The organism is Streptomyces sp. NBC_00273 (assembly GCF_036178145.1).
Taxonomy (GTDB): domain Bacteria; phylum Actinomycetota; class Actinomycetes; order Streptomycetales; family Streptomycetaceae; genus Streptomyces.
Map to the genome: position 1 here is coordinate 5246750 of NZ_CP108067.1, position 775751 is coordinate 6022500.

The following is a 775751-nucleotide window of genomic DNA, read 5'->3' on the forward strand; positions in this document are numbered from 1 at the left end:
CGCTCCAGCCGGAGCTCGCCGTTCGCCGGCACGTCCATCGACTGGACCTGCTGCATCTTCTGGTCCTTGGTCTCGTGGATCTGGAGATCGTCGGAGAGCGAGGAGGTGACGCCGGTGAGCTTGTCGGCGGTCTCGGAGCCGTTCTTGATGACCATGAACCCGCCGGCCATCTTGTCGTTCACGGGCTGCGGCATGAAGGCGCCGCTCACGGTCATCTTCGGCTCGGACTCACCGGAACAGCCGGATATGGCGAGCACTGCCGTCAGGGAGAGGGCGGCGGCGAGGGTGCGGGTGGTGCGGGCCTTCACGGGTTCTCCCCCTTGATGAGCTTCGGCAGGTCCTTGGTGTAGTCGTCCACGGTGGTGCTCTCGCCGTAGAGGACGTAGCCCTCGTCGGTCTTGGGCGAGAACGCGATGACCTGGGCGCCGTGCATGGAGACGACCTTGCCGTCGGCTCCCGTCGCGGCGGGGTCGATGCCGATGCCGAGCGTGCGTGCGGCAGCCTGGATGCTCGCGAAGTTCCCGGTGAGTCCGATGAAGGACGGGTCCTGCGACTTGAGCCACGCGCTGAGGGACTCGGGAGTGTCCCTCTCAGGGTCGGTGGTGACGAAGACGACCCGGAGGTTGTCCTGGTCGGCCTTGGGGAGTGCCTTCTTGGCGACGGCGATGTTGCTCATCGTCAGCGGGCACACGTCGGGGCAGTTGGTGTAGCCGAAGTAGATGAGGGTCGGCTTGCCCTTGGTCTGCTCGCGCAGGTTCCACGGGTTGCCGGTGGTGTCCGTGAGGACGAGTTCCGGCTTGGTGAAGGGGCGGTCCAGGAGGGTCGCGGCCTTGGCGTTGCTCTGACCGCCGGCGATCTGGGTGACTCCGCCGGTCTTGGCGGGCTCACCGCCGCAGGCGGTGAGGGTGAGTGCGGCCGCCGCGAGCAGCGCGGCGACCGTCACACGTGTGGTGCGCATGAAGAAATGTCCCTGGGATCGGGGATGCTACGGACGTGTCGGAAGGGCAGCGCCCACGGGCGCGCCAGGTCAGGCGGAGCGGCGGCGCGAGGCGATGCCGAAGGCGACACCGCCGAGTCCGACGACGATGCCGGCGATGCCGAGGACGCGCGCGGTGGTGTCGGAGCCGTGTTCGGCGGCGGCCTTGTCGTGGCCGTGCTCGGCGTCCTTGTCGGCGTTCTTCGGCTGGTCGGCCTTCGCACCGCCGTCGTGGTGGTCATCGCCCTTGGGGGCGGTCAGCTTCAGGACGGGCGCGGGGTTCTGCGGCTCCGCGGCGCCTTCCTTGGCCTCCTCGATCCAGCGGACGACCTCACCGTTGTCGTACGTCTGGATGGACTTGAAGACCATCTGGTCGGCGCTCTCGGGCAGCTTGCCCACGGAGAGCGGGAACTGCTGGAACTTCCCGGGCTCGATCTTGCCGCCGGACCAGGTCACCTTGGTCACGGCCTCGTTGATCTGCTTGCCGTGCACGGTGAGCGGCTTCTCGAGCTTGCTCTTCTCGACCGTCACGGTCCAGCCGGGAACGTCCTGCGGCATCACGGAGCTGAGCGGCTGGTCGACCGGGAAGTTGACCTCCAGCTGGGTGGTCGAAGCGTTGTCCCGCTCGTTGGGGACCTTGAAGTTGATCGTCGCGTAGCCGCCCTTGGCCGCCTCGCCGGCGGGCTGCACGCCGACGTGGGCGAAGGCAGGGCCGGAAAGGACGAGAACGGAACCGGCGGCGATGGCGGCGGCGATGGAGACGCGAGAGGTCTTCATGGCAGAAACACTCCACGGAAGCAGTGGTGGCGGTGACTCCGCGCACGGGCGCGCACGGAGTTCGCGGCACCGGTATCCCGCTCTGTGTCCCGGGAAGGAGGGTGCCGCGTCAGGCTGCGAGGGCGAGTGCCACGGGTGGGCCGCGCCGGATCACCGTGTGCTGGAGTGCTTCCCGCCCTGTGCAAGGGGCGGGGGCGGACCCGGTCCGCGGGTCCTGCGGGGTACGGGTGGCCGAGCCGGGGAGCCCGGCGCCGAGGGCGCGTACGAAGGCCAGCGCGGCGCGCAGCGGACGGATCGGGGCGGCTTCGGCGGAGCGACGGGACAGCTCGACCAGCCGGAAGAGCGCGGCGTCACCGCGGCTGAGCAGCCAGCCCGCGGCGAGTGCCGCCAGCAGGTGGCCGGCCAGCATGGCCGGGCTGAACAGGCCCGTCGCGGGCGCCGCGGTGACGGCGGCCACGTGCGCGTGCGCGCCGTGCCCCTGCGCCACGACCTGCCCGGCCTGAGCGACCTGCGCCGCCTGCTCGGCCAGGGCAGCCGGGTCCAGGCCCGCGGCTTCCAGGATCTGCCGGGCGTCGGCCGGGCTGAGCGGTACGGAGTTGCCCCCGCACACCAGCCGCGCGGCGAGCTCGGCGAGCGAGGCGTCGGCGGAGCCGGCCGGTGCCTGCACGGCCGCGGCGCCGTGCTGGCCGAGGCCGAACACCGCGTGCAGGCCGAGTTGGCCGGTGGCGAGCCCGGCGGCGATGCCGGGGAGCGACCGCCGACGGCCCGCGAGCGGGGCGGCGACCGCGAAGACGGCGAGGAAGCCGAGGCAGAGTGACCACCAGGGCACGGTGGCGCAGGACGCCAGGGCGTGCCCGGTCGCGGACAGCACGACACAGACCGCGGTGAACACCGCGGCCCGGATCAGCCGGAGGCCGGCTCCGGCGTGCGTCGCGTGGGGGTCAGACATGGCCGGGCCATCATCGCACTGCGCATAGGCCCTTCATACGGCAGGTCCGGAAGGTCCACATGAGTCCTCTGTGCGAGGACCGGCCGGGCACCTGTGGACAGCCGCATACACCGCTCTTCGGGAGAGCCGCATCGGCCGAACGGGCGTATTGAGGTCTCGGACGGCCGCAGGGCGCTTACTCCCCCTCGCGGGCGGCAATAGGTAACCGTATGAGCATCTGGTGGTCTCTCCACTTGAGGCGCGAAGCCGCGAGCGTGCCGCTCGCCAGGCGACTGCTGCTGGGGACGATGGAGACCGCGGGGGTGGACCCGGACATCTCCTTCGATCTCTCGGTGGCACTGGGCGAGGCGTGTGCGAACGCGGTGGAGCACGGCGGGGGTGGTGAAATCCCGGACGATACCGAGGCGTACCACGTCACGGCCTATCTGGACGGGGATTGCTGCCGCATCGAGGTGACCGATTCCGGGCCGGGGTTCCCGCCCACGACGGTGGCCCGCCGCAGACCCTCCCTGGCCGAACACGGCCGGGGCCTGCACCTGATCGCCGAACTCGCCGATCACGTCCGCTTCCGCAACCGGCCGGGCCGTGGCGCGGTGGTGAGTTTCGACAAGATCCTGAAGTGGCGCGACGACGCGCTGCTGAAGGTGTCGTAGGCGCCGTGAGCCTGATGGGTCGGGTGTCCTGGGAACGCCGATGGGCGGGACCCCGAAAAGGAATCCCGCCCACCGATGCGCAACGCGCAGGCGTCAGCCCTTCAGGCGCGCCATCCAGGCCTCGACCTCGGACGAGGCGCGGGGCAGCCCGGCGGACAGGTTCCGGTTGCCGTCCTCCGTGACGAGGATGTCGTCCTCGATCCGGACGCCGATGCCGCGGTACTCCTCGGGCACGGTCAGGTCGTCGGCCTGGAAGTAGAGACCCGGCTCCACGGTCAGGCACATGCCCGGCTCCAGCGTGCCTTCGACGTACGCCTCGGTGCGCGCGGCGGCACAGTCGTGGACGTCCATGCCGAGCATGTGGCCGGTGCCGTGCAGGGTCCAGCGACGCTGCAGGCCCAGCTCCAGCACGCGCTCGACCGGGCCGTCCAGCAGGCCCCACTCGACGAGCTTCTCGGCCAGCACGTGCTGGGAGGCGTCGTGGAAGTCGCGGAACTTCGCACCCGGCTTCACCGCGGCGATGCCGGCTTCCTGGGACTCGTAGACCGCGTCGTAGATCTTGCGCTGGATGTCGGTGTACGTGCCGTTGATCGGCAGCGTCCGCGTGACGTCGGCGGTGTAGAGGGAGTGGGTCTCCACACCGGCGTCGAGCAGCAGCAGGTCACCGGAACGGACGTCGCCGTCGTTGCGGACCCAGTGCAGGGTGCAGGCGTGCGGGCCGGCGGCGCAGATGGATCCGTAGCCGACGTCGTTGCCCTCGACCCGGGCGCGCAGGAAGAAGGTGCCCTCGATGTAGCGCTCGGACGTGGCCTCGGCCTTGTCCAGGACCTTCACGACGTCCTCGAAGCCGCGGACGGTGGAGTCGACGGCCTTCTGCAGCTCGCCGATCTCGAACGCGTCCTTCACGGCGCGGGCCTCGGAGAGGTAGACGCGCAGTTCCTCGTCGCGTTCCTTGGTCACCTTGTCGGTGAGGGCGGACTCGATCACCGCGTCGTGGCCGCGCACGGCGCGAACCGGGCCCTCGGCCTCGGTGAGGGCCTCGGCGAGCTTGCGGACGTCCTGCGCGGGGATGCCCAGGAGCTGCTCGGCCTCGGTGAGGGAGTGACGGCGGCCGACCCACAGCTCGCCCTGGCCGGACAGCCAGAACTCGCCGTTCTCCCGGTCGGAGCGCGGCAGCAGGTAGACGGTCGCGGTGTGACCGGTCGCCCCGGTGGGTTCCAGGACCAGGACGCCGTTCTCGGTCTGGTCGCCGGTGAGGTAGGCGTACTCGGTCGAGGCCCGGAAGGGGTACTCGGTGTCGTTCGAGCGGGTCTTCAGGCGGCCCGCGGGGATGACGAGGCGCTCGCCCGGGAAGCGCCGGGACAGCGCGTCGCGGCGGGCGAGGGTGTGCCCGGCCTGGGCGATGGGCTCCAGCCCGTGCAGCTCGGTGTCGGCCCAGCCGCTGCGCATGTTCTCTGCGAGTTCGTCGCTGACGCCCGGGTACAGACCGTTCTTGCGCTGCTTGTGCGTCTTCTTGGGCTGCTCTTCTTCCGGGGTCTCCGGGGTGAGCTCGTCAGCCACGTCTTCTCCTCAGCTACGACGGTACGGACCTGGGTGTGGACCGCATCCATCGTATGCGTGTGCGTAGAGAGCCGTTCCGAATCGTGGAATCCGTCACGATTCGGAACGGGCTCCGCGCCTCATTCGAACCGGGCTGCGAGCAGCACGATGTCCTCGGGGGCATCGGTCGGCTCCCCGCCGGGCAGCACGGTCCGCAGGATGTGCTCGCACAGGGCCGCCGGGTCCTCGCGGACGCTGCGGGGGACCCCCGCAGCAGCGGCGTGCAGCCGGGCGTACGCCCGGTCCATCGGGTCGCCGGTGTGGTGCAGCAGCCCGTCAGTGTAGAGAAGCACCGTTTCTCCGGGTGCAGGTTCGATCTCCACGCTCGGCGCTTCCCAGCAGGACAGCATGCCCAGGGGCGCGGAGAGCGAGGTCTCCACGTACTCGGTGCGGTGCTCGCCGATCAGGAGCGGCGGGGTGTGCCCGGCACCGGCCAGGATGATCTTGCTGCCCCGGCCCTCGGACTGCGGCCCCCCGACTGGTTCGCAGTAGGCGAAGAGCGCGGTGGCGGCGCGGGCGGGCTCGGTGAGGCGCAGCAGCAGTTCCAGGTCGGACAGGACCGCCACGGGGTCCTCGCCCTCCATGACGGCGTAGGCGCGCAGCGATGCGCGCAGGCGCCCCATCGCGGCGACGGCGCTCGGTCCGGATCCGGTGACCGAGCCGACGGCCAGTCCCAGGGCGCCCTCGGGCAGCGGCAGGGCGTCGTACCAGTCGCCCCCGCCGAGCGGTCCCGTGTGGTGGCGGGCCGCGAGCTGGACCCCGGGGATCCGGGGGAGCCGGCTCGGCAGCAGCTCCTCGAAGACGGTGGCCAGGTGCGAGCGGGAGCGCTCCACCTCCAGCATCCGGGCCAGGTGCTCGGCGGCGTGCCGCACGTACAGCCCGGCGAGGTCGCGCTGGCGGTCGCTCGGCTCGGCCTGTTCGTCGTAGAGCCAGACGGCCGCGCCGAGCCGACCGGTGGCTTCGGCGGTGAGGGGGAGCGAGTAGCTCGCGGCGTAGCCGAGCCGAGCGGCGACCTCGCGGTGGCGGGGGTCCACGGGGGCGGCGAAACCTCCGGATCCGGGGGGCGCGCCCGGTTCGGGCAGGAAATCGGAGCCGCCCTGCGCGTCCGGCAGACCATCGAGGATCCGGCCGTAGGAGGTGGCGCTGCGCGGCACGGTCTCGATGTGGCCGAGCTCCGCGTGGCCGAGCCCGAGGCCGATCGTGCTGGTCGGGCCGAGTCCGTCGGAGGGCTCCAGGACGATCAGGCCGCGGCGGGCGCCGACGAGCGCGGCTCCGGCGCGCAGGAATTCGCGCAGCGAGGTGTCGAGGTCACGGGCACGGGCGAGGCGCTCGGTGAGCTCGTGCAGGGTGGTGAGGTCCGAGACCATGCCCGCCAGCCGGTCCTGGATGACACTGCCCGGGCCGCCGGGCGCAGGGGCCGGTGCGGGGGTGGTCCGGGCGGGCGCGGGCGCCGTAGTGTCCGGCGACGCGGTTGCTGCTGGATCGATTCCAGCCACTTTCGGTAGATGCGGAGCGCTCATGGCGTCCGCCTTTCCACCTGGTGCGATTCGCCGAATAGCATCGCAAACCCCCAGATCGTGCTGCGCCGCCATCAAGGAATCCACATCTACACGCACACATGGATGCATGTCCAGCATTGCCCAGGTGGGAATCCTGGTGTCCGTGAGACGGCAACTCACTGTCGAGCCAAGGCTAGAACTTGGCCGGAAAAAGCGGGAGGCGGTCGGTTTTTGCGATCGACTGAGCGGGCTCCGCAGGGGCCTCGGGTACGTACTCGTTGATGTGCGCGGCCAGTTGGCGTTGCCGGGAACCACCCGGCGCGGGCCGTCGTCCTTAGCGGCGGCCGCCGGTCTAGGTGGCCGGCGCGGGTCGCGCTCCACCCCCGCGGGACGTTTGATGGACCTGTAAGAAGACTGCACGAACCGTGTGAACCTGCTTCTGGCGGACAGTGACGCGAAACCTGTACGTGTGGTGAGACACCGGTTACATGGTGTGATGTGGCCCTCGGCGTTCAACGGAAAGGAACGAGCGCACATGCGCGAGATCCTCGGAAGGCGTCTCCAGCGGCTCCGCGATCGCTTTCAATCCCTGCGCCCCGACCCCGGACGGAGCGGCAGTACGTCCGCTCTCCTCGACGCGGCGCTCGTCTGCGCCACCACCTGGCAGTGGCCCGTCCTGCCCGGCGTCGGCCGGTCCGGCGCGGACGGCAAGCGATGTGCCTGCCCCGACCCCGACTGCGCCGTCCCCGGCGCGCATCCCTTCGATCCCGGACTGCTCGCCGCCACCACCGACTCCCGGATGGTGACCTGGTGGTGGACCAACCGGCCCGCCGCCCCCGTCCTGATGGCCACCGGAGGGACCGCCCCGTGCGCGGTGAGCCTGCCGGCCGGCGCGGCCGCGCGCGCCCTCGTACGACTGGACGCGCAAGGCATGCGGCTCGGTCCGGTCGTGGCCACGCCCACCCGCTGGGCGCTGCTGGTGGCGCCGTACTCGCTGGAGCGGCTCGGCGAACTCCTGTACGCGAAGGACCACGTGCCCTCCTCCCTGCGCTTCCACGGTGAAGGCGGCTACCTGTTGCTGCCGCCGTCCGCCGCCTCCAGCGGTGGCCAGGTGCGTTGGGAACGGGAGCCGCGGGCGCAGGCGGCGGCGCAGCGGCCGTGGGCACGGTCGGCGCGGGCGCACGCGCAGTTGCTGCAGGCGCAGGAGGGAAACCTCTGGCTGCCCGAGATCGAGGCGGTCGTTGACGCGCTGGTCGAGGCCAGCAGTGGTGCACCAGGCGGTGGCAGCAGGCTCGCGTACTGACCTGCCGGTCTTGTGCGGATCACTCGTACGGGTGTCGGTGGGGCGAGTTTCCAAGGGAATTGGGCGCGGGGATCTCCGCGCCCCATTCCCTCCTCGCTATCTTCGGCGAATGAATCTCCGCCTGATCGGTATCGGCACCGGTGTGTTGATCATCTTGTCGCTCCCGCTCGCCGGGGCGATCGCCGAGCCGGATTTTGCAGGTCAGGAGGACGGAAAAGGTGGCGGCCTGTTCTCGGCGCTCGGGCTTTCGGACTCCTCCCGCACGTCTCCCGCGGCGCCCGCGCGCTCGGCTCCGACGGCCGGCCCGCAGCAACCCGGCCCGGCCGAACAGCCCCGTACGGATTCCCACTGCGGACCCGAACTGTCTTCGCCGCAGGGGGTGGAAGCACAAACCTGTGTGTTGATCGGTGAAGGCAAGACATGGGGCCGGAGTTACTACCGGAACACAAGTGGTCGCGCGCTGGACGCCGCGCTGACGGTAATGGGTCCGGCCGGGCGCACGGTTCAGATCCGGTGTGCGGTGGGTGCGGGCGACGAGCCGGGCTTGTGCGAGACGCCGAAGGAGGCCTCGGCGGGCGATCCGGCGAGTTACTCGGCTGTAGCGGAATTTGCAGTTCCGGATGATGAAGGGGAACTGCTCTTGAGGTCCGGGAGCAACTCACCGGCACCGGGTGACGGTTGACCGCACCCTTGAAAATCAAGGGCCCGGTCGCTGGCGACGGGGGATGCACCAGCGACCGGGCTACAAGAACGGTAACAAGAGATCGCCTGTTCGCAAATTCGATCTCCGATATTCAGACACCGATTTGCAGACGATTAGCGGGAGTTGTGACTCCGGTCACCGACTCCACACGGGCGCTCGGTCAGCTGAGCGTCACTTGGCGGTTGGTGAGTCCGCCGCGCGCCCGGCGCTCCTCCGTGGTCAGCGGGGCGTCCGTGGCCAGAGCCCCGGCCAGCCGCTCCGCGAACTCCGCCGCGGGCTTCTCGACGTCGTCGGCCGTGACCCCGGTGGGCAGGTCCCAGACGGGAACCATCAGACCGTGGGCGCGGAAGGAGCCGACGAGCTTCGTGCCCTCCCCGAGCGAGGACGTGCCGGCCGCGTGCAGCCGCGCGAGGGCGTCGAGCAGCTTCTCCTCGGGGTGCGGCATGACCCAGCGCAGGTGGTTCTTGTCCGGCGTCTCGCACCAGTAGGCGGCGTCAACGCCGGTCAGCTTGACGGTGGGAATGGCAGCCGCGTTGGCGCGCTCCAGCGAGGCGGCGATCTCCGGGGAGGCGTTCTGGGCGTTCTCGGATTCCGGAATCCAGAATTCGAACCCGGTGTGCACAACCGGCTCGAAACCGCCGTCGGCGTCCAGGAGATCCTGAAGTCGGGGCCCCTCGGCGGGAACCCGGCGGGCGGCAACCGGCGTACCCGGCTCCGCTACGAGGGCACGCTCCAGGGTGTCGGCCATGTCGCGGCCGAGGTCTCCGGAGGACGAGTCGTTCTGCAGGCCGAGGAGGACGGACCCGTCCTCACGGCGCAGCGCCGGCCAGGCCATGGGCAGTACGGTCACCAGCGTGACGGAGGGGACGCCCTCGGGCAGACCGCCCTTGAGGGACAGCGGGACGGTGGCGGCGGGCACCAGTTCGCGCAGGGCGACCCAGTCGCACTCACCCGGCAGCCCCTCGAAGGGTCGCCGCACGTGCTCGGTGACGGCGTGCGCGGCGGCTGCGCCGTGGCAGGCCTTGTAGCGGCGGCCGGATCCGCAGGGACAGGGCTCGCGGGCGCCCACGACGGGGATCTCACCGTTGTTGAGCTGCGGCTTTGCAGTCTTGGCTGCGGGGCGCTTCTTGGCCATCGTGCGTGTCTCCCGGTTGCGGCGGTACGGCGTCGTGTCTGGGCGCGAGCCTAGCCGTTCGTACCGCCGGAACCGGTTGGGTGCGGCCGGGAGCACGGTCGGCGTGCGCTCCCGGACGGCCGCCTGTGCGGATGACCGGTACTGCTGTGCTGCTGTCGTGCTGCCTTGCTCTCGTGTTCGGTCGTGTCGGTCGTGCTGGCGTGTCGGTCGTGCGGTCGGGGATCCCGGGTTCAGGGATCGAGGTCGTCGAACGCCGTGCTGAAGTCGATCGCCGGCGGCGCAACGCGCGTAGCGAAATCCTCGTGCCGGGGCCCACAAGCAACGATCACCCACACGGTGACCTCACCCGCCGCTCCGTCCCGGACACCCCAGTCCTGGGCCAAGGCGCTGATGATGTTCAGCCCCCGGCCGCCCCGTGCGGTGACCGAGGGCGTGGCAGGAACCGGGCGGGTGGGCCCGCCTCCGTCCGTGACCTCGACCGTCAGTCGTCCCGCTCTGTCCACGCGCCACGCGGCACGTATTTCCCCGTCCCCGACTTCCCGAGAGCCGAGCGGCCTGCCGTGTCGGCAGGCGTTGCTGAGCAGTTCGGAAAGGATCAGTACGGCATCGTCCACGACCGATTCGGGCACCCCACCGATACGCAGTTGCTCGCGCATCCGGTGTCTCGCCTCGCCCACGCCCGCAGGACCATGGCGTACGTCCATGCACGACGACGTGGGCACTTCTTGTGCCACCACCAACGCCACCCCCGGAACCTCCTTAGCCCCACGCATGGTCTGGATGCCCCAATGGCCTGGACCGGAAACCGTCGAAGGAGCCCGAAGCGGACTCCTCTGACGCATTCATACCGACCGAATGCGGAGCGGATGCGCCGGAGCACACCCTGTAACGGACGAGTTGGGGGTGGCGGGTGTGCAAAAGGGGACTTCAGCGGCCGAGTTGGGACAGAACTTGGCGTGGTCTGTTCGTGATGATTGCTTCCACGCCTAGATCAGCGCAGAGCTGAACGTCTTCGGGTTCGTTCACTGTCCATACGTGCACGGAGTGGCCCGCGCCTTGGAGCTTGTGGATGAAGCCGGGGTGATTGCGCACGATCCGCATCCCGGGACCGGCGATCGTCACGCCGGCCGGCAACCGCCCGTCCCGCATCCGGGGCGAGATGAACTGCATCAGGTACACGGTCGGGATCGTCGGCGCGGACGCCCGGATCCGGTGCAGGGAGCGCGCGGAGAAGCTCATGACCCGCACGGGGTGCGGACCCTCGGCGGGCGGGGCGTCCAATCCGAAGCGCTTGAGGAGGACGAGGAGGCGCTCCTCCACCTGTCCGGCCCAGCGGGTCGGGTGCTTCGTTTCGATCGCGAGCTGTACCGGCCGTCCGGCGTCGGAAACCAGCTCCAGCAGGCGCTCGAGGGTGAGGACGGAGGTGCGCTCGGGGTCCGCGTCCCAGTCGGGAGACTCCTCGCGGTCCTTCCAGGAACCGAAGTCGAGGGCGGCGAGATCGGCCAGCTCCAGGGCGGAGACGGCCCCGCGGCCGTTCGAGGTGCGGTTCACCCGGCGGTCGTGGACCAGGACCAGATGGCCGTCCGCGGTCAGCCGGACATCGCATTCGAGGCCGTCGGCGCCGTCCTCGATGGCCTTGCGGTAGGCGGCCAGGGTGTGCTCGGGGGCATCCTCCGAGGCGCCGCGGTGGGCGACGACCTGGATGGTGCGCGGCATTGCGTGGGTCACCGGGTCATGGTGCCACCGAGAGGTGCCCGGGCGTCGGGGTCGGCCCCAGGAGTGCATCCGAAATGTCGGATATAAAGAATGGGGAGAGATGCACAGGTCCGGCTTACAGTGCTCTGACGGGTCATGGGAAAGGCTTTGCCCAGGAACTTGTGCGGCACGTCGAACGTTCAGTCGGACCGATATCGCCAGAGAATTTTCCGAAGCCGTGTGTGACGAGGAGAGAGCGCTGTGAGCACCGAGAACGAGGGCACCGCGGCCCCGACACCCCCCGCGGCCCCGTCCGTACCCCCTGCTCCGGCCTCCGAGACGCAGGATGCGGCCCCCGCGCCCGCCGCCGGCGAGCCGGTGACCCAGCAGATCCCGCCGACCCCGGCGCCCGGCACCGAGCCCACCCAGCAGATTCCGCCCGCACAGGCACCCCCGGCTTACGGCCAGGCTCCCGCACAGGTACCCCCGGTCTACGGCCAGGCTCCTGCCCCGGCCGCGCACGGAGCCGAGGGCTGGCCGCCCCCGCCGCCCATGGTGCCGGCGTACGGTGCGGGCGGCGGCCACGGCGGAGGTGTCTGGGGCGCTCCCCTGACCGCCGACGGCGCCCCCGCGCCCAAGCCGAAGGGCAGGGGCGGCCTGGTCGCGGCCGTGCTCGTGGCGGCCCTCCTTGCGGGCGGCATCGGCGGTGGCGTCGGTTACTGGGCCGCCGAGCGCAGCAACAACGGCACCGGCTCCACCACGATCAGCGCCGCGAACACCCCCAAGGACATCAAGCGCGAGGCCGGCTCCATCGCAGGCCTGGCCGCGGGTGCCCTGCCCAGCGTGGTCACCATCGAGGCCTCGGCCGGCGACGGCGAAGGCGGCACCGGCACCGGGTTCGTCTACGACCAGCAGGGCCACATCCTCACCAACAACCACGTCGTGGCCTCCGCGGCCAACGGCGGCAAGCTCTCTGCAACGTTCTCCGACGGCAAGCGGTACGACGCCGAGGTCGTGGGCCGTGCTCAGGGTTACGACGTCGCCGTCCTCAAGCTGAAGACCCCGCCGGCCGGCCTCAAGCCGCTGCCCCTCGGCGACTCCGACAAGGTCGCGGTCGGCGACTCGACCATCGCGATCGGCGCCCCCTTCGGCCTGTCGAACACGGTCACCACCGGCATCGTGAGCGCCAAGAACCGCCCGGTCGCCTCCGGAGACGGCAGCGGCAGCAAGAACTCGTACATGAGCGCCCTCCAGACGGACGCCTCGATCAACCCGGGCAACTCGGGCGGTCCGCTGCTCGACGGGCGCGGCGCGGTCATCGGCATCAACTCCGCGATCCAGTCGGCGGGCAACGGCGGCTTCGGCGGTGGCCAGGCCGGTTCGATCGGCCTCGGCTTCGCCATCCCGATCAACCAGGCGAAGAACGTCGCCGAGTCGCTGATCAAGACGGGCAAGCCGGTCTACCCGGTGATCTCGGTCTCGGTCGACCTCCAGGCCAAGTCCGAGGGCGCCAAGATCTCCGATCAGGGCGCGGCCGCCAACGAGCTGGTCGACCCGAACGGCCCGGCCGGCAAGGCGGGCCTCAAGCCCGGCGACGTCATCACCGAGTTCGGCGGCAAGCCGGTCGACAGCGGCCCGACCCTGATCAGCATGATCTGGACGTACAAGCCCGGCGATACCGTGAAGCTGACCTACCTGCGCAGCGGCAAGCCGACCACGGTCGACATCACGCTCGGCTCGCGGGTCGGCGACAAGTAGCAGCACTCGAGCACCACCGGTCGCGGCGGCGGCCCGATGAGGAGGGGCCGTAGGCGGGATTCCGCCTACGGCCCCTCCAACGTCCGCTTATGCTTCGCTGGTGTTCGATTCTCGGCACATACGGACCTTTCATGCGGTGGTCGCCTCCGGGTCGTACTCGGCTGCCGCCCGCGTGCTCGGGTACACCCAGCCCGCCATCACCCAGCAGATGAAGGCGCTCGAACGCGCCGTCGGCACCCCGCTGTTCACCCGCGTGGGCCGCAAGATGCAGCTCACCGAGGCCGGGGAATCCCTGTCCCGGCACGCCGAGACCATCCTCGGGAACCTCTCCGCCGCCGAGGCACAGCTGAGGGCGTACGCCCGGCTGCGCACCGGCCGGGTCAGGCTGTGCGGCTTCCCCAGCGCCAATGTCACCCTCGTCCCCGAGGCCCTGAGCGGCCTGGCCAAGGACCATCCGGGCATACAGGTGGAACTGCTGGAAGGTGAGCCCCCCGAGTCGCTGCGCCGACTGGAGCGCGGGGAATGCGACATCACCCTGGCCTTCACCTATCCCGGCCTGCACGAAGAGATCCCGGAGGAAGTCGCCGAGGTTAGGCTGCTGGAGGACCAGCTGACGGTACTGCTGCCGACGGGGCATCCGCTGGCCCGCCGCCGCGCCGTGAACCTGGCAGACCTCGCCGAGGAACGGTGGATCGCGGGCTGTCCGCGCTGTCGGGCGAACCTGCTGCACGAATGCGCGGAGCTGGGCTTCGTGCCCGACATCCGCTTCGCCACCGACGACAACCTGGTCGTACAGAGCCTGGTCGCACAGGGGCTCGGCGTGGCGATGATGCCCGCGCTGGTGCTGCCCTCCCTCTCACTGAGCCGGGTCTGCGGCCGGGCCCTCCAGCCGGCTGCGCGTCGGCACATCGCCGCGTACGTCTACCGCGACCACCTGCGGATCCCGGCGACGGCCGTGGTGCTCAACGCGCTGAAACAGGTGGCGGCGAACCGGGTCGGCTGCTGACCAATCCATAAGCTGCGCTTGGGATTTCAGGTCATAACTGTCGTTGGACGTGATGGAAGGCCGGCAGCACGCTGCCGATATGACCACCACCACGCCGGCCCGCACCACCACGAGGATGGCCGCCCTCGTCAGTGAGATCCGAACCGTCGTGGAGCGGGGGCTGGCTCCCGACCTCACCGCGTACCTGGTGGGCGAACGGCTCGCCCCGCACCTGGGCGCGCCCGACCTGCTGAGCCCGGCGCAGCGGGAAGGCGACCCGGAGCGGTACCGGCAGCACATCCTGCACGCCGAGGCCGACGGCAGCTTCTCCGTCGTGGCATTGGTGTGGCTGCCCGGGCAGGAGACGTGCATCCACGACCACGTGTCCTGGTGCGTGGCCGGGGTGCACCAGGGTGAGGAGAGCGAACGCCGTTTCCGGCTCGCGCCGGGAGCCGGGCCCGCCCGGCTGGTGGCCACCGAGGACGTGGTGAACGCCCAGGGCGACGTCTGTGGGTTCGCCCCGCCCGGAGACATCCACAAGGTGCGCAACTCCTGTACGACCAAGGCGATATCGGTACACGTGTACGGCGCCGACGTCTCCCGGCTGGGCACCAGCATCCGTCGCGTCTACACGCTCCCCGTCGACTGATGGCCCTCCTCCACCGCCCTCAGAGCACGGCGGCCCGGGATGTTTCACGTGAAACACCCACTCCGTGGCCCGGGTTGGCGATGGCTGTGGGTGGCGCTCTGACGGCCTGGTGCGTCCACCGCCTCGTACCCGCCGTGCCGATGCTGACCGCATCCGTGGTGCTGGGCATCGCGGTGGCGCACCTGCCGGGCCTGCGGACGTTCGTACGTGCGGCCGCGCGCCCGGGACTCTCCCTGGCCGGCCGTCGGCTCATGCGGATGGGCATCGTCCTGCTGGGCCTCGGCCTGGGGCTGGACCAGGTGCTCCGGCTGGGCTGGGCCACCGTGGCCATGGTGGTCGGCGTGGTCGCGGCCACCTTCTTCGGCACCCTCTGGCTGGGCCGCCGGCTGGGACTCCCGGGCGATCAGCCGCTGTTGATCGCCACCGGGTACTCGATCTGCGGTGCCTCGGCGATCGGCGCGGTGAGCGAGGTGTCCGGCAGCGACGAGGAGGACGTGGCCGCCTCCGTGGCACTGGTCACCCTCTGCGGGACGCTCGCCATAGGGATACTCCCGCTCCTCCAGGGGCCGTTGGGGCTCTCCGACCCCGCCTTCGGGCGGTGGGTCGGCGCCGGGGTCCACGACGTCGGCCAGGTCGTGGCCACCGCGCAGACCGCGGGCCCCGCAGCCCTGGGCGAGGCGGTACTGGTCAAGCTGATGCGCGTGGCACTGCTCGCCCCGCTGGTGGCGGCCGTGGCCTTCTCGGTACGGGCCCGGCGCCGCGGGGTGCGTACCGCCTCGGGCCGCAGGCCGGCGCCGGTGCCGCTGTTCGTTCTCGGGTTCCTGGCCACGGCCGCGCTGCGCGCCACCGGGGTACTGCCCGACGTAGCGCTGGAGTGGGCGCACACCGCCCAGGAGGCCCTGCTGGCGGCGGCCCTGTTCGGCCTGGGGAGCGCGGTGCACCTGCCGACGCTGGCCCGGACCGGCGGGCGGGCCGCAGCACTGGGGCTCGGGGCCTGGGTGGTGGTGGCGGGGGTTTCGTACGCGGGCGTGATGCTGACCGTGTGACGCCGTATGGCGCCGTAAGGCGCCGGCTGGCGTCGTGCGTGCGGCGGTGTAACGGCCGGGAGTTGGCCATTTCCTGGCCGGAACCGACCGAACGTTCCGACTGCCCGCTGACATTGCGGCGCACCCGTGCCACCCTGCCCGGTAATCCGAACGACGCACGACGCACGATGCACCGCGAACCGCGAACCGCGCACAGCCGATCCGCACCGACCGCTCTTCACCCCCACCCTGCCCGGCTTCGCCACCCGGCCCGGGCACGGCAGAAGGAGTCATGCGTGAATCGTCATCGCACGGCCTTGTCCGTCCTGCTCGCGGCCGGCGCCCTGGTCGCGGGCGCCCTGACGGCGGCCGGCCCCTCGATCGCCGCGGATGCCCCCGCGTCCTTCCGGCAACAGCACACCCACGGCTTCTGGACCGCCGAGCGGATGCGCGGCGCCGCGCCGCTCGACGTGACGGCGGTCCCCGGCGCGGCCCGCACCCCGGTCGCCACGTCGGCGACCCCCACGACCATCGCCCCGACGGCGGCGGCGTCCCCCACGGCGTTCCCGCAGGCGGGCGGCGCGTGGACGGGCGGCGGCGCCGTGGTGAAGACCTCGGGGCGAGTCTTCTTCACGATGGGCGACCGGACCGCATCCTGCTCCGGCGACTCGGTCACCAGCGCCAACGGCAGCACGGTCATCACGGCCGGTCACTGCGTGAAGTACCAAGGGGCCTGGCACACGAACTGGGTCTTCGTTCCCGCCTACAACAACGGCTCCGCCCCCTACGGCCAATGGTCGGCCACCAAGACCTTCGCCACCGACCAGTGGGCCGCGAGCGAGGACATGAACATGGACGTCGGCCTCGCCGTCGTCGCCCCGCTGAACGGGCAGACCCTCAGCCAGGCCGTCGGAGCCCAGGGCATCGCCTTCAACGGCGGCTACAACAAGAAGATGTACGCCTTCGGCTTCCCCGCGGCGGCACCGTACGACGGCACCAAGCTGGTCTACTGCAGCGGCAACAGCGGCAAGGACTTCCTGCTGACCAAGGACCACGGCCTGGGCTGCAACATGACCGGCGGATCCAGCGGCGGCCCCTGGTTCCAGGACTTCAACGAGGCCACGGGCCTGGGCACCCAGGTCTCGGTGAACAGCTTCGGTTACACCTTCCTCCCGAACCGGATGTACGGCCCGTACTTCGGCAACGAGGCGAAGGCGGCATACGACAAGGCGCAGACGTCCTGACCCCTTGAGCCGCTCCCGCCATCCCCACCTGGCCGGTACTCTGTACCGGCCAGGTGGGTTGCCCGAGCGGCCTAAGGGAACGGTCTTGAAAACCGTCGTGGCGCGAGTCACCGTGGGTTCAAATCCCACACCCACCGCCAAGCGGGCCGAGGCCCAGCTCAGAAGGGGTGCCACCGATCCGGTGGCACCCCTTCTGCATGCGAGCTGTCCCGCGCCTCGGCACGTGTGCACCCCGGGCGGAGTCAGTCCTCGAACCAGACGACGAGGCGGACGCCCTCGTCGCCGTGCAGGCTCGCCAGGGTCCTCATGACCGACCACACGGCACCCCAGTCGCCGTCGGGCCACTCGGTGCCCTCGGGGTAGGTGCGGCCCGCACTCCGACTGGCTGAAGGACGGCTATCCCGCGTTCAGCCGCGGCTACCACACCGACGTGCACCCCGTCGCGGAGCTGGGACAGCGTGACCCGCGCGGTTTCTACTACGTCTTCGGACCGGACGCGGCCGCCCCCTCGCTGACCCGGACCCTCGACGATCTCGGCCTCGTCGCCTCCGTCAATCAACCCTTCTCCCTGGCGCAGCTGACCACCGTCTACGCCGACAGCGCGCTGTACCGCTCGTTCTTCGTGGTCGCGCTCGCCGTCGTGACGATGACCGGGGCGAGCGTCCTGCTCAACGCCAAGGCCTACGGAGTGCAGCGGCTCCAGGGGAAGTCGTTCGGGCAGATCCTGCTGCGCGACATGCGGCAACTCGGCGCGTTCTGGGCCGTCGCCTGCGCCGCGGTGTCCGCCGCGGCGCTGCTGCTCCTCGGCCTCTACAACGGGCTGGCGTGGATCGGCCGGTTCGCCCCGATCGCCCTGGGCTGCACGCTCGCCCTGAGCCTCATCGCCCTCGTCACCCACTGCGCGATGCTCTGGCTGACGTTCCAGACGGACGTACTGCGTGCCCTCAAGGGTGAGCTGCCCGCGCGCCGCGTCGGTGAGCGCCTATCTCGTACGGATACCCGCGCTCCTGCTCGCCCTCAGCATCGCGACGGCCGTCGTGCTGGGCGCCCAGGACGTCCTGGCCCGTCAGGAGAGCCGAGAGGCGTACGCGAAGATCGGCGACGCCACGTCGATCCGCTTCAACGGCAGCCTGGCGAGCGACACCGCCCTGCGCAGCCTGGACGAGAACGTGGGCCCCTGGTTGCGCCAAGCCGACCGGGACGGCCAGATCATCGTCGCCGGGCACCGGGACCTCCGGCTCTCGGCGGGCATACCGGGCCTGACCAAGGGCGACCTGCTCGTCGTCAACGAGTCCTTCCTCGCCAAGCAGCCCGTCCTCGACCCGGCCGGGCGAAGGATCGAACCGACCGCCGCGGCACCCGACCAGATCAGGCTCTTGGTCCCCGAAGGCCTCGCACGGCACACCGCCCGCCTGAAGGAGCTCACCCCGACCTGGCTGAGCCCGAGCGACCCGGGCAAGATCGCTCCCGCCCAGGTGAAGACCCTGCCGTCGAAGGACGGACAGCGCGTCTTCACCTATAACCCGCGAGGCAAGTCGCACGCCGCGGACAACCCCGGAGCGGATGATTCCCTGGTGACGGACCCCGTCATCATCGTGTTCCCCAACGGAGCTCCCTTCCTGAGCGACAAGGCCTACACCAGCTACGCCTCGCAGCGGAGCATCGTCTTCCACAACCCGGACGACGTCACGGCCGGCGTCGAGAAGCGGCACCTCGAGTCGTACGTCACCGCCATGACTCCGGTGGGGCAGGACGCCGCGCTGGAACTGCGCAAGGTGGTCGGGGACTTCCGGCTCCAGCTGTTCAACCTGGCGGTGGCCGTGGCGGTGCTGCTCATCACCGGAGTCGGCGTCTGCATCGTCCACTCGCGCAAGAACGCCCAGGCGATCTTCGCCCGCCACATCAGCGGCTGGACCTTCGCGGCCACCCACCGTCCCGTCCTGCTGGTCGAAGGCGTCCTCGCCGTACTGCTCGCCGGATGGGTGCCCTTCCAGGTGTGGCAGCAGAACCAGGACGCCGCACGGTACGAAGCCCTCGGCATCCCCGCCCCCCGCCCGACCGCCGAATTCATCGGACTCGACCTCGGTGTCACCGGTGTGCTCGTCGCCGTCGAGGTCGCGGCCGTGCTCGTGGCCCTCGTCGTCTTCCACCGCCGGATCGTCAAGGAAGGGGCGACCGAGTCGTGACCCCCCACCTTTCTGCAGGAGCGTCCACATGATCGAGATCGAGAGCCTGTCCAAGTCCTTTGGCCCGCGAACCCTCTGGTCCGATCTCTCCTTCACCGTGGAGCGCCGCCAGATGCTGGCGCTCACGGGCCCGAGCGGCTCCGGCAAGTCGACGCTGCTCAACTGCCTCGGCCTGCTCGACGCACCGAGCTCCGGGGCGATCCGGCACGAGGGCCGCGACATCACCGGCTTCGGCCCGCGCGCCACGCGGCACTACCGGCGTGACGGGCTCGGGTACCTCTTCCAGAACTACGCGCTGATCGAGAACGCGAGCGTCGCGGCCAATCTGGAGGTCGCGATGAAGCCGCGAAGAGCGCGGAAGGGCGCTCCGACCGTCGCCGAGGCCCTGGAGCGGGTCGGGCTGGCCGGACGGGAGAAGGAACAGGTCCACCGGCTCAGCGGCGGGGAGCAGCAGCGCGTCGCGCTGGCCCGCCTCATCGTCAAGCAGCCCGCCCTCGTCCTCGCCGACGAACCGACGGGCGCCCTCGACCACGACAACACCTCCATGGTCGTCGAGATCCTCCGCACGATGTGCGAGGAGGGCTGCGCCGTCGTCATCGCCACCCACGACGACGCGGTCCGCGACCGCTGCGACGTGGTCCTGACCGTCGGTGACGCCACACACCCCGTACCCGTGAAAGAAAGGCAGTTCTCATGAACGCCCGCCTCGTCCGTCGTGCCGTGATCGGCGCCGTGCTCCTTGCCGGCATCGCGGTGCTGGCCGTCTACGGTACGCACGCCGGCACCATCCTCGGCCGGATCGGTCTCCGGATCTTCTGACGCTCCACCTTCCTCCCCTTACCTGAAGCAGGCCCGGGTCGCCGACCCGGGCCTGCTCCCGCGTTCACGCGTTCACGCCTCCGCGCCTCCGCGCCTCCGCGCCTCCGCGCCTCCGCGCCTCCGCGCCTCCGCGCCTCCGCGCCTCCGCGCCTCCGCGCCTCCGCGCCTCCGCGCCTCCGCGCCTCCGCGCCTCCGCGCCTCCGCGCCTCCGCGCCTCCGCGCCTCCGCGCCTCCGCGCCTCCGCGCCTCCGCGCGTCCGCGCGTCCGGTACGTGATCCACTGGGGCAAGGCGGGCGAGGGCATTCCCGGCTTGCCGGTCGGTCGGCGGCGTGCTGAAGCGAACATGCAGGTCAGGGCCGGTTCGGAGGTCCGTCGTCCGGTGGTTTCCGGGAGCTCGGGCGGGGGTCTGAGGCACGTCCTTGGGCCGTCCGAGTGGTGTTTGTCGGAAGATCGGCGCGGGGCGTGGGGACGGTGCGGTTGCGGCCACATCATGACGAATGTATTCAGATCCGCCCGTCCGAACATCGTGAATCGAGGCACCTCGTCATGACTGACCGCAGCATCCTCACGTCGATCTGGACCGCCGTCCTCGCCGCTCTGGTGGCCATCCTCTCCGGCTTCGGCATCACGGGGAAGCCGGCTTCGGCCGCCTCCTCCGCCCCGGCCCCCGCCCCCGCCGCTGCGGACACCGCGGCCACCGCCGTACGCCGGCCGGCCGTCGCGGCCCGGCGGACCTGGCGGGCGATGATGCGGGGCGGTTCGCTGCCGCCGACCATCAAGCAGCGGATCCACGCCGAGGCACACGGCAAGACGCCTTCCGTACGACGTTCCACCACCGCCGCGGCCATGGGTGCCGGTGCCGGGACTGCCTCCCGGACGCTGACCTCGAGTGCAGTGCCCGCTTCAGCACACACCGCAGGACACGCCGCGGTCCCTGCAGGCGCCGTCGCGGCGCCCACCGCCGAATCGGCAGGAACTGCGGCCGCCGCCGGTGCAGCCCGGAACGCCCTCGCGCTCGCCGCGTAGCCCGCGAGCCTCGCAGTCCCGTAGTACCGAAGCCCTGTACGCGCAGTCCACGAGGGCGCAGGGCGGTCGCAGGGTCCGGCTCGCAGGCGTACGCGCCGCCGCCGGGCAGGAGCAAGGACGAGAGCAGCAGTAAGAGCAGAGGCAAGAGCCGCAGTGAGAGCAGCTGCGAAAGCAGCAGCAAGAGGACCAGCAGGAACAGAGCAGCAGCAAGCCCGGTAACAGGCGCTAGAGCCCGGTCGGTCGTGACCGTGGATCGCGCTACGTGGGTGCCCCGAGGGCTGGGCACGGGATGGATCACCCCGGCTTGCGCCGGGGCGCACAAGGGGCGCGAAGCTTGGCATTGCAGGGCCGCAGGCCCGGGAGACGGTGGGGTTCCCGGACGGCGCGGCCCTTTTCGGCATGTCCGGGACATGGCGATCTGGCGGAACGCTTCATCCCTTGTGCGGCGTGGGATTCAACTGCTTCCAAGGTGCTGACCTGGGGCTTCGGGGGCGTGAATCAGGTTTATCCGATGTTGGTCATACTTGCGGGGGAATCGGGGACTCCGGGGTGGTTCGCCGGGGATTCGGTGGGCAACTCTGGTCTCGCGACGTCGTCACCACACGGAACGAACGATCGAGGCGGTCGGCCAACTGCCTTGGAGCAAGTCCCACTTCGGTTTTCTGGAGGCTAAAGACATGGCAAGCATCCGTACCGCCCGCGTCATCTCCGCCGTCGCCGCACTCCCCCTCGCCGCCGCCCTCTTCGGCGGGGTGGCGTCGGCCGACAACGGCTCCTTCGCGAACGACGGATCGAATGCGAGCGTGGCCAGCATCATCGGCAGCGGTGTGGGCGGCGACAACAACGGCAACTCGTCCACGTCGCAGCAGGTGGCCACCGGTTCCGGCGCATCCAACCAGAGCAATACCGCTCAGGTGAACGGCTCGGCCCTCACCGCGATCGACCAGTCCAATACGACCGTCGCGGTCAACTTCCACCCCTGGTGGGTAGCCGCTTCCTGAGCCGCTCCGATCCTTGAGGGCGCCCGTGCGACCGGACCGGCTGGGGTCCGGTAGCGCGGGCGTCCTCGCGCATGTCCCCCGACCTTGACATCGCGGGTGAATCTGACGGACAGTCAGGTTCCCTCGATGATGTGATGCCGGGAGGCCAGCGCCGTGCACCTCGCCCCGACCGAAGGCCAGTTGCGGCTCCGCGCCGAACTGCACGCGTACTTCAAGGACCTGATGCCGGACGGCCTCCCCGATGATCCGGCCCGCCAGCGCGAACTCCTGCGCCGCATAGGCGCCGACGGGCTCCTCGGCCTCGGCTGGCCCGTCGAGTACGGCGGCCAGGGACGGGGTGCCGACGAGCAGTTCGTCTTCTTCGACGAGGCCTACCGGGCCGGTGCCCCCGTCTCCATGGTCACCCTCAACACCGTCGGCCCGACCCTGATGAAGTACGGGACCGAGGAGCAGAAGGACTACTTCCTCCCCCGGATCCTGGCGGGCGACATCGTCTTCGCCATCGGGTACTCCGAACCCGAGGCCGGCACCGACCTCGCCGCCCTGCGCACGCGCGCCGTCCGAGACGGCTCCGACTGGCTGATCGACGGGCAGAAGGTCTTCACCTCCAACGCCCAGAACGCGGACTGGATCTGGCTCGCCTGCCGCACGGACCCCGAGGCCCCCAAGCACAAGGGCATCTCGATCATCCTGGTGCCCACCGAAGCCCCGGGCTTCTCCTGGACCCCGATCGACACCGTCGGCGGGCTCACCACCACGGCCACGTACTACGACCGCGTCCGCGTGCCCGCCGGCCATCTCGTCGGCCCCGAGGACGGCGGCTGGGGTCTGATCACCAACCAGCTCAACCACGAGCGCGTCGCCCTCGCCGCCATAGGCATGCAGGCCGAGGACTTCTACGCGTACGCGCTCGACCACGCCCGCACTCCTGCCCCGGTCACCGGCGACCGCCCCGCCGACCTCCCCTGGGTGCGGTCCCGGCTCGCCGAGGCGCACGCGCGCCTGGCCGCCGTACGCCTCCTCAACTGGCGGCTCGTGCAGGACGTGGGCAGCGGCGCACTGGCCCCCGGCGATGCCAGCGGGGTGAAGTTCCTCGGCACCGAATCCACCGTCGAGGTGTACCGGATGTGCCAGGAGGTGGTGGGAGAGGAGGCTCTGATCCGCGGGCCCGCGGCGGTCGCGGGCGGCGAGCTCGAACGGATGAACCGGGCCGCCCAGATCAACACGTTCGGCGGCGGGGTCAGCGAGGTCCAGCGGGAGATCGTCGCCATGATGCGGCTCGGCATGAAGGGGAGGAAGCGATGACGGCGGACGCGGACGTGAACGACGTGGACACGGCCGGGGTCACGGCAGCTGCAGCGACCGGGGCTACGGCAGCGACCGGGGCTACGGCCGAGGCCGAGGAGGCGGCCCGGTTCCACACGCTGTTGGCGGCCTTCGAGGGGCAGCCGGCCGCCACCGCGGCCCGGGGCAAGGACGCGGTCAACGAGCCGATGATCCGCCACTGGTGCGAGGCGATGGGCGATGCCAACCCCGCCTACACCGGTCCGGACGCCATCGCGCCGCCCACCATGCTCCAGGTCTGGACCATGGGCGGCCTCTCCGGCCACGCGGACCGCTCCTCCGCCTACGACGACCTCCTCGCGCTCCTCGACGGCGCCGGCTTCACCTCCGTGGTCGCCACCGACTGCGAGCAGGAGTACCACCACCCCTTGCGCCCCGGCGCCGCGATCACCTTCGACGCCGTCATCGAGACCGTGTCGCCCCGCAAGACGACCAAGCTGGGCACCGGCCACTTCGTGACCACCCGCATGAACGTCCGGGCGGACGGGGAACTCGCCGGCACCCACCGCTTCCGCATCCTCAAGTACGCGCCCGCTGCCAGACCGGTGAAGCGGCCCCCGGCACAGCGGCCCCCGTCGCAGCGCCCCCGCCCGGTGATCAACCGCGACAACCAGGGCTTCTGGGACGGAGTGCGCGACCACAAGCTGCTGATCCAGCGCTGCACTTCCTGCACCACCCTCCGTTTTCCGTGGCTCCCCGGATGCAACGCCTGCGCGAGTCCCGACTGGGACACGGTCGAGGCCTCCGGCGCCGGCACGGTGTTCAGCTACGTCGTCATGCACCACCCGCCCTTCCCGGCCTTCGACCCGCCCTACGCGGTCGCACTCGTCGAGCTCGCCGAAGGAGTCCGGATGATCAGCAACATCACCGGCGTGCCCTACGACAAGGTGCGCATCGGCCTCCCCGTCCAGCTGGAGTTCCTGCGCGTCGACGCCGGCCTCGAACTCCCCGTCTTCCGCGGGAGCGAGTGCTGATGGACTTCCACCCCACCGAGGAGCAGGCCGCCGCGGTCGGTCTCGCCGCCCGGATCCTCTCCGATCTCGCCACCCACGAGCGCCTCGCCGAAGCGGGCACCGGCAGCGACGCCGAGCTGTGGAAGGCCGTCACCGCGGCCGGACTGATCGCCGCAGTCGAGGAGATCGGCCTGCTCGGGCTGGTCCTGCTGCTGGAGGAACAGGGCCGCACCACCGCACAGGTCCCGTACGCCGCCACCTGCGCGTACGGGATCCTTCCCGTGATCGCGCACGGCAGCCCCGAACAGCGCGCCCGCCTGCTGCCCGCCCTTGGCACGGGCGAGGCCGTGGCCACCGGAGCGTTCCCGGCGCGCGGTCGGATCACCGCCGAGGGCGGCCGGCTCACCGGCACCGCCCCCGCCGTGCCGTGGCTGCGCGACGCCACGCACGTACTGGTCCCGGACGGGGACCGGGCGCTGTGGCTCGTACGTACCGACGCGCCCGGTGTGCGGACCTCCCCGGTGGAGACCACCGCCCCGTGGTCGGCGGCCCGGCTGGTGCTGACCGCGGCCGAGGGAGAGCGCCTCGGTTCGGACGGCGCGTACGAGGCCACGCTCGACGCCGCCCGGACCGCGTTCGCCGGACTCCAGGCGGGCGTCTGCGCGGGCTCTCTCGCCCGCGCGGTGGAACACACCTCCACCCGGGAGCAGTTCGGCAGGCCGCTCTCCACCAACCAGGGGGTCATGCTGCGCGCGGCCGACGCGTACATGGACACCGAGGCGATCCGGGTCACCACGTACGAGGCGGCCTGGCGCATCGACCGGGGTCTTCCGGCACACGAGCACGCGCTGACGGCCGCCTGGTGGGCCTCGGAGGCGGGCAAGCGGGTCGTGCACGCGGGCCAGCACCTGCACGGCGGCATGGGCGCCGACCTGGACCACCCCGTCCACCGGCACTTCCTGTGGGGACGCCAACTGGACGCCTACCTGGGCTGCGGCAGCGAGTTGCTGGCCGAGCTCGGAGCTTCGATAGCCGAGGGAGAGCAGACATGAACGTCGGCGACACGCTGCCGCCACTGGAGATCCCGGTCACCCGCACGCTGATCGTCGCGGGCGCGATCGCCTCCCGCGACTACCAGGACGTGCACCACGACGCGGCCCTCGCGCAGGAGAAGGGTTCCCCGGACGTCTTCATGAACATCCTGACCACGAACGGCTTGGTCGGCCGCTACATCACCGACCACCTCGGGCCGCGCGCCGTCCTGCGCAAGGTGGCCATCCGCCTGGGCGCCCCCAACTACCCGGGCGACACGATGACCCTCACCGGCACCGTCACGGCCGCGACCGGGACCACCATCGAGATCCGGGTCGTCGGGGCCAACGGCCTCGGGCACCACGTCACGGGAACGGTCACCGCGCAGGTGCCGGCATGAGCGTCCGCACCCGCGACGAGCTCGGCGGCCGCGCCGCCATCGTCGGCATCGGAGCGACCGAGTTCTCCAAGGACTCCGGCCGCAGTGAGCTCAAGCTCGCGGTCGAGGCGGTGCACGCCGCCCTCGACGACGCCGGACTCACCCCCGCCGATGTCGACGGCATGGTCACCTTCACCATGGACACCAGCCCCGAGATCACCGTCGCCCAGGCGGCGGGCATCGGGGACCTGTCCTTCTTCTCCCGCATCCACTACGGCGGCGGCGCGGCCTGCGCCACCGTCCAGCAGGCCGCCCTCGCCGTCGCCACCGGGGTCGCGGAGGTCGTCGTCTGCTACCGCGCCTTCAACGAGCGCTCCGGGCGTCGCTTCGGCTCCGGGGTCCAGCAGCGGGAGCCCTCGGCGGAGGGGGCGGCGCTCGGCTGGTCGCTGCCCTGGGGGCTGCTGACCCCCGCCTCCTGGGTGGCCATGACCGCCCAGCGCTACCTGCACACCTACAACCTCACCCCCGAGGCATTCGGGCACGTCGCGGTCACCGACCGCCGGCACGCCGCGAACAACCCCGCCGCCTACTTCTACGGCAAGCCCATCACCCTCGCCGACCACGTCGCCTCGCGCTGGATCGTGGAGCCGCTGCGGCTGCTGGACTGCTGCCAGGAGACGGACGGCGGCCAGGCCGTCGTCGTCACCACGACCGAGCGCGCCCGGGACCTGAGACACGCGCCCGCCGTGATCACCGCGGCCGCGCAGGGCGCCGGGCGCCGCCAGGAGGGCATGACCTCCTTCTACCGTGACGACCTCACCGGGCTGCCGGAGATGGACGTGGTCGCCCGCCAGCTGTGGCGGACCAGTGGGCTGCGGCCCTCGGACATCGACGTCGGCATCCTCTACGACCACTTCACCCCCTTCGTGCTGATGCAGCTGGAGGAGTTCGGCTTCTGTGCGCCGGGCGAGGCCGCGGATTTCGTGGCTGCGGACGCGCTGCCGCTCAACACCCACGGCGGCCAGCTCGGAGAGGCGTACCTGCACGGGATGAACGGCATCGCCGAGGCCGTCCGCCAGCTGCGCGGCACCTCCGTCAACCAGGTCGCGCGGGCGGCGCACGCGCTCGTCACGGCCGGTACCGGGGTCCCGACCTCCGGTCTGATCCTCGGCGCCGACGGCTGAGATCCAGGCCCCCTGGCCCCCGCCCCCTCCACCTTCAGGGGGTGGGGACGGCCCTGTTCCTACAACCTGAGGTGGATCCACCATCGGCACCTGCGGCCGATCCCACGGCGGACGGGCGCTCCTAGCGTGGAGACATGACCACGCCTGTGTGCACACTCGCCTCGAACCCGACGTCGTACCCGTCGTTCTCGGCGTACGTCCGGACCCGCGGCACGGTCCTGATGCGCACCGCGCGCTCCCTCACCGCCAACCCGTGCGATGCGGAGGACCTGCTCCAGACCGCCCTCGCGAAGACGTACGTGGCCTGGGACCGGATCGAGGACCACCGCGCTCTGGACGGCTACGTCCGTCGGACCCTCGTCAACACCCGTACCTCCCAGTGGCGCAAGCGCAAGGTCGACGAGTTCGCATGCGACGAGCTCCCGGAGTCCGAGGCGGTCTCGGCCGGAGACCCCGCCGAGGCGCAGGCGCTGCGCGACGCGATGTGGCGTGCGGTGACCCGGCTGCCCGACCGACAGCGGGCCATGGTCGTCCTGCGGTACTACGAGGACCTGAGCGAGGTGCAGACGGCGGAGCTGCTCGGGGTGTCGGTCGGCACGGTCAAGAGCGCGGTCTCCCGCGCGCTGGGCAAGCTCCGCGAGGACCCTGAGCTCACGCCGGTCCGGTGACGGATGGTGTTTCACGTGAAACACGAGGGCGTCCGGGCGTGTTTCACGTGAAACACGCCCTGGTTTCTACTCCCGGGTAGTGACAGACCGACCGGTACGTGCGCAGAATCGGCAGCATCCGTAGCCGCCGCAGCGCCGCAGCGCTCACCGGGAGGACGCTTTGCTCAGCACCATGCAGGACGTACCGCTCCTCGTCACCCGCATACTCCGACACGGGATGACGATCCACGGGAAGTCCCAGGTCACGACCTGGACCGGGGAGGCTGAGCCGCACCGCCGCAGCTTCGCCGAGATCGGCAACCGTGCCACCCGTCTCGCCGGCGCCCTGCGCGACGAGCTCGGAGTGCAGCAGGACGAGCGGGTCGCCACGCTGATGTGGAACAACGCCGAGCACGTCGAGGCGTACTTCGCGATCCCCTCCATGGGCGCGGTCCTGCACACCCTCAACCTGCGGCTCCCTCCTGATCAGCTGGTCTTCATCGTCAACCACGCCGCCGATCGGGTGGTGCTGGTCAACGGCACGCTGCTGCCCCTGCTCGCGCCGCTGCTGCCGCACCTGCCGACCGTCGAGCACGTGGTGGTCAGCGGCATCGGCGACCGCTCCGCGCTCGAAGGCCTGAACGTGCGCGTGCACGAGTACGAGGAGCTCCTCGACGGCGCCTCCGACAGCTTCGACTGGCCCGAGCTGGACGAGCGCCAGGCCGCCGCGATGTGCTACACCTCCGGCACCACCGGGGAGCCCAAGGGCGTCGTCTTCTCCCACCGCTCGGTCTACCTGCACTCCATGCAGGTGAACATGGCCGAGTCGATGGGCCTGACGGACCGGGACACCACTCTCGTCGTGGTCCCGCAGTTCCACGTGAACGCCTGGGGACTGCCGCACGCCACCTTCATGACCGGTATCAACATGCTGATGCCGGACCGCTTCCTGCAGCCCGCCCCGCTCGCCGAGATGATCGAGCGGGAGAAGCCCACGCACGCCGCAGCCGTCCCCACCATCTGGCAGGGACTGCTGGCCGAGGTCACCGCCAACCCGCGCGACCTGACCTCGATGAAGCACGTCACCATCGGCGGTTCGGCCTGTCCGCCCGCCCTGATGGAGGCGTACGACAAGCTCGGCGTCCGTGTGTGCCACGCCTGGGGCATGACCGAGACCTCGCCGCTGGGCACGATGGCGCACCCGCCGGCCGGCCTGAGCGCCGAGGAGGAGTGGCCCTACCGGATCACCCAGGGCCGCTTCCCGGCGGGCGTCGAGGCCCGGCTGATCGGCCCCGCCGGCGACCTCCTGCCCTGGGACGGCGAGTCGGCGGGCGAGCTGGAGGTGCGCGGCAACTGGATCGCGAGCTCCTACTACGGCGGCGCGTCCGGCGAATCCTTCCGGCCCGAGGACAAGTTCAGCGCTGACGGCTGGCTCAAGACCGGCGACGTCGGTGTGATCAGCGCCGACGGCTTCCTCACCCTCACCGACCGGGCCAAGGACGTCATCAAGTCCGGCGGCGAGTGGATTTCCAGCGTGGACCTGGAGAACGCGCTGATGGCGCACCCCGAGGTCGCCGAGGCCGCCGTCGTCGCCGTTCCCGACGAGAAGTGGGGAGAGCGCCCGCTGGCCACGGTCGTCCTCAAGGAGGGCGCGAGCGTGAACTACACGGGTCTGCGCGAGTTCCTCTCCCAGACCATCGCCAAATGGCAGCTGCCGGAGCGCTGGACGTTCATCGAGGCGGTGCCGAAGACCAGCGTCGGCAAGTTCGACAAGAAGGTGATCCGCAAGCAGTACGCGGACGGCGCGCTGGACGTCACCAAGCTCGACTGACGACCGCGGGCGCCTAACCCCGGGTGAGCCATGGCCGCAGCAGCCTGCTGACTGCGGGCATGGCCAGGTAGGTCATCAGGGTGCTGAACACGACGGCGAAGGCGGCCGTCCGCAGCACGAAGTGCAGATCCACCAGGTACGGCCCGAGCACCGCGTTGCCGACCAGCGAGATCGGGAAGATGGCCAGCCCGGAGCTGATCGCCATCTTCCACCGCGGCGGCGCGGGCCGGGTCGTACCCGGCTTGGCGAACCAGGTCTCCATGCCGTGCAGTTCCCGACGGGCTATCTCCGTGTGGTGGTGGCCCAGGCAGTTGGCGAACCACTGCGCCCGCTCAGGGGAGTCCTGCCAGCGCTGGAACGCGGCCTGGTTGCGGAAGCGGTGGACCAGGAACCACGGCCCGCCCTCCGCCGCCGGCCGGAAGAGCCCGTACCCGAGGTGGTCCGGGAAGCCCGCGGCCGTCTCCAGGATGCCGTGGGCCCAAGCCTCGAAGGTCTCCTCGTGGCCGGGCTCCACCTGCCGTGCGATGAGCAGGTTCACCTCCCCGTTGTCGGCGGGGACGGTGTGCTCGCTCGTGTTGATGATGGCCATCGGCCCAGGATTACTAGTTGGTGCCGATCTTGGCCAGGAGGTCCACGATGCGGCCCTGGACGTCCGCCGTGGTGGACCGTTCCGCGAGGAAGAGGACGCTCTCGCCGGAGGCGAGCCGCGGCAGTTCGGCCGGGTCGATGCCGGTCGCGGTGTAGACGACCAGAGGGGTGCGGTTCAGCTGCCCGTTGGCGCGCAGCCAGTCCACGATCCCGGCCCGCCGACGGCGCACCTGCATCAGGTCCATGACCACCAGGTTGGGCCGCATCCGCGTCGCAAGTTCCACGGCGTCGGTGTCGGCACCCGCCCGTGCGACCTGCATGCCGCGCCGCTCCAGGGCGGCGGTCAGCGCGGTCGCGATCTCGTCGCGCTCCTCGATCAGCAGCACCCGGGAGGGGTGCTGTTCGCTGTCGCGCGGTGCCAGTGCCTTCAGCAGCACGGCGGGGTCGGCGCCGTACGCCGCTTCGCGCGTGGCATGCCCCAGCCCGGCCGTGACCAGTACGGGGACCTCCGCGGCCACCGCGGCCTGGCGCAGGGACTGCAAGGCCGTCCGGGTGATCGGCCCGGTCAGCGGGTCGACGAACAGCGCGGCGGGGAACGCGGCGATCTGCGCGTCCACCTCCTCGCGGGAGTTCACGATCACCGGCCGGTAGCCGCGGTCGCTCAGCGCCTGCTGCGTCTGCACGTCGGGCGCGGGCCACACCAGGAGCCGACGCGGGTTGTCCAGCGGCTCCGGCGGCAGCTCGTCGTCCACGGGACGCGGCGCGGGGCGGTTGACGACCTCGACGGCGCCTCCCGGGCCGTCCAGCGGCTCGGGGCCCTCGTCGGCGCCGGCCTCGGGCGCCCCTATCGCGAAGGCACGGCCCTGCGGGGCGGGCTCGGCGAGCCGGCGACGGCGGCCGGAACCGGAAGTGGCCTCAGACCCGGAGGCCGCGCCGGAGCCGCCCGGGTCGACGGAAATGCCCTGGCCGAGGGTGCCGAGAGCGCGCACGCTGATCGGCTGCGCGGCCTGGCCCTCCGCCGGGGCGTCCTGCGGCCGACGCGCACCGGGGACCGCGACCTGGCCGGAGGTCTCGCCGTCCTCGGGAGCGGTACGGGCCGCCGGAACCGGCCACGCCGGAGCGCCGGCCAGCGCGCGGCGCCGCCCGGTCGGGTTCTCGGCGGACTCGTCGGGCTGCGCGGCGGCGGCCGCGGCGGCGGTGGCGGCCTCGGGCTCGGCGCCCGGGGCGCCCAGCACCCGGCGACCGCGCCGCCCGCCCGGGGCGTCGGAGTCGGCCGCGGCGGGAGCCGGTGTCGGGCCGGCGGGCAGTGCGAAGCCGCCCTCGGGGGCGATGGGCCGCGCGGGAGCGGGAGCGGGGGCAGGCCCGAGCCCGGTCGCGGGGACGGGGCCGCCGGGCTGCGCCGGACCGGCCGGGCCCAGTGCCCGGCGCCGCCCGGCAGGATGCTCGGTCACCGGAACCGGGGGCACCGCGGGGACGGGCGGGAGCGCGGGCATGGCGGTGCCCTGCGGGGGCACGGGCCGCCCGGGGCCGTCGTGCCCGCCGGTGCCTTCGGCCTCGTTGCTGCCGTCACCGGCCCGGCCGCGCCTGCGCCCGGTGCCGAGTCCCGCCGGGTTCACCGGGGACTGAGCGAGTTCGGGGCCCGTCTCGGGAGCGTCGCCGGCCTCGCCCGCGCGCCGCCGCCCGGACGGCAGCGCCAGCGCGCCACCCTGTGCGGCCTGTGCGGCCTGAGCCGGCTGGGGGCCGGTGTTCTCGTCGTCCAGGAAGGCGTCCACGCCGCGCCGGCCACGCCGGCCGCCGGAGACCTTGCCGGGAGCCGCGCCCCCGGTCGTCCCCGCGCCGTCCGTGGCCGGACCGGCCGGGGGCTCCTCCGCCGGCTCCGGCAGGACCACCGTTCCGGCACCCGAGCCGAGCGGGAGCTCCAGCACGTACGCCCCGCCGGGCGCGCCCGGAACCTCCACCGTCTGCAGCACGCCGCCGTGCGCGGCCACGATCCCCCGCACGATCGGCTCGTGGACCGGGCTCCCGCCCTCGTACGGCCCGCGCACCTCGATCCGTACGACATCGCCGCGCTGCGCGGCGGCCACCACGATCGTCGAGTCGCTGTAGCCGCTGCCCTGGCGGGTCTTGCCGGTCGCGTCCACCCCGGCCACGTCCGCGACCAGGTGGGCGAGTGCGGTCGAGATCCGGTCCGCGTCCACCTCCGCCTCGATGGTCGGCGCGTGGACGGCGAACTGCGCGCGGCCCGGACCGATCAGCTCGACGGCCCCGTCGACGCCCGCCGTGACGACGGTGTTGATCAGGACCTTCTTCTTCGTGAGCCGGTCCCGGCCGGTGTCCAGGCGCTGGTAGCCGAGGACGTTGTCCACCAGCGTGGTCATCCGTGAGTACCCGGCGGCCAGGTGGTGCAGCAGCTGGTTGGCCTCGGGCCACAGCTGTCCGGCGTCGTCGGCGGCCAGCGTCGCCAGCTCACCGCGCAACTCGTCCAGCGGCCCCCGCAGGGACTCGCCGAGGACGGCCATCAGCTGTGCGTGCCGCGCGGCGAGGGCGTCGTAGGGCCGCCGGTCGGTGAAGGTCATGACGGCGCCGACGAGCTGTTCCCCGTCCCGTACGGGCGAGGTGGTCAGGTCGACGGAGACCGGCTGTCCGGCCTTGTTCCACAGCACCTGCCCGCGGACGCGGTGCTTGCGCCCGCTGCGCAGCGTGTCGGCGAGCGGGGACTCCTCGAAGGGGAAGGGAGAGCCGTCGGCGCGGGAGTGCTGGATGAGGCCGTGCAGTTCGCGGTTGCCGAGGTCGGTGGCGCGGTAGCCGAGGATCTGGGCGGCGGCCGGGTTGACCAGCACCACCCGTCCGTCGGTGTCGGTGCCCACGACACCCTCGGCTGCGGCGCGCAGGATCATCTCGGTCTGCCGCTGCGACCGGGCCAGCTCGGCCTCGGTGTCCACGGTCTGCGAGAGGTCACGGACCACGAGCATCAGCAGCTCGTCACCCGTGTACGAGGGTTGCGGCTCGCGGTAGGCGTCGCGTCCGTCGAGATGGGCGCTGGTGAGCTCGACGGGGAACTCGGAGCCGTCGGTACGGCGCGCGATCATCCGCTTGGGCTTCGTGCGGCCGCCGTCGTCCTCGCCGGGCCGGCGCATGGAGCCGGGGATCAGCTTGGAGTCGAACTCGGGCAGGAGGTCGAGCACGCCCCGGCCGACGAGCCCGGTGCCGGGGCTCTCCATGATCTCGAGCGCGATCGAATTGGCGTTGACGACCGTGCCGTTGGCGTTGACGAGCAACAGCGCGTCCGGAAGGGCATCGAGTATTGCTGCGAGGCGAGCAGCGCCTCGGGATGGCCTGCTGCTCACGACGAGCTTCCTCCCTGACCAACAACTACCGGCAAGTCACGGGAGGAGTCTAAGGCCACAGGCCCGCGGTGGGGTGGCCGATGTGTGGTGGATACCGCCCATCCTGCGCATCCTCCCAGGTCAGGAACGCCCACTCGGAAGCAGAGGTTCCAACTCGTCCCAGCGGCGGATTTCGCATCCGTTGGTCCGCCGAAACGTGGCGTCCACCTTGTAGCCGTTCCAGGTACCGGTGATTCGGGCGGTGGCCGGGCCCCCGTACTGCATGCTGCAGATCTGCCGCTTGGAGATGGGGGCGAAGGGGTCCCTCCCCTCGCGGGCGAACTGATCCAGCCGGGCGCAGGCCCCTTCCGCCTCCGGGTGGTCGCCGCCGGCGGGGCCGCATTCGAGCCGGTACTCCCGGTCCAAACGGCGGTTTCCGGTGTCTGCCATGGCGATGGTGAGGCGGTCGGGCGTCGCCAGCAGCTGGCCCAGCGGGAGCGGGGGCAACGGCCCGGCCACCGAGGCGGCCAGGGCGGAGGTGACGGCGAAGGCGGCGAGACGCAGCATGGGGCACTCCAGGTCGTCCGTACACGTCGTACGCCTGCCCAACGACGCGGGCGCGCTGACGTTGCGTGCAGCGGCTGCTTTAAGGCTTTGCCCTCCGGCCGTCCCGCCTTGTACCGTGGGAGCGGATTGGTGAGGGGCCCTGCGCCTGTGTCATCATCTGCACGCACCCTCGTACGCGGGGGTGTGCTGGAGGCGTCGCCTAGTCCGGTCTATGGCGCCGCACTGCTAATGCGGTTTGGGTCTTACCGCCCATCGAGGGTTCAAATCCCTCCGCCTCCGCACCTCATCGAAGCCCCGGTCCTGACGGACCGGGGCTTCGATGCGTTCCGGGGCGATCCGGTCCGCTCAGCCCTCTGCGTGAACCCATCCGGATGATCTCCATCCGGCTCGTTTCCGCAGGTCAGCAGCGGTTTGGGTAATGGATTTCGCGTCCCGGCGAGGTCCATGTATTGTTGTTCTCGCAAGGCCAACGGGGCGAAAAACCCCGGGAAGCCCAAGCACTCGTAGCTTAACGGATAGAGCATCTGACTACGGATCAGAAGGTTGCAGGTTCGAATCCTGCCGAGTGCACACAGGCTAGAAGCCCCCTGGAGATTCTCCAGGGGGCTTCTAGCGTCAGCGGGTGACATTAACGTGTGAAGCCGGATCGATCAGGCAGCCGGGGACTCATCCCGAGCGTCGCCTTCCTCCTCGCCGGATTCGTCAACGCCGAGTGCGTCGTCCATCCGGTCGGCGGCGGCTCGCAGTGTCGTCTGCATGACGTGTGCGTACGTATCCAGCGTCATCGTGATCGTGCTGTGCCCGAGCGTCTCCATGATCGTGTGAGCGTCGACGACCTGTGCAAGCAGCAATGAGCGGCATGTGTGGCGCAGTCGTGCACGCGGACCCAGCGGACCTTGGCATTGCCACACAAGATCGTGAGCATCCGGTTCATGCTGCGGGGGTCGATGGCACGACCGGTCGACGTCGTGAAGATCAGTCCGCTTGGCTGGCGGGCGAGCAACGCCTCCACGCACCGCTTGGGGAGAGACACGGTACGGATGGAGCGCGCCGTCTTCGGCGTGCCGAAGATCAGCTCTTGCCGGATTCGCTGGAGGGTGCGCCGGACCCTGAGCTGCCCGTCCACCAGGTCGACGTCCGACCAGGTGAGTTCCAGGACTTCCCCGCGCCGCAGCTTGGTCGAGATCAGCAGCTGCCACAGCGCGTACAGACGGTGAGTCCGGGCGTACTTCAGGACTCCGCACTTCCGTTGCGACCAGGGGATGCACTTCTTCGCGTTTCACGGTGGGTGTCTCCACGAGCCGGGCGACGTTGCGCGCCACGAGTACTTCACGGACTGCCTGCTGGAGCGCCGAGCGGAGCACGGCGTTTCATGGTCCGCGACGGGGAGGTCACCGCCGCGACGATAACGCTTACGTCTGACGCTGAGGACGGCTTGTGGTCGAGTAAGGAACTCGCCGATCCATCCATGTTCGTGAACAAGCTGACAGTTGCTAGGACACACGCGGGACTCGACCTTGGTGGGCGGCTGCTCGATTGGGCTCGCGGCCGGGCGTAGCGTTCCGGCGCATTTTGCTCTGCCTTGACGCGTGGACGAAGAACGCGGGGCTACAGCTCAACTACCTGAGTTATGGGTTTGAGCACGTCCGCACTGTCACGGAGGGCGGAGCGGTGAACGGCGGGCCGCGTGTATCGGGTTGGCTGGCCCAGCGTCCGGCGCGGCTCGACATGAGTCCCGGCCTGACGGATAGCACCCCCGCGCCGGCATGGATTCCGGCGGGAGGGCACCAGGCCACTGGCTGCCCCGAGTAAAACGGTCGGCCCTGCCCACCGTCAGCGTGATACCGGCAAGTAGTTATGCGCAGAGCGCCAGACCTCGCTATCCACACAGAGAAGTCGCAGGTCTGCGCCGGTTGGTTCCTAATTCAATCTGTGGGTAAGAAGCTTGATTTCCGTCTAGCCAAATGTCACCCTGGAGATGGGCGGTGAGGTCGCAAAGGAGCCCGTTGCAGCGCGGGCCGCTCTGATCCTGTTTTTAGAATGAAGGAAGGATCAGTAGCGATGGTAGTGCTGCACCCTGGCGCCTGCATCACTCGTGTACTTCAGGCTGGCGACGCCGCTCCAAATGTGAAAGCGATCGGATCTACCTAGGCTTGAATTGGGCGGATCGGAGGTGCTCATGTTGAATGAGGGGAATTCCGAGTGGCGTGATAATTTTATTGCCGCCAGCCCGGATGGTGTTGAGATTCTTGACGCCAGCTCGGCCCAGGATATCGTAAGCGGATGGACTCCTGAAGATGACACCAGGAGCGATCACGTTTATCGATATTTTTCGGCGCGAAATCAAGCGCAGTGGATGAACACCGAGGACGGGAAAAGTGCTTCTAAGGGTTACGTCAAGGCTATGAGTGTGGCCGCGGCCGCTTTCATCGTCTGCCTCTGCGGAGCTGCTCTCGCTCTAATCTTCAAGGCTGGCTGGCCCGTGGGCCTCCTGATTTTCGGTGCTGGCCTGCTCATCTGCTACGCATGCTTGATGATCGGACGCTATAGGTATGAGCATGCGCGGGAAGCGGCCCGAGCTGCGTCAGATCTTGGCCACGCTCGCGGAGGTGAAGTGAGCTCCAGATGGCTGAGAGATCTTGACCTTCAAAACCTTATCGAGATCAATAGAGCGCAGATGAAGGTGTACCAGGAGCTCACCACGAGGCAAGCCAAGATTGCCTCGCATAGTTGCTGGGCGGCAACGGTCTGCGGATTCGCAATGTTGGTTACTGGAGCCTTTATTTCTCTAAGGGTCGCAACCGATCCGGCGGCGCAGGTCGTTGTGGGTTCATTGACGGTCATTGGGACTGGTGTATCGGCTTACATTGGCAAGACATTCTTCGCGGCTCAGAAGCTAGCGATGGATCAGTTGAACCTTTACTACCGTCAGCCGCTAGTGACCAGCTATGTACTTCAAGCTGAGCGATTGACAAACAGGCTTGAGGAGGGGAGTAGTAAGCAACACGACATGGTTGAGGGTGTAGTTAAGCGGGTGTTGGCCGCGGCCCGAAATGCTTATGAGGGGGGCCAGATCAAGCGTTCAGATGACGAAGAGGCCAGCGCTAGGGAATAAGGCTGGGGTGTGCCTTCCCTTGGAGGGGAATCCTTTGCGCCGCAGTTCGGGTTGTTGTGCTGCGACCCGCGCAGCGTGCTTCGTTGCGGTGTCGGATGTCAGCCTGCTCTGTAGAACCGATCTTCCAGTCCGGCCCCTGCCTGTGTGACATCAGCCGCTGACATCAACATCGGCGGACATCCACGGACGTCACGCAATCTCAGTGACCAGCCAGACGTGCATCTGCCGAGGGCGGTGCCAGTGTGTGTGGGAGCGGCACGCGCCTACAGATCAGAAGGTTGCAGGTTCGAATCCTGCCGAGTGCACAGCAAGGCTGAGGCCCCCAGGAGAAATCCTGGGGGCCTCAGTCGTATGTCCTGACGGCCCGCCGTCTCCTCCTTGATGGGGACGGGGTCCCCCGGAGGATGTCAGGGGTGGGATGGCTCTGGCGGGGGACGTGGGCGAGGGGCTTGCCTCGGTACGGTTTGTGGAGATCGTTCGAAGCCGGGAATCCGGAGCTGGAAAACGGGGGCACTCATGGGACTGTTCGGGAATGCGCACACCGTCGACCCCGTGTCGGCGCAGCGGGACTACGCGCGGCTGCTGGGGCAGGGGGAGCAGGTCCACGCCGCGTACCTGCTGATCCGGGACACGATCCTGTTCACCGACCGGCGGCTGGTGCTCGTCGACAAGCAGGGGATCACGGGGAAGAAGGTGGAGTACCACTCCATCCCGTACCGGAGCATCACGCACTTCTCCGTCGAGACCGCCGGGCACTTCGATCTCGACGCCGAGCTCAAGATATGGATATCCGGCAGCTCGGCGCCGATCGAGAAGACCTTCACCAAGGGCGTCGACATCTACGAGGTGCAGGCGATCCTGACCCAGTTCGTCGCCCGGTAGGCGGCCCGGCCCTCAGAGGACCCGGGGCAGGCCCGTCACCGACATCACCAGGGAGTAGAGGGATGTGGTGGCGGTGATGAAGAGGCGGTTGTTCTTGGGGCCGCCGAAGGCGATGTTCGAGACCGGTTCGGGGACGCGGAGGCGGCCGATCAGGGTGCCGTCCGCGGCGTAGCACTGGACGCCGTTCTCCATGGCGGCCGCCCACAGTCGCCCCTCGTCATCGAAGCGGATGTTGTCGACCCCGGGGCAGGCGGCAAAGACGCGGTCGTCGGTGAGGGTGCCGTCGTCGGCAACTTTGAAGGCGCGGATGTGGCCGGCCCGGCTGTCCGCGGCGTACAGCTCGCTCTCGTCGGGGGAGAAGACCAGGCCGTTGGGGCCGAGGAAGCCGTCGGCGACGGTCCGGACCTCGCCCGTCGAGGGGTCGGCCCGGTAGAGGTTGCAGGCGCCGATCTCGCTGGGTGCGCGGTGGCCCTCGTAGTCGCTGGTGATGCCGAAGTCCGGGTCGGAGAACCAGATGGAGCCGTCCGAGCGGACGACCGCGTCGTTCGGGCTGTTGAGCCGCTTGCCGTCGATGCGGTCGGCGATCACGGTCAGGCTGCCGTCGGGTTCGGTGCGGGTGACGCGCCGGTTGCCTTGTTCACAGGTGATCAGGCGGCCTTCGCGGTCCAGGGTGTTGCCGTTGGAGTGGCCGGCCGGGGAGCGGAAGACGGAGACCGCGCCGGTCGCCTCGTCCCAGCGCAGCATCCGGTCGTTGGGGATGTCGCTCCACACCAGTTGCCGCCAGGCGGGCAGGTAGAGCGGGCCCTCCGCCCAGCGACAGTCGTCGTGGAGCCGATCCAGCCGGGCGTCGCCGTTGGCGCAGCGGCCGGTCTGGAAGCGCTCGTCCAGAATCTCGTACAAGGCGAGGTCGGCTATGGCAGACATGATTCCCCCTGGAAGAGTCACGCCGAATCCTGTTCGGCCTGGAGGTGAGATTGCAGGATCAGGTACCGTCTTCGCAAGGGTCGACAGGCCCATGAGAGGAAGATTGCGTGGACGACATCGACCGTGCGCTCGTCCTGCGCCTGCAGCAGGACGCCGGCCAGTCGTACGCCGCTCTCGGCACGGCCGTCGGGCTCTCGGCGGGGGCCACCCACGAGCGGGTGCGGAAACTGCGCGAACGCGGGGTGATCCGGCGGACCACCGTCGACGTCGACCCGGCGGCCGTCGGCAGCGGAGTCCTGGCCTACGTGATGGTCGACTCCAATGCCTGGATGGGCGAGTCCGGTGCCGACTTCGCAGCGATCCCCGAGATCCAGGAGGCGCACATCATCGCGGGCAGTGCGTCCTTGCTGGTCAAGGTGCGTACGGCCTCGACCGAACAACTGCAGGACGTGCTGCGCCGCCTCTACGCCATCGACGGGGTCAGCGGTACGCACGCCACCGTCGTCCTGGACACCTTCTTCGAGCGGCCGCTCCCGCTGTGACCTGGTGGTGCACCGGGATCCGGTGGAAGGACGGCCGCCCCGCCATCGGGTGGTACGGGGAGGGGCGCGGCGAGCGGTTGAGCGAGCTCGCGTACGGGCAGCGGATCGCCTTCGCGGCACGCGGGGAGCGGCACTGCCTCGGTGTGCGGCGGGCCGGGAAACGGACGCCCTGCCCCACCGCGGATACCGTGCCGGGCCGTGCCGGGAACGCGCAGTGCCCCGAGTGCGCCCGCCTCGACCGGTCGTTCTCCGTGGCGGCCGACACCAACGCCGCTGATCCGCGCACCTATCGGGTCTACCTGGCCTGGTTCGGTCCCGGCATGGTCAAGGTCGGGATCACGGCCGAGGAGCGCGGCTCGGCCCGGCTGCTGGAGCAGGGGGCGGTGGCCTGGGCCTGGCTCGGGCGCGGTCCGCTGATGGCCACCCGGCGCACCGAGGAGCTGCTGCGGGCGGCGCTCGGGGTGCCCGACCGGATCGCGTACGCCCGTAAGCGCGGCGTACGGGCCCATTTGCCGACCGCGCCCGAGCGGGCCCGGGAGGTCGTCGAGCTGCACGCACGGGCGGCGGCGCTGCCCGGGTGGCCGGAGTCGCTGGAGCGGGTGGAGTGCGAAGTGGTCGACCACGCGGGGGCGTTCGGGCTGGACGCCCTGCCGGGCCTGCCCGGGCCGGCGCGGGTGCTCACCGAGATGGTGTCCGGCGGGTCCGTCGTGGGCCGGCTCGCGGGCGCGGCCGGTCCTGATCTGCACCTCGCGGACGGACTCGTGGTGGACACCCGACTGTTGGCGGGCTGGGAGCTCACCGCCCCGGGGGACGAGGCCGTGACCTCCGTCCCGACCGCGCCGATCCCGTCCGCCTCCGCGGCTCCCGCCGAGCAGGGCGGGCTGTTCTGACACCGCTGGAAGGAGGTGCGGCCCAGGGCGCTGAGCACGGAGCGGGGCACGGAGCGAGGCACGGCTTGGATCATGGCGGCCATGGTCAAAACTTGGATCCCTTTGGCCTTCCGGGGCCGATTCCGGTGGACATGCCGGGGGCGCCCCGCCGAGGGTGTTCGACATGAGCATTCAGCCGGTACCGGCCTTCGAACCGCCTTACGTCATGGCCGTTTTCAGCAACATCCGCACCGACGACGACAGCGGATACCCCGAGACCCTCGCGCGGATGAAGGAGATCGTCGGGACGAACCCGGGATACCTCGGCTACGAGACCGCGCGTACCCCCGGAGGCCTCGGCATCACCGTCGCCTACTTCCGCGACCACGAGTCCCTCACCGCGTGGCGCGAGGACCTGGAGCACCAGGCGGCCATGAAGCAGGGCCGCTCCGACTGGTACGAGAGCTACACCCTGCACGTCGCGACCGTCGAGCGGAGTCACGGCTTTGTCCGCAACGGCTGAGGCGGTCCGCGCCTTCCGTGAGCGGCTCGGGCTGCCCGGACTGGTCGACGTCCACACCCACTTCATGCCCGAGCGGGTCCTGGACAAGGTGTGGGACTACTTCGACGCGGTCGGTCCCCTGACCGGCGTCGAGTGGCCCATCACCTACCGGCACGAGGAGGAGCAGCGCGTCGCGCTCCTGCGGGAGTTCGGGGTCCGGGCCTTCACCGCCATGCTCTACCCGCACAAACCGGCGATGGCCGCCTGGCTCAACGCATGGTCCGCCGATTTCGCCGCCCGCACCCCCGACTGCCTGCAGACCGCGACCTTCTTCCCGGAGGAGGGCGTGAGCGCGTACGTCCGCCAGGCCGTCGAGTCCGGAGCCCGGATCTTCAAGTCACACCTCCAGGTCGGCGGCTACGACCCGAACGACGACCGGCTCGACCCCGTCTGGGGGCTGCTGGCCGAGGCCGGCCTCCCGATCGTGATCCACTGCGCGTCCGGCCCCGTCCCGGGCAAGCACACCGGACCCGAGCCGATCGCCCGGCTGCTGGCCCGCCATCCGAGGCTGCCGCTGGTCATTGCCCACATGGGCATGCCCGAGTACACCGATTTCCTCGACCTCGCCGACCGGTACGCCGAGGTGCGCCTGGACACCACGATGGCCTTCACCGACTTCTCCGAGCAGATGTACGGTTTCCCGCCCGGGGACCTCGGACGTCTCGTGGACCTCGGCGACCGGATCCTCCTCGGCACCGACTTCCCGAACATCCCCTACCCGTACGAGCACCAGCTCGTCGCGCTCGAACGGCTCGGCCTCGGCGACGACTGGCTGCGGGCGGTCTGCCACGACAACGGCGCCCGGCTGTTCCGCCTCGACGGCTGACCCCCAGGCCCCGTTCCGCTCCGGTCCCGCTCCGGCTCCGTTTCGCCCCGGTCCTGCCCCGGCTCCGTTCCGCCCGGCCCCGGTGTCCAGTACCGGCGTCCTGCCCCTCCTCGCGGAAGCCCTTTCTCAGGAAATTCACAGATTGGCACAAGAACGCTCTCAGAGGCACGGGACAGCGTGTCCGGTATGACTGCGACGACCACCTCCCATGCGTCCACGTCCACCAACCACCCGACGGCCCTGGTGCGGCCCGACGGCGGCCCCTGCCGGGTACTCGTCGTCGACGACGAGGCCTCGCTCTCCGAGCTGCTGTCCATGGCCCTGCGCTACGAGGGCTGCGAGGTCCGCACCGCCGGCGACGGTGCGGGCGCGGTGCGGGCGGCGCGGGAGTTCCGGCCCGACGTGGTCATCCTCGACGTCATGCTGCCCGACATGGACGGCCTGGCCGTCCTCGGGCGCCTGCGCCGGGAGATCCCCCAGGTTCCCGTGCTGTTCCTGACCGCCAAGGACTCGTTGGAGGACCGGATCGCGGGCCTCACGGCGGGCGGCGACGACTACGTCACCAAGCCCTTCAGCCTGGAGGAGGTCGTGGCCCGGCTGCGCGGCCTGGTCCGGCGCTCCGGCGCGGCGCAGGCCGCACGCGGCGGTTCGGTGCTGGCCGTCGGCGATCTGCGGCTGGACGAGGACAGCCACGAGGTGGTGCGGGGCGGCCAGGAGATCCACCTGACCGCCACCGAGTTCGAGCTGCTGCGCTACCTGATGCGCAACCCCCGCCGCGTGCTGAGCAAGGCGCAGATCCTGGACCGGGTGTGGTCCTACGACTTCGGCGGCCAGGCCAACGTGGTCGAGCTCTACATCTCCTACCTGCGCAGGAAGCTGGAGAGCGGCCCCGGTCTGCCCAGGATGATCCACACGCGCCGCGGCGCCGGTTACCTGATCAAGCCGGGAGAGTAGTGGCACTCCGCAGGAACCGGCGGCCGCGTGGCCGCCGGCCCTGGTCGCTGCGCACCCGGCTCGTCGTCTCGGCGGTGGCGCTGATCGCCGTGGTGGGTGCCGCCATCGGGACCGTCACCACCTTCGCCCTGCGCTCGTACCTGGTCACCGAGCTCGACGACCAGCTGAAGGCTTCCGTGCGGATGGCCGTCCGGGCGCCCGGCGCGAAGCCGGCCCGGGAGAACAGCGCCGGCTTCGTCATGGCTCCCGGCAGCCCGCTCGACGCCGCCGGGATCCGGCTCGATCCCGCCGGGACCGTCCTCGGGACGGCCCGCAACGTCCGCGCCGAGGGATGGTCGGTCGACCAGCCGCCGCCGCTGACCGAGGCCCAGGGCAAAGCCCTCGCCGAGGCCGCGCGGAAGTCCGCGCAGGGTACGCCCGGGCCGGTGGACGCGGAGCTCCCCGGTCTCGGCAGCTACCGGGTGCTGATCTCCCACGACGGGAGCCTCGCCCTCGGCTTCTCGCTGAGCGACGTCGATTCCACCGTGCGCACCCTGATCGGCGTGGAGCTCTGCGTCACGCTCGCCGGGCTGATCGCGGCCTCCCTCGCCGGTCAGGCCCTGGTCGGGGTCGCCCTGCGCCCGCTGCGCCGGGTGGCCGCCACCGCCACCCGGGTCTCCGAACTGCCCCTGCACAAGGGCGAGCCCGCCCTCCACGAGCGGGTACCGGACGCCGAGGCCGATCCTCGTACGGAAGTGGGCCAGGTCGGCGCGGCCCTCAACCGGATGCTGGGCCATGTCTCCTCCGCCCTCACCGCCCGCCAGGAGAGCGAGATGCGGGTCCGGCAGTTCGTCGCCGATGCCAGCCACGAGCTGCGCACCCCGCTGGCCTCCATCCGCGGCTACGCCGAACTGACCCGACGGGGACGGGAGGAACCCGGCCCCGATACCCGGCATGCCCTGGGACGGATCGAGTCCGAGGCCACCCGGATGACCGGCCTGGTCGAAGACCTGCTGCTGTTGGCCCGGCTCGACGCGGGCCGTCCGTTGCCCACCGGCGACTCCGACACCGACCTGGCCCCGCTCGTGATCGACGCCGTCAGTGACGCCCGGGCCGCGGGGCCCGAACACCACTGGCGCCTGAACCTGCCCGACGAGCCGGCACCGATCCGGGCCGACCCGGCACGGATGCAGCAGGTCCTGGTGAACCTGCTGGCCAATGCCCGTACCCACACCCCACCGGGGACCACCGTCACCGCGCATGTTTCACGTGAAACATCCGCCGTCCGGCTGCGGATCGAGGACGACGGGCCCGGAATCGCGCCCGACCTGCTCCCTCACGTCTTCGAGCGCTTCGCCCGCGGTGACGCGTCCCGTTCCCGCGCGGCGGGTTCCACCGGACTCGGGCTGGCCATCGTCCAGGCCGTGGTCACGGCGCACGGCGGGCGGGTCGGCGTACGGAGCGAGCCCGGACGGACCTGCTTCGAGGTCCTGTTGCCGCACGCAGAGGCGGAGGCGTTCGGCGCCGGTACGGACTCACAGGCAGGGCACAGGCTCAGCACACAGAGGTGACAGGGCGCCCGGCGAATGTCGGAACATGCGAACCGACACCTCTCTCGGAGCCCTCCCGGCACGGGCGCCCCTCGCGCCCGTGCCCGGTGAGCCCGTCCTCGACGTGGTGATCCCCGTCTTCAACGAGGAGAAGGACCTCGGCCCGTGCGTCCGCAGACTGCACGAGCACCTCAGCCGGACCTTCCCCTATCCCTTCCGGATCACGGTCGCCGACAACGCGAGCACCGACCGTACCCCTGAGGTCGCGCGTGGGCTCGCCGCAGCACTGGACGGCGTACGCAGCACACGCCTGGAGGAGAAGGGCCGGGGCAGGGCCCTGCGCCAGGTGTGGTCCGGTTCCGACGCCCCCGTCCTCGCCTACATGGACGTGGACCTCTCCACCGACCTCAACGCCCTGCTGCCGCTGGTCGCACCGCTGATCTCCGGCCACTCCGACCTCGCCATCGGCACCCGCCTGGCCCGGTCCTCACGGGTGGTGCGCGGAGCGAAGCGGGAGTTCATCTCGCGCGCCTACAACCTCCTCCTGCGGTCCTCCCTCGCCGCCCGGTTCAGCGACGCGCAGTGCGGATTCAAGGCGATCCGGCGCGAGGTCGCCGAGCGGCTGCTGCCGTTGGTGGAGGACACGGGCTGGTTCTTCGACACCGAACTGCTCGTACTCGCCGAACGGGCCGGGCTGCGGATCCACGAAGTGCCGGTGGACTGGGTCGACGACCCCGACTCCACCGTCCACATCGTCCGGACCGCCACCGAGGACCTCAAGGGCGTCTGGCGCGTGGGCCGGGCACTGGCCGTCGGCGCGCTCCCGCTGGACCGGCTCGCCCGCCCCTTCGGCGACGATCCGCGCGACCGCGCCGCACTGCCCGGAGTGGAAGGCGGACTCGCCCGCCAACTGCTCGGCTTCTGCGCCGTCGGAGCGCTGTCCACCGTGCTCTACCTGCTCCTTTACTCCGCCTTCCGCGCCGGGACCGGCCCGCAGTTCGCCAACGGCGCCGCACTGCTGCTCTCCGCGCTCGCCAACACCGCCGCCAACCGCCGGCTCACCTTCGGGGTGCGCGGCCGGGACCGGGCCGTGCGCCACCAGGCCCAGGGGCTCGTGGTGTTCGGCATCGGGCTGGCCCTCACCAGCGGCTCCCTCGCCGCGCTCGGGGCGGCCACCGCCGATCCCGCGCACAGCACCGAACTGGCCGTGTTGATCACAGCCAACCTCGCGGCCACCGTGCTGCGCTTCCTGCTCTTCCGCGCCTGGGTCTTTCCCGAGCGGCGCGACACTCCCGTGAAGGACGACATCCGATGACCACGGCAGCACCCTCGCTCTTCCCGGTCCCCGAGGCCCGCGCCGGTACCAGCCGCCGCGCGGCGGTCGACCGCCCCCGCTGGGAACTCCCCTCCCTCGCCGGACTGCTGATCGCCACTGCCGTCCTGCTCCTGTGGGACCTCGGCTCCTCCGGCTACGCCAACTCCTTCTACTCCGCCGCCGTGCAGGCGGGCAGCGAGAGCTGGAAGGCCTTCTTCTTCGGCTCCTCCGACGCCGGCAACTCCATCACCGTCGACAAGCCCCCGGCGGCCCTGTGGCCGATGATGCTGTCCGTCCGGCTCTTCGGGCTCGGCTCCTGGCAGATCCTCGTACCGCAGGCCCTGATGGGCGTCGCGACCACCGGTGTGCTGTACGCCGCCGTGCGCCGCCAGTTCGGTCCCGGGGCCGGGCTGCTGAGCGGCGCCGCCTTCGCGCTGACACCCGTCGCCGCGCTGATGTTCCGCTTCAACAACCCCGACGCGCTGCTGACCCTGCTGCTGACCGTCACCGTGTACTGCGTGCTGCGCGCCCTCGACGGGGCCCGCACCCAGTGGCTGGTCTGGGCCGGGGTGGCGGTCGGCTTCGCCTTCCTCACCAAGACCCTTCAGGCCTTCGTCATCCTGCCGCCGCTGGCCCTCCTGTACGCCGTCTGCGCGCCCACCCGGCTGCGCAAGCGGCTCGGCCAATTGCTGCTCGCGGGGCTCGCGATGGTGGTGGCCGGCGGCTGGTGGGTCGCCGTCGTCGAACTGTGGCCGGCCGCCTCCCGCCCGTACATCGGCGGCTCGCAGGACAACTCCTTCCTGGAGCTGACCCTCGGCTACAACGGCCTCGGCCGGATCAACGGCAACGAGACCGGCAGCGTCGGCGGCGGCCGGGGCGGCGCCGGTGGCGGCGGAGGCTGGGGCGAGACCGGCATCGACCGGCTCTTCTCGGGCAACATCGGCGGGCAGATCGCCTGGCTGCTCCCGGCGGCCCTGATCCTGCTGGTGGCCGGTCTGGCGGTCACCTGGCGGGCCCGCCGGGCCACCGACTCCCTGGAGGGCATGGCCCGGGCGGCGTTCCTGGCCTGGGGCGGCTCGATGCTGATCACCGCGGTCGTCTTCAGCTACATGCAGGGCATCTTCCACGAGTACTACACCGTGGCGCTGGCGCCGTTCGTGGCGGCGCTGATCGGCATGGGGGCCGCGGTGCTGTGGGAGGAGCGGGGCGGCAAGGCCGCCGCGATCACCCTGTCCGGCACGCTCGCCCTGACGGCGGTCTGGTCGTTCGTGCTGCTCGGCCGCGCCACCGGCTACCTGCCGTGGCTGCGCTGGGCGGTCCTGGTGGGCGGGCTGCTCGCCGCGGCCGCGCTGCCGTTCGCTGCGCAGGCTGGGCGCCGGGCGCTGCAGGCCACGGCGGCGCTGGGCGTGGCGGCGGCGCTGGCCGGGCCGTTCGCGTACTGCCTGACCACCGTGAGCACCGCGCACACCGGCTCGATCGTGACCGCCGGACCGGCGGTGGCGGGCGGCCGGGGCGGCCCCGGCGGGATGATGGGCGGCCCCAGTGGACCGGGTGGCACGGGCCGGTTCGGTGAGATGGTCCAGGGCGGGCAGGGCCGCCAGGGCGGGATGCCGAACGGCGGCCGACAGGGTGGCGGGCAGCAGGGCGGTATGCCGCCGCAGGGTGCGATGCCTCAGGGCGGGATGCCTCAGGGCGCGATGCCCCCGGGCGGGACGGCCCCGGGCGGAACGCCGCAAGGCCAGGACGGACGTGGTGGCGAGCGGTTCGGTGGCGGTGGCCAGGGCGGTCCGGGCGGCCTGCTGAACGGCGCCCGGGTGAACGCGGAGGCCAAGAAGGCCCTCACCACCGACGCTGACGAGTACACCTGGGCGGCGGCCGCGATCGGTTCCCAGAACGCGGCGAGCTACCAACTGGCCTCCGGGGTGCCCGTCATGCCGATCGGCGGCTTCAACGGCAGCGACCCCTCGCCGACCCTGGAGCAGTTCCAGAAGTACGTGCGGGACGGGAAGATCCACTGGTTCATCGGCCAGAGCACCGGCGCCGGCGGCGCCGAGGGCGGCATGCCCGGGGGCGGCGGTCGGGGCGGCGCCGGCGGCGGTCCGGGTGGTCCGGGCGGCGGCACCAGCACGGAGATCGAGACCTGGATCAAGGCCAACTTCAAGGAGACCACGGTCGGCGGAGCCACCTTCTACGACCTGACGGCCCCGACGGCCTGATCCTGCCCGATCGGCAGGACACCCCCTAGCATCAAGAGGGCGGATCGGGCATTCCGGACCGATCCGCCTGGCGTGAGGAGGGTGCCTGCATGGTGACCGCGGCCGATCCCGGCGAGACCCGGACCAGCGTGTGGCTGGCCGCCAAGCCTGCCGCACCCGCCCGGCGCCGCAGCGAGGCACCCTCCGGGCTGGACCGGGACCGGATCACCACCGCCACCGTTCGGCTGCTCGACGCCGACGGGCTGGCCCGGTTCTCGATGCGGCGGCTCGCCGCCGCGCTCGGGGTGACCGCGATGTCCCTGTACTGGTACGTGGACGCCAAGCAGGACCTGCTCGAACTCGCCCTCGACCGCGCGTTCGGCGAGCTGAGGCCGCCGACCGCAGTCGCCGAGGGTGCGGTGGAGGGCGGTGGGACGGGTTGGCCGGGCCAGCTGCAGGCGCTGGCCCGCGGCTACCGGCGGGTGCTGGCCGACCACCCGTGGGTGGCTCCGCTCACCGCCGCGTTCCCGAACATCGGCCCGCACGCGCGGGCCTTCGACGCCGCCCTCCAGCGGCTGTTGGACGCCACCGGCCTGGTGGACGCCGCACGGACCGGCGCCCACCTGGCCGTCTCGCAGTTCCTGCACGGATGCGGCGGGACGGTCCGGCGGGCGCCGGAGGGCGACTTCTGCCTCGCGCTCGACGTCCTGATCGCGGGCATCGAGGCCAAGGCGCCGACAGGTGGGGCGCCGACAGGTCGGGCGCCGACTAGGCCTTGATGACGGCCTCGGCGGGGGCCGCCTCGTTCGAGGCCGCGGCCGGAGCGTGGGCCGCCGGCTTCGACTTCAGGGCGACCTCCTTGATGAACACCACCAGGACCAGGCCGAGCAGCGCGAACGGGGCGGCGTAGAGGAAGACGTCGCCGACGCCGTGCCCGTACGCGGACTCGATGACCTCGCGGACCGGCGCGGGCAGCTTGTCCAGGTCGGGGATCCCGCCCCCGGCGGTGCCGCCGTGGCCCAGGGCCGCGGCCTTCGGGCCGAGGGCGGCGAGGCCGTCCTGGACGTAGTGGGTGACCCGGTTGGCCATGACCGCGCCCAGCGCCGAGACGCCCATGGCGCCGCCGAGGGAGCGGAAGAAGGTGACGACCGAGCTGGCCGCGCCCAGGTCCTCGGGGGCCACCTGGTTCTGGGTGGCGAGGACGAGGTTCTGCATCATCATGCCGAGACCGAGGCCGGTCACCGCCATGTAGATCGCGATGTGCCAGTAGGGGGTGTCGTAGCGGAGGGTGCCGAGCAGACCCAGACCGGCCGTCAACAGGACGCCGCCGGAGACGAGCCAGGCCTTCCACTTGCCGGTCTTGGTGATCACCTGACCGGAAAGGGTGGACGAGACGAAGAGGCCGGCGATCATCGGAATCGTGAGGATTCCGGACATCGTCGGGGACTCACCGCGGGCCAACTGGAAGAACTGGCTGAAAAACACGGTCCCCGAGAACATCGCGATGCCCACGAACAGGGAGGCCGCCGAGGCCAGGCTGATGGTCTTGTTGCGGAACAGCCGCAGCGGGATGATCGGGTCGCTCGCGCGGGACTCTACGAGGAGGAAGAGCAGGCCGAGCACGAGCGCGCCGCCCGTCATCGCCCAGGTCTGCCAGGAGATCCACGCGTAGGAGTCACCGGCCTGCGTGACCCAGATCAGCAGCAGCGAGACGGCGCCGCTGATCAGGAAGGCGCCCAGCCAGTCGACCTTGACGTCGCGGCGCACGACCGGGAGGTGCAGGGTGCGCTGGAGCACGATCAGCGCGATGATCGCGAACGGCACGCCGACGTAGAAGCACCAGCGCCAGCCCAGCCACTCGGTGTCGGTGATGACACCGCCCAGCAGCGGGCCGCCGACGGTGGCGACGGCGAAGACCGCGCCGAGGTAGCCGCTGTACCGGCCGCGCTCGCGCGGGGAGATCATCGCGGCCATCACGATCTGCGCCAGGGCGGACAGGCCGCCGACGCCGATGCCCTGGACCACGCGGCAGGCGATCAGCGTGCCGGTGTTCTGGGACAGGCCCGCGACCACGGAGCCGAGGACGTAGATCACGAGGGATATCTGGACCAGCAGCTTCTTGCTGAAGAGGTCGGACAGCTTGCCCCACAGCGGGGTGGCGGCCGTCATCGACAGCAGGGCGGCGGTGACCACCCAGGTGTACGAGGACTGGGTGCCGCCGAGGTCGCTGATGATCTGGGGGAGGGCGTTGGAGACGATCGTGGACGACAGGATCGCCACGAACATGCCGAGCATCAGCCCGGACAGCGCCTTCATGATCTGCGGGTGGGTCATGGTCACGGAGGTGTCCGTGGATGCGGATGGGGTGTCGGTCGTCGTCTCCGACTGGGCCATGTCTTTCCTTACCTCTAGAAGCTCGATCGGAGTCGGGCCAGCAGGGTGTTGAGTACGTCGATGTCCTGGGGGGACCAGTCGGGGAGGGCTCTTTCCAGCGAGGCCGTGCAGCGGGCGCCGATCTCGGCGAGGAGCGCCCGGCCGGCCGGGGTGAGCCGCAGGATCCGGCAGCGCCCATCGCCCGGGTCGGTCTCGCGCTCGATCCAGCCGCGGTCGGCGATGTGCGTGACGTGCCGGCTGGTCACCGAGATGTCGACCCCCATGAACTCGGTCAGCCGGCTCAGCCGCATCTCCCCGTGCCGGTCGAGCAGGGTGAGGACGACGGCGGCGCCGGGCGGGCAGTCCGGGGGCAGGCTGCGGGCGAGCTCGCGCTTGACCGCGCCGATTCCGGTGAGCTGGCGGGCCAGCTCCGCGTACGCAGCGGTCGGAGCGGTCGGAGTGACCGAGCCAGCCGGAGCAGGCGGAGTGACCGGGCCTGCCGGAGCTGCCGGAGCCAGCGGCGCGGTCGGGGTGCTCTGCAAGGTCGGAGCGGTCTGAGCGGTCACCGGTTCCCCCATCTTGTTGCTTGAGGCAACCATAGAAGCATATGGTTGCTACAGGCAAATGAATCCGGGGGGTGGGGCGGTAAAGGAATCGGAAAACCGGCTAGGGTCCTGCTCCATGGCTGACAACCACAACTCACAGGTCCCCGAGGGCAACTACGACCCCGCGGGCAGCACGCAGATGTTCAAGGCCTTCGTCGAGGAGGCCGCGCCCGCACGCCAGGCGGGTCCGGGAGCCCGTCAGCAGCGGCGCGCCGAGCAGCAGGCCCGGTCCTCGAACTCGACCGTGAAGATCGGACTGATCGTCGCGCTGGTCCTCGTGATCGGCGCGGCCGCCTGGGTGGTCATGCGCTGACGGCGCCCGGCGCGGGCCGGGCGGCGCAGGACTCAGCTCCAGGTCGCGGTGACCTTCTGGGTGTCCACGTGCATGCCCAGCGGCACCCGCCAGGACTCCACGCACACCGTGTAGGTCTGCGCCTTCGAGGCCCCGCCCGCCACGGGTGCCGGCAGGGGCTGGCTCGTGGTGATCGTGGCCCAGTCGACGCCGAGGGCGCCGATGACGTGCGTCGCGAAGCTCACCGTGCCCGAACGGGCCGGGGTGGTTCCGGTGTTGGTGAAGGTCACGGTGACCCGCTCGCACCAGCGGTCGGCCGCGGCCGCCCTGACCGGCGCGGACAGCGTCAGCCGGGCCGGTGTGGACGCGGGCGGGGCCGGTGGTGTCGTCCCGGGCCTGCCGGGCGGGCTCGTCGGGGTGCCCGGCGGGGTCGGTGACGTCGGCGAGGTCGGCGCGGTGGGTGTCGTCGGCGTGCCGGGGGTGCCGGGCTGCGGCGGGGTCCTGCCCGGCCCTGCGGAGGTGCCGGTGGCGCTTGCGGAGCCGCCGGGGCCCGTGGTCGTGGCTCCGCCCGGGGCGGAGCCACCAGAGGTCCCGGATCCCGCGGTACCGGTCGACGTACTGGAGGTCGTGGGCGACTGCGCGGCTCCGCCCGCCACGTCCGGGCCGCCGAGCTGCTGGAACTCCACCTGGCCCCGCGGCGCCACGTTCTCCCCCGCGCCCCGTTCGGGGCCGGGAGCCGCGGCGCCCACGGCGACGTAGCCGTCCCGCGCCGGGCCGCCGCAGCCGGTGAGGCCGGCGGCGGCCGTGCAACACAGGGCGAGCAGGGTGGTGGCGGTGGCCGCTCGCGCTCCCTTTCGCATCGCGCCAGTTTTCCTGACGGATCGTCAATTGGGAAGCGCGAGGCGCCGGATCACTCCCCGATGAGGCCCACGCGCAGTTGCGCGAGGGTGCGGGTCAGCAGCCGGGAGACGTGCATCTGGGAGATGCCGACCTCCTCGCCGATCTGCGACTGCGTCATGTTCGCGAAGAAGCGCAGCATGATGATCTGCCGTTCCCGGGGCGGGAGTTTGGCGAGCAGCGGCTTCAGGGACTCGCGGTACTCGACGCCCTCCAGCGCGGTGTCCTCGTAGCCGAGGCGGTCCGCGAGGGAGCCCTCGCCGCCCTCGTCCTCGGGGGAGGGCGAGTCGAGCGAGGAGGCGGTGTAGGCGTTGCCGACGGCGAGGCCGTCGACGACGTCCTCCTCCGACACCCCGAGCACGGCGGCGAGCTCCGGCACGGTCGGCGAGCGGTCCAGCTTCTGGGCGAGCTCGTCGCTGGCCTTGGTCAGCGCCAGGCGCAGTTCCTGGAGCCGGCGCGGGACGCGGACGGACCAGGAGGTGTCCCGGAAGAACCGTTTGATTTCGCCCACGACGGTCGGCATCGCGAACGTCGGGAACTCGACGCCGCGTTCGCAGTCGAAGCGGTCGATCGCCTTGATCAGGCCGATGGTGCCGACCTGGACGATGTCTTCCATCGGCTCGTTGCGGCTGCGGAACCGGGCGGCCGCGTAGCGCACGAGAGGCAGGTTCAGCTCGATCAGGGTGTCGCGTACGTAAGCCCGTTCGGGGCTGTCCGCGTCCAGGGCGGCGAGCCGCTGGAAGAGGGAGCGGGAGAGGGTCCGGGTGTCGATGGCTTCCGAGCGGTCGGACGCTGCAGGTGCTGTGGGCGCTGGAGCGCTCTTGACGAGCGTGAGCACCTTGGAGCTGCCCTGGTCTACGGACATGCCACCCCCTTGAGGTCGCGGACGGTCGCGTACTGCGCGCCCGTCGGAGGAACGCAGCCTCCACCTGAATACCGGAGGCGGGGCTGCGGCAAACGCGGTTCACGCAGAATGTCACATGTCGGCAACGCGCTGTAGCGCCATGTCGACATATATCTCCAGCGACAGAGGAGGGTAGAGGGCGATCAGCCCGATATGTCGGGAAACTTGTGAATGATCTCCACTCGTTCCGGTTACGCCTCGATCCTGTTTGCGGATCTCAGTCGGGCGAAGCTCCGGGCGAGGAGTCGGGAGACGTGCATCTGGGAGACGCCGAGCTCCATGCTGATCTGTGACTGCGTCAGATTGTTGTAGTACCGCAGGAGCAGGATCCGTTGCTCGCGTTCCGGCAGCTGTACGAGGAGGTGGCGGACGAGGTCGCGGTGCTCGACCCCGGCCAGCTCCGGGTCCTCGTAGCCGAGGCGGTCCAGCAGCCCGGGCATGCCGTCGCCCTCCTGGGCGGCCTCCAGGGAGGTCGCGTGGTAGCTGCGTCCGGCCTCGATGCAGGACAGCACCTCGTCCTCGGTGATGCGCAGCCGCTCGGCGATCTCGGCGGTGGTCGGGGTGCGGCCGTGGAGGGTCGTGAGGTCCTCGGTGGCGGCGTTGACCTGGACCCAGAGCTCGTGGAGGCGGCGCGGCACGTGGACGGTGCGGACGTTGTCGCGGAAGTACCGCTTGATCTCGCCCACGACGGTCGGCATCGCGAAGGTCGGGAACTGCACGCCCCGGTCCGGGTCGAACCGGTCGATGGCGTTGATCAGGCCGATGGTGCCGACCTGGACCACGTCCTCCATCGGCTCGTTGCGGCTGCGGAAGCGGGCGGCCGCGTACCGGACGAGCGGGAGGTTGGCTTCGATCAGGGCCCCGCGCACCCGGTTGTGCTCGCTGGTGCCCGGCTGGAGGCCCTTCAGTTGGCCGAAGAGGACCTGGGTGAGCGCCCGGGTGTCCGCGCCCCTGCTCGGGGGCCTCGGCGCGACCGGGGGCTCCTCGGGCGGCTCCTGGCGGGGCTCCTGGCGGTGTTCCCGCTGGGGCTCCGATTGGGGCGGCACCTGGGGGTCCTGCTGGGGTGGCACTTGAGGCGCAGTACTGGCCGGCACGGTCACGCCACCCCTTCAGTCATCTCATCCATCAAAAGCGGTCATAGCATCACAAGAGATGTGCACTGTGTGCAAGCACCGTATATCGCCGTGTTGACGGCAAGTTGGGCATATCAGGGCAATACGCCCGGTGGTGGGTATACAAAAGCCCCCCACCCGTCGGAGTGGGGGGCCGGAAGTCCGGGAACCGCTTCAGCGTACGGGTCAGCGCACCAGTTCGGTCATGAACTCGCCGATGCCGGAGGCGGCATCCGATATCCCCTGGAAGCCTATTTCCACGATCTCGGCCGCGCGCTTCGGCTGGGTGATGATCACGAAGAGGGCGAACACGGTGAGGGCACCCGTGATGAGCTTCTTGGTGTCCACGTGCGGGCGGCCTCCCCAACCGGTCCGAGCAAGTCGGGTGAGTCTAACCGGTCAAGATTGGACACTCACCTGTCCTTTAAGGACCAATGGCCCGGTACTCCGGGTCCTTTGCCCTGGAGCGTGCGGTCGCGGCGGGCGCAGGATGGGGGTGAGCCCACCGGTTCTGGCAGGAAACCGGTGGGTGAGGGACAGGGCCTCACTGCGGGGTCCGGGCCGCGAGCTTCCCCCTGACCGCGGCCCGGACCGGCAGGTCCGTCCTCGTCGGGGGAAGTGGCTTGTCCCCCGACGCCACTTCCCCCGTGCCACGTGTCGAAGGTCCCGACTCCGGTCGGGGCCTTCTTCGCGTTGCCCCCGTACGCCCCTGCGACCCCAGCGCCTGCGTGCGGGGGCCGCAGGGGCGTACGGGGGCTCGGGCGCGCTCGGGGGCGTACAGGGGGCGTACGAGGGGCGCACGGGGGCGGTCGGCCCCCGTGACTACTCCAGGCCGCCGGCCAGGTCGGTGATGGGCTGCACGGGCGCGATGACGGGGGCCAGGTGGTTGGGCAGCTCCATCAGCGCGTTGAGTTGGTTCGCCCCGGCGCTGAGCTGTGACCCGATCTCCTGGACCGACGTGGGCTGCGCCCCGGCCGGCATCCCCGGGGCGGCCGCCGGCAGGTCCGGCAGGGTGAGGGGGGAGATCGGGGCGGCCGAGGCGGCGGGTGCGGCGAGGCCCGCGGCGGCCCCCGCGAGGGCGATGGCGGCGAGCATGCGCTGGGTCTTGGTCATGCCGTGACAACGGCCGAAGGGGCGGGCGGTCACGCGGGTGTCCTCCGGAGAGGCGATCGGATACGCCGAGAGCCCCGACCCTTGCGGGGCGGGGCTCTCGATCGAAGCGGTAGTGGAGGGATTTGAACCCCCGATGGGTTGCCCCATACTCGCTTTCGAGGCGAGCTCCTTCGGCCACTCGGACACACTACCGAGATGGATCCTAGCCTAAGGAACCCCATCCGCTGAAATCGGTAGGTCCGGGGGCGTCTGGGCGGCCCTAAGCAGGCCTTTTCCGGACCGTGGACCTTGGACCTAGGCCGGTGGACCTTGGAACCCAGGTGCCGAGTGCCGAGTGCCGTGGCGGGTGGTGGGTGACGAGCTCAGGCCGGTCCGGGCGGTACGGGCGGTCCGCCGGCTCAGAGGTCGCGGAAGAAGTCCGTCAGCTGCCGCGCGCACGCGTCGGCCAGGACGCCGCGGACCACCTCGGGCCGGTGGTTGAGCCTGCGGTCCCGTACGAGGTCCCACAGCGACCCGGCGGCGCCCGCCTTCTCGTCGTCCGCGCCGTAGACGACCCGGGCGACGCGCGACTGGACGAGCGCGCCCGCGCACATGACGCACGGCTCCAGGGTCACCACGAGGGTGCACCCCGGAAGGCGCCATTCCCCGAGCTCGGCGGCCGCCCGGCGCAGTGCCACGACCTCGGCGTGCGCGGTGGGGTCGCCGGTCGCCTCGCGTTCGTTGTACCCGGTGGCGAGGATCCGCCCGTCCGGGCCCAGCACGACGGCTCCGACCGGCACATCGCCGGCCGGCACCGCCCGGGCGGCCTCCTGGAGCGCCAGGCGCATGGAGTCCCGCCACGGGTCCCGTACGGGATCGGGCTCGTCGGTGTTCGCGGGGAGCACTAGCGGACGGCCTCCAGGACCTCGGTGGCGCCGAGGGAGTCGGCGATCTCCGAGAGGGCGTCCCCGTCCAGGGTCATCAGTTGTTTGTTGGTCACCCCGAGATCGTCCAGCAGCCGGGGGTCACCGAGCGGACCGGCCGGTACCGGTTCCGCACCGGTCCCGCCCGCCTCGTCCTCGTCGGCATCCTCGTCCGTGAACGCGGCGACGGCATCCTCCTCGCCGTCCTCGGTGCCGTCCAGGTCCAGGTCGTCGAGTTCGTCGTCCTCCTCGTCGCTGCCCAGCAGCTCTTTGGTCAGCATCGAGCCGTAGGAGCTGCGGGCGGCCGCGGAGGCGTTCGATACGAAGTACCGCGGGTCCTCCTCGCCGTCCACGCGGACGACGCCGAACCAGGCGTCCTCCTGCTCGATGAGGGCGACCACCGTGTCGTCGTCGACAGCGGCGGACCGGGCGAGATCGATCAGATCACTGAGGGACTCGACGTCGTCGAGTTCCATGTCGCTCGCTTCCCACCCGTCTTCGGTGCGCGCGAGCAGTGCGGCGAAATACACCGTGACTCTCCCACTGGTCTTAGGCGTGCCGGTTGGAGGTCCCCCCGGCCGGAGGTTGGGGCACAGCGGCCGTGCTGCTCGCCGTCCGTACCCCGCCCAATCGGCATCGTGGCAGAAACAGCGGCTTTGCGAGAGGTCTTCCGCGCTTGCGTCGTGCCGCGCCGTGTACCGGCAGGGGCTGTACGGGGTTGCGGCGCGGGGGCGGCGGGGGCGTGGGGAGGGGTGTGGGGCGGGTGGTGCGGCCCGGACGTGTCGCGGCGTGCCGGGGCCCGGATCACCAGCGGAAGGTGCGCATGCGCATCTGCTGGCGCATACGGGCCGCTCGGGCGCGGCGGGGCTGGACGCGATCGCGCAGCTCGCGCGCCTCCATCAGGTCGCGCAGGAATTGCGCGCGGCGTGCTCGGCGCTGCGCCGCGGTCTCCGGCACCTCGTCCTTCGGCTGCCTGTCGGGCATCGGCCACCACCTGGCTGGTCGGTCGTCCCCCCCTGCACCCACCTTCCCCCGGACGGCTCGTTTGATGCCACCCCGCCGCAGGTCAGACGTCGTCCTTGAGGGTCGGGACCACCGCCACCGGTCCGTGCGCGTGGTGGAGCACCGCATGGGCCACCGAGCCGATCGCCAGCGACATGGCGGTGCGCCGCGGGTGGTGGCGGCCCACCACGACCAGTGCTGCCGCGCGGGAGGCGATGACCAGCCGGCCCGCCGGGTCCCCGGGCACCGCGGCCTGCTCGACCGGGACGTCCGGAAACCGCTCGCGCAGCGGCGCCAGCCGCTCCGTCTGGGACCGCAGCATCTCCCGTTCGGCCGGTACGCCGTCCCCCTCGTCGGCCAGCCCTTCCGGCGGGATCACCGCGAAGGGGCTGTCGATCACCAGGGTCGGCGAGGGCGGGATGGCGTACGCGGAGACCACCTGGACGGTGGTCCCCCGCACGGCGGCCTCGGTGAAGGCGAAGGTCAGTACGTCCTCGGGCGTCTCGGAGGCGTGCAGCCCGAGCACCACCCGCCCGGCCGACTGCTGGGCGTCCGCGTCGGCGTCCGCGTCCGCGTCGGCTTCGGGGGCGGCCCCGGGGGCGGCGCCGCGCTCCGCGTGCGGGACCACCACCACCGGGCAGGCGGCCGTGCTGGCCACGGCCCTGCTGCTCGAGCCGAGCAGCAGGCTGGCGAAGCCGCCGCGGCCCCGGGATCCCATCACCAGCATCCGGGCCTGCGAGCCGATCACCCGCAGCGCCTCGGGCACGGAGCCCTCCAGGGCCTCGTACGCGACCCCCTCGGGCAGCCCGGGGCCGTCGGCGCCGAGCAGGGACCGGACCCAGTCGCGTACGGGGTCGGGGATCTCCTGCGGCTCGGAGGCGTCGTGCAGCGAGGCCCGGCGCCCGGCGTACAACTGGGCGTGGTCGGGAAGTACATGGGCGACCAGCAGCCCGCAGCCGTGCCGGACGGCCTCCTTCCGTGCCCACTCCAGGGCCCGCAGGCTGTGTTCCGAACCGTCGACGGCCGCGATCACCGGTGTGTTGCTCATCCGTCCAGCCTGCTGGGCGTCCGCGCGGGTCGCATCCGCAAGGAAGCGGCGGGTCCGGCCGCCGCTTCGGACGCGAAGGAGCCGCGTCAGCGCGTAGCCTTTTGGGTGCAGGTCGCGTCGTGCGACCGTTTTTGCAGGTCGCAGGCTGAGTTTTGGAGGATGTTGTGCGTTTGCAGGTCGTCGATCACCCCTTGGTGGCGCACAAACTCACCACCCTGCGCGACAAGCGCACCGACTCCGCCACCTTCCGGCGCCTCGCCGACGAGCTGGTGACCCTGCTCGCGTACGAGGCCACCCGGGACGTGCGCACGGAGCAGGCCGACATCGAGACCCCGGTCGCCCCGACCACCGGCGTGAAGCTCTCGGCCCCCCGGCCGCTGATCGTTCCGATCCTGCGGGCGGGCCTGGGCATGCTGGACGGCATGGTGCGGCTGCTGCCGACCGCCGAGGTGGGCTTCATGGGCATGGTCCGCAACGAGGAGACCCTGGAGGCCTCCACGTACGCGACGCGCATGCCGGAGGACCTCTCGGGTCGCCAGGTCTACGTCGTCGACCCGATGCTCGCCACCGGCGGCACGCTGGTCGCGGCGATCCAGGAGCTGATCAAGCGCGGCGCCGACGACGTCACGGCCGTGGTGCTGCTGGCCGCGCCCGAGGGCGTCGAGATCATGGAGCGCGAGCTGGCGGGCACGCCGGTGACGGTGGTGACGGCCGCGGTGGACGAGCGGCTCAACGAGCACGGCTACATCGTGCCGGGCCTGGGTGACGCAGGCGACCGGATGTACGGCTCGGCGGAGTAGAGCGCACGGCGGAGTGGAGCCGCGCAACGGTCCGGCGCGTCAGACGCGTCCGGACCGCAGGCGCGTCAGCAGTTCTTGGACGCGGGCACGGGGTTGGCCAGGAGGGCCAGCGCCCTGTCCGCGTCCTCCTTCGTGCTCAGCTCCTTGAAGGCGTCGCCCAGGATCAGGTCGACGTCCGCGGTCTCGCGGGTGTCGGTCTGCTGGGTGGTGCCGGCGAGCTGCGTGCCGAGTACGGCGAAGACCGCCTTGTCGGTCGTGGGGGAGCCCAGCAGTATCCCCGTGCCGGGGACCTTCTTGTCGAAGTCGGCCGGGGCGTTGCCCACGTGGCCGATCAGGAAGCCGCGTTTGGCCAGCTCGTCACCGACGGCCTTGGCCAGGCCCGCGCGCGGCGTCGCGTTGTAGACGTTGACCGTGATCTCCCCGGGCGGGGGGAGCACGACGGCCGGTTTGGCGGCGGCCGGGGCGGTGGAGGCGGCGCCGGGGCCGCCCTTGGCGGCGGTACCGGGAGGCGTCGTCGGGCAGTCCTTGGCACCCGCAGCCGTGTTCCGCTTGGGGCTGTCGCCCCGGAACACGTCGATGAGCTGCAGGGCCCCGTAGCCGACCAGGGCCAGCGCAAGGATCGAGCCGAGCACGGCGAGGACGATCCGGGTACGGCTCCGCTTACGACTCATACGGGGGTAGGCGGCTCCCGTGACGCGGTACTTTCCGCCCATGCCGGGGGGAGTGAGCATGCTCATGGGCGCAGCGTAATGCGACCCGGTGTCGATGCCTACTAAATGATCTGCTGATAGGTCAATGGTGACCCGAAAGGCGCAATCCAGACGAAGCCGTCAGGTGGTGTCAGTCCATCTCGAGGACGCGCGCGTGCAGCACCTGGCGCTGCTGGAGGGCGGCGCGCACGGCGCGGTGCAGCCCGTCCTCCAGGTAGAGGTCGCCCCGCCACTTCACGACGTGCGCGAACAGGTCGCCGTAGAAGGTGGAGTCCTCGGCGAGCAGCGTTTCGAGGTCCAGCTGGCCCTTGGTCGTCACGAGCTGGTCGAGCCGGACCGGGCGCGGCGCGACGTCCGCCCACTGCCGGGTGGTTTCCCTGCCGTGGTCCGGGTAGGGCCGTCCGCTTCCGATGCGCTTGAAGATCACACGGAAAGCCTACCGGGCCGGTGCGTGCGGGCGCAGCCTCGTGACGGTGGTGCAAAAGTGACGAACAGCGCTATTTGGGGAGTGAATCATGAGCGAGAGCACCGACCCGGCCCTTCCGGCGGACCGAACGGGCCCGGCGGGCCCGGCCGAGGAGATCGCCGCCGGGTACGCGTTCACCGGCCCCGCGCTCGACCTCGGGGCCCTCCTCTGGGACGACGACTGCCTGCCCGACCGTCAGATCCGCATCCCTTTGGGGATGCTGGGCCGCCACGGACTGGTCGCCGGAGCCACCGGAACCGGCAAGACCAAGACGCTCCAGCTCATCGCCGAACAGCTGTCGGCGGGCGGCGTCCCCGTCTTCCTCGCGGACGTCAAGGGCGACCTCTCGGGGATCTCGGTTCCCGGGACGGCGGGCGACCGGGTCGACGAACGGGCCCGGGACGTGGCCCAGTCGTGGGAGCCCACCGGATACCCCTGCGCGTTCTACTCGCTGGGCGGGATCGGCCCGGGGGTCCCGCTCCGGTCCACGGTCACCAGCTTCGGCCCGGTGCTGATGTCGAAGGTGCTCGAGCTCAACCAGACGCAGGAGCAGTCCCTCGGCCTGATCTTCCACTACGCCGACACCAAGGGCCTGGAGCTGATCGACCTCAAGGACCTGCGCGCGGTCGTCGCTTTCCTCGTCTCCGACCAGGGCAAACCCGAACTCAAGGGGATCGGCGGCCTGTCCACGGTGACGGCCGGGGTGATCCTGCGGGCGCTCACCGCCTTCGAGCAGCAGGGCGCGTCGGAGTTCTTCGGCGAGCCCGAGTTCGACACGAACGAGTTCCTGCGGACGGCCGCCGACGGGCGCGGGCTGGTCTCCGTACTGGAGCTCCCGGCGGTGCAGGACAAGCCGCAGTTCTTCTCCACCTTCCTGATGTGGCTGCTGGCCGACCTCTACAACGACCTGCCGGAGGTCGGCGACCTGGAGAAGCCCAAGCTCGTCTTCTTCTTCGACGAGGCGCACCTGCTCTTCAACGGGGCCTCGAAGGCATTCCTCGCGGCCATCACCCAGACGGTCCGGCTCATCCGCTCCAAGGGCGTCGGCATCTTCTTCGTGACGCAGACCCCCAAGGACGTGCCGTCGGACGTCCTCGCCCAGCTCGGCAACCGGGTGCAGCACGCGCTGCGCGCCTTCACCCCCGACGACGCCAAGGCCTTGAAGGCGACGGCGAAGACCTTCCCCCACTCCGCGTACGACCTGGAGGAGCTGCTCACCCGGCTGGGCACCGGCGAGGCGGTCATCACCGTGCTCAGCGAGAAGGGCGCCCCCACCCCGGTCGCGGCGACCCGACTGCGCGCCCCGCAGTCGCTGATGGGACCGGTCGCGGCGGCCGACCTGGAGCAGGCCGTGAAGTCCTCGCCGCTCTGGTCGCGCTACGCGGAGCCGGTCGACCGCGAGTCGGCGTACGAGAAGATCAGCGCCGAACAGGCGGCCGCGGAGGCGCGGGCGGAGGCCGCCGCGGCCGCTGCCGAAGCCGAGAAGCAGGCCAAGGAGGCGGAGAAGGAGGCCGTGCGGGCCGCGCGCAGCGCCCCGAAGCCGGATCCCTCGCTGGCCGAGCAGGTGGTGGGGAGCGGGCTGTTCCGCTCGTTGGCCCGGTCGATCGGGACACAGCTGGGCCGGGAGATCTCGCGCTCGATCTTCGGGACGGCGCGCAGGCGCCGTTGACGCGGTGACAGACTCGGTGCATGCGGACCGAACTCACCGACACCACGTCCAGCAAGGTCAACCGAGCCCTGCTCGAAGCCCGCCGGGCGATAGGCAGCCCGACCATGGGGCTGGTGCTGACCCTCGTCCTCGCCACCGACGAGGAGAACGCCTACGACGCCGTGCGCGCGGCCTCCGAGGCCTCGCGCGAACACCCCTGCCGCATCATCGCGGTCATCAGGCGGACCTCCCGCGGCTCGCACAAGCTCCGCGCGAACCGCGTCGACGCCGAACTGCGGGTCGGCTCCGACGCCGGGACCGGCGAGATCGTGCTGCTGCGCCTGCACGGGGCGTTGACCGAGCACGCCGGCTCGGTCGTCCTGCCGCTGCTCCTGCCGGACGCGCCGGTGGTGGCCTGGTGGCCGGCCGACGCGCCCACCGACCTGGCGCGCGATCCGTTGGGCGCGCTCGCGCAGCGCCGGATCACGGACGCGGCCGCCGCCTTCGACCCGGTCGGCGTGCTCGACGAGCGGGCCGCCGGCTACCAGCCCGGCGACACCGATCTGGCTTGGACCCGCCTCACGCCGTGGCGCTCGCTGCTGGCCGCGGCCCTGGACCAGAAGCCGCTGCCGGTGACCGGCGCGGCGGTGGAGAGCGAGCCCGACAACGCGAGCGCGGAGCTGCTGGCGCGCTGGTTGGAGGACCGGCTGGGGGTGCCGGTGGCCCGGGTGGCGAGCGAGGGCCCGGTGATCACCGGGGTCAGCCTGCAGACCGCGGCCGGGGAGATCCGGGTGGACCGGCCCGCGGGCGTGTTGGCCACCTTGAGCCTGCCGCAGAGCCCCGACCGCAGGGTGGCACTGAAGATCCGCAGCGGCGCCGAACTGATCGCGGAGGAACTGCGCCGCCTCGACGCGGACGTGGTCTACGGCTCCGCGCTGCGGCGGCGGCCGCTCCAGACGGGGCTCTCCGCGTAGTGGTTGTCGTAGGTCGCCGAGCTGTCCCTGATGTCCTGCACGGTGGCCTCGCCCGCGTTGACCCGGCCGAGGAGCCGGTAGTAGTCGAAGCGGCCCATGCCGGGGGTGAAGCCGACGAAGACGGCGGCGGTGTGGCCGGCGGCGGGGGCGAAGGCGTGCTTCACGCCCGGCGGGACCGCGATGAAGTCGCCGGCGCCCAGGGTGTGGATCTCGTCGTCGACGAGGATGTCGAGCCGGCCGGCGGTGACGTGGAAGAACTCGGTGGCCTTGGTGTGGAAGTGCACCGGGGCGCCCGCCGCGCCCTCCTCGAAGGTGGCGGTGTTGCAGGTGAGCTCGGCGGTGTCGGTGAGCAGGGTGATGAGGCTGCCGGGGGCGTCGTAGATGGCTTCGGCGGTGGCGGCGCGGGTCGCGATCTCTGTCATGTCCACCAATCTATGATCTTGAGCGACCGGAATCAGGGGTCAATCAAGGGCATGTGTGGCCGGTCAATTCTGCCGGCCGGGATCAGGAGCCGCCTGCGGCCCTGGTGGCCTTCGTAGCCTTCGTAGCCTTCGTGGTCTTCGTGGTCTTCGTGGCTTTCGTGGCTTTCGCGGCGGCCTTCATCTCCTGCTTGTGCGCCCGCACCTTGGCCAGGGACTCCGGGCCGGTGATGTCGGCCGCCGAGCGGTAGACGTTCGCCTGGCCGTACCCGCCCGCGGCCTCCCGCCAGCCCGTCGGACGCACGCCGAACCGCTTGCCCAGCAGGGCGAGGAAGATCTGTGCCTTCTGCTCCCCGAAGCCCGGCAGCGCCTTGAGGCGCTTCAGCAGCTCCTGGCCCGTCGCGGCGTCGGCCCAGACCGCCTCCGCGTTCCCGTCGTAGTGCTCGACGAGGTAAGCGCACAGCTGTTGGACGCGCGTCGCCATCGATCCCGGATACCGGTGGACGGCGGGCTTCTCGGAGAGCAGGGTCGCGAAGGCCTCCGGGTCGTACGCGGCGATCGTGTGCGCGTCGAGATCGTCGGCGCCCAGCCGCTGGGCGATCGTCCAGGGCCCCGAGAACGCCCACTCCATCGGCACCTGCTGGTCCAGCAGCATTCCGACGAGTGCGGCGAGCGGGCTCCGGCCGAGCAGCGCGTCGGCCTCCGGCTGCTGTGCCAGCCGGATGGTGATGTCCTTGTCCATGGCTCCAGCGTCCCGCCTGGGCGCGCTCCCCGCGCGGTCGCCGCACCGCGCGCCTAGCGTGAGTACGACCGTCTACGACGACGACAGGTACGAGACGAGGAGTCGATCGATCATGTCCGAGTTCTCCGAAGGCGCTCCCTGCTGGGTGGACGCGATGTTCGCCGACGTGGAGGGGGCCAAGACCTTCTACGCGGACGTGCTGGGCTGGACCTTCGGCGAGGCCAGCAGCGAGTACGGCAACTACACGCAGGCCTACTCCGACGGCAAGGCCGTCGCCGCCGTGGTCCCGCCGATGCCGGGGGCCGACGCACCCTCCCAGTGGTGTCTGTACTTCGCTTCGCCCGACGCGGCGGCCACAGCCGAGAAGGTGAGGACCAACGGCGGCGAGGTGCTGATGGGTCCGATGCAGGTGGGCACCTTCGGCACGATGCTGATCGCGAAGGAGCCGAGCGGCGCGGTCTTCGGCGTCTGGCAGCCGGGCGAGCACAAGGGCTTCGAGAAGACGGGCGAGCCGGGCTCGTACGCGTGGGCGGAGGTCTTCACCCGGGATCCGGCCAAGGCGGACGCCTTCCTGCCGAAGGTCTTCCCGTACGGCGCCCAGCAGATGGACCCGGGCGAGGACCCCGAGATGGCCGGCATGGACTTCAAGGTCTTCAGCGTCGGCGGCGCCGGGAACCCGGTGCTCGGCCGGATGAAGATGGACGACGACTTCCCGCCGGACCTGCCGCCCTACATCCAGGTCTACTTCGGGGTGCCGGACTGCGACGAGGCGGTGTCGAAGACCCAGAAGCACGGCGGGAAGCTGCACTTCGGCCCGATGGACAGCCCGTTCGGCCGGTTCGCGGCGGTCACCGACCCGCAGGGCGCCGCCTTCGCCGTAATCGACATGTCGACAACAGTGGGTGAGATGCCGAGCTTCGGCTGAGCGACGTCCCCGCCGTGTCGCCGGGCCCGGCGACACGGCAGACTGCCCCCGACACACGGGTTCCAGATGCGCGGGGGCGGATTTCAATGAGACGCGGGACGATGCTGACTGCCGCGGGATGCGGACTGGCGATTCTTGCGACGGCCGGGTGCACCCTGCCGCCCGCGCCGGCGCTCTCGCCGTCCGCGGTCGCGGCGCAGCCCTCACCGGCGCCCGCGACGTCGGCGCCCGTGACGTCGTCCCCGGCACCTGCCCCGACGGGGTCCGAGCAACCGCGGGCGTCCGAGCCGTCGGGGCCGTCGGGGCCGTCCGGGCCCGCGGAGCCGGTCGGGGACGCGAGGGTTACGGCCGCCGACCGCGCTCTGCTGGAGGCCGCCCGCGCGGAGGGCGGCGCCCGTGTTCCGGACGACGGATCCGTCATCGTGATCCACCGCGAACCGGCGGGCGACGCGGGCGAGCTCGCCTGGATGCCCGACGACCGGAACTACTGCCTGGCCGTGGTCCGCGACGCCCGCGCGAGCACCATCTGCAACCCCCTGCCGAAGTCCTGGGCGCGGATCGGGATCCGACTGGTGACCGAGGCCGTCGCGTACCACGAAGGGCCCACGGTCTACTTCGCCGTCGTGGACGGCGGCCACGCCCCGTACGCGTACGCCGGGCGCGGGCCGCAGAGCCCGGGCACGGGCCCGGTCCGCGATGCCACGGCCGTCTTCCCCTCGGGCCGGACGCTGAGCCTGCTCACCTACGAACCCCCCCTTCGCCAGATCTTGCCGGGTGACCGGGAGATCTGCAGCGCCGACAACGCCGTCTGCTTCCCCACCCTCGACGTCTACGTCCCCGGCAGTCCCTGAGCACGGGGACGAGTTTTTTCGCGCGGCCTGTCACATCGGTGCGGCGGGGCGGGTCAGTGGAGTGAAGCAGGCGGGAGACAGACCGGAGCGAGTCCGCACCGGCGCCCGCCCGAGGGGAGCTCGAATGTCCACCACCGCTGTTGTCTTCGCCCTGGTCGGCGCGTTCATGGTCGGATTCTCGGCGGCATCGATGTTCCTTGGGGCGAAGTGGGTCGTGGAGCCGCTGGCCGAGTACGGGGTTCCGCGCTCGTGGTGGACCTGGCTCGCCACCGCTAAGGCGGCCGGCGCGGTGGGCCTGGCGGTGGGCGTCTTCGTCCCCGCGATCGGCATCGCGGCGGCGATCGGGGTCGCCCTGTACTTCGCGGGCGCCGTGATCACGGTGCTGCGGGCGAAGTCCTACGCCCACGTGGCCTTCCCGGTGATCTACGCGGCTCCGGCGGTCGTGGCCCTGGCCCTCGGCTTCAACGGTTGAGCGGGAGCAGGAGCGGGGGAAGCCGGCCCGCGGCCTTCCCCTACGGGGTCACGTAGGGCAGGTCGGCGGCGCGGACGCGGTGCAGCGGGCCGGCCGCGCGCAGGACCACGTCCAGGACGGCCTCGGGCCGGGCGGCATAACTGTTCGAGAACCACGGCATGTTGGCCTCGACCACGGCGTACCGGCCCGTCGCGCCGACGAGGCCGACGTCGACGGTGACGGCGCTGGGCAGCCCGGTGCCCGTCGCGGCGAGCAACGCGGCCGCGAAGCCGCGTACGTCCGCCCCGCGCGCGTCATCGTCGAGGGGGGCGGGGTCCAGGCGCCCGTGGACGGCGTACCGGCTTCCGGCGGCGACCTCCCCGTCGAGCAGGAACAGCCGGTACTCGGCGGCGAAGTCCACCACCTCCGAGACCAGCACGGGGGTGGCGGCGGGCAGGGACCGGGGCAGCGGCGAGCCGGGCCCGTACACGGCGGGCGGGAAGGACTTCTCGCGCGGCGGCTTCACGAACGCCGGCCGCCCGGATCCGGTCAGCTCCCGCGCCGCCCGGCCCAAGGTGGTCAGCTCGATCCGGCGGCCCGTGAACCGTTCGGGCAGCCGCGTGAGCCAGTCGTCGGGCGGCTCCAGCAGCCCCAGCCCGAGCGCCCGGGCCACCCGTGCGGCGGCGTGCGGGCCACCGCACCAGTGCACGGCCCGGCCGGCCAGTTCACCGAAGCCGGGGCCGAGGGCCCGGACGGTCATCCCCCGGCGCGCGGCGGCCTCGGCGAGCAGCCCGGCCGTGGCGGTCGGCCGGGCCGGTATCAGGAACACCTGGTCCGTCATCCGGCCATGGTGCGGCGGCCGGCGGTCCGGCCCCTGATCATGCACCGCGACGGGTGTGCGAGCCCGCTTGAGGGCTGGCTCGGGGAAGATCCGCGCCGGGGCGCGGGGTGCCGTGGAACACCTGGGCGGTGTGCCAAGAGCGGTGGTGCGGCGCCACCGGGCGGACGCCGGGCTGTGGGCCGATGAGCGGGCGGCCCGAGAGGGCTATGACGTGCTCGCGGGCCGCGGGGCTGTGCCCGACGAAGCGCTGTGAGACGAGGATGCGGTGGCCGTCACCCACACCGAGGACACCCTTGTCGAAGAGCTTGTGGTGCAGTGAGCACAGGCACAGGCCGTTGTCGACGTCATCCGGGCCGTCGAACGCCCACCAGCGCACGTGCGCGGCCTCCAGCCCGACCGGGACCGCCCCGATCCGGCCGTCGTAACCGCAGAAGGCGCACTGGTACTCGTAAGCCGTCAGCACCAGCTCCCGCATCCGCCGGTCCCTCGACCGCCGTGCTGACGACGGCCGCCCGGTCTCCGCCGGCTCCAGCTCCAGTCCGACCGCTTCGCACAGGTCGCCGTGCAGGGAGGGCGGGAAGTGCAGGTCGAGCAGTACGCGCGCCATCCGGCCCAATAGCGAAGGCTCCCGCCGCAGTGCCGTCCGCAGCTCCGGAGCCAGCCGCCCCGCAGCCCCGGTCGCCCGCAGCTCGCGCACCGCGCTGCCGGGACTGCCGAGTCCGTCCTGGGTGCGCACTTCCCAGACCCCGTCGCTGGTCAGATGGTGGAAGGGGTAGGCGGGCGTCGTCTTGTTGGGCGGACCGTACTCGGCCAGCAGCCGCTGCAGTTCCTCTTCCACCGCGCTGTAGATCAGCTCGCCGTCGGCGTCCTGTTGGAACCGGCCGAGGGCGTAGAGGAAGAGCAGCGGCTTGTGCGGAGCGCGGGCACCGCCCTTGGTCCACTGCCGCAGTGTCGCGGTCCGCTCCAGCCAGTCCATGACCGGCGATCGTAGTCCGAAGCGAACGAGACCAAACCTGAGACCGGGTCTTCGTCTCGAAGTCGTGGTCACAGTGCAGGAGGGTGAGCCCCTGCAACTCGGCGGTCGCGGCGGCCGAAGCGCAGCCTCATGTCCTCGATGCCGCGTGCCCGGTCGGCGGACGACCGGGCACCGTAGAGGAATCGAACGCGCCCTCATCGGCCGCGGCCTATGGAATCAGCTGTGTCTCCGATGGTTCATCGACGTCACGGGTTCAGACCGACATGACGCCGTGGATCCGGGAGAGGGTGAAGACGCGTTCAACTGCTTCGCGTACCCGGAGACGATCTCCTCGGTGTCCTCTCCCGAGCCGAGAGTCGGCGAACGGGCGATACCAGGCCACCAGCGGCCCCGGGTCGCCGACAGCGAGCGTGCCGAACCAGAGCAGGTCCCTCCCGGGGGACGGCATCGCGCGGGCGATGTCACCCACGGACGGCCAGGAATCTCCCGATCGCGGCGCAAGGCCGGGACGGTACGAAAGATCGGCCGGCAGTGGACCGAGCCCCACACGATCGGGAACCGAGACGGGGCAAGCGAAAGGCCCCGCTGCGAGCAGCGGGGCCTTTCGACAACGTGCCCGGTGAGGCACTGGCGGAGGATACGAGATTCGAACTCGTGAGGGGTTGCCCCCAACACGCTTTCCAAGCGTGCGCCCTAGGCCACTAGGCGAATCCTCCGCGGCAAACAATACAAGACGTTGAGGGGTGCTCGCGAACGTGATCGTCGGGCGGAGGGCAGGTCGGGGTCCGGCTCGATTCCGGGGCCCTCCATCCGCTAGGGTGGGGCCAGCCCCTCACGTGGCGCTATCTCACCCAACTCCCCCAGGGCCGGAAGGCAGCAAGGGTAAGTGGGCTCTGGCGGGTGCGTGGGGGGCGCTTTGCGTTCCGGGCGCCGTGCGGGATTCCCTGGAGTGGCTTCGGCGGGCCGCTGATGTCGGTGGGCCCGGATAACCTCGTATACGTGTCGTCCCTTGCGCTGTACCGCCGCTATCGTCCCGAGTCGTTCGCCGAGGTCATCGGGCAGGAGCATGTCACTGCCCCGCTGATGCAGGCCCTGCGGAACAACCGGGTCAATCACGCGTACCTGTTCAGCGGGCCGCGCGGCTGCGGCAAGACCACCAGCGCGCGCATCCTCGCCCGGTGTCTGAACTGTGAGCAGGGTCCCACCCCCACCCCCTGCGGGGAGTGCCAGTCCTGCCGGGACCTGGCCAGGAACGGGCCGGGGTCCATCGACGTCATCGAGATCGACGCCGCCTCGCACGGTGGTGTGGACGACGCCCGTGACCTGCGCGAGAAGGCCTTCTTCGGGCCGGCGTCCAGCCGCTACAAGATCTACATCATCGACGAGGCCCACATGGTCACCTCGGCGGGCTTCAACGCCCTGCTGAAGGTGGTCGAGGAGCCGCCGGAGCACCTCAAGTTCATCTTCGCCACCACGGAGCCGGAGAAGGTGATCGGGACCATCCGGTCCAGGACGCACCACTATCCCTTCAGGCTCGTGCCGCCCGGCACGCTGCGGGAGTACCTGGGCGAGGTCTGCGGGCGCGAGGGCGCCAAGGTCGAGGACGGCGTGCTGCCGCTGGTCGTGCGCGCCGGCGCCGGGTCCGTGCGCGACTCGATGTCCGTCATGGACCAGCTGCTCGCCGGCGCCGCCGACGACGGTGTGACGTATGCCATGGCCACTTCGCTGCTCGGCTACACCGACGGCTCGCTGCTCGACTCCGTCGTCGACGCCTTCGCCGCCGGGGACGGGGCGGCCGCGTTCGAGGTCGTCGACCGGGTCGTCGAGGGCGGGAACGACCCGCGCCGGTTCGTCGCCGACCTGCTGGAGCGGCTGCGCGACCTGGTGATCCTGGCCGCCGTGCCGGACGCCGGGGAGAAGGGGCTGATCGACGCCCCCGCCGATGTCGTGGAGCGGATGCAGGCCCAGGCGTCCGTGTTCGGGGCCGCCGAGCTGTCGCGCGCCGCCGACCTGGTCAACGCCGGGCTCACCGAGATGCGGGGCGCGACCTCGCCGCGGCTGCAGCTGGAGCTGATCTGCGCCCGGGTGCTGCTGCCCGCCGCCTTCGACGACGAGCGGTCCTTCCAGGCCCGGCTGGACCGGCTGGAGCGCAGCGGCCCGCCCGCCGCCGCGGCCTTCGCCGCGCCGCCGGCCGCCGCGCCCGCCATGGGTTACGTGCCCGGGCCCGAGGCCCACGCCATGGCGCCCGCCGGTCCCGGTGGGGGCGCGGCCGCCGCGCGCGCCGCCGCTCCCGCGCCCGCCCCGGTGCAGGCTCCCGAGCCGGCCCAGGCCGCCCCGGCCCCCGCACCCGCTGCCGCTCCCGCACCGACCCCCGCCCCCGCCCCTGCCCCTGCCCCCGCCCCCGGCGCCTGGCCGGGAGCCGCGCAGCCCGGGAGCGGCGCGCCCGGTGCCTGGCCCGGAGCGGCGGCACCGGCCGCCGCGGGTGCCTGGCCCGGCGCGGCCGCGTCCGCCCCGGCCCCCGCACCCGCCGCCCCGGCCGCCGCCCCCGCCCCGGTCGCCGCGGCCCCCGCGCCCTCCCCCGGCATGGCCGCCGGAGCCGGGCAGGTGCAGGCGATGTGGCCCGGCGTGCTGGAGGCGGTCAAGAACCGCCGCCGCTTCACCTGGATCCTGCTCAGCCAGAACGCCCAGGTCACCGGCTTCGACGGGACCACCCTCCAGCTGGGCTTCCCCAATGTCGGGGCCCGCGACAACTTCGCCAGCAGCGGCAGCGAGGACGTCCTGAAGGCGGTCCTGGCCGAGCAGTTCCAGGTCAACTGGAAGATCGAGGCCGTCGTCGGCGGCGGATCCCCGGCACCGGTCCCGACCTCCTCGTACGGCTCCTCGTATGGGGCCCCGGCCGCGCCCGCCCCCGCCTACAGCCCGCCGCCGGCCCCGGCGCAGCAGCAGGCCGCCGCCCCGCAGGCCCCGCCCGCCCCGCAGTACGCGCCGCAGCAGCCGTCCCCGCAGTCGGCTCCCGCACCGCAGCCCCCCGTACAGCAGGCGCCCCCGCCCGTCGCCCCCGAGGACGACTTCGCCGAGGAGGACGACCCCGACCTCGTCGAGAGCGCGCTGACCGGACACGACCTGATCGTGCGCGAGCTCGGAGCCACCGTTGTGGAGGAATACACAAACGAGTAGCCGGCCCTGATTGGGTGGCCGCACGAAGACGACCGCTCGGTCCCGGCTAGGCTGAGCAGCGTGAAGGTCCTCGTCATCGGCGGCGGCGCCCGCGAACATGCCCTGTGCCGCTCTCTGTCCCTCGACTCCGCCGTCTCCGCGCTGTACTGCGCTCCCGGCAACGCCGGCATCGCCGAGGTGGCCGAGCTCCGCCCGGTCGACGCCCTCGACGGCGCTGCCGTCGCCGCTCTCGCCACCGAACTCGAAGCCGACCTGGTCGTCGTCGGCCCGGAGGCCCCGCTGGTCGCCGGCGTCGCCGACGCCGTGCGCGCCGTCGGGATCCCCGTCTTCGGCCCGTCGGCCGAGGCGGCGCAGCTCGAAGGCTCCAAGGCCTTCGCCAAGGACGTGATGGCCGCGGCCGGGGTCCCGACCGCGCGCAGCTACGTCTGCACCACTCCCGAAGAGGTGGACGAGGCCCTCGACGCCTTCGGCGCCCCGTACGTCGTCAAGGACGACGGCCTCGCCGCCGGCAAGGGCGTCGTGGTCACCGAGGACCTGGCCGCCGCCCGCGCGCACGCGCTCGGCTGCGACCGGGTGGTCATCGAGGAGTACCTCGACGGGCCCGAGGTCTCCCTCTTCGCCATCACCGACGGCGTCACCGTGGTCCCGCTCCAGCCGGCGCAGGACTTCAAGCGCGCCCTGGACGGCGACGAGGGCCCCAACACCGGCGGCATGGGCGCGTACTCCCCGCTGCCCTGGGCCGACCCGAAGCTGGTCGACGAGGTCATGGAGCTGGTCCTCCAGCCGACCGTCGACGAGCTCCGCCGCCGCGGCACCCCCTTCTCCGGGCTGCTCTACGCGGGCCTCGCGATCACCAGCCGCGGTACCCGCGTCATCGAGTTCAACGCGCGCTTCGGCGACCCCGAGACCCAGGTGGTCCTGGCCCGGTTGCGCACGCCGCTCGCAGGCGTGCTGCTGGGTGCCGCCAAGGGCACCCTGGACGCCGTACCCCCGCTGGTCTGGCGCGAGGACGCGGCCGTCACGGTGGTCATCGCCTCCCACAACTACCCCGAGACCCCCCGCACCGGGGACCCGATCGAGGGCCTGGCCGAGGTGGCCGCCGAGGACGGGCCGGACGCCTACGTGCTGCACGCCGGGACCCGGCACGAGGGCGACGCGGTGGTCAGCGCGGGTGGCCGTGTGCTGTCGGTGACGGCGACCGGTTCCGACCTGGCGCAGGCGCGCGAGAAGGCGTATAAGGCGGTGGCGCGCATCCGTCTCGACGGCTCGCAGCACCGTACGGATATTGCGGCCAAGGCGGCCGAGGGCCGCTGACCAGCGGCTCCGCAGACCCGCGGGCCCGGTGCGCATCTCGTGCGCCCGGGCCCGCGGGCGTGTCCGCGTGCGACTGCATCCGGCCGCGTTCGAACGCATCCAGCTTTACCCAAAGCCATTCCATCGGGTGATCGTCCTGCGGTCTGCCTGACTCCCGCGCGTGCCCCAACTAGGGTGCGGCGCAAGCATTCCGGCACTTGGCCCACCGGCATTGCGATGTCAGTGGCGGGTGTCACAGTGGGGGAGTGAGCAACGTCGCCGCAGGGCAGAGGGGGTGAGGTCCGGCCGTGTCCGGAACGGGTTCGATCATGGAAGCGGGTGCACCGTCCGCGCGGTCCCGCGCTTTGGCCGTGCTGCGCGTGCGCAGCCGGGCCTTGGCCGTCGGGCTGCTGCCCGCCGCCCTCGCGGTGGTCCTGGTGGCCGCCCGGGCGACGGGCCGGCTGGCCGGTGGGCCCTGGCCCGCGGTGACCCTCGTCGTGTGCGTGGTCGCTGCGATCGTGCTGCTCGTCGGCGGCGCCTTCGCCGCGGTGGTGCTGCGGGCGAGCCCCGCCGTGACGCCGACGGTGCCCCTCTCGGAGGCCGCGGCGCCCGATCTCTACCGGCTGGTGCGGGACCTGGCCGACCGGATGGACGTGCCGCCGCCCTCCGCGATAGCCCTGACGCCGGACTGCGACAGCTGGCTGGAGGACCGCAGCCACGCGGCCCACCGCCGCGGCGCCGCCCGCGTGTTCGGAGCCGAGGCCGGAGCCGTCGGGCCGGAGTCCGAGCCGGGCGCGGCCCCGGTGCTGGTGATCGGCTCGCCCTTCCTGTGGTGGATGCGGGTCGCCGAGCTACGGGCGGTCCTCGCGCCCGTCGTCGCCGGTACGGGCCCTTCCGCGCACCCGGACATAGCCGACGCGCGCGGCTTCGTACGCGGCCTGGACGCGGCCGTGGACGTGGGCGGCCGGCGCGGCCTCGGCTGGATCGCCCCGCCGGCCCGGCTGCTGCTGCGGCTGTGCCGGACGGACGCCGCCGAGATGGAGCGCGGGGTGGCCGCGGCCGCCTCGGAGCGTGCACAGGGTGTGGACTACGGGCTGCGCATCGTCGCCCAGGAGCAGGTCGGCCTGGCCTACGCGGGCTGGGACCGGCTGCTGACCCGGGTCGCGCTGCCCGCCTGGCGGATGGGCCGCTGGCCGGCGCACCTCGACGCCGGGGTGGTCTCCGCGCTGACCGAGCTCTCCCGGCGGGACCGGCTGGCCGAGGGGTTCACCTCGCGGCTGGGCGAGCGCCCCGCCTGCGACCTGCTGGAGCAGCCCGGGCTGATCGACGAGGCGACCTCGCTGCTGGCCGCGCGGCTCTTCCACGGAGGTCCGGCCGAGGCCGGACCGGGCTGGTCCCCGGTGGACTGGGCGGCGTATCCGGAGGAGGTCGTGGACCGCAAGTGGCGGACGGAGGCGGCCCGCCTGCACGCGGCGCTGGACGCCCTGGCCGTCCCGGCGGGGCTGCCCGGGGGCCCTTCCGGCTCCCCCGCACCGGCCGCACCGGCCCCTACGGCCGCCCCCGCGACCCCTGCCGCCCCGAGCGGCTCCGCCGGACCCGCCGCCCGCCCCGGCTCCTCGGGAGCGGCCGGAGCGGCCGGAGCAGCGGGCCCCGCCACGCTCGCGGCCGCCGACTCGTCCTCCCCCGGCGCGGACGCCTTCGCCGGGCCGACCCTGGAGCGGGTGCTGGGTTACCTCACCGACCTCGGCGGCGAGGGCGCGGCCGGCGAGGCGCTGGCCGGCCGGATCACCGGTGAGCTGGCCCGCGAGGAGCGGGCCGCCGGACCGGCCGCCCGGGCCGGGAAGGCGCGCGGCGCGGACGCCGTCCCGCTGTTCCCGCTCCAGCCGCCGCGCAGCGGCCGGGACCTGCTGGCCGACCACGTCACGGCGATGGTGTGCTGTGCGGCCGTGGACTCGGCCGGGGCCACCCCCGGGCTGGACTGGCTCGACGGGCCGGTCCTGCTGGTGGGCGGCGACCGCCGTTCCGACCTGGCGCCGCGCGTGCTGTGCCTGATCGAGGAGGGGAATCCGGAGCCGCTGCGGGATTGGCTCTCGGCCCTCGGCGTCCGCCCGGAGAAGCCGGTCCGCCTGGTCTGAGGCGGGCCGAGGAGAGCCGCCCCGGGGAGCCGTAAGGCTCGTACGAGCAACCGGATGTCAATGTTCCGATCACGTCAATTCGCGACGAACAGTGACGGACTGCGTGCGTTATGTGATGTGCTGGGACCGGTCGCGGCTGGACGTCCCGAGGCGGGCGCCGAGAAACACCGCCTCAGCTCAGCCAGGAGCCGCGCACCGAGGCGATGTAGGCCCGTTCGGGGGGATCGAGGGAGGGGAGCGGTCATGGGTGCGGACCAGATCCGTCGTTGGGAGTCAGGTGCGCTCGCGCACGCGGTGTCCGACCCCTTCGGGCAGGGCCCCCTGCCCTGGTTCCGGGGCAGTGAGCTCTACTTCGACGACACCGGCCAGGTCGTGCCCTGGTACGTGGACCCGGCCGCCGCGGCCGCCGGCACCGGCCAGATCCCCCGCGCCCGCGGCAACGGCGGTCCCCGCACCGCCGACGACGTGCACCGCCAGATCAAGGGCTTCGCCTCCACCGGCGGCGTGGCCCCCGGTGAGGCCATCGACTTCCACATCACCGTCGACCCGCCCCAGCAGTTCTCCGTCGACGTCTACCGGATCGGCCACTACGGCGGCGACGGAGCCTCCAAGATCACCACCAGCCCCCGGCTCTCCGGCATCGTCCAGCCGGCCCCGCTCGCCGCCGACCGCACCGTTTCCTGCCACCACTGGTGGCTGTCCTGGCGCCTCCAAGTGCCCTCCTACTGGAGCGTCGGCGCGTACGTCGCCGTCCTCACCACCGCCGACGGCTACCGCTCCCACATCCCCTTCACGGTCCGCGACGACCACCCCGCCGACCTCCTGCTCCTGCTCCCCGACATCACCTGGCAGGCCTACAACCTCTATCCGGAGGACGGCCGCAGCGGCGCCAGCCTCTACCACGCCTGGGACGAGGAGGGCCGGCTGCTCGGCGAGCAGGACGCCGCCGTCACCGTGTCCTTCGACCGCCCCTACGCGGGCGCCGGCCTGCCCCTGCACGTCGGCCACGCCTACGACTTCATCCGCTGGGCCGAGCGCTACGGCTACGACATCGCCTACGCCGACACCCGCGACCTGCACGCCGGCCGCGTCGACCCGACCCGCTACCGCGGCCTGGTCTTCCCCGGCCACGACGAGTACTGGTCGGCCCCCATGCGCCGCACCGTCGAGCGCGCCCGCCGGCACGGCACCTCGCTCGTCTTCCTCTCCGCCAACACCATGTACTGGCAGGTCGAGCTCGGCCCGTCGCCCTCCGGGGTCGCCGACCGGCTCCTGACCTGCCGAAAACGGCGCGGCCCGGGCCGCCCCAGCCTGTGGCGCGAGGTCGACCGCCCGGAGCAGCAGCTGCTCGGCATCCAGTACGCGGGCCGGGTCCCCGAACCCGCGCCGCTGATCGTGCGCAACGCCACCCACTGGCTCTGGGACTCCACCGGCGCGGGCGAGAACGACGAGCTGCCCGGCCTGGTCGCGGGTGAGGCCGACCGCTACTTCCCGCGCACCCAGCTCCCCGAGCACCAGGACCGGATCCTGCTGGCGCACTCCCCGTACCTCGACAGCGAGGGCCACCGCCGCCACCAGGAGACCTCCCTCTACCGGGCGCCCAGCGGAGCGCTGGTCTTCGCGTCCGGCACGTTCGCCTGGTCCCCGGCCCTCGACCGCCCCGGCCACGTCGACGAGCGCGTGCAGCGGGCCACGGCCAATCTCCTCGACCGGATCTGCAAGCACGACTGACCCACCGCGGACCCGGGGCCGAACCACCCCCGTCTGCCGGACCACCCCCGTCTGCCGGACCACCCCCGTCCGCCGGGGCGGGCCCGGTGCGGGAGAATCGGGGTGCGCTTCATACAGATCTACAGGGAGACCCCGTGTCCGGATTCGTCGAAAAGCCCGAGCCGGTTCAGGTTCCGGGCCTCGTCCACCTCCACACCGGCAAGGTGCGCGACCTCTACCGTGACGAGGACGGCCACCTCGTCATGGTCGCCAGCGACCGCATGTCCGCCTTCGACTGGGTGCTGCCCACCGAGATCCCGGACAAGGGCCGCGTCCTGACGCAGCTCTCCCTGTGGTGGTTCGACCAGCTCGCGGACCTCGTCCCGAACCACGTCATCTCCACCGACCTGCCCGCCGGCGCCCCCGCCGACTGGGCCGGCCGCACCCTGATCTGCAAGAACCTCGACATGGTCCCGGTCGAGTGCGTGGCCCGCGGCTACCTCACCGGCTCGGGCCTCGTCGAGTACGAGCAGACCCGCACGGTCTGCGGCCTCGGCCTCCCCGAGGGCCTCGTGAACGGCTCCGAGCTGCCCGGCCCGATCTTCACCCCGGCCGCCAAGGCCGAGGTCGGCGAGCACGACGAGAACGTCACCTACGAAGAGGTCGCGCGCACCACCGGCGCCGAGACGGCCGCGCTGCTGCGCCAGACCACCCTCGCCGTCTACAGCCGCGCCCGGGACATCGCCCGCGAGCGCGGGATCATCCTGGCCGACACCAAGTTCGAGTTCGGTTTCGACCCGAAGGACGGCACCCTGGTCGCCGCGGACGAGGTGCTGACCCCGGACTCCTCCCGCTTCTGGCCGGCCGACCAGTGGGAGCCGGGCCGTTCGCAGCCCTCCTTCGACAAGCAGTACGTCCGCGACTGGCTGGCCTCTGAAGCCTCCGGCTGGGACCCGAAGGGCGAACTGCCCCCGCCGGCCCTCCCGACGCAGGTCGTCGCGCAGACCCGTGCGAAGTACATCGAGGCGTACGAGCGCCTGACCGGCCTGGACTGGTCGTAGGGAAACGAAGAAGCCCCGGTCCGAGGACCGGGGCTTCTTCCTTACAGAGCGGACAACGCGACTCGAACGCGCGACATCCACCTTGGCAAGGTGGTGCTCTACCAACTGAGCTATGTCCGCAAGCGCCGTAAGGCGAGACCTACTATACCCAACCCCGCTCCCTCGCGAGACGCACTGCCGTGTGCCGGTTCTCGGCACCCAGCTTCGTGGCCGCCGAGGACAGGTAGTTGCGCACGGTCCCCTGCGAGAGCGAGGCCCGCTCCGCGATCTCCGCGATCGGCGCCCCGTCCCCCGCCAGCTCCAGCACTTCGGCCTCCCGGGCGGTCAGCGGGGAGTCCCCGGCGCTGATCGCATCGGCCGCCAACTCCGGGTCGACATAACGGCCTCCGGCGTGCACGGTCCGGATCAGCTCGGCCAGCCGCTGCGCCGAGACCGTCTTCGGGGCGAAGGCCCGCACCCCCGCCGCCAGGGCCCGCTTCAGGTGTCCGGGACGTCCGTGACTGGTCACGATCATCGTCCTGCAGTCGGGGAGTTCGGCCCGCAGGGATGTGGCGACACTCACACCGTCCGCCCCCGGCATCTGCAGGTCCAGTACCGCCACGTCCGGGCGGTGCGCCCGCGCCATCGCCAGCGCCTCGGGACCCGAGGCCGCCTCCGCGACGACCAGCAGGTCGTCCTCCAGCGCGAGCAGCGCTGCCAACGCGCCCCGGATCAGATGCTCGTCGTCGGCGAGCAGTACGCGTACGGGGCTCACGCCCGCACCTCCAGTTCTTGCAGTCGTCGGTCCGGGATCTGTGCCAGCAGCCGGAAGCGGCCGTCGCCGACCAGCCCCGCCTGCAGGGTCCCGTCCAGGGCCGCGAGTCGTTCCCGCAGTCCGGCCAGCCCCGAGCCGGGCGGCCCGGCCGGGGCCTCGGGCGCCCCGTCGTTCTCCACCACCAGCGTCACGGAGCCCGCCTCCTCGGCGGTCAGCCGGATCAGGCAGCGGTGCGCGTCCCCGTGTCGCAGGATGTTCGTCGTCGCCTCCCGCACCACCCAGCCGAGGGCCGACTGGACCTCGGCCGGCAGCTCCCGGCCCCGCGCCGCCCGGAAGTCCACGCGGCAGTCCATTCCGGCCGCGCTGAGCACCCCGCGGGCACCCTCCAGCTCCACCGAGAGGTCCGCTTCCCGGTAGCCCCGCACCACGTCCCGTACCTCCCGCTGGGACTCCTGGGCGATCCGCTGCACCTCGATCATCTGCTCCACCGCTTCCGGCCGTTCGCGCCGGGCCAGCTGTATCGCCAGCTCGCTCTTGAGCGCGATCACCGCCAGGTTGCGGCCCATCACGTCGTGCAGGTCGCGGCCGAACCGCAGGCGTTCCTCCGCCACCGCGAGGCGTGCCTGGACCTCGCGGGCCCGGTCGAGCTCGTGGACGGTCCTCAGCAGCCAGGCCGAGAACCCGCTGGTGGCGCTGAAGAACAGGCAGCACAGCAGCACCCCGACGAAGTACCCCAGAGCATGTACGGCCGGCAGGCCCAGGGCGAGTGCGGGCACCCCCGTTCCGGCCGCGGCGACCGGGCCGACGTACCGCATGCTCCGCACCGATCGCATGCAGAGCACCAGCGATCCGGCGGTGAAACAGGTGAGGCCCAGCACGAGCATCGGAGCCAACGCCGGCTCGTCGATCTTTCCGGCCGCCTTCAGGGCGAGGATTCCCAGGACGGCCGTGGCGGTCAGGGAGGCCGTGGTCACCGCCAGCCGGGTGGGGCGTTCGCGCCGCCCCACCACCCAGGTGAGCGCCTTGGAGGAGAGCACCCCGCACAGCACCGCGTGGGCGCACAGCAGCAGGAAGAGCGAGAAGGGCAGTGCCCGGTCGGAGGAGTGCTCGGCGGCGGCCGCCAACGCCGGCATTCCGAACGACGTGATCTCGATGAGCACGAACAGGTGGAACGACCACCGCGTGTACAGCTCGACCTTCCCCGCACTGCTGCGGTTCTTCCACCACCCCGTCAGCTTCGACACGGTTCCCGTCCCCCGACTCGTTCTAGCGACGCGGTTCCCAACGGAACCACCGCTGGACAGCAAACACGCTGATCACGATCCAGGCCAGCGTGCTCAGCCCGGCCCCCAGCAGGTCCCCGCCCTCCGCGCCGCCGCTCCAGCCGGCCCGTACGAGGGTCATCACGCCGCTCAGCGGCAGCAGTTCGCACAGGGAGGCCGCCAGGTCGGGCAGCGAGTCCGTCGGTGCGAACAGCCCCGAGCCGACCATGGTCGCCAGGAACAGCGGCAGCGTGGTGAGGCCCGCGGTCTCCACGGTGCGGGTGAAGGAGCTGGTCACGGCGGACAGCGCGGCGAGCAGCAGGACGCCGGCGAGGACGGCCGCCACGAGCAGCAGCGGGTTCTGCGGCATGCGCACGTCCAGGGCGACCGCCCCGGCGACCGCGAGGACGGCGGTTTGGCCGAGGGCCAGGCAGGCGGCGGGCAGCGCGGTCCCGGCCAGGATCTCCAGGTCCCGGGCCTCGCCGGTGCGCAGCCGCTTGAGGACGAGCTCCTCGCGCCGGGCGACGTAGGCGGAGACCAGGTTCATGTAGACGACGAGGAGCAGCACCATGCCGATCCCGCCGGTCAGGGTGGCCTCGCCGATGGCCTCGGCGCCTTCGACGCCGGTGAGGGAGGAGCGCAGGATGAACACCATCAGCAGGGGCATCAGGAGGGCCACGCCGAGCGTGGCCCGGTTGCGCACCAGCAGGGTGAGTTCGGAGCGGCCGAGTGCGGTGATCCGCCCGGCGTTCAGGGTGAGCGTGTTCATCGGGTCCCCGCCATCGTGTCGTCGTCGCTGCGGTCGCCGGCGTTCCGGCGGTTCTGGGCGATCTCCAGGAAGGCCTCCTCCAGGGAGGCGGACCGGGCGTCGAGCCCGGCCAGTTCCACGTCGTTCTCCCGGGCCCAGCCGAGCAGTTCGGTCAGGTCGTCCTGGAGCCGTTCGGTACGGATCTCCACGCGCCGCCCGAAGGCGGCCGCCCGCAACGACAGCGGTAGCCGTGCGGCGGGCACCCCGTCGGGCAGGGTGAAGTGGATCCGGGCCGGCTGGGTGGCGGTCACCTCGGCCGGAGTGCCGGACAGGACCAGCTCGCCCTCGTGGAGGATCGCGAGGCGGTCCGCGAGCTCCTCGGCCTCTTCCAGGTAGTGCGTGGTCAGCAGCACCGTGGTGCCCTGCTCCCGCAGCTCGCGCACCAGGGCCCAGGTGTCCCGGCGCCCTTCGGGGTCCATGCCGGTGGTGGGCTCGTCCAGGAAGAGCACCTCGGGCCGGCCGAGCAGGGCCAGCGCCAGGTCGAGGCGCCGCCGCTCACCACCGGACAGCTGCTTCACGCGTACGGAGGACCGTGCGGCCAGACCGACCAGCTCCAGCACCTCGGCCGCCGGGCGGGCGCCGGTGGTGACCCCGCCCCACATCCGTACCGTTTCGGTGACCGACAGGTCGGAGGGGAAGCCACCCTCCTGGAGCATGACCCCGGTGCGCGGCCGGACCTCGGCCCGCCGGGTGAGGGGGTCGAGGCCGAAGACGCGGACCTGCCCGCCGCTCGGCGCGGCCAGTCCCTCCAGCAGCTCGACGGTGGAGGTCTTGCCCGCGCCGTTGGTGCCGAGCAGGGCGAAGATCTCGCCCCGCGCCACGGAGAAGGAGACGCCCCGTACGGCCTCGAACCCTCCGGTGTAGCCGCGGCGCAGGTCCCGGGCTTCGATCACGGTGTCAGTCATGACTCAAGCGTCGCGGCGCCCGGACCGGGTCGGCAGTGCGCGCTGTCATGACCGGCGATGACATTTGTCAGGGTGCCCGTGGCCGGAAGCGGGGATAGGGGATATGCGAAGAAGGCCCCGATCGCAATGATCGGGGCCTTCTGCATACAGAGCGGACGACGCGACTCGAACGCGCGACATCCACCTTGGCAAGGTGGTGCTCTACCAACTGAGCTACGTCCGCATGCACTGCACCGCCGCGAGGCGATGCGTGCATCACTCTACCCGATCCACAACAGTGGTCCGGAAGTGATGCAGAGCGGGTGACAGGAATTGCACACTGCGCCTTCCCTCTGGAAGAGGGATGTTCTGCTACTGAACTACACCCGCACGACCTCTGGGGCTTTGACCTGCGGTCTGGCCCCTCGGCGTGATCCACACACTAGCCGATGGATGGGGGTGCATGGCAAATCGACGCTCAGTGGGCCTCGTTGTAGGCCTCGTAGATCTTCTTCGGGATGCGCCCGCGCGGGGGCACCTCGAACTGGTTCGACCGGGCCCAGGCGCGGACGACCGCCGGGTCCGGGGCGACGGCGGTGTGCTTGAAGGCCTTCCCCGAGCGCGACTGGCGACGGCCGGCGGCCACGAAGGGGGCGAGGCCCTTCCGTAGTTTCTTTGCGTTCGCCGCATTGAGGTCGATCTCGTAGGACTTTCCGTCCAGAGCGAACACGACCGTTTCCGTCGCTTCTCCGCCATCGATGTCGTCGGAGAGCGTGACTACTACGCGCTGCGCCACGGATATCGGTCCCTTCGTGCGACGTCGCCACCTGCTGACGTGCGGTGATGTCGCCTGTGTGGATGTTTCGGGGCAATGCAACTTTCATCCGGTATCCGGAGTGATTCCTTTGTACCGCGATTCCCATTGCAATGCGAAGCCCAGTTAATTCGCTCCGCGTGTCCCGCCGCAATGCTGGGTGCGTGGTTTTCCGGCGGATTTTGCGAAGCGTTGGTGAAGCCGAAACGCCCCGGTGATCACGGTCCTGGGATATCTACCCGCGTAGAAATTTCCGCCGGGTACGCTGATGGAACCGCCTTCGCACCAACCACACACGGGAGTGCCCGATGGCACGCGTCGTAGTCGACGTCATGCTCAAGCCGGAGATCCTCGACCCCCAGGGCCAGGCGGTGCAGCGTGCACTGCCGCGCCTGGGATTCGAAGGGATCGCCGACGTCCGCCAGGGGAAGCGCTTCGAGCTCGAGGTGGAGGGACCGGTCGACCAGGCCGCCCTCGACCGCATCCACAAGATGGCCGAAACGTTCCTCGCCAACACCGTCATCGAAGACTTCACCGTGAAGGTCGAGGCCTGACGGTGACCACTCGCATCGGAGTCGTCACGTTCCCCGGAACGCTCGACGACCGTGACTCGCTGCGCGCCGTCCGCCTCGCGGGGGCCGAGCCGGTCTCGCTGTGGCACCGCGACAAGGACCTGCACCAGGTCGACGCGGTCGTCCTCGCGGGCGGCTTCTCCTACGGGGACTACCTGCGCGCCGGGGCCATCTCCCGCTTCTCGCCGGTGATGGAGACCATCATCGAGCAGGCCAAGGGCGGCATGCCCGTCCTGGGCATCTGCAACGGCTTCCAGGTCCTCACCGAGGCCCACCTGCTGCCGGGGGCGATGCTCCGGAACAACCACCTGCACTTCATCTGCCGCGACCAGAAGCTGCGGGTGGAGAACGCGGAGACCGCGTGGACCGGCGACTACACCGCCGGCCAGGAGATCTCCGTACCGCTCAAGAACATGGACGGCCGCTACACCGCCGACGAGCGCACGCTCGACGAACTGGAGGCCGAGGGCCGAGTGGCCTTCCGCTACCTGGACGGCAACCCGAACGGTTCGCTGCGCGACATCGCAGGCATCACCAATGCCGCGGGCAACATCGTCGGCCTCATGCCGCACCCCGAGCACGCGGTCGAGCCGCTGATCGGGACGGGCCGCACCGACGGCCTCCCGTTCTTCACCTCGGTCCTGAAGAAGCTGGTCAGCGCATGAGCCTCGACACCGTCAAGAACGCCACCGAAACCCCGGACGCCTCCCAGCCCTGGAAGGAACTCGGCCTCAAGGAGGACGAGTACGCCCGGATCCGGGAGATCCTCGGCCGCCGCCCCACGGGCGCCGAGCTCGCCATGTACTCGGTCATGTGGTCCGAGCACTGCTCGTACAAGAGCAGCAAGGTCCACCTGAAGCAGTTCGGTGAGAAGGCCCCCCAGAACGACGCCATGCTCGTCGGCATCGGCGAGAACGCCGGCGTCGTCGACGTCGGCCAGGGCTACGCGGTCACCTTCAAGGTCGAGTCGCACAACCACCCGTCGTACATCGAGCCCTACCAGGGCGCGGCCACCGGCATCGGCGGCATCGTCCGCGACATCCTCGCGATGGGCGCCCGCCCGGTCGCGGTCGTGGACCCGCTGCGCTTCGGCGCTGCCGACCACCCCGACACCCGGCGCGTCCTGCCCGGCGTCGTCGCGGGCATCGGCGGCTACGGCAACTGCCTGGGCCTGCCCAACATCGGCGGCGAGGTCGTCTTCGACGCCTGCTACCAGGGCAACCCGCTGGTCAACGCCGGCTGCATCGGCGTGATGAAGCACGAGGACATCCACCTCGCCAAGGCCTCCGGCCCCGGCAACAAGGTCATCCTCTACGGCGCCCGCACCGGCGGCGACGGCATCGGCGGCGTCTCGGTCCTCGCGTCCGAGACCTTCGACGACACCAAGCCCACCAAGCGCCCCGCCGTGCAGGTCGGCGACCCCTTCCAGGAGAAGCTCCTCATCGAGTGCACCCTGGAGATCTTCAAGGAGAAGCTGGTCGCGGGCATCCAGGACCTCGGCGGCGCCGGGCTCTCCTGCGCGACCTCCGAGCTCGCCTCCGCCGGTTCCGGCGGCATGCGGGTCGAGCTGGACACCGTGCCGCTGCGCGACGCGACGCTCTCGCCCGAGGAAATCCTCATGAGCGAGTCGCAGGAGCGCATGTGCGCGATCGTCGAGCCGCAGCACGTCGACCGCTTCATGGAGATCTGCGAGAAGTGGGACGTCATCGCCACCGTCATCGGTGAGGTGACCGAGGGCGAGCGCCTGGAGATCTTCTGGCACGGCGAGCAGATCGTGGACGTGCCCCCGGGCACCGTCGCCCACGAGGGCCCCGTCTACAACCGCCCCTACGCGCGCCCCTCCTGGCAGGACGCGCTCCAGGCGGACGACGCGGGCAAGCTGCCGCGGCCGCAGACCTCCGAGGAGCTGCGCGCGCAGGTCCTGGCCCTGGTCTCGTCCCCGAACCAGGCGTCCAAGTCGTGGGTGACCGACCAGTACGACCGCTTCGTACAGGGCAACACGGTGCTCTCCCAGCCCGAGGACGCCGGCATGGTCCGCATCGACGAGGAGTCCAACCTCGGCGTCGCCATGGCCACCGACGGCAACGGCCGCTTCGCCAAGCTCGACCCGTACACGGGCGCGCAGCTGGCGCTGGCGGAGTCGTACCGCAACGTGGCGGCGACCGGCGCCAAGCCGCTGGCCATCTCCGACTGCCTGAACTTCGGTTCCCCCGAGGACCCGGACGTCATGTGGCAGTTCGCCGAGGCCTGCCGCGGTCTGGCGGACGGCTGCCTGGAGCTGGGCACCCCGGTGACCGGCGGCAACGTCTCGCTCTACAACCAGACGGGCGACACCGCGATCCACCCGACCCCGGTCGTGGCGGTCCTCGGTGTGATCGACGACGTCAACCGCCGTACGCCGATGGCCTTCAAGGAGGCCGGCCAGCTGCTGTACCTGCTGGGCGACACGGCCGAGGAGTTCGGCGGTTCGGCCTGGTCGCAGGTCGTCCACGACCACCTCGGCGGCATGCCGCCGAAGGTGGACCTGGGCCGCGAGAAGCTGCTCGCCGAGATCCTGATCTCGGCCTCGCGCGACGGCATGATCGACGCCGCGCACGACCTGTCCGACGGCGGCGTGATCCAGGCGCTCACCGAGTCCTGCCTGCGCGGCGGCAACGGTGCCCGGATCGTGGTGCCCGAGGGCCTGGACGCCTTCACCTTCCTGTTCTCCGAGTCCGCGGGCCGGGCCATCGTGGCCGTCCCGCGCAGCGAGGAGCTCCGCTTCACCGACATGTGCGGTGCGCGCGGCCTGCCGGTCGCCCGCATCGGTGTGGTGGACGGCGAGGAGATCGAGGTCCAGGGCGAGTTCACCCTCCCCCTGGCCGAGCTCCGCGAGGCCCACGAGACGACCATCCCGGCGCTGCTGGCCTGATCCCCGGCGACAGCCCTGTCGAAGCCCCGCACGGAGTGCCGTGCGGGGCTTCGGCGTGGGGGCCGGCGGGGGAAGCGGCCGTAGCGATTCCGTAGCCCGTAAACCCCTTCTGACCTGCGAGATCCCGCCCGCATACTGACGCCGTGAGCGACAAGGTGAAGTACCTGCCGGAAGCCGCGATACCTGACGGAGGCGTTCCCGTCTGGCGCACCGAGGACGCCGAGCGGTGGCGGAAGGCGGCCGTACCGGCCGTGTTCGGGCCGGTCTTCGGCGCGTGGGCGCTGGTCCTGCCGGTGTTCGTCGCGATCGTCCTGCTGGGGTGGAGCGATCCGCAGGTTCCGGACCGCGGTACCTCCTGGGACGGATACCCGGCCGCCGTCCTGTTGGTCGGCCTGCCCCTTTGGTACCGGATGATCCCGGCCGCGACCGTCCTGGCCACCCCCGCCCTGGCCGGGTACACGCTGTTCGAGCTGGCCGGTCTGCCCGCGTCGGACGGTCCGGGCCGGGTCGGGTCCTGGCTGGTCGTCGCCTTGTGCGGCGCGGCCTTCACGGGGGCGCTGCTGCGGCTGCGGGCCCGCCGCGCGCAGTGCGCCCTCGCGCTCGCCGCCGCCGGGGACGGCCGCCGGGAACTCCCCGACGAACTGCCCCGGCGCCACCGCCGCCGCGGCCTGCCGATGATCCTGACCGGCGGCGGGCTCTGCCTCGCCGCGGCCGCCCTGCTCTGGTGGGCCCTGGCCCGGGACCTCGGCGCGGACCCGGAGCACCCGTACGACGCCACGGGACAGCAGGTCCTGGCCCTCTTGCTGCTGGTGCCCGCGACGGCGCTGCTCGGCCGGGGCGTCGGCGCCCGCCGCGCCGCCCGGCGCCTGCACGCCGGACCGCAGCCCGCCCTCCGCGTCGGGATCCGGGGCGACTCCCTCACGTACAGCTGGCTGTACGCGGACGTCCGGGACACGTCCGGGAAGCCCCTGATCGCCTTCCGTGACGACGTGGAGAACACTGTCAGGCACGTACGGACCCTGCTCGGCGGTTCCGAGGAGCGGCTCCGCACCGAGCACCACGACGTCAACTGGTTCTGCGAGCCGTTCGAGGCCGTCCTGTACTCCGCGCCCTTCGAGGGCGCGGAGGTCGTCCTGGAGTACGCGGCGTACTACGGCAACACCCGGATCACCACCAGCGTGCTGGCCGTACCGCTGCACCCGCGCCGCCGGCACGGCCTCAACCCGTGGCGCGCGGCCGGGCGCTCGGCCGTCCTGAAGGAACGGAAGGAGCGGGCGGCGCACCGGGCCAAGGCAGCCGAGAGCGGTTCCGGCACCTCCGGCTGCGGGACCTCCTCCAGCGGCTGCGGTAGCAGCAGCAGTTGCGGCAGCAGTTGTGGAAGCAGCTGCGGCGGCGGCTGCGGCGGCGGCGACTGATCCGGCAGACTCGCCGCATGGCATCCAGGACCCGCACCCGAACGTACGACCCCGCGAAGATCCGCGCGGCCGTCACCGCACAGTTCGCGCACGTCGTCGGGGCCGTGGCGGACCTCGGACCCGAACAGCTCGCCCGGCCCAGCGGGCTCGGGGACTGGACCGTGGCCGAACTCGCCGGGCACATCGCCTGGATCGCCGACTCGCTGGCGGGGGGCCTGGCCCGCCCGCCCGCCGCCGTCGCGGAGCTGTCGGCGGTCGAGTGGCCCTTCGCCACCGCCTCCCTCGCCGGGAAGATCTCCGAGGCGGCCCGGGAGACCCTGACCGGGGCCCCGCTGCCCGAGCTGTACGACCGGGCGGCCGCCCGGATGGCGCAGGCGCTCGCGGCGAATCCGGGCGACCGCGTGCTGGACCTGTGGATCGGCGACATGACCCTGGCCGACTTCCTGGTCACCCGGACCGTGGAACTGGTGGTCCACACCGACGACCTGAACCGGGCCGCCGGACTGGACGTCCCGATCGACCGGCAGGCGCTGGCCGCCTGCACCCGGCTGCTCGCCGACGCCCTGGCCCTCAAGGCCCCGGGCGGCTCCGTCGAGGTCCGCGTCCCGCCCTTCGCGGTGGTCCAGTGCGTCGAGGGCCCGCGGCACACCCGCGGCACCCCGCCGAACGTGGTGGAGACCGACCCGCTGACCTGGATCCGGCTCGCCACCGGCCGTACGGGCTGGGCCACCGCCGTCGACGAGGCCCACGTACGGGCCAGTGGCGAGCGGGCCGATCTGTCGGCGCTGCTCCCGCTGATGAGCTGAGGAGAAGAACCATGGTGGAACCACTGCACCACCCGGTCCGTCCCAGGGACATGCCCACCTTCCGGCACGTCCCCGCCCCCACGGCCCTGGCCCTCGTCCTCGTCCTCGCGCTCGCCCTGGCCGGCTGCGGCCGGGCCGAGGACGGCCGCAGCGCCCGGCTGCCCGACCCGGTGGGTTCCTGGGCCGTCGAGTCCCTGACCACGGGTGGCCGCACCCTGCACGCGCCCGAGACCGCCCACCTCGACATCGGCCGGAACCAGGTCAAGGGCAACTACGGCTGCAACGGCTTCACCGCGGTGGCGGCCTTCGCCGGTTCCTCCGCGGTGACCGTCACGCCCGGCGCCTCGACCACCATGGCCTGCGCGGACATGGAGTTCGAGACGGCCTTCGCCAAGCTGTTCCAGGGCAAGTTGACGATCGACCGGGGTCCCGACCGGCTCACCCTGAAGACCGCCGACGGGAGCACCATCGCCATGACGTCGGCGCCCGCGGTCACGGACGCCCCGCTCACCACGACCGAGTGGACCGTGGAGTCCCTGGTCAGCGGTGGGACCGCGGCCTCCCTGCCCGGCGAGGCGGCCGGGAAGGCACGGTTCACCATCGCCCCGGACCTCGCCGTGAGCGGCAACCTCGGCTGCAACCGGTTCAGCGCCCGGGCCACCGTCGACGGCTCCACGGTCACCTTCGGGCCGCTGACCTCGACCAAGATGGCCTGCGAGGGACCGGTGGGCGAGGTGGAGCGGACGCTGACCGAGCTGTTCGGCAGCGGCCCGCTCACCGCGAAGATCGAGGGCCGGACCCTCACCCTCACCGCACCCGACGGCAAGGGCCTGACCGCGAAGGCGGCCTCCGCCGCCGAGTGACCCCGACGGCGGTCAGCCCGGGTAGGGCAGCAGCCCGGCGTCCACCTTCTCCCAGGCCGCCCGCAGCTGCGCCAGCCGGGCCGGCTCCGCGGCGGCCTTGTCGGCCTGCTCGCGGACGTCCCCGGACAGGTTGAACAGCTGGTCCTTGCCCGCCTTGCCGCGGTAGTACTTCCAGTCCCCGCGGCGCAGCGCCCGCTCGCCCCGGACCCGCCAGAACAGGTCCCGCTCGGCCACCTTCTCGCCGCGCAGCAGGTACCCGGCCAGGCTCACCCCGTCCAGCGGGTGGGCCCGGTCGGGCCGCGCCCCGGCCAGCTCCAGCAGCGTCGCCGTCCAGTCCGGGCTGAACACCGGGACGTGGCTGACCTGCCCGCCGTCCAGCCGGGCGGGCCAGCGCGCGATGTTGGGCACCCGGATCCCGCCCTCCTGGAGGGAGGCCTTGTTGCCGGACAGCGGCCAGTTGTACGAGAAGCGCTCGCCGCCGTTGTCGCTGGAGAAGACCACGAGGGTGTCCTCCTCCTGGCCGGAACGCTTCAGCGCCGCCAGCACCTTGCCGATCGAGCGGTCGAGGTCCTCGACCATCTCCTTGTACTTCTCGACCGAGCCGCCGTCCTGGTGCCACAGGGCGCGCCCGTCGCCCGCCTTGATCCGTCGGACGATCTCGGCGCTCTGCTCGGTGTCCCCGTCGGCGATCCACGGCCAGTGCGGGGTGGTGAAGTTGAGGTTCAGCAGCCACGGCTTGCCGTGGTGGTCGCGGGAGACGTACTCGCTCGCCCGCTCGGTGATGATCCGGGTGTAGTAGCGCAGGTCCTTGTACTCGGCGTCGCCCTCGTACAGGTCGTACTCACCGCCCAGGCCCAGCTTGGAGTAGTACTCCAGGGCGCCGCCGAAGTTGCCGAAGAACTCGTCCCAGCCGGACCTGGTCGGGCTGTAGTCGGGCAGGTAGCCCGCGTGCCACTTGCCGATCAACGCGGTGGAGTAGCCCGCGGACTTCAGCAGCGAGGCCAGCGTCGGGTGCGTGGGGTCCAGGCCGACCGACTTGTCGGCGATCGGCTCGGCCAGTCCGCCCGTGGTTCGGCCCGGGTAGCGCCCGGTGTAGAGGCTGAACCGGGTCGGCGAGCAGGTCGCGGAGCCCGAGTAGGCGTCCGTGAACCGGACGCCCTGGCGGGCGAGGCGGTCCAGGTTCGGGGTCTTGATGTGCGGGGAGCCGTACGAGGAGAGGTCGGCCCAGCCCAGGTCGTCGCCGAGGACGAACAGGATGTTCGGCCGGCGGGACGGCCGGGGCCGCCCGGCCCGGAACTCCCGCTCCTGCGGCAGGTTCTGCCCGTCCCCGGCGGCCGGGGAGGCGGCGGCCGGGGCGGCGCCCAGTCCCACCGCCGCGGCGGCCGCGCTCACGCCGACCGCACCGCCGAAGGCGCGCCGGGACAGGTTGGGTTCGTACGAGGTCACGGGTACTCCAAGGCACGGCCCGTCGGCCCGCCCCGGGCGGCGCGGGACGGCGCGCGGCACGGCAGGGCGGGCTTCGGGCAGGGATCAGGAAAAGAAAAGAACGGAAAGCGGCGTGTGACTACGCAGAACAGCGACAGATGGCGCTCGCGACACGGACAAGGTCCACGTGCCGGCGCTCGACGAGGGTGACGGTACGGTCACCGAGAGGCTGCATGGGGCGAGAGCCTGTACGAATGCCCATGCGCCTGTCAACAAGGGCATTCCGGATACCGAGACGGAATGGATCGGTCACCCTCTGTGCTGTGACATTTCCCGGCCGTCCCCAATTCGGACCAGTGGTCGATCTCGCCTACACTCGGGAGCGTGCCTCGTGGTGATGGACGACTCAACCACGACCTGCTCCCCGGCGAAAAGGGCCCCCAGGACGCTTGCGGCGTCTTCGGTGTCTGGGCTCCGGGTGAAGAGGTCGCCAAGCTCACCTACTTCGGACTGTATGCCCTGCAGCACCGTGGACAAGAGTCCGCGGGAATCGCTGTGAGCAACGGTTCCCAGATCCTCGTCTTCAAGGACATGGGCCTCGTTTCCCAAGTCTTCGACGAAACCTCTCTCGGCTCGCTCCAAGGTCATATCGCGGTCGGTCACGCCCGCTATTCGACCACCGGGGCCTCCGTCTGGGAGAACGCCCAGCCGACCTTCCGTGCGACCGCCCACGGCTCCATTGCCCTGGGTCACAACGGCAACCTGGTGAACACCGCCGAGCTTGCCGAGATGGTCGCCGACCTCCCCCGTCAGGACGGCCGTGCCACCCAGGTGGCCGCCACCAATGACACCGACCTGGTCACCGCCCTGCTCGCCGGTCAGACCGACGACGAGGGCAAGCCCCTGACCATCGAGGAGTCGGCCGCCAAGGTCCTGCCTCAGGTCAAGGGCGCCTTCTCCCTCGTCTTCATGGACGAGGGGACCCTCTACACCGCCCGTGACCCGCAGGGCATCCGCCCGCTGGTCCTCGGCCGCCTGGAGCGCGGCTGGGTGGTCGCGAGCGAGACCGCCGCCCTCGACATCTGCGGCGCCAGCTTCGTCCGCGAGGTCGAGCCGGGCGAGCTCATCGCGATCGACGAGAACGGTCTGCGCACCTCTCGATTCGCGGAAGCGAAGCCCAAGGGCTGTGTCTTCGAGTACGTCTACCTGGCGCGCCCGGACACCGACATCGCCGGCCGGAACGTCTACCTCTCGCGTGTCGAGATGGGCCGGCGCCTGGCCAAGGAAGCCCCGGTCGACGCCGATCTGGTGATAGCGACGCCGGAATCCGGCACGCCCGCCGCCGTCGGGTACGCCGAAGCCAGCGGGATTCCGTACGGATCCGGCCTGGTCAAGAACGCCTACGTGGGTCGGACCTTCATCCAGCCCTCGCAGACGATCCGCCAGCTCGGCATCCGGCTCAAGCTCAACCCCCTCAAGGAAGTCATCCGGGGCAAGCGCCTGGTGGTCGTCGACGACTCGATCGTCCGCGGCAACACCCAGCGCGCCCTGGTCAAGATGCTCCGCGAGGCCGGCGCGGCGGAGGTCCACATCCGGATCTCCTCGCCGCCGGTGAAGTGGCCGTGCTTCTTCGGCATCGACTTCGCCACCCGGGCCGAGCTGATCGCCAACGGCATGACGGTCGACGAGATCGCCACCTCCCTGGGCGCGGACTCGCTCTCGTACATCTCGCTCGACGCGATGGTCGAGGCGACCACGATCCAGAAGCCCAACCTCTGCCGTGCCTGCTTCGACGGCGAGTACCCGATGGAGCTGCCCGACCCGCAGCTCCTGGGCAAGCAGCTGCTGGAGTCCGAGCTCGCGGGCGGCACGGACGCCGCCGACGCGCTCCGCCGCCCGTAGCCCTGGCTCAACCTGCGCCGGGCCCTGTCTTTGAGGCTTCTCCCAGGGCCCGGCACCACACGCAGTAACGACACGAAAGCTCTCTCCTGTCATGACAGAGAAGACCACCGGTGCCAGCTACGCAGCCGCAGGCGTGGACATCGAAGCGGGCGACCGCGCCGTCGAGCTGATGAAGGAGTGGGTGAAGAAGACGCAGCGCCCCGAGGTCCTCGGCGGCCTCGGCGGCTTCGCCGGCCTCTTCGACGCCTCCGCCCTCAAGCGCTACGAGCGCCCGCTGCTCGCCTCGGCCACCGACGGCGTCGGCACCAAGGTGGACATCGCCCGCCAGCTCGGCGTGTACGACACCATCGGCCACGACCTGGTGGCGATGGTCATGGACGACATCGTCGTCTGTGGTGCCGAGCCGCTCTTCATGACCGACTACATCTGCGTCGGCAAGGTGCACCCCGAGCGTGTCGCGGCGATCGTCAAGGGCATCGCCGAGGGCTGTGTCCTCGCCGGATGCGCCCTGGTGGGCGGCGAGACCGCAGAGCACCCCGGCCTGCTGGGTCCGGACGACTTCGACGTGGCCGGTGCCGGAACGGGCGTCGTCGAGTACGACCGCCTGCTCGGCGCGGATCGCATCCGTACGGGTGACGCCGTCATCGCGATGGCGTCGTCCGGCCTTCACTCGAACGGGTACTCGCTGGTCCGCCACGTCCTCTTCGAGCGCGCCAAGATGTCGCTGGAGCAGCACGTGGAGGAGCTCGGCCGCACGCTCGGCGAGGAGCTCCTGGAGCCCACCAAGATCTACTCGCTGGACTGCATGGCCCTCACCCGTACGGCCGAGGTGCACGCCTACTCGCACATCACCGGCGGTGGCCTCGCGGCGAACCTGGCCCGGGTCATCCCGGACCACCTGCACGCCACGGTCGACCGTTCGACCTGGGCGCCCGGCGCCATCTTCGACCTGGTCGGCAAGGCCGGTCAGGTGGAGCAGCTGGAGCTGGAGAAGACCCTGAACATGGGCGTCGGCATGATGGCCGTCGTTCCGCAGGAGTCGGTGGACGTGGCGCTGACCGCGCTGGCCGACCGGGGTGTCGACGCATGGGTCGCCGGAGAGATCCTGGACCGCGGCGACCACACCGAAGGCGCGACCATGACCGGTTCCTACGCGAGCTGAGCAGCACTGAAACCCGGCCCGGGGCGATGCCCTGGACCGGGTTTCAGCTTTTTGTCTGTCGTGCAGACGCCTCAGGGCGTCAAGCGCCGCGACGCTGTGACGACGGCCCGGACTCTTCGTCCTCGTCGTCGTCATCCGTGTTGTAGAGGTCCGCGTACCGAGCGTACGGGTCGTCCTCGTCCAGCTCGTCGTCGTCTACCTCGACCGGCTCGCTGACAGGCAGCGGTTCTACGGTCGATGCGCCCAGCTCGTTGGCCAGACGCGAGAGGTCAGTCCCGCCGCTGCTGTACTTCAGCTGGCGGGCGACCTTCGTCTGCTTGGCCTTTGCCCGGCCGCGCCCCATGGCTCGACCCCCTCGGTGACGGGGCTCGACGGCCCCAGAGTCTGACACGCGTTCATGGTTCGGAGCGGGCTCTCCGTGGAGAGACCGTCCGTAGGGGTTTAACGGTACCTGCTTCCGCGGCCATACGGTACGCCGCCCGCATGACGCGCCCCGGTGCAGAACCAACAAGGCGCCCCGTCCTCGCTGGTCAGCTGCGATTTTAACCTTTTCCTGGCGGGCGACCCGCCGAAGTGCAGTGAGTTCCGTCTCGCCGCACCCCGGCGGGCGCACCCGGAAGCCCCGGGAAGGGCCTAGACGGCGCGCGCGGCGCGGCCGTCGGCCATCCGCTGTTCGGCGATCCGGTCGGCCGCAGCGGCCGGCGGAATGCCGTCCGCCTTCGCGCGAGCAAAGATCTCCAGGGTGGTGTCGAAGATCTTCGTGGCCTTGGCCTTGCAGCGGTCGAAGTCGAAGCCGCGCAGCTCGTCGGCGACCTGGATGACACCGCCCGCGTTGACCACGTAGTCGGGCGCGTAGAGGATCCCGCGGTCCGAGAGGTCCTTCTCGATGCCCGGGTGGGCGAGCTGGTTGTTCGCCGCGCCGCAGACGATCGTCGCGGTGAGCGCCGGGACGGTGTCGTCGTTCAGGGCGCCGCCGAGCGCGCACGGGGCGTAGATGTCCAGGCCCTCGGTGCGGATCAGCGCGTCCGTGTCGGCGACGGCGGTGACCTTGCCCGGGTGCTTGTCGAGGATCCGGCGGACGGACTCTTCCCGTACGTCCGTGATCACGACCTCGGCGCCGTCCTCCAGCAGGTGCTCGACCAGGTAGTGGCCGACCTTGCCGACACCGGCCACGCCGACCTTGCGGCCGCGCAGGGTCGGGTCGCCCCACAGGTGCTGGGCGCTGGCGCGCATGCCCTGGAAGACGCCGAAGGCGGTGAGGACCGAGGAGTCGCCCGCGCCGCCGTTCTCGGGGGAGCGGCCGGTCGCCCAGCGGGTCTCGCGGGCCACGACGTCCATGTCGGCCACGTAGGTGCCGACGTCGCAGGCGGTCACGTAGCGGCCGCCGAGGGATTCCACGAACCGGCCGTAGGCCTGGAGCAGTTCCTCGCTCTTGATGACGTCCGGGTCACCGATGATCACGGCCTTGCCGCCGCCGAGGTCGAGACCGGCGAGGGCGTTCTTGTACGACATGCCGCGCGAGAGGTTCAGCGCGTCGAGGACGGCCTCCTCGTCGGAGGCGTACGCGTGGAAGCGCGTACCGCCGAGGGCGGGGCCCAGGGCGGTGGAGTGGATGGCGATGACGGCCTTCAGGCCGGTGGCGCGGTCCTGGCACAGCACGACTTGCTCGTGGCCGCCCTGCTCCGTACGGAACAGGGTGTGCAGGACGCCGTCGGTCATTTCGGTCACGGTGGTGACTCCCATGGAAGAGATGCGGCGGAAAGACGCCCGCCCTGCGGGTGGGGGAGGGCGTGCTGGGAGCAGAGTAAGACCTGGGGGCCGCCCGTAGGTGACCTGTCCGAGGATCGAAACACTCCCGTGGTCTGCGGGTGCGGGGGCGCTCCGGAGGTGAACCGGACCCTGCGGAAGGGCAGTACGAGAGCGTGAGCGAATCCTCCGATCTCCCGCTGCCGTCCGCGCGCTCGGCGCCGACCGTCCCGTACGCCTCCTACCTGCGCGTCTACGAGCCCCTGGCGGCCTTCGCCGAGCCGGAGCGCACGCACTGGGCCGACTACGCCCGGCGCGGGGCGACCCCGACCGCCCAGGACGAACTGCGCCGGTCGCTGTCGGACTTGGTGCGGGTCCCGCTGCTGGGGGTGCCGTCGCACGAGAGCGCGGACGCCTTCACCGCGGTGGTCGACGGGGTGCTGCTGGTCTGCCCCTGGCGCACCCGGCTCCGCGGCTGGCTGGCCCTCCAGGAACTCGTCGAGTGGTTCCCGCGCCCGGTGCTGGACGCCGCGCTCCCGCCGGGAGCGCGCCGCCGGGCGGCCGAGGAGTACGAGCGCTGGCGCGAACGGAACCCGGACGCGCGCCCCTGGATCCGTACGGGGGTGTGGCAGGTGCCGCTGCGCTGGTTCGTGTTGGTGGCGGACGAGGAGCGGGACCACGTGCCGGGCGAGCGCCTGCGCTACCGCACGCCGATGGTCCAGGCCCGGCGGCGGCTCGCCCGCGCGCTGCGGACCCTGCGGGACGCGGAGGGGTACGGGATGCTCGCCGACGGACTGGTGGAGGTGGGGAGCTGGCTGGAGGAGTTCCACCCGCGCTCGATGGTCGAGCTGGACTACGGGGGGCTGCTGCACGCGCTGCCGGCGGACCGGCTGGCGGCCGACCGCTCGGCCGGGGACCTCGCGGCGGGCATCGCGGCCCTGCGGGCCGGGGACGTGGAGGGCGCGACCGAGGTCTACGAGGAGTTGGCGGAGCGGTGGCGGGCGGTCCGCGAGCGGCTTTTCGCGAATTAGGCCGAAAGGTGCCTGTGTGGCTGGTTTCACCCAAGAGGGGGCAGTGCGTATCGTCCGGTATCGGTCGATCGGTCAATACTGGCTGATCAGAGGCCTGATCATGGCATTTAGGACGTAGTGCCAGGACCTTCGTCCCGATACGGGCCATTGGCCCAAGCGTGACGGACCGCACTAACTACACCCTTGCGCCCTTCCCCTACCCTCGTGCCAAAATAGGACAAGGAGTCCGGGGAGGGTTCCTTCCGCCCAACTAAGGGCGGAATGCTCGGCATTGCACTCTACGGGGGGTCTGACGACTCCTGATCGCTCTGTGACTGATCGTCACAGTGGGGTGACTGTCCGTTATAGGGCGGTCCATCGGCTTCCGCCGCTGATGAACACCTCGGAGGGCAATTCCGTCGGTTTGGCCGTCGAGGCTGGACGGATGGTGTAGTTGTAGTGCCGAGGACAAGCCGTTCGTCCTATAACCGACTCGGCCCGCGTATGTCCATTTCGGGCAACGCGGGCCAAGGTGCAGAATTTAGAGGAAAGAACCGAGATGGTTCGGTTCTCCCGAGGAGGCCGCTCATGACCGCTCGCACCCCTGATGCCGAGCCGCTGCTGACCCCGGCTGAGGTTGCCACGATGTTCCGCGTGGACCCGAAGACGGTCACCCGCTGGGCCAAGGCTGGCAAGCTCACGTCCATCCGCACCCTGGGTGGACACCGCCGGTACCGCGAGGCCGAGGTTCGCGCACTGCTCGCGGGAATTCCGCAGCAGCGCAGCGAGGCCTGAGGTCGCGTAAACACCCCGCTTTAACGGGTTTATGTCGGGTCCCCCAATCCGATGAAACCCACATAGCTTCATACGGCCGGACCTGCCCCAACAGGTTCAAGGTCGTCCGATCGCGCTGGACTCCGCCGGGTCCAGCGCGATCTTTTTATGCCCAGGTCAGGGCGGTCTTGAGCGCGCACGGGGACACCGGCGGGATAGGTGCCATTGCACATATTCTATCGAGCAGGCGTATGGGTGCGATAAAAGTATGAGTCTCAAAAACTCATCCGGTGACTCCCGTCACAGATGATCACTCTTGTATATCCGGTATTGCACCCCGTAAAGGGGACCCGCCTCGCGAGGCGCCTCACGCGAACGGGGGATTCCGGGTGACGGTCGGCCTCGGAAGGTCCCGGAAGGCGGTTCGGAGGGGCAGCGAAGGGGCCGGGTCCGGTTCGGAGGGGCCGCGGAGGGAACGGGGCGGTCCGGGGTGGGTCGGAGGGGAGCGGGCCGCGCCCGCGGACGCCCCGCAGGGGCGGCGGACGTGACCCGGAGGTGTTCACGGGCACCGCGGGCGCCCCACGGCCCCCAGGCGACCTCCAAGGCCGTCTGGGCGGTGCCACCCGCCAACGCGTCAGGGCCCGTATCCCCAGAGGGATACGGGCCCTGACGTTTCTGCGAACCTGACGGGACTTGAACCCGCGACCTCCACCTTGACAGGGTGGCGAGCTAACCAACTGCTCCACAGGTCCTTGATTTGCGGCCGCTCGGCGGCTGCGAATCAGACTGTACCGCAGCTCAGGGGGTGCAGTCGAACCGGACCGCGGAGCCGGTCACGGAGCCGGTCGGGGAGCCGGTCACGGAGCCGCCGCGTCCACCGCCTTCACGATCCGCTTGTCGGAGATCGGGTACGCCGTCCCGAGCGCGTGCGCGAAGTAACTGACGCGCAGTTCCTCGATCATCCAGCGGATGTCGGTGACCGCGGACGGGACCGGCCGCCCCTTCGGCAACTGCTCCAGCAGCCAGGCGTACTCGTCCTGCATCTCGTGGACCTTCTCCATGCGCGTCGTGTCGCGCTGGACGCCCGTGGGCATCTGCTGGAGCCGCCGGTCCACCGCCACCAGGTAGCGCATCAGGTCCGCCAGTCGGCGCAGCCCCGTGAGCGTCACGAAGCCGGCCGGCACGAGGGCCGCCAGCTGCGTCTTGACGTCCTGGATGTTCGCGACCAGCGCCAGGCTGCCCGTGGCCTTCAGACGGCGCTCACAGGCCTGCCAGGCGGCCAGCACCTGCTGCACCTGGCTCACCGTGCGCACGGTCGTGTCCACCAGGTCGGCGCGGACGGCCTCGTAGAGCTTCCGGAAGCCCGCCTCGTCCCACGCGGGGCCGCCGTGGTCGGCGATCAGCTTGTCGGTCGCCGCGGTCGCGCAGTCGTCGAAGAGCGCCTGGATGGAACCGTGCGGGTTCCTGGACAGGGCCAGCTTCTGCTGGTTGGTCAGGTGGTCCGAGGCGAACTTCGCCGGGTTCACCGGGATGTTCAGCAGGATGAGCCGCCGGGTGCCCAGCCACATGGCCTGCTGCTGCTCGGCCTCGGTGTCGAAGAGCCGTACGGAGACGGTCGAGCCCTCGTCCACCAGCGCCGGGTACGCCTTCACCGGCTGGCCCGCACGCCGGGTCTCGAAGACCTTGGTCAGCGTGCCGATCGTCCAGTCGGTCAGCCCGGTCCGCTCCACCGATTCCCCGCCCGCCCGCTCGGCGGTGGCCGCGGCGGCCTTGGAGAGGGCCTGGCGGGCCTTCGGCTTCAGCCTCAGGCGCAGGGCCTCCAGGTCCTTGTCCTCGGCGAGGTTCTTGCGGCGCTCGTCGATGATCCGGAAGGTGATCTTCAGATGGTCCGGGATGCGGGTGAGGTCGAAGTCCTCGGCCGAGACCGGGACCCCCACCATCCGCTGGAGCTCGCGCGCCAGCGTGACCGGCAGCGGCTCCTGCAGGGGCACCGCCGTGTCCAGGAAGCGGCCGGCGAAGTTCGGCGCGGGCACGTAGTGCCGGCGGATCGGCTTCGGCAGCGAGCGGATCAGCTCGGTGACGACCTCCTCGCGCAGGCCCGGGATCTGCCAGTCGAAACCCTCGTCGGTGACCTGGTTCAGTACCTGGAGCGGGATGTGGACGGTCACGCCGTCGGCGTCCGCGCCCGGCTCGAACTGGTAGGTCACCCGGAACTTCAGCTGCCCCTGACGCCAGGAGTCCGGGTAGTCGGCCTTGGTGACCCCGGCCGCCTTCTCGGTCAGCAACATCTCGCGCTCGAAGTCGAGGAGTTCGGGCTCCTCGCGCTTCTTGTGCTTCCACCAGGAGTCGAAGTGCGCCCCCGACACCACGTGGGCGGGGATCTTCTGGTCGTAGAAGTCGAAGAGCGTCTCGTCGTCCACCACGATGTCGCGGCGCCGGGCCCGGTTCTCCAGCTCCTCCACCTCGGTGAGGAGCTTGCGGTTGTCGGCGTAGAACTTGTGGTGGGTGCGCCAGTCGCCCTCGACCAGCGCGTTGCGGATGAACAGCTCGCGCGAGACCTCGGCGTCGATCCGGCCGTAGTTGATCTTCCGCTGAGCCACGATCGGTACGCCGTACAGCGTGACCTTCTCGTACGCCATCACGGCCGCCTGGTCCTTCTCCCAGTGCGGCTCGCTGTACGTGCGCTTGACCAGGTGCTGCGCCAGCGGCTCCACCCACTCGGGCTCCACCTTGGCGTTCACCCGGGCCCACAGCCGCGAGGTCTCCACCAGCTCGGCCGACATCACGAACTTCGGTTGCTTCTTGAAGAGCGAGGATCCCGGGAAGATCGCGAACTTGGCGCTGCGGGCACCGAGGTACTCGTTCTTGTCGGTGTCCTTGAGCCCGATGTGCGAGAGCAGACCGGCCAGCAGCGAGACGTGGACGACCTGCTCCGGGGCGTCGGCCTCGTTGACGTGGATGCCCATGCCCTTGGCGACCGTGCGCAGCTGGGAGTAGATGTCCTGCCACTCGCGGATCCGCAGGAAGTTCAGGTACTCCTGCTTGCACATCCGGCGGAAGGACGAGGAGCCGCGCTCCTTCTGCTGCTCGCGGACGTAGCGCCACATGTTCAGGAACGAGAGGAAGTCGCTGGTCTCGTCCTTGAAGCGGGCGTGGTTCTGGTCGGCCTGGGTCTGCTTGTCCGAGGGCCGCTCGCGCGGGTCCTGGATGGACAGGGCCGCCGCGATGACCATGACCTCGCGGACGCAGTTGTTCTTGTCGGCCTCGATGACCATGCGGGCCAGCCGCGGGTCCACCGGGAGCTGGGAGAGCTGGCGGCCCATCTGCGTCAGGCGCTGCCCCTTCTTCCCCTCCGGGGAGGACTTCTCGCCCGTCTCCAGCGCGCCGAGCTCCTGGAGGAGCTGCACGCCGTCGCGGATGTTGCGGTGGTCCGGCGGGTCGATGAAGGGGAACTTCTCGATCTCGCCGAGGCCGGCCGCGGTCATCTGGAGGATGACGGAGGCCAGGTTCGTCCGCAGGATCTCGGCGTCGGTGAACTCGGGGCGGGCGTCGAAGTCGGCCTCGGAGTACAGCCGGATGCAGATGCCGTCGCTGGTACGGCCGCAGCGGCCCTTGCGCTGGTTGGCGCTGGCCTGCGAGATCCGCTCGATCGGCAGGCGCTGGACCTTGGTGCGGTGGCTGTAGCGGGAGATCCGGGCGGTGCCCGGGTCGATCACGTACTTGATGCCGGGCACGGTGAGGGAGGTCTCGGCGACGTTGGTGGCGAGGACGATCCGGCGGCCGGTGTGCTGCTGGAACACGCGGTGCTGCTCGGCGTGCGAGAGGCGTGCGTAGAGGGGGAGGACCTCGGTGAATCGTAGATTCCGCTTGTTGAGGGCGTCCGCCGTGTCGCGGATCTCGCGCTCGCCGGAGAGGAAGACCAGGATGTCGCCCGGCCCCTCGGACTGGAGCTCGTCCACGGCCTCGCAGATCGCGGTGATCTGGTCCCGGTCGGAGTCGTCGCCGTCCTCGGCGTCCTCCTCCAGGAGCGGCCGGTAGCGCACCTCCACCGGATACGTGCGCCCGCTGACCTCGACGATCGGCGCCTCGCCGAAGTGCCGGGAGAAGCGCTCGGGGTCGATGGTCGCCGAGGTGATGACGACCTTGAGGTCGGGACGCTTCGGCAGCAGCGTGGCCAGGTAGCCCAGCAGGAAGTCGATGTTCAGCGACCGCTCGTGGGCCTCGTCGATGATGATCGTGTCGTAGGCGCGCAGCTCGCGGTCCGTCTGGATCTCGGCGAGCAGGATGCCGTCCGTCATCAGCTTCACGAAGGTCGCGTCCTGGTCCACCTGGTCGGTGAAGCGGACCTTCCAGCCGACGGTCTGACCGATCTCGGACTTCAGCTCCTCGGCGATCCGCTCCGCGACCGTGCGGGCGGCGATCCGGCGGGGTTGGGTGTGCCCGATCATGCCCCGGACGCCGCGGCCCAGCTCCATGCAGATCTTGGGGATCTGCGTGGTCTTGCCGGACCCGGTCTCGCCCGCGACGATCACGACCTGGTGGTCGCGTATCGCCTCGGCGATCTCGTCCTTCTTCTGGCTGACGGGCAGGTTCTCGGGATACGTGACCTCCGGCATCCGCGAGGCACGGCCGGCCAGTCGCTCGGCGGCCTTGGTGGCCTCCGCGGCGATCTCGTCGAGCACGGCCTGCTTGGCCTCGGGCTTGCGGATACGGCGGGCGCCTTCGAGGCGGCGGCCGAGGCGGTGCGCGTCACGGAGGGAGATCTCACCGAGAAGCGTCTGCAGGGCGGCGAAGGAAGTAGACATACCTGGTCGAGGATCTCACCTGGGCCCTCCGGGTGGCGAACGCATTTGTCGGGTGGACCCGTACCATTTCGGGACGAGTCCGTCGGTCGTACGAATGAGAGGCAGCCCACCTTGTCCCGCCCCCGTCACGTCTGGCACCTGCTCGGCGTGGTCCTGGCGGTGCTCCTGGGCTGTGCGGCCCCGGCGGTGGCGGTCGCCCCGGCGACCCGGACGGCGCCGGCCGCGGACTCGGTCCCGTCCTCGGCCCCGGCGCAGACCTCGGCCCCGGCCCTGGACTCGGCCCCGGCCTCGGCCCCGGTCCGGGACCATGCCTCCGCCCTGGCTCCGGCTTCGGCTTCCGACTTGGTCTCGGTCCCGGCTTCGGCTTCGGGCCTGGCGTCGGCTTCGGCTTCGGCCCCTGCCGCGGCAGCGGAGCCGGCTTCGGGCCCGGCCCCGGCCACCGGCTCGGTCCCGGGGTGGCCCCGGGCGGCAGTGTTCGCCGACGCCGGCGGGCCCGCCTGCGCGCCGGTGGCCCCCGAGCGCGGCGGTACGCCCGCCGTCCCCGCGCGCGCCTTCGGCGAGCACGCCCAGGTCCCGCCGGTCCGGGCGGTGCCCGAGGAGGCCGGTCCGGCCGCGGCCGTGCCCGTACGGACCCCCGTACGCGGCCCCGACCGCCCGGCCCCCGACCGGCTGGAGCTCTGCGTGATGCGGGTCTAGGCCGTCTCCTCCGGATCTTGCCTGCCCCGCGCCGCCCGGTACCGGACGCCGCGGGCCTCACCGGCAAGATCCGAAAGAGACGACCCAGTCGGGACCGGTCCCACCGGTCCCGTCCCACCCGCCCGCAGCACCGGAGCACCCGCATGCCCTCTTCCAAGAAGCCCTCCACCAAGAAGTCCTCCGCGAAGCCCCTCCTGATCTCCGCCGGGGTGGCCCTCGCCGCGATCACCCTCGGCCTCGTCTCCTGGCAGGCCACCGCTCCCGCCGAGACCGGTTCGGCCGGTTCCGGTTCCGGCGCCGGCGCCGCGCCGCGGACCGACCCCGCCGCCGAGCTCAAGGCCCTGGCCCGGCGCGAGTCCGGCGACAAGCTCGCCGTCGGCCGCGCCGACGCGCCCGTCGTGCTCATCGAGTACTCCGACTTCAAGTGCGGCTACTGCGGCAAGTTCGCCCGGGACACCGAGCCCGAGCTGGTGAAGAAGTACGTCGAGGACGGCACCCTGCGCATCGAGTGGCGCAACTTCCCGATCTTCGGCGCCGAGTCCGAGGCCGCCGCCAAGGCCGCCTGGGCGGCCGGCCAGCAGGACCGCTTCGACGCCTTCCACGCCGCCGCCTACGCCGGTGGCTCGAAGGAGAAGGGCTTCGCCGAGCCCCGGCTCGTGGAGCTGGCCCGGGAGGCCGGGGTGCCCGATCTGGAGCGCTTCAAGGCGGACATGGCCGGTGAGCGGGCCGCGGCGGCCCTGAAGAAGGACCAGGAGGAGGGCTACCGCATCGGCGTCACCTCCACCCCGTCCTTTCTGCTGAACGGCAAGCCCATCGCCGGTGCCCAGCCGCTCGACGCCTTCACGTCGGCCATCGCCAGGGCGAAGGCCGAGGCGGCGAAGCAGTGACCGACATCGGATACCTGGCCGCCCTGTTGGGCGGCCTCCTCGCGCTGCTCAGCCCCTGCAGCGCCCTACTGCTGCCGGCCTTCTTCGCGTACTCCATCGACTCCACCTCGCGGCTCCTGGCGCGTACCGGGATCTTCTACGCGGGCCTCGCGAGCACCCTGGTACCGCTGGGGGCGGCCGGCTCGTACGCCGGGCGGTTCTTCCACAGCAACCGCGACCAGCTCGTGCTGGCGGGCGGCTGGCTGATCATCGCGCTCGGCCTCGCGCAGATCCTGGGCCTCGGCTTCGCCCCGAAACGGATCTCGGAGCTGTCGGGCCGGATCCGGCCGACCACCGCCCTGTCGGTGTACGCGCTCGGCGCGGTCTACGGGCTGGCCGGTTTCTGCGCCGGCCCGATCCTCGGCAGCGTCCTGACGGTCGCGGCGGTCAGCGGCAGCCCCGTCTACGGCGGCCTGCTGCTCGCGGTCTACGCCCTGGGGATGGCCGTACCGCTGTTCGTACTGGCTCTGCTGTGGGAGCGGTTCGACCTGGGCAGGCGGCGCTGGCTGCGCGGGCGGGCCCTGCGCGTCGGCCGCTTCGAGCTGCACACCACCTCGCTGCTGTCCGGGCTGTTCTTCATCACCCTGGGCGTGCTGTTCCTCGTCTACGACGGGGCGAGCGCGCTGCCGGGGCTGCTGGACGTGGACGACTCGTTCGCCGTGGAGCAGCGGGTCAGCTCGCTTGCGGACGCGGTGCCGGACGGGGCGCTGCTCGCCCTGGTCGCCGCCGGGGCGGCGGCCGTCGGCGTGGTGCAGTGGCGCCGCAGGGAGCGTGCGGCGGCGGCCGAGACCGAAGGGGAGTAACCACAGAAGGCCCCGTCCGATGGACGGGGCCTTCTTGATGGTGGCTGGGGCCGGGGTCGAACCGGCGACCTATCGCTTTTCAGGCGATCGCTCGTACCAACTGAGCTACCCAGCCACGAAACCGTTTCCGGCTTCAGCGATCCTGACGGGACTTGAACCCGCGACCTCCACCTTGACAGGGTGGCGAGCTAACCAACTGCTCCACAGGACCTTGCAGTGTGCGAGAACAAGTCTTGCACACGGTAATGCGTACCCCCAACGGGATTCGAACCCGTGCTACCGCCTTGAAAGGGCGGCGTCCTGGGCCACTAGACGATGAGGGCTAAAGGCCCGCCGGGCACTTCTCAGCGCGTCGGGGACGTGAGAAGCATATGGGATCCGGGGAGCTATCGCCAAAACGGTTTCCCCCGGAGCGACAATGGCCGGGTGCTGGAGATGACGCGCGAGGAGTTCGAAGAGCTCGTCGCAGAGGCCCTGGACCGGATCCCGCCGGAGCTGACGCGGCTGATGGACAACGTGGCGGTGTTCGTCGAGGACGAACCTCCCGCCGACGACCCCGAGCTGCTCGGTCTGTACGAGGGAACTCCGCTGACGGACCGCGGCGAGTGGTACGCCGGGGTGCTGCCGGACCGGATCACGATCTACCGCAATCCCACGTTGCGCATGTGCGAGGACCGGGAGAGCGTGGTCGCGGAGACGGAGGTCACCGTGGTGCACGAGATCGCCCACCACTTCGGGATCGACGACGAGCGGCTGCACGCGCTGGGGTACGGGTGACCTCCCCGCTCCCGGTTCCCGGCGACGGGGCGGAGCGGGCGGCGCAGGCGGCGGAGGCGATCGATCCGGACGTCGACCTGCACGTACCCGCGCAGCGCGCCGAGCCGCAGGGCCGGGTGCTCGCGGCGGTGGCGGCGGGCGGCGCGATCGGGGGTGCGGCGCGGTACGGGATCTCCCTGCTGTGGCCGGCCGGGCCCGGGGCCTTCCCGTGGGCGACCCTGTGGATCAACGCCTCCGGCAGCGCGCTGATCGGCGTGCTCATGGTGCTGATCAGCGAGGGCGGCCGGACGGCCCCGCATCCGTTGCTGCGGCCCTTCGTCGGGGTCGGCGTGCTCGGCGGCTTCACCACCTTCTCCACCTACGCGGTGGACTTCTCGAGGCTCCTGGACGAGGGCGAGACGGGGACCGCCCTGACCTACGGCGGGCTCACGGTGGTGGCGGCGCTCGGCGCCGTGTGGGCGGCGGCCGCGGCGACCCGACTCGTGGTCCGCGGGACCGGGCGCGGGACCGGACGCGGGCGAGTTCCGCGGTGAACTGGCTGCTCGTGGTGGCGGGTGCGGCCGTCGGCGCGCCGCTGCGCTACCTGCTGGACCGTGCGGTGCAGGCGCGGCACGACTCGCTCTTCCCCTGGGGCACCTTCGTGGTCAACGCGGTCGCCTGCCTGGTGCTCGGGGCGCTGGCCGGGGCGGCCCTGGCGGGGTCCGCTTCCTCGCGGCTGCAGTTGCTGCTCGGGGCCGGGCTGTGCGGGGCGCTCAGCACGTATTCGACGTTCTCGTACGAGACGCTGCGGCTGGCCGAGCGCGGCCGGGGGTTCCTGGCCGCGGCGAACGTGGGGATGTCGGTGCTGGTCGGGCTCGGTGCGGTGCACCTCGGGTCGCAGGTGGCGCGGCAGCTCTTCGGCTGAGGGGTTCGGCCCGGGCTCCGCCCGGGTGTTCGTCGGAGGGCGTGTCCCATACGGGTCAAAGGGAGTTGGGCACATTGACCCGCTCATGCGGAATGTTCACCCTCAGGCTCCGGAGGTGCCCCCGTGCGCCAGTTGTCCGCTTCCCTCCGACTGGCCGTCACCGCGCTCGCGGTCGCGGCAACGGCCGGCTGCATGAGTGTCGGTGAGGACGCGGCGAAGCCCGGGCCCTCCGCTCCGGGGGACCGCCGCAGCGGCGCCGAGGCCGGCGCGGGGACCGTCTCGGGACGGGGCCCCGGGGTCCGCGGCAACGGGCACGGCGCGAAGGACGGTACGGCGAGCCAGGACGGCAGGCACAAGGAGGACGGCAAGGCCTCCGGTGCGACCGGGGCCTCGCCGAGCCCGGGCGCGCCGACCGGCCGGCCGGGGGCGCCCGCGCCGTCGGCGGGACCGGGCGGCGGCGCGGGCGGGCAGGGCCCGCAGCAACCCGCTACGGGCGGGTCGGGCGGTGCGGGCGGTGGATCCGGCGGCCCGGGCGGTTCGGCCGGCGGACAGCAGTCGGCGAGCCCGACCCCGGCGCCCCCGGCCACGACTCCCCCTGTGACGGAACCCACGTTGCCGCCGCCGAGTCCGCAGCCGGAGCCGACCATCCAGCCGGCCCCCGAGCTTTAGGCCCGGCGGGCACCCGGCTGGGTCCGGCCGGGCTCGGTCCGATACCGGCGCCGGAGACGTTTTCGCAGGTCGGAGACGTTTCTGCGGGGGCGACTTGCCAGACCCCGGGGAGGGTGCGTATGGTTATAGATCGTTTGATCCCATTGCCCGGCGCCGAATCCGAAGAGCGCCGTGTGGCGCGTACTCTCCCTAGCCGTGGCTGACCGCATTGAGGCGGTCGATTTGCGATTCACGGAGTTTGGGCGCGTGCCGAGACTCCGGAAGGTTTCGCATTTCGCATGTCCATTTCCAGCTCTGACCGTTCCGTCATGCCCGAGAACGACTCCAACGAGATGATCGACGCCGAGGCCCTCGTGGTCACCGAGGCGATCGAGGCCGCTGAGGCCAACGAGATCATCGAGGCTCTTGAGGCCGACGTGAACACCGACGAGTCCTACGAGGACTCGACCACCGACTTCGACGACGACGCTGACGCTGACGTTGACGCCGAGCCCTCGATCACCTTCGGCGACCTCGGTCTCCCCGAGGGCGTCGTGCGCAAGCTCGCGCAGAACGGCGTCACCTCTCCCTTCCCGATCCAGGCCGCGACCATCCCGGACGCCCTGGCCGGCAAGGACATCCTCGGCCGTGGCCGCACCGGCTCCGGCAAGACCCTCTCCTTCGGTCTGCCGACCCTGGCGCAGCTCGCCGGCGGTTTCACCGAGAAGAAGAAGCCCCGCGCCATCATCCTCACGCCGACGCGTGAGCTCGCGATGCAGGTCGCGGACGCCCTCCAGCCGTACGGCGACGTGCTCGGCCTGAAGATGAAGGTCGTCTGCGGCGGTACCTCCATGAGCAACCAGATCTACGCCCTGGAGCGCGGTGTCGACGTCCTCGTCGCCACCCCGGGCCGTCTGCGCGACATCATCAACCGCGGTGCCTGCTCCCTGGAGAACGTCCAGGTCGCGGTCCTCGACGAGGCCGACCAGATGGCTGACCTGGGCTTCCTGCCCGAGGTCACCGAGCTGCTCGACCAGATCCCCGGCGGCGGCCAGCGCATGCTCTTCTCCGCCACCATGGAGAACGAGATCGGCACCCTGGTCAAGCGCTACCTGTCCAACCCCGTCACGCACGAGGTCGACAGCGCGCAGGGCAACGTCACGACCATGACGCACCACGTCCTCGTCGTGAAGCCGAAGGACAAGGCGCCGGTCACGGCCGCCATCGCCGCCCGCAAGGGCCGCACCATCATCTTCGTCCGCACCCAGCTGGGCGCCGACCGCATCGCCGAGCAGCTCGTCGAGGCCGGCGTGAAGGCCGACGCGCTGCACGGCGGCATGACGCAGGGTGCTCGTACCCGCGTCCTCGCCGACTTCAAGGACGGCTACGTCAACGCGCTCGTCGCCACCGACGTCGCCGCCCGCGGCATCCACGTCGACGGCATCGACCTGGTCCTGAACGTGGACCCGGCCGGCGACCACAAGGACTACCTGCACCGCTCGGGCCGTACCGCCCGCGCCGGCAAGTCCGGTGTCGTGGTCTCCCTCGCGCTGCCGCACCAGCGTCGCCAGATCTTCCGCCTGATGGAGGACGCGGGCGTCGACGCCTCGCGTCACATCGTCCAGGGCGCCGGCGCCTTCGAGCCGGAGGTCGCCGAGATCACCGGTGCCCGTTCGCTGACCGAGGTCCAGGCCGACTCCGCGAACAACGCCGCCAAGCAGGCCGAGCGCGAGGTCGCCGAGCTCACCAAGCAGCTCGAGCGCCTGTCGCGCCGTGCCGTGGAGCTGCGCGAGGAGGCCGACCGCCTCGTCGCCCGCTCCGCCCGCGAGCGCGGCGAGGACCCGGAGGCCGCTGTCGCCGAGGTGGCCGAGGCCGCCGAGGCCGAGGTCGCGGCTGCTGCCGCCGCCGCTGCCGCCGAGATCGCGGCGCAGGAGCGCCGTGAGGAGCAGCGCGCCCAGCGCGACGACCGTGGCAACTTCGAGCGTCGCGACAACCGTGGCGGCGACCGCGGTGGCGACCGTGGTGGCTTCCGCCGCGACGACCGCGGTGACCGCGGTGGCCGTCCGTCGGGTGGCTTCAACCGTGACGACCGTGGTGGCTTCCGCCGCGACGACCGTCCGTCGGGTGGCTTCCGCTCCGGTGGCGACCGTCCGTCCGGTGGTGGCTTCCGTCGTGACGACCGTCCGTCGGGTGGCTTCAACCGCGATGACCGTGGTGGCGACCGTGGTGGCTTCCGCCGCGACGACCGTCCGTCGGGTGGCTTCCGCTCCGGTGGCGACCGTCCGTCCGGTGGTGGCTTCCGTCGTGACGACCGTCCGTCGGGTGGCTTCAACCGCGATGACCGTGGTGGCGACCGTGGTGGCTTCCGCCGCGACGACCGTCCCTCCGGCGGCTTCAACCGTGACGACCGCCCCTCGGGCGGCTTCAACCGCGATGACCGTCCGTCGGGTGGCTTCCGCTCCGGTGGCGACCGTCCGTCCGGTGGTGGCTTCCGTCGTGACGACCGTCCGTCCGGCGGCTTCCGCTCCGGTGGCGGCGACCGCCCGTACGGCCGTCGTGACGACCACCGTCCGTCCGGTTCCGGTTCCGGTTCCACCGGCGGCTTCGGCGGCCGCCGTGACGACAAGCCGCGCTGGAAGCGCAACGGCTGATCGCAGTTGAGCTGAACCCCTGAGAAAGGGCCCGTACGCCACCTAAGTGGCGTACGGGCCCTTTCCTCGCTCCAGGGAACTGATGGTGCGTAACGCCCCTCCGGGGGCCGGCCCGAGGAGCCGTGCGGAGCCCCACCGAGCCGGCGGCGACAGGCCGGCCGGCGGATACCCGATCGGCTGACCGGCGCGGTCCGGCTATGCTCTGGGGTGAGCACCTGGAGGGCCATTAGCTCAATTGGCAGAGCAGCGGACTTTTAATCCGTTGGTTGTCGGTTCGAGTCCGACATGGCCTACTGCTCCCAGGCGGGGGTTAACCCCTCTGACCTGCTACTTAGCGCCTCGATTGGCTTCGGCCGATCGAGGCGCTTCGTCGTTCGGGGCCCCGTGCGGGAGCGATGCGGGAGCGGCGGTGCTGGAACTCCCGTTCGCCGCCACGGCTGGACGCGCTCTCGGGACGAGTCGAGCGGCTGCCTCCGCGGCGGCCTTGTCGACCTCGGGCAGCAGGCTCGTGTAGGTGTCCGAAGTCAGCGTGATGGTGGAGTGCCGCAGCGTCTCCTTGATGGTGTGGAGGTCGCCACCGCCGGCGTGGGTGAGGGTCGCCGTCCCGTGGCGCAGGTCCCGGAGGTTGATGGGCGGCAGTCCGATCTCCTCGTAGAGGCGCCGGAACTCCTTGGAGACGGTGTCCGGATGCAGCCAGGTGCCGTCCTCCTTGGTGAAGACCTTCCCCGTGTTCTGCCAGCCCTTCCCCCACTTGAGGCGCTCCTTGTTCTGCCGGACCCTGTGCGCCCGCAGAACGGCCACGGTGTCGTTGTCCAGGCCGATGGTGTTCGCGCTGGAGTCCGTCTTCGGCTCAGACTCGTACGGCGTCCATCCGTCCTGCACGATCTCGCTCGCGACGGTGAGTAGCCCAGCGTCCAGGTTCACGTGCGTCCAGTCCTGGCCCACGCCCTCGCCGCGCCGCAGCCCGCGGAACGCGATCAGGTGGAAGAACGCGTACAGCCGGTGGTCTGACGCGTGGTCGAGGAACGCGCCAAGCTGCTCCGGCATCCACACCATGACCGGGCTCGGTTTCTCGCCCGTCTCCTGCCACCGCCCCACCCGCTCAGCGGTCCACAGAAGCGGCTTCGGGCGCTTGCCCGACTCAAGCTCCACGTGCGCGGCCGGGTTGAAGGTGACGAGCTGCCGGGCTATCGCCGCGTTCAGCGCGGCCCGCAGGGTCCGCCGGATGCTCTGACGGGTCGCCGGCCCCGTGAGCTTCCGGAACGGCTTCATCTCGGCGAGCTTCGCCTTCTCCAGCGCCAGCTTGGCCCGCTCGGCGCCCACCGGGCGCCCCGCCTTGCTCGGCTTGCACCGAGCGATCTGATCGCGGCGCTCCTGGTTCTCGGCCGCGATGACCTCGTTCTCGTCGGCGATGGCGTCGAACATCTCAACGAGGTGCCCGACGTTGAGCCGGTCCAGCCGCAGGTGCCCGATGCGCGGCCTCAGGTGCACCTTGAGGTGCGAGGCGTAGCCGTTGGTCGTGGTCTTCCGGGTCTTCTTCGCCGCGAGCCAGGTGTCGAGCCACTCGCCGACCGTGATCCGGATGGTGAGGGACTGCGTGGTGTGCAGCCGACGCCGCGTCTCTTCGAGGTCCGGCAGAGGTGCCTTGTCCTGTGCCACCTTGGCGAGCAGCTCGACGATGCGCTCGCGGCCCTCGTCGTCGTCCGAATCGGCCAGGGCGAGCAGGGCCCGTATGTGGTCCAGGTCGGCCTGGGCTTCCCCCTTGGACTCGTAGCCGCCGCGGGTGAACGAGCGCCGTGTGCCCTCGCTGGTGGGCGGGAGCTCCTGCCGCAGCCTGTAGGCCCCGTGGCGTTTGTTCTTGAGCTTCGGGCACTTACTCCCGAGCAGCTTCCCGCTCTCCTGGTCCCGGCAGTTGCACCGCCGGTGAGTCGACCCGTTCAATCTCAGTCCCCCTCAACAGATCCCCGCGACCCCTTCGCCACGGGCCCCAACTGGCCTTGCTTGCGTGCCGCCCCGACCCACTTCGCGGCAGCGGAGTGCGAGACGCCGAAGTGCTCGGCGACCGCGACGGTGGGCGGCCGGCCCTGCTTGTGCGCCTCGCGGTAGACCTCGGCCACGTTGGTCAGGTGGTCCGGGGTGAGGCTGCGGCGCTGTCCAGGCGTCTGCTGGGCCGGCAGGAGCCCGAACAGTGGGGCCAGTAGCCGCCGCGCCTCTTCCTTCTTCTGCTCGAACGGGGAAGCCGATTGGTCGGCCTGGGGGGCGAGGGTCTCCCCGAGCCATTCGGTAGCCGAGCTGTTCACCAGCTGCATGAACGCGGCGTGCTTCCACGTCGCGATCCCCGCTGCTTCGAGAACCGCTTCGAGTCCGAAGTCGGCTCCTGTGTCACCGGTCATGACGGACACCAGCTGCACGCCCGACTGCGGGTCGGCGCGGAAGCACAGCGCGACCGTGGCGCGCACCTTTTTCCCCACGGCGATACCGGTGAAGTGGCTCGGCATCTTCAGGTGCCCGAGATCGACGAGGGGCGGTTCCCCGCGGAACTGGTCGTAGGGCCAGCCGGGGGTGGCTACGTAGTCCCATCCGTCGGGCACTCCATCATTCTGCATGCCTGAATCCTGCCCGAGAGGCAAGGAAGTGGCAAGGATGACTGTCCCGCTCGCTCTCATGCGTGCCCTCATGTCTTCCAGCCTGCTTTCCCGGTCTTTCCTTGTTTGTGCTCATCAAGTCTCATCTGGTCCCTCATCTTCCCTCTCAGCCCTCCTCTGTCCCTATCTAACCTTGCCTGTCGGCAAAGTTCATCACGGTTCAACGGGTGAGGAAGTCCTGTGGAGTTGAGGCAAGGTATCGGCTAGGCTCGGTCCATGATCAGAACTGATGTCCTGCGCCTCGCGCAGGTGCGGGCCGACGCTGCCTCGGGGGCAGCGATGCGTACTCGCGCCGCCGCGCGGCTGTCGCTGTCGGAGATCGCGGACCTGTGTGGGGTGGACCCGTCGACGGTCTGGCGCTGGGAGCGAGGGAAGCGAAGCCCGAGGGGAGAGGCCGCGCTCGCCTATGCGCTCGTCCTCGAGGAGCTGGTCCAGCACCAGCGTCGCCGAGACGAGGTGGCATGAGTAGCGCCCTCACCCGAGCCGAGCTGCTCGCCCTCCCCGCGACCGTCGACCTTGAGACCGCCGGCCGCGCGTTCGGGCTCAAGCGCAGTACGACGTACGCCCTGGCCAAGCGGGGAGAGCTGCCGGTGCGGACTCTGCGGCTCGGCCGCGCGCTGCGCGTCGTCACTGCCGAGCTGCATGAGGCCCTCGGCGTCCGTCCACAGGAAGAGGCCGGGCTCCGCACGGATGTTGGCGCATCCGCCGGAGCCCTCGAACTCTCCAGCTCCGTCCAAGCCTGAACAGTACGACGGCACGGGGTGCGAACGACCAAGCCCGCCCCGTGCCGCCGCAAGGAGACCTCTACATGCAGGAGCCTATCCAGCTCCCCCGCGCGGCCGAATCCGACTCACACTCGAACCCCTTCCGACCTGCCGCACCGAACCCCCTGCGCGTCGCCCTGTGGGTCGCCGCGCAAGGCTGGCACGTCCATCCGCTCACGCCGGGAACCAAGATCCCCGTACGCGGATGCGACCGGTGCTCCCAGGGCAGCAAGCAGCGCCCCAACCCGCAGTACACCGAGCACGACGGGCACGGCTGCCCCTGCATCGCCTCCGGCCGTCCCTGCCACGGAGTGCTCGCCGCGACCAACGACCCTGGCCGGATCACCGGCTGGTGGCACCGCCTGCCTTCCGCCGGCGTGGGGATCGCCGCCGGTCCCTCCGGACTGGTCATCCTCGATGTGGACAGCCACGGGGAATCGGCACCCGCCGACCAGGCGGCCCTGCTCCCCGGTGTCGACCTGCCCCTCGACATCACCCCCGGCAGCATCACGGACGGCCGTGACACGCTCGCCCTGCTCGCCGAAGTGCGGCGCGCGCCGCTGCCCGGCTGTGGCCAGCAGACTCTGACTGTCCTGACGCCGTCCGGCGGAGTGCACTACTGGTTCAAGGCACCCAGGGGCACGACGTGGCGTCCGCTCGCCGGTGCGCTGGGCTGGCAGCTCGACCTGCGCGCCGGGTCCTCGTACGCCGTTGCACCTGGCACGACCACCAAGAAGGGCACGTACACGGCGCTGGGCGACTGCCGGAGCGTCGCGGAGCTGCCTGTCTGGCTGGCCCGCGAGCTCGACCGCACCGGGCACCGAGTACGGCCCGAGCGGCCACGGATCGTGCCACCGTGGCGCAGTCGCTCACTCGGCGGCGGCTACGTCGCCGCTGCGGTACGCCGCGAACTGACCGCCGTCGCCGAGGCGCCATCCGGAACTCGCAACGACGCCGTGAACCGCGCGGCGTTCAGCCTCGGCACGCTCCTGGCTCCCGCATCTCTCGACCGACAGCAGGTCGCTGACGCGCTGCTCGACGCCGCTCGGCACGCTGGCCTGCCGGACCGCGAGGCCGAAGCGGCGATCCGATCGGGCCTGACCGCTGGTGAACGCCAGCCACGCACTCTCAAGGGGGCCGCATGACCACGCCGCTGCCCTACGACGCGGCATCCGCGGCTCGCTCGCTCGTTGCCATACCCGGGGGCCTGAGCAGCCCCGAGCACGACGTGGCACGGCCAGGTCAGCACAAGGGCCCGCCGCAGGTCGAGGTGCTCCGCGCCATCGGACAGAACGAATTCCGGTACCTGCGCAGCAACGGCGACCCCTACGCCGTGCCCTGGGACGGAGCGCCCATCGCCGTACCGCTCAGGGCCAAGGCGCACAGCTCCACCGGCAGCGTCCGCCAGCTGCTCACCGTCCGCTATCTCCAGGCCCATGACCGCACCCCCTCCCAGACGGCGCTCAGCGACGCCGTGGCCGCCCTCGACGCCCTCGCCCTGTCCGCCCCCGAGACAAACCTCTGGCTCCGCGTCGCACCGGATCCGAGCGACCCGACGGTTACATGGCTCGACCTCGGCCGGCCCGACGGCCAGTCCGTACGCATCGCCCCGGACGGCTGGACACTCACCTACCCTGACCCGGGAGAAGGACCGATCTGGCGACGCACCAAGCTGATCGGTGAACTCCCCCTCCCCGAGCGCCCCCAGGGCGGCTGGCAGGCGGGCATTGACACCCTCGCCCAGATGCTTCCGTTCACCGCGGCGACGCTGCCCCTCGCGGTGGCCTGGTGGCTGGCCGCCCTGCGTCCCTCTCTCCCTCGCCCTATCGCCTACCTCACCGGGGAACAGGGCACCGGGAAGACCACTGCGGGGCGGATGCTCGTCGGTCTCCTCGATGGCGCGGCGATCCCGCTCCGCCAAGCGCCGGAGAACCTCAAGGACCTCGGAGTCACCGCCTCGGCCGGCTGGACCCTTCCCTTCGACAACCTCTCGGGAATCCCCAAGTGGATGTCGGACGCCCTGTGCCGCGTCGTCACCGGCGGAGCCCAGGTCAGCCGCGCCCTCTACAGCGACGACGACGTCAGCATTCTGGTCAGCCAGCGCCCCGTGCTGCTCACCGGTATCGACACCGGCGCCATGTCCAACGACCTCGCCGAACGCTCCATGGCGCTTGAACTCCAGCGCATCACCAAGCGCCGCACCCTGGCGGAGCTGTGGGGCGCCTACGAACAGGCGAGCCCCCAAATCCTGGGCGCCCTCCTGGACCTGGCGGTCATGGTGTGGGCCGACCTTCCCCACGCTGCGGCTGCCCTGGTCGATCGCCCGCGCATGGCCGACTTCTCCGAGCTGCTGCACGCGCTGGACCGCGTGACAGGCTGGACGGCCCTGGAGACCTTCCACGGCTCGCAGGACGAACTCGTCGAAGCTGTCCTCGATGGGAACCCGGTCACTGCGGCACTGCGGGACTGGGTGAGCTCACCGAGCTTCCCCACTGGAGGGTGGACCGGCACCATGACCGAGCTGAACGCGGTGCTTTCTGCCCGTTGCAGCCCAGGGGAGCGGTGGCCCCAGACATCCGCTGTCCTCAGCGCCCGGCTCAAGCAGTCGGCGCCGGCCCTTCGCTCCCGGGGCATCAACGTGATCGCCCCGACGAGCAACAAGAACGGCAGGAAGTACACGATCACGTTCACCCCGTAGCCCGGCCCTCCGACCAGCCAGCCGCCCCGGCCCGCGACCACTGCGGACCGGGGCGGCTGTGTACCCGGGGGACGAGAGGGGGACGCCCCGGAGACCAAGGGGACGCGAGGGGGACGCGCCGAACGACGCCCAGATCGCCCGCCCAGCCAGCAACTTCAGGCGAAAGCCGGTTTCGGGTACGCGGGGGGACGCTGTAGGACCCTGTCTTCTCTGTCCCAGAAACAAGGAGGAAAGAGAGGCAGAGAGGACACCGGGAACGTCGTCCCCCCACGTGCTCCGCGTCCCCCTCTGTCCGATGCCGCGACCGGTCGCGCCTCGCGCGCGCGTGCGCGCGTATTGACCGTTTCCTCTTCTGCCCATTGTGGGCCTGTGCCGGATCAGTCCAGGGACCACACGTCTGCTGGTCATAGGGGCGTGTAACTGCCCGAAGAGGAAACGGCCCACCATCGTTAGGTCCACGGTTGCGAGCGACCGGTTGATGAGCCTCCCACGCGCGGGAGACGGCGTGACTGGCCATGCAGCTCCGCTTCGATGGCAGCGGTGACAGAGGCCCACGGGACGGTGGGAGTCCCGAAGAGCGACCAGTAGTCGTACAGCTCTCGGACTACGGCGCTGACACCCAGGCGCGCAGCGGCTGGATCAATCGAACCGATGACCCGCCGCGTGATTCCGCCCGCCCCCCGGGCCGCAGGAGTAATCCCGTGGCTGAGGAGGAGCGTGGCGGTGCGGATGGCGTCCAGCGTCTCTGCTGGTGCCGCCTGGGCGATGCCGCCGTAGATCAAGTCGTGCCAGCCCAGTTGGGTGCGCGCCCAGGCCAGACGTTCCAGTCCGGTGCCAAGGTCCACGGCCATGTGCTCCGGGCTCTCGACGTTCCAGAGGAGGACGATGTCGCCAAGGGTGAGGTCCAGGTGGCGAAAGCGCAGCGTTACACCTGCGACCTGTCGTCGCCGCCACGTCGTGAGACTGCCGTAGATGCTCAGATGCCGGCAGTGGAAGCCGAGCTGGGACAGGACGGACAGCCAGCCATCGAGGATGGATCCGTACGCGTCCAAGTTCTGGACGGGTTGGACGCGGGAGATATTGACGAAGGAGGTGAGGAACCCTTCGCACAGGGCGCCGGCGGTGTCGCGCTGGCCGGTGAAGCGCACGACGGGCTGAGGGAGGAAGCCGGTCCGGTACGTGTGGGGCTTGCCCTCCTTGAGGAGTGGGTCGAGGGCTTGGACTGCGGAGATGGTCAGTTCGGTCTCACGGCCCCATCGGAGCGGGAGACAGGCGGCACGTGGGGCGCCGTTCCTTGCGAAGCCGCTCTCCAGCTCGTCGAGGAGTTCGCGCCATGAGGGCGGGCGGCGGGGTGGCCGATAGGGGGTGCCGCGCTGCGGATGCCGGATCTCGATGCGGGAGTCGGCGACGGTGAACTCCCAGTGCCCGCCTAACGCCGCACGGAGCGCAGCGGGTATCCGTTCCGACAGAGACATTCCGTCTCCACTGGCCGTGCTGGTCATGCTGACCGTGCCGCCATCGCCCGGAAGTGCCGGGCGGGATCGAATCGGTGCTGCCCGATCTCCTGGACCTGTCGGTGGTCGAGGCTATCCGCTCGCTCGATGGCTTGAGCCAGCTGGCGGGCGGCTGTCTCGTCGTCCTCGTCTGGGTTGGCCACGGTGATGGCGCCGGTCTGGTCGCAGAGGGCGGCTTCGGCGCAGGTGCCGGTGCGCCAGGTGAGGGCGGCCATGGGGGTGCCCGCGCGGAGGGACTCTCCGAAGACGGCGGCGCCGGCCTCCACGTAGGTGCGGGCGTAGGTGTAGACGAAGACGGACGCGTCGCGGATGGCGGCGGCCTTGGCGGGGCCGCCGAGTTCGCCGACCCACTTGACGTGGTCCGCGCTGAAGAGCCGGTCGTGGCGTCGTACGTAGCCCTCGTCGAAGACCGGTCCGACGATCCGGATCCGGCGGCCGAGTATCTGAGCAGCACGTACGGCGATGTGCGGAGCCTTCTCCTCGTCGATCCGGCCGAGCCACACGAGGTCGGTACCGGCGACCGCCGGCGGCTCCTCCTCGTTGAGGCCGAGGTGCACGGCGAGCTCGGGTATCGGCTGGTGGTTCGCGTACCGCTCGATCATCTCGGGCGAGTAGCAGTAGAGGCGGGTCCTCTTGCCGTCGAAGGCTGCGCTGGTGTGCTGGAAGACCGGCGAGTGCTGGAACGTGGCGACGTCGCAGTCCAGCGCATTCCAGGTGCGGGTCCAGGCCGGGAGAGAGGGGTACTCGTGTCCCACGACCAGGAGGTCGTATCCGGTGTCGCGGAGCTCGCTCTCGGCGAGTGATCCGGCGGTGATGTCCTCCAAGCGGACCGGCTTACGGACCCAGTCGTTCTCCAGGTCCGTGAGCCAGCCCGGCCCGAGGAGGTGTACGTCGGCGCCTGCGGCCCGGGCGCCTACGGCGACCGCCCACAGCCATCGTTCGATCCCGCCGTACCCGGCGGGTGGAAAGGCGTAGCTACCAGGGAAGTCGCAGACGCCGACGAGCACGTTATGCCTCCGGTGTTCCGTCCGCCGAGATACGGCGGAAGCCGAGATACGGGAAAAGGGATTCGGGAAGGACGAGGGAGCCGTCCTGCTGCTGGCACTGTTCGAGGAGCGCGGCCAGGGTGCGGCCGATGGGCAGGCCGGAGCCGTTGAGGGTGGCGACGAGCTTGGGCTTGCCGTCCTCGCCTCGGGTGCGGATGTTCGCGCGGCGGGCTTGGAAGGTGCCGAAGTTCGAGATCGAGGAGATCTCGCGGTACGTGTTCTGGCTCGGGATCCAGACCTCGATGTCGTAGGTGAGCTGGGCGGAGAAGCCGGTGTCGCCTGCGGCCAGCTTGACGACGCGGTAGGCGAGGCCGAGCTCCTTCAGGCACGCCTCGGCGTGGCCGACCATCGTCTCCAGCGTGGCGTCCGCGTCCGCGGGGTCGACCATCTGGACGATCTCGACCTTGGCGAACTGGTGCTGGCGGATCAGGCCGCGGGTGTCACGACCGTACGAGCCCGCCTCGGAGCGGAAGCACGGCGTGTGGGCGGTGAGGGCCAGCGGCAGGTCGGCTGGCGGGATGATCTCGTCGGCGTAGAGGTTGGTCAGCGGTACCTCGGCCGTCGGGATGAGGAAGAGTTCACGGTCGGCTACGCCGGTCTTGAACAGGTCCTCCTCGAACTTCGGCAGCTGTCCGGTGCCGGTCATCGTCTTGCGGCTGACCAGGTACGGGACCGCGTGCTCGACGTACCCGTGCCGGCGGGTGTGGATGTCGAGGAAGAGCGTCGCCAGGGCGCGCTCAAGGGCCGCGCCCGCCCCGCGGGAGACGACGAACCGGGGGCCCGACAGCTTCGTCGCCCGCGCGAAGTCGAGCATGCCGGTGCTCTCGCCGAGGTCGACGTGGTCCTTCGGCTCGAAGGAGAAGGCCGGCGGGGTGCCGACGCGCCGGACCTCGACCGCGAACTCGTCGGAGTCGCCGTCCGGGGCCGCGTCGTCCGGCAGGTTCGGGATGGTCAGGAGCAGCTCGGTCAGCTCCTCCTGTACCTGCTCCTGCTCGGCGTCGATGTCCCGGATCTGGTCCTTCAGCTCGCGGGCGCGCTCCTTCAGCTTGGAGATGTCGCCGCCCTGCTTGGCCGTCTGCTGGACATCGCTCGCCACCCGCTTGGCCTCCGCCCGCAGCTCGTCGGCTGAGCGGATGCTCTGGTTGCGCCGGGACTGGAGGTCTTCCAGCCGGGACAGGTCCAGGGAGTAACCGCGACGAGCGAGCCGACGAACTGCTTCGGCACCCATTTCAATCAGGGCGCGGGCGTCATGCATGAGGAAGATCCTTTTTATCCAGCGAGTGGGATGGGGATACCGCATCGACGGTAGCAACCGCCGACCCCTCGCTGATCCGCAATATCGTCGAGTCACCATCGGTGGCTGATTCGTGGTGAACGCTCGTATCAAGATCGTCCAGCAGTGCTGTGATGAGGATGGGGAGCTCGTCATCGGGTATGGCGACCGGCTCGACGTACGGGGCCTCCGGGAAGAACAGCGGCATGGGGTCGTCTGGCGAGCGGTCCCAGTGCCAGAGCAGTACGGAGACGAGCAGACCGTGGCCGACGAGTACACGGGGACCGGGGTGCTCCAAGGCGGCGAGGACCCCGGAGAGCATCCTCCGGATGCCCTCGCGCTGGGATTCTGCGGCACCAGGTGGACGCTGCCCCGCACCGTGAGTGTCGAGCCAGACCGCGTATTCGAGGAACGGGCTGCCCTCGAATTCCCCGTAGTCGAGTTCGTTCAGCTGGCCATCGACAACCAACGTGGCCGCGGGAACGCCCATCAGAAGAGAAGTCGTCTGCTTGGCTCGCGGGAATTCGCTGGTCAGCCACGTGGACACGGAGTGTAAGGGGAGGATGGTCCAGGCACGGCTCAGTGACTGCCGGCCTTCCTCATTGAGGTGGATGTGCTTGGTCGGGTCGCCATTGACGAGGTACCGCTTGCTGTAGTTCGTCTGACCGTGGCGAACGATGTAGGTGGTCACGTTCCGCTCCGTGAAGTCGATGCCGAGAGGTCGGAGAGCACTCCCGCCATCTGCGGTGCTCTCGGGTCGTCGGTCTCCAGGTAGAAGAGGAGACCGTCGAGGGCGAGCAAGCGGCACCAGGGCGCGAGTACGGGGATGGGGATCCGGGAGATGCGTGAGGCAGTGGTCAGCCGCTCCCCGGTCTCGCGGGCAAGGTCGTAGTAGATGGTCCAGAACGCCCAGTCGAACGCCGGGTCACCCACCATGGGGAGCGGGTCGATCAGGCGCGGGTGCGCCAGCCAGTCGAAGGGCACGTTCTCCCGGTACAGGTCCGCGTGCAGGACCGTCACCCGGCTCGGGTCTTCCTCAAGGTCGGTGAGTTCCGGGAGGGTGGCGTCAACGAGAGGGCGCCAGGAGCCGGTGTCGAGCGCGTGCTCCCGTCGCCGGATCCGGGGGAGGACTTCCCCGTCGAGGTAGGTGGCGAGCCGGGGGAAGTCGTTCGGTCGGTTTCTGCGCCGCCCGAGGGTGTGGAGTCCCTGAAGGGCCGCGGCGACCATCGGCGTCTCCCGCGCCGGCCGATCCGCTCCCCCTGGCCGCCCCCCAACGAGTTCGAGGGCGGCCACAGCCAGATCGTCCGCAGCCTCCAGGACGTCTGCCGTGGGTCCACCGGCCCACAGGCGCAGAGCGTCCACCTCGTGGCGGTACCGGTCGGGGTCGACCCAGGCTTTGAGGAGCAGCGGACGCCCGTCGAGGTCGGTCGCCGTGGCGATCACCGAGGCGTGTCCAGCGTCGAAGTAGTCCCTGAGGGAGAGCTCCCAGCGTTCCGCAGCCCCCGCTAGCAGGCCCGGGGCTGCTTCGATCCATCCCTCGACTCCGTTGCCGTAGTGCGCGAGCAAGCGCCGCCGGCAGCCTGCGGGGATCTCTCCGAGCGTCCGCTTCAGCATCAGCTCAGCACGATCCCGTCGGAGACGAGCTCGTCCGTCAGGGCCGGGAACTCGGTGAGGATCTCCGCGACCAGGGCCTGCACCTTGTCGACCTCGGCGTCGGGAGCGGAAAGGCGGACGAGGATGCGCCAGGGCTCATCGAGCCGCTGCCCGGTGGTGCTCACGAGGTGCACCTCCGCGTGGCCCGCGGTCGCCTCGTGGAGCCGGGAGGCCAGCCGCTGCGCGGCGATGTTGTAGAGCTTGCCGACGTGGTAGACGGGGTTCTTGCCATTCGCCCCCTCCAGGTTCATCGGCCGCAGCGGCGTGATGAGACCGTTCACGCGGTTGCCTCGGCCGACGACGCCCTCGTCACCGGACTCGATGGAGCTGCCGGTGTACGTCAGGTACAGCTCGTCCTTCTCCGGCACGTCCCGGGCGTTCAGCCGGAAGCGGGTCTCCGCCCCGGACATCCGGAGGGCGGCGAGCCGCTGGCACTCGGCCAGAACGCTCTCCGCGTTGCGGACGTACTCCGCCCGGCTGGCGACATGGCGCGACTTCTGGGGGACGCACAGCACGACGTCCGCCCGCTCTCCGTCCCAGTAGCCCATGAGCTTGACGTCGGAGCCGCACCAGGCGTGGGCGAGGGTGAAGTCACTCTCGCCGGAGAAGTGGTCCACCAACTCGCGGACGAACGACTCGAACGGGTTCTCCGGCGCCCAGCCCGTCCCGAGGGACGTGTCATTGGACAGCCGCACCCTCCGCTCGCGGAGGTCGTCGATGGAGCGCGGGTTGAACCAGCGGGTGCGGTCCGGCACTCCGTCGCCGGTGAGAACGGCGCCTGGGCTGGAGTTGCTGGTGATGTTGAACGTGATGTCGATGTGGTTCAACACCTCGGGGAGCCGCTCGCCGAAGAATGCCCTCACCTCAGCCTCGATGATCTCCTTGACGGGGATCCGCTCCCCGCCACACATGGGCGCGGCCCGCCCGTTGACCAGGACGCGGACGGGGGACGTCATCCCGCCGGCGCCGTAGCGGACCTCGCTGGCCCCACCGAGGAGGGCGAGCTTGTCGAAGTTGTGGTGCAGGACGGCACCGAAGTGCTGGACGGTGTAGTGGCTGTAAGCGCGGGACAGCCGCTCGGCGAGGTGGTCTGCCAGGGTGTCCGGGTGGCCGAGGCCTTTGCGCTCCACGATGGTCGTCGCGTCCGGCGTGGCCCTGCCAGTCTCGATGACGAGGTGGCTGTTTCCGATGGTCGTGCTCGTACGAGGCATCACGAACTCCCAATCAGGATCGGAGAAGGGGTGAGCGCAGGCGTCAGAGCGCCTGGTCGAGCGAGAGAGCGGAGGTTCAGCGGGGAACGCCAGCGGCACGAAGGAACGAGACAACCCGAGCAAGCTCCGTGCATGCGGCTGCGGGATGCTCTTCGGTAGTGAGCCGGTCGACGTCGTGCGTGAAGATCAAGTCGAGGTCCGATGGCCGCCGCCGATCGAGCCAGAGAAGCAGGCGCCAGGCCAGCACTGGACCCTCCAGCGGCAGCTCTGACATGCGATCGACTGGGATGCGGCCAGGCAACGCGTCCTCGTAGATCAGATCGCGGACGAGGTGAAACACCACGTCCGCGTAGTCCACGACAGCCGGACCGCGTCCGCTGGCCTCCCAGTCCACGACATGCAGGCCCCCACCATCGACCAGCAGGTGCTCGGGTTTGAGATCTCCGTGGAGGTGGACGACTGGATGCGATTCGAGCGGCCGGAGGGCCCTCTCCATCGCCGCCCACCAGGGCTTGGTCCTGCAGCGCCCGGAGAGCTGGGCCAGGAGGAAGTAGTGCTGCGTCGCAGGGTCGCCTGGACCCGCCGTCCAGCCAGATCCGGGCGGGAGACCAGCAGCGGGCTGATGCAGCCGGCCAGCCACATCAAGAACGTGGCCGAGGTACTCCTCGATCGCCCTGTCCGTGCCGATCGAGCAAGGAGTCCCGGGCAGCATCCGGAACACGGTCCAGGAACCGGAACTGTCCTGGCCTGTGGCCAGGACGGCTGGTACCGAGAAGCCTCGAATCGCAGCGAGCCCGACCGTCTCGACCTCACGCAGGCGCCGACCCTCCGGGTCTATGCCGAGGTAGACCTTCATCAGCGCACTGCCGTCCACCGACCGCCGCGTCCTGGAGTACGGCTTGACGGTCGCCAACCCGAACGGACCGAGACGGTGTTCGGTCTCTAGCTCTGTCGCCTCAACGTTGAACCCCATCTCACCTCCGCCTTCCGTGTCCGCTTGAGTGGTACAGACGGAGGCGAGGTGGCCCCGCCGCCGTGCTTGCGCCAAGTAAGCCCGACTCCCCCCAGTTCGGCAGTGGACAGGGTTAACAAGGGGCTCCGTTAACTGTTAACTCCCCACGCCAGAGGCCCCTTTGGCCGCATGATGAGAAGGGGCGGACCGCGAGGTGTTTCGGGGGAGCGATGAAGTCCAGGAGCAGGCTCCAAGAGGTAAGGCAGAGCCGCGGATGGAGACAGGGCGACCTCATTGACGCCTTGGTCGGCGCCGCTGAGCGCCTCGGCGTCGAATCGCCCTCAGCGGCCAGCTGGAAGACGCTCATCTCCATGTACGAGAACGGCCGGCGCCCGGTGAGCGCGGATCACCAGCAGCTCTTCCGTGAGGCGTACCAGGCAACGGACCGGGAGCTCGGCTTCCCGGAGTCCGAGTTGCTCTTGGGCGGCCAGACACCGCACCCGACCGGTTCCTTCCTGCGGACCAAGTTCCCCGTGCCTGTCAGCCCCGAGATGTTGCGGTACCTGACGTCCCTCCTCGACCAACACGCGCAGGCCGAGCCGCTTGTCGGCCCGCAATTCCTGATGGCCCCTGTCCAGAGCCAGATGCCCCTCATCGAGCAGATGTGCCGAGATGTGTACGGCCCCTTACGCGAAGACGTGCTGCGCATCGGCGCGAGATACACAGAGTTCCTGGGCTGGCTGCATCAGGACACAGGCCGCGCGGACGAGGCCATGCGGTGGACCGGCCTGGCGATGGAGTACGCCCAAGAGCTGGGTGACCCGATGCTGATCGCGTACCTGTTCCAGCGCCGCAGCAACATCGCCACCGAGGCAGGACACGCAGGCCACGGTGCGGGGCTCGCCGGCGCCGCCCTCCGGTACGCCGCTGAACTCTCACCCCGGGTCCACGCCGTCGTGCTGCGCCAACTCGCGAACAGCAAGGCCAGCCTCGGAGAGCATGCCGAGACCGCTCGCGCCATCGACCAGGCCCTTGTCGCTGCCGACAGAGGCGATGACGCAGACCCCATGGCTGGGTACTGCTCGGTGGCGTACATCGAGATGGAGGGTGCGAACTGCAACGTGCGCCTGGAGCGGCCCACCCAAGCAGTGGAGACCTACCGGGAGAGCCTGAGCCACTGGCCGGCGGTGCAGGAGCGTGACCGCGGCTTATGCCTCGCCAGGCTCGCTACGGCGAACGCCATCCTCGAGGACGTTGAAGGCGCCCACCAGGCTGCTGAGCAAGCCCTCGGGATCGCCCAACGAACAGGCTCGGCACGCATCCTCAACGAGCTGTACCGACTTCAGACCCGTCTTGCGCGTTGGCACAAGCTGGTGGAAGTTTCAGAATTGAACAGGGAGCTGGACACCATGAAGAGGGTCGCTCCCTAGCCGACTTGAGGGAGTGCTGTGAACCTGCTGCCGACCGCCACGAGCACAGACGTCCAAGAGCAGCAGCCTCGTGTCGCCGTTCTCCCAATCGGATCCTTCGAGCAGCACGGCCGCTACCTACCGCTCATCACGGACACGGCTATCGCGTGCATCATCAGTCAGGAGATCGCCAACGCCTACCCCGTGCACCTGCTTCCCCCGATCACCATGTCGTGCAGTCACGAGCACGCATCGTTCCCAGGCACCGTCAGCATCAGCGCCAAGACTCTGTTCGCCGTGGTCGACGACATCCGGGCCTCCCTCGCACGATCTGGCATAACCAAGCTGGTGATCGTGAACGGGCACGGGGGGAACTACGTCCTGTCGAATATCGCTCAGGAGGCCAACGTCGACGGCCCCGCTGTGTCCCTCTTCCCGCTCGGATCGGACTGGGACCGCGCGCGGGACTACGGAGGACTGACCTCGGACCGGCACGGCGACATGCACGCCGGCGAGATCGAGACCTCCATCCTCCTGCACGCCGCCCCAGAGCTGGTGCGGGAGGGCTACACCGACGCGGACCACGATGGCGGCTCCCGCACCTTCCTCCTCGCGCAGGGGATGAGCGCGTACACGGATTCCGGAGTGATCGGCTATCCGTCCTACGCCACCGAGGGGAAGGGGAAGGCCGTACTGGAAAGCCTGACGGCGAGTTTTGCCGCTCACCTCGACGCTCTTGGCGAGCAGAGGTAAGAACCTTGCGGACGTTGTTGCGTCCACGGCGTCTGGTCAGAGCGCATTGCGACCGAGGACCTTCATCACTGCGTGACGGCTGGGTCGCCATGACGATGGTTGGGGTGCGAAGCCGGGTGCCCCGCACCCCAACCGACTACTCGTCCTCGAAGCCGTACTGCTCGAACTTCAGAGTCCGGGCGTTTTCACTGACGGTGCGGACCTTCTCGTCGGGGTACCCGTTCTCACAGTGAGCCTCGATCTCCAGCCGGATCTTGACCTCGGCTCCTGCTACGGACCGGAGGTGCGGAAGGATCTCTTCGACAAACCTGGCGAAGTCACGACCGCTGCGCTCGGCGTCCACGGGGTACGAGCCGAAGAACCTGACGTTACGGATCAGCTCGGCCTCAGGTGCGCTTGGGGCGCTGTCATCGAGGGGCTGGGCCGCAGGCACGTCAGCATCGACATCCGCGGTCTGGTCAACTTGGAATTGGGCTGCGGCAGCACTAGCAGCGGCATCTCTGCGCGCGGCTGCTGCCTTTGCTGCCTCTTCCTGTTCCCTCTGGCGCTGCTCGTTCGCACGCTCCGGTTGGACGAGGAGCGTTGCATCGGTCGGGTGGCCGAAGGAGTCCTGCATGGGCAGGGAGAGCCCGGTGTAGGTCCCGGTGGCGTCGTCATAGCCCTCTGCGAGGGCGAAACCCTCTGCCTCCCACGTGATGCCTTCGGACAGCACAGAGAGCACAGCTTGTTCCAAGACGGACCGGTCCCTGAGCCGCATCAGATAGGGATGCTTGCGGTAGAACCCCCAGAGGGCACCAAGGGAGACGTGTCCGGTGTCCCAGACTGAGCTCAGGTGAGTGTCCAAGTCCCGGCGAAGGTTGCGGGTACCGAACTCAGTGGCGAGGACCCCTTCACTGGTCAGCACCCTTGAGGCCCTTACGGCAAGCCGGTCCTCGCTTCCTTCGCAACGGAATGGCCTGAGCACGTACTCGCGGTCGCCGCGCAACTGCTCGGGCACGATCAGCCAGGTGTACGTTCCTGAAATTCTCAGGTTCACGGTCTCGTCGGCCTGCACACAACGACTCTCGGCGAGGCTTGCCTGCTGGGCAGTGAGGTTGAGCCCCGCCTCGCCTCGGCCGGCGTACGCGTCCTTCCACGCCAAGTAGTCGCGGACAGCGTCCTCGAGCTCCAGAAGTCGACGCTCATCAGGGGCGAGAAAAGCCAGCTGGTTCACGTTGATGCGCTGGGCGGAACCGCGCTGCTTGAGGCACTTGGCTACGAATTCGAGAGCCTTGGTGTCCTTCTGAGACTTGATGTGGACGAACTTGGGGTGGAGCAGAACCAGACGGGCCTCTTCAAAGTCGGGTACACCATCGGTGCCTTCGGGTGCGGGATGTACTCGTGCGAAATGGCCTGTCGATTTCAGCGGGTTCCGGCGCAGCCGTTCCGCGATCTCCGCCCACACTTCCTCAGGGCGCTCCCGAAGTGCCTCGGCACGGTCTTGGACGTACCGAGCAATGGATGCCTGGGTGCTGTAGTAGTAGCGGCCGCTCTCCGGGTAGAAGAAGGTAGTGCGCTGACCAAGGAGATCCAGAGCGGAACCGAAGTTTCCGATGGTGTCTCCGGGAATGGCCACACCCAGCCAGACGTATTGGCGGTCGATGCCCTTGTGGTCGCTGTTGAGGGTGGGCGCAGATCCGAAGAACACAGTACGAGCGAGTCGGCGCGTGAGACGCCGCTGGCCGAACGTGGTGCGTTCGTCATCAATGCGGACCGGGATGGAGCCTTCGCCATCCACGTCTGTGGAGATGATGACCTTCCACTCGTCATCGAGGTACTGGTTGAGTTCACTGACGACCTTAGGGTCCTGCAATGGGATCGAGCCAGGCATGATGAGCGGGCTCGGGTCATTCGCTTCCCAGAGCGCATGGACGATGGTGCTCATCATGCGCAGCACGCCACGGGTGCGCTGGAACCGCTCCAGCGTTGACCAGTCCTTGTAAAGGCGGTCGAAGAGCTCAGGGTGTATCGGGTAAGCCGCCTTGATCCGGTCCTCGTAAGCACCTTCGGAGCACTCACGCGGGAATTCACCGTGCTTGGATCGATAGAACTCGACGAACTGACGTGCTACCGCACCGATTTCAGCCTTTCCCTCGGCGTCGGTCTCCTCGAAGAGTCGTCGGCGAACGATTTCGAAGGACTCTTGAGGTGTTGCTGCTTGCCACGGGTATGCGACACGTCGGACGATGTTCTGCAGACGCTTGAGCGCCGCCTTTCCGTGCAGGCCACCAATCTCGAGGTCACTGGCGCCGGTGGACTCTGCGTCGCTGCCGTCGGCCTTGTCAGATGCGGGGATGGATACGACAAGCAGGGCGCCCGGCACCGCCTTGACCGCTTCGGTGAGGGTCTGGGCAAATGTGAACTGACTGTCGAAGGTGCCGGCGACGAGGTTGTCGCTACCGTAGAGCTCACGCGCGTAGGCAACCCACTCATCAATGAGGATGAGACAGGGACTGTGCTCGGCGATCAGATGCTGGAGCGCCCGCCCAGGGCTTTTGCCAGCCTCGTCACTTTCTGCGATCTTGTCGTACGCTGCCCGGCCACCAAGCTGCCAGGCGAGCTCACCCCACATGGTGTTGACGTGGGTCCCATCGTTCTTCACCTCGCCCTCCGCAGCACTGAGCCGGTTCCCGACGAGTGTGACGCGCTTGATCTCGTCGACGGCGTCCCAGTCGACGTCAGTCCCTGCGATGAGGTCGTGCAAATCCTGGGGGAAATCGGCCAGAGGTGTGCGTGATGCCAAGTGGTACAGGGCCAGCATCGAGTGGGTCTTGCCCCCACCGAAGTTGGTCTGGAGGTTGATAACGGGATCGGCGGTTGTGTCGCCGGCCAACCGTCGGGCTGCGAGTGTGAGCAGGTTCTGAAGGCCGGCAGTGAGGTACGTCCGCTCGAAGAAGCGGACAGGGTGCACGTATTCCTCACCGCCCTCGTTGCGGGATACTCCGTCAAGGTCGGCTGCGAACTCCGCGGAGGCGTATCGGCCTGCTGCCACATCACGATGCGGTCGGATGATCTCGCGCCAGGGCTTGATGGTCTGTCCCCTGCCGATCAGGCCGGGAACGCCCACCGCTGCGCGGACGGACTCCTTAACTGCCTCGCGAGTCTCCGAGTCGTACATCACTCGCAGGAGGTTCTGCTTCTCCTTGCGCGCAGATGTGGCCAGCTGGGGGTCCCCAACGGCCGTCAGAAGACGCTCGATCAGGTCCAGCACATGGGATGCATCCTCAGGGCTGTATCGCTCGTTCTGAGCCCACCTATTGTGGTGGTCCAGGAGAAGAGAGGCAATCGACTGCTCCGCGCGGGACAGCTTATCGCTGAATCCGGCTTGCCACCCTTCGGTGATTGCCATGAGCAGTACAGCCGCATCCGACTTAGAGTAGACCCGGTTCGATCCAAGCTCTTGGACATCGCGGGCTTCGAGGGCTTTAATCCAGTCGCCCCCATGCGGTGTAGAAGCAGTCATGATTTTGTCAACGAAGGGCTCTAGGCCCTCTGCCAACAATTCAAAACCGTTGCCGACCCGCTCGCGGTTGCTCGTCGCCATCGCTTTCCTTGTCCCCGTACTCTCGTAGCTACTTCATTTATCTCTGTCGCACTTATCGCCGGGCAGGTCGGCGACTAGTCAGCTGACTATTGATCGCTACTCGTCAAAGGTGAAACCCTCTTGAACTGGCTTTTGCGTCGCGATGGCCTGCTTTCGAGCAGTCGTTGTCAAGTCAGACCAGGACTGGCCGAGGCCGTTGAACAAGATTGCGTCCTGAGTGAGGCTTCGCTTCTCGCAGATAGAGAAGAGTAGATACGCGAGTTCTTGTGCCGCGTCCATATCTACGCGAGTGCGAGCCGCAGCCATGAGGCGTGCAGCCGCCTCGCCTCCCTCCTCGTCGAGAGCCTTGGCGAGGTAGAGGACGACTTCCCACAGGCTAATGCGGTCGTCGGTCTCGGGGTGCCAATCAGAAGGCAGGTCGGAGAAAGGAATGAGGCGAGCCTTGCCGGCTACAGCGCGAAACGCGCCTCCTCGTTGCACGCGTTCTACAGACGTGTTACGCCCGCGCGCCATGTTGTCGGCATCTCCGAATTCTCCTTCGCTCCATCCGAAGTGCTTGAACCATTGCACGCAGAATCGAGTATCAGCGTCGAAGTCGCCTTCTTGTTCGGATAGGACCTCGTCGAGAATCTGGTTGATCAAAATCAGTGCAGTCCGAACGGTCATCGGCTTACCGTCAGCCTCTAGGACTTGCTTATGGCGAGAGAAGACCGCCATTCCGGGGCCAATAGCAGCTTGGGCGAGGTCGACCGGGGCGATTGCGCCCTGTTGCAGTTCATTCAGCTTTACCGGCATCTCATCCTTGAGGGCGGCAAGGAAAGTTCGGCGACTGATTGATTCCGCAGTTTCTGGGCGTGGGCGGCATGCGAGAACAATCGAAGAGGCGAGTGCGTTGCTCGCGTTGTGACGTGTCCTACCAGTCCGTTCCGTGCGCATGGGCCACGTTCCGGTCACAGCCCACCCTGACCTTAGAAGACCGGCGAGCAGAGTCTCCCAGCCTGTAGAAGCTTCACCCAGGTCGTCGGTTTCAGATTGCTTAAAGGCATAGAAAACCGAAATGGGTGCATCCGGATAGGCGTCATTTCGGATGTTGGAGAAGATTCGCTCAAAACCAGATTCAAAGAATTTTTCGGCTTCAGCCTTGCCGTTGTGCCGGAACGGGTCTGCAACCAGTTCCTCGCGCTTCGGAGTCAGCATTGTTCCGAGGGCTGCGGGCATCGTCTTGCCGAGCATTGAGCGGAGCCACACATAGAAGAAATCGGAAAGATCCGCGTATCCGACGTTGTCGTAGTAGGGGGGGTCGGTTGACACGAGGACCTTAGAAAACTCGCGTGTGGAAGCGTCACGCTGGGTTACGGACGCGACTCCCTTTGCCGGAAGCCGTTCGAGCGGCTTGCAGACTGCAGGAATCATGATTTCTAGCGTCCCCGATGAAGGGCCGAAAACATTTCCCTCGGCGAAGTCCCAGGTCATTTGGATTGCCTGCCGAGAAAATGCTCCTCGAAGGATTTCCATCTGTGGGTTGCTTGCCCAGGTGGTGATGGTTGAGGAGTAATCGGAGGTGCGACTTACCGCGAAGGCAAGATAGGTAGCTACTGCGTCGGCATATGCTTCTGCTCCGATGCCACCGGATTCCAGGCCATCCCCAGAAGGGATGCCGGCGGCAATTGCATCCTTGAAGACGTGAGTGCGGGCTTCATGAACCAAGCCGCTGAATGTTGAAAGTGCCACGAGCTGCCTATGCGTGAAGAGGTCGGCGTGGTGCCTCATCCCGTAGCCTTGAACTCGAAATCCCAAGGCGGCTTCTGGGAGCTCTGTCTCAGGGATGTCATCGGGGCGGGCAACCAGTGCTGCCTGCTCATGCTCTTCGGTGGGGGCGAGGTAGATGCGGCGGCGCTTCCCCTCTGCCACGGTGGCCATTAGCTGCTGACCCATACGGCCAGTTTTACCCTGCTCGCGTACGTAAGCCAGTGGCACGGCATCACCGCATCCCACGCACACAGCCCCTGTGCGCTGCACCGTCCCGTCGTCTCCCCTCTTCGGGGCTTGTTTGACGTCATGTCCGATTTCAAAGGTTACGCGGTCGGACTCGACCCTTGGGACGATAAAAGCCTCTTTACCCTTCTTCTTTCCCAGCCACCAAGACTTGACCAGTGGCATCTGAATTCCACAGGCGGGGTTCGGGCAGCGAACGGTCCTAGCCCAAATCCAAGCGATAACGTTGGCTTTGCTGCCGTCTTCGAGCTTTGCCTTCGGGTATAGGTGGCCAATCCGCTTTTCGGCCTCGTCGCGCATCCACTTCCCGTAGCGTCGGACGTCCTCAGCTAGACCAGAAGCCTTGGGCCATGTGTCAGCTACATGCTCTTCAGCTGCTCCGGGAAACACCGGGGGCTGGCCGGCCCACATCGATGGAATCTCGATCAACGCCTTGTTGATCAAAATCGGCACAGGGTTCAGGTCCGACGCGTGTGCCTCCAGACCAAGCCGCTGCGCCTCGAGCGGGATGGAGCCTCCACCTGCGAATGGATCGAGGATCGGCGGAGGGTTCCCATCCGTAGACTTCAGAATCTCCTCATGCGCCTCGCGCAGGAGTGCATCGTCGGTCGTGTTTTCCCAGACCACAAGGCGTTCGATCAGCTGGAAGAGTCGCTGTCGCTCAGCGTTGACTGCCGCCTCAGTCGGAAATTTGTCCGGGTGGGAAGACGGATCGTCGACGAGCTGGGCGAAGAGAACGGCACGACATGCGGCCAGGGGGCGACGGGCCCACCAGAGGTGGAGAGTGGACGGGTGGCCGTGCCGGATGGACTTTTCACGCGCGGATTCGCGGTTGATGGCTTCCAGCGGCAGCGCAACTTCGATTAGCTTCCGCTTGGGCACAGTCGTCATCAGGGACGCTCTTCTCTCCAGGCCGGGGGGACGCAGGGATTTCCGTTCGGCAGAACGTCAGCCCAGTCGTCCAGTATGGCCCGAACTGTGGACGAGAGTCACTGGATCATGCAGTCCTGCTGGCATCTGACGGGCCCCTCAGTGAGGTGGGTCACCCTGATCCCACATGCGTTTCCAGTGGAAGACGAACTTGGTCACGTTGAAGTCATCTGTACTTGTGCCGCTGAAGGGGCTAGTCAGATACCGGACCTCGTCTTGCTCCGGCCCATGGGGAGAGACGGACACGAGTGCCAGACGGTAGCGATCACCTACGTTCTTGGCGTGCAGCACTTCGTTGCGGGTGACTGTGAAGTCCGCGGAGCCTGCAACACGGCCCTTGACCTCAAGGTGAAGGAGGTCCGCTCTGTCTGCTGTCCACGAGCGCAGGTCGAAGCCCTTGTTGTTCGGCGGCATCTCTTCCGGGCTGCGGCCAAGGCCGCGCTCGGCCTGGATCACCGCTGAGACGGCCCGACGCTCCACAGCAGCGGTATCGCGTACGGTCTCGCTGGCCTCCTCCGTCTCGTGGGTCCTCCCCAGCAAAAGGTTGATCAATCCCTGCGGCAGCACCAGTGCCCCGCCAGCCACACGAGGCGGACGAGGCAGAAGCCGTTCATCGAGGTCCAGCTCACGCAATCGCCGCTCCAGGCGTGCCTCCAGATCGCCTGCACGCCGACGTGCCGTCTCGGGGCGCAGCTTCAGTTTGCGACCCTGATCTTGTGCGTCAAGGAGCTCGAGCTGACGGGCGTACCAAAAGTCGATCTCCTGGCTGAGTCGCTCCTGCACCTGTTCGCGGGTCCGCCTCACCTCGGGCACGATTCGATCTCGCACGGAGCGAAGGTGCTCGTGCACCGCGTGATCAGCAGCCCAGGCCACTGCTGTCTGTTCGATGCCGCTCGCTAGCCAGGGCTGAGCGGCGAGCCTGGCAGTTTCCTGCGTCACGACCTCGGATTCGTCAGCTGCCGGCGGGTCGTAGTCGAGGTAGGGAGCAGGGCCGGCGGGGATCGCTTGGCCGTCAGAGGTGAGCTCCACGAAGTCAAACCGCTTGCTGATCACCTTCGGCTGAGGATGTCCATTGGTGATCTCCTGTGTAAGGGCTACAAGCAGCCGGGGTTCCTGGCCCGAGTCTGCGCGGTCGATGAGGACGCTTCCGGCCTTGAGGACACTCGCATGACGTTCGACCGTGGCGTCGACCACCGCGTCCATCAGAGGGTGGCCCGGGGCAAGCAGAGCAGCCCCAGCCCGGCCCTGCATCCGGATCATGTTCCGGTCGAATGTGACTCGGTCGTACCGGCGCAGCACCGGGGCCGCGAGGGCATGCTGCGGGGAGCGATTCACGAGCACGGCTGGGACATTGGTGATTTCGAAGCGGCCGGCTTCGCGCTTTGTCAGGCGTCCACCGAGTGCGCTGAACGCGGCGCGGAAGAATGCCTCGACATAGTGCGGCTGTAGCCTCCTTGCACGCGCCTCTTCTAGACGGAGACGCGTCTCGACTACCTCTGACTCGCTGAGTAGATCACTGTGCAGGGCTCGCTCAGCGAGCAGCTCATCGAGGCCCTCGCCGACAGTGTGATCAATGACCTGATCCAGACGGGCGCGCACATCAGGTTGGTCGCCGTACCGGATGGCTTCCATAAGCAGTCTGTGCAGGGGCTGCTCCTCGAACGCTTCACCGAGGACATCGAAGATCTGGCCACGGTAGGCGAGGCGCTGTTGCTCGATCTTGTCGAGGAGGCGATGGAAAACGGCACCTTCGCGGGTGTCCGTGGCAACGAGGTTCCACAGGTGGCAGACCTCGGTCTGGCCGATGCGGTGAATTCGGCCAAACCGCTGCTCGAGACGGTTGGGGTTCCACGGCAGGTCGTAGTTGACCATGAGGTGGGCCCGCTGCAGGTTGAGGCCTTCGCCGGCGGCATCGGTGGCGACGAGTACCCGCACATCACGTTGCTGTGTGAATAGCTCCTGAACTCGGCGACGCTCGTCGCGTCGTACGCCTCCGTGGATCGTCTGAACTGCTTCGTTCTGTCCGAGGAGGCTGCGGATACGCTCGACGAGGTAGTTGAGAGTGTCGCGGTGTTCCGTGAAGATAATGATCTTGCGGGGATTGCCGAACTGGTCGCAGATCTCGTCGTCATCCTGCAGCAGTGAGCGCAGCTCGGTCCACTTGCGGTCTGTGCCTGACAGCCGGACATGGGCGGCCAGCTGGATCAAGTTCCCGAGCTGCTCGATTTCCAAGGACAGTTCCGCAGCGGTACGGGCAGCGGTTGCTGCGTCGAGGACCTCTTCCTCCAGTGTCTCTCGCTCGGTGCTGTTCAGGTCGTCGAGACGGACCTGCCAGTCATCATCGCCATTGATGAGATTGAAGCGGCGTCCGATCTGCGACTCATCGTTCTCGGGGTTACCGGTTGTAGCCGTAAGCATCTCCCGATGTCGCCGGACCAGGCGTTCCCGGCGCCGCTCGAGTGAGCGCAAGATCGCCTCGGGGCTGGAAGCGAGACGGCGCTGAAGGACAGTGAGCGCGAAGCCGACCGTGTTACCCCGGCGCCCGTCCCCCGCGGCGCGCAGCCTGTCAGCCCGGTTCATCTCCTTGCGGACGTACTCGGTGACGGCCTCGTACAACTCGTGCTCGGCTGGGGACAACTCGTACGGCACGGTGTACGCCCGTCGCTCAGGAAAGAGCGGCTTGCCCTCGAAGGTGAGGAGATCCTCCTTGACCATACGACGCATGAGCCCGCTGGCATCGACTGTGTGGACTCCCTCGCGGTACTTGCCCTCAAACCGGTCGCTGTCGAGTAGGGCGAGGAACAGCTGAAAATCGTCCTCCTTGCCAGCATGTGGGGTGGCCGTCATGAGGAGGAAGTGACGGGCGATTCTGCCGAGCAGCTGCCCTAGCTGATAGCGGCGCGTTGTCTTGAGTTCGTTGCCGAACCAGTGGGCCGACATGCGGTGGGCCTCGTCCACCACTACGAGGTCCCAGTCTGTGTGCCGAAGCTGCTCCAGGAGCTCGTCCGAGCGGGAAAGCTGGTCCATGCGGGCAATGAGCCGCGGGTGATTCTCGAACACACTGCTGTCGGGGGTGGAGTCGACCAGAGAACGCGTGAGGAGCTCGAAGCGGAGCCCGAACTTCTCCAGTAGCTCGTCTTGCCACTGCTCAACGAGGGATCCTGGGGCGACGATGAGGCAACGCTCCAGGTCGCCGCGGAGGAGTAGTTCCTTCACGTACAGCCCCGCCATAATTGTCTTGCCGGCGCCCGGGTCGTCTGCCAGTAGGAAGCGAAGGGGTGTGCGGGGGAGGAGCTCGCCGTAGACGGCCCGGATCTGATGCGGCAGCGCCTCAAGATCTGAAGTGCTGACGGCAAGCATCGGGTCGAAGAGTCCTGCCATGCGAAGGCGCAGAGCCTCGGCGGCCAAGCGGAAGGCAGCAGGGTCGCCGGCAAAGCCGATGCGGGCGGTCGGCTCGTGCAGCTTGAGGTTCGCTTCGTGGTCCCGGTAAAGGAAGACACTACCGAAGGCGCCAGAACCGTCCCTGTAAACGACCTCCATCGCGCTGCTGCCACGCCAGTCGGCACGGATGACCGTCACCGGGTCTGCAGCTGTGAGACCGCTGACTTGTACACCTGGAGTCAGCTCTTCCAGGCGCACTCCGGCGCTGGGGACGCGGCGGGCGCCGAGATGAGGCTTATTGCCTTCTTCTTCGATGCCCATGCTGTCTCCCTGCGGCGCTCTGCTTGATCGACTGTAGCCATGGTGCTGATCAAGCACCGGGGAACTGTGGTTTCCGGACAGGGCCGACCGCGGTCACTCTCGAACCTCCTCGATGGTCAGGTTCTGGACCCGCACTAGGTTCCACCGGTTCCCGGTGCGTTCAAGATCGCCTTGCAGTACGAGCTCCTGACGGTTGAGGTGAGCTTCTCCCGCACGGCGGTAGTCCTCAGCCCCCAGTTCGACGTACACCCTCATAGCCCGGCTCGTCAGTTCGTCTTCAGGACGACCGAGGAGAATTACAGTTCCGGGCGCCGTCGTTGGCTCACGTTCGAGCTTGGTGATGAAGCCACGAATGGACACGCCCTGTCGCCCGAAGCGTTCACGAAGATATTCGGCGCCATAGCGCAAGTACTCAATGGTCTCGCGCTCGAACGCCAAAATTCGACCAGGTTGCTCTACGGGGAGATCATTCGCCCACAGCGCATGCAACTCGAACGGCAGCTTTCCATGCGAAGAAAGATCGGAAAGTGCCTCGCACACGTTGGCCGAGAGTCCGCGCTGTGTTTCTTCTTCAAACAATGCTAGGTCGCCCGAATTTTGGGTGGCGTAGAGGGCGGCTGCATGCGCCGAAGCGGCCCCTTCGAAGAACGCCGCGGATACCCTTCGAGCTAGCGGAAGGCCGCCAAATCTGCCCTCGCTACCCAGTGTCAGTTGTTCGGGAATGGGTGATGTCAATGGCACTTCTGCAGTCAGGATGTAGCTTCCAGGCTGCGTGAGCCCGAGCAGCACACGACGACTGATGAAGTCATAAACCAAGTTGGACTTTCGTGCAGGCTCTACTGGACGTGGCTGCTGATTCTCCAGCCAGCTAGTCGCGCGGTAGGCGGCGCTGACGAAAAGATCTCGAAGGCCGTTGACCGCCCTACTTCCTTCGGCCAGCCAGACGGTCCCGGGGGCAGCGCCTTCCGGCAGCAGACGCACTTGATGCACGTCTGTCTGTGCCAGTCCCACGCCACGCAGAATGACGAAGGGCTCTCGGTCTTCGACGATAGAGAGAGTGTTGAAGAGGACTTGGAGTTGTTGGGCGTAGTCCACAAGCCGTGTGTCTGTAGGAAGCAGAACCTCGATCCGCCCTTCGGGTAGATCGAGTCCCCAGACCTCGGCTCGCGGTTCCTCTTCGGTTAGTCCCCAGCCTTGAGCAGTGAGGTAGCGGCGAATCATCTCCGGGCTAAGGGCCTCGAGTGCCTGACGGGGCAGTTGTTTGTGCTTCATCGGATCGGCACCCCCCTTCCCTGCCTCCGAAGCTCGTCCGCGACATCGAACATCTTGAGGAGGCCATCCCCCGTGAGCAGGTTCTCACGAGGCACTGACACCGTAACCTCGGTGTCGTCGTGGAGTTCACGTCGAAGAGGCTGGCCGTGGAGGCACGTCCAATACGCAGCCCGGTGGAGTGTCAGCTGCTCTTCTGAGACGTTCATCCAGTCATCCGCCTCTGCTGGGACGACTACGACCACCAGGAAGATCGGCAGGGAGAAATTTTCTGCTGACTGTGCCAGATGGTTGTAATACTTGCTCTTCAGGCCGTACTTGACTTCGCTGGGGGTCACCCGAACCTTGCGGGTGCTCTTGACCTGGACCTCGATCTTGGGGTTCGACAAGCTGCCACGGGGACCCGGATGGCCGATCTGGAGATCGACCATGTAGTCATCCTCAAAGAACTTCTGAGCTGTCAGTCCCGCGGCGGTGGTGATCGCATGGACGAAGATCTCGCCGTAACGGCCTTGTCGGACATCCCGATTCAGTGCCATCCAGCGCCCAGTCCCGTCCCTTAGTCACCGCGCCAGATGCGCATCCCAGCGGAGGGGAGCCACCCCTGGCCGCGGGTGATCACTCTGGGAGCGCACCCTGACGCAGATCGTAGCGATCAAGTGTCACGCTTTGAAGGGGAGTATGTAGACACAGGCTGCCGGCGCTCCTCCCCGTCCCATGCGGAGCTCGGCCAGCTGGCCGCGTGACACCCAGCAGGTACTCGTGTGCAGTAGTCGACTAAGGCCATCTGTGCAGGTCAGCGGCGCCGAATTGCGGGAGCGTTGCGGGAGCGGATGCCCTTGGATCGGCCCCTCGCGGACTCCATGAGGCTGCTCCAGCTGGACGAGGGATAGCCTCTGACCTGCACAGGAGTCCGCGAGCGAGACCAAGATCATTCGAGCTGGACGAGACCCTTTCGACTTTTAATCCGTTGGTTGTCGGTTCGAGTCCGACATGGCCTACCGCTCGCAGACAGGGGGGCAACCCACCTGACCTGCTACTCAGCGCCTCACCCGGCTTCGGCCGGGTGGGGCGCTCAGTCGTTTCCGGGCCCGGGTGCGGAGGTAGCTCAGAGCCAGCCTCTGTGGGCGGCCTTGATACCGGCTTCGAAGCGGCTACTGGCGTCCAGGCGTTCCATGAGCGAGGACATGTGACGTCCGACGGTGCGCGAGGAGGTTCCCAGGCGCTGGCCCACCGCTTCGTCGGTGAGGCCGGTGCTGAGCAGGCGAAGGATTTCGCGTTCTGTGGTGGTGATGCTGGTCCGGGGGTCCTCGGGGCGAGCGGCGCCGAGCGGGACGGCGGTGTTCCAGGCCTGTTCGAAGAAGTCGAGCAGTGCGGCGAGAATGCCCGGTTCGGTGACGTGGAGGGCGCCCTGGCGCGTGTCGGCGGGGTCGATGGGAACCAGGGCCTGGGTGCGGTCGACGACGACCATGCGCTGGGGGATCGTGGGGGCGGTGCGGACCTCGCTGCCCTGGCTGAGCAGCCAGTGCGCGTAGGTGGTGATGTGCGGCTGGTTGCGGGTGGTGTCCTGGTAGAGGGTGCGCATCGTGATGCCGCGGCCGAGGGCTGCGGCATCGGCGGGCCGGCTGGCCGCCAGGTCCTCGGGGCGCTGGATGCCGGGCTGGCTGCTGAGGACCTCTGTGGTGGCGTCGCGGCCCATCAGTTCCAGGCGGTTGTGGATGGCGTCCATGCCCTGCAGGCGTTCGCCGTGGTGCGCGCGGTGCTCGGCGCGTTCGGCGACCATGCGGGTCACGGAAGCGCGTGAGGCGGCGAGCCGGGCCTGGCGGGCGGCGAGTTCGGCCTCCTGCACGGCGAGGATGTCGGCGAGGCCGATCTCGGGGCTCACCGCGCGCATGTGGCCGGCGCGCTCGGCGGAGGCCCGTACGAGCGTGAGCCGGGCCAGCTCGTCGAGGTGCTCGTGCACCTGGGTGGGTGTCAGGGCGCAGTGCGCGGCGATGTCGTCCAGGTCGTAGCCGGGATGATCCAGCATCACCTGGTACACCATCACGGCGGCATTGGTCAGTCCCAGAACTTCGAGCATCGGATCCCCCCAGATCACAGGCCGGCCGTATCCCGCCGGGCCGTCGATCCCTATCCAAACAGCGCCGTGCCATCTTGATCAACACCGACCCGGCTCCGGGCCGTCCGACCTGACATGAGCATGACTGGACGTCCGGATCCCGACAGGCCGGTAGGCGACACCCTCAAGGCCTTCCGGCCGTGTCGGCGAACGGCGAAGCTATTGATCGCCGCCAGGGAAACACCCCGGTCCGGCAGCCGGACGAAGCGTCAACCGCGGGACGCCCGACCGGTGCAGGAAGCCACCCAGCCAGCAGCTAAGGAATCCCGTCGTGATCCGCACTCGTATCGCCCAGGCCGTCGCGGTCGTCACCCTCTCCCTGACCGGGGTCATCCTCGTGAGCGGCGGCGCCGCCGCCACCACCGGGACGGCGCCCGCCCCGGCCACCGCCCAGATCTCCGACAGCCTCGGCTGGGGCTGACCGGTTCGCTGTGGAGATCGTCTACGCCAGCCTGACTCGGAGGCGGCCCGGCGAGGCCTCGCACGGGAGTGAGGCGGCCGAGGTCGTGGACGCGCTCTGGGCCCACGCACTGCCAGGCGACGGACTCCAGCACGCCAGTGCACGCCCCGAAGCCGACCGGATCGACCTCTTGCTCTACCTCATGACCCTGGACGCGCCCACCGCGCCCGCCCCGCTGCGCCGCGCACACGGCCTCATCACGCGCAGCCAGCAGAACTCGCTCGAACTCCGCCGGCGCTATCTGCCCCCGGCCCCGCACCCGCAGAACGCGGACCCCGCCCGCCCGTAACCGGCAGCGTCCGCCGCACCCGCAGCACCTGCCGTACCCGCAGCACCTGCCGCCGGACGCCGACCGGCCGCCCGTGACCGGCTGTTCCTGCAGGACAGCCGTCCCGGCGGTGCGCACCACCCGGCCCGCCCCGCGTGCCCTCCCACGGCACCGCGCGGTCCACGAGGTGCCCGCCCGCGCATCCCGCACCGCCGCACGACGCCGGCACCGGCGTGTGCCGAGCTCGGCGTGCTCGCCGACCTCGGCACCCGGAACCGAGTGCCCCGAGAACTTCGCACAACCCAGCTGTCTTCCCTGTCGCTTGCCTCTTCACCAGGAGTTGCGTTGCCCATCAAGACCTCGGCCTTCCGTGCCGCGAGCATCATCACCGCCGCCTGCGCCGCCTCGCTGGTCCTGTCCGGCATGCCGGCCCACTCGCAGACGGTTCAGGCCGCCGACTCGACGGCCGCCGTGCCGCAGGAGACCCCCGACGTCGAGCGCCCCCAGGGCCAGCCGGGCCCCCTCAAGGGCTCGGTCCCGGGCCCGGCGGGTGCGCTCTCCGCCGAGGGCGTCTCCCCCATCACCCGCAGCTCCGTCATAGCCCGGGCCAAGACCTGGGTCGATGCCCAGGTCCCGTACAGCCAGAGCAGCTACCGCGACGGCTACCGCACCGACTGCTCCGGCCTGGTGTCCATGGCCTGGAACATCGGGACCAACGCCTGGACCGGCAACCTCGACACCTACGCCGACCGGATCACCAAGGGCGAGCTGCGCAAGGGCGACATGCTGCTCTTCCACAACCCCGCCAACCCGGTGAGCGGATCGCACGTCGTCCTGTTCGAGAGCTGGACCGACTCCTCGATGACCTCCTACATCGGCATCGAGGAGACCCCGCCGCACGCCGTGCGCCGCGTGATCCCCTACTCGTACTTCAAGAACTCGGGCTCCTACGTCCCGTACCGGTACAAGAACATCGTCGAAGACGTCGCCACCAATGGTGATGTGCCGGTGTCGGGTAACTGGGACGGGGGTGCGGCGGCGAACGTGGGTGTGTGGCGCAGCGGTAAGTTCCACCTGCGTTATGACGACGGGTCGTTGGCTCTGGTCGACTGGGGTCAGGCGGGCGACCTGCCGGTCTCGGGGAACTTTGATGGTTCGGGTCCGGACAATCTGGGTGTGTTCCGGCCGTCGACGGGTCAGTTCCACCTGCGTATGGATGACGGTTCGCTCACCAAGCTGGACTGGGGTCAGGCGGGTGACCTTCCCGTGGCCGGCAACTGGGACGGGGGTGCGGCCGCGAACGTCGGTGTGTGGCGCAACGGTGTCTTCCACCTGCGCAACGACGATGGTTCGATCACGAAGGTCGACTGGGGTCAGGCGGGCGACCTGCCGGTTTCGGGGAACTGGGATGGTTCGGGTCCGGACAACCTGGGCGTGTTCCGGCCGTCCACGGGTCAGTTCCATCTCCGCAATGACGACGGGTCTCTGACCGTTCTGGACTGGGGTCAGGCGGGTGACCTGCCGGTCGGTGCCAACTGGGACGGCGGCAACGGCGGTCCCGCGGCGAACGTCGGGATCTGGCGTCCCTCCCAGGGCCGGTTCCACCTCCGCAACGACGACGGCTCCCTCACCACCCTCGACTGGGGCCAGCCCAGGTAGCAGGCCATCCCCGGGGGTGCGGCCGACCGCACCCCCGGACGCGCACTGCCTGATCGACCGTCATCGACCCCATTTCGAAGTGGAATAGAGCCTCACCGTGACCCGAACCGCGCGCCGACACATAGCAGCGGCCTTCACCGCCGCAGCAGCACTGACCGCAGGCCTCGTCACCTCGGCCGCCGCAGCCGAGACGGGCCAGGCCGACCGCCCCACCCTCAGCGCCTCCGCCGCCGACGTCGCCGCCGCCAACTCTCCGAACTACTCCTGCGGTACGGAGACCAGCGCCGACCGTTCCACTGCCGACCGGCTCAGCAGCCAGCTCACCGGAACCCTGCGCGGCTACCTGACCTCCTACCGGGTGTCCTGTGCTCGTGCGATCGTCAACGCGGTCCAGGCACGCGGCCTCCCGCAGAGGGCCGCCGTGAACGCGGTGACCACCGCGATCGTCGAGAGCACCCTCTACAACAACCCGAACATGATCGACCTCGACAGCGTCGGCCTGTTCCAGCAGCGGGCCGGCTGGGGCTCCTTCGACCAGCGGATGAATCCCGCCTGGGCGACCAACGCCTTCCTCAACCAGATGGTCAAGATCAGCAACTGGGAGACCAAGCCGATCGGACAGGTCTGCCAGGCGGTCCAGATCTCCGCCTATCCCGACCGGTACCAGACGCAGGCTGCCGACGCCCAGACGATCGTCAGCGCGCTGTGGAGCGGCCTGCAGACCAATGGTGATGTGCCGGTGTCGGGCAACTGGGACGGGGGTGCGGCCGCGAACGTGGGTGTGTGGCGCAGTGGTGTCTTCCACCTGCGCAACGACGATGGTTCGATCGCGAAGGTGGACTGGGGTCAGGCGGGCGACCTGCCGGTCTCGGGGAACTTTGATGGTTCGGGTCCGGACAATCTGGGTGTGTTCCGGCCGTCGACGGGTCAGTTCCACCTGCGTATGGACGATGGGTCGATCACGAAGCTGGACTGGGGTCAGGCGGGTGACCTTCCCGTGGCCGGCAACTGGGACGGGGGTGCGGCCGCGAACGTGGGTGTGTGGCGCAGTGGTGTCTTCCACCTGCGCAACGACGATGGTTCGATCGCGAAGGTCGACTGGGGTCAGGCGGGTGACCTGCCGGTTTCGGGGAACTGGGATGGTTCGGGTCCGGACAATCTGGGTGTGTTCCGGCCTTCGACCGGTCAGTTCCACCTCCGCAATGACGACGGCGGTCTGACGGTTCTGGACTGGGGTCAGGCGGGTGACCTGCCGGTCGGTGCCAACTGGGACGGCGGCAACGGCGGTCCCGCGGCGAACGTCGGGATCTGGCGTCCCTCCCAGGGCCGGTTCCACCTCCGCAACGACGACGGCTCCCTCACCACACTCGACTGGGGCCAGCCCAGGTAGTCCTCGACCGGCCCTGGACCCGTGCGTCGGCGCCCCCTCCGATTCCTTCGGGCGGGGCGCTTCGCCGTACCGGTAAATCCGGTGACCCAGCAGGCCGGTGCGGGTAGCGTCGCCGACCATGACGCCCGTACTGCGTACCGAACGCCTGCTCCTCGACCCGTACGTTCCCGAGGACGAGGAAGGTTTCGTCGCGCTCTTCCAGGACGCCCGGGTGTCCCGGTGGATGGGGGACGGTCCCACGTCCGAGGCCGAGGACCGGGCGCTCTTCGGGCGGGTCTTCACCAAGGTCTATGCCGAGAACCTCTTCGACGTGTGGGCCGTGCGCCGGGACGGCCGGCTGGTCGGGCACGCCGAGATCAAGCGGACCGACGAGGTCGACGGCCACGAGATCATCTACGCCCTGGCCCCCGAGGCCTGGGGAGCGGGCCTCGGTACGGAGATCGCCGAGGCGATCGTCGCGTACGGCTTCGGCGCCCTCGGCCTGGCCGAGGTGCACGCCACCGTCGCCGATGCCAATGCCGCCTCCCTGGTCCTGCTGGAGCGCATCGGTTTCGCCCACGTCCGGGACGTGCGGGAGGACGACGGGAGCACCACCCGCGTGCTGACCCGCCGCCGGGATCCCGTCGCCTGACGGCAGTACGCGAAGGGCCCGGCGGTCAATTGGTCAAGGGCCCTCCCCGGATGGCGTACAGTTGTGTTTACCGACGCGGGGTGGAGCAGCTCGGTAGCTCGCTGGGCTCATAACCCAGAGGTCGCAGGTTCAAATCCTGTCCCCGCTACTCAGTACGAAGGCCCGGTTCCTCTCGAGGAACCGGGCCTTCGTCGTGTTCCGGCCCGCCGGGCCCCCTCCTCCCGCCACTCCTCCCACCTCGTCACTCGTCCGGCCGCCGTCAGGTCGCCCTACGGATGCTCCTGCCGCCAGCCTTGAGGGGCGAGGAGCCGGCGGGCCCGGACCCGTGCGGCGGACCGGGCGGCAGGAGAGCAGCGTGGTGGGGCTGGGCCGGCAGGGCAACGGCGGTGGGCGCGCGGACGGGAGCGGGAGCGGTGTGACCCGTCGCGTGGTCCGCGTGCTGCCGGTCGCGCTGATCGCGCTCGGGATGGTCTTCGACGTACTGACCCCGCCCAGCTTCACGGGGTCCCCGTTCTTCACGGCGGCCCCGCTGATCGCCGCCCCGCTGTTCACCCTCTGGGCCACCGCCCTGACCGGCTCCCTGGCCGTGTTCGCGGTGTTCGTGCTGCACGTCCTCAACGGCACCAGCTGGAAGGTCGAGGCGCTGACCGAGCTGGTGACCGTACTGACCGTCGCCGGGCTGGCGCTCCTGATCAACCGCATGGTGCGGCGCAGCGGCGAGCGGCTCGCTTCGGCGCGCGGGATCGCCGAGGCGGCGCAGCGGGCGGTGCTGCCGAAGCCCGCCGAGCGCATCGGGGGGCTGCACGTCTCCGCCTGGTACGAGGCCGCGCAGGCGGACGCCTTCATCGGCGGCGACCTGTACGCGGTCCAGGAGACCCCGTACGGAGTGCGGCTGGCGGTGGGCGACGTACGGGGCAAGGGGCTGGGGGCGGTGGAGGCCGTCGCGGTGGTCCTCGGGGCGTTCCGGGAGGCGGCGGACACCGAGCCCACGCTGGAGGAGCTGGCGCAGCGGCTGGAGCGGGCGCTGGCCCGGGAGGGCACCCGGCGCGACAGCCTGGACGCGGTGGAGGGGTTCACGACGTGCGTGCTCGGGGAGATCCCGCCGGGCGTGGGTGTGCTGCGGCTGCTCAACCGGGGCCACCCCGAGCCGCTGCTGCTGCACGCGAACGGTGAGCTGGCGGTCCTCGCCCCGGCGGAGCCGGCCCTGCCGCTCGGCATGGGGGACCTGGGGCGCTGGCCGGACCTGGTGCAGGAGTGGGCCTTCCCGGCGGGGACCACCCTGCTCCTCTACACGGACGGGCTGACCGAGGCCCGGGACGGGGCGGGGGACTTCTACGATCCGGCGGACCGGCTGCGCGGGCGGATCTTCCCCGGGCCGCAGGCGCTGCTCAGCGCGCTCAGCAGCGATGTGCGCCGGCATACGGGCGGCGGGGCGACGGACGACATGGCGCTGCTCGCGGTGGGCCGGCCGGGGGAGCGGGAGCCGGAGCGGCGGCGGACCGTGCCGGTGGTGCCCCGCGGCGATGCGATGTGACGGTCGGTAGTTGAAAGGGTGCTCTCTGCAAGGAGATTGACGGACCGTCATTTCTGGCCTGTGGCTGAAGAGATGGGGGAGGTGTTTGATTTTCACCCCAGTTGAGGCGATTTGGGGGAGTAAGGGATGGCCAAAGCTCGTCGGTGCGTGGCTGATTGGTCGGAACGATCAAGCGTGGCAGCTTGGAATCACTCCCCTACGTCTATTACCTTTCGATAACGCAGCGCGGTCGTCCCAGCCGTCGCAAGAGACGGCACCGTGCGCGCGCGCGTCCCCGCGCGTCGATGAGGAGCGTGCCCTGGTGGCCTCCAACTTGCCTGCCCCTGAAGGCATCGAGATCCAGGAGTCGCCCACCGCGGGTGCCTGGGGCGAGTGGAATCCCACCGAGGATTCGGTGCGGCCGGTCCGTGGCAAGCACCGGGTCGCCAAGCAGCGCGGGGGACTTGCCCGCAGCTCCACCGTGCTCGGCGTCGGTGTCATCGCGGCGGTCGGCGCCGGCGGCATCGCCACGGCACAGGACCGGCCCCAGGTCGCGATATCCCTGCCGGCCCTGCCCGACATGATGACCGGGAACAAGGCCCAGCAGGAGGACGACGGTTCCGGATCGGCGGCCTCGACGGGCGAGCGGACGGGGATCATCGCGCAGCAGTCCGCCCAGGGCGCGGACGCGGGCGAGGTGTTGCGCAACCGCATCCTCCAGCAGGCCGAGGCCCAGCAGGGCGCCGCTGAGGCGAAGGCCCGGGCGGAAGCCGAGCAGGCCGCGCAGCAGGCTGCCGCCCAGGAGGCCAAGGAGAAGCTGGAGGAGGCCCGCAAGGCCGCCGAGGAAGCGAAGACGCAGGCCGAGGCGAAGGCCAAGGAAGAGGCCGAGGCGAAGGCCGCGGAAGCGGCGCGAGCGGCGGCGGCGGCCAAGGCCGAGCAGGAGCGCGCCGCCAAGCCGTCCGGCAGCTACTCCCTGCCCACCTCTGCCTACACCCTCACCTCGCACTACGGGGACTCCGGCTCCATGTGGTCCTCCGGCCACCACACCGGCCTCGACTTCGCGGCCCCGACCGGCACCCCGGTCAAGGCCGTGGCCGCCGGAAAGATCACCTCGGCCGGCTGGTCCGGCGCGTACGGCTACCGGATCGTGCTGGAGCTCCCCGACGGCACGGAGGTCTGGTACTGCCACCTCTCCTCGATGTCGGTGACCTCGGGCGCCGTCGGCGCCGGCGAGACCATCGGCCGCGTCGGCGCCACCGGCAACGTCACCGGACCTCATCTCCACCTGGAAGTACGCAAGGGCGGATCGACGCAGGACCCGCTGGCGTGGCTGAACTCCAAGGGCCTGAACGTCTGAGACCCGGCTCCCGGACCGTTCCCGGGGTCGCTTCCAGAGTCGGCCCCGAGGCCGTTTCCAGAGTCGGCCCCGGGGCCGTTCCCCGGGTCCGGTCCGGCGCGCCACGGTCCTGGTCCGCCCGCCGCGGACCGGGTACGTCGGTCCGCGCGGCCGCCGGCTCCAGGGGGTCGAACCACGGTGGAACCAGCTCCTCCATGACCGCCGCCCGGGTCAGTGCGGGACCCGCCGTCGTCCGGGACTGCCAGAGCCGGTGCAGCAACTCCCGCTCCCGGCCCGCGAAATCCCGCTCCCGTACGGGGCCGCCGCGCCGCGCCCGGTTCCGTAGCAGGGCGAGGGCCGCCGCGTCCGCCTCGTAGCGGGCGACCGTGCGTCCGGCCGCCCGGCCCCCGCTGCGCCGGGCCAGGGCACGGGCCAGTGACCGGGCCGGCATCGAAGCCAGGGCCGGCACCTCGGCCGCACCGAGCCAGCCCGCGGCGGCGTACAGCGCGAGCTCACCCTCGACGGCCCGCAACCGGTTGCGCCTTATCCGCACCGCCAACCACACCAGCAGCCCGAACAGCGGGACCATCACGCAGCTGTAGACCACGTAGAACCCGTGCTCCCCGAACTGCGAGGAGCCGTTCCACAGCGCGTGCATGCCCATGGCCAGCGCCAGGCCGAGCAGCGGCAGGAAGAACCTGCGCGGGCGGCGGGCGCTGACGGCGGCCACGCCGAAGCCCAGCCCGGTGAGCACGGTGAACAGCGGGTGCGCGAACGGCGACAGCACTATCCGCACGAAGAACGTCGCCATCGTCACCGATTCCAGCACGCCGCTGCGGTCGGCCTGGTCCTCCACGAAGGCGTTGCCGAGGTAGAGGATGTTCTCGGTGAAGGCGAAGCCGGTGGCGGTGAAGCCGGCCACCACGAACCCGTCGGCGGGGCCGGTGAAATGGCGTCTTCGGAACAAGAACACCAGCAGCAGGGCGGCCGCCTTGGCGCTCTCCTCCACCACCGGGGCGATGGCCACCGAGCCGAGGTGATCGGCGGAGGAGGCGTCGGTGGTGGCAGCGGCGATCCACTCGGTGGCGAAGTTGTTGGCCAGTATCGCGATCAGCGCTGCGGTGCAGGCACCCCAGCCGAAGCAGAACAGCAGCTGCGACCAGGGCGCGGGCGCGGCCCGGCCCAGCCACCGGAAGGCCGCCATGAGCGGTGCCACCGGCAGCAGGGCCAGACCGAGACCGACGAAGAAGCCCGGGGTGCCGGTCTGTTCCCGCACGAGTTCGAGGATGGCGACCCCGGTCGCGGCGAGCAGGGCGAGGAGCACGCACGTACGGACCGTGCCGGACGGACGTGGGAGCACGAAAGGGAGCGCTCGGTACACACCATGACCCTAGCGAGCCGGTCTGACACGAGCGGTGACCTTGTCAGTTCTCCGTGCGACGGAAGAGCAAGTCGTGTACGAGGTGTCCCTTGTCGAGGCCCTGGCCCTCGAAGCGGGTCAGCGGCCGGAAGGCGGGCCGCGGGGAGAAGCCGCCGTCGGGCTGGGTGTTCTCGAAGTCCGGGTGCGCGGTGAGCACTTCGAGCATCTGCTCGGCGTACGGCTCCCAGTCGGTCGCGCAGTGCAGTACGGCCCCGGGCGCCAGCCGGGTGGCGGCCAGCGTCAGGAAGTCGGGCTGGATCAGCCGGCGCTTGTGGTGGCGGGCCTTGGGCCACGGGTCCGGGAAGTACACGCGGATGCCGGCCAGCGAGTCGGGCGGCAGCATCTCGCGGAGCAGGATGATGGCGTCGCCGTTGGCCACCCGGACGTTGGTCATCCCGCCGCGCTCGGCGAGGGCGAGCAGGTTGCCCTGCCCGGGGGTGTGCACGTCGGCGGCGAGGATCCCGGTGCCGGGGTCGTCGGCGGCCATCTGGGCCGTGGCCTCGCCCATGCCGAAGCCGATCTCCAGGACGACCGGGAGGCCGTCGAAGAGCTCGTCGAGATCGAGGACCCGGTGGCCGTCGATGTCCAGGCCCCAGGTGCCCCACAGGCGCTTCAGGGCCTCGCCCTGGCCGGTGGTGACCCGGCTGCGCCGGGGCTGGAAGCTCCGGATCCGCCGCTCGTGGTGCGAGCCGGCCGGGTCCGGCGAAGGCCCGTCGGGGAAGCGGGGCTCGGTGCGCCACTTGGGCGGCACGTACGCGTTCGTCTCCGGTGCGGTGTCCGGGAGGCGGGGCGACTGGGGATTCAGGGACTCAGACACAATGCGCTGATTCTACGACGGGGGGTGCGGGAGCCGCCGCGCGAGCGGCTCCCGCACCCCGCCGAAGCACTGCTCAGGCCGAGCCGAGGGTCCGCAGGGCGCGGGTGGCGATCTCCCGGCCGATCGGGAGGGACGCGGTCGCGGCGGGCGAGGGGGCGTTGAGGACGTGGACCGTACGCGGGGCGTCGCGGATCAGGAAGTCGTCCACCAGGGTGCCGTCGCGCAGCACGGCCTGGGCGCGGACCCCGGCCTCGGCGGGCCGCAGGTCGGCTGCGGTGACGGCCGGCAGCAGGCGCCGCACCGCCCGGGTGAAGGCCTGCTTCGACAGCGAGCGGTGGATCTCGCCCGTCCCGTACCGCCAGTGCCGTGCGGCCATCCGCCAGGAGCCCGGCCAGGCGAGCTCGTCCGCGATGTCCCCGGGCCGCACCGTCGACCAGGCGTAGCCCTCGCGGGCCAGCGCGGGCACGGCATTGGGGCCGACGTGGACGCCGCCGCCGATGCCCCGGGTCAGGTGCACCCCGAGGAAGGGGAACGCCGGGTCGGGCACCGGGTACACCAGGCCCCGGACCAGGTCCGGCCGCGCCAGGTCGTAGTACTCGCCACGGAAGGGGATGATCCGCATGCCCGGGTCGTCCCCGGCGAGGCGGGCGATCCGGTCGCACTGGAGGCCCGCGCAGTTCACCAGCACCCGCGCCCTGACCACCAGGCCGGACGTCGTGCGGACCGCCACGGCCGAGGCGCGCCGGGAGATCAGGTCCACGGCTCCGCCGTAGACGATCTCGGCGCCGGAGGCCTCCGCGAGCTGGGCGCTCACCCGGCCGTAGTCGACGATCCCGGTACTGCCGACGTGGATCGCCGCCAGCCCCCGCACCTCCGGCTCGTACTCCGTGATCTGCGCCGGGCCGAGCTCGCGCACCGGAATGCCGTTCTCCCGGCCGCGCTGGACCAGGGCGTGCAGCCGGGGCAGCTCCTCCCGCTCCGTGGCGACGATGAGCTTGCCCGTCACCTCGTGCGGAATCCCGTGCTCCGCACAGAACTTGACCATCTCCGCGGCCCCGCTCACCGCGAAGCGCGCCTTCAGGGAACCCGGGCGGTAGTAGATCCCGCTGTGGATCACCCCGCTGTTGCGGCCCGTCTGGTGCCGGGCCGGGCCCGACTCCTTCTCCAGGACCACGATCCTGGTCCCCGGAGCCAGGCGCGACAATGCATGCGCCGTCGACAGGCCGACGATCCCGCCGCCGATCACCAGCACATCGCAGTCCACGCCGCCACCCACGCTGACACCTCCCACCCCTGCATACTGCACCCCGGCACCGACAACGCGGCCACGCGGCCCCCCGGAAGACGGGTCTTATGCCGGCGCCACCAACAGCGGCCGGGCCCGTTCCCGCAGCTCTGCCACACGCGGCTCGTCCCCGTACGGTTCCAGGCGGTGCAGCAGGTCCCGTACGTATTCGGTCGTTCGTGCCGAGGAGATCCTCCCCGCCACCTCCACCGCCCGGGTGCCCGCCGCGCACGCCGCGTCGAGATTGCCCGACTCCAGCTCGGCGACCGCGCTCACCACCAGCCGCAGACCGTGCGACCGCACGTACTCCTCGGTGGGGCGCGACAGGGCCTGCTCGGTGAACCGCCGCACCTGCCGGGGCAGTTTCAGGTCCCGGTAGCATTCTGCAGCATCTGCCGCGAAACGGTCGTACGAGTAGAAACCCAGCCAGGTCGGATCCGGATCGCCCTCCCGGGACCGCTCCAGCCAACCCTCCGCCGCCCGCAGCGCAGCCCCGGCGGCCGTCGAATCGCCGGCCTTCGCGTGCGCCCGTGCTTCGACCAGCCGGAAGAAGCTCATGGTGCGGGCGGTGGCCAGGCCGCGGTTGCGCTCGAGGGCCGCCTGCGCGAGGTCCACCCCCTCGTCGGGGAAGTCCCGGTAGGTCGCCTGCAGGGACATCGAGGCCAGCACGTAGCCGCCGAGCGGTACGTCCGCGGCCGCGCGGGCGAGCCGCAGCGCCTGGATGTAGTAGCGCTGGGCCGCTTCCTGCTGGCCGGTGTCGAAGGCCATCCACCCGGCCAGCCGGGTCAGCTCGGCGGTCGCGCCGAACAGCGCGCGGCCCACCTCGTCGGTGTACGAGCCGAGCAGCAGCGGCGCCGCGTCCACCCGCAGGCACTCGGGGACCATCGACGAACGCCAGTCCCCACCACCGTACTTGGAGTCCCAGCGGCGTGCGTCCTCGGCCGCTTCGCGCAGCTTCGACACATCGCTGTGGCCCACGCGCTGGCCGTGGTCGCGCGGCGTTTCGGGTCCGGGCTGGGCGGGCACAACGGTGGACGGCGGGCCTGTCGACGGTCCCGCCATCGGGCTGGAAGCCGGGCCTGCCATCGGGCCCGCCAGACCTGTCATCGGGCCGGTCGTGCGGCCGTCCGGGGAGGGCCGGGGACCTGGCGCTGCCGTCGCCTCGCGCGCCGGCGCGCCGTGAGCCGAGGGAGGCGCTGATACGGGGCTCTGGACCATGGAGTGCCGCGCCGCGGGGTCGAGTGCCGCGGCGGTTCCGGCCGTCGCGCTGCCGGCCGTCGGGTCGGCGATCGCCGCGGTGCCGGTCGCCGCGCCGCCAGTTGCCGCGCCACCGGTCGTCGTCGCGTTGTCCGTCGTGGCGTCGGCGGTTGCCGCGCCGCCGGTCGTGGGGTGCGGAGCCGGGCTGCCCGCCGGTTCCCGGGCCACCGAGCTATCGGCGGGAGATATCAGCCAGCGCGAGGCGGGCGTCGCGTACGCCGCCACGGAGAACGAGCCCGCCAGCGACTGCCAGATTCCGCCACCGCCCCGCCGCCCGGCGAGGTCGAGACGGTAGAGGTCGGTCGCCGAACGCACTGCCGCGCCCACGTCGCGCGGGAAGGCCAGCCCGACCTCGGGCGCGGGATCGGCGTCCGCCAGCCCGATCTCGTGCAGCGGCACCGGCCGCCCCAGCTTCGCGCCGATGGCGGCGGCGATCAGGTGCGGGGCGGCACCCTGGGGCACCATCCCCTTCGACACCCACCGGGCCACCGACGTCTTGTCGTACCGAAGCGTCAGGCCGCGCTGTGCGCCGAGGTCGTTGACCCGCCGGGCCAGCCCTGCGTTGCTGATGCCCGCGAGGGCGAGGACGGCGCCGAGCTTCTCATTGGGCTCGCGGAGCTCCCTGGACATGCGCCACCCCTCGTCACACGCGGAACGCAGACGCCGCCGGGGCATAGGCGCCCGGCATTTCGTAAACCCAGCGTAGTTCCCCGCCTCCCAAGCGTTAAGGCCCTTACTTCCGTATGGCGGGATTGTTGTCCGTTTGCACAGTCCGCCCCGGACCCGGAGCCGGGGCGCACGTGTCATCGCGTGCTCCGTCCGTGTGGCCGTGCGCCCGCCCGTGCGCTCTGGCCGGTCCCCGGACCCGGCGATTCGATGTGCGGTGCGTGGGTCGGCCCGCCGCCTGACCGGGCGGGTCGGGGGACGCCGCTGCCCCAATCCCCGCGGGTGGCGGAACGGTCCGGGGGGCGGAATGCGCCCCCCGGACCGCGCCCCCGCGCGGGGGCGCCGGCGGCCCGTGACGGCTCTTCCGGCGGCCGAAGAATGGCTGAAAGCGACCTATGGGGCGGTGGGAACGGAACGTCAAATACCGAGTAGCCGGCGCGTGTTCGTTTGCGTGTGCGCCCCCTTTCGCCCCTCTCGCACGCCTGTCCCGTGGCAGCATGGACCCCGAGCCACCCGGGGCCCCGCGGCCGCGCCCTCAGCGCTGTCCGTGCTGCCTGTGCCCCGGTCATGTGCCCACGGGCTGGGGAGGCGGCGGTGCGCTGGTTGGTGGGTTGGAGCAGTATCGCCGCGAGCTTCGGCACGGCCGGAAGGGTCTCCGGTCAGACCTCCGCGCAGGCCTCCGGCCAGGGCGGATACGGCCAGAGCGGCTACGGCGGCTACGGCGAAGGCGGCGCGCCTCTGCACGGCGGCCTCGCGGACGCCGCCCATCCGGACGACCCGGGCGCGGACGCGGAACGCACCGTCCACCCGGTCGGCGCACAACTGCTCTGGGGCGACCCCGACCCCCTCTGGGCCGTCGGCGACTGGCGCCCCGACGAGATCCGCACGCTCACCGCCGACCCCGCCGATCCCTTCACCCGGCTCGCCGTCCTCGGCTGCTGCGGCGCGACCGACGCCGAACTGCGCCGCGCGCTCTACGCCGCCCGCGGTGGCGCGCTGCGCCACCTCACCCAGTGGTCCGGCAGCTACACCGCCGTCGTCCAGGCCGGCCGCCGCATCACCGTCGTCGGCGACCTCGCGGGCGCCCGGCCCGTCTTCTACACCCCCTGGGCGAGCGGCACGGCGTACGCCACCGCCGCCCTCCCGCTCGCCGACCTCATCGAGGCCCAGCTCGACATCGGTCACCTCGCCGCCCTGCTGGCCTGCCCGGACAGTCCCGAGGCGCTGGGCGACGGCACACCGTACGCCGGGGTCCGGCGCATCCCGCCCGGGCACGCGCTCATCCTGCGCGAGGGGTCCCGCGAGATCACCGGCTACGAGCAGGTCGCCTCGCTCGCCGTGGCCGCCCCCGAGGCCGATGCCGAGCGCGCGGTGGAGGGCGTACGGGAAGCGTTGGTGGACGCCGTGCGCGCCCGGCTCACGGCTCCGCGGCATGCTCCCGACGCAGCTCCGCCGTACGATCCCGGCCCCGTGCCCGGAATGGGCCCCGCCGACCGGCGCGCGGCCCGTGGCGCCCCGGCCCCCGGGGTGGGCGCCGACCTCTCCGGCGGCAGCGCCTCCGCGACGCTGGCGCTGCTGGCGGCCGGTCTACCGGGGGCGCCGGGCAGCCTGCTGAGTCCCGCCGGGGCGCGGCTGCTGGCCGTCACCTTCAACGACCTGGCCACCCCGCAGGGGCGCGAGGCCGAACTGGAACGGGCCAGGGCCATCGCGGCCGACCCGCGCCTGCACCACGTCGTGGTGGCCGCCGCCGCGGAAGCCCTCCCGTACGCCGAACTCGACGGCCCGCTCACCGACGAACCCGGCCCCTCGCTGGTCTTCGCCGCCCGCGAGCGGCGCCGGCTGGCCGCCGGCTCGGCCGACCACTTCACCGGCCACGGCGCCCGCCAGGTCCTCGACGCCCACCCGGCCCGCATGGCCGACCTCCTGATGGACCGCCGGCGGCGGCACCTGCTGCGCCCGGTGGCGGCGCTGGCCCGTTCGGCCTCCGCCTCCGGAGCCTCCGGGGAGTCCCTGCTGGTCCCGCTCACCGTGTACTCGGCGGCCCGAAGACTTGCCCGTACGACGTACCGCGCGGGCATGGAGGCCGCCGCGGCCCGGCTCCGCGAGGGCGGGGTCACCGAGAGGTCCTCCGGTCCGGTGGACGCTTCCCTCGCCGCCTTGACCTGGTCCCGCCCGGGACCGGCGGCGGGCTGGCTCACGGGGGAGGCGCTGGCGGAAGTATCGATCCGCCTGACGGTCGCGGCCGGCCGCCCGCCGCTGTCGCTGCGGCCGGGGGAGGCCCGGGCCCGCTCGCTGCTCGCCCGCCACGCCGCCGACCACCGGGTCTTCGAGCAGGCCGTGGAGGTCCGTAGCCAGCGGCTGCACGCCCCCTTCCTGGACAACCAGGTCGTACGGGCCGCCCGCGCCCTGCCCGAGTCCCTGCGGGTCCAGCCCGGGGCCCGGGCCGCCGTCTTGCGCAGCGTCCTGTCCTCGGCGGGGGTGCGGGAGTTGCCGCCGGGCTGGGGCGTCACGGACCGCGTGCCGAACGAGACGGCGACCCGACTGGGGCTGCGCGCCGCCCTGAGCGACCTGCTGGACCTGTTCGCGTCGCCGTTGCTCGCGGACGCCGGGCTGATCGAGGCCCGGGTCGTGCGCCAGGCCCTGCTCGACGCGGCAGAAGGGCGCCCGGTCCCGCTGGACGGTCTGGCGGAACTGGTCTCGATGGAGCTGTGGCTCGGCCGTCTGCTGGCCCGGCGGGGCACTTGCTGGACGGGTACGTCCACGGCGCGGCGCCGGGCGGTGCCGGAGGGAGTCCCCGTGCACCGCCCGGCGCTGTCCTGACGGTCCTGTTCTTCGGAAGGCGCCGGTGGACCCGGACCGGTGGACCCGGGCCCGTGGTCCCGGACCGGTGGACCCGGACCGGCGGGTCTGCTCAGGCGGCGAGCACCAGGGCGGTCGCGATCGCCGGGCCGAAGGCCCCGCCCAGCTGGTAGCAGAGGGCGAACAGGCCGATGGCCGTGGGGCGCTGGGGCTCGGGGGCGCTTGAGGCGGCGTGCATCGACAGCACGGCGTTGGACCCGGTCGCCGCGAATATCCCGCCCAGGGTGGCGACCAGCAGCAGCGGGCCCCAGCTCGCGAACACCGCGATCGCCGCGGCCAGTGCTCCGACGCCGATGAGCACGGCGCGGACGGCCGCCCGGCTCATGCGCGCCGAGGCAGCGGCCAGCAGCCAGGAGAGCGCGGATCCGGTGAGCAGTGCCACGAGCTGACCGGTGCCCGCGGTGGTGGCGTCCCAGCCCGCCCGCTCGGTGAGCAGCCGGGGTACGGAGAACAGCAGGGTGAAGTACGAGCCCGAGAGCGCGAGGGCGAGCAGCGCGGAGCCGAGGAAGAGGGGCTGCCGGATCAGCGCGGCCGGTACGAAACCGTCGGGGCGCCGGCGTACGTGGAGCGCGAGCAGCGTGGCGGCGAGTGCCGAGGAGCCGAGGGCTGCGGCCGGTGCGTGGGGCAGCAGGACCAGGGCGGTGGCGAGCGCCGTCAGCAGAGCGGCGCCGCGGGCGTCGAACTTGTCCTGAGGCGCGGCCGCCGTGGCCGCCGGGGCCGCCGCGTACCGGCTCACCATGGGCACCGCCAGGATCGCGATCACGGACACGGAGAGCGAGAGCCGCCACGAGACGGCCTGGGAGAGCTGTGCGCCGAGGAGCGGGCCGGACGCGCCGAGGATGCCGAAGCCGGCGCTGATCACGCCCATCCGGCGCGCCGAGCCGGCGAGGCTCATGGCGACCGCCGCCAGACCGGCGCCACCCGCGGCCTGCGTGGCCCGTCCGGCGAGGGTGAGCGGCAGCCAGGGGGAGGCGGCGACGAGGAGGGTGCCGCCGACGAGGAGGGCGCCGGCCAGGTGGAGCGCTGCCCGCAGGCCCCGGCGGCGCAGCAGCCCGGCCAGCAGGGGGGTGCCGACTGCCATGGCCCAGGCGTAGGAGGCGACGAGCCAGGTGGCGGTCGAGGCGCTCACCCCGAGGGAGCGGGCCATGTCCGGAAGGATCAGGACGGGGGCGTTGGCCCCGGCTGCCATGGGGGTGGCCATCAGTGCCAGCCATAAGACGGGAACGGGGCCGACCCGGGGCGCGGTGCGGGGGGTGGCTGCGGTGGCCGTAGCCGTGGCGGCCGTGGCGGCCGTGGCGGCGGCGTTGGGGGTGGTGGTGGTCATGGTGGCGCCCGCTCCGATCCATCTCAAGACTGAGAATCTCAACGTTGAGATAAAAACATGGAGTCCTCTCAACGTCAAGTGTCTCAACGTTGAGATATCCTGGGGTGGGTGCAAGGGACGCGAGCGATGGAGGAACAGCACATGAGCGACGCAGTGGACGCGATCGTCGGCCAGTGGACGGCGGAGCGCCCGGATCTGGCTGCCGGGCTGTGGCCGGTGGAGGTGGTGGCCCGCATCCAGCGGATGAACCGTGTGATCGACAAGCACCTGAAGGCCTTCGCGGCCGAGCACGAGCTGGAGGTGGGCGAGCTCGACATCCTCTTCACCCTCTGCCGCTCCGGCCCCCCGTACGCGCTGACCGCCGGCGCGCTGATTCCGGCCGCCATGGTCACCTCCGGCGCGATCACCAATCGCATCGACCGCATGGAGGCCAAGGGCCTGGTCGAGCGGGTGAGGGACGGTCAGGACCGCCGCACGGTGCGGATCCGGCTGACCGAGCGGAGCCTCGCGCTGACGAACTCGATGATCACCGAGCACCTGGGGCGCTACGCGGAGCTGCTCGCCCCGCTGGATCCCGCCACGTGCGCCACGGTCGCCGAGGCCCTGCGCACGCTCCTGGAGGAGAACGGGGACACCTCGATCACCTGAGGCCCCGGCCGGGCGCCGCTCGCCCCAACGCGCCGGGCAGAATTGCCCGGTGAGGTATCTCATCCTTGGTGTCACCGAGGCGCGCGACGAGAGCGGCGCCCCCCTCCCCGTGGGAGGCGCCCGGTTGCGCGCGCTCCTGGCCGCCCTCGCCCTCCGGGCCGGCCGCCCGGCCTCGGTCGCCGAACTCGTTGACGACGTCTGGGGCGACGACCCGCCCCAAGACGCCCCCGCCGCCCTCCAAGCCCTCGTCGCCCGGCTCCGCCGCGCCCTCGGCAGCCGCGACGCCGTCCACTCCGCCCCCACCGGCGGCTACCTCCTGGCCGCCGCCCGCGACGACATCGACCTGCACCGTTTCGACCGGCTGGCAGTCCAGGGCGGCCAGGAACTGGCCACCGACCCGGCCACCGCCTCCCGCACCCTGCGCACCGCGCTCGCCCTCTGGCGCGGACCCGCCTTCGCCGACCTGCCCGAGCCCGCCCGCGCGGCCCGTGCGGCCGGCGCCGAAGCCCGCCGCTCCGGCGCCGTCCGCCACCGCATCGAGGCGGACCTGCGCAGCGGCGCCGCAGCCCCGGCCGCACTCCTGCCGGAGATCGAGACCCTGATCCACGAGGCCCCGTACGACGAAAGGCTCCGCGCGCAGCAGCTCCGTGCCCTGCGCGCCGCCGGCCGCCCCGCCGAGGCCCTCGCCGCGTACGAGCGCACGCGCCGGGTCCTCGCCGACGGCCTCGGCACCGACCCGGGCCCCGAACTCGCGGCCCTGCACGCGGAACTCCTCCAGCCGCAGCCCCTGCCCCCCAAGCCCCTGCCCCCGCAGGCGCCGCAGCCCCGGCCCGAGGCGTCCGGCGCCATCGACGCCCCCGCGGGCCTTATCGACGCCCCCGCGGCGCCCCGCGGGAACCTCCGCCCCCGCCTGACCTCCTTCGTCGGCCGCGAACCCGAACTGGCCGCCCTCCGCGGCGATCTGGCCCGCCTGCGCCTCGTCACCCTCACCGGCCCCGGTGGTTCGGGCAAGACCCGCCTCGCCGAGCACGCCGCCGCAGCCCACCCCGAAGCCGGCTGGATCGTCGAACTCGCCCGACTGGACCAGCCGGCCGCCGTACCCGGCGCCGTCCTCAGCGCCCTCGGCCTGCGCGAGAGCTCCCTCGTCTCCCGCGAGACCCCGACCCCGGCCGCCACCGACCCCACCGCCCGCCTCGTCGAACACTGCGCCCACCGCAGCCTGCTGCTCGTCCTCGACAACTGCGAGCACGTCATCGGCGCCGCCGCCGAGCTCGCCGAGCGGCTCCTCACGCACTGCCCCGGTGTGCGGATCCTGGCCACCAGCCGCGAACCCCTCGGCGTCCCGGGGGAGACGGTCCGCCCCGTCGAGCCCCTGCCGCCCGACCCCGCCCACCAGCTCTTCGCCGACCGCGGTGCCTCCGCCCGCCCCGGCTTCAGCCCCACCGACGACCCGGCCGCCGTGGCCGAGATCTGCGCCCGCCTCGACGGTCTGCCGCTGGCGATCGAGCTGGCCGCCGCCCGGCTGCGGCTGCTCACCCCGCGCCAGATCGCCGACCGCCTCGACGACCGGTTCCGGCTCCTGACCAGCGGCGCCCGTACCGTCCTGCCCCGCCAGCAGACCCTGCGCGCGGTCGTCGACTGGTCCTGGGAGCTCCTCGACGAGGCCGAACGCACCGTCCTGCGCCGGCTGTCCGTCTTCGCCGGCGGCTGCGACCTCGCCGCCGCCGAGGCCGTGTGCGCCGACCCGTCCGACCCGTCCGACCCCGCCCGCCACGCCCCGTACGACCCCGCCGACGTCCTCGGCTCCCTCGTCGACAAGTCCCTGGTCCTGGCCGAACCGGACCAGGGCCCCGGCGATGACGGCATGCGCTACCGCATGCTCGAAACCATCCACGAGTACGCCGCCGAGCGCGCTGCCGCCCACCCCGCCGACGCCCGGGCCACCGCCCGCCGCCACGCCGCCCACTACCTCGCCTTCGCCGAGGAAGCCGAACCCCTGATCCGCTCCGCCGCCCAGCTCCCCTGGATCCGGCGCGTCGAGACCGAGCTCGACAACCTCCGGGCCGCCCTCCACAGCACCGTCGTCGAGAACGCCGAAACCGAGGCCGGCGAGCGCCTCGTCTTCGCCCTCGGCTGGTTCTGGTGGCTGCGCAACTACCGCGCCGAAGGCGCCGAGTGGACCACCCGGACCCTCGCCCTCACGCCCGAGGTTCCTCCCGAGGGCACCCCCGCGTACTGGCGCTTCATGCGCCTGCTCGTCCTCGACATGTTCCTGCTCGCGGAGAGCAACTCCGCCGAGAAGTTCCGCACCGCCGACTACCGGGACCTCGCCTCCCGCATCAAGGAAACCTTCCGGCACGGCTCCCCGGAGACCACCCGCTTCCCCGGGATGCTCTGGCCCGCGACGACCTTCCTCACCGGCACCACCCTCGACTTCCACGCCGACCTCGACCGGTCCGTCGCGAACTGCCGTGTCCACGCCGGGGACTGGGAACTGGGCATCGTCCTCATGCTCCGCGCCCACGTCGCCATCGACGTCACCGGAGGCCTCGCCGACGTCGACGCCGACCTGGTCGAGCTCCACGAGCTCGCCCATCGCGTCGGCGACCGCTGGACCCGTGCCCAGGTGGCGAGCGCCGCCGGGGAGGTCGCCCTCTCGCGCGGCCGGTACGCCGACGCGCGCGTCGAGTACGAGGAGTGCCTGCGCCTCGCCCGCGAGGTCGGGGCCAGCGTCGAGGCGCCCTTCGCCATCGCCCGGATCGCCGAGAGCGCCTACTGCGCGGGGGACCTCGAGGACGCCGAGCGGCTGCTGGCGGAGGCCGAGAAGGAATCCGACCGGTACGGCGGGGTGTACGACGTCAGCACCTTCGCCCGGCTCCTCTCCGCCCTCGTCGCCCTCCATCGAGGCGACGCCGCCCGGGCCCGCGAGGAGTGCGACCGGGCCCGCGCCGAGGCCGAACGGTTCACCGTGCCTGCCCAGCTCACCGCCGGGCTCGCCACCGTCGACGCCGTCCTCACCGGCCGCGAACAGGGCCCGGTGGCCGCTCTGGCCAGGATCGGCCCGGCCTTGGCCGCCGCCGTCGAGGCCCGGTGCGCCGAGCGGGTCCTGGCCGGCATGGCCGAGGGGGCGGCCCTGCTGCTGGCCGACGCCGACCGGTCGGCCGAGGCCGTACGGGCCCTCGCGGCGGCCACCGCCTGGCGTGCGGGGCACCCGCGCTCGGTGCCGGAGCAGGAGGCCGTGGACGGCCTCCCGGAGCGGACCCGCGCCCTACTCGGCCCGGACCGCTACGGCCGGGAGGAGGAGGCCGGTGCCGCGCTCGCCCCGGCCGCCCTGGCCGCGATGCTGACCACGGCGTTCAGCGGCAGTTGAGCACGGAGTCGGCCCAGCTCGCCAGCGTCGGCAGGCTGCCCGGCCCGGCCTTCTCCACCACAAGCCGCAGCGACTTGCGTCCCGCGAGGGAGACCTGCACGGATGCGGGCGGGTCCTCGTGCCCGAGGGCGGCGGACTGCCACACCCGTTCCCCGTCGGCGTACACGGAGAAGCGCACCGCGCCGTCCGTGAACAGCGACAGGCCGTCCACCCCCGCCTGTGCCGAGAAGCTCGTGCACTGCCGGTTGAGGGTGATCTCCACCGAGGACCGCGAGTTCACCGTGATGCCGTGCGCGAAGCGCCGGCCGCCCACCTCCAGCCCGTGCCGCTGCCACACCCAGCCGCTGCGCCACGTCTGCAGCTCCGGGCCGCTGTGGTCCCCGTGGACCGAGTGGGCGAGCCCGGCCAGCTGGAACCCCTGCGACGGTTTCGGGGGCGGTGGCGGTGTCGGCTTCGGTGAGGGCCGTTCCGTGGACGGCGTGGGGGAGGCCTTCTCCCGGCTGGGCGAAGGCGACGGGGACGAGGAGGGCGCGGGCCCGGGAGCGGCGGAGGCCGAGGTCGCGGCCGAGGGCGTCGGCCCGGGCCGCGGAGCTACGGAACCCTGTACCGCCTGCGGCGCCTGCGCGGGCGGATCCGGCTCGGCCGGGGCCGAGGTCGCGGCAGGAGCCTTCGCCGCCGAAGGCGCTGACGGTACTGCCGGCGCCGCCACACTGGGCGCGGGCTTCGCCCGGGCCTGCGGCTCGGTGTCGTCCCCGGCCAGCGCGAACACCACCCCGGCGGCCGCGGCCACCGCGATCCCGGCGGCGATGGCGGCCTTGGCCGGCAGCCCGAACCCTTCGGCGGCCATGGAAGCCCCGGCCCCGCCGCCCGCCCCGGCAGCCCCGCCACCGGCACCAGCGGCGCCTCCCGCGGCACCGGCCGTTCCGGCCCCCGCGGTCGAACCACCGGCGGCAGCCGCGGCGGCCCCGCCCGCGGCGACGGCCCCACCGGCCAGCACCCCGGCGGCCTTGCCCGCGTACCCGGCAGCGAACCACCCGATGACCGCGACCGGAAGCAGCGCCGGAATGCCCGCGTTGACATCCTGGAGCTCCCCGGCGGCCAGCCGGCACTTCACGCACTCCTCCAGGTGCTTGCGCAGCCCGCGCTCCGCCCGCATCCGCAGCCCGCCCCGCGCGTAGGCGCCCAGCCGGTCCGCGTACCGTGCGCAGTCGCCGCCCTCGCTCAGCGCCGAACTCACATGGGCCTGCAGATACGCCTGCTTGAGCCCTTCCCGGGCCCGACTGGCCAGCACGGCCGTCGCGTTGGCGCTCAGCCCGAACAGCGGCGCGATCGCGCTCGGCGACGCCTCCTCGACGGTGGTGTGCCACAGCACGGCCTGCCACCGCTCGGGCAGGCTGCGGAAGGCCTGCATGGCGAGCGACCGCTCGGCCTCGTGCATGGCCCGGACGTCCGCCCCCAGTTCGAGCGTGTCGCCCCCGGAGAGCCCGGACAGTCCGGACAGAGCGGCCCCGCCCTCCGTACCCGTGGAGGCTTGCTCGGCGAAGACGGCGAAGTCCTCGACGAGTTGCTCGCGCTTGGCGGTCTTCGCCCAGGCCGCGGCGACCCTGCGCACGGTGGTCAGCAGGTAGGCCCGCACCGACTGGTCCGGCCCGGCCCCGCCCCGCACCGCTTGCAGGGTCCGCGCGAACACCTCGGCGGTCAGGTCGTCGGCGGTGTGCGCGTCCCGGCAACAGGACCGCGCGTAGCGGCGCACGGAATCGGCGTGGCGACGGAACAGCTCTTCGTACGCGCCGTCGTCACCGCCCCGCATCCGGGCGATCAAGTCCCCGTCGGACAGCGGTGGATCGCCGCCGGTGCCGCCGGGGCCGGAAGAGCCCGAGGGGCGTGCGTGCCGCCCACCCGGGTCGCGCTGCGCCGGCACCTGTCGTGTGGGCGGACTGCCCGCCTCCACCTCGCTGCCGCCGCCACCGCGTGGCTCTTCCCGACCGTCAACGCTCATCGCGGAGACTCCCGCACGACACACTCAACCGGTACACCGATCAAGCGTGTCACACGGGGGACGGGCGCCGAACCCCTCTGCGCGCCATCCACCCGTCCGGGCACCTTCCGGCGAATCGCCCTACCGGACCCCGCCGATACCCGCCGAGGTCACGCCGTCCGGGACCGCAGCCCTTCGAGCAGGATGTCGAGCAGCCGCGTCGAGGCCGCCGCCTGCTGCGCCGGGTCGGGCAGCGCGGGCGCCGCCGTCGCTATCACCAGCAGCACATCGGCCACCGTGACATCGGTACGCAGCTCACCGGCCTCCCGTGCCCGGTGCACCAGCCGGCCGACGACCTCCAGCAGCGCACCCGCACCCGCGTCGTCCGAGGGCTCGTTCTCTACGGAGCCGCGCGCGCCCAGGACCCGCAGGTCGGGAGCCCCGGCGGCCGGCACGGCCTGCCGCTGGTGCGGAACCCGAGCGGCTTCCACCTCCTCGGCCTCGTCCTCCACGGCCGAGCCGACCCGCAGGACCTGCGGCGGCAGCAGCCGCCCGGCGCCCGAGGCCACGGAGGTGCGAAGGAAGCGCGACAGCGCCTGCCACGGCTCCTCCTCCTGGCCCAGGGCCGCCGTGGCCTGCTCGGTCAGCCGCGCGGTCTCCTCTTCGGCTATGCGCCGCACCAGGACGTCCTTGCTCGGGAAGCGCCGGTACACGGTGCCGACACCGACTCGGGCGCGGCGAGCCACGTCCTCCATCGGAGCCCCGTAGCCCAGCTCGCCGAAGACCTCACGGGCCGCCCGCAGAACGTGCTCCAGGTTGCGCTGGGCGTCGACGCGCAGCGGCGTGGACCGGCCCACACCGTGCGTGGTGCCGCCCGCGATGCCACGTCCGCTGCTCTCGACCGAGAGCGTGGTCGCAGAACCATGGAAATCGGAAATGTTCATATGTATCCCCCGGTAATCATTTGTCTCCCCCCGGAGACACTCCCCGCCTTCACGTCGAGGGGGCCACGGTCTCGGGCCCGGTCCTACTCCTCGACGAGATACGAACATAGTTGAGCCAGAGTCAATTCAGAAGAGGCAGCCCCGGACGGAGCACCGCCCGATCGGAGCATTCACCCCCACTTTTCCGATCCGTGCCTCCGGAATCTCGCATTCCGTGCACCCTGACCTGCAGATTTTCGCCACAAGCTGACGTCCTCTTGCACTCCGCCCCAGCACTCACTCCGGTCACACAATTTGCCGGGCCTGTGGACAAACTCCCAGCCACGTTGCGTCATGGGATGGTGAAGGCTGCTAACTCCCGGGGCACGGCCCCCGGTACCCCGCCCCGTACGCGCATCCTGATCGTCGGCGGCGGCTACGTCGGCATGTATACGGCGCTCCGCCTCCAGCGAAAGCTGAGAGCCGGCGAAGCCGAGGTCACGGTGGTCACCGCCGAGCCCTACATGACGTACCAGCCCTTCCTCCCCGAAGCGGCCGCGGGCGCGATCTCCCCCCGGCACGTCGTGGTCCCGCTGCGCCGCGTCCTCGACAAGTGCCGCATCGTCATCGGCGAGGCCCAGCGCATCGACCACGCCAAACGGACCGTGACCGTCAAGACCCTCGCCACCGCCGATGAGGGAACCGGCCCCGTCGAGATGGAGTACGACGAACTCGTCCTCGCCCCGGGCTCCATCTCCCGCACCCTTCCCGTCCCGGGACTCGCCGACTACGGCATCGGATTCAAAACGGTCGAAGAGGCCATCGGACTGCGCAACCACGTCATCGAACAGATGGACATCGCCTCCTCCACCCGCGATCCCGCCCTCCGCGACGCCGCCCTCACCTTCGTCTTCGTCGGCGGCGGCTTCGCGGGCGTCGAAGCCCTCGGCGAGCTCGAGGACATGGCCCGCTACGCGGCGCGGTACTACCACAACATCAAGCCCGAGGACATGAAGTGGGTCCTCGTCGAGGCCAGTGACCGGATCCTCCCCGAGGTCGGCCCCGAGATGGGCGTCTACACGGTCCGCGAACTGCGCCGACGCAACATCGACGTGCGCCTGGAGACCCGGCTCGAATCCTGCGAGAACCGCGTCGCCGTCCTCAGCGACGGCGCCCGCTTCCCCACCCGCACCGTCGTGTGGACCGCCGGCGTCAAACCGCACCCCATCCTGGCCGCCTCCGACCTCCCCAAGAACGAACGCGGCCGCCTGGCCTGCACCTCCTTCCTCACCGTCGAAGGCGTCGAGCACGCCTGGGCCGCGGGCGACGCCGCCGCCGTCCCCGACATCACCGCCGGCGAGAAGGGCCGCGAATGCGCCCCCAACGCCCAGCACGCCGTCCGCCAGGCCAAGGTCCTCGCCGACAACCTCCTCGCCTCCCTCCGCGACGAGGTCCTGACCGAGTACGCCCACAAGTACGCGGGCTCGGTCGCCTCGCTCGGCCTGCACCGGGGCGTCGCCCACATCTACGGCCGCAAGCTGAAGGCCTACCCGGCCTGGTTCATGCACCGCGCCTACCACCTCAGCCGCGTCCCCAGCTTCAACCGGAAAATGCGCGTCCTTGCGGAATGGACCCTCTCCGGCCTCTTCAAGCGTGAGATCGTCTCCCTGGGTTCCCTCGAACATCCCAGGGCAGAATTCGAACTGGCCGCAGGCGGCGGCCCCAAGCCACCTCCACCACCCCCCGCCCCCAACCCCCCGCAGAACGGCCAGGGCTGACGTTGTCAGTGCGGTCGGCCACACTGGACGTGTGACCATAGGTGCGCTCACCCCTGCACAGAGTGACATCGTCCAGTCAGCGACCGCCCACGAGCGACACAGCGACCACTCGCGACACCACGAGGCTTGAACGCAGTGAACTTCACGCGCTGGAGCGCCCGGTTCCCCGGAACGCAGCGCCGCGCCGCCGCCCGGTCCGAACACGCCGCCGCCCAAGCCAAGCGAGGTGAAGGCGCGGTCCCGGCAGCCCGCGGCGGCCGCGCCGACCCCGGAGCCGAGCGGCCCGCGCCCGCCGACGGCCAGCCCGCCGACCCCACGGTCTCCGGGACCGGAAGCGGCCATGGCAATGGCGGCAGCACAGGCACAGGCACAGGCGCGTCCACGTCCCCGGCCGCGTCCCCGCCCGGGCGGACGGGCGTCCTCACCGCCGTGCCCTCCCTCGACGAGCTCTCCGTACGCGAGGTCCTCGGCCGGCTCCCGGCCCTGGTCGCCCTCGTCCACGGCCCCGAGCACCGCGTCGCCTACGTCAACGACGCCTACACCGCCGGCTTCGGCGCCCGCACGCCCGGCGCCCCGGCCCACGAGGCCCTGCCCGAACTCGGCGAGCTCGGCCTCCTCCCGCTCCTCGACCAGGTCCAGCGCAGCGGCAAGTCCCGCACCGCCAAGAACCGCACCGCACCGGGCGGCGGCAGCTCGTACACCGTCACCTGCACCCCCGTCGAGTTCCCCGAGTCCGACGCCGAGGGCGAGCCCGACCCCCACCACACCGGCGTCCTGATCCACCTCGCCGACGTCACCGACCACGCCGAAGCCGTCGAGCGCCTCCGCGCCAGCGAGCGCCGCCAGCGCGAGGCCGCCGTCACCCTCCAGCGCTCCCTCCTCCCCCAGGAGCTGGAACAGCCCGACGACCTGCGCATCGCCGCCACCTACCAGCCCGGCGGCACCGAAGCCGCCGTCGGCGGCGACTGGTACGACGTCATCACCCTCGGCGCCGGCCGCACCGCCCTCGTCATCGGCGACGTCATGGGCCGCGGCGTGCGCGCCGCCGCCGTCATGGGCCAGCTGCGCACCGCCGTCCGTGCCTACGCCCGCCTCGACCTGCCCCCGCACGAGGTGCTCCAGCTCCTCGACGGCCTCGCCGCCGAGATCGACGCCAGCCAGATCGCCACCTGCGTCTACGCCGTCCACGACCCCAACGAGGGCCTGCTCGCCTACGCCTCCGCCGGCCACCTCCCGATCCTGGTCCGCGACGAGGACGGCACCGTACGCAGAGCCGCCGACCCCACCGGCCCACCGCTCGGCACCGGCGGCTGGCTGCACACCTCGGGCACCATCGCCCTCGGCCCCGGCTCCACCGCCGTCCTCTACACCGACGGCCTGGTCGAACGCCGGGGCGAGGACATCGACGAGGGCGTCGCCGCCCTCGAACGCGCCCTCTCCGGCGCCCAGGGCACCCCGGCCGTCATCTGCGACCGCCTGATGCGCGCCCTCGGCGTGGACGCCGATCACGACGACGACGTCGCCGTGATGGTCCTCCAGCAGCCGGCCCGCACCGGATCCGACGCCGAGCTCTTCCACAACGCCGCCCTGGAACTCCTCGGCGGCATCGAGGCGGCCCCGCGCGCCCGAGCCTTCGCCCAGGGCGTCCTCGCCTCCTGGCGGTTCCCCGTCGAGCTCTGCGACCTCGGCGTCCTGGCCGCCAGCGAGCTCGTCGCGAACTCCCTCCAGCACGGCACCCCGCCCATGCGCCTACGGCTGCGCCGCACCGACCGCCGGCTGATCATCGAGGTCACCGACGGGGACGACCACCTCCCGCGCCGCCGCCGCGCCGAACCGGGCGACGAGACCGGGCGCGGCATCTCGATCATCGCGACCATCGCCTCCTCCTGGGGTTCCCGCCGTACCCCGGGCGGCGGCAAGGCCGTCTGGTGCGAGTTCGCACTGCCGGACAAGTAGTCGAACAGCGGGAAGCAGGAAGGCCCCGATCCACCCGGACCGGGGCCTTCCTGCTTCCCGCACATACATACGTACGTTCCTACGCGTGCACGCGCTCCACGACTACGTCCCCGGTGGCCACCTCGGCGACGGGGCCGCCCTGCGCCACGACCTTGCTCGCCACCCACGGGTTGTCCTGCATCGGACTCAGCCGCCTGCCGAGCCGCAGCGCGAGGGCGGCGATCCCGAGCGACACGAACACGAACACCCCGATGTAGAGCATCGGAACCCCCGCACCGAGCGGCACCCCGAGCGGCCCCAGCGCCAGCGCCATCTGCTTGACCAGCGCGAAGGCCGAGTTGTACTGACCCACCGAGCCCTCGGGCGCCAGGTCGGCCACCAGCGGCGCCAGGGTCGGCGACAGCATGGCCTCGCCGATGCCGAAGAGCGCGTACGTGCTGACGAACGCCGCAGCGGCCATCACGGCGCTGCCGTGCCCCAGACCCGAGAACCCGGCGATGACCCACGCCACGGTCCAGATCAGCCCGACGAGCGCGATCACCCGCGACCGGCGGCGCTTCTCGACCAGCCGGAGCACGACGAACTGCGCGACGACGATCGCACCGGTGTTGGCCGCGAGCGCGAAGCCGAGGGTGGACGGGGAGATCCCGGCGGCCTCGGTACCGAAGGCGGCCAGACCCGACTCGAACTGTCCGTAGCAGGCGAAGAACACCACGAAGCCCAGCACGCACAGCTGCACCATGGCCTTGTGGCGGAGCAGCCGCTTCCAGCCGCTGCCGCCCGACTGGGACGGGTCCTTCGGCACGGCGTCCTTGATGCTCGGCACCTGCGGCAGCCGCACGCTGAGGATGACGCCCGCCAACACCAGGAACATCACGGCCTCGATGCCGAACAGCAGGGTGAAGCTGCCGGGCCGGCTCTCGTCGACGATCTGGCCACCGAACAGACCGCCGATGCCCAGCCCCAGGTTCTGCATGAAGAACTGCAGGGCGAAGGCACGGGTCCGGGTGGACGGCGTGGAGCACCACACGATCATCGTGGCCAGCGCGGGCTGCATCACGGCCTGCCCGGCGCCGAGCGCCAGAGCGGAGAGCAGGATCGCCGCGATGTTGGTGGAGAGCCCGAGCGAGAGCGCACCGACCGAGGCGGTGACGGCCGCCCCGATGACCACGGGTACCGGACCACGTCGGTCGATGACCCGACCGGTGAAGGGCAGCGCGACGAGAGCGCCGAGGGCGAAGGCCACGAACGCGCACGTGGCGGCCATGGAACCCAGATCTCGCACCTGCGCCACATAGATGTAGAGGAACGGAACCGTGAAACCGATGCCGAACGCGGTCAGCGCGTTCCCGGCCTGGATCCGCCGCATCGCAGCGCCCATCACCTTGGTCACTTCTCACCTGCCTTTGAGACCTGAAGCCTGAAGACTTCATAGCTAAACTTCAAGCCTTAACACTACACATCGAAGGAGTTAGACGCCAACGAGCTCGTGCGATACTTCGACCCATGGGTGACACCCCCGACGGCACTGCGGCCGTCCACGAGCCGAGCCTCGACGAACAGATCGCCGTCTATCAGCGCGAGTTCCAGGACCTGGACCCCCAGGTCGAGAAGGTCGTCTCGGCACTGAGCCGCCTGAACCGCCGCATGAACGTCGCGTACGGCCGCCAGACGGCGGCCCTGGGCATCAGCAACGCGGAGTGGGAGGTCCTCAAGGCCCTCGTCATCTCCGGCGCCCCCTACCGGATGGGTCCGAGCGAACTGGCGAAGCAGCTGGGCCTCACGCCGGCGGCGATGACCCACCGGATCGACCGGATGACGGCGGAGGGTCTGGTCACGCGCGAGCGGGACGAGTCCAACCGGGTCCGCGTGATCGTGGAGCTCACCGACGAGGGCCGTAGCAAGTGGCTGGACGCGATGCGCGCGGCCACGGTCTTCGAGGAGGACCTCCTCCAGGACCTCTCCACCGCGGAGCGCGGGGTGCTCGGCGACATGCTCGCCCGCCTGTTGGACCGCGTGGAAGACCTCCACTCACCCAGCTGACCACCGGGGTTGACACGAGCCCGACGGGTCCGTAAGGTTCTTCGAGTTGTCCCAGAGCCGGAAGGTTGTGGCGACAGCGAATCCCGCCGCCTCGTTGCGGCACCTAACTCAGCACGATCTCCCACTGGGAACGAATTCGGCGTGCCCGAATTTCTTTCCGAAGGCCGATTATGAATCGCCGGGGAAATCCACTAGAGTTCAGGAGTCGGAAGGGCCCAACAGCCCGGAAGACAAACCCCGCTGACTGGGGGTCAGGCCCGAAAGGATCTGATAGAGTCGGAAACGCAAGAACAGAACGAAAGCCCGGAGGAAAGCCCGAGAGGGTGAGTACAAAGGAAGCGTCCGTTCCTTGAGAACTCAACAGCGTGCCAAAAATCAACGCCAGAAGTTGATACCCCGTCCACTTCGGTGGATGAGGTTCCTTTGAAAAAGACCTGTGAGGCTTCCTCGTGGAGCACTTGCAGGCAACAACACAGCGAGGACGTTGTGGCGCGTCGGTCTTATTCCGACATGACGTGCCCGCTCTAAGTGATGTGTGCACCCGATTACGGGTAAACATTCATGGAGAGTTTGATCCTGGCTCAGGACGAACGCTGGCGGCGTGCTTAACACATGCAAGTCGAACGATGAAGCCCTTCGGGGTGGATTAGTGGCGAACGGGTGAGTAACACGTGGGCAATCTGCCCTTCACTCTGGGACAAGCCCTGGAAACGGGGTCTAATACCGGATACCACTCCTGCCTGCATGGGCGGGGGTTGAAAGCTCCGGCGGTGAAGGATGAGCCCGCGGCCTATCAGCTTGTTGGTGGGGTAATGGCCCACCAAGGCGACGACGGGTAGCCGGCCTGAGAGGGCGACCGGCCACACTGGGACTGAGACACGGCCCAGACTCCTACGGGAGGCAGCAGTGGGGAATATTGCACAATGGGCGAAAGCCTGATGCAGCGACGCCGCGTGAGGGATGACGGCCTTCGGGTTGTAAACCTCTTTCAGCAGGGAAGAAGCGAAAGTGACGGTACCTGCAGAAGAAGCGCCGGCTAACTACGTGCCAGCAGCCGCGGTAATACGTAGGGCGCAAGCGTTGTCCGGAATTATTGGGCGTAAAGAGCTCGTAGGCGGCTTGTCACGTCGGATGTGAAAGCCCGAGGCTTAACCTCGGGTCTGCATTCGATACGGGCTAGCTAGAGTGTGGTAGGGGAGATCGGAATTCCTGGTGTAGCGGTGAAATGCGCAGATATCAGGAGGAACACCGGTGGCGAAGGCGGATCTCTGGGCCATTACTGACGCTGAGGAGCGAAAGCGTGGGGAGCGAACAGGATTAGATACCCTGGTAGTCCACGCCGTAAACGTTGGGAACTAGGTGTTGGCGACATTCCACGTCGTCGGTGCCGCAGCTAACGCATTAAGTTCCCCGCCTGGGGAGTACGGCCGCAAGGCTAAAACTCAAAGGAATTGACGGGGGCCCGCACAAGCGGCGGAGCATGTGGCTTAATTCGACGCAACGCGAAGAACCTTACCAAGGCTTGACATATACCGGAAAGCATTAGAGATAGTGCCCCCCTTGTGGTCGGTATACAGGTGGTGCATGGCTGTCGTCAGCTCGTGTCGTGAGATGTTGGGTTAAGTCCCGCAACGAGCGCAACCCTTGTCCTGTGTTGCCAGCATGCCCTTCGGGGTGATGGGGACTCACAGGAGACCGCCGGGGTCAACTCGGAGGAAGGTGGGGACGACGTCAAGTCATCATGCCCCTTATGTCTTGGGCTGCACACGTGCTACAATGGCCGGTACAATGAGCTGCGATACCGTGAGGTGGAGCGAATCTCAAAAAGCCGGTCTCAGTTCGGATTGGGGTCTGCAACTCGACCCCATGAAGTCGGAGTCGCTAGTAATCGCAGATCAGCATTGCTGCGGTGAATACGTTCCCGGGCCTTGTACACACCGCCCGTCACGTCACGAAAGTCGGTAACACCCGAAGCCGGTGGCCCAACCCGTAAGGGAGGGAGCTGTCGAAGGTGGGACTGGCGATTGGGACGAAGTCGTAACAAGGTAGCCGTACCGGAAGGTGCGGCTGGATCACCTCCTTTCTAAGGAGCACAGTACCGATTGCAGACAAACGTTCTGCACGGTCAGCTCATGGGTGGAACGTTGATTAGTTGGCACGGTTTCCGAAACTCTCTGTAAGTACTGCTTCGGCGTGGAACACAGTGAAGTAGAGGTGATCGTGCTTGGCACGTTGTTGGGTCCTGAAGGTACGGCCGTAAGGTCATGTCTTCAGTGCCGGCCCCAGTGAAGCATTCCTTAGGGAGTGTGTGATGGGTGGCTGGTCGTTGTTTGAGAACTACACAGTGGACGCGAGCATCTGTGGCCAAGTTTTTAAGGGCGCACGGTGGATGCCTTGGCACCAGGAACCGATGAAGGACGTGAGAGGCCGCGATAGGCCCCGGGGAGCTGCCAACTGAGCTTTGATCCGGGGGTGTCCGAATGGGGAAACCCGGCAGTCGTCATGGGCTGTCACCCACTGCTGAACACATAGGCAGTGTGGAGGGAACGAGGGGAAGTGAAACATCTCAGTACCCTCAGGAAGAGAAAACAACCGTGATTCCGGGAGTAGTGGCGAGCGAAACCGGATGAGGCCAAACCGTATGCGTGTGATACCCGGCAGGGGTTGCGCATGCGGGGTTGTGGGAATGAGCTTGATCGGTCTGCCGGCCGGTCGGCGAGTCAGAAACCGTTGATGTAGTCGAAGGACATGCGAAAGGTCCGGCGTAGAGGGTAAGACCCCCGTAGACGAAACATCAGCGGCTTGCTTGCTCATCTCCCAAGTAGCACGGGGCCCGAGAAATCCCGTGTGAATCTGGCGGGACCACCCGCTAAGCCTAAATATTCCCTGGTGACCGATAGCGGATAGTACCGTGAGGGAATGGTGAAAAGTACCGCGGGAGCGGAGTGAAATAGTACCTGAAACCGTGTGCCTACAAGCCGTGGGAGCGTCGCCGTTGTTCTTCGGAACAACGGTCGTGACTGCGTGCCTTTTGAAGAATGAGCCTGCGAGTTAGCGGTGTGTAGCGAGGTTAACCCGTGTGGGGAAGCCGTAGCGAAAGCGAGTCCGAATAGGGCGATTGAGTTGCACGCTCTAGACCCGAAGCGGAGTGATCTAGCCATGGGCAGGTTGAAGCGGAGGTAAGACTTCGTGGAGGACCGAACCCACCAGGGTTGAAAACCTGGGGGATGACCTGTGGTTAGGGGTGAAAGGCCAATCAAACTCCGTGATAGCTGGTTCTCCCCGAAATGCATTTAGGTGCAGCGTCGTGTGTTTCTTGCCGGAGGTAGAGCACTGGATAGGCGATGGGCCCTACCGGGTTACTGACCTTAGCCAAACTCCGAATGCCGGTAAGTGAGAGCACGGCAGTGAGACTGTGGGGGATAAGCTCCATGGTCGAGAGGGAAACAGCCCAGAGCATCGACTAAGGCCCCTAAGCGTACGCTAAGTGGGAAAGGATGTGGAGTCGCAGAGACAACCAGGAGGTTGGCTTAGAAGCAGCCACCCTTGAAAGAGTGCGTAATAGCTCACTGGTCAAGTGATTCCGCGCCGACAATGTAGCGGGGCTCAAGCGTACCGCCGAAGTCGTGTCATTGCAGCAATAGGGCCAACGCCCGCTGTGATGGGTAGGGGAGCGTCGTGTGCCGGGTGAAGCAGCAGCGGAAGCTAGTTGTGGACGGTTCACGAGTGAGAATGCAGGCATGAGTAGCGATACACACGTGAGAAACGTGTGCGCCGATTGACTAAGGGTTCCTGGGTCAAGCTGATCTGCCCAGGGTAAGTCGGGACCTAAGGCGAGGCCGACAGGCGTAGTCGATGGACAACCGGTTGATATTCCGGTACCCGCTTTGAAACGCCCAATATCGAATCAGGCGATGCTAAGTCCGTGAAGCCGTTCCGGACCCTTCGGGGAAAGGAAAGTGGTGGAGCCGACGAACCAGACTTGTAGTAGGTAAGCGATGGGGTGACGCAGGAAGGTAGTCCAGCCCGGGCGGTGGTAGTCCCGGGGTAAGGGTGTAGGCCGAGGGGTAGGCAAATCCGTCCCTCATTAAGGCTGAGACCTGATGCCGAGCCGATTGTGGTGAAGTGGATGATCCTATGCTGTCGAGAAAAGCCTCTAGCGAGTTTCATGGCGGCCCGTACCCTAAACCGACTCAGGTGGTCAGGTAGAGAATACCGAGGCGTTCGGGTGAACTATGGTTAAGGAACTCGGCAAAATGCCCCCGTAACTTCGGGAGAAGGGGGGCCATCACTGGTGATAGCACTTGCTGCTTGAGCTGGGGGTGGCCGCAGAGACCAGCGAGAAGCGACTGTTTACTAAAAACACAGGTCCGTGCGAAGCCGTAAGGCGATGTATACGGACTGACGCCTGCCCGGTGCTGGAACGTTAAGGGGACCGGTTAGTGACCTTTCGGGGTTGCGAAGCTGAGAACTTAAGCGCCAGTAAACGGCGGTGGTAACTATAACCATCCTAAGGTAGCGAAATTCCTTGTCGGGTAAGTTCCGACCTGCACGAATGGCGTAACGACTTCTCGACTGTCTCAACCATAGGCCCGGTGAAATTGCACTACGAGTAAAGATGCTCGTTTCGCGCAGCAGGACGGAAAGACCCCGGGACCTTTACTACAGTTTGATATTGGTGTTCGGTTCGGCTTGTGTAGGATAGGTGGGAGACTTTGAAGCAGCCACGCCAGTGGTTGTGGAGTCGCCGTTGAAATACCACTCTGGTCGTGCTGGATGTCTAACCTCGGTCCGTGATCCGGATCAGGGACAGTGTCTGATGGGTAGTTTAACTGGGGCGGTTGCCTCCCAAAGGGTAACGGAGGCGCCCAAAGGTTCCCTCAGCCTGGTTGGCAATCAGGTGTTGAGTGTAAGTGCACAAGGGAGCTTGACTGTGAGACCGACGGGTCGAGCAGGGACGAAAGTCGGGACTAGTGATCCGGCGGTGGCTTGTGGAAGCGCCGTCGCTCAACGGATAAAAGGTACCCCGGGGATAACAGGCTGATCTTCCCCAAGAGTCCATATCGACGGGATGGTTTGGCACCTCGATGTCGGCTCGTCGCATCCTGGGGCTGGAGTCGGTCCCAAGGGTTGGGCTGTTCGCCCATTAAAGCGGTACGCGAGCTGGGTTTAGAACGTCGTGAGACAGTTCGGTCCCTATCCGCTGTGCGCGTAGGAATATTGAGAAGGGCTGTCCCTAGTACGAGAGGACCGGGACGGACGAACCTCTGGTGTGCCAGTTGTCCTGCCAAGGGCATGGCTGGTTGGCTACGTTCGGGAGGGATAACCGCTGAAAGCATCTAAGCGGGAAGCCTGCTTCAAGATGAGTATTCCCACCTCCTTGAGAGGGTAAGGCTCCCAGTAGACGACTGGGTTGATAGGCCAGATGTGGAAGCCCGGTAACGGGTGAAGCTGACTGGTACTAATAGGCCGAGGGCTTGTCCTCAGTTGCTCGCGTCCACTGTGTTAGTTCTGAAATAACGAACAGCTGTGTCAACACCAGCGTTCAAATTTCATAGTGTTTCGGTGGTCATAGCGTTAGGGAAACGCCCGGTTACATTCCGAACCCGGAAGCTAAGCCTTTCAGCGCCGATGGTACTGCAGGGGGGACCCTGTGGGAGAGTAGGACGCCGCCGAACAATCATTGTGGGAAAGCCCCGCACCAACCCTTACGGGTTCGGTGCGGGGCTTTTCTGCGTTCACGGCCCGGTTGGCGTGCGGTCACCGCCAACCGATGTCAGACGCACGCTGTAGCTTCCCCGCATGGGTGCGTACCTCGTGAGCGTTGGCGCGGATGAATGGTTCGGCGAGGAGGAAGACGGGTGGGGCGAAGTCGCTTCAGCGCTCAACGCCGAACTCAGACAGCGGGGCTTGCCGCCCTACGTGGACGTGCCCCCGGAGACAGACTTCGCAGCCGGCTCGGGCCAAGCGGTCCTCTGCGGCTGGACGGTACTCGTGCCCATCCCGCTCGACGAGGAGATCTGGCTGCCCATCGACTCCGGTTACTACGAGTCGACCATGGTCGCCGGTGCCCCTCAGGTACTACCGCTCGCGGAGAAGCTGGCGGCGGCCATCGGGCTGCCGGCGGAAACTCCCGCAACGTGCGACAACCTCGACCTCAGCACCTGGTTCTGCAACCGGGCGAAGGAGCTGGTCACCACTCGAACAGGACCCTGGAGCACGGACCTGGACGCAGCCTTCTACGTCGCACTGTTCTTGCGTGCCGCCCAGCACTCGATCCGGCGCGGCTGTCCCATCGTCTCCACCTGACAGAGAGCGGACCGGGACCATCGTCCGTTACGGCCGCATCGATCTGCTCTGCACGGACGAGCTGGGTTGCTCAGTCTCGGCACAGGCATTGGGCGGGCAACTCGCCCGACAGGCCTCGGGAGGCCACGCACTGCACGGGGCCGGGTCCAGCGGGCCAGCCGTTCGCATGATGGTGCGCTCGCACCAGTCGCAGAGCACTGTGGCGTCGGTACCCGCGGCCTCGAGGACATCGGCCACGTCCTGGGCGGTTTCGAGCGAGACGGGCCCTGTGACTGCTACCGGCGCACTGTCCAGCAGAAGCTTGCTGTTCCAAAGGCTGAGGCCGGTGACCGTTCGGACCGCACGGATCGCCTCCATCTTCCGGTCTCCTGACCCCGTGAGCAGCACTCGGAATCCTGGCTCCTCCACACGCCCTCCCCAGCGGCCTCAGGCTGTCCAGCAAGTCAATCATCCCCGCAGCTGCCCGCCATGGGGCAGGCCAATGCCGGACCCAGACGAGGAGTGATCACTGAACGGCCTCTCAGCAGCAGTCAGATGACCCGAGAGCCAGGACTGTCAGACCCCTGTTCCATGCTCACCAGCATGGACGAAGACGCCTTCTGGCAACTCATCGAGGACTGCAAGCCCGCGGAACCCGACCCGGACGCCGATGTCCTTGCAGACACCCTGACCGAGCGGCTTGCCCGGTCCCCGTTGTCGCAGGTCATCGGCTTCGCCGAGCAACTGTCATGGGCGCTCTACCGGCTGGACCGCAAGGAGTACGGACACGACCTGGGCGGAGACGCCTTTCTCTACACCCGTGCCGCGGTCGTCGCCGCCGGCCGCACCGAATTCGACAGCGTCCTCCGAGACCCCGTGGCCTTCACCCCTTACGCCACCGACCTCATCTGGGCCGAAAGCCTGCTCTACACACCGGACCGGGCGTACGAACGCATCACCGGGGAGGAGTGGGACCGCGATACGCGTTACTCCTACGAGTCCTGCTCGAACACCGAAGGCTGGGCTGATTCACCCACGGGGCCTGCGGATGGTGGAGAACTCCAGCGTCGTTGATCGTCCTCACGGAACGCCTGCCAGAACCACGCTGTCACCTGCGCGGCCAGTCCCCGTCGTCCAGCGGCGGAGGGCGGCGTCGAGCTCGTAGTAGAGCGTGTCCAGCCGACTGCGACCAGGGCTGCGAGCCGGCATCCGGCGCAGCAGTGTGCGTACCTCCGCTGGGGCCTGCTCGACCGCCCACCGGATCTCCTCGTCAGCGCGCGCGGCATCGCCCGAAGAGAGTTCACGGGCGAGTGCCTCGTACACGGCGGGCCCCAGTACGTGCTTCGACTGGTGCGGGGTGGCCAGCGGGTGGATGTACGGGGTCGCTGCCGCGTGGGCCGCCCAGGCGAGGGAACGTAACTTCGCGGTCCGCCCACCGCCCTCGCGGGCGAAGGCTCGGATGCCTTCGATCGCCTCCCGAGGGCGGGGGTCGGTGGGAGCCTTCGCCTCGAAGGAAGAGGGGGAGGGCCCGCTCGACGCAATCGGCGGCCCAGAGTCCGAGTTGACGGCGGTCTTCTTCGCTGACGGTCACCTTGTCCATCCGCCCGTCATGCAGCTCGGGGTTCGAACGGCGCAGGCAGACGAACTCCCCTTCCTCGTAGTCTCGTTGATCGGCGTCCCGAGCAGTGGCGGCTGTGCGCCGCGGGCACCCTGCGTACGGCCGCGCACGAGGAGCCCCCCGCCCCCCTCGCCGAGGCCCCCGCCCGGGCGCTCATCGAGCAGTGCCGGAACCTCGGCAAGGTAGTTCCGGTCCCCTGCACGGGAATCGGCCCCTACCCTCGCGGCATGGCGAGATATGCGGATCAGGGACTGGTCGACTGGGTGGAGTCCGGCGGGGGACCGCTGGTGGTGGTGCCGGCCGAGGCGCTGACTCGGTGGGAGGGGGCGGACAGCGAAGGCCCGGAATCCGACTACGACAGGGCCTGCGCGGTCGTCGGCTTCACCGGACTCCTCGCGGTGGGTCCGTCGCACGCACTGGTGTTGGGTGACGAGCCCTCGTCCACGGTGTTCCTCCCGGAGTACGGGGTCTTCGTGCGGTGGCTGGCGGCCGAGACGGAAGCGGAACTGCTGGGCGGCGTCGGGGCGGCGTTGGAGGATGCCGCCTGGGAGGAGGGGCAGGTCTGGGACGTGCCGGGGCCGGTCGTGCTGTTCGACTCCGCCTGGCCCGGCTCCGAGGTGGAGCCCGACAACCACGCTCGGGTGGATCTTGCGGCTGGCCGGTACGAGGTCCGGGCCGCGCTGGTGCAGCCGAACTCCGAGACCGCCTTCCAGCTGGTCCAGCTCGTCCCGCTCGTCCAGTTCACCCAGCCGCTCCGGTCGCGGTAGCGGCGAGCGCGGTGCGGGTTCTGTACGTCTCGACTGCAACGAGGTCAACGTGCGCGGTGCGGTCCACCGGTTCGCGGCCGGCGGGTTGGGCGCACTGGCGGATGCCCCTCGGCCAGGCCACCCCGGTACGGTCACCCGCGAGACCGCGAGGTAGTGGCTGCGCTGTCCTCCAGCAGGCCGCCCGGGCAGTTTCGCCCCGGCCATGCCCGCGGGCTTCACCCGGGTCCGTCCGTGCACCGTCGTCCTGGGCGACGCTTCCGCGCACGTGGCCCGGGTCTTCAAAGGACGACGCGAGGAGCTGGCCGCCATCGGCGTCGAAAGCCGACCAAGCCTTGATCCGTCAACGCGCGCGCATCAAAGGATCAGCAGCCGACTCCACCAGAGCCGCTTAGCCTGCTGACCATGGATCTGGATGCCGAACTCACCGCTCTGGCAACCCAAGAGGACCTTCCCGCCGACATGGTGTGGCGCCTGCTAAGCCACCCGGGCGCCCGGCACCAGGTGGCGCTGCTCCGCCGGGACCTGACCGAGGAAATGATCGAGGAGATCATCGCGCTCGGCTCCACACGCACGCTCGCCGCCAACAGCCACGTACCGCCCCGGCTGAGGATCCGATTCGTGGAGCACCCGGAGCCGGCCGTCCGATCCGCGGTCGCCGCGAGCATCAAGGACGAGCCGCCCGGGACACTGGCTCGCCTCGCGGACGACCCGGAGCAGTCCGTGCGATGGTTCCTCACGCTGAACGACCACCTGCCGCCGGAACTGCTGGCCCGACTGGCCGCGGATCCGGACTCCGCTGTGCGGTCGTCGGTCGTCTCACGCTGGCGGGATGCCCCGGACGCCGTGCGCAGAGCACTGCTGACGGACACCGACCCGGACGTCCGCGGGTGCAGTGTCCGGGCGTACGTCCCTCCGGCGGACCTGCTGCCCGGACTGCTCGCCGATCCGGCGACCCGTGCTGCTGCGGTTCGCCACGTGGCGCCCACCCGGGGTTTGGCCACCGACCCGGATTCCGACGTGCGTGAAGCCGTCGCGGCCCATCCGGATCTGCCGACCGGGCTGCGGGATCAGCTGGCAGAGGACCCGGACCTCTTCGTCCGCAATGCGATCGCGGCTCGGCCGGACACCCCGGCTGCGCTGCGCGAGCGGGTGGTGGCCGGCTTGGAACCTGACAGCGAGCTCGCGGAGTGGATGCTGTCCTTCAACCGCGGCAACCACGCGTGCCCTCCGGCAGCACCACCTCCCCCGCGCCTCTCCCCGGACCAGGCAGAAGCGTTGCTGACCCGGGCCGGCTTGTAGGTCTGCCCGCGGGCCGAACGGGGTGTCCCGGAGCCGTTTTGACACCCCCCAGGGCGGGTTGTAGAGTCAAACGGTTGCCTCGAACTGGACAAGTTCGGCAGCCCGCCCCCCCAAGGAATGCAATTCTGTGTGGGGTGCACTCGATTCTTCAGGAATCTGAAGCCGGGGAAATCCGGTGGAGAACTTCTGATAGAGTCGGAACCGCCGGAAAGGGAAAGCGCGAAAGCGAAAACCTGGAAAGCACCGAGGAAGTCGGACGCGAAAGAGTCTGATAGAGTCGGAAACGCAAGAACAGAACGAAAGCCCGGAGGAAAGCCCGAGAGGGTGAGTACAAAGGAAGCGTCCGTTCCTTGAGAACTCAACAGCGTGCCAAAAATCAACGCCAGAAGTTGATACCCCGTCCATTTCGGTGGATGAGGTTCCTTTGAAAAAGACCTGTAAGGCTTCCTCGTGGAGCACTTGCAGGCAACAACACAGCGAGGACGTTGTGGCGCGTCGGTCTTATTCCGACATGACGTGCCCGCTCTAAGTGATGTGTGCACCCGATTACGGGTAAACATTCATGGAGAGTTTGATCCTGGCTCAGGACGAACGCTGGCGGCGTGCTTAACACATGCAAGTCGAACGATGAAGCCCTTCGGGGTGGATTAGTGGCGAACGGGTGAGTAACACGTGGGCAATCTGCCCTTCACTCTGGGACAAGCCCTGGAAACGGGGTCTAATACCGGATACCACTCCTGCCTGCATGGGCGGGGGTTGAAAGCTCCGGCGGTGAAGGATGAGCCCGCGGCCTATCAGCTTGTTGGTGGGGTAATGGCCCACCAAGGCGACGACGGGTAGCCGGCCTGAGAGGGCGACCGGCCACACTGGGACTGAGACACGGCCCAGACTCCTACGGGAGGCAGCAGTGGGGAATATTGCACAATGGGCGAAAGCCTGATGCAGCGACGCCGCGTGAGGGATGACGGCCTTCGGGTTGTAAACCTCTTTCAGCAGGGAAGAAGCGAAAGTGACGGTACCTGCAGAAGAAGCGCCGGCTAACTACGTGCCAGCAGCCGCGGTAATACGTAGGGCGCAAGCGTTGTCCGGAATTATTGGGCGTAAAGAGCTCGTAGGCGGCTTGTCACGTCGGATGTGAAAGCCCGAGGCTTAACCTCGGGTCTGCATTCGATACGGGCTAGCTAGAGTGTGGTAGGGGAGATCGGAATTCCTGGTGTAGCGGTGAAATGCGCAGATATCAGGAGGAACACCGGTGGCGAAGGCGGATCTCTGGGCCATTACTGACGCTGAGGAGCGAAAGCGTGGGGAGCGAACAGGATTAGATACCCTGGTAGTCCACGCCGTAAACGTTGGGAACTAGGTGTTGGCGACATTCCACGTCGTCGGTGCCGCAGCTAACGCATTAAGTTCCCCGCCTGGGGAGTACGGCCGCAAGGCTAAAACTCAAAGGAATTGACGGGGGCCCGCACAAGCGGCGGAGCATGTGGCTTAATTCGACGCAACGCGAAGAACCTTACCAAGGCTTGACATATACCGGAAAGCATTAGAGATAGTGCCCCCCTTGTGGTCGGTATACAGGTGGTGCATGGCTGTCGTCAGCTCGTGTCGTGAGATGTTGGGTTAAGTCCCGCAACGAGCGCAACCCTTGTCCTGTGTTGCCAGCATGCCCTTCGGGGTGATGGGGACTCACAGGAGACCGCCGGGGTCAACTCGGAGGAAGGTGGGGACGACGTCAAGTCATCATGCCCCTTATGTCTTGGGCTGCACACGTGCTACAATGGCCGGTACAATGAGCTGCGATACCGTGAGGTGGAGCGAATCTCAAAAAGCCGGTCTCAGTTCGGATTGGGGTCTGCAACTCGACCCCATGAAGTCGGAGTCGCTAGTAATCGCAGATCAGCATTGCTGCGGTGAATACGTTCCCGGGCCTTGTACACACCGCCCGTCACGTCACGAAAGTCGGTAACACCCGAAGCCGGTGGCCCAACCCGTAAGGGAGGGAGCTGTCGAAGGTGGGACTGGCGATTGGGACGAAGTCGTAACAAGGTAGCCGTACCGGAAGGTGCGGCTGGATCACCTCCTTTCTAAGGAGCACAGTACCGATTGCAGACAAACGTTCTGCACGGTCAGCTCATGGGTGGAACGTTGATTAGTTGGCACGGTTTCCGAAACTCTCTGTAAGTACTGCTTCGGCGTGGAACACAGTGAAGTAGAGGTGATCGTGCTTGGCACGTTGTTGGGTCCTGAAGGTACGGCCGTAAGGTCATGTCTTCAGTGCCGGCCCCAGTGAACTTGTTCTCTTGAGAGCAGGGTGATGGGTGGCTGGTCGTTGTTTGAGAACTACACAGTGGACGCGAGCATCTGTGGCCAAGTTTTTAAGGGCGCACGGTGGATGCCTTGGCACCAGGAACCGATGAAGGACGTGAGAGGCCGCGATAGGCCCCGGGGAGCTGCCAACTGAGCTTTGATCCGGGGGTGTCCGAATGGGGAAACCCGGCAGTCGTCATGGGCTGTCACCCACTGCTGAACACATAGGCAGTGTGGAGGGAACGAGGGGAAGTGAAACATCTCAGTACCCTCAGGAAGAGAAAACAACCGTGATTCCGGGAGTAGTGGCGAGCGAAACCGGATGAGGCCAAACCGTATGCGTGTGATACCCGGCAGGGGTTGCGCATGCGGGGTTGTGGGAATGAGCTTGATCGGTCTGCCGGCCGGTCGGCGAGTCAGAAACCGTTGATGTAGTCGAAGGACATGCGAAAGGTCCGGCGTAGAGGGTAAGACCCCCGTAGACGAAACATCAGCGGCTTGCTTGCTCATCTCCCAAGTAGCACGGGGCCCGAGAAATCCCGTGTGAATCTGGCGGGACCACCCGCTAAGCCTAAATATTCCCTGGTGACCGATAGCGGATAGTACCGTGAGGGAATGGTGAAAAGTACCGCGGGAGCGGAGTGAAATAGTACCTGAAACCGTGTGCCTACAAGCCGTGGGAGCGTCGCTCATTGGGTTTACCCAATGGGTCGTGACTGCGTGCCTTTTGAAGAATGAGCCTGCGAGTTAGCGGTGTGTAGCGAGGTTAACCCGTGTGGGGAAGCCGTAGCGAAAGCGAGTCCGAATAGGGCGATTGAGTTGCACGCTCTAGACCCGAAGCGGAGTGATCTAGCCATGGGCAGGTTGAAGCGGAGGTAAGACTTCGTGGAGGACCGAACCCACCAGGGTTGAAAACCTGGGGGATGACCTGTGGTTAGGGGTGAAAGGCCAATCAAACTCCGTGATAGCTGGTTCTCCCCGAAATGCATTTAGGTGCAGCGTCGTGTGTTTCTTGCCGGAGGTAGAGCACTGGATAGGCGATGGGCCCTACCGGGTTACTGACCTTAGCCAAACTCCGAATGCCGGTAAGTGAGAGCACGGCAGTGAGACTGTGGGGGATAAGCTCCATGGTCGAGAGGGAAACAGCCCAGAGCATCGACTAAGGCCCCTAAGCGTACGCTAAGTGGGAAAGGATGTGGAGTCGCAGAGACAACCAGGAGGTTGGCTTAGAAGCAGCCACCCTTGAAAGAGTGCGTAATAGCTCACTGGTCAAGTGATTCCGCGCCGACAATGTAGCGGGGCTCAAGCGTACCGCCGAAGTCGTGTCATTGCAGCAATAGGGCCAACGCCCGCTGTGATGGGTAGGGGAGCGTCGTGTGCCGGGTGAAGCAGCAGCGGAAGCTAGTTGTGGACGGTTCACGAGTGAGAATGCAGGCATGAGTAGCGATACACACGTGAGAAACGTGTGCGCCGATTGACTAAGGGTTCCTGGGTCAAGCTGATCTGCCCAGGGTAAGTCGGGACCTAAGGCGAGGCCGACAGGCGTAGTCGATGGACAACCGGTTGATATTCCGGTACCCGCTTTGAAACGCCCAATATCGAATCAGGCGATGCTAAGTCCGTGAAGCCGTTCCGGACCCTTCGGGGAAAGGAAAGTGGTGGAGCCGACGAACCAGACTTGTAGTAGGTAAGCGATGGGGTGACGCAGGAAGGTAGTCCAGCCCGGGCGGTGGTAGTCCCGGGGTAAGGGTGTAGGCCGAGGGGTAGGCAAATCCGTCCCTCATTAAGGCTGAGACCTGATGCCGAGCCGATTGTGGTGAAGTGGATGATCCTATGCTGTCGAGAAAAGCCTCTAGCGAGTTTCATGGCGGCCCGTACCCTAAACCGACTCAGGTGGTCAGGTAGAGAATACCGAGGCGTTCGGGTGAACTATGGTTAAGGAACTCGGCAAAATGCCCCCGTAACTTCGGGAGAAGGGGGGCCATCACTGGTGATAGCACTTGCTGCTTGAGCTGGGGGTGGCCGCAGAGACCAGCGAGAAGCGACTGTTTACTAAAAACACAGGTCCGTGCGAAGCCGTAAGGCGATGTATACGGACTGACGCCTGCCCGGTGCTGGAACGTTAAGGGGACCGGTTAGTGACCTTTCGGGGTTGCGAAGCTGAGAACTTAAGCGCCAGTAAACGGCGGTGGTAACTATAACCATCCTAAGGTAGCGAAATTCCTTGTCGGGTAAGTTCCGACCTGCACGAATGGCGTAACGACTTCTCGACTGTCTCAACCATAGGCCCGGTGAAATTGCACTACGAGTAAAGATGCTCGTTTCGCGCAGCAGGACGGAAAGACCCCGGGACCTTTACTACAGTTTGATATTGGTGTTCGGTTCGGCTTGTGTAGGATAGGTGGGAGACTTTGAAGCAGCCACGCCAGTGGTTGTGGAGTCGCCGTTGAAATACCACTCTGGTCGTGCTGGATGTCTAACCTCGGTCCGTGATCCGGATCAGGGACAGTGTCTGATGGGTAGTTTAACTGGGGCGGTTGCCTCCCAAAGGGTAACGGAGGCGCCCAAAGGTTCCCTCAGCCTGGTTGGCAATCAGGTGTTGAGTGTAAGTGCACAAGGGAGCTTGACTGTGAGACCGACGGGTCGAGCAGGGACGAAAGTCGGGACTAGTGATCCGGCGGTGGCTTGTGGAAGCGCCGTCGCTCAACGGATAAAAGGTACCCCGGGGATAACAGGCTGATCTTCCCCAAGAGTCCATATCGACGGGATGGTTTGGCACCTCGATGTCGGCTCGTCGCATCCTGGGGCTGGAGTCGGTCCCAAGGGTTGGGCTGTTCGCCCATTAAAGCGGTACGCGAGCTGGGTTTAGAACGTCGTGAGACAGTTCGGTCCCTATCCGCTGTGCGCGTAGGAATATTGAGAAGGGCTGTCCCTAGTACGAGAGGACCGGGACGGACGAACCTCTGGTGTGCCAGTTGTCCTGCCAAGGGCATGGCTGGTTGGCTACGTTCGGGAGGGATAACCGCTGAAAGCATCTAAGCGGGAAGCCTGCTTCAAGATGAGTATTCCCACCTCCTTGAGAGGGTAAGGCTCCCAGTAGACGACTGGGTTGATAGGCCAGATGTGGAAGCCCGGTAACGGGTGAAGCTGACTGGTACTAATAGGCCGAGGGCTTGTCCTCAGTTGCTCGCGTCCACTGTGTTAGTTCTGAAATAACGAACAGCTGTGTCAACACCAGCGTTCAAATTTCATAGTGTTTCGGTGGTCATAGCGTTAGGGAAACGCCCGGTTACATTCCGAACCCGGAAGCTAAGCCTTTCAGCGCCGATGGTACTGCAGGGGGGACCCTGTGGGAGAGTAGGACGCCGCCGAACAATCATTGTGGGAAAGCCCCGCACCAACCCTTACGGGTTCGGTGCGGGGCTTTTCTGCGTTTACGGCCCGGTGTTCGGAGCCGGGAAACGCAGGTGAGCGGGCGGTGGTACGTCGTTAGGATCCCGGCATGAGCGATGACTATGTGATCAGGGCTATACGGGGCGACGAGTGGGAAAAGGTCAAGGAGCTGCGGTTGGTGGCGCTCCGGGATCCGGCCGCGGCCGTGGCTTTCCTGGAGACCGAGGAGGGGGCCCTCGCCCAGGGCGACGAGTACTGGCAGCAGCGTGCCGCGGGGGCTGCCGAGGGGCGCGGTGCCCGACAGTTCATCGCCGAGGCCGCTGACGGGCGGTGGGTCGGCTCCGTGACCGTGCTGATCGAGGCGCAGGGCGGTACGGACTACTTCGGTGAGCCCATCGAGCAGCAGCAGGGCCACGTGGTCGGGGTGTTCGTACGGCCCGAGCAGCGGGGGAGCGGGCTCGTGGAGAGGCTGTTCGACGCCGGGCTCGATTGGGCCTGGTCACTGGAGGAGCCGGCGACCGAGCGGGTGCGGCTGTTCGTGCACGAGGACAACTCGAGGGCGGAGAGCTTCTACCGGCGGTACGGCTTCGAGCCGAGCGGCCTGCTGATACCGCTCGAGACGGGCGCCAAGGAGCGGGAGTACGTCTACGTGCGGCCGGGCGGGCCCGGCGCGAGCGTGTGAGGAAGGAAGAGGACGCCCCGGTGGGAAGGCGGTACGCGTGCCGCTTCCGGCGTGACGACGCGACGGACACGTGGGAACCGCTCGTCGCCGGGGAGCCGGCGCTCTAGGGGAGCGTGGCTTCCGGCCAGCGGGAGCGGGCCTGTTCGCGGCTGCGGCACAGGGCGAGCAGGGGGAGCGTTCCCTCGGTCAGGAGTTCCGGGAGCTGGGGGATCGGGGCCACGGCGGCCACGTCGTCCAGCACCAGGGTCAGTGGTGGGTCGAGCCGACCGTGGGATGACCGTGCGGCCATGCGGCGGCCGTGCTCGACCACGTGAGAGGCGAGTGCGGTGAGCAGGGGCATCGCACCCGGGTGGGTGCGGGGATCCTCGAGAGCTTCACCCACCAGGTAGAGGGTGCCCCCTTCGGCGACGAATGATGCCAGGGCGAGGGCGTCGGCTCGGTTCGAATTGCAGGCCTCGCGGATGTGGATCGAGGTCAGGCAGGACAGGGCACGGGCCGTCAGGTTCTGTGCGAGTTCGCGGCGTTCGGGGTGGGCGGTGAGGGCGCTCTCCAGTTCGCCGGCCGCGCCGGGGGCGGCCTGGGGATGGGTGCGCAGGACGCGGACCGGGTCCTGGGCGCTGTTGCCCTGGGCCCAGCGGTGGAGCAGCTTGAACGGGCGGTCGTCGAGGGCGGCGGCCTGGAGCCAGCTGCGCAGGAGGGTTTCCGCGGTGTCGGCCACCGCCGCGTCCATGCGGGCCTGGGGGCGTACGGGGGCCAGCAGGGCGATCGCTCGGGCGGCGGCGGTGTCGCGGTCGGCGCAGCCCTCGGTCGGGTTCCAGTGCATGCGGGCCGGGGTGTCGCACAGGTGGGAGGGGTCGTAGAGGAGGACCGGGCCGAGTTTGGCGCGGGCGTCCTTGGTTTCGGCCCAGAGGGTGGGGGAGGAGGTCACGACGAGTGCCGCGCCCTCGATCTCGCCGATGCGGTGGGCCGCGGCGCGCAGGCGGTCGTTCGGGCCGCCGTACGCGATCCCGTGCGGGGCGGGGGTGACGGCGGTGGCTGCGGGCCGGGGGGCGTTGCCGAAGCCGTAGCGGTAGGCCTCGGTGTGGGTGCCGGGGGCGCTGCCCCCGGACCCCCGTGCTTCAAAGGCCGGCGGGGCTGGGTTGGTGGTGGCCGCCGCAGGCCGGGTGGGGGCTGGTGGGGAAGCGGGTCCCGGTGCTGGTGACGGTGCGGGGACCTGTGCTTCCTGCTTCGCCAGGGCGTGGCGGGACTTGGTGCGGGCTACGACGCCGATGACGAAGACCGTCAGGACGAAGAGGACCAGCAGTTGGCTGACGAACAGGCCCCAGAACAGGCCCCAGCCCGACAGGGCCGCCGGGTCGGTGTCCGGCCAGGCGGCGGGGATGTCGTGCGGTTGCGCTATCAGGGCGCGGACGGCCCCCGGGGTCCGGGTGAAGGTGACGGTGTCGGGCCAGGTGCCGTTCGCGAAGACGGCCGCGAGGCCGGTGGCCGACCAGACGAGGACGGCGAGGCCCACGAGGAAGGCCAGGAGGCCGACCAGTAGGCCGTCCGGGATGCCGCCGCCGCGAGCGGGGGGCTCCGTACGTCGTGCCTCGTGCATGGTCAGGCCACCGTGGTCGCGGATCCGGGGCCGCCGCGGCGGCGTTCGATGGACAGGGCCCGTTCCTCAGCCTCCAGTTCGGCGGCGAGCAGATCGGCGGGGAGGCGGCTGGGGGTGGAGGACTCGGTCATGGCGCGGTCGGTGAAGACGAGGGGGCGTTCGGCTTCGGTGATCAGGTGTTTGACCACCTGGACGTTGCCGTTGACGTCCCAGACCGCGATGCCGGGGGTGAGGGTCGGGATGATTTCCACCGCCCAGCGCGGGAGGCCGAGTACGCGGCCGGTGGCGCGGGCCTCGTCCGCCTTCTGGGCGTAGATCGTTCTGGTCGAGGCCATCTTGAGGATGGCCGCGGCTTCGCGTGCGGCGGCGCCGTCGACGACGTCGGAGAGGTGGTGGACGACGGCGACGAAGGACAGGCCGAGGCGGCGGCCGAACTTCAGCAGGCGCTGGAACAGCTGCGCCACGAAGGGGCTGTTGATGATGTGCCAGGCCTCCTCGACGAGGAAGATGCGCTTCTTCCGGTCGGGGCGGATCCAGGTGTGCTCCAGCCAGACGCCGACGATCGCCATGAGGATCGGCATCGCGATGGAGTTGCGGTCGATGTGGGAGAGGTCGAAGACGATGAGGGGCGCGTCGAGGTCGATGCCGACGGTGGTGGGGCCGTCGAACATGCCGCGCAGGTCGCCGTCGACGAGGCGGTCGATGACGAGCGCGACGTCGAGGCCCCAGGCCCGGACATCGTCTATGTCGACGTTCATCGCGTGCGCGGATTCGGGCTCGGGGTGGCGCAGTTGCTCGACGATGTCGGTGAGGACGGGCTGGCGGTCGCGGATGGTGTCGACGACGTAGGCGTGCGCGACCTTGAGGGCGAAGCCGGCGCGCTCGTCGAGGCCGTGGCCCATGGCCACCTCGATGATGGTCCGGAGCAGCGCGAGCTGGCCGGTCGCGGTGATGGCCGGGTCGAGGGGGTTGAGGCGGATCCCGTCGTCGTTGGCGGCGATGGGGTCCAGGCGGATGGGGGTTATTCCCAGCTGCTGGGCGATCAGGTTCCACTCGCCGACGCCGTCCTCGCCCTGGGCGTCGAGGACGACGACCTGGCGGTCCTTGAAGCGGAGCTGGCGCAGGACGTAGGTCTTTTCGAGGGCTGACTTTCCGTTTCCGGATTCGCCGAGGACCAGCCAGTGGGGGGCCGGGAGCTGCTGTCCGTACAGCTGGAAGGGGTCGTAGATGTAGCCCTTGCCGCTGTAGACCTCGCGGCCGATGATGACGCCGGAGTCGCCGAGGCCGGGGGCGGCGGTGGGCAGGTAGACGGCTTGCGCCTGCCCGGTGGAGGTGCGGACGGGCAGGCGCGTGGTTTCGACTTTGCCGAAGAGGAAGCTGGTGAAGGCGTCCGTCAGGGCGGACATGGGATCTCGCATGGGCGGCACTTCCCTCCAGCTAGCGTCGGATGCCGGTGGCGAACGGCAAGGTGTTGACGAAGGCGCGGTGGTGCTCGCGGTCGCACCATTCCAGCTTCAGGTAGGACTTGCCGGCGGAGGCGCGGATCGTCCGCTTGTCGCGGGCGAGGGCCTCCGGCGAACGCGAGGACACCGTGATGTACCCGACGAGGTTGACTCCCGCCGCACCGCTGGCGAGATCTTCACCTCTTTGGTCGAGCCGGCCGTGCGCGGCGATGTCGCGGGGGTCGACGGTCCGGTTCATCTTGGCGGCGCGGGAGGCGTCGGCCTCGTCGTTGGTCTTCTCGGTGAGCATGCGCTCGATGGCGACTTCGGTGGGCTCCAGGTCCATGGTGACGGCGACCGTGCGGATCACGTCGGGGGTGTGGACGAGCAGCGGGGCGAGGAAGTTGACGCCGACGGGCGTCATCGGCCACTCCTTGACCCAGGCGGTGGCGTGGCACCAGGGGGCGCGGGTGGAGGATTCGCGGGTCTTGGCCTGGAGGAAGGTGGGCTCGACGGCGTCGAGCTCGGCGGGCCAGGCGTTGCGCTTGGTCATGGCCTGGATGTGGTCGATGGGGTGGTCCGGGTCGTACATGGAGTGCACGAGGGAGGAGAGGCGGCCCTGGCCGAGGGGTTGGCGGACACGGATGTCGGCCTCGGCGAGGCGGGCGCAGATGTCGGTGAGCTCGCGGGCCATGACGATGGCGAGGCCGGCGTCGCGGTCGAGCTTGCGGCCCTTGTGGGGGGTGCCGGCGCGGGCGATGGCGTTGGCTTCGGCGGCGAGTTCGCGCGTGTAGTGCATGCAGGCGACGAGGTACGCGCGGTGCTGCTCGGAGGAGGTGGACACCATCGACTGGAGCTGGTCGTAGGAGTCGCGGAGCCAGCCGGGGGCCTGGGTGTCGCCGCGCTGGGCCACGTCCTTGGCGTGCGCGTCGGGGTCGGCGGGGAGGGTGCGGGCGAGCATCTGGAGGCGGGTGACGAAGCCGTCGCCGTTGGCCACGTGCTTGAGGAGGGTGCCGAAGCGGTCGACGAGGGCTTCTTGGTCCTCGCTGTCGCGCAGGCCGACGCCGGGGCCCTCGATTTCGATGGCGGCGGTGACGGTGCGGCGGTCCGCGTGGAGGAGGACGGCGATCTCGTCGGGGCCGAAGGGGGCGGCGAGCCAGTTGATGCGGCCGATGCCGGGGGGCGGGCCGACCTCGACCTCGCGGCCGTCGGAGCCGCGGATGCCGGCTTCCATTGCGCCCGAGCGGTAGGTCGTACCGCGGCGCAGGGTCCGCTTGTAGCTGCGGTTGATCTCGAACCAGCGGTAGAAGGTGCGGCCCCTGTACGGGACGTACACGGCGGCGAGCGCGACCATGGGGAAGCCGGCGAGGCTGACGATGCGCAGGGTGAGGTCGGGGACGAGCAGTCCGCCCATCATGCCGAAGAACGCCCCGGCGATGATCAGGGCGATCTCGCCGGTCTCGCGGTTCTTGCCGACGATCGCGTTCGGCCGGGCCCGGCCGATGAGATACGTGCGGCGGGGCGCGACCGGGTGCAGCTGGTGGGACTGGGTCGTCAACGCCCGTCACCTCCTGTGTTCCTCGTGCTCGAGCTCGTGCGGGGCGGGGGTGCGGCGGAGGGGACAGATCCGCCGCCGGCTCCGCCGCCGGAGGTGGGTCGGCTGCTGTGGGCGGCCACGCCTCCGGAGATGGGGTTGGCGGGGCGGGGCGCGTTGTTGCCGCCGCTGCCGCCGTCGCCGCGGTGGGCGCCGCGGCTGCTGTGGGTCTTGATGCCCTGCGAGACGAGGGAGGCCGGGGAGCTGATGACGGCGGCCGCCTGGGCGCCGTCGGTGGCCTTGCTGCGGTTGGAGTGGGCGGTGGCGATTTCGTCGCCGAAGCCGGGGACGAAGCGGTAGATCATCGCGGAGGCGAAGATCGCCAGGAGGATGATGGCGAGGCCGGTGACGACGGCGGAGAAGGCGTTGGGGCCCTTTTCGCCGGTCAGGGCGCCGGCGAGGCCGAGGACGATGACGATGACCGGCTTCACGAGGATGACGGCGATCATGATGCCGGCCCAGCGGCGGACGTGGCCCCAGAGGTTGCGGTCGACGAGCCCGGAGTAGACGACGACGCCGAGGAGGGCGCCGACGTAGAGGAGGGCGGCCCGGATGAACAGTTCCAGGTAGAGCACGCCGGCGGCGAGGACGGTGACGAGCGCGACGACGATCAGCATGATCGGGCCGCCGCCGATGTCGTCGCCCTTCTTGAGGGCTTCGGTGAAGGAGCCGAAGAACACGTCGGTCTGGCCGCCGGTGGCGGAGGCGATGACGGCGGTGACGCCGTCGGTGGCGGAGACGACGGTGTAGAGGATGAGGGGGGTGAAGGCGGAGGCGAGGACGGTGAGCCAGAGGAAGCCGATGGCTTCGGACATGGCGGTGGTGAGGGGGACGCCGCGGACGGCTCGCTTGGCGACGGCGAAGAGCCACAGGACGAGGGTGAGGATGGTGGAGGCGGCGAAGACGACGGAGTACTGCTTGAGGAAGGCGGGGTTGGTGAAGTCGACCTCGGCCGAGCCCTTGACCGCTTCGCTGAGCTTGGTGACGATCCAGGCGGCGGCGTCGGCGCAGCCGCGGGCCAGGGAGGCGAGGGGGTTGAGGGCGTCTCCGCCGTCGCTGGGTGCCAGTCCTGTCCCGGGGGTGCTGCCGGATGTGCCCGTTCCGCCTTGGCAGTACTGCTTGGAGGGGCCGTCGAGCAGGGCGCAGGGGTCAGCGGTCGAGGAGGGTGTGGGCGTCGGCGTCGGCGTCGGTACGGGAGCGGCGTGGGCGCGGGTGGCCAGGGCTAGCACGGCCACGTGGGCCGAGGCGATCAGGCCTAGCCGGGTGGGCAGCCGGAGGCTAGCGGGCATAGGTGAATCCCCCGAATTCCTTGATGGCCTTGCTCATGTCGTCGGACGTCGACACGGGGACATCGCCGGGAACCGGGGCGGGCCCGTCCTGCTGGGTGTCGTCGACGACCTTCCAGTCCTCGCCGATCCAGCTCAGTTCGAAGGTCCAGGTCCCCCAGAGCGTCCGCACCGGGTCGGTGGACTTGGTGCCGGACATGCCGATCAGACCGGTGTACCAGACGGCGATCTTGGCTCTGGTCGGCGTGTAGCTCTCCACGCGGGTGCCGATCGGAACGGTACGGGTGACGAAGGTGCTGCCCTGCGGGGCGTTGCCGTTGGCGTCGAGCCCCATCTTCGCGAGGAAGTCGGCCGAGTAGGCCTCGTCCTGTGGGGCCTTCGCGCGGGCTGCGACGTCGGGCGCGAAGATTGCTTCCACCAGGGCGTGCCGGGAGTTCTTCTTGAACATGCCGTCAGAACCGAGTGCCACCGCGAAGTTGGCGGCGGCCGACTGGGCTCCCTGTTCGTCGTGGGCGAAGCCCTTGGGGATGCCCGCCGATTTGCCCGTCACCGGGTTCGCGCCCGTGGCTGCCGTGGAGGAGTCCGTCGGGGGTTTGTCCGAGGCGGGGTCCGAGGGGGTGTCCGGGGCCGAGTTGGCGAAGGCGATGGCGGCGATCAGGAGGACCACCACGCCGACCACCGTGATGAGGCTGCGGGAGGTGCGCGGGGTGCGGCGGACGGGGCCGTAGGGGTCGGCCGGGGGGTCCGGGAGGCGGGTGCGGGTCTGGCCGGTGCCGCCGACCTCGCCGTAGCCGCCGGCGCCGCCGTACTGGTCGTCGTCGTTGCTCATTGCCTGTCCGCCCCCTCCGCGTCGTACGACGGTAGCGCTGGTTCCCGCGTGGATGTGGTGTGGTGATGCGTCATCGGCTACGGGGTCCGGCGCGCGCCCCGGCTAGACGGCCATCCCGTAGACGATCGTGAACAGCGTCCCGAGGGAGCCGATGATGAAGACTCCGGTGAGTCCGGCCACGATCAGGCCCTTGCCCTGTTCCGCGCTGAACGTGTCGCGCAGGGCGGTCGCTCCGATGCGCTGTTTGGCCGCCCCCCAGATGGCGATGCCCAGGCAGAGCAGGATCGCGACGGCCATGACCACCTCGATCATGACCTTCGCTTCGTTGCCGAGACTGCCGAAAGGCCCCCAGTTCGGGGCGATTCCGCCGATGATGGTGGTGATGTCGCCTTTTTCAGCTGCCAGGATCATGTAACTCACCGCCCCTGTATGGGTAGTTCCGGACGCCCCTCGCCCGACGGCAGGGGTCACGCACTATCTTCGCTGATGAAACCGCCGCCGTCGTCGACTTGACGGCTCTCTTTACCCGATCTCGCGGCCCGCGCTCCGCTTCCGCGCTCTGACCTGGGCGGGTGCGGGGTGTATGCGCGAGAACGTGCGGTCACTCTGTGTATCACGGGGGGTGACGCCGGGCAATGATTGTCGTCTCGACGTACGGGGGGTGGGGTGAGGGGCCGCCGTTCGGAGCAGTGGTGTGGCGTGTCGTTGGTCCGGCCCGCCGACATGCGTCCGATCCTCTTCCCGTCGTTTCATCGGTGCGCGAGCGCGTGGCGGCGGGGTTGTCAGTGGGGTGCGGCAGGCTGGGGAGCATGACGACTCCATGGACTCTCGCGGACCTCGAGGCGGCCATCCGGGCGGGATGGTCGGCCGAGACCTGCGAGCCCTCCGACATCACGAAGATCCCCTGGAATCCGGAGAATCCGGCGTGGGGGCACTGTGACATCACGGCCCTCGTGGTGCAGGACCTCGTGGGCGGGGACCTGATGCTGGGCGAGGTGTTCCACGGCGGCCGGCAGGAGGGCTACCACTGGTGGAACCTGCTGCCCGGCGGGATCCGGATCGATCTGACGCGGGAGCAGTTCCGGCGGGGGGAGACGGTCACGCCGGGGCGGATCGTGAAGCGGCCGGGCGGACGGCTGCGCAGGAGGTGGGAGGAGTACCAGCTGCTGCGGCAGCGGGTCATCGACAAGCTGGGGCCGTTGCCGGGGGCGATGGTGATGCCGGACGGGCGGCGGCTCGCCTATACGGATTTCGGGGGGCCGGGGGCGCCGCTGCTGGCGTTGCACGGGCACTTCCAGGAGGGGGCGGGGGCCTTCGAGCACCTGGCCCGGGAGCTGGGTCCGGCGTGGCGGGTGATCGCCCTGGACCAGCGGGGGCACGGGAGGTCCGACCGGGCGGGGGAGTACACGCGGGACGGGTACGTGGCGGATGCGGCGGCCCTGCTGGAGCAGTTGGGGCTGGGGCCGGCGGTGGTGCTGGGGCATTCGCTGGGCGGGGTCACTGCGTACCAGCTCGCGGCGCGGCGGCCGGATCTGGTGCGGGCGGTGGTGGTCGAGGACATCGGGGCGGTGGTCGACGGCGACCTGTCGTTCGCGCGGGAGTGGCCGAGACGGGCCGCGACCCGGGCCGGGTTCCTGGCGGGGGCGGGGAGTTCGGCGCCGTACCTGGAGGGGTCCCTGCAGGAGTACCCGGACGGGTGGGGGACCGCGTTCGAGGTGGAGGACATGGTGGAGTCCCAGCGGGGGCTGAACGGGGACCACTGGGGGGACTGGCTGGGGGTGCGGAAGCCGACGCTGCTGGTGCGGGGGGATCGGAGCGGGGTGCTGTCGGCGGAGCACGCGCGGGAGATGACGGTGCGGAGGGCGGGGGTGCGGTTGGTGGAGTTGCCGGCGGGGCATGCGGTGCGGGTTGGGGACCCGGAGGGGTTCTGCGCTGCCGTGCGGGGTTTTTTGGCGCGGGTGTGAGGGGCGCGGCCGGGTGCGGGGCCGATGCCGGGGCTCCGCCCCGGACCCCGCGCCTCAAACGCCGGCGGGGCTGAATGAGCGGGGCTCCGCCCCGGGCCCCGCGCCTCAAGCGCCAGCGGGGCTGAAAGAGCGGACCCCGCGCCTCAAGCGCTGGCGGGGCTGGGAGAACGGTGGGGCTGAAGCTGATGGGCTGGGGGGTTAGGTCCAGTGGGTGGGGCGGGTGAGGGTGGGGGGGATTTGGGTGGTGGGGTCGCCCTGGGCCGCGTTCAGCTGGGGCTGGGTGAGGAAGATGGCGTCGCGGAGGTCCGCTCCGCGGAGGTTGGTGTCGCGGAGGTCCGCGCCGATCAGGTCCGCAGTGCGCAGGTCGGCGCGGGAGAGGTCGGCGGCGATCAGGTAGGCGCCGCGGAGGTTCGCGCCGCGGAGGTCGGCTCCCGCCAGGCGGGCGCCCATCAGGTCGGCGCCGCGGTGGTTCTTCTTGCGGCCCGGCACCTTCGCCCGTACGAGTTCGCTGGTCTTCAGGAGCAGGGTGTTGATCTGCTGGCGGAGGGGGCCGACGTCCAGGTCGGCCAGGGCCTGCGCGTCGGCGCGGGTCCACTCCTCCGTCTCCGCCAGGGCCCGGCGCAGCTCCGCGTGGACCGGGCCGGCGGCCGGGAGGGTCAGGGACTCGCTGACGTAGAAGAGCAGCTCGTGCAGCTGCCGCAGTACCGGGAAGACCTCGAACATCTGGCGGGCCGTGCCCGGGTGGGTGCGCCAGTCGCGGCCGCCGAAGGTGACCTGGGAGGTCTGCTGGCCCGCGCCGAAGCAGTCGAAGACCGTGCAGCCCTGGAAGCCCTTGTCGCGCAGCCGGGTGTGGATGCCGCAGCGGAAGTCCTGCTGGAGGTTCTTGCAGGGGGTCCCGGCGGGCTTGTTCACGGCGAAGTCGTTGGACTTGGCGAAGGGCAGCGCCACGCAGCACAGCGCGAAGCAGTTCGCGCAGTCGGCCTGCAGGACGGGCAGGGGGGCGGGGAGGTCGGCGGCGGGGGTATTCGGCACGCCGTCCATTGTCCCCCGTCGCGCCGGGTGCTCGGGGTCTTGATCGGCGGGGCGGCGGCGGTGAGCATCCCGGTATGACAGAAGTGATCGCAGTCGCTGTTATTACCCTCCTCGCCGTGATCAGTCCCGGTGCCGACTTCGCCATGGTGGTCCGCAACAGCTATCTCTACGGACGCCCCACCGGGCTGTTCGCCGCCGCCGGGGTCGCGGCCGGCGTGCTGGTCCACGTCTCCTACACGATGCTCGGGGTCGGTCTGTTGATCGCCTCCTCCACCGCGCTGTTCACCGCGATCAAGCTGGCGGGTGCGGCCTATCTGGTGTGGATCGGGATACGCACCTTCCGGGCGCGGGCCGAGGTGACCGTCGACCTGGAGTCGAAGCCGCAGCTGACCCGGCTGGGGGCGATGCGGTCGGGGTTCTTGACCAATGTGCTCAATCCGAAGACGACGCTGTTCGTGGTGTCGACCTTCACGCAGGTGGTGAACCCGCAGACGCCGGTGTGGCAGCAGGTGGGCTACGGGCTGTTCATGTCGGCGGCGCACCTGGGCTGGTTCGGGGCGGTGGCGCTGTTCTTCTCCGTCTCACGGCTGCGCGACCGGATGCTGAAGGCGCAGAAGGCGCTGAACCGGGCCATCGGGTCGGTGCTGGTGGGGCTGGGGGTGGGGTTGGGGTTCGCCCGCTGAGTGGACCGCCGGGTCTGGTGCACGGAGTTACCTGTCGGTAGCGTGGCTGGTATGGGTGCTGCCGAGGGGTTCTTCGAGAGGGTCGACGCCGGGCGGTTCCTGGCCACCGAGTACACGCGGGGGCCGTGGGACCCGGGCTCGCAGCACGCCGGGCCGCCGGCCGCGCTGCTCGGGCGGGCCGTCGAGGAGCGGCCGGGGGCGCGGACGGACATGCGGACCGCCCGGATCACGTACGAGATCCTGCGCCCGGTGCCGATCGGCGAGCTGGAGGTCACCACCAGCGTGCTGCGGGCCGGGCGCGGGACCGAGGTGGTCGAGGCGGCCCTCGCGCCGGCGGGCGGCGCGCCCGTGATGCTGGCGCGGGCCCTGCGGATCCGGGTCGCGGAGGAGGCCGTGCCGGCCGTGGTCCCGGGGCCGCAGTTGCCGCCGCCCGGGGAGGTGGAGGTGACGCCGTTCTTCCCGGTGCCGTGGGAGACGGGCTACCACTCGGCCATGGAGACCCGGTTCACCGAGGGGGCCTTCGTCGAGCTGGGTCCCGGTACCTGCTGGATGCGGATGAAGGTGCCGCTCGTCGTCGGGGAGGAGACCAGGCCGCTGGACCGGGTGCTGATCGCCGCCGATTCGGGGAACGGGATCAGCTCGGTGATGGACTTCGCGCGGTACGTCTTCATCAACGGTGACCTGACCGTCCATCTGCACCGCCATCCGGTGGGCGAGTGGGCGTGCGTGGAGGCCCGTACGAGTGTGGACGCGGCCGGGATCGGGCTCGCGGACGCGCTGCTGCACGACGAGAAGGGGCCCATCGGGCGGAGCGCGCAGAGTCTTTTCGTGGCGCCGCGTTCCTAGCCGGCCTTCTGCATCAACCCGGCGCGGTGGCGGGGGAGTCGGTGTGGCAGGCTCGTGCCGGTGGAAGCCCTGAGAGACGTCGACCCCGCGCAGATCGGGGCGCATGCGCTGTTGGCCCGGCTCGGTGCCGGGGGGATGGGGCAGGTGTACCTCGGACGGTCGCCCGGTGGGCGCCTGGTCGCCGTGAAGGTGATCCGGGACGAGATCACCGGGCATCCGGAGGCGTTGGCCCGGTTCCGGCGCGAGGCCGAGACCGTGCGTGCGGTGCGGTCGGCGTACACGGCGAACCTGATCGACGCCTCGCTGGCGGCGGCGCCGTACTGGCTGGCGACCGAGTACGTGGCGGGCCCGACGCTCGGTCATGCCGTGGCGGAGCGCGGTGGGTTGCCCGCCGACACCTGCCGGCGGCTGTTCGCGGCCCTCGCGGAGGGGCTGGCGAGCGTGCACGCGTACGGGGTGACGCACCGGGACCTCAAGCCGCAGAACGTCATCCTGGGCGCGCAGGGGCCGCAGCTGATCGACTTCGGCATCGCGCGGGGCGTGGGCGAGACGGCCCTCACGCAGGACGGGCAGGCTCCGGGGACGCCGGGGTACACCGCGCCCGAGGTGCTGCTGGGTGCGGAGGCCGGGGCCGCGGCGGACGTCTTCGCGCTGGGCGCGACCCTTGCGTACGCGGCGACCGGGCGGCCGCCGTTCGGTACGGGCGTGGCGACGACGGTGAGCTACCGGGCGGTGCACGAGCCGGTCGACGTGGCCGGGGTGGAGCCGGCTCTGGCGGGGCTGATCGAGGCGTGCGTGGCGAAGGATCCGGCGGTGCGGCCGGGTCTGCGCGAGGTCATCGCCCGGTGCGGGGTCCGGGACGCGCTGATCGACGATCCGGTGTACCTGGGGCTCGGTGCGCTGGGTGAGGCCGTACCGGTGCACGAGATGCGGACGCAGGGCCCGGGATATCCGTACGTTCCGACGGCGGCCGGGCAGCTGCCGCGGGCCGTGCGGGGCGGGGGGCTGCGGCGCGGTGCCGTGGTGGGGGCGGGGGTGGCCGTGGCGGTGGCGCTCGCCCTGACGGCCTGGAAGCTGATCCCGTTCGACGGCAGCGGCAGTGGCAGCGGTGGTGCCGGTGGCAGCGGTGGTAACGGCGGCGGGGCTGCTGCGCGGGACGCGGCCGACAAGGGTGGTACCACGGCCACGCCGCCCGCGGCGCAGGGCGGGCAGCCGCCCGAGGCCACCGGTTCCAAGGGTGCGGCGAAGCCGCCGGCCGAGTACATCGACAACAACCAGATCTCGCGCTACGTGTGGACCGGCTCCCCCGATCTGGACCTGGCCGTACGAGGGGTCGGCCAGTGCAACCAGCCGGCCGAGGAGAAGTCTCCCGGCGCGGGTTTCCAGTCGGCCGTGTCGACCACCAGCGCCAACGGGAAGCCGGGCACGTCTGCGTCCGTCAAGATGCGGATCAAGTACGCGGAGATGGGCCAGTCCGCGCCGGATCCGTACTACGTGTCCGTGGCGGTCAAGTCCCCCCACGACATCGAACCGTCCACCGGCAAGCCCTTCCCCATGGACAACCGGGCCGTCGGCTACACGAGCAAGCCCGTCGACGTCTACACGCATTGGAAGTCGGGTGGCGACGTGACGCTCACCTACCCGGACGACTTCACGATGCACGCCGCGGGCAAGACGTGGCCCGCTGTGCCCCTGTCCGCCGACCCCGGGGACTGGACGGTGGTCTTCTACCACGTTGAGGATGATCCTACGAAGTACGCGAGCATCGCCTGTTCCGGCTTCCGAGTGGGGTAGTAGGACATGCGACACGGCGGAATCGCACGTTGAAGTGACGTGGATGGGGGAGGGTTGACGCGTGCGCAGATTCTGGATGGTCGGCGGGATCGGGATCGGGCTGTGTCTGACGTTCGTGGCGCTCCTCGTCGTGGGGACGTACTCGGCCGCGGCAGGCCTCGGGGGGGCCGGCGCGGGTGGTCGCGCGGTAGGGCTGACGAAGGGTGCCGTGCCCGCCAAGTACCAGGCGTTGGTGGAGAAGTGGGGCAATCTCTGCCCGGCCATCAACCCGCCCCTGCTCGCTGCTCAGCTGTACTCCGAGAGCGGCTGGAACCCGAGCGCCGTGAGTCCGGCGGACGCGCGCGGTATCGCGCAGTTCATTCCGGGCACTTGGGCGGGCCACGGCATCGACGGGGACGGGGACGGTGACCGGGACATCTGGGACCCGAACGACGCGATTCCGTCGGCGGCCTCGTACGACTGCGAGCTGGCCAAGGACGTGGCGAGCGTGCCCGGGGACGATGCGTCGAACATGCTCGCGGCTTACAACGCGGGGGCGTACGCGGTCATCAAGTACGGCGGAGTGCCCCCGTACACGGAGACCCAGGGGTACGTGAAGGCCATTACCACCCTGGCCAAGAGCTTCGCGCGGCCCGTGGGGCGGGTGGCGCCCTCGCAACAGGCCGCCGGGGCGATCTACTTCGCGCAGAAGCAGCTCGGGACGCCGTATCTGTGGGGCGGCAACGGGACGCCCGATCAGGACGGGCGGTTCGACTGTTCCGGGTTGACCAAGGCCGCGTACGAGACCGTGGGGATCGAGTTGCCGCGGGTGGCGAACGACCAGTACAACGCCGGGGCGCACCCTACGCGCGATCAACTCCTGCCCGGTGACCTCGTCTTCTTCTCCGATGATCTGACGAATTCTCGGGAGATCCGGCACGTCGGGCTCTACGTGGGCGGCGGGTACATGATCAACGCCCCTTACACCGGCGCCGTCATCCGGTTCGACAAGATCGACACCCCTGACTACTTCGGTGCGACGCGCGTGACCAAGGACGGTGCGGAGGCCCTTCCGACGCGCCCCGCCGCCAGCCCGGCGGCTTAGCAACTCTCCGTAATGCAAAGGCCCTGAGCTGCGACGATGGGTCACTCTTCGGTAACGTTGGAGTGATCATTGCGTGGAGAATGGAACGTAGGAGCCAGAACGGGCGTTCCATGAACGCGGGGGTTGATCAAGTGGGGGGCGGAGGGGCGCACACAGGGGTGCGTTCCGCAGGGGACCACGGCAAGGGCAAGGGGCCGCATCACCATGGCTGGACTCACAACAGGTGGGCCGAACGTGGATGTCAGCCTGCTGTACGAGATCAACGGAGTCGCCCGGCACGCCCCCGCGTGGCTGGACCGGGTGGTGAGCCTGGCCGGGGAGTACGGGATCCTGCTGGCCCTGGTGCTCCTGGTCCTGTGGTGCTGGCGCGGAACCCGCCGACAGGACGGGGCCGGCACCGTCGAGACCTTCGCCGCGCTCGTCTGGGCCCCGCTGGCCGCCGGAATGGCGCTGCTCGTGAACGTGCCGCTGCGTGAATTCGTGGGGCGGTCGCGGCCGTTCCGCCAGCACGAGGGCCTGCAAGTGATCGATCCCAGCTTCGGGTGGGGGCTCGGGCGCACCGAGTTCTCCTTCGTCAGCGGCCACACCACGCTCGCGATGGCCCTGGGCGTAGGCCTGTTCGTGGCGAACCGGAAGTTCGGCCTCCTGGGGATCGGGCTGGCCTTCGCCGAGGGCCTGTGCCGGGTCTACATGGGCATCCACTACCCGACCGACGTCATCGGCGGCCTCGCGCTCGGCACCGCCGTGGTGCTCCTGCTCGCGCCGCTCGCGATGGCGGCGCTGACCCCGCTGGTGCGGGCGGTGGCCCGGTCCCGGCGCGGTGGCTGGCTCGTACGGGCCAAGAACCCGGCGCTGCCCCGGCCGGTCGGCCTCCCGCAGGCACCGACGCCGCCCGCGGGGCAGCGTACGCACGAGAGCGACCTCGCCGCCTGACGGTGCACCCGGTGCGGCCGGGATCAGCTCTGCGCGTACGCATTCCATACGACGAGCAGCGCGGCCGCCAGCAGGCACAGCAGCGCTGCAGCGAAGAACACCCGCACCGCCTTCGGTCGGGAGCGCGTCCGGGACCGGGTACGGGACCGGGCGCGGGTCCGGGCGCGGGTCCGGGGCATCAGGGATCGCCGCCGTCGGTGTCGCGGCGGTAGCGGGAACGCAGCCACCAGCCGGTCGCCGCTGCGGCGGCCGAGGTGAGCCCGACGGCCAGGGCCACGTCGGCCGGGCTGTCCGCCGAGCCCACGGGGCCGGCCCAGGCCGCGGCGGCCGGGGCGGACACGATGAGCAGGGCCCAGAGAAGGGTCGCGAGGCGGGCTGCGGAACCTGGCATGGATCAAGGGCATCCGCTGCGGCGCGCTCCGGCCAGCCGGGCGGTCCGAACGGTCTAGCTACGCCTCCGCGTGGCGGGTCGCGTCCCTGCGGGCCAGGTCGCGGGAGCGGCGGGCCGGACCGCTCCAGCCGCACGTGCAGACGGCCAGACAGAACGATCCGCGGTCGGCGGTGGATGTGGTGTGGCCGGCCGGTGGCTCCGGCTGTGCGTGCGGCCGGGGGAGCGGCAGGGAGTCAAGCGGAGGGACCAGTCTCGCTTCGGTGTGCGGTTCCACAGGTCCACGGTACCGGGGCGGGCGGCGCGCGGGGAGGGTGCGCCCCCGTGACGGGAAACCCCGGACCTCGTTAAGCGGAGCGGGTGGGGGCCTCGGGCAAGCAGCGGTCATGCGTTGGGGGTTGGCAGGCGATGGTGGATCACCAGCTCAGGCGGCCGCGCGGGCGTGCGGGTGAGGCGGTGCTCGCTGCCGGCGTCACCCTGGCCGTCACGACGATGACCGGGTGCGCGGGCGACGCGGGCGACGGCCGGCCTCCGGTAGACGCGGCGGCGGTGGTCCGCGGGGCCGCCGACGCACTGGCGAGAACCGGCAGTGCCCGGGCCCGTACGGCCATGGAGATGGCGACGGGCGGCACCCGGGTCACGATCCGCGGTGAGGGCGGGGTCGACTTCAAGAAGCGGATGGGCCAGCTCCTTGTGATGCTCCCGGCCGATGTGAAGGGCAAGGCCGAGCACCGGCCCATCACGGAGCTGCTCGTACCGGGCGCGCTCTACATGAAGAACCGCGGCGCGGGCGTTCCGGACGACAAGTGGGTCAGGGTCGACACGACGACCCTGAACGACGGGAACCTGGTCACGGGCGGGGCCACCGATCCGCTGGTCGCGGCCGAGCTGCTGAAGGGCGCGCAGGAGGTGACGTACGTGGGGGAGACCGAGGTGGCGGGCACCAAGGTGCGGCACTACCGGGGGACCACCGACATCGGGCGGGCCGCGCGGAGCGCGTCGCCGGAGGTGAGGGGTGCACTGGAGGCGGCAGCGAAGGGGTTCAGCACGGACACGGTGCCGTTCGACGCCTACCTGGACGAGGAGGGGCGCTTGCGGAAGGTCAGGCACCGGTTCACGTACGTCAACAATGGCGTGATCGATGTGTCCTCGACCACGCTGCTGTACGGGTTCGGGACGCCGGTGACCGTTGTATTGCCCGCAAACGAGGACATTTACGCCGGGAAGATCTCCGACTAGTGGGGCGGGCGGGGGACGGGCGGCGCGATCGGGCCACGGCCCGGTATCCGGAAATGGTCCATCCGTGTCATGCGGGGGACGGCACGGCCTCCCTACGCTGAGAAGCCGGGCGCCGGCGCGTGGTGCGGTGCGGTATGACCGATGACGGCCGGTGGCCGGTGGCAGATTGAGGTGACACGCGTGACTCCCGCAGGCGGTACGACGGTGCAGGACCACGTTGCTCTCGCCGAGATCGAGTTGTGCGGTGAGCTGATCATCGCCGCCTCGGCGGCCGCGGAGGAGCGGCTCAGCCTGGACCGCATCGACGAGGTCCTGCTCGGGTCGTAGTCGGTCCTCGCCTCCCGGCGGGGGTGCGGGTGTGCCGCGCCGTCTGTAGGCTGCCGCGCCGCTGCTGGAGCTCCGCCCCAGACCCCGCGCCTCAAACGCCGGCGGGGCTGGAGGGTGCGCGGGGTCGGGAATGGCGGGGCTCGGGTTCGCCGGTCAGGTGCGCAGGAGGCGGGCGATGGCCTTGGTGGCTTCCTCGACCTTGGCGTCGATCTCGGTGCCGCCCTTGACCGCGGCGTCGGCGACACAGTGCCGAAGGTGTTCCTCCAGCAGCTGGAGCGCGAAGGACTGCAGTGCCTTCGTGCTCGCCGAGACCTGGGTGAGTATGTCGATGCAGTAGACGTCCTCGTCGACGAGCCTCTGGAGGCCGCGGATCTGGCCCTCGATCCGGCGCAGCCGCTTGAGGTGCTCGTCCTTCTGGTGGTGATAGCCGTGGACGGCTCCGGAGCCCTCCGCCTCGATGGTCGTCATACGTCCTCCCGTGGTCCGGAACGAGGGGTGCATGCCGAACGCATACCCCTCATGGGTATAGGATACTGGGCTCCGCCGTGCAGGGCAGGGGGCCATGGTCCTCACTCTGCCCGATGGAGCACACTGGGGAACGGCCGGTTAGCCGTGGCAGGGGGATGCGCCTAGCATCAGCCTGACCGAATCCAATGCACCCCGAGGACCTCACGTGCGATTTCGTCTGACCCCCAGGGAGACGAGCTTCTACGACATGTTCGCCGCATCCGCGGACAACATCGTCACGGGCTCCAAGCTCCTGATGGAACTGCTCGGAGCGGACTCCTCCGCCCGGGCCGAGATCGCGGAGCGGATGCGGGCAGCGGAGCACGCGGGGGACGACGCCACTCACGCGATCTTCCACCAGCTGAACTCCTCCTTCATCACGCCGTTCGACCGCGAGGACATCTACAACCTGGCCTCGTCGCTCGACGACATCATGGACTTCATGGAGGAGGCCGTCGACCTCGTCGTCCTCTACAACGTGGAGGAGCTCCCCAAGGGTGTCGAGCAGCAGATCGAGGTGCTGGCGCGGGCGGCCGAGCTGACCGCGGAGGCCATGCCGCACCTGCGGACGATGGACAACCTCACCGAGTACTGGATCGAGGTCAATCGCCTTGAGAACCAGGCCGACCAGATCCACCGCAAGCTGCTCGCCCAGCTCTTCAACGGCAAGTACGACGCCATCGAGGTGCTGAAGCTCAAGCAGATCGTCGACGTGCTCGAAGAGGCGGCCGACGCGTTCGAGCACGTTGCGAACACGGTGGAGACCATCGCGGTCAAGGAGTCCTGAACCTCGTGGACACCTTTGCTCTGGTCGTGACCATCGGTGTCGCGCTCGGCTTCACGTATACGAACGGTTTCCACGACTCGGCGAACGCGATCGCGACGTCGGTCTCGACGCGGGCGCTGACCCCGCGGGCGGCGCTGGCGATGGCGGCCGTGATGAACCTCGCCGGCGCCTTCCTGGGCAGCGGCGTGGCCAAGACGGTCAGCCAGGGCCTGATCGAGACGCCCACCGGCTCCACGGGCATGTGGATCCTCTTCGCGGCGCTGGTCGGCGCGATCGTCTGGAACCTGATCACCTGGTACTTCGGGCTGCCCTCGTCCTCCTCGCACGCGTTGTTCGGCGGCATGGTCGGTGCGGCACTGGCCGGCGGCACGGAGGTGATCTGGTCGGGGGTCCTCGACAAGGTCGTCATCCCGATGTTCGTCTCGCCGGTTGTCGGTCTGGTCGTCGGCTACCTGGTGATGGTGGCCATCCTGTGGATGTTCCGCCGGTCCAACCCGCACAAGGCGAAGCACGGCTTCCGTATCGCGCAGACGGTCTCGGCGGCCGCGATGGCGCTCGGCCACGGTCTGCAGGACGCGCAGAAGACGATGGGCATCGTCGTGATGGCCCTGGTCATCGCCGATGTGCAGAGCGCCGACGCGCCGATCCCGGTCTGGGTCAAGGTCGTGTGTGCGGTGATGCTGTCGCTGGGTACGTACGCGGGTGGCTGGCGCATCATGCGTACGCTCGGCCGCAAGATCATCGAGCTGGACCCGCCGCAGGGCTTCGCGGCCGAGACCACCGGCGCCTCGATCATGTTCGGCTCGGCGTACCTCTTCCACGCGCCGATCTCCACCACCCACGTGATCACCTCGGCGATCATGGGCGTGGGCGCGACCAAGCGCGTGAACGCGGTCCGCTGGGGCGTCGCCAAGAACATCATCCTGGGCTGGTTCATCACGATGCCGGCCGCGGCCGTGGTCGCTGCGCTGTGCTTCTGGGTCGTGGACCTGGCGTTCGTGTAGCCGGAGCCGTCCCTTGCTGGGGGTCCGGGGGTCGTCCCCCGGGGGATGCAGTATCACGATGCCGGCCGCGGCTGTGGTCGCTGCGCTGTGCTTCTGGGTCGTGGACCTGGCGTTCGTGTAGCCGGAGCCGTCCCTTGCTGGGGGTCCGGGGGTCGTCCCCCGGGGGATGCAGTATCACGATGCCGGCCGCGGCCGTGGTTGCTGCGCTGTGCTTCTGGGTCGTGGACCTGGCGTTCGTGTAGCCGGAGCCGTCCCTTGCTGGGGGTCCGGGGGTCGTCCCCCGGGGGATGCAGTATCACGATGCCGGCCGCGGCCGTGGTTGCTGCGCTGTGCTTCTGGGTCGTGGACCTGGCGTTCGTGTAGTCCCCGGACCGGTCTGCGGACGAAAAGCGGGCCGGCTCCCCCCACCCAGGGGGAGCCGGCCCTCTTTCTTTCTTTCGCCTTGCGGTGGCACCGCCATGCAGCACCGCAGGACGCTTGTCCCGGTCTAGCCGAAGCGACCCGAGATGTAGTCCTCGGTCGCCTGGACGGACGGGTTCGAGAAGATCCGGTCCGTGTCGTCGAGCTCGATGAGCTTGCCGGGCTGGCCGACGGCCGAGAGGTTGAAGAAGGCGGTGCGGTCCGAGACGCGAGCCGCCTGCTGCATGTTGTGCGTCACGATGACGATCGTGAAGCGCTCCTTGAGCTCGCCGATCAGGTCCTCGATCGCCAGGGTGGAGATCGGGTCCAGGGCGGAGCAGGGCTCGTCCATCAGCAGGACCTGGGGCTCGACCGCGATGGCGCGGGCGATGCACAGACGCTGCTGCTGGCCGCCGGAGAGGCCGGAGCCGGGCTTGTTCAGGCGGTCCTTGACCTCGTTCCAGAGGTTGGCGCCCTGGAGCGACTTCTCGACGATGTCCGTGAGCTCGGACTTCTTGAAGTTGCCGTTCAGCCGCAGGCCCGCCGCCACGTTGTCGAAGATCGACATGGTGGGGAAGGGGTTCGGGCGCTGGAAGACCATGCCGACCGTGCGGCGGACCGCGACGGGGTCGACGCCGGTGCCGTACAGGTTCTCGTCGTCCAGCAGCACCTTGCCCTCGACGCGGCCGCCGGGGGTGACCTCGTGCATGCGGTTGAGGGTGCGCAGGAAGGTGGACTTGCCGCAGCCGGAGGGGCCGATGAAGGCCGTTACGGAGCGGGGCTCCACGGTCATCGAGATGTCGTCGATGGCCTTGTGGGTGCCGTAGAAGGCGGACAGTCCGGAGACGTCGATTCGCTTCGCCATGAGGGGGTCACTTCGCTTTCATGAGTCGCGTCAGCGACCGGTCTTCGGGGCCTTCCAGCGGGCGATGCCGCGGGCCACCAGATTGAGGATCATGACGAAGGCGATCAGGACGAGCGCTGCGGCCCATGCCCGGTCGTAGGAGGCTTCACTGCCGACCTTGTACTGCTCCCAAATGTAGAGCGGGAGCGAGGACTGGGCGCCTTCGAAGGGGTTGCCGTTGATCAGCTGGGAGCCGAAGACCAGCAGCATGATCGGGGCGGTCTCGCCGGCGATGCGGGCGACGGCCAGCATCAGGCCGGTGGAGATGCCGCCGATGGCGGTGGGGAGCACGACCTTGAGGATCACGCGCCACTTCGGCACGCCGAGGGCGAGGGCGGCCTCGCGCAGCTCGTTCGGGACGAGCTTGAGCATCTCCTCGGTGGAGCGGACCACGACCGGCATCATCAGGATCGACAGGGCCATGGCGCCGGCGAAGCCGGACGGGCCGAAGCCGAACATCAGGTTCCAGGTCGTCAGGATGAACAGGCCCGCGACGATGGAGGGGATGCCGGTCATGACGTCGACGAAGAAGGTGACGGACTTGGCGAGGTGGCCCTTGCCGTACTCGACCAGGTAGACGGCGGTCAGCAGGCCGATGGGGGCCGCGATCAGCGTGGCGAGGGCGACCTGCTCGATGGTGCCGAGCAGGGCGTGGTAGACGCCGCCGCCCTCGTCGAAGCTGGTCACGCCGTTCATGGAGTGGCTGAGGAAGTTGCCGCTCAGGAGCTTCAGGCCGCGGCTGATCGTGGTCCACATCAGCGAGAGCAGCGGGATGACCGCGAGGACGAAGCAGACCCACACGAGGGAGGTCGCGACGCGGTCCTTGGCCTGGCGGCGGTTCTCGATCACCGCGCTGGCGGTGTACGTGACGGCGATGAAGAGCAGCGCCGCGAGCAGACCCCACTGGATCTTGCTCTGGAGGCCGAAGGCGAGGCCGATGCCGCAGCCGAGGGCGATCGAGAGGGCCGCGATGGCCGACGGGGCCCAGCGGGGCAGGCCGCCGCGGGTGAGGCCGGCGGGGGCGGCGGACTTGCGGTCCCGGGTGGGCCGCTGGTCCTGGATTGCGTGGCTCATCAGGCGTTCGCCCCCGAGAAGTCCTTGCGGCGAGCGATGATCAGGCGAGCGGCACCGTTGACCAGCAGGGTGAGCAGGAAGAGGACGAGACCGGAGGCGATCAGCGCGTCGCGGCCGAACTCGTTGGCCTCGTCGAACTTGGCGGCGATGTTCTGTGCGAACGTGCCGCCGCCCGGGTTCAGGATGTGGCCGGAGATCAGGAAGCTCGGGGAGAGGACGGTCGCGACGGCCATGGTCTCGCCGAGTGCGCGGCCGAGGCCGAGCATCGAGGCGGAGATGACGCCGGAGCGGCCGAAGGGCAGCACCGACATGCGGATGACCTCCCAGCGGGTCGCGCCGAGGGCCAGGGCGGCCTCCTCGTTCATGCGCGGGACCTGGAGGAAGACCTCGCGGCTGACGCTGGTCACGATCGGCAGGATCATGATCGCGAGCAGGATGCCGACGGTGAAGAGCGAACGGGCCACGCCGACCTGGGTCTTCTCGAACACGTACGTCCAGCCGAGGTACTCGTCCAGCCAGAGGTTCAGGCCGTTGAGTTGCGGGACGAGGAAGAGGGCGCCCCAGATGCCGTAGATGATCGACGGCACGGCGGCCAGCAGGTCGACCACGTAAGCGAGGGGCGCGGCCAGCTTGCGCGGCGCGTAGTGCGAGATGAACAGGGCGATGCCGACGGCGATCGGAACCGCGATGGCCATCGCGATGATCGAGCTGACGACGGTGCCGAAGAGCAGGACGGCGATGCCGAAGACGGGCGGGTTGGCCGACGCGTTCCAGTCGAAGGTGGTGAGGAAGTTCCCCTCGTTCTTCGACAGGGCGGTCGAGGCGCGGTAGGTGAGGAAGACGGCGATCGACGCCATGATCACCAGGAGCAGGATGCCGGAGCCCTTGGAGAGCCCGGCGAAGATCTTGTCACCGGCGCGGCCGGTGGATCCTCCGCTACGGGTGACAGGCGGAGCCGTGTCTATCTGGGTGGGTGTGGTGGAAGCCATGGTCTTTCCGGTCTGTGTGGGGGGCAGGCCCCCTGGCGGCGGTGCACCGGATTCCCCCGGGTGAAGGGGAGGGTCCCGGGGCCGGGCCGCCCCCGGACGGGGGAGCGGACCGGACCCGGGGTCAGGATCAGCCGAGGGTGTTGATGACCTCGCGGACCTTGGTGTTGATCTCGGCCGGGATCGGGGCGTAGCCGTTCTCGAGGAGGACCTTCTGGCCGGCGTCCGAGGCGGCGTAGTTCAGGAAGGACTTGACGGTCGGGAGCGTCTCGGCCTTGTTGCCCTTGTCGCAGACGACCTCGTAGGTCACCAGGACGAGCGGGTAGGCGCCCTCGGCCTTGGTGGTGTAGTCGAGCTTGAGGGCCAGGTCGGAGCCGGTGCCGGCGACCTTGGCGGCGGCGATGGCCTTGGAGGCGTTCTCACCGCTGGCCTTGACCGGGGCGGAGGCACCCGTGTTCAGGTCGACGGTCTTGATGTTCTGCGAGCTGGCGAAGGAGAGCTCGAAGTAGCCGATCGCGCCGTCGACCTGCTTGACCTGGGCGGCGACCTGCGCGGAGCCGGAGGCGGCCTGGCCACCCGGAGCGGCCCACTTCTTCGCGGGCTCGTACGGCCAGGCGTCGGGGGCGGTGGCCTTCAGGTACTTGGTGACGTTCTCGGTGGTGCCCGAGTCGTCGGAGCGGTGGAAGGGCTGGATGGCGGTGGAGGGAAGCGTGACGCCCGGGTTCAGCTTCTTGATCGCCTCGTCGTCCCACTTCTTGATCTTGTCGTTGAAGATGTTGGCGACCGTGGCGGCGTCCAGGTTCAGCTTGTCCACGCCGGCGACGTTGAAGCCGAGGGCGACGGGACCGCCGACCATCGGCAGGTTGATGCCCTGGCCACCGGTGCAGATCTTCTTCGACTCCTCGACCTGCTCCGGCTTCAGCGCCGAGTCGGAGCCGGCGAAACCGACGCCGCCCTGGTTGAAGGCGACGATGCCCTCACCGGAGGAGGAGGACTTGTAGTTCACCTCGACGCCGGAGCAGGCGGCCATGTAGTTCTTGATCCACAGCTCGATCGCGTTCTTCTGCGCGGAGGAGCCGGAGGCCAGCAGCTTGCCCTTGGCGTCGTCGCACTTGATGTCGCCCGCGGCGGCCGCGGAGGGCTTCGCCGAGCCGTCGGCGGTCTTGGTGTTGTCGTCCGAGCCGCACGCCGTGAGGACCAGGGCGCCGGACACGACAAGCGCACCGAGGGCGGAGGCACGAAGCATGTTCTTGCGCTGAAGCTTCACTTTTCGGGTGTTCCTTCCAGAAGCCGCCGGCCGCTTTCTGTATCGGGGCGGCGTGCGAAGAGGACTGCGTCGGTTGTGCGCGGCTGAGCGGCTCGACTTCCGGGCGACTCGCTCCGTGCATCACCGAAATTAGGCAGAACAGGTGAAGCAGCCGACCGGGGAGAGTGAACGGATGGTGAACCGTGGCGGACGACCCGGTGCGTTCCGGTCCGGTCACCCATGGCCGTCATCATCCGTTATCCGTACGTTATCGCGGCGTGACCGCGGGTTCGGGGAGCCAGATGTGCTGGAACTCGAGACGGGCGGCCTCGACCTCGTGGCGCTGGTCGGCGTGCAGGACGCCCAGGGCGTAGGCCGTCGCCGGGGCGATGCGCGGGGTGCGGGCCGCCGTCGCCGAGGCGGTCGCCGCCTCGGCCGCGTCACGGTGGCGGTCGAGGGCCTCGCCCGCGGCCGCCGGCCGGGTCACGTCCTCGCCGAGCGCCTCCCGCGCGTAGCGGTGGACCCGCAGCAGGCGGCGTACCTCGTGCCAGGGCCCGTCGTGGTCCGCGTTGTACGGATGGGCCCCGTCGACCGGGGGCAGCGCCGCGACCGCCGCCGACAGTCGGGTTTCGGCCACGGCGGCCAGCGGAACGAGCACCTCCGGCACCCGACCCCGGGCCGCGACCGCGTCCAGCGGGACCTCCGAGGCCAGCACCGCCACCGCGTCGGCCACCGCGTGGAAGCGGGAGGAGCCGAGCGCCTGGAGGGTGGCCGAGTGGGCGCGCGTACGGGCCAGGGTCAGCTGCCGTTCCAGCAGTGCGCCCGCGCGTGCCGAGCCCACCGTCAGCGCGCCGGCCGAGCTGCGCGGCGCCGGCAGTTCCGGGGACCCCGACAGCCGGTGCAGGGCGTCCATCAGCCGGGTCAGCCGGGCCGCGTACGCGTGCTCGTCGGCCAGGGTCGAGGACAGCCACACCAGCTCGGTGCGCAGCCCGTCGGCCCAGGAGGACTCGGTCACCACCCGGAAGGTGGCCAGGGATCCGCTGATGCGGCGCGCAGCCCCCCGCAGGCTGCGCGCCGCGTGGCTTCCTTCGGCGGCATCGGCCCCGCTCGTCGTGCTTTCACCGTGGAGGCGCAGCGCGCGCAGGAAGGCGGTGGCTTGGGCGCGCAGGTACGCGCCGAGCACGGCACCTGCGTCCGCCGTCGCCGTAATCGGGTCATGGTTTGGCTGAGCCACGCCGGCGCCTCCGGGCGTCTATGAGCGTCTCCTGTACGTGCCGCAGCGGCTGGCCGTCCGCATCCGTGCTGTGCCGGGTCCACTCGCCGTCCGGGCCCAGGTGCCAGGAGGAGGTGGCGTCGGACATCCCGGTTTCCAGCATCCGGTCCAGTGCCGCGCGGTGGGCCGGGTCGGCGACCCTGACCAGTGCCTCGATGCGGCGGTCGAGGTTGCGGTGCATCATGTCGGCGCTGCCGATCCACACCTCGGGTTCGCCGCCGTTGCCGAAGGCGAAGACCCGGGAGTGTTCCAGGAAGCGGCCGAGGATCGAGCGCACCCGGATGTTGTCCGAGAGCCCGGGGACTCCGGGGCGCACCGCGCAGATGCCGCGCACCCAGATGTCGACGGGCACTCCCGCCTGGGAGGCCCGGTAGAGCGAGTCGATGAGGGCCTCGTCGACGATCGAGTTCATCTTGAGCCGGACGTAGGCGGGGCGGCCGGCCTTGTGGTGGGCGGCCTCCTTGTCGATCCGCGCGATCAGTCCGTCCCGCAGCGAGCGGGGCGCCACCATCAGCCGGCGGTAGGTCTCGCGGCGCGAGTAGCCGGACAGCCGGTTGAAGAGGTCGGAGAGGTCCGCGCCGACCTGCGGGTCGGCGGTGAGCAGGCCGAGGTCCTCGTAGAGCCGTGCGGTCTTGGGGTGGTAGTTGCCGGTGCCCACGTGCGAGTAGCGGCGCAGCGTCTCGCCCTCCTGGCGGACGACGAGCGACAGCTTGCAGTGGGTCTTGAGGCCGACGAGCCCGTAGACGACGTGGCAGCCGGACTCTTCCAGCTTGCGCGCCCACTTGATGTTGGCCTGCTCGTCGAAGCGGGCCTTGATCTCGACGAGTACGAGGACCTGCTTGCCGGAGTCGGCGGCGTCGATCAGGGCGTCCACGATCGGGGAGTCGCCGGAGGTGCGGTAGAGCGTCTGCTTGATGGCGAGGACGTCCGGGTCGGCGGCGGCCTGCTCCAGGAAGGCCTGCACCGAGGTGGAGAAGGAGTCGTACGGGTGGTGCAGCAGGACGTCCCGCTCGCGCAGCGCGGCGAAGATGTCGGGCGCGGACGCGGACTCGACCTCGGCGAGGTCGCGGTGGGTGCCGGCGACGAACTTCGGGTACTTGAGCTCGGGGATGTCCAGCGAGGCGATCCCGAAGAGGGCGGTCAGGTCCAGCGGGCCGGGCAGCGGGTAGACCTCGGATGCGTTGACCTTCAGCTCCTGCACCAGCAGGTCCAGTACGCCCGGGTCGATGGACTCCTCGACCTCCAGGCGCACGGGCGGGCCGAAGCGGCGCCGCATGAGCTCCTTCTCCAGGGCCTGGAGCAGGTTCTCGGCGTCGTCCTCCTCGACTTCCAGGTCCTCGTTGCGGGTCACCCGGAACATGTGGTGCGCGAGCACCTCCATGCCGGGGAACAGCTCCTCCAGGTGCGCGGCGATGACGTCCTCCAGCGGGACGTAGCGCTGCGGGGAGGCTTCCAGGAAGCGGGACAGGAGCGGCGGGACCTTGACCCGGGCGAAGTGGCGGTGGCCGCTGACGGGGTTGCGCACGACCACGGCCAGGTTCAGGGAGAGGCCGGAGATGTACGGGAAGGGGTGCGCGGGGTCCACGGCCAGCGGGGTCAGCACCGGGAAGATCTGGTTGCGGAACAGGGTGAAGAGGCGGGCCTGCTCCTTCTCGGTGAGGTCGGGCCAGCGGATCAGGTGGACGCCTTCCTCGGCGAGGGCCGGGGAGATGTCCTGCTGGAAGCAGGCGGCGTGCCGGGCCATGAGCTCGCGCGAGCGCGTCCAGATGAGGTCCAGCACCTCGCGGGGCTGCAGGCCCGAGGCCGAGCGGGTGGCGACACCCGTCGCGATGCGCCGTTTGAGGCCGGCCACGCGCACCATGAAGAACTCGTCGAGGTTGCTCGCGAAGATCGCCAGGAAGTTGGCGCGCTCCAGCAGGGGCGTGGTGGGGTCCTCGGCGAGCTCCAGCACCCGTTCGTTGAAGGCGAGCCAGCTGCGCTCCCGGTCGAGGAAGCGTCCGGGCGGGAGCTCGTCGCCGTCCTTGTCGTCGTCGTAGGCGTCCAGATCCGCGTCGAGATCGGGCTCCAGGTCGACGTGCGGGCGGTGCGCGGAGATGGAGCCTATGCGGGCGTGGGCTCCGGTGACGGACCGGCCGGGGGCGGCGGCGGGGGTGTGAGACGGGTGCTGGGCGGGGACCTCGGTGGGGCCTGCGCTGGGCTGGTGGCTCATGACTCCATTCTTCCGCGCACGCGGCAGGACAGGCACGTCGGAAGCGTCGGCCGTCAGTCGGAGTCGGGGCTGCATTGGGGGAGAGTCGCAAGCGCTTCTGAATGCCTGGTTAATGGCGTGTGGCTTCCCGGGTCCGGATGGCGCACGAGTCGCCTCCCGGCGGGGTGGCGGGGGATGGTGCGCTCCCGCGTGCGCGGGTGCGGGTGGCTCCGCATGCGCGCGGGTCGGCGCCGGTGCGGGGGCTCCGCCCCCGGGCCCCCGCCGGGCGCTGCCCGGACCCGCGCCTCAATCGCCGGCGGGGCTGAAAGATCGGGGCTCCGCCCCCGGGCCCCCGCCGGGCGCTGCCCGGACCCGCGCCTCAAACGCCGGCGGGGCTGAAAACGGCGCGGCAGGGGCAGTCAGCTTTCGGTGCGGTACATCAGGTCGACCTCGTGGGTGGTGAAGCCGAGGCCCTCGTATACGGCCAGGGCCGCCGGGTTGTCGGCGTCCACGTAGAGCATGGCCGTCGGCAGGCCCTGGGCCGCCAGGTGGCGCAGGCCGATCGCGGTGAGGGCCTTGCCGAGGCCGCCGCCCTGGGCGCCCGGGCGGACGCCGACCACGTAGACCTCGCCCAGCTGCTCCGCCGCGTGGACCTTCGTCCAGTGGAAGCCGACGAGCTCGCCGTCGCGCTCCGCGAGGAAGAAGCCCTTGGGGTCGAACCACGGCTGCGCGATCCGGTCGTCCAGGTCGCGCTGGGTCAGCGAGCCCTGCTCGGGGTGATGGGCGAAGGCGGCCGCGTTCGCCGCGAGCCAGGCCTTGTCGTCGGTGCCGGGCACGAAGGTCCGTACGGTCACCCCCGGCGGGAGCACCGGCTCCGGCAGCGGGTCCCCGCCGGCCAGCGGCCGGCGCAGCTGGCGCAGCTCGCGGAAGAGGGTCAGGCCGAGCACCTGTGCGAGGTGCCGGGCGGCCGACTTGCCGCCGTGCGCCCATACCCGCAGCCGCTTGCCGGAGGCGGCCAGCAGGGCCGTGCCCATGGCCCGCCCGTGTCCGCGACCGCGCAGGGCCGGGTGGACGACGAGTTCGGCGGCCGGGGCCTCCACCGGGTCGGTGTCCTCCAGTTGCCCGTAGGCGGAGAGCCGGCCGCCCTCGGTGAGCAGGAAGTGCCGGATCCCCTCGCGCGGTCCGCCGCGCAGCTGGAGCCGGCCCTGTTCGGACACGGCGGTGGTGCCGTCGGTGCGCGCCGCGTCCTCGATCAGGTCGAGCACGGCGATCGCCTGTTCCTCCGTCAACTCGTCGAGGGTGTGAATCTGCCGTCCCGGCTCCAGGGCCGCTGCTGCGTCAGTCATGGCACGAGCCTACGACCGCTGTGGGTGACGGGCGGAGTGCGGGCGCGAGTCCTTCTTTTGTACGTAACCAACGCGATACCCCTACCCCCTGGTAGAGCTACGCGCGTTGACCTTAGGCTTCGGCGGACCTCCCACGTTCTACCGCTGTCGCATAAGGGGACTACATGTCAGTGACGCCACAACGGCACCGCCGAACCCGCCGGTTGACCCTCACCGCCCTCGCCGTCACGGCCGGGGCCGGGGCCATGGTCGCCGCCGCACTTCCGGCCGGTGCCGCGAGTGGTGGCGGTGCGGCCAAGAGCCGGACCGTCGATGTGCAGATGCTGTCGTTCAACGACTTCCACGGCACGCTGGAGCCCCCGCAGGGCTCGTCCGGCACCGTGACCGAGCGTCAGGCCGACGGCACCACGAAGGCCATACCCGCGGGCGGTGTCGAGTACCTCGCGACCAGCCTGCGCGAGGCCCGCAAGGGGCACGAGTACTCCGTCACGGCCGCGGCCGGCGACATGATCGGCGGCAGCCCGATGCTGTCCGGTCTCTTCCACGACGAGCCCACCGTCGAGGCGCTGAACAAGCTGAAGCTGGACGTCACCAGCGTCGGCAACCACGAGTTCGACGAGGGCAAGACCGAGCTGCGCCGCATGGCGTACGGCGGCTGCCACCCGGTCGACGGCTGCTTCGAGTTCGGCAAGGAGTACACGGGCACCGAGTTCAAGTACCTCGCCGCGAACGTCACCGACGAGAAGACCAAGCGTCCGCTGATGTCGCCCACCTTCATCTGGAAGAAGGGCGACGTGAAGATCGGCTTCATCGGCGTCACCCTGGAGGGCACTCCGGACGTCGTGACCGCCGACGGGGTCAAGGGCCTCAAGTTCGGCGACGAGGTCGAGACGATCAACAAGTACGCCGCCGAGCTGAACAAGCAGGGCGTGAAGTCGATCGTCGCGCTGATCCACGAGGGCGGCCTGCCCGCCAGCGGCGCGTACAACTACGACTGCAACGTCCCGGGGGCCGGCGCCGGCGTCTCGGGCGCCATCGTGGACATCGCGAAGAACATCGACCCGAAGGTCGACGCGCTGGTCACCGGCCACACGCACCAGGCGTACGCGTGTAACATCCCCGACCCGGCCGGCAACCCGCGCATGGTGACCTCGGCCGCCTCTTACGGCCGCGCGTTCACGGACACCACGCTGACGTACGACCGCCAGACCAAGGACATCGTCCGCACCGCGGTCTCCGCGCCCAAGCCGGTCACCAAGGCCGTCACCCGGGACGTGCCCAAGGCCCCGGACATGACCGAGCTGATCACCCGCTGGAACGCGCTCGCGGCCCCGGTCGCCGGCCGTCCGATGGGCTACATCTCGGCGGACATCGCGGGCCGCGGCTCCGAGGCCCCGGAGAAGCCGCTCGGCGACCTGATCGCCGACGCGCAGCTGGAAGCCACGGCCCCGGCAGCCAAGGGCGGCGCGCAGCTCGCCCTCATGAACCCGGGCGGCATCCGTGCCGACCTGGCCTACAAGGCCGCGGGTGCCGAGGGCGACGGCGTCGTGACGTACGGCGAGTCCTACACGGTCCAGCCGTTCAACAACCTGATGAACATCGTGGACCTGACGGGCGCGCAGCTGATCACCGCGCTCCAGCAGCAGGTGACCGGCCCGGTCAACGGCCCGAACCCGAAGATCCTCCAGGTCTCGAAGGGATTCACCTACACCCTGGACATGACGAAGACGGGCGCGGACCGCATCGTCGTGGACTCGGTGAAGCTGAACGGCGCGGCGATCGACCCCGCCAAGACCTACCGGGTCGCGATGAACGAGTTCCTCGCGGGCGGCGGTGACGGCTTCACCGTCCTGAAGGACCACAAGAACAAGCTGGTCGGCGTGCCCGACCTGGAGGCGTTCAACGCCTTCCTGGGCAAGTCGACGGCGGCGGCCCCGATCGCCCCACCGGCGGCGAACCGCATCACCGTCATCAAGTAACCCCCGCACACAGCGCGCCCGAAGGGGCGGTGGGCCGGTCGGCCCACCGCCCCTTCGGCGTTTCCCCGGGCACCCCCGTGGCGCGGGGACCGGACGGATCAGAGGGTGGCGAGGAACGTCCCGACCGCGGTGTGGAAGGCGTCCGGGTCGGTGAAGGGCACGAAGTGGTCGCCGTTCAGGGGGGTGTACGAGGTCTCGGGGCGGCGCGCGACCATCGCGTCGGCGGTGTCCTGGCGCAGGGCCTGGCTGTGGATGGCGTGGATCAGTACGGCCGGGCAGGTGCTCGCGAGCCAGGTGTCCCAGTGGTCGCCCCGGCAGGCCTCGATGGAGTCGAGCATGTCCCGGGGGTGGAACGGCAGCCGCCAGCCCTCGCCGGAGGGGAGCGGGCGCAGGGCTTGTTCGACGAACTGGGCGCCCACCGGACCGGCGGCTTCGAGGAGTTCCTCGCGGGTGGGGGCGGTGTACCGCATGCCGTGCAGGAAGTCGAAGAGGGGGCCCTCGGTGGTGGGGTGGATCTCGACGGTGGCGTCGACGTCGATGAGTGCGGAGATCCGGTCGGGGTGGGCGGCGGCGAGGTGGTAGGCGTTGAGGCCGCCGAGGGAGTAGCCGAGGAGGGCCACGGGGGCGTCCAGGCCGAGGTGGTCGAGGAGGGCGACGGCGTCGCGGACGTAGCCCTCGCGGCGGTAGTGCGGGGCCCGGTCGGAGCTGCCGTGGCCGCGCTGGTCGGGGGCGATGACCCGCCAGGCGTCGCCGAGGTGCGCGGCGAGTCCGGCGAAGGCGAGGCCCTCGGACAGGCCGCCGTGCAGGGCCAGCAGCGGGCGGCCGGTGCCGCCGGAGTCCACGTAGGACAGGGTGCGGTCGTCGATCTTCATCTCGTGGCGCTGCATGGTGGTCCTCCCCGTTTCGTCGATCGTCTGATCTGCCGGTGCTCGAAGCCTGCCAGTATTTGGGCAAGCGCGCAATACAATCGTCTTGCGCGCTTGCCCAAATTGGGGCGCGGCTACGATCCCGGCATGGGAAATCGCGAGGACCTGCTGGCCGGAGCGCGGCGCTGCCTGGAGGAGAAGGGCTACCTGCGCACGACCGTGCGGGACGTCGCCACGGCGGCGGGGGTGAGCATGGCCGCGATCGGCTACCACTTCGGATCCCGGGAGGCTCTCCTCAACCAGGCCCTGTTCGCCGCCATGGAGGAGTGGGCAGCGGGGTCCGGCCGGCTCACCGGTGAGGGCGAGACCGCGGGGGAGCGCTACGCCGACACCTGGGACCGCAAGATCCGCGACTTCGGCGAGATGCGCTGGCTCTGGCTGGCTTCCGTGGAGGCCTTCGTCCATGCGCAGTCCTCGCCCGAACTGCTCGCGATCCTCGCCGAGGGGCAGCGCCGCAACCGGCGGATGGTGGCCGCGGCCCTGCGCGGGGTGCCGCTGGAAGAGGTTTCCGAGGCGGACGTACGGGCCCTCGGCTCGATGCACATCGCGCTGCTCAGCGGGGTGATGGTGCAGACCCTGACCGATCCGGAGCAGGCTCCCGACGGCCGGGACCTCCTCCAGGGGCTGCGGTCCATGGTCGAGTTGCTCGAAAGCTGACCGCTACCGACAGGTAGTAATGCTGACGTGTGCACGCCATAATCCGGCCATCATCGGGTCGGCGGAGGGGCGGGCATGGGCATCGGCACGCGCACGGACACGGGCACGGGCATGCGCACGGAGACGGGCACGGGCATGGGCCGGCGGGCGTTCCTGGCCGGAGCACTGGCCGCCGGCACGGCCCTCGGACTGGGGGCCGCTCCGGCCTCGGCCGCGACGCTCGGCACCCAGGACTGGATGGCCGGCCTCGGCGACTCCACCGCCCTCCAACGCATGACCATCCCCGGCACCCACGACTCCGGTGCCACCAAGGGCGGCCTCTACGTCGCCTGCCAGAACACCTCGATCGCCCAGCAGCTCGACTTCGGCATCCGCTTCCTCGACGTCCGCTGCCGGGTCACGGGCGGCTCCTTCGCCATCCACCACGCGGCCTTCTTCCAGGACCTGATGTTCGGGGACGTCCTCGTCGCCTGCTGGAACTTCCTCGCCGCGCACCCCTCCGAGACCGTCCTGATGCGCGTCAAGCAGGAGTACTCCGGGGAGAGCGACGCCACCTTCCGCGCCGTCTTCGACGACTACCTGAACAACCGCGGCTGGCGACCCCTGTTCCGGATCGCCGACACCCTGCCCACCCTCGGACAGGCCCGCGGCAAGGTGGTCCTGCTCGCCGACAACGGCGGCCTGCCGGGCCTGCGCTACGGCGACGGCAACGTCTTCGACATCCAGGACGACTACAACACCGAGCCCTTCGCCAAGCGCGGCCGGATCGAGAACCACTTCCGCAAGGCCGTCCAGCAGCCCGGCAAGCTCTTCGTGAACTACGTCAGCACCGCGGCGTACATGCCGCCGCGCTGGAACTCCGACCGGCTCAACCCACAGGTGCACTCGTTCGTCGACGGCGGGGAGCTGACCGGCCGGACCGGCCTCGGCGTCGTCCCGATGGACTTCCCGAACACCCGCTCCGGCCTGGTCGCCTCACTGATCCGGCACAACTGACGGATCGGAGGGCGGCGGGGTCGGCGCCCCCGGGATGCGGAGCACCGCCTCCGTGCCCGGGCCGCCGTCGGCCGCCGCCCGCAGTTCGGCGCTGCCGCCCGCGCGCGCCGCCGTACGGGCCACGATCGACAGGCCCAGCCCGCTGCCGGGCAGGGCACGGGCCGACTCGGACCGCCAGAACCGCTCGAAGACGTGCGGAAGGTCCTCGTCCGGGATGCCCGGACCGTGGTCCCGTACGGTGAGCTCGCCCGCCCGCAGCGTCACCGCGACCGTGCCGCCCTGCGGGCTGAACTTCACCGCGTTGTCCAGGACGTTGACCACCGCCCGCTCCAGCGCCGCCGCCTCGCCCCGTACGTACCAGGGCCGCAGGTCCGAGTCGAAGCGCAGCTCCGGACCGCGCAGCCGGACCCGGGACAGCGCGGCCCCGGCGATCTCGTGCAGGGCGACCACCTGGAGCGGGCTCCCCGCTCCGGCGTCCGGTCGCGACAGCTCCTGCAGGTCGCCGATCAGCGAGGCCAGCTCCGTCATCTGCGCCTTGACCGAGGCCAGCAGCTCCCGCCGGTCGTCGGGCGGGATGGCCCGGCCGGTCTCCTCGCTGCGGGCGAGCAGCTCGATGTTGGTGCGCAGCGAGGTCAGCGGGGTGCGCAGCTCGTGGCCGGCGTCCGCGATCAGCTGGGCCTGGCGTTCCTGGGAGGAGGCGAGGGCCGCCGTCATCGAGTTGAAGGACCGCGACAGGCGGGCGATCTCGTCGTCGCCCGTATGCGGGATCCGTACCGTCAGGTCCTCGGTCCGGGCGATGTGCTCGACCGCGTCGGTCAGTTCGTCGACGGGCTGCAGTCCCGTTCGGGCCACCCACAGGCCGGCCGCGCCCGCGCCGACGGCTCCGATGCCGCACACCAGGAGCAGCACCCAGGCCAGGGTGGACAACGGCTTGTCGATGTCGGCGAGCGGTTTGGCGATGGAGACGCCGCAGCAGACCTGGCCGGTGTTGGGGGTCACCACCGGGAGCGTGTAGACGCGCATCTCGACGCCTTCGGAGGTCGTCACGGTCTGCAGGGTCTTGCCCCGCCTGCCCACCGCGATCTCCTTGTCGGCCTCGGTCACGGGCAGGGCGGTCGGCCCGGCGATCCAGCAGTGCCTGCCGCCGGGCAGGACGAGCTGGACGGTCGCGCCCAGGTTCCCGGCGATCTGCTGCAGGGGCTGCTGCGGCGGAGGGAGGCAGTCGTTCTGCACCAGGGTCCGGCTCACCTCGACGCTGACGTTCGTCGCCATCAGGGAGCGGTCCAGCTGGTCGCGCAGCTGGGTGCGGACCATCACCCAGGACACCGCCGCCACGGCCGCGACCGCGAGCGCCACCGCCACCGTGACCAGCAGGGCGAGGCGGGAGCGCAGCGGCAGCGCGCGGAATCTGGCCGTCGGGCTCACTCGGGCCCGCTCTCGCCGGCGCGTAGGGCGTAGCCGACCCCGCGCACGGTGTGGACCAGGCGCGGCTCGCCGCCGGCCTCCGTCTTGCGGCGCAGGTACATCACGTACACGTCCAGGGAGTTGGAGCTGGGCTCGAAGTCGAAGCCCCACACGGTCTTGAGGATCTGCTCGCGGGTCAGGACCTGGCGCGGGTGCGCGAGGAACATCTCCAGCAGCGTGAACTCGGTCCGGGTCAGCTCCACCGGCCGCCCGGCCCGGGTGACCTCGCGGGTCGCGAGGTCCATGCGCAGGTCGCCGAAGGTCAGGGCGTCCTCATGGCTCTCGCCGGCGGCCTGTGCGGTGGCGTAGGAGCTGCGGCGCAGCAGGGCGCGGACCCGGGCGAAGAGCTCGTCGAGTTCGAACGGCTTGACGAGGTAGTCGTCGGCGCCCGCGTCGAGGCCGGTGACGCGGTCGCCGACGGTGTCGCGGGCGGTGAGCATCAGGATCGGGGTGACGCTGCCGGAGGCGCGCAGCCGGCGGGCGGCCGTGAGCCCGTCCATCCGGGGCATCTGGATGTCCAGGACGATCAGGTCGGGGGCGTACGAGGCCGCCTTGTCGAGGGCGTCGAGCCCGTCGACGGCGGTCTGCACGGCGTACCCCTCGAAGGCGAGACTGCGGCGCAGGGCCTCGCGAACGGCCGGTTCGTCGTCGACGACGAGGATCCGCGCTTCGCCTTCGGCGGCGTTCATGGATGGGTCTCCCAGGAGTGGTGGTCGGCCGTGGAGTGCGGCCCGGAGGGCCGCCTCCAGCCTCGCACGGGCGGGTCAGAAGCTGGTGCCGAAGCCGTCGGCGGCGGCCCCGGCGCCGGAGCCGGTGCCCGTACCGGAGGAGCCCGCGCCGCCGGGGCCGCCCTTGCGCAGGGAGTCCAGGGCGGCCTTGATCGTGTCGACCGGGATGGCGAAGCCGAGGCCGACGCTGCCGGCGGCGGAGTTGCCGGAGGCGGGGGAGTAGATCGCCGACGGCATGCCCACGATCCGGCCGTTCATGTCGACGAGGGCGCCGCCGGAGTTGCCGGGGTTGAGGGAGGCGTCCGTCTGGAGGGCCTTGTACGCGGTGGTGTCGGAGCCGGTGTCCCCGTTGAACTGGCGGCCGCCGAAGGAGAACGGCCAGCTGTCCTCGCCCTGCTGGCGGCCCTGCGGGGACTGCTGCTCCGACTTCGGCACCTTCACCTCGCGGTTCAGCGCGGAGACGATGCCGCTGGTGACGGTGCCGGTGAGGCCGTCGGGCGAGCCGATGGCGACGACCTGGTCACCGACCTTGACGCCGCCGGAGTCGCCGAGCACGGCGGGCTTCAGCCCGGAGGCGCCCTGGAGCTTGATCAGGGCCAGGTCCTTGTCGGGGTCGGTGCCCACGATCTTGGCCGGGTACTTCTTGCCGTCGCTCATCGTCACCTGGACCTGGGCGGCGCCGCTCACCACGTGGTTGTTGGTGACGATCTCGCCGTCGGCGGTGAGGACGATGCCGGAGCCGGTGCCCTGGCCCGAACCGGTGCGGACGTCGATGCGCACGACCGAGGGGCTGACCTGCTCGGCGACTCCCGCGACGGTGCCGGAGCTGGACTGCGAGACGTTGGTGCCGTTGACCCCGCCGGTGCTGCCGGCCTGCCGGTCCATCAGCTGCTGGACGGCGGCCGCCGTGCCGCCGCCGACCAGGGCCGCGGCGAGCGCGACGGCGGCCAGCAGGGCGACGGGCCGCTTGGCCCGGGGTGCGGGGGCCGCGGCGTGGGCGGGCTGGTGGGGGCCGCCGCCCTCGCCCTCACCCCCGCCGACGCCGCCCGCGGCCGCCGGGACGGTCTCGCCCTGGATGACCGGCGGCAGGTGCGCCTCGTGCCAGCCGGGCGCGGCCGGCGGGTACGGGGGCGGCGGCGGGTAGGCCCCCGCCCCGGCCCCGGCTGCCTGTGTCAGCCCGTCGTGCCCGCGCTGCCAGTCCTCGCCGAACGGCGCGTGCTGGGCCGGGCTGTTCTCCTGCGGGTACGCGCCTTCGCGGCGGAAGCTGTCGGTCATGACACCGACTCTGGCCGCAGATCATGAGAGCTTCCTGAGTCAGGCCTGAGAAGCCCGACAGAACCGCCTACGACCGACCTGAGAACCGGTCTTGACCCTCGACCTGGTGGAGGTCCCAGAGTCACGGGTGTGGAGAGCGAGATGCACAGCATTGGCGAGATGGGCCGCGACAGCGGGCTGGGCGTGAGCGCGCTGCGCTTCTACGACCGGGCGGGCGTCCTGCCGCCCGCCCGGGTGGATCCGGCGACCGGATACCGCTGGTACGCGCCCGAACAGCTCGACGAGGCCCGGCTGCTGGCCCGGCTCCGGCAGGCGGGGATGCCGCTCGCGGACGTCCGACTGGTCCTGGCGGCCTGGTCCGGCGGGGACACCGGCCTGGTGCCCCGGCTGCTGGACGGGCACCTGCGGCGGCTCGAACGCGAGCTCGCCGATGCGCGCGGCGCGCTCTCCGCGGTACGCGCACGACTCGGACACAAGGAGAGCACCATGACCACCACCACCCGCACCGCCCGGCTGACCGTGCCCGCCACGGAGTTCGCGGCCGCGCTGGACTCCGTACGCTTCGCCGTCGGCACCGACCCCGAGCTGCCGGTGCTCGGCGGGATCCACTTCGACGTGGAGGGGGCGGACCTGCACGTCGTGGCCACCGACCGCTACCGGATGGCCGTGGCCCGCGCGTCCACCACCGGCCACGGCGGCGAGCGGGTCCAGCTGACCGTGCCCGCCCCGCTCGTGGACGCCATGCGGGCCCTGCTGACCGACGGCTCCCCGGCCCTGCTCACGGTGGACGGGGACGCGGTCGAGCTGGAGACGCAGGGCCGCCGGGTCGCCGGGCAGGGCCTGGGCGAGGGGTTCCCCGACCACCGCCGCCTGATGCAGCTCCCCGAGGGCCGCCGCGTCCCGCTGGACGTGCCGGCGCTGCGCAAGGCCCTGGCCGGGCAGGAGGGTCAGCGGTGCGCCCTCGTGTTGACGGACACCGCGACCGTCGCCGACGACGCTTACGACGCCTACGACGCTTACGAGACCGGATCCGCCTCCGACGGGGACCGGGTGGGGGTCAACCCCGCCTTCCTCCTCGACGCACTCGCCGTGGGCGACGACATGCTGCTGGAGTACGTCGGCCCCAAGGCCCCGCTGGTGCTCCTGCGCCCCGACACCGAGGACGCCTTCTCCCTGCTGATGCCGTGCACGCTGGACGCGTGACCCGCGCTAGCGGCAGCCGCAGGAGCGGCGGATCACCAGCGCCGACGGGAACTGCTTGAGCCGTTCCCGTCGGGAGCCGGCCACGCGCAGGCCGTCGTCCAGGACCAGGTCCACGGCCGCGCGGGCCATCGCCGGGCGGTCCGAGGCCATCGTGGTCAGCGGCGGGTCGGTGAGGGCGGCTTCCTTGACGTCGTCGAAGCCCGCGACGGCCAGTTCCCCGGGCACGTCGATGCGCAGCTCGCGCGCGGCGCGCAGCACACCGATCGCCTGGTCGTCCGTGGCGCAGAAGATGGCCGTCGGCCGGTCGGGCCGCGCCAGGACCTCCAGGGCGACCGTGTACGCGTCGTAGCGGTTGTACGGGGCCTCGATGAGCCGGCCCTCGACGGAGCGGCCGGCCTCCAGCATGGCCCGGCGCCAGCCCTCGACGTGGTCGGCGACCGGGTCGCCGACCGAGGGGGTGTTCTCGATGCCGCCGATGCAGGCGACGTACTCGTGCCCGTGCTCCAGCAGGTGGCGGGTGGCGAGCTGGGCGCCGCCGATGTCGTCCGTGACGACGGCGACGTCGTCGATCGCCTCCGGGCGCTCGTGCAGCAGCACGACCCGCGCGTCCCACGCCTCGATCTCGCTGGCCGCCTGCTCGCTCATGCCCTGGCTGACCAGGATCAGGCCCGAGACCCGCATCCCGAGGAAGGCCCGCAGGTAGTGGACCTCGCGCTCGGTGCGGTAGTCGGAGTTGCCGACCAGGACCATCTTTCCGCGCTCGGCGGCGGCCTGTTCGACCGCGTGCGCCATTTCCGCGAAGAACGGCTGCCGGGCGTCCGGGACGATCATGCCTATGAGGTCGGTGCGCCGCGAAGCCATCGCCTGGGCGACCCGGTCCGGGCGGTAGCCCAGCTCCTTGATCGCGGCGAGGACACGCTCGCGCGTGGCCGGGGCGACCGGCCGGGGTCCGTTGTTGATGACGTAGCTCACGACGGCGGTCGACGTACCCGCAAGTCGTGCAACGTCATCCCGCGTCACCTTGGCCACGCGCGGCAGTCTACGCGGGGTGACCTACCGCTGGGCAGGGCATCCTGCCGAGTGGATGCTCACAGCGGCTTCGGCCGATCAGGTGACGGCCTGAGCCGACTGCGCGGCAGTCTGTGAGGCCGACTGCGCGGCCGTCTGGGACGCTGCCTTGGCCGCCGCCTGGGCCGCGGCTTCCGCCGCCGCCCGCTCGACCTTCTCCGGCGTGACGAAGCGGTAGCCGACGTTGCGGACCGTGCCGATCAGGGACTCGTGCTCGGGGCCGAGCTTGGCGCGCAGCCGCCGTACGTGCACGTCGACGGTCCGGGTGCCGCCGAAGTAGTCGTAGCCCCAGACCTCCTGGAGCAGCTGGGCGCGCGTGAAGACCCGGCCCGGGTGCTGGGCGAGGTACTTGAGCAGCTCGAACTCCTTGAAGGTGAGGTCGAGCACCCGCCCCTTGAGCTTGGCGGAGTACGTGGCCTCGTCCACCGACAGGTCGCCGTTGCGGATCTCCATCGGGGAGTCGTCCGAGCCCAGCTGCTGACGGCCGGTGGCCAGGCGCAGCCGCGCTTCGACCTCGGCCGGACCCGCGGTGTCCAGGAGGACGTCGTCGATGCCCCAGTCGGCGGTGACGGCCGCCAGGCCGCCCTCGGTGACGACGAGGATCAGCGGACAGCCGGGTCCGGTGGAGCGGAGCAGCTGGCACAGCGACCGCACCTGCGGCAGGTCGCGGCGGCCGTCCACGAGGATGACATCGGCTCCCGGGGTGTCCACCAGGGCGGGGCCCTCGGCCGGGGCGACCCGGACGTTGTGCAGCAGCAGGCCGAGGGCGGGCAGCACCTCGGTGGACGGCTGCAGGGCGTTGGTGAGCAGCAGGAGTGAGCTCACGACCGACCACCTGCCCGGGTCGGACGGTGGTGCACGGTTCGCTGGTCCATCACGTCGGTTCCTCCTCGGTCCCGTCGAGGACATGCGTGGTACTGCTTCGTACGTCTTGCCCGGCGTCCCCGCGGTCCCCGCGCCCTGGGGTCCGCATGGATACCACTGTTCTCGGTTCGTTCAACGTGCTGAAAGCACAAAAGGACCCGGGGGCAACGTTGCCCGGATCCTCTCGCCAAGCAGAATAGCCCACCCGTCGATGCGTGGCCGAGGCCTCTTCCGCTTCCACTTCTGTGGTTCATGCCACGCCCCTGCCCTGCGTATGCCCGGGATTCACCGGTTCGGGGGCCCGCCGACCGGTGCTTCGGGGCCGCCCGGGCGCACACCCGGCGCGTCGGGGCACGCCCGGGGCAGTGGTGGGAGGGGCCATCATGGAGGCCGACGGTAGAGAGCCGACGATAGGAGCAGCAGTGGCAACCGGAACCATCCGCTACTGGGCGGCGGCCAAGGCCGCGGCCAAGACGGCGGAGGAGCCGTACTCGGCGCGCACACTGGCCGAGGCGCTCGACGCCGTGCGGGAGCGCCACCCCGGGGAGCTGACCCGGGTCCTGCTGCGCTGCTCCTTCCTCGTGAACGACGAGCCTGTGGGCAAGCGCCCGCATGATTCCGTCCCGCTGACCGAAGGGGGCACCGTCGAGGTGCTCCCGCCGTTCGCGGGCGGGTGAGCGGAAGCCGATGAGTACGCCTGAGGAACAGCAGCGCCAGCAGTACGCGCAGCAGCAGCACCAGCAGAACCAGCAGCAGGAGGACCCGTACGGGACCCAGACCTGGCAGTCCGACACCTGGGACACCAGCTACCAGCCGGTGCACCCGCCGCTGGGCGCGGTGCCCGGGCAGCAGGTGGCGCCGGAGGGTTGGTTCCGCGACGAGGCCGCAGTGGCCCCGGCGGCCCCGGCCCCGGCCGCCCCGGGCCCCTGGCCGGACGGTTCCGGAGCCGTCGGCGGCTACGCCCCGGCCCCGGAGCCGTACCCGCAGCCGGTGGCTCCGGAGGGCTGGTACCGGGACGGGGCCCAGGCTCCGGCGCCCGCCGCGGCTCCGGTGCAGGGCTGGCCGCAGGGCGCCGAGACGGCCTACCTGCCGCCGTACCCGGGCCCCGAGCACGACCAGCCGCAGTCCCAGCAGTCCCAGCAGTCGGTGGCTCCGGAGGGCTGGTACCGGGACGGGGCCCAGGCTCCGGCGCCCGCCGCGGCTCCGGTGCAGGGCTGGCCGCAGGGCGCCGAGACGGCCTACCTGCCGCCCTACCCGGGCCCCGAGCACGCCCAGCAGCAGGCCCAGCAGCAGCACCGGCAGTCGCCGCCGGTCGAGGAGACGGCGTACATGCCGCCGGTGGTCGACGTGTCCGCCGCCGAGCAGCCGGCCCGGGGGTACCGCCCAGCGGTAGCCGGGGGAATGCCGCCCCAGGCGGCGCCCACTCCGGCCGAGGACCCGGCCGGGGCCCCCGGCGAGCCGCAGGAGATCACCTCCTGGTCCCCGCCCACCCTCGCCGGCAACACCCTGCGTGCCGTCGACCCCGCCCAGGCGCGCGCCGAGGGCCGGTCGCCGATCATCGACCCCGGTCCGCAGTCCGCCATACTCACCGCCGTCCTCGGGCTGCTGCTCGCCGCGGCCGCCGCCCTCGGCCAGTACGCCCTGCTCCTGCCGCTGATCGCCCTGCAGGGGCTCACGGCGGCCGGCTGGTTCCGCCTCAACGGCATGTGGCCCGCCCGCCAGGGCATCGCCCTCGCCTTCGCCGGAGCCGTCGTCGCCGACGCGGCCGTGCTCGCCGTCGACCCCCTGTACGGGGCCGGCGCGATCGTCGGGACCCTCGGTGCCTGGGTGCTGCTCACGCTCGTCCTCCAGCTGCGCAGCCACGCCGATCCCGACGAGCGGATGTACGGGCTGATGGCCTCGGTGGCCTCGGCCGCCCTCGCCATCATCTGTGCCGGCTACCTCGCGGCCGATTCCGCCGCCGCCACGGTCGGCGCGGCCGCCGTCGCGGTCGCCGTCTTCGCCCGTGCGCTGCCGCTGCCCACCGCCCCTTCGGTCGGCGTTTCGCTGGCCGCTGCCGCCGGCGCCGGTATCGCGGTCGGCGGGCTGACCCCGGTCGGTGCGGGCGGGGCGCTGATCGGCCTCGCCGCCGGGGTGTGCGCGCTGGTCGGGCTGCGCGTGGCGGCGTACGACTACCCGTCGAAGTTCGTGCACATGACGGCCGGTGTGGCCCTGCCGCTCGCGGCGGCCGCCCCCGCCGTGTACCTGATCGGCCGGGTGGTGGGCTGATCCCTGCCTGACGACGGGCATGGTCAACTAGAACGCACGTACCGATTAGTAGGGGGAGGGAACGTGCGTTTCCTGCGTGTCGTTGTGATCATCGGAGTGGTTCTGGGGGCCCTGTTCGTGGGGGTGGACCGCTGGGCCGCGAGTTACGCCGAGAACCGGCTGGCCGACCGAATACAGGCGCGGCAGGGCCCGGCCGGTTCTTCGGAGGTGGAAGTCCAGGGCTTCCCCTTCCTGACCCAGGTGCTCAGCCGCGACCTCGACCGTGTCGACCTGAAGCTGCGGGGCGTGGAGGTCACCGCCGAGGACCGCAAGACGCGGTTGTCGGAGCTGGACGCGAGCTTCTGGGGCGTGAAGCTCAACGGTGACTACAACGGCGGGACCGCCGACCGGGCCGAGGGCACCGCGCTCATCACGTACGCCGACCTGACGGCGGCCTCGCAGAGCGGCGCGACCCTCTCCTACGGCGGGGCGCCGGGCAAGGTGAAGGTCACCGCGTCGGTGAACGTCCTCGGCAAGGTCCTGACGCACAGCGTGGTGGCGACCGTCACCCTCGAGGACGCGCCGGGCGGAAAGAGCGGCAAGGACGGCAAGATCGTCCGCGTGCGCGCCGACGCGGTGCCCAGCGGGGGCGTCGCGGTGGTCGAGCGGGAGATCCGCAAGAAGACCGACTTCGACCGCGATCTCGGCAGCGGCATGCCGGCCGGGCTCCAGCTCTCGTCCCTGACCTCGGACGAGGCCGGTGTGCACCTCACGCTGGGCGGCACGAACGTGGTGGTGGCCGGATCGTGAGACAGCGCGGTCCGATCCTTAGGAGGACGGGCCGCGCGGCGGGTCCCGGGGGCGGTGCGGCGGCCGCGCATGGCCCACGGATCCCAATATTCGGACGATCCTGTCTCGATATATGACACGCCGGTGACAGGGCGGCTGATTCGTCCCTACGATCCATGGCTATGAAGCATCAGCAGGCGGACCTCACGAAGCGACGGGCAGTAGACCTGTGTCGCGTCGCCGCCATGCTCTGTCGATCCATGTGAACTGTGAGCGCATCCGCTCCATCGACCGGACGACGGCCTCACGGCCCTTCCCGCGTGACCGCACCAGCCTCCTGATCACCTGACGCCTCCCCGCGCAGGACCTCGAGCGCACCCACAGGCACGCAGCACGCGTTACCAGCACAGCCCCGCCGCACACTGCCCCGGAGGAGAACACCATGAGCCGCAGCGACGTCCTCGTAGACGCCGACTGGGTCGAGGCCCACCTGAACGACGCCAATGTCGTCATCGTCGAGGTGGACGAGGACACGTCCGCGTACGACAAGAACCACATCACCAACGCCGTCCGGATCGACTGGAAGAGCGACCTCCAGGACCCGGTCCGCCGTGACTTCGTGGACCAGGAGGGCTTCGAGAAGCTCCTCTCCGCCAAGGGCATCTCCAACGACGACACCGTCGTCCTCTACGGCGGCAACAACAACTGGTTCGCGTCCTACGCTTACTGGTACTTCAAGCTCTACGGCCACCAGGACGTCAAGCTCCTCGACGGCGGCCGCAAGAAGTGGGAGCTCGACTCCCGCGACCTGGTCGACGGCAAGGACGTCCCGAACCGCCCGGCCACCGCGTACAAGGCCAAGCCCCAGGACACCTCCATCCGCGCCTTCCGCGACGACGTCGTGGCCGCGATCGGCTCCCTGAACCTGGTCGACGTCCGTTCGCCCGACGAGTTCTCCGGCAAGCTGCTCGCCCCGGCGCACCTCCCGCAGGAGCAGTCGCAGCGCCCCGGCCACGTGCCGAGCGCCCGCAACATCCCGTGGTCGAAGAACGCCAACGACGACGGCACCTTCAAGTCGGACGACGAGCTGACCGCCCTCTACCAGGCGGAGCAGGTCGATCTGGCGAAGGACACCATCGCCTACTGCCGCATCGGTGAGCGCTCCGCGCTCACGTGGTTCGTGCTGCACGAGCTCCTGGGCCAGGAGAACGTCAAGAACTACGACGGTTCGTGGACCGAGTACGGCTCGCTCGTCGGCGTGCCGATCGAGCTCGGCGCCAACAAGTAACCAGACGGACGACCGGGCACGCGACGCCCTCGTAGTACGACCTCTCTAGGACAGGACAGAGAACATGTGTGGAGCACAGATCGGCGGGCCCGACCTCGCGACGCTGAAGCCCGGTGAGACGGCCATCCAGGGCCAGATCACCAAGGACGGCGAGCCGGTGTCCGGCTACGTCCGCCTGCTGGACTCGACCGGCGAGTTCACCGCGGAGGTCCCGACCTCGGCGACCGGCCAGTTCCGCTTCTACGCCGCCACCGGCTCCTGGACGCTGCGGGCGCTCGTCCCGGGCGCCCAGGCGGACCGCGCCGTGGTCGTCGCCGAGGCCGGCGGCGTGACGGACGTGGCGATCGCGGTCTGAGCACCGCACATGTGATCGCCTGATCGAACGGCCGAAGGGCCGCACCCCCGGGGGTTGGACGCCACTGGAACGGGGTGCGGCCCTTCGTGCCGTCCGCGCCCTTGCGGGCGGGCGCGCCGGATCTACGCTGGAGGCATGTACGCCCGGCGCCGACGCGCCTACTTCCTGCTCATGGGCGGATGCCTGGTCCTCTTCGTCTCCGCCTGGACCTTCGTGCGCCTGCTGTCGGTGGAGGCGGCGGTGGCCATGTGCGTGGTCGCGATGGTCATCCCACCGGTCGCCGCGATGATCGCCAACCGGCGCGGCCCGGACGACCGCTGGTGGGACGACCCCTCGGGCGATCCGAAGTCCGATGAGTGGTGGGACGAACTGGATGGAAAGCGGCGTCACGAGGATTGAAACCTCACGAGATGAGAATGTGATCTTCCCTCGTACAACTGGTCCGTCGCGGTGTGGGTCAAGGGGTACGCGCGGGTAACCAACCCGCGCCTGCAGTCCTGTGGGGGGCCCCTTTGGAACACGAACAGACCATCCCGGAGTCGCAGAAAGAGGGGGAGGGCGCACCGGAATCGGACACTTCGGTCCCGCGCCGCCGGGTGAGGCGCACGGTTCTCCTGATCGCGGGCGCGGCCGTACTCGGCGTCCTCGCCGGGACGATCACCGGCTACGCGGTGCAGTACCACCGCGAGCCCACCCCGCTGCCGCCGCTGGCCCAGCAGGAGATGGCCGCGCCGAAGCCGCAGGCGATGAACGACGCGACGACCAAGCGCTCGATCAACGCCAACCGCTGGAACAAGGCGGACGAGGACCTGGCCAAGAAGCTGGTGGACATCCCCGGCGGCGGGCAGAACGGCTCCTCGGGACCCGTGTCCCCGGACGCCTTCTCCGTGGACTACTTCAACAAGCCCTCCGCGGGTGTCGGCACGCTCGTCCGGCAGGCCAAGCGCATCGCCGCCGTCCATTGGACCGAGAACGACCGGAACTTCGTCGACATCAACCTGATCCAGTTCCGCGACCGCCTCGGCGCCGAGGACTTCTACACGGACATCGTGAAGTACATGCCCAACAAGGACTTCGCGGGCAACACGGGCAAGGATCTCCCCGGCGCTCCGGCGGACTTCGGGCACATGTGGATCGACTCCGAGGCGCGCGAGAAGCCCGGCTACCACCCGGTCCGGCAGAGCCGTGCCGTGATCCGCCGCGGCGACATCGTGGCGATCGTCGAGTACGCGAACAACCGCGGCGAGATCGACGAGAAGACCGTGGCCGAGCTGGCCAAGCGACAGATGGAGCGGCTGTGAGCGAGCAGCAGAACGCAACCGACGCCGTGCCGGACGCCGTGCAGCCCACCGAGCCCGTGATCGCGGCGGCCGAGACGGCCGCGCCCGCGCCCGCGCGCAAGACGAACCGTAGGACGCTCGCACTGGTCTCGGCGGCCGTGGGCGTCGTCGTCCTCGCGGGCGCCGGTGTCGCCGCCGCGGCCGCGCTCGCGGACGCCGACCGGACCTCGCCGACGCGGTACTGGGTGCCCGAGGAGCACACGACCGGCGGCTCGGCGGCCCCGGTGCCGTCCGTGCCCCCCAACGAGCTGACGGCCAAGCTGATGCCGATGCCCGCCAACTACTGGGCCGGTCCCGACCTCGACCTCGAGGGCAACTTCTACTACCTCCCGAGCGACAAGGCGCTGCAGAGCTTCAAGGACGCCCGTACGGGCCTCTCCAGCAGCGAGCGCACCGAGCGGGACAAGGCGCTGGCGGACCTGAAGCTCAAGGGCATGGCCGGGCGCAGCTACGCCCGCGCCGAAGGCTACGGCGGCGCGGTCGCCGAGATCCGGCTCGTCCAGGCCGATCCGCAGCAGCTCGCCACGTTCGGGGAGTTCGCCAAGAAGCTCATCGAGTTCACCGGTGCCGACGGCAAGGCGCCCCAGGTCGAGGGCTATCCGCAGGCCAAGTGCGGGCTGGACGACTCGCTCACCGGCGGGAAGGACGGCAAGGAGAAGATCGACGCCCTCGACTGCGTGGCCGTCGAAGGGGACGTCCTCGTGACCTTCCGCATGTACGGGAGCAAGGGATTCGCGGTGAAGGACGCCGCGGGCCTGTTCAAGCAGCAACTCGACCACCTCAAGTCCCCCGGAGAGTCCGCGTGAGCGAGCAGACCACCACCGGCACCGAGGGGGAGGCCGTGCCCGCGCCCGCCGCCGAGCCCGCGCCCGCCCCGCAGGCCCCCGCGGCCACCGCTGCCACCGAGGCCGTGACCGTGGCCGTGACCGAGGCGGCGCCCGCGCCCTCGGTCCCGCCCGCGCCCACGGCTGCTCCCGAGGCTGCTCCCGCGCCCGAGGCCGCGCCCGCGCCCGAGGCCGCGCCCGCGCCCGAGGCCGCGCCCGCGCCCGAGGCCGCGCCCGCGCCCGAGGCCGGCTCCCCGCCCGTCCCGCCCGCCCCGCCCAAGGACCGGCGGCGCCTGTTCGCCGCCCTGCGCTGGACCGCCGCCGTCGCCGTGTTCGCCGCCGTCGGCACGGGGGTCGCGTACGGGATCACGGTGCCCGAGCGCACCGACATCCCCGGCCTGTCCACCGAGGACGACGGCCGCTGGACGTTCCCGGAGCTGTCCCGGCCCGCGCTGCCCGCCGGCGCCCCGGTGCCCCAGGGCCCGGACAACAAGGACGGGACGCACTACGCGCAGCTGGGCGGCCTGCTGCTGCCCGCCCCCGTGGGCGCCAAGACCGACGACACGGTCAAGGCGGACAAGGACGGGGCGGTGTCGGCCGACGCCTTCCTGGAGGAGTACACGCCCGAGGCCCGCGAGAAGCTGAAGCAGTCCCTCGAATGGGACGGGCTGCGGCAGATCACCGGTCGGGGCTGGACCACGGCGGACGGCACGCGGACGCACGTGTACCTGCTGCGCTTCCACTCCTCGGGCTTCGTGGACGCGTTCAAGGGCTGCGACAGCAACGCCCAGCTGAACGGCGTCTCGGCCCTCGACCTGGATGACGTGTGGAGCAAGGCCAAGAACACCCAGATGAACAGCACCACGCTGGACTTCCCGGGGGCGGCCAACTTCGACGGCACCGAACTCAGCATCTACCAGGAAGTGAAGCCCGTCCTCGGGGACGAGCAGACCAAGATCGGGTGCCTCCGGACGGGTGATGTCCTGGGCATGGTCATCCAGACCCACAAGGGCGAGGTGGCCCCCGTCACCTTCCACCAGTCGGTGATCCTGCAGAGCCAGCTGCTGAGCTGACCCGCCGGGCCGGACCCGGGCCGGACCCGGGCCGGCCCGGGTCTACGGGCCACCTCACACAGTGCGCCCGGCCCCGGGACAGTAGGCTTGGGGACCGGCCCGTACCCCCCGAACGAATTCCGAGGAGCACCCCGTGCTTGAGGCAGTCTTCACCTCCCTGCTGGTCCTGGTCTGCGTCGGCGTCATGGCCTTCACCGGCCTGGCCGTCAAGAAGCTGTACCAGGGTCAGCGCTGAGCATCCGCCCAGCAGACCGCCCCGGAACCCCTCCGACAGATCGCCTGAGCAGCCATTCATGATCCAGATCCCGTCCGACCTGAACCCGGGCCTCGTCCCCCTCGCCTTCCTCCTCGGCAACTGGGAGGGTGCGGGAGTCTTCGACTTCCCCGGTGAGGAGAAGTGCAACTTCGGCCAGGAAGTCGTCTTCAGCCACGACGGCCGGGACTTCCTGGAGTACACCTCCCACACCTGGGTCCTCGACGCCGAGGGCAACAAGGTGCGCCCGCTGGAGTCCGAGTCGGGCTACTGGCGCATCGACAAGGACCGCAAGGTCGAGATCGTCATGGTCCGCGACCAGGGCGTCGTCGAGGTCTGGTACGGCGAGCTCGCCGACCAGAAGCCCCAGATCGACCTGGTCACCGACGCGGTCGCCCGCACCGCGGCCTCCGGCCCGTACAGCGGCGGCAAGCGGCTCTACGGCTACGTGAAGAGCGACCTCATGTGGGTCGGCGAGAAGGCCACCCCGGACGTCGAGCTGCGCCCGTACATGTCGGCCCAGCTGAAGAAGGTCGTCACGCCCGAGGAGGTCGCCGAGATGGCGCGCAACCTCCCGGACATGCCGGACGACGGCATCGCCTTCTTCCGCTGAGCCCACCGGCTGCACACAGCGCCATACGCAAGGCTGTGCGAAAGGGGACCGCGGGACCGCCCGCGGTCCCCTTCGCGCGCATACACTGGCCGGGTGGGGAGCAGCGTGGACACCGAAGGCTCTGACTGGAAGAGCGACCTGCGGCAGCGCGGATACCGGCTGACACCGCAGCGCCAGCTCGTGCTCGAAGCGGTCGACGCCCTGGAGCACGCCACCCCGGACGAGATCCTCGTCGAGGTGCGCAAGACCGCCTCCGGGGTCAACATCTCCACCGTCTACCGCACCCTGGAGCTCCTGGAGGAGCTCAAGCTGGTTTCGCACGCCCACCTCGGGCACGGGGCCCCCACCTACCACCTCGCCGACCGGCACCACCACATCCACCTGGTCTGCCGGGACTGCGCCGAGGTCATCGAGGCGGACGTGGACATCGCCGCCGAGTTCACGGCGAAGCTCCGTAGCACCTTCGGCTTCGAGACCGACATGAAGCACTTCGCGATCTTCGGTCTGTGCCGCAAGTGCGCTGCCAAGCAGCGTGCCGCTCAGTCGTAGCAGGGTCGTACGCTTGGTCCCATGACCAGCAGCCCCTTGCTCCATCTCCCCGGCGCCGTACCGGCCGAAGGCCGTGACGAGGGCGTCGCCGCCCACTACGGCGAGCTGTACGGCGAACAGCGCGCCCTCACCGAGGGGCGCGGATTCGTCGACCTCTCGCACCGCGGAGTCGTCACCGTCAGCGGGCCGGAGCGCCTGAGCTGGCTGCACCTGCTGCTCACCCAGCACCTCACCGAGCTGCCGGCCGGGCAGGCGACCGAGGCGCTGATCCTCTCCGCCAACGGGCACATCGAGCACGCGCTCTACCTCGTCGACGACGGCGAGACCACGTGGGCGCACGTGGAGCCGGGTACCCAGGGCGAGCTGATCGCCTACCTGGAGTCCATGAAGTTCTTCTACCGCGTCGAAGTCGCCGACCGCACCGAGGAGTTCGCGGTCGTGCACCTGCCGGCCGGTTCCATCGCCGAGGTCACCCCGGACAAGGAGCACATCGTCCGGGAGACGGCGTACGGCCGGGACGTCTTCCTGCCCCGCGGCGAGCTGGAGTCGTTCGCCGCCGCGCACGGCCCGGCCGCGGGCCTGCTCGCGTACGAGGCCCTGCGCGTCGAGGCGCACCGGCCGCGGCTCGGCCTGGAGACCGACCACCGCACCATCCCGCACGAGCTGGGCTGGATCGGTACCGCCGTGCACCTGCAGAAGGGCTGCTACCGCGGCCAGGAGACGGTCGCCCGCGTCCACAACCTGGGGAAGCCCCCGCGCCGCCTGGTCTTCTTGCACCTGGACGGCTCGGAGGTGCTGCTCCCGGCGCACGGCACGCCGGTGCGGCTCGCCTCGGACGGGGAGGAGGGCCGTCAGCTGGGCTTCGTGACCACGGCCGTCCGCCACCACGAGCTGGGTCCGATCGCGCTCGCACTGGTCAAGCGGAACGTGCCGGTCGACGCGCCGCTGCTGGCCGGGAAGACGGCCGCCGCGCAGGAGGTCGTCGTAGCCCCCTGACCGCTGCGGTCAGACGCCTCAGACGCCTCAGATGTCGATGACGATGGTGAACGGGCCGTGATTGGTCAGCGAGACCCGCATGTCCGCGCCGAACCGGCCCGTCTCCACCGTCGCACCCAGCGCGCGCAACTGCGCCACGACCTCGTCGACCAGCGGCTCGGCCACCGGGCCGGGGGCCGCCGCGTTCCAGGTGGGGCGGCGGCCCTTGCGGGCGTCGCCGTAGAGCGTGAACTGGGAGATCACCAGCAGCGGCGCGCCGTTGTCGCTGCAGGACTTCTCGCCCTCCAGGATCCGTACGGACCACAGTTTGCGGGCCAGCAGCTCCGCCTTCTCCGGGGTGTCGTCGTGGGTCACCCCCACCAGCACGCACAGCCCCTCGCCGACGATCTCGCCCACGGTCTCGCCGCCCACGACGACGCTCGCGCCGTCCACCCTCTGCACCACTGCTCGCATACCACCTGTGTACCAGGCTTGCACCCGTCCGGGGCCGATCGGGTGGAGTGGGACTGCGTGGGGGCTACGGGGAGTGGCACGATGCAAGCAGGCGGTGCGGGTGCGCCGCACCGGTCGAGGGGACGGACCCGTTCGTATGAATACATCTGGTACCTCCGTACCTGCATCACCCGCTTCCGTCGCAGCTGCCGCGGTACGACCGCCCGCGCAGCGCACGGCCGAGACGCAGGGGCCGCCGAGCGCGACCACCGCGCTCGGGCTGCCGGAACTGCGCGCGCTGCGCCGCGACGCGCAGCGCGACGAGGCCGATCTGAGCTACGTGCGCAGACTGCTCCAGGGCCGCATCGACATCCTGCGGGCGGAGCTGGCCCGGCGGACGGACCCCGAGACGCCGGTGGTGGACCGGCTCTCGGTGATCCTCGCCGACGCCCCCTCCAGCCGTAGCGCCTCTGCCCGGCACGTCACGCTCGGCACCCCGCACAGCGAGGAGTACCGGCTGCTGGCCGCGGAGATGTTGGCCGACGTGGAGCTCTCGGACCTGGGCGCCCGCACGGACGGCGAACTGCACGACGGGTTGGGGCGGCTGGTGCGCTACGAGCAGCAGGTCTCGCGGCGCCGCCAGCAGCTCCAGCGCACGGTGGACGACTGCAGTACGGAGATCACCCGGCGGTACCGGGAGGGAGAGGCGCAGGTGGACGACCTGCTGGCGTAGAAAAATTGGGGCGACCGCGGGCGGCCGGGAGATTAGCGTGGGCGGCTATGAGTGCTGACGTCCGGCCGATCGCCGAATCCGAACTCCCCGACTGGGTGCGCGCCGTGCACACCGGTTTCCTGACCACCTCGCGGGTGACCGAGGCCGACATAGCGCAGCGCGCCAAGTACAGCGACTTCTCCCGGATGCAGGGGGCGTTCGACCCCGACAACGGTCGCTGCGTGGCGGCCCTGCGTTCCTTCCCGCAGGAGCTGACCGTGCCCGGCGGGGCAGCCGTCCGCGCGACCGCGATCTCCAGCGTGGGCGTGCTGCCCACCCACCGCCGTCAGGGCCTGCTGACCCGGATGATGGCCGCCGAGTTCGCCGCGGCCCAGGCGCGCGGCGACGCGATCGCGACGCTGATCGCCGCCGAGTACCCGATCTACGGGCGGTACGGGTTCGGGCCCGCCACCTCCCTCGTGGAGTGGGAGATCGACGTCGCGCGCACCGGGCTCGACCGGCGGCTGTCGGCGCCCGTGGACGGCGGGCGGATCGATCTGGTGGACGTCGAGGAGCTGCGGCGGGTGGGGCCCGAGCTGCACGAGCGGCTGCGGGCGCTGACGCCCGGGGCGGTGAACCGGGACGAGCGCTGGTGGAGCCTGGCGACCGGCCTGGAGCAGTGGTCGTACCGCCCCTACCAGGACAAGTTCTACGCCGTGTACCGCACGGCGGAGGGGGAGGTGGCCGGCCTCGCCGTCTACAGCGCCGACGACCACTGGACGGACGCGAAGGTTCCGCAAAGCACCGTGCAGGTCAGGGACCTGCTGGCGGTCACCCCGCAGGCGCAGCGGGCGCTGTGGCAGTTCCTGTGCTCGATCGACTGGGTGCTGAAGGTCCGCACCGGCTACCGGGCCCCCGACGACCTCGTCCCGCAGCTGCTGCCCGACCCGCGCTCGGCCCGGGTCGTCTCCGCCGTGGACTTCATGTGGGTGCGGGTGCTGGACGTCGTACGGGCGCTGGGCGCGCGGACGTACGAGGTGCCCGGGGTGCTCGTCCTGGAGGTCACGGACGGGACGGGGCCGGCGGCCGGCCGCTACCGGCTGGACGCGGGCACCGGCGCGTGCGAGCGGACCGAGGAGGCGGCGGACCTGCGGTTGGACGTGGCCGTGCTGGGCTCCTTGTACCTGGGGGACGCGTCCGCGGTGCGGCTGGCCGCGCTGGGACGGGTCACGGAGGAACGGCCGGGGGCGGCCGCGCTGGCGGACGCGGTGTTCCGCACCGCGCGCCGCCCGTGGTGCCCGGACATCTTCTGACCGCCCGGGACGACTGCGCACCCCTTGTCGAAGACCGAGTACCTAGTACCGAGTACCGAGGACACTGAACTCTGTGACATCACTTGTGGAATCCCTGCGCGCGGCGGGCTGCGTCTTCGCGGAGGAGGAGGCGGAGCTCCTGACGGGGGCCGCCACCGACGCGGACCACCTGGCGGAGCTGCTGGCCCGTCGGGTGGGCGGTGAACCGCTGGAACACGTCGTCGGCTGGGCGGAGTTCTGCGGGCTGCGGATGGAGGTCGGCGCGGGGGCCTTCGTGCCGCGCCGGCGCACCGAGTTCCTGGTGCGGGAGGCGCTGGCACTGGCCCGGCCCGGTGCGGTGGTACTGGACCTGTGCTGCGGTGTCGGCGCCCTGGGCGCGGCGGTGGCCGCGGGGCTGCCGGACGGCACGGAGCTGCACGCGGCGGACATCGACCCGTCGGCGCTGGTGTACGCGCGGCGCAACGTGGCCCCGTACGGCGGCCGGGTGTGGGAGGGCGACCTGTACGCGGCGCTCCCGTCCTCGCTGCGCGGCCGGGTGGACGTGCTGGTGGTCAACGCCCCGTACGTGCCGACGGAGGAGATCGTCCTCATGCCGTCGGAGGCACGGGACCACGAGCCGCTGGTCTCCCTGGACGGCGGGGCCGACGGCCTGGACATCCACCGCCGGGTGGCGGCGGGGGCCCTGCCCTGGCTGGCCCCGGGCGGCCACCTGCTGATCGAGACGAGTGCCCGTCAGTCCCCGTCGACGGCCTCGGCCCTGACGTCGGCGGGCCTCGCGGTCCGGGCGGTGAGCTCGGAGGAGCTGTACGCGACGGTGGTCATCGGCACGGCCTGACGCGGCCCTTCGGGCCTTCGTAGGGTGGGGGCATGACGGGGAGCGAGAGGCCTGCGGCGGCGGCCGGGGACGCCGGGCGGGGGTTCGGCGCCCGCCGTCGCCTCGCGCCCCTGGTGGAGCGGTCGGGGACACCGGCGGCCGCCTTCCTGCGGCCGGAGCTGGAGCTCCGGCTCGCCCGCCACGCCGCCGCGGGCGACTCCTTCGCCCGGGACCTGATCGCCCGGGACCTGATCGCCCGGGACCTGAGCGTCACCGATTTCGGCGGGGCCGGGCACTTCGACCTCGTCGTCGGTGCCTAGGGGTGTTCGAGGTGCTGCCGTCCACGGGTCTGGCCCTGCCGCACCGGGCCGGCGTCCTGCGGTTCGGCCTGTCCGAGCGGGAGGCCCGGTGGGCCGTCGCGACCTTGGCGGACGTGCGGGAGACCTGGGTCTGCGGGACGGGCTGGGCCTTCACCGCCCGCTACCAAGGCCTGGAGCTGCTCGTCTACGGCGACTGCCCGGACCGCCTCGGCAGGACCGACCACGACCGGCAGGGTCTGGCAGCCGTCCACCTCGGCCGGTGCGGGCCGGGACCGACCGGGCCGGCCGCCGTTGCGGTGGTCCTCCATGACGTCGACCTGTTCGGGTACCCGGCCGCCGAGGTGCTGGAGGCACTCGGACCGGGCCCGCACCCCGGGGTGAGCCTGCCGCGGGCCGGATCTCCGACCGGCTACCTGACGGAGGTGCGGCTCTCGACCCCGTAGGGCTACTCCATCCCGAGCAGCGGGGCGAGCGGATCCTCGGCGAGCGGGATCGGCGCGGCCAGGGCCTCGTCGTAGGCCGGGCGCGCGAAGACGTACGGGCCCAGGGGCAGTTCGCCCCACTGCGGCCGGTGGATCTGGTAGAAGCCGGACCACGTGACTGCGCTCTCCGTGACGCGGACCGCGGCGAGCAGGGGCCAGCATTCGTCGATCCCGCAGGGGCAGCTCAGGAGGCACAGGGCGCCGGTGTTGCGGTCGCGGAGCTCCGGTGGCGCCTCGCCCAGGAAGTGGGCCCGGGCCCGGGCCCCGTCGTGGTCGTCGACCAGGTGCAGCGGGGCGTGCTGGCGCAGCAGGAACTCGTCGCGCTCCTGCGGGGTGTCGTCGTCCTCGTCGATCTCCTGGCCCCAGAGCGCGCGGGTCGCCTCCGCGACGAGGACGCGCAGGTCGGTGCCGTCGATGCGGATGCCCCAGGCGGTGAGGTGCGGGAGACCGGGGTGGGGGTGGCGCAGGAACTCCACCCGATGCGGGACGGGAGGGACGTTCGGGACGGGAGGGACGTTCGACGGACTCATGCGCCCCATCCTGTGGCGCCCGCCCGACCGGATCCACCGAGTATCGCGGCGGCGGCCGGTCGTGCGGACCGGTGGGGGCCGGGCGCCAGCGGCTAGGGTCTCGACCGTGCCCCACCTCGAAATATCCGACCTGATCACCGTCACGGACCCGCGCAGCGGAGCGCGCCTGCCCGTGCACCGGGGTGAGGTCGTGCACCGGCTCCGTGAGGCCGGGGACCGGCGCGCCGCACGCATCGTCGCCGCGCTGCCCGCCGACCGGCACGACGTGCTCGACCCGCGCGCCGTGGACCGGCTCATGATCGGCGTACACACCGAACTACAGCGGCTCAGCGAGGAACTGCGCCTCGGGGAGCGGCTCGTCCACGTGCTCGGCCCGCTCTTCGAGGCCGTCCGCGCGACGGTCCCCGGCCCGCTGCGACTGGTCGACGTCGGTTCCGGGCTCGGTTACGTCGTGCGCTGGCTCGCCGCCCACGGCCCGCTCGGCCCGGAGGTCGAGCTCGTCGGCGTGGACCTGGACGCCGCGCTCGTCGGCGAGGCCGACCGGCTGGCCCGGGCCGAGGAGCTGGACTGCCGCTTCGTCCACGGGAACGCCTTCGACCTGCCGGAGGCGGCCACCGTGTACGTGTCCACCGGGGTGCTGCACCATTTCCGGGGCCCCGACCTCGCGGAGTTCTTCCGGGCCCAGGCCGCCTCGCCCGCGCTCGCCTTCTGCCACTTCGACATCGCCGCCACCCGGCTCGCGCCCGTGGGGGCCTGGGTGTTCCACCGGACCCGGATGCGCCACCCGCTGGGCCGTCACGACGGTGTCGCCTCGGCCCGCCGGGCGCACACCGACGAGACGCTGCTGCACGCGGCGGCCGCGCCGGGGATGCGGCCGCTGTTGTACGAACCCCGGGGGCTGGCGAACCCGTTCTGCACCACCCTGCGCCCGATCATCGGGGTCCGGCCCGAGCTGGAGGCGCCGCTGCGCAGGGCGTTGGGCCGTGCCGCGCGCCGCCTCGTGGGCCCCGAGCAGCTCGTCGGAGCGGCGCGGTGACCCCGCAGGACGCGGCGCCGGCCCTGGCCGGGGCGCTCATCGCGCTGGGCCTGGTGGACTCGGCGTTCAGCGGCTTCCGCGCGTACGCCGGGCGGGACGCCAGGATCCGCAAGGGCCGCGCCGTCGTACGGGCGTCCCTGCGCGGCCTGGCCGTCGGCGGCGGGCTGCTGCTCGCCCCCGTGTTCACGGCCGGCGCCGTCCTGCTGGCCGCCGCCGACCGCCACCGGGCGTACGCGGCGCTCGCCGAGGGCGGCATCGGTTTCCTGGTCCCCCTCGCTTGCTACGCCACGGCCGTGCTGCTGTCGCTCGCCGCGTACCTCGTGCTGCCGTTCCGCGCCAGCACCTTGGCCATGGTGGCGGGCCTGGGCCCCCTGACCCTGCTGCGGCCGCTGGCCGTGGCCGCCGCCTGCGCCGGCGTCCTCGTTCGCGGCGCGGGCGTGTCCGCGCTCCTGGTGGGCGCGGTCGCGGGCGCCGCGGTGCTGTCCGTCGAACCGCTCGTGCACCGCCGCTGGTACGCCGTTCCGCGCGGGTGACCGGTGGGAGATGCTGCAAGCAAGTCGCTTGCAATAGTTAGCAAGGTCGGGCAGGATCTGAGCATGGCATCGCTCAACGTCGGAAATCTCGGCGAATACCTCCGTGAGCAGCGCCGGCAGGCCCAGCTTTCGCTGCGGCAGCTGGCCGAGCAGGCGGGGGTGTCGAATCCGTACCTGAGCCAGATCGAGCGCGGGCTGCGCAAGCCGAGCGCGGACATCCTGCAGCAGCTGGCCAAGGCGCTGCGGATCTCCGCGGAGACGCTGTACGTGCAGGCCGGGATCCTGGATGAGCGGGACCCGGACGAGGTGGAGACGCGAGCCGTCATACTCGCCGACCCCTCCATCAACGAGCGGCAGAAGCAGGTGCTGCTCCAGATCTACGAGTCGTTCCGCAAGGAGAACGCGCTCGACGTGCCCACCGACGAGATGCCGTCGAAGACGAACTGAAGTTGATCCGGGAGGACCAGCACATGGCCATCGCCGATGACCTGAAGAAGACCCTCACCGACCCCACTCCCCTCTACTTCGCCGCGGGCACCGCCGATCTGGCCGTGCAGCAGGCCAAGAAGGTGCCCGACCTGATCGAGCAGCTGCGCGCCGAAGCTCCCGCGCGCATCGAGGCCGTGAAGAACACGGACCCGAAGGCTGTCCAGGAGGCGGTCACCGCCAAGTTCGCCGAGGTGCTCGGCGCGATCGACCCGAAGAAGCTCGGGGAGACCGCCCAGGACCTGGCGCTGCGCGGCGTCGGCGTGGCCGCCGAGTACGCGGTGCGCGCCAAGGAGACGTACGACAAGGTCGCCGTGCACGGCGAGCAGGCCGTGCGGACCTGGCGGGGCGAGGTCTCCGCCGAGATCGTCGACATCGCCGTGGCCGTCGAGCCCGAGGCCGGGGCGGAGCCGGCGGCCGAGCCGGCGTCGGAGCCGGTGGCCGAGGCCGCCGGCGAGGAGAAGACCGCCGCGAAGAAGACCACCGCGCGCAAGAGCACGGCCAAGAAGGCTGCGGTCACCGCGGGCGACGCGAGCTGATACGCGGCCGCATGAGCGACGGCGGGCCGGGCACCCTTCAGGTGCCCGGCCCGTTGTGGTTCATGGAGGGGCCCGTGCCGGTAGCGTGGAGTCGGGCGGCATAGGAAGTGCGAAGCAGAAGCTGAGAAGGCGGTCGAAGCGATGTTGATGGAAGGGTTCGATCGAGGCGTGATCCCGTTCCTGGGGCTCGTCATGCTGGTGCTCGCCGTCGTGGCCTTCGTCTTCGCCCTGGTGGCGCGGGAGGACGCGTACCGGGCGGCCGACAAGCAGAGCAAGACCTTCTGGCTGGTCATCCTCGGCGTCACCGTGGCCGTGGACTTCTTCCTGGGGATGTTGTTCCTGCAGATCGCCGGTCTCGTCGCGACGATCGTGTTCTTCGTCGACGTGCGCCCGGCCCTCAAGCAGGTCTCGGGCGGCGGTGGTGGCGGCCGGCGCGGCGGCAGCAGCAGCGACGGGCCGTACGGGCCCTACAACGGCGGACGGTAGCCGCACTGCGACCGGAGCCGGATCCGGAGCCTTGGCCGGGCCTGAGCCCGTGGGGGCCCGGGCGCGGCGCCGGAGCGCGGCGGGCTCAGCCCTCGGCGCGGGAGAGCAGGACCACGGCCACGTCGTCGGTCAGCTCGCCGCCGTTGAGCCGGCGGGCCTCGGTGACGGAGGCCTCCAGCAGGCCCTCACCGCTCAGACCGAGGTCCAGGTGGCGGTTGATCATGTCGACCATGCCGTCCTGGCCCAGACGTTCCTTGCCCTCGCCGATGTGGCCCTCGATCAGGCCGTCGGTGTAGAGCATCAGGCTCCAGGTGCCGCCGAGCTCCACCTGGCGGCGCGGCCAGCGGGCCCGGGGCAGCAGCCCTAGGGCCGGGCCGCTGTTCTCGTACGGGAGCAGCCGCGCGCGGCGGCCCGGCCGGGAGATCAGCGGGGCCGGATGGCCGGCCAGGCACAGACCGGCGCGGCGTCCGTCCGGGGCGATGTCGACCGTGCACAGCGTCGCGAATATCTCCTCGCACGGTCGCTCCACCTCCAGGACCTCCTGGAGGGTGGCCAGCAGGTCGTCGCCGCAGAGGCCGGCCAGGGTCAGGGCGCGCCAGGCGATGCGGAGCTCGACGCCGAGCGCGGCCTCGTCGGGGCCGTGGCCGCAGACGTCGCCGATCATGGCGTGGACGGTGCCGTCGGGGGTGCGGACGGTGTCGTAGAAGTCACCGCCGAGCAGGGCCCGGCTGCGGCCGGGGCGGTAGCGGGCGGCGAAGCGGAGGTCGGAGCCCTCCAGGAGGGGCGTGGGGAGCAGGCCGCGTTCCAGGCGGGCGTTCTCCTGGGCGCGCAGTTTCGATTCTGCGAGCTTGTACTGGGCGATGTCCGCCCGCTTTCTCTCCACGGCGTAGCGGATGGCGCGGCTCAGCAGCCGGCCGTCCAGCTCGTCCCGGAAGAGGAAGTCCTGGGCGCCGACCCGGACGGCCTCGGCGGCGCGTTCGGCATCGTCCTCGCCGGTGAGGACGAGGACGGCGTGGCGCGGGGCGATGCGCAGCACCTGGCGGAGGGCGACCAGCTCGTCCACGGCGATGGCGGTGCCGGCGGCGGTGCCGGTCCCGTTGGCCGTCCCGTTGGCCGAGCCATTGGCCGCAGCTCCCGGCGTACGGGCGCTGGCGTCCGGGAGGGACAGGTCGAGGAGGATGCAGTGCACGTCGGGCGTGAGCAGCCGCTCGGCCTCGGTGAGGTTGCGGGCGGTGCGGACCCGGATGCGGTGCCCGTCCGCGTCGAGGATCTCGGGGATGGTGAGGCCGCCGGCCGGGTCGTCCTCGATGACCAGGAGGGTCAGCGGGGTCGCGTGAGGGGTCGCCTGAGCGACGCCCGTGGCGGCTACGGCCGGGGCGGCGGTGTGCAGAACGGCCTGACCGCTCTCCGTGGCCGAGGTGTCCCTCTGCCGCGGTACGGGTACGGGCATCGTCTCCGGTTCCTTCCCTCCCCCCGAGGGTGCGCTCGTCCGGCAGACCCTAGCGGTCCCGGCCCGACGAACGGAATGCCGTTCTTGGCGAGGGCCTCCGTCATATGCGGTTATCGCGGGGGAAAATCGGCTCACTGGATGACAAAGGTCACGGCGGGGCCGCGTTCCGTCCCGTTCAGCGAGACGTGTCCGGGCCCCCGGAGGTTGCCTCCGTCCCGGGCCGGCGCGGCCGAAAGACCGGGGCTCCGCCCCGGACCCCGCGCCCCAAACGCCGGCGAGGCCGGGTTTTCGCCCCGCTCCGAGCTTCCGGCCGGCCGGCGTGCCTTCCAGCCCTCCGGCGTTTGAGGAGCGGAGCCCCGGCGGGGACCCCCCCGGCAGGGGCCGCCGAGCCCCGGCTCCGCCGCCGAGCGACCCCGCAGGGGCTACGCGTCGGGGCGGACCACGGCCTTGATCGGCATCGAGCCCGCACCCGCCAGCGTGATGTTCCGGCCGGGGCGCGGGGCGTGGACCATCGCGCCGTCGCCGACGTACATGCCGACGTGGGTCGCGTCGTCGAAGTAGATGATCAGGTCGCCCGGGCGCATGTCCTTCAGCGCGACCTTCGGCAGCAGCCGCAGCTGCTCCTGCGAGGTGCGCGGGATGCCCCGGCCCGCCGCCAGCCAGGCCTGGGAGGTCAGCCCGGAGCAGTCGAACGACGACGGACCCACGGCGCCCCATTTGTACGGCTTGCCGATCTGGGCGGTGGCGAACTGCACGGCCCGCTTGCCCGCATCCGTGGCCGTGCCCTTGACGTCCTTCATCGCGCCCGTCGACAGCCACGCCGTCTGGGCCTTGTACTGGGCTTCCTGCTCCAGCTGGATCAGCCGGGCCTTCTCCTCGGCCTCCAGCTTGCTCTCCAGCTCCTCAGCGGCCTTGATCTTCTCCTCGATCTGCTTCTTGGCGTCCTCCGACTTGACCCGGTTGGCCTCCAGGGTGGCCCAGCGCTCGCTCGCCTCCTCGGCGTAGCGCTGCAAGTCGGCCTGGGTCCGGTCCAGTTCGGAGAGCATGCCCGAGGTGGCCTTCTCGCCCTCGCGCAGCCGACCCGCCCCGTCGAGGTAGTGGTTCGGGTCGTCGCTCAGCGCCAGCTGCGCGCCCGGCGGCATTCCGCCCGTGCGGTACTGGGCGCGGGCGGCGGCGCCCGCCCGGTTCTTCAGGGCGGTGATCCGCTCCTTGCCGGCGACGACGAGATTGGCGATCTCGACGATCTTGTCCGACTGGGCCTTGGTCTCGGCCTCGGCGAGGTTGTAGGCGTCCGTGGCGGTACCGGCCTGCCGGTACAGCTCCTCGATCTCCTTGCGGACCTGTTCCAGGGACTTGCCGCCCGGTTCGGGGAGGGGCGCGGCCGGTGCTGCGGGAGCCACCGGGGCCGCCGGAGCGGCGTACGCCATGCCCGTGGCGAGGCCCGGCGCCGTCAGTATCGCCATCGTGCACAGCAGCACGAGAGAACTTGCGCCTCGCCGTCGCCTTGCGGCTCCCATGGTCCCCCCAGGCACCCGAGCCAGACCTCGCATCAGATCTGACTATTCATCAGTAACTTATCGCTGCCATCGGGATGGTGCCACGAGTCGATGAATTCCAACACCCTTGTGGACGGCAATCCGATCTTGTCCGCCCCAACGGACGACCTTCCCGACCCCGCACGGTTCAACGGAACGCCCCCGCCCCCGGTTCCCCCGCACGCCGCATTCACCCCGCCGGGCGCAACGCCTCCCAGGGCAAGGTCAGTTCCCCCTGCCGCCACCGCCGCGGCCCGTCCACCAGAGGCCAGTCGCCGGACAGCGCCCGCGCCGTCCGGATCCAGCGCTGCCGCGCCCCGTACGCGGCGTACGGAGCCGCCGCCGCCCACGCCCGGTCGAAGTCGCGCAGGAACGCGTGCACCGGCTCGCCCGGCACGTTCCGGTGGATCAGCGCCTTCGGCAGCCGTTCCGCCAGGTCGGAGGGGCGCTCCAGGGAGCCCAGCCGGGTCGCGAACGTCACCGTGCGCGCCCCCTCCGGGCCCAGTGCCACCCACACGTGCCGCCGCCCGATCTCGTCGCAGGTCCCCTCCACGAGCAGCCCGTCCGGGGCCAGCCGCCCGCACAGCCGCGCCCACACCTCGGCGACCTGCTCCTCGTCGTACTGGCGCAATACGTTCGCCGCGCGGATCAGTGTCGGCCGGGCCCCGCCGTCCAGCGGCACCTCGAAACCGCCGTGCCGGAAGCTCAGCCCCTCCCGCTCGTAGGGCTTCGCACCCGCCACCCGCGCCGGCTCGATCTCGATGCCGACCACCCGTACCCGCGGCGCCGCGTCCCGCAGCCGTGCCAGCAGCTCGACCGCCGTCCAGGGCGCGGCCCCGTAGCCGAGGTCCACCGCGATCGGCGCCTCCGCGCGCCGCAGCGCGGCCCCGTGGGTGGCCGCGATCCAGCGGTCCATCCGGCGCAACCGGTTCGGATTGGTCGTCCCGCGGGTCACCGAGCCCACGGGGCGGCCGGGCGCGCGGCTGGAGGGCGGGGTACTGCGGGAGGCCATGAGCCGAGGGTAAGCGGAGGGCCCGCGCACCGGGAAAATCCCGCTGCGCACCACTGGAGAAGAGGAATCCTCCGGGAAAACCGGACACCCCGGAATGCGCGGGACGGCCATCCGGGTTGCACTCCTTGCAGGGCGTCTTCCGCGCCCTCGCCGTCATGCCGTCCGGCATGCGGTCCGTCATGCCGTCCGAGCGTCGTGCGTGCGCCGTCCGAGCCGAGAGGACTGGTCCCTTGAGCCAGTACGTGTCCCGCCTCAGTGGCCGCCTCGCCGCCGCCCGTGCCACCCGCCACGACCCGCCCCGCCTGCGCCTTCCCGCCGTCGGTCACCACCGCAAGCCGCGCCGCGTGGCCATGCTCAGCGTGCACACCTCACCGCTGCACCAGCCCGGTACCGGCGACGCCGGCGGCATGAACGTCTACATCGTCGAGCTGGCCAAGCGGCTCGCCGCGATCAACATCGAGGTCGAGATCTTCACCCGGGCCACCACCGGCGGGCTGCCACCCGTGGTCGACCTGGCCCCCGGAGTCCTCGTACGGCACGTGGACGCGGGCCCCTACGAAGGCCTCGCGAAGGAGGAGCTCCCGGCCCAGCTGTGCGCCTTCACCCACGGCGTCATGCAGGCCTGGGCCGGCCACCGCCCCGGCTACTACGACCTCGTCCACTCCCACTACTGGCTCTCCGGCCACGTGGGCTGGCTCGCCGCGCAGCGCTGGGGCGTCCCGCTCGTGCACGCCATGCACACCATGGCGAAGGTCAAGAACGCGGCGCTGGCCGAGGGGGACACGCCCGAGCCCGCCGCCCGCGTCATAGGCGAGACCCAGATCGTGGCCGCCGCCGACCGGCTCATCGCGAACACCGCCGAGGAGGCCGACGAGCTCGTCCGGCACTACGAGGCCGACCCCGCCAAGGTGGCCGTCGTCCACCCCGGAGTGAACCTCGACCGGTTCACCGTCGGCGACGGTCGGTCCGCCGCCCGTGCCCGCCTCGGCCTCCCGCGGGACGCCGTCATCCCCCTCTTCGCCGGCCGGATCCAGCCGCTGAAGGCCCCCGACATCCTGCTGCGCGCCGTAGCCGTCATGGTCGACCAGGACCCCTCGCTGCGCCGCCGCCTCTTCGTCCCCGTCGTCGGCGGGCCCAGCGGCAGCGGCCTCGCCAAGCCGGAAGGCCTGCACAAGCTCGCCGCGAAGCTCGGCATCGCCGACCTCGTGCACTTCCACCCGCCGGTCGCGCAGGACGGCCTCGCGGACTGGTTCCGGGCGGCGTCCGTGCTGGTCATGCCCTCCTACAACGAGTCCTTCGGGCTCGTCGCGATAGAGGCCCAGGCCGCCGGCACGCCGGTGCTCGCCGCCGAGGTCGGCGGGCTGCCCGTCGCCGTCAACGACGGGGTCACGGGGATCCTCGTACCTGGGCACGACCCGGTGGACTACGCGCGGGAGCTGCGGCGCTTCGTGGACGAGCCGGCGCTCGCGGACCGGATGGGCGCCGCGGCGGCGCGGCACGCGCAGTTCTTCGGCTGGGACACCGCGGCGGGCGGCACGGCCGACGTCTACACCGCGGCCATGCATGATCATCGCCGTCGCGTACGCTCCCACCATGGCTGACACCGCCGAGATCATCGAGAGCGCGCTCACCGGCGCGGAGCTGAGCTGGGAGAGCCCCGAGCCGGGGTCCTACGTCGTCCAGCTCCCCGGCACCCGCAAGCTGAGCACCACCTGCTCGCTGAAGGTCGGACGGCACTCGCTGTCGGTCAACGCCTTCGTGATCCGCCACCCCGACGAGAACGAGGCGGGCGTCCACCGCTGGCTGTTGGAGCGCAACCTCAAGCTGTACGGCATGGCGTACGCGGTGGACCGCCTCGGCGACATCTACCTGACGGCCCGGCTCCCGCTGTCGGTCGTCGACCCGGAGGAGCTGGACCGGCTGCTCGGCACCGTGCTGGAGGCGGCGGACGGCTCCTTCAACACGTTGCTGGAGCTGGGCTTCGCGAGCGCGATCCGGCGCGAGTACGAGTGGCGGGTCTCGCGCGGCGAGCCGACCTTCAACCTCGACGCGTTCAAGCACCTGACGCAGCCGTCGTAACGGGTGAAACGCAGCCGCGCCGGCGTTTGAGGCGCTGGGTCCGGGGCGGAGCCCCGGCATGCGGCCCAGGCCGCGCTACACCTCGGCGTCAGCCGGAACCGGCTTGGCCGCCGGTGCGGGAGCACCACCGGCCACAGTCGTACCGCCCGTACTCGCGTCACCCTCGGAGAGACCCCGCATCAGCAGCCAGTAGCCGGCCGCCGCGACCGTGCCGAGGGCGGCGGTGGCCCCCCACAGCCAGTCGGCCCCGTACCGGTCGATCAGGAAGCCCGCCATCAGCGGCGCCACCAGCGCGGCCACCGCCCAGGACAGGTTGTAGACCCCCTGGTAGCGGCCGCGTCCGTGGACCGGCGAGAGCCGTACGACCAGGCTCATCTGGGTCGGCGAGTTCACGATCTCGGCCAGCGTCCACACGCACACCGTCAGCGCGTACGCCCACACCGGCCCGGCGAACGCCGTCAGCGCGAACCCGTACCCGGCCAGCAGTGCCGAGACCACCAGCAGCTTCTGCGGGTCGCGCCGCTGGATGAACGCCGTGACCGGGATCTGCAGCAGCACGATGAGCAGCCCGTTCGCGGCGATGACCAGCCCGTAGTCCCTGGGCGAGAAGCCCGCGGAGCCCATCGCGACCGGCAGGCCGACCGAGCCCTGCGTGAAGATCAGCGAGATCAGGAACGACAGCCCGACGACACCCATGAACCGTCCGTCCCGCAGTACGGTCCCGAGCCCGATCTCCGGCTCCTCGCCGGTGGTGGCCGACGCGCCCTCGGCCCGGGCGGGCCGGTCCGGCCGCGACTCGGGCAGCTTGACGAAGACCAGCACCGCGCAGACCAGCGTCAGCGCGGCCTCGCCCAGGAAGCCGGCCAGGTAGCTGTACTCCGCGATCAACCCGGCCGCCGTGGCGCTGACGGCGAAGCCGAGGTTGATGGCCCAGTAGTTGAGCGCGAAGGCCCGTACGCGGTCCTCGGGGCGGACGATGTCCGCCATCATCGCCGCGACCGCCGGCCGGGAGGCGTTCGAGGTCATGCCGACCAGCAGGGCCACGGCCGCGATCGCCGCCGGGTGCTCCATGAAGCCGAGCAGCGCCACCGAGAAGGCGGTCGACGCCTGGGCCGCCAGCAGCGTGGGCCGGCGCCCGAGCCGGTCGGTCATCACGCCCGCGACGAGCGAGGAGGCGACACCGCCGAGCCCGTGGAGGGCGACCACCAGTCCCGCGAAGGAAGCCGAGTAGCCCCGGTCCAGGGTCAGGTACAGGGCCATGAAGGTGGCGACGAACGCTCCGAGCCGGTTCACCAGGGTGCTCGTCCAGAGCCACCAGAAGGCCCGGGGCAGCCCGGAGACGCTCTCCCGGACGACCTGTACCAAACGGGCAGCGGACATAAGGGATCCCCCCGGCGGTGTAAGCATCACTCGTACGCCGTGCACATTACGAGCGGCGGGCGTCGGGGCGCCACTCGATTGACGCGCACCGTCAATCCGGCGGGACCCCGCACCGCGCGCGAGCGCCCCCGGGCGTCCACTAGGCTCGTACGCATGGCCGACGCACCGTACAAGCTGATCCTCCTCCGCCACGGCGAGAGCGACTGGAACGCGAAGAACCTGTTCACCGGCTGGGTGGACGTCAACCTCACCGAGAAGGGCGAGAAGGAGGCGGTCCGGGGCGGTGAGCTGCTCAAGGACGCCGGCCTGCTGCCCGACGTGCTGCACACCTCCCTCCAGAAGCGCGCCATCCGCACGGCGCAGCTCGCGCTGGAGGCCGCCGACCGCCACTGGATCCCGGTGCACCGCTCCTGGCGCCTGAACGAGCGCCACTACGGTGCGCTCCAGGGCAAGGACAAGGCGCAGACCCTCGCGGAGTTCGGCGAGGAGCAGTTCATGCTGTGGCGCCGCTCGTACGACACCCCGCCGCCGGTCCTGGAGGACGGCACGGAGTTCTCGCAGTCCGCGGACCCGCGCTACGCGTCGATCCCGAACGAGCTGCGTCCGCGCACGGAGTGCCTCAAGGACGTCGTCGAGCGCATGCTGCCGTACTGGTACGACGGCATCGTCCCGGACCTGCTGGCCGGCCGCACGGTCCTGGTCGCCGCGCACGGCAACTCCCTGCGCGGTCTGGTCAAGCACCTGGACGGCATCTCCGACGCCGACATCACGGGCCTGAACATCCCGACCGGCATCCCGCTCGTCTACGAACTGGACGCCGACTTCAAGCCCCTGAACCCGGGCGGCACCTACCTCGACCCGGCCGCCGCGGCGGCCGCCATCGAGGCCGTCAAGAACCAGGGCAAGAAGAAGTAACCTTCGTGATCATGCCTCCCGCCTGCGCGTACGGCGCGGGCGGGAGGCATTCTCATGCCCTGGGTCCACGGCCTTCCGGGCCCGGTCCCGGCTGCCGGGCATCAGGTGTGCGTACACCTTCGGAGCCGGCCCGGGGTCGGAGTGCCCGAGGTACTCGGCTTCCGCTCCTCGCAGCCTGCGGCTGCGGCTGCGAGTCGGGCGCGCCGTGCAGGTGCGGCGGCTGACCCGAGCCCGTGCGCGGAGCAGGGCCCTCGTGCTGACTCGGCGGCGTGACGGCCGCCTTGGCCGGGGTAACGGCCCTCTCGCGTGGCGGGGGGTCAGCGGGCGGGCTTGGCGGCGGCCGGTGCGGCGGGCGCGGCCGGTGCGGCGGCCGGTGCGGCGGGCTTGGCCAGCAGGGACTCGGCCGTGTCCTGGAGCGCGGCGACGTTGCCGTTGGACAGGACGACGTTGGGGTTCAGGACGCGCTCGACCGGCACGTGCACGACCTCCGAGATGTCGGAGATGTTGAGGTTGTCGAGGAGCGAGATCAGCGGGTTGTCGACGGCCTGGGCGGGCGCACCGCCGAGGAGCAGGACGGCGCCGGCGAGAGCGCCGACGAGCGAGGTTCGATTCAGCTTCATGCGCGGGGAACGCCCCGCCCGTCCCCCCGGTTACCTCCCCGCTCCACCGGTCCCCCGTTCAGCCCGGCCCGACCCCCCGTCCGGCCGGACCGGCCCCCTTCCTGCCGCGCACAGCAGCACGGACGCATAGAAGTGGCGCAGGGCGTGCATGCCGTGCTCACGCGCGGCGTGCTCGCGGCTCCTGGCCTTCGGGAGCGGCACATCGCGCAGCTCGCCGCCCTTCGGCGGGGCGAACACGGGCACGCGCAGGCTCAGCTTGAGCTGCTGGACGACGTGGAGCGTGTGGTTCTCGAAGTCCAGCTCTTCACGACAGCCCCAGGATCTCGCGCTGCCTCAGACCGCCCCGGCGCCAACGCTCCGGGAGCGTCACCGTGCGCGAGTCGGGTCCCTGGGCCCGTCCGTGGGCCGTTGGCGGGCGGGACGCGTCCGGAGCCAGTACGAGCGGGCCGCGATGGTCAGGGCGATTCCGTAAGCGGCGAAGGCGACCATCCCGATCCAGCCGACCAGGAGCGCGTCGCCCGAGGAGTGGAAGTCACCGCGCCGCATCGTCACTGCGCCGGACGTGGCCAGGGCCACGTACCCGACTCCCGCAACGCCGTACGGGGCGAGCGTGGCGGCGCCGAGCAGGGCGGGGGCGAGCGGGAGCCAGCGCGGCACCCGTCTCCCGCGCAGGAACGGCGTCCAGCGCGGGAAGACCTGCCCCCACGGGCGGACCAGGCCCCACAGCAGGAACACGCCGAGCACGGCCAGCAGTGCGGTGGGGTCCAGACCCCAGGACTCCAGCGCGAGGAAGAGCCCCGAGGCGCCGTTGCGCTCCGAGACCGCGAGCATCTCCTCGCCGGTGATCCCCGCGAACGTCCCGCCGGACGCCCAGACCAGCTTCATCGCCGCGTACGGGACGAAGGCCAGGGTTGCGGCCCAGGCGCCGAGCTGGACGGGCCGCGGGGCAGCGGACGGCGCTCGTACGGCGGTCCCGGCGGGCTCGCGGCTGCGGCCGGACCGGGCCGTGGCCGCGAGCAGGACCGCCCCGACCGCCGCGAGGACCTTGTGCGCAGCGGAGGCCCAGCTGTCCACTCCCTGACCGAGCACCAGCGTGATCACGTCCATCAGCAGGCTGAACGCAGCGATCCCGGCCAGCCCGCAGACCACCCGGAGCAGCACCCGTAGCGCTGGGCGCGGCCCGCGCAGCACCACTGCTCCGCTGGCCAACGCCCCCAGCACACCCACCCCCGCGACCGCCCAGCCCGGCCCGGAGGCCATGGAGTCACCGCCGTGGTGGAGCAAGGAGGTTCCGCTCAGCGCGCACGCCAGGCCGAAGCCGGCATACGACACGGCCCACAGCATCGTCGCTCGGGCCACCGCGTGCGGTCGTCGCCGCCACCGGGTGCTCCAGAGCGCCTTCGCCGTCCGTTCAGCCCGGTCGGCCCGTTCAGTCCGTTCAGTCCGTTCAGCACTGGTCATGTGCTGAAACGTCGCACCGACCGCCACAGGGTGGCGTCAGCCGCCCGAACGATCCGCCTCCCCCGGCCGGGTGAGCGCCCCGGACTCCCCGTCGTCCGTCGGTCGCCGCCCGGCTCAGGGGGCGGGGGTGGGCGCGTTCTCCCGCCATTCGCGGCCGATCGAGCGCAGCAGGGCCGGGTAGACGCCGAGGTACCGGAAGGGCTTGATGCCCAGCATGTAGAGGGAGCCGAGGTGGCCGTTCGGCTTCACCAGGACGGTCAGCTGGCCGTGGTAGCCGCCCGTGCCGTCCGGGACCCAGCCGATGTGCAGCAGCCCGTGCATGGTCCGGTTGGCGCTCTCGGCCACCCACTCGTCGTGGGTCTGGAAGACCGAGGTGAACGGGGCCGACCGGAGGTCGGGGCCCCGCTCGCCCTCGCGGAGGTCGGCCGGAAGCCGGTCGCGCAGGGTCGGTACCCGGGCGCCGATGCCGCCGTCGGGGTCGTCCCAGCCGAACAGCTTGCCGAGCTTCCAGCGGACCGCGAAGAGCGCGCGCGCCACGGGGGAGGGGGCAGGATCACCCGTGCCGCCCGCGAACTGGCGCACCAGGCGGGCGAGGTCGTCGGGCCCGCCCGGGGTCGGCAGCGCCCACACGTCCTCGACCCGGAAGTCGCCGGCGATCTCGTGGACCCGCCAGGGGCGGGAGGTGTGCGCGGTCTCGGGGAGTCTCATCGGTCGGCCCCTATCTATACGATGCCGTATAGATCGAGGCTAACACTCGTCCGTACGGCACCGTATAGACGAGGGTCGTGTGAGGAGGAGCACAGCATGGGCGCGACCCGCACACCGCGCGGAAAGTGGATCGAGGAGGGGTTGCGGGCGCTCGCCGCCGGCGGCCCCGAGGCCGTCCGCGTCGAGGCGCTGGCGCAGGCGCTCGGCGTCAGCAAGGGCGGCTTCTACGGGTACTTCGGCAGCCGGGGCGCGCTGCTCACCGAGATGCTCGACACCTGGGAGCACGAGGTCGCCGAGGCCGTGATCGAGCAGGTCGAGAGCGGCGGGGGCGACGAGCGGGCCAAGCTGGAGCGGCTGTTCGCGATCGCCTCGACGGCCGACGGGCCGATCAGGGGCACCACGGCCGACCTCGCGATCCGCGACTGGGCCAGGCGCGACGAGGACGTCGCGCGGCGGCTGCGGCGCACCGACAACCGGCGCATGGAGTACCTGCGTTCGCTGTTCCGGGCCATCTGCACCGACGAGGACGACGTCGAGGTCCGCTGCCTGCTGGCCTACTCGCTGCGGATCGGCGAGCACTTCATCCACGTCGACCACGGCGGTCGCACGCACGCGGAGGTCATGGGGCTGACCCGCGACTGGCTGCTGAGGTAGGCGCCGGACGGCGCGCCTAGTCGTCGAAGGTCTTGAACGTGACGGCGGCGCTGTCCGCGCCCTCCCACAGGACCTCGACGGTCACCTTGTCGATCCCGCCGTTCCCGTAGTTGGGCGAGCGCGGGTAGTCGAGGCCGAGCCGGAGCCCGTACGCGTCCTCGGTCGCCCGGCCGTAGCCGTCGGTCGGCGTGGTCGGGTAGCGCGGTGCGGGGTGGGAGTCGATCCAGGCCGGGACGTCCGAGCGGGGCATGCGGAACGTTCCCGACCACTGGCTGGGCCAGGCCGGGTCGTCGATCTCCAGGCATTCCTGGCGCTCCGCGCGGGGCGGCAGCTTCCAGCCGACCGCCGTCATGGCCTTCCCGCACTCCGTGGCGCGCGTCTCCGTCTCGCCCGCGTGGTCGATCGCGTAGAGGAGTCCGCAGAACCAGACCAGTGCGGGCACCTCCACCACGGCCACGAAGAGGACCGCCAGGGCGATCATCCATTTCGTCTTTCGCGGCACGCTACCCCCAAGACCGATTCGAACGCGTTCAGGATCTAGGACGGGCAGGTGACCACGGCGGTTCCGCGCGCACGCATGCGAAAGGGCCCCGGCCGAGGGAACTCGGACGGGGCCCGTCGTGCACGTACGTGGAGCCGGTGGAGGCGGTCAGCCGCCGCACTGGCAGGGGGCGCCGGACTGGCAGCCGCAGCCGCAGCCGGAGCCGCACCCGCAGGCCGCGAGCAGCGGTAGCCGCAGCGGCTCCGGCCTCGGCGGCTGCTCCTGCTCCGGGGTGATGGGGACGGGGGAATCGGGCATGGTTCCTCCTCGAAGGGGCGGTGCCCCGTGGCATACGGGACTTCGTACGACGACCGCCCTCGCCCTCATTCATGCCCAGCGGTACCGGCGCGTCAACGGCGCATTGGGGCTCGGTGCGGCCTGCGGTCCCGATGCCTCGGTGCGGCCTGCGGTACCGAGGCCCTCGTCCGGATCCTCCGCTTCGGGACCCCCGCTTCCGGCGCCGGTGTCAGACGCCCTCGACCTGGGTCGGCTGCTGGAGGTCGTCCGCGTGCTCACCCGTCACCAGGTAGACCACGCGCTTGGCCACCGAAACCGCGTGGTCCGCGAAGCGCTCGTAGTAGCGGCCCAGCAGGGTCACGTCCACGGCCGTCTCGATGCCGTGCTTCCACCGGTCGTCCATCAGGTGCTGGAACAGCGTGCGGTGCAGCTGGTCCATCTCGTCGTCGTCCTGCTCCAGCTGGAGGGCGAGGTCGACGTCCTTCGTGATGATCACCTCGGCGGCCTTCGCCATCAGGCGCTGCGCGAGCTGTCCCATCTCCAGGATGGTGGCGTGCAGGTCCCGCGGCACGGCCCGGTCCGGGAAGCGCAGCCGGGCGAGCTTGGCCACGTGCTGGGCGAGGTCACCGCTGCGCTCCAGGTCGGCGCTCATCCGCAGGGAGGTCACGACGATGCGCAGGTCGGTGGCGACCGGCTGCTGACGGGCCAGCAGGGCGATGGCGCGGGCCTCCAGGTCGTGCTGGAGGTCGTCGACCTTCTGGTCGGCGGCGATGACGCTCTCGGCGAGCTTCAGGTCGGCGTCGAGCATGGACGTCGTGGCCCGCCCGATCGCGGAGCCGACGAGCCGGGCCATCTCGACCAGGCCTTCTCCGATCGAGTCCAGTTCCTCGTGGTACGCGTCGCGCATGTCTCGTGTCCCTCTCTCGACCTACTGCTCACTGCAAGTACTGCCCGGGGCGGGCCGGGGCGGCCAGCGGCCCCACGGTGCCACGGTGAGCCGCAAACGCGTCCGACTCCGGCACCACAAGTGAATCAACCCCGTCGCCAGGGTGAACTCTGGGCGACGACTGTTCGAGGTGCCACCCGAACGGCTGTGGAAGTGTCGTCGTGCCTGCTTAACCTGGATCCATGGACGTGAACGCGGCGGTCGCCGCAGCTGCAGCGATCGCCGGTCTTTGCACCGGTGTGATCGCGATGCTGGCGTTCCGCTGGAGCGAGCGCGACCAGGCCCGCCCCACCCGGAGCTCCATGCGCCCCGACCTCAACGCGGTGCTGCCGCCCGGAGTGGACACGGTCCTCTCCGTGCTGCGCTCCTCGGCGGTCGTACTGGACGAGGGCGACGCGGTGGTCAAGGCCAGCTCGGCGGCGTACGCCCTCGGCCTGGTCCGCGGCGGCAAGCTCGCCGTGGAGCCGATGCTCCACATGGCCCGCGACACCCGCCGCGACGGGGAGATACGGCAGGTGGAGCTCGACCTGCCCCGGCGCGGCACCGGCCGGGGAGAGGCCCTCGCGGTCTCGGCGCGCGTCGCCCCGCTCGGCTCCCGCCTGGTGCTCCTCCTGGTCGAGGACCTCACCGAGGCCCGCCGCATCGAGGCCGTACGCCGCGACTTCGTGGCCAACGTGTCCCACGAGCTGAAGACCCCGGTCGGAGCGATCTCCCTGCTGTCCGAGGCCGTCATGGACGCCGCGGACGACCCCGAGGCGGTCAGCCGCTTCGCGGGCCGCATGCAGATCGAGTCCACCCGGCTGATCAACCTCGTGCAAGAGCTCATCGACCTCTCCCGGGTGCAGAATGACGACCCGCTGGAGGACGCCGAGCCCGTGCGCGTGGACACGCTGGTCGCCGAGGCCATAGACCGCTGCCGCCACACGGCGTCCTCGAAGCAGATCACCATGGCCGCGGGCGGCACCGCCGACCTGCGGGTATGTGGCAACCGCGGGCAGCTCGCCGCCGCCCTCGGAAACCTGGTCGAGAACGCCGTCAACTACAGCCCCGCCCGCACCCGCGTCGGCATCGCCGGACGCAAGGTGACGGCTCCTGGGGGAGACTTGATCGAGATCGCCGTGACCGACCAGGGCATCGGCATCCCGGAAAAGGACCGCGAGCGCATCTTCGAGCGCTTCTACCGCGTGGACCCGGCCCGCTCCCGCGCCACGGGAGGAACGGGCCTCGGCCTTGCGATCGTGAAGCACGTGGCGGCCTCGCACGGCGGGGAGGTGTCGGTATGGAGCTCGGAGGGCCAGGGTTCCACGTTCACCCTGCGACTCCCTGAAGCAGCCGCCACGGCCCCGGCGGCGGCCCCCCGCACCCACCCGACCCCTGCCTGACCCAGAACCGCTCCAGCCATTCCTGCCCCGGAGGTCCTTCCGTGACCCGAGTGCTCGTCGTCGAGGATGAGGAATCCTTCAGCGACGCCCTGTCCTACATGCTCCGCAAGGAGGGCTTCGAGGTCGCCATCGCCGCGACCGGGCCCGACGGGTTGGACGAGTTCGAGCGCAACGGCGCCGACCTCGTCCTCCTCGACCTGATGCTCCCCGGCCTGCCCGGCACGGAGGTCTGTCGGCAGCTGCGCGGCCGCTCCAACGTCCCCGTGATCATGGTGACCGCCAAGGACAGCGAGATCGACAAGGTCGTCGGGCTGGAGATAGGAGCAGATGACTACGTCACGAAGCCCTTCTCCTCCCGCGAGCTGGTCGCCCGCATCCGCGCGGTCCTGCGCCGCCGCGGGGAGCCGGAAGAGGTCACCCCGGCGGCCCTGGAGGCCGGCCCCGTACGGATGGACGTCGACCGCCACGTGGTCACCGTCTCCGGCGGCAAGGTGGACCTCCCGCTGAAGGAGTTCGACCTGCTGGAGATGCTGCTGCGCAACGCGGGCCGCGTGCTGACCCGCATGCAGCTCATCGACCGGGTCTGGGGCGCCGACTACGTCGGAGACACCAAGACGCTGGACGTCCACGTCAAGCGCCTGCGCGCCAAGATCGAGCCGGACCCGGGCGCGCCGCGCTACCTGGTCACGGTCCGTGGCCTCGGCTACAAGTTCGAGCCGTAGGCCGACGTCGTTCGCGCGGTCCGGGGCCGGCCGGAGGTCGGCGCAGCGTCCCGAAGCCGGTGAGGCCCCCGGGCCTCACCGTGCGAGGGGCGCACGTGGAGCGGAGTTCGAGCCGGACCCGGGCGCGCCGCGCTACCTGGTCACGGTCCGTGGCCTCGGCTACAAGTTCGAGCCGTAATCCGTAAGCCGTAAGCCGGACCCGGACCCGGACTCCGACTCCGTTTCCGACCCCGGCCCCGGTCCTGAGGGGCGTACGGGAAGGGCCCCCACCCGCCGATGCGGATGGGGGCCCTTCTCGTATGCGTACGTGGGGTCCGCGTCAGTGGCCGGCGCTGTGCGACGGGGAACCGGACGGCGTACCGGCGGCGGCGCCCGAGGGGGAGCCGGACGGGGTGGCACCCGCGGCCGCACCGGAGGCCCCGGCAGACGGCGAGCCCGACGGGGAGCCGGAAGGAGCGCCCGACGGCGAGCCCGAGGGGGAGCCGGACGGGGCCGCGGCCGGCGCCGCGGTCGGGCCGAACGGTGCGTACGGGCCGGTGGCCGGGACCACGAAGGCCTCCAGCTCGACGCCGCCCGTGCTGCTCAGCTGGAAGACGACCTTCTGGACCTCGCCGTCGCGGACGGCCGCGGCTCCGTCCTCGATCACGGCGGAGGCGTTTCCCTTGCCGCCGATCACCACGTAGCCGAGGGCCGGCACGGTGACCTTGCCGGAGCCTTCGGCCGGCTTCAGCGCAACCTTGCCCTTGCTACCCGGGAGGGTGATGCTGTCAACGGTCTCCGCCTTGGTGCCGTTGTTGAAGACCGTCGCGGAGACGACCGCGGGGCCCTTCTCGCCCTTCTGGCCCTGGGTGATCACCAGTGCGTTCTGGACCTCGATCTCGCCCTTGGTGGCGGCGGCGTTGTCCGGCTTGATCTGCAGGGTCTGCGCATCCTGGCCCGCACCGCATGCGGCCAGCGAGGCGATCGAGAACACGATGGCGGTGGCGGCGAGGGCGCCGCGTCGAAGGCTGCGGCTCACGGCGGCGGCATCTCCTTGGACGAACGGAAGGGGCGGGTGGACGCTCGGAACGGCCGAGGTAAAGCCGCTCTAAGGGTGTGTCAGCGCGCTTAGGTTACCGAGCCGCCGCCCCGCCCCCGCACCCGACCCTCCGCAGCGCCGCCCCCGCCCTGGCAGCGCCCCGCGATCTTGCATTCCGCAGTGCCGTTCGCCGCGCCGATCTTGTGCCGCTCGCATATCGTGCGCCGGACCCTTGTTGATCAATTCGGGGATTCCCTCGAACGGCACTTCGTGATCAATTCGGGATTGGGCCGGAACCTGCCCGGTGAGGGCTGCCGCCAGTCGGACGGAGTAGTTCGGTTTCGCGACTCGGAACCCGGCAAAACGGGACGTACGTCACACTGATGGGGGTGCCGGGCAGGTGTAGCGTGGCCCTTTCGCCTAGTCCGCGCAGCGCCCCCGACCTGCGAAGACCCCCTTCCGGGAGCCCTCCGCAGCACGTTCGTGTCGCTGTTGTCAAGCCCCGAGATGTGCCCTGACCTGCGAAAACGCCATTCATAACAGTCAGTTCTCGTGTTACCCTGGATAGCCACGGAAGGGGTACCTGTCACATGACGTTCAAGGTTGGCGACACCGTGGTCTATCCCCATCACGGGGCCGCGCTGATCGAGGCCATTGAGACTCGTCAGATCAAAGGCGTGGACAAGACCTACTTGGTGCTCAAGGTCGCCCAGGGCGACCTGACGGTTCGTGTGCCTGCGGACAATGCGGAGTTCGTCGGCGTTCGCGACGTAGTCGGCCAGGACGGGCTGGACCGGGTCTTCGAGGTGCTTCGCGCACCGTATGCAGAAGAGCCGACGAACTGGTCCCGGCGCTACAAGGCAAATCTGGAGAAGCTCGCTTCTGGCGATGTCATCAAGGTCGCCGAAGTGGTGCGTGACCTGTGGCGTCGTGAGCGTGAGCGCGGGCTTTCCGCGGGTGAGAAGCGCATGCTCGCGAAGGCACGCCAGATTCTGGTGAGCGAGCTCGCGCTCGCTGAGAACACGAACGAGGACAAGGCTGAGGCCCTCCTCGACGAGGTGCTCGCGTCCTGACGCGAGTCGCCGTGCACCATGTGGTGCGCAGCTTGCCGCGGTGCCCGATGACAAGGTCTCTCCTCCACGAGAGGCCTGTTGCCGGGCGCTGCGGCATGTCTGTATCCGTACCTTTTGTCTTACTGCCTCACTGCCGCCATCGCGATGGCGTGCCGGGCCCGGGCAGCCCGCTCGACCGGTCGTCCACGGAAGGGGCGAAGGGCGTCGCACCCGGCACCCTTCAGGCCATACCCATGTCGGCCGAAGTCACAAACCTGGCTCGGAGCTACTGATGTCTGACGTAACGCGTCCCCACCGCACCGCCGCGGTGATCCCGGCCGCCGGCCGGGGGGTACGCCTCGGTCCCGGTGCCCCCAAGGCCCTGCGGGCCCTCGGCGGCACCCCGATGCTCATCCACGCCGTACGTGCGATGGCCCGCTCCCGCGCGGTCTCCCTCGTGGTGGTCGTGGCCCCGCCCGCCGAGGCCGCCGAGGTGCGCCTGTTGCTGGGCGAGCACGCACTGCCCGAGCGCACCGAGCTGCTGGTCGTTCCCGGCGGGGAGACCCGCCAGGAGTCCGTCCGCGCCGGCCTGGACGCGCTGCCGCCGGACGTCACCTCCGTGCTCATCCACGACGCGGCCCGTCCGCTCGTCCCCGTGGACACCGTGGACTCGGTCATCGAGGCCGTGCGCGACGGAGCGCCCGCCGTGGTGCCCGCGCTGCCCCTGGCCGACACCGTCAAGGAGGTCGAGCCCGGCAAGCCCGGCGAGCCCGAGCCGGTCCTCGGCACGCCCGAGCGGGCCCGGCTGCGCGCCGTGCAGACCCCGCAGGGCTTCGACCTCGCCACCCTCCAGCGGGCGCACGCCGCGATCGCCGTCGACGGCGAGGGCGCCACCGACGACGCCGGAATGGTGGAACGGCTCGGCATCACCGTCGTGGTGATCCCGGGCCACGAAGAGGCCTTCAAGGTCACCCGCCCGCTCGACCTGGTCCTCGCAGAGGCCGTACTCGCCCGCAGGAGGGCCAACGATGGCTACTAGTCCCACTGGGTCGACCGTGCACGGCGCCCCGCTGATCCCGCTCGTCGGCATCGGAACCGACGTGCACGCCTTCGAGACCGGCCGCGAGCTGTGGTGCGCCGGCCTGCTCTGGGAGGGCGAGGACGGCCTCGCCGGGCACTCCGACGGTGACGTCGCCGCCCACGCCGCCTGTGACGCGCTCTTCTCCGCCGCCGGCGTCGGCGACCTCGGCGCGCACTTCGGCACTTCCCGCCCCGAGTGGTCCGGCGCCGCCGGCGTCACCCTCCTGGCGGAGGCGGCCCGAATCGTCCGCGCCGAGGGCTTCGAGATCGGCAACATCGCCATCCAGGTGATCGGCGTACGCCCGAAGATCGGCAAGCGGCGCGAAGAAGCACAGAAGGCGCTCGCGGCCGCCGCCGGCGCCCCCGTCTCCGTGTCCGGCACCACCACCGACGGGCTGGGGCTCACCGGCCGCGCCGAGGGCCTCGCCGCCATCGCCACGGCCCTCGTGTACCGGACGAACCGGGCCTGATCCCCCGCAGCGGCCGTACATCTTCGGCAACAAAGGTGCCCCGGGTCCCGAAAGGGTCGCGGGGCACTGCTACAGGCCCACTACCCTGGATGCCGTGACTATTCGCCTGTACGACACCAGCGCCCGGCAGATCCGCGACTTCACCCCGCTCACCGCGGGCTGTGTCTCGATCTACCTCTGTGGTGCCACCGTGCAGGCCGCCCCGCACATCGGGCACGTCCGGTCGTACCTCAACTTCGACGTCATGCGCCGCTGGTTCGCCTACCGCGGCTACGACGTGACCTTCATCCGCAACGTCACCGACATCGACGACAAGATCATCGCCAAGGCGGCCGAACAGGGCCGCCCCTGGTGGTCCATCGGCTACGAGAACGAACTGGCCTTCAACTCCGGCTACGACGCGCTCGGCTGCCTGCGGCCCACCTACGAGCCGCGCGCCACCGGGCACGTCCCGGAGATGATCGAGATGATGCGCGGGCTCATCGAGCGCGGTCACGCGTACGAGTCCGAGGGCAACGTCTACTTCGACGTGAAGTCCTTCCCCGGCTACCTCTCGCTCTCCCGCCAGGAACTCGACAACATCCGCCAGCCGGAGAGCACCGGCGAGACCGGCAAGCGCGACCCGCGCGACTTCGCCATGTGGAAGTCCGCCAAGCCCGGCGAGCCCTCCTGGGAGACGCCGTGGGGCCGCGGCCGTCCCGGCTGGCACCTGGAGTGCTCCGCCATGGCGCACAAGTACCTCGGTGAGGCCTTCGACATCCACGGCGGCGGGCTCGACCTGATCTTCCCGCACCACGAGAACGAGATCGCCCAGGCCCAGGCCTTCGGCGACGAGTTCGCCAAGTACTGGGTCCACAACGCCTGGGTCACCATGTCCGGCGAGAAGATGTCCAAGTCGCTGGGCAACTCCGTCCTCGTCTCCGAGATGGTCAAGCAGTGGCGCCCGATCGTCCTGCGCTACTACCTCGGCACCCCGCACTACCGGTCGATGATCGAGTACAGCGAGGAGGCCCTGAGCGAGGCCGAGTCGGCCTTCGCCCGGATCGAGGGCTTCTACCAGCGCGTCATCGAGAAGGCCGGCGGCCCCGTCGAGCCGGCGGGCGAGGTCCCGCCCGCCTTCGCCGAGGCCATGGACGACGACCTGGGCGTCCCGCAGGCGCTCGCGATCGTCCACACCACCGTCCGTCAGGGCAACAGCGCGCTCGCCGCCGACGACAAGGACGGGGCCATCGCGCGCCTGTCCGAGGTGCGGGCCATGCTGGGCGTCCTCGGCCTGGACCCGCTCGACCCCCACTGGGACGGCGGGAACGGCACCGACCGCGGCGAGGAGCTCCACGGCGCCGTGGACACCCTCGTACGGCTCGTCCTGGAGCAGCGCGAGTCCGCCCGGGGCCGCAAGGACTGGGCGACCGCCGACGCGATCCGCGACCAGCTCCAGCAGTCCGGTCTGGTCATCGAGGACAGCCCCACGGGTCCGCGCTGGACGCTCGGCTCCCGCTGAGCCCGGGCAGCTGAGCTTGGTGTGCTGCCCGGCGCTCCGGGCGGCACACTCTTCATACGTACATATCGCAGCACCAACGAAAACAGGTAGAGGTCATGGCCGGGAACAGCCAGCGCAGGAACCGCCGCACGTCCAACAAGAAGGGCGCCACGGTCGGCAGCGGTGGCCAGCGGCGCAAGGGCCTGGAAGGCAAGGGCCCCACGCCCAAGGCCGAGGACCGCAAGAAGCACAAGGCGAACCGCATCGCCAACGCCATGGCCCGCCAGGCCGCCAAGCGCCGCCCGGCCCCCCGCCGCGGCGGCCCCAAGGGCACCAGCGAGATGGTCGTCGGCCGCAACCCGGTCTTCGAGGCGCTGCGCGACGGCGTTCCCGCCACCACCCTCTACGTCCAGCAGTTCATCGACAACGACGAGCGCGTGCGCGAGGCCCTCCAGCTCGCCGCCGAGCGCGGCAACATCAACCTGATGGAAGCCCCGCGCCCCGAGCTCGACCGCATGACCAACGGGCTCAACCACCAGGGCCTGGTCCTCCAGGTCCCGCCGTACGAGTACGCGCACCCCGAGGACCTCACCGCCGCCGCGTACGACAACGGCGAGGACCCGCTCATCGTCGCCCTCGACGGCGTCACCGACCCGCGCAACCTCGGTGCGATCGTCCGCTCCGTCTCCGCCTTCGGCGGCCACGGCGTGGTCATCCCCGAGCGCCGCGCCGCCGGCATGACCGCCGGCGCCTGGAAGACCTCGGCCGGCACCGCCGCCCGCACCCCGGTCTCGCGCGTCACCAACCTGACCCGCGCCCTCCAGGACTACAAGAAGGCCGGCATCACCATCGTCGGCCTCGCGGCCGAAGGCACGCACACGGTCAACGACCTCGCCGAGCTGGCGGGCCCGGTCGTCATCGTCGTCGGCTCCGAGGGCAAGGGCCTCGGCCGCCTCGTCGGCGAGAACTGCGACTACCTCGTCCGCATCCCGATGCCGGGCGGCGCCGAGTCCCTCAACGCCGGCGTCGCCGCCGGCGTGGTCCTCTACGAGGCGGCCCGCCGCCGCGCCGACCGCGGCCGCGTCTGATCCCGGCGCGGCGGGTCCCCGCACGCCGGATCCCTCGCGCAACTGATCCACTTGGCTCACGGAACATGACCCGTGAGCGTGTCACCCCGCCCGATTCGGGCGGGGTGGCTTGATCTTGACGGGCCTCGGACACATCCCTGACGTCAAGGCAGTGTCCTAAGCACTGATCACTCGGTTAGATGAGTGTGGACACCAGAACGTCAGGGTTCGACGACCAGCCCGCGCTGAGCATGGTCAAGGTGCCGTGCGACCCCGCACAGGTCATCGTCAACCACGCCAGCTTCCGCGTGCGGCTCGCACCGAGCCCGAGCGCGCGTTCCAAGCCCGCGAAGGCCCCCGGCCGCGCACCCGTTCTGGGTGGCGCCGTGGTGGCCGCCGCCGGGGCCACCCGCCGCCGGGCCCCCGTGGTCTGGAGCGGCAAGTCCGACGCCGGCGACGCCGCCGCCATGGGCGGCCTGCTCCAGGCCGTCCGCGAGGCCGGCCGCGGACACGACGAGTACGACGGCGGCACCACCCAGGTCATCCCCCGCGTCGACCTGGCCCACGACCTCGCCGAGGACACCCTCGCCACGCCGACCGTCATCGGCCAGCGCAGCTACGGGGACCCCTCCGAGACCCGCCCCCTGGCCGCCGTACGCGACCTGCCGTACCAGCAGGAGCCGCCCGGCTCCGGGCCCGGCTCCGGCCCCGGGACCGACTCCCGCCGGGCCGGCCCCGACACCCGCGGGCAGGCCTCCTACTACCCCGGCCGCCGGATGAACCTCGGCGTCGTGCTGCTCCCGCTGCGCGTCTTCCTCGGCTTCATCTCCATCTACGCCGGCATGGGCAAGCTGTGCGACCCCGTCTACTTCGACGGCGGCGAACGCGGCTCCATGGTCACCTGGCTGCACACGCTGAACCCCTGGGCCCTCGCCGAGCCGCTGCGCGACTTCGCCCTCGCCCACCCGGTCGGCGCGGGCCTGAGCGTGGCCTTCCTCCAGGTCATCGTCGGCGTGCTGACGGTCTTCGGCCTGTGGCAGCGGTTCGCCGCCTGCTTCGGGGCCCTGCTGTCGGCCGCACTGCTGATGACGGTGAGCTGGAAGACCGTCCCGGCCTACGACGCGCCCGACATCATCTACCTCGCCGCCTGGAGCCCGCTGATCATCGCCGGCGCCCCCGTCTACTCCCTCGACGGGCGCCTCGCCGGCGAGGCCTGGCGGACCCTCGGCCCGCGCTCCGAGATCTGGCGGCTGCGGCGGCGCGTCCTGCGCCGCGGGGCCGTCATGGCCACCGTCGTGTGCGGGCTCACCCTGCTCGTCGGCTCGCTCCTCGGTGGCGCCGTCCGCTCCTCCACCGTCGTCACCGTCCCCGGGCCGGGCGAAGCCCCCAGCAACTACCTGCCCGGCCGGCCCCTGCCGCAGGCACCGGCCACTCAGCAGCCCGTACAGCAGCAGCCCACGAAGGCGCCGACCAAGTCCGCCTCGCCCTCGGCCAGCGCGACCGAGCCCGCCGCCAAGTCCGGGAAGACCGCGTCCGGCACCCCCTCCAAGGGGACCTCGGGGACCCGCTCCGAGTCGCCCGCCGCGACGCGAGGCACCACCGGCAAGCAGCAGACGCCGCGCAGCACCCCCCGCCAGTCCTCCTCGCCCAAGCAGCCCTCCTCCTCCGCGGGGAGCAGCACGGGCGGCGGGGCTCCGGCCGCGAAGCAGCCGGGCCTGATCGGCGGGCTCATCGGCTGACACCGGCACGGACGAACCGGGGCCCGGCACGCGTGAGCGTGCCGGGCCCCGGTACGTGTGCCGGGGGCGCGAAGCCGCGTACGTACGGGCGGTAAGGGCGGTACGGGCCGTGCGGGCCGTGTGGGCAGTACGGGCCGTGTGGGGCCGTGCGGGCACCGGTCGGCCCGTGAAGGGCCTCAGGCGCCCTTCTGCGCCGCCAACTCCCGTGCGGCCTCGGTGAGGTCCTTCGCGGTGTCGATCGCCCGCCAGTAGGCCCCCTGCGGCAGCGGGAAGCCCGCGAGGCGCCGCTCACGGGCCAGGCGCGGGAACGTCGTGCGCTCGTGGTCCCCCAAGTCCGGGAGCAGCGCGGCGAATTCGGGGCTGAAGACGTACACGCCGGCGTTGACCGGATAGGGCGACGGCGGGGCCTCGATGAAGTCCAGCACCTGCCCGAACTCGTTGGTCTCCACGACCCCCCAAGGGATCCGCGGGCGCGCCAGCGCGAGCGTGGCCACCGCGTCGCGCTCCGCGTGGAAGGCGGCCATCTCGCGGAGCGAGAACCGGGTCCACACGTCGCCGTTGGTCGCGTACCAGGCCCCGTCGGGATCCGGGAGGTGCCGGGCGGCGTACTTGAGACCGCCGCCGCGCCCCAGCGGCTCCTCCTCGACGACCGTGGTCACGCGCAGCGGCAACCGGGCGCCGGCGAGCCACTCCTGGAGCACCCCGGCCAGGTGCCCGCAGGAGACGACGGCGTCCGTGACCCCTTCGGAGGCCAGCCAGGCCAGCTGGTGCCCGATGATCGGCACCCCCGTCCCCGGGATCTCGACCATCGGCTTCGGGCGGTCGTCCGTGTACGGACGCAGCCGCGACCCCTGGCCGCCCGCCAGGACGACGGCCTGGGTGGGGGCGGCGGGGAACGCGGCTGCGGAGGGAGCGGATCGGTGGTCGTCGGTCATGACGGCCAGCGTAGGGAGGTGGCGCGCGTCAGCCCATGGAGGCGACGCCGGAGGCGTACGAGGTGTCGCAGACGGGCCGGGCGAACGACTGGGCCTTCGTCGGGCCGTACGCGTCCACGGCGGCCCGCCCCACCGCCCGCGCGATCCCCACGCAGTGCTCGGCGAGCGACGGCCGCCGGTCAACCTCCTGCTGGAGGTGGGTGAGGACGTCGTCCGGTCGCCCGCCCTGCTGCAGCTCGCCGACGAGCTGATCGCGCAGCACCTCGTGCGCGGCACGCGGCTTCGCGGGGACGGAGACGTCCTCGGCGGCAGCGGTCAGGACCTGCGAGGACGAAGTGTCCGCCCAGGGGACCATGGTGACCGCGAGGGTCCCGGACAGGACCAGGACGACGGGCAGGACCAGGGCGAGGGAACGGCCGATACGGCGGGCAGTGTGGGTCACGAGGGCGAGAGTAGCGCTCGGTGAAGATTTGGCGACATTTAGTCACTCTGTCGGGGGATGGTTCGACGTGGTTTTTCGAATTGGGGGTTGACGGTTGGGGCCGAATGGCCCGGTCTGCCGGGGTTGCGGCCGCGGTCCCGGACGGGCGGCAGGCGGGCGGTGGACGGGCGGTGGACGGGCAACGGACGCCGGAGGGGCGCCCCTTGACGGGACGCCCCTCCAACGACTGCTAAACCTGCGGGCACTTCTAGTCGGACAGTCGCTCGCCGGAGGAGGTCGAGAAGACGTGGATCTCGTCGGCGCGCGGCACCACGTGGAGGGTGGAGCCCTTCTCCGGGACCCGGCGGCCGCCCACGCGGACCACGAGGTCCTGCGAGCCGCCGGCGGAGGTCGTGGACCCGTAGACGTAGCCGTCGGCGCCGAGCTCCTCGACGACGTTCACGACGATGGTCAGGCCGCCGGTCTCGGCGACGTCGAAGTGCTCCGGGCGGACGCCGACCGTGACGGTGCGGTCGCCCGCGTCGGCCGCCGCGGACAGCGCCTCGCGGGACACCGGGACGACGCTGTCGCCGAACTTCACGCCGCCGTCGGTGATCGGGACCTCGACCAGGTTCATGGCCGGCGAGCCGATGAAGCCGGCGACGAAGAGGTTCGCGGGGCGGTCGTACATGTTGCGCGGGGTGTCGACCTGCTGGAGCAGCCCGTCCTTCAGGACGGCCACGCGGTCGCCCATCGTCATGGCCTCGACCTGGTCGTGGGTGACGTAGACCGTGGTGATGCCGAGGTCGCGCTGGAGCGCCGCGATCTGCGTGCGGGTGGAGACGCGGAGCTTGGCGTCGAGGTTCGACAGCGGCTCGTCCATGAGGAACACCTGCGGCTTGCGCACGATGGCGCGGCCCATGGCGACGCGCTGGCGCTGCCCGCCGGAGAGCGCCTTCGGCTTCCGGTCGAGGTACTGGGTGAGGTCGAGCATCTTCGCCGCGTCCTCCACCTTCTTGCGGATGGTGGCCTTGTCCTCACCGGCGATCTTGAGCGCGAAGCCCATGTTGTCGGCGACGGTCATGTGCGGGTAGAGCGCGTAGTTCTGGAACACCATCGCGATGTCCCGGTCCTTGGGCGGCAGGTGCGTGACGTCGCGGTCGCCGATGCGGATGGCGCCGCCGTTGACGTCCTCCAGGCCGGCCAGCATGCGCAGCGAGGTGGACTTGCCGCAGCCGGACGGGCCGACGAGGACCAGGAACTCGCCGTCCTGGATCTCCAGCTCGAGCTGGTCGACGGCGGGCTTGTCGCCGCCGGGGTACAGCCGGGTCGCCTTGTCGAAAGTGACAGAAGCCATGGTGATGAATCCCTTCTACCGGCAGGAACGTGCCGGACGATCCGAGTGGAAGGAAGAATGGGTCTAGTCCACTAGGTGGACTTCCGCTCGACGCTACCCGCCCGGGCGGCTCCTGTCAGCACTGCACGGACGTGACATCGAAGTCTGTGCGATCTGTCAGACCCCCCTGCTTGGATGACGTGCATGAACGCCACGCATCCTCCCCGCCACGTGCACGAACTGATCACGGTGCTCCCCGACGTCCCGGTCCTGCGGGACCGCTGCCGGGCGCTGGCGGCCCTGGACGTCGTGATGGGCCGCCGGGGCGGCAGCTACTTCGACTACGACCCCGCATGGGGGCCGGGTGTCGAGGCCGCGCTGATGACCAACGGTGCCGGCGACGAGTACGCGATCCTCTTCACGCCCGACGGGGTCTTCGGCCGGGGCTTCGACCACGAGTCCTGGATGAGTCCTTACGCGAACGACGACATGGCCCTGTGGCCCGGACTCGTGGACACCCTGCCGGAGGTCTTCCGGCCGCTGCTCGCGGAGCCGGCCTTCTGCGACGACGACGTGCCGGTGGCCACCGTGGTGTTCTGGCGGGAGGACTCCGACACCGCGTGGCGGGCCGGGCCGGTGGAGATCCCCGAGGGCGACGGCGACGGCACGGGCTTCCTCTTCCGGGTCCTGGCGGCCGGCACTCCGGAGGCGTACGTGGACTTCGCGCAGGGCTACTACGAGCGCGACGTGGACCTCGAAGCGGTCCGCCACGTGTTCGCCCTGCGCCCCCTCACGGAGGCGGTGGTCAAGGCCCTGAACCCGCGGGCGGAACCGTCCGCCGTGGTGGAGACCGCGGAGGGGGCCGGATATCCGGCCCGGGGCTGAGCGGGGCGGCCTGCGCCAGAACGGAACGCCGGTCCGCCCGCGGAACGCGCGTGTCGGCACCCACTCGGGCGGGTTCAATGCGATGGCCCGGGGAATCGCGTGCTGTGTAGAGTGATGGCGGCTTCGCACGCAGTACACGCGGGCACGCCGTGCCTCCTTAGCTCAGTCCGGCCAGAGCAACGCACTTGTAATGCGTAGGTCGTCGGTTCGAATCCGACAGGGGGCCCCACCGGAACCCCGGCTCAGGTCCCTGAGCCGGGGTTTTCGCGTTCCCGCCGGGCCGTGGTCAGTGGCGGCCCGAGATGCGGTCGGCCAGGCGGGCCAGGGGGGTGGTCGTCGGGCGGTGGGTGGCGGTCTCGTGGCGGTCCGCCTCGCGGTAGGCGGCGTAGAGGGCCTGGACGCCGAGCCAGCGGAAGGGTTCCGGCTCCCAGCGGCGGACGCGGTGGTCGACCCAGGGCAGGGCGGTCAGTTCGGTGGGTTCGCCGAGGACCAGATCGCGCAGGGTGCGGGCCGCGAGGTTGGCGGTGGCGACGCCCGAGCCCACGTAGCCGCCCGCCCAGCCCAGGCCCGAGGCCCGGTCCAGGGTGACGGTGGCGCACCAGTCGCGGGGCACGCCGAGCACGCCCGACCAGGCATGGGCGATCTCGGTACCCGCGAGTTGCGGGAAGAAGGAGGTCAGGAGGGTGGTCAGGGCGGAGACGGTGGCCGGCTGGGTGCGGCCGTCGTTGTCGGTGCGGGAACCGAAGCGGTACGGGACCCCGCGCCCGCCGATCGCGATGCGGTCGTCGGCGGTGCGCTGGGCGTACATGTACGCGTGGGCCATGTCGCCGAGGAGCGTGCTGTCCGACCAGCCCAGCCGGGACCAGGTCTCGGCGGGGAGCGGGGCCGTCACGATCATCGAGGAGTTCATGGGGAGCCACGAGCGCTTCTGGCCCTTGAGGGCGGCGGTGAACCCCTCGGTGCAGCGCAGTACGTAGGGGGCGCGGACCGTGCCGTACGGGGTGACGGCCCGGCGCGGGGCGATCTCGGTGACGGGCGTGGACTCGTGGATGACCACCCCGAGGGCTTCGACGGCGGCGGCCAGGCCCTTGACCAGCTTCAGGGGGTGGATGCGGGCGCCGTGGGGGCTCCAACTGGAGCCGACGGCGTCGGCGATGTCGATGCGGGCGCGGGTGGCGGGGGCGTCGTGGAGCTCGCGGTCGGTCTCGCCGAAGGCGACCTCGTGGGCGTGGAAGGCCTTCAGGCGGCTGAGTTGGGCGGGGGTGCGGGCGACTTCGAGGACGCCGCCGCGGTGGATGTCGGCGTCGATGCCTTCCTTGGCGGCGACGTCGATGACCTCGGTGACGGTCTGGTTCATGGCCTGCTGGAGGCGGCGGGCGGCCGGCCGGCCGTGGAGGGCGGCGTATCGGTCGCGGCCGGCGATGCCGTTGTAGAGCCAGCCGCCGTTGCGGCCGGAGGCGCCGTAGCCGCAGAACTTCTGTTCCAGGACGGTGATGTGGAGGTCGGGGGCGGCGCGCTTGAGGTAGTAGGCGGTCCACAGGCCGGTGTAGCCGCCGCCGACGATGACGACGTCGGCCGTGGTGTCGGTGGTGAGGGGGGCGCGGGGCGGGGTGGCCGGGGTGCCGCTCCGCTCGGACGCGTACCAGAAGGAAATACCGCCGTTGATCGTCATGGGGGAGTTGGTACACCTCGTTCCGGAAGGGTGTCCAGGGACGGGGTGTCGTGGTTCGGGGGCGTAGGGGTGGCCGAATGCCCGATGCGGGTGGGGTGGCGGGGGCGTATCGGAAGGCGGCGGCCGGTTGCCCTGCGGGCGGCCCGGCGGTGTACGGCGCGCCCGGATCCCCACCGGGCTCCGCCCGGGCCTGCGCCTCAATCGCCGGCGAGGCTGAACGGGCGGGTCCGCGTCTCGATCGTTGGTGGGGCTGAAAGGGCGGGCTTGGGGAGAGCTGTAGGTGGATGGGTTGGGGTGTCGGAGCGCTGCCGTGGGGTGGGGACACGTGGGAGGGTCCCCGCAGGACGAGCGCCCAACCCAGGTCGTCTGGCAGGACCGCGGCCGTCTGGCGCGAGCCGAGGAGATCCTGGTGCGGGGCACCGCCCCACCCTTTGAAGCCCCGCCGGCGATTGAGGCGAACCACCTCGGCAGAAGGATCCGCGCCACCGAACCGACCGCCGGGCCGCCGGCTACGGTCGTCGCATGGTGGAGATTCCGGACGGGTTGATCGAGGCGCAGGTCAGGTTCAACGGGGACGCGGGGCGGGAGTTCATCGCCGCGCTGCCCGCGCGGGCGGCGCGGTTCCTGGACCAGTGGGGGCTGCGGCGGACCGGGCCGGTGATGCACGGGGTGACGGCGCTGGTGTTGCCGGTGGAGCGGGCCGACGGGAGCGGGGCCGTGCTGAAGCTGGTGTCGGTGGACGAGGAGAGCGCGGGGGAGCCGGTCGCGCTGCGCGCGTGGGCCGGGCAGGGGTGCGTACGGCTGCTGGAACACGACGTGGACACCGGGACCCTGCTGCTGGAGCGGTTGGACGAGGGGCGGGATCTGGCGGCGCTCGCGCGGGAGGACGCGCGGCAGGCGGTCGTGGTGGTCGGGGAGTTGCTGGCACGGCTGACGGCGGTGCCGGCTCCGGCCGGGTTGCGCGGGCTCGGTGAGATGGCCGCCGGGATGTTGGCGGAGGTGCCGCGGGCGCTGGGGCAGCTGGTGGAGGCGCGGGACCGGCGGGTGCTGAAGGACTGCGCGGCGGCGGTGGCGGAGGTCGTGGGGGAGCCGGGGGACCGGCTGCTGCACTGGGACCTGCACTACGAGAACGTGCTGGCGGCCGGCCGGGAGCCGTGGCTGGCGATCGACCCGAAGCCCTTGGCGGGAGATCCGGGTTTCGATCTGATGCCGGCGATCATCAACAACTTCCGGGCCGGGGACGTGCGGTGGCGGTTCGACCTGCTGACGGAGGTGGCGGGGCTGGAGCGGGAGCGGGCGCTGGCCTGGACGCTGGGGCGGGTGCTCCAGAACTGCCTGTGGGACGTGGAGGACGGGGAAGAGCGCCTGGACGAGGACCAGTTGACGGTCGCCGAGGTGCTCATGGAGCGGTGACGGGGCTCAGCCCTAGGCTGCGGGCATGATCCGTAGCGCTGAAGTCGACGACGTGCCCGCCATCCACGCGATGATCCGCGAGCTCGCGGAGTACGAGAAGGTGCCGCACGAGGCGCGGGCCACCGAGGAGCAGCTGCGGGAGGCGCTGTTCGGGGCGCGCCCGGCGGTGTTCGCGCACATCGCGGAGACGGAGGACGGGGAGGCCGTCGGCTTCGCGATGTGGTTCCTGTCCTTCTCGACGTGGCGCGGGGTGCACGGGATCTACCTGGAGGACCTGTACGTGCGGCCGGGCGTGCGCGGCGGCGGCCACGGCAAGGCACTGCTGCGGGAATTGGCACGGACCTGTGTGGAGCGGGGGTACGAGCGGCTGGAGTGGTCCGTCCTGAAGTGGAACGCGCCGACGATCGCCTTCTACGAGGCCCTGGGCGCGCGGCCGCAGGAGGAGTGGTCGGTGTACCGGTTGACGGACGGGGCGCTGGCGGAGCTGGGGGACCCGAGGGCCTCGTAGTGGCGGGGCGGGGCGGGGCGGGTCAGGGTTCCAGGACTACCTTGCCGGTGGTGGCGCGGGTTTCCAGGTCGTGGTGGGCGGTGGCGGCTTCGGCGAGCGGGTAGCGGGTCAGGGCGGGGCGCAGGCGGCCTGCGGCGGCTTCGGCGAGGGCGCGGGTTTCCAGGACGCGCAGGGGGTCGGGGGCGCCGACGCGTTGGAGCATGGCGGGGCCGAGGACGCCCCGGGTGGTGATGGCGCGGGCGTCGAGGTCGGCGCGTTCGGCGTCGGTGAGGTGCAGGGGACCGCCGGACCAGCCGAAGACGAGGTGCCGGGCGCCGGGGGCGAGGAGGCCGAGGGCGGTGCGGGCGGTTTCGCCGCCGACGGAGTCGAAGAGGACGGTGGCGCCGTCGGGGTGGTGGGCGCGTACGGCGTCGGCCCAGCCGGGGTCGGTGTAGTCGAGGGCGAGGTGGGCGCCGTTCGCTGCGGCGCGGGCGGTTTTGTCGGGGCCGCCGGCGAGGGCGATGACGGTGGCGCCGGCGTTGACCGCGTACTGGACGAGGAGCGTGCCGATGCCGCCGGCGGCGGCGGGGATCAGGGCGACCGAGTCCGGGCCGAGGTCGGCGAACTGCAGGATCCCGAGGGTGGTGCGGCCGGTGCCGATCATGGCGACGGCTTCGGCGGGGTCGAGGCCGGCCGGTACGGGGTGCAGGCGGTCGGCGTCGGCGACGGCGTACTGGGCGTAGCCGCCGGGGGCGAAGCCGAGGTGGACGACGACGGTGCGGCCGAGCCAGGCGGGGTCGGTGCCGGGGCCGAGGGCGTCGACGGTGCCGGCGACCTCGCGGCCGGGGATGGTCGGGAGCTCGGGGAGCGGGGCGGGCGGGCCCTGGATGCCCTGGCGGAGGCTGGTGTCGAGGAGGTGGACGCCGGCGGCGGCGACCGCGATGCGGACCTGGCCGGGTGCGGGGACGGGGGCGTCGGTGTGCTCGTAGGAGAGGTTTTCGGCGGGGCCGAAGGCGTGGAGGCGGATGGCTCGCATGGTGGGCATGACGATCACGGTGCTACCTCGAGCGGGGTTGAGGTCAAGGGCGGCCGTTGTCAGTGGGGTGCTTCACGATGGGGGCATGGCACGCAAAGGGCAGCAGGAGACGGTCAAGGCGGCGCGACGGCCGGAGCTGAGGTTGCCCGAGCTGACGGTGTGGGAGGGGCGCGGGCTGGAGCCGGACGGGGACTACGACGGGCTGGAGTTCGTGGATCTCGACCTGGCGGGGCAGGAGGGGATCGGGGCCCGGTTCATGGACTGCGCGGTGCGACGGTGTGCGCTGGACGAGGCGGGGCTGGCGAAGGCGCGGATCCTGGATTCGGTGCTGGAGGGGGTCCGGGGGGTGGGGACGGACCTGTCGGGGGCTTCGCTGCGGGACGTGGAGGTGGTGGACGCGCGACTGGGCGGGGTGCAGTTGCACGGGGCGGTGCTGGAGCGGGTGGTGGTCCGCGGGGGCAAGATCGACTACCTGAACCTGCGGAAGGCGCGGCTCAAGGACGTGGTCTTCGAGGGGTGCGTGCTGGTGGAGCCGGACTTCGCGGGAGCGGTGCTGGAGCGGGTGGAGTTCCGGGACTGTGCCCTGCGGGGGGTGGATTTCAGCGGGGTGCGGATGGCGGACGTGGACCTGCGGGAGGCGTCCGTGCTGGAGATCGCGCGGGGGGTGGATTCGCTGACCGGGGCGGTGATCAGCCCGGCGCAGCTGTTCGACCTGGCCCCGGCGCTTGCTTCCCAGCTGGGGGTGCGGGTCGTTTCGTAGCCTGCGGCGCCGTTGCCGGGGCGCTGCCCCGGACCCCGCGCCTCAAACGCCGGCGGGGCTGAAAGGTCGGGGCTCCGCCCCGGACCCCGTGCCTGGGGGGCCGGTGGGGCTGGAATCGTGTGTCGGGCGGCTGCGGCGAATGGCCGAGCGTTCGGATGCCTCGACGGGCGGTGTGTCGGGTGAGCTGCCTAACGTCGCAGGTAGACACATCGGTGCGCGAGGCCCGTGGAGGTGGCATGCCCCGTCGGAGCCGCTGGATGGCAGGTGTCTGCGCCAGTACGGTCGCCGTCGGCCTGCTCGTGGTGGGGGGCTTCTTCGGGAGTCCGCCGTCGCGGGAAGGGGCCGGGGGCAGCGCGGGGACGGAGGGCGCCGAGGCCGCCGGGGTCGCCGTGGGCGCCTATCTCCACTACGACTCGCCCGGCGTCGAGCGGATGGAGGAACTTTCGCGCTGGCTGGGCGGTACCGAGCTGCGCGCCGGGCACACCTATCTGCCCGGCGACACCTGGCAGAACATCGAGGGGGAACCGGATTTCCTGCATACCTGGGCACGGTGGCGCAAGGAGAAGGCCGATCGGCTGTTCGTCCTGAACGTGCCCATGCAGGCACACAACGAGGCCCGTGTTGCCGACGACCGGGTCGCCGAGCTGATCCGCACCGGCGCGCGAGGTGCGAACGACCACCACTTCCAGCGGCTGGCGAGGCGTCTGGTCGACCTCGGGGTGCCGGACACGGTGATCGTGCTCGGCTGGGAGATGAACGGCTTCGACTACACCCACCGGTGCAGTCCCGATCCGGAGAACTGGAAGACGTACTGGCGGCGCATCGTGGCCGCCATGCGGTCGGTGGAGGGCCAGCGGTTCCGTTTCGACTACGCCCCCAACCGCGGGAGGGACGCGGTCGCCTGGACCAGCTGTTATCCCGGCGACGACGTGGTCGACATCGTCGGCATGGACTCCTACGACCAGGAGCCCGGCCGGACCTTCGACGAGCAGGTCACCCAGCCCTACGGACTCCAGCAGCAGGTCGACTTCGCGAAGGCGCACGGCAAGCGGATCTCGTACCCCGAATGGGGGCTGTTCCGGCACGGCGACAATCCCGAGTACGTGCGGGGCATGCTGGCCTGGTTCGCCGAGCACCAGCCGCTCTACCAGAGCATCACCGACTACTGCCCGCACGGCGTGTGGCAGTGCGGGCAGAACCCGCGCTCCACGCAGGTGTTCCGGGAGTTCCTGTCCGCCGGGCCGATCGGGCCGACCGGGCCGATCGGTCCGACGGGGGCGATCGGTCCGACGGGATCGACGAAGGGCTCGCCGCGGCCCTGACCGCCCCGGAGAGCGGGCCCGCGGGAGCCGGTCTACGCCGGGACGCGGGGGAAGCGGGCCTGGAGGGTCCAGATGGCCGGGTTGTCGGCGAGGCCGTCGTGCATGTCGATCAGGTCGGCGATGAGGTCGTGCAGGAAGTCGCGCGCCTCGCGGCGCAGCAGGCGGTGGCTGAAGGTCAGCGGGGCTTCCTCGGCCGGCATCCAGTCGGCCTCGACGTCGACCCAGCCGAAGCGGCGCTCGAAGAGCATCCGGTCCGAGGACTCGGTGAAGTCGAGTTCGGCGAACTGCCGGTTGGCGGAGCGGTTGCCGCGGGGGTCCTTGTCGAGCTGCTCGACGATGTCGCACAGGGCCCAGGCGAAGTCCAGTACGGGCACCCATCCCCAGGCTGTGGACACTTCCCGGTCCTTGTCGGTGTCGGCGAGGTAGACGTCCCCGCAGAACAGGTCGTGCCGCAGGGCGTGGACGTCCGCGGAGCGGTAGTCGGTCTGCGGGGGGTCCGGGAAGCGCCGGGAGAGGGAGTAGCCGATGTCGAGCACGTAGCTGATGGTGTCACGGGTGCCGGGGGCGTTCACCTCCGGTGCCGGGGGCGTTCGCCTCCGGTGTCAGGGCAGGAGGCGCTGTTCCTTGGCCACGGAGACCGCGCCGGCGCGGGTGTCGACGCCGAGTTTGTCGTAGATGCGGCCCAGGTGGGTCTTGACGGTGGCCTCGCTGATGAACAGGGCGCGGGCGATGTCGCGGTTGCCCAGGCCCCGGGCCAGCTGGCCGAGGATGTCGAGTTCGCGGTCGGTCAGGGTGGGGCGGGTGCCGCGCATGTGGGCCATGACCCGGCTGGCCACCGGTGCGGACAGGGTGGTGCGGCCCTGGGCCGCGGAGTGGATCGCGGCGAAGAGTTCCTCCGGGCGCTCGGCCTTGAGGAGGTAGCCGGTGGCGCCGGCGCCGATCGCGCGGGTGATGTCCGCGTCGGTGTCGTAGGTGGTGAGGACCAGTACGTGCGGGGGCCGGGGGAGCGCCGTGATCCGGCGGGTCGCCTCGACGCCGTCGATGCCCTCGCCCAGCTGGAGGTCCATCAGGACCACGTCGGGGTGGAGCTTCGCGGCGAGGGCGACGGCCTCCTCGCCGCTGCCCGCCTCGCCGAGGACCTCGATGTCGGGCTCGCTGCCGAGCAGGGCCAGGAGTCCGGCGCGGACCACCACGTGGTCGTCGCAGAGGAGGATCGTGGTCATGGGGCCGGCTCCAGGGGGATGGCCGCGGAGAGGACGGTGCCCTCGCCCGGCGCGGATTCGATCGTCAGGGTGCCGCCGAGCTGGCGGACGCGGGCCCGCATGGCCGGGAGGCCGTGCCCGCGGTCGGCGGAGCGGGTGCCGGCGCGGGTGCCGGTACCGGTACCGGCACCGGTGCGGGGCTCCGTGAAGCCGTGGCCGTCGTCGGCGATGTCCAGGACGACCTGGTCGCCCAGGAAGCTCAGGGTGAGGGCGGCCGTACGGGCACCGGAGTGCTCGCGGACGTTGGCCAGCGCGCCCTGGGCTATGCGCAGCAGGGCGGACTGGACGCGGTCCGGGAGCGGTGTCGGGGTGCCCTCGAGGTGGAACCGGACCTCGATGTCCGGGCCGGCGTCGAGGGAGCGCAGGGCTTCGGCGAGGCCGGCGCCGTCGGCGAGCTCGCGCGGGGCCAGGTCGTGCACGAGCCGGCGGGCTTCGGCGAGGCCGTGGGCGGCGATGCCGGTGGCGGTACGGACGTGCGCGCGGGCGGTGGCCGGGTCGGTGTCCCAGGTGCGGTCCGCGGCCTGGAGCAGCATCTGCTGGCTGGACAGGTTCTGGGCGAGGGTGTCGTGGATCTCCATGGACAGCCGTTGCCGTTCGGCGAGGGTGCCTTCGCGGCGTTCGGTGGCGGCCAGCTCGCGGCGGGTGCGGATCAAGTCGTCGATGAGGGTGCGCTGGGCCCGGGCCTGGCGTTCCATGTGGACGAAGACGGCGGTGGCGAGGGCGGCGACGGCGGGCGGGGCCAGGAGGAGGTTGGGGTCGAAGGACTTGGCCAGCTGGAGCTGGGCGATCACCACGAAGCCGGTGAGGAGGGCCACGAGGACGATGGCGGCGCGCGGCGGGAGGGTGCGCAGGGCGGTGAAGAACAGCGGTACGGCGCACCAGGCGAAGCTCGGCGCGAGGACGACCAGAACCATCCAGGTGGTGACGACCAGGCCGAGCCACAGCAGCCGCCGGGTGGTGGGGGCGGCGCCGAGGGCGGGGCCGAGTACGTAGAGCAGGGCCAGGGTGATGCTGAGGGCGAGGATCCACGGGGTGCGGGGTTCGCCGGGGTGGCGGAGGAGGAAGCGGACCAGGGAGGCGCCGAGGAGGAGGAAGAACGTGGTGTGGGCGACCGTGGTCAGCGTGCGGGTGTCCGGCTTGCTGGCGGGGTGGCTCACCGGGTTGCTCCTGGTTTGCGAGGGGTGCGTTCATTGTCGCCTGCGGCGCCGCTCCGGGGCTCCGCCCCGCACCCCGCGCCTCAAACGCCGGCGGGGCTGGAGGAGCGGCGGGGCTGGAGGGGGCCGTGAACAGGAAATACCTCGCCGGAGGCGAGCCGCATCGACCGATCGGATGACCCCGGGGTCAGCCGGTCCGGTGGGCGGGGCGAGCCGGTACGGGGACGGGGTGCGCGGGGTTCCGGGCCGAGGCTTGGAGCAGTGAAGGAGCCGGTCCGACCGGCCCGGAGCGACCCGATGCCGACCCCGTGCCCCCGTGCCACCGTTCTCAGGAGCAGAGATGAACACCCGCACCCGCGTTCTCACCGGTACCGCCCTCGCCGTCGCCCTGGGCGCCGGAGCCTTCGGTGCCGTGAGCGCCAGCGCGACCCCCGCCTCCGACGTCGCCTCTGCGTCCGTCGACGCGGTCTCCTCGAAGAAGGACGGGCCGGCCGACAAGAACTTCACCACGACGACGCACCTCACCGTCGACGCCGCGACCCGCGCCGCCCAGGCCGCGCTGAAGGCCGCCGAGTCCGAGAACCAGAAGGTGACGGTCGCGGTCGTCGACCGCAACGGCAACACCATCGTCACCCTGCGCGGCGACGGCGCCGGTCCGCAGTCCTACGAGTCGGCGCAGCGCAAGGCCTTCACCGCCGTGTCCTGGAACGCCCCGACCTCGGTGCTCGTGGGCCGCCTCGCCCAGACCCCGAACCTGAAGGACATCCCCGGCACCCTCTTCCTCGGTGGCGGCACCCCGGTCCAGGCGAACGGCGCGCCCGTCGCCGGTGTCGGCGTGGCCGGTGCCCCGAGCGGTGACCTGGACGAGAAGTTCGCCAAGGCGGGCGTGGACGCGCTCGGCAAGTAACCCGCGGAGCGCCGACGCCTAGGATCGAGTGCGTGGAACTCCGTGCTCTCTCCCGCCTCGCCGCTCCTGCCGTCGCCGCCCTGCTCGCCCTCACCACGGGGTGTACGGGGGAGACGGTGCAGGGGCGGCCGGGTGCGTCGGGGCTGCGTGATCCGTACTTCCCCCGGGCCGGGAACGGTGGCTACCAGGTCGACCACTACGCGCTGGACCTGGACTACGACCCCGCCGACGGGCAGCTGCACGGTACGGCCGTGATCACGGCCCGCGCCGAGCAGGCGCTCAGCTCCTTCAACCTGGATCTCAGCGGCCTGGACGTCGAGGGCGTGACCGTCCAGGGCGAGGGGGCCCGGTACAACCGGACCGGCACCGAGCTGACCGTGCGCCCCGCCGAGGACCTGAAGAAGGGCGAGGTCTTCCGTACGGAGGTCGACTACAGCGGGAAGCCGAAGGCCCTCGCGGATCCGGACGGCGCCAAGGAGGGCTGGATCACCACGGAGGACGGCGCGGTCGCCGTCGGCGAGCCGGTCGGTTCGATGACCTGGTTCCCCGGCAACCACCATCCCAGCGACAAGGCCGCGTACGACATCACCCTCACCGTTCCGCGCGGCTACGAGGCGGTGTCGAACGGCGAGTTGCGCTCCCGCACCGAGGACGCGGACGGGCGGACCGCCTTCGCCTGGCACAGTCCGGAGCCGATGGCGAGCTATCTGGCGACCGCCGCCGTCGGGCGGTACCGGGTGACGACCGGGCGGACGCCCTCGGGGATCGGCCTCTACAGCGCCGTCGCGCCCGGGGAGGAGGCCGCGAACACCGGTCCGCTCGTGCGGCTGCCGGAGATGGTGGAGTGGAGCGGCGGCCGGTTCGGCCCGTACCCCTTCGCCACGGCGGGTGCGATCGTGGTGCCCGCCGGGACCCTCGCCTACGCGCTGGAGACGCAGGGCCGGCCCGTCTACTCCGGCGCGCCCAAGGACGATGAGCTCGTCGTGCACGAGCTCGCGCACCAGTGGTTCGGCAATTCGGTGTCGCCGAAGTCCTGGAAGGACATCTGGCTCAACGAGGGTTTCGCGACCTACGCCGAGTGGCTGTGGGCCGAGGACCACGGCGGGCCCACGGCGCAGCAGCACTTCGAGGCGTTCCTGGCCGGGGACACGGACGTGGACGAGGACGCCGGTATCGACTGGGACGCCTTCCCGCCGGCCTCCCCGCCCGGGCCCGAGGAGATCACCGCGGCTCCGGTGTACTACCGCGGCGCGATGGTCCTGCACCGGATCCGCCAGGAAGTGGGCGACGAGAAGTTCTTCGCCCTGGTGCGCGGCTGGGCCACCGACCACCGCCACGGGAACGCGAACACGTCCGAGTTCACCGCCTACGCCGAGAAGAAGACGGGGCAGGACCTGAAGGAGGTCTGGGACGTGTGGCTGTACGGGAAGGACCGGCCGAAGTAGCGGCCTACGCGGCCGAAGTGGCCCAAGTCCCCCAACTCCCCCAAGTGGCCCAAGCCCCCTGAGTGGCCCAAGTGGCCCAAGTGGCGACCCGGTCCGCTACGGGGCTTCGAGCGGCTTGCGCAGCACGGTGCAGTTGCGGCCCAGCTCGCGGTCCTTGGCCTTGCGCAGGGTGACGTACCCCTGGGACTCCCAGAAGGCGAGGGCCTCGGGGTTGTTGTCCAGTACGGCGATGCGGACGCCCGCGCGGCCGGCGGCGCGGAAGCGGTCCTCGACCAAGGTGGCCACGGTGCGGCCGTACCCCTCGCGGTGCGCGGTGGCGTCGATGAGCAGCAGGCCGATCCACGGGTCCGGGTCGTCGTCGGCGGGTGCCTGCGCGAGGGTGGCGGCCAGCCCGACGAGGCGTCCGGCGGAGCGGGCGAGGAGCACCTCGGCGCTGTCGTGGGCGAGTTCGCCGGCGAGCGCGGCGGCGACCTGTTCGACCGTGATGCGGTCCGGGTCGGGGAAGTCTCCGCTGAGTTCGAAGAACGCGTGGTTCGTCGAGTAGAGGGTGGCGATCTCGGCGAGTACCGGGCCGGGAAGGGCGCCGTCGATGGGGACGAGCGGGTGCAGGATCACCTGTCGAACGGTAGCGAAGCCCCCTCCCCGGACGGCCGGGAGGGGGCTTCACCAGCGCTGGTGTCCGGCGGGTGCCGGACCGTGCGGTCTTAGACGTTGACGCCGAAGTCCTGCGCGATGCCGGTGAGGCCGGAGGCGTAACCCTGGCCGACGGCGCGGAACTTCCACTCGGCGCCGTTGCGGTAGAGCTCGCCGAAGACCATGGCGGTCTCGGTCGCCGCGTCCTCGGAGAGGTCGTAGCGGGCGATCTCGGCGCCGCCGGCCTGGTTCACGACGCGGATGTACGCGTTGCGGACCTGGCCGAAGTTCTGGCTGCGGGCCTCGGCGTCGTAGATGGAGACAGGGAAGACGATCTTGTCCACGTCGGCCGGGAGGCCGGCGAGGTTGACGTTGATGGCCTCGTCGTCGCCCGCGCCCTCGCCGGTGCGGTTGTCACCGGTGTGGACGATGGTCTGGTCCGGGGTGGACTTGTTGTTGAAGAAGACGAAGTGGCCGTCGGAGACGACCTTGCCCGTCGGGTTGACCGCGATGGCCGAGGCGTCGAGGTCGAAGTCGACACCGGTGGTCGTACGGACGTCCCAGCCGAGGCCGACCGTGACGGCAGCGAGGCCCGGGGCCTCCTTCGAGAGCGAGACGTTGCCGCCCTTGGACAGGCTGACAGCCATGGGATTGTCCCTTTCCTCATCCAACATGCACGTACAGGCGGTCAAACTACCGCTGCCCCCTATAACGCGACGAGAGGCCGGTCGGGTTCCCGTCGTGAATTGTCCGTGACGGGGAATCTCCGTGAGCCGAATGCGGACGCCGGTAAATACGGGTGACGGCGGCCGCGCCGGGGGCGGATCATAGGGGCATGCCTGGTCCTTATGTCATCCGCGGTTCCGTCGTGCTTCCCGAGGGGGAGCTCGCCTGGCGGTTCTCGCGTTCCTCGGGGCCGGGCGGTCAGCACGTGAACACCTCGGACTCGCGCGTGGAGCTGCTGTTCGACCTGGCGGCCACCAAGGCGCTGCCCGAGGTGTGGAAGGAGCGGGCGCTGGAGCGGCTCGCGGCGAAGCTGGTGGACGGCGTGGTGACCGTACGGGCCTCCGAGCACCGCTCGCAGCTGCGCAACCGGGAGATGGCGCTGGTCCGGCTGGCCTCGCTGCTGGCCGAGGCGACGGCGCCGCCGCCGAAGCAGCGCCGGGCGACGAAGATCCCGCGCGGGATCAATGAGCGCCGGCTGCGGGAGAAGAAGGCGCGGGCCGAGACCAAGCGCGGCCGCACGGGCCGGGACTGGTAGCCCCGCCCGTGCCCGTCTTACGAGCCCAGGTGCCGGTAGCGCCCGCGGAAGTAGGTCAGCGGCTGCCCGTCCGGGGACGGCAGGCCGGCCGTCAGGACCCGGCCGACGACCAGGACGTGGTCGCCCGCCTCGACGCGGTTCTCCGTACGGCATTCAAGGGTGGCCAGGGCGCCGTTCAGCAGTGGTGCGCCGGAGGCCTCGCCGCGTACGTACGGCAGGTCGGCGAAGAGCAGCCGGTCGCTGATGCGGCCCTTCATCGAGAAGCGGCCCGCCACCTGGAGCTGGTGGTCGGCGAGGACCGACACCGCCCACAGGGGCTGTTCCGCCAGCAGGTCGTCCATCCGGGAGCCCTCGCGCAGGCTCACCAGGACCAGCGGCGGGTCCAGGGACACGGACATGAAGGCGGTCGCCGTCATGCCGACGTCCTCCCCGCGCGGGCCGTCCGCCGTCAGCGGGGGCTCGTGCGCGGTGATCAGGCACACGCCGGCCGCCAACCGGGACATCGCGGCCCGGAACTCGTCATTGCTCACTCCCTCAGCATGGGGGGTTCCGTGGGACGGGGCGGGTACGGGGGTCGTCTTCAGCACGCTGAAACGCTAATCTCGCCCTTCCGCGCCGCACATCGGGCCCTGGTCCGAGTCGCGCCCCCGCCCCTTGGCCTAGGCCCGGGCGTATCGTTTGCTCTCGAGAATGTGGGGGAGCGCTCCCAGTCAGTGCACGGGCCCGGTGCGCACCGATATTCACCTGATGTGACTTGAGTCACAGAGGGCAAGATTTGTTGACCCTGTGTACCTGCCGCACAGCTCACTGTGATTCAGTGGACGGGACACCGCAACGAAACGCCGATGACAAACCTGGAGTTGCTGTCGAGGTCTCGGGGAGAGCGAGCAATGGAGACCGAGTCGGAGCCGTACGTCCGTCTTGCGACCCTGCGGCAGCTGCATCGGGTGGTGGCCGAGCTCAATACGGCCCGGAGCCTGGCGGACACCCTGCAGACCGTCGTGGACGGCATCGTCGTGGGGCTCGGCTACGAACTCGCCTGTGTCAACCTCGTTCGCCCGGACGGTGATCTCGTCGTCGCCGCCTTCGCCGGCGATCCTGCTGCGGAGGCCCTCATCACCGGCCGCGTCGGCTCCCGCGCCTCCTGGGAGCGCCGCCTGACCATGGGTGAGAACTGGGACGGGCTCAGGTTCATCCCGCACACCGAGGGCTGGGTCCTCATGGAGGACGACGTCCCCCAATGGCACACCGACGGCCCCGATCCGCGGTTCGAGGACGAGTGGCACCCCGAGGACCGGCTCTACGCGCCCATGTACGCGTCCGGCGGGGAACTTCTGGGTGTCATTTCGGTGGACAGGCCGCGCAACGGCCGCCGGCCCGGCGCCTGGGGCCGCGAAGCGCTCCAGATGTACGCCTTCCAGGCGGCGATTGCGATCAGCAATGCCAGGCTCCGGGCGAACATGCAGCGCGCCCTGGTCCGGCTGGAGCGCGAGCAGCAGGCGCTGCGGGCCAGCGAAGAGTCGTTCCGCCAGGCCTTCGAGTACGCACCCAGCGGGATGGCGATCGCCGAGATGGGCGGGGACCAGCACGGCCGGCTGCTGCGGACCAACGACGCGCTCTGCCGGCTGCTCGGTCGGCCCGCCTCCGTCCTGCGCCGCTACTCCTTCTCCGACCTGGTCCATCCCGAGGACATCGGCACCTTGCTGCGCACCTCCGCCGAGGGCGGCCGCGCCGAGCTGCGGCTGGGGCGCCGCGACGGTACGTACGTATGGGTCTCGCTGCGGAACTCGGTCGTCGCCGACGCCGCCGACGGGCCCCGGTTCCTGCTCACGCACGTCGAGGACATCGAGGAGCGCAAGCGGCACGAGCTCCAGCTCGCCCACCGCGCCAGCCACGACTCGCTGACCGGCCTGCCCAACAGCGCCGAGCTGCGGGCCCGGCTCGGTGCCCGGCTGTGCCGTAGGCCACAGTCCGTACGGGCCAGCGCGATCGAGGCGCTGGACGCGGCCTTCGAGGGGCGCGACGGATACGACGGGCACGCCGCGCACGGGGGTCATGCGGCGCACGCGGGGCACGACGGGCACCCGGTGGGGGCGGAGGCGGGTGGTGCCGGTGAGCACGGGTTTCATGCCGACGGCCCCGACCGGTTCACGGGGGCCGACCCCTTCGAATTCCCCGGGGCGCCGCCCGCCCCGTCGGACGGTCCGTACGACCACCACGTGCACACGGTGGCGCCCGCGACCGACATCGACGACGGGACGAAGGGGCTCGCGGTCCTCTTCTGCGACCTGGACGGCTTCAAGTCGATCAACGACCGGTTTGGTCACCACACGGGCGACGCGGTCCTGATCGAGGTGGCCCGGCGGCTGACGACCGGCGTCAGGGACGGTGACACCGTCGCTCGGCTGGGTGGTGACGAATTCGTCGTCCTGGCCGACGGCCTGGGCGCCGCCGACGCCGCCGACCTCGCCGTCCGGCTGCGCAACGCGATCATCCCGCCGATCCGGGTGGACGGCCGTGCGGTGCGGGTCGGGGCCAGTTTCGGCATCGGCTGGGCCAGCTGCGGGATGTCCGCCGACGAGGTGCTGCGCTCCGCCGATCAGCGGATGTACATCGAGAAGAGGTCCCGGTCGAAGGCCCATCGCAGGGCCGGCTGACGCGGTCTGCCGCTCGTGGGCGCACCTGTTCGGGGTAGGCTCCCGGGGGTCGAAAGGAGTGACCTGCGATGACGACGCCCGCGAACAACGGCCCGCACGGTGGGGCGAACAAGCCCGAGGACGACGATCCGTTCGGCTACCTCTACGAGGACGGCCAGGCGGCCGGAGCCACCCCGCCCACGTCGGGCGGTGGATACGGGTACCCCGGAGCGTCGGCGGGCGGTCACCCCGGTCCCCAGCCCGGCGTCCCCCGCACCTCGCACCACCAGGTGCGTACGGTCGGCGAGCGCAGGAACGGCGGCCAGCGCGGACCCGTCCCGCAGCAGAGCCCGGGCTACCAGGCCCAGTACCAGGCCCCCGAAGCGCTCCAGGCGGGCGGCTACGGCGTTCCGCAGCAGGCGCACGCCCCGCAGCACCAGACCCAGACGACTCCGCACCCGGGTGGTCACGGCGGTGGTGGCTCCAGCCGGCGCGGCCTGCTGATCGCGGCCGTCGCGGTGGTCGCCGTGGTCGTGATCGGCATCGTCGCCGCCCTGCAGTTCGGTGACAAGGACAAGGACAAGGGCGAGGGACAACCCACCGCGAACGACGGTCAGCAGTCGGCGGCCCCCCAGAACCCGGCCAGCCCCGCCCCGAGCAGCCCGAAGCCCTCGCAGGCCCCGCTGCCCAAGGGCGAGGCGGCCGGTGCGGGCATGGTGCTGACCGGCGGTGCGCGGCTGGAGAGCACGGTGCCCGGTTCGAAGAGCTCGGGCGGCCAGTACGTCTCCGGCTTCAACCAGGTCGGTGCTGCGCTCACCTGGACGGTGGACGTGCCGGAGGCGGGCGAATACACGCTGTTCGTCAACTACGGCGTTCCCGGCAAGCCCGGCAAGGCGACCCTCACGGTCAACGGGCAGAGCCCGAACCAGTCGCTGAACCTGGACAACTTCGCCAAGGCGGCGGACGGCGCCTGGGACAAGGGCTGGACGCGCACGTTCGCGTTCATCAACCTCAAGAAGGGCACGAACGCGATGAAGATCTCGTGCGAGGCCGGCAACCAGTGCGACGTCGTCTTCGACCAGCTGGAGCTGGCTTCGGGCCACGTCAGGCGCTGACCACGCCGACGGCGCTGACCGCACTGACGGACGCCCCCGGAACGCACCAGGTTCTGCCGCGCACGCGCGGCAGAGCCTGGTTCCGTTTGTGCGCGGGCCCGCTAGCCGCAGTGCACCCAGCCGGTGGTCTCCCGGTGGGTCTTCTCGAGGTAGCTGGAGTTCTCGGTCAGCCAGGAACCCGTGATGAAGCCGGTGAGCTTGACGCACGCGCCGGCGGCGGAGACGAAGACCGGGCCCGCGTACTGGGTGTAGGCGCGCTGGCCGTCGCTGTCGGACCTGCCGTTGCTGGCGTCGATGGAGATGCCCATGCCGTCGGTGACCCCGAACTTGGAGTCGCGGCGCAGGATCGCGCAGTTCTTGCCGGTGGACTTGTTGTAGTACAGGTACATCACGCCGGCGCCGGTGGCGCCGCGGTCGTCACCGAGCGGGTAGGCGTCCTGCTGGTAGTAGCCCGCGCCGCAGGAGCCCCCCGAGACCGTCTGGGCCTGGGGGGACGGCGGCCAGGGTGGAGACGGCCACTACGCCGGTGGTGATGGCGAGTGCCCTGCGGGAAATTCGGTTCATGTGCCTCTACCTGGCATTTTCGTAGATCAACAGCGTCCGCGATCGGGGTCGACGGAATCATGATCACAGTTGGCTGAAAAGGTGGCTTTGCGCCGCGGAGGGGTCGTCAAAAGTGTTGCCTGCGCGACACTTTGATGGATCCTCAGCCGGATCCGTGGAGTCGTCAGCCGCCGTCGGTGACGCGTACGGCGTGCCGCAGGTCTTCGTAGACGCCGGGGTCGAACTCCCCCGCCGTCGGGGCCGCGACCGTGGCCGCGGACAGGGCGACCGCACGGGTGAGGCGGTCCGGCCAGTCCGCGCCCTCCACCAGGGCCGACAGCAGGCCGGCGACCACGGAGTCGCCCGCTCCGGTCGGGTTGCCGGACAGCCGGCGCGGCGGGGCCGCCTGCCAGGAGCCCTCGGCGGTGGAGGCCAGCAGGCCGGCCGGGCCGAGTGAGGCGACCACCGCGTGGGCGCCCCGGCGGCGGGCGTCGCGGGTGGCGGGGAGCGGGTCGCAGGATCCGGTGAGCTCGGCCAGTTCGGCGGCGTTCGGCTTGATGATCTCCGGGCGGGCGGCCACTCCGCGGCGCAGGGCCTCGCCGCTGGTGTCCAGCAGGACGGGCACCCCGGCCGCGCGGGCCGACCGCACGAGCAGCGCGTACGCGCCCACCGGCACGCCCGGCGGGAGGCTGCCGCACAGGGCCACCGCGCGGGCGCCGCGCACGAGGTCCTCGAAGTGGGACAGGAACCGCGACCACTCGGCGGCGGTGATCTGCGGGCCCGGCTCGTTGAACTGCGTGGTGTCGCCGGAGGCCGCGTCGGTGACGGCGACCGTGCGGCGGGTGTTGCCCGCGACGGGAACCAGGGCGTCGACCACGCCCGGCGACTGCGCGAGCAGCCCCCGTACGACGGAGCCGACGGGGCCGCCGGCGAAGCCCGTCGCGGTCACCTCGTGGCCGAGGGCGGCCAGGACGTGCGCGACGTTGATCCCCTTGCCGCCGGGGCGTTCGGTGACGGTGGAGACCCGGTGCGAGGCGTGCGGAACCAGCCGCGGCACTTGGTACGTGACGTCGAGCGCGGTGTTGAGCGTCACGGTAAGGATCATGGGCACTCCCGGGTCTGATGCTGCCGGGATCATGCCAAACGTAGGGCGGTCGGCCCAGTCCCGGGGCCGACCGTCTTCCTTCCGCGCAGCCGCAGGGCCGTCAGATCGGCGGTCAGGAGGGCGGGCTGACGATCCATTCGCCGCGGCGCATGACTCCCTTGACGTCGAACGCGGCGTCCAGCACGACGAGGTCCGCGTACTTGCCGGGCTCCAGCGAGCCGATCTCGTCGTACAGGCCGATCAGCTTGGCCGGGTTGGCGGAGATCGCCTGGACCACGGACTCCACCGGCAGCTTGTCGAGGGTCACCGAGCGCTTGAAGGCGGTGTCCAGGGTCAGCGTCGAGCCGGCGATGGAGCCGCCCTCCACCAGCCGTGCCACGCCGTGCTTGACCTCGACCTCCAGCGGGCCGAGGTGGTAGGTCCCGTCGCCGAAGCCGGCCGCGTCCATCGCGTCGGTGATCAGCGCGACGCGGTGCGCGCCCGCGTGGTGGAAGGCCAGTTCCAGTGCCGCCGGGTGCAGGTGGGTGCCGTCGTTGATGAGTTCGACGGTGATCCGCTCGTCCTCCAGCAGCGCGGCGATCGGGCCGGGTTCGCGGTGGGCGAGGGGCGGCATCGCGTTGAAGAGGTGGGTGGCCACGGTCGCGCCCGCGTCGATGGCGGCGCGCGTCTGCTCGTACGTGGCGTCCGTGTGGCCGATCGCCGCGATGACCCCGTGTTCGGCGAGCAGCCGTACGGAGTCCAGGCCGCCCGGCAGTTCGGTGGCGAGGGTGAACATGCGGGCGGCGCCGTGCGCGGCGTCGATGAGCTTGCGGACCTCGGCCGGGTCGGGGTCGCGGAGCAGGTCCTCCTTGTGGGCGCCCTTGCGGCAGGGGTTGATGAACGGCCCCTCGAAGTGGATGCCGGCGATCTCGCCCGCTTGCGTCAGCTCGGCGAGCAGCCCGGCCCGCCGGGCGAGTTCGTCCAGGTCCCCGGTGACGGTGGAGGCGACCAGGGTGGTGGTGCCGTGCTCGCGGTGGGTGCGGACTCCCTTGAGGACGTCCTCGGCGGTGCCGGAGGTGAACGAGGCGCCGCCGCCACCGTGGTTGTGCATGTCGACGAAGCCGGGGACGATCCAGTGCCCGGACAGGTCGACGCTCCGCGCACCTTCGTGGGCGCTGCCGGCGATGCGGTCGCCGTCGACGATGATCCTGCCGTTCGCCACCGTTCCGGTGGGCAGCACCACCCTGGCGCCCGAAAGAACAGTGCTGTGCGCGCTTCCGGACATCAGGCAGGTACCTCCGTGGCGAGTAGGTCCCAGGCGAGCAGCCCTGCGCCCAGGCATCCGGCGGTGTCCCCGAGGGCAGCCGGAACGATGTGGGGGAGCCGCTGGAACGTCACGCGCTCCTCCACGGCCGCCCGTAGTGGTGTGAACAAGGTCTCCCCGGCTTCCGCCAGCCCGCCGCCGATGATCAGCGTGCGCGGGTCCAGCAGGGTGATCGCGGTGACCAGTCCGTCGGCGAGGGCGCCGACGGCGGCCAGCCAGACCTCCCGGGCGCGCGCGTCGCCGGACGCGACGGCCTTGGCGCAGTCCGCGGCGTCGGCCTCCGGGTCGCCGGAGGCCGCGGCCCAGGCGCGGCTGACGGCCGCGGCGGAGGCGAGGGTCTCCAGGCAGCCGTGCTGGCCGCAGCCGCAGGCGGGGCCGCCCGGGCGCACCACGATGTGCCCGATCTCGCCCGCGTAGCCGTGGGCGCCGGCCTCGATGCGGCCGGCGATGCCGATGGCTCCGGCGATGCCGGTGCCGAGCGGGACGAAGAGGAAGCGGTCGGCGCCCCGGCCGGCGCCGATGCGGCCCTCGGCGAGTCCGCCCGTGCGCACGTCGTGGCCGAGGGCCACGGGGATGCCGCCGAGGCGGCTGCTGAGCAGGGCGCGCATCGGTACGTCGCGCCAGCCCAGGTTCGCCGCGTAGACGGCGATCCCCTGCTCGGCGTCGACGATGCCCGGAACGGCGACGCCGGCGGCCGAGGCGGGCCGTCCGAAGCGTTCCCGGCCGATGTCGAGCAGCTCGGCGGCGAAGTCCTGGATCGTCTCGACGACGGCGTCGGGGCCCCGCTCGCGGCCGGTGGCCCGGCGTGCTTCGTGGAGCAGGGTGCCTCCCCCAGCTACCGCAGGGTGGTGCCCCCCTGCGGCGACCAGGGCGGCCTTCATCCCGGTGCCGCCCACATCGAGGGCGATGACGTGTTTCACGGGTTTCACAGAGACAGTCTCGCGTGCTCGGCGGGGAAAGGTCTAGTCCAATGAGGGAGATTGTTGAGCGGCCATACAAATTCGGGATCCAGGTCGGGAGCTCGATGTGGACGAGCCGCCAAAGTGGTGTAGACCTTACGTGGATCGTACGTACAAGAAGTGGTGGATGGAGAACTGTGAAGGGCCGTTACCTGAGCCTGGCCGCGTCCGGCGCCGTGCTGTGCCTGACTGCCGTGACGCTGACGGGCTGCGGAGCCCTCGACGGGCTCACCGGAGACAACGAGGTGACCCTGCGGGTCGTGGCGGCCGACTACGGGGACAATCCGCAGAACTCCTCCGAGGCCTACTGGAAGGACCTCGCCGCGGGCTTCGAGAAGGCCAACCCGGGCACCAAGGTCGAGGTCAGCGTCTACTCCTGGTCCGAGGTCGACGCCAAGGTCGCCGAGATGGTCAAGGCCGGCAAGGCCCCCGACATAGCCCAGATCGGCGCCTACTCCGACTACGCGGCCGCCGGCAAGCTGTACTCGGCGGAAGAGCTGCTCTCCGTGAAGACCGAGGCCGACTTCCTCGGACCGCTCGCGGACGCCGGCAAGGTCAAGCAGGTCCAGTACGGCATGCCCTTCGTGGCCAGCACCCGGCTGCTCTTCTACAACGAGAAGCTGCTCTCCGACGCCGGTGTGATCGGCAAGGACGCCAAGGGCTGGCAGCCGAAGAACTGGGCGGACCTCGAAGCCGCCGCCAAGAAGCTCAAGGCCGCGAACGTGCCCACCCCCTTCGCGGTGCCGCTGGGCCGCGAGGAGGCGCAGGCCGAGACGATGATGTGGATGCTCGCGGGCGGCGGCGGCTACACCGACAACGAGGAGTCGTACGCGATCGACTCCGCCCCCAACGCCAAGGCGCTGGAGTTCCTGCGGGACAAGATGGTCGGCCAGGGGCTGACCGGCCCCGTGGAGCCCGGCAAGCTGGACCGCCAGGCCGCCTTCGACGGCTTCGCCAAGGGCGAGGTCGGCATGCTCAACGGGCACCCGACCCTGCTCAAGCAGGCCGCCGCCAAGGGCGTGAAGTTCGGCATGGTGCCGCTGCCCACCGCCGACGGCAGCGACCAGCCCGCGATGGGCGTCGCGGACTGGATCATGGCCTTCAAGAACGGCCACCGCCAGGAGTCCGGCAAGTTCCTGGACTTCCTGTACCAGCCGAAGAACGTGACGGCCTTCACCGAGAAGTACGACCTGCTGCCCGCCACCACCAGCGGCTACCAGGCCAAGCAGGCCGCCACGGGCGGCTCGGCCCCGCAGCTGAGGCCCTTCCTGACGGCCCTGCCGAACTCCCGGCTGTACCCCGTCGGCAAGAAGTCCTGGGCGGGCGTCAGCGAGGACATCAAGCAGAACATCGGCAAGACCGTCCAGCCGGGCGGACAGCCCGCGAAGGTGCTGGAGCAGATCGCCAAGGCCGCCCGGGCGGCGGACCCGCGCTGAGTGGTGGCGGCGGGCCGGGTGTCAGAGCGCGGCGTTAATCTGGCGGTATGACGGACGAGGGGCAGCTGACGGCCACGGAGGCCGCGGTGCTCGCGTACGAGGGACGCACCTGGCCCGGGCCCGGAGCCAAGGAACGGGCCATCCGGGAAGGGCTGGGGATGACCCCCGTCCGCTACTACCAGTTGCTCAACGCACTGATGGACGACCCGCGCGCCCTGGCCCACGCCCCGGGCACCGTGAACCGGCTGCGCAGGATCCGAGAGGCCCAGCGAGCCCGGCGATAGCCGTAGCCGTGGCACCGCCCGGCCGTTAGGGTCGTGCGTATGGGGAGTCATCCGCACGACCTGCCGATGCCCGTCACCGCAGCCGGACGCGAGGGACTCGAAGCCCTGCTCCGCGCACCCCGCCGGTCCGTGGTCGCCCTGGACTTCGACGGCACGCTCGCCGACATCGTCCCGGACCCGGACCAGGCCCGCGCCCACCCCGGAGCCGTCCCGGCCCTGTCCGCACTCGCCCCCGAGGTCGACTCGGTGGCGGTGATCACCGGCCGGCCGGCGGGCGTCGCCGTCCGCTACGGGGGCTTCGCCGGAGTCCCCGGTCTGCAGCACCTGGTCGTCCTCGGCCACTACGGAGCCGAACGGTGGGACGCCGTCAGCGGCATCGTCCACGCGCCCGCCGAGCACCCCGGGGTGGCGGCGGTCCGGGCGGAGCTGCCGGGGTTCCTGGATTCCATCGGGGCCTGGCGCGGCACCTGGATCGAGGAGAAGGGCCGGGCGCTGGCCGTGCACACCCGGCGGGCTGAGGACCCGGCGGCGGCCTTCGCGGCGCTGCGGGAGCCGCTGGCGGAGCTCGCGGCGCGGCACGGGCTGATGGTCGAGCCGGGGCGGGCGGTGCTGGAGCTGAGGCCGCCCGGCATGGACAAGGGCGTCGCCCTGACCGAGTTCCTGGCGGAACGGGACGCGGAGGCGGTGCTGTACGCGGGCGACGACCTGGGTGACCTGGCGGCGTTCTCGGCGGTGGAGAAGGGGCGGGCGGACGGCTTGCCGGGGCTGCTGGTGTGCAGTGGCTCCGCGGAGGTCCCCGAGCTCGCCGCGCGGGCCGACCTGGTCCTCCCCGGACCGGGCAAGGTCGCCGCCTTCCTGGCCGCCCTGGCCGAAGCCCTGCGGGACTGACCGGCCGCAGCCGTCTGCGGCGCCGTGCTCGGGGGCCAGCCCCCGAACCCCCGCGCCTCAAACGCCGGCGAGGCTGGACTTGCGGGGCTCCGCCCCCGGACCCCCCCGCCTCAAACTCCCCCAGCTACCGCTGGGAGGTGCCCCTGGCGGGGCTGGATCTTTCAGCCGTCCGGCGTTTGAGGACCGGGTCCGGGCAGAGCCCGGTTTTTCAGCCCCGCCGGCGATCGAGGCGCGGGGTCTGGGGCCGAGCCCCAGCAGTGGATCAGGTCAAGGCTGCGAGCTGGGCCTCGAACCAGGCCGTCGGGGGGAGGGCCGTCGCCGCTGCCGCGAGGCGCTTGGTGCGTTCCGCGCGTTCGCCGATCGGCATGGACAGCGCCGCGTGCAGCGCATCCGCCGTCGCCGTCACGTCGTACGGGTTCACCGTCAGCGCGTCCTGGCGGAGCTCCTCGTACGCCCCCGCCCCGGTGGACAGCACCAGCACGCACCCCGCCTCCGACACCACCGGGATCTCCTTCGCCACCAGGTTCATCCCGTCCCGCACCGGATTCACCAGCGCCACGTCCGCCAGCCGGTACGCCGCCAGCGAGCGCTCGAAGTCGTCCTTCACCGACACCAGCACCGGCTGCCAGTCCTCCGTACCGAACTCCGCGTTGATCTCCGCCGCCAGGTCCCGCACCGACTGCGTGTAGTCCCGGTACACCTTCAGGTCCTGCCGCGACGGGTACGCCGACGCCAGGTGGACCACCCGGCCCCGCCACTGCGGGCGCGCGGTCAGCAGCTCCCGGTAGGCCAGCAGGCCGCGCAGGATGTTCTTCGACAGTTCCGTGCGGTCCACGCGGACGATCGTCCGCAGGCCGTCGACCTCCGCCCGCAGCTCCGCCAGCTTGGCGTTCACCTCCGGCCGGTTCGCCAGTGCCCGCAGTTCGTCCCCGTCCACACCCAGCGGGTACGCGCGCACGTGCGTGGTCCGGGTGGACCACACCGAGTACCGCTGGTGCTCCACCACCGAGCCGCCGCGCACCTCCGACCGCCCCCATGCGTCGTCGAGCCGCGCCGATCCCAGGAACTCCGCCGCCCAGGCCTCGGTGTGGAAGCCGAGCACGTCCGCGCCGAGCATGCCCCAGAGCAGCGTCTCGCGGACCGTGTCGGGCAGCACGGAGAGATAGCCGGGCGCGGCCCACGGGGTGTGCGTGAAGTGCGCGATCCGCAGGTCGGGACGGAGCACCCGCAGCAGTCCGGGCACCAGTGCCAGGTGGTAGTCCTGGACCAGTACCTGCGCGCCCTGCCCGGCCTCCGCGGCCAGTGCCTCGGCGAAGGCCTGGTTGTAGCGCTCGTACGACTCCCACCGCCGGCGGAACTCGGCGTCGAAGACCGGTTCGCGCGGGATGTCGTACAAGTGGTGGTGCGTGAACCACAGCACAGAGTTGGCGATGCCGTTGTACGCATCGTCATACATCGTGGGATCGAAGTCCAACATCCGGACGCCCGGCTCGGCCACGCCCCGCCGGACCGCCTCCCGGTCCGCGTCCGACAGCGCCGCACAGATCCACAGCGCGTCCGGCTGCTCGGCGAGGGCCGTGGAGAGTCCGGAGACGAGACCGCCCCCGCCGCGCCGGGCACTGAGCGTCCCGTCCTCGGCAAGGGCGTAGGAGAGGGGGCCGCGGTTCGCTGCGACGAGCACCTGGGAAGCCATGCCGCCAACCTAGCCCGGCCCGCACCCGCTCAAACCGTACGTTCGCTCACGCCACGCGACGCAGCGCGTACTCCTTGATGCCCGCCATCGGCGGCCGCTCCTCCGTGTCCACCGGGTACGTCCGCGGCCGGAAACCCTCCGGTCCGCGCTCGAACTGCGTGAGCTCCGGTCGTACGAGGTGCCCGCGCGAGAGCCGTACCTGGGCGGTGCGGTAGATCGCCGCGGCCATCCGGCCCAGCGCCTGCCCGTCCTGGTGGCGGTGGACCCGTACGCCCACGTCCACCTGGGCCAGTGCGTCCAGCCCGACCGTGTGCAGCGCGTCGACCAGCAGACCCAGTTCGACGCCGTAGCCGACGGGGAACGGCAGCTGCTCCAGCAGGGAGCGGCGCACCGCGTACTCGCCGCCCAGCGGCTGCACGAAGCCGGCCAGCTGTGGCCAGTGGAGGTTGAGGAGCGGGCGGGCGACCAGCTCGGTGACCCGGCCGCCCTGCCCCGGGGCGTCCCCCAGCGGCCGGTCGTACATCGCCTTGACGAACTGCACGTCGGGGTCGGTCAGCAGTGGTCCGACGATGCCGGAGACGAAGGTCGCGGAGAAGTCCCGCAGGTCGGCGTCGACGAAGCAGACGACGTCCCCGCCGGTGGCCAGCAGCGAACGCCACAGCACCTCGCCCTTGCCGGGCAGCGCCGGGACGCGGGGCAGGATCTCGTCGCGGTGCACCACCCGGGCCCCGGCCTTCGCCGCGACCTCCGCGGTGCGGTCGGCGGAGCCCGAGTCGATGACGACCAGCTCGTCCACCAGAGGGACCGGCAGTCCCTCGATCAGCTCACGCCGGATGACCTCGACGATCGTGCCGACCGTCGCCTCCTCGTCCAGCGCGGGCAGCACCACGCTGACCGTGGTCCCGGCCGCCCGTTTCCGGTCGAGCAGCTGGTCGAGCGGTCGGTCGGCGGCGGACCAGGAGCGGTCGGCCAGCCATCGCTCCACCTCTTCCAGCACCCTCAGCACTCCCTGCGTGTCGGCGATATTCGCCCTTATGTGATCCATCTCGAGGTTCGGACGCCTGTCTCAACCGCCCGGGCCTTCGGTTACAGTCTTGAACAACGCGAAGGACCACCGCATGCCGGGGGTCCCGCGCACAAACGCACCGGCGCGCCATAGAGCGCGTGTGCCGGTGCCATACCGCTCATCCAGAGGGGCAGAGGGACACGGCCCGTTGAAGCCCCGGCAACCCTCCAGTCGGTTCTCGCGATCGCGCGTCAGCGCTCGTCAGCGAGGTCCCCGGCTAGGGAAGGTGCCAATTCCGTCTCATGGCGAAGTGCGCCATGGGGAAGATGAGGAGAAAGGGCCTCGCCATCATGGCTGCACAGACTGTCGCCACCTCTGTTGATCTCGGACCCGCCACCGGCCTTTCCTGTCGCGAGTGCGGTACCCGTTTCGAGCTCGGCCCCATCTTCGCGTGCGCCGAGTGCTTCGGACCGCTGGAAGTCGCCTACGACCTGCCGACCGGCGACCCCGAGGCCCTGCGCGCCGCGATCGAGGCCGGCCCGGGCAACATCTGGCGCTACGCGCCGCTGCTGCCCGTCCCCGCGAACGTGGCCGACAAGCCCAGCCTGAACCCCGGCTTCACCAAGCTCGTGGACGCGGCCAACCTGGCCAAGGAACTGGGCATCACCGGCAAGCTGTACGTCAAGGACGACTCCGGCAACCCGACGCACTCCTTCAAGGACCGCGTCGTGGCCATCGCCGTCGAGGCCGCCCGCGCCTTCGGCTTCACCACCCTGTCCTGCTCCTCCACCGGCAACCTGGCCGGCGCCGTCGGCGCCGCGGCCGCCCGGGCCGGCTTCCGCTCCTGCGTGTTCATCCCGCACGACCTGGAGCAGGGCAAGGTCGTCATGGCCGGTGTGTACGGCGGCGACCTGGTCGGCATCGAGGGCAACTACGACGACGTCAACCGCTTCTGCTCCGAGCTCATCGGCGACCCGCTGGGCGAGGGCTGGGGCTTCGTCAACGTCAACCTGCGTCCTTACTACGGCGAGGGCTCCAAGACGCTGGCGTACGAGATCTGCGAGCAGCTCGGCTGGCAGCTGCCCGACCAGATCGTGATCCCGATCGCGTCCGGCTCGCAGCTGACGAAGATCGACAAGGGTCTGCAGGAGCTCATCAAGCTCGGCCTCGTCGAGGACAAGCCGTACAAGATCTTCGGTGCGCAGGCCGAGGGCTGCTCCCCGGTGTCGACCGCCTTCAAGGCCGGTCACGACGTGGTCCGCCCGCAGAAGCCGAACACCATCGCCAAGTCGCTGGCCATCGGCAACCCGGCGGACGGCCCGTACGTCCTGGACATCGCCCGCCGCACCGGCGGTTTCGTCGAGGACGTCACCGACGAGCAGGTCGTCGAAGCCATCAAGATCCTCGCGCAGACCGAGGGCATCTTCGCCGAGACCGCGGGCGGCGTGACCGTCGGCGTGACGAAGAAGCTCATCGACAACGGGCAGCTCGACCCGACGCTGACCACCGTCGTCCTCAACACCGGTGACGGCCTCAAGACCCTGGAGGCGGTGGCCGCGGACAGCGGGCAGACCGCCACCATCCGCCCGAGCCTGGACGCGTTCCGCGCCGCCGGCCTCGCCTGATCTTCTCCCTTCTGCACCCGGAAAGGCAGTAGCGCCATGAGCGTCAACGTCCGCATCCCCACCATCCTGCGCACCTACACCGGCGGCGTCGCCGAGGTCCCGGCCGAGGGTGCGACCCTCGCCGAGGTCATCGAGTCCCTGGAGAAGAACCACCCGGGCATCGCCGCGCGCGTCCTGGACGACCAGGGCAAGCTGCGCCGCTTCGTGAACGTCTACGTCAACGACGACGACGTGCGCTTCGAGGGCGGGCTGCAGGCGGCGACGCCGGACGGCGCCGGCGTCTCGATCATCCCGGCCGTCGCCGGCGGTTGCTGATCCCCCGGATCTCCACCGCGTCTTCCCCGTCACCGCTCCGGTGACGGGCGCAAAACGAAATTGCCCCCTCCGCTAAAAGCGGAGGGGGCAATTCTGCTTGATTGGGCACGGTAGGGTTGGGGAAGTCCCCTCCGCTGTTCTTGCCCCCTGCATATGAACGGGCCGCGCAAGGGTCGACATCGGGCCAACATGCGAGTGCGCTATGGGGCTTTGGCGAGATATGTCGGGCCCGAGTTGCCCGGGAGTATGGCAACTTTTCACTCTATTTCAATGTTTCTCGGTGTCCAGAATTCTCATCGGATTGACCTGTTGCAGACAGCATCCGCGCAGATACATTCAGCCTCGGTCGAAGCGTTCCGACGCAAGTTCTGACCCGGGATCGTGAAGTGCGTTCCTGCGCAAGGGCCAGTAATAGGGGAGTTAGGCATGGCTCAGGGCACCGTCAAGTGGTTCAACGCGGAGAAGGGCTACGGCTTCATCGCGGTCGACGGTGGTGCGGATGTGTTCGTCCACTACAGCGCCATCCAGATGGACGGGTACCGCACCCTTGAAGAGGGTCAGCGGGTCGAGTTCGAGATCTCGCAGGGCCAGAAGGGTCCGCAGGCGGACATGGTCAAGCTCGCACTCGGCTAGTCCTGGAGCGATCGACCACCGACGCACGGTCTTCAGCGAAGACCTGGAACACCACGAGGGGCCCACATCCTGGACACGGGATGGGGCCCCTCGTGCGTGTGCCCGGTAGTAGCCGGGCATCACTCGAAGCCGCTTGCACTCGAGGGGGTCGAGTGCTAATCATTGGCGTTAGCACTCTCTGGTTGAGAGTGCTACTGAACGAGGACCGGGTCGGTGAGGCCCGCAGGGTCCGGCGGGAAGGAACCGCCGGGCACGCAGGCCGTCCGTCGCGGGCGCGGGCGCGGTCCAGGAGCAATCCACCGCTGTCCGGGAGGACCACTTCAGATGGCCAAGATCATTGCGTTCGACGAGGAGGCCCGCCGCGGCCTCGAGCGTGGGATGAACCAGCTCGCCGACGCCGTCAAGGTCACCCTTGGCCCCAAGGGTCGCAACGTCGTCCTTGAGAAGAAGTGGGGCGCCCCCACGATCACCAACGATGGTGTTTCCATCGCCAAGGAGATCGAGCTCGAGGACCCGTACGAGAAGATCGGCGCCGAGCTGGTCAAGGAAGTCGCCAAGAAGACGGACGACGTCGCCGGCGACGGTACGACCACCGCCACCGTGCTGGCCCAGGCGCTCGTCCGCGAGGGCCTGCGCAACGTGGCCGCCGGTGCCAACCCGATGGCCCTCAAGCGCGGTATCGAGAAGGCCGTCGAGGCCGTCTCCGCCGCCCTGCTCGCCCAGGCGAAGGATGTCGAGACCAAGGAGCAGATCGCTTCGACGGCCTCCATCTCCGCCGCCGACACCCAGATCGGCGAGCTCATCGCCGAGGCCATGGACAAGGTCGGCAAGGAAGGCGTCATCACCGTCGAGGAGTCCCAGACCTTCGGTCTGGAGCTCGAGCTCACCGAGGGCATGCGCTTCGACAAGGGCTACATCTCGGCGTACTTCGCCACCGACATGGAGCGCATGGAGTCGTCCCTCGACGACCCGTACATCCTGATCGTCAACTCCAAGATCGGCTCGGTCAAGGACCTGCTGCCGCTCCTGGAGAAGGTCATGCAGTCCGGCAAGCCGCTGCTGATCATCGCCGAGGACGTCGAGGGCGAGGCGCTCTCCACCCTCGTCGTCAACAAGATCCGTGGCACCTTCAAGTCCGTCGCCGTCAAGGCCCCGGGCTTCGGTGACCGCCGCAAGGCCATGCTCGGTGACATCGCCATCCTCACGGGCGGCACGGTCATCTCCGAGGAGGTCGGCCTCAAGCTGGAGAACGCCGGTCTCGACCTGCTCGGCCGCGCCCGCAAGGTCGTCATCACCAAGGACGAGACCACCATCGTCGACGGTGCCGGTGACAGCGACCAGGTCGCCGGTCGCGTGAACCAGATCCGCGCCGAGATCGAGAACTCCGACTCGGACTACGACCGCGAGAAGCTCCAGGAGCGCCTCGCGAAGCTGGCCGGCGGCGTGGCCGTCATCAAGGCCGGTGCCGCGACCGAGGTCGAGCTCAAGGAGCGCAAGCACCGCATCGAGGACGCCGTTCGCAACGCGAAGGCGGCCGTCGAGGAGGGCATCGTCGCCGGTGGTGGCGTGGCCCTGCTGCAGGCCTCCGCGGTCTTCGAGAAGCTGGAGCTCGAGGGTGACGAGGCGACCGGCGCCAACGCCGTGAAGCTCGCGCTGGAGGCCCCGCTCAAGCAGATCGCCGTCAACGGTGGTCTCGAGGGTGGCGTCGTCGTCGAGAAGGTGCGCAACCTGCCGATCGGTCACGGCCTGAACGCCGCGACCGGCGAGTACGTCGACATGATCGCCGAGGGCATCATCGACCCGGCGAAGGTCACGCGCTCCGCGCTGCAGAACGCCGCGTCGATCGCCGCGCTGTTCCTGACGACCGAGGCCGTCATCGCCGACAAGCCCGAGAAGGCCGGTGCCCCCGCGGGCGGCGGCATGCCGGGCGGTGACATGGACTTCTGATCGACCCCGGCTCCGGCCACGGTTGATCGGCTGTTCTCGAACGAGGGCGGCACCCCCACGGGGGTGCCGCCCTCGGGCGTTTCCCGGACGGGGTCTCAGGCGGCGGGGTGTGCGATGAAGGTGACTTCTTCGCGGTCCTCGTCGAGGGCGATGGTCAGACCCGCGTCCAAGGCGTGCGCGAGGCGGCGCAGCAGCGGCAGCGTGGGCACCGAGTGTTTCGAACGTTGGCGGCGACAGAGTCCCTATGGGTGTGGCCCGCTCGGTCACCGTCGTCCTCCGGGGCGTGCTGTGCCGTGGGTGTGCGCCTCGTTCCAGGCTAGCGACGGCGGGGCCGCCGTGCCCGGCCTATGGGACGTGCCACCCGTGGGTGCGGCGGGTTTGGTTGACTGGTCGCATGAGCGATCTCTTCGTCAAGATCTGCGGGCTCAGGACCGCGCACGACGTCGACGTGGCCGTGGCCGCCGGGGCGGACGCCGTCGGGTTCGTCTTCGCGCCCGGGAGTCCGCGGACCGTGGACGCCGCCACCGCGCGGGAGCTCGCCGCGCGCGTGCCGGAGCGCGTGCTCACCGTCGGGGTGTTCCGGGGGCAGCCGGTGGCGGAGGTGCGCCGGTTCGCCGAAGAGAGCGGTGTGCGGGGCGTGCAGCTGCACGGCGAGGAGGGGCCCGAGGACTTCGCGGCGCTGCGCGCCGAGGGCCGGACCCTGCTGCGGGCCACCGCGGAGCACGTGAAGCGCTGCGGCGAGTACGGCGAGGACCTGCTGTTGCTGGACGCGCCCGACCCGGGCTCCGGGAAGCCGTGGAACTGGGGCGCGGCGGACTTCACCGCGCCCGAGGGGCACTGGCTGCTCGCGGGCGGGCTGAACCCGGGCAACGTGCGGGAGGCGCTCGCGGCCACCGGGGCGTGGGGCGTGGACGTGTCCAGCGGGGTGGAGCGGGAGCGCGGCGTGAAGGACCCCGGGCTGATCCGCGCCTTCATCGACGCGGCCCGCGCCTAGTTTTCTGTAGCGATCGTTACGAAACTCGTGCTACGTTCATTCTGTAGTGATCATTAAGAAAATGAGGGGGATCCACCATGAGTAAGAACGCGCTGGTCACGGGCGGCAGCAGGGGCATCGGACGGGCCGTCGCCGAGCGGCTCGCCGCCGACGGCGCCACGGTCGTGCTCACGTACGCGAGCGACGAGGCGGCCGCCCGCGAGACCGTCGAGCGGATCGCGAAGGACGGCGGCCGGGCCTTCGCCCTCCAGTCGGAGCTCGGCAGCCCCGGCTCCGCCGCCGCGCTCTGGGCGGCGTACGACGCGCTGGGGCTGGACGGGGTCGACATCATCGTCAACAACGCGGGCATCGGACTGCCCATTCCACTGGGCGAGATCACCGAGCAGGACTTCGACCGGGTCTTCGCGGTGAACGTCCGGGCGCCGTTCTTCGTCGTCCAGGAGGCCCTCGGGCGGCTGCGCGACGGGGGCCGGATCATCAACGTCTCCAGTGGCGCCGCCCGCATCGCGATGCCCGAGATCCTCGCTTACGGGGCCACCAAGGGCGCACTCGACACCCTGACCCTGAACCTCGCCAAGGCCCTCGGCCCGCGCGGGATCACCGTGAACTCGGTCGCCCCCGGCATCGTCGACACCGACGTCAACGCCGGCTGGCTGCGCGGCAACGCCGAGGCCGAGGCGCACGCCGCCTCCCTCTCCGCGCTCGGCCGGGTCGGCCGCCCCGACGACATCGCGGACGTCGTCGGTTTCCTCGCCTCCGACGCCGCGCGCTGGGTGACCGGGCGTGTGGTCGACGCCACCGGAGGCTCCGCGCTCTGAGCCGAAGGCACCCGGTTAGGCTGCGGCCGAGGGGGATCATGGAAATGGAACGACTGCCGCGCGTGCGGTTCTTGGGGCACCTCGCGTGCGCTGCCGCAGCAGCGTTCGCGGCGCTGGCGGCCCTTTACCTGGTCCTCCTGGCGAAGCTGGTGGTCGCCGACGCCCCCGTCCGCGTGTGCGGGATCGACAGCTGCCCGCGCGGCACGGGCACCCTCGCGCTCCTCGCCCCGCTGTGCGCCGCCGCCGCGTGGCTGCTGTGGCGCATGCCGAGGAAGCGCGGCCACGGCCGCGCCCCGGTGCACGTCCGCGTGATCGCCGTCTGCGTGGCGCTGGCCGCGCTGGGGCCCGGCTGGTCGGGCTTCGAGTGGATGCGCGGCCCGCAGTTGGACCTGTCCGGGTGGCAGGCGCCGGTGCATCCGGCGGCGGCCCCGGTCGGCGTCTGGGCGCCCGCGCCCGGACGGCTCGTACGGGCCCGCACGGACGGGCTCGTCTCCTACGACGGGGAGGGCCGCAAGGGCTGGCGGCTGCCCGCCCCGGAGCGCACGCCGCTCTGCGCGCTCAGCCGGACGATCCCGTCGGGCATCGGCCTCCTCGCGTACGGGGAGAGCGCGGGCACGTGCGGCTCGCAGGTCGTCGCCGTGGACCTGGCCGCGGGCCTGGTCCGCTGGACCAGAGACACCGGCCGGGCCCTGGTGGCCGCGGCGGGACCGAGCGCCGTCGTGGCGGACCGGGACACGGTGACCGGCCTCGACCTGCGCGGCGGCCAGGAGCTCTGGCGGGTCCCGGTCCCGGCCGACTGCACGGTGAAGGCCGTCGACGGTTCGGAGCAACGCGCCCTGTACGTGGAGGAGTGCGGCGACGCCGCCCGGATCACGGCCGTCGACGCCCGTACGGGTACCCGCGCCTGGCAGACCGCGCTGCCGACGGCGAGCCGGCTGCGCGAGGTACGGGTGCTGTCCGCCGTTCCGCCGGTCCTGCACGTCACGGAGACTGCGGAACGGGGCATCGATGCGGTGCTCCTGCTCGACGACACGGGCCGCGTGCGGGGCTCCGTCCCCGCCTCGGGTCCGGACGGGGACCTGTTGTCCGAGCCGTCCCCGGTGCTGACCGGAGATCTGCTGGTCACCCCGGTGAAGCAGGAGAAGGGGAACGGCGTGTCCGCCTACTCCCTGACCGACGGCCGACGCCTGTGGCACGCGGGCGTCGGCGACGACGAGGTCCGCGGGCTGGCCCCGACCGGCCCGGGCGAGGTCGGCGTGGTGACGTCCGACCGCTGGCGGACGTACCTCACCCACCGCGGCCTGGGCGACGGCCGGCGCCGGGCGGAGCCCACGGTCCTGCGCGACCTGCCCCTGGGCGAGCGGTTCGCGTTCTACCCCGGGCCGCCCGGCTCGTACGTCTTCGTCAACCTGGACCGCAAGGGCCTGCTGCCGCCGGTCTTCGACGTCGACCCGGTCTTCGGCTGGTGACGGCGAGTTCGGTGAGTTCGGCGCGGTCGCGGGGTCAGAACCTCTCGACCTCCTTGCCCGTCGGGACCTCGTAGCAGCCGGAGACGACGGTCAGGCTCAGCTTCGGCGGGTCGTTCCGCTTCATCCGTACGACGCTGACGCCGTACTCCTTCGCGCCGTCGTCGGCGGTGAGGCTGAGGTTCTGGTTCCGGCTGGTGTCGGGTCCGTACCGGACGACCTTCCAGCCGTGCTCGGGGAGTGCGGCCCTGAGCCGTTCCATCGCCTCGTCGAGCCGGTCGTTCGAGGCGGGGTAGAAGCTCCACGGGTGCGAGACCCGGAAGTACCTCGCCGGGTCCTTGCCCGGGCACTCCGTGATCCCGGGAAGTCCTTCGGACGGCTTCCCCTCGACTCCGGTCAGCCCGCGGAGCTCGGCCGACACCTTCTCCACCGCGTCGGCGGCGTCGCGCGAGGTGCTGGTGCCCACGAGGGGCACCCCGTCCGCGTCGGCGGAGTCGCCCAGGCCGCATCCGCCGAGGGCGGTGGGGGCCGTGAGGGCGAGGAGTACGAGGAGCACCGGAGCGCCCTGCTTGGTCTTCACTTCGGGGTCTCCGTCGTCGGTCGGCCGTCCGGGCAGGGGGCCTGACCGCAGGCGCGGCCGCACGGTCACACGGTCACACGTCTGAGAACCCCCACCCCCAGTATTGGCCGTGGCCGAAGGCGCCGTCGCCGTCGCCGTCACCGGTGGCCCGGCCGTCCTCCTCGACGGCCTCGACGTCGTGCATCTCGCGCAGGGCATCGACCTGTTCGGGGCTCAGTCGGGCGGAGAAGCCGTGCAGGACGGTGCGGTAGACGTGCACCGGGGTGGCGCCGACCCGGTCCGCCACCTCGGCCGGATCGCTGTCCTCCCGCACGGTGACGATGTACGTGGCGTGGTCGGCGGCGGGGGCCGTGTGCGGTACGGGTTCCCGCACGTCGGCGGTGGCCGCGGCGACGGGCAGGGCGGCGACGGCGGCCAGTACGGCGACGGCCACTGGCAGGGCTCGGCTCAGGCGGATGCGCATGGCCCGAGGCCATCACGGGCGGCGGGACCGGTCAACGACGCCGGTGGGTGTGGCGGGGGCACGGGCGGCGCACCGGCCGTGCGCTCCCTGGTCCGGGGGCGGGCCGTACGGGTGATCTGGCCGCGTCGACGCGCACACCCGACGGGCAACCAGGTGAGCCGGTGATTCAACCCGCCGAGAGGTGGCACCGATGGAGCAGAGGGCCGCCCCCGCAGGAGCACCCGGTGCCGTGAGGGCGGCGGCTCACCCGTGCCTTCCCTCCACCCGTCAGGGAGTTCCTTCCATGCGCCTGCTCGCCCGCCTGGCCGCCGCCGCCCTCCTCACCGTCCCCCCGGTCGCCGCCGGTACGGCCTCCGCCGCGGCCCCGGAGCCGACCCCGGCACCGCTGAAGACCGCCGCCAACCCGGTGCCCGGTGAGTACATCGTGACGTTGGAGAAGGGGGTGGACCCTGCCGCGGCCGCGCAGGAGCTGGGCCTGGAGCCCTCGTTCGTCTACACCTCGGCGCTCAACGGCTTCGCCGTCCCGCTGACCCCGCTCCAGCTGACGGCCGTCCGCAACAGCCCGGGGGTGACCTCGGTGGAGGAGGACGCGAACGTCCGGTCCGTCCCGCGGCCGAGCACCGTGCGCGGCACCCGGGTCCCGGCGAACTCGTGGGGCCTGGACCGGATCGACCAGGGGAAGCTGCCGCTGGACGACGACTTCACCGTCGCGGGCAACGGCGCCGGAGTGACCGCCTACATCCTCGACACCGGCATCGACTACCAGCACACGGAGTTCGGCGGGACGGGCGCCACCCGTGCCACCTTCGGCTTCGACGCCGTCGATGACGGCCGCAACGGCCAGGACTGCAACGGCCACGGCACGCACGTCGCGGGCACGGTCGCCGGACAGACGTACGGAGTGGCGCGCCGGGCCAACGTGGTCAGCGTCCGCGTCCTCAACTGCGACGGCACGGGCACCTTCTCCGGGATCATCGCCGGCCTGGACTGGGTGGCCAAGAACGCCCAGCAGCCGGCGGTCCTGAACGGCTCCTTGGGCGGTGACAGGTCGGAGGCGCTGAACAACGCCGCGAACGCGGTCACCGAAGCGGGTGTGCTACCGATCATCGCGGCGGGCAACTCCGCGAAGGACGCCTGCCTGGTCTCCCCGGCCTCCGCGCCGAAGGTGTTCACGGTGGCGGCGAGCGACCGGTACGACGAGGAGACCTCCTTCTCCAACCACGGCGAGTGCGTCTCCCTCTACGCGCCGGGCGAGGACATCGTCTCCGCCCAGCTCGGCGGCGGCAGCATCTCCCTGAGCGGCACCTCGATGTCCGCGCCGCACGTGACCGGTGTCGCGGCCCTCTACAAGGCCAAGAACCCCGACGCGACCCCGGGGGACGTCGTCGAGTTCCTCGACCAGCAGTCCACCAAGGACGTGCTGACCAGTGTCAGCCCGGGTACCTCGAACAAGCTGCTCTTCACCGGCGGGCTCTGACCCGGGCCCACGTCCGGGCGGCCCGGGTGCCGGTGGGGCCTCGCGCCCCCGGCCCGGGCCGCCGCCCGTGTCACAGCACGTGTCACAGCCCGTGCCGCGCCCCCGCCCCGCGGAAGCGGGCGAGGAGCGCGGCGGCCTGCGGAGCGTCCGCGTCGAAGAACTGCTTGGCGAGGGCGGGCGGTACGGCCGGTCCGTGCATGCGCACCTCGTGGCAGCCGAAGCAGAACGCGGCCTCCATCAGGACCGGTCCGAGGGAGTCGTCGTAGGCGCGCACGCTCCATCCGGGTGCGAAGCCGCACCGGTGCTGCTCACTGTCCGGCAGGGTCCCGATGAGCGCGAGGGCTTCGGTCACCTCGTCCCCCGACCAGTGGGCGACCGGCCGGCCCGGGTACGGGGCGCCCTCCTCGGTCGGGAGGGCTGATATCCGTACCACCTCGATCAACGCGGTACCGGTCACGACTTCGTCGGGCAGCTGCATGAACACAGTCTCCCCGCGTACGTGGCGTGGTCGGCAGGGTTGTGACCGAGCGCTTCAGTCAGCGAGAACTACGGTGCTGGGATGACTGGTCTTGAAGTAGTGGCACGTGCTCTGGTTGGCGGCGGACGCTCTTTCGAACGGCTGAGATGCCATCCGCAGCTTCCGCTGGTGGCCTGCTGGGACTCCGAGCGTCCGGAAGTCCACATCTGGGACTGCGGCGCGGGTCAGCTGCGCGAACTCGGATCCGTGGGCCTCACGTCGAAGGCTTATGGAGACGCCTTCGGTTGGGAGCGGGCAGAGCGTACGCCCGCTGTGGCGTGGCACCCGGACCGGCCACTGCTCGTCGTGACGGGGGAAGACGGACTACGGCAATGGACTCCTGCCGGGGTCTGCGAACCGGAAGGCGCTCCGGCCACGGCCTCCTACCGCAGCCTGGCCTTCAGCCCGGACGGGCAGACCCTGTGGGGTTCACCGTCGTGTCGCGACGAAGGCGGCGGGTGGGAGAGCTCGGACGTCCTTGACCTCGCCTCCGGAACCATCGGTGCCGGACCCCCGTGGGACACGGGAATCGCGGAGCATCCCGGGGGCGGACTCGTCGCCACGCTCGCGAGCGACCAGGGGGCCACGCACTGCCTCTTCGCCCGCGTCGATCAGGGGGCCGCGCCTGCCGTGATACGGCCGCTCCTCCGGGCGCTGATCCTGGACTGCGACGGCTACGAGACTCCGCTCTTCAGCGCGGACGGACGTCATATTGCGATCCGTGGCAACGCGTACGACAACTCGGTGCAGGTTTTCGAGTTCCCTTCGTTGCATCCGGCTCTGGCCACGACCCTCGGCGATCCCAGCCCCGGCCATCCGTACCCGCAGGAGTGGCTCGACCAGATGGAAGCCTGGTCGCGTCACAACATCGCCTTCGGCTCGCGCCCCGGCGTGCTGTGGATCGCAACGCCCGCGGGGACGCTGGTCGAGGTGGACCTCGAAACCCGGCAAGCGGTCGAGCACGACGTGCTGACCGGGTCCCGCTCGTCCGCTCTGGCCGCCACGGCGACCGGCGAGCTGCTCGTCGCCGGCAGTGGGGGAGATCTGGTGCTCTTGTCCGTGCTCTCCGGATCCATGCAAACCCGTACCGCGAGCAGGGACGTCTCCAGGGCTGCAGCCATAGCGTTCTTGGAAGCCACGGCCGAGATTCCGGAAGACTGCGACGACCTGGAGGCGCACCTCGTCCTGACCGACGGAATCCGCACGTGGGAAGCAGACGATCTGGCAGCGGTTACCTCGGCCAGCGCAACAGATCCGACCTGGCTTCAACTTCGAGCCGCCGTCAACGAGGCGCAGGTCCAGAGCGAGTAGGCCGCGAAGCGCGATGCACCGCGTGCGGCGGATGCGCGACGGGCACCGGACGCGCGCTCCCTGATGTGGGGGCCGGACGTACGGGTGAACTTCGCACGGGTTTCCGGGGCCGGGGTGGAGCGGGCCGCAGCCCGGGCGGCGCAAGCGACGAACCCTTTCTGCAGCGCGCGCGACACGGCATGTCGACGTGGCGATCGGGCGATCGGCCAGGTGGCGGCGACGGTTCAAGCCGCGCCGAGGCGGTGCCCGATGCAAAGGGGGGCCGCACCCGCGGAGGACTCCAGACCGCGGGGGCGGCTCTTCCACGCCGACCTTCCAAGCACGTCAGGGAGCTCCTTCCATGCGCCTGCTCGCACGTCTGGCCACCGCCGTTCTCCTCACCGTCACCCCCGTCGCGGCCGGTACGGCCTCTGCCGCGGCCCCGGAGCCGACCCCGGCGCCGCTCCACACGTCCGCGAACGCCATCCCTGGCAGCTACATCGTCATCCTCGACAAGAAGGTGGCGCCGGCGGCGTTCGCGAAGCGACTGGGCCTGAAGGCGAAGTTCACCTACACCAAGACGATCAACGGCTTCGCGGCGGCCCTCACGGCGGAGCAGCTGAAGTCCGTCCGCGGGGCGGTCGGTGTGACGTCCGTGACGCAGGACGCGACGGTGACCGTGCCGCCGACCCCCGCGAAGGGGATCGGGACCAAGTCGCCCTCCAACTCCTGGGGCCTGGACCGCATCGACCAGCGGTTCCTGCCGCTGAACAACGACTTCAGCGCCAACCGCAGCGGGCAGGGCGTGACGGCGTACATCGTCGACAGCGGCATCGACTTCCGCCACCCCGACTTCGAAGGCCGTGCACGGCCGGGCTTCGACGCGATCGGGGACGGCCTCAACGGCGGGGACTGCAACGGCCACGGCACGCACGTCGCGGGCACGGTCGGCGGGACGACCTTCGGCGTGGCGCGCAAGGCGACCCTGGTCAGCGTCCGGGTCCTCGGCTGTGACAACCGGGGTTCCTGGGCGGGCATCATCGCGGGCTTCGACTGGGTGGCCAACAACAGCCGGCAGCCGGCCGTCCTGAACGCCTCGCTGGGCGGCGACCGGCTCGAAGCCGTCAACGCGGCCGTGACCGCCGTGTCCGACCGGGGCGTGCTGCCGGTCATCGCGGCGGGCAACGACAACCGCGACGCCTGCCGCGTCTCGCCCGCGTCCGCCGCGCGCGTGGTGACGGTCGGCGCGACGAACCGCTTCGACGAGGAGACCGACTTCTCGAACTGGGGCACCTGCCTGGACCTCTACGCCCCCGGCAAGGACATCATCTCGGCGCGTCGGGGCGGCGGCAGCGTGGCCCTGGACGGTACGTCCATGGCCACGCCGCACGTCACCGGTGTGGCCGCGCTCTACAAGTCGGAGCACCCGAACGCGCTGCCGGCGGAGGTGGCGGACTTCCTGGACGAGGTGTCCACGAAGGACATCGTCCAGAACCTCAGCGACGACAGCCCGAACAAGCTGCTGTTCACCGACGGCCTCTGATCGCTCAGAGCGACCCGACGAACCGGGCCCAGGCCTGCGCGTGGAACACCACGTGCGGGCCTTCGGGCTGCTTGGAGTCCCTCACGGGCACGAGGCCGGGGTGGCCGTCAGCCACTTCGAGGCAGTTGCCGCCGTCGCCGCCGCTGTACGTCGACTTCCGCCAGGTGGCCATCTCCAGGCAGTTGCCGCCGTCGCCCGCGCTGTAGCTGGACTTGTGCCAGGTGGCCTTCGAGAGGTCGTACTCAGGCTTGCTGGTCATGTTCGTAATCCTCCGCCACCGATTCGATCAGGGCCAGGGATTTGCGCGGTGACAGCGCGTTGGCCGTGAGGAGATCGTAGGTCAGGGTGTGTTGGGCGACGGTGGCCGGATCGTCGAACAACTGGCCCATCCCGAGGCCGTCGACGTAGGCAAGCGGGGGCGCATCGTCGAACGTCATCAGCTTGAGAGCGCCGTCCAGCCCCGCGTGGAAGCCCGCGCTGAAGGGCAGCACCTGCACGATGATCCGACAGGAGCGCATCAGGCGCGCGATGTGGCGCAGGGCCTCGGCCAGGATCGCCGGGCTGTCCCCGGCCCGTCGCAGGACGGCCTCGTCGAGGACGCACCACAACAGCGGGGTTGTTGCGTCATTCAACAGAGAGGCCCTGGCCAGGCGGTTCGTGACCAGCTCGTCGATGGTCTCCTCCGTGGCCGTCGGCTGGTACGCGCGGAAGACCTCGCGCGCGTAGGCCTCCGTCTGGAGCAGTCCCGGGATCAACTGCGGCGCGTACTCCCGGATGGTCTTCGCCAGGGCTTCTGCTTCGGCGGCCGCCGCGAAGTGGTCCGGGTACTTCGACTCGGCCGCCGCTCCGCAGTTGCGGACGAAGAAGCCGCCCGTGTCGAGGATCTCGTCGATCTGGCGGGCGAATTCGAGGTGCATGCGTCGGGTGCCCGCTTCGAGCTGGCCGATGAACGCGCCGCTGACGAACAGCCGTTCGCCGAGTTCGGCCTGGCTCATGCCCGCGCGTTCGCGCGCTACGCGCAGTTCCGCGCCCAGGAGGGCGCGGGGTGAGGAGGAAGGATCGAGGTTCTTTCGTGGCATGGCAACTCCCTGAGCAACATGTGCGGTTGTTGCGGGGTCCGCACTTGAAGGCTAGTGAGCGCATCGCCACTCTGTGTGAAGAAGTTGGATACTCAGAGTGGAAAGGTGACATGTCATGGTGCTCTCCCCACAGGAGCGCATGCAGGCGGCCGAGGAGGCCGTCCAGCAGCTGAGGGACTCACTTGCCGGGGTCGGGGTGCTGTTCCCCTCGCTGGACGTGGACCGGGTCTCCGCCGCCGGTACGTACGGCCTGCCGCTGGTCGACCTCGGCCGCTGCAACCTGGACACCGCGCTCCGGCTGGCCGCCGTTCTGCACGAGCGGGCGGCGGGCGCGTGAGCGAGTCGGTGGAGGCGGTGAACTTCGCCTTCGAACTCGGTTGGAAGCTGCGGGGGCTGGAGACGGCCCTCGCCACTGGTGCGTGGAAGCGTGGAGGCATGGGACTGTCCGTGCACGTGGAGAGCGGAGAGTGCGGCACTCTCTGGACGGCCGTGGGGGACGACGGGGAGCGGCGGGAGGCGCGGACGGCCGCCACGGCGGACGAGGCGACCGCGCTGGTACAGGAGGCCTTCGGGCTGACCGCATGGCGGCCAAAGCCGCCTCCGCCGCCGGGGTGGCACCGGTTCACCCTGATCCACTGCCCGGTGGGCGAGCAGCCGAGCTACGAGCGCATCGAGGCGCGGCCGCCGCAGGGGTGCGTGGTCGAGTACATCAGCGGGTACTTCGGGCTGCGCTGCGAGCGACCGGGGACGCGGCTGTTGGACGCCGTCGCAGAGACCTGCCGGGAGGTCCGGACGGAGCACGGGCTGCTCATGTCAGACCTCGGCATCGAGAAGCTGTGGGAGTGGTCGCAGGACGGTACCGACGGCTGGGGTGCCGAGATCGTGGGCCAGTTGCTGCTGATGGCCGCCGAGCGCGGGCCGAAGCTCGGCTACGGGGTCGACGACCTGGTGCGGTTCTTGCGCACTGCCGCGGGCTGAGCCGTATTCAGCTGGTGATGCGTTCGCCGTCGTAGTAGCCGCCCACGCAGTTGTAGATGCCAGTGGAGGAGTCGAACTCCACGGTTCCGTGGTGGGACTCGCACGTCGGTCCGGGGACGGTCGGTACGGCGCCCTGTGCAACGGGGATCGTGGCGCCGAAGGCGGCCAGTACGAGGGCGGCGGTGACCGCGAGAATTCGAGTACGCATGGGACTCCTCCGGGGGTCGAGCAACACCAATACGTCAACACCAGCCTCCCTCTGCGGCGGGTCCGGCGCACCCTGGTGGGGGGCGCACAAAGGGGCGCACAAGGAGGCGCTCGAGGGGCGCCGCTCGCGGTCGAGCGGCAGGCTGGTGTTATGGCGAACACGCCCGAAGTGTCCGTGGGGCCGCCTGGAGAACTCGGCTTGCGGCCGGTTTCGGTGGGCGGCAGGCGGGTCGGCAAGGCCGGATCCCTCAAGGAACTCCGAAAAATCCTGGACCGTGCCGGTGTGGAACCGGGGCACGAGATCCACTGGCTCGGCGGAGACCACACCGTCTGGCCTGACGTGGCGTGGGTGCGGCGAACCATTTGCTTCTTCATGGTCGTCGGCCTCCTCGCGACGGCATGTCCGCTCTTCCGGATCGGAATGTCGGACAGTGGCGATGCGCTCACGTACGCCGGACGGATCGCGGGACTCACCATCCTCGTCGTGGCGCTGGTGGAGGTGTCGGCCGCCGGGGCCGCCATCGACTACTGGACCAAGAGGCGGTGGCGCTACTCGGGAGTGGTCGTTCTGGTCGGAGTCGTGATCTCCTTCCTCTGTAGCGTCCTCCTGCTCCTCCTGCAGATCGGCGAGCGGTTCACCGGTTACACCGTGGTCGGGATAGCCCTCTGTGTCTGGTCCTCGGTGGCCCTGTTCGGACTTCTCAAAGCCGGGGCGTGGAAGGGGCTCCGCGTTCCCAGGAAGATCGCGATCGGGTTGTTGATTTCCACCCTTCTCGCCACCGCCAACCTTGCATATTCGCAGGTCTATGTTCCCTTTGTGACGACGCCGCTGATCCAGAGCGGGGCCGAGTTCAAGGAATCGAACATGGAAAAAGGGTCGGGGCGGGCGTATGTGACGGTCCATCTGTTCGTGAAGAACGCCGGCCAGGTGCCCGTCTACGTCCTCGGCAGCATCTACTGGGTCCACGGTGTGCCTGCGAACAACAAGTTCGACCGTCTGCCCGCGAGTGGGAGGCCCGCACCCAAGCCTCCCGCACCCGACTTGATCTTCGATGGCGAGTTCGTCTCACCGGTCGGCCGCGTACTGAATCCAGGGGAAGAGGTCGCCCAGGACGCGGTCATTGAGATAGACGGAGCGGTTCCTCACAAGTATGAAGCGGTCAGGGCTCGGACCGAGGTGTACGTGATCAGGAAAGACAGAATGAAGATGACCGTGGACTACGAGCGTTCCAGGAAGACGAAGAGGGAGCTCAAGAAGGACTGTCAGCCGGGGGATCCGGCCGATGCGGAGTACAGATACCGGACCCCTATTTCGAACAGCAGCGAAGTCCTGAACGTGACCCGCGGCCCACAGCGCATCACCCTGTGGAAGGTGGGGGTGGGCGGCAGGAATCCGCACGTCATCGTGGACGTGTCGCCACCGAACAGACGGATCACCTACGACCCCCTACACCCCATCGCGAACGAAGAAACCGCTGAACGGTACGGCCTCACGCAAGTGCGCGGCTCCACGGCGGAGACGCCCTATGCAGAGCTCCTGGAGAAGGCCAGCGCCACCGAGAAGGGCGCGACCTCGCCCTCGCCCTCGCCTTCGCCCTCAACCCCGTCTCCGACCCCGTCTCCAACTCCGTCTTCGACCCCGTTCCTGCCCCCGCTCCGGCCCCAGCCCCAGGCCCGATGACCCCCTCTCACACCGGGGCGTCGGTACGCAGGCGGGCGTGGAGGTGTTCGTCGTGCCAGCCGTCCGCGTGCAGGAGGGCGTCGCGCATGGTGCCCTCCAGGGGGAATCCGGCCTTCGTCGCGATGGCGCAGGAAGCCGGGTTCGCCACGGAGTGGGTGATCCGCATCCGGTGCAGGCCGAGGTCCTCGAACGCCCAGCGGCTGACGCGTTCCGTGGCCGCCACCATGGCCCCGCGGCCGCGCCCGGCGGGCAGCAGCCAGTACAGGATCTCGCCGCTGCCGCCCGCGAGGTCGAGGTCGCCGATGCCGATGAGCCCGACGGCCGGGCCGCCGGTGGCGGGGGCGACGGCCCAGATCGCGGCTTCCTCGTCCTGCCAGCGGGCGTGCCAGCGGGCGATCCGCTCCTCGGCCTCGGCGGGGCCGAGGAGGGCGGGCCGGTTCCAGTGCCGGATGTCCGGGTCGAGGCAGGACTCGACGAGCGCGGGGACGTCGTGGGCCGCCCAGGGGCGCAGCAGCAGTCCGCCCGACAACTCGAACTCCGGCTGCGGCAGGGCGCGCATCCGGCCGGCGGGGACCACGGGAGGTATGGAATTGATCATCTCCGCATCATGCCCGTGCCTGCATTACGACGGACCCGAGGCGCGCATGCGCATGCGCAGGAACTGCGCGTAGGGCGAGTCCGAGGCGAAGGTCTGGCGGTGCAGCCGCTCCGGGACCCGGGGGCCCCAGAGCCAGGCCGTGTCGCAGCCGTGGCAGAACGCCGCTTCGTACAGGGGCGGTCCGGCCGGGTCGGCGTACGCGCGGATGCCCCAGCCCGGGGCGAACCCGCACAGGGTGAGGTCGGCGGCGGGGATCTTCCGTACGGCCGCGAGCGCCTCCGCGACGGCGGGACCCTCCCAGTGCCCGACGACGGGCCCGGTCATCGGGTCGCCGTGCCGCTCGGGACCGGCGGTGATGCGTACGACGTCGATGCGGGTCGTGGCGGCGACGGCTTCGGAGGGCAGCAGCATCCGCACAGCATGCGGCCTAGGCGGGGACCCGTTCCTTCGGGGGCGTTCCGGCGGTGGCCGTGGTGGCGTTCGGGTCCTGGTCCGGGTCGGTGTCGAGGTCGGTCAGCATCTGGCGGGTGAAGCCGAAGAAGTAGGTGGCGGCGAAGCCCACCAGGTAGCCGACCAGTAGGCCGCCCGCGTAGATCGCGAGGGTGATGCCCGCGCTGGAGCGGCCGTCGAGCAGCGGGAACAGGGCCCAGCCCGAGGGGCCGATGGCGGTGGACCCGAAGGCGACGCCCAGTTGGTGGAAGAGGCCGACGAAGGCGCCGCCGGCCGCGCCGCCGATGCAGGCGGTGACGAAGGGGCGGCCCAGCGGCAGGGAGACGCCGTAGATCAGCGGTTCGCCGACGCCCAGGAGGCCGGCCGGGAGCGCGGACCTGATGGTGGCGCGGATCGAGCCGTTGCGCGGGAGCCGGTAGTAGACGGCGATGGCCGCGCCGACCTGGCCCGCGCCCGCCATGGCGAGGATGGGCAGCAGGACGGTGTAGCCGTCCTGCTCGATGAGGGTGGTGTGGATGGGGATCAGGGCCTGGTGCAGGCCGAGCATCACGAGGGGGAGGAAGAGGCCGCCCAGGACCAGGCCCGCGAAGGCGCCGCCGCTGGCGAGGAGCCAGTTCGCGAAGGTGCCGATGGCGGCGGAGGCTCCACCGGCGAGGTACATGAGGCCGAAGATGGTCACGAGGCCCGAGATCAGCACGGTGAGGGTGGGTGTGACGAGGACGTCCAGGGTCTCCGGTACCCACCTGCGGCACCACTTCTCCACGTACACGGCGAGGAGGGCGGCGGCGAGCGCGCCGAGGACGCCGCCCTGGCCGGGCTTGAGCTCCAGGCCGAAGGCGTCGATCTTCGCGACGCCCGGGAAGACGATGATCGCGGCGACCGCGCCGCCCAGGACCGGCGTACCGCCGAACTCCTTGGCCGTGTTGTAGCCGACGAAGACGGCGATCAGGGACATGAAGCCGGAGGCGATGGCGGCGAGGGCGGGCACGACGGCGGGCACCCAGCCGAGGTTCGTCAGCAGGCCGTTCAGGCCGGCGATGATGCCGCAGCCGATCAGTGCCGGGATCAGCGGGACGAAGATGTTCGCGATCCGGCGCAGGAGGAGCTTGAAGGGCGTGGCGTTGCGGGCCTTCTGCGCCTCTTTCAGTGCCGCGCCCTGAGCGGCGAGGTCGTCCGCGGTGATCGTGCGGGCGGAGGTCGCAGTCTCTGGGGAGGGGGAGGGGGAGGGGGAGGGGGAGGTCGGGGCGGTCGGGGTGGGGGCTGCCGAGCGGGCTTCCGCTACGAGCGCCTCGAACTCCGGGGTCACGCGGGCGACGGTGCCCGGGCCCAGCACGATCTGGTAAGTGTCGTCCTCGACCACGCCGAGCACCGCGGGCAGGGCGCGCAGGGCCTCGTCCTGGACCAGCGAGCGGTCGCGCAGCGAAATGCGCAGGCGGGTCATGCAGTGCGCGATCGAGGTGATGTTGTCCGGGCCGCCGACCAGCGGAAGGATCGCGGCGGCGGTGGCGCGGTTCTTGTCAGTGGACATGTGGGATCGCCTTGGCTCGGGGGCGGGGTCAGCGGGTGCGGGCGGGGGCGAGTTCGAGGGCGGCGCGCAGGTGGCCCCGCGAGGAGGCGAGCAGCTCGGCGGCCGTGGGGCCGTCGACTCCGCCGAGGACGACGAGTACGGCGTTCTTCACCTCGCCGCCGGTGGCGGTCAGGGAGGCCTCGATCTCCGCGTCGGGTGCGCCGGTGGCCAGCGCCACGATGCGGCGGGCGCGGGCGCGCAGCTTCTCGTTCGAGGAGCGCATGTCGACCATCAGGTTCCCGTACGTCTTCCCGAGGCGGATCATCGTGATGGTCGAGATGAGGTTGAGGACGAGCTTCTGCGCGGTGCCGGCCTTCAGGCGGGTGGATCCGGTGAGGAGTTCGGGTCCGACGACGACCTCGATGCCGTGGTCGGCGGCGCCGGCGAGGGCGGATCCGGCGTTGCAGGAGAGCCCGACGGTGAGCGCGCCGCGGGTACGGGCGAACTCGACGGCGCCGATCGCGTACGGGGTGCGGCCGGAGGCGGAGATGCCGACGACGCTGTCGTGCGGCCCGATCTCCAGCGCGGCGAGGTCCTCGGCGGCCAGCTCCTTCGAGTCCTCGGCCCCCTCGACGGCCTTGACCATGGCGGACGGGCCGCCCGCGATCAGGCCGACGACGTCGGCCGGGTCGGTGTTGAAGGTGGGCGGGCACTCGCTGGCGTCCAGGACGCCCATCCGGCCGGCCGTGCCGGCGCCCGCGTAGACCAGCCGCCCGCCCTGGGCCATCCGCTCGGCGATCGCGTCGACGGCGGCGGCGATCTGGGGGAGCTGCCCGGCGACGGCGGCCGGGACGGTGGCGTCCTCGGCGTTCATGGTGCGGGCGATGTCGAGGGTGGACAGCCGGTCGATCTCGGCGAGGTCCTGGCGGAAGGCCTCGGTGGTGAGGGTGTCCAGCTGGGCGCGGAGTTCTTCGTACGCGGTCATGTGGCGGCTCCCTGGCGGGTGCGGGTGCGGGTGCGGATGCGGGTGCGGGTGGTGTGCGGGCTGGGCTTCACGATCGGGGCTCCGCCCCGGACCCCGCGCCTCAAACGCCGGCGGGGCTGGAAGAGCGGGGCTCCGCCCCGGGCCCCGCGCCTCAAGCGCCGGCGGGGCTGGATCTGCGGTGGGCTAGGGCTTCGTAGGAGGCGGCGAGGGCGGGGGCGGCGGTCTCGTAGGTCTGCTGGGCGACGCCGACGAAGAGGCAATCGACGACGAGCAGCTGGCTGGTCCTGCTGGACATGGCGGCCGGGCGCAGCTGGGTCTCGCGGGCGGCGGAGGTGGCCAGTACGAGGTCGGCGCAGTGGGTGACGGGGCTGTTCGGGCGGCCGGTGAGGGCGAGGGTGGTGGCACCGCGCTCGAAGGCGACGCGCAGCGGTTCGATCACGTCGCCGGTGGTGCCGGAGTGGGTGATCGCGACGGCGACGTCGCCGGGGCGGAGCTGGACGGCGCCCGTGACGGCCAGGTGGGGGTCGCTGTGGGCGTGGGCGAGGAGGCCGATGCGCAGCAGCTTCTGGGCGAGGTCCTGGCCGACGAGGGCGGAGGCGCCGACGCCGTAGATGTCGATGCGGCGGGCGGTGGCGAGCGCGGTGACGGCGGTGGCGAGCTGGGTGAGGTCGAGGGCGGCGGCGGTGTCGGTGAGGGTTTGCGCCTCCTCGTGGGCCAGCTTGGCGACGACGTCCGCGAGCGGGTCGTCGACGGCTATGTCGACGGTGACGGCGGGCGCGGCACCGGACTCCTGCTGGGCGGCGAGGGCGGCGAGCGCGAGGCGCAGGTCGCGGTAGCCGGGGTAGCCGAGGAGGCGGGCGGTGCGGACGACGGTGGCCTCGCTGGTGCCGGTGAGTTCGGCGAGGGCGGAGACGGTGAGCCGGGCGCACGCGGCGGGGTCGGCGGCGACGGCGTCGGCGACGGCCTGCACGGAGCGGGTCATGGAGGGGCCGAGGCTGCGGATCCGGGCCCGGAGGGCGTGGGGCGGGGGAGCCGGGACGGTGTTTTCGGCAGGGCCTGCGGCAGGGCGTCCGGCGGGGACGGGCGGGCGGCTGGCAGTTTCTTTCGCGTTCTGGCTCACTCCTGAAATTTATTTTCAGGGCAAGGTCCGGTCAATACGCCATTGGGCCTGCGGAAAGAGGGCCTTCATCGCCGGGCCCTCGCGGGTCCACAATGGGCGCATGGACCACGCGACCCCCCTGGAGCAGGCGCTGCACGTCGCCCGCGCCCTTGTTCTCGCCGACCTCGCCGCCGGCGAGGTCGCCGATGCCGATGTCGTATCCCTCGTCGAGGACTCGGTCACGCACCGCCGGTGGTGGGTGGAGCAGTGGCCGGAGGGTGTCGACTACCTTGCCGGACTCGTCGCCCAGGACGTGAAGGACTCGCTGCTGGAGAAGTACGGACGATGGCCGCTGTGCCCGGTGTGCAACCACGGTGACCCGCACGCGCTGGACGTGGAACCGGAGCTGGGACCCGACCCGCACTGGGTGTGCTCGGAGGCGGGTGTGAAGGTGGCCGCGATCGGCGGCCTGGGCCCCGTCTTCGGCCGCCGGTGAGCCGCAGGTGACCATCTACATCGACCCGCCGATCTGGCCGGGTCACGGCCGCATGTGGTCGCACCTGGTCAGCGACGTCTCGTACGAGGAGCTGCACGCCTTCGCGGCGGCCATCGGCTGCCCGCCGCGCGCCTTCGAGCGGGACCACTACGACGTGCCTTCGTACCGGTACGCGGACGCGGTCGGCGCCGGCGCGGTGGAGATCGGCAGCAAGGAACTCGTCCGCCGCCTCACCGCGGCCGGGCTGCGCCGCCCGAAGGGCCGACCGGCGGCTTAGGGGTCAGGGCCCGGTCCGGCCGGCCGGACCCGTCCCGGCGGTGGCCGCCATCCCAGCTCCTGCCACGCTTCTGCGTCGTCCCGGCGGTCCCTCCGCTCCACCCGCTCCAGGAGCTCCGGAACGCGATCGACGTCGAACCTGCAGTCGCGCATCTGTGTCCAGTCCACCACCTGCGCATTGAACCCCCAGTGCTCCCCGTGTCGCTACGAGCTCGGCTTCGGGGCCGGGCTCGGGGTCGAGGGGGCGGACGACTCCGGGACGGTGTGGGGCTGGGCCGCCGGCGGGAGCTCCCAGACGTGGTCCGGGGTCGCGATCTTGGTGACCGTGTTGGCGATGAGGGAGCTCAGGTTGCCGAACTTCCCGTCGACGTCGGAGTTCACCACGATCACCATGGTGGCGCGGGCCTGCGGGAGCCGGACGGCGATGGTCTCGTAGCCGGGCAGCTCGCCGTTGTGGCCGATCCAGCCGTCGAGCTCGGCGATGCCGAGCCCGTAGCCGATGTCGGGGTGCCCGGTGGGCAGCATGCGCAGCCGCTGGGCCTGGGTGCCCGGTTCCAGCAGGCGGTCGCCGTCGGGGAGCTGCCCGGTGACCAGGGTCGGGACCCAGGAGTGCAGGTCGTCCATGGTGGAGATCGTCGCGCCGGCCGCCCAGGCCCAGGACGGGTTCCAGGTGGAGGCGTCGACGGTCGCGCCGTTCGGGGTGAAGTTCGTGTAGCCGTGCACGAACGGGGACGCGATCTCCGCACCGGTCGGCAGCGAGGTCGCGTCCAGGTCCGCCGGTTCGAAGACGTGCTGCTGAAGGTAGGTGTGCAGGGGCTGCCCGCTGACCTTCTCGACGAGCAGGCCGAGCACGACGGTATTGGTGTTGGAGTACTCCCAGCGCGTGCCCGGCGGGAAGTTGGCGGGGTGCCGGAAAGCGGTGTCCAGCAGCTCCTGCGGGGTCCAGGCGCGGTGCGGGTCGGCCTTGTAGGCGGCCAGCAGGCGCGGGTCCTCGGTGTAGTTGTAGAGGCCGCTGCGCATGTCGGCGAGCTGCCGGACGGTGATCCTGTCCCCGCCGGGTACGCCGTCGAGGTACGTCGAGATCGGCGCGTCGAGCCGTACCTTCCCGTCGTCGACGAGCTGGAGGACGGCGGTGACGGTGAAGGTCTTGGTGACGCTGCCGATGCGCGTGTGCATGTCGGTCTTGATGGGGGTGCCGGTGGCCTTGTCGGAGGTGCCGAAGGCGCGCACGTAGGGGTCTTCGCCGTCGATCCACAGGCCGACGCCCACACCGGGGATGTCGGCCTTGCGCATGGCCGCGGTGATCGCGTCGTCGAGCTGCTCGGCGGTCGCCGGGTCGATGTCGACCCGACCCGGCGGGGCGGCCGCGGGGGCCTGGCCCGCGCACAGCGCGGTCAGCAGCAGGGAGGCGGCTGCCAGAACGGTGGGCGTGCGGTACCGGCCCATGGAGGATCACCTCTGACGCACGTCCCCGAGCGGTCACCGGCTCCCCGAGCGGACCTTCCCATCGTAGGAACCCGCCTCCGGGGCGGCGACCGGGCCGGGGCGGTGACCGGGACCGGGACGGGGTTCGGTGTCAGCGCCCTGTCGGGCCGGGTCGGGCGGGGCCGTTTCCGTCCGCCGGCAGACCGTACGGGCCGAAGCCGCCCCGCCGCACCACCTGACCTGCGGACATCGCTCGCTCACCGGAGCCCGCCCGGTGGGACGCCGGTGGCAGGGACGATCCCAGAATTCAAGACACGAGAGGAAAAGCACCACACCAAACCCCACCCCTCCCGCCCCTGGCACACGCTCACTCGCTTGAGTGAAAGATGCCAACTTGGCTGGCTTCGGGGAGGGTTGCCTGATCTACGCTCAGCGCGAGACACCACATCACCGCTGACATACGTCGGCCCTCGCAGGGACTGCAATCCCGGTGCGAGGGCCTGACCACCGAGGAAGCAGGACCTTCCCGATGGATACCCAGAACACTAGCGCGCGCCCGCACGCCCAGTCCCGGAACGACGGGGAAAACCACCCCTCCCGGCGAACCCGTGCGCACACCCGGTCCGGCGGTGTCATCCACGACAACGTCCGCCACACCACCCGCTTCACGGTGATCGGCAACCACCTCGCCCAGCACCCCGAGCTGTTGCTGCTGGCCATCGGCCTGGCCGTGCACATCCAGTCCCTTCCCGGTGGCGAGCTCGTCGACATCCGGACCCTGGCCGCCCGTTTCCCCGAGGGGAAGACCCGGATCGCCGGCGCCCTGCGCCAGCTGGAGGCCCACGGCTATCTGCGCCGCACGTGCGAACGCACCAGCAGCGGTCGCGTCGTCACCCGCACGGTCTCCTGCAACCAGCCGGGCCGGTCCGGCGCCACGGACGCGCCGCAACCGGAGCCCCGGCGCCCCGCGCGCCGGGAGGGCGAGCCGCCGCGCCGTGCCCTGCCCGCGGTGCCGCAGCCCGCGTACCGTGCCCCTGACCTCCTCCGGTCCGCCATCGAGGTCCTCGCAGGCCTCCGCCGCGGGGATCCCCGTCTCCTGCTCTCCGTCGCTGACGTCGAGCACCTCGCCCCCGGAGTCGCGGCCTGGCTGGAGCGCGACCTGCCTCCGAGCGCCGTTCACCACGCCCTGACGGCCGACCTGCCGGCGGAGCCCCTGTACCGCCCGGCCGCCTTCCTGGCCCACCGCCTCGCGGCCCAGCTCCCGCCCGTGCCGCCGTTCCGCGCCCCGGCAGCGCCTCCGGCCGTCAGACACCCACTCCAGAACTGCGACCTCTGCGACCACGCCTTCCGCGGCCCGGAACGGGGAACCTGCCGGGCGTGCACGTCGAGAGCGGCCCGCCTTCCCGAAACCGCCGGCGCGAGACACCAGGTAAAGGCCTAGGTCCTGTCGTCAAAGTGGCGTCGGCCGAGCCCGCGGCGTCCGGTGCCGTGCATGGCAAGGCGGAGGGGCGCCCGTGTACTGGACGTACTCGGGTGCCCCGACAACGCGGCCAGGTGCGGTGCCGGGCGTCGCGGGCCCGACGGGACTTTGACGACAGGGCCTAGGTGTATTGACCCGCAGGGTTGTTCACGCGGCTGATGGGTGGCTTGCCGTCGAGTGCGGTGTGGCAGCGGTGATGGTTGTAGGTGTGGAGGAAGTCTGCCAGGGCCGCGGTCCGCTCGTCGTTCGAGGTGTAGGGCCGTAGGTAGGCCCACTCGTCGAGGAGGGTGCGGTTGAAACGTTCGACCTTGCCGTTGGTCTGAGGCCGGTAGGCACGGGTGAGCCTTCCGGCAGCGCCGAGGTCGGCCAGGACGGCCTTCCAGGCCAGGCCTTTGCGGTAGGCCCACGCGTTGTCGGTGAGAACGCGTTCGATGCGGGTGATGCCCTGGGTGTGGAAGAACGCGGCGGCGCGTGTGAGGAAGCCTGCGCACGTCGCGACTTTCTCGTCCGGGTGGATCTCGCTGTAGGCCAGGCGGGAGTGGTCGTCGACCGCGGAGTGGACGTAGTCGAAGCCCATGCCGCGGATGGGTCGGCCCGCGTCGCGGCCCAGGACACGGTGGCCGCCGCCGTCGGGGATCCGGCCGAGCTTCTTCACGTCGACGTGGATGAGTTCGCCGGGTCGCTCGCGTTCGTAGCGGCGGATCGGGGTGCCGGTCGGGCGGTCGATCCAGGCCAGGCGGTGCAGACCATGCCGGGTCAGAATGCGGTGGACGGTCGAGGCGGGCAGTCCCAGGACCGGGCCGATGCGGGCGGGCCCCAGTTTGCGGGTCCGGCGCAGGTCACAGACCCTCGCCTCGATGGCGGCCGAAGTCCGGTGCGGTGTCGTGCGTGGCCGGCTGGATCGGTCGTGCAGTCCGGCCTCGCCTTCCGTCCGCCACCGGCGCATCCATTTGTGGGCGGTGGCCCGCGAGATGCCCATCTCGGCGGCCACGTGGGCGACCGGGCGGCCCGATACGACTCGTTCGACCAGCAGGCGCCTACCGAAGACGGTCAGCCGGGCATTACGGTGGGACACGAAGACCTCCGTACGGTGAGTTCCTAGACAGCTCCCACCACACCGGAGGTCTTCGCCATGTTCAAGACCTGCCGAGTGTCAACAACGCTCGTGATCAATACACCTAGGCGCGGACCGGCTGCTCGGCGGGGATCGGGGTGGTGCCGCCCGTGGCGATCACGCGGGTGGCGCGCGGCGGCGTACGGCGCTCCAGGCGCAGGGCGAGCACGGTGAGGCCGATCGCGGTGACGGTCATGGCGGCGCCCGCCCAGGCGGTGGCGGCGAAGCCCAGGTCCGCGTCGATGACGGTGCCGCCGAGCCAGGGGCCACCGGTGTTGCCGAGGTTGAAGGCGGCCGTGGTGGTGGCGCCGGCCAGGGTCGGGGCGGCGCCGGCCACGTTGAACATGCGGGCGTTGAGCGCCGGCGCGGTGAAGAAGGCCGAGAAGCCGAGCAGGAAGGCCAGGGCGACCGCCGCGGCGGCGGTGGAGGCCAGCAGGGCGAGTGCGGCGAGGAAGACGGTCGAGGCGGTGATGCCCCAGATCATCACGCCGAACAGGTGCGCGTCGGCGACCCGGCCGCCGACGGTGGTGCCGGCCAGCGCGCCGATGCCGAAGAGGCCGAGGATCCACGGGACCCACCGCGAGTCCAGCCCGGCCACGTCCGTGAGCAGCGGAGAGAAGTAGCTGAAGGCGCAGAAGACGCCGCCCGCGGCCAGCGCGGTGATGCCGATGGAGAGCCACACCTGGCGGTCGCGGTAGATGCGCAGCTCGCGCCCGAGCGACGGCTTCTCGGCGGGCAGCGGGATCTTCGGGATCAGCGCCAGGATGCCGACGAGGGCGATCGCGGAGGCGGCGGCGACCGACCAGAAGGCGGAGCGCCAGCCCAGGTGCTCGCCGAGGAAGGCGCCGGCGGGGACGCCGAGGACGTTCGCGATCGACAGGCCGCCGATCATGACGGCCATCGCGCGGGCCCGCTGGTCCTTGTCGACCATGGCGATGGCGACGGCCGCGCCCACGGCCCAGAAGCCGGCGCAGGCGAACGCGGAGACCACGCGGGAGGCGAAGAGGAGCTCGTACGTGGGGGCCAGCGCGCCCGCGACCTGCCCGAGGCCGAAGAGGCTGATGAGGGCGATGAGGGTGGTGCGGCGGGGGAGCCGCAGGGTGGCCACGGCCAGCAGCGGTGCGCCGATGACCATGCCGATCGCGAAGGCGGATATGAGCAGGCCCGCCTGCGGGATGGTGACGCCCATGTCCTCGGCGATGGGTGGCAGCAGGCCGGAGAGCATGAATTCACTGGTGCCGAGCGCGAAGACGGACAGGCCGAGTACGTAGACGGCGACGGGCATGCGGGGGCGTACGGCTGCTGCGGGCATGACTGTCACCAACCAGCGCGAACGCGATCAAATTCCCCGGTCGGTGAGGTCGGCGGTGAGGTCGGCGAGTTCCGCGGCGAGGTTGGCGCGGGCCGGGGCCTCCCAGTGCGCGGCACCGTAGGGCGTGCGGAAGAGCCGCGGCAGGTCGAGCAGCTGGCGCAGTACGGCGGCGCGGCCGGTGCGGAAGGCGTCGTCCGGGACGAAGCCGTACTCGGCGCGCACGGCGTACGCGTACGCGGCGTACGCGTCGGGCTCCCCGGCCAGGACGGCCAGGTCGGCGTCGCAGAGGGCCTCGCCGTCGGTGTCGCCGGGGGCTGGGTCGTGGGTGACGGTGAGGCGGACGAGGCGGGCCACTTCGGCGGTGCGGGCGGGGTCGATGCCCAGCTCGGGGAGGGCGCGCTCGGCGAGGGCGGCGCTGCGCTCCTCGTTCTCGGAGCGGTCGGGACGGTAGACGGCGTCGTGGAACCAGGCGGCGAGCCGAACGGCGGCGGGATCGGCGGCGTGCGGAGCCAGTACGTCGATCCGTGCGAGTACGTCGGCCAGGTGGGCGGTGGTGTGGTACCGGCGCTGCGGTTCCGCCCAGGCGGTGAGGAGGCGGTCGGCGTAGGGCGCGGGGTCGCGGTCGGCGGGGGCGCCGGCGGCGGTGACGGTCGCCTGCCAGCGGGCCCGCAGGTCGGCGGTGTCCGGGTGGGTGTCGCTGCTCTGGATGCCTGTGTCCATGGGCACATTGTGGGGTGGCGCGATTGTGGTGGTGAAGGGCGGGTGGAGGCCCGTACTCTGAATATTGGACTAGACCTCTTCTGGTGAGTCCTCCCGAGTTTCCCGAGCGTTCCGAAGAAGGATGGGATCGAATGAGCAACCGTGCGCTCCTGGAGGTGATCGCCCTCGACGTGGAGGACGCGGTCGCGGCCCAGGCCGGTGGGGCGGACCGACTCGAACTGGTCACCGACATGGCCGCCGACGGGCTCACCCCGCCGCGTGAGACCTTCGCGGCGATCAGGGCGGCGGTCGACATCCCGCTGCGCGTGATGCTCCGCAAGACGGACGGTTTCGCGGCCGGCGACGTCTCCGCCTTGGCCCGGGCGGCACGGGAACTGCGGGCGGAGGGCGCGCAGGAGTTCGTCCTCGGCTTCCTGGACGCCGACGGCGCCCCGGACCTGGCCGCGGTCGAGGCGGTCGTCGCGGAGCTGGACGGCTGCCGGTGGACCTTCCACCGGGCGATCGACCGCGCGGCGGACCGGGACCAGCTGCGCAAGGCGCTGGCCGATCTGCCGGGGCTGGACACGTACCTCACGGCGGGGTCGGCGGCAGGGGTGGGAGCCGGGCTGCCGGTGCTGCTGGCGGAGGCGGCGCGGGGTGGTGAGCCGGGGTACGGGGCGCGGATCCTGGTGGGCGGCGGGCTGACGCTCGCGCACCTGCCGGTGCTGCGTGCGGGCGGGATCGACGCCTTCCACATCGGTGGCGCGGCGCGGGCCTCCGGGTGGGGCGGGCCGGTTTCGGCGGCGGCCGTCGCGGACTGGCGCACCGCCCTTTCCTGACCGGGGGTGCGGGTGTCGGCCGCGCCGCCGCTGCCGGGGGCGCCGCCCCCGGACCCCCGGGCGGAGCCCCAGGGGCCCGGGCGGAGCCCGGGGGCGCTGGCGCAGCGGCGCCGCACATCACCCGGCGAACGCCGTCAGACCAGGGCCGGTGGGAGGGGGGCCGAGTGGAGGGTCGTGAGGCCCGAGACCGCGCGGGTGAGGCAGACGTACAGGCGGCGCAGGCCCGTCCGCTCGTCCGGCTCGCCGTCCACGATCGCCGCGGGCTCGTCCAGGACCACGTAGTCGTACTCCAGACCCTTCGCCAGCGACGCCGGGACGAGGGTCAGCCGCGACTCGGCTGTGGTCTCCTCGCCGGGCGACAGGTACGGCAGCCCCGCCTCCAGCAGGGCCTCCGCGAGCACCGGGATCCGCGCGTCCGCCGCGATCAGGCCGATCGAGCCCTCGTGCGCGAGCGACTCGCGGCAGGCGGCGACCACCGCCGCAGTGAGGTCCGGGACCTCCTCGATCCGCAGCGATCCCGGCGTCTCGCGGACGGAGGCGACGGGTGCCAGGCCCGGGGAGATCGACGGCAGCAGCCGGGAGGCGTAGGCGATCACCTCGCGCGGCACGCGGAAGCCCGCCGTCAGTTCCTCCACCACCGCCTGCGGCTTGCCCAGGTGCGCGAGGGCCTCGTCCCAGCTGCGCGTGGCCCACGGCGTGGTGCCCTGCGCGAGGTCGCCGAGGACCGTCGCCGAGCCCGTGGTGCAGCGCCGTCCCACCGCCCGGTACTGCATCGGCGACAGGTCCTGGGCTTCGTCGACGACCACGTGGCCCAGCGAATGCGTCCGTTCCACCAGGTCGGCCGCCTCGTCGATCAGGACCAGGTCCGCCGCCGACCACTTCGCCGACTTCACGCTGCGGAACGGCTTCGGCCACAGCAGGAGCTTCTGCTCGTCCTCGGTGAGCACGTCCGCCGCGTGCAGGGCGAGGAACTCGGGGTCGGACAGCAGGCGCAGGACCAGCTTCGCCGGTTCGACGGCCGGCCAGATCTCCTTGACCGCCGCCTTCACCGCCGGGTTGCGGGCCACCGCGTCCTGCACCCGGTCGTCCGGGGCCTCGCCCGCCTGCTCCATCCGTACGAGCACCGCGTGCGCGATGCGCTGCGGCAGGGCCTCCCGGGCCGCGCCGTAGCGGATGTCGCGCTTCTGCAGCTCCTCGACCATCTCCTCCAGCTCGTACGCGGGCACCCGCCAGCGGCGCGAGCCGCGGACCACCATCAGCGGCTCCGTGGGGCGCGTGACGTGCGAGCGGACGGCGCGGCCCAGTACCTCCGCCATGCGGGCGTCGCCCTTGACCACGGCGGTTTGGGCGGTGTCCGTGCCGCGTACCTCCAGGCCGGGGCGGGCGACCAGGTCGTCGACGGTGGCCTGCTTGACCTCCAGCTCGCCCAGGGCCGGCAGGACCTGCTCGATGTAGTGCAGGAAGGAACGGTTCGGCCCGATGACGAGCGTGCCCGTGCGGGCGAGGCGGTCGCGGTGCGCGTAGAGCAGGTACGCGACCCGGTGCAGGCCGACGGCGGTCTTGCCGGTACCGGGGCCGCCCTGCACGCAGACGGAACCGGTCAGGCCGGAGCGGACGAGCTTGTCCTGCTCGGGCTGGATCGTCGCGACGATGTCCCGCATCGGGCCCACGCGCGGGCGCTCGATCTCCTGCTGGAGCAGCTTGCTGACCGCGGCCACCTCGCCGGGGTCGGACAGGTGCTCGTCCTCGTACGCCGTCAGCTCGCCGCCGGTGTAACCGAAGCGCCTGCGCAGTGCGATGTCCTGCGGGTCGGTCTTGGAGGCCCGGTAGAACGGCTGGGAGACGGGCGCGCGCCAGTCGATGACCATCGGGTCGCCGTCGGCGTCGTGGACGTGGCGGCGACCGATGTAGAACTGCTCGCCCTCCGCGCCCTCGGCGAGCTCCGCGCCGGGTGCGTGCAGGTAGTTGAGGCGGCCGAAGAACAGCGGGGTGTGGGTGAGGTCGGCGAGGGCCTTGATGCGGTCGTCGATCTGGGCCTGGAGGACGATCGCGTTGACCCAGTTCGCGGTGACGTCGCGGATGTCGAGGGACTCGACGTCCTCGCGCATGGCGCGCAGGGCGGAACGCGAGGCGCTGAGGTGGGCCCGTTCGCGGCCCAGCGGGTCGGTGGGCGCGGGCGCGGTCGGATCGTCGTGGGTGGTGTCGGGGGCGTGCGCGGGCACGGAACTGCCTCCAGCTGCTGGATGCGGAACAGATGGCCCGCCGGTTTCCGGCCGGAGGGCGGCTCTCCCCGATGAGGCGGCGGGAGGCGGCAAGAGCGGAGATTCTAGCCACCGGGGCGGTGCGGCGCGAACGATTATCAGGAGGAGGGGATCGGTGGATCAGGGGATCTGGAGCGAGTCGAGGAGCTGCTGGTGCGTCGCGTCCAGGTCCTTCTGCTTCGCCTCGGGACCGTATGTCAGGGCCATGACGAGGTGGTCGTCGTCGGAGATGAAGCGGATGGAGCCGACCGCGGGGCCGTCGGGGCCCTCGCCGGTGAGGCTCGCGTCGAGGGCCGGGCGGCCGTCGACCGTCGTCTTGCGGACGTCTTCCGTGGTCAGGGTGCCGCCGCCGGTCAGGCCGTACGCGTCGACGAAGCCCTTGAGGGCGTCCTCCAGCGGGATCCGGTCGCCCGGCATGTCGTAGACGGCGAAGCCGGTGGCTCCGTCCGGGGTCTCCACCCCGTACACGCGGGCGTCGACCGATCCGCCCTCCATGGGGATGGCACCCATGCGGACCTTGGCCTTTCCGGGAAGCTGGGCCGTGATGCCGCTGGGGGGATCGGTGGTCTTCACCGCGCCCTGGGCGGGCCGGGTGGACGTGGGCGTGGACGTGGGCGTGGGCGTGGGGGCGGCAGCAGCGGCAGCGACCGCGGCGGTGTGTGCCGGCGCGGCGAACGCGGTGGCGGACGGCAGCAGCCCGCCCGTGACCAGGGCTGTCGATGCGGAGAGCAGCGCGAGGCGCCGCGTCCGGGAACGGTGGGTCATGCGGATCACTCCCATGGCGTGGTCGCCGGTACCGCGGACCTTCCCAGGGTCCGTCCCGATCGGCCCCCGTGCATCCGGACGGGTGTCGTACCCAGGAGTGTCAGACCTTGGTATCCACCCCTAGGGGTGCGCATGCGACGGGAGGAGGACCCCGGGGGCCGTGAGGTTCCCTCCCGGGAGCGATGTGCGGGACGGTGCGAAAACGCACCATGGATGCATGAGCCCCGCAACCTTCACCTCGATCCAGGGCAGCCGTCCTAGCGGCGCCGACTCCGCCTCCCTTCCGCGCAACGGCCTCGGCGGCATGCTGCGTGCCGTCAAGATCTTCGCGGCGACCGCCGTGAGCGTCGTCGTGCTCGGTGAATACGCCGAGGACGCGGGCGTCATACGCCATTGACCTCGGGACCCGCCCTGCACCCGCACTGATCCACTAGGGTCACGCGGGTGACCCGCAGTCCCGCTTACAACCGCTCACCGTCGTCCCTCGCCGGTGTGCTGCTGACCGGCTCGCTGCTGCTGCTCGGCGTGCTCTGCATCGCCCTGCGCATTCCGGTGGCCGACGCCCTCGTCCAGGGCTTCTCCGCCGCCGAGTGGGGGCCGTCCGCCACGTATCCGCCGTTCGCGGCGATCCTGTTCACGCCCGCCGCGTGGTTGCCGAGCGGCGCGCTGAAGGCCGTCCTCGTCCTCGGCAACGCCGGCCTGCTCGCCCTGCTGATCACCCTGTCCTGCCGCCTCGCGGGACTCCGGTCCCGGCCCGGGCCCGTGCTGGCCGCCACCATCGCCGGGCTGTGGCTGCAGCCGCTGTTCCAAGCACCGTTGGCCGGGCTGATCAACCTGGCGCTCGCCTGCCTGGTCCTGTGGGACCTCGGCCGGCCGCGCTCCGCGCTCGGCAAGGGCTTCGCGCTGGGCGTCGCCGCCGGGATCACCCTCGCCCCGGCGGCCATCGCCGCCTATCTCCTGCTGACCCGCCGCGTCCGCGCCGGGCTCACCGCGCTGGCGGCCTCGGCCGGGACCGCCCTGCTCGGGCTGCTGGTCCTGCCGGAGGCCTCCGCCGAGTTCTGGACCCGGCACCTGGCCGACGCGGCCCGGGCCCTCGTACTGGACTGGCCGCCGCTGTGGGTCTGGTGCGCTCCCCTACTGGCCGTCCTGACCGCCCGCGCGTGCCGGAGTCAGTCGCTCGCCAACAGCTCGTCGGCGTCCATGATCCGGTAGGCGTACCCCTGTTCGGCCAGGAAGCGCTGGCGGTGCGCCGCGAAGTCCTGGTCGATCGTGTCGCGCGCGACGACCGAGTAGAACCGCGCCTCGTGGCCGTCCGCCTTCGGACGCAGCACGCGGCCCAGGCGCTGGGCCTCCTCCTGGCGGGAGCCGAAGGTGCCCGACACCTGGATGGCGACGGTGGCCTCCGGCAGGTCGATGGAGAAGTTCGCGACCTTCGAGACGACCAGCACGCTGATCTCGCCCTCGCGGAAGGCGTTGAAGAGCTTCTCGCGCTGCGCGTTGGAGGTCTCGCCCTTGATGACGGGGGCGTCCAGGTGCTCGCCCAGCTCGTCGAGCTGGTCGATGTACTGCCCGATGACGAGGGTCTGCTCACCGCGGTGCTTGGCCACCAGCGCCTCGGTGACCTTGCGCTTCGTCGCCGTGGTCGCGCAGAAGCGGTACTTCTCCTCCGTCTCGGCGGTCGCGTACGCGAGCCGCTCCGACTCCGTCAGATTGACCCGGACCTCCACGCAGTCGGCGGGCGCGATGTAGCCCTGCGCCTCGATCTCCTTCCACGGGGCGTCGAACCGCTTCGGCCCGATGAGGGAGAAGACGTCCGACTCCCGCCCGTCCTCGCGCACCAGCGTCGCGGTCAGGCCGAGCCGGCGGCGGGCCTGGAGGTCGGCGGTGAACTTGAAGACCGGCGCGGGCAGCAGGTGCACCTCGTCGTAGACGATCAGGCCCCAGTCTCGGGAGTCGAAGAGCTCCAGGTGCGGGTAGACGCCCTTCCGCTTCGTCGTCAGGACCTGGTAGGTGGCGATGGTGACGGGCCGGATCTCCTTGCGGGTACCGGAGTACTCGCCGATCTCGTCCTCCGTCAGCGAGGTCCGCTTGACCAGCTCGTGCTTCCACTGGCGGGCCGAGACGGTGTTCGTCACCAGGATCAGCGTCGTCGCCTTGGCCATCGCCATGGCCCCGGCGCCGACCAGCGTCTTGCCGGCGCCGCAGGGCAGCACGACCACGCCGGAGCCGCCGTGCCAGAAGCCCTCGACGGCCTGCTGCTGGTACGGCCGCAGCGCCCAGCCGTTCTCGGCCAGGTCGATCGGGTGCGCCTCGCCGTCCACGTAGCCGGCCAGGTCCTCGGCGGGCCAGCCCAGCTTGAGGAGCGTCTGCTTGATCTGCCCGCGCTCGGAGGGGTGCACGGCCACGGTGTCGGCGTCGAGCCGCGCACCGACGAGCGGGGCGACCTTCTTGGACCGCAGGATCTCCTCCAGCACCGGCCGGTCGGTGCTGGTCAGCACCAGTCCGTGCACGGGGTGCTTGGAGAGGGTCAGGCGGCCGTAGCGCGCCATGGTCTCGGCGACGTCGACGAGGAGCGCGTGCGGGACGGGGTAGCGGGAGTACTCGACGAGCGCGTCGACGACCTGCTCGGCGTCATGGCCAGCGGCCCGGGCGTTCCACAGGCCGAGCGGGGTGATCCGGTAGGTGTGGATGTGCTCGGGTGCCCGCTCCAGCTCGGCGAAGGGGGCGATGGCACGCCGGGCGGCTCCGGCGAGCTCGTGGTCGACTTCGAGGAGGAGGGTCTTGTCGCTCTGGACGATGAGTGGACCATTCACGCGCGGCGCCCCGTTTCATTCAGGTCAAACCTCCAGTGTGCCGTACGGCGCGGAGGGTGGGAACACGGCGCTTCGACGGGGCACGGGGCGGAGCACCGGGCGGAGCACCGGGCGGGGCGCGAGCCGGGGCACCCGGCGGGCCGGGCGGCCGGTCAGCGGCCGAGGCCGTCCAGCAGCAGGGCGAGGCCGCCGTGGAACTCGCGGTCCGGGGTGAGGTGGCGGGCGCCGAGCGCGGCCTCGGTCAGGTACGGGTACTCCTGCGCCGGGAGTTCGGCGATCGCGGCGGTGCCCGCGCCGGAGAGGGCGCCGAGGTGTTCCTGCTGGATCGCGCCGATCACGTAGGCGAGCAGGGCCCGCAGGGCGATGATCCGCTCCTCGGCCCCGAACCCGGCCTCGGCGAGCACTCCGAGGACGGTCTCGCCCCAGCGCAGTACGCCGGGGGAGCGGTGCCGGTGGCTCATGGTGAGCGGCAGCACGGCGGGGTGCGCGCCGACGGTGTCCCGCATCCGGTCGACGAGGAGCGTGATGCGGGCGCGCCAGGGGCCGGCGGTCAGGGGCGGCGGCGTGCTGTCGACGGCGCCGAGGACCAGTTCGACGACGAGGGCCTCCAGCTCCCCGCGGTCCTGGACGTACCGGTACAGGGCCATGGTGCTGATGCCGAGTTCGACGGCGACGGCCCGCATGGACAGCCCGGGCAGACCCTCACGGTCGATCACGGCGAGGGCGGCGGCGGCCAGTTGGTCCGGGGTGAGTGAGCGGGGGCGCGGCATGGTGTTGACAGCGTACGGCATACGCTTACGCTGTAGGTGTACGTCATACGCTTACGGAGGAGACCTCAGTGCCCTCAGTGCAGCTCGACACCGGTTCCATCGTCCGTACCCGCATCCTCACCGCCGTCGCGGACGGCGCGCCCGTGGCCGTCCCCGACCCCGAACGCCTCGTCCACCTCCAGTTCCGCCGGTTCGCCGGCTGCCCCATCTGCCATCTGCACCTGCGCTCGGTGGTGCGGCGGCACGCCGAGATAGAAGCCGCCGGGATCCGGGAGGTCGTGGTCTTCCACTCCGGCGCCGACGAACTGCGCGAGCACGTGGCCGACCTGCCCTTCGCCGTCGTCGCGGACCCCCGCAAGCGCCTGTACGCGGAGTTCGGCGTCGAGTCGTCCTACCGCGCCCTGCTGGCCGCGCGCGCCTGGCGGGCGATCGCCGTCGGCACGCTCGACATCCTGCGCGGCCGGGCGAAGCCGCCGACGCTCGTCCAGGACGGCGGGCGGCTCGGACTGCCGGCGGACTTCCTGATCGCACCGGACGGACGCGTGGCGGCCGCCGGGTACGGGGTGCACGCGGACGACCAGTGGCCGGTGGAAAAGCTGCTGACCCTGGCGGAACGGGCACGTACCGTCCTGGCATGAATCATGATCAGCAGCCCTTCGTGCCCGCCGACTTCGCGGTCCCGCGGACCCTCGTCGCCGACGGCTTCCGGCTGGAGCCGCTGGGCGCCGAGCACAACGAGCGCGACCTCGCCGCCTGGACCGGGAGCATCGCGCACATCAGGGCGACGCCCGGCTTCGTGGGGCGGGGCTGGCCGCCGGTGGCGGGGATGTCCGCCGAGGCGAACCTGGCCGACCTGCTCCGGCACGCGCAGGAGTTCGAGGAGCGCGTCGCCTTCGCCTACAGCCTCCTGGAAGGCGAGGCCGACGGCGCCGGCGACGGTGCCGGCGAGGTGATCGGCTGCCTGTACATCCACGGCTCACGAGAGGCCCCCGGCCGGGTCACCGTCAGCCACTGGGTGCGCTCCGACCGGGCCGCTCTGGACACGCGGGTCCACGAGAGGATCACCCGCTGGCTCCACGAGGTGTGGCCCTTCGACGCCGGGCGGATCGACTACGCCCCCAGGTGAGAACGGTGTTCGCCGGTGGCCGCGCCGGCCTGCTGCATCAGCCGCGCCGCTGCCACCAACGACGCTTCGGCGCGCCGGACTGAGGCTCCACGGCGGTGGCGGGGGCATCGCCGCGCTGGTCGGGGGCGAGGGCGAGCAGGGCGGTGCGGATGCGGTCGAAGGTCGCGATCGGGTGGTGGCCCTCGCCCGGCAGAGCCACGCCGACGCACACCAGCTTGAAGCTGTTCTCGCCGAGACCGGCTCCGATGAACACCGGTGCGCCGACGCACCCCTGCGGCAGGGTTCCGACCCAGCGGACGCCGTCCTCGTCGGTGCGCACGACCTCCCCGACCACGAGGGCCTGCTCCCGCGCGCCGTTCTCGGCGTCGACGGGGTGGCCCAGCAGGTAGGCGGGGACCGGCGTCCCACCGAGACGGGCGATGTCCTCCTCCGTGGCCGCGACACCGTCGGTGATCTCGTCCGTCGTCCAGCTCCACCCCTTGCGCGCGGCGTACGCGTACAACGCGGTGTCGGGCATGACCGCCACGCCCAGGTCCCCGAGGTGGATCCACCCCTCCGCGAAACCCATCACCGTCACCTTCTCCGCGCTCATCGCGGGTGAGCACAGCTCCGGCCGGAGGGTGATCTCGGCCGTCTCGACCCTCGTCGGCTCACCGGCGGTCACCAAGTACTGCCGGATGACCGAACCTTCGTCGGTTTCCTCGATGAGTTCGTTGAACCAGAAGGCCGTCGCGTGCTGCTCCGCCCGGTTCGCCCGCTGGAAGGGAAGCGTCGCCCGGGCGGAGTCGGCGTTGATCAGGTAGACGATGGCGCTGTGGAAATCAGGCAGCTCAGACATGGTTCGGGACAGTAGCGAACCGTCGACGGCGGCCCCTTGCTGGGGGTGTGTCCGGGCGTTCCAGGGCCGAACGGGTAGACGCCGTGGGCAGATGGGACGGGCGCAGACGTCGCTCCCGGAGCGTCACCGACGCCCGGCCTAGGGTGGCAGGCGCCCACAGGCGACGTCGGAACGGACCCTCATGACGCAAGCAAGCTGGGACCGCACGCTCTTCAGCCCCTCCTCGGCTCCCGCTACCACCGTCACCCACGACACCGGTCTGCTCCTGCTCCGGCTCGTCGTCGGCCTCAGCATGGCCGGCCACGGCACGATGAAGCTCTTCGGCTGGTTCGGCGGCCCGGGCCTCACCGCGACCGGCAAGGGCTTCACGATGGCCGGCTACCCCGCCGGGGACGCCATGGCCGTCATCGCCGGTCTCGCCGAGACCCTGGGCGGCCTCGGCCTCGCCCTCGGCCTGCTCACCCCGCTCGCCGGAGCGGCCCTGACCGGCACCTTCATCAACATCCTCGACGTCCGGGGCCTGAGCGCCTACTTCCCGCCCAAGGGCGTGGAACTCGAAGTGGTGCTGTTCGCCGCGATCGTCGCCCTCACCCTCACCGGGCCCGGCCGCTTCTCCGTCGACCACCACCTTCCGGTGCTGCGCGAGAACCGGCCCCGCTACTCCCTGCTCGCGCTGCTGCTGGGCGCCGTCGTGGGATTCGTCGTCCTGCTCATCCGGGACTGACCGACCGGGACCGACCGGGACCGGTCGGCTACGCCCCCAAGTGCGGCAGCGGACCCGCGGGGTACGGGGTCTCCGCCGGTAGCAGGGCGCGCGCGGCCGCCTCGTCCCCCGCCCCGAGCAGGCCCCGGATCTCCCGGGCCAGCCCGGTCACATCGCGGATGCCGACCGTCCACTCGTCGGCGTACGCGCGCGACGCCGGACCGGACAGGCCCAGCTGGAGCGAGCGGTACGGCAGCGGATTCAGCCGCAGGTCCCGCTCCGGGTCCCACTGGACCCGGGCCGGCGCCTCGAGCAGGGCTTCCTTCCAGGCCGTCCGGTCCGCGTGCACGCCCCGTGCGTAGTGCGAGAGGCAGGCGTCGCGCAGCGCCCGGTCGAAGCCCTCACGGGTGATCTCGATCGCCAGCACCGTCTGTTGGCCGTCCTTGGACCCCCAGCCGCAGCGGTACATCATCCACAGGAACGACGGCTTGATCCACGTCATCCGCTCGCGCTTCCAGGCGGGCGGGAAGCGGCCGTCACGGGCGGCCGGCACCCCGAGCGAGGGGGAGTAGGCCTGGTACACCGTGATCGTGGTGTCGGTGTGCGCCGCGCGGATCTGGCGGTTCGGGACGTGCTCGTCGGACATGCGTTCAGGATGACGGCTCGTCACCCTGCCGGCCACCGGGTTTCGACGCCGGTGCGGACCGGGAGCCGCCCGGCCCGCACCGGCCGCCCCGGCCCGCCGGCCCCTACACCTGATCGTCCGCCAGTTCCGCGACACCGGTGATCCGGTGCAGCGCGTACGTCCGTACCTCGTCCGCCGTGTGGTCGTAGCCGGTGACGAAGCCGCCCTCCACCCGGACCGGCGCGATGACCCGCTGGCTCGCCGCGCCCTCCGCGTTCACGTACCCGATCCACACCGCCGACCCGGTCAGCGCGGCCGCCTGCACCGTCGCCAGGGTCTCCGCCGCGCTCGTGCGCGGGAGTTCGCCCGGCACCCCGGTCCCCGCGGCGGAGGTCGTCGCGGGCTCCTTGCGCACCGCCGTCGCCGCCACGTCGCCCGCGCGGATCGCCCGTACGGCCGCCGCGAGCAGTGTTGCGTCCGGCACCGGCGGGCCCTCCAGCACCGGTACGGGCGCCGAGCGGGGCTGGGTGCGGCGGGCGTCGGCCCGCGCCACCAGCACGTCGCCGGTACGGGATTCCGCGGCCGGCGCGTACCCCATCGCCCGCAACCCCTCCAGCAGGACGGTCGGATCCGCCTGCGCCGCCAGCACCGTCGGCGCGAGGCGGCGCAGACCCAGCCCGGCCGAGCGCTTGTCGGCCAGGATCTCGCCCAGCATCGCGTCGTCGTCGCAGCGCACGTACGAGGAGGCCGCGCCGACCCGCAGGTGTCCGTGCCGGCGGGCCACGTCGTCGATCAGGTAGGCCAGCGGCTGCGGCACCGGGGTACGACTGTGCTCCTTGAGGAAGGCGTGCAGGTCCGCGGCGGCATGGCCGGCGTCCAGGGCCCGGCGCACCGAGCCGGGCGTGAACCGGTACACCGTCGCCCCGCCCTTGGACTCCACGTCCGCGAGCACCGCCAGGGTGTCGCCCAGCGGGCGGAGCAGCGGGCCCGGGGCCACCGCCGTCAGGTCGGCCTGGAGCAGCACGTGGTCCACCGGCTCCGGCAGCAGCGGGGCCAGCAGCGGAGCCGGGTCGCGGTGCTCCAGCAGGGCCCGGCCGGGCCCGGACAGGGCGCCCCGGCCGGTCACGCCGAGGACCTCCGCCTCGGCCAGCGCCCAGTGCGCGAGCCGGGCCCGCAGATCGCTCGCCCCGCGTACGGGACGCTCCCAGGCGAGCCGCGCCAGCAGGGTCTCCGGGTCGGGCGAGGCGCCCTCGGGCAGCTCCCCGAGCAGTTCCAGCACGCGCCGGCGCACCTCGGGGGCGGCGGAGCGGTCGAGTTCGGGGCCGAGCGCGGAGAGCGTGCGCCCCTTGGTGTCCTGCTCGCCGACCAGCGGGGCCGTACGGGTGGCCGGCAGCCAGGCCGCCGCGAGCTGCGACCAGCGCTCGGCGGGAGGCAGTTCGAGCCAGTCGTCGAAGGCCGGAGTGGGTGCGTACCGCTCGTCCGCCTCCCCGTCACTGGCCAGCAGGCCGGTCGCGTAGGCCAGTTCGGCCCAGAAGGCCGCCTGCTGCTCGGTCGTGTCCAGCGCGGCCGCGGTCCGCTTCAGGTCCCGTACGGAGAGACCGCCCGCCCGCAGCACCGGCGGACCCGCGTGCTCCCAGGACTTCACCAGTTCCTCGACGGTGGCCAGTGCGGCCAGCGCCTGCCCGGCGGCGTTCGCGTCCACAAGCTGTGGACGGTGCTCGCGGTGCGCGGGCACCGGCGGGGCCACCGGCGCGGTGTCCCGGTGCGCGAGCCCGCCGCGCAGGTGCAGGGCCACCTCGCGGGGCAGCACGACGGTCCGCGCCGTCGCGGGCAGCAGCAGCCCCCGGTCGCGCAGCCAGCGCACCGGCGGCGTCGGATTCGGGGTCACCTCCCCGTACGGCGGCCCCCACACGAGCCGTCCCAGCACCTGGTGCGCTTCGGCCGGAGCCTCGTCCAGCAGCGCCGACATCCGCTCCTGGTCGGTGAACAGCCCGGTCAGCGCGGTCACCGCGGACACCGGGTCGTGGGTGGCGGGCAGCCCGACGGCCGCCACGATCTCCTGCACCCGGGTCGGCGACATCCCGGCCGTGGCCTCGGCGACGGTCGGCCCCAGCCCGGTGGGGGAGGGGCGGGAGGCCGAGGGGGCCAGCAGCTCGCGCGCCGTGCGGACCAGCCGCACCCGGTCCTCGTCGCCCCACACCAGGGCCTGGTCGCGCAGGGTGGCCAGGGCGTCGGGGAGCGCGGCGCGGGCCCGTTCGTCCTCGCCGCCCGTCAGCAGCCCCTCCAGCACCGCGTACGGGCACGGGTCCGGGCCCACCGCCAGGGCATCGGCGGTCTGCAGCGCGAACCGGTCCAGCCGGTCCAGGGCGCGCACCACCGAAGCCCGGGTCCCGGCCCGGGTGGCCAGCTGCGTCACGTCGCCGGGCACCGGTCCGAGCAGGTCCGGGCGGGCGCGCAACAGGGCCGCGAGCGCCGCGTCGTCACGGGCGCGCAGCGCCTCGGCGAGTGAGCGCGGGGAGCTTCCCGCCGGGCTCCCGCCGGCGGATCCCGCCGCAGTGCTTGCCTCGGGCACAGTCGCCTCCTGGTCGAGTCGGCCGGTCAGTCGGCCGGTCCCCATCCGGTCAACGGTATCCGCTGCGCCCGCAGCAGCTCCACGGGCGCACGCGCTACCTTCGGGGCAGGGGGTAAGGGAGGAGCCTGGGCGTGGGGATCGAAAGCGACCATCTGGTCTACGAATATCTGAGCCGCGTCGGGGACTTGGCGCAACAACGGCAGCTGTCCTCCGGCGACCGGATGCGGTTGGTGTCGGGGCTGCGGGACGAGATCGACCGTCGGCGCGCCAAGTACGACCCGGACACCCCGGCCGCCGTACGGCGCATCCTGGAGCGGATCGGCACGCCCGAGGAGGTCCTGGACACCCTCGGCTCCCGACGCGGCGCGGCCCCCGCCCCCGCTGCCCCCGCCGACACCGGCCTGTCGGTCCCCGTCCAGCGTGGACCGGGCCGCCTGCGCCGCCAGAACGTGCCGCCGGTCCGCCCGGCGGCGGAGCCCGAGAACGTGCCGCCGCACCTGGCCGGGCTGGACGAGCTCGGCCCCTCCGGCGGGGCCGAGCCCGACTGGTGGCGGATGGGCCCGGGGACGCACGGGGCGGGCCCGCAGGTCGAGGGCTTCGCGGGCGGCATCGAGATCCCGGACCTGTTCAAGGACGGACCGGAGGACGAACCGCGGGAGAAGGAGGCGGCGGCGCCGGCCCCGCCCGGGGCGCAGGAGGGGAGCGCGCAGAGCCTCGTACGGTTCCTGCGCGAGCGGCGGCGCGCGAAGAAGGACGCGGCGGCGGCCGGGGCCGCCGCCGCGCCGCAAGCCCCGGCGGCCCCGGCCGCCCGCCCGCGGCCGAACGCCTTGCTGCTGCTGGCGGCGGCCGTCCTCGTCGTCGGCACGCTCACCGGCTACTGGCTGCTCCTCGTCGTCGGCTGGCTCCTTCCGTACGCCTCGCGCGTGCTGGGCCCGGCCGAGCGGAAATGGGTGGTCTTCGGCCCGCCCGGCGCGGTGCTCACTGCGGCGGTGCTGTGGGTGTGGGGCCGGATGAACGGCAAATGGGGGGAGACCCTGTCGGACGACCAGCTGAGCGGGGTGCTGCACGGGATGTGGCCGTGGGTCCTGCGGGGCGCTGCGCTCGCGTCCGCGCTCTACCTGGTGTGGCGCGCGCGGCGGCGGTAGCCCGTGGCATGGCCGAGGGTGCGGCGCCGCTGCCGGGGCTCCGCCCCGGACCCCGCGCCTCAATCGCCGGCGGGGAGCAGTGTTTGCTTCGCCTCCATCGGGTGCTGGTCGGCGGTCTTCACCAGGTCGAGGAAGCCGGGGGCCTTCGCGAGTTCCAGCAGCTGGGCCCCCGTGACCGGCGCCGAGGTGTTCGACGGCTCGTGCGGGTTCACGGTCAGCGAGACGTTGCTGGTGCCGTAGCGGAACCAGACCCGGGACGCGGTGACCGCGCCCGAGTCGACCGGCGAGGTCGACGCGTCGACCTCGGTGCCGTCGGGCAGGGTGCCCGTCGTGCAGACCGCGCCCTTGATCTCGCGGCACCGCTCTGCGGCGCTGTCCGCCGGGCGCACCGAGAAGACGACGTCGAACGTCCTGCCGTCCTTGGTGCCCCGGTAGAGGCTCACGGCGAGGTCGGTGCGCTGCACGGTGCCGACCGCCTCGGGCAGCAAGCCCTGGAGCGCGGCGACGGCCCGGTTCTGGAAGTCCTCCTGCCGGGCCCGTTCGGCGGGCGGCAGATCGGCCATCGAGGTCTCGCCCGGGGTCGGTTCGATGTGCACGGGCGGCTGCGCCACGACGCCGGGCGCCGCGGCGACGCCGGTCGAGCCGGTCGCGCTGCGAGCGCCGTCGTCGCCGGGCAGCGCGAGCGCTCCGGCCACGCTCAGCGCGGCGACGGCCACCACCGCACCGCCGATCCCCGCCCGGACGCGCGCCTTGCGGCGCAGGCCCTGGGCACGGGCCGGGCCCGCCAGGTCGGTCAGTGCGGGCAGTTCCGCGGTGGCGCGGTCCATCGCGTCCCGGACCAGTAGGGCGGCCCGGTCGTCGGCGAGGTCTTCGTGGGAACCCATGGCGTCTCCTCAGTTCTCGGTGGCGTAGATGTGGGCCTCGCCGAGCTGCGCGCGCAGCTTCGTCAGGGCGCGCGAGCACTGGCTCTTGACCGTTCCCTCGCTACAGCGCAGCAGTTCGGCGACGGTCTCGACGCTCAGGTCCTCCCAGTAGCGCAGGACGACCATGGCCCGGGCCCGCGGCGGCAGTTCGGCCAGCGCGGCGAGCAGGGTGACGCGCAGGTCGGCGTGCTCGGGCCGCGGCGGCGGGTCGACGCGCCGGTGGGCCAGCAGGTCCCGCAGCCGGCGCCGCCGTTCGGCAAGGAAGGTGCGGGTCAGCACGGTCCGGGCGTACGCATCGGGATGATCGGCGGTGGACACCCGCCGCCAGTGCTGGAACAGCTTCGCGAGCGTGGTCTGGGTCAGATCGCGCGCGCCGTCGGCGTTCCCGCAGAGCAGGTACGCGGTCCGGTACAGCCTGCGCTGGCCGGCCCGGGCGAACGCCTCGAAGTCGAGGCCCGGGTCGCCCCCGGAGTCGTGCTCGATGGGCTGCGGCATCGGCCCTCCCCTTCACATCGTGTCCGTCATCCCTGTCCTGAGCGCTGCCGCCGGGAAAAGGTTGAGCACGGACGTGGAGGATTCGAAGGAACCGAAGGAACCGAAGGACCGAAGGACCGAAGGACCGAAGGGACCGAGGGCCGTGGGGTCGGGCGGTCCTCGGCGTGCGTTTCCTCGGTGTAGGCCCGCAGTCGGCCTCCCGTGCAGCCGCCTCGGCACAATGGAAGGCATGAACCTCACCGTCGGCTTCGACCTCGACATGACCCTCATCGACTCGCGCCCCGGAATCAAGGCCGCCTACCAGGCCCTCTCCGCCGAGACGGGGACCTTCATCGATGCCGACGAGGCGGTCACCCGGCTGGGCCCGCCGCTGGAGGAGGAGCTCGCGCACTGGTTCCCGGAGGCCGAGATCCCGGCCATGGCCGAGCGCTACCGCGAGATCTACCCCACGTACGCCATCGGGCCGACCCCGGCGATGCCGGGCGCCCGCGAGGCGATCGAGGCCGTCCAGGCGCTCGGCGGCCGCGCGATCGTCGTCACGGCCAAGCACGAGCCCAACGCCCGCCTGCACCTGTCGCACCTCGGCATCGAGGCCGACGCGGTCGTCGGCTGGCTCTGGGCGGAGGCCAAGGCCGGTGCGCTGCGCGAGTACGGGGCACAGGTCTACGTCGGCGACCACGTCGGTGACGTACGCGGGGCCCGTACGGCCGGCGCGCTGTCCGTGGTGGTGCCGACCGGCCCGTGCCCGGAGGAGGAACTGCGCGAGGCGGGCGCGGACGTGGTCCTGCCCGACCTCACCGCGCTGCCGCAGTGGCTCGCGCAGTACGTCGCCGCACAGCCCGAGCCCGTCTAGGCGGTTCCCGCCCGGGCCCGCTACGCCTGCGAGGCCCGGGCCGCCCTGCGCTGCGCCGCGGCCGAGCGGAGCACGCCCGCCGCGGAGATGCCGAACCCGACGCCCATGAGCATGCAGACCGCCCAGGCGTACGACGGGAACGGGTCCACGTCGAAGAAGAGCGGGGCCATGGTCGCCAGTGTGGCCACGGCCCCGGCGATGAACACGATGCCGCCGGCCTTGACCAGTCCGTCGCCGGGCCGCGCTTCGTCTGAATGAGGAGTAACAGTCACCTCACCAGGGTAGTTCCCTGGCCGAAGCAGCCGACCGTGAAGGACCGGGGAACGTCTTGTCACCCGGCCCCCGACCATTAGCCTTGAGGTGGCGGGTCACACATGGCCCGCTGCGCTGTTGTCCGGAGCCGTTCGCGGCCCTTCGGACCCCCGACGAGCACAAGGACAGAGGACGGACGTGCCTACCGGCAAGGTCAAGTGGTTCAACAGTGAGAAGGGCTTCGGCTTTCTCTCCCGTGACGACGGCGGCGACGTCTTCGTCCACTCGTCGGTGCTCCCTGCCGGGGTGGACGCTCTCAAGCCCGGCCAGCGCGTCGAGTTCGGTGTCGTCGCGGGCCAGCGCGGTGACCAGGCACTTTCGGTGACGGTACTGGACCCGGCGCCGTCCGTCGCGGCGGCGCAGCGGCGCAAGCCCGACGAGCTCGCCTCGATCGTGCAGGACCTCACGACCCTGCTCGAGAACATCACCCCGATGCTGGAGCGCGGCCGCTACCCCGACAAGGTGCACGGCACGAAGATCGCCGGACTGCTGCGCGCGGTCGCCGACCAGCTCGACGTCTGAGCCCCGCGCCGTCACGCGTACGGCTGCGCCCCGCCACTCGAAAGAGCGGCGGGGCGCAGCCGTGTGTGCGGGCGATCAGTCCTGCGGGAAGTCCAGCGAGCCGGGCGGGATGGCCGGTACCAGACCCTCGGCCGCCGCCCGGGTGAGCAGCCCGCGCACCGCCGCGTAGCCGGACTCGCCGAGGCCGGCGGTGAACTCGTTGACGTAGAGCCCGATGTGCTGGTCGGCGACGGCCGGGTCCAGCTCCTGCGCGTGCGCTCGGACGTACGGGCGGGAGGCTTCCGGGTCGTCCCAGGCCATCCGGACCGACGTACGGGCCGACTCGGCCAGCGCGCGCAGCCGCTCCGTGCCCAGCGAGCGCCGGGCGATGATCGCGCCGAGCGGGATCGGCAGGCCGGTCGTGGACTCCCAGTGCTCACCCATGTCGGCCAGGCAGTGCAACCCGTAGTCCTGATAGGTGAACCGGGCCTCGTGGATCACCAGCCCGGCGTCCACCCGGCCGTCCCGGACCGCCGGCATGATCTCGTGGAACGGCAGGACGACCACCTTGCCGACGCCCTCCGGCAGCACGTCCGCGGCCCACAGCCGGAACAGCAGGTAGGCGGTGGAGCGTTCGCTCGGCACGGCCACCGTCCGCCCGGCCAGGTCGACCCCCGGCTCGCGGGTCAGCACCAACGGGCCGCAGCCGCGTCCCAGCGCCCCGCCGCAGGGCAGCAGCGCGTACTCCTCCAGCACCCACGGCAGCACGGCGTACGAGACCTTCAGCACGTCCAGCTCGCCGCGTTCGGCCATGCCGTTGGTGACGTCGATGTCCGCGAAGGTGACGTCGAGGGCGGGCGCGCCCGGCACCCGGCCGTGGGCCCACGCGTCGAAGACGAAGGTGTCGTTCGGGCAGGGCGAATAGGCGATCTTCAGCGGTTCACCGGTGCTCATGCTCATGGCGTTCTCCCCAGTTCGCGAGTACGGGCCCCAGCACGCGGAAGCCGTCGGCGAGCGCGGCGAGCGCGTCCCCGATCCGCCAGGCGGCACGGTCACGGGGGCCCACGGCGTTGGACACGGCGCGGATCTCCAGTACGGGCAGCCCGTGCGCGGCGGCCGCCTCCGCGACCCCGAAACCCTCCATGGCCTCTGCCCCGGCCATCGGGTGCCGGGCGGCGAGCGCGGCGGCCCGGGCGGCGGTCCCGGTCACGGTGGAGACGGTCAGCACGGGCGCGAGCAGCGCCCCGGTCGCCTCGGCGGCGCGGGCGGCGAGCTCGGCGGGCGGCAGGTGCACGCTGTGCCCGAAGCCGAGCTCCGTCACGTCGAGGAAACCGTCGGGGGTCTCGGCGCCCAGGTCGGCGGCGACGATCGCGTCGGCGACCACGAGGGAACCGAGCGGGGCGGCGGGTGCGAACCCGCCGCCGATGCCGGCGGAGACGACGAGCGAGTAGTCGGCGAGGGCCAGGGCGGTGGCGGTCCCGGCGGCGGCCGCCGCCGGACCGACGCCCCCGACGAGCACGTCGAAGGCGATGCCCGGAAGGTCCCGGCGGTTGACGAGGTAACCACCGGGGAGTGTGCGCGGGCCGGGACCGAAGGCGTCGGGATGAGGGGTCAGCCCGGTGGTGACGGAGTCTGCCTCCGCCGCCACCGCGGTCACGACGAGCGCGCGCACCGCTGCCGGCCGGTTACTTGAGCTTGAGGTTGAAGGACCAGACGGCGAGCGGCTTGCCGTCCTCGGCGATCTGCAGGAACGCGAGCTTCTTCGAGGAGGGGGCCTCGCCCTGGCCGCCGGTCGCGAAGACGTCGGCGCCCGGGAAGCTGCGGTAGGTGTTCGAGGAGGGCTCGGTGATCGGCTGGCCGTCCAGGACCGCCGACCAGCGCTTGCCGTCCTCGACGATCTCCGGCTCGACCCCGAGACGCAGGGTGTCGCCCCGGGCGTACTCGACGGTCTTGGGGTTCTTGAGGTTGGTGAGGCACTCCTGGACCTGGTCCATGGAGAGCTCCTTGCCGTCGTTGTGGCAGGAGGCTTCGGCGGACACCGACGAGGTGCCGACCGTCACGGTCGCCAGCGGCGTCGGCTTCTCGCCACAGGCGGAGAGGAGGAGGAGGCCGGCGGACACGGCTCCGAGGGCCGCGACGCTGCGGCGGGCCCTACCCGAGAAAAGCGGTGCGGTCATGAGCCGAAGGCTATCGGGCCGGTGGGCTGCGCCGCCGCACGGGGTACCGGTGGCCTGCGGCGCGGCGCGGTTCTGCCGGTGCGGCGCCGCCGCGCGAGCGACCCCGGGCTCCGCCCGGGCATTCCCGGGGCTCCGCCCCGGACCCCGCGCCTCAATCGCCGGCGGGGCTGAAGGGTCGCCTCAAGCGCCGGCGGGGCTGGAGGTTACGCCACGCGGGGGCGGGAGGTGTCCGGGCGGTGGGGGCGGGGGGCGGAGAGGACGCCGCGCAGCGCCATCGTCGTGCCCAGGGCCACGATCGCCGCGGCCACCGACATCCCCAGTACCCCGTTCAGCGGCAGCACGATGCCGATCGCGCCGCCCAGCACCCACGCCACCTGGAGCAGCGTCTCCGAACGCGCGAAGGCCGAGGTCCGCACCGACTCCGGCACGTCCCGCTGGATCATCGCGTCCAGCGACAGCTTCGCCAGCGCCTGGCAGAAGCCCGCCGTCGCGGCCAGCACGGCCATGAACAGCGCGCTGAAGAACACCGCCGCGAGCACCGCCACGCCCAGGGTCAGGCACAGCACCGCCGCGATGATCGCCTCCGGCGCCCGCGCCCGCAGCCACGCGCCCGCCGCCGTACCGCAGGCGTTGCCCACGCCCGCCGAGACGCCCACGATGCCCAGCGACACCGCCGCGCTCTGCCCCGCCACGGGGTGCTCGCGCAGCAGGAACGCCAGGAAGAAGATCAGGAACCCGGACAGCGCACGCATCGAGGCGTTCGCCAGCAGCCCGCACAGCACCGACCGGCTGACCGTCCGCAGGCCCGGCCGCTTCGAGTGCGCCTCGTGCGTGGACAGCCGCGCCCGGCGCTCGCCCTTGGCCTCGTCCACCTTGTGCGGCAGCGTGAACGCCGCGAAGGTCCCCCACACGAAGATCACGCAGGCCCCGTACAGCGGCCACGGCGGCCCGATCAGATGCAGGGCGGCACCCACCGGCGCCGCCGCGCCCGTCGCCAGCAGACCCGCCAACGTGACCCGGGAGTTCGCCTTGACGAGTGAGAATTTCGGCGGCAGCAGCCGGGGCACCACCGCACTGCGGACCACCCCGTACGCCTTGGACGCCACCAGCACGCCCAGTGCCGCCGGATACAGCTCGATGCCCCCCGTGGCCACCGCACCCGACATCAGCAGCGCCAGGAGCGCGCGGGCCAGCATCGACGTCGCCATCGCCGCCCGCCGGCCGTGCGGCAGCCGGTCCAGCAACGGACCGATCACCGGGGCCAGCACCGTGAAGGGGGCCATCGTGATCGCCAGGTACAGGGCCACCCGGCTGCGCGCCTCGTCCGTGGGAACGGAAAAGAACACCGTCGAGGCCAACGCCACCGTGATCATCACATCGCCGGCGCCGTTGATGGCGTGCAGCTCGATCAGCTTGCCGAGGCCCGATTCCCCCGCCCCGTGCGCGTGCGTGGCCCGCCGGATCCCCCGCGCCGGAAGGTGCAGCGCACGCCCGACAGCCCGGCCGGCCCGCCTGGCCGGTCCCGAGCCGTCGTCGGACGACCGTACGGGTGCCACACTCGACATAGTGCCCCACCCGGCCCTGCCGGGGCGCCTCCCGGCGCGTCGCGCGGCCGGTGGCTTGTCCGCGAATCGGACCTTGCATGTGTGCCCGAGGCTTAAGAGGAGGTAGCGTGCGTAGCGCGCCACCGGCGGATGCTCCTGGCCGCGCGCCTCTTCGTGATCCCGCAGAATGGGTTGCAGTGAGGTGCGCCCGGAGTCCGATCGGGTGCGGACGTCGACGCGGCCCTCTGGTCCGCTCCGCCCGTGCCCCGTACGGACAGCACCGCCGGGTCGTTGTGGACGACAGTACGGACGGCGCACACGTGAGACGGCGTAGGAGAGAACGAGACCAGTGAGTGCTGCGACGCGAAGCCGTACCCCGCGTACCCCCGACCGCCTCTGCGTCGAGGCGGTAGAACTCGCCCGCGCGGCGGCCGAGGAGGCCGCCTTCCCCGGAGTGGTCGGCGCGCACGTCTCCGCCGTGGCGGAGGGCGACCGCGTCGTCACCCACTTCTTCGAGTCCAAGGAGCCCGGCTACCGCGGCTGGCGCTGGGCCGTCACCGTGACCCGCGCCTCCCGCGCGAAGAACGTCACCCTCGACGAAACGGTGCTGCTTCCCGGCGACGACGCGCTGCTGGCCCCCGAGTGGGTGCCGTGGAGCGAGCGACTGCGCCCCGGCGACATGGGCCCCGGCGACCTGCTGCCCACCGACGCCGAGGACCTGCGCCTGGAGCCGGGCTGGTCGGGCGAGGACGCCCCGCCGCCGAACTCGGTGGTCTCCACCGAGATGGCCGAACTGGTCGAGGCCGAGGACGCCGACGTCACCGACCGCGCGGTGGTCCCCGTACGCGGCTCCATCACCTCGGTCGCCGAGGAACTGGGCATGCGCCGGGCGCGCGTGCTGTCGCGGTACGGGCTGCACACCGCAGCCGACCGCTGGGACGAGTCCTTCGGCGCCAAGACCCCGATGGCGCAGGCCGCGCCCGCGTCCTGCGTCTCCTGCGGCTTCCTCGTCGCCATCGGCGGCTCGCTCGGTCAGGCCTTCGGAGTCTGCGCGAACGAGTTCAGCCCGGCCGACGGCCGTCTGGTGTCGCTGTCCTACGGCTGCGGCGGCCACTCGGAGGCCGCGGTCATGCCGGCGCCGATGCGGCCGGCCCCGCCGGTGCTCGACTCGATGGCCTCGGACGAGTTCACCCTGCGACCGGCCCCCGACACCGGCTCGGTCCCGGTCTCGGAGTCGGACCTGCCGGCCGCGGACCTCGGCCACTCGTAGCCGCTCGGCGGGCCCGCTCGGCGGGCCCCGTCCGGTGGCCGTGCGGCGTACCCTCGCCCCATGGGGGACACGGGTGCCGACGCGGACATGGTGGGACTGACCGGCCGGGTGACCGGGACGGTCGGCCCGGGGCTGGTGGGCGAGGTCATCGTACGGATCCGGGGCGGGGCGGAGCACTTCCTCGCCCACCCGGTCGCGGGGACCGGCCGCATCGCGGTCGGGACGGTGGTGACGGTGGTCGAGTACCTGCCGCCGCGCACGGTGTACGTGATGGCCGCCTACGACAACTGACGCCCCGTCCCACCTGTACGTATCAAGATGGCGACAAGACTCGGCCGGCATCTTCCGGCGGGGTTTCGGCAGGCGCAGACTCAGCCTCGTCGGTGCCGAACGGCACCGCGCTAAGGGGGCGTTGCCGATGGCTATCGGCGTCGTGGCGGGAATCGTTCTCGCCGCAATCGTGGCTCTGATCGGCCTGTTCAAGCTCATGTGGCGGGTGGCCGAACCGAACGAGGCACTCGTCATCTCCGGCTCCACGCACAAGACCGAGGGCCTCGGGCAGGGCATGGGGTTCCGGATCGTCACCGGGCGGGGGACGCTCGTGCTCCCGGGCGTGCAGGCGGTACGGAAACTGTCCTTGGACCTCAACGAGACGCAGCTGTCCGTGGACTGCGTCACCCACCAGGGCATCCCGCTGCGGGTGAAGGGCGTCGTCATCTTCAAGGTCGGCGACGACCTCGTGTCGATCGCCAACGCGGCCCGTCGGTTCCTGGACCAGCAGAAGATGATGCCCGAGCGCGTGCACATCGTCTTCGCGGGCCACCTGCGGTCCATCGTGGGCGGTTTGACGGTCGAGGACATGATCCGCGACCGGGAGAAGCTGACGGGCCAGACCCGGATGGCCTGCGGTACCGAGATGGAGAAGCTCGGCCTGATCGTCGACTCGCTGCAGATCCACGAGATCGAGGACCCGACCGGCTACATCAAGAACCTGGCGATGCCGCACGCGGCGGCCGTGCAGCGGGACGCGCGGATCGCGCAGGCCGAGGCGAACCGGCTGGCCACGGAGGCCGAGCAGGCCGCCTTCGCCCGGATGGCCGAGGCGACGCGGGACAGCGAGATCCTGCAGGCCGGCTACCAGGCCGAGCGGGACAAGGCGGCGGCGACGGCCCGCCAGGCGGGCCCGCTGTCGGAGGCGGCAGCCCGCCAGGAGGTCGTCGTCCAGGAGACCCGGGTCGCGGAGCTGGAGGCGCACCGGCGCGAGCAGCAACTGCAGGCGGACGTACGCAAGCCGGCGGACGCGGCGGCGTACGAGACCCGCACCCGGGCCGAGGCCGAGCGCGACGCGCGGATCTCGGCGGCGCAGGCGAAGGCGCGGGAGACGGAGCTCGCGGCGGCCGCCGAGGCGACGCGGGTGACGACGGCGGCGACCGCCGACGCGCAGGCCGTGGAGGCGCGGGGCATCGCGTCGGCGAAGGCGACGCGGGCGACCGGTGAGGCGGAGGCCGCGGCCACGCAGGCGCGGGGTCTCGCGGAGGCGGAGTCGGCGAAGGCCCGCGGTCTCGCCGAGGCGGAAGCGATCAAGGCGCGGGCCGCCGCGCTGGCGGAGAACCAGGAGGCGGTCGTCGCGCAGCAGCTGGCCGAGAACTGGCCGGCGATCGTGGAGGCGGGCGCGGGGGCCTTCGGGAACGTGGAGCACATGGTCCTGCTGAACGGGGCCGAGGGCATGTCGGAGATGTTCGCGAAGGCGCTCACGATGGGCGGTACGGGGCTGGGCGTGGCCCGCCAACTCCTGGCCTCGATGGGCCAGACCCCGCCGCCGACCACTACGCCGGTGAACGGCCGCATCCCGATCCACGAGGAGTAACCGGCCCCATCCAGCCCCGCCGGGCACATTCAGCCCTGTCGGCCTGTCGGCCTGTCACGGTCAGGTCCGGGGCCGGGCAATTCAGCCCCTCCGGCGTTTGAGGAGCGGGGTCCGGGGCGGAGCCCCGGCAGCGGCGCGGGCGCCGAACCGCCTGGTTTCCGGCGCGGCGCCGCTGCCGGGGGCGCCGCCCCCGGACCCCCGCGCCTCAAACGCCGGCGGGGCTGGATGTGGGGCCGGATGTGCCGGCGACGCGGGGGCGGGGCGCCTCTAAGGCCGGCGGGGCTGGATGTGGGGCCGGATGGGGGGCGGATCAGGGGCGGCGGCGGAAGAGGCGTTTGGCGGCGAGGACCAGGATCAGGCCGGCCGCCAGGACGAGGGCCCCCTTGCCGAAGCTGCCCGTCGGCTGGGACGCGGGGGCCGCCCCCGCCGGGGCACCCGGCTGCGGCGAGGCCGAGGCCGACGCGCCGGCGCCGGCGACCGGGACGGCGATGACCCGGCTCCCCTCGCCCTCCGCGCCGAACATCAGCGTGGAGCCGTCCGGCGTGTACGTCACCGACTCCGCCTGCCCCTGCCACGGCGCGTCCACCCGCTCGCCCTCGCCCACCGGCAGGCCGTCCTGCCACGGGTAGGTGCGGGCCGTGAAGTAGCCCCGCAGCGTCAGCCGGGTGCCGTCGGGGGAGAACGCCCCGTCCGTCACCCACGGCACGGCGGCGACCCGCCGGAACACGTTCGTGCCACCCGGCGTCAGCTCCGCGGGCCCCTCGTACAGGCCGCCCTTGTTCTCGTCCTTGCTCGCGATGTAGACGCGCCCCGTCACCGGATGGACCATCAGGGCCTCCGCGTTGCGCGCCCCGTCCGCGTACTTCACCGTGAACTGCGCGGCTTCGACCGTGACATCACCCAGTTGCTTCGGTTCCGGGAAGCGGTAGATCCACACGTGGTCCCAGGTGCCGTTCCGGTTGTCGCCGATGTCCCCGACGTAGAGCTGCCCGTCCGGGCCCAATGAGATCGCCTCGACGTCGCGCGGCTTGCCGATCCCCGTCAGCGTCACGCGGGCCACCGTCTTGCCCGACGCCGAGTCCACCGCGTAGATGTACGGGCCGTCGTCGCTGTCGTTGTGCGTCCAGTACACGCCCGGGTGGATCCGGCTGGCGGCCAGGCCGCTCGACTCCTTGATCCGCGGGTCGGCGATGGTGAAGGAGGACGCGGCGGGGGCCTCCGCGGCGAGGGCCGGGCCCGGCAGCACGGCAAGTGCGGCGGCGACGGCGGCAGTGACGGCAACGGCGGCGGACGCGGCGGCGGACGGCATGGGCAGGCGCATTCCCCCAGCCTGCCAGTACGTGCCGCGTGTCCGGCGTCACAGGGGTTTCTGTCGCGCGATCCGCGATGATGACCGGATGCGTTTCATGTTCGTCGGCGACTCCATGACCATCGGACGCGCCGGCGACTACACCTGGCGCTACCGGATGTGGCAGCACCTCAGCTCGACCTTCGGCGGCCCCCACCGGATCGTCGGTCCGCGCTGCGAGCTGTACGACACCGTCGCCGACACGCCCAGCAGCCACGCGTACGCCGACCCGGGCTTCCCGGAGCCCGCCCGCCGTCACCTCGCCGGCTGGGGCGAGGGCTGGCAGCACATGGCCCCCCTCATAGGCCCCGCGGTCGCCGACACCGGCGCCGACGTCCTGCTGGTCTCCCTGGGCCTGATCGACCTCGGCTTCTACACCGACGCCGAGCAGACCGCCGCCAACGTCCGTCGGTTCGTCGCCGGGGCCCGCGCCGCCCGCCCCGCCGTCCGCATGGTGCTGCTGCCGGTCATCCCGAACAGCCGGGCCGAGGAGGACGCTCCCTTCGCGGCCGAGGTGGCCCGCTTCAACGAGCTCCTCGCGAAGGCGGTCGCCGACCTGACGACCGACGCCTCGCCGATCCTGCTGGCCGCGCGCCCGGACGCGTACGACATCCACCGCGACACCTACGACGGCACTCACCCGAACGCCTCCGGCGAGCACCGGCTGGCGGGCGAGTTCGCGGCCGTCCTGCACCAGGCGTGGGGGATCGGCGGCCCCTACCGGCCCGCGCAGGGGCTGTAACACGCCCTTCACGACGGGGTCTTGCTTCGAGCGCACTCGAAGCAGTTGGCTAGTGCCCCATGAAGTACACGCAGCTCGGACGCACCGGCCTCAAGGTCAGCCGACTCGTTCTCGGCACCATGAACTTCGGCCCCCAGACCGGGGAGCCCGAAAGTCACTCGATCATGGACTCCGCCCTCGACGCGGGCATCAACTTCTTCGACACAGCCAATGTGTACGGGTGGGGCGAGAACAAGGGCCGCACCGAGGAGATCATCGGCACCTGGTTCGCCCAGGGCGGCGGCCGCCGCGAGAAGACGGTCCTCGCCACCAAGGTGTACGGCTCCATGTCCCGCGAGGGCGACACCTGGCCCAACTACGACCGCCTGTCGGCGCTGAACATCCGGCGGGCCGTCGACGCCAGCCTCAAGCGGCTCCAGACCGACTACATCGACGTCTACCAGTTCCACCACGTGGACCGACTGACCCCCTTCGAGGAGATCTGGCAGGCCGTCGAGGTCCTGGTCCAGCAGGGCAAGATCCTCTATGCGGGCTCCTCCAACTTCCCCGGCTGGAAGATCGCCCAGGCCAACGAGACCGCGGCCCGCCACGGCCGGCTCGGCCTGGTCAGCGAGCAGTGCATCTACAACCTGGCCGAGCGGCGTGCCGAGATGGAGGTCATCCCGGCCGCCCAGGCGTACGGGCTCGGCGTGATCCCGTGGTCCCCGCTCCACGGGGGCCTGCTGGGCGGAGTCATCAAGAAGGAGGTCGAGGGCGGCCGCCGCGCCTCCGGCCGGTCGGCGGACGCACTGGCGAACACCGCCGTACGCGCCCAGGTGCAGGCGTACGAGGACCTGCTGGACAAGCACGGCCTGGAGCCGGGCGAGGTCGGGCTGGCCTGGCTGCTGACGCGTCCCGGGGTCACCGGGCCGATCGTCGGGCCGCGCACGCAGGAGCAGCTCGACTCGGCGCTGCGCGCGGCGGAGCTGGAGCTCTCGCAGGAGGTCCTGGCGGGCCTGGACGAGATCTTCCCCGGCCCCGGGACGTCGCCGGAGGCCTTCGCCTGGTAGCTCCGGTCCGGTCCGGCCCGGGGGTACTAGGGGCTACTGGCCGACGGCAGCCGCCACGGCCACGACGAGGAACATCAGCACGAGCACACCGGCCATCACACGGTTTCTGGTCTTGGGATCCACCCATCGAGCGTAACGCGGCCCGTCGGCCCTCCCGCACTCCCCCCGGCTCCGGCCGGTGGGAGTGCGGGTTCAGCCGCCGAGCTGCCAGGCCCCGACGGTCTCGTAGCGGGGCTGCTCGCCCGGCACTCCGCTGACGGGAAGGTTGCTGCGGACCAGGCTCAGGGTGTCGACCTGCCAGGTGGTGCCCTCGAAGTCCGCGAGGGCATCCAGGTAGGGCCGCAGCGGGGTGGTGGCGCTGCGGTTGCGGGCCAGGGTGAGGTGCGGGTTGTACCGGTGGTGCTGCTCCATCGGTACGCCGGCCCGCCGGGCGGCGGCGTCGGCCCGCTCGGCGAGCATCTGCAGGGCGGTGATCTCCCCGGCGGCGCCGGTCCACAGGGCGCGCTCCCCGAAGTGGCCGCAGCCGTGCAGCCGCAGGGCGAAGGGGGCGGTGCGGTGGGCGGCCCGCTCCAGGCGGGTGTGCAGCTCCGGGAGCACCTCGTCCCGTACCTCGCCCATGAAGGCGAGCGTGAAGTGCCAGCCCGCTCGCGCGGTCCACGTCAGCCGGTCGTCGTGCAGGGGGTCGACGGCCCGGGCCAGCTCGGCGACGGCCGCGTCGGGTGGCAGGACGGCTGCGAACAGTCTCATGCCGGCGAGCGTAGGCGCCTCGATCGCCGGCGGGGCTACATTTCAGCCCCGCCGGCGTTTGAGGAGCGGGGTCCGGGGCGGAGCCCCGGCTCAGGCCACCGTCACCAGGTCGCGGCGGGCCGGGAGGGCCGGGACGAAGGTCACGCCGTGCCGGTTCACCCGCAGCCGCAGGTTGCCGACCCGGGCCAGGACGACCGCGATCGCGACCGAGGCGGCCAGGGAGATTACCGCGCCCGAGGCCATGCCGATCCGGGCGCCGTAGGTGTCCGTGATCCAGCCCAGCAGCGGGGCGCCCAGCGGGGTGCCGCCGGTGAACACCATCATGAACAGGGCCATCACCCGGCCCCGCATCTCGGGGTCGGTCGCCATCTGCACGCTCGAGTTGGCCGTGACGTTCACCGTCAGGCCGAAGATCCCGATGGGCACGAGCAGGGCGGCGAACAGCCAGAAGCCGGGTGCGAAGGCGGTCACCAGGAGCAGGACCGAGAACAGCACGGCCGCGGCCACCAGCACCCGCAGGCGGGAGTGTCCGCGCCGGGCCGCGAGCAGGGCGCCCACCAGGGAGCCGGCCGCGATCAAGGTGTTGAAGAGCCCGTAGGTGCCCGCGTCCCCGTGGAAGACGTCGCTGACGTAGGCCGAGAGCCAGATCGGGAAGTTGAACCCGAAGGTGCCGATGAAGCCCACGAGCACGATCGGCCAGATCAGCTCCGGGCGGCCGGCGACGTAGCGCAGGCCTTCGCGCAGCTGCCCCTTGGCGCGGGGCCTCGGCTCGACCGGGTGCAGTTCGTCGGTGCGCATCAGCAGCAGGCCGGCGAGGGGTGCGGCGAAGGACAGTCCGTTCAGCAGGAAGGCCCAGCCGGAGCCGACGGCGGTGATCAGTACACCGGCGATCGCCGGGCCGACCAGCCGCGCGGACTGGAAGTTGGCGGAGTTCAGGCTGACGGCGTTGGCCACCTGGTCCTTGCCGACCATCTCGGAGACGAAGGTCTGGCGGGCCGGGTTGTCGACCACGGTGACCAGGCCGATCGCGAAGGCGGCGACGTAGACGTGCCACACCTGGACGTTCCCGGCCAGGGTGAGGACGGCGAGGGCGATGCCGGTCAGGCCCATCGCGCTCTGGGTGGCGAGGAGCAGCGGCCGCTTGGGCAGCCGGTCGGCGAGTACGCCGCCGTAGAGGCCGAACATCAGCATCGGCAGGAACTGCAGGGCGATGGTGATGCCGACGGCGGAGGCGGAGCCGGTCAGCGAGAGGACCAGCCAGTCCTGGGCGATGCGCTGCATCCAGGTGCCCGTGTTGGAGACGACCTGGCCGGTGGCGAAGAGCCGGTAGTTCCGGATCTTCAGCGAGCTGAACATGGAGCCCTTGCCCGCGGGTGCCGCGGTGCGCGCGGCGGTAGGTGTGGTGGATATGTGGCCGGGTGCGGAGTCTGCTCCGGTTCCCGTACTCAAAAGCGTTCGCCTCCTGGCGTCGTTCCTTACAGGTGCGCGAGCTTCTCCAGGACGGGTGCGGCCGCGCGGAGCTTGGCCCATTCGTCCTCGGTCAGCTCGGCCGCGAGCCCGGCCAGGAAGGCGTTGCGCTTGCGGCGGCTCTCTTCGAGCATCGCTTCGGCCTCCTCCGTCTGGCGGACCACCTTCTGGCGGCGGTCGTCGGGGTGCGGTTCCAGCGTGACCAGTCCCTTGGCTTCCAGCAACGCGACGATGCGCGTCATCGACGGCGGCTGGACGTGCTCCCGCCGCGCGAGCTCGCCGGGTGTGGCCTGGCCGCAGCGGGCGAGGGTGCCGAGGACCGACATCTCGGTCGGGCTCAGCGACTCGTCGACGCGCTGGTGCTTCAGGCGTCGCCCCAGCCGCATGACGGCGGAGCGGAGGTCGTTCACGGCGGCTGCGTCGTCGCCATGGGAAAGGTCAAGCATGTGCTTAGGGTAACTCATTACTCTCTCTAAGGAAAACCGCTTTCACGGTTACACCAGGGGTCACTCGTACGGGTGAGTCGGCGGCTGAAAGCGACACGCGTACGCGCCCTGTGCCCCGACTCTTTCGGCATGGGGACACATGTGCTGAGCATGCGCATAGACGGGGAGCTCCTCGACAGGCTCCGGATCCACGCCGCCAAACGCGGAATGAGCGTCCAGGACTATGTGGTCCGGACGCTCATTCGCGATGACTTCGACGAGCGCTTCAAGGCGGCCGTCGACGAGACAGAGAAGTTCTACGGGCTGACGTGAGCTACTGGGCGAGGCCGAGGGCGGGCATCGCGTAGTAGAAGACGAACACCGCCGACACCACGTACATGGCCACCGGGACCCCGCGGCCCCGGCCGGTCGCCAGGCGCAGTGCGCAGAAGCTCACGAACCCGATGCCGATGCCGTTGGTGATCGAGTAGGTGAAGGGCATCATCACCATGGCCAGGAAGGCCGGGACGGCGATGGTGAAGTCGCTCCAGTCGATGTCCTTGACCGAGCCGGCCAGGATCAGGAAGCCGACCGCCACGAGCGCCGGGGTGGCCGCCTGGGACGGGACCATGGCGGCGAGCGGGGTGAGGAACAGCGCCACGGCGAAGAGGCCGCCCGTCACGACGTTCGCGAGCCCCGTGCGGGCGCCCTCGCCGACCCCGGCCGTGGACTCCACGAAGCAGGTGGTCGCGGAGGAGGAGGTGGCGCCGCCCGAGGCGACCGCCAGGCCGTCGACCAGCAGGACCCGGTTGATCCCGGGGAACTCGCCGGTCTTCTTGTCGATCAGCTTCGCCTCGTCGCCGACGCCGAGGATCGTGCCCATGGCGTCGAAGAAGCAGGACAGCAGCACGGTGAAGACGAAGAGGACGCCGGTGAGCATCCCGACCTTGTCGAAGCCGCCGAACAGGCTGACCTCGCCGACGAGCCCGAAGTCGGGCATGGACACCGGATTGCCGGGCCACGCGGGGACCGTGAGGCCCCAGCCCGAGTCGGGCAACTTCGCGACCAGCTGGACCACGACGGCGGCCACGGTCATGGCCACGATGGAGATCAGGATCGCGCCCGGGACCTTGCGGATCAGCAGGGCGAGGGTGAGCAGCACGCCGATCACGAAGATCAGGACCGGCCAGCCGTCCAGGTGACCGGTGGCGCCGAGCTGGAGCGGGACGGTGGTGTGCGCGGCGTCCGGGATGCGGGAGACGAAGCCCGCGTCGACCAGGCCGATCAGCATGATGAACAGGCCGATGCCGATGGCGATGCCCTTGCGCAGGCCGAGCGGCACGGCGCTCATGACCCGCTCGCGCAGGCCGGTGGCGACCAGCAGCATCACCACGAAGCCGGCCAGGACCACCATGCCCATGGCGTCGGGCCAGCTCATGCGCGGGGCGAGCTGGAGCGCGACGACCGTGTTCACGCCGAGGCCGGCGGCGAGCGCGATCGGGACGTTTCCGATGACGCCCATGAGGAGGGTGGTGAAGGCCGCCGTCAGGGCGGTGGCCGTCACGAGCTGGCCGTTGTCGAGCTGGTGCCCGTACATGTCCTTCGCGCTGCCCAGGATGATCGGGTTCAGCACGATGATGTAGGCCATGGCGAAGAAGGTCGCGAAGCCGCCGCGGACCTCGCGGGCGACGGTCGAGCCGCGCTCGGAGATCTTGAAGTAGCGGTCCAGCGAGCCGGAGGGATCCTGGGGGGAAGGCTCCGGGGCGGTGGCTACGGGGGCGGGGGCCGGGGTGCTCATACGGTCCTCATTGGGTGGTTCATACGAAGAAAATGGGCCGCGCCCAAACCGTTTCAGTATGAACACATGAACGAAAGGGCGTCCATCTCCGCGCGTAGATGTCATTTCCCGCCGCCTAGACTTGCCGCATGGCGAAATGGATTGCGAAGCACGAGGCGCCCGAGCCCCTGGAGGGCCCCGTCGTCGCCACCGTCACGGGCGGCACGATCCTGTGGTTCGCCCTCTTCCTGGTCCAGCTGCCCTTCTACGGGTGGTTCGCCGACCGGGGCCAGCTGTGGTGGGTCTGGACCTGCGCGGCCGGTGGCTTCCTCGGCCTGATCGGCATCTGGTACGTCCGCGGCCGCGAAGCGGCGCTCGCGCGTCACGCGGCGGAACGGGACGAAGAGGCGGCCCGGGCCGACCGGGCGGCCCAGACCCCGCCGGAGCCGGGGACCGGCCCGCAGGGCTAGGCCGCGTCGGTGCGGGCACCGCCCCGCAGCGCTACCAACGGACGATTCGGGTCATCCTGAGGTCTGATCTTCGGACTTTTCGGCGGGTGAACCCAAAGAACCCCGCTTAACGTCGAAAGCATGACGCAGCGGGCTGGAACCGAATCCGACGGGCCGGAGCCGGGCGGCGGGACGGCCGCCCCCGCCATCGACGCGGGAGCGGAGCTGGACCCCGTACACCCGATGCGACCGCCCGCGCCCCGGTTCAAGCCGGGCGGGCTGAGCACCGCCGAGGTCGCCGAGCGCGTCGCGCGGGGCGAGGTCAACGACGTTCCCGTCCGGAGCAGCCGCTCCACCACCGACATCGTCCGCGCCAACGTCTTCACCCGGTTCAACGCGATCATCGGCGTGCTCTGGGCGATCATGCTCGTCGTCGCACCGATCCAGGACAGCCTCTTCGGGTTCGTGATCGTCGCCAACACCGGCATCGGCATCATCCAGGAACTGCGCGCCAAGAAGACCCTCGACAGCCTCGCCGTCATCGGCGAGGTCAAACCCAGCGTGCGCCGCGACGGCCGGACCGCCGAGATCTCCACCTCCGAGATCGTCCTCGGCGACGTCATCGAACTCGGTCCCGGCGACAAGGTCGTCGTCGACGGGTCCGTCGGCGAGGCCGACGGCCTGGAGATCGACGAATCCCTGCTCACCGGCGAGGCCGATCCCGTCCTGAAGAAGCCCGGCGACCCGGTCATGTCCGGCTCCTTCGTCGTCGCCGGCGGCGGCGCCTTCACCGCCACCAAGGTCGGCCGCGAGGCCTACGCCGCCCAGTTGGCCGAAGAGGCCTCCCGCTTCACGCTCGTCCACTCCGAGCTGCGCTCCGGCATCTCCACCATCCTCAAGTACGTCACCTGGATGATGATCCCGACCTCGATCGGCCTGATCATCAGCCAGCTCCTCGTCAAGGACAACAACCTCAAGGACTCCATCGCCCGGACCGTCGGCGGCATCGTCCCGATGATCCCCGAGGGGCTCGTCCTGCTCACCTCCGTGGCCTTCGCGATCGGCGTCATCCGGCTCGGCCGCAAGCAGTGCCTGGTCCAGGAGCTGCCCGCCATCGAAGGCCTGGCCCGCGTCGACGTGGTCTGCCTCGACAAGACCGGCACCCTCACCGAGGGCGGCATGGACGTCACCGAGCTGCGTCCGCTCGGCGGCGCCGAGCCGGCGTACGTCAAGAAGGTGCTCGGCGCCCTCGGGGAGTCCGACCCGCGCCCCAACGCCAGCCTCCAGGCGATCATCGACGCCTACCCCGACATGGCCGAGTGGCGCTGCACCGAGTCCCTGCCCTTCTCATCCGCCCGCAAGTACAGCGGCGCCAGCTTCAGCGAGGGCGACGGAGAGAACAACACCTGGCTGCTCGGCGCACCCGACGTGCTGCTCCCCGCCGGGGACCCGGCCCTCGACGAGATCAACGACCTCAACGAGCAGGGACTGCGCGTCCTGCTGCTGGCCCGCTCCGCCCGCGAACTCGACGACGCGGCCGTCGCCACCGGGGTCCGGCCGACCGCCCTGGTCGTCCTGGAACAGCGCCTGCGCCCCGACGCCGCCGACACCCTGCGCTACTTCGAGGACCAGAACGTCAGCGCGAAGGTCATCTCCGGCGACAACGCGGTCTCCGTCGGCGCGGTCGCCGGCAAACTGGGTCTGCCGGGCGCCGAGAACACCGTGGACGCCCGGAAGCTCCCCGCCGACCAGGCCGACATGGCGAAGGTCCTCGACGAGAACTCGGTCTTCGGGCGGGTCAGCCCGCAGCAGAAGCGGGACATGGTGGGAGCCCTCCAGTCCAAGGGACACACGGTCGCCATGACGGGCGACGGAGTCAACGACGTGCTCGCCCTCAAGGACGCCGACATCGGCGTCAGCATGGGCTCGGGCTCGGAGGCGACCAAGGCCGTGGCCCAGATCGTCCTCCTCAACAACAGCTTCTCGACCCTGCCCTCGGTGGTCGCCGAGGGCCGCCGGGTCATCGGCAACATCACCCGCGTGGCCACCCTCTTCCTCACGAAGACGGTCTACTCGGTGCTCCTGGCCATCCTCGTGGTCTGCTCGCAGGTCGAGTACCCCTTCCTGCCCCGCCACCTGACGCTGCTGTCCACGCTCACCATCGGCATCCCGGCCTTCTTCCTGGCCCTGGCACCGAACAAGGAGCGCGCGAAACCGCACTTCGTGAAGCGGGTCATGCGGTACGCCATCCCCGGCGGCGCCATCGCGGCCGTGGCCACCTTCGTCTCGTACCTGATCGCCCGCCACCACTACACGGGCCAGGGCGCACTCGAAGCCGAGTCCAGCGCGGCCACGCTGACGCTGTTCCTGACGTCCATGTGGGTACTGGCGATCATCGCCCGCCCCTACACGTGGTGGCGGGTGGCCCTGGTCGGCGCGATGGGCGGGGCGTTCCTGATCGTCCTCGTCGTGCCGTGGCTGCAGGACTTCTTCCAGCTCAAGCTGGTGGGCGTCACGGTGCCGTGGATCGCGGTGGCCGTCGCCGTGGGCGCGGCCGTCTTGATCGAGTTCACCTTCAGGTGGGTCGACCGCAAGTTCCCGGCCTGACCGGGACCGGCCAGCCTCGGGCGCAGGCCCTGGTCCGGGTCAGGAGACCGATACGCGCTGCTGGCCCTCGGCGGTGGCGCCCTGCCGGGGGGCCGGGACGCCGCCGTCCGTGGGACGGCGCCGGCCGATGTCCTTCAGGCGCATCGCCGGGCGTTCGACCAGGTGCCAGGAGAGCACCGCCGCGACCAGCGCGCCGGCCAGGGAGAGCCCCAGGTAGGCGGCGAAACCCCAGCGCGCACCACCGAGGACGGCCAGCGCCTGCTGCACGAGGAAGCCGTAGATGTAGATGCCGTACGAGTAGTCGTGCTTGGCGCCGATCCGCTGGAACGGCTTGGGCAGCCGGATGGCCAGCCACAGCAGCAGGTAGCAGAAGGCCGGCACGCCCAGGGCGAAGAAGTACCCGTAGTGCAGGGTCAGCACGAACACCACGGCGCTGAGCGCCGCCAGCGGGTCGCTGACCGGGACGCGCTCCTTGTAGAGCTCCAGCACCGCGCCGAGGGCGAAGGCGAAGCCGAGGTAGACCATGTAGTTCACGCTGTGCGGGCCCATCAGCGGAATGACCAGGTCACCGCCGTGCGCCGCCGTCCCGGCCCCGGCGTTCAGACGGTTGCCGACGGCGTCACCGACGACCAGGCCGCCCAGGACCACCGCCACCGCCAGGACGGTCCGCCGGGACCGCACCAGCGAGCCGCCCAGCGCGAGCAGGCCGACTCCGAGATAGCAGAGGATCTCGTAGGCCAGCGACCACAGGGCGCCGTTCATCGCCGCGTTGTGCGTGAGCCCCTTGGTGGTGCCGGTCTCCATCACACCGGATATCCCCCACTGCCCGACGCCGACGGCCCAGTTCGCCTCGACGTAGGCGAAGGGTCCCTGCGGGTGGTCCCAGAACCCGGCCGTGCTGCCGTGCTGCCGCCAGTACAGGAAAGGGGCCACGGCGAAGGCCGTGACGGCCATGCAGACCCAGAAGCCGGGCAGCAGGCGCAGCGCGCGGTGCCACAGGAAGCGGCCGACGGGCAGCCGGTTCCCGCTGCGCGTCACGAGGATGCCGGAGAGGAAGAAGAAGCCGAAGACGGCCATCTTCCCGAGGTCTATCTGCCCCTGCGAGAAGCCGTGACCGAGCTCATGGCTGCCGAAGCCGAGGATGCCCGCGTGCGAGACCACGACGGCGGACGCGAGGAACAGCCGCAGGAGGCCCAGGCTGTTGTTCCGGCCGGAAAACAGCTCGGACACCGGCCCGCGGGACCAGCGGAAGCCGGCCGGAAGGGCTCTCCTGTCGGGCATGACGCTCCCCCTGAACGATTCCCTGAGGGCGCGTTCTCTTCGTGGTCGTGGATCCGCCGGTCGGGCGAAAGCACTGATCAGTCTGAGTCGGCACGTGCCGCCTGTCAAAGGGAGCGCACGGTTTCCGGGCGCCCGCGCGCCCGCCTCCCGGCCCGTTCCCGGCCCGCTTCCGGCCCGCCTCCCGTCAGTCGAACCAGCGGTCCCGGGCCAGTTCCGCCGTGCGCGACGGGTCCTCCAGCAGCGCCGCCACCTCGAAGCGGCGCGGCCACTGGCCCGCCGACCAGGCGAGGCCGGCGGCCACGCCTTCCAGCGTGGACGCGTGGAGCGTGCCATCGGGGGTGCGGCGCCAGTCGAGCTCCGTGCCGCCCGCGACCAGCTCCTCGTGCTCGACGTACGTCGTCGGAGTGGCCGGACCCAGCAGCACGAGCACCGACTCCGGCACCTCGTGCTCCTCGCCGGGCGTGGTCACCTCCGCCGGAACCGTCTGCGAGAGGCGGCGGACCTGGAGCAGCTCCGCGAGGTCCGCCGCGCGCGCCGGGGGGACCGGCAGCAGCGGCAGCCCCGCCGTCAGCGGGAGCAGGTCCGGGGCGTCCGCGATCACCGCGTCGGCCGCGTCCACCACGAGCACCTCGCCGTCCACCACCGCGCGCAGCTCGTCCGGGAGGGTGACCTGCTCGGGGTCCAGATCGGCCAGCGCGCCGTACAGGCCGTGCAGCTGCTGGCCGGTGACCTCGCGGTCCGGGTCGGCGAGCCGGGCCAGCAGTTCGGCGGCGCCGCCGGGCTCGTCCAGCAGGGCCGCCACGGTGGTCCGTACGCCCAGCGCCCGCAGGACCTGCTCGTCCTCGAAGCCCGTGGCGTCCGCCGAGGTGTAGAGGCCTTGCAGCAGCGGGTCGCCGCCCGCCGCGCGCAGGCCCGCCGGGCGGCGGCCGTCGAGCACCGGGTGGTCGCGCAGCCACCACGCGGTGTACGGGCGCACCGACTGCGTGGTGCCGTCCGGCAGCAGGATCCGCACGGGCTGGGTCAGCGCGTCGCGCAGCGGCGGCTGGGCGAGCATGGCGAGGGCCTGCGGCCAGCAGTCGTCGTCGACGAGGTCGAGGTCGCGGACGGCGATCAGCTCGGTCGCCACCGGCGGGACCGGGAGGTCCGGCAGCTGGTCCAGGACGTCCTCGCACCACACGTCGACCGCGTCCAGCAGGCCCGCGTCGTCGGGCTCGGCGAAATCGCCCTCGCGCGGTTCCAGTTCGTCCGGGTCGAGGACCACGTCGGTGGCGCGGACCAGCTGGAAGGTGGCCAGGACCCCGCAGGCGGTGAGCGGGCCCGCGCCCCACCGCTCGGCGAGGTCCGCGTCCACGTACGGCACCTCGTCCTCGCGGATCACCGAGGCCAGCGGGCTGCCCGGCAGCAGGAGCTCGCCCGCCGGGACCAGTTCCCCCTCCTCGTCCGGCAGGGCCAGCGCGCCGAGCCAGGGCTCGTCGCCCGGCGCCAGCTCGGCGTCCTGGACCAGCCCGAGGACCACCTCGGCCAGTTCGTCGGCGTCCAGGGTGTCGGCGTCCTCGTCCCAGATCTCCCCCGCGTCGAGGGAGGCGGCGACGGCCGCCCGCACCTGCGGGGTCGTCAGGACCGCCCGCGCCGTGGCCGGGAGCGCGCCGAGCTTCTCCAGCAGCGGGTGCGCCGCGTCCGGGTGGGCCACCTTCAGGCCCAACCGGGCCAGGCTCGTCGGCGTGTCCGCGCCCGGCAGCAGGATGTGCCGGGGGCCGATCGAGGTGCGGCCGTCGGCGAGCGGCACGGGCAGCCCGGACAGCCGGTCGGGGTCCACCCCGGCGAGGCTGTCGTAGAGCCGGTGCCACCACTCCGGGGTCCGCTCGATGCCCGCGATCCGCTCGATGGCATCGCCCAGCGGGAGCCGGCCCACCCCCAGGGTGCGCAGCTCGGCCCGGCGCTCCAGGCCCGCCGGCAGCAGGGTCGGCAGGACCTCGGCGAGGACGCGCACGGTGTCGGCGCCCGCGCCCTCCACCACCTCGGCCTCGAAGGGGCGCAGGGCGGCGCGCTCCTCCGCGTGCTCGGGCGGCGCGGCCGGCGCGAGGAAGGCGGTACGGGGCAGGCGCTGGAGCACGGCCGCGCGCAGGGCCCCGTCCAGCTCGCCCTTGCCGAGCGGGCCGGGCACCAGGTCCACGAGGGCGGTCGTCACCGGGTCCCAGGCGCCGAGGAGTTCGGCGTACGCGTCGGCCGCGCGCTCCACGAGGAAGTCGAGCAGCGGGCCCGGCGCGGGGTGGCGGCGGGTGGTGTCCAGCGGCAGGGTCGCGATGAGCAGCGCCGGGATGCCGAGCGGCTCGTCGGTGGGGGTCGGCGCGTGCACCACGGGGGCCGTGGCCGGGCGGACCGGGGCGCCGTCGGAGTCGACGGGCACCGCCCAGGACACCGCCCAGGCCGGCCGCAGCCGCTCCTCGACGGGCCGGTCGGCGAGCAGCGCGCGCTCGATGGGGCCGCCGTGGCGGACGGTGCGCCAGCGGTGGGTGACCGTACCGGAGGCGGTGGTGTCCTCGATGACCGTGTACGGGCCCTCGTCACGCCGGTACAGGGTGCGCGCACCCGCGGACGGGGTCTCCACCACGACCTCGCGCAGCCCGGGCAGGGTGAGCAGCAGGGCGTCGTCGACGCCCGCCAGCAGCCGTTCCACCAGACCCTCGGCGGCGGCGTCGCGCAGCGGGAGGACCACGACGGTGTCGTAGCCCTCGGGGGCGGTGCCCTCGGCGGGCAGCGGGAGGCGCAGCAGCGGAACGTGCCCGTCGCGGCGGCGCAGTTCGTCGCCGAGGCCGGGGCTGCCGACGGCGGCGCCCCGGGCCAACTCCCGGGCCTCGGCCAGGGACCAGCGCACTCCGCCGTGGCGGCCGAGCACCGCGGGTTCGTCGGAGACGGCCAGCACGGCCGCGAAGCCCACGCCGAACCGGCCGACGCTGTCGCCGGCGGGCTCCCGCTTGGCGGAGGCGCGCAGGGTGCTCAGCGACTCCACGCCCGTCGCGTCCAGCGGGGCACCGGTGTTGGCGACGGCCAGCAGCGCGTGCCCGCCCTCGCCCTCGTGCAGGGTGAGCCGCAGCCGGCCGGGCACCTGGGCCCGGGCCGCGGCGTCGGCGGCGTTCTGCGCCAGCTCGATGACGAGCCGGTCCCGGTAGCCGCCGAGCGCCAGGTCCTCCTCGGCATTGGCGTCCTCGCGGAACCGGGCCGGGCCCGCACCCCACGCGTCGAGCACCCCGCGCCGCAGCCGGGCCGTGCCGAAGGGGTCCACACCGCTCTGGGCCGCCGTCACTCGCACGCTCACGCCGCTGCCTCCAAGAATCGCCGCCGGAGCCCTGAAGGTACCGCGTGCGGGCAAACCCCCACGCCGGTGGCCTCGGGGTGTCCGGGGAACGCCGAAGCCCCCGGTGACGGCAGGTCACCGGGGGCTTCGCGGCGCACCGGGCGGGTGAGGGTCAGAGCTTGTCGATCACGTAGTCGATGCAGGCCGTCAGCGCCTGCACGTCCGCCGGGTCGATCGCCGGGAACATCGCGATGCGGAGCTGGTTGCGGCCGAGCTTGCGGTACGGCTCGGTGTCCACGATCCCGTTGGCGCGCAGCACCTTGGCGACGGCCGCCGCGTCGATGTCGTCCGAGAAGTCGATCGTGCCGATGACGGACGAGCGCTTGTCGGCGTCCACGACGAACGGGGTCGCGTACTTGGACGCCTCCGCCCAGCCGTACAGGTTGCGCGCACTGGCCGCCGTACGGCCCGTGGTGAACTCCAGGCCGCCCTGGCTGTTCATCCACCGCAGCTGCTGGTCCAGCAGGAAGAGGGTGGACAGCGCCGGGGTGTTGTACGTCTGGTTCTTCAGCGAGTTGTCGATCGCCGTCGGCAGCGAGAAGAACTCCGGGATGTGCCGGCTGCCGGAAGCGTGCACGCGGGCGGCGCGCTCCAGGGCGGCCGGGGAGAACGCGGCCAGCCACAGGCCGCCGTCCGAAGCGAAGGACTTCTGCGGTGCGAAGTAGTAGACGTCCGTCTCGGTGATGTCCACCGGCAGACCGCCGGCACCCGAGGTCGCGTCCACCAGAACGAGGGACCCGGCGTCGGCGCCCGCGACGCGCTTGATCGGCGCCGCCACACCCGTCGAGGTCTCGTTGTGGGTGTACGCGTACACGTCCACGCCCGCCTCGGCCACCGGCTCCGGGTGCGTGCCCGGCTCCGAGGAGATCACGGACGGCGCGTCCAGCCACGGCGCGAGCTTCGCGGCCGTGGCGAACTTCGAGGAGAACTCGCCGAAGGTGAGGTGCTGGGACTTCCGCTCGATCAGACCGGCGGTCGCGATGTCCCAGAAGGCGGTGGAGCCGCCGTTGCCCAGGATCACCTCGTACCCCTCGGGGAGGGAGAAGAGGTCCCGGAGGCCCTGGCGCACCGAGCCGACCAGGTTCTTGACCGGAGCCTGGCGGTGTGAGGTTCCGAGCAGGGAGGTACCGGTGGCGGCGAGGGCGTCCAGCGCCTCGGTCCGCACCTTGGAGGGGCCCGCGCCGAAGCGTCCGTCGGCGGGCTTGATGTCAGCGGGAATCTGGATCTCAGCCACGAGCGGAGCGTATCGGGTCCCGGTCCGCGCTCCGGACGCGCGTCCACTCGATGAGACGGTTCCGTCCGGTGGGAGGCTGGGGCCGTGACGTCACCCGGTGAACTCGAACGGACATTGCGGGAGAACCTGCGCGGGGAGATCGACTTCGGTGCCGCCGCACGGGCCCTGGCCACCATGGACGCCTCCAACTACCGGCGCGTGCCGGTGGGCGTGGTCGCCCCGCGCGACGCCGACGACGTGGCGGCGGCGCTCGCCGTGTGCGCGGATGCCGGGGTGCCCGTCGTACCGCGCGGCGGCGGGACCTCCATCGCCGGCCAGGCCACCGGGGTGGGCGTGGTCCTCGACCTCACCCGGCACATGAACGGCCTCGTGTCGGTGGACCCGGCGGCCAGGACGGCCGTGGTCCAGCCCGGACTGGTCCTCGACCGGCTGCGGGACGCGGTGCGCCCGTACGGGCTGACCTTCGGGCCCGACCCGTCCACGCACTCCCGCTGCACCCTCGGCGGCATGATCGGCAACAACGCGTGCGGGGCCCACTCGGTGGCCTGGGGCACCACCGCGGACAACGTGACCGAGCTGGCCGTGACGGCGTACGGGGGCACCGCGCACCGGATCGCGACGGGCTGGTCGGGCGCTCCGGCGGGCCTGCGGGAGCTGGTCACCGGACACCTGGGGCTGCTGCGCACCGGCATGGCGCCCGGCTTCTCGCGGCGGATCTCCGGCTACGGCGGCCTCGACGCGCTGCTGCCCGAGCACGGGGTGCAGCTGGCGCGGGCGTTCTGCGGGAGCGAGGGCACGCTCGGGGTGGTGACGGAGGCGGTGGTGCGCCTGGTGGAGGCGCCGCGCGCGCCGGTGCTCGCGGTGCTCGGGTACGCGGACGAGAGCGCGGCGGCGGAGGCGGCGGCCGGGCTGCTGCCGTACGGGCCGCTGACGGTGGAGGGGATGGCCGAGGACCTGTTGGGCGGCACGGCCCCGCAGTTGCCCCGGGGCGGGGCCTGGCTGTTCGTGGAGATGCCCGACGAGGGCGGGGCGCGGGCCCTGCTGCGGGCCGCCGACGCGGTGGACCGGCTGCTCGTCACCGACCCGGCGGCGCAGCGCGCGCTGTGGCGGATCCGCGAGGACGCGGCGGGCAGCGCGACCCGGATGCCGGGGGGCGGGATGGCCTGGCCGGGATGGGAGGACTGCGCGGTGCCGCCGGCCCGGCTGGGGGCGTACCTGAAGGAGTTCCGCGCCCTGCTGGCGGCGCACGGGCTGCACGGATCCCCGTACGGGCACTTCGGCGAGGGCTGCGTGCATGTACGGATCGACTTCGACCTGGTGTCGGCGGCGGGCATCGCCCGCTTCCGGGACTTCTCCGGGGAACTGGCCGATCTGGTCGTCGCGCACGGCGGCTCCCTGTCGGGGGAGCACGGGGACGGGCAGGCGCGGGCGGAGCTGCTGCCGAAGATGTACGGCACGGAGGTGGTCCGGCTCTTCGGCGCGTACAAGGACGTGTGGGACCCGGCGGGCGGGATGAACCCGGGGATGCTGGTCCGGCCGGCGCGACTGGACGAGAACCTGCGCTTCGCGGTGCTGCCGGCCACCCCTTTCGCGGGTGAGGTCGCGCGGTGCGTGGGCGTCGCGAAGTGCCGGACCACGGACACGGGGGCAGGCGCCTCGGTGATGTGCCCGTCGTACCGGGTCACGGGGGAGGAACAGCACTCCACGCGGGGCCGGGCGCGGCTGCTGCACGAGATGCTGGCCGGGGAGATCGTCACGGACGGCTGGCGCTCGCCGGAGGTCGCCGCGGCGCTGGACCTGTGCCTGGGGTGCAAGGGCTGCCGCAGCGACTGCCCGGTGGGCGTGGACATGGCCGCCTACAAGGCGGAGTTCCTGCACCGCCACTGGGCGGGCCGGATCCGCCCGCTGTCCCACTACGCGCTGGGCGGCCTGCCGGGCTGGCTCCGGCTGATCGCCGGCCTGCGGGCGGCGGGGGCGGTCAACGCGGCCGTGCGGCTCCTACCGGTACCGGTGCCGGGACTGACCCCGGAACGGGCCCTGCCGGCGCTGGCGAAGCGGCCGTTCACGCGGGACGCGGGGCGGCGCTCCGGCTCCGGCTCCGGTGGTGGTTCCGGTTCTGGCGGCAGCTCCGACTTCGGCTCCGGCCCCGGTCTCACCGTGACCCTGTGGCCCGACACGTTCACGGAGTACCTCGTCCCCGAGGTCGGCCATGCCGCGCTCCGCGTGCTCCGGGCGGCCGGGCTGGAGGTGTCCGTCCCCCGGGGCGGCCGGGTCTGCTGCGGACTGACGTACGTGTCCACCGGCCGCCTCGACCGCGCCCGCAAGGTCCTGCGCCGGACGCTGGACACCGTCGGCGAGGTCTCCGGCCCCGTCACCGTCCTCGAACCGAGCTGCGCCGCGGCCCTGCGCACCGACCTGCCCGCCCTGCTCCCCGACGACCCCCGCGCGGCCCGCCTCGCGGCGGCGGTGCGGACCTTCGCCGAGACCCTGGAGGAGTGCGCACCGGCCTGGCGGCCGCCGCGCCTGGACCGGGAGGTGTTCGGCCAGACCCACTGCCACCAGCACGCGGTGCTCGGGGACGGCCCCGACCGACGGATGCGGGAGCGGGCCGGATTGGTGGGCGAGCTCAGCGGGGGCTGCTGCGGGCTGGCGGGCAACTTCGGCTTCGAGCCGGGGCACCACGAGGTGTCGGTGGCCTGCGCGGAGGAACAGCTGCTGCCGTCGCTGCGCGCGGCCCCGCGGGACGCCGCGATCCAGGCGGACGGGTTCTCGTGCCGTACGCAGATCGCACAGCTGGGCGGGGTCCGGGCCCGGCACCTGGCGGAACTCCTGGCGGAGGGGTTGGGGGAAGGGGTGTAGCGCAGAGTTATCACGGTTGTAAGGCAGGAAATGCGGCGACACTCCTTACGGGCCCTTAGTCTGGAGAGATGCCCGCACCTTCCTCTTCGTCCTCCCCGGCGGCCTCGCCGGCCGTCGCCGCACCGGCCCCGTCGCCCGCCAAGGGCTCGGGTCCGGGTTCCGGTTCTGGTCCGGGGTCCAGTTCCGGTTCCGGCCTCGGTCCCGTGGCGCTGGTGATCTCGGCGGGGATCTCGGTGCAGTTCGGCGCGGCACTCGCGGTCATGATCATGCCGAGGGCGGGCGCGGCGGGCGTGGTCACCCTGCGCCTCGCGGCCGCCGCGCTCGTGCTGCTGCTCCTGTGCCGCCCGAAGGTGCGCGGCTATTCCCGTTCCGACTGGGGCACGGTGCTCGCCTTCGGCGTCGCCATGGCCGGTATGAACGGCCTCTTCTACCAGTCGATCGACCGGATCCCGCTCGGCCCGGCGGTCACCCTGGAGGTCCTCGGACCGCTCGCCCTCTCCGTCATCGTCTCCCGGCGCCTGGTCAACGTCTTGTGGGCCGGCCTCGCGCTCGGCGGTGTGGTCCTGCTGTCCGGGCACGGCGGGGGCGGCCTCGGCTTCGGCTCCCTCGACCCGCTGGGCGCGGCGTTCGCGCTCGGGGCGGGCGCGATGTGGGCGGCGTACATCGTGTTCAGCGCGCGCACGGGCCGCCGCTTCCCGCAGGCGGACGGGCTCGCGCTGGCGATGGCGGTGGCCGCGGTCATCTCGCTGCCGCTGGGCATCGCCGAAGCCGGCTCGGCCCTGCTGGTCCCGAGCACGCTGGCCCTCGGCCTGGGCGTGGCCGTCCTGTCCTCCGTCTTGCCGTACACGCTGGAACTGCTCGCGCTGCGGCGGATGCCGGCGCCGACCTTCGCGATCCTGATGAGCCTGGAGCCGGCCATCGCCGCCGCCGCGGGCTTCCTCGTCCTGAACCAGGCCATGTCCGCACTGGACGCCCTGGCCATCGCCCTCGTGATCGCGGCCAGCATGGGTGCGGTCCGCTCGCAGATCCGGAAGAAGGCCGCCTGATGGACGTCGCCACCTACCTGGCCGAGGTCCCCGAGGCCCGGCGGGAGGCTCTGGTGCGGCTGCGGGAGCTGTGCCTGGAGGAGCTGACCGGGTTCGAGGAGGGGATCGCGTACGGGATGCCGGTGTACGTGCGGGCGGGTGCGACCGACGGCGAGATCGCCTGGGCGAACCAGAAGCAGTACATCTCCTTCTACCTGATGCGCACGGACGTCCGGGACGCCTTCGCGGACCGCCTCGCCCCCCACGACATGGGCAAGGTCTGCCTGCGCTTCCGCAACCCCGCCAAGGTCGACTTCGACCTCCTCCGGGACCTCCTGCGAGCGACGGCGACGGCGACGGCGGGCTGAGGGGCTGGGCGTGCTTCGGTGTGCGGGAGCCGGGTGGGCGGCATCGGGGATGGGTACGGGGGTTTCCCGTCAGTCCCATCGTCCTTCCGTGTCGGGCCGGTCCCTCAAGGGCGCTCCTCCTTCGTCGTCGCGTCGCTTCGCGATGGCCTGCGGCCACCCTTGACCGACCGTCCCGCCCCGGAGATACGAAGACTGCCGGGAAGCCCCCGAAGGAACGGGCCGGGGGGATGGCTTCAGGCGCGGGGCGGTCGGAGGCACCCGGCCGGGTCGGGCGCGCAGGGCCGCGACCGAGAGACGGGCCCGTCCAGCCCTGGGCCCGGGTCGGTGGGCGCACCCAATCGCTACGCGCTCCTCATCTCTCAGCGTCTCCATCCCGTCCTGGGCTGGACATAGGCCGCCACAGATCGCTACGCGCTTCTCCATGACCGCGACCGGCGGTCGTCAGCGGCTGATGAGAACTGCTGGGAGGGACTGACCGCCGGTACTTCATCCGTTCCGTAGTGGAGCCGGGCCAGCGAGAGCAAGGCGCCACAAACCCATCCCCAAACAGGGGCCTTCACGCCCCGGACGGCCGTCAGACGCCTCCCGAGGAAAACGCCCGTGGGTCGTGGGCGGCTTGTGTCCGGCCCCGGACGGCCGTCGGACGCTGAGAGTGAGAAGTAGCCGGGTCGTGGGCGGCTTATGTCCAGCCCCGGACGGCCGTCGGACGCTGAGAGATGAGGAGCGCGTAGCGATCTGGCGCGCCCACCAACCCGGCCCCAGGGCTGGACGGGCCCGTCTCTCGGTCGTGGCTGTTCGCGCCCGACAGGGCTGGGCATCTCTGATGGCCCCGTCCTGATCCTTGAACACCCGGCCCGTTCCTTTGGGGGCTTCCCGGCAGTCTTCGTATGTCCGGGGCGGGACGGGCGGTCAAGGGTGGAGCGCAGCGACATCGCGAAGCGACGCGACGAAGGAGCGCCCTTGAGGGACCGGCCCGAACCGGAGAGACGATCGGACTGACGGGAAACCCCCATACCCATCCCTGATACCGGCCGCCCGGCTCCCGCCCACCGAAGCCGCCCCGACGCCAACCCGCCCGCCCAGCGTTCGCGGCCGGCCGGGCGGCCGGCCGGGGTCAGCCGAGGGGGAGGTCCAGGTAGGACGGGGTGGGTTCCGGGGAGGTGAACGCCAGGGTCGCGCGGGGCAGGTTGGCGTCGGCGTAGAAGGGGTCGCGGGCGTCGATCACCAGCATCAGGCGGTGGCCGCGCGGCACGTCGTAGGCCGTGGCCTGGAGTTCGATGTCCGCGCTGATCAGGCTGTCGGGCGGGGAGTCGACGTCGGTGTACGGGGCGTGCGTGATGATGTGGGCCGTGCCGTCGGGTGCCGTGTCGAGGAGGTACGCGACGAAGGTGGATCCGGGGTTCGCGGCCCGGTACGTCACGCGCAGCCGCGGTATGCCGCGCAGTCGGGTGGTCTCCCCGGCCGGGTCCGATGTCCACACGGCGGCGACGGTGCGGTCGATGTCCTGGGTCCGGTACACCTTCGGGCGGCCGGCGATCTCCGCGTAGCCGGACTGCACCACCTTGTCGGCGACGGTCGCCGGGGTGTCCACCCCGCACAGCACGGTCGACGTCCAGCCGGCCTGTGGTTCGTCGCCCAGTACGCCGTCGTCCGCCAGGTGCAGCCGTTCCAGGCGCTCGGTGAGGGAGGGCCAGGTGGGGCGGGGTTCGAGGGTTTTGCTCCACATGACTTCGCCGAGCACCTGACCCTCGGCGTCGATGCCGTTGTCGACCTCCTTGAGGTGGTGGTCGAACCAGCGGTGGGCGTCCGTCCAGATCCGGTTGGGCAGACCGAGCATGCCGGTCATCTCGGGACCGGAGTGGTCGCCGATGGAGACCACGAGGCGTTTGGGGCCGGTCAGTTCGTTGAACATCTTCAGCGTCTGGTTGGGCGGGAAGAGCGTCTCGTGCCAGGCGAGCGAGTAGAAGACCGGCACCTGGCGGCGGTTGAGCTCCTTGATGTGGCTGAAGGGCGAGCGTGTCTCCGCCCAGCGCAGGGTGCCCTGGACGTCGCGGTCGGCGAGGACGTTGTCGAAGACGCTCTGCGTCTGCGGGCTCAGTCGGGCCTTCGCGGCCGCATCGAGCAGGGCCCGTACGGCCGCGACGTGCCGGGTGGAGTTCTCGTAGAAGGCCTCGCCGAGGTCGCCCCAGGTGCTGAGCGCGACCACGGCGTCGACGCGGGTGTCGTGCGCGGCGACGAGCTGGCTGATGCCGGAGCCGTACGAGTCCCCGAGGAAGCCGATCTTCGACACCGGGCCGGGGCTGCGCTCGATGAGGTGGTCCAGGGCCCGGCTGCCGTCGGCGACGTCGAGCGGGCCCGCCACGTCGACCTGGCCCTCGGAGCCGGCGAAGCCGCGGGTGGAGTAGGCGAGGACGTCGTAGCCGCGGGCGGCGAAGAGGGAGGCCTGGACGGCGTACGGGAGCCAGCCCAGGTTGGACCAGGGCGAGGGCATCACGATCACGGGGCGCGGCCGGGTTCCGGTGTGCCGCCAGAGCGCGGCGTCGAGGAGGTCCCCGTCGGCGCCGGTCACCTTGCCGCGGGTGAAGACGGCGACCGAGCGGACTTCGGCGACCTCGGCGGCGCGGGCGGGGGCGAGGCCGGTGACGTCGCCGCTCTCCAGGGCGGTCACGAAGGCGGTGAGGGCGGTCGCGTCGAGTTCGGGATAGAGGGAGAAGGGGGTGCGGGCGGCTGGAGTCACGTCAGTCCATCCTCTTCGTCGTCTTCGTCGTCTTCGTCGAGTGACACGAACTGGTGCGCCCGCCCGGGCCCGGAGCGGAACGTTCAGTATCGACGGGACATCCGGTGACGTATCGCGGGTTTCCGGCTTACGGCCGAAATCGCCCCCGCTGTGCCCACGGGTCGCCGAGGGGTGGGACCTGCGGCCGGTGCTGCGCGCGGCAACTGCCTTTCCCGTGAGGCGGTTTGGTGCGGGTGGCGGGAAGGCGTCGGCACGCGAAAAAATCATGCAAGCATGCTTGATTGTTTTGCCGGGTGCTGCCAGTCTTCCCCTCACGCCGAGAGGGGAGCGCACCGTGCCCGATCCGTCCGCCGTCGACGCAGCCGTCGCCGTCTTCGCAGATCTGCGTGAGGAGGGTCGCGAACTGGACTCCCTGGTGGGGGAGTTGACCGACCCGGACTGGGGCAGAGCCACCCCCGCGCCCGGCTGGACCGTCGCCCACCAGATCGCCCACCTGCACTGGACCGACCGGGCCTCGCTGCTCTCCCTCACCGACGCCACCGGCTTCGGCCACATGGTCGAGGAGGCCCTGAAGGCCCCCGACACCTTCGTCGACGAGGGCGCGCGCGAGGGCGCGGAGCTGGCCCCCGCCGAGCTGCTCGCCCGCTGGCGCGCCACGCGCGCCGCCCTCGACGAAGCGCTGGCCGCGGCCTCGCCCGACACCCGCTTCCCCTGGTACGGGCCGCCGATGAAGGCCGCCTCCATGGCCAGCGCCCGGTTGATGGAGACCTGGGCCCACGGCCAGGACGTCGCCGACGCGCTCGGCGTGCGCCGCACCCCGACCGCGCGGCTGCGGCACGTGGCTCGGATCGGCGTACGGGCCCGCGACTACGCCTACGCCGTACGCGGACTGCCCGCGCCCGCCGAGCAGTTCCGGGTGGAGCTGACGGCCCCCGACGGCCCGCAGGTGTGGGCGTACGGCCCGCCGGACGCCCCGCAGCGGATCACCGGCCCCGCACTCGACTTCTGCCTGCTGGTCACCCAGCGGGCCCACCGCGCCGACCTCGGCCTGATCGCGACGGGCCCCGACGCGGACCGCTGGCTGGACATCGCCCAGGCCTTCGCCGGCCCGGCCGGAGCCGGCCGGGAGCCGGGGGCCGCGCGGTGACCCGGCGCCCGCTCGTCATCGGCAACGCCTCGGGTTTCTACGGGGACCGCTTCGGCGCCCTGCGCGAGATGCTGACCGGCGGCCCGTTGGACGTGCTGACCGGCGACTACCTCGCCGAGCTGACCATGCTGATCCTGGGCCGCGACCGCCTGAAGGACCCGGACCTCGGCTACGCCAAGACCTTCCTGCGCCAGTTGGAGGAGGGGCTCGGGCTCGCGCACGAGCGCGGCGTGCGGATCGTCGCGAACGCCGGCGGCCTCAACCCGGCCGGACTCGCCGACGCCGTACGGGCCTTGGCGGCGAAGGCGGGCGTCCCGGTGCGGGTCGCCCACGTCGAGGGCGACGACCTCACCGCACGGGTGGACGGGGCCCTCACGGCCAACGCCTACCTCGGGGGCGCCGGGATCACGGCTTGTCTGCGGGCGGGCGCCGACGTGGTGGTGACCGGCCGGGTCACGGACGCGGCGCTGGTCAGCGGCCCGGCGGCCTGGTGGTTCGACTGGGCCCCGGACGACTACGACCGGCTGGCGGGGGCGGTGGCCGCGGGCCACGTCCTGGAGTGCGGCACCCAGGCCACCGGCGGCAACTACTCCTTCTTCGCCCGGCACGACGTCCGCCGCCCCGGCTTCCCCCTGGCGGAGGTCTCCGAGGACGGCTCGGCGGTCATCACCAAACACCCCGGCACGGGCGGCGCCGTCACCGCCGGCACCGTCACCGCCCAACTCCTCTACGAGACCCAGGGCGTGCGCTACCTCGGCCCGGACGTGACCACCCGGCTGGACACCGTCCGGCTGACCGACGAGGGCGCCGACCGGGTGCGCGTCACCGGAGTGCGCGGAGAGGCCCCGCCGTCGTCCCTGAAGGTGGGCGTCACCCGGATCGGCGGCTGGCGCAACGAGGTCGTCTTCGTCCTGACCGGCCTGGACATCGAGGCCAAGGCGGACCTCGTCCGCACCCAACTGGACGAGGTGTTGGAAGGCGTGGTTGACGCCACCTGGACCTTGGCCCGCACCGACCACGAGGACGCCGACACGCAGGAGACGGCCTCCGCCCTACTGCGACTGGTCGTCCGCGACCCGTCCCCGGACCGGGTGGGCCGCACCCTGACCTCGACGGCGATCGAACTGGCCCTCGGCAGCTACCCGGGCTTCCACGTCACCGCCCCACCGGGCCCGGCCCAGCCCTACGGCGTCTTCACCTCGACCCTGATCCCGTCCGGCGAGGTCCCGCACGTGGCCGTCCTCCCGGACGGCACGCGCGTACGAGTCCCGGCGCCACCCCCAACCCCTGCGGCGGAGCCGCATCCAGCCCCACCGACCCAGCCTCCCGCACCCCCAGCCCTGCCGGCCCAGCCTCCTGCACCCCCAGCCCTGCCGGCCCAGCCTCCTGCACCCCCAGCCCTGCCGGCCCAGCCTCCTGCACCCCCAGCCCTGCCGGCCCAGCCTCCTGCACCCCCAGCCCCACCGACCCAGCCTCCTGCACCCCCAGCCCCGCCGGCGTTTGAGGCGCGGGGGTCCGGGGGCGGAGCCCCCGAAGGGGTCGGGGGCGCAGCCCCCGCCGGGTCCGGGGCGGAGCCCCGGGAGACCGTCCGCGCCCCCCTCGGGGCGCTGGCCGGGGCCCGCAGCGGCGACAAGGGCGGCGACGCCAACGTCGGGGTCTGGGTCGAGACCGACCCCGCCTGGGACTGGCTGCTCCACACCCTCACCGCCGAGGCGTTCCAGGAACTGCTCCCCGAGACCGCGCACCACACCGTCACCCGCCACGAGCTGCCGCAGCTGAGGGCCCTCAACTTCACCGTCACCGGCATCCTCGGCGACGGCGTCGCCTCCGGCCACCGCTTCGACCCCCAGGCCAAGGCCCTCGGCGAATGGCTCCGCGCCCGCCACCTCGACATCCCCGTCGTCCTCCTCCCGGCCCCGGAGGCCACCCCATGACCCGCCTCGGCACCACCGTCGACCCGCACGCCCCCGAGCACGCGCAGGCCCGTACCGCCGCGCTGGAGCGCCTCGCCGCCCTCGACGCCGAGCACGCCAAGACCCTGCAGGGCGGCGGCGAGAAGTACACGGCCCGCCACCGGGCCCGCGGCAAGCTCCTGGCGCGCGAGCGCGTCGAGCTGCTCCTCGACCCCGACACCCCGTTCCTGGAACTGTCCCCGCTCGCCGCCTGGGGCAGCGACTACCCCGTCGGCGCCTCCATGGTCACCGGCATCGGCACCGTCGAGGGCGTCGAGTGCCTGATCACCGCCAACGACCCCACCGTCCGCGGCGGCGCCTCCAACCCGTGGACGCTGAAGAAGGCGCTGCGCGCGAACGAGATCGCCCGGCAGAACCGGCTCCCCTGCATCAGCCTCGTGGAGTCCGGCGGCGCCGACCTGCCCTCCCAGAAGGAGATCTTCATCCCGGGCGGCGCGATCTTCCGCGACCTCACCCGGCTTTCGGCCGAAGGCATCCCGACCGTCGCCGTCGTCTTCGGCAACTCCACCGCCGGAGGCGCGTACGTCCCCGGCATGTCCGACCACACGATCATGATCAAGGACCGTTCCAAGGTGTTCCTCGGCGGTCCGCCCCTGGTCAAGATGGCCACCGGCGAGGAGAGCGACGACGAGTCCCTCGGCGGCGCCGACATGCACGCCCGCGTCTCCGGACTCGCCGACTACTACGCCCTCGACGAGTACGACGCGATCCGCCAGGCCCGCCGCGTCGTGGCCCGTCTGAACCACCGCAAGCCGCGCCAGGACCCGCCGAAGGCCGAGGAACCCCTCCACGACCCCGAGGAACTCCTCGGCATCGTCCCGCCCGACCTCAAGACCCCCTTCGACCCGCGCGAGGTCATCGCCCGGATCGTCGACGCCTCCGACTTCGACGAGTTCAAGCCCCTCTACGGCCCCAGTCTCGTCACCGGCTGGGCCACCCTGCACGGCTACCCGGTCGGCATCCTCGCCAACGCACAGGGCGTGCTGTTCAGCGCCGAGTCGCAGAAGGCCGCCCAGTTCATCCAGCTCGCCAACCAGCGCGACATCCCCCTCCTCTTCCTCCACAACACCACCGGCTACATGGTGGGCAAGGAGTACGAGCAGGGCGGCATCATCAAACACGGCTCGATGATGATCAACGCGGTCTCCAACTCGAAGGTCCCGCACCTGTCCGTACTCATCGGCGCGAGCTACGGCGCCGGCCACTACGGCATGTGCGGCCGCGCCTACGAGCCCCGCTTCCTCTTCGCCTGGCCCAGCGCCAAGTCCGCCGTCATGGGCCCCCAGCAGCTGGCCGGAGTGCTCTCCATCGTGTCCCGCCAGTCCGCCGCCGCCAAGGGGCTCCCGTACGACGAGGAGGCCGACGCCGGGATGCGGGCCTTCGTCGAAGCGCAGATCGAGTCCGAGTCCCTCCCGATGTTCCTGTCCGGGCGGATCTACGACGACGGGGTCATCGATCCGCGCGACACCCGTACCGTCCTCGGCCTGTGCCTGTCGGCCGTCCACAACGCCCCCGTCGAGGGCGCCCGTGGCGGCTTCGGCGTCTTCCGGATGTGAGCCCGCACATGACGAACCTGACCTCCCTCCTCGTCGCCAACCGCGGCGAGATCGCCGTCCGGATCTTCCGCACCGCCCGCGCCCTGGGCCTGGCCACCGTCGCCGTCCACTCCGACCCGGACGCCGACGCCCTGCACGTCCGCGACGCCGACGCGGCCGTACGGCTGCCCGGCGCGGCCCCCGCCGACACCTACCTGCGCGGCGACCTCATCATCAAGGCCGCCCTCGCCGCGGGCGCCGACGCCGTGCACCCCGGCTACGGCTTCCTCTCCGAGAACGCCGACTTCGCCCGCGAAGTCCTGGCCGCCGGACTGACCTGGATCGGCCCGCCCCCCGAAGCCATCGAGGCCATGGCTTCCAAGACCCGCGCCAAGGAACTGATGCGCACCGCCGGCGTGCCGCTCCTCGACCCCGTCGACCCGGCCGCCGCCACCCCCGCCGACCTGCCCCTGCTCCTCAAGGCCGCGGCCGGCGGCGGTGGCCGCGGCATGCGCGTGGTCCGCGACCTCGACCAGCTCAAGGAGGCCCTCGATGCGGCCTCGGCCGAGGCCCGCTCCGCCTTCGGCGACGGCGAGGTCTTCGCCGAGCCCTACGTGGAACGCGGCCGCCACGTCGAGGTGCAGATCCTCGCCGACGCCCACGGCACCGTCTGGGCGCTGGGCACCCGCGACTGCTCCCTCCAGCGGCGCCACCAGAAGGTCATCGAGGAGGCGCCGGCACCGGGCCTGCCGGAGGCCCTGCGCGAGAGCCTCCACTCCGCGGCCGTCGCCGCCGCCCGCGCGGTCTCGTACGAGGGCGCGGGCACCGTCGAGTTCCTCGTCACCGCCGACGGACGCCCGTACTTCCTGGAGATGAACACCCGCCTCCAGGTCGAACACCCCGTCACCGAAGCCGTCTTCGGCCTCGACCTCGTCGCCCTCCAGCTGCGCGTCGCCGAGGGCGAGGCCCTGCCCCCGGCGCCCCCGCAGCCCACCGGCCACGCCGTCGAAGCCCGCCTCTACGCCGAGGACCCCGCCCAGGACTGGCGCCCGCAGACCGGCGTCCTGCACACCCTCGCCATCCCCGGCGAGGTCCGCGTGGACACCGGCTTCACCGACGGGGACACCGTCGGCATCCACTACGACCCCATGCTCGCCAAGGTCGTCGCCCACGCCCCCACCCGCGCCGGGGCCGTCCGGGCCCTCGCCGCAGCCCTCGCCGGAGCCCGCATCCACGGGCTCACCACCAACCGCGAGCTCCTCGTAGGCTCCCTGCGGCACCCGGAGTTCGCCGCCGGACAGCTCGACACCGGCTTCTACGAGCGCCACCTCGACACCCTCACCGGCAGCGCCCCGGACGCCACCCCGGCCGCCCTCGCCGCCGCCCTCGCCGAAGCGGCACCCGGCCCGGACGCCCCCCTCGCCGCCCGCCTCGGCGGCTGGCGCAACGTCCGCTCCCAGCCGCAGACCCGCCGCTACGCCGTGGCCGGCACCGAGTACGAGGTCCAGTACCACCCGGTCAACCACCCCGGGATCCGGGTCGTGGCCGCCGCCCCCGACCGGGTCACCCTCGAAGTCGATGGGATCCGGCGGGTGTTCCACGTGAAACACAATTCGAACAACACCGAGGTCTACGTGGACTCCGCGCTCGGCGCCCACACCCTCACCCCCGTTCCCCGGTTCCCGGACCCCCAGGACCGCACCGAACCGGGCTCGCTGCTCGCCCCCATGCCCGGCACCGTCGTGCGCATCGCCGAGGGCGCGGCCCCCGGCAGCCCCGTCACCGCCGGTCAGCCCCTGCTCTGGCTGGAGGCCATGAAGATGGAGCACCGCATCCTCGCTCCCGCCTCCGGCACGCTCACCGCGCTCCACGTCGCCACCGGCCAACAGGTCGAGTTCGGCGCCCTGCTCGCCGTAGTCCAGGAGGAACCGCAAGCATGAGCACCGTCATCGAAACCCAAGAGCACACCGCCCTGCGCGCCGCCGTCGCCGCCCTCGGACAGCGCTACGGCCGCGACTACCTCACCCGCGTCGCCCGCGAAGGCGGCCACCCGGACGAGCTGTGGGCCGACGCCGCGAAGCTCGGCTACATCGGGGTCAACCTTCCCGAGGAGTACGGCGGCGGGGGCGGCGGCATTGCCGAACTCTCCATCGTCCTGGAAGAACTCGGGGCCGCGGGCTGTCCCCTCCTCATGATGGTCGTCTCGCCCGCCATCTGCGGCACGGTCATCGCCCGCTTCGGCACGGACGCCCAGAAGGAGGCCTGGCTGCCCGGCCTCGCCGACGGCAGCCGCACCATGGCCTTCGGCATCACCGAACCCGACGCCGGATCCAACTCCCACCGGATCACCACCACGGCCCGCCGCGACGGCGACGACTGGATCCTCACCGGCCGCAAGGTCTTCATCTCCGGCGTCGACATCGCCGACGCCACCCTCATCGTCGGCCGCACCGAGGACGCCCGTACCGGCAGCCTCAAGCCCTGCCTGTTCATCGTCCCGCGCGACGCCCCCGGCTTCACCCGCTCGGTCATCGACATGGAACTGGCCGCCGCGGAGAAGCAGTTCGAACTCACCCTGGACGACGTGCGACTGCCGTCCTCCGCGCTCGTGGGCGACGAGGACGCGGGCCTGCTCCAGCTGTTCGCCGGACTCAACCCCGAGCGGATCATGACCGCGGCCTTCGCCATCGGGATGGGCCGCCACGCCCTCGCCAAGGCCGTCGACTACGCGAAGACCCGCCAGGTCTGGAAGGCGCCCATCGGCGCGCACCAGGCCGTGGCCCATCCGCTGGCCCAGGCGCACATCGAGCTGGAACTGGCCCGCCTGATGATGCAGAAGGCGGCCCGCCTGTACGACGCGGGCGACGACATGGGGGCGGGCGAGGCGGCGAACATGGCGAAGTACGCGGCCGGGGAGGCCTGCGTCCGTGCGGTGGACCAGGCGGTCCACACCCTCGGCGGCAACGGCCTCACCCGCGAATACGGCCTGGCCTCCCTCATCACCGCCGCCCGCGTGGCCCGCATCGCCCCGGTGAGCCGCGAGATGATCCTGAACTTCATCTCCCACCAAACCCTGGGCCTGCCGAAGTCTTACTAACGTGCCCGTGCCTCAATCGCCGGCGGGGCTGGAAGATGCGCGCGGCTCGGCGGTGCCCGGCCCGGCGGGATCCTCGCCGGGCTCCGCCCGGCCCCGCGCCTCAATCGCCGGCGAGGCTGGATGGTGCGGGCGGCTCGGTGGTGCCCGGCGCGGCGGGATCCGTACCGGGCTCCGCCCGGACCCGCGCCTCAAACGCCGGCGAGGCTGAAAGCGCGGGTCCGGGTCTCAAACGCCGGCGAGGCTGAAAGCGCGGGTCCGGGTCTCAAACGCCGGCGAGGCTGAAAGTGCGGGTCCGCGTCTCGATCGTTGGCGGGGCTGAGAGTGCGGGTTCGGGGAGGTTCGTGGGGTGGATGGGTTGGGGTGTCGGAGCCTTGGCGTGGGGTGGGGACACGTAGGAGGGTCCCCGCAGGACGAGCGCGCAACCCAGGCAGAACGACAGAACCTCGGCCGTCTGGCGCGAGCCGAGGAGATCCTCGTGCGGGGCACCACCCCACCCTTTGAAGCCCCGCCGGCGATTGAGGCGAACCACCTCGGCTCGAGGGAACGTGCCACCGAGCCCCACACCACCGAGCCCCACACCGCCGAGCCGCCCGCAGGGCACCCCGCAGGGCAAGCGCCACGTACCCTCCCGGAGGGACTCGGCTCCCGAAGTACCCCCATCCGCATACCACTCCGGAGGAGACATGGCCCCACGAGTGCACGCCGCCCAGGCGACCGGCATCGCCACCCTCACCCTGGACTCCCCGGGCAACCGCAACGCCCTTTCCGTCGACCTCGTCGCCGAGCTCCGCTCCGCGCTCGCCGCCACCGCCGCGGACCCGGCCGTCCGGGCCGTCGTCCTCACCCACACCGGCAACACCTTCTGCGCCGGGGCCGACCTCAAGTCCCCCTGCGACCCCGCCGACTTCCTGGCCCTGCTCCGCGAGACCGCCGAGCTGCCCAAGCCCGTCGTCGCCCGGGTCACCGGCCACGTCCGGGCCGGCGGCCTCGGGCTGCTCGGCGTCTGCGACATCGCCGCCGCCGGACCGCAGTCCTCGTACGCCTTCACCGAGACCCATCTGGGCCTCGCCCCCGCGGTGATCTCCATGCCGCTGCTGCCGCGCCTCGACCCGCGCGCCGCCGCCCGCTACTTCCTCACCGCCGAGGCCTTCGACGCCGCCGAGGCCGCCCGGATCGGACTGCTCACCCTGCACGGCGAGGACGTGGACGCCGCCCTGGAGCCCGTACTCGCCGGCCTGCGCAAGGCCTCCCCGCAGGGGCTGGCCGCGACCAAGGCGCTCACCGCCGCCGCCGTACGGGAGACCCTCGCCCGCGACGGCTCCCGCCTGACCGAGCTGTCTGCCGGACTGTTCGCCTCCGCCGAGGCCCGCGAGGGCATCACCGCCCGCTTCGAGCGCCGGGAACCGTCATGGTCGCTGTGACCGGCCCCAAGCAGGCGCGCAGCCGCGTCACCCGCCGTCACCTCCTGGAGGCGGCCGTGTCCTGCCTGGCGGAGCACGGCTGGGCCGGTTCGACCGTCTCGGTCGTCGCCGAACGGGCCGGTGTCTCGCGCGGCGCCGCCCAGCACCACTTCCCGACCCGCGAGGACCTGTTCACCGCGGCCGTCGAGTACGTCGCCGAGGAGCGCTCCACCGCCCTGCGCGACCTCTTCCACGCCGGCCCGGCCGCCCGCCCCGCCGTGGTGGAGGCGTTGGTCGACCTGTATACGGGTGCCCTCTTCCGGGCCGCCCTCCAGTTGTGGGTGGCCGCCTCCAACGAGGAGCAGCTGCGCCCCCGGGTCACCGAACTGGAGGCCCGGGTCGGCCGCGAGACCCACCGCATCGCCGTCGAGCTGCTGGGTGCGGACGAGTCGGTGCCGGGCGTACGGGAGACCGTGCAGGGCCTGCTGGACATGGCGCGGGGCCTGGGCCTCGCCAACGTGCTCACCGACGACACGGCCCGCCGGGCCCGGGTGGTGGCCCAGTGGTCCCGGATCCTGGACGCGGCCCTCGGCTGAGGCGGCGCGGGAACGAGAAGGGCGCCGCACCCCGCTCGCGGGATACGGCGCCCGATCTGCCTAAGCGACTACGCGACTACGCGACTACGCGACCCCGCGATCAGGCGGTCTCGGCGATGTCCGCGTAGCCCTCGATCTCCTGCGGGTTGCGCCGCCCGGGCCCGATGTAGCGGGCCGAGGGCCGCACCAGGCGGCCCGTGCGCTTCTGCTCCAGGATGTGCGCCGACCAGCCGGCGGTACGGGCGCAGCTGAACATCGACGTGAACATGTGCGCCGGGACCTCGGCGAAGTCCAGCATGATCGCGGCCCAGAACTCCACGTTCGTGGCGAGCACCCGGTCGGGGCGGCGCGCGTGCAGCTCCTCCAGCGCGGCCTTCTCCAGCGCGGCGGCCACCTCGTAGCGCGGTGCGTCGAGCTCCTTGGCCGTGCGCCGCAGCACGCGGGCGCGCGGGTCCTCGGCACGGTAGACGCGGTGCCCGAAGCCCATCAGCCGCTCGCCCTTGTCGAGGGCCTTCTTCACGTACGCCACGGCGTCGCCGGTGCGCTCGATCTCCTCGATCATGCCGAGCACGCGGGACGGCGCGCCGCCGTGCAGCGGCCCCGACATGGCGCCCACCGCGCCGGACAGCGCGGCGGCGACGTCCGCACCGGTCGACGCGATCACCCGCGCGGTGAAGGTGGAGGCGTTCATGCCGTGCTCGGCGGCCGAGGTCCAGTACGCGTCGACGGCCTTGACGTGCCGCGGGTCCGGCTCGCCCCGCCAGCGGATCATGAACCGCTCGACGACGGACTCGGCCTTGTCGATCTCCCGCTGCGGCACCATGGGCAGGCCCTGGCCGCGGGCGGACTGGGCGACGTACGACAGTGCCATCACGGCCGCGCGCGCGAGATCGTCGCGGGCGGTCTGCACGTCGATGTCCAGCAGCGGTTTCAGACCCCACACGGGGGCGAGCATCGCGAGCGCGGACTGGACGTCGACGCGGATGTCACCGGAGTGGACCGGGATGGGGAAGGGCTCGGCGGCCGGCAGGCCCGGGTTGAAGGCACCGTCGACCAGCAGGCCCCAGACGTTCCCGAAGGAGACGTGGCCGACGAGGTCTTCGATGTCGACGCCCCGGTAGCGGAGCGACCCGCCTTCCTTGTCGGGCTCGGCGATCTCCGTCTCGAACGCGACGACCCCTTCGAGCCCGGGTACGAAGTCGGACATCAGGCGGCTCCTCAGATAGTGCGAACACGCGCGGCTCCCGGCGTGACTCGCGGTCCGGCGCGGTCATCCCCGTTGATGCCCGGCACGGCCGTCGGTCACCCCCTCGGGGACCTTCGGACCGGCCCCAAGATTTTGGCCGCTCCGCCCCGACTGCGGAAGCGTGACATACGGCACACCGTCACCGGTCCGGCTGCGGCAGGATGGCCAGCGTGACCGATCAGGACATTGACCCCGCCATGATGCGCAAGCAGTACCGCTCGGAGATCGTCTACGAGGGGAGTCTCGCCGAGAATCCGATGGACCAGTTCGCGCTCTGGTTCCAGCAGGCCGCCGACTCGCACCTCTTCGAGCCGAACGCCATGGTCGTATCGACGGCCACCCCGGACGGACGGCCCAGTTCGCGGACGGTGCTGATGAAGCAGTTCGACGGCAGGGGCTTCGTCTTCTTCACCAATTACGCCTCCCGCAAGGGCCGTGAGCTGGCCGAGAACCCGCACGTCGCCCTGCTCTTCCCGTGGCACCCGATCGCCCGCCAGGTGATCGTCACCGGTACGGCGTCCCGGATCGGCCGCGACGAGACGGCGGCGTACTTCCGCTCCCGCCCGCACGGCTCCCAGCTGGGCGCCTGGGCGAGCGAGCAGTCCAGCGTGATCGACTCCCGTGCGGAGCTGGACCGGCGCTACGCCGAGCTGGAGGCCCGCTATCCGGAGGGCGAGCAGGTGCCGGTCCCGCCGGAGTGGGGCGGCCTGCGGGTGGTCCCGCAGGAGGTGGAGTTCTGGCAGGGCCACGAGAACCGCCTGCACGACCGTCTGCACTACGTCCTGGACGGGGACGAGTGGCGCGTGGAGCGGCTCTGCCCGTAGGCGTGCGGCGCCGGGCGGGACGGTCTGCGGCGGCTCCCACCGGAGGCTCGCACGCTCTCGCTCACCCCGAGCGGGAGCTGTAGAACGCAGACGACCCGCGGGCTCGGGTTTCTCTCCTGCAGTGAGAGAAGCCGGCCGGACGTGCCGGCGAGCCCGCGGGTCGGGTGACTGCTTGGGATTGGCGCCGGGCGATCCGCCGGGCACCGCACTGGGTGCGTTGCTGACGACGGGCCCTAGCCCGCAGCCACCTCACGCGTCCGGTTTCCGTACATTTCGGGAACCACCTCCCTTCTTGTGTAGGTCAGAGCCTAGGCAGGCACGCCGACGGTCACAACCGTTTTATTTACCGTTCTCCGTGGGTGAGCGTGCCGACACGGAATCGATCGAGCGAACGGCGCGGGGGATACATGGACGGCAGGCGCGGGGCACTTCCGCGCCACTACCGGGGAGGGCCCGGAACCGGGGCTTCTACAGCGTCACCTCGGCCCTGTTCGTGGTCGCGATGCTCAAGGTCCGGTGGGAGGAGCCCCCGCTGTCCCTCTGGGCGAGCGTGCCGATCGCCGTGCTGTTCACGGCCCTGCTCGGACGGGGCCCGTACGTCCGCTCGCGCCAGCTGGCCACGGTCGACGAAGAGGGCATCAGCGTCCGCGGCGGGCGCGGGCCGCGCCGGCTGACCTGGGACGGCATCCACGGCATCCGGTCCGAGGTCCTCCCGGCGAAACGCAGCTGGGGGCCGAGCACCGTCACCTATGCCTACCGCACCGACGGGCGGCGCGTCCTGCTGCTGTGCGCTCCCGGCGCTGGAGCCGTCCTCATCGCGGGGATCGTCCTCACGGCATGGCTCGGCGGACCGGCCTGACCGGATTTCGTATCCCCAATCCGGCGAAAGCGGTGTGGTGTGGGTCACGTTCGAGTTCAATGATCTGACGTGCCGCATACGCGAACACCTGCTGGGGGTTCCAGGTGACTGCCTACGGACGTGACGAGACCACGGACGATCTGCTCGCAGCCCTGCTGGACGGGATGGACGCCGCCCTGTGCGCGTTCGACTCCGACGGCGTGATCACCCACTGGAACCGCGAGGCCGAGCGGATCCTGGGGTGGACCGCCGCCGAGGCCGTGGGCCGCAAGGGCTTCGAGGGCTGGGCGGTACGGGCCGCCGACGCGCACGACGTCCAGGACCGGCTGATGGCCGCCCAGCACGTGCCCGGCCGGCAGGTGCACGAGTTCGCGCTGCTGACCAAGGACGGCGGGCGGGTCCTCGTACGGACCCAGTCCGCCGGGGTGCCCGGCTCGGACGGGAAACCCGCCGGGGTGTACTGCGCCTTCAGCGAGGTGCACGCCCAGATCGACCTGGAACGCTCCATCGCGCTGAGCGAAGCCCTGATGGAGGACGCCTCGTGGGGCGTCGTCCTGGTCGACGTCGACCTGCGGCCCGCCGTGGTCAACGCGCACGCCGCACGGGCCTTTGGGACCGGCCGCGCCGCACTGCTCGGACGGCCCCTGGGAGAACTGCTGACCCAGGGCGTCGAGGAGTTGGAGGGCGCGCTCCAGCACGTGCTCGCCGAGGGGGCCCCGCCCGCGCCGGTGGAGATGTGGGTGTCGGTGCGCACGGCGGAGGGGGTGCGGCGCAGGTGCTGGCGGTGCGGGTTCCTGCGGCTGGCCTCGCCGCTCGCGGAAGAGCCCGTACCGCTGGGCGTCGGCTGGCTGTTCCAGGACGTCACCGAGGCCCGCCAGGAGCAACTGGACACCGCGCAGCTGCGGTTCCGCTCGCACCAGCTCCACCGTGCGGGGCGGGCCGCCGCCGAGTGCGAGGACCCGGCCGAAGCGGCCGCCGTACGCCTGGACTTCGCCCTCGCCGGCTTCGCCGAGCACGCGCTGCTGGACGTACTGGACCCCACGGCCGACCCCGAGCGGCGCCGGCTCGTACGGTCCGCCGCGTCGCCGCCGGTCCTGCCGGGCCCCGGGTCGATCCCCGTCCGGTACGCGGCCGGGCACCCGGCGCTGCAGGCCCTGGACCGGATCGGCTCGGTGCGCACCAGCGCCCCGCGCGGGGAGGCGGACGCGGAGTGGGCGCGGGCCCGCCAGTGGCCGGAGGGCGCCGCGCACGTGCTGTGCACGGTGCTGCGGAGCCGGGGGCGGACCCTGGGGGCGCTGACGTTCCTGCGCGGGCCCTCGCGGGTGGCCTTCGAGCGCGCGGACGCGGTGTACGCGGAGGAGGTCGCGGCCCGGGTCGCGGCCGACCTGGACCTGGCGGCGGGTCCGGGCGGTCCGGCCCGTCCGGGCGAGGACTGAGCGCGGCCCGTGTGCGGGCAGGCGTACCCCGGGCCGACTCCTCAGTGCCGGAAGAAGATCCGGTCGCCGTACTCCTGCATCACGCGGCCGTTCCACTCGTGGCCGCCGTCGACGTTGCCCGAGCGCAGCAGCGGGGGCTCCATGCCGCGGGCGGCGAGCTCGCCGGCGGCCGTCGCCATGACCGCCTGCATGATCGCGCTGGTCACGACGGTGGAGGCGGGGGCGAAGGGCGCGTCGATGCCGTCGATGCTCAGCTCGGCGTCGCCGACCGCGATCTTGCTGTCGAGGACGACGTCGCAGTGGTCCTTGAGGAAGCTGCCGGAGACGTGCCGTGACTTGGTCCCGGTCGCGTACGCCACCGAGGTCACGCCGATGACCTTGAGGCCGATGGCGCGGGCGTTCATCGCCATCTCGACGGGCAGGGCGTTGCGCCCGGAGAGGGAGATGATCACGAGGACGTCGCCGTCGGAGGCGGGGCTGCTGTCGAGGACGGCGCCGGCCAGGCCGTCGACCCGCTCCAGGGCGCTGCCCAGGGTCGCGGGCATGACGTCGACGCCGGCCGTGCCGGGGACGGCGAGGAAGTTCATCAGGGCCAGGCCGCCGGCCCGGTAGACGACGTCCTGGGCGGGCAGCGAGGAATGCCCGGCGCCGAAGGCGAAGAGCCGGTTGCCGGCGGCGACCGCGTCGGCGATGAGGGAGCCGGCCTCGGCGATGTGCGGGGCCTCCTCGTCCCGCACCCGCTCCAGCAGACCGATGGCGGCATCGAAGAACTGACCGGCCAGCTTGCTCTCGCTCATACGCCGATGGCCCTTCCAGAGGTGGGGGAGCGTCCGTGTCCGCCGCTCACCGTGCGGTCTGGACCAAGGGCGTGTCAATACGAACGTCAATCCCGCGCCGAAAGCTCTGGTCGCGCGCTCCGGAGATCTCCGGACGATCTTTCCGGGGAGGTCCGGGAGATGTCCGGGAGCGGTCTTGACCCTCGGCACGGGACGGTTGTCGGCCCGATGCGTCAGAATTGGGGGCAGGGCCAGCGCACGCAATCCGAGGGGCACGAATGTCCGGACTGATCGATACCACGGAGATGTATCTCCGCACCATCCTCGAGCTGGAAGAGGAAGGCGTGGTCCCCATGCGCGCCCGGATCGCCGAGCGGCTCGACCAGAGCGGTCCGACGGTGAGCCAGACGGTGGCGCGCATGGAGCGGGACGGCCTGGTGGCCGTCGCCAGCGACCGGCACCTCGAACTGACGGAGGAGGGCCGCCGACTGGCCACGCGCGTCATGCGCAAGCACCGGCTCGCGGAGTGCCTGCTCGTCGACGTCATCGGCCTGGAGTGGGAGCAGGTGCACGCGGAGGCCTGCCGTTGGGAGCACGTGATGAGCGAGGCGGTGGAACGGCGGGTGCTGGAGCTGCTGCGCCACCCGACCGAGTCGCCGTACGGGAACCCGATCCCGGGGCTGGAGGAGCTGGGTGAGAAGGCCGAGGCCGACCCGTTCCTGGAGGACGGCATGGTCAGCCTGTCCGAGCTCGACGCGGGAACCGAGGGCAAGACCGTGGTCGTCCGGCGGATCGGTGAGCCGATCCAGACGGACGCCCAGCTGATGTACACGCTCCGGCGGGCGGGCGTGCAGCCCGGCTCGGTGGTGAGCGTGACCGAGTCCCCGGGGGGTGTGCTGGTCGGCAGTGGTGGTGAGGCCGCCGAGCTGGACGTGGAGGTCGCCTCGCACGTGTTCGTGGCGAAGCGCTGATCTCCGGCCCGTCGGCGTTCGCGTCGGCGGGGATACGTCCGGTGGATCGGCCCGTACGAGCCGTGCCCCGCGGGGCCTGCCCCACGGGTCGTGACCCGTACGGATGACCAGCCCCTGGTGTGGGCGGTCCCGGCGCCTTTCGGCGCCGGGACCGGTCCTCCCCTTGTGACCTGGAGCCCCGAGCTCTCAAGGTCGTCCCCTCGGACCGTCTTCCCCGAGCGGCCCGCCTCCCTGTTGAAAGGATCTCCATCGGCAGCGGCTGTCAATCCTTGAGCAAGGTCACTCGAAAGAGCGGTGTTGTGGGCGAGAAACCCGTTTTCGAATGCGGGTTCGATAGTCTGGCGGGGAGCGAAGGGGGTGCATCTGCGGTGGTACAGCGCGTCGATGTGACAGGGGCCGAAGGCGTCCGCCTGGCCGCCTGGGAGTTCCGCGAAGCAGAAGCCGAGCCCGACACCCGCCCCGGAGCGCTGTTACTGCACGGTCTGATGGGTCGCGCCTTCCACTGGGCCGGCACCGCCCGCTGGCTCCGCGAGCGCCGCCGCGTCGTGGCCCTGGACCAGCGCGGACACGGCCAGAGCGCCCGCCCGCCCGCCGCCCCCGACGGCACCCCGACCTCCCTGGGCCGCGAGGCCTTCGTGGCCGACGCCGAAGCGGCCGTCGAGCAGCTCGGCCTCGCCCCCGTGACGCTGATCGGCCACTCCATGGGCGCGCTCACCGCCTGGCAGCTCGCGGCCCGCCGCCCGGACCTGGTCGAAGCCGTGGTCATCTGCGACATGCGGGCCTCCGCCCTGGGCGCGGCCTCCCAGCAGGAATGGGAGGACTGGTTCCACCATTGGCCCCTGCCCTTCCCCACCCAGGACGCGGCCCGCCGCTGGTTCGGCGAGGACGACCCCCGGGTGGAACGCCCCGATCCCGGCCGCGGTGCCTTCTTTGCCGAGGTCATGCACGAGGCCTCGGACGGCTGGCGCCCGGTCTTCTCCCGCCGCCAGATGCTGACGGCCCGCGAGACCTGGGTCCACGACGCCCACTGGGAGGAGCTCGCCCAGGTCCGCTGTCCGACCCTGGTGGTCCGCGGTCTCGACGGCGAACTGGGTCGGGCCGAGGCCCAGGAAATGGTCCGCGTCCTCCCGGCCGGCCAGTACGCGGAAATCCCCGACGCGGGTCACTACCTCCACTACGACCAGCCGACGGCCTGGCGCGAGGTCCTGGAACCCTTCCTCGACGGGATCAAGGCCGAAGCCCCCTGACCACCCGTCGGCTCCGCCCCGGCGCCGGCTGTCGCACCGACAACGGCCCCGGGGCTCTGCCCGACGGGCGGGGCGGGCGGCGGTTCGGTTGAGCACGGGTCGGTCCCAGTTCGGAGGGTCTGCTCAGGCGGGGCCGAAAGGCCAGAACATCGTGACCTGCGGACACCTCGTCGAGCGGCCTGAGCACACCGCCGCGGCGTGAGCCGGAGGGCGCGCCTAGCCCGCCTATCCTGCGGGGGTGAATCATCCGATTGAACTCGTCATATTCGACTGCGACGGCGTATTGGTCGACAGCGAACGCATAGCCGTGCGCGTGGATGCCCTTGTCCTGGCCGAACTGGGGTGGAACCTGACCGAAGCCGAGATCGTCGACCGATTCATGGGCCGCTCAAGCCAGTCGATGACGGAGGAGATAGAGGCCCACCTCGGGCACGGTCTGCCGGCCGACTGGGAGGAGGAGTTCAAGCCGCTCTACCGCGACGCCCTGGCAGCCGAGCTCACCCCTGTCCCCGGCATCGTCGACGCCCTCGATGCGCTCACGCACCTCCCCACCTGCGTGGCTTCCAGCGGGAGCCACGACAAGATGCGTTTCACATTGGGAATCACCGGCCTCTACCAACGCTTCGAAGGCAGTATCTTCAGCGCCACCGAGGTCGAGCACGGCAAACCAGCACCCGATCTGTTCCTCCACGCCGCGCAGCAGATGGGCGTCGCGCCCGAGGCATGCGCCGTGGTCGAGGACAGCCAATACGGTCTGCAGGCAGCCCGAGCCGCAGGGATGCGCGCATTCGCCTACGCCGGGGGAATGACTCCCGCGCGGCGACTCGAAGGCCCCGACACCGTCATCTTCGACGACATGCGCAAACTGCCCGACCTCCTCACCGATTCGTGACCACCATCTCCCCGGCCTCACCGGCCACAGGAATCGAAACCTCGAGTCAGAAGGATTCGTACGTCCAGATCAGGGCGACCTCAGAGTCGTTCACCGCGATCGGACCTGCATCCCAGCGGCTTCGACTGAGCGGGTTCGTCCCGCTGACCGGCTGCTCGTAGGAGTTCGGCTGCTCGCCTTCCCAGGACCGTCAGCGACTTGGCCGCCGAGCGCGGGAGTTCACGGCTGGAGCATTCAGGCTCGAGATGCGCCCTAGAAGGTGCCGAGCGAAGCTAAAGAAGGACATGTGTGGAAGCCGACCAATGCGTCCCGCTCGGGGACGAGGTCGAAGGTCCACCTTGCGTCCGACTCGCGCGGTGATGTGGTGACAGGACCGCCGCCTTCAGAGCCAGTGCGGCATCCCATTTGCACCGGACGGACGCCTCGTTGAGCGGGAAGATCCTTTGAAAGGGAGCGTGAAAGCCATGGCCGGTATCCGCAAGCGCCTTCCTGCTGTCGCCGCTGCTTCGGCTGCGGCGGTCATTGCGGTCGCTGGGAGCATGGTGCTGCCAGCCGCCGCAGTCGCAGTCCCGAACCTGCTCTCGCAGCCGGACACGTGCAAGTCGGGGTATGTGTGGCGTGAGGCAACTGGCCCGGGGGATCACGTCTGCGTGACGCCCGGTGTTCGCGCCCAGGCTCAGGACGACAACGCCCATGCCGCGGATCGGCGGGTCAGTGCCAGCGATCCCACCTGCCTGTCGGGATATGTGTGGCGCGAGGCAACCGCCGATGACCTCGTCTGCGTCACCCCCGGCACCCGAGCGCAGGCAAAGGACGACAACGCCCACGCCGCCAGCCGCGTACAAGAGAGTGCACAGAGCTCGGACACGTGCAAGTCGGGGTATGTGTGGCGTGAGGCAACTGGCCCGGGGGATCACGTCTGCGTGACGCCCGGTGTTCGCGCCCAGGCTCAGGACGACAACGCCCATGCCGCGGATCGGCGGGTCAGTGCCAGCGATCCCACCTGCCTGTCGGGATATGTGTGGCGCGAGGCAACTGCCGATGACCTCGTCTGCGTCACCCCCGGCACCCGAGCGCAGGCAAAGGACGACAACGCCCACGCCGCCAGCCGCGTACAAGGGAGCTGAACGGGGTCGCGCATCACCGCGATCCCCTACCAGGGCCGGACCGGCCGTCAGCGGTCTGTCAGCGGGGTGTTCGGGGCTTGTCAGGGGGCGGCTCCATGGTGGCGACGTCACCAGGCAAGCACCGAGAGAACGAGGTCTCCCCGATGAACGCCGTCGCCGCCCTGCAGCTCCTGATCGCCGTCGCCTTCCTGAGCATCCCCGTCGTGCGCAGCCGCTACGGCGCCCGTGCCCAGGCCGCCGTCGAGGCCGAGTTGGGGCGGCAGGGGGTGCGCACCAGCGTCATGGCCGAGAACGGCATGCGGCTCGACGCCGGCGGGCACGAGACCTGGGCCCCCGTCGGGATCGCGGCAGCAATGGCCCTGCCCGCCGTGCTCCAGGTCGCCGGTAGCTCGTGGACCGGGACGGTGTCCTGGGTCGTCCAGCCGCTCGTCGTCCTCGTGAACTGCGTGATCCTCTACTCGAACCTGACCGCCGTGCCGTCCGTGACCGCCGCCTTCGCCAAGTCCGGGGACGCCGAACTGCAGCGCATCGACGTCAGGTCCATGCTCCGGGCCGCCGAGGACGGCTTCCCCGACTGGGTGATGCCGTACCTCCAGAACCTCCGGCACCTCGTCGTCTTCGCCGGCTCGATCGCCGTACTCGTCCTGCTCGCCGCCAACTGACGCCGGGCCTATACGAAAAGGGCCGGCCTCCGATCCCGCAAGGGGAGGGGAGGCCGGCCCGTTCCGGCGCGGTCAGCGGCTGACGGTCAGCGGCCGGTGGTCAGCCCTTGCTGACCGCCCACAGGATCTCCGGGAGCTTGCGCGCCACCGTCGGGGCCGCGAGCCGCAGGCCCGTCCAGGTGGCCAGTGCGCCCCAGGCCACCCCCAGCGGGAGCACGATCCAGGAGATGTCCTGGTGGTCACCCACCTTGAGCCAGATCGTCAGGGCGATCACCGGGGCGGAGATCACCGCCGAGGCCAGCAGCCCGGCGAAGATGCCCGCCCAGGCGAGCCCGGCCTGTCCCGGGACGACGTTCTTGAAGGCGCCGTCCGACGGGATCGAGTACGGGAAGCGGGCCGAGGCCAGTGCCCCCGTGCAGAGCATCGAGCCCAGCAGGGCCAGGGCCAGGCCCGTGGCCGCCGGGAAGGCGGACCAGTCGCCGAGCACCGCGGCCGTGATCACCATGACCAGGACCGTGTACGGGACGGTGACCAGGGCCAGCGAGGCGGCCCGCGCACGCAGTTCCACGTACGCGTCGCGCGTGGAGGAGATGGTCTGCGCGACCATCCAGAACGCGGAGGTGTCCTGGCCGAACTGGTTGTACATCTGCATGCCGAGCATGCCCGCGCCGAAGCAGCCGAGGTAGACGGACCCCGTGCCCTGGAGGGCGTTGAAGACGGGGATGATCAGGCCGATCGCCAGCGCGGTCACCCAGGACGCCTTGGTCTTCGGGTCGCGCACGGCGTAGCGCAGCGTGCGCTGCATGGTCGCGCCCGTCCGGCCGGCGGGGAGCAGGGACGACAGGCCGCCCGCGCCGCGGTCCTTGGCCGGCCGGGCCGCCGCGAGGGTCGAGCCGTCCGGTGTGACCATCAGCCGGGTCAGGCTCCGCTCCCAGAACCACAGGAGGGCGGCCACGGCGGCCAGGGTCAGGGCCAGTTGGGCGGCCGCCACCCCGTACGCGCCCTCGCTCGCCGAGTCCACCATGCCGACGGCGGTCGCCGGCGGCAGCCAGCGCACCACGGCCTCGGCCGGCTCCAGCGTGGTGAGGCCGCCCGCCTGGAAGAGGCGCTGACTGCCGAAGTTGGCCAGCTGTCCGCCCACCGCGATCAGCAGACCGCTGAGGATGGCCATGTCCCGCCCCTTGCGGCTGCTCAGCAGCCGCACGTTGGCCGTGGCCACGGCCCGCGCGAGGGTCACGCAGCCGAGCACCAGCAGGGGCGCGGCCACCACGGCGGCCACCGCGCCGGCGGCGCCGCGCGCGACGGCCAGTACGGAGCCGATGGCCAGGCACAGCGTGAACAGCGGCCCGATGCCGACCAGGGAGGAGGCGAGGAGGGCCCGGACGAGAGGACGCGGGCGCAGCGGCAGCATGACCAGCCGGCTCGGGTCGAGGGTCTCGTCCCCGGTGGGGAAGAACAGCGGCATGAAGGCCCAGCCGAGGGCCAGGATCGCGGCCAGCAGGACGACGACCGTGCCGGCGTGGGCGTTCCCGTGCAGCAGGGCCAGGCCGAGCGTCACGAAGAAGCCGACGACCAGGGCGAAGGCGAGCGACGAGAAGTAGGCGGCCTTGCGCTTGGAGGAGCCCTTCAGCCCGTTGCGCAGCAGCGACAGCTTGAGGCGGACGAAGACCGGGGTCAGCGGGACCGATGCGACGGACGAGGCTCCGGTGGTTCCGGTGGACCGGGTGGACCCGGTGGCGGGAGTGGTCACGGTGCCGGCCGGGCCGGCGGCCGGGTTGGCGGGCGAGGTCATCGCGATCCCGCCCCGGAGCCGCCGCCGAGCCACTCCAGCGAGTCCCCGGCCGCGTCGCGCCCGTGCGCGCCGACCAGTTCGAGGAAGGCGGCCTGCAGCGAGGGCGCGGAGCCCCGTACGTCGGCCAGCGGGCCCGCGGCGCGGATCCGGCCGGCGGCCATCACGGCCACCCAGTCGCACAGCGACTCGACGAGCTCCATCACGTGGGAGGAGAAGATGACCGTGGCGCCGGAGGTCGTGTACCGCTCCAGCACCCCGCGGATGGTCTGCGCCGACACCGGGTCGACGCCCTCGAACGGCTCGTCCAGGAAGAGCACTTCGGGGTTGTGCAGCAGCGCCGCCGCCAAGCCGATCTTCTTGCGCATACCGGTCGAGTAGTCCACGACCAGCTTGTGCTGCGAGCCCGCGAGGTCGAGGACGTCCAGCAGCTGCGTCGCCCGCTTGTCGGTCTCCTCGCCCGGGAGCCCGCGCAGCCGGCCCATGTAGCCCAGCAGTTCGCGTCCCGACAGCCGCTCGAAGAGCCGCAGGCCCTCGGGCAGTACGCCGATCCGCGCCTTCACCTCGGTCGGGTCGGCCCACACGTCGTGCCCCGCGACGTGGACCCGCCCCAGGTCCGGGCGCAGCAGCCCGGTCACCATCGACAGCGTGGTCGTCTTGCCCGCGCCGTTGGGGCCCACCAGACCGATGAACTGTCCCGCGGGCAGCTCCAGGTCGATCCCGGCGACGGCCACCTGGTCGCCGAACCGCTTCCACAGACCTTCCACCCGCACGGCGGGCGGCGCGGACCGCGCGCCACCCGTTCCGTACGGTCCACCCGTCGCATCGCCCTGGTTCGGCATGCGCCTGCCTCTCATTACGTCCCCGTTGGTCGTTCCTTCTTCACCATAAGAGGAGGGGGAGAGGCCTGAGCAGTTACTTATGTCATCAGTTTTCGCCCTGATTCCGCAGGCGCGGAGGGCGAGTTCGGGGGTCGGCGTCAGCCCTGGTGGCGCTTGCGTTCCGCCGCGGCCTCGCTGCCGCACGCGTACGCCAACGCGTCGATCAGCTCCTCCGTGTCCGGCAGCCACCGGTTCGCCGGCGTGGGCCGCCGCGCCCACTGGACCGAGCCCCGGCCGCCGAAGCGGGTGGGCGGCGCCGCGACGTACTCGCCCTCGCCCCGCGCCACCAGGTCGATCGTGGCGGCCGGCCAGCCCAGCTTGCGCACCAGGTCGGGCACCTTGACGCCGGCGCCCGGCAGGACGAAGAACAGCATCCGGTGGTCGGGCGTGAGGGTGACCGGCCCGAGGGTGCGCTCCATCCGCTCCAGCCGTGCCAGTGCGAGGAACCCGGCCGATTCGGGCACGTCCAGCGCGTCGAACGTGCGGCCCGTCGGGAGCAGGATCGAGGCCTGCGGCTGCTTCGCCCAGATCCGCCGGACCTGCACCGCGCTGCCGGTGACCTGTGCCGCCCAGTCCTCCACCGTCGGGTGCGCGCCGGGAGCCGGGCAGTCCGTCGCCCCGCAGGAGCACAGCTCGCGGCCGTCCGCGGGCTCCAACCAGGTGCCGGCGAAGACGTCCCAGTGCCGTTCTTCCGCGTACCGCACGGCATGGTCCAGCAGTTGCTCGCCGCGCTGCTTGGGGATGGGTGCGCTCTCCGTGACTGCGATGGTCTCTTCCACGCCCATCACAACTCCTCGGTTCACCCGGGGTTACGGGCGTAAACCCGGCGGCGGGCGGAGCATCGATCCTGCATACGGGGCGCACTGATGCACGCGTGGGGGCGCGTAGGAGGCCGGAGCGCCGGAGTTGGGTAGCGACACGACGCAGAGCGGAAGATTCTCCGCACATCAGGCGGGAAGTGATCATTCCAACGGATCACCCGCGGTCAGCAGGGGGTTTTCATGGCAGCCAGGCCTCTCGTCGCCCGCCAGCCGAACGAACGGCTGCAGGCGCTCATCCAGGAAGCCGGGTGCTCCAACGCCGGGCTCGCTCGGCGCGTGAACATGTGCGGGGCCGAGCACGGCCTCGATCTCCGCTACGACAAGACCTCCGTGGCCCGGTGGCTGCGCGGCCAGCAGCCGCGCGGCCGGGCTCCCGGGATCATCGCCGAGGCGCTCGGGCGCAAACTCGGCCGGACCGTCACCATCGACGAGATCGGCATGGCCAACGGGAAGAACCTCGCCTCCGGCGTCGGCCTGCAGTTCTCCCCGACCGTCGTCGGCGCGATCGAGCAGGTCTGCGAGCTGTGGCGCAGCGACGTCGGCCGCCGGGACTTCCTCGCGGGCTCCAGCGTGGCCGCCTCCGCGCTCGTGGAGCCGAGCCGCGACTGGCTGATCACCGGGGCCGACACCCAGGTCGCCCGCAGCGGCGGCTCGCGGGTCGGCATGCCGGACGTGGAGGCGGTCCGGGCGACCACCGAGGCCCTCAAGGACCTCGACCACCGCTTCGGCAGCGGGCACGTCCGGCCGGTGGTCGTGCACTACCTCAACTCGGTGGTGTCCGGGCTGATCGGCGGCTCCTACCGGGAACCCGTCGGGCGGGCCCTGTTCGCGTCGGTGGCCCGGCTGACGGAGCTCGCCGGCTACATGGCGGTGGACACGGGCCAGCCGGGCCTGGCCCAGCGGTACTACATCCAGGCGCTGCGCCTCGCCCAGGCGGCGGGGGACCGGGCGTACGGGGGCTACGTGCTCGCGGCGTCCATGAGCCACCTCGCCGCCGAACTGGGTAACCCGCGGGAGATCGCGCAGCTGGCGCGGGCCGCCCAGGAGGGGACGCGGGGGCAGGTCACCCCGCGGGTCGAGGCCATGTTCTACGCGGCCGAGGCGCGCGGCCACGCGCTGCTCGGGGACGCCCGGGCGACGGCGGTGCTGTCCGGGCGGGCGGTGAGCGCGCTGGAGCGGGCGGAGCCGGAGTCGGGTGACGACCCGGTGTGGATCCGCCACTTCGACGCGGCGTACCTCGCGGACGAGCTGGCGCACTGCCACCGCGACCTGGGCCAGGCGGACGCGGCGGCCAGGCGGGCGGAGGAGGCCCTACGGGGCCTGCCGGCGGGCAAGGCGCGCCGCCGGGCCATCGGGCTGCTGCTGCTGGCGGCGGCGCAGGTGCAGCAGCGGGAAGTGGAACAGGCCTGCCTGACGGCGACGCAGGCGGCGGAACTGCTGGAGGGGCTCCGCTCGAACCGGGGCGTGGAGTACCTGGACGACTTCCGGGCGCGGCTGGAGCCGTACCGGGAGGAGGCGGCGGTGCGGGAGTTCGCGGCGCGGCTGGAGGTGACGGCGTAGGGGGCGTCCTGCCGGTCGGGGCCGGACCGGGTTCGGGGTGCTCTCACGGTGGCGGTGCGTGACGGGGTAGCGTGACCTGACGGTTCCGTACGGTCGGGCTAGTCGGAGAAGGAGTCCCGGTGACGCAGAGCGGACAAGGGGGCGCCCCCCAGCCGGGTGCCCCGTGGGGTCCGGACCCGGCCTCCGGATACCCGGCGTACCCGGAGCAGCCCCAGCAGCCCCAGCAGCAGCCCGGGGCCGCGTACGGATACCCGCAGGCCTATCCCGACCCGCAGGCCTACCCCGGCCCGGAGGCCGCGCCCGGGCACGTGGTGGGGCCCGGCTACGAGGGGCCGGGGGATCCGCACGGCTACGGCTACCCCCCGCTGCCCGAGGCGGCGACGCAGTACATTCCGCCGGTCCCGGGCGGTCCCGGCCACGACGAGGCGGCCACGCAGTACATTCCGCCGGTCCCGGGCGGTCCCGGCCACGACGAGGCGGCCACGCAGTACATTCCGCCGGTCCCGGCCGGTCCCGGCCACGACGAGGCGGCCACGCAGTACATTCCGCCGGTCCCGGCCGGTCCCGGCCACGACGAGGCGGCCACGCAGTACATTCCGCCGGTCCCGGCCGGTCCCGGCCACGACGAGGCGGCCACGCAGTACATCCCGCCGGTCCCGGCCGCTCCCGGCCACGGCGAGGCGGCGACCCAGTACATCCCGCCGGTCCCGGCGGCCCCCGGGCACGGCGAGGCGGCGACGCAGTACATACCGCCCGTCCCCGCCGACCGTGCCGTAGACGGGTTCGACGGGCTCTTCCGGGGCGACGACTCCGCCGGGCAGACCCAGCACCTGCCGCCCGTCCAGGAGCCCGTGCTGCGCCAGCCGCCGCGCCGCCCCCGTCCGGCCCGCCCGCAACAGCCCCAGTACCAGCAGCAGCCCCAGCACCAGCAGCAAGCCCAGTTCCAGCAGCCGCACCCGCAGCAGCAGTACGCCGCGCCCCCGCCGCCTCAGGAGCCCGCGCGCAAGGTCTCGCCCGCGATCATCGGCGCGGTGGTCATCGGCCTGGCCGTCGTCGGGCTCGGCGTCGGTGCGCTGCTCGCCGACGGCAAGCCGCAGAACAACGACCCCGGCGCGGTCGCCGGAGCCCCGACCGCGAGCGGCGGCTCCGCGGCCCCCGGCGGCGAGGCCCCCGTCGACCCGGCCCGTTCGCAGGCCGTCCAGCTGGACAAGCTCCTCGCGGACAGCAACGACAGCCGGGCCTCGGTGATCAAGGCCGTGGAGGACATCAAGGGCTGTGACAACCTCGACCAAGCGGCCGCCGACCTGCGCAACGCGGCCCGCCAGCGCGAGGAGCTCGTCACCCGACTCCAGGAGCTGAAGGTGGACCAGCTCCCGGACCACGCGAAGCTGTCCGCGTCCCTGACCAAGGCCTGGCAGTCGTCCGCGGACGCCGACAACAGCTACGCGGCCTGGGCGGACGACGTGGACGACGACAAGTGCAAGGACGGCAAGGCCAAGGTCACCAAGAACGCCTCCGAGGGCAACCGGTCGAGCGGCGAGGCGACCAAGGCCAAGGAGCCCGCCGCGACCATGTGGAACGCGATCGCCGGCAAGTACGGCCTCACCAAGCGGGACAAGTCCCAGCTCTGAGTCGTTGCGGGTGGTCGGGCATCAGGCCATGGGCGGGGCCGTCACCAGGGTCGGGGTCATGTCCAGGGACTGCTCGCCGGGCTGTGCCACGAGCCGCCCGGCCTGCACGATCTGGAAGGTGACCCGGCCGTTGACGATGCGGGGGAAGCCGGCGACGGCCCGCATGTCCTGGTAGCGCCAGCTCAGGTTCGGGGTGAGGCCTCCGGTGTTGAGCGGCTGCGACTCGTTCAGGGCGCGCTTGACCTTGCGGCCGGTGACGGGCTCGTCCTCCTCGAAGCGCTTGAGGATCTCGCTGAGCACGGTGTACGCGATCCAGGTGGTCTGCGCCCCGCTGTCTTCGGGGTCGACGGTGTCGTCGCCGAAGGCGAACTCGGAGACCACCTTCCGCATGGGTTCCCAGAGGGGATCGGCGGCCACCGGGTACCAGCTGGTCAGGTATGCCCCCTCGAAGGGGCTCTCCTTGCCGCCCGTGCGGTCCACCAGGGCCTGGCTGACGCTGCCCAGGACGGAGGAGATCTGCGGCTTCTTGCGCTGGGCGTCGGTCCGGCGGAAGGCGTCGAAGAACGTCTCGGTGCGCTCGCCGAGGACGGCGGTCACGCAGCCCTTCTCCTTTTCCTTCTCCTTGCCGGTGCCGCTGGTGTGCGCGAGGGCCTCGCGGGCCTGCGGTCCGAAGTCGGCGGAGTCCTCGGCGGCGCGGATGTCGGAGGCGTCCGCCATCTTGTTGGCCCGCAGCCCGGCGTTGAGCATGACCGGCAGGGTGTCGGCCGCGAGGGTGTCCGGGCGGACCAGGGCGACCTGGCTGCAGGCGCGGCTCAGCTGGTGGCCGGCGCCTGCGATGAGCACGGGCTGGCCGCCGTTGACCGGGTACGACAGGGGGGACTGGAACTCCTCGGAGGAGACTCCGTAGCCGCCGATGAAGGGGATGCCCTCCGCCTCCAGCGGGGCCATGAAGGCGCGTCCGTGCTGACTGTAGGAGCCGACCACGGCGACGGCCTTCTCGGCGACGGCCTTGCGGGCGCAGTCGGCGGCGCCGGAGGGCGTGTTCTTCTCGTTGCAGGTCAGTACGCGCAGTTTGCGACCGTTGATCCCGCCCTTGGAATTCACGTAGCGCTCGTAGGCCTTGGCCATGCCGGTCATTCCGGGCATGTTCGTCGCTTTGGTGTCTTCAGGGGCGAAGGTCATGACGGTGACGGTTCTCCCGGAGTCCCCCGAGCCCCCGGGGAGCGTCCCGCACCCGGCGATGAGACACGCGCCCATGGCCGTGGCCGCGAAGGTGCGGGAGCGGGATGCGACGCGTCGCGAAAGGGTCATGTCCATGCACCATTCCGCCCCACCGGTAACTGTCGAGTGAGATGGACACAACATTGGGTGACACCGAGGTGAATTGCGGGGGTGCGGCCCCCATGAGTCCCCGTGAGTCCCCGTGGGCGCTTCAAGATCGCACTGACCAGGAACGTACGATCGAAAGCGTGACATTCGCCCAAGGTTCGAAGAACCCTTCCCGACGGGGCGGCCGCTCCTCCACCATGGGCGGCATGCCCCTCAATGACATGCCGTGGTGGCGCTGGCGCAGCAACGTGCGCTCGGCGCTGCACATGCTTTCCGATCCGGTCTTCCACGAGGACACCTGGCTGACCGGCGACGAGGCGTACGGCGACATCACCGACGCCGTGTACCGGCTCGTCGAGGACACCTGGCTCGACAGCTGGTCCGCCGAGAAGTACGTCGGCACGATCTTCCGGGACTCGCAGGAGGCGGCCGTCGTCGACCTCGCCGTGCTGCGGGTGCTCCGCATCCTCCACCAGGTCGGGCCCGACGCCCCCGTCTCCGCCTACCTGGAGCACCACGCGTGGCCCGAGGCGGTACGTGCCGCGCGCGAGGCGCACGTACGGCTGGCGGAAGCCGACGGGGACGATCCGGACGTGCGACCGACATCGCTCGATGTGTTGAAGATCCTCACCCGCGCGGTGTGAAAGGCTGTGCGGTCATGAGCGACCCGCACACCGAGGCCCAGGCCCAGCCCCAGTACGTCCTGACCATGTCCTGCCCCGACAAGCAGGGCATCGTGCATGCCGTGTCGAGTTACCTCTTCATGACCGGATGCAACATCGTGGACAGCCAGCAGTTCGGAGACCGGGAGACCGGACTCTTCTTCATGCGGGTGCACTTCGAGGCCGAGCCCCCGGTGACGGTCGAGAAGCTGCGCGCCAGCTTCGCCGCGATCGGCGACTCTTTCAAGATGGACTGGCAGATCCACCGCTCCGAGGAGCGCATGCGGATCATCCTCATGGTGTCCAAGTTCGGGCACTGCCTGAACGACCTGCTGTTCCGCACGCGGATCGGCGCCCTGCCGGTCGAGATCGCGGCCGTGGTCTCCAACCACACCGACTTCGCCGAACTGGTCGGCTCCTACGACATCCCGTTCGTGCACATCCCCGTCACCAAGGACACGAAGGCGGAGGCGGAGGCGCAGCTCCTGGAGCTGGTGCGCGCCGAGAACGTCGACCTGGTGGTCCTGGCGCGCTACATGCAGGTGCTGTCCGACAACCTGTGCACGGAGCTGAGCGGGCGGATCATCAACATCCACCACTCGTTCCTGCCGAGCTTCAAGGGCGCGAAGCCGTACCACCAGGCGCACGCGCGCGGTGTGAAGCTGATCGGCGCGACCGCGCACTACGTGACGGCGAACCTCGACGAGGGGCCGATCATCGAGCAGGAGGTCGAGCGGGTGGGCCACGAGGTGACGCCGGACCAGCTGGTCGCGATCGGGCGGGACGTGGAGTGCCAGGCGCTCGCGCGGGCGGTGAAGTGGCACAGCGAGCACCGCGTGCTGCTCAACGGCGCCCGCACGGTCGTCTTCGCGTAGCGAAGCACAGCCTCGCCGGCGATTGAGGCGCGGGGTCTGGAGCAGCGCCCCAGGAAGCCGGGCCGCAGGGACCGGATACCGGTGCGGGGCGCGGTGGGCCCGCGCGGGCCGGCTGCTGGGGGCGCTGCCCCCAGACCCCCGCGCCTCACATGCCGGCGGGGCCGAATCGTGCCGGCGCAGCCGGATGTACTGCCGAGCGCGCCGCAGGCGTTACGCGTCGGGGGCTTCCACGCCGCAGTAGCCCGCGAAGGCCGCCAGGATCTCGTCCTCCGAGATGCGGCCGTCCTGGTCCGCGTCCAGGGCGGCGGCCACCTGGGTGGCCAGCTCCGGGGCCGTGCCCAGGACGCGCAGGACCCGGGCGGCGTTCGGCGGGATCGTGCCGCCGCCGTCCTCGTCCGCCACCGCGATCACGGCCCGCAGGAACGGTCGCGCGATCTCCGCGAACCGCTCCGGGTTGTCGCGCAGCCGCTTCGCGGCCCCGGTGATGAACTCCTCGCGGGACACCCGCTGGTCCCCGTCGACGTCCGCGATGCCGGCCATTCCCTGCCAGAAGGCCTCGGCGCCCGCGAAGACGGCCTGGCCCTTGTCCGACCGGGCGGTGGTACCGAATTCGGCCAGGACGGCCTTCGCGGCAGCGCTGAAGTCCTCCCGGTCGATATACCCGGACCCGTCCTGGTCGAAGGTGGCGAATCGGGCGGCGATCTTGCGCTCGTATTCTGCGCTGTCCATTTCGGCGTTCCGCCTTCACATGTGCAGTGGGGTTCAGATCAAGACAAGGAAGGAGCGTAAGCCCTTTGCGGCCTGCGCGTTAAGCGAAGCGGTCAAGGGGGCGGCCGCATCGAACCCGCGCACGGGGAGCGCGGTGGGGCGCGTACACCTGTCCCCATGTGCCGTCGGGCGTACCACCGTTCACGCCCTGCCACGCCTCTATCACGCAGGGCGCACTTCCAGGGAGAGGTTCTTCCAAAACAGGCGCGATCCGCCATGTGCCCACTACATTCGTTGAGTCGACACACGGCTGGGGGCATTCATGCCGAAGGACTCACCACCGCGCTGGGACCGCCGCATGCAGCAGCGGCTCGCCCGTGGCGAAGCCGCCGCGCTCGGGGAACTGTACGACCGCTTCGCCTCGCTCGTGCACAGCCTGGCGCACCGGGTACTGGGCGACGAGAAAGCGGCGGACCGGATCACCCGAGAGGTCTTCGGCTACATCTGGGAGAACCCGGACGCCTACGACCCCAAGCAGGGCTCCATGCGCTCCTGGGTCGCCCGGATCACCCAGGGCCAGGCGGTGGCCCGCCTGCGCCAGGCCGAGCTGGGCCGCGGCTCGCGCGAGGAGCTGGAGCAGAAGGTGCGCACCGCCAATGCGGCCGCACGCGCCGACTACATCGTCACCTCGATGCCCGCGCCCCTGCGCGCCGCGCTGGAACTCGCCTACTTCAAGCGGCGGGACTACCGGCAGGCCGCCGCCGACCTGCAGATCAGCGAGGACGAGGCGCGGCGCAGGCTGCGGCTCGGGCTGCAGTTGCTGTCGACCGCCAACGCCCTCCCGCAGGAGGAAACCGCCCAGTCCGGATATGGAACGCCCCGATGAACGGCCCTCCCCAGCCGCCCGATGACGGATTCGAGCGTCCCGTCGGCCGGGCACGGATACCGGGTCCGCGCGGGGCCGCGGACGACCTCGACCCGGGGCACGCACCACGGTTGATGCCGCCGCTGCCGCCGCCGGTCGAGGTGCCGCCCCCGCCCTCGCACTCCGTGCTGAAGTCCCTGCTCGGGGCGTGGGCACTGGCGGCCTGCTCGGCCGAGGAGACCCAGGCGGTGGAGGACCACCTCACCGAGTGCGCGCCCTGCGCGGAGGAGGCGCTGCGGCTGCGCGACGCCGTGGGGCTGCTGCACCCGGAGGAGACCCTCGACCTGAAGCCGCTGCTGCGCTCGCGCGTCCTGGAGGACTGCCTGGGCAAGCGGCCGGCCCGCATCCCGGTGCCGGTCTGGGCGAGCCCGTACGACACCGAGACCGCGCGGCTCGACGCGCTGCTCCAGGACTTCGGGGACTCGGAGTGGCACACCCCGGTGCGGCTCAAGTGGTTCGAGGAGGAGCGGCGCCGGTCGCAGCGGACCACGGTGGCGGGCGTGATCGGCCATCTGCTGACGGTGGACGGGCTGATCGCCTCGGCGCTGGGGCTCGACGACCCGTTGGGTCCGGACGCGCCGAAGGGCGGGCCGACCGTGCGGACGGAGCACTTCTGGGCTGCGACTCCGCACCCGGTGACGCGGCAGGTCCGCGACCCGTGGCGGGAACAGGGCCACACGCTGGTGCGTACGGTCTCCTTCGCCGGCCGGGGAGTCGCCGAGCTGGCGGTGGACTACGGCGGCTTCGCCCTGCCGCTCGGGGACGCGTTCTTGGAACGGGCCTTCGAGTGCTGGGTGCACGCGTGGGACATTGCGGAGGCGGTGGACTACCCGTACGAGCCGCCGGCCGGGCCGCACCTGCACCGGATGATCGACCTGGCGGCGCGGCTCCTGCCGGGCGCGCTGGCGCAGCGCAGACGCGCCGGCCTGGCGGCCCCGGCGCGGGGACTGGTCGCGGCGGGCGCGCCCGGGCGGACCCTGCACCTGGAGATCGAGGGCTCGGGCGGCGGGGGCTGGGACATCGCGCTGGACTCGCCGGGGGCGAAGCCGTCGCCGGAACGCACGGTGGCGGAGATCGCCCTGGACGGGATCGAGTTCTGTCAGCTGGCAGCCGGGCACATCTCCCCGGAGGAGGCGGCGGTGGGCCAGCACGGTGACCGCGAGGCGATCCGCGACGTCCTGTTCGCGGCGGCGTCACTGAGCAGGCTGTAGGGGGTCGGCGAGGCGCGCGGGGCCGGCGTTTGTACGGGTACCACTGCGCGCGGGGCCCCCGCCCCCGCGGCCCCCGCCCCCGCGGCCCCCGCCCCCGCGGCGCGGCGGGGGCCGACCCCGGTAGGCGGAAGCCGATGGGGCGGTGCCGGGGAGGTGCGGCGGGGATCCGGTAGGCGGGATCCCCTTGGCCGGCATCAGGGACGTGCTGGGGGGTTCCCGTCAGTCCCATCGTCCTTCCGTGTCGTGCCGGTCCCTCAAGGGCGCTCCTCCTCCGTCGTCGCGTCGCTGCGCGATGGCCTTCGGCCACCCTTGACCGACCGTCCCGCCCCGGAGACACGAGGACAGCCGGGAACCCCCCAGAAGAACGGGCCGGGCGACAGAAGACCATCGGGGCGTCGGAGGAGCCCGGGCGGAGCCCGGAGCGCCCCAGATCGCTACGCGCTCCTGCCCGACGGCGTCCGCGAGCCTTCAGGGGCCGGACACAAGCCGCCCCAGATCGCTACGCGCTTCTCGATCACGCGTCCGCACGTCTCTTGGGCGGGTGCGGAGCCGCCATCGAACGCCACACACGATCTGAGTTCGGCGTCTGCGAGTCGTGCGCGGTTTGGAGCAAGACGCGTCCGATCTCTGCACCTTCCTGCGTCGGGCGTCAGCCGGCGGGCTCGACGTTGGAAACCGAGGTGGTGAACTCACGGCCGGATGCGTTTCGGATGTAGGCCAGTTCGACCCAGTGCTCGCGGCCAGAGCCCGAGACGTCTTCATTGATCACGGCCATCAGCTCACCCTCCACGCCAGAGGCGACGTCGCGGACGGGGTGGCGCAGGAGTCTGTGCGGTACGTATTCGTAGCGGTCACTCATCGACTTCTCGCTTCATGGTGCTGAGGAAACGCTCCCAGCCGACCAGGGCTCGGTCGAGCAGGTCCGAACTCGGCTCTCCTCTGGCAGCCACCGAAACGGCATCCTCTGTGTTGACGCCGAACGCATCGATGTGTGGGCGCATGCAGATCACTCCTCCGTAGCCCCAGACCGGACACGCATTGATGCTCCAACCCCCGTTGGAGCGTTGCTACCGCGTTCGCGGGACGTTTGGGACGATTGGGGAGTAGGTTCGTGCCGTCCCTGACGGGCTGTGGAGGCGAACCATGAATCACGCGCTGCGTCGAGCGATGGCGAATGCCAAGATGACCGAAGCGCAGCTTGCAGAAGCATGCGGGGTCGACACGAAGACGGTCAGTCGATGGATCACTGCGCCGAACCGCATTCCTCATGCCCGCCACCGTTGGGCGGCCTCTGAGGCGTTGGGTGAGGAGGAGGCAGCTTTGTGGCCGAACGCCGTACGGTCGGCACTCAGCACCGGGCCGGACCGGGAGATCGTCCAAGTCTTTCCCTATCGCTCGGCTGCGCCGACAAGCCTGTGGAAGTCTTTGGTGACCAAGGCGCAGCGCGAGCTGATGTTCGCCGGGTACACCAATTACTTTCTATGGCTGGAGCAAGCGAACTTGGCCGGCGCCCTGAGGCGGAAGGCTGAGGGCGGCTGCAGAGTGAGATTCCTGATCGGAGACCCGGACAGTCCGGTCACTGCTGCGCGAGAGGCTGAGGAAGGTGTGCCGCTGACGCTGTCCACCCGTATTGCCGTCACGCTGAACGAGTTGGAGAAGCTGCACGAGGTCAGTGGGATCGAGGGCAGGTTCGAGACCGGGCACGTCAACCTCTCCGTCTTCCGATTCGACGACGAGATGATCGTTACCCCGATCCTGGCGCGCAGGGTCGGCCACGATTCGCCGATGTTGCATTTGCGGCGGCGGCAGACGGACGGGATGTTCGACCGCTTCACGGCTCATGTCGAAGAGTTGTGGAGCCGTGGACGGGACATCCGAGAGGCGAGGCAAGATGCCCAGGCGTGACTACGAGGACGACCCCCACGCGCCGGTGGCGAACAGCCTGGTGCCGGCGGCCTCGGCGATCGTCGTTGACGACGACGGTCGAGTGTTGCTGCAACGACGCACGGACAACGAGATGTGGGCCTTGCCTGGCGGGAAGATGGAAATCGGGGAGAGCATCGGAGACTGCGCGGTTCGGGAGACACTCGAGGAAACCGGCATCGCAGTCGAGATCGTAGGGATCGTCGGTGCGTACACGAACCCCGGACACGTCTTCGCCTACGACGACGGAGAAGTCCGGCAGGAATTCTCGATCTGTCTTCTCGCCCAGCCCACGGGCGGAAGCCTCCGGACGTCCGACGAGTCGCTCGAGGTCGCCTGGTTCGCGCCCGAAGACACGGACGACCTTCAGATGGTGCCCAGCATCCGCAAGCGCATCGACGACTGGCGCGCCGGTCGTGGGCCCGTGGTGCGCTGACACCAAAGAAAGAGACCCGCGCCGCGGTTCCCTGCGGCGCCTCGGACTCCGTTCGATGAGTTCGGGTAGGCCGTGTGGCACGCATCGCCACGCTGAGCACGCGGTGATGAGAGGGGTAGGCATGTCGCAGAGCGAGGGTGCCCGATTGTTCCGGGAGGCCTGGATCGCGGGAGTGCACCGGCACTTTCCCGGGGAGCCGAAGGCCGGCTACGTCACTCCGTGGGAGGACACCCCGGATTGGGAGCGCGAGGCCGCAGGTTCGGTCTACGACCAGGTCCGGCAGTTCATCGAGATCAGTGGCGGTCGCACGTCGAGGCTGTCCCGTGAGCAGAAGAGCCGGTTCGTCGCGACGTGCTGGACAGCCCAGATGTTCAAGCACTTCGAAGACCCGAAGCCGGGCTATGTAGCCGACTGGCCCGACCTGCCGTCCTGGCAGCAGGAGACCGACGCGGACATCTTCGAAGCCGTCGAAAAGGCCCTCGACTGAATCAGATCGCTCCGGGAGCGTGGCGCTCCCACGTGGATCGAATGAAGGTGCGCGCACGCGATGGCTGAACCCGAGTCCTGCATACGTCGACACACTGCGTTGACGTCCGATCTGCGATCGACGATCACAGAGGTGTACGCAGAGGTACGTGCTGACCTTCTTGACCACCCGAACTACCGGGTGGACGTGTTCCTCGAGAGGCTCGACCGGCATGCGGACGAACCGGGGTGGGCAGCCGTGATGGCGTACACGTTGGAGGGTGCGGCAATCGGGTACGCCTACGCGAACACGATCGGTCCTGATGACCGTTGGTGGAAGCGGATGACTGTTCCTGCGGCTCCCCGCTTCACGGCCCGAGACACCGTCGCGGTGAAGGAGATCGGAGTCACTCCTGCACATCGAGGTGTTGGGCTCGCCCGCCGGATGCATGACGCGCTTCTCGATGGACGTCGCGAGCGCTATGCCACCCTGATGGTGAACCCTGCTGCCGGTGACGGGAAGGTCATGCGGTTGTACGAGGGCTGGGGGTATCGCGAGATCGGTGCGGTGCGGCCGGGAGCGGAGGCCCCCTGGCTGGTGTGCATGGGGCGGTCCGTTCGAATGTCAGACACCTTCCCACTGCCAGGGTCCGAGGAGTAGACCCTTGGTCCGGCCCATCCTCTGAGACGGAGCTGCCACCGACTCGCAGACGCCGAACTCAGATCGTGTGTGGCGTTCGATGGCGGCTCCGCACCCGCCCAAGAGACGTGCGGACGCGTGATCGAGAAGCGCGTAGCGATCTGGGGCGGCTTGTGTCCGGCCCCTGAAGGCTCGCGGACGCCGTCGGGCAGGAGCGCGTAGCGATCTGGGGCGCTCCGGGCTCCGCCCGGGCTCCTCCGACGCCCCGATGGTCTTCTGTCGCCCGGCCCGTTCCTCTGGGGGGTTCCCGGCTGTCCTCGTGTCTCCGGGGCGGGACGGTCGGTCAAGGGTGGCCGAAGGCCATCGCGCAGCGACGCGACGACGGAGGAGGAGCGCCCTTGAGGGACCGGCACGACACGGAAGGACGATGGGACTGACGGGAAACCCCCAGCACGTCCCTGATGCCGCCCAGCGCAGACCCGCCCCCAGCACCCCGCCGCACCTCGGGGGCGGGTGGGTAGCCGCCGACCCGGGGTGGCGGGGCCGCGGGGGTGAAGGCCCCGGGCACCGTGGCACCCGTACCGGCCCGACCCTTACGCGTACCGCTCCCTGAGCTTGTACTTCAGGACCTTGCGCAGGGTTTCGTTGCGGGGGAGGGCCTCCAGGAGTTCCAGTTGTTCCGGGAGCTTGTGGGTGGCCAGGCCTTGGGCGCGGAGGTAGGCGGTCAGCTGGGGGAGGGTCAGGGGGGAGGCTCCCGGGTGTTGTTCCACCACCGCGCAGACGCGTTCGCCGCGGGTGGGGTCCGGGAGGCCGATGACCGCCACGTCGGCGACGGCCGGGAGGCGGTGGAGGAGGTCCTCGATCTCCTTCGCCGAGACGTTCTCGCCCTTGCGGATGATGACGTCCTTGCTGCGGCCGGTGAGGACCAGGTAGCCGTCCTGCGTGAGGTGGCCGAGGTCGCCGGTGATCAGGTAGCCGTCGGGGTCGAAGGCCCCGGCCGGGTCGTCGCCGTTCAGGTAGCCCCGGCAGACCGCCTCGCCGCGCAGCCGTACTTCCCCGTCCGTGTCCGGCGGCAGCTCGGTGCCGTCCGGGGCGGTGATGCGGATGGACATGCCCGCCGGGGGGCGGCCCTCGGTGGTGGCGAGGTTCTCGGCGGTGTCGTCCGGAGAGCCCATGGTGATCATCGGGACCTCGGTCATGCCGTAGCCGTGGGTCAGCTGGCAGCGCAGCTCCCGTACGACCGCGTGGTAGATCTCCGGCGGCTTGGGGGCGCCGCCGCCCGCCAGGAGGCGCAGGGTGGGGATCAGCGGGACGTCCGGGGCCTTGCGCTGCTCGGTGAGGAACATGGAGTAGAAGGCGGTGGAGCCGCCGGCCACGGTGACCCCGTGGCGGCGGTACCCGTCCAGGGCATCGGGCATCGCGAACTTCTCGAAGAGCACCGCGGGGAAGCCGTACAGGAGGAGCATCACCAGGTAGTCGGGGCCGCCTATGTGCGCGTACGGGAAGGCCATGGAGCCGACGTCGGACGGGCTCAGGTGGAGGGCGTGGGCGAGGCAGGAGCCGCCCGCGATCAGGGAGCGGTCGGTGTGCAGGACGCCCTTGGGGTCGGAGGTGGTGCCGGAGGTCCAGTAGATCCAGCGGACGTCGGTGCCGGAGGCGGGCGGCGCGGGGAGTACGGCGGGGTCGCCGTCGGGGAGGGCCGCGTAGGCCTCGAAGACGCCGCGCGCGCCGAGGCGGGTGGCCATGGCGGCGTGGTCGAAGCCGCGCCAGGTTCCCGGGACGGCGAAGTGTTCGGCCTTGGACTCGCGGAGGGCGAAGCCGACCTCGCGGTCCCGGTAGAAGGGGATGATCGGGGTCTGGACGGCGCCGATCCGGGCGAGGGCGACGGAGAGCAGCACCGTTTCGATGCGGGTGGGGAGCTGCCAGGCGACGACCGTGCCGGGGCGTACGCCCATGGCGTGGAGGCCGGCGGCGACGCGTTCGGAGCGGTCGCGCAGTTCGCCGAAGGTGAGCCGGCGGTCGTGTGCGGGGTCCTCGGCGGCCTCGATCAGGGCGGTGGTGTCCGGGGCCAGCGCGGCCCGGCGGGAGACCAGTTCCCACAGGGTTCGGGACCGGCTCAGTTCTGTCGCGGTCGCGGTGTCCGTCATCCCAGACCTCCCCATAGCTGACGGATAGTCAGATCAAGCGCAGAGCGTAGGGCGCCGACGCTTGTCGGTCCAGGGGTGGCGGGGCTAGCTTGTTTCTGACGATCCATCAGATCGGTGAATTGGGGAGACCATGGAACTGCCTCGGATCATCAGCGTCGACGACCACGTGATCGAGCCCGCGCACCTGTTCGACGTTTGGCTGCCCGCCAAGTACCGCGACCGCGGCCCCAAGGCGCTCACCGCCGGCATCGGCGAACTCGCCTACACCGGCGGCAAGTACGTCATCACCATGGATCCCGACGGCCCGCCGACCGACTGGTGGATCTACGAGGACCTGAAGTTCCCGTACAAGCGCAACATCGCCGCCGTCGGCTTCGACCGCGACGACATGACCCTGGAGGGCATCACCCGCGAGGAGATGCGCCGGGGCTGCTGGGACCCCGCGGCGCGCCTCGCCGACATGGACCTCAACCACGTCGAGGCCTCGCTCTGCTTCCCGACCTTCCCGCGCTTTTGCGGGCAGACCTTCGCAGAGGCCCAGGACAAGGAAGTGGCCCTGGCCTGCGTGCGCGCCTACAACGACTGGATGGTCGAGGAGTGGTGCGGCGACAGCGGCGGTCGGCTCATCCCGCTGTGCATCATCCCGCTCTGGGACATCGACCTCGCCGTCGCCGAGATCCGGCGCAACGCCGCCCGCGGGGTGAGGGCCGTGACCTTCTCCGAGATCCCCACCTATCTCGGGCTCCCCTCCATCCACTCCGGCTACTGGGACCCCTTCTTCGCCGTCTGCCAGGAGACCGGCACGGTGGTCAACATGCACATCGGGTCCAGCTCCCAGATGCCCGCCGCCTCCCCCGACGCGCCCCCGGCCGTCCAAGCCTCGCTCAGCTTCAACAACGCGATGGCCTCGATGATGGACTTCCTCTTCAGCGGCGTCCTGGTGAAGTTCCCGACGCTCAAGCTCGCCTACAGCGAGGGCCAGATGGGCTGGATCCCCTACGCCCTGGAACGCGCCGACGACGTCTGGCAGGAGCACCGTGCCTGGGGCGGCGTCCGCGACCTGATCCCCGAGCCGCCGTCCACGTACTACTACCGGCAGATGTTCTGCTGCTTCTTCCGCGACAAGCACGGGATCGCCTCCCTCGACGTCGTCGGCCGCGACAACGCCACCTTCGAGACCGACTACCCGCACGTGGACTCGACCTTCCCGCACACCAAGGAGGTCGCCCTCGACCACGTGAAGGGCCTGGACGACGAGACGGTCTACAAGCTGATGCGCGGCAACGCCATCCGCATGCTCGGCCTCGACCTGGACAAGAGCCGCCGCTGATGGACCTGACCTACACCGAGGAGGAGCAGGACTTCCGGGCCCGGCTGCGCGCCTGGCTCGCCAAGGTGCTCCCCGAGCTGCCCGCCAAGCCGTCCCCCGACGACTGGCCGGGCCGGCGCGCGTACGACCTGGGCTGGCAGCGCCGGCTGTACGAGGCCGGGTACGCGGGCCTGCACTGGCCGGTGGACGCCGGCGGCCGCGGAGCCACGCCGACCCAGCACCTGATCTTCCTGGAGGAGACCGAGCGCGCCGGGGCCCCGTACGTCGGCGCGAACTTCGTCGGGCTGCTGCACGCCGGACCCACGATCGCCGCCGAGGGCACGGCGGAGCAGCGGGCGCGCTGGCTGCCGCCCGTACTGCGCGGCGACGAGGTGTGGTGCCAGGGCTTCAGCGAGCCGGACGCGGGCTCCGACCTGGCCTCCCTGCGGACGCGGGCCGTGCGCGACGGCGACGACTACGTGATCAGCGGGTCGAAGATCTGGACCTCGCACGCGGAGGTCGCCGACTGGTGCGAGCTGCTGGTGCGCACCGATCCCGGGGCGCCCAAGCACCGGGGGATCTCCTGGCTGGCCATGCCGATGGACGCGCCGGGGGTGAGCGTACGGCCGCTGCGCACGCTCGCCGGGTCGGCGGAGTTCGCGCAGGTGTTCCTCGACGAGGTACGGGTCCCGGTGGCCAACCGGGTCGGCGCGGAGAACGACGGCTGGCGGGTCACCATGGTCACGCTGTCCTTCGAGCGGGGCACCGCCTTCGTCGGCGAGGTCGTCGCCTGCCGCCGGACCCTGGGGGAACTGGCCCGGACGGCGAAGGCCAACGGCCGGTGGGACGACCCGGTGCTGCGGCGCAGGCTGGGCCGGCTGTACGGGGAGTTCGGCGCGTTGTGGCGGCTCACCCAGTGGAACGTCAGCGAGGCCGAGCGGTCGGCGGGCGGGGTCCCCGGCACCGGCGGTTCCGTCTTCAAGCTCGCCTACTCGCACGCCCGCCAGGAGCTGTACGACACGGCGGCGGAGGTCCTCGGGGCCCGGTCCCTGTCGTTGGAGGAGGAGTGGACCCTGGACCGGCTCTCCTCCCTCTCGTACACGATCGCGGCGGGCACCTCGCAGATCCAGCGCAACATCGTGGCCGAGCGGATCCTCGGCCTCCCGAAGGGCCGGTGAGGGGCGTGGACTTCCAGCCGACCGAGGACCAGAAGGACCTGCGGGCGGGCGTACGGGACCTGCTGGCGGGCCGGTACGGACGCGAGGCGCTGCGGGCGTCGGTGGACACGGGCGCGAGCGTGGACCGCGCACTGTGGCGGGAGCTCGGCGAGGCGGGCTTCTTCGCGTTGCGCCTGCCGGAATCCGAGGGCGGTGTGGGCCTGGGGCTGCCCGAGGCCGTGCTGGTCTTCGAGGAGGCCGGACGGGCGCTGGTGCCGGGGCCGCTGGTGGCCACGCACCTGGCCGCCGGGGTGGTCCCGGGGGCGGCGGCGGGGAAGGCGGTGGTGAGCGCCTTCGACCTGGACGGGCCGCTGGTGGCCCACCTCGGGGAGGCGGACGCGGTGCTGGGGGCGTCCGGGGTGCCCGCGGGCGAGCCGGTGCGTTCGGTGGACCCGCTGACCCCGCTGCACCGGGTGGCGGTGGCGGGCGACGCCTCGGCGTACCGGGAGGCGGGGGCGCTGCTGACGGCCGCGCTCCAGCTCGGGAGCGCGCTGCGGACGGTGGAGCTGGCGGTGCGGTACGCGGGCGAGCGCGAGCAGTTCGGGCAGCCGATCGGGGCGTTCCAGGCGGTCAAGCACCTGTGTGCGCGGATGCTGGTGCGGGCGGAGGTGGCCCGTACGGCGGTCTACGCGGCGGCGGTGACGGGGGACGCGGGCGAGGTGGCCGCGGCCAAGCTCCTGGCGGACGGGGCGGCGGTGCAGGGTGCCCGGGACTGCCTGCAGGTGCACGGCGGGATGGGCTTCACCTGGGAGGCGGACGTGCACCTGCACCTGAAGCGGGCCTGGGTGCGGGCCGAGCAGTGGCGGACGGCGGCGCAGGCGCAGGAGCTGCTGGCGCAGGAGCTGCTGGGCTCGGTGGAGGAGGCCGGGCAGGCGGGGTAGGCGGGGCGGGTGCGCCGCGTCCGGGTGGGGCAGGGCCCGTCGGCCGGAGGTGCTCGGCGGGCGTTGCTCACGGTGACATGGAGGCACGGCAGGGACGGCGCGGGACGCATGTCCGATTACAGAGAGTTGATATCGGTTTGTGTCCTTCGCCCGACTCATTGCGCCCCGGAAGCGGGGGCCTGCTCCGGTACGCTCCCACGAATGCGAGCGGTTGAGCGGCGCGAGCGTCGCACAGTATGCACCACGCCCACTCCTTCGCGCGGGAATATGCCCGAAGCGCTTGTTGTGGTGACTGTACGTCAACCATGCTGCTACGGAAGGGGATCACAGTCGGTGGTCCCGTCCTGTCGCGAGGCGAAGTGTCCGCCGGTTCGGATGGTGTGAGCGGTGCAGGTGCTTCAGGTTCAGCTGGAGGTCGGTGCGGATCCCGCCGAGGTCGGCCGGGCCCGCCGGTGGGCGCGTTCCCGGTTGGCGGGTTCGGGCATAGGGGACGACGAGCCGCTCGCCGAGACGCTGATCCTGCTGATCTCCGAGCTGGTCACGAACGCGGTCGTGCACACGGGCTGTCCGGCCGTGCTGCGGATGCTGTTCGGGGGGCCGGGGGTGCGGGTCGAGGTGGCCGACGCGAGCGACCGGGCGCCGAACCGCCGGCAGGCGTGCGGGGAGGACACGGGCGGTCGCGGCCTGGAGCTGGTCGACGGGCTGGCGGACCGCTGGGGCTGGCAGCGCGAGGGCGCGGGTAAACGGATCTGGTGCGAGATCGACCGCGCGCAGAAGACGACCTCGGACTGCGCGTCCGAGAGGCCCTCGGACGGCCCGTCGGAAAGCCATACTCCACCGCGGGAACCGCGCGTGTACCTCTAACGAGGTGTTGACGGTTCGTCACATCTTGATCACCCTGGTGTGGAGCGATTCGACGCGAGGGGACGCCAAGGGCAAGCCTTGACGAGTGCGGGTCGTGGGGTGGCGGCCGCCGTGCCGCGCTCGGGGCGTGCATGCGCGTCGCCGCCACCCGAAGAACCCGCCGGGCCGGGCTGCACCGAGCAGCCCGGCCCGATCGGTCACAGGCTCGCGAGGAGATCGTCGAGCGGGGCCGGCGCCCGGTCGGGGTCGAGGGCCTCGACGAGGAGACGGCCGTAGCGGATCTTGCGTCCCTTCTTCGTGCCGAGGAAGCGGCGCAACTGCTGCTGCCGGGGCCGACCGTGCTGGGCGGGCTGGCGCCCGAAGGTCTCCCAGGACCGGAGATCGCCCTCGGCCCGGAGGATCTCCTCGATCCTCGCGGTGCCCAGTGCGCGGATGAGTTCGTCCTCCAGGTCCGCCACGCACACGAAGAAGCCCTGCCGCGGTGCCCCGGCCCGTTCCAGCGCCCGGTCGTAGAAGGGCTGCTCGCGCTCGTCGCACAGTCCGGTCAGGCGCAGGCCGAGGCCGGGCGGCCCGAGGAGGCCGGTGTAGCGGGCCACGCTCATCGCCCCGCCCATCGGTACGACGCACACCCCCTCGGCGGCGAGGTCGCGGCCGCGCCGCGCGGCGAGCGCCTCGACGGCCGCGAGGTCGCTGGGCCCTTCCAGCAGCACCGCCGTCCGCACGTCCAGGTGGGCGGCCAGCTCGCTCGCGGCCCCGCCGGAACCGCCGCTCGCCCAGTCGTCGACCGCTGCCCGGAACGCCTGCATGTCCGCCATGGGGTGAGTCTGCGCCTTCACCGCCGCGGGGGCACGGAATTTTCCGCGGCGATCGGCTCCTGAGCCGGCGGTCGCGGCCGATCGGGGCGCTGAACCGCCGTGCCGGCTCGAGGTTTTGACCGGCAGCGACGGCGGTGTCACGAAGCGGTGTGCGCCACCGCCGCCGGTGCGGCTCTCGAAGGGTGGCTAGCCGTCGGTGCAGATCACGTCGTACGGGCGGCCGATCGCGATGGTCAGCTTGATCGGGTCGGTGGTGCCGGAGGGGCACTCGGCCTGCGTCTTGACGAGGCCGAGGACCTTCAGTGCGCCCGAGCCGCCGCAGGCGACCTCCTTGGCCTGGGAGGTCACGCAGTCACCCTTCACCAACTGGCCGCCGCCGGCGCCGGCGTCGCCGGGGTGCTCGCCCGACAGGTTGCGGCCGCAGACCGTGTTGGTGGGGATGCCGCTCGACTTGCCGCCGTAGGAGATGCTCACGTCGATCATCAGGTCCGTGCCGGGCGGGCACTGGATCGCGCCCGGGAGGATGCTGGCTTCCTTGATGTCGATCGCCTTGAAGGTGGCCCCGGAGTCGGAGCAGCCCGTCCGCTTGTATCCGTCGGGGGCCTTGGCCGGGTCGGGGCCGCCGCAGTCGCCGACCTTCCACGCGCTGGAGGTGTCGGAGGAGGACTCGGGGGATCCGGGGTCCTTGGCGCTGGGCTTGGCGGAAGGGGAGGCCGAGGGGGACGCCGATGGCTTGCCGTCGTCCTTGCGGAGCGACTGCAAGACGAAGTAGCCGCCGATGATGACCACGGCGAGCACGATGACGGTGACGATGTTGCCGCCCGAGCGGCGTCTGGGGGCAGGTGGCGGCGTTACCTGGTACGGGTTGGTCATGCGGGCTTCTCCTGCGGGAACGTGGTGGGGACGGGGTGGGGGCGGGGGGTGACGCGCGTACGGTGACGCGTCATGTCCACCTCATGGTTCCACCGGGACGGTCCGCGGGTGGCCGGGTTCGTCGGGTCCGCCGGCGCCGGCCCCGCCGGGCTCAGAGGACGGCCACCGGGGCCACGGGGGTACCGGTGCCGCCGACGAAGGGTTCCGGCATCGCGGAGAGGAGGAACGCGTACCGGTTCTCTTCTGCACAGGCTGTGGACAACTTTTCGAGGTTCCAGTTCTGGCCCTGGTGCATGCCCATCTCGACCAGGTCGAGGGCGTGCACGGGCAGCCACAGGTTCTCGATCTCCGGCGGGAAGATCTCGAAGGTCAGGGTGTCGTTCGCGACGGCCGCCACGTCCCGCGCGTGGAACCACTCGGGCGTACGGATCGACAGCCCGGGCGAGGGGAAGCCGTAGCCGTGCTTGTCGCCCGCCAGGTAGGCCTGTATCTGGCCGGTGCGGACCAGGACGATGTCCCCGGGGCGGACGGTGACCCCACCGAACTCCGCGGCTTCGTCGAGGTCCCCGGGGGTCACCGCGTGGTCGCCCGGAAGCCGGTCCAGCCCCTTCGCGCGCGCGACGTCGAGGAGCACCCCGCGCGAGACGATGTGGCCGGCCTTGTCGATGCCGCTGAACTCGGCGCGGCCGTGCGCCGTGATGGTGCCGGCCGGGCGGCCGTTGTAGATCTTCCCCGAGTGCGAGACGTGGGTGAGGGCGTCCCAGTGGGTGCCCGCCTGGAGGCCCATGCTCACGGCGTCGTCGCTGCACGCCACCGTGCCGGGGCCGAAGAGCTCCTGGTTGATCTGCACCATCGTGTGCAGCGGGTTGATCCGGCCGGGGATCATGCCGACCTGGACCCCGTCCTCCTTGAGCGGGAGGGCGAGCGGGATCCGGCGGCCGGTGCGGATCTGTGCCGCGGCGCCCCGGACCACCTCGTCGGTGATCAGGTTCAGGGTGCCGATCTCGTCGTCGGCGCCCCAGCGTCCCCAGTTGTTGACGCGCTTGGCGATGTCGTGGAACTCGGCGGGCAGGGTCATGGGCGTCGACAGCTCCTTGCGTGGATGCGGCGGTTACGACGGCAACGAGGGCTTGTGCAGGTGCATCTGACTAACCATAGAATCTAACGGTCCGTCAGAAATCGCGGGAAGGGGCCGGACGTGGGGAACTTCTTGGCAGGCAAGGTCGTCGCCGTCACCGGCGCCGGCCGGGGCATCGGGCGGGCCGTGGCACTCGCCGCGGCCGCCGAGGGCGCCAAGGTCGTCGTCAACGACTACGGGGTCGGGATCGAGGGCGCGGAGCCCACCAGCGAGATCGCCGAGGCCGTGGTGAAGGAGATCACCGCACTCGGCGGGGGCGCCGTCGCCGTCGCCGACGACATCTCCACCATGGCGGGCGGCCAGCGCCTCGTCGACACCGCGCTCGCGCAGTACGGCCGCATCGACGGCGTCGTGTGCGTGGCCGGCATCCTGCGCGAACGGATGCTCTTCAACATGTCCGAAGAGGAGTGGGACCCGGTCGTCGCCACCCACCTCAAGGGCACCTTCACCGTCTTCCGCGCCGCCTCCGCCGTCATGCGCAGGCAGGGCACGGGCACCCTGATCGGCTTCACCAGCGGCAACCACCAGGGCTCCGTCGCCCAGGCCAACTACAGCGCCGCCAAGGGCGGGATCATCTCGCTCGTCCGCTCCGCCGCACTGGGCCTGGCCAAGTACGGGGTCACGGCCAACGCCGTCGCACCCGTCGCCCGCACCCGCATGTCCGCGGGCGTCCCCATGGAGCTCAAGGAGATCGGCGAACCCGAGGACGTGGCGGCGCTGGTCACCTACCTGCTCAGCGACCGGGCCAGGGCCGAGGACATCACCGGCCAGGTCTACACGATCGCCGGCCCGAAGATCGCCGTCTGGGCGCAGCCGCGCGAGCTGCGCGCCGGATACGCCGAAGGCTCCTGGACGCCGGAGAAGATCGCCGACTTCCTGCCCGGCACGGTGGGCACCGACCCGATGCCGATGCTCGCGCAACTGGAGGCCATGGCCAAGGCGGCGGCCGCCAAGGACCGCCCCAACGCGTAGGACCGGACAGGACCAGGGGGAGCGGCGTGGACTTCAGCTTCGGGGCCGAGGACGAGGAGCTGCGCGGGCGCGCCCGGGCGTGGCTGACCGAGCACCTCGTGGGCCCGTACGCACGGGCCGTCGGCCTCGGCGGGCCGGGCAGCGAGCACGAGGGGGCCGGGATCCGGCGGGCCTGGGAGCGCGAGCTCGGCCGGGGCGGCTGGATCGGGCAGGGCTGGGAGGCCGACGGGTGGGGAAACCGGCGGCTGTCCCTGACCGGCCAGGTGGTGTGGGCCGAGGAGTACGCGGCCCTGCGCGCGCCCGGCCGGGTCGGCCACATCGGCGAGAACCTCCTCGCCCCGACGCTCATCGCCTACGGGTCGCCCGAGCAGCAGGGCCGCTTCCTGCCCGGCATCGCGCGGGGCGAGGAGCTGTGGTGCCAGGGCTACAGCGAGCCGGGCGCCGGATCCGACCTCGCGGGCATCCGTACGGCCGCGGTACGGGACGCGGCCGACGGCCTGTACCGGGTGACCGGGCAGAAGATCTGGACCTCGCTCGCCCAGGACGCCGACTGGTGCTTCGTGCTCGCCCGCACCGAGCCCGGCTCGCGCCGGCACCGGGGGCTCTCGTTCCTGCTCGTCCGCATGGACCAGCCCGGCCGCGTCGAGGTCCGGCCGATCCGGCAGATGTCGGGCACGAGCGAGTTCAACGAGGTCTTCTTCGACGGGGCGGTCGCAGCCGAGGTCGTCGGCGCCGAGGGCGAAGGCTGGACCGTGGCCATGGGCCTGCTCGCCCTGGAGCGCGGCGTCTCGACCCTGGTCCAGCAGATCGGCTTCGCGGCGGAACTGGAGCGCGTCCTGGCCGCGTACGCGGCGCGGGCCGCCTCGGGAGCCGGGGACCCCGTCCTGCGGGAGCGCCTGGTCCGGCAATGGGCCGAGCTGCGCACGATGCGGTGGAACGCGCTGCGCACCCTCGGCGCCGAGGGGGGCGCGGGCGGCGCGGGCGCGCCCAGCGTGGCGAAGCTGCTGTGGGGTGGCTGGCACCGGCGGCTCGGGGAGCTGGCGGTGCAGGTCCGCGGCGCGGCGGCCACGGCCGGGCCGGCGGGCTGGGCGCCCGGGCTCCCGTACGAACTCGGACTCGACGAGGAGCAGCGCCTGTTCCTGTTCACCCGCGCCGACACCATCTACGGCGGCTCGGACGAGATCCAGCGGAACATCATCGCCGAGCGCGTGCTCGGCCTGCCTAAGGAGTCCAGTTGAGAGGCGTCGTGTTCGACGGCAAGCAGGCTCAGGTGGTCGACGACCTGGAGATCCGGGACCCGGGGCCGGGGGAGGTGCTGGTCGCGATCGGCGCGGCCGGGCTGTGCCACAGCGACCTGTCGGTGATCGACGGGACGATCCCCTTCCCGCCGCCGGTGGTGCTCGGGCACGAGGGCGCGGGGGTCGTGGAGGCGGTGGGCCCGGGCGTCACCCACGTGGTGCCGGGCGATCACGTGGCGCTGTCCACCCTGGCCAACTGCGGGGCGTGCGCGGACTGCGACCGGGGTCGGCCGACGATGTGCCGCAAGGCGATCGGGATGCCGGGCCAGCCGTTCTCGCGGGGCGGGAAGCCGCTGTTCCAGTTCGCCTCCAACTCCGCCTTCGCCGAGCGCACGCTGGTCAAGGCCGTGCAGGCCGTGAAGATCCCGGCCGACATCCCGCTGACCTCGGCGGCGCTCATCGGCTGCGGGGTCCTCACGGGGGTGGGGGCCGTACTGAACCGGGCGCGGGTGGACCGCGGTGAGACGGTGGTCGTCATAGGCACCGGCGGCATCGGGCTGAACGTGCTGCAAGGGGCCCGGATCGCGGGCGCCACGACGATCGTGGCGGTGGACGCGAACCCGGCGAAGGAGGCGGTGGCCCGGCAGTTCGGCGCCACGCACTTCATCGACGCGTCCGCCGTGACCGACCCGTCGGCGGCGGTCCGCGAGATCCTGCCGACCGGCGCCGACCACGCCTTCGAGTGCGTGGGCAACGTCAAGCTGATCCGCCAGGCGATCGACCTCCTCGACCGGCACGGCCAGGCGGTCCTGCTCGGCGTGCCCGGCTTCCGGGAGGAGGCGTCGTTCCTCGTGTCGTCCATGTACCTGGACAAGACGATCATGGGCTGCCGGTACGGGTCCTCCCGCCCGCAGCGCGACATCGCGCTCTACGCCGAGCTCTACCGGCAGGGCGGGCTGCTGCTGGACGAACTGGTGACGGAGGTCTACCCGGTCGAGGACTTCGCCAAGGCCGTGGACGACGCCCACCACGGACGGGTGGCCAGGGGAGTGCTCACCTTCTGACGCGCGGCCACCGCTCCCCGGAAACGGCTCGGCTCCCCCGCCGGCGGGATCGCACCCGCCGGCGGAGGAGCCGTGAACCGTGTCACCGTCAGTCGAGGACGTCCGGGATCGGGTCGGTGTTGCCGCGCTGCAGTGCCGCCCCGGAGCCGGCGCTCGAACCGAGCGCCCAGTCCATGAGCTTCATCGAGTCCGCGTAGCGCTCCTCGTCGTTCAGCAGGACGCCGATGACGGTCTTGCCGTTACGGGTCGCGGAGTAGACGAGGCACTTGCCCGCGGCGGTGCCGGTGCCGGTCTTGACACCGATCGCACCCGGGTACGCGTAGCCGGTGGGACGCTCCCTGATGAGCAGGTTGCTGTTGCCCCACGTGGCGTCGGTCGAGGTGCCGCCCGTGCTGTAGGTCTTCGCCGCCACGATCTTCGGGAAGGTGACGCCCGACATCGCGTACTTGGTGAGCTTCGCCAGGTCGCGGGCGGTGGTGAGGTTCTTGCCGGTCGGCGAGATGCCGTCGAAGGAGTCGTAGACGGTCTTGGTCATGCCCAGCGACTTCGCCTTGGCGTTCATCTGTGCGATGAAGTCCGCCGTGCGGGCCTGCGTGGTCGCGCCCTTGCCGAAGGTGTCGGCGAGCGCGTAGGCCGCGTCGCAGCCCGACGGGAGCATCAGCCCGTACAGCAGCTGGCGGACCGTCGGGGTGGAACCCACCTTCAGGTGGGCCGAGCTGGCGCCCTCGCGGACGACGTAGTCCACGTACTCCTGCTTGATGGTGATCTTCTGGTCGTAGTTCAGGTTGGGCGTGCGCATCACGACCTGGGCGGTCATGATCTTCGTGGTGCTCGCCCCCTGCCGCTGGGTGTCAGCGTCCTTGCTGGCCAGCGTGGCCCCGCTGGTGCCGTCGATCAGGATCGAGCCGGCGGCCGTGACGGGAGGTGCGGCGACCGGAGCCGCCGACGAGGCCGGCGCAGCGGCCACCAGGAAGGCCCCGGTGGCGACCGTGACGGCGATCGCGCCGCGCGTGCGGCGCATCAGGTTCAGTATCAAATCAAATCCCCGCGTTTCCGAAGAATTCCGAAGGGGCCCCAACGCCGAGGCGCCCCAGCCCCTGGGGGAGCTTACGCAGCGGACGGGCGCGGGGACATCGAACTGCCGCAGGAAGGCCGGCGAGCCGGTCGGTCAGTCGGCGAGGCGCCCGAAGCGGCCCTTGTGGAAGAGGAGCGGTTCGCCCTCACCGGCCGCACCCATGGCCACCACCCGGCCCACGACGATGAGGTGGTCCCCGCCGGTGTGGACGGCCTGGATCCGGCAGTCGATCCAGGCGGGCACGGCGTCGAGCTGCGGCGATCCCGTGACGGGTGCGGGCGTGTGCGTCACCCCGGCGAACTTGTCCGCGCCGCTGACGGCGAAGGACCGGCACAACTCACCCTGTTCGGCGCCGAGGATGTTGACGCAGAACACCCCGGCGCGGGCGATCCGCGGCCAGGTGGTCGACGTACGGGCCACCATGAAGGTGACCAGGGGCGGGTCGAGGGACAGCGAGGCGAACGACTGGCAGGCGAAGCCGGCCGGGCCCTGCGCGTCCTCGCCGGGCGGTGCCGTGATGACGGTGACCCCGCTGGCGAAGTTCCCGAGTACGGCCCGGAACTCGGCGGGGGACACCGGCGCGCGCTCGTCCTCGCCGACGGCGCGCAGGTCGGGACGCGGCAGGGCGTCGACGGACTCGGGTTCCCGCTGCGCCGGGGCGGAGGTGGGGGAGCCCACTGACCTGAGGTATCGGACGACGGTGGCCGCCATCCCTGCATGTCCCATCACAGCAATGATTGAAGCTGACGGCCCGTCAGATAGGAAGGGGTGGGGATGTGGGTCCTGTTGATTGAACGCGTTCAAGTCTGGTGTAGAGTCTCGCCCCGGGTAATTGAACGCGTTCAGGTCGGGGTGGGGTGGTCGGCATGGTGCAAACGGTGCGGGCGGGACGGGTGCCACGGGCGGGCGACCGCGGAGGGTGGGCCGCGGCCCCCGGCGCGGAGGTCGTCTTCGCCGGACAGCTCCTGATCGGGGCCGTCCTCTGGTGGATACTCACACCCCCGAGCGACGACTACGGCCTCGGTCCGGGACCCGGATTCGGCGTGCTCGTGCTCTTCCTGGCGGCGGCCGCGATCACCTCCGTCCTGCTCCTGGGCGCCGCCGTCCTGCACGCCCTCGTCTTCACCCGCCCCGCCCTGGCCCTGTCCCGCCGGACCGGCCGGCGGCTCGTCGCACCGGCCTACCTCCTCGGGGCATCGGCGGCCTGCGCGCTGCTCCCCTGGTGCGCGGGGGCCCCGTACGCCGCCTCGCTCGCCTGGATCGGGGGCAGCGGCGCACTCCCCCTGCTGGTGGCGGGCCTGGGGCTGCGCAGCACCCGGTCGACCGCCTTCGTCGGGACGGTGGCGAGCGCTCTGTCCGGGGTGCTCGCGCTGACCGCCCTGATCGTCGGGCTCGAGCTGACGGACGGAGCCGCACTGGGTGAATTCGAGCCGCCCCGGCTGGCACGCGCGCAGTACGCGGGCGAGTGGCGCGGGACGGACGGCGGGGTGGTCCGGCTCCGGGAGGGCGGCGATCTCGTGGTCGAGGACCTCCCGGTGGACCGGCGCCGAGCGGGAGGCTCCGACCACGTGGTGACGCGCTGCACGGCCACCGGCACCTGGCAGGAACGGCCCGCCGACACCCGCGTCCACCAGCGCGCCGGAGTGGACCTGAGCGTCACGGACTGCGCCGGCTGGGAGCGGACCTGGCAGGTGGCCGGGACCGTGGACCGGCCCGAACTGTTCCAGGTGGTCGGCGACCCGGACGCCGGCGGGCTGCGGATCCTGCGCCGCGTGCCCGTACCCCCACACGGGTGAAACCCCCCGCCTCCGTGGGTCCGTACGCCCGGGCGCGGGTGGAGGCTCGGCATCGTGGCAGCGACCTCGTACCGCCGCCGTAGTCCCGGGAGGACCCCATGCTCGGCACCGACTTCACCACCGGATCACCCAACTGGCTCGACCTCGGCAGCCCCGACACCGCGGCGGCCGCCGCGTTCTACGGCGCCGTCCTCGGCTGGGAGTTCGTCTCCGCCGGACCCGAGGCGGGCGGGTACGGGTTCTTCCAGGTGGACGGCAAGACCGTCGCCGCACTCGGGCCGCTCACCGAGGAGGGGGCCACGTCCGCCTGGATGCAGCACTTCATGACCCCCGACATCCAGGCCACCGCGACGGCCGTCACCGCCGGCGGCGGCACGGTCCGGACGGAGCCCATGGACGTCATGGGAGAGGGCTGGCTGGCCCAGTTCACCGACCCGCAGGGCGCCGAGTTCGCCTGCTGGCAGCCCGGGAAGACCAAAGGACTCCAGCTGACCTCCGCCGACAACACGCTGGTGTGGACGGAACTCCACGTGCCGGACCCCGTCGCCGACATCACCTTCTACGCCGGCGTGTTCGGCTGGCGCAGCGCCGAGATGCCCGCGCCCGGAATGACGTACCGGGTACTGAGCACCGCCGACGGTGACCAGCAGGACGCCTCCTTCGGCGGGGTCGCCCCCTTCCTGGGCGAGGGCGGGGAGGAGCAGGCGCGCTGGGTGCCGTACTTCGCCTCGGCGGACGTCGACGCCATCGTCGCGGCGGCCAAGGCGGGCGGCGGAACGGTGATCATGCCGGCCACCGACCTCCCCGAGGTCGGCCGGATCGCCTGGCTGGCCGACCCGGCCGGAGCGGTGTTCGCGCTGCTCAAGCCCGACCCGCGGATGTAGTCCAGGGTCAGCGGCCGAGGTACTTGGGCGTGCGGCGCTCCACGAAGCTCGCCACGCCCTCGTTCGCGTCGGCGGTGGTCATGTTGATCTCCTGAGCGGTGGCCTCGGCGGCCAGGGCGGCCGCCCGGTCGCCGTCCAGGGAGGCGTTGACCAGCTGCTTGGTCATGGCCAGGGCCCGGGTGGGCCCCTGGGCGAGCCGCTCGGCCCATTCCCGGGCCGTCGCCTCCAACTCCTCGGCCGGAACCACCCGGTTGACCAGGCCCAGGCGTTCGGCCTCGGCGGCCGGGACGGCGTCGCCGAAGAACATCAGCTCCTTGGCCTTCTGCGGGCCGACGAGCCGGGGCAGCAGGTACGCGCCCCCGCCGTCGGGAACCAGACCGCGCCGGACGAACACCTCGATGAAACGGGCCGGTTCGGCGGCGATCACGAGGTCGCACGCGAGGGCGAGGTGGGCGCCGATACCGGCCGCCGTGCCGTTGACGGCGGCGAGGACGGGCTTCTCGCAGTCGAGCACGGCGGTGATCAGGCGCTGCGCGCCGAGGCGGATCATCCGGGCGACGTCGCCGGCGACGCGCTCCCCACCGGCGGCGGGGCCGCCGCGCAGGTCGGCGCCCGCACAGAAGCCCTTGCCGGTGGCGGTGACGACGACGGCCCGCACGGCCGGGTCGGCGGAGGCCTCGCCGAGCAGCGCGATGACGCGCTCGCGCTGGTCCCAGGTGACGGCGTTCATCGCCTCGGGGCGGTTGAGGGTGATCCACGAGACGTTGCTCTCGATCCGGTGGAGGACTTCGTCCTCGGGGGCGGCGGTCATGGGTGAACTCCCCTTCGCGGGTGGACGGACGCGGCCGGGCCGCCGGCGGGGCCGGAATCCCCAGCCCGCGCGGCGATTGAGCGCACGGGCGCGCAGCGCACGTACGGGGTCCGGGGCGGAGCCCCGGGAAGCGGCGGGGCAGGAGCGCAGCTCAGCGGCAGATGGCGAGCGCGTCCAGCGCCACCGCCCCCTGCCCCCGGGGGAGCACCATCAGCGGGTTGATGTCCAGCTCGGACAGCTCGTCGCCCAGCTCGAGCGCCATCCGCTGGATCCGCAGGACGACCTCCACCAGGGCGTCCACATCGGCCGGGGGCGCCCCCCGTACGCCCTCCAGGAGCGCATGCCCGCGCAGCTCCCGCAGCATCGCCCGCGCCTGGTCCTCGCCGAACGGCGGCACGCGGACCGCCGCGTCGTGCAGGACCTCCACCAGGACCCCGCCCAGCCCGACGGTGACGGTGGGGCCGAAGAGGTCGTCCTGGGTCACGCCGACGACCATCTCCACGCCCCGCTCCACCATCTGGCAGACCAGGATCCCGTCCAGCGGCACGTTCTCGTAGCGCGCGATGTCGGTCAGCTCCCGGTACGCGTCACGGATCTGGCTCGCCGAGGTGAGGCCGATCTTCACCAGGCCGAGCTCCGTCTTGTGCCCCAGCTGCGGGCCCGAGGCCTTCATCACCACCGGGTACCCGACCAGCCCGGCCGCGCGGACCGCAGCCGCCGCGCTGGTCACCAGCTGCTCGCGGGGGACCCGTATCCCGTAGGCGCGCAGGAGCTGCTTCGCCGCGTGTTCGCTGAGCTGCTGGGACGGCCGCATGAGGGCCTGCGCCTTGCGGTACGAGGGCGAGGGCGTGCGCGGTGCGTCCTCGAAGGGGGAGCGGTAGCCGGCGGTGAAGCGGTGGTGGCCGAGGTAGGCGCGGACGGCGGTGATGCAGTTGCCGAAGGTGCGGAAGGTGGCCACGCGGGAGGAGCCGAGGAGGGTGGTGCGGTAGGCGTCCTCGGTGCCGACGGGGGAGCCCCAGATCACGCAGACCAGCTTGTCGCTCTGCTCGGCGGCGTCCACCAGGTCCTGCGCGAGCTTGTCGCTCATGGGCGGGAACGGGCCGGTGATCGGGCAGATCAGGACGCCGACGGACGGGTCCGCGAGGATCGCGTCGATGATCTTGCGGCCGCGCCAGTCGCCCACCGGGTGACCGCCGTTGTCGACGGGGTTGGCGACGTTCAGGTACCCGGGGATCCACTGGTGGAGTTCGTCCTGCTTGGCCTGCGAGAGGGTGGGCAGGGTCAGGCCCGCCTCCGTGGCCAGGTCGGAGAAGTGGGCCCCGGTGCCGCCGGAGATGGAGTAGACGACGACCCCGTCCGCCTTGGGCCTGCGGGCCCGGGCGAGCAGGGCCGCGGTGTCCTGGAGCTCGTCGAGACCGTCGACGCGGATGACGCCGAACTGGCGCATGGCGGCGTCCACGACGGTGTCGGCGCCGGTCAACTTCCCGGTGTGGGAGGCGGCCATCCGGGCGCCGGTCTCGGTGCGGCCGACCTTGACGGCGACGACGGGGACGCCGTTGCGGGCGGCGTGGTCGGCGGCGAGCAGGAAGGACCGGCCGTCCTTGAGGCCCTCCACGTAGCAGGCGATGGCCCCGACCTCGGGCTGCTCGGCGAAGTAGGAGATGAAGTCGGAGGTCTCCAGGTCCGCCTCGTTGCCGGTGGGCGCCCAGTGGGAGAGGCGGATGCCCAGCTCCTGGAGGGTGTAGACGGGCCGGCCCTGGTGGCCGGACTGGGTGATGAGGGCGATCGCCGGGCCGTCGAGGTCCTCGCGGAACTCCTCGAAGGCGTTGAGGTTGGTGTTCGGGCCGAGCAGGCGCAGGCCGGAGCCCCGGACCGCGGCGCCGAGCCGCTCCTGGGCGGCGGCTCCCGCCTCGCCGGTCTCGGCGAAGCCGGAGGCGAAGGCGACCGCGAACTTGACCTTGGTCTCGGCCAGCTCCTCGATGACGGGGAGCGGGTCGGCGACGAGGAGGACGGCGAGGTCCACCTGTTCGGGCAGGTCGGCCACGGTGGCGTGGCAGGTCAGCCCGAAGACGGTGGGGCGGGTGGGGTGCACGGGGTGGATCCGGGCGCCGACGCGCTCCGCCCAGGCGATGAGCTGACGGGTGATCCCGGTGTTCGGCCGGCCCTCCGCGTCGGAGGCCCCGATGACGGCCACGGACTCGGGCCGGAAGAACCGGTCGAGGTCGGGGACCTCGGCGTACAGCGGTCGTCCGCTGACGTCCAGGGGGACCGCGTCGTCGGCGGAGGGGGCCGCCGACGAGTGGACGGCGGTCCTGGGAGACTCCCCGCAGGCCTCGACACGTGCGCGGAAGTCGGTGGTGAGGGTGCCGTGAGTAGATCCAAGCATCGTTGCCGCCCGCTCCTGCTCGATGAACCTCGATGGAACTCAATAACTGACGTGCAGTCAGATTACTGAACTGACGTTCCGTCAGGAACAGGGCTGCGCAGGAAAGGTGTGGAGGTGGTGTGTTGAAGTGAACGGTGACAGATCCCGCCGGGGCCGGTCCAGGGCGCGATTCGGCCGACACGGCGACCGGGCGGGTCCGCCCCGCCCGGCCGCCCGGCAGCTCACAGCAGCGCCGTCTCCACCCGGCCGGTGAACCGGCCGCCGATCTGATCCGCGAGCCACCGGACACGGGCGGTGTGCGCGGGCCAGGCGGTGTTCCGCACGTGCACGTGGACGGTGTGGTCCTCGGACAGCTCGCACTGGTAGAGGTCTCGGGAGTTGACCGAGAGCGTGAGGTACGCGTACTTCTGCGAGACGCGCTCCAGTCCGGCCTCGGGCACCTCGGGCCAGGCGTTCAGATCGAACCGGACGGCCGCCGGGTCGGGACCCAGCGCGGCGATGAACGGCTCGGCGAGTTCGAGCGGGTGGCACCAGTCGAACACCGCGATCGGCAGGCACCGCGCCGGGTCGTCGCCGGCTTCCGACGAGGCCTGCTCGGGTGCGTCCATGGACCGCCATTTGAGGGCGGGCAGCACCTCGAGCACACGGGCCAGGACCTCCGGCGACCGGATCACGGCCTCGAAGTCGACCTCCCCGCCCGAGGTGTCCGCGATGTCCAGCAGGGTGCGCACGGCGCGGATCGCCTCCTCCAGGTCGGGCGTCGTCAGGACGGCGGCGGCATCGGAATTGCTCATCGCGACGTTCCCCCGGTGGTGCGCAGGCGGCGGGCGACCGCCTTGGCGATCTTCTCCGCGTCCATGGCCATCTCCCGGAACATGCCGCTGATGGGGTTGCTGAATCCGGTGAAGTACAGGCCGCGGGCCTGCTCCGGGGTGCGGGCGCCGTGCGTACGCGGGCGGCCGCGCTCGTCGAGCACCCCGAGGTGGCCGACCAGCCCTTCCAGCGCCCGGCGGTAGCCGGTCGCCGCGATCACCGCGTCCGGGGTGATCCGCGAACCGTCCGCGAGCACCACCTCGGCGCCGTCGAAGGACTCGACGGCGGCCACCGGCTCCACCCTGCCGCTGCGGACCGCGTCGATCAGGCCGACGTCCTGAACCGGTATCGACCCCTGCTTCACCCTGCTGTACAGGCCGGCTGCCGGGCGCGGAAGCCCGTACGCCGACAGGTCCGGCACGGAGGCCCCGGCGACGAGCCGACCCACCCGGTCCACGAGCCGCACCGGCAGCCGGCGCACGAGGATCCCGCTGCGCTGGGCCGGCCAGCCGGCGGTGGAGCGGCGCATGATGTGCGGCGCGGTGCGCACGGCGAGCCGCACCCGTGCCGCGCCGCCCTCGACGAGGTCGACGGCTATCTCGGCGCCGGTGTTGCCGACGCCGACGACGAGGACGTCCTGGCCGGCGTACGGCCGGGGGTTGCGGTACTCGCGGGCGTGCAGCAGCCGGCCCTCGTACGCGTCCCGGCCCGGCCAGTCGGGGAGCGCGGGCGTGTGGTTGTACCCGGTGGCGATGACGACGGCCGCGGCCGCCAGCTCCCGGCCACCGCTGGCGTGCAGGGTCCAGCCGCCCTCGCCCTCGGGGTCGGGCCCGGCGGGCTCGATCCGGGTCACCTCCACACCGGTGACCAGCTCCAGCTCATGGAACTCTGCGTACCGCTCCAGGTAGCGCACGACGTCGGCGCGGGCGACCCAGCGTCCGAAGCGGCGCGGCATGGCCAGGCCCGGGAGGGCGGAGAGTCGGCGCGTGGTGTGCAGGCGCAGCCGGTCGTAGTGCTGCCGCCAGGATGCGCCGACCGCGTCGGACTTCTCGACGACCACCGCGCGGACCCCGCGGGCGCGCAGCGCGGCGGCGGCGGCGAGGCCGCCGGGGCCGGCCCCGATGACGTACACGGGGCGGGGCTGGGTGGTCATGTCGGGTGCTGTGGGGTCTCCGGGCATGAAGTGTGATCGTATCGCCACGCTGGGTTGATGGGTCTCGGTCGGGCGGGGAATCGATTGCGGATCGATCACGGGCGCGCGCGGTGCCCGCGGGGCCACGGATCCGCGGCCGGCCGGGGCCTTGCGCGATCGCCCCGGATCCGCTCAACTGACGTACCGTCAGATAGAGCGTGCGCATCGATCGCGAGAGGGGTGGGGGCTGCCGATGCAGACCATCTGGCTCAGTGGGGCCGAATGGCTCGCCGTGCTCCGGATAGGCCTCGGCCTGTGGTGGCTGGAGAGCTGGCGGCACAAGGACAAGAAGGGCTGGTTCGAGCGCGGCACCGGCATCGCCTGGGCCGCCGACGTCGCGAACAAGCACCGCTGGACCTTCGTCAAGGGCGGCTTCGAGCTGGTCGTCGCACCGCGGCCGAAGGCGATGGCGTACACCGTCGTCTACGCGGAACTCGCCCTCGGGCTGGGCCTCGTACTCGGCTTCCTGACCCCGGTCGCACTGATCGGCGGACTCCTGCTGAACCTGCTCTACCTCGTGCTGATGATCCACGACTGGGCCGAGCAGGGCCAGAACGCGATGATGGCGCTCATCTCCCTCGTCGCGCTCCTCGCCATGTCCTGGCAGACCTGGTCCCTCGACGCGGCGATCGGATTGTTCCTGTGACCGGCACGGTGCGGTACGACCTCCCCGAGGCGGACGATTTCACCCGCCCCTACTGGGACGCGGCCGCGGAGGGCCGGCTGCTGCTGCGGCGCTGCGCCGACTGCGGGCGGGCGCACCACTACCCGCGCGAGTTCTGCCCGTTCTGCTGGGCGGGCGAGGACCGCGTGACGTGGGAGCCGGCGAGCGGCCGGGCGACCCTCTACACGTGGTCGGTGATCCACCGCAACGACCTCCCGCCGTTCGGTACGCGCGTCCCGTACGCGGCGGCGGTCGTCGACCTCGCCGAGGGCCCGCGGATGATGACCGAGGTGGTGGACTGCGCGGCGGCGGACCTGCGCATCGGCATGCCGCTGACGGTCACCTTCCGCGAGGCCGCGGACGGGGTGTGGGTGGCGGTCTTCCGGCCGGCACCGGACTGAGGGCCCTACGGGCCGGGGGTCAGGGCCAGAGCAGCTCGCGCTCCCAGGGGCCGCCTGCGGTGCGGGAGTACCGCAGGCGGACGTGCCGGCGCGCGGCGTCCCCCTGGAAGAACTCCACCTCGGTGGGGTCCAGCACGTACCGGGTCCAGGTCGGGGCCGGCGCGTCCGGCTCGGCGCCGGCCCGCTCCCAGGCGGCCGCCGAGACCCGCGCCAGCTCCTCCACGGAGCCGAGCACCTCGCTCTGGCGCCCCGTGAGCGCGGCGGCGAGCGCACCCCGCGAGCGGACCGCCAGGTCCGCCCGGCTCTCCTCGGGCCCGCAGGCGGTGACCCGGCCCCGGACGCGGACCTGGCGGCCCACGGTCGGCCAGTAGAACCCGAGGGCGGCCTCCGGGTGCCCGGCCAGCTGCACGCCCTTGGCGCTGGTGGCGTGCGAGGCGAAGTGCCAGCCCCGCGCGTCGACGTCGTGCAGCATCAACGTCCGCACGTCGGGCCGCCCGTCGCCGTCCACGGTCGCCAGAGTCATGGTGTGCGGCTCCAACTGCCCCGCCCGTGCGGCATGCACGAACCACTCCCGGAACAGGGCCAACGGCTCACCGGGCGCGGCGGCCGGGTCGAACCCGGGGAGCGGGGAGTCCCACACGCGCAGGGAATGCAGGGTGGTGCGGAATGCGTCGGGGGCGGCTTCGCCGGCCTGGCCGGATCCGCTGGCATCGCTGGTCATGAGGCTCATGCAACAGCAGAGGGCGGGGTGGGGACCAGGGGGACGCCGGTGCGGGCGACGCGCCGGGCGGGGCGGGGTTGGGGTGGGGGCTCCCGCCCAACCGGCTCCCGCCCGCCGAAGCCCCCGCCCCGCCCCCGAAGAAATCTTTCGCCCCACCGATGAGTTCTCCTCCCCGACGCGGTCATACCTAAGAGACCGCACCGCACCGCACCGCGCACGCACCCGCGCACACCCCGCACCACCCCCCGGAGGGACACGCATCATGGCCGAGACAGTCAAGGGCCCCGCCAGCTACTTCCCCTCGATCGAGAAGAAGTACGGACGCCCGATCGGGGAGTGGCAGGACCTCATCCGGTCCTCGCCGCTGACCAAGCACATGGAACTCGTGTCGTGGCTCAAGGCCGAGCACGGTCTGGGGCACGGTCACGCCAACGCGCTCGTCGCCCACACCCTCGCCGAGGGGAAGTAGGCCGCCCCTGCCCCCGGCGGCCGGTCACCCCCGCCCCAGCAGGACCGTTCCCGACGAGCAGAACCAGCCGCCCGTGCCCGAGGCCAGGGCGACCTCCGGGAGGCGGCCGCCGGGTTTGGTGACCTGGCCGGCCCCCGCCTCGCCCCGGAGTTGGCGGACCGCCTCGACCAGGAGGAACAGTCCGCGCATGCCGGGGTGGCAGGCCGAGAGGCCGCCTCCGTCCGTGTTGACCGGGAGTTCCCCGTCGCGCAGCAGGCGGCCCTTCTCCACGAACGCCCCGCCCTCGCCCTTCGCGCAGAAGCCGAGGTCCTCCAGGGTCACCAGGGTCATGTAGGTGAAGGCGTCGTAGATCTCCGCGAGGTCCACGTCCGCCGGGGTGAGGCCGGCCCGCTCGAAGGCGATGCGGCCCGAGACCGCCGCCGGGGACACCGTGAAGTCCTCCCACTCCGACATGGTGGTGTGGGAGACGGACGTGCCGGCCCCCAGGATCCAGACGGGGGCCTTCGCGGTGTCCGGTACGTAGTCCTCCGCCGCCAGGAGCACCGCGCAGCCGCCGTCCGAGCGGATGCAGCAGTGCAGCTTGGTGAAGGGGTCGGCGATCATGTCACCGCCGAGCACGTTCTCGACCGTGATCGAGTCGCGGAACATGGCGTCCGGGTTCGTGGCCGCGTTCGCCCGGGCCTGTACGGCTACGGAGGCGAGCTGCTCCAGCGTCGTCCCGTACTCGTGCATGTGGCGGCGGGCGGCCATGGCGTACTTGGAGATCAGCGTGTGGCCGTACGGGACCTCGAACTGCAGTGGTCCCCGCGCTCCGAAGGAGAGGTTGGACGTGCGGCGCCGCGCCTTGATGTCCGCGCGGGCCGTGGAGCCGTAGACCAGGAGTACGGCGTTGGCGTGCCCGGCGGCGATCGCGTCCGCCGCGTGGGCGGCCATGACCTCCCAGGTCGAGCCGCCGACCGAGGTGGAGTCGACCCAGGTGGGGTGCAGGCCCAGGTACTCGGCCACCTCGACCGGTGCGAGCGTGCCGAGGCCGGCCGAGGCGAAGCCGTCGATGACGGAGCGCTGCAGGCCGGAGTCGGCCAGGGCGCGCCGGGCGGCCTGCGCGTGCAGGGCGTAGGGGGTGGGGCCGTCGACCCGGCCGCAGTCCGAGAGGGCGACGCCGACCACCGCGACCCTCCGGCGGGTGCGGGGTGCGGGTCCGGTCGCTGGGTGGGTCGCTGGGTGGGTCGCAGGTCCGGTCGCGGGTCCGGTCGTGGGTCCGGAGACGGGTCCGGATGAGGGTCCGGAGACGGGTCCGGATGAGGGTCCAGGCATGAGGGGACGGTATATCTGACGATGCGTCAGACGCTAGACCCCGCCCCGCAACCGGCCCCCGTCACCCCCTGTGCTTCTGGCCCCGCCGGGCCTAATATGACGGCCCGTCAGACACGGGGAGGAGCCCGACGATGGATGCCGCCTTCACCGCGGAGCAGGACGAGATACGCCGTACCCTGCGCGAGATCCTGGGCAAACGCTGCGGCCCCGACGAGGTCAAGGCCGCCGTCCGCACCACCGCCGGACACGACCGCGAGCTCTGGCAGCAGCTGGCCCGGCAGCTCGGGCTGCCGGGCATCGCCGTCGCCGAGGAGTACGACGGTGTCGGCTGCACCTCCGCCGACCTGGCCCTGGCCTGCGAGGAGACGGGCCGGGCGCTGCTGCCCTCGCCGCTGCTGGCCACCGCCGCGCTGTGCGTGCCCCTGATCGCCGCCCTCGGCACCGACGCCCAGCGCTCCGCGCTGCTGCCGCCGCTGGCGACGGGCGGGCTGACCGCCGCCCTCGCCGTCAGCGGCCCGGCGCTGGCCACCGCCCTCGCGTTGACCGGCGAGGACGCCTCCGGACAGTGGTCCGGCGGTGGCCGCGCGGGCGGTGTCCAGGCCCGGGCCGCGGCCGCCGAGACCGCCGAGACCGCCGGCACCGGCTGGCGGCTGTACGGGGAAGCCGCCCAGGTGCTCGACGGGCACAGCGCCGGGCTCCTGCTGGTCGCCGCGCACACCGGCGGTTTCGCGCGCAGCCGCACGCTCCTGTTCCTCGTACGGGAGGACGCGCCGGGGCTCGTACGGTCCCGGCAGGCCGTCCTGGACGAGACCCGCCCGCAGGCCAAGATCGAACTGCGGGACGTGCCGGCCGAGTTGCTCGGCAGCGAAGGGGCCGATGTGCTCGGCGCGCTCGCCGCCACCGGGCGTACCGCCGCTGCCGTGCTGGCCGCCGAGGCGGTCGGCGCGGCCGGTCAGGTGCTGGCCCGCACGGTGGAGTACGTACGCCAGCGCGAGCAGTTCGGCCGGGCGATCGGCTCCTTCCAGGCGGTCAAGCACCGCCTCGCCGACCTGTACGTGCAGGTGCAAGCGGCCCGCTCGGCGGCCTACTACGCCGCCTGGGACCCGGACCAGGGCGGCCTCGCGCTGGCCCAGGCCCTGGAGGCGCTACGGGTGACCGCGGGCGAGGCGATCCAGCTGCACGGCGGCATCGGCTTCACCTGGGAGCACGACGCGCACCTCTACTTCAAGCGGGCGGCGGCCGACGAGCTGCTGTTCGGCCCGGTCCACCGGCTGCGGGCGCACGCCGCCGACCGCGCGGGCCTGTTCGCGGACCCGGCGAGCGGCCCGGTGGCAGGCCCGGCGACCGGCCTGGTAACGGACCCTGCCGCGCCCGGGCTGCCCACCCCGTCCGCGTCCGCGTCCGCACCCACGAACACGCCCCCACCCACGCCCCCGCCCGCACAAGAGAAGGTGGCCGTCTGATGGCTCCCGGCGTCAAGCTGATGCAGAAGGTCTCCTCGACCGTGCTCTTCGCCAAGATCGCACCGCACTTCATCCCCGCCCTGGACAAGGCGGTGCACAAGCTGACCCGCGGCAAGGTCATCCTCAGCGCCCAGATGCTGCCGGGCGTGATCCTCACCGCCAAGGGTGCCAAGACCGGTGAGCCGCGCACGACCCCGCTCGCCTGCATGCCGGAGGACGGCGGGACGACGTGGATCCTGATCGGCTCCAACTTCGGCCGGCCCGGGCACCCGGCATGGACCGGGAACCTACTCAAGCACCCTGAGGCGGACGTGAGTTGGCAAGGCCGGGACATTCCCGTCCGGGCCCGGCTGCTGGCGGGTGAGGAACGCGCGGAGGCGTGGCAGGCAGTGCTGGGGTTCTGGCCGCCGTATGCGACGTACCAGGCGCGCATCGAGCGCGAGATCCGGTTGTTCCGCCTGGAGCGTCGCTGATCGCAGGCGATCGGGCGTGGTCGGCGGGCCCCTGGAGGGCGTCCGGGGGCCGCCGCTACTTCGTGGGCTTCTTGCCCGTGATGCCGAGGTGGACGAGCAGCGCCAGGTTCGGCTTGAGCTCGGCCTGCTTGACGCCCCAGGTTTGGAAGCCCTTCTGGTGCGAGGCGACCGCGGCCAGCATCGCGACCAGCGAACCGGCCATCGCCGCGGGGCTGATGTCCTTGTCGACCTTGCCCTTGGCCTGGAGCTCCTTCATCGATTCGGTGAGGGAGTTGGTGACCGAGTTCAGGATCTTCATGCGGATCTTGTAGAAGCGCTTGTCGCCCTCGGCCGCGCCGAGGTCGACGACCCGAAGGATCGCGTCGTTGCGGCGCCAGAACTCCAGGAAGCCGTCGACGAGTTCCTCGGCGGCGGCCCACCCTGACTTGCCGACCCAGGTCCGGCCCTCGACGAGCGACGTCAACTGCGCGCCCTCGGTGGCCATTTGTTCGGCGATCTCCAGGACGGCGCCCTCGACGTCCGGGAAGTACTGGTAGAAGGTCGCGGGGGAGGTACCGGCCTTGCGGGCGACGTCGATCACTTTGACGTCGCGGTACGGCGAGGAGCTGAGCATCTCGCTGAGGCAGTCGAGCAGCTTCTGCCGCGTCGCCTGGCCGCGCCGGCCGGCGACACGCCCGTCGACGGTGCGTACTTGTCCTGTCATGCCGTCAGCTTACCGAGGGGTGATCGGGGCGCTATTCGGCCGCCTGCAAATGGGGTTACGGGGTCCCTGGCCTGGGCCTAAGGGGATCCCGGGCGGCCGGGCAGGCGCATTCCGGACGGAAATCGGCTCCCGCGCGCCCCCGGCCGGGCCGTGTCCCCGCGCCACCCGCGCCCCGCGCCCGGGCCCGGGCGTGTCGCCCGCTTCCGCAGGGTTTCCCCCGAATAGTCTTATCAACAGGCTGTGGACAAGTTTTCGGGCGGATCATGGCTGAGAGGGTTGGGAGGGTACACACCCCCGCACAACGGAAGGAAACGGGCCCATGGCCGCATTCGTGGAAGGCGCACCCTGCTGGGTGGACGCCTCGCTTCCGGACGTCGAGGCGGGCAAGCGCTTCTACGGTGAGCTCTTCGGGTGGACCTTCGCCGACGCTGCGGGCGCCGAGTACGGCCACTACACCCAGGCCTACAGCCGCGGTCGCAACGTCGCCGCCCTCGCCCCCAAGCCCGACGGCCGCATGCCCACCGTCTGGGGGATCTACCTCTACACCACCGATGCCTACGCCTGCGCCCAACGCATCCGCGCCGCCGGCGGCCAGATGGTGATGAACCCGATGCCGGTCGGCCCGTACGGCACCGCCGCGATGGCCGCCGACCCCGGCGGCGCCGTCTTCGGCCTGTGGCAGCCCGGCACCCACCACGGCTTCGACGCCCAGGGGGAGCCGTACACGTACTGCTGGAGCGAGGTCTACACGCGCGCCCGCGACGCCGTCGACGTCTTCTACGCCAAGGTCTTCGGCTACGTCCCCCAGGACCAGGACGACGCCGGCGTCGAGTACCGCATCTGGTCCCCGCCCGGGACCGCGCCCGGCACGGACACCGCCGTCCTCGGCCGCAGCCTGATCACCGACGCCTTCCCCGAAGCCATGCCCGCGCACTTCCTCGCCTACTTCGCCGTACCGGACTGCGATCAGACCGTCGCCACGGTGCAGCGGCTCGGCGGCCGGGTCACCGCCGATCCCTTCGACACCCCCTACGGGCGGATCGCGGTCGTCGCCGACAACCAGGGGGCGGTCTTCGGGCTGCTCTCGGAACCCCGCACGAAGCCGGACGCGTAGTCGGACGCGGAGCAGGACGCGTAGCCCCGCGCCCACCGGGCCGCGGGGCCCGCATCCCGTCCGTATGCCGTCCGTATCCCGTCCGTATCGCCCGGTCCCGGAGAGATCGCCGAGCAGATCACACCACCCCGCTCGACGTGCCGGGGCCGGACCGGGTCCGGGCCTGACAGAATCGGGGTTGCTCGACCCGGGCGGCGCCCGGAGTGAGACGCTGCACGGGGCAGGGCCCCGTGCCGGTGGATGCGGGCCCGCTGAGTGGCTCGTACGGGGAGGTGTGGAGGCGAGTGGTGGAGCAGCTGACGCAGCACGACCCGAGACGGATCGGCCCCTTCGAGGTGCTGGGACGGCTCGGCGCCGGCGGCATGGGGCTGGTCTATCTCGCGCGGTCCGCGTCCGGACGGCGGGTCGCGATCAAGACGGTGCGCACCGAGCTCGCCGAGGACCAGCTCTTCCGGGTCCGCTTCACCCGCGAGGTGGAGGCGGCCCGCGCGGTGTCCGGCTTCTACACCGCGGCCGTGGTCGACGCCGACCCGCGCGCCGCCGTGCCGTGGCTGGCGACCGCCTACGTCCCGGCGCCCTCCCTGGAGGAGATCGTCAACGAGTGCGGGCCCATGCCCGCCCAGGCCGTACGGTGGCTCGCGGCCGGTATCGCCGAGGCCCTGCAGTCCATCCACGGCGCCGGCCTGGTCCACCGCGACCTGAAGCCGTCCAACGTGCTCGTCGTCGAGGACGGCCCGCGCGTGATCGACTTCGGCATCGCGAGCGGGGTCTCCAACACCCGCCTGACCATGACGAACGTCGCCGTCGGCACCCCCGCCTACATGTCGCCCGAGCAGGCCAAGGACTCGCGCAGCGTCAAGGGCGCCAGCGACGTCTTCTCGCTCGGCTCCACCCTCGTCTTCGCCGCCACCGGGCACCCGCCGTACCACGGGGCGAACCCGGTGGAGACGGTCTTCATGCTGCTGCGCGAGGGTCCCAACCTGGAGGGTCTCCCGGCCGAACTGCGGCCGCTGATCGATTCCTGCATGCAGATGGACGCCACGCTCCGGCCCACCCCGGCCGACCTGCAGGCGCAGCTCGCCCCGCACCTGTTCGACGGCGGCGACGACAGCGGCACCGCCTCGGCGTGGCTGCCCGCCCGAGCCGTCGCGATGATCGAGGCCCGGCGCGCGGGGCACCGCACGCCGCCCGCGGCGCTCCCCGCGGTGCCGGCGCCCGGACCGGCCTCCGGGGGCCGCGGGGCGGCCTCCGAGGACGTCACGCACCGCCGCCCGCGCGGGGCCGATTCCTGGGTGGACCCGCGGACCGGCCAGGCCGTTCCGCAGCGTCCGCACCACCCGCCGAGGTCCCCGGTGCCCTCGGGCGAGCCGGTGCGCCTGGGCGGCTCGCCGGTGCCGATCGGGCCCGGGCCGCGCGCGACTGCCGCGGCCCCGGCCGCGCACGCCTCCTCCGCCGCCGCGGACTCGGCGACCGGCTGGATCCGCCCGCCCGGCGGGTCGGTGGCCACGCCCTCGGCGGTGCAGCCCGTACCGAGCCCCGGTCCGGCCCCGGACAGCGGCCGCTGGCGGCCGTGGCGCTTCCGCATGTCCAACGAGGTGTGGGGCACGCCGACCGTTGCCGGGAACCTGCTCTACGTGACCTCCTTCGAGGTCCACGCCCTGGACGTGGCGAGCGGCCGCCGCCAGTTCAAGACCCGCGACGTCGCCTGGTCCATGGCGGTCGCCGACGGCCGGATCCACGCCTCCGACGGCCCGTCCCTCTACGCGCTCGACGCCGGCGACGGCTCCGAGCGGTGGCGGCTGTCCACCGACGCCTGGGTGTACGCGCTGCGCGCCGAGCGCGGCACGGTCGTCACCGCCACCCGCGGCGGCGGCGTACAGGGCCGGGAGGCCTCGGGCGGCCACAAGCTGTGGGAGCTGACCGGCGCGCAGAGCGACTTCGAGACCCCGGAGGCGGCCCCCGTCCTCCACGACGGCACGGTGTACGTGTGGCAGGACGCCCGGCTGCGCGCCCTGGACGCCCGCACCGGGCGTGAGTCCTGGTCCTACCCGATCGGTGACGTGGCCTCCTGCGGGAACGTGCCCGTGCGGGTCACGCCGGCCGCGGACGGCAACGTGTACGTCGCGGCCGGCACCCGCGTCATCTCGGTGGACCGGGCCTCGGGCCGGGTCCGCTGGCACTTCGAGGCCCCGGCGGTCTTCCTGGCGCCCCCGGCCTTCGCGCCCGGCGCGGCCATCACGGGCGGCGGGGTCTACCTCGTCGACTACCTGGGCACGGTCTACGCCCTCGACGCGGCCACCGGTCAGGACCGCTGGCGGATCGCGACGGAGGGACGGCAGTCCGCGGACCCGGTGGTGGTCGCGAACGGCAACGTCCACCTGGGCGCGGGCAGCGCCCTGTACACGCTCGACGCGGTCACCGGCACCCCGAAGTGGCGGTTCGCGGCGGGCGGCGAGATCACCGGCCTGCCGGCGGTCGCGGACGGCCGGGTGCACTTCGGTTCGGCCGACCACTGCCTGTACACCCTGGACGCGGCGGGCGGCCAGCTGCGCTGGAAGCTGGCCACGGGCGGCGAGATCACGGGCGCCCCGGTGGCGGAGGCGGGCGTGGTCTACGCATGCAGCAAGGACCGCTGCGTGTACGCCCTGGACGCGGCGAAGGGTACGGGCACCCGTACGAGCGGTTGACCTGCCCGGAGGCGGGGCTGCGGCCCCGCCGGGTAGCGCACCGCACCGGGAGTGACAGGATGGACCCCATGAGCAACGTCTACTTCGACATCACCATCAACGGCGCCCCCGCCGGCCGCATCGTCTTCGCCCTCTTCGACGAGGTCGTCCCGAAGACGGCGCGCAACTTCCGTGAGCTGGCCACCGGCCAGAACGGCTACGGCTACGCCGGCTCGGGCTTCCACCGCGTCATCCCCCAGTTCATGCTGCAGGGCGGTGACTTCACCAACCACAACGGCACCGGCGGCAAGTCCATCTACGGCGAGAAGTTCGAGGACGAGAACTTCCAGCTGAAGCACGACCGCCCGTACCTGCTGTCGATGGCGAACGCCGGCCGCAACACCAACGGCTCGCAGTTCTTCATCACCACGGTCGTCACCTCGTGGCTCGACGGCAAGCACGTCGTCTTCGGCGAGGTCGTCTCGGGCCAGGAGCTCGTGGACCAGATCGAGGCCCTGGGCTCCCAGTCCGGCGCCCCCAAGGGCAAGGTCGAGATCGCGGCGTCCGGCGTCGTCGACGCCGCCTGATTCCCACCCGCCTGTCCGGCCGGTCGGCCCCGCCCCCTCCGGGGGGCCGGGGCCGCCGCCGTTTCAGAGGGCCGCGATCACAGGTCGTTCGCGGTGCCGTCGATCGCCGGGCCGCAGCCCTCGGGAAGGTGCGCGGCGATCAGCCGGTAGGCCTCCTCCACCGTGTCCGTCACGCCGAGCAGCGTGTTGTCGGACTGCCGGCGTACGCGGTACCCGCCGCCGGCCTGTGGGAAGGGCGTACCGATGTCCCGGGTCCACGGGTACCGGATGCAGCGGCTCAGGTACAGCACGCCGTGGCTGACGGCGGGGAACAGCTCCCGCAGCGACGGATGGCCGTACGCGGCGCGCGGCACGGCGGGATCGACCCGGTCCGGCCCGTGGGCGAGGACGGTCCGCCACTCGGCGGCCACGATCTCCGCCGCGGTCGGGCGGACGAGGTCCGCGACGCAGGCGTCGAAGGTCGCGGCGTCTTCGCCGGCGGAGGCCCCCGCACCGGCCGGGTGGAGGAGCGGGGCGGCCGGGCCCGGCATGTCGTCAGACAAAGCAGGCGTCCACTTCGTCCTGATCGCCTCGCATGAGGCTGGAGAGGGCTTGGGCCTCGTCCTTGCCGAGGAAGTACGGGCCCGTGTGGTGCAGGTAGAAGAACCTCCCGATGTCGTCCATGAGGACGATCCCCGCCTCGACCGTCTCGTACCCCACGGGAAACAGCTCGTGGCCGAGGTCCGTGGCCAGTTCGACGATGTCCTCGGCGTCATCCGCGTAACCCATGGTCGGATCGGGGACGAACTTCCGCTCGGGTGCCCCGGGCACGGGGAAGACGAGGCCGGCGTAGCGGCTCACGAAGTCGGTGACCTCCTCCCGGGGCGCCAGCGGGAAGCCCTGCCGCACGGAGTCCTGGACGCGCGCCTCGACGAGCTGCTCGGCCGTCTCCCGTTCTCGGCGACCGGGGTGCCAGCCGTTGTCCCGGAGCCATGCCTCGACTTCTTCCTGCGGAGCTGGTGGTCGCACTGCCGCACTGCCTTTCGGTGCCCGGCGATGGTGCGGGCCGCGGATCCTTGGCGAACGCGCGGAGCGAGTCCGTCATGTCCGCTTCTGCGCATCATCCTTGCACGGCGGTGCGACAACACGGCGGGGAGGGGACGGCAGTTGGAGGTGACGGCCGGGCCGCCGTCCGCGACGGCAGGGCCTAGGCGGCGGGCGTCGTCGGGGGGAGGTCGCGGGTGGGGCGGGTGGGGCGGCCGCGCATGACCGCTGCGCCCAGGAGGATCAGGGCGCCCGCGCCGTAGGCGTTCGCGAGGCCGTCGCCGAGGGCCTGGGCGGTGCCGCCGATGGTGAGGCTGCCGGCGGCCTGGCCCTGGCGGACCGTCCACAGGACGGTGAAGCCGAGGACGACGACCCCGGCCAGTGCCATCAGCAGGCGCGAGCGGAGCAGGACCGCGCACAGGGTGAGGACGGCGGCGAAGAGGTACGGGAGCAGGATCGAGCCCAGCAGGGTGGCCCGGTGATCGGTGATCCCGACCGCGGTGAAGAGCTCCTGGACGCGGTAGTCGCGTCCGAGACGGCCGTCGTACCAGGCACGGAAGGGGCTCCAGACGGCGGCCGCCGCTCCGATCAGACCCATCAGGGAGCCGAGTGCGTTGCGCAGCATGCCCGGCCCTCCGGGTTAGGGGTCTCGGTTCCGACGCTACGCCCGGCTCCCGGGGCCCGCACGCCGGAGGGCCGGCGCGCGCGACCGAGGTCAGGACGTGCCGGCTCGACCGGCCGCTCGAATCCTGAGGCCCGCCGCCCGGCCCGTCAGCGCAGCCTGAATTCCGTGCCGGGCCGCCGCGAGGCGAACAGCTCGGCCTGCCGTTCCGGCGCCAGGTTCCCCAGCGCGATCAGCGCCGGAGCCTGCGCCAGCGCCTGCTGGAGCGCGGCCTGCTTCGCCGACCAGAGGGCCCGTACGGTGCCCTGCACGGCCTCCGTGGGGAAGCCGGCCAGGGTCTGCGCCGCCCGGAGGGCCGCCGGGAGCAGCCCGTCGGGCGCGGTCAGTTCCGAGACCAGGCCGATCTCGTGGGCCCGGCGCGCGGAGAGCCGTTCGGCCGTGCCCATCAGGGACATCCGGGCCGCTTCGCCGAAGGGCATCCGCTGCGCCATGTAGACGGCCTCGTAGGCGCTGACCATTCCGTAGGTGGTGTGCGGGTCGAAGAAGGTGGCGGTCTCGGAGGCGATCAGGAACTCCGCCTCGCCCAGCAGGTAGAAGGCCCCGCCGCAGGCCATCCCGTTGACGGCGGCGACGACCGGTTTCCACAGGTCGCCCGCCTTGGGGCCGATGGCGATCAGCGGGTCGTCGGTCGAGTAGGGGGAGGCGGGCTGCGGCACGTCGACGCCGCGGTCGATGCCGGTGCAGAAGGCGGCCGCCCCGGCGCCGGTGAGTACGATCGCCCGTACCTCGTCCGCGAAGCGGAACTCCCGCCACACCTCGCCCAGTTCGGCCGCCGTGGCCAGGTCGACGGCGTTGTGCCGGTGTTCCCGGTCCAGGGTGACGACGGCGACACCGGTCGCCTTGTCCCGTTCCACCCGCACGGTCATGACTTCTCCAGGACCCAGCGGGGCACGGCCATGCCGCCCGTCTCGGTGAAGACCACGTGCACCCGGGCGCCGATCCGCAGCCGGGCCGGGTCCACCGAGTCGAGCGGGGCGTCGGCCGAGGTCACCAGGTTCCCGGCGAGCCGGATGTGCGGGGCGTCGGCGAGTTCCACGAGGATCACGTTGTACGGGGCCTGCGCGGCGTAGGCGGGCAGCAGGGGCGGGTGCGGCCGGACGTAGGACCAGATGCGGCCGCGGCCGCTCATCCGGCGCCACTCGCTGTCGAAGGACCGGCAGTGCGGGCAGCAGGGGCGGGGCGGGAAGCGCAGCCGGCCGCAGGCGGCGCAGGCCTGGACGCGCAGCTCGCCCTGGGCGGCGTACTCCCAGAAGGGGGCGCCGTCCTCGTCGGGCACCGGCAGCAGCAGTTCGTCCGCGGTGGCGGCAGTGGTGGTCATCGGGTCAGCTCCTCAGCAGGATCGCGGACGTCGGTACTCCCTCGCCCGCCGTCACCAGGCAGGTCGCGGCGTCGGGCACCTGGGAGGTGGAGACGCCCCGCAGCTGCTTGACGCCCTCGTTGATCAGGTTGAAGCCGTGCACGTACGCCTCGGACAGGCCGCCGCCCCCGGTGTTGAGGGGGAGCCGGCCGCCCATCTCCAGGGCGCCGCCCTCGGTGAAGGCGGCGCCCTCGCCGCGGCCGCAGAAGCCGTAGCCCTCCAGGGAGAGCGGGATCAGCGGGGTGAAGGCGTCGTAGATCTGGGCGACGTCCACGTCCTGGGGCCCGAAGTCGGCCTGCTTCCACAGGTGGCGGGCGGCGGTCCAGGCGGGGCCGGACAGCGGGTCGTCGTTCCAGTAGTTGACCATGCCGTGGTGCTGGGCGGGCAGGCCCTGGGCGGCGGAGTGCACGTAGACGGGCTTCTGGCGGCAGTCGCGGGCGCGCTCGGCGGAGACGACCACGCAGGCCAGTGCCCCGTCGGTCTCCAGGCAGTTGTCGAAGAGGCAGAGCGGGTCGCTGATCATGCGGGAGGTCATGTACATCTCGCGGGTCAGCGGGCGCTCGTACATCATCGCGGTCGGATTGGCGTTGGCCCGGTTGCGGCAGGCCATGGCGACGTTGAAGAGGTGGTCGCGGGTGGCGCCGTACTCGTGCATGTAGCGGCGGGCGAGCATGCCGATCTCGTCGGCGGGGCGCAGCAGGCCGAAGGGGCGGGTCCACTGGCCGGGGGTGGGCAGCTGGACGGCGGTGTTCTTCCAGGGGCGGGGGCCCGAGCCGCGCTTGCGGGAGCGCCAGGCGACGCCGACGGTGGCCTGGCCGGTGGCGACGGCGGAGGCGAGGTGGCCGACGGTGGCGCAGGAGCCGCCCCCGCCGTAGCCGATCTTGGAGAAGAAGGTGACGTCGCCGGCGCCGATGGCCTTGGCGACCTCGACCTCGTCGGTCTCCTCCATGGTGTACGAGGCGAAGGCGTCGACCTCGGACGGTTCGATGCCGGCGTCGGCGAGGGCCGCGAGAATGGCCCGGCAGGCCAACTCCTTCTCGGACTGCGGGAGATGTTTGGCAAAGGCGGTCTGCCCGATGCCGACTATCGCCGTCGCGTCCTTGAGCGTTGCCGCCATCGCCACCTCCGGGGTGCGCCAGTACTGACAGCCGCGAAGGCTACAGCTAATCTGACGGATAGTCAGCTACTGGATCTGCGGGAAGGTGGCACGCATGGGCGGCGACGGGCGCGAGGGCGACGTGCGCGAGGACGTGCGCGGGGATCTGCGCTGGGGCAGCATCGCGCAGCTCGTCCGGGCGGCAGCGGCACGGTACGCCGACCGCGAGGCCGTCGTCGACGGGCGCGTCCGGATCAGTTACGCGCAGCTCGGCGAGCGCGTCGAGCACGCCGTCGCGGCCTGCGTCGCCGCCGGGATCGAGCCCGGTGACCGGGTCGCCGTCTGGGCCCCCAACACCCTGGAGTGGATCGTTTCCGCACTCGGCGCCGTCTCGGCCGGCGCGGTGCTCGTCCCCCTCAACACCCGTTTCAAGGGCGCGGAAGCCGCGTACGTCCTGGAGCGCAGCAGGGCCCGGCTGCTCTTCGTCACCGGCACCTTCCTCGGCACCTCCTACGTCGCCTCCCTGCGCCGCGCCGCGGCCGAGGGCTCCGGCACCGGCCCGCTGCCCGGACTCCCGCACCTGGAGCAGGTCGTCGTCCTCGCCGACGACGCCCCCGACTCCTTCCGCACCTGGAAGGACTTCCTGGCGGGCGGGGACGGCGTACCGGCCGCGGCGGTCCGCGAACGCGCCGAATCGATCCGCCCCGAGTCCCCCTCCGACATCATCTTCACCTCCGGCACCACCGGCAGCCCCAAGGGCGCGGTCATCACCCACGCCCAGTCCCTGCGCTGCTACGACGTGTGGAGCGAGCTCGCCGGACTGCGCGAGGGCGACCGCTACCTGATCGTGAACCCCTTCTTCCACACCTTCGGCTACAAGGCCGGGATCATCGCCTGCCTGATGCGCGGGGCCACGATGGTCCCCCAGTCCGTCTTCAACGTGGACACCGTCCTCGCGAACGTCGCCGCCGAGCGGATCTCCGTACTCCCCGGGCCGCCCACCCTCCACCAGTCGCTCCTCGACCACCCCCAGCGCGACCACCACGACCTCTCCGCCCTGCGCCTGGTCGTCACCGGCGCGGCCGTGGTCCCGCTGCGGCTCGTCGAACGGCTGCGCGGCGAACTGCACATCGCCACCGTCCTCACGGCGTACGGGCTCTCCGAGGCAAGCGGCATCGTCACCATGTGCCGCCGCGGCGACCCGGCGGAGACCGTCTCCGCCACCTCCGGCCGGGCCATCCCGGACACCGAGGTGGTGATCCTGGACGCCGACGGGCGGCCGCAGCCGGCCGGGTGCGCGGGCGAGATCGCGGTCCGCGGCTACCACGTCATGCAGGGCTACTTCGAGGACCCCGAGGAGACCGCCCGGACCATCACCCCCGAGGGCTGGCTGCACACCGGCGACGTGGGGTACTTGGACGAGGTCGGCAACCTGCGCATCACCGACCGGATCAAGGACATGTTCATCGTCGGCGGGTTCAACGCCTACCCCGCCGAGATCGAGCAACTCCTCGGCCTCCACCCGGACATCGCGGACGTCGCGGTGATCGGCGTCCCGGACCCGCGCCTGGGCGAGGTCGGCAAGGCCTACGCGGTCCGCCGCCCCGGCTCCACGCTGACCGCGGACGACCTGATCGCCTGGTCCCGCCGCGAGATGGCCAACTACAAGGTCCCGCGCGCGGTGGAGTTCGTGACGGAACTCCCGCGCAACGCGAGCGGCAAGATCCTCAAACGCGCCCTCCGCGCCGGCCAGGCGTAGGAACCGGCCATGCTGAACCACGGGTAACTATGAGATGAACAGCGATTTTCGGAAGTGTTTCGAATGAATTAAGTCATTGTTGCCCTGGCTGGCCTTGCTTGGCGATCATGAACATGTCCTGATGTCACCCTTACGAGGTCAAGATCGTTTAGCTGAAAGAGCTCCTCGTGCAGATCAAGCGTGGTATTAAGACCGCCCTCGCCGCCGGCGTCCTCGTGGCGGCAGTCGCCACTCCGGCGATGGCCGACAACGTCGCCGGTGGCATCTGGAACTACGGCGTTGGCGACGGCAAGGTGTACTCGAACTACTACCACAACGACAAGTGCCACGGGTCTTCGGTGCAGGGTGCCTTCTTCGCCTCCAGCGGCAACGCGGACAAGGGGACGTGGGCCCTGGCCTCGGCCGGGAAGGCCCGCTCGGGCAACAAGTCGTACTACCGTTCCTCCTGCTGATCCAGGGCGAGTTGCAGCTCCGGGTTCTCCGTAGCTGATCCGGACCGTGGGGAGGCGAGAGTCTCCCCACGGCTCGTTCCGCGCCGTGCCGAGATGTGCTCCCTGAGTGCCCTGACCTAGGTAATAGATGCTGCACCGAGGTATCAAGTTCGTCCATGCCGCCGTGTTGGCCTTCTCGGCGGTCGTAGCGTTCCTGTTCGTGCGAGGACTGGACGAGGACTGGGTACTGGGTCACTCGGCGCTCGTGTGGGTGTCCGAGTCCGACGACTCGGCAACCGGCGCCCAAGTCGCCGATGCGGTATCCGCGTTCGCCGGACGACGGGGCGTCACGGTGGCACGGGAAGTGCCGGACCTGCAGGATCCCGACAGGCGCCGGCACCTCTATCTCGCCCCGGGCAGGCCGGGATCCGATGCCGCGTCATGGCCGGGCGAAGGCTACCCGGCGTTCGGACGGGACTACCGTACGGATGTCCACCCGATCGCAGACGTCGGGCAACGGGACCCCAGAGGCATCTACTACATCTTCGGCACCCCCGAGGACGCCGACGCGCTGGTGGCCGAATTCTCGCGCCTCGGCCTGAGCGCCGATGCAGACCACCCGCTCTCCCTCAGCGCACTGGTGCCCTACTACGCGGGCACCGCCCTTTACTGGTCCGCCCTCGTGGTCGCTCTCGCCGCCATGACGATGACCGGCGCCGGCGTCCTGCTCAACGCCAAGGCGTACGGGGTCCTGCGGCTCCAGGGCAAAACCTTCACCGACATCCTCGTGCGTGATCTGCGCCAGCTGGCGGTGTTCTGGGCAGCGGCGGCAGGCGGGGTGGCCGCTGCCGCGCTCGCCTTCCTCGGCCTCTACAACGGCCTGGCATGGCTCGGCCTGTTCGCGTCGGTGGCCGCCGTCCTCACCGGTGTGATCGTCCTGCTGATGCTGGCCACCCACACGGCCGCCCTCGCCCTGACGTTCAGGACCGACGTGCTGCACGCCCTCAAGGGTGAACTCCCGGCCCGGGCGGCCTCGGCCAGCGCCTACCTGGTGCGCATCCCCGCGCTCCTCCTGGCCCTGGCCATCGCCACGGACGTCGTCCTGGCCAGTCAAGACGTAGCGGCCCGCCAGGACAGCCGCATCGCCTACGCCGCAGCCCGCGACGCCGTCGCCATCCGTCTCAACGGGAGCCTCGGAAGCGAATCGCCCCGGATGGAAGCGCCGGTGGGCCAGTGGCTGCGCCGGTCCGACGCCGAAGGGAAGACCATCATCGCCGGGCGCCGGGACCTCCAGGGGATCGCCCCGACCGCGCACCTGCCCCAGGGCGAGATGCTCATCGTCAACGAGACCTTCCTCGCCAAGCAGCCGTTCCTGGACCCCGCAGGACAGCGCCACACCCCGGCGGCTCAGGGTGGTGCGGCCCCGGACGCCCGCAAGGTACGCCTCATCGTCCCCGAGTCCCTCGGCGCGCACGCGGCGACCATCGCCGCCAGGGTCCCCGGGATACTCAGCCCGACCGACCCGAAGCTCATCCGGTCGGACGCGGTGGAGACGCTCCGGGCCAGGAGCGGGCAGTCCGTCTTCGCCTACAACCTCGGTGACCAGACCTTCAGCGGCGCCCACACCGTCGGCCAGGACCGCTCCTTCGTACGCGACCCCGTCCTCGTCGTCGTACCCAACGGGTCCACCTTCCTCACCGACAACGCCTACACGGCGTTCGCCACCCAGGGCGGAGTGGTCTTCACCGACCCGGACGACGTCTTGGCCGGCATCGCGGCGAACAAGCTGCAGACCTATGTCACCGCCCTGCGCCCGCTCGGACAGAACGCCGCCCTGCAGATGCGGGACGCCGAGATCAATCTCCGGCTGCAGCTCTTCAACCTCATCGTGGCCGTGGCAGTGCTCCTCATCACCGGCGTCGGCGTCTGCATCGTCTACTCGCGCAAGAACGCCCAGGCCATCTTCGCCAAGCACATCAGCGGCTGGACGTTCACCGCCACGCACCGCTCCGCACTCGCCGTGGAGGGCGTGCTCGTCGTGCTCCTCGCCGCCTGGGTCCCGTTCAACGTGTGGCAGCAGAACCAGGAGCTCGAGCAGTTCACGGCCATGGGCGTACCCGCCCCCCGTCCGCCGGTCACCGTCACCACGCTCGACATCGCCCTCACCGCCGGGCTGATCGTCACCGAGGTCGTCGCCGTACTCGTCGCCCTGGCCTTCTTCCACAGCCGCATCGCCAAGGAAGGGGCGACGCAATCGTGAGCCCCGCCTCGACCGCAGCCTTCAGCAGGAGCACCACCATGATTGAGATCGACCGCCTGGCGAAGTCGTTCGGCACCCGGAACCTGTGGACCGACGTGACGCTGACCATCGACCGCGGCGACATGCTCGCACTCGTGGGCCCCAGCGGATCGGGCAAGTCCACCCTCCTCAACTGCCTCGGCCTCCTCGACAAGCCGAGCGCGGGTGCGATCCGTTACGACGGCAAGGACATCACCAATTTCAACCAGCGGGGGGTCCGCGCCTTCCGCCGGAACGTCCTCGGCTACCTCTTCCAGAACTACGCCCTGATCGAGAACGCCACGGTCGCGGCCAACCTGGAGATCGCCGTCAGGCCGCAGCGCGCGCTCCCGCGGGAAGGGCGCGTCACCATAGCCGAAGCCCTTGAGCGCGTCGGCCTCGCCGGGCGCCAGAAGGAGAAGATCCACCACCTCAGCGGTGGGGAGCAGCAACGCGTCGCCCTGGCCCGGCTCATCGTCAAGCGGCCGGCCCTGGTCCTCGCAGACGAGCCGACCGGCGCCCTCGACCAGGAGAACACCACCATGGTCGTCGACATCCTCAGCGAGATGAGCGCCGCCGGATGCGCCGTCGTCATCGCCACACACGACGACTACGTCCGCGACCGGTGCGACTCCACGTTCGCCGTCAGCCAGCCCGTTTCCCTGCGGAGCCCGCGGGCGAAGTAGGCCACCGGATCCGTTAGGTGCGCCGGGCCAGCACCAGCCGCCAGCGGGGAGCACCCCCGGCCTGCCGCCCGAAGTGGTCCAGCGGCACGGTCTCCACGGCGAAGCCGGCCGCCTCCAGATCGCGGCGGACCCCGCTGAGCGGGAAGGTGCGGTAGTACATGACGAACGGGGGGCGCCACACCGCGTTGCGGACCCGCATCGCCGCGTCGAAGCCCGCCGTCACCCACCACACCCGGGAGCCGAGCGGCAGCGGGGCGCCGATCGGAAAGGCGAAGACGCCGCCCTCGCGCAGGGCGGCGTGGACCCCGGCGAAGAGCGCGGGGCGCTCCGACGGGAGGAAGTGGCCGAAGGCGCCGAAGCTGACCGCCAGGTCGTAGGTGTCCGCGAGGGCGGGCGGCAGGGCCCGCGCGTCGGCCCGTACGAAGTCCACGCGGTCGGCGTCCGCGCCGTACCGGCGCTCGGCCTCCGCGAGCATGCCCGCGCTGAGGTCCACCCCGGTGATCCGGCCGCGGCACAGCCGGCCCAGCATGTCGATCCCGGCGCCCGTGCCGCAGCACACGTCCAGACCGGCGCCGAAGGTGCCCTCGTACCGGGCGAGGGTCTCCTCGACCGCGTCGAGCATCCGGTCCGGGGTGCGGAAGGGGGTGTGGTCGAACTTCGACGCGAGGAGGTCGTAGCCCCGCTCGACCGAGGAGAGGCCCTGCACTGCCAGTTCGCGGACGCTCGGCCCGTGGGAGGAGAACACGCCCCCAGCCTATGTCGCAGCCCCCGCACATACGTGTACGGCGGTCGCGGTGGCTCCCCCTCCGGGCCACCGCGACCGCCGTTCCCCCGTTGCTCCCCCGTACTCCCCCGTGGTCCCCCCGGTGGTTCCCCCGTACGTCTTGCGAGTGCTACGGGCGCGGACCGGACGCGTGGTTGTCCAGCGTCAGGATCTCCTCGCCCGCGACCGGCGGCGTGACCGGAGCCGCAGCCGGGTCCTCGGTCTTCTCGAGCGGCTTGATCTCGATGCCCGAGGCGTGATTGTCCAGGGTCTCGATCTCGACGCCCGAGGCGTGGTTGTCGAGCGGCTTGAGGTTCTCGTTCGTCGTCATCGATTCTCCTGAAGGATGGTTAGGGCTGGGCCCGTTCGGCGATTCCCCCGATGACCGCCGAACGGGTAGTCCACCAACCGACCCGGATGCTCCCCCGAGGCACCGGGTCGATGCACTTATCCTGTCGGACTGCGATAAACGAACGATGAACGCCTCGTTCAGCCGGCGTCCCCGCAGCTCAGGCGGCGATCTCCGAGGCCAACAGGGCCTGCACCTCGCCCAGTTCGGTCGACCGCAGTTGCGTGAACACGGCCTCCGCGTCCCGCCAGCAGGCCCGCGCGCGGTCCCGCTGCCCCAGCCGCCGCAGCGCCTTGCCGAGCACCGTCAGGACCGTCGCCCGGCGCCACTCCCCGCCGATCCCGCGCAGCGCGATGGCCTGCTCGGCGTGCGAGGCGGCCAGGGTGGGCCGGCGCGCCGCCAGGTGGGCCTCGGCGAGCCGGAAGTGCGTCACGCCCTCCCACAGGGGCTGGCGGTTCTCGTGGAACAGCGACAACGCCTCGGCGAGCTGCGCCAGGGCCTCGCCGAGCCGTCCCGCCTGGGTGAGGGCGATGCCCAGCGCGTAGCGGCCGTTGGCCAGGCGCAGGCTCAGGCCCATCCGGTCGTAGATGGCGATGCCCTGCTGGGCCAGGTCTATGGCGCTGGGCAGGCGCCCCAGTTCCACGTGGATGCGGGAGAGGTTGCACAGGGCGCTGGCCTCGCCGACGTTGTTGCCGTCGGCGCGGAAGCACTCGATGGCTTGCAGCAGGTAGCGCTCGCCGTCCGCGTGCCGGCCCTCGTAGAGGGCGATGATCCCGCGGTCGTTGGGGGCCCAGCACATGGGCAGCGGGTCACCGGCCTCGCGCGCGAGCACGGTGGCCCGGGCGGCCTCGTCGTCGGCCTCGGCGAAGCGGCCAGCCACCAGGTGGACGTTGGTGAGGGTGGTGCGGGCGCGGCCCTCGGCGTACGGGTCCTTCGCGGCCTGGCCGGCGTCGCGCAGGGCGACCGCGGCCGACTCGTACTGCCGGGAGTTGGCCCCGGACTCGGCGAGGTCCTTGGCCGCCCACAGCAGGTCCACGGCCCGGCGCAGGACCAGCGACTCGCCGCCCCGTGCGGAGGCCTGCCGTACGCACGCCAGCAGCGGGTCGGCCTCGGCGTACAGCCAGTCCAGGGCGGCGCGCGGTTCGGCGAAGACCAGCCCGGGGTAGTGGGTGTCGGACAGGTGCGCGGGCAGCCGGTCGCCGGGGCGTTCCAGGGCGTAGACACCGGAGGCGGTGGCCAGGTAGAAGTCCAGCAGCCGGTCCAGGGCCGCCTCGCGCCCGCTCGGCGGCTGTTCGTCGCGCTCGGCGCAGGCACGCGCGTAGAGGCGTACGAGGTCGTGGAAGCGGTAGCGGCCGGGGGCGGCGGATTCGAGGAGGGAGCAGTCGACTAAAGCCTCCAGGAGGTCCTCGGTGTCGTACTCGGGCAGATCGAGCACGGCGGCCGCCGCCGAGAGGGAGATGTCGGGGCCGTCGGCGAGGCCGAGGAGGCGGAAGGCGCGCTGCTGGGCGGGCTCCAGCTGGCCGTAGCCGAGCTCGAAGGTGGCCTTGACGGCGAGGTCGCCGGTCTGGAGCTCGTCGAGGCGGCGGCGCTCGTCGGCGAGCTTGGCGGCCAGGACGGAGACCGTCCAGGTGCGGCGGGCGGCGAGCCGGGAGGCGGCGATGCGGATGGCGAGCGGCAGGAAGCCGCAGGCGCCGACGACGTTGAGGGCGGCCTGGCGTTCGGCGCGCACGCGCTCCTCGCCGACGATGCGGGTGAAGAGCTGGAGGGCCTCCTCGGGGCTCATCACGTCGAGGTCGACGAGATGGGCCCCGGCGAGGCCCGCCATGCGGACCCGGCTGGTGACGAGGGCGGCGCAGCCGGCGGTGCCCGGCAGCAGCGGACGGACCTGGGCGGCGTCGCGGGCGTTGTCGAGGAGGACCAGCACGCGGCGGCCGTCGAGGATGGAGCGGTAGAGCGCGGCCCGGTCGGCGGAGGAGTCGGGGATGGCCGTGTCGGGCGTGCCGAGGGCGCGCAGGAAGGAGCCGAGGACGGCCTCCGGTTCGGCGGGTCGGGCCTCGGTGCCCTGGAGGTCGACGTAGAGCTGGCCGTCGGGGAAGTGCGGGCGGGCGGCGTGGGCCACGTGGACGGCGAGGGTGGTCTTGCCGACGCCGCCGATGCCGGCGAGTGCGGAGACCGCCATGACCTGGTCCTGGGCGCCACCGCCGAGGATGGCGCCGAGCTCGGCGACGAAGCTGGCGCGGCCCGTGAAGTCGGGAACGGTGGCAGGCAATTGGGCGGGCCTCACGTGAACGGTCGCGGCGGCCGGGGCCGGGTCCTCCGCGCGGGCGAGATCGGCGTCGGCATTGAGGATGCGCTGCTGGAGCGCGGCCAGTTCGGGACGGGGGTCGACGCCGAGCTCGTCGGCGAGGAGGCGTCGGGTGTCGGCGTAGACGGCGAGGGCCTCGGCCTGCCGGCCGCTGCGGTAGAGCGCGAGCATCAGCAGCTCGCGCAGGCGTTCGCGCAGCGGGTGGGCGGCGGTGAGGGCGGTGAGCTCGGAGACGGCCTCGGCGTGGTGGCCGACCTCCAGGTCGAGGTCGAGGCGGGTCTCCAGCAGCTGGAGGCGCCATTCGGCGAGCCGGATGCGCTCGGTCTCGGCGTGCGGGCCGGGGACGCCGGCGAGGGGCTCGCCCTCCCAGAGGTCGAGGGCGCGGGCCAGGAGCGTACGGGCGAGGGAGCGGTCACCGGCGGCCCGGGCCGCTTCGGCGTCGGCGGCGAGGCTGCGGGCGACGCCGAGGTCGAGGGTGGCGGTGGAGCGCAGCCGGATGGCGTAGCCGCCGGACTCGGTGACGAGGAGGCCGGGGGCCACGACCTTGCGCAGGCGGGAAGCGTACGTACGGATGGTGGCGAGGGCCTGCTGCGGCGGGTCCTCGCCCCAGATGGCGTCGATGAGTTCGGGCGCGGTGGCGGTGCGGCCGTCGCGCAGCAGGAGCACGGCGAGCAGGGCGCGCTGCTGGGGGGTTCCGGAGGGCAGGACCTCGGCGCCGCGCCAGGCGCGGACGGGGCCGAGGACGGCGAAGCGGGACTCGCCCGGACCCGCCGTTTCGCCTGCGGCGGGCTCGGCGGACCCGGCCGGCTCCGCGGCCTCCGCGGAGGACCCGGTGGTCTCGGCGGACCCGGCCGGCTTCGCCGTGGACGCGGCCCGGGCCGGGCGGGCGGGCGCCGGGGCCGCCGCGGGTTCGGCCGCGGGTGCGGGGGTCGCACGCCGTACGGGGGCCGCCCCCGGACCGGCTTCGGGTACGACGGCAGCCGTACGGGCCTCGGGATGTTTCCGCGGGCTCGGGATGGCCGGTACGCCGTCCATCTGTCGTCCCCCTGCCTTCCGTCGGTGTAAGGGTCAGTCTGCCCTGTCTCGCGCGCACACGTCAGCCCGTGTCCGAGCGATCACTGGTCAACTAGCTGACGGTTCGTCAGATCAGCGCTACCGTATGAGCCATGGAGACCTTCCCGAAGATCATCTCGGTGGACGACCACACGGTTGAGCCCCCCCACGTCTGGCGGGACCGGCTCCCGTCCAAGTACCGCGACATCGGCCCCCGCGTCGTCCGCGCCCCGTTGAAGGAAATGACCTTCCTCGGCGGCAAGTTCGCCCCCGTGATGGGGGCCAAGGGCGACGACGGCCCCATCGGCGACTGGTGGGTGTACGAGGACCTGCACCGGCCGCTCACCCGCCTCGACACGGCTGTCGGGTACGACCGCGACGAGATCAAACTGGAAGTCATCACCTACGAGCAGATGCGCCCGGGGTCCTTCTCGGTTCCCGACCGGCTCGCGGACATGGACGTCAACCACGTCCAGTCCGCCCTCTGCTTCCCGACCTTCCCCCGCTTCTGCGGCCAGACCTTCACCGAGGCCAAGGACCGCGAGCTGGGGCTCCTCGGCGTCCGGGCCTACAACGACTGGATGGTGGAGGAGTGGTGCGGCCAGGACGCCCGCGGCCGCCTCGTCCCCCTCACCCTGATCCCGCTCTGGGACGCCCGCCTGGCCGCCGCCGAGGTCCGCCGCAACGCCGCGCGCGGCGTGCGCGCGGTGGCCTTCTCCGAGATACCCCCGCACCTGGGCCTCCCCTCCATCCACACGGACGAGTGGGACCCCTTCCTGGAGGCGTGCAACGAGACCGGCACGGTCATCGCCATGCACATCGGCTCCTCCTCCCGCATGCCGTCCACCTCGGCAGACGCCCCGCCCGCGGTCGGCTCCACCATCACCTTCGCCAACTGCTGCTTCTCGATGGTCGACTGGCTGATGAGCGGCAAGTTCGAGCGCTTCCCCAACCTGAAGATCATGTACGCGGAGGGCCAGATCGGCTGGATCCCGTACATCCTCGAGCGGGCGAACGTGGTCTGGGAGGAGAACCGCGGCTGGGGCGGAGTCGCCGACAAGGTGCTGCGCCCGCCGTCGGAGCTCTTCGCCGAGCACGTCTTCGGCTGCTTCTTCGACGACGCCTTCGGCCTGAAGAACCTCGACGCGATCGGCGTCGCCAACGTCCTCTACGAGACGGACTACCCCCACTCCGACTCCACCTGGCCCAAGTCCCGCGAGGTCGGCGAGGCGCAGATGGGCCACCTCGCACCGGACGTGGTGGACCGCATCGTGCGCGGCAACGCGATCGACCTGCTCGGACTCACTGCGGACGGCCTGTGGGCGGGGCCGGGGGCGTGAGCCCGCGGTAGGGCGTGGCCCGGCCCCCTCCACCGGCCACGCCCTACGGCCACCCGCGTGCCCCGCGGCCGCCCGCGCCCGCCCGGGGCCGGGCACCGCGAGCGTCCCGCGGTCCAGCCACGAGCAGCAGCGCCGTGGCCAGTCCCGCCACCGTCAGCACCGGCAGCAGCACCCGTACGTCCACGAGGGCCACCAGGGCCGAGCCCAGCGCCAGGGCCAGCGCGTTCGGTACGAAGATCAGGGTGTTGGCCGTGGCCGCGGCGCGGCCCAGCGCGGCGTTCGGGACCTCGCGCTGCACCGCCGTCCGCGCGGCGACCAGCACGCACGGCAGCCCGGCGCCGATGGCGGCGCTGCCCGCCAGGGCCACCGCGTCGTACGGCAGCGCCCGGACCCCGGCGCCGAGGGCGAACAGGGTCACCCCGGCGGCCGTGAACACCTTCTCCGGCATGCGCCGCAGCAGCGGGCCCGCCACGAGCCCGCTGAGGACCGAGCCCGCGCCCTGCACCGCGTACAGCACCCCCACGTAGGTGGGTGCGTGCCCCAGCACGTTCCCGGCGACCGCGTAGACCACCGCGCCGTTCAGCCCGGCCAGGAACATCACGGCCGCTCCGGCCGTCACCAGGGCGCGCGGCGCGGGTGCCTCCCGCAGCTGCCGCCAGCCCTCCCGCACCTGCGCGAATCCCCCCGTCCCGCTCCGGATCCGCTCCCGCTGCGGCGGCTCCTCGTCCACCCGCAGCAGGGCGAAGATCCCCGCCGCCAGCGCGAAGGTCACCGCGTCGAGCAGGGCCACCGACCCCCCGCCGAAGCGGGCGAACAGGCCCGCGCCCACCAGCGGTGCGAGCAGCTTCATGCCCTCGGCGGCGGTCAGCCGCAGCCCGTTGAAGTCCCCGAGGAGCCGGTGGCCGACGGCCTGCGGGACCAGGGCCGCCTCCGCCGCCCCGTGCACGGTGCCGCAGATCCCGTACACGAACAGGACCGCGAACAGCAGCCACACCCGGTCCGCCGAGTCCAGCAGGGTCAGTACGGGCAGCAGCGCGGCCATCACGAGGCCGAGGGCGACCAGCAGCGGCCGCCGGGGCAGCCGGTCGGCGAGCGCCCCCAGCGCCGGTCCGGCCAGGACCGGCGCCCACATGGTGAACACGGTCAGCGCCGCGAGCGCGTCCGACCCGGTCAGTGACTTCACCCAGACCCCGGCGACCAGCCACATGGCGCTCGTGCCGAATCCCGAGACGACCACCCCGGAGAGGTAGAGCCCCGCATTGCGGTCCCGCAGGACCTTCCCCACACCTCGTTCGATCACCGACCCAGCCTGTGTTCTAAGGCGGGGGCCGGGGATCGGGAAGACGACCTACGTTCCCCACCGGGGGTTCCCCCACCCGGGGGTCCGGCCGGGAACCCTCGGGGGCGTCTCGTCGGCCGGGTCGGGGCTCCCTGATCCGGTCCGATCGGCAGGACAGGACCTAGCATCGGGCCGTGCCCCGACTCCAGTTGCTCCGTTTCGACCACGCCCCGGCCCTGCTCGCGTTCGAGCGGGAGAACCGGGCCTACTTCGCCGCGTCGGTCCCGGACCGGGGCGACCGCTACTTCGCCGACTTCGACGAGCGGCACGCCGCGCTGATGGCCGAGCAGGCCGCCGGGCTGTGCTTCTTCCACGTCCTGGTGGACGACGGCGGTGAGGTGGTGGGCCGGGTCAACCTCGTTGACGTGGCCGACGGTTCGGCCGAGCTCGGGTACCGGATCGCCGAGCGTGCCACGGGCCGGGGCCTGGCCACGGCCGCCGTCCGGGAGGCCCGCGGGCTCGCGGTCACGGAGTACGGACTGGCCGCGCTGCGGGCGGTCACGACGCTCGACAACGCCGGCTCGCGCGCCGTGCTGGCCCGTACGGGATTCGTGGCCACCGGCGATGTCGACCTGGACGGCCGTCCGGGCCTGCGTTTCGTGTGCGACCTGGAGGTCGAAACCGTGTGAGGCGTGGGCCGGGAGCCGCCCTCGGCCTTGCACCCGACCCTGCCGCCGAGGCATGCTTCGCCAGGGCAAAGCGGGAGGATGATCATGCCGGTGGACAAGCGGACCGTCGTGACGGCGGTGCTGTGCGCGGTGGCGGCCCTGGGGGCGTCCGCCGCGGTGGCCAAGCTCTCGCCACCGCCAGAGGAGGCGCCTCCGGTACGGGCCAAGGCCGCGCCGAGCGCTTCGCCGACGGGACCGTCATCGCGATCGCAAGTGGTGAAGCCGCAGCTGTCCGCGCCTCCCGGCGCCACCCTGCCGCCGGCCGTCACCCCGCCGCCCGGAGGGCCCGCGGCCTTCACCGGGGCCCTGTTCACCAATGGCCTGGACAGCGATCACTTCTGCACCGCCACCGTGGTGAGCAGCCCCGACCGAAACATGATCATCACTGCCGGGCACTGCCTGCTCGAAGGGGACCAGAGCGGCGGGAGCGCCGTCTTCGCACCCGCGTACGCCAACGGGGTCGCCCCGTACGGCACATGGAAGATCGAGCAGGTCTTCGAGGACGACCGCTGGGCCGAGGGTACGGACGACGACTACGACCTCGCCTTCGCCCGCCTCGCCCCGGACGCCAAGGGCCGCACGATCGAGGACGTGACCGGCGCGGCCGTCCTCGACACCAGCGGCCGCGCGGGCGAGGAGGTCACCGTGACCGGCTACCCCGCCGACCGCAAGGTTCCCCGTACCTGCACGTCGGTCGCCGTCCGCTTGAGCGCGACCCAACAGCGCTTCGACTGCGCCGACTTCCCGGGCGGCACCAGCGGCAGCGCGTGGATCGCCGGCGACGGGAAGATCATCGGCATCCTCACGGGCGGGGACACGGACGACGTGTCGACCAGCACGGTCCTCGGCGAGTACGCGGCCTCGCTCTACGCCAAGGCCGCCGCGAAGCCGTAGGCGGCGTCCGCAAGGGATCACCGGCTCAGGTCACCGGCAGTATCCCGTGTGCAGGAAGTCGCGTCGGCCCGGTGCCCCGAGGTCCAGCGGGATGTCGACATGGCTCGGCAGAGCGGTGAAGGGGGCGTTCGGCAGGACGAACTCGCGGCCGGTGTACCTCTCCCGCACGCTCTGCCGGTCGGCGGGCCGGCACACGAACGGGTTGGCGTACGTGTTGTACCCCAGCCCCGCACCGGTGTTGAGGAATCCGGCGTCCTGGCACTGGAACAGCGCGCCCCGGAGTGCCGAGGCGTCCCGGTCGCCCCGGTAGCGCGTCTGGAAGTTCGCGAAGCACGTCGAGGAGTCGGCGCCGTCGTACGGGGACGGGCCGGCGGCGGCCAGCGCTCCGAGGAAGGAGCGGTTGCAGCCGATCTCCGCCGAAGGGGCCTCACCCGCGAGCAGCGCGTCCCGACGGCAGCCGGTGACGTCCTCGAACGCCCCGACCACGTCCTCGTCCCGGTCCAGCCGGGAGTACGCGACGACCAGGTCGCGCTGGGCCGCGAGCGGGTACGCCCCCGTCGTGCCGAACTCCTCGTCGAGCAGCCGGAACCAGGTCTCGAAGGCCGGCACCTGCGCGCGGACGCCGGCCGGAAGCGTGTAGACCGCCAGATCGGTCGGCGTCGTCCAGTCGTCCAGCCCCGGGTAGCCGACGTAGGACAGGACCCCGATCCCGACCTCGGCCGGCTGGGCGCCGTACCGTGCCCGCAGCTTCAGGTACTGCTCGAGGTTGGTGCTGGAGCCGGCCCAGGCGTAGCGGAAGCCACTCGGGTACGGAGAAGCCTGGCCCCGGGCGTGCGTGGTCCCGAAGAGGGAGGGTGCCACGCACCGGACCTCGCGCGCCTCCCACGCGGCCCGGTACTCGGCGGGTGTGGAGACGCACCGCGCCGTGGGGTCGTCCGCGCCGTCGCGGGAGAGCGGGAACGCGCTCGGCGCGCCCAGGAGGAGCAGTCCCGCAACGAGGGCGGCCAGCGCACGGGCGTGCGATCCGAGGGATCGTCGTCTCTTCATGAGGCTCAGTCTCGAAACGGGCGCCCGGCCCCGCGAGCCCACTGCTCCACCCGGCCCAGTACCTTCGGGCCCGCTCGGCACGGCCCCGGGCGGACGGGTCCCCACCAGCGGCGTTCGACGTCGCGGCGGGTCGGTCCGGTTAGGCCAGCAGCCCCAGGTGGACCGGTTCCGCCGGGGTGTTGGCCAGGAGGTCCGGCAGGCGCGGGGGCCACAGGGGCTCGCCCAGGGTGGCCAGGCGCTGCGGAGAGAGCCACTGCCAGTGGATGTCCGGGGCCTCCAGGACCGGCTCGCGGCGCGGGCCCGTGGTGACGAAGATGTGCTCGTGCTGGCGGACCGGGATCCCCTGGTGCGTGAAGTCGTGCTCCCAGGTGCAGAGCAGCCGTTCGGGCTCCAGGTCGGTCCAGCCGGTCTCCTCGCGCAGCTCGCGCCGCACGCAGTCCTCGGGACTCTCGCCGGGATCGATGCCGCCGCCGGGCGGCAGCCAGTGGATGCCCACCTCCACGTTGTCCTCCCGGAAGAGGAACACGGATCCGGTGGGGGACAGGATGACAACGCGCGCTGCGTGACGTGGAGTTCGCATCATCGATTCAATGTACGCCGGTGATCGGTTCCGGGGGATGGGCTTGCACCTGGCCTTTTACCGCCTTTTGCGTGCCAGTCCCCCGGGCCCGCCCCGCTACGCCGCCGCCAGTGCCAGCGTCGGCGACAGCCGGGCCGCGCGCACCGCCGGGTAGAGCCCGGCCAGGGTGCCGATCACCAGGGTGGCGGCGAAGCCGCCGGTCACCGCCCAGAGCGGGACCACCCAGGGCAGGTCGCCGGCCCGGGCGGGCTCGTCTACGTCCTCGTCGGCCAGGGCCTCTACGCGAGCGTCAGCGGGGCCGTCCGTACCGTCGCGCCGGCCTACGCCGCCGAGTCGCCCGGGCCCCCGTCCCCGGCCGGACCCTGACCCCGGGCTGTCCCTGCGAACCGGCGAAGGCGCTGCCGACGGGCCGGCCCCCGACCGCCGAGCAGCTCAAGGCCTACGCGTACACCCAGAACCTCTCCGACGCCGTCACCGACGCCACCCGCCACCGGCTGCTCGTGTGCTCCCTCCTCGCGCTGGCCGTCTTCGCCGTGCTGTCGATCTGGCTCGCCTGGTGGATGGCCGGCCGGGTGCTGCGCCCCGTCGGCGTGATCACCGAGACCGCGCGCCGCCTGTCGGGGGAGAACCTGGACGAGCGGATCGCGCTCGACGCGCCGCCCGGCGAGCTCAAGGAACTGGCCGACACCTTCGACGCGATGCTGGGGCGGATGGAGCAGCTGGTCTCGGCACAGCGGCGGTTCGCGGCGAACGCGGCGCACGAACTGCGCACCCCGCTGGCCGTGCAGCGGGCCGCGGCCGAGATCGGACTGGCGGGGGACCCCTCACCGCAGAAGGTGGCCCGGATCCGCGCCAAGTTGATCGGTGTCGCCGATTCCAGCGAGCACCTCATCGAGTCCCTGCTGCTGATCGCCGTCTCGGAGCAGGGGCTCGAGTCCACCGGTCCGGTGGACCTGGCGGCGCTCGCGGGGGTCGAGTTGGCGGCCTGTCCGCAGGAGGGGCTGAACGTCGTACGGACCCTCGCGCCGCTGACCGTGCCGGGCGACCGGACCCTGCTGGGGCACCTGTTGCGGAACCTGGTGACCAATGCGGTGCGCCACAACCGCGCCGGCGGCCGGATCACCGTGTCCACCTCCGCCGACGGGGAGCTGACGGTGTCGAACACCGGCCCGGTGATCGGTCCGGCGGACGTGCCGGGGCTGCTGGAGCCCTTCCGCAGGCGCGCCGAACGACTGCACACCGCAGGTGAGGGCGCAGGGCTCGGGCTGTCGATCGTGGCCTCGATCGCGCGGGCGCACGGGGCGGAACTGGCGGCCGAGGCCAATCCGGCCCCGGAGGGCGGCCTCACGGTTCGCGTGCGCTTCCCGCTGTCCGGCGAGGCGCGCACGTCGTAGCCACCCGGGCTGCGGGGGCCTGCTGATGTACGGTCGGAGGAATGAGCCAGCACGCCCGAGCCCGCTCCCGCCCGCCCCGCAAGCCCCGTGCGACCCGTAGGACCCGCCGGGCGGCCCTCGCTGCCGTACTGGGCCTGGCGACCTTCACGGTCGGCTGGGTGTACGTGGCCCAGGACCCGGACGAGGCCGCCGGCCCCCGGCCGCAGGCCCGCGTGGACGCCCGCCCGCAGGCCGAGGACCGCGCCGCGCGCGACGCGCGGCGGGCCGCCCAGCAGGCCGAGCGGCAGGCCGCCCAACAGGCCGCCCAGCAGGCCGCCGCCCCGCAGGGCCTGGCCGGCGTCAGCGAGCGGACCCGGGCCCGGATTCCGGCCGACTCCCGTCAGCTCGTCCTGGTCACCGGCAAGGCGGTGGACTCCTCGGAGTCCACCGCCGCCTTCTACACGCGCCCCGCGGCCGGCGCCGACTGGGTCAAGGCCGAGAGCTGGCCGGCCCGCAACGGGGCCAACGGCTGGTCCACCGAACGCACGTACGGGGACCTGACCTCGCCGATGGGCGTCTTCGCGCTCACCGACGCGGGCGGCCTGCTGCCGAAGCCGCCCGGGACCCGGCTCCCGTACGACGAGGACAACGGCTTCGTCGCCACCGGCCTCGGGGTGAACGGGGAGTCCCTGGTGGGCTCCTTCGACTACGTCGTCGCCATCGACTTCAACCGCAGGCCGGGCCGGTCCCCGCTGGACCCGGTCATGCCGGACGGCGAGGATAAGGGCGGCAACATCTGGCTGCACGTGGACCACGACGGGCCCTCGCAGGGCTGCGTGGGCATCCCCAAGGCGGCCATGGAGAAGGTCCTCCAGACCCTCGATCCGGCGGCGAAGCCGGTCATCGTGATGGGGCCGGAAGGCTTCTGAGCCGGGCGAGTCGGGGCCGCAGCAGCAGTCCGATGTAGACGAGGTCGAAGACGCTGCACAGGATCCCGAGACCGAGGATGAACGGCGCGTCCTGCATCGCCCCGAGCAGCAGGGTCGGGGCGAGCGTCCCCAGCCATTTGGCGACGGCGATGGTCAGGGACTGCCCGAGCGGCCCTTGCCGGGAGGCGTACAGGGCGATGAACAGGCCGGACATCAGCAGGTTCTGCAGGAACGCCGAGTACCGGCTCGCGTCGTGCGCCCCGAAGTGCGCCAGGAACATCCACTGCACGGCGAATCCCGTACCGAACACCAGGATCGACCAGGTGGCGAAGAGCGGTCGGGTCACGAACTCCGGCAGCTCGGACCGTCCGAAGCGCAGATAGGTGTAGATGATCGCCACATCGGCCACCGCCCACACCACGTTGACCACGCCCTGCGCGGAGATCCCGACCGCGACGTCGCGGACCGCGTAGGTCGCTTCCCAGGCGAAGTTGAGCGCGAGCGCGGCGACGGGCATCGCGTAGGTCCGGTCCCGCAGCCCGACGCGGATCGCCTCCACGTACACGACCGTCCAGGCGATCCCGCTGACCAGCGTGAGTATCAGATCCACGCGCGCACCCTAGCGACGGCAGCGCGGAAGGGGAACGTCCCAGTTCCGTCCGGCGTGTGTCGCACCCCTTGTCTGACGATCCGTCAGCTACGACGATGGCCCCGCACCGATATGACGAATCGGCAGACGAAGGCGAGGCGGGCCCGCCATGGCGCGCGTATTTCCGCAAGGCAGGCTGGTCTACGGGATGCAGCTCCCGGTCCAGTCGCAGAGCACCATCTACGCCGAGCCCTGGGAGGCGTCGGCCACCGCCGCCGATCTCGCCGGGATCGCCCGGGCCGCCGACCGGGCCGGCTTCGGGTACGTGGCCACCTGCGACCACGTGGCCATCCCGCGGCGGCTCGCCGGCCCCATGAGCACCGTCTGGTACGACCCGGTGGCGACCCTGTCCTTCCTGGCCGGCATCACCGAGCGCGTGCGGTTGCTGAGCCACGTCGCGATCCTGGGCCTGCGCCACCCGCTGATCAGCGCCAAGCAGTACGCCACCCTCGACCACCTCTCCGGCGGCCGGCTGGTCCTCGGGGTGGGGGCCGGGCACGTGCAGGAGGAGTTCGAGGTCCTCGGCGTGGACTTCGCGCGCCGCGGGGCCGTCCTCGACGAGACCCTGGACGCGCTGCGGGTGGCGCTGGGGTCCGAGGAGTACCCGGAGTTCGAGGGCGAGCTGTTCTCGTTCAAGGGCCTCGGCCAGCTGCCCCGGCCCGCGCAGGAGCGGATCCCCGTCTGGGTCGGCGGCTCCTCGCCCGCGGCCGTCCGTCGCGCCGCCGTCCGCGGGGACGGCTGGCTCCCGCAGGGCGACCCGCGCGAGAAGCTCCCGGCGCAGATCGCCCGGATCGGAGAGCTCCGCGAGGCGGCGGGGATCACCGCCCCCTTCGAGTTCGGCGCGATCACCGAGGCGCTGTACGTCGGCGAGCCCGGCTGGGACACCGGCCGCCGCACCCTCACCGGCAAGGCGGAGGCGCTCGCCGAGTCCCTGCGGGAGTACCGGGCGCTCGGCGTGGACCAGATCCAGGTGCGCTTCCGCAGCCGCGACCGCGCCGAACTCGTCGACCAGATCACCGCTTTCGGGGCCGAGGTGGCCCCCCTCCTCAACGACTAGGGGCTGACGGACCATGGGCAAGCTGGACGGGCGCGTCGTCATCATCACGGGCGCGGCGCGCGGGCAGGGCGAGCAGGAGGCCCGGCTCTTCGCCGCCGAGGGGGCGCGGGTGCTCCTCGGCGACGTGTTGGACGAGCAGGGTGCGGCGGTGGCCAAGGACATCGGCGAGGACCGAGCCCGGTACGTGCGGATGGACGTGAGCCGCGAGGAGGACTGGGCGGCCGCGATCGCCGCCGCGAAGGAGGCCTTCGGTCCGGTCGACGGCCTGGTCAACAACGCGGGCATCCTGCGCTTCAACGAGCTGACCGCGACCCCGCTGGAGGAGTTCCAGCAGGTGGTCCAGGTCAACCAGGTGGGCGCCTTCCTCGGCATCAAGACGGTGGCCCCCGAGATCGAGGCGGCCGGCGGCGGCACCATCGTCAACACGTCCTCGTACACGGGCCTGACGGGCATGGCGTACGTCGGCACGTACGCCGCCACCAAGGCGGCGATCCTCGGCCTGACCCGGGTGGCCGCGCTGGAGCTGGCGGGCAAGGGCATCCGGGTCAACGCGATGTGCCCGGGCGCCGTGGACACCCCGATGGCCAACCCGGGCCTGCTGGATCCGGCGAACATGACCGACGAGGCCAGGGACGCGATGGCGGAGCTCTACAAGCGGGTGGTCCCGATGGGTCGGGTGGGGCAGCCGGAGGAGGTCGCGAAGCTGGCGCTCTTCCTGACGGGCGAGGACTCCTCGTACATCACCGGCCAGCCCTTCGTGATCGACGGCGGCTGGATGGCGGGCGTGAGCATTCTCTGATGGGTCGTCAGCTATTGACGGTCCCACCCCGGCAATGGAACAGTCGGGACATCAAATCTGACGGAACGTCAGAAACCAAAGGACGGTGAACCCCCTTGGAATTCGGGCTCTTTGTGCAGGGATACGTGCCTGAGGCGCGGTCCAAGGTCGACCCCGAGGCAGAGCACAAGGCGCTGATCGAGGAGACCGAGTACGTCATACAGGCGGACAAGTCCGGCTTCAAGTACGCCTGGGCCTCCGAGCACCACTTCCTGGAGGAGTACTCGCACCTGTCGGCGAACGAGGTGTTCCTCGGGTACCTCGCCCACGCCACCGAGCGCATCCACCTCGGCTCCGGCATCTTCAACCCGCTCGCCCCGGTGAACCACCCGGTCAAGGTGGCCGAGAAGGTCGCCATGCTCGACCACCTCTCCAAGGGCCGCTTCGAGTTCGGCACCGGCCGCGGCGCGGGCAGCCACGAGATCCTCGGCTTCCTGCCGGGCATCGAGGACATGAACGGCACCAAGGAGATCTGGGAGGAGACCATCGCGGAATTCCCCAAGATGTTCCTCCAGGAGGAGTACGAGGGGTTCCAGGGCAAGCACTGGTCGCTGCCGCCGCGGAAGGTCTTCCCCAAGCCGTACGGGAAGGCCCACCCGGCCATGTGGTACGCCGCCGGCTCCCCGTCCTCGTACGCGATGGCGGCGAAGAAGGGCCTCGGCGTGCTGGGCTTCAGCGTGCAGAAGGTCTCCGACATGGAGTGGGTCCTCGACCAGTACAAGACGGCCATCCGGGAGGCGAAGGCCATCGGCGCCTTCGTCAACGACAACGTCATGGTCACCTCGACCGCGATCTGCGCCGAGACCCACGACAAGGCCGTCGAGATCGCCGTCAACGCCAACATGAACCGCTTCCAGTCGTTGGTCTTCCGCTACCACGACACCTTCCCGCGGCCCGAGGCGATCCCGCAGTGGCCCGAGACCCTGCCGGAGTACAACGCGGAGATCATCGAGCTGCTGATCGCGGAAGAACTGCTGATCTGCGGCGACCCGTCCGAGGTCCGGGCCCAGTGCAAGCGCTGGGAGCAGGCCGGCGCCGACCAGCTGTCCTTCGGCCTGCCGACCGGCGTCTCGCCCGAGGACACGATGACGACGATCAAGCTGATCGGCGAACACGTGATCCCGCACATCGACACGGACCCGGTGCACCGCACGACCCGCTTCCGCCAGGCCGTCTGACCCGGCGGGGACACGGGACGGCGTCTTCCCGGACCGCCGTCCCGCACCGGCCCCGGCCGGAGGTTGTGCCGAGGCCGCGGTCGCCCGGCGGCCTCCGGCCGGGGCATGCAGGGGCTCCGCCCCCGCACCCCCGCGCCTCAAACGCCGGCGAGGCTGCAACACCCAGTCCCTCCGGCGTTTGAGGCGCGGGGTCTGGGGCGGAGCCCCAGGAAACCCGGCTCGGCCGGGCACCGGGCTCCGCCCGGACCCTCCCCCAGCTACCGCTGGGAGGTGCCCCTGCTCAAACGCCGGCGAGGCTGCATGCGGGCGGATCCCCAGCGGGCCGGCCGCAAGGCGAACACGGCAGAGAGGACGTCATGCTCGACCACCTGATCAAGGGCGCGACCGTCGTGGACGGCACCGGCGCCCCCGCCCGCGTCGCAGACGTGGGGATACGCGACGGCCGGATCGCGGCGATAGCCGCACCCGGCACCGTCACCGAAGAGGCCCGCACCACCGAGGACGCCACCGGCCTGGTCCTCACCCCCGGCTTCATCGACCCGCACACGCACTACGACGCCCAGCTCTTCTGGGACCCGTACGCCACGCCCTCCATGAACCACGGCGTGACCACCGTCGCCGGCGGCAACTGCGGCTTCACCCTGGCCCCGCTCAACCCGGCCCGCCCCGAAGACGCCGACTACACCCGCCGCATGATGAGCAAGGTCGAGGGCATGGCCCTCAAGGCCCTCGAAGAGGGCGTCGACTGGACCTGGTCCACCTTCGGCGAGTACCTCGACGCCCTGGAGGGCCGGATCGCCGTCAACGCCGGGTTCATGGTCGGCCACTGCGCCCTGCGCCGACACGTGATGGGCGAGGACGCCGTCGGCGGCCAACCCACCCCCGAGCAGATGCAACAGATGCTCGACCTCTTCCACGACGCCATGAACGCCGGCGCCTGGGGCCTGTCCACCACCCAGTCCGCCACCCACTCCGACGGCTCCGGCGCCCCCGTGGCCTCCCGCCACGCCCGCCCCGCCGAGCTGCTGGCGCTGTCGAAGGCGGTCGCCGAACACGAGGGCACCCAGCTGGAGGCGATCGTCGCCGGCTGCCTCGACCAGTTCTCGGACGACGAGATCGACCTCTTCGTGGAGATGAGCGCCGCCGCCGGCCGGCCCCTCAACTGGAACGTCCTCACCATCGACGCCTCCGTCCCCGAGCGGGTCCCGCGCCAGCTGATCCCCAGCGAGCGCGCCCGCAAGGCCGGCGGTCGGATCGTCGCGCTGACGATGCCCATCCTCACCCCCATGAACATGTCGCTGGGGACCTTCTGCGCGCTCAACCTCATCCCCGGCTGGGGCGAGGTCCTCGGCCTGCCCGTCCCCGAGCGGATCGAGAAGCTCCGCGACCCCGACGTGCGCGCCGAGATGCTGCGCCGCGCCGACAGCAAGGAAGCCGGTGTCTTCCGGCGCCTCGCCCACTTCGGGCGGTACGTCATAGGCGACACGTACAGCAAGGAGAACGAGGGCCTCTCCGGCCGGGTCGTGAACGACATCGCCGCCGAGCGCGGCCAGGACCCCTTCCACTGCCTGGTGGAGATCTGCGCCAACGACGAACTGCGCACGGTGCTCTGGCCGATGCCCACCGACAACGACCCGGCGAGCTGGGCCCTGCGCCAGGAGACCTGGCAGCACGAGGACGTCATGCTCGGCGGCTCCGACGCGGGCGCGCACCTGGACCGGATGTGCGGGGCCCCGTACACGACCCGCTTCCTCGGCGACTGCCTGCGCGGCCGCAAGCTGGTGCCGCTGGAGCAGGCCGTACGGATGCTCACCGACGACCCGGCCCGGCTGTTCGGACTGCGCGAGCGCGGCCGCCTCGCCGAGGGCTTCCACGCGGACCTGGTCCTCTTCGACCCGGAGCGGATCGAGGCCGGTCCCGCGACCCTGGTCCACGACCTGCCCGGGGACAGCCCCCGGCTGGACGCGCGGGCCATCGGCATCGTCTCGGTACGGGTCAACGGCGTGGAGACCATCCGCGACGACGAGGTGACGGGGGCGGTCCCCGGGATCGTGCTCCGGTCGGGCCGGGACACGAGGACGGTGAGCACCCGATGACGGACGCGCAGGCGCAGAAGCTCTACGTCGGCGGCGAGTGGGTGGAGCCCGCGGGGGGCCACTACGAGGTGATCAACCCGGCGGACGAGTCGGTGGTCGGGCTCGCGCCCGAGGCCTCGCGCGCGCAGGTCGAGGAGGCGGCGCGCGCCGCGGCCGAGGCCTTCGAGAGCTGGTCCCGTACGACGCCCGAGGCGCGCGCGGCGATCCTGGACCGGGCCGCGGACATCATGCAGCGGGAGTACGAGCCGTGGGCTGCGCTGGCCCGGCAGGAGACGGGCGCACCGACGGGCATCGCGCGCGGCATGCAGGTCGGGGTGGGCGTCGCCCGCTTCCGGCGGTACGCGAAGGGCGCCCTCGAACCGGTCGAGCGGGGCCTGCCCCCGCAGGTCACCGAGGCCGGCCCGATGGGGCGGGCGAGCATCCTGGGCGCGCTGGAGGTGCGCCAGCCGGTCGGGGTGGTCACCTGCATCACCTCCTACAACAACCCCTGGGCGAACCCGGCGGGCAAGGTGGCCCCGGCCCTGGCCATGGGCAACACGGTGGTGGTCAAGCCGGCCCCGCAGGACCCGCTGTCGGTGTTCAAGATGGCGGACGCCCTGCACGAGGCCGGGGTGCCGGCGGGCGTGGTGAACGTCGTGGGCGGGCAGTCGGTGGAGGTGGGCGAGGCCGCGGTGGACTCCCCGCACGTGGACATGGTGTCCTTCACCGGTTCCACGGCCGTCGGGCAGCGCATCGCGGAGGTCTGCGGCCGCTCCATGAAGCGGCAGTTGATGGAGCTGGGCGGCAAGGGCGCGGCGATCGTCTTCGAGGACGCGGACCTGGACGCGGCGGTGATGGGGATCGGGACGACCTTCTCCTTCTACTCCGGGCAGATCTGCACGGCCCCGACCCGGGTGATCGCCCACCGGTCCGTCCACGACCGGCTGATCGAGAAGCTGACCGGCTATCTGGCCTTCATGAAGGTCGGCGATCCGGCGGCGCCGGGCACGGTGGTGGGCCCGGTGATCTCGGCGGCGCACCGCGACCGGGTGGAGTCGTACGTCGAGCTGGGGAAGAAGGAGGGCGCCCGGATCGCGTACGGCGGCGAGCGCCCGGTGGTGGGGGACGGCCGCGGCTTCTACGTGGCCCCGACCCTGTTGGTCGACTGCACGAACGACATGCGGGTGGTCCGCGAGGAGATCTTCGGCCCGGTGGTCGTGGTCGTCCCCTTCGACGGGGACGAGGACGAGGCGGTCCGGCTGGCCAACGACAGCGACTTCGGGCTGCTGAGCTACGTGTGGTCCGGGGACTCGGCGCGCGCGTTCCGCGTGGCGCGGCGGCTGCGGGCGGGCGGGGTCGGCGTGAACACCATCGGCCGGAACATGGAGGCCCCGTTCGGCGGCTTCAAGCGCAGCGGAGTGGGGCGCGACGTGGGCTCGTACGCGCTGCACGCGTACAGCGAGATCCAGTCGATCGTCTGGACGGGCTGAGCCGGTGGCGGTGTCCGGCCGGGGAGTCCTCCTCGGCCGGACACCGCCCGATCCGTTCTCCCGGGCGACTACGCGACCACGGCCGTGAGCAACCCCCGCATGCGGGTACGACAGCGCGATCAGGACGGGCCGGGACCCTTCGCCCACGGGTCGCGTCGTTGTGGACCGCGGAGCGATCCAGACCCACCGAACGGATGCGGCGAAGTCGAGTGCTGATCCTTCGCGGCGTTCCTACCGCGACTCAAGGAAGTGGACCTCGCGGGGCCTGACCTCCAGGTCGCTCAGGCCGTCGGGCGTCGCACCCATCTCGCGGGCGAGGTCGGCCGTCGCCCGGAAGGCGTCCTCGGACTCGAACGCGCCGGTGGTGACGACGGCCGCGCCGTCCGGGGTGACCCAGACCCCGACGGACAGGAAGCCCGGCTGCTGCCGCAACGCCTCGGCGACCCGGTGGCACTGGGCGACGAACTCGTCGACGTGCTCGGGGGCCGGGTAGTGGAAGGCAACGAAACCGAATGACATGACGGTGTCCTCTCTCGCGTTATACGATGCCGTACAACGTGAGGCTAGACCTGTTGTACGGCTTCGTACAACAGGTCGGACAGGGTGAGGTGGGCCACAGATGGGCGCATTGCGCACACCGCGCGAGAAGTGGGTCGAGGAGGGACTGCGGGCGCTGGCCGCGGGCGGTGTGGAGGCCGTGCGGGTCGAGGCGCTCGCCAAGGCGTTGGGGGTGACCAAGGGCGGCTTCTACGGGTACTTCGCCGACCGCGACGCCCTACTGGCCGAGATGCTGGACACCTGGGAACGCGAGAGCGTGGACGATGTGATCGACCGGGTCGAGCGGGAAGGCGGCGACGCACGGGACAAGGTCCGCCTCGCAGGGCAGCTCACCTTTTCCAGCGACCGCCTGCTGCCCATCGATCTGGCCATCCGCGACTGGGCCCGCCGCGACCACGCCGTCGCGGAGCGCCTGCGCCGCGTGGACAACGAGCGCATTCAGTTGGCGCGCGACGCAATCGGCACCTTCTGCGACGACCCCGACGAGGTCGAGGCCCGCGCTCTGCTCGCCTTCTGCACGGCCATCGGTAGTCACTTCCTCGCCGCCGACCACCCCGGCACCACCCGCGCCCCGGTCATCGCCCGCGCTGCCGACATCATCCTCGACCTCCGGCGCGGCAACTCCGGCGGATGACCGCCTGCCCAGGAAGTGCGCTGCCGATCCTCACCGCCGGCCCGGTCGAGGGCTCGGACTCCGAGAAGGATCAGCACTCGACCTCGTCACACCCGCCTAGTTCTGGGGCCAGCTGTAGCCGAGGGACGCGGCGAGTTCGCTGCTGCCCCGCTGGAGGCGGGCGTAGCCCTTGGGGTCGGACCTCGCGATGCGTTCCAGCGCGGCTGCCGCCCGGTCGTTCGGCAGGAGGCCGTCGTCGTCGGGCAGGCACCAGTCGAAGTACAGCCGCAGCGGGGTCCCGTCCGGCCCTTCGGCGCCGTCCGCGGGCGAGTGCACGAGCCGCAGCACCGTCGTGTGCGGCTCGTGCCAGTCGGTCCCGACCCAGATGACGCCGAGGTCCCACCGTTCCAGCAGGTCCGGCCGCTCCCGCAGACCGGCCGCGATCAGCCGCGCCGTGCGCCGGGCCGGCCAGCACCAGGAGTGGTCCCGCTCGGCGCGTTCGAGCTCGGCGTCGTAGGCGGCCGCGTCGAAGCGGTACGCGGGCGGCGGCGCGCCCACCGCCCCGCGCCAGCCGTCCCACACCACCTCCGCGCCGTCCCGGCGGATCGTCACGTACAGCGCGCCGCAACAGCCCTCGGTGCAGGAGGCCTCCGCGAGCCGTACCTCGCGCGGCTCGGGCCCGGCGCGCAGGGCGCCGTTGTCGATCAGGTACTCGGGAGCGTTGCCCGGGCCGTTCCCGAACAGGGCGGGCAGCAGCGGGAGTCCGTCGACGAGGATCCGGGTCTCGACGGAGTTCGAGTCCGGGGCGTCGTGGACCACGGCCACCTCCCAGCGCGGGTGGGAGGCCGGCGCCGGCGCGGGGGCGAAGGGCTTCCGCCCGGTGCGCCGGATCCAGTCCGCGCGGCGGCGTTCCGCAGGGGGAAGGGGTTCGGCGCCGGGCGCCCACGCGGGCCCGTCCAGCAGCCTTTCCAGACGGCCGAGCAGGGCTTCCCGCCGGTAGGGCCGCCAGGCCAGCAGCGCGGCGGGACCGCTGTGCAGGCCGAGGGCGGTCGACAGGAGCAGCTCGTGGAGCTGCGGGGTCGGGGGCAGCAGGTCGGCCTGCCCGAGGAAGTGTGCGTACACGGATCTGGCCGGCAGGTAGTCGAGGATTTCGGGCCGGCGTCCCAGGTCGCGGGACATCCGGTGCAGCAGGCGGCCCGCCACGGCCAGCAGTTCGGGGTCCCCGGGGTGGGCGCGCAGCAGCCCGTCGAGGTCGGTGGCCTCGGCGATGCGCCGGGGGAAGAGCAGGGCCTGTGGCTCGTCGGGCACCGCGATCAGCGCGGTCCGGACGGCCTCCGCGTCGCCGGTGGCGATCGCGGCGGCGAGCGGGGTCAGCAGCTCGGACCGGTGCCGGCCGCGGATCACCAGGAGGGCGGCCGCCTGCCGGTCGAGCGGATCGAGGGCGGCGCTCGCCGCGGACGAGAGGCCGCGGAGCATGCCGAGGGCTTTGAGACAGGGCACGTCCTCGGGTTCGCCGAGGCGGATCAGCAGGGCGATGCCGATGCCGACGGCCGCCGCGGTGGTGCCGCTGCGCGTCAGCTGCCGGGCGGTGCGCCGGGCTGCGTCCTCGTCGGTCAGGTCGAGCCGTGCGGCGTGCGCGCGCAGGGTGCGGTCGGTCATCCCCAGCTCGCGGGCCCGCAGGTGGACGGCCTCGGCGGCTCGTACGGGGTCGGGGTCGGCCAGTGCGGGAGTGAGCGCGGCGGCGATTTCGGCCCGCGTCTCTTGCCAGGTCAGGTGCTTGCGGGAGGGTTCCGGCGGGGACCCGTCGGGCAACGGGTAGCCCTTGCGCGGGACCTGGCCGTCCGGCTCGATGCCGTGCCGGAAGAGGGCGTAGTCGTACAGGGACGTCGTCCGGGGGTCGAGCGGCTCGCGCTCGTCGCGGACGCTCATCGGGCGGGGTGGGACTCGATTCCGTAGGTCATGCCGAGAGGGTGTCAGGCCGAGTCAGGACGCGTCCAACGAAAATCCGGCCTCGCCGCGGACCCGGCCGTTGATCTGGAGCTGCACCAGGTGCTCGCCGGAGTGGTAGCGGCGGGTGGTGATGGGCTTGAAGGAGTGGCGCTTGGTGCCCCCGAGGGTTTCGCCGGGGGCCAGGGAGCGGGTGACGAGTTTGAACACCTTGGGGGTGCGGGTGCCGCCCGCCTTCACGTGGTGCACGACGTAGTCGATGACCAACTGCGCCGGGAGCGGGCCGGTGTTGGTGACCTTCCAGTCGAAGACGAGGTACTCGCCGACGGCGATCCGCGGGTCGGCGACGACCGGGCCGCTCACGGTGACGGGCACGTCGGGGGAGTGGCCGAGCAGGGTCAGCGCCTCGGGCCGCCCGGCCTTGATCAGGGTGCGCAGTCCGTGGCGTACGACGCGGTCGGTGGTGGCCTCGGGCTCGGCCAGCCAGCGGGCCGCGGTCCGGACCGCGAGGGCGGGGTGGTCGCGGCTGATGTCGTTGAGGTGGTTGGAGACGGAGCGGCGGACGTACTCGGACCCGTCGCGGTAGAGGGCGTCCAGCACCGGCAGGGCCGGCCGCGGGTCGGCGACGAAGGCGGGCAGCTGCGGGGCCCACGGCAGCCGGGGCCGGGTGCCCTCGCTGGCGAGGCGGCGTACGTGCGGGTCCGGGTCGGCGGTCCACTTCCGTACGACGGCCAGGGCGCGGTCCGGGTCGGCGCGCAGGAAGGGCCGTACGGCGGACTCTGCGCTGAGCCGGGAGGTGAGGTCGTGGAGCAGATCCAGCCCGGGTTCGAACGCCTCCAGCCCGCGGACGGCGACGGCCTCGTTGACGGGGAAGGTCATCCAGCCCTCGAAGCCGGGCTGGGCGAGGGCGGTGCGCACGACGGCCTCGAAGGCGGGCCACGTGTCGGGGAGGTCGTCGAGCACGGCGTCGCGGACGGCGGCGACGCGGCCGCTGAAGGTCAGCCCGTCGAGGGCGTCGGCGCGGGCGCGCAGGGCCGGCGAGGACCGGCGGCCGCCCGCGCGGGCGAGCAGTCGGGCGAGGCTGGTGACGGTGTCCGCGCTGAGGAGCTCATCGGCCGTGGGCATGGGGCCAGTCTCGCCGATGGCGGCCCGGTCCCGGGGCCGGCCAGGGCCCCTGTTACCGCTGGTCACCGCAAAGTCACGACGGAAACTTTGAAAATTCGCAAAACGGACATGGCTGCGGTTTCCGCATGCCGAAAGAGTCTCGGTCGAGCCTGTCGAAGCGTGGGCGCGCATCAGAGTGAACCTTGCATTAAGTGCTTGTGAACTGTCTCGACCTCGAGATTCGAAGGCGTTCGGGGGTGTTGAGTTCCGGACCTCGATCGTCCATATGTGGAAAACGCACCATCTAACGTCCTGACCCATGACTCAGCTGGACGTTCGGCCTCGGGCCGGAGACACGGTAAGCGGCGTCGCCGAGGGCGACGTTCGCGGCAAGGGCCTCGGCAAGGGGTCCGTCGGACTGGTCGGAAGCGCCGTCATCGGCATCTCGACCGTCGCCCCCGTCTACTGCCTGACCTCGACCCTCGGCTCCACCGCCGGTGAGGTCGGCATGCAGATGCCCGCGATCTTCCTCGCGGGCTTCCTCCCGATGCTCCTGGTCGCCTTTGCCTACCGCGAGCTCAACAAGGCCATGCCGGACTGCGGCACCTCCTTCACCTGGACCGTCAAGGCCTTCGGCCCGCGGATCGGCTGGATGTGCGGCTGGGGCCTGGTGATCGCCACGATCATCGTGCTCTCCAACCTCGCGGGCGTCGCCACCTCCTACTTCTGGCTGCTGGCCGGCGAGATCACGAACAACGCGTCGATCGCCGCCCTGGACGACAACAAGCTCGTCCACATCGCCACCTGCCTGACGCTGATCGCCGTCGCGACCGCCATCAGCTACCGCGGCATGACCGCCACCAAGGGCGTCCAGTACGCCCTGGTCGGCCTCCAGCTCATCGTGCTCGCCGTCTTCGTCGCCATGGCCTTCCAGAAGGCCTCCGCCGGCACCTTCGACACCGGCCTGGACTTCTCCTGGTCCTGGATGAACCCCTTCGCGGTCGAGTCCATGGCGGCCTTCACCGCCGGACTCTCGCTCTCGATCTTCATGTACTGGGGCTGGGACGCGTGCCTGGCCACCAACGAGGAGACCACCGGTTCCACGAAGACCCCCGGCCGCGCCTCGCTCATCGCGATGATCGTCCTGGTCGGCTCCTACCTGGCCACCGGCATCGCCGCCCAGATGGCCGTCGGCGCCGGCGGCGAGGGCCTCGGCCTCGCCAACGAGGAGACCTCGGGCAACGTCTTCGCCGCCCTCGCCGGCCCCGTCATGGGTCCGGTCCTCGGCATCCTGCTCTTCGTGGCCGTCCTGGCCTCCGCCGCGGCCTCCCTGCAGACCACCTTCATCCCGGTGGCCCGCACGGTCCTCGCCATGTCGACGTACGAGGCCCTGCCGCCCTCCTACGCCAAGGTCCACCCGCGCTTCAAGACCCCGGGCCGCGCCACCGTCATGGCGGGCGTCGCGACCGGCGTCTTCTACACGGTGATGACCCTGGTCAGCGAGAACGTCCTCACCGACACGATCTTCGCGCTCGGCCTGATGATCTGCTTCTACTACTCGCTGACGGCCTTCGCCTGCGTCTGGTACTTCCGCGGCGAGCTGCGCCGCTCCGCCCGCGACCTGTTCTTCAAGGGCGTCTTCCCGATCCTGGGCGGCCTGCTGCTGGCCGCGGTCTTCTTCAAGACCCTCTACGACGCATGGGACCCGTCCTACGGCTCCGGCTCCACGCTCCCCGGCCTCGACGTCGGCAACGTCTTCGTCATCGGCGTCGGCCTGCTGGCCCTCGGCCTGGTGATCATGTTCGTCACCGAGCGCCGCAGCCCGGCCTTCTTCCGCGGCGAGGTCCTGACGAAGTCCACCCCGTCCCTGGTGGTCGAGGACTGACCGTCCCCGCGCCCCCGCGCCCCAGCCGCTGAGTCATGCCACGGCCCCGGATCGATTCCCCCGATCCGGGGCCGCGGGCACATCCGGGCCGTCCCACGGCGCCCACCCGGGTGCGGGCGGTGACCAGGTGTGCGGCGGGGTCGTTGGACGGTGCATGAACGCCTTGAAGCGCACCCTCACCGCCCTGGTCGTCTCCGGTGGTGCCCTCGCCCTCGTACCCGCCGCCGCGCACGCCGACGAAGCACCCGACCAGGCGCCCCCGGTCGTCGGCCGGGTCGTGGACATCGTCGACCACCCGACCCAGGCCGTACAGGACACCAAGACCGCGGTGGGCGTGACCGCCCAGGCGGCCGGATCCGCCGGCCAGGCCACGGACTCCTCCCTCAAGAGCGCCGGCACGGCCCTGACCGCCGGCCTCCCCAACGCCCCGAAGGCCGGGTGACGAACACCGGCTGACGCCACTTTGACGACAGGACCTAGGTGTATTGATCACGAGCGTTGTTGACACTCGGCAGGTCTTGAACATGGCGAAGACCTCCGGTGTGGTGGGAGCTGTCTAGGAACTCACCGCACGGAGGTCTTCGTGTCCCACCGTAATGCCCGGCTGACCGTCTTCGGTAGGCGCCTGCTGGTCGAACGAGTCGTATCGGGCCGCCCGGTCGCCCACGTGGCCGCCGAGATGGGCATATCGCGGGCCACCGCCCACAAATGGATGCGCCGGTGGCGGACGGAAGGCGAGGCCGGACTGCACGACCGCTCCAGCCGGCCACGCACGACACCGCACCGGACTTCGGCCGCCATCGAGGCGAGGGTCTGTGACCTGCGCCGGACCGGCAAACTGGGGCCCGCCCGCATCGGCCCGGTCCTGGGACTGCCTGCCTCGACCGTCCACCGCATTCTGACCCGGCATGGTCTGCACCGCCTGGCCTGGATCGACCGCCCGACCGGCACCCCGATCCGCCGCTACGAACGCGAGCGACCCGGCGAGCTCATCCACGTCGACGTGAAGAAGCTCGGCCGGATCCCCGACGGCGGCGGCCACCGTGTCCTGGGCCGCGACGCGGGCCGACCCATCCGCGGCATGGGCTTCGACTACGTCCACTCCGCGGTCGACGACCACTCCCGCCTGGCCTACAGCGAGATCCACCCGGACGAGAAAGTCGCGACGTGCGCAGGCTTCCTCACACGCGCCGCCGCGTTCTTCCACACCCAGGGCATCACCCGCATCGAACGCGTTCTCACCGACAACGCGTGGGCCTACCGCAAAGGCCTGGCCTGGAAGGCCGTCCTGGCCGACCTCGGCGCTGCCGGAAGGCTCACCCGTGCCTACCGGCCTCAGACCAACGGCAAGGTCGAACGTTTCAACCGCACCCTCCTCGACGAGTGGGCCTACCTACGGCCCTACACCTCGAACGACGAGCGGACCGCGGCCCTGGCAGACTTCCTCCACACCTACAACCATCACCGCTGCCACACCGCACTCGACGGCAAGCCACCCATCAGCCGCGTGAACAACCCTGCGGGTCAATACACCTAGGGGGTGACTCGGGCGGCGGCGCTCGTTGAACACGGCATGATCCTCTGGCTGCTCAACCACCTCAGCACCTTCGTCATCGCAGTCCTCCTGGTCGGCGGTCTCACCGGCCTCGCCGTCGTCGGGAGCGTGGCCGCCCGCCGCCGCTTCCCGCACCTGGCCCAGGGCGACCACAACGAGATGGTCGGGGTCGCGCTCGGCATGTTCGGCGCGATCTACGGGATCATCCTCGCCTTCGTCGTCGTCACCCTCTGGACGCAGTTGGAGAACACCCAGAACATCGTCGCCAGCGAGGCCACCGACCTGGCGCTCGTCGTCCGCAGCGCCGACGCCTTCCCGCCAGCAGACCGGGACCGGGTGCACCGGGCCGTCGGCGCGTACGCGCACGCCGTCGTCGAGGTGCAGTGGCCGCTGATGCGCGACGGGCGGCCGAGCTACGAGGCGACCGCCCCGCAGACACAGGCCCTCTACCGGGCGCTCCAGGCCTACGAGCCCCAGGGCACCCGGGCCGAGACCTTCTACGCCGAAGCGGTCACCCGACTCAACGACGTCGCCGCCCAGCGCCGGGCCCGCATCACGATGGCCGAGAGCTCGCTGCCGATCCTGCTCCAGGTGCTGGTGTACGGGGGCGCGTTCGTGATCGTCCCGCTCACCTTCCTGTTCGGGCTGCGCAGCCTGAAGATGCAGCTGCTCTTCGTATCGGCGGTGGCCGGACTGATCGGCTTCAGCCTGCTCCTGGTCGTGGCACTGGACCGGCCCTTCGCGGGGGACCTGAGCGTGACCCCGGAGCCCTACAAGGAGGCGGCCCTGGCGCAGTTCTGGGCCGCCGGCTGAGCGGGCCGCGGGCTGTCAAGTCCCGAACTCCAGCGACGTGACGCGATCCGCTCCCTCGGGCTGACTGGATGCACGGGCCCACCGCCCCGCCCCCACGCCTTCGCCTCCCGAGGAGCATTCCCATGGCCGGCATCCACACCCGCACCCGGACCCGGACCGGCACCGGCACCCGGACCCGGACCCGGCGTCTGGTCCTGCTCGTCGTCGTGGCCGCGCTGGCCGCCGCGGGCGCCGGCCTGACCTACGGGGCGCTCGCCGCCCCCGCGACGCCGCGCACCCCGCACTCCTCCACCGCCCCGGCGTCCCGCGACGGCGGTTCCGGCCACCGCCTGTGGTCGGTGTTCAAGTACCTCTGGACGAACGTCGGCATGGCCGGGGACTCCCCGCACGTGGGCCACGACGCCGACGGGCGGCGTACGCCGACCGTCGTGTCGGTGTACGCCGCCCAGGGGCGGGACGGTGCTGCGGGAGGAGACCCGCGCGCTCATACCGGTTACTTCGGGTCGCGGTTGAAGGAGGCCGCCGACCAGCGGTAGCCGAGCACCGCCAGGCCGATGGACCAGGCGACCGCGAGCCACCCGTTGTAGCCGATCTCGGTGCCGAGGAGCAGGCCGCGCAGGGTCTCGATGGCCGGCGTGAACGGCTGGTACTGGGCGATCGGCTGGAACCAGCCCGGCATCGCCTCGACCGGGGTGAACGCGCTGGAGATGAGCGGCAGCAGGATCAGCGGCATCGCGCTGTTGCTGGCGGCCTCGGCGTTCGGGCTGGCCATGCCCATCCCGACGGCGATCCAGGTGAGCGCCAGGGCGAAGAGCGCGATCAGCCCGAACGCGGCCAGCCACTCCAGGGCCGTGGCATCGGTGGACCGGAAGCCGATGGCGACGGCGACGGCGCCGACGAGGACCACGCTGGCGAGCACCTGCAGGACGCTGCCGACGACGTGCCCGACGAACACGGAGCTGCGGTGGATCGCCATGGTGCGGAAGCGGGCGATGATGCCCTCGGACATGTCGGTGGAGACGGACACCGCGGCCCCGATGACGGTGCTGCCGATGGTCATCAGCAGGATGCCGGGGACGACGTACGCGATGTAGTCGGAGCGGTCGCCGCCGCCCATGCCGGCGCTCATCACGTCGCCGAAGATGTAGACGAAGAGCAACAGCAGCATGACCGGGGTGAGCAGCAGGTTCAGCGTCAGCGACGGGTAGCGCCGGGCGTGCAGGAGGTTGCGGCGCAGCATCGTGGAGCAGTCGCGCACGGCGAGGGAGAGGGAGCTCATCGGACGTTCTCCTTGGACTGGTGGGGGACGGCGGCGGACGGGCCGGTGAGGGCGAAGAACACGTCGTCGAGGTCGGGGGTGTGCACGGTCAGCTCGTCCGCCTCGATGCCGGCGGCCTCCAGCCGGTCGAGGACCGAGCGCAGCGCGCGCTGGCTGCCGTCGCTGGGGATCTGCAGCGCCAGTGCCTCGTCGTCGCGGGAGACCTCGTGCAGGGCGAGGGCCGCGGACCGGTAGACGGCCGGGTCGGTGAAGCGGAGCCGGACGTGTCCGCCGGGGATCAGCCGCTTCAGCTCGTCGGCGGTGCCCTCGGCGGCGATCTTGCCGTCGTTGAGCACGGCGATGCGGTCGGCGAGCTGGTCGGCCTCCTCCAGGTACTGGGTGGTGAGGAAGACGGTGACGCCGCCCGTGACGAGTTCGCGGATGATCTGCCACATGTTGTGGCGGCTGCGCGGGTCGAGGCCGGTGGTGGGCTCGTCGAGGAAGATGATCCGCGGGTCGCCGACCAGCGTCATCGCGATGTCGAGGCGGCGCTTCATGCCGCCGGAGTAGCTGGCTGCGGGCTTCTTGGCGGCCTCGACCAGGTCGAAGCGTTCCAGCAGTTCGCCGGCCACCCGCCGTCCCTCGCTGCGGGAGAGGTGGTGCAGGTCCGCCATGAGGAGCATGTTCTCCTCGCCGGTGATCAGGCCGTCGACCGCGGAGAACTGGCCGGTGACACCGATCGAGGCGCGGACGGCCTGCGGGGCGGCGGCCAGGTCGTGGCCGTTGATGTGGACGGCTCCGGTTCCCGGGTCCGCACCGATCAGGGTGGAGAGGATCTTGACGGCGGTGGTCTTGCCGGCGCCGTTCGGACCGAGCAGGGAGAAGACCGTGCCGGCGGGGACCGCCAGGTCGATGCCGTCGAGAACGACCTTGTCGCCGTAGGACTTGCGCAGCCCGTTCGCCGCGATGGCCAGGTTGGTCATGAGGAGTGCTCCTTCGGAAGCGGTGACTGCGGGTCAGTTGCTGCGGGCGGTGATGTCGCCGTAGGAGGTGGTGGCGCGGATGGTGAGGCCGGCGGCGGCGCCGTCGGCGTTGGTGAGGGCGTTGTGGATGCGGCCGTAGGCAGTGCCGGCGTCGAGGGTGGCGGAGACCCCGCGGGCGGCGCCGACGGTGATGTCGCCGGCCTGGGTGGTCAGTTCGACGGTGCCGCGCTGGGCCTCGGCGATCTGCAGGTCGCCCTTCTGGGTGGTGATCTGCGCGGCGCCGCCCAGGCGTCCCACGGAGACGTCCCCGGCCATCAGGGTGAGGTGGGCGCTCGCGGTCTCGTCGAGCTTGACCGTGCCCTGGGCGCTCTCGAAGGTGACGTCGCCGAGGCGCCCGACGCCGCGGAACTCGGCGGCCGCGGTCTTCGCCTCGACGCGGGAGCCGGCGGGCAGTTGGACGGTGATCTCGACGGATCCCGGGTGGTTGCCGAGGATCCGGTTCTTCGCGGGTGCGGCCGCGATCCGCAGCACGCCGTTGCTGTACTCGGCGGTGGTCTGCTCGGCGGCCTTCACGTCGCGGCCCTTGGAAGCGTCGGCCGGCAGGATCTCGACGGTGGTGTCGGCCCGGTCGGCGGCGATGAACCGGATGAGGCCGGCGGGGACGTCCAGGACGGCGGCGATCGGGGCGGCGGTGGCGAACTTCTGCATGGTGCTTCTCCTTCATCAGCGGCTGCGCTCCGTGCGCCCCGCGGTTTCTGATGAACGAAAAGCTACGTTGCGTTCGAGAAACTGGCAACAGACTCGTTGCGCCGAATCTGCATCCATGCAGGTCAATAGCGAGATTTCATTGCAATGGTTTCGAGCTTAACGCAACGCGCGACACGCGGTTCGTTGCAATGGAATGAAGGTGAACGCTATAGTGGGCCACACCACGCACCACGAAGGAGACCGCGATGCCGGGAGGCAGGCTCAATCAGCAGGAACGCCAGCAGATCGCGCTGGGACTGGCCGACGACCTCGCCTACGCGGAGATCGCCCGGCGTCTCGATCGTCCGACCTCGACGATCTCGCGCGAGGTGATGCGCAACGGCGGCCCCAACGCCTACCGGGCCGACCTGGCCCACCGCGCCACCGAACGCCGCGCCCACCGGCGCAGCCAGGCCGCCCCCCGGGGGGCGGAGGCGCTCCCACAGGCCCACGGACGCGACCCCGAGGCGGTGCGCGAGTTCGAGGAGGTGTTCACCAACGTCCTCATCCAGGCGGGCACGCCCAAGATGATGGCCCGGGTGATGTCCTGCCTCTACATCACGGACACGGGCAGCCTCACCGCGTCCGAACTCGTCCAGCGCCTCCAGGTCAGCCCGGCGTCCATCTCCAAGGCGATCACGTTCCTGGAGGGCCAGGGCCTCGTCCGCCGGGAGCGCGACGAACGCCGCCGCGAGCGCTACTTCGTCGACGACGACGTCTGGTACCAGGCGACCATCGCCAGCGCCCGCGCCAACACCCAGATCATAGAAACCGCACGCCAGGGCGTCAGCATCCTCGGCCCGGACACCCCGGCCGCCAACCGCCTGGAGAACATCGCCCGCTTCATGGACTTCGTCTCCGAGGGCATCACCCGTGCCGCGGAACAGGCGCGCGAGGTCCTCCACGCGAAGCCGGGCACGCCCGCGGAAACGCCCCCGGGCGACACCCCTTAGGGAGTGCTCCGCCGATCAGGCCGTGCGGCCCGCCGCCGCCTCGATCACCTCGTCCAACACCTCGCGGGAGCGGATCAGATCACCGATCATCCGGTCGATCCGCTCCCGCTCCGTGGCCAGTTCGGCCACCAGCGCCGGCGTGGCGCGCACCGACGGGCCGCCGTCCTCGTCCCGCATGCAGGGCAGGATCTGCGCGATCTTCGCGCTGTGCAGGCCGGCCGCGTACAGCTCCTGGATCCGGATGACCCGGTCGACCGCCCGCTCGGGGAAGTCCCGGTGGCCGCCGGGCGTCCGGTCCGAAGCGAGCAGGCCCTGCTGCTCGTAGTAGCGCAGCGAACGCTCACCGACCCCCGTGCGCGCCGCCAGTTCGCCGATCCGCATGCCCCACCCCAGCCCTTGAACCTGACATCAGTGTCAGCTTTTACGGTACCGGCATGACGCAGACACAGCACGGTCCCGCCGCCGCCCGCCTCTTCGAATCCACCCGCCTCGGCGGCCTGGAACTGCCCAACCGCCTCGTGATGGCCCCGCTGACCCGCAACCGCGCCGGGGCCGACGGCGTCCCCGGCGAACTCATGGCCACGTACTACGCGCAACGCGCCACGGCCGGCCTGATCATCGCCGAGGCCAGCACCCCGAACGCCGCCGGGCAGACCTACCCGCACATCCCCGGCATCCACACCCCGGCGCAGATCGCAGGCTGGCGCCGGGTCACTGAAGCCGTACGGGCCGCCGGGGGCGGGGAGATGTTCCTCCAGCTCCAGCACGGCGGCCGGGTCGGCCACCCCGAGACCAGCGGACACGTGCCGCTCGCCCCGTCCGCGGTGCCGTTCCCCGAGCAGCTGCACACCCCCGGCGGCCTCCGGGACGGCGTCGTACCGCGCACCATGACCGTCGAGGACATCCGCTCCACGGTGGCCGACTTCGCGAGCGCCGCCCGGAACGCCGTCGAGGCGGGCTTCGCCGGAGTGGAGGTGCACTCCGCCAACGGCCACCTGCTGCACCAGTTCCTCGCGCGCAACACCAACCGCCGCACCGACGAGTGGGGCGGCTCCGCCCTGAACCGCATCCGGTTCACCGTCGAGGTGGTCCGGGCCGTCACCGAAGCCATCGGCCGGGAGCGGGTCGGCGTACGCATCTCGCCCGGAGCGAACGTCAACGGGATCGAGGAGGGCGACCCCGAGGAGATCTACCCGGCCCTGGTCAAAGCCCTGGCCGACCTGGCGCCGGCCTACCTGCACCAGGTCCACGCCGACCCCGACCGGCCCGCCTTCGCGCAGATCCGCCGGGACTGGCCCGGCACCCTGATCGCCAACCCGGTGCTCTCCCGCGAGGAGGTCGCGGCCGACGGCGGCAAGCGGCAGGGCGAACGCCTACTGGCCGAGGGCGCCGATCTCGTGGCGCTGGGCCGGGGCTTCCTCGCTAACCCCGACTTCGTGGAGCGGCTGCGCACGGGCGCGCGGCTCAACGAGATCCGTCCGGAGTTCCTGATGCACGTACAGGGCGCGGAGGGCTACACCGACTACCCGGTCCTCGGGCGGTCGGCCTACGAGGACGAGACGGCTTGGCCCCAGGTGCGGGAGCAGAGCACCAGCCGGTAGCCGTCGGGGTCGGCGACGGTGACCCCCCACTCGTCCCAGTACGGGTTGTGGGCGGCGACGCGGGTGCCGCCGTGCTCGACCAGGCGCTGGACGAGGGCCTCGTCGGGGGCCTCGCCGAGATAGAGGACGAACAGGTCGTCGACGGTGGGCGCGGGCAGGATCGGGTTCGAGGCGTCACGGGTGAGCTCGAAGTGCCAGCCGCCCCCGGCCGGTCCGACCATCAGCAGGTCGTGCTCCCCGGCCACGCTCTCGGCGCTCCGCCACTGGACTTGCAGCCCGAGCCCGTCGACGTAGAACCGCTCGGCGGCCGCCAGGTCGAGGGAGGGCCGGGCGACGCGGACATGAGTATGTGAATCGATCATGCTCGCCAGCGTACGAAACTCCGCCGGGGCGTGGGTGGTTCGGCCCGTGCGCTGCACGGCCGACCCGCCGGTCGGGGCCCTGTGGGACGGGCCCCGGCCGACGAGTGCCGGGTGTCAGGCGCCCAGGTGGGCAGCCTCGGCCCACTCCTTCTCGCCCGCCTTCTCGCAGTTGTCGGCGTACAGGGGGCCGATCTTCGCCGGAATGCCGGCGAAGGAGGAGCAGTTGGACGCGAAGGCCTTGTGGCCGGCGGAGAAGTAATCGATGTCGACACCGTCGTTGGCCAGCGCCGCACCGGCGCCGCCCAGCAGGATGCCGGCAGCCAGGACAGACGCCGTCAGGGCAGAGCGAATACGCATGACACTCTCCTAAGGATCTCGATCGTCGCGCCGGACAGACGGCACGCGACCGGCTCAACATCACGGAGAGTTCCCGGGAAACGGTGTTTCACCCCAATGGCGGTCACCTTCTGTCATTCGGGCGTGCCGTGTCAGGAGCCCGGACCACCGTGACCCTGCACCAGACGGCCGGGGCCGTCTGGTGCAGGAACCGAAGGGCTCCAAGGGGGGATCGACGCACACCACGGCCGAGGTCACCGAGGAGGAGCGGTGGATGGTCCGCACGGACACCACGGCGGTCCGGCTGTGCGTGAGCGACGCGCCCGCGGCGCCCTGACCCCCGGCCGCCGGGCGGGCGTTCAGGGGCGCCAGCGAGGTGCCGCGTCGTCCGGGGTGTCGGGGCTGGCGAAGTGGAACGGCACGCCGAGGTGGCCGGCCAGGGCCGTGCCCGAGCGGATGGCGGCCGCCGCCGAAGGGTGGAGGCCGCCCGTGTCGGCGCCTTCCAGGGCACGTTCCGCCGCACCCCAGTAGATCGTGGCGAGGCACTTCTGCCCGGCCGGTTCGTCCGTGATGGCCAGCAGGTTCACGAACCAGTCGTGGACGGTGTCCCCGTCCCAGATCGCCTCGATCGCCACCACCCGGCCCGGGAGGCCGTGGGCCAGGGCGGCGAGCGAGTCCAGGTCGAGCGGATCGTCGGGGGTGCGGGCCACCCGGTCGCCGAAGTGCACGTAGCGCAGGTGGACGATCTCCTGGGCCTCCCGCAGGCCGATGCCCTGGACGCGGCCCGCCTCCCACACCCCCTTGACCGCCAGCATCAAGCGGTCCTGGAGGACGTATCCGTCGATCTGCGTGCGGATGCCCGCCGGGAGTGCCCTCCAGTGGTTCTCCATGTCCCGGTCCACGCCGTCCGCCCCTCGGTTCGTCATGGCGTCATGATCCGCAGGGCGGTGGCGCACCGTCGAGGGGTTTTCGCGAGCGGCCGGCCCCGGCCCGTCAGAGGTACTGGGCGAACTCGTCCAGGGTGCGCAGGACTTCCGGCTTCGCGGCCGAGGGGAGCTGGAGGACGACCTCCTCGATGCCGAGGTCGGCGTAGTGGCTCAACTTGCCGGGGGTGGGCCGGACGGCGTACGGGACCACGCGCAGGGCCTTCGGATCGCGCCCGGCCGTCTCCCAGATCTGGCGCAGCACCGGGATGGATTCGCCGAGTCCGCCGCCGCCGATGGGGAGCCAGCCGTCGGCGTGGTCGGCGATGGCCGCGAAGAGCTTGGGGCCGGCCGCGCCGCCGATCAGGGTGCGCGGGCCGTACAGGGGGGCGCCGGGGCCGAGTTCGCGCGGGGCCTGGACCGGTTTCGGGTGGGCGGCGCTGGCCTGGACGGAGCAGTACTGGCCGACGTACGCGGTGGGCTCGGGGGACCACAGGGCGCGCATCAACGCCATCCGGTCGCGGACCAGGTCGCGGCGGGTGCGCCACTCGACGCCGTGGTCGGCGGCCTCTTCGACGTTCCAGCCGTAGCCGATGCCGAGCGTGAAACGGCCGTGGGAGAGGTGGTCCAGGGTGGCGACCTGCTTGGCGAGGTCGATCGGGTCGTGTTGGGCGACCAGGGTGATGCCGGTGCCGAGGTGGAGCCGTTCGGTGACCGCGGCGGCCTGGCCGAGGGCGACGAACGGGTCGAGGGTGCGCCCGTACATCTCGGGGAGTTCACCGCCCATGGGGGCGGCGGTCTCGCGGCTGACCGGGATGTGGGTGTGCTCCGGGAGGTAGAGGCCGGAGAAGCCGCGCTCTTCGAGGCTGTGGGCCAGCCGGACGGGGGAGATGGTGCGGTCGGTGAGGAAGATGGTCGTGGCGATCCGCATGTGCTCTGGCACCTCCGAGACGTGGGACCCGCCACGGTACGGGCTGGGCCCGCGAATGTTGAGGGGGCGTCAGGTGGTGGGGCGTGTTCCCCGGGGGCGAGGTTCAGCCGCGGGGGTAGCGGGCCAGCCAGCCCGGGGAGGAGGCGGTGGGGTTGTGCAGGCTCGGGCCCTGGGTCATCTCCAGGGCGAAGTCGTCGGCGAGTTCCAGCAGCGCGGCGCGGCCTTCGAGCTCGGCGAGCCAGGCGGCCGGCAGGGCCGTCTCGCCGTGCAGGGCGCCGAGCAGTGCCCCGCACAGGGCGCCGGCGGCGATGGAGTCACCGCCGTGGTTGACGGCCAGGCGCAGGCCCTGCGGCACGTCCTCGGCGACCAGGGCGCAGTAGACGGCGACGGCGAGGGCGTCGGTGGCGTCGCATCCGTCGCCCGCCTCGTCGGAGGCGAGGGCCTCGACGGCCTCGGGGCCGGGCGAGCCCTGGGTGACGGCGGCCAGGGCTCGCTGGAGGGCGTCCGTGACGGGCTGGTGGCCGGGGCGGCCGCCCAGCAGGCCGAGGGCGCGCTGGACGGCGGAGTCGAGGGAGTCGCCGCGGACCAGGCCGTGGACGATGACGGCGACGGCTCCGGCCGACAGGTGGGCGGTGGGGTGGCCGTGGCTCTGCGCGGCGCATTCGACGGACAGCTGGACGACGAGGGCGGGCTCCCAGCCGACCAGCAGCCCGAAGGGTGCCGAGCGGGTGGCGGCGGCCGCGTCGCGGGCGGTGGGGTTCTTCGGCTGGTCGAGGGTGCCGAGGACGTCGTCGGCGAAGCCGGTGAGGCAGGCGCGGTGCGGGGCGCGGCGGGCGTAGAGCCACTCCTCCCGCGCGAGCCAGCCGTTGTCCTTGCGGCGTTCGTCGGGGCCCCAGTCGTGCTGGGTGGCGGCCCAGCGCAGGTACGCGTGGTGGATGTCGGTGGGCGGGTGCCAGGCGCCGGTGTCGCGGCGTACGTGGGCCCGTATCAGCCCGTCCACGGTGAAGAGGGTGAGCTGGGTGGCGGCGGTGACCCGGCCGCGGCGGCCGAGGGCGGGGGCCGGGCCGGTCAGGCCGTCCGGGCCGTGGGCTTCGCGGAGGGCGGCGAGGGAGAGGCCGGCGGCGGGTGCGCCGAGGGCGTCGCCGAGGGCGGAGCCGAGGAGGGTGCCGCGGACGCGGCTGCGGAAGTCCTGCTGCTCGAGGCGGCCCCAGAGGCCGGTGGCGATGCCGCGGCCCAGGGTGCGGTTCGCCCCGGCGGGGGCCGGTCCCATGCCGCCGCGGAGGGGACCGGGGGCGGTGACCGCGTGGCCGGAGCCGCCCGGGCCGGTGGGGGCGGGGGCGTGCAGGGAGATGGCGGGGGCGTCGGCGGCCGGGTTCTCGCTCGGGCCGGGGCCGCCCGGGACCGGGACCGGGATCGGGGCCGTCGCGGAGCCCGTGTCGTTCGCACCGTTCACTGCGTCCATCCCCGCGTCCATTCCCGGCACCGCCCCCGCCGACCAGTTCACTCGATGCCCGGCGTCCCTACCCGTACCCGCCGCGCACGCGAACCCGCACTGTAGTGGACAGGATCGGTCGAATCCGGAAGCGGTCGGCCAAGGGGCCCGTAAGTGAGCGTAGATCGGCCAGAATCCGAAGACTTTCGGCCGTTACCCGGCGGGTGGCACGTTTTGCCAGTTGCCTTCGAGTCGGTCGTTTTCGGTCACGCCTCGTTCATCGGACGTTCTCCGCGGCCACCCAGCCTCTGAGCCATGAAGAAGGCCCTCCTCGCCGCGACCGCCGTCGCCTCCGCACTCGCCGCCTCCCTGGTCGCGGCCCCGCTCGCCGCCGCCTCCGGCTGGGACCGGTACGACCGGTCCGCCGTCCCGTTCACCGAAGCCACCGTCACCGCCGGAGCCGACGGCTCCTTCACCCTCCAGTGGAAGGCCCGCGGCACCGACCGGGTCGAGATCAAGGCGAACGGCGAGGTCGTCGCGAAGGGCGGTTCCCAGGGCCGCGCCGTGGTCACGGGCCTGCCCGCCGCCGACCGCCAGTGGTTCGACTTCAAGCCCGGCCGCGGCCAGGGCCTGCGCCTCGCCGACCGCCTGATCAAGCTGGACGGCACCGCCAACTTCCGCGACGCCGGCGGCTACCGCACCAGCACCGGCCAGTGGGTCAAGATGGGCGAGATCTACCGCTCCGACGCCCTCGACAAGCTGACCGAGAACGACCTGGCCAAGCTGCAGCGCCTGCGCGTCAGGACGGTCTTCGACCTCCGCATGGAGGGCGAGCGCGCCAAGGACGCCGACAAGGTGCCCGCCGGCGCCAGTTACGTCGTCGCCGACGTCTTCGCGGGCTCGGGTTCCTTCCAGACGATGCCCCGCACCCCCGACGAGGCCGTCAAGGCCATGGTCGACGCGGAGCGGGCGATGGTCTCCGGCGCCGGCGGCAAGAAGGCGTACGGCCAGGTCTTCGAAGGCATCGAGCGCGACCGCAGCCGCTCCGTCCTCTTCCACTGCACGGCCGGCAAGGACCGCACCGGCTGGGCGGGCGCCACCCTGCTGACCGCGCTCGGCGTGCCCCGCGAGACCGTCGAGGCCGACTACCTGGCCAGCAACGACTACCGCAAGGCCGCCAACGATGCGATCCTCTCGCACCTGCCCGCCCAGCCGGCCGCCGTCTACAAGCCGCTGCTCGACGTGCGCCCCGAGTACCTGAACGCGGGATACGACGAGGTCAAGGCGGAGTACGGCTCCTTCGACCGCTACCTCAAGGACGGGCTCGGCATCGACGCCCGCGAGCTGAAGGAGCTGAAGAGGGACCTCCTGGTCGGCTGATCCGGACCAGTCGGTCGGCCGATCGGCCGACCAGGAGGCAAGGGTCCCGGCCGTCCGGCCGGGACCCCGCTTCCGCTCAGTCCAGTACGGGGAGCAGCTCGGGCAGGTGCCCGTCCGAGGCGCGAGCCGCCTCCTGCCGCTCCTGCGGCACCTCCCCGTACAGCGTCGTACGGGCCTTCGCGGGCCGCCCGGCCGCCTCGGCGACCGCGATCAGGTCCTGCACCGACTTGTACGAGCCGTAACTCGAGCCGGCCATGCGCGAGATGGTCTCCTCCATCAGCGTGCCGCCCAGGTCGTTCGCCCCGGACCGGAGCATCTCGGCCGCGCCGTCCGCCCCCAGCTTCACCCAGCTCGTCTGGATGTTGGGGATGTGTGGGTGCAGCAGGATCCGGGCCATCGCCGTCACCGCCCGGTTGTCACGGACCGTCGGACCCGGCCGCGCGATGCCCGCCAGGTACACGGGCGCATTGGTGTGGATGAAGGGGAGCGTGACGAACTCCGTGAAACCACCGGTCTGCTGTTGGATCCGGGACAGCGTGCGGAAGTGGCCCAGCCAGTGTCGCGGCTGGTCCACGTGCCCGTACATCATCGTGGACGAGGAGCGGATCCCGAGCTCGTGCGCGGTGGTGATGACGTCGATCCAGTCGGCCGTCGGCAGCTTGCCCTTGGTCAGCACCCAGCGGACCTCGTCGTCCAGGATCTCCGCCGCCGTGCCCGGGATCGAATCCAGGCCGGCCTCCTTGGCCGCCGTCAGCCAGTCCCGTACGGACATCCCCGTGCGGGTCGCCCCGTTGACCACCTCCATCGGCGAGAAGGCGTGCACGTGCATGCCGGGGACCCGCTGCTTCACCGCGCGCGCGATGTCGAAGTAGGCCGTCCCGGGCAGGTCCGGGTGGATGCCGCCCTGCATGCACACCTCGACCGCGCCCACGTCCCAGGCCTGGGCGGCCCGGTCGGCGACCTGGTCGAGGGAGAGGGTGTAGGCGTCGGCGTCGGTGCGGCGCTGTGCGAAGGCGCAGAAGCGGCAGCCGGTGTAGCAGACGTTGGTGAAGTTGATGTTCCGCGTGACGACGTAGGTGACCTCGTCGCCCACGACCGACCTGCGCAGGTCGTCGGCGATGCGGCACAGCGCGTCCAGGGCCGGGCCGTCCGCGTGGAGCAGCGCCAGCGCCTGCGCGTCCGTCAGCTTCGTCGGATCGTCGGCGGCCTGCGCGAGGGCGCCCCGTACGTCGGTGTCGATGCGCTCGGCCACCATGCCGGGCGCGGCCGCCTCCCGCAGCGCCTCCCAGTCCCCGTACACGTCGTCGAAGTCGTCGCGGCGGTCGCCGGTGCGGCCCTCGGTGTCGATGGTGGCGTGCAGGTCCGTGCGCCCGTACGCGGTGAAGCCCTCGTCCGGCTCCTGCCACGGCCGGCCCTCGACCGCGGCGCCCTCGTCCGCCAGCCCGGTCCCCGGATCGGCCAGCGCCCGTACGTGCGGCAGCAGCCGGGGGTCCAGCCAGGGCTCGCCGCGCTGGAGGAACTCCGGATAGATGGTGAGGCGTTCGCGCAGCTCGAAGCCGGCGGCGGCGGTGCGTGCGGCCAGCTCCTCGATGTGCGGCCAGGGGCGCTCGGGGTTGACGTGGTCGGGGGTCAGCGGGGAGACACCGCCCCAGTCGTCGATGCCCGCCCTGATGAGCAGCGCGTACTCGGCGTCCACCAGGTTCGGCGGGGCCTGGATGCGCGCGCTCGGGCCCAGGATGTGCCGGGCGACGGCGATGGCGGCGGCCAGCTCCTCCAGCTCCGCGTCCGGCATGCCGCGCATGGCGGTGTCCGGCTTGGCGCGGAAGTTCTGGACGATGACCTCCTGGATGCCGTGGTAGGCGCGCTGGATCCGCCGGAGCTCGAAGAACGCCTCGGCCCGCTCCGCGTAGGACTCGCCGATGCCGATCAGCACGCCGGTGGTGAAGGGGACGTTGGAGCGGCCCGCGTCCTCCAGCACCCGCAGCCGCACGGCCGGGTCCTTGTCGGGTGAGCCGTGGTGGGGGCCGCCCGGCTCGGACCACAGGCGGGTGGCGGTGGTCTCCAGCATCATGCCCATGCTGGGCGCGACCGGCTTGAGGCGCTGCAGGTCGGACCACGACATGACGCCGGGGTTGAGGTGCGGCAGCAAGCCGGTCTCCTCCAGGACCCGGATCGCCATGGCACGCACGTAGGCGAGGGTGTCGTCGTAGCCGTGGGCGTCGAGCCACTCGCGGGCCTCGGGCCAGCGGTCCTCGGGGCGGTCGCCGAGGGTGAAGAGCGCTTCCTTGCAGCCCATCGCCGCGCCCTGGCGGGCGATGTCGAGGACCTCGTCGGGGGAGAGGTACATCCCGTGGCCGCTCTTGCGCAGCTTTCCGGGGACCGTGACGAAGGTGCAGTAGTGGCACCTGTCGCGGCAGAGGCGGGTGAGGGGGATGAAGACCTTGCGGGAGTAGGTGATGACACCGGGCCGCCCGGCGGCGGTGAGCCCGGCGTCCCTCACCCGTGCGGCGGAGGCGGCGAGGTCCCCCAGGTCCTCGCCGCGCGCCTGGAGGAGTACGGCCGCCTCGGTCGCGTCGAGCGCGACGCCGTCGCGGGCCCGCCGGAGCGCGCGGCGCATCGCGTTTTCGGTCGGAGCGTCACTCGGAGTGGTCATGCGCCGAGCATACGATCCGACGTTCCGGCGGTGGGGCGGCTGGGGAGTGGCTCATCTCATCAGCTCACCCGCGTTGACCAGCAGCGACTGGCCGGTTATCGCCCGCGCCCGGTCGGAGGCGAAGAACACCGCGGCATCCGCCACGTCCCCGTCGGTGGCGAGATCGGGCAGTGCCATGCGCTCCGTGAGGCGGGCGTGCACCTCGGCCTCGGGGACGCCCTCGGTGTGGGCGGTGAAGGTGACGAAGGCCTGCACGGGCGGCCCCCACATCCACCCGGGCAGCACGGTGTTGACGCGGATCCGGTGCGGGCCGAGCTCGCGGGCCATGGAGTACATGGCGGAGGTCAGCGCTCCCTTGGACGCGGCGTACGCGGCCTGCTGCACCTCGCTCGGCGCGGCGACGGCGGACTGCGTGCCGATCACCACGACCGACCCGCCGCGCTCCTTGAGGCCGGGCAGGCAGGCCCGGGTCATCCGCAGGGTCCCCAGCAGGTTCACGTCGACGATCTGCTGCCAGGTCCCGAAGTCGGCGTCCTCCAGCCCCCCGAAGTACGAGTCCCAGGCGGCGACGTGCACGACGCCGTCGATGCGGCCGAAGCGCGTGAGCGCGAGCGCGGCGAGGGCCTCGCACTGCGCCTCGTCGGTGATGTCGGTCGCCAAGTACGCGGTGTGCGTGCCGTCGGGGTCGATCTCGGCGGCGGACTTGGCCAGATTCGCCTCGGTCCGCGCCCCGAGCACGGCGTTCCCGCCGTCGCGCACGACGGCGGCGGCCACCTGGTGCCCGAGCCCGGCCCCGACGCCGGAGACGATGACGGTCTTCCCTTGCAGCAGCATGACGGACCTCCGGGGCGCACGACTGTATCTGACGGCGCGTCAGGCTACGGCGCGGGCGCGACGGTGTGAAGGGGTGCGGACCCGAAGAACGGCGGAGGCGGAGGCCGTCATTGCCGCCGGCGGCTTGCGGCTTCGTCATCCATGGGTCACCACGGTGGCAGCCCCGCGCGCCGGAGCTTCAGCAGGGATTCGAACCCGAAGGCTTCCAGGTCGGCCGCGTAGGGCCGGACGCCCGGGTGGTCACCGCAGAAGGTGACGTTCGCCGTGAGGTGGTCGTCGGCCGGGCCGCCGTAGGACAGGGAGACGTACGCGGAGATCTCCACGGTGGAGCGGAGCGCGTCCGCACGCAGGAGGGCCATGCGCGCGTACGCCACGCATCGCCGCAACAGCCTCTCCTCCCTATCCTGCCCGGAGGGCGGGAGGTCGTAGTCCGTCATGCCGCGGCCATTGACGGTGTACTCCTCGTGCACCACGTCCGAGAACGGTCCCGGCGGAGCGGACTTCAGCGCCGACAGGACGTGCGCGCCGCCGGGGGTGACTTCCCAGCCGCGTTCCGCGATCCGAAGGAACCCGGGCGGAGCTTCGTCCGGGGTGATGCCCTCGGTGTCGACCCGGCCCAGCAGGCGGGCCATCGAGCGGTTCATTTCCATGCGCCATCCTCCTCGGAGCGGCTCGGTGATCACCCGCCCCCGGGGGCAGCAGGCCGGGACCAGTGTGCCTTCCGCAGCCCCAGGGTCGCCTCGCTTCCTCGTCACGGCCACAACCTGATCGTGACCGTCATGGCCCGCGCCGGCCCCGCTCCCGTCGCGTCGACGGCCGATCCTTCGCGGGGGATGATCGGAGGTGACCACACCCTCGTGGTGGAGGTCCGCGGCACGAGGCGAGGACGTGAGGGCATGGCACTCCCGCATACTTCCGGCCCGCCCCGGCGGGCTCGGCTGTGGGCCCTGCTGGCGTTGGTCTGTGCGGTGCTCGCGGCGGTGACGTTGGTGGCCGAGGGCATCGTCGGAGGGTTGGTCGTCCTCGTCGTCGGGGTGGCCGGGGCTGCGCTCACGGCCATGGGGACCTGGTGGGTGGTGTCCCATCGCGGCGCCGTACGGCTGGTCGGCACGCTGTTGGCGGTGGCCGCCCCCGTGGCCATCCTGCTCATCTACGCCCGGGCGGACCTGTGGCCCACGGCGCTGCTCGCCATCGCGCTGTGGGCGGCCGCCGTGGCCTGTGCGCGGACGGCGCTGCGCGCCGCGCGCCGGCCCGACGGCATGCGCGCCGTCGCACGGGCCGCTCCCCGCAACCCGGTGCTGATCATGAACCCGAAGTCCGGTGGCGGGAAGGTCGGCCGGTTCGGCCTGGTCGAGAAGGGCGAGGCGCTCGGCGCCCGGGTGGTGCTGTTGGACCCGGCGGTCGTGACGGACGTCGCGGCCCTCGCCCGTCAGGCGGTGGCCGACGGAGCGGACCTGCTCGGGGTGGCGGGCGGCGACGGCACCCAAGCCCGGGTGGCCGAGGTGGCGGCCGAACACGACCTGCCGTTCCTCGTGATCTCCGCGGGCACCCGGAACCACTTCGCCATGGACCTCGGGCTGGACCGCGAGGACCCGGCCCGGTGCCTGGACGCGCTGGCCGACGGGGAGGAGCTCAGGGTCGACCTGGGGGTCGTGGGCGGCCACGCCTTCGTCAACACGGCCTCGTTCGGCGTCTACGCGGAGATCGTGCAGAGACCGGAGTACCGGGACGCCAAAGCGGATTCGGCCCTGGCCGCCCTGCCCGACCTCCTCCTCGGATACGCCGGCACCACCCTCGACGCGGTGACCGACGAGAAGCGGCTGGAGGCCCAGCAGGCGCTGCTGGTCAGCAACAACCCCTACACCTCCTCCGAACCGATGGGCGCCCGCAGGTCGCGCCTCGACCGCGGGGAGCTGGGCGTCCTCGGCATCCGGGTGAACAACGCGGCCCAGGCGGCCGAGGTCGCGCTGCGCGGGGCGAGGGCGGCGGGCCTCCACGTGCTCACCTCCCGCCAGGTCGTCGTCCGATCGGCCGCGGAACGCATCGCCGTCGCCGTGGACGGCGAGGCGCTGACCATGCCCACACCCGTGACCTGCTCCGTCCGCCCCGGCGCACTGCGCGTCCTGGTGCCCAGGCTCCGCCCGGGCGCCCCGGAGGCCGCCCCGCCGATGCAGTGGAGCGAGGTCCTCGCCCTGGCCTTCAACCGGCCCGGGGCGGGCCCGGGCGGCTGAAGCCCGGGATGCCCGACCTCCTGTGCGGCGTCACAATGAGGCTTACCCGGTGTGCGTAGCGGATTGGAGACGTCCGTGAAGGACCTCAAGTTTGAGCAGAAGAGCTCCCTTTCCCGCCTTGAGGTCGCCGACCAGCTCTCCGCACTTGCGGAGGCGCTGCGCCACGGCGGCAATGCCGAACTGGAACTCGGCCCCGGGAAGATGAGCCTGCGCGTCCCCGATGAGCTCCGCACCGAGATCGAGGTCGAGATCGGCGACGGGGAGATCGAGATGGAGATCGAACTCAAGTGGCCCACCGCGCAGGCCGGGGCCGCGTGACAGCGCCCCCGGAAGGCGGTGGCCCGGAGGGCGGACCCCCGGAGCGGGAGGCGGGCCAGGAGGACTACACCGGCGCCGTCTACGGCTCCCTCCTCGCCGCCTCCGTGGTGGTCGGCGCCGGAACGCTCGGCAAGTACCCGCGGCTGGAACTCGTCGCGCTGCTCCTCGGCACCGGGGTGGTGTTCTGGGCCGCGCACGTCTTCTCCCGCCTCTTCGGGGCCCGCATGGTGAACCGGCTGAGCTGGGACGTGATCCGCAGCACGTCCAAGGAGGAGCGCCCGATCATCAAGGCGGCCGTCCCCCCTGCCGTTGCCGCGGCCGTCGCCCCGCTGTTCGGCCTGGGCGCCACGGGCATCGCCTGGCTGGCGCTCGCGGTCGCCCTGATCGGACAGGTCGGCTGGGCCACCCTGGCCGCCAGCCGCGCCGGCGCCTCACGCCGGCTGATGATCCTGGCCGGCTTGATCAACCTGTTCCTCGGGCTGCTCATCGTGCTGCTCAAGGTCGGCCTTCAGCACTGAAGCCGCCGACGAAGTCGAAGCCACTTCCCCGGCTACGTCCCCATCCCCCCGTACTCCGCCAGCGCCGCGCGCAGCCGTCCGACGCCCTCGGTGATCTCGGCCGGCGTGTGCGTCGTGAAGTTCAGGCGCAGGGTGCGGGGGTCCGGGGCGGTGGCGTAGAAGGGGGCGCCGGGGACGAAGGCGACGCCGTGGGCGACGGCCGTCTTGAGGAGGTCCGTCGCGTCGTGGTCCTCCGGCAGGCGGGCCCACAGGAACATGCCGCCCGCGGGCAGGTTCCACGCGCAGTCGGCCGGCAGGTTCCGGCTCAGGGCGCTCTGCAGGGCGTCGCGGCGCGCGCGGTAGGCCGTCCGGACCGTGGCTATGTGCGCGTCGAGGTCCACCGCCGCGAGGTAGTGCGCCGCGGCCAGCTGGTCCACCGTGGAGGTGTGGAGGTCAGCCGCCTGCTTCGCGACGACCGCGGCCCGCCGCAGTGCCGCCGGGGCCCGGAGCCAGCCCAGCCGCAGTCCGGGGGCCATGACCTTCGAGAAGCTGCCGAGCAGGGCCGTACGGTCTTCCGCCCCCGGGTGCGCGGCGAGCCACGGGACGGCGGGGCCCTCGTAGCGGAGTTCCCCGTACGGGTCGTCCTCCACCAGCCACAGCCCCAGCCGGGCCGCGGTCTGTGCGACCGCTGCCCGGCGGGCGGCCGGGAGGGTGCGTCCCGTCGGGTTCTGGAAGGTGGGGACGGTGTACAGCAGCTTCGGCCGCTCGCGCGCGACGATGTCGGCCAGCGCGTCCGGGAGGATGCCCTCCGCGTCGCAGGGCACGGCCACCACCCGGGCCCCCGCCAGGCCGAAGCACTGGAGGGCCGCCAGGTAGGTGGGGTTCTCGACCAGCACCACGTCGCCGGGTTCGATCAGGGTGGCGGCGATGAGGGTCAGGGCCTGCTGGGAGCCCGAGGTGACGAGTACGTCGTCCGGGCCGGTCGGCAGCCCGCGCGCGGTCGCCCGGGCGGCGACGGCCTCGCGGAGTTCCGGGGCGCCCTCGGTGGTCGAGTACTGGAGCGCGCGCCGCGCGGACACCGCGAAGGCGGCGTCGTACGCGGCCCGCAGGCCCTCGGTGTCGAAGAGTTCGGGCGCGGGGAGGCCGCCGGCGAGGGAGATGATCCCGGGGCGTTCGGTGAGCGCGAGGATCTCGCGTACGGGGGACCCTTCCACGGAGGCGGCGCGGGCGGCGAACGCGGGCGGCGGCACGGTGGCGGGTGCGGTCGCGGGCACGGAGGCAGGCGCGGTCGCGGGCACGGAGGCAGGCGCGGTCGCGGGCACGGAGGCAGGCGCGGTCGCGGGCACGGAGGCAGGAACGGTCGCAGGCACGGGCAGCTCCTTCAGGAGGCGGGTGCGCGCATCGTAGCGAGGGAAGTTGTAGACAGCATCTACATATCAGGTGGTGGACCGGCCGCCGGGTACCTCCGCCCCCTCCCCATCTGATGCTGCATCAGATAGACCGGTTCCATGACGACAGGAGAGCAGGACCCGCAGCAGGACCCGCAGCAGGACACCCGCGTCGAGGACTACGCCGAGCTCGCGGCCGTCGGCCCCTACGGCGTCCGCCCCGGCCATGCGCTGATCACCATGGTGGAACCGCACCCGGGCCACGAGTACGCGTACAACCGTTGGTACGAGGACGACCACTACTACGCCGGCGCCATGGCCATGCCCTGGATGTACGCGGGCCGCCGCTGGGTGGCCACCCGCGAGCTACAGGAGCTGCGCTACCCGGAGAAGTCGGCCGTCGCCCAACCCGTCACCGCCGGCTGCTACATATCGACGTACTGGGTCACTCAGGGCCGCTACGACGAGCACATGAAGTGGACCGTCGGCATCAACAAGCGCCTGAACCGGGACGGTCGGGTCTACCAGGACCGCACCCACGTCTTCACGTCCTTCCAGGACCACGTGGCCACCGTCTACCGCGACGGCGCCGCCGGCCCGCGGGACTTCCACGCCCTGGACCACCCGTACGAGGGCCTCGTCGTCCAGGTCGTCGACGCCGACGGGCCCGAGCAGCGGGCCGAGTTGCTGGAGTGGCTGCGCTCGCGCGCCCTGCCGAAGCGGCTGCACGGCGGTCCGGCCGCGATGGTGACGGTCTTCCGGCCCACGCCGCTGCCGGGTGACCGGATGACGTACGTCAAGCAGGTGGAGGGGGTCGACACCCGCCTCACGCTGCTGTGGTTCCTCCAGGAGGACCCCCGGACCTGCTGGGACCGCTTCCGAGGGCTGGACGCGGAGGTCGCGGAGGCGGGGCTGGGGCGGGTGGAGCTGGTGGCGCCGTTCATTCCGACGGTCCCGGGGACCGACCGTTACGTCGACCAGCTGCGCTGAGCGGCCCGTCGGCCCCGGGCATGGCCGAGCCCCCTCGGCCAAGACGGCGGGTCGGACGAGAGGGCTCCAGTCAGTGATGCAGGTGATGCAGGTGGTGCTGGTAAGACGGGTGGTGCGGGTGGTGCAGCAGCCGGGCCCGCTGGTGCTGGACGCGGGGGCCGAACGGTAGCGACGGCGAAGGCGGTTGGGACGCGCCGTGATGTTCAGGCGAGGCGTCCCAGCCGGCCCTCGGTGACGTCGGCGACGAACGAGGTCCAGGAGCCGGGGGTGAAGGTGAGGGACGGTCCGTCCTGCGCCTTCGAGTCGCGGACGGCGATGGCCTCCATGACAGGGGACTTGACCTCGACGCAGGCGCCGTTGGCGGAGTAGGAGGACTTGATCCAGTTGGTCGTGGCGCCCTGGCGAATAGCCATGTTTCTCTCCGGTGAGCGAGTAGTTCCGGTGGTTCCGATGTCCTGTCGGCCAATCTTCCGGCTGACCTGATCGACGCTACCGGCAGCTCCTGACGGGTGAAGCGAGCATTCACCCGACCGGGTGGCATATTCCATTCAAGCCTTCTGTGGCTGGGGAGTGACGGTGTACGGTGCCGACCCACCTGTCACGCGCACGGTGGATACCGGCCGTATCCCGCCCTTAAGCGCCCTTGTCGGCATATTCGTTGATGATCCCCGAGATGAAGTCGCGGGTCTGGTCGACATTGAGCGCCTGTGCGCGCAGGTGCTCGTACATCACGCTGTACTTCTGGACGTCGTTGGCCTTCTCCAGGTACAGGTCGCTCGTCACGCCCTCGATGTAGACGACGGTCGAATCGGACGCGTCCGGGAACTCCAGGATCGCGTACTGGCCGTTCACGCCGGGGTGCGCGCCCAGCTCGAAGGGCATCACCTGCACCGTGACGTGGGGCTGCTCCGACTGCTCTATCAAGTATTCGAGCTGCCTGATCATCAGCTGGGCGTCGCCCACGCGCCGGCGCAGCGCGGCCTCGTCGATCACCGCCCACAGGCGCAGCGGACCGAGGTCGGGGTTGTTGTTGTCCGTCTCGGAGAGCCGCTTCTGGCGGTGCATCCGGACCTGGACGCGCTTGTCGACGTCGGCCGGGGCGGTCTCCGGCCACGCGCCACGGACGAGCGACTGTGCGTACTCCGTCGTCTGGAGCAGCCCCGGGATCACCAGGGGCTCGTAGGTACGAAGGCTGGCGGCGTCCGTCTCCAGGCCGATGTAGACGCTGTACGGGATGTCGCCGAAGGCGTGCCACCAGCCCTGCTGGCGGGAATCCTTGGCCATCTGCATGAGCGAGTCGATGAGGCGGCGGTCCTCGACCTCGTAGACGTCGCACAGGTCGCGGACGTCGCGCTGACTGATGGATCGGCGGCCGTTCTCCAGTCGGCTGATCTTCGACTGGGAGACGAGCAGGCGCTCGGCGACCTGTTCGGCCGTCATGCCCTTGTCCTCGCGGAGCTTGCGCAACTCCATGCCCAGTCGGCGGCGTCGGACGGTGGGATTGACATTGGACGCCACGTGAACGGCACCTCCGCCTTCTTCTGTCGTTGCATCTGTCTCTCTGCGTATCTGGTCTTGAGCAGACTGCCACCGAAGCGGGCGGCGCCGCTGGGGAACGGCCCGGAAACACAGACGCGCGGGGCGGCGGGGTCGGCGAACCGGCCCCGCCACCCCGCGCGCTGGCGGCACCCGAACCGACCGGGTCCTCGCGGACGGTCGGCCTGGGCGGTGGCGTTGCAATGGTCGTGCGATGAAGCGGGTGGAACGGGTGATCGGGTGGATCGGGGGTGGAACAGGGGTGGAACGGGGTGGATCAGTGCGCGGCCGCGCGGGCCATCGCGCCCGTCCGGCGCGGCTGCAGCGGAACGCTGCTCGCCGTGGCCCGGGCCGGCGGTGCGGGTGCGCGGTCACGGCGTGGCTGTGCGGCCACACCGTTCTGGACGTCCATCACGGCATGCGCCACGAGTCCGCCCATCGGGTCGTGCCGGATCAGGTCCCGCAGTCGGGACCTGGACGACCGACCCTCGTTGCCGGGGTACAGGTGCTTGCCGAGTCCGACCGCGTGGGCCAGTGCGGCGAGCGCCGCGGTCCGCGGGTCCGGCGGTACGCCGGTGCGGATCGCACTGTCGAGCCGGGCTCGGATCTCCCGGCTGATCTCCGTGTCCGTCGCCTGGTAGCGAGTCGTCGGAAGCACTCCGCACATCTGTCCCGCGACGGCATGGACCATGCCGCAGCGCTCCAGATGAGCGAGGTAAATCTGACGGAGCCCCAGTCGGGGTCCGCCGATCCAGTGGACGGCCCGTACCGGGCTGCCGCGCCTGCGCAGCAGTTCCAGTGCGGAGTCCAGAGTCGGATCTCCTGTCGGCCGTGGCATCACCACGGCGATACGATCCCCATCAGGGGCTATCCGTCCTGCCAGAGCCAGCTCCACTAGCTGTGCCCCGGCCAGGCCGAGGTCGAGCGACTGCGGCTGCGCCGTGGTACCCGTGGCCGGGTCCAAGGCGAGCAGCAGAAGCTCCTCCGGAATTGTTCTGCGGCTCCTGCCCATCCATGCCTCCCCGCGTGGATGAGTGACAGGGTGACGCCTCTCACATTCATCTGTCGAGAGCGCGTGGCCGCTTTGTGGGGGAACCCGCAGCTATGTCGTTCTCGTCTCGCACGGGGGCGATGCTCCCGAGACGGGACACTGTTAGACATTCGGACAGCCGGACGTGGCGGCGATGGAGGAGGAACGGTGGCGGGCGAGTCCCCCGACAAGTCGGTAGATGCAGGAGCGCCGGGGGCGGCGGAGTCGTCCGCGGAGCGTGATCCGAGGCTGTCCGTGTTCCGGCCGCGCGATCCCGAGAGCGGCGCGGCCGCCCGTGCCGGTGTCGACGTCGACGTCGATGTCCAGGCCGATGCGGATGCGGATGCCGAGGTCGGCGCCGGAGCCGAGTCCGGGTCTGTAGGCCAGCCCGGGTCCGGGGCCAAGTCCGGAGCCGAGTCCGGGGCCGGAGTCGAGTCCGAGTCCGGTCCCGGGTCTGGGGCCGAGTCCGGGGGCGGGGCCAAGTCCGGGTCCGGGGCCAAGTCTGGGGCCGAGTCCGGGGTCGCAGTCGAGTCCGAGTCCGGTTCCGGGTCTGGGGCCGAGTCCGGGGGCGGGGCCAAGTCCGGGGCCGGGGCCAAGTCTGGAGCCGAGTCCGGGTCCGGGGCTCAGTCCGGGGCCGGCGAGCGGGACCCGCTGCGGGATGCCGTGGCGGCATGGGTCGCCTCCGCCGACGACGCCGATGACGATGCCACCGACGCTGCCGCAACGGGCGAAGCTGAAGGTTCCGGTTCGGCGGACGACGAGGCGAGCGCGGACGAGCCCGACGCCGTCGGGTCCGGCACGCCGGATGCCGATGCGGAAGTGCCGGAGTCCGATCCCGACCCCGAATCCGATTCCGTTTCCAAGGCCTCCGCTGCCCCCGCTGCTTCCACTCCGGTCGTCGAGTCGAAGCCCGCGGCCCAGCAGCCGAAGGCGGAGGAGCCCGCGGACAGCGAGCGCACCGCCGTCTTCCGTGCCTTCCAGCCCGCCAAGCCGAAGCCCGCAGTCGAGCAGCCGAAGGCCGAAGAGCCCGCGGACAGTGAGCGCACTGCCGTGTTCCGCGCCTTCAAGGCCGATTCCGTTTCGGCTCCTGCCGCGGAGCCGTCGAAGCCCGCGGCCGTGAAGCCGGTCGTCGACGAGCCCGCGGACAGTGAGCGCACCGCGGTGTTCCGTGCCGTGAAGCCCGCCTCCGCTTCTGCTCCTGCTCCGGCCGCTGAGCCGAAGCCGGCCGCAGCGCCCGAGAAGCCCGCGGACAGCGAGCGCACCGCCGTCTTCCGCGTCCCGAAGGTGGACGCGGCCGAGGCGGCGGCCCCGAAGCCGGCCCCCGCCAAGCCCGCTGCCGCGAGGCCGACCCTGGCCAAGCAGACCGCGGCCGAGCCCGCCACCAAGCCGGCCGAGGCCAAGCCCGCGGCTGCCAAGCCCGCCGAGGCCAAGCCCGCGGCCGAGACGCCCAAGGGCAGCACCTTCGTGCCGCTGCGTCCGGAGGGCACCGCGCCCACGTCCGCGCCCGCGCCGGCGCCCACGTCCGCGCCCTCGGCCGGGCAGCGGCCGAAGGTTCCGGTGCCGCCCGCCGTCGCGCGGCTCGACCACTCCGAGCGGACCACGCAGCAGCCGCTGCCGCCCAAGCCGCCGCTCGACATGCTGGCGGACCTCACGAACAACCCGCCCCCGCCGCCGAGCCCGATGCGCACCGCCATCCGGCGGGTCAAGATCTACGCGCCGCTCGTCGCGCTCCTGGTGGTCATCCTGGCCGTCGTGCAGCTGGTGCGCCCGCTGCCGGAGCCAAAGCTCGTCATGACCGGCAAGTCCTCGTACACCTTCGAGGGTGCCAAGCCCCAGCTGCCGTGGCCCTCCGAGGGACAGGCGTACATGGCGGCCGCCGGTCTCGGCACGCTCGGCCAGTCCGGCGAGCAGAAGCCCGTGCCGATCGCGAGCGTCACCAAGTCGATGACGGCGTACATCATCCTGCGCGACCACCCCATCAAGAAGGGTGAGCAGGGCGCGATGATCGACGTCGACAAGACGGCCGAGACCGAGGGCAAGAAGAACAACTCGACCGACAACGAGTCCACCCTCGACACGGTCAAGGAGGGCGACAAGATCTCGGAGTACGACGCGATCGCCGCCCTCATGATCCCGTCGGCCAACAACATCGCGCGGCTGCTCGCGCGCTGGGACTCCGGTTCGCAGGAGGCGTTCGTCAAGAAGATGAACGACACCGCCAAGGAACTCGGCATGACCAACACGACGTACACGGACCCCTCGGGTCTGGACGCGACCACGGTCAGCACCGCCGAGGACCAGGTGAAGCTGGGCCTGAAGCTGGTCGAGATCGAGACGCTGCTCGACATCACCAAGAAGCCCAACTGGGTCGACCCGTCCGGCAAGAACTGGCGGAACTGGAACGGCCTCACCGGACCCACCGGCGCGCTCGGCATCAAGACCGGTACGACGACGAAGGCGGGCGGAAACCTGCTCTTCGCCGCCCAGAAGAAGGTCGGCAACACCAACCAGCTGATCGTCGGAGCCGTCCTCGGCCAGCACAAGCCGGCGATCATCGACACCGTGCTCGCCGCGAGCAAGGAGCTGATGCTCGCCACCCAGAAGGCACTCGACGGCGCGACCGCCGTGAAGAAGGGCCAGGTCGTGGGCTACGTCGACGACGGTCTCGGCGGCCGGACGCCGGTGGTGGCCACCGCAGACGTGCAGGCGGTCGGCTGGGCCTCGCTGACCGTGGACATCAAGCTCGCGGACGGCGGGGGCAAGCTGCCGCAGACCGCGAAGGCCGGCACCGAGGTCGGCGTGCTGACCGTCGGCGAGGGTGCCAGCCAGGTCAAGGTGCCGGTGGCGCTGAAGTCCGACCTGGCCGCGCCGGGGATCGGCAGCAAGCTGACGCGCGTCGGCTGACATCCGGTGAGAGCGTGGATCCGGCGCCCCGGGCAACCCCGGGGCGCCGGGCCGCGTCTAGGCCCCAGGGAAGTTCGTGGACTCATGGGTTGGGGAGTGCGGCAGTGACGACCGCTGAGCAGCAGGGCCGGCGCCCGGAAGCCATCCCGCCGGCCGACGGCGACGGCGCTGCTCCGGCGGTGTCCGCGATCGCCGTGGTCGCCGGGTCCGCCACGCCCGCCGGGTCCGCCGCGCCTTCCACGCCCGGAGGCGCACGGCCGCCCCGCGGCCGGCTCGGCGCCGTTCTCGACGGTGCCCGGCGCCACCCGGTGGTCGTCGCCACCGTCCTCGCCGGGCTGCTGCACGTCGTCTGGTTCTTCAGCTTCGCCAACAGCGGCGGCGACCTGGCCGCGCAGGACGCCTGGGCCGAGTTCGTCGGCCGCCATCCCGACTCGGCGTACAACCTCGCCTGGTACGGCGGCATGCACCCCGTCTCGTACAGCGTGGTCTCGCCGTACCTTATGCACATGCTCGGCGTCCGGACCACGATGATGATCGCCGGCACCGTCTCGGCCGGGCTCCTCGCGCTGATCCTGACCCGCTGCCGCGGGGCCGTGCGCGAGCCCCTGTGGCCCGCCCTGGCCGGGGTTTACGGCCTGCTCTGCAATGCCCTCTCGGGCCGCGTCACCTTCGGCCTCGGCGTGATGTTCGCGCTCGGCGCCGTGGCCGCCGTCTTCTGCTGGCCCCGCAAATGGGCCGAGCGGCGCTGGGCCAAGGCCGCGGTGGCGGCCCCGCTGGCCGGCCTCGCGACCGCCGCCAGCCCCGTCGCCGGGCTCTTCCTCGGGGTGATCGCGGCCGCGCTGTTCCTGAGCGGGCGGCGCCCGGGCGCGTACGCGCTGGGGCTGGCCCCGGTGGCCGTGGTGGGGCTGTCGGCGTGGCTGTTCCCCTTCTCCGGGACGCAGCCGATGAAGATCGGATCGGCCGGGCTGCCGTTCCTGTTCGGGCTGCTGATCCTGTTCCTCGTACCGAGGCGGTGGAAGACCGTCCGGATCGCCTCGGCCGTCTACGCCCTCGGCGTCTTCCTCACCTGGGCGATCGACTCCCAGGTCGGCTCGAACGTCACCCGCCTGGTGATGCTGTTCGGCGGGGTCGCGCTGCTCGCGGCCCTCCCGTACGAATCCCCCGGCTACCGCCGGGAGGTGCCCCCAGCACGCTCGCGGCGCTGGTACGCGGTCCTGTTGGCCTTCGTCGGGCTGAACGCCTGGATCACCACCAACAGCGTCACCGACATCGTCCGCACCACCCCGCTGGCCGCCTGGAGCCGGGAGCTGGCCCCGCTCGTCGACCAGCTGCAGAAGGCCGGCGCCGACCGCGGCCGGGTCGAGGTGGTCCCGGCCAGCAGCCACCGCGAGTCCTCCGCCTTCCCCTCGTACGTGAACCTCGCGCGCGGCTGGAACCGGCAGGCCGACCTGGAGCGCAACCCGCTCTTCTACGACGACACCCTCACCGCCGACAGCTACCGGGCCTGGCTGGAGCGCTGGGCCGTGCACTACGTGGTGCTGCCCGCCGACAAACCCGACTCGGGCGGCGAGGAAGAGGCGAAGCTGGTGCGCGGGGGGCTCCCGTACCTCCAGCAGGTGTGGGGCGACGCGAACTGGCTGCTCTTCAAGGTCCAGGAGCCCACCGACCTGGTCGCCGGACCGGCGACCGTGGTGCGGGCGAGCGCCGACCAGCTGGTCGTCGACGTGAAGCAGCCCGGACGGGTGCTGGTGCGGATCCCGCACTCGCCGTGGCTGGGGCTGGTGGACGCGACGGGCAAGCCCGTACCGCCGCCGCAGGAGACCTTCGCTTCGAAGGCGCGGGGCGGGAGCGGGGACGGCGGCGCGCTGCGCAAGCAGTACGCGAACACGGCGGGATGCCTCTTCAAGGCAGCTCCGGACGAGACCGGGGACGTGTGGACGGAGCTGCTGGCACCGGCGCCGGGGGAGTACCGGGTGGCGGCGAAGTACCAGCTGCCGCGGGGGACGCCCTGCCCGGAGGACCTGGTGCACCAGACGCTCGGCCAGCCGAAGCGTCCGGCTCCGCCGCGCCCCTGATCGCGCCCTGATCGCGCCCTGATCGGGCTCTCGCTCGGGCTCTTGATCGGAATTCTTTGCACATCGGTCCGGGTGCGTTGGTCCGTATATGTGCATACGATCCCAGTAGTCCGATTGGGTGCTTCCCGAAGGAGTTGACGACGGGATGAACAAAGAGCAGAAGCGGGATGTCCGGGCGGCCATCGCGAGGGCGCAGGATCAGGCGCAACCGCCGCGCGCTCCGGGACACGGCTTCAGCGGTCCGGTACGGAGCAAGGTCAAGGGCGGACTGCACACGAAGGCCGCGCTCAAGCGGGCCGGCACTCCGCAGGGCGACCGCATCGGCGAACGCAGCAGTGGTCTGAGCTGACCGTGATGGCACAGCCCTTCCGGCCGGGCCGGAAGGGCTTCGTGCGCCCCGAGCCGCCGCCGTGTGCCGGCGCAGCGGTCCGGTGCGGGGGTTCGGTGCAGGGGTCCGGTGCAGTGGTCCGCCCGGCGATCCGTCGCGATCCGTCGCGATCCGGCCGGAGCCGGTGCGATCCGGCCGGATACAGCCGCTCACCCTCCGGGGCTCGCGCATTACCGTGACGTGACCATGAACGACACGCAGCGCGACGAGCGGTCGCGGCCGCCCCTGCGGCTGCCCGCCTGGACCTCGACCCTGACCTGGAAGGCCACGGTCTTCATCACCCTCATGTGCTGCGGACTCGCGGCACTGCTGGGCTGCCTCGTGCACGGCGCCATGACCCGCCAGACCGTGGGCGCGGCCCGCGAGAAGGCGCTGACCCGGCTGGAACGGACCATCGAGGCCTACGAGACCGGCGGGCGCATGCCGCGCGGCGAAGGCATCGACCCGGCGGGCCTGCCCCCGGAGCTGCGCGCCCTGGCGGTCGGCGGCAAGCGCGGCACGGCCGTCGGCAGGCACCGGGGCCGGCCCGTGATGTGGGCGGCCGGGCCCGCCGCCCACGGCGTTGCGATAGCCGCCTCCGTGGACTTCCGCGCGAGCGAGCGGACCATCGTCGAACTGGACCGGGCCATCCTCGGCTCCTCGGGACTCGCCATCGGGGTGACCCTCCTCATCGGCGCGTTCGTCGTCACCCGGATCACCCGGCGGCTGCACCTGACCGCGCAGGTGGCCCGCCGGATCAGCGCCGGCGACCTCGACGCGCGCGTCGACGACAGCACGCGCAGCAAGGACGAGGTGGCGGCGGTCTCCCGGGCCCTGGACACCATGGCCTCCTCGCTCCAGGGCAAGCTCGAAGCGGAACAGCGGTTCACGGCGGACGTCGCCCACGAGCTCCGCACCCCGCTGACCGGCCTGAACGCAGCCGCCGAGCTCCTGCCACCGGGCCGTCCGGCCGAGCTCGTACGGGACCGGGTGCGGGCGATGCGCTCGCTGACCGAGGACCTCCTGGAGATCTCCCGGCTGGAGACGCGCGGCGAACGCCTGGAGCTGGACGCGCACGACCTGGCCGACCTGGCGGCGCGCGCGATCCGTGCCTCGGGCACCGACACGGCCCTGGAGGTGCGCGGGGCGGCGGGCGGGGCGCGCGAGGTGCGCGGCTCGCGCGGATCCCTGCGGGTGGACACGGACCGGCGGCGCCTGGAGCGGATCCTGGGCAACCTCGTGGCCAACGCGCACAGCCACGGCGCGGCCCCGGTCACGCTCACGGTCGACGGCCGGACCCTGACCGTGACGGACTCGGGCCCCGGCTATCCGGAGTACGTGCTGACCAACGGGCCGCAGCGGTTCCGTACGGAGGGCACGAACAAGGGCCACGGGCTGGGCCTGACCATCGCGGCCGGCCAGGCCCGGGTCCTCGGCGCCACCCTCACCTTCCGCAACCGGGAGGCGGGCGGCGCCGAGGCCCGCGTCACGCTTCCAGGGCCCGCAGGACAGGGAGCAACTGCGCCTCCTCGCCGTCGAGATGGGCTTCCAGCTCCCGGCTCATCCGCTCCACCCGCTCGCTGAATCCGACGCCGGGCGCGTCCAGGGCGCGTACCAACTCCTCCTGGAGCCGGGCGATGGCGCGGTGCTCGGCGCCCACCCGGCGGAAGAACTCCCGCATGTGCGGATGCTGTTGCTCCAGGTACGGGAAGAGGCCGGCGTCCTCGCTCCGGTGGTGGAACTCCAGCGAATGGCAGAACGCGAGGCAGTGCTGGCGCAGTTGCAGCCCGAGCGAAGCCGCCCCGGCGCCCCGCGGCTCCTCGCGCGCGAGTTCCCGTACGAGGGCCAGCTGCGCCCGCAGCCAGCCGTGCACGTCGAGCAGCTTCCCGGCGATCCCGCCCTCCCGGGCCGGGACCTCGTGCGTGCGCTGGAGCGCGACGACGGGGATCACCCGCCGGGTGCGCGCCTGGTACTCCCCGTACCCGGGCTCCGCACGGACGATCCGCGCGAACAGCTCGTCCCGCCGCGCCCCTTGGGCGGGGACGGCGACGGCCTCGTACGTGTCCCTCCCGGTCTCGACCTCCACGAGGGGCCGCGCGAGCAGGTTGTGGTACCAGGCGGGATGCCGGTCGGCCCCGGCGGCGGACGCGACGACGAACAGCTCTTTGCCGCCGTCCCCGCCGCCGTCCTCGCGGGCGAACCCGAGCGGAACGGTGTGCGGCTTCGCGGACCTGGCGCCGGTGGTGGTGAGCAGGATCAGCTCGGAACCTTCGAAGGGCCCGCCGACCTGGCCGGCGTTCGCCCTGAACTCTTCGATGATGGTGCGATTGAACGATGACACGGAGTGCGTGTTCCTCACGGTGTGTGTGCGTGCGACGGCAGCGAAACAACCGAGGGAGATCACCCGTAGCCGGTGGCGTACATGCCCATGGGCCCGGTCCTTCAACAACAGGTGCCTGCCCAACCACCGCCCGGCCCACATCTCAGTAGGCGGCGTCACGCGACACGTGCGCCATGTAACCACAACGCGAAGGGGCCCCGCGATCGATATCGACCGCGGGGCCCCGTCCGTGCCCTCGGCAGGATTCGAACCTGCGACACCGGCTTTAGGAGAGCCGTGCTCTATCCCCTGAGCTACGAAGGCGGGGGCTCGTCGCGAACCTTGTCGGAAACCCCGCTGGGGCCGCCCGACTCGGACGGACGAACGTCCTGGTCAGCTTGCGTGCGTATGCGGAGCGGGCAGCGTCCTCGCGGACACTTTCCCGGGCACGCGCCTGGTAGCCGACTGACCGCTGACAGCCTAGCGGATCAGGCTGGCCGAGGTCGCCTCGATTCGCGTGCGCCTCGGGCGCGTCCATCTCGGGCCCTGTGACCTGCGCGTTTCGGTGATGTCGGGTGCGGGGTGGCTCTGATCGTCTGTGAGTCCGGGACGAGGAGGGCTCCGGCCGCGAGCCCGGTCACCTTGGAGATCTCGGCCCTGTGGTCCGCTGCGTCGGCGTTGGCTCCGGTACGTCCGGAGCCGCAGTACCCGATTCGCGACGCCTCCTCCTCGGCCAGCCGATGGAGTCCAACTCGGCGACCAACTCCTGCGCCTCGACGAGGTGATCGGTCACCGGAAGGGCGAACTCGGGAGGTTCCGGAGGGACTGCAGCCCATCCGCCCCGGTATTGCAGCCGTATCACCAGCCAAGCACACCGGGTTCGCCCTGCAGAGCTACGGCGTCAACCCCTACGGCCGAGATCGCGAGTGTGTCGGCGCAGTCCACCGCAGACGTCCTTGCTACTGTCCACTTCACCTAAATCGCCCGTAAGGGAATTATTGGCGCCTACCGGTGGCCGAGAGGAAAAAGACGGACTATGAATGATTTTTCCCGTCGCAAACTACTCAAGGCGACCGCGGTCGCCGGTGCCGGCGCGGTCGTCGCGCAAGGCGTCACGACCGCGGAGGCCCACGGTGCGAGCGCCGTGAGCGAGCCCCCCAAGCACACGAAGTGCCCGCCGGCGAAGCTGACCGGCCGCATCGTCCGCCCCGACAACGCCGGGTACACGGAAGCCCGCCTCGGCTGGGACCAGCTCTTCTCCCACTACCCGCTGGTCATCGTCTTCGCCCAGAACACCCAGGACGTGGTCAACGCCCTGACGTGGTCCCGGCAGAACGACGTCGCGGTACGGGTCCGGAGCGGCCGCCACAGCCTTGAGGGCTGGTCGAACGTCGACAACGGTCTCGTGATCGACATCAGCGAGCTGAAGTCGGTCCACATCGACAGCGCCGCCCGTATCGCGACGGTCGGCGCCGGACTCAGCCAGCTGGAAGCGGTGACCACGCTCGCGGAGCAGAACTTCGCGGTGACGACGGGGACCGAAGGCACCGTGGGCCTGTCCGGGGCGACGCTCGGCGGTGGCTTCGGCTTCCTCACCCGCTGGCTCGGCATGGCCTGCGACAGCCTGATCGGTGCGGAGATCGTGGTTGCGGAAGGCGACGAGTGCGCCAAGGTGGTCAAGGTCGACCTGCGCCACAACGGGGACCTGCTCTGGGCGCTGCGCGGAGCGGGCAACGGCAACTTCGGGATCGTCACCTCACTCACCTACAAAGTGGCCCCGCTGAAGAGCGTCACGTACGTACAGGCCACCTGGGACGGAATCGGCGACCTGCGCAGGCTCTTCGACACCTATCAGCGCACTGCGCCGTACCTCGACGACCGCCTCGGCACCCAGCTCGAAATCCACCGGAACCAGATCTTCCTGTTCGGGGTCCTCGCGGAAGGAACGCCCGCGGAGGCGAAGAAGCTGCTGGACCCGCTCCTGTCGATCGACAGCCCGCAAGTGACGGTGCAGGTGGGGAACTGGGGCGACGTGTATGCCGGCTTCCAGATCCCGACCGCGGACGAACCCGCGAACTGGAAGTTCTACTCCCAGTTCACCAGAAAGCCGTTCCCGAGCAAGGCGATCGATGTGATCGTCTCGTTCATGCAGAACGCGCCCACGGACGACAGCAACTTCTTCGCGCAGGCGTTCGGCGGGGCGGTCAGGAAGACCCCCCGTGGCGGCGCCGCGTTCCCGCACCGCGACGCGCTCTTCTACTCCGAGCCCGGTGCCGGCTGGGGCACCCGCTCCGACGAGCCGGGCGTCTGCGACCCGCTCACCCCGCAGGCCCAGGCCTGGATCGCCGAATTCAGCCTGGCCCTGCGCCCCTACGTGGACGGCGCCTACGTCAACGTGCCGAACGTGGGCATGCAGGACTGGGAGACCGCCTACTGGGGATCCAACTTCGACCGACTGCGCACGATCAAGGCGGAGTACGACCCGCACAACGTCTTCAAGTACGAGCAGAGCATTCCGCCCGCGTCCTGACGCACGAGCAGGGCCTGCGCCCCCTCCCCGGACCGGTGAGGGGGCGCAGTCGCGTCGCGACGGCCTCCGCCGGGTGGTGAACGGGTCCCCACGGCGGCAGCGGCGTGCGCTTGGGAAGTTGCGTCCGTTCGTGGGCCAGTTGGTGCACTGCCCACCAGTCGCGACCGCGATCGGATGAGCATTTCCACGTACATACCGATGAACACAAGAGCGTCGCCATATCGGCGCGGTTCACTCAAATATTGATATTTCCGACATTAACCTTTCACCGTTGATCAGCGACGTCGAAAGGAACGCCGTGCCCCTCATGCCCAACCATGGCCGTCAGTCGGCCGCGAAGTCCGCGCTCCCGCGCTCGAAGTTCCGCGCCGGCAGGCGCCTGGGACGGCTCCGGGCCGTCGTCGTGGCCGGTGCCCTGCTCGCCGGGCTGAGTCCGGTGGCGGCCGCTGCGCCGCAGGCCGCCGCCGGGCCGGAGCGCAAGGGCGATCCGACGCAGTACTGGAACAAGGTCCTGCTCCAGACGTTCCGCAATGCGCGGGGCTCGGACGCCTCGCCCGGCAAACTCTCCCGATCCGGGGCCATGGTCTTCGCGGCGATCTACAACGCCGAGAGCGCCTACCAGAACACGTACGGAACCATGAAGTACGAGCCGTACCTCAACCGGCCGCTCAAGTACGCCACCGACTCGTCGAAGCCGCGCGCGGACGAAGAGGAGCGGCTGATCGACCGCACGGCGTACCGGATGCTCTCCGAGCTGTACCCGGGCGACCGGGCCTTCATCGACGCCCGGTACGAGGCCCGGACCGGCCGCTCCCCCCACGCCCACGACCCCCTCGACCGGCTTGTGGTCGACCGCGTGGTGAGACAGATCAACAAGGCGCGGGCGCACGACGGTTCGGACAACACGGAGCTCTACGACGGCGACACCACCACACCCGGAGCCTGGCGGCCGACGGGCGAAGAGGCGACGGCTGACGAAGGGGCCTGCCAGGAGCCCGGCGACGCCGTGACCCCGAACTGGGGCAAGGTGAAGCCGTTCGTGCTCCGCTCCGGTTCGCAGTTCCGGCCTCCCAGCCTGCGTGGGTTCACTTCCTACGACAAGATGGTGAACAGCCCGGAGTACGCGCGCCAGGTCGACGAGGTGCGACGCGTGGGTGCCGCCGACTCCACCGAGCGCACCCGCGAACAGACGGTCATCGGCTGGTTCTGGGACCACGACCTGAACGGCACCTACCACCCCCCAGGACAGCTGCTGCAGCTGACCGGGACGGTCGCCAAGAAGTTCGAGCTCGACACGTACGAGACGACCCGCTTGTTCGCACTGTCGGCGCTGACCCTCGCGGATGCCGGGATCGCGGCCTGGGACAGCAAGTTCGACGGGCCAATCAACGAATGGCGTCCGGTGTCCGCGATCCAGGCGCTGGGCGGAGAGAACGCGAACTGGCAGCCCTTCAGCGCGGACCGGGCGGGAAGGCCGTGGACCCCCTGCTTCATCGCCTGGACCTCCGGGCACGCCAACTTCACCGGTGCGTGGGCAGCCGCGATGCAGAACTTCTTCGGCCGTGACGACGCCTCGTTCACCGCGCAGTCCGAGGACCCGCACACCCTCGAGCGGTTCCGCCGGATGAACAGCTTCAGCCAGGTCGCCGAGGAGGGCGAGTTCAGCCGACTGTGGCTGGGCGTGCACTTCCGCTGGGACGCCGAGGACGGGAGGGAGATCGGCACCAACGTCGGCGACTACGTGTTCGCCAACGCGCTCCAGCCGACGCGATCGAGCCACCCGCATCAGCAGTGAACCGACGCCCTGGCCCGCGCCAGCGGAGAGGCCGCTAGTACCAACGCCGTTCAGTCGAGGCGGGACCGGGTGAGTCAAGGGCCGGTTGTGAACGGGTTGGTGGTGGCCTTGTAGGTGGTCCGGTCGATGGTGGGTCCACGTGCGGCGTACTGGGAGATCGCTCGTCTGACGACGCGGTCCTCGGCGCGGACCCGCCGTTCCGGCAGCCCGTGAGAGCGTGGCCACCGCCGTCGTCCTCACTTCACATCCCCACATCCCCGTTCCGTGCTCGAGAGCAAGGCACCAACAGGTGACACCGTCGAACGATCGTTTCCGTGAGCTGCGCGAGCTCCTGCGCTCTTATACGGTGACCGGCTACGCCTTCGATGACACGGAGGACCGTCGCGGAATTGCGCTCAGTGCCTACCTCAGGCAAGCCGCGCTCGATCCCGCGCGCAGCCGAGGCGGCAGCGGAGATCGACGACCTCCTCGAGACGGGTCTGTTCAGCGATGAGATCGCGGATGACGTCGATCTCTTGCCTCACATCCGCCCTCCCCGCGGGGGGACGGTGGAGGGATGCCTTGCCGTCGTCGGCGGGCACCTCCGGCGGTTCCTTGCAGAACCGGATTCACCCTCTCGGTTGCCCCCACAGACCGCATGGGAATGGAGAGAGCGGTTTCCTGAACTCTCGCACCTGATGGCAGCGTACTTCCATCAGGATTTCTCACTGGAGTACTCCTCGCACCGAGAGGCTCTGGACGACTACGTTTCAGGCGCTGCGGAGAGTGACCTCTGGCAGGTGGCGGGCGAGATCGAAGACTTCCTGGTCCTCAACGAATCGGATCAACTGCTCAAGAAGTCGGCGGCTACGCTCGGGCTCAGCATTCTCCCGCCGCAGGGCGTGCGGCTGCGGCAATGGCTGACGGACGTGCGGGGGACGGTGCTCCACCGATCCCGGGGATGAGGAGGAAACCGGCCCGCCCCTCCGCGGTTGCGGAGGGGCGGGCCGGCAGGGTGGGACCGGCGGTCAGCCGGCTAGGGGTGTGGCGAGGCCGGGTGTGTACCAGCGTTGGTTGTTGCCGCCGTTGCAGTCCCAGATGTTGAGTTGTGTTCCGTTGTCGAGTCGTCCGTTCGGCACGTCGAGGCAGCGGTTGGCGTTCGGGTTGAAGAAGCCGCCGGTCGCCGTGGGGAGCCACTGCTGGTTGGAGGCGCCGGTAGCGCACGTCCACAGCAGGACCGGGGTGCCGTTGGCCGTGCCACCTCCTGACACGTCCACGCACTTTCCGCCGACGCGGAGTTCACCGTTCGCAGTGACCTCGAACCTCTGGGCCGTGTCGTCGTCGGTGTTGCTGCAGTCCCAGATCTGGATGCGGTTGCCATCGGCGTTGCTGCCGCCGTTGTTGTCCGCGCACTTGGCCGAGCTCGATGCCGAGATCAGTTTGGTACCGGTGCCCGCGGTGGTGGGCACGGTGGCGTGGGCGTAGACCGCGACGTTGCTGATCCTGCCCTCGAAGTAGGAGGCGGGCAGGCTCTGGTGCTTGTAGCGGCCCAGGACCAGGGGGCCGGTGGCGTTCCAGGCACGGGTCTTGGCGTGGTGGCCGGTGCCGGCCAGGGTGCCGTTGACGTACAGGGCGATCAGGCCGGTGGAGGCGTCGTAGGTGGCGGTCAGCTGGGTCCACGCGCCGGTCTTCACCTTGGCCGCGTCGTTCATGGTGATGGTCTGGTCATAGGCCCAGTCGTCGTCGTCCTTGACCGACATCGCGAAGCGCCAGGTGCCGTCGGCGTCGTGCCAGAGCATGAAGCCGCTGGCGTGCTGGCCGTCCTGGCTGAGGACGACGGACGGCTTCTCCGACTTGGCCCAGGCCGACACCGTGAAGCTCCGGGTGGTGTCGACGCCGGGGCCGGTGGCGGTGACGCTGCCGGTCTTGCCGTCGAGGGCGAGCACCTTGGTCGCGGTGCCGGCGACGGTGTCGTTGGCCCAGGTGGCGCCGGTGGCGCTGAGCGCGGCGTTGTTGCGGCCGCGCAGGTCAGCGGCAGCGGATCCCGCGCCTTCGGTCAGCTTCCAGTGCGAGCTGGAGATGCGGGCATCGCCCATGGTGCGGCCGCTACCGAATCCGGTGACCTTCCCGGCGGTGGCGGTGCCGTCCCAGGTGCGCAGCCGGTGGAGGCTGTCCAGGGCCCAGAGGTCGGGGACACCGTCGGCGCTGGTGTCGCCCGACGAGCCGACCACGGGATGGGTGGCGGCCTGGAGGCCGGAGGCGATCTTGATGCGCTTGGTGTGGTCACCGAGGGCTGCCGGGTTTCCGGCGACGTTCGCGTACTGGTAGACGTCACCGGTGGCGCCGTCACGGGCCCACAGGTCGGGAAGGCCGTCGCCGGTGGCGTCGCCGGGTGCGATGAGGGTGAGGTTGTCCCAGCCGGTGGGGCTGAGGACGAGCACGAGCGGATCGCGGAGTTCGCCGGTGGCACCGGTGCCCTGGAAGAGCACCAGTGAACTGCTCGTGCCGTCGTTCTCCACGGTGAGGAGGTCGTTGCGAGGGGCGACGCCCGTTTCCGGCAGCGCGTCGCCGACGGCAAGGATCTGCTTGACCCGGGTCCAGTTCTCGACGTACTCCGCACCGCAGGGTCGGCCGGTGGCGGCTACCTTGCAGTCCTGCGTGTAGGGCCGTGGCACACCGGATGCGTTGGTCCGGTTGTAGTAGAGGCCGCCATTGGCGTCGAGGCCTCCCTGGGTGAGGGAGTTGCGGTAGAGCGTGAGCTCTCCGTCGCGGTAGGTCCACAGGTCGTCGATGCGGATGCCGTTGCCGCCGCGATGCGTCGTCAGCGTGCCGGGACCCCAGCCCTTGCCCCCCGGGCTGTTGGCCGCGTTGGAGGCGATGACGCCGCCGGCCGCCGGGTCGACGGCGGTCGGGTAGACGACGAGGTCGCCGTTGTCCGTCGGGGCGATGAAGTCGACCCGCTCGTCACCGGTGATGTCGCCGAGGGTCGTCTTGGCGTTCGGGTCGTCGGGCACGTAGAAGGCGTACGTGTGCTGCTGCGAGCGGTTGCCGGCGCGGTCCACGGACTGGACGCGAAGGATGTTGGTGCCCCAGGTCGTGGGGGTGAGCTTGAGCGTGGCGCTCCCGTCGGCGGCCGCTTCGACCTGATTGGCGCCGCCCACCGGGATGGTCCCGCCCAGAGCCCACTCGTAGGAGGTGACGCCGCTGAGGGAATCGGTGGACTTCACCGTGAAGGTTCCGGGCTGGCCGATGTGCTGCGCGGAGCCGGGCAGGGTGCCGGACGGCGGGTACTCGGCGGAGGTGACCACGGGAACGGACGGCGGCTGGGTGTCCATGGTGAAGCTGCAGCCGGTGAGCCAATTGGATGTCATGTCCCCGTCGCCACTCTGGACCTGCCAGGTGTAGGTGTGGCCGTCCACGAGGTAGGTGGGGTGGGCGGAGACCCAGTGCGTGCCGCCCGCGGATCCGATCCAGCCGCTGTCGAAGGCGAGGCTGGAGTCCGCGGTGTCGTAGACCAGGAAGTGCGCGTCGTTCGTCTGCCCGTCCGGGTCACCGATCCAAGCGCCGATGCTGAGGCCCGCGTAGTTGGTGGCGCCCACCCAGCCGCAGCCGGTGCCACTGGGGTTCTTCGGCGCGGGGAACGTGCCCAGCGCCCAGGGGTCGTACGGGCGCCGGTTGTACTCGACGTACAGGAACGGCAGGTCGTTCTTGTTGCGGGTGAACCGCTTGAAGGAGTTGTTGCTGCCGCTCTTGGACTCGTTGGACGCGAAGAGCCCGTAGGTGAGGTTGCCGCGCCAGTGGTTGGCGGCGAGGTGGTCGCGCACGTCCCACTCGCCGCGGCTCGTGGAGCCGGGGCAGCCGGGGCCGCCCGCGCTGTTGATGGAGGTGGTGCGCAGGACCTCCCAGTCGACGGGCTGGGTGTCCCAGGTGATGTTGGAGGGCAGCTCTCCGGTGGAGTGCAGGTCCACGTCGTAGGTCCGGCTGCACGTCGCGTCCGCCGCGTACGACTGGGTCGCGAAGAAGGAGGCCTTCTTCAGGCTCTTGTCGCCCAGGTCGCTGGTGTCGACCTGTACGTAGTAGCGCTCCAGCCCGGTTCTGGTCCGCCAGCGCTGGTAGCCGACGCCCGGGTCGTAGGTGTTGCCGTAGTCGTCGTAGTTGACGGCGCCGGGGTAGGCCTCCTGGACCCAAGCCCAGTGCTGCGTGCCGCGACTGGTGGGCTGCCACGCCGGGTCGATGTACACCGGGTAGGCGGTCGCGGGGTCGGTGAGGAAGGTCTGGTCCGGTGTCAGGGCGAGGGAGTCCTTGCCCAGGTCGGTCCGGAGCGGGGCGACCTTGGCGAAGTCGCCCGGGCCGTCGGTGCCGGAGACGGGCCGGGCAGGTTCTTCGCCCGCGCCGGTCGGCGCGGACCCTCGGCCCTTGGCCGCTTGGGAGAACGCGGTGGAGCCGGAGGGCTTGGCGAGCGGGGCCTGGATCGGGGCGGTGGAGTCCCACATCGTCGGGGTCGGGGCGCGGAAGACCGTACGGCCCGAGGCGTCGGCCGCCTTGAGGTTGCCGTGGCTGTCGGCGGAGACGGTCACGCCTTCGCCCTTGAGGCCCGTGGTCAGCTTGGCGAGCTTCGGGTGCTTGGCGGCCTCGGCGGACTTGACGACGAGGATCTGGGAGATCCCGCCGGCCTTGTCGGCCGTCACCTTCAGATCGGTGCCCGGCACCACTTCGCGGTAGAGGGCGCTGTCGCCCTCCAGCACGGGCGTGGGGAGCGGCTCCGGCCAGCTCAGCACGAGCTGCTTGCCGTCCTGCTCCAGCGCGGCAAGCGGCGCGGTGCCGCCGCCGGACAGGGTCAGGCCGTTGCTGGTCGCCTTCGGGCGGAGCGTGCCGTCGGCCGACTTGACGAGGGTGGCGTCGAGGTCGACCCACGTGCCGTCGCGCTGGGTGCGCAACGGGGCGACGCTGCGGGTCAGGCTGAGGGAGCCGTTCGGGTTGGCCACCACGGTGTCGGTCTCGGTCGTCGACGCCGCCACGGGCACGGGCTTCCCGGTGCGCTTGGCCTCCACGAGCGCCGCGTCCTCCGCGGCCTCCCGTTCGGTCGTCGGCCGCTTCGGCGGCGTCTGAGCGGCGGGTGCGCCGGATGCGCCGGATGCGGCCGGTGCTGCCGGCTTGCCCGCCGCCGGTGCCTTGCCCGCCGCCGGTGCCGCCGAAGCGGCTGGTGCTGCGCCGACGGACGTGATGGGCAGGGCCAGTGTGACCAGCCCCGCAATGGCGATCGGCCAGCTGGCTGGTCGCCTCTTTCTCAGTGTGCCCCCCACGGCAAACTCCCCAGTCTGATTGCTGCCTGTCAACTGGGCGTGAACGCTAACAGCCCCTTTGGCATATCCCCCGCGGGTGCGAATATGGAATCGAATATTCCTTGGAATTTATTCCCACAATCGTGATCAATTGACTGATGCAAACGAGTCATCCCCCGGGTCGGCGGGCCCTTTTCGGACATCTTTGCGGCGTGGGCGTGTCGGTGGAGCACGCCTTGTCCGAATTGATCTGCATTTTGCGATTTGCTAACACGCTAGGCTCCCAGGCCAATTGATCTACTCGGCGACCGTGGGGGGAATGCCGTGTCGGTACCAGCGGCTTGGTTTCGGCCAGTAAGAAGAAACGCGAAGATTGAACAGCGCATCGCAATCTCCGTATTGATGGCACTCTCACTGGTCGTGGGCTCGGGCACCGCCCAAGCCGCACAGTGGCAGCCCAAAGAGAAAAGCCGCTGGTCACCAGGGGTGTTAGAGAAAACGGAATCGGTCCCCGGAAAGAGCGTCTCGAAATCGGACGCAAAGGCTCCGAAAGGGGACGGGGCGAGGGCCTGGAGCCCGAAGGACGTGTATTGGCCACCCGCCTCGCAGGCCGAGGTGGATCTGGGCGCCGCGCGACCCGCCCCTCCCCGTGGTTCGCTGCTCAGGGCGCCCGCACCCTCCGACGTCCCGGCGGCTCCCGCTGCTGACCCGAGCCGCGCGGGCGCTGCTCCCGTCTGGGTGAGTCCCGCCCCTGCCAAGGGCGCGCCGCGCACCGGCAAGGCCGCGGTGCAGCTCACGGACCGGTCGGCCGCGGAGAAGGCCGGCGTCCAGGGCCTGCTGCTCGCGGTCCGGCCGGCCGGGGAATCGGTGCAGGGCGGCCCGGTCAAGGTTTCGGTGGACGTCTCGTTCATCGCGGGGGCCTTCGGTGGCGACTGGCTCTCCCGCGCCCGCCTCGTCGCCCTCCCCGAGTGTGCCCTGACCACTCCCGAGCGCGCCGAGTGCCGTACGCAGACGCCCCTGCAGACCGCCAGGGACGGCGACCGCGCCGGGCTGCTCAGCGCGGAGGTGGCCCTCGGCGGAGCCTCCGCACAGGGCGGTGCACGTGCGAGCGCCGCCTCGGGCGGCCCGGGCGGGGCGACCGTGATCGCCGCGTCGGCGGCCCCGGGCGGCCCCGCAGGTACGTACGCGGCCACCAGCCTGGCGCCCTCGGGCAAGTGGGCCGGCGGCGGGAGCGCGGGAGGGTTCTCCTGGTCGTACCCGATCGCGGTGCCCGACGGACTGGGCGGCGCCAAGCCCACCGTCTCCCTCGCCTACAGCTCCCAGTCCGTTGACGGCCGTACCGCTGCCACCAACAACCAGGCCTCGTGGGTCGGTGAGGGCTGGGACTACTCGCCCGGCTTCGTCGAACGGGTCTTCAAGCCGTGCGCCAAGGACGGTCAGGCCGAATCGAGCGAGCAGTGCCTGGCCGGCCACAACGCAGTCCTCTCCTTGAACGGCAAGTCCTCGCCCCTGGTGCGGAACGACGCGACCGGCGACTGGCGGCTCGAGGACGACGACGCGTCGAAGGTCGAGCGGCTCACCGGCGCGGCCAACGGCGACAACAACGGCGAGTACTGGAAGGTGACCACTGCGGACGGCACCCAGTACTACTTCGGTGTGGGCCGCAAGCCGGGCAGCACCACCGCCCCGCCGACCAACTCCGCCTGGACCACACCGGTCTACGGCAACAACGCCGGCGAGGAGTGCCACCAGTCCACCTTCGCCGCGTCCTGGTGCCAGCAGGCCTGGCGCTGGAACCTCGACTTCGTCGTCGACCCGCGCGGTGGGGTGATCACCCATTCGTACGACACGGAAACCAATCACTACAAGCGCGGAGCGTCGGAGGCGACGCCCAAGGGCGATCTCACCCCGTACGTCCGTGGCGGCAACCTCGCCAAGATCACCTATGGCTCGAAGCTGACCGACGCGGACACCGTCAAGCCGACCGCCCAGGTGGTCTTCGGCACGTCCGAGCGCTGCCTTCCGGAAAAGGACGGCTTCGACTGCGCCCCGGCCAAACTGACCAAGGCCAACGCAACGAAGTGGCCCGACGTCCCCTTCGACCAGAACTGCGCGAGCACCGGCACCTGCGAGAACTATTCCGCCACGTTCTGGACCACCAAACGCCTCACCAAGATCACTACGCAGGTTCTGAACGCCGGCGGCGGTTACGACGACGTCGACGTCTACGAGCTCAAGCACGAGTTCCCCAACCCGGAAGACCACACGGCGCCCGCCCTGTGGCTCGCCTCGCTGACCCGCACCGGTCATGACGGCGAAGTCACGCTCGAGACCAAGCCCATCACCTTCACCGGCGCGTTGAAGAACAACCGCGTCGATTCCAGTGCCGACAACAGGCCCGCGATGAACCGACGCCGCATCGTCGGCATCACCTCCGAAACGGGCCAGGTCATCGACGTCGGATACGCGGACCCGGACTGCGCGCCGGGCGCCGGCCTGCCGTCCTCGAAGGACGCCAACACCACCCGCTGCTACCCGGTCTACTGGAACCCGGACGAGAAGAGCCCGAACGATCCGACCCTGGACTGGTTCCACAAGTACGTCGTCACCCGAGTCACCGAACTCGACCCCTTCGGCGGCTCCAGGCCCAAGGAGACGCGCTACGAGTACGTCGGCGGCGCCGCCTGGCACCGGGACGACGAGGAACTGACCGAGGACAAGCGCCGCACCTGGAACCAGTTCCGCGGCTACGAGCAGGTCATCACCCGCACCGGTACCGCCCCCGACGCCGTCTCCAAGACCGCGACGTTCTACCTGCGCGGCATGGACGGCGACGTCAAGGCCGACGGCACCAAGCGCACCGCCACCTTCACCGGCCTCACGGGCAGCCCGGTCAAGGACAGCAACCCGTTCGCCGGCACCGTCCGCGAAACCCAGACCTTCGCATCCGACGGCGGCGAACTCGTCACCGTGGCCAAGAAGGAGCCGTGGCTCTCCGCCGCCACCGCCACGCACAGCCGTGGCACGAAGCTTCCCGCGCTCACGGCACAGATGCAGCGCGAGGGCTCTTCCCAGGAGAAGAAGCTGCGCGCCGACAAGACGTGGCAGACCACCTCGGAGACCGTGAAGTACGACGACACGTACGGCATGGAGATCTCGAACCTGGACCGGGCGGACGGCTTCCCGGACACCTGCACCGTGACGTCCTACGCCCGGAACACCGCGGCCTGGATGCTCGACCGCGTGTCCGAAACCATCGAAACGCGGGGCAGCGACTGCGCCGCCACCGCAACCGAGGCGAACACCCTCAGCCGCAACCGCACGTACTACGACGGCCAGCCCCACGGCACCCTCACCGGCGCCGGCCAGGTCACCAGCACCGAGGAACTGGACCGCTTCGAAGCCGGCCAGCCGAAGTACAGCCCGAAGGGCAGCACCACGTACGACGCCTACGGCCGTGTCACCAGTGCCACGGACGCCGTCGGCGCCAAGACCACGACGGCGTACGAGCCGGCCGCACCGGCCCGTGCCACCACGGTCAAGGTCACCAACGCCAAGGACTGGACCACCACGACCACCCTGCACCCGCTGCGCGCGGTGCCGGTCAAGACCGTGGACCAGAACGACCGCACCACGGAGCTGACCTACGACCCGCTCGGCAGGACCACGGCCGTCTGGCTGCCCGGCCGCGCACGCGGCGCGAGCGCCAGCAAGACCTTCACGTACGACCTCACCAACACCGCCGCCAGCTCCGTCACCACACGGACGCTCCGCGCGAACCAGTCGTACGCGACGTCCATCGCCATCTTCGACGCGTTCGGACAGCAGGTCCAGGTCCAGTCGACCCCGCAGAACGGAGCGGCGACCACCCGCCTGATCGCGGACACGTACTACGACAGCCACGGCCGTGCCTTCAAGACCAACGAGTCCTACGTCAACGCCACGTCCGACCCGGTGAAGACCCGTTTCGTCCCCGACGAGAACATGGTTCCGAGCCAGAACGGCACCCTCTACGACGGCCTCGGCCGTCCGGTCGCCAAGACCTTCTCGTCCAAGGCGATCGAGCAGTGGCGCACCACCATCGCCTACCCCGGTGCCGACCGCACCGACACCACCCCGCCGAAGGGGGAGACGGCCAGCAGCGTCCTCACCGATGCCCTCGGGCACACGGCCGAACGGCGCAAGTACAAGGGGACCAAGCCCGAGGGCGACTTCGACGCCACCCGGTACGCGTACAACACCGAAGGCAAACTGACCGGGATCACCGACCCGGCCGGCAACGCCTGGAGCTACGAGTTCGACCTCCGGGGCCGCCAGATCCGCTCGGTGGACCCCGACAAGGGCGCCGCGACCGTCACCTACGACGACGCCGGCCGTCCCGTCTCCGCCGTCGACGCCCGGGGCACCAAGGTCTTCACCAGCTACGACGTCCTCGGCCGCCCCACCTCCCGCAACCTGAACACCGCCGACGGCACCAAACTGGCCACCTACGAGTACGACACCCTGCTCCCCGGTCAGCCCACGGCCTCCACCAGCTGGGTGGACGGCAAGCCCTGGCGGCAGGAAACCACCAGCTATGACGTCGGCTACCGACCCACCGGAACCAAGCTGACCGTCCCCGCCGGGGAAGGCGACCTCACCGGCACCTACACCTCGGAGACCACCTACGACCCCATCACCGGACTGGAGCGCCGCACCACACTGCCCGCCATGGGCGGTCTGCCCAAGGAGCGCCTCTACACCGGCCGCAACGACAACGGTCTTCCCACCTCCTACGGATCGGACAACGACGACTACGTCAACTTCACCGACTACGACGAGTTCGGCACGGTGAAGCGCACGACCTTCGGAGACGACCCGCGTCAGGTGAGCTTCACCCAGACCCGTGACCCCGCCACCGGACGCCTCCTGAACACCCAGCTCAAGAAGCAGGATTCGAGCACCCCGGTCGACATCACCGACTACACCTACAACCCGGTCGGCGACGTCACCTCGGTGACCAGCACCCAGGGCGCCGCACGCGAAACCCAATGCTTCACGCACGACTACCAGCGCCGCCTGACCCAGGCCTGGACCGACACCGGCACGACCACGACCCAGCCCGGGCCGTCCGTCCCCGGAATCGGCGGCTGCACCAACGCCGCACCCCAGCCGGGCAAGATCGGCGGCTTCGCCCCGTACCACCAGTCCTTCACCTACGACGTGACCGGCAACCGCACCTCCTCCACCGACCACGACCCGGCCGGCGACACGGCCAAGACCGTCACCACCACCCACACCTACCCGGCGCCCGGCGCCCCGCGCCCCCACGCCCCGACCTCCACCACCAAGACCACCGGCACCGGCCCCTCCGTCACCAAGCCCACCACCTACGACGCGGCCGGCAACACCCTCACCCGCCCTGACGCCACGGACACCGGCCAGACGCTGACCTGGACGCCCGAAGGCAAACTCGCCTCGGCCACCACCGCTGCCGGTACGTCCAGCTACCTCTACGACGCCAACGGCAACAGGCTGCTGCGCAAGGACCCGGGCAAGACCACCCTGTACCTCGGCTCGAACGAACTCACCCTCAACACCACCGCGAACACGGTGTCCGGCACCCGCTACTACTCCACCCCCGGCGGGACCACCATCGTCCGCACCTCCGAGGGCAAGCTCGCTTACATCGCCGCCGACCACCACAACACCGGCACCACCACCGTCGACGCCACGACCCTCCAGGTCCAGCGCCGCGCGACCAAGCCGTTCGGCGAAGACCGCGGCGCGGGGCCGGCCACCTGGCCCGGCGAACGCGGCTTCGTCGGAGGCACGCAGGACAAGAGCACCGGCCTCACCCACCTCGGAGCCCGCGAATACGACCCGCTCATCGGCCGGTTCATCTCGGTGGACCCGCTGATGGTCGTCGAGGACCCGCGCCAGCACAACGGCTACCAGTACGGCAACAACAGCCCGCTGACGGAGTCGGATCCCACCGGCGAAGCCCTCCCCGAGTGCCAGAGCGGCATGTACAAGTGCACCAACGGATCCAACCCGTACGACTACGGCTACAGCTACGAGAAGGAAGTCGCTGCCGCCGGCGGCACGCTCGACCGCGCCTACGTCGAGCGGAAGATCCGTAACAACTACGCCTGCCGGAAGGACCCCGGGTGCAAGCCCTCCAACCGTGGCTGGTCCGGTTCTTCGCCCAAGGTGGAGAAGAAGCCGGAAAAGAAGGGGTTCCTCGCCAGCGTGAAGTCCGGTGATTTCCGTGGTGCATGGAACGTCACTCTAGGGAGCTCGGACTGGTGGAGGCACAAGGGCGTAGATCTCGGAATCGGATTCGTAGCGGCTCTGGGAACTGCGGCTTGTATCGCATCAGTGGTGTGCGGCGGCGGATTGTTCTTGGTTGGATCGGCTGCGCTATTCACGGCTGGATTGGGTGCCCACATGGCAGTTGCGTCTGAAGAGGAGAGAGCTCAAGGGGCCACCCAGTTCCTTCTGCCCACTGCGAAAGCAGAGGTGATGGGGATGATCGGTGGGGCTACATTCGGCCGAGGGATCTTGTTTGGCCTGATACGCGGCCCCAAGCAAGGGATCGCTGGCGCCGGACTCACTACTCGAGGGGCTTCTGACCCGCTATTCGCCGGTCTCGCCAGGACCGACTTCGCAGGCATGAGGGGAAGGGTGGTCAACTACATGAAGAACCTCTTCTAGTTCGACTTTGAGGGGTTAGGCTCGGCTCATGTCACTGCCCGACGGTCCGTCGGGCAGTGACATTTCCCTATGTCATGGTCTCTTCGGGTTGCTGTGCTTCTGGCATGGTGCAGGCCAAGCCCCTCGAGATGCTGAGTGCGGCTTGGGGCGGATGGTTCGCTTGACTGCTGTCAATGGCTTTGGTCACCTGCTGTTGAAGGGGCTGATGAGGAGGATGGGCGTGGAGTTTGTCATCGAGTTAGTCGCCCTGGCTTTGGTCGGGTGGGCTGTCGGCGCTGCGGCGCGGGCCGTGATTTCTCGAAGGGCCGGTCGGCGGGCAGAGGTCGTTGCTGGCGGGACGATCGCCGCCGTCCCTTGCCGGTTGGCCTGGAAAGCCGGGAACGGGGCGCGGGGTTTCGTCTACGGAAAGTTGACCAGGGACGATAGTGGCGTTTGCTTTAAGCGGATTTCTCGGCGTCCCATTCGAGTACCCGAGGGTGGTCGGATCTCACGTAATCGCCATTGGCGGCCAGGGATGCAGCTCCTGCAGTATCGAACGCCGGAGGGGGAGGAGCTTCGATTCCTGTGCTACGACGCCGACTGTGACACTGTTAGCCAGTACCTGCGCGTTCCCAACCCCGCTGACTTTGACTAATGTTCGTCGTTCCGATCCTGGGGGAATGTACGTTGAAGGTTCGATTTGATCAACGGCTCCTTGTTCCCCGCCTCCGTTGGATCGGGCCGATCCATGACGGGACGGAGTGTATGGAAATCGGCACCCAGCTCGGCATACTCGCCCTCTATAGGTGCCGTTCGAGCGTCCCCTCCATCAGCTCGGCAGTGGGCGGGGTCCTTGAGGACTGGAAGGTTCGGCTCGATGGGCAGGATCTTGCTGAGATGCGGGGGTGCGCGCCGCCGGGCTATGCGATGAACCGCCAGGTCGCCCATGGCGTGCAAGGGGCGCTGCTCGACAGTTCAGTCGCAGTCGTCGGGGCGTCGTCGCTCTTCTCCTCCAAGCGGTCCGTAAAGTTCTCCTCCGCCGATTCCGCAATAGAATTCTGCGTCACATGGGGGAAGGTTTCGGTTCGAGATGGATTTGGAGAAGTGTTAGCGCGGAAGGACGTTTCCGCTTGGCACATGGACAGGGTTGACATGAGGGTGTTTGGCGCCATTGCTCTCGTGGAGGTGGCCGGGCTCGGTGCCATGCTCCGCAATCCGGTTCTCTCTGCGTTCTGATGCGGCCCGTGGCGGAACGGTCGTGACGGCAAGGCGGCGTGTCCCGCCAGGGGGACCTGGCGGGAAGGGAGAACCCAGGAGGGTCGTAGTCGTGCCGGAGCGCCGGACCGTCCTGCGGCGGAAGTCTTTCGTCGTCATGTCGGTGGTCTTCACCACGTTGCTCGGGGCGTTCGCCCTGGTGGCTTGGCTGAGCATGGCGGGGAACGGGCCCGACGAAGACGCGCTCAGCGTCATGGCCGCAATGCTGGGCGGGATGGCGTTCATCCGGAGGATCGCCGGGTCGCGCATCGTGCTCGACGAGAAGGGGGTGTCCGTGGTGAATCCGGTGTTCACCCATGACGTTCCCTACCGATATGTGGCCAAGGTCGAATCCGACGACGGAGGGACCCTGACCGTCACCACGACGCAGGCCGTCGAAATCGGCGCCTTCGGATTTTCCGGCTCCCTCATCGACCACTTCGTCGGCTCCACGGACCGGGCTGTGGCTCAGATCAACGCCAGACGCGCGGAGCGGCGAGATCTGAGGGGAAAGTCTCCCGTTGTCCGGCGCTACACACGAGCATGGGTGGCTGACATCTGCAGCGTTGCCATGCTCGTATGCATCGTCCTTACCGTAACCATGGGTAGTTGACCGCGGCCCGCCCGCCGGGGGAGAACGTGGCGGAAAGTCGACGCTGGTTGTGATCATGGTGCGGTATAGGCTGCTCGTGATGCCAGGTGATCTGCAGGGAGGCTACTCATGGAGTACGGCTCTGAGCGGGAGAACGGCGACGGTTCGGCTCCTTCTTCGTACAGCCGGGACATCAAAGAAGCGCGCCGCTCCATGCGCGAGGCGCTGCGCGCCGACCTTCCCGCCGCCCACTGGGGACTGGGGGTGACGGTCATCGCATTGATCGTCATTGCCAGTTTCTCAGGCCTGGGATGGACCTTGATCGTTGCTGCTTCCTTCACGGCCTGGTTCGTTCTTGCGCTGGCAGTGATCCACCTCGGCGGCGGCCGCGGTGGGGACGCCGTCCGGCGGGCTTACATCGCCACGTTCGGCTGGGGCAACTGGATCTGAACGATGTGAAAAAGGGGACGCATGCTCGCGGCGGGGATGAGGACGGGCGGAGCCACCGTGTTGGCGCTGCTGCTGATGATGACGCCCGCGGCGAGTGCCTTCGCGGCGGCAGCCGCGGATCCGCCCGCCCCGCTGTCCGACGGGGACCAACTGACCGCGCGTCCCGGTGAGCGCCTCACGTTCACGTCACCCCCGTACCTGCTGGGGTGGATCGGGGACTGGGTGATCTCCAAGGTCTTCGTCCAGCACGGGACGCTGAGGATGCACCATCCGGCCGTCACCGCCGTGGCCACCGTCGCGTGCGACACCCCGCCGGGCGTCTACCCGGTCGGGAGGGCGATGCCCAGGCCCGAGGGCGGGCCCTCCGATCCCGCTCCCTGGGTGACCGTCAAGGTCGTGGACATCGACGCGGCCGAACGCGCGGCCTGCCCCGGGAAGGTCGCGGCCCTTCCCCCGGAGGAGGTGGAGGAGCAGTGGCCCGATGATGACTACTGGCCGCATTCGCCCTGGGACGTGCGGACGTTCCAGCCCGGTGCCAAGGTGACGCCGACGGCCACCTTGATGGGGTACGACGAGCCCCTGACCTCGCGGGGCTTCACCGACCGGCCCGTCATGCGCGGGACCAAGGCGGTCCTGAGGGCGACCGCGACGATCCGCTGCGATGCCGAGCCGGGTCTGTACGAGGTCCGCTGGGTGGGCAAGGACGAGGTCTGGGCCCGCTACCGGGTGGCCCCGATCGATGACGCGACCCGCGCCTCCTGTCGGGACGGGACGTGGCATCTGGCCACGGGGCGGACTCCCTGGCTGGTCGGCGGCACGGCCGCCGCACTGGCCGCCGCGGGGGCCTACGTGCTGGTCCGGCGCCGCCGCGGCCCGGCCCGGCCCGCTGACAGCGGGCCGTCACAGGCGTGAGCCCGATGCGCCTCGGCGTCCGCGCCCCGAACCGCAGGGAACCGAAACGGCCGTTGGATAGGATTTCCGGATGATCACACCTGCTGGCCTCGGCTCCATCGTGCTGTGGCTCGACCGGCCGGTCGGGACGCAGCGGCTGCCCGCTCACGGCGAGGCGCTGGTGCGGTTCGTGGACGCCGCGACGCAGGCCCCGTTCGCGGAGCGCCTCGCCCCCGACGTGCTCGACGCGGCCGAGCGCCGACGCGCCGACCGGTTCGTACGCCCCCAGGACCGCGGCTCCTATCTGGTCGCGCACGTGACGCTGAGGCTGCTGCTCGGCGCCCTCCTCGACACCGAGCCGCGCGATCTGCTGATGGCCCGCGACGCCTGCCCCGAGTGCGGCGGCCCGGACGGGCGGCCGGTCCTCGTGGGCGGCCGCGCCCACTTCTCCCTGTCGCACAGCCGCGATGCGGTCTTCGTGGCCTGCGCGTCCACATCGGTCGGGGTGGACGTGGAGGCCCTGCCGGCAGCGCGCGTGGTGGCGCAGAGCGAGGAGTTCTTCCACCCCGACGAGAGCGCCGAACTCACCGCGCTCCCCGAGGCCGGTCGCCCCGCTGCGTTCGCCCGCCTGTGGGCGCGCAAGGAGGCTCACCTCAAGGGCACCGGCGCGGGACTGGGACACGAAGGCCACCGGAGCTATCTGGGGACGGGCCCGGACGCCGATTCCGTCCGCCCGGACTGGTCCCTCACCGACCTGCCGGCCCCCGTGGGCTACGCCGCCGCGCTCGCGCTGCGGGCCCCCTCGGCGCATTGGCGCTGAGGCTCGGTAGAACTCATGTACTGAGTGTCCGTCACCACCCCCTCTCTGGTAGTTGTTTCAGCGGGGTACGGGCGCAGGCCCGTAGCGGTGTCCCTTCGACGCCGCAGGGAGGACGTACATGAGCACCACCACTCGGGGCGAGAACCTCGCCGCCGAGCAGCGCGCCGTCGACCACGCGTACGACTGCTACACCGCGCGACTCGCCGAGATGAGCGGAACGTCGGCCGCCACGGCCTCGGCGAGCGGCAAGGACGGGATCGCCAACCGGATCGAGGCGGAGGCGCGCGCCGCCTCGTACGGAGGACTCGGCGACGAGGCCCTGGTGTTCGCCCGGGTCGACGCGCTGGAGGAGCCCGGCACGGAACCCCGCCCCTGGTACGTCGGACGGCGGGTCGTGTGGGACGCCTCGAACGAGCCGGTGGTCCTGCAGTGGACCAGCCCCCTGGCGAGGAAGTGGCTGGACGCCCGGCCCGAGAGCCCCGGTGAGGTGACGCTGCGGCGCCAACTGCGCTGCGTCCAGCGGATCGTGGAGGGCTACTTCGACGACATCGCCGCGCCGGCCGCCGCTCAGGCACCGGTACCGGCTCCGGCGACCGCTCCCGCGACCGCTCCCGTACCCGCGACCGATCCCACCCCCGCACCCGCACCCGCGACCGATCCGCAGGCGCAGCCGTCCCCGACCCCCGGCGACGTCGTCCGCCGGCAGCGCCGAAGGACGCTCCAACCGGACGACTTCCTGCTGCGCGAGCTCCAGCGGTCGCGCAGCGGCCGCATGCGCGACATCGTCGAGACGATCCGGCGCGACCAGATGGAGCTGGTCACCGGTTCTCCCTCCGACATACTCGTCGTGCAGGGCGGCCCGGGCACCGGCAAGTCCGCGGTCGGTCTGCACCGCGTGACCTGGCTCGTCAACAACGACCACTTCAAGGCCCAGGACATCCTGGTGATCGGCCCCCACCAGCGGTTCCTCGACTACGTCGGCCAGGTACTGCCCACCCTCGGCACCCGGGACGTCAACGCCGTCCAGCTCAGCCGCCTGTGGGACGGCGAGATACTCGGCGCGGACTCCCCGCGGGCGCGGCTCGTGAAGTCCGACGAGCGCATGGCGGCCGTCCTGCGCCGCCGCGTGGAGAACGACTACCGCCCCGAAGCGCTCGACGACCTCGTCGTCGCACCTTCCTTCGAAGGCGACGAGCCCGCGATCGTCGTCCCCGCCGGCAGTACGACCCTGCGCGTACCGCGGTCCGAGGTCCTCGCCCTCCTCGACCAGGCGCACGAGGGCGACAGCCCCTACCGGGAGCGCCGCGACCGCTTCCGCGGCCTGCTCGTCGACCGCCTCCTCCAGGAGCTCTCCGACATCGCACCACGACGCGGGCAGGCCGGTACGATCCGCCGCGACCTGGAGCGCAACCGCCGGGTCGAGCGCCTCATCGAGCGCGTCTGGCCGTCCCCGGGCGCCAGGGAGGCCCTGCGCACCCTCTACGACTCGTCCGACCTCCTGCACGCATGCGCCGACGGGATCCTCGACGAGGGCGAACAGGCGGCCCTGCTCCGGCCCCGAGCCGCCAGCGCCGACGCCGATCCCTGGACCCTCGACGACCACGTCTGCCTCGAAGAGCTCCGGGTCCTCATCAGCGGGGAGATACCGAGCCGCTACGGGCACATCGTCGCCGACGAAGCACAGGACCTCACGCCCATGCAGGCCCGTGCCCTGCGGCGGCGCTGCGCCGTGGGCGGCTCCATGACCGTCCTGGGTGACCTCGCGCAGGCGACGGGGCCCCATGTACCGGCGAGTTGGGACCGCCTCGGCACGGTCCTCTCCGACCACGGAGACTGGCGGGTGGCCGAGCTCCACACCAGCTATCGCGTGCCCGCCGAGATCATGGAGTTCGTCGCCCCCCTGGCCCGGGAGATCGCACCGACCCTGCCCTACCCGCAGGCCGTGCGCGAGGCGGGCGAGGACGCCGTACGGACGGTGGCGACCGAGCCGTGGAAGCTCCTCGACGACACCGTCGCCCACGTGACGCGCCTCGTCGGCACCAGTGACGGCAACACCCTCCGCTCGGTGGCCGTCATCGTCCCCGACGACTCGGACTGGCTCGACGCGATCAGTCGCAGGGTCGACGGGGGCGGGGACATCGGCGACCGGCACCGCGCCGCCGTGTCCGTCCTGGCCGCCACCCAGGCCAAGGGCATGGAGTACGACCACGTCCTGGTCATCGAGCCCGCCACCATCGCCGACCGCGGTCCCGCGGGCTTGCGACAGCTGTACGTGGCCCTGACCCGCAGCACCCAGAGCCTGACCGTTCTGCACACCGCCCCGCTGCCGGACGTACTCACGCGCCCCGGGGACGGCTCCGCGGCGCCGGCCCCCGAGGCCACGGTCACGGTGCAGGCGGAGGCGGAGGCGGAGGCGGCGGCGGAGGTAGAGGCAGAGGCGGAGGAGGTGGCCGTGGCCCGGCTTCCCCGGATCGGGTCCGACGTGCGGGTCGAGGTCGTGGACCGGGCCCCCGGCGGCCGCTACAAGGTCAAAGCCCTCACCCCCGACTTCGACCGTCCCCTGGTCCTCACCGTCCGCCACGGATCGGTTCCCCCACGGCGGGGCGAGGAGCTGGACTGCTGGGTGTTCGCCAACGAGACGAACCAGACGGTCCTCACCTCCGACCAGCGGGGCCGGTCGCCCGTCTCGCCGAGGATGGCGGGCCGCTACCTCGCGGCACTGGACGTGTTCCGCGAGCTGACCGAGAACGACGACGGGGAGGTCCCCGATGCCCGCGGCAGGCTCTCCGAGCTGCAGGGGATGGCCAACCGCGTCCTTCGCCGGGACCAGGCCGACTGGGTCGACGTGCTCCACCTGTTCGGCTCGCCGGACCGGGACCGGCTGGGCGTTCTGCGCGACCTCGCCGCCAGCGCCAACCGCGCGCTCAAGGAGCGCGCCTTGGACACCGACCGGCTCCGGGAACACCTGACGGCCTCGGGCTGGACGGACACCCTGGCCGAGGCGCGCCGGGCGCTCCAGGACCGCTTCGCCGCCGCCGACGCCGCCGACGCGGACCCGGCCCCGGAACCGCACGCGCACCCGGACCCCGACGACACGACGACCACCGAAGCCGCCGCCCCCGCCCCAGCGCCGCCCGAGCAGAAGGACGTAGAGCAGATGACCCTCGCGGAAGACACGACCGCGCCGGCTTCGACCACGAAGGAGGGCTTCCTGCGCACGCTGGAAGCGTCGGCCGAAGCCGACCGGACGTGCAAGAAGCACGAGTCGGTCCGCTACGCCCTGAAGTCGGACCTCCTCTGGGCCGACCTCCAGCCGACCGACTCGCCCGTCGTCGACGTCAGCTGCGTCACCGGCCGAGGACTCTTCCTCTACGAGGCGTTGGGCTCCGGCCGCTCGGCGTACGCGGACCTCCGCTCGGGCGCCACCCGCCTGCTGGAGATCAACCACACCATGACCGAGCGGGCCGACGGCCTCTACCTGGTCCTCTCCGAACCCCCGGCCGAGGACTGGTCCGCGGACACCGTGCGCGACGTCTTCGGCGTCCACGTCATCTGGCGAACCCCCGAAGGATGGGGCGGCAGGGACACGGACATCGCGCTGGGACAGCGCCCGCAGAACTGACGAGGAGCCGACCGGACCGTGCCCACGGGCTACAACCTGCTCACCGTCGACGCCCTCGCCCCCGAGACCATGGCCACCGCACTGGCCCGGTGCTTCGGCGTGGCGGTCGGCGACGTCGGCGTGGCCGAGGCCGACGCCGACCCCGAACTGCGGAACTGGGCCGCCCCCGTCCTGTGCACGTACGCAGCGGTCTCCGGCGACCTGACCCGGTCGCTGGACCTCTACGCCCAGGACCAGGTCGCCGATCAGCCACCGGAGTCCGAGGTCGCCGCGAGGTTCGCGAGGGCCGCCGGGACGACCGTCCTGTTCCCCGCCGAGGAGGCGTATCCGAGCGCCTACTGGGCGGCGACGCCGGAGGGCCTCGTCACCCGGGTCCGGCTCGAACTGTCCGACGACGAGCCCCCGCTGTACACGGTCGACAGCGCGGAGGCGCCGCTCCCGCAGCTGCCCCGGGCGGTCGTGGAGCGGTTCGCCGAGATCGTCCGGGAGCAGCGGCCGCCGGCCCCGGTGGCCGAGGCCTTCAAGGTGTCGGCGGCACCGCTGTGGCCCGACGACGGGCCCCACCCGTCCCTGGCGGGCGCCCTGACCGTGTGGGAACGGGTCGTCGTGCAGATGGAATCCGGCTGGGCGCCCTCGGGCTGGTATCCGGCCGACCTCTACCGCGAACGCCTCGAAGCCCGCGACGACCTCGCCCGCATCGGCGCCCGACTGCCGCCCGAGGTGCGCCGGCTGCTCGACGACGCGGTGGAGGGGCTGGACCTGCGGTTCGTCCGGGCGACGGAGGAGGACCCGTCGGGGAGCCTCATCGAGGAGCTGACGGGCCGGCCCCCGGGACGGGACCGGTCCGGCCGGTGGTGGTACCGCCGCCCGGATCCCGCGCCCTGGGAACGGGCCTGACCCCCTACAGCTCGGCGACGGCCTCCAGGGGGCTCAGGGCCGCTGCGCGGCGGGCCGGCAGGGCGGCCGCCACCGCGCCCGTGGCGAGGGAGGTCACGCAGACGAGGAGCAGCGTGCCCCAGGGGAGGGCCAGGGAGTAGCCCTTCAGCGCACCGTTGGTCAGGGCGCCGACCGTCCAGGCCCCGAACAGGCCGGCCGCCAGGCCCAGCAGGGTCCCGAAGGCGGCCACGGTCAGCGATTCGAGGCGGATCGTCCGGCGGATGCCGGCGCGGTCCATGCCGATGGCGCGCAGGACGCCGATCTCGCGGGTGCGGTCCGACACCGACATGGCCAGGGTGTTCATGATGCCGAGGGCGGCGATCACGCCGCCGACGGCGAGCAGGCCGTACGTCAGGGTCAGCAGGGTGCTGAGGGAACCGGCGGCCTCCTGGACCAGCTCCTGCCGGTCCTGGACCCGCAGCAGCGGGTTGTTGCCCGTGGCGGTGCGCAGCCGGTCCTTCGTGGCGGCGTCGGCGGCGCCGCCGTCCGCGCGGACGAGGACGCGCTGGACGGATCCGGGGTCGAGGCTCTTGTCCTGGACCTCGGTGCGGGCGCCCAGGGCGTCCCGGGCGGTGGGGTTGTCCTCGTAGACGCCGATGACCGTGTACGGGGTGCGGTCCTGGCCGGGGCCGCCGATCCGGGCGTCGATCCGGTCGCCGGCGCGCACCCCGTTCTCGCGGGCGAGGGTGCTGGAGAGGGCGATGCGGCCCGGCCCGAGTTCCTTCAGGGAGCCGCTGACGAAGTCCAGCTCCATGACGGACGGTGCGGCGGCCGGGTCGACCCCGGACACCTCGCGGACGCCCCCGCCGATGTAGAGGGTGGAGTCGGTGACGGCGGTCGCCGTCCGTACGCCGGGAACGGTGGTCACCCGCTGCACGGCGGCCGGGTCGATGCCGGCCGACGAGGTGTGGGTGCTGATCACGTAGTCGGCGCTGAGGCCGGCCGCGGCCCGGCGGTCGAGGGCCTGCCCGGTGGAGTGGCCGATGACGGCGAGCCCGGCGACCAGGGCCGTGCTGACCATGAGGGCGGAGGCGGTGGCGGCGGTACGCCGCGGGTCGCGCAGCGCGTTGCGGTGGGCGAGGTGGCCGGCGATCCCGAGGCGGCCGGTCAGCCGACCGCTCAGCCGGATCACGGGGACGGCGAGCAGCGGCGCCAGCACGATCACGGCGATCACGAGGAGGGCGCAGCCGAACATCGCGCTCCGCAGGTTCTCCTCGGAGGCGTCCTTCGCCCCGGCGAGCGACAGCAGCAGTCCGGCGCCGAGGGCGAGCAGGAGGGTGCCGGCCGCGCCGCGGACCCGGGACGCGGTGGCGGTGGGCGGCTGTTCGGCCGCGCGCAGGGCCTCGATCGGTGCGATCCGCGCCGCCTTGCGGGACGGCAGCCATGCGGCGAGCACGGTGACGCCCACCCCGACGGCGAGCGCGGCCGCCACGGGCAGCGGGCCGATCACCAGGGGTCCGCGGGGCAGCGGCTCCCCGGTGGTGCTCAGGACCTCCGGCAGTACGGAGGCGATGGCGAGGCCCAGCAGGAAACCGAGGGTCGAAGCGGCGAGGCCGAGGAGGACGGCCTCCCACAGGAGGGAGCGCACGACCTGGCGGCGCGTGGCGCCGATCGCGCGCAGCAGGGCGATCTCACGGGTGCGCCGGGCGACGAGCATGGTGAAGGTGTTGACGATCAGGAACGACCCGATGAAGAGGGCGACCCCGGCGAAGACCAGCGACAGTTTCTCGTTGCCGCGGGTGAGCGTGTCGACGAGGACGGCCTGCTGGGCGGCCTGGGCGGTGCCGGTGGTGGCCTCGGCCCGGCCGGCGGGGAGCCGGGCGGCGACCCGGCGGGCGAGTTCGGCGGTGTCGGTGCCGGGTACGGCCGACAGGTCGATCGAGGTGTAGCGGCCCGGGGAGGCGAACAGCTGCTGTGCCGTGGCCCTGTCGAACAGGACGAGGGTGCCGCCGGCCGTCACCCGGGTGTCGCGGGTGGTGACGATGCCGACGAGCCGCTTGGTCATGGCCGGGCCGTCCGTGGCCAGGGTGATCTCCTCGCCTAGGTGGAACCGGCCGGCGGCGGCGGTGCCGCTGTCCACGGCGATCTCCTCGCCGTTGCGGGGGGCGCGGCCCTCGGTCAGCGGGTGGCGGCCGTCCTTGCCGTCGGCGCCGGGGACGTAGGCGGCCGCCCGGTGGGCCCAGACCCTGCCGGTGCGCAGGGGATTGCCGTCCGAGGCGTTCAGGGTGGCCAGGCCGTCCGCGGACGGTCGTACGGCGGCGACGCCGGGCAGAGCGGCCAGATCGCGGGCGAGTACGTCGTCGAGCACGGTGGCGTGCTCGTCCCCGGCGGATCCGGTCGCGCCGGGTGCGCCGGGCGGGGGGTCCTTCGGGGTCACGGTGACCGCGATGTCGGCGTAGTCCTTCGACAAGGCGGCCCGGTGGGCCGCGGTGGAGGAGTCCGCGAAGACGAGGGCGCCGGAGACGAAGGCGACGCCTAGGGTGACGGCGAGCACCGTCATCAGCAGTCGGGCCTTGTGCGCCAGGACGTTGCGCAGGGCTGTTTTCAGCATGGGTGAGTGGCTTCCGGGGCGGGGGCGGGACGGGGGAGGGCGCGGGGGAGCGGGCGGGTCAGCTCGTGCGGGCGCGGGCGTCGAACTGCTTCATCCGGTCCAGCACCCGGTCCGGGGTGGGGTGCACCATCTCGTCGACCAGTCGGCCGTCGGCGAGGAAGACGACGCGGTCCGCGTAGGAGGCGGCCACCGGGTCGTGGGTCACCATGACCACGGTCTGGCCCAGTTCGCGCACGGAGTCGCGCAGGAAGCCGAGGACCTCGGCCCCGGCGCGGGAGTCGAGGTTGCCGGTGGGCTCGTCGCCGAAGACGATCGCGGGCCGGGTGGCCAGGGCCCGGGCCACCGCGACGCGTTGCTGCTGCCCGCCGGAGAGCTGTCCGGGCCGGTGGCCCAGCCGCTGGCCGAGGCCGACCATGGACACCACGCGGTCCAGCCACTGCCGGTCGGGGCGGCGTCCGGCGATGGACAGCGGCAGGGTGATGTTCTCCAGCGCGGTCAGGGTGGGGAGCAGGTTGAACGCCTGGAAGATGAAGCCGATCCGGTCCCGGCGCAGCTCGGTGAGGTGCCGGTCGCCCAGGGTGCCCAGCTCGGTGGTGCCGATGCGGACCGAGCCGGAGCTGACGGAGTCGAGTCCCGCGGCGCAGTGCATGAGGGTGGATTTGCCGCAGCCGGAAGGGCCCATGATCGCGGTGAACTCGGCTTCCCGGAAGGAGACGCTGACCCGGTCCAGGGCCACCACGCGGGTGTCGCCGTTGCCGTAGACCTTCGACAGGTCGGTGGTGGAGGCCGCGATACCGGGCGTCGGGCGGGGGGAGAACGGGTCGGCGGTCACGGCGACTCCACTTCGGGTGCGGTGGGAAAGGGGTGCACGCCGAAGGGTGTCGGGGGGACGTATCAGGGCCGGGGCCGCCGTGTATCGGCTTCCGCGCCGTTGTGCGGCAGTCGTGCGGGGGCGGTCAGCGGGGGGAGTCGCAGGGTGGCGACCGCGCCGCCGTCCGGAGCGTTGTCCAGACGCAGTTCGGCGCCGAGCACCCGGGCCTGGCCCAGGGCGATGGTCAGCCCGAGGCCGTGCCCCGCGCCCCGCTCCGTGGCGCCCGTACGGAACCGGCGCGGGCCGTCGAGCAGCAGGTCGGCGGGGAAGCCGGGACCGTGGTCGCGGACGACGACGGTCCGGCCCTCGACGGTGACCTGCACAGGGGTCCGTCCGTGCCGGTGCGCGTTGATGACGAGGTTGCCGACGATCCGCTCCAGGCGCCGCGGGTCGGTCTCCACCGACTCCACGGTCACCGCGGTCTCCACCGACGCCACGTTCGGTGCCTGCGGCGCCTGTGGCGCCTGCGGTGCCTCGGTGACGCTGACCTCCGTGTCGAGACCGGTACGGGCCACCGCCTCGGCGACCACCGCGGCGAGCGGGACCCGGGCGCGTACCGGCGCCTCCGCCCCCGCGTCGAGCCGGGAGATCTCCAGCAGGTCCTCGACCAGGCCGCGCAGGTCCCGTACGCGGGCCCGGAGCAGGTCCTCCGTCTCGCCGGGCGGCAGCAGGTCGGTGGCGGCCAGCAGACCGCCGACCGGGGTGCGCAGTTCGTGGGCCACGTCCGCCGTGAACTGCCGCTCGATGCGCAGCCGTCGGCCGAGGCTGTCGGCCATGAGGTCGACGGTGGCGGCGATGTCGGTCACCTCGTCGCGGCCCCGGGCCCGGCCCAGTGCGGGGCCGGTGCGGGCGTCGAGGTCCCCGGCGGAGATCCGGGCCGCGGTCTCGGCGACCCGGCGCAGTCGGCGGGCGACCAGCCCGGCCCCGTAGACCGCCAGGGGCAGTGCCGCGGCGAGCGAGACGAGGGAGGCCACCGCCATGCTCGCGTCGAGGCGCCGCAGGTCGTGGAGTTGGGGGCTCATGTTGATCCGCACGGCGAGCACCGGGCTGCCCGGGCCGCCGATCCGCTGGGCGCCCCAGACGCTGGGCCCGAGGTTCCCCTCGACGCGCCCGTCGTAGGCCACCCGCCGGTCGCCGTCGGCCGGGTGGCGCAGGGCGGTGGGCAGGTCGGCTGGATCGAGCTCCGCACCACCCGCCAGCGTTCCGGTGCGCCGGTAGACGTCCATGGCGGAGTACACGGTGTTGGTGGCTTCCATCTCGGCCCGGCTGCGGACGTCCATCGCGGTCCACACGTGGACGAGGACGCCCACCGCCAGGGCGACCAGGCACGCCGTGGCCGCCGCCAGCGCGGCGATCTTCCAGCGCAGGGGCACGCGGGCCGGCCACCACGGCCGGCGCAGGGGGTGCACCGGCCTCAGCGCCTGAGCTTGTAGCCGAAGCCGCGGACCGTCTCGATCCGCTCCCGGCCCAGTTTCTTGCGCAGCCGCTGCACGGCCAGGTCCACGACGCGGCTGTCGCCGTCCCAGCCGTACTCCCAGACGTTGCGCAGCAGGGTGTGCCGGTCCAGCACGATGCCCGGGTGGGCGGCGAACTCCAGCAGCAGCTTCAGCTCGGTGGGGGTGAGCGCCACGGGTGTTCCGGAGCGGAACACCTCCATCCCGCCGGTGTCGACGGTCAGGTCGCCGAAGGTCAGTACGTCCTCCTGGCCGGTGGCGGGCTCGCCGCCCGGGGCGGGCGCGTAGGCCGCCCTCCGCAGCAGCGAGCGGATGCGCGCCACGAGGACGTACGTGTCCACGGGCTTGACCACGTAGTCGTCGGCCCCGGCCTCCAGCCCGGCGACGACATCGAGGCCGTCGCCGCGGGCGGACATCATCAGCACGGGCACCAGGCTGGTCTCGCGGACCCGGCGGCACAGTCCGATGCCGTCGAGGCCGGGCAGCATCACGTCCAGGATCAGCAGGTCGAAGCCGTCGTCGTCGCGGAAGGACTCCAGCCCGGTCAGTCCGTCGGCCGCGGCCGTGACCCGGTAGCCGTAGCGTTCGAGGGCGACGGTGAAGGACCGGCGCATCAGCTCGTCGTCCTCGACCAGCAGCACGCGGACCGGAGGCGGAGATTCCGGCACCGGGGCGGGTGAGGGCACGGGCGGGACTCCTGTTCGTACGGGCCGGGCGAAACGCCGCTCCGGCGCGAAGCCACACGCCGCCGACGACCCGGAAGGAACGATACGGGAGGCACCGGACGCGGCGACCGCCGTCGGGGCCGGGCGCTCGATCCGATCGGTGGTCGAGCGCTCACCGATACACGGTGGATACAAAAGGCCGGAATCGGCTTGATCTACGGGTGGCGCTGGCGGAAAACGGCCTGTACGAGGGGGCGCCCCGGCCGGGCCGCTACATAGTCTGACCATCGGTCAATCAGGATCCGCAGCGGGGTCCACGGAGCGAGGAGAACACTGATGGTCGGGTCGCGCGTCCTGTCCTTCGGGCACTATCAGCCGCCAAGGGTCTTGACCAATGCCGATCTCGAGCAAATGGTCGACACCGACGACGAGTGGATCCAGAGCCGCGTCGGGATCAGGACGCGCCGCGTGGCGGCCGAGGACGAGTCCGTTGCGGACATGGCCACGAAGGCCGCCGAGCACGCCCTGGCCAACGCCGGACTCTCCGGTGCCGACATCGACTTCGTCATCGTGGCCACCTGCACGGCGCTCGACCGCTCGCCCAACACGGCGGCGCGGGTGGCCGCCGCGGTCGGCGCGCAGGCTCCCGCGGCCATCGACGTGAACACGGCCTGCTCCGGATTCCCGCACGCCATGGCGCTGGCCGACCAGAGCATACGGACGGGTTCCGCCACGAAGGCACTGGTCATAGGCGTGGAGAAGCTCACCGACTTCGTCGACTGGACCGACCGCACCACCTGCGTGCTCGTCGGCGACGGCGCGGGTGCGGCCGTCGTCGTGGCCTCCGAGGAGCCGGAGATCGGTCCCGTCGTGTGGGGGTCCGTACCCGAGATGGGCCGGGCCGTGCGCATCGAGGCGCCGTCCAACACCTTCGCCCAGGAGGGGCAGTCGGTCTACCGCTGGGCCACCACGGCGCTCCCGGAGGTCGCCCTCCAGGTCTGCGAGCGGGCGGGCGTGAAGCCCGAGGAGTTGGGCGGCGTCGTCCTGCACCAGGCCAACCTGCGGATCATCGAGCCCCTGGCGCGCAAGATCGGTGCGGTCAACGCCGTCATCGCCAAGGACGTCGTCGAGTCGGGCAACACCTCGGCCGCGAGCATCCCGTTGGCGCTGTCCAAGCTCATCGAGCGGGGTGAGGTCGAGAAGGGATCGCCCGTGCTGCTCTTCGCGTTCGGCGGGGGCCTGTCCTACGCCGGCCAGATCATCAACTGCCCGTGACCGGCCCGGAGGGATCGACGACGATGACGTCCTCGCGCGTGACGTGGTGGCCGCTGTTGCGGCTGCGGGAGGCGGTGACCGCGCCCCGGGCGCGGCTGCTGGTGTTCCCGCATTCCGGGGCCGGCCCCAACACCCTGTTCCCCTTGGTCGAGCCGCTGCCGGACCACGTGGAAGTGCTCGGGCTCTCGCTGCCCGGGCGGGAGCGCCGGTTCGGCGAGCCGCCCGGCTGCCGGCTCGACCAGGTCCTGGACTCCGTCTCCGACGAGGTGCTCGGCCGTGACCCGTTGCCCACGGTGGTCTTCGGGCACAGCCTCGGCGCGCTCCTGGCCGCCCGCGCCGCGCGCCTGCTCGGCCCGCACTGCCGGGCGGCCGTCGTCAGCGGGCAGGTCCCCGGCCGGACCCCGCGCCGGGCCCACGCCGCCGCCACCGAGGAGGACGCCGTCCGGCTGCTGCGGGACGGCGGCGGCACCCCGGAGTGGGTGCTGCACGATCCGGACATGCTGGCGCACGTGACGCGCGTGCTGCGGGCGGACATCGAACTCAGTCGGGAGGCCGCGTCGGGGTTCGAAGACGTACGGCTCGACGTGCCCCTGCACGTGCTGGGCGGCACGGCGGACCCGCTGATCCCGCACGAGCCGCTGGACGACTGGGCCGCCCACACGACCGGAGCGTGCCAGGTGCTCCGGTTCGACGGCGCCCACTTCTTCCTGCTGGCCGACGAGCACCGCCCCACGGTCGTGGACGTGCTGCGCCGGGCACTCGCAGAAGGCTGACGCGGCGCGCCGAAGGGCCGGAGGGGTCGGAGGGCCGGAGGGCCGGAGTCACGTGGCGCGTGACTCCGCCCCGGGGCGGGTCCGGCCCCGGCCCCGGCCCCGGCCCGCGCGAGGTCACGGCCGGATGATGCGGACCTGGTAGCTGCCGTTGCGCAGTTCACCCACCACGGACACGCTGATGCCCGCCTTCTCGTCGGTGAAGGTCTCGCCCGGCCGGAACGGCGCGTCCGAGAGTTCCGCGTGCACGTTGGGCCGCCGGGTGCAGCCGCCGCTCGTGCTGGCACTGTCCGACACGGTGATCGGGCCGTGCCCGGTGTCCACGTCGGAGTCCACCTTGTAGATGAGGACGCCCGGCTTGCAGACGGCCTCGTCGTTCCCGGCCAGCGTCCGCACCTCCACCGCGTACCCGGAGCTCTCCGACAGCGGGACGAAGGCCAGCTTGGTGCCGCCCCGTATCCCCAGCGGGGACAGGGTGTGGTCGCTGGTGCCCGATTTGGCCGCGCAGCTGATCTGCTTGCTGTCCAGCCAGCCCAGTTTCCACTTGTGCCAGCCCATCAGGTCGTTGTTGGCACCCCAGTCCTCGCTCATGATGTCCCAGTGCCCGACCGTGTTCCCGCCGTCCGAGGTGTACAGGTCGGGCAGCCCGAAGACGTGCCCGTTCTCGTGCGGGAGCACCCGGTAGCCGGTCTCCTGGTAGGTGCCGGAGCCGTCGTCCTGCCGGCTGTAGACGAAGGACGTGTTGGCCAGCGGCACCCCGTCGGCGACCGGAGCCTCGCCGTTGCCCGAGAAGGTCACCGACAGGACGGTGTCCAGGGCGGACGGCCCGGCGTTCGGCGTGACCAGGACGTTGATCAGGTCGTACCGGGCGAAGTCCACCTCGGGGTCGGCGGCCTTCGCTATGTGCTCGACGAGCTGCCGGTAGCCCGGCTCGTACGCGGACCCGCGCTCGATCCCGTACGCCGCGAAGGGCATCGGCATCCGCAACCAGCCCTTTATCGGCGCCTCGGCCCGGTAGACCAGCCGGCCGTAGGAACTCGTGCGGAACCATTCGGCCGTCTGGGGGAAGAACTCCGCCATCCGGTCCGCCGCCGTGCCCTCGCCCTTGGCATCAGGGAAGTCGATCATCAGGTTCAGGGCCCTGATCTCGCCGGTCGAGCGCGAGTAGCCGGGCGGAGTCGGCATGCCCTCGGACATCTGCACACCCATGGTGCCCGCGATCCGGCAGGGCGCGAGAGCCGATTCGACGGTCGTGGCCACCGCTCCGGCCGCCGAGTTGCCACGGCTGGATATGCCCGTGCTGGCCGTCGCCGTGACGCCGAGGGCCAGCGCGGTCAGGCCGATGTACGCGCTGGTGCGGCGTGGTCTGCGTATCCGGTGGCGGGTCTGCGACATGGAGATCGCCTTCGGGTCCGCGGCAGCCGGCCCTGCCCGGTCTGCGCTCTGTTCGATCACCCTCCGCCGGGCGCGGCGCGCCCGCGCGTCGGGAGAGGCCGAACGTGGACACGCCCGTGAGCCAGGTCACACGGAGGAGTGAAATAACCGGGGACCCGTTCCCCGTTTGTACGGGAGTCCCGCTAAGCGGGGAGCTGCTCCCCGTTTGGGCGGGGCGGCCCTGCAGTCCGCACCACGAGCACGCGAGTCCGCGCCAGAAAGGCCTCGGAATGAAGAGCTCCACCAGTACCGCCCCGGCGGCCCGGCCCACCCCGGACCCGGCGCGGGAGCAGGCGCAGGCGCAGGTGTCCGCGGCCGGCGCCCCGCGGCCGCGCGCCGACGCCGTCCGCAACCGCGAGCGGATCCTGACGGCGGCCCGCGAGCTCTTCGTCGAATCCGGCTCCACGGCCCCCTTCGACGAGGTGGCCCGCCGGGCCGGCATCGGCAATGCCACGCTCTACCGGCATTTCCCCGACCGCCCCACCCTCGTCCACCACGTCGTCCTCTTCACGATGGGCCGGGTGACGGCCTCGGCCGAGGCCTCCCTCGCCGAGGAGCCCGACGCCTTCGCCGCCCTGTGCCGCTTCACGCACGCCGCCGCGGACGAGCGGATCGGCGCCCTGTGCCCGATGCTCGCCGACGGCTTCGACGGTGAACACCCCGAACTCCTGGCGGCGCGCGCCGCGTTGGGGGAGGCCGTGGTCACCCTGCTGGCCGCGGGCCAGGACGCCGGACTGGTCCGCACGGACATCGGCGTCGGCGACTTGATGGTCGCGCTGTCCCAGCTCAGCCGCCCCCTCCCGGGCGTCGCGTGCCTCGACACCGACCGCTTCGCCCACCGCCACCTCCAGCTCTTCCTCGACGGGTTGCGGGCCCCGGCCCGCTCCGAACTCCCGGGCTCGGCAACGACTTTGGACGACCTGCGGCAGAAAACCATGTGACGCGCACAAAGCTATAGAACTAGTCTTTTTCAGTCATTCCGCACAGTGAAGTGGGTACCCTCATGTCAAAAACAGCCGCGAGCCTCGCGCCGGCTGCCGATCCCAGTCGCTGGAAGGCACTCGTCTTCATAGCCCTGGCCCAGCTGATGGTCGTCCTCGACGCGACCATCGTGAACATCGCCCTCCCCTCCGCCCAGACCGACCTCGGCATCTCGGACGGCAACCGCCAGTGGGTCATCACCGCGTACGCGCTGGCCTTCGGCGGACTGCTGCTCTTCGGCGGTCGCATCGCCGACAAGTGGGGCCGTAAGAACGCCTTCGTCGTCGGCCTCATCGGCTTCGCCCTGGCCTCCGCGCTCGGCGGCGCCGCCAACGGCGAGGCCATGATGCTCGGCGCCCGCGCCCTCCAGGGTGCCTTCGGCGCGCTGCTCGCACCGGCGGCCCTGTCGCTGCTCGCCGTCATGTTCACCGACGCCAAGGAGCGCGCCAAGGCCTTCGGCATCTACGGAGCCATCGCGGGCGGCGGCGGCGCCGTCGGCCTGATCCTCGGCGGCTTCCTGACCGAGTACCTCAACTGGCGCTGGACCTTCTTCGTCAACATCCCCTTCGCGATCGTCGCGGCCTTGGGTGCCTGGATGGTCATCCGCGAGCCCGCCGGTTCCCGCAACCGCGCGCCGCTCGACATCCCGGGCGTGATCCTGTCCACCACCGGTCTCGTCGCCCTCGTGTACGGCTTCACCCGCGCCGAGTCCGCCGGCTGGTCGAACGCCGTCACGGTCGCCATGTTCGTCGCCTCGGCGCTGCTGCTGTCCGCCTTCGTCCTCGTCGAGTCCAAGGTGAAGTCCCCGCTGCTGCCGCTGCGCGTCCTGCTGGAGCGCAACCGCGGCGGTGTCTACCTCTCGCTCGGCCTCGCCGTCATCTCGATGTTCGGCCTGTTCCTCTTCCTCACCTACTACCTGCAGGTCGTGAAGGGCTTCTCGCCCGTCAAGACCGGCTTCGCCTTCCTGCCGATGATCGCGGGCATGATCACGGGCTCCACCCAGATCGGCGCCCGCCTGATGACCCGCGTCCCGCCGCGCCTGCTGATGGGCCCCGGCTTCCTGGTCGCCGGCCTCGGCATGCTGCTGCTGACCCAGCTGGAGGTCGGGTCCTCGTACCCGGCGCTCATCCTGCCGGCGCAGCTGCTGCTCGGCCTCGGCATGGGTACGGCGTTCATGCCGGCGATGTCCCTGGCCACGCACGGGGTGAACCCGGCCGACGCCGGTGTCGCCTCCGCCATGGTCAACACCTCGCAGCAGGTCGGCGGCGCCATCGGCACCGCGCTGCTGAACACCATCGCCGCCTCGGCGACCACCGCCTACCTGACCGACCACGCGGCCGAGGCCGCAGCGGGCGGCCCGGCGGGACAGCTGATCCAGGCGCAGGCCATGGTCGAGGGCTACTCCTCCGCCATCTGGTGGGCGGTCGGCATCCTGGTCGCCAGCTCGGTCATCGCGCTGACGCTGATCAACACCGGCCGTCCGGGCGTAGGCGGCCCGGTGGCCTCCGATTCCGGCGAGGACGCCGAGCTCAAGGTGCCGGTGATCGCCCACTGATCAGGGCCGAGGGCCTCCCGGAATGACTGACGACCCGTCTCGTTCAAATTTGAACGAGACGGGGTTAGTCTGTTTCCGTACGCGTTTCAACCACTGAGGAGCGCCCCCGTGACCCGCATACCGGCCCTGTACCTGAGCCACGGCGCACCCCCGCTGGCCGACGACCCGGTTTGGCCGGGCGAGCTCGCCGCCTGGTCCGCCGGTCTGCCGCGCCCCCGCGCGATCCTGATGGTCTCCGCCCACTGGGAGGAGGCCCCGCTCGCCCTCGGCGCCACCGAGCGCGTCCCGCTCGTGTACGACTTCTGGGGCTTCCCGGAGCACTACTACCGGGTCCGCTACGACGCACCCGGCGCCCCGGAGCTGGCCGCCTCGGTCCGCAAGCTGCTGCGCGCCCCCGGTACCCCCGTCCAGGACATCCCCGACCGCGGCCTGGACCACGGCGCGTACGTCCCCCTGGTGGAGATGTACCCGGAGGCCGACATCCCGGTCCTCCAGATCTCCCTGCCCACGCTGGACCCGGCCGGCCTGATGGACATCGGCCGCAAGCTCGCCCCGCTGCGCGACGAGGGCGTGCTGATCGTGGGCAGCGGCTTCTTCACCCACAACCTGGCGGCGCTGCGCCACACGGGCCCGGGCGTCCCCGGCTGGTCGGCGGAGTTCGACGCGTGGGGCGCCGAGGCCCTGGCCGCGTCCGACGTGGACGCCCTGCTGGACTTCGAGCACAAGTCCCCGGCGGGCCGCCTCGCCCACCCCCGCACGGAGCACTTCGCCCCGCTCTTCGTCACCCTCGGCGCGGCCGAATCCGACCTGGCCTCGGCGCGCACCCCGGTGGACGGCTTCTGGATGGGCCTCTCGAAGCGCTCCCTCCAGTTCGGCTAGGACCTGCGCAACGTGCCGGTGATCGCTTCGGTGATCACGAACCCCTTGGCCGGTCCTTCGGGAACGGTCACTGTCGAGCCGTACGGCATCCGCACTTCGGATTCGTACCGTGCGCGGTCGGGCGCGGGCTCCGACAGCACTCTGACGCTGCCCTGGCCGTCGTAGTCGTCGATGATCAGGTACACGGGGATCCCGGCCCTGGCGTACGCGCGCCGTTTGCGGTCGCGGTCCCGGTCGAGGCTGTCCTTGCCGGGTGACACCACCTCGGCGATCAGTTCCACCCCGCCTGCGTCGATCCCGAGGCCGTCCTCGGTGACGTGTTCTTCGGCGTCCTTCAGGGAGATGAACACGTCCGGGATCCATACCTTGCGTCGGTGGATGACGTTCATGTCCTGGTAGGCGGTGAAGTCGCTGTCGTCCAGGAACAGGCCGAGGGCATGGCGCAGCCGGTTCACGATCCGGCCGTGTGAGTAGTGCCCCGTGGGAGACACCTCGATGAACTCCTCGATGATCTCGGCGCGGTAGCCCTCGGGGAGTTCCATGGCCTTCCACGCCTGCCACAGGACCTCGTCCAGCTCCGACGGGGAAGTCGCGACCTTCGGCATTACGGCCTCCAGCGCCTCGTGGGCGAGAGCGGTCATGTGCAGCACCTCCTCAGAGTGTGGGCGTCGCTGGCAGGGCTGCACAAGCGACTCTCCGACGCTAGGGACGCGGGGGCGCATGCCGCAGGGATATGCCGGCCGCTCACTCGGACGGGTGGTGGCCCAGTCGCTTCTCGTACCAGCGGACGTCCCAGTACCGGTCGAACTTCCAGCCCGCCTCCGTGAACTCTCCGATCCGGCGGAAGCCGAAGCGCTCGTGCAAGCGCACCGAGGCTTCGTTCGGCAGGGCGATCCCGGCGAACACGCGGCGCACGGGCTCCTCGGCCAGGGCCGCGAAGAGCGCCTCGTAGAGGAGGGTGCCGATGCCCCGGCCGACCGCGTGCGGGGCGAGGTAGGCGCTCGCCTCCACCGAGGTGGCGTAGGCCGGTTTGGGGCGGAATGCACTACTCGTGGCGTATCCGGCCATTCGATCGCCTGTCCAAGCAACCAGAAGGCGGTGGGGCCCGTCTTCAGGGTGGGAGTGCAGCCAAGGGCGGCGCTGTTCCGGAGTGAAGACGGCCGTGTCGAACGTGACGGCGGTCTCACGGACGTAGTGGTTGTAGAGGTCCGTGAGGGGCGCCAGATCGGCCTCCGTTCCGGGCCTGACCTGCACCTCTTCGAGATCTTGCGACATCCGCTCCCCTCCCGTAGCGGGGCAGGATACTGCAAGATCTCGAAAAACAGGGAGCAGCGTGGGAATTCTGTCCCGATTCCAGTCGTTGTTTCCTTCGGAAGCGGGCACTCGGGAGAGTGTCCGTGACGCACCGGAGCGGTTGACAGCCGTCCCGGCGGCGTCCACCAGCCGCACCGCGACCGAACACTTCGCAAGGGAGCACGCATGGCAACCCGCGCCGTCGCCCGTCGTCAGTCCACGAGCAGCGCCCGCGCTGTGGGCGGGGAGATCGCAGACCGTGACCTGGTCGGCATGTATCTGGACGAGATCGCGCGCACCCCGCTGCTCGACGCCGCCAAAGAAGTGGAGCTCTCCCAGATCATCGAGGCGGGCGTCTACGCCCAGCAGATCCTCGACAGCACGATAGAACGTGACGGGGACGCCCCGGCCCGCGAGGAGCTGGAGGCGCTGGCCGCCGAGGGCGAGCGGGCCAAGGAAGTCTTCATCCGCTCGAACCTGCGCCTCGTCGTGGCCGTGGCCCGGCGCTATCCGCGCAGCGGCCTGCCCCTCCTCGACCTGATCCAGGAGGGCAACGCGGGCCTGGTCCGTGCGGTCGAAAAGTTCGACTACGCCAAGGGCTTCAAGTTCTCCACGTACGCCACGTGGTGGATCCGGCAGGCGATCACCCGGTCCATCGCGGACCAGTCCCGCACCATCCGCCTCCCCGTCCACCTCGTCGAGGAGCTCGGCCGGATCCGCCGCATCCAGCGGGAATTCAACCGGGAGAACGGCCGCGACCCGGAGCACGCCGAGATCGCCGCCGAGCTGGACTCCACGGAGAAGCGCGTGGGCGACGTACTGGACTGGGCGCGCGACCCGGTCAGCCTCAACATGGCGGTCGACGACGACGGCGACACCCAGTTCGGTGACCTCCTGGAGGACACCTCGGCGATCTCGCCCGAGCAGTCCGTGCTCTCCCTGCTGCGCAGCGAGGAGCTGGAGGACCTGCTGGGCAAGCTCGACAAGCGCACGGCGTCGATCATCAAGATGCGGTACGGCATCGACGACGGCCGCGAGCGGACGCTGACGGAGGTCGGCAAGCAGCACGGCCTGACCCGTGAGCGGATCCGCCAGATCGAGAAGCACGCGCTGCTGGAGCTGAAGCGGATGGCGCGTGACACCGGCTTCGACGCCGTGGCCTAGAGCGGCCGCCGCCAAGCCCCCCAGACGAGCCCCGGTGCCTATCCCCCCCAGGCGCCGGGGCTCTCTCCTGCCCCGCACAACCCAGCCCCTCCGGCGTCTCACAACCCAGCTCCTCCGGCGTTTGAGGAGCGGGGGTCTGGGGGCGGAGCCCCCGGGGGCCGGGGCGCAGCCCGGCTACGGCGAGCCCGCCGCCGACGTGAGCCGCGCGGCCATCGCACCGGCCGCATCCCGAAGCGCCGCAGGCCCCCGCACGGTGAACGGCAACCCCGTCAGGGCGAGCCGCGCCGCCGTCCACTCCGGCGCGTCCGCGCTCTCGAAGCTCACCGAGGTCCGCGTCCCCCCACCGGGCAGGGCCACCGCCCGCAGCCAGGCCGGCAGCTCCGCCGGGTCGGCCGCGAAGTCGACCTCGACCCGGTACGGCTGCTTCTCCCCGCCCCGCAGGCCCCGCCGGACGAACTCCTCGGCCTCCATCGGCAGGTCCCGCCGCGCGAACCGGGCCCCCGTCGCGAAGGCCTCGTCCACCCGGTCCACCCGGAAGGTCCGCCAGTCCTCCCGCTCCAGGTCGTAGGCGACCAGGTACCACCGGCTCCCGGTGCTCACCAGCCGGTACGGCTCCACCAGCCGCCGCGTCTCGGCCCCGTTCCCCGCCCGGTAGGCGAACCGCAGCCGCTCCGGGCCCGCCACCGCCGACGCCATCGTGGTCAGCGTCCGCGGGTCCACGCTCGCCCCGTCGCCCCGGGACAGCGCGATCGTGGCCGACTGGAGCGCGCTCACCCGGTGCCGCAGCCGTGAGGGCAGGACCTGCTCCAGCTTCGCGAGGGCCCGTACGGAGGCCTCCTCGACCCCCTCGATCGCATGCCCGGCCCCGGCCCGCAGCCCCACCGCGATCGCCACGGCTTCCTCGTCGTCCAGCAGCAGCGGGGGCATCGCCGCCCCCGCCACCAGCCGGTATCCGCCCTCGGCGCCGAGGGTGGCCTCCACCGGGTAGCCGAGGTCCCGCAGCCGCTCGATGTCGCGCCGGATGGTCCGCGCGCTCACCCGCAGCCGCTGGGCCAGCTCGCTCCCGGGCCATTCCCGCGGGGTCTGGAGGAGGGACAGCAAGGAGAGCAGCCGTGCGGGTGTGTCGGTCATGAATCCAGGCTGCCAGCGAAATAGGACACGGACTGACCTAGACGCCGTCTAAGTTTCTCCTCATGAGCACCGAGACGTCCAAGACAGCGCCCGAAAGAGAGAACGGGCCCGTACCAGAAGAGCGGAACGACGTAGCCCACGACGCACCCAGCCCGACCGCCGACCGCCGCCGCTGGCTGGCGCTCGCCATCGTGATGACCGCGGCCTTCATGGACCTGGTCGACGTCACGATCGTCAACATAGCCATCCGCACCATGCGCGAGGACTTCGGCGCCTCCACCAGCGCGATCCAGTGGATCACCGCGGGCTATGCCCTCGCCTTCGCGGCGGGCCTGATCACCGGCGGCCGTCTCGGTGACATCTACGGCCGCAAGCGCGTCTTCCTCATCGGCATCGCCGGGTTCACCGCCGCCTCGCTGCTCTGCGGCATCGCCGCCAACCCGGACGTGCTCGTCGTGGCCCGCCTCCTGCAGGGCGGTATGGCCGCCCTGATGGTGCCGCAGGTCCTGGCGATCATCCACGTCACCTTCCCGCCGCAGGAGCGCGGCAAGGTCTTCGGCATGTTCGGCGCGATCGTGGGCTTGGCGGCCGTCTCGGGCCCGCTGCTCGGCGCGCTGCTCATCGAGTGGGACCTCTTCGGTCTCGGATGGCGCCCGATCTTCCTGATCAACCTGCCCGTCGGCATCATGGGCGTGATCCTGGGCCGCAAGTTCATCGCCGAGTCCAAGGCCCCCAAGGCGCTGCGCCTGGACCTGGTCGGCGTCGTCCTCGCCACCCTCGCCCTGGTCCTGCTGATCTTCCCGCTGACCCACGGCCACGAGAACGACTGGCCGCTGTGGGGCTTCGTCTGCATGGGCGCGGCGCCCTTCGTCTTCGCCGCCTTCATCGCCTACGAGAAGTACAAGATCAAGAAGGACGGCTCCCCGCTCGTCGAGCTCTCCCTCTTCAAGGTCAAGAGCTTCGCCGGCGGTATCGCCGTCCAGCTGACCTTCGGCATCGCCACCGGCATCTTCTTCCTGGTGTGGACGATGTACATGCAGATGGGGCTCGGTTGGAGCGTGCTGCGCGCGGGTCTCACCGGCATCCCCTTCTCCATCGCGGTCTCGCTCGCCGCCGGCCTCTCGGTCGAGAAGCTCGTCCCCCGCTTCGGCCGCAAGGTGCTCCAGGCCGGTGCGCTGACCATGGCCGCCGGGCTGCTCCTCTACATCTGGGAGTCGCAGCACTACGGCATGGAGATCGCCTCCTGGCAGATGGCCGCCCCGCTGATCGTCATGGGCGTCGGCATGGGCCTGATCGTGGCCCCGCTGAACGACACCGTGCTCTCCGAGGTGCCGCGCGAGCACGCCGGGTCCGCCTCGGGCCTGATCAACACCACCGGCCAGATGGGCAACGCGCTGGGTCTCGCCCTGACCTCCGTCGTCTTCTTCGGCCTGATCGACGACGACATGGTCTTCGGTCCGTCGTACGTGGAGGCCTTCCGCGGCGCGCTCTGGTGGGTCGTGGCCGTACTCGTCGTGATCTTCGCGGTGATGTTCGTCCTGCCGCGCAGGGCGCTCCCGATGGAGGAGCGCGAGGGTGCCGCCGAGCACGCCGGCCGCACCCCGGAGAAGGTCCCGGCCGGCTGAGCCGGGCCCGAGGCACCACCGCACGGACATGTCCGCCCTCCCGGGCGGGCATGTCCGTTCTTCTTTGCTCCCCTCCGCCCCGCCCGCGGTCCCGCAGCGGGTGTCGGGGTCAGGACTTGGGCAGGGCCACGGTGTTGACGTAGGCGGTGCCGTTGGTCGAGAAGCCCTTCACGGCCTTCTCGACCTCCGCGGTCGGCACGGCCTTCTCCGCCTGGTAGTAGAGCCAGTCGACCCGCATGTCCCAGGTGCGCGGCCCCTGGAAGGGGAGGTCGACCAGCCAGGCGCTGAAGTGGATGTTCATGCGCTCGCGCGGGAAGTACTTGCTGTCGCTGGTGAACAGCTCCCGGCCGTCCATGGAGTAGGTGACCGATCCGTTCACGGCAGTGATCATCAGGATGTGCCAGCCTTCGAGCTTGTCCTTCTGGGCCTTGGTGACCCGGTCGTTGTTCGTGCTGTTGCGCCAGCTCGTGGTGTCGAGCTTGGGACCCGGCGCGCCCCATCCGCCGTTCGGCATGTACTCGTAGTCGAGCTCGCTGTACTGCGCGGACTTGTGGTCCGGCGAGATCGCGAAGAAGGACTCGTTGATGTGATCGCCGTTGCGTCCGCTCGTGGGCTTGTCGCTGAAGTAGACCCGGGCGGCGAGGGTCCCCGTGAAGAAGTACGGCTTGCTGGTCTGCAGTTCGGACTGCTGGGTGCCCTTCGCGGTCCCGTCGCTGGTGACCTGCAGCTGTAGCGACTGGCCCGCCTTGGCGGTCCCCTCGGCCGGGAAGCTGATGCCCGCGGTGGACCAGGTGTCCTTGATCCCCGGACCGCCCTGGCCGGTGCGGACCTGCCAGCCGTTGGAGGCGAGCGCGGGGTCGTCGGGGCCGGTGTAGGAGAAGTCGTCGAACATGACCCCCGCCGGCGGTGCGGCCGCGGCCGGTGCCGTCACGGAGAGCGGGCCCCCCTGCCCCGCCGCCGCGTCGCTGCCGCTCGGCTCGTCACCCCAGACGTGCTTGCCGCCGAGGTACGCCGCCACCCGCTTGGACGGGGCGTAGTGGGTGGACTTGGCGTCGAACGAGAGGTCGTTCGCCTGGTTCAGCTCCTTGTGGTCGAGGCGGAAGAGCTGGAGCCCGATCCCTTGACTGGTCTTGCCCGGCTCCAGGCTGCCGGCCGCCGCCGTGAAGCCGATCTGGAGGTAGTGGCCGGAGGTCGGGCCGGAACCGGTCAGCATGCCAATCTTGGCGGTGATGTTCGAGCAGCCGAGAGCCGACTGGACACAATTGGAACCGTAAGCGGAAGCATCATCCGCAGAGAAGTAGTACCTAAGAGTCACGTCGCTCAACGCCACGGTCTTCTTCGAATTGTTGATGACTTCCAACCACGGCTTGGCCGCAGCGCCCGTGGCCGGGGCGTCGGTCCGGTATCGGACCGTGAGGTCGGCGGACCCGTGAGCGGCAGGACCGGAACGCCATTTGGGATAGAGCACGAAGGCGCCACCGCCGACGGCCAGTGCGCCCACCAAGAGGAGAACTTTGAGCGCGTTCCAGCCTCGGCGGCGAGCTTTTCGGCTGGAACGGCTCACAGAAGCTCCTTGACGGGGTGGCATATTGAGCGCCATCGTAACCACGGCGCGTCAGAGCTCGGAAGCCGCGGATAGGGCCTTAATGGGGTCCGATTTCCTTCGGCGCCGGAACTGTGGCTCAATCGTCAATTGTTCGGGGGGATCGGCGACGGAGCCGATCTGGAAGTGTTCTTCATCACTGTGCGGCGGGGATTGCTGCACTCTTGGTGCCCACGTTGTCGGGTTTTGCCAGAGAGTAAAGGCCCCGCGGTGCGCCGCCGATGCCCGCCGCACGCCGCGACCGGGCCGACTGGCGCGGAGCGTTCGCATTGATGTGCAGTACTTTCTGCGTGTGCTTTCACTCGATCTCCATAGCGTGGAGATCGAGTGATGTTGACTTGGGTGGGGGAGATAAATCTTGTCGGGCACTGTTGCGCGCCGTGAGCGTGCCGATGCGTCGCGCCGTGGGCGCGGCGCTGCGTTACGCCGCGGGCGCGGTGATGCTGCGGCGCGTGCGTCGCGCAGTCGGCACCGGCGCGGCCGCGTCTCCCCCGAGGGGGTCGACAGCGCCGCTCTCTACGAGACCGTCGTCCTCGTTCCGGCCCGGAACGAGGAGGTCGGGGTGTTCACGTCCCTGCGGTCCCTGGCCGGCCAGAGCCGAACCCCCGACCTGATCATCGTGGTGGTCAACAACTCGACCGACCGGACCCTGGACTTCGCCCAGCAGTTCGCGGACGACGAGAACACGCCGCCGACGGTGGTCCTGAACCTGGACGACAACCCCCACAAGAAGGCGGGCGCCCTCAACCACGGTCTCCGCTGGCTCAGGGAGGCCGTCGGAGGCCGGCTCACCAACCAGGTGAAGCACGTCCTGGTCATGGATGCCGACACCGAGCTGCACCCGAAGTTCATCGAACGGGCCCGCAACGTCATCGCGTCCGACCCGGAGCTCGGCGGCGTCAGCGCCGCCTGCCTCGGCCGCACCGACCTGTGGCGCAACCCGTGGCAGCGGTACCTCCTCGGCATGCAGATCATCGAGTACGGCCGCGCCGCCAACACCCGGTTCCGCAGGGACGTCCACACCATGTCGGGCGCCGGCTCCTTCTACCGGGCGGAGGCCCTGCAGGGACTGCTCGACTGGCGGGGCGAGGTCTTCTGGGAGGACCACTCCAACCTGGTCGAGGACTACGAGACCACCCTGGCCCTCAAGGAATCGGGTTGGAAGGTCACGGCCAACCAGCTCTGCATCGCGTACACCGACCTGATGCCCACGCTGCGCGAGCTGATCCAGCAACGCGAGAGGTGGAGCCGAGGAACGGTCGACGCTTTGCGCGCCCGTGGCTGGACGAAGTTCACCTGGCATTCCATCAGCACCCTGATCCTGGGGCTGCTCGGCGCGGCTTACATCCTCGGTTGGGGAACGACGCAGCTGGTGGCGGCGGCGAAGCACGGCTTCTCGACGCAGCCGATCCTCCTGCTGCTCTTCGCTTTCTGGATCGTCTATCCCGCACTCCGCGTACGGAATATGGGCTGGAAGGCGATGCTCGTCGAGGCGCTGCTGCTCCCCGAGCTGGTGTTCACATTGGTACGGACCTATTGGCTCGTGTCCTCCATCATCAAGTCGTACGTGACCCGCGTGTCCGCGTGGAAATGATTCAAGGAGAGCAATGAATTCCCTCAAGGGCTTGGGGGTCTGCGCGGTGCTTGGGGCCCTCGCCTTCGCGCTGACCAAAGTGGAGGACATGGATCAGCTGATTCTCGGCGCCAGCATCGGGATCGTCACCCTGACGCTGATCGGCTACATGGCATCCATTCGGCGCAGCCGCAGGGACCGCCGCATTGCCCGTGGGTCGTCCACGCGGGGTTGAATCATTCCCTCCGGTTTTTGGAACGGTCCGTCGAATTCCCCGGCGGGCCGTTTCGCGCGTCCGGACACTCGCTCCGTCCGGCCCGCCTCAGCGCACGCGGGCGCGCAGTTCCATCGCTCCGCGCGCGGTCGCCTCGCTCTCGTACACCTCGCACATGTGCCGCCCGTCGGGCGTCGCCGTGTGCTCGACCTCCCACAGGCTGATCTCGGTCCCGTCCAACAGGACGAAGGCGTGCTCGTACAGGCTGAAGCCCGCTCCCCGCCCGTCCGCGAGGCACTGCCGCGCGCCGAACGCCTGCGTGATCTGGTGCGCGTACGCCGACCGCAGCAGCGTCGCCACCCGCTCGCCCGGCCGGTCGACGTTCTCCGCGCGCCGCAGCACCCGCCGGGCGTGGTCCGCGGAGTCCTCCACCGCGTACTCCCGGTGCCGCCGCACCGGGGCCGGGGTCGCGTACAGCGCGCTCAGCAGCGCCATGCCGCCCTCCGGCTCGTCCTCGCCCGGCACCAGCACCGGATCGGGGGACGCCCCGGCCGACGCCTCGCCGAACAGCCGGGTCACGGCCAGGCAGGTCTCCGCCTTGCTCGCGAAGACCTCGTGCCGGACGGTCCGGTCGCCCTCCAGCCGGTAGGCCAGCTCCCACAGCGAGACCGAACCGCCGTCGGTCAGCAGATAGGTGTGCCGGTGGGTCTCCCGCCAGATGCCCGCCTCCGGGCTGTGGTGGGTGGTGTAGAGCGAAGAGCTGTGGGCGAGCGCCGTACCGAGGCGCTCGACGAGCCTGTCCGGCAGGTCGAAGGAGTTGAGGGCGCGGCCGAGGAGTCGTTCGAGGTGCGCCTCGGTTGTCTCGTACGGATCGCTCAAGGTGGGTCTCCAGGCCGTCGCAGCTTGTCACTTCGCGGAAGCTCAACGTAACCCCTGGTTCTGACATCACGTCCGGGGTTCGGTAAAACGTCCGGGAAGCATCGGAGGTTCCCGCCACACCTTCAGGTCAACTTGCGTACGGATGCGCATGGTTGGGCACGGTCTGGGGCGAAGCGCGGGACTATGGGCCACATGGCAACGAATACAGTGGGCCTTCCGCGTCAGCAGGTACGGCCCCGCAGCGGACACGAGGGCGAACAGAACGCAGCGCCGAGGGGGTTGGCCTGGCTGCTGGCCGTCACCGGGGCGGCCGGGCTGCTGGCCTCGTGGGTGATCACCCTCGACAAGTTCCTCCTGCTGGAGGACCCGGACTTCAAGCCCGCGTGCAGTCTCAACCCGGTCGTCTCCTGCGGCAGCGTGATGGCGAGCGAGCAGGCGGCGGCCTTCGGCTTCCCCAATCCGATGCTGGGGCTCGTCGCGTACGCCGTCGTGGTCTGCGTCGGCGCGGGCCTGCTGGCCGGTGCCCGCTACCGCGGCTGGTTCTGGCTCGGACTGAACGCCGGCACGCTCGTCGGCGTCGGCTTCTGCAGCTGGTTGATGGTCCAGTCGCTCTACGAGATCAACGCGCTCTGCCTGTGGTGCTGCCTGGCCTGGGTCGCGACCCTGCTGATGTTCTGGGCGGTCACCGCGCACAACGTCCGTACGCGCGCCCTGCCCGCCCCCGGCCCGCTGCGGGTCTTCTTCGCCGAATTCGGCTGGGCCCCGCCGGCCCTGCACATCGGAGTGATCGGCATGCTGGTCCTCACCCGCTGGTGGGACTTCTGGACCGGCTGACCGCCGGGGGCGGAACGCGAAGAGGGCCCCGGCGGCTGGACGCCGCCGGGGCCCTCGTCATTCACTCCACAGGCTCAGCGGCCCGCGATCACCCGAAGGGCGGAGGAGCTGGAAATCAGCTGCCGCTCGAGACGTTGCCCGAGAGGACCGGGATGTTGTCCAGGATGTGCGAGAGCGGCTCGTCACCCTTGGCCTGGGTGGAGTTCTCGGTGCACTGCTGGTTCTGCGGGTTGGACAGGACGTTGATGTCCTGGACGCCGATGTTGAGCGCGGCGATCAGCGACTGGGCGTTGACCTTCGCCGGCAGGCCGATGCAGGGCTTGTTGAGGGTGCCCTGGACCAGGCTGAGCTGCGGGCTCATGTCGCCGTGGGTCTTCTGGTTGCCGTAGATCTGCTGGGCACCGTTGCCGTTGACGGTGTTGACCCCGTTGTCGTTGCCGATGGCCATGGCCGGGGCCGCGGCAGCAGCGCCCGCGCCGATCGCAACGGCGGAGACCGCGGCGGCGGTCATGAACTTCTTGAACATCTTGTTCCTTCTGTCGCACGAGTGCCCGCTGATGGAGCGCCCTGGTCAACTGCCCGACCAGGTGGTTGGTTCCGCGGCTTCACTCAAACGGCCTGCGCGTGTCGAGGATTTCCCCGGCCCGGGTGAGTGGCCTCCGGACGCCTGCGCGAAGCCCGTACGCAGCCAGCATCGTCCGGGACTCCGGTTGCGCTCCGTGCGGGGCGTTCGCACGGTGGGTGAGTAAGCGGACTGTTTCAGTCCGCTTTCGTGTCCCCACCGCGTAAGGAACATCCATGCACCGCACGAAGCCGTCCCGCGCCCGCCTCCTCGTCCCGTCGGCCCTCGCCGTCGTCATACTGTCCGGCGCGGCTGCCCCGGCGGGCGCCGCGGAGGGCGACGGCTCTGCGGCCGTGAGCGGTCGAGTCGCCTCCGTCCAGCGCCAGGTCAAGAAGATCGAGCAGCGCGCCAAGGCCGGTCCGATCGACGACCTCCTGGCGGGGCTCAGCAAGACGCTGCAGGACCTCCTCGCCTCCGTCGGGGGTCTGCTGCCCGGCGGGGTGACGCTGCCGCCGATCGAGCTGCCGAAGCTGCCGGAGATCAAACTCCCCGAGCTTCCCGACCTGTCGGGCCTCATCCCCGAGCTGCCGCCGGTGGAAGTGCCGCCGGTCGAGGGGCTGGTGCCGGAACTGCCCGCGGTCCCCGAGGTTCCGACGGTTCCCGAGCTTCCCGTGACCCCGACGGTGCCCGAGGTCCCCGTGACCCCGACGGTCCCCGAGGTCCCGGCCCTTCCTGCCGTCCCGTAGGAGCGGTTGCGGACCGAACCCGGGTGATGGTTACGACAATTGAGCCGAACAGGTCTCATCGTGCGCGTGGCCGTGTCGTCTGGGAAGCTGGACCGTTTCGCTCGGTGTGAGCCCCGGTTCGGGGCAGAACGTCGAACAGAAGGTGCACTTCCCATGAACTCTGCCAAGAAGGCCGCCCTGGTCCTGGCCACCGCTGGTCTCGCTGCGGCCGGTGCCGCCGGCTCCGCCGCCGCCGACTCGTCGGCCGAGGGTGCGGCCGTGGGTTCCCCCGGCGTCCTCTCCGGCAACCTGGCCCAGGTGCCGGTGCACGTTCCGGTCAACGTCTGCGGCAACAGCGTGAACATCGTCGGCCTGCTGAACCCCGCGTTCGGCAACGTCTGCGTCAACAACTGACGTCGGCCGAACAACCGACTGTGGGCGCCCCGGCCTCGCCGGTGGCGCCCACAGTCGTGTCGGCGGGTGTTCAGCCGGGACGGTTCACTGACCGCCGTTGAGCTTCACGCCGCCGAGCATGGGGGACGCCTGGGTGGCGCCGTTCGCGAGGCCGAGCACGGTGCCGGGCACGTCGTTGCGGACCTTGTTCACCTTCTGGGCGGTACCCACGACCTTGTTGAGGGTGTCTCCCTGTTCCGCCAGCCCGTTGCCCACGGTCTGCGGCAGCGACTCGGAGACGGGCCCGACGGAGTTCAGCGTCTCGGTCACCCCGCCGGTCAGGCTCATGGGGGGCATCGCGGCCGTGGTCTCGGCGGCGAAGGCGGTGGTGGAGGCGCCGAGCGCGGCGACGGAGCCGACGACGACAGCGGCGACCTTCGTGAGCTTCATTATCGAAATCCTCTTCTTTCGTGGACAGAGGCGTCAGTGGCCACTTTCGCCCTGAGTAACGATTCCCCGCCGCTGCGGAAACGCGAACGCGCACGCGGTTAAAGGCGCGGGGGGGCATGACAGCGACCGGAGAATCCGACGAGGATTCTCCGGTCGCTACTTATTCTCATTACCGGTAATACCGGTATTACCGGTCAGGAGACGCGCGACCGCCGGTACAGAATCGCGCCGCCCAGGATCAGGGCGCTGGCCAGAGCCGCCGCGGCCGCGGGCTGGCCCGCGCCCGTCTCGGCCAGCACGGGCCCGGTCACGTGCGCCGGAGCGGGGGCCGGCGGCTGTACGGGCGCGGGCCCGGGGGCGGGGGCGGGGGTCGGCTGGGCCGTCACCGGGGGGAGGGCGACCGGGGCGTCACCGCCGGGGGCGGCCGGCGGCTGGTCCGCGGGCGGTACGACCGCGGGCGCGGGGGCCGGAGCCGGGTGCTCCACGGGCAGGCTGCCGTGCGGCGGCCCGGGCGCGGGCCCCTCCTCCATCACGGGAGGCGGTCCGGGCGCGGGGGCCGGCAGCGTGTGCGGAGCCTCCTCGCCCGGTGCCGGTGCCGGTGCCGGTGCGGGAAGCGTGTGCGGGGCCTCCTCGACCGGGGGCTGCGGCGCGGGGGGTGCCGGCGGCGCCTCGGGCGGTGGCGCGGGCGCCTCCTGGGCCGGTTGCGGGGTGGGCAGCGGGGCCGGGTGCTCCTCCACCGGTTCCGGCTTGGGGTGGGGCCGCTCGGGCGCGGGGGGAGCGTGGTGCGCCGGCGGGGGCGGCGGCGTCGACTCGGGGTGGTCGTCGCACTCTTCCTTGCCCCGCTGCCCATCGGGGCCGTAGCCGCCTTCGTGGCGCGGCTCCTCCTGGCGCGGCTTCGCGTGCCGCGGCCCGTCCTGCCGGGGCTGCTCGTGCCGGGTCTGCGCCTGCGGGGTCCGTTCCTGCCCGGCTTGCTCGTGCCCGCCCGCGTGGCGCGGCGACCCGTGGCGCTGCTCCGGCACCGCGTGCCGGCCCTCGCGCTCGTCGAGGTAGCGCTCGAAGGCCCGGGCGTGCTCGGGGCTGAGGTAGCGCCCGTAGTCGTGGCCGGTGTCCGCGTGCGAACCGGTGTCGGTGACGCACGTGTTCCCCATCGCAGGGTTGAGCGCCGCACCGCCGTCCACGCTGTTGCCGCACACGTTCGGTGCGAAGGTGATCGGTACCGAGACGCTGTTGCCGGCCAGCACGCCCGGCGAATGCGAGGCCTCGGCGCTCGCCCCGTGGTGCGCGTAGGCCGCGCCGGTAGCGATCGACAACAGACTCGACGCGGCTGCCGCCGTGAGCATCCCCTTGCCCAGTACCTGTCGGCTCAGTACCTGTCGCATGGGTCCTTCCCTGTCTACCGGCGCCACGGCCGGTGTGGAATCGGAGGCGGCCCCGGAGTGCACCGCCGTGCACTCCGAGGCCACACCGAGGAGGCTTGCCCTTGCGGGCACAAGCGCTTCGTCAGGCGTTGACGCAGGTGTTGCCGAACGCCGGGTTCAGCAGCGCGATGATGTTCACGGTGTTGCCGCAGACGTTGACCGGGACGTGCACCGGCACCTGGAGCAGGTTGCCGGACAGGACGCCGGGGGACCCGACGGCCTGTCCGCCGGCGGCCGCGTCGGCCATGGCGGGGGAGGCGGCACCGGCGAGCATGAGGGCGCCGGCGGCCAGCACCACTGCCTTCTTGTACGTCATTTTGATTTCTTTCCTTCCCGCAGGGGCGTGTCCACTGCAGAATTAACAACGAGCGGTTCGAGAAAAAGAAACCGCGCATTTTCGGCGGCCGGTCGGTAATTCACCCCGATGCTCGACCCGAAGTGCTGGTCGAATTCCCGGTGCCGGTGGATTCATATCGAAAATTCCGGGGCCGGGGGCGTCCCGGCTCCATATGCGGCGAGGCCGCCGCGACCCGGTGGGTGCGACGGCCTCGCTGGCGCGGGCCTCGGTCAGCTGCCGTTCGAGACGTTGCCGGAGAGGACCGGGATGTTGTCCAGGATGTGCGACAGGGCCTCGTCGCCCTTGGCCTGGGTGGAGTTCTCGGTGCACTGCTGGTTCTGCGGGCTGGACAGGACGGGGATGTCCTGGACACCGACGTTGATCAGGGCCAGCACGGACTGCACGTTGGCCTTCGCGGGCAGGGCGATGCAGGGCTTGTTGAAGGAGCCCTGGATGAGCGCCATCTGCGGGCTCATGTTGCCGTAGGTGGCCTGGTTGCCGTAGATCTGCGCGGCACCGTTGCCCTGGACGGTGTTGACGCCGTTGTCGTTCCCGATCGCCATCGCCTGCGGGGCCATGGCGGCGCCGATGCCCACGACCGAGGCGGCAACCGCGGCCGAGGCCATCATCTTCTTGATCATTGTCGTCCCTTTTTTCAGGATTGCCCGGTAGTGGAGCACCCGGATCAACGCCGCGGCCCCGGTTCGGGTTGCGTGGCTTCACCCGGATGCAGGCGTTTCGGGCGGTGCGGTTGACGGTCGGGCGCCGATGCGGGCGGTGTCGAACCGGGGGTTCGGCGGGGCGACCGCGTGCGCCGTGGGGCAGCAGGCGTTCACCGGCCCATTTCCTTTCGGTTCGAACGATGGTGCAACTCATAACGACCCGCCGGTTGCGAGGGTGCGTGCTATCGCCCAAAAGGCCGTACGAGCGAGTCCGGCGTGATTTCCCGCCCGATTTCTGCCAAAGTTCACTCCTGTTTTGGCCCCCTGATCGAAAATGGAGACAGGGTCATGGGTTCCTCCCGCAGAATCCTCGGCACGCTCGGTCTGCTGTCCTGCCTCACCCTTTCCGTGAACACCCAGATGGCGGGGGCGGCGGCTCCTGCTCCGAAGGAGTTGCCCCGGGTTCCGTTCACCCAGCGTTACCAGGCCGTGCAGCACGGCGGGCTGGTGCGCGCCTCCAACTCCGGCATCAGCTGTCGCAAGGAGGAGTCCCCGCAGGCCGAGCCGTGCGCCGCGGTCAAGAAGGGCGCGGCGGGGGTCAACGGCGACTTCGAGATGTTCTACAGCGAGGTCGACGAGGATCCGGACACCTACAACTCCACCCGGGCCGAGCTCAAGGTCCCGCAGGGCGCGAAGGTCTCGTACGCCCGTCTCTACTGGGGCGGGAACCTGCGGGTGGGCGAGCAGAAGCCGCCGCGGGACAACGGCAGGGTGTTGGTCGCCGAGCCCGGCGGCGCGTACAAGGAGGTCCTCGCCGACACGGTGATGGGCCACCGCACGGACGCGGGCAGCGATGCCTACCAAGCCTCCGCCGACGTGACCCCGCTGGTCCGCAACGGCGGCGCCGGCCTGTGGACGGTGGCCCAGCTCAACATCGCGATGGGGCACTCCGAGGTGGGGGCCTGGGGCGGCTGGACCCTGGTCGTCGCCTACGAGCACCCGAAGGAGCCGGTGCGTCGGATCTCGCTGTGGGACGGCTTCGAGTCGATCGCAGCCCGTGCCGGTGACGCGGTCGTCGAGGTCGAGGGCCTGGACGCGCCGGCCGGCTCCACGGGCCGGGTCGGGGTGGTCGGGTACGACGGGGACCGGGGCACCCTCGGGGATTCACTCAACGTGACGGCCGACAGCGGTCGCCGGGTGAACCTCAGTAATGAAGAAAATCCTTCTAATGATGTTATGAATTCCACGATCACGGAATTCGGAAATCAGTCGTTCGTGCGACAGCCCGAACATATGAATAATCTCGGATATGACGCGGACGTGTTCGACCTGAGTCCCGCCCTGTCCGGTGGTGCCCGCAGTCTGAGCTTCAGGTTCACGGGTGAAAGTCAGGGTCATTTCCTCGGTGTGCTCTTCGTTCAGACAGACGCGCGCCGCTGAACGTAGGAGACCGCTCCACGTGCCCAGTCAACCTCGGGCGGCACAGCCCACGACCGTCCTCCACCTCGTACAACCCGTCGACGGCGGTGTGGCCAGGGTCGTCACCGACCTCGTCCGCGCGCAGACCGCCGAAGGCCTGCGCGCCGTCGTCGGGTGTCCGCCCGGCGGCACGCTCGGCGACGCCGCCCGGGCCGCCGGGGCCGAAGTGCTCACCTGGCGCGCCGGGCGGGCCCCCGGGCCCGGACTGCCCGCCGAGATCATCGGAGCCCGGCAGGTCCTCCACCGGGTACGGCCCCACCTCCTGCACGCCCACAGCGCCAAGGCCGGCCTGGCCGGCCGGCTCGCCGCGCGCGGGAGCCTGCCCACCGTCTTCCAACCCCACGCCTGGTCCTTCGACGCGGTCGGCGGGGCCACCGGCGCGCTCGCGCTGCGCTGGGAGCGGTACGGGGCCCGTTGGGCCGACCGGGTGCTCTGCGTCAGCGACGCCGAACGCCGCGCGGGCGAGACCGAAGGGATCACCGCCCGCTGGTCGGTGATCCGCAACGGCGTGGACCTGGACCACTTCCGTCCCGGCGGACCGGACCCCGACCGCGACAGGGCCCTGGCCCGCGCCGAACTGCCGCTGCCCGCCGGCTTCCCGGGCGACGGGCCGCTCGTCGTGTGCGTGGGCCGCATCTGCCCCCAGAAGGGGCAGGACATCCTGCTGCGGGCCTGGCCGGAGCTGCTCGCCACCGTCCCCGGAGCCCGCCTCGCCCTCGTCGGGGACGGCCCCGACGTCGAACGGCTGCGCCACATCGCCGCGCCGTCCGGCACCAGCGTGCACTTCGCGGGCGCCGCCGCCGACATCCGACCGTGGCTTCGGGCCGCCGATCTCGTTGTACTGCCGTCGCGGTGGGAAGGGATGGCGCTCGCCCCGCTCGAAGCCATGGCCTGTGGCCGCCCGGTCCTGGTCTCCGACGTCAGCGGTGCCAGGGAGAGCCTGCCGCCGGGCCAGGGACGCCTGTGCCTGGTGCCGCCGGAGGACCCGACGGCCCTGGCCGAGGCCCTGGGCCGGCTGCTCGCCGAGCCGCGGCTGCTCGCCGAACTCGGGGAGCAGGCCCGGCAGCACGCCCGGACCGACTTCGACGTGCGGCGGACCACGGACGCGGTCACCGGCCTGTACCACGAACTGCTGGGCAGGCCCCGGCCCTTGAACCAGGAGCGCATCAGCCGATGACGATGGACAGCGCACCCGCCCGGCACACCGGGCAGAGCGGCACGGGGCCCGCCGGCGGAGGCGCCTTCGCGCCCGTGCACCCCGCGGCGGCCCGCCGTTCAGCGACCGGCATCCACCCCCCGCGCGGGCCCAGGACCGACCAGGCCCGCTCCGCCCTACGCCCCCGGAGCGTCCGCCGTCGCGGCCGAGCGCTCCCGCTGCTCACCGTCGACGTGCTGGCCGCCGTACTCACCGCGACGACCCTGCCCGCGGCGGTGCCCGTCCTGTCCGCGGCCCCCGTCCTGCTCGCCGCGCTGCACGCGCAGGCCGGGCTCTACCGACCGCGGCTCGCCCCCTCCGCCCTCCTCGAACTGCCCGTGCTGGCCGGACGCTCCGCCGTCCTGTGGTGCTCGGTCGCCGCCGTCACGGCCGCCGCCGACCCGTCCCGGGCCATGGGCTGGAGCGCACTGCTCACCGCCGTCTGCCTGCAGGTCGTACTCGCGTGTGCGGGCCGCGGCCTCGTCAACGAGCTCCAGCGCCGCTCGGCCGTACGCCGCCCCGTCTCCGCCCTCGTCGTCGGACCCAGCGCCGGGGCGAGCGCGGTGGCCGCCGCCCTGCACGGCCGCCCCGAATTCGGGCTGCGCCCGGTCGGACTCGCCGATCCCGTCGTGGGCTACGCACCCGCCGAGGGCGACGGCGGCGCCCTGCCGCTGCTCGCCACCCACGAGGACATCCGGCGCGCGGTCATCCAGAACTCGGTCGGGCACGCGGTGTTCACCCGCCCCCCGGAGGCCGACGAGCGCACCGCCTCCCTGGTCCGGCTCTTCCACGACCACGGCTGCCGGCTGTGGCTCGCCGACCCGGCCGGCACCGCCAAGGTCACCGGCATGCGGGTGCCGCACCCCACCGACCAGCTCTGGGGGTACGCCGTGCAGCCGCTGCTGCCGCGCCCGGCCCGGCCGCTCGAACGCTGGGCCAAGCGGGGCATCGACACCGTGCTCGCCCTGATCGCACTGCTCGCCGCCGCGCCCGTGATGGGGGCGTGCGCGCTGGCCGTACGCCTCTGGGACGGGCCGGGGGTGATCTTCCGGCAGGAACGGGTCGGCCTGTACGGGCGGCCCTTCACCCTGCTGAAGTTCCGCACCCTGCGCGCCGACGCGCACGAGGCCGCCACCCGTTGGACGGTGGCGGGCGACCGCGGGATGAGCCCGGTCGGGTCCTTCCTGCGCAAGTCCTCGCTGGACGAGCTGCCGCAGTTGTGGAACGTCGTACGCGGTGACATGGCCCTGGTCGGTCCCCGACCCGAACGGCCCTTCTTCGTGGCCAAGTTCTCCACCGTCCACCCGGGCTACGAGGCCCGGCACCGGATGCCCGTCGGCATCACCGGCCTCGCCCAGATCAACGGCCTGCGCGGGGACACCTCCATCGAGGACCGGGCCCGCTTCGACAACCACTACATCGACACCTGGTCGCTGTGGCAGGACCTGTGGATCCTCGCCCGCACCGCGGCCTCCTTCTTCCGCTTCCGGCTGGGGGGCAGCTGATGAGTCTCGCCGTACCGGGCCGGCTGGTCCGGCCGGACGTGCCGGGTCTGCTGCGCCGGCACTGGCCGCTGTTGCCGCTCGCCGCGACCGTGCTGTTCCTGCTCGCCCCGCTCCCGGCGGGGGACGCCACCGCCTCCGGGAAGGTCGGCCCGGCCGACGCCGCCTCGCTGCTGCTGGTCCTCGTCTGCGCGGTGCAGGCGCTGCGCGGCCGGGTGCGGGAGCTTCCGCCGCTGGGTGTGCTCGTGCTCGGGGCGCCCGCCGTGGGCCTGGCGGTCGCCACGATGACCGCGGGGGATCCGTACGCCGCCCTGCCGGGCTTCGTGCGTTACCTGCAGGTCTTCGTCCTGGTCCCGGCGGCCGTGGTGCTCCTGGTGCAGGGCGCCGCGGAGTTCCGGCTGGCCGCCGGGTGCTTCGTGGTCCTGGCGCTGGCGCAGGGCGCGGTGGGGGTCGTGCAGTACGCCACCCACACCGGGGCCTCGTACCAGGGCGAGGACGTCCGGGCCGTCGGCACCTTCGGCCCCGGTGACGTCATGGGCATGGCCACCGTCGTGGCGTACGGGCTGATCGTGGCGACCGCCGCCGGGCTCGCTGCGGGGCTGCCGCGGCGGCTGCGGCGGATCGCGGGCGGTTGCGCGCTGGCGCTGGTGCTCCCGCTGGTGCTGTCCTTCAGCCGGGGCGCGTGGATCGCCACCGCCGGCGCGGCGGTGCTGGTGATGGCGCTGGCCGGGATCCGGCGGGCCCTGAAGGTGGTCGCCGCGCTCGCTGCCGCCGGGGTGGTCCTGGTCGGCGGGTTCGGGGTCGGCTCGGAGATGGTCGCCGAACGGTTGACCTCCATCACCCAGGTGTCCAGCGCCCCCGACCAGTCGGTGACCGACCGCTACACGATGTGGGCCGCCGCCGAGTCGATGTGGCGCGAGCGGCCGGCGGTGGGGGTGGGGCTCAAGGGATTCCCGGCCAACCGGGACGGGCACGCCTCGCTGGGCCTGTCCTCCGGCAGCGACACTGCGGGCGCCGGTCAGGCGTACCTGCGCCAGCCGCTGCTCTCCCCGCACAACATGTACCTGCTGATCCTGAGCGAGCAGGGCCTGATCGGGCTGATCGCACTCGTGGGCGGCTGGGCGGCCCTGCTGGTCGCGGGGCTGCGCCGGCTCGGCTCCGGCGCGGGCGGGGGCGCGAGGGCGCGGGACTGCGGGCTGATCGCGATCGGGCTGTTCGTGTGGCAGCTGACCGACTTCCTCTACGCGGACATCGGCGGGCCGTCCACGGTGCTGACCGGAGTGATCATCGGCCTGGCGGCCTGGTGGGCGCTGCCCTCCCGGGGGTCGGCGGATTCCGAGGCGCCCGGCGGTGCGGGTTCACGGGGTAGGGCCCCCGGGGTTGCGGCCCGCCCGTGACGGACACCACGCCTTGGCGGCCCGCCTCCGGCTCCCCGGCCGGGGCGGGCCACGCCCGTGTCCCGGCGGATCCCGGGTTCGCCCGGCGCTCCCGGAACGTGCCCCTGCCCGTGCGGCCCGCCGCCGCAGGGGCTGATCCGGTCGGCCCTGCCGGTGGGGACGGGTACTCGCGCCGTGCGCCCGGTCCGGCGGACCCCGGATACCCGAGGAACAGGCCGGTAGCTGGGCGGCCCGCCGGGGATCCGGGATTCGTCGCCGCGTCGGCGGCCCCGGGGTTCGTCGCCGGAGGGCTCCCGGGGGGCAATCCGAGTACGCGCAGGGCCGTGTTCGGCTCCGCCGGATACCCGGGCGGGGCCTCGGGCCGACACAGTGTGCGGGTGGCCGCGAGCGGCTTCGGCGAAACCCCCGAGGCCAGGGCGGGCCAGGCCGGCCGCGCGGTCGTGCTTTCCCCCACCCCCGGCGGCAGCCAGACGGCGTCCGCCGGGGGCCGGCTGCGCCAGCCCCGGCCCGCGGGCGGGCCCTCCGCCGCCCCCGGCGGGAGCCAAGCCACGGGCGAGCCCGGCGCCAGCGTCCCCGCCGGGAAGGGTCGGCCGCGCCGGTCCCGCCGTGCGGGCGGGCTCTCCAGTGCTCCGGACGCGAGCCAGGCGCCCGGGTCCGCCACTCCCGGCGCCACCCCGGGCGGGAGCCGAGCCGAGGGTGAGCCCTTCGTTCCGGCTGTCCCCGCCGGGAGGGGTCGGCCGCGCCAGGCCCGCCGGGCGGGCAAGTCGTCCGCCACCCCCGGCGGGAGCCAGGCGTCCGAGTCCGTCACCCCCAGTGGGAGCGGACCCGGCGGGGGCCAGGCGTCCGAGTCCGTCACCCCGAGTGAGAACGGCGGCGGCGGGGGCCAGCCGCTCGGGCGGTTCCTGGCCAAGGCCGCCGCCGTCACCGCCGGACTGACCGCCGCCGGGGCGGTGTTCGGGCTGGTGCGCGACCAGACCATCGCGCACCTCTTCGGGGCCGGGCACGACAGCGACGCCTTCCTGATCGCCTGGACCGTGCCCGAGATGGCCTCGACGCTGCTCATCGAGGACGCCATGGCGCTGCTGATGGTGCCCGCCTTCAGTCACGCCCTGGCCCGGCGGGCCGCCGGCCGGTCCGCGCTCACCCGCAGGGAGGCCCGCGCGCAGGACCCCGTACGGCTCCTGGTGCGGGCGACCCTGCCGCGGCTCGTCGCGCTCCTGGCCGCCGTCGCCTCCGTGCTCGTCGTGGCCGCGCCCGCCGTCGTCGCCGTGCTCGCCCCCGGCCTGCCCGACCCCGCACTGGCCGTCGAGTGCACCCGGCTCACCGCGCTGACCGTACTCTCCTTCGGCATCGCCGGATACTTCAGCGCCGCGCTGCGCGCCCACAGGTCCTTCCTGTCGCCGGCCGCGATCTACGTCTCGTACAACGTCGGCATCATCGGCACGATGGTGGCCCTGCACACCCTGTGGGGCGTCCGGGCCGCCGCCGCGGGCGTCGCGGTCGGCGGGTTCCTGATGGTGCTCGTGCAACTGCCCGCCTTCGTCCGGAACGTGGGCTTCGGCCCGCCCCGCGCGAAGAAGGCCGCCCCGCGCAGCCAGCGCGACCGGGACCGCCCCACCCTCATCGCCTTCGGGGTCATCGCCCCCGTCATCTTCTTCGCCGTCTTCCGGCAGTCGCAGGTGCTCGTCGAGAGGTTCCTGGCCGCCTCGCTCCCGCCCGGGGCGATCTCCCACCTCAACTACGCGCAGAAGGTCGCGCAGATGCCGATGGTGCTCTCGCTGATGATCTGCACGGTCACCTTCCCCGTCGTCGCCCAGGCCATGGCCGGGGGCGAGCGGGAGAAGGCCCGGCGGCGGGTGGAGCAGGACCTCGCGCTGGCCTCGCTGGCCGTCCTGATGGGCACCGCACTCGTCATCGGCTACGCGCCCCAGATCATCCAGGTCCTCTTCGAACGCGGCGCCTTCACCCACGCGGACACCCTCGCCACCGCCTCCGTCATGCGGGTCTACGGACTCGGACTCCTCGGCCACTGCCTCGTCGGCGCACTGTCCCGGCCCTTCTTCTCGACCGCCCGGCCCACTTGGTTCCCGGCGTTCGCGATGGGTGCCGGACTGCTCGTCAACATCGTGGCCGGAGCCTTCGCCGTCCGCTGGTGGGGCACCTACGGCATCGCCGCCGCCAACGCCGCCGGCATCTCCACCACCGCCGTCCTGCTGCTCACCGGCCTCGGCTCCCGGATCATCGCCATCCAGGTCCGCCGGGTCGCCGTCAGCATCAGCCGGCTCGGCGTCGCCGCCGTCGCCGCGGCCGCCACCGGCTGGATCGCCGGCCCGAAGATCCCCGACCCGATGCTCAGCGCCGCCCTCGGCTGCCTGCTGGTCCCGGCCATGTTCGGAGCCACCGGCATGGCCATACGCGCCCTCGAAGTCACCGCCCTGCCCGGTCAGATCTCCCAGCTCACCCAGAGGTTCCGCAATGTCCGCTGACACCGACACGGCCCCCACCGCCGTGGTGGTCCCCACCCGCCGGACCGCTTCGCCGTGGGTCCTGATGTACCACTCGGTCGCCGAGTTCACCGACCCCTCGGAGGACCCGTACGGAATCACCGTCACCCCGCTCGCCCTGGAGGCCCAGCTGCTGTGGCTGCGCTCCCGCGGCCTGCGCGGGGTGTCCGTCGGCGAACTGCTGCGGGCCCGCGCGGCCGGCCGCGGAGCCGGGCTGGTCGGGCTGACCTTCGACGACGGGTACACCGACTTCCTGACCCATGCGCTCCCGCTGCTGAGCCGCTACGACTGCACCTCCACCCTCTTCGTGCTGCCCGGGCGGCTCGGCGTGGACAACGTGTGGGACCCGTTGGGCCCGCGCAAGTCCCTGCTCACCGCCGAGGGCATCCGCGAAGTGGCCGACGCCGGACAGGAGATCGGCTCGCACGGCCTGCTCCACCAGGACCTCCCCGCGACCGCGGACGACGTGCTCCAGCAGGAGCTGCGGGGCAGCCGCGACCTGTTGCGCGAGCTGACCGGCACCCTGCCCGAGGGGTTCTGCTACCCGTACGGGCACCTCGACGCCCGGGTCGTCGACGCCACCCGGGCCGCCGGTTACGGCTACGCCTGCGCCATCGACCCCGGCCGGCTCGCCGGCCCGCACGCACTGCCGCGCACGCACGTCAGCCAGGCCGACGGCGGCGCCCGGCTGCGGATCAAGCAGCTCCGCCACCAGGTGCGCGAGCTGCGGCGCGGGGTGCAGCGATGAAGACGCTCCAGTCGGTCAAGGCGCTGCACATCATCACCGGGCTCGGCGTCGGCGGAGCCGAACAGCAACTGCGGCTGCTGCTGCGCCACATGCCGATGCAGTGCGACGTGCTGACGCTGACCAACCCCGGGCCGGTGGCCGAGGGGCTGCGCGCCGACGGGGTCCGGGTCGTCCACCTGGGCATGCGGGGCAACCGGGACCTGGGGGCGCTGCCCCGACTGGTGCGGTTCATCCGGCGCGGCCGGTACGACCTCGTGCACACGCACCTGTACCGGGCCTGCGTCTACGGGCGCCTCGCGGCCCGGCTCGCGGGCACCGGAGCGACCGTGGCCACCGAACACTCCCTCGGTGACGGCGAGATCGAGGGCAGGCCGCTCTCGGGCGGGGTGCGCACGCTGTACCTGGCCAGTGAACGCCTGGGTGCGGCCACCGTGGCCGTCTCCGACACCGTGGCCGCCCGGCTGGAGGGTTGGGGGGTGCCGGCCGCGCGGGTACACGTCGTACCGAACGGGATCGAGGCCGTCCGCTTCCGCTTCGACGAGGGCGTCCGGCGGGCCACCCGGGCCCGCACCGGGCTGCCCGACCGGGCCTTCGTGGTCGGCGGGGTCGGCCGGCTCGTTCCCGGCAAGCGGTTCGACGTCCTGGTGCGGGCCGTTGCCGCGCTGCCGGGGGCGCACCTGCTGCTGGCCGGGGACGGGCCGGAGCGGGCGGGGCTGCGCCGGCTGGCCGCCGAGCTCGGCGCGCAGAGCCGGATCCACCTGCTGGGGGAGCGGGATCCGCTGGGCGACAGCGCGGACGGCCGCACTCCGGGCATTCCGGCCCTGCTGGCCGCCATGGACGTCTTCGTCTCCCCGTCGCGGGAAGAGGCCTTCGGGCTCGCCGTCGTGGAGGCCCTGGCCGCCGGACTCCCCGTCCTGCACGTGACCTGCCCGGCCATCGACGACCTGCCGGCCGCGCAGGCCCCCGGGGCCCGGCGCATCGGCACCGGCACGGAGGAACTCGTCGCGGCGCTGCGGGGCCACATGGAGGCGGGCGCGCGCCGGCTGCCCCCGCCGCCGGTGGTCCGCCGCTACGACATCGCCCGCAGCGCGCGGCAGCTGCTGGACGTGTACGACCTCGCCCTCTCGGCCGCGCCGGGCGCCGCCGGGACGGCCCGGGGCCGCGCCGCCGCCGACCCGGCGCCCGGCGCAGTCGGCGGCGCAGCCGTCGTCGGGGCCCGGCGCGAGCCGGTCGGGCCCGGACCGGCGGAGCCGACCGGCACCGGCTGATCCCTCCCCTGCCCGAAGGGGTCCTGGCGGGCCCCGAAAGAACTCCCCTCCACCCAGGAAGCGAGCACGTCCATGGCCGACACGCCCGAGAAGAACCCCGAGAAGAAGACCGAGAAGAAGTCCGAGAAGAACCCCGAGAAGCAGACCGGGGGCAGGTCCGAGCGGAAGGCGGACCACCGCTCCGAGCGCAGGCCGCGCCGCCGGAAGCCGTCGGCGGCGCTGTGGTGGCCGCTGCCCGCCTGCGCCCTGCTGGGGCTGGCCGCGGGCGGGGCGTACGGGGTGCTCAAGGCCCCCGAGTACGCCGCCACCAGCTATGTCGTCGCCGTACCCGACGACGCCACCGAGCCGGCCACCGCCCTCGGCTTCGCGCAGGCCTACGCCCGCATCGCGACCAGCACTTCCACCCTCGCCTACGCCCAGCCGCGGGCCGGCGTCAGCGCGGCGAAGCTGCGTGCCCAGGTACGGGCCGAGACCTCCCCCGAGTCCCCGATGATCGCCGTCACGGGTACCTCCAAGAGCCCCGCCCAGGCCGCCGACATCGCGAACGCGGTTGCCGACGCCCTGTCCCTGAGCAGCAATCAGGCCGCCAAGAACACCGGTGTCCAGCTGCTCCTCTTCAACCAGGCGGTCGCCCCGACCGAGCCCGCCTCCCCGTCCGCCGCCATCAGCGGCGCCGTCGGGACGTGCGCCGGCGGTCTGCTGGGCGGGCTGTGGCTGCTGGCCCGGCCGGGCCGCGCGCGGCGTTCCGAGGACAGCGCGACCGGGTCCGCGGCCGAGTCCCCGGGCGGGTCCCGGGTGGAGACGGCCGCCCAGTCCCCGGTCGAGGAGTACGCCTCGCTGCCCGCGCAGGGTGAGCCGGTCTCGGCCAAGGAGAAGGAGTCCGTTCGATGAGTTCGGGCTCCGCCGGGGCCCTGTCGGTGACGCTGTGCCGCGACCCCCGGCAGTTCGCCGCGCTGGAGGAGTCCTGGAACAGGCTCTTCCGCGGCTGCCCCACCGCCACCCCCTTCCAGAGCCACGCCTGGCTCCACTCCTGGTGGCTGTCGTACGGCAAGGACGGCCGGCTCCGGATCGTCCTCGTCCGGCGCGGCGAGGAGCTGGTCGGCGCGGCCGCGTTGATGCTCGTACACCGGCCGATGCCCCTGCTGGTGCCGATCGGCGGACCCATCACCGACTACTTCGACGTGCTCGTGGCCGCGGAGTACGCCGACCAGGTCGTCCCGGCGCTGGCCCGCGGGCTGCACCGGGCCGCCCGCGGCGCCGTCGTGGACCTGCGGGAGGTACGTCCCGGGGCCGCCGCCGAGGAGCTGTACCGGCAGTGGCCCGGGGTCTCCAGCATGCTCGCCGACTCCACGTGCATGGAGCTGCCGACGCTGCCGTTCGACGAACTGGTCAAGCGGATGCCGGCCTCCGGCGCCCAGCGGGTGCGGGCCAAGCTGCGCAAGACCGACGCGGCCGGGATCGAGGAGCACGAGGTCTCCGAGCAGGAAGTGCCGCGTGCCGTACGGACCCTGCTGCGCCTGCACGAGAAGCAGTGGCGCGGTCGCGGAGTGACGCCCGAGCACCTGCGGCCCCGCTTCGCCGAGCACCTGACCCGGGCCACGCGGCGGATGGTGCGGGCCGGGGAGAGCCGGCTGACGGAGTTCCGGCTGGACGGCAAGGTGGTGGCGGCCAACGTCACGCTGCTGTCGTCCGGGCTCAGCGGCGGCTACCTGTACGGGGCCGACCCCGACCTGCGGACGCGGAAGGTGGACGTCGCGACGCTGCTGCTGCGCCACGAGGCGCGGCGGGCGCTCGCCGAGGGCCGGCCCGTGGTGAGCTTCCTGCGCGGCAACGAGCCGTACAAGAACCACTGGCGGCCCGAAACGGTCGTCAACCGGCGTTTCCTGCTGTCCACGGCGGCGCTCGCGCCCCTGCTGCGCGTACACGAGTCGCAGGTCACGGGGCGCGAACGGGCGGTGGACGTACTGCGGGAGGTACTGCCGGCCGCCAGGGACTGGCGGGCGCGGCTCAACGAACTGCGGGTGCGATGACCCGTCTAGAAGGGCCAGAAGCTGGATTCCTTGCCGAAGTCCAGCTTGATGCAGACCGACTGCGTGCCGACCAGCTTGGAGAGCCACTCGCCGAAGTTGAGCGGCACGCACCAGTGCCTGCTGTTGACCGGCGGCGGCGTGGGCTGCGGCAGGGGCTTCGGCGGCGTGGGCTCGGGCTTCGGCGTGAGCGGGCTCGGGGCGACCGGCGAGGGCGCCGGGACCTGGGGCGTCGGGACCGCCGGGGAGGGCCGGGGGGTGGGCTCGGGGTCGGGGTCGGGGTCGGGTACCTCGGGTGTCGGGACGAGCGGGCTGGGAGTGACCGGCAGCGGGGCCTCCGGGCTCGGGGCGACCGGGCTCGGGGCGACCGGGCTCGGGGCGACCGGGCTCGGGGTGACCGGCGCCGGGACGAGCGGGCTCGGGACCACGGGCGTGGGCGTCGGGACCTCGGGCTTCGGGACCTGGGGTGTGGGGACCTGGGGCGTCGGGACCACCGGCGTGGGCGTGGGGACCACCGGCGTCGGGACCTGCGGCGTCGGGACCTGCGGCGTCGGGATCTGAGGGGTCGGGACCTGAGGTGTGGGCACCTGCGGGGTCGGCACGACCGGCGTGGGCACCACGGGGGTCGGGACCACCGGCGTCGGCACCACGGGGGTGGGCACCACCGGGGTCGGGACCACCGGGCCGGGCCGCTCGGGCGTCAGTGCGTCGCGGAAGGCCTTGGAGGACTCCGGGTTCTGCTTGCACTGCCACACGCCGTGCGGGCAGTAGTCGGTGATGGTGTGGTAGAGCGGCTTGTGCTGCGCGATCCACTTCAGCATGCGCCGCACGTACTCCGGATTGTCCCCGCGCCGGAACAGCCCCCACTCCGGGTAGGAGATCGGCTTGCCGTGTGCTTTCGCGAAGTTGACCTGGTGCTGGAGTCCGTACGGCTGGGTGATCTGGTCGTCGAACGTGTGGCCGGGACCTTGGTCGTACGAGTCCATTCCGATGACGTCGACCACGTCGTCGCCGGGGTAGCACTTCGTCCAGCCGATCGCGTCCGTACCCCGGTTCGGGGCGAAGTCGAACGTGAACTCCTGCCCGGGTACGGCGCGCATCGTCTTGACGATGCGCTTCCAGTACGCCTTCCAGTTCTCCGGGTCCGGCGCGCACCGGTGGGTGTAGGTGACGCCGTTCATCTCCCAGCCGAGCACGATCACCGTGTCCGGGACGCCCAGCTCGACCAGCCGCTCGGCGAGCCGCTGGAAGTGCCGGTCGTACTGGCCCTCCGCGCCCGCCCTGATCAGCTGGGCCACCCGGTAGTCGGGCACCCGGTCCTCGTTCCGTTCCTGCATGGGCACGTTGAGGACGAACAGCCGGTCGTCGTCGGCCTGGCGCCACTCGGCCCAGTTCTCCAGGAACGAGACCCTGCCCTCGATGCCGGCCCACTTGTCGCCGGGGAGATAGGTGTGTCCGACCCGGATCTTCTTGCCGCCCAGCCAGCTCGACAGGTACGGGATCCGGGCCACCCCGGGCGGCCCGTAGTCGAGATAGGCGCCCATGGCGATGTCGGAGCCCTCGGGCCGGTCCTTCTCGGGCGTCGCGAGCGTGGCACCGGTGGCCAGCAGTCCGGCCGTGACCGTACCAATGCAGGTGCTCGCCAGTCGGCGGCGTGGTCTGGGCATGGCGTCTCCCGAGCTTTCCTGAATCGGTGTGCTGTCCAAAGACGTTAGGCATCAGATCTGACGAATGGCCTGTCCGGTGACTGCCGCGTAGGCCATTAGCAGGTGCGCACCACTCCCGCTTGGTCCGACTAGGTGAAAGACGCCGTTCCATGCCCGCGTATCTCAACCATGTGCCCGCCGTTGTGCTCAGACTCGATCGGAATCCGTTCCACCACGGAACCCTCGGCGCCGTCAGATCCCTTGGCCGCAAGGGCGTGGAGGTCCATGCCGTCGTCGAGTCCGGGGGAGGTCCCATGGGGCGTTCGCGCTATCTGCGCGCCGTGCATCCCGGGCCGGTGGGCGGGCTGGACCCCGAGGCGCCCGAGGCGCTGCTGGAGTGCCTGACCGGGGTGTCGGAGCGGATCGGCCGCCCGGCCGTGCTCATCGCCATGGACGACCTGAGCGCGATCGCCGTGTCGCGCGTCGCGCCGATGCTCCGCGAGCGCTTCCGGATTCCCCATCAGCCCGACAACCTGCCCGCCCGGGTGGCCGACAAGGCCGAGCTGTCGCGGCTCTGCGCCCGGTGGGACGTCCCGCACCCGGAGACCGTGATCCCGGCGAGCGGGGCCGAGGCGGCCGAGGCGGCCTGGCGGCTCGGCCTGCCCGTGATCGCCAAGTGGAGCCGGCCCTGGTTGCTGCCGACCGGGGCCGACGGGCTGCGCAGCACCACGCTCTTGCGCACCACCGCCGAGGCGCGCGGGCTCTACGAGCGCTCCGCCGAGGCCGGGAGCAGGCTGCTGCTCCAACGGTTCCTGCCGGCCGGTCCCGACACGGACTGGTTCTTCCACGGCGCCTTCGCGCGGGGCGGGCGTCCGCTGCTCGCGGGCTCGGGCCGCAAGGAGTTGTCCTGGCCGGTGCGGACGGGGCTGACGGCCGTGGGGCGCTGGCTGCCGGATCCGGCGGTGGAGGAAGCGGGGCTGCGGCTCGCCGAACGGCTGGGCTACCAGGGGATCCTGGACCTGGACTTCCGCCGCGACGAGGAGGGCTGCTTCCGCCTCGTGGACTTCAACCCCCGGCCGGGCGCGCAGTTCCGGCTCTTCGCGGACTCGGCCGGGCTGGACGTCGTACGGGCGATGTACCTGGACCTGACGGGTCAGCAGGTCCCGCAGCCTTCGGGCGGACCGGGGCGGGTGTTCGTCGCGGAGAACTACGCGCTGCTGGCGAGGGCCCGGGGCGGGTCGATGCCGCGCCGCCCGGCGGCGGTGGCCGTGGACCCGGCCGGGGCGGCGGGGGCGTCCGCGTCCTCGGGCCCGGGCGCTGACCAGGAGTCGGCCCCGCGGCGGGCCCCGAAGCGGCCCGTCGAGCGGGGGAGCGTCGAGACGGCCTGGTTCGCCGCGGACGATCTGCTGCCGTTCGTGGCGATGCTCGGCGCCCTGTTGGGGCGGGGGGCGGGCAAGGGGGTACGGGCGCTGCGCGGGGTTCCGGAGCAGGGCCGCCGCACGGCGCTCGCGGTCGTCCGCGCGCCCCGGCAGCGCGGCCGGAACCAGGAATCCGCCGGATCCGGCGGTTCCGCCGGCTCCACCGGATCCGCCGCGCCGGCCTCCCGGCCCGTCCCGCCGGAGGCCCCGGCCGAGCCGGACGAGCTGGTGTCCCGTTGACCGCGACCGTCGCGGCGGGCCGGGTCGGGCCGGTGACCATCGAGTTGGAGGAGCGGCGTTGACGCGGATCGACGATCTCGTGGTGATCGGTGCGGGCCCGTACGGGCTGTCGATCGCCGCCCACGCGGCGGCAGCCGGGCTGGACGTGCGGCTGCTGGGGCGGCCCATGGCCTCGTGGCGCGACCACATGCCCGACGGCATGTACCTGAAGTCGGAGCCCTGGTCGTCCAACCTGTCCGCGCCGGGCGGGCGGTACACCCTGGCCGACTACTGCGCCACCCTCGGCACGAGCGCGGAACACGGCACTCCGCTGCCGATCGGCACGTTCAGTGCGTACGGGATGTGGTTCGCCCGGCAGGCCGCGCCCGAGGTGGAGGAGGTGACCGTACTGGAGGTGACCCCGCAGGGCGACGGCTTCCGGGTGCGCACCGCCGAGGGACCGCCCCTGCTCGCCCGTGCGGTGGCCCTCGCGGTCGGGGTGATGCCCTTCGTCCGTCACCCCGAGGCGCTGGCGGACCTCCCGCCCGCGCACTACTCGCACAGCAGCGGCCACCGGGACCTGAGCCGGTTCGCGGGCCGCGAGGTCGCCGTGCTCGGGGCCGGGCAGGCTGCCCTGGAGACCGCGGCGCTGCTGGCCGAGCAGGGTGCCCTGCCCTGCCTGGTCGCCCGGCGCTCCCGGCTGAACTGGAACACCGTCCCGCAGCCCCTGGACCGGCCCCCGCTGCGGGCCCTGCGCGATCCCCACAGCGGCCTCGGCACCGGCTGGCGCAGCTGGGTGTGGTCCGAGCTGCCCTGGGCGGTGCGCCGGCTGCCCGCGCCCACCCGGGAGCGGATCGCGGCGACGGCGCTGGGTCCGGCCGGTGCCTGGTGGTTGCGGGACCGCTTCGAGCGGCGCGTTCCCGTCCTGCTCGGGCACCAGCTGCACCGGGCGGTGGCGGTGGGCGAGCGGACCCGGCTCGGGCTGACCACGCGGGCGGGGGAATCCGTGGTGCTGGACACCTCGCACGTCATCGCAGCCACCGGCTTCGTGCCGGAGCTGGCCCGCCTCGAGCTGCTCGACGCGGGGCTGCGGGCGGCGCTGGAGACCGTGGGGGAGAGCGGGGCGCCGGAGCTGAGTCCCGGGTTCGAGTCCTCCTGGCCCGGACTGTTCTTCGCGGGGCTGCTGACGGCTCCCTCATTCGGCCCTTCCATGCGATTCGTACACGGCGCGGGGTTCACGGCGGGGAGACTAGTGAGAGGAGTCCGCAAGCGCCTCGGTGCCCGGGGTCCGCGGCCGGGTTCCCCCGGTGTCGTCCGGCCGGGCCGGGCGGCTGTCCCCGGGCCGTTTCCGGGGGTACCCCCAGGGCATCCGAAGACACATCTGCGGTGAGATCCGCGGAGAGAGGGGTCCGTGATGAGCTCGGAGCGAGCGCAGGGCCGCGGCTGGGTGCGCATTCCCGCCAGCCGCGGGGAACAACCCGCCGGTCGGGCCAGGGCCGCCGGGTACGACCGCGCCCCGTACGCCGGGCCGTATGCGGGCCCGTACGCGGGACCGTATGCCGGGTCGTACGCGACGGCCTCCCACGCCGACCAGCCCACGATCTACCTCTCCCTGGTCAAGCGCTGGAGGGAGGCCGGGCGCACCCTTCCGGGGCATCCTGACGAGGAGTGGGAGCGGCTGATCTCCCAGCCGTACTGGCCCGGCCGTTAGGTGGTGTGGAACGTGGCAGCGGCGGAACGGGACGGACCCGAGCCGGCCCGGCGGCCCCCCGTGACCGTGCCCGGGGAGCGGTTCGCGCTCAACGGCATGGGCAGTCTCGAATGGGACCTGGGCGCCGGAACGGTGGTGCTCGACGAGGCTGCGATGGAGGTCTTCGACCTCGGGCCGGAGGAGTTCGACGGCACCGTGCCCGGGGTCGGGCGGCGCATCCCGTCCGCGGACGGTCTCCGGCTGACCCGGATCGTCGAAGGCGTCCTGGCGGACGGCGGGGACACGTACGGCGCGTACTTCACGGTGAAACGGCGCGACGGGCGCGACCAGTGGACGCACACCTCGGGCCGGGTGCTGCGGGACGGCGCCGGGCAGCCCGAGCGGATCGTGGGGATCGTCCGGGACGCGACCGCCGAGCTCGCCCACGCCACGCTGCTGCGCAAGCTGGAGGCGGCGCGCGCCCAGCAGACGACGATCGTGCAGCGGACCACGGAGGCCCTGTCGCGGGCGGTGACGGTCGACGACGTCACGGCCGCGCTGACCGGGGCGGGCGCGCTGGAACGACTCGGTGCGGACGGGCTGGCCCTGGGACTGGTCGAGGGCGGCACCATCAAGATCATCGCGCTGAGCGGGGAGTCCCTGGAGATCCTCAGCGAGCGCCGGTTCACCCGGCTGGACGGTTCGCTGCCGCTGTCGCACGTGGTGCTCACCCGGCAGGCACGTTTCGTCACCTCGCTCGCCGACCTCGGCGGCGAGTTCCCGCTGCTGGCGGACTACCTGAACCGCATCCGGTACGACGCCGCCGCCTACCTGCCGCTGATCGCGCAGGCCAAGGCCATCGGCGGGCTGGTCCTCTTCTACCGGCGGCGCACCGAGTTCAGCCCGGAGGAGCGCAACCTCTGCCTGGGCCTGGCGGGCATCGTGGCCCAGTCCCTCCAGCGGGCGCTCCTCTTTGACCAGGAGCGGGAGTTCGCGACCGGCCTGCAGGCCGCCATGCTGCCGCGCCGGATCCCGGAGATCAGCGGCGGGGAGATCGCGGTCCGCTACCACGCCGCCTGGAGCGGGCGGGAGGTCGGCGGGGACTGGTACGACGTGATCTCGCTGCCCCGCGACCGCGTGGGCGTCGTGGTGGGCGACGTCCAGGGCCACGACACGCACGCGGCGGCGATCATGGGCCAGCTGCGGATCGCGCTGCGGGCGTACGCGGGGGAGGGCCATCCGCCGTCCACGGTGCTGGCCCGGGCCTCGCGCTTCCTCGCCGAGTTGGACACCGAACGCTTCGCCACCTGCATGTACGCGCAGGTGGACCTGGAGACCGGCGGCGTACGGGCCGTCCGTGCGGGTCACCTCGGACCGCTGATCCGGCACACGGACGGGCGTACGGGCTGGCCCAACGTGCGCGGCGGCCTGCCGCTCGGGCTGGCCTCGCTCTTCGAGTACGAGGAGTTCCCCGAGACCCGGCTGGACCTGGTGCCCGGGGAGACCCTGGTGCTGTGCACGGACGGCCTCGTGGAGGAGCCGGGCACCACCATCACCGCCGGGATGGACGCCCTCGCCCAGGCCGTGCGCAGCGGCCCCCAGGGGGCCGCGGCCCTCGCCGACCACCTCTCCGACCGGCTCTGGGAGCGCTGGGGTTCCGGGGACGACGTCGCCCTGCTGGTGCTGCGCCGGGCCCCCGACCCGGGAACCCACCGGGCGCCGCGCATCCACCAGTACGTCCACCAGGCGGACCCGGAGGGCCTCTCGGAGGCCCGGTACGCCCTGCGCCAGGCGCTGCGCGACTGGGGCATGCCGGAGCTCGCCGACGACGTGGAGCTGGCGGCCGGGGAGCTGCTGGTCAACGCGCTGCTGCACACCGACGGCGGGGCGGTGCTGACGATGGAGGTGCTGCCGGAGCCGGTCCGGCGGATCCGGCTGTGGGTCAAGGACCGCTCCAGCGTGTGGCCGCGCCGGCGCACCCCGGGCGAGGCGGCCACCACGGGGCGCGGGCTGCTGCTGGTGGACGCGCTGGCCACGCACTGGGGCGTGGAGTCCCGGGGCGAGGGCAAGGCGGTGTGGTGCGAGTTCGACGCCGGCGGCAGGCCCCGGAGCGCGGGGTGATCGGACGATCACCCCGGGTTGTGGGATGCGGGGGTCGGGGTGATGATGCGAGCCATGGAACGGATCGTGTTGTGCGCGGGCTGACCAAGGTCGCCGTGACGGGCGCTCTGGCCGTGCTCCTGGCGGTGGCCGGGGTGCCGGCCGTCGTGGACTGGGCGACGGGTCGACCGCACGCGGACCCCGCGTGCCAGTCGGTGGCCTTCATGTCGATGACGGACGTCGCCCCGCACTGCCGGTAGCGGCGGCTACCGGCCCCGGGCGCGGGCCGCGGGCCCCCACCCTCAGTGCTTGCGGACCTCGACGTCCTGCCTGTCCTGGGCGACCGTGGCGACCGACCTCGGCATCAGGCCCGAGAGCTGGACCTCCTGGAGCTCGGCGGTGACCACGGCGCGGCCCGGGCGCACGTTCACCCAGCGGCCCGGGGCCGTGGCCACCCACCGGCGCTCCGTGCCGTCGCAGACGGGCTGCTCCGCGCCGATGCTCAGGCGGCCGCCCTCGTGCTCGACGGTCGCCTTGATCTGCATCGCCCCCGTGGGTGACGCCTGCTCGCAGTGGTACGACCCGGAAAGGGTGACGGAGCCGTCCTTGGCGACGTAGGCGTCACGCTGTACGGAAATCCCTTGATTGAAAACCGTGGCGCCGGCCGGAGCGGTGAATAGCGTGGTGGCGGCCAGTGCGGAGAAGGCCGTCAGGGCGATTCGGCGGGCGGGGATGGGCATTCTTCCTCCAGATGCAGCGGATGGCGGGATTCCACCGGAACGCATTGTGCTGGCAGGTGGGCGTACGCACCTGCTCCGCGCGCTCGTGTCGTTGTGCGCAATTACCTGCCCGGGCGCGTGAAACTGGCCGCAATACGTCCCCGAAGGGATCTCGCATGCGCCAGCCAGCCCGCCCCCTGCCCGTCCTCGCCCTCCTCCCGGTCCTGCTGTTCGGCGCCACCGCCTGCCAGGGCGCCGCGGAGCCGGACGCACGCGCGCCCGCCGCGCCGCCGGCGGTCGTGGTGGACGACGGGGTACCGGGCGCGGCGCGGGCCCCCGTACGTCCCGGCGCGAAGGACGCCCGTGTGGGTAGCACCGCGCGGCTGCACGGCAGGCAGTTCGGCCGGCACCTCCAGGTCGTGCTCAGGGCCTTCGTGGACCCGGCGATCAGCGTGGACAAGAAGTTCGCCCCGCCCGCCGGGAAGCGCTGGGTGGCCGCCTCGATGTCCTTCGTCAACGTGGGAGGGGCCTCGTACGGGGCGCTCGGACGCATGTGGGCGCACGACGGCGCGGGGCGCCGTCACCCGGTGGTGAAGACCGGCGAGCTGACGACCGGCAAACCGATCGTCTTCGATTCCCTAGAGGTCGGTGAGCGGGCCGAAGGGTGGGTGGTGTTCGAAATCCCGGAAAGCGTGCGCATTGTGCGGCTCCAGTACCAGGACGCGAACGCGCAGGCGAATTCCGGAGAGGGATTCTGGGCCGTCTAGCCCGCCCGGGTGAAGGGCCGTGAAAGGCTCGTCGAAGAGACCACTAGGGTGCGCGCATGACTTCTACTCAAGCCGAAATCGACCGGTCCCAGCTCGGCACCCTTTCGGTGCTCGCCTGGATCGGAGACCCCGAAGAGGCGCACGACATCCCGTACCTCCTCGCCTACACCCTCGGCGACGGACCGCAGGGTCGGGAGGCCGGCGAGGCGGCCGCCCGCGGGCTGCTGGAGGAGATCGGCCTGCCCATCGGCGACGTGGTCATGGACGGCACGCTCAAGGCGGCCACGTTCCCGGTGCAGATCCTGCTGGAGGGCAACCAGATCGCGCTCACCCTGCCCGGGATGAACGCGCGCTGCACCGCCCCCGACGAGTGGGTCGCCGCGGCGGACGAGAGCGGGCAGGCGTACTTCCTCTTCGCCACCCGTGCCTGGCCCGAGGCGGTCCCGGGCCAGCCGGTCGCGCCGGAGACCCTGCAGGCCTTCGCGGGCGACGAGTCCGTGCTCACCAGCAGCGCCCACTGCGTCCTCGCCGTGCGGCGCGTGCAGCGGTAGCCACAGACCGGGTGCCGCCGCCACCCGCTCCGGCCGCCGGGCCCCCAGCCTGCCCGGTGGCCGGTCCCGCTTCACCCGGGGCCGTGGTCAGGGCCGTTCGAAGGCGAACCGCAGCGAGCGGACCCGGTTGTCGAAGTTCGACCCCGCCAGGTCCGGCAGACCCACCGCCCGCAGCCCGACCGGCCGGGTCAGCAGCTCACGGAAGAGGGCCTTCATCTCCACCCGGGCCAGGTGCGCACCCAGGCAGAAGTGCGGGCCGCCGCCGCCGAACCCCAGGTGCGGATTGGGCGAGCGGGTGATGACGAAGGCGTCCGGGTCGGGGAAGAGCGCCTCGTCCCGGTTGGCGGAGGCGTAGTAGAGGACCACCTTGTCGCCCGGCCGGAACACGTGCCCGTCCATCGTGTGCTCGGCCACCACGGTCCGGCGGAACTGGATGATGGGCGTCGAGTGCCGGATCATCTCGTCCACCGCCCCGTCCGCGTACTTCTCGAAGTCCGAGAGCAGCAGGTCCCGCTGGTCCGGATGGTCGGTCAGCAGGGACAGCCCGTGGGTGATCGCGTTCCGGGTGGTTTCCACCCCGGCGACCATCAACAGGGAGAAGAAGGCGCCGAGCTGGCGGGCCCCGAGGGCCTGGCCGTCGACGTTCGCGCACACCAGCGCCGAGATCAGGTCGTCGGTGGGGTGCTTGCGCCGCTCCCGCCCGATGCCCGCCACCATCCGCTGCATCCGGGCGAGCGCGCGCAGCCCGCGCCCGGGCATCCGCAGCCGGGAGGCCAGGCCCCGCTCCACACCGATGTTCTCGGAGGCGTGGTTGACGCGGTCGGCGATCTCGGCCCGGTAGCACTCGGGGATGCCCATCATGTTGCAGATGACCTCCAGGGGCAGCCGCGAGGCCACGGCCGAGACGAACTCGTCGGGCTGGTCGGCCAGTACGTCGTCCACGATGCGGGCGGCCACGGCGTGGATGTCCGCCTCGGCGGCCGCCAGCAGGCGGGGCGTGAAGGCGCGCTGCACGATCTTGCGCAGCTGGGCGTGGTCGGGGCCGTCCAGATTGACCATCGAGTCCCCGAACAGCGCCCGCACCCAGCGGGCCGGCTCGGGGGTGGTCACGCCGGGGGCACTGGCGAAGACCTTGGGGAGGCGGCTGGCCTCCTGCACCTGGGCGTGGCGGACGAGGGCCCAGTGGCCGCGCCCGGAACCTTCGGGGACGAACACCGGGCCCTCGGCCGCCCGCAGCCGGGCGAAGGCCGCGAGTCGGTGGGCGGGGGGCTGTAGCCAGAAGCCTGGCTCGGCCAGCTCCCTGCCGGGGTCGGTGCCGTGGCGTTGTGCCGGGAGTGTCATGGCAGGGCCTCCAGTCGGTGCGCGTCGTTCTGCGCTGGAGAACGGCGGCGGGGGCGCGGGAGTGACGGTTCGAAGGGGTGCGGGTGCAGGTGCGGGCGGCTCGGAGCGTCAGACGGCGGCGCCGGTGGCCGCACCGGCCCGGGTGGACAGGGTGAGGCCGACCGCCACCGTCAGCACCCCGACGAGGCCCGCCCACAGGACGGCGTACGGACCCGACCAGGTGCAGGCGAGCGTCACGAGCGCGGACACCGGCAGGACCAGCTGCTGGGCGAGGCCGCGCTTGAAGTGGCGGGAGTGCAGCAGCCACACCATCAGCAGGAACAGTGCGGTCGGGACGGTGACGGAGGCGTTCGCAGCGACCTGGGAGATGTGCGCCTTGCCCACGGCGTGCTCGACCGCGACCTCGATGCCGGCGCCGATCGCCGCGCCCGAAAGGAAGATCAGCAGGTGCCCGTAACCCCACGGGATGGCCTCGCGGTTGGAGTTCAGGTGCTGGTGCATCGGTACGGCGAAGTAGATCCACCACGCGGCGAAGACGATCAGCAACCCGCCCGCCGCGATGGGCAGCAGCTGGTCCAGCGCCTCGTGCTCGTCGATCGCGGACTTGACCGCCACCGTGGCCGCCGCGATCGTCTCGCCGAGCACGATGATGGTGAACAGGCCGTACCGCTCCACGATGTGGTGCGCGTGCCAGGGCGTCTGGTGCCCGCGCTCGGCGATCACCGGAACCCCCAGCTCGGCAACGAGCAGGACGAGGAACAGCCAGCGCTTGAGGTCGTCCGGGACGAACAGCAGCCCGATCCAGCCCAGCTGGCAGATCACCAGCCCGGCCGCGTACTTCAGTGCCGAGGCCCGGGCCTCGCCCTGCTCCCCGGAGGCGGCCCGCAGCCACTGCGCCGTCAGGGCGACGCGCATGATGATGTAGCCGGTGACCGCGACCGCCCAGTCGTTGTCGTCGAAGGCCCGGCTCACCCCGGCCGCGTACACGAGCACACCGGCGATCTGCACGAGCGTCGCGATCCGGTACGGGACGTCGTCCACGTCGTACGCCGAGGCGAACCAGGTGAAGTTCATCCAGGCCCACCACACGCCGAAGAAGACGAAGAAGTAGCCGACCACCCCGGCACCGGGATGGCCCTCCGCCAGCGAGTGCACCAGCCGGGCGCCGGCCTGGGCGATGGCGACGACGAAGCAGAGGTCGAAGAACAGCTCCAGCGGGGTGGCGGCACGGTGGAGCTCGTCGGGGCTGCGAGCGGTCATGGGGGAGTAGGCCATACCGGCCAGGAGACCAGAGGCGGGCACCTCCGGCAGGGCGGACGCGCGGCCCGCGCGGCCCGCGTGCCCCGGCCGGATGCGAGGCGAGGTCCGCGGCTGCGGAACGGTCGCGGACGGAGGCGGGCGCCGTCACCGGACCCCCATCGGCCTCCGTGCCCCGTGCCCGGCGGTGCGCCGGTGGTCCCGCGCCCGCCCCGGAGCCGGGCCGCCCGGCCGGCTCGACCCGGGGGACGGGGCCGGGGCTGGGAACCGAGCCGGGGCGGGGGAGGGGGAGGGGGCGGCCGTACCCTGGAGGCATGAGCAGCGCCCCCGCCCCCGACCCGCAGGCCTCGCGTACCGCCCCCGAGGCCGACCAGCCGCGGCCGAAGCCCAAGCTGGTCTTCGACGACCCGCTGGACCAGCAGTCCTCGGACGACACCGACCGCGGCTGGGGCGAGCGGCCGCCCGCCGGCGGAAGCGCGGCCGACCTGGCCCGCTTCCTCGACGAGAAGCCCCCGCACCACGTCTGACCGGCCGAGACGGCCGGAGAGATCAGAAACCGTTGCGCGGGCCGGTGGGGGCCGTGCCGCCACCGCGCTGTGCGACCAGAGCGTCCCGGATCTCCTTCAGGAGCTCCAGCTCGGTGATTTCGACGACCTCCTGGACGCCTTCCTTCGCCTTGCGCCGGGCCTCCTGCTTGGCGAGGTACTTCGACATCGGCAGGACCATCAGGAAGTACACGACCGCGGCGGTGATGACGAAGGTCAGCGTCGCGTTCAGCACCGAGCCCCAGAGGATCTCCACACCCGTCGGCTGGCCGTCCGGGCCGATGGCGCAAGGAGCCTTGAGGCAGGACTTGTAGCCGTCCAGGCTCTTGGTGCCGACCGCACCCACCACCGGGCTGATGATCCCCTTGACCACCGAGTTCACGATGTTCGTGAACGCGGCGCCGATGACCACGGCCACCGCCAGGTCGACCACGTTGCCGCGCATCAGGAAGGCTTTGAAGCCTGCCAGCACGCTCTCCTTCTTCTTCTCGCTCACGACTGAGCCTCTCTTCACATCTGCTGAACACGGAGCCAACGGTTCCGAAAGCTACGGCAGTCCGGGCGCGGCGTGTCCAATCGGCCCCCACCTCGAGGTGAATTGACTGACCGCGTGTGCGAATCAGCACAACGTCACCGCCAGTCGGGTCGTGGCTCCCGCACCCACGAGATCCCGCGCGGTGTCCCGCGGAACGGACAGCACCACCAGAGCCCCACCGTCCCCAACACCCTTGTCGGGATCGGGAACTTCGGCGACCAGTGCCCCCGCGGCCAGCACCCTCGGCGGCCCGGTGCGCTCCGCCGCGACCACGTCCACCCGGTCCCCGGGCCGCAGCAGCCGCACCGTCGCCGCGTCCGCGATGCGCACCGGCGCCGACACCCTCCGCACCGCAGCGGGTGGCGCCGCACGCTGAGCGGCCCGAACCCCGGGCTGCGCGGCGCCCCGCGAGGCCTGCGCCTGCGCCCCGCCCACCGCCACGGCCGCCGCCACGACGGCCAGCGCGGCCGAGGCGGCCCGCCGCCGTCGTCGCACGGCCCGGCGCAGCCGGTCCCCGCCGCGCCCCACGCGGAGCGGCGGGAACGGCGGGACGGGACGCGCGGGGGGACACGCGGAGTACGTCGCGCACGCGGCGGGAGCAGCAGAAGGGGCGGAAGCGGAGCGGGTAGAGCGGGCAGAGAAGGCGGAACAGGCCGAAGGGGCCGCGGAAGTACGGGACATGACGAACACCACCAGACCGAGTGAGTTGCGTGCCCGGACCCGGCGCCCGGACACGTCTCACGATCCGGCCTCCCGGAGAATCCCGTCGGAGCCTGTGGACGATCCCCAGCCTGTGGACAACCCCGTCACCCGCACGAGTCAGTCGGCGGCGGCCCGCACCCGCTGCAGCGCGGCCACCGGGTCCGCAGCCCGGGTGACCGACCGGCCCACCACGACGTGCGAGGCCCCGGCCGCGAAGGCGGCCCGCGGCGTCCCCGGCCGGGCGTGCCCGCCCGCCGCCGCGCCCTCCGGCTCCAGGACCACCCCCGGCGTGACGATCAGCCGGTCCGGCCCCAGGAGTCCGCGCAGCACCCCGGCCTCCCGCGGCGAGGCGATGACCCCGTCACAGCCCGCCCCAACGGCCAGCCGGGCCAGCCGCAGCACCTGCTCCTCGGTGTCCGCGGCGACGCCGATGTCCGCGAGGTCGCTCCCGGTCATGCTGGTGACCACCGTCAGCGCGAGCACCCGCAGCCGCGGGAACTCCCGCGCCGCCTCCACCGCCGCGGACATGATCCCGGTACCGCCCATGCCGTGCACCGTCACCATGGACGCGCCCAGCGCGCCCGCGGCCCGGACCGCGCCGGCGACGGAGTTCGGGATCTCGAAGAGCTTCAGGTCGAGGAAGACCTCGTGCCCCCGCCCGACGAGGTCCCGTGCGAGTCCGGGGCCCGCCGAGGTCAGCAGCTCCAGGCCGATCTTGTAGGAGCCGCACGCGTCGCCGAGGCGCTCGACGAGCGCCTCGGCGGCCCGGCGGTCGTCGAAGTCCAGGGCGACGATGACCCTGCGGTCGGCGGGAGGAAGATCGGTGTTCACGCCGCCATTGTCGAGGTCACCGCCCGGCGGGGACCTGGCAGGACTCCGCGAAGCCCTGACTGGTCAGGCCGAAGGCGCTGTTGACGCGCGAGCGCCAGTTCTCCAGCGCGACCATCGCGGTGAGTTCGACGAACGCCTTCTCACCGAGCCTCGCGATCAGCTCCCGCGCGAGCTCGTCCGTGACCGCCGGCTCGGTCTCCGTCATGGCCTCGGCGTACTCCATGACCAGCAGTTCCAGCTCGGTGAACACCTCACGGGCCTCCCGCCACTGCGGTACCCGCTCGATCTTCTCCGTCGGCACGCCCAGCTCGTGGCCCTCCCAGTAGCCGAAGTCCATGCACCACGAGCAGTTGATGCGGGCCGCCGCCGCCATCACGGCGAGATGCTTCAGTCCGGCGTCGAGCGCGTTCCACTTCGCCACGCTCCGCTCCAGCCGGACGTAGGAGAAGAGCACGCGCCCGTTGTGACCGTAGGCCTGCCCGGGGTCGAGCACCTTGCCGTAGGTACGGCGCGAGTACCAGGCCCCGATCCGCATGAGCAGGGTGCGGGGCGGGGTGAGCGAGATACGCGGCATGACAGTCATCTCCCTGGACGGGGCGGTCTTCGTTTCCGCCGTCACCAGGGAGGACCGGACAGCCGCACCGAATGTGACAGCCGCCGGGCCCTTCTCTACGCGCCTTCTTCGCCGGGCGCCGCGGGCGCGATCCCGAGCGCGCCGAGGAGCCGCTCCGCGAGGTCCTCCGCGAAGGCCTCGGAGCCGGTGAGGGCGGCCCGCACACCCTCCGGGTCGGCGGTCAGCCCGCCGGCGGCCGCCCAGTCGAGGGCGCCCGCCAGGGCCGCCTCTACGGGGAACCGCTCGACGGGTATCTCGTAGTCCTCGGCCGTGTCCCGGTTGAGCAGCGCCTTCCAACGGCCCCCGGCGAAGGTGGCGCCCTCGACGAAGCCGACGTCGCTGTCGAGGTAGGCCACCGTGAGCACCGGCGCCCCGGTCCGCCGCGCCAGCGCGGCCGCGGCGCCGTCCGGCTGGTCGGCGCAGTACACGACCGACCAGCCACCGCCCAGGTCCGCGTCGGCATCGACGCCCTCGACCCCGGCCTCCGCCGCGAACTCACGCAGCTCCGTCACCGTGGCGCGAGCCACGGCCATCCCACCCGAATCTCCCATGCGCGCAGGCTAGGGGCCGCCACTGACAACGCGGCCGGGTTGCCGCCGGCAGGGGCTACGGGAGCTCGATGCCCAGGTCCCACCCGTCGTGCGCGTGCGTGCACAGGCAGGCCCGGGTCTCCGTGGCCGGCAGGGCCGCCACCGCGTCGAAGAGGACCTCGCGCAGCCGCCCGACGTTCTCGCCGAACACCTTCAGGACCTCGGTGTGGGAGACGCCCTCGCCGGTCTCCGCACCCGCGTCCAGGTCCGTGACCAGCGCCATCGAGGTGTAGCAGAGCCCCAGCTCACGGGCGAGGACCGCTTCCGGGTGGCCGGTCATGCCGACCACCGACCAGCCCGCCGCCGCGTGCCACCGCGACTCGGCGCGCGTCGAGAAGCGGGGCCCCTCGATGACGACCATGGTGCCGCCGTCCACCGGCTCCCAGTTCCGCCCGCGGGCCGCCGCCAGCGCCACGGACCGGCCCACCGGGCAGTACGGGTCGGCGAAGGTGGTGTGCACGACGTTCGGCACGGAACCGTCGGGCAGCGGCTCGCCGTCGAAGAAGGTCTGGGCGCGGGCCTTCGTACGGTCGACCAGCTGGTCGGGAACGAGCAGCGTGCCCGGCCCGTACTCGGCCCGCAGGCCGCCGACCGCGCACGGGCCCAGCACCTGGCGGACGCCGACCGAGCGCAGGGCCCACAGGTTGGCCCGGTAATTGATCTTGTGCGGCGGGACGGTGTGGCTGCGTCCGTGCCGGGGCAGGAAGGCCACCTGGCGCCCGGCCAGCTCACCCACGTAAAGGGAGTCGCTCGGGGGTCCGTACGGGGTCTCCACCTGGATCTCGGAGACGTCCTCCAGGAAGGAGTAGAAGCCCGAGCCGCCGATGACACCGATCTCTGCGTTCACCATGCGGTCCACCCTAAGGCCCTGCCGTGGGCATGCCGAAGGCCCCGCTGCCGGCTGGGGCGGCGGGGCCTTCGGGGGAAGCGATCAGGCGGCCGACGTGGAGCTGCTGCTCGACGAGCTCGACGACGTCGAGGAGGCCGAGGCGGCAGGAGCGGCGGCAGGGGTCGACGTCGAGGACGACGAGGAGCTGGACGACGGCTTCGAGGCAGGGGTGCTGCTCGACGACGCGCCACGGCTGTCGTTCCGGTAGAAACCGGAGCCCTTGAAGACGATGCCGACCGCGGAGAACACCTTCTTCAGGCGTCCGTCGCAGCTCGGGCACACGGTCAGTGCGTCATCGGTGAACTTCTGCACGGCCTCAAGGCCCTCACCGCACTCGGTGCACTGGTACTGGTAGGTCGGCACGAATTTCCTCCTGGCACTCTGACTCAATGAGTGCTAACGACGCTCCATGGTGACGTATTCCGGCGGATCAGTCCACCGTCACCGGCACGCGGTGACCCATCCCACGCTCGTTCACCCGGTTACGGGAGGCCGTCGAGGGGGTGGTGCGGGTGGTTGCCTGGGCCGTCGCGGGGGCCTTCGACTCCGTCTTCGCGGGGGTCGCGGGCGCGGCCTCCTGCGCGGAGGCGTTCACGATCCGGCTCGAGGCCTTCGGGGCGAGCCGCGTGCGCAGCGCCAGCAGGGCGGTCAGCGCGAGGGCCGTGGCACCCATGGGCACCAGGAAGCCGAACGAGGATCCGTGCGCGTCCGTCAGGCGGCCGGCCAGGATGACGGCGACGGCCTGACCGAAGGCGATCGAGCCGGTCAGCCAGGTGAAGGCCTCGGTCCGCGCGTTGGCGGGGATCAGCTGCTCGACCATCGTGTAGCCGGTGATCAGCGCCGGGGCGATGCACAGGCCGACGACCAGGCCGAGCGCGCCCAGCAGGATCATCGAGTTCGCCGCCCACAGGACGGAGGCGGCGGCGGTGAGGCCGATGTAGCCCAGGATCAGCCGGCGACGCGGGCCGATCTTCCAGGCGATGGCGCCCATGGCGATACCGGCGATCATGTTGCCCGCGGCGAAGACTCCGTAGAGCAGGCCGTTGGCGCCCGGGTTGCCCATCTCGTTGGAGAAGGCGGCGAGCGAGACCTGCATGCCGCCGAAGACGGCGCCGATCCCGAGGAAGGCGAAGACCAGGACGCGCAGGCCGGGGAAGGACAGCGCGAAGGCGCGCTTCTCGCCGGTGACCGACGGGGCGTGCGTCTTGGGCTGGCTGGCCCGCTGGGCCGCGAAGAGCAGGCCGCCGAGCAGGGTCAGCGCGGCCTCGGTGACCAGGCCGGCCGCCGGGTGGACGCCGGTGCACAGCGCGGTCGCCAGGACCGGTCCGACGACGAAGGTGAACTCGTCGGTGACGGACTCGAAGGCGGCGGCCGTCGGCAGCAGCGGCGAGCCCTCCAGAGTGGCGGCCCAGCGCGCCCGGACCATCGGGCCGACCTGCGGCACCGAGGCGCCGGTGGGTACGGCGGCCAGCGCCAGCGCCCAGACCGGCGCGTCCAGCAGAGCGAGCGCGGCCAGGCCGGTGACGGCGGCGGAGTGCGCGAGGACCACGGGCAGCAGGACGGCGGTCTGGCCGAAGCGGTCGGTGAAGATGCCCATCAGGGGCGCGGACAGCGCCATGGAGATGCCGGTGACGGCGGCGACGATGCCGGCGCTGCCGTAGGAACCGGTGGTGTGCTGGACCAGCAGCAGGATGCTGATCGTCAGCATGCCGAAGGGGAGTCGTGCTGCGAAGCCGGGGAGTACGAAGCCGAGGGCGCCGGGAGTGCGCAGGAGCTGTCCGTAGCCGGGGCGGGCGGACGTGTCGGACGTGACCGCGGATGTCACGGCCTTGCCTTTCCGCTGCCTGGTAGAGCGTCCCCGTCTGCGGACGGTGCTTCGCCTTGTGAGCGGCCGCACCCGTACATGTGGGAGCCCCGAGAGCTGTCCTCTTGCGCAGAACCGAGTGATACCTGGGCGCCCACGTCGGGGTGGTGCCACGGCCGCTTTGCGGTCGCGCCAGCTCTGCGTCAGGCAGAGTTGGTTCGATCTGGTGTGCCTTCATCGTACAGGGAAAGCCACTACCACGCCCTGTGAATTCGGTGACAGGGGGTGTCTTCACCTGGGATTAACGGCCGCTTCGCATGTAAAGAGCCCGGAAAAGCAGGCAAAAGTGGGCATATCTCAGCTAACGCGGCCGAATTAGAGCGACGCTCTAAGTGCGTTCCGGGCGTGCTCCGGCGACGCCCTAGCGCGAAACGGGTCCGCCCGTGCCCAGCCACCCCGCGAGCTTGCCGCCCCGGGCCACCGCCCGCAGCCGCGCCTCCGCCGCGTCCCGCACCGGATCCGTGGCCACCACCAGCAGCTCGTCCCCGTGCCGCAGCACGGTCGACGGTGCCGGTACGAAGCTCTTCGCGTCCCGGACCACCAGCGTGACCGACGCCCCCGGCGGCAGCCGCAGCTCGCTGACCTCCACGCCGTGCATCCGCGAGGCCGGAGGGATGGAGAAGGAGAGCAGGTGTCCGCGCAGCTTCTCCAGCGGCGCCGATTCGATCCCGAGGTCGAGGGCGCCCTCGTCCCCGTTCCCGAGGTTCAGCTTGCGCGCGAGCCAGGGCAGGGTCGGCCCCTGGACCAGGGTGTAGACGACGACCAGCACGAAGACGATGTTGAAGACGCGGTCGCTGCCCTCGATCCCGGACACCATCGGGATGGTCGCCAGGATGATGGGCACGGCTCCGCGCAGGCCCGCCCACGACATCAGCACCTGCTCCTGCCAGGAGATCCGGAAGGGCAGCAGGCTGATGAAGACCTCCAGGGGGCGCGCCACCATCGTCAGCACCAGCCCGATGACCACGGCGGGCCAGAAGTCGCGGACCAGCTCGTGCGGGGTGACCAGCAGGCCCAGCAGCACGAACATGCCGATCTGGGCGATCCAGCCGAGCCCGTCCGCGAAGCCCCGGGTGGCCGGCCAGTGCGGAAGCTTCGCGTTCCCGAGCACCATCGCCGCCAGGTACACCGCGAGGAAGCCGGAGCCGTGCGCGATGGCGCCGGCCGCGTACGCCACGATGGCGATGGCCATCACGGCGATCGGGTAGAGGCCGGAGGCGGGCAGCGCCACGTGCCGCAGCCCGTACGCGCCCAGGAAACCCACGGTCAGGCCGATCGCGGCGCCGATCGCCAGCTCCAGGGCGATCTTGCCGATCAGGACGTACCACTCGTCCACCGGGCCGACGGTCGAGAAGGCCACCACCAGGATGACGACGGGGGCGTCGTTGAAACCGGACTCAGCCTCCAGGACGCCGGTGATCCGGGCGGGCAGCGGCACCTTGCGCAGCACCGAGAAGACGGCCGCCGCGTCGGTCGAGGAGACGACCGCGCCGATCAGCAGGGCCTGGCGCCAGTCCAGTCCGACCAGGTAGTGCGCTCCCGCAGCCGTCACGCCCACGCTGACCGCTACGCCCACCAGTGACAGCATGACCGCGGCCGGTAGGGCCGGCTTGATCTCTTTCCACTTGGTGCCCAGACCACCCTCGGCGAGGATCACGACGAGTGCGGCATAACCGATGACCTGGGTCAGCTCGGCATTGTCGAATGCGACGTCACCGATGCCGTCCTGGCCTATGGCGATGCCTATGCCGAGGTAGATGAGCAGGCTGGGGAGGCCGCTGCGTGAAGAGATGCGTACCGCCGCCACGGCGACGAGCAGCACGAGCGAGCAGACCAGCAGGAGCTCATTGAGCGTGTGGACAGTCAGCGGGCGGCCCTCCTCAATGCGCCCGGCGGATCGATCCTCCCGGCGACAAGTTCGGCAAGTAGTTCGTTACCTTACCTAATCTTTGACGCGCCCTTTACGCGATAACCACATTGTGAAACGCCCGTTCCCCCCTGTCCTCAGCACCTCGACCCCTGGCGGATCAACGAAGGCGGTCGTGCGCCTATGGTTGCTCCCAGTACTCCCAGGACCACCCTGCCCCTCTAAGGACAGCGATGCCCGCCAACGAAACCGCTCCTCCCGTCAAGAAGAAGGGGCGACGTGCCCGTCTGATCGTGCTCGTCCTGGTCCTGGCGCTCTTCGCGGGCCTCGGCTACGGGGCGTACTGGAGCGTGGACAGCGTGCGCGCCTCCTTCCCCCAGACGACCGGCTCCCTGAAGGTGCCGGGCTTGACCGGGACCGTCGACGTCAAGCGCGACGCCCACGGCATTCCCCAGCTCTACGCAGACAACGACGACGACCTCTTCCGCGCGCAGGGCTTCGTGCACGCGCAGGACCGCTTCTGGGAGATGGACGTACGACGTCACATGACGTCCGGCCGGCTCTCCGAGATGTTCGGCTCCGGCCAGGTCGAGACCGACGCCTTCCTGCGCACGCTCGGCTGGCGCCAGGTCGCGCAGGAGGAGTTCGAGAAGAAGCTCTCGACGGAGACCAAGAAGTATCTCCAGGCCTACGCCGACGGGGTCAACGCGTACCTGAAGGGGAAGTCCGGCAAGGACCTCTCCGTCGAGCACGCCGCACTCAAGCTCAGCGACGACTACAAGCCCGAGCAGTGGACGCCGGTGGACTCGGTGGCCTGGCTCAAGGCGATGGCGTGGGACCTGCGCGGCAACATGCAGGACGAGATCGACCGCGCGCTGATGGCGACCAAGCTCTCGCAGGCGCAGATCGACGAGCTCTACCCGCCGTACCCGTTCGAACGGAACAAGCCGATCGTCGAGGGCGGCAAGGTCGACGGCGGCAAGTACACCCCGCAGGGCGCCGCGGGCAGCGGCTCGGGCAACGGCTCGCGCACCGGCTCCGGCTCCGGCACCGGCTCCGGCACCGGCTCGGGCACCGGCTCCGGCGGCGCCAACACCGTCGGAACCCAGACCGTCACGGGCCCGGCCAACGGCCTGGCCGACAACGCCGCCGCCCAGGGCGCGACCGTGGGCCTGCGCACCCAGCTGACCTCGCTCGCCGACACCCTGGACAAGATCCCCGCGATCCTCGGCCCCAACGGCAGCGGCATCGGCTCGAACTCCTGGGTCGTCTCCGGCCAGTACACGACCACCGGCAAGCCGCTGCTCGCGAACGACCCGCACCTGTCCCCGCAGCTGCCCTCGGTCTGGTACCAGATGGGCCTGCACTGCCGCACGGTCTCGGCCCAGTGCCAGTACGACGTGGCCGGCTACACCTTCTCCGGCATGCCCGGCGTGGTCATCGGCCACAACACCGACATCGCCTGGGGCATGACCAACCTCGGTGCCGACGTCACCGACCTCTACCTGGAGCAGGTCAAGCCCGAGGGCTACGTCTACGACGGCAGGGTGGTCCCCTTCGGCACCCGCGAAGAGGTCATCAAGGTCGCCGGCGGCGACAGCAAGAAGATCACCGTCCGCACCACCAACAACGGCCCGCTCGTCTCCGACCGCAGCGAGCAGCTCGGTACGGTCGGCACCCGCGCCCCCGTCGCCAGCGCCGCCCCCGACCGCGGGGACGGTTACGCCGTCGCCCTGCGCTGGACGGCGCTGGACCCGGGCAAGTCCATGGACGCGGTCTTCAAGCTCGACAAGGCCAAGACGTTCGAGGACTTCCGCAAGGCGGCGGCCGACTTCGAGGTCCCGTCGCAGAACCTGATCTACGCCGACAACAAGGGCACCAACGGCAACATCGGCTACCAGGCCCCGGGCCGCATCCCGATGCGCGGCCAGCACGACGGCCGGATGCCCGCCCCGGGCTGGGACTCCAAGTACGCCTGGAAGGGCGGCAAGGACAGCAACACCGGCTACGTCCCGCAGAACGAGATGCCCTGGGACTACAACCCGTCCCGCGGCTACATCGTCACCGCCAACCAGGCCGTCGTGGAGAGCGGGACCGGCGCGGGCAAGTACCCGTACCTGCTGACCACCGACTGGGGCTACGGCGCCCGCAGCCAGCGGATCAACGACCTCATCGAGGCGAAGATCAAGGACGGCGGCCGGATCTCGACCGACGACATGCGCACCATGCAGATGGACAACAGCAGCGAGATCGCCGCGCTGCTGACCCCGATGCTGGCGAAGATAGAGGTCTCGGACCCGGGCGTGCGCGCCGCGCAGAAGCTGCTGGACGGCTGGAACTACACGCAGGAGCCCGACTCGGCGGCCGCGGCCTACTTCAACGCGGTGTGGCGCAACATCCTCAAGCTGTCCTTCGGCGACAAGATGCCCAAGGAGCTGCGGATCGAGGGCAGCTGCATGAACGTCCTCGGCAACGGCACCGGCCCGGCCGACGACCTCGCCAAGACGGTCCGCGAATGCGGCACCCGCGACGCCGACTCGGCGCAGCCCGACGGCGGCGACCGCTGGTTCGAGGTGGTCCGCCGCCTGGTCAAGGACGAGAAGTCGCCGTGGTGGACCACGCCGAGGACCGTCACCCTGCCGGCGGCCACCAACCGTGACGAGCTCTTCGCCCGGGCCATGCGCGACGCCCGGTGGGAGCTGACCGCCAAGCTCGGCAAGGACCAGTCCACCTGGAGCTGGGGCCGGCTGCACCAGCTGACGCTGAAGAACCAGACGATCGGCACCGAGGGCCCCGGCTTCATGCAGTGGCTCCTCAACCGCGGCCCGTGGAACGTGGGCGGCGGCGAGGCCACGGTCAACGCGACCGGCTGGAACGCCTCCAGCGGGTACGGGGTCACGTGGGTGCCCTCGATGCGGATGGTCGTGAACCTCAACGACCTCGACAAGTCGCGCTGGATCAACCTGACGGGTGCCTCGGGGCACGCGTACAACGCGCACTACACGGACCAGACGACGATGTGGGCCAAGGGCGAGCTGCTGGAGTGGCCCTTCGGCAAGGACGCCGTCGAGAAGGCCACGGTCGACACCCTGACCCTCAAGCCCGAGGGCTCGTAAGGGCCGGGGCGCGGATCAGGTCGTCATGGACTGAAGCGGTGCACCCCTGACGGGGTCGCCACCGCCTGCACGGGGTGGTCGTGCGGTTCCTCCGGGACCCGCGCGACCACCTCGTCGTCGTAGAGGAGCACGACCAGCGCCGGATGCGCTCCGGCGCGCTCCAGCCGCTCCAGCACCCGGTCGTAGGAGCCCCCGCCGCGGCCGAGGCGCATGCCGCGGCCGTCCACCGCGAGACCGGGCAGCAGCACGGCGTCGGCCCCGGTGACCGCGTCCGGTCCGAGCGCGGGTCCGGTCGGCTCCAGCAGCCGCATCTTGCCCGGGTGGTCGGCCTCGGCGAGCGCGGCCGGGCCTTCGTACGCCGCCCAGTCGAGGTCGTTGTCGGGCAGCAGCAGGGGGAGCAGCACCCGCTTGCCGGCGGCGCGCAGGGCGTCGAGGAGCTCCCGGGTGCCGGGTTCGGTGCCGATCGAGACGTACGCCGCCACCGTGCGGGCGCCGGCCAGTTCGGGCAGTTCGAGGGAGCTGACGGCGAGTGCGGCGGCCGCCGCACGGCGGTTCTCGGGTGACAAGGCGCGGCGCGCGGCGAGCAGTTCTCGGCGCAGTTCGGCCTTCGCGGAGGCGGTGGGCGGGTTCTCTGCCACGAGGAAATCAAATATCCTTCCGAATCGGGGCATACCTGTATCTACGTGCTGCGATCTCGTCCGCTGTTCGACGGAAGGCCACTATCGTTCGGGGCATGACTATGTTGCACCCCGTGATCAAGAAGGCCGTGATTCCGGCCGCTGGCCTCGGCACCCGCTTCCTTCCGGCGACCAAGGCGACCCCGAAGGAAATGCTCCCGGTTGTGGACAAGCCGGCCATTCAGTACGTGGTCGAGGAGGCTGTCGGAGCCGGGCTCGACGACGTGCTCATGATCACTGGGCGTAACAAGCGTGCCCTGGAAGACCACTTCGACCGGAACTACGAGCTGGAGTCGGCCCTCATCGCCAAGGGCGACGACGACCGCCTGAAGAAGGTCCAGGAGTCCAGCGACCTGGCCACCATGCACTACGTCCGCCAGGGCGACCCGCGGGGCCTGGGCCACGCGGTGCTGTGCGCCGAGCCGCACGTCGGCCGCGAGCCCTTCGCCGTCCTGCTCGGTGACGACCTCATCGACCCGCGCGACCCGCTGCTGCGCCAGATGGCCGACATCTACGCCCGCACCGGCGGCACCGTCATCGCGCTGATGGAGGTCGACCCGGCCAACGTCCACCTCTACGGCTGCGCCGCCGTCGAGGCCACGGACGAGGACGACGTGGTCCGCATCACCGGCCTCGTCGAGAAGCCGGACCCCGAGGACGCCCCCAGCAACTACGCGGTCATCGGACGTTACGTCCTCAACCCCGCGATCTTCGACATACTGCGGGAGACCGAGCCGGGCCGCGGTGGGGAGATCCAGCTCACCGACGCCCTGCAGAAGCTGGCCGCCGACGAGACCGTCGGCGGTCCGGTGCACGGCGTGATCTTCCGGGGCCGTCGCTACGACACCGGGGACCGCGGCGACTACCTGCGGGCCATCGTCCGCCTCGCGTGCGAGCGCGAGGACCTGGGCCCCGAGTTCCGCACCTGGCTTCACCGTTACGTCACGGAGGAGATGTAGCACCTTGAGCAGTTCCGCACCGCAGGACACCGGCCACCGTCTGTGGTCCGTGGACGAGCACCTCGCGGACGTCCTCTCGGCCGTCCGGCCGTTGGAGCCCATCGAGCTCCAACTGCTGGACGCCCAGGGCTGTGTCCTGGTCGAGGACGTGACCGTGCCCGTCGCCCTCCCGCCCTTCGACAACAGCTCCATGGACGGCTACGCCGTCCGAACGGCCGACGTCCAGGGTGCGAGCGAGGAGTTTCCCGCGGTGCTCACCGTCGTCGGGGACGTCGCGGCGGGCAGCGGTGAGCTGCCCACCGTCGGCCCCGGCGAGGCCGCCAGGATCATGACCGGCGCCCCGCTGCCGCCCGGCGCGGAAGCCGTCGTACCGGTCGAGTGGACCGACGGCGGCACGGGCGGCGGCGCGGCCGCCGGGATGACCCCGGCCAGCGCCGCCCCCGAGCACGCGGGCGGCGAGGTGCGGGTGCACCGCGCCGCCGAGGCGCGGGCGCACGTCCGCGCGCGCGGCAGCGACGTGCAGGCCGGTGACCTGGCCCTTTCGGCCGGCACCGTCCTCGGGCCGCCGCAGATCGCCCTGCTGGCCGCCATCGGGCGCGGCACCGTACGGGTGCGGCCGCGCCCCCGCGTGGTGGTCATGTCCACCGGCAGCGAGCTGGTCCAGCCCGGCGAGGCGCTCACGTCGGGCACCATCTACGACTCCAACAGCTTCGCGCTGGCCGCGGCCGCGCGGGACGCCGGCGCCATCGCCTACCGGGTCGGTGCCGTCGCGGACGACGCCGACACCCTGCGCGCCACCATCGAGGACCAGCTGATCCGGGCCGACCTGCTGGTCACCACGGGCGGGGTCAGCGTCGGCGCGTACGACGTCGTCAAGGAGGCGCTGTCCTCGGTCGGGCACTCCAGCGAGGGCGCGGACGGCGGCCGGATGGACTTCCGCAAGCTCGCCATGCAGCCCGGCAAGCCGCAGGGCTTCGGCACGATCGGCCCGGACCACACCCCGCTGCTGGCGCTGCCCGGCAACCCGGTGTCCTCGTACGTCTCCTTCGAGCTGTTCGTGCGCCCCGCGATCCGCGCCCTCATGGGGCTGCCGGAGTCCGAGGTCCGGCGGCCGAGCGTGCGCGCGGTGCTGAGCGCCGACAAGGCACTCGGCTCCCCGGCCGGCCGCCGCCAGTTCCTGCGCGGCAGGTACGACGCCGAGAGCGGCACGGTCAGCCCGGTCGGCGGATCGGGCTCCCACCTGATCGCCGCGCTGGCGCACGCCGACTCCCTGATGGTCGTACCGGAGGACGTCACCTCGGTGGAGCCGGGGACCGAGCTGGAAGTGATCCTGCTCGGCTGAAGTCGGGCCGGTGCGGGTAGCGTGTGTCGCACCACACAGGCTCCTCGGGAGCCCAGAGCGGAGCGGCGCAGCAATGAGTACCGAAAGCAGGCTCACCCACATCGACGAGGCCGGCGCGGCCCGGATGGTCGACGTGTCCGGGAAGGACGTCACCACCCGGACGGCGCGGGCCAGCGGACGCGTACTCGTCGCCCCGCGGGTGATCGAGCTGCTGCGCGGCGAGGGCGTCCCCAAGGGCGACGCCCTCGCCACCGCGCGCATCGCCGGGATCATGGGGGCGAAGAAGACCCCCGACCTGATCCCGCTGTGCCACCCGCTGGCCGTCTCGGGCGTGAAGGTGGACCTGCGGGTCGCCGACGACGCGGTCGAGATCCTCGCCACCGTGAAGACGACCGACCGCACGGGCGTCGAGATGGAGGCGCTGACCGCGGTCGCGGTCGCCGGCCTCACCGTGATCGACATGGTGAAGGCGGTCGACAAGGGCGCGGTCATCACGGACGTCCGGGTGGAGGAGAAGACCGGCGGCAAGTCCGGCGACTGGGCCCGCTCGTGAACGCCCCGCGCGGCGGCGAGGTCCACAGCCACAGCCACGGCCCCACTGCCGAGGCGGCCGGCGCTCCGCAGCCGCTGGGCCGGGCCCTGGTCGTCACGGCCTCGAACCGGGCCTCGCAGGGCGTGTACGCGGACAAGGGCGGACCGTTGCTGGCCGAGGCGCTGGAGGAGCTCGGCTTCACGGTGGACGGCCCGCGGGTCGTCCCGGACGGCGATCCCGTGGAGCAGGCCCTGCGGGAGGGCGTGGCCGCCGCGTACGACGTCATCCTGACCACCGGCGGAACCGGGATCTCGCCGACCGACCGCACCCCGGACGCCACCGCGCGGGTGCTGGACTACGAGATCCCCGGCATCCCGCAGGCCATCCGCGCCGAAGGCCTGGCGAAGGTGCCGACCGCGGCCCTGTCCCGGGGCCTGGCGGGCGTGGCCGGGCGCACCCTCATCGTCAACCTCCCCGGCTCGACGGGCGGGGTGCGCGACGGCCTCGCCGTCCTGTCCCGCGTCCTGCCGCACGCGGTGGACCAGATGCGGGGCGGCGACCACCCCAGACCGGTACCGCCCTCCGGGAGCCCGAGCTGAACGGCCCGACCTGGCCGGTGGTCCTGTCGGACGGCGACGTCACCCTCCGGCCGATAAAGCTGCGCGACCAGAAGGCCTGGCGCGAGGTCAACCGGCGCAACCGCGACTGGCTCCGGCCGTGGGAGGCCACGATTCCGCCACCCGCGCCGTGGGGGCCGGTGGTCCAGCGGCCCACGTACCGCCAGATGGTCCGCCATCTGCGGGCGGAGGCGAACGCGGGCCGGATGCTGCCCTTCGTCATCGAGTACCAGGGCCGTCTGGTGGGCCAGCTGACGGTCGCCGGGATCACCTGGGGCTCGATGTGTGCGGGCCACATCGGCTACTGGGTGGACCGCGAGGTGGCGGGCCGCGGCGTGATGCCGACGGCGGTCGCGCTGGCGGTGGACCACTGCTTCAGGAAGGTCGGCCTGCACCGGATCGAGGTGTGCATCCGTCCCGAGAACCATCCGAGTCGGCGGGTCGTGGAGAAGCTGGGCCTGCGCGAGGAGGGGCTGCGGCCGCGCTATCTGCACATCGACGGGGCCTGGCGCGACCACCTCGTCTACGCGGTGACGGCGGAGGAGGTCCCGGAGGGGCTGCTGCGCCGCTGGCACCGTGGGCGCCACTCGCAGTCCCCGCCGAAATAGCGGGGACCACCCGGAGCTTCGATAAACGAATATCTGTTCGAATTAATGGCCTCGGGTAACCGATTCGCCCATAACCTGATCCGAACAATCACAAAAAAGTCCGTGATATCAGCGAGATCGCGCGACACACCGGCCCAATTGGCCGATCCCCTCGGTCGCATCCCTCTACGGTGTGAGGTGTGAGCAGCAGCGGCCTCATCTACGCAGTCATTGTCGGGGCCTGGGCCGCCTACTTGGTGCCCATGTGGCTCCGGAGGCAGGACGAGCTGAACGAAGCCCGTCCGACGGAACGCTTCTCCACTGCCATTCGGCTGCTTTCCGGCCGGGCGGGAATGGAGCGCCGTTACGCCAAGGGGCTGCGTGAGCGTGGTGACGAGCAGGCGGAGCCCCAGCCCCACGCGGACCCGGACGCCGCGACGGAAACGGTCGATTCCGTCGACGCCGACGCCCGGGCCTTCGGCGTGTCCCCGACCAGGGCGGAGCCGAGGCCGGCCGCCGTCGAACGGGAGCAGCGCGCGGAGCGGGCCCGGCGCGAACAGCGCCTCCAGGTCCTCGCGCGCCGCCGGCGCACCACCGCACTCCTCTTCCTGGTCTTCACCCTCGGCGCCGTCGTCGCCGCGGTGGGCGGCCTGCACTACCTGTGGGCCCCCGCCGTTCCCGCCCTGCTGCTGAGCGCGTACATCGTGCACCTGCGGGTCCAGGAGCGACGGCGCTACGAGTTCACCATGGACCGGCGGCGCGCCGAGGCGGCCGCGCGACAGCTGCGGGAGAACCGCCCGAGCCGTCGTGAGCCCGAGGCCGCGGCGGGCGCCGAACCGGACCCTGCGCCACCGGTTTCCCCGCAGGAAGCCGGACGGCGCGCACTGGTCGAGCAGACCGACCACGCGGAGTGGGTGGACCAGCAGCGCGAGCGCGAACGCGGCCCCGCCCGCGGTGACAGCTGGGAGCCGGTCCCGGTCCCGCTGCCGACGTACGTGACCGCCCCGGTGGCCCCCCGCGCCACGGGCCCGGCGGCACCGGACGCCTGGAGCGCGACCCGCTCCAGCACGGCCGAGCCGACGGAACCCCGCCTGCGCGCCCAGCCCGCGGCCCCCAAGTCGGACCCGAAACCCCAGACCACCCCGCGCCCGCGCGGCCAGGGGAAGGGCCGCACCCCGCTGTTCGACCAGTACGAGGGCGAAGACCGCCCGCGCGCCGCGAACGAGTGATCGGTGACCTGCGCGGACGCTCCGGGATATCGGTTTTGGAGCACCCGCGCGGGGATGCTAATGTTTCACACGTCGCAAGGGCCTGTGGCGCAGTCTGGTAGCGCACCTCGTTCGCATCGAGGGGGTCTGGGGTTCAAATCCCCACAGGTCCACAGACGACAGTTCGCGAGTAGCTCTCGTGAACGTCACGAGATCCCGTCCGGTCGAAAGACCTGGCGGGATCTCGGCGTTTCCGGGGGCGACCCTAGGATGATCGGCGATTGATCATTCAACGGGGAGAAGAACTGTGCGCGTTGCATGGCAACACGAAGCGGCCCAACTCCGGGACGCGGCCACCTTCATAGGACTGCCGGACCCGACGCTGTGGTCCGGTCCGCCGGTCCGGGAGAGCGAGATCGCCGCGTGGATGGAGGAGGTCAGGTTCTTCACCACGATCGAGATCGATTCCGTCCTCACGGTGCACAGCCGCTCCGGCAACGCCTTCGAGCTGTACGGGAACGGACCCAACTTCCTCAACCCGGTGCGGCTGGCGCGCTATGTGCCGTGCGCGATCGAGGCGGAGAGCGCCTCGGAGAACCTCGAGCTCCTCGCCCGGGCGCGCACCGCCTGGCGGGAGTGCGTGGACGCCGTCGCGCGGCGCATCGGCGCTCCCGTCCGCGTCACGCAGGACGACGCCGAGATCCCGGAAGCGATCTGGCGCCCCGGGGGCGAGGAAGGCCCGCACCTGCGCCTGTGGATGAACGGCTCGCACGGACTGGACCCGGACGGCCCGCTGTTCACCAAGATCCCCGGCCGCGTGCTGGTCCGCCTCGACGCGCACGCGCCGGCGGACATGGCCGGCGTCGCACCGAGGGAGGTGTCCGGGGCGAGCGACCTGCCGGAGTGGCTTCCGGACCGGTACCAGGAGCACGCCGTCGAGCAGGCGCGACGCGAACACGAGACGCCGGACGACGACGACCGCCTGCTCGAAAGGATCCGGCACGTGCTGGGCGGCACGATCAGTTCCGGCGGATCCCTCCACGCCCACCTCGGCCGGCTGGCCGCGACCCCGCTCGAGGCCGGCCCGGACACCGACTCCTACCTCTGGCAGCACGCCTTCCAGCACCCGGACGCCCCGCAGGGCCGCCTGCCCGCGCTCCACGTGGCGCACGTGATCAGCGTCCTCGCGAACCACGAGAAGGAGGGCTCGGCCCGCATCCCGGAGACCGTGGAACCCGGCCTCACCCTCCACTACTACGACCTGTTCGACCCGCGGATGCAGGACGCGCTGGCCGTCACGGGTCGGGAGGCCTGCGCGCTGTGGAAGCAGGTCCGCTCCTCGTACGAGCGGTCCATCACGGGCAAGTCGTACCTGATCACCCCCCAGGACGTCCTGGACCGCCTGAGGGCCGCCGCCGGGATCGGGTGAGCGCACCAGCGCGCCGTCCGCCGGTCACCGGCCGTGTTCCAGGACGAGCCGGCGGAGCTCGGCGGCCGAGTCGGTGGCGAGCCGGTAGACGCCCTGGACGCTGACGGAGCGGACCAGTTCGCCGTCCACGACGTACTTGAGGGTGCGTTCACCACGGCGCGAGGTGTACGTGAGCCGTCCCAGCAGATCGGCCGGGACGGCCACGTCGAACCCGAGCGCGGAACCGGGCGGTCCGAGCAGCACCTCGGTGACGCAACCCGCCTTCAGCGTCCGCCAGTCCAGCAGCTTCGCGTAGTCGTCGTCGTGGAGCTCGGACCCGGCGTCCTCGTAGGGGATGATCCGCGACACCTCCATGGCTCCCAGCACGTGGAGCCGCTTGCGGAAGGCCCGGACGGGGAAGACGGTGTCGCCGGGCCGGACGCCCGCCCGTACGAAGCTCGGCAGCGACTGGTGCGGCCCGCCGAACAGCATCGTGAGGCGCTGGCCGGCACGGCCCGTGCGTTCGAGCTCTCGGCACAGGTCGTTGGTCCACAAGGTCGTATAGGAGTTCGGCACGGCAGCACCGTAGGGGTCCCCACTGACAAGAGGTCAGTTGGTCGCGTCGAGCCTCGCGCGCTGGTCCGGGGTCAGGTCGAGGTCCACCGCGGCCAGGCTCTCCTCCAGCTGGGCCACCGAAGAGGCACCGACGAGGGGAAGGACCGGGATGTCCCCGCCCATCAGCCAGGACAGCACCACCTGGTTGACGGTGGCCCCGGTCTCGGCGGCCACCTCGCGGACCGCGCGCAGGCGCGGCTCGGTGCCGGCGTGGTCGAAGCCCGGCCCCAACGGCTTGTCGTCGCGGACGTAGGCGCCGGCGATCAGCGGGGAGTACGAGACCTGCGTCAGCGACGGGTTGTCCCGGAGGTAGCTGAGCAGGTCGCCGCTGACCAGGCCCTGGTTGCCGTCCGGCGAGCGCAGGCTGGGGACGTCGGTGCGCTGGCGCAGGTAGCTGTGGTGGTGCTGGAGCACCTCGTAGCCGGGTACGCCGGCCGCCGCGGCCAGCGCACGGGCGCGCTCCACCCGCCAGGCCCAGTGGTTGCTGGCGCCGAGCAGGCCCGCCGTGCCGTCCGCGACGACCTCGGCGAACCCCTGGACGGTCTCCTCCAGGGGGGTCTTCTCGTCCATGATGTGCGCGTACAACAGGTGGATGCGCTCGATGCCGAGCCGCTCCCGGCTGCGTTCCGCGGACTCCCGGATGACCTTCGCGGACAGGCCCTCCACGTCCAGACTGAAGCCGCTGGTCGGCTGGTTGGGGCGGGCTCCGAGCTTGGTGGCGACGGTGATCCCGTCGCCGACCCCCCGGCTGCGCAGCCAGCGGCCGACCAGTTCCTCGCTCTCGCCGCCCTGGGTGCCGTTGACCCAGAAGGCGTAGTTGTTGGAGGTGTCGATGAAGGTGCCGCCCGCTTCCGCGAAGCGGTCGAGGATCGCGTACGAGGTGGCCTCGTCGACGGTGGTGCCGAAGGTCATCGTGCCCAGGCTCAGCACGCTCACTTCGCGGCGGGTCTCGGCGGCGGTTCCGATGACGCGGTATTTCACGGTGATGGTGCCTCTCGCTCGGCGGGGATCTGTCGACGGATGATCGTCGAGGAACCCGCTCCGGGCAACGAGATAAGCGGATCGGGCGGGCGATCATGGGTCCATGACGATCGGTGAGGAACGCGACGGCGGAACGGCCCAGGCCTGGGAGGCGCTCGGCGGGGCGCCCGAGCTCGTCGGGCGGGTGCACTACCGCGGGGTCGGCAACCTTGCGGAAGGGCCGCTTCCAGTAGCCGAGTTGGCGCGCGCGACCGTCGGGGCGTGCGGGCTGGCCGCGGCCGAGCTGGCAGCGGTGCGGGCCGGGGGCGGGGCGGCGGACGCGGCCCCGCTGGTGGTGGACGAGGGCGCGGTGGCGACGGCCTTCGTCAGCGAGCGGCACCTGCGGGTCGAAGGGCGCGCACCGGTGACCTTCGCACCGTTGTCCGGCTTCTGGCGGACGGCGGACGGCTGGGTGCGCACGCACGCCAACTATCCGCACCACGAAGCCGCCTTGGTACGGGCGCTGCGGCTGCCGTCGGCGACACCGGAGGCGCTGCGCGCCGCGACCCTGGCACGGACGGCCGTCGAGGTGCAGGAGCTCGTGTACGGGGCGGGCGGACTCGCCGTCGCCGTGGCCCGGGAGTACGGGGATCCGCAGCCGCTGATGGAGCCCGTACGGGCATCAGGGGCGCGGGGACGGGCACTCGGCGCCGCCCCGGCCGGCCGGCCCGCCACGGGGGTGCGGGTGCTGGACCTGACCCGGGTCATCGCCGGGCCCGTCGCGACGCGCACGCTCGGGCTGCTGGGTGCGGACGTGCTGCGGATCGACCCGCCGGGGCTGCCGGAGGCCGACGACTCGTACGCGGACACCGGCTTCGGGAAGCGGTCGGCGCTGCTGGACCTGGCGGGGGCGGGGGACCGGGCCGTCTTCGAGGCGCTGCTCGCCGAGGCCGACGTGGTGGTGACGGGCTACCGGCCGGGGGCCCTGGAACGGTACGGGTTCGGGGCGGGCGAGCTGCTGCAGCGGTGGCCGGGGCTGGTGGTTGCCGAGCTGTGCGCGTGGGGGTGGCGGGCGCGGGGGCCGTGGGCGGGGCGGCGGGGGTTCGACTCGCTGGTGCAGGCGGGGTACGGGATCGCCGCGGTCTGTGCCGGGCCGGGCGGGGCACCCGGTGTGCTGCCGGCGCAGGCGCTGGACCACGGGACGGGGTACCTGATGGCGGCCGGCGTGCTGCGGGCGCTGGCGGAGGGGGGTGGGCGGGGGCTGCGGTTCTCCCTCGCCGGGACGGGGTCGTGGCTGGTGCGGGGGCTCTCCCGAGCGGGGGCGGGGGCAGGGGCTTCGGGGTACGTGGCGGAGCCGTGGCTCAGGGAGACCCGGTCGGGGTACGGGGTGCTGCGGCACGCCGCCAGTCCCTTCGGGGAGTGGGGGGCGGGGCCGTCCCGGTGGGGGACGGACCGGGCCGGCTGGCTCCCGCGGTAGGGGGCGGGCGGGTGCGGCGCCGTTTGCCGGGGGGCGCTGCCCCCGGGCCCCCGCGCGTCAATCTCCCCCAGCTACCGCTGGGAGGTACCCCCTGGCGGGGCTTAAAGATCGCGGGGCGGCGGGGTCGGGTGGGGTGGGGCTAGAGGGGCTTCGTCATGCAGCGGCTGGAGTCGTGGAAGCGGTAGTGGCCGAACTTCGCGGACAGGGCGTAGCCCGAGGAGAGGTACAGGGCTATGGCCTCCGGCTGCTGGTCGCCCGTTTCGAGGACCATGCGGTGGCGGCCCGCCGCGCGGGCGTCCTCCTCGAGGACCGCCAGGATGCGGCGAGCGAGGCCCAGGCCCCGGGCCTCCGGGACGACGTACATGCGCTTGAGCTCCGCGTCGCCGTCCGCGTAGCCCTCGTCGTTCTCGTCCTGGGTGCGCCAGCCGCCGCTCGCCACCGCGGTGCCCGTGGAGTCGTACGCCAGTAGGTACAGGCCGCGCGGCGGGACGAACATCGCCGGGTCCAGGAAGGTGGCGTCGCCCTCACCGTCGTACCGCTCCTGGTACTCCAGCTGGACCTGGTCATTGAGTTTGACCGCGTCCGGGTGGTCGTACGGCACGGTGCGGAGGTCTATCCGGTGAGACATTCGAATATCGTACGGAACCCTCCCGCTATGGTGCTGGGATGCTCACAGTGACCTCCGTGAATGTGAATGGGATCCGCGCCGCCGCCAAGAAGGGCTTCGGGGCGTGGCTCGAGGGATCCGACGCCGATGTGGTCTGCCTGCAGGAGGTACGGGCCGAGGAGGGGCAGATCCCGGCGGATGTCCGGACCCCCGCGGGCTGGCACACCGTCTTCGCGCCGGCCGCCGCCAAGGGGCGGGCCGGGGTCGCGCTCTACGCGCGGCGGGCGCCCGAGCGCGTGCAGGTCGGATTCGGCAGTGAGGAATTCGACACCACCGGACGGTACCTGGAGATCGACCTCCCGGGGGTGACCGTGGCCAGCCTCTACCTGCCCTCGGGCGAGGCCGGGACGGAGAAGCAGGACGAGAAGTACCGGTTCATGGACGAGTTCCTGACGTACCTGGCGGCGCTGAAGGAGCGGGCCGCCGCCGACGGCCGCGAGGTCGTGGTGTGCGGGGACTGGAACATCTGCCACCAGGAGGCCGACCTCAAGAACTGGAAGACGAACCGGAAGAACGCGGGCTTCCTCCCCGAGGAGCGGGAGTGGCTCGGCAAGGTGTACTCGGACGCGGGCTACGTCGACGTGGTCCGGGAACTCCACCCGGACACCGAGGGGCCGTACTCCTGGTGGTCCTACCGCGGGCGGGCCTTCGACAACGACGCCGGCTGGCGGATCGACCTCCAGGTGGCCACCCCCGGGCTGGCGGCGAAGGCCGTGAAGGCCTTCGTGGAGCGGGCCGAGACGCACCCCGAGCGCTGGTCCGACCACGCGCCCGTGACCGTGGTCTACGAGCTGGGCGTCTGACCGGAGTCGGTGTCGGTGTCGGCAACCGCGCCGCCCGAGGCCAGTAGGCGGTCCATCGCCATCGTCAGCTCGGCCTCGACCACGCTCTTCGCCAGCGGGCGCAGCCGGGTGATCGCGTCCGGTGAGATGTGGGCCGATATCAGCTCGGTGAAGAGCAGGGCCATCGCGTCCGCGTGCTCGCGGACGCGGCGGCCGGTCTCCAGGACGGCCGCCAGCGGGACGCCCTCGCGGACCAGGGCCGAGGAGACGTCCAGCAGGCGGCGGCTGACGTGCACGATCACGTCGCCGTCGACGGCGAGGTAGCCGAGGTCCAGGGAGGCCGCCAGGTTCTCCGGGGTGACCTCGCCCTCGAAGTAGTCGGCCAACGCCTCCGGGGTGAGCCGGACCGGGGTCTCCTCCGACCAGCCGATGCCGAGCAGTTCCCCGAGCTGGCCGACGTCGCGGCCGCTCTCGAAGGCGGCGGTCAGCTCGGCGATGCCGCCGAGGGTGTGGCCGCGTTCCAGCAGGGCGGCGATGGTGCGCAGCCGGGCCAGGTGGTGGTCGTCGTACCAGGCGATCCGCCCCTCGCGGCGGGGCGGTGGGAGCAGTTTGCGCTCGCGGTAGAAGCGCAGGGTGCGGACCGGGATGCCGGCCGCTTCGGCCAGTTCCTCCGTGCGGTACTCGCGCACCGTCTTCGCTCGCGTCTCTTCCTTCGCCACAGACGCACCTTATGGCGTACCGGCAGTAACTTTCCGGGTCCGCCCCCTACCCATGAGTACTGGGCTGCTCTACCCTCCCGATTGTGCCAGTAATTGCTGGCAGTGTTTCGATGGTGTGGTGCGTTGCGGGCGTTGCGTGGCTGGGACTGCGGATGAGCGGAAGGCGGCGGGCATGGGTGGCACGAGCGGCATGGGCGGGCGCGAGCACGTTCGGGTGGCGGTGATCGGGTCCGGATTCGGCGGGCTCGGCGCGGCCGTACGGCTGCGGCGCGAAGGGATCACGGACTTCGTCGTACTGGAACGGGCCGACTCGGTCGGCGGCACCTGGCGCGACAACAGCTACCCCGGGTGTGCGTGTGACGTGCCCTCCCACCTCTATTCGTTCTCCTTCGCGCCCAACCCCGACTGGCCGCGGACCTTCTCCGGGCAGCCGGCCATCCGCGCCTACCTGGAACACGTGGCCGACACCTTCGGACTGCGCCCGCACATCCGGCTCGACTCCGAGGTGCGGATGATGCGCTGGGACGCCGAGGAGCTGCGCTGGGAGATCGAGACCTCGGCCGGGGAACTGACCGCCGACGTCGTCGTCTCCGCGACCGGGCCGCTATCCGACCCGAAGGTGCCGGAGGTACCCGGGCTCGCCGAGTTCCCCGGCAAGGTCTTCCACTCCGCCCGCTGGGACCACGACTACGACCTGCGCGGCAAGCGCGTCGCCATGATCGGTACCGGCGCCTCCGCCATCCAGATCGTGCCGGCCATCGCCCCCGAGGTGGAGCGCCTCACCCTCTTCCAGCGGACCGCGCCGTGGGTCATGCCCCGCACCGACCGGTCCATCACCGCCGTGGAGCGCTGGCTCCACCGCCAACTGCCCTTCACCCGGGCGGCGCGGCGCGGGCTGCTGTGGGGGATCCGGGAGCTCCAGGTCAGCGCGTTCACCAAGCGCCCGAACCAGCTCGGCCTCATCGAGTCCCTGGCCAAGGCCAACATGGCGCGCTCGATCAAGGACCCGGCCCTGCGCGCGAAGCTGACGCCCTCCTACCGGATCGGCTGCAAGCGGATCCTGCTCTCCAGCGAGTACTACCCGGCCCTGGCCCGGCCCGATGTGGACCTGGTCGCCTCCGGGCTCAAGGAGATCCGCGGTTCGGTGCTGGTCGCCGCCGACGGGACCGAGACCGAGGTCGACGCGATCATCTTCGGCACCGGCTTCCACGTCACGGACATGCCGATCGCGGACCGGGTGGTGGGCGCGGAGGGCCAGACCCTCGCGGACGCCTGGAAGGACGGGATGCAGGCGCTGCGCGGGGCGACCGCCGCGGGCTTCCCCAACTGGATGACGATCATCGGGCCGAACACCGGGCTCGGGAACAGCTCGATGATCCTGATGATCGAGTCGCAGCTCAACTACATGGCCGACTACCTGCGGCAGCTCGGCATGTTGGGCGGGAGGGTCGCGCTGGGCCCCCGGCCCTCAGCGGTGAACCGGTGGAACCGGCAGGTGCAGGCCCGGATGGAGCGGACGGTGTGGAACACCGGCGGCTGCACCAGCTGGTACCTGGACGCGCAGGGCCGCAACACGACGGTCTGGCCGGGTACGACGGGCGAGTTCCGCCGGGAGACGCGGAGCGTCGATCTGGCGGAGTACGAGGTCCTGCGGGTGGGGGAGCGCGAGCGGGTCCCGGCCGTTGCCGTTGCCGTTGCCGTTTCGGCTGTCGTTCCGGCTGCCGTTCCGACTGCCGCCGGGTCGAAGCCGGGTCGCTCCCGCGGGGGCTCCGCGGGGTCGGGTGCGGCGCCGCTGCCGGGGGCGCTGCCCCCGGACCCCCGCGCCTCAAACGCCGGCGGGGCTGGAGAGGGCGCCTCGAAGGCCGGCGGGGCTGGAGCAGGCGCCTCAAACGCCGGCGGGGCTGGAGTTGACGCGGCGGAGGGCGTCGCGTGAGGCGGCCGATGCACGTCGTCTCCGGGGCCTACGCCCCGCCCGCCGCGCGGCGCGAGCTCGTCGCCGTCTCCGCCGACGGGGCCCGCCTGCACGTCGAGGTCCACGGGGACGAGGACGCGCCGGCCGTGGTGCTGGCCCACGGTTGGACCTGTTCCACCGCCTTCTGGGCCGCTCAGACCAGGGCCCTGGCCGCCACCCACCGGGTCATCGCCTACGACCAGCGCGGGCACGGGCGCAGCCCCGCCGCCCGGGCGGCGGGCCACAGCACCACCGCCCTCGCCGACGACCTGGTGGCCGTCCTGGAGGCCACCCTCGCCCCCGGGGAGCGGGCGGTCGTCGCCGGGCATTCCATGGGCGGCATGACGATCATGGCGGCCGCGGGCCGGCCGGAGTTCGCCGAGCGGGCCGCGGCCGCGCTGTTGTGCAGCACCGGCAGCTCGCGGCTGGTCGCCGAGGCACTGGTCCTGCCGGTGCGCGCCGGGCGCGTCCGCACCCGTGTCACCGGCGCGGTCCTCGGCTCCCGCGCCCCCCTCGGGCCGGTCACACCGGTCGCCCGGAAGGTCCTCAAGTACGCCACCATGGGCCCCGGGTCCGCGCCGGACAAGGTCGAGGCGTGCGCCCGTATCGTCCACGCCTGCCCCACCGGGGTGCGGCATGCCTGGTCCCGGGTGCTGGCCGGCCTGGACCTCGACGCCGACGTGGCCCGCCTCACGGTGCCCACCGCCGTCATCGGCGGCACCGCCGACCGGCTCACCCCGATCGTGCACGCCCGCGGGCTCGCCGCCGCGCTGCCGAACTGCGTGGGCCTGACCGAGCTCACCGGCATGGGGCACATGACCCCGGTCGAGGCCCCCGAGGCCGTCACCGGCGCCGTGCGCGAGCTCGCCGATCTGTATCTCGACACCACCGCGAAGGAGAAGACGCCGTGAGCGCTCGCAGGAGTCTGGAAGGCCAGGTCGCCGTCGTCACCGGCGCCGCCCGGGGGGTCGGCGAGCTGCTCGCGCGCAAGCTGTCGGCCCGCGGCGCGAAGATCGCCCTCGTCGGCCTGGAGCCGGAGGCCCTCAAGGAGGTCTCCGAGCGGCTGCACACCGACAGCGACCACTGGTACGCCGACGTCACCGACCACGAGGCCATGGCCCGGGTGGCCGAGGAGGTCAAGCAGCACTTCGGGAAGGTGGACGTCGTCGTCGCCAACGCGGGCGTGGCCGCCGGCGGGCCGTTCGCCGACTCGGACCCGGACGCCTGGCGCCGGGTGATCGAGGTGAACCTGATCGGCGGGGCCGTCACCGCCCGCGCCTTCCTGCCCGTACTGACGGAGAGCCGCGGCTACTTCCTCCAGATCGCCTCGCTCGCCGCGATCACCCCGGCGCCGATGATGACCGCCTACTGCGCCTCCAAGTCCGGGGTGGAGGCCTTCGCGCACTGCCTGCGCGCGGAGGTCGGCTACAAGGGGGTCAAGGTCGGCGTCGGCTACCTCTCCTGGACCGACACGGACATGGTGCGCGGCGCCGATCAGGACGAGGTCATGCGGGAGTTGCGCCAGCGGCTGCCGTGGCCGGCGAACCGCACCTACCCGCTCGGGCCGGCCGTCGACCGGATCGTCGCAGGCATCGAGCGGCGCTCGCCGCACGTGTACGCGCAGTGGTGGCTGCGCGGCATGCAGGGGGTGCGCGGCTACCTGCCGGGGATGATCGCGACGGTCGGACAGCGCGACATGAAGCGCTTCGGGCCGCGGCTGAGCGGCGTGTCCAAGGGGCTCGTCGGGGCCGGCGGGGCGGCGGACGAGAGGGAGCGCACACAGAGTCACTGATCGAAATGCGACCTTTGTCCGCTCGTGCAAGTCTGGTCGAGGCCCAACCACCAACACCCCTCATGGAGTGAACAGCATGGGTATCAAGGACCAGTTCCAGGACAAGGCGCAGGAGCTCAAGGAGAAGGCCCAGAAGGGGCAGAAGCAGCCCGGCAAGGGCCCGCAGGACCAGAAGTCCCAGCGGACCCCGCAGCCGAAGGACTCGCCGCAGCGGTCCTTCGACGACATCCGGGACGAGCTCGACGACCGGACCTAGGCCCTTGGCCCGACCGATACCGGGCCCGCACACAGCGCCGAGGGGCGCGATCCCCGATGTTCCGGGGGTCGCGCCCCTTTCGCGCGATCCTTCACGCCCTCGCGCGATCCTCACGTCGCGCGATCCTCACACCTCGCGCGATCCTCACACCCTCGGCGGCAGCTTCGGACGACGCCGGTCCGGTACGTCCGTGTAGCCGGGCGGCACCGCGGCCGGGTCCTGTTCCAGCAGTTCCAGCGCCAGGTGCACGGCGTCGTCCAGTTGGGCGTGCCGCCCCTCCGCCCAGTCGAGCGGGGTGCGCTGGATTTCCAGGTCCGGCTCCACGCCGTGGTTCTCCACCGACCAGCCGTACTCCGGGAACCAGGCGGCGTTCATCGGGACCGTGATCACCGTGCCGTCGCCGAGGGTGTGGCGGCCGGTCATGCCGACCACCCCGCCCCAGGTGCGCAGGCCCACCACCGGTCCCAGGCCCAGCAGTTTGAAGGCCGCGGTGATCATGTCCCCGTCCGAGGAGGTCGCTTCGTCGGCCAGCGCCACGATCGGACCGCGGGGCGCGTTGGAGGCGTAACTGACCGGCTGTGCGTCCCGCGTCAGGTCCCAGCCGAGGATGGAGCGGGTCAGTTTCTCCACCACCAGCTCGCTGATGTGGCCGCCCGCGTTGCCGCGCACGTCCACGATCAGCGCGGGCCGGGACATCTCCATCCGCAGGTCGCGGTTGAACTGCGCCCAACCCGAACCGCCCATGTCGGGGATGTGGAGGTAGCCGCACCGGCCGCCGCTGATCTCCCGGACCGCCTCGCGCCGCTTGGACACCCAGTCCTGGTAGCGCAGCGGTCGCTCGTCGATCAGCGGCACGATGGCGACCCGGCGGGCCCGGCCCTCGCCCGCCGCGGGCTGGAAGGTCAGCTCCACCGTGGTGCCGCCCGCCGCCGCCAGGAGCGGATAGGGCCCGGCGACCGGGTCCACCGGTCGGCCGTCCACGTGGGTGAGCACCGCGCCCTCCCGGATGCCGGTGCCGGCCAGCGGGGAGCGGGCCTTGGAGTCCGAGGACTCGCCGGGCAGGATCCGACTGACCACCCATTCCCCGTCCCGGGGGAAGAGGTTGGCGCCGAGCAGGCCGATCGCCCGCTGGTAGTGCGGGGGGCCTTCGTTGCGGCGCGCGGCGGAGACGTAGGCGTGCGAGGTGCCGAGTTCGCCGAGGACCTCGCGCAGCAGGTCGGCGAACTCGTCGGGCGAGGCGACCCGTTCGACCAGGGAACGGTACTGGGCGAGCACCCCGTCCCAGTCGATGCCGCACATCTTCGGCTCCCAGAAGTACGCGCGGATGATCCGCCCGGCCTCCTCGTAGGCCTGGCGCCACTCGGCCGCCGGGTCCACCTCGTGCAGGATGCGCCGCAGGTCCAGGTAGACGGTCGAGTCGCTGTCGCCCGACTCGGTCGCCGGGACCGCGCGCAGGTCGCCGTCGTCGTTGATCACGAGTCGGGTGCCGTCGCCGCTGACCGCGAACCAGTCCAGCCCCGAGGCCAGTTCGGTCTTGCGGGCCTTGGTGAGGTCGAAGTGCTCCAGCGTCGGCTTGCCGCTGATGTCGGCCGGGTTGGCGAAGGTCTCGCCGAGCGCGCCCGAGATCGGCCAGCGCAGCCACACCAGCCCGCCGCCGTGCACCGGGTACAGGGCCGAGTACTTGGACGCGGTCACCGGGAACGGGGTGACGCGGCTCTCCAGCCCCTCCACCTCCACGGTGACGGCGCCGTCGGCCTCGCCCGAGTCGCCCTCCGCCACGTCGAGTCCGCCGGCCGCGGGCCGGCCCTCGGCGGAGAGCGCGAAGGGGGAGGGGGTCGCGGAGTTCAGCGGCACCAGGTAGGGGCGGCAGCCCAGCGGGAAGGACAGGTCGCCGGTGTGCACGTCGTAGACCGGGTCGAATCCGCGCCAGGACAGGAAGGCCAGGTAGCGCCCGTCCCGGGTGAAGACCGGATTCTCGTCCTCGAAGCGGCCGTTGGTGACGTCGACGACGGTGCGGGCGCCGGGGCCGGAGATCCGGGCCATCTTGATCTGCCGCAGCGACCGCCCGATGCCGGGGTGCGACCAGGTCAGCCAGGCCCCGTCGGGGGAGAAGGCGAGGTCGGTGACGGGGCCGTTGATGGACCGGATCAGCTCGGTGACCTCGCCGTTGGAGTCCTCGGTGGCGTCGATGAGCAGCAGCCGGCCGTCGTTGGAGGCGATGGCGAGCCGTTCGCCGTCCGGGTCCGCGAGCAGCTCGGTGACCCGCCCCAGCTCGCCCGAGGCCAGCCGGCGCGGCTCCCGTTCCCCGGAGGCCCGCGGCAGGTAGGCGATCTCGATCGCGTCCTCGCCCTCGGCGTCGGTGACGTAGGCGACCTGCCCGCCGCTGCCGAGCATTTCCGGCAGCCGTACGCGCACGCCCGGGGTGTCGGCGATGGTGCGGGCCGGGCCGTCGCGGTGGGTCAGCCAGTAGAGGCTGCCGCGCACGACGACCGCGCTGGCGCGCCCGGTGGCGTCCACGGAGAGCGAGTCGACGTGACTGGCGGCCGGCACCTGGTACGTACGCCGGCCCGCGCGCGGCCCGCCGAGGCGGACGTCGAGCTTGCGCGGGACGGCGTCCGGGGCCAGGGACTCGACGAGCCAGAGGTCCCCGGCGCACTGGTAGACGACGCGGGAGCCGTCGCTGGAGGCGTGCCGGGCGTAGAACTCCTCGTGATCGGTGTGGCGGCGCAGATCGGTGCCGTCGGGCAGGCAGGAGTACAGGTTGCCGATGCCCTCGTGGTCGGAGAGGAAGGCGATCCTGCCGTCCACGAACATCGGGGAGTCGAGGTGGCCCTCCACGTCCTCCAGCAGCCGTTGCCCGTGCAGCCACAGCCGGCCGGTGGCCCCGCCGCGGTAGCGCTTCCAGGCGGCGGGCTCGTGCGGCGGCTTGCCCGTGAGCAGCAGGGAGTGCCGCTCGCCCTCCTCCGTGGCGTGCACCTGGATGTCGGATACGGGTCCCCAGGGCAGGCGGCCGCCGGGGCTGCCGTCGGTCGGGAGGGTGTAGGCCCAGGCGAAGTAGGAGAAGGGCTGGCTGTGCGAGGACACGGCCAGGATGTCGCTGCGGCCGTCCTCGTCGGGCGGGGTCCAGCCGCAGACGCGGGTGTCGAGGGCGCCCCAGTGGGTCAGCTGGCGGGCGGGGCCGCCGGCGACGGGGGCGAGATGGATCTCGGGGTCGAGGCTGCGCCAGGTGGTGAAGGCGATGTGCTTGCCGTCGGGGGAGAAGCGGGGGTGGCCGACGCGGGTCCGGTCGACGGTGATGCGCCAGGCCCGTCCGGGGGTCTGGCCGTCGGGGACCAGCGGGGCGACCCAGAGGTCGTCCTCGGTGGCGAAGCAGAGGAGGTCGTCGTGCAGGTGCGGGAAACGGAGGTACGCGACGTCGTGACTCACCCCCCAATGCTTTCCGCGCAGGGGGGCCCCGGCAACTCGTACAGGTGATCCATGCCACTCCCCTAAGCGAAACGGAACGGTTTCGTTTCGCTTGGGGTGGGGGTATCGTCTTAAGCGTACGGAACAGTTTCGCTTCGACGGGAGGCACGGACATGACCGAGGCGATGGCGGCTCGGCGTAGCCGGATCACCCCCGAGCGGCAGGCCGAACTGCACGAGGCGGTCCTCGACCTCCTGCGTGACGTCGGCTACGAGGCGCTGACCATGGACGCGGTCGCCGCCCGTACGAAGTCCAGCAAGGCCACCCTCTACCGCCAGTGGGGGAGCAAGCCGGAGCTGGTCGCCAAGGCCCTGCGCTGCACGCAGCCGGTCTCGCTGCGCGAGATCGACACGGGCAGCCTGCGCGGGGACTTCGCGCGCATGGTCGAGCACTCCGACGACGCGCAGATGGCCAAGGACACCGCGCTGATGCGGGGTCTGGCCCATGCCGTCCACGAGAGCCCGGAGCTGCACAAGGCCCTGCGCGACCTGCTCGTCGACCCGGAGATCAACGGTCTCCAGGTGATGCTGCGGCGCGCGGTGGACCGGGGCGAGATCCGCCCGGACTGTCCCGCGCTCGACTTCGTACCGCACATGCTCATCGGGGCGTTCATCGCGCTCCCGTTGATCGAGGACCGCTCGGTGGACCGGGCCTTCCTCGGTGACTTCATCGACGCCGTGGTCTTCCCCGCCCTCGGCGTCTGATCCTCACTCCTCCCCGTCCCCGGCACCGCCCTCTGCTGCTCCTGACACGCCGCTCTCGTCGTCGGGCCGGCTCTTCACGCCCTGATCCGATCCGGATCCATCCCACGACCTGAACGGGAGAACCACCGACGTGGCTACCTTCCTCTACCGACTCGGCAGAGGCGCCTTCCGGCGCCGCGGTCTCGTCGCCCTCCTCTGGGTGGCACTGCTGTTCGCCGCCGGCTTCGGCGCCGCCTCGGCGGCGGCGCCCACCTCCGGCTCGTTCTCGATACCCGGTTCGGAGGCCCAGAAGGCCTTCGACCTGCTGGACGAGCGCTTCCCGGGCATGGCCGCCGACGGCGCCAACGCCCGCATCGTCATCAAGGCCCCCGAGGGCGCCAAGGTCACCGACCCCGGCCCCAAGGCCGAGGTCCAGAAGATCGTCTCGGGTCTGAAGACCGGACCGGGCGCGGCCGAGATCGCCTCCGTCGCCGACCCGTACGAGGTCCAGGCCGTGAGCCAGGACGGCTCCACCGCCTACATCAGCGCCAAGTACACCGTCAGCGGCATGGAGCTGAAGGACGACACCCGCGAGGCGCTCAAGGGTTCGGGCGAGGCCGCCAAGGCCGCCGGGCTGAACGTCCAGATCGGTGGCGACGCGCTGATGGCGGCCCCCGAGACGGGCTCCGGCGAGATCATCGGCATCGCGGTCGCCGCGATCGTCCTCGTCATCACCTTCGGCTCGCTGGTCGCCGCCGGTCTGCCGCTGCTGACCGCGATCATCGGCGTGGGCATCGGCGTCTCCTCCATCACCGCGCTCGCCAACGTGCTGGACCTCGGCAACACCACCGCCACCCTCGCGACGATGATCGGTCTCGCGGTCGGCATCGACTACGCCCTCTTCATCGTCTCCCGCTACCGCGTGGAGCTCGCCGAGGGCCGCGAGCGGGACGAGGCCGCCGGCCGCGCCGTCGGAACCGCCGGCTCCGCCGTCGTCTTCGCCGGTCTGACCGTGGTCATCGCCCTGGTGGGCCTGGCCGTCGTCAACCTCCCCATGCTGACCAAGATGGGCTTCGCGGCCGCGGGCACCGTGGTCATCGCCGTGCTCGTCGCGCTGACCCTGGTTCCGGCCATCCTCGCCTTCGCGGGCAAGAGGGTGCTGCCCGCGGGCAAGAAGAGCCGGCTGTTCGGCAAGGGCAAGCCGGCGGGCGCCGAGAAGAAGGCCAACGGCGGCACCCGCTGGGCCCGCTTCGTCCTGCGCCGCCCCGTCATGGTGCTGCTGGCCGGTGTGATCGGCCTCGGCGTCATCGCCGTCCCGGCGAGCAAGCTGGAGATGGGCCTGCCGGACGACGGCGCCCAGCCGGTCTCCACCACCCAGCGCCAGGCGTACGACCTGCTGTCCGACGGCTTCGGTCCGGGCTTCAACGGCCCGCTGATGGTGGTCGTGGACGGTGGCAAGGCGCTGGCCGACTCCACCGTCGACCGGATCAAGGGCCTGGACGGGGTCGTCGCGGTCACCCCGCCGACCCTCAACAAGGCCGGCGACGCCGCGGTGATCACCGTGATCCCGAAGGACCGCCCGTCCTCCACGCACACCGAGGAACTGGTCCACGAGATCCGCGACGGCAGCGGGGACGACGTCCTCGTCACCGGCGCCACCGCGATGAACATCGACTTCTCGCAGAAGATGAACGACGCGCTGCTGCCCTACCTGGCGCTCGTCGTCGGCCTCGCCTTCCTGCTGCTGATGCTCGTCTTCCGCTCGGTCCTGGTCCCGCTCAAGGCGGCCCTCGGCTTCCTGCTCTCGGTCGTCGCCGCCCTCGGTGCCGTCGTCGCGGTCTTCCAGTGGGGCTGGCTCGGCTCGGTCTTCGGGGTGGAGCAGACCGGTCCGATCATGTCGATGATGCCGATCTTCATGGTGGGCGTCGTCTTCGGCCTGGCCATGGACTACGAGGTCTTCCTCGTCACCCGGATGCGTGAGGCGTACGTCCACGGCGAGCGCCCGGGCCAGGCCGTGGTCACCGGCTTCCAGTACAGCGCGCGGGTCGTCGTGGCCGCCGCCGTCATCATGATCGCGGTGTTCGCGGGCTTCATCGGGGCCAGCGAGCAGATGGTCAAGATGATCGGCTTCGGTCTGGCCGTCGCCGTCTTCTTCGACGCCTTCGTGGTCCGCATGGCCATCGTCCCGGCGGTGCTCGCCCTGCTCGGGCACAAGGCCTGGTGGCTGCCGAAGTGGCTGGACCGGCTGCTGCCGAACGTGGACGTGGAGGGCGAGAGCCTGCGCAAGCACCTGGAGTCCACGCAGTCCCCGCAGGGCCCGAAGGGTCCGGACAAGGACCGCGAGCTGGTCGGGGCCTGACCCTGCCGGTTCCGCACCGGCCGACAGGACGGCCCGGCCCCGTACCGCCTGATGACCAGGCAGTACGGGGCCGGGCCGTTTTGCGGCCGGCCCCTCTACGCCTAACGGGTGGCGGCGGCCGCGGGGGCGTACGTGCGCCGCAGGAACCGGCGCAGCGCGGCGATGTCGAACTGGACGACGGCGACGCCCTCGGGGGAGTGGAACTCGACGACCGCTTGGACGCGGCCGCAGGGCCAGATCCGTACGTCTCCGGTCCCCGTCGGGGCCTGGAGGCCGGCCTCCAGGAGGGCGCGAGGGAAGACCCACTCGTTGTCGGTGCCTTCGGGGGACAGGCCCGCCGGGAAGACGATCCGCACGGCCAGCGGCTCGGCGACGGTGAAGCGCAGGGCGACCGGGATGGCCCGGTAGAGGGGGTCGTCCGTGATGACGCGGGCACGGACCCGCTCCTCGACGGCGGTCGCGGTCGCGGTGGTGGTGGCGGTCGCTGGGGGATTCTCGGCGGTTGCTGACATCGACAAGACTCCTCGAAATCAGAACATTTGCGTCCTTTTGTCCCGTCCAGCCTCGCACATTCCCACGAAACCGCACGGGTCCATTTGTGATGCGCCCGCTCTTGCCAACGGTTTGCAACTGGGCACTATGGTTGAACAGCTAAAGACTGCATAAGACGCGGAAGCGGAGCCCCTCCATGCATGTGCCCGACGGATTCATCAACGCACCCGTCTCGGTGGCCGCCGGAGTGGTGGCTGCTGCCGCGGTGGCCGTCAGCCTCCGCGGCGCCCGCCGCGAACTCGACGAGCGCACCGCGCCGCTCGCCGGTCTCGTCGCCGCCTTCATCTTCGCCGTGCAGATGCTGAACTTCCCGGTCGCGGCCGGTACCAGCGGCCACCTCCTGGGCGGGGCGCTCGCCGCGATACTCGTCGGCCCCTACACCGGCGTGCTGTGCGTGTCCGTCGTCCTGCTCATGCAAGGCATCCTCTTCGCCGACGGCGGCCTGACCGCCCTCGGCGTGAACGTCACCGTCATGGGCGTCGTCACCGTCGTCGTCGCCTACGCCGTCTTCCGCGGGCTGCTCGGGCTCCTGCCGCCCACCCGCCGCTCGGTCACCGCGGCCGCCTTCACCGGCGCCCTGCTCTCGGTGCCCGCCGCGGCCGCCGCCTTCACCCTCGTCTACGCCGTCGGCGGCACCACCGACGTGCCCATCGCCAAGGTGTTCACCGCCATGGTCGGCGTGCACGTGCTCATCGGCATCGGCGAGGCCGCCATCACCGCCGCGACCGTGGGCGCCGTGATCGCGGTGCGTCCCGACCTGGTGCACGGGGCCCGCGGGCTGGCCTCGCCCCTGAAGCTGCGCGTCGGCGGCGCGCTCGTCGACGCACCGGCCGCGGCCGCCGCACCCGCTGCCGCCGGCGCCGGATCGACGAAGAAGGTGTGGGTGACCGGCCTGGTCACCGCCCTCGTGCTCGCCGGCTTCGTCTCCTTCTACGCCTCCGCCAACCCCGACGGCCTGGAGAAGGTAGCCGCGGACAAGGGCATCGACGCGAAGGTCGAGGAGCACGCCGCCGCGAACTCCCCGCTCGCCGACTACGGCGTCAAGGACGTCGAAGACGCCCGCCTGTCCGGCGGACTCGCCGGGGTCATCGGCGTCGGCGTGACCGTCGTCGCCGGCACCGGGATCTTCTGGGCCGTGCGCCGCCGCCGGACGGAAGACCTGACCGCCACCTCCACCCCCACCGCGACCTCCGCATCGGCGGGCTGACATGGGGGCCGGCCACGCCCACAAGCTCTACCGCCACGGCCACTCGCCGGTCCACGACCTGCCGGCGCACTGCAAGCTCGCCGCGACCCTGGCCTTCGTCGTGGTCGTCGTGTCCACACCGCGCGAGGCGGTGTGGGCCTTCGGCCTGTACGCCGTCCTCATCGCGGCGGTGGCCGCCGTCGCCCGGATCCCCGCCGGCTTCCTGCTCCGGCGGCTGCTGATCGAGGTGCCCTTCGTCGCCTTCGCCGTGCTCATGCCCTTCGTGGCCGAGGGCGAGCGGGTGCAGGTGCTCGGCATGTCGCTCAGCGTCTCGGGCCTCTGGGGCGCCTGGAACGTCCTCGCCAAGGGAACCCTCGGGGTGGCCGCGTCCGTCCTGCTCGCCTCGACCACCGAACTGCGGGCCCTGCTGCTGGGCCTGCAACGGCTGAAGCTGCCGCCCCTGCTCGTCCAGATCGCCTCCTTCATGATCCGCTACGGCGACGTGATCAGCGACGAACTGCGCCGGATGTCCATCGCCCGCCGCTCCCGCGGCTTCGAGGCCAGCGGGATCCGGCACTGGGGGGTGCTCGCCAAGACCGCCGGCGCGCTGTTCATCCGCTCCTACGAGCGCGGCGAGCGGGTCTACCTCGCGATGGTCAGCCGCGGCTACGCCGGCTCGATGCCGGTGATCGACGAGGTCGTGGCCACGCGCACGCAGTGGGCCCACGCGGCCGTGCTCCCGGTGACGGCGCTCGCCGTCTGTCTGATGGGATGGACCCTGTGACCAGTACCCCCTCCCTCGAAGTCGCCGGCCTCGCCTACGCCTACCCGGACGGCCACCAGGCCCTCTTCGGGGTGGACCTCACCGTCGGGCAGGGCGAGCGGGTCGCCCTGCTCGGACCCAACGGCGCGGGCAAGACCACGCTGGTGCTGCACCTCAACGGCATCCTCACCGGCGGGGTCGGCACCGTGGCCGTCGCCGGGCTGCCCGTGGAGAAGCGCAACCTCGCCGAGATCCGCCGCCGGGTCGGGATCGTCTTCCAGGACCCCGACGACCAGCTGTTCATGCCGACCGTCCGCGAGGACGTGGCCTTCGGGCCGGCGGCGGCCGGAATGCGGGGCGCGGAGCTGGACGAGCGGGTCGGGGCCGCCCTCGACCAGGTCGGCATGGCCGACTTCGCCGACCGGCCGCCGCACCACCTGTCCTTCGGCCAGCGCCGCCGCGTCGCGGTGGCGACCGTCCTGGCCATGCGGCCCGAGATCCTGGTACTGGACGAGCCCTCGTCCAACCTGGACCCCGCCTCGCGCCGCGAGCTCGCGGACATCCTGCGCTCGCTGGACGTGACCGTGCTGATGGTGACGCACGACCTGCCGTACGCGCTGGAACTGTGCCCGCGCTCGGTGATCCTCAGCGAGGGGGTCATCGCGGCGGACGGGCGAACGCAGGAGCTCATGTGCGACGACGAGCTGATGCGGGCCCACCGGCTGGAGCTCCCGTTCGGCTTCGACCCGCGCACGCCCCTTCTGACGCGCCCCTCGCGCTGATCGGCGCCGGGGCGCCCCCGGGCTTCGAGCCGCTGCGTCGGACTCCGCCCGCCGGGCGGGGGCCGGGCCCCGGTGAGCCGCTCCGGGGCAACCCGGGAAGCAGGGCCGTCCGGCAGGCGTTGCATTGTGGCGTAGGCGCCGTCGGGGCGCCGCGTCAGGTGCTGGGAGTAGACGTGGATGTCCACGGGACGGTGGCGGAGGGCTTCGAGCCCGTCAGGGACGCGTTCGTACGCAACTTCGAAGTGCTCGGGGACCGGGGCGCGGCCGTGGCCGTGTACCGCGACGGCCGCAAGGTCGTCGACCTGTGGGGCGGCACCCGGGACGCGGAGGGCACCGAGCCCTGGACCGAGGGCACCGCGCAGATCGTCCGCTCGGCGACGAAGGGCGTGGCGGCCGCCGTGCCGCTGCTGCTGCACCAGCGCGGACTGCTCGACCTGGACGCGCCCGTGGGCTCGTACTGGCCCGAGTTCAAGACGGGCGGCAAGGAGCGGATCCTGGTCCGCGACGTCCTCGCGCACCGCGCCGGCATACCGGCGCTGGACCGGGGACTGAGCGCCGCCGAGGCCGCCGACGGGGTGTCCGGGGCGCGTGCGGTCGCCGCGCAGCAGCCCTTCTGGGAGCCGGGCGCCGAGCACGGCTACCACGCGCAGACCTACAGCTGGCTGCTGTCCGAGCTGGTGCTGCGGGCGACCGGCCGCACGGTGGGCTCCGTCCTCGCGGAGGAGATCGCCGAACCGCTGGGGCTGGACTTCTGGATCGGCCTGCCGGAGACCGAGGCCGACCGGGTGGGCCGGGTGGCGCCGGTCGAGCCGCCCGAGAGCGCGGGCATGCTGCGGACCCGGCCGCGGCGCAACGTGTCCGAGGCCTACGCCGACCCGGACTCGCTCACCCGCCGCGCCTTCGCCGCCATCGCACCGCTGCCCGACGAGAACGACCCCGCCTACCGGGCCGCCGAGCTCCCCGCCTCGAACGGCATCGGGACGGCCCGCGCCCTGGCCCGGTTCTACGGGGCCACCATCGGCGTGGTCGAGGACGGCGCACGGATCTTCACCCCGGCCACCACCGAGCTGGCCGGCCGGGAGCACTCCGCCGGACCGGACCGGGTGCTGGTCGTGAACACCCGCTTCGGCCCCGGCTACATGCTGCACGGCCCGGCCTCCCCGCTGCTCTCGCCGGCCTCCTTCGGCCACCCCGGCCGCGGCGGCTCCCTGGCCTTCGCGGACCCGGAGGCGGGCATCGGCTTCGGCTACGTCACCAATGCCCTGGCCAAGTCGGTCACCGCGGACCCCCGGGCGCAGGCCCTGGTCCGGGCGCTGAAGTCGTCGCTGTCGGCCCGGTAGGCCCCAGAGGCCCCGTCAGAGGCCCCGTCAGCCCTCTGCTGCCCGCTCGCGCACGTCCGCCAGTGCGGCCCCCGCGTGCGCGATGAGCTCGTCCGGGGCCATCGGGAACACCGTGGTCGGGGTACCGGCCGCCGCCCAGATCTCCTCGTGGGCCAGCAGCGACCGGTCGGCCAGCACCCGGGTGCGCGTGCGGTGCCCGAAGGGCGGGACCCCGCCGATCGCATAGCCGGTGGTCTCCCGGACCAGCGCGGCATCGGCCCGCGTCACCTTCCCGGCGCCGAGTTCGCGGCGCACGGCCTCCACGTCCACCCGGGAGGCCCCGTCCATGAGGACCAGCACCGGGACCCCGTCCGCCGCGAAGACCAGCGACTTGACGATCTGGCTCAGCTCGCAGCCGATCGCGGCCGCCGCGTCGGCGGCCGTACGGGTCCCTTCGGGAAAGCTCCGGACGGTGAGGTCGAGGCCCAGCTCGGCAAGGGCCTCGGCGAACAGCGGGTGCGTGGACGTCGTCATGCCGCGACGTTAGCGCCGTCCGGTGCGGCGACACGACCGCTTTTGGCCCCGGGCCGGTCGCGTCGCCGCCCGCCGGTCAGCCCGCCTTCAGCACCTCGGCGACGATCGGGCCCGCCGCCTCGTTGCCGTGGCCGCCGCCCTGGACCATGGCCGCCGCGGCCACGTCGTCGCTGAAGCCGGTGAACCAGCTGTCCGGGCTGCTCGCCCCGTCGACCTCCGCGGAGCCGGTCTTCGCGCCCTTGTCGCCGCCGACCGAGGCCATCGCCTTGGCGCCCGTGCCGCTGGTCGCCGTCAGCCGCATCATCTTGACCAGCTGGGCCGACACCCCCGGCTTCATCGTCCGCGAGGCCGTGGCGAGCTTGCGCCCGTCCACCGAGGCCTTGACGACCACCGGCTGGCGGAACACCCCGGTGCGGGCGGTCGCCGTGATCGAGGCGATGTTCAGCGGGCTCATCTGGACCTGGCCCTGACCGATGTACGCGGCCGCCGCGGAGGCGCCCGTGGCCTCCGGCACCTTGCCGTCGAAGACGGGGACGCCGGCCTTCCACTCCTCACCGATGCCGAAGACCTCGCGGGCCTCCTTGGACAGGGCCGAGTCGTCGTTCACCGGCTTGATCTGCTTGATGAAGGCGGTGTTGCAGGACTGCGCGAAGCTGGTCGCGAAGGTGGCGTTGTCCAGCTTGAAGTCGTCCAGGTTGTGGAAGGTGCGCCCGCCCCACTGCACGGTCGGCGGACACTCGGCGACCTTGTCGGCCGCGACCAGGCCCCGGTCGATCAGCATCGCACCGGTGACGATCTTCATCGTGGAGCCGGGCGCCCGCATCCCGAGCAGGGAGGCGTCGTAGGCGTCCTTGCGGTGGTCGGCCACGGCCAGGATCTCGCCCGTGCTCGGCTTGAGGGCGACCACGGAGGCCTCGGGGAACTTCTGCACGGCCTTCTCCGCCGCGGCCTGCACGTCGGCGTCGAGCACGGTCTGGATCTGCCCCGGCTTGCCCTCCACCAGGGTCAGCAGGCTCCGCTTCGGCGCGTCCTGGGCGGCCGGCTCGATCCACACCTCGGCGCCGGGGGTGCCGTCCGTCTTCGCCCCGTACGTCTTGCGCAGTGCGTCCAGGACGGGCCGCAGCGAGGGGTACTGCTCGACCGTCAGCTCCTTGCCGTTGCGGTCGACCGCCTTGACCGGCGGGTTCGCCGGGGTGCCCGCGCGCAGCTTCTCGTCCTTCTGGAGCTGCGGGTGGATCACCGAGGGCTGCCAGTCGACCAGCGGCTTCCCGCTGGTCAGCCCGCGCACCACGGTCAGCTGGGAGTCGTAGGCCAGCGGCTTGGTGGTGCCCTCGTACGTGATCTCCGCCTCGACCTTGTACGGCACGGTGGTGCCGTTCGGCGTGCCGGGGGTGATCACGGCCTTGGACACGTACGCCTTGGTCTTGAAGTCCCCGACCGCAGCCTGCGCGGCCGCGGCGTTGTTCGTCAGGTCGGCGGCCACCCGCTCGTCCCCGGCCGCCCACGCGGCCAGGAAGGCCTTGGCGGTCTTCTCCGCGTCCTTCTCGCTGACCGGCCCGCTGCCCTTCTCGGCCTGGACGGTGGTCTCGCCGTCCTTGCCTTCCTTCGCGTCCGAGCCGGCGTCTCCTACCAGCGTGTACACCCCGTACCCGGCGCCGCCGAGCATGGCGAGGAACACCCCGCCGATGACGGCACCCTTCGCTGCCCCGTGCACTCGAAGTCCTTCCCCCATGATGACGGTTCCTGAACATGTTCAAAGAACCCTTGGTGCGGACTTTACTCTTCGCAGCGGCTCAGTACGTCATTGTTACCGGACCGGAACATCGGAACGTAATCCATTCGTCGCAGGCGGTCCCCGTCCCTAGAGTGCCGCCGTGGACCTCACCTACCGGCGTTACGCCGATGCAGACGCCGATGACCTGGTCGCCTTCCTCACCGGGGACACCTGGCCGTTCCACGGCTCGCCGGTGGTCGACGCGGAGCGGGCCCGGCAATGGGCCGCGGAGGGCCGCTTCGACAACGCGGAGACCGAGTCGTTCTGGATCGACGGCGACGGCGAGCCCCTGGGCCTGGTCCGCCTGATGGACCTCGGCGACAGCACGCCCGTCTTCGACCTGCGGATCCGCTCCCGGTACCGGGGGCGGGGGATCGGCGGCCACGCGCTGACCTGGCTGACGGAGCACCTGTTCACCGCGCTCCCGCGGATCCGGCGGATCGAGGGCACCACGCGCCGGGACAACGCGGCGATGCGCCGCACCTTCCGGCGGTGCGGGTACGTCCAGGAGGCGCACTACCGGGAGGGCTGGCCCTCGGCCGACGGCACGGTCCACGACGCGGTCGGGTACGCGATCCTGCGCCGGGACTGGGCCGCCGGGACCACCACGGCCCCCGCCTGGGACGACGAGCGCACGACGGAGGGCTGACCCCGGCGCGGCCCGAACGTGCGTGCACCGGTGCCGTGTTCTAGCGTCGGAAGGGCGAGGGTGATCGATGTGCCGAGCCGGTCGCCCACCGGAGTGCCCGCTCCCCGCCGCCGCCCCCGCCCGCGGTCCGGCGCGTCGGCGGACCGTGCGCCCCACCGAGAGAGCAGGTGCATCCGCATGCGTCCGTCGGCTCGTATCCCCAGCATCCTGGCAGGCCTGGCCCTCGCCCTCGGCGGCACCATCATCGCCGCCCCGTCCGCCCACGCGGACGTCAAGGCGTGCGAGCAGTACGTCGCCCAGCACGCCCCGAAGGCCACGGACGGCGCCGCGGAGGCCTGCTACCAGGGGTCGATCGGCAACCAGACCAGCTGCGACGCCAGCCTCGTCGCGGTCGGCGCGAGCAAGGACGCCGCCTCGGCGGCCTGCGAGGCGTCCCGGTGACGCCGACGACGAAGGCCCCGACGCCGTCCGGCACCGGGGCCCGTCGTTTCGCCTGCTAGACCCAGGTGTCCAGCCACATGCGGCCGCGCCAGGAGTCCATCGGCAGGGTCTGGCCCGTGTAGATGGGCCAGAAGTAGATGAAGTTCCACGCGATCAGCAGGACCAGCACGCCCGCGCCGATCGCGCCCAGCGCACGTCGGCGTTCGCTCGACCCGGCCGGGCCCAGGAGGGCGCCGATCATCATCGCCACCGCCAGGCACAGGTACGGGACGAAGACCACCGCGTAGAAGTAGAAGATCGTCCGCTCCTGGTAGTTGAACCAGGGCAGCAGACCGGCCCCGAGCGCGCACGCGATCGCGCCCGCCCGCCAGTCGCGGCGGAAGAACCACCGCCACAGCACGTACAGCAGGGCGAAGCAGCCCGCCCACCACAGCAGCGGGGTGCCCAGGGCCAGGACCTCGCGGGCGCACTTGCCCGCCGCGGTCGCCGGGCAGCCGTCGGTGCCGGGTTCGGGGGACTCGTAGAAGTAGGAGACGGGCCGGCCCAGGACCAGCCAGCTCCACGGGTTGGACTCGTAGGTGTGCCCCGAGGTCAGGCCGACGTGGAACTTGTAGACCTCGGTCTCGTAGTGCCACAGGCTGCGCAGCCACTCCGGCAGGAACCCCAGCGAACTGCCCTGGTCGTACTTGGCCGCCCAGTCGCGCAGATAGCCGCCCTTGCCGTTGTCCGGGCTGAGGATCCAGCCCGACCACGAGGCCAGGTACGTGACGATCGCGACCGGGACGGTCGAGACGAAGGCGGGCAGCGCGTCCCGGCGCAGCATCGAGGCGTACGGGGCGCCCGCGCCCGCGGTGCGGCGCGCGGCGGCGTCCCACAGCACGGTGAGGACACCGAAGAAGGCGAGGATGACGAAGCCGTTCCACTTCGTGCCCGCAGCCAGACCCAGGCAGACGCCGGCCAGGATCCGGTACGGCCGCCAGCCCAGCCGCAGCGTCTCGGCGATCTTCGTGTCCGGCCGGGTCCGGCCCTCCTCGTCCACCGGCAGCGCGTCCGCGAGCCGGGCTCTGGCCCGGTCGCGGTCGATGAGCAGGGCCCCGAAGGCGGCGAGCACGAAGAACATCAGCACCAGGTCCAGCAGCGCGGTGCGGCTCATCACCAGGTGCAGGCCGTCCACCGCGAGCAGCGCGCCCGCCAGGCAGCCCAGGAAGGTCGAGCGGAAGAGGCGGCGCCCGATCCGGCACAGCATCAGCACCGACAGGGTGCCGAGCACGGCGGTCATGAACCGCCAGCCGAAGGGCGTGAAGCCGAACATCCACTCGCCGGCCCCGATCACCCATTTGCCGACGGGCGGGTGCACGACGTAGCCCGGGTCGGTCGGCAGCGCGACCCCGTCCGGGTTGGCGAGGATCGACGCGTCGATGTCCTTGGGCCAGCTCGCCTCGTAGCCCTGCCGGATCGTGGCCCAGGCGTCCTTGGCGTAGTACGTCTCGTCGAATATCACCGCCTTCGGGCTGCCCAGGTGCACGAACCGCAGCACCCCCGCGACCAGCGCCACCAGCAGCGGCCCCACCCACGAGACGATCAGCCGCCAGGTCCCCCACACCTGGGGCGGCAGCCCGAAGGTCATCCACAGCTGCTTGGACGGCCTGGCGTACGGGGGCACCAGGCGGGTGCGGACGTCCGAGCGCGCGGAAGCGGCGGGCGGCACGTAGCCGAAGCCGCCCAGCCGGCGCAGCCAGGTGGGTGGCTCGTCCTCGCGTCCCACCGGTGAGGTGGGCGGGGCCCCCGCGGGGCTGGGCGGTGGCGTCGCGGTACTGGTCACCGGCACATCGTAGGGAAGAGATCTGTGTGCGCCACCAGTGGCGGGGGGCGTCGGCGCACGGGACTGAGAGGATGGGCGGGTGACGACTGACCAGCCCCGCGGTACCCAGCCCACCTCGACCGCCGCCCCGACCGAAGGCCCGGCGGGCACGCTCGTGCTCGCCGGCACCCCCATCGGCGATCTTGCTGACGCCCCGCCGCGTCTGGCGGCCGAGCTGGAGCGGGCCGACGTGATCGCCGCCGAGGACACCCGGCGGCTGCGCCGGCTGACGCAGGGGCTCGGCGTGCACACCACCGGGCGCGTCCTGTCGTACTTCGAGGGCAACGAGTCGGCGCGCACCCCGGAGCTGGTCGAGGCGCTGGCCGGTGGGGCGCGCGTGCTGCTGGTGACGGACGCGGGCATGCCGTCGGTCTCCGACCCCGGCTACCGGCTGGTGGCCGCCGCCGTCGAGAAGGACATCAAGGTCACCGCCGTCCCCGGGCCGTCCGCGGTGCTCACCGCGCTCGCCATGTCCGGGCTGCCGGTGGACCGGTTCTGCTTCGAGGGGTTCCTGCCGCGCAAGGCGGGGGAGCGCCTGGGCCGGCTGCGAGAGGTCGAGGGCGAGCGGCGCACGCTCGTCTACTTCGAGGCCCCGCACCGGCTCGACGACACCCTGGCCGCGATGGCCGAGGTCTTCGGGGCCGACCGGCGGGCCGCGGTCTGCCGCGAGCTGACGAAGACCTACGAGGAGGTCAAGCGCGGCGGGCTCGGCGAACTCGCGGCCTGGGCCGCCGAGGGGGTGCGCGGGGAGATCACCGTCGTGGTCGAGGGCGCCCCGGCCGCCGCGCCCGCAGACCTGGACGACGAGGAGCTGGTGCGCCGGGTGCGGGTGCGCGAGGAGGCCGGTGAGCGGCGCAAGGAGGCCATCGCGGCGGTCGCGGCCGAGGCCGGCGTACCCAAGCGCGAGGTGTTCGACGCTGTGGTCGCGGCAAAGAACGCGGCACAAAAGGTGCCGCCGATCGGTAAAGAGCTAGCCTGAAAAGCAAAGCTCAGACCGTGCACGGGCGTCTTTGGGCATGAGTCGCCCAAAGACCGTCCAACAGTAGACAGGGCCTGATGCGCTCCCGCCCTTAGAGGCGTCCACTGGCAATGGCACCAGTGGAACAAGAGGAGCTGGCATGAGTGAGATCGCAGACACCCCGATACCCGTCCCCGCCGCAGTCCCCGGCGCTGTGACCGCTTCCGACGTGCACACCGTGCACGAGGCCTACTCCTTCGCTTGCATGAGGTGCGGGTACGGCTGGGAGCAGGCGTACGCGATCGAGCACCACGTCGACGGCAAGGGCGAGCCGTTCATCATGTACAAGGTCAACGGCGAGCGGGTGCCCTCCCCCCTGTCCAACCCGACCTGCCTCAACTGCGGCGGACACGTCGTACGGATCATGCGGGCCGGGCAGGTCTCCTCGGTGCTGGGCATGATCGACCACATCTACCACCACCAGATCGCCCCCGGGATCGCCGGACCGGTGCCGGCCGGTGCGAACGTCCCCCGGAGGCCGAAGCCGCCGAAGCAGCGCAGGCCCGCCCGGTCCGCCCGGTCGCACGCCGCCCCGGGGCCGGTGGACGCCGGCCCGGCCGGGGAGCGCCGGGGCCTGCTCTCCCGACTGAAGGGGCTCTTCCGCCGGTCATAAGATCGGCCGTATGAGCACACGCGTGGAGAAGACGCAGCCCAAGGACGCACCGCCGCCGCTGCCCGAACCCCTCCGGGTGGCGGTGGCGGACTCGCACACCCACCTCGACATGCAGTCGGGGACCGTCGAGGAGGGCCTCGCGAAGGCCGCCTCGGTGGGCGTGACCACCGTCGTCCAGGTGGGCTGCGACGTGAAGGGCTCGCGGTGGGCCGCCGAGACCGCGGCCGCCTACGAGAACGTGCACGCGGCCGTCGCCCTTCACCCGAACGAAGCGCCGCGGATCGTGCTCGGGGACCCCGACGGCTGGTCGCGCCAGGGAGCGCGGGCCGGCGGCGGTGAGGCGGCGCTGGACGAGGCGCTCGCCGAGATCGAGGCGCTGGCGGCCCTCGACCACGTCAAGGCGGTCGGCGAGACCGGCCTGGACTACTTCCGCACCGGACCCGAGGGCATGGCCGCGCAGGAGCGCTCCTTCCGCGCGCACATCGAGATCGCCAAGCGGCAGGGCAAGGCGCTCGTCATCCACGACCGGGACGCCCACGCGGACGTGCTGCGCATCCTGCGCGAGGAGGGCGCCCCCGAGCGCACCGTCTTCCACTGCTACTCCGGGGACGCCGACATGGCCCGTGAGTGTGCCGCCGCCGGGTACTACATGTCCTTCGCCGGGACCGTCACCTTCAAGAACGCCGCGCCGCTGCGCGAGGCCCTGGCCGTGGCCCCGCTGGAGCTGGTGCTCGTCGAGACGGACGCGCCCTACCTCACCCCTGCGCCGTACCGCGGACGGCCCAACGCGCCGTACCTCATTCCGCTGACGGTCCGGGCGATGGCCGCGGTCCGCGGCATCGACGAGGATGCGATGGCCACGGCGCTGGCGGCCAACACGGCCCGCGCCTTCGACTACTGACCGCCACTGACTCCCCGCCCGCTCCGAGACGCTGAGTAATCGTTTCGCTTTGGAGTGTGACGGCTCCTCCGCTAGGGTGCCGTGCCCCGCACCGGAGGGTGCCGGATCACCAGTGGAGCGAGCGTCGTGAGCGATACGCAGGGCAGTCACCGCCGTGGCGGTCCCGTCCCCGAGGCGTACGAGGCCCAGCCCTTGGCCCAGTCCTTGGCCCAGCCCCCGGTCCGGCCGGCCGGTGCGGGAGGTCCCGGGCCCGCCGCGTGGGACCCGGAGGCCCCGTTCCCGGGCCCGGTCAACCCGGTCCCGGGACCGCGCGGCGGACGCCGCCGCCGGCCCGCCATGTCGCCGGCCGAGCTGTCGGAGGCCGACACCCTGGCCGCGGCGCCGCTGGCGCCCGGACCGGGCCGCCGCCGGGCCGCGGCCACCGTGACCGTGGCCCCCGCCCCCGCCCCCGCGGTGCCGGGGCGCCGCCGCGCCCGGGGCCGCGGCACACCCGTCGAGATCCTCGGCGGGAACTGGCGGCGGATCGTGCCGCAGGCCCTCGTCGTCGCCTTCCTCGCGGGCGGCACCACGGCGTTCGTCGCCGCCGACAAGGCCGTACGGCTCACCGTGGACGGCGTCCCGCGCACCCTCCACACCTTCGCCGACGACATCGGCGAACTGCTCGCCGCCGAAGGCCTCGGCGTCGGCCCCCACGACCTCGTCGCCCCCGCCCCCGGCGAACCCCTCGACGACGGCGAGGAGGTCGTCGTCCGCTACGGCCGCCCCCTGCACCTGACCCTCGACGGGCAGCAGCGCCAGGTGTGGACCACCGCCCGCACCGTCGGGGGCGCCCTGCACCAGTTCGGCATCCGCGCGGAGGGCGCCTACCTCTCCGCCCCCCGCACCGCCCCCGTCCCGCGCGCCGGGCTGGCCCTCAGCGTCCGCACCGAACGCAGCGTCACCTTCATGGCCGACGGCCGCGAACGCACCATCCGTACCAACGCCGCCACCGTCCGGGAGGCCCTCGACCAGGCCGGCATCACCCTCCAGGACCAGGACACCACCTCCGTACCGCCCACCGACTTCCCGCGCGACGGCCAGACCGTCACCGTGCTGCGCATCTCCGGCACCCGCGAGGTCCGCGAGGAGCGGATCCCGTACGAGACCGAGCAGGTCAAGGACCCCGAGCTGTTCGCCGGCACCGAGGTCGTCGAGCGCGTCGGCCGCCCCGGGGCGCGCCGGGTCACGTACAGCCTGCGCACCGTCAACGGGGTCCGGCAGACGCCGCGGCCCATCGCCGACGAGGTCGTCCGCGAACCCGTCACCCAGCTCGTGAAGGTCGGCACCAAGGAGCTGCCGAGCTCCGTCGCCGGCGCCGACGGCCTCAACTGGGCGGCCCTCGCCCAGTGCGAGTCCGGCGGCCGCCCCTCCGCCACCGACGCCTCGGGAACCTACGGCGGGCTGTACCAGTTCGACGTCCGCACCTGGCAGGCCCTCGGCGGCAGCGGCCGCCCGCAGGACGCCTCGGGCGCGGAACAGACGTACCGGGCGAAGAAGCTCTACGTGCAGCGGGGGGCGAGTCCGTGGCCGCACTGCGGCCGTACGCTTTACCGGTGAGCACCGCAGAGCAGCAGCCCGAGAACACCGAGAACACCTCCCCCGCCGCGCCCGACGCCCTCCTCGGCCCGGCCGACATCAGGGAGCTGGCCGCCGCCCTCGGCGTACGCCCGACGAAGCAGAAGGGGCAGAACTTCGTCATCGACGCCAACACGGTCCGCCGGATCGTGCGCACCGCCGAGGTCCGCCCGGACGACGTGGTCGTCGAGGTCGGCCCGGGGCTCGGCTCGCTGACGCTCGCGCTGCTGGAGGCCGCGGACCGGGTCGTCGCCGTCGAGATCGACGACATCCTGGCCGCGGCGCTGCCCGCCACCATCGAGGCCCGGATGCCCGCGAAGAAGGACCGCTTCGCGCTGGTCCACTCCGACGCGATGCTGGTGACCGAACTGCCCGGCCCGGCGCCGACCGCGCTCGTCGCGAACCTGCCGTACAACGTGGCCGTGCCCGTCCTGCTCACCATGCTCGACCGCTTCCCGACCATCGAGCGCACGCTGGTGATGGTGCAGTCCGAGGTCGCCGACCGGCTGGCCGCGGAACCGGGCAACAAGGTCTACGGGGTGCCCTCCGTCAAGGCCAACTGGTACGCGCACGTCAAGCGGGCCGGCGCCATCGGCCGCAAGGTCTTCTGGCCCGCCCCGAACGTCGACTCCGGTCTCGTCTCGCTGGTGCGCCGCACCGAGCCGATCAAGACCACCGCCACCAAGGCCGAGGTCTTCGCGGTCGTCGACGCCGCCTTCGCCCAGCGCCGCAAGACGCTGCGCGCCGCGCTGGCCGGCTGGGCCGGCTCGGCGGCGGGCGCGGAGGCCGCGCTGGTCGCCGCCGGTGTCTCGCCGCAGGCCCGCGGGGAGTCCCTGACGGTCGAGGAGTTCGCGGCGATCGCCGAGCACAAGCCGGCGGCGGAGAGGCCCGCACTGTGAGCGCGCGCCGGACGCCCGTGACCGTACGGGTCCCCGCGAAGGTCAACGTCCAGCTGGCGGTGGGCGCCGCCCGCCCCGACGGCTTCCACGACCTGGCCAACGTCTTCCTCGCCGTCTCCCTGTACGACGAGGTCACCGCCACCCCGGCCGACGCCCTGACCATCACCTGCACCGGCCCCGACGCCGACCAGGTGCCCCTGGACCGCACCAACCTCGCGGCGCGCGCCGCGGAGGTCCTCGCGGCCCGGGCCGGCATCGAACCCGCCGTCCACCTGCACATCGCGAAGAACATCCCGGTCGCGGGCGGCATGGCGGGCGGCAGCGCGGACGGCGCGGCGGCCCTGCTGGCCTGCGACGCGCTGTGGGGCCTGAACACCCCGCGCGCCGAGCTCCTCGACATCTGCGCGGAGCTCGGCAGCGACGTCCCCTTCAGCCTCGTCGGCGGGGCCGCGCTCGGCACCGGCCGCGGTGAGTTGCTCACGCCGGTCGGGGCGGGGACGTTCCACTGGGTCTTCGCGGTGGCCGACGGCGGGCTGTCCACGCCGGCGGTCTTCCGCGAGTTCGACCGCCTGGCCGAGGTCGCGGGTGCGCGGATCCCCGAACCGGAGGCCTCCCCGGCGCTGCTGGCGGCCCTGGCCTCGGGCGATCCGGACGCGCTGGGCGCGGCGCTGGCCAATGACCTCCAGGCGGCCGCGCTCTCCCTGCGACCCCAGCTCGCGCGGACGCTGGCCGCGGGCGTGGACGGTGGTGCGCTCGCCGCGCTGGTCTCCGGCTCGGGGCCGACGACGGCGTTCCTCGTCGCGGACGAGGAAACCGCCGCCAAGGTCGCGGCCGCGCTCGAAGCGTCGGGCACCTGCCGGGCCACTCGCGTGGCGTCCAGCCCGGCCCCCGGAGCCACGGTCCTGCCGTCCTGATTCCGCGGGTCCGTTGCCGGGGGCCAGCCCCCGGACCCCCGCGCCTCAAACGCCGGCGAGGCTGAAATCCCAGCCCCGCCGGCGATTGAGGCGCGGGGTTCGGGGCGGAGCCCCGGTCTTTGAGCCCCACCGGCGTTTGAGGCGCGGGGTACGGGGCGGAGCCCCGGTAGCAGTACCTAGGTGTATTGACCCGCAGGGTTGTTCACGCGGCTGATGGGTGGCTTGCCGTCGAGTGCGGTGTGGCAGCGGTGATGGTTGTAGGTGTGGAGGAAGTCTGCCAGGGCCGCGGTCCGCTCGTCGTTCGAGGTGTAGGGCCGTAGGTAGGCCCACTCGTCGAGGAGGGTGCGGTTGAAACGTTCGACCTTGCCGTTGGTCTGAGGCCGGTAGGCACGGGTGAGCCTTCCGGCAGCGCCGAGGTCGGCCAGGACGGCCTTCCAGGCCAGGCCTTTGCGGTAGGCCCACGCGTTGTCGGTGAGAACGCGTTCGATGCGGGTGATGCCCTGGGTGTGGAAGAACGCGGCGGCGCGTGTGAGGAAGCCTGCGCACGTCGCGACTTTCTCGTCCGGGTGGATCTCGCTGTAGGCCAGGCGGGAGTGGTCGTCGACCGCGGAGTGGACGTAGTCGAAACCCATTCCCCGCACTGGCCTGCCGACGTTGCGGCCCAGGAAGCGGTGGCCGCCGCCGTCGGGGATCCGGCCGAGCTTCTTCACGTCGACGTGGATGAGCTCGCCGGGTCGCTCGCGTTCGTAGCGGCGGATCGGGGTGCCGGTCGGGCGGTCGATCCAGGCCAGGCGGTGCAGACCATGCCGGGTCAGAATGCGGTGGACGGTCGAGGCGGGCAGTCCCAGGACCGGGCCGATGCGGGCGGGCCCCAGTTTGCGGGTCCGGCGCAGGTCACAGACCCTCGCCTCGATGGCGGCCGAAGTCCGGTGCGGTGTCGTGCGTGGCCGGCTGGATCGGTCGTGCAGTCCGGCCTCGCCTTCCGTCCGCCACCGGCGCATCCATTTGTGGGCGGTGGCCCGCGATATGCCCATCTCGGCGGCCACGTGGGCGACCGGGCGGCCCGATACGACTCGTTCGACCAGCAGGCGCCTACCGAAGACGGTCAGCCGGGCATTACGGTGGGACACGAAGACCTCCGTGCGGTGAGTTCCTAGACAGCTCCCACCACACCGGAGGTCTTCGCCATGTTCAAGACCTGCCGAGTGTCAACAACGCTCGTGATCAATACACCTAGGCCGGAGTTGAGTATCCGCACCCTGTCGGGAGACACCCGGCGGGGGACACCGTGGCCCCATGACAGCTAGCGCACGCGCCATGGCCGAGGCCACCCCCGCCGACCGCGACCGGTACGTCGACCTGCTGCGCGTCGCCTCGCTCGGCACCGTCATCGCCGGACACTGGCTGATGGCAGCCGTCAGCAGCGACGGCATAGGGAACCTGCTCGCCCTCGTGCCGGCCCTCCAGGTGCTCACCTGGGGGCTGCAGATTATGCCCGTCTTCTTCTTCGTCGGCGGGTTCTCGCACGCCCTGTCCTACCGTTCCCTGGCCCGCCGCACCGACGGTCCCGTCTACGCCGCCTTCCTGCGGGCCCGGCTCCAGCGGCTGCTGCGCCCCACCCTCGTCTTCGTCCTGGTCTGGGCCGCGGCCGCGCTCGCCGTGCAGCTCGCCGGCCACGGCGGCGGCACGCTGACCGGGGCCGCGCTGCGGATCGTCACCCAGCCGCTGTGGTTCATCGGGATCTACCTCGCCATGGTCGCCTTCACCCCGCCGCTGCTGAAGCTGCACGAGCGCCACGGTTGGGCCGCCTTCGCCGCCCTGGCCGCGGCGGCCGCCCTGGTCGACGTACTGCGCTTCGCGCTCGGCGTCCCCTACGTGGAGTTCCTGAACTTCGCCCTCGTCTGGCTCGCCGTCCACCAGCTCGGCTTCCTGCGCGCCGACGGCCGCATCCGCAGGCCCGCCCTCCTCGCCGCCGCGGGACTCGCCTGCGCCGCCCTGCTGGTGGCGTACGGCCCGTACCCGCTGTCCATGGTGGGGATGCCGGGCGAGAAGGTCTCCAACATGGCCCCGCCCACGCTCGCCCTGCTCTGCCACGGCCTGTGGCTCGTCGGTGCCGTCCAGCTGGCGGCCGGGCCCGCCACCGCGTGGCTGCGCCGCCCGCGCGTCTGGCGCGGGGTGGTCGCGGCCAACGGCCTCGCCATGACCGCCTTCCTCTGGCACCTGACCGCCATGCTCGGCGTGTACGCGGCCCAGCTCGCCCTCGGCTTCGACCTGCCGGCCCCCGCAACGGCCGCCTGGTGGGCGCAGGTGCCGGTACGGATCCTGGCCGCGGCCGTGGTCACGAGCGGACTCGTCGCGCTGTTCCGCCGCTTCGAGGCGCCCCGGCCCGCCGTATCGGCCCCCGCCCGGCGCACGGGCGGCCCCGTCGCCGCCCTCGGGATCACCCTGTGCCTGCTCGGCGTCCTGGGCCTGTCCATGACCGGCCTCGGCGGTCTGCTCGACGGGCACAGCGCCACGCTGATCGCCCTGCCCGTCACCGCGCCGGCCGCGATCGCGATGGCACTGGGCGGCTGGTATCTCGTAGAACGGTCTGCCCCGGCCCGGAGGGTTAGGCTGAGGGGCTGATCCACACCCTTTCCCTGGAGCGCGTCTGATGGCCGTCAATCTGGTCAATGTCGAGGCAGTCAGCAAGGTGTACGGCACACGTACCCTGCTGGACGGCATCTCCCTCGGCGTGTCCGAGGGGGACCGGATCGGCGTGGTCGGCCGCAACGGCGACGGCAAGACCACCCTCATCCGGATGCTCGCCAAGCTGGAGGAGCCCGATACCGGCCGGGTCACCCAGTCCGGCGGCCTGCGGATGGGCGTCCTCACCCAGCACGACTCCCTCGACCCCCGGGCGACCATCCGCCACGAGATCATCCGGGACATGGCCGACCACGAGTGGGCCGGCAATGCCAAGATCCGTGACGTCCTCACCGGACTCTTCGGCGGCCTCGACCTGCCCGGCTTCGGACAGGGCCTCGACACCGTCATCGGCCCGCTCTCCGGCGGCGAGCGCCGCCGGATCGCCCTCGCCAAGCTGCTCATCGCCGACCAGGACCTCCTGATCCTCGACGAGCCCACCAACCACCTCGACGTCGAGGGCATCTCCTGGCTGGCCAAGCACCTCCAGGAGCGCCGCTCCGCGCTCGTCTGCGTCACCCACGACCGCTGGTTCCTCGACCAGGTCTGCACCCGCATGTGGGACGTGCAGCGCGGGGACGTGCACGAGTACGAGGGCGGCTACAGCGACTACGTCTTCGCCCGCGCCGAGCGCGACCGCATCGCGGCGACCGAAGAGTCCAAGCGGCAGAACCTGATGCGCAAGGAGCTGGCCTGGCTGCGCCGCGGCGCCCCCGCCCGGACCTCCAAGCCGCGCTACCGCATCGAGGCCGCCAACGAGCTCATCGCCGACGTGCCGCCGCCGCGCGACACCTCCGAGCTGATGCGGTTCGCCAACGCCCGCCTCGGCAAGACGGTCTTCGACCTGGAAGGCGTCAGCGTCCACGCCGGCCCGAAGGAACTCCTCAAGCACCTCACCTGGCACCTGGGCCCCGGCGACCGCGTCGGCCTCGTCGGCGTCAACGGTGCCGGCAAGACCTCCCTGCTGCGCGCCCTCGCCGAGGCCGCCCGCACCCAGGGCGAGGTCCAGCCCGCCGCCGGAAAGATCATCGTCGGCAAGACCGTCAAGCTGGCCTACCTCTCCCAGGAGGTCGGCGAGCTCGACCCGTCGCTGCGCGTCCTGGAGGCCGTCCAGCGCGTGCGCGACCGCGTCGACCTCGGCAAGGGCCGCGAGATGACGGCGGGCCAGCTCTGCGAGCAGTTCGGCTTCACCAAGGAGAAGCAGTGGACGCCGGTCGGCGACCTCTCCGGCGGTGAGCGCCGCCGCCTGCAGATCCTGCGCCTGCTGATGGACGAGCCCAACGTCCTCTTCCTCGACGAGCCCACCAACGACCTCGACATCGAGACCCTGACCCAGCTGGAGGACCTCCTCGACGGCTGGCCCGGCTCGATGATCGTGATTTCCCACGACCGCTTCTTCATCGAGCGCACCACCGACACGGTGATGGCGCTGCTCGGCGACGCGAGCCTGCGGATGCTGCCGCGCGGTCTGGACGAGTACCTGGAGCGCCGGCAGCGGATGATCGAGGCGGCCGCCCCGGCGCCCGTCCAGTCCGCGGGCGCCGCGAAGTCCACCGCCTCGGGGGACTCGCGCGCCGCGAAGAAGGAACTTCAGAAGATCGAGCGGCAGCTGAACAAGTTGTCCGACCGCGAGGGCAACCTGCACGCCCAGATCGCCGAGAACTCCACCGACTACGACAAAGTGGCCAAGCTCGACGCGGAGCTGCGCGAACTCCTCTCGGACCGCGACGATTTGGAGATGCGCTGGTTGGAACTGGCCGAAGAGGCCTGAGCGGGGCCGGTCCGGGTCAGTGATAGAAAGGTCATTCTCCCCGACTTCCTGATGCCGAAAGCGTGCGCTGATGACCGAGCTGCCCCAGCCGCCGAACCAGCCGTCGACGCCTTCCGGTTACGGGCACCTGCCCGGTCCGCCGCAGCAGGGGTACGGGTTTCCGCAGGAGGGTGAGAACCCGTACGCCCAGCAGCCCGCGTACCCGCCGCAGCCGCCGACGGTGCCGCAGCAGTGGCCGGCGGGCCCCGGTGGCCCGGGCGGTCCCGGTTCCGGTTCGGGCCCGGCGTCGCCTAAGAAGAACAAGCTGATCGTGCTGGTCGCCGCTGCGGTGGCTGCCGCGGTGGTCCTCGGGGGCGTCGGCTACGTGGCCTTCTCCGGCGGCGACGAGGATCCGGAGCCGGTCGCGCAGCAGCCGACCGACGCCAAGCCCTCCGGTTCCCCTTCGGTGGACAAGGGCGACGGCAACGGGGACGGCGGCGGTGCGCAGACGGACCTCAACGCCGGCCGCAAGCAGGGCGAGGACAAGGCGCTTTGGCTCAAGACCACCAAGATCGACGGCCCCGGCATGGGCGTCGACGCCGCCGGCCAGTGGGTCATCGGCGACACCGTGGTCAAGAGCCTCTGGAGGAACCTCACCGGCTACTCCGTCACCGACGGCAAGGAGAAGTGGACGCTCCCCTTCCCCGCGCAGATCTGCTCCGTCGCCCCGCAGACCACGGCTGAGGGCAGGACGGTCGTCATGTACCGCGACGGCGAGGGGGAAAACACCTCCTGCACCCAACTGCGCGTGGTCGACCTCAAGACGGGCAAGGAGGTCTGGTCGAAGGAGGTGCCCAAGGAGGGGCTCTTCGACATCTTCACCAGCCCCACCCTGTCCATGATCGGGGACACCGTCACCGTCAGCCGCGGCGGCAACGCCAGCGCCTTCAAGATCAGCAACGGTGACAAGCTCTTCGCGAGCCCGGTGGGCGACGGCTGCAACCCGGACTCCTACGAGGCCGGCAACGGCAAGATGATCGCCCTCGCCACCTGCTCGGACGAGGACTCCACCGCCGAGGTGCACGGCATCGACCCCGTCACCGGCGCGAAGGGCTGGGCCTACCGGCTCCCCGCGAAGTTCAAGGTCACCAGCATCTACTCGGTGAACCCGACCGTCATCGACATCGGCAACGAGCAGACCAAGCAGCGTTCCATCGTGGTCCTGGGACCCGACGGGAAGCAGACCGCCACCCTCGCCGGCGAGGGCAGCTTCGCCGTCGGCTGCGGCGACACCGGCCTCTTCCGGTCCCTGGCGACCTGCCCCTCGGCCGTCGTCGACGCGAACACCCTCTACCTGCCCACCGCGGCGGGCACCGGCAAGGCCAACGAGATCGTCGCCTTCGACCTGACCACCGGCAAGGACAAGTGGCGCGTCCCGGCCGGGGGCAAGCGCACGCTCACCCCGCTCAAGGCCGTGAACGGACAACTGGTCGCCTACCGGAAGGCCGAGGAGGACCAGGGCGGCGAGGTCCTCTCCATCCCGGCCGCCGGTGGCGCCCCGACCGCGCTCCTGCGCCACCCCTCGGGCACCGCGGCCCCGATCGAGAGGACCTTCACCCTCCCGAAGCTGGACTACGTGGACGGACGGTTCTTCATCTCGTCCACCCATCTGCGGGCCCAGGGCCAGGACGAGAAGCTCCTGATGGTCTTCGGCAAGTGACCACGCGTCCGGTGTCCGGTCTCAGCGAAGTTTGATCATTCTCAAGAAAGTTTGATCACGCCACCCACCAGCGGCCCGAGGCTGATGAAGCAGTGTCAGAACGGTGGTTCGGCGGAGTAGGAGTCGGCCCAAGGATCGTCGATCGGTGCGGCCTGCGGGGGTTGCTGAAGGACTTGCACTGCTTCCTTGATGCGGCCGAGATCGATGAGGCGTTCAGCACGGAGCGAGGTGTTAAAGGTGGGGTGCCGTTCGAGCACGGCGGCGGCTTCCTTGGTGCGGCCGGTTCCGGCGAGGAGGCCGGAGAGGGACCAGGCCGCGTACCAAGTGTCGCCTTCGGGGTGCGCCTGGGCCTGCTCGATCGCTTCGTCGAGCAGGCCGCAGTCGACCATGAGGGGAAGCCGCATTTGGAAGAACTCCCAGTCCTCGGCTCCGCCGCGGCGGGCCTTCAGGGCGTCGAGGTAGGCCAGGCCGTCGCGGACCCTGCCGTGATCGGTGTACAGGCCGCACAGTGTGTGGACGATCCAGTCCTCCGCGCCGCCGGGCCGGTCGGCGAGGGTGCGCATCACCGCGATCGCCTCCTCGCCCCGACCATGCCGAGCCAGCAGCTGGGACAACGGGACGGCCACGCGCCACAGGCCGTCGGAGTCTTCAGCGAAGGTCTGGTAGGCGGCGATCGCTCCTTCCACGTCGCCGCGCTCCTCCAGCACTTCGGCCAGGCTCTGCGCGGCGTGCCCGTGGTACTCGGAGGCAGCGTAAGCGCGCAGTTCCTCGATCCGGTCGTGCCTGGCTAGCAGGTCGGCCAGCGCGTCGCGGCCGTTGACCGACGTGACGTCCCGACGGAGTAGCAGGGCAATCGCATCCTCGATCCGGCCCTGCCGTTCCCGGATAGTGGCGAGCAAGGGGAAGGCGTTGGACGGTTCGAGGCGGAGCCTGCCGCAGTCAGGGTCGTCGCAGGCCGGGACCGCCGCCGCGACGCGGGCCTCCAGCAGCGCCGCGACCTCCTCGTCACGGTCTTCTGCTTCGGAGATGTCGACCAGGCATTCCGCGAGGAACCAGTCCTCGATCCCGGGCTGCAGCAGCGCGAACGCCTCGGTGGCCCGGCCGTGGCGGGTCAGCAGGCGCGCGAAGAACTCCAGAACCATCCGGTCCCCCCCTTCCGCGTACGGGCGGCACAGCGCGATCGCCTCCTCGGCCCGGCCCCAGCCCTCCAGCAGCTCGGCCCGGGCCCGGGCCGCCGACCACCAGCCCGTCGCGATGTAGGGGGAGAGAACCTCCAGCGCCTGCTCGTACTGCTGCCGTTGGCCGAGCAGCCGCGCCCACTCCAACGCGCAGAACCACTCCCCGCGCCCCGCCTGGAACTCCACCTCCCGTTCATGGCCGAGTTCGAGAAGGCGGGTGACCAGTGGGGAAGAAATGCAGCCCGCCGACGTCCGGGCCCGGTGGTCAAGATCAGCAGCGTCCATGGCCCGCACCCTAGCCCCCACCCCCGACACGACCTCGAGTTCGCCGACGGTCAAAGTCCGATGAGACGAAGTCCGACCCGTCAAACTTCACTGAGACCGGTCAGACTTCGGTGAGGCGGGTCATCCGGGCCGGCGCAGGGCTTCGCGAACTCCTCCCGGACCGTGCGGATTTGGCGACGCGCCGGGGCGGGATGGCCGAGGAGGCCTGGATTCCGCCGGACTTCGGGGGTAACCGGCCTGATAACGACGGCGTCACGGGCCGGTCCTCCCTTGGGAACAGGGGGTGGACCGGCCCGATGTATGCGCGTTGTCAGTGATAGAAAGGTCATTCTCCCCGACTTCCTGATGCCGAAAGCGTGCGCTGATGACCGAGCTGCCCCAGCCGCCGAACCAGCCGTCGACGCCTTCCGGTTACGGGCACCTGCCCGGTCCGCCGCAGCAGGGGTACGGGTTCCCGCAGGAGGGTGAGAACCCGTACGCCCAGCAGCCCGCGTACCCGCCGCAGCCGCCGACCGTGGCGCAGCAGTGGCCGGCGGGCCCCGGTGGCCCGGGCGGTCCCGGTTCCGGTTCGGGCCCGGCGTCGCCTAAGAAGAACAAGCTGATCGTGCTGGTCGCCGCTGCGGTGGCTGCCGCGGTGGTCCTCGGGGGCGTCGGCTACGTGGCCTTCTCCGGTGACGACGAGGACGCGAAGCCGGTCGCGCAGCAGCCGACCGACGCCAAGCCCTCCGGCTCTCCTTCGGTGGACGACGGCGACGGCAAGGGCGACGGCAAGGGCGACGGCGAAAATCTGCAGGCGGACTTCAACGCCGGCCGCAAGCAGGGCGAGGACAAGGTCCTCTGGCTCAAGACCATCAAGGTCAACGGCCCCGGCGAGGGGGTGGCCAGCAAGGGCCAGTGGGTCGTCGGCGACACCGTCGCCAAGCCCGTCGGCAAGACGATCACCGGCTACGCGGTCGCCGACGGCAAAGAGAAGTGGACGATCAACTTCCCCGAGCAGATCTGCGGTACGACGAACGGCAAGACCACCGACGACGGCAAGGCCGTCGTCATGTACCGCAACGGCGAGTCGGACGCCGCCGAATGCAACCAGATCCAGATGATCGACCTCAAGACGGGCAAGGCGGGCTGGTCGAAGGAAGTGGCCAAGGAGAGCGCCTTCGACGCGTTCCTCGACGCCGAACTGGTCATGACCGGGGACACCGTCGCGGTCAACCGGCTCTCCCGCGCCTCCGCCTTCCGGATCAGCACCGGCGACAAGCTCTTCGGTAGCCCGACCGAGGGCTGCGTGCCCGGCCGCTACGCCGCCGGCAGCGGCAAGCTGATCGGCATCGCCACCTGCTTCGACGCCGACGGGACCGTCGAGATCCAGGGCGCCGACCCGGTCACCGGCAAGAAGACCTGGACCAACCGCCTGCCCAAGGGCTGGGGGGTCAGCCGGGTCTACTCCCTCGACCCGATCGTCGTCCACCTCGGGAACGAGACCACGAAGGAGCGGCCCATCGTCGTCCTCGGCCCCGACGGCCAGAAGCGCACCACGCTCTCCGCCGAGGGCAAGTTCTCGATCCACTGCAGCGATGCCCACGACGACTCCCTACAGGGCTGCGACACCGCCGTCGTCGACGCGGGCACCCTTTACCTGCCCACCACGGTCGACCTCGGCGAGGCCAACGAGATCGTCGCCTTCGACCTGGCCACCGGCAAGGCCAAGTGGCGCGTCCCGGCGGGCGAAGCACGCACCATCGTCCCGCTCAAGGCCGCGAACGGCCAGCTGATCGCCTACTGCCGGGCCGAGTACGACCAGGGCGGGGAGGTCCTCTCGATCCCGGCCGCCGGGGGCGCCCCCACCGTGCTCCTGCGCCACCCGTCGGGCCCCTCCTCCCGGATCGAGAGCACCTTCTTTTCTCCGAAGATCGACTACGTGGACGGGCGTTTCTTCATCTCCACGTACCGACTGATGGCCCAGGACACGGAGGAGAAGCTCCTGATGGCCTTCGGCAAGTGAGAACGCGTCCGAGCAGCCGCCCACCGAGAGGCAACAGCAACCGATGAGTATCCCGCCGCCCCCCAGCCAGCCGCCGTCCGGCGGCTTCGGCGCGCCGCAGGACCCGCCGCCGGGCGGGTTCGGCGCGCCCGTGCCGCCGTCCGGCCCGGCCGCGCCGCAGGCCGGGCCCGCGCAGCAGCAACCGCCGGCCGTGCAGCCCGCGTACGGGTACCCGCAGACCGGGCCCGGCTACGGCTACCCGCAGCAGCCCGGCACCCCGTCGCCGTACGGGGCCCCCGGCGCCCCCGTGCCCGCCCCGCAGCCCGCGGCCCCGGCCGCGGCCGCCGGCAACGCCAAGCGCACCCAGCTGACGATCGTCGGCGCGGCCGTCCTGGCCATCGCCCTCATCGTCGGCGGAGGCCTCTGGTACACCTCCGGCGACGGCGGCGGGAACAAGGCCGAGGGCAACCCGAGCGCCTCCCCGGGCAACGACAAGCCCCAGGACTACGTGCCCGGCGCCGAGAAGGTGCCCGGCAACCCGAAGTCGAAGCCGCTGCTCAACCTGCCGAGCCCGGTCCCCGCCGACGTCGCCTCCGTCGCCGGCTCCTGGCTGACCGACTCCACCTACGCCAAGTCCGATCTGGGGAAGGTCGTCGGCTACAACCTCGTCGACGGCGGCAAGAAGTGGGAGCTGCCCTTCCCCGGCGAGCTCTGCGAAGCGACCACGCACGTCAGCGAGAACAAGACGGCGGTCATCTTCAAGCCCACCCAGCCGACGCCCGAGAAGCGGGCCGTCCCCTGCTCCGAGGTCGGCGTCATCGACCTGGAGAGCGGCAAGCTCGTCTGGTCCGGCAACGCCAAGAGCGCCACCGGCGGCGACAAGCCCGTCGCGTTCTCCAGCGTCACCCTCAGCGGCAAGACGGTCGCCGCGGCCGGCGTCTCCGGGGGCGGCGCCGCCTGGAACCTCACCGACGGCAAGTCCCTGTGGCTGCCCAAGGTCGACGCAGAAGGCTGCCGTGACATCGGCTACGGCGGTGGCGAGGCACTCGCCGCCATCCGCAAGTGCGGCCAGAGCCCCAACTACACGCTGTACGGGCAGCTCCTCGACCCGGCCACCGGCGCGCCCACGGCCTCGTACAAGCTCTCCCCGGGCATCGAGGACGCGAACATCGTCGCCACCAAGCCCCTGATCGTGGCGGCCGACGTCGGCAAGACCGCGAAGAACGGCACGAAGATCAGCGACCTCTTCGTCGTCGACCCCAAGGGCGAGCTGAAGGCCCGCATCCCGCTCGCCTCCGGAGACTTCGGCGCCAAGTGCGGATCCGAGGTCGAGGAGTGCTCGAACATGGTGGTCGGCAACGGCAAGATCTACCTGCCGTCGTACGAGCACCAGGGCCAGGCCTCCGGCAGCCGCACCAACGAGCTGCTCTCCTTCGACCTGGAGACCGGCAAGCAGACCACCGACCGCGCCGACGCGGGCGAGCGGTTCACGATGTCCCCGCTGCGCATGGACGGGTCGAACGTCATCGCCTACAAGTTCCCCCCGTACGACAAGGGCGGTCAGATCGTCAGCATCGACGGCAGGACGATGAAGGAGACCGTCCTCATGGCGAACCCGGACGACAAGGCGAGCAACCGCATCGAGACCGGCTTCTCGTTCGATCACTCCGAGTACCGCTTCCACAACGGCAAGTTCTTCATCTCGCGCAGGATCGCCGCCAAGCCGTGGGGGGAGAAGGCCGACCCGGAGTACCTCTTCGTCTCCTTCAGCGCGAGCTGACGGGGCCGCGCCGATCCCGTACGGCACCGCGCAGGAGCCCCCGAACGGTCCGCACCGATCGGGGGCTTCTGCGCGGTATCGCCCTCGCACCGTCGAACAAGCGTGTAGCTTGCCGGGTCAGAAGGGTGGGGGGTGCTTCCTCAATGGGCGTACGGGTCGTCGTGGTCGACGAGCACCGGCTGCTGGCCGAGGCGCTCGCCTCTGCCCTGAAGCTGCGCGGGCACCGGGTACTGGCCGCCGCAGCGCCGGCGGCGGGCGCCGCCGAGCTGGTCATCAGCCGCGCGCCGGAGGTCTGCCTGCTCGGTACCGCCACCCCCGCCGAGCCGGGGATCTTCGAGCCCGTCGTCCGCATCAAGCGGGAGCGCCCGCAGATCGCCGTGGTCGTCCTGGGCCCGGTGCCCAGCCCGCGCGGGATCGCGGCCGCCTTCGCCGCCGGCGCCTCGGGGTACGTACGCCAGGACGAGCGCATCGAGGGCGTGGAGCGGGCGCTGGCCAAGGCCAGGGCGGGGGAGGTGGCGATCGCTCCGCAACTGCTGCAGGGAGCCTTCGCCGAGCTGCTGAACCCCGCCGCCCAGCCCGACGACGAGGGGAGCCGGCTGCTGCGGCTGCTCACCCCGCGCGAGGTCGAGGTGCTCGTCCGGGTCGCCGAGGGCGAGGACACCCGGCTGATCGCCGCGGGCATGGAGATCGCCCCGAGCACCGCCCGTACGCACGTGCAGCGGGTGCTGATGAAGCTGGGCGTGGGGTCGAGGCTGGAGGCGGCCGCGCTGGCCGCCCGCACCGGTCTGCTGGACCGGGCGCTGCCCACGCTGCCGTCCACCGCCGCGCACGGCTGACGTACCGGCCGGGGCCGGGCCCCCGATTTCCCCGTGAGCGCAGAATCGGGTAAGCCAGTGTCCAAGCACGCGCACGTACCCGCGCGTGCTCCCGCGCGAGAGGCAGTAGGCGAGTGAGCAAGTACCTGGTAACCGGTGGCGCAGGATACGTCGGCAGCGTGGTCGCCGCCCACCTTCTGGAGGCCGGCCACGAGGTCACCGTCCTCGACGACCTGAGCACGGGCTTCCGCGTGGGGGTCCCGGAGGGCGCCACCTTCATCGAGGGCCGGATCCAGGACGCGGCCCGGTACGTGGACGGCTCCTACGAGGCGGTGCTGCACTTCGCGGCCTCCTCGCAGGTCGGCGAGTCCGTGGTGAACCCGGGCAAGTACTGGGAGAACAACGTCGGCGGGACGCTGGCCCTGCTGGCCGCGATGCGCGGGGCGGGCGTGCGCAAGCTGGTGTTCTCCTCCACCGCCGCCACCTACGGGGAGCCGACGGAGGGCCTGCTGACGGAGGCCTCGGTGACCGCGCCGACCAACCCGTACGGTGCCTCGAAGCTGGCCGTCGACCACATGATCGCGGGGGAGTGCGCGGCGCACGGCCTGGCCGCGGTCTCCCTGCGCTACTTCAACGTGGCCGGTGCCTACGGGCAGTTCGGTGAGCGCCACACGCCCGAGACGCACCTGATCCCGCTGGTCCTCCAGGTCGCGCTCGGCGAGCGGGAGTCGATCTCGGTGTTCGGCGAGGACTACCCGACCCCGGACGGCACCTGCGTGCGCGACTACATCCACGTCGCCGACCTCGCAGAGGCCCACCTGGCCGCCCTGCAGGCCGCCACCGGCGGGGAGCACCTGATCTGCAACCTGGGCAACGGCAACGGGTTCTCGGTCCGCGAGGTCGTCGAGACCGTCCGCAAGGTCACCGGCCGGGAGATCCCCGAGGTGGTCGCCCCGCGCCGGGCCGGCGACCCGGCGATGCTCGTCGCCTCCGCGCGCACGGCCCACGAGCGCCTCGGCTGGACCCCGAGCCGCCCGGACCTCACGGGGATCATCACGGACGCGTGGAACTTCGCGCGTACGCACACCTCCTGAACCTCCTGAACCTTCCGGAGCTCCGGTATCCGTCCGGACCTCCCCCGGTCCTGCGCGCCCCCCGCACCCCGATCGGTGCGGGGGGCGTGTGCGTGTCGGGTGTGCGCCGCGGACGGGCGCTGCGCGCGGGCGCCCGGCGTGCACGCGCCGGGTGAAATGCCCCCCGTGCAACTGCCCGCGGCACACGCCGGTACCGGCACCGCCATCAGGACCTTCGGCGTGGGCGATTTCCAGCCACCGCGGAAGAGGTTGGGAACGCCCGCGCCGGAAAATCCCTGGGAAAACTTCTGCTATTCGGCCAACCGTCGGAGGCCCCCGGCCCTACGCTGATGCGTGACACCGGTGGGGGCCGGTGTTGATTCAGGGGTCGAGACAAGTCGGGTACGTCGTCCGGTCCGGGGTAGTGCAGATATGTCACGGCGGCGGCCGGGGCAGCTGCGGATCACCCGGTCCGGGCGCCGTACCCGCCGTCGTCCGTTCCCCTACCCTTGGGGGTTTTGTGGTTCGTATCCGGGTTCTCGTCGTCGACGATCACCGCATCTTCGCCGAATCGCTCGCAGCCGCGCTCGCGGCCGAGCCGGACGTGGACGTGTCCGCGGCCGGCAGCGGCCCCGCCGCGCTGCGCTGCCTCGAACGCGCGGCGGCCGAGGGCCGTCGCTTCGACGTCCTGCTGGTCGACGCCGATCTCGGCGCGGTCCCGGGGGCCGTGCCCGCCCAGCGGGAGTCCGGCTCCGGGCCACCGCCGCCGCCCGGCTCGGACGGGATCGCGCTGGTCGCAGGGGTGCGGGTGTCCCACCCCGGGGTCCGCACCGTCGTGCTCGCCGAGCGCGACGATCCCCGCCGGGCCGCCCTCGCGCTCCAGGCGGGAGCCTCGGGCTGGGTGGCTAAGGACTGTTCGCTCTCCCGGCTGCTGGCCGTGATCCGAGGGGTCCTGCGCGAGGAGACCCACTTGCCTCCGGCACTGCTCACCGGGGTGCTCCGGGAACTGACCGCGGCGCGCAAGCACCGTACGGACAGCGAGCGGCTGGTGGAGTCGCTGACCCCGCGGGAACACGAAGTGCTGCGCTGCATGGTGGCGGGGCTGGGCCGCAAGGACGTGGCGGCGCGGCTGTTCCTGTCCCCGCACACGGTCCGCACCCACATGCAGAACGTGCTGGGCAAGCTCGGGGTGCACTCCACGCTGGCCGCCGTGGCACTGGCCCGGCGGGCCGGCGTACGGCCGGCCGACCTAGCCGGGGATGTTGTCGAACGGAGCGGTCAACTGGCGTAGCAGCCCGGCGAGATCGCCGCGCTGACTCTGCGAGAGCTGGGCCAGGATCGCCCGTTCCTGGGCCAGCAGCCCGGCGAGGGCCTGGTCAGCGCGGTCCCGGCCCTCGGGGGTGAGCCGCACCAGGACCCCCCGGCGGTCGTTGGGGTCCGGGAGCCGTTCGACGAGGCCCTTCTTGGCGAGCCGGTCGATGCGGTTGGTCATGGTGCCGGAGGTGACCAGGGTCTGGGTCAACAGCTGGCCGGGGGAGAGCTGGTAGGGCGCGCCGGCGCGGCGCAGCGACGTCAGGACGTCGAACTCCCACGGCTCCAGGCCGTGCTCGGAGAAGGCCAGCCTGCGGGCCCGGTCGAGATGACGCGCGAGCCTGCTGACGCGGCTCAGTACCTCGAGCGGTTCCACGTCGAGGTCAGGGCGCTCCCGCCGCCATGCCGCCACCAGTCGGTCGACCTCGTCCTCCATGCCGATCAGTGTAAGGGGTCTGTCGATGTGAAGTCTCTTCATACCGAGTATCTCGATCACGAGTATCTTGACATCGAGATATAAATGAAGCGAGCATGGGGCATGGAGGGGGCCGGAACGGATTCCGCTTCCGATCGCCCGCCAGCAGGGAGGCTCGAACATGTATTCCGATACCGCGCGCGCCGGGACCCCCACGTCCACCGCGCCCTCCGCCCCCACCTGGGATCCCCAGCAGTACCTCCGGCACTCGGGCCACCGCACACGGCCCTTCCTCGACCTGCTCACCCGGATACCCGAGCTCCCCCAGCGCCCCGCCCGCATCGCCGACCTCGGCTGCGGCCCCGGCAACGTCACCACCCTCCTCACCGAGCGCTGGCCCGAGGCCCGCATCACGGGCTTCGACCTCTCCCCGGAGATGCTCGACCGCGCCACCGCGGAGTATGCCGGGCCCACCCCCGGCGGCGGCGGCCTCGACTTCCGCCACGGGGACCTCGCCACCTGGCTCCCCGAGGAGCCCTACGACCTGATCGTCTCCAACGCCGCCCTGCAGTGGGTCCCCGGCCACCCCGGCTCCTTCGGAGCCTGGATCAACGGCCTGCGCCCCGGCGGCACCTTCGCCTTCCAGATCCCCGGCAACTTCACGGCCCCCAGCCACGCCCTGCTCGCCGAGCAGTGCGACACCCCGCGCTGGCGGGCCCGGCTCGCCGGTCACGGCGCCCGCTACGTCCATCTCCTCGAACCCGCCGAATACCTCGCCCGGTTCACCGAGCTCGGCTGCGCCGCCGACATCTGGGAGACCACCTACTACCAACTGCTCCAGGGCCCCGACCCCGTGCTCGACTGGGTCAAGGGCACCGCCCTGCGGCCCGTCCTCACCGCCCTCGGCGACGACCGGGACGCCGTGGACGCCTTCCTCACCGAATACCGTGACCGGCTTCGCGCGGCCTATCCGACCGGCCCGCGCGGCACCGTCTTTCCGTTCCGCCGCATCTTCGCCGTAGCCCGCAAGGAGGCATGACCGTGCTGACCGCAGTCGACCACGTGCAACTCGCCGCGCCGCCGGAATCGGAGGACCGGCTCCGCGCGTACTACACCGACGTCCTCGGTATGACCGAGATCCCCAAGCCGCCGGGCCTCGCCGCCCGTGGGGGTTGCTGGTTCGCCGCCGGGCCCGTCCAGCTGCACCTGGGCGTCGAGGAGGACTTCCGGCCCGCCCGCAAGGCCCATCCGGGGCTACGGGTGACCGACATCGACGCGTACGCGAGCAGACTGCGGGAGCGGGGGGCCAAGGTGGTCTGGGACGACGACCTACCGGGCCACCGCCGCTTCTATTCCGAGGACCCCGTCGGCAACCGGCTCGAATTCCTGGAACGGCACCACCCGGAACCGGCAGCACTGGAGCCCTGCGCCTAAGACGCACGACACGACGGCGCCCCGCCACCGGATCTCCGGTGACGGGGCGCCGTCGTGGTCCGCGTACGGGGCTCAGTTCTTGCGCCGGCCCACCAGCTGCGGCTTCGACTCCAGCCCGTCCAGCCCGTGCCAGGCCAGATTCACCAGGTGCGCCGCGACCTCCGCCTTCTTGGGCCTGCGCACGTCCAGCCACCACTGCCCGGTCAGCGCCACCATTCCGACCAGCGCCTGCGCGTACAAAGGGGCCAGCTTGGGGTCAAAGCCCCGCGCCTTGAACTCCAGCCCCAGGATGTCCTCGACCTGCGTGGCGATGTCGCTGATCAGCGAGGCGAAGGTGCCGGTCGACTGGGCGACCGGGGAATCCCGCACGAGGATCCGGAAACCGTCCGTGTACGACTCGATGTAGTCCAGCAGCGCGAACGCCGCCTGCTCCAGCAGCTCCCGCGGGTGCCCGGCCGTCAGCGCGCCCGTCACCCCGTCCAGCAGCTGGCGCATCTCCCGGTCCACGACGACCGCGTACAGGCCCTCCTTGCCGCCGAAGTGCTCGTACACCACCGGCTTGGACACCCCGGCCTTCGCCGCGATCTCCTCCACCGAGGTGCCTTCGAAGCCCTTCTCGGCGAACAGCGTCCGGCCGATGTCCAGCAGTTGTTGGCGCCGCTCCGCGCCCGTCATCCGGACCCGGCGGCCGCGCCTGGGCTTGTCGCTGCTGGAATTACTGCCGTCGATCGCCACGCCCCCCATCATGCCGCGTTCGACTCGTTTTCCCTGCGCCGGGCGTCGATGCGGGCCGCCGACGGCCAGCGGACGTCCGTCGCCCAGCCCAGCTGCTCGAACCAGCGGATCAGCCGCGCGCTGGAGTCGACCTGGCCGCGCAGCACACCGTGCCGCGCCGAGGTCGGGTCGGCGTGGTGCAGGTTGTGCCAGGACTCGCCGCACGAGAGCACCGCCAGCCACCAGACGTTGCCACTGCGGTCCCGGGACTTGAACGGCCGCTTGCCCACCGCGTGGCAGATCGAGTTGATCGACCACGTCACGTGGTGCAGCAGCGCGACCCGCACCAGGGAGCCCCAGAAGAACGCCGTGAACGCGCCCCACCAGGACATCGTCACCAAACCGCCCACCAGCGGCGGGATCGCCAACGAGAAGATCGTCCAGAAGACGAAGTCCCGCGAGATCCGGCGGATCGCCGGGTCCTTGATCAGGTCGGGGGCGTACTTCTGCTGATCGGTCTGCTCCTCGTCGAACAGCCAGCCGATGTGCGCCCACCACAGCCCCTTCATCAGGGCCGGCAGCGTCTCCCCGAACCGCCAGGGCGAATGCGGGTCACCCTCGTGGTCCGAGAACTTGTGGTGCTTTCGGTGGTCCGCCACCCAGCGCACCAGCGGCCCCTCCACCGCCATCGACCCCATCACGGCCAGCACGATCCGCAGCGGCCGCTTCGCCTTGAAGGAGCCGTGCGTGAAGTAGCGGTGGAAACCGATGGTGATCCCGTGACAGGCCAGGAAGTACATGAAGACCATCAGGCCGAGGTCCAGCCAGCTCACCCCCCAGCCCCAGGCCAGCGGGACCGCCGCCAGCAGGGCCACGAAGGGCACGGTGATGAACAGCAGCAGAGCGATCTGCTCGATGGAGCGCTTGTTCTCGCCGCCGAGTGTCGCGGACGGCTCGGACGTGTCGGAGGGTGCGGAGGCACCCTCGATCAGATCGGGACTGGTGGTCATGGGTGTCCCCTGGGGGGTGAGTGAAGTCGGCGGGCTCCCCGGATACGAGACCCTACGGACCCGTAACCTACGGCATCGTAAGTATGGCAAAGCCGGGTGCGCAGGCAAGGGGGGCAGCGCCGGGAGAAGGAGCGCGCGCGAGGTGTTCACGCGCCGCCTGATGAGACGTTTGTCCAGGCACACGCATCGGACACCTATCCTGGGTCCCGTCGGACAGCGCGGTCCGCACGGGCAGCCCGAGCTGCGCATCAGGAGCGGAGATCCCGCCCCCGGACCGAGTCCGGGGAAAGGCATCGCCGCACGTCGCCGGGAGCCCACCGCCCAGTAGCGCTCGAACACTGCAAGGAGCCGCACCTGTGAGCAGTGCTGACCAGGCCCCCCAGGGCCAGGCCCCCGTCACCCCGGCCGCCACCGCCAACGCGGAACTGCGCGCGGACATCCGCCGCCTCGGCGACCTCCTCGGGGAGACCCTCGTACGCCAGGAGGGCCAGGACCTCCTCGACCTCGTCGAGCGCGTCCGCGCCCTCACCCGCACCGACGGCGAGGCCGCCGCCGCCCTGCTCGGCGACACCGACCTGGAGACCGCCGCCAAGCTCGTGCGCGCCTTCTCCACCTACTTCCACCTCGCCAACGTCACCGAGCAGGTGCACCGCGGCAAGGAACTGCGCGCCCACCGTGCCGCCGAGGGCGGGCTCCTCGCCCGCACCGCCGACATGCTGAAGGACGCCGACCCCGACCACCTGCGCGAGACGGTCAAGAACCTCAACGTCCGCCCCGTCTTCACCGCGCACCCCACCGAGGCGGCCCGCCGCAGCGTCCTCAACAAGCTGCGCCGCATCGCCACGCTGCTGGAGGAGCCCGTCACCGGCGCCGGCGACCGCCGCCGCCACGACCTGCGCCTCGCAGAGAACATCGACCTCGTCTGGCAGACCGACGAGCTGCGCGTCGTGCGCCCCGAGCCCGCCGACGAGGCCCGCAACGCCATCTACTACCTCGACGAGCTGCACGCGGGCGCCGTCGGCGACGTCCTGGAAGACCTCGCCGCCGAGCTCCAGCGCGTCGGCGTCGAGATCCCCGCCGGCACCCGCCCGCTGACCTTCGGCACCTGGATCGGCGGCGACCGCGACGGCAACCCCAACGTCACCCCCGAGGTCACCCGCGACGTGCTGATCCTCCAGCACGAGCACGGCATCACCGACGCCCTGGAACTCATCGACTACCTGCGCGGACTCCTCTCCAACTCCATCCGCTACACCGGAGCCACCGAGGAACTCCTCGCCTCCCTCCAGGCCGACCTGGAGCGCCTCCCCGAGATCAGCCCGCGCTACAAGCGGCTGAACGCCGAGGAGCCGTACCGCCTCAAGGCCACCTGCATCCGGCAGAAGCTCCTCAACACCCGCGAGCGCCTGGCCAAGGGCATCCCGCACGAGGAGGGCCGCGACTACCTCGGCACCGCCGAGCTGCTCACCGACCTCACCCTCATCCAGACCTCCCTGCGTGAACACCGCGGCGCGCTCTTCGCCGACGGCCGCATGGACCGCACCATCCGCACCCTGGCCGCCTTCGGTCTCCAGCTCGCCACCATGGACGTGCGCGAGCACGCCGACGCCCACCACCACGCGCTCGGGCAGCTCTTCGACCGCCTCGGCGAGGAGTCCTGGCGCTACGCCGACATGCCGCGCGAGTACCGGCAGAAGCTCCTCGCCAAGGAACTGCGCTCCCGCCGCCCGCTCGCGCCCACCCCGGCCCCGCTCGACGCCGCCGGGGCCAAGACGCTCGGCGTCTTCGGCGCCATCAAGGACGCCTTCGAGAAGTTCGGCCCCGAGGTCATCGAGTCCTACATCATCTCGATGTGCCAGGGCGCCGACGACGTCTTCGCCGCCGCCGTCCTCGCCCGCGAGGCCGGCCTCATCGACCTCCACACCGGCTGGGCCAAGATCGGCATCGTTCCGCTCCTGGAGACCACGGACGAGCTGCGCGCCGCCGACGTCATCCTCGACGAGATGCTCGCCGACCCCTCCTACCGGCGCCTGGTCTCCCTGCGCGGCGACGTCCAGGAGGTCATGCTCGGCTACTCCGACTCCTCCAAGTTCGGCGGCATCACCACCTCCCAGTGGGAGATCCACCGCGCCCAGCGCCGGCTGCGCGACGTCGCCCACCGCTACGGCGTGCGCCTGCGCCTCTTCCACGGCCGCGGCGGCACCGTCGGCCGCGGCGGCGGCCCCTCCCACGACGCGATCCTCGCCCAGCCCTGGGGCACCCTCGAAGGCGAGATCAAGGTCACCGAGCAGGGCGAGGTCATCTCCGACAAGTACCTGGTCCCCTCGCTGGCCCGGGAGAACCTCGAACTGACCGTCGCGGCCACGTTGCAGGCCTCCGCCCTGCACACCGCGCCCCGGCAGTCCGACGACGCCCTCACCCGCTGGGACGCGGCCATGGACATCGTCTCCGACGCCGCGCACGCCGCGTACCGCGAGCTCGTCGAGGACCCCGACCTGCCCGCGTACTTCTTCGCCGCGACCCCCGTCGACCAGCTCGCCGACCTCCACCTGGGCTCCCGGCCCTCCCGCCGCCCCGACTCCGGCGCCGGCCTCGACGGTCTGCGCGCCATCCCGTGGGTCTTCGGCTGGACCCAGTCCCGCCAGATCGTCCCCGGCTGGTACGGGGTCGGCTCCGGCCTCAAGGCCCTGCGCGAGGCCGGCCAGGAGGACGTCCTCGCCGAGATGGGCGGACGCTGGCACTTCTTCCGCAACTTCCTGTCCAACGTCGAGATGACGCTGGCCAAGACCGACCTGCGGATCGCCCGCCACTACGTCGACACCCTCGTGCCCGACCACCTCAAGCACGTCTTCGCCCGCATCGAGGCCGAGCACGAGCTCACCGTCCGCGAGGTCCTGCGCATCACCGGCGCCGAAGAGCTCCTCGGCTCGAACCCGGTGCTCCAGCAGACCTTCGCCGTGCGCGACGCCTACCTGGACCCCATCTCCTACCTCCAGGTCTCGCTGCTGGCCCGCCAGCGCGCGGCCGCCGCCCGCGGCGAGGAAGCCGACCCGCTGCTCGCCCGCGCCCTGCTGCTCACGGTCAACGGCGTCGCCGCGGGCCTGCGCAACACCGGCTGACGCCGAGCCCCGCACCACCACGCACGGGAGCCCCCGCACCGACCGGTGCGGGGGCTCCCCGTACATCCAGACGCCGACGTCAGGAGTTGTACGCCGACTGGGCGCGCTCCAGGCCCTCCTGGATCAGGCACTCCACGGAGTCCGCGGCCCGGTCCACGAACCAGTCCAGCTCCTTGCGCTCCGTCGAGGAGAAGTCCTTCAGCACGAAGTCCGCGACCTGCATCCGGCCCGGCGGCCGCCCGATGCCGCACCGCACCCGGTGGTAGTCGGGGCCCATGGACTTGGTCATCGACTTCAGGCCGTTGTGCCCGTTGTCCCCGCCGCCCAGCTTCAGCCGCAGCGTCGGGTAGTCGATGTCCAGCTCGTCGTGGACCGCGACGATCCGCTCCAGCGGCACCTTGTAGAAGTCGCGCAGCGCCGTCACCGGGCCGCCGGACAGGTTCATGTACGTCATCGGCTTGGCCAGCACCACGCGGCGGTTGGCCGGCCCCGGCGGACCGATGCGGCCCTCGACCACCTGGGCCCGGGCCTTGTGCGCCTTGAACTTCCCGCCGATCCGCTCCGCCAGCAGGTCGGCCACCATGAACCCGATGTTGTGGCGGTTGCCCGCGTACTCCGGTCCCGGGTTCCCCAGGCCCACGATCAGCCAGGGTGCCGCGTCGTCCGACATCAAAAGCTCCTAGGTTCCGCTACGAAGACGACCGCCGTCCCGCTCCAGTGGAGCCGGACGGCGGTCGGTCAGCAACTGCTGAGGGCGTGGGGCGAGGCTCAGGCCTCGGTGCCCTCGGCGGCCTCGGCGGCCGGCTCCTCGGCCTGCGGGGCGACGACCTGCAGGACGGCGATGTCGCCGTCGACGGCCAGGGTGGTGCCGGCCGGCAGGACCAGGTCGGAGGCGTGGATGGTGGCGCCGGCCTCGAGGCCCTCGATCGAGACGGTGACCTCGGTCGGGATGTGGGTGGCCTCGGCCTCGACGGAGATGGTGTTCTGGAGGGTCTCCAGCATGTTGCCACCGGCGGCCAGGTCGCCCTCGGTCACGATCGCGACGTCGACGGTGACCTTCTCGCCCTTCTTGACGATCAGGAAGTCGACGTGGGAGATGGAGCGCTTCAGCGGGTGCTTCTGCACGGCCTTCGGGATGACCAGCTCGGTGCCGGCGTCGCCGAGGTCCAGGGAGATCAGGACGTTCGGGGTGCGCAGCGCCAGCTGAAGGGCGTGGGCGTCGACGTTGACGTGCTTCGGGTCGGTGCCGTGACCGTAGATGACGCCGGGGGTCAGGGCGTCACGGCGGGCCTGGCGGGCAGAGCCCTTGCCGAAGGTGTCGCGGATCTTGGCGGAAAGCTTGACCTCGGACATGCTCACTCCTCGTGGGGTGACGGAAGAAACGGAAGTCACCCGGCCGAAACGGCCTGCTACGAAGAGCGCGTCGATAACGGAGCATCCGTACCGCAAACAGGTACGGCCTCCCTCGCCGAGCAACTCATGGAGTGTACCCGGCGGGGGAGGCCGCACCAAAAGGATCTACCGCGCAGCGGTTACTGCTGCTCCTCGAAGAGGCTGGTGACGGAGCCGTCCTCGAAGACCTCGCGCACGGCGCGCGCGATCATCGGGGCGATCGACAGCACCGTGATCTTGTCGAGCTCCAGGTCGGACGGGTCCGGCAGGGTGTTCGTGAAGACGAACTCGCTGACCTTGGAGTTCTTCAGACGGTCAGCGGCCGGGCCCGACAGGATGCCGTGCGTGGCCGTCACGATGACGTCCTCGGCGCCGTGCGCGAACAGCGCGTCGGCCGCGGCGCAGATGGTGCCACCGGTGTCGATCATGTCGTCGACCAGGACGCAGACGCGGCCCTTGACCTCACCGACGACCTCGTGGACGGTCACCTGGTTGGCGACGTCCTTGTCGCGGCGCTTGTGCACGATCGCCAGCGGCGCGTCCAGACGGTCGCACCAGCGGTCGGCCACGCGCACGCGACCGGCGTCCGGGGACACGATCGTGAGCTTCGTGCGGTCCACCTTGGCGCCGACGTAGTCCGCGAGGACGTTCAGGGCCGAGAGGTGGTCCACCGGGCCGTCGAAGAAGCCCTGGATCTGGTCCGTGTGCAGGTCGACCGTGAGGATGCGGTCCGCACCCGCGGTCTTCAGCAGATCGGCGACCAGGCGGGCCGAGATCGGCTCGCGGCCCTTGTGCTTCTTGTCCTGGCGGGCGTACCCGTAGGACGGCACGATCACGGTGATGGAGCGTGCCGACGCGCGCTTCAGCGCGTCGATCATGATCAGCTGCTCCATGATCCACTTGTTGATCGGAGCCGTGTGGCTCTGGATCAGGAAGCAGTCCGCGCCGCGCGCCGACTCCTGGAAGCGGACGTAGATCTCACCGTTCGCGAAGTCGAAAGCCTTGGTCGGCACGAGGGCGACGCCCAGCTGGTGCGCAACCTCCTCGGCCAGCTCGGGGTGGGCGCGGCCGGAGAAGAGCATCAGCTTCTTCTCGCCGGTCGTCTTGATCCCGGTCACAGCACAGTCTCCTCAGACGTGTTGAAGCTGCTCGCCCCCATGTGCGTCCGTCCCGCACACGGTGAGCCAGCCGAATTGCGTGCACCTATCACGGTACGCCGTCGCGGGCGTACCTGTTTCCGGTCAGTTCACCTCAGGGGCGCTCGGCGTCCTCCGGGGCCGCCGACTGCGCCGCCGCGGCAGCCGCACTGCCCGGACGCTTGCGGGCCACCCAGCCCTCGATATTCCGCTGCTGGCCACGGGCCACGGCCAGGGCGCCCGGCGGCACGTCCTTGGTGATCACGGACCCGGCGGCCGTGTAGGCGCCGTCCCCGATGGTGACGGGAGCCACAAACATGTTGTCCGAACCCGTCTTGCAGTGTGAGCCGACGGTGGTGTGGTGCTTGTGTTCGCCGTCGTAGTTCACGAAGACGCTCGCGGCGCCGATGTTGGTGTACTCGCCGATCGTCGCGTCGCCCACGTACGACAGATGGGGGACCTTGGTGCCCTCGCCGATCGTCGCGTTCTTCATCTCGACGTAGGTACCGGCCTTGGCCTTGGCGCCGAGGTTCGTGCCGGGGCGCAGGTACGCGAAGGGACCCACGCTCGCCTGCGGGCCCACGACCGCGCTCTCGGCGACCGTGTTGTCCACCCGGGCGCCCGCGCCCACGTGGGTGTCCTTGAGCCGGGTGTTGGGGCCGACCTCGGCGCCCTCGGCGATGTGCGTGGTCCCCAGCAGCTGGGTGCCGGGGTGCACGATCGCGTCCTGCCCGAAGGTGACGGTCACGTCGACGAAGGTGCTGGCCGGGTCGACGACCGTGACGCCCGCGAGCATGGCCTGCTCCAGCAGGCGCGCGTTCAGCAGCGCGCGGGCCTCGGCGAGCTGCACGCGGTTGTTGATCCCGAGGATCTGCCGGTGGTCGCTGCCGACGGCCGCGCCGACGCGGTGCCCGGCCTCGCGCAGGATGCCGAGGACGTCGGTGAGGTACTCCTCGCCCTGGCTGTTGTCGGTACGGACCTTGCCGAGGGCGTCGGCGAGCAGGGCGCCGTCGAAGGCGAAGACGCCCGAGTTGATCTCGCGGATCGCGCGCTGGGCGTCGGAGGCGTCCTTGTGCTCGACGATGGCCGTCACGGCGCCGCCGGCGTCGCGGACGATGCGTCCGTAGCCGGTGGAGTCGGGGACCTCGGCGGTCAGCACGGTGACGGCGTTGCCGTCGGCCTCGTGCGTCCGCGCGAGCGCGGCCAGGGTCTGCCCGGTCAGCAGCGGGGTGTCGCCGCAGACGACGATCACGGTGCCGGTGATGCCGCCGCCGAGCTCTTCGAGGGCCATGCGGACGGCGTGCCCGGTGCCGTTCTGCTCGTACTGGACGGCGGTGCGGACGTCGGCGTCGATGCCGGCCAGGTGTGCGGTGACCTGCTCGCGGGCGTGCCCCACGACCACGACGAGGTGCTCGGGGTCCAGCTCGCGGGAGGCGGCGACGACGTGACCGACGAGCGAGCGCCCGCAGATCTCGTGGAGAACCTTGGGAGTCGCCGACTTCATGCGGGTGCCTTCACCCGCTGCGAGTACGACGACGGCTGCCGGGCGGTTGGCGCTCACGGGGATGCCCTTCGGCTTCGGGGGTGGACCCGTGAAGGATACCGGGGTGCCGGTGGCCCCGAACGAACGTGGGTCCCGACCGAGAAGGTCCGGACCCGGAGTTGCGCAGCTCCCCCGCCAGGACTCGAACCCGGACATAAGGCACCAAAAGCCTCAGTGCTGCCAATTACACCACAGGGGATAGTGAATGTAGCCCAATCGGACATTTCGGCGTACCGATCAAGCTGGCCGTCCCTACTATGCCGTACCACCTGCCCTCACCGCGACGGTACCCGTCCCCGTCGTTTCGGTGGCGGGGTATTTCCCCGGGGCGTCGCACAAGCCGCCCGTACGCTGGACGGCATGACCAAAACGGGGGAAGTGGAAGGCCGGGCCGGGCCGCCTTTGTGGTGGGCGCGGCGGCGCGACGCCGTGGGGGACCTGGTGCTCGGCGGGGTGTCCGCCCTCGAGTGCGCGTGGGAGGGCGTGCCCTTCGCCGCCGAGTCGGGGCTGCCGACCGCGGTAGGCGTGCTGTTCGGGTTCGTGGTGGGGGCCACGCTCGTGCTGCGGCGGCGGTGGCCGATCGCCGTGGTGCTCGTCGGGATCGCCGTGGCACCGGCCTCGATGGGGTTCCTGCTCTCGGTGGTCGGGATGTACACGCTGGCCTCCTCCGAGGTGCCCCGGCGGATCACGGCCACGCTGGCCTCGATGTCGCTGGCCGCGACCTTCGTCGTGATGTACCTGCGCACCCGCGGGGACGTGGAGGCCGACACGACGCTCGTGGTCGTGCTGTCCGGGTTCGTCGCGGTGGCGCTGACCGTGCCCCCGATGCTGTTCGGGCTCTACATCGGGGCCCGGCGGCGGCTGATGGAGAGCCTGCAGGAACGGGCGGACTCCCTGGAACGGGAGCTGTCGCTGCTGGCGGACCGGGCGGAGGAGCGGGCCGAGTGGGCCCGTACGGAGGAGCGCACCCGGATCGCGCGGGAGATGCACGACGTGGTCGCCCACCGGGTCTCGCTGATGGTGGTGCACGCGGCCGCACTGGAGGCGGTGGCGGTCAAGGACCCGGCGCGGGCCGCGAAGAACGCGGCCCTGGTGGGGGACATGGGGCGGCAGGCGCTGACGGAGCTGCGCGAGATGCTCGGCGTGCTCCGGGCGCCGCCCAAGCCGGCCCCGGCTCCCGCGCTGCCCGCTGTGCCCGTCGTCGCGGTCACGTTCGCAGCGGGCGCCGGCGCCGCGGAGGACGGGCCCTCGCTCGGCGAGCTGGAGGCGTTGGTCGGCCAGTCGCGGGCGGCGGGGATGAGCGTGGAGATGCTGGTGCACGGCGAGTGGGCGGCGTACGCGGCGGAGGTCGAGCAGACGGCGTTCCGCGTGGTGCAGGAGGCGCTCACCAACTGCCACAAGCACGCCCCGGGCGCGCGGGTCGTGGTGCGGCTCGCGCACCGGGCCGGGGAGGTGGCCATGCAGGTGGAGAACGGCCCTTGCGACGGCAAGGCCCCCGAACCGGGCCTGCCGAGCGGCGGGAACGGACTGGTCGGGATGCGGGAGCGAGTCCTCGCGCTGGGCGGGGTGTTCGTGTCCGGTCCGACGGACGCGGGCGGCTTCAAGGTCTCGGCGGTCCTGCCGACGGCGTAGCCGGGCGGGCCCGAGTCGTCCTGCGGACCCGGTGCGGGCCGGCCCGCGGGGCCTCTTCTCGGCGGGGCGGGCGGGTCCGAGTCGTCCTGTGGGCCGGGATCCGCGGGCGCGGTGCGGGCCGGTCCGCGGGACCGGACAGGGGTGTCTGTCTCGGCGGTACCCAGCGGTCCTGCGGGGACACCCCTCACCGTCCCCGCTCCCCACGCGTCGGGGCGGCTTCGGGGCACTGACGGAGCCTTGCCGTGGGGTGGGGACACGGTGGAGTGTCCCCGCAGGACGAGCGCGCACCACCGAGCACGACCGCGACATGGCGCACCGCGCGAGCCGAGGAGACATTCCGGCGGGGCACCGCCCCACACCACCCAGCCCCGCCGGCGCTTGAGGCGCGGGGTCCGGGGCAGAGCCCCGGCACCACCGACCAGCCCGTGCCGAACCGCGCAGCGACCCCGCACCACACCACCACCCCGGCGGGAGCCAAAGGGCCCCGGGACCACCGACCGGCCGGAGCTAGGTGGTCAGGCGGGTCGGTTGGAGGCCCGTCAGGAGGAGGGTGAGGGCCTCGTCGACGGTGGAGCCGAGGTACCAGTCGCCGGTGTGGTCGATGCCGTAGGCGCGGCCCTCGCGGTCGATCGCGAGGTGGGAGCCGCCGTCGGCCTCGACGCCCAGCGGGCACAGCTGCGTGGAGAGGGCCCGGCCGAGGTCGGCGAAAGTGCGCGCGAGGTGGAGTCCGGTGAGCGGGTCGATCCGGACGGGCGTCGGGGCGATCTGGCGGCCGGGGCCGTGCGCGGCGACCGTCAGGCCGCCGAACTCGGCCCACGCCTCGACGGCGGCGGGGAAGACGGTGTGCCGGTGTCCGGCGGGCGTGGTGTGGTCCCGCAGGGCGTCGGCCCAGTACTCGGCCTGCTTGATGTCCCACCGGCCGGGTTCCCAGCTGGCGGTGCGCAGGGCGGAGTCCACGGCGACCGGGAAACGGGTGGCCGAGGAGCGGTCGTAGGACGCGGAGGCGGCGGTCATGGCTACTCGGAGGGGGTGAGGTCGACGGAGCGTACGCCGAAGTGGGCGAGGAGTGCGTCGCAGGAGCGGCAGGGCGGTGCGTAGCTGCCGTGGAGGGGGTCGCCGTCCTCGCGGATGTGGCGGGCGGTGATCTTCGCGTGCTTGAGGGAGCGGCGGGCCTCGCTCGCGGAGAGGGGTTTGCGGGAGGCGCGCCGGGAGCGGGCGCCCTCGACGGCGGTCAGGTGGCGGGAGAGCAGGATCGCCTCCGGACATCGGCCCGTGAAGCGTTCGCGCTGGCCGCTGGTGAGGGTGTCGAGGAAGTCCTGGACGAGCGGATGGAGCGCGGGCGGCTGATCGGCCTTGCCGGCGGTGCCGGTGAGGGTCTCGCCGCGCACGGAGAGGGCGGCGGCGACGGTGGGGAGGATGCCGTCGCGGCGGAAGCGCAGGACGGGCACGGCGGGGCGGCCGTCGGTACTGCTCCAGCGCAGCCGGGGGTCGCCGGCGGGGCCGGCGGCTTCGCCGGCCGGGCCGGCGGAGCCCGGTGCGCCTGTTGCGTCCGGCGCGGTGTCGCCGGATTCAGTGCGTGTTGCCGTGTTGTGCATGCGCGTGCTTTCCCTCCCGTGGCGGCGGTGGTGACCCCTGTCGCTCACGCCCCCGTACTGCGGGGACAGCCTGTCAAATGTCACCTGTCATGCGGAAGCCAGGTCGAATATTCGTATCAATTCGGATGTTCCTGGCCCTCGGGCGGGTGCGCCGGTCGGGCGCGGGTAAGGGTCTTGCCCCAGCGCATAGGCTGTGGTGAACCAGCCAGATCCAGCAGGGGGCTACCGCCATGACGACAGGTCGGCTCGGGCAGCAGGCCGCGCCACCCAACGCCGCTTACTCGGGGCAGGTCGTGCACTTCCCGGACCCGGTCCGGGCCGCTCGGCATCCCCACGGGGTGCGGATGGACGGCAATGGGCATCCGGACTTCTCCGCCTATGCGCGCGCGGCCGTGGAGATCGCCGAACCGCCGGAGGGCTTCGGCGTGGACGAGCTGCGGCTCACGGACTACGTGTCCGCGAACGCCGCGATGAAGGCCGCCGGGCACGAGCTGTGGGACACGGTCGGGCCGGTGGCGACCCCGCACGGCTGGACCTGGCACCACGTGGCGGGTTCGCGGCGCATGGAGCTGGTCCCGGTCGAGGTGAAGGCGCTGCTGCGGCATCACGCGGGCCTGGCGACGGCTCCGGTGGACCACGACAAGCGCGGGACGCGGCCGTTGCAGGAGGTGCGCCCGGCGCACCTGGGGCTGCCGAAGTCGGTGGTGTCGGTCTCCGAGGAACAGGTGCAGGGGGTCGAGGAGGACCTCGGCTACCGGCTGCCGGAACCGTACCGCTCGTTCCTGAAGGCCGCGGGCGGCTGCGCGCCGGTGGGCGCGGGCCTGGACGTGGACCTCGGTCTGCTGGTGGACCAGCCCTTCTTCACGGTGCGTGAGGAGGCGGCGGTCAACGACCTGGTGTACGTCAACAAGTGCCTGCGGGACCACCTGACGAAGGACTACCTGTGCGTGGCCTTCGCCCAGGGCGGGCTGCTCGCGCTGAAGGTCAAGGGCGAGGGCATCGGCTCGGTGTGGTTCTCCCCGTACGACGATGCCCGCGACCGGGACGGCTGGTCGGTCCAGGAGCGCGTGGAGCGGTTGTTGCTGCCGTGCGGTGCTGATTTCGACGCCTTCCTCGAGCGGCTGGCCGGCAACCCGCCGGAGCTGGAGACGGTGGCCGGTCTGATGGTGGACGGCGGATTCGCACGTTCGGTTCCGGTGTCGGGTCCGGCACCGGTGGAAGGGTGAGCGCGCGATGGTGACGTTTGCGCAGGCGCAGGAGCGCGCCGAGGAGTGGATCAACGGGGACGTCCCCGCGTACCAGCACCGGGAGGTGCGCGTACGGGAGTTCGGGCTCGGGTTCGTGGTGTGGGCGGAGGACCGCGCGGCCGGTCCCGTGTCCGGTGGTGGGCGGCAGCGGCTGGTCATCGCGCGGGACAGCGGGGAGGTGACGCTGTGGCCGGGACTGCCGGTGGGTGAGGTGATCCGCCGGTACGAGGAGGAGTACGGGGCCGTGGCCGTAGCCGTCTCGGAGGCTTCGGTTCCGCCGCCGCGGATCGACTCGGAGCAGACCTCGTTCATGCTCAGCCCGCCGGAGTGGCTGCAGGAGGCCGCGGACCGGGCGGGGATCGCGCCGAGGTCGACGCCCACGCCGGCTCCGACCGCGCCCGTCGACGCCGCGCCCGCGCCGGCTGCTGCGCCTACGCCGGCTCCTGCGGCACCGGCGCCCGCCCCGGCCGTGCCGCTGCGGCGGGGCGGTGAGATCCCGTACGAGCCCACGGCCAACGACGGCGTTCCGGCGACGGCCGCGGCTCCGGCCGCGCCCGCGGTGCCGATCGGCGCCACGCCCTGGGCGGGCACCGATGTGAACTCCGGTACGGACGACGCGTCCGTACCGCTGCCCGCGACCGTGTTCGCGCCGCCGCTGACCGGGACGGACCTGGAGGACGCGCCGTCGTCCGGGGTGGCCCCGGAGGCGAAGACCACGCTGATGCCGGGCGGCAGCCAGCTGCCGAGGACCGCGGTCGTGCCCGTGCTGGGGTCGCCGGGCGATTCGGCGGGCGGTTCGCAAGGCGGTTCGGCGGCGAGCGACATCGCCGACGCGCCGACCAGCAAGGCCCAGATCTCCCGGCCGTCGACGCCGTCGACGCCGCCGGGTCCGCCCGGTGCGCCCAGCGCGCCCGGTGGCGGGCTCGACCATGCCGCGACGATGCTGGCCGGCCCCGGTGTTCCGCAGCCCCCCGGTCCGCCCGGTGCTCCGGGCGCGGGTCAGCCGCCGGCGCCCCCCGGTCCGCCCGGGGCTCCGGGGTCGTTGGGTCGTGGGCTCGACCACGCCGCGACGATGCTGGCCGGCCCGGCCGTCACCGGTCAGCCGCCCGCGCCTCCCGGTCCGCCGGGGGCTCCGGGTGCGGGTGCGGGTGCCGGTGTGCCCCAGCCTCCCGGCCCGCCCGGGGCTCCGGGGTCGTTGGGTCGTGGGCTCGACCACGCCGCGACGATGCTGGCCGGCCCGGCCGTCACCGGTCAGCCGCCCGCGCCTCCCGGTCCGCCCGGGGCTCCCGGTGGCGGGGCCCATCACGCCGCCACCATGCTCGCGGGTCCCGGCGTACCGCAGCCTCCCGGTCCGCCCGGCGCACCCGGTGCGCCCGGTGGCGGGCTCGACCATGCCGCGACGATGCTGGCCGGCCCCGGTGTCCCGCAGCCGCCCGGGCCCCCCGGCCCGCCGCCCGGCGCGCCCGGTGGTCCCGGCGGGCAGCCTCCGGTCCCGACCGGTGCGCCCACCGTCGGCCCCGGCTACCAGGCCGTGCTCCGCTACCGCGCGCCCGACGGCTCCGAGCAGCAGCTCATCCGCCGCTCGGCGCCCGGTACCCCGCACCCGGAGTGGCAGATCCTCTACGAGCTGCGCGCGATGAACGTGCCGCCGCAGCAGGTGCTGGAGCTGCACACCGAGCTGGAGTCCTGTGAGCTGCCCGGCGGTTACTGCGCCCGGATGATCAGGGAGACCTGGCCGCAGGTGCGGATCACGAGCGTGGCCCCGTACGGCAAGGACCACGCGGGCCGCCAGCAGGGCATGCGGCACCTGCTCACGCACCAGGGCGAGCTGCATCAGGTGGCGGACGGTCCGGCGCGCCCCGCGCCGGTACGGGCGCCGCTGCCGCAGGTCCCGCTGCAGCCGGCGATCCCGCTGGAGGCGATCGGGCAGGAGCTGGCGGCGGCGTTCGGTCCGCAGGGCGTGTTCCGCTTCGACCAGCGGGCGGTGTCCCGGCAGGGCGTGCCGGAGATCGTGGCGCAGACGCTGATGTGGGCGGGTCTGCCGGTCGATTTCGGTCCGTTCTTCTGGGCGCAGGCGGTGCCCGGCCAGCCGGTGCCGACGCTGGCCGAGCTGGCCCAGCAGCGGCAGGTGCAGCCGGCCTCGGACGCGGGCTCGTACCTGGTCATCGGCAGCGACTTCGGCAAGGCGCTGTGCGTCCAGTACGGCACCGCGCACATCGTGGCGGTGCCGGTGGAGGGCGGCCCGGGAGGTGCTCCCGTACCGCCGCAGTTCGTGAACTCGAGCCTGCCGCAGTTCGTGCGGTCCCTGGCGATGCTGGGTCACATGTGGCGACTGCGCCAGCATCTGACGCCGGAGCAGGCGGGCCGTTGGACCGTGGACTTCCAGGCGAACCTGGCGGGGCTCGACAGCGCGGCGCTGTCCTCGCCGGAGAGCTGGTGGTCGGTGCTGCTGGAGCAGATGTGGGACGGACTGCTCTGATCGGCTGATCGTGTGATCGGCTGGATGGCCGGGTCGGGACCCTCGAACAGGGTCTCGGCCCGGCCATTCCGGCTTCCGGGATCAAATGGCGCATCCTTGACGGGAATCCCCGCGAGAGAGGCGCATCCCGGATGAGTGCACCCTTTGCGACCGTGCGCGGTCGTGGCTACCGGATGGAAGAGGTCGACCGGTATCTCGCCCGGCTGTCCGGGAGCCGGGACGAGGCCTGGGAGCGGGTGGCCCGGCTGACGGTCCTGGCCAAGCAGATGGAGGCGGACGCGGCGCGGCTGCGGGAGGCGGTCGCCGCGCTGGCTCCGCAGACGTACGACGAGCTGAGCGAGCGGGCCCGCCGGATCCTGCTGCTGGCGGAGGAAGAGGCGGACGCCCTGCGGACGGACGCGCGGGTGGACGCTGCGGCGACGTTGGGCGCGGCCGAGGCGCGTGCCGACCGGGCGGCGGAGCTCGCGCGGGGCGACGCGGAGGCGGTGCGCGAGCAGACGGAGGTCCGGGCCCGGCAGGGGCTGTTGCGGGCGCAGCGCGAGGCGGACGACGCGCGGTCGGGGGCGCGGGAGGACGCGGCGGCGTGGCGGGCGCAGGCGGCGGCCGCGCTGGCGCAGACGCGGCGGCGGGCGGAGGCGGAGCGGGCGGAGCGCGAGCAGGAGCAGGCGGAGCGCCGGGAGGCGGCGGAGCGGGAGTTGACGGCGCGCGAGGCGGACCTGGAGGCGCGCCACGCGGAGCTGGAGCGGCACCTCGAGGCCCGACTGGCGGAGGCGCGGCGCGAGTTCGCGGAGGCGGAGGAGTCGGCGCGGCACGGGCAGGAGGACGCGGAGGCACAGGCGGCCGAGCTGATCGCGCAGGCGCGGGTGGCGGAGGAGCGGATCGGGCGCGAGACGCGGGGGATCCTGCGGGAGCACGGGGAGGCTGCGGAGGAGATGCGGGCGCACATGAACCACGTCCGCTCCAGCCTGGCCGCACTGACGGGCCGCGCTCCGGCGGAGGGCTAGGCGGCGAGGTGTCGGGCCGGGGCCGGGGCCGGGGTGCCGCGCCGCCCCGGCGTCGTCCTGGCGGACCGTACGGACTCAGGGCGTGACGGTGGCCGTTCCCCGACGGCCGGCGGTGGTGACCGCGGGGCGGACGTGGGCCAGGAGGAGGTCCAGGAAGCGGTCCGGGTGACGGAGCGCGGCGAAGTGGGAGGCCCCCTCGATCAGTTCGAAGGCCTTCACCGGTGCCTCGACGGCGTCGAAGTACGCCTTGGCTCGCGCCGCCGGGGTGATCACGTCGAGCGCTCCCTGGAAGATGAAGAACGGCATCTCGAAGCGGGTCCCGTCGGCCAGGTCGTCGAACTCCGACGTCCCCTCGGTGACGGACTCCGAGAAGCCCTGACCGCCGAAGTACGCCTTGATCCGGCCGAGGGTGTAGAGCGGTGACAGCCACAGCGAACCGAGGATCACCTTCTTGACCGTGTCCAGGGTCAGCGGGTCGCTGCCGGCGCACAGCTTGTCGTACGAGGACCGCTGCGCGGAGGTCCAGCGCCGGGGGTCGGACCCCATCGCCTCGATCGTCGCCATGTCCTTGGTCCTGCCCGCGGCCCGCAGCCGCTCCAGCGTGCCCTCGTAGGCGGAGGTGTCCCGGCCCGCCTCCTGGACGTTCTGGTCGGTGCCGACGTACGCGGAGTAGAGCTCCGGGTGGCTGCGGGCCAGGCGCAGGCCGAGGGTGGTGCCGAAGGAGCTCGGCATCAGCACCACCTGGTCCACGCGCATCCGGTCCAGGACGTACCGGGTGACCTCCAGGGCGTCCTGGTGGAGCCGGGCGAAGGTGACCGGTCCGCCCTGGTCCGCGGGGGCGTGGGCGAAGGTCAGGCCGGCGCCGCGCATGTCCCAACGGACGAGGGTGAAGTGCTTCTCCCACTCCCGGGTGCGGGCTCCGTAGGGGGAGTTGGCCGCCCCGGGACCGTCGTGCAGCTCCAGGAGCACGGGGTTGGTGCGGTCCTCGCCGCGGATCGAGATCCACTGGTCGATCCCGCCGATGCGGACGAAGCCCTGCTCGTCGATGCCGGTCGGCGCGTCGATCCGCATGAGCGCGGCGTTCGCCGAGCGCCGCACGGCGCGGTGGCCGAGCAGCCCGGCGACAGGCGTGGCGAGTGCGGCGGTGGTGGCGGCGAGGATGACACCGAACATTACTGTTTCCCCCAGACACTGTTTTACTGGCGAGGGGAAGAGTACGCGATGCGGGCCATCGGTACACCCCCCTGGGGGAGTTCGGCGAGGAACTCCTCGATGAGCGGGGCGATCTGCGGCAGATGGGTCTCCAGGGCGAAGTGGCCCGCGCCCTCGAAGACGTGCACCTCGGCGTGCGGGGCGTCGCGGAGGTAGGCCTTCGCGCCCGCCGGGGTGAAGAAGGGGTCGCCCGCGCCCCACACGACCAGCACCGGGATCCGGGCGGCGCGCAGCCAGGCCTGCCAGGCGGGGTAGTGGGCGAAGTTCGAGGCGTAGTCGAAGGCGAGGTCGGCCTGGGCGTCGGCGCGGCCCGGCAGGCCGAGGTGGTGCACGTCGAGGGTCCAGCCGTCGGGGGAGAGGAGGCTGGTGTCGGCGACGCCGGTCTCGTACTGGAAGCGGGTGCCCTCCGGGGTGAACAGCCCCCGGACGCGCTCCTCGTTGCCGGGGACCTCGCGCCGGAGTCCGGCGAACTCGCGGGCCGCGTCCGAGAGGCCTTCCTCGTAGGCGTTGCCGTTCTGGACGATCAGGCCGGTCACCCGCTCCGGTCGGCGCGCGGCGAGCCGCAGTCCGACCGGGGCGCCGAAGTCGAAGACGTACAGGGCGAAGCGGTCCAGTCCGAGGGCGTCGGTGAAGCCCTCCACGATGTCGGCGAGCCGGTCGAAGGTGTACGTGAATCCGGCCGGCGCCTCGGTGCGGCCGGAGCCCGGGTAGTCGGGGGCGATCAGGCGGTACGGGGTGTCGCCGAGGGCGTCCATCAGGCGGGCGAACTGGTGCGAGGCGGTGGGGAAGCCGTGCAGGAGCAGCAGTATGGGGCCGTCGGCGGGGCCGCTCTCGCGGTAGGCGACGCGGACCCCGGCCACGTCGACGGTGCGGTGCCGGATGGTGGGAACGGTGCGACGAGCGGTCATCACATGCCTCCTGCGTCCTTGTTTCCATTAGTCTTGCCGGTGATCGCTAACGGGTCAAGGTGTTGCAGTAGCATTAGTCGGGTGACAGTGACCTTCCCGCTCACAGGTGAGCCCCTCGCGCTGGACCTCCTCAACACCGAGGCCGCGGTGAGCGACCTCGTCGCCGACCCGGCGGGGCTGACGGCGTGGCTGGCCGCGCAGGCCGGACGACTGACCCCCGTCGACGTCGTGGGCGCGGGCGAGGTGGCGGCCGTGCGGGCCGTACGGGAGGCCGCGCGCCCGGCGCTCGACGCCGCGCGGCGCGGTGTGCGGCCCCCGGCCGGGGCGCTCGCCGCGCTGAACGAGGCCCTGGCCGCGGCGCCCTCGCACCGCGTGCTGGCCTGGACCGGGGCGGGCGGGATCACCGCCGCGGCGCACCGGCCGGCGGATCCGGCCCGGCGGCTCGCGGCGGAGCTGGCCGAGGCGGTCGCGGAGCTGCTGACGGACCCCCGGGTGGCGCAGGTGCGCGCGTGCGAGGCCCACGACTGCGTGCTGCTCTTCCTGCCGGCGCACCCCCGCCGCCGCTGGTGCGTGGCGTCGGTCTGCGGCAACCGGGCCCGGGTGGCCCGCTATTACGCCCGCCACAAGGGCGACTAGGCCGTCCTAGAGGATCTGCTGGAGCGGAGACCTGAGGAGCTGGTCCGCGCCCGAGAGGGTGACGAAGCACAGGAGGGCCAGCTCGCCCCGGTCCAGCCGGTGCGTCTCCCAGCCGCTGGCGCGGGACCGCGCGAGCACCTCGTCCTCGCCGCCGGTCTCCCGTACGAGGCGCAGGTGGAGGGGGCGCGCCGTGAACGACAGGATCCGTCCGTCGTCCAGGGTGAAGCGGATGCCCCGGCGGCCGGGCAGCAGCGACCTGCCCGCGGTCCGCGCCGTGAACGGGACGCCGTCGAGGCCGCCGTGGACGCCGTGGCGCAGCCGCCTGCGGATGCCGTACCCGGGCAGCGCGGCGTCGTCGATCTCCAGGACGGTTTCCCCGCCGAGGAGGAACTGCCAGCGCTCCCACGCATCGGCCTTGGCGTCGGCGGTCAGTCGCGGGCCCGGTTCCCGGAACAGCGTGTAGGTGCCGTGGGCCGTGGGGATCTCGGCGTGCCGGTCGCGGCTGTGGGCGGGCTGGAGCCATGTCCGCCAGGGTGCGCGCCACGACGGCTGAAGGAGGGACGGCACGGGTCAGCCCGCGGGCTGCTGCTGGGCGGGGACGGCGGGCTTCGCCAGCGGCTCGTAGCGGTACGGATCGCTGCGCAGGCCGCGCGCCGTGACGACCACCGTGAACGGAGGTGTCCCCGGGGCCGGGAGGGTGGCGGTCAGGGCGCCCGTCAGGGGGTCGACCTGGGCCGGCAGAGGGGTGTCGTCGACGGTGAGGAGGGCCGGCGGGCCCGCGGGGTCCGGGGCGAAGCCGCCGCCCTCGACCGTCAGGCGGCCGTCCTCCAGTGCGACGTGCGTGATCACCGGGTTGGCGCGGACGGCCATCTTGTTGACCAGGTACGCGCCCGCCGGGGCGCCCGTCAGGGCCCACATCTCGGCGGGCAGGCGCGGGAGTCCGCCGCCCACGTCCGCGAGGAAGAACAGCACCACGTACAGCATCGTGACCGCGCTGAGCACGACGTACTGGAGGTCCACGAGGTCGGTGCGCCCGCTGTCGTTCGCGATCAGCTCCCGCAGCGGCCGCCGGCCCGACGCCGTCGGCCGCGCGGCGGGCTTGGCCATGCTGCCGTGTTCCACGCGCAGGCCGACCACCGCCTTCGCGGCGATCAGCGCCACGTACGGGCCGCCGAGCAGCGGCAGGTACACCGTCGTCAGGGTGGACAGCGGGCCGTCGGGACCCCGGAAGTACGCGGTGCCGCCGCCCGCGGTGAGCCCGTAGCCGAGGATCGCCAGCAGCAGCCAGACGAGGATCACCGTCCAGGCGAGGGCGAGCGCCGTCGAGGTGGAGAGGCGGCCGTCGCGGCCGGTGACGAAGCCCGGACTGCGGCCGAGCCGCAAGCAGATCGGGCCGGCCAGCGCGGCCAGTAACGCGAGTGCGCAGAGTGCGGATGCCATGTCGTCGTCCCCCCGGAAACGGTCCTGGCACGAGGGTCACTCAATGTCCCGACCATGACAAGGCGACTTTCCGTGGACGGGCTACTCTTCCTGCTCCTCGCGCAGTTCCGGCAGGACGGGGAACCGGCGCGGCGCCACGAGCAGCAGGACCAGCAGCGCGGCCACGGCGGCCGCCGTCGCGCCGAGGAAGATGTGCTCCACGGCGGCGGCCACGGCCTCGCGCAGGTAGCCGGCGGCGGCAGCGGGCAACAGCTCCGGCCGGTCCAGCGCCTTCGCCACGTCGTCCAGGTGCTCCGGGAGGCCGGGTACGGGGGCGCCCGCCAGGCGTGCGGCGATGGTGGCGTTGGCGACGGCGGCGAGCAGGGCGGCGCCCACGCTCTGACCGACCTGGCGGCAGAACAGCACCGAGGCCGTCGTCGTCCCGCGCTCGGCCCAGCCCACGGTGGACTGGACCCCGACGATCAACGGCAGTTGGAAGAGGCCGAGGGCGCCGCCCAGCAGCAGCATGATCAGTGCGGGCTGCCAGGGCCGGGCGGGGTGGGGCAGCAGCGTGAAGGAGAACAGGATCACCGCGGCGAGCGCGATCCCGACGGCCGCGGTGTTGCGGAAGCCGATGCGCCGGTAGACGTGCTGGCTGCAGGCGGCGGTGACGGGCCAGCTCAGGGTCATCACCGACATGACCAGGCCGGCGCCGACGGGGCCGAGGCCCAGCACGGACTGCGCGTAGGTCGGCATGAACACCATGGGGGCGACCATCAGCAGGCCGAGCGCCCCCATGGCCAGGTTGACGGCGGCGATGGTGCGCCGGCGCCACACCCAGCCGGGCAGGATCGGCTCCGCAGCCCGGCGTTCCACCCGGACCACGACGACGGCCAGCAGCGCGCTCGCGCCCAGCAGCCCGAGCGAGGGCGCGGACAGCCAGGGCCAGGCGACCCCGCCCTGGACGAGGGTGAAGAGCAGCAGCCCGCCGCAGGCGAAGACCGCGAGCGCGCCCGCCCAGTCGACCGGCCCCCGGCGCCCGGGCGACCGTACGGGCTCGGTCAGGTGACGGGAGACCATCCACAGGGCGAGTCCGGCCAACGGCAGGTTGATCAGGAAGATCCAGCGCCAGTGCGCGTACGAGGCGAGGAGCCCGCCGAGCGCCGGGCCGGCCACGGCCGAGGTGGCCCAGACGCTGGACATCCGGGCCTGGATCCGCGGCCGGTCCCTGAGCGGGTAGAGGTCGGCGGCCAGGGTCTGGATCGTGCCCTGGAGGGCGCCGCCGCCCAGGCCCTGGACGATGCGGAAGGCGATGAGGGCGGCCATGTTCCAGGCGGCCGCGCACAACAGCGAACCGACGAGGAAGAGGCCGATGCCGAAGAGCAGGACGGGCTTGCGGCCGAAGGTGTCGGACAGCTTCCCGTAGACGGGCAGGGTGACCGTCACCGCGAGCAGGTAGCCGGAGAAGAGCCAGGAGAAGACGGAGAACCCGCCGAGTTCGCCCACGATCTGCGGGACGGCGGTGGCCACGATGGTGCTGTCCAGGGCGACGAGGGCCATGCCGAGCATCAGCGAGGCGACCACCGGGGTCGGCGGGCGCGCGGCCGGTCCGGCCGCGGGCGGACCGCCGGTCGCGCCCTTGGCCGAAATCCCGGCCCCGGGAGTGTCGGCCGCGGGCCCCGAGGGCGTGCCGTCCGGACTCGCACCCGTGCTCTCCGCCGATGCCACCGAGATTCCTTCCCCCTGCACGTAACCGCGGGGAACACCATCTCACCGCCGGGTGCGGGGCGGTATCCCTCAGGGTCAGTACGCCGAAGGGCGCAGATCCCCTAGGGGTCCCTCCGTGCAACGGGCCAGGGGTCGTTCCTCCCGGCGGAGGACGTGAGCTGCACCGACGTCTCCTTAACTGGAACCTACGCACCACAGGCCGGGGGGTGGGGTTAACCCCCGGGCGGATACGGCGATGGGCACCAGCGCGCCGCGTCCTCGCCCGGCGGAGACTTCATGACGGCGACGAGCACACAGCCGTAGCAGCCGCACACCGAAGCTGACGCATGCAGACGCACGCGTTCGCATGCATCCGAAGAGGGAGAAAGACCGTGACAACGGCTATGACCGAAACCAGGCACGGGGGTACTGGAGGGCATGCAGCCGTCGCGGCCCGGGCACGAAAGGTCGTCAAGGCCTACGGCTCCGGCGAGACGCGCGTCGTCGCCCTCGACGACGTCGACGTGGACATCATGAGCGGCCAGTTCACCGCCATCATGGGTCCGTCCGGCTCCGGCAAGTCCACGCTGATGCACTGCCTCGCCGGTCTCGACACGGTGACCAGCGGCCACATCCACCTGGACGACACCGAGATCACCGGGCTGAAGGACAAGAAGCTCACGCAGCTGCGCCGCGACCGGATCGGCTTCATCTTCCAGGCCTTCAACCTGCTGCCCACGCTCAACGCCCTGGAGAACATCACGCTCCCCATGGACATCGCGGGCCGCAAGCCCGACGCGGAGTGGCTGAACCGGGTCGTGGAGACGGTGGGCCTCGCCGGCCGACTCAAGCACCGCCCGACCGAACTCTCCGGCGGCCAGCAGCAGCGCGTGGCGGTCGCCCGCGCCCTCGCCGCCCGCCCGCAGATCATCTTCGGCGACGAGCCGACCGGAAACCTGGACTCCCGGGCCGGCGCCGAGGTCCTCGGGTTCCTGCGCCGCTCGGTGGACGAGCTCGGCCAGACCATCGTCATGGTCACGCACGACCCGGTGGCCGCCTCCTACGCGGACCGCGTCATCTTCCTGGCCGACGGCCAGATCGTGGACGAGATGTACGGTCCCACCGCCGACCAGGTCCTGGACCGGATGAAGGACTTCGACGCGCGCGGGCGGACTTCATGAGCAACACCGTCCTGAAGACCTCGCGGCGCAACTTCGTCGCCCACAAGGGACGGATGGCGCTCTCCGCCGTCGCGGTCATGCTCTCCGTCGCCTTCGTCTGCGGCACCCTGGTGTTCACCGACACGATGAACACCACCTTCGACAAGCTGTTCGCGGTCACCGGCTCCAACGTCACGGTCAGCCCGAAGGCGGCCGAGGACGGCGAGGAGACCTCGGCCACCGGCAAGCCCGACTCGCTGCCCGCCTCTGCGGTCGAGCAGGTCAGGAAGGCGAACGGGGTCAAGTCCGCCGAGGGCGGCGTCGTCTCGATGGCCGTCACGGTCGTCAACTCCAAGAACGAGAACATGGGCTCGACCACCGGAGCCCCGACCATCGCGGGCAACTGGAGCGACAACGAGCTCAAGTCCATGAAGATCACCTCGGGTCAGGCCCCGCGCGGCCCCACCGAGGTCATGGTCGACGCCGACACCGCGAAGAAGCACCACCTGAAGCTGGGTGACGAGCTGCGCACCATCGCCGTCACCGGCGACCTGCGCGCCAAGATCTCCGGCATCGCCTCCTTCACCGTGACCAACCCGGGCGCGGCGGTCGTCTACTTCGACACCGCCACCGCGCAGCGCGGTCTGCTCGGTTCCACGGACGCCTTCACGCACGTCAACGTGGTCGCCAAGGAGGGGGTGAGCGACGAGCAGCTGAAGCGGGACGTCGCCACCGCCGTCGGCGCGGACACGTACAAGATCCAGACCGCCAAGGAAGCCGCGGACTCCAACCGCAAGGACGTCGGCTCCTTCCTCGACATCATGAAGTACGTGATGCTCGGCTTCGCGGGCATCGCCTTCCTCGTCGGCATCTTCCTCATCTTCAACACGTTCTCGATGCTGGTCGCCCAGCGCACCCGCGAGATCGGCCTGATGCGCGCCATCGGCGCCGACAGCGGCCAGATCCTCAAATCGGTGGTCTTCGAGGCCTTCCTGCTTGGTGTCGTCGGCTCGCTGCTGGGCGTCGGCGCGGGCGTGGGCCTGGCCGTCGGCCTGATGAAGATCATGGGCCAGCTGGGCATGCACCTGTCGACCGACGACCTGACCGTCGCCTGGACCACACCGGCCCTCGGCATCTTCCTCGGCGTCGTCGTCACCATCGTCTCCGCCTTCGTCCCGGCCCGCCGGGCCGGCAAGGTCTCCCCGATGGCGGCCCTGCGCGAGTCGGGCACCCCCGGCGACAAGCAGGCCGGCCGGGTCCGCGCCGCCCTGGGCCTGGTCCTCACCGGGATCGGCGGAGCCGCCCTGTTCCTCTCGGCGTCGGCCGAGGAGGCCGTACCCGGATCGATGTGGCTGGGCACGGGCGTGGTCCTCACCCTCATCGGCTTCATCGTCATCGGCCCGCTGCTCGCCGGCGTCGTCGTACGGGCCCTGTCCGGCGCGGTGCTGCGGCCCTTCGGGCCCGTCGGCCGGCTCGCCGAGCGCAACGCGCTGCGCAACCCGCGCCGTACCGGTGCCACCGCCGCCGCGCTGATGATCGGCCTGGCGCTGGTCGCCTGCCTGTCGGTGGTCGGCTCGTCCATGGTGGCCTCCGCCACCGAGGAGCTCGACAAGACGGTGGGCGCGGACTACATCGTCCAGACCGAGGCCCAGCAGCCGGTCGTACCGCAGGTCGAGGAGGCGCTGCGCGCCGCCAACGGCCTGGACCACGTCACCCCGTACCGGCAGGTGCCGGCCACGGTCACCGCCCCCGACGGGAGCTCCGAGAAGAGCGACCTGGCCGTCACCGACTCGACGTACGCCCAGGACCTGCGGCGCAAGATGGTCACCGGGGAGCAGGCGGCGGCGTTCGGCGAGGGCGCGCTCTCCGTCGGCTCGATCTACGCGGACAAGCACCACGTCAAGGTCGGCGACGAGCTGAAGGTCGACTTCACCGGCGGCCGGACCGCCACGCTGAAGGTCGCCGCGATCACCCTCGACGAGGGCAACATCGACAGGGGATCGATCTACGTCAGCACCGCGACCGCCGCGAAGTTCCTGCCGGCCGACAAGATGCCCCGGCCGATCATGCTGCTGGCCTCGGCGAAGGACGGACAGTCCGACGCGGCCGCGTACACCGCCGTCAAGAAGGCGCTGGCCGACTACCCGCAGTACCAGGTGCAAAACCGGGCCGACTACAAGCAGGCCCTCAAGGACCAGGTCGGCTCCCTGCTGAACATGGTCTACGGGCTGCTCGCCCTCGCGATCATCGTGGCGGTCCTGGGCGTCGTGAACACCCTGGCCCTCTCGGTGGTCGAGCGGACCCGGGAGATCGGCCTGATGCGCGCCATCGGCCTCTCCCGCCGCCAGCTGCGCCGCATGATCCGCCTGGAATCGGTGGTCATCGCCCTCTTCGGCGCCCTGCTGGGCCTCGGGCTGGGCATGGGCTGGGGCGTGACCGCGCAGCAGCTGCTGGAGCTCCAGAACCTGAACGTCCTGGAGATCCCGTGGCCGACGATCATCGGGGTGTTCACCGCCTCGGCCTTCGTAGGCTTGTTCGCCGCACTGGTCCCGGCCTTCCGGGCAGGGCGGATGAACGTACTGAACGCGATCGCGAGCGAGTAACCGGCCCGCGTTCGTTCGGGGGAATGCCGGTCCGGGACCTCGGGGTCCCGGACCGGCGTCGTTTCCGGGATCGCCCCCCGGTCACACCCGCTGCATCAGGACGATGCCGCCCGCCTCACCCACCAGGGTGAACCGCTCGCCGGGGTGGAGCTGGCGGGCGTAGCCGGTCGGGTCCTCGCCGGCCCACTTGGAGGAGTTGTCGATGGTGATCCAGTCGGGGACCACGCCCTTGCTGCCGCCGATCCACAGCACGCGGCACCGCGAGGTCAGCCGGGTCAGCGGGGTGGTGTCGGCCTCCACGGTCGCCCCGTCGGGGATCCGGTCCAGGAGCCGCTCGATCGCCGTGACCCGCTCGGGCTTCTCGTACGTACGGGCTTCGACGAGCTTGGCCGTCGGCATGGCGGTCGCGCTCAGGGCGAGGGCGGCGGCCAGGACGGCGGTCGGCAGCTGCAGGGCGTACGAGCGCAGCCGGGGCCGCTCGCTCCGCCGGACGGTGTCGACGGCGTCGACCAGGGCGAGGGCCACGACGGGCATGAGGACGGCGCTGTAGTGCCAGTCGGTGGACCAGTAGTGGTCGTCCCCGGACAGGAACCGCCAGCCGAGGGTGGGCGCGGCCACCAGGAGCAGCGGAGAGCGCAGTGCGAGCAGCCCGGAGGTGGGGACCAGCACCCAGGCCAAGGTGGTGAGCTTGGTGCCGATGCCGCCGAGCGGACCCGCACCGTCGATCTTGTCCCAGTAGCCGTATCCCGCCGTGGCGAAGGCCGGTATGAAGACGGTGAACACCAGGACGGCGAAGACGCAGGCCGCGGCGGCGACGCCGAGCGCGGTCACGGCGATCCGCCGGTTGGTGTCGCGGGCCCGCCAGGCCACCACCACGGCCAGCGCGGCGAGCGTGAAGCCGAGGTCCTCCTTGACGAGGACCAGCGGCAGCCCCCACAGCAGGGCGGCCCGCCAGCGCCGGGCGAGCACCGCCTCCAGGGCGAAGGCCAGCAGGGGCACGGCGAAGGCGATCTCGTGGAAGTCGAACTCCACGGCCCGCTGGATGCCCCAGGACAGCCCGTACGCGACCCCGACCGCGACCCCGCGGGCCCGGCCGAGGAACCGTACGGCCGCCCTGGTGACGGGCACGGCGGACAGCGCGAACAGCGCCGACTGCACGACCAGCAGGGTCAGGGGCCCGGGGAAGACCCGGTAGACGGGAGCGACGAGCGCGATGATCGGACTGAAGTGGTCCCCGAGGATGTTGGCCCCCGGCCCCTTCAGGTCCGCGACGGGCTCTTGGAGGTGCGCGTACGCGCGGATCGCCTGCTCGAAGATCCCCAGGTCCCAGGAGGCCCAGTCCATCCGCCGGAACCGGCCGACGGACAGGATGAGGTAGACGACGAACAGTCCGGCGGCCACCAGCCAGGGCGGTGCCCACGCGTACCGGTCCGGCTTGGCCACCAGCCAGGGCCGTGCCCACGCGTACCGGTCCGGCTTCGCGGGTGCCGGCACCACCGGCGCCGGGCGGGCTATCGCATCGCTCGTCACGGACTCGTGCTCCTCCGCAGGTAGTGGTCTCCCCGGCGGAAGGCGACACGGCGAGCTCGGACAGGCAGAACAGGAACATCGTAAAGCGGTGCGAGGGGCGTCGTCGTAGGGTGGGAACCCCCGGCCCGTGCGACGTGTCGGGCCCTTCGCGTTGCCCCCGCACCCGCACCGCACACCTTCAGACTCCAGACCTTCACCGGACGGAAAGCCTCTTCATGAGCCTGCACGGACTGCTCGACGCCGTCACCCGTGATGCCGCCCTCGCCGAGGCGGTCACCGCGGCCGGGGACGGCAAGCGCATGCACGTGGACCTGGTCGGCCCCGCCGCCGCGCGGCCCTTCGCGATCGCCGCGCTGGCCCGGCAGACGGGGCGGACCGTGCTGGCGGTCACCGCCACCGGGCGCGAGGCCGAGGACCTGGCCGCCGCGCTGCGTTCCCTGCTGCCCCCCGACGAGGTGGTGGACTACCCCTCCTGGGAGACGCTCCCGCACGAGCGGCTCAGCCCGCGCAGCGACACCATGGGCCGCCGGCTCGCGGTCCTGCGCCGCCTGGTGCACCCGAGCAAGGACGACCCGGCCGCAGGTCCCGTGAGCGTGCTCGTCGCACCCATCCGGTCCGTGCTCCAGCCGCAGGTCAAGGGGCTCGGGGAGCTGGTCCCGGTCAGCCTGCGCCACGGCGGCGGCGCCGACCTCGGCGAGGTCACCGAGGCGCTGGCCGCCGCCGCGTACGCACGGGTCGAGCTCGTCGAGAAGCGCGGGGAGTTCGCCGTGCGCGGCGGCATCCTCGACGTGTTCCCGCCCACCGAGGAACACCCGCTGCGCATCGAGTTCTGGGGCGACGAGGTCGAGGAGATCCGGTACTTCAAGGTCGCCGACCAGCGCTCACTGGAGATCGCCGAGCACGGGCTGTGGGCCCCGCCCTGCCGCGAACTGCTGCTGACCGACGCGGTACGGGAGCGGGCCGCGGCCCTCGCCGAGGCCCACCCCGAGCTCGGCGAGCTGCTGCACAAGATCGCCGAGGGGATCGCCGTGGAGGGCATGGAGTCCCTCGCGCCGGTCCTCGTCGACGAGATGGAACTGCTGATCGACGTGCTGCCCGCCGGGTCGATGGCCGTGGTCTGCGACCCGGAGCGGGTCCGGACCCGGGCCGCCGACCTCGTGGCGACGAGCCAGGAGTTCCTGATGGCCTCCTGGGCGGCCACCGCGGGCGGCGGCGAGGCCCCCATCGACGTCGGCGCGGCCTCGCTCCGCGGGATCGCCGACGTCCGCGACCGGGCCCGCGAGCTGGACATGATGTGGTGGTCGGTGTCCCCCTTCGCCGCCGACGAGAGCGCGGGCGGCAGCGACACCCTCAAGCTCGGCATGCACGCCCCGGAGGCCTACCGCGGCGACACCGCCCGGGCGCTGGCCGACACCAAGGGCTGGATCGCCGACGGCTGGCACACCGTCTACCTCACCGAGGGCCACGGCCCGGCCGCCCGTACCGTCGAGGTGCTCGGCGGCGAGGGCATCGCGGCCCGGCTGGAGCCGGAACTGCGCGCCCTGGAGCCGAGCCTGGTGCACGTCGCCTGCGGCTCGATCGACAACGGCTTCGTCGACCCGGTGCTGCGGCTGGCCGTCCTCACCGAGACCGACCTGACCGGCCAGCGCACCGCCACGAAGGACCTCGGCCGGATGCCGACCCGGCGCCGCAAGACCATCGACCCGCTGACCCTGGAGGCCGGCGACTACATCGTCCACGAGCAGCACGGCGTGGGCCGCTACGTCGAGATGGTCCAGCGCACGGTGCAGGGGGCCACCCGCGAGTACCTGCTGGTGGAGTACGCGCCGGCCAAGCGCGGGCAGCCCGGCGACCGCCTCTACATCCCCACCGACCAGCTGGAGCAGGTCACCAAGTACGTGGGCGGCGAGGCCCCGACGCTGCACCGGCTCGGCGGCGCCGACTGGACCAAGACCAAGGCGCGCGCGAAGAAGGCGGTCAAGGAGATCGCCGCCGACCTCATCAAGCTCTACAGCGCGCGCATGGCGGCCCCCGGCCACACCTTCGGACCGGACACCCCCTGGCAGCGCGAGCTGGAGGACGCCTTCCCGTACGCGGAGACGCCCGACCAGCTCACCACCATCGCCGAGGTCAAGGAGGACATGGAGAAGTCGGTCCCGATGGACCGGTTGATCTGCGGCGACGTCGGCTACGGCAAGACCGAGATCGCTGTGAGAGCCGCGTTCAAAGCGGTCCAGGACGGCAAGCAGGTCGCCGTCCTCGTCCCGACGACCCTGCTCGTGCAGCAGCACTTCGGCACCTTCTCCGAGCGCTACAGCCAGTTCCCGGTCAAGGTGAAGGCGCTCTCGCGCTTCCAGAGCGAGGGCGAGTCCAAGGCCACCCTGGAGGGTCTCCAGGAGGGCTCGGTGGACGTGGTCATCGGTACCCACCGGCTGTTCTCGCAGGAGACGAAGTTCAAGGACCTCGGCCTGGTCATCGTCGACGAGGAGCAGCGCTTCGGCGTGGAGCACAAGGAGCAGCTGAAGAAGCTCCGCGCCAACGTGGACGTGCTCACCATGTCCGCGACCCCGATCCCGCGCACCCTGGAGATGGCGGTGACCGGCATCCGCGAGATGTCGACGATCACCACCCCGCCCGAGGAGCGCCACCCGGTCCTCACCTTCGTCGGCCCGTACGAGGAGAAGCAGATCGGCGCGGCCATCCGCCGCGAGCTGCTGCGCGAGGGCCAGTGCTTCTACATCCACAACCGGGTCGAGTCCATCGACCGGGCGGCCGCCAAGCTGCGCGAGATCGTGCCCGAGGCGCGGATCGCGACGGCCCACGGACAGATGTCGGAGCAGGCCCTGGAGCAGGTGGTCGTCGACTTCTGGGAGAAGAAGTTCGACGTGCTCGTCTCGACCACGATCGTCGAGTCGGGCATCGACATCTCCAACGCCAACACCCTGATCGTGGAGCGCGGCGACAACTTCGGCCTGAGCCAGCTGCACCAGCTGCGCGGCCGCGTCGGGCGCGGCCGCGAGCGCGGGTACGCGTACTTCCTCTACCCGCCGGAGAAGCCGCTGACCGAGACCGCGCACGAGCGGCTCGCGACGATCGCCCAGCACACCGAGATGGGCGCGGGCATGTACGTGGCGATGAAGGACCTGGAGATCCGCGGCGCGGGCAACCTGCTCGGCGGCGAGCAGTCCGGTCACATCGCGGGCGTCGGCTTCGACCTCTACATCCGGATGGTCGGCGAGGCCGTGGCCGACTACCGGGCCGCGGTCGAGGGGCAGGTGGAGGAGGAGCCGCCGCTGGAGGTCAAGATCGAGCTGCCGGTCGACGCGCACGTCCCGCACGACTACGCGCCGGGCGAGCGGCTGCGCCTGCAGGCGTACCGGTCCATCGCCGCCGCCACCTCCGAGGCCGACGTCAAGGCGGTCCGCGAGGAACTCACCGACCGCTACGGCAAGCTGCCGGAGCCGGTGGAGAACCTGCTGCTGGTGGCCGGGCTGCGGATGCTGGCCCGGGCCTGCGGGGTCGGGGACATCACCCTCCAGGGCAACAACGTCCGCTTCGGTCCGGTGGAGCTGCGCGAGTCGCAGGAGCTGCGGCTCAAGCGGCTCTACCCGGGGACGGTGCTCAAGCCCGCCACCTCGCAGGTGCTGGTCCCGCGCCCGAAGGCGGGCAAGATCGGCGGGAAGCCGGTGGTCGGGCGGGAACTGCTGGCCTGGACGGGGGAGTTCCTCGCCACCATCCTCGGCTCGTAGCGGCTGCGGTAGCGACGGGAACGGCCGTGGCCGGGGACCTCACAGGTCCCCGGCCACGGCTGTTCCCGCGTGCGCGGCTCAGCCCAGCTGGTCCGCGTCTATGACGTCCTTGTCGGCCGGGGCCTCGACCTGGACCGGCTTGTCGAAGCCCGAGAAGGAGACCTCGGCCGGCTCCTTGCCGGTGACGCCCGCCTTGAGCAGGTACGGCGTGCCCTCGGTGGCGACCAGCAGGGTCTCGGTGCCCTCGTCGGTCTTCGTGGTCAGGGTGAGGGCCTTCTGGCCGGAGACCGAGGTGACCTCGCCCTTCTCCGCGCCCTTGCTGTCGTCGAACTCCTTGAGCAGCTCGTCCAGGTCGCACAGGGAGGCGAGCTCCTTGGAATCGGCGTCCGAGGCCTTCGACTTCAGCCAGTGGCCCGCCAGCTGCTTGACCGCCCCGTCCGCCTGGTCCTTGGGCAGGTCCTTCATCTGCGAGCGGTAGAAGGGCTCGTCCGCCTTGATGAACACGAACTCGGTGTTGCGGATCAGCTCGAAGGAGCCCTCCTGGCTGGCGATCGTGCCCCGGCAGTCGCCGGTCTTGCTGACGGCCATGTTCAGCTCCATCGGCTTGCCCTCGTCCCAGACCTTGCCGCTGACGGTGAGCGAGGCGGCGCCGCGCAGGGCGTCCACGGACTTGTCCGCCACCTCGGAGCCGGACAGGTCCGCGAACGGGCCGGAGGCGAAGCAACCGGTGAGGCCGAGGGCAGCGGCGCAGGCGAGGGCGGCAGTGGCGGTGAGGCGGTGTGCGGTGCGCATGGGAACTCTCTAGGGCAGCTGGAAGGGGTAAAGGAAGATTAAAGGAGAAGCGGAAGATCGTGTTCCGCTCAAGGGGAGTGCGGCGATCCGGCGGGGTGAAGACGTGTCGATCACAGCAGATTCATGTGAACCGAGTCAACATGGATCACGGAAGTTCTTGAGTTCACGCTGTGAATCGGTCTCTCGGGTGTCAGCGGGTATGCTCCCCGGCATGTCCGAGGAGAACGCCGCAGCAGAGGTCACCGCGGCCGAGGTCGCCCGCCTGGCCGGAGTCGGCCGCGCGGCCGTGAGCAACTGGCGGCGCCGCCACGCCGACTTCCCCAAGCCCGTCGGCGGCACCGAGACCAGCCCCTCCTTCTCGCTGGACGAGGTGGAGCACTGGCTGCGCGCCCAGGGCAAGCTCGCCGAGGTCCCGCTGCGCGAACGCGTCTGGCAGCAGGTCACCGCCCACCCCGGCGGGGCCGTCACCGCACTCGTCAAAGCGGGCGGCGCCCTGCTCGTCGTACGGGACCGGCCCGCCGACTGGCTCGAGCTGACCGCCGTCTCCGACGCGCGCATGTCCACCCTGCTGCGGCCCGTCCTCGACCAGGTGCTCGGCGCACGCCTCGGGCCCGGCCACGCGCTCGCCGAGATCCCGCTGAGCCCGGCCACCATGCCGCTGCTGCGGGCCGCCGCCGAACTCGCCGCCGAACTCGGGGCCCGCCAGGCCTTCGAGTTCCTCCTCGGGCGCCACCTCGACGCCAACCCCCGCCAGTACACGCTCACGCCGGACGGCCTCGCCGGGCTGATGGCCGCCCTCGCCGGGCCCTCAGCCCGTGCCGTCCTCGACCCCGCCTGCGGCACCGGCACCCTGCTGCGGGCCGTCCCCGGCGCCACCGCCCTGTACGCGCAGGACTCCGCGCCCGAACTCGCCGCACTCGCCGCCCTGCGCCTCGCCCTGAACGGAACGCCCCAGGTCCGCGCGGCCGCCGCGGACAGCCTCCGGGCCGACGCCTTCGCCCCGGACACCGTCGACGCCGTGCTCTGCCACCCGCCGTTCAACGAACGCGGCTGGGGCCACGAGGAACTGGCCTACGACCCGCGCTGGGAGTACGGCTTCCCGGCCCGCACCGAATCCGAACTCGCCTGGGTCCAGCACGCCCTGGCCCACGTGCGCGAAGGCGGCACCGCCGTCCTGCTCATGCCGCCCGCCGTCGCCGCCCGCCGCTCCGGCCGCCGCATCCGTGCCGACCTGCTGCGCCGCGGCGCCCTGCGGGCCGTCGTCGCGCTCCCGGCCGGCGCCGCGCCGCCGTACGGGATCCCCCTGCACCTGTGGGTGCTGCGCCGGCCCGCCCCGCACGCGGCGCCCCCGGCCGGGCTGCTGCTCATCGACACCGCGGCGCTCGCCGCCGACACCCCGCTGCGCACGGCATGGCCCGCCGTGCACGGCGCGGTGGAGGACGCCTGGAGCACGTACGACCGCACCGGCTTCCTCGCGCAGGCGCCCGGCGTCAGCCGCGTCGTCCCCGTCATCGAGCTGCTGGACGACGACGTGGACCTCACCCCCGCCCGCCACCTGCCCCCGCCGGCCGCCGGTGGCGGTCCGGCCGAGCTGACCGCCGTACGGGAGAAGCTCGGCGAGACCCTCGGCCGGGCCGCCCGGCTCACCCCGCCGCCCGCGGCGGCGCCCGCCGGGGGCACGGCCCGACCGCCGATGACCACCGTCGGCGAACTCGCCCGCGCCGGAGCCCTGGAGCTGCACACCGGCACCGGAGGCGGGACCGGCTCGGCCCCCGTCCTCACCGAACAGGACGTCTACACCGGGAGCGGCCCCTCCGGCACCCTCGTGCCCACCGCCGACGAGCCCGTGCTCACCGCCCCCGGCGACGTACTCGTCCCCCTCGTCGGCGGCGCGGCCATCGCCCGGGTCGTCGACGACGCCGTCGCCGGCGCGGTACCGGGTCGGGGCCTTGCCCTGCTGCGCCCCGACCCCGAGGCCCTCGACCCGTGGTTCCTGGCCGGATTCCTGCGCGGCACCGCCAACACCCGCCGCGCCAGCAGCCACGCCTCCACCGCCACCCGGCTCGACGTACGCCGGCTCCAGCTGCCCCGGCTGCCCCTGGCACAACAGCAGAGCTACGGGCTCCGCTTCCGCGCGCTCGCCGAGTTCGAGGACGCACTACGGCTGGCGGGGCGGCTCGGCGAACAACTCGTACAGGGTTTCCACGACGGTCTCTCCGACGGCACGGTCACGCCGGAGTGAACGGCCGTGCAGCGAGCGTGCAACGGTTGCGCGCATCCCCTCACCCCTGGCCGGGAACGCTGTATACCCTCAGACCCGAAACTTCTTCCGCACGGCCCGTCAGGAGCAGCGATGCACGGCCCCGGCCTTCCGCCGCAGCACGGCCCCCAGTCCGATCAGGGGGGTGTGATGGCATTGCGCGTGTTGTTCGTGCTGCTGCCCATCCTCAGCTGCGGCTTCCTCGCCTGGGGGTCGTTGCTGCGGCTCGCCCTGGTCACGCGCAAGTCCCGTGACTGGGCGCTGATGGTGACCAGCGCCGTGCTCGCCGTCGTGTGGATGGCGCTCATCCAGGCCGACCCCACGCCCGAAGTCAACGGCTGGCAGAGCGACCTGGGGGCCGGCGGCTCGATCCTCACCGGTTTCGCGATCTGCGTGTACTTCCTCGTCGCCGACATCAAGCACCACGAGGCCAGGCGGTCGGCCTTGACCGCGCAGTGGTACCCGGCGCAGTCCGTTCCGTACGTCCACCCGCAGCCGTCCGGGCCCGCCTACGGGTACCCGCCCGCCACGTCCACCACCCGGCCCTCGACCCCGACGCCGACCCCCGCGCCGACCCCGGCACCTCCGCAGGTGCCGCCGCAGCCGACGCCGCCCCCGCGCATCGGGCAGGTCCGTGCCGAGCTCGACGAGCTCAGCGAGCTGCTGCGCAAGCAGACCCCGCCGGCCGGGGCCCCCCGCCACGACCCCCACCAGACCCCGTTCCAGGACCCGCCGCAGTGACCGACCGGCTCATCGGCGACCGCTACCAGCTCGCGACCGTCCTCGGCCAGGGCGGCATGGGGCAGGTCTGGACCGCCTACGACCGGCGCCTGGACCGCCGCGTCGCCGTCAAACTGCTGCGCCCCGACAAGGTCGCGGGCCCCGGCACGGTCGCCGAGGAGCTGCGCCGCCGCTTCGTGCGCGAGTGCCGGGTCACCGCGCAGGTCGACCACCCCGGCCTGGTCACCGTGCACGACGCGGGCAGCGACGGCGACGAACTCTTCCTCGTCATGGGCTACGTGGAGGGCGCCGACCTCGCCGACCACCTCGCCGAGCACGACCCCTACCCCTGGCAGTGGGCGGTCGCCGTCGTCGCGCAGCTGTGCTCCGTCCTGTCGGCCGTGCACGCGGTGCCGATCGTGCACCGGGACCTGAAGCCGCGCAACGTGATGGTCCGCCCGGACGGCACCGTGCTCGTCCTGGACCTCGGCGTGGCCTCGGTGATGGACACCGACACCACCCGCCTCACCAGCACCGGCTCGCCCATCGGTAGCCCCGCGTACATGGCGCCCGAGCAGGCCATGGGCGGCGCCGTGGGCCCGTACACCGACCTGTACGCCCTCGGCGTGCTGCTGTACGAACTCCTCAGCGGCAACGTCCCCTTCGCCGGATCCACCGCCCTCGGCGTCCTGCACCGCCACCTGTACGAGCCCCCGCTCCCGGTCCGCCAGATGCGCCCGGAGATCCCGCCGGAGCTGGAGAAGCTCCTGCTCCACCTCCTCGCCAAGGACCCGCAGGACCGGCCCTCCTCCGCCCAGGAGGTCTACGAGGCCCTGGCCCCCATGCTTCCCGCCCGCGACAGCCGCACCCCCTCCGGCCCGCTCGACCCGACCCGGCCCTTCCTGCGCCCGCAGGCACCCTGGCCGGACCGGGCCGCGGCCATCCCCCCGCGGCCGAGCACCCCGCCCGCGCCGCCCAAGGCCGACGTGCCCGGCGCCGTGGACGAGGCCCGCAAGCTCCTGGACGAGGGGCGGCTCACCCAGGCCGTGGACATCCTCGGCGGCATCCTCCCGGCGGCGGCCGCCGAGCACGGGGAGCACTCCCCGGTGGTCCGCTCCCTGCGCAAGCAGTACGCCGCCACGCTCATGGACGACGGCCAGTACCGGCGCGCCCTGCCGGAACTGCGCCGCCTCGCCGACGAGTTCCCGGCCGGGGACCCCCAGTCGCTGCGCTTCCGCTACGACTCGGCCCAGTGCCTGGAGCAACTGGGCGAGCCGGCCGCCGCCCTGGCGGAGTACCGCTCGCTGCTCCCGTTCTTCGAGAACCACTACGCCAACCCGGACCCGGGTCTACCGCTGGAGGTCCGCCGCCGGATAGCCCACCTGCTGCTCTCCCTCGGCGACCGCCAGGCGGCCCACGACACCCTGGCCCGGCTGCTGTTCGACGCGGAACGGCTGCACGGCCCGGGCCACCCCTTCCCGGCCGAGATCCGCCGCACCCTGCACTGGCTCAGCCAGGTCCGCTGACCGAGCGGGTGGCGCGCCCCCGCAGGGCCGCGAGCAGCAGGATCCCCAACGCGCCCGCCAGGGCCGCCAACCCCGGGACCAGGCCCGGCGGGCGGAACTCACAGCTCACCCGGGTGGTGCCGGGGGAGAGCGCGACCGCCACCAGGCCCAGGTGGCTGGCGGCCGGGCGGTCGTTGCAGGTCCAGCCGGCGATCGCGGGCACCGAGAGGACCGCCGTGCCGGTCGTGCCCGGCGGGAGCGTGGCGTCGACCTCGGAGGAGCCGACCCGGACCGAGGTCGCGGACGTTGCCCGCAGGTCGGCGACGGCGCCGTCGAGCCGCGTCCGGTCCAGGCAGGACAGGGTCCACCGCGCGGGCGGGGCCGCCTCGAAGACCAGGGCCGAGGACTCCCCGCGGGAGGGGCCCATCGGCTGGAGGGCCGCCCGGTTGCGGGGGGCGTTGCCGTTCAGGCGGAAGGCGGGGCCGTCCGCGAGGCGGGCCGTCGCGTTGTACTCGGGGGCCCACAGGTAGGCCTCCGTGCCCGCGCGGCAGGTGCCGGGTGCGAGCGGGTCCTCGTACACCCGGGCGCCCAGCAGCGCTTCCTGGTTGGCGAAGGGGGAGTCGTCGGCGTAGGAGAGGGGGGCGGCGGGCGGACGGACCGTCACCAGCGGCGGCACCTCGGCGCGGCGGACCGTGCCGTCGGGTTGCAGGCGTGCGCCGACCGCGAAGACGGCGTCCGTGACCGGGTTGTCGATGCTCTGGACGTTGCGCCCGCGCGAGGTCCAGCCCGCCCCGAGCGCGACCATCGTGCGGGTGAACACGTCCGGCGTGTGGCTGCTGTAGTAGGCGCCGCCCTCGCCGCCCAACAGCAGCGGGTCGTTGCCCGTCAGGGCGGGCCGGCTCGGGTCGGTGCGGTACGCGGGCCAGCCCTCGGCACCGGCCAGGGCCTCGGCGCGCGCGGTGTGCGCCGGCCCCCAGGACGGGTAGTCGTCCAGGCCGCCCAGCTTGCCCTTGTGGCCGTAGGCGGTGGTCGCGGCGGCCTGGGCCAGCAGGACCAGCGCGAGCAGTCCGGCCGCCGGCCACGCGGGGCGGCGGTGGCGCAGCGACCACCAGGCCGCACCCGCCAAGGCCAGCCCGCCGGCGAAGAGCGCGTAGCCCGCCGCCGTCACCAGGGGGCTGTCGTGCGCCCACAGCACGGCGGCCGCGAGGACGCCGGCACCCGCGGCCAGCGCCGGCGGCCGGGGCGGGCCCGCGGCCAGCCCGGTCCAGGCGGCGATCACGGCGATGCCGGCCAGCACGAAGGTCTGCCGGTACGGGCTTCCGTTCGGGGTGGCGAACAGGTGCCAGGCCAGATGGGTCGGCGCCCACTGGAGGGAGAGCGCCACGGCCACGGTCAGCCCCGCCCACCACAGCCGGGTGCGCGGGGGGACCGCCCGGTGGAAGGGCAGCGCGGCCACCAGCAGCAGGGTTCCGGTGCCCACGAAGACGGCGGGGGAGGAGAAGGAGTACGTCCCCGGCAGCAGCCGTGCGAACAGGTCCGCCCAGGTCACCGGCCGGAACTCCCTGACCCATCCCGGATAGGCCCGCCCGGAGCTGAGGAAGAGGGGGAGCAGGACGGGTGCCGCGAGCGCGATCCCGAGCAGGGTGGTCCCGGCGCCCCGCGCGATCACCGACAGCCGGCTCCGGACGCCCTCCCGGGTGAGCACCACCCGTACCAGCAGCACCAGCGCCGCACCCAGCGTCGCCATGTAGGCGGTGTAGAAGTTCGCCGTCCAGCAGACCCCGACGACCAGCGGCGCGAGCAGGATCCGGCGCCCGCGCAGGGCCCATTCACCGGTCAGGCACAGCAGGGGGAAGGCGATCAGCCCGTCCAGCCACATCGGGTTGTACGAGGCCTCGATCACCGACCAGCCGCACAGCGCGTACGAGGCCCCGAGCAGCCCGGCCGCCCACCAGGGCCCGCGGCGCTGCGTGCGCAGCAGCCAGGCCATCGCCGCTGCCGCGGCCGACGTCTTGAGCACGGTCACGACGTACACGGCGAGGTCGATGTCCGCGCGCGGGAAGAGACCGACGAGGACGGCGAAGGGGCTGGTCAGGTAGGTGCCCAGGTCCGGTAGGAAGCTCATGCCGTAGCCGGAGCGCCAGTTGAACAGCAGCCCGCCCTCCGCGCGGCCGTGCAGCAGGTCCCACAGCTGCGCGTGGAAGGGGACGAACTGGTTGCCGAGGTCGTTGATGCTGCGGTGGCGCGGTCCGTAGGGGAACACGCGGGCAGCGGCGTCCCCGGCGCACACGGCGACCGTCGTGAGCAGGGCGGCGAAGGCCGAGCCGAGCAGACTCCGGCGGCGCGGCGAGCCGTGCGGTGAGCTGCGCGGTGCGGGAGGCGGCGAGGGACGCGGTGCGGGACGCGGCGAGGGGTGCGGCGAGCGGTGCGTAGTCGACATGGTGGGCCGACCTTGGCAGGGCCGGGTGACCGAAGGGTGGCCTCAGGGTTGCCGGTGGCCGATCCGGGCGGCGCGAGGGGAGCGGGGTCCCCAGAACGGGTGACGGGTGGCGCGCCGGACACGCCGGCGCCCGCCGGCTCGCCTATGAACGGTGCGTGTTCGGTCCGCGCGCGAATCGTTGGTCGAACCGGTGGTCCGGATCACCGTGACCTCATAACATCGATCACCGCACGGCCCTTTGTGCACCGACGCACAATCTCCCGGCCCTGGAGGCTCCTTTGCACCGTCGCACAGCGCTCTCCGTCTCCGCCGCCCTGCTCGTGGCGGCGCCCCTGCTGTCCGCCTGCTCGGGCGAGCCCCGACCCGGCACCGCGGCCGTCGTGGGCGGCGAACGGATCACCACTTCCGCGCTCCAGGCCCAGGTCAACGACGTCCGCGCGGCGCAGAACCGTTCCGGGCAGGCCGCCGCCGAACTCATCGCGAGCACCCCCCACCTGGAGCGGCAGAAGCTCGACGCGCTCCTCCAGAGCCGGATCATCGACAAGATGGCCGACACCGCCGGGCTCGCGGCCACCCAGAAGGACATCGAGGACGAACGCAAGGCGTACGTCGACGAGAACGGCGGCAACGAGCAGTTCGAGGCACTGCTCCTGCAGAAGGGGGCCATGGCTCCCGGCCAGGTCGACCGTTTCCTCCGGGACCGGGTGCTCCTCACCGCGCTCACCGCCAAGTACGGAGCCGGGAAGCTGGAGGAGCCCGCCCGCGCCGCCGTCAAGGCACTGCACATCGAGGTGAACCCGCGCTACGGAGCCTGGGACGCCAAGGAGATCAAGCTCGGCACCGGGGAGACGCCCTGGATCACCCAGCGGACGCGGCCCGAGGCGGCGCCCGCCGGAGCCTGAGGCTCCGGGGTCCCCCCGGGCCGCGGACCGGCGCGCCGGAGGTAGGTTCGGAGGGTGACCGACCACTCCGAACCCACCGCCGCCGCCACCGCTGCCGAGCCCACGGGCCGCATCGTCCTGCTGACCACCAGCCACCGGGTCGCCCCCGGCGTGCTGTCCTGGCCGGCGTGGCAGGTCCTGCACGCCGCGGACCGGGTGCTGTGCGCCGACCCCGACCACCCGCAGCTGCCGTACCTGCGGGAGGCGGGCATCGAGGTCGCGTTCGAGAGCCCGGACGCGCACGCGCTGGTCGACGCCTGCGCGGGCGGCCGTACGGTCGTGGTGCTCCCGGGCGGCGAGGGCGACCAGCGGCTCACCGACGGGCTGGCCCGGCTGGCCGGCTCGGGCCGGGTCTCCATGCCCGACCTGGAACTGCTCCCGGGCTCCTACGACCTGCCGGGCGCGCGCCTGCTCGACCTGGTCCAGGTGATGGACCGGGTCCGGCGCGAGTGCCCGTGGACCTCCCGCCAGACCCACCGGGGCCTGGCCAAGTACGCGATCGAGGAGGCGTACGAGCTGGTCGAGGCCATCGAGGACGGGGACCGGGAGGAGCTGCGCGAGGAGCTCGGCGACGTGCTGCTCCAGGTGGTCTTCCACGCCCGGATCGCCGAGGAGGCCGGCGGGGAGGGCGAGGACGGCGAGGACGCCGTCGAGGCCTTCTCCATCGACGACGTGGCCGGGGCGCTCGTCACCAAGCTGATCCACCGGCACCCGCACGTCTTCGGCGACGCGGAGGCCGAGACCCCGGAGGACGTCAACGCGCACTGGCAGCGCACCAAGGCGGTGGAGAAGCGGCGGGCGTCGGTCACCGACGGGATCCCGGTGGGCCAGCCCGGCCTGGCGCTCGCCGCCAAGCTCGCGGGCCGGGCCCGGACGGGCGGCGTGGCCGTGGAACTGCCCCGCGGCGAGGGCATCGGGTACGAGCTGCTGGAGCTCGCGGCACGCGCCGAGGCGGCGGGGACCGACCCCGAGACCGCGCTGCGCGCGGCGGCCCGCGCCTACCGGGACGCGATCCGGGTGGCCGAGGGCGTGGCGGAGCCGGGCGAGTAGGGGGACCTCCCTTCAGTACGTCCTCGGCGCGCGGGCCGAGGGGTCGTACCAGTGGGGCGTCGGGGGCTCGAGGAACCACTCGCCGAATCCCAGCGGGCGCTCCCCGTACGCGTGGCCCCGGGCCGGCACGGCGTCGTGGAAGAGGCGGCCGGGGCGGGCGCCCAGCTCCTGGAGGAGGTGGGCGGTCTCGTCGATGAACTGCGGCGGACCGCTGAGGTAGACGTCCTGGTCCGGCCACAGCCCCCGGTTGCCCAGCGCGGTCGCCAGCCGGTCGGTGGCCTGGTTGCGGTGGCGCCCGGGGGCGGGCGTGATGTAGGTGACGGCGAGCCAGGCGCAGCTGGCGGCGTACGCGTCGATGAGCGGGCGGTCGTAGAGGTGTGCGCCGTCCCGGGCCACCACGAAGAGCCGTACGTCCTGATCGCAGGGACGCTCCGCGAGATCCTCCAGCAGGGCCCGGATGGGTGCCCAGCCGGTGCCGGCGGCTATCAGGCTGACCGGGCGGTCCTCGCGGCGGAAGGTCAGCTGCCCGCCGGCGGCGCTGAGCCGCAGCACGTCGCCCGGCCGGGTCTCGCGGACCAGGGCGGTGCTCAGACGCCCCCGGTCGACCCGGCTGACGTGCAGGTCGAGGGTGCCGTCGGGGCGGGGGGCGTTGCCGATGGAGTAGGTGCGCCAGGTCGTCGGGACCCGGTCGCTGCTCACGCTCGTGTACTGGCCGGGGAGATAGGGGAAGGGGGCGTGCGGCCGGAGCGTCAGGACGCCTATGTCCGGTCCGTACTGGAGGTGGCGCACGACCTCCGCGTTCCACCACGGCGGGTCCTCGCTCGCGTCGGCGCCGGCCGTCATCGCGTCGGCCATCACCTGGTAGGCCTCGGCCCAGGCCTTCTCGACCGGTGGGGTCCAGGCCGCGCCGGAGGTCTCCGCGAGTGCGGCGAGCAGGCTGGCGCCGACGGCCGCGTAGTGCTCGGGGCGGACCAGGAACTTGCGGTGGTCGCGTCCCAGGTCGCGCAGGTAGGGGCCGAGGGTCTCGTCGTCGAGGCGGGCGATCACGTGGGTGAGCGCGGCGAAGAGCCGGTCCCGCTGGCGTTCCATGTCGTGGAGTGAGTCCGGGAAGAGGGCGCGGACCGCGGGGTTGTGCCAGAAGAGGTGGGAGTAGAAGAACTTGACGGCGTGCTCGGCCCGTCTCTCCACCACCGCGAAACTGCTTTTCAAGATCCTGACATCCACAAAACCGAAAGTAGGAATGCCGGAGAAGTTCAGGTCAAGGGATGGCCGATCTACGGACAGCCGCGACTAACCACCCATATCGGATGAGGGTTCGGCGCCGGGATACGGTCATCAGGTGCACGAGCAGACCTCCGGAACCCCCGCCGAAACCCCCGCGGACACTCCCGCCGACACCTCTTCCGCCGAGGGCCCCACCCTCTTCGACTGGGAGTTCGCGACCGACCCCTACCCGGCGTACGCCTGGCTGCGCGAGCACTCCCCGGTGCACCGCACCAAGCTGCCCAGCGGGGTCGAGGCGTGGCTCGTCACCCGGTACGCCGACGCCCGCCAGGCCCTCGCCGACCAGCGGCTCAGCAAGAATCCGGCGCACCACGCGGAGCCCGCGCACGCCAAGGGCAAGACCGGGATCCCGGGGGAGCGCAAGGCGGAGCTGATGACGCACCTGCTCAACATCGACCCGCCCGACCACACCCGGCTGCGGCGGCTGGTGTCGAAGGCCTTCACCCCGCGCAGGGTCGCCGAGTTCGCTCCGCGGGTGCAGGCGCTCACCGACCACCTGATCGACGGGTTCGCGGGGAGAGGTGAGGCTGATCTCATTCACGAGTTCGCCTTCCCGCTCCCCATCTACGCCATCTGCGAGATGCTCGGGGTACCGCGCGAGGACCAGGACGACTTCCGCGACTGGGCCGGCATGATGATCCGCCACGGCGGCGGTCCGCGCGGTGGGGTGGCCCGGTCGGTCAAGCAGATGCGGACCTACCTCGGTGAACTCATCCACCGCAAAAGGGATGATCTGGGCGACGACCTGATCTCCGACCTGATCCGGGCGAGCGATCACGGTGACCACCTGACGGAGGGCGAGGCCACCGCCATGGCCTTCATCCTGCTTTTCGCCGGTTTCGAGACCACCGTGAACCTCATCGGCAACGGGGTCCACTCCCTCTTCATGAACCCCGGACAGCGCGAGCGCCTCCAGCGCTCCCTCGCCGCGGGGGAGAGCGAACTGCTGGCCACCGGGGTCGAGGAACTGCTGCGCTACGACGGTCCGGTGGAGCTGGCGACCTGGCGGTTCGCCACCGAGCCGCTGACCCTGGGCGGCATGCGGATCGAGGCCGGCGACCCGGTCCTGGTCGTCCTCGCGGCCGCCGACCGGGATCCGGAGCGCTTCGCGGACCCGGACACCCTCGACCTCTCCCGGACCGACAACCAGCACCTCGGATACGGGCACGGCATCCACTACTGCCTGGGTGCGCCGCTCGCCCGGCTCGAAGGACAGACCGCCCTCGCGACTTTGCTGACGCGTCTGCCCGATCTGGAACTAGCCGTTCCATCCCAAGACCTGCGCTGGCGCGGGGGGTTGATCATGCGGGGGCTGCGTACTCTTCCCGTTCGATTCGCGGCTCAAAACACTTGCGCGAAAGCTGATTAAAAGTCAGGTTCAGTCTTGACTTGTGACAATCGTTCGAAGGCCGCTAGGTTCTGCCGTTACCCCGCTGTTATATGCGAAAGGTGATCCCTCATGCTCTCCGGGAACGGCCGTCACAGACGCCCCCGCCAGGTCCCCGCGCTGGTCGTCACAGCCGGAGTCACTGGCTCTGCGCTGGCCATGCCGCTGTTGGCCGCCACCAGCGCCACCGCCGCCGACACGTCGACGTGGGACAAGGTCGCCGAGTGCGAGAGCGGTGGCTCGTGGAGCGCGAACTTCGGTAGCGGCGCCTACGGCGGACTCCAGTTCACCCAGGAGGAGTGGCAGAGCGCCGGCGGGCTCGACTTCGCCGAGCGCCCCGACCTGGCGAGCCGTTCCCAGCAGATAGCCGTCGCCGAGCGGGTGCTGGGCTCGACGGGACCGCAGGCCTGGCCGCTGTGCGCGGCCTCGGCCGGTCTGGTCAAGGAGAGCCCCGCTGCGCAGGTGGACCCCGGTCTGCCCGGCAGCAAGAGCCCGGTCGCCCCCGCGCCGTCCCGCCCGGACGACGCCGTTCCGTCCACCGGCGGCGGCAAGCCGTCCACGGACTACGGTTCGCCGACCCCGGCCCCGGCTCCGAGCCCGTCCAGCACCCCGTTCCTGATTCCCGACGCGCCGTCCGTCGGACTGCCCGTCATGCCCGCGCCGGACGTCCCGACGACGCCTCCGGTCGACCCGACGGCTCCGGTCCAGCCGGGCGGTCCGACCGGCACGCCGACCCCGGTCGACCCGACGGCGCCGACGCTGCCGGTGGACCCGACCGCGCCCACCACCTCGCCCACCACGCCGGGACTGCCCCCGGTCGACCCGACGGCCCCCGCGAACCCGGAGGTCCCGCAGACCACCTCCACCACTCCTGTCGAGGGCAATGGCAAGCACCGCGGTGCGCCGGAGACCGCGCCGGCGGTCCCGTCTGGCGCCGCGTCGGACCCCACCTACACGGTCCAGGCGGGCGACAGCCTGGCGACCATCGCGGTTGCCAAGGGCGTAAAGGGGGGCTGGAACGGTCTCTACCAGGCCAATGAGCAAGTCATCGGCGAGGACGCCGACCTCATCAAGCCCGGCCAGAACCTGGATCTAACCCCGCATTAAGGACAGTTCAGTTATCCGGAAAGAGTTGAATGTCGGATTTCTGTAAGTGAGACATGTGTCTCTTCCGGTCAACTGGCGTGTCCCGCCTCGGGGCTTCCGCAAACCCCGCCCTCACCTGCGCAAATGCCCCTGCGGGGAGTGCAAGTAGGGCCCGTTTCTCCCCGATGTTCCTCGTTGAACATCGGGGAGGGACCTGTCTACCTTCTGAATCGCTCGCCACCGCGAGCTCCTTCGACCGCATCGCCGAATCCTGCCGGCGGACGGGGGGAACAGTCGTCGCGTCAAGCGCCGAAGGCAGGAGCGGGGGAACCAAGGTAGGTGCCGGGAGCGGCCGTTGAGAGACGGTCACGCCACCGGCTTGGGGTTAAGACGTGCGCTAGGTCGCACGACCGGGCAACTCACTCGCCCGAACCCGACAGCTCACCTCGTAGGCGTCGGTGAGGAGAAACTCCATGCTGCTTTCCGGCAAGGGCAAGCACCGTCGCGGTACTGCAATCGAGCGGTCTGTCCGGATCGTCACGCTCGCCGGTGTTGCCGGTGTGGCCGTGGCCGCCCCCCTGATGGCCGCGGGCACCGCCAGCGCCGCCACCACGTCCGAGTGGGACAAGGTCGCGCAGTGCGAGTCCGGTGGCAACTGGTCCATCAACACGGGCAACGGCTACTACGGCGGTCTGCAGTTCTCGCCCTCCACGTGGGCCGGGTTCGGTGGCAAGTCGTACGCCGCGCAGGCCAACCAGGCCTCCAAGTCGCAGCAGATAGCCATCGCCGAGAAGGTCCTCAAGAGCCAGGGCAAGGGCGCCTGGCCGTCCTGCGGCAAGGGCCTGACGAACTCCGCCTACACCGGTGGCGGCTCCGAGACCCCGGCGTCGAAGCCGCAGTCCAAGCCGCAGTCGAAGCCGCAGCCGAAGGTCGAGACCAAGAAGGCCGAGACCAAGGCCGCGCCGAAGCAGGAGACCAAGCGCCCCGAGGCTCCGACCACCCGCTCCGAGCGCACCGAGGCTCCGGTCGCGCCGAAGACCGGCAACGGCTCGTACGAGGTCAAGACGGGCGACACCCTGGGCACCATCGCCGAGGCCAACGGCGTCAAGGGCGGCTGGCAGCAGCTCTTCGAGCTGAACAAGGACATCGTCTCGGACGCCGACCTGATCTTCCCGGGACAGAAGCTGAAGCTCAGCTGAACACTGCGGCAAAGCCACGGGAACATGTACGGGGCGTCAGCTGACCCCGTGCATGATTTCCACCGCCCGGCGCGTGCCCCACGCGCCGGGCGGTGCTGCGTGCGGCCCTTGAACGCCGATGATCAAGCGACCTATGTCCCGGAAGGGGGGTATTCGGTCGCTTTTTCGTCCCAGGGTCCGGGCGGTCGGGCGGCCCAGTGCCCGGAGCCGGTTAGGCTCTAGGCGGCAAGGCCATCCCACGGCCTGACACGCCACCGCACACTCAGCGTCACATCCCAGAAGGAGATGCTCGTGCCGTCCATCGACGTCGTCGTAGCCCGGGAAATCCTGGACTCCCGAGGCAACCCCACGGTCGAGGTCGAGGTGGGCCTCGACGATGGCAGCACCGGCCGTGCTGCAGTTCCGTCCGGCGCCTCCACCGGTGCATTCGAGGCCATCGAGCTCCGTGACGGTGACCCCAACCGTTACTTCGGCAAGGGTGTCGAGAAGGCCGTCCTCGCCGTCATCGAGCAGATCGGCCCGGAGCTCGTCGGCTACGACGCCACCGAGCAGCGCCTGATCGACCAGGCCATGTTCGACCTGGACGCCACCGACAACAAGGGCTCGCTCGGCGCCAACGCCATCCTCGGCGTGTCCCTGGCCGTCGCGCACGCCGCGTCGGAGGCCTCGGACCTTCCGCTCTTCCGCTACCTCGGCGGTCCGAACGCGCACCTGCTGCCCGTTCCGATGATGAACATCCTCAACGGTGGGTCGCACGCCGACTCCAACGTGGACATCCAGGAGTTCATGATCGCCCCCATCGGCGCGGAGTCCTTCTCCGAGGCGCTGCGTTGGGGTGCCGAGGTCTACCACACCCTCAAGAAGGTCCTGCACACCAAGGGCCTCTCCACCGGCCTGGGCGACGAGGGCGGCTTCGCCCCGAACCTGGAGTCCAACCGCGCCGCGCTCGACCTCATCATCGAGGCCATCAAGCAGGCCGGCTACGCCCCGGGCAAGGACATCGCGCTCGCGCTCGACGTCGCCGCGTCCGAGTTCTACAAGGACGGCCAGTACGAGTTCGAGGGCAAGTCCCGCTCGGCCGCCGAGATGACCGACTACTACGCCGAGCTCGTCGAGGCGTACCCGCTGGTCTCCATCGAGGACCCGCTGTTCGAGGACGACTGGGACGGCTGGAAGACCATCACCGACCGCCTCGGCGCCAAGGTCCAGATCGTCGGTGACGACCTGTTCGTCACGAACCCGGAGCGTCTGGCCCGCGGTATCGAGGAGGGCTCCGCGAACGCCCTGCTCGTGAAGGTGAACCAGATCGGTTCGCTGACCGAGACCCTGGACGCCGTCGAGATGGCCCAGCGCAACGGCTTCAAGTGCATGATGTCCCACCGCTCCGGTGAGACCGAGGACGTCACCATCGCCGACCTCGCCGTCGCCGTGAACTGCGGTCAGATCAAGACCGGCGCCCCGGCCCGTTCGGACCGCGTCGCCAAGTACAACCAGCTGCTGCGCATCGAGGAGATCCTCGACGACGCCGCGGTGTACGCGGGCCGCAGCGCCTTCCCGCGCTTCAAGGGCTAATCACCCCCCTGAGGGGCTGGCCTCCGTACGTCCCCGCACTCGGTCCCGTACCGTGTGCGGGGACGTATTGCGTAGTGCGTACCTAGGGGAGGCGGACCAATGGCCGGGAACCGGGATCGGTTCTCCACCTTCTCCACCGCGACGAGGCTCAAGCAGCTCGGCGAGCGGACCGCCGCCCACGTCTACCGGTCGCAGTCGCGGCGTCAGGTCCGCCGCAGCCGGCTCACCGGCCGCGCCGCGCTCCTGGTGCTCGTCCTCTGTACGCTGGTCGTCGCCCTCGCGTATCCGATGCGCCAGTACGTCTCCCAGCGCTCGGAGATCGCGAAGCAGCAGCGGGCCGCCGCGGCCGCGCGGGACCGCCTGGAGCGGCTCCGCGACGAGAAGGCCCGCTGGCAGGACGACGCCTTCGCGGAGCAGCAGGCGCGCAAGCACCTGCACTTCCTGCGCCCGGGGGAGATCGGCTACATCATGAGCGACCCCGGGGCCCAGTCCCCACAGCCGCACCGGACCGGTCACGCCGGCTCCGACCGCCCCTGGTACTCCAACGTCTGGGACGGCGTCGACAAGGCCGACCGCCCCGGCGAGTGATCCGTACCGCCGTACCGCAGCACCCATCCACGAGAACGAAGAGACTTCCTCCAGGCATGCAGACGCCCCCGCCCCAGACCGACCGGACCGAGCCGACCGACGCGGACATCGAGGCGTTCGAGCAGCAGCTCGGCCGCCCGCCGCGCGGGCTGCGCGCCATCGCGCACCGCTGCCCCTGCGGGCAGCCGGACGTGGTGGAGACCGCCCCGCGGCTCCCCGACGGCACCCCCTTCCCGACGCTGTACTACCTGACGTGCCCGCGCGCGGCCTCCGCGATCGGCACGCTGGAGGCCAACGGCGTGATGAAGGAGATGCAGGCCCGGCTCGCCGAGGACAAGGAACTGGCCGCCGCCTACCAGGCCGCCCACGAGGACTACATCCAGCGGCGCGACGCCATCGAGGTGCTCCAGGGCTTCCCGAGCGCCGGCGGCATGCCGGACCGGGTGAAGTGCCTGCACGTGCTGGTCGGCCACTCCCTGGCCGCCGGCCCCGGAGTGAACCCGTTCGGCGACGAGGCCCTCGCCATGCTGCCGGAGTGGTGGGCCAAGGGTGCCTGCGTCGTCCCGTGCGGGGAGAAGAAGACGGACGACGAGGAGCCGCGCGCGTGACCCGGGTCGCCGCCGTCGACTGCGGTACGAACTCCATCCGGCTGCTCGTGGCGGACTGCGACCCGGCCACCGGCGAGCTCGTCGAGCTGGACCGCCGGATGACCATCGTCCGGCTCGGCCAGGGCGTGGACCGGACCGGGCGCCTGGCCCCGGAGGCGCTGGAGCGCACCTTCGCCGCCTGCCGCGAGTACGCGGGAGTGATCAAGGAGTTCGGCGCGGAGCGGGTGCGCTTCGTGGCGACCTCCGCCTCCCGGGACGCCGAGAACCGCGCGGACTTCGTCCGGGGCGTCCTGGACATCCTGGGGGTTGAGCCCGAGGTGATCTCCGGTGACCAGGAGGCGGAGTTCTCCTTCACCGGCGCGACCAAGGAGCTGACGGCCCACGAGCACCTGGAGCGGCCGTTCCTGGTGGTGGACATCGGCGGCGGCTCGACCGAGTTCGTGGTCGGCGAGGAGCACGTACGGGCCGCGCGGTCCGTGGACATCGGCTGCGTCCGGATGACCGAGCGGCACCTGGTGGTGGACGGGGTCGTCACCGACCCGCCGACCGCCGAGCAGGTCGCCGCGATCCGGGCCGACATCGAGGCGGCGCTGGACCTGGCCGCCGAGAGCGTCCCGCTGGCCGAGGCGCGCACGCTGGTGGGCCTGGCCGGCTCGGTGACCACGGTCGCCGGGATCGCGCTGGGGCTGGCGGAGTACCGATCGTCCGCGATCCACCACTCCCGGATCTCCTACGAGCAGGTGCGCGAGATCAGCGAGCGGATGCTGACGGCGACGCACGCCGAGCGCGCGGCGATCCCCGTCATGCACCCGGGTCGGGTGGACGTGATCGGAGCGGGTGCGCTCGTCCTCTTGGCGATCATGGAACGCATCGGCGCTTCGGAGGTTGTCGTGTCGGAGCACGACATCCTCGATGGAATCGCTTGGTCCATCGCCTGAACGACCTTCGAAGCAGGTCGTGAAGGGCTCTTGGGCCCGTGATCCACATTAAGTTCGTGAAGTTCTTCACAAGGAAAAAGGGTCTGTGGGACCAAAGGAAGGGCCCTTCGGGGCCTTCCGGAGGCCCTCGGGCCCTTTTTTGCATGCGTTCGTGCGATCCGCGGAGACGGTGGGATGCGCGTCAGAGGTATGGACGAACCCCTGTGGTCCAGTCCGCTTTTGGCCTTGGAGGCCAGTTCAGGACGGGTGAACAACGACTCCGGACGTCTTCTGGTTCCCGTCGCGCGTCATGACCTCCGTCACGTGGGCGGCGGAGTGTAGCAGAGGGCCTCTCCGTCCTTGTGAAGGGGCTCACGAGCGACACCTCTTTGGGTGCTGGATACTCGTTCCATGAGCACCACGGAGCGTCCCAGGATCCTCGTTGTAGGAGGTGGGTACGTAGGCCTGTACGCAGCCAAGCGCATCATGAAGAAGATGCGCTACGGCGAGGCGACCGTCACGGTCGTCGACCCGCGCTCGTACATGACCTACCAGCCCTTCCTCCCTGAAGTGGCCGCAGGCAGCATCTCGCCTCGGCACGTCGTCGTCCCGCTGCGACGCGTGCTGCCCAAGGCAGAGGTTCTCACCGGCCGGGTCACCAGCATCGACCAGGACCGCAAGGTCGCCGTCGTCACGCCGCTCGTCGGCGAGGCGTACGAGCTGCCCTTCGACTACCTGGTGATCGCGCTCGGCGCCGTCTCCCGCACCTTCCCGATCCCCGGCCTCGCCGAACAGGGCATCGGTATGAAGGGCGTCGAAGAGGGCATCGGCCTGCGCAACCACGTCCTCGAGCAGCTCGACAAGGCCGAGTCCACGACGGACGAGAACGTCCGCCGCAAGGCCCTCACCTTCGTCTTCATCGGCGGCGGCTTCGCCGGTGCGGAGACCATCGGTGAGGTCGAGGACATGGCCCGGGACGCCGCGAAGTACTACTCCACGATCAAGCGCGAGGACATGCGCTTCATCCTGGTCGACGCGGCCGACAAGATCCTTCCCGAGGTCGGGCCCAAGCTCGGCGCCTGGGGCAAGGAGCACCTGGAGTCCCGCGGCATCGAGATCTACCTCAGCACCTCCATGGACTCCTGCGTGGACGGCCACGTGGTGCTGAAGAACGGCCTCGAGGTCGACTCCAACACCATCGTGTGGACCGCCGGCGTCAAGCCGAACCCGGCCCTGGCCCGCTACGGCCTGCCGCTGGGTCCCCGCGGCCACGTGGACGCCCAGCCGACCCTCCAGGTCACGGGCACGGACTACATCTGGGCCGCCGGCGACAACGCCCAGGTTCCGGACGTCGCCGCCCGCAAGGCCGGTGTCGAGAACGCCTGGTGCCCGCCGAACGCCCAGCACGCGCTGCGTCAGGCCAAGGTCCTCGGCGACAACGTGATCTCGGGCATGCGGGGCTTCCCGCAGCACCCGTACTCGCACTCCAACAAGGGCGCGGTGGCGGGTCTCGGCCTCCACAAGGGCGTCGCGATGATCGTCATGGGCAAGACGAAGATCAAGCTCAAGGGCCGGCTGGCCTGGTACATGCACCGTGGCTACCACGGCATGGCCATGCCGACCTGGAACCGCAAGATCCGCGTCTTCGCCGACTGGACCCTCGCGATGTTCCTCAAGCGCGAGGTCGTCTCCCTCGGCGCCCTGGAGACTCCCCGCGAGGAGTTCTACGAGGCCGCCAAGCCGGCGCCGGCCCCGGCCGCCGCCGCTGCTCCGGCCGCGAAGGCCAAGGCCTGACCGGAGTGACCGGCAGGACCTGAGCCCTCCACCCGGCTCACCTGCTCCGTCCGCTCCACCTGTACGACCCGTACGACCCCGAAGGGGCCGCCCGCCATCCGTGGTGCGGGCGGCCCCTTCGGCGTACCCGGGGCCCGGGATGGGTAGACGGAGGGGTCGGAGCTTTTGTGGAGGTGCGCCATGACCGACGCCGCGCCGCGGCTCGCCGTTGTTGCCGAGACCCTGCTGGGTGCCCCGCTGCCGGTACGCGTGCGGGCCTGGGACGGCAGCGAGGCCGGCCCGCCCGACGGCCCCGTGCTCGTCATCCACGACCGCCGCGCCGTGCGCCGGATGCTCTGGAGGCCCGGCGAGCTGGGGCTGGCCCGGGCCTGGGTGGCGGGCGAACTGACGGTCGAAGGCAGTCTGTTCGATCTGCTGGAGCGGGTGGCGGGCCTGCTGTGGGAACGCGAGCCGGACCTGCCGCCCGTCGACCCCGCCGTCTCCACGGCCCAGTCCGGGCCCGGGCCGCTCGCGGCCCTCGGGAGCATCGCCCGCAGCGTCGGGCTCCCGGCGCTGCGCGACCTGCCGGGGGCGAGGTGGCGCGACGCCGCCCACCGGGCCGCCGCGCGCGAACTGATCGCCCTCGCCGGACCGCTGCCACCGCCCGCGCCCCCCGCCGAGGAAGCGGCGGCCCGACGGGGCGGAACACTCCACAGCAAGGGCCGCGACCGCCGGGCCGTCAGCCACCACTACGACGTCGGCAACGACTTCTACGAACGGGTGCTGGGCCCCTCGATGGTGTACTCCTGCGCCTATTGGAGCCCCGGCTCCACCCTGGAGGAGGCCCAGCGCGACAAGCTCGACCTGGTCTGCCGCAAGCTCGCCCTGCGGCCCGGGGACCGGCTGCTCGACGTCGGCTGCGGCTGGGGCTCCATGGCGCTGCACGCCGCCCGGGAGTACGGGGTCCGGGTCACCGGCGTCACGCTCTCCCGCGAGCAGGCCGTGTACGCCCGCAAGCGGGTCGCGGACGAGGGACTGACCGATCTGGTGGACATCCGGATCCAGGACTACCGGGACGTCAAGGACGGGCCGTACGAGGCCATTTCCTCCATCGGGATGGCCGAACACGTCGGGGCCGACCGCTACCGGGACTACGCCCGCACCCTGCACGCCCTGCTGCGCCCCGGCGGGCGGCTGCTGAACCACCAGATCGCCCGTCCGCCGGAGCCGGACGAGGAGGCGTACCGGATCGACGAGTTCATCGACGCCTACGTCTTCCCCGACGGGGAGCTCTCCCCGCTCGGCACCACCATCGGCGAACTGGAGCGGGCCGGCTTCGAGGTCCGCGACGTGGAGGCGCTGCGCGAGCACTACGGGCTGACCCTGCGGGCCTGGGTGGCCCGACTGGAGGAGCACTGGGCGGAGGCGGTCCGACTGACCTCGCCCGGCCGGGCCCGGGTCTGGCAGCTCTACATGGCGGCCTGCGCGCTCGGCTTCGAGCGGGGCCGACTGGGCGTCAACCAGGTGCTGGCGGTGCGGCCCACGGCCGGCGGGGACGCCCGCCTGCCGCTGCGGCTGCGCACCTGGGACGCAGAAACGGTCTAGCAGGGCCACGGGCACGCGGAAGGGCCCCGGGCGATGCCCGGGGCCCTTCCGCGTCCTACGCCGCTGCGGCGGCTGCTACTCCGTCTTGATGGCGGTGAGCATGTTCAGGCGGGCGGCGCTGCGGGCCGGCCACATGGCGGCCAGGACACCGACCACGGCGGCCAGCAGGAGGAAGACGCCGATCCGGTCCCACGGGAGGACCAGTTCGTAGTTCGGCATGGACTTCGCCAGCGTGCTGCCGACCGCCCAGGCGAGGAAGACACCGATGGTGATGCCCAGGACCGCGCCGAAGAGCGAGATCACCACGGCCTCCAGGCGGATCATGTTCTTGACCCGGCTCCGGTCGAGACCGATCGCCCGCAGCATGCCGATCTCCTGGGTCCGCTCGAAGACGGACATCGCCAGGGTGTTGACCACGCCGAGCACCGAGATGATCAGCGCCATGCCGAGCAGGCCGTACATGATGTTCAGCATCAGGTTGATCTGGCCGCCCATCTCGTTGCGCATGTCCTGCCGGGTGGCGACGTTGATGGCCGGGTTCTTGCCCAGGGCGTCGACGACCTTCTGCTGGCCGGCCTTGCTCGCCCCGCCCTCGACGTTGACGTACACCTCGGCGACGGCGCTCTCCTCACTGTGCTGGGAGAGGATCTTCTCGTCGAGGACGTACGGGGAGAGCAGGCTCTCCATGTCCTTGTAGACCGCGCCGACCTTGAGGGTGCTCTCCTGGCCGTCCTCGAACTTCACCTTGATCGCGGAGCCGAGGCCGAGGTTCGCCTTCTTCGCGGTCTTCTCGGCGACCAGGACCTCGCCCTTGCCGAGGGAGTCCACCGAACCGCTGACGGTCTCGATGTTCAGCAGCTGGCCGATGGCGGCCGGGTTGACGCCGGAGGCGGCCCGGAAGTCGTCGTTGACCATGAAGTAGCCCGCCGTCTGCGGGGAGACCGCCTTGATGCCGGGGGTCTTGGCCAGGGTCTCGGCCACCGACTTGTCGAGGTAGCCCCTGTTGTCGGCCATGGAGACCTTGTAGTCGGCCTTGAGCTTCTCGGTGCTCATCCGGTCGACGACCTTGCCGATGGTCACGCCGATCACCGACAGGGTGGTGACCAGGGTCAGGCCGATCGCCAGCGAGGCGGCGGTGACGGCGGTGCGGCGCGGGTTGCGGACGGCGTTCTGGGAGGCCAGCTTGCCCGGGATGCCGAACACCTTCTGCAGCAGCGGCCGGACGGCCCCGATGACCGGCTTGGACAGCAGCGGCAGCAGCACGATCATGCCGATGAGTATGAAGAACGCGCCCGCGCCGATGGTCATGCGGCCGGGGTTGCCGCCGTTGGACACGCCGAGCAGGACCAGGCCGATGCCGAGGACGCTGATGATCGAGCCGATGATGTTGCGGACGAGCAGCGACTTCGCGGTGGCCGGAAGGTGGGCGCTGCCCATGGCGGCGACCGGGGCGATCCGGCCGGTGCGCCAGGCCGGCAGCACCGCGGCGACCGTCGTGACCAGGACGCCGATGACCAGCGCGGCGACGATGGTGCCCGGGGCGATCACGACGCCGCCGCCCGGGAGCTTGGCGCCGAAGGAGCCGAGCGCGGAGCGTATGCCGATCGCCAGGCCGATACCGCTGATCAGGCCGATGACGGCGGACAGTGCACCGACGACCAGGGCTTCGACGAGCACCGAGCGCATGACCTGGCCGCGGTTGGCGCCGACGGCGCGCAGCAGGGCCAGCTCCTTGGTGCGCTGGGTGACCAGCATGGTGAAGGTGTTGTAGATCAGGAAGATGCCGACGAAGAGCGAGATGCCGGCGAAGACGAGGAGCATGGTGCTCAGCTGGCTGAGGCCGTTCTCGATGTCCTTGGTCTGCTTCGCGGCGAGCGCGGTGCCCGTCTGCGCCGTGGTGTGCTTGCTGTCGACCAGCGGCTTGATGTCGGCGAGCAGCTTGTCGGCGGAGGTGCCGTCCTTGGCCCCGACCGACATTTCCTGGAAGTAGCCGGGCTTGAGGTACAGCTCCTGGGCGACCTTGGTCTCGAAGAGCACCAGGCTGCCGCCGGCCTGGACGCCGCCGTCCTCGGTGGTGAAGATGCCGGCGAGGGAGTACTCCTTGACCGGCCCGTTGGTGGCGACGCGGACCTTGTCGCCGACCTCGTACTTGCCCGTGTCCGCGGTCGCCTTGTCGAGCGCGACCTCGTCGGCCTTGGCGGGGCCCGCGCCCTGGACGAAGGAGTAGCGCGGGTCCTTGCCGTCCTTGACGGGCGTGTAGTTGGCGCCCTGGTTGGACCAGCCGGCACCGATCAGCTTGCCGTTCTCGTCGCCGACGCCGGCGAAGCCGGTGACGCGCCCGGAAACGGTCGCGACGCCCGGGAGCGCCTTGACCTTGTCGAGGGTGGCCTGGCTCAGGCCGGGCTCGCCTTCCCGCTCGCCCTGGTCGTTGCGGCCCTGGCCGTACGAGGTGACGGAGACGGCCACGCCGGCGTAGTCCTTGGCGGACTGGCCGGAGAGGGACTTCTTGAGGGTGTCGGTGAAGATGAGGGTGCCGGAGACGAAGGCGACGCCGAGGGTGACGGCGAGCACCGTCATCAGCAGTCGGGCCTTGTGCGCGAGGACGTTGCGCAGGGCTGTACGGAACATGGGGGATCTCAGTCCTGGGGCTGGAAGTCTGGAGGAGGGTCGGGGAGGGAGATCCCGGGTCAGCTGGTGCGGCCCTTGGCGTCGAAGGACTTCATCCGGTCGAGCACGCCGTCGGCGGTGGGGTCGAGCATCTCGTGGACGATCTCGCCGTCGGCGAGGAAGATGACGCGGTCCGCGTAGGAGGCGGCGACCGGGTCGTGGGTGACCATCACCACGGTCTGACCGAGCTCGCGCACCGAGTTGCGCAGGAAGCCGAGCACCTCGGCGCCGGAGCGGGAGTCGAGGTTTCCGGTGGGCTCGTCACCGAAGATGATCTCGGGGCGGGAGGCCAGGGCGCGGGCCACGGCCACGCGCTGCTGCTGGCCGCCGGAGAGCTGCGTGGGGCGGTGGGAGAGGCGGCCCGAGAGGCCGACCATGTCGATCACGGAGTTCAGCCACTGCTTGTCGGGCTTGCGGCCGGCGATGTCCATGGGGAGCGTGATGTTCTCCAGGGCCGTCAGGGTCGGCAGCAGGTTGAAGGCCTGGAAGATGAAGCCGATCTTGTCCCGGCGGAGCTGGGTGAGCTGCTTGTCCTTGAGGCTGCCCAGCTCGGTGTCGCCGATGCGGACGGAACCGGAGGAGAAGGTGTCCAGGCCCGCGACGCAGTGCATCAGGGTGGACTTGCCCGAGCCCGAGGGGCCCATGATCGCGGTGAACTGGCCCTGCGTGAAGTCCACGGTGACGTTCTTGAGCGCGACCACCTGGGTCTCGCCCTGGCCGTACACCTTGGAGAGGCCGGTGGCGCGGGCGGCCACGGCCTGGGCGGTGTGCGGGGCGTAGTTCATGGTGGTCACGGGACGGCTCCTCGGTCTGCTGTGCGGGACGTTTCCATCCTCGCCGCGGGAGTCCCCCTTCCGGATCAGCCGTCGTGCCTGTTCCCCGCCCCGCTGGAGTCTGACGGCGGGCCGGCGCATGTCCTCCTCTGGTATGACAGGACCCTGATCGGCGGGCAGTGGCCCGGGGTGGCGGGGAGGGTGGCGCGGGGGGTGGCGTGGGCCATCGAAATCCCGTCATTCCCGCACAGGTGGTGATCGGTGCCCAGAGCGGGCCGACCGCGGATTCTGAGCTCTGACGAACCCTCAAGCGCCAATAAAATCAGACAACATCGGAAAGTTCGCAGGTTGGTGGGGGGAGCGATCCGGATAGGCTCGGTCCAGCGTTCAAGGCTTTTTTACGGGGGCCGCCACGCCTTGCCCGGATGGTGGAATGCAGACACGGCGAGCTTAAACCTCGCTGGCCTTCGGGCCGTGCCGGTTCAAGTCCGGCTCCGGGCACCATCTATGGAACGGTGTCCGGCCCGCAGGGCCGATCCCGTTGGGGCGCGGCCGTTTCCGGGGACCGGGAACGCGGCGCAACGCGCGCCCGGCGAGCGCCTCCCCCGTACGGAAACACCGGAGTCCCCCGCGGCGACGTCAATCGGGCGGACACCCGTCAGCCGCCGGGCCGGGTGAAGGGCCAGGGGTGCGCCGCGCCCGCACACGCGCCCCGGGCGTGTCCGGACCGGACCCGGACCGGACCCGGATCGTCCCCGCCGAATCGGTCCGGCCGGCGGACGTGCGGACTCCCCTTTTATTTACTGCGCTCCGTCGTGGCCTCTCCTAAGATCCTCCTCCAGCAGTAGGGTGCTTTTTTTGCGAGCGCATTACTCTTGATGCAAGGCCGCGCTCGGTGGCCACGGAGGAGTGAGATGAGGAGCAGTAACCCGGTCTTCTCGCGACGGGGGTTCAGCCGCGACAACGGTGGCTACGCGGGCTTTGACACGCAGGCGCAGCAGGCCGGGACCAACCCGTACGCGACGAACCCGTATGCGGCCGACCCGACCACCGGCATGCCGCAGGCCCCGGCCCGCGCCAACGTGATGACCATGGACGACGTCGTGAGCCGTTCGGCCATGACGCTCGGCACGCTCATCGTGACGGCGGCCCTTGCCTGGATCGCGCTGCCGGTCGACCCGGACAACCTCGGCATGTCGTACGGCATCGCCATCGGCGCGGGCCTCATCGCCTTCGTCTTCGCGATGATCCAGTCCTTCAAGAGCAAGCCCGTCCCGGGCCTGATCCTCGCCTACGCGGCGTTCGAGGGCGTCTTCCTCGGCGTGATCAGCGCGGCCGTCAGCACGTACCTCGGCCCCGGCGTGGTCATGCAGGCCGTGATGGGCACGATGTGCGTCTTCGCCGCCGTGCTCTTCGCGTACAAGATGCGCTGGATCCGCGTCACCCGGCGCTTCTACGGCTTCGTGATGGCGGCGACGCTGGGCTTCATCCTGCTCATGCTCGTGAACTCGCTGTTCGCGGTCTTCGGCGGCGGTGACGGCCTCGGCTTCCGCAGCGGCGGCCTCGGCCTGCTGTTCGGTGCCATCGGCGTCATCCTCGGCGCCTGCTTCCTCGCCCTCGACTTCAAGCAGGTCGAGGACGGCATCGCCTACGGTGCCCCGCGCGAGGAGGCCTGGCTGGCGGCCTTCGCCCTCACCATGACCCTGGTCTGGATCTACGTCGAGATGCTGCGCATCTTCTCGATCCTCTCGGGCGACGACTAGCAGGACCCGCAGGCCGACCACCGGCCTGCGCACAGCACGGGGAAGGCCCCGCGAGCACACCGCTCGCGGGGCCTTCCCGCATCCAGGGTGCGGGGACGGTCGGTGTATCGGGGGAGGGGGGGGCTCAGCCGAACCGGCGGGCGGCTCTGCGCAGGTCGTACTCGTGGATGATCGCCTTGGCCTGGCCGTACGACAGTTCGTGCGCGCCGCGAAGCCAGCTGACCTTCTCCTCGAACCGGACGAGCGAGGGGCCGTCGTCCACGGTGCGGAGCCAGTCGGACACTTCACGACCGGTGGTCTGGGGGATTCTGTCGATCATGTTGCGGTGTGTCTGTTCGGAGAACTCTACGGACATGGGCGCCTCCGGAGGTATTGCCGTGCTGTTCTCTTCACGCCACCGTGCCGGAGAGTTCGCCCGTTGGCAATGGTGCCCGGGCGCCGCGTAAGGTCGGCCGGGTGCTTGATACTTCGCCCCTGACCGCCGTCGTGGAACGTTTCGCCGACCGGCTGCGGGCCGCGCCGCAGAGCCGCTTGCAGCGGGGCGCCGCCACCGCGGCGCTGGAGCTGGCCCGCGAACTCTCCGTACGGGCCCAGCGGATCGAGACGCCCGGGCAGGAGCCGAAGGAGGTGCCGGACGCCGGCATCTTCGTGGTCGGCGATCAGGTGGCGGTGACCGGGCTGGACCTCGCCGAAGCACTGCGCGCCGCGGCCCCGGACAGCGCGAAGGCCCCGTCCGAGGTGCTGGACGAGGCCGTGCGGCTGGTGGAGCAGGCGGAGATCAGAGCGATGCGATGACGCGGTCCGCGAGGATGTAGACATTGCTGTCGGGGTCCTCGGCGTCGCCGCAGGAGAAGGTCAGTGCATAGGCGCCGGAGATGCCCGAGCCACCGAGCAGGACCGGCGCGGTGCCCGAACGCAGGGCTTCGGCGAGGCGCTCCGCGGTCTCCCGGTGCCCCGGGGTCATGCACAGCGTCGTGCCGTCGGTGAAGACGTACACGTCGAGCGTGCCGAGCGGGCCCGGGCGGACGTCCGCGAGGGCCGTACGGGCCTCCGCGAGCTCCTCCAGGCGGTTCACGGTGCGCTCGTGGTCGGCGCCGGGGTGCGAGGCCTGGACCGGTACGAAGTCGGGGTGCGAGGGGTGGCGCCGGCGCGCGGCGGCCAGCTCGGCCGAATCCTCGGGATACCCGGGGAGCTCGTCGAGGATCTCCTCGCCGAGTACGGGCTCCAGCCCCACCAGGTCGGCCTGCCGGGGCAGGAAGACGGGGCTGTCCTCGCCGAGCCCGGGCAGACCGCCCAGCAGCGAGGGGGCGTCGGCGGCGTCACGGGCCTCCTGAGCGGCCCAGAAGGCCCGCGCCTCGGCGAGCTCGCGCTCGCGCTCCTCGGCGAGGGCTTCGGCCACGGCGGCTCGTATCTCCGCGGCGGGGGACTCCACGGCGCTGCGGGCGTGCGGGACGGTCGCACCGCGGGGGTGGACCGGCACCGACAGCTCAGTGCGCAGGGCGGCGACCTGCTTGCGCAGACCATGGACGGCGTGCAGCGCAGCAGCGCCCACGGCCGTGGCAGCGGCCGTGGTCAGCAGCAGGGCAAGAGACATGGCGCTCACTGACTAACTCCTGAGGTGATTCGATCCCCCGACTTCCTACATCAGAGTGTCCCGACCTGGGAATGGCGTGCAGTGCATTACGTCACGAAATGGACAGGGCTTTGGTCACACACGTCGCATCTGTACCAGCCTTGACCTGCGTAAACACCGATCCCCCAGGAGATAGGTCACATCCTGGGGGAAATTTGGTCACAGGTCGGCTGCGACCGGGTTGGATCCGGTGTCAGTACGCCGCAAGGGATCCGGCCGGATCCCTTGCGGCGTCTGGCTCGCGCTCTTGATCGAATTAACCCAGCCGCTGGATTCTCGGTCGCGTTGGGCTTCGCCACCGCTGCGGGCAGGTGCCGCCCCTCGCCACGCGGCGGAGCCGCACATCGACACGGCGGGGGGACCCCTACCCTCCGCTACGGCTCAGCTCAGCCGCTGGATTCTCGGTCGCGCTGAGCTTCGCCACCGCTGCGGGCAGGTGCCGCCCCTCGTACCTCGAGGCGACCCCTACCCTCCGCTCCGGCTCAGCTCAGCCGCTCGATGACCATGGCCATGCCCTGGCCGCCGCCCACGCACATGGTCTCCAGACCGAACTGCTTGTCGTGGAACTGCAGGCTGTTGATCAGGGTGCCGGTGATGCGCGCACCGGTCATCCCGAAGGGGTGACCGACGGCGATGGCCCCACCGTTGACGTTCAGCTTGTCGAGGGGGATCTCCAGGTCCCGGTACGACGGGATGACCTGGGCCGCGAAGGCCTCGTTGATCTCGAAGAGGTCGATGTCGCCGACGGTCAGCCCGGCCCGCTTCAGGGCCTGCTTCGACGCCTCGACCGGGCCCAGGCCCATGATCTCGGGGGAGAGGCCGGTGACGCCGGTGGAGACGATCCGGGCCAGCGGGGTCAGGCCCAGCTCGCGGGCCTTGGTGTCGCTCATGATGACCAGCGCCGCGGCGCCGTCGTTGAGCGGGCAGCAGTTGGCGGCCGTGACCAGGCCGTCGGGGCGGAAGACGGGCTTGAGGCCCTGCACGCCCTCCAGGGTCACGCCGGCGCGCGGGCCGTCGTCCGTGGAGACGACGGTGCCGTCCGGGGTGGTGACCGGGGTGATCTCGCGGGCCCAGAAGCCGTTCTTGATGGCCTCTTCCGCAAGGTTCTGCGAGCGGACGCCGAACTCGTCCATGTCCTGGCGGGTCACGCCCTTGAGGCGGGCCAGGTTCTCGGCGGTCTGGCCCATCGCGATGTACGCGTCGGGGATCAGGCCGTCCTCGCGCGGGTCGTGCCAGGAGGCGCCCTCGCTCTGCGCGACCGCGGCCGTACGGGCCTCCGCGTCGCCGAAGAGCGGGTTGTGGGTGTCCGGCAGGCCGTCCGAGGAGCCCTTCACGGACCGGGAGACCATCTCGACGCCCGCGGAGATGAAGACGTCGCCCTCGCCCGCCTTGATGGCGTGCAGGGCCATGCGGGAGGTCTGCAGCGAGGAGGAGCAGTAGCGGGTGATGGTGGCGCCGGGCAGGAAGTCCATGCCCATCTGCACCGCCACGATGCGGGCCAGGTTGTGGCCCTGCTCGCCGCCGGGCAGGCCGCAGCCGAGCGTCAGGTCGTCGATCTCGCGCGGGTCCAGCCCGGGAACCTTGGCCAGGGCGGCCTGGATGACCGTCGCGGTCAGGTCGTCCGGCCGCACGTCCTTGAGGGACCCCTTGAAGGCGCGCCCGATGGGGGAGCGGGCGGTGGAAACGATGACGGCTTCGGGCATCGGGACTCCAAGGGTGTGTTGCGGCTCTGTGCGGGACCGCAAGCGAAGTTACCGCCCCGTACGGTCCAGGTCACCGGCCGGGGCGTGTGACACGGGCCGCACTCGCCCCCGGGGCGCCGCCCGGACGGGGCTCAGGGCACCACCGGCTGGGCCGGGTCCGTCGCCGGCACCCGCCGCCGGCGGCGGTGCTTGAGCAGCACCCAGGGGCCACGGGCGGCCGTGACCTCCGTACCCGCCTGGCCCGCCGCGGCCGACGCGGCCTTCGCCACCGGCAGCATGTCCTCGTCCCGGGACACGTCCAGCCGGTCCGACTCCGGCCACAGGCCCAGTGTTGCGCACAGGGTCGGCAGCACGGCCATGGCGGCGGTCGCGTACCCCTCGGCCGACGGGTGGTAGGAGTCCGGGCCGAACATCTCGCGCGGGTTCGCGGCGAACTCCGGGCCCAGCAGGTCCCCCATCGAGACCGTACGGGCACCCAGCGCGACCACTCCTATGGTCTGCGCGGCGGCCAGCTGCCGCGAGACGCGGCGCGCCAGCCAGCGCAGCGGCTGGTAGACCGGCTCGATCGTGCCCAGGTCCGGGCAGGTGCCCACGACGACCTCGGAGCCGGCCAAGCGCAGCCGGCGCACGGCCGAGGTGAGCAGCCGCACCGACTGGGTCGGCGGCATCCGGCGGGTCACGTCGTTCGCGCCGATCATGATCACGCAGACGTCCGGGGGCGGCGAGGGGCCGTCCAGCAGCAGGCCGACCTGCCGGTCCAGGTCGTCCGACATGGCCCCCGAAAGGGCCACGTTGCGCAGCTCCACCGGCCGCTCGGCCACCGCAGCCAGCCCGGAGGCCATCAGGGCCGCCGGAGTCTGCCGGGCCCGCCGCACGCCCAGTCCCGCGGCCGTGGAATCACCCAGCATGCCCAGGCGCAGCGGGCCCGGGCTCTGCTCCGGCCCGCCGAATTCGCTCCCGTACAGCCCGTCGGCACGCGGTGGCTCCGGCAGCCCCGAGCCCACCGCCCGCCTGGCGAACTGCATCTCGGCCACCACCAGCCCGACCGCGGCGGCCCCGACCAGTCCGAGTCCGCCTCCGCCGTACGCTGCCCCCGCCGCGATCCGGCGGGCTGTTCTCGCCCTGGACATCCTTCAGGCCACCTCCTCGGTCCTCATTGACCCCTACCTGCCCCGTACGGACGGTCGGCCAATCCCTTTCCGCATACTCTGGCCGGACCTCCCGGAGAACCCGTGGAGTCCCCTCCTTGGAGAACATGGTGCAATTCCACGACTCGATGATCAGCCTCGTCGGCAATACCCCGCTGGTGAAGCTCAACCGTGTGACCGAAGGCCTGCAGGCCACCGTCCTTGCGAAGGTCGAGTACTTCAATCCCGGTGGATCCGTGAAGGACCGGATCGCCGTACGGATGATCGAGGCCGCCGAGCAGAGCGGAGCCCTCAAGCCCGGCGGCACCATCGTGGAGCCGACCAGCGGCAACACGGGTGTAGGACTCGCCATCGTGGCCCAGCAAAAGGGCTACAAGTGCATCTTCGTCTGCCCTGACAAGGTGTCCATGGACAAGATCAACGTGATGCGCGCGTACGGCGCGGAGGTCGTGGTCTGCCCGACCGCCGTCGACCCCGAGCACCCGGACTCGTACTACAACGTGTCCGACCGCCTCGCGCGTGAGCCCGGCGCCTGGAAGCCCGACCAGTACAGCAACCCGAACAACCCCCGTTCGCACTACGAGACCACCGGCCCCGAGCTGTGGGACCAGACGGACGGGAAGATCACCCACTTCGTCGCGGGCGTCGGCACGGGCGGCACGATCTCCGGTACCGGCAACTACCTCAAGGAGGTGTCCGGCGGCAAGGTCAAGGTCATCGGCGCCGACCCCGAGGGCTCGGTCTACTCCGGCGGCTCCGGCCGTCCGTACCTCGTCGAGGGCGTCGGTGAGGACTTCTGGCCGACCGCCTACGACCCGAACGTCACCGACGAGATCATCGCGGTGTCCGACAAGGACTCCTTCCAGATGACCCGCCGCCTCGCCAAGGAGGAGGGCCTCCTCGTCGGCGGCTCCTGCGGCATGGCGGTCGTTGCGGCGCTGAAGGCCGCTGAGGGGCTCGGCCCGGACGACGTGGTCGTCGTCCTGCTGCCGGACAGCGGCCGCGGCTACCTCAGCAAGATCTTCAGCGACGAGTGGATGGCGGGACACGGCTTCCTGGAGGAGGCCGGCCCCGCCGCGCGCATCGGTGACGTGCTGAACGACAAGGAGGGCGGCATCCCCTCCCTCGTCCACATGCACCCCGAGGAGACCGTCGGCGAGGCCATCGAGGTCCTGCGCGAGTACGGCGTCTCGCAGATGCCGATCGTCAAGCCGGGCGCCGGTCACCCGGACGTGATGGCCGCCGAGGTCATCGGCTCGGTGGTCGAGAAGGAGCTCCTGGCGGCGCTGTTCGCCCAGCGGGCCTCCCTGACCGACCCGCTGGAGAAGCACATGAGCTCCCCGCTGCCGCAGGTCGGCTCCGGCGAGCCGGTGTCCGAGCTGATGGCGGTGCTCGGCGAGGCGGACGCGGCGATCGTGCTGGTCGAGGGCAAGCCCACCGGTGTGGTGAGCCGTCAGGACCTGCTGGCCTTCCTGGCCAAGTCCGCGAAGTAGCCCGCGGCCCGCTCGGGGGACGGGGCGCGGGCCCATGGCCCGCCCCCACCCCGGGCACCCGGCCCGTGGCACGGCCTTCGCGCAAACGGTACGGGCATGACACGTGACGGCAGCACCCGCTTAACACGGCTCCGGCACAGTAGTGGGTGTCGGCAGGGAGGTCCGGGAGACCGGAACCCGGCCGGCACCACGGAACGGCGTATGCGTACCTCCGGAGCGGCTCCCGGACTGCGCGGACGCCACGGACGCGGACGGCCCTGACCCGGCCGTGTCCTTCGCGGGGACCGCCGTCGTCCCGCCCCTCGGGCAACCGAGGGTGCGGCGGTCCCCGCGCGTTCCATTTTTGGGCTCGGTTCGCCCGCGGCGGCGGTGGTGGCGGAGCTGTGCCCGCCCGACGGCGCCGGTCAGTCCCGGGGGTCCTGCGTACCGCGCCGGAAGCGACGGGCGTGGATGAAGTTCACGCCCACGATCCCCACCCAGGCGACGATCAGCCCCGGCAGCCGCGCCTGCGTGGCGGCGATCGCCGACAGGGGGATCGCCAGGACCAGGGTGATGATCGCGAAGCCGAAGCGTTCGCCGAAGTTCCCGTCCTCCGGGGCGGCGGAAGGTCCCCGGCCGCCACCGCGGGCCGCGGACAGCCGCTCCTCCGCGAGCCGGCGCCGGACCTGCGTGTCGACCTTCTCGACGAACGAGTCCACGAGCGCGGCCTCGTACTCCGGACCCAGCTCGCGCCGGGCGTCCATCGTCGCGTCGAATTCCTTCTTCAGCTCTTGGGCGTGCGCGTCCATGACCCCACCGTAGGAACCCCGGCGGGCCCCGGCACGGGGGCTAGCCCCCGTATCCGGATCGCGGGCACGGCTTGCCCCGCTGCATAACCGCATGCAGAGTGCTCCGTGACTGAATATCTCACCGGGACGGAGGGGACGGGATGAGTGACAGCCCGGCCGCGCGGCTGCAGAAGCTGTTCGAGGGGCACCGGCTGACGCCGACCCAGCGGCGGATCGCGCACTGCATGGTGCGCGGGGCGGCGGAGGTGCCCTTCCTGTCGAGCGTCGAGCTCGCCGAACTGGCCGGGGTGAGCCAGCCCTCGGTGACCCGGTTCGCCGTGGCGCTGGGCTTCGACGGATACCCCGCGCTCCGCCGCCACCTGCGCGAGGTGGCTCCCGCCGAGCGGCCCGAGGCCGCGCACGAGGACTCGTACAACGAGTACCAGCAGGCCGTTCTGGGCGAGATCGAGAACCTGCGGCAGCTGGCCGCGATGCTCGCCGATCCCGCGCCGGTCCAGGAGGCGGGCCGGCTGCTCGCCGCCTCGACCCCGCTGCTGGTGCTCGGGCTGCGGGCGGCCTCGTCCCAGGCGCGCGGGTTCGCCTACTTCGCGTCGAAGGTCCACCCGGACGTCCGGCTCCTCGACGAGGGCGGCTCGATGATGGAGGACCGCATCGACGCGGCGCGCTACGAGGGGGCCACGGCGCTGCTCTGCTTCGCGCTGCCCCGGCATCCCCGGGAGGTCGTGGACACGCTGGAACGCTCGCGGCGGGCCGGCCTCACCGTGGTCACGGTCGCCGAGTCGGCCTTCGCCCCCGTGGCCCGTCACTCGGACCTGCTGATTCCGGCGCAGGTCGGCACCGGGCTGGCCTTCGACACGGCGTGCGCGCCGATGCTGCTGGGCCGGGTGCTGCTGGAGTCGATGGCGGACGCCCTGCCGGACGCGCAGGCGCGGCTGGAGGCCTTCGACGCGCGGGCCGCTGCGCGGGGCCTGTTCGTGGAGTAGCTGCGTGCGGGTCAAAGACCGGGGCTCCGCCCCGAACCCCGCTCCTCAAACGCCGGAGGGGCTGAAATGTAGCCCCTCCGGCGTTTGAGGAGCGGGGTCTGGGGCGGAGCCCCAGGAAGCCCCGCGCAGCGGCTACAGCAGGGCGTCACCGTGGGCGCCGCCCGCCTCGGCGACGATCTCGGCGAGGTCCTGCGCCGGCCTGGCAAGGCTGAAGCGGACCTGGTCCTCCGGGCCCACCGCGAAACCGTAGACCGCCGGGCGGGGCAGGCTGTTGTAGCCGTAGTGGGCCGTGAAGAAGTACGCGCCGGTGTCCGGGACGCCGATCAGGTCGCCGGGGGCGAGCGGCGGCAGCTCGCGGGCGGCCGCGAGCAGGTCCCCGGCGAAGCAGGCCGGGCCCGCGACGTCCTGGGCCACCGGGTCGCCGGTCTTCGGGGCGCCCTTCGCGTCGTAGGGCAGGATCCGCACCGGCCAGGCCGCCGGGGCGTACGCGGTGCGGGTCGCCAGCTGGACCCCGGCGTGGGTGAGCGCGATCGGCCGGGATCCGCTGCTCTTGGTGTACTCCACCCGGGCCAGCACCAGGCCGTGCTTGGCCAGCAGGGACCGGCCGAACTCCGTGACCAGGCCGTACGAGCCGTCGAACAGGGCGGGGACCGCCCCGTGCAGGGCCGCCACGTACTGCGCGTGGGTGGGGTGCTCCTCGTCCGAGGCGAAGTTCACCGGCAGGCCGCCGCCGATGTCGAGGGTGTCGACCTGGCGCCGCCCGGCCGCCGCGTTGATCTCCTCGGCGAGCGCGTGCAGGTCCCGTACGCCTTCCGCGATCAGGGCCAGGGGAACGCCCTGGGAGCCCGAGTGGACGTGCAGGCGGGTGAGCCACGGCCGGTCCAGGTAGGCCCGTACGAGCCGGGCGCGCGCGCCGGGGTCGCGCAGGGCGATGCCGAACTTCGAGCTCGCGGTGGCCGTGGACAGGGCGTCGATGGCACCGGCCCCGGTCTGCGGATTGATCCGGACGCCGATCGGGGACGCGGTCGGCGTCCGGCCGACGAGCGCGTCGAGCCGCTCCAGCTCCTGCCGGTTGTCGGCGTTGACGGCGACGCCGAGCGCCAGGGCCTCGCGCAGCTCGGCCTCGGTCTTGGCGGGGGAGTCCAGGACGATCCGGTCGGCGGGGAGCCCCGCGGCCCGGGCCAGCGCCAGCTCGCCGGGGCTCGCCACCTCGCAGCCGAGCCCGGCGTCGGCGAGCAGCCGCAGGACCGGGACGAGGGGGCAGGCCTTGACGGCGAAGGTGTGCAGCGCGGGTGCCGCGGGTGCGAGTGCGGCCGCGAAGGCGCTGGTCAGGGCTGCGGCGGAGGCCCGGATCCCGGCGACGTCCAGCAGGCAGACCAGGGGTGGCGCGGGGTCGGACCCGCCGACGATTCCCTGCTCGACAGCGGCGCGTACGGCCAGATCGCGGCGCGCGGCAGCGCTACCGGTGGCGTCCTCGGTGCCCATGTCGGCCATCCCATCATTCGACGCGGCCGCCCGCAGCTGTTGACTGAATCTATTCAGAGCGGGAGGATGTGAATAGATAGACCAACATCGGAGGAGGCAACGCCATGTCAGGACCCCGCCCCGTACGTGCCGCCCGAGGCACCGAGCTCAGCACCCTGGGATGGCAGCAGGAAGCCGCGCTGCGGATGCTGCAGAACAACCTCGACCCCGAGGTCGCCGAGCACCCCGACAAGCTCGTCGTCTACGGCGGCACCGGCAAGGCCGCCCGCGACTGGCGCTCGTACGACGCGATGGTCCGCACCCTGCAGACCCTCAAGCAGGACGAGACGATGCTGGTCCAGTCCGGCCGCCCGGTCGGCGTGATGCAGACCCACGAGTGGGCGCCGCGCGTCCTGCTCGCCAACTCCAACCTCGTCGGCGACTGGGCCAACTGGGAGGAGTTCCGCCGTCTGGAGAACCTGGGCCTGACCATGTACGGCCAGATGACCGCCGGGTCCTGGATCTACATCGGCACCCAGGGCATCCTCCAGGGCACCTACGAGACCTTCGCCGCCGTCGCCGCGAAGAAGTTCGGCGGAACCCTCGCCGGCACCATCACCCTCACCGCCGGCCTCGGCGGCATGGGCGGCGCCCAGCCGCTGGCCGTGACGATGAACGACGGCGTCGCGATCTGCATCGACGTCGACCCGCGCGCCATCGAGCGCCGCATCGAGCACCGCTACCTGGACGTCAAGGCCGACAACCTGCGCCACGCCCTCCAGCTGGCCGTCGAAGCCCGTGACGCCCGCAAGCCGCTCTCCATCGGCCTCCTCGGCAACGCCGCCGAGCTGCTCCCGCAGATGCTGGCCGAGGGCGCCCCGATCGACATCGTGACCGACCAGACCTCGGCCCACGACCCGCTCGCGTACCTGCCCGTCGGCGTCGACTTCGACGACATGGCCTCCTACGCCGCCAAGGACCCGGCCGGCTTCACCACCCGCGCCCGCGAGTCCATGGCCAAGCACGTCGAGGCCATGGTCGGCTTCATGGACGCCGGCGCCGAGGTCTTCGACTACGGCAACTCCATCCGCGGCGAGGCCCAGCTGGCCGGCTACGACCGCGCCTTCGCCTTCCCCGGCTTCGTCCCCGCCTACATCCGCCCGCTGTTCTGCGAGGGCAAGGGCCCCTTCCGCTGGGCCGCCCTGTCCGGCGAGGCCTCGGACATCCACAAGACCGACAAGGCCATGCTGGAGCTCTTCCCGGAGAACGAGTCCCTGCACCGCTGGATCAAGATGGCCGGCGAGCGCGTCCACTTCCAGGGCCTGCCCGCGCGCATCTGCTGGCTCGGCTACGGCGAGCGCGACAAGGCCGGCGAGCGCTTCAACGAGATGGTCGCCGACGGCACCCTCGCCGCGCCGCTGGTCATCGGCCGCGACCACCTCGACTGCGGCTCGGTGGCCTCCCCGTACCGCGAGACCGAGGCCATGCTGGACGGCTCGGACGCGATCGCCGACTGGCCGCTGCTCAACGCCATGGTCAACGTGGCGTCCGGCGCCTCCTGGGTCTCCATCCACCACGGCGGCGGCGTCGGCATGGGCCGCTCGATCCACGCGGGCCAGGTCACGGTCGCCGACGGCACCGCGCTGGCCGGCGAGAAGATCCGCCGCGTCCTCACCAACGACCCGGGCATGGGCGTCATCCGCCACGTCGACGCCGGCTACGACATCGCCGAGTCGGTCGCCGACGAGCGCGGCGTCCGCGTCCCCATGCGCGAGGGCGACGACGCGTGACCTTCCACGACATGTGGGCCGAGCTCGCACCCATCGGCCGCGACGCCGGTACCGGCGGGTACCGCCGGTACGCCTGGAGCGGGGCCGACGCCGACTGCCGGACCTGGTTCCAGGAGCAGGCCGAGGCGCGCGGGCTGACGTACGAGACGGACCGCAACGGCAACCAGTGGGCCTGGCTCGGCGACCCCCTCGCGGGGGACGCCGTGGTCACCGGCTCGCACCTGGACTCCGTCCCCGACGGCGGGGCCTTCGACGGCCCCCTCGGCGTGGTGTCCTCCTTCGCGGCCCTGGACGAGCTCCGCAGCAGGGGCGCCCAGTTCTCCAGGCCGCTGGCCATCACCAACTTCGGTGACGAGGAAGGCGCCCGCTTCGGGCTCGCCTGCGTCGGCTCCCGGCTCGCCGCCGGACAGCTGACCAAGGAGAAGGCGTACGAGCTGCGCGACGCCGAGGGCATCTCCCTGCCCCAGGCCATGGAGGCCGCCGGATACGACCCCGAGGCCATCGGGGCCGACCCCGAGCGCCTCGGCCGCATCGGCGCCTTCGTCGAGCTGCACGTGGAGCAGGGCCGGGCCCTGGACCTCTCCGGGGACCGGGTCGGCATCGCCTCCGCGATCTGGCCGCACGGCCGCTGGCGGTTCGACTTCCGCGGCGAGGCCAACCACGCCGGCACCACCCGGCTGGTCGACCGCCGCGACCCGATGCTCACGTACGCGGCGACCGTGCTGGCCGCCCGTACGGAGGCGGCCCTCGCCGGGGCCGTCGCCACCTTCGGGAAGATCTCGGTCGAGCCCAACGGGGTCAACGCGATCCCCTCGCTCGTGCGCGGCTGGCTCGACTCCCGGGCCGCCGACCAGGCCACCCTCGACACGGTCGTCACGGCCATCGAGAAGGCCGCCCGCGAGCGCGCCGACCAGGACGGCATCGACCTCGGCATCGTCCGGGAGTCCTTCACCCCGGTCGTCGAGTTCGAGCACGCCCTGCGCGACGAGATGAACCGGATCCTCGGCGGTTCGGTCCCCGTTCTCGGGACCGGCGCGGGACACGACGCCGGGATCCTCTCGGCGGCCGTCCCGACCGCCATGCTGTTCGTGCGGAACCCGACCGGCGTCTCCCACTCCCCGCGGGAGTTCGCCGCCGAGGACGACTGCGTGGCCGGTGTCCTCGCCCTCGCCGACGTACTGGAAGGCCTGGCATGTCGTTGACGACGTACTGGCTGGAGCACGCCTGGCTCGGCACCCACGTCGAGCCGGGCGTCGCCCTGGAAGTGAACGGCGAGGGGCGGATCGCGGCCCTGCGCACCGGGGTCGAGACCCCGCCGCCCGGCGCCGAGGTGCTGCGCGGCCTCACCCTCCCCGGGCTGGCCAACGCGCACAGCCACGCCTTCCACCGGGCCCTGCGGGGCACGGTCCAGGTCGGCTCCGGCACCTTCTGGACCTGGCGCGACCTCATGTACAAGGTCGCCCAGAACCTCACCCCCGACAGCTACTTCGCGCTCGCCCGGGCCGTCTACGCCGAGATGGCGCTGGCCGGCATCACCAACGTCGGCGAGTTCCACTACGTCCACCACGCGCCCGGCGGCACCGCGTACGCCGACCCGAACGCGATGGGCGAGGCCCTGATCGAGGCCGCCGCCGCGGCCGGCATCCGGATCACCCTCCTGGACACCGCCTACCTGTCCTCGGGCTTCGGCGAGGCCCCCAACAGCCACCAGCTGCGCTTCTCCGACGGCACCGCCGAGGCCTGGGCCGAGCGCGCCAGTGCCCTCAAGCCCCGCGAGCACGCCCTGATCGGCGCCGCCATCCACTCGGTCCGCGCCGTGCCGGCCGCCGAACTGGCCACCGTCGCCGGCTGGGCCGAGGAGCGCCGGGCGCCCCTGCACGTCCACCTCTCGGAGCAGACCGCGGAGAACGACGCCTGTCAGGCCGCCCACGGACGCACGCCGACCCAGCTGCTGGCCGACCACGGCGTGCTCGGCCCGCGCACCACCGGCGTCCACAACACGCACCTCACCGACGCGGACATCGCCCTCCTCGGCGGGACCACCACCGGCACGTGCATGTGCCCCACCACCGAACGCGACCTCGCGGACGGCATCGGCCCGGCGACCCGGCTCCAGCACGCGGGCAGCCCGCTGTCCCTGGGCAGCGACAGCCACGCCGTGATCGACCTGCTCGAAGAGGCCCGCGCGATGGAGCTCAACGAGCGCCTGCGCAGCCGCACCCGGGGCCACTGGACGGCGAACGCCCTGCTCGCCGCCGCCACCGAGGACGGCCACGCCGCCCTCGGACTCCCGGACGCGGGCCGCCTGGAGGCGGGCGCGCTCGCGGACTTCACCACGATCGCGCTGGACTCCGTACGCACGGCGGGTCCGGTTCCCCGCCTCGGGGCCGAGACGGCCGTCTTCGCGGCCTCGGCCGCGGACGTCCGCCACACGGTGGTCGGCGGCCGCCACGTGGTCCGCGACGGCCACCACACCCTGGTCGGGGACGTGGCCCGAGCCCTCGCCGAGTCGATCGCAGCCGTCCGAGGCTGACCGTTTCCTGGGGCTCCGCCCCAGACCCCGCGCCTCAAACGCCGGCGGGGCTGTATGTCAGCCCGTCCGGCGTTTGAGGACCGGGTCAAGGCAGAGCCCGGTGCTCTGAGAGGAACCCCCATGACCACCACCAGCATCACCAACATCGGCAGCCTCGTCACCAACGACCCCGCCCTCGGCGACGGCAGCCCCCTCGGTCTGATCGCGAACGCGGCCGTCGTCATCGACGGCGACAAGATCGCCTGGGTCGGCCCCGCCGCCAAGGCCCCGGCCGCGGACGAGGTCTTCGACGCGCAGGGCCGGGCCGTCATCCCCGGCTTCGTCGACTCCCACTCCCACCTCGTCTTCGCAGGCGACCGCACCCAGGAGTTCAACGCCCGGATGTCGGGCCGCGCCTACTCCGCCGGCGGCATCCGCACCACCGTCGCCGCCACCCGCGCCGCCACCGACGCGGAGCTGGAGGCGGGCCTGGTGCGCCACCTCGAGGAGGCCCGCCGCCAGGGCACCACCACCTTCGAGACCAAGTCCGGCTACGGCCTCACCGTCGCCGACGAGGCCCGCGCCCTGCGCATCGCCGCCGCGCACACCGAGGAGGTCACCTACCTCGGCGCGCACATCGTCTCCCCGGACTTCGCGGAGGACCCGGCCGGCTACGTCGACCTCGTCACCGGCGAGATGCTGGAGGCCTGCGCCCCGTACGCCCGCTGGGTGGACGTCTTCTGCGAGAAGGGCGCCTTCGACGGCGACCAGGCCCGCGCGATCCTCACCGCCGGGGCCGCCGCCGGGCTGATCCCCCGCGTGCACGCCAACCAGCTCTCCTACGGGCCCGGCGTCCAGCTCGCCGTCGAGCTGGAGGCCGCCTCCGCCGACCACTGCACCCACCTCACCGACGCCGACGTCGACGCCCTCGCGCAGGCCGCCGGCACGACCGTCGCCACCCTGCTGCCCGGCGCCGAGTTCTCCACGCGCGCCCAGTGGCCCGACGCCCGGCGCCTGATCGACGCGGGTGCCACCGTCGCCCTGTCCACGGACTGCAACCCCGGCTCCTCCTACACGAGTTCGATGCCGTTCTGCATCGCGCTCGCCGTCCGCGACATGCGGATGACCCCCGACGAGGCGCTCTGGTCGGCCACCGCCGGCGGCGCCCGCGCCCTGCGCCGCGAGGACATCGGCCGCGTGGCCCCCGGGGCCCGTGCCGACCTGGCCCTGTTGGACGCCCCGAGCCACGTCCACCTCGCCTACCGGCCGGGCGTACCGCTCGTTTCCGGTGTCTGGCAGCGGGGCCGCCGCGTGCACTGACGAACGGTCAATCCCGGGTTGTCCTTTGTCTTCCCTCCGTAAGGGCCCGGGCGTACCTTGAGCCACCGATCTGATGTGTCGTCAGTTTTCTGTGGCCCGAGGGGAAGACGAAGGTGTCCGACCGCAAACGCACCACCGCGCTCGCGCTGGCCTCCGCGCTGGCCGGATCGGCGGTGCTGTTCACCGCCCCCGCGGCCCATGCCGCCGTCGTCGACGTCGCCTACGACTGCAAGACCCCGATCGGGGACAAGTCGGCGGTGTCGCCGATCGAGATCAAGGCCGTCAAAGAGGGCGACGGGTACAAGCTGACGATGTCCTTCCAGAAGGGCGTCTCGTCCAGCCCCATCGAACTCGGCAAGGGTGCGATGAAGCCCAGCGCCGTCGTCCTCGTCGACGGCGCCGAGAAGGCGTCCGTGCCGGTCTCGGGTCCGTCCAACCCCGAGGCCGTGCCCCCGGACACACCCATCAAGATCACCGACCTCTCGGGCACCTACACGCCCAAGAAGAGCGGCAAGGTCACCTTCACCGCCGGGGTGCTCACCATCGTGGCGATGGGCACCACGACGACCTGCACCCCCGGCAACAGCCCGAAGCCCTCGCTGGAACTGGACGTCACGGCACCCGGCGGCGGGACCACGCAGTCCGGCGCCGACACCACCGGCGACACCCTCCCGCAGACCGGGCCCGCCGACTCCGCCCTGGCCCTCGGCACCCTCGGCGGCACCGTGCTGCTCTCCGGCGCCGTCGGCGTGCTCTGGCTGACCCGGCGCGGCCGGCGGGCCCGGTCCTGAACGGAGCACCCCGGTCATGCACGTGCTCCACACCCTGAGGCGCGCCGGAGCCGTCCTGCTGCTCGCCGCCGCCACGCTGTACGCGGCTCCCGCGCACCCCGCTGCCGCCGACGAGCCGGGCTGGACCGCCGAGCCCGCCGCCGGAGCCGCGGCCACCGTCCGCCCGTACTTCTACCTGGCCGGTGCCGCCGGCACCGTGCTGGAGGACCGCCTCGCCCTGGCCAACACCACCGACCAGGAGCGCACCGTCACGCTGCGCGGGGCCGACGCCTACAACACGGCCGACGGCGCCTTCGCGGTCCGCCCGGCGGCGCCCGCTGCCGGGGCTACCGGCGCCACGGGGGCCGGTTCCTGGATCAGCTTCGGGGCCGCCACCACCGTGAAGGTCCCGCCCCGCACCCGCGCCGTGGTGCCCTTCACCCTCACCGTGCCGCCCGCGTCCCCGCCCGGCGACCACCCCGCCGCCGTGATCGCCACCGAGGGCGGCCACGAGGTCGGAGTACGGGTCCACCTGCGGGTCGGCGGCCCCTCCCTGGCCGCCCTCACGGTCGAGGACGTCGCCGTACGGGGCCGGGGTCCGGCCGCCGTCATCGCCTACACCCTCGTCAACCGCGGCAACGTGGCCCTCGTCCCCGACCTCCGGATCAGTGCCGAGGCCCTCCTCGGCGAGGTGTCCGACCCGCCCCGCGGCCGCACCCTGCCGGTGGAACTGCTCCCCGGCCAGCGGGTGGAGCTCACCGAGCCCTGGCCCGGCGCCCCGGCCCTCGACCGGGTCCGCGTCACCCTCACCGTGACCGCCCCCGGCGGCGCCCGCGCGGTGGCCACCGGCTCGCGCTGGCTCGTCCCCCGGGGCCCGGCCGGCTGGACCGGGGCCGGCCTGCTCGGCCTCGGGGCGGCCACCGCCGCCGCGCTGCACCTCGTACGCGGCAGGCGGCGGCCCCTACCGGGTCCGGACCCGGACCCGGACGCGCCGCCCGAGGCCGGACCGACGAACCCTGCACCGCACCACGAACTGACGGGAGCCGCCAGGTGAGAAGAGTCGGAGCCCTGCTGGCCGCGGGGTTGGCGGTGTGCGCCCTCGCCCTGTTCCCCACGGGCCCGGCCGCGGCCGCCGAGGGGAAGCCGGCCGTGGCGCTCTCGCTCCAGGAGGCCGCCAAGGGCACCGGGATCACCGTCACCGGTACCGGCTGGCCGGCCAAGACGCTGGTGATGCTGCTGGTCTGCGGCCAGAACATGATCGGCGGCACCAACAGCTGCGCCAACGCCGACGGCGCCGCCGTCTCGGTCGGCGGCGACGGCCGCTTCACCGCCCAGCTGCCCGTGGTGGCACCGCCCAAGCCGTGCCCCTGCATCGTCAACGTCACCTCCGTCAACGGTGACCAGTCCACCGTCGCGACCCCCCTGAAGATCACCGACCACCCGGTCGCCGAGCTGCCCGCCGAATCCGGTACGGCCCGCCTCGCGATGCTCACCGGGGTCCGGCTGGAGGGCGAGGACGGGGTGCTGACCTGGTTCGGCGCCCCGCCCGCCCGGAAGTTCAAGGTCACCGTCGGCAATCTCGGCCCGGTCCCGGTCAAGGACCCGGTCTTCCAGCTCGGAACCGCGCACGGGGTGTTCGCCCCGCTGTGGGAGGAAGCCCGCTGGAAGGGCACCATCCCGCCCGGCGGCAAGGCCGAGATCGCGCTCGACGTGGGCCTCGCCGCCGGCGCCCACGGCGACTACACGATCTCCCTCAAGTACGGCGAGACCGTGGTGGCCGCGCAGCCCTGGGGCGTGGACCGCCCGTACGGGGTGCTGCTCTTCTGGGGCCTGCTCCTGCTGGTGATCCCGGCCGCGGTCTTCCGCATCGGCATGGCGATCGTCGACCGGGTCCGGCCGCGCGCCGCGCCCGCCGCCGGCCGTCACCGCGGTACGGGTCCCGCGGCGGCGGCCTCCGCCGTGACGGCCCGGCTGCCGAGGATCGGGGCCCTGCGGCCCCCCGAGCCGGCCCCGGGCCCCGACCGCCCGGAGCAGTCCCCCCAGACCACCACGGCGGCCCTGCCGTGGTTCACCCCGGACAGCACGCCGGGCACAGCACCACAGGCGTCCGCACCGTCTGAGAACCGTTCGACGACGAAGGGACATTCGTGAAAACCCAACGGAGGGTGAGCGCGGCCGTGATCGCGCTGCTGCTCGGCGGCGCCGGTATCGCCATCGGAGCCACTCCCGCCCAGGCCGCGGAGACCAAGTTCAACGTCAAGTGCGTTCCCCCGGCAGGGGGCGGCAGTCCGGTGGAGGGGGAGACCACCGCCAAGGTCACCGCTCCCGCCTCGGCGAAGGTCGGCGACGAGGTCGACGTGTCCTGGGAGACGGTGAAGCCGGCCTCGAACAACACGGACCTGATGGACATCCCGCAGGACGCGGTCCAGCCCACCGGCTGGATCACCGTGGGCGGCGGCGGGGGTGAGCTGAAGGTCGTCGGGGAGAAGAAGAACCCGCCGATCCCGAAGAAGGCGCCCATGGTGATGTCCGTGATGAAGGGCAAGCTGAAGCTCACCAAGGCCGGGAAGACCACACTGACCCCCGGCAAGTACGACGTGGCCGTCACCTTCTCCTTCGGCACGTTCGTCACCAAGTGCGCCCCGACCGGCAGCGTGGGCGTCGGGGCCACCATCGACGTGGCGGCCGGCTCCAGCGGCGGGACGACGACCGGTGGCACCACCACGGGCGGCTCCACGACCACCGGAGGCTCCACCACCGGAGGCTCCACCACCAGCGGAGGCTCCACCACCGGCGGAGGCTCCACCACCGGCGGCTCCACCACCGGCGGCGGAGGCGGCCAGACCGACTTCCCGGGCAAGGCGGTCGAGGTGGCCTTCGACTGCGGTCCGGTCGTCCCGGGGGGCATCAAGACCCCGGTCACCATCAACGCGAAGAAGAACGGCGGCAGCTACGACCTGACGGTCAAGACCGCCAAGGGTGCGATGGCGGCGCCCATGGCCCTGCCCGCGGGAGCGCTCAAGCCCTCGATGGACGTGAAGCTCGGCGGGGCGGACAGCGGCACGGTCAAGGTCTCCGGCCCGGCCAACGCGGAGCCGATCCCGGACAAGGCCCCGGTCAGCCTCAGCGACATGACGGGCACCTACAAGCCCGGCAAGAGCGGCAAGGTCACGCTGAGCCCGGACCAGCTGACGATCGACGTCACGATGGCCCCCGGCGCCACCCCGATCAACGTCCCCTGCAAGGCGACGAGCAGCGGGGTCTCGCTGGAACTGGACACCGCCGCGCAGCCGGGCGGCTCCGGCTCCTCGACCAGCACCACCGGCAGCAGCACCTCGGGCGGCCTCGCCGAGACCGGTGCGGAGGACGAGGGCGGCATCAAGGCCCTGGCCCTGGTCGCCGGCACGGTGATCCTGCTCGGCGGCGCGGTGTTCACCTTCACCCCGTGGGGCCGCCTGCGCGGCACCCGCTGACACGCGAACGGCCCGGCACACCTTGCGGTGTGCCGGGCCGTTCCGTTGCCGTGCGCCGGTGTGCGTCAGTGCACGTTGCCCATCATGGCCTGGACGTTCTTGCGGTACATGTAGACCGCGACACCCGCGAGCACTGCCGCGGCGGCCTGCAGACCGATGATGAGCGTGCCGTTGAGGTCCACGCCGGCCAGCGCGAGCAGACCGGTGGTGCAGTCACCGGCGGTGACCGCGAGGAACCAGACGCCCATCATCTGGGAGGCGTACTTCTGCGGCGCCATCTTGGTGGTGACCGAGAGGCCGACCGGGGAGAGGCACAGCTCGGCGATGGTCTGGATCATGTAGATCGAGACGAGCCACATCGGCGACACCTTGGTGCCGTCGCCCGCCATGCTCATCGGGATGATGAAGATGAAGAAGGACGCGCCGACCAGGACCAGGGCCATCGCGAACTTCACGATGGTGTTCGGCTCCTGGTTCTTGCGGGCCAGCCACAGCCACGCCCAGGCGAAGAGCGGGGCGAGCGCCATGACGAACAGCGGGTTCAGCGCCTGGTACAGGACGGTGGAGGGGGTCCAGCCGAAGATCGAGCCGGTGCTGTTGTCGGCGAACAGGGAGAGCGTCGAGCCACCCTGGTCGTAGATCATCCAGAACGCGGCGGCGGCGACGAAGAACCAGATGTACGCGGACATCTTGGACTGCTCGGGACCCGACAGGGCCTTGTCGCGCTTGATGCGCACCAGCACGGTGACCGGGATGACCAGACCGGCGATCGTGATCGGGTACAGCGCCCAGTTGATGGTGAACATGCCCAGCGCGACCACGGTGCCGTAGAAGGCGCCGATGATCGCCACGGCGGCGACGATCTTGACGACGAGGCTGTTGCGCTCGGGGGCCGTCAGCGGGTTCGGGACGACGCTGCTGGTCGGGCTCAGCGTGCGGCCGAAGATCAGGAACACGGCCAGACCGATGGCCATGCCGATGGCTGCGAGCAGGAAGCCGAGGTGCCAGCTGACGGTCTCACCGACGATGCCGATGACCCAAGGAGCACCGAAGGCGCCCAGGTTGATGCCGATGTAGAAGAGCGTGAAGCCGCCGTCGCGGCGCGGGTCGTCCGGACCGGCGTACAGGTGGCCGACCATCGTGGAGATGTTGGCCTTCAGCAGACCGGAGCCGACCGCGACCAGCAGCAGACCCGCGAAGAACGAGATCTGGCCGGGCAGTGCCAGCGCCACGTGACCAGCCATGATCACGAAGCTGGCGATGGTGACGGTCTTGCGGGCGCCCCAGACGCGGTCGCCGAACCAGCCGCCGGGCATGGCCATCAGGTAGACCATGGCCACGTAGACGGAGTAGATCGCTGTGGCGACACCCATCTTGAAGCCCAAGCCACCGCCCTGGCTCCCGGTCGCGGCGTCCGCACCGCCGGAGACCAAGTACAGGACGAGAAGCGCACGCATGCCGTAGTAGGAGAAGCGCTCCCACATCTCGGTCATGAACAGCGTGGCCAGGCCGATCGGGTGGCCGAGGAGGGTCTTCTCGTGAGCGGGGCTCGGAGAAGCCGTCGTCAGGCTGGAAGCCATGGTCGATCCTTGCTTGCTCGGGACGCATCGGCTTCGTGAGCTCATCCGCGCCCGGTGGGGGGTGGCCGGCACCGGCGGACGGATCTCCCACCCCACGCCTCGGGGCCCGCCCCACGGGGATGGGGGGCGGAAGGACATCCGTAACCGGGATCCACGCCCTCCCGCGCGGTCATCACGCGAGGGGCCCGGCCAACAGGTCATTCACTGTCGTCAAGACGGGCCGGGTGGGCCCCTGAGGGGACTGCCCGTCCGGTTCAGGACAGAAATAGAGACCTTTGTGCTGCTTTTCGGCACAAAGGTCCCTGAGGTATTGCATCAGGCGTCTCGCCACCATACGACACGACACTGCGGCATATGAAAGGACTTGAGAGATGGATCACAAGGCGCGTCGGGAACCGTTCGACCATATTCGAAGGCGCTTAGTAGTTCATAAGCCCAGATAGAGAGGGGTCTTCCCGGGGGCCCCTGGTTTCAGCCGCCGCGGACTACCATCACCCACATGACGCGTGTACTGCTCGCCGAGGACGACGCATCCATCTCGGAACCCCTGGCCCGCGCCCTGCGCCGGGAGGGGTACGAGGTCGAGGTCCGGGAGGACGGCCCCACCGCCCTGGACGCGGGACTTCAGGGCGGCGTCGACCTCGTCGTCCTCGACCTGGGCCTGCCGGGCATGGACGGCCTGGAGGTCGCCCGTCGGCTGCGCGCCGAGGGCCACGGCTTCCCGATCCTGGTCCTCACCGCCCGGGCGGACGAGGTCGACACGGTCGTCGGCCTGGACGCCGGCGCCGACGACTACGTGACCAAGCCCTTCCGACTGGCCGAACTGCTCGCCCGGGTCCGGGCCCTGCTCCGGCGCGGCGCCACCGAGGCCGCCCAGCCCCCCGCCACCCACGGCGTGCGGATCGACGTCGAATCGCACCGGGCCTGGATGGGGGAGGAGGAGCTCCAGCTCACGGCCAAGGAGTTCGACCTGCTGCGGGTCCTGGTCCGCGACGCGGGCCGGGTCGTCACCCGCGACCAACTCATGCGCGAGGTCTGGGACACCACCTGGTGGTCCTCCACCAAGACCCTCGACATGCACATCTCCTGGCTGCGCAAGAAGCTGGGCGACGACGCCGCCAACCCCCGCTACATCGCCACCGTGCGGGGCGTCGGTTTCCGCTTCGAGAAGAGCTGACCGCCTCCTCCGGCCCCACCTGGGGCATGCTCTAGGGCATGCGCCGCCGCCTCATCAACTCCACGCTCGCCGTGGTGCTCGTCGTGATCGCCGTCTTCGGGGTCTCCCTCGTCATCGTGGAGACCCGGACCATCACCAGCAGCGCCCAGGACCGCATCGAGTCCGAGGCGCTGCGGCTCGTGGGCATCGTCGAGGCGAACGTCCTGGAGAAGAAGCCGATCGACCCCGTGGCCCTCGGCGAGCAACTGGACGCCGGCCACCACGCGCGGATCACCGTCCCCGGCCAGCCGGCCGTGAACGTGGGCGCCGCGATCCCCGACGGCGTGATGCGCGGCACCGCCCGCGGGGAGCAGGGCGAGGTCGTGGTCGTCGAGGAGTCCCGCTCGACCGTGACCCGCGAGGTCGGGCGGACCCTGGCCGTGGTCGGCGCGGTGGCCCTGCTGGCCGTCGTGGCGGCCGTCCTGCTCGCCGTACGGCAGGCCAACCGGCTGGCCTCCCCGCTCACCGACCTCGCCGAGACGGCGGAGCGGCTCGGATCGGGCGACCCGCGGCCCCGGCACAAGCGGTACGGGGTCCCCGAGCTGGACCGGGTCGCGGACGTGCTGGACTCCAGCGCCGAGCGGATCGGCCGGATGCTGACGGCCGAGCGGCGCTTGGCCGCGGACGCCTCCCACCAGCTGCGCACCCCGCTCACCGCCCTCTCCATGCGGCTGGAGGAGATCACGGTCACCGACGACCTGGCGACCGTGCGGGAGGAGGCGACGATCGCCCTGACCCAGGTGGAGCGGCTCACGGACGTGGTGCAGCGGCTGCTCACGAACTCGCGGGACCCGCGGACCGGCTCGGCGGTCCCCTTCGACCTGGACGAGGTCGTCAAGCAGCAGGTCGAGGAGTGGCGGCCGGCCTACCGCAGCGCGGGCCGGGCCATCGTGCGCTCCGGACGCCAGGGCGTGCGGGCCGTCGGCACCCCGGGCGCGGTCTCGCAGGTGCTGGCCACCCTGGTGGAGAACGCCCTGATGCACGGCGGCGGGACCGTCGCGCTGCGCACCCGGGTGATCGGCAACCAGGCGGTGCTGGAGGTCACGGACGAGGGACCGGGCGTCCCGCCGGACCTCGGCAACCGGATCTTCGAGCGGGCCATCAGCGGCCGCAACTCCACCGGGATCGGCCTCGCGGTGGCCAGGGACCTCGCGGAGGCGGACGGCGGACGCCTGGAGCTGCTCCAGACGCAGCCGCCGGTGTTCGCGCTGTTCCTCAGCCGGACGGCGCCGGAACGGGCCGAACCGCAGGCCACGGTCCGCTAGGTCCTGTCGTCAAAGTGGCGTCGCGGGCCCGACGGGACTTTGACGACAGGGCCTAGGGGCCGGCGGCACCGAGCGGCGGCACCGAGCGGTACTAGTTGTTCGCGGGTGCCGGCTCGGGGATCGGCTCCGGCCTGCGGTCCGGCTTCGGCAGGGGCGCCGGCTCCGGCATCGGCTCGGCCGGCTCCGCCGGCGCGGGCAGGGCCTTGAAGACCCACGTCCGGTACGACCAGAAGCGGAACACGGTGGCGGTCCCGATGCCGATGAACTTGAACACGTTGCTGGCGAGCGGGCCGTCCCAGCCGAACCCGTAGGTGGCGGTGTAGAGCACACCGCTCTCGATGACCAGGCCGATGCCGCTGAACGCGGCGAACAGGACCAGCTCGCGGGTACGGCCGCTCTGGGCGCGGTCCCGGTAGGCGAAGTAGCGGAAGCCGATGTAGTTCGTGGCGATGGCCACGACGGTGGCTATCACGCTCGCGCGCACCACCTGGAGGTCGGTGGTGTTGCGGATCAGGTTGAAGACACCCAAGTTGACCAGGACACCCAGACCGCCGACCGCCCCGAACTTGGCCACCTCTCGTACGAGGCCGCGTACACGTTCGACGACAGATCCGCCAGGCGTGCTCATCAGTAGGTCAGTCCTGTCGGTCACCGCCCGCTTACGGGGCGTCCGGTGTTCTCCGTCAACCCACCCATGCTAAGTGTCCCCCCTGTGCTACGTCTGTGCCTTCCCGCACCCTGCGACGCACGGCACACGGGGGGATCGGGCCAGGGCCGTATCCATGCGGGTCCCGATGGCCGAATACCGGCGGATACCCTGGAGGAGTGACGTTCCCGGTAGTCGGTATGGTCGGCGGCGGCCAGCTCGCCCGCATGACCCACGAGGCGGGCATCCCCCTCGGCATCAGATTCAAGCTCCTCAGTGACACCCCGCAGGACTCGGCGGCCCAGGTCGTGAGCGACGTCGTCATCGGCGACTATCGCGACCTGGAGACGTTGCGCGCCTTCGCGCGCGGCTGTGACGTGATCACCTTCGACCACGAGCATGTACCCACGGAGCACCTTCGGGCCCTGGAAGCGGACGGCATCCCCGTCCGCCCGGGGCCCGACGCTTTGGTACACGCCCAGGACAAGGGGGTGATGCGCGCCAAGCTCGACGAGATCGGCGCGCCCAGCCCCCGCCACCGGATCGTGAGCGGTCCGGAGGACGTGGCCGCCTTCGCGGAAGAGGTCGGCGGGTTCCCCGTCATCCTCAAGACCGTGCGGGGCGGGTACGACGGCAAGGGGGTGTGGTTCGTCCGCACCCCCGAGGACGCGGCGGCCCCCTTCAATGCGGGCGTCCCGGTCCTCGCGGAGGAGAAGGTCGATTTCGTCCGCGAGCTCGCGGCCAACATCGTCCGCTCCCCGCACGGCCAGGCAGTGGCCTACCCCGTCGTCGAGTCCCGTCAGGTGGACGGGGTCTGCGACACGGTGATCGCCCCGGCCCCGAACCTCTCGGAGGCCCTCGCGGGCGAGGCCCAGGCCCTCGCCCTGCGCATCGCCAAGGAACTCGGCGTGACCGGCCACCTGGCCGTTGAGCTGTTCGAGACCACCGACGGCCGGATCCTGGTCAACGAGCTGGCGATGCGTCCGCACAACAGCGGCCACTGGACCCAGGACGGGGCCGTGACCTCGCAGTTCGCCAACCACGTGCGCGCGGTCCTGGACCTTCCGCTGGGCGACCCGCGCCCCCGCGCCCCGTGGACGGTCATGGCGAACGTGCTGGGCGGGGACTACCCCGACATGTACGCGGCGTACCTGCACTGCATGGCCCACGACCCCCAGCTCAAGATCCATATGTACGGCAAGGACGTGAAACACGGTCGCAAGGTCGGCCACGTCAACACCTACGGCGACGACCTGGACGATGTGCTGGAGCGCGCACGTCACGCTGCCGATTACCTCAGAGGAACGGTCACCGCATGAGCACCACCGCAGCCCCCGTCATCGGCATCGTCATGGGCTCCGACTCGGACTGGCCCGTCATGGAGGCGGCCGCCCAGGCCCTCGACGAGTTCGAGATCCCCTACGAGGTCGACGTCGTGTCCGCCCACCGGATGCCGCGCGAGATGATCGCGTACGGGGAGCGGGCCGCGGACCGCGGCCTGAAGGCGATCATCGCGGGTGCGGGCGGCGCCGCCCACCTGCCCGGCATGCTCGCCTCGGTCACCCCGCTGCCGGTCATCGGCGTGCCGGTGCCGCTGAAGTACCTCGACGGCATGGACTCGCTGCTGTCGATCGTCCAGATGCCCGCGGGGGTTCCCGTCGCCACCGTCTCGGTCGCCGGGGCGCGCAACGCGGGCCTGCTGGCCGTACGGATGCTGGCCGCCCACGACCCGGAGCTGCTGGTCCGGATGAACGACTTTCTGCAGGAGCTCAACGACCAGGCCACCGAGAAGGGCAAGCGGCTGCGTACGAAGGTCGCGAACGCGGAGTCCTTCGGGTTCGGAAAGTGAGCGCGGCGCAGCGTCTGGACGAGGCGCGCGAGCTGCTGGCCGAACACCCCGTCGTGGACGGCCACAACGACCTGCCCTGGGCGCTGCGCGAGCAGGTGCGTTACGACCTGGCGCGACGGGACATCGCGGGCGACCAGTCCGCCCACCTGCACACCGACATCCCGCGGCTGCGCGCCGGCGGGGTCGGCGCGCAGTTCTGGTCCGTCTACGTGCGTTCCGACTACGCCGGTGACGAGGCGGTCAGCGCCACCCTGGAGCAGATCGACGTCGTCGCCCAGCTGATCGACCGCTATCCCGGCGACCTCGTGCGGGCGCTGACGGCGGACGACATGGAGGCGGCCCGCGCCGACGGCCGGATCGCCTCGCTGATGGGTGCCGAGGGCGGCCACTCCATCAACAACTCGCTGGCCACCCTGCGCGCCCTGCACCAGCTGGGCGTGCGGTACATGACGCTCACGCACAACGACAACATCGACTGGGCGGACTCGGCGACCGACGAGCCCCGGCACGGCGGCCTGACCGACTTCGGCCGCGAGGTCGTCCGCGAGATGAACCGGGTCGGCATGCTGGTGGACCTCTCGCACGTCGCGGCGACGACGATGCGGGACGCGATCGCGGTCTCGGCCGCGCCGGTGGTGTTCTCGCACTCCTCGGCGCGGGCGGTCTGCGACCACCCCCGCAACATCCCCGACGACGTGCTCGCGACGCTGCCGGGCAACGGCGGGGTGGCCATGGCCACCTTCGTGCCGAAGTTCATCCTCCCGGCAGCCGTCGAGTGGACCCTGGCCGCGGACGAGAACCTGCGGGCGCACGGTTTCCACCACCTGGACACCACCCCCGAGGCCATGGCCCTGCACCGGGCCTTCGAGGAGGGGCGCCCGCGCCCGGTGGCCACGGCCGCGACGGTGGCCGACCACCTGGACCACATGCGCGAGGTGGCCGGCATCGACCACATCGGCATCGGCGGGGACTACGACGGCACGGCCTTCACCCCGTCCGGCCTGGACGACGTGGCGGGTTACCCGAACCTCGTCGCCGAGCTGCTCGCGCGCGGCTGGTCCAAGGCCGATCTGGCGAAGCTGACCTGGACCAACGCGGTACGGGTGCTGCGCGACGCGGAGTCGGTGTCCCGCGACCTGTCGGCCTCCCGGGGCCCGTCGAACGCGGTGATCCGGTAGCGGAAGCGGTGCCCGGCGGGCGCGGTGACAGGGCGACCTGCGGGGTCACTCGAACGCTGCGTCCGCCGGGCGGCCCTGCCGTCCCGCGTGTCACGGTGGCACCACCTCTTCCCTGCTGCCGCCGAGACCGGAGCGAACGCCATGGCCGACCTGCAGGATGAACCCAACTCCGTGGGCATCGGAGCCGAAGACCTCCCCGCACCCGCGGCAGCGGTGGCGGCGGGCGCCCTCGACCGGGCCGTCGCGCTGCTGGCCGTCCATCCCGTGGTCGACGGGTGCAACACCCTGGTCCGCACGCTGCACCAGAGCCCGTACCACGACATCGATACCTCGGACACGGGTGTGGACACGGACATCCCGCGGCTGCGCGCCGGGGGAGTGGGGGCCCAGTTCTGGTCCCTGCTCGTGCCGTCGGGGCGGGCGCACGAGGACGCCCCCGGTGACCAGGTGCTCTCCGACACGCTGGACCAGATCGACACGGCGCTGACCCTGATGCGCAGTTACCCGAACAGCCTCTGCCTGGCCCTCAGCGCCGACGACCTGGCGGACGCCCGCAACCGGGGCCGCATCGCCTCGTTCCTGGGCCCGGTGCCCGGCCGCACGCTGACCGGATCGCTGGGCGCACTGCGTGCTTTCCACGCGCTGGGCGTACGGATCCTCGCGCCCGCGGGTGCGCCCTGGGCGCAGGAGGAGTTGACGGCCTTCGGCCACGAGGTGGTCCGCGAGGCGAACCGGCTGGCGATCCTGCTGGACCTCACGGGCTGTGCGTCGGCGGTCGCCTGCCGGGTCGCGGGGGCCTCGAAGGCGCCGGTGATCATCTCGAACACGGGGGCGGCCTCGCTGAACCCGCATCCGGGGAACGTGACCGACGAGGTCCTGGCCGTGCTGCGGGAGGCGAACGGCCTGGCGATGGTCACCTTCGACACCGCGCGCACCGGGGACTCCCTGCACGCGGTGGCGGACCACCTGGACCACGTACGGGCCATCGCGGGCCCGCACGGCGTCGGACTCGGCGCCACCTTCGGCACCGGACCGGGCCACCCCCGCCCGACGGGCCTGACCGACCCCTCGGGCTATCCGCGGCTCATCGCGGAACTCCTGGAGCGCGGCTGGCCGGAATCCGAGGTGGCCCTGCTGACCTGGGGCAACGCCCAGCGCGTCCTGCGCGACGCGGAGTTCACCTCCCGCGCCGCCGCCCACCGCCGCTAAATCAGCCCCGCCGGCGTTTGAGGCGCGGGGTCCGGGGCGGAGCCCCGGCAACGGCGCCGCACTGGTGAACGCTCAGGCCCGCGGGCGACCCATCGCCCGGTACGTCCAGCCCGCGGCACGCCACCGCACCGGGTCCAGCGCGTTGCGGCCGTCCAGGACGAGGCGGTCGGTCACCACGCCGGCCAGCTCCGCCGGGTCGAGGTCACGGAACTCGCGCCACTCGGTGAGGTGCAGGACGACCTCCGCGCCCCGGGCCGCCGCCAGCGCGGAGTCCGCGTAGCCGAGGGTCGGGAAGACGCGGCGGGCGTTGTCCATGCCCTTGGGGTCGTAGACGGTGACCTGGCCGCCCTGGAGGTGGATCTGCCCGGCCACGTTCAGCGCGGGGGAGTCCCGTACGTCGTCGGAGTCCGGCTTGAAGGTGGCTCCGAGCACGGCGACCCGCTTGCCGAGGAAGGAACCGCCCACGGCGTCCCGGGCCAGCTCGACCATGTGCCCGCGGCGCCGCATGTTGATGGAGTCGACCTCGCGCAGGAAGGTGAGTGCCTGGTCGGCGCCCAGCTCACCGGCGCGCGCCATGAAGGCCCGGATGTCCTTGGGCAGGCAGCCGCCGCCGAAGCCGATCCCGGCGCGCAGGAACTTCGCGCCGATCCGCTCGTCGTAGCCGATGGCCTCGGCCAGCTTGACCACGTCGCCGCCGCCGGCCTCGCACACCTCCGCCATCGCGTTGATGAAGGAGATCTTCGTCGCGAGGAAGGAGTTCGCAGCGGTCTTCACCAGCTCCGCGGTCGGGAAGTCGGTGATCACCAGCGGGGTGCCCTCCGACATCGGCGTCTCGTACACCTCCCGCAGCAGCTTCTCGGCGCGCTCGCCCTGGACGCCGATCACGATCCGGTCGGGGTGCAGGGTGTCCTCCACCGCGAAGCCCTCCCGCAGGAACTCCGGGTTCCAGGCCAGCTCCACGTCCGCGCCCGCCGGGGCCAGCTCCGCGAGCTTCACCGCGAGCCGCTCCGCCGAGCCCACCGGCACCGTGGACTTGCCGACCACCAGGACCGGCCGCGTCAGGTACGGGGCCAGCGAGGCCATCGCGGAGTCCACGTAGGACATGTCGCAGGCGTACTCGCCGTGCTTCTGCGGGGTGTTCACGCAGACGAAGTGGACGTCGCCGAAGGCGCCGACCTCCTCGTAGGAGGTAGTGAAGCGCAGCCGGCCGGTCGAGCCCGGCAGTCCGGCCACGTGCTTGGCCAGCAGTTCCTCCAGCCCGGGCTCGTACATCGGGACCCGGCCCGAGGCCAGCATCTCGATCTTCTCGGGCACCACGTCCAGCCCCAGCACCTCGAATCCCAGCTCCGCCATCGCGGCTGCGTGGGTCGCACCGAGGTATCCGGTGCCGATCACAGTGATCTTGAGGGGGGCCATGGGTGCTCCAGAGGTGCGGGGCCGTTTGCGGCCACTGAGCATAGTCGGGCCCACCAGCGGGGACGTTCCCCAGGAGACCGCCGCTGTCACCCATCTCACGTGGTCCGTCCATATCGCCATCCGTGACCGGACCACTAGGCTTGGGTTACTTAACGGTAGTTAGCATCACGCATCACCCTGGGGAGTGAGAGATCTTGGCGGGTTCTGCCGACTTCGACCTGTACCGCCCGGCCGAGGAGCACGACATGCTCCGCGAGTCGGTCCGCTCGCTCGCCGAGGCGAAGATCCTGCCGTTCGCCGCCGCGGTCGACGAGGAATCCCGCTTCCCGCAGGAGGCCCTGGACGCCCTGGTCTCCAGCGACCTGCACGCCGTCCACGTTCCCGAGACCTACGGCGGCGCGGGTGCCGACGCCCTCGCCACCGTGATCGTGATCGAGGAAGTGGCCCGCGTCTGCGCCTCCTCCTCCCTCATCCCGGCCGTGAACAAGCTCGGCTCGCTCCCGGTGATCCTCTCCGGTTCCGAGGAGCTCAAGGCCAAGTACCTCGGCCCGCTGGCCAAGGGCGACGCGATGTTCTCGTACGCGCTCTCCGAGCCGGACGCGGGCTCCGACGCCGCCGGCATGAAGACCCGCGCCGTGCGCGACGGGGACTTCTGGGTGCTCAACGGCGTCAAGCGCTGGATCACCAACGCGGGCGTCTCCGAGTACTACACGGTCATGGCCGTCACCGACCCGGAGAAGCGCTCCAAGGGCATCAGCGCCTTCGTCGTCGAGAAGTCCGACGAGGGCGTGTCCTTCGGTGCCCCGGAGAAGAAGCTCGGCATCAAGGGCTCCCCGACGCGCGAGGTCTACCTCGACAACGTGCGGATCCCGGCCGACCGCATGATCGGCGCCGAGGGCACCGGCTTCGCCACCGCGATGAAGACCCTGGACCACACCCGCATCACCATCGCGGCCCAGGCGCTCGGCATCGCCCAGGGCGCCCTGGACTACGCCAAGGGCTACGTCCAGGAGCGCAAGCAGTTCGGCAAGCCGATCGGCGACTTCCAGGGCGTGCAGTTCATGCTCGCGGACATGGCCATGAAGATCGAGGCCGCCCGCCAGCTGACCTACTCGGCCGCCGCGAAGTCCGAGCGCGTCTCCGCCGGAGGCGACAAGGAGGACCTGACCTTCTTCGGTGCCGCGGCCAAGTGCTTCGCCTCCGACGTGGCCATGGAGGTCACCACGGACGCCGTCCAGCTCCTCGGCGGCTACGGCTACACCCGCGACTACCCGGTGGAGCGCATGATGCGCGATGCCAAGATCACCCAGATCTACGAGGGCACCAACCAGGTCCAGCGGATCGTCATGGCCCGCAACCTGCCGTAGCGGCCCCACCCCCGCCGAAACGCGTGGCTCCCGGCGCATGCCCGGGGGCCGCGTGCGAGGTGGCCGGCGGCGCACCCTAGGCTGTGCGCCGGTCGGCCCCGGGGGCGGGGTTCAGGGGGGAGCAGGATGTCTACAGAACGTCAGATATCGGGCATGCTCCGACAGATCGCCCGGCAGCAGGACGTCATCGAGATCGGCCCGCAGGGTTCCCGCCCGAAGGCGGCCGCCCTCGCGTACGCGGCGGAGCAGTACGGCTACGCGTACGGCTCGGCGCACGCGACCGGGTACAAGGACGCGCAGATCCTCCTGCGGATGTACCGGGACCCGAGCCCCGAGGCGCGCTCCCGCGAGGCGGCCACCCTCACCGCCCATCCGCGGGCGGGGATCGGCGGGACGGTGCCGGGGCTGGAACCGGGGTCGCTGAAGCCCGTCCCCGAGGCGGCCGGCGCCGTGGCCGTGCTGAAGGACCTCATCGCCTTCGACCTCGCGGCCCGCTTCGTCACCAGCCGGGGCCAGATGGTGCTGTGCTACCTCGCCTGCGTGCTCGTGACAGCGCTCCAGCTCGCCACCGGCCCGCTGGTCGAGGCGGTCGCCTCCGGCGGGAGCCTCCTGGTGATCCTGACCGTGGCGCTGAAGGCGGGTCAGATCCACCGGGAGAAGCTGGCCCGACGCCTGACGGAAGCCGGGTTCTTCGCGGTGCGCGACGAGCAGGGCAGGCAGCGGTTCCTGCGCCCGGGGCAGCAGTTGCCCGGCCACGCGAACCCGTTCGCCGCCTGAGGCCCTGGCCTGCGGTGCAGGCGGACGCACACATCGCCCGTGGGGGGTACCCGCATGGGCTAAATTTGGACCTTCGTACGCCGGAATCGGTTGGGGAGAACGCAATGACGGAAGCGATCCTGCTGGTCGGCGGACAAGGGACGCGCCTGCGACCCGTGACGGTGAACACGCCCAAGCCGATGGTCCCCACGGCCGGTGTCCCGTTCCTCGCCCACCAGATAGCCAGGGCCGCCGCCGCCGGTGTCACGCACATCGTGATGGCCACCTGCTACCTCGCCGAGGTCTTCGAGCCCTACTTCGGCGACGGATCCGACTTCGGCCTCAGCCTCGAATACGTGGTCGAGGACGAGCCGCTCGGGACCGGCGGCGCCATCCGCAACGCCGGAGAGCGCCTGACCGGCGGCCCGGACTCCTCCGTCCTCGTCTTCAACGGCGACATCCTCACCGGCCTGGACATCGCCGGGCTGGTCGAGTCGCACGAGGCGGCCGACGCCGACGTCTCCCTGCACCTGGTCCGGGTCGAAGACCCGCGCGCCTTCGGCCTGGTCCCCACCGACTCCGAGGGGCGGGTGCTGGCCTTCACCGAGAAGCCGCAGACCCCCGAGGAGATCATCACCGACCAGATCAACGCCGGCTGCTACGTCTTCCGCCGCAGCGTGATCGACTCCATCCCGGCCGGCCGCCCGGTCTCCGTCGAGCGCGAGACCTTCCCCGGCCTGCTCGCCGCCGGGGCCAAGCTGCACGGCGTCACCGAGAACACCTACTGGATGGACCTCGGCAAGCCCGAGTCGATCATCCAGGCCTCCGCCGACCTCGTACGCGGCGTGGTCTCCTCCCCGGCCGTCCCCGGCCGCCGCGGCGAGTCCCTGGTCCTGCCCGGCGCCGAGGTGGCCGCCGGCGCCAAGCTGTCGGGGGGCACCGTCGTGGGCGCGGGCGCCCGGATCGGGGCCGGAGCGGTCGTCCAGGGCTCCATCGTCCTCGACGACGCCGTCATCGGCCCGGACGCCCAGGTGAACGCCAGCCTGATCGGCGCCCGCGCCGCGGTCGGCGCGCGGACCGTCCTCGACGCCGTCGTCATCGGCGACGGCGCCACCGTGGGGGCCGACAACGAACTGCGCGGCGGCGCCCGCGTGTGGTGCGACGCGCAGCTGCCCGCCGCCGCCATCCGCTTCTCCCCGGACGCCTGATCCGGGGAGCGGGCAGCGCGCGGTCCGGGCGCGCTGCCGTCAGTTGCCGCGGACGGTGACCTTCTCGTCGTTCTGGATCTGCTTCACCAGCTGCTGCACCTTCGCCTTGTCCCAGACGAGGTTGCCGCCGCGCTGGCCGGAGATCGGCATGTTCATCGACACGCCGTCACCGCCGTTGACGCCCTTCATCGCGAAGAACATCTGGCCCATGTCGTACAGGCCCATGTCCTTGTCCACGACGAGGGTGTCCAGGCCCGCACCCAGCATCGGGTAGAGCGCGAACGGGTTGAGGATCGTCGACGGCGTCGCGGCCTGGCTGGCCAGCGCCGACAGGAACTTCTGCTGGTTCTTCGTCCGCTGGAGGTCGGACTCGGCGAAGGCGTACCGGGTCCGTACGAAGGCCAGGGACTGCTCGCCGTTCAGGGTCTGCTTGCCGGCCTTGAAGTCGGCACCCGACTTCTCGTCCTTGAAGCCCTCCTCGATGTTCAGCTCCACGCCGCCCAGCGCGTCCACGATGTTCGCGAAGCCGGCGAAGCCGATCTCCGCGTAGTGGTCGATGCGCAGGCCCGTGTTGTGCTCCACCGTCCGCACGAGCAGCTCGGGGCCGTCCTCCGCGTACGCGGCGTTGAGCTTGACCCGCCGCCCCTGCGCGGGGAACGTCTTGCCGGACTGGGAGCCGACGAAGGAGGGGATCTCCACGTCCGAGTCGCGCGGCAGCGAGATCATGGTGTTCCCGCTGGAGCACTTCGCCAGGATCATCATCGAGTCGGTCCGCTTGCCCTCGGCCGAGCCCGTGTGGAGCTTCTTCTTCTCCTCGTCGGACATGCCCTCACGGCTGTCCGAGCCCACGATCAGGTACGTCGTGCAGTCGCCCTCCTTCGGGCGCTCGATGACCTTGGAGAGGTCCACCTCGCGGCGCACCTTGGAGTCGGCCCAGAAGTACGTGGCGACGGACGTCACGAGGAGCGCGGAGACCAGCACGATCGAGCCGACCTTGATCCGCTTGCGCCAGTCCGGCGCGGGACCGGGCGCCCGCCCGGGGCGGCCGGGCCCGGACGGCCCGCCGGGGCCCGCCGGTCCGCCCGGAGCGCCGCCCTGCGGAGCCCCGTAGACCTGGCCGGTGTTGTAGCCGCTGTCGTAACCGCCGTAGGTGTCGTGGCCGCCCGCCTGCTGCGGGGGTACGCCGTACGCGGGCGGCGGGCCCGCCGGGCGCTGCGGGCGCGGGGGCTGCGCGGGCCGGGGCTGCTGCTGCGGCTGCTGCTGCCGCTGGACGTGCCGCATCCGCTGCACGCCCTCGGGCTGCGGCTGCGCGCTGCCGCGCCCGTACGCGTCGTCACGACCTTCTGGCCAGTCATTCATGCGCCCAAGAATGCCTGCCCGGGTGCGTGCTCCGACAGCCCGGTCCACATTCCGTTCCGCTGCTGTTGCAGAGCTGATGCCTCCGTGAGCCATCTCGACGGCGTCCTGCCGGGCGGGCCGTCCTCGCGGTGTCCGCCACGCCCGCCCGCCGCCTTCCCCTCGGTCCCCGACGCCCCGCGTCGACTCCCTCCTCGGCCTCGCGGGCGCACGCCCGCGCACCACCGCCTGATCAGGCCCGATCGACGGGACACCCCCTAAGGTGTCCGTATGACACAGATACCGGGCGAGCTGCCCGGGAAGCCCACCGCAGCCTCCCGGACGACCCTCAGCCACATCATGACCGCCAACGACACCAACCTCCTCGGCACGGTGCACGGCGGCGTGATCATGAAGCTGGTGGACGACGCGGCCGGTGCCGTGGCCGGCCGCCACTCCGGCGGCCCGGCGGTCACCGCCTCCATGGACGAGATGGCCTTCCTCGCGCCCGTGCGCGTGGGCGACCTCGTCCACGTGAAGGCCCAGTGCAACTGGACCGGCCGCTCCTCCATGGAGATCGGCGTACGCGTCCTCGCGGAGCGGTGGAACGAGTCCACTCCCGCCACCCAGGTCGGCACCGCCTACCTCGTCTTCGCCGCGGTCGACGCCGACGGCAAGCCCCGCGAGGTCCCGCCCGTCCTCCCGGAGACGGAACAGGACGAGCGGCGCTACCAGGAGGCCCAGATCCGCCGCACCCACCGGCTCGCCCGCCGCCAGGCGATCATGGCGCTGCGCGAGGAGCGGGCGGCCCAGGGCTTCGACGACTGACGCCCCTAGGGGGCGTTCCCGCAGACCACTTGGTCGCCGGTGACCACCCCGAAGGCGCCCCGGTAGGGGTCCTCGGCGCGGACCGGCACCACCTTCCGGTAGTCCGCGCCCGCGATCACCACCACCGTCCGTCCCTGGCCCGCCACCGCCCGCAGCTCGCTGCCCGGCAGCGCGGTCGCCACCGAGCGGGCGGAGCGGTCCCAGCGCGGGTCGTACGTGATCACCGTGCGCTTGACCTCGCGGCTGGCCCCGTTGCCCGGGGCCCGGGTGGTGTCGAAGCCGGTGGCGCGCAGCGCGGCGTCCACCCGGCCGCCCATTCCGTCGATCCGGGTGCCGTTCTCCACCTGGACGCGGACCTCGCGCGGGGGCACGTCCACCGGCACGGCCGCCGGCGGACCGCCTCCGGCCTTCCCGGGCCGGGCGGGGGCGAGCGGCCGGTCCTCGCGCAGCGCCTCGAACAGCCTGGCCGCCTTCGGCTCGTCCCACTTCACGGTGGACCCGATGCCCTTGACGGGGAAGGAGGGGCTGCCGATGGGCACCGAGGCGAACTCCGAGGAGGACGGGGTGAAGTCCCGCATCGCCTGCCCGAGGGCCAGCATCTGCTCCGAGCCGAAGTCCTTGTCGGCCCGGACGGACCCGAGGAGGGTGGAGCTGACCTCCTTGAACTTCACCGGGTTCAGCAGCACCCCGCCCCCGGTCGCCTGCTTGATCAGGGCGGCGATGAACCGCTGCTGGCGCTGCATCCGGCCTAGGTCGGAGGCTCCGTCGACATGGCGCGAGCGCACGTACTGCAGGGCCTGACCGCCGCTGAGGCGGTGGTTGCCCGGCAGCAGGTCGAGTCCTGTGTTGCGGTCCCGCATGGTCTTGGCCGTGCAGATCTCCACACCGCCCATCGCGTCGACCGTCTTCATGAAACTGGTGAAGTCGACCTCCAGGTAGTGGTCGATCTTCACCCGGGTCATGTTCTCCACGGTCCGCACGGTCAGGTTGGGCCCGCCCTCCGCGTACGCCGCGTTCAGCCGTACGGGGTGGGCCTTGTGCGCCTTGCCGGTGACGAGGTCCCGGTGCGCGGGCACCTCGGCGAAGCTGTCGCGGGGCAGGCTGATCACGCTGGCCCGCTCCTTGTCGGCCGACAGGTGCACCAGCATGATCGTGTCCGTGCAGTGGCAGGGCGCGCCGCCCAGGCGGTACTCGCGCTTCTCCTCCGGGGAGACCTTCTCCCGCCCGTCGGTGCCCACCAGCAGGAAGTTGAGGCCGTGTCCGGCCTGCGGGCGGTTCTTCATGTCCTTGAACGGGTCCACCCGGTCGATCCCGGTGTCCAGACCGGTCATCACGGCGTGCCCGACGGCCCCGGAGCCGAGCACCACCACCGACAGCCCGGCCGCGAGCCGTACTCCCCACCGGGGTCGCCCGTCGCGGTGCCGGGCGCGGCCGCCGTCGCCGCGTCGGACGCGCTGCGGCCGGGGCGGCCCGTCAGGACGGGCGGGACGGTGCGGCTGGGGCACGGTGGACACCTCCGCGGGGGCAGCAGGGAGACCGGCCGGGGCACTGACCGGATCGGCTGATTCGGCAGAACAGTAGGCCCATACGATCAGCAGCTGTCCTTACCGGTCGCTCGGCGCGCACCCGGTTCCCCCGTACGCGGTAACGTGACACCGATACCCGACCTTGAAGGACCACATGCCCACCCAGCAGCCCGCAGTCTCGGTGATCATGCCGGTGCTCGACGAGGAGCACTACCTCCGCGATTCCGTCCGTCACATCCTGGAACAGGACTACGCGGGCGAGATGGAGGTGGTGATCGCACTCGGGCCGTCCACGGACCGCACCGACGAGATCGCCGCCGAACTCGTCGCCGAGGATCCCCGAGTCCACACCGTCCCGAACCCCACCGGCCGGACCCCGGCGGCGCTCAACGCCGCCATCAAGGCCTCGCGTCACCCCATCGTGGTGCGCGTCGACGGCCACGGCATGCTTTCGCCGAACTACATCGCCACCGCCGTGCGCCTCCTGGAGGAGACCGGCGCCCAGAACGTCGGCGGCATCATGCACGCCGAGGGCGAGAACGCCTGGGAAGAGGCCGTCGCCGCCGCGATGACCTCGAAGATCGGTGTCGGCAACGCGCCGTTCCACACCGGCGGCCAGGCCGGGCCGGCCGAGACCGTCTACCTCGGAGTCTTCCGCCGCGAGGCGCTGGAACAGCAGGACGGCTACAACGAGGAGTTCATCCGCGCCCAGGACTGGGAGCTGAACTTCCGCATCCGCGAGGCCGGCGGTCTGATCTGGTTCTCGCCGGAGCTGATGGTCCAGTACCGTCCGCGGCGCTCCGTACGGGCCCTGGCCAAGCAGTACAAGGACTACGGGCGCTGGCGGCACGTGGTGGCCCGCTACCACTCGGGCTCCATCAACCTGCGCTACCTGGCCCCGCCGACCCTCGTCTGCGCGATCGCCGCGAGCGTGGTCGTGGGCGCGACCGTCACCCCGTGGGGCTTCGCCCTCCCGGCCGGCTACCTCGCGGCGATCACCGCGGGTTCCGTACCGGCGGGCAAGGGGCTCGGGATCAAGGCCCGGGCGCAGATCCCCGTCGCCCTGGCGACCATGCACCTGTCCTGGGGCTTCGGCTTCCTGACCAGCCCGCGGGCCCTGGCGAACAAGGTCATCGCGAGCCGCCGTCCGGCCGTGCAGCGGGACTCCTCGCAGGTCTGAGACGTACGAAGGGGCCCGGCCCGGAGGTTGCGCACCGTCGCAACCGCCGGGCCGGGCCCCTTTCGCGTGCTCGCGTGCGCGCTACCAGGTGAAGCCCGGCTGGATCGCCATGCAGGCTCCCTCGTTGTCGCCGTTGAGCGCGTGGGCCGAGGTCGGGGCCACGGTCGGGGCGGGCGGCGGCGGGGCCGGCGCGTTGCCGGTCCGCCAGTCCTTGCCGACCAGCAGGGTGATCCCGGAGACCTCCTCGGACTTCTGCACCGAGGAGGCGGGCAGGCCCAGGGCGGCGGCCACGACGCCCGCGTCGGCCGCCTGGGCGTCCGTGGCGTAGCGGACGACCGTGGTGTCCTCGGCGCCGGTCTGGGTGTCGGCGGTGGCCTTGGTGAAGCCCTTGCCGGTCAGCAGCGAGGCCACCTCGTTCGCCCGGTTCTTGACCCGGGTCTCGGCGCCGGCCTTGCCGCTCGTCGCGTTGCGGACGGTGACCGCGATCTTCGCGGGAGCCGCGGCCGGTGCCGTGGTCGGGGCGGTGGTCGGTGCCGTGGTCGGGGCGGCCGGCGTCGGCGTGCCCGCGGACGCGGAAGCACCCGGGGACGGTGAGGCACCCTCCGCCGGGGTCCCGGAGCCCTTGCCGTCGAGGGCGATGTCCTCGCGGACCATCCGGAACACGGCCTCGGCCTCGTCTGCCATGGGCTCGACCCGGCCGTCCAGGCCGGGCTTGGTGCTGTAGACCCACGGCATGGTGGTCATGGTGATCCGGCCCGGGGGCACCTTCTTGAGCTCCATGCTCAGGTCGTACAGCTTGTCGATCTTGTTCAGCCCGGGATCCACGACCATGGCCTCGATCGCCGCCTGCGCCAGGCTGTTGAGCTTCACCGGGTTGGTGAGCTTGGCGTTCTTGCGGAACTCGCGGGACATCGACGTCATGTACTGGTGCTGGGCGTGGGTGCGGCCGATGTCGGTGCCGTCCTCGAAGCCGTAGCGGGTGCGCAGCCACTGCAGGGCCTGCTCGCCCTGGATGACGCTCGTGCCCTTGGGCAGCTTCAGGCCGGAGCCCTTGCCGTCACGGGTGCGGGAGTGGACGTTCTCCTCCACGCAGACCGGGACGCCGCCGATGGCGTCCGCCATCGAGACCACGCCCTTGAAGTCGATCATCATGAAGTGATCGATGGGGATCTTGGTCAGCTCTTGCCAGGTGGCGACCGTGCAGCCCGGGCCGCCGCGCTGCAGGGACTCGTTGGTCTGCACGAGGCCCTTGCTGGCGGCGTGCACCTTGCCGCCCGGCTCGGTGCACTTGGGCATCATCAGCATCGTGTCGCGCGGCATCGAGACGACCGACATGTTGCTGCGGTCCGCGGACAGGTGCAGCAGCATCTGCACGTCCGCCAGCGGCGGGCCGTCGAAGGTGTCCGTGGCCCCGCCGAGGGCCTGGTTCGCCGCGTCGTCGCGCGCGTCGGAGCCGATCAGCAGGATGTTCAGCGGAGTCTGCCCGGAGGCGTTGGGCTTGGAACCGCCCAGTTTGGTCTCACCGAGGTTCAGCGCGTCCGTCTGGATGCTGCCGTTCAGATGGCGGTAGTACAGGTATCCGGCGGCCGCCGTCCCGAGTATCAGCAGGGACAGCACGGAGGCCGTCCAGCGCAGCACGCGCCGCCTGCCCGGTCTGCGGGCGGGGCCGCCACCCGTCTCCTGGCGACCCGCCTTGGAGCCGCCCCGCTGTGGGGGCACCGTGCCGGACGCGCCCGCCCCGCCGCCGGATATCTCCCCGGCGGCTTGGGCGTTCGCCCCCTCTCCTCGCACGCTGCTGCGCCTCACACGTCCCCCTCAAGATCCTTCTCGGTCAACAGAGTGCCGGTGTCACCGGCCGAGTCCTGTTACTTGGCGCAGATCGCCTTGTCGGCCTGCGCCCGCTGCACGTCCTCGGGCAGCTGCTGGGGCACCGGGGCCGCCAGCGGGGCGCCCGGCTGCTGGAAGTCCGGACCCAGCGTCAGCTTCATCGGGGTCTTCGCCGAGGCGTCCGACGTCCCCACCTTCAGCGCGGTCGCGGGCAGGCCCATGATGTCCGCCAGCGCCCGGGCCTGGTCGGCCTGGTTGGGGGCGTACTCCAGCTGCGTGGCGCCGACCTTCTCGGGCGCGTTGCCGACGTTGCTGGACTTCTTCACGCCCTTGCTGTTCTGCAGCCAGTTCAGCGTGGTGGAGGCGGAGCCCTTCGGGCCGCCGCCGTTGTAGATGCTCACGCGTACGTCCGCCGCGGCCGCGCGGTTGCCCTGGAGCAGCGCGTCCTGCTTGGCCTTCGCGTCCGCGTCGGCCGCCTCCTTGGCGGCCTGCTCCTTCTTCTCGACCTCCGTGAGCGAGACGTCCCCCCGGATCATCTGCAACAGCGGGTCGGCCAAGGCGTGGTCGACGACGACGGTCGCCTTCTTGCCCACCGGTTCGGCCGGGTTGTCGAGCACCGGCAGGGTGGTGAAGGTGATGTTCTTCGTGTCGATGCCCTTCAACTCGCCGGCCAGATCGGTGAGTTTGCCGATGGAGCCGATCCCCGAGTCCACGCCGAGGGACTTGGTGGCGGCCTCCGCGAGGGAGAGGAACTTCTTGGGGCTGGTCAGCGTCTCCTTCGACTTCATCTCGCGCATCATCGAACCCAGGAACTGCTGCTGGATCCTGATCCGGTCGAGGTCGCTGTTGTTGCCGAAGCCGTGCCGGGTGCGGACGAAGGCGAGGGCCTCCTCGCCCGACAACCGGTGTTCGCCGGCGTCCAGCTTGAGGTGGGAGCCCTCTTCGTCGTTGACGGCCTTCTCCAGGCACACCGGTACTCCGCCGACCGCCGTGCTCAGCGTCTTGACCGCGTTGAAGTCGGCCATCATGAAGTGGTCGACCTCGATGCCGGTGAGTTCCTTGACCGTGCGCATCGTGCAGCCCGCGTCGCGACCCTCCTGGCCCAGGCTGGTGTTGAAGCGGGTGCCCTTGGAGGGTTCGATCGTTTTCGTCGATCCGTCCGGCTGTTTCGTCGGGCAGGCCGGGATGTTGGTGATCAGGTCGCGGGGGATGGAGAGCGCGGTCGCGTTGGTCCGGTCCTTCGAGACGTGGAACAGGATCGTGGTGTCGGCGTGGCCGACGCTGTCCTTGTCCCCGTAGCTCTCGTTGCCCGCTCCGGTGCGCTTGTCGGTTCCGATGACCAGGATGTTGATGGGCTGGTCCTTCTTGAAACCGCCGGTGCCCGCGCCCGCCACGTCGGTGACGCTGAGGTTGCCGTTCAGGTGGTCGTAGTAGAGGTACCCCGCCACGGAACCGCCGACCAGCAGGAACGCCACCACCCCACCGGTGATGACCAGCGCCTTCTTGCGACGTCCACCGCCGCCCGCTTCCTTGCGGGAGCGGCCGCCGCGCCGACCGCCGCCGGGGGGCGGGTCGCCACGACGCGGCCTCGGCACGGCGGGGGAGGGGGCGGTGGGGGTTGAGGGAGCAGACGGTGATCTGCGGGGGGCGGTGACCTTCGGCCGCGCTTGCGCGGCGGAGTCGGCCAGTCGCAGTTCGTAGTTGCCGGTGCGGGGATTGAGCACCCACTGGTCTGCGGGGTCGATCTCGTCCGCCCGCCCACGGCTTTGCGCATCCACGGTTGCTCGAATCCTCCGTCGGTGCCTCGCGACGCGCCTCCCCCAGGCGCACGGTCAACGATCCGGCTGCTGGTGCCCGTATCTGATCCGGCCGGGCACCGGATCGCTCACCTTATCCGCCCTGTTCGGCGGCAAACCATGCTGGTGACAAATTCCACTCCCCTTATAACGGGGCGAACCGCCCATCCCACTCGGTTCGGTCACCGGCTTTTGGGATTGCTTTACCGGCAGTCGGCGTTACCTGCAGTGGTTCCCGTAAAAGTAGGGACGGGTACCTGAGGTGTGACGGTTCCCTCGTCCGTGGAGTCCGCGTCCGAACCGGCATCCGTGCCCGCTCCTGCGCCCTCGGCCGCAGCTGCGCTCGGGGTGGGCTCCGGCGGGGCGACCGTGACCGGCTTGTCCGTCCGCAGCTGTTGGAACAGCCGCGCCGCGTCGGGCTCGACCAGCTCGTCCCGGTTCGGGTCGGGAGCGTAGGGCTTGCGGGGCACCGTCAGGAACTTGACCTGATCGGTCGGGATGTCCCGCATGCCCCGCACGAGTTCGTACAGGCCGCGCAGCGAGGCCAGCCCCGGGTCCGTGGTCACCGAGGAGGTCGCCGCGTCCAGCAGCGGGTACAGCCGCGCCGGATTCAGCAGCACCCCGTTGCTCTGCACCTTCTTGACGAGCGAACCGAGGAACTGCTGCTGCCGGTCCATCCGTTCGGTGTCACTGCCGTTGCCCAGGCTGTGGCGGGCGCGGACGTATCCCAGCGCCTGCTCGCCCCGCAGGGTCTGGCGCCCGGCCTTCAGTCGCAGCTTGGCCTCGGAGTCGTTCACCGGCTCCTTGAGGCAGACCTCCACCCCGCCGATGGCGTCGACCATCTTCTTGAACCCGCCGAAGTCGATCACCATGTGGTGGTCGACACGGATGCCGGTCAGCTTCTCCACCGTACGGATCGTGCAGGCGGCCCCGCCCCACTGGAACGCCCAGTTGAACTGGGCGAACCGCGCGGCGGTGCGGCTCCCGTCCACCTGCAGGCAGGACGGGATGTCCGTCATCAGGTCCCGGGGTATCGACACGGCGGTCGCGCTCCTGCGGTCCTGCGGCAGGTGCAGCAGGATCGTGGTGTCCGAGCGCTCGGAGCCCTTGTCCCGCCCGTACCCGGCGTTGTTCCTGCCGGAGCGCGAGTCCGAGCCGATCAGCAGGATGTTCTGGGACCCGGTGGACCGGTGCGCCGGGCGGTCGCGCTCGTAGCGCCGCAGCTCGGCCGCGGCCGAGGTGTCCTCGGTGATGTTCCCGTCGAGCTTGTTGTAGAGCCACCAGCCGGTGGCCGTACCCGCCAGGACCAGGAAGACCGCCCCGAGGCCGATCCAGCGCAGCAGCCGGCGCCGGCGCCCGGGGCTGCGCGGGGGCCGCCCCGTGCCCCCGGCCGCATCGGTGCCGCCCGGTATGCCTGCGCTGTCCGTCACTGGCGTCCGTCCCCTCGCCGCTACGACTGCGGGCCGTCGGCCGTACGGGTGAGCACGGCCACTGCCGATGCTGCCCCCGGGGCGCCGGAGCGGCCCGGGGGCGGGGGCTCGTCAAGGGCCGTTCGGGTGACAAATCGCCCGCACCTGCCGTTCACCAGTGTGGGCGACGGGCCTCCGGGCGGCGATCAGACGGTGTGGGTGACGCGCTCGCTCTCGCTGCGCTGCGCCAGCCCGTCCGCCGGGAGCCGGTCCAGGTTCCGGCACAGCACCACGGACCCGCCCGCGGCCAGCGCGGCGTAGAGCCCGGCCGAGAGCCCCTCCCAGGTGTCGTAGCCGAGCCCGGTCAGCACCCGCGAGCCCTCGCCGAGGCCCAGCTTCGCCGCGTCCTCGCGGGCGCGGGCCACCAGCGCCGTGTGCGTGAGCTCCTCGCCGCCGACGACCAGCGCGGGGCCCTCGGGATCCACCGGTACGAAGGGGGCGAAGCGGTCGCCCTGCCCCGGCACCTCCACCGCGTAGTCGGCGAACCCGGCCGGCGGCTGCGGGAACCGTCCGCCCAGCGGCCGCAGCGCGAGCGCCACCCGCTCACCGCCGCACGCCAGGGCCCGCTCCAGGGTGTCCGGCCCGCTGACGACGAGGTCCGCACCGGCCGGATCCCCGCCGACCTCGGCCACGACCCCGACCGAGGCGCAGGCGAGCAGCCACACCGCGCTCTGCCAGTGCGCCGGGAGCATCAGCGCGAGCCGGTCCCCGGGCTCGGCCCCCAGGTCGCCCTGGAGCAGATTGGCGGTCTTGGCCACCCAATTGGCGAAGGTCGCGACGGACAATTCGACGCGTTCGCCGGTGGCATCGTCGTAGAAGGTGACGAGCGGGCGGCCCGGATCGGCGGCGAGCGCGGATCGCAGCAGGTCGGCAGGGGTGCGGTCAGTGGCGTTCACCCGGCACAGCGTACGCGGGCCCGTCCCCCGTACGGGGTCCGTCGGCTCCTCCGTACGGAGGAGGGGTATCCGCGGCGGGTCGGACGGAGCGTCAGTTCTCGGATGGCGCCCGGCGATCCGCGTGCTCACCATCCTTTTCATGCGTGGATTCCTTGCTTCCTCGATCGGCGTCGCGACGGCCGCCGTACTGGCCCTGCCCGTCGCGCTCCCCACCCCCGCCCTGGCCGAGACCGCCCCCGTAACCCCCGCCGGGTCCACCCAATCGCTGCCGCTCGTCCCGCTGGGACCCTCGGCGACGCGGGCGCCCGGAGTCCCCGGAATGAGCGCCTCCCCGGGCCGCCCCGAGACGCAGGGCCTGACCGCACGCGAGGTGAAGACGTTCTCGCTGGTCGGCGTGGTCTGGGACGACGCGGCCACCGAACTGCACGGCCTGGTCCAGGTGCGGACCCGCTCCACCCGGACCGCCACCTGGTCGGACTGGCAGGACGTGGAGACCCACAACGGCGAGCACGCCGCCGACCCCGACGCGGCGGAGCGCGGCTCGCGCACGATCCGCGGCGCCACCGCCCCGCTGTGGGTGGGCGAGTCCGACGCCGTGGAGGTCCGCGTCCAGGCCGAATCCGGCGCCCCGACCACCCGCGCCCCCTCCCGGCTGCCCACGGGCATGCGGATCGAGCTCGTCGACCCGGGCGCGGAACCCCCCGCCACGGGCTCCGACGGCAAGAACACCGGCCCCGGTGACGGCAAGGGCGAGGTGGTGCCCGCCATGACGATGGAGACGGCGGAGTCCTCCGCCGCGAACGTCCCGCACGCCCCGCTCGGCGCGAACGAGATCACCGCACTCGACAAGGCCGACTCCACCGCCGACGCGATCTTCGCGAACGACGGGGAACTGGCCGCGGCGGCCGCCCCGTACATCGGTCCGCGCCCGCGGATCGTCACCCGCAAGGGATGGGGCGCGAACGAGGGCCTGCGCGAGCCGGGCTTCGTCTACACGAGCACGGTCAAGGCGGCCTTCGTCCACCACAGCGCCTCCGGCAACAACTACGCCTGCAAGGACGCCCCCGCGGTCCTGCGCAGCCTGTACCGCTACCACGTCATCAGCAACGGCTGGCGGGACTTCGGCTACAACTTCGCGGTCGACAAGTGCGGCACGGTCTACGAGGGCCGCGCGGGCGGCGTCTCCAAGGCGGTCCTCGGCGCGCACACCATGGGCTTCAACACCAACAGCATGGGCGTCGCGGTGCTGGGCACCTTCACCTCCACGACCCCGCCGGCGGTGGTGGTCGACTCGGTCGCCCGCCTCACGGCCTGGAAGCTCGGCCTCTTCGGCCGGGACCCGCGCGCGAAGACCAACCTGACGTCGGGCGGAGGCAACCGCTACCCCAAGGGCAAGAGCGTGTCGATGAACGTCATCTCCGGCCACCGGGACGGCTTCGCCACCCAGTGCCCGGGCGCGAAGCTCTACGGAAAGCTGGGCGCCACCCGCAAGGCCTCGGCGAAGCTCCAGGGCCGGCCGTAGCCTCCGGCGGTCCGCAGGGTCCGCAGGGTCCGCAGGGTCCGTGGGCGCGGCGCCGTCGCCGGGGCTCCGCCCCACACCCCCTACGACGCTCCGTGCCCACGCCTCAATCGCCGGTGGGGTCCGGGGCGGAGACCCGGGGGAGACGCGGCCGGGCCGGGCTACGCTCGACACATGGCCGGCCGCTTCGATCCCCTCACCCGCGCCGCGGTCCGCGGCGGCCGCACCGACGTCCCCCCGGGCCGGGGGAGCACCGCCGGCGCCGGCGCCAAGGAACGCCACTGGGCTCCCGACGGTCCCCTGGACCTCGGCCTCACCCTCGGCCCCCTCAGACGCGGCCCCGCCGACCCCACCTTCCGCACCACCCCCGACGGCTCGGTCTGGCGCACCGGCCGCACCCCGCAGGGCCCGGCCACCCTCCGCGTGTCCCGCGCGGGTGAGCAGGTGCACGCCGAGGCCTGGGGCCCCGGCGCCGACTGGTTCCTCGAACAACTGCCCGCACTCCTCGGCGCGGGCGACGACCCCACCGCCTTCGTGCCCCGCCACCGCCTCGTGCACGCCAGCCACCGCCGCCGCCCCGGCCTGCGCCTCACCCGTACCGGCCTGGTCCTCGAATCCCTGATCCCCACGGTCCTGGAGCAGAAGGTCACCGCGGACGAGGCCTACCGCGCCTGGCGCCGCCTGGTCCGGCAGTACGGCGAGCCCGCGCCGGGCCCGGCCGGCGGCCCGGAAGCGTACGTCGTGCCCGAGCCGCGCACCTGGGCCATGATCCCGTCCTGGGACTGGCACAAGGCCGGCGTCGATGCCAAGCGCTCCGCCACGATCGTGCGGGCGGCCCGCGTGGCGAACCGCCTGGAGGAAGCCGCCGCGATGGACCTGCCCGGGGCCGTACGGAGGCTGGAGGCCGTTCCCGGCATCGGCCCGTGGACCTCCGCCGAAACCCTCCAGCGCAGCAACGGCCACCCCGACGCGATCACCACCGGCGACCTCCACCTGCCCGGCATCGTCGGCTACGCCCTCGCGGGCGACCGCGACGCCGACGACGCCGCCATGCTGGAGCTCCTCGCCCCGTACGCAGGGCAGCGCCACCGCGCGGCCCGCCTCGTCCTCCTCGCGGGCCACACCCCGCCCCGCCGCGCGCCCCGCATGCCGCGCGGCGACATCGGCCGCTTCTAGGGGGCGTCTTGCCGATCGGGCAGGGCTCGCGGGCCCTGGGACCGCGCTTCGCCGCATCGTCGCCGGTCGTCGATGCTCCGCACGGACTCCCCCGTCCGCCTCGCGACGCTTCCCCACGGGCCTGCCGTCAGGCGCGCCCGCCCCGCCGGACCGGGGCCCGCCCGGCAGGGCGGGGGCGGGCCCGCCGATCCGCCGGGCTCGCCGCAGGCGTCACCGCACCTGGATGAAGTCCGCCGCGGACCGCCCCGGCCGCTCCGCCGGGACCGCCGCCGGGTGCCCCACCGCCACCGTTCCCATCGGGTCCCAGTCCTGCGGCAGCTCCAGCACCTCCCGCACCACGTCCCGGCAGAACATCGTCGAAGACACCCACGCCGACCCCAGCCGCTCCCCGGCCAGCGCGACCAGCAGGTTCTGTACGCCCGCGCCCATCGCGACCACGAACATCTCCCGCTCCGCCGTGTCCCGGCGGGCGTGCCCGTAGTGGTGCGCGCCGTCCGTCACCAGACACGGCACCACCAGGTACGGGGCGGCCCGCAGCACGTCCCCGCGCCGCACCCGCTTCGCCACGGACTCCTCGGACTTGCCGTCCGCCCGCAGGTCCGCGATCCACGCGTCCCGCATCGCGTCCAGCAGCCGCACCCGGGAGGCCTCGGACTCCAGCAGGACGAACCGCCACGGCGTCGTGTGGTGGGGAGCCGGGGCCGTCACGGCCGCCGCCACCGCCCGCCGCACCGCGCCCGGGTCCACCGGCTCCGCCGTGAAGGCCCGTACCGTGCGGCGCTGCGTCACGGCTTCCCGTACCGCTTCCGAGGTCCCCAGCCGGAACATGTCGTCGGCCGGCGGGCGCACCAGGTCCCGGGCCGAGGAACCCTCTCCGAGGACGTGGGCCAGTCCGCGCACGACGGCCACCGGCAGCCCGGCCGCCTTGCCCTTGATCAGGTCACCGGCGGCGGCCAGCTCGTCCGCGGTCGCCACCACCGTCGCGCTCAGCGGATTGCCGTGCGCGTCCGTGCCGCCGCGCAGGTCGTCCAGGACCCGCACACCGGCCGCGCCGATCGCCACGTCCGTCAGCCCGGTGCGCCACGGCCGCCCGAAGGTGTCCGTCACGACCACGCCCACGTCCACGGACAGGGCGTCGCGCACGCCGGCGCGGATCGCGGCGGCCGAGCCGTCCGGGTCCTCGGGCAGCAGCAGCACCGTGCCGGGGGCGGTGTTGGAGGCGTCCACGCCGGCCGCGGCCATCACCAGGCCCTGCCGGTTCTCGACGATCCGCAGCGGACCCCGGCGCGCGACGACCCGTACGGTCTCGGCGTCGATCGCGGCCTCGCGCGAGTCGGCCTCCACGATCCGGCCCTCGGCCTTGGAGACGATCTTCGAGGTGACCAGCAGGACGTCCCCGTCGCGCAGGTCGGGGGCGGCCGTCGTGATCAGCTTCGCCAGGTCGTCGCCCGGCCTGACTTCCGGGATCCCGTCGACGGCCCGCACCTCGTACGCGGGCGCCCGCGTCACCGGGAGGCCTCCGCCAGTTCCAGTGCGGCGCGGGCCATCTCCGCGGTGGCCGCCACGTCGGTCATCATCAGCGGCACCGCGCGGCAGCTGATCCCGGCGGCCTCGACCTCCGCGACGGCGTCCGCGTCCGAGGTGTCCACGAGCCAGCCGTCCAGCAGCCCGGTCCCGTAGTGCAGGGCGACGGCGGCGGCGGTGGACTCGACGCCCACCGCGGCGAGCACCTTGTCGGCCATCCCGCGCACGGGCGCGCCCCCGACGATGGGGGAGAGGCCGACGACGGGCGCCGCGGCGGAGGCCACGGCGTCCCGGATGCCGGGGACGGCGAGGATCGTGCCGACCGAGACCACGGGGTTCGACGGCGGGAAGATGATCACGTCGGCGGCGGCGATGGCCTCCAGCACACCGGGCGCGGGCTTGGCCTGCTCGGCTCCCACGGGTACGACGGCCTCCGCGTCCACCGAGGCGCGCAGCCGGACCCAGTACTCCTGGAAATGGATGACGCGGCGCTCGCCGGTGCCGGCCTCGGTGATCGCGACGTGGGTCTCGACGCGGTCGTCGGACATGGGCAGCAGCCGTACGCCGGGCTGCCAGCGGTCGCAGAGGGCCTCGGTGACGGCGCTCAGCGGGTAGCCGGCGCCGAGCATCTGCGTACGCACGATGTGCGTGGCGAAGTCGCGGTCGCCGAGGCCGAACCAGGTGGGTCCGACCCCGTACTCCGCGAGCTCCTCCTTGACGGTGAAGGACTCGTCGGTGCGGCCCCAGCCCTGGTCCTCGTTGATGCCACCGCCGAGGGTGTACATCACCGTGTCCAGGTCGGGGCAGACCTTGAGCCCGAAGAGGTGAATGTCGTCACCGGTGTTGCCGATGACCGTGATGTCCGCGTCGGGCACGGCCGACTTGAGTCCGGACAGGAACCGGGCGCCGCCTATACCGCCGGCCAGAACAACAATGCGCATGCAGACAGTCTGTCAGCCGAAGGCTGTCGTGGAGGGGTGGTGGTCGGGCGACGGGCGGGACTGTCAGCCGAAGGCTGTCGTGGAGGGGTGGTGGTCGGGCGACGGGTGGGACTGTCGGCCGGAGGCTGTCGTAAAGGGGTGGTGGTCAGGCCGGTACGGACGCGGATTCGGCCGAGGAGCAGCTGTGCATCGGCATCTCGGTCAGGCCGGGGAAGTAGACGTGCAGGCTGACCGCGCCGTCGAGGGCGTCGTTGACGACCTCGTGGGCGTAGCCGGGGGCGAAGACGCGCTGGGTGCCCGGGCGGTGGGTGCTGCGGCCGCGGGGGGTGTGCTCGGTGAGCTCGCCCTCCAGGACGGTCATGACGCCGGAGGAGGCGCCGTGGTCGTGGAGGCCGCTGCCCTGGCCGGGGACCCAGCTGAGCAGCCAGACCTCGTAACCGGGGCCGGTGCGCAGCCGGTGGTACCAGCGGGTGGTGGCGTCGTACTCGACGAGGTGCTCCCAGGAGGCGCGGTCCTCGGCGATGGAGCGGGCGAGCCCGGCGAACTCGGCGACGGTGGCCGGGTGTTCGCGGGCGGGCTGGAGGAGGTGCTGGACGGCGAGGATGTCGCCGGCGATCTGGAGGTCGCTCTCGACCGTGGCGGGAGCGACGGGAGCGGCGGGGGTGGCGCTGTTCGTGCTGTTCATCGTGGGGGTACCTCGACGGATGTCAGTCGTGCTGGCGGTTGCTGCGGGGGCGGGCCGGAGCTCTGAGGAGCCGTGGCTCCGCGGGCATCAACAGCTGCAACAGCAACAGCGAACCTGGGCAGCGCACAGGAACCCACGAATGGGGGTCCGGGTGGTGGCTGCGGGCGCTGACATGCAAACAAGGAGAACGGCTCGGGGGCCTGACTGTCAACCCAATGTCCGGTTTGGGGTAAAAGTTTCACCTCATCCGGTTACCGTGCCCGGAGAAAGGTTTGTGCAGTGTGCGGCAGGGGATGTGGCGCTGTGTCGGCTCTCAAACCAGATCCCGACTTCCGTGACCTGAATGTGATCTGCGCCGCTTCTCCGGTCGGACCGCAACCCCGCTCGGAGGTGGCACGTGGAATACGGGTAAAGGCGGCATCCTGTGGCGCCAGCGGCATGTGTCACGATTTTTGGCGATATGAACACTTTCTGCATAGGCTTGGTTCCGCAGAGTGAATAAGGGGCCCAATAGCAGATCTCGGCTTGACTGCCCCGGAGCCACGCACTTGTAATTTCACTCGTGTCGTTACGTAGCAATCAGTGACGACATCGTCACGGGGACGCACAGACAGAGCGAGGGGCGCACATGACCGAGCTGTTTCAGGAACTGCTGGTCGAGGAGGCGGACGAAGAGCTCGGGTGGCAGGAGCGCGCTCTGTGCGCCCAGACCGACCCCGAGTCCTTCTTTCCCGAGAAGGGCGGCTCCACCCGCGAGGCCAAGAAGGTCTGCCTCGCCTGCGAAGTCCGCTCCGAATGCCTCGAGTACGCCCTCGCCAACGACGAGCGATTCGGCATCTGGGGCGGTCTGTCCGAGCGGGAACGCCGCCGCCTGAAAAAGGCCGCGGTCTGAAACGGCCGACGCACCACCGGTCAGGCACCCACCGCACTTCACACTCCATATCGAACGCACCACGGCACGCACCACGACACGTACGACAGAGCGCAGTTCGACGCACGCCCGACAGCGCGCCGAACGGGACGACGAGCGCGACGCACAGCACGGCACACGGTCCGCCTCCTGCACCTTCCCCGCAGGAGGCGGACCGCTGTCGTGGCAGCCGTTAGGGTGGGGCGCTGTCCAGCAGCCTCCGAGGGCACACCACCCCCGGACCCCCGGCCGGAGGGCCCGTACCGCGATGTCCCTGCACAGCCAGTCGACGGCCTCCTACCAGGCCCCAGCCACACCCGAGTTCCCCCGCCACGTCGTCACCGCGGTCCTCGTCGCCCATGACGGCGCCCGCTGGCTGCCCCGGACACTCGCCGGCCTCCTCGGCCAGGAACGCCCCGCGCAGAACCACGTCGCCGCCGACACCGGCAGCTCCGACGACTCCGCGCGGCTGCTCACCGAAGCCCTCGGCGACGACCGCGTCCTGCACCTCGCCCGCCGCACCGGCTTCGGCACCGCGGTCGACGAATCCGCACGCTCCGCGGGCACCCTGACCCCCGAGGACCTCCCGTACCTCAAGCGCCCCAGCGGGTGGGACCCCGTCAGCCGCACCTGGCGCGACGACACGTACGACCTACCCGACCTCCCCCACGGCGAACCCGTCCAGTGGCTCTGGCTCCTGCACGACGACAGCGCCCCCGAACCCGACGCCCTCACCGAACTGCTCCGCGTCGCCGAGGAGAACCCCGACGCCGCGATCATCGGCCCCAAACTGCGCGGCTGGTACGACAAGAAGCAGCTCCTCGAAGCCGGCGTCACCATCGCCCGCAGCGGCCGCCGCTGGACCGGCCTCGACCGCCGGGAACAGGACCAGGGCCAGCACGACCAGGTCCGCCCCGTCCTGTCCGTCTCCACCGCCGGCATGCTGGTCCGCCGCGACGTCTACGACGAGCTCGGCGGTTTCGACCGGCGGCTGCCCCTGATGCGCGACGACGTCGACCTGTGCTGGCGCGCCCAGAGCGCCGGCCACACCGTCCTCGTCGCCCCCGACGCCGTCCTGCGGCACGCCGAGGCCGCCGCCCGCGAACGCCGCACCGTCGACTGCGCCGGACGCACCACGGCCGGCCCGCACCGCGTCGACAAGGCCGGAGCCGTCTACACGATCCTCGCCAACAGCTCCGGCCGCGCCCTGCCGTACGTCCTGCTGCGCGTCCTGTTCGGCACCGTCCTGCGCACCCTCGCCTACCTCATCGGCAAGGCCCCCGGCCAGGCCGTCGACGAACTGACCGGCCTCCTCGCCACCCTGCTCCGCCCCGGCCGGCTCCTCGCCGCCCGCAAGGCCCGCCGCCGCCCCGCCGTCCCCGCCGCCGAACTGCGCCCGCTCTTCCCCCCGCCGGGAGCCTCCCTCCGGGCCAACGCGGAACAGCTCGCCGGCTACTTCGGGGGCGACCGCGACACCGCCACCACCCCCGCGGGCCGCCACGGCGGGGGCAGCGTCCTCGACGCCCCCCGCGAGGACGGCGACTACCTGCTGGAGACCGAGCGCTTCGCCCGCCTCAAGCGGCTCGCCCGCAACCCCGCGCCCCTCCTCCTCGCCCTCCTGGCCGTCGTCTCCCTCGCCGCGTGCCGCGCCCTGATCGGCGGCGACTCCCTCATGGGCGGCGCCCTGCTGCCCGCCCCCGGCAGCGGCTCCGACCTCTGGGGCGCCTACACCGACGGCTGGCACGCCGTCGGCACCGGCTCCACCGCCGCCGCGCCGCCCTACCTGGCCGTCCTCGGCACCCTCGCCACCCTGCTGTTCGGATCCACCCAGGCCGCCCTGACCCTGCTGCTCGTCGGATCCGTCCCGCTCGCCGGCCTCACCGCCTACTTCGCCTCCCGGCCGCTCGTCGAATCCCGGCTGCTGCGCGCCTGGGCGGCCATCGCCTACGCCTTCCTCCCGGCCGTGACCGGAGCCCTCGCCGGCGGCCGCCTCGGCACCACCGTCCTCGCCGTCCTGCTCCCCCTCCTCGCCCGCGCCGCCGTCTCCGCCTTCGACCTCGCCGACGGTGCGGAAGCCACCGACCGGCGGGGCGGCCGGCGCGCGGTGTGGACGTACACGCTGCTGCTCACCATCACCACCGCGTTCACCCCCGTCGTATGGCCGCTGGCCGCCGCCCTCGGGACCGCCGCGCTGGTGCTGCGCCGCGCGCACTGGAAGGCGTACGGCCTGCGACTGCTCGCCACCCTCGTCGTCCCGCTCGTCGTGCTCGCCCCCTGGTCACTGGGCCTGTTCACCCACCCCGGCCGCCTCCTGCAGGAGGCCGGACTGCCCTACGGAGCCGGCTCCGCCGACGCCCTCGGCCTGCTCGCCATCAGCCCCGGCGGCCCCGGCACCGGCGCCGGACCGGTGCTCGTCGGCATCGTCCTCGCCGCCCTGGCCGCCCTGCTGCGCACCGACCGCGCCTTCGCCGTCCGCACCGCCTGGGCCGCGGCCCTGGCCGGACTGCTCCTCGCCGTCGTCCTCAACCGCACCGCCTGGGCCGGACCCGCCACCCTCGTCTACGGGCTCGCCCTGCTCACGGCCGCCGCGCTCGGCGCCGACGGAGCCAGGGAACGCGTCGCCGCCCGCAGCTTCGGCTGGCGCCAGCCGCTGGCAGCCCTCATCGCCCTGGCCGCCGCCGCAGGACCCATGGTCGCCGCCGCCACCTGGATGTTCGCCGGCGCCGACGGCCCGCTGCAGCGCCGCGACCCCGTACAGGTCCCGGCCTTCGTCGCGGACGCGGGCGGCGACGACAACCAGACCCGCACCCTGATCCTCGACCTCGACCCGCCCACCACCGTCTCCTACAGCCTCGTCCGCGGCTCCGGAGGCCGCATCGGCGACGCGGAGGTCACCGCCCGCACCGGCGCCGACGCCCGACTCGACAAGGTCGTCTCCAACCTCGTCGCCGGCTCCGGCGCCGACCAGTCGAGCCAGCTCAGCGCCTACGCCATCCGCTTCGTGATGTTCCGCCCCGGCGGCCCCGAGGAGATCCGCCGCGTCCTCGACGCCACCCCGGGCCTCAGCCGTCGCCACCAGCAGGACGGCACCGCCCTGTGGGGCGTCGAACCCTGGCTGCCGCGCGCGGTCATCGTCTCCGGCAAGCAGGGCGAGGCCCCGATCCCGGTCGCCGCCGGCCCCGTCGAGGTCCACAGCAAGATCCCCGCCGGTGACGCGGGCCGCGTCCTGCGCATCGCCGACCGGGCCGACGAAGGCTGGCGGGCCACCCTCGACGGCAAGCCCCTCAAGTCCAAGACCCTCGACGGCTGGGCGCAGGGCTTCGAACTGCCCGCCGACAGCGGCCGCCTCGACCTCGTCCACGAGGACTCCCTGCTGCGGACCGCCTGGTACTGGGCCCAGGGCCTCCTCGCCCTGGTCCTGCTGGTGATGGCCCTGCCCGGCCGCCGCGTTGAGCTCGACGACGACCTGCCGGAGGAGGAGGCCGCGCTCCCGGACCGGCCCGGCCCGGGCGAGGCCGGCGAGGGCCGCCGGGCCCGCCGGCTGCGCGCCGAAGCCGAACCGGCCCCCGTACCGGTGGAGACCGCGGCGGTCGCCGACCCGTACGCGCAGATCCCGGCCCAGCCGGCGTACGGCGACGACGACGGCTACGCGTACCAGGCGTACGGCGACCAGGGCGGCTACGCGTACGAGCCGCAGCAACAGGCCCCGTACGACCAGTACCCGCAGTACGACCAGCAGGGCGGCCGGAGCGGGCAGGGCGGCCACGGGGGGCAGGGCGGTCAGGCCTACGAGGACCCGTACCCGCAGCAGCCCCAGCACCCGCCGGTCCAGGACCCGGACCAGCAGCAGTACACCTACCCGTACGAGCCGTACCAGCAGCCGTACGACCCCCCATACCCCCACGCACCGCACGACCCGCGTCCGGACGGGAGCCCCCAGCAGTGAAGCAGCGCGCACCCCTGACGCTGGCGGCGGTGACCGCGGCCCTGGCCGCACTCACCGGCGTCGCCGCCCTGACCGCACCCGCCGCCGACGGGAAGGCCACCGACGGCGGGGCGGCCGCCGCCCGGATGCCGGTGGAGCGGTCCCTGCTGGTGTGCCCGGGGCCCAGCTCCTCGGACATCGCCGAGACCACGTACACGTCCTTCACCCCCGGCGCGGCCGCCGGCGAGGGCAAGGGCTCGGCCCGGCTGCTCGGCGCGACCAAGGACGCCAAGCCGGTGCTGGAACCCAAGGAGGCGGGCAAGCCCCTCGGGGCCACCGCCAGCGGCGCCGACGCACCCGCCCTCACCGGCAGCGCCGACGGGGTCCTCGCCCCCGGCTGGACCGCGCAGCTGACCACCAAGGTCTCGGTCGGCCGGACCCGCGGCGTGCTCGGCGTCGGCTGCACCGCACCCGGCACCGACTTCTGGTTCCCCGCGGTGAGCACGGCCAAGGGGCGCGAGGACTACGTCCACCTCACCAACCCCGACGACGCCGCGGCCATCGTCGACATCAAGATCTTCGGCCCGGACGGTCCGGCCAAGCCCGACGCGGGCACCAGCGAGAGCATCCGGGTCGACCCCAAGTCCACCAAGACCGTCCTGCTGTCCACCCTGGTCCCCGGAGCCCAGCTCGCGGACGCCACCGCCCACGTGACCACGCGCGCCGGCCGGGTGGGCGCATCGGTGCAGGTCGGGGAGGAGGGGGTGGGCGCCGATTGGCTGCCGGCCTCCGTCGACCCGGCCGGCTCGCTCGTACTGCCGGGCATCCCGGCGGACGCCGCCTCCGTGAAGCTGGTCGTCTTCGTACCGGGCGAGGAGGACGCGGACCTGAAGGTGCGCCTGGCCGCACCCGGCGGCTCCATCAGCCCGGCGGGCAGCGAGCAGCTGCACGTCAAGGCCGGTATGACGGCGGCCGCGGACCTCAAGGACGTGACCCGCGGCGAGGCCGGCTCGCTACTGCTGACCCCGTCCGACCCCAAGAAGTCCGCCCCGGTCGTCGCGGCACTACGGGTCGTCCGCGGCAGCGGCGCCAAACAGGAGATCGGCTTCATCCCCGCCACCGGACCGGTCGGAGCACGGGCGACCGTGGCCGACAACCGGCCCGAGGAGAACACGACCGTGCTGTCCCTGACCGCTCCGGGAGCCGACGCGAAGGTGAAGGTCACCGCCTCGCCGGGCACCGGTGGCGGCGAGGCGGCCTCCAAGGACGTCGACGTCAAGGCGGGCACCACGCAGACGCTCGTCCTGGCTCCGGCGGGCGGCAAGGGCTCCTACGCCCTCACCGTGGAGACCGTCTCGGGCGGCCCGGTCCACGCGTCCCGCACCCTGTCCCTCCCGCACGAGGGCATCGCGATGTTCACCGTCCAAGGGCTCTCGGACGACCACTCCACGGTCTCGGTCCCCAAGGCCGCCCAGGACCTCTCCGTCCTGACCAGATGACGACCGGATGACGCAGCGCCCCCGGTACGCGACCGCCCGGCTCAGTCCTGGCCGTACCGGGGGTCCACCGTCTCCGGCGAGAGCCCCAGCAGCTCCGCCACCTGCTCCACCACGATCTCGTGGACCAGCATCGCCTTCTCGTCCCGCGTCTTGGTGCGGATCTCCACCGGCCGCCGGAAGACCACGATCCGGGCGGGCCGCCCCTCGCGCGCCTCCGACACCGCGCCCAGCGGCACCGCCTCGTCGTTCCAGCCGCCGTCCGGACCGCCCGGCGGCCCGGGCACGTCACCGATCAGGAACTCCACCTCGGCCAGCTGCGGCCAGCGCCGCTCCAGCCGCTCCACGGAATCCCGTACGAGGTCCCCGAACAGCTCCGACCGGCTCGCCGCCAGCGGCACCTGAGGAGGGGCCACCGGACCGCGCATCCCGCGCCCGTGCCGGTCCCGCCGACGCGGGCGAGGCTCGGTTCTGGCCCCCGCTGGAGGGTCGGCGGGGCAGGGCGGAAGAGGGGTGTCGGTCACCCCCGCAGGGTAGCCCTGAGCACGACACGGGGGAGTGAGCGGCGGTGGAGTCGTCGCGGCCCGGTCAAGAGTGCGGTACCGTCCAACGTCGTGAGCCTTGTACGTCGCTGTTCGCGCACCGCGTGCGGCCGCCCTGCCGTCGCGACACTGACGTACGTCTACGCCGATTCGACCGCAGTTCTCGGCCCGCTCGCCACCTACGCCGAACCCCACTGCTACGACCTGTGCGCCGAGCACTCGGAGCGCCTGACCGCCCCACGGGGCTGGGACGTCGTGCGCCTGTCCGACGGCTCCGGGCCGTCCCGCCCCAGCGGCGACGACCTCGAAGCCCTCGCCAACGCCGTGCGCGAAGCCGCCCGGCCGCCGGGACGCACGGCCGAGGCCGGCGGCCCCGGCCAGGGCGGCCCGTCCACCGGCGAGACCCGTCGTGGACACCTGCGCGTCCTGAGATCGCCCGATTCCTGACGCTCCGGCGGTCTGAAGAGCTGCTGCTGGTTCAGGGTAGGTTTTGCTGAACCGCACAGGACCTTCAGGAGGGCAGGCAGTGGCCGCAGATCTTTCGAACATCGTCAAGGCGTATGACGTGCGTGGCGTCGTGCCGGACGAGTGGGACGAGTCCCTGGCCGAGCTGTTCGGTGCCGCGTTCGTCGAGGTCGTGGGCGCTGGGGCGATCGTGATCGGTCATGACATGCGTCCGTCGTCGCCGGGTTTGTCGGCCGCGTTCGCGCGGGGTGCGGCGGCGCGGGGTGTGGACGTCACGCTGATCGGTCTGTGTTCGACGGACCAGCTGTACTACGCGTCGGGTTCGCTGGACCTGCCGGGTGCGATGTTCACGGCCTCCCACAATCCGGCGCAGTACAACGGCATCAAGCTCTGTCGTGCGGGTGCGGCTCCGGTGGGTCAGGACACGGGTTTGTCGCAGATCCGTGAGCTGGTGGAGAAGTGGTCGGACGAGGGTGCTCCCGTGATCCCCGAAGGCACCGTCCCCGGAACGGTCACGGAGCAGGACACGCTCATCGGTTACGCCGCCCATCTCAAGGGTTTGGTGGACCTGTCGTCGATCCGTCCGTTGAAGGTGGTCGTGGACGCGGGCAACGGGATGGGTGGCCACACGGTTCCGACGGTGTTCGAGGGTCTGCCGTTGGACGTGGTGCCGATGTACTTCGAGTTGGACGGGACGTTCCCGAACCACGAGGCGAACCCGCTGGATCCGAAGAACATCGTGGACTTGCAGGCGCGGGTGTTGGCGGAGGGTGCGGATCTGGGTATCGCGTTCGACGGTGACGCGGACCGTTGCTTCATCGTGGACGAGCAGGGCATTGGTGTGTCGCCGTCGGCGATCACTGCGTTGGTCGCGGCGCGCGAGCTGGCCCGCAACGGTGGCGCCGGCACCGTGATCCACAACCTGATCACCTCTTGGTCGGTTCCCGAGGTCGTTCGCGAGAACGGCGGGACGCCGGTCCGCACTCGTGTCGGTCACTCCTTCATCAAGGAGGAGATGGCGAAGACGGGTGCGATCTTCGGTGGTGAGCACTCGGCGCACTACTACTTCAAGGACTTCTGGAACGCGGACACGGGCATGTTGGCTGCGTTGCACGTGTTGGCGGCGTTGGGTGGTCAGGACGGTCCGTTGTCGGCGTTGGTGGCCTCCTACGACCGTTACGCGGGCTCGGGGGAGATCAATTCCACGGTTGCGGACCAGGCGGCCCGTCTGGCGGCGGTGAAGGCGACCTACGGCGACACCGAGGGCGTCACGTTGGACGAGCTGGACGGTCTGACGGTGACCGCCCAGGACTGGTGGTTCAACGTGCGTGCCTCGAACACCGAGCCGTTGCTGCGGTTGAACGTCGAGGCCCGTGACGAGGCCACGCTGGCCAAGGTCCGCGACGAGGCCCTGGCCCTCATCCGCGCCTGACCCGCCGTTTCAGGCCGGGCTCCGCCCGACCCAGCCCCGCCGGCGTTTGAGCAGGGGGCACCTCCCAGCGGTAGCTGGGGGAGGGTCCGGGCGGAGCCCGGGACCCGCCCGACCCCCGCCCCATGACACCGCACCGCCACGAACTCGGCGGTACGCTGACCTCGCCCCACCCACATGCCCGAAGGGAAACGCCCCATGCCGCTCGAAGCCGGCCTCCTGCAGATCCTGGCCTGCCCCGCCTGCCACTCGCCCCTCGAGGACAAGTCGGCCGACGAGACGACCCCCGAGCTGATCTGCACCGGCCAGGACTGCGGCCTCGCGTACCCGGTCCGCGACGGCATTCCCGTGCTCCTCGTGGACGAGGCCCGCCGCCCCGCCTGACCCCTGCAGCGCCGCACAGGCACACGCAGACGCTGAGACCGATTCCGCCACCCTGGATCCGTCAACACCGCCGGAGGCCGCCATGCTCGACGAGTCGCTCCTCGACGCACCGGACGATCTCGCCCGCGTCGACCGCCGGGGCCTGCTCCGCGGTGCGGCCGAGGCCGGAGCCAGAGTCCGTACCGCCGCCCGGCACGCGACCGAGGCCGGCCTCGCCGAGCTGCGCCCCGACGGCCGTCCGCGCTCCGTCCTGATCGCCGGGCCCGGCACCGCCGCCACCGGCGTCGCCGACCTGCTCGGCGCGCTCGCCGGAGCCTCCGCGCCCGTCATCCGGCTGGATCCCACCGGTGTCGCCCACGCGGCCGGCGCCCTGCGCTGGGCCCTGCCCGGCTGGGCCGGACCCGTCGACCTGCTGCTCCTCGCCACCACCGACGGCACCGAGCCCGGGCTCGCCGTCCTCGCCGAGCAGGCGTACCGGCGCGGCTGCACCGTCGTCGCCGTCGCCCCCGAGCGCTCACCGCTGAGCGAGGCGGTGGACGGCGCGCACGGGCTCCTCGTACCGATGGCCAAGGCCCCGTACCAGGAGTACGACGAGTCCGCCGCGGCCGGACCCGGCGCCCTGTGGGCCCTGCTGACGCCGCTGCTGCTGCTCCTGGACAAGGTCGGCCTGATCACCGCCGCCCCCGACACCCTGCAGCTCGTCGCCGACCGGCTCGACCGCACGGCCGAGCGCTGCGGGCCCGCCATCGCCACCTACTCCAACCCGGCCAAGACCCTCGCCGCCGAACTGGCCGACTCCCTCCCGCTCATCTGGAGCGAGGGAACCGGCGCCGCTCCCGCGGGCCGCCGGTTCGCCGCCACCCTCGCCGAGCTCGCCGGCCGCCCGGCACTGGCCGCCGTGCTTCCCGAGGCCCTGCCCGCCCACGGCGTCCTGCTCGCCGGATCCTTCGCCGCCGGCGCCGACCCCGACGACTTCTTCCGTGACCGGGTCGAAGAGCCCCAGGCCCTTCGCGCCCGCATCGTCCTGCTGCGTGACCGGCCGGCCGGTGGCCTCACCGCCGCCCCCGCCGCACGCGAGCTCGCCCTCAGCCACGACACGGCGATCAGCGAGCTCGAACCGGAGGAGGGCGTCGAACTGGAGCAGCTCGCCGAACTCCTCGCCGTCACGGATTTCGCCACCGCCTACCTGGCGTTGGCTTCCGGGGGACACAGCTGAGGCACTGAAGTACCCAGCTCTATCCAGGAAGACGACGATGGACCGCCTGACGAACACGATCCGCCCCTACGCCTGGGGATCCACCACGGCCCTCCCCGCGCTCCTCGGTGTCGAACCCACCGGTGAGCCCCAGGCCGAGATGTGGATGGGAGCCCACCCGGGCGCCCCCTCCCGCATCGACCGGGGAGCGGGCGAGCGGGCGCTCTCGGACGTCATCGCCGCCGACCCCGAAGGCGAGCTGGGCGCCGCCACCGTCGCCAAGTTCGGCCCCCGGCTGCCCTTCCTGTTCAAGATCCTCGCCGCCGGCGCCCCGCTCTCCCTCCAGGTCCACCCCGACCTGCTCCAGGCCCGGGAGGGCTTCGAGGACGAGGAGCGCCGCGGGGTCCCGATCGACGCGGACCACCGCAACTACAAGGACCCCAACCACAAGCCCGAAATGATCTGCGCGCTCACCGCCTTTGACGGGCTGTGCGGCTTCCGTCCGCCGCTGGAGGCCGCGGAACTCCTCGAGGGCCTGGACGTGGACAGCCTCAAGCCGTACGCGGACCTGCTGCGCGCGCACCCCGAAGAGGCCGCCCTGCGCGAGATGCTGACGGCCGTACTGATCGCGGACCGCGCCGAGATGGCCCACACCGTGCACGAGGTCGCCGCCGCCGTCACCCGGCTCGGTGGCCGCTACACCCCGTACGTCACGCTGGTCCACCACTTCCCGGGCGACCCGGGAGTCATCGCGGCGATGCTGCTCAACCACGTCCGACTCCAGCCCGGCGAGGCGATGTTCCTGGGCGCCGGCGTTCCGCACGCCTACATCGACGGTCTCGGCGTCGAGTTGCTGGCCAACTCGGACAACGTGCTGCGTGCCGGGCTCACCCCCAAGCACGTGGACGTGCCCGAGCTGCTGAAGATCGCGAAGTTCGAGCCGGGCGACCCGAACCTGCTGCGCCCCGAGGGCGACGGCGAGGAGGTCTACGAGACCCCCATCGACGAGTTCCGGCTCTCCCGCTTCCTCCTCGCACCCGGCGGCGCCTCCCGCGTCCTCCCGCACGACACCCCGCAGATCCTGCTCTGTACGGCCGGCTCCCCGCGGGCCGGCGAACTGGCCCTGGCCCCGGGCGAGTCGGTCTTCGTACCGGCGGGCGAAAAGGTCGAACTGTCAGGAAGCGGGACGATCTTCCGTGCCACCGTGGTGGTCTGACATCGGGTCCCTCCCACCGGCTGCAACAATGTGCGGCCGGTAGTCAGTGGCTAGGAAGGACACCCTGCACCCATGAGCGCGTCGGGCGGTACCAAGGCGATCGTGGCGGCACTCGCCGCCAACCTCGCCATCGCTGTAGCCAAATTCGTGGCGTTCGTCTTCAGCGGCTCCTCGTCGATGCTCGCGGAAAGCGTCCACTCGCTGGCCGACTCGGGCAACCAGGGGCTGCTGCTCCTCGGCGGCAAGAAGGCACAGCGCGAGGCGACGCCGCAGCACCCCTTCGGTTACGGGCGCGAGCGCTACATCTACGCCTTCCTCGTCTCCATCGTGCTCTTCACCGTCGGTGGCATGTTCGCCATCTACGAGGGCTACGAGAAGATCCACGACCCGCACGAGATCACGCACTGGTACTGGCCCGTCGGCGTCCTCGTCTTCGCGATCATTGCGGAGTCCTTCTCCTTCCGCACCGCGATCAAGGAGTCGAACGAGATCCGGGGCAAGCAGACCTGGACCCAGTTCATCCGGCGGGCCAAGGCCCCCGAGCTGCCCGTCGTCCTCCTGGAGGACTTCGGTGCGCTCGTCGGCCTGGTACTGGCCCTCGGCGGCGTCGGCCTCGCCCTGCTGACCGGCAACGGGGTCTGGGACGGCATCGGCACCCTGTGCATCGGCATCCTGCTCATCGTCATCGCGATCGTCCTGGCCGCGGAGACCAAGTCCCTGCTGCTCGGTGAGGCCGCCGGGGTCGAGGAAGTCGAGAAGATCAAGGCCGCGGTGGTCGACGGGGACGTCGTCACCCGCGTGATCCACATGCGCACCCTGCACCTGGGCCCGGAGGAGCTGCTGGTCGCCGCCAAGATCGCGGTCGAGGGCAACGACACCGCGACCGAGGTGGCCGACGCGATCAACGCCGCCGAGGCCCGCATCCGCGAGGCGGTCCCGATCGCCCGGGTGATCTACCTGGAGCCGGACATCTACCGGCCCGAAGCCGCCGAGTAGCCGAGCGGACAAGAGCCGTGAACGCCCGAAGGCCCCCGCGAGCAGCAGCCCGCGGGGGCCTTCGGTTTCCGTCGTCGCCTACGGCTCGTCGACGTGCACGGCGCCCCAGACGGGCGCCGCCGGTACCGGCGGCTTCTTCCGCCGCGCCACCAGCGCGGCGATGCCCAGCCCGATCCCCACGGGCAGGGCCAACGTTCCGACGGTCGACACCAGGCCGAGGACCCCCATGAGTACGTTGTCCTCGGCGGTCCGGACCCCGGTCACGGCCGACACCGGCAGCGTGCCCTGCTGGAGCTCCGCGAAGTAGCGGGAGTCCTCGGAGTTGCCGCGGTTGTCTCCCAGGATGAAGACCCGGCCCTGTGGCACCGAGACGGCGAAGGCAAGATCCGGAGCCCCGGGCGCGGCGTCCAGTACGTAGGGCTCGTCGAGCGGCTGCCCGTTCAGGGTCAGGGTGCTCTCCCCCTTCACGTAGGCGATGTGGTCGCCCCCCACCGCCACCACGCGCCCGAGGTTCGGCCCCGGCCGGTCCCACCCGACGGGGTCGTAGGTGACGATGTCGCCGCGGTGCACCTCGGACGGATCCCTCTTCACCATGACCAGCTCCCCGTGGGGCAGCGTGGGCAGCATGGCGGCGCCGTCATAGCTGTGGACCTTGAACTGACTCACCATGAGCGCGAACGCGATGCCGTTCAGCGCGACACCCAGGATCAGAAGGGTGATCGCCCATATGCCCCGTTTGCGCCCAGGTCTGTTCTTCATGACTCCGAAACCCCTCCCACCAGTGCGAACGGCCGGAAGACTACGGTCTGGCCGAAACCGCACGGCGACTGGGTCCCGGCCACCGGATCACGCCCGGTACCCCCAGGTCGACGCCCCGTCAGGCGCGGCCCGCAACCGCTCCCGGGGCCGGTGCCCGCGGATCGGCACCCGGCTTCTTCCTCGTCCGACTGGGGCTCGCTGCGCCGACCGGTGTAGATTCGTGCCCAGTGTCAGGCGTCGCTGCTGATGGCGGGTCGGGCGGTCCCTGCGACCGGCCGAGGGGAGAGAGGACCCCCGACGGACTGTGCTCGGTGTCCCGTCCCCAGGACGGCGCACGGCCCAGCCGTACCCACCCTCTCGAACCATGAGGAGCAGCACCCATGGACTTCAAGGTCGCAGACCTCTCCCTTGCCGCGTTCGGCCGCAAGGAGATCACCCTGGCCGAGCACGAGATGCCGGGTCTGATGTCGATCCGCGCCGAGTACGCGCAGGCGCAGCCCCTGGCCGGCGCCCGCATCACCGGCTCGCTGCACATGACCGTGCAGACCGCCGTGCTCATCGAGACCCTCGTCGCCCTCGGCGCCGACGTCCGCTGGGCCTCCTGCAACATCTTCTCCACCCAGGACCACGCGGCCGCCGCCATCGCGGTGGGCCCGAACGGCACCCCGGAGAACCCGCAGGGCGTCCCCGTCTTCGCCTGGAAGGGCGAGACGCTGGAGGAGTACTGGTGGTGCACGGAGCAGGCGCTGACCTGGCCGAACACCCCCACCGGCGGCCCGAACATGATCCTCGACGACGGTGGTGACGCCACCCTCCTCGTCCACAAGGGCGTCGAGTTCGAGAAGGCCGGCTCGGCCCCGGACCCGTCGACGGCGGACTCCGAGGAGTACGCCCACATCCTCACCCTGCTCAACCGGACCCTCGGCGAGTCCCCCCAGAAGTGGACCCAGCTCGCGTCCGAGATCCGCGGCGTGACGGAGGAGACCACCACCGGTGTCCACCGCCTCTACGAGATGATGTCCGAGGGCACCCTGCTGTTCCCGGCGATCAACGTGAACGACGCCGTCACCAAGTCGAAGTTCGACAACAAGTACGGCTGCCGGCACTCCCTGATCGACGGCATCAACCGCGCCACCGACGTCCTCATCGGCGGCAAGGTCGCGGTCGTCTTCGGCTACGGCGACGTCGGCAAGGGCTGCGCCGAGTCCCTCCGCGGCCAGGGCGCCCGCGTCATCGTCACCGAGATCGACCCGATCTGCGCGCTGCAGGCGGCGATGGACGGATACCAGGTCGCCACCCTCGACGACGTCGTCGAGACGGCCGACATCTTCATCACGACCACGGGCAACAAGGACATCATCATGGCCTCCGACATGGCCAAGATGAAGCACCAGGCCATCGTGGGCAACATCGGCCACTTCGACAACGAGATCGACATGGCCGGCCTCGCGAAGGTCGACGGCATCGTCAAGGACGAGGTCAAGCCCCAGGTCCACACCTGGAAGTTCCCCGACGGCAAGGTCCTGATCGTCCTCTCCGAGGGCCGCCTGCTGAACCTCGGCAACGCGACCGGCCACCCGTCCTTCGTGATGTCGAACTCCTTCGCGGACCAGACCCTGGCCCAGATCGAGCTCTTCACCAAGCCGGAGGAGTACCCGACCGAGGTCTACGTGCTCCCGAAGCACCTCGACGAGAAGGTCGCCCGCCTCCACCTCGACGCCCTCGGCGTCCGCCTCACCACCCTGCGCCCGGAGCAGGCCGCGTACATCGGCGTCAAGGTCGAGGGCCCGTACAAGCCGGACCACTACCGCTACTGATCACCGACTGATCAACCGCGGACGTACCTGAAGCAGGCCCCCGGCACCCGTGCCGGGGGCCTGCCCCTTGTCCCTCGACCCCGAGAAGAGTGCGCACCATGCCCCGCGGCCGCTACTCGCTCCACGACCCGCACGACCACACCCCGCTCGGCGAGGAGCACTTCCACTGCGCGCCCGGGCCCTCCGGCTGGCGCTACGTCTCCCAGCTCACCGGCCCTGACGGGGACCACCGCGGTTCCGTCGACCTGGCGATCGACGAACTGGGCCGCCCCATCCGCATGGAGGTCAACGCCGCGAGCTGGCAGGTGCGCGGCGCCGCCATCGACGGCGTCACCTGGGTCCGTACCGACCCCACCGGCACCGAGGCCACCGAGGGCAACATCGCCGCCCCCGGCTTCACCGGCACCTCCCCGGCCTTCCTCGTCGCCACGGCCCGCCTGCTGCGCCTGACCCCCGGCGCCCCCGCCACCCGCGTCCGGCTCCTGGCCCTCACCGATCCGGTCCTGGCACCCCGTACGGTCGACCAGGCCTGGGCCCTCGTCGCCCGCCAGGAACACCCCACGGACAGCGGCCCGCTGCTGGTGGACGAGTACCGGGTCAGCGCCCTGGACACGGGCGAGGTCCACACGATCCACATCGCCGGGGACGTGGTGCTCTCGGCCCCCGGCATCGAACTCGAACACCTGGAGACACCGCCCTCGGCCTTCGAGGAACAGTGACCCCTCAGGCGGGCGGCGCGAACCCGCCGGCGCGCGGAGCCTCTACGGGTGCTGCGGGTGCCACGGGCGTCACCGGTGCCGCGGGCGCGGGAGCCGCGTAGGGGGTCGGAGCCATGACGGGTACCGGCCCCGGTGCCGGCGCGGGCCCGGGTGCGTGCCCGGAGCCAGGACCGGCGGCGGACGGCCGGAACGCCCGGGCGGCGTCCCGCGACTGCCGCTCGTGCACCACAGCCATCAGGAAGGCGGCAGCCGGCACCCCGGCCGGCGGCGGCGCCCCCGTACGCGCCACCAGATCGTCCGCGAGCCGCACCGCCATCGCGGCGCCCACCTGCGGATCCAGCTGGTTCATCCGCGTCAGGTACTGGCGTATCGCCAGCCACAGCCCGTCCGGCACCGCCGACAGGTCCAGCCCGGTGAACCGCCCGGCCAGCCACGGCGGCGGCGGAGGCACCGGCATCACCTGGGTCCCGGGCACCCGCTCCCGAACCACCAGCGTCCCCGCGAACACGTCCCCGAGCCGGCGCCCCCGGGCCGACACCAGCGAGGCGATGCACGCGATCGACCCGAAGGTCAGGATCAGCTCCACGACCCCCATGGCCCCGCGCACCAGAGCGTGCCGGAACCGGATCGGCCCGCCGTCGTCCCGTACGACCCGCAGCCCGCAGGCGAGCTTGCCGAGCGAACGCCCGTGGGACAGCGTCTCCACCGCGATGGGCACGCCCACCAGGAACAGCAGGAAGGACGCCACCGCGACGGCCGCCTGGGCGGCATCGTCCAACGAGGCGGTGGCCATGGCCAGCCCGACGGAGATGAACACGTACCCGGTGACGTAGACGGCCAGGTCCAGGAGGATCGCCAGCCCGCGGCTCGGTAGCCGTGCGGGCCTGAGCCCCAGGACGACCGCGTCCCCCGTCACCAGATCGCTCACCACAGCACCTCTCATGTGACCTGCCCCCGCCCCTACGGCCTCCAGTCTGCCAAGCTGACCACACTAGGAATAGGCAGTGGCCAGGGGACCTGGGACAGGGGAGCGGCAAACCGGATGGATCTCGACGTCTTCGTGACCGCACACCGCGCGGAGTGGGAACGCCTGGAGCAGCTCCTGGGCCGGGGCCGCAAGCTCACCGGCGACGAGGCAGACGAACTCGTCGCGCTCTACCAACGCACCTCCACCCACCTCTCCCAGATCCAGTCCAGCGCCCCGGACCCGATGCTCACGAGCCGGCTGACCCAGCTGGTCGCCCGCGCCCGGGCCACGGTGACGGGCACCCGCCGGGCGGGCTGGCGCGACGCCGCCCTCTTCTTCACGGCGGGCTTCCCGGCCGCGGTCTACCGCAGTCGCCGCTGGTGGATACCGACGGCCCTGCTCTCCACGGCGCTCGGCGTGCTCATCGGCTGGTGGATAGCC

689 protein-coding genes, 19 tRNA genes, 6 rRNA genes, 1 other RNA gene, 5 pseudogenes and 2 riboswitches (2 of these 722 running past the window's edge) are annotated in these 775751 nt (G+C 71.5%); of the genes and pseudogenes, 410 read left to right on the plus strand and 310 right to left on the minus strand.

What is annotated here, in order from left to right; genetic code table 11:
* From OG386_RS23015 to OG386_RS23030, 4 genes are all read right to left on the minus strand, one after another.
* Nucleotides 1-308, minus strand: partial view of a copper chaperone PCu(A)C gene (locus OG386_RS23015; RefSeq protein WP_328789701.1) — the 5' portion only. Its footprint begins 172 nt before the window's first position; only the first 308 of its 480 coding nucleotides appear in the window; it begins with the start codon at nt 306-308; its stop codon lies off the left edge, out of view.
* Entirely contained in the window at nt 305-958 is a 654-nt protein-coding gene (locus OG386_RS23020; RefSeq protein WP_328789702.1) for an SCO family protein, read from the minus strand. Before OG386_RS23020 ends, OG386_RS23015 begins: the two co-directional genes overlap by 4 nt.
* A 69-nt stretch (nt 959-1027) precedes the next feature.
* Nucleotides 1028-1753: a YcnI family copper-binding membrane protein gene (locus OG386_RS23025; RefSeq protein WP_328789703.1), complete on the minus strand. Its 726-nt coding sequence runs from the start codon at nt 1751-1753 to the stop codon at nt 1028-1030.
* A gap of 109 nt (nt 1754-1862) precedes the next feature.
* Nucleotides 1863-2702, minus strand: a complete 840-nt coding sequence (locus tag OG386_RS23030; RefSeq protein ID WP_328789704.1) for a hypothetical protein — start codon at nt 2700-2702, stop codon at nt 1863-1865.
* 209 nt (nt 2703-2911) lie between these two features.
* On the opposite strand from OG386_RS23030, the gene OG386_RS23035 reads away from it, so the two are divergent.
* Nucleotides 2912-3355, plus strand: a complete 444-nt coding sequence (locus OG386_RS23035; protein WP_327384411.1) for an ATP-binding protein — start codon at nt 2912-2914, stop codon at nt 3353-3355.
* A gap of 93 nt (nt 3356-3448) precedes the next feature.
* On the opposite strand, the gene OG386_RS23040 is transcribed toward OG386_RS23035, so the two are convergent.
* Both OG386_RS23040 and OG386_RS23045 read right to left on the minus strand, forming a co-directional pair.
* On the minus strand, nt 3449-4915 hold the full coding sequence (locus OG386_RS23040; RefSeq protein WP_328789705.1) for an aminopeptidase P family protein: 1467 nt from the start codon (nt 4913-4915) through the stop codon (nt 3449-3451).
* Nucleotides 4916-5034: 119 nt separating this feature from the next.
* Nucleotides 5035-6591 carry a PP2C family protein-serine/threonine phosphatase gene (locus OG386_RS23045; RefSeq protein ID WP_328789706.1) on the minus strand — a complete coding sequence of 519 codons (1557 nt, stop codon included), beginning with the start codon at nt 6589-6591 and terminating at the stop codon, nt 5035-5037.
* Nucleotides 6592-6988: 397 nt separating this feature from the next.
* Between OG386_RS23045 and OG386_RS23050 the strand changes: the two genes are divergently transcribed.
* Both OG386_RS23050 and OG386_RS23055 read left to right on the plus strand, forming a co-directional pair.
* Nucleotides 6989-7756 carry a bifunctional DNA primase/polymerase gene (locus OG386_RS23050; RefSeq protein ID WP_328789707.1) on the plus strand — a complete coding sequence of 256 codons (768 nt, stop codon included), beginning with the start codon at nt 6989-6991 and terminating at the stop codon, nt 7754-7756.
* Between the two features lie 109 nt (nt 7757-7865).
* Nucleotides 7866-8438 (plus strand): hypothetical protein, encoded by a 573-nt coding sequence (locus OG386_RS23055; protein WP_328789708.1) that lies wholly within the window; start codon nt 7866-7868, stop codon nt 8436-8438.
* Nucleotides 8439-8619: 181 nt separating this feature from the next.
* On the opposite strand, the gene OG386_RS23060 is transcribed toward OG386_RS23055, so the two are convergent.
* From OG386_RS23060 to OG386_RS23070, 3 genes and pseudogenes are all read right to left on the minus strand, one after another.
* Nucleotides 8620-9594, minus strand: coding sequence for a DUF5926 family protein (locus tag OG386_RS23060; RefSeq protein WP_266483653.1), 975 nt, complete (start codon nt 9592-9594; stop codon nt 8620-8622).
* A gap of 230 nt (nt 9595-9824) precedes the next feature.
* Nucleotides 9825-10462 (minus strand): annotated as a pseudogene (locus OG386_RS23065) (ATP-binding protein).
* Between the two features lie 59 nt (nt 10463-10521).
* On the minus strand, nt 10522-11310 hold the full coding sequence (locus OG386_RS23070; RefSeq protein ID WP_184791803.1) for a glycerophosphodiester phosphodiesterase: 789 nt from the start codon (nt 11308-11310) through the stop codon (nt 10522-10524).
* Between the two features lie 240 nt (nt 11311-11550).
* On the opposite strand from OG386_RS23070, the gene OG386_RS23075 reads away from it, so the two are divergent.
* From OG386_RS23075 to OG386_RS23160, 18 genes are all read left to right on the plus strand, one after another.
* Nucleotides 11551-13047 carry a S1C family serine protease gene (locus OG386_RS23075; protein ID WP_328789709.1) on the plus strand — a complete coding sequence of 499 codons (1497 nt, stop codon included), beginning with the start codon at nt 11551-11553 and terminating at the stop codon, nt 13045-13047.
* 100 nt (nt 13048-13147) lie between these two features.
* Nucleotides 13148-14053, plus strand: a complete 906-nt coding sequence (locus OG386_RS23080; RefSeq protein WP_327384417.1) for a LysR family transcriptional regulator — start codon at nt 13148-13150, stop codon at nt 14051-14053.
* 79 nt (nt 14054-14132) lie between these two features.
* On the plus strand, nt 14133-14681 hold the full coding sequence (locus tag OG386_RS23085) for a cysteine dioxygenase family protein (RefSeq protein WP_328789710.1): 549 nt from the start codon (nt 14133-14135) through the stop codon (nt 14679-14681).
* On the plus strand, nt 14681-15727 hold the full coding sequence (locus OG386_RS23090) for a YeiH family protein (protein ID WP_328789711.1): 1047 nt from the start codon (nt 14681-14683) through the stop codon (nt 15725-15727). Before OG386_RS23085 ends, OG386_RS23090 begins: the two co-directional genes overlap by 1 nt.
* Nucleotides 15728-16002: 275 nt before the next feature.
* Nucleotides 16003-16950: a trypsin-like serine peptidase gene (locus OG386_RS23095; RefSeq protein ID WP_328789712.1), complete on the plus strand. Its 948-nt coding sequence runs from the start codon at nt 16003-16005 to the stop codon at nt 16948-16950.
* Between the two features lie 52 nt (nt 16951-17002).
* Nucleotides 17003-17090: transfer RNA gene (locus OG386_RS23100), tRNA-Ser, on the plus strand.
* A 798-nt stretch (nt 17091-17888) separates the two neighbouring features.
* Nucleotides 17889-19136 (plus strand): hypothetical protein, encoded by a 1248-nt coding sequence (locus tag OG386_RS23105; protein ID WP_328789713.1) that lies wholly within the window; start codon nt 17889-17891, stop codon nt 19134-19136.
* 28 nt (nt 19137-19164) lie between these two features.
* Nucleotides 19165-19833, plus strand: coding sequence for an ABC transporter ATP-binding protein (locus OG386_RS23110; protein ID WP_328789714.1), 669 nt, complete (start codon nt 19165-19167; stop codon nt 19831-19833).
* Nucleotides 19830-19955 (plus strand): hypothetical protein, encoded by a 126-nt coding sequence (locus OG386_RS23115; RefSeq protein ID WP_328789715.1) that lies wholly within the window; start codon nt 19830-19832, stop codon nt 19953-19955. The genes OG386_RS23110 and OG386_RS23115 overlap by 4 nt, the downstream gene beginning before the upstream one ends.
* 546 nt (nt 19956-20501) lie before the next feature.
* Nucleotides 20502-20981 carry a DUF6344 domain-containing protein gene (locus OG386_RS23120; RefSeq protein ID WP_328789716.1) on the plus strand — a complete coding sequence of 160 codons (480 nt, stop codon included), beginning with the start codon at nt 20502-20504 and terminating at the stop codon, nt 20979-20981.
* Nucleotides 20982-21658: 677 nt separating this feature from the next.
* On the plus strand, nt 21659-21982 hold the full coding sequence (locus OG386_RS23125; RefSeq protein WP_328789717.1) for a hypothetical protein: 324 nt from the start codon (nt 21659-21661) through the stop codon (nt 21980-21982).
* 153 nt (nt 21983-22135) lie between these two features.
* Entirely contained in the window at nt 22136-23287 is a 1152-nt protein-coding gene (locus OG386_RS23130; RefSeq protein ID WP_328789718.1) for an acyl-CoA dehydrogenase family protein, read from the plus strand.
* Nucleotides 23284-24300: a bifunctional MaoC family dehydratase N-terminal/OB-fold nucleic acid binding domain-containing protein gene (locus tag OG386_RS23135; RefSeq protein WP_328789719.1), complete on the plus strand. Its 1017-nt coding sequence runs from the start codon at nt 23284-23286 to the stop codon at nt 24298-24300. Before OG386_RS23130 ends, OG386_RS23135 begins: the two co-directional genes overlap by 4 nt.
* A complete protein-coding gene (locus tag OG386_RS23140) occupies nt 24300-25331 on the plus strand; it encodes an acyl-CoA dehydrogenase family protein (protein ID WP_328789720.1) in 1032 nt (343 codons plus the stop codon). Before OG386_RS23135 ends, OG386_RS23140 begins: the two co-directional genes overlap by 1 nt.
* Nucleotides 25328-25711 (plus strand): MaoC/PaaZ C-terminal domain-containing protein, encoded by a 384-nt coding sequence (locus tag OG386_RS23145; protein WP_328789721.1) that lies wholly within the window; start codon nt 25328-25330, stop codon nt 25709-25711. The genes OG386_RS23140 and OG386_RS23145 overlap by 4 nt, the downstream gene beginning before the upstream one ends.
* Nucleotides 25708-26874 (plus strand): lipid-transfer protein, encoded by a 1167-nt coding sequence (locus OG386_RS23150; RefSeq protein ID WP_328789722.1) that lies wholly within the window; start codon nt 25708-25710, stop codon nt 26872-26874. Before OG386_RS23145 ends, OG386_RS23150 begins: the two co-directional genes overlap by 4 nt.
* Nucleotides 26875-27008: 134 nt before the next feature.
* Complete coding sequence (locus OG386_RS23155) at nt 27009-27542, plus strand: SigE family RNA polymerase sigma factor (RefSeq protein WP_327384434.1); 534 nt, start codon at nt 27009-27011, stop codon at nt 27540-27542.
* Nucleotides 27543-27702: 160 nt separating this feature from the next.
* The gene (locus tag OG386_RS23160; protein ID WP_328789723.1) at nt 27703-29352 is read left to right on the plus strand and encodes a long-chain fatty acid--CoA ligase; all 1650 of its coding nucleotides are present in this window, start codon (nt 27703-27705) and stop codon (nt 29350-29352) included.
* Between the two features lie 13 nt (nt 29353-29365).
* Here the strand turns inward: OG386_RS23160 and OG386_RS23165 are convergent, their stop codons facing one another.
* The 3 genes from OG386_RS23165 to OG386_RS23175 all read right to left on the minus strand — a co-directional run bounded on the left by OG386_RS23165 (nt 29366) and on the right by OG386_RS23175 (nt 33833).
* Nucleotides 29366-29941 (minus strand): antibiotic biosynthesis monooxygenase, encoded by a 576-nt coding sequence (locus OG386_RS23165; protein ID WP_327384437.1) that lies wholly within the window; start codon nt 29939-29941, stop codon nt 29366-29368.
* 13 nt (nt 29942-29954) lie between these two features.
* Nucleotides 29955-33287 (minus strand): PAS domain-containing protein, encoded by a 3333-nt coding sequence (locus tag OG386_RS23170; protein ID WP_328789724.1) that lies wholly within the window; start codon nt 33285-33287, stop codon nt 29955-29957.
* A gap of 120 nt (nt 33288-33407) precedes the next feature.
* The gene (locus OG386_RS23175; RefSeq protein WP_328789725.1) at nt 33408-33833 is read right to left on the minus strand and encodes an SSI family serine proteinase inhibitor; all 426 of its coding nucleotides are present in this window, start codon (nt 33831-33833) and stop codon (nt 33408-33410) included.
* Nucleotides 33834-34021: 188 nt separating this feature from the next.
* On the opposite strand from OG386_RS23175, the gene OG386_RS23180 reads away from it, so the two are divergent.
* Nucleotides 34022-34112, plus strand: a tRNA-Ser gene (locus OG386_RS23180).
* A 218-nt stretch (nt 34113-34330) separates the two neighbouring features.
* Nucleotides 34331-34403 (plus strand) — tRNA-Arg (locus OG386_RS23185).
* Between the two features lie 80 nt (nt 34404-34483).
* On the opposite strand, the gene OG386_RS23190 is transcribed toward OG386_RS23185, so the two are convergent.
* Nucleotides 34484-34684 (minus strand): hypothetical protein, encoded by a 201-nt coding sequence (locus OG386_RS23190; protein WP_328789726.1) that lies wholly within the window; start codon nt 34682-34684, stop codon nt 34484-34486.
* A complete protein-coding gene (locus OG386_RS23195) occupies nt 34615-35097 on the minus strand; it encodes a tyrosine-type recombinase/integrase (RefSeq protein ID WP_328793320.1) in 483 nt (160 codons plus the stop codon). The genes OG386_RS23190 and OG386_RS23195 overlap by 70 nt, the downstream gene beginning before the upstream one ends.
* A gap of 915 nt (nt 35098-36012) precedes the next feature.
* On the opposite strand from OG386_RS23195, the gene OG386_RS23205 reads away from it, so the two are divergent.
* Nucleotides 36013-36948, plus strand: coding sequence for a hypothetical protein (locus tag OG386_RS23205; protein ID WP_328789727.1), 936 nt, complete (start codon nt 36013-36015; stop codon nt 36946-36948).
* A gap of 516 nt (nt 36949-37464) precedes the next feature.
* The gene (locus OG386_RS23210) at nt 37465-37830 is read left to right on the plus strand and encodes a PH domain-containing protein (protein ID WP_327384463.1); all 366 of its coding nucleotides are present in this window, start codon (nt 37465-37467) and stop codon (nt 37828-37830) included.
* 12 nt (nt 37831-37842) lie between these two features.
* Here OG386_RS23210 and OG386_RS23215 read toward each other — a convergent pair whose 3' ends face one another.
* Nucleotides 37843-38754 carry an SMP-30/gluconolactonase/LRE family protein gene (locus OG386_RS23215; RefSeq protein ID WP_328789728.1) on the minus strand — a complete coding sequence of 304 codons (912 nt, stop codon included), beginning with the start codon at nt 38752-38754 and terminating at the stop codon, nt 37843-37845.
* Nucleotides 38755-38861: 107 nt separating this feature from the next.
* Between OG386_RS23215 and OG386_RS23220 the strand changes: the two genes are divergently transcribed.
* The 9 genes from OG386_RS23220 (at nt 38862) to OG386_RS23260 (ending at nt 48325) form a co-directional block, all read left to right on the plus strand.
* Nucleotides 38862-39296, plus strand: a complete 435-nt coding sequence (locus OG386_RS23220; RefSeq protein ID WP_266594844.1) for an Lrp/AsnC family transcriptional regulator — start codon at nt 38862-38864, stop codon at nt 39294-39296.
* Nucleotides 39293-40186, plus strand: a complete 894-nt coding sequence (locus OG386_RS23225; RefSeq protein WP_328789729.1) for a DUF2797 domain-containing protein — start codon at nt 39293-39295, stop codon at nt 40184-40186. The genes OG386_RS23220 and OG386_RS23225 overlap by 4 nt, the downstream gene beginning before the upstream one ends.
* Nucleotides 40187-40349: 163 nt before the next feature.
* Entirely contained in the window at nt 40350-40688 is a 339-nt protein-coding gene (locus OG386_RS23230) for an antibiotic biosynthesis monooxygenase family protein (protein ID WP_327384467.1), read from the plus strand.
* On the plus strand, nt 40672-41553 hold the full coding sequence (locus tag OG386_RS23235) for an amidohydrolase family protein (RefSeq protein WP_328789730.1): 882 nt from the start codon (nt 40672-40674) through the stop codon (nt 41551-41553). The genes OG386_RS23230 and OG386_RS23235 overlap by 17 nt, the downstream gene beginning before the upstream one ends.
* A gap of 186 nt (nt 41554-41739) precedes the next feature.
* Nucleotides 41740-42507, plus strand: a complete 768-nt coding sequence (locus OG386_RS23240; protein ID WP_328789731.1) for a response regulator transcription factor — start codon at nt 41740-41742, stop codon at nt 42505-42507.
* Nucleotides 42507-44057, plus strand: a complete 1551-nt coding sequence (locus tag OG386_RS23245; RefSeq protein WP_328789732.1) for a sensor histidine kinase — start codon at nt 42507-42509, stop codon at nt 44055-44057. The genes OG386_RS23240 and OG386_RS23245 overlap by 1 nt, the downstream gene beginning before the upstream one ends.
* Nucleotides 44058-44082: 25 nt before the next feature.
* On the plus strand, nt 44083-45351 hold the full coding sequence (locus tag OG386_RS23250) for a bifunctional glycosyltransferase family 2/GtrA family protein (protein ID WP_328789733.1): 1269 nt from the start codon (nt 44083-44085) through the stop codon (nt 45349-45351).
* Nucleotides 45348-47567, plus strand: coding sequence for an ArnT family glycosyltransferase (locus tag OG386_RS23255; protein WP_328789734.1), 2220 nt, complete (start codon nt 45348-45350; stop codon nt 47565-47567). Before OG386_RS23250 ends, OG386_RS23255 begins: the two co-directional genes overlap by 4 nt.
* 89 nt (nt 47568-47656) lie before the next feature.
* On the plus strand, nt 47657-48325 hold the full coding sequence (locus OG386_RS23260) for a TetR/AcrR family transcriptional regulator (protein WP_328789735.1): 669 nt from the start codon (nt 47657-47659) through the stop codon (nt 48323-48325).
* On the opposite strand, the gene OG386_RS23265 is transcribed toward OG386_RS23260, so the two are convergent.
* Nucleotides 48315-49940 (minus strand): MDR family MFS transporter, encoded by a 1626-nt coding sequence (locus tag OG386_RS23265; protein WP_328789736.1) that lies wholly within the window; start codon nt 49938-49940, stop codon nt 48315-48317. The two genes, OG386_RS23260 and OG386_RS23265, sit on opposite strands and share 11 nt — an antisense overlap.
* A 14-nt stretch (nt 49941-49954) precedes the next feature.
* Complete coding sequence (locus OG386_RS23270; protein WP_328793322.1) at nt 49955-50347, minus strand: MarR family winged helix-turn-helix transcriptional regulator; 393 nt, start codon at nt 50345-50347, stop codon at nt 49955-49957.
* A 253-nt stretch (nt 50348-50600) separates the two neighbouring features.
* On the opposite strand from OG386_RS23270, the gene OG386_RS23275 reads away from it, so the two are divergent.
* On the plus strand, nt 50601-50837 hold the full coding sequence (locus OG386_RS23275) for a hypothetical protein (RefSeq protein ID WP_328789737.1): 237 nt from the start codon (nt 50601-50603) through the stop codon (nt 50835-50837).
* A 32-nt stretch (nt 50838-50869) separates the two neighbouring features.
* On the opposite strand, the gene OG386_RS23280 is transcribed toward OG386_RS23275, so the two are convergent.
* From OG386_RS23280 to OG386_RS23325, 10 genes are all read right to left on the minus strand, one after another.
* Complete coding sequence (locus OG386_RS23280) at nt 50870-51676, minus strand: hypothetical protein (protein WP_328789738.1); 807 nt, start codon at nt 51674-51676, stop codon at nt 50870-50872.
* 50 nt (nt 51677-51726) lie between these two features.
* Complete coding sequence (locus OG386_RS23285; RefSeq protein WP_030010611.1) at nt 51727-52578, minus strand: RNA polymerase sigma factor SigF; 852 nt, start codon at nt 52576-52578, stop codon at nt 51727-51729.
* Between the two features lie 230 nt (nt 52579-52808).
* Complete coding sequence (locus tag OG386_RS23290; RefSeq protein ID WP_328789739.1) at nt 52809-53663, minus strand: RNA polymerase sigma factor SigF; 855 nt, start codon at nt 53661-53663, stop codon at nt 52809-52811.
* Nucleotides 53664-53915: 252 nt separating this feature from the next.
* Nucleotides 53916-54077 (minus strand): hypothetical protein, encoded by a 162-nt coding sequence (locus OG386_RS23295; RefSeq protein ID WP_167745563.1) that lies wholly within the window; start codon nt 54075-54077, stop codon nt 53916-53918.
* 474 nt (nt 54078-54551) lie between these two features.
* Entirely contained in the window at nt 54552-54875 is a 324-nt protein-coding gene (locus OG386_RS23300) for a hypothetical protein (RefSeq protein ID WP_327384479.1), read from the minus strand.
* Nucleotides 54876-54949: 74 nt separating this feature from the next.
* Nucleotides 54950-55034 (minus strand) — tRNA-Ser (locus tag OG386_RS23305).
* A 206-nt stretch (nt 55035-55240) separates the two neighbouring features.
* On the minus strand, nt 55241-55669 hold the full coding sequence (gene tadA, locus OG386_RS23310) for a tRNA adenosine(34) deaminase TadA (RefSeq protein ID WP_327388553.1): 429 nt from the start codon (nt 55667-55669) through the stop codon (nt 55241-55243).
* Nucleotides 55670-55725: 56 nt separating this feature from the next.
* Nucleotides 55726-56274 (minus strand): tRNA adenosine deaminase-associated protein, encoded by a 549-nt coding sequence (locus OG386_RS23315; protein WP_314243366.1) that lies wholly within the window; start codon nt 56272-56274, stop codon nt 55726-55728.
* Between the two features lie 274 nt (nt 56275-56548).
* Entirely contained in the window at nt 56549-56728 is a 180-nt protein-coding gene (locus OG386_RS23320) for a hypothetical protein (RefSeq protein WP_030768873.1), read from the minus strand.
* Between the two features lie 82 nt (nt 56729-56810).
* Nucleotides 56811-57794, minus strand: coding sequence for a universal stress protein (locus tag OG386_RS23325; protein ID WP_328789740.1), 984 nt, complete (start codon nt 57792-57794; stop codon nt 56811-56813).
* A gap of 164 nt (nt 57795-57958) precedes the next feature.
* Here OG386_RS23325 and upp point away from each other — a divergent pair, with 164 nt between their 5' ends.
* On the plus strand, nt 57959-58594 hold the full coding sequence (gene upp, locus OG386_RS23330) for a uracil phosphoribosyltransferase (RefSeq protein WP_266594857.1): 636 nt from the start codon (nt 57959-57961) through the stop codon (nt 58592-58594).
* Nucleotides 58595-58659: 65 nt separating this feature from the next.
* On the opposite strand, the gene OG386_RS23335 is transcribed toward upp, so the two are convergent.
* Nucleotides 58660-59331 (minus strand): LytR C-terminal domain-containing protein, encoded by a 672-nt coding sequence (locus OG386_RS23335; RefSeq protein ID WP_328789741.1) that lies wholly within the window; start codon nt 59329-59331, stop codon nt 58660-58662.
* A 103-nt stretch (nt 59332-59434) separates the two neighbouring features.
* On the minus strand, nt 59435-59731 hold the full coding sequence (locus OG386_RS23340) for a type II toxin-antitoxin system VapB family antitoxin (RefSeq protein WP_030010424.1): 297 nt from the start codon (nt 59729-59731) through the stop codon (nt 59435-59437).
* A gap of 88 nt (nt 59732-59819) precedes the next feature.
* On the opposite strand from OG386_RS23340, the gene OG386_RS23345 reads away from it, so the two are divergent.
* Nucleotides 59820-61439, plus strand: a complete 1620-nt coding sequence (locus OG386_RS23345) for a helicase HerA-like domain-containing protein (RefSeq protein ID WP_328789742.1) — start codon at nt 59820-59822, stop codon at nt 61437-61439.
* Nucleotides 61440-61459: 20 nt separating this feature from the next.
* Entirely contained in the window at nt 61460-62392 is a 933-nt protein-coding gene (gene opcA / locus OG386_RS23350; protein ID WP_328789743.1) for a glucose-6-phosphate dehydrogenase assembly protein OpcA, read from the plus strand.
* Here the strand turns inward: opcA and OG386_RS23355 are convergent.
* Both OG386_RS23355 and OG386_RS23360 read right to left on the minus strand, forming a co-directional pair.
* Nucleotides 62341-62814 (minus strand): cupin domain-containing protein, encoded by a 474-nt coding sequence (locus OG386_RS23355; protein ID WP_328789744.1) that lies wholly within the window; start codon nt 62812-62814, stop codon nt 62341-62343. The genes opcA and OG386_RS23355 overlap by 52 nt on opposite strands.
* Before the next feature lie 82 nt (nt 62815-62896).
* On the minus strand, nt 62897-63553 hold the full coding sequence (locus OG386_RS23360; RefSeq protein ID WP_328789745.1) for an HhH-GPD-type base excision DNA repair protein: 657 nt from the start codon (nt 63551-63553) through the stop codon (nt 62897-62899).
* 112 nt (nt 63554-63665) lie between these two features.
* On the opposite strand from OG386_RS23360, the gene OG386_RS23365 reads away from it, so the two are divergent.
* The 3 genes from OG386_RS23365 (at nt 63666) to OG386_RS23375 (ending at nt 65801) form a co-directional block, all read left to right on the plus strand.
* Complete coding sequence (locus OG386_RS23365; RefSeq protein WP_328789746.1) at nt 63666-64478, plus strand: VOC family protein; 813 nt, start codon at nt 63666-63668, stop codon at nt 64476-64478.
* 422 nt (nt 64479-64900) lie between these two features.
* Entirely contained in the window at nt 64901-65329 is a 429-nt protein-coding gene (locus tag OG386_RS23370) for a hypothetical protein (protein WP_328789747.1), read from the plus strand.
* Between the two features lie 124 nt (nt 65330-65453).
* Nucleotides 65454-65801: a DoxX family protein gene (locus OG386_RS23375; RefSeq protein ID WP_327384487.1), complete on the plus strand. Its 348-nt coding sequence runs from the start codon at nt 65454-65456 to the stop codon at nt 65799-65801.
* 40 nt (nt 65802-65841) lie between these two features.
* Here OG386_RS23375 and OG386_RS23380 read toward each other — a convergent pair whose 3' ends face one another.
* From OG386_RS23380 to OG386_RS23395, 4 genes and pseudogenes are all read right to left on the minus strand, one after another.
* Nucleotides 65842-66621 carry an ATP-grasp domain-containing protein gene (locus OG386_RS23380; RefSeq protein ID WP_328789748.1) on the minus strand — a complete coding sequence of 260 codons (780 nt, stop codon included), beginning with the start codon at nt 66619-66621 and terminating at the stop codon, nt 65842-65844.
* Nucleotides 66622-66658: 37 nt separating this feature from the next.
* The gene (locus tag OG386_RS23385; RefSeq protein ID WP_328789749.1) at nt 66659-67597 is read right to left on the minus strand and encodes a phosphorothioated DNA-binding restriction endonuclease; all 939 of its coding nucleotides are present in this window, start codon (nt 67595-67597) and stop codon (nt 66659-66661) included.
* A 55-nt stretch (nt 67598-67652) separates the two neighbouring features.
* Nucleotides 67653-67785, minus strand: a pseudogene (locus tag OG386_RS23390) (PIN domain nuclease); the annotation flags it as partial.
* A 440-nt stretch (nt 67786-68225) separates the two neighbouring features.
* Nucleotides 68226-68313: transfer RNA gene (locus OG386_RS23395), tRNA-Ser, on the minus strand.
* Between the two features lie 107 nt (nt 68314-68420).
* Here OG386_RS23395 and ffs point away from each other — a divergent pair.
* The 6 genes from ffs (at nt 68421) to OG386_RS23425 (ending at nt 76973) form a co-directional block, all read left to right on the plus strand.
* Nucleotides 68421-68519, plus strand: an RNA gene (gene ffs, locus OG386_RS23400) — signal recognition particle sRNA small type.
* Nucleotides 68520-68596: 77 nt separating this feature from the next.
* On the plus strand, nt 68597-70774 hold the full coding sequence (locus OG386_RS23405) for a DNA polymerase III subunit gamma and tau (RefSeq protein ID WP_328789750.1): 2178 nt from the start codon (nt 68597-68599) through the stop codon (nt 70772-70774).
* A gap of 60 nt (nt 70775-70834) precedes the next feature.
* The gene (purD, locus tag OG386_RS23410) at nt 70835-72088 is read left to right on the plus strand and encodes a phosphoribosylamine--glycine ligase (protein ID WP_327384492.1); all 1254 of its coding nucleotides are present in this window, start codon (nt 70835-70837) and stop codon (nt 72086-72088) included.
* A 308-nt stretch (nt 72089-72396) separates the two neighbouring features.
* Nucleotides 72397-74202: a hypothetical protein gene (locus OG386_RS23415; protein WP_328789751.1), complete on the plus strand. Its 1806-nt coding sequence runs from the start codon at nt 72397-72399 to the stop codon at nt 74200-74202.
* Nucleotides 74203-74445: 243 nt separating this feature from the next.
* Entirely contained in the window at nt 74446-75933 is a 1488-nt protein-coding gene (locus OG386_RS23420; protein ID WP_266594910.1) for a N,N-dimethylformamidase beta subunit family domain-containing protein, read from the plus strand.
* A 134-nt stretch (nt 75934-76067) separates the two neighbouring features.
* On the plus strand, nt 76068-76973 hold the full coding sequence (locus OG386_RS23425; RefSeq protein ID WP_328789752.1) for a phosphoribosylaminoimidazolesuccinocarboxamide synthase: 906 nt from the start codon (nt 76068-76070) through the stop codon (nt 76971-76973).
* Between the two features lie 47 nt (nt 76974-77020).
* Here the strand turns inward: OG386_RS23425 and OG386_RS23430 are convergent.
* The 8 genes from OG386_RS23430 to OG386_RS23465 form a co-directional block, all read right to left on the minus strand.
* Nucleotides 77021-77093 (minus strand) — tRNA-Gly (locus OG386_RS23430).
* Between the two features lie 22 nt (nt 77094-77115).
* The gene (locus OG386_RS23435; protein WP_046777520.1) at nt 77116-77727 is read right to left on the minus strand and encodes a response regulator transcription factor; all 612 of its coding nucleotides are present in this window, start codon (nt 77725-77727) and stop codon (nt 77116-77118) included.
* Nucleotides 77724-78971, minus strand: coding sequence for a sensor histidine kinase (locus tag OG386_RS23440; RefSeq protein ID WP_328789753.1), 1248 nt, complete (start codon nt 78969-78971; stop codon nt 77724-77726). Before OG386_RS23440 ends, OG386_RS23435 begins: the two co-directional genes overlap by 4 nt.
* Nucleotides 78972-78993: 22 nt before the next feature.
* On the minus strand, nt 78994-79758 hold the full coding sequence (locus OG386_RS23445; RefSeq protein ID WP_328789754.1) for an ABC transporter permease: 765 nt from the start codon (nt 79756-79758) through the stop codon (nt 78994-78996).
* Entirely contained in the window at nt 79755-80702 is a 948-nt protein-coding gene (locus OG386_RS23450; protein WP_328789755.1) for an ABC transporter ATP-binding protein, read from the minus strand. Before OG386_RS23450 ends, OG386_RS23445 begins: the two co-directional genes overlap by 4 nt.
* Before the next feature lie 150 nt (nt 80703-80852).
* Nucleotides 80853-80925 (minus strand) — tRNA-Gly (locus tag OG386_RS23455).
* Between the two features lie 74 nt (nt 80926-80999).
* Nucleotides 81000-81071 (minus strand) — tRNA-Gly (locus tag OG386_RS23460).
* Nucleotides 81072-81159: 88 nt separating this feature from the next.
* Entirely contained in the window at nt 81160-81477 is a 318-nt protein-coding gene (locus tag OG386_RS23465; RefSeq protein ID WP_328789756.1) for a histone-like nucleoid-structuring protein Lsr2, read from the minus strand.
* A 326-nt stretch (nt 81478-81803) separates the two neighbouring features.
* Here OG386_RS23465 and purS point away from each other — a divergent pair, with 326 nt between their 5' ends.
* The 6 genes from purS (at nt 81804) to OG386_RS23495 (ending at nt 88062) form a co-directional block, all read left to right on the plus strand.
* A complete protein-coding gene (gene purS / locus OG386_RS23470) occupies nt 81804-82049 on the plus strand; it encodes a phosphoribosylformylglycinamidine synthase subunit PurS (RefSeq protein WP_030009438.1) in 246 nt (81 codons plus the stop codon).
* A 2-nt stretch (nt 82050-82051) separates the two neighbouring features.
* A complete protein-coding gene (gene purQ, locus OG386_RS23475) occupies nt 82052-82732 on the plus strand; it encodes a phosphoribosylformylglycinamidine synthase subunit PurQ (RefSeq protein WP_266594917.1) in 681 nt (226 codons plus the stop codon).
* The gene (purL, locus tag OG386_RS23480) at nt 82729-84978 is read left to right on the plus strand and encodes a phosphoribosylformylglycinamidine synthase subunit PurL (protein WP_328789757.1); all 2250 of its coding nucleotides are present in this window, start codon (nt 82729-82731) and stop codon (nt 84976-84978) included. Before purQ ends, purL begins: the two co-directional genes overlap by 4 nt.
* A 143-nt stretch (nt 84979-85121) precedes the next feature.
* Nucleotides 85122-86393, plus strand: coding sequence for a hypothetical protein (locus OG386_RS23485; RefSeq protein WP_328789758.1), 1272 nt, complete (start codon nt 85122-85124; stop codon nt 86391-86393).
* Nucleotides 86394-86410: 17 nt separating this feature from the next.
* On the plus strand, nt 86411-87199 hold the full coding sequence (locus OG386_RS23490) for a maleylpyruvate isomerase family mycothiol-dependent enzyme (protein ID WP_328789759.1): 789 nt from the start codon (nt 86411-86413) through the stop codon (nt 87197-87199).
* Nucleotides 87200-87210: 11 nt separating this feature from the next.
* Nucleotides 87211-88062, plus strand: coding sequence for an META domain-containing protein (locus tag OG386_RS23495; RefSeq protein WP_328789760.1), 852 nt, complete (start codon nt 87211-87213; stop codon nt 88060-88062).
* A 12-nt stretch (nt 88063-88074) separates the two neighbouring features.
* Here OG386_RS23495 and OG386_RS23500 read toward each other — a convergent pair whose 3' ends face one another.
* Both OG386_RS23500 and OG386_RS46965 read right to left on the minus strand, forming a co-directional pair.
* A complete protein-coding gene (locus OG386_RS23500; protein WP_328789761.1) occupies nt 88075-89508 on the minus strand; it encodes a sulfatase-like hydrolase/transferase in 1434 nt (477 codons plus the stop codon).
* A gap of 118 nt (nt 89509-89626) precedes the next feature.
* Nucleotides 89627-89749: a putative leader peptide gene (locus OG386_RS46965; RefSeq protein WP_351150916.1), complete on the minus strand. Its 123-nt coding sequence runs from the start codon at nt 89747-89749 to the stop codon at nt 89627-89629.
* A gap of 122 nt (nt 89750-89871) precedes the next feature.
* Here OG386_RS46965 and purF point away from each other — a divergent pair, with 122 nt between their 5' ends.
* Nucleotides 89872-91389, plus strand: a complete 1518-nt coding sequence (purF, locus tag OG386_RS23505; RefSeq protein WP_030009390.1) for an amidophosphoribosyltransferase — start codon at nt 89872-89874, stop codon at nt 91387-91389.
* 91 nt (nt 91390-91480) lie between these two features.
* Nucleotides 91481-92551: a phosphoribosylformylglycinamidine cyclo-ligase gene (gene purM / locus OG386_RS23510; RefSeq protein ID WP_327384511.1), complete on the plus strand. Its 1071-nt coding sequence runs from the start codon at nt 91481-91483 to the stop codon at nt 92549-92551.
* 79 nt (nt 92552-92630) lie between these two features.
* Here the strand turns inward: purM and OG386_RS23515 are convergent, their stop codons facing one another.
* Both OG386_RS23515 and OG386_RS23520 read right to left on the minus strand, forming a co-directional pair.
* Nucleotides 92631-92894 carry a DUF3073 domain-containing protein gene (locus tag OG386_RS23515; RefSeq protein WP_150261950.1) on the minus strand — a complete coding sequence of 88 codons (264 nt, stop codon included), beginning with the start codon at nt 92892-92894 and terminating at the stop codon, nt 92631-92633.
* A 290-nt stretch (nt 92895-93184) separates the two neighbouring features.
* Nucleotides 93185-94279: a Leu/Phe/Val dehydrogenase gene (locus tag OG386_RS23520; RefSeq protein ID WP_328789762.1), complete on the minus strand. Its 1095-nt coding sequence runs from the start codon at nt 94277-94279 to the stop codon at nt 93185-93187.
* A gap of 194 nt (nt 94280-94473) precedes the next feature.
* On the opposite strand from OG386_RS23520, the gene OG386_RS23525 reads away from it, so the two are divergent.
* Both OG386_RS23525 and bldC read left to right on the plus strand, forming a co-directional pair.
* Nucleotides 94474-95328 (plus strand): hypothetical protein, encoded by an 855-nt coding sequence (locus OG386_RS23525; RefSeq protein ID WP_328789763.1) that lies wholly within the window; start codon nt 94474-94476, stop codon nt 95326-95328.
* Nucleotides 95329-95895: 567 nt separating this feature from the next.
* Nucleotides 95896-96102 carry a developmental transcriptional regulator BldC gene (gene bldC, locus OG386_RS23530; protein ID WP_003949541.1) on the plus strand — a complete coding sequence of 69 codons (207 nt, stop codon included), beginning with the start codon at nt 95896-95898 and terminating at the stop codon, nt 96100-96102.
* A gap of 657 nt (nt 96103-96759) precedes the next feature.
* Here bldC and OG386_RS23535 read toward each other — a convergent pair.
* A tRNA-Asp gene (locus OG386_RS23535) sits at nt 96760-96833 on the minus strand.
* A gap of 105 nt (nt 96834-96938) precedes the next feature.
* Nucleotides 96939-100886 carry an ATP-dependent RNA helicase HrpA gene (hrpA, locus tag OG386_RS23540; RefSeq protein WP_328789764.1) on the minus strand — a complete coding sequence of 1316 codons (3948 nt, stop codon included), beginning with the start codon at nt 100884-100886 and terminating at the stop codon, nt 96939-96941.
* A gap of 111 nt (nt 100887-100997) precedes the next feature.
* Here hrpA and OG386_RS23545 point away from each other — a divergent pair, with 111 nt between their 5' ends.
* The 3 genes from OG386_RS23545 to OG386_RS23555 all read left to right on the plus strand — a co-directional run bounded on the left by OG386_RS23545 (nt 100998) and on the right by OG386_RS23555 (nt 103311).
* Entirely contained in the window at nt 100998-101582 is a 585-nt protein-coding gene (locus OG386_RS23545) for a hypothetical protein (RefSeq protein WP_328789765.1), read from the plus strand.
* A gap of 143 nt (nt 101583-101725) precedes the next feature.
* Nucleotides 101726-102469 (plus strand): DsbA family protein, encoded by a 744-nt coding sequence (locus OG386_RS23550; protein WP_328789766.1) that lies wholly within the window; start codon nt 101726-101728, stop codon nt 102467-102469.
* Nucleotides 102466-103311 carry a cytochrome c biogenesis CcdA family protein gene (locus OG386_RS23555; RefSeq protein WP_328789767.1) on the plus strand — a complete coding sequence of 282 codons (846 nt, stop codon included), beginning with the start codon at nt 102466-102468 and terminating at the stop codon, nt 103309-103311. Before OG386_RS23550 ends, OG386_RS23555 begins: the two co-directional genes overlap by 4 nt.
* A 38-nt stretch (nt 103312-103349) precedes the next feature.
* On the opposite strand, the gene OG386_RS23560 is transcribed toward OG386_RS23555, so the two are convergent.
* The 3 genes from OG386_RS23560 to OG386_RS23570 form a co-directional block, all read right to left on the minus strand.
* Nucleotides 103350-103426 (minus strand) — tRNA-Phe (locus tag OG386_RS23560).
* Nucleotides 103427-103448: 22 nt separating this feature from the next.
* Nucleotides 103449-103522, minus strand: a tRNA-Asp gene (locus tag OG386_RS23565).
* A 39-nt stretch (nt 103523-103561) separates the two neighbouring features.
* Nucleotides 103562-103634, minus strand: a tRNA-Glu gene (locus OG386_RS23570).
* Nucleotides 103635-103737: 103 nt separating this feature from the next.
* On the opposite strand from OG386_RS23570, the gene OG386_RS23575 reads away from it, so the two are divergent.
* The 6 genes from OG386_RS23575 (at nt 103738) to OG386_RS23600 (ending at nt 108584) form a co-directional block, all read left to right on the plus strand.
* Entirely contained in the window at nt 103738-104088 is a 351-nt protein-coding gene (locus tag OG386_RS23575) for a metallopeptidase family protein (protein ID WP_030012899.1), read from the plus strand.
* Nucleotides 104085-104621: a FluC/FEX family fluoride channel gene (locus OG386_RS23580; protein ID WP_443053188.1), complete on the plus strand. Its 537-nt coding sequence runs from the start codon at nt 104085-104087 to the stop codon at nt 104619-104621. Before OG386_RS23575 ends, OG386_RS23580 begins: the two co-directional genes overlap by 4 nt.
* Nucleotides 104618-104992 (plus strand): fluoride efflux transporter CrcB, encoded by a 375-nt coding sequence (crcB, locus tag OG386_RS23585; protein WP_328789768.1) that lies wholly within the window; start codon nt 104618-104620, stop codon nt 104990-104992. Before OG386_RS23580 ends, crcB begins: the two co-directional genes overlap by 4 nt.
* A gap of 123 nt (nt 104993-105115) precedes the next feature.
* Nucleotides 105116-105661 (plus strand): hypothetical protein, encoded by a 546-nt coding sequence (locus OG386_RS23590; RefSeq protein ID WP_328789769.1) that lies wholly within the window; start codon nt 105116-105118, stop codon nt 105659-105661.
* Nucleotides 105662-105939: 278 nt separating this feature from the next.
* Nucleotides 105940-108291 carry a DEAD/DEAH box helicase gene (locus OG386_RS23595; protein WP_328789770.1) on the plus strand — a complete coding sequence of 784 codons (2352 nt, stop codon included), beginning with the start codon at nt 105940-105942 and terminating at the stop codon, nt 108289-108291.
* A 220-nt stretch (nt 108292-108511) separates the two neighbouring features.
* Nucleotides 108512-108584: transfer RNA gene (locus OG386_RS23600), tRNA-Lys, on the plus strand.
* A 34-nt stretch (nt 108585-108618) separates the two neighbouring features.
* Here OG386_RS23600 and OG386_RS23605 read toward each other — a convergent pair.
* A complete protein-coding gene (locus OG386_RS23605; RefSeq protein ID WP_328789771.1) occupies nt 108619-110232 on the minus strand; it encodes a site-specific integrase in 1614 nt (537 codons plus the stop codon).
* A gap of 2 nt (nt 110233-110234) precedes the next feature.
* Nucleotides 110235-110897: a hypothetical protein gene (locus OG386_RS23610; protein ID WP_328789772.1), complete on the minus strand. Its 663-nt coding sequence runs from the start codon at nt 110895-110897 to the stop codon at nt 110235-110237.
* A 255-nt stretch (nt 110898-111152) separates the two neighbouring features.
* Between OG386_RS23610 and OG386_RS23615 the strand changes: the two genes are divergently transcribed.
* The 4 genes from OG386_RS23615 to OG386_RS23630 all read left to right on the plus strand — a co-directional run bounded on the left by OG386_RS23615 (nt 111153) and on the right by OG386_RS23630 (nt 114398).
* Nucleotides 111153-111401, plus strand: a complete 249-nt coding sequence (locus OG386_RS23615; protein ID WP_328789773.1) for a helix-turn-helix domain-containing protein — start codon at nt 111153-111155, stop codon at nt 111399-111401.
* Nucleotides 111398-111679 (plus strand): hypothetical protein, encoded by a 282-nt coding sequence (locus OG386_RS23620; RefSeq protein ID WP_046777500.1) that lies wholly within the window; start codon nt 111398-111400, stop codon nt 111677-111679. The genes OG386_RS23615 and OG386_RS23620 overlap by 4 nt, the downstream gene beginning before the upstream one ends.
* A 65-nt stretch (nt 111680-111744) precedes the next feature.
* Nucleotides 111745-112845 (plus strand): bifunctional DNA primase/polymerase, encoded by a 1101-nt coding sequence (locus tag OG386_RS23625; RefSeq protein WP_328789774.1) that lies wholly within the window; start codon nt 111745-111747, stop codon nt 112843-112845.
* Nucleotides 112842-114398 (plus strand): hypothetical protein, encoded by a 1557-nt coding sequence (locus OG386_RS23630; RefSeq protein ID WP_328789775.1) that lies wholly within the window; start codon nt 112842-112844, stop codon nt 114396-114398. Before OG386_RS23625 ends, OG386_RS23630 begins: the two co-directional genes overlap by 4 nt.
* 449 nt (nt 114399-114847) lie before the next feature.
* Here the strand turns inward: OG386_RS23630 and OG386_RS23635 are convergent, their stop codons facing one another.
* The 7 genes from OG386_RS23635 to OG386_RS23665 all read right to left on the minus strand — a co-directional run bounded on the left by OG386_RS23635 (nt 114848) and on the right by OG386_RS23665 (nt 122068).
* On the minus strand, nt 114848-115873 hold the full coding sequence (locus tag OG386_RS23635; protein WP_328789776.1) for a hypothetical protein: 1026 nt from the start codon (nt 115871-115873) through the stop codon (nt 114848-114850).
* A gap of 23 nt (nt 115874-115896) precedes the next feature.
* Nucleotides 115897-116919, minus strand: coding sequence for a glycosyltransferase (locus OG386_RS23640; protein ID WP_328789777.1), 1023 nt, complete (start codon nt 116917-116919; stop codon nt 115897-115899).
* Nucleotide 116920: 1 nt separating this feature from the next.
* Nucleotides 116921-118213, minus strand: a complete 1293-nt coding sequence (gene serS, locus OG386_RS23645; RefSeq protein WP_328789778.1) for a serine--tRNA ligase — start codon at nt 118211-118213, stop codon at nt 116921-116923.
* A complete protein-coding gene (locus OG386_RS23650; protein ID WP_328789779.1) occupies nt 118206-118922 on the minus strand; it encodes a histidine phosphatase family protein in 717 nt (238 codons plus the stop codon). Before OG386_RS23650 ends, serS begins: the two co-directional genes overlap by 8 nt.
* Nucleotides 118919-119845, minus strand: coding sequence for an aminoglycoside phosphotransferase family protein (locus OG386_RS23655; RefSeq protein ID WP_328789780.1), 927 nt, complete (start codon nt 119843-119845; stop codon nt 118919-118921). The genes OG386_RS23650 and OG386_RS23655 overlap by 4 nt, the downstream gene beginning before the upstream one ends.
* Nucleotides 119845-121095, minus strand: a complete 1251-nt coding sequence (locus OG386_RS23660; protein ID WP_328789781.1) for a methionine adenosyltransferase — start codon at nt 121093-121095, stop codon at nt 119845-119847. Before OG386_RS23660 ends, OG386_RS23655 begins: the two co-directional genes overlap by 1 nt.
* A 76-nt stretch (nt 121096-121171) precedes the next feature.
* Nucleotides 121172-122068: an aminoglycoside phosphotransferase family protein gene (locus OG386_RS23665; RefSeq protein ID WP_328789782.1), complete on the minus strand. Its 897-nt coding sequence runs from the start codon at nt 122066-122068 to the stop codon at nt 121172-121174.
* A gap of 350 nt (nt 122069-122418) precedes the next feature.
* Between OG386_RS23665 and OG386_RS23670 the strand changes: the two genes are divergently transcribed.
* Nucleotides 122419-123477, plus strand: coding sequence for a hypothetical protein (locus OG386_RS23670; RefSeq protein ID WP_328789783.1), 1059 nt, complete (start codon nt 122419-122421; stop codon nt 123475-123477).
* 18 nt (nt 123478-123495) lie between these two features.
* Nucleotides 123496-124209, plus strand: a complete 714-nt coding sequence (locus tag OG386_RS23675) for a creatininase family protein (RefSeq protein WP_328789784.1) — start codon at nt 123496-123498, stop codon at nt 124207-124209.
* A gap of 136 nt (nt 124210-124345) precedes the next feature.
* Here OG386_RS23675 and OG386_RS23680 read toward each other — a convergent pair whose 3' ends face one another.
* The 6 genes from OG386_RS23680 to OG386_RS23705 form a co-directional block, all read right to left on the minus strand.
* On the minus strand, nt 124346-127792 hold the full coding sequence (locus tag OG386_RS23680) for a DUF499 domain-containing protein (protein ID WP_328789785.1): 3447 nt from the start codon (nt 127790-127792) through the stop codon (nt 124346-124348).
* A 96-nt stretch (nt 127793-127888) separates the two neighbouring features.
* Complete coding sequence (locus tag OG386_RS23685; protein WP_328789786.1) at nt 127889-130678, minus strand: DUF1156 domain-containing protein; 2790 nt, start codon at nt 130676-130678, stop codon at nt 127889-127891.
* Nucleotides 130679-130816: 138 nt separating this feature from the next.
* A complete protein-coding gene (locus tag OG386_RS23690; RefSeq protein ID WP_328789787.1) occupies nt 130817-134419 on the minus strand; it encodes a helicase-related protein in 3603 nt (1200 codons plus the stop codon).
* A gap of 93 nt (nt 134420-134512) precedes the next feature.
* On the minus strand, nt 134513-135691 hold the full coding sequence (locus OG386_RS23695) for a hypothetical protein (RefSeq protein ID WP_328789788.1): 1179 nt from the start codon (nt 135689-135691) through the stop codon (nt 134513-134515).
* Nucleotides 135688-136227 carry a DUF4365 domain-containing protein gene (locus tag OG386_RS23700; RefSeq protein ID WP_328789789.1) on the minus strand — a complete coding sequence of 180 codons (540 nt, stop codon included), beginning with the start codon at nt 136225-136227 and terminating at the stop codon, nt 135688-135690. The genes OG386_RS23695 and OG386_RS23700 overlap by 4 nt, the downstream gene beginning before the upstream one ends.
* Nucleotides 136228-136796: 569 nt before the next feature.
* Complete coding sequence (locus OG386_RS23705; RefSeq protein WP_328789790.1) at nt 136797-137768, minus strand: helix-turn-helix transcriptional regulator; 972 nt, start codon at nt 137766-137768, stop codon at nt 136797-136799.
* A 310-nt stretch (nt 137769-138078) separates the two neighbouring features.
* On the opposite strand from OG386_RS23705, the gene OG386_RS23710 reads away from it, so the two are divergent.
* From OG386_RS23710 to OG386_RS23745, 8 genes are all read left to right on the plus strand, one after another.
* Nucleotides 138079-138228: a hypothetical protein gene (locus OG386_RS23710; protein ID WP_328789791.1), complete on the plus strand. Its 150-nt coding sequence runs from the start codon at nt 138079-138081 to the stop codon at nt 138226-138228.
* Nucleotides 138229-138238: 10 nt separating this feature from the next.
* Entirely contained in the window at nt 138239-138556 is a 318-nt protein-coding gene (locus OG386_RS23715; RefSeq protein WP_328789792.1) for a hypothetical protein, read from the plus strand.
* 324 nt (nt 138557-138880) lie between these two features.
* Complete coding sequence (locus tag OG386_RS23720) at nt 138881-140194, plus strand: hypothetical protein (RefSeq protein WP_328789793.1); 1314 nt, start codon at nt 138881-138883, stop codon at nt 140192-140194.
* Between the two features lie 97 nt (nt 140195-140291).
* Nucleotides 140292-141584 (plus strand): hypothetical protein, encoded by a 1293-nt coding sequence (locus tag OG386_RS23725; RefSeq protein ID WP_328789794.1) that lies wholly within the window; start codon nt 140292-140294, stop codon nt 141582-141584.
* A 118-nt stretch (nt 141585-141702) separates the two neighbouring features.
* Nucleotides 141703-142215 (plus strand): GNAT family N-acetyltransferase, encoded by a 513-nt coding sequence (locus tag OG386_RS23730; RefSeq protein WP_328789795.1) that lies wholly within the window; start codon nt 141703-141705, stop codon nt 142213-142215.
* 74 nt (nt 142216-142289) lie between these two features.
* Nucleotides 142290-142363, plus strand: a tRNA-Met gene (locus OG386_RS23735).
* A 207-nt stretch (nt 142364-142570) separates the two neighbouring features.
* Nucleotides 142571-143749 carry a PP2C family protein-serine/threonine phosphatase gene (locus tag OG386_RS23740; protein ID WP_405787851.1) on the plus strand — a complete coding sequence of 393 codons (1179 nt, stop codon included), beginning with the start codon at nt 142571-142573 and terminating at the stop codon, nt 143747-143749.
* 301 nt (nt 143750-144050) lie between these two features.
* On the plus strand, nt 144051-145085 hold the full coding sequence (locus OG386_RS23745) for a M23 family metallopeptidase (RefSeq protein ID WP_328789796.1): 1035 nt from the start codon (nt 144051-144053) through the stop codon (nt 145083-145085).
* Here OG386_RS23745 and OG386_RS23750 read toward each other — a convergent pair.
* The 4 genes from OG386_RS23750 to OG386_RS23765 form a co-directional block, all read right to left on the minus strand.
* Nucleotides 144994-146424, minus strand: a complete 1431-nt coding sequence (locus OG386_RS23750; protein WP_328789797.1) for a PrsW family intramembrane metalloprotease — start codon at nt 146422-146424, stop codon at nt 144994-144996. The genes OG386_RS23745 and OG386_RS23750 overlap by 92 nt on opposite strands.
* A 64-nt stretch (nt 146425-146488) precedes the next feature.
* Nucleotides 146489-147235, minus strand: a complete 747-nt coding sequence (gene trmB, locus OG386_RS23755; protein WP_328793325.1) for a tRNA (guanosine(46)-N7)-methyltransferase TrmB — start codon at nt 147233-147235, stop codon at nt 146489-146491.
* A 139-nt stretch (nt 147236-147374) separates the two neighbouring features.
* Nucleotides 147375-148607 (minus strand): L-2-hydroxyglutarate oxidase, encoded by a 1233-nt coding sequence (gene lhgO / locus OG386_RS23760; protein ID WP_327384524.1) that lies wholly within the window; start codon nt 148605-148607, stop codon nt 147375-147377.
* Nucleotides 148608-148652: 45 nt separating this feature from the next.
* Nucleotides 148653-150473, minus strand: coding sequence for a sporulation protein (locus OG386_RS23765; protein ID WP_328789798.1), 1821 nt, complete (start codon nt 150471-150473; stop codon nt 148653-148655).
* A 630-nt stretch (nt 150474-151103) separates the two neighbouring features.
* Between OG386_RS23765 and OG386_RS23770 the strand changes: the two genes are divergently transcribed.
* Entirely contained in the window at nt 151104-153329 is a 2226-nt protein-coding gene (locus OG386_RS23770) for an asparagine synthase-related protein (protein ID WP_328789799.1), read from the plus strand.
* Between the two features lie 91 nt (nt 153330-153420).
* Here OG386_RS23770 and OG386_RS23775 read toward each other — a convergent pair whose 3' ends face one another.
* A complete protein-coding gene (locus tag OG386_RS23775; RefSeq protein ID WP_328789800.1) occupies nt 153421-154692 on the minus strand; it encodes an MFS transporter in 1272 nt (423 codons plus the stop codon).
* A 141-nt stretch (nt 154693-154833) separates the two neighbouring features.
* Here OG386_RS23775 and OG386_RS23780 point away from each other — a divergent pair, with 141 nt between their 5' ends.
* Together OG386_RS23780 and OG386_RS23785 are read left to right on the plus strand one after the other, a co-directional pair.
* Entirely contained in the window at nt 154834-155340 is a 507-nt protein-coding gene (locus OG386_RS23780) for a MarR family winged helix-turn-helix transcriptional regulator (protein ID WP_266594939.1), read from the plus strand.
* Between the two features lie 49 nt (nt 155341-155389).
* Nucleotides 155390-158710 (plus strand): AfsR/SARP family transcriptional regulator, encoded by a 3321-nt coding sequence (locus OG386_RS23785; RefSeq protein WP_328789801.1) that lies wholly within the window; start codon nt 155390-155392, stop codon nt 158708-158710.
* On the opposite strand, the gene OG386_RS23790 is transcribed toward OG386_RS23785, so the two are convergent.
* Together OG386_RS23790 and OG386_RS23795 are read right to left on the minus strand one after the other, a co-directional pair.
* Nucleotides 158697-160709 carry a sigma-70 family RNA polymerase sigma factor gene (locus tag OG386_RS23790; RefSeq protein ID WP_328789802.1) on the minus strand — a complete coding sequence of 671 codons (2013 nt, stop codon included), beginning with the start codon at nt 160707-160709 and terminating at the stop codon, nt 158697-158699. The genes OG386_RS23785 and OG386_RS23790 overlap by 14 nt on opposite strands.
* Nucleotides 160710-160858: 149 nt before the next feature.
* Nucleotides 160859-161632: a TetR/AcrR family transcriptional regulator gene (locus tag OG386_RS23795; protein ID WP_328789803.1), complete on the minus strand. Its 774-nt coding sequence runs from the start codon at nt 161630-161632 to the stop codon at nt 160859-160861.
* Between the two features lie 338 nt (nt 161633-161970).
* Between OG386_RS23795 and OG386_RS23800 the strand changes: the two genes are divergently transcribed.
* Together OG386_RS23800 and OG386_RS23805 are read left to right on the plus strand one after the other, a co-directional pair.
* Nucleotides 161971-163389, plus strand: a complete 1419-nt coding sequence (locus OG386_RS23800; RefSeq protein WP_328789804.1) for an NAD(P)/FAD-dependent oxidoreductase — start codon at nt 161971-161973, stop codon at nt 163387-163389.
* A gap of 135 nt (nt 163390-163524) precedes the next feature.
* Entirely contained in the window at nt 163525-165345 is a 1821-nt protein-coding gene (locus OG386_RS23805; protein WP_328793326.1) for an ATP-binding SpoIIE family protein phosphatase, read from the plus strand.
* Nucleotides 165346-165424: 79 nt separating this feature from the next.
* On the opposite strand, the gene OG386_RS23810 is transcribed toward OG386_RS23805, so the two are convergent.
* Entirely contained in the window at nt 165425-166726 is a 1302-nt protein-coding gene (locus OG386_RS23810) for an MFS transporter (RefSeq protein ID WP_328793327.1), read from the minus strand.
* A gap of 125 nt (nt 166727-166851) precedes the next feature.
* Here OG386_RS23810 and OG386_RS23815 point away from each other — a divergent pair, with 125 nt between their 5' ends.
* From OG386_RS23815 to OG386_RS23835, 5 genes are all read left to right on the plus strand, one after another.
* Complete coding sequence (locus tag OG386_RS23815) at nt 166852-167388, plus strand: MarR family winged helix-turn-helix transcriptional regulator (protein ID WP_328789805.1); 537 nt, start codon at nt 166852-166854, stop codon at nt 167386-167388.
* 558 nt (nt 167389-167946) lie between these two features.
* Nucleotides 167947-169471 (plus strand): 16S ribosomal RNA (locus OG386_RS23820).
* 279 nt (nt 169472-169750) lie between these two features.
* Nucleotides 169751-172873: ribosomal RNA gene (locus OG386_RS23825) — 23S ribosomal RNA — on the plus strand.
* 76 nt (nt 172874-172949) lie between these two features.
* A 5S ribosomal RNA gene (gene rrf / locus OG386_RS23830) occupies nt 172950-173066 on the plus strand.
* Together the 16S, 23S and 5S rRNA genes form the textbook arrangement of a ribosomal RNA operon.
* A gap of 124 nt (nt 173067-173190) precedes the next feature.
* Nucleotides 173191-173697, plus strand: coding sequence for a hypothetical protein (locus OG386_RS23835; RefSeq protein WP_328789806.1), 507 nt, complete (start codon nt 173191-173193; stop codon nt 173695-173697).
* Nucleotides 173698-173724: 27 nt separating this feature from the next.
* On the opposite strand, the gene OG386_RS23840 is transcribed toward OG386_RS23835, so the two are convergent.
* Complete coding sequence (locus OG386_RS23840; RefSeq protein WP_328789807.1) at nt 173725-174105, minus strand: ribosomal protein L7/L12; 381 nt, start codon at nt 174103-174105, stop codon at nt 173725-173727.
* 174 nt (nt 174106-174279) lie between these two features.
* Here OG386_RS23840 and OG386_RS23845 point away from each other — a divergent pair, with 174 nt between their 5' ends.
* Entirely contained in the window at nt 174280-174750 is a 471-nt protein-coding gene (locus OG386_RS23845; RefSeq protein WP_328789808.1) for a DUF4240 domain-containing protein, read from the plus strand.
* A gap of 6 nt (nt 174751-174756) precedes the next feature.
* Here OG386_RS23845 and OG386_RS23850 read toward each other — a convergent pair whose 3' ends face one another.
* Nucleotides 174757-175218 carry a putative immunity protein gene (locus OG386_RS23850; RefSeq protein ID WP_328793329.1) on the minus strand — a complete coding sequence of 154 codons (462 nt, stop codon included), beginning with the start codon at nt 175216-175218 and terminating at the stop codon, nt 174757-174759.
* 303 nt (nt 175219-175521) lie between these two features.
* Between OG386_RS23850 and OG386_RS23855 the strand changes: the two genes are divergently transcribed.
* From OG386_RS23855 to OG386_RS23880, 6 genes are all read left to right on the plus strand, one after another.
* Nucleotides 175522-176061, plus strand: coding sequence for an Imm21 family immunity protein (locus tag OG386_RS23855; protein WP_328789809.1), 540 nt, complete (start codon nt 175522-175524; stop codon nt 176059-176061).
* Nucleotides 176062-176463: 402 nt separating this feature from the next.
* Nucleotides 176464-177360 carry a hypothetical protein gene (locus OG386_RS23860; protein ID WP_328789810.1) on the plus strand — a complete coding sequence of 299 codons (897 nt, stop codon included), beginning with the start codon at nt 176464-176466 and terminating at the stop codon, nt 177358-177360.
* 559 nt (nt 177361-177919) lie between these two features.
* Nucleotides 177920-179444 (plus strand): 16S ribosomal RNA (locus OG386_RS23865).
* 281 nt (nt 179445-179725) lie between these two features.
* Nucleotides 179726-182848, plus strand: a 23S ribosomal RNA gene (locus tag OG386_RS23870).
* Nucleotides 182849-182924: 76 nt separating this feature from the next.
* Nucleotides 182925-183041: ribosomal RNA gene (gene rrf, locus OG386_RS23875) — 5S ribosomal RNA — on the plus strand.
* Nucleotides 183042-183169: 128 nt separating this feature from the next.
* Entirely contained in the window at nt 183170-183742 is a 573-nt protein-coding gene (locus OG386_RS23880) for a GNAT family N-acetyltransferase (RefSeq protein WP_328789811.1), read from the plus strand.
* A gap of 103 nt (nt 183743-183845) precedes the next feature.
* Here OG386_RS23880 and OG386_RS23885 read toward each other — a convergent pair whose 3' ends face one another.
* The 6 genes from OG386_RS23885 to OG386_RS23910 all read right to left on the minus strand — a co-directional run bounded on the left by OG386_RS23885 (nt 183846) and on the right by OG386_RS23910 (nt 190901).
* The gene (locus OG386_RS23885) at nt 183846-185339 is read right to left on the minus strand and encodes a type VI secretion protein (RefSeq protein ID WP_328789812.1); all 1494 of its coding nucleotides are present in this window, start codon (nt 185337-185339) and stop codon (nt 183846-183848) included.
* A 2-nt stretch (nt 185340-185341) separates the two neighbouring features.
* Entirely contained in the window at nt 185342-186757 is a 1416-nt protein-coding gene (locus OG386_RS23890; protein ID WP_327384540.1) for an ATP-binding protein, read from the minus strand.
* 19 nt (nt 186758-186776) lie between these two features.
* Nucleotides 186777-188339: an SCO6880 family protein gene (locus tag OG386_RS23895; protein ID WP_328789813.1), complete on the minus strand. Its 1563-nt coding sequence runs from the start codon at nt 188337-188339 to the stop codon at nt 186777-186779.
* Nucleotides 188336-189664: a hypothetical protein gene (locus OG386_RS23900; protein WP_328789814.1), complete on the minus strand. Its 1329-nt coding sequence runs from the start codon at nt 189662-189664 to the stop codon at nt 188336-188338. The genes OG386_RS23895 and OG386_RS23900 overlap by 4 nt, the downstream gene beginning before the upstream one ends.
* Complete coding sequence (locus OG386_RS23905) at nt 189654-190490, minus strand: hypothetical protein (protein WP_328789815.1); 837 nt, start codon at nt 190488-190490, stop codon at nt 189654-189656. Before OG386_RS23905 ends, OG386_RS23900 begins: the two co-directional genes overlap by 11 nt.
* A gap of 102 nt (nt 190491-190592) precedes the next feature.
* Complete coding sequence (locus tag OG386_RS23910; protein ID WP_008742356.1) at nt 190593-190901, minus strand: hypothetical protein; 309 nt, start codon at nt 190899-190901, stop codon at nt 190593-190595.
* 398 nt (nt 190902-191299) lie between these two features.
* Here OG386_RS23910 and OG386_RS23915 point away from each other — a divergent pair, with 398 nt between their 5' ends.
* Nucleotides 191300-192454, plus strand: a complete 1155-nt coding sequence (locus tag OG386_RS23915) for an alpha/beta fold hydrolase (protein WP_328789816.1) — start codon at nt 191300-191302, stop codon at nt 192452-192454.
* Nucleotides 192455-192652: 198 nt separating this feature from the next.
* Here OG386_RS23915 and OG386_RS23920 read toward each other — a convergent pair whose 3' ends face one another.
* Nucleotides 192653-193495, minus strand: a complete 843-nt coding sequence (locus tag OG386_RS23920) for a pentapeptide repeat-containing protein (RefSeq protein ID WP_328789817.1) — start codon at nt 193493-193495, stop codon at nt 192653-192655.
* Nucleotides 193496-193560: 65 nt separating this feature from the next.
* On the opposite strand from OG386_RS23920, the gene OG386_RS23925 reads away from it, so the two are divergent.
* The 5 genes from OG386_RS23925 (at nt 193561) to OG386_RS23945 (ending at nt 198826) form a co-directional block, all read left to right on the plus strand.
* On the plus strand, nt 193561-194169 hold the full coding sequence (locus OG386_RS23925) for a LysE family translocator (RefSeq protein WP_030013149.1): 609 nt from the start codon (nt 193561-193563) through the stop codon (nt 194167-194169).
* 51 nt (nt 194170-194220) lie between these two features.
* Nucleotides 194221-195015, plus strand: coding sequence for a thioesterase family protein (locus OG386_RS23930; RefSeq protein ID WP_328789818.1), 795 nt, complete (start codon nt 194221-194223; stop codon nt 195013-195015).
* 60 nt (nt 195016-195075) lie between these two features.
* On the plus strand, nt 195076-196809 hold the full coding sequence (locus tag OG386_RS23935; protein ID WP_328789819.1) for a serine/threonine-protein kinase: 1734 nt from the start codon (nt 195076-195078) through the stop codon (nt 196807-196809).
* A 76-nt stretch (nt 196810-196885) separates the two neighbouring features.
* Nucleotides 196886-197893 carry a C40 family peptidase gene (locus OG386_RS23940; protein ID WP_328793331.1) on the plus strand — a complete coding sequence of 336 codons (1008 nt, stop codon included), beginning with the start codon at nt 196886-196888 and terminating at the stop codon, nt 197891-197893.
* Nucleotides 197894-198097: 204 nt separating this feature from the next.
* Entirely contained in the window at nt 198098-198826 is a 729-nt protein-coding gene (locus OG386_RS23945) for a phosphatase PAP2 family protein (RefSeq protein ID WP_328789820.1), read from the plus strand.
* A gap of 23 nt (nt 198827-198849) precedes the next feature.
* Here the strand turns inward: OG386_RS23945 and OG386_RS23950 are convergent, their stop codons facing one another.
* Together OG386_RS23950 and OG386_RS23955 are read right to left on the minus strand one after the other, a co-directional pair.
* Nucleotides 198850-199005: a hypothetical protein gene (locus OG386_RS23950; RefSeq protein ID WP_328789821.1), complete on the minus strand. Its 156-nt coding sequence runs from the start codon at nt 199003-199005 to the stop codon at nt 198850-198852.
* Nucleotides 199005-199217 carry a hypothetical protein gene (locus OG386_RS23955; protein ID WP_266594959.1) on the minus strand — a complete coding sequence of 71 codons (213 nt, stop codon included), beginning with the start codon at nt 199215-199217 and terminating at the stop codon, nt 199005-199007. The genes OG386_RS23950 and OG386_RS23955 overlap by 1 nt, the downstream gene beginning before the upstream one ends.
* Before the next feature lie 405 nt (nt 199218-199622).
* Here OG386_RS23955 and OG386_RS23960 point away from each other — a divergent pair, with 405 nt between their 5' ends.
* Nucleotides 199623-200453, plus strand: a complete 831-nt coding sequence (locus OG386_RS23960; RefSeq protein WP_443053189.1) for a hypothetical protein — start codon at nt 199623-199625, stop codon at nt 200451-200453.
* 141 nt (nt 200454-200594) lie between these two features.
* On the plus strand, nt 200595-200780 hold the full coding sequence (locus OG386_RS23965; RefSeq protein WP_405787822.1) for a hypothetical protein: 186 nt from the start codon (nt 200595-200597) through the stop codon (nt 200778-200780).
* 153 nt (nt 200781-200933) lie between these two features.
* Here the strand turns inward: OG386_RS23965 and OG386_RS23970 are convergent, their stop codons facing one another.
* Entirely contained in the window at nt 200934-201248 is a 315-nt protein-coding gene (locus tag OG386_RS23970; protein ID WP_030009310.1) for a metal-sensitive transcriptional regulator, read from the minus strand.
* 205 nt (nt 201249-201453) lie between these two features.
* Between OG386_RS23970 and OG386_RS23975 the strand changes: the two genes are divergently transcribed.
* Complete coding sequence (locus OG386_RS23975) at nt 201454-202074, plus strand: DUF47 domain-containing protein (RefSeq protein WP_008742369.1); 621 nt, start codon at nt 201454-201456, stop codon at nt 202072-202074.
* Between the two features lie 5 nt (nt 202075-202079).
* The gene (locus OG386_RS23980) at nt 202080-203078 is read left to right on the plus strand and encodes an inorganic phosphate transporter (RefSeq protein WP_266594960.1); all 999 of its coding nucleotides are present in this window, start codon (nt 202080-202082) and stop codon (nt 203076-203078) included.
* Nucleotides 203079-203565: 487 nt separating this feature from the next.
* On the opposite strand, the gene pstB is transcribed toward OG386_RS23980, so the two are convergent.
* The 7 genes from pstB to mshD form a co-directional block, all read right to left on the minus strand.
* Nucleotides 203566-204342 carry a phosphate ABC transporter ATP-binding protein PstB gene (gene pstB / locus OG386_RS23985; protein ID WP_030728551.1) on the minus strand — a complete coding sequence of 259 codons (777 nt, stop codon included), beginning with the start codon at nt 204340-204342 and terminating at the stop codon, nt 203566-203568.
* A gap of 30 nt (nt 204343-204372) precedes the next feature.
* Nucleotides 204373-205455 (minus strand): phosphate ABC transporter permease PstA, encoded by a 1083-nt coding sequence (pstA, locus tag OG386_RS23990; RefSeq protein ID WP_328789822.1) that lies wholly within the window; start codon nt 205453-205455, stop codon nt 204373-204375.
* A complete protein-coding gene (pstC, locus tag OG386_RS23995; protein WP_328789823.1) occupies nt 205455-206444 on the minus strand; it encodes a phosphate ABC transporter permease subunit PstC in 990 nt (329 codons plus the stop codon). Before pstC ends, pstA begins: the two co-directional genes overlap by 1 nt.
* Before the next feature lie 127 nt (nt 206445-206571).
* Entirely contained in the window at nt 206572-207708 is a 1137-nt protein-coding gene (gene pstS, locus OG386_RS24000) for a phosphate ABC transporter substrate-binding protein PstS (RefSeq protein WP_328789824.1), read from the minus strand.
* Between the two features lie 247 nt (nt 207709-207955).
* Nucleotides 207956-208921, minus strand: coding sequence for a CHAD domain-containing protein (locus OG386_RS24005; RefSeq protein ID WP_328789825.1), 966 nt, complete (start codon nt 208919-208921; stop codon nt 207956-207958).
* A complete protein-coding gene (locus OG386_RS24010) occupies nt 208902-211169 on the minus strand; it encodes an RNA degradosome polyphosphate kinase (RefSeq protein WP_328789826.1) in 2268 nt (755 codons plus the stop codon). The genes OG386_RS24005 and OG386_RS24010 overlap by 20 nt, the downstream gene beginning before the upstream one ends.
* A 398-nt stretch (nt 211170-211567) precedes the next feature.
* Nucleotides 211568-212494, minus strand: coding sequence for a mycothiol synthase (gene mshD, locus OG386_RS24015; RefSeq protein ID WP_266594967.1), 927 nt, complete (start codon nt 212492-212494; stop codon nt 211568-211570).
* Between the two features lie 164 nt (nt 212495-212658).
* Between mshD and OG386_RS24020 the strand changes: the two genes are divergently transcribed.
* A complete protein-coding gene (locus OG386_RS24020) occupies nt 212659-214473 on the plus strand; it encodes a bifunctional metallophosphatase/5'-nucleotidase (protein WP_328789827.1) in 1815 nt (604 codons plus the stop codon).
* 98 nt (nt 214474-214571) lie between these two features.
* Here OG386_RS24020 and OG386_RS24025 read toward each other — a convergent pair whose 3' ends face one another.
* A complete protein-coding gene (locus OG386_RS24025) occupies nt 214572-215360 on the minus strand; it encodes an alpha/beta fold hydrolase (protein WP_328789828.1) in 789 nt (262 codons plus the stop codon).
* Nucleotides 215361-215486: 126 nt separating this feature from the next.
* On the opposite strand from OG386_RS24025, the gene OG386_RS24030 reads away from it, so the two are divergent.
* Nucleotides 215487-216056, plus strand: a complete 570-nt coding sequence (locus OG386_RS24030; RefSeq protein ID WP_327384561.1) for a TetR/AcrR family transcriptional regulator — start codon at nt 215487-215489, stop codon at nt 216054-216056.
* Nucleotides 216057-216167: 111 nt separating this feature from the next.
* Nucleotides 216168-217052 (plus strand): phosphatidylinositol-specific phospholipase C, encoded by an 885-nt coding sequence (locus OG386_RS24035; protein ID WP_328793333.1) that lies wholly within the window; start codon nt 216168-216170, stop codon nt 217050-217052.
* Here the strand turns inward: OG386_RS24035 and OG386_RS24040 are convergent.
* From OG386_RS24040 to OG386_RS24050, 3 genes are all read right to left on the minus strand, one after another.
* Nucleotides 217032-218477: a HAMP domain-containing sensor histidine kinase gene (locus OG386_RS24040; protein ID WP_328789829.1), complete on the minus strand. Its 1446-nt coding sequence runs from the start codon at nt 218475-218477 to the stop codon at nt 217032-217034. The genes OG386_RS24035 and OG386_RS24040 overlap by 21 nt on opposite strands.
* A complete protein-coding gene (locus tag OG386_RS24045) occupies nt 218474-219205 on the minus strand; it encodes a response regulator transcription factor (protein ID WP_328789830.1) in 732 nt (243 codons plus the stop codon). Before OG386_RS24045 ends, OG386_RS24040 begins: the two co-directional genes overlap by 4 nt.
* A 75-nt stretch (nt 219206-219280) precedes the next feature.
* Nucleotides 219281-220519, minus strand: a complete 1239-nt coding sequence (locus OG386_RS24050; RefSeq protein ID WP_328789831.1) for a S1C family serine protease — start codon at nt 220517-220519, stop codon at nt 219281-219283.
* Nucleotides 220520-220660: 141 nt separating this feature from the next.
* Between OG386_RS24050 and OG386_RS24055 the strand changes: the two genes are divergently transcribed.
* Nucleotides 220661-221722 (plus strand): DNA polymerase III subunit beta family protein, encoded by a 1062-nt coding sequence (locus OG386_RS24055; RefSeq protein WP_328789832.1) that lies wholly within the window; start codon nt 220661-220663, stop codon nt 221720-221722.
* A 6-nt stretch (nt 221723-221728) separates the two neighbouring features.
* Here OG386_RS24055 and OG386_RS24060 read toward each other — a convergent pair whose 3' ends face one another.
* Together OG386_RS24060 and OG386_RS24065 are read right to left on the minus strand one after the other, a co-directional pair.
* On the minus strand, nt 221729-222751 hold the full coding sequence (locus OG386_RS24060) for a LacI family DNA-binding transcriptional regulator (protein ID WP_327384567.1): 1023 nt from the start codon (nt 222749-222751) through the stop codon (nt 221729-221731).
* Between the two features lie 78 nt (nt 222752-222829).
* Nucleotides 222830-223615, minus strand: coding sequence for a response regulator transcription factor (locus OG386_RS24065; RefSeq protein WP_328789833.1), 786 nt, complete (start codon nt 223613-223615; stop codon nt 222830-222832).
* Between the two features lie 461 nt (nt 223616-224076).
* On the opposite strand from OG386_RS24065, the gene OG386_RS24070 reads away from it, so the two are divergent.
* The 13 genes from OG386_RS24070 (at nt 224077) to ygfZ (ending at nt 233981) form a co-directional block, all read left to right on the plus strand.
* On the plus strand, nt 224077-224331 hold the full coding sequence (locus OG386_RS24070) for a MoaD/ThiS family protein (protein WP_030011762.1): 255 nt from the start codon (nt 224077-224079) through the stop codon (nt 224329-224331).
* Between the two features lie 10 nt (nt 224332-224341).
* Nucleotides 224342-225922 carry a hypothetical protein gene (locus OG386_RS24075; protein WP_328789834.1) on the plus strand — a complete coding sequence of 527 codons (1581 nt, stop codon included), beginning with the start codon at nt 224342-224344 and terminating at the stop codon, nt 225920-225922.
* Nucleotides 225923-225985: 63 nt separating this feature from the next.
* A complete protein-coding gene (locus tag OG386_RS24080) occupies nt 225986-226711 on the plus strand; it encodes an LmeA family phospholipid-binding protein (protein WP_328789835.1) in 726 nt (241 codons plus the stop codon).
* A gap of 161 nt (nt 226712-226872) precedes the next feature.
* Entirely contained in the window at nt 226873-226956 is an 84-nt protein-coding gene (locus OG386_RS46970; RefSeq protein WP_350206375.1) for a putative leader peptide, read from the plus strand.
* A 176-nt stretch (nt 226957-227132) separates the two neighbouring features.
* On the plus strand, nt 227133-227978 hold the full coding sequence (locus tag OG386_RS24085) for a sulfurtransferase (protein WP_328789836.1): 846 nt from the start codon (nt 227133-227135) through the stop codon (nt 227976-227978).
* A gap of 64 nt (nt 227979-228042) precedes the next feature.
* A complete protein-coding gene (locus OG386_RS24090; RefSeq protein ID WP_030011783.1) occupies nt 228043-228333 on the plus strand; it encodes a DUF1416 domain-containing protein in 291 nt (96 codons plus the stop codon).
* Between the two features lie 135 nt (nt 228334-228468).
* Complete coding sequence (locus OG386_RS24095; RefSeq protein WP_030011782.1) at nt 228469-228732, plus strand: DUF3099 domain-containing protein; 264 nt, start codon at nt 228469-228471, stop codon at nt 228730-228732.
* Nucleotides 228733-228929: 197 nt separating this feature from the next.
* Complete coding sequence (locus tag OG386_RS24100; protein WP_328789837.1) at nt 228930-229634, plus strand: hypothetical protein; 705 nt, start codon at nt 228930-228932, stop codon at nt 229632-229634.
* The gene (locus tag OG386_RS24105) at nt 229631-230479 is read left to right on the plus strand and encodes a hypothetical protein (protein ID WP_328789838.1); all 849 of its coding nucleotides are present in this window, start codon (nt 229631-229633) and stop codon (nt 230477-230479) included. Before OG386_RS24100 ends, OG386_RS24105 begins: the two co-directional genes overlap by 4 nt.
* Entirely contained in the window at nt 230476-231570 is a 1095-nt protein-coding gene (locus OG386_RS24110) for a hypothetical protein (RefSeq protein ID WP_328789839.1), read from the plus strand. The genes OG386_RS24105 and OG386_RS24110 overlap by 4 nt, the downstream gene beginning before the upstream one ends.
* 293 nt (nt 231571-231863) lie before the next feature.
* Nucleotides 231864-232436, plus strand: coding sequence for an FABP family protein (locus OG386_RS24115; protein WP_030659031.1), 573 nt, complete (start codon nt 231864-231866; stop codon nt 232434-232436).
* Nucleotides 232437-232529: 93 nt separating this feature from the next.
* The gene (locus OG386_RS24120; protein ID WP_328789840.1) at nt 232530-232985 is read left to right on the plus strand and encodes a Fur family transcriptional regulator; all 456 of its coding nucleotides are present in this window, start codon (nt 232530-232532) and stop codon (nt 232983-232985) included.
* 21 nt (nt 232986-233006) lie between these two features.
* The gene (ygfZ, locus tag OG386_RS24125; RefSeq protein WP_328789841.1) at nt 233007-233981 is read left to right on the plus strand and encodes a CAF17-like 4Fe-4S cluster assembly/insertion protein YgfZ; all 975 of its coding nucleotides are present in this window, start codon (nt 233007-233009) and stop codon (nt 233979-233981) included.
* Nucleotides 233982-234008: 27 nt separating this feature from the next.
* Here the strand turns inward: ygfZ and dtd are convergent, their stop codons facing one another.
* On the minus strand, nt 234009-234434 hold the full coding sequence (dtd, locus tag OG386_RS24130) for a D-aminoacyl-tRNA deacylase (protein ID WP_030011201.1): 426 nt from the start codon (nt 234432-234434) through the stop codon (nt 234009-234011).
* A gap of 136 nt (nt 234435-234570) precedes the next feature.
* On the opposite strand from dtd, the gene OG386_RS24135 reads away from it, so the two are divergent.
* The 5 genes from OG386_RS24135 to OG386_RS24155 all read left to right on the plus strand — a co-directional run bounded on the left by OG386_RS24135 (nt 234571) and on the right by OG386_RS24155 (nt 238015).
* Nucleotides 234571-235146 carry an RsiG family protein gene (locus OG386_RS24135; protein WP_327384580.1) on the plus strand — a complete coding sequence of 192 codons (576 nt, stop codon included), beginning with the start codon at nt 234571-234573 and terminating at the stop codon, nt 235144-235146.
* 47 nt (nt 235147-235193) lie between these two features.
* Nucleotides 235194-236438: a GNAT family N-acetyltransferase gene (locus tag OG386_RS24140; RefSeq protein WP_328789842.1), complete on the plus strand. Its 1245-nt coding sequence runs from the start codon at nt 235194-235196 to the stop codon at nt 236436-236438.
* 64 nt (nt 236439-236502) lie between these two features.
* Nucleotides 236503-237273, plus strand: a complete 771-nt coding sequence (locus OG386_RS24145) for a putative protein N(5)-glutamine methyltransferase (protein ID WP_328793334.1) — start codon at nt 236503-236505, stop codon at nt 237271-237273.
* A 32-nt stretch (nt 237274-237305) separates the two neighbouring features.
* Nucleotides 237306-237572, plus strand: a complete 267-nt coding sequence (locus OG386_RS24150) for a hypothetical protein (protein WP_328789843.1) — start codon at nt 237306-237308, stop codon at nt 237570-237572.
* Between the two features lie 11 nt (nt 237573-237583).
* The gene (locus OG386_RS24155) at nt 237584-238015 is read left to right on the plus strand and encodes a hypothetical protein (protein ID WP_328789844.1); all 432 of its coding nucleotides are present in this window, start codon (nt 237584-237586) and stop codon (nt 238013-238015) included.
* Nucleotides 238016-238017: 2 nt separating this feature from the next.
* Here OG386_RS24155 and OG386_RS24160 read toward each other — a convergent pair whose 3' ends face one another.
* Nucleotides 238018-238584 (minus strand): hypothetical protein, encoded by a 567-nt coding sequence (locus OG386_RS24160; RefSeq protein WP_328789845.1) that lies wholly within the window; start codon nt 238582-238584, stop codon nt 238018-238020.
* A gap of 106 nt (nt 238585-238690) precedes the next feature.
* On the opposite strand from OG386_RS24160, the gene OG386_RS24165 reads away from it, so the two are divergent.
* The 5 genes from OG386_RS24165 to OG386_RS24185 all read left to right on the plus strand — a co-directional run bounded on the left by OG386_RS24165 (nt 238691) and on the right by OG386_RS24185 (nt 241664).
* Complete coding sequence (locus tag OG386_RS24165; protein ID WP_328789846.1) at nt 238691-239620, plus strand: class I SAM-dependent methyltransferase; 930 nt, start codon at nt 238691-238693, stop codon at nt 239618-239620.
* A complete protein-coding gene (locus tag OG386_RS24170; protein ID WP_328789847.1) occupies nt 239617-240153 on the plus strand; it encodes a hypothetical protein in 537 nt (178 codons plus the stop codon). Before OG386_RS24165 ends, OG386_RS24170 begins: the two co-directional genes overlap by 4 nt.
* A gap of 63 nt (nt 240154-240216) precedes the next feature.
* A complete protein-coding gene (locus tag OG386_RS24175; protein WP_327384590.1) occupies nt 240217-240600 on the plus strand; it encodes a helix-turn-helix domain-containing protein in 384 nt (127 codons plus the stop codon).
* A 23-nt stretch (nt 240601-240623) separates the two neighbouring features.
* Nucleotides 240624-241178 (plus strand): hypothetical protein, encoded by a 555-nt coding sequence (locus OG386_RS24180; protein WP_328789848.1) that lies wholly within the window; start codon nt 240624-240626, stop codon nt 241176-241178.
* A gap of 141 nt (nt 241179-241319) precedes the next feature.
* Nucleotides 241320-241664, plus strand: coding sequence for a DUF2516 family protein (locus OG386_RS24185; RefSeq protein WP_327384592.1), 345 nt, complete (start codon nt 241320-241322; stop codon nt 241662-241664).
* 85 nt (nt 241665-241749) lie between these two features.
* On the opposite strand, the gene OG386_RS24190 is transcribed toward OG386_RS24185, so the two are convergent.
* The 3 genes from OG386_RS24190 to OG386_RS24200 all read right to left on the minus strand — a co-directional run bounded on the left by OG386_RS24190 (nt 241750) and on the right by OG386_RS24200 (nt 245661).
* The gene (locus OG386_RS24190) at nt 241750-243114 is read right to left on the minus strand and encodes a PP2C family protein-serine/threonine phosphatase (protein WP_328789849.1); all 1365 of its coding nucleotides are present in this window, start codon (nt 243112-243114) and stop codon (nt 241750-241752) included.
* A 422-nt stretch (nt 243115-243536) separates the two neighbouring features.
* The gene (locus OG386_RS24195; protein ID WP_405787807.1) at nt 243537-244664 is read right to left on the minus strand and encodes a C40 family peptidase; all 1128 of its coding nucleotides are present in this window, start codon (nt 244662-244664) and stop codon (nt 243537-243539) included.
* Between the two features lie 175 nt (nt 244665-244839).
* Nucleotides 244840-245661 (minus strand): class I SAM-dependent methyltransferase, encoded by an 822-nt coding sequence (locus tag OG386_RS24200; RefSeq protein ID WP_328789851.1) that lies wholly within the window; start codon nt 245659-245661, stop codon nt 244840-244842.
* Nucleotides 245662-245891: 230 nt separating this feature from the next.
* Here OG386_RS24200 and mshA point away from each other — a divergent pair, with 230 nt between their 5' ends.
* The gene (mshA, locus tag OG386_RS24205; RefSeq protein WP_328789852.1) at nt 245892-247262 is read left to right on the plus strand and encodes a D-inositol-3-phosphate glycosyltransferase; all 1371 of its coding nucleotides are present in this window, start codon (nt 245892-245894) and stop codon (nt 247260-247262) included.
* Nucleotides 247255-247740 (plus strand): YbjN domain-containing protein, encoded by a 486-nt coding sequence (locus tag OG386_RS24210; RefSeq protein WP_030012782.1) that lies wholly within the window; start codon nt 247255-247257, stop codon nt 247738-247740. The genes mshA and OG386_RS24210 overlap by 8 nt, the downstream gene beginning before the upstream one ends.
* Nucleotides 247741-247815: 75 nt before the next feature.
* On the opposite strand, the gene OG386_RS24215 is transcribed toward OG386_RS24210, so the two are convergent.
* Complete coding sequence (locus OG386_RS24215) at nt 247816-249120, minus strand: MDR family MFS transporter (protein WP_328789853.1); 1305 nt, start codon at nt 249118-249120, stop codon at nt 247816-247818.
* Between the two features lie 153 nt (nt 249121-249273).
* Between OG386_RS24215 and OG386_RS24220 the strand changes: the two genes are divergently transcribed.
* Entirely contained in the window at nt 249274-250035 is a 762-nt protein-coding gene (locus OG386_RS24220) for a phosphoglyceromutase (protein ID WP_327384598.1), read from the plus strand.
* A gap of 9 nt (nt 250036-250044) precedes the next feature.
* Here OG386_RS24220 and OG386_RS46975 read toward each other — a convergent pair.
* The 5 genes and pseudogenes from OG386_RS46975 to OG386_RS24240 form a co-directional block, all read right to left on the minus strand.
* Nucleotides 250045-250200, minus strand: a pseudogene (locus OG386_RS46975) (site-specific integrase); the annotation flags it as partial.
* Between the two features lie 152 nt (nt 250201-250352).
* A complete protein-coding gene (locus OG386_RS24225; protein WP_328789854.1) occupies nt 250353-250655 on the minus strand; it encodes a hypothetical protein in 303 nt (100 codons plus the stop codon).
* A gap of 105 nt (nt 250656-250760) precedes the next feature.
* Nucleotides 250761-250995, minus strand: a pseudogene (locus OG386_RS24230) (hypothetical protein); the annotation flags it as partial.
* 26 nt (nt 250996-251021) lie between these two features.
* Nucleotides 251022-251987 carry a hypothetical protein gene (locus OG386_RS24235; protein WP_328789855.1) on the minus strand — a complete coding sequence of 322 codons (966 nt, stop codon included), beginning with the start codon at nt 251985-251987 and terminating at the stop codon, nt 251022-251024.
* Nucleotides 251988-252230: 243 nt separating this feature from the next.
* Entirely contained in the window at nt 252231-252824 is a 594-nt protein-coding gene (locus tag OG386_RS24240) for a DUF2867 domain-containing protein (protein ID WP_328789856.1), read from the minus strand.
* Between the two features lie 96 nt (nt 252825-252920).
* On the opposite strand from OG386_RS24240, the gene OG386_RS24245 reads away from it, so the two are divergent.
* Nucleotides 252921-253478: a TetR/AcrR family transcriptional regulator gene (locus tag OG386_RS24245; RefSeq protein WP_328789857.1), complete on the plus strand. Its 558-nt coding sequence runs from the start codon at nt 252921-252923 to the stop codon at nt 253476-253478.
* Nucleotides 253479-253494: 16 nt separating this feature from the next.
* Here OG386_RS24245 and OG386_RS24250 read toward each other — a convergent pair whose 3' ends face one another.
* The 3 genes from OG386_RS24250 to phoU form a co-directional block, all read right to left on the minus strand.
* Nucleotides 253495-253980, minus strand: a complete 486-nt coding sequence (locus OG386_RS24250) for a hypothetical protein (RefSeq protein WP_328789858.1) — start codon at nt 253978-253980, stop codon at nt 253495-253497.
* A 147-nt stretch (nt 253981-254127) separates the two neighbouring features.
* Nucleotides 254128-254277 (minus strand): hypothetical protein, encoded by a 150-nt coding sequence (locus tag OG386_RS24255; RefSeq protein WP_167344738.1) that lies wholly within the window; start codon nt 254275-254277, stop codon nt 254128-254130.
* Nucleotides 254278-254485: 208 nt separating this feature from the next.
* A complete protein-coding gene (gene phoU, locus OG386_RS24260) occupies nt 254486-255163 on the minus strand; it encodes a phosphate signaling complex protein PhoU (RefSeq protein ID WP_030009600.1) in 678 nt (225 codons plus the stop codon).
* Nucleotides 255164-255384: 221 nt separating this feature from the next.
* On the opposite strand from phoU, the gene OG386_RS24265 reads away from it, so the two are divergent.
* Together OG386_RS24265 and OG386_RS24270 are read left to right on the plus strand one after the other, a co-directional pair.
* Nucleotides 255385-256584, plus strand: coding sequence for a sensor histidine kinase (locus OG386_RS24265; RefSeq protein WP_328789859.1), 1200 nt, complete (start codon nt 255385-255387; stop codon nt 256582-256584).
* A 41-nt stretch (nt 256585-256625) separates the two neighbouring features.
* Nucleotides 256626-257306, plus strand: a complete 681-nt coding sequence (locus tag OG386_RS24270; protein ID WP_030009598.1) for a response regulator transcription factor — start codon at nt 256626-256628, stop codon at nt 257304-257306.
* Nucleotides 257307-257625: 319 nt separating this feature from the next.
* On the opposite strand, the gene OG386_RS24280 is transcribed toward OG386_RS24270, so the two are convergent.
* Nucleotides 257626-258324, minus strand: a complete 699-nt coding sequence (locus OG386_RS24280) for a DUF461 domain-containing protein (RefSeq protein WP_328789860.1) — start codon at nt 258322-258324, stop codon at nt 257626-257628.
* Nucleotides 258325-258914: 590 nt separating this feature from the next.
* Here OG386_RS24280 and OG386_RS24285 point away from each other — a divergent pair.
* From OG386_RS24285 to OG386_RS24310, 6 genes are all read left to right on the plus strand, one after another.
* Complete coding sequence (locus OG386_RS24285) at nt 258915-259397, plus strand: CarD family transcriptional regulator (protein ID WP_003953493.1); 483 nt, start codon at nt 258915-258917, stop codon at nt 259395-259397.
* 271 nt (nt 259398-259668) lie between these two features.
* Nucleotides 259669-260415 (plus strand): 2-C-methyl-D-erythritol 4-phosphate cytidylyltransferase, encoded by a 747-nt coding sequence (gene ispD, locus OG386_RS24290; RefSeq protein ID WP_327384607.1) that lies wholly within the window; start codon nt 259669-259671, stop codon nt 260413-260415.
* Complete coding sequence (ispF, locus tag OG386_RS24295; RefSeq protein WP_328789861.1) at nt 260405-260926, plus strand: 2-C-methyl-D-erythritol 2,4-cyclodiphosphate synthase; 522 nt, start codon at nt 260405-260407, stop codon at nt 260924-260926. The genes ispD and ispF overlap by 11 nt, the downstream gene beginning before the upstream one ends.
* Before the next feature lie 94 nt (nt 260927-261020).
* Entirely contained in the window at nt 261021-262427 is a 1407-nt protein-coding gene (cysS, locus tag OG386_RS24300) for a cysteine--tRNA ligase (RefSeq protein ID WP_328789862.1), read from the plus strand.
* Nucleotides 262428-262522: 95 nt separating this feature from the next.
* Complete coding sequence (gene rlmB, locus OG386_RS24305) at nt 262523-263494, plus strand: 23S rRNA (guanosine(2251)-2'-O)-methyltransferase RlmB (protein ID WP_328789863.1); 972 nt, start codon at nt 262523-262525, stop codon at nt 263492-263494.
* Between the two features lie 179 nt (nt 263495-263673).
* Nucleotides 263674-265212 carry a DoxX family protein gene (locus tag OG386_RS24310; protein WP_328789864.1) on the plus strand — a complete coding sequence of 513 codons (1539 nt, stop codon included), beginning with the start codon at nt 263674-263676 and terminating at the stop codon, nt 265210-265212.
* 176 nt (nt 265213-265388) lie between these two features.
* Here OG386_RS24310 and OG386_RS24315 read toward each other — a convergent pair whose 3' ends face one another.
* The 3 genes from OG386_RS24315 to OG386_RS24325 all read right to left on the minus strand — a co-directional run bounded on the left by OG386_RS24315 (nt 265389) and on the right by OG386_RS24325 (nt 267925).
* Complete coding sequence (locus OG386_RS24315) at nt 265389-266147, minus strand: nucleotidyltransferase family protein (RefSeq protein WP_328789865.1); 759 nt, start codon at nt 266145-266147, stop codon at nt 265389-265391.
* Between the two features lie 28 nt (nt 266148-266175).
* Nucleotides 266176-266589, minus strand: coding sequence for a hypothetical protein (locus tag OG386_RS24320; RefSeq protein ID WP_266595048.1), 414 nt, complete (start codon nt 266587-266589; stop codon nt 266176-266178).
* Nucleotides 266590-266836: 247 nt separating this feature from the next.
* A complete protein-coding gene (locus tag OG386_RS24325) occupies nt 266837-267925 on the minus strand; it encodes an ABC transporter ATP-binding protein (RefSeq protein ID WP_328789866.1) in 1089 nt (362 codons plus the stop codon).
* Between the two features lie 183 nt (nt 267926-268108).
* Between OG386_RS24325 and OG386_RS24330 the strand changes: the two genes are divergently transcribed.
* Complete coding sequence (locus OG386_RS24330) at nt 268109-268789, plus strand: hypothetical protein (RefSeq protein ID WP_328789867.1); 681 nt, start codon at nt 268109-268111, stop codon at nt 268787-268789.
* 151 nt (nt 268790-268940) lie between these two features.
* Nucleotides 268941-269018, plus strand: a tRNA-Thr gene (locus OG386_RS24335).
* Nucleotides 269019-269075: 57 nt separating this feature from the next.
* Here OG386_RS24335 and OG386_RS24340 read toward each other — a convergent pair.
* Nucleotides 269076-270461 (minus strand): NAD(P)/FAD-dependent oxidoreductase, encoded by a 1386-nt coding sequence (locus tag OG386_RS24340; RefSeq protein WP_328789868.1) that lies wholly within the window; start codon nt 270459-270461, stop codon nt 269076-269078.
* A gap of 522 nt (nt 270462-270983) precedes the next feature.
* Between OG386_RS24340 and OG386_RS24345 the strand changes: the two genes are divergently transcribed.
* Together OG386_RS24345 and OG386_RS24350 are read left to right on the plus strand one after the other, a co-directional pair.
* A complete protein-coding gene (locus tag OG386_RS24345; protein ID WP_328789869.1) occupies nt 270984-271874 on the plus strand; it encodes an aminoglycoside phosphotransferase family protein in 891 nt (296 codons plus the stop codon).
* A 25-nt stretch (nt 271875-271899) separates the two neighbouring features.
* Nucleotides 271900-272382 carry a GNAT family N-acetyltransferase gene (locus OG386_RS24350; protein WP_328789870.1) on the plus strand — a complete coding sequence of 161 codons (483 nt, stop codon included), beginning with the start codon at nt 271900-271902 and terminating at the stop codon, nt 272380-272382.
* A gap of 22 nt (nt 272383-272404) precedes the next feature.
* On the opposite strand, the gene OG386_RS24355 is transcribed toward OG386_RS24350, so the two are convergent.
* The gene (locus OG386_RS24355) at nt 272405-273397 is read right to left on the minus strand and encodes a zinc-binding dehydrogenase (protein ID WP_328793336.1); all 993 of its coding nucleotides are present in this window, start codon (nt 273395-273397) and stop codon (nt 272405-272407) included.
* 85 nt (nt 273398-273482) lie between these two features.
* Between OG386_RS24355 and OG386_RS24360 the strand changes: the two genes are divergently transcribed.
* Together OG386_RS24360 and OG386_RS24365 are read left to right on the plus strand one after the other, a co-directional pair.
* Complete coding sequence (locus OG386_RS24360) at nt 273483-274157, plus strand: pentapeptide repeat-containing protein (RefSeq protein WP_328789871.1); 675 nt, start codon at nt 273483-273485, stop codon at nt 274155-274157.
* A 236-nt stretch (nt 274158-274393) separates the two neighbouring features.
* Nucleotides 274394-275479: a glycoside hydrolase family 26 protein gene (locus OG386_RS24365; protein ID WP_328789872.1), complete on the plus strand. Its 1086-nt coding sequence runs from the start codon at nt 274394-274396 to the stop codon at nt 275477-275479.
* 32 nt (nt 275480-275511) lie between these two features.
* Here the strand turns inward: OG386_RS24365 and OG386_RS24370 are convergent, their stop codons facing one another.
* The 3 genes from OG386_RS24370 to OG386_RS24380 all read right to left on the minus strand — a co-directional run bounded on the left by OG386_RS24370 (nt 275512) and on the right by OG386_RS24380 (nt 277898).
* Entirely contained in the window at nt 275512-276015 is a 504-nt protein-coding gene (locus tag OG386_RS24370; protein ID WP_328793337.1) for a hypothetical protein, read from the minus strand.
* 66 nt (nt 276016-276081) lie between these two features.
* Complete coding sequence (locus tag OG386_RS24375) at nt 276082-276702, minus strand: response regulator (RefSeq protein ID WP_030009243.1); 621 nt, start codon at nt 276700-276702, stop codon at nt 276082-276084.
* Nucleotides 276699-277898, minus strand: a complete 1200-nt coding sequence (locus OG386_RS24380) for a sensor histidine kinase (protein ID WP_328789873.1) — start codon at nt 277896-277898, stop codon at nt 276699-276701. The genes OG386_RS24375 and OG386_RS24380 overlap by 4 nt, the downstream gene beginning before the upstream one ends.
* Nucleotides 277899-278235: 337 nt before the next feature.
* Between OG386_RS24380 and OG386_RS24385 the strand changes: the two genes are divergently transcribed.
* A complete protein-coding gene (locus tag OG386_RS24385; protein ID WP_328789874.1) occupies nt 278236-278802 on the plus strand; it encodes a GlcG/HbpS family heme-binding protein in 567 nt (188 codons plus the stop codon).
* A 32-nt stretch (nt 278803-278834) separates the two neighbouring features.
* Nucleotides 278835-280247: a M1 family metallopeptidase gene (locus OG386_RS24390; RefSeq protein ID WP_328789875.1), complete on the plus strand. Its 1413-nt coding sequence runs from the start codon at nt 278835-278837 to the stop codon at nt 280245-280247.
* A 96-nt stretch (nt 280248-280343) separates the two neighbouring features.
* Here OG386_RS24390 and OG386_RS24395 read toward each other — a convergent pair whose 3' ends face one another.
* Together OG386_RS24395 and OG386_RS24400 are read right to left on the minus strand one after the other, a co-directional pair.
* Nucleotides 280344-280862, minus strand: coding sequence for a GNAT family N-acetyltransferase (locus OG386_RS24395; RefSeq protein ID WP_328789876.1), 519 nt, complete (start codon nt 280860-280862; stop codon nt 280344-280346).
* A gap of 89 nt (nt 280863-280951) precedes the next feature.
* A complete protein-coding gene (locus tag OG386_RS24400; protein ID WP_030009238.1) occupies nt 280952-281527 on the minus strand; it encodes a TerD family protein in 576 nt (191 codons plus the stop codon).
* 188 nt (nt 281528-281715) lie between these two features.
* Here OG386_RS24400 and arfB point away from each other — a divergent pair, with 188 nt between their 5' ends.
* On the plus strand, nt 281716-282141 hold the full coding sequence (gene arfB / locus OG386_RS24405) for an alternative ribosome rescue aminoacyl-tRNA hydrolase ArfB (protein WP_189734979.1): 426 nt from the start codon (nt 281716-281718) through the stop codon (nt 282139-282141).
* A 17-nt stretch (nt 282142-282158) separates the two neighbouring features.
* On the opposite strand, the gene OG386_RS24410 is transcribed toward arfB, so the two are convergent.
* Nucleotides 282159-282728, minus strand: a complete 570-nt coding sequence (locus OG386_RS24410) for a flavin reductase family protein (RefSeq protein ID WP_327384630.1) — start codon at nt 282726-282728, stop codon at nt 282159-282161.
* A 303-nt stretch (nt 282729-283031) separates the two neighbouring features.
* Here OG386_RS24410 and cdgB point away from each other — a divergent pair, with 303 nt between their 5' ends.
* Nucleotides 283032-284798 (plus strand): diguanylate cyclase CdgB, encoded by a 1767-nt coding sequence (cdgB, locus tag OG386_RS24415; protein ID WP_328789877.1) that lies wholly within the window; start codon nt 283032-283034, stop codon nt 284796-284798.
* 68 nt (nt 284799-284866) lie between these two features.
* A complete protein-coding gene (locus OG386_RS24420) occupies nt 284867-285892 on the plus strand; it encodes a CBM35 domain-containing protein (protein WP_328789878.1) in 1026 nt (341 codons plus the stop codon).
* Between the two features lie 101 nt (nt 285893-285993).
* Here the strand turns inward: OG386_RS24420 and OG386_RS24425 are convergent, their stop codons facing one another.
* The 4 genes from OG386_RS24425 to OG386_RS24440 all read right to left on the minus strand — a co-directional run bounded on the left by OG386_RS24425 (nt 285994) and on the right by OG386_RS24440 (nt 289763).
* Nucleotides 285994-286284, minus strand: coding sequence for a hypothetical protein (locus OG386_RS24425; RefSeq protein ID WP_328789879.1), 291 nt, complete (start codon nt 286282-286284; stop codon nt 285994-285996).
* A gap of 335 nt (nt 286285-286619) precedes the next feature.
* The gene (locus tag OG386_RS24430) at nt 286620-287540 is read right to left on the minus strand and encodes a 1-phosphofructokinase family hexose kinase (RefSeq protein ID WP_328789880.1); all 921 of its coding nucleotides are present in this window, start codon (nt 287538-287540) and stop codon (nt 286620-286622) included.
* A gap of 112 nt (nt 287541-287652) precedes the next feature.
* A complete protein-coding gene (nagA, locus tag OG386_RS24435; protein ID WP_328789881.1) occupies nt 287653-288804 on the minus strand; it encodes an N-acetylglucosamine-6-phosphate deacetylase in 1152 nt (383 codons plus the stop codon).
* Nucleotides 288804-289763, minus strand: a complete 960-nt coding sequence (locus tag OG386_RS24440) for an ROK family protein (protein ID WP_328793338.1) — start codon at nt 289761-289763, stop codon at nt 288804-288806. Before OG386_RS24440 ends, nagA begins: the two co-directional genes overlap by 1 nt.
* 176 nt (nt 289764-289939) lie before the next feature.
* Here OG386_RS24440 and OG386_RS24445 point away from each other — a divergent pair, with 176 nt between their 5' ends.
* From OG386_RS24445 to otsB, 3 genes are read left to right on the plus strand one after another with little or no spacing between them, the layout of a single operon-like run.
* Nucleotides 289940-291238 (plus strand): extracellular solute-binding protein, encoded by a 1299-nt coding sequence (locus tag OG386_RS24445; RefSeq protein WP_328789882.1) that lies wholly within the window; start codon nt 289940-289942, stop codon nt 291236-291238.
* 47 nt (nt 291239-291285) lie between these two features.
* Nucleotides 291286-291522, plus strand: coding sequence for a DUF3263 domain-containing protein (locus OG386_RS24450; RefSeq protein WP_030031449.1), 237 nt, complete (start codon nt 291286-291288; stop codon nt 291520-291522).
* A gap of 39 nt (nt 291523-291561) precedes the next feature.
* Nucleotides 291562-292410: a trehalose-phosphatase gene (gene otsB, locus OG386_RS24455; RefSeq protein WP_328789883.1), complete on the plus strand. Its 849-nt coding sequence runs from the start codon at nt 291562-291564 to the stop codon at nt 292408-292410.
* Between the two features lie 262 nt (nt 292411-292672).
* Here the strand turns inward: otsB and OG386_RS24460 are convergent, their stop codons facing one another.
* Both OG386_RS24460 and OG386_RS24465 read right to left on the minus strand, forming a co-directional pair.
* A complete protein-coding gene (locus OG386_RS24460) occupies nt 292673-294103 on the minus strand; it encodes an alpha,alpha-trehalose-phosphate synthase (UDP-forming) (RefSeq protein WP_328789884.1) in 1431 nt (476 codons plus the stop codon).
* A gap of 46 nt (nt 294104-294149) precedes the next feature.
* Nucleotides 294150-295100 carry a glucosyl-3-phosphoglycerate synthase gene (locus OG386_RS24465; RefSeq protein WP_328793339.1) on the minus strand — a complete coding sequence of 317 codons (951 nt, stop codon included), beginning with the start codon at nt 295098-295100 and terminating at the stop codon, nt 294150-294152.
* A 184-nt stretch (nt 295101-295284) separates the two neighbouring features.
* Nucleotides 295285-295442, plus strand: a riboswitch (SAM riboswitch).
* Between the two features lie 17 nt (nt 295443-295459).
* Here OG386_RS24465 and thrC point away from each other — a divergent pair.
* From thrC to OG386_RS24500, 7 genes are all read left to right on the plus strand, one after another.
* Nucleotides 295460-296734: a threonine synthase gene (gene thrC, locus OG386_RS24470; RefSeq protein ID WP_328789885.1), complete on the plus strand. Its 1275-nt coding sequence runs from the start codon at nt 295460-295462 to the stop codon at nt 296732-296734.
* 36 nt (nt 296735-296770) lie between these two features.
* Nucleotides 296771-297049, plus strand: a complete 279-nt coding sequence (locus tag OG386_RS24475) for a MoaD/ThiS family protein (RefSeq protein WP_033223628.1) — start codon at nt 296771-296773, stop codon at nt 297047-297049.
* Nucleotides 297050-297475: 426 nt separating this feature from the next.
* Complete coding sequence (locus tag OG386_RS24480) at nt 297476-297682, plus strand: cold-shock protein (RefSeq protein ID WP_030009783.1); 207 nt, start codon at nt 297476-297478, stop codon at nt 297680-297682.
* 324 nt (nt 297683-298006) lie between these two features.
* Nucleotides 298007-299629, plus strand: coding sequence for a chaperonin GroEL (gene groL, locus OG386_RS24485; protein WP_033223630.1), 1623 nt, complete (start codon nt 298007-298009; stop codon nt 299627-299629).
* 394 nt (nt 299630-300023) lie between these two features.
* Nucleotides 300024-300623 (plus strand): phosphoribosylanthranilate isomerase, encoded by a 600-nt coding sequence (locus OG386_RS24490; RefSeq protein WP_328789886.1) that lies wholly within the window; start codon nt 300024-300026, stop codon nt 300621-300623.
* Nucleotides 300624-300700: 77 nt separating this feature from the next.
* Nucleotides 300701-301441: an SDR family oxidoreductase gene (locus OG386_RS24495; RefSeq protein ID WP_328789887.1), complete on the plus strand. Its 741-nt coding sequence runs from the start codon at nt 300701-300703 to the stop codon at nt 301439-301441.
* Nucleotides 301442-301485: 44 nt separating this feature from the next.
* On the plus strand, nt 301486-302910 hold the full coding sequence (locus tag OG386_RS24500) for an outer membrane protein assembly factor BamB family protein (RefSeq protein ID WP_328789888.1): 1425 nt from the start codon (nt 301486-301488) through the stop codon (nt 302908-302910).
* Nucleotides 302911-302944: 34 nt separating this feature from the next.
* On the opposite strand, the gene OG386_RS24505 is transcribed toward OG386_RS24500, so the two are convergent.
* Together OG386_RS24505 and OG386_RS24510 are read right to left on the minus strand one after the other, a co-directional pair.
* On the minus strand, nt 302945-303487 hold the full coding sequence (locus OG386_RS24505) for a hypothetical protein (protein WP_328789889.1): 543 nt from the start codon (nt 303485-303487) through the stop codon (nt 302945-302947).
* A 73-nt stretch (nt 303488-303560) separates the two neighbouring features.
* Nucleotides 303561-303950, minus strand: a complete 390-nt coding sequence (locus OG386_RS24510; RefSeq protein WP_328789890.1) for a protease inhibitor I9 family protein — start codon at nt 303948-303950, stop codon at nt 303561-303563.
* A 283-nt stretch (nt 303951-304233) separates the two neighbouring features.
* Here OG386_RS24510 and OG386_RS24515 point away from each other — a divergent pair, with 283 nt between their 5' ends.
* The gene (locus tag OG386_RS24515) at nt 304234-305427 is read left to right on the plus strand and encodes a S8 family peptidase (RefSeq protein ID WP_328789891.1); all 1194 of its coding nucleotides are present in this window, start codon (nt 304234-304236) and stop codon (nt 305425-305427) included.
* Between the two features lie 82 nt (nt 305428-305509).
* Here OG386_RS24515 and OG386_RS24520 read toward each other — a convergent pair whose 3' ends face one another.
* Nucleotides 305510-305905, minus strand: a complete 396-nt coding sequence (locus tag OG386_RS24520; protein WP_328789892.1) for a hypothetical protein — start codon at nt 305903-305905, stop codon at nt 305510-305512.
* Between the two features lie 669 nt (nt 305906-306574).
* Here OG386_RS24520 and OG386_RS24525 point away from each other — a divergent pair.
* Nucleotides 306575-307255 carry a hypothetical protein gene (locus OG386_RS24525; RefSeq protein WP_328789893.1) on the plus strand — a complete coding sequence of 227 codons (681 nt, stop codon included), beginning with the start codon at nt 306575-306577 and terminating at the stop codon, nt 307253-307255.
* Nucleotides 307256-307595: 340 nt separating this feature from the next.
* Nucleotides 307596-308777 carry a S8 family peptidase gene (locus tag OG386_RS24530; protein WP_328789894.1) on the plus strand — a complete coding sequence of 394 codons (1182 nt, stop codon included), beginning with the start codon at nt 307596-307598 and terminating at the stop codon, nt 308775-308777.
* Nucleotides 308778-308781: 4 nt separating this feature from the next.
* On the opposite strand, the gene OG386_RS24535 is transcribed toward OG386_RS24530, so the two are convergent.
* Both OG386_RS24535 and OG386_RS24540 read right to left on the minus strand, forming a co-directional pair.
* Nucleotides 308782-309036: a DUF397 domain-containing protein gene (locus tag OG386_RS24535; RefSeq protein ID WP_328789895.1), complete on the minus strand. Its 255-nt coding sequence runs from the start codon at nt 309034-309036 to the stop codon at nt 308782-308784.
* A complete protein-coding gene (locus tag OG386_RS24540) occupies nt 309020-309856 on the minus strand; it encodes a helix-turn-helix domain-containing protein (protein WP_328789896.1) in 837 nt (278 codons plus the stop codon). Before OG386_RS24540 ends, OG386_RS24535 begins: the two co-directional genes overlap by 17 nt.
* A 115-nt stretch (nt 309857-309971) precedes the next feature.
* On the opposite strand from OG386_RS24540, the gene OG386_RS24545 reads away from it, so the two are divergent.
* The gene (locus OG386_RS24545) at nt 309972-310193 is read left to right on the plus strand and encodes a hypothetical protein (RefSeq protein ID WP_327384652.1); all 222 of its coding nucleotides are present in this window, start codon (nt 309972-309974) and stop codon (nt 310191-310193) included.
* The gene (locus OG386_RS24550) at nt 310190-310834 is read left to right on the plus strand and encodes a hypothetical protein (protein WP_328789897.1); all 645 of its coding nucleotides are present in this window, start codon (nt 310190-310192) and stop codon (nt 310832-310834) included. Before OG386_RS24545 ends, OG386_RS24550 begins: the two co-directional genes overlap by 4 nt.
* Nucleotides 310835-310841: 7 nt before the next feature.
* Here OG386_RS24550 and OG386_RS24555 read toward each other — a convergent pair whose 3' ends face one another.
* Nucleotides 310842-311042: a hypothetical protein gene (locus tag OG386_RS24555; RefSeq protein WP_328789898.1), complete on the minus strand. Its 201-nt coding sequence runs from the start codon at nt 311040-311042 to the stop codon at nt 310842-310844.
* Nucleotides 311043-311192: 150 nt separating this feature from the next.
* Here OG386_RS24555 and OG386_RS24560 point away from each other — a divergent pair, with 150 nt between their 5' ends.
* Complete coding sequence (locus OG386_RS24560) at nt 311193-312722, plus strand: hypothetical protein (RefSeq protein ID WP_328789899.1); 1530 nt, start codon at nt 311193-311195, stop codon at nt 312720-312722.
* 7 nt (nt 312723-312729) lie between these two features.
* Here the strand turns inward: OG386_RS24560 and OG386_RS24565 are convergent, their stop codons facing one another.
* The 5 genes from OG386_RS24565 to OG386_RS24585 all read right to left on the minus strand — a co-directional run bounded on the left by OG386_RS24565 (nt 312730) and on the right by OG386_RS24585 (nt 317244).
* A complete protein-coding gene (locus OG386_RS24565; RefSeq protein WP_328789900.1) occupies nt 312730-313320 on the minus strand; it encodes a GNAT family N-acetyltransferase in 591 nt (196 codons plus the stop codon).
* Between the two features lie 24 nt (nt 313321-313344).
* Nucleotides 313345-313731, minus strand: coding sequence for a hypothetical protein (locus tag OG386_RS24570; RefSeq protein WP_328789901.1), 387 nt, complete (start codon nt 313729-313731; stop codon nt 313345-313347).
* Nucleotides 313732-313747: 16 nt separating this feature from the next.
* Nucleotides 313748-315298: a PTS transporter subunit EIIC gene (locus OG386_RS24575; RefSeq protein WP_328789902.1), complete on the minus strand. Its 1551-nt coding sequence runs from the start codon at nt 315296-315298 to the stop codon at nt 313748-313750.
* Between the two features lie 28 nt (nt 315299-315326).
* The gene (murQ, locus tag OG386_RS24580) at nt 315327-316262 is read right to left on the minus strand and encodes an N-acetylmuramic acid 6-phosphate etherase (RefSeq protein WP_328789904.1); all 936 of its coding nucleotides are present in this window, start codon (nt 316260-316262) and stop codon (nt 315327-315329) included.
* A gap of 151 nt (nt 316263-316413) precedes the next feature.
* Entirely contained in the window at nt 316414-317244 is an 831-nt protein-coding gene (locus tag OG386_RS24585; protein ID WP_443053190.1) for a MurR/RpiR family transcriptional regulator, read from the minus strand.
* Between the two features lie 238 nt (nt 317245-317482).
* On the opposite strand from OG386_RS24585, the gene OG386_RS24590 reads away from it, so the two are divergent.
* Both OG386_RS24590 and OG386_RS24595 read left to right on the plus strand, forming a co-directional pair.
* Entirely contained in the window at nt 317483-317857 is a 375-nt protein-coding gene (locus tag OG386_RS24590; protein ID WP_327384660.1) for a hypothetical protein, read from the plus strand.
* A 7-nt stretch (nt 317858-317864) separates the two neighbouring features.
* Nucleotides 317865-318134 carry a DUF4031 domain-containing protein gene (locus tag OG386_RS24595; protein ID WP_328789905.1) on the plus strand — a complete coding sequence of 90 codons (270 nt, stop codon included), beginning with the start codon at nt 317865-317867 and terminating at the stop codon, nt 318132-318134.
* Nucleotides 318135-318337: 203 nt separating this feature from the next.
* Here OG386_RS24595 and OG386_RS24600 read toward each other — a convergent pair whose 3' ends face one another.
* Complete coding sequence (locus tag OG386_RS24600; RefSeq protein WP_328789906.1) at nt 318338-319579, minus strand: serine hydrolase domain-containing protein; 1242 nt, start codon at nt 319577-319579, stop codon at nt 318338-318340.
* A gap of 508 nt (nt 319580-320087) precedes the next feature.
* Between OG386_RS24600 and OG386_RS24605 the strand changes: the two genes are divergently transcribed.
* Nucleotides 320088-320999 (plus strand): helix-turn-helix domain-containing protein, encoded by a 912-nt coding sequence (locus tag OG386_RS24605; protein WP_328789907.1) that lies wholly within the window; start codon nt 320088-320090, stop codon nt 320997-320999.
* 160 nt (nt 321000-321159) lie between these two features.
* Here the strand turns inward: OG386_RS24605 and OG386_RS24610 are convergent, their stop codons facing one another.
* The 3 genes from OG386_RS24610 to OG386_RS24620 all read right to left on the minus strand — a co-directional run bounded on the left by OG386_RS24610 (nt 321160) and on the right by OG386_RS24620 (nt 324184).
* Nucleotides 321160-322113 (minus strand): IS481 family transposase, encoded by a 954-nt coding sequence (locus OG386_RS24610; RefSeq protein ID WP_328788194.1) that lies wholly within the window; start codon nt 322111-322113, stop codon nt 321160-321162.
* A 103-nt stretch (nt 322114-322216) separates the two neighbouring features.
* Nucleotides 322217-323437: a Cmx/CmrA family chloramphenicol efflux MFS transporter gene (locus OG386_RS24615; protein ID WP_328793341.1), complete on the minus strand. Its 1221-nt coding sequence runs from the start codon at nt 323435-323437 to the stop codon at nt 322217-322219.
* 54 nt (nt 323438-323491) lie between these two features.
* Entirely contained in the window at nt 323492-324184 is a 693-nt protein-coding gene (locus tag OG386_RS24620) for an HD domain-containing protein (RefSeq protein WP_328789909.1), read from the minus strand.
* Nucleotides 324185-324315: 131 nt separating this feature from the next.
* On the opposite strand from OG386_RS24620, the gene OG386_RS24625 reads away from it, so the two are divergent.
* Nucleotides 324316-325002, plus strand: coding sequence for a copper homeostasis protein CutC (locus tag OG386_RS24625; protein WP_328789910.1), 687 nt, complete (start codon nt 324316-324318; stop codon nt 325000-325002).
* A 134-nt stretch (nt 325003-325136) separates the two neighbouring features.
* Here OG386_RS24625 and OG386_RS24630 read toward each other — a convergent pair whose 3' ends face one another.
* Together OG386_RS24630 and OG386_RS24635 are read right to left on the minus strand one after the other, a co-directional pair.
* Nucleotides 325137-327224, minus strand: a complete 2088-nt coding sequence (locus OG386_RS24630; protein ID WP_328789911.1) for a HelD family protein — start codon at nt 327222-327224, stop codon at nt 325137-325139.
* A 159-nt stretch (nt 327225-327383) separates the two neighbouring features.
* Nucleotides 327384-328028: a hypothetical protein gene (locus OG386_RS24635; protein ID WP_328789912.1), complete on the minus strand. Its 645-nt coding sequence runs from the start codon at nt 328026-328028 to the stop codon at nt 327384-327386.
* Nucleotides 328029-328245: 217 nt separating this feature from the next.
* Between OG386_RS24635 and OG386_RS24640 the strand changes: the two genes are divergently transcribed.
* Nucleotides 328246-328425 carry a hypothetical protein gene (locus OG386_RS24640; RefSeq protein WP_328789913.1) on the plus strand — a complete coding sequence of 60 codons (180 nt, stop codon included), beginning with the start codon at nt 328246-328248 and terminating at the stop codon, nt 328423-328425.
* Nucleotides 328426-328472: 47 nt separating this feature from the next.
* Nucleotides 328473-329240, plus strand: a complete 768-nt coding sequence (locus OG386_RS24645) for a glycosyltransferase 87 family protein (protein ID WP_328789914.1) — start codon at nt 328473-328475, stop codon at nt 329238-329240.
* Here the strand turns inward: OG386_RS24645 and OG386_RS24650 are convergent.
* Complete coding sequence (locus tag OG386_RS24650; RefSeq protein WP_030387353.1) at nt 329198-330841, minus strand: DNA repair helicase XPB; 1644 nt, start codon at nt 330839-330841, stop codon at nt 329198-329200. The genes OG386_RS24645 and OG386_RS24650 overlap by 43 nt on opposite strands.
* A gap of 152 nt (nt 330842-330993) precedes the next feature.
* Entirely contained in the window at nt 330994-331611 is a 618-nt protein-coding gene (locus OG386_RS24655; RefSeq protein ID WP_328793342.1) for a TetR/AcrR family transcriptional regulator, read from the minus strand.
* A gap of 68 nt (nt 331612-331679) precedes the next feature.
* Here OG386_RS24655 and OG386_RS24660 point away from each other — a divergent pair, with 68 nt between their 5' ends.
* The gene (locus tag OG386_RS24660; RefSeq protein WP_328789915.1) at nt 331680-332249 is read left to right on the plus strand and encodes a peroxiredoxin-like family protein; all 570 of its coding nucleotides are present in this window, start codon (nt 331680-331682) and stop codon (nt 332247-332249) included.
* Nucleotides 332246-332737, plus strand: coding sequence for an N-acetyltransferase (locus OG386_RS24665; RefSeq protein WP_328789916.1), 492 nt, complete (start codon nt 332246-332248; stop codon nt 332735-332737). Before OG386_RS24660 ends, OG386_RS24665 begins: the two co-directional genes overlap by 4 nt.
* Before the next feature lie 37 nt (nt 332738-332774).
* Here OG386_RS24665 and OG386_RS24670 read toward each other — a convergent pair whose 3' ends face one another.
* Nucleotides 332775-333575, minus strand: a complete 801-nt coding sequence (locus OG386_RS24670) for a hypothetical protein (RefSeq protein WP_328789917.1) — start codon at nt 333573-333575, stop codon at nt 332775-332777.
* Nucleotides 333576-333756: 181 nt separating this feature from the next.
* On the opposite strand from OG386_RS24670, the gene OG386_RS24675 reads away from it, so the two are divergent.
* Nucleotides 333757-334299, plus strand: coding sequence for a DoxX family protein (locus tag OG386_RS24675; protein ID WP_328789918.1), 543 nt, complete (start codon nt 333757-333759; stop codon nt 334297-334299).
* A gap of 28 nt (nt 334300-334327) precedes the next feature.
* On the opposite strand, the gene OG386_RS24680 is transcribed toward OG386_RS24675, so the two are convergent.
* Both OG386_RS24680 and OG386_RS24685 read right to left on the minus strand, forming a co-directional pair.
* Nucleotides 334328-334924 carry a DUF4291 domain-containing protein gene (locus OG386_RS24680; protein WP_328789919.1) on the minus strand — a complete coding sequence of 199 codons (597 nt, stop codon included), beginning with the start codon at nt 334922-334924 and terminating at the stop codon, nt 334328-334330.
* A gap of 103 nt (nt 334925-335027) precedes the next feature.
* Complete coding sequence (locus tag OG386_RS24685) at nt 335028-337520, minus strand: helicase C-terminal domain-containing protein (RefSeq protein WP_328789920.1); 2493 nt, start codon at nt 337518-337520, stop codon at nt 335028-335030.
* An 86-nt stretch (nt 337521-337606) separates the two neighbouring features.
* On the opposite strand from OG386_RS24685, the gene OG386_RS24690 reads away from it, so the two are divergent.
* A complete protein-coding gene (locus tag OG386_RS24690) occupies nt 337607-338620 on the plus strand; it encodes a hypothetical protein (RefSeq protein ID WP_328789921.1) in 1014 nt (337 codons plus the stop codon).
* A 59-nt stretch (nt 338621-338679) separates the two neighbouring features.
* Here OG386_RS24690 and OG386_RS24695 read toward each other — a convergent pair whose 3' ends face one another.
* Both OG386_RS24695 and OG386_RS24700 read right to left on the minus strand, forming a co-directional pair.
* Complete coding sequence (locus OG386_RS24695; RefSeq protein WP_328789922.1) at nt 338680-339504, minus strand: hypothetical protein; 825 nt, start codon at nt 339502-339504, stop codon at nt 338680-338682.
* 9 nt (nt 339505-339513) lie between these two features.
* The gene (locus tag OG386_RS24700; protein ID WP_328789923.1) at nt 339514-340038 is read right to left on the minus strand and encodes a SigE family RNA polymerase sigma factor; all 525 of its coding nucleotides are present in this window, start codon (nt 340036-340038) and stop codon (nt 339514-339516) included.
* 229 nt (nt 340039-340267) lie between these two features.
* On the opposite strand from OG386_RS24700, the gene OG386_RS24705 reads away from it, so the two are divergent.
* The gene (locus OG386_RS24705; protein ID WP_327384680.1) at nt 340268-340891 is read left to right on the plus strand and encodes an HAD family hydrolase; all 624 of its coding nucleotides are present in this window, start codon (nt 340268-340270) and stop codon (nt 340889-340891) included.
* A gap of 20 nt (nt 340892-340911) precedes the next feature.
* Here OG386_RS24705 and OG386_RS24710 read toward each other — a convergent pair whose 3' ends face one another.
* Nucleotides 340912-341163 carry a hypothetical protein gene (locus OG386_RS24710; protein WP_327384681.1) on the minus strand — a complete coding sequence of 84 codons (252 nt, stop codon included), beginning with the start codon at nt 341161-341163 and terminating at the stop codon, nt 340912-340914.
* A gap of 178 nt (nt 341164-341341) precedes the next feature.
* Between OG386_RS24710 and OG386_RS24715 the strand changes: the two genes are divergently transcribed.
* Nucleotides 341342-341725: a cold-shock protein gene (locus OG386_RS24715; RefSeq protein ID WP_030012939.1), complete on the plus strand. Its 384-nt coding sequence runs from the start codon at nt 341342-341344 to the stop codon at nt 341723-341725.
* Nucleotides 341726-341800: 75 nt separating this feature from the next.
* Here OG386_RS24715 and OG386_RS24720 read toward each other — a convergent pair whose 3' ends face one another.
* The 4 genes from OG386_RS24720 to OG386_RS24735 form a co-directional block, all read right to left on the minus strand.
* A complete protein-coding gene (locus OG386_RS24720) occupies nt 341801-342658 on the minus strand; it encodes a 1,4-dihydroxy-6-naphthoate synthase (protein WP_405790750.1) in 858 nt (285 codons plus the stop codon).
* Nucleotides 342645-343376 (minus strand): futalosine hydrolase, encoded by a 732-nt coding sequence (locus OG386_RS24725; RefSeq protein WP_328789925.1) that lies wholly within the window; start codon nt 343374-343376, stop codon nt 342645-342647. Before OG386_RS24725 ends, OG386_RS24720 begins: the two co-directional genes overlap by 14 nt.
* Before the next feature lie 13 nt (nt 343377-343389).
* Nucleotides 343390-343881 (minus strand): DUF2771 domain-containing protein, encoded by a 492-nt coding sequence (locus OG386_RS24730; protein ID WP_150257960.1) that lies wholly within the window; start codon nt 343879-343881, stop codon nt 343390-343392.
* A gap of 203 nt (nt 343882-344084) precedes the next feature.
* Complete coding sequence (locus OG386_RS24735) at nt 344085-345446, minus strand: MFS transporter (protein WP_328789926.1); 1362 nt, start codon at nt 345444-345446, stop codon at nt 344085-344087.
* A gap of 328 nt (nt 345447-345774) precedes the next feature.
* Between OG386_RS24735 and OG386_RS24740 the strand changes: the two genes are divergently transcribed.
* The 3 genes from OG386_RS24740 (at nt 345775) to OG386_RS24750 (ending at nt 348562) form a co-directional block, all read left to right on the plus strand.
* Complete coding sequence (locus OG386_RS24740) at nt 345775-346695, plus strand: DUF3027 domain-containing protein (protein WP_328789927.1); 921 nt, start codon at nt 345775-345777, stop codon at nt 346693-346695.
* Between the two features lie 60 nt (nt 346696-346755).
* Nucleotides 346756-346986, plus strand: a complete 231-nt coding sequence (locus tag OG386_RS24745) for a hypothetical protein (protein ID WP_030011817.1) — start codon at nt 346756-346758, stop codon at nt 346984-346986.
* A 127-nt stretch (nt 346987-347113) separates the two neighbouring features.
* Nucleotides 347114-348562 (plus strand): SPFH domain-containing protein, encoded by a 1449-nt coding sequence (locus tag OG386_RS24750; protein ID WP_328789928.1) that lies wholly within the window; start codon nt 347114-347116, stop codon nt 348560-348562.
* Between the two features lie 310 nt (nt 348563-348872).
* Here OG386_RS24750 and OG386_RS24755 read toward each other — a convergent pair whose 3' ends face one another.
* Nucleotides 348873-349883 (minus strand): WD40 repeat domain-containing protein, encoded by a 1011-nt coding sequence (locus OG386_RS24755; protein ID WP_328789929.1) that lies wholly within the window; start codon nt 349881-349883, stop codon nt 348873-348875.
* Nucleotides 349884-349959: 76 nt separating this feature from the next.
* On the opposite strand from OG386_RS24755, the gene OG386_RS24760 reads away from it, so the two are divergent.
* Both OG386_RS24760 and OG386_RS24765 read left to right on the plus strand, forming a co-directional pair.
* A complete protein-coding gene (locus OG386_RS24760; protein WP_328789930.1) occupies nt 349960-350652 on the plus strand; it encodes a GDSL-type esterase/lipase family protein in 693 nt (230 codons plus the stop codon).
* Nucleotides 350653-350711: 59 nt separating this feature from the next.
* The gene (locus OG386_RS24765) at nt 350712-351701 is read left to right on the plus strand and encodes an aldo/keto reductase (RefSeq protein ID WP_328789931.1); all 990 of its coding nucleotides are present in this window, start codon (nt 350712-350714) and stop codon (nt 351699-351701) included.
* 192 nt (nt 351702-351893) lie between these two features.
* On the opposite strand, the gene thpR is transcribed toward OG386_RS24765, so the two are convergent.
* From thpR to OG386_RS24780, 3 genes are all read right to left on the minus strand, one after another.
* On the minus strand, nt 351894-352448 hold the full coding sequence (thpR, locus tag OG386_RS24770) for an RNA 2',3'-cyclic phosphodiesterase (protein ID WP_328789932.1): 555 nt from the start codon (nt 352446-352448) through the stop codon (nt 351894-351896).
* 90 nt (nt 352449-352538) lie between these two features.
* On the minus strand, nt 352539-353897 hold the full coding sequence (locus tag OG386_RS24775; RefSeq protein WP_328789933.1) for an MFS transporter: 1359 nt from the start codon (nt 353895-353897) through the stop codon (nt 352539-352541).
* 26 nt (nt 353898-353923) lie between these two features.
* Entirely contained in the window at nt 353924-354361 is a 438-nt protein-coding gene (locus tag OG386_RS24780) for a MarR family winged helix-turn-helix transcriptional regulator (protein WP_189735121.1), read from the minus strand.
* A 129-nt stretch (nt 354362-354490) separates the two neighbouring features.
* On the opposite strand from OG386_RS24780, the gene OG386_RS24785 reads away from it, so the two are divergent.
* A complete protein-coding gene (locus OG386_RS24785) occupies nt 354491-354673 on the plus strand; it encodes a hypothetical protein (protein WP_030010567.1) in 183 nt (60 codons plus the stop codon).
* A 1-nt stretch (nt 354674) separates the two neighbouring features.
* Here the strand turns inward: OG386_RS24785 and OG386_RS24790 are convergent, their stop codons facing one another.
* Nucleotides 354675-356138 (minus strand): NCS2 family permease, encoded by a 1464-nt coding sequence (locus OG386_RS24790; RefSeq protein ID WP_328789934.1) that lies wholly within the window; start codon nt 356136-356138, stop codon nt 354675-354677.
* A 128-nt stretch (nt 356139-356266) separates the two neighbouring features.
* Between OG386_RS24790 and OG386_RS24795 the strand changes: the two genes are divergently transcribed.
* Entirely contained in the window at nt 356267-356587 is a 321-nt protein-coding gene (locus OG386_RS24795; protein WP_328789935.1) for a DUF2530 domain-containing protein, read from the plus strand.
* Between the two features lie 120 nt (nt 356588-356707).
* Nucleotides 356708-359173 carry a cation-translocating P-type ATPase gene (locus OG386_RS24800; protein ID WP_328789936.1) on the plus strand — a complete coding sequence of 822 codons (2466 nt, stop codon included), beginning with the start codon at nt 356708-356710 and terminating at the stop codon, nt 359171-359173.
* A gap of 39 nt (nt 359174-359212) precedes the next feature.
* Here the strand turns inward: OG386_RS24800 and OG386_RS24805 are convergent, their stop codons facing one another.
* From OG386_RS24805 to serC, 3 genes are all read right to left on the minus strand, one after another.
* Entirely contained in the window at nt 359213-360454 is a 1242-nt protein-coding gene (locus OG386_RS24805; protein ID WP_328789937.1) for an acyltransferase family protein, read from the minus strand.
* 184 nt (nt 360455-360638) lie between these two features.
* The gene (locus tag OG386_RS24810) at nt 360639-363770 is read right to left on the minus strand and encodes a sacsin N-terminal ATP-binding-like domain-containing protein (RefSeq protein ID WP_328789938.1); all 3132 of its coding nucleotides are present in this window, start codon (nt 363768-363770) and stop codon (nt 360639-360641) included.
* 151 nt (nt 363771-363921) lie between these two features.
* Nucleotides 363922-365043 (minus strand): phosphoserine transaminase, encoded by a 1122-nt coding sequence (serC, locus tag OG386_RS24815; protein ID WP_328789939.1) that lies wholly within the window; start codon nt 365041-365043, stop codon nt 363922-363924.
* Between the two features lie 84 nt (nt 365044-365127).
* On the opposite strand from serC, the gene OG386_RS24820 reads away from it, so the two are divergent.
* The 3 genes from OG386_RS24820 (at nt 365128) to OG386_RS24830 (ending at nt 369295) form a co-directional block, all read left to right on the plus strand.
* The gene (locus OG386_RS24820) at nt 365128-367902 is read left to right on the plus strand and encodes an FAD-binding and (Fe-S)-binding domain-containing protein (RefSeq protein WP_328789940.1); all 2775 of its coding nucleotides are present in this window, start codon (nt 365128-365130) and stop codon (nt 367900-367902) included.
* A gap of 68 nt (nt 367903-367970) precedes the next feature.
* Nucleotides 367971-368948, plus strand: a complete 978-nt coding sequence (locus OG386_RS24825; RefSeq protein ID WP_328789941.1) for an EamA family transporter — start codon at nt 367971-367973, stop codon at nt 368946-368948.
* A complete protein-coding gene (locus tag OG386_RS24830; RefSeq protein ID WP_328789942.1) occupies nt 368948-369295 on the plus strand; it encodes a DUF1801 domain-containing protein in 348 nt (115 codons plus the stop codon). Before OG386_RS24825 ends, OG386_RS24830 begins: the two co-directional genes overlap by 1 nt.
* A gap of 1114 nt (nt 369296-370409) precedes the next feature.
* On the opposite strand, the gene OG386_RS24835 is transcribed toward OG386_RS24830, so the two are convergent.
* Complete coding sequence (locus OG386_RS24835) at nt 370410-372032, minus strand: CocE/NonD family hydrolase (protein ID WP_328789943.1); 1623 nt, start codon at nt 372030-372032, stop codon at nt 370410-370412.
* A gap of 334 nt (nt 372033-372366) precedes the next feature.
* On the opposite strand from OG386_RS24835, the gene OG386_RS24840 reads away from it, so the two are divergent.
* From OG386_RS24840 to OG386_RS24870, 7 genes are all read left to right on the plus strand, one after another.
* The gene (locus OG386_RS24840) at nt 372367-373179 is read left to right on the plus strand and encodes a TIGR03084 family metal-binding protein (protein WP_328789944.1); all 813 of its coding nucleotides are present in this window, start codon (nt 372367-372369) and stop codon (nt 373177-373179) included.
* A gap of 68 nt (nt 373180-373247) precedes the next feature.
* Nucleotides 373248-375113 (plus strand): acyclic terpene utilization AtuA family protein, encoded by a 1866-nt coding sequence (locus tag OG386_RS24845; RefSeq protein WP_328793343.1) that lies wholly within the window; start codon nt 373248-373250, stop codon nt 375111-375113.
* On the plus strand, nt 375110-376708 hold the full coding sequence (locus OG386_RS24850; RefSeq protein WP_328789945.1) for an acyl-CoA carboxylase subunit beta: 1599 nt from the start codon (nt 375110-375112) through the stop codon (nt 376706-376708). The genes OG386_RS24845 and OG386_RS24850 overlap by 4 nt, the downstream gene beginning before the upstream one ends.
* A gap of 8 nt (nt 376709-376716) precedes the next feature.
* Nucleotides 376717-378627: an ATP-binding protein gene (locus tag OG386_RS24855; RefSeq protein ID WP_328789946.1), complete on the plus strand. Its 1911-nt coding sequence runs from the start codon at nt 376717-376719 to the stop codon at nt 378625-378627.
* Nucleotides 378624-379784 carry an acyl-CoA dehydrogenase family protein gene (locus OG386_RS24860; protein WP_328789947.1) on the plus strand — a complete coding sequence of 387 codons (1161 nt, stop codon included), beginning with the start codon at nt 378624-378626 and terminating at the stop codon, nt 379782-379784. The genes OG386_RS24855 and OG386_RS24860 overlap by 4 nt, the downstream gene beginning before the upstream one ends.
* A 683-nt stretch (nt 379785-380467) precedes the next feature.
* Nucleotides 380468-381205 carry an enoyl-CoA hydratase family protein gene (locus OG386_RS24865; RefSeq protein ID WP_328789948.1) on the plus strand — a complete coding sequence of 246 codons (738 nt, stop codon included), beginning with the start codon at nt 380468-380470 and terminating at the stop codon, nt 381203-381205.
* The gene (locus tag OG386_RS24870; RefSeq protein ID WP_202201035.1) at nt 381193-381780 is read left to right on the plus strand and encodes a TetR/AcrR family transcriptional regulator; all 588 of its coding nucleotides are present in this window, start codon (nt 381193-381195) and stop codon (nt 381778-381780) included. The genes OG386_RS24865 and OG386_RS24870 overlap by 13 nt, the downstream gene beginning before the upstream one ends.
* A 100-nt stretch (nt 381781-381880) precedes the next feature.
* On the opposite strand, the gene OG386_RS24875 is transcribed toward OG386_RS24870, so the two are convergent.
* Entirely contained in the window at nt 381881-382987 is a 1107-nt protein-coding gene (locus OG386_RS24875) for a citrate synthase 2 (protein WP_030009579.1), read from the minus strand.
* Nucleotides 382988-383187: 200 nt separating this feature from the next.
* Here OG386_RS24875 and pdxH point away from each other — a divergent pair, with 200 nt between their 5' ends.
* From pdxH to OG386_RS24890, 3 genes are all read left to right on the plus strand, one after another.
* A complete protein-coding gene (pdxH, locus tag OG386_RS24880) occupies nt 383188-383850 on the plus strand; it encodes a pyridoxamine 5'-phosphate oxidase (RefSeq protein ID WP_328789949.1) in 663 nt (220 codons plus the stop codon).
* Between the two features lie 502 nt (nt 383851-384352).
* Nucleotides 384353-384709: a PH domain-containing protein gene (locus tag OG386_RS24885; protein WP_328793344.1), complete on the plus strand. Its 357-nt coding sequence runs from the start codon at nt 384353-384355 to the stop codon at nt 384707-384709.
* A 104-nt stretch (nt 384710-384813) separates the two neighbouring features.
* Entirely contained in the window at nt 384814-386145 is a 1332-nt protein-coding gene (locus tag OG386_RS24890) for a PAS domain-containing protein (RefSeq protein ID WP_328789950.1), read from the plus strand.
* Between the two features lie 41 nt (nt 386146-386186).
* Here the strand turns inward: OG386_RS24890 and OG386_RS24895 are convergent, their stop codons facing one another.
* Complete coding sequence (locus tag OG386_RS24895; protein ID WP_328789951.1) at nt 386187-386942, minus strand: SIS domain-containing protein; 756 nt, start codon at nt 386940-386942, stop codon at nt 386187-386189.
* Between the two features lie 257 nt (nt 386943-387199).
* Here OG386_RS24895 and OG386_RS24900 point away from each other — a divergent pair, with 257 nt between their 5' ends.
* The 5 genes from OG386_RS24900 to OG386_RS24920 all read left to right on the plus strand — a co-directional run bounded on the left by OG386_RS24900 (nt 387200) and on the right by OG386_RS24920 (nt 391820).
* A complete protein-coding gene (locus tag OG386_RS24900; protein WP_030009575.1) occupies nt 387200-387892 on the plus strand; it encodes a metal-dependent transcriptional regulator in 693 nt (230 codons plus the stop codon).
* A gap of 368 nt (nt 387893-388260) precedes the next feature.
* Complete coding sequence (locus tag OG386_RS24905; protein ID WP_030009574.1) at nt 388261-389139, plus strand: alpha/beta fold hydrolase; 879 nt, start codon at nt 388261-388263, stop codon at nt 389137-389139.
* 238 nt (nt 389140-389377) lie between these two features.
* Nucleotides 389378-390031 carry an HAD family hydrolase gene (locus OG386_RS24910; RefSeq protein ID WP_328789952.1) on the plus strand — a complete coding sequence of 218 codons (654 nt, stop codon included), beginning with the start codon at nt 389378-389380 and terminating at the stop codon, nt 390029-390031.
* A 464-nt stretch (nt 390032-390495) separates the two neighbouring features.
* Nucleotides 390496-391158 (plus strand): hypothetical protein, encoded by a 663-nt coding sequence (locus tag OG386_RS24915; RefSeq protein WP_328789953.1) that lies wholly within the window; start codon nt 390496-390498, stop codon nt 391156-391158.
* Nucleotides 391159-391301: 143 nt separating this feature from the next.
* Entirely contained in the window at nt 391302-391820 is a 519-nt protein-coding gene (locus OG386_RS24920; RefSeq protein ID WP_328789954.1) for a hypothetical protein, read from the plus strand.
* Nucleotides 391821-391920: 100 nt separating this feature from the next.
* On the opposite strand, the gene OG386_RS24925 is transcribed toward OG386_RS24920, so the two are convergent.
* The 3 genes from OG386_RS24925 to OG386_RS24935 all read right to left on the minus strand — a co-directional run bounded on the left by OG386_RS24925 (nt 391921) and on the right by OG386_RS24935 (nt 395269).
* A complete protein-coding gene (locus tag OG386_RS24925; protein WP_328789955.1) occupies nt 391921-393612 on the minus strand; it encodes a transporter in 1692 nt (563 codons plus the stop codon).
* A complete protein-coding gene (locus tag OG386_RS24930; protein ID WP_328789956.1) occupies nt 393609-394451 on the minus strand; it encodes an ABC transporter ATP-binding protein in 843 nt (280 codons plus the stop codon). The genes OG386_RS24925 and OG386_RS24930 overlap by 4 nt, the downstream gene beginning before the upstream one ends.
* A 137-nt stretch (nt 394452-394588) precedes the next feature.
* The gene (locus OG386_RS24935; protein WP_328793345.1) at nt 394589-395269 is read right to left on the minus strand and encodes a bifunctional DNA primase/polymerase; all 681 of its coding nucleotides are present in this window, start codon (nt 395267-395269) and stop codon (nt 394589-394591) included.
* 222 nt (nt 395270-395491) lie between these two features.
* On the opposite strand from OG386_RS24935, the gene OG386_RS24940 reads away from it, so the two are divergent.
* Nucleotides 395492-396871, plus strand: a complete 1380-nt coding sequence (locus tag OG386_RS24940) for a transcriptional regulator (RefSeq protein WP_328789957.1) — start codon at nt 395492-395494, stop codon at nt 396869-396871.
* A gap of 119 nt (nt 396872-396990) precedes the next feature.
* Nucleotides 396991-398502 carry a hypothetical protein gene (locus tag OG386_RS24945; RefSeq protein ID WP_328789958.1) on the plus strand — a complete coding sequence of 504 codons (1512 nt, stop codon included), beginning with the start codon at nt 396991-396993 and terminating at the stop codon, nt 398500-398502.
* Nucleotides 398503-398523: 21 nt separating this feature from the next.
* Here OG386_RS24945 and OG386_RS24950 read toward each other — a convergent pair whose 3' ends face one another.
* Complete coding sequence (locus tag OG386_RS24950) at nt 398524-399813, minus strand: ABC transporter substrate-binding protein (protein ID WP_328789959.1); 1290 nt, start codon at nt 399811-399813, stop codon at nt 398524-398526.
* A gap of 215 nt (nt 399814-400028) precedes the next feature.
* On the opposite strand from OG386_RS24950, the gene OG386_RS24955 reads away from it, so the two are divergent.
* Nucleotides 400029-400475: an SCO4402 family protein gene (locus tag OG386_RS24955; protein ID WP_030012051.1), complete on the plus strand. Its 447-nt coding sequence runs from the start codon at nt 400029-400031 to the stop codon at nt 400473-400475.
* A gap of 14 nt (nt 400476-400489) precedes the next feature.
* Entirely contained in the window at nt 400490-401368 is an 879-nt protein-coding gene (gene purU / locus OG386_RS24960) for a formyltetrahydrofolate deformylase (RefSeq protein ID WP_327384720.1), read from the plus strand.
* Between the two features lie 210 nt (nt 401369-401578).
* Here the strand turns inward: purU and OG386_RS24965 are convergent, their stop codons facing one another.
* Nucleotides 401579-402097, minus strand: coding sequence for an EF-hand domain-containing protein (locus OG386_RS24965; protein ID WP_328789960.1), 519 nt, complete (start codon nt 402095-402097; stop codon nt 401579-401581).
* A gap of 301 nt (nt 402098-402398) precedes the next feature.
* Between OG386_RS24965 and OG386_RS24970 the strand changes: the two genes are divergently transcribed.
* Both OG386_RS24970 and OG386_RS24975 read left to right on the plus strand, forming a co-directional pair.
* The gene (locus OG386_RS24970) at nt 402399-402962 is read left to right on the plus strand and encodes a sigma-70 family RNA polymerase sigma factor (protein WP_328789961.1); all 564 of its coding nucleotides are present in this window, start codon (nt 402399-402401) and stop codon (nt 402960-402962) included.
* Nucleotides 402959-404212 (plus strand): zf-HC2 domain-containing protein, encoded by a 1254-nt coding sequence (locus tag OG386_RS24975; RefSeq protein ID WP_328789962.1) that lies wholly within the window; start codon nt 402959-402961, stop codon nt 404210-404212. Before OG386_RS24970 ends, OG386_RS24975 begins: the two co-directional genes overlap by 4 nt.
* Nucleotides 404213-404861: 649 nt before the next feature.
* Here OG386_RS24975 and OG386_RS24980 read toward each other — a convergent pair.
* On the minus strand, nt 404862-405071 hold the full coding sequence (locus OG386_RS24980; RefSeq protein WP_327384723.1) for a hypothetical protein: 210 nt from the start codon (nt 405069-405071) through the stop codon (nt 404862-404864).
* The gene (locus OG386_RS24985) at nt 405064-405213 is read right to left on the minus strand and encodes a hypothetical protein (RefSeq protein WP_327384724.1); all 150 of its coding nucleotides are present in this window, start codon (nt 405211-405213) and stop codon (nt 405064-405066) included. Before OG386_RS24985 ends, OG386_RS24980 begins: the two co-directional genes overlap by 8 nt.
* A gap of 142 nt (nt 405214-405355) precedes the next feature.
* On the opposite strand from OG386_RS24985, the gene OG386_RS24990 reads away from it, so the two are divergent.
* The 4 genes from OG386_RS24990 (at nt 405356) to OG386_RS25005 (ending at nt 407697) form a co-directional block, all read left to right on the plus strand.
* On the plus strand, nt 405356-406117 hold the full coding sequence (locus OG386_RS24990) for an XRE family transcriptional regulator (RefSeq protein WP_328789963.1): 762 nt from the start codon (nt 405356-405358) through the stop codon (nt 406115-406117).
* Nucleotides 406104-406571 (plus strand): NUDIX hydrolase, encoded by a 468-nt coding sequence (locus OG386_RS24995; protein ID WP_328789964.1) that lies wholly within the window; start codon nt 406104-406106, stop codon nt 406569-406571. The genes OG386_RS24990 and OG386_RS24995 overlap by 14 nt, the downstream gene beginning before the upstream one ends.
* Before the next feature lie 121 nt (nt 406572-406692).
* Nucleotides 406693-407058 (plus strand): hypothetical protein, encoded by a 366-nt coding sequence (locus OG386_RS25000; RefSeq protein ID WP_328789965.1) that lies wholly within the window; start codon nt 406693-406695, stop codon nt 407056-407058.
* A gap of 60 nt (nt 407059-407118) precedes the next feature.
* The gene (locus tag OG386_RS25005; RefSeq protein ID WP_328789966.1) at nt 407119-407697 is read left to right on the plus strand and encodes a GNAT family N-acetyltransferase; all 579 of its coding nucleotides are present in this window, start codon (nt 407119-407121) and stop codon (nt 407695-407697) included.
* A 572-nt stretch (nt 407698-408269) separates the two neighbouring features.
* On the opposite strand, the gene OG386_RS25010 is transcribed toward OG386_RS25005, so the two are convergent.
* On the minus strand, nt 408270-409823 hold the full coding sequence (locus OG386_RS25010; protein WP_328789967.1) for an AMP-binding protein: 1554 nt from the start codon (nt 409821-409823) through the stop codon (nt 408270-408272).
* A 130-nt stretch (nt 409824-409953) separates the two neighbouring features.
* Between OG386_RS25010 and OG386_RS25015 the strand changes: the two genes are divergently transcribed.
* From OG386_RS25015 to OG386_RS25030, 4 genes are all read left to right on the plus strand, one after another.
* Complete coding sequence (locus tag OG386_RS25015) at nt 409954-411153, plus strand: amidohydrolase family protein (RefSeq protein WP_327384730.1); 1200 nt, start codon at nt 409954-409956, stop codon at nt 411151-411153.
* Nucleotides 411153-412310, plus strand: coding sequence for an acyl-CoA dehydrogenase (locus tag OG386_RS25020; RefSeq protein WP_328789968.1), 1158 nt, complete (start codon nt 411153-411155; stop codon nt 412308-412310). Before OG386_RS25015 ends, OG386_RS25020 begins: the two co-directional genes overlap by 1 nt.
* Nucleotides 412311-412315: 5 nt before the next feature.
* On the plus strand, nt 412316-413230 hold the full coding sequence (locus tag OG386_RS25025; RefSeq protein WP_328789969.1) for an acyl-CoA dehydrogenase family protein: 915 nt from the start codon (nt 412316-412318) through the stop codon (nt 413228-413230).
* A 387-nt stretch (nt 413231-413617) separates the two neighbouring features.
* Complete coding sequence (locus OG386_RS25030) at nt 413618-414094, plus strand: ATP-binding protein (protein WP_328789970.1); 477 nt, start codon at nt 413618-413620, stop codon at nt 414092-414094.
* A 197-nt stretch (nt 414095-414291) separates the two neighbouring features.
* Here the strand turns inward: OG386_RS25030 and OG386_RS25035 are convergent, their stop codons facing one another.
* From OG386_RS25035 to OG386_RS25045, 3 genes are all read right to left on the minus strand, one after another.
* The gene (locus OG386_RS25035) at nt 414292-414909 is read right to left on the minus strand and encodes a TOPRIM nucleotidyl transferase/hydrolase domain-containing protein (RefSeq protein WP_327384734.1); all 618 of its coding nucleotides are present in this window, start codon (nt 414907-414909) and stop codon (nt 414292-414294) included.
* Nucleotides 414910-415095: 186 nt separating this feature from the next.
* Nucleotides 415096-415782: a hypothetical protein gene (locus OG386_RS25040; RefSeq protein WP_328789971.1), complete on the minus strand. Its 687-nt coding sequence runs from the start codon at nt 415780-415782 to the stop codon at nt 415096-415098.
* Nucleotides 415783-415933: 151 nt separating this feature from the next.
* The gene (locus OG386_RS25045; RefSeq protein WP_328789972.1) at nt 415934-416860 is read right to left on the minus strand and encodes a cyclase family protein; all 927 of its coding nucleotides are present in this window, start codon (nt 416858-416860) and stop codon (nt 415934-415936) included.
* A 120-nt stretch (nt 416861-416980) separates the two neighbouring features.
* On the opposite strand from OG386_RS25045, the gene OG386_RS25050 reads away from it, so the two are divergent.
* Genes OG386_RS25050 through OG386_RS25060 form a run of 3 tightly spaced genes read left to right on the plus strand, consistent with a single transcriptional unit; the run spans nt 416981 to nt 420194 of the window.
* Nucleotides 416981-417892: an SDR family oxidoreductase gene (locus tag OG386_RS25050; protein WP_328789973.1), complete on the plus strand. Its 912-nt coding sequence runs from the start codon at nt 416981-416983 to the stop codon at nt 417890-417892.
* Nucleotides 417893-417918: 26 nt separating this feature from the next.
* On the plus strand, nt 417919-419130 hold the full coding sequence (locus tag OG386_RS25055) for an acyl-CoA dehydrogenase family protein (RefSeq protein ID WP_328789974.1): 1212 nt from the start codon (nt 417919-417921) through the stop codon (nt 419128-419130).
* On the plus strand, nt 419127-420194 hold the full coding sequence (locus tag OG386_RS25060) for a Zn-dependent alcohol dehydrogenase (RefSeq protein WP_328789975.1): 1068 nt from the start codon (nt 419127-419129) through the stop codon (nt 420192-420194). Before OG386_RS25055 ends, OG386_RS25060 begins: the two co-directional genes overlap by 4 nt.
* Before the next feature lie 88 nt (nt 420195-420282).
* On the opposite strand, the gene OG386_RS25065 is transcribed toward OG386_RS25060, so the two are convergent.
* Nucleotides 420283-421215 (minus strand): D-alanyl-D-alanine carboxypeptidase family protein, encoded by a 933-nt coding sequence (locus tag OG386_RS25065; protein WP_328789976.1) that lies wholly within the window; start codon nt 421213-421215, stop codon nt 420283-420285.
* 147 nt (nt 421216-421362) lie between these two features.
* A complete protein-coding gene (locus OG386_RS25070) occupies nt 421363-421980 on the minus strand; it encodes a flavin reductase family protein (protein WP_328793346.1) in 618 nt (205 codons plus the stop codon).
* A 155-nt stretch (nt 421981-422135) separates the two neighbouring features.
* Here OG386_RS25070 and OG386_RS25075 point away from each other — a divergent pair, with 155 nt between their 5' ends.
* Nucleotides 422136-423065 (plus strand): hypothetical protein, encoded by a 930-nt coding sequence (locus tag OG386_RS25075; RefSeq protein WP_328789977.1) that lies wholly within the window; start codon nt 422136-422138, stop codon nt 423063-423065.
* A 98-nt stretch (nt 423066-423163) separates the two neighbouring features.
* Nucleotides 423164-423949 carry a VOC family protein gene (locus tag OG386_RS25080; protein WP_328789978.1) on the plus strand — a complete coding sequence of 262 codons (786 nt, stop codon included), beginning with the start codon at nt 423164-423166 and terminating at the stop codon, nt 423947-423949.
* Between the two features lie 7 nt (nt 423950-423956).
* On the opposite strand, the gene OG386_RS25085 is transcribed toward OG386_RS25080, so the two are convergent.
* The 4 genes from OG386_RS25085 to OG386_RS25100 form a co-directional block, all read right to left on the minus strand.
* Nucleotides 423957-424760, minus strand: a complete 804-nt coding sequence (locus OG386_RS25085; protein WP_328789979.1) for an enoyl-CoA hydratase/isomerase family protein — start codon at nt 424758-424760, stop codon at nt 423957-423959.
* 151 nt (nt 424761-424911) lie between these two features.
* Nucleotides 424912-427146: an acetate--CoA ligase family protein gene (locus OG386_RS25090; RefSeq protein ID WP_328789980.1), complete on the minus strand. Its 2235-nt coding sequence runs from the start codon at nt 427144-427146 to the stop codon at nt 424912-424914.
* Nucleotides 427147-427367: 221 nt separating this feature from the next.
* On the minus strand, nt 427368-427940 hold the full coding sequence (locus tag OG386_RS25095) for a hypothetical protein (protein WP_328789981.1): 573 nt from the start codon (nt 427938-427940) through the stop codon (nt 427368-427370).
* On the minus strand, nt 427937-429139 hold the full coding sequence (locus tag OG386_RS25100; protein WP_328789982.1) for a flavin-containing monooxygenase: 1203 nt from the start codon (nt 429137-429139) through the stop codon (nt 427937-427939). The genes OG386_RS25095 and OG386_RS25100 overlap by 4 nt, the downstream gene beginning before the upstream one ends.
* Nucleotides 429140-429344: 205 nt before the next feature.
* Between OG386_RS25100 and OG386_RS25105 the strand changes: the two genes are divergently transcribed.
* Nucleotides 429345-429797: a DoxX family protein gene (locus OG386_RS25105; protein WP_328789983.1), complete on the plus strand. Its 453-nt coding sequence runs from the start codon at nt 429345-429347 to the stop codon at nt 429795-429797.
* Nucleotides 429794-430216, plus strand: a complete 423-nt coding sequence (locus OG386_RS25110; RefSeq protein ID WP_384835654.1) for a Zn-ribbon domain-containing OB-fold protein — start codon at nt 429794-429796, stop codon at nt 430214-430216. The genes OG386_RS25105 and OG386_RS25110 overlap by 4 nt, the downstream gene beginning before the upstream one ends.
* 19 nt (nt 430217-430235) lie before the next feature.
* Here the strand turns inward: OG386_RS25110 and OG386_RS25115 are convergent, their stop codons facing one another.
* Nucleotides 430236-430937, minus strand: a complete 702-nt coding sequence (locus OG386_RS25115) for a pyridoxine/pyridoxamine 5'-phosphate oxidase (protein ID WP_328789985.1) — start codon at nt 430935-430937, stop codon at nt 430236-430238.
* 262 nt (nt 430938-431199) lie between these two features.
* Between OG386_RS25115 and OG386_RS25120 the strand changes: the two genes are divergently transcribed.
* Nucleotides 431200-431406, plus strand: coding sequence for a DUF4287 domain-containing protein (locus tag OG386_RS25120; RefSeq protein ID WP_327384749.1), 207 nt, complete (start codon nt 431200-431202; stop codon nt 431404-431406).
* A gap of 24 nt (nt 431407-431430) precedes the next feature.
* Here OG386_RS25120 and OG386_RS25125 read toward each other — a convergent pair whose 3' ends face one another.
* On the minus strand, nt 431431-432573 hold the full coding sequence (locus OG386_RS25125; protein ID WP_328789986.1) for a thiolase C-terminal domain-containing protein: 1143 nt from the start codon (nt 432571-432573) through the stop codon (nt 431431-431433).
* Between the two features lie 278 nt (nt 432574-432851).
* Here OG386_RS25125 and OG386_RS25130 point away from each other — a divergent pair, with 278 nt between their 5' ends.
* Together OG386_RS25130 and OG386_RS25135 are read left to right on the plus strand one after the other, a co-directional pair.
* Nucleotides 432852-434183 carry an acyl-CoA dehydrogenase family protein gene (locus OG386_RS25130; protein WP_328789987.1) on the plus strand — a complete coding sequence of 444 codons (1332 nt, stop codon included), beginning with the start codon at nt 432852-432854 and terminating at the stop codon, nt 434181-434183.
* Nucleotides 434183-434656, plus strand: coding sequence for a nitroreductase family deazaflavin-dependent oxidoreductase (locus OG386_RS25135; protein ID WP_328789988.1), 474 nt, complete (start codon nt 434183-434185; stop codon nt 434654-434656). The genes OG386_RS25130 and OG386_RS25135 overlap by 1 nt, the downstream gene beginning before the upstream one ends.
* Nucleotides 434657-434711: 55 nt before the next feature.
* Here the strand turns inward: OG386_RS25135 and OG386_RS25140 are convergent, their stop codons facing one another.
* Nucleotides 434712-435359 (minus strand): TetR family transcriptional regulator, encoded by a 648-nt coding sequence (locus OG386_RS25140; protein ID WP_328789990.1) that lies wholly within the window; start codon nt 435357-435359, stop codon nt 434712-434714.
* A gap of 319 nt (nt 435360-435678) precedes the next feature.
* Here OG386_RS25140 and OG386_RS25145 point away from each other — a divergent pair, with 319 nt between their 5' ends.
* The 3 genes from OG386_RS25145 (at nt 435679) to OG386_RS25155 (ending at nt 439726) form a co-directional block, all read left to right on the plus strand.
* Nucleotides 435679-436473, plus strand: a complete 795-nt coding sequence (locus tag OG386_RS25145) for a VOC family protein (protein WP_328789991.1) — start codon at nt 435679-435681, stop codon at nt 436471-436473.
* A 284-nt stretch (nt 436474-436757) separates the two neighbouring features.
* Nucleotides 436758-439160: a serine/threonine-protein kinase gene (locus OG386_RS25150; protein WP_328789992.1), complete on the plus strand. Its 2403-nt coding sequence runs from the start codon at nt 436758-436760 to the stop codon at nt 439158-439160.
* A gap of 68 nt (nt 439161-439228) precedes the next feature.
* Nucleotides 439229-439726, plus strand: a complete 498-nt coding sequence (locus OG386_RS25155; RefSeq protein ID WP_328789993.1) for a peptidylprolyl isomerase — start codon at nt 439229-439231, stop codon at nt 439724-439726.
* A gap of 77 nt (nt 439727-439803) precedes the next feature.
* On the opposite strand, the gene OG386_RS25160 is transcribed toward OG386_RS25155, so the two are convergent.
* The 6 genes from OG386_RS25160 to OG386_RS25185 all read right to left on the minus strand — a co-directional run bounded on the left by OG386_RS25160 (nt 439804) and on the right by OG386_RS25185 (nt 443905).
* Nucleotides 439804-440268, minus strand: coding sequence for a DUF6193 family natural product biosynthesis protein (locus OG386_RS25160; protein WP_328789994.1), 465 nt, complete (start codon nt 440266-440268; stop codon nt 439804-439806).
* Nucleotides 440261-440734, minus strand: a complete 474-nt coding sequence (locus OG386_RS25165) for an SUKH-3 domain-containing protein (protein WP_328789995.1) — start codon at nt 440732-440734, stop codon at nt 440261-440263. The genes OG386_RS25160 and OG386_RS25165 overlap by 8 nt, the downstream gene beginning before the upstream one ends.
* Nucleotides 440735-440912: 178 nt before the next feature.
* The gene (locus OG386_RS25170) at nt 440913-441374 is read right to left on the minus strand and encodes a hypothetical protein (RefSeq protein WP_328789996.1); all 462 of its coding nucleotides are present in this window, start codon (nt 441372-441374) and stop codon (nt 440913-440915) included.
* Between the two features lie 146 nt (nt 441375-441520).
* Nucleotides 441521-442297 carry an enoyl-CoA hydratase/isomerase family protein gene (locus OG386_RS25175; RefSeq protein ID WP_328789997.1) on the minus strand — a complete coding sequence of 259 codons (777 nt, stop codon included), beginning with the start codon at nt 442295-442297 and terminating at the stop codon, nt 441521-441523.
* Nucleotides 442294-442749, minus strand: coding sequence for a Zn-ribbon domain-containing OB-fold protein (locus OG386_RS25180; RefSeq protein WP_328789998.1), 456 nt, complete (start codon nt 442747-442749; stop codon nt 442294-442296). Before OG386_RS25180 ends, OG386_RS25175 begins: the two co-directional genes overlap by 4 nt.
* Nucleotides 442750-442753: 4 nt before the next feature.
* On the minus strand, nt 442754-443905 hold the full coding sequence (locus OG386_RS25185; protein ID WP_328789999.1) for a lipid-transfer protein: 1152 nt from the start codon (nt 443903-443905) through the stop codon (nt 442754-442756).
* Nucleotides 443906-444038: 133 nt separating this feature from the next.
* Between OG386_RS25185 and OG386_RS25190 the strand changes: the two genes are divergently transcribed.
* The 4 genes from OG386_RS25190 to OG386_RS25205 all read left to right on the plus strand — a co-directional run bounded on the left by OG386_RS25190 (nt 444039) and on the right by OG386_RS25205 (nt 449038).
* Nucleotides 444039-445643 carry a FadD3 family acyl-CoA ligase gene (locus tag OG386_RS25190; protein ID WP_328793348.1) on the plus strand — a complete coding sequence of 535 codons (1605 nt, stop codon included), beginning with the start codon at nt 444039-444041 and terminating at the stop codon, nt 445641-445643.
* 167 nt (nt 445644-445810) lie between these two features.
* On the plus strand, nt 445811-446095 hold the full coding sequence (locus tag OG386_RS25195) for a lactococcin 972 family bacteriocin (protein WP_328790000.1): 285 nt from the start codon (nt 445811-445813) through the stop codon (nt 446093-446095).
* A gap of 127 nt (nt 446096-446222) precedes the next feature.
* Nucleotides 446223-448334 carry a hypothetical protein gene (locus OG386_RS25200; RefSeq protein WP_328790001.1) on the plus strand — a complete coding sequence of 704 codons (2112 nt, stop codon included), beginning with the start codon at nt 446223-446225 and terminating at the stop codon, nt 448332-448334.
* A gap of 38 nt (nt 448335-448372) precedes the next feature.
* Nucleotides 448373-449038, plus strand: a complete 666-nt coding sequence (locus OG386_RS25205; RefSeq protein WP_328790002.1) for an ATP-binding cassette domain-containing protein — start codon at nt 448373-448375, stop codon at nt 449036-449038.
* 13 nt (nt 449039-449051) lie between these two features.
* On the opposite strand, the gene OG386_RS25210 is transcribed toward OG386_RS25205, so the two are convergent.
* The 3 genes from OG386_RS25210 to OG386_RS25220 all read right to left on the minus strand — a co-directional run bounded on the left by OG386_RS25210 (nt 449052) and on the right by OG386_RS25220 (nt 453490).
* Nucleotides 449052-449783, minus strand: a complete 732-nt coding sequence (locus OG386_RS25210; RefSeq protein ID WP_328790003.1) for a class I SAM-dependent methyltransferase — start codon at nt 449781-449783, stop codon at nt 449052-449054.
* 148 nt (nt 449784-449931) lie between these two features.
* Complete coding sequence (locus tag OG386_RS25215) at nt 449932-450132, minus strand: hypothetical protein (RefSeq protein WP_328790004.1); 201 nt, start codon at nt 450130-450132, stop codon at nt 449932-449934.
* 178 nt (nt 450133-450310) lie between these two features.
* Complete coding sequence (locus OG386_RS25220; protein WP_328790005.1) at nt 450311-453490, minus strand: AfsR/SARP family transcriptional regulator; 3180 nt, start codon at nt 453488-453490, stop codon at nt 450311-450313.
* A gap of 131 nt (nt 453491-453621) precedes the next feature.
* Here OG386_RS25220 and OG386_RS25225 point away from each other — a divergent pair, with 131 nt between their 5' ends.
* Nucleotides 453622-454848: an amidohydrolase family protein gene (locus tag OG386_RS25225; protein WP_328790006.1), complete on the plus strand. Its 1227-nt coding sequence runs from the start codon at nt 453622-453624 to the stop codon at nt 454846-454848.
* A gap of 43 nt (nt 454849-454891) precedes the next feature.
* Here OG386_RS25225 and OG386_RS25230 read toward each other — a convergent pair whose 3' ends face one another.
* Nucleotides 454892-456148 (minus strand): MFS transporter, encoded by a 1257-nt coding sequence (locus OG386_RS25230; RefSeq protein WP_328790007.1) that lies wholly within the window; start codon nt 456146-456148, stop codon nt 454892-454894.
* A gap of 173 nt (nt 456149-456321) precedes the next feature.
* On the opposite strand from OG386_RS25230, the gene OG386_RS25235 reads away from it, so the two are divergent.
* Both OG386_RS25235 and OG386_RS25240 read left to right on the plus strand, forming a co-directional pair.
* Nucleotides 456322-456816 carry a GNAT family N-acetyltransferase gene (locus tag OG386_RS25235; RefSeq protein WP_328790008.1) on the plus strand — a complete coding sequence of 165 codons (495 nt, stop codon included), beginning with the start codon at nt 456322-456324 and terminating at the stop codon, nt 456814-456816.
* A gap of 84 nt (nt 456817-456900) precedes the next feature.
* A complete protein-coding gene (locus OG386_RS25240) occupies nt 456901-457749 on the plus strand; it encodes a trypsin-like serine peptidase (protein WP_328790009.1) in 849 nt (282 codons plus the stop codon).
* 30 nt (nt 457750-457779) lie between these two features.
* Here the strand turns inward: OG386_RS25240 and OG386_RS25245 are convergent, their stop codons facing one another.
* From OG386_RS25245 to OG386_RS25255, 3 genes and pseudogenes are all read right to left on the minus strand, one after another.
* The gene (locus tag OG386_RS25245; RefSeq protein ID WP_328790010.1) at nt 457780-458796 is read right to left on the minus strand and encodes a hypothetical protein; all 1017 of its coding nucleotides are present in this window, start codon (nt 458794-458796) and stop codon (nt 457780-457782) included.
* A 139-nt stretch (nt 458797-458935) separates the two neighbouring features.
* A complete protein-coding gene (locus tag OG386_RS25250) occupies nt 458936-459379 on the minus strand; it encodes an NUDIX hydrolase (protein ID WP_266595372.1) in 444 nt (147 codons plus the stop codon).
* 93 nt (nt 459380-459472) lie between these two features.
* Nucleotides 459473-459622, minus strand: a pseudogene (locus OG386_RS25255) (ABC transporter permease); the annotation flags it as partial.
* 254 nt (nt 459623-459876) lie between these two features.
* Between OG386_RS25255 and OG386_RS25260 the strand changes: the two are divergent.
* Both OG386_RS25260 and OG386_RS25265 read left to right on the plus strand, forming a co-directional pair.
* The gene (locus OG386_RS25260) at nt 459877-460770 is read left to right on the plus strand and encodes a sensor histidine kinase (RefSeq protein ID WP_328790011.1); all 894 of its coding nucleotides are present in this window, start codon (nt 459877-459879) and stop codon (nt 460768-460770) included.
* A gap of 41 nt (nt 460771-460811) precedes the next feature.
* Complete coding sequence (locus OG386_RS25265) at nt 460812-461678, plus strand: L,D-transpeptidase family protein (protein WP_328790012.1); 867 nt, start codon at nt 460812-460814, stop codon at nt 461676-461678.
* Here OG386_RS25265 and OG386_RS25270 read toward each other — a convergent pair.
* Nucleotides 461650-462288, minus strand: a complete 639-nt coding sequence (locus OG386_RS25270) for a transmembrane-type terpene cyclase (RefSeq protein WP_327384774.1) — start codon at nt 462286-462288, stop codon at nt 461650-461652. The genes OG386_RS25265 and OG386_RS25270 overlap by 29 nt on opposite strands.
* A gap of 148 nt (nt 462289-462436) precedes the next feature.
* Here OG386_RS25270 and OG386_RS25275 point away from each other — a divergent pair, with 148 nt between their 5' ends.
* The 5 genes from OG386_RS25275 (at nt 462437) to OG386_RS25295 (ending at nt 468965) form a co-directional block, all read left to right on the plus strand.
* Nucleotides 462437-463384, plus strand: a complete 948-nt coding sequence (locus OG386_RS25275; RefSeq protein ID WP_328790013.1) for an LLM class F420-dependent oxidoreductase — start codon at nt 462437-462439, stop codon at nt 463382-463384.
* A gap of 13 nt (nt 463385-463397) precedes the next feature.
* Nucleotides 463398-464183, plus strand: a complete 786-nt coding sequence (locus OG386_RS25280) for an SDR family NAD(P)-dependent oxidoreductase (RefSeq protein WP_328790014.1) — start codon at nt 463398-463400, stop codon at nt 464181-464183.
* Between the two features lie 95 nt (nt 464184-464278).
* Entirely contained in the window at nt 464279-465400 is a 1122-nt protein-coding gene (locus OG386_RS25285) for an LLM class flavin-dependent oxidoreductase (RefSeq protein ID WP_030717409.1), read from the plus strand.
* 356 nt (nt 465401-465756) lie between these two features.
* Nucleotides 465757-467496, plus strand: coding sequence for an N-acyl-D-amino-acid deacylase family protein (locus OG386_RS25290; protein ID WP_328790015.1), 1740 nt, complete (start codon nt 465757-465759; stop codon nt 467494-467496).
* A complete protein-coding gene (locus OG386_RS25295) occupies nt 467493-468965 on the plus strand; it encodes an aldehyde dehydrogenase family protein (protein WP_328790016.1) in 1473 nt (490 codons plus the stop codon). Before OG386_RS25290 ends, OG386_RS25295 begins: the two co-directional genes overlap by 4 nt.
* Nucleotides 468966-469196: 231 nt before the next feature.
* Here OG386_RS25295 and OG386_RS25300 read toward each other — a convergent pair whose 3' ends face one another.
* A complete protein-coding gene (locus OG386_RS25300; protein WP_328790017.1) occupies nt 469197-469484 on the minus strand; it encodes a putative quinol monooxygenase in 288 nt (95 codons plus the stop codon).
* Nucleotides 469485-469584: 100 nt separating this feature from the next.
* Here OG386_RS25300 and OG386_RS25305 point away from each other — a divergent pair, with 100 nt between their 5' ends.
* The gene (locus tag OG386_RS25305) at nt 469585-470157 is read left to right on the plus strand and encodes a TetR/AcrR family transcriptional regulator (protein WP_328790018.1); all 573 of its coding nucleotides are present in this window, start codon (nt 469585-469587) and stop codon (nt 470155-470157) included.
* A gap of 96 nt (nt 470158-470253) precedes the next feature.
* Here the strand turns inward: OG386_RS25305 and OG386_RS25310 are convergent, their stop codons facing one another.
* Together OG386_RS25310 and OG386_RS25315 are read right to left on the minus strand one after the other, a co-directional pair.
* On the minus strand, nt 470254-472065 hold the full coding sequence (locus OG386_RS25310; RefSeq protein ID WP_328790019.1) for a hypothetical protein: 1812 nt from the start codon (nt 472063-472065) through the stop codon (nt 470254-470256).
* A gap of 54 nt (nt 472066-472119) precedes the next feature.
* The gene (locus OG386_RS25315) at nt 472120-473208 is read right to left on the minus strand and encodes a DNA alkylation repair protein (protein ID WP_328790020.1); all 1089 of its coding nucleotides are present in this window, start codon (nt 473206-473208) and stop codon (nt 472120-472122) included.
* Between the two features lie 298 nt (nt 473209-473506).
* Between OG386_RS25315 and OG386_RS25320 the strand changes: the two genes are divergently transcribed.
* The 5 genes from OG386_RS25320 to OG386_RS25340 all read left to right on the plus strand — a co-directional run bounded on the left by OG386_RS25320 (nt 473507) and on the right by OG386_RS25340 (nt 477976).
* Nucleotides 473507-475072, plus strand: a complete 1566-nt coding sequence (locus OG386_RS25320) for an APC family permease (RefSeq protein WP_328790021.1) — start codon at nt 473507-473509, stop codon at nt 475070-475072.
* A gap of 154 nt (nt 475073-475226) precedes the next feature.
* Complete coding sequence (locus OG386_RS25325; RefSeq protein WP_328790022.1) at nt 475227-475514, plus strand: hypothetical protein; 288 nt, start codon at nt 475227-475229, stop codon at nt 475512-475514.
* Between the two features lie 141 nt (nt 475515-475655).
* Complete coding sequence (locus OG386_RS25330; RefSeq protein ID WP_328790023.1) at nt 475656-476609, plus strand: IS481 family transposase; 954 nt, start codon at nt 475656-475658, stop codon at nt 476607-476609.
* A 36-nt stretch (nt 476610-476645) separates the two neighbouring features.
* Entirely contained in the window at nt 476646-477440 is a 795-nt protein-coding gene (locus tag OG386_RS25335; protein WP_328793349.1) for a bestrophin-like domain, read from the plus strand.
* Nucleotides 477441-477562: 122 nt separating this feature from the next.
* Entirely contained in the window at nt 477563-477976 is a 414-nt protein-coding gene (locus OG386_RS25340; protein ID WP_328790024.1) for a hypothetical protein, read from the plus strand.
* On the opposite strand, the gene OG386_RS25345 is transcribed toward OG386_RS25340, so the two are convergent.
* The 3 genes from OG386_RS25345 to OG386_RS25355 are packed head-to-tail and all read right to left on the minus strand — an operon-like array spanning nt 477934 to nt 480389.
* A complete protein-coding gene (locus tag OG386_RS25345) occupies nt 477934-478719 on the minus strand; it encodes an ABC transporter permease (RefSeq protein ID WP_030011014.1) in 786 nt (261 codons plus the stop codon). The two genes, OG386_RS25340 and OG386_RS25345, sit on opposite strands and share 43 nt — an antisense overlap.
* The gene (locus OG386_RS25350) at nt 478716-479681 is read right to left on the minus strand and encodes an ATP-binding cassette domain-containing protein (protein ID WP_328790025.1); all 966 of its coding nucleotides are present in this window, start codon (nt 479679-479681) and stop codon (nt 478716-478718) included. The genes OG386_RS25345 and OG386_RS25350 overlap by 4 nt, the downstream gene beginning before the upstream one ends.
* A 33-nt stretch (nt 479682-479714) precedes the next feature.
* On the minus strand, nt 479715-480389 hold the full coding sequence (locus OG386_RS25355) for a DUF4097 family beta strand repeat-containing protein (protein ID WP_328790026.1): 675 nt from the start codon (nt 480387-480389) through the stop codon (nt 479715-479717).
* A gap of 245 nt (nt 480390-480634) precedes the next feature.
* Between OG386_RS25355 and OG386_RS46980 the strand changes: the two genes are divergently transcribed.
* Nucleotides 480635-481381, plus strand: coding sequence for a GbsR/MarR family transcriptional regulator (locus OG386_RS46980; RefSeq protein ID WP_384842571.1), 747 nt, complete (start codon nt 480635-480637; stop codon nt 481379-481381).
* Nucleotides 481382-481396: 15 nt separating this feature from the next.
* On the opposite strand, the gene OG386_RS25370 is transcribed toward OG386_RS46980, so the two are convergent.
* Nucleotides 481397-481762 (minus strand): MerR family transcriptional regulator, encoded by a 366-nt coding sequence (locus tag OG386_RS25370; protein WP_328790027.1) that lies wholly within the window; start codon nt 481760-481762, stop codon nt 481397-481399.
* 53 nt (nt 481763-481815) lie between these two features.
* Between OG386_RS25370 and OG386_RS25375 the strand changes: the two genes are divergently transcribed.
* Nucleotides 481816-482982 carry an alkene reductase gene (locus OG386_RS25375; RefSeq protein WP_328790028.1) on the plus strand — a complete coding sequence of 389 codons (1167 nt, stop codon included), beginning with the start codon at nt 481816-481818 and terminating at the stop codon, nt 482980-482982.
* Here OG386_RS25375 and OG386_RS25380 read toward each other — a convergent pair.
* Nucleotides 482928-483344, minus strand: coding sequence for a VOC family protein (locus OG386_RS25380; protein WP_328790029.1), 417 nt, complete (start codon nt 483342-483344; stop codon nt 482928-482930). The two genes, OG386_RS25375 and OG386_RS25380, sit on opposite strands and share 55 nt — an antisense overlap.
* 114 nt (nt 483345-483458) lie before the next feature.
* On the minus strand, nt 483459-483701 hold the full coding sequence (locus OG386_RS25385; RefSeq protein ID WP_327384792.1) for a hypothetical protein: 243 nt from the start codon (nt 483699-483701) through the stop codon (nt 483459-483461).
* A gap of 181 nt (nt 483702-483882) precedes the next feature.
* Between OG386_RS25385 and OG386_RS25390 the strand changes: the two genes are divergently transcribed.
* On the plus strand, nt 483883-484017 hold the full coding sequence (locus OG386_RS25390; RefSeq protein ID WP_328790030.1) for a hypothetical protein: 135 nt from the start codon (nt 483883-483885) through the stop codon (nt 484015-484017).
* 22 nt (nt 484018-484039) lie between these two features.
* Here the strand turns inward: OG386_RS25390 and OG386_RS25395 are convergent, their stop codons facing one another.
* From OG386_RS25395 to OG386_RS25405, 3 genes are all read right to left on the minus strand, one after another.
* Complete coding sequence (locus tag OG386_RS25395) at nt 484040-484606, minus strand: hypothetical protein (RefSeq protein WP_328790031.1); 567 nt, start codon at nt 484604-484606, stop codon at nt 484040-484042.
* A 67-nt stretch (nt 484607-484673) separates the two neighbouring features.
* Entirely contained in the window at nt 484674-485534 is an 861-nt protein-coding gene (locus tag OG386_RS25400) for a TIGR03619 family F420-dependent LLM class oxidoreductase (protein WP_328790032.1), read from the minus strand.
* Between the two features lie 103 nt (nt 485535-485637).
* Entirely contained in the window at nt 485638-486804 is a 1167-nt protein-coding gene (locus OG386_RS25405) for an ADP-ribosylglycohydrolase family protein (RefSeq protein ID WP_327388578.1), read from the minus strand.
* A gap of 477 nt (nt 486805-487281) precedes the next feature.
* On the opposite strand from OG386_RS25405, the gene OG386_RS25410 reads away from it, so the two are divergent.
* Nucleotides 487282-488346 carry a tyrosine-protein phosphatase gene (locus tag OG386_RS25410; RefSeq protein ID WP_328790033.1) on the plus strand — a complete coding sequence of 355 codons (1065 nt, stop codon included), beginning with the start codon at nt 487282-487284 and terminating at the stop codon, nt 488344-488346.
* Between the two features lie 76 nt (nt 488347-488422).
* Here the strand turns inward: OG386_RS25410 and OG386_RS25415 are convergent, their stop codons facing one another.
* From OG386_RS25415 to OG386_RS25425, 3 genes are all read right to left on the minus strand, one after another.
* Entirely contained in the window at nt 488423-490999 is a 2577-nt protein-coding gene (locus tag OG386_RS25415) for a bifunctional FO biosynthesis protein CofGH (protein WP_328790034.1), read from the minus strand.
* 51 nt (nt 491000-491050) lie between these two features.
* Nucleotides 491051-491833 (minus strand): SDR family oxidoreductase, encoded by a 783-nt coding sequence (locus OG386_RS25420; protein ID WP_328790035.1) that lies wholly within the window; start codon nt 491831-491833, stop codon nt 491051-491053.
* Between the two features lie 146 nt (nt 491834-491979).
* Complete coding sequence (locus OG386_RS25425; RefSeq protein WP_328790036.1) at nt 491980-492483, minus strand: hypothetical protein; 504 nt, start codon at nt 492481-492483, stop codon at nt 491980-491982.
* 246 nt (nt 492484-492729) lie between these two features.
* Here OG386_RS25425 and OG386_RS25430 point away from each other — a divergent pair, with 246 nt between their 5' ends.
* From OG386_RS25430 to OG386_RS25440, 3 genes are all read left to right on the plus strand, one after another.
* On the plus strand, nt 492730-494064 hold the full coding sequence (locus tag OG386_RS25430; RefSeq protein WP_328790037.1) for a diacylglycerol/lipid kinase family protein: 1335 nt from the start codon (nt 492730-492732) through the stop codon (nt 494062-494064).
* A 75-nt stretch (nt 494065-494139) separates the two neighbouring features.
* On the plus strand, nt 494140-494382 hold the full coding sequence (locus OG386_RS25435) for an amphi-Trp domain-containing protein (protein WP_266595443.1): 243 nt from the start codon (nt 494140-494142) through the stop codon (nt 494380-494382).
* Entirely contained in the window at nt 494379-494900 is a 522-nt protein-coding gene (locus tag OG386_RS25440; RefSeq protein ID WP_328790038.1) for a hypothetical protein, read from the plus strand. The genes OG386_RS25435 and OG386_RS25440 overlap by 4 nt, the downstream gene beginning before the upstream one ends.
* Before the next feature lie 32 nt (nt 494901-494932).
* Here the strand turns inward: OG386_RS25440 and OG386_RS25445 are convergent, their stop codons facing one another.
* Nucleotides 494933-496153, minus strand: coding sequence for an aminotransferase-like domain-containing protein (locus tag OG386_RS25445; protein ID WP_328790039.1), 1221 nt, complete (start codon nt 496151-496153; stop codon nt 494933-494935).
* 234 nt (nt 496154-496387) lie between these two features.
* On the opposite strand from OG386_RS25445, the gene OG386_RS25450 reads away from it, so the two are divergent.
* Nucleotides 496388-497257: a hypothetical protein gene (locus OG386_RS25450; protein WP_328790040.1), complete on the plus strand. Its 870-nt coding sequence runs from the start codon at nt 496388-496390 to the stop codon at nt 497255-497257.
* Nucleotides 497258-497460: 203 nt separating this feature from the next.
* On the opposite strand, the gene OG386_RS25455 is transcribed toward OG386_RS25450, so the two are convergent.
* The 3 genes from OG386_RS25455 to OG386_RS25465 all read right to left on the minus strand — a co-directional run bounded on the left by OG386_RS25455 (nt 497461) and on the right by OG386_RS25465 (nt 499805).
* Entirely contained in the window at nt 497461-497670 is a 210-nt protein-coding gene (locus OG386_RS25455; RefSeq protein ID WP_328790041.1) for a DUF397 domain-containing protein, read from the minus strand.
* A 220-nt stretch (nt 497671-497890) separates the two neighbouring features.
* Nucleotides 497891-498775 carry a helix-turn-helix domain-containing protein gene (locus OG386_RS25460; protein ID WP_327384807.1) on the minus strand — a complete coding sequence of 295 codons (885 nt, stop codon included), beginning with the start codon at nt 498773-498775 and terminating at the stop codon, nt 497891-497893.
* 295 nt (nt 498776-499070) lie between these two features.
* Entirely contained in the window at nt 499071-499805 is a 735-nt protein-coding gene (locus OG386_RS25465; protein ID WP_030390041.1) for a GOLPH3/VPS74 family protein, read from the minus strand.
* Between the two features lie 186 nt (nt 499806-499991).
* Between OG386_RS25465 and OG386_RS25470 the strand changes: the two genes are divergently transcribed.
* The 4 genes from OG386_RS25470 (at nt 499992) to OG386_RS25485 (ending at nt 506753) form a co-directional block, all read left to right on the plus strand.
* Nucleotides 499992-502727: a D-alanyl-D-alanine carboxypeptidase family protein gene (locus OG386_RS25470; RefSeq protein WP_328790042.1), complete on the plus strand. Its 2736-nt coding sequence runs from the start codon at nt 499992-499994 to the stop codon at nt 502725-502727.
* A gap of 104 nt (nt 502728-502831) precedes the next feature.
* The gene (locus OG386_RS25475) at nt 502832-504802 is read left to right on the plus strand and encodes an MFS transporter (RefSeq protein WP_443053195.1); all 1971 of its coding nucleotides are present in this window, start codon (nt 502832-502834) and stop codon (nt 504800-504802) included.
* Between the two features lie 145 nt (nt 504803-504947).
* The gene (locus OG386_RS25480) at nt 504948-505151 is read left to right on the plus strand and encodes a hypothetical protein (RefSeq protein ID WP_327384809.1); all 204 of its coding nucleotides are present in this window, start codon (nt 504948-504950) and stop codon (nt 505149-505151) included.
* Between the two features lie 225 nt (nt 505152-505376).
* Nucleotides 505377-506753: an ATP-binding protein gene (locus OG386_RS25485; protein WP_328790043.1), complete on the plus strand. Its 1377-nt coding sequence runs from the start codon at nt 505377-505379 to the stop codon at nt 506751-506753.
* Here OG386_RS25485 and OG386_RS25490 read toward each other — a convergent pair.
* The gene (locus tag OG386_RS25490; protein WP_328790044.1) at nt 506656-507510 is read right to left on the minus strand and encodes a nitroreductase/quinone reductase family protein; all 855 of its coding nucleotides are present in this window, start codon (nt 507508-507510) and stop codon (nt 506656-506658) included. The genes OG386_RS25485 and OG386_RS25490 overlap by 98 nt on opposite strands.
* Nucleotides 507511-507740: 230 nt before the next feature.
* Nucleotides 507741-507813: transfer RNA gene (locus OG386_RS25495), tRNA-Arg, on the minus strand.
* Between the two features lie 712 nt (nt 507814-508525).
* Between OG386_RS25495 and OG386_RS25500 the strand changes: the two genes are divergently transcribed.
* The 3 genes from OG386_RS25500 to OG386_RS25510 all read left to right on the plus strand — a co-directional run bounded on the left by OG386_RS25500 (nt 508526) and on the right by OG386_RS25510 (nt 512758).
* Nucleotides 508526-510019: an FAD-binding oxidoreductase gene (locus tag OG386_RS25500; RefSeq protein ID WP_328790045.1), complete on the plus strand. Its 1494-nt coding sequence runs from the start codon at nt 508526-508528 to the stop codon at nt 510017-510019.
* 307 nt (nt 510020-510326) lie between these two features.
* Complete coding sequence (locus OG386_RS25505) at nt 510327-511814, plus strand: vanadium-dependent haloperoxidase (RefSeq protein WP_328790046.1); 1488 nt, start codon at nt 510327-510329, stop codon at nt 511812-511814.
* A gap of 398 nt (nt 511815-512212) precedes the next feature.
* Nucleotides 512213-512758, plus strand: coding sequence for a contact-dependent growth inhibition system immunity protein (locus OG386_RS25510; RefSeq protein WP_328790047.1), 546 nt, complete (start codon nt 512213-512215; stop codon nt 512756-512758).
* Between the two features lie 63 nt (nt 512759-512821).
* On the opposite strand, the gene OG386_RS25515 is transcribed toward OG386_RS25510, so the two are convergent.
* Nucleotides 512822-517096 (minus strand): ricin-type beta-trefoil lectin domain protein, encoded by a 4275-nt coding sequence (locus OG386_RS25515; RefSeq protein ID WP_328790048.1) that lies wholly within the window; start codon nt 517094-517096, stop codon nt 512822-512824.
* 717 nt (nt 517097-517813) lie between these two features.
* Between OG386_RS25515 and OG386_RS25520 the strand changes: the two genes are divergently transcribed.
* The 8 genes from OG386_RS25520 to OG386_RS25555 all read left to right on the plus strand — a co-directional run bounded on the left by OG386_RS25520 (nt 517814) and on the right by OG386_RS25555 (nt 532276).
* The gene (locus OG386_RS25520) at nt 517814-523771 is read left to right on the plus strand and encodes an RHS repeat domain-containing protein (protein ID WP_328790049.1); all 5958 of its coding nucleotides are present in this window, start codon (nt 517814-517816) and stop codon (nt 523769-523771) included.
* Between the two features lie 744 nt (nt 523772-524515).
* Nucleotides 524516-524986, plus strand: coding sequence for a hypothetical protein (locus tag OG386_RS25525; protein WP_328790050.1), 471 nt, complete (start codon nt 524516-524518; stop codon nt 524984-524986).
* Nucleotides 524987-525077: 91 nt separating this feature from the next.
* On the plus strand, nt 525078-525617 hold the full coding sequence (locus OG386_RS25530) for a hypothetical protein (protein WP_328790051.1): 540 nt from the start codon (nt 525078-525080) through the stop codon (nt 525615-525617).
* A gap of 108 nt (nt 525618-525725) precedes the next feature.
* Nucleotides 525726-526046: a hypothetical protein gene (locus tag OG386_RS25535; protein WP_328790052.1), complete on the plus strand. Its 321-nt coding sequence runs from the start codon at nt 525726-525728 to the stop codon at nt 526044-526046.
* Between the two features lie 36 nt (nt 526047-526082).
* The gene (locus OG386_RS25540; protein WP_328790053.1) at nt 526083-526958 is read left to right on the plus strand and encodes a hypothetical protein; all 876 of its coding nucleotides are present in this window, start codon (nt 526083-526085) and stop codon (nt 526956-526958) included.
* Nucleotides 526959-527028: 70 nt separating this feature from the next.
* Nucleotides 527029-527757: a 4'-phosphopantetheinyl transferase family protein gene (locus OG386_RS25545; protein WP_328790054.1), complete on the plus strand. Its 729-nt coding sequence runs from the start codon at nt 527029-527031 to the stop codon at nt 527755-527757.
* A gap of 118 nt (nt 527758-527875) precedes the next feature.
* Nucleotides 527876-531379, plus strand: coding sequence for a HelD family protein (locus tag OG386_RS25550; protein WP_328790055.1), 3504 nt, complete (start codon nt 527876-527878; stop codon nt 531377-531379).
* 18 nt (nt 531380-531397) lie between these two features.
* The gene (locus OG386_RS25555; protein ID WP_328790056.1) at nt 531398-532276 is read left to right on the plus strand and encodes a hypothetical protein; all 879 of its coding nucleotides are present in this window, start codon (nt 531398-531400) and stop codon (nt 532274-532276) included.
* A 4-nt stretch (nt 532277-532280) separates the two neighbouring features.
* On the opposite strand, the gene OG386_RS25560 is transcribed toward OG386_RS25555, so the two are convergent.
* The 4 genes from OG386_RS25560 to cseB all read right to left on the minus strand — a co-directional run bounded on the left by OG386_RS25560 (nt 532281) and on the right by cseB (nt 537877).
* On the minus strand, nt 532281-534866 hold the full coding sequence (locus tag OG386_RS25560; RefSeq protein WP_328790057.1) for an ABC transporter permease: 2586 nt from the start codon (nt 534864-534866) through the stop codon (nt 532281-532283).
* Nucleotides 534867-534924: 58 nt separating this feature from the next.
* Nucleotides 534925-535698: an ABC transporter ATP-binding protein gene (locus OG386_RS25565; protein ID WP_328790058.1), complete on the minus strand. Its 774-nt coding sequence runs from the start codon at nt 535696-535698 to the stop codon at nt 534925-534927.
* A 62-nt stretch (nt 535699-535760) separates the two neighbouring features.
* Nucleotides 535761-537110 carry a sensor histidine kinase gene (locus tag OG386_RS25570; RefSeq protein WP_328790059.1) on the minus strand — a complete coding sequence of 450 codons (1350 nt, stop codon included), beginning with the start codon at nt 537108-537110 and terminating at the stop codon, nt 535761-535763.
* A gap of 41 nt (nt 537111-537151) precedes the next feature.
* A complete protein-coding gene (gene cseB, locus OG386_RS25575; protein ID WP_328790060.1) occupies nt 537152-537877 on the minus strand; it encodes a two-component system response regulator CseB in 726 nt (241 codons plus the stop codon).
* 315 nt (nt 537878-538192) lie between these two features.
* On the opposite strand from cseB, the gene OG386_RS25580 reads away from it, so the two are divergent.
* Both OG386_RS25580 and OG386_RS25585 read left to right on the plus strand, forming a co-directional pair.
* Nucleotides 538193-539131 (plus strand): beta-ketoacyl-ACP synthase III, encoded by a 939-nt coding sequence (locus OG386_RS25580; protein ID WP_328790061.1) that lies wholly within the window; start codon nt 538193-538195, stop codon nt 539129-539131.
* Between the two features lie 23 nt (nt 539132-539154).
* Nucleotides 539155-539904 (plus strand): thioesterase II family protein, encoded by a 750-nt coding sequence (locus OG386_RS25585; protein ID WP_328790062.1) that lies wholly within the window; start codon nt 539155-539157, stop codon nt 539902-539904.
* Nucleotides 539905-540018: 114 nt separating this feature from the next.
* On the opposite strand, the gene OG386_RS25590 is transcribed toward OG386_RS25585, so the two are convergent.
* Entirely contained in the window at nt 540019-541296 is a 1278-nt protein-coding gene (locus tag OG386_RS25590; RefSeq protein ID WP_328790063.1) for a M6 family metalloprotease domain-containing protein, read from the minus strand.
* Between the two features lie 269 nt (nt 541297-541565).
* Between OG386_RS25590 and OG386_RS25595 the strand changes: the two genes are divergently transcribed.
* The 3 genes from OG386_RS25595 (at nt 541566) to OG386_RS25605 (ending at nt 544750) form a co-directional block, all read left to right on the plus strand.
* The gene (locus OG386_RS25595; RefSeq protein WP_328790064.1) at nt 541566-542276 is read left to right on the plus strand and encodes a TetR/AcrR family transcriptional regulator; all 711 of its coding nucleotides are present in this window, start codon (nt 541566-541568) and stop codon (nt 542274-542276) included.
* Between the two features lie 62 nt (nt 542277-542338).
* Complete coding sequence (locus OG386_RS25600; RefSeq protein ID WP_328790065.1) at nt 542339-543871, plus strand: MFS transporter; 1533 nt, start codon at nt 542339-542341, stop codon at nt 543869-543871.
* Between the two features lie 117 nt (nt 543872-543988).
* Nucleotides 543989-544750, plus strand: a complete 762-nt coding sequence (locus OG386_RS25605) for a dioxygenase family protein (RefSeq protein ID WP_328793352.1) — start codon at nt 543989-543991, stop codon at nt 544748-544750.
* Here the strand turns inward: OG386_RS25605 and OG386_RS25610 are convergent.
* Complete coding sequence (locus OG386_RS25610; RefSeq protein WP_328790066.1) at nt 544747-545391, minus strand: Uma2 family endonuclease; 645 nt, start codon at nt 545389-545391, stop codon at nt 544747-544749. The two genes, OG386_RS25605 and OG386_RS25610, sit on opposite strands and share 4 nt — an antisense overlap.
* 103 nt (nt 545392-545494) lie before the next feature.
* Nucleotides 545495-546025 (minus strand): GNAT family N-acetyltransferase, encoded by a 531-nt coding sequence (locus OG386_RS25615; RefSeq protein ID WP_328790067.1) that lies wholly within the window; start codon nt 546023-546025, stop codon nt 545495-545497.
* A 204-nt stretch (nt 546026-546229) separates the two neighbouring features.
* Here OG386_RS25615 and OG386_RS25620 point away from each other — a divergent pair, with 204 nt between their 5' ends.
* Nucleotides 546230-547207, plus strand: coding sequence for a sigma-70 family RNA polymerase sigma factor (locus OG386_RS25620; RefSeq protein ID WP_266595516.1), 978 nt, complete (start codon nt 546230-546232; stop codon nt 547205-547207).
* A 174-nt stretch (nt 547208-547381) separates the two neighbouring features.
* On the opposite strand, the gene OG386_RS25625 is transcribed toward OG386_RS25620, so the two are convergent.
* A complete protein-coding gene (locus OG386_RS25625) occupies nt 547382-548338 on the minus strand; it encodes a helix-turn-helix transcriptional regulator (RefSeq protein ID WP_328790068.1) in 957 nt (318 codons plus the stop codon).
* Between the two features lie 62 nt (nt 548339-548400).
* On the opposite strand from OG386_RS25625, the gene OG386_RS25630 reads away from it, so the two are divergent.
* Entirely contained in the window at nt 548401-549963 is a 1563-nt protein-coding gene (locus OG386_RS25630) for an MFS transporter (protein WP_328790069.1), read from the plus strand.
* A 109-nt stretch (nt 549964-550072) separates the two neighbouring features.
* Here OG386_RS25630 and OG386_RS25635 read toward each other — a convergent pair whose 3' ends face one another.
* The gene (locus OG386_RS25635; RefSeq protein WP_328790070.1) at nt 550073-551563 is read right to left on the minus strand and encodes a cellulose binding domain-containing protein; all 1491 of its coding nucleotides are present in this window, start codon (nt 551561-551563) and stop codon (nt 550073-550075) included.
* A 361-nt stretch (nt 551564-551924) separates the two neighbouring features.
* On the opposite strand from OG386_RS25635, the gene OG386_RS25640 reads away from it, so the two are divergent.
* Nucleotides 551925-553160 (plus strand): glycosyltransferase family 2 protein, encoded by a 1236-nt coding sequence (locus tag OG386_RS25640; protein ID WP_328790071.1) that lies wholly within the window; start codon nt 551925-551927, stop codon nt 553158-553160.
* A 13-nt stretch (nt 553161-553173) separates the two neighbouring features.
* Nucleotides 553174-553374: a hypothetical protein gene (locus tag OG386_RS25645; RefSeq protein WP_328790072.1), complete on the plus strand. Its 201-nt coding sequence runs from the start codon at nt 553174-553176 to the stop codon at nt 553372-553374.
* Nucleotides 553375-553461: 87 nt separating this feature from the next.
* On the opposite strand, the gene OG386_RS25650 is transcribed toward OG386_RS25645, so the two are convergent.
* Entirely contained in the window at nt 553462-554232 is a 771-nt protein-coding gene (locus tag OG386_RS25650) for a DUF6227 family protein (protein WP_328790073.1), read from the minus strand.
* 192 nt (nt 554233-554424) lie between these two features.
* Here OG386_RS25650 and OG386_RS25655 point away from each other — a divergent pair, with 192 nt between their 5' ends.
* The gene (locus OG386_RS25655; protein ID WP_328790074.1) at nt 554425-555066 is read left to right on the plus strand and encodes a vitamin K epoxide reductase family protein; all 642 of its coding nucleotides are present in this window, start codon (nt 554425-554427) and stop codon (nt 555064-555066) included.
* A 115-nt stretch (nt 555067-555181) separates the two neighbouring features.
* Here the strand turns inward: OG386_RS25655 and OG386_RS25660 are convergent, their stop codons facing one another.
* Nucleotides 555182-555592 (minus strand): rodlin, encoded by a 411-nt coding sequence (locus OG386_RS25660; RefSeq protein WP_327384842.1) that lies wholly within the window; start codon nt 555590-555592, stop codon nt 555182-555184.
* 272 nt (nt 555593-555864) lie between these two features.
* On the opposite strand from OG386_RS25660, the gene OG386_RS25665 reads away from it, so the two are divergent.
* Nucleotides 555865-556374 carry a hypothetical protein gene (locus OG386_RS25665; RefSeq protein WP_328790075.1) on the plus strand — a complete coding sequence of 170 codons (510 nt, stop codon included), beginning with the start codon at nt 555865-555867 and terminating at the stop codon, nt 556372-556374.
* Between the two features lie 153 nt (nt 556375-556527).
* Complete coding sequence (locus OG386_RS25670; RefSeq protein WP_266595530.1) at nt 556528-556767, plus strand: chaplin; 240 nt, start codon at nt 556528-556530, stop codon at nt 556765-556767.
* An 84-nt stretch (nt 556768-556851) separates the two neighbouring features.
* Here the strand turns inward: OG386_RS25670 and OG386_RS25675 are convergent, their stop codons facing one another.
* The 4 genes from OG386_RS25675 to OG386_RS25690 form a co-directional block, all read right to left on the minus strand.
* Nucleotides 556852-557196 carry a hypothetical protein gene (locus OG386_RS25675; RefSeq protein ID WP_327384844.1) on the minus strand — a complete coding sequence of 115 codons (345 nt, stop codon included), beginning with the start codon at nt 557194-557196 and terminating at the stop codon, nt 556852-556854.
* Nucleotides 557197-557390: 194 nt separating this feature from the next.
* Nucleotides 557391-558575, minus strand: a complete 1185-nt coding sequence (locus OG386_RS25680) for a chaplin (protein WP_328790076.1) — start codon at nt 558573-558575, stop codon at nt 557391-557393.
* Nucleotides 558576-558696: 121 nt separating this feature from the next.
* Entirely contained in the window at nt 558697-558930 is a 234-nt protein-coding gene (locus OG386_RS25685) for a chaplin (protein WP_327384846.1), read from the minus strand.
* A 251-nt stretch (nt 558931-559181) separates the two neighbouring features.
* A complete protein-coding gene (locus OG386_RS25690) occupies nt 559182-559592 on the minus strand; it encodes a rodlin (RefSeq protein WP_030011310.1) in 411 nt (136 codons plus the stop codon).
* Nucleotides 559593-559961: 369 nt separating this feature from the next.
* On the opposite strand from OG386_RS25690, the gene OG386_RS25695 reads away from it, so the two are divergent.
* The 9 genes from OG386_RS25695 (at nt 559962) to OG386_RS25735 (ending at nt 571736) form a co-directional block, all read left to right on the plus strand.
* Entirely contained in the window at nt 559962-561053 is a 1092-nt protein-coding gene (locus tag OG386_RS25695; protein ID WP_405787548.1) for a DUF3344 domain-containing protein, read from the plus strand.
* A gap of 19 nt (nt 561054-561072) precedes the next feature.
* Nucleotides 561073-562269, plus strand: a complete 1197-nt coding sequence (locus tag OG386_RS25700; RefSeq protein ID WP_328790078.1) for a glycosyltransferase — start codon at nt 561073-561075, stop codon at nt 562267-562269.
* Nucleotides 562266-563792, plus strand: coding sequence for an exopolysaccharide biosynthesis polyprenyl glycosylphosphotransferase (locus OG386_RS25705; protein WP_328790079.1), 1527 nt, complete (start codon nt 562266-562268; stop codon nt 563790-563792). Before OG386_RS25700 ends, OG386_RS25705 begins: the two co-directional genes overlap by 4 nt.
* Nucleotides 563792-565186 carry an O-antigen ligase family protein gene (locus OG386_RS25710; protein WP_328790080.1) on the plus strand — a complete coding sequence of 465 codons (1395 nt, stop codon included), beginning with the start codon at nt 563792-563794 and terminating at the stop codon, nt 565184-565186. The genes OG386_RS25705 and OG386_RS25710 overlap by 1 nt, the downstream gene beginning before the upstream one ends.
* Nucleotides 565187-565563: 377 nt before the next feature.
* Nucleotides 565564-567672, plus strand: a complete 2109-nt coding sequence (locus OG386_RS25715) for a murein biosynthesis integral membrane protein MurJ (protein ID WP_328790081.1) — start codon at nt 565564-565566, stop codon at nt 567670-567672.
* Entirely contained in the window at nt 567662-568438 is a 777-nt protein-coding gene (locus tag OG386_RS25720; protein WP_328790082.1) for a polysaccharide deacetylase family protein, read from the plus strand. The genes OG386_RS25715 and OG386_RS25720 overlap by 11 nt, the downstream gene beginning before the upstream one ends.
* Complete coding sequence (locus OG386_RS25725; protein WP_328790083.1) at nt 568435-569706, plus strand: glycosyltransferase; 1272 nt, start codon at nt 568435-568437, stop codon at nt 569704-569706. The genes OG386_RS25720 and OG386_RS25725 overlap by 4 nt, the downstream gene beginning before the upstream one ends.
* Nucleotides 569707-569778: 72 nt before the next feature.
* A complete protein-coding gene (locus OG386_RS25730; RefSeq protein WP_328790084.1) occupies nt 569779-570597 on the plus strand; it encodes a lipopolysaccharide biosynthesis protein in 819 nt (272 codons plus the stop codon).
* The gene (locus OG386_RS25735; protein ID WP_328790085.1) at nt 570594-571736 is read left to right on the plus strand and encodes a GNAT family N-acetyltransferase; all 1143 of its coding nucleotides are present in this window, start codon (nt 570594-570596) and stop codon (nt 571734-571736) included. Before OG386_RS25730 ends, OG386_RS25735 begins: the two co-directional genes overlap by 4 nt.
* 5 nt (nt 571737-571741) lie before the next feature.
* On the opposite strand, the gene OG386_RS25740 is transcribed toward OG386_RS25735, so the two are convergent.
* Entirely contained in the window at nt 571742-573400 is a 1659-nt protein-coding gene (locus OG386_RS25740) for a glycoside hydrolase family 26 protein (RefSeq protein WP_328790086.1), read from the minus strand.
* 293 nt (nt 573401-573693) lie between these two features.
* Here OG386_RS25740 and OG386_RS25745 point away from each other — a divergent pair, with 293 nt between their 5' ends.
* The 5 genes from OG386_RS25745 to OG386_RS25765 all read left to right on the plus strand — a co-directional run bounded on the left by OG386_RS25745 (nt 573694) and on the right by OG386_RS25765 (nt 579066).
* Nucleotides 573694-575037 (plus strand): carboxylate--amine ligase, encoded by a 1344-nt coding sequence (locus tag OG386_RS25745; RefSeq protein WP_443053197.1) that lies wholly within the window; start codon nt 573694-573696, stop codon nt 575035-575037.
* Nucleotides 575038-575104: 67 nt separating this feature from the next.
* The gene (locus tag OG386_RS25750; RefSeq protein ID WP_328793353.1) at nt 575105-576406 is read left to right on the plus strand and encodes an NAD(P)-binding domain-containing protein; all 1302 of its coding nucleotides are present in this window, start codon (nt 575105-575107) and stop codon (nt 576404-576406) included.
* Between the two features lie 24 nt (nt 576407-576430).
* Nucleotides 576431-576727: a hypothetical protein gene (locus OG386_RS25755; protein WP_328790088.1), complete on the plus strand. Its 297-nt coding sequence runs from the start codon at nt 576431-576433 to the stop codon at nt 576725-576727.
* A 12-nt stretch (nt 576728-576739) separates the two neighbouring features.
* Nucleotides 576740-578827 carry a SpoIIE family protein phosphatase gene (locus OG386_RS25760; protein WP_443053198.1) on the plus strand — a complete coding sequence of 696 codons (2088 nt, stop codon included), beginning with the start codon at nt 576740-576742 and terminating at the stop codon, nt 578825-578827.
* A gap of 71 nt (nt 578828-578898) precedes the next feature.
* Nucleotides 578899-579066 carry a hypothetical protein gene (locus tag OG386_RS25765; protein WP_328790089.1) on the plus strand — a complete coding sequence of 56 codons (168 nt, stop codon included), beginning with the start codon at nt 578899-578901 and terminating at the stop codon, nt 579064-579066.
* Between the two features lie 42 nt (nt 579067-579108).
* On the opposite strand, the gene OG386_RS25770 is transcribed toward OG386_RS25765, so the two are convergent.
* Nucleotides 579109-579546 (minus strand): DUF6299 family protein, encoded by a 438-nt coding sequence (locus OG386_RS25770; RefSeq protein ID WP_328790090.1) that lies wholly within the window; start codon nt 579544-579546, stop codon nt 579109-579111.
* A 155-nt stretch (nt 579547-579701) separates the two neighbouring features.
* Between OG386_RS25770 and OG386_RS25775 the strand changes: the two genes are divergently transcribed.
* Nucleotides 579702-580292: a hypothetical protein gene (locus OG386_RS25775; protein ID WP_328790091.1), complete on the plus strand. Its 591-nt coding sequence runs from the start codon at nt 579702-579704 to the stop codon at nt 580290-580292.
* A gap of 56 nt (nt 580293-580348) precedes the next feature.
* A complete protein-coding gene (locus OG386_RS25780) occupies nt 580349-580843 on the plus strand; it encodes a DUF5949 family protein (protein ID WP_030009737.1) in 495 nt (164 codons plus the stop codon).
* 87 nt (nt 580844-580930) lie between these two features.
* On the opposite strand, the gene OG386_RS25785 is transcribed toward OG386_RS25780, so the two are convergent.
* Nucleotides 580931-582184 (minus strand): cytochrome P450, encoded by a 1254-nt coding sequence (locus OG386_RS25785; protein WP_328790092.1) that lies wholly within the window; start codon nt 582182-582184, stop codon nt 580931-580933.
* Nucleotides 582185-582292: 108 nt separating this feature from the next.
* The gene (locus OG386_RS25790; RefSeq protein WP_328790093.1) at nt 582293-583444 is read right to left on the minus strand and encodes a low temperature requirement protein A; all 1152 of its coding nucleotides are present in this window, start codon (nt 583442-583444) and stop codon (nt 582293-582295) included.
* 311 nt (nt 583445-583755) lie between these two features.
* Between OG386_RS25790 and OG386_RS25795 the strand changes: the two genes are divergently transcribed.
* On the plus strand, nt 583756-583968 hold the full coding sequence (locus OG386_RS25795; protein WP_328790094.1) for a hypothetical protein: 213 nt from the start codon (nt 583756-583758) through the stop codon (nt 583966-583968).
* A 22-nt stretch (nt 583969-583990) separates the two neighbouring features.
* On the opposite strand, the gene mscL is transcribed toward OG386_RS25795, so the two are convergent.
* The 9 genes from mscL to OG386_RS25840 all read right to left on the minus strand — a co-directional run bounded on the left by mscL (nt 583991) and on the right by OG386_RS25840 (nt 591895).
* Nucleotides 583991-584482, minus strand: coding sequence for a large conductance mechanosensitive channel protein MscL (gene mscL / locus OG386_RS25800; protein ID WP_327384903.1), 492 nt, complete (start codon nt 584480-584482; stop codon nt 583991-583993).
* Nucleotides 584483-584605: 123 nt separating this feature from the next.
* On the minus strand, nt 584606-585049 hold the full coding sequence (locus OG386_RS25805) for a hypothetical protein (protein ID WP_443053199.1): 444 nt from the start codon (nt 585047-585049) through the stop codon (nt 584606-584608).
* 291 nt (nt 585050-585340) lie between these two features.
* On the minus strand, nt 585341-586054 hold the full coding sequence (pyrF, locus tag OG386_RS25810) for an orotidine-5'-phosphate decarboxylase (RefSeq protein WP_328790096.1): 714 nt from the start codon (nt 586052-586054) through the stop codon (nt 585341-585343).
* Nucleotides 586055-586070: 16 nt separating this feature from the next.
* Entirely contained in the window at nt 586071-586628 is a 558-nt protein-coding gene (locus tag OG386_RS25815; RefSeq protein WP_328790097.1) for a carboxymuconolactone decarboxylase family protein, read from the minus strand.
* A 95-nt stretch (nt 586629-586723) separates the two neighbouring features.
* Nucleotides 586724-587218, minus strand: coding sequence for a hypothetical protein (locus OG386_RS25820; RefSeq protein WP_328790098.1), 495 nt, complete (start codon nt 587216-587218; stop codon nt 586724-586726).
* A 55-nt stretch (nt 587219-587273) separates the two neighbouring features.
* Entirely contained in the window at nt 587274-588107 is an 834-nt protein-coding gene (locus tag OG386_RS25825; protein ID WP_328790099.1) for an S-methyl-5'-thioadenosine phosphorylase, read from the minus strand.
* A gap of 81 nt (nt 588108-588188) precedes the next feature.
* A complete protein-coding gene (locus OG386_RS25830) occupies nt 588189-588509 on the minus strand; it encodes an FmdB family zinc ribbon protein (protein ID WP_328790100.1) in 321 nt (106 codons plus the stop codon).
* A gap of 67 nt (nt 588510-588576) precedes the next feature.
* The gene (locus tag OG386_RS25835; protein ID WP_328790101.1) at nt 588577-589971 is read right to left on the minus strand and encodes an MFS transporter; all 1395 of its coding nucleotides are present in this window, start codon (nt 589969-589971) and stop codon (nt 588577-588579) included.
* 400 nt (nt 589972-590371) lie between these two features.
* Nucleotides 590372-591895, minus strand: a complete 1524-nt coding sequence (locus OG386_RS25840; protein ID WP_266602618.1) for a potassium/proton antiporter — start codon at nt 591893-591895, stop codon at nt 590372-590374.
* A gap of 215 nt (nt 591896-592110) precedes the next feature.
* Here OG386_RS25840 and OG386_RS25845 point away from each other — a divergent pair, with 215 nt between their 5' ends.
* Nucleotides 592111-594993 carry a penicillin acylase family protein gene (locus OG386_RS25845; RefSeq protein WP_328790102.1) on the plus strand — a complete coding sequence of 961 codons (2883 nt, stop codon included), beginning with the start codon at nt 592111-592113 and terminating at the stop codon, nt 594991-594993.
* A gap of 23 nt (nt 594994-595016) precedes the next feature.
* Here the strand turns inward: OG386_RS25845 and OG386_RS25850 are convergent, their stop codons facing one another.
* Nucleotides 595017-595631, minus strand: coding sequence for a 5-formyltetrahydrofolate cyclo-ligase (locus tag OG386_RS25850; RefSeq protein ID WP_405787516.1), 615 nt, complete (start codon nt 595629-595631; stop codon nt 595017-595019).
* Nucleotides 595632-595726: 95 nt separating this feature from the next.
* Between OG386_RS25850 and galU the strand changes: the two genes are divergently transcribed.
* The 8 genes from galU to OG386_RS25890 all read left to right on the plus strand — a co-directional run bounded on the left by galU (nt 595727) and on the right by OG386_RS25890 (nt 602344).
* Nucleotides 595727-596629: a UTP--glucose-1-phosphate uridylyltransferase GalU gene (galU, locus tag OG386_RS25855; RefSeq protein WP_266595593.1), complete on the plus strand. Its 903-nt coding sequence runs from the start codon at nt 595727-595729 to the stop codon at nt 596627-596629.
* Between the two features lie 4 nt (nt 596630-596633).
* Complete coding sequence (gene glp / locus OG386_RS25860) at nt 596634-597971, plus strand: molybdotransferase-like divisome protein Glp (protein ID WP_328790104.1); 1338 nt, start codon at nt 596634-596636, stop codon at nt 597969-597971.
* Nucleotides 597972-598044: 73 nt separating this feature from the next.
* Nucleotides 598045-598524: a cyclic pyranopterin monophosphate synthase MoaC gene (gene moaC, locus OG386_RS25865; RefSeq protein ID WP_030012065.1), complete on the plus strand. Its 480-nt coding sequence runs from the start codon at nt 598045-598047 to the stop codon at nt 598522-598524.
* A 74-nt stretch (nt 598525-598598) separates the two neighbouring features.
* On the plus strand, nt 598599-599102 hold the full coding sequence (locus OG386_RS25870) for a MogA/MoaB family molybdenum cofactor biosynthesis protein (protein WP_323185297.1): 504 nt from the start codon (nt 598599-598601) through the stop codon (nt 599100-599102).
* A gap of 17 nt (nt 599103-599119) precedes the next feature.
* A complete protein-coding gene (locus tag OG386_RS25875) occupies nt 599120-599728 on the plus strand; it encodes a GNAT family N-acetyltransferase (RefSeq protein WP_328790105.1) in 609 nt (202 codons plus the stop codon).
* Nucleotides 599729-599907: 179 nt separating this feature from the next.
* Nucleotides 599908-600936: a divisome protein SepX/GlpR gene (sepX, locus tag OG386_RS25880; protein WP_328790106.1), complete on the plus strand. Its 1029-nt coding sequence runs from the start codon at nt 599908-599910 to the stop codon at nt 600934-600936.
* A 78-nt stretch (nt 600937-601014) separates the two neighbouring features.
* A tRNA-Ala gene (locus OG386_RS25885) sits at nt 601015-601088 on the plus strand.
* A 134-nt stretch (nt 601089-601222) separates the two neighbouring features.
* Nucleotides 601223-602344, plus strand: coding sequence for a hypothetical protein (locus OG386_RS25890; RefSeq protein WP_328790107.1), 1122 nt, complete (start codon nt 601223-601225; stop codon nt 602342-602344).
* 24 nt (nt 602345-602368) lie between these two features.
* Here the strand turns inward: OG386_RS25890 and OG386_RS25895 are convergent, their stop codons facing one another.
* Nucleotides 602369-602899 (minus strand): hypothetical protein, encoded by a 531-nt coding sequence (locus OG386_RS25895; RefSeq protein ID WP_328790108.1) that lies wholly within the window; start codon nt 602897-602899, stop codon nt 602369-602371.
* A 33-nt stretch (nt 602900-602932) separates the two neighbouring features.
* Nucleotides 602933-603919, minus strand: a complete 987-nt coding sequence (locus OG386_RS25900; protein WP_328790109.1) for an aldo/keto reductase — start codon at nt 603917-603919, stop codon at nt 602933-602935.
* A 103-nt stretch (nt 603920-604022) separates the two neighbouring features.
* Between OG386_RS25900 and OG386_RS25905 the strand changes: the two genes are divergently transcribed.
* Nucleotides 604023-605375, plus strand: coding sequence for a CoA transferase (locus tag OG386_RS25905; protein WP_328790110.1), 1353 nt, complete (start codon nt 604023-604025; stop codon nt 605373-605375).
* A 139-nt stretch (nt 605376-605514) separates the two neighbouring features.
* Here the strand turns inward: OG386_RS25905 and OG386_RS25910 are convergent, their stop codons facing one another.
* On the minus strand, nt 605515-606003 hold the full coding sequence (locus tag OG386_RS25910; protein ID WP_328790111.1) for a GNAT family N-acetyltransferase: 489 nt from the start codon (nt 606001-606003) through the stop codon (nt 605515-605517).
* A gap of 38 nt (nt 606004-606041) precedes the next feature.
* Here OG386_RS25910 and OG386_RS25915 point away from each other — a divergent pair, with 38 nt between their 5' ends.
* On the plus strand, nt 606042-606845 hold the full coding sequence (locus OG386_RS25915) for an exodeoxyribonuclease III (RefSeq protein WP_328790112.1): 804 nt from the start codon (nt 606042-606044) through the stop codon (nt 606843-606845).
* On the opposite strand, the gene OG386_RS25920 is transcribed toward OG386_RS25915, so the two are convergent.
* Complete coding sequence (locus OG386_RS25920) at nt 606827-607543, minus strand: MerR family transcriptional regulator (protein WP_328790113.1); 717 nt, start codon at nt 607541-607543, stop codon at nt 606827-606829. The genes OG386_RS25915 and OG386_RS25920 overlap by 19 nt on opposite strands.
* A gap of 190 nt (nt 607544-607733) precedes the next feature.
* Here OG386_RS25920 and OG386_RS25925 point away from each other — a divergent pair, with 190 nt between their 5' ends.
* From OG386_RS25925 to OG386_RS25940, 4 genes are all read left to right on the plus strand, one after another.
* Nucleotides 607734-609476, plus strand: a complete 1743-nt coding sequence (locus OG386_RS25925; RefSeq protein ID WP_328793355.1) for a flavin-containing monooxygenase — start codon at nt 607734-607736, stop codon at nt 609474-609476.
* Nucleotides 609473-610405 carry an alpha/beta fold hydrolase gene (locus OG386_RS25930; RefSeq protein ID WP_328790114.1) on the plus strand — a complete coding sequence of 311 codons (933 nt, stop codon included), beginning with the start codon at nt 609473-609475 and terminating at the stop codon, nt 610403-610405. The genes OG386_RS25925 and OG386_RS25930 overlap by 4 nt, the downstream gene beginning before the upstream one ends.
* Nucleotides 610402-611286, plus strand: coding sequence for an SDR family oxidoreductase (locus OG386_RS25935; RefSeq protein ID WP_328790115.1), 885 nt, complete (start codon nt 610402-610404; stop codon nt 611284-611286). Before OG386_RS25930 ends, OG386_RS25935 begins: the two co-directional genes overlap by 4 nt.
* Nucleotides 611287-611362: 76 nt before the next feature.
* The gene (locus tag OG386_RS25940; RefSeq protein WP_030009851.1) at nt 611363-611542 is read left to right on the plus strand and encodes a hypothetical protein; all 180 of its coding nucleotides are present in this window, start codon (nt 611363-611365) and stop codon (nt 611540-611542) included.
* 144 nt (nt 611543-611686) lie between these two features.
* On the opposite strand, the gene OG386_RS25945 is transcribed toward OG386_RS25940, so the two are convergent.
* A complete protein-coding gene (locus tag OG386_RS25945) occupies nt 611687-614968 on the minus strand; it encodes a S41 family peptidase (protein WP_328790116.1) in 3282 nt (1093 codons plus the stop codon).
* A gap of 152 nt (nt 614969-615120) precedes the next feature.
* Between OG386_RS25945 and OG386_RS25950 the strand changes: the two genes are divergently transcribed.
* Complete coding sequence (locus OG386_RS25950; RefSeq protein WP_327384926.1) at nt 615121-615711, plus strand: TetR/AcrR family transcriptional regulator; 591 nt, start codon at nt 615121-615123, stop codon at nt 615709-615711.
* Nucleotides 615712-615841: 130 nt separating this feature from the next.
* The gene (locus tag OG386_RS25955; RefSeq protein WP_328790117.1) at nt 615842-618049 is read left to right on the plus strand and encodes an MMPL family transporter; all 2208 of its coding nucleotides are present in this window, start codon (nt 615842-615844) and stop codon (nt 618047-618049) included.
* A gap of 101 nt (nt 618050-618150) precedes the next feature.
* On the opposite strand, the gene OG386_RS25960 is transcribed toward OG386_RS25955, so the two are convergent.
* Complete coding sequence (locus OG386_RS25960; RefSeq protein ID WP_328790118.1) at nt 618151-618561, minus strand: SsgA family sporulation/cell division regulator; 411 nt, start codon at nt 618559-618561, stop codon at nt 618151-618153.
* Nucleotides 618562-618737: 176 nt separating this feature from the next.
* Here OG386_RS25960 and OG386_RS25965 point away from each other — a divergent pair, with 176 nt between their 5' ends.
* The 4 genes from OG386_RS25965 (at nt 618738) to OG386_RS25980 (ending at nt 622672) form a co-directional block, all read left to right on the plus strand.
* Entirely contained in the window at nt 618738-619808 is a 1071-nt protein-coding gene (locus OG386_RS25965) for an energy-coupling factor ABC transporter permease (protein ID WP_328790119.1), read from the plus strand.
* A 1-nt stretch (nt 619809) separates the two neighbouring features.
* Nucleotides 619810-620571, plus strand: a complete 762-nt coding sequence (gene cbiQ / locus OG386_RS25970) for a cobalt ECF transporter T component CbiQ (protein ID WP_328790120.1) — start codon at nt 619810-619812, stop codon at nt 620569-620571.
* Nucleotides 620559-621332 carry an energy-coupling factor ABC transporter ATP-binding protein gene (locus OG386_RS25975; RefSeq protein ID WP_328790121.1) on the plus strand — a complete coding sequence of 258 codons (774 nt, stop codon included), beginning with the start codon at nt 620559-620561 and terminating at the stop codon, nt 621330-621332. Before cbiQ ends, OG386_RS25975 begins: the two co-directional genes overlap by 13 nt.
* A gap of 173 nt (nt 621333-621505) precedes the next feature.
* Complete coding sequence (locus OG386_RS25980) at nt 621506-622672, plus strand: serine hydrolase domain-containing protein (protein ID WP_328790122.1); 1167 nt, start codon at nt 621506-621508, stop codon at nt 622670-622672.
* 27 nt (nt 622673-622699) lie between these two features.
* On the opposite strand, the gene OG386_RS25985 is transcribed toward OG386_RS25980, so the two are convergent.
* Both OG386_RS25985 and OG386_RS25990 read right to left on the minus strand, forming a co-directional pair.
* Nucleotides 622700-623185 carry a YbaK/EbsC family protein gene (locus OG386_RS25985; RefSeq protein ID WP_328790123.1) on the minus strand — a complete coding sequence of 162 codons (486 nt, stop codon included), beginning with the start codon at nt 623183-623185 and terminating at the stop codon, nt 622700-622702.
* A gap of 76 nt (nt 623186-623261) precedes the next feature.
* Nucleotides 623262-624899: a penicillin-binding transpeptidase domain-containing protein gene (locus tag OG386_RS25990; protein ID WP_328790124.1), complete on the minus strand. Its 1638-nt coding sequence runs from the start codon at nt 624897-624899 to the stop codon at nt 623262-623264.
* A 160-nt stretch (nt 624900-625059) separates the two neighbouring features.
* Here OG386_RS25990 and OG386_RS25995 point away from each other — a divergent pair, with 160 nt between their 5' ends.
* The gene (locus OG386_RS25995; RefSeq protein ID WP_328790125.1) at nt 625060-625608 is read left to right on the plus strand and encodes a GNAT family N-acetyltransferase; all 549 of its coding nucleotides are present in this window, start codon (nt 625060-625062) and stop codon (nt 625606-625608) included.
* Between the two features lie 177 nt (nt 625609-625785).
* Nucleotides 625786-626049, plus strand: coding sequence for a hypothetical protein (locus OG386_RS26000; RefSeq protein ID WP_328790126.1), 264 nt, complete (start codon nt 625786-625788; stop codon nt 626047-626049).
* Between the two features lie 55 nt (nt 626050-626104).
* Here OG386_RS26000 and OG386_RS26005 read toward each other — a convergent pair whose 3' ends face one another.
* Nucleotides 626105-627871: a dolichyl-phosphate-mannose--protein mannosyltransferase gene (locus OG386_RS26005; RefSeq protein WP_405787482.1), complete on the minus strand. Its 1767-nt coding sequence runs from the start codon at nt 627869-627871 to the stop codon at nt 626105-626107.
* A gap of 154 nt (nt 627872-628025) precedes the next feature.
* Between OG386_RS26005 and rsmI the strand changes: the two genes are divergently transcribed.
* The 6 genes from rsmI (at nt 628026) to OG386_RS26035 (ending at nt 633869) form a co-directional block, all read left to right on the plus strand.
* Entirely contained in the window at nt 628026-628889 is an 864-nt protein-coding gene (rsmI, locus tag OG386_RS26010) for a 16S rRNA (cytidine(1402)-2'-O)-methyltransferase (protein ID WP_328793357.1), read from the plus strand.
* A gap of 139 nt (nt 628890-629028) precedes the next feature.
* Nucleotides 629029-629541 (plus strand): hypothetical protein, encoded by a 513-nt coding sequence (locus tag OG386_RS26015; RefSeq protein WP_405787480.1) that lies wholly within the window; start codon nt 629029-629031, stop codon nt 629539-629541.
* A gap of 10 nt (nt 629542-629551) precedes the next feature.
* On the plus strand, nt 629552-630442 hold the full coding sequence (locus tag OG386_RS26020; RefSeq protein ID WP_328790127.1) for a TatD family hydrolase: 891 nt from the start codon (nt 629552-629554) through the stop codon (nt 630440-630442).
* 336 nt (nt 630443-630778) lie between these two features.
* On the plus strand, nt 630779-632038 hold the full coding sequence (locus OG386_RS26025; protein WP_443053319.1) for a ubiquitin-like domain-containing protein: 1260 nt from the start codon (nt 630779-630781) through the stop codon (nt 632036-632038).
* Nucleotides 632035-632955 (plus strand): 16S rRNA (adenine(1518)-N(6)/adenine(1519)-N(6))-dimethyltransferase RsmA, encoded by a 921-nt coding sequence (gene rsmA, locus OG386_RS26030; RefSeq protein WP_266595651.1) that lies wholly within the window; start codon nt 632035-632037, stop codon nt 632953-632955. The genes OG386_RS26025 and rsmA overlap by 4 nt, the downstream gene beginning before the upstream one ends.
* Complete coding sequence (locus OG386_RS26035; RefSeq protein WP_328790129.1) at nt 632952-633869, plus strand: 4-(cytidine 5'-diphospho)-2-C-methyl-D-erythritol kinase; 918 nt, start codon at nt 632952-632954, stop codon at nt 633867-633869. The genes rsmA and OG386_RS26035 overlap by 4 nt, the downstream gene beginning before the upstream one ends.
* 176 nt (nt 633870-634045) lie before the next feature.
* On the opposite strand, the gene OG386_RS26040 is transcribed toward OG386_RS26035, so the two are convergent.
* Nucleotides 634046-634999 carry an IS481 family transposase gene (locus OG386_RS26040; protein WP_328786939.1) on the minus strand — a complete coding sequence of 318 codons (954 nt, stop codon included), beginning with the start codon at nt 634997-634999 and terminating at the stop codon, nt 634046-634048.
* A 166-nt stretch (nt 635000-635165) separates the two neighbouring features.
* Here OG386_RS26040 and OG386_RS26045 point away from each other — a divergent pair, with 166 nt between their 5' ends.
* The 3 genes from OG386_RS26045 to OG386_RS26055 all read left to right on the plus strand — a co-directional run bounded on the left by OG386_RS26045 (nt 635166) and on the right by OG386_RS26055 (nt 640024).
* Nucleotides 635166-636494 carry an acyltransferase family protein gene (locus OG386_RS26045; protein ID WP_328790130.1) on the plus strand — a complete coding sequence of 443 codons (1329 nt, stop codon included), beginning with the start codon at nt 635166-635168 and terminating at the stop codon, nt 636492-636494.
* A gap of 28 nt (nt 636495-636522) precedes the next feature.
* Nucleotides 636523-638325 (plus strand): ABC-F family ATP-binding cassette domain-containing protein, encoded by a 1803-nt coding sequence (locus OG386_RS26050; RefSeq protein ID WP_328790131.1) that lies wholly within the window; start codon nt 636523-636525, stop codon nt 638323-638325.
* 70 nt (nt 638326-638395) lie between these two features.
* A complete protein-coding gene (locus OG386_RS26055) occupies nt 638396-640024 on the plus strand; it encodes an outer membrane protein assembly factor BamB family protein (RefSeq protein ID WP_328790132.1) in 1629 nt (542 codons plus the stop codon).
* Between the two features lie 95 nt (nt 640025-640119).
* Here OG386_RS26055 and OG386_RS26060 read toward each other — a convergent pair whose 3' ends face one another.
* The gene (locus OG386_RS26060; RefSeq protein WP_328790133.1) at nt 640120-641487 is read right to left on the minus strand and encodes a hypothetical protein; all 1368 of its coding nucleotides are present in this window, start codon (nt 641485-641487) and stop codon (nt 640120-640122) included.
* A gap of 364 nt (nt 641488-641851) precedes the next feature.
* Here OG386_RS26060 and OG386_RS26065 point away from each other — a divergent pair, with 364 nt between their 5' ends.
* The 5 genes from OG386_RS26065 (at nt 641852) to OG386_RS26085 (ending at nt 648427) form a co-directional block, all read left to right on the plus strand.
* A complete protein-coding gene (locus tag OG386_RS26065; RefSeq protein WP_328790134.1) occupies nt 641852-643489 on the plus strand; it encodes an outer membrane protein assembly factor BamB family protein in 1638 nt (545 codons plus the stop codon).
* Nucleotides 643490-643532: 43 nt separating this feature from the next.
* On the plus strand, nt 643533-645248 hold the full coding sequence (locus tag OG386_RS26070; RefSeq protein ID WP_328790135.1) for an outer membrane protein assembly factor BamB family protein: 1716 nt from the start codon (nt 643533-643535) through the stop codon (nt 645246-645248).
* Nucleotides 645249-645391: 143 nt separating this feature from the next.
* On the plus strand, nt 645392-646084 hold the full coding sequence (locus tag OG386_RS26075) for a response regulator transcription factor (protein ID WP_328790136.1): 693 nt from the start codon (nt 645392-645394) through the stop codon (nt 646082-646084).
* Between the two features lie 113 nt (nt 646085-646197).
* Nucleotides 646198-647157 carry a UDP-glucose 4-epimerase GalE gene (gene galE / locus OG386_RS26080; protein WP_328790137.1) on the plus strand — a complete coding sequence of 320 codons (960 nt, stop codon included), beginning with the start codon at nt 646198-646200 and terminating at the stop codon, nt 647155-647157.
* Nucleotides 647158-647656: 499 nt separating this feature from the next.
* Entirely contained in the window at nt 647657-648427 is a 771-nt protein-coding gene (locus tag OG386_RS26085) for a response regulator transcription factor (protein WP_328790138.1), read from the plus strand.
* Here the strand turns inward: OG386_RS26085 and OG386_RS26090 are convergent.
* On the minus strand, nt 648386-648883 hold the full coding sequence (locus tag OG386_RS26090; protein WP_030008906.1) for a MarR family winged helix-turn-helix transcriptional regulator: 498 nt from the start codon (nt 648881-648883) through the stop codon (nt 648386-648388). The genes OG386_RS26085 and OG386_RS26090 overlap by 42 nt on opposite strands.
* Before the next feature lie 160 nt (nt 648884-649043).
* Here OG386_RS26090 and OG386_RS26095 point away from each other — a divergent pair, with 160 nt between their 5' ends.
* Together OG386_RS26095 and OG386_RS26100 are read left to right on the plus strand one after the other, a co-directional pair.
* Entirely contained in the window at nt 649044-649901 is an 858-nt protein-coding gene (locus OG386_RS26095) for a trans-aconitate 2-methyltransferase (protein WP_328790139.1), read from the plus strand.
* A 2-nt stretch (nt 649902-649903) separates the two neighbouring features.
* A complete protein-coding gene (locus OG386_RS26100) occupies nt 649904-650296 on the plus strand; it encodes a VOC family protein (RefSeq protein ID WP_328793359.1) in 393 nt (130 codons plus the stop codon).
* A 72-nt stretch (nt 650297-650368) separates the two neighbouring features.
* On the opposite strand, the gene OG386_RS26105 is transcribed toward OG386_RS26100, so the two are convergent.
* Nucleotides 650369-651043 (minus strand): TetR/AcrR family transcriptional regulator, encoded by a 675-nt coding sequence (locus OG386_RS26105; RefSeq protein WP_189735476.1) that lies wholly within the window; start codon nt 651041-651043, stop codon nt 650369-650371.
* Nucleotides 651040-652020 (minus strand): acyl-CoA desaturase, encoded by a 981-nt coding sequence (locus tag OG386_RS26110; protein WP_328790140.1) that lies wholly within the window; start codon nt 652018-652020, stop codon nt 651040-651042. The genes OG386_RS26105 and OG386_RS26110 overlap by 4 nt, the downstream gene beginning before the upstream one ends.
* 356 nt (nt 652021-652376) lie before the next feature.
* Here OG386_RS26110 and ppc point away from each other — a divergent pair, with 356 nt between their 5' ends.
* Complete coding sequence (ppc, locus tag OG386_RS26115) at nt 652377-655139, plus strand: phosphoenolpyruvate carboxylase (RefSeq protein WP_328790141.1); 2763 nt, start codon at nt 652377-652379, stop codon at nt 655137-655139.
* A 79-nt stretch (nt 655140-655218) separates the two neighbouring features.
* Here ppc and pth read toward each other — a convergent pair whose 3' ends face one another.
* The 5 genes from pth to OG386_RS26140 form a co-directional block, all read right to left on the minus strand.
* Nucleotides 655219-655809, minus strand: coding sequence for an aminoacyl-tRNA hydrolase (gene pth / locus OG386_RS26120; protein ID WP_301370452.1), 591 nt, complete (start codon nt 655807-655809; stop codon nt 655219-655221).
* Between the two features lie 98 nt (nt 655810-655907).
* Nucleotides 655908-656492 (minus strand): 50S ribosomal protein L25/general stress protein Ctc, encoded by a 585-nt coding sequence (locus OG386_RS26125; protein ID WP_328790142.1) that lies wholly within the window; start codon nt 656490-656492, stop codon nt 655908-655910.
* 179 nt (nt 656493-656671) lie between these two features.
* Nucleotides 656672-657649: a ribose-phosphate diphosphokinase gene (locus OG386_RS26130; RefSeq protein WP_030008898.1), complete on the minus strand. Its 978-nt coding sequence runs from the start codon at nt 657647-657649 to the stop codon at nt 656672-656674.
* A 133-nt stretch (nt 657650-657782) separates the two neighbouring features.
* The gene (glmU, locus tag OG386_RS26135) at nt 657783-659228 is read right to left on the minus strand and encodes a bifunctional UDP-N-acetylglucosamine diphosphorylase/glucosamine-1-phosphate N-acetyltransferase GlmU (RefSeq protein ID WP_328790143.1); all 1446 of its coding nucleotides are present in this window, start codon (nt 659226-659228) and stop codon (nt 657783-657785) included.
* Nucleotides 659229-659337: 109 nt separating this feature from the next.
* Nucleotides 659338-659409: transfer RNA gene (locus OG386_RS26140), tRNA-Gln, on the minus strand.
* A 161-nt stretch (nt 659410-659570) separates the two neighbouring features.
* Here OG386_RS26140 and OG386_RS26145 point away from each other — a divergent pair.
* Nucleotides 659571-660842, plus strand: a complete 1272-nt coding sequence (locus OG386_RS26145) for a sensor histidine kinase (protein WP_328790144.1) — start codon at nt 659571-659573, stop codon at nt 660840-660842.
* A gap of 507 nt (nt 660843-661349) precedes the next feature.
* On the opposite strand, the gene OG386_RS26150 is transcribed toward OG386_RS26145, so the two are convergent.
* Together OG386_RS26150 and OG386_RS26155 are read right to left on the minus strand one after the other, a co-directional pair.
* Nucleotides 661350-661856 carry an SUKH-3 domain-containing protein gene (locus OG386_RS26150; protein ID WP_328790145.1) on the minus strand — a complete coding sequence of 169 codons (507 nt, stop codon included), beginning with the start codon at nt 661854-661856 and terminating at the stop codon, nt 661350-661352.
* Between the two features lie 2 nt (nt 661857-661858).
* Nucleotides 661859-662437 carry a YwqJ-related putative deaminase gene (locus OG386_RS26155; RefSeq protein ID WP_328790146.1) on the minus strand — a complete coding sequence of 193 codons (579 nt, stop codon included), beginning with the start codon at nt 662435-662437 and terminating at the stop codon, nt 661859-661861.
* Nucleotides 662438-662667: 230 nt separating this feature from the next.
* On the opposite strand from OG386_RS26155, the gene OG386_RS26160 reads away from it, so the two are divergent.
* The 3 genes from OG386_RS26160 to OG386_RS26170 all read left to right on the plus strand — a co-directional run bounded on the left by OG386_RS26160 (nt 662668) and on the right by OG386_RS26170 (nt 667167).
* Entirely contained in the window at nt 662668-663663 is a 996-nt protein-coding gene (locus tag OG386_RS26160; protein WP_328790147.1) for an SMI1/KNR4 family protein, read from the plus strand.
* A gap of 7 nt (nt 663664-663670) precedes the next feature.
* Nucleotides 663671-666163: an SUKH-4 family immunity protein gene (locus tag OG386_RS26165; RefSeq protein ID WP_328790148.1), complete on the plus strand. Its 2493-nt coding sequence runs from the start codon at nt 663671-663673 to the stop codon at nt 666161-666163.
* Between the two features lie 131 nt (nt 666164-666294).
* Nucleotides 666295-667167 carry a DivIVA domain-containing protein gene (locus OG386_RS26170; RefSeq protein ID WP_328790149.1) on the plus strand — a complete coding sequence of 291 codons (873 nt, stop codon included), beginning with the start codon at nt 666295-666297 and terminating at the stop codon, nt 667165-667167.
* Nucleotides 667168-667242: 75 nt separating this feature from the next.
* Here the strand turns inward: OG386_RS26170 and OG386_RS26175 are convergent, their stop codons facing one another.
* Together OG386_RS26175 and OG386_RS26180 are read right to left on the minus strand one after the other, a co-directional pair.
* Entirely contained in the window at nt 667243-668340 is a 1098-nt protein-coding gene (locus tag OG386_RS26175; RefSeq protein ID WP_328790150.1) for an alpha/beta fold hydrolase, read from the minus strand.
* 23 nt (nt 668341-668363) lie between these two features.
* Nucleotides 668364-669287 (minus strand): alpha/beta fold hydrolase, encoded by a 924-nt coding sequence (locus tag OG386_RS26180; protein WP_328790151.1) that lies wholly within the window; start codon nt 669285-669287, stop codon nt 668364-668366.
* Between the two features lie 81 nt (nt 669288-669368).
* On the opposite strand from OG386_RS26180, the gene OG386_RS26185 reads away from it, so the two are divergent.
* Nucleotides 669369-669923, plus strand: a complete 555-nt coding sequence (locus OG386_RS26185) for a CGNR zinc finger domain-containing protein (protein WP_328790152.1) — start codon at nt 669369-669371, stop codon at nt 669921-669923.
* Nucleotides 669924-669929: 6 nt separating this feature from the next.
* Here OG386_RS26185 and OG386_RS26190 read toward each other — a convergent pair whose 3' ends face one another.
* The 3 genes from OG386_RS26190 to OG386_RS26200 all read right to left on the minus strand — a co-directional run bounded on the left by OG386_RS26190 (nt 669930) and on the right by OG386_RS26200 (nt 672911).
* On the minus strand, nt 669930-670490 hold the full coding sequence (locus OG386_RS26190) for a hypothetical protein (protein ID WP_328790153.1): 561 nt from the start codon (nt 670488-670490) through the stop codon (nt 669930-669932).
* A 3-nt stretch (nt 670491-670493) separates the two neighbouring features.
* Nucleotides 670494-671363, minus strand: coding sequence for a hypothetical protein (locus tag OG386_RS26195; RefSeq protein WP_328790154.1), 870 nt, complete (start codon nt 671361-671363; stop codon nt 670494-670496).
* A gap of 81 nt (nt 671364-671444) precedes the next feature.
* Nucleotides 671445-672911, minus strand: a complete 1467-nt coding sequence (locus OG386_RS26200; protein WP_405790728.1) for an MFS transporter — start codon at nt 672909-672911, stop codon at nt 671445-671447.
* 542 nt (nt 672912-673453) lie between these two features.
* Here OG386_RS26200 and OG386_RS26205 point away from each other — a divergent pair.
* Both OG386_RS26205 and OG386_RS26210 read left to right on the plus strand, forming a co-directional pair.
* Nucleotides 673454-674230: an ABC transporter ATP-binding protein gene (locus OG386_RS26205; protein WP_405787456.1), complete on the plus strand. Its 777-nt coding sequence runs from the start codon at nt 673454-673456 to the stop codon at nt 674228-674230.
* Nucleotides 674227-676812 (plus strand): ABC transporter permease, encoded by a 2586-nt coding sequence (locus tag OG386_RS26210; RefSeq protein ID WP_328790157.1) that lies wholly within the window; start codon nt 674227-674229, stop codon nt 676810-676812. Before OG386_RS26205 ends, OG386_RS26210 begins: the two co-directional genes overlap by 4 nt.
* An 81-nt stretch (nt 676813-676893) precedes the next feature.
* On the opposite strand, the gene OG386_RS26215 is transcribed toward OG386_RS26210, so the two are convergent.
* Complete coding sequence (locus OG386_RS26215) at nt 676894-678156, minus strand: DUF2079 domain-containing protein (protein WP_405790727.1); 1263 nt, start codon at nt 678154-678156, stop codon at nt 676894-676896.
* A gap of 401 nt (nt 678157-678557) precedes the next feature.
* Here OG386_RS26215 and mfd point away from each other — a divergent pair, with 401 nt between their 5' ends.
* Complete coding sequence (gene mfd, locus OG386_RS26220) at nt 678558-682091, plus strand: transcription-repair coupling factor (RefSeq protein ID WP_328790158.1); 3534 nt, start codon at nt 678558-678560, stop codon at nt 682089-682091.
* Between the two features lie 78 nt (nt 682092-682169).
* Here the strand turns inward: mfd and OG386_RS26225 are convergent, their stop codons facing one another.
* The gene (locus OG386_RS26225; RefSeq protein ID WP_328790159.1) at nt 682170-682883 is read right to left on the minus strand and encodes a hypothetical protein; all 714 of its coding nucleotides are present in this window, start codon (nt 682881-682883) and stop codon (nt 682170-682172) included.
* A gap of 211 nt (nt 682884-683094) precedes the next feature.
* On the opposite strand from OG386_RS26225, the gene OG386_RS26230 reads away from it, so the two are divergent.
* From OG386_RS26230 to OG386_RS26240, 3 genes are all read left to right on the plus strand, one after another.
* Nucleotides 683095-685125 carry an N-6 DNA methylase gene (locus OG386_RS26230; protein ID WP_328790160.1) on the plus strand — a complete coding sequence of 677 codons (2031 nt, stop codon included), beginning with the start codon at nt 683095-683097 and terminating at the stop codon, nt 685123-685125.
* Nucleotides 685126-685293: 168 nt separating this feature from the next.
* Nucleotides 685294-685884, plus strand: a complete 591-nt coding sequence (locus OG386_RS26235) for a hypothetical protein (protein WP_328790161.1) — start codon at nt 685294-685296, stop codon at nt 685882-685884.
* Nucleotides 685881-687389, plus strand: coding sequence for a serine/threonine-protein kinase (locus tag OG386_RS26240; RefSeq protein ID WP_328790162.1), 1509 nt, complete (start codon nt 685881-685883; stop codon nt 687387-687389). The genes OG386_RS26235 and OG386_RS26240 overlap by 4 nt, the downstream gene beginning before the upstream one ends.
* Here the strand turns inward: OG386_RS26240 and OG386_RS26245 are convergent.
* Nucleotides 687373-689808, minus strand: coding sequence for a YfhO family protein (locus OG386_RS26245; protein ID WP_328790163.1), 2436 nt, complete (start codon nt 689806-689808; stop codon nt 687373-687375). The two genes, OG386_RS26240 and OG386_RS26245, sit on opposite strands and share 17 nt — an antisense overlap.
* A 278-nt stretch (nt 689809-690086) precedes the next feature.
* Between OG386_RS26245 and OG386_RS26250 the strand changes: the two genes are divergently transcribed.
* Entirely contained in the window at nt 690087-690710 is a 624-nt protein-coding gene (locus tag OG386_RS26250; protein WP_328790164.1) for a SurA N-terminal domain-containing protein, read from the plus strand.
* Between the two features lie 54 nt (nt 690711-690764).
* Nucleotides 690765-691799: a nucleoside triphosphate pyrophosphohydrolase gene (locus OG386_RS26255; RefSeq protein WP_328790165.1), complete on the plus strand. Its 1035-nt coding sequence runs from the start codon at nt 690765-690767 to the stop codon at nt 691797-691799.
* A gap of 12 nt (nt 691800-691811) precedes the next feature.
* On the opposite strand, the gene OG386_RS26260 is transcribed toward OG386_RS26255, so the two are convergent.
* A complete protein-coding gene (locus OG386_RS26260; protein ID WP_328790166.1) occupies nt 691812-693008 on the minus strand; it encodes a globin domain-containing protein in 1197 nt (398 codons plus the stop codon).
* Nucleotides 693009-693138: 130 nt separating this feature from the next.
* Here OG386_RS26260 and OG386_RS26265 point away from each other — a divergent pair, with 130 nt between their 5' ends.
* From OG386_RS26265 to OG386_RS26305, 9 genes are all read left to right on the plus strand, one after another.
* Nucleotides 693139-694452, plus strand: coding sequence for a cytochrome P450 family protein (locus OG386_RS26265; protein ID WP_328790167.1), 1314 nt, complete (start codon nt 693139-693141; stop codon nt 694450-694452).
* Between the two features lie 90 nt (nt 694453-694542).
* Nucleotides 694543-695577, plus strand: coding sequence for a transglycosylase family protein (locus tag OG386_RS26270; RefSeq protein WP_328790168.1), 1035 nt, complete (start codon nt 694543-694545; stop codon nt 695575-695577).
* Between the two features lie 276 nt (nt 695578-695853).
* Nucleotides 695854-696026, plus strand: a riboswitch (cyclic di-AMP (ydaO/yuaA leader).
* A 3-nt stretch (nt 696027-696029) separates the two neighbouring features.
* Nucleotides 696030-696755: a transglycosylase family protein gene (locus OG386_RS26275; protein WP_328790169.1), complete on the plus strand. Its 726-nt coding sequence runs from the start codon at nt 696030-696032 to the stop codon at nt 696753-696755.
* Nucleotides 696756-697046: 291 nt separating this feature from the next.
* On the plus strand, nt 697047-698327 hold the full coding sequence (eno, locus tag OG386_RS26280) for a phosphopyruvate hydratase (RefSeq protein WP_442815651.1): 1281 nt from the start codon (nt 697047-697049) through the stop codon (nt 698325-698327).
* Between the two features lie 99 nt (nt 698328-698426).
* Nucleotides 698427-698915 (plus strand): FtsB family cell division protein, encoded by a 489-nt coding sequence (locus OG386_RS26285; RefSeq protein WP_327384981.1) that lies wholly within the window; start codon nt 698427-698429, stop codon nt 698913-698915.
* Between the two features lie 56 nt (nt 698916-698971).
* On the plus strand, nt 698972-699523 hold the full coding sequence (locus OG386_RS26290) for a DUF501 domain-containing protein (protein ID WP_030009403.1): 552 nt from the start codon (nt 698972-698974) through the stop codon (nt 699521-699523).
* Nucleotides 699520-700461 (plus strand): Ppx/GppA phosphatase family protein, encoded by a 942-nt coding sequence (locus tag OG386_RS26295; RefSeq protein ID WP_328790170.1) that lies wholly within the window; start codon nt 699520-699522, stop codon nt 700459-700461. The genes OG386_RS26290 and OG386_RS26295 overlap by 4 nt, the downstream gene beginning before the upstream one ends.
* Before the next feature lie 390 nt (nt 700462-700851).
* Complete coding sequence (locus OG386_RS26300; RefSeq protein ID WP_328790171.1) at nt 700852-702234, plus strand: NAD(P)/FAD-dependent oxidoreductase; 1383 nt, start codon at nt 700852-700854, stop codon at nt 702232-702234.
* Nucleotides 702235-702414: 180 nt separating this feature from the next.
* On the plus strand, nt 702415-703818 hold the full coding sequence (locus tag OG386_RS26305) for a cyclopropane-fatty-acyl-phospholipid synthase family protein (RefSeq protein WP_328790172.1): 1404 nt from the start codon (nt 702415-702417) through the stop codon (nt 703816-703818).
* Nucleotides 703819-703893: 75 nt separating this feature from the next.
* On the opposite strand, the gene OG386_RS26310 is transcribed toward OG386_RS26305, so the two are convergent.
* Both OG386_RS26310 and OG386_RS26315 read right to left on the minus strand, forming a co-directional pair.
* A complete protein-coding gene (locus OG386_RS26310) occupies nt 703894-706446 on the minus strand; it encodes an ABC transporter permease (protein WP_328790173.1) in 2553 nt (850 codons plus the stop codon).
* 59 nt (nt 706447-706505) lie between these two features.
* Nucleotides 706506-707270, minus strand: a complete 765-nt coding sequence (locus OG386_RS26315; protein ID WP_328793361.1) for an ABC transporter ATP-binding protein — start codon at nt 707268-707270, stop codon at nt 706506-706508.
* A gap of 407 nt (nt 707271-707677) precedes the next feature.
* Here OG386_RS26315 and OG386_RS26320 point away from each other — a divergent pair.
* Both OG386_RS26320 and OG386_RS26325 read left to right on the plus strand, forming a co-directional pair.
* Nucleotides 707678-707762, plus strand: a tRNA-Leu gene (locus tag OG386_RS26320).
* A 410-nt stretch (nt 707763-708172) separates the two neighbouring features.
* Nucleotides 708173-709021: a Bax inhibitor-1/YccA family protein gene (locus OG386_RS26325; RefSeq protein ID WP_328790174.1), complete on the plus strand. Its 849-nt coding sequence runs from the start codon at nt 708173-708175 to the stop codon at nt 709019-709021.
* Between the two features lie 124 nt (nt 709022-709145).
* On the opposite strand, the gene OG386_RS26330 is transcribed toward OG386_RS26325, so the two are convergent.
* Nucleotides 709146-709376, minus strand: coding sequence for a DUF4287 domain-containing protein (locus OG386_RS26330; RefSeq protein ID WP_030010339.1), 231 nt, complete (start codon nt 709374-709376; stop codon nt 709146-709148).
* Between the two features lie 101 nt (nt 709377-709477).
* On the opposite strand from OG386_RS26330, the gene OG386_RS26335 reads away from it, so the two are divergent.
* On the plus strand, nt 709478-709816 hold the full coding sequence (locus tag OG386_RS26335; protein ID WP_327385099.1) for a hypothetical protein: 339 nt from the start codon (nt 709478-709480) through the stop codon (nt 709814-709816).
* On the opposite strand, the gene OG386_RS26340 is transcribed toward OG386_RS26335, so the two are convergent.
* The 3 genes from OG386_RS26340 to OG386_RS26350 form a co-directional block, all read right to left on the minus strand.
* Complete coding sequence (locus tag OG386_RS26340) at nt 709800-710615, minus strand: hypothetical protein (RefSeq protein ID WP_266602642.1); 816 nt, start codon at nt 710613-710615, stop codon at nt 709800-709802. The genes OG386_RS26335 and OG386_RS26340 overlap by 17 nt on opposite strands.
* A 521-nt stretch (nt 710616-711136) precedes the next feature.
* Complete coding sequence (locus tag OG386_RS26345) at nt 711137-712357, minus strand: acetyl-CoA C-acetyltransferase (protein WP_328790175.1); 1221 nt, start codon at nt 712355-712357, stop codon at nt 711137-711139.
* A gap of 131 nt (nt 712358-712488) precedes the next feature.
* The gene (locus OG386_RS26350; RefSeq protein ID WP_328790176.1) at nt 712489-713487 is read right to left on the minus strand and encodes an SGNH/GDSL hydrolase family protein; all 999 of its coding nucleotides are present in this window, start codon (nt 713485-713487) and stop codon (nt 712489-712491) included.
* Nucleotides 713488-713615: 128 nt separating this feature from the next.
* Between OG386_RS26350 and OG386_RS26355 the strand changes: the two genes are divergently transcribed.
* On the plus strand, nt 713616-714998 hold the full coding sequence (locus OG386_RS26355) for a cystathionine beta-synthase (protein WP_030016498.1): 1383 nt from the start codon (nt 713616-713618) through the stop codon (nt 714996-714998).
* A 404-nt stretch (nt 714999-715402) separates the two neighbouring features.
* Here OG386_RS26355 and OG386_RS26360 read toward each other — a convergent pair whose 3' ends face one another.
* A complete protein-coding gene (locus OG386_RS26360; protein ID WP_328790177.1) occupies nt 715403-715786 on the minus strand; it encodes a hypothetical protein in 384 nt (127 codons plus the stop codon).
* Between the two features lie 140 nt (nt 715787-715926).
* Here OG386_RS26360 and OG386_RS26365 point away from each other — a divergent pair, with 140 nt between their 5' ends.
* A complete protein-coding gene (locus OG386_RS26365) occupies nt 715927-716769 on the plus strand; it encodes a MurR/RpiR family transcriptional regulator (RefSeq protein ID WP_328790178.1) in 843 nt (280 codons plus the stop codon).
* A 132-nt stretch (nt 716770-716901) separates the two neighbouring features.
* On the opposite strand, the gene OG386_RS26370 is transcribed toward OG386_RS26365, so the two are convergent.
* Nucleotides 716902-718263 (minus strand): diaminopimelate decarboxylase, encoded by a 1362-nt coding sequence (locus tag OG386_RS26370; RefSeq protein WP_328790179.1) that lies wholly within the window; start codon nt 718261-718263, stop codon nt 716902-716904.
* A gap of 95 nt (nt 718264-718358) precedes the next feature.
* Between OG386_RS26370 and hutU the strand changes: the two genes are divergently transcribed.
* From hutU to OG386_RS26410, 8 genes are all read left to right on the plus strand, one after another.
* Nucleotides 718359-720023, plus strand: a complete 1665-nt coding sequence (hutU, locus tag OG386_RS26375; RefSeq protein WP_328790180.1) for a urocanate hydratase — start codon at nt 718359-718361, stop codon at nt 720021-720023.
* A gap of 11 nt (nt 720024-720034) precedes the next feature.
* Nucleotides 720035-721225: an allantoate amidohydrolase gene (locus OG386_RS26380; RefSeq protein ID WP_328793362.1), complete on the plus strand. Its 1191-nt coding sequence runs from the start codon at nt 720035-720037 to the stop codon at nt 721223-721225.
* Complete coding sequence (locus tag OG386_RS26385; protein ID WP_328790181.1) at nt 721216-722556, plus strand: formimidoylglutamate deiminase; 1341 nt, start codon at nt 721216-721218, stop codon at nt 722554-722556. Before OG386_RS26380 ends, OG386_RS26385 begins: the two co-directional genes overlap by 10 nt.
* Before the next feature lie 120 nt (nt 722557-722676).
* A complete protein-coding gene (gene hutI / locus OG386_RS26390) occupies nt 722677-723855 on the plus strand; it encodes an imidazolonepropionase (RefSeq protein ID WP_328790182.1) in 1179 nt (392 codons plus the stop codon).
* 113 nt (nt 723856-723968) lie between these two features.
* A complete protein-coding gene (locus OG386_RS26395; RefSeq protein ID WP_328790183.1) occupies nt 723969-724646 on the plus strand; it encodes an LPXTG cell wall anchor domain-containing protein in 678 nt (225 codons plus the stop codon).
* A gap of 16 nt (nt 724647-724662) precedes the next feature.
* A complete protein-coding gene (locus OG386_RS26400) occupies nt 724663-725679 on the plus strand; it encodes a COG1470 family protein (RefSeq protein ID WP_328790184.1) in 1017 nt (338 codons plus the stop codon).
* On the plus strand, nt 725676-726776 hold the full coding sequence (locus OG386_RS26405) for a neocarzinostatin apoprotein domain-containing protein (protein ID WP_328790185.1): 1101 nt from the start codon (nt 725676-725678) through the stop codon (nt 726774-726776). Before OG386_RS26400 ends, OG386_RS26405 begins: the two co-directional genes overlap by 4 nt.
* A 14-nt stretch (nt 726777-726790) precedes the next feature.
* Nucleotides 726791-728098 carry a hypothetical protein gene (locus tag OG386_RS26410; RefSeq protein WP_328790186.1) on the plus strand — a complete coding sequence of 436 codons (1308 nt, stop codon included), beginning with the start codon at nt 726791-726793 and terminating at the stop codon, nt 728096-728098.
* Between the two features lie 65 nt (nt 728099-728163).
* On the opposite strand, the gene OG386_RS26415 is transcribed toward OG386_RS26410, so the two are convergent.
* The gene (locus OG386_RS26415) at nt 728164-729678 is read right to left on the minus strand and encodes a peptide MFS transporter (RefSeq protein WP_328790188.1); all 1515 of its coding nucleotides are present in this window, start codon (nt 729676-729678) and stop codon (nt 728164-728166) included.
* 499 nt (nt 729679-730177) lie between these two features.
* On the opposite strand from OG386_RS26415, the gene OG386_RS26420 reads away from it, so the two are divergent.
* On the plus strand, nt 730178-730855 hold the full coding sequence (locus tag OG386_RS26420) for a response regulator transcription factor (RefSeq protein WP_030961403.1): 678 nt from the start codon (nt 730178-730180) through the stop codon (nt 730853-730855).
* 38 nt (nt 730856-730893) lie between these two features.
* Nucleotides 730894-732159 (plus strand): ATP-binding protein, encoded by a 1266-nt coding sequence (locus tag OG386_RS26425; RefSeq protein ID WP_328790189.1) that lies wholly within the window; start codon nt 730894-730896, stop codon nt 732157-732159.
* 91 nt (nt 732160-732250) lie between these two features.
* Here the strand turns inward: OG386_RS26425 and OG386_RS26430 are convergent, their stop codons facing one another.
* Complete coding sequence (locus OG386_RS26430) at nt 732251-732787, minus strand: GtrA family protein (protein ID WP_328790190.1); 537 nt, start codon at nt 732785-732787, stop codon at nt 732251-732253.
* A gap of 197 nt (nt 732788-732984) precedes the next feature.
* On the opposite strand from OG386_RS26430, the gene OG386_RS26435 reads away from it, so the two are divergent.
* The 4 genes from OG386_RS26435 (at nt 732985) to OG386_RS26450 (ending at nt 737041) form a co-directional block, all read left to right on the plus strand.
* On the plus strand, nt 732985-734124 hold the full coding sequence (locus OG386_RS26435; RefSeq protein ID WP_443053200.1) for a 5-(carboxyamino)imidazole ribonucleotide synthase: 1140 nt from the start codon (nt 732985-732987) through the stop codon (nt 734122-734124).
* Nucleotides 734121-734654, plus strand: a complete 534-nt coding sequence (purE, locus tag OG386_RS26440) for a 5-(carboxyamino)imidazole ribonucleotide mutase (RefSeq protein ID WP_328790191.1) — start codon at nt 734121-734123, stop codon at nt 734652-734654. Before OG386_RS26435 ends, purE begins: the two co-directional genes overlap by 4 nt.
* Nucleotides 734651-735832 carry a dipeptidase gene (locus OG386_RS26445; protein WP_328790192.1) on the plus strand — a complete coding sequence of 394 codons (1182 nt, stop codon included), beginning with the start codon at nt 734651-734653 and terminating at the stop codon, nt 735830-735832. Before purE ends, OG386_RS26445 begins: the two co-directional genes overlap by 4 nt.
* Nucleotides 735833-735973: 141 nt before the next feature.
* Nucleotides 735974-737041: a membrane dipeptidase gene (locus OG386_RS26450; RefSeq protein WP_328790193.1), complete on the plus strand. Its 1068-nt coding sequence runs from the start codon at nt 735974-735976 to the stop codon at nt 737039-737041.
* Nucleotides 737042-737113: 72 nt separating this feature from the next.
* Here OG386_RS26450 and OG386_RS26455 read toward each other — a convergent pair whose 3' ends face one another.
* A complete protein-coding gene (locus tag OG386_RS26455; protein ID WP_328790194.1) occupies nt 737114-738457 on the minus strand; it encodes a UDP-glucose dehydrogenase family protein in 1344 nt (447 codons plus the stop codon).
* Nucleotides 738458-738651: 194 nt separating this feature from the next.
* On the opposite strand from OG386_RS26455, the gene OG386_RS26460 reads away from it, so the two are divergent.
* From OG386_RS26460 to OG386_RS26470, 3 genes are all read left to right on the plus strand, one after another.
* Nucleotides 738652-739824, plus strand: coding sequence for an acyl-CoA dehydrogenase (locus OG386_RS26460; RefSeq protein ID WP_202201300.1), 1173 nt, complete (start codon nt 738652-738654; stop codon nt 739822-739824).
* A gap of 126 nt (nt 739825-739950) precedes the next feature.
* The gene (locus OG386_RS26465) at nt 739951-740601 is read left to right on the plus strand and encodes a hypothetical protein (RefSeq protein ID WP_328790195.1); all 651 of its coding nucleotides are present in this window, start codon (nt 739951-739953) and stop codon (nt 740599-740601) included.
* A gap of 104 nt (nt 740602-740705) precedes the next feature.
* Entirely contained in the window at nt 740706-741788 is a 1083-nt protein-coding gene (locus tag OG386_RS26470) for an NDP-sugar synthase (protein ID WP_327385121.1), read from the plus strand.
* 39 nt (nt 741789-741827) lie between these two features.
* Here the strand turns inward: OG386_RS26470 and OG386_RS26475 are convergent, their stop codons facing one another.
* On the minus strand, nt 741828-743147 hold the full coding sequence (locus OG386_RS26475) for an LCP family protein (RefSeq protein WP_328790196.1): 1320 nt from the start codon (nt 743145-743147) through the stop codon (nt 741828-741830).
* Between the two features lie 267 nt (nt 743148-743414).
* Between OG386_RS26475 and OG386_RS26480 the strand changes: the two genes are divergently transcribed.
* Nucleotides 743415-743951 carry an acyl-CoA thioesterase gene (locus OG386_RS26480; protein ID WP_030014427.1) on the plus strand — a complete coding sequence of 179 codons (537 nt, stop codon included), beginning with the start codon at nt 743415-743417 and terminating at the stop codon, nt 743949-743951.
* A 5-nt stretch (nt 743952-743956) separates the two neighbouring features.
* Here the strand turns inward: OG386_RS26480 and OG386_RS26485 are convergent, their stop codons facing one another.
* Nucleotides 743957-745456, minus strand: coding sequence for an LCP family protein (locus OG386_RS26485; protein WP_328790197.1), 1500 nt, complete (start codon nt 745454-745456; stop codon nt 743957-743959).
* A gap of 175 nt (nt 745457-745631) precedes the next feature.
* Between OG386_RS26485 and OG386_RS26490 the strand changes: the two genes are divergently transcribed.
* Nucleotides 745632-746657 carry a glycosyltransferase family 2 protein gene (locus tag OG386_RS26490; protein WP_328790198.1) on the plus strand — a complete coding sequence of 342 codons (1026 nt, stop codon included), beginning with the start codon at nt 745632-745634 and terminating at the stop codon, nt 746655-746657.
* Nucleotides 746658-746738: 81 nt separating this feature from the next.
* On the opposite strand, the gene OG386_RS26495 is transcribed toward OG386_RS26490, so the two are convergent.
* The 4 genes from OG386_RS26495 to OG386_RS26510 all read right to left on the minus strand — a co-directional run bounded on the left by OG386_RS26495 (nt 746739) and on the right by OG386_RS26510 (nt 752645).
* Nucleotides 746739-748463, minus strand: coding sequence for an LCP family protein (locus tag OG386_RS26495; protein ID WP_328790199.1), 1725 nt, complete (start codon nt 748461-748463; stop codon nt 746739-746741).
* A gap of 59 nt (nt 748464-748522) precedes the next feature.
* Nucleotides 748523-750262 (minus strand): LCP family protein, encoded by a 1740-nt coding sequence (locus tag OG386_RS26500; RefSeq protein ID WP_328790200.1) that lies wholly within the window; start codon nt 750260-750262, stop codon nt 748523-748525.
* A gap of 221 nt (nt 750263-750483) precedes the next feature.
* On the minus strand, nt 750484-751710 hold the full coding sequence (locus OG386_RS26505) for an LCP family protein (protein ID WP_328790201.1): 1227 nt from the start codon (nt 751708-751710) through the stop codon (nt 750484-750486).
* A 185-nt stretch (nt 751711-751895) separates the two neighbouring features.
* Nucleotides 751896-752645 carry a TIGR03089 family protein gene (locus tag OG386_RS26510; RefSeq protein ID WP_328790202.1) on the minus strand — a complete coding sequence of 250 codons (750 nt, stop codon included), beginning with the start codon at nt 752643-752645 and terminating at the stop codon, nt 751896-751898.
* 139 nt (nt 752646-752784) lie between these two features.
* Here OG386_RS26510 and OG386_RS26515 point away from each other — a divergent pair, with 139 nt between their 5' ends.
* Together OG386_RS26515 and OG386_RS26520 are read left to right on the plus strand one after the other, a co-directional pair.
* The gene (locus tag OG386_RS26515) at nt 752785-754167 is read left to right on the plus strand and encodes a peptidoglycan recognition protein family protein (RefSeq protein ID WP_328790203.1); all 1383 of its coding nucleotides are present in this window, start codon (nt 752785-752787) and stop codon (nt 754165-754167) included.
* A gap of 171 nt (nt 754168-754338) precedes the next feature.
* Complete coding sequence (locus OG386_RS26520; protein WP_328790204.1) at nt 754339-755340, plus strand: DNA-3-methyladenine glycosylase family protein; 1002 nt, start codon at nt 754339-754341, stop codon at nt 755338-755340.
* A gap of 210 nt (nt 755341-755550) precedes the next feature.
* Here OG386_RS26520 and OG386_RS26525 read toward each other — a convergent pair whose 3' ends face one another.
* The 3 genes from OG386_RS26525 to OG386_RS26535 all read right to left on the minus strand — a co-directional run bounded on the left by OG386_RS26525 (nt 755551) and on the right by OG386_RS26535 (nt 758490).
* A complete protein-coding gene (locus OG386_RS26525; RefSeq protein WP_328790205.1) occupies nt 755551-756849 on the minus strand; it encodes a coenzyme F420-0:L-glutamate ligase in 1299 nt (432 codons plus the stop codon).
* Nucleotides 756846-757805 carry a 2-phospho-L-lactate transferase gene (gene cofD, locus OG386_RS26530; RefSeq protein WP_328790206.1) on the minus strand — a complete coding sequence of 320 codons (960 nt, stop codon included), beginning with the start codon at nt 757803-757805 and terminating at the stop codon, nt 756846-756848. The genes OG386_RS26525 and cofD overlap by 4 nt, the downstream gene beginning before the upstream one ends.
* A gap of 145 nt (nt 757806-757950) precedes the next feature.
* On the minus strand, nt 757951-758490 hold the full coding sequence (locus tag OG386_RS26535) for a cysteine dioxygenase (protein ID WP_328790207.1): 540 nt from the start codon (nt 758488-758490) through the stop codon (nt 757951-757953).
* 628 nt (nt 758491-759118) lie between these two features.
* On the opposite strand from OG386_RS26535, the gene OG386_RS26540 reads away from it, so the two are divergent.
* The 3 genes from OG386_RS26540 (at nt 759119) to OG386_RS26550 (ending at nt 764824) form a co-directional block, all read left to right on the plus strand.
* A complete protein-coding gene (locus OG386_RS26540) occupies nt 759119-759382 on the plus strand; it encodes a WhiB family transcriptional regulator (RefSeq protein WP_003983763.1) in 264 nt (87 codons plus the stop codon).
* Nucleotides 759383-759668: 286 nt separating this feature from the next.
* Nucleotides 759669-763346: a glycosyltransferase family 2 protein gene (locus OG386_RS26545; RefSeq protein WP_328790208.1), complete on the plus strand. Its 3678-nt coding sequence runs from the start codon at nt 759669-759671 to the stop codon at nt 763344-763346.
* Nucleotides 763343-764824 carry a DUF5719 family protein gene (locus tag OG386_RS26550; protein ID WP_328790209.1) on the plus strand — a complete coding sequence of 494 codons (1482 nt, stop codon included), beginning with the start codon at nt 763343-763345 and terminating at the stop codon, nt 764822-764824. The genes OG386_RS26545 and OG386_RS26550 overlap by 4 nt, the downstream gene beginning before the upstream one ends.
* 41 nt (nt 764825-764865) lie before the next feature.
* On the opposite strand, the gene OG386_RS26555 is transcribed toward OG386_RS26550, so the two are convergent.
* A complete protein-coding gene (locus tag OG386_RS26555) occupies nt 764866-765345 on the minus strand; it encodes a metallopeptidase family protein (RefSeq protein ID WP_405787425.1) in 480 nt (159 codons plus the stop codon).
* 15 nt (nt 765346-765360) lie between these two features.
* Between OG386_RS26555 and OG386_RS26560 the strand changes: the two genes are divergently transcribed.
* From OG386_RS26560 to OG386_RS26585, 6 genes are all read left to right on the plus strand, one after another.
* Nucleotides 765361-765810, plus strand: a complete 450-nt coding sequence (locus OG386_RS26560) for a DUF3499 domain-containing protein (protein ID WP_314253893.1) — start codon at nt 765361-765363, stop codon at nt 765808-765810.
* 79 nt (nt 765811-765889) lie between these two features.
* A complete protein-coding gene (locus OG386_RS26565) occupies nt 765890-767260 on the plus strand; it encodes a phosphomannomutase/phosphoglucomutase (protein WP_328790211.1) in 1371 nt (456 codons plus the stop codon).
* Nucleotides 767261-767455: 195 nt separating this feature from the next.
* Nucleotides 767456-767641, plus strand: a complete 186-nt coding sequence (locus OG386_RS26570) for a Trm112 family protein (protein ID WP_327385137.1) — start codon at nt 767456-767458, stop codon at nt 767639-767641.
* An 82-nt stretch (nt 767642-767723) separates the two neighbouring features.
* Nucleotides 767724-768857, plus strand: a complete 1134-nt coding sequence (locus tag OG386_RS26575; RefSeq protein ID WP_328790212.1) for an SIS domain-containing protein — start codon at nt 767724-767726, stop codon at nt 768855-768857.
* 37 nt (nt 768858-768894) lie between these two features.
* Nucleotides 768895-770052, plus strand: coding sequence for a mannose-6-phosphate isomerase, class I (manA, locus tag OG386_RS26580; protein ID WP_328790213.1), 1158 nt, complete (start codon nt 768895-768897; stop codon nt 770050-770052).
* A 72-nt stretch (nt 770053-770124) separates the two neighbouring features.
* Nucleotides 770125-771048, plus strand: coding sequence for a cation diffusion facilitator family transporter (locus OG386_RS26585; RefSeq protein WP_327385140.1), 924 nt, complete (start codon nt 770125-770127; stop codon nt 771046-771048).
* A gap of 78 nt (nt 771049-771126) precedes the next feature.
* Here the strand turns inward: OG386_RS26585 and lepB are convergent, their stop codons facing one another.
* The gene (lepB, locus tag OG386_RS26590; protein WP_328790214.1) at nt 771127-771807 is read right to left on the minus strand and encodes a signal peptidase I; all 681 of its coding nucleotides are present in this window, start codon (nt 771805-771807) and stop codon (nt 771127-771129) included.
* Between the two features lie 380 nt (nt 771808-772187).
* Here lepB and ahcY point away from each other — a divergent pair, with 380 nt between their 5' ends.
* The gene (gene ahcY / locus OG386_RS26595; protein WP_030010948.1) at nt 772188-773624 is read left to right on the plus strand and encodes an adenosylhomocysteinase; all 1437 of its coding nucleotides are present in this window, start codon (nt 772188-772190) and stop codon (nt 773622-773624) included.
* A 98-nt stretch (nt 773625-773722) separates the two neighbouring features.
* Complete coding sequence (locus tag OG386_RS26600; protein ID WP_328793364.1) at nt 773723-774343, plus strand: hypothetical protein; 621 nt, start codon at nt 773723-773725, stop codon at nt 774341-774343.
* A 4-nt stretch (nt 774344-774347) separates the two neighbouring features.
* Here the strand turns inward: OG386_RS26600 and OG386_RS26605 are convergent, their stop codons facing one another.
* Nucleotides 774348-775271 carry an RDD family protein gene (locus tag OG386_RS26605; protein WP_328790215.1) on the minus strand — a complete coding sequence of 308 codons (924 nt, stop codon included), beginning with the start codon at nt 775269-775271 and terminating at the stop codon, nt 774348-774350.
* A gap of 114 nt (nt 775272-775385) precedes the next feature.
* Between OG386_RS26605 and OG386_RS26610 the strand changes: the two genes are divergently transcribed.
* A protein-coding gene (locus OG386_RS26610; protein WP_328790216.1) for a stage II sporulation protein M crosses the window boundary here: on the plus strand, nt 775386-775751 show its beginning. Its footprint extends 642 nt past the window's final position; 366 of the gene's 1008 nt are visible here — the first part of the coding sequence; it begins with the start codon at nt 775386-775388; its stop codon lies beyond the right edge, outside the window.

Coding starts and splice junctions, on each gene's coding strand:
- OG386_RS23020 (WP_328789702.1), bottom strand. CDS start 958: ATGCGCACCACACGTGTGACGGTCGCCGCGCTGCTCGCGGCGGCCGCA.
- OG386_RS23025 (WP_328789703.1), bottom strand. CDS start 1,753: ATGAAGACCTCTCGCGTCTCCATCGCCGCCGCCATCGCCGCCGGTTCC.
- OG386_RS23030 (WP_328789704.1), bottom strand. CDS start 2,702: ATGTCTGACCCCCACGCGACGCACGCCGGAGCCGGCCTCCGGCTGATC.
- OG386_RS23035 (WP_327384411.1), top strand. CDS start 2,912: ATGAGCATCTGGTGGTCTCTCCACTTGAGGCGCGAAGCCGCGAGCGTG.
- OG386_RS23045 (WP_328789706.1), bottom strand. CDS start 6,591: ATGCTGGACATGCATCCATGTGTGCGTGTAGATGTGGATTCCTTGATG.
- OG386_RS23050 (WP_328789707.1), top strand. CDS start 6,989: ATGCGCGAGATCCTCGGAAGGCGTCTCCAGCGGCTCCGCGATCGCTTT.
- OG386_RS23055 (WP_328789708.1), top strand. CDS start 7,866: ATGAATCTCCGCCTGATCGGTATCGGCACCGGTGTGTTGATCATCTTG.
- OG386_RS23060 (WP_266483653.1), bottom strand. CDS start 9,594: ATGGCCAAGAAGCGCCCCGCAGCCAAGACTGCAAAGCCGCAGCTCAAC.
- OG386_RS23070 (WP_184791803.1), bottom strand. CDS start 11,310: ATGCCGCGCACCATCCAGGTCGTCGCCCACCGCGGCGCCTCGGAGGAT.
- OG386_RS23085 (WP_328789710.1), top strand. CDS start 14,133: ATGACCACCACCACGCCGGCCCGCACCACCACGAGGATGGCCGCCCTC.
- OG386_RS23090 (WP_328789711.1), top strand. CDS start 14,681: ATGGCCCTCCTCCACCGCCCTCAGAGCACGGCGGCCCGGGATGTTTCA.
- OG386_RS23110 (WP_328789714.1), top strand. CDS start 19,165: ATGATCGAGATCGAGAGCCTGTCCAAGTCCTTTGGCCCGCGAACCCTC.
- OG386_RS23115 (WP_328789715.1), top strand. CDS start 19,830: ATGAACGCCCGCCTCGTCCGTCGTGCCGTGATCGGCGCCGTGCTCCTT.
- OG386_RS23120 (WP_328789716.1), top strand. CDS start 20,502: ATGACTGACCGCAGCATCCTCACGTCGATCTGGACCGCCGTCCTCGCC.
- OG386_RS23125 (WP_328789717.1), top strand. CDS start 21,659: ATGGCAAGCATCCGTACCGCCCGCGTCATCTCCGCCGTCGCCGCACTC.
- OG386_RS23135 (WP_328789719.1), top strand. CDS start 23,284: ATGACGGCGGACGCGGACGTGAACGACGTGGACACGGCCGGGGTCACG.
- OG386_RS23140 (WP_328789720.1), top strand. CDS start 24,300: ATGGACTTCCACCCCACCGAGGAGCAGGCCGCCGCGGTCGGTCTCGCC.
- OG386_RS23145 (WP_328789721.1), top strand. CDS start 25,328: ATGAACGTCGGCGACACGCTGCCGCCACTGGAGATCCCGGTCACCCGC.
- OG386_RS23150 (WP_328789722.1), top strand. CDS start 25,708: ATGAGCGTCCGCACCCGCGACGAGCTCGGCGGCCGCGCCGCCATCGTC.
- OG386_RS23155 (WP_327384434.1), top strand. CDS start 27,009: ATGACCACGCCTGTGTGCACACTCGCCTCGAACCCGACGTCGTACCCG.
- OG386_RS23165 (WP_327384437.1), bottom strand. CDS start 29,941: ATGGCCATCATCAACACGAGCGAGCACACCGTCCCCGCCGACAACGGG.
- OG386_RS23175 (WP_328789725.1), bottom strand. CDS start 33,833: ATGCTGCGTCTCGCCGCCTTCGCCGTCACCTCCGCCCTGGCCGCCTCG.
- OG386_RS23205 (WP_328789727.1), top strand. CDS start 36,013: ATGTTGAATGAGGGGAATTCCGAGTGGCGTGATAATTTTATTGCCGCC.
- OG386_RS23210 (WP_327384463.1), top strand. CDS start 37,465: ATGGGACTGTTCGGGAATGCGCACACCGTCGACCCCGTGTCGGCGCAG.
- OG386_RS23215 (WP_328789728.1), bottom strand. CDS start 38,754: ATGTCTGCCATAGCCGACCTCGCCTTGTACGAGATTCTGGACGAGCGC.
- OG386_RS23230 (WP_327384467.1), top strand. CDS start 40,350: ATGAGCATTCAGCCGGTACCGGCCTTCGAACCGCCTTACGTCATGGCC.
- OG386_RS23240 (WP_328789731.1), top strand. CDS start 41,740: ATGACTGCGACGACCACCTCCCATGCGTCCACGTCCACCAACCACCCG.
- OG386_RS23250 (WP_328789733.1), top strand. CDS start 44,083: ATGCGAACCGACACCTCTCTCGGAGCCCTCCCGGCACGGGCGCCCCTC.
- OG386_RS23255 (WP_328789734.1), top strand. CDS start 45,348: ATGACCACGGCAGCACCCTCGCTCTTCCCGGTCCCCGAGGCCCGCGCC.
- OG386_RS23260 (WP_328789735.1), top strand. CDS start 47,657: ATGGTGACCGCGGCCGATCCCGGCGAGACCCGGACCAGCGTGTGGCTG.
- OG386_RS23265 (WP_328789736.1), bottom strand. CDS start 49,940: ATGGCCCAGTCGGAGACGACGACCGACACCCCATCCGCATCCACGGAC.
- OG386_RS23275 (WP_328789737.1), top strand. CDS start 50,601: ATGGCTGACAACCACAACTCACAGGTCCCCGAGGGCAACTACGACCCC.
- OG386_RS23280 (WP_328789738.1), bottom strand. CDS start 51,676: ATGCGAAAGGGAGCGCGAGCGGCCACCGCCACCACCCTGCTCGCCCTG.
- OG386_RS23285 (WP_030010611.1), bottom strand. CDS start 52,578: ATGTCCGTAGACCAGGGCAGCTCCAAGGTGCTCACGCTCGTCAAGAGC.
- tadA (WP_327388553.1), bottom strand. CDS start 55,669: ATGCGCCTGGCGCTCCAGGAGGCCGCCCGGGCGGTGCCGGCCGGCGAT.
- OG386_RS23320 (WP_030768873.1), bottom strand. CDS start 56,728: ATGCCCGACAGGCAGCCGAAGGACGAGGTGCCGGAGACCGCGGCGCAG.
- OG386_RS23325 (WP_328789740.1), bottom strand. CDS start 57,794: ATGAGCAACACACCGGTGATCGCGGCCGTCGACGGTTCGGAACACAGC.
- OG386_RS23335 (WP_328789741.1), bottom strand. CDS start 59,331: ATGAGCATGCTCACTCCCCCCGGCATGGGCGGAAAGTACCGCGTCACG.
- OG386_RS23345 (WP_328789742.1), top strand. CDS start 59,820: ATGAGCGAGAGCACCGACCCGGCCCTTCCGGCGGACCGAACGGGCCCG.
- opcA (WP_328789743.1), top strand. CDS start 61,460: ATGCGGACCGAACTCACCGACACCACGTCCAGCAAGGTCAACCGAGCC.
- OG386_RS23355 (WP_328789744.1), bottom strand. CDS start 62,814: ATGACAGAGATCGCGACCCGCGCCGCCACCGCCGAAGCCATCTACGAC.
- OG386_RS23360 (WP_328789745.1), bottom strand. CDS start 63,553: ATGGACAAGGACATCACCATCCGGCTGGCACAGCAGCCGGAGGCCGAC.
- OG386_RS23365 (WP_328789746.1), top strand. CDS start 63,666: ATGTCCGAGTTCTCCGAAGGCGCTCCCTGCTGGGTGGACGCGATGTTC.
- OG386_RS23375 (WP_327384487.1), top strand. CDS start 65,454: ATGTCCACCACCGCTGTTGTCTTCGCCCTGGTCGGCGCGTTCATGGTC.
- OG386_RS23380 (WP_328789748.1), bottom strand. CDS start 66,621: ATGACGGACCAGGTGTTCCTGATACCGGCCCGGCCGACCGCCACGGCC.
- OG386_RS23385 (WP_328789749.1), bottom strand. CDS start 67,597: ATGGACTGGCTGGAGCGGACCGCGACACTGCGGCAGTGGACCAAGGGC.
- OG386_RS23415 (WP_328789751.1), top strand. CDS start 72,397: ATGGAAGCGGGTGCACCGTCCGCGCGGTCCCGCGCTTTGGCCGTGCTG.
- OG386_RS23420 (WP_266594910.1), top strand. CDS start 74,446: ATGGGTGCGGACCAGATCCGTCGTTGGGAGTCAGGTGCGCTCGCGCAC.
- OG386_RS23445 (WP_328789754.1), bottom strand. CDS start 79,758: ATGAACACGCTCACCCTGAACGCCGGGCGGATCACCGCACTCGGCCGC.
- OG386_RS23450 (WP_328789755.1), bottom strand. CDS start 80,702: ATGACTGACACCGTGATCGAAGCCCGGGACCTGCGCCGCGGCTACACC.
- purS (WP_030009438.1), top strand. CDS start 81,804: ATGGCACGCGTCGTAGTCGACGTCATGCTCAAGCCGGAGATCCTCGAC.
- purL (WP_328789757.1), top strand. CDS start 82,729: ATGAGCCTCGACACCGTCAAGAACGCCACCGAAACCCCGGACGCCTCC.
- OG386_RS23490 (WP_328789759.1), top strand. CDS start 86,411: ATGGCATCCAGGACCCGCACCCGAACGTACGACCCCGCGAAGATCCGC.
- OG386_RS23495 (WP_328789760.1), top strand. CDS start 87,211: ATGGTGGAACCACTGCACCACCCGGTCCGTCCCAGGGACATGCCCACC.
- OG386_RS46965 (WP_351150916.1), bottom strand. CDS start 89,749: ATGGGCATTCGTACAGGCTCTCGCCCCATGCAGCCTCTCGGTGACCGT.
- purM (WP_327384511.1), top strand. CDS start 91,481: ATGACAGAGAAGACCACCGGTGCCAGCTACGCAGCCGCAGGCGTGGAC.
- OG386_RS23515 (WP_150261950.1), bottom strand. CDS start 92,894: ATGGGGCGCGGCCGGGCAAAGGCCAAGCAGACGAAGGTCGCCCGCCAG.
- bldC (WP_003949541.1), top strand. CDS start 95,896: ATGACCGCTCGCACCCCTGATGCCGAGCCGCTGCTGACCCCGGCTGAG.
- hrpA (WP_328789764.1), bottom strand. CDS start 100,886: ATGTCTACTTCCTTCGCCGCCCTGCAGACGCTTCTCGGTGAGATCTCC.
- OG386_RS23550 (WP_328789766.1), top strand. CDS start 101,726: ATGCCCTCTTCCAAGAAGCCCTCCACCAAGAAGTCCTCCGCGAAGCCC.
- OG386_RS23595 (WP_328789770.1), top strand. CDS start 105,940: ATGTCCATTTCCAGCTCTGACCGTTCCGTCATGCCCGAGAACGACTCC.
- OG386_RS23610 (WP_328789772.1), bottom strand. CDS start 110,897: ATGCAGAATGATGGAGTGCCCGACGGATGGGACTACGTAGCCACCCCC.
- OG386_RS23615 (WP_328789773.1), top strand. CDS start 111,153: ATGATCAGAACTGATGTCCTGCGCCTCGCGCAGGTGCGGGCCGACGCT.
- OG386_RS23620 (WP_046777500.1), top strand. CDS start 111,398: ATGAGTAGCGCCCTCACCCGAGCCGAGCTGCTCGCCCTCCCCGCGACC.
- OG386_RS23625 (WP_328789774.1), top strand. CDS start 111,745: ATGCAGGAGCCTATCCAGCTCCCCCGCGCGGCCGAATCCGACTCACAC.
- OG386_RS23630 (WP_328789775.1), top strand. CDS start 112,842: ATGACCACGCCGCTGCCCTACGACGCGGCATCCGCGGCTCGCTCGCTC.
- OG386_RS23635 (WP_328789776.1), bottom strand. CDS start 115,873: ATGTCTCTGTCGGAACGGATACCCGCTGCGCTCCGTGCGGCGTTAGGC.
- serS (WP_328789778.1), bottom strand. CDS start 118,213: ATGCATGACGCCCGCGCCCTGATTGAAATGGGTGCCGAAGCAGTTCGT.
- OG386_RS23655 (WP_328789780.1), bottom strand. CDS start 119,845: ATGCTGAAGCGGACGCTCGGAGAGATCCCCGCAGGCTGCCGGCGGCGC.
- OG386_RS23660 (WP_328789781.1), bottom strand. CDS start 121,095: ATGCCTCGTACGAGCACGACCATCGGAAACAGCCACCTCGTCATCGAG.
- OG386_RS23665 (WP_328789782.1), bottom strand. CDS start 122,068: ATGGGGTTCAACGTTGAGGCGACAGAGCTAGAGACCGAACACCGTCTC.
- OG386_RS23670 (WP_328789783.1), top strand. CDS start 122,419: ATGTACGAGAACGGCCGGCGCCCGGTGAGCGCGGATCACCAGCAGCTC.
- OG386_RS23680 (WP_328789785.1), bottom strand. CDS start 127,792: ATGGCGACGAGCAACCGCGAGCGGGTCGGCAACGGTTTTGAATTGTTG.
- OG386_RS23685 (WP_328789786.1), bottom strand. CDS start 130,678: ATGACGACTGTGCCCAAGCGGAAGCTAATCGAAGTTGCGCTGCCGCTG.
- OG386_RS23690 (WP_328789787.1), bottom strand. CDS start 134,419: ATGGGCATCGAAGAAGAAGGCAATAAGCCTCATCTCGGCGCCCGCCGC.
- OG386_RS23695 (WP_328789788.1), bottom strand. CDS start 135,691: ATGAAGCACAAACAACTGCCCCGTCAGGCACTCGAGGCCCTTAGCCCG.
- OG386_RS23700 (WP_328789789.1), bottom strand. CDS start 136,227: ATGGCACTGAATCGGGATGTCCGACAAGGCCGTTACGGCGAGATCTTC.
- OG386_RS23705 (WP_328789790.1), bottom strand. CDS start 137,768: ATGCTCGAAGTTCTGGGACTGACCAATGCCGCCGTGATGGTGTACCAG.
- OG386_RS23730 (WP_328789795.1), top strand. CDS start 141,703: ATGACGCCCGTACTGCGTACCGAACGCCTGCTCCTCGACCCGTACGTT.
- OG386_RS23765 (WP_328789798.1), bottom strand. CDS start 150,473: ATGTCCAGGGAGCTCCGCGAGCCCAATGAGAAGCTCGGCGCCGTCCTC.
- OG386_RS23775 (WP_328789800.1), bottom strand. CDS start 154,692: ATGACCACCACCACCCCCAACGCCGCCGCCACGGCCGCCACGGCCGCC.
- OG386_RS23780 (WP_266594939.1), top strand. CDS start 154,834: ATGAGCGACGCAGTGGACGCGATCGTCGGCCAGTGGACGGCGGAGCGC.
- OG386_RS23790 (WP_328789802.1), bottom strand. CDS start 160,709: ATGAGCGTTGACGGTCGGGAAGAGCCACGCGGTGGCGGCGGCAGCGAG.
- OG386_RS23795 (WP_328789803.1), bottom strand. CDS start 161,632: ATGAACATTTCCGATTTCCATGGTTCTGCGACCACGCTCTCGGTCGAG.
- OG386_RS23800 (WP_328789804.1), top strand. CDS start 161,971: ATGGTGAAGGCTGCTAACTCCCGGGGCACGGCCCCCGGTACCCCGCCC.
- OG386_RS23810 (WP_328793327.1), bottom strand. CDS start 166,726: ATGGGCGCTGCGATGCGGCGGATCCAGGCCGGGAACGCGCTGACCGCG.
- OG386_RS23815 (WP_328789805.1), top strand. CDS start 166,852: ATGGGTGACACCCCCGACGGCACTGCGGCCGTCCACGAGCCGAGCCTC.
- OG386_RS23835 (WP_328789806.1), top strand. CDS start 173,191: ATGGGTGCGTACCTCGTGAGCGTTGGCGCGGATGAATGGTTCGGCGAG.
- OG386_RS23845 (WP_328789808.1), top strand. CDS start 174,280: ATGGACGAAGACGCCTTCTGGCAACTCATCGAGGACTGCAAGCCCGCG.
- OG386_RS23855 (WP_328789809.1), top strand. CDS start 175,522: ATGGCGAGATATGCGGATCAGGGACTGGTCGACTGGGTGGAGTCCGGC.
- OG386_RS23860 (WP_328789810.1), top strand. CDS start 176,464: ATGGATCTGGATGCCGAACTCACCGCTCTGGCAACCCAAGAGGACCTT.
- OG386_RS23880 (WP_328789811.1), top strand. CDS start 183,170: ATGAGCGATGACTATGTGATCAGGGCTATACGGGGCGACGAGTGGGAA.
- OG386_RS23885 (WP_328789812.1), bottom strand. CDS start 185,339: ATGCACGAGGCACGACGTACGGAGCCCCCCGCTCGCGGCGGCGGCATC.
- OG386_RS23890 (WP_327384540.1), bottom strand. CDS start 186,757: ATGCGAGATCCCATGTCCGCCCTGACGGACGCCTTCACCAGCTTCCTC.
- OG386_RS23900 (WP_328789814.1), bottom strand. CDS start 189,664: ATGCCCGCTAGCCTCCGGCTGCCCACCCGGCTAGGCCTGATCGCCTCG.
- OG386_RS23905 (WP_328789815.1), bottom strand. CDS start 190,490: ATGAGCAACGACGACGACCAGTACGGCGGCGCCGGCGGCTACGGCGAG.
- OG386_RS23910 (WP_008742356.1), bottom strand. CDS start 190,901: ATGATCCTGGCAGCTGAAAAAGGCGACATCACCACCATCATCGGCGGA.
- OG386_RS23915 (WP_328789816.1), top strand. CDS start 191,300: ATGACGACTCCATGGACTCTCGCGGACCTCGAGGCGGCCATCCGGGCG.
- OG386_RS23920 (WP_328789817.1), bottom strand. CDS start 193,495: ATGGACGGCGTGCCGAATACCCCCGCCGCCGACCTCCCCGCCCCCCTG.
- OG386_RS23925 (WP_030013149.1), top strand. CDS start 193,561: ATGACAGAAGTGATCGCAGTCGCTGTTATTACCCTCCTCGCCGTGATC.
- OG386_RS23930 (WP_328789818.1), top strand. CDS start 194,221: ATGGGTGCTGCCGAGGGGTTCTTCGAGAGGGTCGACGCCGGGCGGTTC.
- OG386_RS23940 (WP_328793331.1), top strand. CDS start 196,886: ATGGTCGGCGGGATCGGGATCGGGCTGTGTCTGACGTTCGTGGCGCTC.
- OG386_RS23945 (WP_328789820.1), top strand. CDS start 198,098: ATGGCTGGACTCACAACAGGTGGGCCGAACGTGGATGTCAGCCTGCTG.
- OG386_RS23950 (WP_328789821.1), bottom strand. CDS start 199,005: ATGCCCCGGACCCGCGCCCGGACCCGCGCCCGGTCCCGTACCCGGTCC.
- OG386_RS23955 (WP_266594959.1), bottom strand. CDS start 199,217: ATGCCAGGTTCCGCAGCCCGCCTCGCGACCCTTCTCTGGGCCCTGCTC.
- OG386_RS23960 (WP_443053189.1), top strand. CDS start 199,623: ATGGTGGATCACCAGCTCAGGCGGCCGCGCGGGCGTGCGGGTGAGGCG.
- OG386_RS23965 (WP_405787822.1), top strand. CDS start 200,595: ATGACGGCCGGTGGCCGGTGGCAGATTGAGGTGACACGCGTGACTCCC.
- OG386_RS23970 (WP_030009310.1), bottom strand. CDS start 201,248: ATGACGACCATCGAGGCGGAGGGCTCCGGAGCCGTCCACGGCTATCAC.
- pstB (WP_030728551.1), bottom strand. CDS start 204,342: ATGGCGAAGCGAATCGACGTCTCCGGACTGTCCGCCTTCTACGGCACC.
- pstA (WP_328789822.1), bottom strand. CDS start 205,455: ATGAGCCACGCAATCCAGGACCAGCGGCCCACCCGGGACCGCAAGTCC.
- pstC (WP_328789823.1), bottom strand. CDS start 206,444: ATGGCTTCCACCACACCCACCCAGATAGACACGGCTCCGCCTGTCACC.
- OG386_RS24010 (WP_328789826.1), bottom strand. CDS start 211,169: ATGAGCCACCAGCCCAGCGCAGGCCCCACCGAGGTCCCCGCCCAGCAC.
- mshD (WP_266594967.1), bottom strand. CDS start 212,494: ATGACTGACGCAGCAGCGGCCCTGGAGCCGGGACGGCAGATTCACACC.
- OG386_RS24020 (WP_328789827.1), top strand. CDS start 212,659: ATGTCAGTGACGCCACAACGGCACCGCCGAACCCGCCGGTTGACCCTC.
- OG386_RS24025 (WP_328789828.1), bottom strand. CDS start 215,360: ATGCAGCGCCACGAGATGAAGATCGACGACCGCACCCTGTCCTACGTG.
- OG386_RS24030 (WP_327384561.1), top strand. CDS start 215,487: ATGGGAAATCGCGAGGACCTGCTGGCCGGAGCGCGGCGCTGCCTGGAG.
- OG386_RS24035 (WP_328793333.1), top strand. CDS start 216,168: ATGCGCACGGAGACGGGCACGGGCATGGGCCGGCGGGCGTTCCTGGCC.
- OG386_RS24045 (WP_328789830.1), bottom strand. CDS start 219,205: ATGAACGCCGCCGAAGGCGAAGCGCGGATCCTCGTCGTCGACGACGAA.
- OG386_RS24050 (WP_328789831.1), bottom strand. CDS start 220,519: ATGACCGACAGCTTCCGCCGCGAAGGCGCGTACCCGCAGGAGAACAGC.
- OG386_RS24055 (WP_328789832.1), top strand. CDS start 220,661: ATGCACAGCATTGGCGAGATGGGCCGCGACAGCGGGCTGGGCGTGAGC.
- OG386_RS24075 (WP_328789834.1), top strand. CDS start 224,342: ATGAGTACGCCTGAGGAACAGCAGCGCCAGCAGTACGCGCAGCAGCAG.
- OG386_RS46970 (WP_350206375.1), top strand. CDS start 226,873: ATGAAGCATCAGCAGGCGGACCTCACGAAGCGACGGGCAGTAGACCTG.
- OG386_RS24085 (WP_328789836.1), top strand. CDS start 227,133: ATGAGCCGCAGCGACGTCCTCGTAGACGCCGACTGGGTCGAGGCCCAC.
- OG386_RS24090 (WP_030011783.1), top strand. CDS start 228,043: ATGTGTGGAGCACAGATCGGCGGGCCCGACCTCGCGACGCTGAAGCCC.
- OG386_RS24095 (WP_030011782.1), top strand. CDS start 228,469: ATGTACGCCCGGCGCCGACGCGCCTACTTCCTGCTCATGGGCGGATGC.
- OG386_RS24115 (WP_030659031.1), top strand. CDS start 231,864: ATGATCCAGATCCCGTCCGACCTGAACCCGGGCCTCGTCCCCCTCGCC.
- ygfZ (WP_328789841.1), top strand. CDS start 233,007: ATGACCAGCAGCCCCTTGCTCCATCTCCCCGGCGCCGTACCGGCCGAA.
- dtd (WP_030011201.1), bottom strand. CDS start 234,434: ATGCGAGCAGTGGTGCAGAGGGTGGACGGCGCGAGCGTCGTCGTGGGC.
- OG386_RS24135 (WP_327384580.1), top strand. CDS start 234,571: ATGAATACATCTGGTACCTCCGTACCTGCATCACCCGCTTCCGTCGCA.
- OG386_RS24140 (WP_328789842.1), top strand. CDS start 235,194: ATGAGTGCTGACGTCCGGCCGATCGCCGAATCCGAACTCCCCGACTGG.
- OG386_RS24150 (WP_328789843.1), top strand. CDS start 237,306: ATGACGGGGAGCGAGAGGCCTGCGGCGGCGGCCGGGGACGCCGGGCGG.
- OG386_RS24160 (WP_328789845.1), bottom strand. CDS start 238,584: ATGAGTCCGTCGAACGTCCCTCCCGTCCCGAACGTCCCTCCCGTCCCG.
- OG386_RS24175 (WP_327384590.1), top strand. CDS start 240,217: ATGGCATCGCTCAACGTCGGAAATCTCGGCGAATACCTCCGTGAGCAG.
- OG386_RS24180 (WP_328789848.1), top strand. CDS start 240,624: ATGGCCATCGCCGATGACCTGAAGAAGACCCTCACCGACCCCACTCCC.
- OG386_RS24185 (WP_327384592.1), top strand. CDS start 241,320: ATGTTGATGGAAGGGTTCGATCGAGGCGTGATCCCGTTCCTGGGGCTC.
- OG386_RS24190 (WP_328789849.1), bottom strand. CDS start 243,114: ATGCCCGTACCCGTACCGCGGCAGAGGGACACCTCGGCCACGGAGAGC.
- OG386_RS24195 (WP_405787807.1), bottom strand. CDS start 244,664: ATGCGAGGTCTGGCTCGGGTGCCTGGGGGGACCATGGGAGCCGCAAGG.
- OG386_RS24200 (WP_328789851.1), bottom strand. CDS start 245,661: ATGGCCTCCCGCAGTACCCCGCCCTCCAGCCGCGCGCCCGGCCGCCCC.
- OG386_RS24210 (WP_030012782.1), top strand. CDS start 247,255: ATGGCTGACACCGCCGAGATCATCGAGAGCGCGCTCACCGGCGCGGAG.
- OG386_RS24215 (WP_328789853.1), bottom strand. CDS start 249,120: ATGTCCGCTGCCCGTTTGGTACAGGTCGTCCGGGAGAGCGTCTCCGGG.
- OG386_RS24220 (WP_327384598.1), top strand. CDS start 249,274: ATGGCCGACGCACCGTACAAGCTGATCCTCCTCCGCCACGGCGAGAGC.
- OG386_RS24225 (WP_328789854.1), bottom strand. CDS start 250,655: ATGAAGCTGAATCGAACCTCGCTCGTCGGCGCTCTCGCCGGCGCCGTC.
- OG386_RS24240 (WP_328789856.1), bottom strand. CDS start 252,824: ATGAGACTCCCCGAGACCGCGCACACCTCCCGCCCCTGGCGGGTCCAC.
- OG386_RS24245 (WP_328789857.1), top strand. CDS start 252,921: ATGGGCGCGACCCGCACACCGCGCGGAAAGTGGATCGAGGAGGGGTTG.
- OG386_RS24255 (WP_167344738.1), bottom strand. CDS start 254,277: ATGCCCGATTCCCCCGTCCCCATCACCCCGGAGCAGGAGCAGCCGCCG.
- phoU (WP_030009600.1), bottom strand. CDS start 255,163: ATGCGCGACGCGTACCACGAGGAACTGGACTCGATCGGAGAAGGCCTG.
- OG386_RS24265 (WP_328789859.1), top strand. CDS start 255,385: ATGGACGTGAACGCGGCGGTCGCCGCAGCTGCAGCGATCGCCGGTCTT.
- OG386_RS24285 (WP_003953493.1), top strand. CDS start 258,915: ATGACGTTCAAGGTTGGCGACACCGTGGTCTATCCCCATCACGGGGCC.
- ispD (WP_327384607.1), top strand. CDS start 259,669: ATGTCTGACGTAACGCGTCCCCACCGCACCGCCGCGGTGATCCCGGCC.
- ispF (WP_328789861.1), top strand. CDS start 260,405: ATGGCTACTAGTCCCACTGGGTCGACCGTGCACGGCGCCCCGCTGATC.
- rlmB (WP_328789863.1), top strand. CDS start 262,523: ATGGCCGGGAACAGCCAGCGCAGGAACCGCCGCACGTCCAACAAGAAG.
- OG386_RS24310 (WP_328789864.1), top strand. CDS start 263,674: ATGAGTGTGGACACCAGAACGTCAGGGTTCGACGACCAGCCCGCGCTG.
- OG386_RS24315 (WP_328789865.1), bottom strand. CDS start 266,147: ATGACCGACGACCACCGATCCGCTCCCTCCGCAGCCGCGTTCCCCGCC.
- OG386_RS24325 (WP_328789866.1), bottom strand. CDS start 267,925: ATGGCTTCTGTCACTTTCGACAAGGCGACCCGGCTGTACCCCGGCGGC.
- OG386_RS24330 (WP_328789867.1), top strand. CDS start 268,109: ATGAACGCCACGCATCCTCCCCGCCACGTGCACGAACTGATCACGGTG.
- OG386_RS24340 (WP_328789868.1), bottom strand. CDS start 270,461: ATGACGATCAACGGCGGTATTTCCTTCTGGTACGCGTCCGAGCGGAGC.
- OG386_RS24345 (WP_328789869.1), top strand. CDS start 270,984: ATGGTGGAGATTCCGGACGGGTTGATCGAGGCGCAGGTCAGGTTCAAC.
- OG386_RS24350 (WP_328789870.1), top strand. CDS start 271,900: ATGATCCGTAGCGCTGAAGTCGACGACGTGCCCGCCATCCACGCGATG.
- OG386_RS24355 (WP_328793336.1), bottom strand. CDS start 273,397: ATGCGAGCCATCCGCCTCCACGCCTTCGGCCCCGCCGAAAACCTCTCC.
- OG386_RS24360 (WP_328789871.1), top strand. CDS start 273,483: ATGGCACGCAAAGGGCAGCAGGAGACGGTCAAGGCGGCGCGACGGCCG.
- OG386_RS24365 (WP_328789872.1), top strand. CDS start 274,394: ATGCCCCGTCGGAGCCGCTGGATGGCAGGTGTCTGCGCCAGTACGGTC.
- OG386_RS24375 (WP_030009243.1), bottom strand. CDS start 276,702: ATGACCACGATCCTCCTCTGCGACGACCACGTGGTGGTCCGCGCCGGA.
- OG386_RS24385 (WP_328789874.1), top strand. CDS start 278,236: ATGAACACCCGCACCCGCGTTCTCACCGGTACCGCCCTCGCCGTCGCC.
- OG386_RS24400 (WP_030009238.1), bottom strand. CDS start 281,527: ATGGCTGTCAGCCTGTCCAAGGGCGGCAACGTCTCGCTCTCGAAGGAG.
- arfB (WP_189734979.1), top strand. CDS start 281,716: ATGCCTGGTCCTTATGTCATCCGCGGTTCCGTCGTGCTTCCCGAGGGG.
- cdgB (WP_328789877.1), top strand. CDS start 283,032: ATGGAGACCGAGTCGGAGCCGTACGTCCGTCTTGCGACCCTGCGGCAG.
- OG386_RS24420 (WP_328789878.1), top strand. CDS start 284,867: ATGACGACGCCCGCGAACAACGGCCCGCACGGTGGGGCGAACAAGCCC.
- OG386_RS24430 (WP_328789880.1), bottom strand. CDS start 287,540: ATGATCCTTACCGTGACGCTCAACACCGCGCTCGACGTCACGTACCAA.
- nagA (WP_328789881.1), bottom strand. CDS start 288,804: ATGTCCGGAAGCGCGCACAGCACTGTTCTTTCGGGCGCCAGGGTGGTG.
- OG386_RS24450 (WP_030031449.1), top strand. CDS start 291,286: ATGACGGACGAGGGGCAGCTGACGGCCACGGAGGCCGCGGTGCTCGCG.
- otsB (WP_328789883.1), top strand. CDS start 291,562: ATGGGGAGTCATCCGCACGACCTGCCGATGCCCGTCACCGCAGCCGGA.
- OG386_RS24460 (WP_328789884.1), bottom strand. CDS start 294,103: ATGGCTTCCCAGGTGCTCGTCGCAGCGAACCGCGGCCCCCTCTCCTAC.
- thrC (WP_328789885.1), top strand. CDS start 295,460: ATGGCTGCACAGACTGTCGCCACCTCTGTTGATCTCGGACCCGCCACC.
- OG386_RS24475 (WP_033223628.1), top strand. CDS start 296,771: ATGAGCGTCAACGTCCGCATCCCCACCATCCTGCGCACCTACACCGGC.
- OG386_RS24480 (WP_030009783.1), top strand. CDS start 297,476: ATGGCTCAGGGCACCGTCAAGTGGTTCAACGCGGAGAAGGGCTACGGC.
- groL (WP_033223630.1), top strand. CDS start 298,007: ATGGCCAAGATCATTGCGTTCGACGAGGAGGCCCGCCGCGGCCTCGAG.
- OG386_RS24490 (WP_328789886.1), top strand. CDS start 300,024: ATGAGCGATCTCTTCGTCAAGATCTGCGGGCTCAGGACCGCGCACGAC.
- OG386_RS24495 (WP_328789887.1), top strand. CDS start 300,701: ATGAGTAAGAACGCGCTGGTCACGGGCGGCAGCAGGGGCATCGGACGG.
- OG386_RS24500 (WP_328789888.1), top strand. CDS start 301,486: ATGGAACGACTGCCGCGCGTGCGGTTCTTGGGGCACCTCGCGTGCGCT.
- OG386_RS24510 (WP_328789890.1), bottom strand. CDS start 303,950: ATGCGCATCCGCCTGAGCCGAGCCCTGCCAGTGGCCGTCGCCGTACTG.
- OG386_RS24515 (WP_328789891.1), top strand. CDS start 304,234: ATGCGCCTGCTCGCCCGCCTGGCCGCCGCCGCCCTCCTCACCGTCCCC.
- OG386_RS24520 (WP_328789892.1), bottom strand. CDS start 305,905: ATGCAGCTGCCCGACGAAGTCGTGACCGGTACCGCGTTGATCGAGGTG.
- OG386_RS24530 (WP_328789894.1), top strand. CDS start 307,596: ATGCGCCTGCTCGCACGTCTGGCCACCGCCGTTCTCCTCACCGTCACC.
- OG386_RS24535 (WP_328789895.1), bottom strand. CDS start 309,036: ATGACCAGCAAGCCTGAGTACGACCTCTCGAAGGCCACCTGGCACAAG.
- OG386_RS24540 (WP_328789896.1), bottom strand. CDS start 309,856: ATGCCACGAAAGAACCTCGATCCTTCCTCCTCACCCCGCGCCCTCCTG.
- OG386_RS24545 (WP_327384652.1), top strand. CDS start 309,972: ATGGTGCTCTCCCCACAGGAGCGCATGCAGGCGGCCGAGGAGGCCGTC.
- OG386_RS24555 (WP_328789898.1), bottom strand. CDS start 311,042: ATGCGTACTCGAATTCTCGCGGTCACCGCCGCCCTCGTACTGGCCGCC.
- OG386_RS24560 (WP_328789899.1), top strand. CDS start 311,193: ATGGCGAACACGCCCGAAGTGTCCGTGGGGCCGCCTGGAGAACTCGGC.
- OG386_RS24565 (WP_328789900.1), bottom strand. CDS start 313,320: ATGATCAATTCCATACCTCCCGTGGTCCCCGCCGGCCGGATGCGCGCC.
- OG386_RS24570 (WP_328789901.1), bottom strand. CDS start 313,731: ATGCTGCTGCCCTCCGAAGCCGTCGCCGCCACGACCCGCATCGACGTC.
- OG386_RS24575 (WP_328789902.1), bottom strand. CDS start 315,298: ATGTCCACTGACAAGAACCGCGCCACCGCCGCCGCGATCCTTCCGCTG.
- murQ (WP_328789904.1), bottom strand. CDS start 316,262: ATGACCGCGTACGAAGAACTCCGCGCCCAGCTGGACACCCTCACCACC.
- OG386_RS24585 (WP_443053190.1), bottom strand. CDS start 317,244: ATGACCCGCTCCGTGCAGGCCGTCGCCGACGCCGTCGCCGCCGACCCC.
- OG386_RS24590 (WP_327384660.1), top strand. CDS start 317,483: ATGGACCACGCGACCCCCCTGGAGCAGGCGCTGCACGTCGCCCGCGCC.
- OG386_RS24600 (WP_328789906.1), bottom strand. CDS start 319,579: ATGGGCCGGTACCGCACGCCCACCGTTCTGGCAGCCGCCTCCCTGCTG.
- OG386_RS24605 (WP_328789907.1), top strand. CDS start 320,088: ATGGATACCCAGAACACTAGCGCGCGCCCGCACGCCCAGTCCCGGAAC.
- OG386_RS24615 (WP_328793341.1), bottom strand. CDS start 323,437: ATGCCCGTCGCCGTCTACGTACTCGGCCTGTCCGTCTTCGCGCTCGGC.
- OG386_RS24620 (WP_328789909.1), bottom strand. CDS start 324,184: ATGGACACAGGCATCCAGAGCAGCGACACCCACCCGGACACCGCCGAC.
- OG386_RS24625 (WP_328789910.1), top strand. CDS start 324,316: ATGAGCAACCGTGCGCTCCTGGAGGTGATCGCCCTCGACGTGGAGGAC.
- OG386_RS24635 (WP_328789912.1), bottom strand. CDS start 328,028: ATGACCCACCGTTCCCGGACGCGGCGCCTCGCGCTGCTCTCCGCATCG.
- OG386_RS24640 (WP_328789913.1), top strand. CDS start 328,246: ATGAGCCCCGCAACCTTCACCTCGATCCAGGGCAGCCGTCCTAGCGGC.
- OG386_RS24655 (WP_328793342.1), bottom strand. CDS start 331,611: ATGCCGCGCCCCCGCTCACTCACCCCGGACCAACTGGCCGCCGCCGCC.
- OG386_RS24665 (WP_328789916.1), top strand. CDS start 332,246: ATGAATCATGATCAGCAGCCCTTCGTGCCCGCCGACTTCGCGGTCCCG.
- OG386_RS24670 (WP_328789917.1), bottom strand. CDS start 333,575: ATGTCTGAGCTGCCTGATTTCCACAGCGCCATCGTCTACCTGATCAAC.
- OG386_RS24675 (WP_328789918.1), top strand. CDS start 333,757: ATGACGCAAGCAAGCTGGGACCGCACGCTCTTCAGCCCCTCCTCGGCT.
- OG386_RS24680 (WP_328789919.1), bottom strand. CDS start 334,924: ATGTCCGACGAGCACGTCCCGAACCGCCAGATCCGCGCGGCGCACACC.
- OG386_RS24685 (WP_328789920.1), bottom strand. CDS start 337,520: ATGGGGACCGGCCGACTGACCGGCCGACTCGACCAGGAGGCGACTGTG.
- OG386_RS24695 (WP_328789922.1), bottom strand. CDS start 339,504: ATGGGTTCCCACGAAGACCTCGCCGACGACCGGGCCGCCCTACTGGTC.
- OG386_RS24700 (WP_328789923.1), bottom strand. CDS start 340,038: ATGCCGCAGCCCATCGAGCACGACTCCGGGGGCGACCCGGGCCTCGAC.
- OG386_RS24705 (WP_327384680.1), top strand. CDS start 340,268: ATGAACCTCACCGTCGGCTTCGACCTCGACATGACCCTCATCGACTCG.
- OG386_RS24720 (WP_405790750.1), bottom strand. CDS start 342,658: ATGAGCACCGGTGAACCGCTGAAGATCGCCTATTCGCCCTGCCCGAAC.
- OG386_RS24730 (WP_150257960.1), bottom strand. CDS start 343,881: ATGACCGCACCGCTTTTCTCGGGTAGGGCCCGCCGCAGCGTCGCGGCC.
- OG386_RS24735 (WP_328789926.1), bottom strand. CDS start 345,446: ATGTCGAGTGTGGCACCCGTACGGTCGTCCGACGACGGCTCGGGACCG.
- OG386_RS24745 (WP_030011817.1), top strand. CDS start 346,756: ATGGGGGACACGGGTGCCGACGCGGACATGGTGGGACTGACCGGCCGG.
- OG386_RS24750 (WP_328789928.1), top strand. CDS start 347,114: ATGGCTATCGGCGTCGTGGCGGGAATCGTTCTCGCCGCAATCGTGGCT.
- OG386_RS24755 (WP_328789929.1), bottom strand. CDS start 349,883: ATGCGCCTGCCCATGCCGTCCGCCGCCGCGTCCGCCGCCGTTGCCGTC.
- OG386_RS24760 (WP_328789930.1), top strand. CDS start 349,960: ATGCGTTTCATGTTCGTCGGCGACTCCATGACCATCGGACGCGCCGGC.
- OG386_RS24765 (WP_328789931.1), top strand. CDS start 350,712: ATGAAGTACACGCAGCTCGGACGCACCGGCCTCAAGGTCAGCCGACTC.
- thpR (WP_328789932.1), bottom strand. CDS start 352,448: ATGAGACTGTTCGCAGCCGTCCTGCCACCCGACGCGGCCGTCGCCGAG.
- OG386_RS24780 (WP_189735121.1), bottom strand. CDS start 354,361: ATGCTTGACCTTTCCCATGGCGACGACGCAGCCGCCGTGAACGACCTC.
- OG386_RS24785 (WP_030010567.1), top strand. CDS start 354,491: ATGGGGACACATGTGCTGAGCATGCGCATAGACGGGGAGCTCCTCGAC.
- OG386_RS24790 (WP_328789934.1), bottom strand. CDS start 356,138: ATGAGCACCCCGGCCCCCGCCCCCGTAGCCACCGCCCCGGAGCCTTCC.
- OG386_RS24795 (WP_328789935.1), top strand. CDS start 356,267: ATGGCGAAATGGATTGCGAAGCACGAGGCGCCCGAGCCCCTGGAGGGC.
- OG386_RS24800 (WP_328789936.1), top strand. CDS start 356,708: ATGACGCAGCGGGCTGGAACCGAATCCGACGGGCCGGAGCCGGGCGGC.
- OG386_RS24805 (WP_328789937.1), bottom strand. CDS start 360,454: ATGCCCGACAGGAGAGCCCTTCCGGCCGGCTTCCGCTGGTCCCGCGGG.
- OG386_RS24825 (WP_328789941.1), top strand. CDS start 367,971: ATGCCCGCACCTTCCTCTTCGTCCTCCCCGGCGGCCTCGCCGGCCGTC.
- OG386_RS24830 (WP_328789942.1), top strand. CDS start 368,948: ATGGACGTCGCCACCTACCTGGCCGAGGTCCCCGAGGCCCGGCGGGAG.
- OG386_RS24845 (WP_328793343.1), top strand. CDS start 373,248: ATGCTGACCGGCGGCCCGTTGGACGTGCTGACCGGCGACTACCTCGCC.
- OG386_RS24850 (WP_328789945.1), top strand. CDS start 375,110: ATGACCCGCCTCGGCACCACCGTCGACCCGCACGCCCCCGAGCACGCG.
- OG386_RS24855 (WP_328789946.1), top strand. CDS start 376,717: ATGACGAACCTGACCTCCCTCCTCGTCGCCAACCGCGGCGAGATCGCC.
- OG386_RS24860 (WP_328789947.1), top strand. CDS start 378,624: ATGAGCACCGTCATCGAAACCCAAGAGCACACCGCCCTGCGCGCCGCC.
- OG386_RS24865 (WP_328789948.1), top strand. CDS start 380,468: ATGGCCCCACGAGTGCACGCCGCCCAGGCGACCGGCATCGCCACCCTC.
- OG386_RS24870 (WP_202201035.1), top strand. CDS start 381,193: ATGGTCGCTGTGACCGGCCCCAAGCAGGCGCGCAGCCGCGTCACCCGC.
- OG386_RS24875 (WP_030009579.1), bottom strand. CDS start 382,987: ATGTCCGACTTCGTACCCGGGCTCGAAGGGGTCGTCGCGTTCGAGACG.
- pdxH (WP_328789949.1), top strand. CDS start 383,188: ATGGCCAGCGTGACCGATCAGGACATTGACCCCGCCATGATGCGCAAG.
- OG386_RS24885 (WP_328793344.1), top strand. CDS start 384,353: ATGCTCAAGGTCCGGTGGGAGGAGCCCCCGCTGTCCCTCTGGGCGAGC.
- OG386_RS24895 (WP_328789951.1), bottom strand. CDS start 386,942: ATGAGCGAGAGCAAGCTGGCCGGTCAGTTCTTCGATGCCGCCATCGGT.
- OG386_RS24900 (WP_030009575.1), top strand. CDS start 387,200: ATGTCCGGACTGATCGATACCACGGAGATGTATCTCCGCACCATCCTC.
- OG386_RS24915 (WP_328789953.1), top strand. CDS start 390,496: ATGGCCGGTATCCGCAAGCGCCTTCCTGCTGTCGCCGCTGCTTCGGCT.
- OG386_RS24920 (WP_328789954.1), top strand. CDS start 391,302: ATGAACGCCGTCGCCGCCCTGCAGCTCCTGATCGCCGTCGCCTTCCTG.
- OG386_RS24925 (WP_328789955.1), bottom strand. CDS start 393,612: ATGACCTCGCCCGCCAACCCGGCCGCCGGCCCGGCCGGCACCGTGACC.
- OG386_RS24930 (WP_328789956.1), bottom strand. CDS start 394,451: ATGCCGAACCAGGGCGATGCGACGGGTGGACCGTACGGAACGGGTGGC.
- OG386_RS24940 (WP_328789957.1), top strand. CDS start 395,492: ATGGCAGCCAGGCCTCTCGTCGCCCGCCAGCCGAACGAACGGCTGCAG.
- OG386_RS24950 (WP_328789959.1), bottom strand. CDS start 399,813: ATGACCCTTTCGCGACGCGTCGCATCCCGCTCCCGCACCTTCGCGGCC.
- OG386_RS24955 (WP_030012051.1), top strand. CDS start 400,029: ATGGGCGGCATGCCCCTCAATGACATGCCGTGGTGGCGCTGGCGCAGC.
- purU (WP_327384720.1), top strand. CDS start 400,490: ATGAGCGACCCGCACACCGAGGCCCAGGCCCAGCCCCAGTACGTCCTG.
- OG386_RS24965 (WP_328789960.1), bottom strand. CDS start 402,097: ATGGACAGCGCAGAATACGAGCGCAAGATCGCCGCCCGATTCGCCACC.
- OG386_RS24970 (WP_328789961.1), top strand. CDS start 402,399: ATGCCGAAGGACTCACCACCGCGCTGGGACCGCCGCATGCAGCAGCGG.
- OG386_RS24975 (WP_328789962.1), top strand. CDS start 402,959: ATGAACGGCCCTCCCCAGCCGCCCGATGACGGATTCGAGCGTCCCGTC.
- OG386_RS24980 (WP_327384723.1), bottom strand. CDS start 405,071: ATGAGTGACCGCTACGAATACGTACCGCACAGACTCCTGCGCCACCCC.
- OG386_RS24985 (WP_327384724.1), bottom strand. CDS start 405,213: ATGCGCCCACACATCGATGCGTTCGGCGTCAACACAGAGGATGCCGTT.
- OG386_RS24990 (WP_328789963.1), top strand. CDS start 405,356: ATGAATCACGCGCTGCGTCGAGCGATGGCGAATGCCAAGATGACCGAA.
- OG386_RS24995 (WP_328789964.1), top strand. CDS start 406,104: ATGCCCAGGCGTGACTACGAGGACGACCCCCACGCGCCGGTGGCGAAC.
- OG386_RS25000 (WP_328789965.1), top strand. CDS start 406,693: ATGTCGCAGAGCGAGGGTGCCCGATTGTTCCGGGAGGCCTGGATCGCG.
- OG386_RS25005 (WP_328789966.1), top strand. CDS start 407,119: ATGGCTGAACCCGAGTCCTGCATACGTCGACACACTGCGTTGACGTCC.
- OG386_RS25010 (WP_328789967.1), bottom strand. CDS start 409,823: ATGACGGACACCGCGACCGCGACAGAACTGAGCCGGTCCCGAACCCTG.
- OG386_RS25015 (WP_327384730.1), top strand. CDS start 409,954: ATGGAACTGCCTCGGATCATCAGCGTCGACGACCACGTGATCGAGCCC.
- OG386_RS25020 (WP_328789968.1), top strand. CDS start 411,153: ATGGACCTGACCTACACCGAGGAGGAGCAGGACTTCCGGGCCCGGCTG.
- OG386_RS25035 (WP_327384734.1), bottom strand. CDS start 414,909: ATGGCGGACATGCAGGCGTTCCGGGCAGCGGTCGACGACTGGGCGAGC.
- OG386_RS25040 (WP_328789971.1), bottom strand. CDS start 415,782: ATGACCAACCCGTACCAGGTAACGCCGCCACCTGCCCCCAGACGCCGC.
- OG386_RS25045 (WP_328789972.1), bottom strand. CDS start 416,860: ATGACCCTGCCCGCCGAGTTCCACGACATCGCCAAGCGCGTCAACAAC.
- OG386_RS25065 (WP_328789976.1), bottom strand. CDS start 421,215: ATGCGCCGCACGCGCGGCGCGATCGCCGTCACGGTCGCCACCGGGGCC.
- OG386_RS25070 (WP_328793346.1), bottom strand. CDS start 421,980: ATGGCGGCCACCGTCGTCCGATACCTCAGGTCAGTGGGCTCCCCCACC.
- OG386_RS25075 (WP_328789977.1), top strand. CDS start 422,136: ATGGTGCAAACGGTGCGGGCGGGACGGGTGCCACGGGCGGGCGACCGC.
- OG386_RS25080 (WP_328789978.1), top strand. CDS start 423,164: ATGCTCGGCACCGACTTCACCACCGGATCACCCAACTGGCTCGACCTC.
- OG386_RS25085 (WP_328789979.1), bottom strand. CDS start 424,760: ATGACCGCCGCCCCCGAGGACGAAGTCCTCCACCGGATCGAGAGCAAC.
- OG386_RS25090 (WP_328789980.1), bottom strand. CDS start 427,146: ATGCTTGGATCTACTCACGGCACCCTCACCACCGACTTCCGCGCACGT.
- OG386_RS25095 (WP_328789981.1), bottom strand. CDS start 427,940: ATGAGCAATTCCGATGCCGCCGCCGTCCTGACGACGCCCGACCTGGAG.
- OG386_RS25100 (WP_328789982.1), bottom strand. CDS start 429,139: ATGCCCGGAGACCCCACAGCACCCGACATGACCACCCAGCCCCGCCCC.
- OG386_RS25105 (WP_328789983.1), top strand. CDS start 429,345: ATGCAGACCATCTGGCTCAGTGGGGCCGAATGGCTCGCCGTGCTCCGG.
- OG386_RS25115 (WP_328789985.1), bottom strand. CDS start 430,937: ATGACCAGCGATGCCAGCGGATCCGGCCAGGCCGGCGAAGCCGCCCCC.
- OG386_RS25120 (WP_327384749.1), top strand. CDS start 431,200: ATGGCCGAGACAGTCAAGGGCCCCGCCAGCTACTTCCCCTCGATCGAG.
- OG386_RS25130 (WP_328789987.1), top strand. CDS start 432,852: ATGGATGCCGCCTTCACCGCGGAGCAGGACGAGATACGCCGTACCCTG.
- OG386_RS25135 (WP_328789988.1), top strand. CDS start 434,183: ATGGCTCCCGGCGTCAAGCTGATGCAGAAGGTCTCCTCGACCGTGCTC.
- OG386_RS25140 (WP_328789990.1), bottom strand. CDS start 435,359: ATGACAGGACAAGTACGCACCGTCGACGGGCGTGTCGCCGGCCGGCGC.
- OG386_RS25145 (WP_328789991.1), top strand. CDS start 435,679: ATGGCCGCATTCGTGGAAGGCGCACCCTGCTGGGTGGACGCCTCGCTT.
- OG386_RS25155 (WP_328789993.1), top strand. CDS start 439,229: ATGAGCAACGTCTACTTCGACATCACCATCAACGGCGCCCCCGCCGGC.
- OG386_RS25170 (WP_328789996.1), bottom strand. CDS start 441,374: ATGCTGCGCAACGCACTCGGCTCCCTGATGGGTCTGATCGGAGCGGCG.
- OG386_RS25175 (WP_328789997.1), bottom strand. CDS start 442,297: ATGACCGTGCGGGTGGAACGGGACAAGGCGACCGGTGTCGCCGTCGTC.
- OG386_RS25180 (WP_328789998.1), bottom strand. CDS start 442,749: ATGACCACCACTGCCGCCACCGCGGACGAACTGCTGCTGCCGGTGCCC.
- OG386_RS25185 (WP_328789999.1), bottom strand. CDS start 443,905: ATGGCGGCAACGCTCAAGGACGCGACGGCGATAGTCGGCATCGGGCAG.
- OG386_RS25200 (WP_328790001.1), top strand. CDS start 446,223: ATGCTGCACCGAGGTATCAAGTTCGTCCATGCCGCCGTGTTGGCCTTC.
- OG386_RS25205 (WP_328790002.1), top strand. CDS start 448,373: ATGATTGAGATCGACCGCCTGGCGAAGTCGTTCGGCACCCGGAACCTG.
- OG386_RS25215 (WP_328790004.1), bottom strand. CDS start 450,132: ATGACGACGAACGAGAACCTCAAGCCGCTCGACAACCACGCCTCGGGC.
- OG386_RS25220 (WP_328790005.1), bottom strand. CDS start 453,490: ATGGACGGCGTACCGGCCATCCCGAGCCCGCGGAAACATCCCGAGGCC.
- OG386_RS25225 (WP_328790006.1), top strand. CDS start 453,622: ATGGAGACCTTCCCGAAGATCATCTCGGTGGACGACCACACGGTTGAG.
- OG386_RS25240 (WP_328790009.1), top strand. CDS start 456,901: ATGCCGGTGGACAAGCGGACCGTCGTGACGGCGGTGCTGTGCGCGGTG.
- OG386_RS25245 (WP_328790010.1), bottom strand. CDS start 458,796: ATGAAGAGACGACGATCCCTCGGATCGCACGCCCGTGCGCTGGCCGCC.
- OG386_RS25250 (WP_266595372.1), bottom strand. CDS start 459,379: ATGATGCGAACTCCACGTCACGCAGCGCGCGTTGTCATCCTGTCCCCC.
- OG386_RS25265 (WP_328790012.1), top strand. CDS start 460,812: ATGAGCCAGCACGCCCGAGCCCGCTCCCGCCCGCCCCGCAAGCCCCGT.
- OG386_RS25275 (WP_328790013.1), top strand. CDS start 462,437: ATGGCGCGCGTATTTCCGCAAGGCAGGCTGGTCTACGGGATGCAGCTC.
- OG386_RS25280 (WP_328790014.1), top strand. CDS start 463,398: ATGGGCAAGCTGGACGGGCGCGTCGTCATCATCACGGGCGCGGCGCGC.
- OG386_RS25290 (WP_328790015.1), top strand. CDS start 465,757: ATGCTCGACCACCTGATCAAGGGCGCGACCGTCGTGGACGGCACCGGC.
- OG386_RS25295 (WP_328790016.1), top strand. CDS start 467,493: ATGACGGACGCGCAGGCGCAGAAGCTCTACGTCGGCGGCGAGTGGGTG.
- OG386_RS25300 (WP_328790017.1), bottom strand. CDS start 469,484: ATGTCATTCGGTTTCGTTGCCTTCCACTACCCGGCCCCCGAGCACGTC.
- OG386_RS25305 (WP_328790018.1), top strand. CDS start 469,585: ATGGGCGCATTGCGCACACCGCGCGAGAAGTGGGTCGAGGAGGGACTG.
- OG386_RS25310 (WP_328790019.1), bottom strand. CDS start 472,065: ATGAGCGTCCGCGACGAGCGCGAGCCGCTCGACCCCCGGACGACGTCC.
- OG386_RS25315 (WP_328790020.1), bottom strand. CDS start 473,208: ATGCCCACGGCCGATGAGCTCCTCAGCGCGGACACCGTCACCAGCCTC.
- OG386_RS25320 (WP_328790021.1), top strand. CDS start 473,507: ATGACTCAGCTGGACGTTCGGCCTCGGGCCGGAGACACGGTAAGCGGC.
- OG386_RS25325 (WP_328790022.1), top strand. CDS start 475,227: ATGAACGCCTTGAAGCGCACCCTCACCGCCCTGGTCGTCTCCGGTGGT.
- OG386_RS25335 (WP_328793349.1), top strand. CDS start 476,646: ATGATCCTCTGGCTGCTCAACCACCTCAGCACCTTCGTCATCGCAGTC.
- OG386_RS25340 (WP_328790024.1), top strand. CDS start 477,563: ATGGCCGGCATCCACACCCGCACCCGGACCCGGACCGGCACCGGCACC.
- OG386_RS25345 (WP_030011014.1), bottom strand. CDS start 478,719: ATGAGCTCCCTCTCCCTCGCCGTGCGCGACTGCTCCACGATGCTGCGC.
- OG386_RS25350 (WP_328790025.1), bottom strand. CDS start 479,681: ATGACCAACCTGGCCATCGCGGCGAACGGGCTGCGCAAGTCCTACGGC.
- OG386_RS25355 (WP_328790026.1), bottom strand. CDS start 480,389: ATGCAGAAGTTCGCCACCGCCGCCCCGATCGCCGCCGTCCTGGACGTC.
- OG386_RS46980 (WP_384842571.1), top strand. CDS start 480,635: ATGCCGGGAGGCAGGCTCAATCAGCAGGAACGCCAGCAGATCGCGCTG.
- OG386_RS25370 (WP_328790027.1), bottom strand. CDS start 481,762: ATGCGGATCGGCGAACTGGCGGCGCGCACGGGGGTCGGTGAGCGTTCG.
- OG386_RS25375 (WP_328790028.1), top strand. CDS start 481,816: ATGACGCAGACACAGCACGGTCCCGCCGCCGCCCGCCTCTTCGAATCC.
- OG386_RS25380 (WP_328790029.1), bottom strand. CDS start 483,344: ATGATCGATTCACATACTCATGTCCGCGTCGCCCGGCCCTCCCTCGAC.
- OG386_RS25385 (WP_327384792.1), bottom strand. CDS start 483,701: ATGCGTATTCGCTCTGCCCTGACGGCGTCTGTCCTGGCTGCCGGCATC.
- OG386_RS25395 (WP_328790031.1), bottom strand. CDS start 484,606: ATGACGAACCGAGGGGCGGACGGCGTGGACCGGGACATGGAGAACCAC.
- OG386_RS25400 (WP_328790032.1), bottom strand. CDS start 485,534: ATGCGGATCGCCACGACCATCTTCCTCACCGACCGCACCATCTCCCCC.
- OG386_RS25405 (WP_327388578.1), bottom strand. CDS start 486,804: ATGGGACCGGCCCCCGCCGGGGCGAACCGCACCCTGGGCCGCGGCATC.
- OG386_RS25410 (WP_328790033.1), top strand. CDS start 487,282: ATGAAGAAGGCCCTCCTCGCCGCGACCGCCGTCGCCTCCGCACTCGCC.
- OG386_RS25415 (WP_328790034.1), bottom strand. CDS start 490,999: ATGACCACTCCGAGTGACGCTCCGACCGAAAACGCGATGCGCCGCGCG.
- OG386_RS25420 (WP_328790035.1), bottom strand. CDS start 491,833: ATGCTGCTGCAAGGGAAGACCGTCATCGTCTCCGGCGTCGGGGCCGGG.
- OG386_RS25425 (WP_328790036.1), bottom strand. CDS start 492,483: ATGGAAATGAACCGCTCGATGGCCCGCCTGCTGGGCCGGGTCGACACC.
- OG386_RS25430 (WP_328790037.1), top strand. CDS start 492,730: ATGGCACTCCCGCATACTTCCGGCCCGCCCCGGCGGGCTCGGCTGTGG.
- OG386_RS25450 (WP_328790040.1), top strand. CDS start 496,388: ATGACGACAGGAGAGCAGGACCCGCAGCAGGACCCGCAGCAGGACACC.
- OG386_RS25455 (WP_328790041.1), bottom strand. CDS start 497,670: ATGGCTATTCGCCAGGGCGCCACGACCAACTGGATCAAGTCCTCCTAC.
- OG386_RS25465 (WP_030390041.1), bottom strand. CDS start 499,805: ATGGGCAGGAGCCGCAGAACAATTCCGGAGGAGCTTCTGCTGCTCGCC.
- OG386_RS25480 (WP_327384809.1), top strand. CDS start 504,948: ATGAACAAAGAGCAGAAGCGGGATGTCCGGGCGGCCATCGCGAGGGCG.
- OG386_RS25485 (WP_328790043.1), top strand. CDS start 505,377: ATGAACGACACGCAGCGCGACGAGCGGTCGCGGCCGCCCCTGCGGCTG.
- OG386_RS25500 (WP_328790045.1), top strand. CDS start 508,526: ATGAATGATTTTTCCCGTCGCAAACTACTCAAGGCGACCGCGGTCGCC.
- OG386_RS25505 (WP_328790046.1), top strand. CDS start 510,327: ATGCCCAACCATGGCCGTCAGTCGGCCGCGAAGTCCGCGCTCCCGCGC.
- OG386_RS25525 (WP_328790050.1), top strand. CDS start 524,516: ATGGAAATCGGCACCCAGCTCGGCATACTCGCCCTCTATAGGTGCCGT.
- OG386_RS25535 (WP_328790052.1), top strand. CDS start 525,726: ATGGAGTACGGCTCTGAGCGGGAGAACGGCGACGGTTCGGCTCCTTCT.
- OG386_RS25540 (WP_328790053.1), top strand. CDS start 526,083: ATGAGGACGGGCGGAGCCACCGTGTTGGCGCTGCTGCTGATGATGACG.
- OG386_RS25545 (WP_328790054.1), top strand. CDS start 527,029: ATGATCACACCTGCTGGCCTCGGCTCCATCGTGCTGTGGCTCGACCGG.
- OG386_RS25550 (WP_328790055.1), top strand. CDS start 527,876: ATGAGCACCACCACTCGGGGCGAGAACCTCGCCGCCGAGCAGCGCGCC.
- OG386_RS25560 (WP_328790057.1), bottom strand. CDS start 534,866: ATGCTGAAAACAGCCCTGCGCAACGTCCTGGCGCACAAGGCCCGACTG.
- OG386_RS25580 (WP_328790061.1), top strand. CDS start 538,193: ATGGTCGGGTCGCGCGTCCTGTCCTTCGGGCACTATCAGCCGCCAAGG.
- OG386_RS25585 (WP_328790062.1), top strand. CDS start 539,155: ATGACGTCCTCGCGCGTGACGTGGTGGCCGCTGTTGCGGCTGCGGGAG.
- OG386_RS25590 (WP_328790063.1), bottom strand. CDS start 541,296: ATGTCGCAGACCCGCCACCGGATACGCAGACCACGCCGCACCAGCGCG.
- OG386_RS25595 (WP_328790064.1), top strand. CDS start 541,566: ATGAAGAGCTCCACCAGTACCGCCCCGGCGGCCCGGCCCACCCCGGAC.
- OG386_RS25600 (WP_328790065.1), top strand. CDS start 542,339: ATGTCAAAAACAGCCGCGAGCCTCGCGCCGGCTGCCGATCCCAGTCGC.
- OG386_RS25610 (WP_328790066.1), bottom strand. CDS start 545,391: ATGACCGCTCTCGCCCACGAGGCGCTGGAGGCCGTAATGCCGAAGGTC.
- OG386_RS25615 (WP_328790067.1), bottom strand. CDS start 546,025: ATGTCGCAAGATCTCGAAGAGGTGCAGGTCAGGCCCGGAACGGAGGCC.
- OG386_RS25620 (WP_266595516.1), top strand. CDS start 546,230: ATGGCAACCCGCGCCGTCGCCCGTCGTCAGTCCACGAGCAGCGCCCGC.
- OG386_RS25625 (WP_328790068.1), bottom strand. CDS start 548,338: ATGACCGACACACCCGCACGGCTGCTCTCCTTGCTGTCCCTCCTCCAG.
- OG386_RS25630 (WP_328790069.1), top strand. CDS start 548,401: ATGAGCACCGAGACGTCCAAGACAGCGCCCGAAAGAGAGAACGGGCCC.
- OG386_RS25635 (WP_328790070.1), bottom strand. CDS start 551,563: ATGGCGCTCAATATGCCACCCCGTCAAGGAGCTTCTGTGAGCCGTTCC.
- OG386_RS25645 (WP_328790072.1), top strand. CDS start 553,174: ATGAATTCCCTCAAGGGCTTGGGGGTCTGCGCGGTGCTTGGGGCCCTC.
- OG386_RS25655 (WP_328790074.1), top strand. CDS start 554,425: ATGGCAACGAATACAGTGGGCCTTCCGCGTCAGCAGGTACGGCCCCGC.
- OG386_RS25660 (WP_327384842.1), bottom strand. CDS start 555,592: ATGTTCAAGAAGTTCATGACCGCCGCCGCGGTCTCCGCCGTTGCGATC.
- OG386_RS25665 (WP_328790075.1), top strand. CDS start 555,865: ATGCACCGCACGAAGCCGTCCCGCGCCCGCCTCCTCGTCCCGTCGGCC.
- OG386_RS25670 (WP_266595530.1), top strand. CDS start 556,528: ATGAACTCTGCCAAGAAGGCCGCCCTGGTCCTGGCCACCGCTGGTCTC.
- OG386_RS25675 (WP_327384844.1), bottom strand. CDS start 557,196: ATGAAGCTCACGAAGGTCGCCGCTGTCGTCGTCGGCTCCGTCGCCGCG.
- OG386_RS25680 (WP_328790076.1), bottom strand. CDS start 558,575: ATGCGACAGGTACTGAGCCGACAGGTACTGGGCAAGGGGATGCTCACG.
- OG386_RS25685 (WP_327384846.1), bottom strand. CDS start 558,930: ATGACGTACAAGAAGGCAGTGGTGCTGGCCGCCGGCGCCCTCATGCTC.
- OG386_RS25690 (WP_030011310.1), bottom strand. CDS start 559,592: ATGATCAAGAAGATGATGGCCTCGGCCGCGGTTGCCGCCTCGGTCGTG.
- OG386_RS25695 (WP_405787548.1), top strand. CDS start 559,962: ATGGGTTCCTCCCGCAGAATCCTCGGCACGCTCGGTCTGCTGTCCTGC.
- OG386_RS25705 (WP_328790079.1), top strand. CDS start 562,266: ATGACGATGGACAGCGCACCCGCCCGGCACACCGGGCAGAGCGGCACG.
- OG386_RS25710 (WP_328790080.1), top strand. CDS start 563,792: ATGAGTCTCGCCGTACCGGGCCGGCTGGTCCGGCCGGACGTGCCGGGT.
- OG386_RS25720 (WP_328790082.1), top strand. CDS start 567,662: ATGTCCGCTGACACCGACACGGCCCCCACCGCCGTGGTGGTCCCCACC.
- OG386_RS25725 (WP_328790083.1), top strand. CDS start 568,435: ATGAAGACGCTCCAGTCGGTCAAGGCGCTGCACATCATCACCGGGCTC.
- OG386_RS25730 (WP_328790084.1), top strand. CDS start 569,779: ATGGCCGACACGCCCGAGAAGAACCCCGAGAAGAAGACCGAGAAGAAG.
- OG386_RS25735 (WP_328790085.1), top strand. CDS start 570,594: ATGAGTTCGGGCTCCGCCGGGGCCCTGTCGGTGACGCTGTGCCGCGAC.
- OG386_RS25740 (WP_328790086.1), bottom strand. CDS start 573,400: ATGCCCAGACCACGCCGCCGACTGGCGAGCACCTGCATTGGTACGGTC.
- OG386_RS25745 (WP_443053197.1), top strand. CDS start 573,694: ATGGGGCGTTCGCGCTATCTGCGCGCCGTGCATCCCGGGCCGGTGGGC.
- OG386_RS25755 (WP_328790088.1), top strand. CDS start 576,431: ATGAGCTCGGAGCGAGCGCAGGGCCGCGGCTGGGTGCGCATTCCCGCC.
- OG386_RS25770 (WP_328790090.1), bottom strand. CDS start 579,546: ATGCCCATCCCCGCCCGCCGAATCGCCCTGACGGCCTTCTCCGCACTG.
- OG386_RS25775 (WP_328790091.1), top strand. CDS start 579,702: ATGCGCCAGCCAGCCCGCCCCCTGCCCGTCCTCGCCCTCCTCCCGGTC.
- OG386_RS25780 (WP_030009737.1), top strand. CDS start 580,349: ATGACTTCTACTCAAGCCGAAATCGACCGGTCCCAGCTCGGCACCCTT.
- OG386_RS25785 (WP_328790092.1), bottom strand. CDS start 582,184: ATGACACTCCCGGCACAACGCCACGGCACCGACCCCGGCAGGGAGCTG.
- OG386_RS25790 (WP_328790093.1), bottom strand. CDS start 583,444: ATGACCGCTCGCAGCCCCGACGAGCTCCACCGTGCCGCCACCCCGCTG.
- OG386_RS25795 (WP_328790094.1), top strand. CDS start 583,756: ATGAGCAGCGCCCCCGCCCCCGACCCGCAGGCCTCGCGTACCGCCCCC.
- OG386_RS25815 (WP_328790097.1), bottom strand. CDS start 586,628: ATGCCGCGTATCTCGCTCACCCCGCCCCGCACCCTGCTCATGCGGATC.
- OG386_RS25820 (WP_328790098.1), bottom strand. CDS start 587,218: ATGGGAGATTCGGGTGGGATGGCCGTGGCTCGCGCCACGGTGACGGAG.
- OG386_RS25825 (WP_328790099.1), bottom strand. CDS start 588,107: ATGGTGAACGCAGAGATCGGTGTCATCGGCGGCTCGGGCTTCTACTCC.
- OG386_RS25845 (WP_328790102.1), top strand. CDS start 592,111: ATGCCCGCCAACGAAACCGCTCCTCCCGTCAAGAAGAAGGGGCGACGT.
- galU (WP_266595593.1), top strand. CDS start 595,727: ATGACTATGTTGCACCCCGTGATCAAGAAGGCCGTGATTCCGGCCGCT.
- moaC (WP_030012065.1), top strand. CDS start 598,045: ATGAGTACCGAAAGCAGGCTCACCCACATCGACGAGGCCGGCGCGGCC.
- OG386_RS25905 (WP_328790110.1), top strand. CDS start 604,023: ATGACGATCGGTGAGGAACGCGACGGCGGAACGGCCCAGGCCTGGGAG.
- OG386_RS25910 (WP_328790111.1), bottom strand. CDS start 606,003: ATGTCTCACCGGATAGACCTCCGCACCGTGCCGTACGACCACCCGGAC.
- OG386_RS25915 (WP_328790112.1), top strand. CDS start 606,042: ATGCTCACAGTGACCTCCGTGAATGTGAATGGGATCCGCGCCGCCGCC.
- OG386_RS25925 (WP_328793355.1), top strand. CDS start 607,734: ATGGGCGGGCGCGAGCACGTTCGGGTGGCGGTGATCGGGTCCGGATTC.
- OG386_RS25940 (WP_030009851.1), top strand. CDS start 611,363: ATGGGTATCAAGGACCAGTTCCAGGACAAGGCGCAGGAGCTCAAGGAG.
- OG386_RS25950 (WP_327384926.1), top strand. CDS start 615,121: ATGACCGAGGCGATGGCGGCTCGGCGTAGCCGGATCACCCCCGAGCGG.
- OG386_RS25960 (WP_328790118.1), bottom strand. CDS start 618,561: ATGTCAGCAACCGCCGAGAATCCCCCAGCGACCGCCACCACCACCGCG.
- OG386_RS25965 (WP_328790119.1), top strand. CDS start 618,738: ATGCATGTGCCCGACGGATTCATCAACGCACCCGTCTCGGTGGCCGCC.
- cbiQ (WP_328790120.1), top strand. CDS start 619,810: ATGGGGGCCGGCCACGCCCACAAGCTCTACCGCCACGGCCACTCGCCG.
- OG386_RS25975 (WP_328790121.1), top strand. CDS start 620,559: ATGGACCCTGTGACCAGTACCCCCTCCCTCGAAGTCGCCGGCCTCGCC.
- OG386_RS25985 (WP_328790123.1), bottom strand. CDS start 623,185: ATGACGACGTCCACGCACCCGCTGTTCGCCGAGGCCCTTGCCGAGCTG.
- OG386_RS26000 (WP_328790126.1), top strand. CDS start 625,786: ATGCGTCCGTCGGCTCGTATCCCCAGCATCCTGGCAGGCCTGGCCCTC.
- OG386_RS26015 (WP_405787480.1), top strand. CDS start 629,029: ATGAGTGAGATCGCAGACACCCCGATACCCGTCCCCGCCGCAGTCCCC.
- OG386_RS26020 (WP_328790127.1), top strand. CDS start 629,552: ATGAGCACACGCGTGGAGAAGACGCAGCCCAAGGACGCACCGCCGCCG.
- OG386_RS26025 (WP_443053319.1), top strand. CDS start 630,779: ATGTCGCCGGCCGAGCTGTCGGAGGCCGACACCCTGGCCGCGGCGCCG.
- OG386_RS26045 (WP_328790130.1), top strand. CDS start 635,166: ATGACAGCTAGCGCACGCGCCATGGCCGAGGCCACCCCCGCCGACCGC.
- OG386_RS26050 (WP_328790131.1), top strand. CDS start 636,523: ATGGCCGTCAATCTGGTCAATGTCGAGGCAGTCAGCAAGGTGTACGGC.
- OG386_RS26055 (WP_328790132.1), top strand. CDS start 638,396: ATGACCGAGCTGCCCCAGCCGCCGAACCAGCCGTCGACGCCTTCCGGT.
- OG386_RS26060 (WP_328790133.1), bottom strand. CDS start 641,487: ATGGACGCTGCTGATCTTGACCACCGGGCCCGGACGTCGGCGGGCTGC.
- OG386_RS26065 (WP_328790134.1), top strand. CDS start 641,852: ATGACCGAGCTGCCCCAGCCGCCGAACCAGCCGTCGACGCCTTCCGGT.
- OG386_RS26070 (WP_328790135.1), top strand. CDS start 643,533: ATGAGTATCCCGCCGCCCCCCAGCCAGCCGCCGTCCGGCGGCTTCGGC.
- OG386_RS26075 (WP_328790136.1), top strand. CDS start 645,392: ATGGGCGTACGGGTCGTCGTGGTCGACGAGCACCGGCTGCTGGCCGAG.
- OG386_RS26090 (WP_030008906.1), bottom strand. CDS start 648,883: ATGGAGGACGAGGTCGACCGACTGGTGGCGGCATGGCGGCGGGAGCGC.
- OG386_RS26095 (WP_328790139.1), top strand. CDS start 649,044: ATGTATTCCGATACCGCGCGCGCCGGGACCCCCACGTCCACCGCGCCC.
- OG386_RS26105 (WP_189735476.1), bottom strand. CDS start 651,043: ATGATGGGGGGCGTGGCGATCGACGGCAGTAATTCCAGCAGCGACAAG.
- OG386_RS26110 (WP_328790140.1), bottom strand. CDS start 652,020: ATGACCACCAGTCCCGATCTGATCGAGGGTGCCTCCGCACCCTCCGAC.
- pth (WP_301370452.1), bottom strand. CDS start 655,809: ATGTCGGACGACGCGGCACCCTGGCTGATCGTGGGCCTGGGGAACCCG.
- OG386_RS26125 (WP_328790142.1), bottom strand. CDS start 656,492: ATGTCCGAGGTCAAGCTTTCCGCCAAGATCCGCGACACCTTCGGCAAG.
- OG386_RS26145 (WP_328790144.1), top strand. CDS start 659,571: ATGACCAAAACGGGGGAAGTGGAAGGCCGGGCCGGGCCGCCTTTGTGG.
- OG386_RS26150 (WP_328790145.1), bottom strand. CDS start 661,856: ATGACCGCCGCCTCCGCGTCCTACGACCGCTCCTCGGCCACCCGTTTC.
- OG386_RS26155 (WP_328790146.1), bottom strand. CDS start 662,437: ATGCACAACACGGCAACACGCACTGAATCCGGCGACACCGCGCCGGAC.
- OG386_RS26160 (WP_328790147.1), top strand. CDS start 662,668: ATGACGACAGGTCGGCTCGGGCAGCAGGCCGCGCCACCCAACGCCGCT.
- OG386_RS26165 (WP_328790148.1), top strand. CDS start 663,671: ATGGTGACGTTTGCGCAGGCGCAGGAGCGCGCCGAGGAGTGGATCAAC.
- OG386_RS26170 (WP_328790149.1), top strand. CDS start 666,295: ATGAGTGCACCCTTTGCGACCGTGCGCGGTCGTGGCTACCGGATGGAA.
- OG386_RS26175 (WP_328790150.1), bottom strand. CDS start 668,340: ATGTTCGGTGTCATCCTCGCCGCCACCACCGCCGCACTCGCCACGCCT.
- OG386_RS26180 (WP_328790151.1), bottom strand. CDS start 669,287: ATGACCGCTCGTCGCACCGTTCCCACCATCCGGCACCGCACCGTCGAC.
- OG386_RS26195 (WP_328790154.1), bottom strand. CDS start 671,363: ATGGCATCCGCACTCTGCGCACTCGCGTTACTGGCCGCGCTGGCCGGC.
- OG386_RS26200 (WP_405790728.1), bottom strand. CDS start 672,911: ATGCTCGGCATGGCCCTCGTCGCCCTGGACAGCACCATCGTGGCCACC.
- OG386_RS26205 (WP_405787456.1), top strand. CDS start 673,454: ATGACCGAAACCAGGCACGGGGGTACTGGAGGGCATGCAGCCGTCGCG.
- OG386_RS26210 (WP_328790157.1), top strand. CDS start 674,227: ATGAGCAACACCGTCCTGAAGACCTCGCGGCGCAACTTCGTCGCCCAC.
- OG386_RS26215 (WP_405790727.1), bottom strand. CDS start 678,156: ATGGACTGGGCCTCCTGGGACCTGGGGATCTTCGAGCAGGCGATCCGC.
- mfd (WP_328790158.1), top strand. CDS start 678,558: ATGAGCCTGCACGGACTGCTCGACGCCGTCACCCGTGATGCCGCCCTC.
- OG386_RS26225 (WP_328790159.1), bottom strand. CDS start 682,883: ATGCGCACCGCACACCGCCTCACCGCCACTGCCGCCCTCGCCTGCGCC.
- OG386_RS26230 (WP_328790160.1), top strand. CDS start 683,095: ATGTCCGAGGAGAACGCCGCAGCAGAGGTCACCGCGGCCGAGGTCGCC.
- OG386_RS26235 (WP_328790161.1), top strand. CDS start 685,294: ATGGCATTGCGCGTGTTGTTCGTGCTGCTGCCCATCCTCAGCTGCGGC.
- OG386_RS26245 (WP_328790163.1), bottom strand. CDS start 689,808: ATGTCGACTACGCACCGCTCGCCGCACCCCTCGCCGCGTCCCGCACCG.
- OG386_RS26270 (WP_328790168.1), top strand. CDS start 694,543: ATGCTCTCCGGGAACGGCCGTCACAGACGCCCCCGCCAGGTCCCCGCG.
- OG386_RS26275 (WP_328790169.1), top strand. CDS start 696,030: ATGCTGCTTTCCGGCAAGGGCAAGCACCGTCGCGGTACTGCAATCGAG.
- OG386_RS26285 (WP_327384981.1), top strand. CDS start 698,427: ATGGCCGGGAACCGGGATCGGTTCTCCACCTTCTCCACCGCGACGAGG.
- OG386_RS26290 (WP_030009403.1), top strand. CDS start 698,972: ATGCAGACGCCCCCGCCCCAGACCGACCGGACCGAGCCGACCGACGCG.
- OG386_RS26300 (WP_328790171.1), top strand. CDS start 700,852: ATGAGCACCACGGAGCGTCCCAGGATCCTCGTTGTAGGAGGTGGGTAC.
- OG386_RS26305 (WP_328790172.1), top strand. CDS start 702,415: ATGACCGACGCCGCGCCGCGGCTCGCCGTTGTTGCCGAGACCCTGCTG.
- OG386_RS26310 (WP_328790173.1), bottom strand. CDS start 706,446: ATGTTCCGTACAGCCCTGCGCAACGTCCTCGCGCACAAGGCCCGACTG.
- OG386_RS26315 (WP_328793361.1), bottom strand. CDS start 707,270: ATGAACTACGCCCCGCACACCGCCCAGGCCGTGGCCGCCCGCGCCACC.
- OG386_RS26325 (WP_328790174.1), top strand. CDS start 708,173: ATGAGGAGCAGTAACCCGGTCTTCTCGCGACGGGGGTTCAGCCGCGAC.
- OG386_RS26330 (WP_030010339.1), bottom strand. CDS start 709,376: ATGTCCGTAGAGTTCTCCGAACAGACACACCGCAACATGATCGACAGA.
- OG386_RS26340 (WP_266602642.1), bottom strand. CDS start 710,615: ATGTCTCTTGCCCTGCTGCTGACCACGGCCGCTGCCACGGCCGTGGGC.
- OG386_RS26345 (WP_328790175.1), bottom strand. CDS start 712,357: ATGCCCGAAGCCGTCATCGTTTCCACCGCCCGCTCCCCCATCGGGCGC.
- OG386_RS26350 (WP_328790176.1), bottom strand. CDS start 713,487: ATGTCCAGGGCGAGAACAGCCCGCCGGATCGCGGCGGGGGCAGCGTAC.
- OG386_RS26360 (WP_328790177.1), bottom strand. CDS start 715,786: ATGGACGCGCACGCCCAAGAGCTGAAGAAGGAATTCGACGCGACGATG.
- OG386_RS26365 (WP_328790178.1), top strand. CDS start 715,927: ATGAGTGACAGCCCGGCCGCGCGGCTGCAGAAGCTGTTCGAGGGGCAC.
- OG386_RS26370 (WP_328790179.1), bottom strand. CDS start 718,263: ATGGCCGACATGGGCACCGAGGACGCCACCGGTAGCGCTGCCGCGCGC.
- hutU (WP_328790180.1), top strand. CDS start 718,359: ATGTCAGGACCCCGCCCCGTACGTGCCGCCCGAGGCACCGAGCTCAGC.
- OG386_RS26380 (WP_328793362.1), top strand. CDS start 720,035: ATGTGGGCCGAGCTCGCACCCATCGGCCGCGACGCCGGTACCGGCGGG.
- OG386_RS26385 (WP_328790181.1), top strand. CDS start 721,216: ATGTCGTTGACGACGTACTGGCTGGAGCACGCCTGGCTCGGCACCCAC.
- hutI (WP_328790182.1), top strand. CDS start 722,677: ATGACCACCACCAGCATCACCAACATCGGCAGCCTCGTCACCAACGAC.
- OG386_RS26400 (WP_328790184.1), top strand. CDS start 724,663: ATGCACGTGCTCCACACCCTGAGGCGCGCCGGAGCCGTCCTGCTGCTC.
- OG386_RS26415 (WP_328790188.1), bottom strand. CDS start 729,678: ATGGCTTCCAGCCTGACGACGGCTTCTCCGAGCCCCGCTCACGAGAAG.
- OG386_RS26420 (WP_030961403.1), top strand. CDS start 730,178: ATGACGCGTGTACTGCTCGCCGAGGACGACGCATCCATCTCGGAACCC.
- OG386_RS26425 (WP_328790189.1), top strand. CDS start 730,894: ATGCGCCGCCGCCTCATCAACTCCACGCTCGCCGTGGTGCTCGTCGTG.
- OG386_RS26430 (WP_328790190.1), bottom strand. CDS start 732,787: ATGAGCACGCCTGGCGGATCTGTCGTCGAACGTGTACGCGGCCTCGTA.
- purE (WP_328790191.1), top strand. CDS start 734,121: ATGAGCACCACCGCAGCCCCCGTCATCGGCATCGTCATGGGCTCCGAC.
- OG386_RS26450 (WP_328790193.1), top strand. CDS start 735,974: ATGGCCGACCTGCAGGATGAACCCAACTCCGTGGGCATCGGAGCCGAA.
- OG386_RS26455 (WP_328790194.1), bottom strand. CDS start 738,457: ATGGCCCCCCTCAAGATCACTGTGATCGGCACCGGATACCTCGGTGCG.
- OG386_RS26465 (WP_328790195.1), top strand. CDS start 739,951: ATGTCTACAGAACGTCAGATATCGGGCATGCTCCGACAGATCGCCCGG.
- OG386_RS26470 (WP_327385121.1), top strand. CDS start 740,706: ATGACGGAAGCGATCCTGCTGGTCGGCGGACAAGGGACGCGCCTGCGA.
- OG386_RS26475 (WP_328790196.1), bottom strand. CDS start 743,147: ATGAATGACTGGCCAGAAGGTCGTGACGACGCGTACGGGCGCGGCAGC.
- OG386_RS26480 (WP_030014427.1), top strand. CDS start 743,415: ATGACACAGATACCGGGCGAGCTGCCCGGGAAGCCCACCGCAGCCTCC.
- OG386_RS26490 (WP_328790198.1), top strand. CDS start 745,632: ATGCCCACCCAGCAGCCCGCAGTCTCGGTGATCATGCCGGTGCTCGAC.
- OG386_RS26515 (WP_328790203.1), top strand. CDS start 752,785: ATGCGTGGATTCCTTGCTTCCTCGATCGGCGTCGCGACGGCCGCCGTA.
- OG386_RS26520 (WP_328790204.1), top strand. CDS start 754,339: ATGGCCGGCCGCTTCGATCCCCTCACCCGCGCCGCGGTCCGCGGCGGC.
- cofD (WP_328790206.1), bottom strand. CDS start 757,805: ATGCGCATTGTTGTTCTGGCCGGCGGTATAGGCGGCGCCCGGTTCCTG.
- OG386_RS26535 (WP_328790207.1), bottom strand. CDS start 758,490: ATGAACAGCACGAACAGCGCCACCCCCGCCGCTCCCGTCGCTCCCGCC.
- OG386_RS26540 (WP_003983763.1), top strand. CDS start 759,119: ATGACCGAGCTGTTTCAGGAACTGCTGGTCGAGGAGGCGGACGAAGAG.
- OG386_RS26545 (WP_328790208.1), top strand. CDS start 759,669: ATGTCCCTGCACAGCCAGTCGACGGCCTCCTACCAGGCCCCAGCCACA.
- OG386_RS26570 (WP_327385137.1), top strand. CDS start 767,456: ATGCCGCTCGAAGCCGGCCTCCTGCAGATCCTGGCCTGCCCCGCCTGC.
- OG386_RS26575 (WP_328790212.1), top strand. CDS start 767,724: ATGCTCGACGAGTCGCTCCTCGACGCACCGGACGATCTCGCCCGCGTC.
- manA (WP_328790213.1), top strand. CDS start 768,895: ATGGACCGCCTGACGAACACGATCCGCCCCTACGCCTGGGGATCCACC.
- OG386_RS26585 (WP_327385140.1), top strand. CDS start 770,125: ATGAGCGCGTCGGGCGGTACCAAGGCGATCGTGGCGGCACTCGCCGCC.
- lepB (WP_328790214.1), bottom strand. CDS start 771,807: ATGAAGAACAGACCTGGGCGCAAACGGGGCATATGGGCGATCACCCTT.
- ahcY (WP_030010948.1), top strand. CDS start 772,188: ATGGACTTCAAGGTCGCAGACCTCTCCCTTGCCGCGTTCGGCCGCAAG.
- OG386_RS26600 (WP_328793364.1), top strand. CDS start 773,723: ATGCCCCGCGGCCGCTACTCGCTCCACGACCCGCACGACCACACCCCG.